Raw genomic sequence first — 922,746 nt, 5'->3', positions numbered from 1 at the left:
CCACCGATACGCCCTGCAAAATAGCGGGATCGCCTTGAGCTCTGGGCTGCAGGCGATAAAAAATGCGAATGGGGTAGCTCCCCAGCGATTGTCGAGCGGCAAAAATAGCCTGGATGGCCTTTCGCTGCTTGAGTCGTTCCTTTTTGGGAAAAGAAAAATCAGACATATAGGGGGCTTAGGGCTACAAAAACACAAAACAGCCTATCCGCCTCTGCGAATAGCTGTTCTGTGAATATGTATAAGAGTAAGTTATATACAAGCTTGGCGATCGGCTTACTTGAGCTTAGCGCGCTGGAAGTCGTCAGATACAGTTAGGCTCTTGCGTCCTTTTTTGCGACGACGGGCTAGTACTTTACGGCCGTTTTTGCTGCTCATGCGCTTGCGGAAACCGTGCTTATTTACTCGGCGACGTCTTGAAGGTTGGTACGTACGTTTCATGATTCAATAACTTTTGTAATTGTTCTATGAGAATTGCCGGCTGAGCAGCGGCAATAAATTCAATAAAATGTTTGCTTTTAGCCCTGTTTGAGCTAAAGCGAGGGCAAAAATATAAAAAATATCCCTTTTTAATAAGGCTAGTTCGCTTTTTTTCAGTGAAAAGCAGAAAAAAATTAGCTATTCATAGAAAGCATGAATTCTTCATTGGTTTTGGTCCCTCTCAGATGCTTGAGCATAAAGTTCATGGCCTCATCGGTATTCATGTCCGCCAAGTGTCGGCGAAGGATATACATACGGCTCATGATCTGTTCGTCATGCAAGAGTTCTTCTCTTCGGGTAGAGGATTTGGTGAGGTCTATAGCGGGATAGACGCGCTTGTTGGCCAAGCGGCGATCGAGCTGTAGTTCCATATTGCCAGTTCCTTTGAACTCTTCAAAGATGACTTCATCCATTCTAGAGCCCGTATCGATAAGGGCAGTAGCTAGAATAGTGAGAGAGCCTCCATTTTCGATATTTCGGGCGGCACCAAAGAACTGTTTGGGTTTGAGTAGGGCATTGGCCTCTACACCACCAGAAAGGACCTTACCGCTAGCTGGGGCCACGGTATTGTGGGCACGGGCTAGGCGGGTGATAGAGTCAAGGAGAATAATCACATCATGGCCACATTCTACCATGCGCTTGGCTTTTTCGAGGACGATACCGGCCACGCGGACATGATTTTCGGGATGGGCATCAAAGGTAGAAGAAATGACCTCTGCACGGACATTGCGCTCCATGTCGGTGACTTCCTCGGGCCGTTCATCAATCAATAGAATGATGAGGTAGGCTTCGGGATGATTGGCGGCAATGGCATTAGCGACATCCTTTAGCAAATAGGTTTTACCTGTTTTGGGTTGGGCCACAATGAGTCCACGCTGCCCCTTACCAATAGGCGTAAAGAGGTCAATGATGCGAGTAGAGTAGTGCTTGGGGTTCTCCTGATCAATGATATTGAGCTTTTCGGTAGGAAAAGTGGGGCGCAAATGGTCAAAGGCTACCCGATCCTTAATATCTGCAGGGTCCCAACCATTGATATGGCTGACTTGCAAAAGGGCAAAGTACTTTTCGCCTTCTTTGGGCGGGCGAATAGTTCCCTGAATGCTATCTCCGGTGCGTAGGCCCAACAATTTGACCTGTGAGGGCGATACATAAATATCATCGGGAGAGGGCAGGTAGTTATAATCGGGAGAGCGCAAAAAGCCAAAGCCATCAGGGGTCATTTCCAAAACTCCTCCGCCTTCAATTACACCATCTAGCTCTACGCTGAAGGCCTTTTTGCGAGCATACTTACGGTCTTTACGCTCGTTTTCGTTCCGCTGTTCTTGGTTATTTTGGCGGCTATAGCGCTTGCGATCCTGAGACTGCTCATTTTGTTCTCTTTCTTGAGCGTCTCTTTTGTTATCGCGCTGGTTTCTGTTATTGTCTCTTTCCTGAGACTCTCTTTTATTATTGCGCTGATTTCTATTGTTGTCTCTTTCCTGAGCGTCTCTTTTGTTATTTCGCTGTTCTCTAGGGGCTCTTTCCTGAGGTTCTCTTTTATTATCGCGCTGGTTTCTGTTGTGGTCTCTTTCCTGAGGCTCTCTTTGGTTGTTGCGCTGTTCTCTAGGCGCTCTTTTCTTAGGCTGCCGCTTTTCGTCCTGCGGAGTTTCTTTTGGCTCAGGCGTTTCTTCCTTAACCGCTTTTTCCTCTTTGGGCGCTTCTACTTTCTTTTTGGGTGGACGGCCACGGCGCTTAGGCTGAGGCTTTTCGGCCTCTTGGTCTTCCTCTTCTTTTTTATTAGTTGTTTTGCGGCTTTTGGCGGGAGCTTTTTTCTTGGGCTCCTCTTTTTGTTCTTCCTTAGGTGCAGGAGGTACACCGCCATGAATGGCCTGAGCGTCTAGAATTTTATAAATGAGCTCCTTTTTAGGGAGGCGCTTATAACTTTTTACCTGCAACCGCTCCGCAATATCGCGCAGTTGAGGGACCAACATTTCATTGAGTTGAAGGATGTTGTACATGTAGTCGTAAATTAGAATTGAAATAGTAGGTAGTTCTATAGTCACAGCCATACGGCCTACAAGCAAGTGCTTTCTGCTAGCCCAACACTGTACAAAATTAACCGATCAGCCTGAGCGACTTCAGCTAAATGTGTTTTACATCAATAAGTGGACTGTAACTATCAAAATGAAGGGAGCTATCAAACAGGCAGTAGTTGAACCAAATTGGTTTGCATTTTATCATCCTGCAATTAGTTGCACTGAATGAGTCCGATAGATATAGGTAGGAAATGAAGCAATTAGATATAAGGCTTCTTGCTTTGTAGACGACAAATTTACACTTTAATTTTAAATTTCAAATACTATCTTTGTGAAAAGCGCCTTTTATCCACCCCTAAAAGCAGTTGTTTGTTTTCTGTCTGAATAAATAGACGCTAAAATTACTTGGCCTTGGCCCCTTTATTGTGGCTGCTGCCGCTCATTTGACAATAACCATTTTACCTACATAAATTAGCTTTATGTTAGCCGTTCAGTTTATTCGCGAAAATCGCGAGAAAGTGCTCAGAAGCCTCACCATTAGAAGTTTCGAGCCCCTCAACATCTTAGATGATATTTTGGCCGCCGATGACCTACGCCGTAGCCTCCAACAAGATCTAGACGCTCAAAGAGCAGAACTAAAGTCCATCTCTAGCCAAATTGGCCAGCTGATGCGCAAAGGAGAAAAAGCCGCCGCAGAAGAGGCCAAGTCCCAAACGGCTGGCATCAAAAGTCGTATTCATGAGCTAGAACAACTTAGCCGCGATAATGCAGAACGCCTAGAAGAACTGCTCCTACAGGTCCCTAACTGCGCCCACGAAACAGTGCCCGCAGGAAAATGTGACCTGGATAATGTAGTAGAAAGAGAATGGAAAAAGGATCTGCCCGAGCTTCCCGAAGATGCCAAACCGCATTGGGAACTCGCTCAAGAATATAATTTGATCGACTTTGAAACTGGGGCCAAAATTACCGGCGCAGGCTTCCCGCTTTATACCGGTATGGGCGCCAAACTCCAAAGAGCACTCATCAACTTTTTTCTCGATGAGGCCGATAAGGCGGGCTACCGAGAGTTCCTGCCCCCGCATCTAGTCAATGAGGCTAGCGCCCGTGGTACTGGCCAATTGCCCGATAAGGACGGCCAAATGTATCATGCTACAGCCGATAATCTCTACCTGATTCCCACCGCCGAGGTGCCCCTCACCAATATTTACCGAGATGTGATTTTGGCCGAAGACGATTTTCCGATCTGCCTAACGGGCTATACGCCCTGCTTCCGCCGAGAAGCCGGCTCTTATGGCGCTCATGTACGTGGCCTCAACCGCCTTCATCAGTTCGATAAGGTGGAAATCGTTCGCCTAGAACATCCCGACCGCTCTTACCAAGCCCTGGAGGAAATGTGCGCCCATGTAGAAGGCCTGCTCGCTAAGCTAGAGCTGCCTTTCCGTACGCTCCGCCTCTGTGGTGGCGATCTCGGTTTTGCCGCCGCCCTCACTATTGATTTTGAAACTTATTCTGCCGCTCAAGATCGCTGGCTAGAGGTAAGCTCGGTCTCTAATTTTGAGGAGTTCCAAGCTAACCGCCTCAAGCTTCGCTATCGCCCCAATGAGGGCAAGGGAACCATCCAAGCGCATACGCTTAATGGCTCTGCCTTGGCCCTGCCCCGCATTTTGGCCACGATCCTAGAAAATAACCAATGCGAAGAGGGAATCCGTATTCCCAAGGCTTTGCAAGGCTACCTAGGCGGCCGTACAATGATTACTAAGTAGTTGTCTTTGGGGCGTTACTCCTTTCAGTCGTCGAACTGCGGCTTGCAGCCTTGTTGTCTGCCTGTGGCAGGCGCTACGTTTCAGGGCTCGCTACTACTTGCTTCGCTGCGTCGGCTCCCGTTGGTCGGGTCGCTCGGCCCTTCAGCGCTTGCAGCGCTTCGGTCTGGCCTGACGGCCACCCTTTCACATCGGTTACTCCCTTCGGTCGTCGAACTGCGCCCTAAAGGGCTTGTTGTGGCCTGCGGGCGCTCCGGGCCCTGCAAAACCGCAAACCGCTAAGAAAATAATAAGAGGGCCTTGGCCCTCTTTTTTTATGCCGAAAAAGTTTTTCTTTAAGTCATGAATAAAACGGAATTAAAGCAAATTGCTGCGGCCCTAAAAACGGCCTTGCCCCAATGGGGGTAGTTTATGCTGGAGGAAATCCAGCAGGTCCAGGCTAAGGATGTACTTACTAAAGACCTCAATAGCTTGGTCAGTTATGTGGACCAGGAGGTAGAAAATCGCATTATTAAGTTGGCCCAATCCCTACTCCCTCAAGCAAATTTTATTGCCGAGGAGTCTGGCCAAAAACAAAGCGATAGCCCCTGGCGTTGGATCATTGACCCCCTAGATGGAACGACCAATTATTTGCACCAGCTTCCCTTTTTCTCGATCAGTATTGCCCTGCAATATGAGGAGGAAACCGTTTTGGGAATGGTCTATGAACCCAATAGAAAGGAGTTGTTCTGGGCCATTCAGGGAGAAGGCGCTTATCTAAATGAACAGCCTTTGCAGCTTAGCTCAGCCCCCGCCGCCCTGAGCGATAGCCTACTGGCTACGGGCTTTCCCTATTATGATTTTGAGCAAACAAAGGCTTATCTGGCCCTTTTGGGCGAGCTAATGCCCGCCTGCCGTGGCCTGCGCCGCTGTGGCTCGGCCGCTTTAGATTTGGCCTATACAGCCGCTGGCCGCTTCGGGGGATTCTATGAGTATAGCCTAGCCCCCTGGGATGTAGCCGCAGGCGCATTTTTGGTCCAAGAAGCTGGCGGCTTTGTTTGCGACTTTTCTGGCCAAAATGACTATCTTTTTGGGCGAGAAATTTTGGCCGGCCAAAAAGGACTGCAAAACGTCCTTTTAAGCAAAATACAAAAGCATTTTAAGGCTTAGCCAAAGAAGTTAGTATCTTGATGGTCCAAATTATACCGCTAGAGGCGAGCGAAGCGAGCCGGCTGAGGGATGGAAAAGGGGGCGGCGAAGCCGCAGACCCAGCAAAATGAGCAAAGCGAATTTTGCGCAGGGCCGAGCAGACCTGCGAGCCCTGACACAGCCCGACCCGAGCGATCATTTATGAGGGTTTTAACCCTCATTTTGTCTAGCTTCGCAAAGCGATACCGCTTTGCGCTGGCTTTTAACCTAGCGGAAGGGGCAGCCCCAAAACAAAAAAAAAGAACGCTAAAATAGAACTATGAATTATAAGGATGATGTAGAAGCGCTGGACGCATTGGCCCAGGCTTACCGAGATTTGCGCCAAGAAATTGGAAAAGTGATTGTGGGCCAAGATGAAGTGGTCAAATCAGTCTTGATTTCGCTCTTTTGCGATGGGCATAGCCTGCTGGTTGGGGTGCCCGGCCTAGCCAAAACCCTTTTGGTCAATACCATTTCTAAGGTTTTGGACCTGCAGTTTAATCGCATTCAGTTTACGCCCGATTTGATGCCCACAGATATTACTGGGGCCGAAATTATGGACGAACACCGCAATTTTACCTTTTCTAAAGGGCCACTTTTTACCAATATTTTGCTGGCGGATGAGATTAACCGAACCCCGCCCAAAACACAGGCCGCCCTGCTAGAAGCTATGCAAGAACGCTCGGTGACCGTGGGTGGAGTGAGCTATAAGTTGCCCAAACCCTTTTTGGTTTTGGCCACCCAAAACCCCATTGAGCAGGAGGGAACTTACCCCTTGCCCGAGGCCCAGCTCGACCGCTTTATGTTTAATATTGTACTGGATTATCCCACTTATGAACAAGAGGTGCAGATTGTGAAAAATACGACCTCTGGCCAAAAAGCTGAGCTAAAAGGAGTGGTTTCTGCCGAGCAAATCGTCTTTTTCCAACAACTGATTCGCAAAATCCATATTGCCGATAATGTGCTGGAATATGCCGTGGGCTTGACCAATAAAACCCGCCCAGGCACGGCCATGGCCACCGATAAAGTTAATAATTATATCTCTTGGGGAGCTGGACCAAGGGCCTCGCAGTTTTTGGTGCTCGGCGCCAAATGCCATGCGGCTATCAATGGCAAATACTCTCCCGATAAATCTGATGTGCAGGCCGTAGCGCCCTATATTTTGCGCCACCGGGTGGTCCGAAATTATAAGGCAGAGGCCGAAGGCATCACGATCGAGCAGATTATTCAAAGCTTATTCTAGAACTATGCGCATACTAAAGTGGGTGGTAGCTGTTGTATTTATATTGATTTCGGTGGGGACGGTAACTTATGTCTTGGGGCCAAGCCCTAAGGCGGAAAATATTCCCGATAATTTACCAATTTATCATACGCCTTATGCCTCTGTCGCCGCTTTGGAGGCGCAGGTGGCGGCCTATGATGCTCGCGATACCGATGTGAAAACGGGCAATCAAAGCCGAGTGATTTGGGCCAATGATAGCCTCAAGCAAAAGACGCCCTATGCCTTTGTCTATTTGCATGGATTTTCGGCTTCGCCCATGGAGGGCTGGCCCATTCATGAGCAGTTGGCTAAGCGCTATGGGGCCAATTTGTATCTGCCTCGGCTCTCTCAACATGGCCGAAAAGATGTAGACGCCTTTGCCGATTTGACGGTGGAAAGCTATATCCAATCGGCTAAAGAGGCCCTAGCCATTGGCCGAGAATTAGGCGAAAAAGTGATCCTGATTAGCTGCTCTACGGGCGGTAGTTTGGGCCTTTACCTATCTGCTGCAGATACTGCTATTGCTGGACATCTGGCCTTTTCGCCCAATATCCAAGTGGCCGACCCCAACGCCAAATTACTAACTGGCCCCTGGGGGATGGAATTGGCCCGCATGGTCTTTGGTGGCGATTACCGAAGCTGGGTTCCAGAAAACGATAGTATTGACAAGTACTGGACGAGCAAATACCGCATTGAGGGCCTAATTCAATTGCAATTGTTGATAGAGAATTGCATGAAGCCCGAACTCTTCGAACAAGTGAAGCAACCCTTTTTCCTCGGCTATTATTATAAGAATGAAGAGGAACAAGATCCCACGGTTTCTGTGGCCAAAATGCTCGAAATGTATGAGCAGTTAGGCAGCAAAACTAAGCGCAAACAGGCTTTTCCAGAGGCAGGAGCACATGTCATTTGCTCGCCCTGGACCTCCAAAGCTTGGGAGGAGGTGCAGGCCGCAGCTATCGCCTTTTTAGAGGAGGAAATGCAGCTTAAAGCAGTTTCCGAATAGCCTCTAAAGAGTAGTTTTTGTAGAAAGGTAGTGAGCATTTTTGCTGACTACCTTTTTTGTTTTGGGGCCCGCGGCCAGCAAGCTGGCCGCCGCTACGTTTCGGGGCTCGCTGTTACTTGCTTCGCTGCGTCGGCTCCCGTTGGTCGGGTCGCTCGGCCCTGCAGGCTTCACTTCGTTTCGCCTTTGGTCTGGTCTTCGGCCACCCCTGCACATCGCTGGGCCGCTCAACAGCTATTTCCAAGCTAGACCTCCCGCTTCGGCAGCTGAAAAAGGCGCAAAACCTAGGTTTTGCGCCTTTTTTTATCTCCAATTGTTAGAACTTTGTTAAAAACTGAAAAAACGCAACAAAATGAAAAAAGGCAAAAGTTATGTCTGGAGGTAAACTAGTTATGTCTGGAGGTAAACTAGTTAGGTCTGGAGGTAAACTAGTTAGGTCTGGAGGTAAACTAGTTAGGTCTGGAGGTAAACTAGTTAGGTCTGGAAGTAAACTAGTTAGGTCTGGAGGTAAACTAGTTAGGTCTGGAGGTAAACTAGTTAGGTCTGGAAGTAAACTAGTTAGGTCTGGCGGTAAACTAGTTAGGTCTGGAAGTAAACTAGTTAGGTCTGGAAGTAAACTAGTTAGGTCTGGAAGTAAACTAGTTAGGCCTGGAAGTAAACTAGTTAGGTCTGGCGGTAAACTAGTTGTGTCTGGAGGTAAACTAGTTGTGTCTGGAGGTAAACTAGTTGTGTCTGGCGGTAAACTAGTTGTGTCTGGCGGTAAACTAGTTATGCCAATAGTCGCCTAGGGACAAGCCCCTAGGCTAATCCAATGGAGTCAGCCCTAAAGGGCCTCAACTATTGATATACAAGCTCTTGTTCAGTTGTTGTTGCAGAGAAGTAGCTTATCCAAAGGCCCTCTTTAGAGGGCTGTCTGAAAAAGCTAGCCTAGGGGCTTGTCCCTAGGCAGCAAAAAGGGGGTATACAAAATTTTAATCAGACTCGCCGAAGAAGAAACTTAAGCTGGAAAAAGACAGCTGAGCGGCCTAGCGATGCGAAAGGGGGCGGCGAAGCCGCAGACCAAGGCCGTCAGGCCGCAGGGCCGAGCAGACCTGCGAGCCCTGCAGCGTAGCGCCGCAAGGCGAAGCCGCAGCGGAGGCCCCAAAAACAACTTAGTCGAAATTTGCAGAAGGCTAATAGTAAAAGTTTGACGGCTATTTCTTTAGCGCCTAAATTTGCGGCTAACAATTACAAACCTCCACAACTCACTATTATGCAGCAGTTTTATCTACTGATATTCTTTTACTTATCGGCCATTTTGGGCTTGGCGGCTCAGCCGGTGGGCATGGCGGCCTACCCCAACAAAAAGGGCTTGCGGGCCATGCAATTGGGCGAGGGAAAATTAAAAATTGACGGCCTATTGAATGAGGCGGCTTGGCAGGAGGCCCCCATTGCCGAGGGATTTACAGAATATGAGCCTGCGCCGAATACGCCGGGTTCTTTTCGGACCGAAGTGCGGGTAATTTATGGACCTTCGGCCATTTATATTGGGGCCTATATGTATGATCCTGCGCCAGACAGCATTTTGCAGCAGCTGGCGGTTCGGGATGAGGTTTCGGGCTCTAATGCCGATTATTTTACCGTCTATATTGATGGGATGTTTAGGCAGCAAAATGCCTTTCATTTTACGGTCAGTGCTTCGGGCGTGCGAGAAGATGCTAGTGATGGAGACCAACTTTGGGATGCGGCTTGGCGCTCTGGGCATCAGATATTAGAAGATGGTTGGAGCGTAGAGATCGAGATTCCCTACTCTCAACTTCGTTTTGCGCCTCAGGAGCAGCAGCTTTGGGGCATCAACTTCGAGCGTTATATTCGGAGATATAGAGAAAGCGCCTATTGGTCGGCCCTAGACCCCGAAATAGATGGGGAGGTGCAGCAATTTGGCTTATTGTATGGTTTGGAGGGCATCAATCCGCCCTTGCGCTTGTCTTTAACCCCCTATGCGGCTAGTTATTTGACCTTAGAAAATGGGCAGGCGCCTAGCTTTCGGGCGTCTGCGGGAGCGGACCTAAAATACGGCATCAATGAGAGTTTTACCTTAGATGTGGCTTTGATTCCAGACTTTGGCGATGTGCAATCGGACAACCTACAATTTAACCTCAGCCCTTTTGAAATCTATTATACCGAGCGCCGCCCCTTTTTTACGGAAGGGACCGAATTATTTGGGCGAGCCGATTTATTTTACTCTCGTAGGGTGGGTAGCCGCCCGAGTCGAGCCAGTTGGGCCAGCAGCCAAATGGATAGTACAGAAACCTTAGTGAGTAACCCAGAGCGCAGCCAATTGGTTAACGCCCTGAAGTTATCGGGCCGAACCAAAAAAGGCCTTGGCGTTGGGGTATTTAATGCTGTAACCGCCCCCGCCTATGCCAAAATAGAAAGCGAAAAAGGGGAGGAGCGCAGCATCAAAACCGAAAGCCTGAGCAACTACAATCTATTAGTCATTGACCAGCAGCTGCGGAACAACTCCTATATTAGTTTTGTGCAAAGCTCTGTTTTGCGCTCGGGCGGCTTTACGGATGCTATGGCTTGGGGAACCGAATTTCGTTTGACGGATAAAAAGAACCGCTATGTATTGTCGGGCTCGGGGGCTTATAGTCGCCGTTATTTGGACCAAGAGCTGTATAAAGAAGAGGTCGAAGATGGCTTTAAAGCCTATTTGAATGTAGGAAAGATTCAGGGCCAATGGCGCTGGTCGCTCAATCAAACCGTTTATAGCGATCAGTATAATATTAACGACTTAGGTTATATTGGACGGCCTAACTACCTGCGGACCACCGCCAATCTAGATTACTATATTTTTAAGCCTTTTGGCCGCTACAATTATATGCACTACAATTTCTCTACTTATATGGAGCAGTTGTATAAACCCTATAATTTTAGCCGAATAGAAATGAATGCGCAGGTATCGGCCACCGATAAAAACTTCTTGTATAGCTTTTTCAATTTGGCTTTTCAGCCTTTGGGCTATGTCGATTTCTTTGAGGCCAGAGAGGCCGGCCGAGCTTGGAACAAACCCGTTTGGGGCCGTATTCGGGGCTATTTTTCTTCAGATTATCGCAAGCCTTTTGCCTTGGATGGCGATATTTCTTATCGGCCCTTTTTGTCGGCTAATCCCATTTGGAAGAATGCCTATACCTTTGAGATGGAGCTGAGTCCCCGCTACCGCTTTAATGATCGGGCCAATTTGGTCTTGTCTCAAAACCTGACCCTGCGGAACAAGAACTTGGGCTATGTCAATCGCTTGGCCGATGAGAGCATTATTTTTGGGCAGAGGAGTTATCAGACCATGGAGTCGCAACTGACTTTTAATTACCTCTTTAGTCCCCTGATTTCACTAAGCTTTAGAGCTCGACACTTTTGGGCTTCGGTGGCTTATTCAGATTTTTATGTTTTGGACCAAACTGGCGACCTACTCGATAGCTCTTATGATGCTTTGCATGACCAAAATTATAATGCCTTTAATATCGACCTGATTTTCCGCTGGCGCTTTGCCCCCGGTAGCGAGTTTAATGCAGTCTGGAAAAATGCTATCCTCAGCGAGGGCCAATATGTAGAAGAAAACTATGGCCGAAACTTTCAGCAGATGCTAGAGGATAATCCCCTCAATCAGTTTTCTGTGAAGTTGCTCTATTTCTTAGATGTTCCCCGCTTTGGAAAGGAGCTGGCCAAACGCTTTTAGTTGGCCCAAAAAAAGTGCCCCAACAGCATAGGCTGTTGGGGCGCTCCCTTTTTATAGGGTCAAGCAATTAGTTTTGCTTCTTTTTATTTTTCTGTTGGCCGCCTTTTTTCTTTTGTTGGCCGCCCCCTTTGGGTTTCTTCTTGCCCCAATTATCTCTTAGGGGAGAGGTTTGGTTGAAACAAGGCTTTTCGGCTGTACTATCGGCATCTAGGGTAAAATAGCCAATGCGCATAAACTGAAAAGACTCTCCTTGCTTGGCCTCTTTCAAGAAGGGCTCTGCATAGGCGGTCTCAATGATCTCCAAAGATTTGGGGTTGATATCATCCAAGAAGTTGCCCGATGCTTTACCTGGTGCTTCCGTAGCAAAAAGACGATCATATTTGCGAACTTCTACGGGAACAGCATGCTCAATAGATACCCAATGCAAGGTTCCTTTGGCCTTTACACCACTAGTATCTTCGCCACTCTTACTGTTTTCAATAAAACGGCAACGCACTTCTGTCACTTCGCCCTGCGCATCAGTTTCATAGCCTGTGCACTCAATGATATAAGCGCCTTTGAGGCGTACGCAGCGGCCCGGACCGAGACGGAAAAATTTCTTGGGGGGGTCAATCATAAAGTCGCCCCGCTCAATATAGATTTCTTTGGTAAAGGGCATGCTGTGCATAGGCGAATCCTCAAGTTCGGGATTATTGACTACCTGCATGTCTTCACAATGGCCCTCGGGCAAGTTCTCGATGACCACTTTGAGGGGATCGAGCACACAAAGGGCACGAGTAGCTACTTTATTGAGCTCTTCTCGTACACAAAACTCCAAAAGAGAGAGGTCAATGAATTGCTCGCGCTTAGATACCCCTACTTTATCAATAAAGTTGCGGATAGCCATGGGCGGATAACCTCGGCGGCGCATCCCCGAAAGGGTGGGCATCCGTGGGTCGTCCCAGCCACTAACATGGCCTTCTTCTACCAATTGCTTGAGCTTGCGCTTAGAGGTAATGGTATAATTGAGGTTGAGGCGAGAAAACTCTAGCTGTTGTGGCTCGTGAATGCCTAGGCTTTGGGTCAACCACTCATAGAGTTCGCGGTGGGGCAAAAACTCTAGCGAGCAAAGCGAATGCGTAATCCCTTCAATAGAGTCCGATTGACCATGGGCCATATCGTACATAGGGTAAATGTTCCAAGCATCGCCAGTGCGGTGGTGGGCCATATTTTTTACCCGATAAATAATGGGGTCGCGCATGAGGCGGTTGGGGTGGCTCATATCAATTTTGGCCCGCAAAACGCAGATACCTTCTTCATATTCGCCAGCCTTCATCTTCTCAAATTCGGCTAGGTTTTCTTCTACAGCGCGGCTGCGGTATTCGCTGGCTTCCTCGGCTCTTTTTTGGCGGTCCATTTCTTCGGCAGACGTAAAATCGACATAAGCCAGGCCTTTTTGGATCAGCGTAACGGCATATTCATAAAGCGTCTGAAAGTAGTCAGAGGCGTAATATTCTCTTTCTTCCCAATCAAAGCCCAACCAGCGCACATCTTTCTTGATGCTTTCCACATATTCGCTGCTTTCGGTGGCGGGATTGGTATCATCGAAGCGCAGATTGGTTTTGCCGCCAAATTTTTCGGCAATGCCAAAATTGACACAAATGGCCTTGGCATGACCAATATGCAAATAGCCATTGGGCTCTGGGGGAAAACGGGTATGCACCTGGCCCCCAAAACGGCCATTCTCATTATGTTCTACAATAATTTGCTCAATAAAATTGAGCGATTCTTTTGGTTTGTCGTTTTCTTCTACTTTAGACATGCTCTTTTATTCTAAAATGTTCAGTTTCTTTTGGGGCCTGCCGCTTTTGGCGGCCGGGCTGTGTCAGGGCTCGCAGGTCTGCTCGGCCCTGCGGCGCTTGCAGCGCCTGGGTCTGCGGCTTCGCCGCCCCCTTTTCCATCCCTAGGCCTGCGGGCGCTTTGCGCCCTGCAAAACGCAGAGAAGAACATTCGCCAGAGGGCGTTGTTCTAAAAGAACAAAACTAGTCATTTTAGGCAAAAGATAGGACTTAGGCGCTTGCTTTTTGTTGGCCCGCCCTTTTTTTCCTCTTTTGCAGGCCCGCAGGGCCGCCTTTCTTTTGGCCTAGCGATGCGAAAGGGGGGCCGTAGGCCAGACCGAAGCCGCCTTTGGCGGCTGAAGGGCCGAGCGAGTAGCGAGCCCTGTAGCGTAGCGCCGCAAGGCGCAGCCGCAGCGGAGGCCCCAAAAAATCATAGAATATCAGTAAACAAGCCTTATCTTTGGGCAGAATCAGAAATAGAAAAACATGATGCGAGCACCACAAGCCGAACGCTTTAGCGAGCTGTTTGAACAATATGATTGGGCGGCCACTAAGGCCAGCATTTACGCCAAAACGGCGGCCGATGTAGAGCGGGCCTTGGCCAGCGAAAAACCCAATTTGGAAGATTTTAAGGCCCTGATTTCGCCTGCGGCCGCCCCCTATTTAGAGCAAATGGCCCAAAAAAGCCAAGCCCTAACGCTCAAGCGTTTTGGGCGAACCCTACAGCTTTATGCCCCCCTTTATCTCTCCAATGAATGCCAAAATATTTGTACTTATTGCGGCTTTAGTCTCGATAATCCCATGCGCCGCCGCACCCTTAGCGGAAGCGAGATTTTAATGGAGGCCACGGCCCTCAAAGAAATGGGCTATGAGCATATTTTGCTGGTTACTGGAGAGGCCAATAAGACGGTGGGTATAGATTATTTTGAGCGGGCTTTTAAGGCTTTGCAGCCGCATTTTGCGCAGTTGTCTATGGAAGTGCAGCCACTCAAACAGGAAGAATATGAGCGCCTGCTGCCTTTGGGCCTGCATGCCGTTTTGGTTTATCAGGAAACCTACCACAAAGAAGATTATAAAAAGCACCACCCCAAGGGCCGAAAATCTAATTTTACTTATCGGCTCGATACGCCCGATCGTTTGGGCCGAGCTGGGGTGCATAAAATGGGCCTAGGGGTATTGATTGGTTTGGAAGATTGGCGGACCGATAGCTTTTTTACGGCCTTGCACCTAGATTATTTAGAGCGCAAATACTGGAAAAGCAAATACTCCATTTCTTTTCCGAGATTACGGCCTTTTTCTGGGGGATTGGACCCCAAAGTACCGATGAACGACCGAGAGCTGGTCCAACTCATCTGTGCCTACCGTATATATAATGAAGAAGTAGAATTGTCCTTATCGACCAGAGAGTCCGAGCACTTTCGGAATCATGTTATCAAGTTGGGCATTACCTCCTTGAGTGCAGGCTCAAAGACCAACCCTGGCGGATATGTCGTTGAACCACAATCATTAGAGCAATTTGAAATTTCAGACGAACGAACTCCAGCCGAAATCGTAGAAATGATAGAAGCGCAAGGCTATGAGGCCGTCTGGAAAGACTGGGACAAAGCCTACAGCGGTTTGCTTTCCAAAGTCTAAAAAAACCTTAGGAAGCCGTTAATCTCTTGCGGAAATAGGGCGAAGTCGCTACCTTTTGCGTTATAGAAAGTATCACATAAAAAATAGGCATGCAAGCATTTGATTATAATGAGGGAGAGGGCCAAGATTTTCGCATGATTTTGCGCCGATACGAGGGAATGCTAGCCAAGGGCGAGCTTCAATTTTTGGACCTAGAAAGCTTTTTGCGCCTACTAGAGCACTATGAGGCGCAGGGCAAATGGGAGCAGGCTTTTTTGACCTTAGAGCATGCTTTGCGACAGCATGCTTTTTCTGGCCAATTGTATCTCTTTGGGGTGCAGCTCAGCTTGGAGGTGGACCGCCTTTGGGAGGCCGAGCGCTATCTGGAACAGGCCAAACTCTATGAGCCCAGCAGCATGGAAGTCCGCTTTTTTGAGGTGGAAATCTTGCAGCAAAGAGGGCATTACAAGCAGGCTTACAGATTATTGGAGCAGATTATGGCCGAGGCCAAGGGGGCCGATCGCCTAGAAGCCCTTTTGATGCAGGCGGTTATTCATGAGCAGCAAGAGCGCTATGATAAATCTTTTGAACTCTTGGCCGAATTGCTTCGAGAAGACCCCCATCATGAGCTGGCCTATAACCGCATTTGGTTGGCCATGGAACTAGGCGAGCTCTACACGGAAGGGGCCGAACTGCATCAGGAACTGACCGATTTGGATCCCTATGCACCCTGGGCTTGGTACAATTTGGGCCATGCCTACAAGAAAATGGGCCTTTATGAAAAAGCTTTAGAGGCCTATGATTATGCCATTGTCATTGCCGAAAAAATGGAGTTTGCCTATCGGGATTATATTCCATTATTGATGCATCTCAAGCAATTGGACCGTTTGTCTGGGGTTTTAGTTGATTTTGAGGCTAACTTCCCTCAATATCCCCAAGATTTGGGCATGTGGAAAGGCCAGTTACTGCAACTGCAGGGGCAATATGCTCAGGCACAACAGCAGTTTTTAAGTCTGCTAGAAGAAGAAAAAGCGCCCAATACCTTCTATTTGCTGGGCGTGAGTTATGCGGCTCAGGGCAAATGGCTGGCCGCCCTAGATGCCTTTGAGCAGGCTTTTAAATTGGCGGATTATGAAGAGCGCTTTTTATTGGCCATGGCCGAAACCCACAATCAGTTGAACCAAGAAGAGGCGGCCAGAAACTGCTTTCAGCAGGCGGCGGAACTGGCGCCGCATTCGCCCTTGGTTTGGCGCAGCTACCTAGAATTCCTAATTGATGAGGGCGATTATGAGCAGGCTTGGTTGGCCTTGCAATCGGCGCAGTTAGAGAGCAGCTCCGATGTATATGATTGGGCTGCGGTGCTTTTGCTTTGGCAATTGGGCCAAAAACAGGCCGCTAGCGAGCAACTCATCATGGCCCTGTCTACAAAAGCTTGGAGCAAACATTTGTTGTTTGAACTAGAGCCCGATATGGAAAAAGATGAAGCCTTTATGAGCTGGTGGGGCAGTCATTTAGATTAGAATTTGGGGCCCGCGGCCGGCTAGGCTTCGCCTAGGTCGGCCGCCGCTATGCTGCGGGGCTCACAGGTCTGTTCGGCCCTGCAGCCGCCTGCGGCGGCTTTGGTCTGGCCTTCGGCCCCCCCTCCGCAGCGCTGGGCCAAACTGCTTTATGAATAAATTAAAATGTCTATCCTAAAACAGGATGGGCATTTTTTGTTTTTTAGGCAGTGGTATTATTGAACACATAAAAAAACAACAGATGTCAAACAACGCATTTTTTCTTACGGGAATAGGGACCGAAATTGGAAAAACCTTGGTCTCTGCAATTTTGGTTAAGGCCCTAAAAATGGACTATTGGAAACCCGTACAGTCAGGAGAACTAGAATATACAGATACCGATAAAGTTCGGGACTTGGTCCAATGGGAGGGCCTAAAGACCTATCCAGAGCGCTATCGTTTAGAGATACCGGCCTCTCCGCATTATTCTGCTGCGGCTGAGGGCAAAAAAATAGCGCTAGACCAGCTAGTTATTCCCAAAACTGACAACAATTTGTTGATAGAAGGAGCGGGCGGCCTGATGGTTCCACTAAATGAGGAAGAGCTATATATAGATTGGGCCGGCAGGCAAAAACTGCCCGTTATTTTGGTTTCTCAAAACTATTTGGGCAGCATTAACCATACGATCTTGAGCATAGAAGCCCTAAAAGCTAGAGGGTTGACAGAAATTTACCTCTTGTTTAATGGTCCATCGACCCCATCGACAGAAAAATTCATCTTGAATTATAGTCAGTTAACTTGTTTGGGCCGAGTAGAACAGGCTGAAGGTCCCGTAGATGCGGCCTTTGTGGCCCAAGAAGCTAAGCGCTTGAAATCAAATTTTGAAAAATTTTTAAAAAAATAAGTGTTGTAACGGTAACAATTTTGCTGTTTTGGTCATAGATAGGTAACAAAGATATAGAGTCGCCCTTTTTCTGTAATTTTTTTGCTTTAATAATTTGCTTTTTTTAGCAAAAAAGTGAAACTTTGCCCGCCTCAGGGCGTATACCTAGAAAACTTTATCAAAATAGCCTATGCGACAGTTAAAAATTACCCAGAAGATTACCCAACGCGAAAGCTCAGCATTAGAGAACTACTTAAAAGATGTAAGTAAAATTTCTATGGTTTCGGCCGAAGAGGAGGTGGTTTTGGCCAAAAAAGTAAGAGCTGGCGATCAGCAGGCATTGCATCGTCTAACGACGGCCAATCTGCGTTTTGTCATTTCGGTGGCCAAGCAATATCAGCATCAGGGCATGGCCCTAAGTGATTTGATCAATGAGGGAAATTTGGGCTTGATTAAGGCGGCCCATCGTTTTGATGAAAGTAAGGGATTTAAATTTATTTCTTATGCCGTATGGTGGATCCGCCAATCGATTTTGCAGTCCTTGATGGAGCATGGACGAATGGTGCGTTTACCTTCTAATAAATTGGGTGGACATGGCCGTTTGCTTCGAGCCAGGCAACAGTTTATGCAAGCGCATGAGCGAGAGCCCTCGGTAGCCGAACTGGCCGAGATGTTGGACCTGAGAGAAAAGGATATTGTGGCTTTGGAGCGCATGATTCAAAAACACATTTCTGTAGATGCGCCTTTGGGCGCTGGCGAACGAGATTCGGATGTGAGTATGCTCGATACTCTGGCTTGTTCAGTAACCGAAGAAGGAGATCAGGCTTTGATGGAAGAGTCTTCTCGTTTAGAGCTAAAAGGGCAATTGGACCGCCTGTCTGATTTGGAGCGCCAAATTATTGTTTCTTATTATGGTCTCTATAATCACTGTCCAATGACTTTAGAAGCTATTGGAGAAGATTGTGGCCTGACTAGAGAAAGAGTGCGCCAAATTAAACAGCGAGCCCTGCGCCGCCTCCGCCGATATATTAAAGCAGATTTAGTTTTGCCTTCTGCAAGCTAAAGGACGATATATAAGATATTTAATTGTGTAATTTAGTAGTTTCAGTAAGTAGTTGAAAGCCTTCCTTTGCGGGAAGGCTTTTGTTTTTGGTCCATCTAGGCGCGCAGCGCCTCGGCTGAGGGATGGGCAGCAGTGGCCCGAAGGGCCAGACCCAGCCGCCAAAGGCGGCGCAGGGCCGAGCAGACCTGCGAGCTGCGACAACCAGCCCCTATAGGGGCGCCAGTTCGATGACCAACGGGAATAAACAGCCCGACCCGCCCGATAATTCATGAGGGTTTCCACCCTCATTTTGTATTGCTTCGCAAAGCGATACCGCTTTACGCTGGGTTTCAACCCGGCGGAAGGGGCAGCCCCAAAAAATAGAAGTACATAAAATATTAACCTAGTTTACACAAAATTAACCCAAAGGAAATTTTTCAAAACTATGATTACTTAGTTTAATATTTGTGTTTTTAGCCCTCTTTTGCACAACTCTTTTAAGGGGAAGTAGGCCCTTGTTTGTAGGCATTTTTCAAAAAAAAGGAAAGCCCTATATTGAGTTAAATCTTTATCCACAAAACAAAAAACGGGCATGAAAAAACTATCCCTAGCTATTCTTGCAGTCTTCTTGACAGTAGCCGCCGCACAGGCACAGATTGTCATCAATGAGATTATGTACAATCCCCCAGAAAGTGGGGCCGACACCACAGAATTTATTGAGCTCTATAATGCGGGCACTGCTGCTGTAGATATTCAGGGCTGGCATTTTACTGCCGGTGTAACGGATTCTGTAGATGTTTCTACCGTGATTCCCGCTGGAGGCTACTTTGTGTGGACCGTAAACGCGGCCGCTTTTCAAAATACTTATGGCCAAGCTGCCGACCGCGAATGGGCCTCTGGTGGTTTGAGCAATGGCGGTGAAGCTATCGTTTTGGTCGATGGCGCTGGCGTTGTTATGGATTCTGTTACTTATAATGATGCTGGTAGCTGGCCTAATGCCGCTGATGGTTCGGGGAACTCTTTGGCCCTTTGCGATGCCACTACAGATAATGCCGATCCTGTAAACTGGACTACCGATTCTACCAATACTGGACTTACCGTAGGCGGAACAGCTCTTTTAGCTAGCCCTGGCGCTGCAAATACAACCAATTGTGTAGTGAATACTATTTTAACTGTAGAGTTTGCTGGAACACAAACTTATGTAGACGAAAACGTAGGCACAGTAACAATTGATTTGACGATTCAGAACCCCAACGCTACAGCTACTACGGTAGAAGTGAGCATTGGCGCTTCTTCTACGGCTATTGCTGCTGATTATACCAACTTTAGCAGCCCTACTACCGTTACTTTCCCTGCCAATAGCACAACTAACCAAAGCTTTACGATTGATATCGTAGATGATGCCGACCAAGAAGTTTTGGAAACCATCATTTTTGAGTTGGGCAATGCAACTAACGGCGCTGTCATTGGTACAAACAATAGCTATACAGTGAACATCAATGCAAATGATATTGCTGCCGTTCCTGTTCCTGATGTAGTGATTACAGAAATCTTGTACGACCAAGTAGGAACAGATACTATCGAGTTTATCGAGTTGTATAATAATGGTACTGCTACTGCCGACTTGAGTGGCTTCTACTTTGATGGCGTTACTTATACTGTGCCTAACGGAACTACTCTGGCCGCTGGTGCTTATTGGGTGATCACTTTGGATTCTGTAGCCCTACAGGCCGTAACTGGCGTAACTGCTAACCAATGGACCTCTGGCGCATTGAGCAATGCAGGTGAAGATATCGTTTTCTATACTATTGCTGGCGATACCGTTGATATTGTTAACTATAACGATAATGCTCCTTGGCCCCTACGCGATGATAATGTCGCTATCCAACTTTCTGATGTAAATGCAGATAACAACGATGCCGCCAACTGGTGCTATGCTACCAACAATGCCGGTACTACTGGCCTAGGCGACATTCTTTATGCTACTCCTGGCGCTGCCAATACGCCTTGCGCTAGCCCTGGTGTTTATGTTTACTCTACTATTGACCAAATTGATGGCCTTCTTCTTCCTGGCAATGTTCCCGCCTTTGAAGGCGATAGCGTTGAGCTTCGTGGCCTAGTATACTGCGATGATTTCCGCTCTGGCAACGGCCTAGACTTTGCCTTGATCGAAACGGCTTCTACTAACGGTATCCGCGTTTATGCGCCTGTAGATATTAGCAATTATACCGTAAATGCTGGCGACTCTATCCGCGTATTTGGCCGCATCAATAACTACAACGGTTTGTTGCAGCTATTGGCTGATAGCATCGATTTTGTAAGTGCTGGCAACGCCACTTTGAGCCCCCTAGAGGTAACTGCTCTTTCTGAAGCTACCGAAAACAAATTGATCGAAATCAATAACTTGACTTTGGTAGATCCCGCTCAATGGACCACCGGCACTGGCTCTGGCTTTGCTGTTCAAGCTACCAATGGTACCGATACTTTTGATCTCTATATCGATAATGATGTAGATCTTTTCACGCAGCCCGCTCCTTCTGGCGCCTTTAAGGTGTATGGATTTGGTGGACAGTTCGACCCCAGTATTCCTCATGATGAGGGCTATCAGTTGGTGCCTTGCAACTCTAGCATTACACCTATTTCTAGCCTAAACTTGAGCGCTCAAGCTCCTGTTCGCATCTATCCCAACCCCGCTCAAGACCGTCTATTCGTAGAGGCCGAGGCCGTTGATGCAATTCAAGTATACAACAATTTGGGCCAGTTGGTGATTCGCCTAGACAACTTGCAAGGCAACCGCCAAGAACTCAACTTGAGCCAACTAGAGGCCGGTGTATACCACCTCAATATCATTCGCAACGGACAATCTAGCAGCCAAAGCTTTATCAAGCAATAGGCTTAGCGCAATGATTTAATAGCAAAAGGTCTTCTTCCCAAAATAGGGGAGGAGGCCTTTTTTCTTTTGGGGCGTTACTCCTTTCAGTCGTCGAACTGCGGCTTGCAGCCTTGTTGTCTGCCTACGGCAGGCGCTACGCTCCGCGCTCGGCCCTGCGGCCTGACGGCCTTGGTCTGCGGCTGCGCCGCACTGCTGCACATCGCTAGGCCTGCGGGCCTTCGGCCCTGCAATACGTAAATTAGAGCATTTTTTATGCTTAAAAGCCATTGAAAAACAAAAGCTTAGTAAAGGAAGCCATTTTTTTGTTTGTTTTTTTGCCAAAAAAGTTTGCAAAAACCAAAAGACTGCCCTATATTTGCAAAGCAGTTCGGAAGAGAGCTGTCAAGTATTTGATAAGCAGAAGTAGCTCAGCTGGTAGAGCACAACCTTGCCAAGGTTGGGGTCGCGAGTTCGAATCTCGTCTTCTGCTCCAAGAGAAGTTCGCAAGAGCTTCTTTTTTTTTGGATGAACAAGAAGTTCTTTTGCCCGGATGGTGAAATCGGTAGACACGCAGGACTTAGTCTACTTTTTTATGTTTTTAATGCTTAAAAGTGCAGTTTTGGGAGTAAACTCCAGTTTATTGATTGCACAACCTCTTAAAGAGGTTTCATATAAAAAGTAGGATTCTGAGCGCTAATCGAGAAATTGATTTTTGCATACACTCTCAAATTCAGGGAAATCTTAACAGGTAATGCTGATGACAATCCTGAGCTAAGTTGCAAACTTTGTTTTGCAAAAAGTGCAGAGACTTTACGGGAGTGGCCTAAGTTTATTATTAAGATAATGAATAGGGTTGAGAGAAAGTCCAGACCACAAACTTTTATCCCAATAAAAGGCAGTGAAAGCTGTAGCTGGTAAGAAAATCCTGTTGACAGTAATGTCAGTGCGGGTTCGAGCCCCGCTCCGGGCACCAAAAAAAAGGACAAAAAAAATTTGGAGTTTTAAAAAAGCACCTTATATTTGTGTCCACACAACAAGCAGAAGTAGCTCAGCTGGTAGAGCACAACCTTGCCAAGGTTGGGGTCGCGAGTTCGAATCTCGTCTTCTGCTCAGGATTCTCACAATCGAGCAGCTTCTTTTTAGGAGCTGCTTTTTTTGTGTCTATACGTCAAAGCCCAACCTTTAATCAGGTTGGGCTTTTTTGTTTTGGTCCAATGAGGAAGGGCGCGCAGCGCCCGCCGAGGAGCGTAGCGACTGGCTGAGGGATGGGCAGCAGGGCCGCCAAAGGCGGCAGACCTAGCGGCTGAAAGCCGCGCAGGGCCGAGCAGACCTGCGAGCTGCGAGACAGCCCGACCCGCCCGCAGGGCGGGGCAGCCCCAAAAAATAGCCTTTAGAAGAAAAAAAGAGGGAAAACCTGTAGCGGAAAGAATAAAACGTACTTTTATAGGAAAACAGTTTTATGAAATGGATTTGGATGCTATTGCTGCTCGTTTCTTTGGGTAGCTGTCAATTGAAAAAAGTGGTAGAGCGAGATGCAGAGGGAAGAAAAATTAGCCGTTATCGGAAGCATAAGAAAACAGGAGAAATAGAAGGGCGCTACAAAGGCTTTCATGAGTCGGGGGGGATTGCTCTAATTATGCACTACAAAAAAGGGAAATTGGATGGGCCAGTAAAGACCTATTACCCCAATGGGCAGCTAGAAAGTTTGGCCTATACAGAAAAAGACCGTTATGAGGGGAAGTTTCAGTACTGGTATAGCAATGGGCAGCTCAAGCAAGAGGGCCAATACATCAATGGCGATATAGAAGGGCCGCTGAAGAGCTATTATCCCAACGGAAAGTTAAAGGAAATCGTTGAGTTTAGTGGTAGTGTAGAAAATGGGGCCTATACCTTATACTATCAAAATGGAAAAATAAAGGAAGAGGGGCATTTCTTGAAAGGGCCCAATATGGACGGCCTCATTAAGCAATATGATGCCGAGGGGCAGCTGCTGCGCAAACAATCTTGTTCGGCGGGCAGTTGTGAAACCATTTGGGAGCGTAAAACAGCAAAAGATGAAGAATAAGGTATTGGTTTTTTTGGGCCTATGTTTGGCCTTTTCGAGCTTGCAAGCTCAGGTAGAAGGCGGACGCTATGTCTATGAGTTTTTAGAGTTGTCGCCATCGGCTAGGGCAACGGCTTTGGGCGGGCGTTTGCCCTCTGTACGAGATAAGGATCTGAGTTTGTCCTTCCTCAATCCGGCTGCTTTGAATGCCGAAAATCACAATAATGTATCCTTACAACAGAATGCTCATATTTCGGGCATTACGCATGGAACCGTAGCTTATGCCTATCATATTGCGCCCAAAAAACTGAGCCTAATGGGCAGTATAGAGCATGTGAGCTATGGTCAGTTTGAGGGCTATGATGAAGTGGGGCAGGCTACGGGCAGTTTTTCGGCCTCGGAGTTGGCCTTGGGCCTAGGGGCGAGCTATCAGGCTAGCGACAAATGGAGCTTTGGGCTACAAGTTAAGGGGATTTTCTCTAGATATGAGGCCTATTTGTCTAGAGGTTGGGCTTCTAATTTGGGTATGATCTACCAAGATACGGCCAAGCGTTTTAGCATGGGCTTGGTCCTAAAAAACATTGGCCAACAGCTCAAAAGCTATCATCCAGATCAGGAAAAATATGCCCTGCCCTTTGATATGCAGTTGGGGCTTAGCCAGCAATTGAAGTATCTGCCTTTGCGGATTTCTGTAGTGGCGCATCATTTGGACCGTTGGGATATTCGCTATGACGACCCCGCACTGGTCCAGGAAAATAGCTTATTGGGCACGGAAGAACCGCAGAACAACGATTTTGGAGAGGGCGTAGATAATTTTTTCCGACATTTGAATTTCAACCTAGAGTTTTTGCTGGGGCCTAGTCTTCGCCTGCGCCTAGGCTACGACCATTTGCGCCAAAGAGAGATGAGTATACAAAACCTGCGTTCCCTTGCTGGCTTCTCGGCAGGTGTTGGCTTTAAGCTCTATAAGTTTCGCTTTGATTATGGCCTGGCTAACTATCATTTAGCCGGGACAGTACATCATTTTGGCATCAGTACGCGGCTTCAAGATTTTTAGACAGAATTAGGAAGGCCAATAAATAAATGTATCTTTGTGGGTTGAAAAGCAACCGCAAATGCAGCGGTATTTAAGAGACTAGCAACTTAGCAAAGCATGAGAAAACAACAGTGCCTAAAGCAGGCGGTAACAATAGTTGGAAAGGGCTTACATTCAGGGATAGATGTTGAACTTAAAATCTTGGCAGCCGAGGCTGGTCATGGTATTCAGTTTCAGCGTATGGATTTGCCTGAAGCCCCTGTCATTAAGGCTGATGCCGCTAATGTTTTCAAAACAGATCGCCATACCGTAATTGGCGATGAAACTGCTTATGTGGCTACTGTAGAGCATCTGATGGCCGCTTTTTATGCTTTGGGTATTGATAATGCTTTGGTAGAAATTAACGCTGCCGAATTGCCCATTTTGGACGGTAGTGCCCAGCCTTTTATTGAGGCCTTTAAGGCCGTTGGCCTAGAGGAACAGGCTGCCGAAAAGCCTTCGCTTAAAATTAAGGAACCTATTTCGGTGCAGCTAGGCGAAAGCGAAATTAGTATTTACCCCGCCGAGGAACTAGAAGTGATGGTGACCGTAGATTTTCAGTCTGCCGTTTTACCCGCTCAGTTTAGCCGCTTTAAAGCGAGCCAAGAAAGCTTTGAAGAAGCCATTGCACCCGCCCGTACTTTTGTCTTTTTGCATGAGCTCTCTGCACTTTTGCAGCATGGCTTGGCCAAGGGCGGACAGCCCGATTCGGCCCTCGTTTTTGTAGAGCATCTGCCTACTGCCGAACAAAAGGCGGCCCTAGAAAAACAATATCAGCAAACTATTGATGTGCAAAGCACTGGCTTGCTGCCTGGTCAAAGTCTCCGCTTTAGCAATGAGGCCGCCCGCCATAAATTGCTCGACCTTATGGGCGATTTGGCCCTCTTGGGTTTTGATATTGTGGGACGAATTGTGGCCCATAAACCCGGACATGGCGTCAATAACAAAATGGCCCTAGCGCTTCGACAGTTGGCCATCAAAGAACGCAAAACGAAGAATATTCCTGTCTACGACCCTAAACAGGAAGCCGTATATAATATTGAAGATATTTTTGGGAAACTGCAACATCGCTATCCCTTCTTGCTCATTGACAAAATCATCGACCTTTCGCCCCAACATGTGGTGGCCGTAAAGAATGTAACCTTTAATGAGCCCTTTTTTGTTGGACACTTCCCCGGCCACCCCATTATGCCCGGTGTGCTCCAAATTGAAGCCATGGCCCAAACTGGCGGGATTTTAGTCATGGAGGCTATCGATGATCCGCTCTCTTACGACACTTATTTCCTCAAAATTGATAAGGCCCGCTTCCGCCGGCCTGTAGTCCCCGGAGATACGCTCATCTTCCGTCTAGACCTAATGCGCCCAATTAGAAGGGGCTTGGTCGAAATGCAAGCTAAGGCCTATGTTGGTGATAAACTAGTAGCCGAAGCTGAATTATTAGCTCAAATTATTAAGCGTAAGTAATCGTGAATCATCATCCGCTAGCTGTTGTCAGTCCCAAGGCCAAAATTGGCAAAAATGTAAAAATTAGTCCTTTCGTTACCATCGAAGAGGATGTTGTTATTGGTGATGGCACCCAAATTGGCCCCAATGCCGTGATTATGTCTGGTAGCCGAATTGGCCAAAATTGCCAGATCTTTCCTGGCGCAATCATTGGCGCCGCCCCCCAAGATCTTAAGTTTAAAGGTGAATACTCTACCCTAGAAGTAGGCGATAATACCATTATCCGAGAGTATTGTACGCTCAATCGTGGTACGGCAGCTAACGAGAAAACAGTGGTGGGCAGCAATTGCTTGCTCATGGCTTATGTACATATTGCCCACGATTGTATTGTGGGCAATCATTGTGTGCTGGCCAATAATAGTACTTTGGCCGGACATGTAGAGCTAGAAGATTATGTGATCCTTGGCGGTATGTCGGCCGTGCATCAGTTTACCCGAATTGGCGCTCATGCTATGCTGGGCGGTGGAGTACTACTCAATAAAGATGTTCCTCCTTTTGTCCGTGTGGCTCATTATCCCGCTTCCTATATTGGCGTAAATGTGATTGGCCTGAAACGCAGAGGGTTTTCAGTAGAAACTATCGAGGCGATCCAAGATATTTACCATCAGCTTTTTGTGGCCAAACAGAGCCGTGCAGATGCATTAGCAAATATTGATGCTTTAGATCACTCTAAGGAAAAAGAACAAATCTTAGCGTTTATAGAAGATTCCGAAATAGGCATCGTTAAGGGCCTGCGCTCAAATGCCTAGTCTATGCTTTCTATTGATCTCCAAAATTTGGGTAAGCGCTACCGCTACGAATGGATTTTTAAGGGCCTCAATTATACTTTTGAGGCCAATACGGCTTATGCTATTCGTGGACATAATGGGGCCGGAAAATCGACCCTGCTCCAATGCCTTTCGGGCTTTTTGTCTCCCTCTGCCGGCCAATTGAAGTATACTTATAATGGCAAGCCGCTAGATAGAGAGAACGTTTTTCAATATTGTAATTATCTCGGCCCTTATGTGCAACTGATCGAGGAGCTGAGCCTGATGGAGGCGGTAGATTTTCATCGACAGTTTAAACCGCTCTTGCCTGGCATTTCCCCCCAAGATCTTTTTGAGCTCTCTGGCCTGCCTAAGTCGGCCAAAAATAAACCGATCCAGTTCTTTTCTTCGGGGATGAAACAACGCCTCAAGCTAAGTCTGGCCCTCCTGAGCGAAAGCCCGCTGCTCTTACTCGATGAACCCAGTATTACCCTAGACCGAAAAGCCGTGGCTTGGTTTCAAGACCTGCTCGAACGCTATGGCCTTCCCAATAGACTTTGTATTATTGCCTCTAATGTAGAGGAGGATCTGCTGCTCTGTCAAAAACAACTACAAATAGAAGATTTTAAAGCAAGCTAGTTATGGCTTGCTTTTTTTTATGGGGCTGCCCCGCCCTGCGGGCGGGTCGGGCTGTGCCGTAGCTCGCAGGTCTGCTCGGCCCATCGGCGCAAGCGCCTTGGTCTGGCCCTTCGGGCCACTACTATCCATCCCTCAGCCTGCGGCGGCTTTGCCGCCTGCAAAACCCATAAAGCGGTATTCGTCGCTTCGCTCCTCATGCGTTAATATATCCCCGCCCACCCACCCCTTTACGGGATTCCTTAAGGAATCCCTTGGCTGGTTGGGCCTTTTTGCTGCCCTCCCTCCTCAAAAATAGCAGCAAAACAGCCCCTTTGCCCAGCTCCGAAAACAAGCAATAAGCTCAAAGGGCTGCAATGCCTATCTATTTTCCAGCGAATGGTCTGAGGGAGTCTAAAAGAGCGTTTTTTTTCCAGCGAATGCTCCCATGCAGTTGCAATGCCTATCTATTTTTCCAGCGAATGGTCTGAGGGAGTCTAAAAGAGCATTTTTTTTCCAGCGAATGCTCCCATGCAGGTACAATGCTTATCTATTTTTCCAGCGAACGGTCTGAGGGAGTCTAAAAGAGCATTTTTTTTCCAGCGAATGCTCCCATGCAGTTGCAATGCTTATCTATTTTTCCAGCGAACGGTCTGAGGGAGTCTAAAAGAGCATTTTTTTTCCAGCGAATGCTCCCATGCAGTTGCAATGCTTATCTATTTTTCCAGCGAATGGTCTGAGGGAGTCTAAAAGAGCATTTTTTTTCCAGCGAATGCGCTGGGGGCGCTCTAAAAGAGCTGTTCTGCTTTATGGCCTATCCCCCTACAGCAATTTGCTTAGCTATCCTCAGCAGGGAAATAAGCCAATTGCCTTATTTTCTCTCTTATTTCTTTGGGCCAAGCTCCTTTGCCCGGGCGGTCCTTGGCCCAGCGCTGCGGAGTGGGTGCGGCGCAGCCGCAGACCCAGCTGCCGAAGGCAGCGCAGGGCCGAACAGACTTGTGAGCCCCGTAGCATAGCGGCGGCCGACCTAGGCGAAGCCTAGCCGGCCGCGGGCCCCAAAATAAAACCCTAAAAATTTTAAAAAGACGTTAAGTTGGGAGGAAAGAGCAACCTCAAAAAAAAATGGGCCGTTTAATAGGGCGATGAAAAACATTAAAAAACGAGAAAAAAAACTAGCTATGAAGCCCAATCTTTCGCATCTATTTTCTGGTTTGGCGGGCGGACTATTGGTCCTTGGCGCCAGTTATCTCTTACCGGCCAAATCCTCGGTTCAGGCCGTAGAAATTAAGACCGAAACAGTGGCCCAATTGCCCAAAGAAAGCCCCAAAGAACAGCTTCCGAAGGCTCAAGAAGAGCTGGGTCAATTGGCCCATAATATGGGAGGGGCTCGGGCGCCTATTGATTTTTCTGCGGCAGCCGAAAAAGTCATGCCAGCGGTGGTCAATGTTACTTCTATTAGTCGATTTAAGCCTCGTTCTCGGAGAGAGGAGGTCTATATGGAGCTTTTTGGCCGTCCTCGAGACAACCAATCGACGGGTTCGGGGGTAATTATTGGTAAGCAGGGGTATATTGTTACGAATAATCATGTCATTGAGGGGGCCACAGAAATCGAAGTGACCCTTTATGACCGAAGAAAATATAAGGCCGAATTGGTGGGGACCGATCCTTCTACTGATCTGGCTGTCCTAAAAATCAAGGCGCCCAATTTGCCTAGCGTAGAGCTCTCTAACTCTGATGAGACCAAAGTTGGGGAGTGGGTCTTGGCTGTGGGCAATCCCTTTGATTTGAATTTTACCGTAACGGCGGGTATTGTTTCGGCCAAGGGCAGAAATATCAACATTTTGGGCAATCGCAAAGCGAGCATCGAGTCATTTATTCAGACCGATGCGGCGGTAAATCCTGGAAATAGCGGTGGTGCTTTGGTCAATGCCGAAGGGAAACTGCTGGGCATCAATACGGCCATTGCGACCCCTACGGGGACCTATGCGGGCTATTCATTTGCCGTGCCCATTAACCTAGTAAAAAAAGTAGTGGGCGATTTGATGGAGTATGGAGAGGTGCACCGCGCTTATTTGGGCGTAATGATTATGGATGTGGATAGTGATTTTGCCAAGCAAGAGGGCCTGTTTGTGAGTCAGGGCGTTTTTGTTTCGGAATTGATTGATGGGGGAGCGGCCAAGGATGCCGGCATCAAAAAAGGAGATGTCATTGTGGGCATTGATGGGCAAAGCGTTCGCTCGGTTAATGAACTGCAAGAGAAAGTGGGGAGCCGTGACCCGGGCGACACCGTCCGAGTCAAGGTAAAAAGAGGAAAGAAAGAACTAGAACTCAACATGAAGTTGAAAGAATAGAGTAGGGGAGAGAGGAAAATGAAAAAAGCCCAGCGCATAGCGCTGGGCTTTTTGGGTTAGGGGGTAGGACTAACCCTCAAAAACGGCTCGTACAAACTTCTTGGTATTTTCGGCAAATTCGCCTCTAAGGACCCAATCGGCATAGCCTTTATCGGCGCGGATGGGCTGGTCTCTTAGTTTGCCAAAGTTCCAGTAGAGCTCACCTTCATGGCGGTAAATCTTGCCGGCGAAATCCACACGTTCTTTACCGTCTTCAACAAATAGGGCTTCTAGTTCCTTGACCGTAATGGGCAGATCATCATGTTTCTCCAATTGCTTTTCGAGGATCGTTTTTGTGGCCTCAATATCGGCAATAGCATCATGGGCATCTAATAGTTCCTCGCCAGTATAGCGCTGATAGGTATCGCCCAACTTATGGCTATTCACATAGCGCTCTAGCTTGATGACATCTACAAAATGGGTGTCGGGCGTAGGGTATTCTATGCCTGCACGAGCAAACTCCTCGGCTAGCATGGGAATATCAAAGTTATCGGAGTTGTAGCCCGCTAGGTCGCTATCCTTGAGCCAGCCATAGAAGGCCTTGGCCAATTGGCGAAACTTAGGTTCATTGACTACATCCTTATCATAAATGCCATGCACGGCGGAGGCACCTTCTGGAATAGGCATTTGGGGGTTGACCAAGCGGTTTTTGACTTCGGTGCGGCCATCTGGAAATAATTTGATGGCGCCAATTTGTACAATTCGATCATTAACAATGCTGGTTCCTGTGGTCTCTAGGTCAAAGAAGACCAAGGGGCGTTCTAGTTGTAATCCCATATCTAGTTTTGTTTTGTCTGTTTTTGTCTACATCCACTCCCAAGCGCTGGCGTATTTGCCATGCTTCTCGCAGTAGTCCATAAATGATTGATAAAATGGATGTTGGCCCAAGGTAGCACTATCTCCAATGATGATGAGCTTTTTTCGGGCTCTGGTCATGGCCACATTGAGGCGGCGGGTATCCTTGAGAAAGCCAATTTCTCCCCTTTCATTAGAACGGACCAGGCTAATATAGACCACATCTCGCTCTTGGCCCTGAAAGGCATCAATGGTGTCTATGGTAATATCGTCATCAGGAAAATGGTCAAAATCTGTTTCCATCTGTTCTTGCATAAAACGAACCTGCTCCCGATAGGGCGAAATAACGGCAATGCTGGGTCGAACTTGCTTGTCGGCAAAGCTAAGCAGATGGTCCAAATGCTGTCTTAAGATATAATATTCTTCGGGGTTGTAGGAGCTAAGGGTTTCGGGGTTGATTTTTTCATCAAAGCTACAGCCTGCGGTATCAATAAACTCTACGGGGGTAGTATCTCCACCGGGCCGCATGGCCAAGGTCCAATTCTTTACAAAGTCGGCAGCCTGCAGTTGGCCCTCATAGAAGTATTGGTTAGAAAACTGCATGATTTGCTCATGCATACGGTATTGCGTTTTGAGCAATTGCACTCGGTCCAAACGCTCTACGGCCTTTTCTAATAGGGTGATGGAGAGCCCCTTTTGGGCCGCCTTTCTACTTTTTACGGTGGGAGGAAGCTGAAAAGGGTCGCCCGCTAAAATAACCTTATCGGCCTTGGCGATGGCAATCCAACAGGCGGGCTCCAAAGCTTGGGCGGCTTCATCAATGACGACCGTATGAAAGCGGCGGTTTTCGATATAGCGGTTCATAGAGCTTACCAAAGTACAACAAATGGCATCGGCTTCTGATAGGACCTTTTCAATCACATAATCTTCCATCATGCGGGCATGACGAATTAGGTTTTTGGCTTCTTGATAGGTTTCTCGACGCTCATTGCGCTCGTTGGGCCCAAATTTCCGCTTAAATTTTCCAGCTTTGCGGAAGAGCTCGGCGGCCTCTTTTTTCATTTTCTTAACTTCCTTCATTTCGGCCCGATCTTGCAAAATGCCCTCAATACTATGCTGCAAAACTTTTTCGTCTAGACGAGAGACATTCCCCACCCGCACCACATTGAGGCCTTGATCGGCTAGGCGTTCTGTGAGCAAATCACTGGCGGGATTAGAGGGGGCACAAACCAAAACTGGACTCTCTCTTTTGACCAATTCTTTGATAGCGGCCACTAGGGTAGTGGTTTTTCCGGTGCCAGGAGGGCCATGCACTACGGCCACATCTTCGGCAGCCAAAATCTGCTGTACGGCTTCTGCCTGAGAAGTATTCAGTTGGCCCAAATCGCCAGGGCGACGATGGTCCTGAAAACGAGCGGGCATTTTACCCAACAAAATCTCTCGCAATTCAGACAAACGATTGTCTTGCGCCTCGGCCACATACTTAAGCGCCTTGCCCATTTCCAAATAAGAGCGCTCATCAAAAGCAAGCTGTACCCCAATTTGCTCATGCATCACCCAAGAAGGCAATTCCTTGCCATAAAGGACAATCTTCATCTCGTCTTTCTTGATATACTGCACCACTCCATACTCAAAAATCGACTTCTTGCGCTCAAAATTACTACTGGGGAAAATCCCCACTACGGTCCCTGCCCGAAACTTATGCGCCTGATCCTTATTATACATCCGACTGATGGTCACATAAGGGTGCTCGCCCAAGCTCCAACCCGTCCGCTCTTGCCGAACAGGATGCCAACAAACGCCCTTTTCTATGCGCTCTTTAAGGGGCAATTGCTCGAGCAAATAACGATATTGCTTAATTTCTTCCTGCTTTTCTTCTTCTAGCAGCTCCATTAAGGCCTGTATTTCTTCTGTTGCTTTCATTTGTTGCTTTTTGGAAATATACAGCTGTTTGCGGAGAATATCATCTAATTCTGTTTTTTTTGGGGCCCGCGGCCGGCTAGGCTGCGCCTAGCTCGGCCGCCGCTATGCTGCGGGGCTCGCAGGTCTGCTCGGCCCTTCGCTGCCTTCGGCAGCTCGGTCTGCGGCTGCGCCGCACCCGCTCCGCAGCGCTGGGCCAAATGGCCCTTCTTTGCTCAAACTTACTTAAATACGAAAAAGGAGGGTTGAAACTTGCGTATCTCTTTGAGCTTGCCTATATTTAGTATATTACTTAATGTAGTCACCTTAATTATTATGAAAAGCAAGAAGTTAATCAAGCAGATGCAGCAGGAATTGCGTCAGATGAAAAAGATGTATAAGGCCAACAAATCGCTTTTGCAGGGGCGGGCAGAGGGGCGGCAGTTATTGGCCACGATAAAAGACTGGGAGCAAAAGATCAAGCAATTGGGCAAGTTGTAGGTTTATTTTGCGGTTTTGCAGGCGCCTAGCGCCGCAGGCTGAGGGATGGATAAGGGGGGCCGAAGGCCAGACCGAGCTTTTGAGCAAAGCGAAAAAGCGATGGGCCGAGCGAGCAGCGAGCCCTGACACAGCCCGACCCGAGCGAAGCGAGTGGGCAGCCCCAAAGCAAACAGAAAGTCGCAGAAAGGAAAATAAAAAACAAAAAGTTGCATTTTTTTGCGCCAATCTGTTTTAAGATTCAAGCTTTAGCCTTAGCTTTGTTATAAATGTGAAACACCCTTTTTGAGAGCGGGCATAGCCCAAGAAGCGACAGACAATAATGCTAAAATCTTTACAGATAGAAAACTATGCGATTATCGAGTTTGTACGGCTCGATTTTCATCAGGCCCTGACCATTATTACGGGAGAAACTGGGGCGGGAAAGTCTATTATATTGGGGGCTTTGGGCCTTATTCGGGGCAAGCGGGCCGATACTAAGGTCTTGTATGACTTGAATAAAAAGGCTTATGTAGAGGCGGAGTTTTTGCTTTCGGCCAGTCGTTTTTCGGCTTTATTTGAGGCCTTAGATTTAGATTTTCAGGAGCAGACGATTATTCGCAGAGAGATTCGGCCATCGGGAAAAACCCGGGCTTTTGTCAATGATAGTCCTGTAAAATTGGAGCAGCTCAAGGCGCTTGCCGACCGTTTATTGGATGTGCATCAGCAGTTTGACACCTTAGATATACAGGAGCCCGATTATCAGTTGCATATTATGGATGCTTTGGCGGGCAATCTGGATGATTTGGCTAAATATGAATTATTGTATGGTCAATATGAGGGGGAGAAGAGCCAGTTGCGGGCTTTGGAGCGCAAGCAGCGTTCGGCCTTAAAGGAGCAGGAATTTATTGCCTTTCAGCTCAAGGAATTATTGGAGGCTGAGCTCTATGCGGGCGAGCAGGAAGAATTGGAGCAGGAGCAAAAGCAATTGAGCCATGCGGAGGACATCAAGCGGGTGCTTTCGGGCTTGGTCATGGGCCTAACGGAGGAGGAGCCTTCTTTGAGTGAGCAATTGACTGTGATGAGCAATCAATTGTATACGGTATCGGATTATCAGAAAGATTTGCCAGAATTGGCGGAGCGTTTGGAGGGCCTGCGTTTTGAGTTGGAGGAATTGAGCAATGGGTTGAATCGCATTGCGGAGGATACGGAATATGATGATGAGCGTTTGGAGGAGGTCAATGAGCGTTTGGATTTACTTTTCCGCTTGCAGAAAAAGCATCATTTGGCTTCGGAGGAAGAGCTCTTGGAGTTGCAGGAAGAATTGCAGCAGCAATTGGATGGTTTTGAGGGTTTGGAGGACCAAATAGAGCAGCTCAAGAGTAGTATTATTAAGAAGGAAAAGCAGCTTTGGCAGCAGGGCAAGGCCTTATCGGCTAAGCGAGAAAAGGCTATTGGTCCATTTGAGGGGCAGCTTAGAGAGTTGTTGCAGCAGTTGTCTATGAAATATGCTCGTCTCAAGGTAGACCTTGCCGAGGCCAAGGATTTGGGCCCTAAGGGCATTGACCAACTGCGGTTTTTGTTTTCGGCTAATAAGGGGGGGCGCTTGGAAGAAATTCGGGGCATTGCCTCTGGGGGGGAGCTCTCGCGTTTGGCCCTATGTATAAAATCTATGATGGCGGGGGCGATTACCTTGCCCACCCTCATTTTTGATGAAATTGATACGGGGGTTTCTGGAGAGGTGGCTTTGCAGATGGGGCAAATCTTGCAGCAGCTATCGGCAGCCCATCAGGTAGTGAGCATTACGCACTCGCCGCAAATAGCCGCCAAGGCCCGTAAACACTACTTTGTGCACAAAGAGGTCATAAAAGATAGAACTGTGACAGCCATAAAAGAACTAGAAAAAGAAGAAGAACGGGTAGAGGAATTGGCCAAAATGCTGAGCGGTAATCCGCCTTCTGCCTATGCCAAAGCCAATGCAAAAGAGCTCTTGGCCCGATAATAACCTAGAGATAGAACCAAGTTGAATAAAAGTTCGTACCTTATAAAAAGGAGCGAACTTTTATTCTTTTAAGGAGTTTGTAACAACTTAGAATAAGGAGGTAGGCAACAGATTTAATATTTGATTCGTTTTAACAGCTGAACTTATGTGAAAAAGTGGATTAGGGTAAACTGTTAAAAATCAGCGAATTTAATTGCTGGATTATATTTTTGGCCTTATTTTACTATGCTCTATAGCTTAGTAAGCTAAGAAATTGGTTTGTTCTTTGCCTTATAGAGCTCAACTAACAACAGGCTTGTTTAAGGCTTGGCCTTAAGTAACTAGCCGCTAAATGATATTCAGAACATTTAACAAATTTGTATCTAAATGAAAATTAAAACTACACTAACACTAGTTTGCGCAGCCATGATGGGCCTGCAGCTTCAGGCCCAAAATGTGGGTATTGGAGAGCCTGCACCCAGTGGTAAATTAGATATCTTGCAAACAGAAACAGCAGGAAGCTCGCTTGAAGTAAATCACACGATTACGACCAATGGTAGCTCGGCTATCTTTTTGCGCAATGCTGGAACAAACCGCGCACTACATGCACAAAACTTGCTCACCACTAGCAATGCTTCTATCGCCCGCTTTTTGCAGCTAGGGGCAGGACATGGTATTGAAATAGATATGGATGCGGCTAGCCCTTCTGGTATCGCCAGTTTTTTAGTCAATAATGCAGGAGCTGGTTTTGGGGGATACTTCATTCAAGCTGCGGGTAATACTCGCCCCGGTTTGTTGGTCGATCACTCTGGTTCTGGCTATGGCATGATGGTTTATCAAAATGCGACAGGAAACGGGATGTACAATGATGTGACCAATGGAATTGGTTTTGTCAATATTATCCGTGCCGACCAAACGGGTTTCTTGGGCGATCATACCACCGCTGGGGGGACTGGTGCCTCAATTAGCCTTGATGTTCAGGATGGTATTGGCTATATCGTAGATGCCGATAATGGAAACTCGACAACTCCCGCTACTGCTGGTGGTGATGTATATGGCTTTTTTGCCAATGTCTATACGGCTAGCCCAACATCTGGAGGTACAATTGCGGGGGCTGCTTTTGCCGCTACCCAAGGCGGCGTTAGCCACGGTATGCTAATTAACCATACCGGTAGCCAAGGCCGTAATGCCGAGTTTAATATTAACGGCGCAACAAATACCGATGAAACTGTTTTTGCCACCAACTTGGGCCAAGGTCCTGTTTTCGTTGGGCAACAACAGTCTAATGCTATTACAGGTATTGTTACTGCAGGAGACTTTTCTTATACTGGCTCTGATGTAGCTGACCATATTGGTGTGGCTGGTGCTTCTACCCCCACTGCAGGTTGGGGTATTGGTGTAGAAGGTACAGGTAACTTCTATGGCGTCTACTCAAATGGAGATATGGGGGCCTCAGGAACTAAAACCTTTGTTATTGACCACCCCGAAGATCCCCAAAATAAAATGCTCAAGCATTTTTCTATCGAGTCTAATGAGGTCCTCAATATGTACAGAGGTATCGCTCAACTAGATGCTAACGGAAATGCGACTATCGAGTTGCCTAGCTACTTTGATGATATTAACACCAACTTTAGCTACCAACTAACGGCTATCGGTACGCCTCAGCAACCTTATGTTTTGGAGGAAATTACGAATAATACTTTTGTAGTGGCCGGTAAGCCTGGAACCAAAGTTTCTTGGACCGTTTATGCAGAACGCAATGATGCTTATCTACAAGCTCATCCAGAAAAACGCCAGGCAGAACTTCTTAAAGAAGGAGAACGTAGCGGCAAATATCTACAGCCCGAGCTCTATGGCCAACCCAAAGAACAGTATATGTTCTATCGCAAGTCTAGCGAAAAACAACAACCCACGACCAAAATCCTACTTCCCAAGCAAAAAGAAGTAGCCAACCAACAAGAAGAGCGTCCCGCTATCCAAATCCAAGAGGAAAAGACAGAACGTCCAACTCTAGACTAATAGAAGCAACTCCCGCTAATTGCTTATAGAAAGGCGAGCCGATTTCGGCTCGCCTTTTTCTTTGGCCCAGCCTTTGCAAAGCCCCTTTTGATTTTCTTAACAAGCAACTTTTAAATTATGAAAAACTATTTGTTACTCGCCTTTCTCGGACTTTTTATGGGCAGCTTGCAGGCTCAGCAATCAGATGAGCGCTCTATCCAAAAAGATGGCATTCAGTATAGCTATCAGTATAAAATGCTAGAGAAAAAGAAGAAAAAGGACCAGTACCTCATCCGAAGCAAATTAGAAAATGTAACCAATGAGAGTTTGTATTATGAGGTGCCCGCTGGCGATTTGCTCAATATGGAGGAAGAGGGCCTAGCGGTGGTCCGTATCCATAATACGAAGGGCCTTTTTGCCAACCGAGGAAGCTGGACCGTAGGCGAAAAGACAAATTATAAAACTAAATCAGGCGGAACGATCTATGAAATTCGCCCACATAGCCCAATTAGTAAAGAGATTAAGAGCTCGGTGGTGAAGGGCAGAACTCCCGAAATGACGGCCGAAATCTATAAGCAAGTTGGTCCGCTCTCCAATTTTGATATCGATTTTATGCAGCCAGAGTTTATCAATGGAAATTGGACGGCCGATTGTGGTAATTTTAGCTTCCAATTGAACTTCAACCGAGATACGCTCAATAATATCGAATTGACGCAGTTGGTCAATAACCGCAGCTATACCTATATCCATAGAGGCAACCAACGCTTCGAAAGAGCCGATAACCCTAGCTATTTTATCCTCTTTGCCGCCGATGGCAAGTCTTTCCAATATACCGCAGAAGATGGCCCTGTTTGTAGCTGGCGCAAGAACTAATTCTTGGCCCTAAACAAAAAAAGCCGAGGCATTCGCCTCGGCTTTTTTTGTCCCCAGATCTAGCTCAATTCCTCTTTCTGAGGAAGTTCCTTATAAATCTCAAAGGGCCAGCCATTCCGCATCTGGTTCTTGATGGGGTCCAGCAGTTTGCGAATCGTACTTTTCTTGATTCGCTTGTATTTTTTATCAATCAATAGGCCCATATGCCGCTTTAGGTAGCCTTGGTCATATTGGCCCTCTGGCAAATAGGTGAGCCGGCCCTTCACATAAGCTTTGCCCTTAAATTCCTCGGTTCCTCTAAGCTTGGGCAAGCGGCCAATGACCAAAATGTAGTCTTCATCCACATTTTTGCTGTCCATAATGTCCGAATCACTACTCTTTTTCTTGTAGGGATAGGCTTCCATCACAAAAAAGGGCTTAATGACCAATTTAGATTTACAGCGGTCCTTAAAGTATTTGAGGTCCTTCTTTAACTGCGCTTCTACCTCTTTTTTGGTAAAGCGCATAGGCGTTCTATGGTCCTCTTTCGAGTTTTTGGTAATATCTAAACGGGCCTTTTTATTGTCCTGAAGCATGGGCAAATAACCCACTTCTTGGGCGGGTTCTGCCTCTTCTTCGGCTTCTTTTTGTCCCCCAAAAAGACTAGAAAGGAGGTCGTCGCCCTGAGCATCTTGCTCGGCCAAAGGCGCTGTTTCTTCCCCCTCTTTTTCCTCTTCTTCTACAAAGCTCCAATCAAAATCTTCCTCTTCTGTTTGGGCAAAATCATCTTCTTCCCAAGAAAACTCTTCTTCCTCTTCCTCAAAATCATCTTCCTCCCAAGAAAAGTCATCCTCTTCATCAAAATCGTCTTCGTTCCAGTCAAAGTCGTCTTTATCGTCGGTCAAATTCATAGTTAATCCATTTTAGCTTTCCTAAGATAGGCATTTTTAGCTAATCTCACTAAGGCTTTTTCTTCTGTTTTTTGTTTTTGGGGCTGCCCCGCCCTGCGGGCGGGTCGGGCCATTGCGCAGCTCGCAGGTCTGCTCGGCCCTGCAGGCTTTTTCGCTTTGCTTCAAAAGCCTTGGGTCTGCCGCCTTCGGCGGCCCTGCTCCAGCCCCTCAGCCGAGGCGCTGCGCGCCTTTGCGGCGGCTTCGCCGCCTAATCTAGACTTTGGTAATATTGGTAAAGATTATACATCAGCATATAATCCAGACCATTGTATTCAAAATGTCGGCCCCAGGGGTTGCCATTTTTTAGTTCGGGATGTACCCAGCGGTCAAAGCCCATCCAGCCGGGCACTTCTTGGCAGCCTGGGGTGCCAAAGCAGGGGCCATCCCAGGGAGCGCTTTGCAAGAGCTGTTCTATCTCTTTCATTTTTATGGACCGATGTAATTTTCTGCGGTTGACAATGGCGTCTACAAAGGCCCAGGCAATAAAGTCGTGGCGTTGGCAGTAGCGGGCCATCTTTTTGGCCGACCAAGCATTGACCAAGATGGCGGATTGTACAATCATGCCTCTATTGTGTTTGGGCATGGGCAGCCGCCAGCCCAAAAAGGTAAAGGCGGCTAGGCCCCAGCCTTGGCTGCCTTCGCCTTGGTAATTTTGGCCGGTATAGGGGCCAGCTAGGCGGTTGCCGCCTTCGGCTAGGGCATAATTGAGCATGCGCAGATCGCCTCCCCATTGGTTGGGGATTTTTTCGCCATTTGGGGCTTTGAGGGTCCAGTTTTCTTGCAAAAAGTAGCTAGAGAGCCGATGCACTTGGCCCGCTACTTTTTCATCAAAGCTAGGCAGGCTATCTTGGTACTTTTGGCCTTCTAGCAATTGGGCCGTAAGCAGCCAACCGACATAGAGGTAAAAGACTTGGTCTTGGCTAATGAAGTAGCCATCTTTGGCGCTAGGGCTTTGGCAGGCAGCCGAGGCGCGGCAGCAATTGGCGCTATCAAATTCTAGATAAAAATCGGGGGGGACATCATCTCGGATGAAAAAGCCATTGAGGCTAGGAGGGAGGCCCAAAAAGGTTTCGGCTTGTTTGTCTAGGCGGTCGTAGGCTTCTAGGGCCAGCCAAAGTTCTTTGAGGCAGGCTGAGCGGTCTTGGCCTTTTTGTTCGAGCAATTTGGCTTCTAGGGCGAGGGTGGCCATATATAGGCCTAGGTGGATGGTGGCATCGCCCCATTCTACTAGTCCTTGGCCCTTTTGGGTGCTACATTTGTCTCGGAGCATATGCCAGTTGGTTTGGCAATTGGCTGTAGGCATTTTGGCCCCCATTGGGATAGATTGGCCGGGGCCTTGGCCCAGGCGTATATACTCTTTGAGAAAGCGAAAGCGGTAGCGCCAATATTTTTGTTCTAGGCTATCTTTGGGCGATAATTGGGCCGAGCTATGGGCGCATAAAAAAAGCAGGCCGAAGCCGAGCAGCCAAAAGCGGAGCCCTTTTGTGGAGCGGCCTAGCGATGTGGAGGGGTGGCCCATAGGGCCAGACCGAGCCGCCTTGGCGGCGAAGGGCCGAGCAGACTTGCGAGCCCCGAAACGTAGCGCCGCAAGGCCAAAGGCCGCAGCGGAGGCCCAAAAAGAAAAATACTTCATCATATTATCTAGTATTAGGGCCATAAAATAAAAAACTTCCCCCATAGCCGAAACTAAAAAGGGAAGTGCGCAAGAGTATCTTGAGTAGGGGCCTTAATTAGGCATCTACGGCATGTTGTTTTTGTTCTTCGATCTCATCGACCAATTCTTTGTCGTAGCCCACATAAATATGGATCCAGATAGAGCGGGCCAGGCGAGCATTGATAGGCAGGATCACGATAGCGCCTAGAATAGCGACCATAAAGGCCATATTCACGCTAAGTCCGGCAACAAACATAAGTAGGGTTACAGAGCTGAGCATGTAGCCACCGCTGAGGCCATAGCCAATATACATAGCGCCCCAGAAAAAACCGGGTTCTGTTTCGAAGCGTTGGTCGCAGTAGGGGCAGGTTTCGTGCATATTATAAATTCCGCCAGTAATGCCAGTTTTGAACATATCGCCTTCATGGCAGCGGGGACATTTGTTGAGCAAAATGGCAGCGATTTTTCCTCTTTTAGCCATAATTATTTGCAATTTGTAGTGTCCTTGATGAGAGGGCACAGATGATGATGTATTGGGCTTGAGCTCGTCAGGATGATGGATAAAAAAAAGAGTTCAAGCGCTTTGTTTGTCTATGACAAATATAGGTATTTTTGGCAGCTTGGCAAGGTGACGGCTATCACAGTTATTATTCGTTTTAGCTAGAATAGAATAATTAAAAATTTGATTATCAATAAAATAAATGTATAAACATGAGAATTGAGGGAATTGATGCTGTTGAATTAGAAGATTTTATCAATAGAGCGATCAAAGAAGACCTAGGAGATGGGGATCATACTTCTTTGGCCTGCATAGATAAGGAGGCCCAAGGGACGGCCAATTTATTGGTTAAAGATGCGGGAGTTTTGGCTGGAGTAGAGTTGGCCAAGGCTATTTTGGCCCAGCTTACGCCTGAATTGAGCATAGAGGTATTTTTGGAAGATGGGGCCAAGGTGGCGGTAGGCGATATTGCCTTTCGTTTGTCGGGGCCTAGCCAAAGCATTTTGAAGGTAGAGCGCCTAATTTTGAACTGCATGCAGCGGATGAGTGGAATTGCCAGTTTGACGGCTCGTTATGTAGAAGAAGTAGTGGGTTTGAAGGTGCAGTTATTAGATACGCGAAAAACAACGCCTACGCTACGTTTTTTAGAAAAATGGGCGGTGCGCATTGGCGGAGGCAACAACTACAGAACGGGTTTATATGACCGAATTATGATTAAGGATAATCATATTGATTTTTGTGGGGATGTGCAGACGGCCATTCAGCAAGTGTTATTTTATTTGGTGGCCGAAAACAAGGATTTGGCCATTACGGTAGAGGTGCGGGATATGGCCGAGCTAGAAGCCGTTTTGGAAATGGGGCAGGTGGATCGGATCATGTTGGACAATTTTAGTCCGGCAGAAATCAAAACCGCCTTGGCCAAAATTAAAGGAGAATTTGAGACCGAGGCCTCGGGAGGCATCACCTTAGAAAACCTTAGGGCTTATGCCGAAACGGGCGTCGATTTTATTTCGGTAGGGGCATTAACCCACTCTTTTCAGAGTTTGGACCTGAGCTTGAAAAAAAGCTAGATTCAACAGAAAAGCCGCTGAAGGAATACTCCTTCAGCGGCTTTTTTACTAGATCCCAATATAGACGTAGGCCACTATAAAAATAGAGAAGAGCTGTAGCCAAAACTTGGGGTCTTTGTAGACCAGGCTGCCTTCTTCCCAAATAGAGCGGAGGAGTTGTGAGAAAATGAGAATATAAAGGGTAATAACTAGTAGCATATATTTTTTAGAAATGAGGGCTAAGTAAATGTTCTTTTTTAGATAATCAAAAATTGGTCCATAAATGCCTGTAGATTAGGTAAAACGCCTAAATTATAGGATTAAGAACTTCTTTGATGTAGAAAAGCAGCCGACTTTATATAATTGAATGTTTAATGAACCCATTTGAAATGGCTGGCATGCAATTATTGATTTTAGGACAAAATAAGTTGGTATCTGAAACCTTGGCCGAGCTCCTGGCCGAGCAGAGCCGTCTTGCGCTAGCTTATCTAGCCTTGCCGGCTTGTGCCTCCTGTTGGCTCAATGAGCAAAAAGAACAGCTGAGCCAAACCAATATTTTTATTATCAATACCGATGACGCCTACCAGAAAGGAGTAGAATGCCTCAAAACCTTAAGAGATGCTTATCCAGATGCGCCTATTTTTGTGGTCGATCAGCATGAGAGTCCTAGCCTAATTGCGCTTTGTGCAGCAGCTGGCGCCAATGCCTATTTCTCTCTTTCGGGCCCATTAAACAAATTGGAGCAGGCAATTAGTAGCTGTTTAATAAATGGCTAATAGATTTTGTCTATTAGCTTAAGTCATTGTTTATTAGCGGGATAACTGCTGGTTTTTGCCAGTTATTCCGCTTTTTATTTGCCCTAATAGGGGCTAAACAAACAGAAAAACGGCCCTAAAGACTATACAACTTTCAATTTTTTTTGAAAACTTACATTAAGACAATTTTAAGGCTCTTTGTTTTAATTGATTGTAAATCAGTGTATTATGTTTTACATGGCTCTTAAGAGTAAGCTAAATTAATTGATGTAGCTACATTTAATTAGAACAAAGTTTTGTTTTTTGTTTAAGATTGCCTTATATTTGAAGTGTTGAAAGTTCAACAGTTTTTAAGAATCACAAAAAATGCATGCCTTATGTCTAGCTCTGAATTTAGCGTTCAAATCCATGAAATGGCGGGCATCCTTCAGGCCTTTGCCTACAAACTGACTAAAAGCTCAGAAGACTCTAAAGATCTTTATCAAGAAACGGCCTTTAGAGCGCTCACCAATAAAGATAAGTTCCGCCCGGGGACCAACCTCAAGGCTTGGTTGTTTACTATCATGCGCAATATTTTCATCAACAATTATCGCAAGAAGATGAAGGCCAATACCATCTTCGATGCTACCGATAATCAGTATTATCTCAATACTGGAGGGCAAACGGTTTCTAATGGGGCCGAATCGGGTATCCTGATGCAGGAGCTCCAAAAAATGATTGCCTCTCTAGATGATAGTATCCGCATCCCCTTTATGATGCATTACTATGGCTATAAGTACCAAGAAATTGCCGATCAGTTGCAGTTGCCTTTGGGTACCGTTAAGAGCCGCATTTTCTTTGCCCGCAAAGAGTTAAAAGCCCTGATCCATAATCGCTATGGCGATACTTTGGGCCGTACAAAATAAGAATTAGGCTTTTTTATCCTGACAATTGAAAAGCCATCTAGAGCGCTCTGCCTTCGGGCTTGGCGCTTTTTTTTGGCCCAAAAAAAGCAGCTTGCGCATCGCGCAAGCTGCTTTTTCTGCTAGGAAGAGGGCAATTCTCTAAAGACTGCCAATCATGTTTTCGGGGCGAACCCAAGCATCAAACTCTTCTGCGGTCAAATACCCTAGGGCCAAACCAGCTTCTTTGAGGGTGCTGTTTTCTTTATAGGCCTTTTTCGCAATTTCAGAGGCTTTGTCATAACCAATATGCGTGTTGAGGGCCGTCACCAACATCAAGGAGTTCTCCAAGTTTTTGGCAATGTTGTTCAATTGAGGCTCCAATCCAGCAATGCAGTTGCTCTCAAAAGAGCGACAAGCATCCCCAATCAAACGAGCCGACATCAAGAAGTTGAAAATCATCATGGGCTTGAAGACGTTGAGCTGAAATTGCCCCGTCATGCCACCTACATTAATAGCTACATCATTTCCAACAACCTGTGCCATGGCCATAGTAAGGGCCTCGGCCTGTGTGGGATTTACCTTGCCAGGCATGATCGAAGAACCGGGCTCATTGGCGGGAATGGTGTATTCTCCAATTCCACAACGTGGACCAGAAGCCAACATCCGAATGTCATTGCCAATTTTCATCAAAGAAACGGCCACAGTTTTCAACGCTCCATGAGATTCTACAATGGCATCATGTGCAGCCAAAGCTTCAAATTTATTGGGGGCAGTCACAAAAGGCAAGCCCGTTAGGTCCGCAATCTGAGCGGCTACCTCTTCGGCATAACCCGCAGGGGTATTCAATCCAGTCCCTACTGCGGTTCCTCCCAAGGCTAATTCGGCCAAATGAGGAAGACTATTCTTAATGGCGCGAATGCCATGATCCAATTGTGCTACAAAACCAGAAAGCTCTTGGCCCACTGTCACCGGAGTAGCATCCATAAAGTGCGTGCGGCCAATTTTTACTACCTCCGCATAGGCTTTGGCTTTCTCATCCAAACGATTGCGCAATTGCTCCAAACCCGGAATCGTGTTCTCTACCAACATTTTATAGGCCGCAATATGCATGGCCGTTGGAAAAGTATCATTGGAAGACTGCGATTTATTGACGTCATCGTTGGGGTGGATTTTTTTCACCTTATCCTCCAAACTACCGCCCAAAAGTACATGCGCACGATTGGCCACCACTTCGTTCATGTTCATATTCGATTGCGTACCAGAACCCGTCTGCCAAACCACCAAAGGAAACTGATCATCTAAAGCGCCCGTAAGCACCTCATCGCAAACTTTAGCAATGATTTCAGCCTTATCATCAGCCAAAACCCCCAATTTATTGTTGGTCAAAGCTGCCGCTTTTTTCAAAATGGCAAAAGCATGCGTAATCTCCAAAGGCATGCGCTGCCCTCCAATCTGGAAGTTTTCCTTAGAACGTTGCGTTTGTGCGGCCCAATATTTGTCGGCGGGCACTTCTACATATCCGATAGAATCTTTCTCTTGACGAGTCGCCATGAATCTTGATTTTTTTAGGTCATAAAAAAGCAATTTACAACTTCTATATATAAGTATGGCGATTTTATTACAGTTTTTTATAGGGGCCTCCGCAGCTGCGCTGCGGCCCTACGTTTCGCAGCTCGCTGTTCGCTCGGCCCTTCGGCCTGACGGCCTCGGTCTGCGGCTGCGCCGCACTGCTGCACATCGGTAGGCCAAGTCGCTTCGCTCCTTTGCGGCGGCTGCGCCGCCTGCTTGCCGCAAAATGAATAGCCCTTAAAGCAACCAATGAATAGTTAGCTGTTTTTCAAGGCATTTTTAAAGCGCTATGGCAGAAAAAAATAAGGCAGAAGAGCGCAAAATTAGCATTCCTCAGCAAGGACCGTTGTTTTTAAATGAGTTCTTTGTATATTCGTAAGTCTCAAGTTAATTTCACAGAAAAATAATCATCATCATGTATAAGTGGATACTTAGTTTTGCTCTTCTCGCCTTTTTATTTATTGGCCAAGAAGCTAGCGCTCAACATAGAGCAGCTGCTGCTCCCGCTGCCAGCACAACTGTAGCTGCCAACCCCATTAGCGATTTGCTAGACCTTCTTCGCAAGGATTATCAGGCTACTGCAGAATTGGTGGATGTAGCCAACCGTTCTGCTCAATATCTCCCTACTCGCAATCATGAAAATTACGAGGCCTTTAAAGGGATCTTTCTAAAAAAATTGAGCTATTACATGCCCGAAGCCGACCACAGCCGCCTCAAAACTGACGCTAAATTTGCCGATATTTTGCAGCGTTTGTACCGCCAAGCTGGCAGACGCTAAACTGCAAATTCTCCTTTTTGGACCATTTACTGGATTCTTCCCAAAAAGATACTAAATTTGTTGGCCTTCAACCCCTCAAAAGTTGAAGGCTGGCCTTTTTAGCGGAGACAGGGCCGAAGGCCCGCAGGCAATAGCCAAATTTAACCGCACTCACTTTTATAGTTTGCAGCAATTTAGCGCTAGTCGGCCCTATTTTTCTCGACCATAGCGAAGGCTATGCCCTCAAAAAATAGCTGGACTAGCACAAAATTCATAACAAACTATGGCCAAAGCAGCGCGATTAAATCTGGCTGAGGGATGGATAGTGGTGGCCCGAAGGGCCAGACCCAAGTTTTTTGAAGCGAAGCGAAAAAAACTGCAGGGCCGAGCAGACCTGCGAGCCACGACACAGCCCGACCCGGCCAAAGGCCGGGGCAGCCCCAAAAAAAAACAGCAGAATATTCCAACAACTCCAGTATCTCAATACCATGGAAGAGCACTCTCTACCCGATGAGGAAAACCAAGAACAGGAACCTCAAAAAGAAGAACGAGAAGTCACTGCAGAAGAACTGCAGGTCTTTAATGAGGAACTTATGCCTCAAATTAATGCCTTGTACAACTTTGCCTATCATCTGACTTACAATGAAGATGATGCAAATGACCTGGTACAAGAAACTTATCTCAAGGCCTATCGGTTTATACATCGATACCAGCCCGGAACCAATGCCAAAGCTTGGCTCTTTAAGATTCTGAAAAATGCCTTCATTAATCAGTATCGCAAAAAGAGTAAACGTCCGCAAAAGGTGGATTATGAGGACATTGTGAGCTATCATGATACCGAAGATGCAAGTTATGTAGATTTCATGGACCTCCGCCAAGAAATCTTTCAAGGCATGATTGGCGATGAGGTAACCACCGCAATTAATTCTCTAGCTGTAGATTTTCGCACCGTCATTTTGCTCTGCGATATTGAAGGCTTTACCTATGAGGAAATTGCCAAAATTATTGATGTCCCTATCGGTACGGTGCGCTCGCGTCTGCACCGCGCTCGTAATATGCTCAAAGAGCAGCTGCGTAGCTATGCCGAAAAGTTAGGATATAAGGATTATAGAGGCCAAAAAAATAAATAATTCGCTTTTAACAGACCGAAAACGAACTATTTAGGCGCTTTAAGCCGTTAGCAAGAAACTTCAAATTATCAGGCGCCTCTTAAAAGAAGGGGCGCTATTTGAAATAGATGCAAACTATTCTCAATTTACTAAAACAGTACAGTTATGAATGGACTAACTGAGAAGGAGTTCAACCGCCGTCTGGTCATGTACCTAGATGGGGCGCTCGCTCCAGAAGAAAGCCGCAATTTTTTAGATGCCATTATGGAATCTCCCGAACAACTCGCCAAATTGGAACAGGAGAAATCCTTTAGAGAATTTTTACGCAAAAAAGTGGGCCGGAGAAACGTCTCCTCGGCCTTGGTGCAAAGTATTAAAACCAAAATTAGCGACCCCAGTACTTCCTCCTATTGATCCTATCTTTTACTGTATAGAGGCAGCATCTCGCCCGAGATCTGGTCGCATCCTCTTCAACAGTTTCCCTATTATAAAAAGAGACGAGCCTCAGCCCGTCTCTTTTTTTATGTTATTGCTTGACCACCAACTGCGAAACAGGCAAAAAGCCTTGGCCCGATAAACGCAAGATATAACTGCCAGAAGGCAAATTGCCTAAGTCAAATTCATATTGGGCTTTTTGCCCCTCTAAAGGAAACTCCTTGAGCTTTTGTCCAGCCAAACCATAGAGCTCGGCCCGCTCCAAACTGGCCCCCTTGGGCAAAAGTGGCGCTACCGTAAAACGCTGCTGTACAGGATGCGGATAGAGTTTTAGCTGCAGCTTTTCGGGACTTTCTGCCGCTAGGCGCTCGCTTTTAGAGGCAAATAGACTTTTGGCCAAATGCAATTGGTTAGACTCCCAAAAGCGGTCATGAGAATAGACCATAACCATTTCTTGCTCCGAAAAGGCAACTTGACTAAAATCGCTGGGCAAGGGAATAGATTCTTGCGCTACCCATTCTTCCGATAAACTGCTGCGCTCAAAAATGAGCAATTCGCGCTGCGCATTATTGCAAACAAAACGCAATCCATCATGCGATAGATGCCCGGGCTCTATATCAGCCCCTTCTATCAGCACATCCTCAAATTGGTAGAGCCCCGGAAAAGCCCCCAACTTGAAGCGCAAAATTTGTTGGCCGTTGCTTCCAGAGTGATAAACATAAAGTTCTCCTAAATCTTGAGTTAAGCTAGGAGCCGAAATAAATTCTAGATCGGCAACACCTTCCAAGCTAAGGATAGCCGCAGCCGTCGAAAATTCTTCTTTTTTATTTTTCCGCTGAGAGAAATAAAGGTCAATTTTACCTTCTTCTCTTACTGTATGCACCGCAGTCAACTCATCTTCAGATAGCCAAATAGACATATTATCTAGCCCTTCCATATTTAGACCCATGACTTTGGCTGGACCAAAAGGCGTTTCTAAATTGGGCCGCTCGGCTTGCACAATTTTATCCTGCCCCTCAAAAGTTTGGGTCCAAAATAAACGCAAACCATCCCGAGATAACCAAGGGTAAGCATCGGTGCTGCCCTCCATATTGACCTCCTTGAGGTTGCGGGCAGCCTGCAAACCAGCATAGCTAAAATCACTGTTTTCCTCTGCTATGGGCAGCAAAAAATCAGCCTCTTGCTGGCTTTCATATTCAATAAAATCAGGCGCTTCTAAGCGGGGAAGCTGCGCCCAGCTGGCCAGCGAAAACAAACTGGCTGCAAATAATAAGATTGGCTTTTTCATAAGACAACGATTTTGAGGTAAATACCCATTTGCTCAATGGGTTAGGGGCTATTTATCTAGATGTTTAGTTTTTAAATTTTGGTGTTTTGAGGATTATTTTTTTGGGGCTGCCCCTTCCGCTAGGTTAAAACCCAGCGCAAAGCGGCATCGCTTTGCGAAGCGATACAAAATGAGGGTTGAAACCCTCATGAATGATCGGTCGGGTCGGGCTGTGTCGTGGCTCGCAGGTCTGCTCGGCCCTGCGCTTTTTCGCTGCGCTCAAAAGCTGGGTCTGGCCTTCGGCCACCACTATCCATCCCTCAGCCTGCGGCCCTTTGGGCCTGTAGGGCGCAGAAAAAAGCCCTGCCGCAATTTTGCGGCGGGGCTCTCATTTAATCAATATGTGGAATTTCGACCAGTAGGGCGGCGCAACTGCCTTTGCCGCTAAATTTCATTTGGCCATTGCTGCCCAAACTATACTTTAGGGCCGAATCATCGGCTAGTTTTGGACCAAGGACCGCCTTGAGGCGGCTCTTGAAACTCAGTTTGCTGCTTTGCTGCTTGAGCTGTCGGCAAACTTGATCAATATCCAGAGGTTCTTGCGAATAAATGATGCACAAAAAATCAGTACCTACCTGCCCATTTAGGCGAAGATGTTTTTCTTCATTGGGCAAGGGGACCTCATTCTTTTGGTAATTGAGTAAGGGACTTACATTGGGCTTATGGGGGAAAACCACAAAAGGCTTATGCCGCAAATCATCGCCAATGGCATAGACATAGGCTGGGGCTTGGTTGCCAATATACATTCTGAAGCGGGTCCCTGAGCGATAAGAAGACTTTAGGCGAAAGCTACTTTTATCGGCTTGGATGCGAGCCTGCATCGCTTGGCCCTCATAGCCTTCTAGGCGGAGGCTGCCGGCTAGCTCTCTTTTTGCGGGAGCTTTGGCAGGCTCGCCTACAATTTCGATAGCCTGATAAAAGAAGGCGGGAAAATCTTTATACTTTACCCAAATTCGGCCATTGCCGCCCCAGGAAGTACCCCAAGAATTTTGGACCAAAAAGGCTCCCCCATATTTATCATCATCATAGCCAATGAGGCAAACGGCATGGCGGCCATGCGGGTTGCTTGGCGACTCTTCAGCAGATTCGGTGGGTTTCCATAGATCTGATTTGGCATACATAAAAGAATTGGGGCAAATCATAGAAACGGCAATAGGGTAGCCTTCGGACAGGCTTTTTTTGGCCTTAGCCACCTTTTGTTTGTCTGTGGTGCCGTCATTTTTGTCCCAAAGGCGGACATAATCCTTAATCTTAAAATTTTTGGCGGCATCATAGGCTTGTTGGGGCAATTTATTGCCATTATAGCAATGGGCCTTAAAGTCCTTATATTTGGGTACGCCATAAACCTTCATATTATCGGCACAGCGAGAAAGGTAAGCGCCCCAGCAATTTTTGCTAGAAGAGCTTAGGCGATAGAGAAAGCCATAAGAAAAGATATTATCGTCGATAGTTTTGGTATCGGTCCAGCCATTGGCCTTTGCTTCTAGGATAGAGCGGGCGGTATAGGCCGTGGCCCAGGCTGCGCAGGTTCCATAATTTCCTTGGCTACCGGGAGTGGGGGCCCATTTGGCCAAAGAAGCGCTAGAGCCTACCGAGCGGTAGAGTGATTTTGTTTGTTCGGCTTTGACGGGAATATCGTCATAATCGGGATCGGGTTCTAGGGGGATGCCCGTGGTATAGGGTTGGGCCAAAAGGCTGCAGGACAGGGCCAAAAAACTGAGGCAGGCAAAGAATAACTTATACATAGGATTTGGTTAGAAGTGGAAAATAGGGCCCCTCTAGCGGCCGAAGGCCGAACGGCTGAGGGATAGACAGCAGTGGCCCGGAGGGCCAGACCCAGCCGCCGAAGGCGGCGCAGGGCCGAGCGAGCAGCGAGCTGCGACATAGCCCGACCCGAGCCGATAGGCGAGGGGCAGCCCCAAAAAAACAGCAGTAACTAGCGTTTTCTGAAGACAAAATTTCCGCCTTCATCGCCAGTTTGGGGGAGTACGCCAAACTGCGGGACGTGATTATTGGGGCTATTGTAAATAACGGCGGGTTTAATTTTAGAGTAGAGATTTTCTGCGGTGAAGCAGCTAGCGTCATTTTGGCCCAGCATTTTGATAAAATACTTGAAGAAAATGCTGTTATCGGGCACTACCGTATTGGCTCCGCTAGTGATGGCGCGGCGGCTTTTGAGCTTGGCCATTTCCTCGCAGGCGAACTCCTCCATATTGCGGAAGCCGCCGGTAAAAATGGATCCACTAAAGCAGGCATCGGCGACGACTAGGGTGTGTTTGGCCTTCATGGCATTCATATAATCGCGGAGTTCGGCATTAGAGAGCCAATTGCTGCGGCTATTCTTTTTAGAATCTTTGGGGAGCCAGTAGCCCACCTCATTTTTCACGATACCGTGGCCAGAATAGTAGACCAAAAGGTTGTCGTCATCGGTTAAGTGATCTTGTAGGTAGACCAATTTATTGAGAATTTCCTCCTTTGTGGGGTTTTTGAGAAAATGCACATCGCTGGGTTCAAACGTATAGGTTTGAGTAAGGACCTTTTGGAGTTCGGTAGCGTCATCGATGGGTTTTTCGAGATCAGAGATGGCAAAATCGTCATAATTTTCTACGGCGATAATGAGGGCGTGATAATTTCCGCTACTAGAGGCCTTATATTCGATAATGCGTTTTTCGGAGCGCATTTCGTGTTTATTGGTTTGGACCTGAATAACGAGTTCGTTACGTCCTTCTTGGAGGCGGACCGTTTCGGAGAGGCTACGATCGCAGTCATCTTCTAGGCCAAATCCTCTAGCGCTAAAGCTTTTTCCGTTGAGCAAGAGTTTGACCGAAGTGATTTCCAGTTCTGAGTTGATACAAGCCTTTACCTCATAGACGGGGTCTGTACTAGCGGTATAGGCTTTATAGGGGTAATCCCAGCTAACCGAGGGGGGCGAAGTTTCCTTCATTTGGGCTTTAGCTTGGGCCAGGCCTTTTTTGTAGATGGCTTCTTGGGGGTTAATGCTTAGTGCTTTTTGGTAATCCTTGGCGGCGGCTTCAAAATTGCCTAGGCATTCTTGGGCCATAGCGCGGTCACCATAATAGAAAGCGTCCTTAGTTTGGGCCATACGTTCGGCCGTATTAAAATCGTTTAGGGCTTTATTGCATCGGCCGAGGCAGAGGTAGATAGCGGCACGGCTATGGTAGCTATGTTCATCGGCTTCTAGTTGGATGGCTGAATTGACATCATTGAGGGCGGTTTCGCATTGGCCGAGGAGATATTTGGCCCAGGCGCGGTTATTATAGCAATTCGCGTTATTGGGCTGGAGCTTGAGGGCCTCGGTATAGTGGCGGATAGCTAGATCGTAATTTTTTGCATTGAGGGCTTTATTTCCGGCAGTATAATGGTCTTGGAAATAATCCTTACGATTTTGGGGTTCATAATTGAAGTGCAGTTGGCTAATGCGGTAATTTTTATCCCAGTTCGTTTTGATATAGTTAGCGGGAAAGGCGGTTTGGGCCATACTAACTTCATTTTGGGCCTTTTTGAGTTTAGACATCACGACCAGCCATTGGCCATCGCCATAGGTGATGCCAGTAATATTGAAGCCCTTGCCATAATTTTCTTGGATCCATTCGGCGGGGTAATTGGCTGACCAGCGGAAAGTTTGTTGGCGGAACTGGGCACCTTTAGAGAGGACGCCTACCCATTGGCCTTGGCCATAGGCTAGATCGATGATATACTTACCGGCCTTCCATTGTTGTTCGATATAGGTTTTAATTTCGTCGAAGCTATTTTTTTTTGCCCAGCCTTCTTGTTCAAAGCCAGCGCCACGGCTCATGACCACGATCCATTGTTCATCGGCAAACTCGATATCGGTAATATCGAAGCCTTCGCTCCATTTGCGGTCGATCCAGTCATTGGGGAAGTCGGTACTTCGGTAGAAAGTTTGTTGTTTATAATTTTTCTGCGTCATAACGACCCACCAAGCCTCGCCATCGAAGGCGATATTGGTCATAAATTTTCCTTGGTTCCAATGCTTTTTGACAAAGTCGGTAGGGAATTCGCTGCTCTTTTCGTAGGCTTGCAGGGATCTGCTCGGACTCATAGAAATGGCCCAACTATCATTTTGGGCATAGAGGCCATTTAGGCCAAGAAAGAAGCTAAAGAGGATGAAAATAGTGCGCATGTTCTTATAAAGTTTTGTTTTGGCAGAATGAAGTCCTTGGGCTTTGCTAGAGATCTACAAAGAAAGTGCTATTTTTTAATAGAGCGGCTAAGAAGATGGCTGCAAGGAATTTAAAATACTCAGGAGATGCGAATTTTATACAGTTTACTCTTAATTTTTTGGGCTTGTTCGCTTCAGGCACAGTATGAGCCGCCCGAACATTCGCGGCTGAATTACCATCCGCGGCGGGTGTTTAGTGTAGAGTTGGTGAGTACCTTTAATGTAGGGCCTTCTCAGAGCAGCTTTATGTACTTTAACACTCAATATAGCCTTTGGCAGCGACCTTTACAGCAACTCAACTTACAAACGGGGGTGGGGTTGGGGTTTATGCAGAACAACTATGGAAAAATGGTAGCGATGTCTGTTCCCTTGCGCCTATTATATGCTTATGGCCGGCAGGGGCATTTTATAGAGGCGGGTTTGGGAGCCAACTTAAATCTGGGTTACTCCTTAGCTGATGGGGGAAATCTTGTGCCAGTGGCTTTACCTTCTTTGGGTTATCGTTATCAAATTCCGCAGGCGGTTTTTTTTCATGCCTACTTAGGGTTGCAGTATCATCCAAAATTGGGGGCGAGTCCCTTAATTGGTATAGCAGTTGGGTATGACTACTAGAGCAGTAGCGGCTGCTAGCTTTTGCTTACTTTTGTTTTTTTGCACTATAATATAAAAGAGATGAAATCATATTACTACAGTTTAGTACTCAGTATTATTATGCCCATAGGTTTGTGGGGGCAGAGTTATATTAAGCATACCGAAAGTGATCGGGTAAAAGCCATACGGGAGAACATACAAGTGTTGAGTAATGGCAAAGGAGATTTTTGGACTGAGGTGGGCGTTAAAAAGGGCTGTGAATATGTAGAAGAGGCTATTTTTTTGGATCGAGGCGATCATATTACCTTTTTGATGCAAGACCAGACGACCCCTTTTCAGGGGAGTTTTTCTTCTGAAAGTGAAGAAATTATGAAAATACAGCCCAAACAGAAGGGCGATAAGTTCCGCTTTAAGTCGACTTATACGATTAAAGAAGCGGGAGATTATTTTTGGCGTTTTACGGCCCTAGACAAAAAGGACTATTTGGTGACCCCTGAGCTGTTGCTCATTTTGGCCAAAAAGGACTGGGCCAAATATCGAGATGCCCAGGAGTTTGGCGAGCAATTGGAGTTTTTGCTGGCTATTTCAGAAACCCTCTTTATTCCCATTCAGGGAGATTTTATTGATAAGGATATTAAGGGCAGCCGATATGAAACGACCTATTTGTTTCAGGGCAAAGAGGGGACTATGGAGATTACGCCCAAGGGCTACGTCTATCGCTGCAATTTATATGAGGGCGAAAAACAAGACCTAGCGGCTCAGGCTAGAGATCAGGCGGCCAAGAAAGTAAAAAGAGCCCTAGAAAAAAACTGCTTGAGAGAGGGAAAGGAAATTACTAAGGCGCCTTACTCTTTGCTCAAGGAATATTATGAGCTACATTATGAGGCTTGTAGTCTAGAAGATGTAGAGGTCAATTTATACCACTACAAAAGAAGAGATGACTATTTTGTACAGCTAGAAATTGTGCATAAGAAGTAGGAGAGAGGCGGCCCTTGGGCCGCCTTTGGCCTTTGGGCCAAAACGGCTGAGGGATAGAAAGCAGTGGCCGTAGGCCAGACCTAGTTTTTTGAGCGCAGCGAAAAAAACGCAGGGCCGAGCAGACCTGCGAGCTGCGACATAGCCCGACCCAGCCTTTGGCTGGGGCAGCCCCAAAAGATAAAAATAGGAAAAGCAAAAAAAATAGGTTGACTCTTTCTAAAATGTTAAATTTGCAGGAGCATTAATTGAGTTTATCTACTTTATTTAGAACCGCAAAGAATGAGACCCATACACTACATTTATCTCTTTTTATTGGCCCCTGTTTTAGTATTTGGGCAGGATGCAGCCAAATATAATGCTTTTGAGGCCCGCTTTATGGAGGCCTATGCGCAAAGCCAATATGCCCATTCTATAGCCATTATAGATTCGGCTTTGCTTGCTTTGGAGACAGAGCCGGGACGACAAGGCTGGAAAGATAGTTTGAGTTGGAGTTTTACGGGCAGTAAGATGGTGTTGCAATATAATTTAGGCCAATACGAGGCGGTTCAGGCCACATTAATGGCGGCTAAAAGCCAGGTGGAACGCTTAGATCAGGGCAAAAAGGGGCTGCATTTGGCCGAATGGCTAGGACTGAGGGCTAAGCTCTATTTGGCCGAAAACAATTTTGAACAGGCAACGGCTAAACAACTCGAAGCCAAAGCTATTTTTGAGCAGCTGAAGCTGGAAGCTACTCCTCAATATATTACGCTGATTAACAATATAGCCGTGGTTTACCTAAAACAAGCAAAGTATGATTTGGCTGCTGATTTTTTTAGACAAAGTATTGCCCTAGAGCGTAAACACAATGATGCTAAAGGAGAACCTTATGCTCGGTCTTTGTATAATGTAATGGCTATAGAGGAAAAGGCTGGGCAGTATACAAAAGCTGAACAAACGGCCAACCTCATCTTGAAAATTATGGAGGAAGTAGGGCGAGAAAATGAATTTTATCTAAAAATCATGATAGCAAAGGGAGGGGTTTTAGAAAGAAAAGAAGCCTTTGCTAAAGCAAAAGAAGTTTATTTAACCGCTTTGGCCCTAGCCAAGAGTAAACAATATGATCAGCTTATCCCTTCTATCACTTTTAATTTAGGTAAGGCTTGTATGGCCGAGCAGGATTATCTGGCTGCTGAAACTTATTATAAAGCGGCTTTGGGACAGACCAAGGGAATGATGAGGCAGACTGTTTTATCTAGCTTGCTTAAGCTATATATTGTACAAGAAGATTATCAACAGGCCGAGAATTATCTAGAACAATATAGAGCCGAAGTTGCTGCCGTTTTTGCCCCAAAAACAGTCAAATACATCCAAAGCCTAAAATATGTAGCCCGCCTAGAAATTGCCAAAGGAGATTTTGATGCTGCAGAAGCGGCTATCCTTCAACATTTGGAATTAAACAGTACCCAAGAAAAACGCTTTGATTTAGATCAACTGGCCGGCCTAGATATAAATTATTTTCTCGACCTAGGCGAACTGTCTAAAATTCTCTTTATCGCTAAAGATTTAGAAGGCAAACGCTATCAAGAAAGCAAAGCGCCCGCTAGCCTCAAGCGCCTGCTAACCATAGATAGCCTTTATGCCGAAACCCTAGCCAAAGAAAGAGAAATGGCCCAATTAGAGCAAGATCGCCTACGCTCTCTAAAGGTGAGCTCGGCCACTTACCAACGGCTAATGAAATGGGCGCATCTGGACCAACAGGCCGCAGAGCAGCTGCTCGCTATTTCAGAAAAAGATAAATCTACGCTCCTCCTCGAAAGCCAAAATGAACGCATCGCTTATAGCAAAAAATTACTGCCCAAAAATGAACAGGAAAAAGAACAGGGCATCAAAAAACAATATCGTCAGATCCTAAAGGCCTATCGGTCTACCGAAGAAAAAGCAAAGAAAGATAGCCTACTCGTTTTGCTCAATGACCAAATCTGGGAAATGGAGGAACACAAACGGCATCTGTTTAAGCAATATCCAGATTATGTCGATTATAAGTTTGGCCATAAACGCTTGCAGCTAAAGCAGCTCCAAAAAGATTTAGGTCCCAAACGAGCCGCTATAGAGTATTTCCTAACAGATAGTAGCTGCTTTGTTTTTTATCTCGATCATCAAGAGCTCCGATATGTAGAGCAAAAAATCAATGCTAAGGAATTGGCCCAAGAACTTATGGACTTGCAAAGAATGCTGCTTTCCTACAAACAGGTTCTTTCTGGCAATGAGGAGGTTTTTCTGAATTATAGCCAAAAAGCCCATCAACTCTATCAATTGCTGCTGGCCCCTGTTCTCCAAAACCCAAAGAGCACAGTTAAACAGTTGCTGATTATTCCCGATAAAGAATTGGCCTATATCCCCTTTGAAAGCTTACTCATGCTGCCCGCCAAGGAAACAGATAATTATAATAGCTTGGCCTATCTGATTAAACGATACGCCATTAGCTATTCTTTCTCGCTAGAGCTTTGGCAACATAACCAAAATACCTCTTTCCAAGAGAATAATGGCCAAATGCTGGCCATGGCGGCTAACTACCAAGAAGGCGATACCATTAGCCTGAATAATAAACGCAGCCAATTAACGCCACTAAAACTAGCCGAAGAAGAGGTCAAAAAACTGGCTACGCTCTTTGAGGGCCGCTTCCTCTTTGGCCAAGATGCCCAAGAAGAACGATTTATTAAGGAGTCCAAAAAGTACCGCTTTATTCATCTCGCTATGCACGGCCTGATGAATAGAGAAAAACCCAGCCTTTCGGGCCTAGCTTTTACCCCCGATAGCGATAGCCTAGAAGATGGCTTCCTGCAGGCGATAGAAATTTTAAATCTAGACCTCAAAGCCGATTTAGTGGTCCTTTCAGCCTGCGAAACCGCCTACGGAGAGTTTCAAGTAGGCAACGGAACCGCCTCTCTGGCTACGGCTTTTATCAATGCAGGAGTGCCCGCTCTTCTGGTCAGCCTCTGGCAGGTAGATGATGCCGCAACTTCCGTGATTATGCAGGACTTTTATCAGCAGCTAGAGGCGGGCCTGAGCAAAAGCGAGGCGCTCCGACAAGCAAAACTCAATTATCTGGCCGCCAATAAAGGCCCTATGGCTCATCCCGCCTTTTGGTCGCCTTTTATCCTTATGGGCAATGATAAGAAGCTAAATCTGCCCCCCTCCAACCCCTTTTTGCCCTTTGCCATTGGCGGAATTATGCTCTCCGCTGGAGGCGCTTTTTTGCTCCGCCAAAAAAGAAAGAACCGAAGCAAAGAGAAAGCCGCCTAGTTGGTCTAGCTAAACCTTATTTTACTCTAAAAGTTAGTAAACTCTTGATCGGGAGACTTATCTTAGATGAGTCTCCCCATTTTTTGGCTTCAACCCGATTTTTCTATGGCTGCCGTTCTCCTCTTTTTTCGCCTCTTTTTCGAGGCCTGCTTCCTGGCCCTCCAACAATTGTTTGGCAATAAACTCCGTACCCTACTTTCCCTGCTCGGCATTACGATCGGTATCTGGTGCGTGATTATGGTCTTCTCCGCAGTCGATTCCCTAGAGTATAGTATCCGCAAAAGCTTTGAGCAGCTAGGCGATGATGTGGTCTATGTGAATACGATGCCCTGGGGCGAAGACCCCAGAGAGAATTACTGGAAGTATATGCGCCGCCCAGAACCCTCTTACCGAGATTTTGAAGCCATTAAGGCCAATTGCCAAACCGCTGGCAAAACTTCTTTTAGTGTGTTTATTGGCGGTAGCAATACAGAGTCTAAGCTGGGACAGGCCGCTGGGGTGTTCTATATGGGCGTTACCCCCGATTATAAAGATATCTTCGGCCTAGAGTTCGAACAAGGCCGATACTTTACTCCTAATAGCTTTTTTAGAGGCCAAAACGAGGTGGTGATCGGCTATGAGGTCTATAAGGCGCTTTTCCGTGAAGGGGAGTCCGCTCTGGGCCGCTGGATTAAGTCTAAAGGACAAAAACTTAAGGTGGTGGGGGTGCTCAAAAAAGAAGGAAAGGACCTCATTAACCCCATTAATTTCGATAATGTCGCGATCATCCCCTATAATACGGCCCGCAAGTATATTAACTTAGGCCGCTCGGCCATGAACCGCGGCCGTAGCTCTATTTCCGTAAAAGCCGAAACAGGCGTAGATGTAGAGGCCCTCAAAACGGAATTGGTGGGGGTGCTCCGCGCTAGCCGCCGCCTGCCCCCAAAAGAAGAGGACAATTTTGCCCTCAATACGCTCTCTATTCTCTCCAATTTTCTCAGCAGCATTTTTGGCGTCATTAATCTAGCAGGCCTCTTTATTGGCGGCTTTGCCATTATCGTGGGCGTCTTTTCGGTGGCCAATATTATGTTCGTTTCCGTAAAAGAACGCACCAACCTGATCGGTGTGAAAAAAGCCCTAGGCGCTAAGCGCTATATGATCCTCATGGAGTTCCTGATCGAGTCGATTTTACTCTGCCTTTTTGGTGGGGCTATCGGCCTGTTTTTGGTCTACCTGGCCGCCCTAGCGGTTACCCATTTTGCCGATTTCCCCATCTTTTTATCTACTTATAATGCCGTACTCGGCCTCAGTATTGCCGCCTTTTCTGGCGTGATCGCAGGTATTATTCCCGCCTATTCTGCCTCTAAAATGGAAGCTGTAGAAGCTATGCGTGCTGGACGATAATGAGGTTTTGGGGCCTCCGCTGCGGCTTCGCCTTGCGGCGGTTACTCCCTTCGGTCGTCGAACTGCGGACTAAAGTCCTTGTTGTCGTTGCGGGGCTCGCTGTTATTTTGGGGCCTCCGCTGCGGCTTCGCCTTGCTGCGCTACGTTGCGGGGCTCGCTGCTCGCTCGGCCCTGCAGCCGCCTTTGGCGGCTTTGGTCTGGCCTTCGGCCACCCCTGCACATCGCTAGGCCTGCGGCGGCGAAGCCGCCTGTAGGACCACATAAAAAAGCCCAGCAGATAACTAATCTGCTGGGCTTTTGACATTCTTCAACCAAGCTATTGTTTCACAAATTTAGTTTGATAAAACTGTTGATCATCTGTTCGCAAATGTAAGATGTACATGCCCTTGGGCAAGTCTCGAATAGAAAAGTGATTTTGATGCAGCTGAAAATGACGAACTTCCTGCCCCGCCAAATTATAAATGCTAAGATTCAATGCGCCATTTAGCGCTATATCTAGCCAAAGCTCATCCTGCGCTGGATTCGGAAATACCCGCACTTCTTTTGCTGCCGAAATTCCCGACTCCGTTCTGAAAATATTGCTGATGATGTTATCAACAAGGGTATCATTATAGTTTTCGCTAAAAACTAGTCGGCCACGAAGACTGTCCTGATAGAAAAATAGCTGTTTATGAACATAGCCATCAATGGGCAGAGGACAGGTCGTTTCAGAGACCTCGGGATGAAAACTCTCAAAACTACCTATGTATTTGATGACAGGATCGAATCGAAAAGACTCAAAGCTGCCAGAACTTAGGTGGTAACGATCAAAGATAAGTTGGTTAAAAGTATCCTGAGAGAGGCTGTCTATATAGAGCGTATCTTGGTCCGGAAAGTTAGGGAGGCTATCACAAGTTGAACGCGGATTGCGAACAATTAAAGAATCACCCTGCACTGCATTAAAATCAAACTTGAGGATAAAGCTATTGCTAGTAGGATCATAAAAATAAAGACTGTCATTAGACATATATTCATACTCATAGCCTATCTGGCTCTCCGATCTGCCCTGACCGACAGTTGGCCCTATATAATTGACACGGCTAAGGGCTATTTTCTTAACCGCTTGGTTCAGAAGCAGAGTATCCTTCTCATAAGTATATTTTAGGTAGCTATCTGGCCCCCAAGCCGAGACCGAATATACCCAAGTCGCCCCAGGAGGGCACCAGCCAACAGTATCTAGTTGTTGGGCTTTTGTGACATTGAAAAATGTGAAAAGAGTAAGAAAAAGTAATAAATACCTCATGAGTATTTTATTTAGAAGTTTAAGATAATGGCAAATGTAATCCTTTTTGAAAAAAAAACAATTTAAAGTTAATGTCTTTGCTAGGCTAGGCTAGGCTGTTTTTGGGCTCAGAGTCTGTTTGAAATTTTGCGTTCCCCTTTATGCTGCCTAGGGACGAGCCCCTAGGCTAGCTTTTTCAGACAGCCCTCTAAAGAGGGCCTTTGGATGAGGTTTTTCTTTGCGATAACAACTGAGCAAGGCCTTGTATATCAACAGTTGAGGCCCTTGTCAGGGCTGACTCCATTGGCTTAGCCTAGGGGCTTGTCCCTAGGCGATGAATGGCTGAATCCTGCTTTTAAGCACTAAGGAAAAAGCTAGCCCGAGCAAGGGGAAAGCTAGCTCAAGCAAGGAAAAAGCTAGCCCGAGCAAGGGAAAAGCTAGCCCGAGCAAGGGAAAAGCTAGCTCGAGCAAGGAAAAAGCTAGCCCGAGCAAGGGAAAAGCTAGCCCGAGCAAGAGAAAAGCTAGCTCGAGCAAGAGAAAAGCTAGCCCGAGCAAGAGAAAAGCTAGCTCGAGCAAGGGAAAAGCTAGCTCGAGCAAGAGAAAAGCTAGCCCGAGCAAGGGGAACGCTAGCTTGAGCAAGGAAAAAGCTAGCTCATTAGGGTCATCAACAAAGTTCGTTTAGTCCCTGTTTTAACAAAGTATTAACAAATCCACTCAAGAGGGGGGCTATTGATTGCTCAAGAGAAGAGGAATGCGGCCAGGCCTATATTGGCCCAGCGCTGCGGAGCGGGTGGCGCGCAGCGGCAGACCCAGGCGGCGGAGCCGCCGCAGGGCCGAGCAGACCTGCGAGCCCCGCAGCATAGCGGCGGCCGACCTAGGCCGAGAGGCCTAGCCGGCCGCGGGCCCCAAAACCCCTTGAAAAAGAGCGGTTTTAAAATTTTTGTGCGATTTTTGGGTTGATTTTCAGTGATTTATAAAAGGGTAGTTGAAAAAACCCATAAAAAAGCTTCCGAATACAGAATAGGAATTGTACATTTGCAAGCGCTTTGGGCTAAAGTAGATTGTTTTTGTGCTCAAAAGCCGCTAATAAATTGATTACTAATATAAAATTATAGGAATTGTGGATACGCTGAGTTACAGAACACAGTCTGCAAAAAAAGAGACCGTAGAGCGCAACTGGTGGGTTGTGGATGCAGAGGGTAAAACCCTAGGTCGTCTTGCTTCTGAAATTGCCAAAGTACTAAGAGGCAAGCACAAAGCATGCTTTACTCCTCATGTAGATACAGGAGACTATGTGATCATCATCAATGCTGAGAAAATCAACTTGACTGGTCGCAAATTGCAAAAGAAAGTATATTTGACTTACTCTGGTTACCCCGGTGGTCAGAAGTCGGCTACAGCTGCAGAGTTGTTGGCCAAGCGTCCTCGCCGCGTGCTAGAGAATGCGATCAAAGGTATGTTGCCCAAGAACAAATTGGGTCGTGCCACTTTCAAAAAATTGTTTGTATATGAAGGTTCGGAGCATCCTCATCAGGCCCAGAAGCCTCAGCCTTTCGATCCTACTAATAAATAATAAAACGCAAGTATTACGATATGGAAATGATTAACACTATCGGAAGAAGAAAAGCGGCCGTAGCCCGTGTATACCTGCGTCAGGGTTCTGGCAAAGTAACGGTAAATGGTCTTGATTATAAAGAGTACTTTCCTGCTATCCACATTCATGGTAAAGTAGTGGCTCCTCTACAAGAGGTAGAAGTACAGAACCTATATGACATTCAAGTGAATGTAAGCGGGGGTGGAATCAAAGGACAAGCGGAGGCTGTTCGTTTGGGTATTTCTAGAGCGTTGGTAGAGTTGAACGAAGAGTTCCGCAGCCCGCTCAAGGTGAAAAAATACCTCAGTCGTGATCCTCGTTCTGTTGAGCGTAAGAAATACGGTAAGCCCAAGGCCCGTAAGAGCTTCCAGTTCAGCAAACGTTAATTTTATTTCTGCCATCTCTCTGCTTGGGGCTGCTTAGCGGCCCAAGCTACAAATTATAGATAAAGATATGCAAACACCTACTTATAAAGAGTTGTTGGATGCGGGTTGTCATTTTGGCCACATGAAAAGAAAGTGGAACCCCAAAATGCGTCCCTTCATTTTTATGGAGCGTAAAGGTATTCACGTAATTGACCTTAACCGCACAATTGAATCGCTAGAAGAGACTGCTAAAGTCATGAAACAAATGGCTAAGTCTGGCAAAAAGATCCTTTTTGTTGGGACTAAAAAGCAGGCTCGCGGTATTGTAGAAACTGCTGCCCGCAGCGTAAACATGCCTTTTGTTACTGACCGTTGGTTGGGAGGTATGATGACAAACTTTGCGACTATCCGCAAGTCTGTACGCAAAATGCAAAGCATCGAGCGCATGCTCAATGATGGTACGCTAGATAATATCACTAAGAAAGAGCGTTTGGTACTTAGCCGTAAGCACGCTAAACTAAACCGTATGTTTGGTGGTATTGCTGACCTTAACCGTCTGCCTAATACTTTGTTTGTTGTAGACATTAGCCATGAGCACTTGGCTATTGCTGAAGCCAAGCGTTTGGGTATTAGCACTATTGGTATCGTAGATACTAACTCTGATCCTACTGTAGTAGATTTTGCTGTTCCTTCTAACGATGATGCTTCTAAAGCTATCGCTATCGTGGTAAACTACCTCACTGAGGCTATCCGCGAAGGCCTAGAAGAAGGCAAAAAAGTGAAAGAGGAAAAAAAGGCTAGCGCCGAGAAATAAGCGACGACATCACATCTCACACCTTATAAACCAATAATTGACAATGGCTTTCAAAATTTCTGCAGCCGAAGTTAAAAAGCTACGCGACCAAACTGGCGCGGGCATGATGGATTGTAAAAAAGCCCTACAAGAAGCTGAAGGCGACTTTGACGGTGCTATTGAGTATCTTCGTAAGAAGGGCCAAAAAATGACCGAAAAGCGCGCAGACCGCGAAGCTAAAGAGGGCGTTGTTTTGGCACTCACTTCAGAAGATAACAGCAAAGGTATCGCTGTTCGTATTAGCTGCGAAACTGACTTTGTAGCCAAAAACGACGAATTCGTTGCTTTTGTAGCTTCTATCGCTGAGTTGGCCTTGGCTAACTTCCCCGAAAATGCTGAAGCTCTTGCCGCTCTAGAACTAAGCGCTGGCAAAACTGTAGCTGATGCTCTCGTTGAGAAAACAGGGGTTATCGGTGAAAAAATTGAGTTGAATAGCTACGGCCGCGTTGAAGCTGCTAAAGTTATCTCTTATGTACACATGGGCAATAAAGCCGGTGTTGTTGTAGGCTTCAACAAAGATGTTGATAACCTAGAAACTGCCGGTAAAGATGTAGCTATGCAAATCGCTGCTATGCACCCCATCGCTGTAGATAAGGACGGTGTTGATGCCTCTATCGTAGAGAAAGAGATCGAAATCGGAAAAGAAGTTGCCCGCAATGAAGGTAAGCCCGAGCAGTTGCTCGAGCGTATCGCTATGGGTAAACTCAATGCTTTCTACAAAGAAAATACTCTCCTTAACCAAGAGTTCGTAAAAGGAAATAAGCAAACTGTTGCTCAATTCCTTGGTACACTAGATAAAGACCTTACGGTTACTTCTTTTGTACACATTACCCTAGGTTAATGCTTGTATAAGCAAATATAAAAGCGTTTCGATGCCGTCGAAACGCTTTTTTTATACCCAAAAATAGACAGAGACAGATCTTTTCAACAACTTCTAGAAGCTTTCTATTATCATGGCTAATTATAAAAGAGTTCTGCTCAAACTTAGTGGTGAGTCGCTGATGGGCGGCAAAGATTTTGGTATCTCTCCCAAAATGCTCGTACATTATGCTTCCGAAATTCGTAGAGCCATCGACCAAGGTATTGAGGTGGCTGTCGTTATCGGAGGAGGAAATATTTTTCGCGGACTAGAAGCCAAGGATTCTGGCATCGAAAGAGTTCAAGGCGATTATATGGGGATGCTCGCTACCGTGATCAACGGCCTAGCCCTGCAATCTGCCCTAGAAGCAGAAGGTATCTACACCCGCCTGATGACCGCCCTCGGTATGGATAAAGTCGCCGAACCCTATATCCGCCGCCGAGCTATCCGACACCTAGAAAAAGGCCGTGTGGTTATTTTTGCCGCAGGAACTGGTAACCCTTATTTTACTACCGACTCCGCAGCAGCCCTCCGCGCTAGCGAAATTAACGCCGATGTGATCCTTAAAGGTACCCGCGTAGATGGTATTTATACCGCCGATCCCGAACTAGACCCCAAGGCCAAAAAGTTTGATAATATCTCTTTCTTAGAAATTATCCGCTCCGGCCTCTCTATTATGGATATGACGGCCTTTACGATGTGCCAAGAAAATGCTATGCCTATTGTGGTTTTTGATATCAATGAACCTAATAACCTGATCCGCATCCTGAAAGGAGAAGCCATCGGGACACTAGTGACCAACGATAGCGAATAAAACAGCCCAGAAAAACCAAAAAAAACGCAGCCCTAAAGGCTGCGTTTTTTTTGCCCCCACAGAAGCTTAAGGTTTTTTAAATGAGTTCTAGATAATCTAATGTATCTTTAGCCCCTCAATACAAAACTATGGAACAAACAATACCCGCCACTTTTAAAAAGTTGGCTTTCTGGAACCTCTTCAGCTTCCTAGAACGATCTGAAGTAACTGAGGAAATGGTAGACCAATGGCTAGATGCGCTGGGCCAAGATTTTAAAATTGAAAGAGAACAGTTCGATTTTAAAGTGGGCAACCAACGCCAAGAAGGCTTTAACCGCATTTTGGTCCTCGAATTTGACTGCGGCCGAGGCTATACGCTCCGCCTAGAATATACCCCGCACCCAGAAGGAGGCGAAAAATACCTCTACCTAGCCGCCCCGCATCAAGAAAAACAACTGATGGGCTGGTGGAACCTTGAAAATTGGCACCCCTACGCCCTTTCTCCCGAAGAGCTAGACCTCTTGCTCTCTTATTGGGAAAAACAAGGCGGAAAATGGACCAACCGCCATCTGGCCCATGCCCTTTTACACGATTTTGTTGGCCTCGATAGCGAAGAAGCAACCGCCGATTATGCCGCAAAAACCTTTGAAGCCTTCAACGAACTCCGAATTAAGGGCTTTGCTAAGGTAGAACAAAAACCAATCGCCATCTTTTATTATGAAGATAGCGAGTACCACTGGCGCTACGACCGCAAACTCGGCTGGCTCTTCGAAAGCGACCAATACGCCTGCTATTCTATCCGCAATAAAGCCCACGCCAAGGGCGAAGAAGGCCGTTTCCCCTTTGAAGATTGGAATTACCTCATGAAGCAAATTCGCCAAGAAGTGAGCCAATAAAATACACGCCCTATGCCTAAATTGTACTCCCTATTTATCCTTGCTTTGCTGCTGTCGGCCTGCCAGGGCAGTAAAAAATTGCCTAGCCAAACTCCCGAAAAAATGGCTTTTGTTCCTAGCCAAAAAGGCACGGTCTGGACCTATCGCTATACCTTTCATAATCAAGAAAAAGAACCGATAGAACAAAAACTAGAGCTGCTGCAAACTGAACAAAAAGCCGATGGCCTCTATCTGGACCTCAATCAGGCCAAATGGATGCTCCGAAACGATAGCCTTTTTGTCCGCTGCCAAGGCCGTGGGGGAGGGGAGTTTCTGGCGCCGCTCTATTTGCCCACCACCGACTCGGCTAGCTACAATACTTGCAAGGGCGATGTCTTTATGCAGGTAGCAGCCAAACGCCTGCCCCCAAAAGAGATTTTGGGCAAACGCTATGAAGACCGCTTTAGTTACCAAATTGGCCCTTACGAAAGAGTAGAATATGCCAGGGGATTGGGCGTGACTCTACATCAGTATTTTGGGATTGGCCAAAAATTAGAAACCCAAATGGAATTGATCGATTTTCAGTTGGGAGTAGGGGAGGACTAGGGGCCTCCGCCTCGCTTCGCTCCTCGGCGCTATGTTGCGGGGCTCGCAGGTCTGCTCGGCCCTGCAGCCGCCTTCGGCGGCTTTGGTCTGGCCCTTTGGGCCACCCCTCCACAGCGCTAGGCCCAGCGGGCTTCGCCCGCTGCTAGACGCGGGATCAAAATTGTCAAAGAAAGATGAAAAATATCGCTGAATTTAGCCAGCAATACGAAATAGATTATGCTCGGCCCTTGCCTGCCAGAGGCTTGGGCTCTGTTTATCGAGTTCAGGACCAAGAGGAGCAGCTCTTGGCCCTAAAGGTCCTAGAGCTGCACCCCAATTTTGATGATGGGCTCTTTGGCCGCCTCTATGAAGAGGCTAAAAAATTGGAACATCCTCATTTATTGCCCTATCAGGCGGTGCACATTTTTAGAGAGGAGGAGGTCGTCCAATACTATATATTAATGGACTATTGCGCTGGCGGAGATTGGGCCAGCCGCCGCAGCCAATTGACCGCTGAAGAAAAGCTAGGCTTGCTGCAAGAACTACTCAAACTGCTGATTTTCTTAGAAAAAGAAGGGCATTGCTTACAGAACTTAAAGTTAGAACATCTGTTATTTAAAGAAGAGGAGGCCTTAGACTGGCAGTTGATAAATTATGGGGCCAAGGAAAGCTTGCCCAATTATTTTCATCTGGATTATGCCTATTTGGCTCCCGAGCAACTGCAGGGGCAGGCCATTGGTCCCCCTGCAGATATTTGGGCCTTTGGGGTCTTGCTTACTGCTTTTTGGACAGGCCAATTGCCTTTTGGCCAAAAATCGCCTCAGCAAACTAATGCAAAAATTAAAAACCGCATTCTGAAAGGGGAGCTACCTAGGGAGCTGCTTAGACGTTTGCCCCTTGAGCTGCGTTATCTAGTAGAAGGCTGTTTGCAAAAAGAGCCCGGCAAGCGCTGGCCCTCTTTTGAGGCCTTGGCCGCTGCCTGGGAAACTGGTCCCGCTAAAGACTATGCTCAAAGTTGGGAGGCCGCTCCCGCGGCAGAAGTTTCTGTATTAGAGACCTTGGCCTATATGGGCCAAGAAGCAGAAAAAGCAGAGGCCCCAAAAGAAGAAGAAGAGCAGTCGGAAAAGACGCCCTTTTTAGAAAGAAAATTTAAACGACAGAAAAGCAAGCCGATTACGATTTGGGAAATACTGCTTTGGTTGGGCGGGGCCTTGGCCCTAGGCTATTATCTCTCTAGTTTGAGCTAGTGTGCATGAATTTTGAGGGGACAAAACCGCCCTGGCCTAGCGATGTGAAAGGGTGGCCGAAGGCCAGACCGAGCCAGCTTGCTGGCGAAGGGCCGAGCGAATAGCGAGCCCTGCAACGTAGCGCCGCAAGGCGAAGCCGCAGCGGAGGCCCCAAATAAAAAAAAGAAAAGCCATGAAAAAACAGTTACTCCTATTTTTTGCCCTCTTTTTCTTGGGGAATGCCTATGGGCAGCAGGCCGTGCAATATAGTTTGCAGCCCTGGAACCCCTACTATTATAATACGGCCTATGCGGGTTTAGATGAATCTTTGAGCATGACGGGCCAATTTCGGAAGCAGTGGACCGGTTTTGCGGGCAGCCCCTTGAGCTTTAATTTTTCGGCGCATTTGCCTATTAACTATATTAATAGTGGGGTAGGCTTTATGGTGGAGCAAGATTATCGGGGTTTGGATGGCAATGCCTACACCAACACCAACTTTCGGTTTTCTTATAACTACTTTATTGATCTTGGCGAGGGGAAATTATCGGTAGGTGCGGCTTTTCGCTATTTGCAAAAGCGGGTAGATGGGGGCGCATTTCGGGCGCCAGATGGTTCTTATAATACAGATAGTGGAGTTTTTGACCATAATGATGGGATCATCCCCTTGGGCGTAAGTCAGGCGCAATCGGCCACGGCAGATTTTGGGATATATTATAAAAATGAGCGTTTGCAGTTGGGTTTATCCTCTAATTATTTGACCGAGCCTATTTTGGCCTTAAATGATCAGGCGGTGGACCATGAGCTGCGCAGCCGAAACTATTTTTTATCGGGCTCTTATACCTTTGATTTGGATGGGCAGGGCGATTGGAAATTGCAGCCGACCTTTTTATTGAAAACCGATTTGACCAAATTTCAGCCAGAACTGGGCGTATTGGCGCATTATCAGGACCAATTTTATGGGGGAATCAATTTGCGGGGCTATGATAGCAAAAGCTTGGATGCCGTTGTTTTAGTGATGGGCTGGCGGCTGAATAAGCAGCTAAAAATGGCCTATGCCTATGATTTGAGCATATCGGGCTTGCGTAACTTCAATGGCGGCTCGCATGAAATTATGTTAAATTATAATTTGCAAGAACCCATTGGCAGAGAATTACCGGCCAAGGTCATTTACAATCCCCGATTTTTATAAGGAGAAAGGGAAGGAAATAAAAAACAAAAGTAGCTCTGGACAAAGGAGCTACTTTTTTTATTCTATGCAGATAGTTTTTATCTTTGTGGGTCCTCGGCCCCAATTTGTTAAAAATTAGGGGGAAAAGGGGGCGAAACGAAGCCCTCTAAAAGAAAGTTGGGAAAAAAGCAATTTTTAATAAAATAATTGCTTTTGCTCCTCCGTTTCTATGATGACTTTGTCAAGACGAAGCTACATACCGCAATAATTTTGAAATAATTTTCTGATTAGCTGCTAACCTTGGCCTAGTTTTAAGATGAACAACTAAGAAAAAAGAAAAAAAGGCCTACTTGCCAAAAGGGCCTATTGCCTTTATATACGGATCATACGCAACTCTAATCTTTAAGCCTTTAGGATTGAGGGGCATTATTAACGAAAAACAACGAAATTAAACTCGGGTGCGAACATGAAAAAACAGCAAATTCTAGCCGTCATTGCCAGCACGTTGCTCCTGTTCTCTTGCGCTCCGCGCGATAATGGACAACTTATAGGTGTTATGGACCGTCCCTCTTGGTCGCCTATCAATCCTTACGGAATGCAGTACGTACCTTCGGGTGCCCTACATATCGGTCCCAGCGATCAGGATGTCAACCACTCTTTGGTAGCTCGACCCAAACAGGTCTCTATCCAAGGATTTTTTATGGATGATACAGAAATTACCAACAACGAATACCGTCAGTTTGTACACTGGGTGCGCGATTCTATCGCTCACGTACAAATGGGCCATACTGTAGATCACCCCAATGGCGTTCAGGGCGTTGACTGGGAGGCTGAGCTCGATTGGGAGCCCGGTGGAGCACTAGACGGAATGTTCTATTCTGGTGCCGAGCAATTGGGAGACCGCAGAAATATCGATATCCGCCAATTGGTCTATGATTACCAATGGTATGACTGGAAAAAGGCCGCTCAGGACTTTGACTGGAAGACCGATTTTAACCGCTTCTCTAAGGAGAAACACAATCGCGCCGATTATATCCGTAAAGATGCTATCCGCATTTATCCCGATACCCTTTGCTGGATCCGTGACTTCACTTACTCTTATAATGAGCCCATGACACGGAACTACTTCTGGCACCCCGCCTTTGACGACTATCCCGTTGTTGGTGTGGCTTGGAAGCAAGCTATGGCGTTCTGCTACTGGAGAACGAACCTTTGGAACGCTTTCGAAGAAGTAAATACAGAGGATTTCCGCCTGCCCACAGAACACGAATGGGAATATGCCGCTCGCGGTGGCCGCGAATTGGCTCCTTACCCTTGGAGGGGATACTATGTGCGTAACGCCAAAGGCTGTTTGTTGGCCAACTTTAAGCCCGGCCGTGGTGATTATCCCGCAGATGGTGGTTTGTACACCGTAAAAGGGGATGCTTATTTCCCCAACGATTACGGTTTGTACTGTATGGCCGGAAATGCTTCTGAATGGACCTCTTCTGCTTATTACGAGAATGCCTATGCATTTATTCATGACTTGCAGCCCGATATCCGCTTCGATGCCGAAGAAGATGATCCCAATACTTGGAAGCGTAAGGTAATCCGCGGAGGTTCTTGGAAGGATATTATGTATTATATCCAAACGGGAACTCGCCACTGGGAGTACCAAGATACTACCAAGTCTTACATCGGTTTCCGTTGTGTATTGACTTTCCTCGGTCGCTCAATCAACGACTTCAACTAGGCTACATTTAGCTAAAAATACTTTAGGCGCTATATCTCAATGATGTGGCGCCTTTTTTATTATTTTTTGGGGCCTGCCGCCTGCGGCGGCCGGGCTGTGCACTGGCTCGCTGTTCGCTCGGCCCTTCGCTTTTTTCGCTGCGCTCAAAAAGCTCGGTCTGGCCTTCGGCCACCAGTTACCATCCCTAGGCCTGCGGGCGCTTCGCGCCCTGTTAAGCGCAAGAAAGGGCAGGCCAAGAACAAATTGGCATTTTATAAAAAAAATGATATTTTTAGCCAGCAAACTGTAACCAATGCCCCAAGGCTGTATTAAGAGAATAAAGCAGCCCCGAAAAAGGCAAAAAAAAGGGCGAAAAAAGCCCAAATAAAAAGAAAAGAACCCAAATAAAATTTGGGCAAAACAGTAAAAGAAAAACTGAAAAAGCCCATCAAAAGGGCCTTTCAAAAAAAATGTTATAAAAAGTGTAACGATTTTAAGAAATTGTCTTATACTTACGAACCCTTAGCCTCAAGGAGGCCCTCGAGCTAAGGGCACACTATTATTACTTTCTTTATTATTGATTGAGAAAACCCTTTTCATTCACTAACCATTTAAAACTTTAGCGTCATGAGTTTTATTCATTCTAGTGGCTTCGCTTACATCAAAAACTTGATTATCGGTGTGGGTGCATCTGTTGTACTTGTAGGAGCCCTCTTTAAAATCCAGTCTTGGCCTGGTGCATCTGAAATGTTGACTGCTGGTCTTTTGACTGAGGCAGGACTATTTATCATGATGGGTCTTCTTCCCCCTCACAAAGAGTACTACTGGGAAAAACTATACCCCGGTCTAGATACTCACGGTGGATCAATCGAAGGAGCTATCGGACAAGGTGGCGGATCTTTTGACGGTGATGCCCTAAACGTAACAATCGAAAGATTGGGCAAGCAGATGGGTAACATCAAATTGGATACTTCTGGAATCGAGAACCAACAAAAAGCTATGATCGGTGAACTACAGACCATGGCTAAGAGCATGACTTCTTTGAAGGCTCTTCAAGAAGCTGACTTTGGCGAAATCAAAAAAGTAACTCAAGGTGCTGGCAAATTTGCTTCAGCTTTGGGTGAGGCCGTAGAAAGCATCAGCGAATCTCTAGAAGATACTCGCGTATACAAAGAGCAATTGACTCAGTTGAACAAGAACCTCAAGTCAATGAACTCTGTCTACGGTAATGTTCTTTCTGCTATGGGCCAAAAAGCCTAATTCTAGCATAAAGTACAGAAACTGAATTTTGAATTCCAAAAAATCATTATAAGCTATGGCAATTCCAAAGGAGCCACGGGCACTGATGATTAACCTGATGTACCTAGTACTGACGGCTATGTTGGCCTTGAACGTCTCGGCCGAAATCATCAATGCCTTCTTTATGCTCGATAAAGGTATTAAACACACAAACGAAATCGTTGATAAAGGTCTTAAGGGGACAATTGAGGCGATGAAAACAACTTCAGATGAGAAGCCTGCACTAAAGCCTATCCATGCCGCTGCTGACAAAGTACCCGGCGAAATCAAAGAGTTGTTGGATTATATCGACGAACTTCGTGTAAACATTACCAACGAATCTGGTGGACTTTATTCTACCGCTGACCACAAAGCAAAGTGGGAAGGTAAAGGATTTACTATTGGTAAAATCGTTGAAGGCGCCGAAGAAAAACTCGACGGTAAGCCTAAGGGTAAGAAAAATAAGGATGTTACTCAGCGTCTTTTGGTTGATGAAGGCCAAGGAGCTAAGTTGAAAGAACTTATTACTTCTACTCGTGGAAAATTGATTAAAGTACTTGACGATATCGTTGCTTTGAACGAAAAAACACCTATGAAAGGGGTTAAGTTTGACAAAGCTGAAATCGAAAAGCTTAAGAAGAACTTGGTACTCGAGGAAATCGATGACGAGATCTGGAAAAAAGCAGGTAAGGCTTCTTGGGAAGCTTATGTATTCGGTTACATGCCTGTAGCTGCTTGTTATCCTCTTTTCCGTAAGTATCAGAATGATGCGAAAAACGCCGCTGCTCAGGTAATCAACTTCTTGTCTAACAACATGGGGAACAAAGTACTCGTTTATGACAAGTTTGATGTATTCTCTTCTTCTACTAAGCCTTATATCCTTTTGGGTGAGACTTATGAAGCAGAAATCGCCTTGGGTGCTTACTCTAGCCAAGCAAACTTCTCTGTAAATGTTGGCGGTCGCGCCCTTTCTGTAGAAGATGCTAAAGCGAAGTTTACGGCTAAGCCTTCTTCTGTAGGTACGCAGAAGTATACCGCTACTATTACTGTAGAAAACCCTCTTACTGGTGAAACTGAGCGCGTAAGCAAAGAGTTTGCCTATGAAGTAGGTGTACCTTCAGTAACTGTTGCTGCCGACAAGATGAACGTATTCTACATTGGTGTAGATAACCCCATCTCTGTAGCTGCTGCTGGTGTTTCTTCAAATGATATCTCTGTTTCTATCTCTGGTGGCGGAGGAGCAAAACTCAAGCCTGCTGGTAAAGGTAAGTTCATCGTGAACGCTACCAAAATGACCAAAAAAGGAGAGTACTGCAATATCGTAGTCACTAACAAGAAAACAGGAAAGGCTTTGGGCTCTTACCCCTTCCGTGTGAAGCGTATTCCCGATCCTATTGCTATCTTGACAAATGGTTCAAGTGATGGAGTAGTAAAAGCAGGTGAAATGCGTGTACAAAGAGGTCTAATCGCCAAATTGGAGAACTTTGACTTCGATGCACAGTGTAAAATCCAAAGCTTTACTATGTACTACACACCTCCTCGTCAGGACCCCGTTCCTGCCAAGAACAACGGTGGTACATTCTCTGGTACAGTATTGAACTCTGTTAGAGCTGCTAAACCTGGTGGATCTTTCCAATTCGTTGATGTGAAAGGTCGTTGCCCCGGTGATGCTGTAGGTCGTAAACTAAACGGCTTGGCTTTCCAAATTCGCTAGAAGTTTTTGGTAGCTGAATAAAATAGAAGTTGGTTGTCTTTCGTTAATCTAAGGAAGCAACCAACTTTCTTTATTAGTGATAGAGGCTCCACAACCAAAATCACTTCCTTCGCATTCGGTGAGTCTTTCACAAGCGAGAGAAAGATTACGCTTTTTTTCTTTCTTAACATTTAACTCACTCTGAGGCCCTAGCTAAGCCTCGCACTTAAATTGTTAAATTCAATGAATGCTACTGCCTTATTTCAGTCTGCCTTGGTATTTATGTTTCTGTTGGCTGCTAACCTAACAGTTTCGGCTCAAAGGATGCCTATCGGCACTACCGAATCAAACAATCCAATTCAGGAAACACCCCGTGACGATATCTATGAACGTCATATTAACTCCAAAAAGTTGATCATCCCTTATGACTATCTACATGAAAAAGATGTCTTTTGGGAAAAACGCGTTTGGCGCCTCATCGATGTGCGCGAAAAGCAAAACCACCACTTTGCCGCTGCAGCCACTACTGGCCGTAAGCCTTTCATTATGATTCTTTTGGATCATGCTCGTAAAGATGATATTGCCGCCTACTCGGTGCAAGGTCTAGAAGGAGCTGATGGGGATAACTTTAGTAACCCCATCCCAAAAGAAGAAATGCAGACACTAGGGACCAAAATTGACACCGTTGTTACTTTTGACCCCGAAACACTAGAAGAAATTATCGAGCCTGTTGTCAACCCCTTCAACCCTGAAGACGTACGACAGTTCCGCCTCAAAGAGGTTTGGTTCTTCGATGAAGAAACTTCTGCTATGGATGTGCGTATCCTAGGTATCGCACCTATCCAGGATCGTTATGATGATAATGGAAACTTTATTAACTCTGGTCCCATGTTTTGGGTATACTACCCCGACATCCGCCCAGTTTTGGCCCAACACGCTTGCTATAATCCTACCAACGACTTGAATACCATGAGCTGGGAGGATGTGTTTGAAGCAAGACATTTCTCTTCTTATATCATTAAGGAGTCTAATGTGCATGATCGCCGTATCCAAGATTATAAGTCTGGTGTAGATGCTTTGCTAGAAGCCGATAAAATTAAGGAGCAGGTCCGTGACTATGAGCACGACCTCTGGACATACTAGACCTCGGTCTACAGAAAACAGCTGAGCTGCTTTCTACTTTTTTTAAGAGACGTTCTATACGAATAGAACGTCTCTTTTCGTTTTTAGAATAAATTGGTCCTATTTCTGCGTATTGCAGGGCCCAGTATGGGCCCGCAGGCTGAGGGATAGAAAGTGGTGCGGCGAAGCCGCAGACCAAGGAGCCGAAGGCGAGGAAGGGCCGAGCAGACTTGCGAGCCACGATATAGCCCGACCCGGCCGAAGGCCGGGGCAGCCCCAAATTATTTGTCCTAAAAAATTACTTCTATTGAGATAAGCTTTACTCCTAACTTGCCGCTAAAAAAGGCATATAGATTTACCTATCGAATTCATCGGACCGCTCTGCTTGATGTTCATAAAAAAACGATACTATGGCTTATCCTAAATTGATGATTTGGGCCCTGCTCGTTTTGGGCCCCCAGCTGCTTTTGGCCCAATATACTTTTGAGGCCCCAGAAAATAATCAGGAGCTCAGCAGCCAAGCCGCTCCGCCCCTTTTGCAATACTCGCATTTGGAAGAGCGAGACGTTTTTTGGGAAACCCGAATTTGGCGAGATATTATTGTGGCCGAAAAAGCAAATCAGCATTTTGCCGCTATAGATCAAGAGCTGATCGCAGCACTGATTAAGGCCGCAGAATCTGGAGAAATTACGCTTTACCACCCTATAGATGACCGCTTTAGCCAGCCGCTTTGCCCTGCCGACCGCAAAGAAATTTTGGGCGAAACCGATACCACAACTGTCATTGATCCAGAAACTTTGGAGGAAGAGCATATCGCCATTTATACCCCCCTCAATTATCAAAATATTGTGGCTTACCGCCTCAAAGAGGTTTGGTACTTTGATTTGCAAAGAGGAAAACTAGATGTGCGAATTTTAGGCCTGGCCCCAATTGTAGAAGAATATGGCGAGGATGGAGAGTTTCTGGCCCGCCGCCCCCTCTTTTGGGCCTATTATCCAGATGCCCGACAAGCACTGGCCAAAAGCAGAAGCTACACCCCTTATAATACGCCCATGAGCTGGGCCGATGCCCTAGATGCCCGCTTCTTTAGCTCCCTGATTATTAAGCAGTCTAATTTGCAGGATCGCCGAATTGAAGATTATGCAGAAGGGATGCAGGCTCTGCTAGAAGCCGAGAAAATTCAGGAGAAAATCCGAAATTTTGAACATGATCTCTGGACCTATTAAAGCGAAAAGGGCAGCCGATAGCTCGGCTGCCCTTTTTTTATTGGCGATATAAATGCAGCATTTTGGCCTCAAATAAACTGTCTATCTTCGGATAATCGCAATTTTGTTGAAGCAAAGAAAAATGCAATTGGTTGATCTTTAAATCTACCTCAAATTCATTCCTCAACTGAAAATACTCCCGAACATTATCCCGAATTCGGTCATTGTAGGTGAATTCGGCACAGTAAAGCTCATCATTTTCCCCTTTTTTCAAACATTCACAGGTTTTTACGGCAACAGCCTCTAAGCGCAGCTGGCTAAAAATACCCAACTGACGAAGCTGAAGGTCCAAAACCTCTGTACTAAGGATGTACTCGGGCCGAGTCTTTTTTCTAAAATCTACTTCCTGCAAAACGTAGACGGTCCCCAAAACGCCCAGGGCTAAGGCAAAAAGGACAAAAGATAAGGAGCGAAAAGAGGGACTGTTTTCCATGATAAAGCTATTTTTTACTAGAAATAATAGAGAAAACAGCCTATTTTTTCTGCTGCCTGTCTCGCTGCAAAGCCCCCACCAAATTAGAAATTTGTGCCCGCCGAACACTATTGGTGTAGGTCATGATCCTAAAATATTTGCTATCCTGATAGTCTACTTCCCACTGCGAATAGGCCTCTTCGGTTTCGCTGAGGGTTTTGAGCATGCTCTTATTTTTCTGGACCAAAGGCAGCTGAATAATCAAAAGTATGCGCTGGTCAATTTTGCGCTGTAGCTCAAAAAGCAAGGACACATCTTTGATTTCTCCAGCCTTGGCCCGCTGCACATACTTAAAAACAAGGTCCATTTCTGAAATCGTTTTGAGCAAGCTCTCCGACAGACTTTCGTCCTTTTCTAGCCAAGTTTTGGCCATTTCTCGGCTTAGGTTTTCTACAGAAAGCTCTTCCTTATCCTGCACATTTAAGCCCATTTCTTGCCAGCTTTTTAGCTCGCCCTGAAGCAATACTTCCTTAAGGATAAATCCCCCAATGACTAGGCCAATCACAACGGCGATGGCAATGGTTGTTTTTTTCATTTTTCTTTGTTTTTTGGGGCCCGCGGCCGGCTAGCCTTCGGCTAGATCGGCCGCCGCTATGCTGCGGGGCTCGCAGTTCTGCTCGGCCCTGCAGCCGCCTTCGGCGGCTTTGGTCTGGCCTTCGGCCACCCGCTCCGCAGCGCTGGGCCAAGGACCGCCTGGCTGGGCCTTAGACTCCATTAAAGTTTATACTTAAAGCTTTTATTCCCTTTGATGAGCTCAATCTCTTCGCTGCCTCTGGGGTAGCTATAGCGTTCCCACTTGATGGGCTCAATAATTCGGCCACCAACAGCCACTACGCCCCATTTTCCGCCTTTTTGGACCAAAAAACGGCCTTTGGGCAAAATGACCACATCCTCATATTTTGGGGGCAGCAAAATACCCTTTTTTAGAGAAACCACCCCCCATTTTTCGCCATCGGCAGCAAAGAAGTAGCCCTCTTTCCTAAAGTCAAAGTTGGTAAAAGCGGGGGCAATGAGTTCTCGGTTTTGGGCATCAACCACCCCCCATTTTCCGCCTTTTTGGACCATAAAGGTGTTGCGGTCAATGATGTGCAGCTTGCTATATTTTTTTGGGGGAATCAAAATGTCTTTTTCCACATTGGCCACTCCCGCCTTGCCATTGAGCTCTATAATAAAAAGCTGATGCCGCAAAAAGTACTTAATGCCATCATAGGCAAAATTAAAATAGCCTTCGCCCTCATACATATAGTCCTCCTTGCCCTTGTAGCGAGCCATCAGCTTGTAGTTGTCTGGGTCAATGCCAATATCATCATAGATAGGATCCAGAATAGTGTCCAATTTCCCCAAAGAATCTAGCCTCAAAATACCATACTTATCTTTTTCTAAGACCTTGAGCCAGCGCAGGGGCAAAAAGGAAAAGGGCTCGAGCTCCTTGTATTTTCGCTCAATGAGTAATTTTCCTTCATCGTTGGCAACGCCCCAAAGCCCATCTTTATAGACCGTAAAAAACTCATTGAAGTATTCTATCCGCTCAAAGCTGAGCTCGGGCTGCAATTCGCAGGGCGAGCCATTTTGGGCCAACCAATTATATACCGACCAAAGCTGCTTGTTCTCTTGGCGAACCAAGGAGTATTTAGGCTCTAAATTGTCATAGATATGCGCAAAGCAAATGGGCAAATATTCTTCTCCACGAATAGTGAGGATACCCCATTTTTCTCCTTGCTTGACCTTAAAATAGTTGCCATCAAACATGATTTCATCATAAATAGGGGCCAGCCATTCGCTGCCATCTTCATTAAATATGCCGTACTTTCCACCAACTTCTACAAAGATGCGGGCCGGATCTAGTTTATAGCGATAATTGACCTTATCGTATTTGGGGGGAATCCAAGCGCTGAGGTCCTTATTCAATAGGCCCCATTTTCCATTTTTCTGAATTTCGTAATAGCGCAAATCCTGTTCTAGGCGAAACTGATATTTGATGCTATCATAGGCGGCGGGGCTGAGAATTTCTCCTGTTTCTCGCTCATAAAAGCCCCAGAGGGTTTTTTCGCCCAATTTGACCTTGTAAATATTGTCCATCAAAAAGCTGCTGTCGGGTCGTTGGGCCTTTAAGGGCCCAAAAAATAGGAGGGCCAAACAACAGATAAAAAAGAATCGAATCATAAGAAAATAGTTTAATTTCTGGATGGCTGCCAGGCTCTATTGGCCCAGCGCTGCGGAGTGGGTGGCCGAAGGCCAGACCGAGCAAAACGAGCGTTAGCGAAGTTTTGCGAAGGGCCGAGCAGACCTGCGAGCCCCGCAGCATAGCGGCGGCCGACCGAGGCGCAGCCGAGCCGGCCGCGGGCCCCAAAAAAGAAAAAATTAGATATTTTGCCAAAATGTTTCTTGCTGCAGCTGCTCTGGAATTTTGGGGCTGGGGTGCAGGCAAATGCGCTGCCCATTTTCCCATTGAATAGCTGCAGGCTGCTCGGCGAGTTCTTGGCCTTCTAGTTGGGCCAAAGCGGCCCAAAGCGCAAGTCCACCCGCCCGAAAAGTTTGCTCAATATGGGCTTTTTTAGTCTTTTTTTGCCAAGCGGTAGCAAAAATGCCCTGGGCCAAAATCGGCCCAGCATCTAGCTGCTCCTCTACCAAATGCGCCGTTGCTCCAAAAAATGGCAAGTGCTGTTTTTGGGCGGCTTCTAGGGGCGCTAGGCCAATGAGGCCAGCAAAAGCAGGTAAAATGGAATAATGCAAATTGAGCCAATGGGCCTCAGAAAATTGGGCCAAGGTCTGGGCATCAATAATTTTATGGATATTGGTAATGATCAGATCGGCCTGTAATTGGGCCAAATACCGCCGCAACTCCTCGGGCTGGCTCTGCCGATAACTCATTTGCTGGGCAAAAATGCCTTTTTCTTGGGCCCAACTCAGGGCGGGGCAGGGCCGATCGGCCAAAACGCCAACCAACTCCCCCTTTAAAAGGCCAAAGGCCAAGAACTTGGCCAATAGTCGGAGGTTGCCGCCCCCGCCCGAAACCAAAAAAACATAGCGCCTAGTCTTCATCTTGCTCTTCATTTTCTGAGGCGCGGAGCCAAAAATTGGGCCTTCGGCTGCTGCGCTGATTGATACGGTGGATGTACTCGCCCAAAATGCCAATGCCCAAAAGAATCAAACTGAGCCCAAAGCCCAGGATAATCACCAGACTGCTATAGCCCGGAATAATATCGTTGAGAATCAGTTTTCGGAGCAAAATGTAGAGCGAATAGACCGAAGATAGTATAAATATAATGATCGAAATGCCCGAAAGTAAGCGGATGGGCAGGTCCGAAAAAGTAATTAAAATATTGATGCTATGATTGAGCAGTTTGCGCAGCGTATAGCCGCTTTCTCCAGCCTGTCGCGGCTGATGACTAACCCGAACACTGCCTACCTGCTGCGTAATCCAGCTCAGATAGCCATCTAAAAAGGTATAGGAATTATTCATCTGTAGGCAAGCCTTGGCCATCTCGCTACGAACCAACCGAAAAGGGCTATAATGAGGGTGTAATTCGGGAATGGCCAAGCTCAAACTGCGCTGCATCAACCAAGAGGTCAGGTTCCGAAAGCCATTGTGCTGCCGCTCTTCAAAGTAGCCATAAACCAGATCAAAATTGCCCTTTTTTTGCTCGGCAATTAGGGCCGAAATATCGGCGGGGCGCTGCTGTAAATCCTCATCTATCGTAATGATCCAAGGGGCCCGAACCTGCGCAAAACCGCAAATAATGGCGTTGTGTTGGCCAAAATTTCTACTCAGTTGAAAGGGGCGGACACGAGCATCCTGAGCCGCCAATTTTTTCATGACCGCCCAAGAATTATCGGGGCCATAATCATGGACCAAAATAAGCTCAAAGCTCAAATTGGCCCCCTCAAAAAAAGCCTTGATTTCTTGATAGAGTAGGGGCAAACTCTCTTCGCCTCGATAAACGGGGACCACAACAGCATAGTCTACAGATGACATGGGCAAGTCGTTAAAGTTAGATGATTTGGGGCTGCCCCGCCCTGCGGGCGGGTCGGGCTATGCGGGGGCTCGCTGTTCGCTCGGCCCATCGCTTTTTCGCTGCGCTCAAAAGCTCGGTCTGGCCTGCGGCCACCCCCTACTATCCCTCAGCCTGCGGGCGCTTTGCGCCCTGTAGAGCCGTTTAGATGGACCGAAAAAACTGCTTGGCGGCTGGCCCCAAATGAAAAAATAGGTCCAAAATACTGACCGCATCGCTAAATGGCGGATAAAGTTGCTCATAAGTAGGGTAGGGGCCATAATTCAAATACTCCAATTTGATATGAGCCGCCTCAAAAGCTGCTTCATTCAGATAGGCCTTGGCGGCTGGGCCCGACAAATAATGTTGGGCCTCAATTTGCTGCAAAAGCTCAATCAATCGCAAGCTAGGGTCTTGCTCTTGCAAATCAAAATGAACGCTTTCTAAAACCTCCGTTTGTATCTGCAGCTCCTTTAAGGCCCAAAGAATAAAGCGCTTATTGATTTGAGAGAGAAAAGGGTGGTCTTCCTCCAAATAAAGGGCCTTAATTTTTGGAGCATATTGCTTAAAAAAAGGCGCCTTAGCATAATGCGTCTGCCAGCTATTCCAATGCTTTTTGGCCCAATTGGCCTGCGCAACTTGCGTATCGGCAATGCGCTGTTTTAGCTGCTTTTGACGAACGGGAATACTGAGCCATTGTAGCCCTTGGGCCGTTTTTATACGATTTCGATTGCGCCAATCGTTCTTGGTATATTGCACACAATCGTAAAGCACAAAAACATCGGCCTGAGCAATGGCCTCAAAGTAGCCCTTCCAGGGAATATAATTAGATTGACAAATAAAAGCCTTGCGCATAATTAGTCAATTTCAGCTAAAAGGTCTACCGTCCAAGCCTCGGGTTTGGCCGCAAAGCGTTTTTTGGTTTCGGGCCAAACCTGCCCAAAAAGAGCCGATTTTCTGTAACAGTCTAAGGCTGCAGGCCCATCCCAGTAGCTATAAGAGAAAATAATATTTGGCTGATCTTTTCCTCTAAGGATCTGCAATTTTTGACAGCCCTCAAAATGGCGAATTTGCTCCTTGAAAGGCTCAAAAAAAGTTAAAAAATTAGCGGTTTCCTCTGGCTGGAAAGTCATCTTGACAATGCGAATAATCATAGGATAAATTTTTTAGACAATGCCTAAAACTATAGTTTTTAAGGGCTTTTTAGGAATTTTTTAGTTGAGGAATCGGCAAAATATTTGTACTTTTAAAAAGTTCCCATTCCCAGCGTTTTTATGTACCTCCCCCACAAATAGTGAACATAGCAACTAGACACTGAATATTAGATATTATGACGGTTAAAGATAGGAGTTTAACAACGGCCTTGAAAAAATATTTTGGATTTGAACAATTCAAAGGCCAGCAAGAGGAGATTATTCAAAGTATTCTCAGTGGACAAGATACTTTTGTGATTATGCCAACGGGTGGAGGAAAATCACTTTGCTACCAATTACCCGCCCTACTTTCTGAAGGGACCGCTATTGTGGTTTCTCCACTCATTGCCCTAATGAAAAATCAAGTGGATGCCGTTCGCTCTTATGCAGAGTCGGACCAAGTGGCCCACTTTCTTAATTCTTCACTCAGTAGAGCGAAGGTAAAAGAAGTCAAACAAGATATCGTTTCTGGCGCTACCAAATTACTTTATATTGCCCCAGAAACCCTGACCAAAGACGAAACACTTAGGTTTCTATCGCAAATTAAGGTCTCTTTTGTTGCGGTTGATGAAGCGCACTGTATCTCGGAATGGGGCCATGATTTTCGCCCAGAGTATCGCCGAATCCGCTCTATGATTGAAAATATAGAGCAGGAGATTCCTATTATTGCCCTAACGGCTACGGCTACGCCTAAGGTCCGTATGGATATCGTGAAAACGCTTCGTCTAGAGGAGCCCAGAGAGTTTATGGACTCCTTTAATCGCGATAATCTCTTTTATGAGGTGCAGCCCAAAGGAAAGAAGGAAGATGTTCTCCGACGTATTGTACAGTTTATTAAGGATAAAGCCCCCAATGAATCGGGCATTATCTATGTCCAAAACCGTAAAACAACCGAAGAGGTGGCCAAGGTGCTCTCGGTCAACGATATTAAAGCGGCGCCCTATCATGCTGGTCTAGAGGCCAAACTCAGAAGCGATACCCAAGATGCTTTCTTAATGGAAAAAGTGGATGTGATTGTCGCTACGATTGCCTTTGGTATGGGCATTGATAAGCCCGATGTCCGCTTTGTGATCCATTATGATATTCCTAAAAGTATTGAAAACTATTATCAGGAAACAGGCCGAGCAGGCCGAGATGGCCAACATGCTCACTGCCTAACGTTCTACTCTTATAAGGATATTCTCCGCCTCGAGAAGTTTTTACGGGATAAGCCTGTGGCCGAAAGGGAAATGGGCGCTCAGCTATTGGCCGAAATGATTGCCTATGCGGAAACTACCGCTTGTAGAAGACGCTTTTTGCTGCACTATTTTGGCGAGAAATATAAGGATGAGGTCTGCCGAAGAGACCAAATGTGTGATAACTGCAAAAAACAACATCCTACCGAAAATGCCAAGGAGGCTTTGCTGCTCTTGCTGCAGGTGGTCAAGGACCTACACGAACAGCTTCAAGCTAAGGAGTTGCTCGATTTCCTCCTCGGAGAGAAAACACAGTCTATTCTGGACTTTAAATACGAGAAACACGAACTCTTTGGCAAAGGAAAAGATAAGGACCGCCACTACTGGAATTCTGTCCTCCGCCAAGGCCTACTCAATGATTATCTCAAAAAAGATATTGAAGACTATGGTATCTTGAGAGTGGCAGAGGCTGGGCATGAATTTTTGGCCCAACCCAAACTTTTTGAGATTAGCCTAAACCATAATTTTGCCCAAGAAATGCAAGATATGGAGGAGGAAAGAGAACAAAATGCTAGTTCTACACTAGATCCTCAATTACTCAAAATTCTTCTGGATTTACGGAAACAGGTGGCGCGCAAGAAAAATGTACCGCCTTTTGTCGTCTTCCAAAAAGTGTCTCTAGAAGAAATGGCTACTCAATATCCCTTTACCATTGAGGAGATGAAAAATATTTCTGGGGTCTCTGAGGGCAAAGCTCGCCGATATGGCCGCAACTTCTTGGCCACGATTAAGGATTATGTAGAGGAGAATAATATTATCCGCCCCGTCGATTTTATTATTAAATCAGTTGCCCGAAAATCAAAGTCTAAGGTTACTATTATCCAAAGTATTGACCGCAAAATGTCCTTTGAAGATATTGCTGATAGCCTTGGCATCCGCATGGATGAGCTACTGCAAGAACTCTATATGATTATCAATGCAGGCACCAAACTCAATATCGATTATTATATTGAGGATATCCTCGATGAAGGAGTGCAGGAAGATATTGAAGATTATTTCATGCAGGCCGAAACCGATAATCTCGATACGGCTTTTGAGGAACTCAAAGAAGATGATATTTCTCTAGAAGAAATAGAACTCTACCGACTCAAGTTTCTCTCTGATAATGCCAACTAATTTTTTGCCCCGAGCTTTTGCTTGGGGCTTTTTTAGTTTTTCTGCTCTGGCCCAAAAGAAAAGGCCACTAACTGGAAAAAGTTAGTGGCCTTTTGGCATTTTTTTCTGCGCAGATTAGGGGGCGAAGCGCCCTGCAGGCAAAGCCTGCAACGGCCTAGCGCTGTGGAGGGGTGGCCCAAAGGGCCAGACCTAGCCAGCTTGCTGGCGCAGGGCCGAGCGAGCAGCGAGCCCCGCAACCTAGCGCCCGCAGCCCCGAAAAAAAGGGCTGCGGGAGGCCCCAAAAAAACAGTTAGTTATTAAAGCAGTAATCGGCCCACCAATTTGAATCTTTTCAAATGTTCGGCTGAATGGGGAGCTTTTTGATCTAATTCTGCAGTAAGATCTTGCCCTGCCCACTGGCCATAATGCTGGCCATTTCGCCAAAGGCGGCTGCCATTGAGCTCATAGATGAGCCCTTGGTAGGCCACCCAAATTTCTTCTCGGTCTTGGCCATTGCGCAGGGCCAGTTGGCTGCGGCTAAAAAGCGGAAGTTCTTCCATTAAGACTCTTCTTTTTTGGGCGCATCATTTTCTTTTTCGGCCTGTCGTTTTTTCTCTAGGTATTTGCTGCCATCGTAGAGATCATATTGCAAAAGGCGGCATTCGAGGGGACCATTATAAAGCGGAATTCGATTTTTGGGTCGGAGTCCCACCTCCTTGGTGGCCTCTCTGTTCGAGGAGAGGATCCAGGCCGAATAGCCAGAAAAATGCTTCTTGAGGGCATCTCCAATCTGGGCATAGAGGCGGCCAATTTGGCTAGGTTTGAGGCGTTCGCCGTAGGGTGGGTTGATAATCACGGCACCGGGCTCGCCTTCTTCGGGGCGTTTGAGCTTTCTAAAATCTAGGTTCTCTAGCTGCATCAGATCGGCCACGCCAGCAGAATGCGCATTTTTGAAAGCCTCAGAAATGGCCGAGCGTTTAAAGTCCGAGCCATAAATGCGATGTTCAAAGGTTTTTTCCTCGCTCATCAGTTCCATACGGGCTTGGCTCCAGAGCTCCTTATCAAAGTTTTTCCAATGCTTGAGGCTAAAGTTGGGCCGAAGCAAATTGGGGGCTTTATTGGTAGCGAGCAGGGCCCCTTCGGTCAGAATCGTCCCCGAACCGCACATAAAATCGACCAGATTACCTTGGCCGCGCCAATCAGAAAGGAGGAGCATACCTGCGGCAAGGACCTCATTCATGGGGGCGGCATGTCCCCCCCGACGGTAGCCTCGGCGGTGGAGCGAAGAGCCACTACTATCAATAGAAATGCTACAGCGATCTCTAAAAATGTGCAGATGGATTTCGATATCGGGATTATCCCGGTCAATATTGGGGCGGCTGCCCGTAAAATCTCTAAATTGGTCGGCAATAGCATCCTTGAGTTTAAGGGCGGCAAAAAGCGGACTTTTAAACTCGGGGGCCTGGCTTACTCGGGCGCGGATAGCATAAGTGGCCTCATTATTAAACCAGCGCATCCAGTTGATGGCTTTGCCTAGGGTATAGAGTTGGTCGGCATTTCGGACCTTTTCTTCGGCCAGGGGGTGCAAGATGTGCAAGGCCGTGCGCAGGCCCATATTGGCCTTATATAATTGAAGCGGATCGGCCTCAAAGCGGACCGCTCTTTTAAGGGGCTTAATATTTTTGGCGCCAAGCTGGCTGAGTTCTTTGGCCAAGACATTTTCTAGACCAAAAAAAGTAGTGGCAATATAGGCTTGCATAGGAGCAGAAGGTTTAAAACGGGCACAAAAAGACAGACCTAATGGAACCAAGCCAGTAGGTCTGCCAAATATTTGTCAAGGACCAAAATCCTAGAGATTATTGACGTAAGAAGTCAATTTGCTCTTCAAGTTGGCCGCTTTATTTTTGTGTACTTGGTTCTTTTTAGCCAAGCGGTCGATCATAGAGACTACTTTGGGCAAGAACTTCTCCGCATCAGACTTTTCAGTGATGCTGCGTAGACGTTTGATAGCAGAACGAGTTGTTTTCTTGTAGAAGCGGTTGTGCACGCGGCGCTTAGCCGTTTGGCGAATGCGCTTTTTTGCTGATTTGTGATTGGCCATTTTTATTGAATAGTTTACGATTTGGCAATAAAAAGAGGCTGAGGGGCAATGGCCCACAGCTCAACGGATGGCAAAGGTACAATTTTTTCCAAAAAAATCTAAACCTCAGCCTTTTTTAAGAAAAAAAGAAAAAACACAGACCGATAAGCCGAATTCTGTCACTTTTGGCCTAAGCCTCAAGGCTTCATCATTTATCTGGGCGTTTACTCACATAAACGCTCTATCTGCCTACCCTCCAGCATTGGGCCTGCAACCCTCGGGCGCTGGTTTACATGGCATTTCAACTCGCGGGGTTTATCCCAAGCCACTGTTGCCAGCAGCCTGCCTGCGCGCTTATCTGCAGGTTTTCACCCTTACCCAAAATGGGCGGTTATTTTCTGCGACACTTTCCGTCAGAGCGCTCAGCGCTCTGCCCAGCCGTTAGCTGGCGCGATGCAGTACGTTGTTCGGACTTTCCTCAAGAAGGGCTTTGTCTTATTTTATAAGCTCAAGCATCCCGTTCTCGCGATGAAGTAGTCTGTGTTTCAGACAAAATTAGGCAAAAAAAATGCTTTTTGTTCCACTTTGCCCTAACCTTTTATAACTAAAGGCATAAAAAAGCGTCAACTATCCCGCCCTAGCTAGAACGGATCAGTTGACGCTTAGTCTTTCAGTGACTTTTAGGTTGTGGAGCCTTTTTGGGCCTGTGCAGGAGCATGGGCTCTTTTATTTTTGGGCGGTATCGCTGTTGGGAAGCTCCAAATCGGCTTGGAAAAGAATGCCCATCAGCTCTATGCGCTCGCGGCTGTGTAGCTTAAATTCTACGGCAGACCATTTTTCATCGCTTTGCATACGGAGCTCCACTTTGTCTTGCTCTTTGTTGTAGCGCCACTCGCCTTCATAGCCGCCATAGTTGTCGCCGCCTTCCATAAAGCCGCCTGGGTCCAAAATTAAAAAGCTACCCAATTCATCATTGCCCAACCATTTGATGGGATTGCCTTCTTGGTTGACCATATAGGCCTTAAATTGCTGAATGTAGAGGGGCTCTTCCTGAATTTCTACCACCACTTCATCTCTAAAGCTAGCCGATCGCTGGGCGGGTTGTTGTAGTAGTTCTTGGCTGCTCATTTCAGGGATCTCGGGGCTTGCTGTAGATTGACAGGCCCAGACAAGGGACAAAAAGGCCAAAACAGCTAAAATCTGGGGGAATTTCGGTTTTGAGATCATATGACTATATGTCTTTTGTTAAACTTAATTAATGATAAAGCTCAACAAAATTTTGACCAAAAAGCCAGTTACTTTTATAAAACAGGACTTTTGTCTTTCTTTTGTCGCTACTTTGGGCGGGCTGTGATTTTTATTGCAAACTAACTTTCTCTTCTCTGCTTTCTTTGCATAAAAAACAATAATGATGTCAAAACAACAAGCGCTAGCCAATAGCTGGCCTATCCGTATACTCTTTGTCCTTCTTCTTGTTTGGGCCCTTACTCCCTGGGCCAATAGCGCTGCGGCTTTGGTCGTTGGCCTCCTTTTTCGCCATTTTTTGGGCCACCCTTTTCTTAGCCATAGCCAAAAGGCGGTTAAAAAATTACTGAAGGTGGCGGTTATCGGCCTGGGCTTTGGCATTTCGGCCCAAGAGGCACTGCAAGTAGGCCAAGAGGGCTTTTTACTGACCGTTTTTTCTATTACGCTTACCCTTAGTTTGGCCTTTATCATTGGCCGTTTGCTCAAAATGCCCAGAAGAGAAAGCCATCTGATTGGCTCGGGGACCGCTATCTGTGGCGGAAGCGCTATTGCTGCGGTGGCTCCTGTAGTCAATGCCTCCGAACGGAATATATCCACGGCCTTAGGGGTGGTGTTTATCCTTAATTCTATTGCTTTGGTCCTTTTTCCCCTAATTGGCCAAGCCATAGGCCTTAGCCAAGCCGATTTTGGCCTTTGGGCCGCTATCGCTATCCATGATACTAGCTCGGTGGTGGGGGCCGCCCATAGCTATGGAGAAGAGGCCCTAAAGGTCGCCACTACAGTCAAATTGGCCCGCGCACTCTGGATTATCCCCATTGCGCTGCTTTCTGCCTATTGGTTCAAGGGCGAGCAAAAGAAAATTAAAATTCCTTATTTCATCGGCGGATTCCTCATCGCTATCCTCATCAATAGCTATACGCCTTTTCCCGATGTCCTATCGGCTGGCATCAAACAAGCCGCCAAGGCCCTTTTGGTCCTCACGCTTTTCCTCATCGGAAGCAATCTTTCTTTAGAACAAATGAAAAAGGCTGGTCTCAAAGCCCTTAGCCTCGGTATCGTCCTTTGGCTCATTATTTCCCTAACTAGCCTCTTCTGGATCCTTTATTTATAAAGTAGGAGGTTTTGGGGCGTTACTCCTTTCAGTCGTCGAACTGCGGCTTGCAGCCTTGTTGTCGCCTCGCTGCGCTCGTCGGCGGTTACTCCCTTCGGTCGTCGAACTGCGCCCTAAAGGGCTTGTTGTCGTTGCGCAGCTCGCTGCTGTTTTGGGGCCTCCGCCTCGCTGCGCTCGTCGGCGCTACGTTGCGCAGCTCGCTATTCGCTCGGCCCTGCGGCCTAACGGCCTTGGTCTGCGGCTGCGCCGCCCTGCTGCACATCGCTAGGCCTTCGGGCGCTTCGCGCCCTGCAATACCGCAATTTGGCCCAAAAAAAGCCCTGCTAAAGGGAACTTTAGCCAAGGACAAATCTTAAAGCCCCAAAAAGTTCCGCTAATTATTTGGTTTTTTGAAATTTAGCTGCTTATCTTTGTCTGTCTTTTAAAAGACCTCGCAGCAAACTGTGAGTTGGGCCTAACTGCCTAAGCTTTAGTTCACTAGAACGACTACCTATGAAAAAACGAGTATTCTATCGTTATAACAGGAACACGCTCTCCTACGAACGAATCAAAAAAAATTGGCTCCAACAAATTGGCCAAATGACCATGATTCTGACCGCCACGGCCTTTTATGGCTGGGGATTATGGACGCTAGCGGCTCCTCAAAGTCTGCGTGATTATGTTGCCGAAAAACAACTAATTACCGCAAAAATTCAAGAAACCAACCAGAAATTGGACATCATGGGCGCTGCCTTGGTAGACCTCAAAGAACGGGACCAAAACTTATATAGCCCCACGCTAGACCTCAATCAAATTGATGATAGCGAATGGGAATATGGAGTAGGGGGTAGCGTAAAGCATCCCGAACTCCAACAACTCCAAGATGGAGCGGCCTTAGTTGAAATGGCCGAAAAGTTGCAAAAAATCCGTCACCAAATGTCTATGGTGGCCGCCTCTCAAGATAAGTTATTAACCAAAACCAGTAAGGCCGAAAAGCGCATGCGCGCTATTCCTGCAATCCGGCCCCTTTTGCGCCTAGAGCGCGCTCTTCACCTCTCTTCGGGTTTTGGTATGCGTAGAAATCCTTTTAATAAGTCCGTTTGGCAAATGCACCCCGGTATTGACTTGGGCGCACCTATGGGAGCTCCCATTTTCGCTACTGGCGATGGTACGGTGGTTCGTGTAGAGCATAAACGCAGTGGCTATGGCTTTAATGTGGTGATCGACCACGGCTATGGCTATAAAACACTCTATGGCCACATGTGCTTGATTGATGCCAAAGTGGGCCAAAAAGTACAGCGTGGAGAAATTATTGGCTATGTGGGTAGCACGGGCTATTCTACTTCGCCTCATGTTCACTATGAAGTGTTTATCAATAATAAGCGTGTAGATCCAGAACCCTACATTGCTGATATGACCACAGAACAAATCAAAACGATTGCAAAATCTGTAGATCCTGAGGTCAGCTTCTCTTATAAGCGCCGCCGTTCGCGCCGCCGCCGATAGAAGCAAAAAGCGAAAAGATTATCAAATAGAGCGATATGTGGCCCTTTGAGGATGCTGCATATCGCTTTTTTATAGGAAAACTGTGGAAGAGCAAGCAAGAGAAAATAAATTGGGCCTAGCTGCGGCTGTAGCCGTTATTGCTGCCTGCATGATTGGTATAGGGGTATTTACGAGTTTGGGCTATCAAGTGATTGGGATCAAATCTACCTTTGCGGTAGTGGTCCTTTGGTTGGTGGGGGGACTGGTAGCGCTTTGTGGCGCTTTGGTCTATGGCGAGTTGGCTGTTCGTTTGCCAGGTTCTGGTGGTGAGTATAATTACCTGAGTAAGATTTATCATCCCGTCTTGGGCTTTTTGTCGGGTTGGACCTCTGCCACAATTGGTTTTGCGGCCCCCATTGCCGCTTCGGCTATGGCCTTTAGCAAATATTTTTCTTGGGCTTTGCCTAGCTATTTTGAGGGCATGAGCGAGGCCGAACTGAAAAATGCACAGTTAGTTGTGGCCATGGTTTTGGTCCTTTTGGCGGCCTTGGTCAATTTTATGAAACTCTCTTGGTCCTCTTTGATACAAAGTGGAACCACCTATCTCAATCTCTTTCTGATTGTGGTCCTGATTGTCTGCGGCTTTTTTATAGCTGGAGATACGAGCCATTTTTCCTTTAGCATGGAGGCCGTAGATTTTGAGGCCATTGCTAGCCATAGTTTTGCCGTTTCCCTGATTTATGTCTCTTATGCCTTTTCGGGCTGGAATGCGGTCACTTATGTGGCGGGAGAGGTGAAATCGGCCAATAAAAATGTACCTCGATCTTTGATTTTGTCCGTTGTTTTGGTGGCGACGCTTTATGTTCTACTCAATTTTGTATTTTTGTATCGAGTTCCGATGGAGGAGCTAGCTGGGCAAAATGAAGTGGGCGCCATTGCGGCCCAAGCCATTTTTGGCGATTTGGGCGGGCAGTTGATTTCGGCCATGATTTGCCTAGGGCTTTTGGCTTCTGTTTTAGGCATGACCTTAGCAGGCCCCAGAGTGAGCCAACAAATGGGGCAAGACCTAAAAGGCTTGCGTTTTTGGGCCATTAGCAATAAGGCGGGAGCGCCTTATATGGCCGTAATTATTCAGTCTTTTATTGCCTTAGCCCTTATTTATACCGCTAGCTTTGATGCCGTAATTCGCTATGTGGGCTTTACCTTGGCCCTCTTTACCTGCCTAACGGTTGTGGGCCTTTTGGTCCTCAGAACTCGGCAGCCAGCGAGCAAAGGCTATCGCTTACCGCTCTATCCTTTGCCTGCAGTAATTTTCATTTTGCTAGAGCTTTGGATGTTGGTGTATACGATGATCGATCATCCTAAAGAGTCTTTTGCTGGTTTGGCTACCTTGCTCCTTGGGTTAATGGTCTATTTTTTGGCCAAGGGCCGAGAATAAGGCGGCTTGGCCGCCCTGCCCCAAAGGGGCAGAAATGGCCTAGCGATGTGGAGCAGTGCAGCGAAGCTGCAGACCAAGGCGGCAAAGCCGCCGCAGGGCCGAGCAGAGAGCGAGCTGCGCAAGGTAGCGCCCGCCGAAGGCGGGAGGCCCCAAAAAAATAATCCATTTACAATCAAGTAATAAAATCCATGATGAAAAAGTCGATTTGGACCCTAAGTAGCCTAGCTTTGGCTGCCAGCCTTAGTTTAGGAAGTTGCACAGAAGCGGGCTCGAAAACAGGCGGTGCAGAAGTTGCCAATAAGGTGGCGGATAGGCTGCAAGAACAGCCTGCAGAACAGCCCGCCGAGCCAGAGCAGGAGGAGCAGGTAGAAAAAGTAGCCGTAGACCGAAAATATGATGATGTTGCCCGAATTTTGGCGGGAATGAGCATTGATGAGGCCTCTGAATTTTATGAGGTGACGCAGGGCGCGGCCTGGAAAGCCTACGCCAAAAAGGCCGACCAAGGTTGGGCTTCTGCCGATGCTAAGCGTTTTGATGAGTTGCGGACTTGGGCCGGAACGGAGTTGGCGGGTTTGAATGAGATGAAGGGCGATTTATTTTACCCTTTTTCTGGACCAGATATTTATTATGGCTACCAGTTTTTCCCTTCCGCTAAAAATTATCATCTTTTTGCCTTAGAGCCAGCGGGGAATTTGACCTTCATGAAATCGGATGATGTAAACTGGATGAACTACTGTAATTCGGTGCAAAATACGATTGCCGACTTTATTCGCGGTGGGTTTTTCCATACCAAGCACATGAAAGTAGATATGGCCAGAACAGGCGTATTGCCTACACTTTTGGTCTTTTTGGTTCGTTCGGGCAACAAGATTGTCAATGTGCGGCCAGTGGCCATTCAGGCAGATGGTAGCGTAGCTGTTTTGGAGGGAAGCAATGACTTTTCTTCGGTGCGGGTAGACTTTTTAGATGCCAAAACCCAAGAACAAAAGACCCTCTTTTATCATTCTTCTGATGTATCGGATGCGGGCTTGGAAAAACGTCCAGAATTGTACAAGCATTTGGAAATGGTAGCGGCCAACCGCACATTTACCAAATCGGCTAGTTACTTGATGCACCGCCCAACCTTTAGCAAAGTTAGAGAATTGATTTTGGCTAAGGCCAAGGCTGTTTTTCAGGATGATACGGCCATTCCCTACCACTACTATAATAGCAGCGAATGGGATTTTACCTTTTATGGTCAGTATACCAGCCCGATTCCATTATTTAAAGTGCGTTATCAGTCGGAGCTAAGAGAGGTGTATAAAACTCAAAAAATTAAGGATTTGCCTTTTTCTTTGGGCTATCACTCTACTCGAGAGCATGACAATATGATGATTGCCAAACGCAAAAACTAAAAAGATGTCAGTTGCAGTAATTACGGGTGCGACCAAGGGAATTGGGCGTGCCTTGGCCCTAATGGGGGCCGAAAAAGGCTATGATTTGGCCCTTTGTTCTAGAACTTTGGCCGATTTAGAAGCCTTTAAAGCCGAACTTTTGGCTATAAACTCAGATATAAAGGTCTTTATTCAGGCTGTTGATATGTCTAAAAAGGCAGCGGTAAAAGCTTTTGGGGCAGCCATTCTACAGGAGTTTGAGCAGCTTGATTTAGTGATCAATAATGCGGGGGTGTTTATTCCTTGTCCCTTAACGGAGGCTGGACATGAGCAGAGTTTTGAGCTCATGATGGATACCAATCTCTATAGTGCGTATTATTTAACGCAGGCGCTATTGCCCAAGATGCAGGCCCAAAAATCGGGACATATCTTTAATATGTGTTCTATTGCTAGCTTTATGCCTTATGGGGCTTATGCTGTTTCTAAGCATGCTATGCTGGGCTTTTCTAGAGTCCTTAGAGAAGAGGTAAAAGCTCAGGGGATTCGGGTGACGGCTGTTATGCCAGGCGCCACTTATACGGCTTCTTGGGAGGGCACAGAGCTACCCCAAGAACGCTTTATGAAAGCCGAAGATATTGCGCAATCGGTTTGGGATTGCCACGGTTTGAGTCCGCAAACGGTGGTGGAAGAAATTATCCTAAGGCCGCAGTTAGGTGATATTTAAATTAAAAAGCGCTTGCAGGAGTACTGCAAGCGCTTTTTTTTTTTTGCGCTTTCGCTTAGTTATTTCGGAGCTTTCGCAAAAGGTCCATGGTTTCTTCGGCTTCTGCTAATTCGCCAGCGTCTTGAGCGGCCAAAATAGCATCTACGGCTAGTTCTAGGGCTTCTTTATTGCGGCCCAATTTGGCGAGTAGCTGCGCTTTGGTATCCAAATTATACCAATTTCGGTTCATCTCAATAGAGGCATTGGCCCATTTTAGGGCTTTGCTGAGGTCAGCGCGGCTCGATTTAGTTTCGTAGTACTCCCAAGCTTTGGCGTTGAGGCTTTCCCAGTCGTTATCTTGGGTCGTTTGTCCCTGATTTGCATTATTGTTGGCCATCAAATAAGGTTTGGCCAAGCTGATGAGGCCTTCTGCATCTCGGGCGCCTTCTGCTTTTTTGAGTAGTTCGCCATCGGGGGAGAAGAAAAGGAGGGTGGGGTAGGCCCGAATGCTCTGCTGCTGAGCAAAAGCTGGCCCTTCGCCTTTTTCCATATCAAATTTGTAGTTGATAAAGCCACTGTTGTAGAGCTCGCCCACGGAGGCATCGGTAAAACTATTGGCCGACATCCATTTGCAGGGGCCACACCAAACGGCATAGGCGTCTACAAAAATGGGTTTGTTTTGGGCCTTGGCTTTGGCTTTTACATCGGCCCAACTTCCAGATTCAAACTGAATGCCCTGGGCAAAAAGGCTGCTCACTGCTAATAGACAGAAGCTAAGACTAAAAATAAATTGTTTCATAGCGGTTGTGGTTTAATGCGTACTGCTTAATGCTGTCTTTTAGTCAAGGTTAGGGCCAAAAGGAAGTTGTTTTATTATTTTTTGGGGCCTCCGTCTCCCTTTGGTCGTCGGCGCTACGTTTCAGGGCTCGCAGGTCTGCTCGGCCCTTCGCAAAACTTCGCTATCGCTCGTTTTGCTTGGTCTGGCCTAGCAGCCACCCTTTCACATCGCTAGGCCGCTCAACGGTCTTTTTTCTTTTGGTTTTCTTCTTCGGCAGTGAATTTTAGGGGGGGGGCGGGCAGTAAAAAGGCCCGAAGGGCCGTCGGCTGAGCTGCCCGGCGGGTGCCGCGAAGCGGCAGACCAAAGCCGCCGCAGGCGGCTGCAGGGCCGAGCAGACCTGCGAGCCCAGAGGGGAGCGACCCGCCCGCAGGGCGGGGCAGCCCCAAAAAGAAAAAATCATCGGGATTAGTAGCCTGCAGCGCTATCATTGCCTCTTTGGTCGGCAGCACCCTGCCATTTTCCATTGGGCAAGCGAATAATGGCATCTACACGGCCAATAGGCTCCCGCAACTTAAATTGATGGCCCATTTTTTTGAGCTGCTCTTGTTCGCTTTCTGGAATGGCCCCCGCTTCAATATAAATCTGATCGGGTAGCCACTGATGATGAAAACGAGGGGCTTGAACGGCGCTGGGCAAATCTTGCTCAAACTCAATGACATTGAGGAGGACCTGAAAAACAGAAGTGATAATGGTGGAGCCGCCGGGGCTGCCCAAAACCATAAAAAGCTCCCCATCTTTATCGACAATAGTGGGCGTCATGGAGCTGAGCATCCGTTTTTTGGGGGCAATGGCATTGGCTTGGCTGCCCAAAAGGCCGAACATATTGGGGTGGCCTGGTTTTGCGCTAAAATCATCCATCTCGTTGTTTAGGAAAAAGCCCGCCCCTTGGACCATCAATTTGCTGCCAAAATTGCCGTTGAGGGTGGTGGTAATCGAAACCGCATTGCCGGCCTCATCAACAATAGAATAATGGGTGGTTTCCTCCGCCACTTTTTTAGGCTGTCCCGCCTGAATTTTTTCGCTTGGACTGGCTTTTTGGTAAGAAAAGGACCGCATTCTATTTTTGGCATAAGTCTTATCGGTTAGGGCCTCAATTGGTACGGGATAAAAGTCAGTATCGCCCAAATGTTTGGCTCTATCGCTATAGACTCGGCGTTCGGCTTCTACCATTAAATGCACCGCTCGAGTTGATTGAAAGCCCATTTGCTTGAGGGGATAATCCTCTACCATTTGCAGCAGTTGGGCCAGGGCGATGCCTCCACTAGAGGGCGGCGGCATGCTATAAATGGTATAGTTCTTTTTATAATTAAACTGGATGGGGCTTCGCCATTTGGGCTGGTAGTTGTCTAGGTCTTCGGCCTGAATCAAGCCGCCCGCCGCCTGCATTTCGGCCAAGAAAAGGGCTGCGGTTTCCCCCTTATAAAAGCCATCTCGCCCTTCTTTTTGGATGCGTTTTAGGGTTTGGGCCAATTCTTTTTGGACAATGCGATCGCCTGCTGCCCAGCTTTCTTTTTGCATAAAAGGCATTGGGTAGCGATTGACCTTTCTCATTTCGGGCAGCTTTTCATTTAGGCGCTTAGCTGCCGAAGCAGACAAGATATAGCCTTTTTCTGCTACTTCAATAGCGGGGGCAATCAATTTGGCCCAAGGAAGCTTCCCATATTTTTGATGGGCCTCAAAGAGTCCGGCCACCGAGCCGGGCACCCCCACCGAGAGCGCCCCTAATCGGCTGAGGCTATCATTAGCTTGGCCTAGGCTATCTAAATACATATCTCGATAGGCTAGGGCAGGGGCGGTTTCTCTAAAATCTAAGCTTTGTACGGGTCCCTGGGCTGGGCGAAAAATCATAAAGCCGCCCCCGCCAATATTGCCCGCTTCTGGATAGACCACGGCCAGCATAAAATGAACGGCCACGGCGGCATCGATGGCGTTCCCGCCTGCCTTAAGCACTTTTTTGCCCGCCAAAGAAGCTATGGGGTGGGCCGAAACCAGCATGGCTTTTTCGCCCTCCAATTGTTTAAATTCCTGATAGCTGTTTTGGCAAGAAAAGAAGGCGCAAAGCAGCAAAAAATAAGCTAAATAGCGCATTGGGGTTAAGGTTTTAGGGGCAGAAGAACTCGGCCATTCCATAAAAAGTCAGTACTGCTTTGCTGATCGTACTGCGGTTGTCCTGTGGCATCATCATATTCTCCAGACTCATTTTTGAAAATGAGTAGGTTGGCGCTTTTTTGATGCTCCTTAGGGTAAACAAAGTATTGATGTTGGAAAACGGGGAGGTCGGAACCACTATAAAGGGGGGGCAAGGCATAGAGCCGCTGTTTTTGAAGAAAAACCGTTTGCATCCCATTGGTCCCACCACAATAGCCATCGCTAAAAGAAAACTCAATAATATGCTCTAGCTGCTCTAGGCCACGGTGATCATCTAGCCTAAAGCTCAGGCTAGTTTGTAGGTTGCCCATAGCCTTTATAGATAGATGCTGCAATTCTTTATTGTTTTGGACCAAGCGCAGGCCCAACCAAAACTGCCGGTTTTCTATTTGGCCCTCTTTGCGGAGCTCCATCCGCTCATAACCATACAGTAATTGGCGGCCATCTTGGAGGGATGCTTGGCCCAAAGCCAGTAATCCGCCCCAAACAAAGGCTTTCTGCCCTTTATAAAGGACCAAATACCAGGGGGCCGTCATCCCCTTCAACCGAAGCTGCTTATCCGATTTGCTAATGATTTCTACTGCGCTGCCAATGGGCGCTCTTTGCAAAACCTTGGCTTGCAAACTAGGTTGTTGCCGCAAATTGACCTTATCGGCCATGAGCAGATAGCTTTGGCCTGGCAAAAAATGATCATAAATAGAGGCGTTGTTCTGGGCCACCAAAGGAGAAAGGAGCCCCAGCATAAATAGAAAAGAAAGTAAGCGTATCATCTGCAGTAAGTTTGTTTAAAACAAGATACGCTTTTTTCTAAGCTTCATAAATACAGAACCCTTAGGTACAAACACAAAAAAGGGCAGATAACCTAAATAGATTATTGCCATTTTTTGATGGGTAGAGAACGGGGATTCTCAAGCAAAAAGGGGAATGGGGTGGTTGGGATTACAGAGCATTGATAAAGACCTCATCAAGGAAAAGTGTCAAAGGGAGGGAAGTTTGTTTATTGTGTAGAATAATGGTTCCAGAGGAGGCATTAAGGTGTGTACAGATCTTTATCCATAAAAAGTGTTTGGTTTATACGACCTTAATGCAAGTTTTGGCCAAGTTGTGAACTCTAAAACAGAACTTTTTTCACTTTTTTTAAAAAAAACTTGACTTTTCCCAGAAAAAGGGGGCTTAGACGGCTTTTTACAGCAAATTTATAGCCAAAAAAAGCCCCGACCAACTGGCCGAGGCTCCTAACAATCTATGAAAATCTGATTTCTATCGCTGAACGATATCAGAACGTAGGGTTTCCAACAAAGCTACCAAATCATTGATAAGCGCTGTATCGGTTACGCCATTTTGCCCAAGGGCCGTTCCCACATCCGCAATAAAGGCGTCATAGGCAGCATCGTCTGCAGCGAGTCCCATGCGGTTATATTGGGCGGGATCGTGAGCAGTGACCATATCGCGGCCATTATAACTAAAGTTTTCTGCTCCAGTAGCTACGGCCATAAAGTTAGTCAAACTAGCACTCAATGCGGTAACGCCAGACAGATCGCCATTGCCTACTTCCGTAAGCAAAACCTGAAAATAAGGCGCCATTACCGTATCGGCAGCAATCACAAAAATTGCAGAATCGACTACCGAGCGCAGGGTCAAATAACCTTGCTCAATCATTTGACTAGAGTTGTTGGGGTCTGCAACCATGGTTGTTCCACCAACTCGCTCATAAAGCGTTGGCTCGTCATTCGTGTTGTCATCGGTGTCATCTTCTTTACAAGAGCCCATAAAAAGGGCTAAGGCCAATACGGCAAAGAGAAAACCATTTAAATACTTTGTCATAAAATAAGGATTAAACAGTGATAAATAAAAAATAGTCTGCCATTAGAGGAGCGGCAATGCTATATGTAGTTAATTCATTTTTTTTGGGGCCCGCGGCCGGCTAGGCTTCGCCTAGCTCGGCCGCCGCTATGCTGCGCGGCTCGCAGGTCTGCTCGGCCCTTCGCAAAACTTCGCTAGCGCTCGTTTTGCTCGGTCTGGCCTGCGGCCACCGCTGCGCAGCGCTGGGCCATGGACCATTTTCAGGCCCGGCTTTTTTCCCTGCCTAAAAGAAGGATTGAATCAAGGCGCCTAGCCGATAGCTAAAAGAACTTTTATCCAAAACTGGACAACCATTGGCCAGCTGCTCTTTGTCTACCACATACATTTTGGGCCGAATCGGTAGCTGCTCAATTTTGGCAAAAACAGCCTTGGGGTCTACTTCTCCCGGAGCGTATCCATAGGCTAGGGTGCCATGCGATTTGTTCAAAAAAGCATGCTGTACCCCAGCCGTCTTGCGCACTTCACTCTCCGCCAAATGAAATAAACTATCATTTTTAGGGCCCTCAAAGTCAATCCGAGAAAGCTGTAGGGGCTTGCTATTATGATATTTCATGTTAGAAGGTCCCATCACCATATAAATATGGATGACTAGGGCCGAAAAAAGAAGGAAGGAGACCGCCAGGCTGCTCCATATAATTCTAAAGATCCATTTTTTCATAGCAGGGCTTTTTATTTTAGTCTAGTTACGGCTCTCCTCCTTTCTTGGATTTTTTATTTTGACATTTTTATGACAAAAACAGAAAAAAAATACCCCAGCTTCTAATCCAGAAGCTGAGGCTTTTTTACATCAAAAAAAAGCCCTACAACATCAACTGTTATAGGACCTTATCCAAAATAGCTACATTTTTAGATGAGTATCTAACTCAAGACTTCCGATTCTAACTGGATGTCTTCAATTTTCCAATTACCCTCCAAAAGCTGATGAACATGGCAGTGATTAGCCGCAGCCAAAAGCTGGGCTTTCTGTTCTTCCTTCAATTCTCCCTGAATCTGCATCTTCATACTTACGCTGGTTTCAGGAAGCTCGCCAGTCATGTCCTCTTTCATCTCCAATTGAGCCGTGATTTTCTCTAGCTTCCATTGGTTTTTCATGGCAATAAAACGAACCGTGGCCAGCTTGCAATAGGCAATACTAGACAATAATAAATCTACTGGAGAATAACCACTATAAGGGGCGCCAGCCGCCATCGGAAGATCCAACTGCATGTCTACTTGGCCATTGTGCACATTAGAGACAAAGTGGCTTCCCTCATTACTGATTTCAATTTTTACGCTCATTAGATGAATGCTTTTAATAGTAATACTTGTATACTGCAAAGTAAACAGATTGCTGAACGAAAAAAAAGACCGTTTTTCCCTAAGATGTAGCCATATTTCCTTTTTGCCGCCTAAACTCAGTGGGGGAGAATTGGGTTTGCTGCTTAAAAAAACGGCTGAAACTGCGCTTTTCCTCAAAGCCCAATTCGCTGCTAATTTCAGCTATTGATTTATTACTGTAAATAAGTAAACGCCGAGCTTCTAGGGTTCTTCTTTCTTGAATATACTGCTGCGGACTTTTATGGCCCAATTCCTTGAGCAGATTGCTCAGCGTTTTGGGCGAGCGATGTAGCAATTTGGCATAATCACTCACTTTGGTCTTTTCTCTAAAATGCTGATTGACCAAATAATAAAATTCTCGAACCAGCTCTTCCTGTGGCCATTTTTCTGCCGCTTTTTGGTGGTTTTCCAAATAAAGGCGGTTGGCATAGATGAGTAGGTTGCGCAGCAAACTACGCAATAAACTGAGCTTATGCGGCGCTTCTAGGACCAGCTCTTCCTCGATCTCGGCCCAAGTTTGCTTAATCTTTTTTCCCAATCGGCCCAATAAGGCAATTTTAGGCAGCTCTGCAGCCGAAAAAAATAGACGCCCCTTACAACCCAATTCTTGGTCCTGCTCCAAAATACAGTGAAATAAGGGATTAAATTGTAGGTAGGATAGGCCATCTATCGCCAAAAATTGCCGCCTTTGTTCTGGCCCCAAAAAAAGAAGCTCATCCGGCCCCAAGGCTAAGGGCTCTCCATCTACTTCTATAGATACCGCATTTTTAGCCCAAAGAACCAATAAGCCTTTCTGGACCAGTTCCTCTCGAGGCCCCGCCTCATACCCCATCTCTAAGCAAGGGCTTTGAGCAGAACCAAAACGTTTTCGCTCTTTTCTGTTCATATTGATTATGGTGGTTAAAATAGGAGCGGGAAATAAATGAGCCGCACCAAGCCATTAACGACCCAGGGCAGCCCCAAAAGCTAACTAAAGCAAATGCGTCCAAGAACCCTGAATCCCAGGCTCCTGCTCATTCTCTTTAAGAAAGTCTAAGTAAATTTTTCGAGGATACAGCCGAGCCCCAAGACTGGATAAATGCTCGGTGTACATCTGGCAGTCAATCCACTGAAACCCAAGCTGGCCCAAAAGCGGCACTAAGGTCAAATAGGCCGCCTTAGAGGCATTAGAAACCTTGGAAAACATAGACTCCCCAGAGAAGTTCCAACCCACAGCTACACCATATAGCCCCCCAACCAATTCGCCATCTTGCCAGGCTTCTACAGAATGGGCATGCCCCGCCTTATGCAGGTTGATGTAGGCCTCTTGCATATCCTCCAAGAGCCAAGCCCCAGATTCTTCTCCCTCGGCAACCTCCTGGCCGCGGCGGGGAATATTGGCGCAGTTGCGAATCACCTCCTCAAAGGCGGTGTCCAAAGTGATTTTAAAGTCTCCACGGGCCAAGATTTTCCGCATGGACTTACTAATCTTTACCTCCTCTGGCCGCATGAGCATCCGCGGATCCGGAGACCACCACATAATAGGTTGCTTGGCAGCAGTCCAAGGGAAAATCCCCTTGCGATAAGCAGAAAGCAAACGGGCAGTCGTTAGTTGCCCCCCAACCGCTACAATACCATCCAAATCCTCTTCTATGGGCGGAAATTCGTCAATGTTGTCATTTGAAAGAAAGTTGTACATAAGTGTTGTATTTAAATTGAGTTCATAAAAAAAGGGGCCAAGCCCCCATTAATTACTGCAATGTTTGTCCAACTTAGGTTAGTAGGTAGTTCGTTTTAATCCTCCAAAACAGCCGATAAACCCCGATCTAACAAGGCCTCTTTCATCGGCTTTAGCTTGGCTTTGGTCCCTGTTTTTACCACCGCCTTGCCATTAAAGTGAATCATATAACTCAATTGCTCGGCCTGAATGCTGCTATGACCACAAACCTCCACAAAAGACTCAATGACCCAATCAAAGGTGTTGTGGTCGTCATTGTAAACCAAAAGCTTGACTTCATCTTTTAAAGGATCCATTAATAGGACCTCTTCCTCTTCGTGATATTCTTTTCTTTGCGAAAAAATAGCTGGCTCTTTCCACATAGCGTAGTATATTTTTAAATTTGGCTAAATTTTGACCTCAATCAAATATACGTATATTAAACTAATATGTCTAATTTTTTTGCTATTAAAAATGGCTTAAAAAAGATTAACGCACTACAAAACAGCAATTTATGTTAGATTTTCCGCCCAAGAATATACAAGATTACTGCGAGCAGCATTCAGCGGTTTTTCCCGATGAGATCCTCAAAGAGATAGAACGCTATACGCATTTGCATGTACTAATGCCCCAGATGATTTCTGGGCAGCTACAGGGCCATTTTCTGGCTTTGTTGAGCAAGCTCTTGGCCCCCAAAAAGATTTTAGAAGTAGGGACCTTTACAGGCTATTCGGCTATTTGTCTGGCTCAAGGGTTGGCGCCCGGCGGACGCCTACTGACCATAGACATTAACGAGGAGCTAGAGGAGGCCGTTAATGGCTTTTTTAAGAAGGCTGACCTGGCCCAAAAAATTGAGCTGCGCATCGGCGCCGCCCTAGATATTATCCCCCAATTAAGCGATGACTGGGATCTGGCATTTATTGATGCCGATAAAATGAATTATGATAATTATTATGAACTCATTTTACCCAAAATGCGCAGCGGCGGATGTATTATTATCGATAATGTGCTCTGGAGCGGTAAGGTGGCCGAAGAGGAGCTCAAAGGAAAGAAAACGATCGCTATCGATGCCCTAAATAAAAAGATTCGAGAAGATAAACGGGTGGAGCCTATGCTTTTACCCCTCCGAGACGGTATGATGATGATCCGAAAGAAGTAGTGGCTCGCAGTACATAGAACAGGCCCTTAGCGCATTGCGCTAAGGGCCTGTTGTTTTGAGGAGCTAAGCCTAAAGTATGCTGCCCGTACCAAAGCCTTTGCCCAAGGGAATGACTCCCTCTACAGCTATGCCCTCTTCTTTGGACCAAGCCTGTAGATAAGATTGTTCGCTGTCTCTAAGCGCATCGTCTAGAAACCAACGAGCGCCAGATTTTGCAAAGTTTTTCAGATTGGGAAGGGTGTTGAGCCGACTCCCTCTTGGCCCATCTACCAAAATAAGGTCGGCCTTTTGGTCCATCTCTGGAGAGAATGTACTAAAGTCGTAGTTTTGGTCGGCCCCAAGCGGAACATAATAAACCGAAACGTATTCTGCTAAACCCAATTTCTTTAGGGTGGCTTCTATACTAGCCTTCTCTTCTTCCGATTGCTCCAAAGAGATTAACTGCCCATTAATGCCCGTCTTTTTGAAGTAAGTGCCCGCCATAATGGTGCTGGTCCCCGAACCACATTCTATAATGACTTCTGGACGCAAACGCAGCAGCTCGGCCCAATAAAAATGAATGCTATCTACATCCAAAGCCCAGGCCCCAATGGTGCGACCCGCTAGGTTCTCCCGCAATTCAGGCACCTCTATCAAGTCCGCAGAAACGGCCTCGGGCACATAATGCAAGGATAGCGGATGCTCATAAGGGTAGCTTTTGGCTATTTCGGCTCTTAGGGCCGCCCATTCTGCTAAGGGACGGGGCGTATTGGGCCAGGCGGCATATTGGGCCTGTAATCTTTTGCGGGGCTTGGCAGATAGGACCTTCTCCAGGCCCTTGCGGAAGAGTGATTTCTTTTTCATATTAGAATAAGCAGCAGTTTGCTAGGATGAATTTCTATAGGATGAGTTGGATGAGTCTGATTTGTTTATTTTACATTTGGACCTTCAAATTTACACATTTCTTCTGGCTATTTAAATTCTATCTATGCTGGCCCCGCTTTTAGAGCGTTTGCGCTCTTTTTCTTTCTTCGATGTGTTTAAACATTCTAGCATCTACTTTTTGGGTACCCTGCTGACCCAAGGCCTTGGCATTATTTCTCTGCCGGTCTTTACCTATTTTATGGATGAGGCCGAATATGGGGTGGCTAGCATTTTTCTCTCTTATGTCAATTTGGTCTCGGTGCTGCTCTCCTTCAATCTGCATTTGTCTATTAGCCGCTATTTTCATGAGGATAAGCCAGATGTAAAGGGCTTTGTGAGTACGGTCCTATCGGCCACAGGACTCATTAATTTGGCCCTGGGAGGACTGGTCTATTATTTTAGGACGCCCATCGCCGCCTATATCAATTTGCCCGCAGAAACAATTATTTATTTGCTGCTCACGGGCTATATAGGGGTGCTTTATTACATTTTCTTTCAGCTCAAAAGAGAGCAGCAAAAGAGTGTGGAACTCACAGTTGTCAATGTTTTTTGGCAGTACGGCAAGTTCGCTTTGGCTGCGGTAGGGATGTATCTTTTGCATGAAACGGGCCGGGTCTATATGGGCAAAATTATCGGAGAGATGCTGGCCGGGGGCTTTTTTGCCCTGATTTTTATCTGGCGCATCTGGCCTTTTGTCCGCCTTTTTCAGTTAGAAAGCAAGCATTTTAAGTATGCTTTGGCCTATGGCCTTCCCCTGATTCCCTATTCCATTGGGGGCTATTTGCTCAATTCTTTCGACCAATGGCTGATTAACAGCGAACTGGGCCATGCCGAGGCGGGCCTCTATAGTTTTGCCTACAAAATCGGTATGCTCTTGCTGGGCCTGATTACCGCCCTGCAAAATGCGGCTAATCCCGCTTATCACCGAATCATGAATGAGCAAAGGTATGAGCAATTGGGCCCTCAGGTCTATAGTATCCATAAGTTGAGTTTGCTGGGGGGCGTTTTTCTCCTCCTTTTTGCGGTCGATTTGGCCAGTTTGCTGCTCAGTTTTAGCAAAAATAATTTTCAGCAGTCGCTTTATATTGTGCCGATCATTATTCTAGGCTACATTTTTTATAGTATGTCGCTGCTCTACAACCGCTATATTCAGTACCAAAAGGTCAATATTTACCTAACGGTTATTTTGCTGGCCTCGGCCTTGGGCAATTTAGGCCTCAACCTCTATTTTATTCCGCTTTATGGTTATCAGGCGGCGGCTTATACCACCTTGGTTTCCTATATGATTATGTTTTTACTCAGTTGGTTGGTCTGCGATTATTGGCTGAAAGCGCCCCGCCTGCCTTTGGGCAAAATGCTCTTGAGTTTGCTGCCCGTTTTGGGCATTACGCTTTTATATTACGGCTTGGGTTGGGACCAAAAAGCCCTAGAACTAGGCAATATGGCCCTCAAACTGCTTTGTTTTGCCCTTTTTGCCGCCCTCATTTTTGGCCAATCTATTCAAAGAATGCTGCAAAAAGGAAGCTAGTAAAGACTGCTGTTTTGGGGCCTCCGCCTCCCTTCGGTCGTCGGCGCTACGCTTTGGGGCTCGCAGGTCTGCTCGGCCCTGCGGGCCACCCCGCCGCATCGCTAGGCCTGCGGGCCTTCGGCCCTTTCTTGCGCCCTAGGAGATGATTGGCCAAGTCCTAAGCAGCTAAAGGCCCAATTTTATTCTAATACACAAACTCCTGAACAGTCCCTACAAATGCCATTTCACAAATTGCGAATAGCATACCTCGCTTTACAATTGCCATTTCACAAATTGCGAATAGCTTAGCTGGGTTTACAATTGCCGTTTCACAAATTGCGAATAGCATAGCCTACTTTACAAATGCCGTTTCACAAATTGCGAATAGCATAGCCCGCTTTACAAATGCCATTTCACAAATTGCGAATAGCATCCCCTGCTTTACAAATGCCGTTTCACAAATTCCGAATAGCATAGCTCGCTTTACAATTGCCATTTCACAAATTGCGAATAGCTTAGCTGGGTTTACAATTGCCGTTTCACAAATTGCGAATAGCATAGCCTACTTTACAAATGCCGTTTCACAAATTGCGAATAGCATAGCCCACTTTACAATTGCCGTTTCACAAATTCCGAATAGCATACCTCACTTTACAATTGCCGTTTCACAAATTGCGAATAGCTTAGCGCAACTGTAGGATGCCGTTTTGCAGCTGCAGAATAGGACCTAAAGGTTTTGTTGGGCTATTTGTCCTTCGGCCATGGCGGCTGCGCCGCTATCTGCAGCCTAAAGGCCGCAGCCAAGCTTGTTGGGCCATCATCTTGCTCGCCGCAGGAGCTTAAAAGCCCCTGCTTCGGTGATAGAAAGCAGGGGCTTAGGTTTTTCAGGACCTGCGGCTTTTAAGCTGCAGGCCAAGGGGCAATAAAGAGCTAGCTGATTGGATCCTAATCTGGCTGCGGCTTTTAAGCTGCAGCTATGGCCGAAGGCCAAACGGCCTAGCGATGTGCAGCAGTGCGGCGCAGCCGCAGACCCAGGCCGTCAGGCCGCAGGGCCGAGCGAACAGCGAGCTGCGCAACGTAGCGCCTGCCGCAGGCAGGAGGCCCCAAAAAAACAATCTAGAAGCAGAATTGGCTGAGGAGAAAGCGAGTATTGCCTAACATCTAGTTTAGTCAGTCTGCAAAAAATGTTTATTTTTGCCCAAACTAGTTGGGCCTGAAAGCAAAGGCCCTCAGCCGCCCCCAAATTGGGCGAACAAACTAAACTTTATGATTAACCATTTTAGAGATTGGGTATTTAAGAATGTGCATGGTGGAAGCCTTGTTTACAACATTTGTTGGGAAGACCCTCGTTGCGATCGTGAATTGATGCAAATTGAGCCAGATAGCGAGATTGTGATGATTACGAGTGCGGGTTGCAATGCCCTAGATTATCTGTTGGATGACCCCAAGGCCATTCATTGTATTGATTTAAATTCTCGGCAGAATGCCTTATTAGAATTTAAGAAGAGCTTATTTAAGCACAGCTCTTATGATGAGTTGTACGACTACTTTGGCGATGGCAAGCATGCGCAGGCGGAGGAAGTCTATCGGCAGCAATTGCGTCCGCATTTGCCGGCTTATGCGCAGGAATTTTGGGACCAAAAGATGAGCTACTTTGAGGGCAAGGGGCCTAAGAAGAGTTTTTATTATAGAGGATCTTCGGGGACATTAGCCTGGTTGTTTGTGCGTTATATGCAGATGCGGCCTAGTTTGCACAGCAAGGTATTGAAATTGCTCAAGGCGGAGACCTTAGAAGAGCAGGAGCAATATTTTGAGCAGGTAGAGCGCAAATTGTTTAACAAGGCGGTACGTTGGACCATCAGTCGGCATTTTTCTTTGGCCTTGGCGGGTGTACCTAGAGCGCAGCGTCGGTTGATTACGGAAGAATATCCTGGGGGGGTGAGTAGTTTTGTGGTGGATGCGGTTCGGCATGTATTTACGGAATTGGACATCAAGGAGAACTACTTTTGGCAGGTCTATGTGAATGGGCATTATACCAAAGATTGCTGTCCGAGTTATTTGCGGGAGGAGAACTATTTATCATTGCGAGAGCGGGCGGACAACATCCATACGCATACTACAAGTTTTTCTCAGTTTCTGAAGGACAATCCGGGTAAATACAGTCATTATGTACTATTGGACCATCAGGATTGGTTGGCGGCGCATGATGTGCCTGCTTTAGAGGAAGAGTGGCAGTGTATTTTGGCGAACAGTCGGCCGGGCACAAAAATCTTGATGCGTTCTGCGGCTATGCGGATCGACTTCTTTCCTGATTTTGTGAAAGAGCGGGTTAGTTGGGTTTCATCGGAGGATGAATTGAAGGAAAGTCATTTTCAGGATCGGGTAGGGACTTATGGCAGTGTTTATTTAGGGACAGTGAAATAAGTTTGTACATCAAGAACAAGAATTAGCGTATGGGAACAGCACATAAAGACTCGAGAGAGCAAGCGAGTAGTATGGACCAGTACTACAAATTTCAGTCAAAAATTTATGATCTAACGCGATGGAGTTTTCTCTTTGGTCGGGTAGAAGTCATTAAAGACATTCCCTTAGAGCGGAATGCCTCGATAAAGATCTTGGAAGTAGGATGTGGGACGGGATTCAATACGAAGATATTGGCCGAGACCTTTCCTGCTGCGGAGATCAAGGCCTATGAGGTCTCTACGGATATGGTCGATATAGCTAGTAAGAAGGTGGCTCCATTTGGTCAGCGGGTGCAGGTCGTGCATGAGCCTTATGGCCAGGATGCGGAGGGGCAAAACGGGCAGTATGATGCTATTTTGTTTTCTTATTCATTGACCATGATCAACCCACAGTGGGAAGACTTATTGAAGCAGGCCAAGAAAGACCTCAAAGTAGGGGGATATATAGCGGTAGTAGATTTTCATGACAGCAAGCAGGGCTGGTTCAAGAGTCACATGGGGAATCATCATGTGCGGATGGACGGGCATTTGCGTCCTTTTTTGCGAGACAACTTTGAGCCTATAGTGAACAAAGTGCGGTCGGCTTATATGGGGGTATGGGAATACATTAGTTTTGTAGGCAAGAAGCAGTAATCTCCAACTTTTCCCCATGGCAGACAAAAGAGAAATCGACATATTGGTCCTTTCTGATGTGCATTTGGGCACGCAGGGCTCGGAGGCCAATGCCTTATTGCAATATTTGCAGAGCTTAGCGCCTAAAATGCTCATCTTGAATGGGGACATTATAGACATTTGGCAATTTCGGAAGGGGTATTTTCCGCAGGCCCATTGGGCTGTTTTGCGGCACTTCATGAACTTGGCCGAGTCGGGGGTGCCTGTTTACTACTTAACGGGCAACCATGACGATAGTCTGCGTCGGTTGACTCCTTTTCGTTTGGGTAACATCTACTTACAGGACAAACTGCTTTTGGAGTTGGATGGCAAGCGGGCTTGGTTCTTTCATGGCGACGCTTATGACCCCTCGGTACATAAGGGGCGTTTTTGGGCCAAGATAGGGGGGCAATTTTACGATTGGAGCATTATGTTGAACCGGGGGATGAACCGTTTGTTGAAGCCTTTGGGGGTACCCCCTAGTCAGTTTTCTAAGCGATTGAAGGCCTCGGTAAAGGCGGCGGTACAAAAAATGAATGACTTTGAGCAAAAAGCGATTGAGGTGGGTATGGCCAAGGGCTACGACTATGTAGTTTGCGGGCATGTGCATCGGCCTCAGCATCGGGAGATAGTGACAGAGTTTGGTCAATTGACCTACTTAAACTCAGGAGATTGGATGGAGCACCGTTCGGCTTTAGAGTATGTAGACAAAGCTTGGCAGCTCTATCATTATCGGGCCGAGGATTTTGCGGCTCCGGCCTGTTTTGAGGGGGTAGAGAACAACTTAGAAGAGCTTCTTAGGAGCATAGAGGATGGTACTTTGGACCGTTTTTCTCGGCTTTAGTTAGAAGGTTTAGGGGGCTTTTGGTATATTAGTTGAAACCATAGCGACCGAAATACCAGATTTAAATGACTTCATCGAATAAGCTAATATGAAACAACTACTCATTTTTTGTTTGACGATATTATTTGTCCCGCAGATACTTTCGGCACAGGTTCCGGAAGTACCTAAAAAGAAATTTACCTATGTAGAGGATCGGGACTACTTATATGACTATGACTTAAGGGGAAACACTATTATTCCCTATCGGGCCAAATTGCGGGGGGCGCATTATGACAGTCCCTTAGAGCATGGGCAAGCTGTATTTGAAATCACGGGGACCAAGGTCACGATTAGTGAAAAGATTCGGTTTTCGACAGCGGGCATAGATGCGGCGCCTAATAAAGAGCCTGTGACCATGCACATTCATAAAACGGAATCAAAGGCATTTGGCTTTGTGATGACCTTGATTGACTTGCGGAATCCGGAGATCCAGGGGTTTATACAGTTTCATTGTGATCGTGGTCGTTTGGTGAAACTACATTATCAGGAGGAGCCGACTAGTTCGGAGCATATTTATTATATAGCGCCTACTCCAGATTATCAGTTGGACCGAGACCGTTTATATTTTACCCAATTGGGCGATGTTAGTTTGGTAGATGAGGAGCAGTTGTATAAGCAGAAAGTGGTGCCATTTTCTACCTTAGAACTGAAGTACGATCATTTGGAATTCAAGCGGATTTACGCCAAAGACTTGGTGAGCATTGAATTTGAGGAAGTGATTATCCCTAAGGGGAAGCGTCGGAAGAAGCGGGAGCAGTTCATTAAGATCAGTGACAGCAGAAACAAGGCAAACCCCAAGCAGGTCTTTAAGATCAAGAAAAACAAGCGTGCGCGTTTCTTTGATCCGATTAAGGCGAAAGAGGTGCCGGCTCGTATACTAAAGGTAGTTAATGAGGTCACCTCTAAAGAGTCAGAAATCTTTTTGGTAGAGGGCTCGAACCAAACCTTAAAATATATTGTAATTGGTAATATGCGTTATTTACTACGCTCTAAATAAAAGAATTATGCCTTTGGCCTTTGGCTGAAGGCTTTTTTTATGGGGCGGCTTGAACTTCTGTGGCTAGCCCTTTTATTGATTAGCTAAACAACTTAGATTGCATTCATAGAAATCTGTAGCGGATTTCATTAAAACTTCCTCCTATTATGGAACTCGTTAGTGATGTAAAACTTTTTTCTGGGCAAAATTCTCGTTATCTGGCCGAGCGGATTGTAGACTACTATGGTCAGCCTTTGGGAGACATGAGTATTGAGCGTTTTTCGGATGGAGAATTTCAGGCAAACATCAAAGAATCGGTTCGTGGTGCCTATGTATTTTTCATTCAGTCTACTTTTGCGCCTACAGAAAACCTCATGGAATTGCTTTTAATGATTGATGCGGCCAAGCGGGCTTCTGCTGGTTACATCACGGCTGTAATTCCATATTTTGGTTTTGCCCGACAGGATCGCAAGGACAAGCCGAGGGTAGCTATTGGGGCCAAGTTGGTGGCTAATTTACTCATGGCGGCTGGGGCCAATCGGATTATGACCATGGACCTACATGCCGATCAGATTCAGGGATTTTTTGATATTCCCGTAGACCACCTAAAGAGTGAGGGGATCTTCTTTGAGTATTTGGAAGACCTAGACACCTCTAACCTCATTTTTGCTTCTCCGGATGTGGGCAGTACCAAAAGAGCGAGAGTCTATGCGCAGCATTTTGATTGTGGGCTAGTCATTTGCGACAAATACCGCAAAAAGGCCAATGAAATTGCCGAGATGACCGTAATTGGAGATGTAGAAGGCAAGGATGTTATTTTGGTTGATGACATTATTGATACGGCAGGGACCTTATGCACAGCGGCCCAGGCCTTAATAGACAAGGGGGCGCGTTCGGTGCGGGCGGTTTGTACGCATGCGGTACTTTCTGGCCCAGCTTATGAGCGCCTAGAAAAGTCAGTTTTGACCGAATTGGTGGTTTCGGATACGATTCCACTGAAAGAAAAGAGTGAAAAAATCAAGGTAGTATCTACGGCTAAGTTATTTTCTCGGGCCATCAGGAACACCCATGAGCATCGTTCTATTTCGGCACTTTTTGTAGAAAAGCGAAAATCAACTTATAGTAAATAGAATTTGGGGCTGCTGAAAAGTGGCCCTTTTTTTTGGTCTAGAACGACCGAAGGGAGTGGCCTAGCGATGTGCAGCAGTGGCCCAAAGGGCCAGACCCAGCCGCCGAAGGCGGCGCAGGGCCGAGCGAATAGCGAGCTGCGAAACGTAGCGCCTGCCGAAGGCAGGAGGCCCAAAAAACAGCAGCGAGCTGCGACAACCAGCCTCGAAGAGGCGCCAGTTCGATGACCAACGGGAATAAACGACAACAAGCCCTTTAGGGCGCAGTTCGACGACCAAAGGGAGTAACCGCCGCAAGGCGAAGCCGCCGCGGAGGCCCCAAAAGCAGTATAGACATTAAAAAAAACAAAAAAGCCTTTAGAACCTTCTGAAGATCAGGGATTCTTTCTTTATTGGAAGTAGTAAATCAGTTAATGGAATGAATCGATCGTCTATTATAGGAATTGTTGGGGTGATGAGCATTGCTCTTTTGGGGATCTTTGGCGTACAAGTCTATTCGATCCAGCGGGCGATTATGCTCAATGCCGAGCTTTTTGACAATAATATTCATGCGGCTTTGGAGCATGTGGTGTCTAAATTGGAGCAGGCCGATATTAAGCGGATGGCGGAAATGTACGACCTCCCTAAACTATCGGAAGGGCAAGATTTGGGGCGGGATCTGCGGACCTTGGCTGAGGTAGAGGCCATACACACCTCTTTGATTTACCAGGATACCAACAATCAGGCGGTTTCTGTAGACACCTTTGAGGTGGAGGGCGTTGGGCGTTTGCAAACGGTATTTTTTAGCCGAGAGAAGAGGAGTCGAAGCTGGAAAAAAGGGGGGGGGCAAGCCTTTATGACCCAATTTAAGACCTATTTTACCCACCATAGTTTGGTCCAAAATATTCCTTTGACGGATCGTTTGGATTGGTCTAAGCTCAACCGATTGATTGAAATTGAGCTGAGCAAAAAAGGAGTAGAGGGCCCCTATGCCTATGGCGTTTATGATGTGCGGGCCGACAGCTTTTTGCGCCTGAACCCCATTTGCAAAAAGGCCGAGCAGAAAGCCTATCTGAAGAAAGAAGACTTTAAATATATGGCGAGTTTGTACCCTTCTTTGGAGGAGGAAACGGCTCGGATCTATATTGATTTTCCCTATAAGCAGTATCATATTTGGCAGAGCTTATTGGCCAATATTATTCTGACCATCTTTTTTACGGGAATTGTGAGTTTTATCTTTTATTATACAATTCATATTATCTTGAAACAAAAGAAGTTGTCTGAAATGAAGAGCGACTTTTTGAGTAATATGACGCATGAATTTAAGACGCCTATTGCCACTATTTCATTGGCCACCGATGCCGTGCGCAACTTTGTGAAAATGGGCAAGGTGGATAAGGCCGAGCGCTTTATCCATATTATTAAGGAAGAAAATGAGCGGATGAACTCGCAGGTGGGTAAGGTCTTGCAGATGGCGAGAATAGACAAAAAAGAGTTCTCTTTAAATATGGAAATCATTGATGCTCACCAGATTATGCGAGATGCGGCTGAGAAGATCATGCTGCAATTGGCCCAAAAAGATGGGCAGGTAGAGCTGGACTTACAGGCTAGCCTGCATGAACTAGAAGCCGATGAAACGCATTTTACTAATGTGATTCACAATTTGCTGGATAATGCCAATAAATACTCTCCTGAAAAACCGCATATTATTTTGCATAGCCGCGATGCTTCTGGCGGAATCAAAATTACGGTAGAAGATCATGGTTTGGGCATTTCTAAGGAGGCTCGCCGACATATTTTTGATAAATTTTATCGGGTGCCCACAGGCGATATTCACGATATTAAGGGCTTTGGTTTGGGCCTTAGTTATGTGAAAGCCATTGTGACGGCCCATGCTGGACATATTGAGGTGAAAAGTGAAGAGGGCAAGGGGAGCAAGTTTACGCTTTTCTTTCCCTATAAACACCAAGAGGATTAAAGCGGCCAAATGTTAAAATTTGGTACATTTTATGCAACCGTTCAAGCAATCGATGAAGAGCAGTAACCCTAAAAAATAAGAGACTCTATGACTGATAACAATAAAATCCTACTGGTAGAGGATGACCGCAACTTTGGCGATGTATTATCTTCTTACCTAGAAATGAATGACTTTGATGTCGTTTTGGCTACAGACGGCGAACAAGGGCTCGAAAAATTTAAGGAAGGGCAGTATGACCTTTGCATCTTTGATGTGATGATGCCTAAAAAAGATGGCCTTTCTTTGGCCAAGGATGTCCGACAACTGGACCAAGAGATTCCGATTATCTTCCTCACGGCCAAAACCATGAAGGAGGATGTCATCAAGGGATTTAAGGCTGGGGCCGATGATTATATCTCTAAGCCCTTTACCTCTGAGGAGTTGCTCTATCGCATTCAGGCGGTGCTCAAGCGCAGCCAAAGAAGTGAGCAGAAGGATCGCTCGGCCAAGGAGTTTGAGTTTGGCCGCTTCCATTTTGATTATCCCTTGCGCATTTTGACCTTCACGGCAGCCGATGGCAGTACGGCAGAGGACAAATTGTCACCCAAGGAGGCGGAGTTGCTCAAAATGTTCTGCGTTTATGTCAATGACGTTTTGCCCCGCTCGGTAGCCCTCAAAGAAATTTGGGGAGAGGACAACTACTTTACGGCCCGTTCTATGGATGTATTTGTGACTAAGTTGCGCAAATATCTCAAGCCCGATGAAAATATCGAGATTGTCAATATTCATGGCAATGGCTTTCAGTTGCGGGTACAGGCTGCAGAAAAGGCCTAGTCTCCAAATTGCTAAATTTAAGCTCTGTTTCTTAGAAGCAGGGCTTTTTTTATGGGGATCAGGGGCTGTCCCTGCGGCCTTCGGCCTTGGGTCGCTATGCTTCAGGGCTCGCAGGTCTGCTCGGCCCTTCGCTTTTTTCGCTTTGCTCAAAAAGCTCGGTCTGGCCTTCGGCCCCCCTTTCGCAGCGCTCATCCTTCTGGCTTGCAGCCAGTTGGGCCGAGCCTGCTCGGCTGGGCTATTTTTCTTTTTGCTCGGCTTGCTGCAATAGTCTATAGCGCTCAATAACAGCGCCCCCAAAAAGCGATAGCCCCGTATTGAAGCAGAGCAGGGCGGCCGTGCCCCAGCTTCCCCAGCTATAAAAGCTTTCGTTTTGGGCCTTGGCCATAATGGCTTCGCCTAAGAGCGAAAGCCCAAAACCTGTGAGTAAAAGACCAGAAATGGCCAGGATAAGCCAGCGTTTGTGACTTGGATTTCGTTTATTCATATACCCTATTTTAGAACTAATAGATATTTATTATGAAAACTAAATCGATTATTGCCCTAAGTTGTTTAGCTGTTTTTGTTTTGGCCTCTTGTGGAAGCCCCTATAAAAAGCGTCGCCGATGCAGAGGGAACGGAAGCTGGTATGGCAACAGAAACGTATCGCAGGCTCCAGCTGCCCAAGAAAGTAAAAGCTTAAAATTAAGCGATTATCAGGCAGCGGTAGAAGAAAAAGAAGAACTGCACTAAAGTGCTTTATAGCTGCTCTATTTAGAGCAGCTTTTTTTTTGGGGCCTGCCGCCTTCGGCGGCCGGGCCCTTGCGGGGCTCGCAGTTCTGCTCGGCCCTTCAGCCCTTCGGGCTTTGGTCTGGCCTGCGGCCAGCCCTACAGGCCCCTAGGCCGGTCTGCCCCGCGGCTCAGCTACAAGCCGCTTTGCGGCTTCAAGCTTCGCCGGCTTGCGCCAAGCGCGCCCGGACGGCGGCTGGCGGCGGCCACTTCCTGCTTTACACTTTACTTGATCCGCCCCTCAAAATATTTCATTTCAGTTTTGGGCTTTCCCTTGCGCCGCCCCCGCCTGGGGGCTGGGCTCCTTTGGCCTTGGGGGCCAAAGCGCCCAGCATGGCGTTCGTCGCTCCGCTCCTCACCCTCAAAAATAGGCAGTTGGCCCAAACTCCCCAAGGGATTCCCTTAAGGAATCCCGCAGAGGGGAGGGTGGGCGGGGATATCATCAGCAAATGAGGAGCGTAGCGACGAATACCACCCTTACAGCAGAAATTAAAGCGCATTAGCACAAGAAAATCCCAAATAGCCCTTATTTTAGGCCAAAAGCAGCTGGCCTAGCGATGTGCAGCAGTGGCCGTCAGGCCAGACCGAGCCGCTGAAAGCGGCGAAGGGCCGAGCAGACCTGCGAGCTGCGAAACGTAGCGCCCGCCGAAGGCGGGAGGCCCCAAAACAGCAGCGAGCTGCGACAACGACAACAAGGCCTTTAGGCCGTCTTCGACGACCAAAGGGAGTAACCGCCCGCCGAAGACGGACAACAAGGCTACAAGCCGCAGTTCGACGACTGCACCAAAAAAACAACAACAAAATGAAATACAGCAACCGACTCCAAAAAGAAAGCAGCCCCTACCTACAACAACATGCCCACAACCCCGTCGACTGGTACCCCTGGGGCCAAGAAGCCCTAGACAAAGCCAAAGCCGAAAACAAAATGATCCTCCTCAGCATCGGCTACTCTACCTGCCATTGGTGCCATGTCATGGAAAAAGAATCCTTTGAAGACCCTAGGGTAGGGGAGTTCATGAACCAGCATTTTGTCAGCATCAAAGTGGACCGAGAAGAACGACCCGATTTGGACCATATCTACATGGAGGCTGTCCAATTAGTGACTGGCGGACAAGGCGGCTGGCCCCTCAACTGCTTTTTGCTCCCCAACGGCCGCCCCTTCTTTGGGGGCACCTACTTCCCGCCCCGCCGAATGCAAAACCGAAACTCCTGGATGGAAGTGCTCGGCAACCTCAGCAAGGTCTGGCAAGAACAACCCCAAACCATTATCGACCAAGCCGATAAACTCTACAACTTCTTGCAAAAAGGAGAAGACAAAATGACCGAGGGCATCGACTTTGGCCAAAATGGCGACTCGCCATTTAAGGCCAGCGACTGGAACTACTGTCTGGACCAACTGGCCGATAATTTTGACGAACAAGCTGGCGGCTTTGGCCACTCCCCAAAGTTTCCCTCCGTCATGTCTTTGCGCTACCTGCTCAATAGCTACTACTACGAAAAGGACCAAAAAGCTATGCAGCAGCTCCAATTCTCTCTAGATGCCATGATTTACGGCGGCATTTATGACCAATTGGGCGGTGGTTTTGCCCGCTATACCGTAGACCGCTACTGGAAAATTCCGCATTTTGAAAAAATGCTTTATGATAATGCCCTGCTCATTGGCCTCTTGGCCGATAGCTATAAACTGACCCAAAAACCACTCTACGCCCAAACCATTGCCGAATGCTGGAACTGGCTGCAGAGCGAAATGCAAAGCCCAAAAGGAACCTACTACTCGGCCCTAGATGCCGATTCTGAAGGCGAAGAAGGAAAGTTTTATGTCTGGAACTGGGAAGAACTGCAAAGGGCCCTCGCCAATTGGCCCCAACCCTGGAAACAAATCTTTTTAGACTTCTATGATGCCTCTCCGGCCGGAAACTGGGAGGGCAAAATCATCTTGCGCCGCCCCCAAAGTCTGGCCGGCTTTGCCCAAAGCCGCAAGCTAGATCCCGAAGAACTGCAACAAGAATTAGATAAAATTAAGGCACATTTGCTTGGCCTCAGAGCCCAGCGCATCCGCCCCGGCCGAGATGAGAAAATTATCCTCTCTTGGAATGCCCTTTTGGCCAGCGCCTTACTCAAAGCCTATCAGGCCATCCGCTTGCCCGAATATAAAAAGGCGGCTTTTGGCATTTTGGAGCAAATAGAAAAGCGCCTGCAAAATGAAAAAGGACAATTACTACATAGTTATGCTGGAGACAAAATTGCTCCACAACTCGCCTTTTCTGACGATTACGCCTTTTTGATAGAAGCCCATCTTTTGGCCTATGAAGTCAGCTTTGAGGAAAAGCATCTGCAGCGGGCCGACCAATTGATGCAAGCCTGCATAGCCGACCATTCGGCAGAAGCAGGCCTCTTTTATTATAGCTCTGCGCAACAGACTGATATTTTGTACCGCAAAAAAGACCTCTACGATAGCGCAACCCCCTCTGGAAACTCAAGCCTGATGCACAACTTAGAGCAGCTAGGCATCCTCCTAGATAAGGCCGAATATAGAGAACGAGCCGCCCAAATGGCCGCGGCTATGCGCAAAAGTATCCGCAAATATCCTCAGTCCTTTGGCCGATGGGCCAACTTTTTATTTAAGATTTTATACCCCACTAAAGAACTGGCTATTGTTGGCCCAGAGTTTGCTAACTGGGCCGCGGAAATGCAAAGTCACTTTGCCCCCAACCTGATCTACGCCGCTACCGAAAAGAGCTCTACGCTCCCCCTGCTAGCAGGAAGAGAACAAGCGGATGGCCAAAGCAAAATCTTCCTCTGTGAAAATTATGCCTGCCAACTGCCTGTAGATAGCGTAGAGGAAGTTTGGACTAAGATCAAAAATAAATAGACGAAGGACCTATTTTTTGCCCAAAAAATAGTGGTCTAAATCCTTAGTAATTAGCGTTTTTTGAACGATTGTTAAAAAAATGTAAAAAAAAGAAAAAAGACTTGCTTTTATGGGGTAAAGGCCCCTACATTTGCACTGTAATTCATGGCGCTCTTAAATTTTAAAGAGGAGGACGAGCCCTCTTAAGAGCAATCCAGATATTTACTAATGCAGTCAAACATTTCCCTAATGTTTAGCTGTTCATTTTTAAACCTTAATTTTCATTATGAAAAAACTGACGATTTTTTTGATGGCGGTTTTGTTCGCAGCTGTAGCTAACGCTCAGGTAGAACAAGTAGCCAGCAAGAATGGTCTAGACGTAATGCCCGAAGCTGGCCAGTTCGCTATTGGCTTTGATGCTGCCCCCTTCTTGGGTTATGTCGGTGACTTCTTCAACAACACAAGCAACAACAACTTGTCTGCTACTTATGTAGACAACAACTCGGGCTTGCAGTTGTACGGTAAGTATTTCCTTTCGGAAAGCCAAGCTATCCGTGGTCGCCTCCGCCTAAACCAAAACACTGTTCAACAAGTAAACCGTGTAATGATGGACGGTCAAAACCAGACCAACATCGAGGTAGAAGATGAGCGAGTATCTAACACTTTCACTGTAGAATTGGGTGGTGGTCTAGAATGGCGCCGCAGCAAAGGCCGTATCGTTGGTGTTTATGGTGCTGAGGCTAATATCGGTATGAGCACTTCTGGCTCTACTTATACTTACGGTAACGAAATGTCTGTAGATAACCAACTTCCTACTACGACAACTAACTTTAACTCAGGTGCTAGCAGCCGTCAAGCTGACCGTCTAGTTTCTGCAAGAGGTGCTAACAGCTTCTCTATCGGAGCTCGTGGTTTCGCTGGTGTTGAGTACTTCGTTGCTCCCCAAATCTCTTTGGGCGCTGAGTTCTACCTAGGTATTGCTTACAGAGGTACTAACCGCTCACAAGTAGTTACAGAAGAGTTTAACCCCGCTACTCAAGAGGTGGTTGAAATCACTGATGTAGATGCTGGTACTTTGACTAACTTCGGTATCAATACTGCCGATTACGGAGGAGCTATCAACTTGATGTTCCACTTCTAATCTGAACCCAAGGTTCATTTTATATTTCCCTTTTATATTCTTATTTTAATAATTACCACTTAATTATATAAGCTATGAAAAATCTAGCAGTTGTAACTTTCATCTTGGCTGTATTCGCCTTCTCTATCACTTCTTGTAAGAAAGTTGATGATCCTCAGACCGTAACTGTAATGGAAAATGCAGGTATGGCTACTATCTCTGGTATTGTTTACGCTCCCGTAAATGACACTACTTCTGCCGATACTTACGCTCCTAGCGGAACTGAGCTTATCGTTCGCGTTGATCCCGACGATTTCCCTAACGTTTCTGTTTTGAACAACGGTTCTGAGTACATGTACTACACAACTACTGTAGGCGCTAACGGTACTTACTCTATCGAAGTACCTGCTCCTAAAACTGCAGCTTCTGTACGCATCTATCCTCAAGATTTCCGCGCTAACTACATCGACGGTGCTGGTGATACTGAAAACGCTGAGTTCTACTACAGCGGTGCTTACCTAACTGTTTCTGTTTTCGAAGGTGCTAACGTTATCCAAGACTTTGGTTTCGCTCGTTACTAGAAAATAGTCTTCTTTTAGAAGAAACGGCTGTTTAGCCAAAATATAAAGCCCGATCAGTACGCTGATCGGGCTTTTTCTGTTTTAAATTGGCCAAAATGATTACTGCTCTTCTCCCTTGGGCAGCAAACGGGCCAATAGCTCTCTACGGGCCTCTAGTTGGGCCGTCGCAATAGCTATATTCTCTTTTAATTCCCGATATTGCTGACGAAGAACCTGGTGCTGCAGCCATAAAGCATCATATTCCGCTTTCGGCACCCGCTCCAAATTGGCCAGCCGCTCCTCTTCCTTCCATTTCAAAAAGGTCTTGCGGCTAATCCGATACTTCTGGCAAATCTCATTCAAACTAAGACCCGCTTCCCGCTCCGCCAAAGCCTGCTGTTTTTGTTCTCTAGAAAATTGTCTCATCTCATTGCTTTTTTGCTGTCTGCAACAAAGCTAAGAACTTAGCAACAATTCTCTGTTTTTCTGCTTCTTTTTTGGGGCTGCCCCGCCCTGCGGGCGGGTCGGGCTGTGTCGCAGCTCGCTGTTCGCTCGGCCCTGCGTTTTTTCGCTACGCTCAAAAACTAGGTCTGGCCTGCGGCCACTGCTATCCATCCCTCAGCCGAAGCGGCTGGCCTTTCGGCCAGCCTAAATAGCGGTATCGCTTCGCGAAGATAAAGCAATAAAGCCCCCGCTGCCGCCTAGTCCATCCAAAAGATCTTGGCCTTTCCATCTACAAAGTCGTAATAGGAGTCGTTGGGCCCACTGCCATCAAAAAAACAAACCCATTTTCCTTTGGCTTCATCATAAACAATTTCAGTACAGCTATAGTAGTAGCCAGTTCCCTGCCACTCAAACTGAAAGGCTAAATTGAGAATCAACTGCTCGTAATTTTCTCGATAGTTGTTGACCTGTACCAAAGGCATGATTTCCTCAACCTTGTCCTTAAATTGATAGAGACTACCCAGCGCTAGGGCTACTGCTTCAGATTGCGTAAGTTTGTTCATAATTCTAATTTTTTAATGGATAAAGTTAAGAAAGTGAAACTAATACTTACTCTACTGCTCCTGTTTATTGGCAGCTCAAGCCCCCTTTGGGCCCAAGATTGCTTCAGCCAAACCCAAGCAGAACAGCTCTTAGGCCTACTCTCAGAACATGAACAGGTTTTCTGGCTCGAAGAAGCTGGATATGTAGAGGTGTCACTAGATGAAATCAACTATCAATTTGATGCTAGCTGTGGATTTACTTTTTACCTTATTGGCCAAAATAAAAAAGGCCAGCCCTTTAGCCGCCCCCTAATCGCCAAAAAGTTATACCTTAAGCAAAATGGACAAAGCCATAACCTCAGCTACTGGCTTAGCCAAAAAGAAAGCAATAGCGGCAATTACCTCATCTGCAATAGCAAAAATGCCTATACCTACCATAAAGGATATTGCCGAGGCCTCAATCGCTGTACCCACGGCATCAGCCGCATCTCAGAAGCCAAAGCCAGAGCCCTAGGGCGAAGAAGGTGTAAGTTCTGTTGGTAGGGGAGGGGCTGTTAAATGAAAAAAATAAGACTCATGGAAAAAAAGGTACTGATAATTACAGCCTGCTGTCTACTAGTTTTGTTATTCAGTTGCTCAGTAGATAAAAAAGAAAGTAAAAAGCGGGAAGTCACTCTAGCTCCCGCAGCTGCTCCTCCTAAAACAGCAAGCTGGAGTAAAAAAATGGATGGCTACTGGCTTTTGAGTAACTATTTTGATGGGGTTTTGGAAACAAAGTCTATTGATAAATACAGAAGAATGAGAATGTTTAAGCAGGCCATAATTCTAAAAGTAGAAAATGATAGCCTGATTCATATAGGAAGTTTAGGTGGTTCGTACCATAAAAAAATCCCTCTCATTCATAATTATGATAGCCTAGCTATTCTAGAAAGAGCTTATGTATTGCAATACGACTCCACTCAGGATAAAATATTTATACATGAGAAGCAGATAGAAGGTAGATCGAATGAAGGTATCGATTATTCTTTTAGACGGCTTAAAGAAAAGGAGTCCAGACTTATAGAAGGGATAAAAGAGCTGCATGAAGAGCAGTGGCCTGATTTTTCATCTAATATTACGTCTTTTCTAGTCGATAGCTTACTCCTAGGCGCTTATGTCCCTATTGGAAATAATAAGATGAGTGATACGCTTTTTCTGCAGAAAAAGAGAGGCAAAAAGTATGGGCTCAAAGGCTTTAAAGGTTATAACTCCTTTTACATGGAGAATGGCTTTGGCACACATCATCCTTATCGGCCCCATAATGGGATTAGTTTTGACGACACATTAAGTCATGAATTTGAAATATTTAGCTGGGAGTGGATTAGAGACGAACTTGTCTTTGTGAAGATGGTGCCAGGGGGACATGAAAACTATGTACAGGATAGACGTTTTATTTATAGATATAAACGAGCTAAATAATCCCCCCCCCAAAAAAAAAGCAGATGCTCTCGCATCTGCTTTTTTTCTTCCACCGTCGAGACGACTGGATTCGAACCAGTGACCCCTACCCTGTCAAGGTAGTGCTCTAAACCAACTGAGCTACGCCCCGATATATATCCGCTCTTTTCTCTGAGCGGATACAAATGTAAAGCAGGACCCGCTTTTTTCCAAAACTCTAGCCCGCTTTTTTTCTTCTTTTTTAATTTTCGGCCAAGGCATCTAGCTCCAACCGAAGGTTGTCTATAATAAAACGCTGACGCTGAGGGGTGTTTTTCCCCATATAATAACTAAGCAGCTGCTCCAAATCCGTAGAAGCAGATAAACGCACCGGCTCTAAGCGAATGTCATCCCCAATGAATTGCTTGAATTCATCCGGCGAGATTTCTCCCAATCCCTTAAATCGAGTGACCTCCACATCTCTGCCCAGTTTTTTCATGGCCGCCTGCTTTTCTTCTTCCGAATAACAATAGAAGGTCTTTTTCTTGTTGCGCACCCGAAATAAAGGCGTCTCCAAGATGTATAAATGCCCATTAGAAACCAATTCCGGGAAAAATTGCAAGAAAAAGGTCAATAACAATAAACGAATGTGCATCCCATCCACATCGGCATCGGTGGCAATGATGACCTTGTTGTAACGCAATTCATCCAAACCGTCCTCTATGTTTAAGGCATGCTGCAGTAAGTTGAATTCATCATTCTGATAGACCACTTTCTTGGTCAAACGATAACAGTTCAATGGCTTTCCGCGCAAAGAGAATACCGCCTGGGTCTGCACATCCCTAGATTTGGTAATGGACCCACTAGCCGAGTCTCCCTCAGTAATGAAGATCATGCTGTCTTGCGCCCGCTTGTGCTTGCTGTTATAATGCGCCCGACAATCCCGCAGCTTTTTGTTGTGCAAACTGGCCTTTTTGGCCTTGCTGTTCGCTAACTTCCGAATGCCAGCAATCTCTTTGCGCTCCCGCTCCGATTGAATGATGCGCTTTTGTAAGGATTTAGCTACCTCCGGGTTCTTATGCAGGTAGTTGTCTAGCTTATGCCGCAAAAAATCCGCAACAAAGCTGTTCATAGATGGCCCATCTGGCGCCACATGCGTAGATCCCAATTTGGTTTTGGTCTGCGACTCAAATACTGGCTCCATCACCCGAACCGATACCGCCGCCACAATGGCCGTCCGTATGTCCGTGGCATCATAGCTTTTGCCATAAAAGTCTCGAATGGTCTTGACCAAGGCGCTCCGAAAAGCATTCAAATGCGTCCCGCCCTGCGTGGTGTTCTGCCCATTCACAAAACTGACGTATTGCTCCCCATAGTTGTTCCCATGAGAAAAAGCAATCTCTATGTCTTCGCCCATCAAATGCACTATCGGATAACGCAGTTTCTCCACATCTACCCGATTACTCAAAAGATCAAATAGACCGTTTTTAGAGTAGTAACGCTGCCCATTCAAGTAAATACTCAAGCCCCGATTGAGATATACATAATCCCAGATTCGGTCCTCAATGTATTCCAAATTGAATTTATATTGCTTGAAGATATTCCCATCAGGCACAAATTCTACATAAGTACCATTGGGCTCCTCTGTGGCCTCTTCCCATTCTTTGGTCAGCTCTCCAGTCGCAAATTCCGCAATTTTGGTCCTGCCTTCCCGAAAAGCCTGCACCTTAAAGTAAGAAGATAAGGCATTGACCGCCTTGGTCCCCACACCATTCAAGCCCACAGATTTCTGAAATACCCGAGAGTCATATTTTCCCCCCGTATTGATCTTCGATACACAATCTACCACTTTACCCAAGGGAATCCCCCGACCGTAATCCCGAATAGAAACCCGACCATCGCCCATGACCTTGACCTCAATCTTCTTTCCAGCCCCCATCATGAACTCATCCAAAGAGTTGTCTAAAACCTCCTTGACCAATACATATATACCATCGTCAGGGCTGTTTCCATTCCCCAATTTTCCAATGTACATCCCAGGCCGCATCCGTATGTGCTCTTTCCAATCCAAAGAGCGGATCGCCTGCTCATCATATTTTACTTGTTTTGCCATTTTCGCTTAATTTCCACAAAATTAAAATTCTTCCCCGAGTTTTGCAGGCTTTTTTGCCTTTCCTCCTCCAAGATGTTTTGGGGCCTCCCGCAGCAAGCTGCGGGCGCTACGCTTTAGGGCTCGCAGGTCTGCTCGGCCCTTCGCCAGCGAAGCTGGCTCGGTCTGGCGCTGTGCGCCACCCTGTCGCATCGCTAGGCCTTTGGCCTTCGGCCATTTGGCGGCTTAAAAGCCGCTGAACTAGCCACTCCCTCCCCCAAGCCACTCCCCAAAAGGATAAAGGATCCAGATCGCTAGCAGATCGCGAAGCGAAGCCCTTATTTTCAGTGGGGGAATCCCCACTTTTATCGGCTGAGGGATGGATAGCAGTGGCCCAAAGGGCCAGACCAAAGGCAGGCAAAGCCTGCCTGCAGGGCCGAGCAGACCTGCGAGCTGCGACACAGCCCGACCCGACCGTAGGGAGGGGCAGCCCCTAAAAATAAAACAAATAATTGTAAGTTTCAACTGTAACTTAAAACAAAAAGGTATAGCTTTGCTTAAAGCCGCAAAAAGAACCAAGAGTTATATAAAGTTTCTTATCTTAGATTTAGAATTAGCAAATAGCGCTCTGCTCCCCATTTTATGCAAGTCTTAAGGCTTTTTTAAATCCCTATTAGTTAAGTCTTTAAGGATAGCTTATTTGCTTCGTCATTATTTATCTATCAAACTGTTATTTCGTGGATTTAATCGAATCGAAATCAAAGAAGAGTGAACAGCGCCACCCCTGGGAGTTGGCCCGTTATGAAGTGATGCGCTCTTTGCTCAAGAAGACCTTTAAGGGCCAAATGCCTAAACAAATTTGGGATGTGGGCTGCGGCGATACCTACTTTGTAGAACGTCTGGCCGGAGAGCTGCCCCAATCACAACTAAAAGCAATTGATATTGCCTTTACGCCCGAATTGCTGGCCCATTATCGGGCAGAAATGTCGCAACCCAATGTGGAAATCTTTAAGGCCGTAGACGATATTCAAGGCGTACAACAGGTGGACCTCATTTACCTGATGGATGTGATCGAACATATTGAGGATGACCTAGGCTTTCTGCAGTGGCTCCAAAGTTTTCCCGCTATCAATGAGAAAACCTATTTCTTTATTACGGTCCCCGCTTTCCAATCGCTCTTTTGCTCGCACGACCGATATTTACTGCATTACCGCAGGTACGATAACCAAAGTTTGCGCGAAACAGTAGAAAAAGTAGGCCTAGAGGTACATGATATTGGCTACTTTTTTAGCTCTCTGCTCTTGCCCCGCCAATTGCAGGTCTGGAAGGAGAATAAACAAGCCCAAAAAGGCGAATTGGAAGATACTACCGGCCTAGTCGAATGGTCTGCAGGCAATTTTAAAACCCAACTGATTAAGAATGTCTTGCTAGCCGATTACCGCTTTGGCCAGTTTTTTAAAAGTATGGGCCTTAAACTACCCGGCCTCTCAAATTATGTAATATGCTCTCCCAAAGCTGCCTCATTGTAGTTCCCTGTTACAACGAGGCCGAACGCCTGGCCTTGGATGAGTTTCGAGCTGCTCTGGCCCGCTGGCCTAATCTGCAGTTCCTTTTTGTCAATGATGGAAGCCAAGATGATACTTGGAGTATACTCTCTACTTTTGCCCAAGAAGAAGAAGGAGCCCTGGCCCTCGATCTGCCCAAAAATGGCGGCAAAGCTGAGGCGGTCCGACAAGGCATGCTCGAAGCGCTGCTGCTCTCAGAGGCCCAATATATTGGCTTTTTTGATGCCGACTTAGCCACGCCTTTATCCGAAATTGAATGCCTGGCCCAAGGCCTAGAAAGAAACCCCAACCGATGGATCGCCGCCGGCTCTAGGGTGCGCCGATTGGGCAGCCAAATTGAACGAAAACCTATGCGCCATTATCTCGGACGCATTTTCGCTACGGTGGTGTCAATTCTTCTCGGTATCTCGATCTATGATAGCCAATGTGGCGCTAAGCTGTTCCGCCGCCAAGCCGTGGAAACTCTCTTTGAGGACCTGTTCATCTCTGCTTGGTTCTTTGATGTAGAACTCTTTGCCCGCCTGATTACTAAAGGCCCTAAGCTCCCCATCGATGAGCTGGCCTACGAACAACCCCTGAGAAAATGGAAAGAGGTGGGCGGCTCTAAAATTAAAGCGACGACCTTTCTGAAAGCCCCCTGGGAGCTTTTCCGAATCTATAGACACTATTTTAAATAGGAAAAGGCTGTTGGATATACTCCAACAGCCTTTTGTTTTTAGTAGCTCCAACGAGCCAAAGGAACGGTATCCTGCTGTACAAAATCGCCCGCCAAATACTGATAATAGGCAGTGATCCCAATCATGCCCGCATTATCGGTGCAGTACTGAAAGTCGGGAATATAAGTGGCCCAGCCCATTTTTTGCCCCGCCTCGGCTAGGGCCTGCCGCAAGGCAGAATTGGCCGAGACGCCCCCGGCTATTGCCACTTCTTTGATGCCGGTCTGCTTGACCGCTTTCTTCAATTTATTCATCAAGATGCTCACAATCCGCTCTTGAACCGAAGCCACTAGGTTGATTCGCTCTTCTTCCAAAAACTGAGGGTTTTCTCTGAGCTTTTTCTGAATGAACTGCAAAACATTGGTCTTTAGTCCACTAAAGCTAAAGTTTAGGCCCTCTACCCGAGGCTCCGTAAACTGATAAATGGCCCGGCCCTCCTTGGCCAATTGGTCAATTTTGGGCCCTGCAGGATACCCCAAGCCCAGTATTTTCCCAATTTTATCAAAGGCTTCTCCGGCCGCATCATCTATGCTTTCGCCTAAAATGTTCATGCTTAAAGGCGCCCGAACTTCTACGATCTGAGTATGCCCACCCGATACGGTCAAGCATAAAAAGGGAAATTTAGGCTGGGGGGCATCAATCAAATGGGCCATCACATGGGCCTGCACATGGTTCACGGCAATCAAGGGAATGTCTAGGGCCAATGCCAAACCCTTGGCAAAAGATACCCCCACCAAAAGGGCACCCATCAGCCCAGGCCCCCGAGTAAAAGCCACCGCCGATAGCTGCTCCTGAACAATACCCGCCTCTTTTAATGCCGCCTGTACGACCGGCACAATATGCGCCTGATGCGCCCTAGAGGCCAATTCGGGCACCACCCCTCCATAAGCTTCATGCACGCTTTGGCTGGCTCTACAATTGGAGAGTACTTTGGGGCCTTGCATGACCGCCGCGGCCGTATCATCGCAAGAAGATTCTATAGCTAATATATAAGGTAGTGACATGCTCGCTTTGTTTTGTGATCTGTCTGCAAAATTAAGAACTTTAAAGGAATCTGTAGCGCTTTTTTGATTTTTTGGGGCCTCCGCCTCGCTGCGCTCGTCGGCGCTACGTTTCGCAGCTCGCTATTCGCTCGGCCCTGCGGCGGCTTTGCCGCCTTGGTCTGGCGCTTTGCGCCACTGCTGCACATCGCTAGGCCTTTGGCCTTCGGCCAAGGCGGCTTCGCCGCCTGCTATCTGTAGTCTGCAGCTTAAAAGCCGCAGCCAGATAAGTACCCAATAAGCTAGCGCTTTAGCTTCCCATGGCCTGCAGCTTAAAAGCCGCAGGACCTGAAAACCGAAGGGCTTCGCCCATCTCCAATGAAGCAGGGGCTTTTAAGCTCCTGCGGCGAGAAATATCAAGGCCCCTTGGATTGGCTGCGGCCTTTAGGCTGCAGGATATTTGGCCCAAAAATACAAGCGTCTTCCATATTTCGATGCTAAGCGCCTATCTCTAAACTGTAGTAGGGTCGGTCCAGAAAAAAAAGATAGGACATTATAGATACGCCCGGAGGGATTTGTAAACTGCAAATTAGCTCTGGCGTCACGCCAGAGACGTTTTGCAACTGCAGATTAGCTCTGGCGTCACGCCAGAGACGTTTTGCAACTGCAGATTAGCTCTGGCGTCACGCCAGAGACGTTTTGCAACTGCAGATTAGCTCTGGCGTCACGCCAGAGGCATTTTGCAACTGCAGATTAGCTCCGGCGTCAGGCCCAAGGCGTTTTGCAACTGCAGATTAAGGCTGAACAACTGTTTCTTCCCATTCTGCAACTGCAAAGAAACAAAATGGGGCCATTTGGACTGTATTTGCATTATCCGCAGGGGGCTAAACTAGCGTTTAGCTGTTGCCTTGGACCAAGCAGGGCCTAAAGCGATTCCCTAGGCGCATCAAGCAGGAATTTGCCCTAAAAGGGCTAAAGGATTTTACAAAGGGCCTTTCCCAGAGCAGAAAAGGGCCGAAGGCCCGCGGCTGAGGGATGGATAGGGGGGCGGCGAAGCCGCAGACCCAGCTTTTGAGCGCAGCGAAAAAGCGCAGGGCCGAGCAGACCTGCGAGCCCCGACCCAGCCCGACCCGCCCAAAGGGCGGGGCAGCCCCTAAAAAAAATAAAAAAAACTTAAGAAGCGAGAACAAACTATGCCCTAGGGAATTCGTCTACGTATAAAAGGTAGTCAAGCAGAGATTAAGGTCCTGTCTTTTAAAAGGAGATCCTTATATTTGCATAAAATTTAGTTAGCCATCGCAAAATCCCAGAGGAATCCCGATACTCCGCAGGTACAGCCCTCCCCAGTAGCCGTAGCGCCAGCTTGGCGTTCTTTGCTGAGAAAGCTGTGGACACTAGGCAGTCGTCTAGTGAATGGGACCGTCATCTTAGTATTTTTGCTTTGGATGTTATTTAAGATTCCGGCGGTACAAAATGCTTTGGCCGATTGGATGGCGGATTACCTATCGGAGGAATTGGATTGTCGGGTAGAGATTGGGACCGTAGACATACAGCTATTTAATGAGGCGCACTTTGAGGATTTTTATGTAGAGGACCAGCATGGCGACACTCTTTTGTTTGCGCGTCGTTTGGATGCTTATTTGGATCTTTCGGCCTTGGTGCGTCGGCGATTGATTGTGGAGGAAGTGCATTTGGCCAAGGGGCAATTTTACTATCATCGGCCCAAAGGGGAGCGGCAATATAATTTGCAATTTATCCTCTATTATTTGGCGGGCAACAAAAAGAAGAAAAAGAAAAAGCGCAAGCCGCCTATTGCCCTAGATATTCGGAAAGTTCAGTTAGACAGCATAGACTTTCATATGTTGGATGAGATAGCGGGCAGTTCGGTCAAGGTATTTGCGCCTAATGGGCGCTTGTATGCCCAGAACAGTGATTTGATTACTCAGCTAGTAGATTGCGATTCTCTTTTTCTGGATTCGGCCAAAGTGGCCATACGGATTTTTGAGGGCAGCCCCATGCCAGCAGATCCCAATCCCAATGACAGCTCTACCTATGTGCAGCCCAAATGGACCGTATATGCGGACAAGCTGCGGTTCAATCATTTTGAGTTTAGCTTATTGAATGAGCGGCTTGGGGCTCGGCCAGAGCTGCCCTTAGACTTTTCTGATTTGCAGATTGATCCGGCCAACTTCTTTTTAGATGATTTGAGTTTGCGCAATGACAGTTTGCAGGCGCAGGTCTTGCAATTATCGGCCAAAGAAGCCCGAGGCTTTCAGCTAGATAGTTTGCGGGGGGAGCTGATGGTTTGTCCGACGGGCTCGCATCTAAAAAACTTTAAACTACAGACCCCGAATTCGGTATTGGGGCATGAGTTAATCTTCCATTACCCAGAATTTCCTGCCTTTTATGACTTTGTGCATCAGGTAGATATGCGGGCCAAGGGGCGGAATGCCGTAGTTTTGTTTCGGGATGTCATGACCTTTGCGCCTACCTTATATAAGATCCCATTATTTGAGCAAAACAAAGGGCGTTGGATCAGGGGAGATTTTGATTTTGAGGGGCCAGTAGAGCACTTCTTTGTGCGCAATGCCAACTTAGATATAGAGCAAACCCATTTTGAGGGCCAACTAGAATTTAAGCCCTTTGAGCAATACATGCGGATGGAGCCGGCTGATTTGCAAACCCATACCGATGACATCTTCTCTATATTCAGTTTTTTATCCTTGCCTAAGCAAATGCAGGCCTTAGCGGCCATGAGTTTTCAGGGAAGTTATGAAGGAAACTTTAATGGGGCCTTTGTGGCCAATGGGCAGCTCATGAGTAGCTTAGGGCAGCTCAATGCGGCCCTAAAAATGGACTTGTCTGCAGGTTTGGAGCGGGCGAGCTATGATGGCGAACTACAGTTTAAGAACTTCAATTTGGGCCAGCTCATCAATCTTGAGGAGCTCAGCTCCTTGGATGCTGATTTTAACCTAAAGGGGAGTGGGACCAGCTTGAACAGCATGGACGCTAAAATCAATAAGGCCAATATCAATCGGATGGTTTATAAAAACTATCCCTATGACACCATCCGTTTAGAGGGGATGCTAGAGCCCTATGCTTTTGCGGGACTTTTGGCTTCTCAGGATCCCAACTTTGATTTGGACCTCTATTGCTCGGCTAATTTGAAAGACAGTTTGCCTAAAATTGAACTCTTTGGGCAGATTCAGCTCATTGACTTTTACAAAACCAAATTGCTCAAGGACACCTTTCGTTTGGGCATAGAGCGGATTAAGATACAGACAGAGGGGAATAAACTAGACAACTTCTCTGGGGACATTAGTCTGGAAGACATTGGTATAGATAGAAGCTGGGGGCAATACTATTTGCCAGAAATCAAGCTGCAAGCAGGCGATAGCCTGCTGCTGGGCCAAGATAGTTTGGGCCAAGAAAAAATAGACAGCAGTAGATACCTACGGTTTAGAAGCAACTTTGGGCAAGTCGATCTCTTAGGCAACTATGATGAGGTCAATCTGCCTAAGTCTCTTTATGCCTTTGTGCAAAACAACTACCCCAACTATCTGCGCAACTTCAATTTGGCAAAGGCCAAAGACTCCTTGGCCCTGCAAGAACTAAGAGACAGCATGACAGTAGACAGCAGTCTGTTCAGCTTGCCCGATCAGGAAGTGCATTTAAGCGTATGGGTCAATGACAGCAACCACCTCCTACAGCTATTGCATCCAAACCTAGAGGCTTTAGAAGGTTTAAGTTTGCAATTGGACTATGATAGTCCGGCTGATTCTTTTTATCTAAATGGAGAATTGGGGCGTTTTCGTTGGGCTGGTTTTGAGATGCAGGAAAACAGCTTATTTGCTCGGGGGCGAGACAGCAGCTTTGAGATTCAGACAGGCTTGCAATACATGCAGCTCAATGATACGGCTAAGTTGCCCACGCCCAAGGTTCGTTTGCGAGGGAAGGGGGATACGATAGACTATAACATTCAACTAAGAGAGGTGGCCAAATTGGCATCTGATGTAGAGTTAAACGGTCGTTTGACCTTTGAGGAAAAAGCCTTGCAATCGAGTTTGAATAACTCGGGTTTGACCTTATTGGACAAAAGCTGGCAGGTAGATGGCAGCAACTACATTCGCTTTGACTTTGGGCAGCAGACCTTAGATGTATCCAATTTAGTACTGCAAGATAGTGCTGCTTATCAACGATTGGCGGTAGAAAGCTATGGCAACAAGGGCCTAAAGGCCAATTTGGCCCATATAGATGTAGCTTGGCTATATGATTTGGTCCGCATCAATCTCTTTGATTTGGCGGGGGAGCTGGATGCAGAAATCAGAATCAAAGATGTCTTTAAGCAAGAGGGCTTATTGGCTGATTTTGACTTTCGGAAATTTCATGTCAATGGAGACAATTGGGAAAACCTGCATCTGAGGATAGGGTCGGATAACCTAAAAAGTCCATTGACAGGTTATTTAGAGCATGCAGGGCCTTTGGTAGACAGCATCAATGCGGACTTTAGTTTTTTGCCAGCCTTTGCGACAGAAGATGAGGAGAAGAAAAATGACCTAGAAGTAAATTTTGCCCTTAAAAACGCCAAGGGGCGGATCTTAGAGTATTTCATGGCGGGTATTGTAGAAAATACAACGGGCTTGGCCTCTGCGCGGGGGACAATTAAGCAGGAGAAAGGTGATTTGACTCTATCTGGAGTGGCCGATATAGAAGATTTGGCCACCTCTGTCATCTTCTTGAACAGCCGCTATCGCATGCCCAAGGGGCGGCTCTTATTGGGGAATAAAGGCCTATACTTTGCGCCTAGATTAAAGATATTGGGCCGAGATGCCGACTGTGCCAGCTGTTTGCCCATACGGATCAGCGAGGCGGCGGTCTATTATATTTCGGGTGGGGTCCCTATTATTGACCAAGAGGGGAATACCGGTTATTTGGGTGGAGGCATTACGCATCAAAAGCTCAATAAATGGGGGATAGACATGGACATTGTCTTTGACAACAACCTCAGTTTGAATACAGGGCCAGGCAGTGATATGCCCTTTTATGGAAAGGTCTATGGAACGGGGATCGCTAGTTTCTCGGGCTTATTTACCAATATGAGTCTAAAAGTAGAAGCGGCCACCAACAAGGGCCGAAACAATGAAAAGAGTAAACTCTTTTTGCCTTTGATGGACCCGGTAGAAATCACGCAGGCGGTAGACTTTTTGACCTTTGTGGACAAGAAAGCGCAGGCTAATCCCGATTCATTGGAAGAGCAGGAAGAAAAGGCTGTAAGCAGTAGTGGGGGAATAGATATTGAGATGGACATACATGCTACGCCTGATGGCATAGCCCGCATCATCATTGATGAAAAGGCGGGAGATATTATTGAGGGTAGGGGAGAGGGCGACCTTCAGATCCGTTATAGTCGAACGGGGGAATTGGACCTGCGGGGCTTGTATACGATTACTGCTGGAGACTATTTATTTACCTACCGGAACCTCATCAATAAAAAATTTGAGGTAGAAAAAGGCGGGACCATACGCTGGTCGGGAGATCCTTATAATGCGGACATTAACATGAAGGCCAAGTATAAGCAATCATCTAGGTTGTACAACCTTCTACTATCTTATCAGGAAGAATTGCAAAATGCGACCATTCGCTCGGCGGCCAACAAGCCTGTAGATGTGCAGGTGAACATGTACATGACCGGCTCTTTGATGAAGCCCGATATTAAATTTGGTTTAGAGCTCAATGAAACGGTAGAGGGGCGAGTGGGTACCTTGGCCAAGCTAGCCTTGCGGGCGATTCAGCAAGATGAAAACAAATTGAATCGTCAGGTCTTTGGGTTGATTGCCCTCAATCAGTTTTTGCCAGAGGAAAACTCTGGGGCCAATGTGAATTTGGCGGCCTCTAGCTTTAATACCTTGAGTGAATTGGTCACGCAGCAGTTTTCGCGGCAGATCAACAGCTTGTTATCGGAGGTGGTAGAAGATGTAGATGTCATTTCTAGTGTAGACTTTGACTTTGATTATCGTTTGCAGGAAAACCAATTGGATAATAACAGCACGGCGGGTTCTCAGCTTAATGTGCAACTGGACCAATACTACTTTAAGGACAAGTTGCGGGTGAGCATTGGGACCAATGTAGACTTTAACAATGAGCAAAACCTAAATGGCTCGAACAGCAACTACATTGGAGGCGACTTTATGGTGGAGTACTCGGTCAGTAAGTCGGGCAACCTCAAAGTGCGGGTATACAACCGCAGCGAAACCAGCCTTTTTGGTCCAAGAGTGCGTACGGGAGTGGGCCTATCCTACAACCGAGAATTTGATTCCTTTGAGCAACTATTTCAGGAAATCAAGAGCAACATTCAGAAAAAAACGGCGGCCCGAAAAGCCAAGAAAGCCAAGAAAAAGAAAGCGCAAGAAGATAGAATGCTGGGCCCATCATAGGGCCGAAGCCGAATGCCAAAAGCAGGGCTGCAGGATGAGCGGCCACAACAAGCCCTTTAGGGGGCAGTTCGACGACCGAAGGGAGTAACCGATGTGCAAGGCTGGGCCGAAGCCGAGCGCCAAAAGCAGGGCCGCAGGATGAGCGGCCACAACAAGCCCTTTAGGGTGCAGTTCGACGACCGAAGGGAGTAACCGATGTGCAAGGCTGGGCCGAAGCCGAGCGCCAAAAGCAGGGCCGCAGGATGAGCGGCCTAGCGATGTGCAGCAGTGGCGCGCAGCGCCAGACCAAGGCGGCAAAGCCGCCGCAGGGCCGAGCGAATAGCGAGCTGCGGAACGTAGCGCCCGCCGCAGGCGGGAGGCCCCAAAAAAGAAGCCCCAGCTAAAAACTAGCTGAGGCTTTTATCATTTAGTTATCTTTTTGAAAAAAGAACACCACATAATCAAAAATGGCTTCTCGTTTTAGGCGTTTATGTTCTAAACGGCTGGGCGAAAAGGCCTGAAGGGCCTGCAAATAATGCTGCAATTGATGTTGTTGTGGGTGAAGAATATCGCCGGGCAGGGCCTTAAAAATAGGGTAGAGCCAGGGGTGGCGATGCACATCCGTAGACAAAATCAATTGGCCGCCGGGGGCCAGAGAATCGATTAGATTTTGCAGGCAGCGCTCCCAATTTTGCACATGGTTAATGGCATTGAGGCAAAAGATGCTAGAAAATTGCTTGGGCCGTACAAACTCCTCCAAAGCTTGGTTAATGAATTCCGTATTGGGATAATCATTTGTTTGGAAATGGGGGAGTTTGCTTGCATACTGATTAAAAAGTGGATCGACAGCCGTGATGGCAGCATCCTCTTGCAGCAGGCAAAAAATACCTGCGGGGCCCGCCCCAGCGTCTAGGATAGGGCCATGCAGATGCAGCGGAAAATCGGTTTGGAGATCTTGGAGAAAATTGCTCCAATAGTTCCGTTTCCAATTTAGGTAATCTGTAGGTTGTTTTTTGGCCAAATACCGTTGCCACCAGCGGATTTCGGCGGCCTGTGCAATTTTCCAGCGAATACTCATTACATGCCTTTTTGAGTAGAAAGATAGAGCTCATTAACAAAGCGGAAGAAGGTATTTAGGGCATTTTCCTCTTTGTTTTCGAGTTCCCAGGTCATTTCTTGGAGAATATAAGGGGCATTTTTTGGCTTATAGGTATGTACGCTCATATCTTTGAGGCCTTTGGCAAAGCGTTTCATTTCCTTGAGTTCGCGTTCAGAAAACGTATTGGGTTTGAGGCTATTGACGCGATCGACTAGAGCGATAGCATTTTCGGGAGAGAAGAAAATGGTTTGATTATCATTTTTGAGGTAAGCCTTGTGCTTGCTGTCCATTTTCTTATACTTCTTGCCATTGATGAGGCGATCTTTATCGCTACCAAAGAGGAGCAGATTGCCATCTAGGACCAAATAGAACTTAGGGCTTTGGGGCAGGCTAATTTCGTACTTATTGCTTTTGATTTTTGTGGCAAAGCCTAAAATCTCTACAATCTCGATTAGGTTGAGAATATCTTTTTTGTTGCCATAAGAAGCGCCCACTACAAAATTGGGGAGAGGTTCTTCTACTTCCCGCTCTACCATTTCATAATTGTCACTTTCTTCGTTATAGACATAATCCTTATCGACATACTTCTGCATAGACAGGCCATTAAAGGCAATAAAAAGGTCGCCTTTTAGGAAATTGAAGCTGGCTTTTTCATCAATAAAGATTTCCATAAACTTGAACAGGCGCTCGACGATATCGCTTTGGGGGCCAGCTTTTTTCTGGGCCAGTTTCTTGAGGCCCTCATAAGTACCTTCGGGGCTAAAATGCGTATAGGTATAGAAAACGGTATTTTGGCCATCGAGGTAATTGAGCACCTTCGTATTGGCCTTACTATTGGCAATATCGCTATAGAGGTTAATATAATCCTGATTGCCATAAAACTTAGATTCGGCTACAATTTTCCCTTTTTCTAGAGAGAGGTCCATTCCTGCATAAAGGTCGCCATACATACTGAGCATAAGAGGCATAATTTCTCGCATAAACATAGCGGCTTCTCGACCCAGTTCTCGGTTGAGGCCTTCGGCGCTTTGGGCATACAGCCGCATAAAGCGTTCATAATTGAGCCAAGCGCCCATATCGCGGACCGTTGCCTCCCAGTCATTATATACCTTGAGGTTATTTAGGCTCTCTTGGCTATCCATATTGATTGTCTGCTGAAACATATCAAACTGCTTCATGTAGTTCATCTCTTGGCTTTCGGGAGCAAAGAAATTTTCGGGAGTAGAGGCAAAAATAAACAAGACCTTAGCGTTCCAGGCCAAGCTAAACCCCTGCACTTGCAGCCAGTTGTAGCCATCTTTTTGGCTTTTGTTTTTCAGTTCTTCCTCCTTAAAAAGGGCCTTACAGACGGCCTCAAACTTTTGGGCATCGGCTAGGGGGGCAATTAGTTGCGCCTTAACCTCCGTCCCATAGTCCATATTGATATCACTATTAAAGAGGAAGTAGCTGTTCTGCTCTAGGTTGATGCCTAGCTTTTGGGGGTTTTGAAAAAGGTCTTTAAAGAAATCGGGTTCATTGGCGCCCATAGCGGAGCCAAAGCCTCTAGAAAACTCCTTGATAGCGGGATATTCCTGCACCTCGCTCCAATTGGCCTTATTGCTTAGGTTTTGGGGGCGCAAAACAAAGGTATACATAGCGTCCTGACTAACATATTGCAGGAGCTCACTGCTCTGTGCCCAACTCAACTGAGCCAAGCAGACAAAGAGAAAAGGATAGTTTTTTTCATGGGTTGCTATTAAAATAATAATGAAGAATAATTTTTTGTTGGTTTTGGGGCCTCCGCTGCGGCTTCGCCTTGCGGCGGTTACTCCCTTCGGTCGTCGAACTGCGCCCTAAAGGGCTTGTTGTCGTTTCGGGGCTCGCTGCTGTTTTGGGGCCTCCGCTGCGGCTTCGCCTTGCGGCGCTACGTTTCGGGGCTCGCAGGTCTGCTCGGCCCTTCGCTTTTTCGCTTTGCTCAAAAGCTCGGTCTGGCCTTCGGCCCCCCCTGCACATCGCTAGGCCAGGCCAGCGCTGGGCAAAAATACGGAAGAAGAGCGCAAAACTAGCCATATTTGACAAGAACCCGCCTGCTCTTTTCAAATGAGTTCATTAGACTAATTCTAATTGTTCATAAAGCGCTCTTGTTTTCTTGCAGTCTTAAGCTTTTTTTAAGAAATTGCAGCCCTAAAATTAGTTCCGCTTAGGGAGCTAGCCCTCAGCATTAATTTAAGACTTTTCTTTTAGCCCTGCTATATATATAGTATAGGGGCAGAAAAATAGCTTTAGCATCTGGCTTCTGGCTTTTTTTAGGGCCAAGAACTGGAGCTAAAAATAGAAAAAGAGGCAAAACTTAGCCTTAAGAGCGCTGAATTAGCTGCTTTTCTAAAAAAATAAAACCGCAAGTCTGTTAAAGAAAATAGGGCAAAACTGACAGAAGGCCCCATAAAAAGTAGCTGTTTAGGCAGTTAGAGAAAGCTTAATGCTTTGGCTAGTTTAGACCAAATCTAAATAACTTGGACTCTTTATAAACATTTTGGAAATGTTAAGCAACATTGTAAATTTGCGCACAAAGCGACAATGCGGTTTTTTGACAAAAAATTGACAGAAATGATATATCAAAACTTAGTACGCTACTTTTCCCTTGCGTTCCTGTTTTTGGCCCTTTCGTTAGGGGCGCAGGCGCAAGATGCCAAGCATGGTAAGGAATTATTCTTGGCGAACTGTGCCTCTTGTCACAACGCCAACATGAAGGACAATGCGACTGGTCCTGCCCTAGGCGATGTGGAGGCCCGTTGGGCCGAATTTCCGCAAGAAGAGCTTTATGCTTGGATTCGGAACTCTCAGGGCTTAATTGCCGATAATTCAGCAGCCTCTCAAGCCTATGCCGCTGATTTGTACAAAAAGTGGGGGTCAGTGATGACACCTTTCCCTGCTTTGACAGATGCCGACATCCAAGACATGTTGGTTTACATCCAAAACAAATATGAGTTTGGTTGTGATTCTCCTCCCTGTGTAACGGCTGTTGCCGAAGGAGGCAATGAAGGACCTGCCAAAGAGGAAGACTCTAGTACAGGGATCATCTTGATTATCTTGGCCGTTGTTTTGGCTTTGAGTACAGTCTTCTTGGCTCGTTACATCAACAACCTAAATCGTTTGGCTGCCCAGAAAACTGGTGGAGAGCCTGTGGCCAGCAAATCATTCTTGCAAATCGTTCTCAATCCTACAATTGTTCGTTTGTTGATTTTTGCTTTGGTGATTTTTGGTGGCTATACTACGGTAAACAATGCGATCAACTTGGGCCGTCAGCAAAACTATGCGCCCGAGCAGCCTATTAAGTTTTCTCATGCTTTGCATGCAGGTAAAAATGGCATCGATTGTCAGTACTGCCACGATGGCGCTCGCCGCTCTAAGCATGCGGTAATTCCTGCTATGAACACTTGTATGAACTGCCACACTGCAGTGAAAAAAGGACCAGAGCATGGAACAGCAGAAATCTTGAAGATTTATGCTTCTACTGGATTCAACCCCATTTCTATCGAAACTCCTCAGTATGGCGCTTACTTTAGCGATACAGTAAGTTTAGAAAGCCGTTTGGCCGTATATGAAAAATGGCTAAAAGCTTCTAATGAGGGCATGGCAGAAGGCGACATCAAAGCGCAATTGGCTGCTGTACCTCAGTTCATTGAGACTTCAGAAGATAGCAAATTGGTAAATACTAAGCCGGTAAGCTGGATTCGTATTCACAACCTTCCCGATCATGTTTACTTCAATCACTCTCAGCACGTAACTGCGGGTAAAGTAGAGTGTCAGGATTGCCATGGTGCGGTAGAGGAAATGGCTGTAGTAAAACAGCATGCTCCTCTTTCTATGGGATGGTGTGTAAACTGTCACCGTCAGACCAAGGTGAAGTTTGACGAAAATGCCTACTATCAGGCCGATTACTACAAGCAGTACGAAGAGTACCACAAAGAGATTCAAGAAGGCGGTGTAACCGTAGAAGAAATCGGTGGTCTTGAGTGTCAGAAGTGTCACTACTAGCATAAGATACAACAGGAGGTTGGGCCAGAGGGCTCAACTTTCTGCTGTTGTTTGAGTAAATACTAATTAGCAAAATTCTGGGAGCAATCCCGTACAACATATTTTATCTTCAAGCGATATGAGCAAACAGGAGAATACTAACAAGGTTTGGGTTAGTGTAGAAGATTTGACCCAAGATGCTGAGTTTATCAAAGCACAGCAAAATGAGTTTCCTGCATCGGAAGAGCAGACGGAGGGCGAGGGCCCTAGCCGTCGTGATTTTTTGAAATACGTAGGTTTTGGATTGGGAGCAGCTACTTTAGCTAGCTGTGAAATCCCCGTAAAACGGGCCATTCCTTATTTGGTAAAGCCCGAGGAAATTGTTCCTGGTGTGGCTACCTATTATGCCTCTACCTTTGTTAATGGTGGAGACTGTGTACCCGTTCTAGTAAAAACTAGAGAGGGTCGTCCAATTAAAATTGAAGGGCATCCTAATGCCTTTACTCAAGGCGGAACTTCTGCGCGTTCGCAGGCTTCCGTTTTGGACCTATATGATACCAATCGCATCAAGTCTGCCGGAAAGGTAGCTGGCGATAAGTACGAAGAAATGAGCTGGACTGCCTTGGATAAAGAGGCCAAGAAAGCTTTGTCTGCTGCTTCTAAAGTAGCTATCGTTTCTCATACTGTACTCAGCCCTTCTTTGGAGCGCGCTATTGCTGACTTCAAAGCAACTTATGCTGGTGCTGAGCATATCCAATACGATCCTTTTTCTTCTTCTGCTTTGCTAGAAGCCAATAAGGAGATGTATGGCAAATCTGCTATTCCTAACTACCGTTTCGATCAGGCCAAATGTATTGTTGGTATTGATTGTGACTTCCTAGGGACTTGGATCTCTCCTGTAGAGTTCAATGTAGATTATGCGAAGAGCCGTAAGCAAAACTTTTCTATGAAAACCTTTGTAGACAGCGATGGCGCTGTTGCTGATAAGGTAGAAAAGGAAATGAGCGTACATATTCAGTTTGAGGGACATATGTCTATGACTGGATCTAATGCTGATCACCGTGTACTGATTAAGCCTTCTGAGCAAGCTATGGCCGTTAAGGCACTTTATAATGAAGTAGCTGCACTAACAGGCAACTCTGGCGGAGCGGCTTCTGCTAAGTTTAGCTGGGCCAAGGCCAATAAAGCCATTAAGAGCACAGCCAAGAAATTGGTTGCTGCCGCTAAAACTGGCGCTTTGGTAGTTTGCGGAATCAATGATGTGAACATCCAAAAAGTAGTTAACGGAATCAATGAGATGTTGGGTGCCTATGGCAAAACGATCATCTGGAGCGGCTACTCTAAGCAACGCAAAGGAAATGATACTAGCATCAAAAATTTGGTGAACAACTTGGGTAACTATGATGCAGTGATCGTAATGGGCGCTAACCCTGCTTATGATTTGCCTGCTTTGGCTGCTCAGTTTGCTACTGCTTTGAAAAAATTGACAGAAGCTAAGAAATTTACAGTAGCCTTTAATGCTGCTTTAGATGAAACTGCTGCTCTTTGTCAGTATGTTGCTCCTGATCATCATTATCTAGAGGCTTGGGGCGATGTTAACCCCAAACAAGGCGAGTACTACATCGTACAACCCACCATTAACCCCTTGTTCAAAACACGTGCAGCAGGTCAGACACTATTGACTTGGGCCGGTAAAGCCATGAAAGGCGAACAGCCTTACTTTGAATATATCAAAGCATTCTGGACCAGCGAGTTGTTTGCTGCTCAGAACCGCTTTATGACTAAAGCTTCTTTCTGGACCAATGTACTGCATGACGGTATGTTGAAGCTCTCTAACCCCGATGCCGCTCCTGGCATTAAGGCGACTGTAGCTGCTGCTCCTGTAGAAGAAGCCAAAGAAGGAGAAGAAACTACAGTAACTGCAGTGCCTACTCCTAGCGAAAAAGAAGAAACTGTAGAAGAAGAAGTTGCTCCTGTAGCAAGCAGTGGCGCTTTGAGCATCGCTCAATCTGCTTTGTCTAGCTTGTCTGAGAAGAGCAGCGATGCCCTAGAGGCCATTTTCTACGAAACAGTAGCCCTTGGTTCTGGTCAGTATGCCAACAACCCTTGGTTGCAAGAAATGCCTGATCCCGTAATGCGTACCACTTGGGATAACTTTATTGCAATTCCTGTAAAATGGAATGGCGATAACGATTATACAACGCCTTACGATAACATGAAAGATGGGGATATCGCTGAGATTAAAATTGGCGAAAACACTTATCAGTTGCCTGTTATCCGTCAGTTTGGTTTGCATCCCCAAACCATTGCTATTGCATTGGGTTATGGTCGCACAAAAGCTGGAAAAGCGGGTAGCCTAGTCGGTAAGAACCTCTTCCCTGAGTGTAAAAACTTTACTTATAGCTCTGCTAGCGTAAGTGCTCCTACTAAGGTGGGCCGCGACTCGCAGTTTGCTTGTGTGCAAATGCACCATACTTACGGTTTGACCTCTAAGGATGAATCTGGAAAAACTATCGTTGATGAGTCTACTGGCAAGCCCTTTAATGTGGATGAGCAGGTATTGGGCCACCGTGGTTTCCAAGGTTCACTAACCAACCGCTCTGTATTCTTCCAATCTTCAGCTAAAGATCTTAAGTCTGGCCTAAAAGAGCTACACGCTAAGCGTAAGAGCTACCAGCACTTAAATGAAAAAGGCCTTTATCCCGATAGAAACGAGGTATATGGTACTGGTCACTGGTGGGCTATGTCTATCGACTTGAACGCCTGTACAGGTTGTGGTGCTTGTACCGTAGCTTGTATGGCAGAAAACAACGTTCCTGTTGTTGGTAAGTTTGAGGTGTCTAAGGCACACGAAATGACTTGGTTGCGTATTGACCGCTACTACTACGGCGATGAAGAGACACCCAATACGGCTTATATGCCTATGATGTGTCAGCACTGTGACAATGCTCCTTGTGAGAACGTTTGTCCTGTAGCTGCAACCAACCACAGTTCTGAAGGTTTGAACCAGATGACTTACAACCGTTGTATTGGTACTCGTTACTGTGCCAACAACTGTCCTTATAAAGTACGTCGTTTCAACTGGTTGGACTACACTTCTGCCGATACATTTGCTTTGAACGAAGTAGACATGAACCGCGGAATGGAGAACGATGAGTACTATACTTACATGACGGATAACCTTACTCGTATGGTCCTCAACCCTGATGTGACTGTTCGCTCAAGAGGTGTTATTGAGAAGTGTAGCTTCTGTGTACAACGTTTGCAAGAGGCTAAATTGACTGCAAAAGTAGAAGGCCGCCGCCTTATGGATGGCGATGTAAAAGTAGCTTGTCAGGCTGCTTGTCCTACTGGCGCTATTGCTTTTGGAGACCGCAACGACAAAGAAAGCCAAGTAGTTGCTTGGATGGAATCTGCTCGTGGTTACCTCGCCTTGGAAGAAGTAAACGTTCGTTCTGCTGTCACCTACTTGATGAAGGTGCAGAATACAGATGTGAACTTCGCTTAATTTTAGAATAAAGAATCGTCTATTATCATAAAATCAAACTCTTATGAGCTCAGTTGTATCAGATATTCGCCCACCATTAGTAATGGGCAATAAGACATATCATCAGATTACTGAGGATATCTGTTCCCCAACGGAGGAGTTGCCCAATGGTAAATGGGTAATGCTCTTGTTGGGCGCTTTGGGGCTACTCGCCTTTGGTGGTTTGGCCTTGTTTGTTACCATCTGGTTTGGGATTGGTAGCTGGTACCTTAACCGTACTGTAGGTTGGGGTTGGGATATTACCAACTTTGTATGGTGGGTAGGTATCGGTCACGCCGGTACACTTATCTCGGCCATCTTGTTACTTTTCCGCCAAAAATGGCGTACGGGGGTAAACCGTGCTGCAGAGGCGATGACCATTTTTGCCGTAATTTGTGCGGCGCTCTTCCCGGGTATTCACATGGGACGTATTTGGTTGGCCTTCTTCGTTTTCCCTTATCCTAACACACGTGGTCCTTTGTGGGTAAACTTCAACTCGCCACTCCTTTGGGATGTATTCGCTATCTCTACTTACTTTACTGTATCGCTTTTGTTCTGGTACATGGGATTGATTCCTGACTTCGCTACTATTCGCGACCGTGCCAAGGGCTTCCGTAAGCGTATCTATAACTTTGCCTCTTTTGGTTGGACTGGTTCTGCCAAGCACTGGCAACGTTGGGAGGCTATGGCTTTGGTTCTTTCTGGACTAGCTACTCCTCTTGTACTTTCTGTACACACCATTGTATCTTTTGACTTTGCTACCTCTGTTGTACCTGGATGGCATACCACGATTTTCCCTCCCTACTTTGTAGCGGGTGCGATCTTCTCTGGTTTTGCGATGGTACAAACCCTAATGATCCTAACGTCAATTGCTTTGCCTCAGCTGAAAGACTATATTACGCTTCAGCACATTGAGTCAATGAATAAGGTAATTGTTTTGACGGGTTCAATTGTAGGTGTAGCTTACTTGACTGAGCTGTTCATCGCTTGGTACTCTGGTTATATTTATGAGCAGTTTGCTTTCTATAACCGTGCATTAGGTCCTTACTGGTGGTCTTACTTCGCTATGATGACTTGTAACGTAATCACACCTCAGTTTTTCTGGGTGAAGCGCATGCGCCGAAGTGTTTTGGTTACTTTCATCCTTTCTATTGTAGTAAATATCGGGATGTGGTTCGAGCGTTTCGTTATTATTGCAACAACCCTACACCGTGACTTCTTGCCTTCTAGCTGGAGCTACTACTCTCCTTCTTGGGTAGAGGTTGGGGTATACCTCTTCACTTTTGGCCTCTTTGGTGTACTTTACCTCATTTTCATGCGTGTCGCTCCTGTTGTAGCTATCGCCGAGGTGAAATCTATCTTGAAGAGCTCTGGTGATCAGTATTGTGGTGAAAACATGCACCAACATGAAACTGCTGAAGAACTAAGCAGCGAAGCCTAATCCTTTAACCTTTGAATGACCTACTGCCCCCAAAAAGGGGGCAGACCAAAATAAAGCTGATGAAACAGTTGAATAAAACTATCCTCTACGGTCTATACACAGATGAAGAAGTGCTGATGGACGCTGTTAGAGATATCCGTGAAGAGGGGAACGAGATCTGGGATGTTTTTACTCCCTTTCCCGTACACGGTCTAGACCCCGTTTTGGGCCTTAAAGAATCGCGCTTGCATATTGCAGGTTTTGTTTATGGCCTCTTTGGTGCCTTGACCGCCTTTGGATTTATGACTTGGACGCTCACTAGAGATTGGCCCATCATTTTTGGTGGTAAGCCTTATTTCTCTGCGCCCTCTTTTATTCCGATCACTTTTGAGTTTACTGTACTCATGGCTGCTGTCGGAATGGTAATCACTTTTTACTTGGTTTGTGGCCTAGGCCCTGGCGTAACTAATCCTTACCTCGATCCTCGTATTACCGATGACCATTTCTGTATCGCCTTTGATGTGACCAATATGTCTGAGGAACAACGCCAAGCCCTAGAAGCTAAACTCCTTAGCACTGGTGCCTGCGAGCAACCCAAGATCAAAAATATCTAATAACTTCATCTCACCCTTCTATACGTGATTGACATGAAATTACCTAATCTATACTTCTTCGCAGCTATTGCCCTTTCAGCTTTCTTCCTCGGAAGCTGTGGCAAGTCTGGAGGTGAGTTTGCTGGTTATGAGTATATGCCCGATATGGGCCACTCTATTGCCTATGAAGCAAACGTAAATACGTACTACCGCTTTAATACGCACTCTTCTGAAGAAGAGTATCACGAATTTGCCAAACCTCGCAAACCTGTTGCTGGTACTGTACCCTTTAATGCAACAGCTACTACGCCCGGCGGCGCTTCTGAGTTTACTTTTCCCGTCTATGCTTTTGATAATACAGAGGCAGGACGCAATGAAGCCATGAAGGCAATTACAGAAAATCCCCTCAAAGCCAAAAATGAGGAAGACCTCAAGAAAATCTTGGCCAAAGGAGAGGAGCTTTATGTAGTATACTGCGCTTCTTGCCATGGGGAAGAAGGCGACGGAAACGGCCAACTATGGAATAGCGGCGATGGGCCCTACCCCAACGCCCCCGCCAACTACATGACTGATGACCTCAAAAATGCTACCGATGGCCGCTACTATCACGCCATTATGCACGGTAAAGGGGTGATGCTTTCTCATGCCGATAAACTAAGCCATGATGAGCGCTGGATGGTGATCCACTATATCCGTAGCTTGCAAGCCGAAAAATATGACTTGCCTACCGCTAATGGCCAAAATAAAGTAGCTACTCCCGACGCCGAAGATACTGAGGCCGAAGCAGCAGCCACTGAAGAAGAAAACAAATAAGGGTTAGTGATGACTAACTTCAGATTGAATCAAAACTATTGACTAAACCTATAGAAACTGATAACTAATGGGTGCGCATCACAACCACGCAATTCAGGATAACCCTCAGTTTGTCTTTGATGGGAAACTAAAAATGATCACCGCGATCATGACTCTCATCGGAGCAATTAGCCTTGGGGTTACTTACTTTACGGATGGCGACTATGGACATGTCCGCTTCTGGACCAACTTGCTCCATAATACAGCCTTCTTTACCGGTATTGCTTTCGCTTCGCTTTTCTTTTTGTCTACTCACGTAGTAGCCTGGGGCGGATGGCAAACTATTTTTAAACGAGTGCCTGAGGCCATGATGATGTTCATGCCTGTTGGCCTCATCTTTTTTGCACTTATTGCTGCAGGCGTTTATATGGACGCTGAAGGAACTGACTATCTTTACCTCTGGAGCGATGAAACCGCTCTAGCTGAAGATCACTTGGTCGTGCATAAGTCTGCTTTCCTTAACCCCTTCAATTATGTACTCACTTTGGTGGTGCTTGGGGTATGGACTCTTTTCGCTATGATGATCCGCAGATTGTCTCTAGAACAAGATGGCGATCGCTCTTTGCGCAAGGTGAACTATGAAAAAATTCACATGTGGTCAGCTATTTTCTTGCCTATCGCTGGTTTCTCTAGCGCTTATGCTATCTGGCAGTGGGTGATGTCTGTAGATGTTCACTGGTATAGTACGCTCTTCGCTTGGTATGCTACCGTAAGTGTTTGGGTAAGCGCAATTTGTATCATCTTTTTGCTCATCCTTTTCTTGCAGAGCCGCGGCCATATGCAGTACTTCACTAAGGAGCACACGCATGACCTCGGTAAGTATATCTTCGGATTTAGCGTATTCTGGACCTACCTTTGGTTCTCGCAGTTCCTCCTCATTTGGTATGCAAATAACGGGGAAGAAACACAATACTTCGACCTTCGTTTCGATCAGTTTCCCGCTGTTTTCTACCTCAATATCCTACTCAACTTTATCCTGCCTTTCTTCATCCTTATGATGAACAATTCTAAGCGCGCTAAAGGTACTTTGGCCCTTGTTGCAGTGATCGTTTTGCTAGGCCACTGGGTAGATTATTTCCAAATGATTAAGCCTGGTGTTTGGCACAACTGGGAGCATGCTCAACATGCTGGCCACGGTCATGGCGACGATCATGGACATGGCGAAGAAGGGCATGATGCTCATGGTGATCTCCTTCACCTCAACCAAGCTCCTAAGGCTGTACTTACGGCTAACCCTCAGCATGGCGATGATGCTCATGGGGAGGAAGGACATACAGAAGAAGCTCCAGCAACTACAGAAAATGATTCTGCTACTGCTGCCGAAACTACTGCTCCTGCCGAAGCGCATGCTCATGATACAGAAGACGCGCATGCTACTGCTCATGGAGAAGAGGCGCATACAGAAGAAGCTCATGCCGAGCACCCCACTCAATTTGTAATGGGAATTCACTTTCCTGGCCTTCTAGAGCTAGGAACAATGATTGGCTTTTTGGGCTTGTTCCTATTTGTTACTTTCCAAGTATTGTCTGGTGCCTCTTTGATGCCTAAGAACGATCCTTATGTAGACGAAAGTAAGCATCACCACGTTTGGTACGATCTCTAGGATACTGATAATTTGGGGCCTGCGGGCTAGCGCCCGCCGCTATGTTTCAGGGCTCGCAGGTCTGCTCGGCCCTGCGGGCGGCCAAGGCCGCCCTAGGTCGGCGGCTATGCCGCCCCCTTTCACAGCGCTAGGCCGTTAAGCCGCTTTGCGGCTGATGGCCGGGCCGCTTTGGTCCAATTAAACGGTTTTGCAGGCGCGGAGCGCCGCAGGCCTAGCGACTGGAGCAGGGCGGCGAAGCCGCAGACCGAGGCGCTGCAAGCGCCGAAGGGCCGAGCAGACTTGCGAGCTGCGAAAGGCAGCGCCGCAGCTTGCTGCGGAGGCCCCAAAATAGTCTTAGATTGGCAAGAAAAAAGTTCCTGATTTTTAGACTTTTTAACAATTTAAAAAGATTCTAAAGATTAGTTCTTTGCGAGGGGCGTTAATCAATCTTTTGGCCTCTTTTGTTATATTTGCGAAGTAAATAATATTATTGGCAGCTATTAGCTGCAGAAAAACCTATAGAACATGACTTGGCTTCTACTCATTATCATCGTTCTCGCTGCTGTCTTTATCGTACAGATCGGTAGAGCGCGCGAACTAGCCTCTGTAGTAAGAGGTGAAAAGGCGGAGGAGTTTGAACGAAACAACTTTCATGCAGGGCTAGGAATGGTCTTCATGATTGGCTTTCTCCTTACTTGTATTGTATCGTTTATTTATTACATCCCTTATTTGTTGGGTTGGGGACCGAATACGGCGGCGTCGTTGCATGGTCCTATGGTAGATAGCGTATTTAATACGACTTTGTTCTTTACGTCTATTGTATTTTTTGGTTGTCAGTTTGCGCTTTTCTTCTTTGCATGGAAGTTTAGAGGGCAGAAGGGCCGTCGGGCCAAGTACTGGGCACATGATGATCGTTTGGAGATGATCTGGATGCTTGTACCTGCTATTATCATGACCTTTTTGGTGGTGAGTGGTTTGCAGGCTTGGAACGAAATCATGGCGGATGTTACTCCTGAGGAAGTAGCTGGAGAGGATTATATGGAGATTGAGGCAACTGGGATGCAGTTTGCTTGGTTGCTCCGTTATCCTGGCCGTGACCAAAAGCTAGGAACAAAGCATTTTACAAAAATTGACGGGACTAACCCATTGGGTCAGGACTGGACGGATAAGAAAAACATTGATGATTTCCATCCTAGTGAAATCGTTTTGCCTGTAGGTAAGAAGGTGCGTGTGCGGATCAATTCTAGAGACGTACTGCACAACTTCTACCTTCCTCAGTTCCGTGTAAAAATGGATGCTGTACCTGGTATGCCTACTTATTTTGTCTTTACGCCTGTAGTTACATCTGACTCTATGCGTAATCGTTATAAGAACTATGACAACTGGAATATTCCTGATAAGCAGAACCCCGATAAGAAACGTTGGGAAGCTTTTGAGTACGAATTGGCTTGTGCAGAGCTTTGTGGCCGTGGTCACTACTCTATGCGCCGTGTACTTAAGGTAGTTACTGAAGAGGAATATGCCGAATGGTTTGACGGTATCGAGTCAACTTCTCACTACTTGAACAATGTTCGTGGTACAGATAAAGATCCGTTTAAGGATGTAGCAAAAGGACAGCTTGAGTTTGAACAACTATTGGCGCAAAAAGAGATCGTTAAAGCAGAATTGGCTAGCTTGCAAGAAGCAATGGCTGCCGCTGCTGGCGCTAGCTTGAGCAAAATGGAAGAAGCAGAGGCTAAAGTATTGGCCGCTTTGAAAATTGCTCGTACTACTTTGGATGTAGATGCTGCTAAAAAAGCAGCTGCTGATGCTAAAGCCGCAACGATGAGCGTTTTGGCTCAACCTGAGCCTATTGAGGCCCCTGTTATTGATTCTGTGACTACGGACACAGTATCTGAAGAGCAGCCTTCTTAGTTTTAAAAACACTTGTTCACTATTTTATAAATTACCTTCTTATGGCTGATATCAATATCACAGAAAAGGAACTGCACGCTCCACAGGGTGGAGACGGGCACGGACACGGCCATGATGATCACCATCACGGTGATAAGTACCAATCGTCTTTTATTGATCGTTATTTGTTTAGCATGGACCACAAGACCATTGCAAAACAGTTTTTGATCACGGGGATGTTTTGGGCCGTCATTGGGGCTGCGATGTCTGTTATTTTCCGTTTGCAATTGGGTTTTCCTGATGCAGACTTGTCTTGGCTACAACCCTTGCTCGGGGGCTGGATCGATGTAGATCCCGCTTCTGGAAAAGGAACCTTGAGCCCTGACTTTTACTATGCTTTGGTGACCATGCACGGTACCATCATTGTATTTTTTGTACTTACTGCTGGATTATCGGGTACGTTCTCGAACTTACTTATTCCATTGCAGATTGGAGCCCGAGATATGGCTTCGCCACTGATGAACATGCTTTCTTACTGGTTCTTCTTTTTGGCTGGTGTAATTATGTTTATCTCTTTGTTCTTGAATACAGGTCCCTTCTCTGGGGGATGGGTAGCCTACCCTCCGCTTAGTGCACTACCACAGGCTTCTGACGGATCTAAAGCGGGTATGACGCTTTGGTTGTTGGCGCTTGTTTTCTTTGTAGTCTCTACGCTTTTGGGAGGTATCAACTATATCTCTACGATCTTGAACATGCGTACTAAGGGAATGACTATGTTCCGTATGCCTTTGACAATTTGGGCTTTCTTGCTCACTGCTGTTTTGGGTCTACTTTCTTTCCCTGTAGTTACTTCTGGTTTCTTTATGTTGATGATGGACCGTATGCTCGGTACTAGCTTCTTCCTAGATGAAATCTATGTAGCTGGTGAAGCATTGACAGATAGAGTAGGGGGTAACGCCATTTTGTATCAGCATTTGTTCTGGTTCTTGGGTCACCCTGAGGTATATATCATTATCTTGCCTGCGATGGGATTGGTTTCAGAGGTACTTTCTGTACATGCTCGTAAGCCGATCTTTGGTTACAAGGCTATGGTTTTCTCTATCCTAGGTATTGGTGTACTTTCATTCCTAGTATGGGCTCACCATATGTATGTTAGTGGTCTGAACCCCTTCATCTCTAATATCTTTGTACTCTTTACTTTGATCATTGCTGTACCTTCAGCGGTAAAAGTATTTAACTGGATTGCAACGGTATGGGGTGGTAACATGCGCTATAACTCAGCTTCTTTGTTCTCTATTGGTTTTGTATCGCTCTTTATCTCTGGTGGTTTGACGGGTATCTTCTTGGGTAACGCCACAATTGATATGCAACAGCACGATACTTACTTCGTAGTTGCTCACTTCCACACAGTAATGGGTGTAGCTGCTTTCTTTGGTATGTTCTCTGGAATCTACCACTGGTTCCCTACGATGTTTGGTCGTTATATGAACGAAACCTTGGGACAAATTCACTACTGGGGTACTTTGATTACTGCTTATGCCGTATTTGGTCCTATGCACTATCAAGGGATGGCTGGTATTCCTCGTCGTTACTACTCTTTCGACACTTTCCAAGCCTTTAACCAGTTTGATACGATGAACCAGGTGATTACTATTGCCGCAATCGTTGCCTTCTTCCTACAGATTCTGTTTATCATTAACTTCTTTTACTCTATCTACAAAGGAAGAAAGCAAACCGAACAAAACCCTTGGGGTGGAACTACACTAGAGTGGACTGTTCCTATCAACCCCGGTCATGGAAACTGGGATGGACCTATCCCTGAAGTTCACCGCTGGCCTTATGACATCAGCCGTTACGAAGATCGTGAATTCGTAATGCAGAATGAGCCTCTAGCAGAGGGTGAAGTAGATGGAGGACATTAGTCTTCCTGATAATGATCTATTCTAAATCAAGATTGATATTTTGAATACGAATAATAGTACTACCGTTAGTAGCAGTCTTTTGGGCCAGAAGTGGAAAAACTATATGGCTCTAGCTAAGGCTAGATTGGCACTTTCGGTAGTATTTTCAGCATGTACAGCCTACTACCTAGGAACAGAGAGTTTTAATGTTTATCACTTTCTGCTCCTAGGCCTAGGAGGCTTTCTCGTAACTGCATCGGCCAATACCTTAAATCAGGTGTTGGAAAAAGATACAGACCGAAAGATGAAGCGGACGCAAAACCGTCCTCTTCCTGCTGGTCGAATGGAAAGCTGGGAGGCTGTTCTTTTTGCTGGGATTACGGCTGCTGTGGGTTTGTTGGCTTTGGCCTTCTTTAATCCTATGACAGCTTTCTTAGGCTCTGTTTCTTTGGTGAGTTATGCCTTTATCTACACGCCATTAAAACGAATCTCTCCCGTAGCCGTTTGGGTAGGAGCCGTGCCCGGAGCACTTCCTATGGCTATTGGTTGGGTGGCTGCAACTGGCGAGCTGGGATTGGCGGCTTTCTTTCTGTTTAGCCTACAGTTTCTCTGGCAATTTCCTCACTTTTGGGCTATTGCTTGGGTGGCTTATAAGGATTATGCAGAAGGCGGTTTCTATCTCTTGCCCTCTAGCCAAAAAGATGGCCGGACAAAAGAGACAGCACTTCAAGCAGCATTTTATGTGCTTTGCCTTATTGCAATGAGTTGGGCACCCGTTAGTCTGGGCATTTCTGGCTATATTGCCGCTGGCATTATGTTTTTCATGGGGGTGTTCTTCCTCTATTTTGCTATCCGTTTGTTTAAGCAAACCACAGCAAAAGCAGCAAGACAGCTAATGCTAGCTTCTCTAGTTTATCAATTGGTGGTCTTTTTGGCCCTGATGATTGATAAGATCTAAAATCAAAGCGCCATGAGCACTTTAAATAAAACAGTAAAACGTATTCACCCCAAAAAATTTGCCCTCTGGATGGGCATCGTTGGGATGATTATGTTCTTTTCGGCATTTACTAGTGCCTACATCGTGCGAAAAGCTTCTGCCAACTGGTATAACTTTCCGCTTCCCAATGAGTTCTTTTATAGCACAATTGCTATCCTTGGAAGTAGCCTCGCTTTCTACTTGTCCAAAAAAGCATATCTCAAAGCAGATGCAAAAACCTTTAAAGGACTCTACTTTTTAGGCTTTCTGCTGGGTTTCGCTTTCATTGGCCTACAGTACGCCGGCTGGGAATCGCTACAAGCAGTAGGTATCGACTTGGTCGCTAATCAATCTAGTAGCTTTCTTTACTTGATTACTGCCGCTCACGTCTTGCACGTGATGGGTGGAGTTGTTGCCCTAGTCGTTCTCGCTGTTGGCCTTATCCGCGGCCGATTTGATGTACCCACGCCCAAACGTACACTCAAAATAGACTTGACTTTTACTTACTGGCACTTTGTAGATATCCTCTGGCTCTATCTCTTGGTGTTCTTTCTGATACAACAATAAACATCTATCTGTAATTTTTACAAATTGATCCGATACAATGGCAAACGAAACAGTCATCGAAACACAGGAGCAGCACGATAACGCCCCCCAGAAGGAAAATCTCTGGAATGGCGGCCAGTCTCCTTTCAAAGCGAGCTACGGAAAGCTCATGATGTGGTACTTCCTCCTATCAGATGCTTTTACATTTGGTGGATTCCTTTTGGCCTATGGCGCCCTGCGCTTTAGCGTGAAAGGTTGGCCCGTACCCGATTTTGTGTTCCAAACTGCTCCCTTCGGCATCTCTGGTGCCCCCCTTATCTTTGTAACTTTCATGACTTTCGTCTTGATCGTTAGTTCGGTTACTGTACTTCGTGCCGTACAAGAAGGTAAAAGAGAAAATCAATCCGCTGTAGTAAAATGGATGCTCGCTACCGTATTAGGTGGTGCATTGTTCCTTGGCTGCCAAGCTTGGGAATGGACCAACCTGATCGCTACAGAGGGTATGACGCTCTACACTAACCCCTTCGCTACTCATATCGATGAAGGAAAATACCTTACGCTAGACGAACTGAATGGTATCGCTAAAGAAAAAGGATGGGATAAAGAAGTAGTTAGCCTAGAAAGCCATGGCAAAACTACCGAAATCACTTACTTTACCGACGCTAAAGGCAATAAGTACTTTGAAAAAAGAGACCACCATGGCGATCTTCCCGAAAAAATGGAAATCAAAGCCGGCGACTCTTACCTCATTACTTATCAGCATGATATGCATGACTATGCAGTAGGTGCCTATAAAACTACTGATGGAGAAATCAAAACGGAGGCTTTTGGCCCACAGGCTTTTGGTGCACTCTTCTTCTTTATTACGGGTTTCCACGGTTTCCACGTATTTTCTGGACTAGCTTTCCTCCTCGTTATCGCTATCCAAGCCGCTAACGGCACTTATGTTGCCCGTAAGAACGGATACGAAATGGTAGAGAAAATTGGTCTTTACTGGCACTTTGTAGATTTGGTTTGGGTTTTCGTTTTCCTAGCCTTCTACCTACTCTAAATTCTATTCGACTAACCTTTTAACGCATATATATCATGGCTCACGTAACAACCCGTGAAGAAGATATCAAGATTGGCCGCAATGGTTTTATCATTTTGCTTATCGTTACATTCGCAGAAGTAGGTATCGCTCTTGTTGGTAATGGCCACCTTATTGAAGGCCTTACTCTTCCTAAAATGATTATGATTCCTGTAATGATCGCCCTTAGCCTTTATAAGGCTTACTATATTACTTCGATCTTTATGCACCTCGGTAGTGAGGTGAAACCAATGATCGCTACGATTATTCTTCCTATGCTCCTCTTTATTTGGATGATTATTGCCTTCTTGTGGGAAGGTAACTCATGGCTCAATAGTAATGAGTATATCCAAAAGAAGAATCAAGAACAAGTAGACCCCAAAGGAGAAGCTACTGAAGGCGCTACAGGCATGCTTATGGATGCTCAAGATGCTCCTAAGTCTGTTCGCTTTGAATAAATAAGGTCTCTGATTATTTTATATCAGCCAAGTGTTTTAACCCTCTAGCTCTCCGCTAGAGGGTTTTCTGTTTGAGGGCGCAAAGCGCCCAATAGGAGCGAAGCGACTGGCTGAGGGATGGATAGTGGTGGCCCAAAGGGCTAGACCCAAGTTTTTTGAAGCGAAGCGAAAAAACTGCAGGGCCGAGCAGACCTGCGAGCCACGACACAGCCCGACCCGCCCGACAACTCATGAGGGTTTTAACCCTCACTTTGTATTGCTTCGCAAAGCGATACCGCTTTGCGCTGGGTTTCAAGCCTGCGGAAGGGGCAGCCCCAAAATAATCCTCCCAAAAAAGTCGTTCTAATGCCCTAAATTTACTCCCCAAATCAATTGCTATTATGTATAAATATCTCTTCCTTTTTCTCCTACTGAGCAGCTGCACGCTCTGGGGCCAAAAAGATCAGGCGGGCCTGCATGCGGTCCGAAATAAAAATTTACCCTATGAATATTGGACCTATTTTCCCAAGGGATATAGCGGCCAAGAGGGCCAAAAATTTCCCCTGCTGATTTATCTGCACGGCCGAAGTATCCAAGGAACAGACCTGAATAAGGTGAAAAAATATGGGGTGATTTACGAACTGGAACGAAAACTAGAACTCGATTTTATCGTGATTGCTCCCCAATGCCAGAAGGGCTGGGAAAATGATAAATTGATCCAAATTTTAGATTATGCCGAGGCCCATTATGCCGTAGATCGCAAAAAGATCTATCTCTGCGGCATGAGTATGGGCGGTTATGGCGCTTGGTATTTGGCGGGCTACGCCCCCGATCGCTTTGCCGCTGTGGCCCCTATTGCCGGCGGTGGCCGCCTAAAGGATGTAGAAGGCATGAAAAATTTGCCCCATTTTGTGGTGCATGGCAAAAAGGATAAACCCGTGCCTGTAGAGGAGTCTCGAAAGATGGTGAAGGCCCTAAAAGCTGCTGGAAATACCGAGGTGAATTATATCGAGGAGAAAAATTGGGGGCATTCGGAGGCGGTTCGCGTCTTTTCTTGGCCCAAACTCTACGAATGGTTCCTAAAATATGAGCGCCCCATCAAGGATGAACCCATTTTGGCCCAGGAAGACCCGCCCAAAGAAGAATCCCAAACGCCAGAAATAAAGGAGCCGCAGCCAGAAGAAGAGGAGTATATTGTCTTTGAAGAGGAGCAACCCAAAGAGACCGTAAAACCAAAACCCAAAGCTCCGAAAAAGAAGAAACCAAAGTGGTGGCAGTTCTGGAAATGGAAGTTCTGGTCGAAGATGTTTGGATAAGCTATTTATTTGGGGCTGCCCCGGCCAAAGGCCGGGTCGGGCCATTGCGCAGCTCGCAGGCCTGCTCGGCCCTTCGGCGCTAGCGCGCCTCGGTCTGCCGCCTTCGGCGGCCCTGCTACAGCCCCTCAGCCTGCGGCCCTTTGGGCCTGCAAAACCGCAAAATAGGACCAAAAAGGCCCGCTAGTTTCTACTAGCGGGCCTTTGCTATGCCAAATCTCTAGGATCGCTGGCTACCGAAATGAACTCCAGTATATTTCCCTCCTCATCTACCCGCGCTGCCGATAAGAGATTGCCCAAAGAAGCTCCCGTATCTAAATTGCAATAGCCTTCTTCTGGTCGATAAAGGACGGCTTTCTGGGGCGTATGTCCCAAAAACTGCAATTTCCCTAAGGGTTTCAATGGACCACGATGCCACAAAATGCCCTGCGGATGCATGAGGTCCCAAGCGTGGGGACCATAGCCCAAGCCCGCATGAGATAGAAAAGAAAACTCCTCTTCATAGTAAGTGGGCCGTTGGGCCAACCAAGCCACATCGGCCATAAAGTCGAGCCCCTCTGCCGCATATTGGGCCTCAATGGCATCAAAAAAGGCCTCGGCCCAATGCTGGCTGGCCCGGCCAGCTAAATACTGCTGCCCCAATTGCTGCTCATGATTGCCTCTTAACACCAAGGCGCCCGACTGCTCCATTTTTTTTGCCCATTGGACCAGCTCCAAGCTGTGCTTCCCCTTACTAATCAAGTCGCCGAGCAAACAAAGCTGCTCCTGACTTGCATCCCATTGTTGTAAAAGTTCCAACAAACTGTAGTAACAGCCGTGAATGTCTCCAATGATAAATTTTGATTTTGCCCTGTTTTGCATTTTTGTTTTAATTTTTGGGTGGTTTTAGTTGAAATTACAAACAAAAAGTTTTACTTTTGAAGAGTTGAAACAATCTGATTTGTAGCATCCATAAAATCGCCCAGTATGAAAGACCGCTTTACCATTATCTACCCACTCTCTTATAAGAAGAAAATGCAAGCCGAAAATATTGAACCGACGGTAGATAAAGATAAGAGCTTGCAGCTCCAACAAAATAAAAAAACGTCTTGGTCTTTCTGGATGAAGGAGCGTTATCGCGCTTTTCGTTTGTGGATGGCGCCAGCCGCTTGGGCGGCTCGCATTCGCCGACCCTATTTTTTGTTTCATCCTAAAGGCCGTTGGGGAACTGCTGCTGTTGTGGCTATTGCTTCAGGCATTTATTTTTGGCCCCAAATTTCTGCTTTGCCGCAGCAGTTGGTCCAGAATCAAGCGGTAGAAAATACAGCAAAATTGAGTGGAGAACCTTTGGTTAAGGCCCAAAAAGCCAGCTTTGTTAGTAGCGAATTGCCCAAAACAACGCAAGCCGCAGCTCCTTTGGCTATGGCTCAAGAAGAAAAAGAAGAGCAGCCTGCCACTGCAGAAGAAAATAAGGAATTGAGTTCGGAAAATCTTCCGCAAATTCCAGAAATTCAACCAACGGTTAAAAAGCCCGTTTCTGTCGAAATCTCTGACGAAAAGCTGCAAAAACAGCTCGATTTTATGAATCGTCTGCGCCCTTTGGCCGAAAATGAAGCCGCCAAAACTAAAATTCCCGCCGCTTTGCTTTTGGGCCTAGCTATTATGCAATCTGATTTTGGCCAAACAGCAGTGGCCAAAGCTGGAAATAACCCTTTTCATCTTCTTCTCGAAAATAATAGTTTGCTCGCTCATGAGGGCTGCACCGGAGAAGGCATTTTCCATGGCCAACGCTATGCACGTTATCGTAGCCTTTGGGCGGGCTTTAAGGCCCACAGCCTTTATTTGCAAAGTCTAGAAGCGCCCAAGGAAAATAGTTGTAGCGCTTGGGCCAAAGCATTAGAAGAACAGGGCTATTTCCAAAAAGACCAAAATGCCCAAAAGTTGATCGATTTGATTAAAGGCTTGGAGCTAGAAAAACCACTGATGAATAGCTAAAATTTTGTATTCCATTTCCGTATTTGAAAAACTTCCGTGTATTTTCAAGGGTGTTGACCAATTTTGGTCGGCGCCCTTTTTTTATTTTTTCATTGGAGTTTTGCTCTAAGACAATTTGCTTATGTCGCTTTCTGCTCGCTTTATTGCTTTAGTCCAAAAAGTATTGCCCAACCCTTTGGCGCTGGCTATTTTGTTGACCTTGTTTACTTATGTTTTGGCGCTTTTTCTGACCGCTTCTCCCAAGCCATTCTTAGAAGTTTTGGACCAAAATGGCCAATCTTTGGTCCAAATCAATCTTGAGCAGCAAACAACAGCTTCTTTTCAGCAGGCTGGCCAAGAGCTAGGCCTAGCATGGGCCGATAACAGCTTGTCGATTAAAAATAAAGTAGGGGAGTTGGTCTGGAGAGGCAACCTCCAAATCAAGACAAATAATCCGTTAACTACTTCCATTAAGCTGCCCAAAAAGCAAGGGCTAGAGCTGCGCCAAAAGGGCCAAAAAACGCCTTATTTTTTGGCCCTTTGGACCTATTGGCAGGGCGGATTTTTTAAGTTTTTGGCCTTTTCGATGCAAATGATGCTCATTTTGGTTTTGGGCCATGTGGCGGCTCTTAGCCGCCCTGCCAATAGGTTGTTGGAGCGTTTTACAGGCTTGGCGGGACATTCGGGCTGGGCTGTTTTTGCCGTGGCCCTAAGTAGTATGCTTCTAGGGCTGTTTAATTGGGGCTTTGCGCTTATCTTTTCTGCGGTATTGGTCCGAAAACTAGGGGAGGCGGCTGCCCAAAAGGGCCAGAAAATTCATTATCCTTTATTGGGTGCAGCCGCCTATTCTTGTATGTTGATTTGGCATGCGGGTCTTTCGGGCTCGGCTCCGCTCAAAATTGCAGAAGAGGGCCATGAAATGGCCGAACAAATGGGGGTTATTCCTATTGGCCAAACGCTTTTATCTTCACTCAATCTTTGGGTTTTAGGCTTGAGCTTGGCCATTATTCCTGCGGTTTTGGGCCTATTGGGCCACTTTATGCGCCCGCCTACCGTTCAATTGCCACAAAAGCCCTTAGCTGATAGGGGAGCGGAGGTTAAGTTAGAAGGGGCGGCCCGCTTAGACCAATGGAAACCTTTAGCCTGGGGCTTGGGGGCATTGATGTTATTCTTGGCCCTTTATCAGGCGCTTATTTTGCCCATTTGGGTCCAAAAAACAGGTTTTGATTGGCAGTTTCGTTTTCTCAATCCTAACTTCCTCATTTTTGTCCTTTTCGGTATGGCCTTTTTGTTACACGGCCGCCTGAGCCAATTTCAGCAGGCGGTGGGCCAGGCTATAGGCGGCAGCAGCGGCATCCTCATTCAGTTTCCTTTTTATGCGGGCATTATGGGCATTATGTTTAGTTCGGGCTTGGTCGATTATTTCTCGGCGACTTTTGTGCAATACGCCAGTCCCCAAAGTTTTCCCTTTTTTACGCTTTGTTCGGCGGCGCTGGTCAATTTTTTTGTGCCTAGCGGGGGCGGGCAGTGGTTGGTCCAAGGTCCCATTCTCATAGAAAGTGCTCAGCAACTGGATGTGCCTTTGTATAAGGCGGTTTTGGCCCTTTGTTATGGCGATCAGTGGAGTAATATGTTGCAGCCTTTTTGGGCTTTGCCACTTTTGGGCATCACGGGCTTAAAAGCGCAAAATTTGTTGCCCTATACTTTTTTGCTTTTCATTTTAGGCGGTTTAATCTTTGGAGCTTGTTTGTTTTGGGGCTAAAGATTTGGGGCCCGCGGCCAGCTTTGCTGGCCGCCGCTAAATTCATGAGGGTTTTAACCCTCATTCATAAATTATCGCAAAGCGATACTATTGTTGCGGTGGGTTTCAACCCGCCGAAAAAAGGTCTTCCACAGCGCTGGGCAGCTCCCTTTAAAGCGGTATTCGTCGCTGCGCTCCTCATTCGTCAATATGTCCCCGCCCACCCTCCCCTCTACGGGATTCCTTAGGGAATCCCTTCGGGGAGTTTGGGCCAATTCAAAAAAAAATAAAAAAAACCGATTTTCAGTGAACTAAATAGGGGCCTTCCTTGTTGGGGAGTTCGTGAATCAAATTTTACCGATGAAATATCCAGGGCAAAATATTATTAAGCAAAAGAAAATTCCTAAGCAGCAATCTGTTTGAGGAGGACTTTGCTATGCCCTCGGAAAAGCTCTGACAGATATTAAATTTGTCAGAGCTTTTCTTATTTTTGCAGGAATTTAAAGCCTTGCCAATCATTTTTTTCTGCCTTTTGCCAAGGGCTACTTAGGCGGCGCAGCCGCCTTGGCCTAGCGATGTGTAGGGGTGGCCGTAGGCCAGACCGAGCAGGCAAAGCCTGCGAAGGGCCGAGCGAATAGCGAGCCCCGAAGCGTAGCGCCGCAAGCGTAGCGCAGCGGAGGCCCCAAAAAAATAAGCAAGCAATAAAAAATTAAAATACAAAACCGTGGCATCTTACAAGCTATATGAGCAGTTAAATCTGGCTGCCATTGACCAAGATATCCTAAACTATTGGGCCGAAAAGCAGATCTTCGAGCGCTCTGTATCAGAGCGAGAAGGCGCCGAAAACTTCGTTTTCTATGAAGGCCCCCCCTCTGCCAATGGCCGTCCGGGTATTCACCACGTATTGGCCCGCTCAGTAAAAGATAGCTTTTGCCGCTATCAGAGCATGAAGGGCAAAATGGTCCGCCGCAAAGCGGGCTGGGATACGCATGGACTCCCTATTGAATTGGCCGTAGAGAAGAAACTGGGCATTACCAAAGAAGATATTGGCCAAAAAATCTCTATTGAAGAGTACAATCAGGCTTGTAAGGAAACCGTCATGGAGTTTAAGGACCTTTGGGACAAACTGACGGTGAAAATGGGCTATTGGGTAGATCTCGATAAGCCTTATGTAACCTATGAGCCCAAATATATGGAGACCGTTTGGTGGCTGCTCGCTCGTCTATACAACAAAGGACTTTTGTACAAAGGCCTAACGGTTCAGCCTTATTCGCCTGCAGCGGGTACGGGCCTGAGCTCGCATGAGCTCAATCAGCCAGGTTGTTACAAAGATGTTTCGGACAATACGGTTGTGGCCATGTTTAAGGTCCAAAAATCAGAACAATCGGCCTTCCTTTTTGATGATGAAGATGAAGATGTTCGCTTTTTGGCTTGGACCACCACGCCCTGGACCCTGCCCTCTAATACAGCTTTGACTGTTGGTCCAAAAATCGAATATGTCAAAATCAAAACGACTTCGCCTTATACCGAACTTCCGGTTAGTGTAGTTTTGGCCAAAGCGCTAGTGAAAAAATGGATGGGCGGCAAAAAACAACCGCAAATCATCCAAAGTTCTGAGCCCTTTACAGGCAAAGACCTAGCAGGCATCCGCTATGAGCAGTTGCTCAATTATGGCAACCCCATCGAGCCCTTGCAAGGCCAAACCGATGCCTTCCGCATCATCTTGGGCCAATTTGTTACCACCGAAGATGGTACGGGTATCGTGCATACGGCCCCCTCTTTTGGTGCAGATGACCGCATGGCCGCTCAAAAAGCAGGGATCGGGGCATTGACTTTGGTGGATAAGCAAGGACGATTTAAGGAAAATGTAGGTCCTTTTTCTGGACGCTATGTGAAGGATTATGAAAACCTAGGCAAGGAGTTCCGCTCTGTAGATGTGGATATCGTCATCCACCTCAAAACGGAAAACCTAGCCTTCAATGCGCAAAAGTATTCGCATAATTATCCCCACTGCTGGAGAACCGATAAGCCCATCCTTTACTATCCGCTAGATTCTTGGTTTATCCAAGCGTCTGCCGTAAAAGAACGGATGTATGAGCTTAATAAAACCATCAATTGGAAGCCAGCTTCTACTGGAGAAGGCCGTTTTGGCGGTTGGTTAGAGAATCTACAAGATTGGAACCTCTCTCGCTCTCGCTTTTGGGGAATTCCCCTACCCATCTGGCGAACCAAAGATGGCAGCGAAGAGCGCTGTATCGGTAGCCTAGAGGAATTGATGGCTGCTATCGAGCAATCTGTAGCCGCTGGCCTTATGCAAAGCAATCCTTATGAGGGGTTTGTGCCCAATGATTTTTCTGAGGAGAACTATGCTAAGGTAGATCTTCACAAACATATCGTAGATCAGATTGTCCTTTGCGCAAGCAATGGCGAACCCATGTATCGCGAATCCGACCTAATTGATGTTTGGTTTGATAGCGGCTCTATGCCCTACGCCCAACAACACTATCCTTTTGAGAATAAAGAACTGATCGATAACGCCATTCAGGGCAAAGAAGGCGCTCGCGCTTTCCCTGCCGACTTTATCGCAGAAGGAGTGGACCAAACCAGAGGTTGGTTCTATACTTTGCATGCTATTGCCACCATGGCTTTTGATCAAGTAGCCTATAAAAATGTAGTTTCTAACGGCTTGGTACTAGACAAAAACGGCAAGAAAATGTCTAAACGCCTCGGCAATGCCGTAGAGCCTTTTGAAACTATTGATAAATACGGAGCAGATGCCACACGCTGGTATATGTTGACCAATGCACAACCTTGGGATAACCTCAAGTTTGATGTAGAAGGCCTAGATGAGGTGCGCCGAAAACTATTTGGCACCCTCTACAATACCTATATCTTCTTTGCTACCTATGCCAATATCGATGAATTTGATGGCCAAAGTATCAAGGAGTTTGCCTTCAAAGGAGAGCTAGAGCTAGCCAAACGTCCAGAAATTGACCGCTGGATCATCTCTAAACTCAATAGCTTGGTCAAAGAAGTAGATGAGGATATGAGCGATTATGAGCCTACCAATGCAGGCCGTAAAATCGCCAACTTTGTCGATGCTCAACTCTCTAACTGGTATGTCCGCCTTTGCCGCCGCCGTTTCTGGAAAGGCGATCAAAATGAGGACAAACTAGCTGCTTACCAAACGCTTTATACGGTTTTGGAAACCCTAAGCCGCTTGATGGCGCCTATCGCTCCATTCTTTAGCGACTTTTTATACCTCAACCTACAAGCTGGCCAAGAGGGCGCAGGCAAAGATTCTGTACATCTAGCCGATTTCCCTGCCGCTAACTTATCGGCTATCGTTCCCGAACTAGAGCAGCGCATGGATTATGCACAGCGCATTTCTTCTATGGTGCATGCACTTCGCCGCCTACACAAAATCCGTGTACGCCAACCCCTACAACGCATCCTCTTGCCTATCCTAGATGAAGGCTTTGAGGCCCAAGTAGAGGCCGTTAAGGATTTGATCCTCTCTGAGGTGAATGTGAAGGCTATCGAATATGTTCGAGATAGCTCTGGTATCTTGAAGAAAGGGGTAAAACCCAACTTTAAGGTCCTTGGCAAACGCCTAGGCAAGCAAATGAAGGCCGCCAAAATGGCTATCGAAGCCATGACACAGGCCGATATCCAAAGCCTAGAAAAAGAAGGGCAGTTTATGATTGATTTAGAGGGAACAGCCACCCCCATCCACCTAAAAGAAGTGCAAATCACTTCAGAGGATATCGAGGGTTGGTTGGTCACTTCTGATAATGAAATTGTAGTCGCTCTAGACGAAAATATTAGCGAGGAGCTAAAGGCCGAAGGTATGGCCCGAGAACTCGTTAATCGTATCCAAAATCTTCGCAAAGACCAACAACTAGAGGTCACCGATCGCATTCAACTGAAACTGGAAAAACAGCCAGCTATCCAAGCGGCTATCGACCAGTTTGCGGATTATATTAGCCGCGAAGTTTTGGCCCAATCGCTAGAAGTAGTAGAGGGCCTAAATGAAGGGGCAGAAATCGAATTATACGAAAACCTGGCCTTGCACATTTGGCTAGATAAAGCCTAAACCGCAGGCCCCAATGCTCATTAGAGCCCACGAACAGTATGAAAGTAAGCGAACACTTCCGCCAAGCGGAGGGCCAAACCCTGATTTCTTTCGAAATCCTTCCCCCTCTGAAAGGAGGGGGCATCCAAGGAATTTTTGACACCTTGGACCCACTGATGGAGTTTAAACCTCCTTTTATTGATGTAACTTATCACCGTGAGGAGTTTATCTACAAAAGACGCCCCAGCGGCTATTATGAGAAAACCGCTATCCGCAAACGCCCCGGTACGGTGGGCATTTGTGCGGCAATCATGAACCGCTATGGCGTAGATGCTGTCCCACACCTGATTTGTGGTGGATTTACCGCTGATGAGACCGAAAATGCCCTGATTGACCTCATGTTTTTAGGGGTCGATAATGTGCTGGTCCTCCGTGGCGACCCCCGCAAGTTTGAAACTAAGTTTATGCCCGAAGAAGGCGGCCATGCCTATGCCCTAGACCTGGTCAAACAGGTCCAAAATATGAATGAAGGCCACTATCTCGATAGTACCCTCATGGATGCGCAGGCCTCTTCTTTCTGTATTGGCGTAGCGGGTTATCCCGAAAAACATTTTGAGGCCCCAAATCTCGATATGGACCTGCATTTCCTGAAACAAAAGGTAGAAGCCGGAGCCGATTATATCGTCACCCAAATGTTTTTTGATAACCAAAAATACTTTGATTTTGTCGATAAATGTCGGGCCGCAGGCATTGAGGTGCCTATTGTCCCCGGCCTAAAACCCATTACCAAAAAGTATCAGCTGAGCGCTATCCCTCGGCATTTCTTTATCGATTTGCCCGATGATTTAGCCAAAGCGATGATGGCCGCCAAAGATGCCGAAGCTCGCCGCCAAGTAGGCATAGAGTGGTGCGTCATGCAGTCTAAAGAACTCAAAGCCGCAGGCGTTCCCTGCCTGCACTATTATACCATGGGCGATGTCGATACCATTAAATCGATTGCCGAACATGTTGTATAATGATTTGGGGCTTGCCCGCCCAAAGGGCGGGCCGCTCCCTGCCGGGCTCGCAAGTCTGCTCGGCCCTGCGCCGCCTTTGGCGGCTGGGTCTAGCCCTGCGGGCTCCCCTCTAGGCAGCTAAGCCAAGGCGCTTCGCGCCTTTCTGGACCAAAAAAGGCCGCCCCAGGCGGCCGCTCGGCCTAGCGATGTGGAGCAGTGGCCGAAGGCCAGACCAAGGAGCGAAGCGACGAAGGGCCGAGCGAAAAGCGAGCTGCGTAACGTAGCGCCTGCCGTAGGCAGGAGGCCCCAAAACAGCAGCGAGCCCCGAAACGATAACAAGGTCTTTAGACCGCAGTTCGACGACCAAAGGGAGTAACCGCCGCAGCAAAGCTGGGGAGGCCCCAAAACAAGAAGAATTGTACATTGATTGAATTTTTATAAAACGTAAGCAGTAAAATGGCTTTAACGGAACAAGCTAGCCAAGCCTGGCTAGAAGAGCTCGACCAATTGCTGGAGGCTGGCCAATTAGGCGGCCGCAAGCTCAATGAAATGGAGCGACAGCGCATCACCAATTTGAGAAAAATGGTGGAACTCAAGATTAACCCTTATCCCGCCGAGGCCTTTGAGGTCAGCCACCTGGCCAAAGAGGTAAGCGAAAACTTTAGCGAGGAAAAGGCCGAGGACTTTAAAAAGGTCCGCCTAAGCGGCCGCCTAATGTCTAAACGGGTAATGGGAAAGGCTAGCTTTGCCGAACTCCAAGACAGCAGCGGACGTATTCAGTTTTATATTAGCCGCGACGAAGTTTGCCCTGAAGACAATAAAGATCTCTATAATAAGGTCTTTAAAAAATTGCTCGATATTGGCGATTATGTGGGCATTGAGGGCTATGCTTTTTATACCCAAACGGGTACCCTTTCTATTCATGTAGAAGAGTTTACCTTTTTGGGCAAGGCCATCCGCAACCTGCCTATCGTAAAAACGGATAATGAAGGCAATGTACATGATGCTTTTACCGATGCCGAACAGCGCTATCGGATGCGTTATGTGGACCTTACCGTTAATCCACAATACAAAGAGATTTTCTTGACCCGCTCTAAGGTGGTTCGTGAAATGCGCCACTTCTTTGATGCTCAAGGCTGGTTGGAAGTAGAAACGCCCATTTTGCAAGCTGTGCATGGTGGTGCCGCCGCTCGTCCTTTTGAGACGCATCACAATACCTTGGATGAGGACCTCTATTTGCGTATTGCCAATGAGCTTTATCTCAAGCGCCTTATTGTGGCCGGCTTTGATGGAGTTTATGAAATCGGCAAAATGTTCCGCAATGAAGGGATGGACCGGACCCACAACCCCGAGTTTACCTCTATGGAGATTTATGTGGCCTATAAGGACTACATTTGGATGATGCAGATGGTGGAGCAACTCTTTGAGAAAATCTGCCTAGCTGTGCATGGTAGCAGCAGCATTAAGATCCGTAAGCAGCATGGCAAAGAATTTACTACACATGAAGTAAATTTTGCTGGCCCCTTTGAGAAGCTCAGCATTTATGATGCGATTGAGAAGCATAGTGGCCACAACCTACGCAATATGAGCGAAGAGGAAATCTTTGCCCTTTGTAAGGAACTACATATTGATGTAGATGCCAGCATGGGCCGCGCTAAACTCATTGATGAGGTTTTTGGCGAAACCACCGAGCCCCATCTTATTCAGCCTACCTTCATCACCGATTATCCGATCGAGATGACGCCTTTGGCCAAAAAACACCGCAGCGAAGAGGGCCTTGTAGAGCGCTTCGAGCTCTTTGTAATGGGCAAAGAAATCGCCAACGCCTACACCGAGTTGAATGATCCTATCGATCAGCGCCGCCGCTTTGAGGACCAACTTCGCCTAGCCGAAAGAGGAGATGAAGAAGCCATGGCCATGGATGAGGACTTCCTCCGTGCCCTAGAATACGGTATGCCTCCTTGTTCTGGTTTGGGTATTGGTATTGACCGCCTAGTGATGTTGATGACCGACCAAACGTCTATTCAAGAAGTGCTCTTCTTCCCACAAATGCGTGCGATCAAGAAGAAAACAGAAGGACAAGAAGAAGCTTAGTTCATTTAAGCTCTTGAATAAGAAAGGCCCCGCTCCAAATTTGGAGTGGGGCCTTTTTGGTCCTTATTGTGTCAGGCTATAAGTACTTTTTCCAGCCGGCATATTTTGCGCCCAGATAATCAAAGTCGCTAGCTTTGCAAAAGCGCTTAAAGACCTTCATATCGCTACTTTTGGGCTTAGCTGAAAGCTGAAAATGTACTTCTTCAGCTCCTGCTTTTTGCCATTCTACAGAAAGGTGGCCAGGGCCTCTTTCTCTAAGCAAGAAGATCAGGTTAGGCGAGCCATCCAAGGGATAAAGCTCCATCAATAAACGGCCTTTTTCTTCTTCCAAAATGCGGTAATTGGCCCGAATTGCCCGCTCTTCCATAGGATTGAGCAAAAGCAAACCCTCTGCAGAAAGCAAAAGGCTGATATCGGCCAAGCGTTCTTTGAGCATGCTTTGCACATCAGCGGGCAGTTTGGGGTCCAAACGGTTTTGCTTAGGATCAAAACGGCCCAATTGGCCAAAATGAGCCGCCAAAAAGGGCGATTTTGCATTTTCTGCCGCCCAAGCTGCTCGCTCGGCCAAAAGTGCGGCCTCCAATGCTTTGAGCTCGGCCTCAAAATGCGTTTGCAAATAATCTTTGGCCTTGCGACTTTTGGCCTTTTGGGCTGCTTGCAATTGGGCAAAAGCCGCTTTTGCATCTCCCATCAAGTGCAGGCATTTACCTAGGGCAAAAGCGGCTTCTCGAGCATAGAGCGATTCTTGCAAAAGGGTTTCAAAGATAGCTTTGGCTGGAGCATAATCTCCAGCTTCTAGCAAATAAAGTCCCCGCTTAAAATTCCATTCTAAAGCAGGCATGCCCGTACTCAAGGCAATCACTTTCTCCAAAGCAGCTGCGGCTTGTCCAAACTCTTTTTGAGCGGCAAACAAGAGCGACTTCTGGATGTAAATTTCCTCATCTTCAGGCTGTTCTTGCTCCATTTTCTGATAAATGTTCAGGGCCTCGGCATATTGGCCTTGGGCCTGCAAACAGATCGCCAACAAGCCTTTGAGCGCATACTGTTCCTGAGTGGGAGCCATGGCCAAAGCCTTTCTGAAGGCCTTTTCGGCCTGACTATATTGCTCTTCGGCCAAGAGGTAATTGGCCAAACCCACCCAATAGGGTAGGGGCTGCGCCGCCGCCTGAATCAAAGCTTTATAAGTAAGGCTAATTTCCTTAAAAGAAGGGGCGGCCTGCATCATCAAGGCATTGAGCTTAAGCGTAAGCGCGCCCTCATCAGCTGATTTCTCCAACAAGCGCTCAATCAGCTCCAAAGCTTCTTCCAATTGGGCCATATTGAGCAAGGTCTTGGCCTTGAGGCGCAAGAAATCGGGCTCTTCCAAAGCCGAAGGCTCCGCCTGATTCAAATACTCAATGGCGCGCTCTACATTTTGGGCCTCAAACAATTGATAATGGGCCAAACCTAAAAGCGCCCGCCAATTTTTGGGCTCCAAAGCAAGGGCTTTATCGTATAAAATCCTTGCGGCCGCCGCCTGTCCCTGAACATCCTTATAGCTGGCCATGCGCAGCAAATAACTGGCTTTTTCGGGGGCCAACTCAATGGCTTTGGCCAAGGCAATTTCCGCATTTTGGTACTGCTCGGCCAAAAAGAGGGCTTCGGCCAAACAATAATACCCCAAATCTACGGCAGGTTCTGCAATAATGGCCGCTCTGGCCAACTCATTCAATTCATCAGGTTTTCCACTTTGCCGCGCTTCGGCTAAAGCTTGCAGCAGTTCTGGCATTGACATATCTCCGTTTTCTTCTGTTGATAATTTATTTTTTGGGGCCTCCGCTGCGGCCTGCGGCCTTGCGGCGCTACGTTTCGCAGCTCGCTGATCGCTCGGCCCTGCGGCCTGACGGCCTTGGTCTGCGGCTGCGCCGCACTGCTGCACATCGCTAGGCCGATAGGCTGGGGAAAGCCCCAGCCTAAAGACAAAACTATAGGCTAGTTATTCCATGGTAGGTATTGCTCAAACTTCTGGATCATGGGCGCGACATCCTTGCCGGGCTCAATCTTAAAGTCGCCTTTGGGGCCATGCGTAAAGCTGAGGCTTTGCATAGAGAAGCTCGTTTCATAGCCAGGCACCTGCAATTGGAGCAGCTCGTATTTCCCCAACTTATGCGTAAAGAAAGCATCAATGGGGTCGAGATAACCAAAAGACCAAGAGGCTGCGCCATTCCATAGACTGACGATATAGCCTGGAATCTCTACTTTGAGTAGCATATCGTGCTGGGTCGTTACGGTGGTGGGATAGAGTTTTCCTACTAGACTCTTATCCTTTAGGCCCAAAGTCACCTTAGCATCTGCTTGGCAGTCGAGCTGTCCACTTACATTTGCTTTGGCATGCCCTTCTACTTTTTTCTTAATTACCGGAATAGTAAAGCCGCAATCTAGCTCTAGGTCGCCTTGGGCCCAGGCAGAGCTGCTCAGTTGGCTATTGATTTCTACCTCAGCGCCTGTAAAACGGCCCGAAAGGGTTCCCGATAGGCGAATATCCATAGACATGCCCATAGACAGACGGCCCCATTTTTGGCGAGGCGGTGTATGCTGCAGATGCAAAAACTCCTTGCTAATGCCCTGATTGAGGAAGCTGTTGATGAATTGGTCCAAAAGGGCTTTGGCGGCCAATTCGGCTAGGCGTTTGAGCTCGGCTTTTCCTCTTTCCAAAAACTCATCGAGGCTGTTTACGCCATCAAAAATATCGGAGGCTTCTTTGACCAAATCGCTTAGGCCAGCCTTTTCAATTTCTTCTTTGAATACATCAGCGCTAACGCCCAAGATTTCTCCTAGGTCGGTTTTGCCATCTTCCAAAACAGCTTTGGCCGCCTCGGCAATACTCTTAATCTTATCATTGCCCGAATGCTCGCCAATGGCATCTAGGCCTTCAGCAATAAGCTCATCTTTATCAATTTTGCCATCTTCTAAGATGCTGCCAGCTCGTTCAGAGAGCTCGTCGAGCAGTTCGTTATCGGTATTATTGGCTACTGTTTCTAGGCCTTCGCGGACCAATTCTTCGGCATCAATTTTACCATCAGCAGTAACTTGACTAACAGATTCGGCGACTTGGCGGACCTTTTCGTTGCCACTATTCTTAGCGATTTCGCTACCAATTTGGAGCAGGTCAGTTACATCAACGCCTTCTCGCTCAATTTTATCGGCCTTTTCTAGGATAAGGTCTAGGCGGCCCAATAAATCGGCTGCTTTCTTTTTTGATTTTGGTTGTTCTGTTTGCGCTTTGCGCTGGCCCAATTCATTCTGGACCGATTCGAGGACCTTGCGGCCTTCTTGGACTTTAGACAAAAAATCTCCGAAACCCATAATTTTTTAGTTTAAAAGGAGTGAATTAAAAGAGGAAGCTAAGAAAATCGGCACCTGAGGGCAGGGGCTCGGGTTCAGGTTTTTCCTCTAGGGCTTTTTCTGCTGCTTTTAGCTCGGCTTCCTTAGCGGCGATAAGGGCCTCTAGTTCTTCTAGGCGGGCAGAAAAATCGGCTTCGGCAGCTTGGGCTTCGGCTTGGCTAGGTGCCTGAGCTTTCACTTTTTCCTTTAGGGTTTGGGCTTGGGGCAAGAGTTTGCTCCGAATATTTTCGGCTTTTTTGGCTAGGCTGGCTTTTTCTTCTGCTGTAGCTTGTTCATAAGCTTTGAGAAAAGCCTGGATATTATCTTCTAGGCGTTGGATGGTGTCTAGGTCCTTATCCGTAGCTTTATTGGCTTTGAGTTGGCCCAATACCGTTTTCTTGGTTTCTTCGGTAAGGCGTTCAATCTTTTGGGCCAAAATAGCTAGTTCGTTATCGCTTTCTGTGGCGGTATTTTTATTAGCGGCGGCTAGGAGTTGCTCTAACTTGGGCAACAAGCTTTTTGCATTGGGGTCGTTGTCTTGGGCCAGTTCTTTTTGGGCCGCTTGCATGGCGGCAATTTGTTCAGGGCTTATTGTTCCGGCTTTGACTGCGGGCAACCACTCTCCTTTGATACTGGCCAAATGCTCTTGCCAGGGGGCTAGCTCGCTACTTTCCTCCGCAATAGCGCTTCCTTCTTCTTCGGGGGCATTAAACTCTAGGGTAATGCCTAGTTTGCCAAAGGCCTCGGCCATTTTGTTTTGAATCAGCTCGCTGCTCATCCCCCCTTTTTTGATATCTACTTTGGCCAAAAAGCCATCGGCAGAGGGTGCTAGGCTAAAGCTAGCGGCGGCCGTTTTTTTGATAGGGTGGAAGCCCTCTTTTTTGAGGTTCTTGAAGGCTTCAACCATTTCGGGTAGCTTTCTGTAAGGGACCGCTAGGGTCGTTTTTTTGCCAGCTAGGCGGTAGTCCTGTAGAAAAATAACCGCGCTGGCTTTTTTCCAAAGGGGCATTTTCTTAAAGAGCTTTTCGTACTCTGCTTTCTTTAAAGAAGGCAGCAGCTCTAGGCTTAAGGTATTTTCGGCCATAATGTAATGTCTTGATTAGGTAGTAAATGTATGTTGAGGGGCTTGCCCCAACTGCTTGGCAGCCTTTAATTTAGTCTTTTTTGCTGGGAAGAGGAAGCCTTTTTTAGAATGCTTTTAAAAAGCAGCTGGCCTTGGTCCATTTTTGCGGTTTTGCAGGCCCGAAGGGCCGCAGGCTGAGGGGCTGTAGCAGGGCCGCCGCAGGCGGCAGACCAAAGCCCGCAGGGCTGCAGGGCCGAGCATACCTGCGAGCTGCGAAATGGCCCGACCCAGCCGCAGGCTGGGGCAGCCCCAAAAAAAAGCAGTCTCTTCAAAAAGAAACTGCTTGAATATTATTGGATAATTTTGAGTTCTACCCTTCTGTTGAGTTGTTGTTCTAGGGCAGTTTGGGCGCGGGGATGGATCATTTCCCAGTTGCCATAGCCTCTATATTTTAGGCGTTCGGCGGCGATGCCCTTTTGGATGAGGTAGTCATAAACGGCCTTGGCGCGGGCTTCGGAGAGTTGATAGGAGCGGGATTGGGGCGGAACGGGGGCTCGATTGGGTTTATTGATATGGCCGCCCAGCTCAAATTTGAGCGTTGAATTATAGCGCATAAAATCGGCAATTTCGTTTAGGGCTTTTTCTGAATTGGACAAAAGCTCTGCGGTGCCGGCCTGAAAATAGAGGTCAGAAAGTTGCACCTTGCCGCCCAAAAGGGCCGGTTCTAGCTGAATATCGAGATAAATAGAGTCTGTTTTGGGCGTTTTGAGCAGGCGATTGGCAAAGAAATAATTTTTGGCATAAGCCCGAAGCTCCAGTTGTCTAAAGCCGCCTAACAGTTGTTCAAAATAGCCTTCAGCATCCGTAAAAAGGGTATCTTGGCGGCCCATGCAAACCATTAAGATCTGGGCATTGGCCAAGGGCGCATTGGTTTTAGAATCGGTTAATCGGCCCTTAATTTTGCATTTGTCATGAAAGCGGCTCGGGTCGTAGGGGCCCAAGGCATAAATGGAGACGCGGCGGTTTTTTGCCCGGCCCTCCTCGGTGTCATTATTGGCAATTGGGCTAAACTCGCCATAGGTCCGAACATCAATAAAACTGCTGTCTAGGCCCTGCAAAAGTAGTTCTTGGGCCACCGAATTTGCCCGATTTTGGGCCAGCTCATTATTGTGTACACTACTGCCAATAGAGTCGGTATGCGCCTGAATGATGATTTTTTCTAGCTCTTCCCCAGACAGTTTCTCTACCAAAGTCTTTAGTTCGGCCTTATCTTGGGCGTCTAGCTCAAAAGAGCCCGACTCAAAAAATAGCTCATTGGTAGAAAGAAAGCGGTAGCGCTTTCGGTCACTTTGGCCCAAAAGCAATTGGGGCAAAAGTAGTAGGGATAGAGTATAGAGAAAAAAACGCATCTATAAATTCAAGTTTAGAGCTTAACTTTCTAGGGGGATCAGAAAACTGTCACAAAGATAACCTTTTTGTCCCCTTCCATCTTCCTATTTGGCCAAAGAAAAAGCAGCATTCTTCAAAAGTTTTTATCTTTGGCCTTTCCTTTCATTAAAAATAAATTCTATGACTAGCGACCAATTGGATCAGCTGCAAACTCGTTTGAGTCTTCTTAGGGGGTATCTTTGACGTCCCTAATCGGAAAATGCAGTTAACAGAAGAAAAAAAACATACTTACGACCCCAATTTTTGGACAGATGCCGAGCGGGCGCAACAAATTCTAAAAAAAATAGCGGGCCTAGAACATTGGGTCAAACGCTATGAAGCTACCGCCGAATATCTAGAAGATTTGCAGGTCCTTTTTGACTTCTATCAGCTAGAGGAGGTCTCGGAGGAGGAGGTCGAAGAGCAATACCAAAAAGCTTTAACAGCAATTGATGACTTAGAGTTTCGAGCCACCCTCAATGAAGCCGAAGATGAGCTCTCTTGCATCCTCAAAATTCAAGCAGGCGCAGGCGGAACAGAAAGTTGCGATTGGGCCAGTATGCTGCTCCGTATGTACCAGATGTGGGCCGAAAAAGAAGGCTTTAAACATAGCGAATTGCACCGTGTAGATGGCGATGTGGCTGGAGTCAAATCGGTCAGTATCGAAATTGATGGCGCTTTTGTCTATGGCCTCCTCAAATACGAAAATGGGGTGCACCGCCTGGTCCGTCCCAGCCCTTTCAACGCCCAAGGCAAACGCCAAACTTCTTTTGCCTCGGTTTTTGTCTACCCTCTGGTCGATGATAGTATCGAGATTGAAGTCAATCCCGCCGATATCGAATGGGATACTTTCCGCGCCAGCGGAGCCGGTGGACAACATGTCAATAAAACGGAATCGGCCGTGCGCCTGCGCCACTTGCCCTCGGGCATTGTGGTAGAGTGCCAAGAAGAACGCTCGCAACATATGAACCGCGAAAAAGCCCTCAAAATGTTGCGCTCCGAACTCTATCAATTAGAGATTCAACGCCGCCAAGCCGAAAAAGACGCCCTAGAAGCCAACAAAAAGAAAATTGAATGGGGCTCGCAAATTCGCTCTTATGTCCTCGATGACCGCCGAATTAAAGACCATCGCTCCAATTACCAAAGCCATGATACCAAAAAAGTACTCGATGGCGATCTAAACGATTTTCTAAAGGCTAGCCTGATGGCCCTCAAAGATGTCTAAAAAACAAGAAGCAGTTTCTTTTATAGAGACTGCTTTTTTTGGGCCTCCGCCTCGCTGCGCTCGTCGGCGGTTACTCCCTTCGGTCGTCGAACTGCGGCCTGAAGGCCTTGTTGTCGTTGTCGCAGCTCGCTGCTTTTTTTTGGGCCTCCGCCTCGCTGCGCTCGTCGGCGCTACGTTTCGCAGCTCGCTGTTCGCTCGGCCCTTCGCCGCTTTCAGCGGCTCGGTCTGGCCTTCGGCCACTGCTCCACATCGCTAGGCCTGCGGGCCTTCGGCCCTGCAAAACCGCAAAAATAATTGGCCCAAAACAAACAATGCCCAGCCCCTTGCTGTTCTAGCTAAGAATGAATCTAAATAGGAACGAAAGCAGTGCTCAAATTCCTTTTAGAACTCTATTTTTTTTGCGAGCTTTGCGGCTGAATTAAGAAGAATTATACATTTATGTCTGAAAATAAAGTAATAGAAACCGATATCTTAATTATCGGTGCCGGACCAACGGGCCTATTTACCGTTTTTGAAGCGGGCTTGCTCAAGCTTCGCTGCCACCTGATTGACTACCTTCCTCAGCCCGGTGGCCAACTGACCGAGATTTACCCCAAAAAACCTATCTACGACATTCCGGGCTTTCCCGATGTCCTAGCTGGCGATTTGATCGATAATTTGATGAAGCAAATCGAGCCCTTTAATCCTGGTTTCACCCTAGGCGAAAGAGCCGAAGAAATTGAACGCCTAGAAGATGGCCGCTTCAAACTCACCAGCCATAAAGGGACCGTGCATATTGCGCCCGTGATTGCCATTGCTGGCGGTTTGGGTTGCTTTGCCCCCCGCAAACCCCCAATTGCTAATATTGCCGACTTTGAGGACCGTGGAATAGAGTACATCATCCGCGAACCCGAGTTTTATCGCGATAAAAAAGTGGTCATTGCTGGTGGAGGAGATTCTGCCCTAGACTGGACCATCTACCTAGCGGATGTCGCCAAAGAATTGACTTTGGTCCACCGCCGCAAAGGCTTTAGAGGAGCACTAGACTCTGTCGAGAAAGTAGAACAATTGGCAGAAGCTGGCCGCATTAAACTGCTCACAGAATCTCAGGTCGTTGGCCTAAAAGGAGAGGAGCAGCTGCAAGGCGTAGAAATTAAGCAAAAAGGAGCCGATAATTATTGGTTGGAAACCGAGCATTTTGTGCCACTCTTTGGCCTTTCGCCCAAATTGGGCCCAATTGGCGAATGGGGACTGAATATTAACCGCTCGGCAGTAGAGGTAGATACCTTTGACTATAGCACCAATGTTCCCGGCATTTTTGCCATTGGCGATATCAATACCTACCCTGGTAAGCTCAAGCTGATCCTCTGCGGATTTCATGAGGCCACCCTGATGGTCCAATCGGCCTTCAAAATTATTCATCCCGAAAAGAAGGTCCAATTTAAATATACTACTGTAAACGGCGTAAACGGATTCTAATGGATTACTTTGAGTTTTATGAACTGCCCCGGCAATTTAGTTTGGATGAAAAAGCCCTCAAACGCAAATATTTGCAAATGAGCAAACGCTTTCATCCCGATTTTCATAGCCTAAGTAGCGAGAAAGAACAAGAAGAGGCCCTAGAAAAGTCTACGCTCAACAATAAAGCTTATAAGGTCCTTAAAGCATTTGATAGCCGCCTGCGCTATATCTTAGAACTGCATGGACTCTTGCAGGAAGGGCAAAATGCAGCCCTTCCGCAAGCTTTTTTGATGGAGATGATGGAGATTAACGAAACCATCATGGAGCTGCAGTTTGATTTCGATGCTCAAGCTTACCAAACTATTTTAGCCGATATTCAGGCTTTTGAAAAAAAGTTAAAAGAAAATATCAAACAGGCCATTGAGGCCTATGATTTGGCCCAAAGCAAAGAAAATCAATTGCTTGAACCCGTTTTAGACTACCACTATAAGCGGAAGTATTTGGCCCGAATCAAAGAAAATTTGAAAAAAATAGAGGAAATGGGCTAAATAAATTTGGAAATAAGAAAAACCGCCTTATATTTGCAACGCTTCCAAAGGGAAGCAACAAAGTTTTTCTCTAGCCTTGGTGGCGAAATTGGTAGACGCGCTGGATTCAAAATCCTGTGGTGGCGACACCGTGCGGGTTCGAGTCCCGCCCGAGGCACTTAAAGGTCGATTATGCAAATTTGCATTTTCGACCTTTTTTTATTTGTTTTGGCCAAGCTTTGGTCCAATTCTCCCTTAGCTTGGAAATAGGCCCGAAGGGCCGTCGGCCTAGCGATGTGTAGGGGTGGCCGAAGGCCAGACCGAGGCGCCTAGCGCCGAAGGGCCGAGCGAATAGCGAGCCCCGAAACGTAGCGCCGCAGCTTGCTGCGGAGGCCCCAAAAAAAATTAAATCAGAAAGGAAGATGGCAAAGAAGAAGAAAAAACTCAACTTTTATTCGACTGATCCCAATTTTGAATGGAATGATGAGCCTTTGGAGGAGGAGTTGTTGCCCCCACAGCAGCAGCGCCTAAGAGTGCAAATTGACCGCAAGAAAAGAGGAGGAAAAGAAGTCACTTTGGTCACTGGATTTGTAGGGCCAGAGGAGGAGCTCAAGGCCTTGGGCAAAAAGCTGAAAGCCAGTTGTGGCGTGGGGGGAAGCGCCAAGGATGGGGAAATTATTGTGCAGGGAAAACAGGCGGAAAAAGTGCTAGAATTGCTCAAGAAATGGGGCTATAGCCAGACAAAGCGATCGGGCGGCAACTAGTGATAGTGCACCAAAATATCGAGGCCTAATTCTTCGGCCAATTCAAATTGTAGGCGGCCCCGCCATTTGGGCCAGTTCTTGGGTTCTTCTTGGCTAGCGAGCAGCTCTGCCGAAAAGCGTTCTTGTAATTTTTCGGCCAGAGGGTGTCCCTCTTCCATGGGGCGCCAACTCAGGCCCTGCACCTCTTCCATATCGAAGGGGGCAAAATAGATTTCGCTGGCAATTTGGTCCACCTCTGCCTCCCAATCGAGCCGAGAGGGCCGAAAGACCAAAGGAGCGAGCATCTGCCGCCAGCTAGGGGGCCAATCGGGCCCAAAAAGCATTAAGAGATCATATTTCCAATGCCCATCTTCTGTTTGCAGAATATGGGCTATTTCTTTTTCTAGCTGGGGCAATTCCTCCTTTAATACCTCCGCAATTAGGGGCGCAACGGGCCAGTTGCGATCTTGCAACCACTCTAGGAGTTCATGGGCAAAGGGCAGCCAAATTTCGGCCTCCGTTTGGGCCAAAATATCTACCGCCAAATCATCATGTTTATCCTTGGGGATAAAAGGTGGGCGAAAAAAATACATGCTCATAGCCTTCCTATTTTTTGCCGCTAAGCATACGGGGACGGCCTTCTAGATCGGGCATAATCTGCACTTCCTGAAGGCTAGGCCGCATGAGTTCGGCAATCTCTTGGGCCGAAAAGGTATTGGCTTCAAAATAGAGGCTGCCGCCTTCTTTAAGGGCCTTTCCTTGGCAAAGGCGAATAATCTCCCGATAAAAAACGAGCCGATCCTCTGTTTCCGTAAAGAGGGCCATATGCGGCTCATAATCGAGCACATTGGCGGCCATGCTTTTGGCCTCGGAAGGGGCAATATAAGGTGGATTACTCATGATGAGGTCAAAATCAGCCAGCTCTACCCAGTTTTCCTCCGCCAAAATATCTAGTTCCATAAATTGAACATTGGCCCCCAACTGCTGCGCATTTTGTTGGGCAATCTCTAGGGCCGCAGCGCTATAATCTAAGGCATAAACTTGCCAATTGGGGGCTCTTTTGGCCAAACTAATGGCCATACAGCCAGAGCCCGTACCAATGTCTAGGACCTTAAGTGGCGCCTGCTTATTTTCTCTTTGCAATATCCAGTAAAGCAGTTCCTCGGTTTCGGGCCTTGGAATCAGGGTGGCGGAATTGACGGCAAAAGAATAGCCATAAAACTCAGCTGTTCCCACTACGTATTGCCAGGGTTCAGCGGCTAATAATCGGCCTTCTAGGGCCAAATAATCTTCTTCCCTTAGGGTTTTGCCCCGCCAACAGTCCTCATAGATATAGCGGGCAATGGTGCTGGCTTCTCGCTCTTCATAAAGGGCAAGTAGGGCCTGGGCCAAGCGGTTTTGAGCAGCTTCTGGCTTCATCTTATTGTTGCAATCTTCTGAGGCTATCCACCTGCATTCTAAAATTCTGAACCACTTCATTGGGGTCTTTGCCCAAGAGCTTTAGAGAGGCCTCTACCTGCGGGCGAAGCTCATGCTCTGGATACTTTTCTAAAAACTCCTCATACATTTTGCGGGCTTCTTCGGTCCAATTGATTTCCGTGAGCTTCTCGAGCTCAAAATCGGCATGCATCTTCGAGCGAAACTCCTTTTTTCTTTGATATTGCTGCATGAAAATGGGCATCTTCTGCTCATATTCTAGGGCCAATTGCAAAAGGGTCTGCGGATAGAGGTGAAAGTCGTGATATTGCTCATAAATACGCTTCCAAAGCTGTACGGCATCATAACTTTCCCCAATGCTAGAGGCCAGTTTTCCGCCTTCAAAGCAGTAGGCTGGACTAAATTCGCTGCTGGGGTAGTTGCGGGTATAATGCAGATACTGCCGCACGAGTTTATGCGCCATGGCTCTATCCAATTGCCCTTTGGGGCCCGAGCGAAGTTGCTTTTGCATCTCGCCAATCCGAGCTTCCATTTTTTCTTCTGCAGGCTTAAAGAAGAATTCGGCAGTGGCCCGTCCTTCTCCATTCGGAAAGGCCTTGAGGTATTTTTCATAGAGCTGTCCCGCCCGCTCATTGTTTCGATCATGCGGACTATCATAAATCGAGGCCGCCAATAAGAGGGCCTCTGGATAGGCTTTGCTGTCTTCAAATTGGTCAATGACCATTTCTAAATGTTTGCTGGCTTCTTTCCAGTTTTGCATCCGATAGTAATAACTACCCATTTTATAGAGATAAATGGGCGTTTGCGGATCGTCCTTAAATTGCTGGCTATAGTCGGCATAGGCAAATAGTAGTTGGCCAAGCAAGCTGTCTTTGACCAAGACGTTTTGTTGCTGCTCTTCCAAACTGGCCGCTACCCGCTCTTCCAATTCCTTGATTTTCTGCTGAGCCGAACGCTCTGCGGAACAGGCCATGAGGAGCAAAAAAAGCAGGCCCATAGGGCCGTATTTCCAAAAGCGATTGATCATCTGTTTTTATTTTGTAGTCAGTACTTCTATATAAAATATAAGAGGGCTATGAGGCGGTACAAAGGGCGGATTGCCCAAGGCCCCATAGGCCAAAGCCGAAGGGAGATAGATGAGTCCCTGCTCGCCTTCTGCAAATTCTTCTAGGGCCAAAGACCAACCCCGAATCGTTTTTAAGTCGCCTAGCTCTACCCAAATCGGACGCATGTTCAAGAAACTGTCATCTATGATGTCGCCATTAGGTAGCAGGCAAATATATTGGATTTGGGCCAACTGCCCAAGCTGAAGTTTTGGACCTTTTGTGGACTTTAGCTTTTCAAATTTTATTCCCTCGGCAGCTCGCCCCCCTAACTGACTCAAACTGCTGTCTTTGGCCAATTCTGCCTGTACCCACTGCCGTCGCTGGGCAATGCGGGCCCGCTCGGTCTCAATTTCTGCTGCCAACTGCGCCTTGCTTTTTAATGTTTTGAGCCGATAACCAAAGCGCACTCGTTCTTTTTCTCCAAATTCTGCCGCATAGGGGCCCAAGATATCGGCAGCCGCTTTGGCCAATACCAAAACCTCCAAACTATCGCCCTCGGCCATCAAACTCAGGGCCTCTGTAAATAAGTTGTGCGCTTCTGCCGAAGGCATTTCAACCAATACAGGCACCGCCTGATCTGCCGAACTTAACAATAAACTATCGCCCTTCCAAATGCTATAACTAATCTCTAGTTGGTCCCCCTCTTTGGGCAGCCGCAGCCCTTTTCGCTGCTGCTGGCCGCTATGTTTATACCAAAATTTCCCCTGATGATAGCTCGTCCAACCCTTCGGAACCGATCGGCAGGAGGTCCATAGCAAACTGCTCAGCAATAGGAGGAGGAAGAGGTAGTTTTTCTTTTTTTGGGGCTGCCCCGGCCGTTGGCCGGGTCGGGATGGGTACTCCCGTTGGTTGTCGCAGCTCGCTGTTACTTGCTTCGCTGCGTCGGCTCCCGTTGGTCGGGTCGCTCGGCCCTTCACGGGCTTCGCCCGCTTGGTCTGGCCTGCGGCCACTGCTGTCCATCCCTCAGCCTGCGGCGGCTTTGCCGCCTGTAGTTCCGTAGATCTAAACATAGCTGGGGCTTATTCTGCTTGCTGTTTTGCTGCAACTAGTTCTAGGTAAAGGACTTTTCTACTTTTGGGGAAGATAAAGTAGCCCCTCTGCCCAATTTGCATTTTGGCCAAGGCTTGCTGATAATAAGGCGGTAGCCCCTGCTGCCCTGCTTCCAAAGACAAACGGTCTCCTCGGCGTAGGTTGTTGTCTAGGCGTTGGCCATTCTCTAGCTCCAATAAAATATAATAGGCCCAATAGGCTGGAGCTGCACCCCGACCTTCTCCCTGCAAACGAAAAAAGAAGCCCTCTTCTGCCTGCTCAAACTGAAGCTGCTCCGCCAAATAGGCCGAACGATAGGCCGAAAGCAATTCTTCTAGACTATCGGCCTGCTCCCGCTTCTGAGCACTCTCGGTTTTCCAGTCTTCTAACTGCTCAAAACCATGTGCTAGGGCATAGTCTTGCTCCCTTTGCGCCTTGAGCGAAAGCCGATCTAAAAGGTAGTTTAAACGGTATTGAATCTGTACGCTGTCTGTAGGAGCAAAATGTTCCGCCCCCTCTGGCCACTCTTCGGCCAACTGCCCGTAGTTCCAAACAACGGCCAAACTATCGCCCTGATGCATTTGGACCAAAGGGTGCAAAAAGAAGTTGCGCTGCGCTTTTACCGGATAAATCAAACAACGCTCCCCCCGCTCTACACGATCGGGATATACCAAACTGTAGCTAAAACAAATGGAGTCCCCAAACTGAGGAACCTGCCCTTTTACCGGCCCCTCCGCTAAGGTATGAAAGGCATAACCCTCCTCCGCTTGCTCCCAAGTAATTTGACAAGACCAAAATAAACTACTACTTAGCAGTAGTACGCAAAACCGAAGCATAGTCTTCATTCATCAGGCGTTTAAAGCGATTTAATGTTTCTTCTAAACTCTCTCTACTCATGCCCCCAGAAGCATTGCGATGCCCACCACCATTAAAATGGTTTTTGCAGACCTCCTGTACAGAGAAATCTCCTTTGGACCGCAAAGAGAGCTTTACCCGATCTTTCCGCTCTGTAATTAAGGCCGCTACCTTAATTCTGCGAATTTGTAAGATGGTATTCACTACGCCCTCTAAATCTCCCCGCTGAATGTTAAATTCCTGATGCTCGGCCTGACTAAGGGCAATGTACCCAACATCTAGGCCCTCCAAAAAGCTCATTTTATTGATGCAATGCCCCAAAAGACGCATTTTCTTCTCACTAAAGGAGTTGGTCATCATGTTGGTGATGTAGTTGCTGTTGAGCCCTCGCTCGGTCATATCTGCAATGATGCGGAAAAGATGAGCATTGGTGGCATGCTGAAAACGACCGGTATCGCCAAGGATGCCCACATAAAGACATTCAAAGGCCATTAAGGGGACCTGCTCCAATGCGCCCAATTCGGCAAAGTAGTCATAGACCAATTCTGCGGTAGAGCTAGAGCTGGTCCGCCAAAGCCGACTTTGCGCAAAGTCTTGGGGCTGCATATGGTGGTCAATTAGTACTTTGTAGCCAGTGGCCTTTCGCCAGACCGACTCCATACTGTCCAAACGGTCCAAGGCGCTGTAATCTAAAGAAAAGAGAATATCGGCTTGTAGAATGGTGGTATTACTTGTTTTTTGTTTGCGCTCATAGTTCCAAATAAGGTGAAAGCCAGGCATAAAGTCTAGCATCTGAGGCAGCTCACTGGGCATAATTACCTGCACCCGATGTCCTAGGGTTTGTAGGTAGTGATAAAGGGCTAAAGTAGATCCCAGTGCATCGGCATCGGGGTTGACATGGCCACTAATGACAATGTTTTTAGGGCTGTCTAGTAGTGCTTTTAGTTGTTCGCCATTGGTCATTTGGGCAAGCATATAGTATTGGTATTTTGTTTTGATAAAATTGGATGTTGGGGGATTGTTTTTGCGGTCTACAGGCGGCGAAGCCGCCGCAGGCTGAGGGGCTGTAGCAGGGCCGCCGCAGGCGGCAGACCAAAGCGCTGAAAGCGCTGCAGGGCCGAGCGAGCAGCGAGCTGCGCAATGGCCCGACCCGCCCGCAGGGCGGGGCAGCCCCAAAAAAGAAAAGAACAGTTCGTAATGCTCCTCATTTTTGGGAATCGGCTAAACAGCTAGTAAAATTACAAAATCATCCCTAAAGGGCTTCAGTTTGTGGGGGTTTTCCGAGCAAGCCCCCATAATAGCCGATGAATCTAGTTTAAAAGTACTACTTTTGCGCAGTTTTGTAAATATCAAAAACGGCATTTTATGCAGCCTACAGCTTATAAATGGGCCTGGCCGGCCTTGGCCCTCGCCTATGTTTTGGGGCTTTTTATGGTCACGATTATGGATGTGGATTCGGCCCAATATGCCTCTATTAGTCAAGAGATGTTGCAGTCGGGAGAATGGTTGCAAGTACATCATAAGGGAAAGGATTATTTGGATAAGCCGCCACTTTTATTTTGGTCTTCTGCTTTGTTTTATGCCATTTTTGGGGTCTCTCAATGGGCCTTTCGATTGCCCTCGGTCCTCTCTTCAATTATGGGGTTTTGGGCCACTTACCAACTCGGTAAGGAGCTTTATAATAAGCAAACGGGCCAATTGGCGGCCCTAATTTTGGCCAGCACCCAAGCTTGGCTGATGTTTAATCATGATGTGCGTACCGATACGCTGATTTCCAACTTTTCTATCTTGGCCATCTGGCAGTTGGTGAAGTACGTAAATGGGGCCCAACTCAAGCATTTGTTTTGGGGTTTTGTGGCAGTGGGCTTTGCCATGATGGCCAAGGGGCCATTGGGGGCGGTGGTTCCTGGCGCCGCTATTGGCTGCTATCTTTTGGGGCAGAAAAACTGGAAGATGCTCTTCCGTTGGCAGTGGCTGCTCGGTGCACCTATTGTCTTGTTGGTTTTGGCGCCTATGCTGTATGGGCTCTATCTGCAGTTTCCCGATTGGGAGGGGATTTATTTCTTTTTCTGGAAGCAAAGTTTTGGCCGTATCACTGGAGAAAATGAATGGGCCAATGATAGCGGAAAGTTCTTTTTTGTCCACACCTTCTTATGGTCTTTTTTGCCTTGGTCGGCCCTAGCGGTTTGGGCCATGCTGCGCCGTTTGCAAGAGTTTTGGCAGGGGAAAAAGGTCGAATTACTGACGCTTGGCGGTTTTGTTCTCCCTTTTATTGCCCTCTCTTTTTCTCGTTATAAGTTACCGCATTATATCTTCCCGATGTATGGCATGATGGCCGTTTTGGTGGCTCATCAGTTAATGAATTTGGCCAAGTCGAGCAAGTCTTGGGTTTGGCCCTTGGCCTTGGGGCAAAGTATTGTCCTGCATACTGCGGCTCTGGCCTTTTTGGCTCTTTTGATGGGCTGGGCCTTCCCTGGCGCCCCGATTTGGTTGCTGGCCCTACTTATTCTGGCGGCTCTAGCTAGCTTTATCCCTTATTTTAAGTTCAAGCAGCAGCGCCCTATGCAATTGGTCTTACCCGCTGTTTTTGCCATGGCTATCGTGAATATAGGCATGAATGCCCATGTCTATCAAGCGCTTTTGCCCTATCAGTCGGGCTCTGAGGCGGCTCATTATCTGGTCCAAGAGGGCTTGGCCGAGCAAAATGTAGGGGTCTATGATTTCTCTCAACATTCTTTTGATTTCTATCTGGGCAAGCTGGCCAAGGTCTTTGATTCGCCTAAGGACATAGAAACCGCCGCTGGACAAGCCGAATGGATCATCCTCATCCGTGGGAAAAGCTTGGCCGAACTCGATAAAGCTGGCATCCGCTACGAGAAGATTAAGCATTTTGATCACTTTCATGTGACCAGACTAACGGCTAAGTTCCTCAACCCAGCTAGCCGAGCCGAACAATTGCAAGATGTCTATCTGATTAAGGTAAGTGGGGTAGTGGGTTAGGATTTGGGGCCTGCCGCCTTCGGCGGCCGGGCCCTTGCAGGGCTCGCAGGTCTGCTCGGCCCTTCAGCGCTGCGCGCTTCGGTCTGGCCTGCGGCCACCCTTTCAGGCCCCTAGGCCGAATGGAAGTTCTGCGCTTCGGCCATCCTTTGATAAAAATTTCAGGCTAGTCAAGGCATTTTTTAAAGGCATAGCCGTAGCTATGGCTGAGAAAAATAACGCAGAATAGCAAGAAATTAAAGCAAAGGATAGAAGTGGCAGGGCTTTCATTTGGCCTTTGCCGACGGGCCTTTGGCCCTTTTTACTGTAGGTTGAAACCTACAGCAAGCATGGTATTGCTCCGCAATGATTGATGAATGAGGGTTAAAACCCTCATAAAATGAACTAGCTTGGCCAGCTGCAAAAAAAATATGGGCCTATGGTTTCAACCATAGGCCCATATCATTTATAGCAAGCAAGGGCTTTAGCCCGCCAGTTTGCATAGACCCGCAATCATGGGCTTCAGCCCATGGCATAAAAGGTTGTTGGCTAGTTTGTTTAACGGCTTTTATGCTTCTCATTAGGAAGAGCATTATGACTCCTCCCCAGCATTTTTTATAAAGGGATTATGATAATACAGCTCACAACTGGGACAAACCGTCATCTCATCAGCTGTCTGGACCTCCCAACTTTCTGTACAAGCGGGACAAAATAACCAGCTCATCTTGGGATCTAAGATGATAGCTGACTCTTCACTAATATTGAGGTTGGGATTGAAAAATTCTACCTCTAGTTTCTCCTTATAGTTTTGGGCTACTTTGGTGTAGTCTTCTCCCTCAACAAGATCACTGAAGAAATCTGGATTCTCGGCCCACTCCTTAAAACTAATGAAGGGGTCTAAGCTACTACTAATAGGACAACCCTGAATCTCTCCAAAACAAAAGTATTTAGAGAGCCGAGCATCAACCACTTCAAAAAATTCTAGGGGATAAGGTCTTGGGAAATTGACATAACTAGTATAAATGTATACAAAGGGAATCTGGTAATACTGTATCGCATGCACCACATAATTATGATGTAACTCCAAGTCAATCCCATAGGGGTAAAGGTCCTTAAAGTGCTTTTTAATCCAAGCACTAGAAGATGATTGGGCTAATTGTTTTTGGGAGTTAATTTTACATTTTACTAGCATAATCAGTTGGTCTCTGCAAAAAGCGGCAGCCAATTAAGTCAACTGCCGCCGAGTGTACTACATCTATTTGGCCTCAAAGATATTGATGAGTCTATAAATTTCATCTCCAGTTCTATTATCATAAACTAGTAGCTGGACCTCCTCGGGCTCTTCCCAATTTACCTCAGTCTTTAGATGAGCAATGAATTTATCAATCTCTAGAGATTTATAGGCACCCATTAAAATATGTTGAGACATATATTTAGACCCGCCATACCAAGTATCATCAATATTAGGATCATCCTGTGCATGAATACAAACTAAATCTATATTACGACCGGTATAGAGCTTAAAAGCAGAGACCTCTTTTTGTCTTTCTGAAAACTCCTCTAGAATAGAGAAGATTAAAATTACACTTGTTTCCATTATTCTTTGGTTTACTCATTCGGAGAGCTAGAATGCTGCTCTTGGCTGATTAGTTCCCACTGCAGCTAGCAAATATATATGCCAATTAGGAAGAAGGGAGACTGTTCAATGTTTTGTGTTTCCCCTTTCTGCGCCTAGGGACAAGCCCCTAGGCGATAATAGCAAATACCCCCATCTTTTAGCTGAAATAAGGGCGAGGAGTACTGAACCCCCTCGGTAGGACTTAGTGAGCTCCTCTCTTGGGGTTGTATAGGTTATCAAGAGGATTTGAGTAAGTCCTCGCTTGGGCTAGGGGAGGTCCTTGATAGGGCTTCTGTAGCTCCTCTTTTGGACTTACTTAAGTCCTCTATACTATAGGCCTAGTTGCTCTAGAGGACCTCTATAGGTCCTCCTTTGGAGCAGTACAAGTCCTGCCGATGACTAGCCTAAGTCCTCCTCTTTAGGTAAAAGAATGGTCCTGATAACTAGGAAGACTGCTCTGGAGGATTAGCGCTAGCCCTCAAGATAATGTACAGCAGCCCTATAGAGGACTAGGAGAGGTCCTCGCTCGGAGGTCCAGAAATGCTCCTGATGATTAGGAGTAGCCCTATGGAGGGCTAGCTGCCCCCCTCTCGATGGGTAGCTGTACCCCTCCTGATGGGTATAGGAACCCCTCTAGACGGGTAAGTGTACCCCTCTCGACGGCTAGCTGTACCCCTCTCGACGGCTAGCTGTACCCCTCTCGATGGGTATGTGAAATCCTCCTTATGGCTAGCTAAAGTCCTCCAGAGGGGTATGTGTACCCCTCCCGATGGGTAGCTGAACCCCTCTCGATGGCTAAAAGTACTCCTGCAAAACAGAAAAAGGCCCAAAACCTAAGTTTTGGACCTTTCCTTATTGGGTCCTACAGGCCCCGAAGGGGCCGCAGGCCTAGGGATGGTAACTGGGGCGGCGCAGCCGCAGACCCAGGGGCTGAAGCGCAGCGAAAGCCCCGCAGGGCCGAGCAGACTTGCGAGCCAGTGCACAGCCCGGCCGCCGAAGGCGGCAGGCCCCAAAAAACATAAACATAAACTTAAGAATAGAAGCTTTTCTAAGCGCTGAAGAAAACTTAACTTTGTGCTCGAATAAAAAAAACATAAAACAAAAACACTTATGCGCTTCATCAACAAGCGGTTATATTTAGTACTTATTCTTTTGCTGCCTGTATTGGCTTGGGGGCAGGAGGGGGACCCCTCGGAGAAGCCAGCGGCCAATTTGCTGACGCCCTATGATGCCATTTATACCCATTTATACTACTTGCAGGCCGAGCATTATGATGCCAGCATGGCGGCTAGGCCCTTTTATAAGCGGGGCGAGGCGGGCCAAGATTTGGCCTTAAAGCTCAAGCAAATTTGGGATGGAAAAGGCCTGCGGGTCTCTTTGAGTCGGATACCAGAAGACCCCATGTATAAGGATTCTGTGGGGCAGAAAAACGTCTATATTCCCTATCCGCAAGAGCTACCTGAAGTATACTTGGAGCGCAATAAAATATCGGGTAAATGGCATTATTCGAGAGAGACAGAGCGGGCGATTCCGCAACTGCACAAGCAAGTTTACCCCTTTGGGAGTGATTTATTGTTGGGCTTATTGCCCCAATTGGGGCAGCAGCGGTTTATGGGCTTGGCCAGTTGGCAATATTTGGGGATGTTAATTTTGATTGCCCTAAGTTTTATTCTACATGCCTTTATCTCTAGGTTATTTAGCTGGACCATACACTTTTTGGCCAACAGTCGTTTGGGCAAGGGGCATTTTGATGAGAAGCAAGTCATTCGGATGGCCAAGGTCTTGAGCTACCTTTTGGTCCTTTATATTGTCTATACCTTTGTGCCCGTATTGCAATTGCCCATTGGCTTGAGCTTTTATCTGCTCTTATTGCTCAAGCTAACGAACACCGTTTTGGTGGCAGTTTTGGCCATGCGTAGTTTGGCTTTTTTCCGATCTTATTTGGAGTGGTTGACCAGCCAGACCAAAACCACCACCGATGAGTACTTGCTGCCCATCTTTATACGGATCGTCAATGCCTTGATTATTGCGGCGGCCTTTATTCATGCCCTCAGTGTTTGTGGTGTGAATGTAACGGCTCTATTGGCGGGACTTTCACTGGGTGGTTTGGCCGTGGCCTTGGCGGCCCAAGAAGCCCTGCGCAACCTCTTGGGGTCTATGATGATTTATGCCGATCGGCCCTTTCAGATCGGGGACTTTGTGAGTGTGGGCTCGGTAACGGGGACCGTCACAGACATTGGTTTTCGGTCGACGAGAATTAAGACCATGGACACCTCGGTTATTTCGGTGCCCAATGGCAACCTCATGAATGAGACCATTAACAACCTTGGCGAGCGGGAGATGCGTCGTTTTAATACTACAATTGGCTTGGCCTATCATACGCCGCCAGCCCTAATAGAAACCTTTATTCAGGGCTTGAGAAGACTGCATGAAGTGCATCCGCATACCGACAAAGAAAACGTCTATATTCACTTGAATAACATGGGGGCCTCTTCCTTGGATGTGCTCTTTATGGTCTACTTCAAGACGAATGATTGGGCGCAGGAATTAGCTTGGAAAGAAGAGCTTATTTTTGCTATCTTGCGGCTAGCAGAGGCCCTGGGGGTACAGATTGCCTTCCCATCTACCTCTGTTTATGTAGAAACGATGCCTGGGCAGGGGACGGTAGTGCCTTCTTATGAGGAAGAATTGAAAGCCGCCCAAGCTCGATTGGATGAATTTATTAGCAAGATGAAAACGGACCAATAAATTATGTTTGAAGGATTAGCGGAACTGATTGCCTCGCCACAGGCCTGGACAGCCCTATTGACCTTGACCTTTATGGAGGTTATTTTGGGGATTGATAATATTGTCTTTATCTCGATTGTGGCCAACAAGCTTTCTAAGGAAGAGCAGCCCAAGGCGCGCAATATCGGCTTATTGTTGGCGATGGTGCTTCGGGTGATTCTTTTGTTTGGTATCTCTATTATGTTGCAGTACCTCACGGCTAGCTGGGGAGACCTCCACATTTTGAGTTTTCATGCACAGCCCAATGGGCAGGCGATTGTCTTAATTTTGGGAGGGGTATTTTTGCTCTACAAAACCATTAAGGAGATTCATCATAAATTGGAGGGGCACAACCCCGATAACAACGATGGAACGGGAGCCAAGCTGATGGATGTCATTATACAGATTACCATTATCAACATGGTCTTTTCGGTAGACTCTATTCTAACGGCTATTGGCCTGACCCAAGACCTGACACAGAGCGATTTGAACGCCTTGCCGGTCATGATTTTGGGGGTTATCTTTTCGGTACTGATTATGATTGCCTTTGCTGGCCCAATTGGTCGCTATATCAATAAGCACCCATCGATTCAGATGCTGGCGCTATCCTTTTTGCTCCTCATTTCTTTTATGTTGATTGCAGAGGGTGGACATTTGGCCCATGCGGCAATTGGAGACTTCCATATTGAGGCAATACCTAAGGGCTATTTGTACTTTGCCATTGCCTTTTCTACCCTAGTACAGATGTTAGTTTTGCGGATGGACAAGAAGTCGGAGCCCGTTATTTTGCATTCTGCCTTGCAAGAGGCCGAAGAGCGGAACCTCCTACAATAAAACCTCTTGGGCAAAAAAGCGTTATAGGAACAAAGTCACATTGTAGTTAGCGGGAAAGCCCTATCTTGTGGACATTCTTTTAACTGCTAAATGATAGAAACTATGAGCTTTCCTAATCTAGGTCCTGCCGAATTTAAGGCAGCCTTTGAAGCCGATGAAAACGCTGTTGTACTAGACGTACGCACTCCCGATGAGATTGCCGAAGGTAAGATTGAGGGAGCGATTGAGCTCAACTTCTTCGACGACAATTTCCAACAGGAGGTCCTTAAATTGGACGCCAACAAATCTTATTACATTTACTGCCGCTCTGGCCGTCGTTCAGCTAGTGCCTGCGCATTTTTGGCCCAAAATGGCTATGCCAAAGTCACGAATTTGGACGGAGGTATGATGGCTTGGGAAGTAGCCAAAGTATAATTTACTTTTTCTACTTAAGCCATAGACTCAGCTTTGCGGCCAGCCATTTTGGGCTGGCCGCTGCCGGGTCTCCCCCTCCTAAATGCAGCGCTAAAGAGCAAAAGAAGAATAACTTTTATTATGAATCCTGTTTTTTTTGCTACGGTACTGACCGTTGCTGCCATTTTTATCTGGCTGTTTTTTATTCGAGGAAAAAGACAAAAACAGCAGCTTCCGCCTTTTTATAATCTAGACATTGAGGATTGGTTGCAGGCCTTAGAGCAGCGCCCCAATGCCATTTTGCTAGATATTAGAGGCAATGCCGCTCTGGGTCGAGATAGTATCCCCAATGCGGTATTGGTAAATTTTGAGCAAAGGCCAGAGTTTGTAGAATTTCTACATGGCCTAGATCTAGACCAGCCCTATTTTGTATATTGCGAGCAGGGCCAATGGGCCGCCAAAGCCTGCGAGGTGATGTACAATAATGGTTTTAAGCAGCTCTATGCCTTGCGAGGTGGCTTTGCCGCTTGGCAGGTAGCGCAGGGCAAGGACTGGACAATCTAATTTATGCTCACTTTACTCCGACAAATTAAGTGGATGGCCATTTGGCCTCACCTTATCGTTTTTGCCCTTTTTATTGCTTTGCTCCGAGCCTTTGGCTTGGGCTGGGATATGGCGCCTTGGTTGGGCGCCCTGCTCTATTTGGGCCTCTCTGTTTTGCTCCAAAATATTATCCCTCATCATCATCGCTCGGGCATGAAGGCCCTGCAAAATGAAGATTATGAGCTGGCCCGACAGGCCTTTAGCTGTAGCTACGATTATTTTAAACAGCATGCCTGGCTAGACGATTACCGCTCTTTCTTTATCCTCAGTATCTCTAATATGAGCTATAAGGAAATGGCCCTGATTAACTATGCCCTCTGCTATTTTCAGGAAGACCGCTGGGAAGAAGCCCGCGCCGCCTACGAACGCGTATTGTCCGAATACCCCAATAGCCGAATGGCCCAAGATGCTATTGATTATATAAATAATCCAGATACAGAAGAAGAGGAAGAAGAAGAGCTCTACTAACTGTTTTTGGGGCCCGCGGCCGCCCTTTATAGGGGGGCGGCCGCCGCTATGCTGCGGGGCTCGCTCTCTGCTCGGCCGTTATTCCCTTCGGTCATCGAACTGCGGCTTTCAGCCTTGTTGTCAGCGCTTGCAGCGCTTCGGTCTGGCCTTCGGCCACCCACTCCGCAGCGCTGGGCCATGGCTCGCTGCGCTCGCAGGCGGCTGCGCCGCCTAAAACTAGGCCCTAAAGGAACAAAATGCCGCCTTTTGCCCTTATGCAGAGAGAAGCAAGAAGCAGAAAAGAATTTTTTTGCTATATTGCTATACGAGAAGCTCTTCTCTAAGAATACCCTCTGGACCTAGAGGCGGCGAAGCCGCCGGCTTAGGGATGGATAGGGGGGCGGCAAAGCCGCAGACCTAGCGGGCAAAGCCCGCGCAGGGCCGAGCAGACTTGCGAGCCCCGACACAGCCCGACCCGAAGGCCCAAAGGGCCGAAGGGGAAGCCCCAAAATACCTTCCTCTACCTCTATTTAACTGCCCTCTCCAATTGTATCCGCATCATGGCTAAGCGAAATAAAAAATCCTTTTCTACCGACCTTGAATCATTGTTTGAGCACACCCTCTATGAGGATAATGCCCAAGATAATCCCTCTGTTTTGACGGTAGAAAAAGAGGAGAAAAGCAGCCCGAAAAGCAAAAAGAAAACAGGCAAAAAACGTAAAAGTAGCCGAAAATCTTTTGCCGATAACCTAGAGAGCTTTTTTAAGGAAAGTATTGAGAGCTCTTTTGGGAAAGAAGGCACCTCGGTGGCCGAAGTGAAAAGGGGCGTTGTGCAAAATAAAGATGGCGAAAAAGCCGTGGGGATAGAGCTTTTACTCCGACGAACTATTCCGGAAAGCCCTGAAGAACAAGAAACTAACGGTAGCCGAAAAGCAAAGCAGAAAACAAGACGGCTTACGGTGGTGCTCAATAGTAAGAAAATTGATCAGTTTAAAACTATTGCCCGACAGGAGAAAAAACCTATGCGGCAAATTCTAGATAAATTGATTGAAGCCTACATTCGAGAACAAGAAGAACTCTTGGAAGAAGAGGAAAAGAAATCTAAAAAATAACTTATGGCGAGCAGCAAAACAGAGCTTTTTAGTAGCGAGCAAAACGAAATGGCCAAATTGGCTAAGGCATTAGCGCATCCCGCTAGAATCGCTATTCTAGAGCGCCTCATTTCTGCCAATGCTTGCATTACTAGCGATTTGGTGGAGGAGCTTGGCTTGGCCCAAGCTACCGTTAGCCAACACCTTAAGGCCCTGAAGGAAGCTGGCCTGATTCAAGGAAATATTGAGGGGGTTCGCCGTAATTATTGTATCAATAAAGCAGGCTGGAAAAAGCTGCAAAACACCCTAGGTCCACTGATCGCAGGCCCAGAATTGTTAAATTCTGATAAAAATTGCTGCTAAGCTAGAAAGTTAAATTACTTATCGTACTTTTACGATTGTTAGGCCGAAATGGCCTTTTCTTTTTACCTAATCTATCGTAAAAATACGATATCATGAAACTATCAGCATTAAAAACTTATTTGGGGCAAGTTGAAGACCTTACTGTTTTGCAACAAGACGGGCAGCCCATTCCCGCGCATTTTCATTTGACTGAGTTGGGAGAAGTTCAAAAAAGATTTATGGATTGTGGTGGACAGCTCCGAGAACAAAAGGAGTTGGTCCTACAATTTTGGGTGGATAATGATGTAGAGCATCGTTTGGCGCCTAGCAAAATGCTTAAAATCATTGAGTTGGCAGAAGAAAAGCTGCAATTGGCGGATTTAGAATTGGCTGTAGAGTATCAGGGACCGCAGAGTTTAGAGTATTATTGGCTAGACCTAAACGCCTCTGGGCAGCTTATTCTGAATGCTAAGCAAACAGATTGTTTGGCCAAAGAGGCTTGTGGGATTTCCTTTGAGGAGGAGAAAAAATCTTCTTGTTGTGGACCAAACTCTGGCTGCTGTTAAATTGAAAATCTATGCCTATTTATCCAAAACTTCTCAAGCAAATTGAGCAATTAGATAAAGAGGTTAGGTATTACCCTCCTGATCGTTTTGCTTCAATTATAGCTGCCTTAAGGGCTGCGCCAAAAGGTAGCCAGCTTTATTTTGTGTGTCGCCACAACAGCCGAAGAAGTCAATTTGCAGAATTTTGGGCGCATTTGTTCAACCATTATTTTGGGTTGAATTTTCAGATTCATTCTGCGGGAACAGTGGTAGGTCCTTTGGCAGCTCAAACTACTGCTACCCTTCAGCAGTTGGGCTTTTCACTAGTTAAGGGGCACTTATATTGGGCTGAGGGGAAGGGGAGTCGCCTAGAAAGTAAACTTTGGGCTATAAATGCGCAGAGCGAAGTGCCCATTTATGCATTTATGCTTTGTAGTGAAGTAGAGGCGGACTGTCCTTATTTACCTGAGGCTTATCAGCGTTTTTCATTGCCTTATGAGGATCCTTCTAAGGTAGATGGCCAAGATCGAGCGGCCTTTGTATATCGTCAAAGAGCAGAAGAAATAGGGCGAGACCTCTTTTATATTTTTAGTAAATGCAGCTAAAATGAAATATCTAGATAAATACCTGACCGTATGGATTTTTATGGCCATGTTACTAGGGCTACTGTTGGGGAAATTTATTCCCAATTGGGGCGAAATTCTGGCTAGTTGGGAATATCAAGAAGTGAATATCCCTTTAGCTATTGGATTGATTTTAATGATGTACCCGCCCTTGGCCAAGGTAGACTATCGGCTATTGCCAGCGCTTTTGAAGAATACAAAGGTATTGGGGCTTTCTTTGGTCCTCAACTGGATAATTGGCCCCTTTCTGATGTTTGGCCTTGCGGTTTTGTTCTTTGCCGATCAACCTATGTATATGACGGGCCTTATTCTCATTGGCTTGGCCCGCTGTATTGCTATGGTCTTGGTTTGGAACGATTTGGCCAAGGGAAATAAAGAATATGCCGCCGCTTTGGTGGCTCTCAATAGCCTGTTTCAACTTTTGGCTTATGGGGCCTATGCGCTATTTTTTATTAACTATTTGCCAGCTTGGCTAGGCATTGAGCTAGATGAGATTCCAGAAATTCCATTTCATTATTTGCTCAAAACGGTGGGCATATATTTAGGAATTCCCCTTGCGCTAGGTGGATTAAGCCGCTTTTTAGGGCAAAAATATTGGGGCAAAACCAATTATGAGCAAAAGTTTTTGCCCAAGATAGGCCCGCTAACGCTGCTCTTCCTCTTATTTACTATTGTCTTGATGTTTTCGCTCAAGGCAGATATCATTATTGAATTGCCCTTGCAGGTTTTGCATTTGGCTCTTCCGCTCAGCCTCTATTTTGTTCTGATGTTTTTATTGGGCTTCTTCATTAGCCGCTGGCAAAAGGTCCCTTATGATCAGAATGTGGCTGTCTCCTTCACGGCAGCAGGCAACAACTTTGAGCTAGCTATTGTGGTGGCTATTGCCCTTTTTGGCCTAGATTCTATTGCCGCTTTTGTGGCTGTTGTGGGCCCATTGATTGAGGTTCCCGCCCTTATTTTATTGGTCCGCTTGGCTTTCTACCTCAAAGGAAAATATTATGGCCATCTGTAATATACATCACTTGATAAGCTGCTCAAAAGCTATATCATCACATTAAATCGTAAAAATACAATACAATGAAATCTGTTAAAGTTTTGGGCACGGGCTGTGCCAAATGCAAGCAACTCTACCAACTGATTGCGGACTACAAAGCTAAGCATCAGTTTGATTTTGAGCTAGAAAAGGTAGAGGACATCATGGATATTATGGCTTATGATGTCATGGGCACTCCTGCCTTGGTCATTGATGAAAAGCCTTCTTTTGTGGGCCTTCCTTCTAAGCAGGAGCTGGCCAAACTGCTAAACGCCAACTAGGATGTTCCAGTTTTTGGAAGATGGGGCGGCCTATTTTGTTCGTCTAATTGGCCTTTCGGTCGATTCGCCATTTGGGGCGGCCCTACACTTTTTTCTCTACGATAGCGTCAAGATTATTATTCTGCTTTTGCTCATTACGCAACTGATGGGCTTGGTCAATCATTATTTGCCCACGGCCCGCATCCGTAGCTTTTTGAGTAAGAATAAGCTTTTTGGCCTCGATTATGTTTTTGCCGCTTTCTTAGGGGCCATTACGCCTTTTTGCTCTTGCTCTTCGGTCCCGCTTTTTATTGGCTTTTTGCGTGGCGGCCTGCCCTTGGGCCTGACCTTCACTTTTCTGATTGTCTCGCCTTTGGTCAATGAAATTGCCTTGGCCTATTTTCTGGCGGCCTGGGGCTGGAAGTTTACGCTCTTCTACCTTTTTGCCGCTATGACGCTGGCCATTTTGGCGGGTTGGAGCATTGCTTTGTTTCGCCTAGATAGCTGGCTGAGCCCCTGGCTACAAGAGGCTTTGGCCAAAACTCAGGCGGTTCAACAACAGCAGTTTAAGGCTGGGAAACCCAATTTTTTGGCTATTTGGCAAGAGGCTCTGGGCACGCTCAAAAAGTTGCTGCCCTATATTTTGGTCGGTATTGCCCTAGGCGCCTTTTTACATGGTTATACACCAGAGGGTTTTCTCGAAAACTATTTGCCCAAAAACAGCTTTTGGTCGGTGCCTCTAGCTACGGTCCTCGCTATTCCACTCTACAACAATGCTGCGGGTATCTTGCCTTTACTCGAGGTACTCATCCAAAAAGGTATTCCCTTGGGCACGGCTATGGCCTTTATGATGGCCACTATTGGCCTGTCTTTTCCCGAGGCCATGTTGCTTAAAAAGGTCATGCAATGGCGACTCATTGTCCTCTTTTTTAGCCTAGTCGCCCTACTCATTATTTTATTGGGCTTCCTATTTAATGCAGTAGCCCCTTATTTAATTTAATCATCTTTTGGGGCCTCCACTGCGGCTTCGCCTTGCGGCGCTATGCTGCGGGGCTCGCAGGTCTGCTCGGCCCTGCGGCGGCAAGCCGCCTTGGTCTGGCGCTTCGCGCCCCCCCTCCGCAGCGCTAGGCCGCTAAGAAAACTGCTCGTTATGAAATTACTTTCGCTCTCTATTCCCTTCTTTTTGATCGTTCTTTTCGCTTCTGCCTGTGGAGAGGCTACGCCCCCCGCAGAAATTCCCCAAACCGTACAAGCGGCTATTCCACCCACTGTTGAAGAGGCCGAACGTCCTCCTTATCATCTTTTTCTCTTAGAAACTTATACTAAGCGTCGCTGCAAAACTTGTAATACAATCGAGGCAAGGACCAAAAAGGTCTTGGCCGAACATTTTGCCCAAGAACTCCAAGAGCATAAGCTGGTCTATCAATTTATGAGTGTAGAAGAGGCCGATAATTATGAGTTGGCCAAGAAGTTTGAGGCTTCTGGCACTGGCCTTTATTTGCAAACCGTTACGCCTACTACCGAGCATATTCTGGACCTTACCGATTTTGCTTTTAGTAGCGCCACTAAAGACGATAGCCATTTTGAGGATGAGCTCAAGCTCGAAATTGAAAATGCACTTAATCAGTTAGCTCAATAGATGGATTTTCTAGATACCCTGGCCCACACTAAGGAATTACCCGCCTTGGCCGCTTTTGCCTTGGGCCTACTGACCGCTATTAGTCCCTGCCCACTGACGACCAATATTACGGCCACGGCTTATATTGCCAAATCTATAGAGGGACCAAAAGCTACGCTTTGGGCTGGTTTGGCCTATACCTTGGGCCGAAGCTTGGTCTATTTGCTGATTTTATTGGTTTTGGGCTTTGGCGCCAGCCAATTTGAGCTTGCGCTTTTCTTACAAACTAAGGGCGAACGCTTTTTAGGCCCCGTTTTACTCTTGCTGGGCTTGTTTATGCTGGGCTGGATCCCCCTGCCCAAATTGGGCCAAGCAGGCCTGGGCCAATGGGGACAAAAACTGGGTTTTAAGGGCTATAGTGGGGCCTTTGGCTTGGGCATTCTCTTCGCGCTGGCTTTTTGTCCCTATAGTGGTGCCCTTTTCTTTGGTGCCTTGGTTCCCCTAGCCTTACAAGAAGGAACCCAAGCCTGGCTGATGGGCCTCCTCTTTTCTATCGGAACCGCCCTGCCCGTCCTCTTTTTTGCTTACCTACTGGCCTTTTCGGCCCATAAGATGAGTCGCTATTTTAAGCAGATCCAAACCCTAGAACGCTATGTCCGCAAACTGACGGGCTTGCTCTTTTTGGCGGCTGGACTCTATTTTATCTATATTTTCTTTTTCGCTTAATCCCAAGCAAAGCGCCAAACAAAAAATCTTGCGCCCAGAAGTTGGCGCAAGGTTTTTTCTTATTGGCCCATGATCTAAGGCGCTTTAGTGCGCTAGCTCACTTAAAATCTATCGGGAGGTTCCATAATTTCTAGCTTTTTATTACCTTGATGCAAGCTTAATCTAAGATTAACACCCCCAGGATGTCCTCTTGTCGCTATAAAGCCCCAAAAGGACATCCCTTTTTTTGCGGGGACAAACTACTTCATTATTCAACCTACTTATTTTAAACTATGCATCCTTATACTATCATGACGATAGCTTGGGTGGCTAGCATCGCTTGGATCGCTTTTGTGATTCTGACGAACCGTAAGGCCCACCCCAAAGCTCTTTTCTACCTCTTCTTTGTGGAAATGTGGGAGCGCTTTTCTTACTACGGTATGCGTGCCCTCTTGGTCCTCTATATGACCAAAGGTATGCTCGAATATGATTATGACCAAGCCTATAGCGTTTATGGAGCCTATGGCTCTATGGTGTACGCTACTCCACTTATCGGGGGATTATTAGCCGAGCGCTTTATGGGCTACCGAAAAGCCATTATGTGGGGAGTCATCCTGATAATGATTGGCCACTTCCTCATGGCTTTTGAACATGAATATATTTTCCTCACCGCCCTCGCTATGCTGATTCTCGGTAATGGCTTCTTTAAACCGAATATCTCGAGTATGATCGGTAAGTTCTATTCTAGAACGGACCCCCGCCGAGATGGTGCCTTTACGCTCTTTTATATGGGAATCAATATCGGTGCTTTCCTTTCTGGCCTTACCTGTGGGGTGGTCGGAGAGATCGAAGGTTGGCACTGGGGCTTCTCTCTAGCTGGTGTAGGAATGCTTTTGGGCCTGATCATTTTCTGGATGGCCCAGCGCTCTGGAGTACTAGAAGATAAGGGGTATGCCCCTCATGAAGCCATTGAAGATGAAGTGGGCGATGAAGAGGTGCCCTCTTATACCCTAGAGGAAAATGCAAGCTCTCCAAAATTGCTAGGCCTTCCTGTCAATTGGGCGATTTATATTGTTAGTTTGCTGGTGGTGCCTCTCGTTTGGTTCCTCCTCCAAAGCCATGGCCTACTCGATGTTATTGTTTTGCTCATGGGATGCGGTATGATCGGCTACCTGATCTTTACTTCTTTGAGCTACGATAAGGTCCAAAGAGAACGCCTCTGGGTGGTCCTTACACTCTTCTTCTTTACCATTATTTTCTGGACCTTCTTCGAGCTAGCGGGTAGTGCGCTTACCGTATTTACCGATAATAATGTGGCCAAAACGAGCTTCCTGACGACCACCATGTTCCAGTCGCTCAACCCGCTTTATATCATGATGTTTGCCCCTGTTTTCTCCTTTATGTGGATTCAGTTGGCCAAGGCTAAAAAGGAACCCGCCGCTCCCGTGAAGTTCGGTATTGCCCTTGTTCTTTTGGGTGCCGGTTTCTTGGTCCTCAAACTCGGAGAAGGAATGGCCACTGCAGGGATGATCCCCGCTATATTTATGGCCCTTTTGTACCTTCTCCACACTTTGGGCGAATTGGCCCTCTCTCCCGTGGGCCTCTCGCTAGTCACTAAGCTTTCTCCCGCCAAAGTGGTGGGCTTTATCATGGGCTTCTGGCTGATGTCTACTTCTTTTGCGCATTTGGCTGGAGCCAAAATTGCCCAAATGACCAATGTAGATATGTCTGAGCTGATGGTGGAAACCGAACGCCTCGACCGCTTCAACAATAGCATGGAAAATGAAGATATCAAAACCGCCATGCTGGCCAATAAAGAGGTCTACAAAATGTATGTAGGTAGCTCTGAAGATACCACCAAAATGAAGGAGCTTGGCTTTACCGCCGAAGATGCCCTGAAAACACATTCTGTACAGGAGTTCGTTCTTAGCGATTTCTTCCTCGCAGAACTCAACAAAAATGGCGATAAGTACCATGCCGTTACTGTGGCCGATAAAGCCATTATGGAAGAGGCCGCCAAACAGGAAGAAGGCCTCTATAAAGAAGGCCTCATCAAAAAAGCAAAAATTAGCTTCCTCTCTACCGATGCTAGCCTCAAAACAAAAGAGCCTAAGCAGTTCCCCAAAGATCAAATCGAAGAGATGATGGCCGCTAGCCCCAATGCCGCTGTATCCAAAACTGTGGCCGAGGATACGCTAGTGATCTGTATCAACGTATTTATGATTCTTGGTTTTGTTGCCATTGGTGGCGGCGTATTCCTCATCCTCCTCTCTGGAGTGGTGAAACGCTGGATGCACGGGATCAACTAATTCCTAATCAATTTTCTCCTAAAAGGCCCTGAACTTCGGTTTTGGGCCTTTTTGTTTTTTAGGGGCCTCCTGCAGCAAAGCTGCAGGCGCTACGTTCCGCAGCTCGCTATTCGCTCGGCCCTGCGGCCTGACGGCCTTGGTCTGCGGCTGCGCCTCACTGCTGCACATCGCTAGGCCTGCGGCCCTTCGGGCCTGTAGGATGGATATATAGACCTGCGGGTTGAAACCCGCAGCCAGATTAGGTCCCAATTAGCAAGCTTTTAGCGGTCCCATGGCTTGCAGCTTAAAAGCCGCAAGACCTGAAAACTGAATGCTTTCGCCTATCTCCAATGAAGCAGGGGCTTTTAAGCCGCTGCGGCGAACAAAATGATGGCCCAACAAGATTGGCTGCGGCCTTTAGGCTGCAGAAACAGGATTTTGGTTTCCAATTGTTAAGGAGTTGTTAAAAATGAAAATAATGTAACAAAATCAAACAGGGCAAAAGTTCGGTCTGGAGGTAAACTAGTTCGGTCTGGAGGTAAACTAGTTCAGTCTGGAGGTAAACTAGTTCGGTCTGGAGGTAAACTAGTTCGGTTGGGAGACTGTTCAGAATTTTGTGTATTAGAATAAAATTTTGGTCTTTAGCTGGCTAGGGCTTGTCCCTAGGTGCAGGAAAGGGCAGACACAAAATTTTAAACAGTCTCTGCTTGTATTAGCATTCGTTATGGGCCGATGGTTTTAACCATCGGCTCATTTTTATTGCGCCTAGTATAGCCGCTTTGGTTGCTGTGGGTTTTAACCCAGAGGTATCCATATCATATAGGAGCTAGCAGGCGGCGAAGCCGCCGCAAACGGCCTAGGGGCCTGAAAGGGTGGCCGTCAGGCCAGACCGAAGCCCGAAGGGCTGAAGGGCCGAGCAGACCTGCGAGCCCTGAAAGGGCCCGGCCGCCAAAGGCGGCAGGCCCCAAAAAATCAATAAGAAAAGCCCCACTATCCAAGAATAGTAGGGCTTGCTAAATGTTGTTGATGGGCGCTTAATCGCCAAGGAAGGAGGTCAAGGGACTGCTGGCCTCGGCCCCCATGCGCTGCTCGGCTAGGCGGGCCTCAAAGGCCATGCGCCCCGCCATAACGCCCAATTTAAAGGCTTTGGCCATTTCTACCGGGTCCTGAGCGGCCGCAATAGCCGTATTGACCAAGACCGCATCGGCCCCCATTTCTAGGGCTTTGGCCGCATCAGAAGGGCTACCGATGCCCGCATCTACCACCACAGGCAGCTGGCTTTGCTCAATGATAATCTCTAGAAAATCAAGGGTTTTCAGGCCTTTATTGCTCCCAATGGGCGAGCCCAAAGGCATGACGGCAGCCACGCCCACCTCTTCCAAGCGCTTGCAAAGCACAGGGTCAGCATGGATGTAGGGCAGGACTACAAAGCCCAATTTGACGAGCTTTTCGGCGGCTTTGAGGGTCTCGATGGGATCGGGCATCAAGTATTTGGGATCGGGGTGAATTTCGAGTTTCAACCAGTTGGTCCCTAGGGCCTCTCTAGCCAATTGGGCCGCAAAAACGGCCTCCTCGGCCGTGCGTGCGCCAGAGGTATTCGGCAAAAGATGGATGTGCGGCGCATCAAGTTGGTCCACAATAGGGTCCTCCGATTTCTCCACATTCATCCGTTTGAGGGCCACCGTGACCAGCTCCGAACCAGAAGCCAAAAGGGCCTCCCGCATCAGGGCAGAAGAGGCAAACTTGCCTGTGCCCGTAAATAATCTTGAGTTAAATTCCTTATCGGCAATTTTTAATGTATCCATGCCTATCTTCATTTATACCCGCTAGGGGCCATTTCCAAAAGTTGATAAATTGTTTTGATTAGGGTCTTTTTGTCTGTCGTTTGGTTAATTAGGCCAGAAAGGGCCACCCCATGCAGGCCGGTCCGCAATAAGCCTTCTATATCGGCTAGTTTAATGCCGCCAATGCCGACAACGGGAATCTCCCAGCCTTTGCGCTCTAGTTGTTGCAGCCGTTCGCGATAGCCTTTCATGCCCAAAATAGGGCTTAATTTCTTTTTGGTGGGCGTAAATCGGAAGGGGCCCAGCCCAATATAATCGGCTCCAGCCAAATAAACTTCCCGAATATCTTCCCAGCTATTGGCGGTGCCGCCCAAAATAAAATCTGGGCCCAGTATGGCTCTAGCTTCCTCCAAGGGCATATCGCTACGGCCTAGGTGCAGGCCATCGGCGGCAACAGCTTGGGCCACCTCAATTTGGTCATTAATAATGAGTTGGGCCTGATGCTGATCGCAAAGGGCGCGGGCGGTTTTTCCAGCAGCCAAATAATCGGCGGTACTCACTTCTTTGAGGCGAAGTTGAACCCAGCGGCCACCTGCGGCCAAAAAATCTGCAATTTGGTCCAGATGTTCTTGTATTCGCTGCCCGCTACTCACATATTGTAAGGCGGCAATTTCTTTTTTACTCATCTTGATAGCTCCTGTGCCAACCGAGCAGAGAGGGCTGGCTGTTCATAAATTGAAGGTTGTAGTCTTTGGCTTTTCCAAAGGCTGTGGTTAGGGGCTGCCCTAGGGCCAAAAAGGCGGTTAGGGCAGAGGAAAGCACGCAACCTGTTCCATGCTTATCATAGGGCGCAATCATTTTTGGGGGCCATTGAGCGGCTAGCTCGCCCGCCAAAAAGAGTTGGTCCAATCCCTTAAGTTGGGGATCATGTCCCCCTTTGAGCAATAAAGCCGTTTGCTGGCTAATCGTTTGGGCCACGGCCAAGGGCGATTGCTTGGGCCAAAGGCGCTCTAGCTCTTGGCGATTGGGCATAAAAACATCCACTCGCTCAATCAGTGCTTTGAGGTCCTCAAAAGCATCGGCCTGCTGAAAGTCAAAACCCGCAGAGGCGCTAAGCACGGGGTCCCAAACCACTAGAGGCGGAGCGGCCAAGGCCGCTAGTTGGTCCAAAAGGCGACCCAAAAGGGCCAAATCTCCAATAATGCCGATTTTTACGGCCTTGGGCGTATAGCTTTGCAGCAAAAAGGCCAGTTGTCGCTCCACCCAATCGGCATCGGTCCAGCGCAAATCGGCAAAGCAGCCGGGCCGTTGTATGCTTTGGGCGCTACAAATCGAGAGGCCATAGACGCCCAGCTGTTCAAAGGTTTTGATATCGGCCAAAAGGCCCGCCCCCGCAGAGGGATCAAAACCCGCAATACTTAAGACAAAAGGGCCTGACATGCTGCGAGCATTTTAGCAAAATAGGCGGGGGCGGCCTCGCCTTTGAGCCAAACAGAGCCTAGGGCACCTACTTCTTCAAAGCCTTTTTCGGCAGCGGCGCCCAGGCTGTCCAAATCAATGCCGCCTAAGCCTACAAGGCTAAAATCATATTGCGCCTTGTAGCCGCTAATCGTCCAATCTTCTTTGGGGCCATAACCTTGCTTAGAGATAGAGCTAAAGACGGGACTCACAAAAATATAATCGAAATGATTGGGGGCCAATTCGTCTAAAGTAGCGCGTTCATGCACCGAGGAGCCTAGGGCCAAGCCTGCTTTTTGGAGCTTTTGGCGGAGCGCCAAGAGGGCTTCGGGGCTATAGCTGCGGCGGTGGGCCTCGCCCAAATGAATCCCCTGCACTTTATACTTATCGCAGAGTTTATAGTGGTCGTGCAAAATAATTTTGGGGTGATATTGGGCATCAATCTGGGCCAGAAAGTCCTCATATTGCTGGGCCGTAAAATTGGGTTTACGCAAATTGAGGCAGGCCAAGCCCTCGGCAAAAAGGGCATTGATAAGTTGTATTTCATCCGTCAAGAGCTCGGGATGTGTCAATAATCTGATCTTCATTTTTGCTATTTCAAAAGCCAAAGGCCCCATGTAGAGGCCTTTAACAATTAGATGAATAATTTGGGGCTGCCCCAGCCTTCGGCTGGGTCGGGCTGTTCGGCAGCTCGCAAGTCTGCTCGGCCCTGCGGCAGCAAAGCTGCCTTGGTCTGCGGCTGCGCCGCACTGCCTACCATCCCTCAGCCAGTCGCTGCGCTCCTTTTCTGCGGGCGAGGCCCGCAGTAGGGGCGGGGAGCTATCTCTAGTGGTAGATTTTACTGCCTTTATTCAAGAATTCCTCTGATTTTTCGGCCATTCCTTTTTCTAGGGCGGTTTGGGCGTCTTCGTCTAGGCCAGCGGCATAGTCTCGGACCTCCTGCGTAATTTTCATCGAGCAGAATTTTGGACCACACATCGAGCAGAAGTGGGCAATTTTGGCGCCTTCTGCGGGTAGGGTTTCATCATGATAAGCGCGGGCGGTATCAGGATCTAGCGAAAGGTTGAATTGGTCATACCAACGGAACTCGAAGCGGGCTTTGCTTAGGGCATCATCGCGATATTGTGCGCCGGGATGTCCTTTGGCCAAATCGGCAGCATGGGCCGCTAACTTATAAGTGACTACTCCTGTTTTTACGTCTTCTTTATTAGGAAGGCCCAAATGTTCTTTGGGCGTCACATAACAAAGCATGGCCGTACCGTACCAGCCAATCATGGCGGCACCGATGCCTGAGGTAATATGATCGTAACCGGGAGCAATATCGGTAGTCAATGGGCCAAGGGTATAGAAAGGCGCTTCGCCGCAATGCTTGAGCTGTTTGTCCATATTCTCCTTAATCATGTGCATAGGAATATGGCCGGGCCCTTCAATGATGGTTTGTACATCATGTTTCCAGGCAATTTTGGTCAATTCGCCAAGGGTTTCTAGCTCAGCAAATTGGGCTTCATCATTGGCATCGGCAATAGAGCCGGGGCGGAGGCCATCGCCTAGAGAGAAGGCCACATCATAAGCCTTCATAATTTCGCAGATATCCTCAAAGTGGGTGTAGAGGAAATTCTCTTTATGGTGGGCCAGGCACCATTTGGCCATAATGGAGCCGCCACGAGAAACGATACCCGTTACTCTTTTGGCGGTGAGGTGAATATAAGCGAGGCGGACACCGGCATGGATGGTAAAATAATCTACGCCCTGTTCGGCCTGTTCGATGAGGGTATCTCTAAAGATTTCCCAAGTCAGGTCTTCGGCAACGCCATTAACTTTTTCTAGCGCTTGGTAGATGGGCACGGTCCCGATAGGCACGGGAGAGTTACGGAGAATCCATTCGCGGGTTTCGTGAATATTTTGGCCTGTAGAGAGGTCCATAATCGTATCGGCACCCCAGCGGCAGGCCCAAACGGCTTTTTCTACTTCCTCTGCGATGCTAGAGGTTACGGCAGAGTTACCGATATTTGCGTTGATTTTGACCAAGAAATTGCGGCCAATAATCATGGGTTCTGATTCGGGGTGATTGATATTAGAGGGGATAACGGCACGGCCGCGGGCCACCTCTTCACGGACAAATTCTGGGGTAATAAAGCCTTGAGGAATATTAGCGCCAAAGCTATGTCCGGGATGTTGTTGGCCAAAGTCGATCCCTTGCTGCATTAGTTCGGCTCTTCTTTGGTTTTCGCGGATAGCGATATACTCCATTTCTGGAGTGATGATTCCTTTTTTGGCGTAGTGCATTTGCGAAACGTTCTGGCCTTTTTTGGCGCGGAGCGGTTTGCGCAGATTGGGAAACCGGAGCCAGTCGATATCGCTTTTAGCGAGGCGTTCTTGGCCATAATTAGAAGAAATGCCCTCTAGTTCCTCTACATCTTGGCGGTCGAGAATCCATTGTTGGCGGAGGGGCTCTAGGCCTTTATTGATATCGATATCTACATTTGGGTCGGTATAGGGGCCGCTAGTATCATAGACCGTAACGGGGGGATTTTCTTCTAGTTCGCCGGTAGCTTGAATCTTGGTAGGCGAGAGGCTAATTTCTCTCATGGCCACCTTAATTTGAGGGTGGATACGGCCGGGAACATAAATTTTCTTAGAGCTAGGGAAGGGGGTTCTGGTAATTCCTTCCTGCTGAGGCAATTTATCTTTTCTCATGATATATAATTTTTTGCATAGCAAATTGGGGCTAACCGCCTTGGGTAGCCGTAATGAGTAAAACTTGGTCTTGATTTTTAAGGAAAGTGTTGGCCCAGAGGGCTTTGGGAATGACCTCTTGGTTGAGGGCCAGGGCTAGGCCGCCTTCTTCCTCTTTCTTTAATTGTTGGAGGAGTTGGAAGAGGCTATAATTTTGGGGGCAGCTCATGGCTTGGCCATTGAGGAAAATTTGGATAGCGTTTGGCATAGATGAGAGGAGCTTAGGCGGCTCTTTGATGGCATAGGTATGGCTATCCTGAAGCGAGAGGACGGCACTTTTCCCTACGGCAGTACGAGCTGCATCAGGTGATAAGGGTCTATTCTCAGTTTAGTTTTTGCTTAATGGCTAGGCGTTATTGGCCTAGCGATGTGGAGGGGGGGCCGTAGGCCAGACCGAAGCGCTGTAAGCGCTGAAGGGCCGAGCAGAGAGCGAGCCCCGGAACGACAATAAGGCCTTTAGGCCGCAGTTCGACGACCAAAGGGAGTAACCGCCCGCCGAAGGCGGGAGGCCCCAAATAAAAACTAAACACCCCTAAAGTGGATGTAATCTTGTCAAAGTTAAGGAACTTTTGAGGCAAAAGTTTAGGGGAATGGGCAAAAAAAAGGCCCAGTCTCTATAAAAGAAGCTGAGCCAGACCGATTTCCCCTCCTAGACTAGTCGTCCGGTCCAAACAACTAGCTAAAATTTATGCGGACTAGTGCGGTAATTTGGCACGCAGGGCGCCATAAAGGTAAGTACCGACTAGAGCAGATGCGATAATGATGAGTACGGCCCAGTAGCCTTGGCCTAGTAGGGTATACATGGGGCCGGGGCAGGCGCCGGTCATAGACCAGCCGAGGCCGAAAATAATACCACCGATGAGGTAGCGTGGAATAGACATATTTTTGGGGTGGAACTTAATTTCTTCGCCCTTGAAGGTTTGCAGCTTGAGTGCTTTAATCAGGGCCGTAGTGATAATTCCGAGTACCACGGCGGTACCGATGATACCGTACATATGGAAATTATCGAAGAGGAACATTTCTTGGATTCTGTACCAAGATACTGCTTCAGATTTGGTCATGACCATGCCAAAGAGGAGGCCTAGACCTAGATATTTTACAAATTTCATATTGTAGATAGATTTAGGCGCCAAATAGCAAAGGCAAGATAAAATAAGTCATTGTGAGGCCACCGATAAAGAAGCCAATCACAGCGATAAGAGAAGGGATTTGGAGTTGAGACAGGCCGCTAATAGCGTGTCCAGAGGTACAACCGCCGGCATAGCGGGCGCCAAATCCGATCAGTAGGCCACCAAAGATCAGGATAAATAGGCCTTTAGCGGAGAAAACAAAGTTGGGATCATTAATTTCTTGGGGCAAGAGATCGGTTTTTCCGTTGGTTGCTGTGGGGGCAGAGAAACCGATACTTTCTACGTACTCAATCGTCTTGGCACCTAGTTCCATAGGTTCATCGCCAGAGAGAAACTGCATAGAGATAAAACCTCCGATAGCGGCACCGATAACGAAGAGCATATTCCAGCCCTGGCTACCTTTCCAGTCAAAATCGAAGAAAGAGACGCTTTTGCCGGCGCCCATAGCAGAGCAGGCGGCGCGCATACTAGCGGAAACGCCAAATGATTTACCGTTAAAAACGAGCAGTTGCATAACCAGAACGATCAGTGCCCCGGAGACATACCAAGGCCAAGGTTGAGACAACATGTCTGTAACTTCTTGCGCAAATAAGAACATGATGAATTGAAATTTAGGTAGAAAAAGGCGCTGAACCAGCTAGCTCCCTAGCTGGTTAGCGCATTTTAATTAAGATAGAAGACTATCGACTTGTTTTAATTGGGTGTACTCTAAAGGGTGTTGTCTAGAGTAGGGTAGAAGGGCAAACGTAGTCACTCTTAGGAGCGTCGGTTTCGCTAATAGCTTTGAAACCACCGGCTACGTTGATGATATTTTCGAAGCCCATATTTTGTAGAACGGCAGAAGCAATCATTGAGCGGTAGCCACCAGCACAGTGTACATAGTAAGTGGCTTTTTTGTCAAGGTCTTCTACTTTTTTGGCCATTTCGGCTAGGGGGTAGCTAGTCGCTACGAGCAAGTGCTCAGAGATAAACTCTCCTTCATTGCGAACATCGATAACTTTTACGTCATCGCCTTTAGCGATAGCTTCGGCAAGGGCGGTGGCAGAAACTGTATTTACAATAGTTACTTCTTCGCCAGCGGCTGTCCAAGCATCGATACCTCCTTTTAGGAAACCGACAACATTATCGTAGCCAACGCGGGCTAGGCGAGTAACGGCTTCTTCTTCACGGCCTTCTTGAACGATAAGCAAGATGGGACGTTTGAGGTTTTCGATCATAGCGCCAACCCAAGGGGCAAAGCTCCCGTCGAGACCGATATTGATAGCGCCTGCGATATAGCCTTTTTCGAAAGTATCTTGGTGGCGAGTATCGAGGATGAGAGTACCTTTAGCCATTTCTGCTTTGAAGGCGGCTACATCTAGAGGAGTAGTTCCTTGAGCGAGGGCCTCATCAAAGCTATTGTAGCCAGCTTTGTTCATCATGGCATTGTGGCCAAAGTACTGAGGAGGCGTAGCCAAACCAGAAGTTACTTTTACGATGAACTCTTCGCGGCTCATAGGCTGAAGGGCGTAGTTGAATTCTTTTTGGTTGCCCAAAGTAGCATAAGTTTCTTTAGACATATTCTTACCACAAGCAGAACCAGCGCCATGACCAGGATAAACAGTGAGGTCGTCGTTTAGAGGCATGATTTTGTTGTGTAGAGAGTCGTAGAGCATACCAGCCAAGTCATCCATAGTAACATCAGACTTGATGGCTAGGTCAGGGCGTCCAACATCTCCAATGAAGAGTGTATCGCCAGTAAAGATAGCCAGTTGTTCGTCTTCTTCATTGAGTAGGAGGAAGCAGCTAGACTCTTGAGTGTGGCCGGGGGTGTGCAATACTTTGATGCGCAACTTTCCGAGTTTCAACTCTTCGTTATCTTTAGCTACATAAGCGTCGTAACCTGTTTGAGCGGTTGGTCCAAAAACGATTTGGGCGCCAGATTTCTTAGCTAAATCGATATGTCCCGAAACGAAGTCGGCATGAAAGTGAGTTTCCAAGATGTACTTGATCTTTGCACCACGCTCTTCTGCCATTTCCATATAAGGAGCAGTTTCGCGAAGAGGATCAATGATAGCGGCTTCGCCCTCAGATTCGATGTAGTAAGCGCCATGTGCAAGGCATCCGGTATACAGCTGTTCAACTTTCATAATGCTTATATTTTTAAGTGTGATGTTTAGTAAATTGTTGTTGATACAAAGATAAGGCGGTTCTAAAAGATTGTTTGTGACTTTTGTGACAAGCTGAAATTTTATTTTATAAACTTGCCGTTTCCTTTCTTGTTCATTACAAAAGTACGGCGGCTTATCGTATATCTTTGTGACCAAATTGACAAAAGCGATTTTTTTATTTTGCTTTTCTTGAACTAGCCCTTTTGGCTAGTTGTCTGTGACAAATATCCGAGATAAAATGCATTGATGTAGTAACATCAATCACAGTGGCAACAGTTAACCTTATTTTAACAAAAAGGGCCCTGAGCGCAACTGCTGCGCTCAGGGCCCTTGGCCTATTGTATAGCTGTGTTATTTGCCCTAACTTATTGGTAGCAAACCAAAAAACAGACTATTGAACAATCCAGTTATACACGAACAATGGTTAACTACAATTAGTAAGTTAACTGCCGAACATTATCCCCACTGGGTCCTCTTCCAAAACGGAAGTTGCGTCATATTAGAAGCCGAAAAGGAAGACCCCACTACAGATGATTTGGCCGAAATGGCTATAGAAGTACTTAAAGAACAAGCTTCTAGGCCAGTTTTATCCGTACACGCCTACCCCGAAGGCCAACTTATTGCCCTAGATGAACAAAGCTGGTTGTTGCCTGCAGGAGAAGGACTGTATACCGTTTTGAAGTTGGGCGAGTTTCAAGAAGAAGCCCCCTCAGAATTTGCCATTTGGGTAAAGGCCAGACAAAAACAGCGCTTAGACTTAGAACAAGCGACTATTATATATGTCAATTGTTCGCAAAAGAACCGCTATTGCTCTTAAAGCCAACTTTGCCTTTATATTAAGTTTTTGACCTACTGCGCCGCTACCGCCAAAGCAGGAGCCGCCGCATGATGACTTTCCAAACTAATAATGCTAGGAATCATACAATCCTGCAAAGGCAATTCCTGAATCAAACGCATCACCTCAATCGCAGAACTCGCCTTTACTATGGCCCAAGAACGCAAAGCGTTGGCCGAATAAGAAAAAGACTGAATCCGCCCCTGGGCCATCAATTCCTCTACTTTTGCATGATGTTCTGCAGAACGAGCCTCTACATGGGCCTGCATCTCTGCAGGTACCTCAAATTCTAGCATGTAATAATTTTCCATAAGCTGTTTTTTGTTAGTTTTAATTGGAAGTATCGCAATAACTCGATATTTCCAAATTTATTAAGCCTGATTTAACCAATTGTTTAAATTTAGGCAAAATACCTAAAGGTTCTGTTAACATTAGATGAAGTTAAAACCACTACAGCAAAAGACCTAGGTAGAACCAAATAGCCAGCTGTTAAAGTCTGCTGTTTTGAATTTATCTAAATAATTAGCTTAGAGTTTAAATTATTTGCGTAAATAGTTGTCACTGTACACGCAAAAAGTTAAATTTGTTCTAGAACTCCCTGTCGAGTTCATTTATAATAGCTTTAGGGCATTAACTTTTTGCTTATGAATTCTGTAGTAACCGAACGCTTTATCCATTGTCATGACCAACTCAAAAAAGAGCAACGCATCCGCTCTAGCCGACAATTTGCCCTCTCTCTCGATTATCTGCCCCAAAGCCTAAGCGAAATCCTCAAAAAACGCCGAGATGTAACTATCGAATTGCTCCGAAAAGCAATCGATGCCTATAAGCTAAATCCCGTTTACCTTTTTTCTGGAGAAGGCCCGCTCTTTATGACCGAAGACGCACAAGCTAATCTTAAGGTCCTTACCGTAGTGACCGATTCTCATAATGATGAACGCATTGTGCATGTGCCCGTGCCCGCTCAAGCTGGCTATGCCTCAGAGTCTAAAGACCCCACTTTTATTCAGGAGCTACCCAATTATACCCTGCCCGATTATAAGTATAAGGTGGGCACTCACCGCTCTTTCGATCTCTCTGGAGATAGTATGGAACCCACGCTTTTTGAAGGCGATAAGGTGGTCTGTAGCTACCTAGAACCTAGCCTCTGGGCCTCTTCTCTCAAAGATAATTATGTCTATGTGGTGGTCACTAAGGGCGATGTCCTCATCAAACGCGTACACAATCATATCAAAGCCGAGCAAAAACTGCTGCTCCTCTCCGATAATACTTATTATGAACCCTTCGAAATGAGCGTGAAGGATATTCAAGAAATTTGGTATGTCCGAGCCAAAATTTCTCCCTTTTTACCCTCTCCCTCCAATATCAATAATATGCTCCGCTCAGAAATGGAGGAGCTCCGCAAAATGGTCCAAAACCAATCGAATATTATCCAGAATCTATATAATACTATAGAAACTCTTGTAGAACAGACCAAGAAGGAGTAATTTTTTTTGGGGCTGCCCCAGCCTGCGGCTGGGTCGGGCTCTGCCGCAGCTCGCAGGTCTGCTCGGCCCTGCGGGCTTTTTCGCTTCGCTGCAAAAGCCCTGGGTCTGGCGCTGCGCGCCACTGCTATCCATCCCTCAGCCGATTTTTCGGGTTGAAACCCAAAAATGGCCAGCGGCTTTGAGCCGCCGCCATGCAATAGGCCCAAAGGGCCGCAAAGGCGCGCAGCGCCTGGCCTAGCGATGTGAAAGGGTGGCCGAAGGCCAGACCAAGGCCGTTAGGCCGCAGGGCCGAGCAGACCTGCGAGCCCTGAAACGTAGCGCCGCAGCTTTGCTGCGGAGGCCCCAAAACAGCAGTAGATAGATATCTAGCCATCCAGTCCAGAAGGGAAGGGGTGGACTTTTTTTGCCCCCAAACCAACAAAAAATCCCCGCCTACTCAGAAAAGCAGGGGGGAGTAAAAAGGACCAAAGGCCCATTAGAAATATAAATCAAAGATCACCAAAGCCCCAAAAATAGTAGAGGCAATTCCATTGGTCGTAAAAAAGGCCAAATTAACCTTAGATAAATCATTTGGCTTGACCAAAAAATGCTGATAGGCCAATAAACCAATAAATAAAGCTACCGCAATCCAATAATAAAGCCCAAAGAACTCTGTTGCTTGTATGCCCGGATAAATTACCAAAAGGGCCGTTAGTCCATGCAAGACATTAGATACCATTAAGGCCCGCTTTTTTCCCAAAGCCGCCGGAATCGAATTTAAGCCCAAAGAACGATCAAACTCCTCATCCTGCAACGCATATATAATGTCAAAACCCGAAACCCAAAACAAAACCACAAAAGAATAAATAATCGGCAATAAGGCAAACTGATTACTCACCGCTATATAGGCCCCAATTGGCGCCAAAGCCAAACCTACCCCCAAAACAAAGTGACAAAGAGCCGTAAATCGCTTGGTATAAGAATAACCCAAAACCACCAATAAGGCAATGGGCGAGAGCAAAAAACAAAGCCAATTGATAAAATAAGTGGTGGCCACAAATAAGGCACAGTTAATCAATACAAAAAATAAGGCATTGCGAGCCGAAATTACCCCAGCCGGAATCTCCCGAGTGACCGTCCGCGGATTCCGCCGATCAATGTCCCGATCCGCATAACGATTAAAGGCCATAGCCGCCGAACGCGCAAAGACCATACACAAAAGAACTAAGGCAAATAAACGCCAGTTTAATTCTCCATTGCCCTCTACAGTGGCCAAGAAAAAGCCAATCATCGCAAAGGGAAGAGCAAAAATCGTATGGCTAAATTTAATTAAAGAAAGGTAGTTTTTCATCATGTATACACTTGCAATTGAGGCCCCAAATAGAGCCGCCAAAGACTCAAAAATAAAGTTTGCAATTATACAAATAATAATCCTTTAGGTTGCGGCCCTCAGTAGATATATATAGGAGCAAAAAAAAAGCCTTCCAATTACTGGAAGGCTTTAAGTTGTTGCAGAGACAGGACTCGAACCTGCGACCTTCGGGTTATGAGCCCGACGAGCTACCACTGCTCCACTCTGCATTGCAAATATACGGCAAGAATCTCATTTTCCAAGCTTTTAATGCCTTTTTATTTGGTTTTCTTGCTAACTGATTGATTATCTGAGGAAGTAAGTTTGTAATTCTCTAAAATAAACTTTATGCTTTCTTCGCCCTAAGCCGAATTCTTCGCTTCCCCCCTTTCTAAAAAAGCCAAAGCCTCAAGTATTCCCCCCCCTAAAAGTCTGCTCAATTCCTTAATTTGTGACCCTTGACCAGAACACTCTCTTATGAAAATAATGTATACCCTTGCCCCACTGTTTTTTCTCTCGCTTTTCGCCTGCCAAAAAGAAAAACATCCCCCATTTAGCCAAGTCCCCATCTATCAAGAAAATCTAAGCGGTTTTGAAGCCCTCAAAGATAGCCTAAGGGCCATTTGCCAAAATCCTAAGGGCCAAATGGGCATCTATGTCTATGATGCCCAACTCGATAAAAGTTTCTCGATCGCTGGAGATACTCTTTTCCCCCTCGCTAGTGTCTATAAACTCCCTATTGTGGCTAGTTTGCTAGCCGCCCAAGAGGCCGGCAAACTCTCCCTCTTCGATTCTATTCGCCTCAACCTAGAAGATCGCCGCCACTCAGGCTGTTTTATGGATTGGGATACTACGGGCAAAACCAATTTCGCCCCCAAAATTGAAGATTTGGCCCTCTACATGATGCGATATAGCGATAATTGTGCTACCGATGCCTTGCTCCGCCAATTGGGTGGACCAGAGTTTGTACAGGCCCAACTCAAAAGCTGGATGGTCTCCGATATTAACATTAACCGCTATCTGATCGAGATTTTTATTGATCTAGCTAACCGAGAATTACCCGAGGACCAAAGCCTCTGGACCTATAGCCGAGCTACCCAAATTTTATCCACTTCTCCCTGGTCCGAACGTAAAGTCGCTAGACGTAAATTCCTCTGGGACCGCCGCGACCAAGGCTCCCCAAAAGCTTTTGTCCAACTCCTCAAAGGCCTAGATCAAGAACATTGGCTAAATGCAAACTCTAGCCAATGGCTTAGAGACTGCCTGCTCTCTTGCCGAACCGGCCGCTATTTCCTCCCAGAGGTTCTGCCCCCCAACCGCCAAGTAGCCCATAAAACTGGAAGCCTGCCCGGTATTTATAATGATGCCGGTTGGATAGAAAGAGAAGCCGGCCAACGCCCTATTTATTATGCCGTCTTCCTCAAAAATGCTTTCGATAAACCCAAAAAAGAACGGGCCCGTATTGCCGCAGCTATGAAGCAGTTACTGGCCTTCCAAGCCCTCGAAAAAACAGCCTTGGTTTTTAATTAAGGCCCGGATAGTTTCCATTAAAGTCCTGCCTAGCAGGGCTTTTTTATTGCTCCTGAGCCGCTTTTTTCGGCCGCCTAGCTCGAATCAATTTACGGAGCTCTCTCTCTACATAGTAGTATCGGCCAAATATCCCAAAGCTAATAGAAGCCGCTCCTATAATGGCCGAAACCTGCCGAAGCCAAAAAACAAGCTCCCGCAAATAAGGGAAAAAAGGATCTACCAGAAAAAGAGAAAATAAACTCACGCCCAACCAACTGGCCAAACTCAAGATGGCCCCCGCAAACCCCCAACGCAGCCAGCTCGGCCGCCGAAGCATTAAGTTGCGACGCAACCAAAGCAAATATTTGGGCTCATGAGGCCGCATGCCCACCAGGGCCTTGGCCCGCTTAAAAGAAGCTTCGTATTGGCCCAAATAAAAAAGGGCCCGCATAGCACTGAATAAAAAATGTAAGTAGACATCCCGCCCATCTACCTGCCGAATGTCTGCAATTATAGATTGCTCAATCAACCAATCCGCCTCTACAATATGCTGCCCATAGGCCTGAGCCGCAAATAAGGCATTGGCATAATAGCTCCGCAAACGGTAGTAGTCCGCAAAAGGCAATAGGGCCAATTCCGCTTTGTTCCGCTCATAGAAATGAAGCACAGCAAAGCTTTCTTTGTCCGCAATTAACTCAAATTCATTCAAAAGGGCCGCTGGCCCACTAAGAAAGCGCATCAAATTTGGTCTTTAAGGTCGTTTGGCTATTGGTAAAACCAAGGACTAGGCTCAGAATAAGGTGTGTCGGGCCAGATGAACTAAGGCCGCTGGGAATAAACTCAACAAAGGGATTTCTCTTCTTTGTGTTTGCTCCAAAAGGCTCTTTTAAGATAAGGGAGTTTGGGCAAAGGGACAAGGACTTTTACCACCAATGAAAAAAGACAAAACCCCCCCTTTTTGTTGCAGCAAATCAGCAAATAACTGCTCCAAAAATAAAGAAACTTAAGGCCAAAAGCCTCTTTTTTATGTTTTGGGGCCTCCCTGCGCCCTTCAGGGCGCAGGGCGCTACGTTTCAGGGCTCGCTGTTCGCTCGGCCCTGCGCTGGCTTTGCCAGCTGGGTCTGCGGCTGCGCCGCCCCCTTTCACATCGCTAGGCCTGCGGCCCCTTCGGGGCCTGTAGTGCGCAGGGACCAATGGGCCAGCACTCACTGTTGGCCGCCCTTATTGTTCTACCAATAGCTGCTCAATCAATTGGGCCAATTCTTCTCGATATTCTTCGTAGTAGTCTCCTGTTCCAGGACCATTAAAGCCCGTATGGATCTTCCGTACGTTCCCCTGACGATCTATAATAATGGCCGTGGGAAAAGATAAGATATGGTTGAGCATGGGCAAACTCTTGGCCGCCGCTTTCTTATCTGCTGGCCCCGCCAAAACCATAGGGTAGCTAATGCCTAAGTCCGTCCGTAAGCGCTTTTCTATTTGCTTGAAGTTGTCCATATCTTTAGGCAACTCATAACTTAGGGCAATGACTTCTAGGCCCTCTTTCCGATAACGTCTGTAGTACTCTTCTAACAATCGGCTTTCATCCATGCAGTTGGGACACCAACTGCCCATAATCTGAACAATAACAACTTTGCCCTCAAAGCGCTCATCTGCCAAACTTAAACTATCCCCCTGCGAGTTGGGAAAGCTAAAGCTTATTTTCTCATAGCCTTCCTTCAAAAAAGAGAGGCTGTCCATGGGGCGGAGCTGGGCCTTGGGGTTGGGCTGCGCCCGCCAGTAGGTAGACCAATGCTTGCCCGAGTAGAACTGCCCCCATAAACTGCCATCGCCCTGCCGCTGGGCAGTAAATAAGAAGGCATGCGCCCCATCAAAGGCAGAAAGTTGCAAGCGCTCGCGCTTAAATTCTCCAGCCAAATAACGATAGTCGCCCGTTTCGGTCATAAAGCTACCTTTTAGAATAGAAGTTTGAGGGTCGAGCTCAAATAAGGCTACTCCAGGATAGCTATTGGCACTGTCTTGAGGAGAAAACTGTACGGCCCACTTTTTAGCTAAGCTGCTTTGGGCTGCTGTTTTTGGTCCAAAGCGAAAAGCTTGGCCGCCTTCGGCCCTAAACGGAAGACGATAGTCTTCTTTCTGGCTGTTTACCCACTCTCCCCGCAATTGATGCCTATTCAATTGCTTGATGTTGAAGTAGGTCCCAAAAGCAGGCAGGGTCCAACGCATACTGTCTGGCCCTAAGGAATCTACTTGCAAGAGAATCCGCTCCTCTCCATTGATGATTTCCCAAGACTGCCCATCATAAGCCAACTCAAAGGGGAGTTCCAAACTGTCATTGAGGCGCAAAAGCCCCCGCCAAGCTCCTCGCTCTAAACTTTTGTCTTTAATAGGGGCCAATGGCCCTTGTTCCGATTGACAAGCCATTAAAATCAAGAAAGAAAATAGACTAGCTAATATAGTATAGCGCATATAAAGACTGCTTTTATTGGGTTACCGAAAAAATATAAGGACAATATGATTGCATTGGAGCATTGGCTGGGGAAAAAAATGGCCAGATAGCATCCCTCAGGCCATTTGCTGGAAAAAAAACGCTCAGATAGCATCCCTCAGGCCATTTGCTGGAAAAAAAACGCTCTGGTGGATTTATTCTTAGCATTCGCTGGAAAAGAAATGCTGCATTTCAACTCTTTTGGAGCATTCGCTGGAAAAAAAACGCTCTGGTGGATTTATTCTTAGCATTCGCTGGAAAAGAAATACTGCATTTCAACTCTTTTGGCGCATTCGCTAGAAAAAAAATGCACTGAGGGATTATTCAGAAGGCTTGGCCTAAATCCAAAGCAATGAAAAGGGAAGAATACTAAGCTAGGGCGGCCAAGGCCCCACTGGCCGCAGGCCAGAACGGCTGAGGGATGGGCAGCAGCAGGGGCCGAGCGACCCGACCAACGGGAGCCGACGCAGCGAAGCAAGTAACAGCGAGCTGCGACAACCAGCCCCAAAGGGGCGCCAGTTCGATGACCAACGGGAATAAACAGCCCGACCCCGAGCAAAGCGACAACCAGCCCCAAAGGGGCGCCAGTTCGACAACCGAAGGGCGTAGCGGCAGCCCCAAACCCTAATCCTCTAGATAAACAAAGGCCTTTTCGAAGGCATCGATAATATAGTCGGGATCTTCTAGGCCAACATAATAACGCACAAAACTAAAGGGCAGGGGAGGAGGGGGCGCTGTGCCTAGATTATAAAAGCAGGCGGTAGGGACCTGCAAAGACTCAAAGCCTCCCCAAGAGACCGCCAGCAAAAAAGTGGGCATTAGGGCCTCCGAAAAGCGCTCCATTTGTTCGATACTCTTAGCTTTGAAGTTTACCGAGAATAAGCCGCCAAAGCCAGACATCTGTTTTTGGGCCAATTCATACTGCGGATGAGAGGGATGGCCAGGATAGAGGACATAATCCACCTTGGGATGCTGGGCCAGATAATCGACCACCTTTTTGGCATGCTCATTAGACTTTTGAATGCGCAAGGGCAGAGTGCGCAGCCCCCTAAGAAGCAGCCAAGCATCATTGGGCGAAATAGCGGGACCTAAGGCCATATAATCTAGCTCAAACATCTTTTGAATCAGGGCCTTGCTTCCGCAGACCACCCCCGCCACTACATCACTATGGCCATTGAGGTATTTGGTAGCCGAATGAACAACAAGATCAATGCCCAAGGCGATAGGGTTTTGGTAAATCGGGCTAGCATAACTATTATCGCAGATGGTCCGAATGCCGTGTTTTTTGGCCAAGGCCGCACAGGCCGCCAAATCTTGCAGCTCAAAAGTAAGCGAATTGGGCGATTCTAAGAAAAGAACCTTGGTGTTGGGGCGGATAGCCGCCTCTATTTCCTGCAAATTGCTAGCATCAATAAAATCATAGCTAATGCCAAAGCGGCTAAGGAACTTGCTAATCAATTTATAGGTCCAGGAATAAGGACTTTGTACCGAAAGCAGATGATCGCCCGCTTGGAGCTGCGAGATAATTGCCACTGCACAGGCGGCGCTCCCACTGCCAAAGACTAGGGCATCCTCGGCTTGTTCTAAGGCGGCTAATTTTTGGCGCAAAATGGCCACCGTGGGGTTATTGCCACGGCTGTAGACAAAATTGTCTAACTCGTTGAGAATCGCCGATCTAAAGTCGGCCAAGCTATTATAGGCAAAATTAGAAGACTGCATAATGGGCGGAATCACTGCATTGTAATAGTCTTCTCGCTCTTCTCCCAAATGCGTCAGCAAATAAGATGTATCCATATTATATTGATTTAAAAATTTATCCTTAATATTAGAAGCTAAGCTTTTAGCTATTTTTAGGGCTAGCTACAATACTACAATTATAATGAAAACAATACTTGCTTTTTTGGGCTTACTTTTGGCCCTTCCGCTTACTGCACAAGTTGGGATCAACATCTTGCAGCCAGATAGTAGCGCGGTTTTGCATCTAGAATCTACCGATAGAGGCTTTTTGCCTCCTCGGATGAGCCGCCAACAAAGAGATAATATCCAAAACCCCAAGCCGGGACTTACGGTCTATAATGCTACGGATAGCCTTATGGAGTACTTTAACGGCAACTGCTGGTTGGCCTTCAATCAGAGTAGTTGCGATGATTGCGCCTTTGATTTTAGCATGGATAATCCCGCTGGCCATATTGACCGAGTATATAGTAATCGAGATTCGGCCTTTTTGTATCTCCACCAACGCAATGGATTCTCCAATGACATCTCGGTCTATATTATCCCTAACTTGCCTGCGGGCATTAGCGCTAGTTTGGACCAATATGTAGTGAACGGAAGTGATACTATACAGCTTTCTGTAGAGGCCGATATCTTTGCGCCTCCTGGCATTTATCCTGTGATTGTGCAGGCCGTATGTGGAAATACTGTGGGCAACCAAGTCTTTGTGGTCGCCGTAGATAGTTGTATGGAGGTTTATATTAACTCGCCTCAAAGTGATTATGATTTGCAAGCGGCCAATGCTTTGCCAACGGCCGTACCTATCTGTGTACTGGCTACCATTGGTCCTGGGGTGGTCCTAGACAATCCTACGGCTCCTGCCGTCTTTACTACAGGTGGGCTACATCCCGACTCTAAGGTCGGCATTCTCAACCAAGGGACCCTCTTGGCCCGTGGTGGCGATGGCGGTGCTGGCGCAGGCGCTAGTGGTGGCGGTGCCGGAACTGGTTTTGATGGAACCCATGCGATTAGTCTGACCGTAGACACGGATTTGCGCAACCAAGGCCGTATCTATTCTGGTGGCGGCGGCGGTGGCTCTGTGGGCCTCATCCAACCCATCAATTTAGGCATCGGAACCTATAATTTGGGTATTGGTGCTGGCGGTGGCGGTGGTGCGGCTGATGGCGCTGGGGGCAACCTTGGGTCGGGCTTTGGCTATTATGAACCGGGCCAAAATGCAGGAACAGGAGCCTTTGCTCAGGGCGGTAGAGGCGGCGCCCTCAATAATCCCTATACCTTTAACCTCTTTGGGGCCGATTTTACCATTACCCCTAATGTCTATGGCGGCGATGGCGGTGGCTATGGCGAGGATGGGCAAGCGGGCTACCTCTTTGTCAATGTTTTGGTCCAAATTGGGGCTCCTATTGTCGGGACCATCACGCTTTACGACCAAGATTTTCCCGACCCACCCAACACTAATTTCCCAGTAGGGGGAACAGCGGGCTTTGCCGTTAAGCGCAACGGCCACAGCCTGCTCGGTAGCTTCATTGACGGCTACTATTTGTCTGGGGCCATGAAGGGCTACATTGGCAACTAATTTATTTTTAGGGGCCCTACTATAGATTTGGGGCTGCCCCGCCCTCTGGGCGGGTCGGGCCATTGCGCAGCTCGCAAGTCTGCTCGGCCCTGCAGCGGCCAAGCCGCTTTGGTCTGCCGCCTTTGGCGGCCCTGCTACAGCCCCTCAGCCTGCGGCGGCTTCGCCGCCTGTCTGCCGCAAAAAAAGGATTTAACCCTGAGCTAAATTTATATAAGGGGGGCTTTCTGGGTGTAATACCTAAATTAGCGGCCAAGCCTGAGCAGAAAACAATCTTGGCAAATTGTTTGCAACTTTTATACTTGCGCAAAATTACCGACTAGAAACTACTTAACTTAAATAGAGCTACTACTTATGCATAAGCTTTTCGGGGGATTGATTCTCCTACTCATAGGCCTACTCCCTTTACAGGGCCAAAACTTTGAAGGGGTCATTAAAATGGAGCAAGAAGGGGAAGCTGGTATGCGTTATCAGCTAAACTGGTACATCAAAAAGGACCAAATTGCCTTTGAGGTGCAAACCAAATCAGACCCGAACTCTCTAAAGATGCGTTTTGTGCCTCAGCCACAGAAAAACAACATGCTCATGGTCATTCAATCGGAGGAAGGGCAGAGCAAAAAAGAAATATCTTCTCGAGATATACAGGCCGACTTGGGCCTGAGCAATGCGGTGATTAAGAGCGAAAAGGTCCGAAAATCAGTAGAGTTTGGGCAGCTGTATACGCTCAATATCGAAACCGATAAATTTAATACAGAGGTCGAGCTGGTCAAGGAAATTGATGTGGACCTAAAAAAATATGCCGCCTACCTAAAGAATGATTATGGCATACAGGCCCTCATTCAGACTGGGGCAAAGGGCTTTCCCTTAAATTCTACTACCTATGATAAATATGGGAAGCTGATTTCTAAAACTAAGGTCCTTTCTATTGTTCGGCAGAAAGTAGACGATAAATACTTTCAGTAGCGGATGAGAAGAACTTTACATAATATAGGGGCTGGCCAGAAAATGGCTGGCCCTTTTTTGGTCTAGCAGGGCGCGCAGCGCCCGCAGGCTGAGGGGCTGTAGCAGGGCCGCCGCAGGCGGCAGACCAAAGCGGCTTTGCCGCTGCAGGGCCGAGCGAATAGCGAGCTGCGCAATGGCCCGACCCGAGCGAAGCGAGGGGCAGCCCCAAATTCCCTTCTAAACAGAAAAACAGAACAGCAAAAAGACAAGCTTTGCCTAAACCATCCGCCGATGAATGGCGTAAGAGAGTAAACCCAATTGTAGGCAAACCCAAAAAACGGGATAGCCCATTTTGACGGCATCAATAAAGTTTTGGCCCCCGCCAAAAGCGGGAAAAAAGTCAATGGTGATTAGGCTAAGCGGCACACACATAATGAACATAAGGGCTAGGCTGAGAATATGAAAACTAGGCGAACGGCCCACAAAGGCTCTAGCAGCCCAAAAGACAAAGCTCTCTAAAAAGACCAGAAGAAAGAGGGCCGAGCCCACCATAAAACCCGTATCGCCAAAATGAATTTTGCTATAGAGATTGGCAAAAGCTAAATAGGCCAGGCTATAACTTCCCCAACTACTGCCCCAAAGAATAAGAAAGATAGCCCAATATTTGTAGGTGGGTACCTTTTTGCCCCAAATAAAAAGCGGTAGCATATAAGTAGCGGCAATAATTCCGCATATAATTGGGGTTGTATAAAAAGGAACATGCAGCCAGTGCATACCTTTCCAGCCCACTAAAAAATTGAGTTCAAACTGCCAAAGCGACCAAGCCAAGCAAGCCAAAAGATAGCTTAGAAAAATGGCCAATTGGTCCTTGCTCTTCTGTAGATGTCTCCATGCTGACATAAACTATAGGGGGGGATTTGCGTTAAAGAATCGGTAAAAAAGAAGTAGCTACATCAAAAAGCTTGTATATTTAAAAAAAACAGTCCCTTTTCGCATCAAAAATAAGAATAACCTATGTTTTGTAATAAGACCAAGGCCCCTCTCTCGCTCTTAGAACAAGAAGAACAGCCTGCCTGTAGTGCTTTAGTAGAGGCTGGGCTTTGTTTTCGATTGAGTCGGAATATCTCTGATTTGAAGGTTGCCTGGCAAAGCTTGGCCCCCAAAGAAAACAAATTTTTACAATATGAGTATTTGCAGGCCCTAGAAGCCCATCCTCCTCAAGGTATGGGCTTTTGCTATTTGGTCTTTTATCGAGATAAGGAGGCAGTAGGTTTGGCCTATTATCAGACCTATTATTTGGACATGCAAGAAAGTGTGCAAAAGGAATTGGAAGGCGAGGGGCTCTTGGGGTCTTTGCGCAAGAAGTTGCAGCAGTTTTTTCTGCGTCAGGCAGTTTTTAATGTTCTCATTTGCGGAAATTTAAGTCTAACCGGCGAACATGGCTTTTATTTTAAGGAGGGACATGGCCCGAAACAATTGGCTTGGCTGCAAGAGGCCACAGACCGTCTGCAAACGGAGCTAGAGCTAAGCGAGCAGAAGAAGTATCAGCTACAGATGTTTAAGGATTTTGCCTTGGATGGAGTTACTGAGCAAAATTTACAGCCCATTTTGCAGCAAGAGGGCTATCATCGTTATCGGATTCAGCCGGGTATGTATATGCGTTTGCCTGCGCATTGGGATAGCTTTGAGGATTATTTGGCCGATATGTCTTCTAAGTATCGGGTGCGGGCCAAAAGAGCCGCCAAAAAGGGGAAAGATCTGGAGTGGAGAGCCTTGGAGCTAGAAGAAATCTTGGCCCAAGAAAAAGAAATTTATGCCCTCTACCGAAATATATCGGATAATGTAGACTTTAATGCCTATGCCTTTGATGAGCAGTATTTTTCGGCCCTCAAAAGAGAGTTGGGCGAAGATATGCAGCTGGTGGCTTGCTATTTAGAGGGCCGCTTGGTGGCTTTTTATACCGCGATCTTTTCGGGCCAAACCCTAGAAGCTCATTTCTTGGGCCTAGAGCATAGCCTGAACCGCTCGCATCAGTTGTATCTCAATATTTTGTATGCCTTGGTGCGTATGGGCATTTATCGAAAGGTAGAAAAAATTGACTTTGCCCGTACGGCTTTGGAGATTAAGAGTTCGGTGGGGGCGGTAGCGCAGGAGTTTGACTGCTACTTGCGTCATCGCAACCGCTTATCTAGCGAACTGATGAAATTGGTCTTTGACCATTTGAGCCCCAAAGAAGACTGGACGCCCCGTTCGCCCTTCAAAGATATGTCGATTGTAGAATAGAAAACTTATCTTGGGCCCAAAATTAGGCAAAGCAATGTGGAAGAAATGGCGGGCCAAGATTGGAACAGATAGTCCCTTGGGACGCTTTTTAATTAAGGCGGCAAGCTGGAGTTTTATCTTACAAATAGGTTTATCAGCCCTCACTTTTCTCAGTTCGGTCCTTTTGGCCCGTTTGGGGGGAGATGAGGGCTTTGGCATTTATAGTTTGGTCTTTAGTTGGCTGTTGATTTTGCAAGTAGCCGCCAATATGGGCTTAGATGATCTCCTGCTCAAAGAGCTGCCTATCTTTAAGGACCAAAAAGCCTGGGGCAAGCGAGATGCTCTGCTCGCTTGGGCCGAAAAACGGACCCTTTGGGCCAGTTTGCTCCTGATGATTGGCTTTTATCTTTTGCTTCGGTATACCAATATACCTGGCTTGAGCAATTATGCGGATTATTATTTTTGGGCCTTGCCTATTATTCCCGCCTATGCCTTTTTGCATCTTTGGCAATCGGCTTTGCGGGCCGAGGGACAGATGAGTTGGGGCCAATTGGGCGACCGAATTGTGCAGCCTTTGCTCTTCTTTGCCTTTTTGGCCCTGCTCTATCTCTTCGCTTATCCCATTAGCGATTTGGGCCTGATTGCCGGACGAAGCCTGAGCTTTGTGCTGGCCGCTGGCCTTGCTTTTTGGCTTTGGCGGCGCTATCGTCAAGCACAGCCCAAAGCCGATAATTGGCCAAAATTAGAGCTTCCCGCCTACAAAAAAGCTAGTTTTTATTTCAATTTGGGCTCCTTGCTCTATCTGCTCAATAGCCGAATAGATATTTTGTTTTTGGGCTTTTTTGAGCTGCCTCCCGAGCAGATCGCTTATTATAATGTGGCCCTGAAGTTCTCGGATATTGCCCTAATTCCCTATTTGGTGCTGACCACCGTCAGCTTGCCGACCTTTTCCTCTCTTTATCATCAAGGGAAATTAGAGGAGTTGGGCCGGCTATACCAAGGCAGCACGGCCCTGATTACCTTAGCGATTATGGCCGTTTTGGCTGTTTTTATTGCTTTTGGTCCTTACTTTTTACTCATTTATGGTCCCGAATATCAGCAGGGCTATACGGCCTTGCTTTGGCTCTGTTTGGGCAAGGGCATACATGTGTTGGTGGGCCCCGTGAGCCAGTTGCTGGCCTTGGTGGGCCAAGAAAAAATGGCCGCTTATCTCTTGGCGGTTTCCTTGGCCATCACGGCCATCCTCCAATACAGTTTGATTCCCGTTTTAGGCATTAATGGGGCAGCCATAGCGGCCTTTCTGGGCTTGACCGTCTTCGATCTTAGTCTGGCCTATTGGGCCTATCGCAAGTTGGGTTTTTGGCCGATTGCTTACTGGAATCGGAAGTAGGGGGAGGTTTTTTGGGGCCTCCGCTGCGGCTTCGCCTTGCGGCGCTACGCTTTGGGGCTCGCTGTTCGCTCGGCCCTGCGGCGGCTGCGCCGCCTGGGTCTGGCCTGACGGCCACCCCGCCGCATCGCTAGGCCAGTGGGGGCCGCTTTTGTTTGGCTCTAGCCGAAAAAGAGCTGGAGAAAGGCCCGCTCTAGAGCCAATTTTTTCTAGAAAATTGCTTTGAAAAAAAGGGAAAAGCACGAACTTCGTCCAAAATATAAACGCATGTCTATTCAAGATTTTGACCCTAGTGGCTTTGCCCTAAAGAACGATAACTTTATTGGCTTACCTTTTACGGAGGAGAGCGCTAATTTGGTCCTTTTGCCTGTTCCTTGGGAGGCAACGGTCTCTTATTCGGCTGGAACAGCAGAGGGGCCTGCTAATATCCTAGAGGCTTCTTATCAGCTAGATCTCTATTTGGCCGACTGCCCAGATGTCTATAAAATGGGCATTTATATGCGGCAGCCCGATGCGCAGATCTTGGCCCAAAGTCAGGCGGCCAGAAGCTTGGCCAGTCGTCATATAGATGCTTTAGAAGCTGGCGAAGGCGGCGATGAAGCCGCTCGCTTGGCCGTAAACTCTGCTTGCGAAAAACTAGAAAACTGGGTCTATCAGCAGGCTAAGGATTTGCTAGAGCAGGGCAAATATGTGGGCCTATTGGGGGGCGATCATTCTACGCCCTTGGGTTATTTGCGGGCCTTGGCCGAGCGGCATGAAGAGGGCTTTGCCATTTTGCAAATAGATGCCCATTGCGATTTGCGAGAAGCTTATGAGGGCTTTACTTACTCTCATGCCTCTATTTTCTATAATGCTTTGGAGCAGATGCCCAAGCTGTCTTTGGTCCAAATGGGCATCCGAGACTACTGCCATGAGGAGGTAGATTACATCCAGCAGCAAGGGCAGCGCATTCAGGTCCTCTTTGACCAAGATTTGGCCCGTGGAAAAATGCGGGGGCTAAGCTTTGAAGAATTGGTCTTGCCATTTATCGAAAGCTTGCCCCAGAAAATATACATCAGCTTTGATATAGACGGTCTACGTCCAGAACTTTGTCCCAATACAGGCACGCCAGTCGTGGGGGGCTTTGACCTGGCCGAGGTCAGCTATATTTTTGAGCTATTGGCCCAGGCGGGGAAAGAGCTCATTGGATTCGATCTCTGCGAGGTAGGTGCTGCTACGGAATGGGACGGCAACGTTGGGGCGCGGGTCTGTTATCAGTTGGCGGCCCTCTTGGCCCGTACGCAGGCTTTGGTCTAGTTTCTCATAGGCTTTGCGTTTGCCCTTGAGGCGCAGCACTGCTTGAATTCTCAGGCGGACGGTATCGCTTTTGGCGCTGGTTCTGAGCAGCAGGGGCAAACTTTGAGGCACTTCTTTCAAGTAGATCGATCTGGGGAGGCTATAGACGGGGCTATAATAATTGGGGGAAATAAAATAATCGCGTTTAAGGATGCAGCGCTTCCACCAACCGGCGGGAGTAATTCCCTTTTTGTGGTAGCGTTTCAGGCATTTTTCTTTAGCGGGATCTTTGAGGATGGCCCATTCGATGCCATAGGGCAGTTGTTGGCCTGCGGGGCGATTAAAAATTTGATCGCCTTGGGCCCATTGTAGGACTGGGCGGAGTTCGGAGAGATGGGCTAGGCTATCGGCTTCAAACTGCGCTTGTCCACTGCTTTCTGCATAAATATAAAATAGCAGTTGGGCCGATTTAATCGACTCGAACTGTGTCCAGAACTCAGGCGTTAAGGGCAGTTCTATTTGTTTGCTGTGGCTGCGCTTCTGTTTTTGGTCTAAGAGTACCTCTTGGTCCAAAATAATTTTATTGACGGTAGTGATAGGGGCTTGGGCCCAAAGGCCAGTACTAAAAGCCATAAAAAGCAAGAAGATAGCTCTAGACATCTCTAGGGATTTTGTATTTTGTTGGAAGTATATTTTACGTTGGCAAGGCGGCGAAGCCGCCTTTGGCCCAAGGGGCCAATTGGCCTAGCGATGCGGCGGGGTGGCCGTCAGGCCAGACCCAGGCGGCGCAGGGCCGAGCAGACCTGCGAGCCCCAAAGCGTAGCGCCCGCCGAAGGCGGGAGGCCCCAAATCGCCCCAAAAATACGAAAGAAAGACAATCAAATTAGATAGACCATGATGAAGCGACAAAATACTTTTTTACTTTGGCTTTTGCCCCTATTTTTTGGCCTTTACAGTTGTGCTAACGTCTCGGAGCCGCAGGAGGGCGAGAAAGAGCAAGTAGAGGCGGAGCCCAAACGCCCTAAAATGAGTAGTTTTAAATTTAGAGAGATTGATATACAGGGCCATAGAGGCTGCCGTGGCTTGATGCCTGAAAATAGCATTCCGGCCTTTATGAAAGCCTTAGAGTTGGGCGTTCGGACCTTAGAATTGGATGTGGTGGTGACCCAAGACAGCCAAGTAGTTGTTTCGCATGAGCCTTGGGTCTCGCATCTGTTGGCCAATAAATTGGATGGGAATCCCATTGGACCAAATGAAGAGCGGCGTTTTAATATCTACAAAATGCCTTATTCGGAGCTGATTAAATATGATTGTGGGAGTTTGCCTCATCCGTATTTTCCGACTCAGCAGAAGATGAAAGTCATCAAGCCTCGTTTGTTGGATGTGGTCAAATCGGTAAATTTATTTGAGATGAAGGCCGAATTAGAAAAGCCCATACATTATAATATAGAAATTAAGCGATTGCCAGAATATGATGGCCGTTATTGTCCGCCAGTAGAAGAATTTGTAGATTTGGTTTTGGCGGCTATAGATAGTGCGGGTATAGCGGGGCATACGAATATTCAGGCTTTTGATTGGGAAACCCTGCGTTTGGTCCGTCAGAAGCGGCCCAAAATGCCCATATCTATGTTGGTAGAAGAGACGGATGACCCGCAAAAAGATCTGGATGAGCTAGGCTTTACGCCAGAGATTTACAGTTGTCATTTTTCTATGGTCAATGATACTTTGGTAGATTGGGTAAAGGGCCATAAGATGCAGCTCATTCCTTGGACCGTTAATGAAACGGCAGATATAGAAGCCATGTTGGCCTATCCCTTAGACGGGATTATTAGCGATTATCCAAATCGAGTGATGGATGTATTGATGCAGTAGGTAAATTTTAATCGATATATTTCTTCAACAAAACGGCAGTGCCCAGCCCCAAACCCGCCGAACTTGCCCCAATAGCGTATTTGGCCTTGGGCCGACGGGCCAAAGCATGGGCCAAAGAGACCAAAATTCGGGCGCCCCCCATGCCCAAAGGGTTGCCCATACTCAGGCTGCCGCCATAGGGATTGAGCTGATCGGGCCGAAGGTTTAGGGTCTTTTGGGCCAAAACGCCTTGAAGCGCAAAAGACTCGGCAAACTCAAAAAAATCAATCTCATTAGCCGAGAGTCCCTGCTGCCGAAGCAATTGCTGAACGGCCATAATTTGCGCCTCCGCCATATCTTCGGGAGGCAAGGCCATGCTCGTCCAGCCCACAACCTGGGCCAGTGGTTGCCCCCCTTCTCGCTCCAAATAAGGGCCCTGAGCCAAGAGTAAAAAGGCTGCCCCATCGCCCAAACGAGCCGAATTCCCCAGGCTAATAAATTGGCCATTTTTGACCAAAGGCGGCAGTTTGGCCAAAAGAGCAGCCGTTAGCGCCCTCGGCTGCTCGTTTCGATCTAAGAGCAGCTCTCCCGATCGATTATAGACCGAAACCAGCTCCCGATCAAAGGCGCCCGCCGCTTGGGCCGCCAAAAAACGAGCTCGACTCGCTTGGCTGTAGGCATCTTGTTCGGCCCGACTAACGCCTCTTTTTTGGGCCAAACGCTCTGCAGTTTCTGGCATACTCAAGGGCGCATAAGCTGAGGGCAAATGGGGGTTGACCATCCGCCAACCTATGCTGCTGTCTATCTCTTGCTCCTGATTCCGCAGACGAACAAAAGGGCTGCGACTCATGTTTTCTACGCCCCCAGCCAAGACCAATTCCTGCTCGCCCAAGGCCAAAGCCCGAAAAGCCTGAACGCAGGCATCTAAACCCGAATTACAAAGGCTATTGACCGTAATTCCCCAAATATGCGCCGGCCATTGGGCCAAAAAAATAAGCTGCCGAGCCAAATTGCGGTTGTCTTCTCCCGCCTGATTGGCCGCCCCTACATAAATGGCCGATAGATCCCTAGGCGAAAAATTGGGGAGCTCTTGCAGTACCGCTAGCCCCAAATCATCGGGCCGAATGCTAGCCAAAGCCCCATATAGGCGGCCAATAGGACTCCTCTTTGCTGCTAGGATATAGATGGGGGCAGACTTGTTCATTTAACTGAATTAATTAACTTTGTGGCCTGATTTTATCTGAAAAAAGCCGAATTATTATGATACAACGTATTCAAACTATTTACATGCTCTTGGCGGCCCTAGCGCTGGCCTTGCTCTTCGTTTTTCCCTTCGGTACGGCCCCCAGCACGGCTGAAGGCCCTTTGCAAGATGGCGATTATGACCTGATGGACCAATTCGTCCTGCTACTCCTAGCCCTCTTTCCCGCCCTGCTCAGCCTTGGTACAATCTTCCTCTTTAAAAATAGAAAATTGCAAATGCTGCTCAATAATTTGAGCTTGGCCAATTGCTTGATCCTGATGGGTTTAGCCTCTTATTGGAGCATGACCATTAGCGAGGAAGTAAAAGCTGGACTCGGCCTTTTTACCCCCGTTTTGGCCATGCTTTTCCTCTTTTTGGCCAACCGCGCAATCAATGCCGATGACCAACTCGTTAAGGATTCTGACCGACTCCGCTAGTTACATCCCGTCATAACGACCACGAACCTGCCCGTCATTCCCAGATTGACGGGCTTTTATGTCTATCACTACCCCCAAACCCAACATAATGATGTTCGGAATGGCAATAATCCAGAAGTTCGCCATCTTTTGCTGCTCCACTTCCCGCTCCTGTTTCTCCACCATCTGTCGACTATAATCGCTCATCTCTTCTTTCGGAATTTCACTGCCCGCTACCTCCGGCAGCTGCTCTTCTTGTACCCGATTAAAGGCCTGATTCGTGAAAACTGCCCCCAAAATACCCAAAATACAAGCCGCATACAAAAAGTAGGTCTTCATTTGAGGCTTCAAGAGCTTCATAATCAATAAACTAAGGGCCAAAAAGGTCAGGGCGTAAAAAATATAAACATAGGGAAGCACCTCCTTGAGGTTCACCAAATGACTGTTGTCTACAATCTGCGCATTTAGGTTAACCGTCAACAAAAGTAAAGCGCCTAAGCTCCAAATTTTCTTGCTGTTCATCTTCAAATTCTTTTTATTTTTGATTTGGGGCCTCCGCTGCGCGGCCCTCTATTCGCTATCGCTCATTGGGCCGCTTGCGGCGCTACGTTTCGGGGCTCGCTATTCGCTCGGCCCTGCGGCGGCAAAGCCGCCTTGGTCTGGCCTATCGGCCACCCCTGCACATCGCTAGGCCAAAAATAAGCGCAAATGGCCCCCAAAGAACTGCTAAGTACGCAATTCGGAAAAGAAAAGAAAAATATATAGTCTTTGTTTTGGCAAAGGGCCCTTTTGTTAGTAATTTGTTAGGGCCTATGCAATACCTTTACCTTGCTCCAAATTAAGCCTTATAAGTTATGTCTAAGGGAAATCAAAATTCTTCGCAAGAAAATCAACGCATTTACGAACAACTCTACCAAAGCCTCGAGGAATTTGAGGCCAATGAAGAGTTGCAGTCTGTTCAATCTGCGGGCGAACAACTCAATAGCCAAGCTAATGCGGTGGTCCAAACTGCGGCCGAAGGCTTTCATCAAGAAAGCACTCAAGAGGAGTTTAGCCAACCCCTAAACGAATCTGCCCATCCCCTCAATGAACAATTGTCTGCGGCTAGCCTCAATAATGGTATCGAAAAACTAGCCGAAGGGATTAGCTTGCAAGAAGGAGGAGAGGAAGAAGGCGCAGGCAAGGAAACAACAGCTACCGCCGAGGAAGGTCCAGAAATGCCGCCTCTAGGCGCCGCCTTCAATGAGGCCGAATTAGATGCCGAAATTGCCGCCACCCTAGGCCAAGAAGTCCCTAGCTTTAATGAAACAGAGCTGGATGCGGCTATAGAGGAAACCCTTGGCGAAGATAAGGCCGCTGCCGCAGCTGCAGAACTCAAGGCGGCCCTAGAAGAAACCCTGGCCGAAGGAGAAACAGAGGAGGGCAGTAGCGAAAATAGCAGCGAAAATACAGAGGCAAAGTCAGAGGAAATCGCTCGCCAAGCTAGCCAAATGAATACGGAGGTCAGCCCCGAAGAAGCTAAGGTGGGCGCAAAAACAGGAGCAAAAGGCGGAGATAAATCAACTGGAGAAACTAGCCCAACGGGCAATCCCCAAAATAAACAGCAAAACTCTGCCGCTGGAGGCGAAGCCCCCGCTAATGCAACTACAGGCGAGCAAAAAGGCGAGGAGGTTGGTGCCGCCTTTGCCGCCCGTATGAATATGGGGCCCGTGGCCCAAACTGCCGAGGAAAGTGCAGAGGCCCAAGAATTAGAAGCTGGCCGAGCCTTTGGTTTAGATGTTGGCCGCTCTGGCGGCCTGGGCAAAAAAGTCACTACCGATGAGTCTGGCAAAATGAATGTAACGCCCTTTGCGGAAGGCGAAACCGCAGATGCTTATGTGGCCGCCCAAAAAGAGGTGATGGCTAGCAAAAGCAAAAAGTACCAAACGGGCTTTTATCAGGGCTTTAACCAAGGCTATCCAGAAGGCCAAAAACTAAAGGTGGAGGCCGCCCAAATAGAAGAACAACAAAAAATGGCAACCGATCCCGAAGCCCAAGAAGGGACTAAGGATGGGACCGAATCTGCCGTTAAAAGTAATAGCAATAAGGCCGAGGATAAGGAAAGAGTAAAAGAAATTAAAGCGGCCATGAAAAGCCGCTCCAAAACCTATCAAGTCGCTTATTATCGCGCCTTTAATGCGGTCTATATGCAGGCCCGAGCCGCCGCTGTCAAAAAGTCAATGCCCGGCCCCGCAGAGCTGATGGAAAATCCCACTTACCGCAAAGGCTATGAACTGGGCTATAATATTGGTTTGGCCCAAGGCCAAGGCAAAGCCCCCGAAGGCATGAGCAAGGAGGAGGGCCAACAAGCCGCCACTTACGCCAAAGCCAATAAGGATAGCTCTGGTCAACCTATTGCGGAAGATCCCAAAAAGCTTTATTCTAGAGCCTTTTATCATGGCTTTAATGCCTCTTATATGAAGGGCAAAGAGACAAAGGTTCAGGCCGAAAAAGAAGAGCGCAAAAAAGATCCGCATTATGCAGTGGGCCATGTTTTAGGGACCCTAGCCGCTATGTCTTCTAAAGAAAAAGCGACACAGGTCCTCAAAGGAAGCCTCCCCCTCTCCGAATTGGGCGAGAATCTTCCCCCAGTCCCCGATTCGGCCAAAAAGTATTTTGCAGAAGGAAAGGATAAAGAACAAACCGCAGAGCAAAAGAAAAGCTTTGAGGTGGGCTATTATCACGCTTTTAATGCCTCTTATAATCAGTTTAAGCAGCAAAAGCTAGATAATGAACAAAAGGCCAAAACCAATAGTGTAGAGTATAAAAAAGGCCAAGATATTGGTAAAATTGCCGCCGCTGCTACCGTTAATCTCGATAAATATAAAAAGGAACTTAAGGCAACTGAAGATCCCGCTAAAAAAGAGGAACTAACGGCCAAAATTGAAAAAATTGAAGAGAACTTAGCCACAATTAAGGAGCAACTCAATGACGAAAATGTCAAAAAAGAGTTCAGTACAGGCTATTATCATGCTTTCAATACCAACTATAATGTCGAAAAGCAAAAGCTGGTCGATAAAGAGATGTCTGTAGCCGCCGATAGCCCTAAGGCAAAAGGCTATGAGGCCGGCCGACATATGGGCGGGCTCTTCTATCAGCACTATCAAGCAGCTATTGGCAAACCCGAGAAAAAAGCCGAGGTCGATGCTAAGGTCAAAGAGGCTTTTGCTAATGCAAAAGCAGAAGGGGAGGAGTTCGAAAAAGGATTTTATGTCGGCTATAATCAAACGGTCTATAGCGGAAATAATTCGGGCAAACAGGCCCAAACTAAAGAGGAGCGAGAAGAAGCGCAAACTATCCGAAATGCAAAGGAGGAGTTTGGCGCAACGGCTGGCGGTGTCGATTATGTCGAAAAAGGCCGGGAATATGGCTATGGCCTCTGGTTTAAATACGAGAGCGCTAGCGCTAAAGAACGCCCCAGCCAAACCCCAGAGGAAGCTTGGACCCAGAAAAAGGAAGGCCTCGCTAAGGTGATTGAGGAGGAAATGCAAGGAAAAGCAGATACCAAAAAGCTAGAAGCCGCCTTTGAAAAAGGCTATGAGGTGGGCAGTGCCGCAGGTGCTAGAGAAGGAAAACAGTATTTTGCTGGCTATGATGATGCCATGACCGGCAAACAAAAACAAGCCGGAGCCCAAGAGCATTACTATCAAGGCTATAATGCTGGTCGCCAAGCTAGCCAATATGATAATTTTAGAGGCCAAGCGCTCTCTCAAATGATTGATGGCTATGAAAATGATAGCGCTCAAGCCGCTTCTATTGGCCAGTCTAAGGAGTACCGTGAAGGCTATGATCTCGATTATGATAACTGGCTCTATATTGCCAAAATAGCCAGTGGCCAACGAACTGAAGAACTGAGCGGAAGCTTAAAGCTTTATGGCGATGAGGAAGCTCCCGAGGCCCAAACTGCAGAGGCCGCTAAAGCTCAAGCCAATGAGATTTTAGCCCAAAAAGCCGCCAAAATGCAGGCTGCATTGGCCAAAAAACGCAAAGAGCTAGAAGAGCAGGCCCCAAAAACAGCCGCCAATACTAAAAAAGGCGGTAGTAACGAAGATCCCCAAGCAGAGGTGGATCGCCAAATGACCGAAATCGAAAAAGGCTACCAGCAAGCATTAGAAGATGCTACCGCCAAGGTGGCCAAAGAAGATAATGCGGAAAAAGCCCGCCAAGATGGTCTGCTCTTTGGCTATCAGTCTTTGGAGGGCTATCCTCCGCTAGCAGGACAAGAAGAGGCGCTGGCCGCTGCCGCTGGCAAGGATGCAGAATATGCCCAAGCCGATAAGAATACGCTTGCCGCCTTTAATGCTGGTCGCGCAGAAGGCTATAAGATGGCCCAAATGCTGCAAGCTGGCCTGATCTCTACGGAAGAGGTGAGCCGAAAAATGCAAGGCGGTGGCCACGATAGAGGCTATCAGCTGGGCCAAGAAACTGCCCGAAAAGATATTGAAGCACATAAAAAGGCCTTGCTGAACGGCGAGAGCTTTGAAGCCACCAAAGAAACGGTCGCCGCAGAACTAGATGCCCCCACTCAAGAGGGCTTCTTAGAAGGTTACCAATATCTTTTTGATAAAGGAGAAGCCTATAATTTAGGTTATCAACAAGGCTATCTAGCCGCCACCAACGAAAAAGAAGGCGATAATTTTGAGGAACTAAGCTATACGCCCAAAGATCCTACTTTGTCTTATTCTTCTGAATTAGAAGGACAGTTCCACCTCGGCCGTACAAATGGTCGCCAAGATGGCCTGAACCAAACAATTAACGGAGAAACCAAAAAGTCAGGCTCTGTCCTTGACCAAAGAATAGAGGAGCTACGCAGTACCCTAGGCGATGCCTATGCCAGCGCCTATGAAAAAGGCTATGCCTATGGCCGAGATCAACGCCAAGCTAGCCCGAGCCAAATGGCCAACCTCCAAGGAGAGTTTGAAGCCAATGGTGTGCCTACTATGCTCGAAGACCTGAAAGCATTTGTACCCCAAATTATTCAGGCCGCTAAAGAGTCGGGCCAAGCTGCCGCCGAAGAATTAGAGGATAGCCAAATCCCAGAGTTGTTGGCCCAAATTGAAGGCCAAGCCCAAAGCCTTCTTAGCTTTGACCAAAATGCTACGCCCCTAGAAAATTATCAGGAACTAACCGCAGAATTGAGCAAACAGGCCGAAGGCTTACTCTCAGAACAGCTGTCTAATGAAGATAAACAGTTCTTGCGCAGCGCAATCGCCGAATGGGAAAAACAACTGCAAAACTTTAAAGAAGGCTATATCCGCGGAGCCAGAAAAGGTCTGGTAGAAGGGATCAATAATTCAGATACCGCCGAGGAAGGAGCCGCCCTAGCCGAAGCAACCGATTATCAAAAGCAATTGCTAGCCGCCGCTGGCAATGTTGGCCAAGATAAGTATGTTCTAGGCTATGAAAAAGCTCGTGAACTCCTCATCGATGACTCTTATAAAAGCCCAAATGCCTCTTCTGCCGAAATGGAGAAGGGCCGCTACCGCCTGGTTGGCGAGATGAGAAAGGCGTTAAATGAACTCATCAAAAAAGAGAAGTCCGAGGCTTTACAACAAACTTCTGCCTCAGAAGAGGATAAAGCCTTAGCCACAGAGGTGACTAATGCCTATAAAGACCTTGAACGCATTTTTGGTCAAGAACATCCTACCGCTTTGGCCCCAGGCCAAAACCAAAATGATTATATCGAGGACCAAGTTCTCGCCCTACAAACAGAATACGATAATTTTATTGCCGAACTAGATAAGGAGGGCAAACGTAGTCTCGATAAATCTATTCGCAAACAACTAAAAGCTAATTTTCAAGCGCTTTACCAAAGCCAAATCCAACCCTTTTTCCAACAATATAAGGAGGGCTTCCAAGCCGGATATACCGCCGGAATTCAAGAGGTCCTAGCCGGAAATACAGGCGTAGATGGCGTGGGCTCTGGTAATGCCGAATATAGCGCAGTAGAAAAAATACATGAGCAACTCGAAGCAGGTCTGATTGAAGATGGAGATGTGAATAGCCTTTCTTTACTCAACCAATACGATCCGGTACTAGACCTGCTTTTTGAGTACACCGATGTGGTGGCCCAAGATCAAGAGCTCTTCTATTCTGCAGAAGATGCAACCCTAGATCTCCAAGATCAAATTAAGGAGAAAACAATTGCCAAAGAAGGGCTAGAAGCCCGAGAAAATCAATTGTCCGCAGAGGAACAAAGCGAATTAGAAGAGATCCGAGCAGAATTAGACGAATTGCAGGAGGAACTCGAAATGGCCCAAGAGGAACATTTTGAAGCCTTCGAGGAACTCAATATGGTTTATGAAGGTATCGAGGACCAACTCGGCTTTACTAAGGGCGGTAGCTCCGAACCCAAAGCCCTACTCGATTATCTTAGCATGGCCAATGATGAATTTACCCTCCAAGGAAGCTATAGCTACCAAGATAGCCAACTCCAAATTCAAGGAAATGGCGCCTTCTATACCTCCGATAGTCAAGCCAATTGGCTCCACCAAGCAGCCGTGGAGTTCCAAATTGCCGACCTGAAGTTTAGCTCCAATTCTTTCGAGTACTTAGAAAGTAGCCGAGAGGTGAAGTTGCAAGCTGGACAGTTTTCGGTGCCCGTAGAAGATGGCGGCAATAGCCGAGATATTAGTGTCGATTTTGCTAGCCTAAGTCTTAAAGCTGGCGAAAGCCTAATTAACCAGTTAGAGGTCCAAATGGACCTAGGAGCAGGCCTCAACGGAGGCGGCCTAATGGAAAATGATTTGAACTAATTCCTGGCCCAAAAAAGACCTAAAAAAGCGCTAAGCCGTTGAGGCTTAGCGCTTTTTTATTAAAACTTGATGTCTCGAGCTACAAATTGTAGCTTTCTCCGACCCCGATAAAAATGCTCTTCTAACTGATAGCATAGGTGAAAGGGCTTGCGACTCTTGATTTGCTCAAAATGTTCCATAAAGTTATAGGCAATGCCTTCTTGCGGACTCCCTTGGCCCTGTCGCAAAAATAAACGCAAATGCTTTTGGTTGATGGCTTTGGAGTAGCCACTATCGCAAAGGTTTTTGCTCATGAAACAGGGATTTGGATTGCCCGGCCCAAAGGGCGCAAATTGCTTGAGCAGTTTCCAGAATTTTGGCCCAATTAAAGAAAAATCTAACTGCGCATCTATGGCAATGGCCTCGGGTTCTGGCCCTCTACTCATTTGCTGATAAAGCTGGGCTTCTAGGGCCGCCTCAAAAGCCGCCAATTCTTCTTTTTTGAGCTCTAAACCTAGGGCCCGACTATGTCCACCATATTGTAGCAATTGCGCCGAACAAGCCTCTACCGCAGGTAGTAATTCTTGGCCCTCGGGGCAACGCCCCGATCCCTGCCAGTTTCCCGCCTTATTTTGGCCCAAAAGAAGGCAGGGCCGCCCCCATTCTTTACTCAATCGACTGGCCAAAATGCCCAAAACGCCTAGGGGCCAATGGGGCTGTGCTAACAATAAAAGCGAACGCTCCATCCATTGCCCCTGCTCCTGTAAGATGCGCTGAATGTCCCGATAGACCTCTTCTTGCGCTCTTTTTCTAGCCTGATTTTGCAAAAATAAAAGCTCCAATTTCTTCTTTTGCGCTTTTTCTCCCTTGGCCAACAAACAATCGGCAGCGGTTTGGGCATGCCCCATCCGCCCCGGCGCATTGAGCAAGGGGACCAAACCAAAATAAAGGGCCTGCATATTATAGGGCCTGGGCCGCTCCAAACGCTGCTGAATCTGCTGCAAAATTTCTTCGCCTTCTTCCTCTAAAAAACGCAATCCATGATGGGCCAAAATTCGATTTTCGCCAGTCAATGGGGCTTGGTCTGCCGCCAAACTGAGCGCTACCCACTGCAAAAGCGGCCAAAGTGGCGCCTCGGGCCAATTTTCTTGCTCCACCAAGGCCTGAGCGAGCTTAAAGGCCAAGCCCGCAGCCGTAATTTCTGCATTCGGATAGTTGCAGTTGGCCTGCTTGGGATTGATCAAAGCGGCCGCTTTGGGCTGCTGCTGACGAGCCAATTCATGATGGTCCACAATAATCACATCAATGCCCAGCTTTTTGGCCAAAGCCAAGGCTTTATGGTCCCTACTGCCACAATCTAAAGCAATAATAAGGGAGCAATTGACGGCCTGCGCAAACTCTACCGCATAAACAGAAAGGCCATAGCCCTGCTCAAAACGATCGGGCAAAAGGTAGTCTAAGGGCAGCTTTTGGTCCAATATCCGATGCAAAATAACTAAGGCCGCCAGGCCGTCTACATCATAATCGGCAAAAAGTAGGGTTTTTTCTCCTCTAGCCAAGGCCTGCCCCAAACGAGCCAAGGCAGCAGGCAGACCCTCCAGCAAATTGGGAGCATGCAAATGGGCCAAATTGGGCCGAAAAAAGGCCTTGGCTTGCTCAAAATTATGCACCTCTCTTTGGACCAATAACTGGCAAAAAACAGGATGCACCTTCAGCGCCTCTTGTAGCTGCTGAGCGGTAGTGCTATTAAAAGACCGAAGTTTCCAAGCTTTCATTTTTCCTGCGCAAATTAAAAAAGGGTAAAGATTCTAGATGGGCTAAGGTAGAGCCCGGCATTTTGTGTAATTTAGCTAGGGTAGGGGAGTCGTTTTTTTGGGGGCTTCCCCTCCCTGCGGTCGGGTCGGGCTGTGTCGCAGCTCGCTGTTCGCTCGGCCCTGCAGTTTTTTTCGCTTTGCTTCAAAAAACTTGGGTCTGGCCCTGCGGGCCACTGCTTTCCATCCCTAAGCCAAGGCGCTTCGCGCCTTTCTGGACCAATTAGCGGCCGAAGCCGCCCCGCCCCGAGCTCCCCAAAAAAGATGAGCGGCCTACTGATGCGTAGGGGTGGCCGAAGGCCAGACCCAGGCGGCGCAGCCGCCGCAGGGCCGAGCAGACCTGCGAGCCCCGAAGCGTAAGGGCGGGCCAAAGGCCCGCAGGCCCCAAATCAAAAATACATTAGTCTACTTTAAAATTATAGAAAATGCGGTATTATCTAGCTTTACTATGGTGTTGCGCTAGTTTTTGGCAGCTTTCGGCCCAGGCAGACAGCAGTGCGGCCCGGGCAGCCGAAGAAGGCGCCCTCAAATTGGGCCTCAAAAACTTTGATGATGGCCCCCGACAAGGGCGGGCCGTTCGCCTTACCTTTTATAATGTCGAGAACCTTTTTGATACAGAAGATGACCCCAAAAAACGAGACGATGAGTTTACGCCAAGGGGCCTGAAGGGCTGGAGCTATTTCCGTTATAAACAGAAATTGAGCAATATTTATAAGGTGTTGACGGCCCTAGGGGGCTGGGGCGGCCCGCCCGAAATGGTGGGATTTTGTGAGCTAGAAAACCGAAAAGTATTGGAAGATCTGCTTCGTTTGACCCCTTTGCAGAAATTTCGCTATAAAATTGTGCATGAAGAATCGCCTGATCGGCGGGGAATTGATGTAGGCTTTATTTATCGCTCCGACAAATTTGAGGTCTTGCATCATGAGCCTATTCGGGTGGTTTTTCCATTTGATACGGCCGTTAAAACTCGGGATGTCCTTTATGTTTGCGGCAAAGTATTGGGGAGCAAAGACAGCCTGCACATTTTTGTCAATCACTGGCCTTCTCGAAGAGGGGGACAGGCGGCCAGCGAGCCCAAGCGGGTTTTTGTGGCCGGTTTGGTTCGGGCCAAAATAGATTCTATTTACAAGGCGAGCCCGGAGGCCAAGATAGCCGTTATGGGAGATTTTAACGATGAGGCCGAAAATATTTCATTGACCGAAGTTTTGCGTGCTGTGCCCGAAAAAGAAGATTTGGGGCCGGGCGATATGTATAATTATATGCATGCCCTTTCTAAGAATTGGCAATTGGGCTCGCATAAATTTAGAGGGCATTGGGGCACCTTAGACCATATGGTGGTGTCTACGCCTTTGGTTCAGGAAAGCCGAAAAGGGCGTTTGCGGGCTACTCCTTTGGGGGCACAAATTTTTTCTGCTCGTTTTTTACTAGAAGAAGATCGGGCGTATATGGGCTTGCAGCCTTTTCGGACCTATGGAGGGCCCAAGTTTTTGGGTGGATTTAGCGATCATTTGCCTATTTATGTAGACTTAATCTATGAGTAGGCCTTCTTTTTGTAGGAAACGTATAAAAAAACGAAAAGATGAAAAACTTCCTATTATTTTCTTTGAGCATGTTATTGAGCCTAGGGCTTTCTGCACAAATTGATGAGGTTTTATTGGGCCATTTTAAAGATTTTTCGGGCAGTTTAGAGGCCGAGCAACTAGAAAAAATCTGTAGTCAATCGGCGCAGGCCTTGCCTGCTTCAGAAGTGGCCAAATTGGGTTTGGGCTATATTCCTGCCGGGACCAATTACTTTCCTTTGGGGAAAATTGCCTTAAAAAAGGGCTGGGTATTGCTTTATGCCAGCAAAAAAGAGGCTGGAAAAATGATTACCGTAGATGCGGTTTCCTTTAAGAAAAAGGGCGCCAAAGTAGAGAGCTTGAGTTATCTCTTGCAAGTAGGTGAAGACTTTGGCCAAAACTTAGGGGGGCGCTTATCCTATAAAAACGAACTTTTGCGCTTCGAGCAAGAGTCTGTAGATAGCAAAACGGGCAAGCGTAGCGTTAAGACGAGCATCTACCAAAAAGACAAAAACCGTTTGGACTTTAAGGAGCGCTTTTAGCGAGAGCTTCATTTTGGACCAGAAAAAGCTCCTGCGAGATTCTCGCAGGAGCTTTTTGTTTTCTTGGGCCCTAAGAAAAGGGCATCATTTTAAAAATTCTTGGATCGCAGACTGTAACGAATGCAGTCTGGGGTAGTTAAGACTATAGAGAATCTGTTTTCCTTCTCGCACACAATTGACCAGTTCTGCTTGGCGAAGAATGCGCAAATGCTGAGAGGTAATTGATTGCTCGAGTTCTAAAGCATTATAAATACTATTGACATTGGTGCCTGGATGTTGGTCAATATAAGATAGAATATCCAGACGAAGGGCATGCGCCAAGGCGCGGATAGTTTGGTTTGCTTGATCTAGGTATTTCAAATTGAAGGGGTTCATATTTTCATTGAGAAAGGTAGATGCGGCCATAATGATGGTGGTTTTGGAAGAGTGGACAAACATTTATTGGAGGCCAACTAAGAGGGCTTTAATGCGATCTAGTTGTTCTTGATGGATGTGGTAATGAATAAACTTACCTTCTCTTTCGGCCACAACAATATTGGCTTTTCTAAGAATTGCCAAATGCTGAGAGGCCACAGATTGCTCAATTCTTAGCTTAACGTAGAGCTGGGTGACGGTCATCGGGCCATTGGCTAAAAGCAGCTGAACAATTTTTTGCCTAAGCTCATGATTAAGGGCACGAAGGTCTAAAACAATTTTGCGCAGGTCTTTAAACTGAAACTGAATCTCAGTTTCCTCATCAGAAAAATGATAACTTTTGTTGACTGGTGTAGGCATAGCAGTTTGTTTTGTGAGGGGGCATGGTCGTGGAGTTCTACTGCTGAAAATGCAACAGCATTTTCTATAAGTACAAAATTAAGATATTGTTTAAATGTTCAAAATAAAAAAGGCTGATTTTTAGCTTTTTGCAATAAGGTAGCCTATTTGTTAACATTTTGTCAATGTATTTTAACATTTAGGTAAAAAAAGAGCAGAACTACATTTCGTAGTTCTGCTCTTAGCTTAGGTAGTATACCTATATATGTGACAGTAGTTATTCAGCTTCTTCAGCTTCTACTTCTTCCACTACTTCTTCTGTAGCTTCTTCGTTTTGCTCGAAGCGAGCCTTGTAGATTTCGTCAAATTTGGCGGCATCTACAGTTTCTTCGGCTTTGCCAAAGAGGGGAAGGAGTGCATCAAATACTTTTTGTTCTTGTACTTGCTCTCCAAACTGACGAACAGTAGCCTCATCCTTCATCAAGTTCTCGATTTGGCTGTCCATGATGGGGTGGTAAGGAGGAATCTGGAAGTTGTACTGACGAGCGATAGCCATACGGATAGCATGCTCTACTTCTTCTTTGCTTACTTCTACATTGTGCTCGTTAGTGAGTTGATCGATGATCAAAGACCAACGTAGACGGCGCATAAAGTCGGCAAAGTTATCGTCATTTACTTCTTCTTGCTTTTCTTCACGGCTTTCTTCTAGCCATTTGCGCAAGAACTTCTCAGGAAGGTCAAAGTTGTTTTTCTCCATCAACTCCTCATAAACATAGCGGAAGAAGATGCTCTTAGCGGCTGGAGCAAATTGCTCGCTCACCATTTCAGCAAATTTGGCCTTAAATTCTTCTTCTGTTTTGATTTCATCCTCAGGGAAAAGCTCAGCAAAGAATTCCTCATTCAATTCGCGAGGAATCTGACGCTTTACTTTGAGTACTTCAACGGTTACTTCTACGTCTTCCTCTTCTGTTTCTACTTCGGGGAAGAACATCCCCATACGACGCTCAGCCGTGAGGGCGGTATCCAAATCAGACAATTTGCAAACGATGCTTCCACCTACCTCAATGGCTTTGAGTTGAGCTTGTACATCAGCAGTAGCTTTGTCCATAGCCACCATAGTCGACTCATTGGTCCAGGCTCCCTCATTGTTAGCCACTACTTTGATTTCCAAAAGATCGTTGTCTTGGATATCTGTAGCATCTTCGCTTAGGTCTTGGCTACGCTGCTTGCGCTGTGCCTCGATCTCTTCAGCTAGTTCTGTTTCGCTCATTTCTACTTTGTAGAAAGGAAAAGCGGTTTCTTCGCTAATGCCAACAATCTCTTGCTTGGGCATATAGCCAATCTCAATATCTAGTTGTACATCTACAGGTTTGTTGATGTTGGTTTCTAGGCTATTCTGAGGCATGGGGTTACCCAATACCTTGAGTTCTTTTTCTTGGATGAAAGCACGTACTTCTTGGTCCAAAAGCTTGTTCACCTCATCCCAAAGGATTTCGTTCCCAAACTTCTTACGCAATAGGCCCATAGGGGCTTTGCCGGGGCGGAAACCGGGCTGCTGAAAGTTTTTACGAACTTCCTTTAGCTTCTTATCCACCAAGCTCATGTATTCATTCTTGGCAATCTGCAGGTGCAGCACTACGGTCTGCTCCCCCTCATTAAACGTATGCGTTGCAACTGGCATCGTGTCTAGTCTTTAATAACTTAATAATCAAATCTTAATTTTAGGGATTTTCCCCAAAAGTGGCCCAAAGATACTGAAGTTGTCTTAATTCTAGGCATAGATTTAAGGCCGATCTTTGGTTTTGCACAAAAAAAAAGCGCAAATCCCATCAGAATTTGCACTTTCTAAATTGGTGCGGATGGAGGGACTCGAACCCACACACCTTGCGGCACTAGATCCTAAGTCTAGCGTGTCTACCAATTTCACCACATCCGCTTATCATTTTCGACGTTGCAAATATAAGGCAGCTTTTTGGATCTCGCAAATCTTTTTTCATTTTTAGCCGCTTTTTTTCTGAATTTATTTTTTACTCGCCTGTTAAGTTGTTTTTTATCAGCTGTTTAGGAGCGTAAAATTTTTTTATTTTTTTTGGGGCCCGCGGCCAGCTTTGCTGGCCGCCGCTATGCTGCGGGGCTCACAGGCCTGTTCGGCCCTTCGCTTTTTCGCTTTGCTCAAAAGCTCGGTCTGGCCTTCGGCCACCCCTCCGCAGCGCTGGGCCGCTCATCGGAGCGGTTTGGCTTGGGCGTTCTGCTTTGGCGGCTTGGCCCAAGCTTTCAACCTACAGCTAAAAAGGGCCGAAGGCCCGCAGGCTGAGGGGCTGTAGCAGGGCCGCCGAAGGCGGCAGACCAAGGAGCAAAGCGACGCAGGGCCGAGCAGACCTGCGAGCTGCGCAATGGCCCGACCCGACCGATAATTTATGAGGGTTTCAACCCTCATTTTGTGTAGCTTCGCAAAGCGATACCGCTTTGCGCTGGGTTTCAACCTAGCGGTAGGGGCAGCCCCAAATCCTCCTCCTAAGACAACTTACTATAATTGCTAGCAGGAACCCCTTCTTCATGCTTGGCCTCTAAAATCTCAAAAACATTCTTGCGAATAGTATGGGAGATATCGCTAGTAGGCAGATCGTTGCAATCTCGACCAAAAGGGTCTTGAATCTCTGCCGCCATGAGCTCCAGGCCCAAAAAAGCAAAGAGAATCAGCATCAGCACGGGCAGGCCCCAAAAACCAAAATTGGGCAAAATCACAAAGGGCAAAATCAGGGCATAGCAAACAATAAAGAGCCGCAGAAAAATCTCATAAGAAAAGGGAATGGGCGTTTTCTTGATGCGTTCGCAGGCCCCCAAAACATCGAGTAGGGCTTGGGTGTGCGGCTTAAAATTGAGCTGGTCCAGCTCCCGAATTTCGCCACGACGGTAGGCCTGCACCACCAACTGCTGAATTTGGGCCGAAATATAGGCGGGCAAATGCTGCTGCTCCGCATACAATTGCCGATCTCTAGCAGTCAATTCGATCAGCTCCTCTAGGCGCACGCCCTCCCGCAAATGCTCCTTAAAGGCCAGACAAAAATTGCTGATCAGCAGGGCCAAACGATGGCGAAGGGCCTTATTCTCTTCGGGAAAGCAAACCTGTCCCACAATGGCCAAGTTTCTACTGTGATTGACCAAGGCGCCCCATTGCTTGCGGCCCTCCCACCAACGGTCATAGGCCGTATTGGTCCGAAAAACCAAAAGGATGCTCAAAACCACCCCCAAAAAGGAGAAAATGCTGCTCAGTCCGTCTAATTTCAGGTATTTGGACCAATCGGCCCAGAGGAATAGGGCCGCCAAAGCCGCCACCGCCAAACCATAAAAAAAGACATAGCCTAGCAGCCGTCGAATGACCAGCGTGCGATTAAAATGGCGAATGTCTCTGAAGAAAGAGCCTGAAGGCTTGTAGATAATCATAGTTTATAGGCTTAGTTGTTCTATCGGCATTGTTCTTCCGCCGCAAATAATGGCCACAATATGCTTTGCAGCTTGAATTTCGGGCCAGTCTTGGACCAAGGCCGCTCGGACCAGCCCGCAGGCGGGCTCGGTCAAATGTCCTGTTTCGGCCAAGAGCTGCTTCACTCCCCAAAGGGCCAGCTCATCAGGCAAAACTCGACTATACACTTGGGGCGATTGGGCCGCCTCCCAAGCTGCTTGAGCCACTTTTTTTGCGCCCAAACTACTGGCTATGCCCTCAATTTTAGCCAACTCAATTTGTCGACCCGCCGCCAGCGATTGATGTAAGGAGGCCGTACCTTCCGTCTCTAGACAGCATACTTTTGTGGACCAATTCTGCTGCGCCAAGCCCTGCATCACGCCCTTAAAAAGGCCGCCACCTCCTACAGATAGCAAAATGAGATCGGGCGCTTGCGGCAATTGCTCGGCCAATTCCTCCACCAAACTGCTATGGCCTTCCCAAAGCATCGGATGATCGAAAGGGGGGGTATAGGCCGCCTGGGGCGCCTGGGCTAGTTCTAGGGCCAATGTTTGGGCCTCGGCCCAGCTTTCACCAGAGCGATAGACCTTAGCGCCAAGGTCTAGCAGCAACTGCTCGACAAAGAGGGAGCTGCTTAGGGGCAAAACTACCTCGGCCTTGAGCTGTAAGGCTTGGGCCGCATAAGCCACCGCCAAACCCGCATTACCTCCAGAGGCAATGACTAAAGACAAAACGCCTTGGGCCTTCAGCTGCTCGGCATAATGGCCAATACCCCGAATTTTAAAGGAGCCCGAAGGCTGCTGGCAGTCTAGTTTGTAGTAAATTTTTTGCCCCCTCCGCTGAGATAATCCCCATTGTTTTCGGCAGGCTGTTTTTTGATGTAATGCCATGATTTGGTTTTTATTGGGCCTTAATTTAAGGAAGTGATTCCATTTGGAGAAAGATAAAAAAGCAGCTAAATAACTCCATAGCCTATTTTTTCTCGTATTTTAAAAATCGCTTACCCCAAAAAACTTAAAATATACTCTCTTGTCTATAAAAATACTTTCCACACATAAGGCTCTGCCGCCTTATTCTAGATCTACAGCCGATATTTTACCCTATATCGATCTTTGGCTGCAGGCCAAGGGCCAAGACGAACGCTTTCGCCGTAAGGTGGAGCGTATTTTTCGCTATGCGCAGGTAGACCGTCGCTACTCCATTATGGACATCGAAGAGGTGTTTCAGCAAACCTCCTTTGAGGAAAAGAATGCCCGTTATGCCGAGGAATATACCCTACTGACGCAGCAAGCCGTAGAAGGGGCCCTCAAAAAAGCCAATTTGCAGCCTACCGATATCGATATAATCATTAGTGTGAGCTGTACGGGCATTATGATTCCCTCCATAGATGCCTACTTAATTAATGCGCTGAGAATGCGTCAAGATATTATGCGTTTGCCCGTAACAGAAATGGGCTGTGCGGGGGGAACCTCCGCTTTGATTTATGCCTACAATCTGCTTTTGGCCAATCCGGGCAAGCGGGCGGCTATTGTCGCTTTTGAGTCGCCTACGGCTACTTTTCAGCAGGATGATATGAGCATGGTCAATATGGTCAGTGCGGCCATTTTTGGCGATGGAGCGGTTTGTACCATTCTGGGCCCCTCCGAGGAGCTAAAACCCGCCATCATTGCAGGAGAAATGTATCATTTTTATGACGAAATTGATATGATGGGCTTCAAGCTGCGCAATACGGGCCTTCAAATGATTTTGGACAAGGAAGTGCCCAATAAAATTGAGCGGCATTTTAAGTCGGTCCTTTTTCCTTTTATTGAAAAGAATGGCTTGACGATCGAAGAGATTGAGCATTTGATTTTTCATCCCGGCGGCAAAAAGATTGTACAGATGGTAGAGGGCCTTTTTGCCGATTTGGGCAAAAATATCGAGGAGACCAAGGAGGTCTTGCGCCTTTATGGCAATATGTCTTCGGCCACGGTGCTCTATGTGCTCGAGCGCTATCTAGAAAAGGAGATTGCCGCAGGCGAAAAGGGCCTGATGCTCAGCTTTGGCCCAGGCTTTTCGGCTCAGCGGCTATTATTAAATTGGGAGTAGGCTTCGCCCCAGAAAATTAGTAAACCCATGTATAAGGAAAAAGAACTTTGGGGGCTCATTTTAGGGGGCTCTTCTGGATTAGGTTGGGCTGCGGCCCAAGTACTGGCCAAAAAAGGCATGTCGCTTTGCATTTATTATCGAGAAAGGCGAGCCGATGCCCGAGAGGCCCAGGCTCGTTTTCAGGCCTTGGCCCTAGAAACGGGCGTAAGCATTTTGCATTATAATGTGGATGCTACGCAGAAGGAGCAAATTGCCCGCTCTTTGGCCGAGCTCTCGAACCGCCTGCCTGCTGGGGCGCGTTTTCGGCTGTTGCTGCATAGTATTGCCAAGGGAAATCTCAAGGCTTTTTTAGGGCAGAATAATTTGACGAGTACTGATTTTCAGCTCACGGCCCAAAATATGGCTTATAGTATTGTCGATTGGGCGCAGGGATTAATTGCTCTAGGCCGCTTTGCCGAAGATGCCCGAGTTTTGGGCCTCAGTAGTGGCGGCAACCAGCGGGCTTGGTCCCATTATGCGGCTGTATCTGCCGCCAAAACGGCCCTAGAGGCCATCATCCGTTCTATGGCCCTAGAGTATGCGCCTCTGGGCATCCGAGCCAATATTGTACAGGCGGGCATGATGAATACTCGCTCTTTTCAACTGATTCCAGGCAGCGATGATTTGGCCCAATTTGCCAAAAGTCGAAACCCTTTGGGCCGAATGACTAAGGCCGAAGATGTGGCCAAAGTTATCGAGCTGCTTTGCCGAGCAGAATCGGCCTGGATTAATGGCGCTATTATCCCCGTAGATGGGGGAGAACGATTGATTTAAGAAAAGATGAAAGAAAATTATCAAGATATTTTGGCCTTGCTTCCCTATGGTCCCAGTTTCTGCTTTGTAGATGAGTTGTTGGAGCTGAACGAGGAGGGCGTTATTGGCCAATACCGCTTTGCAGAGGATGCCCCTTTTTATGCGGACCATTTTCCCGAGGACCCCATTACGCCGGGGGTGCTGCTCTTGGAGTGCATGGCTCAAATTGGCCTGGTTTGCCTAGGCATTTATTTATTGAAAGAGGAGCTGCAGGAGGTGCCCAAAATTGCTTTTAGTAGCTCTAAGGTGAATTTCTACCAGCTCCATCGCCCTGGAGAGCTGCTGCGGGTAGAGGCCAAAAAGAAATTATTTCGTCTCCAACAGCTTCGAGTGACGGCCTCGGCCTATAATGAGGCTGGCGATTTGGTCGCTAAGGCCGAATTAGCGGGAATGTGGACCAAAAAAAATAGCCATGATGCAGGAAAATAGAGTCGTGATTACGGGTTTGGGGGTGGTGGCTCCCAACGCCTTGGGAAAGGCCGATTTTTTGGCCGCTTTGCAGTCGGGAAAGTCGGGAATTAGCTATCGTCCAGATTTGGAGGAGCTACAGTTTGCTTGTCGAGTCGCAGGCAGCCCTCCGCTGACCGAAGAGTACATTAATAGCTTCTTGACGCCCTTACAAAGGCGATATATTCAGGGCTCTGGCCTTTTGTATGGCTGTTTGGCGGGCCTAGAGGCTTGGCAGGATGCCGCCTTGCCAATTTCTGAAAAGGAAGAGGAACCCGATTGGGAGGCGGGCTGCATTTTTGGCGGCGGGCAGTCTAGTATTGAGGTGGTTCGAGAGGGAATTTATAAGGTGGATGCGGGCAAGGTCCGCCGCATTGGCTCTTCTTTGATTCAACAGACGATGGAGAGCAGCATCAGCGCTTATTTGGGCGGTTTTTTGGGCCTTGGCAATCAGTTGAGTTCTAATTCGGCGGCTTGCAGCACGGGCAGTGAGGCCATATTAATGGGCTATGATCGTATTCGGTCGGGACGAGCGGAGCGGATGCTGGTCGGTAGCTGCAACAGTTCTGGTCCATATATTTGGGCGGGTTTTGATTCGATGCGGGTGCTTTGCCGCAAGTTTAATGACCGCCCAGAGCAGGCTTCTCGCCCAATGAGCGAGCAGGCGGCGGGTTTTGTGCCGGGCAGCGGCGCTGGCGCATTGGTTTTAGAGAGTTTGGCCTCGGCTCAAGCCCGTGGCGCGCACATTTATGCCGAGCTAAAAGGGGGGCACTTAAATGCGGGCGGTCAGCGTCAGGGGGGCAGCATGACGGCTCCCAACATCAAGGCGATAGAGCGCTGTATTCGCTTGGCTTTGGCCGATGCGGGCATTGCTGCGCAGGAGCTAGACGCTATTTCGGGCCATCTGACGGCCACCATGGGCGATCCTGCCGAAATTGGGGCTTGGCTGCGGGCTTTGGGCCGCTCTGCCGATGATTTCCCTAAGATTAATAGCCTAAAATCCTTGATTGGTCATTGTTTATCTGCGGCGGGAGCTATTGAGTCGGTGGCGGTGGTCTTGCAATTGGTCCATGGCTTTTTGCACCCCAGCAAAAATGCCGAAGATCTTCATCCCGAGATTGCGGCCCAGATTTCTGCTGCCTGTATTCCCCTGCAAATGGAGGCGGCAGATTTGCGCTATATGGCCAAGGCGAGTTTTGGCTTTGGAGATGTGAATAGTTGTTTGCTTTTTGCCCGCTGGGAGGGGGAGTAGTTTCTTTTTTTGGGGCTGCCCCTTCGGCCCTTTGGGCCTTCGGGTCGGGCTGTGTCGCAGCTCGCAGGTCTGCTCGGCCCTGCGCCGCCAAAGGCGGCTGGGTCTGGCCCTTTGGGCCACTGCTATCCATCCCTCAGCCTGCGGGCCTTCGGCCCTTTTTAGCTGTAGCTGAACACCTACAGCAAGAGCGGTATTGCTTCGCCATCTTATAGGCATGAGGGTTTCAACCCTCATGCGTTGAATTTGGACCAAGTCTGCAGCAAGCTTGTTGCCCGCCTCCCTGAGGGATTCCTTAGGGAATCCCGCAGAGGGCTGGGTGGGCGGGGACATATTGGCGAATGAGGAGCGCAGCGACGAATACCGCTTAAAAGGAAAGGCCAAGCCGCCAAAGCAGAACGCCCAAACAAAACCGCTCCGATGAGCGGCCCAGCGCTGCGGAGGGGTGGCCGAAGGCCAGACCGAGCTTTTGAGCAAAGCGAAAAAGCGAAGGGCCGAACAGACCTGTGAGCCCCGCAGCATAGCGGCGGCCAGCAAAGCTGGCCGCGGGCCCCAAAAAACAATAATATAGGTGCTTAATAATTCTGCTCCCACTACTGTCCGCGACTCATTTAAGAACAAGAATTTTGTTTGCCATGAGCAATTGTGATTTAAAGTTTTTTTATTAAAAATGAAAAACTATTTTTTTAGCTTTATGGGATTATCTAACTAAAAATATTTGCATGGACAATATCGAGGGTTTAATCGAAGAGGAAAATATTGAAAGATCTGGAAGTCTCTTTTTATGCGAGGAGTTTGGAGGCGGGTGGTTAGACCTAATAACAGAGCAACAACTAGATAAAATTTCAAAAATGAATTGGTTGGAAACCATTTCACTTACCGTATATGAAGAAAATGAATCTATACTATATCTATTAGATCGACTGCCCCAAATAAAGTATTTGATACTTACAGGTTTTACTGAAATACCTTTAAGTAGGGCCTCATTTCCTTCAGAATTAGGTACTTTAGATATATCCCGTTTGGAGACAACAACCGAAGATATTAGCTTCGTAGAAGATCTAGGCACACTAAAAGAACTACATTTATCTTTTAGCAGAATAGATTTTAAAGCGATACAGCAGAGCGCTATAGAAAGCTTGTCTCTAAATTCTTCTGTGAAAAATTTTGAAGAAATTATCGAATTAGACAAACTCAAAGAATTAGAACTACGCTCCATCCCATCTCTGAAAGATTGGTACATCTGTCTCCCTGACACATTAGAGCGTTTTTCAGCTTCATGCTATATGTATGTAGATAGTATACCTTTTTTGGATCGCCTCCCTAATTTAAGAGAAATAGATTTATCTATAGGTGGAGGTGGTAGAATAAATCTGGATTTTTGTAGAGAAATACACCACCTTAGATTTTTGAAAAAGTTAAGCTGTTATAATATACCTTTATCTCTAATAAGGCTAGATAAACTCAATTTGAAGTCTTTAAGTTTGTTTGGGACGGTTAATAGAGATGGGACGACTAGTACAGATTTGTCTAATTTAAAATGCGAAAATTTAGAAAGATTAGAGATTTATGACTGTAGCCCCCTAGTTCTTGGCCCTTGTATATCCAAAAAGAAAGGGTTAAAGAAAATAATATTCCCATGTTAGATATTAGCGGCACAGTGAGCCCCGCAGCATAGCGGCGGCCAGCAAAGCTGGCCGCGGGCCCCAAAAAAAAATAATATAGGCCCACAAAAAAACGCCAGCTTTTATCGAGCTGGCGTTTTTTATTCCCCTTTTCAATTTGGCCTAAGCCTCCTCAAAAAAGTCTACATGTCCGTCAGAGAGGTTGTAGTAGGCCGAAAAGACCTTGAGCTCCCCATTCTGGATTTCATTTTGGATGATGCTGGAGTTGGCCGCTAGGGCTTCTGCCGTTAGTTCGGCATTTTTCTTAACCACTTCGTTCACATCTTGGCAGTTGGGGCAGGCCGAAAGCGCCGGCTGAATATAGTCCAACAAATGCTTGAGGTTATTGCTTTCTGCATCGCCCTCGGCCATGGCGGCCGTAACTGCTCCGCAGCTTTCGTGGCCCATGACCACAATCAAATTAACGTCTAGGTGGGCCACGGCATACTCAATACTCGCAATGGTAGAGGTATTGGCAATATTGCCCGCTACCCGAATCACAAAGAGCTCGCCCAGGCCAGTGTCAAAGGCAAGTTCGGGCACCACTCTAGAGTCGGCACAACTCAAAATAATCGCCCAAGGCGCCTGCCCTTTAGTAAGCTCTTGGCGGCGGTCCATGGCCTGTTTTTTTCCTTCTGCTTGTTCATTGACAAAGCGGTCGTTTCCTGCTTTCAATTTGGCCAAGGCCGCATCCCATAATAAGTTCTTAGACATCTTGATCTTGTTTTTTAGTGTAATGATTGTAGTTCTTTGAGCCAAAGCGCTTTTGCATGGCCTTAAATTCGGCCACTTCTACTCGGTTCATCCAACGAGCAATGTATCCTAAGAGGAGGAAGATGAGCAGCAAGTTGACTCCAATCCATTTTGCCTGATTAAAAAAGGAGGCCAAGGACCAAAGCCAAGCGGGAAGCCGAGGATAGCGCCAAAGCAACAATATAAAAGATATATTTTCTAAAAGATCAGTGATAGAGATCAAAAAAGGGAAAAAACAGAGCTGGTAAAGACTGCCCAAATAACGAGGAAATGAGTTTTGGAGCAGAAAAAGTAGCCAAGCCGAAAAAAACAATCCGTAAGCAAGGGGATAAATCAAGTCTAAACTCATGTATAAGTAGCTCTGATCTTGCCGATAAACAGGCCCCAGATGCGCTAAAAGAGGAATAATCTCTTGAGATTTGAGGCCAAACTGAGCATCCAGTAGCTGAATCTCCTCCCCAGAGGCCAATGGCCCCAGCGCAGCCTGCCAATGAGAAATGAGGTACTGAAAACTCAGGAAAATTAAGAGCAATAGGGCCGCCAAAGCCCATAATCTCTTAGGACGGCTCCAAGGAAGGAGGAAAAAGTAGGCGCGGGCCAAGAACTTGACCTTATTTTTCGAGCTATTCATATTGCTTCATTTATTTATAAATTCTCTTCCGTATATTTTCCGCAGACAAACAGAAAATAATTGATTTTTATGGCCCAAAATGGGCCTCAACAGCTAACAATTTATGCATTTGCTTACCGAAAAAGAACTAACATTAGCCGCATTGCATCAGCTTTGGGCTGAACATACAAAAATTGAATTAACGGACTCCCTTTGGACCAAAGTAAAGGCTTGCCGCGATTTTCTAGAGCAGAAGGTGGCAGCCTCAGAAGACTCTTTTTATGGCATCAATACGGGCTTTGGCTCCCTTTGCGATGTCAAAATTGGCAAGGAGGCCCTAAACGAACTGCAGCATAATTTGGTCCGCTCTCATGCTTTTGGTACGGGCGATTTGGTGCCCCAAGAGCTGGCCCGCCTCATGCTACTACTCAAAATACAGAATCTGGCCCAAGGGTTTTCTGGCGTTCGCCCTATTTTGCTCCAACGCCTCATTGATAGCTATAATGCAGACCTCATTCCCGTCATTTATCAACTCGGTAGCCTAGGCGCCTCTGGCGATTTGGCCCCCCTGGCCCACCTTTCTCTTCCCATTTTAGGCGAGGGAGAGGTCTATTTTAAAGGGGAACGCATGCCCTCGGCCCAAGCCCTAGAAAAATTGGGCTGGCAGCCTCTTGCTCTCGAAATGAAGGAGGGCCTAGCCCTGCTCAATGGTACGCAGTTTTCTTTGGCCTACGGGATTTATAGCTACTGGAAGGCAGAAAAACTTAGCCTTTGGGCCGATAGCATTGCCGCTATTTCTATTGATGGCTTTGGCGGTTTACTTAGCCCCTTTGATGAACGTCTGCATCTTATTCGCCCTCATAATGGCCAATTACAAACGGCCAAAAATATTAGAACTCTACTGGCCGATTCTCCCCTGATGAAGGCCGAAAAAGAGGTGGTGCAAGATCCCTATTCTTTCCGCTGCGTGCCTCAAGTGCATGGGGCCAGCAAAGATGCCCTACAATATGCCAAAAAGGTACTCACTACAGAGCTCAATAGCGTCACCGACAACCCCAATATCTTCCCCGAAACAGATGCGATTCTCTCTGGCGGAAATTTCCACGCCCAACCGCTTGCCCTTACGCTCGATTTTATGGCATTGGCCCTCTCCGAACTTGGAAGTATCTCGGAACGCCGTCTGTATCAACTCATTGGCGGAAAAAGAGGCCTGCCCGCTTTCCTTACTCCCAATTCGGGCCTGCACTCTGGCCTGATGATCGGCCAATATACCGCGGCCTCTATTGCTAGCCAAAATAAACAGCTCTGTACCCCCGCTTCTGTAGATTCTCTGGTCTCTTGCAATGGCCAAGAGGACCATGTGAGTATGGCCGCCAATGCAGGCACCAAACTTTATCGCTTGGTCCATAATCTAGAACGCCTTTTGGCTATTGAACTAATGGCGGCTATGCAAAGCCTAGAGTTTAGAACTCTAACTAGCTCTGCCGCTATCGAAAATTGCCGCCAAGCTTTCCGCCAAGTCGTGCCCGCCATTGAAGGCGATCGGGTGTTTGCCCAAGATCTAGCCAAGGCTATTGACTTTATTGCCAAAAAAGATAGCCCGCTTGCCCAATTAACCAATAATTAGAGCACTTCTGAAGAAAATGATCGAGGATAAGGGCGATTTTTTTGGGCCTCCGCCTCGCTTCGCTCGTCGGCGCTACGTTCCGCAGCTCGCTATTCGCTCGGCCCTGCGCCGCTTTCAGCGGCTGGGTCTGGCCTGACGGCCACTGCTGCACATCGCTAGGCCTGCGGCCCTTCGGGCCTTCTTGCCGCTTTCGCTATTATTGGCTGGCCTAATTCCTTGCTCAAGCTTTTATGCTCAATAATTTGATGGCTCAGAAAGGCCCCAAACTACAGTTTGGGGCCTTTTTTTATCCTTCTAAATAAAGGATCGCTTATTTTAGGGCCTAAGCGCCTTTTATTTTTTAATTAGGAGGGGTATAGGAAAATTAAAAGAGGAGCTTAGAATGCGCCACGGAGGTCTACGGACATCTCGGATTAGCTCCGTGGATTAGATAGAACAGCTAAAAAAAATACAGATGCTTTATCGTTGGACGACTATATACTTAATTCTTTTTGCCCTAACGGCTCCAATTGAACAGCCGCTATGGCCTGCCTACTCTAGATTTTGGGCCGAAGCATTTGAGCCCTTTTATAAGGCTTGCGGGGCGCTTTTAGGGATAGAAGGGGGCTACTATGTTTTAGCATCGGATAGTACCGGCTTTTATTTGCACCTCATTGTTTTGGCTGCGGAGGCGGCTTTACTATTAGTTTGGGACAAAAAAAACTGGAGTCAGCAGTTTCAGTCTTATTTACAATTGGGTATCGCCTATTACTTAGGTATGCAACTGGGGCGTTATGGTCTAGACAAACTGCTCAAACAGCAGTTCTTTTTGCCCGAGCCCAATACCTTATATCAGCCTTTAGGCTATATTGAGAAAGATCTAGCCTTTTGGTCGGTCATGGGCAGTTCTTGGACCTATAGTTTTTGGACCGGTATAGTAGAACTCTTAGCGGCATTAGCATTATTCTATCGTCCTAGTCGAGCATTGGGCGCTTTATTAGCGGCTGGGGTTATGGGGCAGGTTTTGCTCATCAACATCAGTTTTGACATTAATGTCAAGATATACTCGGCTGGGCTTTTATGGATGGCCTTATATCTTCTTTGGCCCAGATTAAAAGGGCTTTGGGTTTGGTCTAGCGGGCAGGCTTTGGCGGTAAAACAGTCCTTAGGGCCTAGTTTTCGCAAAGGGCAAAAAAGAGTGCTCAAAACAGCTCTCCTCCTATTGATCCTTCTGAATATTGCTTGGCCCTATCGGCATCGGCAGCATTGGAACGACGATTTGGAGCCTAGGCCGCCTTTGCATGGGGCCTATGCCCTAGAAGATGGCCAACAATTTTATATCCATCGTCGGGGCTACTGGATCATGCAGCAGGGGAGGAGGCAAAAGAGCTATCGCTTGCGCTATTTGCCCAAAGAGGGCCTTACCCTCTACGATTTGCAGAGCGATAGCCTTTGGGCTCGTTTATATTATCGCCAAACTAGTGACCAACTCTTCCTATTTGGAGAATGGGGAGGGCAAGAGGTTTCTTGGCGGGCCAATACCTTAATGTATAGGGAACTACCGCTTTTGCAGCCTGCAAAACATTGGCGGGTGGAAGATTGGCGGGAATAAAAAAGGCCCAACTCCTTATTGGAGTTGGGCCTTTGGCTTTGCATTCGGACCTACTTTTTGGGTAGGGTTTCTGTTTTTTCGCCAAAGTACTGGACAAAGCGCATAAAGTCGTTGCTCAGTTGTTGGTTATTGGTGGCTCGATAATAAGTATCGGCTAGGCCGCGTAGGGTTTGGTACATAAAGCGGTCCATTTCATTGACCTGCATCTCGAGGGTCCAGAGATCAATTTTGAGGGTATCTTTATGGGCCTTATCAAAGAGGGAGACCAGCATGGCCTTGCATTCTTCGGGGCCGTTTTGGCTATCGGAGGCTTCCCATTCAATTTTGACGGGGGTGCGATCGGCATTGAGGCCGACAGTCAATTGGATATTATTTTCTTGGACCACTTTGTTGGTATCTTTTCCCATGATTCACTTTTATTTTTGGAGGCCGAAATACTGGCCTTGAAAAACGGCTTGGGCGGGGCCCAACAGCCAAATATTTTTAATTTCTTCTTGGTAATCGAACTCTACGGCTAGTTCTCCGCCTTTGGCTCGGACCTCTATGCGTTGATGGCCTTTTGTTTTTGGGCCATGTTGTAGAAAATGAGCAATAGCGGCGGCGGTAACGCCGGTGCCACAGGCCAAAGTTTCATTTTCCACCCCTCTTTCGTAGGTGGCAATTTGGAGTTGTTTAGGGCCGAGGACTTCTACAAAATTGACATTTGCGCCTTTTTCTCCATAGGGAGCGGCATAGCGAATTTTTCGGCCTTCTTGGACCACATCGACGGCTTCGGATTGGGCGACAAACTCAATATGATGAGGAGAGCCCGTATCTAAAAAGCAGTGCGTATCGGCCAGGAGCAAATCCTTATAATCCTGCATTTCTAGGGCAATATAATTAGGCCCTAAGACCTTGGCCTGGTGCAGACCATCCACGGCCATAAAGCTACAGCTATTTTCAAAGAGGCCCAAATGATGGGCAAAGGCGACCAAAGCTCTTCCGCCATTGCCGCACATACTGCTGGGGGCGCCATCGGCATTAAAATAGACCATCTTAAAGTCTGTAGAAGCAGCTGTTTCTAAGAGCATAATGCCATCGGCCCCAATGCCAAACTGTCGGTGGCAGATGCGGGCAATTTCTTGGGCCGAAAAAGAAAACTGCCCATCTCGATTGTCAAAAATGACAAAATCATTGCCTGCTGCTTGATATTTATAGAAAGGAATGGCTGACATTTTAAAGCAATGTTAAAAAAGGATGAAAAAAGAAAGGCCTAGCTAGTTTGCTGTATCTTTTTGATGGTGCAAGCTATTTTGTTGGATATGTCGGGAGGGGGTGGCCTCAAACTGTTGTTTTTTGAGGTCAATTTTACCTGTCCAAACGCCATAGGCCGCAAAGGCAAAAACGGCTAATAGGAAAACAAGGCCGAAATAGGTAAACTTCCAGCCCCAAATATTGCCCATATATTCTTTTCTGTTCTTGCCAAAGACTTGGTCCAAGGCTGCTTCTCGCCGTTCTTTGCGGCTCATGCCCTCATAGGGGTTTGGTTTTTCTCTCATAGCTAAGTAGGCGTTTTAAATTGGGTGGAGCTAAGGGCGTTGTTTAGCGTTTGGGCTTTAACCGCTTTTAAAGGATGGCCGAAGGCCATCATGGCCTAGCGATGTGTAGGGGTGGCCCGCAGGGCCAGACCGAGCCAGCTTGCTGGCGAAGGGCCGAGCGAGTAGCGAGCCCCGGAACGTAGCGCCCTGAGCCCTTGAGGGCGAGGGGAGGCCCCAAAAAAAGCAGAAAAGACCTTTTGCACTAAACTTCTGGCAGTTTTTCTCTTCAAAGCTGCAAAAGTATGAACTTCAGTTAGGATTTTAAAGTTTAAAATCAGATCTTCTAAATCAGCATCTAATCTATATATAGCCTATGAGAAATGGAATTATCCTATTGGCGGTTTCGATCTTGAGTTCGGGATTGACCTTAGGGGTTTATAAAACCTGTCTAGAAAAAGAACGTCCTGCCGGCCAAGAAGTGATTGTGCGGGAATTTGTGCCTAAATACCAAGCGACTTATTATAATGATAGCCCTTATGGCAGTCCGTTGACGGATCGGCCCAAAGACTTTAAGGCGGCGGCCAATTTGGCTCGGCCTTCGGTGGTGCATATTCAGTCTAATGGGGGCAATGAGGAGTTATTTGACTTTGGTTCTGGGGCTTCGGGTTCTGGGGTGATTATTAGTAAGGACGGCTATATGCTGACGAACAACCATGTGGTGGAAGGGGCTCGGCAGGTAGAGGTGACCTTGAATGACCGCAGAAAATACAAGGCGAAGGTGATTGGGACCGATCCTTCTACGGATTTGGCCGTGATTAAGGTAGAAGAAGAGGAGTTGGATGGCCGCGAGTTGCCTGTTTTGGGCTTTGCCAATTCGGATCAGTTGCAGGTGGGCGAATGGGTTTTGGCCGTGGGCAATCCCTTTAATTTGACCTCTACGGTAACGGCGGGGATTGTGTCGGCCAAGGGCCGTAACATTGATATTTTGGAGGGGACTTACTCTATTGAGTCTTTTATTCAGACCGATGCGGCGGTGAATCCGGGCAATAGTGGTGGCGCTTTGATTGATGCAGAGGGCCGTTTGGTGGGGATTAACACCGCTATTATTACTCGTTCGGGCCGATATGAGGGTTACTCTTTTGCGGTGCCGGTCAATTTGGCGCGTAAAGTGGCTAAAGACCTGATTGAATATGGAGAGGTCCAAAGAGGATTTTTGGGCGTAACGATTCGAGATGTGAGCAATGAATTGGCCAAAGAAATGTCGCTTAACTCCTTGGATGGGGTCTATTTGGACCGAGTTAATGCGGGCAGTGCAGCCGAAGAAGGCGGCCTAAAATCAGGCGATATTATTACGCATGTAAATAATGTAAAGGTGAAGAGCTCGCCAGAATTGCAAGAGCAGGTGGGGCTTTTCCGTCCTGGGCAAGAGGTGGCCATCATCTATTTCCGAGATGGAAAATCTTATGAAACAAAGGTAGAGCTCAAGAATGCCTCTAATGGCAATAGCATTGAGGACAAGCCTCGTTCGGAGCGCTTCAGAAATGAGGAAACTGTATTGGAAGAGTTGGGTATTGATATTCGCCCCCTCAATAGCAAAGAGCGTCGCCGCTTGGATCTGGAGAAGGGCTTGATTGTGACTAAAATCCGTTCGGGCAGCCTAATGGAAAGTACCAATATGGACCGCGACTTCATCATTGAGACCGTAAATGGAGAAAAAGTAAAAACTGAAGAGGAATTTATTCAGGCCATTATTCAGGCCGAGGATGAAGTGAAGTTAGATGGTTTTTATGAGAACTTTAGTGGTGATTATAGCTACTTGTTTAATAAATAAACAGCTTATTTTTAAGTTATTACAGTTGGCCCAGCCTATTCATAGGCTGGGCCTTTTTTTTGTTAGGGAACTAACTTTTGGCTTTCTGGGGTATAAATTGCATAGAACTCTGTATAGAGTTTATATCTTCGGACAAATTCTCCACAAAATCTATAATATTTTATGCGTTATTTAATCATCCTCAGTTGTTTTATCCCTCAGCTCCTAGCGGCCCAATCTATACAATGGGCGGCTGTGGTTTTCGACAAATCTTCTGAACTGGCCTTGCCCAAACATAAGGGGCAGTATGTGGCCAAAGAAGTTGTGGGCCCGCCTTCCGTTATTGCAGAAAACTGTAAAGGAACGCCTTGCGCTTGGACGCCCAAGTCAAAGTCTAATGGAGATGGCGAGTTTATTAAAGTGGGCTATAAAACGCCTCAAAAGGTAAAGCAGATCACGGTTTCTGAGGCCTTCAACCCTGGTGCGATTGAAAAAATTGTGGCCTATGGCAGCAAGGGAGAGGTCCGCTTGATTTTTGAGCAAACGCCCGAATTGAGCAAAGAAAATAAAGATCGCAAGGGTAAATTGACCAAATTTGTATTGGAAGAACAGACGGATTTTCTGGTCTCTGCCATTCAGCTCCATCTCAATACCCGTATGGTTTACGGCTATAATCAGATCGATGCCATTGGAATTTCTGAAGAGGAGGTTGACTATCAGGTAGAGGTGCAAACTGTGGCTGGAGCGGATGAGGTAGATGATCCGGTCAATCTTGGGGCAAATATCAATAGCCCAACCGATGAATTGGCCCCCTTGATTTCTCCTGATGGCCAATTGCTTTATTATACCCGTCAGAATCATCCCGATAATCTAGGCGACAAAGGCAATCAGGATGTTTGGTGCGCAAAACTGGGCGAAGATGGGCAGTTTTTGCCCGCCGAAAATATTGGTGCGCCCATCAATAATGAGCGCAATAACTCGATCTGTTCGGTCACGCCCGATGGCCAAACCCTTTTGGTACTCAATGTCTATAAAAAAGATGGGGGCTCGGAGAAGGGGCTTTCTTTTTCGCATAAGGAGGGGGCCGACCGCTGGTCTTTTCCCGAGGCCTTAGAAATTGAAGACTACTACAACCACAATAAGTTTGGCGAGTATAGTCTGGCCAATGATGGCAAAACTTTGGTCTTGGCCATCGAGCGAGATGACTCGGAGGGGGCCAAGGATATTTATGTTTCTTTTAGAAATGAAGATGGCAGCTGGACTGCCCCCCTGCATACGGGAGAGGTCCTGAATACCGCTGCTTCTGAGCTGTCTCCTTATTTGGCGGCCGATGGCAAAACCCTTTATTTTGCTACTTCTGGTCGGCCAGGCTACGGGGAGGCGGATATGTTTATGAGCCGTCGTTTGGACGATAGCTGGACCAATTGGTCGGAGCCGCTCAACCTGGGCCCCAAACTCAATACCTCTGATTTTGATGCCTATTACTCTTTGCCTGCTTCTGGGGAGTACGCTTTTTTCTCTTCTAGTGAAAACTCTTTGGGCAAAACCGATATCATGAAAGTACAATTGCCCGAGTCGGCTCGTCCAGAGGCCGTATTATTGGTCCGTGGCCGAGTATTTAATGCCCTAGACAGCACGCCTTTGGCGGCCTCGGTGCAGTACGAAAGCTTGGGCAAAGAGGGGCCTTCTGGCATTGCCCGCTCCAATCCTCAAACGGGGGCCTATAGCTTGGTTTTGCCTTCAGGGACCAACTACGGATTTTTGGCCCAAAAGGAGAAGTTCCTCTCGGAAAGTAAATCGATTGATTTGCCCAAGGGCGGAGAATATAAAGAAGTGGTGGTAGACCTCTATTTGCACCCGATTCAGAAGGGGGCCAAGATTCGGCTCAACAATATTTTCTTTGATACCAATAAGTATAACCTCAAGGAAGAGGGCCAAAAAGAACTGGACCGCCTCTTGGCCCTAATGGCCCAATATCCAGAAATGAAGATTGAAATTGGGGGACATACCGACAGCCGAGGAAGCTTGGCCGCCAACCAAACGCTTTCTAATAATCGGGCAAAGGCCGTAGTGGACTACCTCCAAGAGCATGGGATTTCGGCTAAGCGCATGAAGGCTAAAGGCTATGGGGAAAATGATCCTGCGGCCAGCAATGAAACAGAAGAAGGCCGTGCCTTTAATCGCCGAATTGAATTGAAGGTATTGGAATTAGATTAAGGGGGTTTGGGGCTTCCCCTCCCTTTGGTCGGGTCGGGCTGTGGCGCAGCTCGCAGGTCTGCTCGGCCCTGCGGCGCTTTCAGCGCCTGGCTCTGGCCCTTCGGGCCACTGCTATCCATCCCTAAGCCAATTAGGGCCTTGCGGCCCTAGCGCTGACTAAACTTCGTTTAGCAGCGCTTTTTTTATTGGTCCAATTGCGGTAGACAGGCGGCGCAGCCGCCGCAAAGGAGCGCAGCGACTGGCCTAGGGGCCTGAAAGGGTGGCCGCAGGCCAGACCGAAGCCCGAAGGGCTGAAGGGCCGAGCAGACCTGCGAGCCCTGCAAGGGCCCGGCCGCCGCAGGCGGCAGGCCCCAAAAAAAACAGCAACCACTGCATCAGTAGCTGCTGTCCTAGTAGAAAGTAGGCTAGACTAAAACCTAGATAGAAAAGTGAATACTTTGGGTTTCTTTTTCGCTGCAATCATGGCCTTCACAAGCTTCAACCTCTAGGTGAAACTCGGTACCGGCGGGATAGCTAGAGAGGTCGATATCCTCTTCGATGTCTACGGTAGTGGCATGCTCATGCACCGTCATGGGGCCAAAAGGAGCGATATAACTGCTGTCGCCCTCGACTTGGAGATAGACATAAATATCGTGTAGGTCCTCATCGGAAGTAACTTGAACATGGATATGCGTTTGGCTGGGGTCGGCCACGGTCCCCTCATTGGCAGGAGAAAGGAAACTGATGCTTACTTCTGCATGATCGTGATCATGCTCATCCTCTTCTTCCTTTTCGCAAGAAGAAAAGCCAAAAAGAAGGACAAAAAGCAGTAGGGGCCAAGAATAAGAAAGTTTCATGATTGATGCTATTTTAGATATTAAAAGGAATACTTTGGATAATGGGTTGGGGGCAGCCATGCTCTAGGCAGCCCTTTACCTCTAGGCGAAATTGGCTACCGGCGGGAAAGGCCGAAAGGTCAATTTGCTCGTTAATCTCTAGGAGGTCGCCATCTCGGGGCGTTCTAGAAGGTGAAAAAGGAGCGATATAGCTGCTATCTCCGTCTAGGTAGAGAAAAACCTGCACCCCATGGATATTTTCTGGAGTAGAGACCTCTAGTTGGAAATTGGCGTTGGCGGGATCGGCTAGGGTTTCATTGGCCGAGGGGCTAATAAAACTGACCTGAAACTCTGTGATTTGGATGTCCTCCTCTTCCTTGCTACAGGCCGAAAAAGAAAAAAACAGGCCCAGCAAAAGCAAGAGAGATAAAGTTTTGTTCATGATAAATGGATTTCAACAACTGTTAATAAGGGCAAAGATAAATATAAATGCAACAATGTTGCAACAACTTAGCCAGAAAAGACTTAAGCTTTTGCTAAATCTTTGGTTTTGGGCTAATTGGGCAGAAGCTTAATTTTTTGTCTAAAAAAGATTAAATTTGTAAGGACCTCAAAGCGATAGCAGGCTTTGAGCATTTGTTTGGATAAGCCTTTTTTCATTCATATTAAATCATACACTTTATGAGAATTTATACGCTAATTGCGGCCTGTCTCTTTTTGAGCATTGCCGGCTTGAGGGCGCAGTGTACCCAGGTAGCTCCCTATTCGGAGAGCTTTGATGGGACGACAACGCCTACTTGTTGGACCGAAAGCGGCTCGGATACCTGGAAGTATAGTACAGGAGCTGCTTATGGGGCTGGTGGTACCTTAGACCATACTGGAAATGGCGGGAACTACGCCTGGATTGACGGTTCTGGGACTAGTGGACCCACTGTTGCAACAACTTTAGAGACGCCTTTGGTTGATATTTCGGGCCTAACGACCCCTACTTTGACTTATTGGGTTTTTAGTAATAATACCAATAACCCTGGAGATAACAACACCTTGATCATTGACTTTTTTGATGGGGCCAGTTGGAACAATGTGGATACTTTCCGTCAGGATAGCATTGACTGGGTGGAGTTTAAAGTTGACCTCTCTGTTTATACGATTACGGGTAATGTACAGGCACGCTTTACGGTAGTAGAAGATTGTCCTACTGATGCTTTTTACAATGACATCTTGCTAGATGACATTAGCTTTGCCAACTTGCCCACTTGTTTGACTGCAGCCAATATGACTGCTTCTAATGTTATGCCTACTGCTGTGGATTTGGATTGGACCGACAATAATGCGGTTTCTGCAGGTTCTTATATCGTAGAGTATGGCCCTACGGGCTTTACTCAAGGTGCAGGAACTATGGTATCGGCCATAACTACTCCATTTAATCTAACTGGACTAATGGCTGCTACGGACTATGATGTCTATGTGCGCCCATTCTGTGGGGTAGGTGATACTGCAGCTTATACAGCTCCTTTGAGCTTTACAACAGCTTGTAATACCTTTGTCGCTCCTTATCTAGAAACCTTTGATGGTTCTGCTACGCCTAACTGCTGGACCGAGAGTGGTTCTGAGGCTTGGAAGTATAGTACGGCTGCAGGTTATGCCGCTGGAAATGCTGGCGACCATACTGGAAATGCTGGAAATTATGCTTGGATTGATGGTTCTACTCCAACTGGAGCTAGCCAAATCTCTACTCTAGAGACGCCTCAGGTAGATATTACGGCCTTGACTCGCCCAGGCCTTATTTTTTGGGTATACTCTAACAATACCACCAACCCCGGCGATAACAATACTTTGATTATTGATATCTATGATGGGGCCAACTGGACCACTGTAGACACTATCCGCCAAGATTTTCCAAACTGGCATGAGGTGATGGTCGACTTGAGTGTCTTTACGATTACTGGCCCTGTACAGGCCCGCTTTACTGTAGTCGAAGATGCTGGAACGGCTTTCTACAACGATATCCTAATTGATGATGTAGCCTTTGATGACTTGCCTACTTGTTTGGCCGTTTCTGGCCTAGCCGCTAGCAATATTACCGCCACTTCTGCCGACTTGAACTGGACGGGAACTGGCTCTAACTTCCAAGTAGAAGTAGTCATGGCTGGAAATACCCCCACAGGAACTACTGCCGTAATCAATACCAACAGTAGCAACCAAACGGGTCTTATGGATAATACAACTTATGAGGCTTATGTCCGTGAAGTTTGTGCCCCTGGCGATACTTCTGCCTGGAGCATGATTAGCTTTACAACCCTTTGTGCGGTCAATGGAGATACGCCCACAGATCCTATTATGGTATCTACGGCTACTTTTAATGATACAAGCAGTACCGCTAGCTGTTATACCGACTTTATCGCCAACTCTTCTGCCGATGTTTGGTATCAACTGATTATCACTGATCCTTGTGTGACCACTATTGACGCCTCACTTTGTGGCTCTAGCTACGATACTTATCTCCGTATCTATGATGCTGGAATCAGCCAGATTGCGGGCAATGACGATAACTGTGGCACGCGCTCAGAAATTTTGGGCACGCCTGTTAATTACCTCGACACCATTTATGTAATGGTAGAAGGTTACAGTACAAACACAGGGGCTTATGTCCTAAATATCACTCAAAATGCGGAGAGCCCCTCCGCTGATATTAGCTATCCTTTTGCATCTTATTGCCAAAACTCTGGACAAGTTGCTGTGACTAACAATGGTGACCTTGGCGGTACTTATATGAGCACTGCAGGCCTTAATATTGATAGCCTAACTGGTGAGATTTCTGCTGGTGCTTCTGCAATTGGAGCCTATAGCGTTATTTATGGTGTTGGTCCAAACATGAGCTGTATGGATTATGACACTGTTGCTGTAGCTATTGCAGATGCCGACACCGCTGACATTAGCTACCCTATGGCTAATTATTGCTTTGGTGCGGGTACTGTTACGCCTACTATCGCAGCTACCCAAGGCGGTAGCTTTAGCAGCCCCTCTAATGTAGTTGATCTCGATCCTACTACTGGTGCAATCAATGTAGATAACTCTAGTGCTGGTCTTCACGCTATCGTCTATACTACGCCCAACGCTTGTGCCGATCTCGATACTTTTGTCATCAATATCGATGCGGCCGATACCGCAGATATTAGCTATGCCATGAGCAGCTACTGCCTAGATGGAACAAACCCCATTGCGCAAATCAATGCCAGCAATAACGGTTTGTTTAGCTCTACGCCTGGTATCGCTATCGAGAGCTTTGGCGGTACAATTGACCTCGCCAATAGCCAAGCGGGTGCTTATGTGATTTCTTATACTACACAAGGGAATTGCCCCGATGTAGATACCGTTATGCTCGTACTTAATGCTCGTGATGATGCTAGCTTTGTCTATGATACCACAACTTTCTGCCTAGGAACTCAAGCTACCACTTTGCCAACTACAATGGTTTCAGGCGGAACCTTCAGTAGTAGTACAGGCCTAGTTCTTGATCCTAATACTGGAACAATTGACTTTGATAATAGCCCAATCAATGCTAACCACAGTGTTACTTATACTACAGCTGGTGCTTGTAGCAACAGCGCTAGCATTAACATTGCTTTCATTGACTGTAGCACCAGCATTACCACTTGGAATGAGCAAAACATTAAGCTCTTCCCCAACCCCAACAACGGTCAGTTCCAACTCCAATTGGAGCAAGCCCTAGAAGGCGAGCAGCAGATTCGCATCTTCAATGCTTTGGGCCAAGTGGTTTGGACGCAAACCGCAAGCATCCAACAACAATACAACTTTAACCTCAACGATTTGCCCGCTGGCCAATATATCCTTCAACTAGAAGGTAAGGATGGCCGCCTACAATTGCCTTTCGTTTTGGCCAAATAGTTTAATTAGCTTTTGCTAAACCCTTTAAAGGTCCAGTACTTCGGTGCTGGACCTTTTCTTTTTTTGGGGCTGCCCCAGCCTTTGGCTGGGTCGGGCTGTTTCGCAGCTCGCTGTTCGCTCGGCCCTGCGCCGCCTTCAGCGGCTGGGTCTGGCCTTCGGCCACTGCTGTCCATCCCTCAGCCGCGGGCCTTCGGCCCTTTTAACTGTAGGTTGAAACCTACAGCCAGATGGTATTGCTTCGCAATGATATATGGATGAGGGTTAAAACCCTCATGAATTGAACTTAGGTTGAAACCTACAGCCAGATGGTATTGCTTCGCAATGATATATGGATGAGGGTTAAAACCCTCATGGATTGAACTTAGGTTGAAACCTACAGCAACAATGGTATTGCTTCGCAATGATATATAAATGAGCTTACTGCAGCCTAAAGGCCGCAGCCAATCTTGTTGGTCCTCATTTTTCTTGCCGCAGGAGCTTAAAAGCCCCTGCTTCTAATTTTATGGCGGGCTGCTGTTTTCAGGCCCAGCAGCTTTTGGGGGTAGGAATGACCGAAGGTCCAAAAGAGCAAAGCCCCAAACGGGAAGTTTGGGGCTTTGCTTAAAAAATTTATTTGGCAAGAGGCTTTAGCTTAGCTGTTTTTATTTGATTAGAAGGAGTTAGATCTTCCGCTCTCTATTCTTGTATGATTTTTTGAAGAGGATGATTGTGAGTGCCAAATGCCCCAGGAACTACGGCTCTTTTGAATTGGGCATCAAAAGAAAGCCAAGCTTCCGCACTTTCTTTAGGGAATTCCTTGGGAATCATAGCTAATAGTGCGGGATTATTGATTAGGCTTTCTGCTACTTCAGCGTTTAATTCACTTAAACTAAGTGATTCAGATTTTAAGTTCTTGATATGCGTTAGTAGCAGTTGCCCCAAGAAATCATTAGGGTCTGCATTCATTCCACTCAAAAGAGACTTCAACAGTTGAATATCAACTTTTGTACCTCTGGGCTCTTCGCCAAGATAAGGAAGTAAATCTAACTGCTTTAGCCGTTTAGCTTCTACTGCTTCAAAAATTTCTCTAAGGGACTGTACTCTGCAGTTGGAGAAAAAGTCACAGGAAATAAATGCTTTTAGTTCCTCTAGGCTTCCTTCCTGCTCTAAGCGTTCCAAAGACTGAAGTAAAGAATTTTTGATGGTCGCTACTTTCACATATTTGTCTGTATAATAATCATTGGCCACTACTTGAGGAAAATAGCTGGGGGCTAAACAATCTGCAAGGTTAATGCTGTCATTCCATGTTAAATATTCCTCATCCTTCCATCTATTGATGCTATTTTTTTCCTCTTGTATTTTAAGGACTATATTCTTTTTCTCTTCCAGCTCCTCCTTCGTCAAAAAGTCATCCTTGGCTAGGGCTTGGTCCAAAATGCTTTCTAGTTGCTGATAGCTAATTTTCTTTAGTAAATTCTTTTCTTTGATACTAAAGGTATTGAACCAGTTCGCCTTGATTTGATCTTCTTGGCTGTATTTCTCTAAAATGGCCAAAAAGGCCGCTAGAAAGTCTTCAACATTGGTATCAATAGGAATCGCTTTAACCTCCTTATTGAGTTGTTTACTGAGTGGACCTGGAATCTGTTTGAAGAATTGAGCTAATTGGGCTTGAAAAATACTCAGTGGCGTACTCTCTAGTTTAGGCGATTTACCAATTCTTGATTTAAGTACTTCAGATGCATTCTTAAAGAAATCTGCTAATAATTTTCTATACTGCTCCTTCGGAATATCCTCCTGCTGAGCGCCTAGAAAACTGGCAATAATAGTCTCTAAGGCTGTTTTTTCCTTGGCCAGCTGTTTTTTATACTGCCCCAAAACTTTTTTGGCCTTTGTTTGGGCTGCTTTAAAGGATTGATATTCTGGGTCTTCAGGGCTGAGTTGAGCGAGCAGTTCGCTCAGGCTTTTATACTGCAAATAGCTTTCGTTAAAAAGAGCTTGCTCTTGTTGGTAACTGTTTTTTGCCGCAATAATTTCCTTTTTGCTTCGCATTTTACTGGGATTAAGTATCCCAATGAAGAGGATAAGGATGCTAGCTAATGCTTTCATATTATTTTGATTTTGTGTTTTTAGCTTATGTCTAAGTAATATATAGTTTATTTACTCCTTTTTGAGTGAACTAGTGAACTAAAATTTTTACCAAAGGATGGCCGAAGCGCAGGACTTCCATTTGGCCTAGCGATGTGCAGCAGTGCGGCGAAGCCGCAGACCCAGGCCGTCAGGCCGCAGGGCCGAGCGAACAGCGAGCTGCGAAACGTAGCGCCGACGACCGAAGGGAGGCGGAGGCCCCAAAATAGCAGCGAGCTGCGCAACGACAACAAGCCCTTTAGGGCGCAGTTCGACGACCAAAGGGAGTAACCGCCGCAAGGCCGCAGGCCGCAGCGGAGGCCCCAAAAAATTATTATTCCAAAGAAAAAGGCTATTTTTGCGGCGACTAAAAGAAAAGAATCATGCTGAACCTTCAGAATATATATGTACAATATGGCGATCGCCGATTGTTGGACCAGGTTTCCTTTACGGTGCGAGAAAAAGACCGCATTGGTCTGACGGGCCGAAATGGAGCGGGGAAATCGACTATGCTTAAGATTATTGCTGGGCAAATTGCGCCCATGCAAGGCAATATTGCCGCTCCTAAAGATCTAACCATCGGGTTTTTGCATCAAGATATGCTCTTGCCCAAGGGCAAAACGGTGTTGGAAGAGGCCATGACGGCCTTTGCCAAGGCGCAGGCCATGGAAAAACGCCTAGAAGAGATTCAGCAAGAAATGGAGGAGCGGACCGATTATAGCAGCGATGGCTATATGGAGCTGATTCATGAATTATCGGAATTAAACGACCGTCTGGCCTTGATTGGCGGCCAAAGTTTGCAAGCCGAAGCCGAGAAAATCTTGATGGGCTTGGGCTTTTCGGTTACTGATTTTGATCGACAAACCACCACCTTTAGCGGGGGCTGGCAAATGCGAATTGAGCTGGCCAAAATTCTGTTGCAGCGGCCACAGCTCTTGCTTTTGGATGAGCCGACCAACCACTTGGATATTGAATCTATCATTTGGCTCGAACAGTTTTTGCAGCCTTATGAAGGGGCCGTGATTGTGATTTCTCACGATAAAGCCTTTTTGGATAAGGTGACGCAGCGCACCATTGAGATTGAGTTGGGCAAAGTGCATGATTATAAAGCCAACTACTCTCGATATTTAGAATTGCGAGAAGAGCGACAGGCCCAAATGCAGTCGGCTTTTCAGCAGCAGCAAAAAGAAATTGCCCGCAAAGAGGCCTTAGTCGATAAATTTAGAGCCAAGGCCAATAAGGCCAAAATGGCCCAATCGCTCATCAAGGAATTGGACCGCATGCAGCGGATCGAGCTAGAAGATGGGGATAGCAGCCGGATGCGCCTGCAGTTTCCGCCCGCACCTCGTTCTGGCGAAAGAGTGGCCATTGTAAAGGGCCTAAGCAAAAGCTATGGCGATAATTTGATCTTGAATGAAGTAGATTTGACCATCATCCGAGGCGAACGCCTGGCCTTTATGGGCAAAAACGGAGAGGGAAAATCGACCTTGGTAAAAATAATGGTGGGCCAGCAACTGCCCACGGGCGGAACAAGCGAATTGGGCCATAATGTCCATTTGGGCTATTATGCACAGAATCAGGCCGAAGCCCTAGACCCCAAAAAGACCGTTTTAGAAACCATAGAACAAGATGCCCCCTTTGAGTTGCGTCCCCGCCTACGGGCTATTTTGGGCTCCTTTCTCTTTAAGGGGGAGGATGTAGACAAAAAAGTATCGGTTTTATCGGGAGGAGAACGGGCGCGTCTAGCCATGGCCTGCTTGCTTTTGCACCCCATCAACTTATTGGTGCTGGATGAACCCACCAACCACCTCGATATGCTTTCTAAGGCCATTTTGAAAGAGGCCCTTTTGCATTATGATGGGACCTTGGTGGTGGTTTCTCACGATAGAGACTTTTTGGATGGCTTGACCGATAAAGTCATTGAATTTGACCAAAAGAAGCTCAAAACCTATTTGGGCGACTCTGAATACTTCCTAGAAAAACGCCAATACGGCAGCCTTCGAGATGTCTCTTTGGGCAAAACGGCCAACAGCAGCGGCAGCAGCAAAAAGGCCAAGCCCAAAAAAGACGAAAACGATCCTGCGGTCAAGCAGGCCCTCAAACAACTCAAAAGAAATATCCAGAATGCAGAGCGGCAACTTCAGCGCCTAGAAGAAGAGAAAAATAAGCTGGAAAAAATATTGGGCGATAGCAGCAAATTTGGAACCCCCGACTATGAAAAGGCCCTAGCCAAACATCAAGAAAATGAAGCGGCTACAGAAGAGGCCATGGAAAAATGGGAAGCCGCCGAATTGGCCCTAGAAGCCTTTTGGGAAGAGGACTAAAAATAAACCTATAATAGCTTGTAAAAGAAGCTTGAAAAGCTTATTTTTGCAGGCATTTTCCTTTTAGAGGAACTGTAAATTAATTTATTCACATTTTTAAACCGTCCCGGAAGGGAAACTTCCATAATTATGGAAAACGAAACTAATAATCAGGAGCTGGAGAACCAGCAAGAGCAAGTAGTAGTTGCTCACGACGATTTTGATTGGAACTCTAGCAAGTCTGGTGAATCAGCTTACTCTGCTGAAGAAATGGCCAAACTAACTGCCGAGTACGACGAAACTTTGAGCTCTGTAAAAGAGTACGAAATCGTTGGTGGTCGTGTAGTAGCTATCCAAGATGGCGATGTAGTTATCGACTTGAACTACAAGTCTGACGGATTGGTCCCTACTTCAGAATTCCGCGATATGCCCGAACTCGCTGTAGGCGATGTTGTTGAGGTATACGTAGAAACTCAAGAGGATAAGCGTGGACAGCTTGTTTTGTCTCGCCGCAAAGCGAAATTGCTTCGCGCTTGGGAAAGCATCGTTAACGCTTACAACGAAGGTACTGTCGTTAAAGGACATATCATCAGCAAGACGAAAGGTGGTATGATCGTAGACGTTCAGGGTCTAGAAACTTTCTTGCCCGGTTCTCAAATCGACATCAAGCCTATCGTTGATTATGATGCATACGTAGGTAAAACTATGGAGTTCAAGGTAGTGAAAATCAACGAAGCGATCAAAAACGCTGTTGTTTCTCACAAAGCGCTTATCGAAAGCGACTTGGAAGCTCAACGTCAAGAAATCATCTCTAAATTGGAGCGCGGTCAGGTCCTAGAAGGTACGGTAAAGAACCTTACGGACTTTGGTGCATTCCTCGATTTGGGTGGTGTAGATGGTCTTCTTTATATCACGGACATCTCTTGGGGCCGTATCAAGCACCCCAGCGATGTACTAGAGAATGGCCAGAAGCTCAACGTTGTTGTTCTTGACTTCAATGATGACAAAAAACGTATCTCTTTGGGCCTTAAGCAACTACAGCCCCACCCATGGGACGTATTGCCTGAAGACGTGCAGCCCGGTTCTACCGTTAAAGGCCGTATCGTAAACATCGAGGATTATGGTGCTTTCCTAGAAATCACTCCCGGTGTTGAAGGGCTTATCCACGTTTCTGAGGTATCTTGGAGCAGCCAGCCTATCAACTCTCGCGATTACTTCAAAGAAGGGACTATCCACGAAGCTAAAGTGGTGACTATCGACCGCGAAGAGCGCAAGATGTCTCTAAGCCTTAAGCAGCTTAGCGATGATCCTTGGGCAACTATCGAAGAGCGCTATCCCAAAAATAGCACGCACAAAGGTGAGGTCAAAAACCTTACTCCTTATGGCGTATTCTTGGAACTCGAAGAAGGTATCGGCGGTATGATCCATATCTCTGACCTTTCTTGGACTAAGCGCTATGGCCACCCTGCCGAGTTTACCAAAGTAGGGGAGACTCTAGATATCATGATCCTTGACATCGATGTAGAAAATCGCAAACTTTCTTTGGGCCACAAACAACTCGAAGAAAACCCTTGGGATACTTTCGAGAATGTTTTCCCTGTAGGCTCTGTGCATGAAGCCACTGTCCTCCGCCGTGACGACCGTGGTGCTATCGTTCAACTTCCTTACGGCCTAGAGGCTTTCGCTCCTCTCCGCCATGTGAAGAAAGAAGATGGTAGCCTCGCAGAAGTAGAGGAAACTTTGCTATTCAAAGTAATCGAGTTTAACCGCGATGATAAGCGTATCCTCGTGTCTCACTCTCGCTACTACAACGATAGCAAGAAAGATGCTGACCGCCAAGAACGCGATGACAAACGTCGCCAAAACCGCGAAGCACAAGATGAACTCCGCAAACAGCAAGATAAAGTAGAGCGTAGCACTATGGGTGACCTCAACGTTTTTGCCCAATTGCGTGAGCAAATCGAAAATCAAGAGAAAGATAATCAGGACGAAGAGTAAGATCTAACTCCTCATTCCGATTCATAATAAAGCCCCTAGCCTCTCAATGCAAATTGAGGGGCTATTTTGTTTTTTAACTTACTGCTGTTATTTTTGGGGCCTCCTGCCTTCGGCAGGCGCTACGCTACAGGGCTCGCAGGTCTGCTCGGCCCTTCGGCGCAAAGCGCCTCGGTCTGGCCTGACGGCCACCCTTTCGCATCGCTAGGCCATTGGCGCCCCAACCCAGCCCTTATTTTTGCCCACCACGCTAGAATACTTATTTGTTATGGACCAATTGATACTCGTTTTAGAAAGTAGCAGCCGAAAAACTTCGGTGGCACTGATTAAAAATGGCCACTGCTGGCTAGTAGAAGAAAGTGCTCTTGATACTGGTGACCCCGCCGCAGAACTTACGCTTTTTGTCCAAAAAATCTTGCAGCGAGCCAAACTCAAAGGAACAGATCTGGCCGCCATTGCCCTGAGCAAAGGCCCCGGCTCTTATACCGGCCTGCGCATTGCCTATTCTACCGCCAAAGGCTTGGCCTTTGCCTGGCAACGCCCCCTCTTGGCCCTCGATACCCTAGCCGCCTTGGCCTATGGCGCAAAATGGAACCAAAGCCTGCCCAAAAATAGCTTGCTGATCTGCCTAGAAGATGCCCGAAGAGGAAATGCCTATGCCGCTATCTATAATAGCCAACTAGAAGTTATTAAATCGCCCTTTTTTGTGTCACTCAAAGAATTAGACCTGACTATTTATCAACAAGAGCATAGACTGTATGTACTAGGCTCTGCGGCTATGAATTACCAGGAACTGATGTCACAAAATAAAATAGAAATAGATTTATTGCCCATCAAGGCGCCCTCCGCCCGCTTTTTTGAACAATTGGCCCAAAATGCCTACGAAAAACAAGCCTTTGCCGAACTCGCCTACTCCGAACCCTTCTATTTAAGGGCCCCACAGCTGACTAAGCCAAAAAATAATAAGTTTTTTAGCAAAAAATAGCCTGACTTTCTCTGAACTGCCAAAAAGCTCTGCCATAGAAAACTTTTAATAGCTAGGGCTAATGAAAAAGATTCATCAAAGCGGGCCGACGATTATTCGTCGGGCCGCTTTTTTTATGCGCTCAAGGCATTATTTTTGGGCCTAGTCTCCACAAATTACTTTCTTGGAGCAGAAGGCGGCAAAGCCGCCTTGGCCTAGCGATGTGCAGCAGTGGCCGCAGGCCAGACCTAGCCGGCTTGCTGGCGCAGGGCCGAGCGAATAGCGAGCTGCGAAACGTAGCGCCGACGACCAAAGGGAGGCGGAGGCCCCACAAAAACAGCAGCGAGCTGCGACAACAAGGACTTTAGTCCGCAGTTCGACGACCGAAGGGAGTAACCGCCGCAAGGCGAAGCCGCAGCGGAGGCCCCAAAATCATAAAACAGTTAAAAAACTGTATCTTGAGCTAAGAACTTATTAGAATGATTCTCTAGGAAAGACTCCTTTAAAATTAAATAGAACTTCATGCAACCAAAGCTGAAAAAACTGGTCTATGGCGGACTGCTGAGTCTTGCAAGTTTGCAGGGCATACAAGCGCAGCAAACAGCCGTCTATAAAGACCCCCAGGCCGCATATCATGCCGCCATCGAATTTTATGAACAAGCCCTTTATGGCAAGGCCGAAGATGAATTGGGCCAATTGCTCGCCCCCGATCAAGCCCTTTATGATGATTGGGAGTTGCCCGAATCCTACCGCCCCAAAGCAGAACTTTATGCCGCTCTGGCCGCCCTGCGCTTGGAACGGCCCGATGCCGAAAATAAACTTTTGGTCCTGATTAAGAAATATGAGCCTATGTCGGTGGCCGCTCAGGCCAAATTGGAGGTGGGCCGTTATTATTATGCCCAAAGAGATTATAAAAAGGCGATTAAATACCTCAGTAGCATCAATTTTAAAGACCTCAATGACCTGAGCAATGAGGAGCTGATTGAGGCCAAGTTCCAGTTGGCCTATTGCTATTTTGTGTCTAAGGACTTTAAGAAAGCCCAACCCGTTTTTGCCCAAATCAAAGGGACCAAAAGCGAGTATACTTTTTCCGCCAATTACTATTATGGCCTCTGCTCTTTCTTCCTCAAAGACTTTGATGCCGCCTTGGCCAGCTTTGAAATTGCCAATAAGTCGAGCCGCTACGAAAAGGTGGTCCCTACCTATATCACGCAGATCCATTTCATGAAAAAGGATTATGATAAAACAATTGCCTACGGAGAACCCTACACCAAAAGCAATACGGTGCGGGAACGTATGACGATTGTACAGGCGGTGGGCCAAGCCTATTACGAAAAGAAGAATTATAAAAAAGCGCTTCCTTATATGGAGGAATACGCCAGCAAGACGCCAAAAATGACAGAAGATATCTTCTATCAATTGGCTTATACCCAATATCGAGCTGGAAAATATGAGGATGCCGCCGGTAACTTTGAGCAAATTGCTCGATTAGATAATAAGTTGGGCCAAAATGCCCGCTACAATCTAGCCGATTGCCAACTCAAATTAGGCCGTAAAGAGGAGGCCCGCCTTTCGTTTAAGCAGGCCGCAGAAATGAAGCAGGACAAAGAACTGCAGATTGACGCTAAAATGAATTATGCCAAATTGTCTTATGAGTTGGGCCTAGACAATGACGCTATTTCGGCTTTTATGGAGCTACTCAATACAAAATACAGCAACGAGTCGCAAAACTTGATGAGCCAGCTCTTCCTCAATACTCGCGATTATGAAAAAGCCCTGAGCATCCTAAGAACTATCGACCGCAGTGAGCCCTCTCTCAAAGAGGCTTTCCAAAAGGTGGCTTATTTCCGTGGCGTGCAGCATTATAAGGCCAGCAATTTTACCAAGGCCGTAGAGCGCTTTAATGAGTCTCTGGGCTCTGCCGTGCATACCGAAACCACGGCCCTGGCCCATTTCTGGAAAGCCGAGGCGCTTTTCCAATTGGACCAATTTGATAAAAGTATTGATGAGTATAACCGCTTTACGACCGTAGCGGCTGCCGCTCCCCAATTACCCGCCAATTCCTCTAAAGGAACGGCCCATTATGGCCTAGGCTACAATTATCTTCGCAAAAATAGCTATGATAATGCCGTGGGCGAGTTCGTGAAGGCGGTCAAGTATATTGAGCCCCGCCTGAGCAAAATCAATGATCGACATGTCTCCAATTTTGTCTATCCCGATGCCCTCGGCCGGGCTGGCGACTGCTACCTCTATTTGGGCGGAACGAATAATTATACTGCTGCTGCTGGCTATTATGAACGCATTGTGGCCAATAATTTTCCCAATGAGGATTATGCCATGTATCAGCTGAGCCTGATCTATAGCTTGACCAATCAAGCCCAAAAGCAGCTGCGCACCCTAGCCGATTTGGTGGGCCAACATCCCAGTTCTATCTATGCAGATGATGCGCTTTATGCCATGGGGAGCACGCAGATTAACCAAAATGAATTCGATCAGGCCAAAGGAAGTTTTGACCAATTGATCGTGAAGTATCCCGATAGCGAGTATACCGCCAAAGCCCTCTATAAGTTGGGCGTGCTCTCTTATAGCCGCGATATGAACCGCGAAGCCCTCGATTATTTTAAGACGGTGGTGAGCAATAATGTCCAAACAGAGGAAGCCAAAGCGGCCCTCAACTTTATCCGAAAAATCTATATCGATCAAGGCGATCCCGACGGCTTTATGGCTTATGCCTCTACTTTGCAGGGCTATAATTTCTCCGATATGGCCGCAGATTCGCTCCTTTATGAATCAGCCGCCTCTTCTTTCGATCAGGAAAACTGGCCCGCCGCTGCCGATAATTACAGCAAATATCTCGATCGCTTTCCAAAAGGCCTCAATAGTATGTCGGCCCACCTCAACCGAGGAATTGCCTACTATAATCTCAAGGAGTATCCCAAGGCCCTAGGCGATTTTGCTTATGTGGCCGAGGCCAAGGACCCCAAAGCGCCCCCCGCTATGGCAGAGGAAGCCAACCTTTTGGCAGGCCGAATTTGTTACCATATTACGGAGGATTATGCCAAGGCCCTCACTTATTTTCAAGGCCTAGAACAGTTTGCTTCTAGCCCCGAAAACCGCTCGGAAGCTCGCCTATTCGGTATGCGCTCAGCCTATTATAGCCAAAATTATCAGGCGCTAAAGGGACTGGCCACCAACTTTCTCAAAGAACCCAATGCTAGCGCTGCCAATAAGGCCGAGGCCCATTTTTATCTGGCTAAGGCCCAACAAGCCGCTGGCGATAATGCCAAGGCGATGCAGTCTTATAAGGAGAGCCTCAAGCTGGTCGATGACGATATTAACGCCTCTGAAGCCCATTACCAAATTGCCAAAATTACTTATATCCAACGCGATTTGGATGGCGCTCTAGAGCTGGCTTTCCAAAACAATAAGCTGCTGGGCCAACACCTCAATTGGTTGGCGCGCAACTTTATCCTCATCGCCGATATCTATGCTGAACAAGGCAAACTAGATGCAGCCAAAGGTACCCTAGAAAGCCTTTTGGGCAACTTCAGCGGAGAAGCCGAAATTGTGAAGGAGGCCCAAGATAAATTGGCCCAAGTCAAGCAAGCCATTTCTTCTAATAGCCGCCTGCGCCGAAATGATGGCAATGGCGAACTAGAAATGATTGATTAAATCTTTCTTTTTTTGGGGCTGCCCCGCCCTGCGGGCGGGTCGGGCTGTGCCGCAGCTCGCAGGTCTGCTCGGCCCTTCAGCGCTAAAGCGCTTCGGTCTGGCCCTGCGGGCCACTGCTATCCATCCCTCAGCCGCGTCGCTGCGCTCCTTTGCGGCGGCTTCGCCGCCTGTCCTCTCCAAAATAGATCGTCTAAAGAAAAATCAAATGATAAAATATAGTAAATCTCTTTGTTTAGCTTTGGCTGTTGGGCTGTTTGCCCCCAGCCTAAAGGCCCAAATCAATGATGTAGGGACCGAGCTAGTCAAACCCTTTAAGGCCCAATTGGCCGAAAGTAAAAAGCAGGAGGCTCAGCCTCTTTTACCCAATTTGGATACTACCGCTGGCCAAAAATTGACTTATTTGGTCCCCGAACGGATCGTCTCGGTTAATTATCCAGAACCCAATATCCGCCCACTGGCTATGCCCGTGCCTAAGCCCCCCAAAAGTCTCAACTTTTATACAAAGGCAGGCATTGGTTTCCCACTTTCCCCCTTGCTAGAACTCTCTTACCACAATAGCAATAGCGATAAACTTCGCTTTGGGGCTACAGCCAAACACCATAGCAGCCAAGGTAACTTAGAGGACCAAGTTTTTGGCGAAACTTCGCTAAATCTACAGGGCGATTATTTTCTGTCTAATGGCCTTGCTGTTGGCGGCGCCCTAAATATGGACCTCAATAATTATCGCTATTATGGCTACCACCAACTGCTCGAAAATCTAGGCGATAGCCTTTATCCCTTCGCTCAAGATAGCTCTGGCCTAGCCGAAGATAGCCTCAAACAGCGCTACCTTACGGTAGGGGCCAATATTCATCTCTTCAATGCCAAAAGCAATAAACAAGAGATGAACTATAGAGCCGATCTGGACCTCTATAATACTACTTCTTATCATGGCGTTGGCGAGCTCAATATCCGTCCCCGCCTTGTTTTTGAAAAATGGTTGGGCAATAGCCGCAGCCCCCAACATCGCCTCTTTGCCAATGCCGAGCTGCTGTATAGCCGCTATACCACCACCGATAGCAGCCAAAGCCGCAGCCTGGCCCAATTGCATGCTGGAGCCGACCTCAATTTTGGCAACTTTAAGAGCCGTTTGGGCGCCCGCTTAGGAAGCAATGCCGGACAGTTCTTCGTTTTGCCCGATATCGAGCTTAGCTATGCCGTTTTAGGGGGCCAATTTATTCCCTATGCAGGTTGGTCGGGCAGTATCCGTGAAAATACGCTTATGCAGCTTTCTACTTATAATCCTTTCTTGGATACAGAGCGCCTGCATTGGGAACATACCCAAGAAAGCCGCTTTTATGGGGGCCTCAAAGGGAAGATTAAGCGCCTAGGCTACGACTTTAATGTCTCTTATGCCAATTTGAGCCAACAACCCCTTTTCTATAATACCGCAGAAAGTAATTATCTGAAATTTGGTCTGGCCTATGATACGCTCAGCCGCCTAACTGTGGCCGCAGATGTGGAGCTTCAAATTATGGAGGAACTCTACTTTAAGGGCGCTTTGGCCTTCAATAATTATAGCGGCGGAACAGCTGAAGTAGCTTATCATCTGCCTGTTTTGGAGTCTAGCTTTGGCCTGACCTACAAAAAAGGTAATCTAGAAGTTGGGGCCGATCTCTTTGTCAATGCGGGCGTGCCTTATCTTCCCGCTTTGGCTACCGAAAGCGAAACCCTTGGCGGCTTGTTTGATCTTAACCTCAATGCTACTTATTGGCTCGGAAAAGGAGAGCAACAACGCTTTGCTTTCTTTGTAGAAGGCAATAATTTGCTCAATAATAAATACCAACGTTGGTACCTCTATCAGCAATTGGGCATCAATGGAAAAATTGGTGTAATCGCTAAGTTCTAAGATGACTTAGGACCTGCCGCAAAGGGGCTGCTCGATATCGAGCAGCCCCTTTTGTTTTGGACCAACTAGGGCATCAAGCCTTTGATGAGGTATTTGATCTCTATCGAATAGGGGACAAAAAAAATCCCCTCCGAGGAGGGGATCGTCTAATATTCTACTAAGGTGCAAGGCCTTGTATTACTCTAGCGTTTGCAACAGCTCTTTGGCTTTTTCTTGATAGGGGCCTTGGGGCACCTTTTTCAGGTAGCTTTTGGCCAGTTCTTTTTGGTTTTCGCGTAGGGCCAAGAGGGCCTGATACCAACTGAGTTTTTCGGAAATATGGGGGGGCAGGCTAGGCAATTGGGCCAGCTCTTGCCAGTAGGACTTTGCGCTGTCTAGTTCTCCTTGCTCAAAAGCGATATGGCCCAGATAAAACTGGGTTTCTTCTTGGGCAAAGATAGAATTGGCCTTTTGGTAGGCCAGCAACTCTGTTTTGGCTTTGGTCCAATCCTTTTTTTCATAGGCATCGAGGCCAAGCTGCAACTGTCTGAGGGCTTCTTCATTTTGGCCAAAGCCTTGGGCGCCTAAAAGCAGTTGTAATTCTTTTTGGGTAGACTCTGCGCTAGCAATAGTGTATTCTTGAGACCAGCCGGGCAGGCTTTGCGACTTCTGCCACCAATAGCCCAGACTCACCAATAGAATGAGGCTAGCGGCAATACCCATAATTGGGCGCCAGCGGGGGAGGGGGCGCACCTTAATCTCTTCTTCCTTTTCTTCCTCTTGGGCAAAAAAGCCTTCTGCTTCTAATTCTTGGGCAATTTGGCCAATTTGTTTTTGGGCGGCTTGAGTCTGTAGGGCTTGTTCGATAGGTCGCTCAAAAAGGCCTTTCTCCTCAAGTTCTTGGGCCATTTTTTCTACGGCAGTTTGGCGGCCAAAAGCCTGAATAGCTTGGATAGCGATGCCATGGGCCTGCAGCTCGGCGGCATAGGCGGCATCTTTTTGGGCCAAGGCAAGGGTAGCGGCTCGCTCTTCGGCAGAGAGTTGGTTTTGCTGGAAAGCATCCAGCCATTCGGGGCTATGAAAATCCATAAATTTAGGCTTTGGGCTGGCCCAGCAGGCGCAGCAATTGTTTTTTGAGCTGTTTGATACAGCTATTTTTCTTCACCTTAGAGTAATTATCGGCAAAGCCCATAATTTGCTCAATTTCTCGATGCGACTTCTTCTCAAAATAGTAGAGCTCCAGCACTTTTTGGCAATCGGTATTCTTCATGCTGCTTAGGGCTTTCATGGCGGTCATGAGTAGGGGGTCGGCCTCTTCTTCTTCTAAAAAGTAGACCTCTTCTTGGACCAAATGGGGGAGGGGCTCTTGCAGCAGGCGTTCCTCATCTTGGAGGATGGGTTTTTTCTTTTGTTTGCGGAGCTGTTTGAGCCAGAGGTTTCGACAAACGGCATAGAGATAGGTTTTGGGTTGGCAACTGAGCTCGAAATCGGGCGTTTGCATTTTGGTCCAAAAAATCTCTAGGGCACGATTAAAAGTAGCTTTGGCATCGGCTTCTTGGGCGCCCTGTTGGAGCAAATAACTAGCACAATACCAATAGGCCTGTTCATAGAGGGCTTTATAGGCCCTTTGGTCTCCAGCCCGAAGGGCCGCAATTGAAATATCCATAAAAAAGAGGTTTCTGGGGGTAAGCTTGTGGGCTCAATGAGTAATACCCCAAAGGGGCTGATGGTTAGCCCTAAGGGCCTAAAAAATTACAAAAGTCTGTAGAAAGGGCCAAATCTGTTTGGATCTAGAAGGCTGGCCGAAGGCCAGCCTGGCCTAGCGATGTGCAGCAGTGGCCCGAAGGGCCAGACCCAGGCAGCTTTGCTGCCGCAGGGCCGAGCGAATAGCGAGCTGCGGAACGTAGCGCCTGCCGCAGGCAGGAGGCCCCAAAATCCCCAACTATTCAGTATACTGTGTATTCAAAGGATTAGCTTTATGAGGTTCTAACCTACAGAGATAATAAACAGATTTCCCAAATCCTAATCTATAATCGTAGCGACTAGTTTTCGGCGGCCGCCTTGGTTTCTGAACTCGCAAAGATAGAGGCCCTGCCAAGTACCTAGGGCGAGTTGGCCTTAAATAATGGGAATACTTAAACTTGTGCCCGTAAAAGCGGTTTTAATGTGGGCGGGCATATCGTCGGGGCCTTCTAGGGTATGCAAAAGGCCCTTTTGGTTTTCGGGGACCAGGCGATTAAAAATCGTTTCAAAATCCATACGAACATCGGGATCGGCATTCTCGTTAATGGTCAGGCCAGCCGAAGTATGTTGAATAAAAAGCTGTAGCAGTCCGTTTTGGGGCAGGGCAGGCAATTGTTGCAAAACCTCTGTGGTAATGAGGTGGAAGCCTCGGCTTTTGGCCCGAAGAGCAATAGAATGATGTTGAATAGACATAGAAAATCACAATTTTGAGCGCTAATAATCCTTATCTTCGCCCTGTAAAAAAATAACTAAGCAATATGTTTGATACGCCATGGCTCTATAACTTGGGTAAAGTTATTCACTTTATTGGGCTCATTAGCTGGTTTGCGGCCCTATTTTACCTGCCTCGTCTATTTATTTATCATACCGAGGCTTTGGAGCGGCCCGAGGCAGAGCGGGGAATTTTGACGGAGCAATACGCCATTATGCAGCGCCGATTGTATCATATTATTATGACGCCGGCCATGTTTATTACCTTTTTGGGGGGCAGCATGATGCTCATTTATTATGGTTGGGATTGGTTTGTGGCCAATATCTGGATGCACTGGAAGCTGGGATTTATTGTGCTTTTGCTTGGCTATCATTATTACAGCAAGGGCATTATGCAGCGTTTGGCCCGCAATGAATTTGTGATGAGTTCGGCCAAATTTAGGATGTACAATGAGATTGCCACCCTCTTGCTCTTGGCCATTGTTTTGTTGGCCGTTTATAAAAGTAGAACTGATTTTTTGATTGCCTTTTTGAGTTTGATTGCCTTTGGAATAAGCCTGATGATAGGCATTAAGGCCTATAAGCGCTATCGAGAGCAAAAGGGAGAAGTATAGTAAATTATGTCGTTTAAGATTTATACCAAAACTGGAGATAAAGGCACCACCGCACTTTGGGGCGGGGGCCGCCTACCCAAATACCATTTGAGAATTGAGGCCTATGGCAGCCTAGACGAGCTGAATGCGAACTTAGGATTGTTAAGAGATTTTTGCGAGCAGGAAGAACAGCGGCAGCAGCTTTTGAAGATTCAGGAGCGTTTGTTTAGCCTAGGGACCATCATGGCCACCGCCCCCGAAAAGGCCGAGAAGGTCAAGCAGCCCGATGTTTTGCCCGAGGATGTTTTGCAGCTCGAAAACTGGATGGATGCCATGGATGAACATTTGGCGCCCCTCAAAAATTTTGTTTTGCCAGGCGGGCACCCACAGGTGTCTCGGGCCAATATTGCCCGCACCGTTTGCCGCCGTGCCGAGCGCCTAGCCGTGGCCCTAAATGAAGAACAAGCCCTGCCTGCGGTGGTCTTGCAATACCTCAATCGCCTATCCGATTACCTCTTTATTTTTGGCCGCTTTGCCGCCCATTGCCATCAGGCGGAAGAAGTACTTTGGAAGCCAAGAGGCTGATTTTAAGAGAACTTTAGGGCCTTTTGGCCCTTTTTTTTATGGCAGAAGCGTTTATATAGGAAAGTCTAAGGAGTTTTGGGGCCTCCGCTGCGGCTTTGCCTTGCGGCGCTACGTTTCGCAGCTCGCAGGTCTGCTCGGCCCTGCGGCCTGACGGCCTGGGTCTGCGGCTGCGCCGCACTGCTGCACATCGCTAGGCCGGCGGGCCTTCGGCCCGCTCTGACAGCCAAACAAACTAAGGCAAACAATAATCATGATGAAAGCTACATACTTCTTTTTTTTGCTGCTCTTCTGTAGCCTCAGTCTTAGGGCCCAGCCCCTGAGCAAATCGGCCAAAGAACATATGGAAGATGCCGAATACTATTTTAATAATGCCAAATATGAGGCGGCTGCAGCTAGTCTAAAGCAAGCGATTAAGCAAAAGCCCAACTTTGCTGCGGCTCAGCGCTTGTTGGGGGTGGTGGCCAAAGAAACAGGCGATTATGAAACGGCAAGAATGGCCTATGAGCGGCTCTTTAAGCAAAATCCGCTTTTGTCTAGATCTGCCTATTTTGAGGCCGCCGAACTACAGATGAAGGCCTATAATTATAGTAAAGCCTTAGAGTACTTTGAGCTCTACAAATATGCAGACCCCAAAAACTATAGCATCAAAGAAGAGGGGGCTGCCCGCAACTATGATGCGTATTTGGACCGAAACATTAAGAGCTGCGAATATGCTATAGAAATGGAATATACGGGCTCTACGGGCAAGGCCGAGCTTTTGCCCGGCATGGCCAACTCCAAATTTGATGAGTTTTTACCCACCTTGCGGGCCAATGGCGATATGCTCCTTTATACCTCCAACCGCTCGGGAGATGAAGATATTTTGATGCTGCGCAAAAACGAGAAGGGCGAATGGAAATCGCCAAAATCTATTGGGCCAGCCATCAATACACCTTATAATGAAGGCATGGCCAAGTTTACAGTTTGTGGTCGACGGATTTTCTTTGCCGCCTGTGCCTGGGAAAATGTGCAGGGCGGCTGCGATATTTATGTGGCCGAATATGATAGCGAAAATGAAATTGTAGATAGCGTGGGGCCAGCAGTAGGCCTAAATAGCGAAGCCTGGGACTCTCAGCCCTCTATTAGTTGCGATGGCTATAAAATGTACTTTGTCTCTACTCGAGAGGGGGGCTTTGGCGGTAGCGATATCTGGATGGCCGAGCTAATGGCCGATGGCCGCTGGGGCGTTCCCGAAAACCTTGGACCAAAAATCAATACCGAAGGAGATGAAGAAGCCCCTTTTATTGCTCCAGATGGCCAAACCCTCTACTTTGTGTCTGATGGACATCCGGGATTGGGCGAAGCCGATGCTTTTCGGACCTTATTATTAGAAAATGGTGAGTGGTCTAGACCAGTAAATATGGGCGAGGGCGTCAATTCTCCTTTCCGTGAGGCCGGCATTGTGGTCTCTCCTGATGGCGAGTATGCCTACTTTTCTTCTGACCGACCAGAAGGAAAAGGGGGCTTGGACCTTTATAGCTGCCATATTCCCGCTGCTATGGCTCCTGCTGTAGAGCATGTATTTTTGGATGGCTACCTCTATGATGAGGCCACCGCCGAACCTTTGGCTGGGGCTAGAGTTCGCCTGAGAAATGAAGGCGAAAACATTGGGGTTTTTGAAACGGATAAGGCGGGCCGATTTTTCCTTTGTTTGCCTAGTGGAGCTTCTTACTCCTATATTATTTCTAAAGAGGGCTATGATAACTTTATTGGGGCCGATTACTTTGAGCGAGCGGCAGGGGAGGCCATCAAGCGAATAGATGTGCAACTGACTCCCAACGGAAAAATCCCTGAAGAAGAGCCCGTAATGGCCGAGCCGCCCAAGCCTCGTTTGCGCAAAAACTTATCGGTCTACTTTGAGACCGGAAAATATGATTTGAGCGAGTTGCAAAAAGAGCAAATACAAAAACTACTAGAGCAATTTGAAGATCCAGAAAGTCTAAAAATTCAGGTAACAGGCTTTGCCGATGATGTGGGGGATAAGGAGTTCAATCTACCCCTTTCGCAGAAGCGGGCGGGTTATGTCACCAAGTTTATGAAGGAGCTGGGCATCACAAGCGCCCAAATTACAACTGATGGCCGAGGCGTAATAGAAAGTAATATGGCCAAGCATCAAAAACGAAAGGTAGAGATCATCATCCTCAACCGTTAGGGACCAAAAGAAGCCGCTTTGGGGATATGCCTTGACTAGCCTGAAATTTTTATCAAAAGATGGCCGAGAAGTTAACTTCATGAGGGTTTTAACCCTCATTTATGCTTCATTGCGAAGCAATACCGTTGTTGCTGTAGGTTTCAACCTACAGTAAACAGGCCCGAAGGGCCGCAGGCCTAGGGGCCTGAAAGGGTGGCCGCAGGCCAGACCAAGGAGCCGAAGGCGACGCAGGGCCGAGCAGACCTGCGAGCCCTGCAAGGGCCCGGCCGCCAAAGGCGGCAGGCCCCAAAAAAATATCCCCCTAGTCATGATGACTAGCGGGATAAATTAAGATCAAAAAGGAGAAAACTAAGGCGTAAAATAGCCGCCCCGCTCCTTAATCCAGGCCATTAGGGCCGCATAACGAGGATCATTGGCCAATAGCTTGGGATTGCCCAAAACCACCAGCTGCTGCCGAGCTCGAGTAAGGGCCACATTGAGCTTGCGGTCTACCTGCTCATCATCGGAAAGAGAAACAATGGCCGGCAATTGATAACTCATATTGATGGCCAAAGACAAGAGAATGATTTTGCGCGCCCCGCCCTGATACCGCTCCACCGTATCAATGGTACACTGCTCATAACCCATATTATATTGGGCCAAAACATGGCGAATCTGGGCAATCTGCGCCCGAAAAGGCGTGATGATGCCAAGGTCCTCTGGGGCAAAACCGCCGCCCTGCTGCTCGTATAAATTCCGAAAAGCATGGACCAATTCGCCCACCCGAATGGCTTCTTCCTCATTGGTTTTGCTGTTGCCCTGATAATCCGATTGACTAGGAATAAAGAGCAGACGATGTTGGGCCAAAAGCTGCTCCAAAGCAGAGGCCTGGGGCATCGGACGGAAGGGTAGGGGCTGCTGCTGCCAGTCGCCAATCGGATTGTCTTCTGGTAGTTCCAACAACTTATTATCATAGAAAAATTGGCTGGGAAAGCGGGCAATTTCGGCATGCATCCGCCCCTGATGCTGCAATTGATCGTAGCAATGGGTCCAGCCTTCTTTTTGGGCCTGCTCAAACAAGCGCTCAAAGAGGGAGTTGCGGCGATTGCGCAAGCCAATGCTTTGGAGCAACTCATCTTTAACCGCCGACTGCTCTTTGTCCTGCAAAACTACCGCCGGCAACTGCTTATGGTCGCCAATAAGCACAAAGCGCTGAAAATGCGGAAGCAAACCGAGCAACATGGGCTCCAAAATCTGTGATGCCTCATCAATAATGACGGTATTAAATTGCTTGAGCTTGAGCAAAAGCGGACGGTTGAGCATGCTAGAAACCGTAGAGACAAATACCCGATGCTTGTCGATGGTCGCTCGCAGATCTTTGCGGCTAGCTAGGGCTTCTGTTTGCACCGAAAACATCCGATGTTCAAAGCGAGGATCGCAAGAATAGCGGCTGCCCATCCGCAGATAATCATCAATACCCACTTCCTCAATGGCTTCGCAAATTTCATCTACAGCTCGGTTGGTATAGGCCAAAAGCAAGATGTTTTCTTGGCTGTTTCGGTGGAGATATTCGACCATTTGGGCCAGCATGAACTTGGTTTTGCCCGTGCCCGGAGGGCCTACCAACAAAAAGTAGTCTTGGGCATCCAAGGCCTTGTTGAGGATCCTCTTTTGGTCTTCGCCCAAATAGGGCTGCATAAAGCTCCGATTTTGGGGAGCGCTGCTTTTTTGCGGGGCCCTTTGGCCCAATAAAAGCTGTCGCTTGGCCGGATGGAAATTCATGAATTTGAAGAGCGATTGATACTGAACCGTAAAGCCCTTATCGAGCATATCGTGTTCTAAGCTCCAGCTTTTGGCCGCCTCAAAAACGCTGCCGCTACATTGGGGAGAGTAAAGCTTGAAACAAAGCTCTTCGGCATTGATTTGAGAAATAGAGCCCTTAAAAATCTGATGCTTCAAGACATTGTCATCCTGGCCCATTTCGGGATACAAAATAGCAATATCGCCCTGTCTGAAATTGGCCAAGGGGTTGGTATTTTCCGTTCGCTTAAAGCGGAGAATAGGGGGTTCTTGCTCGCTATTGTTTTCTAGTAGTTCTAGTCCCGCCAAAAGCTCAAAATGTTCGTCTTTATCGGCTCTTTCGCTTAGCCATAGCCCCGCTTGTCCATTGGCGCGTTCATTTCCTTCTACTCCTGTTTTGGCCAAAATTTGTTCTTTGGCAATAAAGCTACAAAAGGCAATAAAGTAGCGGCGTTCTAGCTCGCTTAGCTTAGAAAAGCAGGCCTCAAATTCTTCCAATCCTCTGGCGGTATAGCCGCTAGCTTTGGGCATAATGGCAGGCCCTAACTGATGCAAAAGGCCATATTCTTCCAGTGATTTTTGGTCCAATTGGGCCAGCTGTCGCTCCATCATCACCATCTGGTTGCGAAGGGCCAAGGCTTCATCCTCCTTAAACTGCGTGCTAGGGGCTAGACGCAGCGGTTTTTCTTGCAATTTGGAGTAAAGAATGTGGGCCAAACTCTTATAGCTAGGATAAACCGATTTGGTCAGCAATCCATAGAGCAAGGTCTGTACATAGTGATTATGATTGAGGTTGTACTTATTGGGCATAAAGGTTTTGCCACTCTTCAATTCCACAATCAATGCCTTATCATCGCCTTCTGCTGGCGGCTGCCAAAGGTCCAAACGTCCCTGAATCCCATAAAGGGCAGAGTAAAAAGAGGGCTCTAACAAAATGCGCTCTCGCTCGATGCCCTGCTTGGGAAACTCATTGAGGATAATATGCTGAAGGTTGATAAAGTGGTTTTTGGCCTCATGATAGGTCTTGCGAATATCGGTATCCTTAAAGTCGGCAAAGCCCAAGGGATTAAGGCTAAAGAGCTTCTTAAATTCTTCCTGAAAGCTCAGCTTGGGGTTCTTGCTCAAGAGGTCCAAAAAGCGGTTGGCAATATTTCCCAGCATCAAAGGTAGGCTATTTTCATAGGCCGAAAACTTTTTGAGCAAAAAGAGGTAGGGCGAAGCGCCCTGTGGCTGAAAACATTCGGCAATGCTGGTCACATCAACCAGGTAGTCGGGCTCTAAGATGATGCGCTTGGGCAGCAAAATTCCCGATTCTTCTACCAAGACTTGCAGCAATTGCAAAATGGCCCCAGCGGGAAAATGATCTTGCATCAGCTCAATGGTCGAGTTAAACTGCGCATTGATTTCGGGCACATTATAACGCAGCCTGAGCTGGTCGGTATAGTCCTCTCCATAAGGTTGGCAGATGATGAGCTCTTGCTCGGCATCTATTTGCAAAACCACCACTTTGAGCTCCTCAATAATGCCTTCTTTAATAGGGAAGGGGTTGCGGTCTTCCTGCTCTTCTTCCTCATCGCTGGGCAAATAGGCCCGCAATTCTTCGGGCAAAGGAACATGACAAAGGGCTGCAATGGCAAAGGCCACGGTCTTTAGGGCCGAGGCGTATTGGCCAGCCGTAGGCTCCAGCTCTTTTCTGCGGATCCATTTGGCCCGCTTAATAATTTGGTAAATGCGCCATTGAACCGAGCGACTGAGGTCCTCCTTATGAGATAAAAAGGCAATCCGTGCCGAGCGATCACTAAAATGTAGGCGCTCTTTTTCGGTCAATTGTAAAAATAGCTGGACCAAAAGGGCATCTAATGCCTGATATTTGGCCCCCAAAGGTTGCTCTACTTGCTGTAGCTTGAGCAGTTGAGAAAAGAAGAACTGCGCTTCTGTTGCTTTTTTTTGCATAAAAATATAATTGTTGGGTTAGGTTTTTTTGTCTGTCTGTTTTGGGGCCTCCGCCTCGCTTCGCTCGTCGGCGCTACACTTTGGGGCTCGCAGGTCTGCTCGGCCCTTCGCAGGCAAAGCCTGCTTGGTCTGGCCTTCGGCCACCCCGCCGCATCGCTAGGCCAGGCGCTTCGCGCCTCTGCTGCGCATCGGTTACTCCCTTTGGTCGTCGAACTACGCCCTAAAGGGCTTGTTGTGGCCAGGCGCTTTGCGCCTCTAAAAGAAGCGATTTTGCTGAGGGTCAAAATCTTGTTGTTTAAACATAAGGGATTTAGATCGGATATTCATCTTGGCCACAAATCCGTCTTCTAAAAGGGCCACAAATTCTTCTTCATTGAGCCAGAGGCAGGCATAGACATAGGGCAACAATTTTGGCGAGAAGGTTCGGCGGTGGTCGCCGGTATGGGCATCGAGCAGCCAGAGCAGGCCGGCATTATCATTCACCAGCAAGAATTGTTCTTCTGGAGAAAGAACTGGCAAAGAGGTCCAATGATGATAACTAATATCGGAAGGGGGCTGGTTGGCGAAGCGGATGCCCTTTTTGCCTCTAAAGGGCAGGGCATACTTTTCTTCTAATTTTTCTAGGCTATAGAAGCGAATTTCTTGGAGTTGGGTCCCATTGACCAGGGCGGTCCAGAGGCGGTCATCTTGTCGAAACAGTTGTTCGGCATATTGGGCCGTTGATTCTTTGAGGATGGCCCCCGATCGCAGGTCTATTTTTCGCAGTTGTTGATGATTAAAATCAAGGATAATGACTTCATGGGGCTGTTGGCCCAGCTGCATCCCTGCAATAAAGCCTCCTTTATCTATGGGGTCATGAATAATGGCCTTAAGTTCTAGCTCTTGGTCGAGCAGATAGATTTTTTCTCCATCGGTGGCGGCAATTTGTTCATTGGGGAGCCAGAGCAGGAAATCGATAAAAGCGTCTAGGGTTTTTTCTTGGCCAATCATTTGGCCCGTAGCGGCATTAAATATGGCCAGCTGTTTATTTCGGGCAGCTAGGAGTTTGCTTTTATCGGGGCTAATAGCTACGGCACGGCCCCAGCCGGGCAATTCATAGCGGAGGTTGCCATCATCGGAGCGGACGACCAGTAGTTCGTACCAGCAGGCGCAAAAGCTTTGGTGGAGGCGGTAGAGTCTAAAGTCTCCTTTGGCCGAATTGGGCAGAAAGGAGCGTTCTTGGCTCAAGATTCGGAAAGGGCGGCCATCATCTACATAATCGTTTTCGATATCTTCTTCTAGAAGGGCCTCAAAGGCTTTTCGGATACGTTGGAACCATTTCATGTTGGCAAATAAATTTGATTGGGGGCTTATCTTGGGGCGGACAATTTTTTTACTAAATATATGGCGCAGCCATATACCTTATGGGGCTGGGGCGCAGCCCCAGCCTATCGGCTGAGGGGCTGTAGCAGGGCCGCCGCAGGCGGCAGACCAAACAGGCGCAGCCTGTGCAGGGCCGAGCAGACCTGCGAGCTGCGCAATGGCCCGACCCAAGGCCGCAGGCCGCAGGGGCAGCCCCAAAAAAAAGAAATAGAAAAGATCAATAACTAGGCAGGAGGGGCTTGTCCGGGGGCGGGCCCTTCATAGCTGGGCTTTTCCTGATGCTGGGGCATTTGGCCTCGAATATACATCCTTTGGAGGAGTTTGTAGAGCATGGGCCAATAGGCAGCTAGGCAGTTGGGCAGGCCTTTTTCGCCTTCTCGGAGCAACTGTTCGTAGCTTCGTTTTTCGCTACGGCTTTGGCTGCCTCGGCCCTGTCCAATTCGGGCAAAATCCTCTTCTAGCCAAAGGAAATGCAGCTCATTATTTTCGTCTTGGGCCTCATAGCGTTTTTGGGGCAGGCGGCTATAGTCGAGCAAGGCAAAAGGAGGGGCGAGTTGGGGCCAGCGAAGATGTTGTTTAATTTGGTCGCTCCAAAGTCTTCTTTCCTTAAAGGGCAGGCCGGGGATATTGCTTCCTTGCAGATAAAAATGCCAAAGTCTTTGTGCTTGCAGGGGCAGAATTTGGTAGGGGCTTTCTTCTAGGAGCTGTAGCCCTTGGGCCGAAAAATGGGCCTGCAGTTGTTTTTCCTCCAGTTTGGGCCAAAAGAAGCTTTGTTCTACTAGTTTATGGCTTTGCAAGCCCTTGTAGAAGGCAAAAATAAGTTGGCCCGCCTCGGATAGTTCTACTTCGCCTAGTAGCAACTGTAGGTAGTCGATCAGCTCGGCATCGATCCAGTTGGGTCCAATGGGAACTGGGCGACAAAGGGCCTCTTCCAATGAAAAATAAAGTTGTTCGGTCGTTTTGGTCCAGAGAACATGATCATGAAAGAGTTCTACTTTGGCATCGAGGCCTTGCTCTTTATAGGTCCAGGATTTTAGCATTTTATTGTTTTTGATAACTTCTGTCAAATTGTAGTTGCCCGCCATAGACGGCCCAGCCCTTAGTCATTTTAAACTTTCGGGCCGACATAGATCGGATGATTCCCACCGTAAGTATCACTACGCCCCCCACAATAACAATAGGGCCAGCAATGCTGTTGACGCCCAAGAGGGCAGCGGATAGGGGGATGATACCAGCGCCCATACCCAGGAGAATAGCGCCCTGAAACTCTTTGGGGCTGCGTACTCGGCCAGCAATGAGGCTACAGTCTTTAAGGGGAATTTCTCGGCCATCTATAATCATGCTTTCTCGATTGACCTTTTGGAGCTCTCCTTTATAGGTGGTTTTGGGGCTGTTGTAGAGGCGGTACTTAATGCGTCCGCCTTTTCGGATAAAGTAAGTTTTGCCTTTTTCAAAATGTTCAAAAACTAAAACATCGTAGCTGACCGGGTCGCTAATGAGTTCTTGAGCACTGGCATAGGATAGAGAAAAAGTCAGAAAGCCCAAGAGAAGAAGCCAAGAGAAATTCGCCATAAGTTTTGATTTTTTGCTATATTTAGAGAGTCTTAACATCCTAATCTACTTCATACTAAAGGGAAGATAAGAGATATTCTGCTTTTTTTGCTCGCTCATCCTTTTTCAAGCACAAAATATGAGACAGTTTTCCGTTTTAGCCGTTTTCTTATTATCTAGTTGTTTGGGCTTTGCCTTTTTGGCTGGGCCTAATTGGCAGCCGTCTAAAGAATTTAAGGCTTATTGGTTAACAGGCAAACGGGAGGTCAATCATTATGATTTGGTCCAGGAGCTAGATGGGCAAAAATATGAAGGCCAAACCCAGCTTATTTTCAAGGCGGAGTATTTTTCTCGCTCCAAACAACATGAAGTGCAGGCCGAGGATGAGGGAGCCATCCCCGTTTTGGAGCTCAATCAATTGCGGAGTTTTAAGGAGGGGGAATATCGTTTGATGCAGTCTGTTTTTCGCCCCATTGATTTGGTGGCAGAGCCTTTTTGTTATAAAGTGAGCAATAGCTTACAAAACTGGGAGGGACATCGTTTTGACCAGATTAACCTCAGGGCCTATAACTACCGGCAGCAGCAGTTTTCTTATGCGACTAAGGAGGGCGATCAGCAGCGAGATCTCCCTAAAGTGCTTTTGCAAGATGAGTTGTTTGCGCTCATTCGCATTTCTCCAGAAAAGCTGCCTTTGGGCCGCTTTGAGTTTTTGCCATCTAGTTTGTTGTCACAATTGTATCATAGCCTTTTGGTCCCTAAAACGGCAGAGGCAAGCCTCAGCGAAGAAGGAGAACTGGCCAGCTATCAGCTGACTTATGCGCAGGGAAAAGGCAGCCTGAAAATTCAGTTTGAAACCAAATTCCCGCATTCTATCCGCTCTTGGGAAGAGCAGTATTATAGTAGAGGCCAAAGCTATTATAGCAAGGCCGAATTGAAGACAGAAAAATAGTACACTAAATAAATTAAACTCTATGATTTTTTCACAACATGCCAAAGGCAAGCTCTTGCTTACGGCCGAGTATTTTGTGACCGAGGGCGCTACCGCTCTGGCATTGCCCACCAAAAAGGGCCAAAGTATGCAGGTTGAAAAAGGCGAAAAGGCCGGCCAATTGCATTGGCGCAGCCTAGAAGAAAATGGCCATTGCTGGCTAGAGATTTGGGTCAGCCTATCCGATTTGGAACTGATTAAGTTTGAAGGCGAGGCCGAAGAGGCCGAACGCCTGCTCATCTTGCTCCAAATTGCTCAAGAACATAATCCAAACTTTTTAGCAGATGGCCAAGGACTAGAAGTAACCACAAAACTAGAGTTTCCTAGAGATTGGGGACTAGGCTCTTCTTCTACCTTAGTCAGTTTATTAGCCGATTGGGCGCAGGTAGATGCCCACCAACTTCTGGCCGAAAGCTTTGGCGGCTCAGGCTATGATTTGGCCGCAGCCAAGGCCCAGGGACCTATTCTCTACCGTTTGTTTAATGGACAACCACAGGCTCATCCCGCTCCCTTTGCCCCGAAGTTTAAAGATCAGCTTTATTTTGTGCACCTCAATAAGAAGCAGAGCAGCCGCGAAGCTTTGGTCCACTATAAAGTAAAGCCCGCAGAAGAAAGAGAAGCCCCCATTCCCAGAATTAGCCAGATTACGCATAATGTGGCCCAATACTGTAAGGATTTGGAAGATTTTGAGGAGTTGCTCGAAGAACATCAGGCCCTTTTGCAACCCATCCTGGGCCAAGAAGGACCCAAAGCCCAGTTCTTTGAGGATTTCTGGGGAACCGTTAAACCCCTAGGCGCCTGGGGCGGCGATTTCGTCCTCGTCAGTAGCCAACGCAGCGAAGCCGAAACCAAAGCCTATTTTGCCAAAAAAGGCTTTGAGCAGTTTATCCGCTATGAGGATATGGTGCTGAGCTAAACACAAAAAGACCTGTTTAAAAGTTGTAGCTGCCTAGGGGCTTGTCCCTAGGCGACTATTGGCTAAATTCTACTTCCCTAAACTTATTCAGATAATAATAATCTGAACAAACCAACAAAAAAAGACCTCTACGCTTAGCGTAGAGGTCTTTTTTTCTGCAGAATACCGAAGTATTCATCTCAAAGAAATATTGCCTATTTCTTTACCGCATTCACGATAGCTTTGAAAGCAGCAGGCTCGTTCATCGCTAGATCGGCCAACACTTTACGGTTGAGCTCGATACCGCTCTGAGACAAAAGGTGCATAAAGCGAGAGTAGCTGAGGCCCTCTTGACGAACAGCAGCGTTGATACGCTGAATCCAAAGAGCACGATAGCTGCGCTTTTTCAATTTACGGCCGATGTATGCATACTGCATACCTTTCTCAACCGCATTTTTGGCAACGGTATAAACTTTAGATCTCGCTCCAAAGTAACCGCGGGCCTGCTTCAAAATTTTCTTCTTTCTTCTTCTTGAAGCTACAGAATTTACCGAACGTGGCATAGCTTAATAGTTTAAAATAGATAGATAAAATAAGGGCCTGGGGTGCAGGTGAGAAGGGACCCACAACTTGTCCACTAAGGCGCCTCTTAATTGTTTCGAGATGCTAATACTAGATGTTAAGCATCTTCTTCACGCGCTTGGCATCGCCAGGAGCACAAAGACCTGCGTGACGTAGACGAAGCTTACGCTTCTTTGACATTTTTGTCAAAATGTGGCTTTTTCCACTACGACGACGCTTGATCTTGCCGCTACCCGTCACCGAAAAGCGTTTTTTAGCACCTGAATGCGTTTTTACTTTAGGCATGGTAATACGTTTTTTTAAACAGATTTTTGAAAATCGACTGCAAACTTAAGCTTATTTTTCTAATATCAAAAACTTTTCTGCCCCAATTTCCTGATTCTAAATTGCCTAGAATTTTACAAAGGTGTTGCCCCCCTCGCACTGATAGCCCCGAATCATCTTTTTGCGCTTCAAAAGGTCCAAACGCCGATGCGTTTCTTTCATCAAACGACCTTTGCCCACACCATGTATGATCTCTAACTGCCCCGAAAAGCCAATCTCTAAGGCCTGATTGAGGTAGTCTTCTAAGGCTTCTATCTGAAATTCTAAACACTCAAAGGGCTGTAGGTCTTTGTAGTCTTCCGGAAAAATGAGCTCAATGTGCAAATCTAAACAAGACTCAAAATGAGCCAGTCGCTGCGCATCTTGCTTGTTGTAATACCTGCGATGAATTTCCTTGTGCATCTGCTTTTTGCGCTGCGCCAAGGTGTACTTTTTTAAGTTGGTTTTGGGCTGCGCCTTGCGAGCCTCCAATTCTGCCAAACTAAAGCAAGGATAGCCCTCTAGCTCCAAACCCAATAAGGGAATGGCCTGCTGCAATTTGATCCATTTTTTGTACTTGAGCTTAAAGCTGTGCTCCAACTCAAATATAGGCAAACGCAAAATAAGCTGAGGCGAATCATTCAAGTTGGCATGCGCAAATTCCGCAATTGGAAAGTAGTCATGTGGCCCAATATGCTGCTTGAGCTCCTGCGCCCGCTCCTGCAAAATCCGCAACTCAAACTCAAAGTTAAATCCATAGGGCGTATCATTGACCAAATAGATGCTGTACTGCCCCTGCGCATAAGGGTAAAAGGCTAAATAAACGCCCTTGTTCTCTGCCGCCTTGCCCTCAATTTTTGGGGCCTGATAAACCGGAATAGGAGCCTCTTTTTTTGGCAATGGCCGACCCGCTTTCCGCGCATCTATCTCTTCCTTAGTATAAAATAACTCTTCCGTAGATAAGCCCTTAGGCGCTTTTTTGGGCTTCTTTTTGCCAAACTCCCGCTGAATATCAGAAATCTGCGGGCCCGTATAATGGGCCTCCGGCACCACATCATCCCCAAAGGCAATGCTCTCCTCATCTTCCTCCAACAACCACACCCGGTAGCTGCCATCTAAATAATCTTCCAAAATCTCGGCCCGCTGACCCGAATAGATAAATCGTATAATTTCTCCTGCTTTCATCTTTTTATTTTTTGTTGGGGCTGCCCCTGCGGCCTGCGGCCTTGGGTCGGGCTGTGTCGCAGCTCGCTGTTCGCTCGGCCCTGCGGCAGCAAAGCTGCCTGGGTCTGGCCTTCGGCCACTGCTGTCCATCCCTCAGCCGCGTCGCTACGCTCCTTTGCGGGCCTTCGGCCCTGCAAAACTTAAGAAAATTTAACCCAAATTATATTTTAAGCTTTTCCATATTTGCTTAACAGTCTGTTTGACAATTAGTTATTTCTTGAACAATAATTTAGTTTAACTCCCCTCAAGACAACTGTTTTTCTGCCCCTGTATTTTAGCTCACTGGCTTTGCAGACAGAAAAGCCTACCTTTGCAGAAAACAAAGTATAACCTCTAGGGTTGTTCTTTTTGAATTTTCTAATCTTAAAATACCTATTTTTAAAATGGCAACGATCAAATCTTACTCTCCTGAAAATCAGCCAACTGAAACAGAGAAAGAAGAAATAGCCAACTTTTTATTTAAACATCTAGAACAATACGGAGACCCCAAAGAGCAAATTCTTGCCGCTATGGACTACTCCCTGGGCCAGACAAAACAAGCCGCTGGAGGCCAGATTTTTAGCATCTATCATCAAGGACAATTGGCCGGCGCTACTGTACTTAACCGCACAGGCATGACGGGCTATATCCCCGAAAATATCCTGGTCTATATTGCCGTAGATGCGCAATTTAGAGGAAAAGGCCTAGGAAAACAACTAATGCAGGCAGCAATTGAGCAAACCCCCGGAGATATCGCCCTGCATGTAGAAAAAGATAATCCCGCTAAGCAGCTTTATGAAAAATTAGGATTTACTAATCCTTATCTCGAAATGCGACTGAAAAAATAAACCCCTCTGCCTCCTACAGGCCCGAAGGGCCGCAAAGGAGCGTAGCGACGCGGCTGAGGGATGGACAGCAGTGGCCGCAGGCCAGACCCAGGCGGCAAAGCCGCCGCAGGGCCGAGCAGACCTGCGAGCTGCGACACAGCCCGACCCAAGGCCGAAGGCCGCAGGGGCAGCCCCAAAACCCTCCTAGATAAATACATACCTATTTTTTCAGTAAACCATTTGTAATGGCATTTATCACCTTAGATAGTCAAAAACTAGCCGAAAATTACCAACGCTTAGACGAGCTTTTTCAAGAAAAAAATATCCAATGGGCCGTGGTCTCTAAAATGCTTTGTGGACACCGCCTCTACCTAGAGGAACTCATTAAATTAGGCGCCAAACAACTTTGCGACTCCCGCCTGAGCAACCTCAAAATGATCAAATCTATCTCGGAAGAGGTGGAGACGATCTATATTAAGCCGCCCCCCCAAGAAATTATTCCCGAAATTGTCCAATATGCCGATATCTCTTTTAATACGGAGATCGAAAGCATCCGCCTGCTCTCCGAAGAGGCCGCCCGCCAAAATAAATTGCATAAAGTGATTATTATGATCGAAATGGGCGAGCTGCGAGAAGGCGTAATGCGAGAGGAATTTATGGACTTTTATGAGCAGGTCTTCAAATTGCCCAATATTCAAGTGGTGGGTATCGGAACTAACCTGACTTGTATGTATGGCGTTTTGCCCAGCCAAGATAAATTGATCCAACTTTGCCTCTATGAACAACTGGTAGAGGCCAAATTTAACCGAGAAATTCCGCTGGTGTCTGGCGGCTCCTCTGTGACGATCCCCCTCATTTTTCAGAATCTATTGCCCGAGGGAATCAATCACTTTAGAGTAGGAGAGACCCTTTATTTAGGGACCGATGTCTATAATAATCGGACCTACGAACGGATGCACCAAGATGTCTTTAAGCTTTATGCCCAAATCATCGAGCTGAACGAAAAACCCCTGGTGCCCGATGGCAATATGGGCCTTAATCTTAAGGGCGAAGCCGTGACTTTTAAAGATGAACTTCGACAAAAAACGGCGGTCCGCGCCATTATCGACCTCGGCCTGCTGGATGTAGATGAAGCCCATCTGCAATTGGCCGACCCCAAACAGAAAATGCTGGGCGCCTCCTCCGATATGGTGGTTATCGACCTAGGAAGTAATGAGGAAGGACTGGGCGTTGGCGACCTGATCGAGTTTAAACTCGATTATATGGCGATCCTCCGCATCATGAATTCTAAATATATTGAAAAACGCTTGGCCCCCGCCTAAATCCTTGGGCCAATGCCTCGGCCGCAGTTCCTTTTTAGGAACTGCGGCCTTTTTTATGCCCCTAAACAAGCGTTTGGGACCTATCTTCAGTTTACAAATGCCTCTGGCTTGGCGCTAGCCTTTATTTGCATTTGCAAAACAGCTTTATACAGCTGTTCAGCGCTAATCTGCATTTGCAAAACGTCTCTGGCGTGACGCCGGAGCTAATCTGCATTTGCAAAACGCCTCTGGCGTGGCGCCAGAGCTAATCTGCATTTGCAAAACGCCTCTGGCGTGGCGCCAGAGCTAATCTGCATTTGCAAAATGCCTCTGGCGTGGCGCCGGAGCTAATCTGCAGTTGCAAAACGCCTCTGGCGTGACGCCAGAGCTAATTTGCAGTTTACAAACTCCTCCGGGCGTATCTATAAGGTCCTATCTTTTTTTTCTGGGCTGACCCTACTAGAGATTAGCTAGGCTCGCTTAGCGGCGAAATTTAGCGGTCTGTTGATTTTAGGGCCTAAAAAAAGGGGCAAAACCTAAGTTTTGCCCCTTTTTGAGGGTTGTTTATTGCTTAATGAGCTTTCCGCTCTGTCCATTTTCCCATTTCCAGAAGTAGCTGCCCTTGGGCCAATCTTCGGTAGGAATTGTTTTTGGGCCAGCAGGCAAAATATAGCGAGCCACTTCTTGGCCCAACACATTATAAAAGCAAAGCTGGCCCGCCTGAGGCAATTCTATTTGCAGTTGGGCGCTAAAGGGATTGGGCCAGAGCTTTGGCCCTTGTTCGCCCAAGTAATCTGTGGAACTAGGGTAGTAGCAAGAGCCATCTTCTACCCAAGCGTTGGGCATAAAGTTGAGGGCGTTGCTGTCTAGACAGCCGGGCTTTAGGCAGTTTTGCAAAAGCGCCTGCACATCTAGTTTGCCCGCTCCCCAATCTATATTGGGCGGAGCGCCAGCGCTATATACCCAAGCATCTTTGTGGGCCGATTGTAGCAGGGCGGCCTTGAGCTCGGCCCAATCGGCCTGGGGTTGGCATTGAAAATAGAGGGCAGCGGCCCCCGTAACCATAGGCGCCGCCATAGAGGTCCCTTTGGCCGAAACATGCCAGCCGCCTTGGTCCAAATAAGGGTAGTTGTTGGCTCTGGCATTTTGTAGGGCGGCCAGACTGCCTGCCGAAAGGACCTGCCCCCCTGGGGCTGTTAAATCGGGCTTTTGTAGGCCCGTTCGACTAGGGCCGAGGCTAGAAAAATCGGCAATGCCAAAGATCGGAAAGCCTGCATAGGCCAAAGACACCGTATCGCCAGCATAATTATGCAGTTGGTCTCGGTTTTGGTAGGCCGCCACTGTGATGACCTTGGGTGAGCAGGTCCAATAAGCGGCTAGGGTTTGTTGGTTGTCGGGCGAAATATAATGAGGAACATTGGCCTGCAGAACAATATCAGAAAGGCCCATATTGCGCTCATGGCTCCAAATATCCACCTTGCCTGCCCCGCTCCAATGCAAAAAAAGCTGTTGATTTTGCAGATTGTTTCCCTGCAACTGAAAGGACCACTCTAGGCAGCCCTGCCATTCGGCCAAATATTGCACTAAAATCAGGGGGCCTTGCGGACCTACATATATAGTGTCTATTCTTTGGGCGGGTAGGGGGCTATGCGGCGGCAGGTCGGCAGGGGAAAAGGGGCGACTAAGAACCAGCCTTTGCCCCTGACTCCCCTTGAGCTCAAATTGCCAATGTAGCTGCGACCAGTCGCTTGTATCAATAAAGGCCGAGCTGCGAAATAGTTGGCCATTGAGGGGCAAAAAGGCCAGACAGCCGCTATCTGCTGGGGCCTTTTGCCAGTGCATTTTTGCCTGCCGAGCATTGCCGCCTGCTTGAATCAATGCTCGGCCGTTTTCCTCCTCTAGCATCGCTTCAATCATAGCCGTATACAAGTCTTGGCCATCATGCGAGCCATAATAGGCCCCCACACTAGAGTTAATGGCGCAGGCTTTTCCCAATCGCTTAGCTTCTTGAAAAATATGGTGGACGGCATCCACAAAGCGGGGCAAAAACTGTCCATCTTCGCTTAGGGCCACGGCCAAGAGCTCGGCTTTGGGGGCAATGCCCTTATATTTTTGGGCGGCCAGTCCATTTCCGGCGGCGGTGCCTAGCACATGCGAGCCATGTTCGCCTGGGGGCTGAGCGATCAGGCCCGAATCAATTTGGGCTTTATTCCAATAGCTGCCATAGCCATATTGGCCCATAAAAAAGTTGGGCGAAAAATAGTCTTGGTCCCAGATGCTAAGAAATCGGCTACTGCTATCATTGGGCTGCCAGAAGTCGGGATGCTGCCATTCGTAGCCGTCGTCAATAATACCGACAAGCACGCCTTCGCCCTCAAAAGATTGGGGCAAACCCCAGCCTTCATGAGCGGCTCGGGCGTTATTATTGGCCAGCATCAGGCTATCTTGTTCAAAAAAATATTGGGGGCTAAGGCGCTGGGCTTGTAGGCCCTGAATAGCGGGATGTTCCCACCAAATGGGCAGTTTTTGCAAGGGAATAGAGAGGGCGGCCAAATCATTTAGGCCATATTTATACTGGCTATCGGTTTGTTGGGCCAGTTTTTTTATCGCTTGCGGCTCGCCCTGAACGATCAGCTCCACGCTTTGCGTTCCGCCCTCTTGCCAAAGGCGAAAAAGGTCGATATTCAGCTTAGTATTTTGAGCGTAGAGGCCGCTAGGCAGCAGAAAAATAAGGAAATAGATGGCTTTCATAATTAGATGATTTTGGGGCCCGCGGCCGGCTAGGCTTCGCCTAGGTCGGCCGCCGCTATGCTGCGGGGCTCGCAGGTCTGCTCGGCCCTGCGGCGCTTTCAGCGCCTGGGTCTGGCCTTGCGGCCCCCCCTTCGCAGCGCTGGGCCAATACTGCTGGGCCAAAAGAGAGGGGAAAAGGGCGCTTTTGGCCCAAATGGCAGGGGAGAAATAAGCAAATCGGAAGAAAGTTCTGAGAGGGGAATTATAAAATTAGCATAAAAAATTTAATTTTGTCTTTGGACTAGACTGCCTAGAGTCAAGATTTGACTTTAGTTATTGTCTATAAATCACTGACACCATTAATCAATTAAAATAATAGTTTAACATGATAGGACCTATCCTTTTTGCCTTAGTATTGCTAGGGACGGCGGCCTTTTCCTACAAAAAATACAGCTTTGTGATTCGCAACATACAGCTGGGTAAAGTAGATGAGGAAGCCAAGCCTAGTCCGGAGCGTTGGCGCAATACCATTATGGTAGCTTTGGGCCAGCAAAAAATGTTTAAGCGGCCCTTGGCGGCCTTCTTACACCTTTGTGTATATGTAGCCTTCTTAGTTACGCAAATCGAGCTCATTGAGATTGTCATTGATGGCTTGACGGGGCAGCACCGTCTATTTTGGTCTTGGTGGGAAGGCAGCGACTTCCTTCGCGGCTTCTATACTTTTCTGGTGAGCTTCATTGAGGTATTGTCGGTATTAGCTTTGGTGGCTACCTTTGCCTTTTTATCTAGACGTAACTTGCTCAAGCTGCCTCGTTTTGTTAAGTCGGAGATGAATGGTTGGCCCAAATTGGATGCAAACCTCATTCTCTTTGCCGAGATCATCTTGGTGTTCTGCATCTTTTTGATGAACAGTACAGACATGGCCATTCATCATAACGAATATGGCTTTTTGGTCAGCAGCTTAATTTCTCCGCTTTGGGAGGGCGTAAGCAATGAGACCCTACATATTTTGGAGCGCATTGGTTGGTGGGGCCACATCTTGATGGTCTTTGTCTTTTTGGGTTACCTACCTTATTCTAAGCATTTGCACATCATCTTTGCCTTTCCCAATACCTTTTGGGCCAGATTGAACAAAAAGGGGGAGATGGCCAACATGAAAGAGGTTCAGGAAGAAGTAGCTTCTATGATGGACCCCAATGCTGCCTTTGATGCGCCAGTATCGGAGGAGATTCCCAAATTTGGGGTAAGTGATGTCTTTGACCTCAAGCGTCAGCAAATTATGAGTGCATATACTTGTACGGAATGTGGTCGATGCACTTCTATGTGTCCGGCCAACTTGACGGGCAAGAAATTATCGCCTCGTAAAATCATGATGGATGTTCGGGATCGTGCAGATGAGGTAGGGCATAATTTGGACCTCAACAAGACCGAGTTCATCAATGAGGAGCAGAAATCGGAAACCTCTAAATTGACGGCAGAGAACTACGATGATGGCAAAACGCTTTTTGACTACATCAGTACAGAAGAGCTGCGGGCATGTACCTCATGTAATGCTTGTGTAGAAGCTTGTCCGGTTTTGATTAACCCCTTAGATATTATTGTAGAGCTACGTCGCAACCTCATTTTGGAGCAATCTGATTCTCCGGAAGAGTGGAACGGTATGTTTAACACCATTGAAAACAATGGAGCGCCTTGGGCCTTTTCTCCTGATGATCGGGACAAATGGGCCATGGAGATCAACAATGCAGAATAAGCGGAGTGGATAAGCGCGAAGAGCCGCAGTTGAGTATTCAACTGCGGCTCTTTTTTGTTGGGGCGGGGCTGGCGCAGCCAGCTTTTAATGGCTGAGGGATGGGCAAGGGTGGCCCGCAGGGCCAGACCGAGCAAAAAAGCGCAGCTTTTTTGCGAAGGGCCGAGCAGACCTGCGAGCCCTGAGACAGCCCGACCCGCCTGCAAGGCGGGGCAGCCCCAAAAAAATAAAAAGGTGAAAAGAATCCCTACATCTGTAATCAAATTTGTATAAATTGGCACAAAGCGCTTTTTTTCTTAAATTCGCTAGGCTTTTACAAAAAAAGAGACTGATGGGCAAGACAAAAGAAGAAAAACCCCTGCTATTGCAGCTAGATATGCAAGAAATCAATAAGATTTTGCAGGCCTTGGGCCAGCGGCCATTTAATGAAGTATATGAGTTGATTGGAAAGATTCATGAGCAGGCCAATGCCCAAATGCATGCAGAGAGCCCCCCGCAGCAACTAGACAAATAGGAGACAAGCACACACTACCGCAAGATATTTTAGAACGGAACAGAACCCCAAGGGCAGAGCCCTATTTAGATTGATAAGACCTATGGCGCAGAAACCAATTCAGATTTTCCGCGAAACCCCGCCGCACAAGAGTATGGACTTCTTCTTTTTGAAGGAGGAGGGCTTGCAGATGGTGCAAGAACTATCGGGTAAAGTTTGGACCGATTACAACACCCATGATCCTGGGGTGACCATTTTGGAACAGCTTTGTTATGCTTTGGCCGATTTGGGCTTTCGCACGGATTTTAGCATTCAGGATTTATTGAATGCTAGAGGGAAGGGCCGTCGGCAGGCTTTGAACAACACCTTTTATGATGCCTCGGAGATATTGCCGACAAATCCGGTAACCATAGAGGACTATCGCCGCTTGATTATTGATCGGGTGAATGGCGTGAAGAATGCTTGGGTGGAGCCTGTGCGGGATCATTTGCAAGGCATTAAGGGCTTGTATCGAATTTTGTTGCAGGTGAGTGATAGTGCTCGTCAGCCGCAGCGTTTGCAAGAGATTAAGCGAGAGGTGTATGCTTTATTTGCTGCGCATCGCAACCTTTGTGAAGATTTGGAGGCCATTGAGGTCTTGGATGTAGATAAGATTATTATTTATACCGATTTGGACATTAGTTCGGATGTGGTGGCAGAAGAAGTATTGGCTGAAATTCTCTTCAAGTTGGAGGAGCATCTCACGCCTTCTATTCAGTACCATACCATTGATGAACTTTTGGAAGAGGGCTATGCCATTGAAGAGATTTTTGATGGGCCCGTGCCGGTGCATGGTATCATTAAGAAAGAGGACCTCAGAGCGATGAAGCGGGAGGTTTATATTTCTAAGATTATTGAAATCATCTCGGATATTGAGGGCGTTCGCCGCATCAATTATTTTCGGGTAGAAAAAGATGGTTTTCCCGTAGAGGGCGATGTGATTCGGATTGCGGAAAAGACCTATCCTGTTTTGGATATGGACACTATTGATGCGCGTTGGAAAACCGATGCTTATCCGATCCGTTTTCAGCGGGGGAGTTTGAACTATGATTTGGACCTCAACACGGCTAGTCAGTTGTTGTACTCGCTTTATGCTCGGTATAAGAAGGGCTATCAGATGAAGATGCTCTATAATGAGAAGGATTATCCCTCGGTATTGAAGGAAGATGATATTAAGCGTTACTACTCGGTACAAAATACTTTTCCGGCCACCTATGGTTTGAGTCCATTTGGTTTGCCCAATAGTGTGCGTCCTACACGGGAGCGTTTGGGCATGATTAAGCAGCTCAGAGGGTATTTATCCTTTTTTGAGCAGCTGATGGCCAACTACTTGGCCCAATTGGGCAATGTGAAGAAATTCTTTTCATTGGATAGCGATTTGGACCGTAGTTATTTCTCTCAGTTGCCAGAGAACATGCCCGAGATGCAATACATCTTGAAGGGCAAGGACAATGAGGCTCGCTTGAAAAAGCTAGAAGAAACGGTAGAGGAATTTGACCCTTTTGTGGAGCGCCGCAACCGTTTACTGGACCATTTACTGGCTCGTTTTGGCGAGCGTTTTACCACCGACTTTTTATTGAAAGTAAGCCAGTATGTGGGCTATGATATGTCGGAAGGGGAGGCCAAGAGCCCAGAGCATGAGCTAGTCAATGCCAAATTGGAGTTTTTGCGCAACTATGTCGACATTAGTCGAAACCGTAGCCGTGGATTCAACTACATGGCCCTTTATAATGTCATTTATGAGCAAGAGCTAGAGTGGGCCGAGCTATTTGAGCCGCTCATTAAGCAATATAAAGAAGAGGTAGAAAGAGATTTGATTCGCCAGCAGTACAAGCAATTGCGGGAGAATTACAGCCTTCGTCAGCATCAGAGAGATGCCTTTTCTATGGCCCTCAATTACCGTGATCCGGAGGATGTGGCCAAGGAGCAGACGAAAAAAATGCTGAAGGACCTGGATTTGCCCGAAACCTTGACTGAAGCCATTGCCGAAACCAACATCAAGTTTACCAAAAAGATGTTGGAGCTTTTAGAAACGGAGGTGGCAGGTCTAGAACGTCGGGTTTGTTTGTTGCTTAATCTCAATCAGGGAGGTAATGAATCTTTGGTCCGCATCTTTAATGAAGATGCGCATATAGAAGGAGTGGATAATTTTCACGACCTCATTCAGCTAGAGTCGCCTATGTTGCCTGAGGGTTACATAGATTTAGATGCAGAGCTAGAGCGTTTGGAGAAAATTGAGAAGGGAGAAGATCCTGGTCCCGCTCCTGAGCGTTTGCCAGAAACCCTAGACTACCGTTCTAAGTTTATCTTTAGAGGGCAGGATTTGGACGAGCTCATGCAAGACCTTTTGGCCAATGGTATATTTAGCTATAACTATTTGGCCCTTTTGGAAGAGCGTGATGGGGAGGAAATCTATAGTGTTTACTATAAGGGGAATCCCGATTTGGGTTGCGTGAAGATTAGAGAATATAGCAGTATTTTGGCTGCTCAGGTAGAGTTGGAAAAGCTGATTAAGTTTTTTGCCCGCATTAACCACCAAACGGAGGGAATGCATGTGGTAGAGCATATTTTGCTTCGTCCGCAGGCCCAAGATCGCCACGCTTTCCGTCTAGTTAATGACCAAGATCGTCCTTTGCTAGAAAGCTATGAGTTTGGTGCTTTTGAAGAGCAACGCAACCTCAGTAACCAACTAGATTTATTGGCCAGCAAAAAGGACAACTTCATTATTGAAACCCTAGAGGATGGCGAAAGCTATCAAGTGGTGTTGCAGGAGTATGATCGTAAGATTGCCCGCTGTCCAGAAATCTTTTATACTCGAGAAGGAGCCAAAGAACAAATTGACGATATTGTGGCCTATGTCTATAGCTTTAAATCAGGAGCTATTCCTTTGCAAAGCAATATTCAGTTCTTTTTGGAGGAACGCCCCAATCTAGACGTTCGCCATGACTTCTACTCTCTGGATATGAGTATCATTTTGCCCTCTTGGCCCTCTCGTTTCCAAAATGAAGATTTCCAGGATCTTATGCATGCGGTCTTTAGCATCAATGCTCCGGCGCATATCAATATCAACTTCTATTATTTGGACATTAACGAGATGAAGGCTTTTGAGGAGAAATACTTTGCTTGGCTAGAAGAGCGCAATGCTGTAGAGGCCCAGCAGCCCGAACTAGACAATATGGCCATGGAGGTGGTCGCTTATCTCCAAAAACTAGAGCAAAATTAAGTCTAAGTGAAATACCTAATTTTTAGTTTTGCCTAAATGGCCTAGAAAACTAATTACTCTCTCCCTTAAATTTGCAATAGAGCAAAAGGAAATACTTGCTCTAACTTCAATTAAGTTTGGGGTAAATCATGGGGATTACAGAGCAGCTACTTTGGGGAAAGTAGCTGCTCATTTTTTTGTGCCTAGCCCTCTGCTCCAAGCAGTAGAAAGGAGCGAAGCGACTTGGCTTAGGGATGGATAGCAGTGGCCCGAAGGGCCAGACCAAAGCGCGAAGCGCTGCAGGGCCGAGCAAGCCTGCGAGCTGCGACACAGCCCGACCCAAGGCCGAAGGCCGCAGGGGAAGCCCCAAAATATGCCTACTTTCAATAACAGATGAAAAAAGTTGTATCTTTGAGGCAACCATAGGCCCAAAGGGCTGTTAAAAGAGAGAATCTGGAAACAAAAAGCTATGAATGTAAGCGATTTATTGCATAGAGCCCTGCAACTAGAAGAGCTCAGTATTGAGGAGGGTGTTTTTTTGCTCGAAGAGGCAAGCACCGCCGAGTTGATGTATGTGGGCAACCGCCTGCGCCAACATCATGTCCCTAATGATGTGGTGACTTGGATTATCGACCGCAACTCGAACACCACCAACGTCTGTATTGCCAACTGTAAGTTCTGTAATTTCTTCCGCCGCCCTGGCCATGAGGAGTCATATATTACCTCTATAGACACTTACAAGCGCAAAATTGATGAGTTGATGGAGTATGGCGGCCAGCAGTTGCTTTTGCAAGGTGGACACCATCCCGATTTGGGCATTGATTACTATTGTGATCTGTTTAAGGAGCTCAAATCGCTTTATCCTACGCTCAAATTGCATGCTTTGGGCCCACCCGAAATCGCGCATATCGCCAAAATTGATCAGCTTTCGCATACAGAAGTGCTCAGCCGCCTCAAAGAAGCGGGCCTAGATTCTTTGCCTGGGGCGGGTGCCGAAATTCTCAATGATCGGGTGCGTCGCCGTATTTCTCGCGGAAAATGCGGGGGCCAAGAGTGGCTAGATGTGATGCGGGCTGCGCATCAATTGCATCTGACGACCAGCGCCACCATGATGTTTGGCCATATCGAGACCAATTATGAGCGCATGGAGCATTTGGTTTGGTTGAGAGAGGTGCAAAACGAAAAACCCAAGGATGCCAAGGGCTTTTTGGCCTTTATTCCTTGGCCATTTATGGATGAAGACACCATTTTGTCTCGCCTGAAAATCAAACGCCGAGATGTGAGCGGCGATGAATATATCCGCATGATTGCCCTCAGCCGCATTATGTTGCCCAATGTGACCAATATTCAGGCCTCTTGGCTGACCGTTGGCAAACAGGTGGCCCAGGCTTGCCTACATGCTGGCGCCAACGATTTTGGAAGCATCATGATTGAGGAAAATGTGGTTTCTGCCGCTGGTGCTGCCTTCCGATTTACGGCCCAAGGGATTCAAGACGCCATCCGCGAGGCGGGTTTCCGTCCGCAATTGCGCAATCAGGAATATGAGTATTTAGAACTACCCGAAAATATTCGTCAACAAGAATTGGATAAAAATACCATGATTGTCGATTAAGAGATAAAGGCATTTGGCTTAGGCTAGATGCCTTTTTATTTGGGGCCTCCTGCCTTCGGCAGGCGCTACGTTTCGCAGCTCGCTATTCGCTCGGCCCTTCAGCCCTTTGGGCTTCGGTCTGGCCTAACGGCCACTGCTCCACATCGCTAGGCCTGCGGCGGCTTCGCCGCCTGTCCACCGCAAAAATTGCTGCCCATGAAAAGTTGTATTGGCATTTTGCTCCTTTGCCTAAGTTTGTCGGCTTGTCGCTTGAGTTCTTTGGGCCGCCTGCCTATTTCGGAAAGTTCTGGTCTTTGGATCGACAGCAGCGGCAGTTTTTATACCCATAATGATGGTGGAAACTCTCCTTTGCTCTATGAATTGGACCAAAAAGGGCGTTTGCAGCGCAGCATCAACATTTTAGCGCCCAATGTAGATTGGGAGGCGCTTGCTACTGATAGCGCATTTATTTACTTGGCCGATATGGGCAATAATTTAAATCAGCGCCAAGATCTTTGCATCTATTTTTTTCCAAAATCGGCTTTGGACCAAAAGGAAATTCAGCCTCAAAAAATTAGCTTTTATTATCCAGAGCAAATTGCTTTTCCCGCCGCCTCTTGGCAGCGCCACTTTGATGCCGAGGCCCTTTTTACCCAAGGCGACAGCTTATATATAGTGACCAAAAACCGCCATCGTCCGCATGATGGCTGGCATTATCTCTATGCCTTGGGCAAAGAGGCGGGGCCGCAGGCGGCCCGCCTCTGCGATAGCGTACAGCTAAAAAAGGGAGGGTTATGGCAATCGGTTACGGCCGCGGCTTATCGAGAAGAAGAGCAAAGCCTTTATTTATTAAGTATGCGGCATTTGTACCGCTTTTCTTTTGAGCGGGGCCGTTTTGGTCCATTAGAGCAGCGCATACGCCTGCCTTTGCGGCAGCAAGAGGCCCTTTGTTTTGGACCAGATGCGCAGCTGTATTTAACCACAGAGCGCTCAATTTTATCGGGGGCCAAGCTGTGGCGCTTGCGGCCTAAGGCCTTAAAGCGCTTGCAGGAATAAAAAAAAGCCCAACTTCAAATGAAGTCGGGCTTTTGCGCTCCCACCTGGGCTCGAACCAGGGACCCTCTGATTAACAGTCAGATGCTCTAACCAACTGAGCTATGGAAGCAAAATATATTGTTGTGTATGAGTAGCGCTCCCACCTGGGCTCGAACCAGGGACCCTCTGATTAACAGTCAGATGCTCTAACCAACTGAGCTATGGAAGCGTATGTTTGCTTTTAGAGGGCTGTTCCCTCTTTGCGTATGCAAATATAGGAGCCCTTTTTGGTTTTGCCAAACTTTTTGCAAAAAAAGACATAAAAAAAATGGAGTTTCTTTTGGACTAGACAAAAAAGGGGGCTAGGCTGCCGTTTTTTCGGCCTTTTTCTGTTTTTTTGTGCCCAGAAAAAAAATCAATTTTACTATGAGCTTATTGACATTGGGCACTGTTGCCTTTGATACCATTGAAACTCCTTTTGGCAAGGCAGACCGCATCATTGGTGGTGCTGGTACTTATATTGCTTGGGCGGCTTCTCATTTTCACAAAGACTTACAATTGCTATCTGTAATTGGCGAGGATTTTCCTGCAGAGGAGTTGGCTGCTTTGGAAGCCAGAGGCGTTAATTTGGATGGATTGGAGAAGCGCGAAGGCGAAAAGTCTTTCTTTTGGGCCGGTCGCTATCACATGAATATGAATGCTCGGGATACTTTGGCCACAGAGCTCAATGTATTGGAGAACTATAGCCCCAAATTGCCCGAAGGCTATAAAAACCCTGAATACCTTTTGTTGGGTAACTTTGCGCCTGCTGTACAAATGCAGGTGTTGGAGCAACTAGAAAAGCGCCCTAAATTGGTTGCTATGGATACCATGAACTTCTGGATGGATATTGCCATGGAGGAGCTCAAGGCGGTATTGAAACAGGTAGATATTTTAATTATCAATGATGAGGAAGCTCGTCAGTTGTCTGGGGAGTACTCTCTAGTAAAGGCTGCTCGTGTAATCCGTGAGATGGGCCCCAAATATTTGGTGATTAAGAAGGGAGAGCATGGCGCTTTGTTGTTCCATGGCGAATCTACTTTCTTTGTTCCTGCTTTGCCTTTGGAAGAAGTATTTGATCCTACTGGAGCTGGCGATAGCTTTGCCGGTGGCTTTATGGGCTATTTGGCTCAGGAAGATGACCACTCTTTGGAGAGCATGAAGCGTGCTTTGGTCTACGGTTCTGTAGTCGCTTCTTTCTGTGTAGAAGCTTTTGGTCCTAACCGCCTCAAAGAAATTGATGAGGCTGCTTTGGACGCTCGTAAGAAAGCTTTCCAAAACTTGATGGAAGTGAAGCTCTAGACTTTGCTCTATTACACAAGAGCCCCCAGCCAGCGCAGCTAGCTGGGGGCTCTCTTTTTTGGCCACAACAAGGCCTTTAGGCCGCAGTTCGACAACTGTAAGGAGTAACGCCCCAAAAAAACAAAAATAAATATGTCAGTACCTCAACTTTCCGCCTTATTACATGCGCCTCAATATCGCCCGAACTTATCCTCGATGATTCGGACCGCAGAGTTTTATGGCTTGAAGAAAATCTATATCTACGACCAAAACGATTTGTTGCTACCGCCAGGCAAAAGCAAATTTGCCAGAGCCGAAATGGAGAAAATGGCCAGGGTTTGGACGGCTGGCGCCATTGAGCATATCGAAGTGATTCCCGTTTTAGATGTAGCCGATTTTCTGGCCAATTATCCAGGCCGAAAAATGGCCACTTGGGTGGATCCTAGCGCCAAAATGCTGCATGAGGTCCAGTTTGAAGCCCAAGATTTGCTGATTGTGGGCAACGAAAAAACGGGTTTGCCCGAAGAGGTTGCGCCCTTGATTGACCAGAAAATTTATATTCAAGGGCATGGACAAACCTCTTGTCTGAACGTAGCTGTCAGTTTTGGCATTTTGATGCAGACGGCCAGCACTCAGCTTTTGGCATCGAAGTAAGTACGGATTTTTTGGGCCAAATTTGGTCCAACAATGGCCTCTAGTTGGCTTAAATTGGCCTTCTTGACCTCTTTGACGGAACCAAGGGCCAGGAGCAATTTCTCTTGGTTTTTTTCGCCAACGCCCGGAATTTGCCGCAGCTCATTTTGCAAAAACTGCTTAGAACGAACATCTCTGTGGAAGCTAATAGCGAAGCGGTGGGCCTCGTCTCTTGCTTGCTGAATAACCTTGAGCGTAGGCGATTTTTTAGAGAGCAAAAGCGGTACGGGATCATTGGGAAAGAAGATTTCCTCTAGCCGCTTGGCAATGCCAATAATGGCCAAACGCTCAAAAATGCCTAGGGCTTTGAGGCTTTTGACGGCCGCAGAAAGCTGTCCCTTGCCACCGTCAATTACAATCAGTTGGGGGAGGGGCTTTTTCTCTTCCAAAAGGCGTTTGTATCGGCGAAAAACGACCTCTTCCATAGAGGCAAAATCATCTGGACCCACTACCGTTTTGACATGATAATGCCGATATTCTTTTTTGGCAGGTCGCCCATTTTTAAAAACCACCATGGCCGAAACGGGCTGGTTTCCCTGCAAATTGGAGTTGTCAAAACACTCAATATGAATGGGCAAATCATCAATTTGTAGGTCTTTTTTCATGATCTCTAAGAGCTGCTCGGCTTTGCCCATTTTGTTGGCCTTGGCCAAGGCTTGTTTTTGCTTTTGGAGGATGAAATACTTGGCATTTTTCTCAGAAAGCTCTAGCAGTTTTTTCTTATCGCCAATTTTGGGGACCGTCAGTTGGATCTCGGACCAAGGCAACTGAATCTCGAAGGGGACAACAATTTCAGGGGCAATACTCTGGAATTTCTCTCGCAGTTCTCGAATCCCAAAAAGCAGCAAATCCTCCGCTTCGGTATCTAAATTCTGCTTGAGCTCCAGCATAAAGGTGTTAATAATTGCCCCCTCGACCACCTTGAGGTAGTTAATATAAGCCATCTCGCCTTTTTCATCTTGGGCTAGGGTAAAGACATCCAAATCACGAATATTGGCATTGACCACCGTCGATTTTCCCTGATAGTTTTCAAGCAAAGCCAACTGCACTTTTGTCCGCTGCGCCTGCTCAAAATTGAGCTGCTCGGCATAGCGCCCCATTTCTGATTTGAGGTATTTGCGCACCGCTCCCAACTGGCCTTTCAGCATATTTTGGACCTGCTCAATTTTGTCCATATAATTGGCCTCCGATTCAAAACCCACACAGGGCGCTTTGCAGTTTTTGATATGGTACTCAAGGCAAACTTTATGCTTGCCCGCCGCAATGCTTTCCTCCGATAAGTTGAGGGCACAACTGCGCAGTTGAAATAATTCTTTAATTAGCTCTAATAGCGTGTACATCCGCTTTTTAGAGACATAAGGGCCATAGTATTTAGAGCCATCCTGCACCACTTTTCGGCTAATCATAATCCTCGGAAAACGCTCTTTTTTGATGCAAATATAAGGGTAGGGCCGGCTGTGTTTTAGGGCCACATTATAGCGCGGCTGATGCTTTTTGATCAGCGTAGCCTCTAGCAAAAGGGCATCCTGCTCCGTCTCTACCAGCGTATAATTCAGCTTTTTTGCGGCCATGACCATCCGCTTCGTCTTACGGCGCATATCCTTGCGGCTCGTAAAATAGGAGGCAATCCGCTTCTTGAGATTTTTGGCTTTTCCAATGTACAAAATCTCCTCATCGGCCCCAATAAATCGGTAAACACCCGGATCGCTAGGCAATGTGGGCAAAAGCTTTTTATAATCCTCTTTATTCATAATAGGCTAAAAATTAGCGGCTTATTTAGCATTTTATTTTGGGGCTGCCCCGCCCTTTGGGCGGGTCGGGCTGTGTCGCAGCTCGCGGTTCGCTCGGCCCTGCAGCCGCCTTCGGCGGCTTTGGTCTGGCCCTGCGGGCCACTGCTATCCATCCCTCAGCCAGTCGCTTCGCTCCTCTGCGGCGGCTTCGCCGCCTTCTCTGGCTAAAAAGGGGGCCAATATAAGGCAGCTCCTTTAAAAAGTGTCTATATTTAGAGCAGACCAAAGATACGGATCTATGTTGAACTTAGAAGAAAAAGAAAAGAGCAGCCCCTTGGCTCGTTTTATACAATTGTTATTGGCCCTAATTGTTGTCTCGGTACTGATTTATGTGGTGATTGGTTTCCTCAAGCAGTTTGTTTGGTGGATTGTTGCCGCCTTATCTGTTGGGGTCTTATTGATCAATCGGCAGTTACTGCTTAGAGTGTATAATTATATCAAAGGCCTCTATGCCAAAAATATTTGGTTAGGAATAGGCGGAAGCTTACTAGGCCTAGCCGCTTTCAGCCCATTTTTAGGCTTTTTATACCTAAAAACCCTTTGGGATTTTGGCAGCAGCCGCTTATTGCCGTCAAAAAAAGAGAATAAACCCTTAGATATTCCTTTTTCAGATATAGAGGAAGTAAAGGAGGGGGGCAAAGATGAGCCTCCTATATTGCAATAGGACCAAAAAAAGAGAATCCAAGCTCGTCCCTTGAATCCTCTAACTTACAACATCGTCAGTATTGTAAAATTCTTAACATCAAACAGTATGCCCGAAAAAAAGGAATTATAGTATATATTGAACTTCCTTAAAGTTGAATAAATGCAGCTGTCCTTTTCGGTCTATAATTTTGAGTTGGCCATTGGGGGCTACGCCCCAAATTCGGCCTTCATGCTCCTTTTCCTGCCACTTAAATTTGGACCATTCCTTATAGCGCCAAAGTTTGCTTTCATATAAGGACCAAAGTTCTTGGCCGTGGCCTTGCCGCAGTTTGAGGTATAGACGTTCTATGGCTGCGTATAGTTGCGAAAGAATTGAATCAATGTTCAATTTTTTTTCTGTCAGTAGGGCTAATGAGCTGGGATTGGGCAATTTAGGAGAGAAATCTTTTTGAAAGACATTTAAGCCTATGCCCACCACAGACCAATCAAGGTAGCTGCCCCGCAGTTGGTTCTCTATGAGGATGCCGCCCACCTTAAAGTTGCCCACATAAATATCATTGGGCCACTTAATATAATGCGGCAGTTGAAGCTGGCAATTTGTCAGGACCTCATGCACCGCCAAGGAAATAGCCATGTTCCAAAGGAATTGTTCTTTAACAAGCAGGAACTTTGGCCGTAAAATAAGGCTTAGAGCTATATTCTGTCCTGCTTCCGATAACCAGTTGTTGCCTTTTTGGCCGCGGCCCGCCCATTGTTCATCTGCAATAATGGCAGTTCCTTCCGTTGGTAAACTTTTTGACAAGAAGTCAAGCGCATAGCGGTTGGTCGAATCTAGGCGTTTATGACGGATGGCAACCTTTCCGACAAAAAGACTGTTATCTGATTGCTTGGGCATAACATAGCTGCTTTTTTGATTTTTAGCCCTAACTTTAGGGCCTTTCACTCTCTTTGGTCTTTTAATGGGGCCACAATTTAATATAAGTCGATTTGAATAAACAAGAGCTTTCGCAAAAAGAAGAAAAAATGCCTCAATTGCAGGACCTATTGGCCGTCGCTGTAGAAGCTATGCAAGACCGCAAAGCGGTAAATATTGTCTCTTTAGACCTCTCTGGAGTAGATGAGGCCAGCACAAACATTTTCCTGATTTGTCATGGTACTTCCTCTACCCATATCAACGGTATTGCCAAAAATATAGAGAAAACCCTCTGGGAACAGCTGGGCGAACGCCCCAATCATACAGAAGGCAAACAAGGTGGCCATTGGCGCCTACTCGATTATTTTACGCTGGTGATTCACGTTTTTAATGAGGAAAAAAGAAAATTCTACAACTTAGAAGGCCTCTGGAGTGATGCCAACCGTAAGGAGTATCCAACTCTTTAGTCTAGATTCAATCTAGATTAGGCTTTAGTAAAAACCAACACAAAGGCAATCTTGTCTTTCTCATAGTTTGGGCCTATCTTTTCAATTGGTCCATTATTATACATTTTCTGATATTTTATTATGCAAAACAATCCCAATAACCAACCACAGGGAGATAAGAACAACGGCCCCAAGTTCAATTATTATTGGATTTATGGCCTTCTTGCTCTCTTGCTCATTAGTGTGAACTTGATTTGGGTGAGCCCCAAAACCAAGGACCTAAGTTGGAATGAGTTAGAGACGATTATCGCTCAAAAAGATGTTGATAAAATTATCATCGTCAATAAAAGTCAAGCAGAGGTTTATCTAACGGAAGATGCCTTGAAAAAGGAGGAGTATAGCAAGTTGCCTCGCTCTTCTTTTAATAATGATGCCCCCAATTATAGCTATACGGTGGGCGATATGGAGTATTTCCTCAAAAAATTAGATGATCTAGAGCAGAAGATTGCTCAGGATGATCCCGATTTTAGCATCAACCAGAAAAATGAAACCCGCTACGATTATATCGGCGGCTTGCTGAGCTGGATTTTGCCTTTTGCCATCCTGATTATTATCTGGATCTTTATTATGCGCCGTGTAGGTGGTGGTGGTGCTGGCCCCGGCTCTCAAATCTTTAATATTGGCCGCTCTAAAGCTACTTTGTTCGATAAGGACGGTAAAGTAAATGCTAGCTTTAAAGATGTTGCTGGCCTAGATGAGGCCAAGGAAGAAGTGATGGAGGTGGTAGACTTCCTGAAAAAGCCCAAAAAGTATACTTCTCTAGGCGGTAAAATTCCTAAAGGGGTGCTTTTGGTAGGCCCTCCGGGTACCGGTAAAACGCTTTTGGCTAAAGCCGTTGCTGGCGAGGCTGGCGTGCCTTTCTTTAGTATCTCTGGCTCCGATTTTGTCGAGATGTTTGTTGGAGTAGGAGCCTCTAGGGTTCGTGACCTCTTCCGCCAAGCCCGAGAAAAAGCCCCTTGTATCATCTTTATTGATGAGATTGATGCTATCGGTCGCGCTCGTGGACGTGGCGCTATGCAGGGCGGCAATGACGAAAGAGAGAATACGCTCAACCAGTTGTTGGTGGAAATGGATGGCTTTAGCACCGAAAAAGGCGTGATTATGATGGCGGCCACTAACCGTCCCGATATTTTGGACCAAGCGCTTTTGCGCCCCGGCCGTTTCGATCGCCAAATTTCTATCGATAAGCCTGATTTGGTGGGACGAGAGCAAATTTTTGCCGTCCACCTCAAAAATATCAAAATCTCTGGAGATGTGGATGCCAAGAATTTGGCCACTCAAACTCCCGGTTTTGCTGGTGCCGAAATTGCCAATGTCTGTAATGAAGCGGCCCTGATTGCTGCCCGCCGAGGTAAGCAATTTGTAGAAATGAATGATTTTAATGACGCTATTGATCGAGTGATTGGCGGTTTGGAGAAAAAGAACAAACTGATTTCTCCAGAAGAAAAACGAGTGATTGCTTATCATGAAGCCGGACATACGCTTTGTGGCTGGTTTTTAGAAAATGCCATGCCTTTGGTCAAGGTGACCATTGTTCCCCGCGGTATTGCGGCTCTTGGTTATGCCCAATATTTGCCCAAAGAACAACACATTACTACCGTAGAGCAGTTGCTGGACCGTATGTGTATGACGATGGGTGGCCGTGCAGCAGAGGAAATTGTCTTTGGCAAAATTTCTACTGGCGCTCAATCAGATCTCGATCATGTGACCCGTATGGCTTACTCTATGATTACGGTTTATGGAATGAATGAGCGTGTGGGTAATGTCTCTTATTATGGCATGATGCAGGAAGGCGGCGGCTTTAGTAAGCCTTATTCTGAGGCTACGGCAGACCTTATCGATCAAGAAACCCGCAAGCTGATTGACACCCAATATGAACGGGCCAAAAACTTGTTGAGAGAAAAACGCCAGGAGCTAGAGTTGTTGGCCAATGAACTGCTCAATAAGGAGGTCCTCAATAAGGATGCTGTAGAGCAATTGATTGGTAAACGCCCTTTTGATGAGCTGCCCGGCGAGGATGGCGAGGCGGTAAGCGAAAACCATGGCGTAGATACTTTGCAAGATCCTAAGCCAGAATTGGGCGAGGAGGATGCAGAAGAAAAGGAGTAGTTTTTCTCTTTTTCAGATGATATATAACATCTGGTCTCTTTTTAGGGGCCAGATGTTTTTTTTGTTTTGGGGCTGCCCCTTCCGCCGGGTTGAAACCCAGCGCAAAGCGGCATCGCTTTGCGAGCTTATACAAAATGAGGGTTAAAACCCTCATGAATTATTGGTCGGGTCGGGCCATTGCGCAGCTCGCAGGTCTGCTCGGCCCTGCAGCGGCTGCGCCGCTTTGGTCTGCCGCCTTTGGCGGCCCTGCTACAGCCCCTCAGCCGAGGCGCTGCGCGCCTTTGCGGCGGCTTTGCCGCCTGCAGGATGTATAAGCTGAGGCCCGGAGGGCCGAAGGCCATGCAGCTAGGGTTGGCCCCCAAGGCCAACCCTAGCTGCCCCCAGGCGGAGGCGGCTTTGGAGGGCCTTTTGCCTGAAATGGAATATACTGAGGGCCAAATTTAAATTCAAGCAAAGAAGAAAGTGGCCAGCCGCCTACCGCCGGCCGGGTCAAATCAGCCCGCAGGGCTGTCTAAATAAAATGCCATTTTGCAGCGGCGAAGCCGCTGCAAGGGCCTAGCGCTGTGCAGGGGTGGCCGCAGGCCAGACCAAGGAGCGAAGCGACGCAGGGCCGAGCAGCCCTGCGAGCCCCGCAACATAGCGCCGCAGCAAAGCTGCGGAGGCCCCCAAAAAAGAGAATAAAAAAAGGGAGCAACAGTAAACTGCTGCTCCCAAGCTACAAAAAAGAAAAGGGATAAAAACGCCCTTTTACACCTTCAGGTGATTCACCTCAGAGGTGAAACAGGTCCCCGAGCAATCCTCTAAAAAGAGGGCAATTTGGGGCAAAATATTTTGGGCCACTTCTTCAGAACATACCGTAAAAAGGTAGCTATTAGAGAAAATTTTGGCTCGGCAGTTATGGTCGAGCATGCCATTTTGGCCCTTTCCCGAAATATTACCGAAGACCGTATAGCCATGGGCACCAGCCTCTTCTAGCATTTCGATAAAGCGCTCCACCTGGATACTTTCGAGAATGACCTCTATTTTGACAGATTTGACGATATTCATAATTAGAGAATTTGTTGGATGATATAATAGTAGAGCGGAATGCCTACAATTACGTTGAAAGGGAAAACAATACCTAGGGCCACAGGAACCGTAAAGGCAGGATTAGATTTGGGGATAGCCAAGCGCATAGCCGCAGGAACGGCGATATAAGAAGCACTAGCAGTGAGAAGACAGAAAAGCAGCGCATTTCCTTTGCTTAGGCCAATGAGGTAGGCGATACCTATGCCCAAAGCGGCGTTAAACAAAGGCATCAGGATACTGAAAGAAAGCAAAAACCCTAGGTTTCCGCGCAAAGCTTTTAGGCGTCTGGCGGCCACAATACCATTATCGAGCAAGTAGAAACAGAGCATCCCTTTAAAGATGCTATCAAAGGGTTGGAAGTCGTGCCAGCCCTTATCTCCAGAAAGGATACCGATGAGTAGGGCCCCGACTAATAGCATAATAGAGCCATTAAAAAAGGCATCGCGGAGAATATGTCCCCAATTGGTCTTCTTTTTTGTCTTCTGCTCTTTTTTGCCATAAATATTATAGAGCAAGACTCCAATAATAATGGCGGGTGATTCCATTAGGGCCATACCCGCTACCATATATCCCTTATAGGCTACTTCTTGGCTTTCTAGAAAAGAAATTCCGGTAATAAAGGTCACGGCACTAATAGAACCAAAGGTAGCGGCAACAGCGGCTGCATCGGCGGCTCCAAAGCGAGCTTTAAGAATAAAAAAGCTATAAATAGGGACAATAGAGGCCATCAGAAAGCAGGCGCCAAGGACCGTGACCAATTCCCAAGAAAAACCACTATGATAAAGCTCGTGCCCACCATGTAGACCAATATCCATCAAAAGATAGAGGGAAAAGAGCTTGGGTAGCGGTTGCGGAATTTCGAGATCAGATTTGAGGGCTACAGCAATAAGGCCCAAAAAGAAGAAAAGAACGGGAGGCGAGAGGATATTACCTGTCACCATAGACATATCGAAAAGAAAATTCATGACTAGGAGGCTTAAGTCTAAGTATTGGACAAGGAGGGGGCTGCCCAATCTTTAGCAATAAAGAAAGGAAATAGGTTATTGGATGTACAGCTAACTGTACATCAATAGAACTGCTCATCTGTGCAATAGCGCAGATGGACTTAAGCCAAATCTAATTTAAGGGAGTGCAAGAGCAAATAGAGCTTTTGCTGCTTTTGGGCCTCGGTATTGGGCCGAAAGCGGCAAGCAGAAGGATGCGGCTTGGAAATGAAAAAACAGTGGAAAGAGGGGAGGGGAGGAGACCATCTAGAAAAGGAGGGAAGAAAGTCTTTAGACCAAAGCAAGAGCTGTTTTAATTCTTCAGCTTCTTGGCTGTCTACTTCTTCTTCATTGGCGTCTTTTTCCTCGCCATCGAAATCATATAAATGTTGCTGCCAGTCACTGCTAAACTTCTTATGAAAGCTCAACTGATGGTCTTCTTGTTGAATAGGCTGCGCAGCAAAGCCCAGTCCAGCATTAAAGAGAAATAACAACAGCAAAAGCATTCGTCCTAGGCAGGAGAATGCAGACTTTTTGGGCTGTATGTTATTTACGTTTTTCATCAGTGGAGGGGGTACTGTGATTAGGAACACAATGTAGAGGCTTCTAAAAATATCTCCCAGGAAATTACTGACTTTAACGAATGTTAATTTATTGAACAACTACTCTCCTAAATAAGGAATTATATTTTACTAAAGCAGCCAAATATCTTAACAAACCGTTATCTTAACAGATCATCAAACGCATTAAAACCAAATTATTATGCAAACATCTATGCTAAGAACGGGCCTGTTCTTTCTGCTTCTGTTGTTGGGTTTTTCCTCTCAAGAAGCTAAGGCCACGCATGCTATGGGGGCAGATTTGACTTATGTCTGTTTAGGTAATGGACAATATAAGTTTAGCCTACAATTTTATAGAGATTGTAATGGAATCAATGCCGCCAATAGCTACACCTTAGAGCTGAGCTCGCCCAATTGTGGAACAATCAGTAGTACCTTGATGCAGGCAGGAGTAGTAGAAATTACGCCCTCTTGTCCGGGTATTGTGGGAACGGCCTGTAATGGCGGCGGCGGTATTTATGGAATTGAAAAATATACTTATGAAACAGTAGTTACGCTACCCACAACTTGTACCGACTGGACCGCTAGCTGGAGCCTTTGTTGTCGCAATAATGCAATTACAACGCTCACTATGCCTGGCTCCAATATGATGTATATTGAAACGGAGTTGAATACTGCCTTGAGCAATTGTAATAACTCGCCTACCTTTTTAAATAATCCTACGCCTTTTGCCTGTGTAGGACAGTCGGTTTTTTATAATCATGGAGCAATGGATGTAGATGGCGATTCTTTGCGCTATTCACTAACGGATTGCTATGATGCCGCTAATGTCCCCGTCACTTATGATGCGGCTCAGGGTATTTCAGCAAGCTCTCCTTTGCTTACCCAAAATGGAGTAAACATTGACCCTGCGACTGGAGCGATTAGCTTTGTGCCTTCTACGGTGCAGGTGGGCGTACTCTGTGTTTTGGTCGAAGAGTTTAGAAATGGCCAAAAAATCGGAGAGATTGTCCGTGATATTCAGTTTACGGTGGTGCAATGCCAAAATCAGGCGCCCACATTGACTGGAATGAACGGTAGCCAAGTTTTTGATACGACAATCATCGTTGGTCAGCAACTTTGCTTTGAGGTCTTCTCTAATGACCCCGATTCTGGACAACATACCTTTGTTAGCTATAATGGAGCAATTCCCGCAGCGGTCTTTACCACTTCTGGCTTTCCTTTCCAAAATGGCTTGTTTTGCTGGACGCCTACAGCAGCTGATGTAGGTTTTCATAGCTTTACCCTCAATGTTCATGATGATGCCTGTCCTTTGGTGGGCCAAAACACCTATACCTATTCTATTAATGTAGTAGGCGGAACTACTGGCGGTGGCGGCAACTGTGCTGGCATAAATGTGAGCCTAGACGCTACTCAAGATTTGGCCTGTACAACCAACGATGGCCAAGCGATTATTAACGCAACAGGCGGCAGCGCTCCTTATCAGTATTCTGTGATTAACTGGACCACTGGAGAGCTTTTCCAAAATAATTCTGGCGTTTTTGTCAATCTTACTGCTGGCCAATATGGCATTTGGGTAGAAGATGTAAATGGTTGTGAACCCAATTGCTCTAGCCTCTCTTTTGAAATTGATGGCCAAGTTCAACCCCTAAATGCTCAAGTTGATGTAGAAAATCAACTTTGTGCGACTGCCGGAAATGGCGGAAGTATCCATATCATGGCTAGTGGTGGAACAGCTCCCTATATCTATTCTATTGGAGGCAATTTCTCTACAAGTCCACAGTTTGACCAATTGGCAGCGGGCAATTACCAAGTGGTGGTGCTAGATGCCAACGGCTGTTCTTATGTGGAACCTGTAGAAGTTATGAGCCCAGAACCTCTAGACCTTTACTTTACAGGGCTTAGAGCGCCTAGCTGTGGCCAAAATAACGGAAGCATCAGTCTAAATGTAGATGGTGGAACGGCCCCTTATACCCTAACGTCAAATGGTCAAATGGTTGCCGTTAATGCCCCACTTACTGGATTGGCCGCAGGAACGTACCAGCTTTCTCTTACAGATGCCAATGGTTGCTCTTATGACACCACTTTTGTCTTGATGGGCACGCCTGGCTTTAGCCTTACTTCTACCGCAACAACGGTAAGCTGTGCTGGCGATTGCGACGGAACTGCTACCGTAGTGGCTACGGGTAGTGCTGGCTATAGCTATAGTTGGAGCAATGGCGCCACAACAGATCAAATCGATCAGCTTTGTGCAGGTACTTATACCGTAGAGGTGGTGGACCAAAATGGTTGTACCGAACAAACACAAGTAACCGTAGTAGAGCCCGATCCTATCAGCTTGTCTATTGTAAGTAGCCAAGAGCCTGGCTGCGATAATAATGACGGAAGCTTGCAGTTGGGCCTCAGTGGCGGAACGGCTCCTTTCCAAATTAGCTTGGCTAATTTGACTACGCAAACTGTAGTGAATAACAATAGCGGCCAGTTTACGGGCTTGGCAGCTGGTCAGTACACCTACCAACTGATTGATGCCAATGGCTGTCAGCAGGAGTGCTTGGGCAATATCCAATTGATTCAGGATTGTGATGCTGGTGGTTCTACTACCTTGCCCGACCGTGGTGGATTTACCTTTACTACGGGCAATTATCTTTTGGTGAACCCCAATCCTGCTGCAACTATGCTTCAAATGCGTTTTGCTGCGGCCTCTGAGAGCGACCTACAAGTGGAGGTGCTCAATTTGGAAGGTAAGCCTTTGTTCCAGCGTCAAGGATTGCCTACAGAAGGAAGCCTAGAGCTTAATATTCAGTCTTGGACCAATGGCCATTATGTGGTTTTGCTCCGCAATAAGGCTGGAGAGCTCATTAAGAGCCAAAAACTGGTCATCCAGCACTAATTTATTATCCCCATTGCGTTTGATGCGCTAAAAATGGTCTAGCTCTTTTAAGGGCTAGACTTTTTTCTTTTGGGGCCTCCGCAGCTTTGCTGCGGCGCTATGTTTCGGGGCTCGCAGGTCTGCTCGGCCCTGCGTCGCTTCGCTCCTTGGTCTGGCCTGCGGCCACCCCTCCACAGCGCTAGGCCCTTGCAGCGGCTTTGCCGCTGCAAAATGGCATTTTGTTCAGACAGCCCTGCGGGCTGATTTGACCCGGCCGGCGGTAGGCGGCTGGCCATTTTCTTCTCTGCTTGAATTTAAATTTGGCCCTCAATATATTCCATTTTAGGCAAAAGGCCCTCCAAAGCCGCCTCCGCCTGGGGGCAGCTAGCGTTGGCCTTGGGGGCCAACACTAGTTGCATAGCCTTCGGCCCTCCGGGCCTCAGCCCTCCATATAGCAGGCGGCAAAGCCGCCTGCCAAGGCGCGCAGCGCCTCGGCTGAGGGATGGAAAGCAGTGGCCCTTAGGCCAGACCCAGGCGGCAAAGCCGCCGCAGGGCCGAGCAGACCTGCGAGCTGCGACACAGCCCGACCCAGCCAAAGGCTGGGGCAGCCCCAAAAGAAAATCCAGAAAACATTTGGCCCTAAAACTTTGAAAGGTAGACGATTGATGGACCTTTAAGGTTTTGTTTAGAAAAGGCCCTAGAATTTTAAGGTTAATTTTGAAAAAAGCTTTAATTTGGGCTTGTACTAGCAGATTTTGGCCCACACACTATACTTTTAATTGCCAAATTTGCTTCAGAACCTTAGATGCTACGGATATATGAGAATACCCAAAAAGCTGCATTGGCAGTGGTTTGCCCTATTATTATGCCTGCTATATAGCCCCCTACAGGCCCAAAACTCCTACGACGAACGAATTGTCCTCTTTGATGAACTCGTAGAATTGGGCGCCTGGAAAAAAAAGGTGCTTTCCTACGACCTCAAACAAGGAGAGCAAATAGTTATCGATATGCAGACTATTGGGGCCCGTAAATTGGGCCGCCTCATCGTAGAACTGCCCGGTACCCAATTTAAAATGCGTATGAAAAAAGTGCGCAGCCTAGAACGAGAGTCTTTTATGGCCTCTAAAGACGGAACCCATAACTTCGTGATGAAAAATAGAGGACTATTGGGCCGGACCTTTCGGATGCAAATCTATAAATTTCCAGCCATGTCTTTCCAAGACTCTCTGGTCCTAGATGATGTCATGGTCACGACCTCTATTGATACCATGCGCACCGCCTATCCCGATACTATTCCCTATCCAGATATTACTGAAATTCAGCTGGACCTACAGCCCGCCCTCGATTATCAATCGCTAGCCGACAGCTGTATCACCGAAGCCTTACTCGATGGCGATTATCAATATGCCGTCTACTGGATCGGCATTGGCGATAAGACCCATCAAGAATACCAAAACCTAAAGGCCAACCCTAAGCTTAGCTGGATTTCCGCCGAGGTGTCTGAGCCCCTAATGGCCTACGGCCTAGGCCTAACCGAAACCCTCCCTATGGCCAACAACTCTTTGGCCCGAAACCTCCGATACGACTTTAAAGACCCCCGAGCTAATGATAATTATGTAGGAACGCAGGGCCTCAATCCGCCTCCTTTTGGCGTGATTCCCGCCTATAAAGCGGGTACCTATAAGCAGCTCAAAATGTGCTTCAGAAACCTCAATACGGTAACGGGAGTCCGGGTCTATATCAAGGTGGCCAAGTTTCAACTCAAACGAGCCGAAATCTTGGAGATTATCAAGCGAGAACGGGTACAAGAAATCTTTTTGCAGAAAAAGATTCCCGTATTCAAGGCCGAAGAAGGCTAGCTATACACCCCATTGAGAATTTGAAAAGCAGAATCAAATGCGAATTTTCATTCATATAACGGCTAAAATGCTCCTGATTAGTTGCTTGTTTTTGGCAAGCAATAGCTGGGGCCAAAGCCGTATTGCCATCCAAACCGCCAAAAAAGGCGGAGGCAACGCCCTAGAGAAAAAAGCCACTCGGGCCCTGCGCGATGAGTTTGAAAGCCGAAAAACAACGGTCAAAAATGCTTATCGGACCAAATCAGATGAGTATAAAAAGTTGCCCTCTTTCAAAAAAGAAGATTTTGAGCGGGAATATGACCCTACCTTAGAAGAACTGATTGAGGATGAAAACGCAAAACGGGAGATTGAAAACCCCAACAACAAAGAGCGTTTTATCGACCTTTTGACCCAATGGTGGATGACCCCTAGCGATGCCGACCTAGCCGCTAAACTCAAGTTTGAGCGCCAAAGAGATTCTATTAGTGCTATCGATAGCTCTGAGTTTCGAGTGCCCAAATTAGTTAAAGGAACAGCTAGCCAGTTTGTCACTGTTTTTGGCTGGCATGCACACTTTAATGGCAACGCCTATAAAACTTATGACTATGGCCTGCTTTCGGCCATTGCCTATTATGGCTACGATATTGACCCCTATACTGGAGAAGCGCTAGACTCTACCGTTATTCATGACTTTTTGGGGGGCGATGATCCCGATAATGGCATTGTGCCCACCGCTCATGCCAAAGACTGTAAGGTGCTGCTTAGTATTACGAGCCATAGCTATGATAACAATGCCTTCTTTTTGGCTCCCGAAAATGCCAAGCAAAGGCAAAATCTCATTGATAATATTGTCTACCTGATGGACACCTCTAAGGCCGATGGGGTAGAGATTAACTTTGAGAATGTGCCCGCCTTAGCCCAGATAGAGTTCATGAAGTTTGTTCGACAACTCTCTTTTACGCTAAGGGCCGTTTCGCCAGATCTAGCGGTTTGTATGAGCGTTCCAGCTGTAGATATTGAAGGGGTATTTAATCTGGGCAAAATGAAGGAACATGTCGATTTCTTTATCATTAAGGCCGTAGATTACCACAATGACCCCAAAACGGGCGAAATTATTAAGAAACCTGGGGCACCGCTTAACTTTACTGCCGCTTCTGGCGAAGAAGATATTCGCTCATCGGTAGAGCATTATATTGCCTCTATTGGTCGAGATGCGGCCAACCGACTCATTTTGGCCCTCCCTAACTATGGAACACTCTGGAAAAGTAGTAACCGTGGCTTTGATCTAGAAGGCTATGTGCCCTATAGCAAAATCCAAAATGATTTTGTGATGCGAGATAGTACGGCCGTGGGCATTGACTCTAACTACTACTCTTATGTTTGGGCCAAAGAAGATACGATCTTTAAGAAAGTAGGGGGCGCCCTACAAATTGACGATATAGAACGTACCGAACTCTACTATGATGATGTGCGTACGCTTCGCCTCAAATATCAATTTATCAATGATATGGGCTTGGCTGGCGTAGGAGTTTGGCCATTGGGCTACGATTTGGGCTATTATAATGTATGGAATACCCTCTCTTCAGAGTTTACGACCATAGAAATGCCCAAACTAGAATCTTATGAAAAGCTAGGCGCAGCCAGTAAAGCAGCCAGAAGCTGGGGGGCTACCCTTTTAGCGGTTTTGCTCTTTTGGGCCATTTTTGCCTCTGCAGGCTTTTGCATGGCCCTCTTTAATAAGCAGGTGCGTAGAGCCCTATTTGCCAATGGTCGTTTTAGAATGATCTACTTGGGCTGGTTCTCGGCACTATTGCTTATGGTGGGCTCTTATTATGGCCTATTCCGTGGTGGCGCTTCTATTTTGTTGCTCGGCCTTGTGATTGGCGGCTTCTTTACTTATGGCGTGATCTATCTGGTGGATAAGCAGCAAGCTAAAGCCCCTTAATGTAGACCCCAATTTCTTATTCAGACGATTTTATTCCTAAGACTTATGTTGATCTGGACTCATATACGGACCGTTTTTCTCCTCCTTTTCTGTTCTGCCTGGGCAACTACTGCGCTCTTGGCACAGCTAGATGGTAGTGAGCTAAACGGCACCCAAATCCTAAGACCTACAGCCGAGGACTCTTCAGAGTTGCGCTTGCAACGACTCGAAAAGCTGCGCGAGAAAGATACCATTATTGAAAATAAGGTGGTCTTGGAGCTGAGCCAAACCCGTTTCAGAACGCTAGCCCGCCATTGGTGGGGAATGCCTACGGAAACTGATCGGAAGGTAATGGCTAAGGGCCGCTACTCTCGATACGAAAAACCTTTGGGCGCTGACGAAATGTATGAGCAAGAACCTGCCGTCTATGTGCAGTCTACTCAGATTAACAGTAAACAAAATTTAGTGGTTTGGGGTTGGCATCCCGCCTGGGCTGGCGATAAGTTTCATAACTATAATTTTGGCCTGCTTACTCATGCCGCTTTTTACGCCTATAAGCTCAACCCCTTTACTGGCGGTTATGAAGATTTTGAAGCTATTGATCAGTTTAAAAATGGCGACTTTGTAAAAACAGCTCATAAAGATAGCTGTAAAGCTATGCTGACGCTTTCTTGCCATAGAGGAGAACGTAGCGAAATCTTTTTTACCTCGGCCAAGGTGGTCCAACGCAACCTAATTGATAGCCTTATTTCGGTGCTCAACTATGCAGGTGGCGATGGTGTAGAAATTAACTTTGAAGAACTCCCTATTGAGTATAAAGACGATTTTCAGGACTTTGTCCGAGAGCTTTCTTTTGCCCTAAGAGAAGAGAACCCCAATTTTACTATTGCGATGAGCTTGCCGCTACGCGATCCCGAAAAGGTCTATGACCTAGGCTTTTTGCAAAATTGGGTAGACGTTTTTATCGTCTCTGCCTATAATTTTCATCTGCGCCCCACAGGGGTAAGTAAGGTGCCCCTAACGCCCTTGCTCAAGCCAGAGGCCAAATGGAAGCGTAGCTATATGAGCTACTCAGAAAATATTAGCCTCGATTCGGTGCTCCGCACTTCTTCTGCAATTAAAAGCATTGACCTACTACATACCGATAGCTATAAGAAGCAGTTGCTCGACACCTTAAATATGTATATCCTCAGAGCTGGAATTACCAATCTGGAGTATAATACCTATGATTTGGGGACCGTTTTGGGCATTATCCGAGCGACTCAAGATTTAAGAGACAATCCTTATTTGCGCCGAGCCCTAAAAGCAACGGCCTGCCGGGCAGAGCTGGCCAAATATTATGCGGCCCGCAATCCGATCAATATGTTTTTGTTTGAGCCGGAGCAGGACACCATTCAAATTCATGAATTTGACCTTTTTTCTGGCCTAGAGGGTATTATCTCCGAATCGGATAGTCTGGAAGAGAGTCTGGAGGAAACCATTGACCGCTATGTTCAGGAAATTGGAGCCAAGCACAGTACGAGCTTGGTCCTTGGCTTGCCTTATCATGGTGCAGTTTGGGCACTAGAAGGCGATAAGGGCGTGAGCTTTGAAGGCTATATGGCCTATTCTGAAATCCGGAATCTGGCCCGGGCCAACCGCCTTAAGGTGCGCTATGATAAAATGCACAATAGTATGATTGGCGTTTTGGTAGATACTCTGGGCAACCCCTTGAAAGAAATTTACTTTGATAATTCTACGAGTTTGGGCCTAAAAATGGACCTTGCGCTAGAAAAGAAAATGGGCGGGGTGGCCGTTTGGGCTCTCAGCTATGATCATGGTTATACCGAGCTTTGGCGAACTTTAGAAGAAAAATTTGCCGCTAGAGAGATCTGGAATACTAAATTGGAGCGAATTGAACGCTATAAGGTGGCTAAGAGCAATAAAATCCATTATACGATTGCCTACCAAATTAAGAAAGCCAATGGCGTAGTCTTCTCGACCCTTTTGGCCATGCTGTTTTTTATGGCTGTGGGTTTTGCCTTCTCTTTACTAGATTGGAAGGTGTGAGATGTAATGTTTTACAGTGGCGCATTCCGGATTTTCTATTTGGTCCTTTTTGCCACAATTGTTTTGTTTATCGGCAATAATTTGGGCTTGTTCAATAATTGGGTGGCCACTTTCTTGGTCGGAACCATTTTGGGCGGTCTCTTAACTTGGGTGGCGAGCATGCTACTCAAGCGCCAACAAAAACGATTGCCTTAGGTCCTTTTGCGGCAAGCAGGCGGCGAAGCCGCCGCAGGCTGAGGGATGGATAGCAGTGGCCGAAGGCCAGACCCAGCTTTTTGAGCGAAGCGAAAAAAGCGCAGGGCCGAGCAGACCTGCGAGCTGCGGCACAGCCCGACCCGACTGAAAGGAGGGGCAGCCCCAAAAAATCAAAATCAAAAACAACCTTGTACGATATCGAGGCTAACAAAAATAGAGCATGTTTAAAATAATCGCAAGAGAGTTCATTTGGCTAATTGTGGCCCTGATCGTCTCGCTACCCATGGCGGTGGTGTTCCTTTGGTTCTTTGGTTATACCAGAGAGGTGGTGAATATGAGTGAAATAGAGCGCAACTGGGTATTCTGGATGTACTTGATTGGTTATTTTACCTCCTTTTTGGGCATCTATATTATGCGTTTTATTGCGCTTTCTATCAAAACACTGACTCAGCCAGAACCTGAGGAGGAAGAAGAATAAGGATTATGATTGATAAAGTTGTCACGGCTGTGGTGGGCGAGCTCAACCGCTTTTTGCAGTCTAAACACAATATTTTAGAGGATAAGGTTATCATTTCGCATTTGGTAAATGCCGATGGCTCGATGGCGGTGCAAGAGGCCGATAAGATCGTGATGACGATCATTAACATTGAGGCTGAGCGGAATAAGAGCAGCACGGCGACTTACCAACCGAATAAGCGAGGGAATTTTACCAAGGTGACGCCCCCGGTTGAAGTCAATATATATATGTTGTTTTCGGCCTATTTTACCAATGAAAATTATCTGGAGGGCCTTAAGTTTGTCAGCTCGGTCATTGCTTTTTTTCAAAGCCGCCAAGGCGTTTTTAATGAGCAAAATACGCCGGCACTTTCGGGCACTCTTACGCGTTTGGTTGCCGAAATGGTATCGCCAGATTTTCGCGATATTTCTAATGTTTGGAATGGGGTAGGGGCCAAGTATTTGCCTTCGGTGCTCTATCGATTCAAAACAATTCCGATTGAGCATAAGAAGCCCGAGCCAGAAATTCCGTCTATTCGCAAGATTTAGGAAGGTTTGGGGCCTCCTGCCTTCGGCAGGCGCTACGTTTACTCCCCTCGGTCGTCGAACTGGCGCCTCTTCGAGGCTGGTTGTCGGGGCTCGTTGTTACTTGCTTCGCTGCGTCGGCTCCCGTTGGTCGGGTTGCTCGGCCGTTATTCCCTTCGGTCATCGAACTGCGGCTTTCAGCCTTGTTGTCAGCGCTGCGCGCTTCGGTCTGGCCTTTGGCCACCCCTACAGATCGCTAGGCCAAATGGGGGCGGCTGTAGTTGGGCTTTGTCGCTTAACTAATGGCAAAATAATATTAGCTGAATCTACGAAAAATGTTAAGTCAACGTAAATTTTAGCTTTTATTAAAAAAAATGAAAAAAAACTGCGAATAAACTTTGCAGACCAAAATTAAATTCTCTAATTTTAAGGGACTTAAAGCAGAAGAGCTTAATGAAGAGACGTAAATTTAGCAGGCGACGGAATCCGATGGAGCATCATATGCTGCTGAACATTCAAACTCGCTACAATCAGCTATTAAACATAGCGATACTGCACGATTACTTTGATGAGCAGATCTGTAAAGATGTAGTTCTTAGTCCTACTTCCGATACGGTTTTTCGCCTAAAGCAAACACAGCTTAAAACGGCCTTTGAGGGCAATAATTTGCTGATTGGTTATGGCGAGACAGTTTCTGGAGGGCCTGCTTTAGAAAGTTTGGAAAAACCTTTAAAGTTGAGTTTTTGGATGAAGGTAGAAGATGCTTTCTTCCTTAACTATACGGGCCTCCCTTATGAGTTTGGTGACTATATTTATCACTTTACGAATCGGGCCGAAGATAAGATTGAAGATGAGGAGGGCAATTTGTCTAATGATGAGTTGGTTTCTGAGATGGATCGCTTACCGCTTGAAGGGCCTGTTTTCCGCTACGAATTTGATGATGAAGAGGAGGATGCGGAAATCGAGGTAGTAGATGAGTTGGGCCAGTCTTATTTCTTTTTGGAGCAGGAAGGTGAAAATGCCCATGTAGATGTGGTCATGCCTGATGCCCCAGCGGGAAAGTATATTTTGCAGCTAGATGGTTTGGAAGAATATACTTTTTATTTGGCTCCTGAGGGAACTGCCGGAATTTGGGGAGTGGTGGATATTTATATAGATAAGGAGGATGACAGCCCTTACCGCTTTTTTGATGAGCAGGGAAAGTTGTTGCCCAAAAGAGAGTATAATATCCATTTTCCAGCTAGGGCTTTACCTTGGCATTACTATATAGTAGAAATGACTGAGGATAAGCAGCACAAAGGACATGAGGCCTACGATAATGGTCGAGCTGGCGAGACAGTAGACTTTGAAGAGGCCGAGGAGGTACTTATGCCTTCTGGCGAACTGGCCGTTTTGGTCAAAACTTCAGAGCCTGTTCCTTTTAAGGAAAAACAGCTGAGTCGCTTTAAGTTACGGACCAAAAGAGGCAAAAATGGAATCGAATGGATTACAGATTTACCCAATCATTCAGCAAAATCAATATTAAAAACAGATTTTAACGTTGAGGATGGTGTATTTTCCGAAATAATTGTATATTTGTAATCAGATGACAAAATAAATTTGTAAATCAATTAAACTTTTCAAAATAAATTAAATCATGGCAAAACAGTATGCAACACCAGGCGTTTATATCGAAGAAAAAAGCGCCTTTTCGAATTCTGTTGTAGCAGTAGGAACTGCTATCCCTGCTTTCATTGGCCACACTGAGAAAGCCGCTGCTGGTAAGCGCGACTTGACCAACACGCCAATGCGCATTACTTCTTTGGTTGAGTACCTATCTTATTTCGGTGGTGCTCCCAAAACTACTTTCAACGTTGATGCTGAAGGCGACAACTACACCGTTTCTGTTGATGGCGGTAACTACATGTTGTTCCGTAGCCTTCAAATGTTCTACGCTAACGGCGGTGGAACTTGCTACATCGTTTCTGTTGGTGGATACAACGACGACGTTTCTCCCAAGACCCTAGTGGGTGCTGAGAACGGCGGTGGTATCACTGCTTTGTTGAAGGAGCAAGAGCCTACTTTGCTTGTAGTTCCCGATGCTATCTCTTTGGAAGAAGGTGACTGTGCTACTGTACAGCAAGCTATGTTGAAGCACTGTGGTGCTGATACTCGCAGCCGCTTCGCTATCCTTGACGTATGGAACGGTAACGAATCTCGCAGCATGCTAGATGATGATGTTGTAACTCGCGCTCGTGAGGCTTATGGCAACAACTTCCTAGACTTCGGTGCAGCTTACTACCCTTGGTTGAAAGCTACTGTTGTTCAAGCTGATGAGTTTGACTACACTAACGTTGCTAACCTAGAAGGTTTCGTTGAACTGCTTAACAAAGAAGTAGATGACAACGTAGCTGCTGGTTTCGTTAAAGCTGAAAAAGGTGAGTTGATCAAAGCTGAAATCGCTAAGATGGCTGACGCTGATGCTAACGTAACTGCTGTACACAACATCATGAAGGCTGTAAGCCCTGTATACAATGATGTATTGGGTCAAATGCGTGATATGTTGAACGTATTGCCTCCTTCTGGCGCTGTAGCTGGTCTATACTCTTTGGTAGATAGCACTGTAGGTGTATTCAAAGCTCCTGCTAACGTATCAGTTTCTTCTGTAACTGGACCTACTGTGAACATTTCTGCTACTGAGCAAGAAGACTTGAACTTGCCTTTGAGCGGTAAAGCAATCAACGCTATCCGTCCTTTCGTTGGAAAAGGTACTTTGGTATGGGGTGCTCGTACGCTAGACGGTAACAGCCAAGACTGGCGCTACATCAACGTACGTCGTACTATGATCATGTTGGAGCAGTCTGTGAAGTTCGCTTGTGAGCCCTTCGTATTCCGTCCCAATGACGCTAACACTTGGATCGCAGTTAAATCAATGATTGGTTCTTTCTTGCGTAGCCAGTGGCAAGCAGGTGCTTTGGTAGGTGCTACTGAAGATCAGGCTTTCCAAGTTGAGGTTGGTTTGGGTACAACTATGACTCCTCAGGATATCCTAGATGGTTACATGAAAGTTTCTGTGAAAGTAGCTATCTCTCGTCCTGCTGAATTCATCGTTATCACCTTCCAGCAAAAAATGCCCGGTGGTGCTGAGTAAGCTTTGCGCTTAACTTAGAGATGACATCTAAAGCATTTAGCCTTTCTCTTGGGCTCAAACGAGAGAGCATCAACATTTTAAATTTAGATCATACTTTTAAACGCCATATATCATGTCTGCAACAACAGAATGGCCACTGCCTAAGTTTTATTTCTCTATCGAGATTGACAATATCCCCAACACTTTGGGCTTCCAGACAATCGAAGGTCTTGAGACTGAGATTTCTGTAATGGAGTACCGCGCAGGTAACTCTACCAACTTCTACAAGACTAAGCGTCCCGGTTTGATGTCTTATAGCAACATCACCTTGAAGAAGGGTACTTTCCAGAGCGATGACTACCTCTATCAGTGGTACAAAGAGCTTTCAGTTGACCACCAACACACTGAGCGCCGCACTGTAATCATTCACTTGATGAATGAAGCTGATGAGATCGTTTTCACTTGGACGCTACTCAACGCTTTCGTTACTAAGTTTACTCCTACTCCTTTTGACGCAGAAGCTGACTCTGAAGTCGCTATCGAAGAACTTGAGTTCTGCTGCGAAGAGTGGACTATGGAAACTGCATAAGCTTAATTTAGCTTAGCAATAAAATAAACCTGGCAGGTAAAAACCTGCTAGGTTTTTTTTGTGCTATTAAGATTTTTTCTTTAATTTAGTAGCCTAAAGCGCTTAACTTATAGCAGGTCTTAACTGCTTGATAATGAAAGGCAGTATCGCTAAGCGCTATTTTCAGGGCATAGGCCCAAAAAAACTTTGCCTTGGCCCTAGTATTTAGCTAGTTAACTTGGGTAGCCGCTTTCTTAAAAATAGATGTTATGAGTTCAGATTCCACAATGACTTGGCCCCTAACGCGCTTTAGCTTTCGGGTGTTTATTGGTCCAATTGAAATGTCTTTTCAAACTGTAGATGGCTTGGAGGCAGAAATTGGGGTGATTGAGTACCGAGATGGTAATTCTCCCTTTTTTGGAAAGGAGCGCATGCCTGGTATGTTACAATACAGCCGCATTACCCTTAAAAAAGGATCGTTTTCTCAAGATGATCAAATGAGCCGATTGTTTGACCAGGTGGCGGTGAGTCGAGAGTATACTTCTCGCCGAACTATTGAAATCCACCTTTTGGACCACAATATGGAGACGCAGTTTATCTGGCGACTCGAAAAGGCCTTTATCACAAAATATATTCCCTCTAACTTTGATGCCGAATCTGAAAATGAGGTGGCAGTAGAAGAAATGGAGTTTGCCTTCCGTCATTTTGAAACGGAGGTGGGCGGTTAGGATAAAACCGCTTAGCACATTAACTTTTAGACCAATCGCTGTAGATAATCCCAATAAGATATGAATAATACCATTAGCCCATTTGAGCGCTTCTTAGATGAAGTCATGAAAGAGGACGAAAAAACGACCTCGCCCATTCCTGCCTTTTATTTTGATGTGCAGATGTATGATCAGAAGCATGAAGGGAATAGCTTTTTGGCGGGAGTTGCTAAAGGGGCTGTAGATACCTTTGTAGGAGGAATGATTGGAGGAATGATGAAAAAGGCAATCAATAAGATAGACGGTGGCGGAGCCAATGGCTTACCTACTCCTGGCGATACCAATATTCATAACTCCTTTATTGAGGTGAGTGGTTTGGAGATTGGTTTGGAGGGAAAGAAGACGTATAATGAGGGGGGATATAATTATCCAATTGACTTACCCGATAAAATGAAAAACTCGGCCATTACGCTAAAGCGCTTGGTGCGCCCAGATGTCATTAAAAGCTCGGATCCTTGGACCAAATGGTGTGAAGAAAGTTTTGAGGCCATGGCTTCTTGGAATGAGCAGATTAAGCTCAAGGGGGTACAGGTAAATGTAATGCACCCAAACTTGACAAAATCTGGAAAGCCGCAAATTTTGATTTCTATGGAGTTTAATTTTGCTTATCCCTCTAAAATGAGCTTGAGCTCGCTCAACTCTACTTCAGAGGATTTGCTGGTCCAAGAAATTGAACTTTCTTACGCTTTCTCTAAGGTGGTGGCCCATTAAGCGAAGCCGTTTTTGGCCTAGCGCTGTGGAAGGGTGGCCCGCAGGGCCAGACCGAGCAAAAGCGAAGCTTTTGCGAAGGGCCGAGCAGGCTTGCGAGCCCTGCAACATAGCGGCGGGCGAAGCCCGCAGGCCCCCAAAAAACTGGCTTAAAAACAGCAAAAAAATATAGAGCTTATGGCAGTAACAGTAAAAGAAATGAATGTCAACACTAATGTGAATGCAGAAAATGGTGGGGGCAAAGGTCAGGGAAAAGGAGATGGAAAGGAACAGGGGAAAGGCATGACCGAAAAAGATAAAGAAATCTTGATTCAGGAAGCGGTGCGCCGAGCAATGGAAGCTTGGGAGTACAAAATGAATCGATAGAATTGACTCAATTAACTAGAAGATAAATAAAGAAAAATGGCAGATTCTCCAGTAAAAGGCATGGGCGAAGGCTATCTGTCGGTACTTGTACTGATTGATGGAACTGAGGTGCCTAAAACAATGGTCGTGGAGAGTGTAGATATTGTTAAGGAGCTGAATAAAATTCCTTATGCTCGTATTACACTCAAGGACGGAGATACTCGGGAGCAAAAGTTTCCTACCTCTGAAGATGCCATGTTTGAGCCGGGCAAGGAGGTAGAAGTGAAAGCGGGATATGGCCCAGGTAAGGAGGAAACTCTTTATAAGGGGATCTTGGTGGAGCACGGTATTAAGCAGTCTAATTATAGTGGTGCCGCTTTGGTACTCAAGTGTAAGGATGAGGCGCTCAAGCTAACGGTTGGCCGTAAAAACAAGGTGTTTTATGATCAGGCCGACTCGGATATTATTTCGGCTGTGGTGAGTGAAGCTGGACTTTCTGCAGATGTGGAAGGGACTTCGGGCACACACAAAAAACTGATTCAGTATTGGAGTACGGACTGGGATTTTATTCAGTCTCGGGCCGATGTGAATAGCTTGGTGACCATTATCAATGATGGCGAAATTACGATTAAGAAACCTACGGTGAGCGAAAAGTCTGAACTGGTCATTTCTTATGGAAATGATTTGGTGGAGATGGATATGAATATCGATTCGACTTACCAATATACGGAGGTGGGCGCTACTTGTTGGAGCCATACCGATTTGGCCATTGTTACGGCCGATGGGGCCAAACCTTCTGTAAATGCTCAGGGCGATTTGGATCCTGGAAAGCTGGGCGCAGTGATTGAACCGAAGAATACGGTCAAAACAACTCCGCCGGTCACTAAGGATGTGATCCAGTCTTGGGCCGATTCGGTTTACCAAAGAGGACATCTTTCTCGCATCCGAGGGAGCCTCAAATTTTATGGTTCTGCTAAGGCGGAATTGGGTAAAACGATTGAGCTATTTGGCTTTGGAACTCGCTTTGTTGGCGATGCTTATGTTAGCCGAATTCGCCATACGGTCATGAAAGGCCAATGGTTGACCGAGGTGGGCTTGGGCATGGATCCCCAACCTTATATGGAAGCTAATATTACGGCTAGCTCTCGGCCCGCAGGCGGAATGTTGCCCGCTATTCATGGGCTTCAGCATGGGGTGGTCAAGCAAATTGACTCGGATCCCGATGGCGAATTCCGCGTCCTCATCAATATCCCTATTATTGATGACCAAGCTGGAGAGGGCGTTTGGGCCCGTATGGCGCATTATTATGCTACCGAAGATTGCGGTTTTGTTTTCTATCCCGAAGTAGGGGATGAGGTGGTGGTTGGCTTTTTCAACTCAGACCCCACCTATCCGGTCATTCTGGGCTCTATGTATAGTAGCGGCAGAGGAATCACGACCGAGGAAACGCATATTCCCGCAGACCCCAACATCTTTAAGGCGATTTCTATCAATAAGGGGAAAACCCGGATTGAACTTCAGGATGATCCAGGCAAAAATATTGTCAAGATCATTACGGAAGATAAGATGATTATCGAGCTCAATGATGATGAAGATACGATCCTGATTGAAGACCCCGTAAACGTCAACAAAATGTTGATGGATAAGAACGGGATTCTCTTCGAGACCGATGGCGACTTTGTCGTTAAAGCCAAGAAAAATATTAAAATGGAGGCCGACATTAACATCGAGACTAAATCAAAGTCCGATACCAAAATGGAGGCGGTCGCCAACTTCTCTATTAAGGCCCTAGCCGTTAAAGGGGAAGGCTCTACCACTATGGAACTCAAGGGTTCTGCCTCGGCCAAATTGGAAGGGGGCGGACTTTGCGAAGTCAAAGGTGGTGTAGTAAAGATTAATTAAAAGTATTAAAATCAATAAGTTATGGGAATGCCCTCTGCTCGAATTGGCGATATGCACGTTTGCCCCGCCGTTTGCCCCGGTCCTTCACCTCATGTGGGTGGACCCATTGTTAGCGGTGCCGGTACCGTCATGGTTACCGGAATTCCTGCTGCCCGCCTTGGCGATTCTGCCGTCTGTGCTTGCGCAGGCGATTCGATTGCCTCTGGCTCTGGAACGGTCATGATTGAGGGGAAACCCGCTGCCCGTATTGGCGACTCTTGTGGCCATGGCGGTGCTGTAGTTGCTGGTGCTCCTACTGTATTGATTGGGTAGTTTTTGGGGCCTCCGCAGCAAAGCTGCGGCGCTATGCTACAGGGCTCGCAAGCCTGCTCGGCCCTTTAGCCCTGCGGGCTTCGGTCTGGCCCTTCGGCCCCCCCTTCCGCAGCGCTAGGCCAATACAACTGCCCGCTCCGCACTTAAGATAAATAGTTGATCCCAATTTTTAGACGATAAGAAATTTTTAAGCATGTCAGACGATATCCAAAAATCATTTTTAGGCTCAGGCTGGAGCTTCCCGCCCCGCTTTAGCGACTCTACCCGCGGAATTGTGATGTCTCAAGATGAAGAAGATATTAAGGAATCCCTTAATATTCTTCTCTCTACTCTCCCCGGCGAACGAATCATGAACCCTAGCTATGGTTGCGATATCCATAGCCAAGCTTTTCAAAGTATCAATAACGCTACCCGAATTCGAATTCAAGATCTCATCACTACCGCTATTCTCTACCACGAACCCCGTATCCGCCTCATCTCTGTAGATGTAGACGAAAGCGAGCAGCTCCGTGGCCGAGTTAATGTTAATGTGGTCTATGAAATTAAGGGCGTGAATGCTCGTAATAATATGGTCTATCCCTTCTATCTCGCAGAAGGTACCGAACTCTAGTTTCCTTTAGACCCCCACTACTATCACTATCAGAACAACAATAACCATCTCTTAAGCGCACCTTAGCATGAGTACCAAAAAGAATAAATCTAGCCTGTCCTGGAATGGCGTAACGCAGAGCCAACGATTGCTCAAAGCTCTCATCCCAGAATATATTAAGGTAGATGAACGCTCTACTAGTGACCTCCTCGCCTTTTCTGCCAAATATGCCGAAATGGTCCAGTTTTATGACCAAACAAACTCCCCCGCAGGAGATTGGTCGCGCTTTTTGCGCAATGACCTCTCGGTTTTCTTGGCCTCTATTATCGCTACCGATCTTAAAAAAATTGAGCAGGAACACGCCAAATATATTACCGAGCTAGAAAATGCCGCCCGTACCGCAGGCCGCCTAGATGCGCTTAAGGCCCTCTATACGCAGGTGTTCGATATGGCCAAACAGTTTAACGACTGGTATGTGCATGCCCTCAAAATGAATACGCTGCAACCCGGCGATACCGATGAACTAGAGAACGAATTAGAGAACGCAATCAAACAGCAACTCTCTTCTAACTTAATCGAACTCCTAGAACAAGATCGCTTCCTCGAGTTTCACCAAACAGGCATCTATAGCCCCAACGAAATCGAAGAGCATTTTCATAGCATCTGGTTCCCCTCCAAAAAGTTGCTCTCTGCTCGCGCTATCGAAGTAGAAGACCCTCGAGCTAACTTCAAAATTCAAGATTATACCAAGAAGATCCGACTACAGTTCCGGACCTTCTATAGCGTGCTCTCTTATATCGTACAAGAAGCACCAAAATATCTAGAGAAATCACTCAAAGAAAAAGATGATCACCGCCCCGATTTGGCGCTCTTTATCGCTTTCGTGAAACTCTTTAAACATAATCAGGACCACCTCAATACTCTCACCGAAAAGCATCTCGATTTCTATTATTACGATGTGCTTAAAATGCAGGAAAGAGGCTTGCAACCCGATCAGGTAAATGTCTATTTTAACCTGGCCAAACATATTGATAGCTTTTTCCTCCCCGCAGGCACCCTTCTAGATGCTGGCGTCGATGAAGATGGTAAACCCATCCGCTATAAAACCGATTATGGCATCGAACTGAACCAAGCTAAAGTGGATGCAGTGAAGACGCTTTTTGTGAGCAAAAACCCCAAAATCGGTATCGGGAGCTCTTATCGCCTTATCACAAATATGTATGCCGCCCCTGTAGCCAACTCTAGAGATGGCCTAGGCAAACGCTTTATCAATAATGAAGAGGAATGGCCCGCCTTCGGAGAAGAATTACTCGAAAAAGCTTCCGATGAACGCCAAATGGTCTATGCCGAAGTAGGCTGGGCTATGGCCGCCCCTATTCTCGAAATGGAAGAAGGCCACCGTAGTATCAAGTTGCGCATGCGATTCGATAAGTCTTCTATGTATACCCTAAATCTTCTGATTAAGGATATTAGCCGAAATCAAGGCCTATCTAAAGAAGATGCCTTCTCTAAGGTCTTTAAAAATAGCCTAAAATTAGTCCTCTCTGGAGAAGAAGGTTGGATCGAAGCTAAAAGCTGCGAACTCCTTCCCCCAGAAAACTGGAATATTCCCGAGTTTAGCCTGCTCGCTACCGTATCCGCCAATGCCCCCGCTATCGTGGGCTATAATGCCGATGTCTTAGGCCCCGATTTCGATACTAGCCTTCCCGTGATGAAGGTCCTTCACCAAAATGAAAATGTAACCTATTCTTACTCTTTCCTTAAAGAGCTAAGCCTAGAACGCATTAACATTGATGTTGAGGTCAAAGGAATCAAACGCCTAAACCTAAGTAATGAATACGGCCAACTAGAAGGCAGTATCCCTTTCCAAGCTTTTGGCCCCACGCCTAAGCTAGGCTCTTATCTCCTTATCGGAAAAACCGAGCTTTTCAAAAAGGAATTGACCAACCTCAAAATCAATATCAATTGGCATAATCTACCCGATAATACAAAAGGCCTCCGTGGCTATTATCGAGAGTATGGCCTCGGTATCCGCAATGAAGATTACCGAATCAAATTGTCGGCCCTCCGAGAAGGAGAGTTCTTCCCCGAAAATAAGAATAATGTCAAGGAGTATTTCCTCTTCGAACAAGATGAAGATAATGTGCATGGCATTAGTAATGCTACTTGCCTAGATAATATCGATCTCAAACTCTTTGACCTAGAACCACAGGCCAATCTCAAACAGATTGATACTTATACCAGCGAAACGCAAACCGGCTATTTCCGCATGGAATTGACTAACCCGCCCTCTGCTTTCGCCCACGATGAGTTTCCAAATCTTTACGCCGATGTGGCTGCCCATAATGCAGACCCCAAAACTAAGGAGAAAAAGAAACTCCCCAACCAACCTTTTACTCCCGTTATCCGAAATATGAGCATTGACTATACCGCTACGGCCCAAGTCAATATCATGTCTATCGGTACCGTAAATAGCTCTGGCGGTGTGGTCGAAGAGCTGTTCCATATCCACCCCTTCGGTGTGATGCGCAATTTCTCTCAAGGCCGCCCAATTAAACCCACTTTGTTGCCCGCCTACGATGAAGATGCTTACCTCTTCCTCGGAATCAAGGATTTTAACCCACCCGCTACGCTCTCTATCTACTTCGAACTCAAAGAGAATCAAGACTATTTCTCTATGATGAAGGGCCGTAGTAGCGAAGCCAAACAGGCCGAAATCGTTTGGAGCTTCCTCGTTAATGACGAATGGAAGGAGTTTTCTCAAACCCAAATCCTAAACGATACCACCAATTTCTTTAATAACTCCGGTATTATCACCTTCGATATCCCCAGAGATATTTCAGATAATAATACCATCTTCGATAAAGGAAAGTTCTGGCTGCGCGCCTCTCTCCGTGGCGACGCTAGCCGTATGCCTACCGTTTTACACCTCTCTACCCAAGCCATTTCGGCTACCTGGGCCGGAAACCCCGAAGAGGAGGTGAAACACTTGGAAGAAAAACTGCCCGCCAATAAAATTAAAAATTTGGCCAGCCCATTGGTCCAAATCCGATCGGTCCAACAACCTTTTGGCTCTTTTGAAGGCCGACCCGGCGAAAATAAAAAGGAATTCTATACCCGCAGTAGCGAACGCCTCCGCCATAAAGGTAGAGCCGTCTCTGCTTGGGATTATGAACGCCTGGTCCTCGACCAGTTTCCCGATATTTTCCAAGTGAAATGCGTAACGCATATCGGCAATGAAGAGTTTGTCGAAAAAGGACAGGTGGTCCTCGTGGTCGTACCCAGAATTAAGGCCTCTCACCAAGGCCGCCTCCCCATGGTGAATAACGCTACCCTAGAGGCTATCCGAGATTATCTCATCCCCCTAGCTTCGCCTTTTGTCGAGATCAAACTCCGTAATCCTATCTACGAAAGAGTAAAAGTGGCCGGCGGTTTGCGCTTCCAAAAAGGCATGAACAACGGTACCTTCCTCAAAAAGTTGAATAAGGATATTATGGACTTTGTCTGCCCCTGGATGTATGGCGGCCAAAGAGAACTCGAACTGGGCGGTACTATCGCCAAGGATGTTCTCCTTAGCTTTATCGAAAAAAGAGAGTATGTCGATTTTGTCACTAAGTTTTCTGCCGTTCAGGTCTTCCCCAGTGGCGAAGGCTTCGATGTAGGCGATACGGCTATCGATACCTCTTCTTCGCCCTTGCTCAAGGCTACCACGCCTTGGTCGGTCCTCATTCCTTTCGAGAAAAACCCACTTTATCTCCTCGACGAGGTGGCTTTCCAGTCTCCTGCCAAAGCTGGCCTAGACAATATGATGCTCGATGGCGACTTTGTAATGACCGAAGAGCGTGAACTAGACGATTAAACAATCGTGTAAAACATAACTGATCAGGCCCAGAAGTCCACGCACTTTTGGGCCTTTTTTAGTGCTACAAGGTCCATTTTTTGGGGCCCGCGGCCGCCCTTTATAGCGGGGCGGCCGCCGCTATGCTGCGGGGCTCGCTATTCGCTCGGCCCTTCAGCGCTTGCAGCGCTTCGGTCTGGCCTTCGGCCACCCACTCCGCAGCGCTGGGCCATGGCTCGCTGCGCTCGCAGGCGGCTGCGCCGCCTCGCCAAGCCCTAAAAAACAATAAATAAAGGCGTTATTAAGAAAATCTAAATTATAAAATCGTTTTGACTGCGCCTTTTCCAAACAATTTTTTAAATTTGATGGCATTCACCCGCCTTTCCATTTAAGTTAAAGTATCCAACTCAATGGCTTTACTCACGCGTAGCACACTCAAAAATCTGTTCAAAAGGGGCATGGTCCCCACAGAAGTGAACTTTGCCGACCTTATCGACTCTACCGTCAATAAGGTAGATGACGGTTTCTCTCAAAGTTCGACTGAGGGCCTTATGTTGGCCACTCAAGGCCCAAATAAGCGCTTGATGAGCTTCTATGAAAGCATCCGAGACCCTCAGGCCTCTTTTAGCATCTCGATGAATCCCACTCCACATAGTGAAGGGCTCAGCTTTAATGATAGCGAAAATGAAACCCTTCTTTTCTTGCGAAAGGGGGGGGAATGTAGGTATTGGGACCAGCTTGCCCAACTTTAAGCTAGAGGTGAATGGCATGCTTGGAGCAAATGGTCGAGTCGGCACTTTTATTCAAGGAGAAATCCCCGCCGATGGCCGCTGGCACCCTATCGTTTCAGATTTGGAGGGCGTTCAGGCTTTTGAAATTATTGCCCATGCTGCTGGCCGAAAGAAAAGAGCTAAATATGCCCTTACTTATGCAATTGCCACGGCTACTTATGGCCAAGGAGTGGTCAAGCATGTAAAGGCGAGTTATGGTTTGCTTTGGCGGAAAATCAGCTTCCGTTGGACGGGCTCAGAGACTAATTTCCGACTAGAAGCAAAAACAGCTGGAAATTATGGTTATCTGGATAAAGAAGAAAAGAAACAGGCGGTGCTTCGCTTTTGGGTATCTAAGCTCTGGGATGATACGAGTATGATGCCTAAGGGCCAATCTACAGCCATGAATTTAGACGATGATGCCGATGAATAAGGCTTTGTTGTCCTATAGAAAAGAGCCACTGAATATATATTCAGTGGCTCTTTTTTTGGCCCTAGCTTGGGCGCTGTCTTCTACAGGCCCGAAGGGCCGCAGGCCTAGCGATGTGCAGCAGTGGCCGTAGGCCAGACCTAGCGGGCGAAGCCCGCGCAGGGCCGAGCAGACTTGCGAGCTGCGAAACGTAGCGCCTGCCGAAGGCAGGAGGCCCCAAAAAGATAAAAAAAGAGCAACAGAAATAGTTTCTATTGCTCTTTAGCGTTTGAAGGCAAACCTTTTAGTCCTTAATAAAAGGGTAATCTTCTTGGATGTACATATCCTCGTACAACTGTTCGGGCTGGGGGAGGGGAGACTCCTCTGCAAACTGAACAGCGGCCTTGACTTCCTCCTTGAGGCGATTTTGAATTTCCTTCAATTCTTCCTCTGTAATCATTTTATTTTCTAGGAGTGTATGTTCTACGCGGCCGATGGGGTCTTTCTCCTTATATTCTTTCTCTTCGTCTTTGGTCCGGTATTTAGCGGGATCAGACATAGAGTGGCCTTTGTAGCGGTAAGTTTCGATTTCGAGCAGCATAGGGCCGTTACCTTGGCGGATATAGTCGATGGCCTCGCTCAATTCGTTGTGGAGCACTTCCACATCCATGCCGTTAATGGCTTTATTGGGCATTTTGTAGCTTTCGCCCAAGAGGTGGAGATTGGTCACATTAGAGGTACGTTCTACAGAGGTACCCATAGCGTACTTGTTATTTTCGCAAATAAAGAGCACGGGAAGTTTCCAGGTCATGGCCATATTAAAGCTCTCGTGCAGGATACCTTGGCGAGAGGCGCCATCGCCGAAGAGGGCGAGGGTCACATTATCATTGCCTTTATACTTATCGGCAAAGGCGAGTCCGGCACCGAGGCCAATTTGGCCACCGACGATACCGTGGCCGCCATAAAAATTGCGTTCGGCATTAAAGAAGTGCATAGAGCCTCCTTTACCTTTCACATTGCCGGTAGCTTTACCGTAGAGTTCGGCCATAGTTTCGTTGGCGGAGATGCCAGCGGCTAGGGCCATACCGTGTACGCGGTAGGCGGTAATCCAAGAGTCTTCTTTGCGGCAGGCAGACTGCATAGCGGCGTAGATGGCTTCTTGGCCAATACAGAGGTGGAGGAATCCACGGATTTTTTTCTGATAGTATACAATATTACACTGCTCTTCAAATTTGCGTGTGAGATACATCAATTCGTACCAAGAGAGGTACTGTTCTTTTGAAAATGCAGGCTTTTTTTTGCGCTTAGCCATATTCCTGAAGTTTTTATCTTAAAGAATTGGTTTGCAGTATTTTGAGCGGTTGAGAGGCTGAAAATGCTGCTTTCCAGGGCTAAGATACTAATTAAAGTAGGAGGTCAAAATTAAATTTTGCGCAAAAGGATAGATTTTTTTTGAGGGAATAGTTTAGTGTTTAGTTGCCTAGGGTAGACTTTTGGTACCGTTTATTTGTTCTTGCTGTTTGGGCTTTTGATTTTTGGCTGGGAGAGGAGTTGGGGGCTTTAGTTTTTAGTTGAGGAGCTCTAAAGGGCCAAGCGACTTATTTTTAGCCTAGGCTTGGGCGGCAAAAAGCTAGGTTTAGGCCTTAAAAAAGGGGAGGAGGAGAGGCGACAAAAGTAAAGTTAGAAAGAAAAAAGGCCCTTTGGATTTTAAGGAATAATTAAGGAGGGGTTTTATTATTCTGGATAATTCGCTTATCTTAAAGCTGAATAACATACTACACTGAGAAGAATCATCTAGGCAACATTATTTTGCCAAAACTTCCCCAAGACTAACACTATATATAAAGTATGGCATCCTTTGAAATTTTAACTAAGGAACCTTATCCTGGACTGCGCCCTTATGAGGCCAAAGAAAGAGAGCTTTTTTTCGGAAGGAATAAGCAGCTCGATGAATTGTTGCGTAAGATTCGCGGCAATCGTTTTTTGGCATTGGTAGGAGGAGCAGGCGGAGGTAAGTCCTCGCTAGTTCGTGCGGCCTTGGTCCCAAAACTAAAAGATGGTTTTGCGGGGCAGGCGGGGCAAAACTGGCGAATTGCGGTTTGTCAGCCTGGCAACAATCCGATTGGAAACTTGAGTCGTCAGTTGGCTTCTAGAGGGGTCTTGCACCCTGACAGTAAAATGGACCCTAACTACCCGGCTATTGTAGAGAAAAGTCTGCGCCGAGGAAGTTTGGGTTTAGTCGATGCTTATAAAGATGCGGATGTAGAGCGAGCCAATTTGATGGTGGTCATTGACCAATTTGAAGAGATTTTTGCCTTTGCAAAGACTTCTTCAGCCGCTCAGGAAGATGCGGCTACCTTTGTCAATTTACTGCTCAATGCATCTAGGCAGCGCGAAGCGCCTATTTATATTGTATTGACTATGCGCTCGGATTATATTGGGCGTTGTACGGATTTTAGAGGCTTGCCCGAGGCGATTAACGATGGGCAGTTTCTGATTCCAAAAATGAAGGTAGAAGAGCTCAAGAAGGTGATGATTATGCCGGTTAAGGCTGTGGGGGCAAGCATTGCTCCAGACCTAGTGAGCCGGATGATTGCTGATATTGGAGAAGACTTTGACGATTTGCCTCGTTTGCAGCATTTGATGATGCGCGTTTGGGACAATTGGGTGGAGGTCGATTCTGACCCTAGCCTTCCTTTGGGGATTAAGCATTATGAGAATGTAGGGACCATCAAGGAGGCGCTTTCTGTGCATGCCGAGGAGGCCTATAATAAGCTTAAAACAGAAGAGCAAAAAGTTACTTGTCAACGAATGTTTCGGGCGCTTTCTGAGCGCAATGCCGATGGTTCGGCTAGCCGTAGGGTAGCTACTGTAGGCGAACTTTGCAAGTTGACGGATCAAAGTATAGAGAGTTTGGCTCCGGTTATTGTGGCTTTCTCTCGTTCGGACCGCCGCTTTTTGCAGGCGCCCCCAAATCGGGATGATTTGGAGCTAGACACCGTAATTAGTATTACGCATGAAAGCTTAATTTCTTATTGGGACCGTTTGGCGCATTGGGCCGAAGAAGAGCATGAGGCAGCCGAAACCTATACTCGCCTATCTACTGCGGCCGCTCTTTACTTTGAAGGAAAAGGCGCCCTTTGGGTAGAACCCGAATTGAGTTTGGGCCTCAAATGGTATGAACCCCATACCTATGATGAGGAGCACCCCGATCGCCTAGCGCCTACCAAGGCTTGGGCTTCTCGATACAATACTACTTATGATGAAACGATTGACTTTTTACTGAAAAGTCATGAAGCTTCAGATAAAAAACTTAGAGATAAGAAGGAAGATGATGACCGCAAACGGAAAACCCGTATGCTGATTACTTATCTTTCTTTGGGCTTTGGCGCCATCTGTCTTATTCTTTTGCTTTTGGCCGGTGTGGCCCTAGATAGTGCCCGCCGATCGGCTCAGGTGGCTGGCCGCAAAGAAAAAGAGGCTCGCCTAGCTGCTTATCAGGCAGAAATAGCCAAGCAAAGAGCCAATGAGAGTCGCTATATGGCCAAGGTAAATGCCAATCGTGCCCAAAGAGAAAGTTTCTTGGCCCGTCAGGCTACCGAAAAAGCGATTCGCTCTTCAGATATTGCTGAGTTGAAGTCTAGAGCCGCCAACCAAGCTCGCTCAAAGGCTCTAATCGCTCTGGATACGGCAGAATTGGAACGCCAAAGAGCAGAAATTGCTAAGCTCAAGGCCGAACAAGCTCGCCGAGATGCCATGAAGTCAGAACGCAGAGCCCAAGAAGAACGCCTTAAGGCGATTATGACAAAAGGCCTTTCTTTGGCCCAGTCTGTAGCGGTAAAGTCTTGGAAAGTAGAAGAACCCGACCTAGAAGCACTTTTGGCGAAAGAAGCCTTTGAGCTGAATCGGGTAAATGGTGGAAAAGAACATGATGCCTATATCTATGAAGCCCTTTATAAGGCTATAGATAAAATGCAAGGGGTAGGAGATAACCCAGACTTTAATAGTTTGAATGTAGCGCCTGATGGCCTCTCTCACCTTGGTGCCATGCGCTCTATTGTGGTCTCTACCGCAGAAGGAGAATTTGACCAAAAAGTTTATACTACTGGTTCTGATGGCTGGCTGTTTAAATGGCCTCTACAGGTTTTTGATAGCAAAGAGGAACAAAGAACAGCAGGCGCTCCGCAGGTGCTTACCCGCAACCGCAACAACCGAGTTTATCGTTGTATGGATATGAATGCCGAAGGAAAGTTCTTGGTCCGTGCTGGCGATGAAGATTATATGGAAATTTGGGATGTGGCCAAAGAAGAACGCATGCTTAAGGTAGACGTTCACCGTGGCCGCCGCGTTTGGGACCTCGCTTTCTTGCCTACGGGTAATGCCGTGATCTCTGCCGGAGATGACCGCAGTATCAAGTATACCAATATGAAAGGAGAAGTAACTCCTATTGTAGAACGTACGCCTTACCGAGTGACTTCTATTGCCGTTTCTGCCGATGGACAACATGTGGCTGGCGCTGGAGGATCTCCTGATGTTTCTATCTGGAACATTAAGTCAGGCCAAGAGGATTTTAAACTAGAAAATCCCTACAACAAACGCAATGCTACCGCTGTAGCCATTAGCCCCACTGGCCGATTTGTTGCTGTAGGCTACCAAGATGGCTCTTTGCTCATCTTTGATATCTATCACTACAAAAATGGTCTAGACCAAGACGGTAACCGCTATATTCCCGAACGCCTCGTTTATCATAGCGCCAAAATTAGTGACCTCAGCTTCTCTGATGATGGAACTATGCTCGTGGTGGGTAGCCTCGATAAAAGAGCTACACTTTGGCAAATCTGGAATCAAGCTTATGAGAATTATGATAATGAAGAGGAGTTCCCCTTCAAAGATCCTAAGTTCCAGCCCGTTCGCCTAGAAGATCATGAAGATTGGGTCCTTTCTGTGGCCTTTACACATGATGGACAAAAAGTCCTTACCGGCTGCGCTAATGGAGAAGTGAAAATCTATGAGGTGGATATGTTCCGCTATGCTAGCCAACTCTGCGCTATGGTGCGCCGCAACCTTTCTAATAAAGAATGGAAGAAATATATCGGTACAGATGATCCCGAAAGAGATCCACGTAACCAACGCCTGTATATTATTACTGCAGAAGGCGAACGCGTTCCCCTTTCTACCTGTGGTAATGAATATCAACAAGGGGACTAATACAATAATATACCTCTAAAGATAGAGCCAGGGGAGGGCTAGCCGGGCTAGCTTTCCCCTTTTTTTAGGCTTTATCCACTCCTTTGCCAAGCCCAGAGGCTTGCCGTCTCCAAAATGAGTTCGAGTTTAATAATTACTAATTCGCTTTTTATTATGAAACTAAAATTGCTTTGGGCCGCTGTCGCCCTAGCCCTCAGCCCTCAAGTCTTATCTGCACAATCACTAGACGAGGACCTCTGTAATGACCATTTAGATGAGGCTAAAAGAGCCTATGAAGAAGGGCAGCTAGAAGAGGTGGGCGACCTGATCCGAGATTGCCTAGCGAATAAGAAAGCTTTTCCCGTTAAAGCAAAAAGAGAAGAAGGGTATAAGTTACTGACCGAAAGCTACCTCTTCCGTAATGACCTAGATGATGCTACCCGATCCTTTGAAGAACTCCTCAAAATTAACCCCCTCTATGAGGCAGATTCGCTGAATCCCAATAATTCTTATGACCTGATTTATCTCTCTAGAACGTATAGACATAAACCGCTGGTCTCTATTTATGGAAATATTGGCGCCAATAATACTCGCCTGCAAACGCTAGAAACCTATAATGTAGATAACAATAATTATCGAGCAGAAAATTATAACCAATTTGTACTGGGCTTTTCTGGCGCTATCGGTGTAGAAATGCCTATCTGGAGAGACTTTACGCTCGCTCTAGAAGGTAATTTTGCCCTCAGAAGTTATCGCGCTATCGATAGTATGTTCCTCTCGGCAGGTTTGCAAAACCCCGCCCAAAATACACTGCAATACTCTAGCCTGCAGTTTGATGAACGACAGTACTGGATCGATATTCCCCTAATGCTACGCTATGAGCACTATTTCAAACGCTACAAAAAGGTCATCCCTTACGCTTATATCGGTGGAGCACCCAATTTCTTGCTCTCTGCTAGTGTGGTCAATATCCAAAGAAATACAACCCGAGAATCTGATGGTGGTGGAGCCGTAGTCGGTGGCGAACGTAGCTTCGTTATTGCCGGATCTGGCCTCTCTGCCGAAACTCAAGCCGGAGAAGCCGACCGCCTCTCCCTAAGAGAAGGCTTTAATGTCTCTCTACTCGCTGGCGCTGGCGCAAAAATTCGCCTAGGACACGATTTCGTTATTATCGAAGCCCGATACAACCGCTTTTTGATGAATTCCGTCAATAGAGAAAATCGCTATAGCAATCCAGAATTGCTCTACGAATATGGACATGTAGATAATGACTTCCGTATGGATAATTATTCACTAACTATCGGCTTCGAAAAGTCTTTCTACAAACCCAGAAAAAAACGACAGTACAACGAAGTTTATATCAATCGCCGACTCAATAAAATTATCAAGAAGGAAAAACGAAATGCTAAACGAACTACAGACTCCGAACTAAAACGAGAACTCAATAGCTTCGTTCGCGAACTCGAAAGAGATCAACCCGGTATCATCGAAGATGTTCGCCGTGGTCGCGCTAGCTCTAAGGTGATTGACGAAATCAAAGATAAAGCCTCAGATATTAAAGGGAATTAACTTTTCACCTAAATTAGAAAACTATGATCAATAAGTATTTCTTCGCTAGCTGTATGCTCCTGCTACTGGGCCTTAGCGCTTGCAAAAAAGAGAATATCTCTCCCGCCAATCAAGAAGATGCTTTCGTTAAGTACTACGGACATGTAAATGACCAAATCGGAAAAGACGTTAAGGAAACAGCCGATAAAGGCTTTATTATCCTTGGCTCTTCTAACGCTTTTGTCAATTCCGCTAGCTACAATGACTTCTACCTCATTAAAACAGATTCTCTGGGCAATGAGGAATGGAGCAAAACTTTTGGCGACGAAAGTAATGGCTATGAAGAAACCGGCCACCGCGTGCTGGTCCTCTCCGATGAGTCTGGCTACCTCGTAGCCGGTAACCGAACTACCGTGGTGACGGTGGGCGGCCAATCTACCCTAGATGCCACTTATATCGTGCTCTATAAATTAGACCTAGAAGGAAATGTGGTCTGGGAAAAAGTCTTGCTCAATGGCGCTACCCTAGGCTCTTCAGAAATTTATAAGGACTTTGTCTATGATATTAAGGAACTTCCCGATGGGGGCTTTGTCTTGGCCGGAGAAACGACCGATGTCTATATCGGTAAACCCGAATACCAAGATTATCAGGCCCTAGATAAAACAGATGTGCTCCTTATGCGCCTAGACCTAGATGGCAATATCATCTGGCGCTCTGTCCGTGGATTTGTCGGTGAAGATCGCGCCGCCTCTGTAGAGGTTCTCAATGGCGCTTATGTAGTCACCGCTACCGCCGAAAAACGAGATGAGGAAAACGGGACACCCACCAACCCCAATTTTACTACCGATATTCTCGTGATCCGATTCCGCGCCTCTTCGGGTAGCGAGGTCTCTCAACAAAGTTTTGGCGGCCAAGATATGTTTTTGGTGGCCGGCGGCTCTTGCTACGATTCGCTAAACGCCAGAATTACGATTCTGAGCCATGTCGAAAATAGAGACCCCACTAGAAATGAAGTGAATGAAGGCGATCTCCTCCTCCTTCAAGTCGATGAGGGCGTAGGAGAAATTCAACGCCGATATCTAGGTAAAACAAATGGCGGCTTTAGCAATACTAGCGAGGATCTCCTGGCCGGAAGTATCGCTTTGGTTCCCTCCGATGTCTCTGGAAGTGAACCGAGCTTTGTCATCAGTGCTGTCTACCAATACGATGATGCCAATTTTGGCGATGAACTCGTTATGGCTAAGGTGGGCCCCAATCTTACCCCAGAATGGGATGGCGAAATTCGCCAATTTGGCCGCGCTTCTGTCAATAATGGTAGCCAGGCCCTAGCCGGTAACCAAGCCGGAACGGTCATGCCTATCCGCGAGTTGGTGCCCGGTACCACCCGCCGAGAACTCAAGGGCTATCTCATGACGGGTACCATGAATGTGGCCACCAACGCCATGGTTTGCCTCATCAAAACCAATAATGAAGGACTGCTTACGCCAGTAGATTAGGCTATTTTGGGGCTGCCCCTTCGCTTCGCTACGGGTCGGGCCATTGCGCAGCTCGCAAGTCTGCTCGGCCCTGCAGCGCTTTCAGCGCTTTGGTCTGCCGCCTGCGGCGGCCCTGCTACAGCCCCTCAGCCGCGTCGCTGCGCTCCTTTGCGGCGGCTTCGCCGCCTGTAAAACGCAGAAAATTGGACCAAAAAAAGGCCGTTTTCCACTCAGGAAAACGGCCTTTCTATTTTCTTAATTCCGTTATTCATTACAATTGCTAAAGCCTAAACTTTGGCAAAGCTCCAACAACTTCTCTCGGCCCAATGCACTATAACCAATCGGTTGGCCCTCGGCCAATAAGGCCTCTTGTACCGGAATCTGCGGCCCAGCCACCTGCTGATTACACTGAAAACAAATACTCACTTGGCCCACAGGCTCATCGGCTGCATTGTAGAAAACAAAGCCCAAACGAGGATAAAAACAACGAGTGACCGAGCCCCCATAACTGTTTTTACTATTCAAAGTACTGAGCAAAAGCTTTTGCTGCTCCTCCGTGAGTTCTTTTTCTGCCTTAACAGAAGGGTGGAGCTCCCCATTTTTATTCAAAATGTAGTCGCCTTGCATGCTTTCATAATCATAGGCTACTACTTTGGCAAATTCTTTTTCAGGAAAACTAGCCAGCTCATCATTTGTAGATGATTTGGGGGTAGATTGGCAAGAAACAAGACTAAGGGCCAAAAGGCCCAAAAAAAAACTGTAAATTTTCATAGGACAAAAGGGTTGGGGAATAGCTAATTTGTGAATTGAATGAGTACTAAAAATGGGGTTTTTATAAAGATACAACTATTTTGTCAAGCCCCCGATTTTTAAAGAACGTAACTTTTTGCAGAAATGTCCTTTTCTAGAAAAAGCAGCTTGCTTAATTTAGCCCAATAAACTAAGCGTCAATTGGCCTAGGGATGGATAGTGGTGGCCGAAGGCCAGACCCAGGCGCTGCAAGCGCCGCAGGGCCGAGCAGACCTGCGAGCCACGACACAGCCCGGCCGCCGAAGGCGGCAGGCCCCAAAAAATAAAAATCTTAAAGCATATGATGAAGAAAATTGTAGCCGCAGCTAGTATCCTGCTTTTTATGGCTTGCCAAGGCGAGGAGCAGACTCAAAAAAATGAAGGGCCAAAAATCTGGAAAACAGAACAGCAGGCCGATTTATTGATGGAATACCAATTTGATACCATCAAGCAGCAAAAAGAAGGGGTTTATAAAGAATATAGCCTACAAGAGGGCAAAAAAGTCTTGCTTTTGGAGCGCAAAATGAAGGCGGGCCTAAGTGTTGGCGAAGAAAAACAATATCATCCGAATGGGAAACTGGCCGCCCGTTTTCAGTATAATGAAAAAGGGCAGGAAGATGGGCCCCTAAGCTATTATTACCCCGATGGCCAACTGAAACAGGCCGGCTATTATAAGGAGGGCGTTTTGGATGATAGCCTGAAAACCTACTACCCCAATGGGCAACTCAAAGAATGGGTGATTATGCGCAACAATGAAGCAAATGGGCCCTTTGCAGAATTTTATCAGAATGGACAGCCCAAAGCCAAAGGGACTTATCTGGGAAATTATGAGCATTGTGAGCTCTGGTTATATGCCCAAGATAGTACAGGAAAACTACAGTCTAAAATGCTTTGTGACAGTCCATTAAAGACCTGCGCCACCTTTTGGAAAGCCGAAGAAGGCCAGCTAAAAGGCATCAATGATTTGGCAAAAAGTACAATTGACAAAATGCGGCCGCAGTGCGAGCCCCTAGAATAAGAATAAAAAAAGGCTTCCTTGAGAAGCCTTTTTTTATTAAATTGAGAGAGAAACCACTAAATCAGAAATTTTATGCTAGCAGACCCTCAAGAAGAAGAATGGGCAGCCCTCTTAGAAGAGCGGATTAAGCCCAAGTTAAAAAGCCTGTCGCTACAGCTAAAACTGAATAGCCTCAAGGTACAGCTCCGCAAAGGAAAATTAAGCTTAAATGAAGCGAGACAGCAGCTTTGGGCCTATTGTGCCAAAAATGAAAAAATGTATGCTGCCGACCTTAAAGCTATTTTTAGACATTAAGCCCCCCCCTTCCCCATGAAAAACAACCAACTGGTTTCCCCCGAAATTTGTGCCCAATGGATTACAGAAGGCCGAACCTTAATTGTTGCCGCAGATGGACCAATTTTGAACACCCTGCCCAAAGGTAACTGGATCGGTGGCAGCATTCCCTACTTTATGACCGAAGAGGGCGGTACCTTGAACCGAGAGCAGGTTTTTGTGACAGATCTGACGACTGAAATTCAAGATTTTAGCATTAAGGCCTATGGCGCTCAAGAATTGGAACAAATGCTAGATGATCGTCCAGAAAATGGCTTTAGCTATTTGCTGATGCCCGCTTTTCAGGAAGTACAGGCCAATTATGCCTTGCAAATTAGCCAAAACCCAAAGCTATTTGATGTGCCTACCCTAGGTTGGGTAACGGGTATTGTTTGGGGCGAGGCCGCTCAACCACTAGTGGTGAATGGCCAAAATGGAGCGGTCTATACGGACCAACTTTTGGCCCTGCACGCCCAACTTGCTGCAGACCAATATGCGGAGCTCTCTATTGTGAATATCTATGAACAAAACGAGGGACCCCAAATCCAATTCCTAGAAGATGGCTATCAGGTAGAGGATTGTTTAATTGATGGCGAAAAACAAAACTTTTTGAGCTATCTCCAAGAGCATCAAATTAATATGGAGTACCCCTTGGTCGGAGATTTTGGTGGTGCCCAACTCAATACCTCTATCTATCAGGCAGAAGAAGCCGCCACGGCCGTCAGTTTTGCTGCTCCCGTTTTTCAAAGCCAAACTTACCGCTTTGCCAAAACCATAGAAAACCGACAAGCGGCTTTTAAGGCCAAACTGCCCCCAAAAAACGAAACGACCTTAGTCGCCTACAATTGTGTAGCTAACTTTATGCAATTGGGCGGAGAAGAAAACTATACTCAAGGCTACCATTACCCCTTCACTTTTGGCGAAATCGCCTATCTGGTCCTGAACCAAACGATGGTCATTCTAGATATCAAAAAATAGTAGTTGGCCATGCATATCTTAACCGCTAACAAAATGGCTCATGCCGAACAACCAAATATTAACTTTAGAAGAAACCCGCCGCCTCATTGAAGCAGGAGAACTCCTGCTGATTGCAGCTAGCCAAGAATTACTCGATCAGTTGCCTGCTGGCCAATGGCTAGGGGGAACGATTCCGTACTTTATGAGCGAAGCTGGTGCAGAAAAAAATCTGCAGCATCTTTTTGTCAGCCGATTGAGCAATTTGGCCCAATTTGCCGAAATTAAAAGCTATTCGGCCCAAGAATTTGAACAAATGCTGGCCGATCGGCCCAAAAATGGCTTTAGCTATATCGCTATGCCCGTTTTTTCTGAGGTGCATAAAGCCTATGCCGTAGAAATTGGACAATATGAAACCCTCTATGATTCTCCAATTTTAGGTTGGGTCACCGGAAAAGACCTAGAGGCCGAAGATGAACAGTTTCCAGCCGTTTATCATGGCCCAACAGCTAGCTGCCTAAGCAATAAGGCCGTCATGATGCATATTGAATTGCCCGAAAGCCAATATGCCGAAATCGAAATTTATAACCCTTACGAACAAGGCCAAGGCGACCGCATTCAGTTCTTAGAAAATGACTTCTCCGCCGCAGAGGTCCTGATCAATGGCGAAAAACAAAATTTTGCCCACTATTGCCGAGCCAATGAGATTAAAGGCCAACTCCCTCTGGTCGCTAATTACTCTGGTGCCTTGGTCAATATTGACCTTGAACGGATGGAAGAAGATCGAGTCTATTTTTATGGCCCAGTCTCTACCGACCAAGTTTATTATTGGGCCAAGGAAATTACTTATAGCCCCGATGCGTTCTTAGATAAAATGCCTAAAGAAAAGGCCCAAACAGCCTTTAATTGCATTTCTATCTATTTCAATTTCCAATTGAATGGCGTGCGACTGGCTAATTATGGGGGGCCATTTACCTTTGGCGAAATTGCCTACCTCTTACTCAACCAAACGCTGGTCCTTCTCTATATTCAGGATAAGTAAAGAAGATTACACTAACCCACTATTTTTTTGAAGAACTTAGCTCTTTACCTTTATCCCAAACAATAAACACAACGGGCCATTTCCTAACTTAATAACAGAACGATATGGCTAAGCTTCAAAACCAACTGCTCTCCCTAAAAGAAACCCAAGCGCTTATTGAATCCGGCCAATTGCTGCTAATCGCAGGCAGCCAAAGCTTACTGGACCAATTGCCCGCCGGCCAATGGCTGGGCGGAACCACCCCCTACTTTATGAGCAATGAAGGGGCGCAAAAAGATCTTAACCGCCTTTTTGTCTCTAATCTGAGCGATCTGGCCCTAAAAGCCGAAATTAAAAGTTACTCGGCCCAAGAGCTGGAACAATTACTGGCCGATCGGCCCGAAAATGGCTTTAGCTATATCGCACTGCCCGCTTTTTCAGAGGTGCATAAGGCTTATGCCCTAGAAATTGGCCAATACGATACGCTCTACGACCAACCTATTCTAGGCTGGATCACTGGCCGACAACTAGAGGCCGACCCCAGCCATCTGCCCGCCGCCTATTATGGCCCAAAAGCAGAAAAAATGAAGAATCGGGCGGTCCTCATGCATGTCGAATTGCCCGAAAGCCAATATGCCGAAATTGAAATTTATAACCCCTACGAAGAAGGCAAAGGCGATGATATTCAGTTCTTATCAACCGATTTTCAAGCTACTGAAGCCCTGATCAATGGCGAAAAACAAAATTTTGCCCACTATTGTAAGGCAAAGGGCATAGACGGAAGCCTGCCCCTGATTTCAGACTATTCTGGAGCCCTGATTAACACCACTATTCAACGAATAGAGGAAGATAGGGTCTATTTTTATGCCCCCGTTTCTGTAGATCAGGTCTACCATTTGGCCCAAGCAGTAGATTATAGCCCCCAGGCTTTCCGCAAAGAAATGCCTAACTCCCCCGCAATTACAGCCTGCAACTGTATCGTGAATTATCTGAACTTTAAATTAGATGGCGAACAGCTAGGCAATTATGAAGGACCCTTTACCTTTGGAGAGGTCGGCTATATGCTGCTCAACCAAACGCTGGTCCTCTTGCATATCCAAAACTATTAAGTACAGATGATTGATCCTAACGAAAAAAATTGGCCCTACTATCAAGCGCTCTTTTTCCTCCAAGATGAAGAGCTAGAGGAACTTGCCCAAGCAGGCCAAAAAATTTATGATCAAAAAGATGAACTCTATCAACGCTTCTATGATTGGCTGCAAAATCACCCTTTCTTTCTAACTTATTATACCGAAGATGTCTTGCAGGCAATCCGAGATAGTGAGGACATTTTTTGGGATGATTTGCTCTCTGGCCAAGCCGATGATGAGTATATCGAACGCCAACGCTTTTTTGGACAGGTCTTCGCCAGCGTGGGCATCCCCTTCGATGCCTATCTGGCTTTCCTCAATTATTATCATCAAGAGGTCCAAGATCTATTAGAAGAACATGGCCTGCTCAGCCTGAATCTGCTCAAAACTTACCGAAAGTTTACGGGCATCGCCATCTCTACGCTCACCGATGGCTATAGCTCGGCCAAAGATGAGTTGCTCCGAGAAAAGGAGGAAACGCTTTCTTCTATGTCTACGCCGATTACCCCGCTTTGGGAGGGCATCCTGCTGCTGCCTTTGGTGGGCTTTCTGGATAGCGAACGCGCCCAACAGGTTATGCACGCTATGCTCGAGGAAATTGCGGAAAAAAGCGCCAAGGTGTTTATTCTCGATATTCGCGGTATCGCCGTTATGGATAGCGAGGTGGCCAACGCCCTGATTAAGATGAGCAAGGCGGCCAAACTCATGGGCTGCCAAGCGATGCTCTCTGGCATTTCTGGCAATGTGGCCCAAACGATTGTCGATATTGGCCTAGATATTCAAGAAATTCAAACGCATGGAAATATGCTGAATGCCCTCCGTGCAGCCCTTCGACTCACGAATCAAAGTATTTTTTAGGGGCCCGCGGCCGCCCTTTATTTTGGGGCGGCCGCCGCTATGCTGCGGGGCTCACAGGCCTGTTCGGCCCTGCAGGCAGGCAAAGCCTGCCTTTGGTCTGGCCTACGGCCACCCCTCCGCAGCGCTGGGCCATTCGGCCTGCGGCCGGGGCGGCTTCGCCGCCCCCAATCTCCAAAAAAAAGCTTACTTTTGGCCCAAAATCAATCATGAGAATTTTTATCTTTTTGGTCCTGCTGCTTAGCCTTTTTGCCTGCCAAAAGGGCCAGAAGGTCCACGCCAAATTGGGCCAATATAGCCTGCAGTTTCCCGCTCCCGCCGATAGTGTCCTGCAAAAGGATGTAGAAGCCTATTTCTATAAAAGTCCCGACTCTATCTGGGAGTATCAGGCGGCTTGCATGCAGTTAAGCAAAGAACAACAAGCCCTAAGCAGCGATAGCCTTTTTGAAGCCCTGCTTCTAGGCGCCGCTCTCCGCCTAAAACCCCTAAGTATCCAAAGAGAAGAAGGGCCCTGGCCCCAAAAGTCTAAACGATATACCCTGCTCGGCTTTGATGCCGCCGCCGTTTATGAGCTCTATCGTAAAGAGGATAAGGTCTATCAATTGCTGATTGTGAACAAACAACCCCAAGAAGTTGGCCCAAAAGAAATAGAGGCTTTTATGGGGAGCTTTAGCCTAAAAGAAGAATAAAGAGAATGCTTTCTGGCCCAAAAGGCCCAAAACCTTAAGGTTTTGGGCCTTTTTTAGGTCTAGCAGGCCCAAAGGGCCGCAGGCTGAGGGATGGATAGCAGTGGCCGAAGGCCAGACCCAGCCGCCTTAGGCGGCGCAGGGCCGAGCGAATAGCGAGCTGCGACACAGCCCGACCCGACCGCAGGGAGGGGCAGCCCCAAAAAATCATTAAAAAAATAAAAAAAAAGGAAAACTAACTAATTTAAGTTGATTACCTTTGTGCTTGATAGTATTGCTATCATTGAACCAACTTATTTACCCTTGGATGCAGTTAGCTTAGCGCCTAAATGTGTTCTACATTCTATTTGAGTCTATGAAAGCCCCGCTTACTTTCAAGCACTTGAAGAACGATCTACCTGCGGCCATTGTCGTTTTTTTGGTAGCCGTTCCTCTATGCCTAGGTATTGCCTTGGCCTCTGGTACCTCTCTTTTGTCTGGCGTTATTGCTGGCATTGTGGGCGGTATTGTGGTCACGCTTTTTTCCAATTCATCTCTAGGCGTTAGCGGTCCGGCTGCGGGATTGGTGGCTATTGTCATCAGCGCAATTGAGCAGTTGGGAAGTTTTGAGACCTTTTTGCTGGCGGTGGTTATTTCTGGCCTTTTACAGCTTCTTTTGGGCTTTTTGAAGGCGGGAAGTATCGGTTACTTTTTTCCTTCTTCGGTCATAAAAGGGATGTTGTCGGGCATTGGGCTCATCATTATCCTCAAGCAAATTCCACATGCCTTAGGAGACGATAAGGACCCCGAGGGCGAGATGGCCTATCTGCAGCCCGATGGAGAGACCACTTTTAGCGAGATTTTTAAGGCATTTACCGATGTTTTTGAGGGGCTGAATGTAAACTGGGGACCTGCCGTAGCGGCTTTGGTCGCCTTTATCATTCTCATTATTTGGCAACAAGATATCGTTAAAAAGCAGCCTTGGGCCTTGTGGATTCAAGGACCTTTGGTGGCGGTTTTTTCAGGCATTGTACTGAATTTGAGCTTTAAAGGGATTCCACAATTAGAAATTGCCTCAGAGCATCTGGTTAGTCTGCCCATTTTTGATTCTTGGGCGGCCTTTTCTGCTGAAATGAAGTTTCCCAATTTTGCCGAGCTCTTTAATCCAGCCGTTTATACTACGGCCATCACCTTGGCCATTGTGGGCAGTATGGAGTCTTTGCTTTGTGCCGAAGCAACCGATAAGTTGGATCCACATAAACGGACCACCAACCTCAATCAGGAGCTCAAGGCGCAGGGCATGGGGAATATTGCTGCCGGTTTGCTAGGTGGGTTGCCCGTCACGCAGGTTATTGTGCGCTCTTCGGCCAATATTCAGTCGGGCGGACGCTCAAAAACGGCGGCATTTTTACATGGGGTTTTTCTGCTTTTGGCGGTGTTGACTATTCCCTTTCTGCTCAACCTGATTCCGCTGGCTAGCTTAGCCGCTATTTTGGTGATGGTGGGCTATAAATTGGCCAACCCAACGGTATTTAAGCAGATCTGGCAGCAAGGCTACAAACAGTTTGTTCCCTTTTTAGTTACTATTATAGCCATCTTGCTCAGCGATTTGCTCATTGGAATTATGATTGGGATGGCGGTGGCCATTTTCTATATCTTGCGCAATAACTATCGCCTGCCTTTTGTCGAAACTAAGGAGGGAAATAGGATTCAGCTGACGCTCTCAGAAGATCTCTCTTTCCTCAATAAAAGTGCGCTAAAAGAATATTTATCTAGCCTCCCCAATCAAACCAATTTGATTATTGATGCTAGCCGAACCGAATATATTGACCCCGACATCTTAGATATCTTTGAAAGTTTTAAGGATTATGCCAAATTCAAAGAAATCAAATGGAAATGGCTGGGGCTGGATAGGGAAGGGGAAACCTTGGCCGAACTCAAGCGGATACAACCGCAAGAAACGACCAGCTAATTTTCCCTTAGCTATTTGGATAAGGCCCTTTTGCGTAGCTGCAAAAGGGTTTTTTCTTTTTTTAAGCCTATCTTTGCCCCTTATACTGCTCTAGAACCACTGCTCAACAATCGCATATGATTGCTATTCATATTCAACTCAACGAAAACCTCTATCTGCGCGACCCGCAGCAAACTAAACTGGGCCGAAAAATTATCGAGTATGCCATTATCCTGATCGAGGAACTGGGTTTCGAGAAATTTACCTTTAAAAAGCTGGCTTGCAAAATACAGTCAACGGAGGCTTCGGTCTATCGCTACTTTGAAAATAAGCACAAATTGCTGCTCTATTTGGTCTGCTGGTACTGGGAATGGACCATGTTCCAGATTGATTATAATAGCATGAATATCGATTGCCCCGCCAAGCGACTCAAAATTATTTTGTCTACTCTGGTCACTTCTTCCCAAACCAATCCAGCGGTAGAATATGTAGACGAAAACCGCCTGCACCGCATTGTGGTGGCCGAGGGCATTAAGGCTTATCATACCAAGGAGGTCGATGATGAAAATAAAGAAGGCCTTTTCCTCAATTATAAAACCCTGTCTAAGGTGATCGCAGACGCCATTCAGGCGGTTAAGCCAGATTTTCCCTACCCCAATACCCTGGCCTCTAGCCTGATCGAAATGGCTAGCGACCACATCTATTTTGCCGAGCATTTTCCCTCTATTACCGATGTTTCTGTAGAGCAAGGCCGCCTAGACGCAGTGGTCAATATGCTCGAATTCTTTACCTTTAAAATGCTGGATCATCCTATTCCAGAATAGAAGGTTTTGGGGCTGCCCCTGCGGCCTTCGGCCTTGGGTCGGGCCATTGCGCAGCTCGCAGGCTTGCTCGGCCCTGCAGCCCTGCGGGCTTTGGTCTGCCGCCTTCGGCGGCCCTGCTACAGCCCCTCAGCCGCTTCGCTTCGCTCGCTTGCGGCGGCTTCGCCGCCTGTCCACCGCAAAATGGACCAAAAAAAAGCATCAAACTCCCCCAAGTTTGATGCTTATAAAAATCCCCATTATTTACCCCAAACAGTTTCCTAGTTAGCAAGCTAAGCTAGTAGCTGTTTGTGTGTTACAAATATGAATTTTTTTGTTTGTTTGCGACTCAGAAAAAGGCCTATTGCTCTTTTTTAGGCATTTTACCTATGTCTCTGATTTTTAATTAGGTTACCTTTTAACTAATTAGTTATTAGGTTTTTATATTTGTTTTTCTGCCTTGGGTTATTAAAAATCAATAGAGATGGGGAAGAAAAAAAGTAGGCCAAAAAGCCAATTTAAGGCTATTCACTGTTAAAATACGCTGAATAAATTTCCTGTCACAAAAGTTGAATAACTGTTTAATTGTTACAACATCTTATTCTTTGGGGCTAAGTCGGGTCCAAATTTTTGGTAAGTTGCTTTTAGGGGAAATAGACAAGCTATTATTTCTATTCATTTGTTGACTTCTACCGCCTAGCATGGGGTTACTGCTAGTCACTCCATTCTGAGGATCTTGTTCATCGAAGAGGCTGCCGGCCTGTTCTGCCTGCTCAAAGGGAGAGGCTTTGGCCGCTCGGACAAAAAAGCCTAGGGAAAAAGGCGTTTTTTGTTTAGGAGCTAGACCTAGGCGATTTTTGGGCAGTTGAAACTCTAGACAAAGGCGTTTGCCGGCATCAAAATGGGCGGCAGTTTTAAAATCCTTAGAGGCCAAATTGCTTACGCGAATATCTTTAGAGACAAAGTTGAGGAGTTCAAACTCTTGTAGTTCTTGGGCGTAGAGGGCCAGAAATTTGGCCTCATCTGCGCCAGCTTTTTGGGCCAATTCTTCTAGGCGGCTAGTGGCCAAGGGCAAGGGATAATTGAGGCCTAAGCTTTTTTTGTCTTTGCCTAGGCTGTCTATCCAGATTTGAGCCCCATTGGCCAAAACATAGTGTTGGTAGCTGGCCTCATCTATACGTATATATAGGTAGAGAAACTCTTCGTCTTCTTTGGCCGCATACTGAATATTGATTTTTTCTCTTAGCCGCTGTAGGCCTTCGGGCCAATCCTCGCTTTGTCCATCAATTTGCATTTTTGCTTGGGGCGGGGCTTGTAGGTAGGCTAGGGGACTGCTGCTTTTGCAGGCCGTAAAAAAAAGGCCAAAAAGAAGCAGGGCAGCGCCCATTTTTTGGGAAGCCCAAAAAACTGGACTAATTTTGCAGAAATTAAATTCATTATGCAAGCAGATTATACGGTAAACAATTTGGCCGAATTGGCAGCTGTGGCCCAAGAATTAGTAGCTGGACCGCTGCAAACTTACCGCAAAGTTTTTTTAGATGCGCCTATGGGAGCCGGAAAAACCACTCTGGTCCATTATTTACTGCAAGCCTTAGGGGGCCAAGAAGAGGGGAGCAGCCCTAGCTATAGCCTCATTAATGAATATGGCTTGCAAGGCAGCCCTTTGCTCGTCCGCCATGCAGATCTCTACCGCCTAGATAGCCTAGAAGAAGCCCTAGAAATTGGTATAGAAGACTACTTGGAAGATGAACACTACTTTTTTGTAGAATGGCCAGAAATTTTGCTACCTTTGCTAGCCGAAAATGCGCTGCATTTGCGGATCTTGGTCCAAGAAGAAGGAAAACGACAAATTTTTTTAGAAAAAATGTAAAAAGTTTTGGCGGTTTAATTTTCCTTCTTATATTTGTGCCGCTACGGAATTGGCCCATGGTGTAATTGGTAACACAGCAGATTTTGGTTCTGTCATTCTAGGTTCGAGTCCTAGTGGGCCAACAACTTCTCAAAGGAGAGTTTGGCTCCTATAAGTAGCAAAGATTTTATTGGCCTATGGTGTAATTGGTAACACAGCAGATTTTGGTTCTGTCATTCTAGGTTCGAGTCCTAGTAGGCCAACAACAGCCAGTCAGATTTCTGACTGGCTGTTGCTATTTTAGGCGGGTCCTTTTGGCGGCGGAGCCGCTTTGGGCCGCAGGCCTTTTTTGGCCTAGCGATGTGGAGGGGTGGCCCGCAGGGCCAGACGGAGGCGGCAAAGCCGCCGAACGGCCGAGCAGACCTGCGAGCTCCGAAGCGCAGCGCCGCAGCTTTGCTGCGGAGGCCCCAAAACAGTATTAAAATGGCCTTTTTTAGGGCCTTTATTTGCTTTTTTTGGGTAAATGTTTGGAAATGCTACAAAAGGACATAAATTTGTAAGCGCCGAAAGCTAGACCTTCGACCATTGGTTTGAAGAACAGTAAGAAGCCCTAGATACAGAGCCCCCCTGCCTATTCAAACTACCCCAAGCTAGCTTTTTAGGGCGCAAGAATTACTGTATCATTTGGATAATCTAGAATTTAACTATGAACAAAGGAGATTTGATCGACAAAATTGCAGAAGCTGCTGGCTTGAAAAAAGCTGATGCTGCTGCAGCCTTGAACGCTACCCTAGAAACTATTGCTGACACTTTGAAAGCAGGCCAAAAAATCACTTTGGTTGGTTTTGGTACTTTTGATGTGAATTACCGTGCTGCCCGTAAAGGAATCAACCCCTCTACGCAGAAGGAAATCCAAATCAGCGACAAGGTAACTGTAAAGTTTAAAGCAGGTAAAGAGCTTGCTGGTACTGTAGATAACAAAGATCTACGCACTAGCCTTAAAGCTGCTGCTGACAAGAAGAAGAAGAAGTAAGTTGCTTTTTCTTTCTAAGTTCTGATAAAAAGCCATCGACTCTTTGGGTCCATGGCTTTTTTTTGCGCAAAAATTAAAGCTCTATGCGAATTGTTCTTTTGGCTGTTTTGCTCCTTTGGGCAAACAGTAGCTGGGCCCAAACGCCTGTAGATAGCCTACAACGAGATAGCCTGCCCGCCACCACAGAAGCCGAACGCTTTCAGAAATTAGGCGATAGCCTGAAAATAAAATGGCGCTATGCCCTAAGCGAAAACAAATGGGCCAAACTGGATACTAGCCTCCATTATATGCATGATTTTGCCTGGGGCTGGGCGCAAGAAAGTTGGACCCAAAACTACGGGAATCTGGGCCATTGGGGAACGCCCGTTTTTGCCAAAACTTGGCAGTATGAAGAAAAAGAATTAGGCCCCCGCCTAGGCGCTGCAGAACATCTGGACCGCTACCGCCTGCGCCCCAACCAACTCCGCATCTATGAGGTAGAAGGTGGGAAGGCCCTGACCAACCTTTATTACAGCCAAATTAATCTGAAAAATCTGGCCCTCAAAGCCGAATTGGCCCAGCAATACAATAAACAACTCTATTACGGCATCCAGTATAGCGTGCTGAGCCAAAGAGGCTATTTTAATAGCCTCGCTAGCCAACATCGAGACCTCGGCCTGCAGCTTCACTACCAAAAAGCCAACTATAAGGGGAGCCTGTTTGTGGTCTCTTCTAGCCAAAATCAAAGCGAAAATGGAGGCCTGCAAGATAGTGTTTTGCAAGGCCTGAGCAATGATTTTTTAGAAACTGCCGAAACTAGCCTCAATGAAGGCGACAATGATTCGCCCCGACAGGAAAATCGCTTTTTGGAACTGCTTTATCGCCAAAACTGGAAAAACTGGGAGCACCAACTGCATTACCAACAAGAACGATTTAAGTTTTTTGATAATAATCTAGCCGCAGATAGTAGCTTCTACGGCCCACTTCAGGTCAATAACCGAGGCCTGAGAATGGCCATGCAACAACAGCTGATTCAAAATCAATTGAGCTATCAACTCGCCGATATAAAGCTCTTTTTGGGCCATCGGTTTCAGGCCGTTACACAAGAACCCCTGCCCCTAGAACAGCTCAATAGCCTTTTTGCAGGAGCCAATTATCAAGGTCAAAATCTAAGCGCCTCAGGCCAAGTTTTATTTGGAGAGCAAGCCCTAGATTATCAGCTCAAACTGCGCTATGAACGTCCTTTGTCTAAAAGGCTAGCGGCAGCAGTTTGGGGACAAATACAGCAGTTTCGCCCCAGCTTTTTAGAACAAAAAGCCTATCTCTCTGGCCAAGAAATCTGGAACAATGACTTTGGCCAAAGCCAAGAAGCCAATCTCGGCCTTGGCCTAAGCTGGAAAGGGCAGGAGGGAAGCCTCAAAGCCCAGTATTTCCTCCGCCAAAATCCTATTATCTACAACTTCAATGGCCAAAGCGAACAACTCAATAGTAGCCTAAGCTTGCTGCAAGCCGAGCTCCAACAAAGCTTCCACTACAAAGGCTTTTACTCCGACACTCGCCTAGTTGGGCAGCTACAAGTCGGAGAGGAAAAATACTGGCCATTACCCCAAGGCCAAGTTCAACAAAAACTCTACTTTAAAGGCAAATATTTCCGAAACGCAAGCTGGCAATTGGGCTTCCGCCTGCGCTACCAAACGGCCTTCTACGCCCAAGCCTATGCCCCAACTTGGAACCAATTTTATCTGCAAGATCAACAACTTTTGCAGTTCTATCCCCAACTAGACGCCTTTGCCGTCCTCAAGGTCTACCGCTTCCGAATTGGCCTCAATTATCAAAATATTAGCTACTTCTGGGAAAACCAAAACTACTTTAGTAGCTACCAATATGCCGAGGCCAATAACTGGCTCCGACTCTCAGTTCTTTGGAGATTATTTGATTAATGCGCTTTTTTTGGGGCTGCCCCTGCGGCCTTCGGCCTTGGGTCGGGCCATTGCGCAGCTCGCAGGTCTGCTCGGCCCTTCACAGGCTGCGCCTGTTCGGTCTGCCGCCTTCGGCGGCCCTGCTACAGCCCCTCAGCCAAGTCGCTGCGCTCCTCTGCGGCGGCTTGGCCGCCTTATCTAAAAAATATCCTTAGGGCCATAAAAAAAAGCCCTTAAAAGGGCTTTTGGCTTGATTTTGGGCGGCATTAATTTAAGCTTGCCCCTTAGGTCCAGAATAAGACAAACTGCTATTGCGGCTGCTGTTTCTAGGGTCTTGAATCGGACCAAACTCTTGCTCATAACGCTGCAAATTATCCGATAAAGCCGCCAATAAACGCTTGGCATGATGTGGACTCATTAATACTCTAGACTTTACCCGAGCATGATCAATGTTAGGGACCAAACGAACAAAATCTAAAACCACCTCATCCGGAGAATGACTGATGATGGCCAAGTTAGAATAAATGCCATCGGCTACTTCTTCAGAAATCTGAATATTAAGTTCTTGTTTATCTTGGTTTTGCATTATTTTTGATATTAGGACCAGAAAATAGTAAAATATTAAACGGTTGAGCCCAAAGGCCAACCCAAATAAGATAGCAAAATCAATAGAAAAATTATAAAAAGCAACTTTTAAATCGCACCAACCATGAAGAAACTCAATTTACTTTTCCTCTTTAGCGCCATGATTCTTTTTAGCCTCAGTAGCTGTGGCGACGACCTAGCCAAAAAAGCAGGAAGTAGCATGACGGGAACCATCAATCTAGAAGAAACCCGCGGCGCACAAAAGTTTAGCATTGCCGGCGATGCCGTGAGCATCCCCGCCGAGGATATGATTATCCTAAAAGCTAAGGATAAGTAAAATGAAGAAGCCGTTACGGGCATTATGCGCTCTTTGGCCAAAGCCGAAAATGAAGCACAGAAACTAGACGTTAAAATGACTATGGCCGAAGGTCCCGTAAATGATATTTTTGCCTTCTCCCTAGAATCAACTACCGAAGAAAATCTAACCTTTGAAATGTATGATGAGGAAGGATTTGAATTGGCCGCCAATAATAGCATTGAAGTAACTGAAGGCAAAAACTATAAAGCCATCAAAGTAAGTAGCCTCAAAGAAGGAACTTATTACTTCAAACTGAAAAACCAAGCCGGCGCCGAGCTAAACCAAATGTTTTCTATTGAAAGAGAGTAGTTTAGCTAGAATATAAGCCTATGAACCACTAAAAGGACAGCCTCTTGAAAAGCTGTCCTTTTTTGTGATAAAATACCTTAAAGGCTCGTTAAATATGCTTATATTGATCTCCCTAAGAAGTGTTATTCGGTGACCTGAAAAAGAAAATCTCCTCTCTAAATCAGCTACAGAAGCTAAGCAACTGTCTAACAACTGAATTATACTTCTCACCGACAGACAATTTGTCTATAAATATCACTCCCAATGTGTCTAAAACATCGCATTATTTATTTTGTCCTGCTTCTTTTGGTCAGCGCTTGTGGACCAGGGGCCGCCCCTAGGCCAGAAGTCAATATTGAAGGCTTGCAGGCAGATAGTAGTGTCAGAGGGCAACAGGTCTACTTTTCTGATTTCCCAGAGCTTCAACACTTAACAACCGTTGATCGGGAACTCAAGGAAGTTAAACTCTTTTTAAGAGGCAAGGGAAGCCTATCGAGCAAAAGCCAAGCACAGTTTAGAGAACTACTCGCTAAGGCCGACCAACTCAATGAAAGCCCTATTCAACTAGCCTACAAAAAAGAAGGTAATGATTACCTCTACCTAGAGCTAGCAACCACCGAAGACATGGACCTAGAGTTTCAGTTTTTTGACCAAGACGGCTTTAATCGCCTAGCTAAAGAAACTACCGCACTGCCCAAAGGAAAAACAAATCTGCTCATTCCTACAGCTAGCCTAGAGTCTGGCCCCTATATCTTACTTGTGGCCAATTCTATAGAAATAATCTATTTAGGTTTAGTGGAAGTCTGAAAAAAAATGAAAAAAAAACCGATTTAAAGGTAACAAAGTCAGTACTTTTGCCATAAACATACATAGAGCGGATTAAACCCCATTGTTTTAACCGCCATACACCCCAAAACAACTGGCCCTAAAAGCCAAAACCTATTATTTACTATCACATTAAAACCACCTCTTATGAAAAAGTTGTCAAGCTTCCTCCTCGCTGCCGCCGTACTATTCACTATGGGCTCTTGTGGCTCTGATAGCCAACAAGCTGCTACTGCCGTAAATATCAAGAACGTAAATAGCACTCGTGGTGTACAAACTGTTCAGTTCCAAGGTGCAGATGTAGCGATCACTGCTGAAGACGTTTTCGTTGTAGAAGCCAAAAAAGCAAACGCTAAGCAAAGCGAAGATGCAGTAAACGATATCCACAGCTCTTTGATGTCTGCCGAAAAAGAAGACCAACTTGCTGGTATCGAACTCACTATGGAAGATAAAGCCGTAGACGATATGTTCGTTTTTGGCCTCAAAGCAGAAGAAGCTAAAGATGTTATGTTCGAGATGTACGATGAAGAAGGTTTCGAACTAGCCGCCAACAACAAGTTTAGCCTCAACCAAGGTCACAATTACAAAGCCCTCAATGTAACTAGCCTAGAAGAAGGTAAGTATTTCTTCAAGCTAAAAGACGAGGCTGGTAAAGAAATGACTAATACAGTCGTGATCAAACGTGACTAATTTTTAGGCCGTTTTTTGCCTAAACAAAATATTTGAAAAGAGCGGCTGTACATACAGTACGCTCTTTTTTTTAACCGATTATTGGCCCTAAAATTAAAATGATGTTTAAAAAAGCAATTTACCTTTCTGCCACAATGGCTTTTTTGGCCTATGGCTGCCAATGTGACTGCGAAAATGCAGAAGATAGTGCTGCTACTGCCATTAAAACCGAAACGATTATTACCGAGTCTGCCCAAAGAGGTAAACTTGACGTAAAGACATTGGTTGTAGAAAAATTTGAAAGCCTGCCCATTAGTAAAGTAGAAGACCAAGTTCCCGCCGAGCTCTTTAAAGAACCTATCGAGGCCTTAGCTCCCGCCGACCGAAGCGCAGGCGATGCCGCCTTTAGCCAACGGCTGCTCGCTAGCCTGATGGGGGCCGAAAATAAACAAAAGGAATTGCCCGTGACGCTTAGTATGTCGCCAGAACCCGTGCAAGAAGGCTATTTCCTCTTTGGCGTGAAAGCCCAAGAAGCTCAAGAGCTCGACTTTGAAATTTATGAGGCCCAAAGCCTAGAATTAGTGGCCCAAAATAAAATGCAACTGACTCCAGGTAATAATTATAAGGCCATCAATCTCAAAACTTTTGAAGATGGCTACTATATTTTCCGCCTCTATAATGAGGCCGGACAAGAAGTGTCTCAACGCCTTCAAGTCCTTAATGAAGCCATACAGTAAGACCGAGCCCCCCTGGCCCAAGCCCCAATTTGCTTTAGCAAATTGGGGCTTTTGCGTTTAGCAGGCCCAAAGGGCCGCAGGCCATAGCCAAATTTAAATGCACTCACTTTTATAGTTTGCAGCAATTTTCCGCTAGTCGGCCCTATTTTTCTCGGCCATAGCGAAGGCTATGCCCTTAAAAAATAGCTGGTCTAGCCAAAAATTCATAGCAAACTATAGCCAAAGCAGTGCAATTAAATCTGGCTGAGGGATAGATAGCAGTGGCCGAAGGCCAGACCCAGCTTTTTGAGCGAAGCGAAAAAAGCGCAGGGCCGAGCAGACCTGCGAGCTGCGACATAGCCCGACCCGCCCGCAGGGCGGGGCAGCCCCAAAAAAAACTCACAAAGAAATAAAAAGGCTTTTGCCTAAGGCAAAATTGATTTGGCCCAAATTTTTCTAAGAAATCAACTAAAAATATCGTTCTAGCGTATTAAAATTTGTTAAAGCAAAATGAATGGCCCTATTTTACGGCCCAATCAAATCTAGAAACTGCAAATTTTAACAAAAATACGCTATCTTCTTTTTTGCCCTCCGCTTAATCAACAGAACTATAGTTATGATCCGTAAACTCCTCTTAATTACTGCCGCTTGTAGCCTACTTATTGCCTTCCGCTGGCAGCAAGGGCAAGATAATCAACCCCAAATTAGTGGCGACCTCTCTAACCGAGAAGAATTGCTGCTCGAAGTGGTGCTCCAAAGTATGCGCTACAACCATTATGCGCCAGAAGCCATCAATGATGAGTTTTCTGAAAAGGTCTATACCCTTTACCTCAAGCGGATGGATCTCAATAAGCGCTTTTTCTTGGCCGATGATGTCAAAAAGTTTGAAGACTTTAAATTTAAACTCGATGATGCCGCCCAAGCTGGCGATTTTAGCTTTTTTAATCTGGTCAATAATACCTTTGACGAAAGAATTAAGCAGGTAGAAGGCTATTATGAAGACATTTTGGCCCAACCCTTTCGCTTTATGGATGGCGAAAAATTAGAGTTCCTTAAGGATCCCGAAGAACTAAAAGCCCGCTGGTACGATTACCTCAAATTACAGGTCCTTGGCCGTGTGCATGACCGCCTCGAGCGACAAGAAAAAGCTCAAGAAAAAGGCGAGGAAGTCGATAGCATCAAAACCTTTGAGGAAATAGAAAAAGAGGAGCGCGAAAAGCTGCTCAAAAGCTACCGAGAATGGTCAGAAAATATCAAGAAAGATAGCCGTGACGACCGTATTGCCAATTATGTCAATGCCTTTGCCAATGCCCACGAACCACACTCTGGCTATTTTCCCCCACTCGAAAAAGAGAACTTTAATATCCGTATGTCGGGCAAATTAGAGGGAATCGGTGCCCAACTTCGCCAAGAAGATGGCTACATTAAGGTGGTGAATATTGTGCCCGGCTCAGCCTCTTGGAAACAGGGCGAGCTAGAGGTGAATGACAAAATTATTAAGGTGGCCCAAGGCAATGAAGAGGCCGTCAATGTAGTCGATATGCGCATTGATGACGTTTTGCCCATGATCCGAGGCAAAAAAGGCACCGAGGTGCGCCTAACGGTCAAGAAAACAAGTGGCGAAACTAAGGTGATTCCAATCATCCGTGATGTGGTGGTCCTAGAAGAAAGTTACGCCAAATCGGCTATCGTAGAACACAAAAAGGCCGGCGTGAAAATGGGCCTTATTGATCTGCGTAGCTTTTATGCAGATTTCCAAGATCCTAATGGCCGCCGTTGCGCCACAGATGTAGAAGCGGAGGTACGCAAATTACTCCAAGAAAATATTGATGGTATCGTTATCGACCTGCGCTTTAATGGCGGCGGATCGCTCTCTGATGTGGTCAAAATGACCGGCCTATTTATTGACCGTGGCCCCGTGGTACAGGTCAAAAGCCGCGATAATCGCCCCTATGTGCTAGAAGATAAAGAGGCCGGCGCCCTCTATAAAGGGCCCCTCATTATTCTCGTAAATGCCTATTCTGCCTCGGCTTCCGAGATTATGGCGGCCGCTTTGCAGGACTATGGCCGCGCCATTATTGTCGGCACGAGCCCCTCTACTTTTGGTAAGGGAACTGTGCAGCGCTTTATGGATCTAGATGCGGTGGTGCCGCCTCGCTACAAAGATTTGGGCGCACTCGGTAGCCTCAAAATTACAATTCAAAAGTTCTATCGCATCAATGGCGGCTCTACCCAGCTCAAAGGGGTAGAACCCGATATCGTGCTGCCCGGTAGCTATAGCTACCTCAAAGTAGGCGAAAAAGACGAGGATTATCCCATGGCTTGGTCCGAAATTGATCCGGCCAATTATCATAAAAAGAAAATGAAGGCTTTGCCCAAATTGCAAAGCAAAAGCGCAAAACGCCAAGCAAAAAGCAAAACTTTCCAGTTGCTAGAAGAGCACGGAAAATGGCTGGAAAAACAACAAAGCGAAACCGTTTATCCGCTTCAGCTAGAAGATTACGAGGCCCATCAGGCCAAAACCGATAAGGAGGCCGAGCAGTATAAGGATATGATGCCCAAAATTGAGGACTTTTCTATCTATAACCTCAAGGCCGATAAGGAACAAATCGCTCTCGATAGCGTGAAGGCCAAAAGCTTTGAGAAATGGCATGCTGGCTTAGAAAAAGACGCTTACCTCGAAGAGGTCGCCTTTATCCTTAAGGATTATATGAAACTGAAAAAGTAAAACTAGATCCCCTTTCGTTTAGAGAGGGGATTTTTTTTGGGGCCTCCCGCCTTCGGCGGGCGCTACGTTCCGCAGCTCGCTATTCGCTCGGCCCTGCGGCGCTTAGAGCGCCTTGGTCTGGCCTGACGGCCACTGCTGCACATCGCTAGGCCTGCGGGCGCTGCGCGCCCTGTAAAACCGCAATTGGACCAAAATGACAGCTCAAAACTACCGTTTTTGACATTTTGTCAGTATTCCCTTTGTATTTTTGCCATTTTGACAGTTATTTTTCTTCTTTTGGCCCTTGGTCCCAAACTTGTCTAATCAAGGATGAAGCTTCGATAGACATACTGGCCCAAGGCCAGCTTAAATAGTAAAAGAGTAAGAAAAATAATAGAGCTATGAAAAACGCAAAAGCAAATCACTTCTTTGGTTTCCCCTTCAATGAATTTGGTAAAGAGCTAGAGCAACTGCTCAAGCAAGAACCCCTACAACAGTTTTTTGGTCAAGACCAAGCCCATCAGCAACCTATGCTCAATGTTTTTGAGACAGAAGCTGGCCTTTTGCTAGAACTAGCGGCTCCAGGCTTCCAAAAAGAAGATTTTAAATTGGAGCTAGAGAAGGACCTTCTGCATATCTCAGCCAATAGAAATGTTAAGGAACTGCCTGAAAATGTTAAAGTTAGACGAAGAGAGTTTGCCTTTACAACCTTTGAGCGCAAGCTCCGTTTATCTAATAAATACGACTTAGAAAGTATTACTGCTAGCTATGAAAATGGCATTCTCCAACTAGAGGTTCCTAAAAAGCAGGAGCCTAAAAAAGAGAAAATCAGTATTCAGGTTCAGTAAGAGTTTTTTGGTTTTCCAGAGGCTTAAGTCAATTTAAGCCAAAGGTTAAGGTTTTAGGGTTATTAAGTGAAGTCGAGTCTGCTTTGAGCAGGCTCGGCTTTTTTTGGCCCAATTGCGGTGGACAGGCGGCAGAGCCGCCGCAGGCTGAGGGATAGATAGCAGTGGCCGCAGGCCAGACCCAGCTTTTGAGCGTAGCGAAAAAAGCGCAGGGCCGAGCGAGCAGCGAGCTGCGACATAGCCCGACCCGAGCGAAGCGAGGGGCAGCCCCAAAAAATTATTGTCGAATTCCCAGTTTATAATAAACTGCCTTGGCCTTAGAAAAACGTGAACGAAACTTATCTAGGGCCTTATTGACCTCCTCCTCAGAAGAGTAGTCGCCCACCATAAAACTGATAAATCCCTGCTCGTCAATGTCTAGAAAAACAGTTGAAAAGGCCATGAAAATAGGGTGGTCTAGGGCCGGACTCTCTTGGCTGCGACTCAGCTCAATTTTGTAGCCACTATAATTGGGGGGAATTGGGCCGGGAATCGTGGGCTTTTGTTGCGCTTTTTGCTGGCTGGGGTCCTTTTCTTTAAAGTAAGAGCTATTATTGGCGGCCAAAATCTCGGACTCCAGCTCTTCTTGCATGATGGAGGCCAGCGGGCGGTTGATATAATCCTCATCATCGACCACATCGAGGACCAACAGCTCGGTTCGTCTATTTTGTTGGTGCAACTCCTCGCTACAGCTAATGCCATCGACACAAGAATTGAGGGGTTTAGACTCGCCATAGCCCTGCGCCTTAACCCGATCGGCCCCATTGGGGAGGCGTTCTTGAATATATTGGACCACATTATTGGCTCGATTCTGCGAAAGCTCCAAATTAAAGGCCTTGCTCCCTCGGCAATCGGTATGGGCCGAAAGTTCCATATAAACATTGGGGTTGTCGCGCATCATCTCGGCCAATTGGTCGAGGGTGGCATAGCTCTCGGGCCGAATTTGCGAGCTCCCATAATCATAGTAAATATTGTCCAACTTCATTTTTTCGCCCACAGCCAAGGGCCTCAAATTCACATTGCTGACCAAAGTGCCCATGCTGTTGTCCTGCGTGAGCGATTCGGCCACCCCAGGCGTAAGCTCTCCAAAGCCCTCCATGCACAAAATGCAATCATTAACATTCACATTGGCCCGCATGCGCTTGCTATAATAGCCCTGTTTGCGGAGCATAAAAATGTACTCATTGCCCTGCTCCATCAAAAAAGAAATTTCGTGATGGGGGTGTTCTACTAGGCGGAGCTCCTGCTTATACTGCGTTTTATTATAGATTTCGATTGTGACACCCTCTAGGCTATATTCGCCAGCGGCTAGGCTATCGCCTCGTCCCTGCAAAAACTCGGTAATACTAAGCTCGAGCAAATAGCCAGGCAGACGGTCTAGGCCTACTTTTTTATAGATCGTACTATCGCTACCATCGAGTTGGAGCGAAAAAGTTTGGCTAGAAAAAATTTTGTGTTGAATTTGGACCTGATACTCCTTTTGGGCCAAGGGCAAACAAGCCCGACAACGGCCCAGAGAATCCGTTTTTAGGCGGTAGCTCAGGCTATCGGCAGGCCGCCAAAAGCGAATATTTGCATCTGCAATCAAGCCGCTGTTATCTTTGGCATAAAGATAGAGTTCTACCGTTTGACAAGAGTTTGTCTGGGCCCAACTTTCAGCAAAAAGACTGGCTCCCAAAAAAACGAGCAGACAAAATAGCTGTTTCATTATTTCAATTTTAACTTTTAGCGCAATGCAATTTCAAATCTTCTTTATCCTATTGACTTTGCTCTCTATGGCGGCCCTTCGCCTAGAGGCGCAGAGTTTTAAGGGCTTGCCGCAGGGCAATGAACGCATCGCATCTTCTAATAAGAGTGAGGAGCAAAAGTTGCTAGAACTCGTTAATGAACTTCGACAAACTAGGGGGCTGGCAGCCCTCAGCTGGTCTAAGGAACTCAGTTGGGCAGCAAGATATCATGCCAAAGATATGATAATAGACGGATATTTTGAACATGGGCTCTATGACCGCAAAGGCCGAAAACTAAAAAAAGTGGCCGATACCTTTGAAAAAATTAAGCCCTTTTGCCAAACGGAGCTTTTCCCTATGGCCGAAAATATTGCGGTGGGCACGGCCACAGCCGCCGCCGTTTTTGAGCTCTGGTATAACAGCCCTGGCCATCTTAAAAATATGCTGGACCCCGATGCCCGCTTTATGGGCGCAGGTTTTGTTGCCGATGAAGATAGCGAATGGGGCTATTATTGGGCGCAGATTTTTGGCCAATAAAAACAGCAAAGCCGCAAAGGAATTTCTCCTTTGCGGCTTTTTTATGCCCTTAGTTCCACCTATTTATTGGCCTCTAAGGGAGCAGCACAAGAGCTACATTTTAAGCTGCCGGCTTTATTCATCGTACCACAGTACCCACATTTAATAGGCGAAGCTTTTTTCTCTTCAGCTTCTTGCTTAGCGGTTTCTTCTGCTTTCTGATCGGCCTTTGCTTTTTCTTTTTCATCGGCTTTTTTCTGGGCCGTTTTAACCACTTCTTGCAAGCGCTTTTGGGCCGAATCTAACTGCCGCTCGGCATCGCTAACAATGCCATCGGCTACTGCTGCCGAGCTCACTTTGGCGCTGCGAATAAGCTCACGAGCCTCCCGAATAGCCCGCTCGCCACTGCTTTTAGCCGCCCAAGCAGCATCTCGGTCGCTATGATCCTTAGATTGCTGACTAGCCTTGGCCATCAGGTCTTCCAAAGTAGAAATCTTGCGGTCCATACCTTCTAAGCCCCGCACAAATTTGGGCCGAATAATCGAGTTGGCCTCCGCCATGGCCGAAATCTTGGCCTTCTCATCAGTCATCGCCTGCGCTTCGGTCATTTTAGCCTCCGCTTTTTTCAAGATTTCCTCAAATGCAGGCTTAAAGTTACTGTACTTGGCCGATAGCTTCTGTACATTTCCTTTGTTGGCCTCCCAGCTCTGTGTCTCGCCTTCTACACTGCGTTTACAGGCCGTTTGTCCCAAAATTAAGGCCCCTAAAAAGGCCAAAAAGATAAAGTTTTTCATCGAAAATAGTTTTTTGGTTATCTTCTCGAATATACCACTATTTTTTCTCTTTTAACAAGACTTTTGCCCGGACTTCTAGCTTCAATGGCTCCTCATTGCCCTTCCAATTCACCAAAAGGTATTTGTACTCAGCCCCCTGCCGTCCCCGACTATCAAAACGGAGATCAATATAACTTTTTTCTCCCGGCCCAATGGGCAAAAATGGCTGGCTGCCCTGTATGCAACCACAACTTCCCTGCACGGATTCTATCTCTAAAGGCCGCTCTCCAGTATTCTCAAAATGAAAGCGATGCCGAAGCACCGAATCCTGAATAACCTCCCCAAAGTCATGGGCCAAACTATCAAATTGAGGAAAAGCTGGCCGCAAACTGGGCTTTTTGGCCCGCTTGGGCCCACTGCTGTCTATGGCCACTACTGGCTTGGGCTCAGCTACAGGCGGAGCCGCAACCTCCTCTTTTTCTACAGGCTCTGGCGCAGGCTGATCAGCCACAACTTCTGGGGAAGATGAACAACTCAGCAAAAAAAAGAATGAAATAATAACTGTAAATATACGCATATTTAAGGGGATTTGTTTTATTTTTTGGGGCCTCAGCTGCGGCTTCGCCTTGCTGCGGTTACTCCCTTTGGTCGTCGAACTGCGCCCTAAAGGGCTTGTTGTCGTTTCGCAGCTCGCTGTTGTTTTGGGGCCTCCCGCCTTCGGCGGGCGCTACGTTTCGCAGCTCGCTGTTCGCTCGGCCCTGCGGCGCTTGCAGCGCCTTGGTCTGGCCTGACGGCCACTGCTGCACATCGCTAGGCCAAAGGACCGCAGAAGTTTTTGCCCTCTTCTTATTCAGAAGGGCTTCTAAGTTCCTTTAGAAAGCCTATCTTTGCCCTACAAGTTAAATTATTATGAGTAATTTCGTCGTTTCCGCCCGCAAATATCGTCCCATCCGCTTTGATTCGGTGGTGGGTCAACAACATGTTTCTAATACCCTCAAAAATGCCATCCGCTCAGAGCATTTGGCCCAAGCTTTTTTGTTTTGTGGCCCTAGAGGGGTGGGCAAAACGACCTGCGCCCGTATCTTGGCCAAATTACTCAATTGTGAAAATCCCACCTCAGATACCGAGCCCTGCGATGAATGCCCTTCTTGCACAGCCTTTAGAGAAAATGCTTCACTCAATATTCATGAGCTAGATGCCGCCTCCAATAACTCGGTAGAGCATATCCGCTCTTTGATTGAACAAGTGCGTTTTGCTCCTCAAAAGGGCCGCTACAAAATCTATATTATTGATGAGGTGCATATGCTTTCTCAGGCGGCCTTTAATGCTTTTCTAAAAACTTTGGAGGAACCGCCCTCTTATGCCATTTTCATTTTGGCCACTACCGAGAAGCATAAAATTATTCCCACTATTCTCTCTCGCTGTCAAATTTTTGACTTTAATCGAATTCAGGTAGCCGATATGCGAGCGCATTTGGCCAAAATTTGCCAAGAAGAGGGCATTGAGGCCGAAGAAGAGGCCCTCAATATGATTGCCCAAAAGGCCGATGGCGCTCTGCGAGATGCCCTTTCTATTTTTGACCGCATGGTCAGTTTTTCAGGCAGCCATATCCGCTATGAGGATGTCATTGAAAACCTGAATATTTTAGATTACGATTATTACTTTCAGATTATTGATGCCATCTTGGCGGAGGATATGCAGCAATTGCTCCTCATCTTTGACCAAATTCAGCGAAAGGGATTTGATGGCGATATTTTCTTAGATGGCCTTTCTTTGCATTTGCGCAATTTGCTAATGGCCCAAGATGCTAGCACCCTTGGCCTTTTGGACCTTAGTGAAAAGCTGCGCCAACGCTATCAGCAACAGGCCCAATTGGCGCCCAAAGATATTTTGGTTTCGGCCCTGAGCCTGAGCGCCGCCTGCGATGTGAATTATAAAATGGCCAGAAATAAGCGCCTACATGTAGAAATGGCTCTGATTAAAATGGCCCATATCCGCAGGGCGATACAGCCCAAAACTTTGGCTCCACAGCAAGTTGTACAGTATGTGCAAACCGTAGAAAGTAGGCCGACGGAAGTGGTCCAAGAAGGCGCTGCCCCCAGCAAAAAACAAGAAGAACCCAAAGAAACAACTAGCCCTAAAGTAGTTGCAACCAAAGAAGAGCCCAAGGAGGCAGCGCCAAAACTGGAAAAAAAGCCTAAAAAGAGTTTAAAGGAGCGCCTCAAAAAGAAAAAAGAAACGGCCATAGATGCCCTTAAGGCCGAAATTCAGGCGGAAGAAGAGCGCAAAAAGCAAATTGTACACAAAAGCTGGGAAGAAAAGGCTGTTTTGGCCCTTTGGGAAGCCTATGCCCAAAAAATGGAGTCGCCTTCTATGCAAGCCCTGCTGCGATCGGCTAAATTGACGGTTTTGCCCAAAGAAGAACAGGCCCTAGGATTAGTGGTGAGTAGCCAAAGAGTAAAAGACGCTATTGGCGATGAACAGGCCCTGCTCAATCAGTTGCGAGAAGAATTTGGTCTGCCCAAATTACAGTACAAATTTACGATAGAGGAACCCAAGGAAGAAGATATCCCCAAGCCAAAACATCGGCCGACAACCGACCGAGAGAAGTATGTCCACTTTTTGAAGCAAAATGGCTTATTGAAAGATTTTCAGAAGCGCTTTGAGCTTTTTCCGCCCAAAAAGCGCTAGCCTGTTGGTCCAATTGCAGCTTTGCAGGGCGCGCAGCGCCCGCATAGGAGCGTAGCGACGTGGCTGAGGGATAGAAAGCAGTGGCCGAAGGCCAGACCCAGGGCTTTTGAAGCAAAGCGAAAAAGCCCGCAGGGCCGAGCAGACCTGCGAGCTGCGACATAGCCCGACCCGCCCAAAGGGCGGGGCAGCCCCAAAAAACACTAGTTATTTTTCTGAATGGGAAAGTTCTTATGGCGAAAGAGAATCCCTTGTTGGTAATTTTTGAAGCGTTCGTATTTTTCGCTTAAAGCGGCCACTCGTTCTGCATTGTGGTCGATAAAATAATAGTCATAATCCTGCTCGAGATCAAGCTGCATATTGTGTGGATTGAGCTGAATATTTTGATAGACCCCCGTTTCTAGATAGAACTCGAAAGTGGGGAAAAAGAGCCACCAAATGCCTAGGGTATGGGTTTCATTTTGGGGAATGCTCGCCTCCAATTCGCTCAAAATTTTTCTATCCTCTACATTGTAGTACCATTCGGTCATGGTATTGGGGCGGTAGTTGAGGCCAAAAAGGCTTAGGCCTAGAACGCTGGCGAAGACCAAAGCTGTATTTTTCCATTTTTTGGCCAAGGGAAAAGCCTGATAAAGGCTATACAGCAGGCTAATGAGCGAAAACTGCAGTAGGGGAAAATAAATTAGGGCGGTCCGTTGCATCAGAAACTTGACATCGAAAAGGAGATGGAGCAAAAGATGGCCGATGCAGCTAGCCAAAAGGCAGGATAAACCCAATTGAATGAAAAGAGTAGGGCCCTGACTTTTCTCTTTGACAAGCGAAAAAAGCAGGCGGGCAGCGGCAAAAACAAGCAGAAACCCAAAGCCCCAATGGATATATTTGGGCGAATGCAAAAAGGAAATATTGTGTGTATAGGATCGGGCCAAGCTGCCTATAGTATCTTGAAAAAAGCCATTATCTCCCCCAAAATAGAGCTGCTCAAACTCGATGAGGCGAATGATGGCAGGGGCAATGGCCAGCCCTAAAACGAGGGCCGCCAGACTAGCAATACCCAGAATTTGGCCCAAAAACCGCCAGTTTCGCTCTTTTTTGAGCGCCAGCAGCAGCGCGCTGCCCAGCAAGGCGATACAAAAAACCAGGCTACTAAAATTGGCCAAAACCGCCAGCAGACAAAGGCCGACCGCCCAGCTCCAACTTCGGATAGAAGAATTGGCGACCGCCTGCAGCGAAAAATAGATCGCAGGCATAAAAAAGCCCATAGACAAGCCATAGCCGCGAGCCACGGCAAAAAAATCAAACTGATAATTATTCATCAGCAGCAGGCTGAAGCCCAAAAGGACCAAAAGCTTATTTTTGGGCTCAAAAACCTGTTGCATCAGGCGCCCAGAGAAATAGAGAAAACTGAATCCCGCTAAAATATTGCTAAGGCGAACCACCAACTGATGATCGCCAAAGAGCTGCACCAAAAATTTAATCAATAAGGTGTTGAGTAGGTGGTTGTTGGCCGTGGGATTGGGGCCCGAATTGGTCCAGATATCATAAATAGACCATTTGGTATAGACCAAAAAAGTAGCGGCTTCATCATGAGTCATACTCATCTTGACCGCCTTGTAGAGCAGCAGAATACAAAAAAGAAATCCAAGACTATAAAGGGCTATTTTTTCTGCAGTAACTTTCATGATTAGGAGGGGAGGATGCGTGAAAATAATAGCGCAAAGCTAGCAAAAAAACTGGCGCAAACAAGCCTCTAGTTCTTCTCGCGCAATGGGCTTTTGCAAAAAGCCATTGATGCCCTGAATAGGGCTTTCCTCTTCTCCGCTAAGCGCAATAATGGGCGTTTTAATCTGTTGAGCTCGAATTTCTTGGCTGGCTGTTCGCCCATCTAAAACGGGCATTTGTAGATCCATAAAAATAAGATCTACCTCTTCTTGGGCCAAAAAGTCAAGGGCTTCCTGCCCATTTTGTACAATATGCAACCAAAGCCCCATTCGCTCCAAAATTTGTTGCATCAAACGCTGATTGATCTTATTATCCTCGGCCAAAAGTATCCTTTTATTGGTCCATGGCCAGCTAGGCCCCTCCTCCTTTTCCTCTTGGACCACCGACATTTGCTTGAGCAATAACTGCTTGATTCGGAGCGGGCGCAAAGGGGCAGAAAGTGCTGCTTGAAAGTTGCGGCTGAGCTTCCGATCTTCGCCTAATGCTAAAATCAAAAACTGGGGACAAGGCCAACTCAACACCTCTTCAGGATCTTGTAACTGGCTATCAAAAAAGACAAAATCAGGAGCGGGAATAATGTCTAGCTCCGCAGCCTGATGACTGGCATCGGGCTCCCAAAACTGAAAGTATTCCATCTCCCAACGCTGACAAATAGCCTTGAAAAAACGAGCGGCATCCTTGTTTTTGCTCAACAAAAAGAGCCGTTTGCCCTTAAATAAACTGGCCGACTTGGAGGCTGCTTTTTGTAAGGGCAAATGAAAGTAAAAACTAGCTCCTTGTCCAGCTGCACTATCTACACCAACACGGCCGCCCATCTGCTCGGCCAATTGCCGAACAATGGCTAGGCCCAAACCCGTGCCCGAGCTGCTATGCGCCTGCTGATTGGACAGTTGAGAAAACTCTTTAAATAAATCGCTTTGCTTGGCTTTGGGAATCCCCACACCCTGATCCGTTAAGCGAAATTCTACCCAAACTCGATCTTCTTCTTCCCGCAATTTGGATAGATAAATAGAGATGCAGCCCTGATGACTAAACTTAATGGCGTTGTCCAATAAATTTAATAGCATTTGCCGAATCTTTGTCGCATCTCCAATGAGCTGCTCTGGCAAATGGGCATCTGGAAAATAACGCAAGCTCAATCCCTTGGCTAAGGCCCTAGACACCGCAATATTCATGGCCTCCTCTACGGCCCGCTCCAACTCAAATTCTTGCTCCTGCAAATGCCAGCCTCCCGCCTCTAACTTAGAGTAATCCAAAATCTCATTGACAATCTGCAAAAGCTGCTCGCCGCTTTGTTTGAGGGTCTGCGCATATTCTTGTTGCTCTTCGCTTAGTGGACCGTCTAGCAGGAGCTGGGCCATGCCCAACATCCCATTCATGGGGGTCCGGATTTCATGGCTCATCTGGGCCAAAAACTGAGACTTGGCCTGGCTGGCATCTCTTAAGGCCATGTTTTTTTCTTCCAATTGTTCCTGACTCAGTTGATAGCGCTCCTTTAAGATGCCCATCAATACCCAAACCGAAAATAAAGCCACTCCCAAACTCGTAAAACTGGTAAAAGCTACCTCTGCAGCTGGCGGATGATAGTTGATGCTCTCTGGAAAATAAAGGTGCAAAACTAACAAAAAGGCAAAGTTGCTAAAGTTGAGCAGCATGGCCAACCATAACCACCCCTTGGCCGAAATCATCAAAGAAGCAAAAAAGGCCAACAATAACAATATGGGCAAGTCACTGTAAATGCCCCCCACCATCATCCAAAGCCCATCCAGTAAACTAAGCGAAATGAGAATATAGATAAAGGATAACCAAGGCGAAAAGGCCCTAAACTTTATCCATAAAAAGAGCCCCAAATAAGCCAAACCACCCAATAAAGCCCCAATAGGCGTCGCTTCCTGATAGTCATAGGAGAAGCTAAGGACCCAATACGCCAAACAGATGAGCATGGTCCAAAAGCTACCCAAACACAAAAGCGTTTCTTCTAGTCTCGCTTGGCGTTTGGTCTCCGGGAAAAAAAATAGGAAACGGGGAGCAGGCATAGTTAAGTTCTCGGTCGATAGCCCTAAGGCTACGGGGAATTGGAGATAAAAAAAGGATATCTGACTCCTAACAGTCAAAAAATCCTTGGGTTGACTTTTTCATCGAAAAGGGAATACCCCCCTTTTTTTGATGAATTGCTAAAACGTGTACAATTTAATAAAAAATTTAGGGAGGAAAAACTCTATTTAGAACAAGGGCGCCATTTCATAGAGCCAAGTTTTGTTTTCTTGATCTCTGCTCGCTAGAAGGTAGCTGCCTCCCGATTGCTTTATTTTTAGCTTTTTTCGTAGCTGTTCTACGCTCATTCCAAAGTTCTTACTGATGATTTGCGCTTTTTTTAAGCCTAGCTTTTTGGCCGCTTTACTAGGGTAGGGGATGGCCCGAATTAACCGAAATGCCCGGCCCGGAAAATCCAATATTTCTTTTTCACTACTATAAATATGGCTGTTGATGGCCAATTTGCTCAGCCCATAACGCTCGGCCAATAATTTAAAGGCTCCCGCCTTGAGTAGGCCCGTATGCGGCAAGTAGACATAACTGCCCAAGGCCCCATAACTGAGCTGAGCCCGCTCTTCTTCTGCTAGCTCAAACTGAAAAGAAAAGGCCCGCTTGGGGTAGATTTCTTCTATCTGTATCTGCGGAGAAATCACTGACTCCCGCCCAATTTCAAAGAGCAACTCTTTGCACTCATTGCGCCAAGCCAAAATGTAAATTTGCCGAACTTTGCCCCCCAATTGCTGCAAGGCCTGCTGTATGTCCAACATAGTCGCCGCCTTGACCCAAACCCTAGGCGCAAGCTCCAATAATCGAGGCAAGATCTCCAGTAATTGCGGCTGGCAATCATCTAAACGAAAGACTTTTTGGCCCTCCGATCTTCTGCTCGGATCAATATAAAAGCAATCAATCGTAGGCAAATTGGCCTGTTCCAGAAATTCTTCGGCCTTGCCCAAAAAAAACTCCGCCCGATCAAAGCCCAAAAGCGAAAAGTTGGCCCGCACAATTTCTTGCAGCTCCTCTTGCGGCTCCACATGATAAACTCGCTCAAATTTTTGGCCCAAATAATAACTATCTACCCCAAAACCTCCGGTCAAATCAACTAGAGTGCCCCCCGCCAAGTATTCGGCCTTTTTTTGGGCCGTCATCTGGCTAGAAGACTGCTGCATCGACAAGCGAGAAGGGAATATTAAGCCCGCTTTACCCGCCCAATCTGGCAACTTTTCCTTGGCCTTTTGCCGCCCATTGACCTGCGCCAAAATAAAACTGCGGTCTAGCTCTGGCCGCTTGGCCAATTGCAAGGCCAATTGCGCCAAATCTTCCGCCTGATGCTCCGCAATGAATGCCCAATCTTCTGTTCTTCCCATTTTAGTCTGCTGTTTTTTATGCTCTTGCTGTTGTTGTTTTGGGGCCTCCTGCAGCAAAGCTGCAGGCGCTACGCTTCAGGGCTCGCAGGTCTGCTCGGCCCTGCGGCCTGACGGCCTTGGTCTGCGGCTGCGCAGCCCCCTTTCGCATCGCTAGGCCTGCGGCCCTTCGGGCCTGTAGGACGAATTTTTGGAACAGCCCATCAAAGTCTTGATGCTACGTTTTCGCAAATTCCTAATAGCATCCTCCAAATGGAATATGCCGTTTTGCAGTTTCAGAATAGCGTCCTCCAAATGGAATATGCCGTTTTGCAGTTGCAGAATAGCATCCTCCAAATGGAATGTGTCGTTTTGCAGTTGCAGAATAGCGTCCTCCAAATGGAATATGCCGTTTTGCAGTTTCAGAATAGCATCCTCCAAATGGAATGTGTCGTTTTGCAGTTGCAGAATAGCGTCCTCCAAATGGAATGTGCCGTTTTGCAGTTGCAGAATAGCGTCCTCCAAATGGAATATGCCATTTTGCATCTGCAGAATAGCTTGCCGCAACTGTAATATGCCGTTTTGCAGTTGCAGAATAGCTTGCCGCAACTGTAATATGCCGTTTTGCAGTTGCAGAATAGCTTGCCGCAACTGTAATATGCCGTTTTGCAGTTGCAGAATAGCTTGCCGCAACTGTAATATGCCGTTTTGCATCTGCAGAATAGCTTAGCGCAACTGTAAGATGTCGTTTTGCAGTTGCAGAATAGCGTCTTCCAAATGGGCTTCAGCCCATCGGCCCAAAACAAGCCAGCCGCCAAAGAAGAAACTTAAGCTAGAAAAAGGCAGATGAGCGGCCTAGCGATGTGTAGCAGTGCGGCGCAGCCGCAGACCAAGGCCGTGAGGCCGCAGGGCCGAGCGAATAGCGAGCTGCGGAACGTAGCGCCCGCCGAAGGCGGGAGGCCCCAAAACAGCAGCGAGCTGCGGAACGACAACAAGGCCTTTAGGCCGCAGTTCGACGACTGAAGGGAGTAACCGCCCGCCGAAGGCGGGAGGCCCCAAAAAAAAAGGCTACTTTTCAGCAGCCTTTATCTTCTTGGGCTTTAACTAGCCATTATTTTTAGCGTGATCGGCCAAAAACTGTTGCAAGCCAATATCGGTAAGTGGATGTTTGAGCATGCCTTTCATGGCAGAAAGGGGGCAAGTGACCACATCGGCGCCAAGCTCAGCGCACTGCACAATATGCAAGGGATTGCGGATAGAGGCGGCCAAAACCTGAGTGCGGAAAGCAAAATTTTGGTAGATATGTACAATCTGCTCGATCAACTCCACGCCACTCCAGTTAATGTCGTCAATGCGGCCAATAAAGGGAGAAACATAGGTAGCGCCTGCTTTGGCGGCCAAAATAGCCTGTCCAGCAGAAAAGACGAGGGTACAGTTGGTCTTGATGCCTTTGTCGCTAAAATAGCGAAGGGCCTTCACGCCATCCTCAATCATCGGGACCTTCACGACGATATTGGGGTGTAGGGCGGCTAGGGCTTCGCCTTCTTTGATCATGCCCTCAAAATCGGTGGCAATCACTTCGGCACTTACGGGGCCATCTACAAGCTTGCAGATGTTTAGATAATGCTGGCGGACGGCCTCCTCGCCTTTGATGCCTTCTTTGGCCATGAGAGAGGGATTGGTGGTTACACCATCCAAAACGCCAAGATCGGCGGCTTCTTTAATTTGGGCCAGATTGGCCGTATCCACAAAAAATTTCATAGAAATAAAAAGCTTTGAAGAGGTCGAGCCTCTATGTTTGAAATGCGAATTGGCTGCAAGTTAAGCAAAAGCCAGCAAGCAAACAACTAGGCCTTTTTGATCTGTTGATTTAGCTGAAAAAGGGCCAGATAGGCCATAAGCCCAGCCCCCAAGGGGAGGGCCGTTTCTTCATCGGGAGAAAACTTGGGGTGGTGCAAACCCGGACCAATGCCCGTGCCCAAGCGATAGAAGCAGGCGGGCATCTGTTGGGCATAAAAGCCAAAATCTTCGGCCCCCATGCGTTGGGGAAGAAGGACCAAATTATCCTTGCCGACATAGTCACGGGCGGCCTGTATCAGGCTCTGCGTTAGATTTTCCTCATTGTGTAGGTAGGGGTAGCCCTTTCTGATTTCTAGCTCGGCACGGCCGCCCATGCTTTGGGCCATTTGCTGACAGAGCTGCTGCATTTTTTGATGCGCCTCGGCTCGCCATTCTTCATTGAAGGCTCTGAATGTGCCTTCAAGATCAATGCGTTCGGGCAATACATTGGTGGCCCCGCCAGCGGTATTCATCTTGCCAAAACTCAGGACCGAAGGCTGCAGCGGGTCTCTAAATCGGCTAATTAACTGCTGTAGGGCGACCACCAAATGCGAGGCAATCAGGACCACATCATTGCAATCTTGGGGGCGGGCGGCATGACCGCCTTGGCCATAAACAGAGAGATAAAGCTCATCGGCGGAGGCCATAAAGGGGCCTGGATGAAAGCCAACCTGTCCAGCGGGCAGGCCAGGCTCTACATGCTGGCCCAGAATCGGAAAATCTAGGCTTTGGTCCAGCCAACCCTCGGCCAAGACTTGGCTAGCGCCACCGGGTAGCAGCTCCTCGCCAGGTTGGAAAATCAGTTGAATGCGGCCCTCAAACTCTCCTCTAAGTTCATGTAGGATAAAAGCCGTAGCGAGTAGGGAAGTCGTATGTACATCATGGCCGCAGGCGTGCATACGGCCCTCATTCTTAGAGCTAAAAGGCAGGCCCGTCTGCTCTTGGATCGGGAGCGCATCTATATCGGCACGGAGCGTAATGCAGGCTGCAGCGGGATTTTTGCCTTCAATTTGGGCGAAAATCCCTGTTTTGACCATTCCTCTCTGGTAGCTAATGCCCCAGCGGTCTAGGCAAGAGGCGATATAATTAGCGGTTTCCCATTCTTCAAAAGAGAGTTCTGGATATTGGTGAAGATGTCGGCGAATGCTGATCCATTGCTCTAGTTGTTCTTGGGCCAGTTGTTTTATTTTATCTATCTTAATCATGTCAATTATTCTGAGTGAACTCAAAGATAAAAAATGAAAGAGATAGAATTTGAACTAAATGGCGAGGCCTACTCCCTACGCCTTTTTCGGCCCGAATATACAGCGGCCTTACAGCAGGCTGCCGATTATCCAGAAGTGGCCAAAGGCATGAGCGATCGTTTTGCTTCGCCATATACCTTAGCCACTGCAGAGGCCTTTGTGAATCATGTCGCCATCCCTTCGGATGGGGGCATCTTAGCCATCTTTGCCCAAGAGCAATTGATTGGGGGAATTGGTCTGCATGCACAGCAGGATGTTTGGCGCTACAATATGGAAATTGGCTATTGGTTAACGCCTGCCTTTTGGGGCCGAGGGCTGATGAAAAAGATCTTGCCCTTGTTCTTGGAGCGGGCTTGGGGCCGTTATCTAGACTTACATCGGGTGGTGGGGACCGTATTTAGCTTTAATCTAGGCTCGGTCAAGGTATTAGAAGCTGCGGGCTTCCGTTTAGAGGGCAAATCTCTAGAAGCGGTTTATAAGGCGGGCCAATTTTGGGATGAATACCATTATGCGCTCTTGAGAACCGAGGCCTAAACCCTCTTATTTAGCTCTCTTTCTTCATCTTGTAGTAGTTACTTTCGCTCATGTCTAAAATCTCCCAAACTGGTTGAGCGGGAAAGTTTTCCTCTACCCAACTAATAAGGGCCTTTTTATAGCGCTTCTCCAGAATTTTATAGGTCTTTTCTTCCGTCTCTGAGGCAATGAGCTCCAGATCAAAGAGCTCTTGAAAGGCTTGGGGCAACTTAGTTTGCTTAGGAAAATGCCCATGATAGGCCTTAAACTCCTTTTGGGCAAAGGCTAGGGGGCTGTCTACTCCCTCTAGTTGTTGGGCCTCTTGGGGTAAATCTAAAAAGGCCTTATAATAGATAGCTATCTTTTGCAAATCTCTAAAGTTGCCCCACAAAGGCTGCTTTTTGAGCCATTGGAAGAGCTCTGGAGATTTGGGACAGGGGTAGCTAGGCGCAAAGCGCAGTTGTGTCCAAACGGTTTCCCAGTCTTTTTCAATTTCATCTCGACTTTCCCGCAGTGGGGGCAGCTCAATCAGGAGCTGAGAGATACGATCAAAGAAGTCGGCCAATAAAAGCTCCCGCAGCTCTTCAATACTTTTGTTGCTAGCAAAAACAGCAGTAAACTGACTTTGCTGTTCTTGGCTGCTCCCCATGGGCCGAAAACGATAGTTGTTGTTCTCATCGGTTTGTAGGGCTTTCATGAGTTTGCCCTGTACCCGCTTACTCAAATGATGCACCTCATCAAAGAAGAGAATTCCGCCCCGAGCTTCTTCAAATAAGCCCTTTTTGGCTTGATCTGCCCCCGTATAGGCCCCCTTGCTATGCCCAAAAAACTCCGATTCGGCCTTGTTGTCATCATCAAAGGAGGCACAATTGATGGCTAAGACCTTGCGGTTTTCTCGCTCCAATCTCGAAATCATTCTGGATTTTCCCGTCCCTCTTTCGCCCAAAATCAATATGGCAAAACCTTGCTCTATATAGGTCTTCATCTTGAGGTCGGCCAACCGCCGCAGGGGCGATTGTAGGTTGTCATGCTCATATAAGTTGGCCGATAAACTAGAAATTAGACGGCTGGGAATCTCCTGAATTTGGAAGTTCTTAAAACGAGGATCTGCGCCTTTGGTCTTAACGTCATAGACCTTGATGAATCGACAGTTGGGGGGCAAGAGCCCCGCCTCGGCCAGAACAAACCAAGCGACCTGCGTTTCATTACTGCCCAAACTGACATTGATGATGTAGTTGGCCTCGGCCCCATGTCGGGCCAAAAGAGTTTTGAAAAAGCCTTGCAAAACGGTCAAAATGCTCTGCTCATCTCGTAAGTTTGGCAGCTCTTCTTGGCTAAAATGAACGGCCTCAAAACGAGCATGATAATAAGGCGCAGCAGGCGACTTTCGCCTAAACCATGCTAGCTGACTGTCAATGGGATAATGCTGCATGTCCCGCCAAATTTGCCCCTCAAAGTCTTCCAAACGATCGGGATAATGTTCCTTTACATAAGTCATCTCATCCACCCAAGAGGAAAGGTTCTGCGCAATCACCTCTCTCCAAACCTCCTGCATTTGCGTCTCCTCCACCGCTTTGTCTACCTCATACATGTTCTTTCGATAGCTCAATCGCCGCAGAGATAAACGGTCCAAAACAGCCTGCTCGGCACATAAATAATAGACCTTGTCAAATAAAAATCCAGGCTGCCGATTTGCCGAAAAGGCCTCGCTCAATTCCAACTGACAAAGCCCCTCTTTATACAAGGGCTTTTCCGATAATTGCAACTCCCCCCGCCAAAAAGCCGCCAACTGATGCTGCAAAAATGCAGTGCCATGGGTAGTATAATGCCAACTGATGTAAATGTTTTCTTTTGCCATAGTTTTGGGGGTTAGATGAGGGGGGGTGGGGCCTCCCGCAGCAAGCTGCGGGCGCTATGCTTTGGGGCTCGCAGGTCTGCTCTGCCCTGCGGCGGCTTTGCCGCCTAGGTCTGGCCCTTTGGGCCACCCCGCCGCAGCGCTAGGCCATTTGGCCTTCGGCCAAGGCGGCTTCGCCGCCTAAGTATTGCCTTAAAGTTCTCCTAAAACTGTAAAAAAATACATAGATTCCAAAATTTTACAGCAGCTTTAAATTAGCTTGTTTTTGTAAGTTGTTGGTTATTAGTTGGTTAGTTTATTTTTGCTTTTTGGCACATCCTTTTGATGATTTGAAATAAGTGGAGCACAAAAGGAGCACAAAGACAAAACTCTCCTTTTGAGCTAGTTCCCAACAGCCTTCCCTAAACCATAAATTGAAAAAATGCACATTCTAAAAATTATTCATGGCTATCCGCCGGGCTACAGTGCAGGCTCCGAAGTCTATAGCCAGAGCCTCTGCCAAGAACTGCATCGGCAGGGGCATCGGCTCACAATTTTCAGCCGAGAGGAGGAACCTTATCGGCCAGATTTTGAGCTGCGTTCTTTTAAAGATGAGCAGGGCTTACAGTTTCATTTGGTCAATATGCCCAGAGACAAAGACGGTTATTGGCAGCCGCAGGTCGACCAAAAGCTGGCGGCTATTTTGGCCCAAGACCGTCCAGATGTAGCTCATATTGGCCATCTTAATCATCTGTCTTTGGGCTTGGTCCAAGCGCTGAAAAAGGCGGGGGTGCCTATTCTCTTTACCTTGCACGACTTCTGGCTGATGTGTCCCCGAGGCCAGTTTTTACAGCGCAACTTTGATGGACAAAACTGCTATCAGCTCTGTACGGGCCAAGAGGACCAAAAATGTGCGGCCTCTTGCTACAAAATGCTCTTTTCTGGCCATCCAGAAGAAGAAGCCGAAGACCTAGCCTATTGGAGCCGATGGATAGGCCGACGTATGCAGAAAACAAGAGAAATTATTGGGCTAGTCGATCATTTTATTGCGCCCTCGCGCTATCTGATGAATCGCTTTATCAAGGACTTTAATTTGCCTGCCGAAAAAGTAAGTTATTTAGATTATGGCTTTCCGACGCATTATTTAAGTCCGCCCAAAACAGCTCGAAAAGCTGGACCTTTTCGCTTTGGGTATATCGGTACGCATATTCCCGCCAAGGGGGTCAACCTATTAATAGAAGCATTTAAGGGTTTAGCCCAAGCGGTAGAGCTAAAGATTTGGGGCTGGAAAGACAGCCAAAGCCAAAAGGCTTTAAGTGCCATGAGCGCAGCGCAAAGTCAGCGGATTTCATTTTGTGGGGGCTATGCCAATGAAGATTTGGTCCAAGAGGTTTTTGCTCAGGTAGATGCCATTGTGGTCCCTTCTATCTGGGGCGAAAACTCTCCTTTGGTGATTCATGAGGCGCAGGCGGCTCGTTTGCCTGTCATCACGGCAGATTATGGCGGCATGGCAGAATATGTAGCGCATGGGGTCAATGGCCTGCTCTTCAAGCACCGAGATGGTCAATCATTACAAGAACAAATGGCCTGGGCCATCCAACATCCCGAAGAAATGAAGCAATTGGGCCAAAGAGGCTATCTCTATGATGCAGCCGGAGAGGTCCCTGATATAAAAACACATACAGCAACCATTTTAGAACAGTATAAAGCTATTTTGCATGTCCAAGCCTAAAGACTTTTGGCGAATTACCATAGACACCAACCCTGAAGATTGCAACTTGCATTGTATTATGTGCGAGGAGCATAGTCCTTATAGTACATTTATCGCAGACCTCTATAAAAACACGGGCGTCAAGCGTCGCCGTATGCCTTTTGAGTGGGTGGTCCAGATTTTTGAGCAGGCCCAAGCCTTGGGCGTCAAAGAGATTATCCCCTCTACCATGGGGGAGCCTTTGTTGTATAAAGGCTTTGAGCAAATCTTTGATTTGAGTGAGCAGTATGGGATTAAAATCAATCTCACCACCAATGGGACCTTTCCTAAAAAGCCCGTAGAGGTTTGGGCCAAACTGATTGTACCGCAAACCACAGACATTAAAATCTCTTGGAATGCGGCCAGCGCCAAAACGGCTGAGGAAGTCATGCCTGGAATTAACTTCGAGCAGTGTGTAGATCATGTCCGTCGCTTTGTGGCTGTACGAGACCAGCATTTTGCAGAAACGGGCTATTATTGCCGAGTAAGTTTCCAACTCACCTTTATGCAAAACAATATGCATGAACTAGCCGATATCATCAAGCTAGCGGCTAGTCTTGGCGTAGATCGAGTAAAAGGGCATCAGTTATGGGATCATTTTGATGAAATCAAGGACTTGTCTTTCCGTAAGGATGCGGAGAGCATGGCCCAATGGAACCAATATGTAGAAGAGGCCTATGCGGCTAGAGACCAATACTTACTGCCCAATGGGAAACCCGTTTTACTAGAAAATATTGTCCCCCTAACTGCAGGCGCAGCAGAGGCGGTCCCAGAAGACTACGACTGCCCTTTCCTAAATAAGGAACTTTGGGTTTCGGCCACAGGGAAAATATCGCCCTGCTGCGCCCCCGATGAGCAGCGGCAAGCCTTAGGCGATTTTGGTAATATTCAGAACCGCAGCCTTGTGGAGGTCCTACAAAGCAAAGCCTACGTAGAATTGGTGGAAAACTATAAGAAAAAGCCCCTTTGCCAAGGCTGTACGATGCGGAAGTAGGCTGTTTTAGCTCTCTAGCTCAGCCGCAGGCCTTTTTTGGCCTAGCGATGTGCAGCAGTGCGGCGCAGCCGCAGACCAAGGCCGTCAGGCCGCAGGGCCGAGCGAACAGCGAGCTGCGGAACGTAGCGCCGACGAGCGAAGCGAGGCGGAGGCCCCAAAAATAGCAGCGAGCTGTGGAACGACAACAAGAACTTTAGTTCGCAGTTCGACGACCGAAGGGAGTAACCGCCGACGAGCGTAGCGAGGCGGAGGCCCAAAAATCAAATCATATAGAACAGAAAAAAATGAGTATTAGTCAGGAGTTGAAGAATAGTTTTACCAGTTATTGGCATTATTTGCCCTTGCGGACCGCCTGTCAGCTGGGGGTATTTGATGCGCTTTGGGAGGGGCCGCTTAGTTTGGCTGAGTTGGCGGAAAAGCTAGGTGCCAAGCGGGCAAGTTTGCAGTTATTATTGGCGGCCTTGGAGCAATTGGAGGCCTTGAAGACCGAAAATGGGCAGTATATTTTGGCCGAAAAAGGGGCGCAACTGGCGGAGGAACATCTCCAATCTTTGAAGTATGCTTGTTTGCTTTGGGGCGAGGAGCATTTGCGGGCTTGGCAGCATTTGGCGCAGAGTATTCGCAGCGATGAGGCCGTTTTTGAGCAGCTATATGGACAGCCTTTTTTTGATTATTTGGATGAGCAGCCCGAGAGCAATCGGATTTATCATTTGGCGATGAACGAATATGCGCGGGATGATTATGCGCAGTTGGGCGAGCAGTTGGATTTGTCGGAAGCCAAAGCCGTGATGGATTTGGGGGGCGGCTTGGGGGCTTTGCTCAAGGCCTTGGCGAGGGTTCATCCTCTGCCTAAATATTATTTATTAGACAAGCCCAAAGTATTGGCTTTATTGCCAGAGGGAGAGCTGCCTTTTCGGCCTATTTCTGCTGATTTTTTTGCGCCCATTCCCCAAGTCGCCGAGCATATTTTTCTGGCCAGAGTGCTACATGATTGGCCCGATGAAGCTGCCTTAAAAATATTGGAAAACGTTTATGCGTCCTTGCCAAAAGGAGGGCGCTTATACATCTTAGAAATCCTAAAAGAGCAGCTAGCCGATGGGGCCGAGCTGCTTAGTTTGAATATGTTGGCCATTTGCAAGAGCCAAGAACGGACCTTAGCGGCCTATCGGAAATTGGCAGAGCAAACAGGCTTTGCTTATCTAGAAAAGCGTTCGATCAATGATTTACAGACCCTATTGATATTTGAGAAAAGATGAATTGGAAAAACATAAAAGTCAATGCTGCAGGCAATGGATTTTGCTTGGAAGGGCAAGCTATTTTTGGCCCTTATAAGTCGGTATTAAAGTTTCATGCGCCGGGTTTGGCGCCTGTAGAAGACGAAACGGGCAGCTATCATATCAACAGCGAGGGCATGGCCCTTTATCGGCAGCGATATTTGCGGACCTTTGGTTATTATTGTAATCGGGCGGCGGTATCTTCGGAGCAGGGGCAATTCCATATAGACACAAAAGGAAATGCCATTTATGGAGAGCGTTATGACTGGTGTGGCAACTATCAGCAAGACATTTGCACGGTCCGAAAAGGCGGGGATTACTTCCATATTGACTGGCAGGGACATCCGCTTTATGAGGAGCGTTATCGCTATGCGGGAGACTTTAGAGATGGCTATGCCTGTGTTCGTCAGGCCGATGGCTATTGTTTGCATATTGATTCTCAGGGCAAGGCCTTGCATCCTTATCGCTATCTAGAGCTAGATGTTTTTCACAAAGGATTTGCTCGGGCCAAAGATGAGGCGGGTTGGTTGCATATCGATTTGGCGGGGCGGCCCATATATAATCGTCGATTTTTGCAGCTAGAGCCCTTTTACAATGGCTTTGCATTGGTGCAGAACCAAGGGGGGGAACATGAAATTATTAACGAAAAAGGAGACTGTCAACATAAAATATGAAGCTTTATTTAGTGCGTCATGCCCAGCCTGCCCCCAAAGAATATCGGGGTTTTCCGGGTCCAGCCTTGGGCGAAAAGGGAAAAGAGCAAGCCTTAGCCATTGCCCAGTATTTGGCAAAGAAAGATATTCAGGCCGTATATTGTAGCGATTATTTGCGGGTAGGGCAGACCTATGCGCCCTATGCTCAGCTTGCTCCAGCTTTGCAGCCGAAGATAGTGCAGGCATTAAGAGAAAGAGAGAAAGAAATAGAGCCGCATGAGTCACTAGAACAAAGAGTGCAGGATTGGTATCGGGGAGAGGAGGAGCAGTTATGGGCTCGGCCCACGGCCATCTTTAGCCATTGTGGGCCCATCAATATGATTTTGGAGTATTTGGACCCCAAGAAAGAGCAGCTCGACTACCCCTATACTTGTCCCTATGGTTGCCATACGCCTTTGGGCAGTATTTGGGAGCTAGAAATTGGAGAGGCTGGGGGAGTAGATGGGGCGCTTTGGTGGAATTGGGAGTAGGGCTGGGGCTGTTTAGGACTTTATATATCAGAATAAAATTTTGCTTTTTAGCTTACTAGGAGCTAGCCAATAGTCGCCTCAGCAAAGAGGGGAAACACAAAATGTTGAACAGTCCTCAAATAACATCTAATTACTTAAACAATACCTTTATGAAATTTTTAGCTAAACTCAAATTATGTTTTCTACTAGCAAGTTGCAGCTTGTTAGTTAGTCAGTTAACTGCCCAAAGGCGATATGTAGAGCCTTTGCCTCCCTATACCCCTATAGAGGCGGACCAATTAGAGCTAGAAAAAGAAAAGTGGATGAAACTGGCCTTTGCTATTGACAACATAAATGAAGATACTGCTTATTACTTAGCCCCAGAGCCATATGTATGCGAAAATGAGCGGCGAATGCTTGTTTATTGGGATACCACATTTTACTATAAAAAAGAAGAAGAACTATACGCCTTGGTTTTCTTTCGTCATAAACCTGCAGTGATAGAGGTATGTTTTGGTACAGAAAGGGGATCCGTTCTCGCTCAGGAAAATCTCAGTATTATGCGTCTTCACTGGGATAAGCAAAGATGGAGTTTAGAACAGATGACTAAAAATGTAAAAAACTGTTTAAAATCAGAGGCCTTTAGTATGGGCTACTCTTGGAGCTCTTATTATGAAACGAACTCAAGCCCAAAGGCAGTTGCTTTTGAGGGAGGACGCATTTTTCTTCAGCGAGAAGATACAGAGGAATCTGATCCATCTAATATTAGCACAGCAGATATCAAACTTTTTAGCATTAACAATTATACTCGCTCTGCTTTAAGCTGGCTCAGTGAGATAGACCAAAGAGCTCCTACAGAAGATTATCAAGTTAAACCAGATTATGTCTATCACTACAAGACAAGGGTCAAGTATTTCATCCTAAATGATCAGTTTTATATAGAACTAACAGAAACGGGAAATCTGCCCAATAAAGAAAAGAAGAAGTTAGAGTATATCTACAAGACTACCTACTACCGCTACCTAGATGATCAGAAGATTTTTGTAGAAGATAAAAACTTAAGAAACTAGTTCACTGAGCGCTCAAAAAACCAAAGCCGCAAGTTGTATGACTTGCGGCTTTTTTATTTCCTCATCTTATACAGCACAAAAAAAAATCCCGACATCTTCCGATATCGAGATTTTTTGGTGCCCAGGACAAGAGTCGAACTTGCACGCCTGTAATTAGGCACTACCCCCTCAAAGTAGCGTGTCTACCAATTCCACCACCTGGGCAAGAGTAATTATGCACTATCGTTCCCTCAAGTGCGATGCAAATATAGGCGCTCCAATTGGTTTGTCCAAATAAAGCGCCTATTTTTTTGCCTAAATTTTAAATTTCCATAGAGTGGAAAACCTTCTGCACATCGTCATCATCCTCAAACTTATCAATAAGGTTCTCTATTTCAGCAATTTGATCGGGGTCTTCCAACTTTTTACTCGCATTGGCAAAACGCTGCAAACTAGCCTCTTTTACCTCCAAGCCCAACTCTTCCAACTTGGCTTGCATGTTTCCAAAGTCCTCAAAGGCCGTATAAATACAAATCTGATCCTCATTGATCTCAATCTCTTCGGCTCCTCCATCAATCAATTCCAACTCCAACTCTTCCATGTCCAAACCCTCGGCATCCAAAATGAATTCGCCCTGACGGTCAAACATAAAAGATACCGAACCCGAGGTCCCCAATGAACCATTAGAACGACTAAAATAAAAACGCATATTGGCCACCGTCCGCGTCGGATTGTCCGTCAAGGTCTCAATAATAAAGGCTACACCATGAGGCCCATAGCCCTCATATACCACCTCCTGCAAGTCCTCCGCATCCTTAGAGGTCGCCCGCTGAATGGCCGCCTCTACGTTCTTTTTAGGCATATTGGCCACCTTGGCATTCTGTACCGCCAAACGCAATTTCGGGTTGTTCTCCGGATCAGGGCCCCCCTCTTTTACCGCCAATGCGATCTCTCTACCAATTTTTGTAAATACCTTGGCCATCTGGCTCCAACGCTTCATCTTGCGCTCTTTGCGATATTCAAATGCTCTTCCCATGATATATTATTCGTAATACGGTTTGTTAATATCTGCTCAGGACCCTAAGCCCCAAAAACAAGCCCCAAATTTAACAAAGCTTCAGCAAGATAACAAGAATTTACTTCAGCCTTTTTATTTGGGGCCTCCGCAGCAAGCTGCGGCGCTACGCTTTGGGGCTCGCAGGTCTGCTCGGCCCTGCGGCGGCTGCGCCGCCTTGGTCTGGCCTGACGGCCACCCCGCCGCATCGCTAGGCCGTTTGGCCCTGCGGGCCATGGCTGCCGCATCGCTTACTCCTTTCAGTCGTCGAAGACAGCCTAAAGGCTTTGTTGTGGCCGTTTGGCCCTGCGGGCCATGGCTGCCGCCTCCTCAACCCACAAAAAAAACAAGCCCCACAAAAGTAGAGCTTGCCTGTAACCAATTTATAAACCACAGATTAAACAACTAAAACTAGTTAGTCAACAATAGGCGGCTCCGCCTCATCATTGCTCTGTTCTTCCAAACCATTGTTAGTGCTACGCTTGAAAAACTGAGACATCTCCTCTAGCCAAAAATCAATGCCCGGAATGTCTTCTTGGCTCATGTTCTTTAGATGGCGATATAGACTGTAAGAATACTGAAGGGTATCATAATCCAAAAGCGTCCGAGTGTCGCGAATTTTTTCCTGTAATTCTACCGCCTTTTGTTCAAAACGCTCAAATAGTTTACGCCCCTCAAAGTCTTTTTCATACTCCACAGTATCAAAGTAGCTCGGAAGCAACTGCCCCTTGGCCCGATAAAAATCATGCGCCTTAAAGATAAATAGTTTGGCCTGCTCATCTACACTCCCATAACGCTGACGGTCCTCCGGGCTGATGTTTACAACATGACCATCAAGCAACTGCTCAATAGTCTCAAATGCGCTCTGAACTTGCTGGACCGTAGCCGCAAGCAATTCAATGCTAATCATGTTTCTTCTAGACATAGTACTAGGTATTTATTTGATTAATAATTAGATGTCTAACAACTAGAGCTCTTTAGTAAAAATAATGTGCTCTTATGTTGTCTATGTTATAAACATAGGGTAAATAATTTTAAGATGCAAGTTATAACTAATAAAAAATACTTTAATAGGCTATTTTTTTGTGTTTTATAGAGTTTTGGATCTTATTAGCAGTTGTTTTAAGGACTATTTCTAGCTGAGGGCCTGCGCATTGCTATCAGTCAGAAGGTTGTAAAAGTTGCTCAGCTTTAGTGATATAAAGGAGTCAATAACTGTTTTTATATTGCCTTTAATTTAAATCCATCTACCCCTCTTTATTGCTAGTATTTTCCTTCCGATGGGTAAAGCACCCCCCTCTCGATGGGTAAAGCACCCCCTCTCGATGGGTAAAGCACCCCCTCTCGATGGGTAAAGCACCCCCTCTCGATGGGTAAAGCACCCCCTCCCGATGGGTAGAGCACCCCCTCCCGATGGGTAGAGCACCCCCTCCCGATGGGTAGAGCACCCCCTCTCGATGGGTAAAGCACCCCCTCTCGATGGGTAGAGCACCCCCTTTCGATGGGTAGAGCACCCCCTTTCGAGGGGTAGAGTAACCCCTTTCGAGGGGTAGGGTAACCCCTTTCGAGGGGTAGGGTAACCCCTTTCGAGGGGTAGAGTAACCCCTCTTGAGGGGTAGATTAACCCCTTTCGAGGGGTAGAGTAACCCCTCTTGAGGGCTAGAGTAACCCCTTCCGAGGGGGAACCTCAATATTTTGTATGTTGGAATAAAATAAAGGCCCTCGCAGAGGGCTGTCCGAAAAGCTAGCCTAGGGGCTTGTCGGGACTATTCAGGATTTTGTGTATCCGAATAAAATTTGGGCCTTTAGCTTGTTAGGATTCAGCCAATAATCGCCTAGGGACAAGCCCCTAGGCTAATCCAATGGAGTCAGCCCTCTTTGAGGGCCTCAACTGTTGGTATACAAGGCCTTGTTTAGTTATTATCGCAGAGAAGAACCTTATCCAAAGGCCCTCTTTAGAGGGCTGTCTGAAAAAGCTAGCCTAGGGGCTTGTCCCTAGGCAGCAAAAGGAGAAACACAAAATTTTAAACAGTCTCGGCTTGTCCCTAGGCGATAAAAAAGAAATGCAGCATATTTTAAATAGTCTCAGCTAGCGCATAGCCCAAACAACAAAGCCCCCTAGCCGCTGCAAGCAACTAGGGGGCAAAGTATAAATCAGGACAAAAAACAGCCCGCTAAGGCAATGACTGAAAAAAGGCCAGTATATTTTTGGCCTCAGCTTCCCAATAAGCATAGTTGTGCTCGGCCTTGGGGGGCGCAGAGTAATAGAGTAGCTCCTGATCTAAACGACTTTGTAAGCTATCAAAGAGTTGTTTAGACTGGGCGGGGGGGGACCACCTTATCGGCTCCGCCATGCCCAATAAAGATAGGCGTTTGCCAGTCGTCTATGCGAGCAATAACATTATCCACCATTTTCCAGCGCTGACTAAATTGTTTGTAAGGTCCATAAAAGTTGCGCATCAGTCCATCATTGGGTATCTGGCTTTGGTCAAAGTCTCCAGACAGGCTGGCCACTGCGGTCCAACGCTCGGGCGCAGCCAAGGCCAAAAGAGCAGCCCCTCGGCCCCCAGTAGAAATGCCCACTAAGAAATTGTCTTGCCCATCTACTAATAGCCCATATTCTAGCTGCAAATGAGGGAGCAGACTATCTAGGACCCAGTTTTGGTCGGGATAGCGCTTGTAACGAGCCTGGGTTTCTGGAAAATACTGACTACTATATAAGGAGCGTCCCATTTCAGGCATAATGAGTAGATAACCCGCCTCCAAAAAGGTCTGGCAAAAGAGGGGAGCTTTCTGGCAGGCATCCTCCTTCGGGAAATTATAGCCAGGCAAAATAATGATACTGCCCTTAAAGGCGGCCCTAGGGAGTTGTATATCCACCTTATGCCCCCCAATACTTAGGGTCGTCAGACTGTCGCTAAACTGGGCTAGCCGAGGCTGTGGCCCTTGGCGAATAGCGGGGGGGAGTTGGCTTGGGGGCAAACTGTCTGTTTGGCTACTATCTGCTAGGAGGGGGGCGGGTTCTGCCTCTGCTGATTGAGCAGGCTGGCAGGCGGGAACTAGGCCCAAGAACAACAGCAGTAAAAGGCCCAAAATAAGGGGCGACCTGCCAGCCTGTTGGGCCCTATTAGGCGCATTTAGTGGGAGGGCCGAAAGGCCCTCTTTGGCTGCCCCTAGGGCAGTTTTTGGTTTTGGCCTAGCGATGTGGAGGGGGGCGGCGCAGCCGCAGACCGAGGCGGCCAAGCCGCCGAAGGGCCGAGCAGACTTGCGAGCCCCGGAACGTAGCGCCGACGACCGAAGGGAGGCGGAGGCCCCAAAAGAAAAGAAACTAATCATAACGGTAAAGGATAAAGTTATTGAAAACATTGGATTGGCGGGCGGTGGGCTGCTGTTGGCCCTGACTGAGCTCTAGCACCCTGAGGCTGAGGAAGTCTCGCAGCTCGAGGATAGGAATTTGGCCATCATTATTGAGGTCGGCTTTCTTGCTTTTGATGCCCTCCAAAAGGGCGTAGGTAAAGAGGCCGTTGCCCCATTCATCCGATTCATAGGCCAGTTCGAAGCCGCCAGCGGCAGAAATAACCGTGACCCCGCTCTGCTGTTCTAGGTCCGAAAAAAGGGCCTTCATATAGGCAAAAGAGTTGTTGAGTCCCGTTTTGGGGCGGATCAGGGTACTGCCCGACTTGCTTCTTTTGAGTATGTTTTGGGCAAAGCTGCTGACCGATTTCTTCTCGGTTTCTACCTCCTTATCCACTTCCCCAGAATGGCAGGCATCGAGCAGGAGCAGGCGGTTGCGGCAGGGTAGCCCATCCAGTAATTGCTCTATATTATCATAGGCCCAGCTTCCATTTTGGGGCTGATCAAATTGGCTATTGGGGAGGGCTAGGTAGTAGTTCAGGCTATCGTCTAGCAGGCCATGCGAAGAGATATAAAAGACAATTTGGTCATTGATTTTGGCCTGCTCCATAAAGTCTCTAGCGCTTTTTTGCAGTTGTTCTATGGGCATATTAGGGTCGAGCAAAAGTTGCTGGAACTGTCCTTTTTCTTGGGCTTCGGCTAAGGTTTGGGCCAGGTCATGGGCATCTTTTTGGGGGTACTTTAGGTTGCGGCTACTATCTTTAAACTCACTGACTCCAAGGCCCAAAAAGTAGAGTTGACTAGTTTGTTTCTCTTTGGGTTGGTAGGCCAGTTGAAAGCTCTGTTTGGCACTTTCTAGGCCTGCGGCATTGACCACCGAGAGTTGAATTTTATTGGGGCCTTGGCCTAGTGGAATACTTAGTTCTTGGCGCAGGCTATCGCCAGGGCTGTTGTTTAGCTCGATGCCTTCTGCATTGGGGTAGGGCACGCCATTGACAAAGATGCGCAGTTTTTTTAGGGCCTGTTGCTGGTCAAAGGCGGTAATTTGGAAATGGATGAGGCTATCTTCTACAAAAATGGGGAGCTGCAATTGATTGACAATTTGAAGTTGGGGCAGGTCTAGCTCTTGCTCTAGTTGTTCCTCGGTAAAGCCGAGTCGCCGCACTCTTTTTTTCCAGGCCTTGGTATAGATATTTAGTTTGCGAGGGGCATCGCTAAAGGGGGCGAGGACCTTATCTGGGCGGTTAAATCGGAGGTCAAACTGATCGTAGGTATAGAGGTCGCCGGCATATCGAAAGCCAAGGCCAGCGGTATTGCTTCGGCTAGTTTTATAGTAATTTTCGGGCGAGATAATGAGGTAATCCAATTCATTATAGCCAATAAAAGAAGCGTCTAGGGCACATTTTTCTATATCCCAGGCCTTAATCAATCCATCTTCTGAGCAGCTATAGGCCTTTTTGCCTAGGGGGTCAAAGGCCAGGTCATTGATGCCGCCATTATGCCCTTTAAATTGGCAGAGCAGTTGTTTTTGGGGCCAATCCCAGAGCAGCACATCAAAGTTGATGACCGCCTGATAGGCCGTTTGCCCCGTGAGTAGGTATTGACCATCTGGGCTAAAGGTTGCGCTTTGGATAACCCCCTCTTTGGGGCTGCTTACTTCCTCGATGAGTTCGCCTGTTTTATAGTTGTAGAGCAGCAGCTTGCTGAGCTCCTCCACTCTTTTTTCCTCCTGATTATAGACCACCTCCGTGACCGCAAAGAGTAGGGCGGGCTGTTGTGGGTGCAGGCAGAGCATTCGCCAATAAGTAGCCGAGCTAGGCAGGGCAAATCGGATGCGTTTTTGGCTGCTTAGCTCTAGGCTGTAGGCTTGGTTTTGGGCGGCAGCAAGAAGGTAATCGCCAGCAGAATCAAGCAATAGACTTTTAAATATGGGTAGGGCAGATTCCTTAGATTCGATCTCAATTTCTTGTTCTAGTTTGTAGTTGGGTAGCTTCCATATAGAGTAATAAAAGCGGTTGTTTAAAGGGTTTTTGAGATTAACATCTACTTGTAGGGCCGCTATTTTTTTACCATCGCCACTTAGGGCAAAGGCGCTGCAATTGTCGAGCTTCTTCTTGGCTAGCTTTCTAAAACTAGGGAGCTGATAGACCGTTAGTTCTGGCTGAGCTTTTTCCTGAAACTCGAGTAGGGCCAGTTGTTTTTTATCTTGGCTTTGGCTAAGGCTTTGGGAGCTATGGATATAGCGTTCAATTTCTCCTTTTTGGATGGTCCAAGAGCGCAGCCCTCGGGTTTTGCCCATATTGATGGAGAGGAGTTTATCGCCTTTGGGCGAGATACCTAGCTGGGTAATCCACTTAAAATGCCCCTTAAATAGGCCCCTTTCTTTGCCCGTTTGGGCATCGACTAGTTGGACTCCTCTGAGGTCATTCATCTTGCTCGTCTTGCGGTTCACTTCGGTGCGAGTAATGGCCAGCCCCATAAACTGCCCATTGGGGCTGGGGCGAATCTGCTGACCAATATTTACCTGTACCAAATCGCCTTGGCCAAGGCCTTCTTGCCCCCAGCTCTTTTTATTGACAATTAGCTCCATTTGGAGTTTAGGGCAGCTATAGACCCTGCATTCGGCATGTAGGTCCATAATCCAGAGCCGCTGCCCCGCCATATCAAAACAAAAGTCTTGTAGTGGGCCAAGCCCCTCAATACTGCCAATCAATTTTCCGCTCTTATAGTCCCAAACATCTACGGCCAGACGGCTGCCCGAATAGGCTGCCAGATAATCCTCATTGGGCGAAAGCAGCAGCTTATAATAGCTTCCTTTACCTACAAATAGTTGTTTTCTTTGGCCCTCGAGGCTATAGGCCCAAATGCTATCGGGCCGTTCTGGAATAATCACACGGGCTGTTTTTTGTCCCAAAATCCAGTTGCTCCAATTTCGCATAAAGGGCTTTAGGCTGTAGTCTATGGCCCCTGTTTTTAAATCTACCCAGGCCATGCCCTCGGGCAGTCGGGCCATAACATGTCCTGCCTTAGTCTCCGAAAATTGCAGGCGTTTGCTCAGGGCATCTACCTCCATCTGATGCAAAAGTTTGCCTTCAGGCATAGACCATATACAGAGCAGCCGACTGCCCACAGAGGCCAGAAACTGCCCATCTTTAGAAAAGCCCACATCCGTAATAGCCGCCTTATGTCCCCAAAGGACCTTATATTCTTGCTGTAGCCGCATCGACCAAATGCGCAGGCTGCGGTCATCGCCAGCCGTGGCCAAAAAACGCCCATCTTCCGAAAAGGCAAGGGCTCGGACATTACTGTGGTGGCCTTGGCTCACCACCAATTCAATATCTTCTGTTTGGGCCAAAAGGGACCCACTACTCCAAAGCAGGAGCAAGAATAGGAAATAACGCATCATCATGTTTCTTATTTAGCAAAGCTTTATGCTCTTATTTTGGGGCTGCCCCGCCCTTCGGCCGGGTCGGGCTGTGTCGCAGCTCGCAGGTCTGCTCGGCCCTGCGCCGCCTTTGGCGGCTGGGTCTGGCCCTTTGGGCCACTGCTATCCATCCCTCAGCCGCGTCGCTGCGCTCCTTTGCGGCGGCTTCGCCGCCTGTCCACCGCAAAATGGACCAAAAAAGAGCGGGCTTAAGTCTAGAGAAATCTTTTTTTAGTCTAAAGAACTGCAATATACCAATACTAAAGTCTACATTAGAATAGCTAAGCCTCGCAAAACTAACTGCTTTACTCAATGAAGACCAATGAATAGCTATTCAATCAAAATACTTAGCCTACTGCTGCTTCTGCTTGGCAGTAGTTGCCTATTTAAAAATCCAGCCCCCGAAAAGGAAGTTGATATGCAAAAGAACGAGAACTTAATTCCCTTAGAAGACTTTTTCCGAAATCCCGCTAGTAGTGCCTATAAGTTATCTCCAAATGGGGAGTATATGGCCTATTTGGCTCCTTATGAAAACCGCAAAAACATCTTTGTCCAAGATGTCGCTCAGAAGCAAGCTCCTTTGCGCCTCACCAAGGTGACCGACCGTGATCTTTCTGGCTTCTTTTGGGCCAATAATGATCGCTTGGTCTATGTGCGGGACCAAGGCGGAGATGAAAACTTTCATCTCTTTTCGGTAGACCGAAGGGGCCAGAAGGAGGTAGATCTCACACCCTTCGATAATGTTCGGGTAGAAATTATTGATGATCTCCGCAGCGATGAACAACATCTCATTATTGGGATGAATAAACGCAACCCCCAAGTTTTTGACCCCTACCGCCTCAATATCCAAACGGCAGAGCTAGAACTCTTGGCCGAAAACCCGGGTAATATTACGAGTTGGAAAACGGACCATCAGGGGCGGCTCCGCCTCGCTATTGCTACCGATGGGGTAAATAGTAGTTTGCTCTATCGGAAGAGTGAAAAAGATAGTTTCCGTTTGGTCCTTAATACTTCGTTTAAGGAAACACTCTACCCGCTTTACTTTGATTTTGAAGGCAAGGAGGAAATCTACGCCCTCTCTGATTTGGGCCGAGATAAAACGGCAGTGGTCAAGTTTGATTTAAAAACGGCCAAGGAGAGTCAGCTCATCTTTGAGCATCCCGAGGTCAATGTTTCTTATATGTCTTATTCCCGTAAGCGCAAGGCCCTGAGCACCATTTCCTATATTAGTTGGAAGCGAGAGTATCATTTTCTGGACCCTCAGGTGGCGGCCATTTATAAGCATTTAGAAAGTCTTTTGCCCGATTTGGAGATTGTATTGAGCAGCACCAATGAAGAAGAAAACAAGTTTATTGTCCGCACCTATAGCGATCGTTCTTTGGGGGCCTATTATTTCTATGATTTGGACCAAAAGGAGTTGCGCAAAATAGCGGAGGTGAGTCCCTGGCTCCCCGCCAATCAATTGGCGGAAATGCGTCCAATTAGCTACCGCAGCCGAGATGGCTGGCAGATTCATGGTTACCTTACCTTGCCCAAGGGCAAGGCGCCAAAAAACTTGCCTGTGGTGGTTAATCCACATGGGGGGCCTTGGGCCAGAGATGTCTGGACCTTTAACCCAGAAGTGCAGTTTTTGGCCAATAGAGGCTATGCCGTTTTGCAGGTCAATTTTAGAGGAAGTACGGGCTATGGCCGCAAATTCTGGGAAGCTTCTTTTAAGGAGTGGGGCCTCAAAATGCAAGATGATGTCAGTGATGGAGTAGATTGGTTGGTGCGGGAAGGCATTGCCGACCCTGATCGAGTGGCCATTTATGGCGGAAGTTATGGGGGCTATTGTAGTTTGGCGGGCATTACGTTTAGTCCAGAGAAATATGCCTGTGCTATAGATTATGTGGGGGTGTCTAACCTCTTTACATTTATGGAGACGATTCCGCCCTATTGGGAGCCCTACCGCAAAATGCTACATGAAATGGTAGGCGACCCTAGCAATGAGGCCGACAGTATTCGGATGCGGGCCACATCTCCTGTTTTTCATGTGGATAAAATCAAGGCGCCCTTATTGATTGCGCAGGGGGCCAAAGACCCTCGGGTCAATCAGGCGGAATCGGACCAAATGGTGGCGGCCTTACAGGCAAGAGGAGTCGAGGTAGAGTACATCCTTAAGGAAAACGAGGGCCATGGCTTCCGAAATGAGGAAAACCGCTTTGAGTTTTATGGACGAATGCAAAGCTTTTTGGCCAAGCATTTAGCTAAGGATTAAGGCCTGACTTTTGGGCCAAAAAGAGCGCCCCGCTGCCATTGGCAGCGGGGCGCTTTGCTTATGCTAGGGCCAGTAAAAGGGTTTTGCCTAGCTGGTTCGGCCCAGCTGCGGCCTTGGGCCGCAGAACTAGCCTAGCGATGTGGAGCAGTGCGGCGCAGCCGCAGACCAAGGCCGTCAGGCCGCAGGGCCGAGCAGACCTGCGAGCTGCGAAACGTAGCGCCCGCCGAAGGCGGGAGGCCCCAAAACAGCAGCGAGCTGCGCAACGATAACAAGGACTTTAGTCTGCAGTTCGACGACCAAAGGGAGTAACCGCAGCTGAGGCCCCAAAACCTACTCCTCTAAACCGGGATCCTGAGTTTCTCCTTTTTTATCTAGCAGATAGGAGAGGGGACTGCCGGCCAGCAGATTGCCAAAGACCTCGACAATACTTTTGCCGCCGATAATAGAGAGCGGGGCCATGCTTTCGGCCATTTTTTCGGCCAGGGCTTTGTCGCCAAAGGCTTGTAGGGCCGCGATCAGATCGGGGCTAACGGCCTCGGCTTTTTGGACCACCGCCTGCACTTCGCCCTCCAATTCTTTGAGGCGTTGTTCTAGGGCTCCCTTCTTGAGTTCGAGTTGGAGTAGGCCGGCTTCTTCCTCATCTTGGCGCTGTAGTCGGGCAATATTGAGAGCCTTTTCTTGCATCTCCATTTGGGCTGTAAGTTCTTGGCGTTCTAGATCAATGCGGGCCGCTTGGCTCGCCAACTTGAGCATTTGGGCCTGTTTTTCTTCTGCCTCTTGGAGCTCGAGAGCAAACTGCTTCGTTTTAGAGCGGCTAGCGGCGATTTTCTGGGCCATTTCTTCTGCTTCTTGGCTATAGAGCAACTCCTTTCGCTTATTGTCTAGCTCTAGCTGGCTGCGAATATCTTGGTGCTTGCTAGCAAAAAGTAGCTCTTGGATTTCCTCATCCAGAATCTCGATATCGAGGACCTCCAGCTCATAAATGTGCATGCCATTTTCGGTAAATAGGCGGCCGGGGCGGCGGCTATCCTGCTCTTCGCCTTCGGGGCGGCTACCTAGGACGATATTGCGCAATTCGGCAATCCCTTCGGCATAAAAATCGGCCAAATTATACTGCTTAATGGCATTTCGGAGGACCGAGCGGAGGTGGTCGGTGAGGAACTTGACATAATTCTCCACATTGAACCATTTTTCGGGATCTCCCGTAAAATTGACTCGATAAGAGAGGTGGATATCCAGCTCGCAGAAGTCGGCAGTTTCTACCCGCACCAAATCAGACACCTTATTATTGAGAATGCGGAGATAGACCGTTCTCATTAGCTTTGCATCAGATTTTGGGGTGCCTGTAGAGAGCTCAATGCCCTGTAGAACCTCATCATAATCGAGTAGATAAGTGCTTGGGCCCACCACCACTTTGCGGTCGCCTAATTTGCTGGTGACCAAAACGGCATAGCCGGTCCAGGCATCAATAGTAACAGCCCCTTCATACTTACTATCGAGGACCAGGCTATTGTTATTTTGGGGTTGTCGGCTTCTAGAAAAAGAATTGCTAACGATGCCTTCATAGACGCTTTCGCCTTCTTCTTCATTTTCCTCCGAGAAATCCATATCAATCAGGGCCTGTTGTTGTTGGGCCATGGGCGGTAAATTGAGTTTATTCCGCTTTTTGGAGGCTTTGCGCAGGCGGGCCTGCTGTTGTTTAGAGAGCTCTTGCAGTTGGAGGTTATATTGCAGGGCCTCTTGATTGCCGGGGAACCAAAGCTCTACTTGTTTGGGGCTAAGGATACGGCGCAAAATCATCTCCTCTCTGGGGTCGGCCAAAAACATGGCGGGCCCTTTTTGCAGGCTGATTTTTCCGCTCTTTCTGTTCAATACATAGCGGCCCTCGCCGGGGGGGATGGCCACCGCTTGATAGATTTCCTGTTCCCCATATTTGATCAGGGCTTGCTCTGGGCGGGGGAAATAAATCATTTGTTCTCGGCCCGTAATAAAGAGCTCGTCGCCCACCTTATAACTTTGGCCATTTTCGGTATAGGGAGCAATAATTTTGACATAAATCCCGCTATTTTCATCTAGTTCTATCGCCTTAAACTTGCGGCTGCCATTTTTCTCAATAAAGCGTTCGGTGGGGCGAGGAAAGACCACATCGGGTCCTTGGATATAGCGTTTATTGCCATCTTCATCGAGTAGAATACAATACTCTAGGCGCTCCAAAGTGACGGCAGAGCGGACATAATTTCCTTTTTTGTCTCGGAGCACTTCAATTCCGGTGGGAGGAATATAAAAAGAAACATTGGTCCCTTTGATCACATGCAATTGGCCCATACTGAGGCGGTTGGCATCAATGCTATCATTGGCTTGTTGCTCTTCTTCTAGGCCTTCGGGCTGGGTATGTTGAGGCGTAATTACGGCATTATCCCAATTGGCGCGGGCTTGTTCCTCTTCATAGACACGGACCAGCAAATACTCATTGGAGCGCAGATGATGGCCCTCTAAAACTTCAGCCATTTGGCCAGGCCAAAGCGCAAAAAAGTTGGGACCAGGTAAATTGACCTTGCGTCCAATCTGCAAAGAAGAAAGCTGGTTGGAGGTCCCAATCTGGGGCGGTTTATTATCAATTGCAGGGTTTTTCAGGATAATATACCAGCCTTCTGGGGCCGTGCAAAAGGTCTGAATAGAACCATCCAAATTGCAAATGTCAAAGGCTTTCGTCTTTTTATTAAAAAAAACGGGCTTGTCTGTATTGGCCATACTGGTTTTATAAGGCCCTACATAAGTAATTACATTCCCCTTGGTTTGGTCAGAAATAAAGGCGTACTCGTTGGGGGCGAGGACTAAATCGCGTTCGCGGCTGTCTCCCATAATAAAATGATTTTGAGGTTAAACATGGACTTAGTTTAATATCTAAACTAAGTGTAGACAGCAGCAGAACTCAAAGCTTTTGGGATAAGTTCCAAGGCCAAGAAAAAAAATAAAAAAAAAGCCGCAAGCGGATGAGGCTTGCGGCTTTTGCTAGCTTAAAAGCTATTTAATCGAGAACAGATTATCTACTCCAATGCTGCGGTTTACGGTAAAGGCTTCGGCATAATGGAAGCCCGCGGGGCGGCCGTAGGTGGCATTTTTTGCTCGGACGAACTCCAAAAATTCTGCGGAAGAAATGGGCGTTTGGGGTTCGGTAGAATTGGGGTCGTAGAACTGTGATTTAAAGGCTTGAATCAGCTCCATTTTTTTGTCCATATAGGGGCTAATATCAAAGACAAAATCGGGTTTTAGGTTATAATCTTGGATATAGTGGTAGACGACTTCTGGTCGCCAGGCATTTTGTGCTTGGCCCTCCCATTCGGTCTCAATTCGGCGCAAACCGGCATAAAAGCAGGCATCGGCAATGAGTTTAGCGGCCCGGCCATGGTCGGGGTGGCGGTCATGGATAGAGTTGGCCAAGACGATTCGGGGCTGGGTCAATCGGATCATCTGCACAATTTCCAGAATATTGCTTTGCTTGTGCTCAAAAAATCCGTCGGCAAAGCCTAGGTTGGCTCTAAAGCTGGCCCCCATGAGTTGAGAGGCGGCATGAGCTTCTTTTAGGCGAATTTCGGCAGTGCCTCGGCTGCCCAATTCTCCAGCGGTGAGGTCCAACAGCCCTACCTTATGCCCCAATGAAATATGGTGCAAAAGGGTGCCGGAGCAAGAAATTTCAATATCGTCGGGATGTGCGCCAATGGCAAGAATATCAACTTTCATTTTAGATGTTTTATGTAGTTTTTTTTAGGGTATTTTGGGGCCCGCGGCCGCCCTTTATAGTAGGGCGGCCGCCGCTATGCTTTGGGGCTCGCAGGTCTGCTCGGCCCTTCAGGCTCCACTTCGTTTCGCCTTTGGTCTGGCCTTCGGCCACCCCGCCGCAGCGCTGGGCCATTTGGCCTTCGGCCAAGGCGGCCAAGCCGCCCCAAAGCGCTTTAACAGCAAATGGGGCTTAGGGTTGTAATAGCTTTTTACTGCCTAGGCATTGGCCATTTTCCCAAACCGAAAGATAATAAATACCGCTGGGGAGTTGAGGGAGGGTCCAGCGGCTTTGGGCGGGACTTTGGGCCACCAACTGGCCCAAACTATTATAGAGTTGGAGCTCTGCCTGGGGTCGTTCTTCTAGTCCTTCTATCATCAAAACTTCTGCTAGTGGGTTGGGGAATACCTTCCAGTTTAATGTTGTTTTTGGGGCTAATGTTGTTGTACTAGACACAATCACCGGATTAGCAGAGGGGCTAAGTACTGGCCGAATCATTACGGCGCCGCCTAGGGCCAGATCCTGCCAAGCATTTCCTCCTACTTTGACATGAGTAAAGGCTTCGGCATCGCTGTTATTTCGGTCAAAACCTACTGGAACTGGTGTACTAGAGGCCTGTTGCCAGCCAATATGAAAGCGGCTACCGGCGGCCAGGGCGATAGGCGTTAGGCTATCGGCAAAATCACTGAGGGGCATATAATGAAAGCCATTAAAGCCCTCTACATAACGCAATTTATAAATATCCTTAGAAAAGAGTTCTTGACCAGGAACGCCCGCAGAGTCTTCCCAAACCTTAACATTGATAAAGTCGAGTTCTGCATCTCGGTTGGTAAAATAGGGCAAATGAAAATAGATGCCTCTGAGGGTATCATCTACTTGGGCCTGAAAAGCTACGGCTAGTTGGGTTCCAATTCCTTGGACAATAATGCGCATTTCTGCCGAGGCATCATCATAAGCAAAATAGTTCGAGAGTTGGGTTTTTAGGTAGGCGGTATCATTGGCCTGATAGCGGGCTGCAGATTGAAAATCGCTAGGGTTTTCAATAATATAGCGGCTGATGAGCTCTGTAGTTTGGCTAGGCAAAAAGGGCGAAAAAGCATTTAGGCTAAGGTCTCGATAGTCATCGTCTGCGTTGGGGCTAGGGGCATAGGTGGTTGCGGGCACTTGGCTATTGAGTAACAAAAAGCCTGTTTGTGCGCTATCATAAACTTGGTATCTGCGGTCTAGGGTACCCGATAGGCCATTATGATTAAAGCACTGCATCACAACAGAATCGGACCAAAGGGTATTATCAAAATGGCGCCAAGGCACTGCGGTATAGGGGGCCAGAGGAGATTTTGGTCGCATGCGAAAGCTCACATCGGCATAATTGCTAGCTTGGCTGGTATCGCGGTTGGCATCTAGATAAATATAATCGAGGTTCCAGTGGTCGTTACTTCCGGTAATAGTGGCTAAATTTCTAAATCTGAATTGAAAATTAGCATGTAGGAATTGGGTATCGAGGACCACCAATTCTTCTTCAAAGTCAATGAGGTCGGTAGTAGAGAGGGAGCTGGGCACCCCAGCATGGGCCCGGACGGCTTGCCAGTTGCCGTTTTGGTCCAAAAACTCCAGCAGCAGGGAGTCGCCTTCTTCGGGCCGGTCGCCCCAGCCTTGGGGCTGATAGAAGTAGCTCAGGACAATTTGGTCGCTTAGGTTGCGGTTGTCTAGGTCTATAGCTTGAGAAGTAAGGGTATCGGCGGCTTCAGGGATAGAGACGCTAGCATTGGCATCATAGGGAGCGCCAGTTTGGTCCAAACCGTCTAGAGTGGCTACTCCTAAGCTGGGGGGCAAATAGCCAAACTGATCATTGATATAAGCTTGATTATCTTGCCAGCGGCTACAATCGGGGTAAATGCCATTGGGGTTATTGGCAAAATCCTCGAAGAAGGGGAGGCTCAGTTGGAGGTTGGGGCAGACCTGATTATTTTTGAGTTGGCTTCTTTTTTTGAGGGCCAAATTTTCTTCTAGTGGAACCAGCTGTACTCCTTGGGCAAAGAGTGCGGGGCTGCTTAGGCAGCAGATCAAAAGGTATAAAAGCGTGCGATAAAACATAAATTCTATTTTTAGGCTAGGCTAGAGCATTTTGCTCCGAGGGGCTCAAAAGTAACAAAAAAGAAGTCAGTTGAGGATCAACTGACTTCTCTTTTTACTAACGTAAGTAGGGCTTAAAAAGGCTACTTATCTTGTTTGGCAAAGACTTTTTTCATGAGGTCGGTAGCGCGGGCCACGGGATTGGCGCGAATATTTGCCTCTTCTTTTTCGACCATTTTGAATAGGCCTTCCATGGCTTTATTGGTGACATGATCATCTAGATCGGGGTTCACTTTTTGGACCAGTGGAATTTTATTGTAGCGAGTCATTACATTGTTCCAGGCGTTTAGGGCACCTGTTTTATTCAATGATCTTTTGATGACTGGCTGAAAGCTTTGGTACAACTGGTTGGAGGTGGTTCTTTTGAGATAGCTGGTACAAGCATCTTTGTCGCCCATCAGGATATTCGTAGCATCTTGGATGGTCATTTGGGTAATCGCCTTAACAAAAATGTCTTTAGCTGATTTGGAGGCATCTTCTGCCGAGCGGTTTAGTTTTTCGATGGCATCATCGACTAGGTTGCCAGCGCCAAGGGCACGGAGGCGACTTTCTACTTGTTTGGCCTCGGCGGGAAAGAGGATTTTGACCGAAGGATTTTTAAAAAATCCGTCGCGGGCGGCCAGTTGGCTGGCTCCTTTGCTGGCCCCTTGCTTAAGGGCTTGCTTGAGTCCTTCGCCAATTTGGGCTTGGGTAAGGGCGGCGGTTCCGCCATTGAGTTTTGAGGCCTCATCTAGGGCAGATTGTAGGCTATCGCAGCTACTAAAGCTAAAGAGGATGAGGACAGCCATGAGGCTTAGAGAAAAGATATTTTTCATGATGATAAGTATTTTAAGAGGTCTTATATTTTGCGTTATGCAGGCGCGGAGCGCCGCAGGCCTAGCGATGTGTAGGGGTGGCCGAAGGCCAGACCCAGGCAGCTTTGCTGCCGCAGGGCCGAGCGAATAGCGAGCCCCGAAACGTAGCGCCGCAGCTTTGCTGCGGAGGCCCAAAAAAATCAGCGAGCCCCGAAACGACAACAAGCCCTTTAGGGCGCAGTTCGACGACTGAAAGGAGTAACCGCCGCAGCTTTGCTGCGGAGGCCCCAAATTAGGAGCGTACTTTTTCTAGTAATTTGGCCGATATCCAGCCTTGTACGGCATTGGGCAAGCGAACATAATACCAATCTTCTTTTTCTTCTAGAATTAGGGCTTTATTTCCGCTGCCGACCAGCTCTACTTCTTTGCCTTGGATAGAGGGTTGGTCTAGGATGGCGGCTTCTGGGCTCATGACGACGGCCCATTGGCGGTTAAATTGCAGATAATTGGCTCGGCGGCTGAGCATAAAACTAAAGAAGGCCAGCAGCAGGCTAAGTAGGATGAGCAGCCAAGTTTTGCCTTTTTTCTGTTGCACAAAGAGGTAGTAGGCGAGGCTGCCGGCGGCCAAAAAGAGGAAAAACAGGAAGCTATAGGCCCAGAAATGGCTACCGAGGCCGGCGGCTAGATTGTCCCAAGTTTGGAAGATAAAGCCAGCTTTTTCTTGAGCTTTGGGTCGGCTTAATTTGCTGGCAATGGCCTTAAGGTTGGCTTGGGCGGGCCCAAATTGGGGTTGGCAAAAGAGGGCGCGCTCGAAGGCGAGTACGGCGGGGCCATATTGTCCTAATTTTTCGTAGGTCAGGCCCAAATTATTTTGCAATTCGGCAGAGCAATAGCCTGGCAAGGCTGCTTTTTGGTAGGCAGAAAGGGCTTTTTCGTAGTCTCCTTTTTCATAATGGGCATAGCCAATAGCAAACTGTTTGGCCAAGCTGTCGGGCAGTTGGGCCCAGCTTGGGGCTGCTACGGCAAGGAGCAAAATGAGGCTAAAAAGGCGTAGCATTAGGCAAGGCGTTTTTCGAGTTGTTTAATGAGCTTTTGGCTATGTTTGAGTTGTTCTTCCATGGTTTTATGGGGCGATTGGCCAGCAAAGAGGGCTTGTTCGCAATGCTCAAGGATTTCGCCTAGTTCCTGCGCTTCTTTTTCGGGCAAAAGTGTTTGCAGGCGTTCTTTGCTTCTTTCGCCTAAAGGGATATTCATTTGCAGGCCGATATAGCCTTTTAGGGCCTCTTCAATGGCCCGGTAGAAATCGCCTACATTGTCTGTTTTTAGGGCTGTTTTGGCTAGTTGAAGCTGCTCCTTCGCATGTCGGTAAGGGGCATTTTTTAGGGCTTGTTTTTCTTTGAGCGCTAGGCTTTTCTTTCGGCCCAAAAGGAGCAAATAGAATCCGCCAAAGGCCAAAAAGGGCAATACACTGAGCAGATAAAAGCGGTAAGTACCAAAAAATGGCTGGGGTGTTGGCCGCCAACTTGCCGATTTTAGGGCCGCTTGCATGCTCAATACTTGGCTGCTATCTACGGCTGTTTCGGCTACTTCTTGGTTCAGGATGCGTTTGCCTTGTTTTACCTTGACCTCTAGACTGCTGTCTATGCGGATCAATTTTCGGTCGCGCACATCAAAGTAGACAAAGCTGGGCTGCAAGCTCAAATCCCCCACTTCTTGCGGGTCAATTTTATAGATAAAGGTTTTTTCGCCGCCAATGCCTCGGCCCCCTTCTCGGATATCTTCTTTTTGTTCGACCTCCAAAATCTTAAAGCTGCCCTCCTTAAAATGGACGGGCGGGGCCGTGATGGGTTTAATATCGCCTAGGCCTCGAATGCGCATCACTAGTTCTAGGGCTTCATCGGTTGTAATTTCATCTTTTTCCAGATAAAGCTCCATATCGTATTCGCCCACGGCCCCGGTATAATCTTTATCTTGGCCAGAAAGCGAGCGAACGGGAATTGTTTTAGGCAGGCTGAGCAGGGGATATTGTTTGAGGCTGCGGCTGGCAAAAGGATTGCGGGGATCTTGTCGGCCCACACTAATTAGGATTTCGGCGGGGGGGATGCTCAGCTCGCCATTTTTGGTTGGAAAAACCCCCATAGAGTAGATGATTTTCGTGGCATATTGTTGGCCATTGATGACCTCCACCCGAGGATCTTTGTCAAAGAAGCGATATTCTCTGGTATACATTTTAGGAAATTCGGGTTCCTTGACCAGCTCAATATTAGAAATATCTATTTGGGTGTAGACCTTATAATTGAGTCGGATTTGTTCGCCCACCACGGCTTCTTGATTTTCACATTCGAGGCGAAAAAGCACTTTCCCCGCCAATTCTGGGGGCAGGTTGTGGTCATTTAGGCTTTGTACATTGCTACTACTTGGGGCCACGCACTTGATCTTAACGGGCATGGTTTTCAGGACCTTACCGCCATAGGTGGTCACTTCTGCGGCCCCAATCGTATAGTTGCCCTCATTATTGGGGGCCAAGCTAAAGGTATAGGCCTCAAAGGTATAGCGGTTGCCATTAATATTGGTGTATCGACTCTCATTAACAGGCCCCTCCACAATTTGAAAGCCCTGGGCTTCAAAATCTGGAAATCGAATCTTCTTAATTTCGGCATTTTCTAAACGAAAAGAGAGCCTGAAGGCATTGCCTAGCACCACCTTAGAGGCGTTGCAATCGGCTACAAAAGCGATTTTTTGGGCCAACAAGCTGCTGCTCATGGCCCAAAAACTAAGGAGAAGTAGACTTAGTTGGTAGCTTTTCAAAACGGTAGTTTTAATCTGGTAGTTGTTGACTTATCTATTTATTTGGGGCCTCCGCAGCAAGCTGCGGCGCTACGCTTTGGGGCTCGCAAGTTTGCTCAGCCCTTCGTTTTTTTCGCTACGCTCAAAAAACTCGGTCTGGCCTTCGGCCACCCCGCCGCATCGCTAGGCCAAGTTGCGCTTGGCTGCCTCCCTTAAAGCCGATAGGTTTTTTGCTCTTTGGGTTGTTTCTTTTTGGGGGCATCTGGTCCAAGCAAACCGGGAAATTGGTCTTCCATTTGGCGAAAAAGCTCCTCAAATTCTTGGTCCATATTTCTAAGTTGTGGATCTAGTTGTTTGAGCAGGGAATCGGGATTTTGCAAGCGTCGCATGAGTTCCTCTTGTTTTTGCATCAGTTCTTGCATGCGGCCATCGCTCAAATCGCCAAAGCCTTCCATATCAAAGTTGAAGTTATCGGGCTGTATATTAAAGCCTTGGCCAAAAGGCGACTCATTAGAAAAGGGCGAATTGCCAAAAATATTTCCTTTGCTGTTGCCTCTTAGCGCTCCTTCTACCACAAATACAGACCCATTGGGGCTGCTATAAGTCTGGCCATCAATATAGGCCGTGGCGGAGGGTAGGGCCAGATAGCCCGCATAGCGGGGCTTTAGGCTAAAGCTATAGGTTTTTTTAGCGGTCTTTTGGCCATTAATAATAGAGGTTTGGCTGCTGCTAGATGTGCCAATTACCTCAAAGTCGACAAAATCGGGCTGTTTGAACTCTACTTGCTCTCCCTGCTCAATATGGTAGTGCAATTGAAAAACATCTTCGGTCCCTACGGTATCATAAGGAACTTCCAGAGAGATAGTAGGCGACTGGGCTCCTAGGCCAAGTGCAAAAAAGAGTCCCATCAAAGTACTAAAAAGCGTTTTCATAATGCAGTTGAATTTAAAAATGAAGAATAGAAGGTAGAAGGAAGCCCTGCTTCCTTCTGCTCATTATAAATACAATTTGCTTACCAGTCTTTTTCTGGATTTTGGCGATTTTTAGGTTGCTTTTTCTTCTTCTTTTGGGTGTCTTTGTCTTCCTCCTCAATCATATCCATCATGCGTTCTACCTCATCCTTAGACATTTCATCGGGGGGCGGAGATTCTTGTTCTTCCTCCTGTTTTTTATTATCGTCTTTGGGTTTAGGGGGCGGCGGTTGCTGCTGCTTAATCGTTCTGAGGACCTGGGCCAGGTTGTGTTTGGTTTCTACATCTTTGGGCCGAATGCGCAGGGCATTCTTATAGGCTTCTACGGCCTCTTTGAGTTTTTTCTCTTTGGCGTAGAGGTTTCCCAGGTTATGGTAGGCCCGGGCTTCTAGCTCAGGGTTATCGGCTTTCTGAAGGGCTTCCTTATAGTGCTGTTCTGCCTCTTCATAATTTTGTGCCTGATAAAAGACATTGCCTAGGTTGTACCAGGCCTTGCTATTGTTTTCATCGGTTTGTAGGGCTTTCTGATAACTTTGCCCTGCCTTTTCTTGTTCGCCCAGCCGATAGTGCTTATTGCCTTCAATCAAGTTCTTCCGAGAAGATTCTTGGGCCAATAGCCCCAAAGGGAGCGCAAGAAGCAGAAAAATAATTACTCTCATCGCTTATGATTTTTTGCGGTAGGCCAGAAAAAACTCAAAGAGGAGAAGGAGTAGGGCAGGAGCCAACAAATACTGATAGTAGCTGTCAAAATCGTCATATTGCAATTCATCAAACTCTTGTTGCTCCAACTTCTTAAAGTCTTTGAGCAAGGCGGGCAAGATATTTTTCCCTTGGTCAATATCAAAGGCTCGGCCGCCCCCTACTTTGGCCAATTCGGCCAGCATCTTTTTGTTGGTAGCGGTCACTACTTCTTCTCCTCGCTTATCTCTATGAAAACCCAGTTCATTTTCTCTTTGTAGTGGAATTTTGGCCCCTTGGCTAGAGCCCACACTAATAGTATAACTAAATACCCCATTTTTGCGGGCGGCTTTGGCCGCCTCTAAGGTTTTGGGGTTGTGTTCTTCTCCATCACTAACAAAAATAACCGCTTTTTGATGCTGTTTACCATCTGGCTGTATTTCTGATTTTTGGACCAGCTCCAAGACTTTCTCTGGCATACTGCCTTGCATGAGTTCTACTTCTTCCAAGCCATTATAAAGAAATACCTGGGCCGAACTATGGTCCAAAGTAAGCGGCATTTGCAAAAAAGCCTCTCCAGCAAAGAAGATAAGCCCCACCCGATTATTGGCCAAACCCTGCAGTAAATCTAAACTAAACAGACGGGCCTTCTCCAAACGGTCCATGCCCTTGGGCTGCACATCTTTGGCCCACATACTTCTAGATAAATCAAGGGCCAAATAAACATCTACTCCGGCCCGCTCTACTTTGCGGCTGCGGCTGCCCATCCTCGGGTTGGCCCAGGCCAAAATCATTAGCGAAAGGGCCAAAACAGAAAGCACAAACTTGAGCTTGTTGCGGCCAGGAGCAAAAGCAGGGATCATCCGCTGAAAGGCTGTCCAACTGCCAAAACGAGCTCTAATTTGGGCATTGAGCCGCTGCGCCCTAATAAATAATATAATAATTAGGGGAATGCAGACTAGTAGGGCCAGCAAACTGGGTGATTCAAACTGCATAATAAAAGACTATTGGACGATGCTACGCAATACCGTTTGTTGAAGAATAAGATGAAGGAGCAGTAAAACCACTGCTAAAAAGAGAAAGTATTGGTACAATTCCCGATGACGAATAAAGGTCTCTTTCTCAATTTTAGAGCGCTCCAGTTTGTCAATCTGAGCATAAATTTTCTCTAGGCTTTTTTCATCTGTGGCCCGAAAATAAAGCCCTTTGGTGCTTTCTGCAATCTGCTGCAAAAGCTTTTCGTCAATTTCTACCTCGGTGGGGCTAAATACAAAGCTGCCATTGGCCTTGCGGTAAATAGGCGCCAAGGCCCGCCCTCTGGTCCCTACCCCAATGGTATAGACCTTTATCCCCAGCTTTTTGGCGGCTTCTACGGCCACCAAAGGCGGAATTTTCCCCGAGTTATTCACTCCATCGGTCAATAAGATGATAACTTTGCTCTTGACCTGGCTTTTTTGTAAACGCCGAACCGCATTGGCCAAGCCCATCCCAATGGCTGTCCCCTCTTCAATTAAGCCACATTCTACCCGACTAATCAGCTGCTTGAGCATGCCATGATCGGTCGTTAGCGGACATTGGGTGTAGCTGCGGCCCGCAAAGAGCACCAAGCCCAAACGATCGTAGGGCCGCTGGTCAACAAAGCTCTGCACCACCCGCTTAGAAGCATCCAAACGGTCTTCCTTAAAGTCCCGAGCCAACATACTACTCGATACATCTAAGGCTACCACAATGTCAATGCCATCTGCCTTGATGTTTTCCTTGACCAAGACTTTCTGCGGACGGGCCAAGGCCAAAACCAAACTCCCCAAAACAAAGAGCTGCAACCAAGGCAATATGGGCCGCAAACGACTTCGCCAACTCTGCGCCGGGCCCAAACCCGCCGTAGGAGATAACTCTAAGTCAGCATAATAGGACCTCCGCTTCCGCCAATACCAAAACAAAGGCAGTAAGGGCAAAAGAAGCAAGACCCAAGCTTGTGCAAATATAATAGATGAAAGACCGGACATGCTTTTGCTTAATTTGAACTATTGCGGAGGGCTTCCTGCCGCTCTACATATTCCAACATTTTATGAATAAATTTCACGGAAAAATCATTGGCCGCCGCCAAAGGCGAAGCCTTGGCATATTTGACCAAATCCGCAGTTTCTAGTACTTCTCTCAATTCTAAGAGTAAACTCTGCTCTAGATGCTCATAATTTAGCCGATCCAATAGCTGATTAGTGGTGGCCTCTAAAGCCCGAACTCTAAAACGAAGCCGCAAATAACTCCGGATAATCCAACTGATGCCCGTATGAAATTCTGCCCATTCTTCTCGCTCCAAATAGCCCTTGGCCAATAGCTTTTTTAGGGCTATACGTGCCCGCTCTTCAGGCGTTTTGTAGATTCTTCTAGCCTGCGCTTTTTTGTAGAGCAAATAGGCCAAAAAGCCCAAGACACTAGCAAACAAAATGAGAAAAACTACCGCAACAATTGGCAGATAAAAAAAGAACCATTCTAGCAGCTTTTCTATAAAATTCTGCGGCTCATCCATAATGTCCTTAATCGGTGCAACATAACTAGAATCGCCCCGAATGCCCGGCGGAAACTTGACCCGAATCAGGGGCACTTTCAACCAAAGACTGTCTATTTGTCCATCTTTCTGATACAAAATGGGCAAATCGGGCAGCTGATAATGGCCCGTATCCCAAAAGGTAAAAGTGATCTTTTTCTCAAAACTATTTAATCCATCAGGGCTAATCTCCTCCAATTGATCCGAAAGTCGAATGACTTCCACTAAGTTATCATCCCAATATACCGTAGGGTTGGGCAGGCGGACCAGCACATCTTCTCGACTTTCTAGCCGCATCCGAGCCGTCAATTGGTCGCCAATCAAAAGTTCGGTACTATCTACCAAAAACTGAATATTGGGTTGGGCCGAAGCCAGTACAGGCAGTAAAAAGGCAAGGATAATTAGGAGGAGTTGGGGCCTCCGCTGCAGGCCTGCGGCCTTGGCGGCGGGCTGTGTCGCGGCTCGCTTTTCGCTCGGCCCTTCGGCGGCGAAGCCGCCTCGGTCTGGCCTCCGGCCACCGCTTTCCATCCCTAGGCCTGCGGCGGCTATCGCCGCCTGTAGGACGCTATTGGGCCGAGGGCGGGCAGGGCCTAGCGCTGGTAGGCAGTGCGGCGCAGCCGCAGACCCAGGCCCGTAGGGCCGCAGGGCCGAGCAGACTTGCGAGCTGCCGAACATAGCGCCTGCCGAAGGCAGGAGGCCCCAAATCCTACTTAGCATAGAATAAAAACAATAAAATATATAAGGAATCCACAAAAGGAGGCGGTGCATCATGGTAGTTTCAAATCATTTATAAGGCCGGACGTTCTTGGAAAAACTGCCGCAAAGCGCCCACAAAAGGCTGGTCGCTGCACAAACTCAAGGAGTCGAGCCCTAGTTTTCCAAATTGCTCCTTAAAGCTGGCGGTTTGTTGCTCAAAACGAGCTTTATAGGCCTGACGAACGCTAGCAGAAGCGCTGTCTATCCAACGCCAACTGCCGGTTTCGGCATCGCGGATAGGCAAAAGGCCCAAATTGGGCAATTCTACCTCTCGGGGGTCATAGACCTGTAGGCCGACCAGATCATGGCGGCTAGCGGCCACCTTGAGATAGCGGCCATAATTGGGGTCCAAAAAATCGGATAAAAGAAAAGCGGTGCAGCGTTTGCGAATCAGGCCCGTCAGGTAGCGCAGGGCTTGGTCTATGTCTGTATGCGGACTTTCTGACTGGCATTGGAGCAGCTCCCGAATAATCCGCAAACCATGGTTTCGCCCCTTTTTTGGCGGCAAATACTGCTCAATTTTATCTGAAAAAAAGATGACGCCCACCTTATCGTTATTGCGAATAGCGGCCAGGGCCAAAGTGGCGCCCAGCTCGGCCATAAACTCTCGTTTATTGACATCATGGCTACCAAAATTGGTGGAGGCACTGACATCGACCAAAAGCATGAAATTCTGCTCTCGTTCCTCCTCAAAGACCTTAATATAGGGCGTACCTGTGCGGGCCGTTACATTCCAATCAATGTTTCGGATATCGTCTCCATATTGGTAGCTGCGCAGCTCGCTAAAGGACATTCCTCTACCCTTAAAATGGGTTTTGTAACTGCCCGAAAAGGCCATGGCAGAGAGGCCTCTGGTCCTTAACTCGATTTTGCGCACTTTCTTGATTAAATCTCGAACTTGCTGGCTCATCTTTAGGGGACCTTTACGCTATTGAGCAATTGCTCAATAATATCTTCTTGACTAATATTTTCGGCTTGGGCCTCATAGCTTAGGCCAATACGGTGGCGGAGCACATCGGGGGCGATAGCTTGCACATCTTCTGGAATCACATAGCCTCGGCGGCGCATATAGGCATGGGCTTTTGCGGCTAGGGCCAAGTTGATACTTGCCCGAGGCGAGCCTCCATAAGTAATGAGATCTTCCAGTTGGGCGAGGCCGTGTTCTTTGGGAAAGCGGCTAGCAAAAACGAGGTCCAAAATATACTGCTCGATGCGGTCATCCATATAAACATCTCGGACCGTTTTGCGGGCGCGCAAAATATCCTCTACACTGGCTACTTTTTGGACCTGGCTAAACTCTCCGCTCATATTTAGGCGGATAATTTGGCGTTCTTCGCTCTTTTTGGGATAGCCAATTTTGGCTTTGAGCATAAAGCGGTCAGTTTGGGCCTCGGGCAAGGGGTAAGTTCCTTCTTGCTCGATGGGGTTTTGGGTAGCGAGGACCAAAAAGGGCTCTTGCAATTTATAGGTTTTTTCGCCAATAGTGACCTGTCGCTCTTGCATGGCCTCTAGCAGGGCCGATTGCACCTTGGCGGGGGCACGGTTAATCTCATCTGCAAGAATAAAGTTGGCGAAAATGGGGCCTTTACGGACCGAAAAGCTGTTGTTGGCGGGATTATAAATCATGGTCCCCAAAATATCTGCGGGCAGCAAATCGGGGGTAAATTGAATCCGTTTAAACTCTGCATCAATAGCCTTAGATAGGGTATTGATGGCTAGGGTTTTGGCCAAACCGGGCAAGCCTTCCAGCAGAACGTGTCCTTTGGTCAGCAGGCCCATTAGCAGGCGCTCAATCATGTATTCTTGGCCAATAATCACCTTAGAGGTTTCGGCCAATAGGCGCTCGATGACTTGGCTTTCTGCATAAATGCGTTCGTTCAGGGCTTGAATATCTGCCGAAGATTGCATCTGTATTATTTTTTGACCCCTTAAGGGTTTGGATGTTAATTATATAGGGTAGCCTGGGCCACCTTTATTTTTCTAGTGTTTAAGGGCCCTAAAATAGGCATTTTTTTAGGCTCTACTAACTTGGGCCAAAATTAAATCGTTTTGAAAGGAGTTTAAGCCTATTTTTCGCTTTTAATTTCTTCTTAATGACTAAGCTTGGGCGAGAGGCGCGCAGCGCCTCGGCTGAGGGATGGAAAGGGGGGCGGCGAAGCCGCAGACCCAGCGGGCAAAGCCCGCGCAGGGCCGAGCAGACCTGCGAGCCCCGACCCGAGCGCAGCGACAACCAGTCCCAAAAAAAGAAAAAAGGTCCAAAAATGGACCTCTAATCATTAGGGTTGATGTTTTTTTCGGCTAAACTCTCGGCTATCGGCCTTATGAATTTCTCGGCTATCGAGGGCGGCTAATTCGGGCAGCCAGAACCTAATATATTCGCCATCGGGATCATAGCGTTTACTTTGGCTGATGGGGTTGAAATAGCGATCTTCTCGGGGGTCATTGCCCACGCCAGCGATATAGAGCCAATTGACCCAATTGCTGGTCACATCATAATCAATCAGGACCGATTCAAAGTATTCTGCGCCCAGTTGCCAATTCACTTTTAGGTCGTTGATGAGGTAGCTGGCCACATTTTGGCGGCCTCGGTTCGACATAAAGCCCGTTTGGGCCAGTTCTCGCATATTGGCGTCGATAAAGGGCTGTCCGGTTTTGCCCAGCACCCAACTTTCAAAGGCTTGTATATTATTAGAGAGCTTTTTTTTCTTTTTGCCCCGTAGGCCGGTGGGCAAGAAAATCTGCGGGCCATATTTTTTGCCCATCAGGCGGAAAAAGTCGCGCCAGAGCAGTTCAAAATAGAGCCAATAAGTCGATTTATTCTTTGTTCTTTCTTTTTCGTAGCGTTTAATTTCGGCATAAATCTGTTTGGGCGAAAGGCAGCCTTGGGCCAGCCAGGGCGAAAACTTAGAGGAATAATCGGCGCCCAGCAGGCCGTTTCTCGTTTCCTTATAACTAGCAATACAATCCGAATCCCAGAGATAATAGTGTAGGCGTTTGAGGCCCTCTGTTTCTCCGCCTTTAAACTGCAGGACGGTCCGATCATCTTGGGGCGGCATTTCCCAGCCAAAATTGCTCAATTGGGGCAAATCGCCTAGGGGCAAACGGTGGCTCCAAGGGTTAAAAGCCTTGGGTTTGGGCAGGGGGGCGCGGACCGGCGTTAGTTTTTCCACCTCCTTGCGAAACTGCGTAAAAATATCGGGGGTATGGGCAATAGGGAAGGGGAGGTCTTGGGTATAGTAGAGCATTTTGCCTCTAAAAAAGCGAATTTCTTGGCCAATAGACCAAAGCTTTTCTTCTAGGCGATTTTGCTGAAGTTCCTCCTCATAAGTTTTTTCTCGGTTGCAAAACACCCAGCCCGTTTTGAGTTCTTGGGCCAGCTTAAAGACCTCCTCCTCGGCCTTTCCTCTTCTGATAAGGAGGTCGATGCCAAGGGCCTGTAGTTGTTGCTTCAGGTCGGCCACCGCCTCAATAATAAACTGGCATCTTCTGGGGCCAGTTTTGGCAAAGCCAGACTCCGTCTTGCCGCCAAAGGTCCGCTCATCAAAGACATAGACGGGGTAGACCTCTTCACCGGCCTTAATCGCTTCGGTGAGCATTTCATTATCGTGTAGTCGCAAATCTAGGCGAAACCAAGCAATAACTCTTTTGGCTTTTTTGGGCAAAACAGACATATCCATAAGATTTAAAATTGTAGCTGTTAAGCTAACAATATCTAAGCTTTTCGGTTTGTTTTTTATTGCTTTTTTGTGGGAAGTCGGTTTTTCTGAAAGATTAGGGTTGTTTTTTGGGGCTGCCCCTCCCTTGCGGTCGGGTCGGGCTCTGTCGCAGCTCGCAGGTTTGCTCGGCCCTGCGTCGCCTTTGGCTCCTTGGTCTGCCGCCTTTGGCGGCCCTGCTATCCATCCCTCAGCCAGTCGCTACGCTCCTCTAGTTGCAGATCTAATTTTAGGGAGTAGATAGGGGAGGGAAGAGGGTTTGTTTTCCATTTAAAAATCCTTAACTTTACCTAGGAAGATTTCACAAATTTATTAACTCTTCATCAAATTTAATTTTAAACGATGCGAAAAACGTTAACACAATTAGGCTATTGTGTAGCGCTGCTTTTGGCGAGTTGGACCTCCTTGCAGGCCCAGCTAACCCTTCCTTATAATGAGGACTTTGAGGGGGCCACAGCCGGCACTTATGTAGCCACTACCAACCCTATTCCTGGCCTTAACGGCACAGGCTACCAATGGGATTTTGAAGAAAATACCACGAACTGTCGTCTTCGTACTGATGCTGGAGCAGGTTTTTATCATGGCGGTAACCGCGCCATGACCCTAGATGCAGAAGTGAGCGGTACTTTGGGGATTTCTTATTTGACTTTTACCGGAGACCTTAGTGCTTATTTAGGTTCTAATGACCTAGAGCTTAGCTTTTGGTGGATGGAGCATGGGGATGAAGTTCATACTCAGGACCGGGTTTGGATCCGTGGAAGTAATACCGATGCTTGGATTGAGGTCCTAGATTGGTCTGGAAACACAACCAATGGTGTTTATTTTAATGAAACGGGTATTGATATTGATGCTACTCTAGCAGCCAATAGCCAGTTGGTCAGTAGTACTTTTCAGGTGCGTTTTGGTTGGTCTGATGATTTTCAAGCCACCAGCATTACCGTTTCTGATGGATTTACCCTAGATGATTTTAGCATTACAGGTACGCCTCCCGTTCCCGATAATGCTGGAATTAGCGCTTTGGTGGCGCCCACTGTACCCGGTACAGCAGGTAACCAAGCCGTAGATGTAACCCTAACCAACTTTGGCACCAATGCCCTTAACTCAGTAAATATTGACTGGGAAATGAATGGGGTCATGCAAACGCAGGTCAATTATAGCACCTTGGTGGCTCCTCAGGCTAGCGTAACTGTAAACCTAGGAAACTATAACTTTGCTAATGGTTTGACGACAATCAGAGCTTGGACCTCTTTGCCCAACGGTAATGCAGATAACTTTCCTGGCAATGATACTTTGACTGCTTTCTTCTGTACCAGCCTTAATGGGGCTTATACGGTAGGGGGCGCAACTGCCGACTTTGCTACTATTGGAGATGCTGTTGCCGCTTTGTATAGCTGCGGAATTAGTGGTCCAGTTACTTTTAATATTCAGCCTGGCACTTATACCGAAAATATTGCCCTAGTTGGTCCTATCACAGGGGCCTCTGCAGTAAATACGGTAACCTTTGATGGTGGAAATGCCGCTAATACTATTGTAACGCATGATGGTTCTGGGGCCAACGGCAATGCTACTGTAGCTCTAGATGGCGTAGAATGGGTGCGTATCCAAAACCTAGGTATCCAAAGTACAGGAACTACTGATATTTGGGGAGTATTCTTGACCAACTCGGCCAATAATAACCAAATCCTCAATAACCAAATTACAATGCCTTATCAGTCAGGTATCGTTGATGCTGTAGCTATTCTTGCTTCTGCTAGTTATACTAGCACCTTTAGCGAAGGCGACAATGCCAACTATAACCTGATCCAAGGCAACTACATTACAGGAGGAGACTATGCCGTCCGCTTTGAGGGCGCTAGCGCTAACCGCAATGTAGGCAACCGCTTTATCAATAATACAATCACTGGCGTAGATGATTATGGTTTCTATATGGATGATCAAGATTCTGTCGAGATCATCGGAAACACTGTGAATGATCTTCGCTCTACCTTCTCTGATGCCATCTATTGCCTTGACTTGATGAACTTCCGTATCAATAGCAATAATGTTTATGCACAAGATTATGGCATCTATATTTCTGATGGAAACTTTGATGCGACCCCTAGCCGTCGTGGAGAGGTGATCAACAATATGTCTATCGCTGAAGGGTTCTATTGTATTTATCTAGATGATGTGAACGAAACGGATGTTTTCCATAACAGCACCTGGAACAAAAATACAAGTACTACCAGCGCATCTTTCTATGGCAATGACTTGATTGATGTTTCTGCAGTAAACAATATCTTTACCTCAGACTTTGGCTATACTTTCCGCCATGCCGATGCCTTGGCCCTAACTGATATGGACCATAACCTGTTTTTCCGCTTCAACCCCGGAACTAACTTTATTCAGTTTGGTACCTCTAACTATGTTGATGTAGCGACTTGGCAAAATAGCAACACTTTTGGCCATGGTACTAACTCTGTAGAAGCTGATCCCGTTTTCATAGGCCCTATGGACCTACACGTAGATGGTGCTTTTGCTAATGATGCTGGAGATAATACTGTTGGCGTTACTGTAGATATTGATGGCGAAAGCCGTCCATTTACTGGCGCCACTACCGTAGATATTGGAGCAGATGAGTTCCGCCCCAAAGATAATGATGCTGGTGTGATCGCTTTGGTCAATCCCGTTTCTCCACTAACTGCAGGCTTCCAAGCCGTAACCGTACGTGTGCGTAACTTTGGTGTACAAGATTTGACCTCTTTCAATATCGATTGGACCTACAACGGAACGCCTCAAGGAACAATTGGCTATACTGGAGCTCCTCTTGCTCCCCAACAAGAAGTAGATGTTACCCTAAGTAGCATTAACTTCCCCGCGGGCCAAAATGTAGACTTTGTCTTCTGGACCAACATGCCCAACGGCCAAACCGATGACCGCATGAGCAATGATACGCTCTATGCCGAGCTTTGCCAAGGCCTAGTGGGTACTTATACTGTAGGTACGCCCACTTCTGATTTTCCCGCTATTACAGATGCTGTAGCTCGCCTCTACCAATGTGGTGTAGCTGGTGCAGTCACTTTCCAAGTGGCCGCAGGTACTTATAGCGGACAACAATTGGCGCTTATCGGAGAAATCTCTGGCGCTAGCATGAGCAATACCATCACTTTTGATGGTGGCGATACCGCAACTACTTTCCTTACTCATGACGCTTCTAATAGCCAATATGCCACTGTACTATTGGATGGAGCCGATTATGTAACCGTACAAAACTTCAGTATCGCTACTACTGCCGTTTCTGGCGGCGATGGCTGGGGGGTACAATTGACTAATGGCGCAGACCATAACCGCATCAGAAATAACCGCATTAGCGCTACTTTCCAAACCTCTGTTTTTGATGTGATTCCTCTAGTGATTTCGGCTAGCCTTACCGATGACTACTCAGAAGGCAATAACGCCAATTATACCCTCATCGAGAACAACTATATCACGGGTGGAGAAATGGGAATCCATATCGAAGGCGCTAGCGCTGCTCGTAACAAGTATAACCGCATCATCAATAACACAATCATGGACTTTGATGACTATGGTATCTATATCGATGATCAAGACTCTCTAGAGATTAACTATAATACGATTGAAACAACTGTAGGCTCTACCTTCAGTGATGCAATCTATTGCTTCGATATCATGGACTTTACGATCAACTACAACCGTGTGGTGACAGAAGATTATGGTATCTATATCTCTGATGGTAACTTTGATGGCGCAATTACTCGCCGTGGACAGATTATTAACAATATGGTCTTCTCTAAGAGTGATGATGCCCTCTACATGGATGATATCCAATCTGTAGATATCTGGCACAATACACTAGTCGGTTCTGGTAGTACACTGGCTTCTGGTCTCTATATGAATGACCCCACCGACCTAGATATTCGCAATAATATCTTTGTGGCCGATAATGCTTCTGCCTACGCCTTTGAATCTGCCGATGCTTTGCCTTTGGCCGCTATGGATAATAACGTATTCTATAAGGCAAGCGGAACGAACCATATCGATTATGGGACAACAACCTATGATTTGGCTACTTGGCAGGCTTCTGGCCCCTATGGCTATGATGCTAACTCTTTGGATATCGATCCTCAGTTTGTAGCCAACTACACGGACCTACACGTTCAAAATATCCAACTCAATGCCGCTGGCGCCCTTGTAGGCGTAGCTACAGATATCGATGGCGAAACCCGCCCCTCTGCTAGTACTACACTACCCGATATCGGAGCCGATGAAATTACTATCTTTACCGATGATGCCGTAGCAGTTGGTGTTGATGCACCTAGCGTAGGTACCTGCGAAAATGCCAATGAAGTTTTGGTCATTACGCTTTCTAATAATGGTAGCAATAGCATTAGCAATGTTCCTGTAACCGTAAACTTGAACGGCCCCAATGGTACGCAAACCTTTAGCGCTACCTATGCTGGTCCTCTAGCTTCTGCCGCTCAAGATACTCTCACTGTAGGTACTTTTAATACTACTGGTGGTGGAAATTACTGCTTCGAAATTATTACACAACTTGCCGCCGATGGCAACGCAAGCAATGATACCGCTAACGTTTGTGTGAGCATCGCTAATCCTAACCCCACTTTCATGGGCGATACGACTTGTGTCGGAAATAGCGCTAGCTTGACCTCTATGCCCGCTGGCGGAATTAGCTGGTACGACCAAGCTACTGGCGGTACGCTCTTGTCTACCGATCCCGTATTTACTACTCCTGCGCTCCAAGTATCTACTACTTACTACGCAGAAATTACTTCTTGTGCTGGCGGTACAACGCGTACCCCCGTTACCGCTACTGTGGTGGCAACAGCCAACCTAGACCTTGGCCCCGATGCAACCATCTGTGAAAGTAACCCTATCGGCCTTGCTGCCGCCCCAGGCGCTCAAGGCTATCTCTGGAGCACTGGAGAAACTACTCCCGGTATTGTCGCTAATATGGAGGGCCAATATGCAGTCACAATGACTGACGCTAATGGCTGTCTACTTACCGACTCTATCCAGATCTCTTTCTTTACTGGCCCCACAGTTAGCGCTCAGTTGAGTACGCTGAACTGCGGACGCGATGGCAACGGTGCTGTTGATATTACTTTGGCTGGCGGTACGGCTCCTTTCTCTTTCAATTGGACCACCGGCGCTACTACTGAAGATATCACTGGACTAGATGTTGGAACTTATACCGTAACTATTACCGACGATAATGGCTGTGAGTTTAACGAAACATACCCCGTTAATGGTCCCGCCCCACTCAACTTTAGCTTTATGGCTAGTGGCGTAGATTGTGGCAATGCAGGTACACTCCAAGTAGGCGTACAAGGCGGTACCGCTCCCTATACCTACAACTGGAGCAATGGCGCAACAACTGCCGCACTAAGCAACGTCCTCGATGGCGAAACTTATAGCGTAACGGTAACCGACGCTTCTGGCTGTACCTACAACGAAAGCTATACCATTAGCGCTAACCCCGCTTTGACCATCAATGTGGATAATGTAGTGAACGAAAGCAGCGACTTCGCCGGATCTATCGATGTTTCTGTATCTGGCGGTGTTGGTCCTTACTACATCGTTTGGAATACTGGCGATACTACCGCTAGCATCAATAACCTCGTTTCTGGCCAATATGAAGTGACGGTCTACGATCAAGTAGGTTGCTCTACTAGCCAAACGATCACAGTGGCTTACACTCAACCCACTAACATCAGTGGCGTTGAAGGCCTCAATCAATTGAATCTCTTCCCCAATCCTACTCAAGATGTCGCTCAGCTGCAAATTGAACTAGCCAAGGAGGAGGAAGTACAATTGACGATCTATAACCTCAATGGCCAAGAAGTTCAACGCTTCCCCAGCCAATTGGGCCGCAACCTTAACTACCAAATTAACCTAGCCGATTATAGCGCTGGCGTTTATCTCGCTCGCATCATCATCGGTGAACAAGTATTGACCGAACGCATTATTTTGCAGAAATAAGCCAAAATATTGTACTTTTGAGGGGAGGACAGTTCGCTGTTCTCCCCTTTTTTATGCCCTTTTGGGGCCTCCGCAGCAAGCTGCGGCGCTACGCTTCGGGGCTCGCTGTTCGCTCGGCCCTTCAGCGCTGCGCGCTTCGGTCTGGCCTGCGGCCACCCCTGCACATCGCTAGGCCGTTTGGCCTGCGGCCAAGGCGGCAAAGCCGCCATTTTTTGGACCAGAAACTCCTTTCCTATGGACCTACACGTTCAAGATGTTAGTTACCAATATCCCGATGGAAAACAAATTGATTTTCCCAATTTTACTTGCCCCGCAGGCGAGCAACGCCTGCTCTTAGGCCAATCTGGCTGCGGCAAAACAACCCTGCTCCACCTGATCGCAGGCCTCCGAAAATTGCAAAAAGGCAGTATCCGCCTAGGCGATTTGGCCCTAGAAAATATGAAGGGCAGCCTAGATGAGTATAGAGGCCAAAAGGTCGGGGTGGTCTTCCAACAAGCCCACCTTATCCGCTCCCTAAATGTGGAAGAAAACCTATTGGCCGCCCAGCATTTTGCCCAAATTAAAGAAGACAAAAATGCCATTGTCCATTTGCTAGATCGCCTAGGTCTAGCCGATAAACGCAAGGCCAAACCCCAGCAACTGAGCCAAGGCGAACAACAACGCATCGCTATTGCTCGTGTGCTGCTGCGCCGCCCCCAACTCATCTTGGCCGATGAACCCACGGCCAGCCTAGACGATAAAAATGCCGAGGAAGTGGCCCAGCTCCTCCGAGAACAATCAGAAGCCCTAAACGCTAGCCTGCTGATTGTTACCCATGATGCCCGCCTCAAAAAACTCTTTCCCCAACAAATTTTATTGGGCCAATAATTTGCAGCAAGCAGGCGCGAAGCGCCTCGGCTGAGGGATGGAAAGGGGGGCGGCGAAGCCGCAGACCCAGCAAAATGAGCGTAGCGAATTTTGCGCAGGGCCGAGCAGACCTGCGAGCCCCGACAGAGCCCGACCCGAGCCGATAGGCGAGGGGCAGCCCCAACCCCCCCCCAACCCCAACCGAAAAACAAGAACTATATAATATTATGTGTACCGTAACTTACTTGCCCCTAGGCAAGGACCAATTTGTACTGACCTCTAACCGAGATGAGAGCCCCCGCCGCCAACCCGAGGGGATTTTTAAGCATGAGGAAAAAGGATTGATTTATCCTAAAGAGCCCAGCCAAGGGGGAACTTGGATTGCCGCCTCGGATAATGGCCGCCTGCTTTGTTTGCTCAATGGCGCCTTTGTGAAACATAAACACCAACCGCCTTATAAGCGCAGCCGTGGCCTGCTGGTCCTCGATTTCTTTGATTATGAAGATGCGCCCAGCTTTTTTGAACACTACGATTTTGAAGGCATCGAACCCTTTACCTTGGTCATTTATGAGCGAGGCAATTTGTATCAATTGCGCTGGGATGAGGAAAAAGCCCATGTAGAAAAATTGATGCCCACCGAAGCCTATATCTGGTCTTCAGCCACCCTTTATCCAGCGCCTATTCAGGCCCAAAGAGCGGGCTGGTTTACAGATTGGAAGTGCCAACAAGGAACTTACCGCCCAGAATCTGCCTGGCAGTTTCATCAGGAAGGGGGCCAAGGCGATATCGAAAATGGCCTAGTGATGTACCGCAATAATGGCATTGTGCAGACGGTCAGCCACACCCAAGTGGTTCTCGAAAAGGACCGCTTTAAGATGCGCTATTATGACCGCATGAGCCAAGAAGAATATCTCGCCGAACAAGCCACTCAACTATGAAACTCCTGATTGTCGCCGCCACCGAACTAGAAATTTCGCCCCTTTTGCAATGGCTGTACAAAAACTGGGAGCCTCAGCGCAGAGCGGGCAGCTTTAAGCAAGGCCAACTAGAACTGCATTGCCTAATTACTGGGGTGGGCAGTATGCATACCGCCCATGCTTTGGGCCAAGAGCTCCTCCTAAATCCCCCCGATTTGGCCATCAACCTAGGGGTAGCTGGAGCCTTGAATCCCGATTTGGTTTTGGGCCAGCTCTATCACGTTCGGGCCGAAATCTTAGGAGACCTAGGGGCCGAGGAAAAAGATGGCCGCCTTCTAGACCTCTTTGATTTGGGCCTCTTAGAAGCAAGCAACCCGCCTTATATCAATAAGCGCCTCTATAACCCCCAAGCCGATGAAAGCGAGTTTTTGCCCTTGGCTACGGGCCTAACGGTCAATAAAGCCCATGGCTCTGCCCATTCTATCGAGCAGATTCGGGCCAAATATCCCGAGGCCGATTTGGAGAGTATGGAGGGAGCCGCCTTTTTCTTTGCCTGCCTGCAAGCCAAACAGCCTTTTGTGGCCCTGCGGTCTATCTCCAATTATGTAGAGCCCCGCAATCGAGCTGCCTGGCAAATGGAAAAAGCCCTAGACAGCTTGTTTGAAGGGGCCAAAAGCCTTTTAGAAAGCCTTAGCAAATAGCTAAGAAAAGGGAAAGGAATAAAGCCTTATGTTTGTGCCTATGAATAGGCTCCGCACATATATTAGTCTGCTCTTTTTGGGCAGCTTGCTCTTGCTGGCCCCCTGCAAAATGCGCTGGGCCCTGCAAAGCAGTTTGGACCAATTGCCTACGGCCGTGGCCGCCAAAGCCAAGGGCCTAAGTTGTGCGAAAACAGAACAAAAAAGCGAAAACAGGCTCCTGCAATGGAGCCAAACAATAGTGAAGCTAAAGAAAATGGGCACAGCGCCTCTTTCTTCGGCTTCGCTATTTTTTTTGAGCCAAATAAAGCGGAAAAATAGAGCGATGCTGGATGCAGAAGGCCCTCGCGGCCCGCCTCGGCCCTATTTTCTGCTCTACCAACAATGGAAAAATGAGTTGATGAATGCTTGGCAATTAAGCGATTCATTCATTAAAAAAACTCATTTATATGTCAAATCAATCAGCAGTTTTGCCCCAAGATGGGCAGCAGTTCCTTTCTTATAAATTATTGGGCGTCTTTAATTTGGGCCTCCGCCTAGTGGTGGGCTGGACCTATTTCTCGGCTTTTTGGCGCCGCCTGATTCTCTCCAATAAGCTAGATCCCGATGCGGCCAATTATATCGGCATCAAGTTTAATCATTTTTTGCCGCAGGCCCTTGGCATTGGCCCAATCATCGAGTTTTTGCTCGAACATCCCGCCTATTTGTGGTGGGCCATGCTCTTCTTTACCCTGATAGAGGGGGTTGTGGGCCTCTTTTTTATGCTCGGTTTTTTAAGTCGCCTGATGAGTCTGGCCGTTTTGGGCCTTGCCCTAGGCATTTTGCTGGGTTCGGGCTGGCTGGGCACCACCTGCTTAGATGAATGGCAAATTGGCATTTTGGGGGTATCTGCTGGGGCCAGTATATTGATGACGGGCGGCGGCCGCTATAGTCTAGACCATTATGCTTTGGAGTGTTGGGGCTGGACCGGCTACCTATCGTTTTGGAGCTCGGGCCCTATCCGCTGGGAAGGCTTCCAAAAGCCCGTTTTATGGGGCAGTTTGCTCATTTTTGCCCTAGCGCTTTACACTAACCAATATTTTCATTCTGGCCTTTGGGGGCAGCTACACAACAAATCGGTTAAGCCCAAATTGGCCCTTTCGGCCCCGATTTTTCAGGCTGATAGCCTAAGTTTTGAGCTCTATCGCATAGAGGGTGCAGATGTTTATGGCTCCTTTCTCATCCAAATCGAATTGCTAGATGAGGAGGGCCAAATCCTTAAGTACTGGGACCAAAAGGCCCTTTCTAGCCTGCCCGATCAACAAATTCAGAATGCTTATCCCGCTAAAATCAGGGCGGGGGCGCATAGCCTCGTAGTTCCCCTGGGGGCCAAGGCCCGTCTGAGTCTGCCGATTTCCAAAGCCTTAGCGGCCAAGGCCAAAACCCTAAAATTAGTTGATATTTCGGGCTTGAGTTGGGAATTATCGCTTTAATACTAGATGATGATTTTTTGGGGCTGCCGCTACGCCCTTCGGTTGTCGAACTGGCGCCCCTTTGGGGCTGGTTGTCCTTTCAGTCGGGTCGGGCTGTCCGCAGCTCGCTGTTACTTGCTTCGCTGCGTCGGCTCCCGTTGGTCGGGTCGCTCGGCCCTGCGGCGCTAAAGCGCCTGGGTCTGCCGCCTGCGGCGGCCCTGCTCTCATCCCTCAGTCTGCGGGCCTTCGGCCCTGCTAGGTCCAGAAGGCTGAGGCCAGCTTTTGAGCTGGCCCTTTTTGCTGCGGCTGAAAGCCGCAGTGGCTATCGGCCTAGGGGCCTGAAAGGGTGGCCGCAGGCCAGACCGAGTTTTGAGCGCAGCGAAAAACGAAGGGCCGAGCAGGCTTGCGAGCCCTGCAAGGGCCCGGCCGCCGAAGGCGGCAGGCCCCAAAAAAAAGAGACCTTCCAAAAGGAAGGCCTCTAGATGAGAAATCAAGAAAAACCGGAAAAGATTAGTCTTGAATAATCCATTTGAGTAGGAGTTGCTCCTGTTCATTTTGCATGCGCAAGAAATAGACGCCGGGGGCGAGCTCCTCATTAAGGTCTAGGCTATTTTGGCCAGCGGGCAGTTCATAGCTTTGGAGGATACGTCCGTCTAGGGCAATCAGTTGAACGCTTAGGGTATTGCTGAGGGCGCTAGAGAGTTGCAGGCGGCTTTGGCCGAGGCTAGGATTGGGCAGGATGCGTACATCAGTGCCATTGCTCCAGCTTTGGATAGCCGTGGGGCCAACCGTGACCGTATCGGTATAGCTGCAGTTACCATTGATCGTCAATTGGACCAGATAAACGCCAGGGGCGGCATAGCTGTAGCTAGGATTTTGTTGCGTCGAGCTATTGCCATCGCCAAAATCCCAGCTCCAACTATTGGCTCCAGCAGATAGGTCCGTGAAGTTAACGGCAAGAGTACTCGCATTGGCATCATGATTAAAGTTTGCCTCATCGGCAGAGACATTAACCGTAACAGCAGTAGAGCGGCAGGGGGCATCTTGGACCTCCCAATCGTAGAAGAAATAGTAGTAATCGGGGCTAAAAGAAGAGCCCGTGATGCTCATCAGGCCAGCGATACTATAGGGATAGGCTGCGCCGGCATTATTGCGGTAGAGATTTAGAGCTGTTCCGCCGATACTATATGTACCTGCAGCGGGCAGTTCAAAATTGAGTGCAATGCGGCTTTGTCCGTTAGGAACATTTACGGTAGTGGATTGAATTAGGTTACCGCCGCCATTGGCTGCATCATAAAGCTCAATGGTTCTGTTGCCTGCGCCATCGGCATCTACCAAAACGGAAACGATGCGAATGGGGCTGCTGGCGTCGAAATTCAGGTATTGGGTACCCGTAAAATAGCCTCCAGCTCCTAGAGCGGCGGGGTTGGCTGGGCCAACCTGCTGAGAGGGAGAAGTGACTACATTTTGGACCGAATAGTTGCTGCTTGTAGCCGTAGGCGTTGCATTATAAGTATTGCCTTCAAAGAGGAAATTACCGTTTGCATCGGACCACCAGATGCTGCCTGTGCCGGTAGCGCTAAGGGCAACAGTTTGGCCAACACAGCCTGTAGCTGGAGTTGCAGCAGTGGGGGCTGTAGGGAAATTCACTGTTACATAATTGCTTTGGACCAGGGTATCGCTACCGAGTTGGTTACTTGCAATTAGTTGGACCGTATAGCTACCATTGGCAGTATATTGATGGTTGGGGTTTTGTTGCGTAGAGCTATTGCCATCGCCAAAATCCCAGGCCCAGCTAGTGGGCGTATTTGTAGATTGGTCCATAAAAGAGACCGAACCATTACAGCTAGTGGTGCTTCCAGCGCTAAAGGCCACGCTGGGCGCATTATTAAGCGTTGTCACATTGATATTATCTAGGAAAAGGTCGTTACCATAGCCACAGATATTGACAAAGCGGAAGGCCACATTATTACCAATGTAAGGGGCGAGATCGATGACCTCTGTTCTCCAGTCGCTAGCGGCGGCGGGGCTAAACTGCCCAGTTTGGGTACCTGCCGTAGCGAGTGTAAGGTCCTCTTTAAAGTAGAGTTGGCTATAGGTTTGGCCACAATCGGTAGAGACCTCTACTCTTAGGCCATCATAGAGCGAGGCACTATAGCGAGCATAAGCCACATCAAAGCTGAGTTGAGCGGCGGGAGTGTTAGTGAGGTCCATACTAAAGAAGCCGAGGACATCCTCTTCACCGGCGGCATTATAGACAAAGTTATTGACCACAATAGCGGTAGTGGGGTTGCCATCGCTACCCGTCACATTATCTTCCTGCCAGCTGAGGTCGGCATCATTATTTTCGAGATAGCTATTGGCGGGAGGGAAAACGCCAGATTCAAAGTCCTCGATATAAGGGAAAGCACTAATCGTATTGCTAAAATCAATTGTCATAGCGATCGTATCATTACAGCGAGCGCCATCTCCAGGGATATTGGTCCAGACCTTAAACTGATATTGGCCGGGGCCAGCAAGCGTAAGGGCTTGGCTAAAGCTAAAGTTAGCAACAGCGCCTCCGGCTAGGCTGCCAGTAAAGGTATCGGTGACAATAGTTTGGTTATCGACTTGGTAGTAGACCTCAAAGTTACTTTGTGTTTGATTGCTAATGTTTGTCAATTCGACTTCTACGGGCAGGCTATTTCCATTACAACTTTGCTGTTGTGTTTGGGGGCTAAAGACCTGGCTAATTCCGGCATCGTCATTTAGTCCACAATCCATAAGGCAGGCTGCGCTGCCTGTATTGCCTCCTTGCATTTGGACCGCAATAGCGCGGCGGCCTCTAAGGCCGTTAGGGCCTTTGGCTCGAACCGAGAACCATTGGTCATCATTGATATTGTTGACGGGGACATCAAAGCTAAGGTTAGCCGTAGAGCCTACAGAATCCATATGTGTGGCACCAAGAACAAAGACATCATATTCGGCGGCACCAGCTACGGCATCCCAATTGATGCGGATGGTATTGGCAGAGGTACAGACCGCAACTACCCGAATATTTTGAGGAGTCTCTAGGATCGAGAAATTGGCATCGCTCATATCCGAGTTGCTACCTCTAGTAATACGAATAAGTCCTTGGCCAGTTACAGCAGTGGGGACGGTCCAGTCAATAAAGCGAGCTGTACCAGCTACATTAGATTGCACTGTAGCCCAAGAATTACCATTATCGGCGCTATACTCAATATTAAAGCTAGCGCTTGTGCCATAGGCATCCCAATGGATACGGTCTTGGCTGCCAGGGATAAGTCCTTCGCCACCAAGGGGGTAAGTGAGTAGGATGTCATCGGTCAGAAACTCATAGACGATATAGTAGTCTTGTGGGCCAAAGGGCACCGCAGTACCACTTACGTTAATGATATAAGTTCCTGCAGTAGGGTTATCAATAGCCACCTGTTCCACATTATTGAGGGTATCGACTCCTCTGGTAGCGGGCAGGGCTAGGGTAGTGGCATTAGGTGTTGGGTCGAGGATCCAGGGCAGATGCGTGCTATTACTAGGATCGCTAACTGTAAGGTCTAGGTTATTAACTAGGGCAAGGGCGGCTGAAGTAGAGGCCTCCTTATCGTGCCAATAGACCATAATTTTAGCTCGGCGAACATTAGCGGGTATACTGATAGTATGGCTAGCGCTGCCTGCTTGTCCCACAGATCCGTTAATGTATCGGTTTTCTTCTAGGGTTTTGAGTGCGCGATAGGCGTTCACTTTCCCCCAGCCAAAAGAGTAATCGGGGCCATCATTGCCTAGATCATTGGCAGAGTTGAGCAATGCGGCTTTTAGTAGGGCCGAGGGGGCGTTAGCGCCAGCATTGAGGTCTCGATAAGCCTGATGCAATTGGGTGAGCACCCCTGCGATACCAGGAGCAGCGGCAGAAGTTCCTCCACCAGGCACATAAGTATTATCGGGGTCGGTAGACATTTGGCCTTGGCCATGAGCGGAAATATCGGGTTTGATTCTTCCGTCGGAGGCGGGGCCACGGCTACTACTATTGGCGAGGCCGTCATCATTAAAGAGGTTGGCGGTAGCCAAAACATTTTTTCCAACTTTATGGCCTCCAGTAATATTTCCCCATTGGCTACCGGCGCCATAGCCACAGTCGCTACCGTTGCTATTTCCGCCAGAAAAGACCTGAATGAGGCTAGGGTTGCTATAAATCTCTTGGTCTACGGTTCTGGCTAGGGTGGTATAGCCCGCATTACAGCCATTAGAATAAGAGCTAGAGAAAACCATAACGGCGCTATCTTGGTGGAGGGCCACCGTGCCGGGCAGGCTACTATTATATTGGCGAACGTGCAAATAAGCATGCGGGGCCATTCCTCTCATGACAGGGTCTAGGTTACCTGCGGCACCCACAATCCCCACAGTCATATCACCATGAGAGCCAGTAAAGTCGCCAGCTACATCTTGTTGGTTGGCTCGGCCTTTAAAGTCGATATGTGGACCAGCAAAACCGTCATCGTTAATAGCGACGGCCACGCCAGCGCCATTATAGGCATAGGCCCCATAATAATCGCCATCGATAAGGTTGGCGCGGTGAAGATTACGGCCATCATCTGATTCTGGCTGTCCAGGATCAGAGGGTAAGTCTAAGTAGCGAACAAAGGGTTTTTGGGCTAGTTGTTCAATTTGGCTAGGAGGCAGGGCCGTGACTAGGGTTCTGCTTAGGGGGTTGACAAACAGCAGGGGATAGCCTTCTGTTTGTAGTTCTTGGAGAGCCTGCTCCCAGTTGATGCTTTGATGAATTTGGACAAAAAGCTTAAGTTGTTGCCCTTGCATGGCCCAAATAGGAAATGGACGCTCCTCTAGTCGGGCGTCCATTTTATGTTTGGGAGCGAGCAGTTTGAGCCCACGAATACCAAAGCCTTCTAAATCTTGAACAGTTAGGCGGCTCGGAATAGCAAGCAGGTAGCTATTTTTTGGCAAGTATTCTAAAAATACAATGCCTTGGTCTTGCATGGCTGCCCGTTTTTTGGCATTGGGCAGTTCTTTAAAATTGGCTAAGCGAAACAGCTTGCCTTGATAAACATCTTGTTGCTGCGGGCTGCTAAAGCTAATGAGGTCGGCGGCAATAAATTCTCGGCCCGACTTCAGCGCTAGCCAGTCTCCTGCTGTCGTTTGGGCTTGTAGACCAAAACTAGAGAGCAAAAGTGCAGCTGCAAAAGCATAAAGTATACGCATACACTATAAGGTTGTAATGATGAATTGGTTTGCCCTCTAATTTAAAATTTTATTAGCTGAAATTTGCTTTTTATTGTTTTTAGTTCTGCTTTGAAATTATTCTAGCTATTCGTTTTCTGGGTTTTGTAGGCGGCGAAGCCGCCGCAGGCCTAGGGGCCTGAAGGGGGGGCCGTAGGCCAGACCCAGCCGCTGAAAGCGGCGCAGGGCCGAGCAGACTTGCGAGCCCCGCAAGGGCCCGGCCGCCAAAGGCGGCAGGCCCCAAAAAAATAGGCTAGTCCTGAATCAAGAACTAGCCTATAGAAGGATAAATTAGAATTACTTAAAGCGCTTTTCTAATTGCGTCACGCGAATTGTTTTAGAGAAAATATCTGATTTCCCGATAATTTTGAGCTCAAAAACGCCTCGGCTTTTGGGCGGAACAGGCAATTTGAAGCTGAGCTCTTTTTTGCCTTTTACCTTTTTGATTTCTTGGCTTTGGAGAATTTTATCCTCCAGAATATCTACGCCATTGGCTTTTTGAATGAGCTGAATCTCGATATTTTGCTTTTTGGGGCTCTCAAAACTGAGGGCAATTTTGCGGCGGCCCTGGCTGGTCTTGATGCTCATGTTTTCAATGGGGCTGCGGCCAGACAAGATTTCTCGGCTATATTGGAGGTCCTTGAAAATCCAGTTGAAGGGATCGAACTCAAGTTGATTAAAGTCTTTATCGAGCTCAATTTCTATCGTTTGATCGGCTAGGGCTTTGAGTTGCACAACCTTTTCTACAGTGCTGCCATCTTCTAGGGTAAAGCGGATGCGGGCGGGCATCTCGAAAAACTGTTTTTGGCCCTCTACTTTTTCTTGTAGGACCCGAAGATTGACGCCGCTGCGGGTTTTTTCATATTCTACCTTATAAGTGGGGTAGTACTCGCCAAAGACCCATTGGTCAAAGAAGTATTTAAAGTCCTTGGGCTCATTTTCGCTGGCGTAATATTCACAAATTTCTCTAAAGCGCTGGGTGCTCAGATAAGTGCTTTTGCCTCTTTTGAGCTCTGTAATTCCCTTTAGGGTTTCATAAAAATACTCATCGCCCATAATGCCCCGGAGCATGTGAATGACGTACATTCCCTTTTTAGAAAGGCGTTCTTGAGAGTACTCATTGATATTGTCCAGATAGAGTTTGCCGCCCTCATAGTATTCTTTTTGGTCCAAAATGATTTGGTAAACATTGAGCCCCCGCTTATACTCCTGCCAAGTGGCCTCGGCATAGGTGGCTAGGGCTTCGGTGATCCAGGCATCCTGCCAAGCTTCTGGCGAAATATGATTGCCAAACCACATATTGGCGGCTTGGTGCACCACTTGGTACATATGAAAACTCTTGAGGTCTTCTACCAAAACGGCGGTTTGGGTGGGCATACCGTCCAAGCCTAAGGGCAAGCCCAGCTCAATCACGCTAAAGCCCTCATCTTTATAGGGGTAGGGGCCAAAGGTACGGCTCAAACAAGCCATAATTTCCTTAGAGCGATTGATGGTGGCATTGGCCTCTTCTAGATGCTCGGGAAAGATATAAAAGTTGATCGGGAAGCTGTAGCCCTTGGCCTTGTACTCCACTTCCATTTTTGCAAAATTAGAGATGGCTATGGTCAAATGATGGGGGGCAATGCGGTGGCGATGCCGCCATTTGAACTTTCTTTTTTTGCCATCTTCCAAGATTTCGGTCCCTTCCAAAACGCCATTAGAAACAGCCGTATAAGGAATTTTGCGCTCTTTTTCTTGCACCATAGCCGTACTAAAACGAACGGGAATCGTCACATCTACATAAACCGAATCGACTTTGTCGCCAATACCTCTGCGGCAGGGAAACCAGCGGTAACCCGCCTGCGGATAGGCCGCTAGGGCAACTAAGCGACTCTGAAATTTATCTTTTCCACGGTTTTTAACTAATAGGCCCTTGGTCACGGTTTCTCCGTCTACATCCAGCTGTTCGTTTTGCGGAACGCCCTCATAATGAACCGTAATTTTGCCTCTTTCTTCTTTGCGTAATGGGCGGCCCGATAATTTGACTAGAATTTCCTCTCCTTCTCGCTCAAAAGCGCTGGCCCCATCAATTTTACTTATTTTCATCCCCTCGCCAAGGTCCAAGTAGAGCTCGTCTATTTGGTCCTTCACGGCCACAAACTCAATATAGACCGAGCCCTTAATTTGGGGCTTGTCGATGTCTATATACAAGTCGAGATGATAAAATTTCATATTGACATTATAAAGGCCATCCGAGTCTTGAGCGCTCAAATGAAGCGGCAAGAAGAGGAGGGCCAGTAGGGCAAGTTTTAATAAGTTTGGCATAAGTTCTATTAAATTAGGTGAAACTCAATTAGCTGGCAAAAGATAAGGCGCAACTGGGGTGCTGAAAAGTAAAATAACCGATTTTTTAACTGCGCCTTCTTTATCTTTGTTATTTTTCTGTTTCTAAAGACTTAAAGCCCTATACGATTTCGTTTTTTTTGGGGCCCGCGGCCGGCTAGGCTGCGCCTAGGTCGGCCGCCGCTATGCTGCGGGGCTCGCAGGTCTGCTCGGCCCTGCAGGCAGGCGCAGCCTGCCTTTGGTCTGGCCTTCGGCCACCCGCTCCGCAGCGCTGGGCCATGGCCCTTTTTGATGCTTTAGGTCTATTATGCGTTTAATTAAGTCAGAATTATGCCAAGTATACAATCCACTTTTGTAAAATATGCCATGCGTGCTATGCGCCAAATGAGTCTCATCTATTTAGATGATATTGACCGAATGCGCCTAGAGCATGATAAAGCCCTTTGTCGTTTGCCCGCCCCCAAGGGCTTGCATTACCAAGAAGTTGAGCTGCCTACTTGCTCGGCCGAATTTTGTCATCCTTCTGCAGAAAAGAACCCAAAAATCATTTTATACCTGCATGGTGGGGGCTTTTTGTTGGGCTCGGCTAGGGCGCATCGGGCCTTGGTGGGCAAAATTGTCTCGCAGTCGGGCATTCCCGCTTTAAGTGTAAATTATCGCTTGGCGCCGGAGCATCCTTTTCCTGCTGGCCTAGATGATGCCCTTTCTGCTTATCATTATTTATTGGACCAAGGCTATGGACCAAAAGATATATTTTTTATGGGCGATTCGGCTGGGGGAGGGCTGGTCCTTAGTCTGCTACTAAAACTAAAAAGCTTGGAGCTGCCGCAGCCTTTGGGGGCCGTGGTGCTTTCGCCCTGGACCGATCTGACTTTGTCTGGAGATAGCCTAGAGCGTTGCCAAAAAAATGATCCGATTCTGCGGGCCGAGCATGCAGGTAGTTGGGCCAGGTCTTATTATGGCTCGGCAGATCCTAAGTCGCCTTTGGTTTCTCCTTTGTTTGGAGACTGGAAAGATACGGCCCCGATTTTGGTCCAGGTCGGTACAGATGAAATTTTATTAGATGATAGCCGCCGCTTAGGAGAAAAAGCGGCGGCTGCTGGGGCCAAAATTTGGGTGGACCTTTGGGAGGGCATGCCGCATGTTTGGCAGTTTGCTTGGGCCTATGTGCCAGAGGCCCAACAGGCCATAGACAAAATTAGTCGCTTTTTGGCTATCCTGAGCGAAGAGCAAAACCCCAGCGCCGAACAACCCATTTTAGAGCAATTGGCCGAAACGGAAGAAAAAAGCCAGCCCTTTGTAGAATGGTGGCAAAAAAGTAGTGAGTGGCTGCAGCAAAGTTGGTCCTTGGGTAAAAAATAGCATAGATGAAGATACTAAAACAACATATAGGGAAGATTCTAGGCTTGCTGTTGGGTGGCTTGCTCTACTTTCCAATTGGTCTTTTGCTGGGTTTAGGTATTGGCTTTTTTCTAGATATACTGCTTCAAAAAGGAGGGGGGAGAGGCCCAAAAAGGCGCAAAAAACAATTGCCACAACCCAACGACAGCATCAACTTTATTTTGAGCTCCCTCATCTTGGCCGCGGCGGTGGTCAAATCAGATGGAGAAGTAGAAGAGTTGGAGCTGAGCTATATTCAAAAGTTTTTGGTCGAGCAGTTTGGCCAAGATAACTTGCAAGAATATATGGGCATTTTGAGTGCGGCCTTAGAGCAAGATTGGGATATGGCCAAAACTTGTCGGCAGATTTATTTGAGCAGTAGCTATGAAACCCGCTTGCAGATGCTCTATTTTCTGTTTGGCATTGCCAATGCAGATTATAGTATTGACCAGGTGGAGGTGGATACCATCAAGCGCATTAGCTTGGAGTTGGACCTACCGCATAGTGATTTTGTATCGATTAAGGCGATGTTTTATGATGAAATGGACAGCCATTATAAGATTTTAGAGTTGCCCCCTTCTGCCTCTGATGCCCAATTAAAGGCGGCCTATCGCAAGATGGTGAAGAAGTATCATCCGGATAGTTTGGCGAGTTTGGGAGAGGAATTTCAGAAAGTGGGGGAGTCTAAGTTTAAGCGTTTGCAAGAGGCCTATGATACGATTTGTGAAAAGCGGGGCCTGAAATAGGTCCAACTGCGTTTTGCAGGCGCGGAGCGCCTCGGCTGAGGGATGGAAAGTGGGGCGGCGCAGCCGCAGACCCAGCAAAATGAGCCTAGCGAAATTTTGCGCAGGGCCGAGCAGACCTGCGAGCCACGACACAGCCCGACCCGCCCGCAGGGCGGGGCAGCCCCAAAAGGAGGAAAAACTTGGCCTATTAAGGAGAAGTTCTTATCTTAAAGACCAAATTTGAACTAATTTTATGGAAGAGAAGAAAGCTATTGGCGCCAAGGATGTATGTATTTTGGCGCAGGGGACCATTATCGAGGGGAGTTTAGAGACCAATGCCAACATTCGTTTGGAAGGAGAGGTGCATGGAACAATTTCTTGTGGGGGCCGCCTAGTGATGGCGCCTAAAAGCAAGGTGATGGGCCAGATTAACTGCAAAGAAATGATTTCTGAGGGCGAGAGCAAGGGGAATGTAAAAGCCAGTGCTTTGGTCTATTTGCAGGCTTCGGCTCAATTGAAAGGAGATATTGACTGTGAGCGATTGCAGGTTGAACAAGGAGCAATATTTAATGGCCAATGTACTATGCCCAAAGAGAAGGCTTAGGGCCTTGGATAAAGAATAATATGAAAAAAGGTCTGGACCAATTGGCTCAGGCCTTTTCCCTTTCTTTTTGGCAAGAAAAAGCAAAGGTAGAGGCGTTTTTTCCCTTTTATCATGCGGTAGAAGCGGAGCCGCAGCCCCATATTTCGCCCCTTTATCCGCTTATTTCGCCTCAGCAATTTGAGGCCGAGCTAAAGCTCATTTTGGCCCATTTTGAGCCCATAGATTTAGGCGAACTGTTGGCTTGGGTAGAAGCGGGTCGCCCTGCTCGAAAGCCATTTTTTCATTTGAGTTTTGATGATGGCCTGAGTAGTTGTTATCATGTTATTGCGCCTATTTTGTTGCGTTTGGGGGTTCCTGCTACTTTTTTTATCAATGGGGCTTTTATTGATAATAAGTGCTTGATGTTTAGGCATTTGGTGGCTTTGATTTACAGCCATTTGGAAGAGCGAAAAGCCTTGGGGACCAAAGAAGCAGACTTACTTTTTTCGGTGGGGCATGCTCAGGAAGGCGAACTTTTGGCTTGGGCGGATCGAATTGGCTGTTCGGTCCCTGACTTTTTGGCCCAAAAACAACCTTATTTAAAGCTAGAAGAGCTAAAAGCCCTGCAAAGTATGGGGTTTAGTGTAGGCGGGCATAGTTGGGATCATCCTTTATACAAAAAGCTTTCGTTAGAAGAGCAATTGCATCAGACCGAGAAAAACCAGCAGCAGTTGGCAGCTTGGCTGCCGCAGCCTATTCGGGCTTTTGCTTTTCCTTTTACGGACCATGAAGTGGGGCTAGATTTTTTTGATCGGGCCAATTTGGACCTTAGTTTTGGCGGGGCGGGGATTAAGGAAGAAATGCAGTTGGGGCGGCATATACAGCGCTTTCCGATGGAAGAAATGCGGATACGGTCTGGGGAGCAAAAATTAAAATCGGCCTTTGCTTATGGGAGCTTATTGCGGACCTTAGGGAAGAGCAAGATAGATAGGAGGAAGACAGCGAGAAGGTTGTCTTAGGGCAGCAGTCCTTTTTAGCAGATGGCCTAGGGCTGTTGATTGTCGGCATTAGACTGATTTTTACTAGGGCGGATAAGGAATTCTCCTATGCGCAAACTTAGCCATAAGGCGGAAAGGAAGGCTATTGCTTGGCGACTATAAAGTAGAATATACATAACCTGAGGTCCCTCTTCTTTTTCTGAAAACTGCTCTGTGTAAAAAATGTATCCGTAGCCAACAACTGCAAATAACAAATGGGCGAGCTGAAAGAGCAGTTCAAAGCAAACGTAATAGATAAGAAGACCAATAAGTCCCCAATTTAGTGGATTTTTATTGTAGCGAATGGCTTTCTTTCTGTAGAAATAAAAGTTGAGGCCAAGCATAAGTAGGAAGGGGATGTAATAAGCATAGTAGTTGATCATGGGCGTGTTTTATGCTAGGTTTAGGAATGTAGGGGGCGAAGCCCCCTTGGCCCGCAGGGCCAAATGGCCCAGCGCTGCGCAGCCGTGGCCCGAAGGGCCAGACCAAAGCCCGCAGGGCTGCAGGGCCGAGCAGACTTGCGAGCGGCGTAGCCTAGCGGCGGCCGCCCCTATATAAAGGGCGGCCGCGGGCCCCTAAATATCCGCATCTAGAATATCTGAATTGGAGGAGGAAGGAGCGGGGCCTTTTGCTTGGGGCGCAACAAAAGAAGGGGCCAGCTTAAGGCTAAGGACGCAGGCGATTAGGGGGAGAAGGAGCAGGCCAATCGCCCAATAATCATTGATGGGCCAAGAAAGGATTTTGAATAGGGCGATAAATACCTTACTGAATAGGATGAAAAGGATAGAGAGGCCCGTCTGAAAAAGAAAGCCAAAAGCTGCCCATAGTAAGGTGTTCTTGCTGTGTTTAGGGGCAAGAGAAGCATAGTAAAATAGGCTGATTAGGCTAAGGATATAAGTGAGGAGCTGGGGGCTAATCGCGTTCATGTTCTGCTGTTGTTTGGACCGTAGAAATTAGGTAAGGGGCCATAAAGAAAATGGCCGCAAAGCTAAGAAGGCTGCCTGCTATACTGAGGGCGAGAAATAAATCAATATTACTGATGCTCTCCCGAAGGGCAATAATGAGCAGGCTGAGGTAATGATTGAGGCCAAAGAAAAGCATGGGGCCAGCTAGGCCCCAAATTTCTGGATTTAGTCTAGCAGCTTGAGCTTTGAGGCGGTAATGTCCGTAAAGAACTAAGGTCAGAAAAAAAGAGAACAGGAGTAAATAAATAGTCAATTGCATAGGAAACTGGTTTATATATCCGCATCTAAGATATCTGATTTTTGGGGAGGGCTATAATTTTCTAGCCAGCGTTTGTTGCCCCATTTGCAGACACTAATAGCCAAAGAGGCGGTAATAAGAATTTTGCCAATTTCATGTATACCAATGGCCAGATCGCCAAAAACGAACTGAAAAACTAGGGAGACCACTATCCCGATGAGGATATAGCTGCCAATAAATAGGCCCATACCAATGAGTAGCCATTTGAGTTTGGGCAGGGATTGCTCGGCGGCGCTATCCCAATACCATTTGCCAATGGCTAGGGCGCCTGCAAGGATAATAGTGAGTATGATCATAATGATAATTTAAAGGCCAGCATCTAAGATGTCGTTTTGCTCCTCCAAAGAGAGGGCCTTATCATCTTTAATAAGGACTGGGCCTAGTAAATAAGTGAAAAGTAAAGATAGAATACCAATAACTAAATTGAAGAGGAACTCAGAGGCGGTATCTTCTTCAATATAATCTCCTAGGAAAAACATAATGGCGATGGCCATGAGTAGCATTAAGCCATAATAAATAATAAAAGATAGAAATGCCCATAAATAAGCATTCTTGCCTCTAGCTTTTGCTAAGTTCCAATAATTGCGAATAACGCCAATAAGTATAAAAATACCAATCATTCTAGAAAGGATTTTGATAAATAGAAAGTCTGGTAAATGTAAAAGATCAAAATTAGTTTCTCTTTTGCTTGGTTAATTTAAAACCACCAGATTGTTCCAGAGATTCATCTATTTGCTTTAGGGCTAAGTTTAGACTTCTATAAGAAGTCTGTACATTTACATCAAATCATCTATACATGCATAAAATTATACTTCTATTATTGATTAGCTTTTTCCCTTTATTCTTGGGCGCACAAGGGCTATTTTTGGGCGAGCGCCAAGAGCGATTAGGTAACTATAAAACCTATGCGCTTTTAGAGTATGAGGAGAATCGCTTTCAGATTTTGCGCTTTAATAAGCAATTCGATAAGGCCGAAACCGAAATTTACGATGGGCAGCTCAAGCTAAAGGGCCGCTATATTTCAAGCGACCGAAAGCGAAAATATGGCGGAGCCATGCACATTCAGGACAAAAACTATTTGCTCTATTCCTACTATATAGACAATAAGGCTCTTCAGCGCTATGAGGATGTGAGCCTCTATGCCAAAGAAATTTTGCCCGATAGTTTTCGCTTATCTCCCGATAGCATTGCCCTGATTCCTCCCTTTAATATGACAGAGCGCCTCTACCGAGGCAATTTTGTCCTTTCTCCAGATGGGAGCAAATTGCTGCTTTACGATTATGAGGAAGAAGGCGATATTGAAGATATTCGGGGACTTACCAATAGCATCCGCCTGCGGGTGCTCGATGCCAGTCTTCAGCTGCTTTGGGAGCGCAAGCTAGACCTTTCTCCCAACCAAAGCGGAAAAAGAGTGATTGCCATTCAAAAACTAAAAATTAGTAATCAAGGGGTGGTGGCTATTCTGAGCGATCAGTTTAGAGAAAAACGCTCTTATCAACTCAAAAAGGTGACGGCAGACCCTCTGGTCTTTTTTGTGGGCCAAAAAGCGGAGGAGTTTGTGCGCTTTACGCCCAAATTAGGCGAGTTTTTCTACAATGAAATGGAGCTCCTCTTTGATGAGGAGGGCAATATTTATTGGACGGGCCTCTACTCGCAGAAAAAATATTATAAACAAGCTGGCTATTTTTTTATTAAGATAAATGCCGCCCGAAATCAGGTGCTCAAAAAGTATAAGCAGTCCTTTTCCGACTCGCTAAAATCCCGATTATTGCATCGGAAGTTAGGGCGAATTAAGGAGAAAACAGAGCTGCGCAATTACAAAACGATTAGCTTCCGACAACTGGCCGATGGTCGCTTGATCCTCCTAGCTGAAGAACGTCCCTATGGCATTCATAACTTTAAAAGCCACAATATTTTTCTGCTCTGCTTCTCTGAAGCTGGAGAGCTACTCTGGGAGCAGAGTATCCTCAAACATAACTCTTTTCCCAAGTCTAAGGCTAGCTTTTTACGCCCTTACCTTTGGGAGAAGGCCGACAAGCTGTATCTGCTCTTCAATCGAGGCCTCTATGGCCGCGAATCAGGCGCCTACCTAGCCCAAATAGATGCCCAAGGCAAGCTAAAAGAGAAACAGTTATTATCTTACGAATTTAAAGATGAGTTGCTCTGTCCCGAATTGAGCTACCCCCTAGAGGATGGCCGCCTATTTCTCGGTCTGCAATCCCTTTATTTCAGATATTATCAATTTGCTTTTCTAGAGCCCCAAAGCTTTATGGAAGCCCCTGAATCAACATCAAAATAAGTATATCATGAATCAAACTTGCTGGAAAAGCCCCTCCAATATTGCCATTATTAAGTATTGGGGCAAATACGGCCGCCAACTTCCCAAAAATGCTTCGCTAAGCTTTACGCTTTCTGCCGCCTATAGCCAAACGACCCTCCGCTATAGCCCCAAAGCTAAGGGCGGTATTCAGTTGCGCTTTTTGTTTGAAGGCCAAGAAAAACCAGCTTTTGCCCAACGTATTCAGGGTTTTCTAGAAAGCATTCTCGAAGAGCTGCCTTTTCTCGATGAATACGCCCTAGAACTGGATTCTAAGAATTCTTTTCCCCATTCTGCGGGCATCGCTTCCTCCGCTTCTAGCATGAGCGCTCTGGCCCTCTGCCTCTGCGATATGGCGGCCGAATTGGGCCTTGGCCCCGCTTCCGATCAGGCCGAGTTTTGGCAAAAGGCCAGCTATTTTGCCCGACTGGGCTCTGGCTCTGCCTGCCGATCGCTTTACCCTATGGCCGCCTCTTGGGGCGAGTCTAAGCAGCTAAAGGGGAGCTCTAATCTTTGGGCTAGCCCCTGCGGCGAGCTCCTGCATGATGATTTTAAGGCGGTCCAAGATACTATTTTGCTGGTGAGCCAGGCTGAGAAGTCGGTCTCTAGTACTGCCGGCCACAAACTGATGGAGGGCAACCCTTTTGCCCCCCTTCGCTACCAATTGGCGGAGGAGAATTTGGGCAAACTTTTGCCCGCTCTCCAAGCTGGCGATTGGGCCACCTTTGGCCAAATTGCCGAGGAAGAGGCCCTGATGCTACACGCTCTCATGATGACTTCTCGCCCTTCTTATTTGCTGATGCAGCCCAATAGTTTGGCCCTGATCGAGAAGGTCCGAGATTGGCGCCAACAAACGAATTTCCCCCTCTATTTTACCCTAGATGCAGGCCCCAATCTACATCTGCTCTACCCCAAATCAATCCAGCCTAAGGTGCAGCCTTTCCTCCAGGAGGAGTTGCTCCCCCTCTGCGAAAATGGCGGCCATCTAGCCGATGAATTAGGCTGTGGCCCCGAGAAATTAAGGCTGCTCTAAATATTAAGGAAAAGCTTCCCTAGGGAGGCTTTTTTTATGCCGCTATTTTGGGGCTGCCCCTCGCTTCGCTCGGGTCGGGCTGTGTCGCAGCTCGCTCTTCGCTCGGCCCTGCGCCGCCTGCGGCGGCTGGGTCTGGCCTGACGGCCACTGCTGTCCATCCCTCAGCCTGCGGCGGCTTCGCCGCCTGTCCACCGCATTTTTAAGGATAAAATCAATAGTTTTAGCTATTTTTGCCCCTCAAATTAAAGACATATACCATGAGAAAAATAAGCGCCGATTATATTTACCCAATTAGCGAAGCCCCCATCAAAGAGGGCGTTTTGGTCCTTGATGATGAGGGCCGCATCCTAGAAATAGGCCAAAGGGCCAATTATCCCGATGAAGAGATCGAGATCCATGAAGGGATTTTGGTCCCAGGCTTTATTAATGCCCATTGCCATTTGGAGCTCTCTCATATGCTGGGTAAAGTAGAAACGGGCACGGGCCTCATCGACTTTATTAAGCAGGTGGTGTCTAGACGCAATGCGCCCGAAACCGAAATTGCCGAGGCTATCGCTTGGGCCGAGGACCAAATGATTGCGAATGGTATTGTGGCCGTAGGCGATATTACCAATGTTCCCGATACCTTTTCCCAAAAGGCCAAGGGCCGCCTGCGCTATTATAGCTTTGTCGAATGCTTCGATTTTTTACAAGCCGCCAATGCCGAGGCCGAATTTGAAAAATATAAGGCCGTTTATGATGCACTCCCCCTAGCAGAAGGCAGCAAAAAGGTGATGGTGCCTCATGCCCCTTATTCTGTTTCTCCCCAATTGTTCGAGCGCATCAATGCCGCCAACCAAGGAGAAGCCCATACGGTAAGTATTCACAATCAAGAGACGCCTCCAGAACAAGAACTTTTCCTGACAGGAACAGGCGGCTTTGTCGATTTTTATGGGCAGTTTGGTTTTTCTCTGGACCAATTCCAGCCTAATGGCCGCACGGCCATTCATTATGCCCTCTCGCAAATGGACCCCGAACAACGAACGCTTTTTGTGCATAATACCCTTACTTCTGAGCAGGATATTGCTTTTGCCAAAAGCTGGGGCAAATCGGTTTATTGGGCCAGCTGCCCCAATGCCAATCTCTATATCGAAAATCGCTTGCCCAATTATCAGGCATTTTTGAAAAAAGGCGCTAAGGTTTGTTTAGGCACCGATAGCCTTACCTCTAATTGGTCCCTCTCTATTCTAGAAGAGATAAAGACTATCCGCCGCTACCAGTCTTATGTCCCTTTTGAGACACTCTTGCAATGGGCCACCCTAAACGGTGCCGAAGCCCTCGGCTTTGAGGAGGAACTAGGCAGCTTTGCCCCAGGTAAAAAACCTGGCGTTAATCTACTTAGCGTTGCGCCCGGCCAAAACTATGGAGATGCGAGTACTGCCGTTCAAAAATTAGCCTAATGCGCTGCTCTTGAGGAGGCCCAAAAGCGGTATTCGTCGCTGCGCTCCTCATTCGCAATATAACCCGCCCACCCACCCCTCTGCGGGATTCCCTAAGGAATCCCTTAGGGGAGTGGCTGGGCTTTTTTGTTTGCCCTTTTTGCTGCCTAGGGGCTTGTCCCTAGGCGATGATTGGCCAAATCCTAGCCAGCTAAGGCCCAAACAAATGCCATTTCACAAATTGCGAATAGCTTAGCGCAACTGTAATATGCCGTTTTGCAGTTGCAGAATAGCTTAGCGCAACTGTAATATGCCGTTTTGCAGTTGCAGAATAGCTTAGCGCAACTGTAATATGCCATTTTGTAGTTGCAGAATAGCTTGCCGCAACTGTAATATGCCATTTTGCAGTTGCAGAATAGCTTGCCGCAACTGTAAGATGCCGTTTTGTAGTTGCAGAATAGCTTGCCGCAACTGTAATATGCCATTTTGCAGTTGCAGAATAGCTTAGCGCAACTGTAAGATGCCGTTTTGCAGTTGCAGAATAGCTTAGCGCAACTGTAATATGCCGTTTTGCAATTGCAGAATAGCTTAGCGCAACTGTAAGATGCCATTTTGTAGTTGCAGAATAGCTTGCCGCAAATGGGCTTTAGCCCATGGGGCCAAAACAACCCAGCCGCCAAAGAAGAAACTTAAGCTAGAAAAAGGCAGATGAGCGGCCTAGCGATGTGTAGCAGTGCGGCGAAGCCGCAGACCAAGGCCGTCAGGCCGCAGGGCCGAGCGAATAGCGAGCTGCGGAACGTAGCGCCGCAAGGCGAAGCCGCAGCGACAACAAGGACTTTAGTCCGCAGTTCGACGACTGAAAGGAGTAACGCCCCAAATCCTACTCCCTCAAATAGACCGTTTTACCATCTACAATAGTTTGCAGGACCTTAGTTTGGGGAATATCTTGGAGCGGGACCTGCATAATATCTTGGGAAAGGATGGCAAAATCGGCAAACTTTCCGAGCTCTAGGCTGCCTTTTTCCTTTTCTTGAAAAGCGCCATAGGCGGCATCTAGGGTATAGGCCTTTAGGGCCTGCAGGCGGCTCAGCTTTTGGTCGGCTTCATAGACTTGGCCATCATTGGCTTGGCGGCTGACTAGGCTATAAAAGCAGGCGATCGGATTGATCGACTCGACGGGGGCATCGGTGCCGTTAATCAGTTTGGCGCCAGAGTCCAGCAATTGTTTCCAGCGGTAGGCGCCCATAGCGATGCGCAGGCGGCCTAGGCGGCTTTGGGCCCAGGGGCGATCGGAAGAAAAGTGGATCCCTTGGACCGAGGCAATAACATCTAGCTGGGCAAAGCGGGGAATATCTTGGGGGGCAATATGTTGGGCATGTTCAATTCGGAAGCGGTGGTCTTTGGCGGCTTGGGGTTGGGCTTTTAGGACCCGTTCATAAATATTGAGCAGCTCTCGGTTGGCGCGGTCGCCGATGGCGTGAGTACAGAGTTGGAAGTCGGCCAGCAGGGCTTTTTCGGCAATCTTCTCAATGGTTTTCAGGGGGAGAGTAGGGTGGCCAAAATGGCCAGCTCGGTCGCTATACTCCTCGAGCATCCAAGCGCCTCTAGAGCCTAGGGCGCCATCGGCATAAAGCTTAATGCCTCCGATACTGAGAAAATCGCCTTTTTCGGGGCCTTTTTTCAGCCATTTTTCTAGGAAAGGATCGTCTTGGCCTTGGACCTCGGCAGCATAATTATTATAGGCCAGCATTACCCAAAGGCGGAGCGGGAGTTCATTTTGGGCCAGGGCTTTTCGGTAAAGCGCAATAGCGGCAGAATCGGAGCCTGCATCTTGCAGGCTGCCAATACCGTAGCTAAGGGCCTCTTGGATACCCGCTTGTAGATCTTGGTAGCGGCTATTTTCATCGGCGGGCGGCAGGGCCTGCTTAATTATCGACATGGCATTTTCGGTAAAAATGCCTGTGGGGCGGCCATTGGGAAAGCGGATAATCTCGCCTTCTTCATTCATTTGGGTTTCGGGAGTTAGGCCCGCCAACTGCATGGCTTTTTCGTTGGCCATTAGGGCGTGGGCGCTAGCGTGCATCAGCAAAACGGGATGATCGGGGACGGCTTGGCTGAGGGCATCATGCGTTTGGTAGCCTTTGATAGAAAAGGGGAGAGAGTCCCATTTACTTTGATGCCAGGCGCGGCCAAGAATCCATTCGCCTTTTGGCGTTTTGGCAGCTTGTTCTTGGACCAATTGGATCAGCTCCTCATAGCTTTTGACTTGGCTGAGGTCCAGTTCTCGTTTAAACTGCCCTAGGCCCAGAATATGGGCATGGCTTTCAACAAAGGCGGGAATCAGGGTTTTGCCCTTAAGATCGAGCAGTTCGGTACTAGGGCTTTGATACTTTTGGATATCGCTCCAATTTCCGAGAGCGATAATTTTCCCATTGGCTACGGCCAGGGCTTCGACCTGAGCTTGGCTACTATCTAGGGTATAAATAGGGCCATTAAAGATGAGCAGCTCCGCTTTTTGGGATTCATTTTGGCAGGCGAGGAGCAAGAAAAGGGCAAAAAAAGAGAGCAAGCGCATAGCATATAATCGTTAGTCGAAAGAGAGGGTATCTGGAGCCAGCACCCAGGGTGATTCTGGGCGGAGCAGGAGCTGATCATATTGGTCCAGCTCAAATCGTTCGATGAGAGAAATGAGTTTATCGGGATATTTGGGGTCTGTGGCATAGCCTGCGGCTTGTAAGCCTTTGGCCCAGGCCTTATAATCTTTGGAGGGGAGGAGAAAGAGCTTTTGGTAATACTTGCGGTAGCGCAGGAAGTCGGAATGTGCTCTAAAAGAGGCTTCGGCAGAATCAAAAACGCGGAAGCAGGCCAATTGGCGGTAAGATTGGGCTTCATTATTCCATTCTCCGGTAAACTTAGAGTAGCTATCGCCATCCCAGTTGCCGCCGCACTTCATGCCGAAGTGATTATTGGCTTGTTGGGCCAATTCGCTTTTTCCGTATTGAGACTCTAGGATACCTTGGGCCAGGGTAATACTAGCGGGCACGCCTAGTCTGTGCATCTCGGCAATAGCGAGAGGGTGGAAGCGTTCGACATAGGCGGCAATAGCTTCATTATTGGCCGCAATTTTCTCGGCTTTAGTTGGCGTTTTGGGCTGAATCCAGTGGAACCAAAAGAGGAAAAGGAAATAAATTAGCATAGGTATAAGCAGAAAGTAGCGGAGCCTGGGGGATGTCGCCATAAGTTAGATTTTGGTCCAAAGATAATAAAGAATAGACAGCCAAGACATAAAAAAGGCGAGTCAACCTAAGTTGACTCGCCTCATTATTGGAGTTTTTGAGTAGGCGACTACTTATTGTCTACCTCTTCAAATTCTACATCGGTTACATCATCGCCACCGGCTTGGCCGTCATTGGCGGGGCCTTGGGGGCCTGCTTCGGGGCCACCGGCGCCGGGCTGTCCACCCATTTGCTGGCTAGCTGCAGCCCAAGCGTTATTTACGGCCTCGATCCCTTTATTGATGGCATCTAGGTCTTGTGCTTGATGAGCTGCTTTAAGTTCAGTTACCGCTTTTTCGATATCGGCTTTGAGGTTTTCGGGCAATTTCTCGCCATGTTCTGTCATCTGACGTTCTGTTTGGTAGATGATAGAGTCGGCCTCATTGAGCTTATCTACTTTTTCGCGAGCTTGGCGGTCGGCTTCGGCATTGGCCTCGGCTTCTTGCTTCATCTTATCGATTTCCTCTTGAGAAAGGCCAGTAGAAGCCTCGATGCGGATCTTCTGTTCTTTTCCGGTCGTTTTCTCTTTAGCAGAAACGCTAAGGATACCGTTAGAGTCAATGTCAAAAACTACTTCAATTTGAGGTTCACCTTTGCGCATAGCGGGGATACCCTCTAGCTGGAAGCGACCGATTGTGCGGTTTTGGTTGGCCATGGGGCGCTCTCCTTGCAAAACGTGGATCTCTACAGAAGGCTGGTTATCTTGAGCGGTAGAGAATACCTGAGAAGCACGCTTAGGGATAGTCGTGTTGGCCTCAACTAGGCGAGTGAATACACCACCATAAGTTTCGATACCCAAAGAAAGGGGAGTAACATCTAGGAGAAGAACATCTTTCACCTCACCAGTCAATACACCACCTTGGATAGCAGCACCTACGGCCACTACTTCATCGGGGTTTACGCTCTTATTGGGCTTCTTGTTGAAGAATTTTTCTACAGCTTCCTGAATGGCAGGAATACGAGTAGAACCACCCACTAGAATAATCTCATCAATATCGCCGATAGAAAGGCCAGCATCATCTAGTGCTTTTTGGCAGGGCGTAAGAGTACGCTGTACCAAATCGCTAATGAGTTGCTCAAATTTAGAGCGGCTCAATTGGCGGACCAAGTGCTTAGCGCCACTTTCATTGAAAGAGATATAAGGAAGGTTGATGTCTGTAGAAGAACCACCAGAAAGCTCAATCTTAGCTTTTTCTGAAGCTTCTTTTAGACGTTGGATGGCCTCTGCATTTTTGCTAAGGTCAATACCTTCTTGTTGTTTGAACTCGCTAATGAGCCAGTCCATGATCACACGGTCAAAGTCGTCACCACCAAGGTGCGTATCACCATTTGTTGATTTTACTTCAAAAACGCCGCCGCCTAGTTCAAGGATAGATACGTCAAAAGTTCCTCCACCAAGGTCATAAACAGCGATAGTTACATCCTCATCAGCCTTATCCATACCGTAAGCAAGAGCTGCGGCAGTGGGTTCGTTGATGATACGACGAACTTTTAGTCCGGCAATTTCGCCAGCTTCTTTAGTGGCTTGACGCTGAGAGTCGTTAAAGTAAGCAGGTACAGTAACTACAGCTTCAGTCACTTCTTGGCCCAAGTACTCTTCTGCAATGCGCTTCATTTTTTGTAGCGTCATGGCCGAAATTTCTTGCGGGCTATATTCGCGGTCGTCAATTTTTACACGAATAGTATCGTTGGCCCCTTTCAAAATTTCATAGGGGACCTGATTCACATCATCGCCAGCTTCGCTGTGGCGCAAGCCCATAAAGCGCTTGATAGACATGATTGTTTTGTGCGGGTTGGTAATTGCCTGACGCTTAGCGGGGTCACCGATTTTGCGTTCGCCATTATCCAAAAAACCAATAACAGAAGGCGTAGTGCGCTTACCCTCTTCGTTGGTAATCACTACAGGTTCGTTTCCTTCCATTACAGATACGCAGGAGTTGGTAGTTCCTAAGTCGATTCCTATAATCTTACCCATAACTTGTAGATATTGAATTTGTTAGTTTGATAGTCAATTATTGTTGTTCGCCTCATTGAGCGACACTGCCCTAAGATCAAGGCTTGTACCAACAGAATTTATTCTCTTTTTTGCCCTTTTTTTTGCCAAATCGGCTGTTTTTGCCCGCATTTTGGCCTGACAAGCTGCCATTTTTTCAGTTTTTGTCCGCTCTCTTGTCAGTGATTGCTTGGCGGCCTGGCTTGCAGGGCATAAAAAAAGGCCCTCCAAAGGGCCTTTTATATTTTAGTTGCAGCTATAATCTCTAAAACCAAGATTTCGAGTGATTTCCCCAAATTTGAGGTACTCCAAAACTTCATCGTCTAATTCATAGCCTTTTCTAGTGGTAAACATTTTTGTGGTAAAAATGCCATAGCCATCAGGAACATTTGTGTAGGGCTCTGCCGGAAACAGTCCACCCACTAGGCTTTGGTTGGCTGCATTGGCCTTGAGGTAGTTGGCCAGCTCTACGCCAGCGGCATCTACCCGAATATCCAATTCGCTAAAGCAGCGGCGAATATTATTATCCGTAGTACTCGATAGGTTGTTGGCCAAATAGCGGAAGAAGCTCTCGCCATTGATTTCTTGGGCCACGGTTCCATCGCCTTCAATAAAGCGTTCATAGGTTTGTGGACAAAGATTGCAGAGTCCTCTAGGCGCTGAAGTACCCGAGGCCAAAACAGAGCGGAAGGGGGTCCACTTGAGGGTTTTACGTACTCGAGTTCCAGGAATCTCGGGCTCGCCCGTTTGGCTTTGGTCTACCTCAAATTCATAATAATGAATATCTAGTGAAAGATCATAAATAGCCGCATCGCTTGGGGTGGCCCAGTTGAAGCGGATATCTCTAAAAATCCAGTCTTGGCTGCCCTGGTCATAGTTGGCCCACTTAATCCCCAAACTCGTCGAGGGTGTGGTCACTCTAAACTCATTAAAGGTCGAGTCGGTAAAATCACGACTGCCAGGCTGAATGCTCTTTGTATATATATCATACTCTTTGCCCGTAGCCAAGTTCTTCACCTTGAGCATAAGGTAACGGCCTACAGGCAAAACGGCATCACTCTTATAAATATAGTTGGGACTAGCCGCAAAAATACCCTCTTCTCGGTCCGCAAAGCCTTCATCTGTGGCATTTACCCGCTCAAAAGTATCTAGAGGAGTGTTAATGATCTGAGAGCCCTGCTGCGTTTGCTCATACAAAATTACTTCTAGGTCAAAAGGACCATAATAAAGGGAGTCGGCCCGCTGCGCAATCTGAAAGGCATCCGTACGAGGGTCCAAAAAGGCCTTTTCAATACGAATATAGTGCGGCTCCATAGGCGAAAATAAAGGCAGAGGGTTAATTACGCCATAAACAATAGGCACCTCTTTCCAGTCGCCAACTACATCAACTTCATTATCGCAACTATTATTCAACAGGCCAAAACAAAGGAGTAGGGCCAGTACACTCCATCTTTTTAAGTACATAGATTTTAAATTCTAAGGATGAGACCAAACATTTTTGGGCAAAAAAGGACTTGCGCAAATTTAATAAAAGGCCTCACTAATCTTAAATTTTTAAAAAACTTTAAGGCCAGGCTCTGAATTCACAAAAAAGTATAGTTTTTTTCAGAAAACCTTTGGAAGTTTAAAAAACTGCCTTATATTTGTGCCACGCAAAACAAAAACAGCTGGTTTCGTAGCTCAGCTGGTAGAGCATCGGACTGAAAATCCGTGTGTCGGCGGTTCGAGTCCGCCCGAAACCACTTTAACCTTCAAGCTTTTGGCTTGGAGGTTTTTTTTTGCCCCAAAAAAGGCTAGCGATAAAAATCACTAGCCAGTGTTCTACTTCAAGGCCTATTTATGAGGGGCAGCGGGCTGCTCTCCTTGCAAGCTTTGGCCAGCCTCGGCAAAGGCGGTAATTTTTTCCTGAATGGCAAAACCATCGGGACAGTTTTGTTTGAGTTGGGCGTTCATAATGGCTATTTTGCTTTCGCTAGCGGCTTTGGGGTCCATATTTTCGCCCAAAATTTTGGCCATGGCCTCATCAATTAGGTTTTGATTGATGCTACTATCTGCCTGGCTGCCACATTCGCGATAGCCTTTCATCTTGCGCATATCGGGCATCAAGGGGCCCAGAACTTCCATTAGGCTAACCCCTCCTTTTTCTTTGGCTTCGGCAATAGCGGGCAGGGCCTTATCGGTAAAATTAGTGATGGCCTCGGCATGTTCTTGCAGGCAAGCGCAGGCCGTTTCATTGAGCTTGGCCATTTCGGCTTGGGCGGCGGGCTCCATCTTGGCCAATTGCTCTTCAGGGCTCAAGGGGCTAGGCGAGGCGCTGCTTTCCTCCTGGCTGCTATCGGCGGCTACCGTTGCTTCGCCCTCGCTTTGTTGAGGGGCATTATCTTGGCAAGAAAAAAGGAAAACACCAGAAAAGAGGGCCAAAAATAGCCCGATTTGAAATAAACGCATAGTTTGTTTTTTTAAAATGAGTTGCTCACTCTTGATCTAAATAGGAGGGGACAAACTTAGGGCTTTAACAGGAATTTAAGAAGTTTTATTTGGGGCTGCCCCTGCGGCCTACGGCCTTGGGTCGGGCTGTGCCGGGCTCGCAGGTCTGCTCGGCCCTGCAGTTTTTTTCGCTTCGCTTCAAAAAACTTGGGTCTGGCCCTGCGGCCCACCCTATCCATCCCTCAGCCGAGGCGCTTCGCGCCTTTGCGGCGGCTTTGCCGCCTGCTGGGCGCAGCTCGCTGCGCTCGTTCATGGCCTAGCGATGTGTAGCAGTGGCCCGCAGGGCCAGACCGAGCCAGCTTGCTGGCGAAGGGCCGAGCGAATAGCGAGCTGCGAAACGTAGCGCCGCAGCGAAGCTGCGGAGGCCCCAAAAAAATCAATAAAAAAATAATGGCTCCCCCTCGGCCTGTCAGGCTAAACTGACAAACTGCCAAAAAGCAAGAAAAAACTGACAAGATGTCTTTATCTTGCGGCTGGCAAAAAACTTGACAAGGGCCAAAGTGAAATCGTTTAAACACCGTCATACTATATATATATTATCATGGAAGAAAAGAAGCAGGAGGAACAACTAGATCCTCAGGAGGAGCAACAGCAGCAAGAAGAGCAGTTGCAAGCAGATGCACAAACTCAGGAAGAGGAGACTGTGAAGGAAACGGCAGCTCCCAAAGACGAAAAAGAAAAATTGGCCCAAGAACTGGCCGAAATGAAGGATAAATACCTGCGTATTTATGCTGAGTTTGACAACTTTAGAAAGCGCAATGCCAGAGAAAAACTGCAGCTGATCCAAACTGCTGCGGCCGATACGATTAAGTCGCTTTTGCCCGTACTCGATGATTTTGATCGGGCGGTAAAAGCTGGCCAAGAGCTAGATGATGGCATTATGCTCATTTATGAAAAAATGAAAAAAGCCTTGGCCCAAAAAGGATTGGAAGAAATGGAATCTACTGGCCAAGCCTTTGATCCCGATTTTCATGAGGCCCTCACTAAGGTGCCCGCTCCCACAGAAGAGCTCAAGGGCAAGGTGATTGATACCGTGGAAAAAGGATACATTTTGAATGAAAAAATCATCCGCTACGCTAAGGTTGTAGTGGGCCAATAAAAAAGAAGATAAAGAGTCATGGCGCAGAAAAGAGATTATTATGAAGTGTTGGGCGTAGATCGGAATGTGGAAAAGGCGCAACTCAAAAAGGCCTACCGCAAGGTGGCCATGAAGTACCACCCAGACCGCAACCCCGATAACCCCGAGGCAGAAGAAAAATTTAAGGAGGCAGCCGAAGCCTATGAGGTGCTCAATGATGACCAAAAGCGGGCAGCTTATGACCGTTATGGGCATGCTGGCGTGAATCAGGGCGCTGGACCTGGCGGTGCAGGCGGCTTCTCTATGGAAGATATTTTCTCTCAGTTTAGCGACATCTTTGGTGGTGGCGGAGGAGGCGGTTTCGACTTCTTTGGTCAGCAGCAAGGGGGCCGTGGCCGTAGGGCTGCAGGCGGCCAAAAAGGCTCTAATCTTCGTATTCGGGTTGGCCTAACCTTAGAAGAAATTGCCAAGGGCGCCAAAAAGAAGATTAAGGTTAAGAAGTACGTCAATTGTGCTAGCTGTGGCGGCTCAGGGGCCAAAGATAGCAGTTCAATCAAGACCTGTAGTGGCTGTAATGGCAGCGGCTATGTGCGTCGGGTGCAAAACACCTTTTTGGGCCAAATGCAAACCACCGTGGCTTGTCCCCAATGTAATGGCTCTGGAAAAAGCATTACGAGCAAATGCGGCAGCTGTGGAGGCGAGGGCCGTACTTATGGCGAAGAAACCCTAGAGATTGACATCCCTGCTGGGGTATCGGAAGGCCTACAGCTTTCTATGCATGGCAAAGGAAATGCGGGCATGAATGGTGGTCCTGCTGGCGATCTGCTCATCAATATCCAAGAAAAAGAGCATGAGCTCTTTGCTCGAGATGGCAATAATATTCATTATGAGCTAGACGTCAACTTTGCCGATTTGGTCCTAGGTACCGCCGTGGAGGTCCCCACCCTAACGGGCAAGGTCAAGGTGACGTTACCTGCGGGCACCGAGGGCGGCAAGGTCTTCCGTCTAAGAGGCAAGGGGCTCCCTTCTCTAAGAGGATATGGCCAGGGCGATCAGCTCATTCATGTTAAGGTTTGGGTGCCTAAAAATGTGTCTTCGGATGAGCGCCGTGCTTTAGAAAAAATGCGCGACAGCAAAAATTTCATTCCCAATGCCAAGGAAAAAGGCGGTAGAAAGGGCTTTTTGGACCGTCTCCGAGATGTTTTTGGAGGAAATTAGAAAAAATAATCGCTAGAAGTTTGGATCTTAAAAATATTGCCCTATATTTGTGACCACAAACAACAACGCTACTAGCGAATCGGGATGTAGCTCAGTTGGTAGAGTACTCGTCTGGGGGGCGAGTGGTCGCTGGTTCAAGTCCAGTCATCCCGACCAAAAGCTGAATAACTTTAGAGTTATTCAGCTTTTTTTTTGTGCCTATTGGGATGTTTTGGGGCCTCCGCCTCGCTGCGCTCGTCGGCGCTACGTTGCGGGGCTCGCAGGTCTGCTCGGCCCTTCGTCGCTCCGCTCCTCGGTCTGGCCTTCGGCCACCCCTCCACATCGCTAGGCCGTTTACTGTAGGTTGAAACCTACAGCAAGCAAGGTATTGCTCCGCAATATTTTTTATGGCATGCGGGTTAAAACCCGCATGGATTGAAATCTTTTGGCCTTTTATCTTTCTCAGTTAGTTAATCAATCCATTTCTAGCTATGGGGGGCTGTTTAAAACTTTGTCTTTCCCCTTTCCTGCGCCTAGGCGCAGAAAAGGCAAAACCATCAATAAAAAACAGCCCCCGCCTTTCTTATTATTAGTTTTTGTTGGAAAAAAGTACAAAATGCCCTATATTTAACTATTAGAGAAACTAAAAAATAAGTTATGGCTCAACAAATAAGAGAAGAAGATTTAGAACAACAAGTAGCTAATAAACGGAGTGAAATATCTACAGAAAGGATGGACCTTTCTTTTGGGGAGCTGGTTAATATGTATCGTGATAATGAACTAATCATCCGACCAGAATACCAGCGTTTGTACCGTTGGACAGAGGACCAGAAAACAGCCTTGATAGAGTCCATCTTACTGGCTATTCCTATTCCCCCTATTTTTGTAGCAGAAGTAGAAGATGGAGGTTGGGAAATCATTGATGGTTTGCAGCGGTCAGCAACCATTATTTCTTTTTTAGGGCATTTGTCAGAATCTGAAAATTATTCAATAACAACTCGTTTAGAGGATGAGGATGAAGCTGAGGAGCATGTAACTGAGGGAGGCATGAACAAATGGAAGTTAGCTAAGGCTATTTTGTTACCCGCTTTAGAAGGTTATGGGTTTTATGATTTACCCCGAAAGTTGCAGTTGAATATTAAACGAGCAGTCTGCCGAGTAGAAATACTAAGATCAAATACTGGTAGGAGTATGAAGTTTGAGCTGTTTAAGCGCTTAAACTCAGGCGGAAGTAAGTTGAAACCACAAGAAATTAGGAATGCTATTTTTCGGACAGAGGATAATGGGGTAAGGGTAGCGGATATGCTCTTAGAGTTAAGCCAGAAGGATAGTTTTCTGCGTCTAGTTGGAAACCAGCTATCTGCTGCTAAAAAACAAGAATTATATAATCAAGAGTTGGTCTTAAGGTTTTTAGCTTACTCTAATGGTAGGCATCAATCTATTAGCGATAAAATGGAGGTTTTCTTAGATAACTTCATGCAAAAGCTCTCAAAAGATCCATCTTTTGAGAAGGAGCCTTTTGTATCAAATTTTGAAAAGGTGTTTAATCTTTTGTTGGAATTAGGGGATGAGAATATTTTTAAAAATCAGAGCGGCCAGTTTACTCCTGCTTTATTTGATGGTATTTGTATAGGCGTAGAGCAAAACTTTGAACGCTTTGTAGATGACTATGATGCCCTAAGAAGAAAAATAGAGGAATTAAAAGAAGATGCAGTTTTTAGACAGGCCTCAGGCTCTGCTTCAAATTCTAGAAGTCGAACAAGAAATCGTTTGACAAGAGCAGTCTCTTTATTTAGCGAGTGATAGCATTTAGAAATAATAAACAAATGACAATAGACGATTTTAAGCAAACGACTGAAATCTTACTAGATAGTTATTTGAAGCTATTTAGAGAAATTGAAGATATTTCATTTATTAAGCCTACTAGGGGAGCGTTCAAAGAAGTTCAGCAAAATATACTTTCTCAGCAATCTATAGCTATGCTCTATGCTGCTTGGGAAGGTTTTTTTCAAAATTTACTTGCAGAATATATTTCCTTCTTAAATCAAGAAATGATAAGCGTGAAGGTGGAATTATTTGATCTTTTAGATAGCATTGTTGTCCGTCATCTTGAAGATCAGGTTAGCCAATTGGTTAATTCTCCTCAAAGAATAGCTCAGAAAATTAGATTCTACCAAAAATTTGAAACTACTGTTACAGCGACCCAATTAGGTTAAACACTATAATTAACACAAATAGTAATTTGGGATTTAAGGTCATGAATGATCGCTTGATTTTATTTGGTATTGAAAAGTTTTCAAAGGTCCATAAAGGTTTATCAGGAGCCAGACATTTTTTGGAAAGAGACCTAAAGAGTTTGTTAGACAGTCGAAATCGTATAGCACATGGAGTTGAGGTACTTACAGCTTCTAAAATCGATCAGAAAGACTATAACGATTACAAGCTATTATTAGGTGATTTAATGGCTGAAATAATTGAAAGAATGCTTGTAGCACTTAATAATAAAACATATTTAAAGTCCTAACCAACGGTCTATAGGGAAGAGCCTATAGACCGTTTCTATTTTCCAAAACGATAAAAAATAGCCCCCGCCTTCCCAATCCCCTAAAAGCGCAGTATTTTGAGGCTTTCACGCTAAAATATTTACTATGCGACTTAATATCTTATGCTTTCTTATCTTATGGATGGGGACCTTACCGCTTCTAGCGCAGTCTTCAGATTATCAGAATCGCTTTTCGGCTAGCATTATTGCTGGGGTAAATATGGCCCAAATAGATGGCGATGATGCCGCAGGCTATACCAAGCCCGGCCTAAACCTTGGCGCAAGAGGAACGGCCCGTTTGGCGCCTATTTGGGACCTAGGGGTAGAGATTCTTTTTTCTCAGCAAGGTAGCCAGTCGCCTTCTCTTCAGGGAGCGCCCCGCAACTTTTATCTACACCTTAATAATATAGAGGTGCCGGTCCTTATCTTACTCAAAGATTGGGAAATTTCCACAGAAGATGGCAAGGATAGCTACCACCGTATGCAGTTTGGGGCAGGCCTTTCCTATAATCGTATCCTTAATGCTACTGTAGCTATCAATGGACAAGATGACCCTGCTGTAATTGATAATTTTCGAAAGGATTATGTCATGATTGTGGCCGACCTGACCTTTTATTTTACCAAAAATTGGGGCCTCAATGTTCGCTGGCAAAGAGCCCCTATGAATATCCGCAAGGATACTTATTTTAATCCCTATATGTTTAGCCTGCGGGCTATCTTTACGCTCTAATTCGTTTTCATGAAAGCGCTCATTTATTTTCTGCCCTTGCTGCTTTCGGCCAGTGTTTGGGCCCAAACTAGCCAATATAGCCCCCTGCAGGGCCCTGCCGATGATTATTTGGACCGAGCACAGACCCTTGCCCCGCAATTGGAAGGACCACATAGCAGCCTGCGGCCCTTTTTGCGCAGCGATCTGCGCAAGCTGGCCAGCCAAAGTCCAGACTCTAGCTATCTTTTAGCCGATAATGCCCTTTGGGATAGCCTGGCCCCCGCACCCAAAAGTTTTTGGTCGCATTTCTACAGACAAAAGGCCAATCTATATGCCTTGCAAACTGGCGATTTCTATTTTTCGGTCAATCCTTTATTGCATCTGCAAGCAGGAGGGGAGCGCCTAGAAGATGGAAGCCAAAACCTGCTTTTCCTCAACCGTAGAGGCTTGCGCCTAGAGGGGGATATTGCTAAACGCTTGTTTTTTTCGACAACCCTTACCGAAAATCAGGCAGCTTTTCCCCGCCATATCCAAAACCGAATTAGTGAGTTTGGGGCAGTGCCCGGGGCGGGCTTTTATAAGGTCTATGATAGCCAACTGACCGATGCCCCAGAAGATGGGGTAGATTATCTATTGGCCCAGGGACATATTGGTTTTCAGATTATGCCCTATATCTCGGCCCGCTTGGGCCATGGCCGCCATTTTATTGGCGATGGGCACCGCTCTTTGCTCTTGTCCGATTTCTCAAACAATTATTTTTATCTGCAATTAGATACTCGCATTTGGCGCTTTCATTACCGCAATATCTTTGCAGAATTGACGCAGGATCATGCGCCTGTAGCCAATGGGCTCTATCCCAAAAAGTATTTGGCAGCGCATTATCTGGACCTCAAACTGAGCAAAAACCTACAAATTGGCTTGTTTGAGGCCATCGTTTTCGGTAGAGAGCAAGGGTTTGAGTTGCAATATCTCAATCCCCTTATTTTTTATCGGGCGGTAGAGCAAGGCCTAGGCAGCCCAGATAATGCTATGCTGGGCCTAAATTTTCGCTGGGATTTTCTGCGGCGCTTTGCCTTTTATGGACAAGTGGTCATTGATGAGTTTGTGTTTTCAGAGGTCTTCCGTTCGCCTTCTGCGGCCAATGGGGGCTGGTGGGCCAACAAACAGGGTCTGCAATTGGGCCTCAAATACCGAAATGTAGCCAATATCAATCGTCTAGATCTGCAATTGGAGTTTAATACGGTTCGTCCCTATACCTATACCTTTAGAGATAGCTCGGCTAGTTATACGCATTATAATCAGCCTTTGGCCCATCCGCTAGGGGCCAACTTTAGAGAGTTTTTGGCCATTATTCGCTATCAGCCAATGCCCAAACTGCAGCTTCGGGCCCAATGTACCTATGCCTTTTATGGGCAGGATAGCAGCGGCAGCAATTGGGGCAGCAATATCCACCTTTCCTATATTACGAGAGAACAGGAGTATGGCAACCAAATAGGGCAGGGGCTGGCCACTCATTTATTATATCTGGATCTATTGGGCAGTTATCAGCTGCGCCACAATTTATTTGTAGACCTGGGCCTATCTTTCCGCCAAGAAAAGATAACTGGTCTAACAGAAAGCCCGCAGGCGCTTTGGGGCCGCCTAGGTTTGCGTTGGAATATGCTAGAGCGAGGACAAGATTTTTAGGTCCTACAGGCGGCAAAGCCGCCGCTGGCTGAGGGATGGAAAGTGGGGCGGCGAAGCCGCAGACCCAGGGGCTGAAGCGAAGCGAAAGCCCCGCAGGGCCGAGCAGACCTGCGAGCCACGACACAGCCCGACCCGGCCGATAATTCATGAGGGTTTTAACCCTCATTTTGTATAAGCTCGCAAAGCGATGCCGCTTTGCGCTGGGTTTTAACCCGGCGGAAGGGGCAGCCCCAAAAAACAGTAAAAAGCGCTAAAAATTCCTTAAGTTTAGGCGCTGAACAGCAAGATCATCTAAATACGTTAAAAAAAACAGTAACATGAACCAAGATGCAATGCCCCTGTTGGGGACCGATCATGTGGAGTTTTATGTGGGAAATGCCAAGCAATCGGCCCACTATTATCAAACGGCTTTTGGCTATAAGTTGGTGGCTTATAGAGGGTTGGAGACTGGCGATAAGGAGCTTTGTACCTATGTATTGGAGCAGGGCAAAATCCGCTTGCTTTTGACTTCGGCTCTAGTGCCCGATCATCCCGTGGCGGAGCATGTGAAAAAGCATGGCGATGGGGTGAAAACCTTGGCCCTTTGGGTAGATGATGCAGAAAATGCCTATAAAGTGGCCCTAGAAAGAGGGGCAAAATCGGCTTTTGAGCCTAAAACTTTGAGCGATGAAGATGGAGAAGTGAAGCTAGCCGGTATTTATACTTATGGCGAAACCGTGCACACTTTTGTCGAGCGCAAAAATTATAAGGGCGCATTTATGCCGGGCTATATGGCCAAAGAAAGCCCTATGAAAATCCAGCCTGTCGGCCTAAAATATATTGACCATTGCGTAGGCAATGTCGGTTGGGGCGAGATGAATAAATGGGTAGAATACTACCAAAAAGTGATGGGCTTTAACCTCCTGATTACCTTTGATGATAATGATATTTCTACCGAGTATACGGCCCTAATGAGTAAGGTGGTATCTAATGGAAACGGCTATGTGAAGTTTCCGATTAACGAGCCCGCCGAAGGCCGTAAGAAGTCGCAAATTGAGGAGTACATTGACTTTTATCAGGGCGGTGGCGTGCAACATATTGCCGTGGCTACCGACAATATCATTGAGACCGTTAGTCAGTTGAGAGCCAATGGGGTAGACTTCCTTTATGTGCCCGATAATTACTATGATACGGTCTTGGATCGGGTAGGCAAAATTGAAGAGGATTTGGAAGAGTTGAAAAAACTCAATATTTTGATCGACCGAGATGAAGATGGCTATTTGCTACAGATTTTTACTAAGCCGGTACAGGATCGCCCCACCGTTTTCTATGAAATCATTCAGCGTTGTGGCGCCCAATCTTTTGGCAAAGGAAACTTCAAGGCCTTGTTTGAAGCCATCGAGCGGGAGCAAGAGCTAAGAGGAACCCTTTAAGATGATGATTTGGAGTAGGTCGTTTTTGTTTTGGGGCCTCCGCCTCGCTACGCTCGTCGGCGCTACGTTTCGCAGCTCGCTCTTCGCTCGGCCCTGCAGCGCTAAAGCGCTTTGGTCTGGCCCTGCGGGCCACTGCTGCACATCGCTAGGCCGTCGGGCCTTCGGCCCTCCCCAAACGCAAGGAGCTACTCCAAATCAGTTTTTTAGAAAAAAAAGAGGGGGCGCACACCCCTTTTTGAAAAAGAGGCGTCTATAAAACAAATATTGGCCCAAAAGGCTAAGGATAAGAGGAAATTAGGCGGCTCCTGAAAATGAAGGAAATAAAGCAAAATGGAAGCTAAAAAAAGGCGCTTGTTAATTTAGGCTTAAAAAAAATTTTGTTTTATAACTTTATTTTACAAATTTTGTGCGGTTCCGAAAGCCCCGAGGGCAGAGGAAAGAACAGGAGAGGTGCCGGAGCGGTCGAACGGGCACGCCTGGAAAGCGTGTGTGCCTTTACGGGTACCGCGGGTTCGAATCCCGCTCTCTCCGCTAATTCCCGAGCGCCTGAAGTAATTTAGGCGCTCAAATTTTCAACTACACTTTAACTTTAAAGCTGCTTTCTAAGAAGTAATTTCTTGCTTCTTGGTAAAGACGAAAAGTAATTTTCCGAAAAACTGTTAAATCGCACATCTATTATGAAAAGATTGTTTGCTTTGTTGCTTGTGCTTGTTTTGGGAGCAACGATTTCAACCACGGCGCTTTATGCCCAAGATCCTCCCGCTGATAACGACGGCGACCCTACTGAACAAGTAGAAGAAGGAACTCCAGAAGAGGGAGCCGATACTGCTGCTACTCTTGAAGAAACTCCTGAAGCCGCCCCCGAAGAAACGGGCGCTGATGTAGAAACTGCAGATGCTGAAACTGAGAAAGTAACTTTCTACCAGCAAATTAAGAAATACTATATTGATGGAGGTTGGGAATTCATGACCTTCGTATTGGTTTGTTTGATCCTTGGTTTGGCTGTAGCTATTGAGCGTATCATCACGCTTAGCTTGGCCACTATCAACACCAAAAAGTTGTTGACCAAAATTGAGGACCATGTTCGCGCCAACGATATTGCAGGTGCTCACGAGCTTTGCAAAGCTACTCCTGGCCCCACCGCCGAAGTACTCGGAGAAGGCCTCCGCCGCGTAGATAACGGCCTAGACGCTGTAGAAAAAGCCATCGTTTCTAACGGTAGCGTACAAATGGGCCTCCTAGAAAAAGGCTTGGTTTGGTTGGCGCTATTTATCGCTCTTGCTCCCATGTTGGGCTTTATGGGTACGGTAATCGGTATGATCTCAGCCTTTGATGCGATCGAAGCCGCTGGTGATATCCGCCCCTCTGATGTAGCAGGTGGTATTAAAGTAGCCCTTTTGACTACCGTATTCGGTCTGATCACAGCGATTATCCTTCAGATTTTCTACAACTTGATTACCAACAAAGTAGACTCTCTATCTAACAAAATGGAAGATGCTACAATCTCTATGATTGACATCCTCCTAGATAACGGCTACAACAATAATGGCAAAGAAGCCTAATTGATTTTCTCCATTCACATCCAAAAATCAGAAATGCCTTATGAACGGTGCATATCAGTTTTTGAAAAAGCATGGGGTGACAATTAGCTTCTCTTTAGGTGCCTTATTGTCTCTCATCTCTATCTTCGCAATCGTTGGAGGTTTTCCAGAAGAAGCAGATCGGCCTACGCTTTATGCTTCAGGAATCTTCAACCCTGCGCTAAATATTACTTATCTACTCATTGCTATCTGCTCTATTGTCGCTATTGTAGGCCCTATTCTCTACATGGCGTTCAATATCAAAGAATCAATCAAGTTCCTAGCTACCGCCGGAGCAATGTTGGTTGTTTTCTTTGTCACTAAAGCAATGGGTACTACTCCCACTGCCGAAGAATTGGTAGTCTTTCAAGGAAACCATAACCACCACCTAGAAGCTGGCGATGTCGCTTTTGTCGATGGCCTCCTCCTATTCGCTGTGGTCATGATTTTCCTCAGTATTGCTGCCTGGGTCTTCTCCGCAGTTTGGGATACCATTAAATCATAATCATAGAAATCAAGAATTATGGCTGAAAGACAAATCCCAGAAATCAACGCAGGCTCTATGGCCGATATCGCCTTCCTGCTTTTGGTTTTCTTCCTCGTTACTACGACTATTCAAACGGATTCTGGACTACAGGTGACTCTCCCCCAATGGGTAGATGAACCCCCAGAACCTCAGGATAAAAACTCTCGTAACGTTCTAGAAGTGGTCATCAATGGGGCCAATCAGCTTGCTGTAGAAGGAGAGCCCGGCTTTCCTGTAGAAAGCCTTAAGGAAAAAGCTATCCGTTTTATCACCAACAATGGTTCTGACCCTACTATGTCAGATAACCCCAAAGCAGCTGTGATCTCGCTGCAAAATGATGATGGAACTGATTACTCTACCTACCTAGGGGTCTACAACGAACTACAAGCTGCCTATAATGCCATTTGGGAGTCAGAAGCCCAGCGCCGCTTTGGCCGCCCATACCAAACCCTCGAAAAAGAAGACCGTATGGCTATCCGTGAGGATTATCCCAAGTTCCTCTCTGAAGCGGAGCCCACTCGATTTGATTAAATCTTAAACCACTAGACCATGTCTAAATTTAAGAAGAATAAAAAGAAGGATGCCCCCGGTATCACCACCGCCTCTTTACCCGATATCGTTTTTATGTTGCTCTGTTTCTTTATGGTAGTAACAAAAATGCGTGATGCAGATGTAAAGGTGCGCGTCAGAATTCCTCAAGCTACTGAACTACAAAAGCTAGAGAAAAAATCTATGGTGAGCCATATCTTCATCGGTCCTCCTTCTCCCGTTTATCAAGCTCAGTTTGGTTCGGCTCCTAAGATCCAACTCAACGATGCTTTTGCTACTCCTGATGATATCATGCAGTTTGTCAATGTAGAACGTTCGGCCATTAACCCCGAACGCCACAACGAAATGACTTGTGCCATGAAAATTGATGGGGAAGTGAAAATGGGACTCATCACCGATGTAAAAACAGAGCTGCGTAGAGCCAACTTCCGCCGAGTAAGCTATTTGGCCAACAAACGCTCTAACTAGTTATAACAAGCAATCTTTTCTATAGGCTCTTCTCTTGGCTGAGAAGGGCCTTTTTTTAGTCAATTTTAGCGCAACGGAAGCCCCTAGCATAATGGGCTTCCCTAATTCTTCGCCTTATGTCCTCTTCGCTTATTCCCCAAAAATGGCTGCCCCATAAAACCTATATCTTTTTGGGCCTGACGACTATCTTGCTTCTGCTGGCCTTTAGCGCTTTTCTCTTTGGCCCAAATCTTTTCCTCTTTAAAGATATTGGAAGCGATACGCTTAATGTGTTTTATCCCCAACTCCATCATGTAGCAGACTATCTCCAAAAAGAGGGGCTCCCTACTTGGTCTTTCCAACAAGGAATGGGGCAAAATATTCTCCCCCTTAGCCTAGGCGACCCTTTCCAATGGCCGCTCTATCTCCTCGGCCCAAAACAACTGGCCTATGGCATCGCTTGGATGGAAGCACTCAAGCTGCTTTTGGCGGCTTTCTTTTTCTTTCGCTTTTTAGGCTATAGACAGTTGGCGCCCCTGGCCCAAATGGCGGGGGGACTGGCCTTCGCTTTCTCTGGCTTTCTGCTCATCGGCGCAGGCTGGTATGTCTTCAGCACTCAAGCCGTTTTTATGGCGCTTTGCCTCTGGGGTTTCGAGCGCCTGCTGGCCAAACAAAAAGGAGAGACTTTCGGCCTTTCGGTCTTTTTCTTGGCCCTCAATATGCCTGTAGATCTCTATATTATTGGCCTCTTTGTAGGCGTTTATAGCGTTTTTCGCCTCTTGGAGTTGGGGGAGAAAGATAAAAAAGCCATTATCCAACTCTACCTCTGGCTAATGATCTGGGGAGCGGCTGGCCTACTCATGAGCTCGGTCCTCCTAATTAGTACTATTGACCAAATTCTCAACAGCCCCCGTGTGGGTGGAGAATCCGCCTTTTTTGCCCAATTGATGCAGGAAGGCTTCGGCAGTACCCAAAAGGCGGAGGCCCTGACGATCCTTGGCCGACTCTTTTCGCCCAACTTTTTCTTTGGGGCCGCCTATGAGCAGTTGCCCAATGGTCAAAATGTTCTGGCCTATAAGGGCTGGAATAATTACCTAGAGGCCCCTAGCCTCTATATCGCTCTCCCTTTGCTCTTGCTTTTGCCCCAAGCGCTCTTTTTCCAAAAGGGCAAGCAACGCTACCTGAGCTTGGCCGCCTTGATTTTACTCTTGCTCCCGCTTTTTATTCCCTTTTTCCGATATAGCATTTGGCTGTACGCAGGAAATTATTACCGCATTTACTCGCTTTTTGTGGCCACGGGCTTGCTGCTTTTGGCCCTAAAGGGACTCTCTAAGCTGTTGCAGGGGGCCAAGCCGAATATTTGGCTGCTCATTTTTAGCCTGGTCTTTTGGGCGGCTCTGCTCTATGTCCCTTTTCTATCGGCCAAAGAGGTACAGGTCGATCAGCCTTTGCAGAATCTGCTCTTTATCTTTTTGCTGGGGGGCGCGCTAGCCATTGCGGCCCTAGCCGTTGAAAAATATCGCTTGCAGGCCTTTGGTTTTCTGGCCCTGCTCTTTTTGGCCGAGCTGATTTTCTCGGCTAAGCAGGTGTATAGCAGCGACCGACAAATGATCAGCAAAGAAGAATGGTCCAAAAATATAGGCTACCAAGATGAGAGCATAGCCGCTTTGGCCAAAATTGAAGCCCAAGACTCTGGCTTTTACCGCATAGAGAAGATGTATAGTTCTAGCCCCGCTATGCACAATGGCCTCAATGATGCCAAGGTCCAAAACTTCAAGGGCTCCTCCTCTTATCACTCTTTCAACCAAAAGAATTATATCCGCTTTTTGGCCAAAACTGCAGTGATTGATCCCCAGGACGAAAACCAAACCCGCTGGGCCCCCGGCATTCGCCAACGGCCTTTGTTGCAGGTCCTAGCTAGCAGCAAGTATTGGCTGGCTAAGGAGCCTGTCAATCCTTTCTTTTATGTTTTGCAAGATAGTGTGGGGGCCGTCAAGATCTGGAAGAATAGTATGTTTCTCCCCCTAGGCTTCACTTACGATACAAAATGCTCGGAAAAGCAATGGGAGGCCCTGCCCAAGGATAATCAATCAATTAGACAACAGATGGCTTTGCTCAAAACTTTGGTGCTGGCCCAAGAGGATCTAGGGGCTTTTACTGCTCTGCAGGATAACCCCCTGAATAATCTCAACCCTCAGGCTTATGGCCCAAATGAGCTGGGCCAAGATGTCGCCAACCGAAGTCGCCAAGTCGTTCGTTGGAGTAAGTTGGGCCAAAAGCAGCTCCAAGGCGAAATAGCCTTAGAGCAGCCCGCAGCCCTCTTCCTCTCCATTCCCTTCGATCCAAATTGGCAACTTTTGGTCAATGGGGAGGCGCAGCCGATTTATCGGGCCCAACTGGGTTTTATGGCCCTTCCGCTGCCTGCAGGCCAGCACCAAATCGAATTGCAGTTTTCGCCCCCTTATTGGCAGCCCGCCCTCTTGGGGAGTTTGCTCGGCTTTCTTATCTTTGGGGGCTTGCTGTTCTGGCAAAGAAAGCGATAGCCTTCTGTTTGGGGCCTCCGCCTCGCTTCGCTCGTCGGCGCTACGTTCGGCAGCTCGCTATTCGCTCGGCCCTGCGGCGCTTTCAGCGCCTGGGTCTGCGGCTGCGCCGCACTGCCTACCATCGCTAGGCCGGCGGGCTGGGCCCGCCTCTAGACGCAGCACAATAGAAAAACATCCATTTGATCAATCAGATATCATTATGACTTATCAGAATCTTTTGGCCGTTGAAGAAAACGGCATCATTACACTAACTATCAATCGCCCTAAAGCGCTCAATGCCCTCAATCAACAAACTTTGAAGGAGCTCAAGCAGTTTTTTGGCCAAGATGCCCTAGCCGTAGAAGGCCTTAAAGGGGTGGTCCTTACTGGAGCAGGCCCCAAGTCTTTTGTGGCGGGTGCCGATATTAGCGAGTTTACTGGACTAGACGCTCAGGCTGGTTTGGAGATGGCCCAACATGGCCAAGATATTTTCTTTTTGATTGAAGAGTTTAAGGTTCCTGTTGTCGCTGCCATCAATGGTTTTGCCTTGGGCGGTGGCTGTGAGCTGGCTATGGCTTGCCACCTTCGTGTCGCTAGCGAGAAGGCCCGCTTTGGCCAACCCGAAGTAAATCTGGGCATTATCCCCGGCTATGGCGGAACCCAACGCTTGATCCAATACTTGGGCAAAACCAAAGCCATCGAATTACTCATGACCGGCGATATGATTAAGGCCGAAGAGGCTTACCGCCTCGGCTTGCTGAATTATGTCACGCCCGCAGGAGAGGAGGTCGCTAAGGCCAAAGAACTCCTAGAGAAGATTGCTACTAAAGCCCCTATCGCTATCCAAAAAGTGATCGAATGTGTCAATAGCCACTTTAGCAAGGGCGGCTTCGAGAAAGAAGTAATCGAGTTTGCCAATGCCGTGAATACCGAAGACTTTAAGGAAGGGGCCTCGGCTTTCTTGGAGAAACGTGCGCCCAATTTTAAAGGGCACTAAGTTTTGTCCGAAATATCTGTGGGGCTGTCGACTTTTAGGGGCAGCCCTTTTTTTGTCCCAAAAACTTTGACTATTTTCTCTAATGAATTGAGCAAGGCGGCCTTTTTGGCCCAAAGAGGCGGCGAAGCCGCCGATATGCTGGGCCCCAGCCCAGCATCTTAGCCCATAGCGCAAAGCGCTATGTCGCTTGGCTGCGGCTTTAGCCGCAGAGGCTGAGGGATGGAAAAGGGTGGCCGAAGGCCAGACCCAGCGGGCGTAGCCCGCGCAGGGCCGAGCGAATAGCGAGCCCTGACACAGCCCGACCCGCCCGGAGGGCGGGGCAGCCCCAAATCATTAGAAAAAGAACATATCTAATAAATCAATCATCTATGAAGAATTTTATCCGTGAGTTTTTTGCTTCCTGCTTCGGGACCATTGTTGGTCTCTTTGGTTTAGGGGCTATTATTATGACCATTGTGCTGCTCAACCAGCCCGGCGACCCCAAGGTGGAGGAAAACAGCATCTTGAAGCTAGATTTTGGGGCCGCTGTTCCAGAATTGAGCAATAATTTGGACAAAAGTGGGGCCACCGACCTAGAAAGCCTCTTTGCCGAGAATGTAGGTCTAGCCGACCTTTTGGCCTTGATTGCCCTAGCCAAGGAGGACCCCAATATCAAGGGGATTTACCTTTCTCCCAAGAGCAGCCCCGGTGGTTTTGCTAGCATGAAAAAGGTCCGCGAAGCCCTAGCCGATTTTCAGGCCTCAGGGAAGTTTGTCTTGGGCTATGCCAATAGCTATTCACAGTCTACTTACTACCTGGCCTCTGCCGCAGATAAGTTGTATTTGCACCCTATGGGCGGTATTGATTTCATGGGCTTTGGGGGACAAATTATGTACTATAAGGGCCTAATGGATAAGCTGGGTGTAAAAGCACAGATCTACTATGCAGGAAAATTTAAGAGCGCTACCGAGCCTTTCCGCAGAACGGATATGAGCGAGGCCAACCGCAAGCAAGTGCGAGAGTACCTCAATGGGGCCTATATGCAGTATTTGGAGGTCATTGGCGAGAGCCGTGGCATCTCTGCCGATAGTCTATATCAATTGGCCAATCAGGCTAAGATTCGCAATGCCAATGCGGCCCTACAATACGGTATGGTAGATGCCCTGAAGTATAAGGATGAAGTCATTAAGGAGTTGCGTGAGCTAGTCGGGATTCAGGATGACAAAAAGGCCAAACTGAAGTTTGTGGGCCTTTCTGGCTACTATGATATCAAGAAAAAGGCCTTGCGGGAACGCTCTGCGGGCTCGGATAAGGTAGCCGTCATCTTTGCAGAAGGAAGCATCGTTGATGGCGAAGGCGATCGCGGGAGTATTGGGGGCGAGTTCTATGCCCGCACCATCCGTGAAATCCGTGAAGATGATAAGGTAAAAGCTATTGTTTTGCGAGTAAATTCTGGTGGGGGCTCTGCCTTTGCCTCTGAGGTCATCTGGAGAGAAATTGAGTTGGCCAAAGAACAGGGGATTAAGGTCGTGACCTCTATGGGAGATGTAGCGGCTTCGGGCGGCTATTATATTGCCTCTAACTCGGATAAAATCTTTGCCGAAAGCAATACGATTACGGGTTCAATTGGGGTATTCGGTATGATTCCCAATATGCGCGGCCTCTATGAAGAGAAGTTGGGCTTGACCATGGATACCGTAAAAACGGGCAAGTTCTCGATCATGAGTCGGGATATGGGCCAATATTACGCCTTCAATGAAGAGGAGGGGGCCATCATTACCCAATCTATTGAGGAGATTTACGACTTGTTCAAAAACCGAGTGAGCGAGGGCCGTGGCCTCAAGCGCGCCCATGTAGATAGCATTGCTCAGGGCCGTGTATGGCTGGGCACTGCCGCTCTAGAAATTGGATTGGTCGATAGCCTTGCGGGCCTAGATGCCGCTATTACAGAAGCTGCCGCCTTGGCCAATTTGGGTGAAAGCTATGATGCCGTGCATTACCCCAAGATCAAAAACTTTGAAGAAGAGCTGATGGAAAGCTTGACGGGAGGCAAAAAAGTTGATTTCTCGCCGACCGAATGGCAGAAAAATCAATTGCTTCAAGATCTAGATCCCGAGCTTTTGATCTGGATGAAGCAGGTAAAAGACTTGCGAAGCATGCAAGGACCACAAATGCGCCTGCCTTTTGAATTAAAGCTAGATTAAAGCAATAGGACCATAATAAGTAGCGGCCTAGGAGAATTTCTCCTAGGCCGCTTTCTTTTTGAGCCAGCTCTTGGGCCAAAGACCCAAACAAAGAAAAAGCCATCCATAGTCTTGGATGGCTGTTCTGTTGCTAAGCCTAGCTAGGCAGGAGCTCAATCTCGACAAGGCTGTCTCGGCGGCTAGGATTCTCTAGCACAATAAGACGATGGCCAAGCGGGACAATCACTTCAACGCTTTGGTTGGGCTGCAACTCATACTGTTGGCCTGGGCTATCGCTAGAATTAACCAAGAAGTAGTACAAGACGGGCTCTCCGCTAATATGCTGCAAACGCAAGCGCTCGCCACCAATAAGTAGGCCCTCTAGTTGCTGCTGGCTGCTGCCAGGACTCAGAGCCACTTCAAAGTTGCTAAAGTTGTCGTTTTCTTCTTCTTGCTCTTGGCTGCTATTTCGGCTGCGGCGGAAATACTTGAGCTCATAAAAGTTATCTACCCGCTTGGGCGTACGGTAATAATGGGCCAATAGGCGAGCAAAAGCACCATAAAGTATAATAGCGAGCTCTTCACGCTTGGCTTCCAAATCATCTACATTGTCATCGTTATTACCTTCTACTCCCTGCTGCTGGCCACGAAGATCATCTAGCTGCTGGCCAAAGGCAAGTACACGAGCCCCCAAGCCCTGAAGCTGCGGATCGGCGCTCAACAAATCTCCCAAGGTCATGACTGCCTCAATGCGCATATCATAGGTCCCTTTTTGGAAGGGCTCTCGTCCGTAGGGAAGAAATAGACGGTAGTCATTTGTAGCAATATCATAGGTCATCTGAATTTCAACATCCCAGCGGCGAATTTCAACGCCAGACAATTGGGCAATTAGATCTTCAAATGCTGCTGTCTTCTGATGATAATCTCTTTTCTCTACCGTATTCTTACGATACTGAAGAAGAAAGTCCTCATAGGCAGGGAGAATAAAGTTCAAGATGTCTTGAATGACAGGATCGCTGCTCGCTTTTTCTGTCAATTTGTGAACATGATCCTTCGCTAAAAGGTACATCTTCTTTTTGTTTTCTTTGGTGGTCGTATAGACGAAGTTTTCCGTCTTGATCCATCCAGTAGTTTCTACCATTGGATTGCGTTTATTAGTTTACTAATTAGTTGACGTTATAAATATAGGTAAACGATTTTATAAGGTCAAGTCTTTTGCAGAAAAAAACACAACTTTTTTAACTTTTATTGTTTACGTAGAAAAATTAAGGCTGTTTTTGTAGTCGTTACGGAAGTGGAGGCTATAGATGATGATGTAGCGATCCAGATGGCTTCAGCGCCACGCCAGAGCTAAATGTAACGATCCAGACGCCTCTGGGGAATCCCCGGAGCTAAATGTAACGATCCAGATGCCTCTGGGGAATCCCCGGAGCTAAATGTAACGATCCAGACGCCTCTGGGGAATCCCCGGAGCTAAATGTAACGATCCAGATGCCTCTGGGGAATCCCCGGAGCTAAATGTAACGATCCAGATGCCTCTGGGGAATCCCCGGAGCTAAATGTAACGATCCAGACGCCTCTGGGGAATCCCCAGAGCCAAATGTAACAATCCAGAGGCCTCTGGCGCCTTGTTTTTTGCCTAAGGGATGCTAGTCCGCTGATAAAAAGAGTTTTCTGCTTTATTCATCCATTGACTTAGGGGCAAAAAAGCAGCGCTTCCTATTTCTTTTATACATATAATATATAGTGATGCAGACAATAGCTTAAAAAAGTTTGGAAAAGCAAGGGCTTCTCTCTAAATTTCTTTTTTGTTGTTGTGCTCTGCTTAGCCTATAGGCTAGGGCAGGGGCATTTTTTTCTGTAATAGAAAGATTTTCTATTAAAAGAAGAAAGCAAAAGAGCAAGCGGTGGCCGAGGATCAAATTTTTGGATGAGTAGGGCCCTGTACAAAAAGAATAAGACTATGGTAGACTATATAGAAGAAAAGCTGGCGCCTTTAAATTTGCCAGACCCAACCACCGATCTCAATGCCGATGAAGAAAAAGAAGTCTATGCGGCCTTTGAGCATTTGCTAGGCAGCCTGCGGATGGACTACCCCCCAGAGGAAGAAAGAGAAATGCGTCTGGCTTTTACTTTAGCTTTTCGGGCGCATGCGGGCCAAAGACGAAAGTCGGGAGAGCCTTATATTCTGCATCCTATAGAGGTAGCCCGTATTTGTGCTGATGAGTTGGGCTTGGCCCCTCGCTCTATCAAAGCGGCCCTTATGCATGATGTGGTAGAAGATACGGAGGTGACTTTAGCCCAAATTCGGTTATTGTTTGGCCAAAAGGTAAGTTCTATTGTAGATGGCCTGACCAAGTTTTCGGGCATTGCCAATGCCAATAATGTACAGGGCGATAAAATGAGTAGCCCACAGGCCGAAAACTTTAAAAAGATCCTCTTGACCATTGCCAAGGATGTGCGGGTGGTCCTAATTAAGATGGCGGACCGCCTACATAATATGCGGACCCTAGGCGCTATGCCTCATCATAAGCAGCTAAAGATTGCTTCAGAAACCTCTTATACCTATGCGCCTTTGGCCCACCGTCTGGGTTTCTACTCCATAAAGACGGAAATGGAAGATTTGGTCATGAAGATCATCGAGCCTACAGAGTACCAAGACATTGTCAAGAAATTACAAGAAACCAAGGACGAAAGAGAGGCTTATATAGAGGATTTTATTGCTCCCGTGCGCAAGGCTGTAGAAGCTGCAGGCTATAAGGCCCGCATCTTTGGCCGAGCCAAATCCATTTCTTCCATTAACAACAAACTCAAGAAGAAGCAACTGGCCTTTGAGGAGATATATGATTTCTTTGCTATTCGGATTGTTTTAGATTTACCCATTGAAAGAGAAAAGGCTGCCTGTTGGAATGTCTATTCTATCATTACCGATTACTACACTCCCGTGCCCGAACGCCTAAAAGATTGGGTATCTATGCCAAAGACCAATGGCTATGAATCTTTGCATACGACAGTTATGGGGCCAAAGGGCCGCTTTGTCGAGGTGCAAATTCGCTCGGAGCGCATGGATGAGATTGCCGAAATGGGCTTTGCGGCACACTGGAAATACAAGGGCGTTAAGTCGAGCCAAAGCAGCACCTTTGAGCGCTGGCTGACCAAAGCCCGAGAAATGCTGGAGAATCCAGAAACCAATGCCATTGAGTTTCTAAACAGCTTTAAGTCGAACCTTTTTGCCGAGGAGGTTTATGTATTTACGCCCAAGGGGGACCTCCGCTTTTTCCCTAAAGGAGCCACGGCCCTAGATTTTGCCTTTGATATTCACTCGGAGGTGGGCTATCATTGTAAGGCGGTCAAGGTGGCCGAAAAGATTGTTCCTCTTAGCTATCGCCTCCGAAATGGGGACCAATTGAGGGTGGTGACCAGCCCGAACCAAAAGCCCTCAGAGGGTTGGTTGAAGATGGTGGAGACAGGACGGGCCAGACATAAGATCCGTCAGGCGCTCCGTGAAGAGCGCATGAAGTTGGGGGCCTTGGGCAAAGAAACCCTAGAGCGCAAACTGAAAACCCTCAAGCTAGATGCCGATGAGAATATAGACGTACTGGTCAAATACTACGGCCTAGAGAATCGCCCTGCTCTTTATTATGGCATTTATCAGGGACAGTACAACTTAAATGAGATTAAGCTTTTGCGGCAAGAGCAGGGAAAGCTGTTTCCAGAGTTGGCCGATACGCCTAGGGAAGAAATTGCACAGATAGAAAAGCCCAAGGGCCCCAAACTACGTCCCTTGGCTAGTCGTAAGCAGTTTAAGAAGCCCAAATTGATGGTAGATGGCGAAGATGCCAGCAATTATACCTACTCTTTGGCCACCTGCTGCAATCCCGTTATGGGCGATGATATCTTTGCTTATGTGACTTCTAAGCATGGCTTGAAAATTCATCGGACCACCTGCCCCAATGCCGAGCATATGCAGGCCACTTATGGCTATCGGATAAAAAAGGCGGAGTGGGTAGAGTCTGGCGAAACCTCTTTTGTGGCCGATCTCTTGATTACGGGCATGGATGATATGGGGGTGGTGCAGCAGTTGTCTAACATCATTACCAATGAGTTGGGCGTCAATATGCGTTCATTTTCTATGGAGGGCCTAGAGGGTCATTTTGAAGGACGGATTAGTTTGATGGTGCAAAATAAGGACCAGCTCAAGCAGATTATTATGTCGATTAAGAACTTGGATGCGGTCAATACGGTAGCCAGAATTGAGTAAGTCATGAAGCATGAAGAACGGCTGCAAGAGCGCCTTGCGGCCTATGCGAAGCGGGGGATGCAACGCAGTTTGCGCCATCGGCCAGAGCTCATTAGCTTTAGCTCTAATGACTATTTGGGCTTGGCTAGGAATCGGGAGCTCCTTTTGCAGTTGGGGCAAGAAAAATATGAGCAAATGGGGGCCACGGGTTCCCGTTTGCTTTCGGGCCATCATCCTGCTATGTTGGAGTTGGAGCAGCAGTTGGCCCAATTCCATGAGGCGGAAACGGCTTTGCTGTTCAACACGGGCTATCTGGGCAATTTGGGTTTGGTTTCGGCCCTTTTGCAGCGGGGCGATACCTTATATTATGATGCCTTGGCCCATGCGAGTTTGCATGATGCCTTAAAGTTGGCCAAGGGGCAGGCTTTTGCCTTTGCGCACAATGATTTGCAGGATTTGGAGAGGCAGTTGGCGCTTGCGCCCAAGGGGCTGCGCTACATTTGGGTGGAGTCGCTTTATTCCATGGATGGCGATCGGGCGCCTTTGGGGGCCTTGGCCGATTTGGCGGAGCGTTATGGGGCGGCCCTTTTGGTTGATGAGGCGCATGCGACGGCCTGTTTTGGTCCAAATGGGGGCGGTTTAGTTCAGGAATTAGGCCTGAGCCAGCGCATTTTTGCCCGTTTGCATACCTTTGGCAAGGCGGTGGGCAGCCATGGGGCGGTGATTTTGGGCAGCTCGATCCTGCGGCAGTATCTCATCAATTTTGCCCGTCCTTTGATCTATAGTACGGCCATGTCTTTGCCTCAGATTGGGCATTTGCGCTTGGTTTATCGCTATCTGGAGCGGGAGGGGGCGCGGCTGCGGGCCGAACTGCAGCAGCGTTTAGCCCATTATTTGGCCTTAAGGGAAAAACTGGCCCTTTCGACTATTTTGACGGCCAATCAGGGACCGATTCAGGCTATTTTTTGGCCAGGAAATCGGGAGGTTTTGGCCCTTTCGGAGTATTTGGAGGGGCAGGGTTTTGATCTGCGTCCCATTCGATACCCTACGGTGCCTAGGGGGCAGGAACGCCTGCGCATTTGCTTGCGGGCGGATATGGATTTGGGGGATATTTCGGCTTTGTTGGAGGCGCTGGCGGCTTATGTTGGGCGCTAGGGGTTAGAGGTTTTGTGTTTTATTTTCGCTATTTTTCTGAGGGAAGGAGTTGGGGCCTGCGCTGCGGCTTCGCCTTGCGCCGTTACGCTTTGGGGCTCGCAGGTCTGCTCGGCCCTGCGGCGGCTGCGCCGCCTGGGTCTGGCCCTTCGGGCCACCCCGCCGCATCACTAGGCCGTTCTGTCCCTTTGGGCCAGAGGCGGCGAAGCCGCCTATTTAGTGGGGGAGGAGGTGCAGGAATTGGTCCAGCCATCCCGAGGGATTCCTTAGGGAATCCCGTAGAGGGGTGGGTGGGCGGGGACATATAGACGGATGAGGAGCGCAGCGACGAATACCATTTAAAAGGAGGGGCCAAGGGGGCCGCAGCAGAAAGAACTGGCCAAGCTAAAAGGCCGAGCGGCCCAGCGCTGCGCAGCGGTGGCCGCAGGCCAGACCGAGCTTTTGAGCAAAGCGAAAAAGCGATGGGCCGAGCGAACAGCGAGCCGCGCAGCATAGCGGCGGCCCAGGCAGGCCCTAGGCCTGCCTGGGCCGCGGGCCCCAAAAGGAAAAAATAAAAAACAAACAGCCCAAAGGGCCAAAAACACTAATTGAGGCGGATACAATCGCTGGCCTTAATCAGGCCCTGTTCGATGGCATAGACCACTAGGCCCACCGCATTCTTAGAGCCCGTTTTGGCCAGCAAATTACTTTTATGGGCCTCAATGGTCTTGACCGTCAGGCAGAGCTTTTCGGCAATCTCCTTATTGGTATATTGCTGGGCAATCAGTTGGAGCACCTCTAGCTCTCGGGGACTAATCTGGCTACTGGGATCGAGCTGTAACTTAGGCGATTTGGCCGTAATTTGCGAGCGGAGCGACTGCATCTGCTCGCTGCTAAAATAATGGCCCTTTTGCTGGACCTCCTGGATAATTTCCACTAATTGCTCCTTATCAATCTCTTTGGGCAAAAAGGCATGGGCCCCAAGGCTCATCATCTGGCCAATGTAGGCCGTTTTATAGTAAGACGTGAGCACAATAATCTTGGCCGAAAAAGACTGCTTACTCAATTCATTGAGCACCCAAAGGCCGTCGCCCTCCTTCATCCGCATATCGAGCAAGATAATATCGACCTCTTGGAAGCTAGGGAGCTTGGTCTTTTCTATAAACTCTTGGCCACTATAGGCCTGGAGAATGACTTGGCAGGGAAGGGGAGAGAACTTCTCTAGATATTCGGTGAGTAGTTGGACGACCAGAGAGTCGTCGTCGGTAATGGCGATCTTAATCTTAGTTGTTTGGCTCATAATGTAGGAAAGTAAAAGTAGTTCCGTTTGGAGAATTGGGTTTAAACTTAAATTGACCGTTTAGGATTTGGCTGCGCATGGCAATATTCTTTAGGCCTAGGCCATTTTGTTGTTCGGCCTTAAAGCCTAGGCCATCATCGCGGAGGAGGAGGGCCAAATAATTATGGCGATAGCGGTAATAAATATCTATCTGCTTAGCCGCGGCATGTTTATCAATATTGGTAATGAGTTCTTGAAAAATGCGGAAGAGTTGGAGCTTAGCCTCCTTGGGCAGCTCTTTATTATTGCCATCATTGAGATTAGATTGAATTTGATATTTTTGTCGGAAGGGCTCGATAAAATCGAGCAGAATCGTTTCCATATTTACCTGATCAATCATAGGGGGGCTAAGATCGTGAGAGAGGTTGCGGGCCTTTTGGATACTCATTTTGAGCATCTGGTTGATTTGTGGATTAAAGTTAGAGAGCTTAATTCGGTAAAGTTGGGCGATAAGATCGTCATGTAATTCTTCTGCGATACGGGCGCGTTCTCTTTCCTGAATCTCTACAGTAGCCGAGGCCAAGGCTTTTTGGTGGTTAATCTCGAGGCGGTGTTTTTCTTCTTCGGCGGCTTTAATTCTTTTGAGGTGGATCCGGAGGAAGAAAAAGAGCAGGCCGAGGAGGGTCCCTAGGATAATGGTCCCTAGAGCGAGGAGGATTAGAACTGTAGAGGCATTTTGCTGCGGGCCCATCCGTGATAAATTAAAGCGCTATAGAATAATTGGAGGCAAATGGCTCTGATGGTCCAAAAGCCAGAGACTAAAATCAGGTTTTCGTGAATCAGGTACTCTGTAGCTAGGGCCAAAAAGGCATCGAGGCTAAAAAAGAGGAGAATACTGGCGTTGAGAAAGGCCGTTGGCTTTTCGTAGGTTCTTTTTCCGCTGACCAACTGGTAGAAATAGAGCAGGCTAGCGAGCATAATGGAGAAAGAGAAGGGCAGGCGGTCATAGTATCGGAATAACTGGTAGTAGGGTTCGGGCAAAACAAAGAGGAGAAAGGGCAGCAGGCCGAGGCTAGCGGTGAGTAGGGTTTTTTGGGGCGGATGTTGAAAGAGAAAATGGTTATAGTAGAGATTGAGAAAAGAGAAATGCAGGAAAAAAGAGAGGATAAACATAAAGAAGACGCTTTCTTGCCGATAAAAGCCAATATAACTAGCGAGGCCTTCGGTGGCGAGCAAGAAAAAGAGGTAAGTGAGGGTCCAGTTTTTCTCTGCGTATGGTTTTGTAGTGATTGAGAGCAGGCCGCCCAGCGTTAGGATGACGATAGCGGAGACGGCAATCAATCGGCCTAGTAAATTTATCCATTCCATCATAAGTAAAAAGCCCCAATTTGATTGGGGCTAATGTACTTAAAATATGCTTTTTGTCTAGTCTTAGGCGAGCTAAAGTTTATTAGCCCTTTTCGAGCGGCCTAGGGCTAGGGGGAGAACAAAAAGCATAAAAAGTAGGTATTGGGGCTGGACCTAATTAAGCAGGGGGAGGTCGTAGGTATGGTAAGGGGGGCAAGGCGTGCTAATATCTGCCGTGCGATTGGCTAGAACAAAGCTAATCTCCTCGCTACTTTTCTTATTGGGGTCGTATTGGCTTAGAAAGACATCAATAGTGGTCGAAAAATCTTCTTTGGGGGTATCTTTCAGGCCAAAAAAGAGGAAGGCCTCTTGGCTATCATGCTCCTCGAAGAGGAATTTAAAATCTTGGAAAGGGATTTTGAAGGCCTGCACCACCTTTTCGGCTTGGGCCAATTCCTCGAACCATTGGGGGGAGAACATCAGCCAGCGGAAGCTGGGGATCACGGCATCTATTTGGTTCTGAATAGCCTGTTGAAATTGGCTGAGGGCTAGGGGTGAATTGATTTGGTCTAGGATCTTTTTGCAGCCTTCTTCTAGACTTTGTTTTTGTTGCTCGAGAGAGCTATTGCTAGCTGCTTGTAGTCGGCTATTGAGCTCTTGAAGAAATTGGATAAGGAGATTGTTTGTTTGTTTTGCTAGAGGAGGCTGTTGCTTAGCGGTTATCGTGGGATGAATAAACTGCTTTTTGAAAATGGTTTGGCCTAGGATATACTCTTGGGCCTGATCATGATAATCATCAATAAGATAGAAGCAGAGCGCATCATTTTGATTGGCTAGGTAGAGGTGAACATAATCTGAGCTGCTATTCCATTGTAGGAACTCCTCTTTAGAGAGGGTGAATCCGCTACCTGCTTGCAAGAACTGAAAGCCTTTTTGGCTATTTCGGATCTCGTTCCAGGCTTGGATCTCTTCTTTAATTTGCATAATGAACGATTAAAAGGATGAGTAATCTGAATTCTTGATAATTAGGGTCGCTTGTCCGTTGATATATTTGATGCGTTTGCTGGTATAGCAGCCATTGATAAAGACAGATACAGACTGGCCGAGGCTAGTTTTACAATATCTTTGGCTGTCTTGAAGATTGAGTTGTCCGTTGGGGCCAAGGGGAATAAATTCCTGTGTTTTCTGTCCATCTTTCCATCCCACAATCGTCAGCGAATAATCAGATTGATTATCAATTAGGTATACTTTGGTATAGAGTCTAATGGGGGAGAGGGTTTGATAGAGGTAGTCCTTAAGGAGGTAAAAAAACAGACTACCCACTTTTTCCATAGCTAATCGCATAACAAAAGATTTAAGGTGGGAGAGGGATTTTGCTTGTGATACAAATATATACCCTAGGCTTTTCTCTTTTGTTAGGGGAAACCCTAGTCTTTGCAAAACTAGGGGAAACCCTAAACGAAAAAAGCAGCTATTCCTGAATAGGAATAGCTGCTTTTGATTGCGGAATAGTCTGGCTTATTGGTCGGTACAGATGGCTTCTGCTTCCACCCTTCTGTTTGCTACACCGCCTTCTTCTAGGCCTTGGAGGGGTTGTCTTCCTCCGTAGAATAGGATCTCGATACGATCGCGGTCGATGCCCATTTTGACTAGTTCTAGTTTAACGGCCATGGCCCGTTCTCTAGAGAGTTGAAGATTTCGAATATCATCGCCAAAGATATCGGTATGTCCGTGTAGGCGAATAATCGCCGAGGGATAATTTTCTAGATATTGGCGAAGTGTTTTGATATCCTGCATAGCGCGGACTCTTCCGTTGAAGTTTACCGCATCTTCTTTAAAAGATATAGAAGGAAGAATCACCCGTTTATTGCAGCGGATATCGGCTAGGTCTGTCATGGCTTGAGGGCGATAGTCGATCGGCTCGGCCATATGTGTATTATTTGCTTCTTTGGGGCTGTCTTCTTTGGCGGCTAGGGGTTGGCTAGCAGTTTTGGGTTGCAGGTAAGTAAAGGTAGACTCAAAGCGTTGGGTGTTCTTTTGGGCCTCGCTTTCTTTTCCGAGCAGAGGGCTTTGAGCCGTTTTGATGAGAATATCGAAACAATTGAAGCGGTCGTTATCCATATCTCCGTCGGCACCTTCAATAAGGTCGAGCATACGGATATAGTGGGGGATGCGGGCAAAGTGCATTTCGCAGGTCACTACATCGCCTCTTTTCATTTCGTATTCGATTTCTGGAATATCTTTGAGGATATCTACTTTTACCTCATTATTGACGCGGATGTCGGTGATTTCCATCAATTTGAACTGCACCTCAATGCCTCGCATACGAGGAGGTGTACGCAGGTACCAGGCATTGGGGTGAGAGCCGCTATAAAAGGCTACATTATTATCTTCTTCCACCACAAAGCGGAAGTAAATTACCGTGCGTTTTTCTCGGTATTCAATCTTATCAATCTGATAATTGGAATTGAACTTACGGTACTTGGGCAGGTAATCGAAAAACTTGTCGTTGGCCTCTAGCTTAGAGCTGCTCCCTAAAAACAGCAGGCTGCAAAGGAGCAGCAAACTAAAGAGTGATTGGTTGTACAGTGCTTTCATATTCCCTAAAATATTAAGTGTGTCGATTTTCTGTCTTTATTTCTATCTTGACTTAGAGTGTTTTGGGGGCTATTGAGCCAATGAATATCGTGAAAATTAAGAGTTTTGAGAAATTAATTGCAATTAGGCGGCTTTTTGCAGCTATTTCTTATTAGCTAACTGCTAGGTAGCTCAGAATTTTATTTTAATTTAATTAAAAATAAGGAATAAAAGTCTATTTGCCAAGAGCCTCAATCACCCTAATGATTTTTTAATCTACACTTAGGTGAAATGCCTAATATTTGTGACAGCTTATTATGCAAAATTAAAAAGGAGCTGGTTCTTTCCAATTTCTAGGCTGTGCATTTTCGGAAAGACTTGCCGAAATTGTTCCAAAAATGCTGTATGTCCCTTTTGATCGGACATACTGTTGTATATTATATGCCCATTTGGGGCTAAATGTTCCTGAATATTTTGTAGAAAGTCTATGGTTCTGAAGGCTTCAGGGACCTGATTATCTACAAATAGGTCAATGAGTATCAGCTCAAACTTGTCTGTGTTTTTTTGCAAAAACTTGGCCGCATCAGCTTGTTGAATGCAAATATTAGCCGATAATTCGCTTAAAATATAGCGTTCACTCCAACTGATGATGATGGGATCGATTTCTACTCCTAAGTAGTTGGCTTTTAGTCCTCTATTTTCAAGGAGCTGACAAATACTGCCCATGGCAAAACCTAAAATAAGGACCGATTGGATGCCTTTTTTTTCGGGCTGCAGGTAGTCAAAAGCTAGCCGAAAATTGTGATAGAGGTCTTCATAAGAATAAATTGCATGGGCTGTACTCAACATATAGCGCCCTTGGCGGTAGTGCAGTTCTAGAGGGCCGCTAATGGGGCTTTCTGCCTGCTCTAAAAGGAAGCTATAGAAGTAGCTGGCTATTTTTTTTAAGAAGTTGGGCTTTTTTGTGACGGCTACTCCCATTTTCGATAGTTTTTGGTCCGTAGGAAAAGCTGTTCAAAAAGCTGGCTTTCTTTTTCATCAAAGGGGATATTGCGGCGTTGCATCATCCGCTCTGCGGTTTGCATGGCTTTATCGAGGCTATAGCTTTGCCAGTTGTTTTTGCTGCCCCAGGCAAAAGAAGGGATAAACTTTTCGGGGAAGTCGGCCCCGTAGAGGTTGGCCGAAAAGCCTACGGTAGTGGCCGTATTGAGCATACTATTGATGCCCGTTTTGCTGTGGTCGCCCATCAGCAGCCCACAAAATTGTAAGTCGGTTTGCTCAAATTGCTCTTGGGCGTAGTTCCATACTTTGACTTTACCATAGTTGTTTTTGAGGTTGGAGCTATTGGTATCTGCACCCAGGTTGCACCATTCGCCCAAAACGGCATTGCCCAAAAATCCGTCATGTCCTTTGTTCGAGTAGCCAAAGACATTGACATTACTGATTTCTCCGCCCATTTTAGCATAAGGGCCCAGAGTTGTTGCGCCATAGACCTTAGCACCCATTTTCAGGACGGCCCCCTCGTTTAGCGCAATCGGTCCACGCAACATACATCCCTCTAATACCTGAGCCTTGGGACCAATATAGATAGGCCCCGTTTGGGTATTCAAAATACTGCCTTCTACATGGGCGCTTGGATGAATATAGAGCTGATCTTCTGGCCCAATCAAACGGTTGCTAGCCGAAAGTTTTTGGCCCTGGCCCTTCAGGCGATCAAAGTCTTGCCGAAGCTGATCATCATTGAGCTGAAAGAGGTCCCAAGGTCCTTTTAACTCGACTAATTCGCCTAGGTAGTTTTGCTGAATGGGCGGCTCGAGCAATTGGCCCGCCAAATATTGTTGGGCCGCTAGGCAGTTCAGCTTCAAAGCAATAGATTGCCCTTGGGCATCGGCTAGGCTTTCGCCCAGTTGAAGCTGCTCAATGGCCAAAATCAAATCTGCAGAGGGAAGGACGGTAGCCCGAACCAATAAGTTTTCCTCTTCAAATTGGCAGGGATATTTTTGGGCCAAATAAGGGGCCGTAAAATGCGAGACCTCTCCGCCAAGCAAGGCCTGCCATTTTTCCGCCAAGCAGTCTATCCCCAAACGAAAAGCGCCAATGGGGCGGCTATAACTAAATGGGCGCAAACGGATGCGTTGGGCCTCATTACTAAATAAGATGATGTTGAGCATGATAAAAGCCTGTATTTGAGGAGATGAAATTGCCCGCAAATTTAAACAAAACTCTTTAAGGACCGAAGAGGGGGGTAATTTTCCCTAATAAGTTTGTATCTTCCTTTCCCTAATCACAATTTGCTATGCTTTCTCTTTGGTTAATCCCTAATCATCAGGCTTATCGGCAGTTGGCCCAACACATTAAGGCCCTATCGAGCTTAGATGATTCGCCGCGTTTTTGCCCCCACCTAACGCTTTTGTCTGGCTTACTAGAGCCAGCCGAGCTGCTTGCGCCAAAGTTGGCGGCTTGGGCCGAGGAGCTACTGCCCATTGCCCTAGATTTTCATCCCTGTGGCGAGCTAGAGGCCTATTATCGCTGCCTTTTTCTTAATAAGCAAGCAAATTCTAAGATCGACCAGCTCCGAGCGGAGGCCCAGCAGCTTTTTGAACATCTGGAGTTGCATCCTTTTGTGCCACAGCTGAGCTTTTTGTATGGGGCCCTGCCCATTTTTAATGAAGAAAGCAAGGGCCAGACGATTCCGCTACATTTTGACCGCCTGCAGCTGGTGCATACGGCTCCTCGGCCCAATGAATGGGAAATTCTGACTGAAATTAAGTTGTAGGAGGATTTGGGGCTGCCCCTCGCTTCGCTCGGGTCGGGCCATTGCGCAGCTCGCTGTTCGCTCGGCCCTGCAGCGCTTTCAGCGCTTTGGTCTGCCGCCTTTGGCGGCCCTGCTACAGCCCCTCAGCCGAGGCGCTGCGCGCCTTTTCGGCGGCTTCGCCTCCTCCTTGGACCTTATTCTTTGGGGCTAAAGTTCAGGCTAGCCGAATTGATACAATAGCGAAGGCCCGTAGGGGCTGGCCCATCATTAAAGATATGGCCCAGATGCGATTCGCATTGGGGGCAAAGCAGCTCGATGCGTTGCATGCCATGGCTATAATCTGGCCGTTGGATGATGTTGGCGCTGCCTAGCTCGGTCCAGAAGCTGGGCCAGCCACAGCCCGAGTGATATTTTTGTTGGGCATCAAAGAGGGGCCAATTGCAGGCTTTGCAGCTATATTGGCCAGGGCGCTCTTCTTGGTAATAGGTTCCCGTAAAGGGGCGTTCGGTACCTGCTTGTCGCAAAATGCGGTACTCTTCTGGCTGAAGTTGGGCCCTCCATTGGGCCTCGGTTTTTTCTACTTTTTTCATGGCGTTTTTTTCCTTAAACAGTCTTTTCTGCTTTTGGTTGGCCCAAAGCGCTATTCCTCGCTTCGCTCCTCATCCGTACTGATGACCCGCCCACTCAGCCCTCTGCGGGATTCCTTAGGGGAATCCCTCGGGCGGCCTGGGCCAAATTGGTCCAATTCAAAGCGGGCTGTGGCCCGCTTTATATTAAAATAGGCGATAGCCTGCCGCTTTTATGCAGGCCTTGGCCTGCATCGGCTGAGGGATGGAAAGTGGGGCGGCGCAGCCGCAGACCAAGGCGCTTTGCGCCGCAGGGCCGAGCAGACCTGCGAGCCACGACACAGCCCGACCCGCCCGCAGGGCGGGGCAGCCCCAAAAAAAGAAACTAATGATAGTATTTTTACAACTTAAGCCTTAAATTGTATGCACTTTTCATAAAATAAGCTGTTTTGTATGCAATATTCATCAAGGATAACTGTTTTTCGGGGGCGTGCTGCTGCTGAAGAGGGCTATTTAGTGGGTTATGGGGCTATTATCAATGCTTTAGGATTAGCAGTTCCTTATCCTGAGAAATTGGCTTTAATTAGTTTGAAGCATCGACAATATGAAACGGAAGCTTGGCGAGTTTTTTCTGTTCGTTATCAGCCAGAGGATGATTTATGGTCGCAATTGGTATTTGCTTTAAAATATGAAGGCATCAACTTGCTTTTTTTCAAAAAGCTGTTTGAGACTATAGCAGAAAAAGAGCTATTAGCATTTTTGGCTTTGGCGCCAGGGGGGAAATACAGTCGAAAGATTTGGTTTTTGTATGAATGGTTAATGGGCCAGCATTTGCCTTTAGATGATTTGAAGCGGGGAAACTATTGCTTATTGTTGGATGAGCATTTGCAGTATGGGGTTCGGCCAGAGCGTTCTGCACGGCATAGGATTTTGAATAATTTGCCAGGATTGCCAGGCTTTTGCCCTTTAATATTTCGGAGCCAAGAACTAGATGACTGTATAGCAGAGGGTTTTTCTAGCTGGACGAATAATTTTAATTCCGCAGATTTGGAGCGAGCGAGCGCCTATTTAGTCTTAAAAGATTCTAGGGCTTCCTTTTCTATAGAAGGAGAGCGGCCTAGGGCAAATCAGGCTTGGGCCTGGGCTCGTTTGTTGGGGCAAGCGGGGCAGCAGCCCTTGTCGATTTCTTTATTAGAAGAGTTGCAAACTGTTGTTTTGGGGGGCAAGCAAAAGCGGGCATTAGGTATACGTCAGCAAGAGGGATTTATAGGAGAGCATGATTGGGCAACAGGGCAGCCGATGCCAGAGCATATTTCTGCAAAAGCTTCGGATCTAGAGGATCTATTAGCTTGTTATTTGGCTAGTTATGAATATTTAGAGGAGAAAGAGTTTCCCTTGGTTTTATTGGCTGCAGAAATGGCTTTTGCCTTTGTCTTCATTCATCCTTTTGTTGATGGAAATGGGCGTTTACATCGTTATCTTTTTCATCATATATTGGGGGCTAGGGGCGTACAGACTTCTGTTTGGCCTATATCAGCAGCTATACTTAATGATTTAAAAGGATATCATCAGGCGCTCAGCAGCTATTCTGCTGCAGTTTTATCTTTTATAGAATGGCGGGAATCGGCAGATCATAATGTCTTGATTAGCAATGAGACGGCAGACTACTATCGCTACTTTGATGTTAGTCGGCAAGCTCAGTTTTTTTGTAGTTGTTTGGCGCAAATTAAGGCCGAACTGCTTCCCAAAGAATTGGCTTACTTGGCAGCTTATGATTGCTTTAAAAGAGGGCTGCTAGAAAAAATGGAGCTCTCAGATGCTGAAATAAGTTTATTGCATCAATTTTTAAAACAGAATCAGGGGCGTTTATCAAAAAGAGCCTTAAAAAAAGAATTTCGTCATTTTGAGCAGGAAGAAATAAACTGGGCCGAGGCTTGTTTTGCTCGGGCCTTTGATTTTTGATTGCTTGGCGCTTGTTCCTCAGCTTTTTTTCTAGCAAAATAGGGGCGGGCTTAACTTCCTTTGCAGAAATTTATATCTTTGCTGCATTTATGAAGCGAAGGCCGCCCAAAAGACAAATTTGGCCCTTTGCATATTTTTTGAACAACTTTAAATTAGCGAGAAATAATGCCATATTTGTTCACATCAGAGTCGGTCTCTGAGGGGCATCCCGATAAAGTAGCCGACCAAATCTCAGATGCTATCCTAGATGCTTTTTTGGCCAATGATCCTAGTTCTAAGGTAGCCTGTGAAAGCTTTGTGACCACAGGTTTGGTGGTTGTGGGCGGTGAAGTTCGCTCAGAAGCTTATGTAGATATCCAAAAAGCGATTCGCAAAACTTTGCATAAAATCGGTTATACTAAGGCTGAATATCAATTTGATTACAACTCTTGCGGAATCATGTCTGCTATCCACGAACAATCTGCCGATATTGCGCAGGGCGTAGATGTGGGACGTGAAGAAGAGGAGCAGGGCGCTGGTGACCAAGGAATGATGTTCGGTTTTGCCACCAACGAAACCGATAACTACATGCCTTTGGCCCTAGACCTTTCTCACCGTTTGTTGAGAGAGTTGGCAGACATTCGCAAGGCGGGTAAAGAAATGACTTACCTCCGCCCCGATGCCAAGTCTCAGGTAACCATTGAGTACAATGACGACCATCAGCCGATCCGCATCAACACGATCGTTTTGTCTACACAACATGACGATTTTGCAGAGGAAAAAGCCATGCGCGATCAAATCCAAAAGGATGTGATCGAAACCTTGGTGCCCCGCGTAAAAGCAAGCTTGCCCGAGCGTATTCAGGCCCTTTTTGATGACAAGATCATCTATCACGTCAACCCCACAGGTAAGTTCGTTATTGGTGGTCCTCATGGCGATGCTGGTTTGACCGGCCGCAAGATCATTGTAGATACTTATGGTGGAAAAGGTGCCCACGGTGGTGGCGCTTTCTCTGGTAAAGATCCTTCAAAAGTAGACCGTTCTGCTGCTTATGCTACTCGCCACATTGCCAAAAACTTGGTGGCTGCCGGCGTTGCTGATCAAGCACTCGTTCAGGTGGCTTACGCCATTGGTGTAGCCGAGCCCGTAGGTCTTTTTGTAGACACTTATGGCACGGCCAAAGTAGATATGAACGATGGGGAAATCGCTAAAACGCTTTCTTCTTTGTTCGATCTTCGCCCTTCTGCCGTAATTCGCAACCTCGGCCTACGCAATCCTATCTATTCTGAAACTGCTGCTTATGGTCACATGGGCCGCCCTTCAGAAATGAAAGAGGTAGAAGTATTGACGCCTCAGGGCTGGGAAAAACGCCAAGTGGAAACCTTCACTTGGGAGCGTTTGGACCGTGTAGAAGATATCAAAAAGGCTTTTGGTCTTTAGGATAAATTTTCTACTTCTCTAGACATAAGAATAACCAACTCTAGCATTAGGGTTGGTTATTTTTTTATGCTTTGGGGCCCGCGGCCGGCTCGGCTGCGCCTCGGTCGGCCGCCGCTATGCTGCGGGGCTCACAGGTCTGTTCGGCCCTGCAGCCGCCTGCGGCGGCTTGGGTCTGGCCTTCGGCCACCCACTCCGCAGCGCTGGGCCAGTCGCTTCGCTCCTCTAGGCGCAAAAATGGACCAAAAAAAAGGGAGCCTAAGCTCCCTTTTCATCATCAAACCGAAAACCTATTATTTCGGAATATTATCGCAGCTGATGTAGCTACCATAAGGCACTTGGCCCTGGATAACGCCACCAAATTCAATCTCTGTATGGTATTTTCCACCCACATAACGCTGCTTGAGCGTAAAGCCATGAAGCATACAGCTACCATCTTTATTCTTCTGAACAAAAGCACCCTTACACCAGCGGTAAAAAGGCTTAGAGGTGAGTTGGTTCATGTAGGGGGTCCAGTCATTAGACTCTAGGTGAAAATAGAGTAGGGGAGTGCCGTCTTTTTCGCAAAGCTCAGTCAAGTATTTTTTAGACAAAGCGCGGAGGTCGCTATTTTTATCCATAGCGCCTTTTTTAGGCACTTGCACTTTGGCGGCAGCCTGTCGGCGGGCTTCTAGTTGCTTGGCTTCTTCGGCAGCCATATAGGCTCTAATTTTAGCTTCTACGGCCTCGGCTTTATCGATAGAGCTTTGGGCCTTGAACAACTCCTGGGCTTTGGCTTCTGTTTTTGCGCCAGCGGCTACCATTTCTACTGGGCCAAACTCTCTGGCAGATTGCATTTGGACCACATAAACGATCCAGCTACCATCAGCCATTTGTAGCATTCTTCCCGCTTTTTGATATTGGCCGGGATTATAGCTTTTTTGAGCCTCTTGGTCATAAATAAAGCAGCTCATTTCTACAATAGAGTAAAATTGTTCGCCAGCACCTACCCAGTCTTTAGTTTCGGGAAAGCTCACAAACTTGATGAGATCTTCTTGCTCTAAGGGCGCAGCCAAGTCAATAGAGTTGGCATTGGGCATTTTGGCCGCAAAGGCCGCACCTGCTACCTCTGATTCTGCTCGGCCATCTTTGGCGGGAAAGCGCAGGTTGCCAACCACAACTTGGTAGTTTTCATTTTTTGCATAAAGTGCGCGACGCTCTTCTACAGAAAGTTTTTTGACATCTTCTGGGGCTTTGGGTTGGGCCTTCACGCCTGCAACACCAGCCTTTGCCTTATTCTTAAGACGGTTCATTAGTTGAGCTTCTGCCGGTTGGTAGAAGAAGAATAAGAGTAAGGGTAAAAATAATAATCTAGACATTAAATTAAGCTTTAGGTGAGATAAGAGGTCTTAGGTACATATTTATCTAAGACTATATTGTATAGATGACAATTCTTAAGGTTTTGTTACCCCTCACTACAGCTTTTTTATAAAAAAGTCGCCTACTACGATATTTTCAATTCATTAGATTTTTTTAACGGTAGAAATTTTCATTTTTTTTTGAAAACCGTTATCTATTGGCAGAAAGTCTATTATAGCGCAGATGCCTAGCATCTTACGCTTTCACCAAAACGATATATTTGTGCCCAATCGCAAGAATAATGTCCACGGCCCCAAATCCCTCCTCCAAACAGAAAAAAAATATGCTATTATTGGTGCCGGTCCTTCGGGGATTTCTGCGGCCAAAGCACTCAAGGAACAAGGAATTCCTTTTGATGGCTTTGAGCTAGGTGTAGATGTTGGCGGATTATGGAATATCAATAATCCCAATAGCATTGTCTACGAGTCAGCTCACCTGATTTCTTCTAAAAAGCAAACGGAATTCAAGGATTTCCCTATGCCAGAGCATTGGCCCGACTATCCCTCTCATCGAGAGATGTATAGCTATTTTCAGGCTTATGCCGAGGAGTTTGACCTTTATCCTCACTACTCTTTTCAGACCAAGGTGATCAAGACCGAAAGAAAAGGAGAGCAGTGGGAGATTACGGTAGAGCAAAATGGCCAAAGTTCCACCCATCTATACAAGGGGCTCATTATTGCCAATGGCATGTTGGCCCAACCCAATTACCCCAAGTTTAAAGGGGAGTTTACTGGAGAAATCTGGCATTCTTCGCAGTATAAAAATGCGGCCATCTTTGAAGGTAAGCGGGTCTTGATTATTGGTGCTGGAAACAGTGGCTGCGATATTGCCGTAGATGCGGCGCACCGTTCGCCCAAGGTAGATGTCTCTGTCCGTAGAGGCTATTATTTTGTCCCTAAATATATTATGGGCAAACCCTCAGATACCTTAGGCGGAAAATGGCGCCTGCCCCGTCCTTTACAGCAATGGATTGGCGGAAAGCTCCTCAAATGGGTAGTTGGCGACCTTCAAAATTTTGGTTTTCCAGCCCCAGACCATAAGGTGTATGAGTCTCGGCCAGTAATGAATACGCTGATTTTACAGCATATTGGCCAAGGCGATATTAACATTCGTGGAGACATTAAGAAATTTGAGGGGCAGACGGTCCATTTTAAAAATGGCCAAAAGGAAGAGTACGATATCTTGATGTTGGCGACTGGCTATAAGCTAGATTATCCTTTTATTGACAAAAAGGAGCTGAACTGGCAAGAACGAGCGCCCAAGCTTTACTTCAATATGTTCCACCCTCAATATGATAACCTCTTTGTTTTGGGTATGGTAGAAGCCGTAGGTTTAGGCTGGGAAGGCCGAGCAGAGCAAGCCCGCTTAGTGGCCAACTTTATTGCTGGATTAGAACAAGGCTGTGCCGAAGCCCTAGACTTTAAGACGAAAAAAGCTGGTCCAAACCCAGATATGACTGCGGGTTATAAATACTTGAAGCAGGACAATATGCCTTTCTGTGTAGATACAAGCACCTACCGCTCTATTTTAGAGAAGGAGGCGGCGGCTCTACCGCAATAAGTTGCAAAAAATGTTGTTCGTCTAGATAGAGACAGAGGTACAATTGCTCCTCTTTTTCTATTAGGCTATAAATGTAAGCATCCTCATAAGGAGGAAGGAAAAGCCGAAAGCTCTGCCAGCTTTCGGCTTTCTTTTGTTCGAGCAGGGCCTCGCTTTGGTCCAGATCTTTGGCCCAATAGCCTGCTCGAAAGTTTTGGCTTTGGTCCAAAATGTATCGCTCTTGGGCGCCCCAGGCCAGACTAGGTTTCTTTTTGGGCGCTTTTGGGGCTTTGTTTAGGGCAATAAATTGCCCCGCTTGATAGAGATAACTGGCTTTAGGCGCAATATAAAATAGACTATCTCCCTGAAGAAGTAATTTTCCGCCCGCTTCGGGTAGAGGCTGCAATTGGGCCAAAAGAAAAGAGCTGCTCAAGAAGAGGGAAAGAAAAATAAGATAGGGCATAGAAGGGGGAGATTGTGGCTAGAAATTACCATTGGAGCGAAGAAAACTGCCCCGGCTGAGGGATGGAAAGCAGGGCCGCCGCAAGGCGGCAGACCCAAGGCTTTTGAAGCAAAGCGAAAAAGCCTGCAGGGCCGAGCAGCCCTGCGAGCTGCGACAGAGCCCGACCCGCCCGCAGGGCGGGGCAGCCCCAAAAAAGAAAACAACTAGTCTTCCTCTTCTTCTTTAGCCTTGGAAGGGGCAAAAAAGCGGCTACTGAGGCCTAGGCCAATAAAATACTGTTGGGCCGTTTGTAGGTCTAGGCCAAAAGAACAGTCGAGCTGAAGGTTGTTATTGAGCAAATAAATGAGGCCCGTATTGGCCCAAAGTTGCGGATTGTTTTGCGGCGAAAACTGCCCATAAGGCTCTAGAAAAATGGTCCAACCCTTGGCCAAACTATAGGACCAGCAAAGGGTGTAGCTAAAGCTATGTTGGCCCCCTTCGGCATAATGAGTGCCCAGATTATAGGCCAAATTGTGTCGGCTATTGAGCTGATGGCTAAAGGCCAATTTGTTGGTCCAGGCCCAGTTGCTCGCTCCCGCATAAGTCTGCACAGGAAGGGCTATTTGGCTGACCCAAGCCCCTTCTGCAGCTCCAGAAGAGCTAGAAAAAAGCTGCATTTTTGTGCCTAGCTGAAGGCCCGAAAGGTTCCAGTAGTTTTTTAGCTGCTCTTGCTCAGGACGAAGGTGCTGCAGCTGCCCCAAGGCCCGCAATTCTAAGCCTTTAATGAGGCCGTAGCGCCAAGAAAAACCAGGCAATTGATAGGCCTGTAAATCGGGGGCTTGCTGCCAGCTACTGCCCAGCTCTAGCTGTAGTTGCTTGGGCAAAACAAGGGCCGAGCTTTCGGATTGAGTGGGGCGGTCGGTATTGATTTGGGCCAATAGAAGAAGCGGGAAAAAGCTGAGGAGAAAGATAATTAGTCGATGCATAATTTTTGTGTTTTTATTATGTATCGCTAAGTTAATAGCTTAGGTTTATAATTGCAAGGATTGATACGGTTAATGTATTTGTTTTTTAATTTTCTGCTAAATGTTTTATTTTGAGCCCCTTACCTCAAAAATGTTAATATGAAGAATTTTTTAATCCCCCTGCTATTATTTTGCAGCAGCATTTTAATGGCGCAAACGAGCAGTAGTATGACAGAAGCTGTAGAGTATTATTTAGAGATTGGCGCTAAGGCCGAGGATGTAAAAACCGTTTTGTCGCTTTTTGAAAAGCAGTATGGGTTGAGCTATCAGCTGTCTGTATCGCCTTCTTTTGGGCAGATTTATCAGTCGGTTGATCAGGAGGTTTTTAGTAGTTTTTCGGTCTATCAGAATCATCAACCAGAAAAGATTTTATTTTCCTCTTATCAAGATTGGCCCTTTGTTATTGAGCTGTCTATTTATTCGGGCACTGAGCGAGAGGCTCGCTTTTTGGCCCTAAAAAAATGGTTGGCCCAGAAAGAGCAGCTGGCCATTTTGCATGAAAATATTGTGCGTTAACTCTTGGTAGGGCACAAAAAAAGGACTGCCTTAGGCAGTCCTTTTTTTATACAATAAAGACAAGCGTCTAGTAGTAGTGATAGCGGCGTACTTGGCTCACATATTTGGCCAGGCGAAGTACTTGGCGGGTGTAGCCATATTCGTTATCGTACCAAACATAGATGGTAATGGTTTTGCCATCTGCAGAAATTTTGCTGGCGGGCGCATCATAAACAGAGCAAGCTTGGGCGCCAATCACATCGGCAGAAACAAACTCTTTAGAGGTAGAGTATTGAATTTGCTCAAAGAGGTCGCCATGCAAAGAGGCCTGACGCATAGCTTGGTTGAGCTCCTCAAGGCTGATGGCCTTATCGAGGTTGAGAGTCATAATGGCCACAGAACCGTCGGGAATAGGTACCCGTACAGAAGAGCCCGTAATTTTACCTGTCAAGGCGGGCAATACTTCTTTTAGGGCCGAGCTGGCTCCAGAAGAAGTGATGACCATATTAGTGGCGGCTCCACGTCCACGGCGTTCTTTTTTGTGGTAGTTATCCAGCAAATTCTGAGAGCTGGTATAGGCATGGATAGTTTCCATATGGCCTTTTTCAATCCCAAAATTATCATTGAGCACCTTGAGCACGGGGGCAATAGCATTGGTGGTACAAGAGGCGGCACAAACGACTTTATCGTCCTCGCTATTGAGGTCCAAATCGCTTTGGTTGATGCCATAGACCACATTTTTGATGCCTTTGGCGGGAGCGGTAAAGAGCACGCGATCTACGCCCGGACGAAGGTGGCGGCTTAGGCCTTCACGGTCTTTCCAAGCCCCGGTACTATCAATAATGAGGGCCTCATTGATGCCATATTCTCGGTAGTCAATATCTTCAGGCTGGGCGGCATAGATAATCTGCACCTTACAGCTATTAATAATGAGTTGGTTTTCTTTATGCAACACCTGCACGGTTCCTCTCAATTTGCCATGCACAGAATCTTTGCGCAAAAGCGAGGCTCGTTTATTGAGTTCGGCCACCAAATCGCCTCCTTTTCGGGGGCGCAAAACGATGGCGCGCAGACGAAGTTGCTCGCCACGGCCCATCATTTCGGTAAGAATGCGAACGGCTAGGCGACCAATACGACCAAAACCATAAACCACCACATCTTTGGGGCTGACATTCTGAGCATCTTTGGCGGTTTGTCCCACAAAATCCTTAAGCTGATCGGCCACAAACTCTTCTAGGCTAGGGCTTTCACTTTGGTCTAGGCTCAGCCATTCTGTGGCCAATTTCCCAATATCAATTTTAGAGGGGGCTAGGTCCAATTTGGCAATGGCCTCGGTAATGGCCAAACTCATCTGAGCCGTAATGGGCTTTTTGACGTAATTTTTGGCAAAAAGGTGGTCATTAATAATTTGGCTAGGGCGGCTATCATAAATATCTCGACGGAAAAGGACAATCTCAATAGAGCGATCAAAGCGCAGTTCTCCAACTAGGCGCTGAAGTTCAAGGGCTGTTTTTTCATTTTCGCGCCATTTGCTCAAGTGCTCCTCAAAGGGGGCAGCAGTGGTTTTGATATCCATAGGTTCTGCAAGTAAATTGATTCGAAGAAATCCTTTTGTGGCCCAAATTAGACCAACTTAAAGGCTTAAAATTGAGGACAAAGGTCGCTTTTTTCTAAGGAAATATGGCTTAGGCTGTTTCAAGAAAATGTTAAGTTTCCATATTCATCTGGATTTTTTGGGGCCTCCGCTGCGGCTTCGCCTTGCGGCGCTACGTTTCGCAGCTCGCTATTCGCTCGGCCCTGCGGCGGCTTTGCCGCCTTGGTCTGGCCTTCGGCCACTGCTGCACATCGCTAGGCCTGCGGCGGCTTCGCCGCCTGTCCGCTGTAAAGGGCCAGTTTTAGCGCAAAAAGCCATAATACTGCATAATTTTGCCCCAGAGGGCTTGTCCTATTTTGGCTTGGGCCAATAGGCTTTGGTAGTTATTTTCGGCCCAGCGAAGCCCTTCCTCTTCAAAGCTGAGTTCTAGGCATTTTTGGCCATTTTGAAAAAAGAGGAGGCGGCAGCCATGCTCCCAGCATTCCATTTGAGAGAAAGCGCAGCTTCTGCGTTTGATGGTCAGGCCAAAAATTTGTCGTTCTAGGATAATTTCTTTTTGGGCCAGACGCAATTGCAGTTGAAAAGAGCGGCTAAGTTGCCAGAGGCCAAAGGCCAGCAGGGCCCAGCCAAAGATGCCCGCTTTGAGGAGTCTGTTGAGGTAGCTGCCTCCTAAGAGCAGGAGGAAAAGCAAGACATAAAAGCCCCATTTTTGGCTCAGTATTCTATCTTGAAGTTGTAGGCGTTTTTCCATTGCGGCAAGCTTTAGAGCAGTATTTTACAGCATCCCAGTTTTTTGCCCACTTCTTTCTCCAGTTGAAGGGGCGGCCGCAATGTATACAAATTTTGGAAGGGAGCTGCTCTTTTTTCCAAGGCTTTTTTCTAGGGTCTTTCTTCATCTTTTTTTGCATTAAACAGCTTGCTGGACCAAAGGTTTGGGTTTAGGCGGCGAAGCCGCCAACCGGCCTAGCGATGTGCAGCAGTGCGGCGTAGCCGCAGACCAAGGCCGTCAGGCCGCAGGGCCGAGCAGACCTGCGAGCTGCGAAACGTAGCGCCCGCCGCAGGCGGGAGGCCCCAAAACAGCAGCGAGCTGCGGAACGACAACAAGAACTTTAGTTCGCAGTTCGACGACCAAAGGGAGTAACCGCCGACGACCGAAGGGAGGCGACAACAAGGCTGCAAGCCGCAGTTCGACGACTGAAAGGAGTAACGCCCCAAAACAGCAGAATACGCTTAAACATCATTTAAAAACCTTTTAGGGCTTTTGTTTATTATAAGTCGGGCCTTATCTTGAGGCCAAAGCATACAGAAGCGTCATTATGAAAATAGGAATTGTTTGTTATCCTACCTATGGAGGTAGCGGTGTTGTTGCCACAGAATTGGGCAAAGGCCTAGCCGATAGAGGCCATAAAGTTCATTTTATTACCTATGCTCCTCCGGCTCGTTTGGATGGATTTCATGAGAATATTGTCTATAATGAGGTTCGTTTTGCAGACTATCCTCTTTTTGATTATCCGCCTTATGAGACGGCCCTGGCCTCTAAGTTGGTGGATGTGGTCAAATATGATCAACTAGACGTTTTGCATGTGCATTATGCGGTGCCGCATGCTTCGGTGGCCTATATGGCCAAGAAAATATTGCTGCAAGAAGGCATTTATATTCCGACTGTGACGACCTTGCATGGGACCGATATTACGCTGGTGGGCAAGCAGCCCGTTTATGAGCCAGTGGTCAGTTTTGCGATCAATAAATCGGATGGGGTAACGGCGGTATCGGATAGTTTGCGGAAAGATACTTATGCCAACTTTGAGGTGGACCAAGAGATTGAGGTCATTTATAACTTCATTGATTTTGACCGATTTAAGCGCTCGAACAAAGAGCATTTTCGCAAAGCTATTGCGCCTCATGGCGAAAAAATATTGATTCACATTTCTAATTTTCGCAAGGTAAAGCGGGTAGAGGATGTGGTTAAGATTTTTGCGCAGGTTCGGGCCGAGTTACCTGCCAAGCTACTGTTGGTTGGCGATGGGCCAGAGCGGCAAAAGTTAGAACAATTGTGTAGAGAATTGGGCCTTTGTGCAGATATTCGCTTTTTGGGTAAGCAAGATGCAGTAGAAGAGTTATTGGCCGTTTCGGACCTCTTTATTATGCCTTCGGCTAGTGAGAGCTTTGGCCTTTCGGCCCTAGAGGCTATGGCCTGTGAGGTCCCCGTAATTTCAACCAATGTGGGCGGTTTGCCCGAAGTCAATTTGCATGGGGTGACGGGCTTTTGCTCCGATTTGGGCGAGGTAGATGAAATGGCCGCCAATGCCATTAAGTTGCTCAAGGATGAAGGGCTGCATCAGGAATTCCAGAAGGCGGCCTTAGAACATGCCAAAAAGTTTTCGATAGAAAACATACTGCCTCAGTATGAGGCCTATTATGAGAAAGTGATTCAGCGTTCGGTTTACCCTAAAGAGGCTTTGGATTAGTCCTGTTTTAGGCGCAGCCAATAGGCGGGGTGATTTTTGGCATTGCTATAAATAATGGCCATTAAATCAAAAGGCTTTTTGGGACCTTTATATTGAATAAAAAAGCGGCGGCGGCCATCTTCTGGCAAGGGAATGTTATGATAAGGCCGCAAAGTCAAACAATCGCAACTCAGGGCGATGCTATCAATTTGTAGCATCGCCTTTCCTTTGTTTTCAATGAGGATTTCAAAATTGGCGCCTTGCTCATCCCAGCTTTCGGCCACTAATTCCGCATAGGGCTGTTCGGGCGCCGGACCATCTAGCAGCTGGATGCTTTGGGCCAGCAGCGAAAAGGGAAGAGATAGAAAAAAGCTAAATAGAAATAATTTGCTTTGCATTTGCCTTAGTATTTTAGGGCCAAAATACCGCTAATGATACAGAAATTATACCCGCTTGGCCTACTGCTCTTGCTTTTTTGTGCCTGCCATCGCCCTTTAGAGATTGAAGACCGCTCTAGCCCTAAGACAGCGGCTATAGATAGCAGTTTGCTAATTCCCGCTCCCGATCCCTTTTCTTCTTTGGTGGCCCTAGAAACGCCCTATGGCGAAATGAAGATGGAGCTCTATTTTGAGCCCAGCGGCCACAGAGAAAATATGCTGCAGTTGATCCGCCAAAACTTTTATGATAGCCTGCTTTTTCATCGGGTGATTGAAGGCTTTATGATTCAGGGGGGAGACCCCAGCTCCAGACAGGCCAAAAAGGGGCAGCGTTTGGGCGGGGGCGGCAATGGCCAACTCTTAGCTGCCGAAATCCTGCCGCAGTATCCCCATATCAAAGGGGCTTTGGCTGCCGCTCGACAAAGTGATGAGCTCAACCCCGAAAAAAAGTCCTCCGCTAGCCAGTTTTATATTGTACAGGGTAGCCAAGTTCGAATGGAGCAATTGGACCAAAATGAGCGCAAGTACAATATGGTCTATAGTCCCGAAAACAGAATGCGCTATAAGTATTTAGGGGGCAGCCCGCAGCTCGATATGAATTACTCCGTTTTTGGGCGGGTTTATGAAGGCCTCGATATTATTGATAGTATTGCGGCCCAAGCCAAAGACCAATATGGCCGCCCTCAGGAAGATATTTGGATGAAATTCCGTATCATTAGAGAATAAAGTCATCAGTTTTTGATAGCTGCCATCATTTTTTGATGAAGCTTCTGTTTTAAAGGAGCTTGTTTATCAGGGAATTATAGCTTGGTCTGTTTTTTAGTTCGTTTTGCCCCTCCTAAAGCAAAACCAACACAAATGACAGAAAACAGCCGGTTCATCAGCTATCTGAACCATCAATTTCAACCCATTCAATTGTTTAAACACTGCGGTATGCAACCCAAGGTCGTTATTTCTTGGTGGGCCCCCCTTTCTGATTTTGAGCGAGAAGAAAAACGTTCACAAATCAATAAGTTTGGGCCCAACTATGAGCTCCACCAATACTTTTTTTCGGAAAGTGAGGGCTATGAAAAGCACATCATCCTCTGTTCTAAGGCCCAAGAAAATACGGCCTTTGAGTTTCTGCTCAATACGCTGAGACGAGATTTTCCCAGCCATCAAATTGAGGGCCGATATATGGGCCTAAGCGAAGAGGAAATTATAGATTTTGCCCCCATTAAGGCCAAGGTAGAGCCGGTATTGTTTGAGCATAGGGATTATCAAATTGATCTCTTTTTCTCTCCGGGCACCTCCGCCATGTCGGTGGTTTGGTTTATGCTGCATCAGCAACTGGGTCTACGGACCTGCCTGTTGCAAACCACCAAAAGCCAAGATAGTCCCGAACAACAACCCCGTCGAAAGTTTCTCAATATTGAACGGGCCACCGAGCTGGGCTCTTTCATCTTAAAAGAAGGCCGCAGCCGCCAAGAGATGAGCCGCAGCCAATTGCCCGAAGATCATGTGCTGCTGAGCCCCGCCCTAGAGCGGGTCTATAATCAGGCCTTTAAGGTGGCGCAGGCCGAAAGAGGAACGATTATTATTCAGGGGGCTAGTGGAAGTGGCAAAGAATTATTGGCCCAGTTTATCCATAATAAATCACCCCGATCCAAGCAGCCATTTATTGCGGTCAATTGTGCCGCTTTTTCCGACTCTCTGCTGGAGTCTCGCCTCTTTGGCCATGCCAAAGGCTCTTTTACTGGCGCCAGCCAAGAGCATAAAGGCTATTTTGAGCAGGCCGATAAGGGCAGCATTTTCCTAGATGAAATTGGCGATATTTCCCCCCAGATGCAGCAAACGCTCTTGAGGGTTTTGCAGTCTGGAGAAATTGCCCCCATTGGGCAGCAAATTAGAAAGGTAGATGTGCGCATTATTGTGGCCACCAATCAGGATTTGGTGCAGCTTTGTCAGGCCGGTAAATTTCGCTGGGACCTCTATTATCGCCTCGCCATTGCTGAGCTCGAACTGCCCAGCCTAGACGAGCAGGGACAAGCCGCCAAGGAGCTCTACCTCAAGCATTTTGTAGAGCAAAAACGACAGCTTTATTGCCGCCAAAAACCAATTCAGTTTGAAAAGAAAGCCTATAAGGAGCTGCTCAATTATCGCTTTCCCGGAAATATCCGAGAGCTAGAAAGTCTGGTGGAACGCTTCTATGTTTTGGGCCTAGAGGAGGTGACTCGCCAAGATTTCCCCAAAAGATTGCACCTGATGCAGCAGCTTTTTCTCGATAGCCTTCGCCTAGAGGATGTCAAGGCGCAGCATATCAAAATGGTCTATGAACGCATGCAGGGCAACCAAACGGCAACGGCTCGGGTGCTAGGGGTGGCCATTAACACCATACGCAAGTATTTGGACTTGTCTTAGCGCAGAGAAAAAGGCCAACTAATATTTTGTGAACTGACAAAAAATGGTCAATTTCAAGCCGCTCGCTAAGAGCAACACCAAAAAATCAATCCTGATGAGTTATTTTAAGAATAAAACTGTCTTTATTACAGGCGGTAGCCGCGGAATCGGCAAAGCAATTGGCCTTCGATTGGCCCAAGAGGGCGCCAATATTGTGGTGGCAGCCAAAACCACAGAACCCCATCCCAAATTAGAGGGAACCATTTATACCGCCGCCGAAGAAATGACGGCTGCTGGCGGAAAAGGCCTGGCGGTTTTCCTAGATGTACGCAGCGAGGAGCTGGTCCAAGAAGCCGTAGATAAGGCGGTGGCCGAGTTTGGTGGCATCGATATCCTTATCAACAACGCTAGCGCAATTAGCCTTACGCCCACGGAGCACACTAGCCTCAAGCGCTATGATTTGATGCACTCTGTAAATGTGAGAGGGACCTTTTTGGTCAGCAAAACTTGCTTGCCCCATCTCAAAAAGTCAGAAAATGGCCATATCCTCAACCTTTCGCCACCCTTGAATATGGACCCCAAATGGTTCGCTAATCATGTGGCCTATACCATGACCAAATACGGCATGAGTATGTGCGTTTTGGGCATGTCGGAGGAGTTTAAGGATTACAAAATTGGCGTGAATGCCCTTTGGCCCAGAACCACTATTGCCACGGCTGCCGTGCGCAATCTTTTAGGCGGAGAGGCTATGGTACAACAGAGCCGTACGCCCAAAGTGGTGGCCGATGCCGCTTATTTTATCTTGCAACGCCCCGCCGCAGAATGCACGGGCAACTTCTTCCTCGATGATGAAGTCTTGATGTTTGAAGGCATCCAGGACCTTAGCCAATATGCTGTAGATAACAACCAAAAACCTATGCCCGACCTCTTTATCTAATGGCTTGGGCACAATAGCATAGCAAAAGGAGGAGTAATTTTTTACTGCTCCTTTTTTGTTTTTTTTGGGGCCTCCCGCCTTCGGCGGGCGCTACGCTTTGGGGCTCGCAGGTCTGCTCGGCCCTTCGGCGGCTTTGCCGCCTCGGTCTGGCCTTCGGCCACCCCGCCGCATCGCTAGGCCGTTTGGCCTTCGGCCATAACTGCGGGCTGAAACCCGCAGCAAATAGGGTATTGCTCCGCAATGTTTTTATAAAATGAGGGGTAAAACCCGCATTGAGTTAAGGCTTTTAGCCTTAAATCGCTCTGTTTTCCTCTAGTTATGGGCCGAAGGTTTTAACCTTCGGCCCATTTTATTGGGTTTAGTATGCCTCCCTTCTTGCTATGGGGTAAACTATGGATAATACTGCCCCTTAAAAGCTGCAGGACCTAAAAAACCAAATAGCTCCTTTGTCTAAAGTAGGGGCTTTTAGGCTGCAGGAATAGAATTTTGCCCCCAAATGTTAGGGAGTTGTTAAAAATGAAAATAATGTAATAAAATCAAAAAGGGCAAAAGTTCGGTATTTTACCGAACTGGTTCACCTCCAGACTGAACTGGTTCACCTCCAGACCGAACTGGTTCACCTCCAGACCGAACTAGTTCACCTCCAGACCGAACTGGTTCACCTCCAGACCGAACTGATTCACCTCCAGACCGAACTGGTTCACCTCCGCACCGAACCAGTTCACCTCCAGACTGAACTGGTTCACCTCCAGACCGAACTGGTTCACCTCCAGACCGAACTGGTTCACCTCCAGACTGAACTGGTTCACCTCCAGACCGAACTGGTTCACCTCCAGACTGAACTGGTTCACCTCCAGACCGAACTGGTTCACCTCCAGACCGAACTGGTTCACCTCCAGACCGAACTAGTTCACCTCCAGACCGAACTGGTTCACCTCCGCACCGAACCAGTTCACGAAACTGTTCAGGGCTTGTCCCTAGGCCGCAAGAAAGGCGCATACACAAAATTTTAAACAGTCCCCCTTCCTTAGCGCCCTAGGCTGAAGCCCAGGGTTATTGACTGAGCGAACTGACGGACTAAAGTCCTTGTTCGCTTTTCTACTCCTAACGCTATTCACTAAACAATAAAATGAGCCCAAGCCCCAGCAGCAAAGAAGGGCTTTAGCCCGCTCTTTGCATAGCCCAGCAACCATGGGCTTTAGCCCATGGCTATAACCAGCTTTCTCCCGACTATAACTATATATTTACCATAAAATTTAGAAGCCCCTATGGCGCAGAAAAGGGGGCCGACACAAAATTATAAACCCTATCTTGGACCAACAAAAACAGTCAACATGAAAAACTACCTTTTTCGCTCTGCCCGCTTGGGCTTTCGTGCTTGGACCGCCGTCGACCTGCCTGAATTTGCAAAAATGAATGCCGATATAGAGGTCATGGAACATTTTCCTAGTCCACTAACAGAAGAAGAAACGGCGGCCTTTCTGCGGCGGCTACAGGCGCATCAGGAGAAATATGGCTACTGCTATTTTGCCACTGACATTTTAGAGAGCGGAGAATTTATAGGCTTCATCGGCTTGGCCTATCAGGATTATGAGAGCGCCTACACGCCTGCGGTAGATATTGGCTGGCGCTTGAAAAAAGCGGCCTGGGGGCAGGGCTTTGCGACAGAAGGGGCCAAAAAATGTCTGGAATTTGCCTTTGAGGAGCTAGAAATAGAGCAGCTCATTGCCGTTTGCACCCTAGACAACCAAAAGTCCGAGCAAGTCATGAAAAAAATTGGCCTACAAAAGTTGGGGGAGTTTAAGCACCCTAAGCTAAAAGACTATCCAGAGCATGAAAATTGCCTCTGTTATGGGGGGAGTGGGGGAGATAATGGCCTAAAAAGGAAAGAAACAAAAGGTGAAAGTCCTTCTTTCTTTTGAAGACAATAGAACTTTTTCGTCCTACAGGCCCGAAGGGCCGCAGGCCTAGCGATGTGCAGCAGTGGCCGTCAGGCCAGACCGAGCCAGCGAAGCTGGCGAAGGGCCGAGCGAATAGCGAGCTGCGGAACGTAGCGCCGACGACCGAAGGGAGGCGGAGGCCCCAAAATAGCAGCGAGCTGCGGAACGACAACAAGAACTTTAGTTCGCAGTTCGACGACCGAAGGGAGTAACCGCCCGCCGCAGGCGGGAGGCCCCAAAAAAACAGTAAGCAATATAAAGAGAAGAAAACCTTTAGATCATCTTTGCTGCTCGGCCCCAAAACAGTAGAAATTGAGGCAGCAGAAAAGAGGGGAGAGGAGCTGGAAAAAATGGGGGCTGGGCTAACAAATCTGGAGAAAGTCCAAAAAGCTAAAGATAAATGCTTATATTTGTGGCAGCAAAACGCATTGAGCGAGGGAACCGTGAAAACGTTCCCTCTTTTTATTATAAAGAAGTCAGATGCCAACAATTACGGAAAAGCTAGCCGATTTGATAACGGCTTATTTTGCAGAAGAGGGTCGAGAGGCTTTATTTCTGGTAGAGATTGAGTATAAGGGCGAGAACAAAGTGCAGGTTTTTATTGACAGCGACAATGGGGTCAATTTTGGAGATTGTGCGCGATTGAGTCGTCATTTGGAAGCTCAGATAGAGGAGAATGGTTGGTTGGGAGAGAAATACACCTTGGATGTGTCCTCTCCGGGCCTAGATCGTCCGTTGAAGCTACATCGTCAGTATGTGAAGAACATAGGGCGGGAGTTATCGGTAGAGATTGAGGGAGAGCACAAGCATGCGAAGGGGAAGTTAGAAGAAGTGACGGAGGAGCATATTGTATTGACTTATAGTGAGAAAGTGAAATTGGAGGGGCGGAAAAAGAAAGAGTTGGTCGAGATGCGTCAGGAGATTCCCTTTGAGTGTATTAAGAAAGCGCTAGTTAAGATTACATTTTAAAAATTATACACAAGGTATGATCAATTTGATTGATTCCTTTTCGGAGTTTAAAAATATGAAGAGCATTGATCGCCCAACTATGGTGCGGGTGCTCGAGGATGTATTCAGAACCCTTATTCGCAAAAAGTATGGGGCCGATGATAACTTTGACATCATTGTGAGCACCATTGAGGGGGATTTAGAGATTTGGCGCAAGCGCGAGATCGTTCCCGATGGCGAGGTAGAGGATGATCGTTATCATATTGCGATTAGCGATGCGGTAAAGATTGAGGAGGACTATGAGGTAGGCGAAGAGTGTTATGAAAAAGTGGGCGTAGCTGATTTTGGTCGTCGTGCGATCATGGCGGCTCGTCAGACCTTAATTTCAAGAATTTTGGAACTAGAGAAGGACAAGGTATATCAGATGTATGCCGACCGGATTGGGGACCTTATTTTTGGAGAAGTAGCACAGACCTTGAAGCGGGAATTTGTGATTGTGGATGAGGCTACTGGAGCGGAGTTGATGTTGCCTAAATCGGAAACTATTCGCGGCGATTATTTCCGTAAGGGAGATATGGTTCGGGCTGTAGTGGACCGAGTAGAGAACAAAAACAACAACCCCATGGTCATTCTTTCTCGTACGGCCAGCAGCTTTTTGGAGCGTTTGCTCGAGCAGGAGGTACCTGAGATTGAGGATGGATTGATTACAGTGCGTAAGATTGTTCGTGCGCCTGGCGATAGAGCCAAGGTAGCGGTAGAGTCTTATGACGAGCGAATTGACCCTGTTGGGGCCTGTGTAGGGATGAAAGGTTCTAGAATTCACGGAATTGTTCGGGAATTGCGGAACGAAAACATAGACATTATCAATTATACTAGCAATGAAGCCTTATTGATTCAGCGGGCATTGACGCCAGCGCGGATCAGTTCGGTAGAATTGGACTTGGATAATCGCAAAGCTTCTGTCTTTTTGGAAGCGGCTGAAATTTCTAAGGCGATTGGTAAGAAGGGCGTCAATATCAAATTGGCTAGCCGTTTAGTAGATTACAACATTGACGTCTTTAGAGAAGGCGCCTTTGATACAGATGCCGACTTTGATGTAGAGCTCGACGAGTTTAGAGATGAGATTGAAGATTGGGTCATTGATGAACTGAAGAATATTGGTTGTGATACCGCCAGAAATGTACTCAATCTAAGTTTGGATGAGCTCTTGCGTCGGACAGACTTGGAAGAGGAGACCATTAAGGAAATCATTGTGGTCCTCAAAGCAGAATTTGACGATGGAGGCAAAGATTTGCCCGATCCTGTTGAAGAAGAAGCCGAAGAGGAGAGTAGTGAGGAAGATAGCGCAGAATAATTACTGCTAACGTTTAGGGGCCTAAGTAGGGGCGTAATAAAAAACATCTTGTACTTAGGCCTTTTTTAGCTGAAAGCTAGCCCATATCGCCCCTTCTCGCTAGAGAAAAAGCAGGTATCAGAAGACGAAATTCAAGATAAGAAAAGCAAGGGCCCTAGGCTTTTCTATGAATAAAGAAGGGGCCAAAAGGCATTTTTCCTAATGTTATGGGAATGCTCTCAAATATATTGACTATATTTGTACCGATTTTTTAAAATCACGATTTTTACGCAATTAGCTAAATACACGGAATGTCAAAAAGGTTAGTAAAAGTAGCTGCCGAGCTAAATATTGGAACAAACACTATCGTTGAGTATCTGAACGATAATGGATATGAGGTGGTCAACCGCCCCACAGCCAAGGTTTCAGACGAAATGTACGATAAGTTGTTGGCCCGTTTCAACAAATCTGCCGCCATTAAGGAAGAGGCGGACAAGATTACTATTGGCAGCCGCTTAGAGAAGGAAAAGAAGGAGGAGGAGAAAAGAAAGAAGGAAAAAGAGCGCCAATTGGCCAAGGCTAAGCAAGAAGCAAAGCCGGTTAAGAAAGTTGAAATTACTACACCCAAAGAAGAGACTCCCGTTGTAAAGCAAAGCGAGCTTTCTGAGAAAAAGGAGGAAACCAAAGATGATGAAGTGGTTTCTAATATGCCTAAAGGGCCGAAAATTTTGGGCAAAATCAACTTAGATGAGCAGTCTCGCTCTGGCCGCCGTAAAGGAGGCAAGAAAACTACTGCCAAGAAAGAAGAGGCGCCCAAAAAAGAAGAGCCTAAACCTAAGCAGGAGGAACAAACCAAACAGGAGGTGAAAGAAACTCCCAAAAAGGAAGAAGCCCCCAAAGCTAAGGAAGAGCCTAAGCAGGAGACGCCTAAAAAGGAAGAAACCAAATCACCAAAAGTGGTAGAAGAAAAACAAGTTGTGGCTGAGAAAACGGAACAGAAAACCAAAGAACAGCCAGAAGCAACTACTGAAAAGAAAAAGGAAGGAGTCGATATCAAAATGGAGGCTCCCCAACTTAAAGGGCTCAAGATCTTAGGTAAGATCAATATTGAAGACCCACGCCGCAAACGCAAAAAGAAACGTAACCGCAAGAAAATTGGCGGTACCGACGATAAAAAGCCTCAGGAAAAACAAGAGGCCAAAAAAGGCGGAGAGAAGAAGGAGGAGAAAAAGGATGCCAATAACGATAGAACAAAACGTAAGCGCACCAAGATCTCAACCAATCAAGCCCAAAACGATAATCGTGGTAAATCTAACGACAATCGTGGAGGATCTAATGATCGCCAATCGTCTAATAGCAATAAGAAGCGGAAGAAGAAAGGTAAACGCCGCGAAATCTCTGATAAGGAGGTAGACGATAAACTAAAACAAACCATGCAACGCCTGCATGGTGGAGGCAAAAAAGGAGGACGCCGTTCTACTCGTGCCTCTCGTGATGAGAAGAAGGAAGCCATGCGTCAACGTATGGAAGAAGAGATGGAAGAGCCCCAGGTACTACAGGTGACAGAGTTTATCTCTGTATCTGAATTGGCCGGCCTGCTCAATGTCACTCCCGCCGATATCATCATGATGTGTATGCAAATTGGACAGTTCGTTTCGATTAACCAACGTCTAGATGCAGAAATTATCGAACTGATCGCTACAGAATATGACTATGAAGTAGAGTTTATCTCTGCCGAAGATCAAGTCGATATCGAAGAGGAGGAGGAAGAAGACGATCCCGCAGATCTCAAACCCCGCTCTCCAATCGTTACCGTAATGGGTCACGTAGACCACGGTAAAACATCACTCTTGGACCGCATCCGTAAGGCTAATGTTGCCGAAGGTGAGGCCGGAGGTATTACTCAGCATATTGGTGCCTATGAAGTGAAGGTGAAGGATATGGGAAGCATTACTTTCCTTGATACTCCTGGTCACGAAGCCTTTACCGCTATGCGTGCCCGTGGTGCAAAAGTAACCGATGTGGCTGTAATTATCATCGCCGCAGATGATAACATCATGCCTCAAACTAAAGAGGCGATTAGTCACGCCCAAGCTGCCGAAGTACCTATCATCTTCGCTATTAACAAGATTGATAAGGAAGGCGCACAACCCGAGAAAATTAAACAAGAATTGGCCTCTATGAACCTCCTCGTTGAAGAATGGGGCGGTACTTACCAAAGTCAAGATATCTCAGCCAAAAAAGGCCTCAATGTAGATTTACTCCTAGAGAAAATCTTGTTGGAGTCTGAAATGCTAGAACTTAAAGCTAATCCTAGCCGCCGAGCTATTGGTGCTATCCTCGAAGCCTCTCTAGAAAAAGGCCGCGGATATGTAGCCAAAGTATTGGTGCAAACTGGTACACTCGCTATCGGAGATCCTATTATCGCGGGCCAATATCATGGCCGTGTGAAAGCCATGTTCGACGAAAGAGGTAAACGAGTGAAAAAGGCCGGACCTTCTACTCCCGTTCTCGTTCTTGGCCTCGATGGCGCCCCTCAAGCAGGGGAGAAGCTTCAGGTACTAGAGTCTGAACGTAAGGTGAAAGAATTGGCCAACAAACGCGGCCAAATTATCCGCCAGCAACAGATTCGTGCTACCCGCCGTATTACTCTAGACGATATTACGCGCCGACTCAAAGTGGGTAACTTCCAAGAGTTGAACTTGATCGTGAAAGGAGATATGGACGGTTCTGTAGAAGCACTTTCTGATTCTTTGCTCAAACTTTCTACCGAGCAAATTCAAACCAATATTATCTATAAAGCTGTAGGTCAAATTACAGAGTCTGATGTAAACCTTGCCGCCGCTTCAGATGCCATTATTATCGGCTTCCAAGTGCGCCCCAACCCATCTGCTCGCCGCCTATCTGAACAAGAAGGAGTGGAAATTAAGACCTATTCTATTATCTACGATGCTATCGAGGAAGTAAAGTCTGCCCTAGAAGGTATGCTAGAACCCAAGCAAGTAGAAGAAACTATTGGTTCTGTAGCTATCCAAACCGTATTTAGCATTTCTAAGGTGGGTAAAGTTGCCGGTTGTATGGTGCAATCTGGTAAAGTAACCCGCAATAGCTATATCCGAGTGATCCGCGACGGTATCGTGATCTTCCCCAAAAAGGAAGGACAACATGGCGAACTCAGCTCACTCAAACGCTTTAAGGATAGTGTCCCCGAAGTTAAAAATGGCTTCGAATGTGGTCTAACCATCCGCAATTTCGACGGTATCCGTGAAGGCGACGAAATCGAAGTTTACGAAATCAAAGAAGTGAAGCAAACGCTCTAAGCCGCTTGACTCAATAATACAAAAGACCTCTTCTAGCAACTGCTATTAGAGGTCTTTTTTTTGTACCTTTGCCCCATTAAAGGACCCATCTAATCCTAATGTTTATGAAAGTTACTGGCATCAGCTTCGTCAGAAATGCGGTTAAATTTGATTACCCCATCCTCGAAGCTATCCAATCCATCCTCCCGCTCTGCGATGAGTTTATCCTTCTCTTTGGCAACTCAGAAGATGGGACCGAGGAGCTCTTGGCCCAAATTAAGGACCCCAAACTCAAAATTATTCCCTCGGTCTGGGATGATAGCCTGCGCGAAGGCGGGAAGGTCCTAGCCGTAGAAACCAATAAAGCCCTAGATGCCGTTAGCCCCGATAGCGATTGGGTGTTCTACCTCCAAGGCGATGAGGTGCTTCACGAAAAGTTTATCCCTACGGTCCGCCAAGCCATGGAACAATACCTAAACGATAAAGAGGTGCAAGGCCTACTCTTCAATTATCAACATTTTTGGGGCTCCTACGATTATGTGGCCGACTCCCGAAAATGGTACCGCCGAGAAATCCGAGTGGTCCGAAATGATAAAAATATTCGCTCCTATAAAGATGCTCAAGGCTTCAGAACCAAAGAGGACGAAAAGCTAAAGGTCAAACTCATCCCCGCCGATATTTATCACTACGGCTGGGTGCGCCCCCCCGAAAAACAGGTCCAAAAACGCCTTTCTTCTAACCGATTCTGGCATTCCGATGAATGGATCGAGAAGAATATGCAAAAGGAAGGAGAATACGATTATTCCGAAATTGATTCGGTAAAACGCTTTGAAGGGACCGCCCCCAAAGTGATGGAGCAACGCCTCAAACGCCTAAATTGGGAGTTCTCGCCCAATCCCCCAAAACTCTCTCTCAAAGAACGCCTCTCTAGAACAATCGAAAATATGACGGGAAAAAGAGTAGGCGAGTACCAAAATTATAAAATCATCTAATTATGCGCCCGCTTACTGTACTGATTCCCACTTTCAACGAAGCCGATAATCTCCGAGAGTTATTGCCTTTGGTCAGCTGGGCCGATGAGCTGCTGGTCGTCGATTCTTTTAGTACGGACGATACCCTGGCCCTGGCCCAAAAAGCCGGCGCCCGAATTATTCAAAGAGAATATGGCAATTCGGCTAGCCAGAAAAATTGGGCGATTCCCCAAGCCAAAAATGAATGGATCCTGCTGCTAGATGCCGATGAACGCCCTAGCGAAAATCTAGTCGCCGAAATTAAGGCCATTATGAGCCAAGCCGAAGACCCCCAAGGACCTATTGCCTACTGGATGGGCCGCGATAACCATTTTATGGGACAGGCGGTCCGCTTTTCAGGCTGGCAAAATGATGCCGTCATCCGCTTTTTTAAACGCGACCTTTGCCGCTATGAAGAAAAAGAGGTGCATGCCGAAATTATCACTAAGGGAAAAGTCGCTTGGCTAAAGGGCCGCCTTTTGCACTATACCTTCAAAAGTATGCGCCATTTTATGGCCAAAATGGAGCGCTACGCCCATTGGTCCGCCGGCGATTATGCTAGCAAAACCCCCAAAGTGGGCTTTTTCCACCTCTACCTCAAACCCGCTTTCCGCTTCTTCAAGCACTACATCATTCAACAGGGTTTCCGCGACGGCAAAGTGGGCTTTATCGTCTGCAAATTACTGGCCTGGGGCGTATTTATGCGCTATGTGATCCTTATGGAAAAAAGGGGACATTAACTGTTTTGGGGCCTCCCGCCTTCGGCGGGCGCTACGCTTTGGGGCTCGCAGGCTTGCTCGGCCCTTCGTCGCCTGCGGCTCCTTGGTCTGGCCCTTCGGGCCACCCCGCCGCATCGCTAGGCCAAAAAAGAGGCCCTTCGGGCCTCGAGCTAAAACGCAATTTAGCCCATAATCTGTTTGAGGACCTCCCAACTTTTGAGCTGAAAATTGGGCAAATGATAGCGATAAAATAAAATCATTTGCTCAATAAAATGTTGCCGCTTGATGCGGTTGAGCTTTAGCGCTGCCAATTGATGCCGACTCAAACGCAGGAGTTGGTCCAAAATCTGGCTGCTTTCTTCATCAAAATGATAGGGGTGCAAGGGTTTTTCTTGTACAAATTCTCCCTCTTTATAATCAAAAATGGGGGCGGAGCTAGGGCTGGGGCAAAAGCCCAATTCTGCCGCAAAATGGACCATAAAATGCAGATGTAAATTGGCCCAGGCGGGACTCTCTTTTTGGTCCAACTGATTAAAGTAAACCCACAAAAAATTATAAAGCTCCTCTTGTGGTCCCTCTTCTTGTAGGCCTCTTTGGGCCAGCTCCACCATAAAAAGGGCCATATTAGAGCGGGCAATATCAAAGGGAATGATTTGGTAGATGTAACTAGGCCGAATCTCCTTAACCTTATTGAGGTCTCGCTCCTCATTATGGTAAACCACTAATTCTACCCAAGACATGGGCCGCAAAAGGGCCTTGGTAATTTTGGCTTTGGGCTTGCGGACGCCATGCACCATATAAGAGCGGCGGCCCAGTTCTCGGCTAAATAGATCGCAGATGACGCTACTCTCGCTATAATCTACCGTGCGCAGCACTAGGCCTTCAATTTGTTTGAGCATAAATGGAAATTTGGTCCAAAAGGAGATAATTTGCGTTTAGCAGGGCGCGAAGCGCCCGCAGGCTGAGGGATGGAAAGTGGTGCGGCGCAGCCGCAGACCCAAGTTTTTGAGCGTAGCGAAAAAACTGCAGGGCCGAGCAGACCTGCGAGCCACGACACAGCCCGACCCGACCGATAATTCATGAGGGTTTCAACCCTCATTTTGTGTAGCTTCGCAAAGCGATACCGCTTTGCGCTGGGTTTCAACCTAGCGGAAGGGGCAGCCCCAAAACTAGATCAAAATAAAGTTATAAAATGGGGAGCAGACAAAAAAATAAAAAAAAAGCAGTCCTGCGCCCAAGCTTTCGTATCTTTGCGGCACTTAACGAAAATAGTAAAACGAGAAATATGTTATCCTTCATTCAATTTTTCACTTTTCAGCGACAGCTAATTTTGTTTTTTGCCTGTTTGGCCTTGACCCTAGGGCTTTGGCCGACAGTGGGTTTTGCCTGGGCTTGGATGCCTTTGTTGGTCGTTATTGTTTTGTTGGTCAAGCACTTTTTGATTGGTACCGTAAATGCGGCGGCCATGAAAATGCAGATTGGCGATACCGAGGGGGCCGAAAAAGTGTTGGCCTATACGTTTAAGCCAGAGTGGTTGCAATTTGGTTATCATGGGATGTACTACTTCATTCGTTCGGGTTTGGCATTGCAGAAAGGCGAGACCAAAAAGTGTGAAAAATTGGCCAATAAGGCCATGAAATTGGACCTACCTGATGATATTCGGGGGATGCTTTATTTACAGCTCATTAATGTGCAGGGCATGTATGCGCAAAAAATGACCACGGAAACGCAACGTCGCCCTTATGTGATGAAAATGAAAGAGTACTTGGAGACGGCCAAGAAATTGAACATCAACAATCCGCAGGTCAAAGAGAACATCAAAGAGATTGATTTGATGTTGAAAGGGCAGCATCAGATGCAGCGGCAGGCCATGAAAGGCGGACGTGGTGGCATGAAAGGGCAGATGCAAGGCTATATGAAAAGAGGAGGAAAACGCCGATAAAATAAAGTATATGTTTTTTAATCCGAGATTGCGTTTTATCCTCATCTTCTCGCTATTTGCGGCGGGGATTGTGGCCATGCTATTAGATTTTGGGCCTACTGTGAGTATTTTGAGTTGGGGATTTGCCATTTTGCTGCTTTTGGGTTATTTTCTATTTGGTCATATCAATGGGGCGCTTTTTGCTTTGAAAGCGGGCAAAATAGAGCAGGCAGAAAAGTACTTGGCGGCCACGCATAAAGTTGATTGGTTATTGGCTTCTCATCGGGCCTACTACTTTTTTTGTCAGGGCCTAATCGCCATTTATAAGAGCCAAGAAAAAGGGCTGGACCAAAAAGAGCGCTTTGCGCTTTTGGAAAAAGGCGAGCAGCAATTGTTGCAAGCCATTGATTTGGGGATGCGCAGAAAGGCCGAAAAAGCCATGTCTTACCTCAATTTGGCCCATATTGCTTATTATCGAGGCGAAAAACCCAAGGCCGAAGAATACGCCCAATTTTTGGCCGAACATTTAACCGAAGACCTGCACCTCAAAAAAGGATATGAGGACCTACAGCAGGCTATTGCTAAAATGCCCTAAAGAGAATTATGGCGCAAAGCTGCATACATTGTCAGGCCGAATTGCCCGCCCGCAGTCGTTTTTGTTCACTCTGCGGGGGCATGCAATGGCCCATAGATTTTAGAGATTTGGCCCGGCTGCCTCAGCAGCTCAAAGGGGCCTTTTTCTTATATATGCAGCAAGAAGGGCGGGATTTGGGCCTAAAGGCCGTGGATTTGGGCCAAGAAGATGGCTTTCGGCTACGCTATTTAGAAGAGCGCCTCTTGCAATTGGCCTACTGGATAGAGCAACAAGACCCCAGCCAGCAAGAAGAACTTCGGGCCATTAGTGAAGAAATAGATTGGCAGTTTAGAACTTGGGCCGAAGCCTACTTTTTGCAAGAAGGTCGAGAGCAGCTGCCCCAAGCCCTGCCTCAAAGCCTACAGAGCTACCAACAAATGCAAAGAGGCGAAAGCTGTAACCTCAGGACATTAATCGCCAATTACCTACAAAGCGATAAATTGCCCTATGCTCATAGTTGGCAGGCCATAGATTGGCCCAAAAAACTGAAAACAGCTGGCCGAAAATTCTTTTCGGCCCTAGGCCAAGAAGAACTTCTCTTCTTTTTAGACCCCTCTATGCGACAATTGGGCCGCAGAGGGTTTATTCTTACGCCCAAAGGCCTATATTGGCGGCAATCAATGAGCCAAGGCCGTAGCGCCCGCTTTAGCCTACAAGCCGAGCTGCAACTGAAAAAACAGATTTTATACATTAATGGGCAAGTCTTTGACGTTCAGGCCGAACTCAACCTCAACCTCTACTTCCTCTTTAAACGCTTGGCGCTTTTGTCCTAAATGCGGTTAATTTTGGTTTATTAATTGCCTAGCTAAAAGAAGAGGAACCTAACTCAGTCTAAAAAACTAAAGCTTTAGGCGAAAAAGCCAAGAGATATAGCCCAGTTTTAGTATTTTATTTGACTTCTTATCTCCTCTATTAACAGACCTATAACATACCTAATTTTGTCTGAATGGATGCTCCATTCACTAAAAACAAATTTTTATGAACAAGCTCTTTACTGCCCTATTGCTCTTTTTTGGGAGTCTGGGCCTAATGGCGCAAGATGATGATATTTATAAGTACGAAGTAGACCTCAATGAAGTCATTGCGGACCAAGTAAAGGTAAGCCTGCAGGTGCCTAGTTCGGTCCCCAAAGATGAGGTGACTTTCTACTTTCCCCGAATCATTCCCGGAACTTACGAAATTCATGATTACGGCCAGTTTATCAATAACCTAGAAGCCTTTGATAGCCGAGGCAAAAAACTCAAGGTGAATCGTATTGATAAGAATACCTGGAAAATCAAAAAAGCCAAACGCCTAGAAAAAATTACCTATCTGGTAGAAGATATCTGGGATGCCAAACTAAAAGAGCCCCTCTTTGAGCCCGCCTGTACCAACTTTGAGGCAGGTAAGGTCTTTTTTATCAATAATAACGGACTCTTTGGCTTTTTTGAGGATAAAGAGAAACTTAAGTTTGAACTGACCTTCAATCGCCCCAATGATTTTTATGCCAGTACGTCTTTGCGCAGAACGGGTGGCGATTTTGATACCGATATTTTTCGCGCATCTGATTATGGCGACCTAGTCGATGCGCCCATTCTCTACAGTAATCCCGATACGGTCAATTTTAAATTGGGCTATGGAGATATCCAAATTTCGGTCTACTCGCCCAATAAAAAGGCAACGGCTAAAGATATTGCCGATAAAATCCGCCCTATGCTAGAGGCCCAAAATAAATATTTGGGCAATATGCTTCCCGTAGATCGCTACCATTTTCTGATCTACCTTTCGCCCAATGGCTACCCCTCGGGCTCTATTGGTGCCCTAGAGCATCCCCGCTCTTCTATGTTCTGCCTAGCCGAGGAAAAAGTAGATCGCATTGGCGAGCTGGTGGTAAACATTGCCTCTCATGAGTTTTTCCATATTGTAACGCCTCTCTATATCCAATCAGAGGAGATTTACAATTTTAATTATATGAACCCCAAAATGTCTAAGCATCTTTGGCTGTATGAAGGGGTGGTGGAGTATATGGCCCACCATATGCAGTGCCGCTATGGCCTGAAAACACAGGAGGAGTTTATGGACAAACTCTGCGAAAAGGTGCAAACTTCTACTCGCTATAAGGCGGGTATTCCCCTAGCCGAAATGAGTAAGAAGTGCCTCGAAAAAGGCTTTAATAGCCAATACAATAATATCTATTATAAGGGGGCACTAACGGCTATGTGCTTTGACCTAGAACTGATTCGCCTCTCGGAAGGACAATACGATCTAACGATGCTCCTTCGCGATCTCTCTGCCTATTATGGCCAAGATAATCCTTTCCAAGATGTAGAGCTCTACGATAAAATTATCGAAATTACAGGCTTTCCGCAGCTCCAAAAGTTCTTTGATAAGTATGTGGAAGGTACTGAAATGCTGGATTATAATAAGTTTCTAGAGCCTTATGGCGTAGAGTACTTTAAGGAGGCCCCTGTGCTAGAAATGTCTCCCCTAGGCGGGCTAGAAAATGGCGCTCTCCGCACCGATACACTTGGCCGTTTTTATATGGCCAAAGCCGAAAAACTCGATGAGTTTGGGAGCAAATATATGGGCCTCAAAAATGGCGATGTGATCCTGTCTTGGAACGATAAAAGCTTTACGCCCAAAACTGCTTCGGCTATCCTATTTGCCTATATGCAGGGCCTCAAAGTAGGCGACCCGCTAGAAATTCGCATTCTCCGCCCCGATGGCGAAGGCAATTACAAGGAAATGACTTTGGAGACCGAAATCGCCAAAATCAAAATGATGAAAAAACATGTCTTCAAGATTAAAGAGAAGATGACGGAGGAACAGGAAAAGCGTTTCAAACGCTGGCTCGAACCACAAATTAGATAAGAAAAGGGAGGACTACGGTCCTCTTTTTTTTGCTTTGGGGCCCGCGGCCGCCCTTCAATTTGGGGCGGCCGCTAAATTCATGAGGGTTTCAACCCTCATTTATAAGTCATCGCAAAGCGATACCTTTGTTGCGCTGGGTTTTAACCTAGCGAAAAAAGCCTATTGAGCCAAGTCTTCGCTCGCAGGCGGCTTTGCCGCCTATCTGGACCAAAAACTTTTGCAGCTTGCCTCAACTTCCTTATCTTTCGCTTCTACCAATGATAACTAAGAAAATGAAAAAAATTATCCATACCGATCAAGCGCCTGCGGCAGTGGGCCCCTATAGCCAAGCCGTTGCGGCCAATGGCTTTTTGTTTCTTTCTGGCCAAATTGCGATTGATCCCGCTACTCAAGAACTTAAGGTGCATGGAACGATCCAAGAGGAGACCAAACAGGTAATGAATAATATGCTGGCGGTACTGGCCGAAGCTGGTCTTGGTCCAGAACAGCTCGTAAAATGTAGCATCTTCATGAAGGATATGAATGATTATGCGGCCATCAATGAGGTTTATGCTAGCTATTTTGAAGGCATTGCGCCTCCGGCTAGAGAGGCCGTGCAAGTGAGCCGTCTGCCCAAGGATGTACGGGTCGAGATTTCTGCCTTTGCTGCTTACCCCCAAGAGAAATAGCGCAATGAACATTCTAGAACAATTGCAAGAAGTGGCCAATTTGGCCCAAGCTAGCAAATGGAAACGCCTGCAAAAACGTCCTTTGGGCTATATTTTGGCCCAATTGCGCAGACGGCTTTTTCCAAAGGGAGAATGGGCGGTGCAAGCCGATACCTTCTGGGGCCAAAAGATGCAGTTGCTGCTGCCCGCTAGTTTGGATATTTATCTGACGGGAGGAAAAACGCATGATTCTGAAATTCGCCTAGCTCGTTGGCTCATCCAAGAGCTAAAGGCCGAAGATCAGTTTTTGGATATAGGGGCGCATTATGGCTACTTTAGTCTGCTGGCCGCTCATTTGGTGGGGCCCAAGGGCCAGGTACAAGCCTTTGAGGCGGCCTCGACCACCTTTAGAATTTTGGCCCAAAATGCCACCGAGCTTCCTCAACTGAAGCCGAATAATAAGGCAGTGGCCCAAAAAGCGGCTATCCTAAAATTTTATGAGTTTAGCAACAAACATTCTGAGTATAACAGCCTACATTTAGAGCAGTTTGAAGGCGAAGATTGGTTTGCCCAAGACCCGCCCAAGGTGCACGATATTGAGGCCGTTTGCCTAGATGATTACCTGCAGCCCAGCGCTTTTCGGCCCAAATTAATTAAAATTGATGTGGAAGGGGCCGAATATGAGGTTTTGGCTGGGGCCAAGGCGTTTTTGAGCGCTCATTCGCCCAAAATTGCTATGGAGTATTTGGCCGCTAGCCGCGATAATGCTCCGCATTTGGCGGCCCAATCACTTTTGGCGGAGCTGGCTTATTTTCCCCATATTATCTGCTCGTCGGGCCATTTGGAGCGGCTAAATAGCTCGGTAGAAGATTACCTTCAGCGGAAGGGGGAAGACTCGGATAATATTGTCTTTGTGAAGGCCTAATTGGTCCAATTGCAGGGGACAGGGCGCGAAGCGCCCGCAGGCTGAGGGATGGACAGCAGTGGCCGAAGGCCAGACCTAGCTTTTGAGCGTAGCGAAAAAGCGCAGGGCCGAGCGATCAGCGAGCTGCGACACAGCCCGACCCGACCGATAATTCATGAGGGTTTTAACCCTCATTTTGTATTGCTTCGCAAAGCGATACCGCTTTGCGCTGGGTTTTAACCCGGCGGAAGGGGCAGCCCCAAAAAAAATAGAAAAACAACAACAACTTATGTCTGTAAAACAATTTATTGAAAAGGATAAGGACCGTTTGTTAGAGGAGTTGATGGCTCTTTTGCGGATTCCTTCAGTGAGTGCCGATTCTGCATATAAAAAAGATATGCTTTCGGCTGCGGAGTTTTTGAAAATCAAGCTCTTAGAGGCGGGAGTGGATAGCGTGGAAATTTGTCCCACAGCGGGCCATCCCATTGTTTATGCCGAGAAAATTATGGACCCCAGCTGGCCTACGGTTTTGGTCTATGGCCATTATGATGTGCAGCCGCCCGACCCCATTGAGCTTTGGGAATCTGGACCTTTTGAGCCCATTATTAAGACCACTGACCGTCATCCTGAGGGGGCTATTTTTGCCCGTGGAGCCTGTGATGATAAGGGGCAGATGTACATGCATGTCAAGGCGTTTGAGTACATGATGCGGGAGCAAAAAATGTATTGCAATATCAAGTTTATGCTAGAGGGCGAAGAGGAAGTTGGTTCGCCAAATTTGGGTCCTTTTATGCGTGAAAATCAGGAGCGTTTGGCCTGTGATGTCATCCTGATTTCCGATACTTCTATGTTGGGCAATGAGAGTCCTTCTATGACTTCTGGTTTGCGTGGATTGAGCTATGTGGAAGTGGAAGTGACGGGTCCAAATCGCGATTTGCATTCGGGCACTTATGGGGGCGCTGTGGCTAATCCTATCAATATTTTGGCTAAAATGATTGCTTCTTTGCAAGATGAGGAGGGCCGAATTACGGTAGAGGGCTTTTATGATGATGTTTTGGAGGTCTCTGCGGAAGAGCGGGAGGCTATGGCCAAGGCGCCTTTCGATTTGGCTGATTATAAGGCTAAATTGGGCATTGATGAGGTGGCTGGAGAGGCTGGATTCTCGACTATGGAGCGGGCTTCTATTCGCCCAACCCTTGATGTGAACGGTATTTGGGGCGGTTATATTGGTGAAGGAGCCAAAACGGTTTTGCCTTCAAAAGCCTATGCCAAAATTTCTATGCGTTTGGTGCCCAACCAAAGTTCTGAGCAAATCACGGCCCTATTTAAAAAGCATTTTGAGGCCCTTGCGCCTGCTTCGGTCAAGGTGGTGGTGACTCCTCATCATGGTGGAGAGCCTGTTTTGACGCCCACCGATGGCATTGAGTTTCAGGCGGCGGCCAAGGCCTATGAGCAAACCTTTGGCAAGCGGCCCATTCCCCTCAGAGCGGGCGGAAGTATTCCGATTGTGGCTCTTTTTGAGGAGATTTTAGGCGCCAAAACGGTCATGATGGGCTTTGGTCTAGACACCGACGCCATTCACTCGCCCAATGAGCATTTTGGGGTATTTAATTACTTCAAAGGGATCGAAACCTTGCCTTATTTCTATGAGCATTTCCGTGCGATGAAGGAGGCTTAGGATCTTTTTTTGGGGCTGCCCCTCCGCCGGCTTGAAACCCAGCGCAAAGCGGTATCGCTTTGCGAAGCGCTACAAAATGAGGGTTAAAACCCTCATGAATTATCGGTCGGGTCGCTCCCTTCGCAGCTCGCAGGTTTGCTCGGCCCTGCAGCGCTTTCAGCGCTTTGGTCTGCCGCCTTCGGCGGCCCTGCTTCGGCAGCTCAGCCTGCGGGCGCTTCGCGCCCTGCTCCATCCAAAAGAAAGGCCCAGAACATCGAGTTCTGGGCCTTTTCTATTTAAAAGCTAGTTTCTAGGGCCAGCAATTGTTTGAGGCTTTTCTCTAGAATATCCTTGCGTAGATTTTTGCCAATAAAGACAATTCGGCTTTGGCGGGGTTTGCCTTCGGGCCAGTCCTCGCCCAATTGGAGGGCAAAAGATTTTCGGACCGATTGCAGGACCATTTTTTTATCCTGCCATTGCACCCAAAGGACGCCCTTCACTCGATAAATGCCTTCTCCTTGTAGCATGAGCAGTACTTGCAGCCAATGCCGAAGCTTGAGCAGGTCAAAGGGCTGGTCAAAAATAAAGCTATGCGTCACTAATTCGCCTTGCTCATGATGATGGTGATGATGGCTGCCATGGCTGCAAGCTTTGGGTTGATGTTGGGCCTTGAGTTTTTCTTCTACCGTAGCAAAAGCATAGGCTTGTAGGTCCAAAAGATTGCGTTCTGTTTTGCCATAATCGGCCTCAATGATTTCGGCTAGGGGGTTGAGCTTTTTGAGGCCTGCTTTGGTTTGTTCCAATTGTTCTGCGGAAACGCTAGACTTTTTATTGAGCAAAATGAGGTCGGCAAAGGCGAGTTGGCGTTTGGCTTCTTCTCTTTCTGCTAGGCTGTCTAGGGTATATTGGGCATCGGCTAGGCAGATGACCGCATCTAGTTGAAAATAGGCTTGGACCGAGGCATCGGCCACAAAGGCGGCGGCGATAGCATCGGGTTCGGCTATGCCAGTGGTTTCAATAACGAGCTGGTCAAATTCGTAATTTCCATTGAGGAGTTTGGCCAGGGTATCGACCAATTCATCATTGAGGCTGCAGCAAATACAGCCATTAGAGAGTTCAAAGATTTGGTCTTCTCCACGGACCACCAAATCTTGGTCGATGCCTAATTCGCCAAATTCATTTTCAATAATGGCGAGCTTTTTCTCGGGATAGCGTTGGATGAGTTCGTTGAGCAGGGTCGTTTTTCCGCTGCCCAAAAAGCCCGTAATAATAGTTACTGGAATGCGTTTATCCATAATTGTATTTTTTATCAATCAGAGGAGTGCTAAATGGGCAGAAAAGGCCACAGCGAATAGCTGTAGCCTTTTTTATTTTATTGGTTATCTCTCCATTCGTAGACCCATTTTGCTTGAATTTGCTCGAGGTGGCCCTCATTACAATCTTCGCGTTTGCCCACAAAGTTGGGCAGGTCCAGCACCCATTCGATGAGGTCTGTAAAGCGGATGCGATAAATTTTAGACTCGGTAAAATCGTCTCCAAATTTATCATAAAGGCCCATGGCGATATCTTCATAATCGGTCCAATGGATAGGAAGGTCAAGTTCAAAACTCATGATATCTCAATTTAGTGTTCATGTCCAATAATGCGGGCTTGGTCGGGGACCAAGACCTCGATAACGGCATCATCTTCTTGGATAATGCACTGGCAGGCGAGTCTAGACTCGATGCGTGGATCTAGGGCTCTATCAATAAAGTCCTCTTCTCGGTCCGAGATTTCGGGAAGGCTATCTTCGCCTTCTTCAATATAGACGTGGCAGGTACTACAGGCGCAGACGCGGCCACAGTTATGGTTGATATGAATGTCGTTATCATCAGCCAATTCGGAGATATTATCGCCTAGGCTGGCTTCTAGTTCCTTGGGGGGAATATTGGGATCTTCAAAAATAAATTTTACGATAGCCATATTGTAGCGGATCAAATATTTTTTGTGGTATGAATGGATAGGCGGCGCAGCCGCCTTGGCCGTCAGGCCAGATGGCCTAGCGATGTGTAGGGGTGGCCGTCAGGCCAGACCAAGCTGCCTTTGGCAGCGCAGGGCCGAGCAGGCTTGCGAGCCCCGAAACGTAGCGCAGCAAGCGCAGCGCAGCTGAGGCCCCAAAAGATCGGCAGGATTAGTTTTTTCCTCTTAGAGGCGCAAAGTTAACAAGACTAAATCAAAATAGTTCTTTTCTGGGGTTAAACTTGCGGCAGTTAGGCGTTGAGAATAGTTTTTGGAATTTTTCGGCCCAATTTGGGGGCAGAGAGGTCTAGGTCTTCAATGATAAAGAAGCCGTCATTGCCTTGTTTTTGGTAGAGCGGCATGAGGATGAGGCCATCGAGGGGGGAGTAGATGGGGCCATTTTTATCTTCGGCCAGCAATTCTCCTTTATAAATGGGGTCAAAATTGCGATAAATTTTATCGCTGCGCATTTTAAAGTTATCGCCTTGATGGATGCGGTGGCAGTAGGCTAGGCGGCCTTCTTTGGGCAGTCCTTGATTTTCTTCGCTCAGGCGGAGTTCGTGTTTCATTTCGATATCTGCGGCATAGAAGCCCCCCATAGCGGTAAAGCATTGGATGATGGCGGAAACGGCATGGCCTACAGAAGAGAGGCTATCGTGTTGGCCGGCCTCGAAGCAGATTGAGGTGAGTTGATGTTTGGGAAAATTTTTCTGGCGAAAATAGTGCAGGATAGTCCCTTCTAGGCCATCGAGAAAACCGTGTAGGAGCGGGGCGTGGATATTGAGGCCCAGGGCCCTAGAATTATCGTCGGTAGAGGGGATGAGGAACATGCCGCCCTTGGCCGTGGTGGTATGCAGGTCGAGTAAAACGACCTGTTCATCTGGATGTTGGTCCATTAGGGCCTGAATAGTTTCCAGTAGTCCTTTGAGCTCTCTTTCCTCCTGAGATTTGAGTTGGTCTAGGGGGCTATTTTGGATTTGTTTCACCCGTTCATCGGTCCAGATGCGGTTAAAATCTTCATCGATAAATCGTTGGCCGGAGGCAATAGCGGCCAGATTCCCCCGCAGGGCGACAATTCGGCCTCGGTAGTCAAAATCTGCTTTATTTTGGTACTCTTGGTCAATGCGTTGAAAGAGTTCTTGAACTGCGTAATAGCCGGCGGGTTCGTTGCCATGGACCTGGGTGAGAATAAGCAAGAGCGGCCCTTTTTCAGAGCCGCTGCGTTCGCCCAGAATGCGCGAAATTTGAGTCATAACAATCTAATATTTTTCGGGCATTAACTGCCTTCGTAGTAATCAGCTTCCTTGAGGATATACATCAGGCGGAGGGGGTCTTCGCTATTGAGTTTGAGTTTTCCTTTGAGCGTGATTGGTTTATCTATCCGATAGATAATGGGCGTTTTTGCATCGATTTCGATAACGGATTCGGGGCCGGCGCCTCCACAAAAAAAGCAAGAGCTATAGGGGAAGGCCGAGAGGGTCATGCGGCCTCCGCTAAGGTCGGCGGGAATCACATAACCTTTGAGGACGATCTCTTTGCCATCTAGTTTTTTGATGCTTCTATTAAAAACTGGCGTATAGATCAGGGTCCCGCTTTCGATATCAATTTTTGATTTATACTTCACTTTGCTCAGGACTTTCCAAAAGTGGAGGCCATCAGAAGGGTTTTGGGCCAAAAGGCCGCTGCCTAAGCCTGCGAGTAGAAAGCTGAATACTAGTGCTAAGGATTTCATTTTGTAGTAGTTTTAAGTTCCGTCTGCGGAAGTTTACAAAAGTAATGATTTATTCCTAGATTTAAAATCCAGTATTGTATTGCCAAAATCCATTCCCAAAATTATGCAGATCGAAGAACTCATTGCCTTGCTTCATCAGGACCCCGTGGCCCTTTTCTTTTACTTTTTGCTGTTGCCATTTATGGCTTTATTGCTCAATATTATTTCGGGGCCATCGCCAGCTTCTAGCGCCTATGGTTATATGTATTCTTTGCTGGTTTATGGGACGGCTATTCCGGCCCTTATTTCTGGGGTTTTTTGGCTCTACAGCATCATGATGAACCAAAAAAATCTATTAGAACTAAGTTTTAGCGTCTATTATTTACCCTTAATTTCGGCGGTCATTGTATTTATGATTCTCCGAAAAAAAGGCCTAAAAATGAAGGCCTTGCCTTGGTTTGGCGAGCTCTACGAACTGCTCATCACGGCTGCTTTGGCTCTGGGGCTCCTCCTTTTGCTCATGCACAAAATGGTCCTTCCTTTTCAAAAGCTTTGGCAAATTGGGCTTTCGTTTTTCCTTTTTTTCTTGGTCTTCAAATTTCTCTGGGAGTACGGTCAGCAGGTATTTCGTTCTTCTGTTCGATAATTATTTTGGGGCCCGCGGCCGGCTCGGCTTCGCCTCGGTCGGCCGCCGCTATGCTGCGGGGCTCACAGGGCTGTTCGGCCCTGCAGCCGCCTTTGGCGGCTTTGGTCTGGCCTTCGGCCACCCCTCCGCAGCGCTGGGCCAATAGGGCCTGGGGGAGGGGCTTTGCTCAAAAAAATAGGTGAAATATTTGGCCAATTGATTAAAAGTTGCCATATTTGCGCTGCAGTTGGCTCCATAGCTCAACTGGATAGAGCATCTGCCTTCTAAGCAGACGGTTGCAGGTTCGAGTCCTGCTGGGGTCACAAAAGCAGCTAGTGAAAACTAGCTGCTTTTTTTGTTTTAGCCTATCTATTAAGGACTTATCCGCCATTTTTGCGCATTACTGCGCTCTCGGAAAAAGGCCCAAATTTGCTTTGTTTTTAGGAAAAGTTATACCGAGTTGAGCACAAAAAAAGCCGAGCAGGCGTTCACCTACTCAGCTTTTCTATTTCAATTCATCGTTGGCTTTAGTCTACCAAACGGGACAACCATAACGACGACCACCACCCAAAGAGTTAGCATCAAAGAAGTAGCTAAAACGAAGGGTAATCGTATAATAAGAGTCATTATCTTTGGGGTCTCCTCTTTGCTCACCCGGAGCCGATACATAGCCATTGACCATACCCGGATCAATCTCTACAGAGCGGCGAGCCATAGCAGCAGATAGGGCCGCTTGCTCAGGCGCAAAGTTATCATAAAAGACCTGCGGATCAACATAGTCTACAGAAACATCATCAATGTAATCCGTAAAGGTCAATCGGTGGTTTACCTCAAAAGAAAGCGCCCACTGATCGTTGTAATTCCATTTTACGCCAAAGCCCAAAGGCACATTAAATTGAGTAAGACTATAAGGCGTGCGACCATCTACCAAACCTTGGCCCTCTGTAGACAAAGGCTGTAGGTCTACCCACTGCCCATCATACTGCGCCTGAGGATTAAAGTGGAAAATTCCTACCCCAATAAATCCATAAGGAGAAATCACACTATAGCTCTGGTAACCTCCACCCAACTCAAAGTTGTAGGGAATCAATTCCCCCGCAATAGAGGCCTCAAATACATGCGAACGGAAACTCAAGTTACGGTAGTAACGATACCAAGCTTGGTCCTCTGAACGTGTCTCGCCACTAAATCCACTACCCGCAAGCGCATCATCTCCCGCCAATTGAAGGTAGTTCAAATCTGCACGTGCAGAAAAATAAGGGCCAATATTCCAACGCCCAAAAGCGCCAATTAAAGGGCGAATCGCCTTGAGATCGGTGTCCCGAATAAATGGGCGACCAGCCTCACTTTGCCCACCAAGGTCACCCAAAAATTGAGAGGTCCCAATCTGAAGACCAATTTCATAAGGAAAAGGGGGCTGATAACCAGCTTGAGCTTTTAATAGCCCAAAGCTAAACAGCAAACAAAAGCTAAGTAGTCCTATGCGCATGCTACTAACAGTATGTAGAGGTGAAGAAATGGTAATGTTTTGTCTTGTGGTTCATCTGTACGGCTCAAGATACCAACTTTTGTCGGCTCTCTTGACTTTAAAAAGAAAAAATCAAATATGTTAATTTTATCTTAAAGATCTGAGGGAGATGCCCTCGATCTTATGGAAAACGCCAATAAAAGCGCTCCTAGTATTTCACGGATTGCGAAATATTGCGCTTTCTCTATTTTCAGTAGATAAGATAGAGCTTTCTTTCTCTTTTTTTAGGCCCAAGCATTTTTTTGCTCCTATTGTCTACCTTTGCGCCCATAAAATTCATCCTTATGCTCGCTTTAGACCAACCCAAAAGTATCGCCCCCCTCATTAGCCTCAGAATCATTTTTGGCCTGATCGCTTGCTGGCTCTCTCTCCGGATGCTGCTGCTCGGCTGGGTCGATAAGTTCTATATCCAACCCCAGTTTGCCTTCCGCCTTTGGGGTACGCATTGGCTGCCCGAATTGCCCGCAACAGCCCTTTATGCCTGCTTTTTTTTGATGGCCGCCGCGGGCCTTGGTATCGCCCTAGGCTATAAATATAAACTTTCTGCCGGGACTTTTTTTGCTTGCTTTACTTATGTAGAGCTTTTGGACCTGACGCATTATCTCAATCATTACTACCTGGTCGCTTTGCTGGCCCTGCTGCTTTGGATCCTGCCCGCTCATCGCGCCTTTTCTCTAGATTATCCGATCTCGGTGGCTTTGGTCAAGGTTCCCGCTCTATATATCTGGACGCCCCGACTGCTTTTTGTGCTGGTCTATTTTTTTGCCGGCTTGGCCAAGTTGCAAAGCGATTGGCTCGTTTTAGCCCAACCTCTGCGCATCTGGCTGGGCCAACTATCCGATTTTCCAATCTTTGGCCCTCTCCTCTGCAAGAGCTGGCTGCCCCCCATTTTTGCCTATTTTGGCGCCGCCTTCGATCTCAGTATTGGCTTTTTTCTCCTTTGGTCCAAAAGCCGAAAATATGCCTACTTTTTTGTCATTTGCTTCCACCTAGCCACCGCCGCCCTCTTCTATATCGGCATTTTTCCCTACCTGATGATGGCCTGCACGACAATTTTTTTCTCTAGCCGTTTTCATGAAAAAATAATTACTACCTTTGCTAAAAATTTTAATTTGACTTTGTCTAAATTAAAACTAGAGCTCGTTCTTCCCCCTTTTCAACGCTATTTTTTGCTGTCTTTTCTGCTTTTTCAGGCGCTTTTTCCGCTGCGACATCATCTCTATGCAGGTAATGTCCTTTGGCAGGAACAGGGCTTCCGCTTTTCTTGGATGGTCATGCTGGTCGAGAAAAGGGGCTACGCCCAATTTAAGGTAGTCGATGGCCAAACGGGCAAAATGAGCTGGGTCAATAATCTGGACCATCTCAATGAAAAACAGGAGCTGATGATGGCCTATCAACCTGATATGCTTTTGCAGTTTGCCCATTATTTGGCCAATTATTACCAAACAGAAGAAGGCTATCAAAACCCAGAGGTTTATCTAGACGCTCAGGTTAGCCTCAATGGCCGCCCTAGCCAGCGCTTGGTAGATCCTCAGGTCAATTTGGCCCAAGAAAAAGCTGATCTTTTTAGTAGTCCCAGTTGGTTGCTTCCTTTTAATAGGGACTAATTTGGGGCTTCCCCGCCGCCGCAGGCGGCGGGGCGCTATGCTGCGGGGCTCGCAGGTCTGCTCGGCCCTGCGGCGGCAAGCCGCCTTGGTCTGGCCCTTCGGGCCACCCGCTCCGCAGCGCTAAGCCGCTCAACGGTCTTTTTCTCTTTTGGCCATTTTCTTCGGCCCTTAATTTTAAGAGGGCTTTAGCCCTCATTCATCTAGCATTGCGGAGCAATACCATTGTGGCTGTAGGTTTAAACCTGCAGCCAAAAAGGGCCGAAGGCCCGCAGGCTGAGGGATGGACAGCAGTGGCCGAAGGCCAGACCCAGCTTTTGAACGTAGTGAAAAAGCGCAGGGCCGAGCGAATAGCGAGCTGCGACACAGCCCGACCCAAGGCCGTAGGCCGCAGGGGCAGCCCCAAAAAATCAACATCCTAGGCAGACTTCTATTTATTACTTCAGTACGTTTAATTTAAAACAAAAGGAGTTTATGCGACTTTATGGCTATCTCTTTTTCTTTTTGCTCCCTGTTTTGGCGGGAGCGCAATCGGCTCTTCAGGGCCAATTAACAGATAGTTTGGGCCAAGCCATTGCTGGGGCCGAGCTGTTTTTGGTCCAAAAAACGACCCTGAGCAAAAGCGATGCCCAGGGCTTTTTTCGCTTTGATAGTTTGGCCGCTGGCCCCTATCAACTGGATGTTTATGCAGAGGGGTTTCAGGGCCGCTCTTTAGTGCTGCAACTGCCTATAGATACGGTTTTGCAAGTGGTTTTGCAGCCTTTGGGCGGGCAGGGCCCCACGGTTTATGTGCAGGCCGAAGAGGGGAATTATGGCTTGCAGCAATTTCGGGCCGTAGATTGGGACAAAATGCTGATCGGGGCCGCCAAAAAGTCCTCTATCATCAAGGCGAGTAAGTTGCAGGGCAATTTGGCCGCCAATAACAGCCGGCAGGTCTATGCAAAAATTGCAGGCTTAAACATTTGGGAGAATGACAATTCGGGGATTCAGCTCAATATTGGCGGCCGCGGCCTAAGCCCCAACCGCAGTTCCAACTTCAACACTCGCCAAAATGGCTATGATATTAGTGCCGATGCTTTGGGTTATCCAGAGTCTTATTATACGCCTCCTGTTTTGGCCCTAGAAGGGATTGAGTTGATTCGGGGCGCCGCTTCCTTGCAGTATGGAACGCAGTTTGGCGGCTTGCTCAACTTTAGAATGAAGCGGGGAAATAAGGATTATAAATTGCTTTGGAGGGGCCAACAAACGGGCGGTTCTTTTGGCTTTTATGCTAGCTTTAATAGCTTGGAGGGCCAAAAAGGGAAGCTGCGTTATTATGCTTTTCATCAATATAAAAGAGGCGATGGCTGGCGGCCAAACTCTGCTTTTGAGCAGCATACGGCCTATTTGGGTTTGCATTATCAGTGGACCGAAAAGCTAAGCTTGTCTTTGGAGCAAACCTATATGTCTTATCTGGCACAGCAGCCTGGCGGCTTGACCGATTTAGAGTTTCGGCAAAATCCCCGACAAGCTAAGCGTCCCCGCAATTGGTTTCGGGTAGATTGGGCCATTACGGCTTTAGATATCAATTATCGATTGGCCAAAAATACCAAGCTTAATTTTCGGCAGTTTGCGCTTTTTGCAGGTCGTCAATCTTTGGGCAATTTAGAAGCCATCAATCGAGTAGATTATGGGGGGCCAAGACAGCTGATTAAGGGCCAATACCAAAACTTTGGGCAAGAAAGTCGGATCATGCACCGCTATAAGATTGGGGCCAAAAAAATGGGCGTTCTTTTGGGGGGCCTTCGCCTCTACAAAGGCTTTACTACCCAAGCTCAAGGCCTAGCCAATGCCGATAGCACAGGCAGCCGAGCCGATTTTACCTTTTTGGAGCCTGCCAAAGGCATTCTCAATTCAGACTATAATTTTCCTAGTTTTAACTTTGCTGCTTTTGCCGAAAACTTCTTTAGTTTGGGCAAGGGCTGGAGCATTACGCCAGGTTTGCGCTATGAATATATTCAAACCCAAGCCGATGGTTATTATCAAGACTTGCTGGTACAGCCTAGCGCGGAGGGGGCCGATACCTTGCGCAATGAAGCCATTTATGAGCAGCGGGGCCGCAATCGCTCTGTTTTTCTGCTGGGGATTGGCTTGAGTTATCGGCCCAAGGACCAATTAGAAATTTACAGTAATATTTCACAGAACTATCGGGCCATCAACTTTAATGATTTGCGTTTGGTCAATCCCAATCAAGTCATTGATCCCGATTTGCAGGATGAAAGTGGCTTTAATGCCGATTTAGGCTTTCGGGGCCGTTGGGGGCGGCATCTCCGCTTTGATTTTTCTTTGTTCTATTTGGCCTATCAAGATCGAATTGGGAATATTTCAACGAGTCGGTCCGATCCCGAAAATCCCGACTTAATTCAGCTCATTTCTTATCGCTCTAATATTGGAAATGCTCGTGTTTTGGGCCTAGAAAGCCTTATAGAATGGGATATTCTGCGCTTATTTAAAAGCATCAAAGAGGATAAGGGCCTGTTGTTCTTTAACAACTTTTCCATTTTGGATGGCCGCTATACCAAAACGGCCAATACCTTTGCTCAGGGCAAACTATTGGAGCTGGTGCCGCCCATTAGTTGGCGCTTGGGTCTACAGGCTTACCTAGGAAACTACAAAGCTAGTCTGCAATATGCTTATACGGGCAGCCATTTTAGCGATGCCAGCAATGCGGAACTGGTGGCTAATGCGGTTTTGGGCCGTATTCCAGCCTATGGCGTTTGGGATGCTAGTTTTAGTTATCAGTACAAAGCCCTGCGCTTGGGATTAAATGTAAATAATCTATTGAACAAAGCTTATTTCAGCCGTAGAGCTTCGGCTTATCCTGGTCCAGGTATTTTACCCGCAGAAGGGCGCTCTATTCAGTTGAGTTTGGGCTGGCAATTGGGGCTGAAGTAGAAATAGACCCTTAGAAGAAGGAAAGAAATCTTCCTGAAAAAGGAACTAATTTTCATGTTTTATATATAATTGATTTTCAAATTTTTGCAATTGTTGGTTTGTTGTTTGAATGCTTGTTTAATCTCATCTTGGCATGTTTTTAGGCTTTGGCAGCGGCTGGAACAAGCAACTTAATTAACATTCAACATTTTAAGATGAAAATTTTAAATTATTTAGGACTTTTTAGTCTACTTTTTTTAGCCTTGACCTCCTGTAAGAAGGATGAAGACAACAATGGAGACAATCAGGATGCTAGCAATCAAATGCTTGTAATTGAAAATGGTGCTCAGACCATGCTTATGGATGGCAGCCTAACTTATACGGCTGTTTTGCTAGATACTGAAGGCAATCGCACGGCAGCTAGCAATGTCAGCTGGTCGAGTGCAAATACTGATGTAGCCACTATTGCTAGCAATGGGGCGGTTACAGTGGCTGCAGCTGGAACAACCACTATTCAGGCTTCGGTAACGGTTGGTGGAACGACCTTAACTAGTTCTGCGCCTTTGGCTATACAAACACCCGCACTTTTTGCCGTGGCTCCTGCAGCTGTTTTAGTCGATAGTGATTTCCCGAATATTCAGATGGAGGCCGTTTATCTAGGGACCTCTTCACCCACTTATAGCTATCAGTCTAGCGATAATACCGTAGCTACGGTAAATGCTTCTGGAGAGTTGAGTTTTGTTGGGGCTGGAAACTGTATCATTACAGTTACGGCTTCGGGCATTGACGGTAACCCTGTTGTAGAGGTGCCCGTTACTGTCTTGGCTCCTCCTGTGATTGAGTTGCCTGTACAGCGTGTGGTGGTTAGTCCCGCTAGCCAAGTCATCCTTAAAACAGAAACTGCTCAGTATACCGCCAAGGCTTATGATATGGATGGCAATGAAAAAACAGTCACTTTTGACTGGACGGTAGCTGATCCTTCTATTGCAACAATTGATGCTAATGGAAACATCAGCCCCCAAACTATCGGAAGTACTAAGGTCTATGCTATGGCCCAAGGTGTAGTTGGCGAAGCTCAACTAGAAGTTAGCCCCAATAAAGTAATTACGCTTGATCCGCTAAATGCTTCTGTAGCTGCTGGCAATACACAGCAATATAGCGCTACCAAATATGATGTAGTGCGTAGCAATGGCGAGTTGGTGCTTAACAACCCCCAAGCAACTACTAATGTCAGCTGGCAAATTCCTACTTTTGGCTTTCCCATTTTTGATGTAGCTACTATTGACAACAATGGTTTGGCTACCGTAAAATCTTCAGCCAATCCTGGTATGTCTACTTTTGTGATTGCTGCTGACGCTAATGATCCTGAGGTGTTTCCTGGCGTAAGTATTCTCTCTGTGGCTGTAGGTTCTTCTTGTAATTGTGGTACAGCCGACCCCAATGCGGCAGGCCTCAATCTCAATAGTTCTTCTAATGTGACACTTAGCTTTGGCCAAACGGCCCAGATTTCTGCGGAGGTAGTAGATGCTGGCGCTACCGCTATTGTTGGTGCGCCAATCGTTTACTGCTCAGATAATATCCAAGTAGCAGATGTTGATTTCAACGGAGAAATTTCTGCCACTTCTTTCAGCGGCGGAACCGCAAATATTACTGTTTGTCATGGCAACTTTAGCCAAACTATTACGGTAACGGTACAATAATATTGAGCTAACTAACTGCTTGTTCTAGGCCTCGACAATTTTGTCGGGGCCTTTTATTTTAGGGCGAAATACTCCCCTGTGCTTACTCTCTATTCGCTAAAACCCCAACTCTCTAAAAAATCTGCTACCTTTGCGCCCATCATTATAAATCTGCCTTGCACCTATGTTGAACATTGGAATATTTCTGGCTGGCCCCTCTCGAGAACGCGAAATCGCCTTTGCCGGTGGCCGGACCGTCTACGATAATTTAAATAAACAACTTTTTCGGCCCATCCCTATTTTTGTGGATAGTTTTGGCCAACTCTGCCTGCTCGATTGGGAATATCTCTACAAGGGAAGTATCCGAGATTTTTACCCCCCTGTAGAGGCTTTGCCGCCTAGCCCGCATCAGTTTCAGATTTATGTGGAAAGTCTAGGCCTTTCTAAGCAGGCGTCTAAGGAGTTGCTGGCCCAAATTGGCCGCCCAATTAGCTTTAGCGAATTGCCCGAATTGATCGATTTTGCTTTTCTGAGCCTGCATGGCGAATGGGGCGAAGATGGCCAACTTCAAGGGATGTTAGAAGCTTTGGGGATTCCCTATAGTGGCTCTGGCATCCGAGCGAGTAGCCTGGGTATGGACAAAAGTTTCCAGAAGAAAATGATGCAGGCAGGCGGCTTTGAAAGTCCTCCCATCCAACAAATTTGGGCCAAAGACTGGAGCGGCGAATTGCCCAATCTGGAGCAGCTCAAAAAAGAGATGGGGTTCCCGCTGGTGGTCCGCCCTTCCAATCAAGGTTCTTCTATCGGTGTGCGTATTGTCGAGCAGGCTGAAGACCTTCTCGATGCCCTAGAAAATGCCTTTTTTGGCCTGGAAATTAGCGCTGAGGACTGGCAGCAAATGAGCCGAGAGGAGCAGATTCAATGGATGCGGAAATTGCTCGATATTCGATCTGGTCTCGGCTTTCCGCTAGAGGTGGAAGGCCCCAAAAAAGATAAACAGTTGCTCTATCATCCCGAGCAATTATTGGCCCTACTCGATAAGGAATTGGGGCAGGGACATAGCCCCAAGCTCCGACTCCAAAGCCAATACCGAGAGGAAAGCGTTTTGTTAGAGGGCTTTATTGAGGGCCGAGAGTTTTCCTGTGTCGTGATTCAAGATGAGGATGGCCAAGCCATTGCTTTGCCCCCCACAGAAATTATTAAGGGTAAAGAGCTTTTTGATTATCGGTCTAAGTATTTGGCTGGACTCTCTCGCAAACTGACGCCTATTGATTTGCCTGAGGCCCAAATCCAAGCGATCCGCCAAGAGTGCGAACGGCTGTTTCGCTTTTTGGAGTTTGATGTTTATGCCCGAATTGATGGCTTTATTCAAGCCGATGGCCGCATTATTCTCAATGACCCGAATACGACTTCGGGCATGCTGCCTTCTTCTTTCTTTTTCCATCAAGCGGCCGAAATTGGCCTTAATCCCTCGCATTTTCTCAGTTTTATTATTCATCGCTCGCTTTTGGCCCGCAGCCGAAAATGCTTGCGCCCCAATAATTACGGCCAATTATTGGCCCGATTGGAAAGCGAGATGCAACGCCTAGAAGGAGAGGTTGCCGAACTCCAAAAGGTGGCGGTTATTCTGGGCGGTTATTCTTCCGAACGCCATATTTCGGTAGAAAGTGGCCGCAATATTTATGAGAAGTTGGCCAGCTCTGCTGATTATCTGCCTTTTCCCGTTTTCCTGACGGGTAAGGCCGAGGACCAACAGCTCTATGAGCTACCCATCAACCTTTTGCTAAAGGATAATGCCGACGATATTCGCGATAAATTATTAAATTATAAGGTACATCCTATTATCCAAAAGATTCGCCAAGAAACGGCTCATATTGCTAATCAGTTTTCTGGCCGAAGCAGCCGCCTAGATCCCCGCCCGCTTTCTTTTGATGAACTAAGCGAGGAGACCCGCTTGGCCTTTATCGCTTTGCATGGCCGCCCCGGAGAGGATGGCGCGCTCCAAAGAGAGTTGGCCAAGAGAGGCATCGCCTTTAATGGTTCGGAGGCCGATTCTGCCGCTTTGACGATTGATAAGTATCAGAGTCTCCAAAAGCTGAAAGCTGCTGGCCTGCCCGTGACCGAGCAAATCCTTTTGAGCAAAAGCGATTATTTGGCCCAGCCTGAACAAAGTCTGCAGCAAGCAGGCGAAAAACTAGGCTGGCCCCTGATTGCCAAGCCAGTAGATGATGGCTGTAGCTCTGCCGTGAAAAAGATCAAAAATGAGGCGGAATTGGAGGCCTTTTTGGCGGCCCTTTTCCGTGAAGAGGATATTTTGCCAAAAATTGCCCAAGAGCGCCTAGCCATTTTGCCCAAAGAGGAGTTTCCCAAAAAGCAATATGCCCTTTTGGAGCAGTTGGTGGAGCAAAAAGATGCCTTGCATTTTCTGGAGGTGACGGTGGGCCTACTTTGCCATCATGAGGCCGATGGAAGCATCCGCTATGAGGTTTTTGAGCCTTCTGAAACTTTGGCTTCTGGCGAGATTTTATCGCTGGAAGAGAAGTTTTTGGCAGGAGAGGGACAAAATATCACCCCTGCCCGTCTGGCTGTTGGCGAACTTGAATATGCGCCCTTGGCGGCCCAAATTAAGGCCGATTTAGAGCAGGCGGCCCGCATTTTGGGGGTTACGGGCTATGCCCGAATCGATGCTTTTGTCCGCATTTATGCCGATGGTCGAGCCGAAACCCTGGTCATTGAGGTCAATTCTTTGCCCGGCATGACGCCTGCCACCTGCATCTTCCACCAAACGGCCATCAATGGGTATCAGCCCTTCGATTTTATTCGGCAGATTCTGACTTTTGGCCAAGAGCGACAAGCGCAAAGCAGTTTGTTGTCTTCTTCTCAGGAGGATTAGGATGTTTTGGGGCCTCCGCTTCGGCTTCGCCTTGCGGCGCTACGCTTCAGGGCTCGCAGGTCTGCTTGGCCCTGCGGCCTGACGGCCTTGGTCTGCGGCTTCGCCGCCCCCTTTCGCATCGCTAGGCCAAAATGGTATTGCTTCGCAATGATCTAATTAATTGTTTGGCCATTCTTTGATGAAAAATTTAGGCTAAAGCGCTTGGCGGCTGGCCCTCGGCTGAGGGATGGACAGCAGGGCGGCGAAGCCGCAGACCCAGCAAAATGAGCGCAGCGAAATTTTGCGCAGGGCCGAGCGAATAGCGAGCTGCGAAACAGCCCGACCCGCCCGCAGGGCGGGGCAGCCCCAAAATAAAAAAAAGATGAAAATACATTTTGCTATATCCTTGATTATCTGTTTTTTGTTATTTTCTTGTGCCGAAGAGCAAGCCCAAAAACCGCTGGTAGAAGGGCCAGAAAAAGCGCCCAAAACCGCAGACAGCAGCCTGTATATATCAACGGATGGGCAAGGAGCCAGCCTGAGCCTAAGCAGCCGGGAAGGGGAGTTGAAAGCGGCGCCAGATTGGGGGGCAAAAAGTTTGCGGAGCTACCACAAAGGCAGTAGTTTTCGGTATTTGGGGCGGATGAGCAAGGCCGAAAGTTTGATCCGTTTGGAGGGGGTGGACCATAGGGAGCCCTGGCTAGAAGTAGAGGCGGCGGATGGCTATAAGGGCTGGTTATTTGGGGGGAGTTTGAGCTTTGACAGCCTGCCCTCGGAGGATTTGCAGCGGCTTTGGTTAGATCGGCGTTTATACTTCTTTTTTGGCGATGAGTTGGCTGCGGAGGTCAAGCAATATCAGCGAGAAGCGGCAGAGATTCAGAGTTTACCCGCTTTTCGGATGTTGTATAAAAAGGGCGAAAACCTAGAATTGGCCTTGGAGGAGCGAGTGAATGCGGCCTTGGCCTTAAGTTCGGCAGATAGTTTGGCCAATTTCTTTTGGTTGCAGCATGTACTGCCCGGTTATTTGGTCTATTTGCCAGCCCCAAAAACCGAATATCAGCTGTATCGAGATTATAGATATTGGGGGAAGTTGGCCGAGCAGACGGCAGACAGCTTAGATGATCAATTGGTGGAGCTTTTTTATGCGGCCTATCCTTTGGATAGTTTGGGTTATTCTCTGGGGAGTTGGAGCATAGCTTTGTTGGAAGAAAATCGGGAATACAGCCTATTGGGTCGGGGGCAGCATTTGGCCCTTTTTGAGCGGCTGGATGCGCTTTATCAGAGCGATTTGAATTTAGATCAAGCCTTAGATCCCTTTAAGCAAAAGCTATTGGACGACATCTTTTTGACGGAGCACTACTGGTTGAGTCGGGAAGAAGTTTTGGCGGAGCTCCAAGCTATTTTGGCGGCGGACTTCTCTTGTTTGCAAAAATCGGAGAAAGTAGAATTATCGGCTCGCAAAGCCATGTTGGCCCAGGGGCAGGCAGAATTTGGGGGCTTAGAAAAGCTAGAGTAGGGGGGCAAAAAAAGCGGCCTTCGGCCGCTTTGGGGAGCGTTAATCAACGTCTTTTTGTAGTTGAATTAGTTTTTTATGGGGAATAAAAAAGTCTGAATCTTGGATGAGCTCATTCCCATCAATATATTTCAGGTAGCTATTATTGAGTACTTTAGAGGGGTTTTTTGCCATTAAATAGCCTTTAGTCAATTCAATAATTCGTTGAAGAGCTGGGGCAAAATCTTCTTTGGCGACAAAGGCCTCCTTTTGGAAATCAAGTTGCTCATTATTGAAGAGGAGGTCACTGATAAAATCGGCATGGAGGATACTAATATTTTTTTCATCCTCGACGATATAATATCGAATATGAATAAAAAGCTCTACCGTTGTAGCCGTCTTAACAGTAGGGGTAAATCCTAGTTCGACCAGAATTGCCTTACTATCTAATTGGGGATCATGAAAATCAATATTGATCGCTTCGAGATTCACTTCGGTAAAGGAGTTTATAATTGCGTTGCTCATTTGATTAGCGTGCTTTTACAAGTTTTGTCTCTGTCGAGAATATATTTTTTGAAATCTCTTTTGGTAGACACTACATTTTTATCGAGTTGATCTGTTCGTTTTATTGTGATCTCAATTTTAGGCTCCTTTTCTGTTTGCACCTTAATAATATCGGCATCTAGGGCGGCTTCAAATTTAGAGATAGTCATTAGGTCCACATTATTATTGGGAGAGGAAAGGACCTCTTCTAGTTCTTCTAAGGACCATCCGAGCACTTGGGCAAACTGATTTAGGTCCCATTCTTTAGCTTCTAATAGGCTAAAGACCCTAGTATGAAAAGAAAAAGAGTGGTCTAAGAAGCGTTTTACATTAGCTGGGGCATTCTTCTCATATCTATCAAAAACGGAACTCATAATAATTTTTTTAGATAGTAAAACCCTGATTATATCCGAGGCACTCATCGGGCAATTGCTTGCTCTGCTGATCTATACCTAGGTTTTTCTTTTCTGCATCAAAAAACTCTGCGATTCTATTGGCTAGGAAAAAATGTGCCTGAACATTAGGGCATCTTTCGGCTTGTTGTTCCGATTTGATTCCTCCTCCACAGAGAATGATGATATGATCATTAAGAATATAGCAATATAGTCTTAGTTTACTATTGGGGGCGACTAAAATATTGCTGACTTTATTTTTATTAAGGGGCGGGGGGAGCGCTGAAGCTCGTCTTTCTGCCCTGAAAAAAGTAGAGCATAGAGCCGAAGTTTTATAGTTGACCAATTTAGCTATTGTACCAATTATGATTTGATGCTCTTCCTTTATCTTTTTATTTTCTTGGGGAGAATCTTGCTGGTAGTATTCGAAAGCCTCGTTAAATTTATCAAACTCTGTTTGCTCAACATCAGTTTCCACTTCTTCCTGCTCATAGATTTTAAAGCTGTAAAAGGTTCTTTCCTGGCCGCTTAAAACTTTTTCAAGACTTATAAAACACATCTGTTTCTGGCTAAAACTACCAATTGTAAAATATGGTCATAATCTAGAGGTAGTTAATGAGTAATGATTTCTGCTGTGCACGGTTTTAAGTAAAAAGCACATCTTAATCGTTTGTTTCATCTCGTCTTAGAAGAAAGTTGATCTTTCTGGCAGCAGACTAACTACTGCTTATACAAAACTAATATTATCTTTTGGGATATACAAATTAATTTACCTTAAGCGTTAAAACAAAGGGCGTACTAAATAGCCTTTTTGTTTGAGGCTGCGCAACAAGCCCTGGCTGCCAATCAGATGATAGAGGCCAAGGACCATTAGGTTGGGGCCTTTTTCTATGAGTTTTTGCATACGGGGCAAAATGGCTTGGTTGCGTTGGAGGAGGATGACTCTTCTGCTTTTGCCCGAAACCTTTTGTTGTTGCTTGAGCAGGTAGGGCAGATTGCCTGCGGCATAAGCGTCTAGACTTTGCTGAAACTTCTTCCATTGCTTGCCTCTTTGACAGACAAATTTTTTGAGGGCCCAGATTTGAGGGGGGAGGGGCAGGTTTTCAAAGACCGAGAGCATTTCCTCAAAGGTCTCTAGATTTTCAATTTGCAATTCTTCTGCTTGGGCCAACTGCAGGAGATAATGGTCTAGGGCCATAGGATAATCCTTAGCGCTTTTCCATTGGTTATAGAATTGGGGAATGAGCATAGGGCGGCTATGGACCAATTGGTCCAGCAAAAAGGGCATGCCCAATTCTTGAGCAAAGAGTTGTTGGAGCTTGCGCCAAATACTAGGCGAAACCAAGTCGGAGAGTTGTTGTCCTTGGGGAAGTTGTTGGGCCAAATGCAGTTGAAGCTGTTGTTCTTCATTTAGGGTTTGGCTATCAAACTCTAGGGCAAAGTATTCTACCTCTTTAAGCAAAGCAGTTAATTGGTCTAGCCCGCCAAATACTCTTTGGTCGGTACTGTGCATACTGCCCAAGACAAAAGAGGGAGGCGCTTGGCCTCCCTGCTTTATTTCCCATAAAAATGCTTGATGCATAGGGTTATTTTTTCCATTTAATACCACAGCCGGCGCTAGGATATTGCGTTTCGCTAACGGCTTGTTTAGCGAGTACAGCATCTAGGGCGGCTCTTAAATCTGCGCCAGTTAGTGGCGTTCCGCTATTGGGACGAGAGTCATCTAGACGACCACGGTAGGCCAGTTTTGCTTCCCCATCAAAGAGGTAGAAATCGGGCGTACAGGCGGCATCATAGGCTTTGGCTACGCTTTGGTCCTCATCATAGAGGTAGGGAAAGTCCCAGCCTTCTTCTTGGGCCAGTTCCTTCATCTTTTCGGGAGAATCATCGGGATAGTTCTCTACGTCATTGGAGCTAATGGCGATAAAGCTAATTCCTTTTGCCTGATAATCTTGGGCTAGGCGTTTGAGCTCAGGCAAGATATGGATGACATAAGGGCAGTGATTACAAATAAAAAAGACGAGGGTGCCTTGATCAGATTGCAGCTCGCTTAGGCTTTTTCTTTGGCCCGAAACGGTATCAGGCAGTTGAAAAGCTGGAGCGGAAGTGCCTAGGGGCAGCATATTGGAGGGCGTAAGTGCCATAATTCTTTTTTTGTGAAGGGAGTGAGCTCCACTTCGGTTCTAAATGTTCTTCTCTATTAAAAGAGGAGGAGGCCACATTTGTTTAGGAGATAAAGATTAAACAAACCCTAAACAAAGTTCTTATGCCAACTCTCTTCTAGAGGAATTTCCCATTTGCTTTCTAGTTCGGCCTTGGTCTGGACCAAATTATTGAAGACGGGGCTATCCGCTTTGATTTTACCTTCAGCAAAGGCTGCGGCAAAATCAGTAGAAGGAAGGCCTTCAATTTGGCCCTCTTCATTGCGGTACAAAAAGAACATCCGCTCAAAAAGGTCTTGGCCAGTAGCTTGGCCCATCTCCTTAATAAAAGCAACAGATTTATCAATAGAACAGCCACTAGCATCGGCTTGCTCTTCATCAACCATCAGGACCACAAAGTAGTCTTGCAAAATTCCGCCCCAAGCTTTAAGTTGTCTTTGGTGGCTCAACCAAGAACTGGCAAAGGCTTGTAGTTTGGGGTTCCATTCTGCCTGTTCTTCTGCAGTAAAAGGGCGCTGGCCCTGATAAATCCAAAGTCGGCTATTGGGCGAAAAGGCATCAAAATTGGCCATAAGGCTTACAGTTTATTGGCTTCTACAATCATTTCAGAAAGGTCAAGGACCATAATAGGACTTTGGCGCTTGTCATTTTCTGCTTTGAGTCCATCCTGAAGCATAGTAATGCAGAAAGGACAGTTGGCCGTAACATAGTCGGCCCCTGTAGCAATGACTTCCTCAGCCCGCTCCATATTGATTCGCTTATCACCAGGCTCATTTTCCTTAAACATCTGGGCTCCACCCGCTCCGCAGCAAAGTCCCTTAGAGCGAGAACGCTGCATTTCAGTCAATTGCCCATCAATTTTCTCCAAAATAGCTCTAGGCGCTTCATAAATATCATTGGCTCGACCTAAGTAGCAAGAGTCATGGTAAGTCAGGGTCTTGCCTGCAAAGCTGCCGCCTTCTACAGTCAATTTACCCTCCGCCAATAGACTTTGAATGAGCTGGGTGTGGTGCAAGACCTCAACCCCTTCTAGACCCAAAACAGGATACTCATTTTTTAGAATGTTGAAGCAGTGCGGACAAGTCGTCACGATCTTCTTCACATTATACATCTTGAGCGTTTCGATGTTTTGCATGGCTTGCATCTGAAAGATGAACTCGTTTCCAGCTCGGCGAGCGGGGTCTCCAGTACAACTTTCTTCTTTGCCCAAAATGGCAAATTCTACCCCCGCCGCCGAAAGCAGCTTGCTAAAGGCCACAGTTACTTTTTTGGCTCTATCGTCAAAGCTGCCTGCGCAACCTACCCAAAAAAGGACCTCGGGCTCTTGGCCCGCAGCAGCCATATCGGCCAAGATGGGAATATGTAGTTTCTTTTTAGTAGACATTTATCATTGATATTTGGTGGTTCTGATTTTTGCTTTGCCTATATATGAAAATATCGGATGATTATACCCTAATTTTCTAGTAAAATGCAGCGCTTTGTGTAAAAATGTTTTGATTAGTTGACTAATTAGTCGATTCCTGAGGCTTAAATTTTTACCATTTAAAAATAGCTAATTCGATTAAATTAAATTTTTTTAAACCAAATTAAACGAGGCTTATATTTTTGATTTTCAGGTATTTACGTTAGTCTCCCGTTTAAATCCCGTTTAAATCCCGTTTAAATCCCGTTTAAATCCCGTTTAAATCCCGTTTAAATCCCGTTTAAATCCCGTTTAAATTAAACGAGTTGCCATTCTCGGTTTTCATTTAGCTTTATTAGTGAGTTGCGCTTCATCTTTTGCAACATATTTCTGATTTTATTTTCTTTCTGTTTGGGAGCTAAAATTTCAGGTAATTTATCGAGTAGTAGTTTTTTAAGGTCAGCGCTACTAGCTGCTTGAAATTTATTCAAATATTGAATAATTAATTGTTCATAAAACTTATCGTCAATCCCTCTCTGCTTTATATACCTTGCTTTATCTCCCGATGCTTTAGCTACTTCTGAGGAAATATGAAAGTTGGGCTTTCTTCCCTCGATTAGTTTCTTGGCTTTTAACGATTTAATTTCCTCATCCGTTAATAGTTTTTGCTTGGCTACCTTATCTAGCAGAATAATTTCCTCTAATGATAGTTCGGGGAGCTGGGCAATTTTTCGCGCATATTTTATATCAAGCACCTTAGCCGTAATTTTTACCTTCACCTGATTGTTGCTAAGATCATAGTCAGGCAAGGGAAAGTATTTGTTTTTCTGAATGACAAACATTCGCTTAATACCGCTACCAATGGTGTCAATCATATTTAGATTAACCATGGCATTAGCTAAAAAGGAATTGCGATATCTAGATTCAGGGGCATCTGCCTTAATTACTTGTTCTACAGAAACAGGAATAAATGATCCCATATTAGAGAATATGAGTTCACCTGCCTCATTTTCTACAATGTTTATTTTTCCACCTAAGCTGTAGTCCTGATGCGCAATACAATTATTTAATGCCTCTCTTATAATATAAGGGTCGTATTGATCAACTTCATCAGGGAATAAGGAACCGTCTTTTATGTAACGGTATTTTAAGTTCCGAATCTTTGACTTTACGTTCTCTACTTCTAATAAGAGTGGACAAGAAAAGTGTTGGTAGTCCTTTTCTAAATTATCTTTGTCTTTTAATATCCATGATATCTTAGCTGTTGCAGGAGAAATGAAGTGCTCCGACTCCGGCTTAGCCAATAATAAAATAGCGGCATGGGTTAATTGACCTTTAATCGTAAGTTTGGCTTTATTTAAAAAAGTGCGATCACTCCAAGTCGGTATCTGTTCTTTTAGTTTAGGGTTTTTTATCGCAAACATTTCCCTCGCCTTCTTAATTGCTGCCGGATCCAAATCATCTAAAGTCGCTTGCTCAATAATCTGGGCAGACCAATCATAACTTTTGTTTTGATTCCGAATATTTTCCAGCTCATTTAAATTTAAAGCGCCCAAACTTTCTCCATCTCTTCCATACCAAAAGCCCTTCCATGAAACTGGGGTACCTTCTGGGGCAGCAGGAATTTCAAACATTAAAACATCTCGTCCCTGGTAATTTACCCGATGTACATTTACAAAGGATAGATTGGGGCTACTGTGGTTCGCTATTTCTGCTTTATAATCATTGATTTGATGATCGTTTATTATTGTACCAATAACAGTTTTATCGTTCTTTACACCAAAGACTAACCAGGCCTGAGACTTGCCACTTAGGTTGGCTTCGTTACTTAGGGCAGAGAAGTATTTTCCCAGTTTGTTTTTATCATACTGCCTTCTTGCTTCCTTAAATTCTACTACTTCATTTTCGGTAGTAAGCGACAATAGTTTATTCAGCAGATCGATCATTTCGCTGTCTTTTTACGGTAAAAGAGAGGCTTTATTTATCATTTATAGAGAACTACTGCACTCATTTTAATTAAAATGGCCTAGGCTCAAGTCTCCACCTCCAGCCTAGTTTCATTTACAACTGCTCAATATCCAGCTTTTTCAAAAAAAATCATAGCAAAGCGGGCCTTTTCTTCCTCAGAATAAGCCCGCCCAAACGCTAGTCTTCTCTTTCGTTTTCCTCTCGCATCATTTGGTTGTATTCCGCCGATTTGCCTCTGGGAATAGAAAGACTTTCCCAAGGATCTTGTTTAAAGATGCGAGCAAAAAGTACAATCTGGCCAATATGATAACTATAATGAGCCAGTTGCCGATCGATCGCCTGCCAAACATAATGCTCCTCGCCCCGAATGTAGATGTTGCGGTCCCAGTCTTTGGCCTCCAATTGGTCTAGCGCATTGAAAAGAAATAACCAGCCCTCTTCCCAATAGTCCATCACCGCTTTACGGTCCTTGAGGTATAGCTCAAATTCATTGTCTCTGTTTCGCCAGTCTTTCTCGCCATCCGTGTTCAAAAAGTCGGTCCAACGAGAACGCATGTTGCCCCAAAGATGCTGCACAATAATGGCTATGCTGTTTTGATCAGCAGAAAATTGCCGAAATAACTCGGCCTCGGGCAGCTGCTGCATGGCTCTTTCGCCCAAGGCTTTGTACTGACGAAACTGGATTTTCTTAAATTCCATCTGGGTCTGAAAAAGAGCCAATTCCTGAACGGTATAAGGGTTGTCGTCTTCCTCTTCCTCCAATGGCAAAGGCGCCATTTCCAACATATTAGTCAATTCTTCCAATAAAGAAGCAGGCTCCTGCCAAACTTCCTGCAGTTGTGGCCCTAACTCCAAAAGCTGCGGCTCGGCAGGCCCTTCTAAGGCCCTGTCCAAAAGGTAGAGCTTCCAAATTTGCCCGTTCAAAACCAATAAGGCCTCATCCAAATCTCCCCAAAGTTCTGCTAGACTCAATTCTAAAATGGATTGCTCCTGCTCTCTTTGCGCAGGCCCCGCCGTGATTTTTCGCTCATTAAACAAAAAATGAATGTCCTCTTCCCGATAAAGGTCCAAGATCGTTTCTAATGAGTTGAGCAAAAGACTAGCCTCCGCCTCCTCGGGCAATGAAAATTCTGCCCAAAGTTGCCCATCCTGTGAAAGTCGAATGTGATAATGTGTGTGCATAGGATTAATTTGAGTTCAATGACAAAAAACTAATAAAAAACTTGGATTTTCGCAAAAGGCCTGCTTTCTTTGCCCTTATTCCTTAAAACGCTTGATTTAGAGCGCTTAAGATAATCAAAGATGAAACAAACTCAATTACAGCGCTATTATTATGCTGCTCTGCCTCCGCTAGAGTAAGCGTTCTATTGCCTGTCTAAAGATACATTTATACTTTAATTCGGCCCGCTTTCTCTAAGCAGAAAGCGGGTTTTTTTATGCGCAAAATCATGATGCAGCAAAATTATGAGGCTTATCAAGCCGAAGATCAAGCCGTTTGGCAACTTTTGTTCAAACGCCAATGGGAAAATCTAGAAGATAAGGCGGTGCCCGAACTCTGGCCCGCTCTAAAGGCCGCCCAATCGGCCCTAAATGGCCAAGCTATTCCCAATTTTAAAGAGCTTTCGCCCCTGCTCCAAAAAGAACAGAATTTTAGTATCGAGCTGGTGCCCGGCCTGATTCCCGTAGAGGAGTTTTTTGCCCTGCTGGCCCAACGCCGATTCCCCTCTTCTACCTGGCTCCGAAAAATGGAGGAACTCGATTATCTGGAGGAACCCGATATGTTTCACGATACTTTTGGCCACATTCCGCTCCTCTTTAATGCCCAATATGCCGACTTTATGCAGGAGTTCGGCCGCATCGGCCTGCAAGTCGCTCATCTGCCCGATGCCGTGGCCGCTCTCGAACGCCTCTATTGGTTTACTATCGAGTTTGGCGTTTGCAAAAATGCTCAGGGCCAAGCCATTTATGGGGCAGGCATTTTGTCCTCTTTCGGCGAAAGTATTCAGGTCCATAAAGGCCAAAATTGTGAGTTCCGCCCCTTTGTACTCGAAAGCGTTTTGAAACACCATTTTCATAAGCACGAAATGCAGTCGGTCTATTATTATCTAGACAATTTTCAGTCGCTTTTTGGCCTGCTCAAATCTGTGGAGCAACGCTTGCTAACCTTAGCTTAATTTTTTTATAATCAGTGGGTTTTGGGGCCCGCGGCCAGCTTCGCTGGCCGCCGCTATGCTCCGCGGCTCGCAGGTCTGCTCGGCCCTGCGCGGGCTTCGCCCGCTGGGTCTGGCCTGCGGCCACCGCTGCGCAGCGCTGGGCCGCTCATCTCCCCTTTTCAGGCTAAAGGCTGTTCTTCGGCCCCTAAAGTTTGTAGCTTTTCCATTGCCCGTTTTGGTCCTTAATCCGAAATTGGCGACTGGGACCCGCCTGCCGCTTTTGGATGTTGTCAAAAACAGCCTTTAAAGCCACTTCTTTTTCCTGATAATAAGCAAAACGCATTTTGGTCGGCAGGCAGTCTAGATTGGCTTGCTCCTCAGAGCGGAGAATGAAGGCCTGACAGCCATAACCGCAGACTTTTTGGGCGGGACAACTTTCGCAATCGTACCAGTTTTCTGGCTTTTGCGCATGAAAGTCGGCAATTTTTTGGGCCAATTGCTTTTTCTCTTTTCGGCTGGCTTGCCGCTGCTCAGAAAGATGGCCCAAATAGTAAGCAGGCTCGTTCCAAGCAAAGCGCCCACAAGGCAATAAATGCCCCTCTGGCGTAATCCCCAAGGCCGAACGGCCCGCCCCACAGGTTTTTTCATGGCAAAGGGTGCTTTGCGCCTGCTCTGGCTCAAAATAACGCCCCAACTCCAAGGCAATATTACTCTCTATGAGGGCCTGTCCTTGGGTCGCTATCATATAGTCAATAATGGCTTTTTGGGCCATAAAAATTTGCTCGGCCTGCAGTGGGGGCTGCCCATGGGCAGCCCCCACTGGCGTGACCACATTGGCCTTAAAAGAGCGCTGCTTGGCCTCGCTCCACAGCCATTCGCAAAGGGTATAAAAGTTGGGGTAGTTGCTGCTGTTGATGGTGGCCAAAACCCCCGCTTTGACCTTGGCGGCCTGTAGGCGTTTAAAGTTCTTAAAGACCTTGGTCTCGCCTCCTCGCTGGCTGTCGTCTAGCAGGAAAACGGGCTGGTCCAAACTGACCCCCAAGGCTATCTTATAGCGCTGAAATAACTGAATATACTCCTCTTTTAGACGGACCAAATTGCTTTGCATGGCAAAATGAACCGTTTTTCCCCATTTTTTGGCCTGGGCCAAGGCATAATCTAGGCCCTCCTCATACCAAGGAATGGGCAAGAGGGTAGGCTCGCCCCCATGAAAAAGAAAAGTGAGTTGAGGAGAAGAAGTTTGGCCCAAACTCAAATCTACCAGCTCTTTAAACTGCTCAATAGACATATCTTGGCCCGTTTTGCTTACTTTCTCATAGCAATACAAACAATCTAAATTGCAACGATAAGTCACTTTGACAATCAAGGTACTAACAGCCGAAAAGGCCGAGGGCGGAGCAGAAAAAAGGCGTGAAAACATGGGCAAAGGGTTGGGGAGTAAAGAGCAGCCTGAAAAAAATGGCCCCGGCCTAGGGATGTGTAGGGGGGGCCGCAGGCCAGACCCAAGCCGCCGCAGGCGGCTGCAGGGCCGAGCAGACCTGCGAGCCCCGCAACAGCCCGGCGGGCCCTTGCCGCAGCGCAGCAAGGCAAAAGGGGCCCGCAGGCCCCAAAAAAACTTAATCCTCTACTTCTTGCAGATAATTATTGATAAAGCCCTTAAAGACCTGAAGACCCGCATCAAACTTATGGTTATTATTGATGAGTAAATCGGCCTGCTCCTTAATGGGCGCAATATACTGTCGGTAAGTGGGCATCACATGATGCTCATAGCGGTAAAGCACATCTTCTAGGGGATAATTGCGCTCAATGCGGTCCCGCTTGATTCGGCGAGAAAGGGCCGTAGACTCGCTGGTGTAGAGAAAGACCTTGAGGTCGATCAGGTCGGCGACTTGAGGATAATGAAAGACAAAAATACCCTCTAAAATAAGGATGGGCGCCGCCTTAAATTTAAGCATTTTGGGTTGGACCAAAGGATTATTGAAGGTATATTCCTCTCGTTCTATATCTTGGCCTGCAATCAGCTGGCGGACATCTCGCTCTAGTTCTTCGGCATTAATAGAAGAGGGGAGGTCAAAATTGAGGACTCCCTGTTCATCGGCTTTTTGTTCTTCTCTGGGGCGGTAGTAGTGGTCCGCAGAAAGGATACAAATTTGCTCTTTGCCAAATTCTTGTTCTAAAGCAGATAAAAAAGTGGTTTTGCCCGAGCCACTTCCCCCGGTAATCCCTATAACATAAGGTTTTTTCATAGCTGAATGCGCAATTCTCGATTTTTTGATCAAAATTATCGCTGCCAAAGATAGGGCCTTTTTGCGGAAGCCACAAATTTAGCCTAAGGCCATCGGGCAGAGAAAAGGCTGTTAAAAAAAACTAATATCCACATAGAAATTCAACCTTATTTTGTATTTATAGTTAGTTTGCAAACAATTGCCATCTACAAAAAAGAATAACCCTTATATGCTCAATATTTCTCCTAGCGATTCGCTGCCTATTCAGCGGATTAAGCAATATCCTGCCTTTAAGAAGGTGAGTACGCCCAAGAGTAGGCGTTGGTTGCTCTATACCTTACTATCGCTCTTTATTCTCTTGTTTTCTATGGCTTTTTTGCCTTGGACGCAGAACATACGGGCCAAGGGAAAAGTAACTTCTTTGCGGCCAGAAGATCGGCCTCAGTCGGTTTACCCTATTATTCCGGGGCGGATTGAGCAATGGTATGTACAGGAAGGCGATACGGTGCATGCGGGAGATACGCTGGTGCGTTTATCGGAAATTAAGGTAGCCTATATGGACCCTGAGTTAGTACAGCGGACTGATGAGCAGTTGGTCGCTAAATCTTCTTCTGTGGTATCTTATCAGCAGAAGGCGGAGGCTTTGGCGCAGCGTATTCGCTTGTTGCGGGAGTCGAGGGGCTTCAAGTTGGAGCAGGCGGAGAACAAGCTCAAGCAGGCCAAATTTAAGATTGCCTCGGATAGTGCAAAGTTGGAGGCGGCCAAAATGGCCCAAAACATTGCAGAAAAGCAGTTTTTTCGGACCGATACGCTTTATCAGAAGGGGCTAAAATCATTGACCGAACTGGAGGCTAAGCGCAACAAAATGCAAGAAACGGAGGCCAAGCTGAATGCGGCAGAAAATAAGCTAGAGCTATCAAAAAATGAATACCTCAATGCTAAAATTGCGCTCAATAGCATTCGGGCAGATTATGGCGATAAATTGGCCAAGGCGGAGTCGGATCGTCTTTCGGCTTTGACGGCGGGTTTTGACAGCCAAGAAAAGGTGGCCAAGTTGAAAAACACCAAGGCCAATTATCAGAATCGGCAGCAGTTTTACTACATCTTGGCCCCTCAGGATGGCTTTGTTTCTAAGATTTATAAAAAGGGAATTGGCGAGACCTTGAAAGAAACGGAGCAATTGCTTGCGGTGGCGCCACTTTCGCCTCCCCCTGCTGTAGAAATATATGTGCGGCCAATGGATTACCCCCTACTTCAGAAAGGGGAAACAGTCATCTTTACCTTTGATGGTTGGCCGGCCTTTGTTTTTGCGGGCTGGCCCAACCAGTCGGTAGGTACCTTTAAAGGAAAGGTCTATGCGGTAGATAATGCCGTAAGTGATAACTCTATGTTTAGAGCCTTGGTGATTCCGGACCCCTATGCGGCCAAAGATTGGCCGAATGGCTTGCGGGTTGGCGCAGCGGCAGAAGCTCGGATTTTGCTCAAAGATGTTTATTTGGGCTATGAAGTTTGGCGGCAGCTCAATGGTTTCCCGCCAGATTATTACGAAATCAACTATGAAAAAGTAAAAATGAAAGCTCCTGTCAATCAGCTCAAAAAATAAGCATGTCGTTGAAATCCTTTTTTTTAGCGGCCGCCCTTTTGCTGCTGCTTTTTCCGCTTCGGGCGCAAGACAGCCTGAGTTATCAAAGCCTGATAGAAAATGCAAAGCTTTACCATCCCTTGAGTCGACAAATTCAGCTTTTGGAGCAGACGGCTGAGGCGGAGTTGCGTAAGGCTAGGGGAGGGCTAGACCCTAAGTTGATGGCCAAATGGGACCAAAAGCAATTTAAGAGCAAGGAATATTATGATATTTTTGAAAGCTACTTGCAACTGCCTAGCATTTGGGGGATTAACCTTCAGGCGGGTTATCGTTTGGCCGAGGGCTACTACCTCAATCCGGCCGATCAGTTGCCAGCGGCGGGGCAGGCTTTTTTGGGTGTAGAGGTCCCTATTCTCAATGGATTGATACAGAACGAGCGCCGCAATGCAATTCGGCAGGCAAAATTGCTTCAATCGCAGAATCAGGCCGAGCAATTGGCCCAAATTAACCAATTGCTCTATGATATTTCTGCAGACTATTGGGGCTGGTCCTACAAGCAGGCCTGTTTGGCTGTTTATGAAGAAAACCGAGAAATTCAGGCTAGACAATTGTCGCAGTTGCGCGACCGTTTTTTGCAGGGAGACATTGCGGCCATAGACACCTTAAAGGGCTTTATTCAGTGGCAGGATGCTGGCCTCAAGCAATTGGAGGCGCGTTTGGCTAGTGAGCAAGCGGCCTTAAAGGTAGAGCGGCATCTTTGGGGCGAAGAGTTAGAAGAAAAGAGTTTGCCCTTGGGCAGTTTGGCTCAATCTATTTTGGCCTTGCCCCTAACGCCCTTAGATAGTAGTGATTTGGAGGAGCTTTTGGCCCGTTTGGAGGAGCAGCCCGAGCTACAAAGCTATGCTTTTCAGCAGCAGGGTTTGGAGCTAGAAGAGCGCTTAAAGGCCAATAAATTATTGCCCAAAATTAAGTTGAAGTATAACTTTTTGGCGGGAGAAAGTCTGCAATTTGGCCAAGGGAGCCCTTTGGAGTATTATAAATTGGGCGTACAGCTCGAGCATCCTATTTTGATGCGCAGCGCCCGAGGTGATTTGGCCCTCAATCGGCTGAAGCAGCAGAAGCTGGACTTTAAAGTTCGCTTTAAGCAAAGAGATTTGCAGACCAAGCTCAAAAGCTATTTTATGGCCCTACAGCAGGCGGTAAAGCAGGCCCAATTGGCCGATGAACTCGTAGAGAATTACCGCAGATTGGTGGTAGCGGAAAGAGAAAAATTTATGCTGGGCGAGTCGGATATATTTATTGTCAATACTCGACAGCAGCAATATGTAGAGGCCCAATTGAAGGCCCTAAAGTTGCGTTACAACTACATCAAGAGCCGCATAGCTTGGCAGTGGGCCAGCAATTGGTAAGTGGCGGCAAAAGCAACTCAAAAGGGCGAGCTAGATTCATCTAGCTCGCCCTTTTTTGGACCTAGAGGGCGCGCAGCGCCCCGGCTGAGGGATGGGCAAGGGGGGCCGAAGGCCAGACCGAAGCGGCAAAGCCGCTGAAGGGCCGAGCAGACCTGCGAGCCCTGAGACAGCCCGACCCGCCCGCAGGGCGGGGCAGCCCCAAATAAAAAAGCTACTGAAATAGATTCCAGTAGCTAATTTATGGCTTTAATACTCAAAAGCGTATTGGACCAAATTGGCCCCCATTTGCAAAGAAAGCAAGCGTTTTTCTTCGGGGTCGTTATGGACCTCTTGGTCCTCCCAACCATTGCCTAAATCCGTTTCATAGCTATAGTAGCAAACCACTCGGCCCTCCCAGAGCAAGGCAAAACCCTGAGCGGGTTTATCGTCATGCTTATGGATTTTGGGAATACCGCCTTTAAACTTATAATTCATATTATAAATAGGGTGGTCGTAGGGCAGCTCCACAAAATCTAGTTCGGGAAAGACCTTTTTCATGGCTGGGCGGATAAAAGGGTCCATGCCATAATTATCGTCGATATGCAAAAAGCCGCCAGAGATCAGATACGTTCTGAGGTTTTCGGCTTCGGCATCTGAGAAAACGACATTTCCGTGGCCTGTCATGTGGAGAAAGGCGTAATCAAAGATTTCGGCGCTAGCTACATCTACGGTGGCATAATCTAGCTCGAAATTGCTATAGAGTTTTTGCTTGCAAAAGCTGGCCAGATTGGGCAGTGCCGTGGGGTTGGCGTACCAATCTCCGCCCCCTTTATATTTGAGCAGGCCCATTTTGAGGGTCGCTTGATTATTTTGTGCTTTGGCTTGTGTAGTTTGCGCCTGTTTAGAGAGGGTAATTCTAGGCATTTGAGCCATCAGCTGAGCAGAGAAAAACAAGCAGCAAGCAATTCTGAGTACAAACATTGGGGAGGCGTTTTTTAGATTAGCGGCGGGCAAAAACCATTTTATAGCGGCGCGGGATATCGCCCGTCTGAATTTTATCGAGCCGCTTTTTGAGCATTCTTTTCTTCATTGGCGAGAGGTAGTCGGTAAATAGCACCCCCTCGATATGGTCATACTCATGTTGGATAACCCGAGCATTGAGGCCATCAAATACCTTTTCTTTGAGTTCAAAGTTTTGGTCGTAGTATTCGATGCGAACTTGGGCTTTTCGCTTCACTTTTCCGTGAATATTGGGAATACTTAGGCAGCCCTCCTCATAGGTCCAAGGCTTACCAGCTTCCTCAATAATAATGGGGTTGATAAAGACCTCTTTCAGGCCTTTTTCGCCATTTTTTTCTTCATCTAGTTGTAGGGTATCTACTAAAAAGAGGCGAAGGCTTTGGCCCACCTGTGGGGCTGCAATCCCCATGCCACCTGCATGGTACATGGTTTCCCACATGTTTTCGATGAGCTCTTCTAGGCCCTTAGAGTTGTTTTCTATTTCTTGGCACTCTTTGCGCAAGACAGGATGCCCGTAGGCATAAATTGCTAATTTCATACTGTTGTATACATCAATCAAATGGAGGCCGAGCCTCTTAAAGAAATCCCATATATTCTTGCAAGATAATGGCGGCACTTACTTGGTCGACTAGGCCTTTTTCTTGGCGCTTTTTCTTTTTCTTGACCGAAAAACGGATGACCTCTTTGGCCATCTGAGAGGTAAAGTGTTCATCCTGGCGGTGTACCGCTAAGTTGGGAAAGCGCTTTTGCAACTTTGCAATAAATTCCAAAATTTGGGCCTCTTGCGGGACAGGCTGCCCATCTTTTTGGAGCACTTGGCCCACCACCAAAGCCTCTACCTCTTCTTCTTGCAAATAGTTGCAAAGGTAGTCATATAGCTCCTCTGTGGCCACTGTACAAAGTGGAGAAGCAATCAGTTGTAGGGGGTCGGTGGTGGCCAAACCCGAGCGTCTTTTTCCGTAATCTAATGCCATTATTCTTGCCATGCCGCCAAGATAAGTATTTTTCCTAAAACAATTTTGTAGGGCTTTGGTTGGCCGGCAGATTCTTTGGGCCGATAAACAAGGAAGAAAAAAGTTGGACTGGACCAAAAATAAGTTCTATTTTTGAGCCTGATTTAAACCTTCTAAGTCCTCATTCTCATGAAATCTTTTTTTAAGTTTTTATACTATTTTCTAAGCTCTAAGCTCTTCCTCAAGAATATGGGGATGATGATTGGCATTGCGCTGCTGAGCTTTGTCCTGCTCTTTTGGCTCATTCTCCCCTCTTATACCCGCCATAATGAGTCTATTGAAGTACCCGATATTAAAGGCCTTTCGGTCAAAAATGCCGAGCGACAACTCAAAAGCCGAAAGCTCCGCCTGGTGGTTACCGATACGATTTATAACGCAAAACGAAATCCTGGCATTATCCTCAAGCAATCGCCTGAGGCCAATAGCCGAGTGAAGCCCAACCGAAGCATCTACCTGACCGTAAACGCCAATAGCGCTCCCCCCGTCAATATTTATTATAATGAGATTATTGGCCGCCCGCTCAATTTTGTCGAGAAGAAATTTAAGGCGCTCGGCCTAAAAATTGGCCAACTGAAGTATGTAGATGGAGGCGGAGAAAATACGGTGGCCGCCGCTTATACCAAAGATAAAACCCTGATCTTTAAGGAGGCCGACCCCAGTAAGGGAGAACGCCGACCCAAGCAACCCTATCAGCTCAAACAAGGCGATAAAGTAGACCTAGAGCTCTATAAAGGAAAAGATAGCGGCAAAAAATTGGTCCCCGACCTGAGCTGCAAAACCTTCTCAGAAGCCGAGTTTATCATTAAGGGCAATGCTTTTTATTTGGGCACGGTGAGCTATGGCCCAAATATCATCGATACTATGAATGCTTATGTGGTCCGACAGTCGCCTTCTGCCGCTTCTCGGGCCAGTATGGGCGCCGGAATTGACATCTGGCTGCTGGCCGAAAAACCAGAGGTCTGCCAAGAGTTTGAACAGCAAGATGAGTCCAGCAATGGAGATACCTTTGACGATGATTTTGGCGGAGTTGGCCAATAGTTACCGAAATAGCCTGCTAGATATCATGACTAGGAGGCTATTTTTTTGGGGCCTCCGCTGCGGCTTCGCCTTGCGGCGCTACGCTTTGGGGCTCGCAGGTCTGCTCGGCCCTGCGTCGCCTTCGGCTCCTTGGTCTGGCCTGACGGCCACCCCGCCGCATCGCTAGGCCGTTTGGCCTTCGGCCAAAGGGCCGACCCGCCTTGGGCCAATTTTTTTTTAAACGCCTGTTAGTTGGTCCCAAATTTCTACATGTAGGCGGCTACACATTCTAATTTGCTCCCGAATACAAATTTCGGCCACCATTTTATTGCGTTCGAGCAAGGCGGCTAGGCTATCGGCAGCGGGCATAAGGACCAATTGCTCCTTTTTGAGGAGGCCTTTGTCTAAGAAATCGCTTTGTATTTCTTCAAAGTCACTAGCTTGAGCGATCACAAACTTAAAGATGGTTCCAGATTCTTGGGCCAAGCCCTTTAGGGCCTTAGGAACAATGCGTTTTTTGGCTGGCATGCCCGAGTTTTGGAGTTTTGGGGAACAATTCCAGTAACTGACCCTTTCTAATAGGGGAGCAGAGGGCAGAAAACAACCATTGGTTTCTACCTCAATAATAGGACGAAGTCCTTGCCGCTCTGCTTCTACAAAGGCCAAAAAGGCCGCAATGCGCTTATCTTGCAAGAGCGGTTCTCCTCCCGTAATGACCAAATGCACCCCCTGGGCTAGGCGCTGGCTAAATTGCAACTCATCGTCTAGGCGCTGCAGCAATTGGGCAAAGGGAAGGCTTTCGCCCTTCATCCAGACCTCCATCGTGTCGCAAATCCAGCTAGCGCCATCATGCAGTTGGCCGTCTTTTTCGGCCCCTTTGCCCCCACAAATGAGGTTGCAGCCCGAGAGGCGGAGAAAAATGGCTGGCACTCCCATCGTTTGGCCCTCTCCCTGAAGGCTGTAAAAGTATTCGCTAACGGCAAGTAAATTGGGCGTAGTAGACATGATCGGAGAAGATTTTAGCTAAAAAAGATAGGGTAGGGCGGGACCAATTGGCCTAGCGATGTGGAGGGGGGCGGCGAAGCCGCAGACCCAGCCAAATGAGCGTAGCGAATTTGGCGCAGGGCCGAGCAGACCTGCGAGCCCCGAAACATAGCGCCGCAAGGCGAAGCCGCAGCGGAGGCCCCAAAAAAACAAAAAAAATAACTGAAGCCGATAAAATGCTTACAAATTAGTAATTTTGGGATCAGATAACAACCAAAAAGAAAAGTGGTGCATCCTGTTCTTATAGAAGAAGTTTAGCGCATCTTTAGTTTAGATTCACTTGGATAATAAAATGTATTGGTATGAGAAAATCACCCTTATGGATAGCCAGTTTTTTGCTGCTCTTGCTTGTTCAGACCTCTGGACTTTGGGCGCAGTCGGCAAAAAAAGCGAGCTATAGAAACAATAATGAAGTTCGGACCGTGCAAGGTTGCGAGTATGAAGTGCTAAAAGGCTTGGCGGAAATTACGGAAGTAGAAAAGACGCGGAGCAAGTCAGAAAGTGCTTTGGGCTATGATGAATACAGCGTGAAATTTAAATTTACGCCCATGGAAAAAGGGCAGCAACTAATGGCTGATTTTGGCGAGAATAGCTTTGACTTTTTCTTGCGAAGTGGCTATGACCGCCTGCCTGTTGGCCCTAAATACCTTAAGCACTATTATGTGCATAAGGGCCAAAAATTTGCCATGGAATTTTTGCAGACCGATGATAAAACCTGCCGTGAACAATATACCTATAAGTCAATGGGGATCCCTAATGATTTGTTTGAGGCACAGGATAGCATCAAGGCCTATAAAATTCAAATTGCTGCCGAAAAACTCTATAAAAAAGAGAAGGAAGTAAATGAAGCCAAGGGCATTGCTATGGCCGAAGAAGCAGCCACTCAGGCCAGCGGAAACCGTCCCCCAGAAACTGCTCCAGAAGAACAGCCCAAAGAGGAAGAAGGACCAAAAGAAGAGGATCCCAAAGAGGAAGAGGATCCCAAAGAGGAAGAGCCTGAAGTAGACCTGAATTTGCCTTCTGAAGAAGAATTGCGCAAAAAAGTAGAGGCCGAACTCCGCGAAAAGGAGGGCATTGCAAAAAGCCCCGACGAAATGGATCTAGACGCTTTGCGGGCGCAAATTGAAAAAGAAGAGCGCGCCAAAGCCAAGGCTGAAGCCGCCAAACAAGCCGAATTGGACCAGAAAAACGCTATTAAGCGCGAAAAACAGGCCGCCAAAGAACGCAAGAGATTAGAAGAGCAACGCCGTAAGGAAATTAAGGCCAAAGAAGAAGAACTGCGAGATGAACTAGCCGAGAAATTGGCCGCAGAAAAAGCAGCCCTAGAGGCCCGTAAGGCCGCTATTCGAGAGCAGGTAACCAACGAAATCCGTAGAGAAAGCTGTGTCTATGAAGAGAAAATCTCGGGCACAATCAAGGTCATCTCTGTAGAAGAAGGCCCCACCGAAGTGGAAAGCCTATTTGGCTATAAGGAATATGTGGTGACCCTTAAGTTTAAGCCAGATAACTATGCCGACCTCCCTAGAAAAGAGCGTAAGCTCTGGGATAAAACCTTTACCTTCAAGCTAGACCCCAAAGGGAAAAGCGCCAACCCAGGAGCAACTTATGTACGTATCCATAAGCTCTTTAAGGGCAATAAGTACAATGGTTTTGCCCAGCGTTTGTCTTCTGGAGTATGCAACGATATTATGGTCTACTCTCCAGATTTACCCATTGACGCCAGTCAGGTGCGTAAGTAAATGGGCCAAGGACCAAAAGCAAAGCGAGCTGTCGATTTATCGACAGCTCGCTTTTTGTTTAACGCTTGTTTTCTATCAGCTCTACTAAGGCCGCTTGCAAATCTCGGTACCGATGCTTAAAGCCTTCTTCTTCTAGCCGCTTAGGAAGCACCCTGGCCGAATAAAGGACCACATTGGCCATTTCCCCCATGGCCAAACGCAGCGCAAAGCGAGGAGCAGGCAGAATCAAGGATTTTTTTCCAGTTGCCTTAGCTAAAATATGCGCCATTGTCTTATTTTGTACGGGATCTGGCCCCACCCCATTATAAACGCCAGCCTTTCCCTGCTGAATGAGGAACAAGAACATCCGACAAAGATCGCTGATATGTACCCAAGGGTAGTATTGCTCGCCATCGCCAAAATAAGCGCCCAAATGAAACTGATAAGAAGGGAGCATTTTGGCCAATGCGCCCCCCCGAGTCGAAAGCACAATGCCTATCCGAAGATGACTGATCCGAGCTGTTAATCCCTCAAATGCCTTGGCGGCATCTTCCCAAGCAATACAACTCCGCACCAAAAAGTCGTCTTTTCGCTCTTTATGAATGGCCGACTCTTCCGATAAGACCTCATTCCCCCGATCTCCATAAATCCCTACCGCCGAAGCCGAAATAAAGGCTTTGAGCTCTTGCCTAGCCTCCCTAAAGGCTTGGGCCAATATCTTTAGGCTTTGGCTCCGACTGTCAATGATCAATTGCTTTCGCTGATCACTCCATCTCGCATCAGCAATGCCCGCCCCCGCCAAATGAATGAGGTAGTCAATCGGCTGATCAAAAAGCTGAGGATCTACCCAGCCCCGATCCAAATCCCACTCAAAGGCCGTCCATTGCGTGATTTTAGTCGGATTCCGACTGAGCAAAATTGGCTCAAAGCCCTGCTGATGTAGGAGCTTACAAAGTTCTTGACCAATGAGACCGCTGCCTCCCGTTATTAAAATTCTACTCATTATTTTTATATCTTTAAGCGCCCCGTTAACAAACAATTTTCTTCAATTTACACAACTATAATGACCAATATGAATATCAGAAAAAAAACAATCTTAGGCCTGCTCGGGCTAAGTTTATGTTTTGGCAGTTGCCAGCCTTCCTCTCCCGAAACAAACGGAGAAGCCGATCAGGAAGTAAAGGAAAGCCAAAGTAGCAATAAAATGAAGGATCCTTCCGTAACGGTCTGGGAACTAGATGACCCCGATGGCTTAAATCCTGTAACCTCTCAAGGGGCCGCAGCTACTTATATTCAGAACAACATATTCTCTCGCTTGTTGGAGTTTCACCCCGAAGATCTCAAATTAGTGCCCCAACTCGCCCTCAAAATGCCCGATGTCAGAGAACTAGAAGAAGGCCCCTATGCCGGCGGTATGTCGCTACACTTCGAGATTAGACCCGACGCCAAATGGGATAACGGCCAAGCCGTTACGGCCTATGATTATCTCTTTACCATCAAAGCAATCAAAAACCCCCTAGTAGAATCGGGTAGCCGACGCCCCTATTATGAGTTTATCGACTCGATCTATATTTCCCCCAATAACGAAAGAGAATTTACTATCTTCTCTAAACAACGCTACTTTATCGCCGAAGAATCTGCCGGCGATATGCACATTATGCCCGAGTATGTCTATGACCCCGAAGGCCTAATGAAAAAGGTAAGCCTGGCCGAACTCAACCAGATGGATTATGAAGCCGCCAACAAAAATGCAAACCTCGAACGATTTGCCCAAAATTTTAATAGCCCCAAGTTTAGTAAGGAAACAGTGGTCGGATCTGGCCCTTACCGCTTTGTAGAATGGAGCAACGGCCAACATATTATCCTCGAACGCAAAGAAAATTGGTGGGGTAATGAGGCCAAAAACCCCATGCTAGTCGCTTATCCCACAAAAATTATTCACAAAGTGGTCAATGACCCCAGTACCGCTATTACCGTGGCCCGAAATGAGGAAATTGATGTCCTACACAATATCAAACCCGTCAAGTTTAAGGCCCTAAAAGAAGATCAAGAGTTCCAAAATCTTTTTGAGCTCTCTTCGCCCCCCGTTTTTGGCTACTATTATATCGGAATCAATCTGCGCAACCCTAAGCTAAAAGATAAAAAACTCCGCCAAGCGCTCTCCCATATCATTAACCGCCAAGAAATTATTGATGTCCTCTTTGAAGGCCTAGCCACCGAAACCGTCGGCCCGATCAACCCCCAAAAGGAGCACTATAATGACCAGATTAAACCCTTTAGCTATGACCCAGAAAGAGCTAAAGAACTCTTGACAGAAGCCGGCTGGACCGATTCCGATAATGACGGAATTCTAGATAAACGCATCAACGGAAAACTAGAAAAGCTAAGCCTTGAGTTTAAGTATAATCAAGGCAACGATATCCGCAAAAATATTGGACTGCTCCTCCAAGGAGAAGCCCGAGCCCTAGGTATCGAAATCAAAATCAAAAGTGCCGATTTTCCCGTCTTTGTCAAGGATATCCAAAACCGAGAGTTCGAACTCATCTGCTCGGCCTGGGCCCAAGGCCCCAATCTCGACGAGCTTAAGCAGGCTTGGCACTCTTCCTCAGACCGAAATGGCGGCAGCAACCGCATCGGCTTCCGAAATGAAGAATGTGACCGCATTATCGATAGTATCCGCATTACGCTCGATCCCCAAAAACGTAAGGAGCTCTATTTCCGCGCCCAAGCCATTATCCATGAAGAACAACCCTATCTCTTCCTCTGTGTGCCCAGTAGCTGCTTCGCTATCCACAAACGTTTCGCCGATATCGAAACTTCCCCCCTCCGCCCAGGCTATCGGGTGACCGATTTCCAACTGAAGTAAACAACACTAAATAATATAGCCTCTACTGATGAAGTAGGGGCTTTTTTGTTTTTTGGGGCCTCCTGCCTGCGGCAGGCGCTACGTTTCGGGGCTCGCAGGTCTGCTCGGCCCTTCAGCGCTGCGCGCTTCGGTCTGGCCTTCGGCCACCCCTGCACATCGCTAGGCCAAAGGCCCTTCGGGCCTTTAATGAGCCTTGGCCTAGGGGCATAAAAAAAGCATCAAACTCCCCCAAGCTTGATGCTTTAGCTCTTATCATAGAGCTTAAACCCTAAAAACTATCACTATGAAAACCAAATTTACTTTGGTCATAGTTCAAATTTAAGATAGCTCCTTTGGTTTTTATAGCGAATAAAACCTAATGTTTATCTATAGGTATTTTGCTTAGCATTCTTGTCCCTACAATTAAAACCTACTCATATAGTTGTTTGTAGGCGCTTGCTGCAAGCGGAAAAGACCGAAGATGATAACTAAATTGCTCTTCCTGCTGCTCGGCTCCATAAAAGGCCAAGGAATGCCCCAAGCGCCGCCTTTCTATAAAGGCTTGTCCCAAAATAGGCCCCAACAGACGAAGGTCGCCATAGGCGTAGCTCTCCAATAAGGGAATAATCCGATGCGCAAAACAAAGGTTCAATTCCTCCAATTGCCGAATCCCTAAGAGGTAGCCATGCCCAATCTCTTGCGCTGCCGAAAAATACAAACGAATCCGCTGGTTGAGGGCCTGTAGTAGCCGAGCCAAATCAACACCTTGGCAATCACCCAATAGTTGCGGCTCTGGCCGTACCGCTATGGCATGAAAACGCCTCCGCAAGGCCCAATCTAAGGATTGTAGACTGCGGTCGCCCTCATTCATGCTGGCCAGAATATAGAGGTTGTCGGGCAGGGCAAAAGTCGCTTTGGAGTAGGGGAGAACTAGCCGCATGGGGGCTTTTCCTCCCAAACGGTTTTCTGCACTCAATAAAGAAAGGAGCTCCCCAAATACCGCCCCCACTTCGGCCCTGTTCAATTCGTCAATTATAAGCACAAAACGCTTGAGCGGCTGGGCCAAGGCGGCTTTGGCAAAGCGCTTAAATAAGCCTTCCTCTAATACATAATGAAGTTGCTTGCCTTGCATCTGAGGCTTTAGCCCTTCCATAAAGTCTTCATAGCTCATGGCGGGATGAAAGGCAATCATGGCCAAATGCCCCGCCTGCCGCTGTTCTTCCAAACGCTGCTCTATCTCTTCCGTCGATAACTGCTCTATTTGGACCAAAGGCAGCCCCTCGCAAATGCTCAAGGCTTCCAAACGAGCGGCCCGGGTTTTTCCACAAGCAGAAGGCCCATAGTAGAGCTGGTTGAGGGGCCGCTCTTTCTCCCGATGATAAATCAATTGGCTTTCTTCCCAATCATCTATCTGCTCTTTGCCTAGGCTGTCGTATTGTTTGTCCCATAATTCCCGAAGCAGGGGCAAGAAGAGCAGTTGGCCCAATAGTAAGGGGTAGTTTTCGGCCAGCTTGGCCTTTAGCCCCAATTCACTAAATAAATCTAAGAGTAGGCTTTGCTTAGCCGCTGGCCCCAAAAAACTATCGAGGATATAGGAGAGGGCTTTTTGCCTAAAAATAGGTAGCCGCTTTAAGGGCTGCTCCAAATAGGCCAGCAAAAGTTGCCCCGAGGCCGATAAGCCTTTGGCATTGCCGTCTCTTTTGTAAATCAGGAGCTGCTCGGCCCAAAAAGAGAGCTGCATGGGCCAAAGGTTGAGCCCCGGCCCCTTGCTTTGTAGTTCTAGCTTTTGGGCAAAAGAGGGCTGTAGCTCGGCCAATAATAAACCCAGTTGCAGATGTACAGCCTGTAGAGAACTAGAGAGTTGCTCAAATTCTTCTCCCCACTGCGCGCCCTTTTTCCACTGCGCCCGCAAAAGCTGCATCTCCTCTTCTTCTAATAAGGGCAGGGCCTTAAAACTGGCCCATTGCGCAAGGAGAGCTGCCAAAATAGGCCGCTCGGCCTCGGCATAGCTCGCTAGGCTGCTCTGTAGTTGGGGAATCAAGTTGCGGAGGAGCTCCGCATAAGGACTAAATATGGCCATCTCTTATAAACTGCTTGGTACAAGGCCCAAAACTAGAGGTTTAAGGCCAAAACTTACTGCTTTTAGCCAATTTTAAAGCCCAATTGGCCCAAATCTCTCCAAAAATCGGGATAGGATTTGGCCACAACTTCGGGCTGCTCCATTTTTAATGGACCAAGCAAAAGCGATAAGGGAGCCAAGGACATGAGCATCCGATGGTCTTTGTAACTACTAATTAAGGGCTTTTTTTGGGCCCTTTTTACTCCCGACTTAATATGCATCCAGTCATCTCCAATTTCTACTACGGCCCCTAGCTTTTCTAACTCGTTTTTCATGGCCGCCAAACGGTCGGTCTCTTTGATGCGCAAACTCTGTAGACCAAAAAGCTGGCAGGGAATAGCTAAGCCCGCTGCTATGGCCATTAGGGTTTGGGCCAAATCGGGATAGTGCCGACAATCATAGCGCAGTTCCTTAGGAAGCGGCTGCGCTGTTTTTTGAAGCTTTAGCTGTCCCTCGGGCAAAAATGTACTGACTACCCCCAAGTTTTGCATCAGCTCGGTAATGACGGAATCTCCCTGTAAGGAGTTGGCCCGCAATTGCCCTAGCTTTAGGCTAAATCCAGGCTCGGCCAAGGCCACTAAGGCATAGTAGTAGGCCGCCGCGGACCAGTCGCCTTCTACAATAAATTCTTCTTGGGGAGCTTGGTAGTTTTGGGGCTCAATTAAAAAGCTTTTTCCCGCCTGCAGATAGTCGATGCCAAACTGCTCCATTAGGCCTAGGGTCATCTGAATGTAGGGCATAGAAATGATCTCCCCCTCTAGTTGCAGTTTTAGTCCCTGCGGTAGGGCAGGGGCAATAAGCAGGAGGGCCGAAATATACTGGCTGCTGATGCCGCCATCTATGCGCAAGCTAGGCATTTCTTCTGTGTCCTTCCAACTAGAGGCCCCAATCTGCAAGGGGGGATAGCCCTCTTGGCCCAAGTAGTCAATTTGGGCGCCCAAGCTACGCAGGGCTTCTACCAAGGGGCCAATAGGCCGCTCTAGCATCCGAGCCGAACCCGTGAGCACTTGCTTTTTGTTGTTGAGACAAAGGTAGGCCGTGAGAAAGCGAAAACAGGTCCCTGCATCTTCGGCATCTAGTATTTCTTCCTCTTCTTGCTGTAGTAGTCGGACCAAGCTCTGGCTGTCTTTGGCCCTAGATAAGCTTTTTGGGGGCGCCAATTGGCCCATAATCGCCTGAATAATCAATAAGCGATTGCTGATGCTTTTGGAGCTGTTGAGCTGAATGTATTGGGCGCCAGCCAAGCTTTTGGGCGCTTCTAAGAGTCGACTTTTAGGCATAATTGGTAGATTGAGCATTTTTTGGAGTGAAAAAACCCCAATAGGGGCGGGCTGGCCTAGCGATGTGCAGCAGTGGCCGTTAGGCCAGACCAAGGCGGCAAAGCCGCCGCAGGGCCGAGCGAAGAGCGAGCTGCGACAACCAGCCCCTATAGGGGCGCCAGTTCGACGACCGTAGGGAGTAAACGTAGCGCCGACGAGCGTAGCGAGGCGACAACAAGGCTGCAAGCCGCAGTTCGACGACTGAAAGGAGTAACGCCCCAAAAATAAAGGATCATTAGAACAAGCTAGGCATAGAATAGTTTAGGCAAAAAAAAGCCCCCTTCTTAAGGAAGGAGGCTGATTGATTAGATTTTATTTGCGCTTAGAAACGAGCTGATTTACAGCCTTGGCGCTTGCGGCGGCGCTTGCGAGAGCCTACCAAACCGTTGTCAATAAAGTTATAAGAAATAGTGATTCCCGTAATGAGGTACCAGTCTTGGGCCTTATCGCCACGAGTGGTTTGGCCCCCTCTTTCGGCTACTGCTGCATCATAGGCATCTTGGGTAGGAAAGTCGGCCCCAAAGGTGCCCCCAGCTTGGGTCACTAGGTACTCATAAGTGCGGTCAGACATCAGTTGCTGCTCCGAGAGGTTGCCAAATTGGCCCCCATCATAAGGGTTTTGATCGTAGAGGGCGGTGGCGGGAGTGGTGGTCACATCATAGGGATAACTCAAAGAAACATCATCTAGGTAATCCGTAAATGTTTTGCGAAAGCCAATCTCAAAACCAATATTGAGGTGGCTATGAACGGCAAATTTTACCCCCAAACCCATGGGAATAGAGAGCTGCGTGAGCTCATAAGGATCTCTATTGGGTAGGTTGGGATTGCCCTGTCCCTCGGTGGCCAAGGGCTGTAGCGCTACCCATTCGTCGTCTCGGTTGGGGTCAAAGTGCTTGGCCTTGGGGTTGTAGTTGAAGACGCCCAAACCAATGAAGGCATAGGGAGAAAATAATTTTTTGTGGCCCATAGTATGGTAGCCCATAAAGTTGATTTCGGCCATCAAGGCTCCCTCAAAAATATGAGAGCGGAAATGTAGGTTCCGAATCTGGTCGCGTAGCTCTTTTGCATCTTGGTCGTTGCCCGAAATATTGCCGTAGCTAGCCTGTAACCTAAAATTGAGATACTGGTTGAGGTTGTAGCGAGCAAAAATACCTCCCGCCAAATGCAGGTGTTTGGTATCGAGCATAGAGTTGACCAACTCCCCCGAATAACTAGAGGTCCCTAGCTGTGCGCCTACCTCAAAATAAGGCCGAGCCCAACTGTGCTGAGCCTGAACAAAAAAGGGAAGCGATAAGGCTAAAAAGAAGAGTGATAGTGTTTTCATATAAGCAGTTTTTGAATTGGCGGGCTAGGGGAATAGGGACAAATCTATCTAAAAATACAATTTTAAACTGGCTTGGCCAAATTCCAACTAACGAGGAATAATCAGCTCATAATCCTCATAATGTAGTCCTCCCCAAACGCCTAAGCCGCCCTGAATATTGGATTCAATGCGGACATAATTGCCAAAAGGCCCCTGGCTGCCCGAACTATACTCGAAGGTTTGCCAAAACCGAAAATGCGGATAATCAATGTTACTTACTCGAACAACGGCGGTGTCGCCCCGCCAATAATAGCCCGCCGTTTCTAGATCAAATTCAGAAACAAAGGACTGCCCCCGCTGTACCGGGATTTCAAAACCTACCCGCCCATCAAAAATCTTATCATCCGTAACCGATTGGCCCAAAAGCGGATAAAAAGGCTCCTCATTCCGCTTGGTAAATACCCGATAGTAGTTTTCTTCTCCCGCAGGATCCGTCACCGAAGCCCGCAATTCAACCAAAGAGTCATTCTCTGGATAATCCGGATGATCGACGTAATACAGGCTGTCAAAACCCACCAAAGGTGCTAAGGTCGTCACGGCCGAAACGCTATCTTCTCCCGCTCGAACTACTAGGCTGTAGCTTCGCCCAGGCTCAATCTCTAAAGGCGAGAAGTTCAAAAAGCCAAAGATGTCTATATATATGCAGTATTCTAGCTCGGTGACCGAAATGCCCCCCAAGCCCAAAAATTCGGCAACGGTTTGGGCCACGGCCGTATCCAAAGCCGCCAAATCGCCCAAGCAAAATTCGGTCAGTTGGACTTCGTTTTCTCCATCCGATACCCGAACGTCGGCATCATGCACAAAGAGTTCGGCTAGCCGATCGGGGCTCAAATCTCCTATATAAGGCGAGCTTTGGGTCAAAATAACATAGGGTGGCAGGGCCCCCGGCCCATATTCCACATAGCCTTCTACCACTAGTTGAGGCTCATCAAAAACGTCTTCGGGGGTATACTCTTCTTCGCAGGCGCCAAGGCCCAATAATAGGAGCAGCAAGGCAAAAATGGGGAGCTGGTTTCGCATGTTTTCTCTTTTACCGCTTTAACGATCTGCAAGACCCAAAGGTTGATGCCTAAGTCGCTTTATTCTGTTTTTTTGGGGCCTCCGCCTCGCTGCGCTCGTCGGCGCTACGCTTTGGGGCTCGCAGGTCTGCTCGGCCCTTCAGGCTACACTTCGTTTCGCCTTCGGTCTGGCCCTGCGGGCCACCCCGCCGCATCGCTAGGCCTGCGGCGGCTTCGCCGCCTGCTAAACCGCCTAAGGGGCCAATTGTTACTAATAAGTTAAAGTACTGACTTAGTGAACTTATTGCTAAGGGCCAATGAGCTAACTTTTTGTTAGCTCGAGCTAGGGTTTTCCTAGCTCAACCTAAGCGGCTACTAGCTCGAGCTAGCTTTTTCTTAGCTCGAGTTAATACTTTCCTAGCTCGACCTAAGCGGCTACTAGCTCCAGCTAGGGTTTGGTTAGCTCGACCTAAGGCGCCACTAGCTCAACCTAGGGTTTGGCTAGCTTGACTTAAGCTATTCCTAGCTCGACCTAGCTGTTTGTTAGCTCCAGCTAGTACTTTCTTAGCTCGACCTAAGGCGCCACTAGCTCAACCTAGGGTTTGGCTAGCTTGACTTAAGCTATTCCTAGCTCGACCTAGCTGTTTGTTAGCTCCAGCTAGTACTTTCTTAGCTCGACCTAAGGCGCCACTAGCTCAACCTAGGATTTGGCTAGCTCAACCTAAGCTATTCCTAGCTCGACCTAAGGCGCCACTAGCTCAACCTAGGGTTTGGCTAGCTCAACCTAAGCTATTCCTAGCTCGACCTAGCTTTTCCTTAGCTCCAGCTAATACTTTCCTAGCTCGACCTAAGCGGCTACTAGCTCCAGCTAAGGTTTAGTTAGCTCAACCTAAGGTTTGGCTAGCTTGACCTAAGCTATTCCTAGTTCGACCTAGTTTTTTCTTAGCTCCAGCTAGGCGGCTACGCCCTAAATTCAGCCGCCGAAGAAGAGGGCCCAAAGAAAAAAGACCGCTGAGCGGCCCAGCGCTGCGGAGGGGTGGCCGAAGGCCAGACCAAAGCCGCCGCAGGCGGCTGCAGGGCCGAACAGACTTGTGAGCCCCGCAGCATAGCGGCGGCCAGCTTGCTGGCCGCGGGCCCCAAAACACCCCCCTAAAAAATTAAATTAGCAAGGGCTCAAAACTTTTTTCCTAAATTGCTTTTCTAAGAACAAAGAATCAATGAAATGTTAAAAGTTGCTTTTTCGCCCATCTACCGCTACGAGTTGCCCCAAGGCCACCGCTTTCCTATGATCAAGTACGATCTATTGGCCCAGCAGCTCATTTATGAAGGTTGTCTGGAAGAAGAGAATTTTTTTCACCCTCAACCCATTGCCGAAGAATGGATTTTGCGCACCCATAGCAAAGATTATTGGGACTCCCTAAAAGAGCAAACGATTTCGGCCAAAGCTGCCCGTAAAATTGGTTTTCCCATGTCCGATAAATTGGTCCAACGCTCTAAAGTGATTGCTCAAGGGACCATTGATTGCTGCTTGGCGGCCCAAGAATATGGGGTTTCGCTCAATATTGCAGGCGGCACGCATCATGCCTATGCCAGCCATGGAGAGGGCTTTTGTCTGCTCAACGACTTTGCGATTGCCGCCAATTATCTCTTGGACCAAGGCCTGGCCCAGCAAATTCTCATTGTCGATTTGGATGTGCATCAAGGCAATGGCAGCGCCAAAATCTTCGAAAATGAGCCCAGGGTTTTTACCTTTTCTATGCATGCCGCGGCCAATTATCCTTTCCGCAAAGAGCGGTCGGACCTTGATATTGCCCTGCCCGATCTGATGGATGACGGCCCTTATTTGCAGGTTTTAGCCGATTATTTACCCGCTTTGCTCGAAAGCCTTCGGCCAGATATGGTCCTTTATCTCTCTGGCGTAGATGTCTTGGCCTCTGATAAGTTGGGCCGTTTGGGCCTAAGCTTAAATGCCTGCGCTCAGCGAGACCAATTTGTGTTTAGCTGCTGCCAAAAGGCGGGCGTTCCCGTAGCGGTCAGTATGGGCGGCGGCTATTCGCCCCAACTGCGCTACATCATTGAGGCCCATGCAAACACTTACCGAATGGCCCAAAAAATTTACAGCTAAATGAATCAACAAAATATTGCCATTATTGGCGCCGGCATTGGCGGCATTGGGGCGGCCGTACGTCTAGCCGCCGCTGGCCATAGGGTAGCGGTCTTTGAGGCCAATAGTTACCCCGGCGGCAAACTCTCCAATTTGCAAGTAGGCGATTACCGCTTTGATGCGGGGCCCAGCCTCTTTACCATGCCCCAATATGTAGAAGAACTCTTTGCCCTAGCTGGCGAAAACCCCAAAGATTTCGGCTTTGATTATCATCGCCTAGATACGGTTTGTAAGTACTTTTGGGAAGATGGGCAGTCTATTTCCGCCTATGCCGATCTTCATAAATATGGCCAAGAGGTAGAAGAAAAACTGGGCTTTCCCGCCCAAGCGCTTAAGGATTATCTGGCTTGGGCCCGTTTTAGATACGAAACTACGGCCCCCATTTTCCTCGAAAAATCACTGCATCGACTCAGCACTTATTTGCGCTGGAAAACCTTTAAGGGGGTCTTGGCTATGCCTTGGCTAGGGCTGCATCGCTCTTTGGACCAAGAGAATAAAAAGCGCCTAAAGCAGCATCCCAAAATGGTCCAACTCTTTAATCGCTATGCGACTTATAATGGCTCTAGTCCTTATAAAACCCCAGGTATCATGAGTCTGATTCCGCATCTGGAACAGGGTTTTGGGGCCTTTATGCCCAAGGGCGGTATGAAGGAAATTAGCCATTCGCTGGTTCGTTTGGCCGAACATTTAGGGGTGAAATTTCATTATGGACAAAAAGTAGAGGAGATTTTGGTCCAAAACAAAGCCGTAAAAGGCATCAGAATTGGCCAAAAAGAACTAGTCTTCGATCAAGTCGTTTGCAATATGGATATCTTTTTTGCCTACGACCGTTTGCTGCCCAAACAGCCTAGGCCTAAGCGCATTTTGGAGCAACCGAAGTCTTCTTCGGCCCTCATTTTTTATTGGGGGATGGACCAAAGTTTTCCCGAACTAGATGTGCATAATATCTTTTTCAGTGATAATTATCCAGAGGAGTTCCGCCAACTATTTGAGGAAAAAAGCCTTTATGAAGATCCTACGGTCTACATTCACATCAGCTCCAAAGTAGAGCAAAGCGATGCCCCCTTGGGCCATGAAAATTGGTTTGTGATGATCAATGCCCCTCAACTTGATGGTCAAGACTGGGAGGACTTAATTGCCCAAAGTAAAAAGCGGATTCTCCAAAAGCTAGAGCGCATTTTGGGCCGTCCCGTTCAACCCCATATTGTCGAGGAAGAGCTACTTTCTCCCGCCCTCATTCAAGCGAAAACCCAATCGCATTTGGGGTCTTTATATGGCACTTCCTCCAACAACAGCATGGCGGCTTTTTTCCGTCATCCCAACTTTTCTAGGCAGCTGTCGGGCCTTTATTTTGTGGGCGGCAGCGTGCATCCTGGGGGCGGGATTCCGCTGGCCCTTTTATCGGCCAAGCTGGCCACAGAAGACCTCATTAAAAACCTAAAATAGATGTCCTTAAGCTATTCGCAAAAGCAAAACTGGGTGCTCATTCTGCTCTGCTGCCTCTATGCTGTGGGCTTGCTGGGCGTCAGTTGGCCCTTGCATCCCGAATTTATGCGGCTCACGCCACTCAATTTATTAGCCACTTTTGGCCTTTGCCTTTGGGCCGAAAAACAGCAAGACAAACGACTCTATTTGGCCCTTTTTGCGGTCTATTGGGGCGGCTGGTTTTTAGAATTGGCGGGGGTGCAAACGGGGCTCATCTTCGGAGAATATAGCTATGGCGCTACTTTGGGCCCTCAGTTGGGCGGCACGCCTTTCATGATCGGCCTCAATTGGGCCATGCTGGTCTATGCTTCTAGCTCGATCATTTTGCGCTTTTTCGCCAGCCGCCCGCTTTGGCTGCGCAGCCTGCTGGGGGCCAGCCTCATGGTCAGTCTCGACCTCTTTATTGAGCCCGCCGCAGTCCGTTACGATATGTGGAGCTGGGGCAATACGCCCTACAACAGCCTACTGGTGGCTCCTTGGCAAAATTATGCGGTTTGGTGGCTGGCCGCCTTTGGTCTACAGCTCTTTTTTGGCCATTTTTTGGGGCCTAGGCGCAACCCCGCCCTCGAATTTTTGTTTCTTTGGCAGTTCGTTTTCTTTCTCTGGATCTACCTCTTTTTATTGATGTAGTTCTTTTTTTGGGGCCTCCGCCTCCCTTCGGTCGTCGGCGGTTACTCCCTTCGGTCGTCGAACTGCGGACTAAAGTCCTTGTTGTCGTTTCGCAGCTCGCTGTTCGCTCGGCCCTGCGGCGGCTTCGCCGCCTGGGTCTGGCCTTCGGCCACTGCTGCACATCGCTAGGCCGTAGCGGGCTTCGCCCGCTTTTGGAGCAGATAATTTCCACTTTCTCATAATACCTTTAGTATGCAGATTTTACTCTATACCTTAATTACGCTTGCTAGCGTCATCGCCATGGAATTTGTGGCCTGGTTGGCCCATAAGTACCTCATGCACGGCCTCTTATGGATTTGGCATGAAGACCATCATAAGCCTCATGAGGTAGAAGGCTTTTTTGAGAAAAATGATCTCTTCTTTTTGGTTTTTGCGGTCCCTAGTGCGGCCTCTTATATTATTGGCTCGGCTGTACCGGGCTATTTTCTGCTCTTTTTTGTGGGCGTGGGCATTTCCATTTATGGGCTGATCTATTTCCTGATCCATGACGTATATATACACCAACGCTTCAAATGGTTTAAACAATTGGATGGCTGGTATTCTAGAGGGATTTTGCGTGCCCATGGCGCTCATCATGCCAAACAGGAAAAAGAGGATGGCGTTTCTTTTGGCCTCTTGCTGGTGCATCCCAAATATTTTCGCAAAAAAAAGAAGTAATATGCCTTGGATAATCTGTATTCTTATCGCTTTTGGCCTCAGTCTAACGAGCTGCGGCACGGCCGTTAAGGGCCAAGAAGCCAGCAAAATGGCCAATGATAGCCTGATTGACCCCCAACTCATTTTTGATGGCAAAACCATTGAAAAGTCGGAGGCGGAATGGCAAAACCAACTGACCGAGCTAGAGTATAAAATCCTTCGCCAAAAAGGGACCGAGCGTGCCTTTACAGGCGCCTTGCTGGATAATAAAAAGGAAGGGACCTATTGCTGTAAGGCTTGTGCGCTTCCCCTTTTTAAATCGGCCCATAAGTTTGATTCGGGTTCGGGCTGGCCTAGCTTCTGGGATATTTTTGATCCCAAAAATATTGAGGCCCAAGAAGAGTATGGCTGGACGGGTAAGCAGATCGAAATTCATTGTCCCCGTTGTAAGAGCCATTTGGGCCATGTTTTTGACGATGGGCCCAAGCCAACGGGCTTGCGTTATTGTATTAACTCGGCCTGTTTGCAGTTTGTCGAGCAAAAGAAGTAAAGAAAAAATGCCGCTCCTAAAAAGGAGCGGCATTTTTAATACTGGCCCAAACTCCCCCAATGGATTCCTTAGGGAATCCATTGGAGGGGAGGGTGGGCGGGTTAATATTAAGGAATGAGGAGCGAAGCGAGGAATACCGCTTAAAAGGGGCCGTTTTAGGGCCAAAGGCGACAGCTGCAAAAAATGCTCATCGGATGAGCGGCCTAGGGATATGCAGCAGGGCGGCAAAGCCGCCGAGCCAGCGGGCAAAGCCCGCGCAGGGCCGAGCAGACTTGCGAGCTGCGCAATAGCCCGGCCGCCGAAGGCGGCAGGCCCCAAAAATTAAATCAACTCATTCATAAAGGCCAGCAAAACATCTTCTCGTTGCTTGGCCGAAAGAACATTGAGCAATTGATTGACGGCGCCCATATCGGCCGGTAAGCCACCTTCTGCAGACTCTAGGCCCATCAATTCTTGAAATTGGCCCAACATAGCGGGATCAAAATCTTCCATCAAAAGGGCCAGCATCGAATGGTCGAGGGCAGCTAATAGCTCATTTTCTTCTACAGGATTACTCATGAGCTCGGCTACAGTTTCCTGCAAATCAGCGACAAAACTTGGAATATGTGGGCAATTAAAATGGCTAATGCTCAAATGAATAGCTGCAGGAGAATGCGGGCTCGCCAATTGAACTTGCACATACCAGCCCTTTTCATTGAGCTGATCGGCCAAATCAAAAATGCTGAGATCCTCATCTTTACTCGCAAAAGCCAGCAAACTCATATCGGGCTGGCCAATCAGTGCTAAGCTAGGCAACTGCTCCAAAGCTGCAATCACAGCATCTCTAGCCGCCTGGCAATCTGCCACCGCATTTTGGTAGCCCTCTAGGCCCATATATTGAAACATGGCCCAAGCAGCCGCCATAGGCGCCCCTGTTTTACTCGATAAAACTGTGGGATTGACCACCGTATAGCCCGGCCATTGCGAGCAACTAAAAATCTGATGTTGGCGGAGCTCCTTATTGCGGTACAAAATCGTAGAGCAGCCCTTGGGCACATAGCCAAACTTATGCAAATCGCAAGAAATAGAGGTCACGCCTGGCAACTCAAAGCCAAAAGGCGGAACCTCATGGCCCAACTGCCGCAAAAAAGGGCAAATACATACCGCCCACGCAAGCATCTACATGCAAAAGCAAATCTTTTTCTAGGGCCAAATCAGAAAGCTCGGCGATGGGGTCCATCACGCCATGCGCATAAGAAGGCGCAGAGCCCACCAACAAAATCGTCTTTTCGCTAATAGCGGCCCGCATATCGGCCACCTTTAGGCGCTGCGTTTGCGGGTCTACATCTATAGCTTGAATGCCAATATTTAAATAATGAGCCGCCTTATAAAAGCAAGGATGTGCCGTAGAAGGGACCAAAATTTCAAACTCTTTTTGATTGGGATACTTGGCTCGGGCATAATCTCGGGCCGCCTTTACCGCCAAAATCACGCTTTCGGTCCCGCCAGAGGTACAATTACCCTTAACCTCCTCATTACCGCCCAACAAAGGCGCTAGCTGTCCAATAATCTGCTGCTCCAAATGCAAAAGGGAGGGAAAAGCCGTGGGGTCCAAGCCATTTTCGGGCAAAAAAGAAAGGTAAGCCGCCTCGGCCACCGCCTTAGCCTCGGGGGTGGTTTGGTAAATATAGGCGAAGATTTTTCCAGCTTGCCAGGGCAAATCTTGTCCCTTAAAGGCCTTTAATTGCGCTAAAATTTGCTGCTGATCTTGGCCTTTATTCGGTATCTTGTTCATAACTTATAGTATGTAGTGAAAAACTCCTTTAAAATAAACTAAATGTTTGTTCAAAAAAAAGTTTTCTATGAATTTCAGCGACTATTTAGCGCAATTGCCTGAAGAAAAGGCCCAAGCGCTTGAAAAACTAGCCGAATTACTTCGGCAGCAGCTACCTACTGGCTTTACAGAGCGTTTTGATGGGCGAATGTTGCATTTTGAGGTTCCTTTGAGCCGTTATCCGCAGGGCTATCATGCGAAGCCGGGGCAGCCCTTGCCCTTCATCAGTTTGGCAGCTCAAAAAAGTCATTTGGCCCTATATCACTTTGGGCTTTATGCCGATGAGGAGCTACTCAATTGGTGGACAGCAGCCTATGCCGCAGGCAGCAAATACAAGCTAAATATGGGGAAAAGCTGTATTCGTTGGAAAAAAGCGGGGCATATTCCTTGGCCCCTTATTGAAGAATTGGCCCAAAAAATGACCCCTCAGGCTTGGATCTCTATTTATGAATCAAAAAAGTAAGCAGCATGGCTATTTTACTCAACGAACTCCTTTTTTTCACGGCGCTTTTGTTCCAAATGCAAAGCCCAGTTTTGGCCGAAGAGGCCCTTTTGGAACTCGATTTTAAAAAGCAAAGCTTCAAAATGGAGTTTGTTCATCTTCAATATCCCGAAAAGGCAGAGGCCCAAGCCCAAGAGTTTGTGGCTCGGCTAGAGAGCAAGCTCCCTTTTCATCATGAGGAATTGGGGTTAAAGATTGAAAAAATCAAGCTCAAGAAAATTCGAGGGCAGGCCTTGCTGCGCATTCAGGGCCATTTTGAGGACAAAGAGCGGCTGTTGCAGGCCCTACACTTCGAGATGGATGAAAATGAACATATTTTGTACACAGCACTATCTGAAGAGCGGGTTCTGAACAGCAACAAGGGCGCCCGCTGCGAGTGGACGCCCAAAGACCGAAAGCTCTTTTTGCATCTGGGCCGACGCTTGGAGCAAAGTTGGGAAAATGAGATAGAGGAGCAAATGGGGCCTTTAAAAGGGCTAGAACAACTCTACTAATCTTTTAGACGATCTATTTTAGGTCGTCTTTTTTTTGGGGCTGCCCCTCATTGCATTCGGGTCGGGCCATTGCGCAGCTCGCAGGTCTGCTCGGCCCTGCAGCCCTTCGGGCTTTGGTCTGCCGCCTTCGGCGGCCCTGCTACAGCCCCTCAGCCTGCGGCGGCTTTGCCGCCTGTAGGACCGTTAGCTACCAGCTATACTTTAGGGCCCAAGAGGTAGTATAATAAAACTTAGCAAGGGGAACAGGCGGGGCTAGCTCATAATTGAGTTGGGCTCCAAAGGCCAGCGCCCAATGTTTGGCTATTTTCCAGCTCCATTCATTAGAAACAAAAATGCGGGCCTTTTGCCATTCGCTATCGGGCCTTGTTTGTAGATAAAGGACCAATTGAGTGCGTAGTTTTGGGTTAAAATCCTCCCAGTAGCTCAAGTAAAAATTGAGCTTAGCATATTGGGTATAAAAATCACTAATATCGGCGGGGAGCAGGCTATCCTCCACAGCGGAATAGGTCCATTTTTCTGATTCATACATGCCCCCTAGGCCCAAAAAGAGGTTCGTTTTCTCTTTTTGCCAAAGCTTTAAGCGCAGGTTTCCGCCCAAGAGATAGCGCTCTTGCATTCCCCGAATTTGATCGCCTTGAAATTGGGCAAAAAGTTCATATTGCAGGCCTTCTTCGGGTTCTAAGCGGTAGCGTAGATGGGTATAGCCGCTATTTAGGGTGTTTTTTCCAGCCGATCGGAGCAGGCGGTAATAATTGCTATGCATTAGGCGGTGTTGGCCAGAGCGGTAGGCCCATTCGGCTTGGCCAGTAAAGCTATAGATGGGGGTATAATTTCATTTTGTGATGCTTAGATTTCCTTGGCCAAATAAATGAAAGGCTCGGCTAGAGTCTAGTTTTGGGGCCAGTGCATCGGCATTTAAGATTTGGGCCTTTAGTGGGAGGGCCAAAAGTAGCAATAGAAATAGCTTAATAGTTTTCAATAAATTCTTTTCTAAATTGACAGTTAATCCAGCTTTCATCAAGTTGAGCACCTAGTTTTTTATAAAAAGCAATAGCGGGCGCATTCCAATCGAGTACCTGCCAGCTCATTCGGCCCACTTTTTTTGTTTTAGCAATATGCAGGAGTTCATCAAAAAGGAGTTGGCCAATACCTTGGCGGCGGCAATCTTCCTTAACCACCAAATCTTCTAGATAGAGGCAGGGGCCTTTCCAGGTAGAATAACTAAAGAAATAAAGCGCCATTCCCAAAATTTGGCCCTGCTCATTTTCGGCTACTAGGAAAGAGAAATAGGCTTGGGGGCCAAAGGCGTGTCCTTTCATTTCTTCTATACTTACCGTATGCTCGGCTTCTGCTTGTTCATAAATAGCGAGCTCTCGGACAAGGGCATGAATGGCGGGAATATCTTGGGGGTTACCTGGGCGAATTTGAATAGACATAATTAGGTATTTATCATGATAAAAAGGGCCCGCTGCTACAGCAGCGGGCCCTTAAAATTAAAGCTTAAAGAAGCAATTATTTACAAAGGTTGAGGTCCATTTCGTCCCACTCTTTGATTTTCTTGCTAGTACGCTTACGGAGTACGTACATTTTCTTTTTCTTCTTATACTTAAGGTCAGTCAATTTCACCTCAGCATAACGCTTTTTCTGTGCCTTCTTCTTGTGCTGGTAGCGCTGAAGAATGATGATATCATCCATGTTATCATCTTGGCGGATGTGGTACTCTTTGGTACGAGTTTTACCTTTGCGAGTTACATTTTTCGCACGGTAAACATAGCCTGTTTTCTTGTTGGCTACAAGGATAGTAGAGTTACGGAGTACACGAGTTTTGAGTACATAAGTATCTTCACCTGGAGCTTTAGGCTCTTCATTCCATTCGCCCAACTTGTAGTTACCCGTAGCAGGAACATCAAAAACGATATAATCACAGTTGATAGGACCAAGGCAAGTAGCTTGCTCATACTTAGAAGTTTCCCACTTCATGTAGCCTTGCTTTGTAAGGCGGCCAGTAAGCAAAACAGGGTTAGTTTCAGTTACTTTATCGCGGGGAAGCATAATGCGCATGCCACGGTTGCCATCACCTTGCTGAGCTTCGCCAGCAGAGTTTTTAGCCTTAACGATTACGTTTTTGCTATCATTCATGTTAGCATAAGCGGGGAACCAATCTTCGGTAGCGATACCGTACTGGAACTGCTCGCAGATGTCGCAATCAGACTCTTTGTTGGGCTCATCTACTACTTGAACATCCATGTTGGCGATGTCTTGAGTATAAGTACCATCTTTGATTTGGGCCACAGAACCTTCGCTGCTATAGCGGATATCGGCAGCTTCTAGATTGGGTAGACGCTCACCACCGAAGGGGTCTTCGCTACAATCTTCTTCACAAGCGCGGGGCTTAAGGCAGCCACAGTAGCCGTTTACTTCCATTTCGAAGTTATAGGTAGAGCAATCGCCTTCTTTTACTAGGCTACCACAGGGCTTACCTGTGCTTTTCCAAGTAATTGTTCCGCCATTATCTACGCCAGTATAAAGCATAAAGCCTTCGGCATCTTCGCCAACTGCGGGCATTTTCACCTTAAGGGTTTTGCCAGCTTCTAGTGCATTGCCATCTACTTTAGCATCAAAGTAAGCGATAGCATTGGCATAAACGCCTTTGCCGTTTTCGTCTTCCATTTTGATACCGGCCTGAGCTACTTCACGAGCAGTAGACAAGCTTTTGTAAGTAAAGGTAATGTCTTTATTCTTTTTAGGCTTGAAGGTTCCTTTTTCTACGAATACTTCCAAGCAACCTTTTTGCAAAAGGGTATCGCGGTCATCATCTTCTAGTGTGAAGAGGAAATACACACGACGGTTTTCGGCTACACCGCCTTGACCGTACTTAAGATCTTTTTCTCCGTAGAAGAATAGCTCCATTTTATCTTCGGGTTCTCCGACTTCCTTGAGGTATTCAAAGGCAGATTCAGCACGGCGCTCAGAGAGGCCCATGTTGTAGTTTTCGGTTCCGATATCACAAGTATAACCTGCGATACGTACACCAAGACGGCGGCCTTTAGTGGCCTCCAAGAAAGAGTCGATCTGCGTTTTACTTTCCTGTTTTAGGATAGCACGATTAAACTCGAAGTAAAGTTCAAAGCTATCTTGCAAGTCTTGGGCAGAGGCCATGCCAAAGCTCAAGAGCATCAATAAGCAGCTTAAATATAACTTCTTCATTCTGACAATTTTTGTATGAAATAAAATGATGGACAACAGTTTTGTATCTTACTTTAACAGTGGGCAAATATAAGAAAACTTGCCGAAAAGCAGGGCTTTAGTCTAATTTCTATATTTAATCTATAAAATTTATGTTTTGGCCTTTTTCGGTCCTACAGGCCCGATAGGGCCGCAGGCTGAGGGATGGGCAGCAGGGCCGCCGCAGGCGGCAGACCCAAAGCTTTTGAAGCGCAGCGAAAAAGCTTGCAGGGCCGAGCGAAGATCGAGCTGCGAGACAGCCCGACCCGAGCGCAGCGAGGGGCAGCCCCAAAAAAATAGGAAAATACTTTTGCCTTTGCCCCTGATTTTGGATCTTCGCCTTTAAGAAATCATCAAAAAATATATTCATGTCTATAAAATCTTTCCTTATAAAGCAGCTAGCTCGCTACATCAGTAAGCAAAAAAATGGGCAAGCGCTAAAGGGGCTGGACTATCAGGAGAAAATCCGGCAAGAATTGGTGGCGGTGGGCCAAACAACGGCTTATGGCAAGGACCATCAATTTGATAAAATTGTAGATTATGCCAGCTTTAAGCAGCAGGTGCCTTTGGTTGATTATGAGGCTTTGCGGCCTTATGTGGAGCGCATCAATGCGGGAGAGGAAAATGTACTTTGGAAAGGTCGGCCCAAATATTATGCAAAAACTTCGGGCACGACTTCGGGAGCCAAATTTATTCCCCTAACCAAAGAAAGTATTCCCAACCATTTTGGAACAGCCCGAAATTCGGTATTTAATTATATTGCCCAGACGGGCAAGGCCGATTTTATGGATGGGAAAATGATCTTTTTGTCGGGCTCTCCAGCACTAGAGAAAAAGGGCGACATTTTGCTCGGTCGGCTTTCTGGTATTTCTAACCATTTGGTGCCCAGTTGGTTAAAAGGAAACCAGCTGCCTTCTTATGAAACCAACTGCATAGAAGATTGGGAAGAAAAGCTGGACCGCATTGTAGAAGAGACCAAGGATGCGGATATGCGTTTAATTTCGGGGATTCCGCCTTGGGTACAAATGTATTATGAGCGCCTATTGGAGCGGACGGGCAAGAAGACCGTTTTAGAGGTTTTTCCCAATCTCTCTATCTTTGTTTATGGGGGCGTCAATTTTGAGCCCTATCGAGAGAAATTAGAGTCTTTGGTGGGGGGGCGAATTCCCTCTGTAGAGACTTATCCCGCCTCGGAGGGCTTTATTGCCTATCAGGACCAGCAAGATGCGCCCGGGCTTTTGCTCAATATCAATTCGGGCATTTTCTTCGAGTTTGTGCCTGCCGACCAATACTTTTCTGAAAACCCGCCCCGCCTTTCTTTGGCCGAGGTGGAGCTGGGCGTAAATTACGCCCTAGTATTAAATACCAATGCGGGGCTTTGGGGCTATAGCATTGGCGATACGGTGCAGTTTATCTCTAAAGACCCTTATCGGATTTTGGTCACGGGCCGCATCAAGCATTATATTTCGGCCTTTGGAGAGCATGTGATTGGCAAAGAGGTGGAGCAGGCCCTTTTAGAGGCCCTAGAGGTAGAACCCGCCAAGGTGGTGGAGTTTTCGGTGGCCCCACAGGTAACGCCCCCAGAAGGGGGGAAGCCTTATCACGAATGGTGGGTTGCCTTTGATCAGCTGCCAGAAAACTTGGAGCTGCTGGCCGAGCGCCTCGATTTGGCTATGCGCAAACAAAATATTTATTATGAGGATTTGGTCCGAGATAAGATCTTGCAGCCACTAAAAATCCGCCCAGTTCCAGCCGACGCCTTCCGACAATATATGAAGTCTATTGGCAAACTGGGAGGACAAAATAAGGTACCTCGTCTATCCGATGACCGCAAAATTGCCGATAAGCTCCGAGAGTTGTTTCCCACCGCTTAATCGATAAACCAAAAAAGGCCAGCGAATTTCGCTGGCCTTTTTTCTGCTCAGTAGAGACTAGACTATTTCTTTCTGGGGGCACTTTTGTTGGTGGCTACATTTTTCTTGCCCAACTTATGGTACTTCATAACCGCCTCGCGGAGTTCCTGAAGCGTTACGCCCTCTTTGGTGCCGCGTACGCCTACAATTTGTGGATTGAGACGCGTCTTTTCATCATAAATTTTATACTTGATAATAGTAATGGCTTGCATAACTGACTGAATAGAAGCCCCGCTAATTTCGCTAGGCAAAGGAATCACCGAAGTGACCTCGGGATCGTGCAAACCAATGGCTTCTACCCGCACAGAGCCATACACCTTTTTGTCGGTGGCAGCCATACCAATACTAAAAATATCACTGAGGTTGATGTCCTTGGCCCGAGAAGAAATGTTTAAGATCACTCGGAAACCCACGCCAGCAGCAGCTTCGCCAGCGACATCGCCTTCTTTTTTTACCTCCAAGGTGGCAAACTTGAGGTAGTCCATGGTCACAATATATTGCATGCCCTTATCAGATACTCGACCCGGAATAAAACTCATTTTTCCTGTCGGATCTACCTCTGCAACAGAAACCAAAACCGTTTCATTGGTCAAGTACTCTAGTAGCTCTCGCTTGTCCATGCTCTTGATGTACTTCAGATCTACATTGCCCTCATTATCGGCTACCTCTACATTATCATAAAACTCAATGGGTTCCACCGGAATAAACTCGCTATACTGCAAAGAGTTGACCCCACTGGCCTTTTCCTTCTGAGCAAATGCCCCACTGCCTGCCAAGAGCAGCAATACTAAACAAGTCAACGTTCTCATACTGTGTTTTTTTTTGTGCCGGCCTGGCCCTGCCAATGGCCGCAGATTGAAATATAATTTTTTGGTTTTGGGGAATGGAGTGAGGTCTAAGGGACTAAGGACAAGATAAAAAAAAATTGCTTGTCCCTTTACATTAGTAAATGTATTTGTATTTTTGGATTTCGCTCCATAATGGGCCTCTCCTCATTAAAACCCTAATGCTTTTGTGAGGGCCCTTATTGTAGCCCTTTTTAGCTTTTGATTTTATTTAAATAAATGTAATATATAATGAACCTAGAACGACTCGTGGCGGTAAGCGGACGCCCAGGCATTTATCGCATGGCTGCCAACCGCCCCAATGGCCTTATTCTAGAAGAGCTAGATAGCAAAAAGAGAATGTTCGCCTCTGGACGAGTACACCAGTTTACTCCCCTAGAATCTATCTCTATCTATACGGAAGATGAACAGGATACCGTAGACCTCAAGCAGGTGTTTCGCAATATGTTTAGCCAACTCGAGCAGTTGCCTACGCCTACCTCTAAAGCTAAGCCTCAAGAACTCCGTAGCTATTTTCTAGAAATTTTGCCCAGCCACGATACCGACCGTGTACTGATCTCTGATATCAAGAAAATTATTAAGTGGTTCAATTTCCTCAACGATCGGGGTATCATTGACCTAGAACCCGATCCCGTTGTAGAAGAAGAAACATCTACTGAAGAAGAAAATACAGAGGCCTAAGCCGCCTTTGCTTCTATAAAGTTTTAGCCAACTCTTTTTTTAGGGTTGGCTTTTTTTATGTTTTGGGGCCTCCGCAGCAAAGCTGCGGCGCTATGTTGCGGGGCTCGCAAGCCTGCTCGGCCCTTCGCTGGCTTTGCCAGCTCGGTCTGGCCTGCGGCCACCCCTCCACAGCGCTAGGCCACCACAAAGGCAGCCCGCGGCTGCCCAAAAGCCCTGCAAGCAGGGCAAAAGTTTTGGGCGCAAATTCTCCCCTTTCTTTAAACTGCTTGCTATCTTTGGGGTTTCTTATTGGAGCGCAAAATAATTAGCCCTCCAAACAAAAAGTCCCTGACTAAGACTTTTTCCCATTGAACTGATTCTTTACTGCCCTATAATTTTCTATTTATGGCCATTATTATCACTGACGAATGTATTAACTGCGGAGCCTGCGAACCCGAATGCCCCAATACCGCTATCTATGAAGGCGGCGTAGAATGGTCCTATGAAGAAGGCACCGAAGTAGAAGGCGATTTCGAACTGCATAACGGCAAAACCGCCAATGCAGGCCTCATGAACGAACCCGTTTCCGATGATTTCTATTTTATTGTAAGCGATAAATGCACCGAATGCGTCGGCTTTCATGAAGAACCTCAATGTGCAGCCGTCTGTCCCGTAGATTGCTGCGTTCCAGACCCCGAACATGTAGAGGATGAAGCCACCCTACTCAAGAAAAAAGCAATTATGCACCCTAGCGAAGAATAAAATTCCTAGAAAATTTGGTCCTTTCATTTTGCTAGCTTATATTTGTGCCGCTTTCAAGATGGAGGGTGTAGCTCAGTTGGTTAGAGCGCCAGATTGTGGTTCTGGAGGTCGTGGGTTCGAAACCCATCATCCTCCCTACATTAAGAGCAAAAGCGAGATACTATTTAGTATCTCGCTTTTTTTTTATGGCTAAAACTTGGATTATCCAAAAAGCTGCTTTATATTTGTACCGCTTCAAGATGGAGGGTGTAGCTCAGTTGGTTAGAGCGCCAGATTGTGGTTCTGGAGGTCGTGGGTTCGAAACCCATCATCCTCCCTACATTAAGAGCAAAAGCGAGATCGTTTACACGATCTCGCTTTTTTTTTTGGTCCAACTTAAAGGGCTGGGAGGCGGCCAAGCCGCCATGGCCGTCAGGCCAAAGGCCCAGCGCTGCGGAGGGGTGGCCGAAGGCCAGACCAAAGCCGCCGCAGGCGGCTGCAGGGCCGAACAGACCTGTGAGCCCCGCAGCATAGCGGCGGCCGCCCCTCCTAAAAAGGGCGGCCGCGGGCCCCAAAACATTATGGGAAAAAAGAATTAAGGTAAGCGATATTTTAGGCCCACCAACAACTGAAAATGATGAGCGGCCATCTGTTCATTTTGGGCCAATTGGCGGAGATAATGAGCCTGCAAAGAAAGGCGGTAGTGGTCGCCCAATTGGCGGTCGAGCCCCAAGCCCAATTGCAAGGCAAACTGTTGGTTGTTGGCCCAGCTACCCTCTTGCAAAAGGGCCGAATTGGGCGAGTTATGCGGCAAATAGCTTCTTTGGAGGATTTGCCCCGCCGCCTGTTGTCCGATTAGCTCTTCTTGGCCCCGCTGCTGTCGGTGCAAAGACAACTGATAAAGGCCAGCCGCCAAGGTCTGCAACTCCCATTTGCTATCTCGATATACGGTATAGCGAAGCTGCAAAGGCAATTGCAACAACTGCAAGCCCTCCTCCTTATTGATTAGGCGGTTGTAGCTTTGGCCATCGGGCAGGAGGAGGCTAGATTGCTCGAAAAGTGCATAGTTTTGTCGCTGCCAAAATAGGCCCAAAGACAAGCCCCAATTTTTGTTGAGCTCCTGCTCTAGCTGTAGACCAAACTGCAAACCCGCTTGTCCACTACCCAAATGGGCCGTTTCGCCTAGGCCCAAATTGAAGCCCGTGTATAGGCCCAAATGACGATGGCGATTATAGATTTTAGGAAAACTATAGGGACTTTTGAGCTGAAAACTGAGGTCTTCTCTCAATTTATCCAAATCATTGCTGTCCTTTTTGGCCAAATAGTCGGCCAAGGGCAGCCCCTGATCTTCTAGGTCGAGGGCCGCAAAAACAGCGGCTTCCTTATTTTGTGTTGCTTTGGGGCTGGCTTCTTCCGGACGAGCTTCTTCTTCTGTTCCCTTTATCTGAGGGCTGTTTTCTGCTTGCTCCATGCTTTCCTCTTGAGCAGTAGCCAGTAAAAGATTAGCCTGAGCTCCAGCGGCTGCTTTTGCAAAATTTTGGCCCTGAATAAAGGGGGGCAATTTTGCGCCAGCCCCAAAGCTCGTCGAAAATGCCCCAGCGGGCTGCTGCTGTAGTAGGGGGCTGCCCATGGCAATTTGCGGCTGCTCCTCACTAAGGCGAAGCGCATTACTTAGGGCCGTATTTTCTCCAGCCGATAAGGAAGAAGGCGAATCTTTTTGATCGCTTTTGGGCTTAGCTAGGGGCGTATTTTGGGCCAAATCATTGGCGGTGCTGGCCTTGCTAGACGCTCCTTTTTCCCCGGCCGCTTTTTCTTGCATAGGGTGCAAATAAAAGAGGTTAATTAGGGTAAAGAGCGAGAGCAATAGCAAGCCTGCCTCCATGCTTTTTAGCCAAAAGACAGGGGGACGCTCCTTTTTTTCTTCCTCTAGGGCTGCTTCTAGGCGGCTCCAATCCTCGGGCATTTCTTCCTCTGTAGCGGCATAGGCTGCCAAGGCCTGCCTAGCGAGGGCATCTAGCTCTTCGGCCTCTTCGGCATTGAGGTCTAAGTCTGTTTGTAGACGGTCCCAATCCTCTGCCATGCTCAGCTCATTGGCTTCAAAACTGCCCAAAGCGCCAAGGACCAATTGGTCCAATTGCTCCTCTTCCTGTTGGCTAGCATCCAAATGGGCTTCCAACTTCATCCAATCCTCTGCTAGATGATCTGCCTCTGCCTCAAAATCATTAAAGAGTTCTCGGCTATATTCATCGAATTTGTCAAAATCTTCTTTCATAAGCGAACTAGCTCTAACGCTTAGTGATATAATTGTTTAATGTACTCTCTTAGTTTGGCTCGGGCCTTCACTAAATTGGAGCGGGAGGTACTTTCGGTAATCCCTAATTGTTGGGCCACTTCTCGATGCGAGTAGCCTTCTATGGCATATAGATTAAATACGGCCCGATAGGAGGGCGGCAGTTTTTGGATCACTGCCATAATTTCTTTGGCCGAATAGCGACTAATGGCATCGGCATCTTCAGAAATTTTATGTTGGGCCGTCTCTATATCTTCACTGCGGTGGCGAATCGCCTTGCGGTAAAAGTCAATAGAGGTGTTAATCATAATCCGTCTGATCCAAGCATCTAGGGAGGTCCCTACTTTGTAGCGATGCAGATAACGGAATACTTTGATATAGCCTTCATTGAGGATGTCGCGGGCATCTTCACTATTATTAGAATAGCGCAGACAGACCCCTAGCATGCGCCCATAAAAGCGCTCGTAGAGTTCTTTTTGGGCCCAACGCTTTTCTTCTAAGCAGGCTTGGATGAGCTGTGCTTCTTGCTCTTTGGCGGTCCGCTCGCGCTCTTTTTTAGATGATATATTTAAGGAAAAATCCATAGCAGATAATTATCAGTGGAGGGAAATGGGGTGCATTCTCTCGGTTGGGATAGCTTTTCCCAGTTGTTTCTAATACGTTGAAGATAGGGTCTTTGCTGCCTAGCTTGGCTTTTTGGGAGGATTATTTTTTGGGGCTGCCCACTCGCTTCGCTCGGGTCGGGCCATTGCGCAGCTCGCAGGTCTGCTCGGCCCTGCGGCGGCTTCGCCGCCTGGGTCTGCCGCCTTTGGCGGCCCTGCTACAGCCCCTCAGCCGGCGGCTTCGCCGCCTCTAGATGCAAAATGCGAGACGGTTTAAAACTGGAGACTGTTCAATATTTTGTGTTTCCTCTTTTGCTGCCTAGGGGCTTGTCCCTAGGCGATTATTGGCAAAGTTCTATTGAGGTACGTTCTTATACTGTATGAGGTAGGTGCTGAACTGCATCGGGTAGGTTCCTATACTGCATGAGGTAGGTGCTGAACTGCATCGGGTAGGTTCCTATACTGTATGAGGTAGGTGCTGAACTGCATCGGGTAGGTTCCTATACTGTATGAGGTAGGTGCTGAACTGTATTGGGTAGGTTCTTATACTGTATGAGGTAGGTTTTGAACTGTATTGGGTAGGTTTTGAACTGTATTGGGTAGGTTCTTATACTGCATGAGGTAGGTACTGAACTGTATTGGATAGGTTTCTATACTGCATGAGGTAGGTCTATAGACCTTATCGGATAGGTCTAGGGAGGTCTATTTGGGGTCCTACAACCTATACCATGGACTTCCAGAACCTATATAAAGGACTTTGACCAGCACTAGTATACAGTAAAGGACCGCATGCGAGCAGTACAACTACTGCATCCGAACAGTAAGTTACTGTATTAGAGGAGTAGAGCTACTGCATTCGAACAGTAAATTACTGTATTAGAGGAGTAGAGCTACTGCATGGCTACAATAAATGAGTAAAGTCAAAGACTAAAGAAGGGGATAGGAAGATAAAAAGGGGGAAAGCAAGGGCTAGAACGGCTCTAAGTCGAGAATAAAAAAGCCCCTTAGCTAGGGCTAAGGGGCGGGGGGGATCAATTATTTGTAAGCTGTATTTTGGAAAAGTGGGCAGGGAGAGTTTAGAGGGCGGTTACTTTTCGGTCCACCTTCATAATTTTTCGTACTTCTGCGACCTCCACCATAAAGGGATCATGTTCTAGGTAGTTATCAGAAATAAGTTTGAGATGAGTTAGGCGATTTTTGTTAAACACCTTTTGGATACGTTTAACTTGGACACCATGGCTACTGACGATGGCGTAGACTTCATTTTCCTGCACTCTTTCGATACCTTCTAGGGGGCGACAGATCACCAGATCTCCATTACTAAGGGTGGGTTGCATAGAGTCTCCACTAATAGTAAAGGCGACATAATCGCCTTGAGAGAGGCCGGGCAGGCTAAAATACTGTCCTTCTTCATAAGAATCTATGCCTAGGGCCGAGCTAGCAAAAGCGGCTTGGCTAGAATATAGAATTTGGGAGCCGTATCCATAATCGGAGGCTAATTCTCCGTTGGCGAAGGCGGGAGCATCTTCCTCGCCAAACATAGGGCCTTTGCCTTGGAGCAGATAATCCTTATTGACGCCAAATTCTTCGCAAAAGCGGCTGGCTTTATCAAAATCGATAGAGCGGTTGCTATTGGGGTTGAGAAATGCGCGGACCAGATGTCCGTTTCCTTTTTTGTCCCAAAAGAGCAAAGAGAGTTTGGTCATTCCTTTATCGTGGCTATTGGGGACAATATCTCCTTTTTCCTCTAAGGCTTTAAAGGCCTTGATGAAACGACGATTCATGGCTAAACGCTTCTCCTTTTTTTGATTTTTCATATTGGATCATTTGGCGAGCAGAGGAGGAACAAGTCCCCTTGCCCTACAAATCTAAAACAAATCTGTTTAAAAACAAATAGTTGCATATATTTTTGCAAATAAAAACAGGAAGTTGTATTTTGTTGGAGATAAGATTTGGAATCCTAAGCCACTATTATTAAATGAATTGATTAAGTCTTACTTTTGGGCGGGGCCTTAAAGGCGCTGCTTTTATTCTGCGGCAGGGGCGAGCGAAGCGAGCCGGCTGAGGGATGGACAGCAGTGGCGCGAAGCGGCAGACCTAGGGCTTTTGGAGCGAAGCGAAAAAGCCCGCAGGGCCGAGCGAATAGCGAGCTGCGAAACAGCCCGACCCCGAAGGAACTGAGGGGGCAGCCCCAAAAAACAATAGGCTAAAAAATAGTATGAAACGGATTCTTTTTGTGGCTTTACATCGGCCAAATCGTTCGCCTTCACAGCGTTTTCGGTATGAGCAGTATTTAGATTTTTTGGAGGAGCATGGTTATGAGTATGAGCTATGTTATTTGATTGAGGCGGAGGATGATCCTGTTTTTTATGGAGCGGGGCAGTATTTGGGCAAAATGAAAGTATTGTTGAAGAGTGTTTGGCGGCTTTGGCGGGCTTCTGGGGCTTGGGCCAAGCAATTTGATGTGATTTATGTGCAGCGGGAGGCCTTTATGTTGGGGACTTCTTTTTTTGAGCGTCGTTTTGCCAAGCGGGCGCCCTTGGTTTTTGACTTTGACGATTCTATATGGTTACAAAATGTATCGGCAAATAATAAGGCCTTGGGGTTTTTGAAAAATGCGAATAAGACGGCGGAGTTAATTGCCTTGGCGGATATGGTATTTGCGGGGAATCGTTATTTGGCGGATTATGCGAGGCAATATAATGATTGTGTAAAGGTATTGCCGACGACTGTGGATGAGCAGCGGCATCATCCTAAATTTAAGCCGGCTAAGGCGGCGGATGCGGCGGTTTGTATTGGTTGGACGGGGAGTTTTTCTACGGTACAGTACTTTGAGCAGTTATTGCCGGTTTTGCGTCGTTTGAAGGAGAAGTATGGCGATAAGATTTACTTTAAGTTGATTGGAGATGCCAATTATAGTTTGCCAGAGTTGGATATTCGGGGGGTAGCTTGGACCGAGGCGGATGAGATTGAGCAATTGGTGGAGTTGGATATTGGTTTGATGCCTTTGCCGACTGATGAGTGGACCAAGGGGAAATGTGGGTTGAAGGGCTTGCAATATATGGCTTTGGGTTTGCCTGCGGTGATGTCGGCGGTGGGGGTGAACACTGAGATTATAGAGCAGGGTGTCAATGGTTATTTGGCGCATAATGAGGAGGAGTGGTTTGCGCAGCTTTCGGCTTTGATTGAATCGCCTGAATTGCGGGCGGAGCTGGGCCGGGCGGGTCGCCAAAGGGTGTTGGAAGAGTATGCTGTAGTGGCCCAAAAAGAGCGTTATTTGGCCTTTTTTGATGAATTAGTGGCCAAGAAAAAGTAGGGAAGGGGGGACTGAGTTGTTTAGGGCTTGTAAAATCTGGCTGAAAAGTTAAGCGTCTAATTGGTTTTTTGCTCTTGATTTCTGTATCTTTCAGTAAGACAATTACAAAACAACTAAAGAATAGCTTTTATGGCAGATTTAGGTAAGATTCAGGGGCTTATTGGGCAGTACAATGCTCAGTTGACCACCTTAAAGGAATTATTTTTGGCCGATGGTAAAATTGACCAAGAGGAGCAAGATCAATTGGATAAAATTGAGGGCTTGATTAACAGCTTGGGAGATTTGTTGGAGGACAAAATTGATGCAGCACAGGCGGAGGCAGGTGAAGATGAAGAAGCTGGGGCTCCTCCTGCGGAACTAGAGAGTAATCAGAAAACGATAAAGGCCTCTGTGGGCCGTGGTGGAACCAATGATAAGGCCGATGTGCAGTTGGTTCAGGAATTATTGAAGGCCAAGGGGCATAATTTGACTGTAGATGGATTGATTGGGCCGGGCACTATTGGGGAGATCAAAGCTTTTCAGCAGGCGGCCTTTGGTTGGGCTGATGGGCGGATTGATCCTGGAGGGCAGAGTTGGCAGGCGCTTAATGGTGCGGCTTCTGCAAGTTCGGATGACAGCAGCAGTAGTTCGGATAGCTCCTCGGCTACAGACAGTAGTGAAGAGGGGGGCGTTTCGGGCCAAGACTTTAGCCACCCCAATGCGGGCAATGTTAGTTTAAGCTATGGCTCGAAGGCGGTGAAGATGAATAGCAGAGCGGAGAAGTTGCTCAAGAGTATTTTGGCGGCTTGTGGAATGACTGGAGCAACAGTGACTTCAACGATTAGAACCTATCATGATCAGGCTCGGATTACGATGACGCAGACCTTGCCCAACCGTGGAGCGAAGACTGTTGCTCGTTGGTATGGTCAAGATGTACTGGATGCTTGCCGTAAGTACAGCGGAAACATTCAGGCCTTTGCTGATTGGTGGCAGAAAAGAGATCAGAACAGAGGGCGGGTATCGAGTAAGCACTTGAGTAATCAGGCTTTGGATGTGGTACCCAATGGGAATCGTTCTGTATTTGCGAACAAGGTAGCGGAGTTAGTGCCGGTATCGGGTTCTGGTGTTCGTCGGATCATTAAGAAAGGAGAAATGAATGAGCCCGTAGACCATGTAGAATTTACCTTTAAGGTTACTGGATAAATCGGGACTTAAAGTAAAGACAAAAGCCCCAGCCAAGATTGGCTGGGGCTTTTGTTGGTTTAGGGGGCTGTCCGGCTGATGTCCGGTTGTGGTCCGGCTGTCGTCCTTGTTCAGATTCGTTTTAAGCAAGAGGCTGCAATAAATTTGTGGTAAGTCCTTAGGGGGCTTAAAACAAGATAAAATTATCAGCTATACCTTAAAATGATTACTATGATTAAGAGATCACTACACTGTCTTTTATTATTGGCAGTAAGTTTATTTTCTTCGAGTCTGTGGGCACAGGATTTAAAGTTAGATTGGGCCTATGATATAGGCGGAGGCGGCTCTAATGGGGCTAGTAAAATAATGACTGATAGCAGTGGAAACATTTATGTTTATGGGGCTGTGATTGACTCCTTAGATGCCGATCCTAGTTCGGGAACGGCCATTGTGTATAACAGTCAGTTTTTGGCTACGGGTCAGGTCAACCCTTCTTTACAGGAGGGCTATTTGGCGAAGTATGATGATCAGGGGGTGTTAATTTGGGCGATCAACACGCCCTTAACGGCTACCTTATATTCTCCTATTATATTTCAGGTATCTGCAGTTGGGGAGATTTATCTAGCTGGAGGCTTGAGTGACACGGTAGACATTGATCCGACGGCGGCTGTACAGAACCTAGAGGGTTATGCTTTGTATGAGGATGCGAATCGGGGGGCTTTTAATGAGACTTCATTTTTGGTCAAGTACAATACAGATGGGAGTTTAGCTTGGGGGCATTTGTATCCGGAATACATTCAGGCGCCTTCTGCTGCGGGCAGTACCTTATTAGGAATTAGAGGCATTGCCTTTGATGAATTTGGTGATGTCTATGTTGCTGGAAACTTTTTTGGGGACATTGATTTGGATCCGGGGGCTGGAACAGATTTATACTCGGCTCCATTTACGCCGGGCAGTACATTTCCGCCCGTGAGTGCGACCACTGAGAACTATGGTTATTTGGCCAAGTTGAATCCTTCGGGGCAATTTCAGTGGGCTTTTAGTTTAGAGAATGATGGGGCAGAGATTGCGGCCTTAGCCATTCATGAGTCTAAGATTTATTTGGCGGGAACGGTAGATGGTCGTCCGACCTTTCCGTCTAGTCCAGATTTTGATCCATCTAGTGACACGGCCCATCTTTATCCGGCCTATGACTATGCTAACTTTTTGGCTCGTTACAGTCCTGCAAAGACTTTAGATTGGGTGAAGATGATGCCTCAATTGGATCCTTCTGTTGCTACGGCTCGTTTTAGAGGGGCTTTGGCTACAGCAGAGGGGCTTATATTGAGTGGAGAGATTAATGGGCAGACACAGGCTGGAGTAGCCTTTGGTTTAGTGGGCACTGATACCTTTAATGTAAGTGTAGGCAATGCGCCCAATGGGTTACAATACTTTACGGTAGCTTATCGGCATGATGCGAGTTTTCGTTTTGGTAAGGAGCACAATGGATTTTTAGAATACATGGTCAAGGACCATCAGGGGGGATCCTATATTGGTTATAGTTTTGAGAACAGCATGGATTTGGCGATTAGCGATACCTTTTCGACACAGGTAACGCCTGGTTTTGGTACCTATGGTGTTGTTGTTGCGCGTTATGACAGCTTAGGGCAACTCCTATTTCATCATGTGTTGGCTAATCCATTTGGTCAATTTTACGCAGCTTCTGAGGATGTCATTTTGTTTGCAGGATCGTATGTATCTTCTATTCCAGCCTTTCCTACCAATGATTTTGATTTAGGGCCAAATACATTTAGTTTGAGCAGTACAGCGCCTCAGACGACATCAGCTATTGCCAAATATGTAAATTGTCGGATGGTTTTAGACTATCAGTTGACGGATGTATCTTGTAAAGCTGGGGCAGATGGTAGCATTGCGGCTACGGTAGTAGAAGGGGGTACGGCTCCATTTAATTATCTTTGGTCGGATAATCAGACGACGGCTACTGCGACAAATTTGAGTGCGGGCAGCTATATGTTGACCTTAACGGATGATAATGGTTGTCAGGCTTTTGACAGTCTCTATATTTCGGAGCCAGACTCGGCTGTTTCGGCCTTGACGAGCAGCCAGATGGCGAGTTGTTTTGGGGCTACTGATGGATCTTTGGCGGCTCAAGCTTTTGGGGGCACTGCTCCTTATAGTTTTGCTTGGTCTTCTTCTGCGGCTACGGCCAATGTGAGCAACCTAGCAGCTGGTGTATATAGCTTGACCATTACTGATGCCCAGGCTTGTGAGTTGGTGGTTCAGGATAGTGTGCTTCAGCCAGACAGCATTGAATTGAGTTTTACGGCTACAATGACCAGCTGTTTTAGCAGTCAGGATGGGCAGGCCGTTGTATCGGCTAGTGGTGGAACTGCGGGCTACAGTTTTCTTTGGTCTAATGGAGAGACTACAGCAGCTGTAAACAACCTAGCTCCACTTAGCTATATGGTCACAGTAACCGATGCCAATGGCTGTGAAAACATGGATAGCGTAGGCATCAGCCATCCACCTTTTTATGGTACGAATATCAGTGTGGATCATGTAACTTGTAGAAATGACAGCGATGGTAGTGCGCTTGCTTCTGCTTATGGTGGAACTCCGCCCTACAGCTACCTTTGGGATGATGCTAGTGCAACTGCAGACTCTGCAGTGAACAATCTAGCGGCAGGAAGTTATTATGTAACGGTGACCGATGCCAATGGATGTCCTCAGGTAAACCTTGCCGAGATTAGACAGCCGGGTAGTGATTTGGTTGCTGTTTTGCTTAGTGCTTCGGGAACAAGCTGTCATAACAGCAGTGATGGCGTACTCTATTTGGCTACCTCTGGGGGCTGGCAAGACTCTAGTTATGCTTCTAGTTGGTCTAATGGCGTAACGGGTATTGGCTTTGATACAGTAAGTAATTTGGCTGCGGGCAACTATCAGGTGACGGTAACCGACTTTGAGGGTTGTACGGACACGGCTTCTATTGAAGTCTATTCGCCAGATCCTTTGGTGGTGAACCTCACTATAATTGATGCGCCTTGTTTTGCTTGTGAGAACGGGAGTATTGGAGCGGCTAATTTGACTGGTGGAACGCCACCTTATCAGTATAGTTGGCCCAATGGGACCTCTGGCGACAGCTTGACTAATCTTTCGGCTGGAAATTATACTTTGACCATTACGGACGGCAATGGTTGTGAGTTGATCACGACCGCTACCGTGAACGAGCCGCCTGTATCGGTAGAGCATTTAGCTTTGGCAGACTTGCAGTTATTTCCCAATCCAAATAATGGGCAGTTTAACTTGCAGTTTAGTGCGGGGATTTATCGTTTGGAGCTTTTTGATGGCTTGGGGCGTAAAATCTTTGATCAGAAAATGGGGGGAGAGCAGCAATTGCAGTTGCATATCCCGAATCTAGCTGCGGGCATGTATTTGCTTCGATTGAATGAGCAAATCAGCAAGCGAGTCATCATAAAATAGTTGGACAACAACTAGCTATGCGCGAGACTACTGGCCAAGGCCAGTAGTCTCTTTTTATTTGGCCTAGCGATGTGCAGCAGTGGCCGCAGGCCAGACCGAGGCGGCGAAGCCGCCGAAGGGCCGAGCGAACAGCGAGCTGCGAAACGTAGCGCCGCAAGGCCTTTAGGCCGCAGCGGAGGCCCCAAAAAAACAGCTAAAAAAACAGGCATGTCCGCTGGATGTCTCTTTGTGGTCCGCTTGGGGTCTAGTTGAAAATGAGGAGGATGTGTGGTTTATGTGGCTTCTTTGTAGGGTACTTGAAGTACGTTGTTATTTCATCAAAATAGATTAGCTATGAAAAATTATTTTTACCCACTGCTCCTTTTCCTTTTGGGGGGGAGCGTAGCTTGGAGCCAACAGATAGGCGGGGCGCCGATTACTCCTTATGTGATTACGGCTAGTGACAGTGTTGCATGTGGATCGGGTCAGTCGGTTACGGTTACTTTGGCCAATTCTCAGATAAAGACCGCTTATTATTTGCGTTCTGCGACCAATGATGCGGTGATGGATGGGCCGGTACAGGGAACAGGGTCTGCCATACAGTTTACGGTTTTTCCTTATCGGACGGACAGTTTTTATGTAGATGCGGTAGCGCCGGGCATAGGCGTAGAGTTGGATGAGATGGATGATGCGATCGAGATCCACCCAAATCCTGACATTAGTTCTGGAGATTTTAGTTTGATGGGCTGGATAAAGATTACTCCAACAGGGCCTAATTTTGGGTATATCAATACCTTTCACCAATGAAGTGAATATTTACATTGATGGGATTTTGGATGCGAGCAAGGTAATTCCGGCCTTAGAGACGGGTTTGGATACTTGTTTTATTGGACATGGTTGGGTAAACGGCAGTCGTCAGGGACATTTAGGAGTGGGTATAGACGAGCTCAGTTTTTGGTCTCGCCCGTTGAGTTTGGCCGAGATTCAGGATGATATGGCCAATGGAACAGACTCTACAGATACGGATTTGGCTTACTTTTACAACTTTGAAGAGGGGCAGGGGAATTCTGTACATGATATTTCGCCGACTACCCCCTTGGCTAATAGTCAATTTGAGAATGCAGACAGCACTGCGGTTTGGGTAGATGGAGCGCCAAGATATAGAGGGCAGATGTCTAATCAAGTAGTTATACACTTTACGAATAACCCGCTTCAGATTGTTCAGATCAACAGCTCGGCCACAGCGCTTTGTGCTGGGGATAGTTTGATTTTAGAGGCAGAATGTCGCAGTTTTGATGTAGTGAGTAGTTATCAGTGGAGTTCTGGGCAGAGCAATGGGATGGCATTTGTGCCTAGCCAGTCGGCTTATTATAAGGTAACGGCTACCGATGCTTTGGGCTGTAAGGATGTGGACAGTATTCAGATTACAATTAATGCGGCTCCAACTATTCAGTTAGCTGCCTCTGATACGGCAGTTTGTCTGGGGGAGTCGGTTAGTTTGACGGCTTCTGGGGCAGACAGTTACCTTTGGAACAATAGCGTACAAAATGCACAGCCTTTTCAGCCTGCTCAATCGGCTTATTATACGGTGGTGGCTACAGATAACAGCAGCAACTGTAGCGCTAGCGATAGTCTATGGCTAAGCGTTTACAGTCTGCCTAATGTCAGTTTGCAGCCTTCTGCTTCTGCAATTTGTGCTGGAGACTCTGTACAGATTCAGGCGCCTACTTCTTTGACTTACAGCTGGCCGCAGGGCTTGGCCAATGGGCAAAACTTTGCGCCAGACAGCACCGATGATTATACGGTTATTGGTACCGATGCCAATGGTTGCCGCGATACGGCCACAACAACTATTGTGGTGAATAGCTTACCTCAAGTTCAGCTACATGGGCCAGCCAATAATGGCATTTGCTTTGGAGAAAGCATGATCCTCAGCGCTAGCGGAGCGAGTAGTTATAGTTGGGACAATGGGGTAGTAGATGGTCAATCTTTTACGCCTCAATCAGCTCAAAGTTATACCGTAACAGCCACCGATGCTAATGGCTGCGAGAATACGGCCAGTATTTTTGTAGATGTTTTTGCACTACCTGCAGTAAGTATTGCTCCTGACTTGAGTTTGTCTAATCCCAACCAGCTTTGCCCTGGCGACAGCCTTGCCCTTTTTGGCGCGGGCGGAACTAGCTATAGCTGGAGCCAACTAAAGGTTTACCCCAATCCAAGCCATAATGAGGTCTATATTGATCTCTCTGATTTAGAGCAGCAGCCCCTACAGCTTCGTCTCTACAATTTGATGGGCCAGTTAGTTTTGCAAGAAGAGCAAATGGGCGGCCGCTTAGCTAGCCTTTCTATGGCCGATTTACCCGCAGGAACCTACATTTTGCAGCTCCAACAAGCCAATGAACAAATTCAGCTTACTGTGGTCAAACAGTAATAAATTATAGCTGATAGCCACCTCTCAGGTGCTTTATCGAACCACTTCCTATTTTAGGGAGTGGTTTTTTGTTTTTCTTGGGGCCCGCGGCCAGCTTCGCTGGCCGCCGCTATGCTTTGGGGCTCGCTATTCGCTCGGCCCTTCGTTTTTTCGCTGCGCTCAAAAACTCGGTCTGGCCTGCCGGCCACCCCGCCGCAGCGCTGGGCCGCTCAACAACTGGCCTAGCTCAACAGATCCATCTTCGGCCGCCAGTCCTCCCCAAAAGCGGCATTCGTCGCTTCGCTCCTCATCCGTCAATAGGTCCCCGCCCACCCACCCCTCCTCGGGATTCCCTAAGGAATCCCTCAGGGGGGCGCTTGGGCTAAAAATCAAGAATGTACTGCTCCAAATCTGCAGAAGAGGAAAACCCCAGCTTGTTCCGCAAACGCAGCTTCTTCTTACTCACCGAGTCTAGCGCAATATGCAAACTATCCGCAATCTCTTGGTTGGGCGACTTCACCCGAATCAAGGCCGCCAACTTCAGGTCCCCAACAGAAAGCTGTGGATGCTTCTCCTCAAACTGCCGCAAAAAATCCTCATAGGTTTTATTGACCTTATTTCTTAGTCCCTCCCATTGGCTCTTGGCCTGTATCTCTTGTTGTAACTGACGAAGAAGGAGCTGTCCCCGCTTCCGAACTTCTGCATGGGCTTGCTCTTGCACAAATTCGCCCAACTCCCGCTCAAATTTTTTCAAAAACCCATTCTTTTCTTCTAGCCAGATCGCATAAAGCAAGAGCTCTTTTTGCTTTAACTCCAAGCATAAATCTGCTTTTTCACTCTCTAGTCTAAGGGTTTCTTGCATATAGGCCTGTCGACTCAAAACATTTTCCAAACGGGCCAACAGTTCTGTCGCATCTACCGGTTTGCGCAGAAAATCTATGGCGCCCAATTCAAATGCCTGTTGTAGGTCTTTGCTGGCCGTATGCACCCCAGTATGCATAATTACTGGAATATCCATCAGCCCCTCTGTTGATTTTAAAACCTTTAGGGTTTCTAATCCATTGAGTACGGGCATATCCCAATCCAATAAAATGAGATCTACGGCTAGTTCTTTTAAAAGGTCCAAAGCTCTTTGCCCATTGTTGGCAAAAAGGAGTTGGTAATCTTGTGCCCGAGGATGCAGGGCCTGTAATACCTGCTCAATATATTGTGGCTGATCGTCTACGAGGAGAATTTTATACATTTTAGATGATGTTCTGATTTGATGAGGGGAAAAATAGCCTAAGCCACTAATCTAGCAATTAACTGCTGCTTTTCGGTCTCAAAGTCGGCGGTTTTAGCCTGATACTGCAACTGCAACAATCTGTTTAGGGCCTGATAAATGGGGCCATCTGCAGCCTGCTCTTGCCGAAGTTGGTAAAGTCGACCCACTTCATAGGCATTGAGCGCCTCCAACTCCTGGAGAAGCTCAGGAGCAGCGGTTAGTTGCTGCATCGAAGGGGCCTGCCCAAATTGTTGCTGCTTGCTCTGCTGGGCCGCAAAAGTCCCCATTTCTTCTTGGGGCAAAAAGATGGAAATCAAGAGCCCATTTTGGTTCTCCGCACTAATTTTTCCATCCAAAAGCTGCACAAAACCCTGGACCAAAGATAAGCCCAAGCCGTTGTTTCCACTCAATTGCTGCTCAAAGAGTTGTTCCAAAGCTTGCTCACTCAATCCCTCGCCCTTATCTTGGATGGCTAAGCAAAAGCCATTTTCTTTTGCTTGCAATCTTAAATGAATTTGGCCTTTTTCTGGACTAAAGCGGATGGCATTGCTCATCAGGTTGCGCAAGATGGTTTGCAAAAGGTAAGCATCGGTATAAATTTCGGCCTGAGGAGGCGCTTGGACCACTAAGCTGATTTGCTTGTCGGCCAGCTGCAACTGAAGTGGGGCCAAAAGGTCAGCTTGCAATTGCTCCCATTTGTGGAGCTGTAGCTGTGGCCGAATTCCCCCCTGTTGCTGCTTGATCCAAGCTAGAAGTTCCTCAAAAAGATAGTAGAGGTTCTGGGCCGATTCTTCCGCCTGCTGCCCCCATTTTTGCCAACGGCTGCCCACCACCGCCTGGGCCAAACTTTGGTTAGCCTGCAATAGCTGCCCAAAGGGCCGCCGCAGGTCATGGGCCAAAATAGCATAGAGCTGATCTTGGTTTTTGCTGTATTGCTGCAACTGCGCATAGCTCTCCCTAAGCAAACTCCTGTTTTTGGCCAATTGCTTATAGAGCCAAAATAAGAAAGATAATAAAAGCAACAAGGCCACTAAAGCTGATAAATACAGCCGATTATACGCCTCTTTTTCTTCTCTTAATGCCTGCTCATAACGCAGCTCGGCTTCCTGCTCTCGCAACTCTATATCCTTTTTTAAGCTAATGGCCGCCTGCCCAATTTCTAACTCCCGAAGCATGTTGGGCGCCTGCTTCCTGTCCTGAAGGTACTGATTATAAACTTTAGCATAAAACAGAGCTTGCTGAGGCTGCTTGTTGGCTTCATAGGCTCGTATGAAAACTTCCCAAGCCTTACGTCTCTCATTTTCTTGCATGGCCTGCAAACGCTCTTCCTGATCTAAGCGCTGAATAATCTGCATGGCGCTACTTGTCTTTTCTGCCCGCAATAAAGCACTAGCTTTATTGATCAGAATAAAGTCTTTAATCGGAAGATAAACTAAGGCACTGTCATAATGTGCTACCGAAGCTAGGTAGTTGCTGTCTCGCTCTAAATAAACGGCTAGGTTCAAATGGGCCAAACCAATTTGTGGACCGAGTTGCGCAGCACGCTCTTGGGCCAAAACTAAAGCCCGTTTTGCATAATCTACGGCCTTACCATAGGCTTTTTCTAAATGATGAGCAAAACCGTAGTAGGTCAAAAGATTAAATTGTTCCAGTAGTTGGTCCTCTTGTATATAGGGAGCCGATTTGTCTAAAACCGCAAACATGGAGTCAGCCATCTTTAGACGCTTATAGATTAAGGCCAAATTCCGATAAGCTAAGCTGATTCCACTCACATCTTTTTGCCGCTCAAAACCTGCCAAAGCATACTGATAGTACTTTTGGGCCTCTTCTCCATAGCCCCGCTTGTAGTAGAGGTTGCCAATGTCAATGTAAATGTAGTTGTTGATTTCTTCCTGACTGACTTTATCCCGCATCAAGCTAATGGCTTCCTCAAAGGCTTGCATGGCGGCCAATAGCTGCTCTCGGTCCAAAAGTAGTTGTCCCCTTAAAGAGATAAAGCCGACCAGCTCACTCCAGTTTTCCTTTTTTTTAGCTAAATGCTCTCCTTGCTCATAAGCCGAAAAGGCTTCCTCAAATTGTCTGAGCTTCTCCGCCTGTCGGCCCAGTTCTTTGTAGTAGCTGTATCTAGCTTCCGTAGAGAGCTGTTCAGCTTTTATGGTCCTTAAACTGTCTAGAGTAGCTTGTTGGCTATACCCAAAGTAGGGGAGCGCTAGTAAATAAATAAAGAGTAAATACTTTTTCATAGGATAAGGCTTGAGCTAGCCAATTTAATCAATCTTTAGCTATTCGCTGATTTATATGGAATGTAGACTAAAATACTACTTATCATAAAAAATGTAAAGGGTCTAGCGTTTTGGCCAATTACGCTAGTTTTAGTTGTCTAGATGTTGCCATTTTTGGCACAAAAAAAAGCTTGTCGATTCGTTCGACAAGCTTTTTTATCCTTAACTAGAAGACTTCTAGTTATTCTGATAGGTTTGCGCAAAAAAGCGCTTGTAATCGGCAAAATTGCGCTTTTGCAAAATGGTGCGGTAGTTATTCTGACCAATAAAATAGACCTGATGCGCTGGTGCATCTTCGCCCAAAAACTCTTTGTTTCCTTCTACGGTTTTATAGTATTCTTGGGCCTCTTTACCCGTTTTGAACTTACGAACAATAAGGGTGGGAAATTTGCCGTCCAACATCAGGCTCGATACATTCAAACGAAGCAGGCTATAATATTTTTTATTGTAGTTGCTTATTGCTCCCTTAAAGCTATTGACCTTGGCCGAGGGATTGTCAAAACTAATGAGGATGTAGTGGCCCTGAGCCAAATCATTCTCAAAGATTTTGTTGAGCTCTTCATCGGTTTCTCCAGCAGCAATGGGCTTCTTTCCGCTGCCTTTAACCTCTTCTCCGGTCAAAATGGCAATCATTTCTTTGGCCTTTTTCTCTTCATCTGTATTGGGAAAGCTAGTGACCACTGCTCGCAGGGCTTGTACATAGGCCTTTTGTCCCTGCATACCGCCTTGGCAAATGGCGCCCAATAAGGCAAAACGAGCTTTTAGGGGATTATTGGCCCCATATTTTTTAGCCACTTTTTCTAGATCAGCATAGGCCGCTTCTGATTTTCCTGCCCGAATCATGGCATAAATCCGCTCATAGTCTGCATTGATGGCCTTGAGTTCTTTCTCTTTGGCATTGAGGAAATTGGGGTCTTGCAATGATTTGGCAATATCGGAATCGGCATATTGGTCCAAAATCCGCCGCTTACATTCTGCTGCTAGGGCCGTTTGGCCAGTTGCACCCGCAATGTTGTACATGCTAAATAAGGCCTCTAGTTCTCTAGGATGTCCTGGAAAACGCTCCTGCAGCTCCTTAAATTTATTAAGCGACAACTGATTTTCTCCCAAACGCTCATAGTAAAGGGTCGCCACCATAAATAGGGCATCTCTGAGCTCTTTTTCTGCGGCCTTTTTGCTGGCCTCATCTGCAGGGACGCCCGATTTTTTGAGGAAATTACTCACATCTTGCTCAGTAACGGGCGGCAACTCATTGCTAGCAAAATCTGGCCCTTCTGTATCAAAGCCATCGCCACTGCTGCGCCGCCAGTTGTCGGCCCAAGGACGATCTCCCCAACGCTTCTTAAAGTCGCGCTCACCACGCTTGAGCTGGCTGGCATTGTAAAGCGCAAAATTAGATTTTGCCATTTTATTGGCATTGATGACGGAAGGCCCCGCCACAGGTTTTTTGTCCTGGCTGGCATTGGCTGCTTCTAGTTCTTCTTTACGCTCTTGCTGCACCCATTCCCGCTGCTTTTCATAGGGCCAATTGCTCACCATCAATAAGCTATCTTTGAGCTCATAGGTTTGCATATTAGTCGCCAAGTCCTTAAGCTGCTGCGTTCGGGCAGTTACTGCGGCCAGACGTTCATCGGCCTTTTGCATGCTTCTGCTGGTGGTGTCGTAGTAGTTGTAGGCTGGAATATATTCCTTGCGCTTGTAGTATAGTTCTGCCAACATATAGGCAGCTTCTGCTCTTTGGAAACTACCTTCTGGACTGTTGGCCATAGCTTGCTTTAAAGCCAAGATACCATTTTCTTCACTGCCAGCTCTAAATTGTACCTGGGCCAAAGCAAAGTAAATCTGGTCCTTGTATTCGGCATTTTTGCCTTCTCTCAGCATACGCTTAAGGGCGTATTCTGGATTGAATTTTCGGTCTTCTACCGAAGCGGCATTGGTCGCTCTTTTCAAACGAGCATTAAATTCCATCTCATATTTGGGGCGCAACCGAAGCACCCGCTTATAGGTATCCATGGCCAGTTTACTTTGCCCCTGCTGCTCATAAAGCTGCGCCAAAACATAGACATAGCGGTTCTTTTTTCGCTTGCCTCTGGTTAGTTCTATGGCTTGTTCCAAGTCTAGAATCGCCTTTTCGTATTCTTTGCGCATCAACCAACTATGGGCCAAAACGGCATGGGCCTCAGCCTTGATTTTGCGGCGCACCCGACCGTCTTCCAATAACAAACGAAGGTAGGTCCCGGCCTCATCATGACGGCCCAATTCTACATAACTTTTGGCCAACCAAAGCATGGCCTCATAACGTACTGGCGGATGCTTGAGGAAATAGGAGGGAGGGTCTAACTCACTAATATCTTCTTCCTCCGCAGCTTTTTTCTCTGTCTTTTTACTGCTCTTTTTCTTCTTCGAGCGCTTTTTTCTGCGCTTCTTCCGACGACGTTTTTTTCTCCGCTTTTTCTTTTTCTTCTTTTTTGCCCTCTCTTTTTTCTTATAAGCTTTGCGCTCATCAGGCGTCATGGCAGATAGAGACTTATCGGGATTGTATTTGTCTACAATGTACTTAAAGGTCTCCGCAGATTTCTCATATTCTTGCTTCAAAAACTCTGACTGCCCAATCAAAAAATAGCTATCATCTACCCAATGGCTAGGGCGGTGTAGCTCAATATTGATGGCGCATTTCTTAATGGCATTATCTAAGGCTGGAGAAACCGCCTGCCCCGATTCTGCTGCGGCATAGGGATAAAGGGCCAGCAACTGATTGTAGTTGTCTCGATGTGCCTGATTCAAGCTCTTAAAACTTTCATCGACCAAGAGGCCTGCATTATAATAGGCATTGTAGCGGCCAGTTACATTATGGTAGGCCTTGCCCAGCCCTGTGGTGGCGCCATCTTTGGTCTTACAAGCGGCTAAAAGAAACAGTAGGCTGATGCTCAGCCAAATAAATTTTAATGGTCGCATAAGGTATTTGCTAGTGAATTGCTATCTGTAGAATGATTTATTTTGGGGCCTCAGCTGCGCTGCGCTTGCTGCGGTTACTCCCTTTGGTCGTCGAACTGCACCCTAAAGGGCTTGTTGTCGTCCGGCAGCTCGCAGGTCTGCTCGGCCCTGCGGCGGCAAAGCCGCCTAGGTCTGCGGCTGCGCCGCACTGCCTACCATCGCTAGGCCAAAGACTAAGGACCGTCTGGCTCTATTTATTGGTCCAAACAAAAGGGGCCTAATTTAGAAACGTAAAAAAAGGCTTTTTCTGTTGGTTTAGGAGCAAAAAAGCAGTTTGCAGGGCGAGCAAAGCGAGCTTTTGGGCAGCCAAAGGCTGCCTTTCAAGGACCAAAGGGAGTTTTTGATCGGCCTAGCGATGTGGAGGGGTGGCGCGAAGCGCCAGAGCCAGCGGGCGAAGCCCGCGCAGGGCCGAGCAGACCTGCGAGCCCCGAAACGTAGCGCCTGCCGCAGGCAGGAGGCCCCAAAAAAACAGAAGAATTGATCCCTTGAACCGAAAAAAGCCCTAAGGCCTACAAAAATAAGGGCTTTGTTCGTATTTTCGCCATTTCTGAGCCCTTTCCTTAAAGAGGGCCCCAAGCATCCCAAAATCTAGATCAAGAGCTTTATGAGCGCTACGCCAAATCATAAAAAGAAGAAAAAACCACTAATTCCCTGGATCTCTGCACATCATAAACTGGTGGTGGTCAATGAACAGACCTATGTAGAGGAGAAAAGTTGGCGCCTGAGCCCTCTGAATGTGGCCCTGGTTTCAAGTAGTATTACGCTGGGGATTATTTTGCTGACCGTTTTGGTGATTCGTTTTTCTCCACTCAATTATTTGATGTCTTCGGGCAATAATAATATAGCGGACTCTGGAGTTCGGAAGGAGCTCAAGCAGTTGTTGTTGCAAATGGATAGCCTGAAAATGGATATGGAAAATAATCAGGCCCAGACCGAAAGCATTAAGCAGCTGGCTAATGCGGAATTTGAGTATGAAAAAGATGTTGAAAAGCCTAAATCGGGCGGAAGCACCGAAACAGGCCAAAAAGCTTCGGTTCAAGGCGTGCCCGAGCAATCTGATGCCACCAAATCGGTGGTGGAAAGTGCAGAAATGGAGCGAGAACTAGGTTCTTTGATTCAAAGTGTCTTTTTGGAAGATGAGGACCGTCTAGATAAAGAAAGCTTTGTGCCACCTGTAAAAGGTGTTGTTTCGGATAGTTTTGCTCCTTCTCGGGCGCATTATGGGACCGATTTGGTGGTGGCGCCCAAAGGCTCGGTAGTACAGGCTGTTCGGGCGGGCACGGTCATCATGTCGAGCTGGTCTGCCGATACGGGTCATATGATTGGGGTGCAGCATAGCAACAACCTGATTTCTTGGTACAAACACAATTCGGCCCGCCTCAAAAAAACGGGAGATCGGGTAAAGGCAGGAGAAGCCGTGGCCATTATTGGCAACTCTGGAGAGATGAGCTCGGGGCCACATCTGCACTTTGAGCTCTGGTATAATGGGCAGCCGATTGATGCACAGAATTATATTGAGTTTTAGACTCCCCAAGCCGCCAATTGGCGGCTTTTTTTATCCCTTTCCCTCAACCCCCGCCCCAAAAACTTGTTTCCCTAAAAAAAGCTATGCAAAAACATAAACTCGTCATTGCGGTGGCTGGGGCCAGCGGCTCTATCTACGCCAAAGTATTATTTGATCGCTTGCTGCTTTTGCAAGCCCAATGGGAAAAAGTGGGGGTGGTCATGAGCGATAACGCCAAGTATAATTGGGAGCTAGAGCTAGAGAACCAAGACTATAAAAACTACCCCTTTGATTTTTACGACAAAAGGGATTTTATGGCACCTTTTGCTTCGGGCTCGGCCCAATATAACAGTATGATTGTTTGTCCCTGCTCCATGGGCTTTTTGGGCCGAGTTGCTGCGGGCATTTCCGACGATCTCAGCAGCCGCGCCGCCGATGTCATCCTCAAAGAGCGGCGCAAACTGATTTTGCTCAGCCGAGAAACGCCCCTTAGCCTCATTCATCTGCAAAATATGCAGCGATTGACAGAGGCGGGCGCCATTATTTGTCCAGCCGTTCCCTCTTTTTACTCCAAACCCAAAACCTTTGAGGAACTAGCCGCCACCGTGATTGATCGGGCCCTAGATTTGGCCGGTTTTCAGTTAAATGATAGCTATCGTTGGGGAGAATCTGCGGACTAGCCGATAAAATCCTTTGGGGCCTCAAGCATTCCTAAAAATCATCTTATATTTGCGGGCGTATCCCTAATTTTTTTGTCTATCTAATTTCACTTTCATGAAACAGCTCATCACTGTAGACGAGTTTATCATCCGCAAGCAACAAGACCTTCCTTATGCCACTGGCGAACTCTCTGGCTTGTTAAGAGATATTTGCCTAGCTTGCAAAATTATTAGCCGAGAGGTCAATAAGGCAGGCTTAGCCGATATTATTGGCTTGGCAGGCGTAGAAAACGCCTCTGGAGAAACGGTCCAAAAATTAGATATTCTAGCCGACGAAATTCTGCAGGCCTGTTTGCAAAATAGCGGAGAATGCTGCGGCATCGCCTCCGAGGAGCAAGAGAGCTTTGTGGCTTTTGAGAATTGCAAAAAGGCCAAATATGTGGTGGCCTTTGATCCCCTCGATGGCTCTTCTAATATTGATGTAAATGTTTCTATTGGGACCATTTTTGCCATCTATCGCCGCAATTCTCTAGATGGTCCCTGTACCCTAGAAGATTTCTTGCAAGATGGGGCCGAACAAGTGGCGGCTGGTTATGTGCTCTATGGCTCCTCTACCATGCTGGTTTATACAACCGGCCAAGGCGTCAACGGCTTTACCCTCGATCCTTCTATCGGAGAGTTTTGCCTCTCGCATCCCGATATCAAGATTCCCGAAAGCAAGAATTATTCAGTCAATCAAAGCCGCTATAAAACCTTCCCCGAAGGGGTCCGCCGCTTTATCGATGATTGCGTGGAAGAGGATATGCGCTTCCGCTATACGGGCTCTATGGTGGCCGATGTGCACCGCACCCTCATCAAAGGAGGCATTTTTATGTACCCAAGTAGCCCAAGCTCTAGCTCCGGAAAATTGCGCCTGCTCTATGAGTGCAACCCCATGGCTTTTGTGATTGAACAGGCCGGTGGAGCCGCTACCAATGGCCAAGAAAGAATTATGGAGCTGGAAATTAAGCAGTTGCACCAACGTACGCCAGTTTATATCGGCTCTAAAGGCTTGGTGGAACGCCTGTCTGAAAAAATGGAGCTATTGCCCAATTTCTAAGCTTATGAGTCAGTCTTTTCCCACTTTGGCCCTAGATCCAGGAAGTGGCCGCAATCTAGAACGGATCAAAAAACAGTTGCCACTTAGTCATGGACTCAGAGGCTATTATATTATCGGAATTAGCCTTTTGCTGTTTCCCCTGCTGCTTTTTGTCCTCCTTTTTGCCCTGCAAGCATTGCCTTCTTTTGCCCTGATGACTGCCTTTATGCTGCTTTTTGAGCTGGGCGCTTTCTATTTCCTTTTTCAGGGAAATAAGGTTTTGCAAAATCGTAGTAGCTGCCTAGCCGATGGCGAACTTATGCTCGCTCAGCTCCTCAGCCAAAAGGAAAAATGGAATTGGGGCAGCCTGTCCAAACAATACGAAATAGAATTACAACTATCTAATGGAAAAACAGCCCGCTTTTTCTGGCCCAAAAATAGTACAAGCGCCCCGCTAAGCCCAAATACTAGCCTCTGGGGACTCTATAATAGCCAAAAGGAAATCGCCTGCTTTGTAGAAGAAATTGGCCTGCAATTAGCCGAGGAAATGCTCCCAAAAGGACCTAGCCGACGTAGATAAGAAGTCTGCTGTTTTGGGGCCTCCGCCTCCCTTCGGTCGTCGGCGGTTACTCCCTTCGGTCGTCGAACTGCGGACTAAAGTCCTTGTTGTCGTTCCGCAGCTCGCTGCTGTTTTGGGGCCTCCTGCCTACGGCAGGCGCTACGTTTCGCAGCTCGCAGGTCTGCTCGGCCCTGCGGCGGCTTCGCCGCCTGGGTCTGCGGCTTCGCCGCACTGCTGCACATCGCTAGGCCAATTGCCCCGTCTCCGTTTTAAACAGCATAAGATAAAAAATGCCCCTTTACGCTAAATCGTAAAGAGGCATTCTAGCTATTTGGATAAGGCCCTTTGGAGAAGGCCAAAAACAAGAAAGAACATTAAGACTTTTTTACAGGCACTTTATACCAAAGTGATAATTGCATAATAGGCGTGTTGAGGTAGTCTGTAGCATTGTAGGTATCGTGTTGGTGCATATAGGCCAATTCAAAGCAAAGTTGAGGGTTGAGTCTATAGCCTAAACCCAAATATAGCCAGTTTCGTGCTAGGCTCTTAAAACGGAGATTGTCAGCCTGATTTATCCAGATTTCATCAAAAATAACTAAATAAATAGATTGCTCATCTTTAATTTTAGCCAAATCAGATTTAACCGTAATTCTATATCTAAATCGATTGCTAAACTCTCTTCCTGTTTTCTCCCATTCATCTGTATTCAAATTATGCTCCCATTGATCAACAAAGCGATGCTCAAAACGGTATCGATGACATACCTTAGTCGCTTTGTTGAGCTTATGACGAAAACAAAATTGTTCCCAGATATTATGTTCGTTACTTAGAGGAGCTTTATCACTACCCGGTAGCGCCCAAGAACCAATATAGGAATAGCCAGCTGTGAGAATAGCAGTATTGTTAAGGTAGTAACTAGCATAAGGACGTATGAGCAAATTTCGCCAGTTCTCTACCCAATCATCCCGACGAATGTGTAGTTCATTGCCAAGTTCCCATTTATTATTTAACTTGGCTGTCGTGTGTAGAAAAAACCAATTGTTAATTTCATCGCTCTCCTGAGCTTGCAGATTCTGAGAAAAGGAAAAACAAAAAAGGAAAAAAATGCTGAGATAGAAGGAATAATTCTTCATGGAATAAAAGTTTTTAAATGTGCGTAATGTTTTTGGCGTATATTACCTGTTTGGTAACTTATACTTTGCAAGTGTAGTCCAAAAATCTGGTAACTTCTGTAGCATTTCTCACTTTGTGGTTTATTTAGACTAGCTTAAAATTATGTTAAATAATAGTTGTACTAATTGTTCAACTTAAGGGAATTGCTTTTTGAGGCCTATTGTCTACCTTTGTAATTGGCCCAACTCACCGAACTTTTCAGAATTCATGCGAAATTATATCTACAGCCTTTGCTGCCTATTTTTTAGCTGCACGCTTTTGGCTCAGCCCAAATTAGCGCCCGAGCGTTATCAAGATAGTCTGGCCCAGCTGACTACAATCAAAGAGCAGCGGGCAGTCCTGATGCGTTATTATCAAAGGAGCTTTGCTCAAGCAGCTCCCATACGCCCTTTTTGGCGAAATACTAGCTTCCAAGAGGCCGCCGATTGGGCCTTGGTCGAGCTTGCTTTTGCTTATGTAAGTATGGGGGGAAAAAAAATCAAGGGCAAAAAACGCTATGAAGCCGAGCTAAAGGCTTTTGTCTTAGAACAAAAGCGCTGGGCCGAGCAAGAGGCTGCCGCTAGCTTACCCTATTACTATTTTGCCGATTATTATGTAGGTTATCTAGAAAGTCGCCCTGTTTTAGAGCAAAAAGAGCGCTTAGAAAAGGCCTTGAACTGGCTAGAAAAAAACACAGATCGCTATTCGGAAAAGCTGAAGTTTTCTCTCTATAAGGAAGGCGCTTACTTCCATTTTGGCCTGGCCAATGAAGCCGAAACTTCTCTAAAATGGGCCAAGAAGTTGGCTAAACTACAATCGCAGGAGGCCCGATTTGTCGCCTACTCTCTTATGGCGCAAATCTATCGAAAGAAAGGAAACTTTGAACGCACCCTAGAGGCCCTAGCCGCCTTAGATGACGAACCCTTAGCCCTTGCTATTCAAGCAAAAAACTTGGCCAGTAAGGGCATTTGCTATTATGAGCTGGGCCAAAATGAACAGGCTTTGCCGCTCCTAAAAAAGGCTAGCCAGCTATTTGCAGAATTGGGCCAACTAAATAGCTTTTTTGCCCTAGAAGCAACTGCATATTTGGCCCTCTTAGATGAAGAGAGCAGCAGCAATATCTCCCTGCCTGAATTGCTGAGCCGTGGAGGCCATGCTCAGTTTCCCCTACTCAAAGCCTATATTCATAAGCTCAAGAAAGCTAAAGACCTTGAAGGTATAGAAAGTCTGGCCGCCGATTTGGCCTATGCCCGAAAAGAAGGGGCCGCCTTTAGAGAACTAGCCAAAAATCAAGAAATCTATATCGCCCTCGGCCAAGCCGCCCTAGCCCTAGATAAGGCCAATTTGGCCAAGCAATATTTTGAGGAAGCGATCCGCTTCCAAACCGCTGGCCTAGGCCAAAAAGAAGGCCTGGCTCAACTTAAAGGCCAAGAAGGCCTCGCTATTTTATGGGGAATTTATCAAACCCAAAAAATAACTGCCGCCCCTCTGCTAGAGCAGTACCAAAGCTGCCAAATGGCTATTTCTTTGGCCAAAGAATTAGAAAAACAATTGGGCTCCAAAGGCGGAAAAGCGGCACTGAAAGCCCAAACAGAAAAAGTCTATGAGGCTTTTGTCGAAACAGCCATGGCCCTAGATCAAGCAGAAAAAAATCCCATTTATATCCAACAGGCCTTTATCGAAATTGAGCTGGCCAAAGGCAGCTGGCTGCTCAGCTCTTTGCGCAATAAGGAAGCTCAACAGCTGGGCAATGTCTCTGCCGAACTCTTGGCCGAAGAACGTAGCCTGCGCCAAGATATTAGTTATTATCAAGCCCAGTTTAGCCGAGCCCAACGAAAGGCCGATAGCCTGAAGGCCCAAAAAATGCAGGCCGTCCTTTTTCAAAAACGCCAAGCACTAGATGAGCTCCTGACCCAATTGGCCCAAAAGTATCCTAGCTATACAAAATGGCAAGAGGAGCTGGAAGAACTCGACCTAAACAAACTCAAGAAAAAGCTGAATAAAGAAAAGTATAGCCTGATCACTTATTTTATGGGCCCCAAAAATAGCTATTGCTTTTTGCTAGAAGAGGACGAAATTCAGCTTTTTATCCTCGGCCCAACCACAAATCTTCGTGAACAGTTACAAGATTTTAAACAGCTCGTCCAACGCCCCAGAGAAAGCCTAAAGCCTTTCAAAAGCAATTTTATTCGCCTTGCCCATCAGCTCTATCAACAGCTGATTCCCCAAACTCCAAAATACGATTTACTCATTTCACCTCATGCCGAATTATCCCAACTCGCCTTCAGTTGCCTGCTGCCCAAAGCGGAAGAACAACCCTTTAGCCGCCTCGATTATCTGATGAGGTCTTATGCGATTAGCTATTTGTATGCCGCCAATTTTTATCTGCAACCCCAACCCAAAACAGCCGCAAAAGGCTTTTTGGCTATGGCCCCTAGCTATCAGGGCCAAGGACAAGCTATTGACCGACAAGCGCTGGATTGGGGACAGGCCCGAAAACAATTGCAGCCTCTCGCTGGCGCTATGGCCGAACTCGATTTTCTAGAGGCCCATTTTAATGGACAGTTTTTGCGCCAAGAACAAGCCAATGAACAACGCTTTAGACAACTAGCTCCAAAAGCACAGTTTATCCATCTTGCCATGCATGCCATTACCGACCCTATGGCGCCTAGTTATTCGGCTCTCTTTTTTAGCGAAACTCAAGATAGCCTCCAAGACGATTTGCTGCTGGCTTATGAGTTGCCTGGCCTGCATTTATCCGCCGATTTGGTGGTGCTCTCTGCCTGCCAAACTGCCGCCGGCCGCTATCAGGCCGGAGAGGGGGCCCAAAGCCTCGGCCTTGGCTTTCGCTATGCTGGCGCCGCTAGTACGCTGAGCACTCTTTGGGAGGTCAATGATGAGAGCAGCCGCCTTTTAATGGAGCTTTTTTATGGCTACCTACAGGCCGGCCAACGCAAAGATAAGGCACTGCAACAGGCCCAAATTAGCTACCTAGAGTTGGTGGACCAAAAGGAGGTGGCCGCCCAGCCCTTTTTCTGGGCCGCTTGGTGGCTAAGCGGAAATAGTAGCGCACTAGAGTTGCCCCAAAAAATGAATTATGGACCATTGATCTGGGCCGCCCTTTTTGCCCTCTTTTTAGTTTTCGGCTGGCTGATTTATCGAGCCAAAAAGTAGTATTCTTTTTATATTTTGGGGCCCGCGGCCAGCTAGGCTTTGCCTAGCTGGCCGCCGCTATGCTGCGGGGCTCGCAGCTCTGCTCGGCCCTGCGGGCTCCACTTCGTTCCGCCCTGGGTCTGGCCTTCGGCCACCCCTCCGCAGCGCTGGGCCAGCCCGCCCCTGGCCGAATTCCCTTGGGCTTGGGCCAAAAAAAAGACCTCCAATTCTGGAGGTCTTTTTTGTTTCGCCTTCTCTAACCTAAAACTGATATTGTAGCTGAATAGATAGGTCGTTGTTGTATAACTTATGTGGTAATCTGCTCAATTCTAGCTCATTGCCATTTTGCTCTGGCAACAGACATTCATCCTGCGGAAGCTTGTCCTCTTCTAGCAATTGGGCCGATACTTCTTGGCTGGCCTGATGCGCTTTTTGTCGGCTGTTTTTAGCCAAATTGGCAAAGGCCAAATTGCATTGTACCCCCAACTTTAATTGCTCATTAAGCTGGTAATGATAGCCCAAAACAGCCGCAGAAGACCAACTATTAAAGCCCAAATCATCTGTAGTACGCTGACCATTGGTCATCTGTACGGGCAAGAGGTAGCTAACTTTTGCCCCCATCTGCAACTGATGCTTGGGCAACAGTTTGTAGTTGAGCAAAACGGGCAGCTCCAAAAATTCTAAACGCTTAATGGTCTGAATTTGCTCCTCTTGGAGCTCGCCATTCCATTCCAATCTAGCCGTTTCACTTTGGCTGCCTAGCCGCTGCATATTCTTATACTGCAAACCCGCTTCTAGTGAAAACTGAGCATCTAGCTCTTTGCTTAGCTGTATACCTGCCTGAACGCCTAAGGCTTTGCCTTGCGCATTGAGGCCCAAATTAGCCGATAGCTGTAGCTTTTTGCCGCCCTTGCGATAACGGTCCAAAACAATCATTGGCGTATCAATAGTCGTTTTTTGGCTATGGCGCAACTGCTGCTGAAAACTGCCCTTTTCTAAAAAAGACAAGTTTTCTAAACGCTGAATCTCACGCAGCTGCTCGGCTTTGGCTTTACTACTAGCCGAGAAAACATAGCGAGTGGGCAAAATCGTTTGCTTGACCTCAGGATGCTTATTCTGGCCCTTTTCTGTAGGAGTTTGCTCTTCTTCTAGAAGAACAACTTCTTGGGCCTTGGGGGCCGGACTAGCTACTATTTTTTCTTTAGTTGTTTTATGGGGTGGGGGAGGAGGAGGCGTATTGCTGGCCGTTGCCAAAGGCAGTACTTCTTCCGTCTCTGCGCTAGCTACAGCTGCTCGCTCTTCCAGTTGAATGAGCTGGGGCTCAGCTGCTTTTTCTAAGAGGGCTTCTTTTTGGGCCATCTTTTTTTGCATCCCTAAAAAGGGCAGACAATATTGATAGGCCAAAACGCCAGCTCCACTAGCGAGCACAAAAGCGCCCATCACCAACCAGTTACTCCAGGCAGAACTGCCCTTGGCTCCCGTTAGCTGGATTTGGTCGAGCCTTTTGTCCATATCTTCCCAAGCAGCAGGCGGCATCTCAAACTGATGGCCTTCTAACTGAGAGCGGATAAAATCATCATCTTGTTCGTAAAACTGCTTCATTTGCTAAAGCGATTTATTTTGGGTGGTTCATAATGTTTGTACAAAAAATAGGGCCAACTTAGCGGGCGGCTTCATAGCGCTTTTGTTGTTCGAGCAAGGCCCGAAGTTCTTTGCGCGCATTGGCCAAATGCCATTTGGAGGTCCCTACCGAAATGCCGAGCATTTCTGCAATTTCCTTGTGCTTATAGCCATCTACTACATAGAGGTTGAAGACGCTACGGCTAGCATTGGGGAGGCGCTGAATTAAGCGGTAGAGGTCCTCGGCCTGCAGTTGTTGCAAGCTGCCGTTATGCACGGCCCCATCTCTCTCTATATTATAGTTAATGACTTGTTTGTATTTGGTATTTCGGCGAACGTGGTCGATAGCACTATTAAAGACAATCTTGGCAATCCAACCCGCAAGGTTGTTGCTGTCTTTGTACTTGTCTAAAGAGGTAAACACCTTGAGAAAGGAGGTGTTAAGAATATCTAGCGCCTCCTCTTGGTTTTTGGTATAACGCATAGCAATGCCATACATTCGTCCGTAGTACTTTTCGTACAAATGCTTTTGGGCCAATCGGTCGCCTTTGCGGCAGCCTTGGATGAGCTCTTTATCTGTACTTTTGTTAGAATATCTCATGCAATAAATTGCTTTTGGCAAGGTGATTTTTTGACCAAGATGCAAGAATTGCAGCTTTTGGTCATCTTAGGGGGGACTGAGAATGATTTTTTGCCCTATTTTAGAGGCCTTCTCATTAAGTGGTAGAGTTTGCGCTATAACGTTCTTTTTTAATAGAATCAAGAAGAGGGCCCCAGGGGGCCATTTTGTTTAAGAACGGAGGCTAGGCTCTAATGGTTGGTGAGAAACCACTTAAAACTGAGCTTTTTCTGTGGGGCCAGGCGCTTTTGGCCTAGCGATGTGCAGCAGTGGCCGTTAAGCCAGACCCAGCCGCCGCAGGCGGCGCAGGGCCGAGCGAACAGCGAGCTGCGAAACGTAGCGCCCGCCGCAGGCGGGAGGCCCCAAAAAAATAAAATAAACATTCTTTTGAAGCTCTTTCTCCAACGCCTATCTATATAAATTAGTCTATGCGCTTTCTATATTATCTTGTTTTTGGCCTCTTTTTTTGCAGTTTTTGGGCCTGTGATGCTCCGCTTTCGCTCAGTATTGCCGAGGCCAAGCAGCGAGCTCAAAAAGAGTTTCGCTTGAAAGATACTTTGGGCATTGGGATTAAGCAGGTGATGCAGGATAGTGAGCACCATTGGTTGGTGGCCTATAATAAGGTGCATAAATTGCCGGCCATTTATTTGTTTCGGGCCGAAAATGCTCGGGAGCATAGCCATCATATTTCTCTTAGGCATAAGCAAAAGGCCAAAATTACAGAACTGCATTTTGAGGATGTGACCTATGACGGCAATTTGGAGCTCTTGGTTTATTTGCACTATGATTTTGACCTCTCTTATCAGGGCAAGGAGCTGGTCATTTTTCGCTATCCCTTTGATACGCTTCGACAAGAAGAAATTTTTAGCTTCCCCTTGCAACAACAGTGGGAACATGTAGATTCTTTTGACCAAAAATATGGCCTGCCCTTGCACGAAAGGCGGATTGATTATTTGGTGACCCCAGAGTTTTTTGAGGGCAATATTTTGCTGCGTGGCACCATTGAGGGCCGACATAATCACTTGCTAGAATTTAGCTGGGATAAGGGCATTGAGGAGTTTAAGAAAGTCCTAGATGAAGATGTGCATGAGGAGGAGGAAGAGGCCCATAAGGCCGGCGTTGTGGGTAAACTTAAGGGGGCAAAACGCCTGTTTGAGGTGGTGGCTCATGAGGAGGGTTGCAAGGCTTATATTATAGAGGATATAGCGGGGCATGTGATCAAAATGCCCAAAAATATTCATGATGCCCTGCTTTGTTCGCCCATCACTTCACTCTCCAATGATGGGCATTATTTGCTGTATATGGACCATCCCCACAATGAGTTTCGACTCTATGATTTTAATGCCGATAAACAACAGGTTCTTTTGCCTCAACTCTCTACCCTAGAGGGCTTATCTACCGTGATTTGGCGCAAGAAAAATGGCCGACTGAGTTGCCTGTTTGTGGCCGTAAATTTTGAGGAGTATAGCCAAAAAACGGCCCTTTATTTTTGCGAGGAACAAAAAGAGGGGCCCTGGCGCATCCAGGTCTTTGACCTGCCCATTTATTACGAATGCAACCATGAGGGCGAATGTGCCCCGCTCAAGGATTATCATTTTAAGCTGGGCCCCCGCAAGAATTTTCTCTATCGCCGAAGCAAAAATGATGATTGGCAGCTTTTCTCCTTAGATAAGAACTAGATGATTTTTTTGGGGCTACCCCTTCGCTTCGCTCGGGTCGCTCCCTTTCGGGCTCGCAGTTCTGCTCGGCCCTTCAGGCTACACTTCGTTTCGCCTTCGGTCTGGCCTTCGGCCCCCCTACAGGCAGCTCAGCCTGCGGCGGCTTTGCCGCCTGCTAGACGCAATTGGGCCAAAATCTGCTTTTTTAACAAACTTTTTTGATCCCTTTTTGCTAAAGAGGGCAAAGGAAAGCTGAAAACAAGCCTACCTTTGCGCAACGATACATCCCTTCCCCTTTTTTTATCATCTATATTAAAGTAGTTAATAATGCTCACGCAAGCGATTCTGGAAGGTTTGGGCCTCGGCCTATTACTTAGCATCATGACCGGCCCCATTTTCTTTACTATTCTACAAGTGAGTATAGAAAAAGGCAGTCGCTCAGGAATTGCTCTAGTGGCTGGCCAATGGATCAGCGATTTTATTTATATTGGTATTAGTAGCTATTTAGCAAAGTTCTTAATTTCTTGGACCAAAGAAAGTGAGTTAGGGCAAGACCTAGAGTTTTACCTGAGCTTAGGCGGCGGCGCTTTTCTTATTCTTTTAGGCCTGTTGCTGCTGTTTAGCCCCCTGCCCAAAGCCAAAACAAAGGAAGAACCCCTGAGCAATAAGCAAGCGGGACAGTATTTTCTACAAGGCTTTCTAATTAACAGCTTAACCCCCTTTCCTCTCTTCTTTTGGTTCACTAGTATCGGGACGGCCTACAGCAGAGGCTACAGCCAAACCGATCTCGTCTTTTTTGGTGTGGCCATTATGCTGATGGTCATCCTAACCGACTTTTTAAAAGTTTTTCTGGCCAGCCGACTCCGCCAATTGCTAAATGAACTTTGGTTGAAGCGAATACGTTGGGTCGCTAGCTTTGGCCTAATTATTTCAGGTTTATTGTTTTGGCTTCGCCTGCTTTGGCTAAGCTAAAGTTCCCCATCACATACAAAATTAGCACTATGAAAAAACGTCTTTGGAAATCCTTTTTATTGGCTGCCGCCACCCTAGGCGCTAGCCTCGCCCAAGCCCAAACCTCTAGCGAAAATATTCTGCTTTTTGATGCCAATTGTATGCAAGAATATGAATATCAGGCTGTCGATAAATATACAGAATCGGCCTTTCATGATTTTATGTTGCAAGTTTCCCCAAAACAAAAGCTAGCCTTTAGGGTAAAGACCACTAACCTGAATGCCGAACTCTTAGAAGCTCTTCCCCAAAAGGCCCTAGGCTGTGCAGATCTAACTAGTATCAATGGGCAGTTTATTCAAGAGGTCAATAGCCTGAAAAAATCAGTGAATATTGCCGTTTATAATGAACAAACAAAACGCTATCATATTCATCAGGTGAGCCAGATTGCTAGCTATACCTAAAATGATAAGCAACTGAGTTATAAGGACCGCCGACATAGCTTTGTCTATGCCGCCAACCAAATCAATAGCGGCGAAGATCTAGACGCTACCCCTGAAGGAAAGGTCCTTTTTGTAGATAATGACCAATTGGGCTGCCTCAAACAGCGACAGTTTCGCTCTTTTGACCGCCTGCAAGCCCGCCTTTCTGAAAATCTCTATTTCTTAGAGGGAATTGGGCTTTATCTGGTCCAACAAGCAAATGGTAGCCTCCAACTGAAAAGAATAGACAAAAAAACAATCCCCGAACATATTCGAGCGGTCTGCTACCAAAAAATGCAGGAGGAAAATGGTATCGCTAGCCGAGGAACTAAGTCAGCCGATGAGCAAAAGAAAAGAGCTGGAGTGACTTCTGCCGAAGACCAAAAAGCTCGAAAGGGGGTCATGCATGGTGGACTACGCTCTCCTTTTGATGAAGAACCCATCCCTGCCGAAACAAAAAAACAAGCGGGCTCTGCCAATAAGAAAACAAGCGAAAAAACGCCTGCTGTGGTCAATAATGACCCTAACTATTATATCGTGCAAGAGAATGATAATCTCTATAAGATTGCCGAGAAATATAATACAAGAGTAGATGTTCTCATGGGGCTCAATGGCCTAAACTCGACTACTATTGATAGAGGCCGCCGAATTAAGGTGGTGAATGATGGAAGTTATGTAGATCCCAATCCTTATATCCGCACCGATGAGAAATCAGGGAAGAAGTATAAGGTGCATGTGGTCCGACAAGGCGAAAATCTTTATGATATTGCTAAAAAGTACGGCCTGACAATGACGCAATTGGTCCAAATCAATAAGTTGCCTACAGAAAAGGCGAGTATTGACCAAGAGTTGATTGTGGGCTTAGCCAACTAAATCATTTTTGGCCCAATAGAAAAGGGGCAGTCGCCATTGGCGACTGCCCCTTTTTGCATTTTCGCTAGGGCCGTTTGGCCCCCAAAGCAAACACCATAGGGATTTTATCCTCTAGGCCTTTGATTTGATAGCCTTTGGGGTGAGCTACGGTATTATTAAAGCAATTGTAAGGCGAAAACTTATATTCTTTGAGGTAACTGAGTTGCCAGCCTGCGCCTTCGGTTAAGGCAGCGGTCATTTCGGAAAGGCTGTGGTTCCAGCCATAAGATTTTCCTGAGATCTCGGCTTCTCGCTTGGCATAGCTGCCCTCCTCTTCGGTTTCAATAGCACCTTGGTCAAAGTAGCTATATTGGATATAGCTAAAGTTGTCATCAAACATCCAGACGATAGGGTGAAACTCGACCAGCATAAATTCTCCGCTTTTTTTGAGTAAGGGCCCTATTTCTTGGCCCCATTGCAGCAGATCGGGCAGCCAATAGACGACCCCATAAGAACAAAAGATGAGATCAAAGGGGGCTTCTTGGGCCAAAATCTCTTGAGCGTCTAGTACATTGCCTTGGTAAAAACGGGCATTGAGATTGAGCGCTTTGGCTAGGCTTTGGGCCTTGGCAATGGCGGTTTCGGAGAGGTCTAGGCCCACGACTTCTGCGCCCATACGGGCCAAAGACAGACTATCTTGCCCAAAATGACATTGTAGGTGCAAGACTCTTTTGCCCGATAAGTCGGCCTCCAATAAGGAGAGCTCTATAGACTGCAGACTCGTTTGCCCTTGCATAAAAGCATCTTGCTGATAAAACTCAGTTTCTGGATGCAAAGCCGCTCTTTGCTCCCAAACAGCCTTATTGGCCGCAAATTGTTCTTGGTAATTCATGCGATGGATTGATTTTTTTGGATGGGACAGGCCCGAAGGGCCGCAGGCTGAGGGGCTGTAGCAGGGCCGCCGAAGGCGGCAGACCAAAGGCTTTTGTAGCGAAGCGAAAAAGCCTGCAGGGCCGAGCGAGTAGCGAGCTGCGCAATGGCCCGACCCGAGCCGATAGGCGAGGGGCAGCCCCAAATCCTACTTCTTATCTGGCATCTCCTCCATAAATTCCACCTTCTTTTCATGAGTGATATTCATGGTTGGGGTCCCTTTATAATCTGTAATTTTCCCCTTTACACAAATTTGCTTGCCATAGAGTTCCGTCTCTGGCGAATAAGAAAAATGCTTGATGTCCTTGCCCCAGATGGTTACGGAAAAAATCTGGTTGGGAAATTTTGTGTCCAGATTGATAAAGACAGAGCCCGACTTGGTTTTCTTGGTGGATACGACCGTGCCGCAAACGCAGGCTTTTTGGTTCATAAAGACGGGGGCATCGGCGGTGCTGATACAATCTTTGGGCAATTCCTCATTGCTGAGGGGAGGAACATCGGCCAAGCGACCTTCCGTCGTTTTTTCCCAGCTAGAAGGGTCCTTCATGGCTTCTAGGCGTTTTTCTTCCTCTTCGGGCAAATTGCTAAAGAAATCTAAGCCCGTTTGGGCCTCTACCTCATCTACCGAGACGGCATAGCTGATTGTGGGGTTGTTGCAGCTGCCATTTTTCATGATAAAACCGATAGCCTTGGGCTGCTCGGCCTCTAGGTCCAAAACCACCTTGAAAAAGGCTTCGGGAATGCTCACTTTATTGGGGCCTTGCGTAATTTGCGGCAAGCCCTCTTTCAAAATAGGGCCAGTAATGACCAACATAGAGCGTTTGTGAGAAAAGACAGCGCCTCGGACCCAGCGCTCCAAATCGGCCCAGCCCTCTCGGTTAAATTCGGGCAATTGGGGGCTCATGTTAGAGTAATAATAGGACTCACTAATGGCTGTTTTGGACCAGCGGAAATCCGCAGAAGGGGCCAAATGCCCACGGTCATAACCACTATACCAGTAGTCGGCTTTTACCGCCGTTCCTGTACTGACTAGCTCATCTGCTCTAAAGTCATTGGTTCGGCTCAGGTTGCCTTCCATCATGGCAGGCGGAATAATATGGGCCACCCAAGCGGCCTGTTCATGGGCCTCGGAATAGTTCAGAATCATGGCGGCATGCTCTACCAGTTCCCCTGCTACGCCATTTTTTGGCAAACCTACTTTTTTCAAGTCGGCTCGAATCTTCTGTAGGCGGACGCTTTCAATTTGCTCAATAAGGGCGGCTTTTTGTTCGTCTAGGCTTTGCTTTTGGGCTTCTAGTTTTTGCAGTTCTTGACCAAGGTCTTGGCTCCAAAGACAAGCCGGTAGGGCCAGGACAAAGGCCCATGAAATAAGTTGACGCATAAGCGATGGTTTGTTTTGCTGAATGAGCTCCTAAGATACAGAATCGTCAAAGGGATGCGGGCATTCTGTTATGATTTAAAGGAAAGTTTATTTTGATTTTTATGTTTTTGGGGCCCGCGGCCGCCCCAAAAAGGGCGGGCGGCCGCCGCTATGCTGCGGGGCTCGCTGCTCGCTCGGCCCTGCGCAGGCTTCGCCTGCTTCGGTCTGGCCTTCGGCCACCCACTCCGCAGCGCTGGGCCCTCAGCGGCCCTGCGGGCCTTCGCAAAAAGCGGTATTCGTCGCTGCGCTCCTCATTCGTTTTCACGACCCCGCCCACCCGCCCCTCCTCGGGATTCCCTAAGGAATCCCTCAGGGGAGCTGTTGGCGGTTTTTTTAGAGAGAAACAACCGTATCGCCTAGCTCTTCAGCCACAAATAGGCCAAAAACCAGAGCTTAGGGCACTGCTGCAGCTTACAAACGGCCCTAGGGAATCCCCAGAGCTAATCTGCAACTGCAAAACGGCTCTATACAGTTGTTCAGAGGCAATCTGCAACTGCAAAACGGCTCTGGGGAATCCCCGGAGCTAATCTGCAACTGCAGAACAGCTCTATACAGTTGTTCAGAGCTAATCTGCAACTGCAGAACGGCTCTATACAGTTGTTCAGAGCTAATCTGCAACTGCAAAACAGCTCTGGGGAATCCCCGGAGCTAATCTGCAAATGCAAAACAGCTCTATACAGTTGTTCAGAGCTAATTTGCAAATGCAAAACTCCTCCGGGCGTATCTAGAATGTACTATCTTTTTTTTCTGGACCGACCCTACTACAGTTTAACTATAGGCGCTTAGAAGCTAAATATAGCAGCCTTTCGATTTTTTGCCTTTCTTTTTCTAAGCAGTAAGAAAAAATCCCCTTTTTTTGCTTAAAAAACTCGCTAATGTCATCAAAAAGCGATAATATGAGCTACAAATTAAGACCAAGGCCCTAAAAAGCCCATTTTATCCTTTTGCCGATGAAGCTAATAGAACAAAAGCGCCTGCATTTTAAGCAGGGCAATTCTGATAAAGTATATGAAGTAGACCTTTGCGAATTGGAAGCAGGGGCCTTTCTAGTTAATTTCCGTTATGGAAAAACGGGCGGCCCTTTAAGAGAGGGCAGCAAAACGCCCACGCCTGTAGATGAAACCAAGGCCCGCAGTCTGTACAATAAATTGCTACAGGATAAAATGAAAAAGGGCTATTTGGATGTATCTGAAAAGAGTCAGGCCAAGCAAGTGGCGGCTATTCAGCCCCCAGATAAATCCCTGCAAGGAGCAGAAGCTCAGGCGGCCTGGATCCTCTACCATTTACAGCTCGCTCAACTAGATCCAGCGGCCCAAAAGGCCCGCAACTGGAAGCTGTCTAGGGTCGCTTGGCGTGCCGCTAGTCTTAACATCAAAGCGGCTGGACCCTATTGCTGGGCCCTTTTTGAGCAAAACCATAGAGGCAAATCTATAGACGATATGGAGCTCTATAGCCTACTTTGGGCTACGGCTCAACTCGATACCGCAGTAGAGGACCCCAGCAACTTATTAACTTTTTGGCGAAGCAAGAAAAAAGCGCCTACGGCTAAAAAACTAGCGCCCTTTGTCTATTGGGAACTAGCCGATGCCGCTGGACAACAGGCTTTGCTTGAAGAGGAACTGCCCAAACTCCCTGAACTCTGGCAAAAGGCCTTGGATCGTAAAGATAATGATGCTTTGGCCTATCAGCTACGCAAGGCCAAGGGAGATAAAAGTATGGAGCAAGCATTTGCTATGCTTTATTTATTGTCTCCGGCCATGCCCTATTGTCGCAAGACATTAGTAGAGGTCATTTGCGAAATGGAGTTCCGACCCAATAGCTTCCGTTTGCTGAGTCGCCTCTTTAAAATGGCGACCTTTCGCAAGGATGCACAGTTTTGGGGCGCCTTGGCCTACCGCTTTGAAAAAGCGAGCCCGCAGTATAGAATGCCCCGCAGAAATAATCAATATGTTTGGGTAAGCTATAACCGTATGCGGCCCAAAGATGAGTTGACCAAAGAAAATAGCCGTCTGGCCTTCTCCAATTTGACTAAGGACTACTTTAGCGATTATATGCGTAAAGAGTTGGACCAATTGGGACAAAAGGGAGATATCGCTTATGTCGCTATGGCCACAAGTCTCCTCCTTCAATATGATGATAGCCGAGATGGCCGCACAGATCGCCGAGAAAAGAACTGGCGATTTGATAATAAGAAACAGCGCTGGATCGCCAGCGTATATCATTATCCTAGCTATTCTAAGGAGCTGATCTTTAACGAGATTCTTTATGCCAATAGTCAGCGATATGTTTATTCTTCTATGAAACAGGAATGGGTTTACGGCAAACATTATGATCCAGATATGCCCTTGCCAGCCCCCTTTTCAGAAACTAAATATGCCGACCTTTGGCGGCAGGAGCCCAAGGCCTTTCTGCATTTGATGGCCGAGGCCAAAAGCCAAAAGGTTCTAGAGTTTGCCCATACGGCATTTATGGCCCATCCCGAGGCCAAGAGCTTACAAAAACGACTGGGCTTGTCTTACTGGAAACAGTTGCTGAGCCGTTCTTATCAGCCCCTACAAACTTGGGCCCTGCAAGAAATTGTGGCCAATTATGAAAAATCAGGCAAGCCTACGGCTATCCTGCTTTACCTTTTGGACCATGATTATGCAAAGGCTAGAGAGCAGGCTTTGGCTTGGCTAGAAGCTGACTTCTTTGACTACTTTGCCGATCTAGATTTGGTCTATAGCCTTTTATTGCACCAACGCAAAGATTTGAGAAATTGGGCACAAGAGGCCTTAGGACGTATCGTGGAGGTTTATGAACCTGCCAAGCGTCAAGCACTCTTGGGCCGTTTGCTGGGCTTCTTGCTCCGCTCGGGCCAAGATCAACAGGTCCTAATGAGAGAGGTGGAGTCCTTACTGAAGCGCTACTTTGTCAAGGAAACCCAACAACTCAGCCTAGATTTAATCGGGAAGTTTTTACGCTTGCCTTTGGCTCAGCAACAAGCCTTCGGTTTGCATTTGCTTAAGGGGCATGCAGCAGACGCTACACAAATTCCCTTTGAAGATATTCAATACCTCTTTGGCAAAACAGCCGATTATTGGCGCTATGGCTTAGAACTTCTCCGCCACTCTTCAGAGCAGAAGCTCTTGCAAGAAGGCGACTTTCTTTTGGGCCTTTTAGAGCATCCTGAAGAGGATGTACGCTTGGCCAGCCGTGAAGTTTTGGCCCCACTCTATGCCCAAAACCAAGCTTTTGCGGTGGCGCAAATGCAAGCGCTCTTGCGTAAACTGATCCGCAAAGAAAAAATTGAGGGCTTGCACGCGCTCTTTGCAGATATCTTAACTAGCGAATTAGAGGGCCATTTGGCAGAGGTAGACCGGAAGTTTATTTTCCGCCTGCTCAATGCAAAATATGCTCCCGCACAAGAGTTGGCCGCAGTCTTAATTGATCGCTATATCCCTTATGAATCGCTTTCTGTTGCGAATACCGTTCGTCTGGCCAATCATGAAATTGTAGCCGTTCGCGAGCTCGCTTGGAAAATGTTTAAGGAACAAAAAGATCGTATGCGCTACGAAAGAGAAGAGGCTTTGCGTCTACTAGATGTAGATTGGGCCGATTCTCGACAATTTGCCTTTGATTTCTTTGGCCAAAGCTATACCGCTGATGATTGGAACCCTAGTCTGATGGTGGGCATCTGCGATTCGGTTCGCCAGGATGTACAGCAGTTTGGTCGCCAACTCATTACTCGTTTCTTTGAGGAAGAGGATGGCCCCATGTACTTGGAGCAATTGAGTCAGCACCCCCGTCCAGAACTACAACTGTATGCAACCAATTATTTGGAGCGCTTTGGGGCTGGACATCCCGAGCGGATTCTATCGCTACGCGATTATTTTTATACGGTTTTGGCCCAAGTGAACAAGGGCCGAATGGCCAAAGATCGCATCTGGAGCTTTTTAGCCAAAGAGGCCAAAGCTTCTTTTGAAGTAGCGCAATTCCTCTCTGATTTAGCCACTTTTATCTCGGCCACTGCAGCTATTGGCGATAAGGAGCAGGCCGTTATTGTGCTACGCGATTTGCAGGACCAATACCCCTTGCTCGAACAGCCTATTGCGATTCATGATTATCCCACTCAATCTTAGTCTAGCTCAATATGTTATTTAATTATAAGTATGGAGGAACTTCCTCTGTGAAGAATAAAGCTGGGCAAACGGCCATGTCCTTTGCCCCCGATAGTTTGCGCGAGCCTACTTTTTTTGTGGGCCAATTGCATAAGAAAATTGCCTTTAGAGAAGCCATCTCTGCCTTGAATGCCGTAGTGGTTTCTGATCTTCGCTTCAAACCTCGTGATAAATCTGCCTATTTGGCCTGGGCCAAGGAGCAGGAAGAGGTTTGGTTGGCCCAATACCTTGGCGAAATTGCTGGAGATGAGGCCAATATTAAACAACGTATCGAAGATATTTCGGTAGAATTGGCTGGGGTAGAAGAGCAGGAACGAGGCGTAATGCAGCATTTCTACAAAAAACAAAGAGAGTATTTTAATTACCTCTATAAAAAGGATTTTGATGCTTGGATCGTCCTAGATCCCGTCATCACGACCCATCCCGATAGCATTTTCTTTGAGTGCTTTAGCCAAGATGAATCTACTTATGGTAAGCTTAGCTGTGGCTATAATGTCTTTAAGAATATTGATGAGTTTTCTTGCGGAACAACCAATATTGATTACTCTGCAGCCCTTTATAATGAGTTTCAAAAGATTCGGAATTATAAGGAAACCGATTTTCGGGTAGATCCTTCTGGCTTTGAAATCCAAACAGAGGACCAAGATTTATATAAGGAGGTCAAAATTGACCTACCCGAAAGCTGGGTCCGCGGCTTCCTCCAAGTGAGCTCTGCCATGACGATGCCACTCATTCGCTTTGATTTGCATCCCATGGACATTCATAGCATTTGCCAGCTTTTACGCCGCTTTAAGGAAACGCATGGCCCTCGTTCTTTGCGCTTTCAGCTTCGCCCCGGGCAGCCCGTTAAAGTGCTGGTAGAACCTTGGAATAAAGAAATTATCTGTCGCCGCTCTATTTATCATGGGCCAAAAGCAGAGGAGGTCCGCATTTGGGGCCGCCGCCGTTTGCTCATCTTGGAGCGCCTGATTCCACAAGCCAAAAAATTTACGGTTAGCTTCCTCGGCTCTGGTTTGCCTTCTTTTTATGAGGCCCAACTAGAGGGAGATATGGTCTTTACTTTGGGTCTTTCTGGCTGGACCGATAACGATTGGTCTAGAGCGGGCAATTTTGATCTGCTCGCCCCTCGCTTAGAGGTAGACGATTGGACTAAACAAACCGTTTTTGAGGCCCTCAAAAGCACTTATTTCGAGTCGGTAGATAGCTTGGCCGAACGCCTAGAGTTAGGTACGGATATCGTCAGCGCTTCCTTGCAAGCCTATACCCAAGCGGGCCGAGTGATTTTTGATCCTACTCTAGGCGTTTACCGCCTGCGGGAATTGCATCGGGAACCACTCGATATGAAATTGCTCCGCTTTGCCTCGCCACAGGAGGAAAAAGCCAACAAGATTTTGGACCAAAACCGCCTCAGCAATTTATCGGCAGAGTCGCAGCAAAATGGCCAAACTCGACTATCGGCACAGATCAAAGGACAACAGCGCAATTACCAATGCCAACTCCTCATCGATGCCGATGACCGCATGGTCCAAGCCGAATGCAATTGCAACCATTTTCAAATGAATAAATTGCGCAAAGGCCCCTGCGAACATATCCTAGCTACTCGTATGGCTCATAATCGCAAAACTGGAAAACTGATCTAGCGATTTTTTTTGGGGCCTCCTGCCTTCGGCAGGCGCTACGTTTCAGGGCTCGCTATTCGCTCGGCCCTGCGGCCTGACGGCCTTGGTCTGCGGCTTCGCCGCCCCCTTTCACATCGCTAGGCCTGCGGCGGCTTCGCCGCCTGTCTACCGCAAAAAGGACCAAAGCTTCACTATTTTGATAATTTTTTGAAAAAATTTAAATAAAAACTTGACAAGCTGCTAAAGAATATCTATAATTGTAACAGACAAATGGGGATGACAAGCATCTCTATATAGATATTGAAAAGAAGGATCAAGAGAAGACAAAGTCTTGCAAAAAGAGCGCTGTTTCGGCGTTCAAGCGATATTACTCTTCACTGTTCACTAAGGAAGAATCTTTATGATGCGAACTGCCGTAGGTGCCCCTACTACGTCCCCTACGCGGTTTCGAGTCGTAGACTCTGTAGGGAACGTAGTAGGGGCACCTACGGCAGTTCGCTGGAGTTGATTCTCTTAGTTCTAAGATTGTACGAAGTAAATCTTCTCTCCTTCTTTTTTCTTTTGCAGCTACTTTCAATTTTGGATCAACTGGGCTTTGGCCTTAGTTCTCCCAAATTGAAAGTAGTTTTTTTTTGTCTCAATCTGCGCCCTATGTCTGACCACAGAATGACCCGTCAACAGATTTATGACCGTATCCGCCAAACTTCTAAAGAGGAATATATCTTAGAAGAAATGAAACGCCTCGGCTTTTGGGATACCACTGAAGAGGCTCCAAAAATCTCTGAGGAGATTATCCAAAAGAAGGGCGCTCTCCGAAGAGAGCTGCGTGAGCTGATGGAGAAGCAACGCATGTTCCGAGATAAGGAGCGCATGCTGGCCGAAATGCGTAAAAAACGCATGGCGAATGCCTTGGCTCGCCGAGAGGAGACCAAGGAGCGCCGTAAGGCAGAGAAAGAAGCCCGCGCTAAGGCTTGGCAAGAAAAGAAAGAACGGAGTATTGTCTTTTTGGGTAAAGACTATTCTGCTGGCTTGAGTGAAGAAGAAGCTGATCTAGCAAAATTAGCGGCTTTAAATCTGCCTGCATTTAAAGATATTAAAGAGCTGGCAGAGGCTATGGAGATTTCTGTGGGCCGTTTGCGCTATCTTTGTTTCCAGCGGAAGCTCTCTACGGTATCGCATTATGAGCGCTTTTATTTGGCCAAGAAAACAGGAGGGAAACGCCTGATTTCAGCCCCTCGCCCTATGCTTAAAAATGCCCAATACTGGCTCTTAGAGAATGTACTTGCTCGCTTAGAGATGCATGAAGCGGCTCATGGCTTTGTGCCAGAGCGCTCTATTGTCAGTAATGCTAAACTGCATGAGAAAAAAGAGCTGGTCATCAATATGGACCTCAAAGACTTTTTTCCTACCGTAACCTATCCTCGAGTGAAGGGGATGTTTAAGGGCTTGGGCTACTCCGAGCAGCAGTCTATTATCTTTGCCTTATTAACTACAGAGCCCGAGGTGGACCAAGTAGAAATTGACGGACAGTTGTATTATGCCCAAAAGGGAGAGCGCTATTTGCCACAGGGCGCACCTACTAGTCCAGCGATTACCAACTGGCTTTGCCGCCGCATGGACCGCCGTTTTGAGGGGGTAGCCAAAAAGTTAGGTTGGACCTATAGCCGCTATGCCGATGACCTGAGTTTTTCGGCTAATGATACGAGCAATATTAGCCGTATAATTTGGCAGGCCCAGCAGATTATTCAAGATGAAGGCTTTGTGATTCACCCCAAAAAGCTCAAGATTATGCGCAAGGGCCGCCGCCAAGAGGTAACGGGCCTTACCGTAAATGAGCAAGTGGCTGTAGACCGCAAAACATTGAAGAAATTTAGAGCTTGTTTGCATACCATAGAAACTAAAGGCTATCAAGCCGCAGAATGGGGCCAAGGATTTATTTTGGCCAGCATTAAGGGTTTTGCGAACTATGTTCGTATGGTACAGGCCGAGAAGGGCCAAGCGCTCTGTGAGCAAGTAGATCGCATTTTGGCCAAGGAAGAAAACAAGCAAGCCTGGAAGGCCTATTTTGCTCAGCCTAGCCGCAAAAAATATGCTTATGAGGCCCAAAAACAACAAGCCACAACAGAAGCAAATGCCGTAGATTTGGGCAGCTCTGGTTTGGCAGAAAGCTTAACCCCCATAGATCCTCAGCAAAAGGATGAGGAGCAATGGTGGAGCCTTTGGTAAGTTAGTCAAGGCAAAAAGGAAGCCCCCGCAGTCTCTGACTGCGGGGGCTTTTTGTTGGTCCAAAAGTACAGCTTGTTTAGGGCCTTAGAGGACGACCAAAGGGAGTAACCGATGTGCAGCAGTTATTAAGGCCGAGCAAAGGAATTTAAGGCAAACAGCGAGCTGTAATAAGCAGCCTTAAAGAGGCGCTAGAGGACGACCGAAGGGAGGACTGGCCTAGCGATGTGCAGCAGTGGCCGAAGGCCAGACCGAGGCGCTTTGCGCCGAAGGGCCGAGCAGACCTGCGAGCTGCGAAACGTAGCGCCTGCCGTAGGCAGGAGGCCCCAAAACAGCAGAGCTCCCCTCTACATCTGTTCGGCAGCAGTGGCAAACAAATAATTAAAGGCGATCATTTGGCCCATAAAGCCAGAGGCATAGCCGCCATAAACCTCCTTGGTTTTATGGGCGCCGAGGAGCAGACGGGCCGTACCCACCAGACCAGCCAGTAAAACCACCCAAACTAACAAGTAGCCCTGGCCATCATAGCTTCTGCTCACGGCAAGTAGGGTCATGGCCACTAGGCCGCCCATGCCCGTAGTATGCACACTAATTTTGCTAAATAGATTGAAGAAAAAAGAGATGAACAGCGCAATCGTACTGCCCAAAGCAAAGGCCGTTAGTTCTAGAGGGACGCCGGGATTATTTTTAAAATTGACAAAAATGACCATATATAAAAGGCCCACCACAATATAGGGGCCGATGCGTTCCATGCGGCCAGGCATCTGTAGGGAAGAGACAAAATTGAGGGCCCGCATCATGAGAACCGTGAGCAGAGGGACCGCAAAAGAGAAAATGGCCAACCAAATAAAGAGCATACTATTGACCTTATTCTCGAAAACGGCGGCAAAGCTACTCACCCGAAACAAAAAGGGATTGCAATAGGCCAAAAGGACAAAGGCGTAGAGCAAAATCAGAAAAGGGTGGAAAACAATAGAAATACCTTGGGCCAAAAGGACCAAAAGCGCAGGTTGCTGAGCCTGCATATATTCTGCTTGAAGGACCTCCTGTTCGAGTTCTATATCTTCATTTTTCATACTCATGAGCTAAATTATTTTTTACGGAAGGGTTTGACAATGCTGGCTAGAGCCAACCAGGCCGCCAAAAAGATAGACAATCGCCCAGGCAAATCGCCATATTGGGCAAAAAATGTAGGGGACCATATTTTAGGGCTGCAGGTTTGGCCATCTTCTAGGGCTTGGTAGTCGCCATTGGCCGAAAAATGATGAGCTTTCTTTTTTTGGACCAAAATAATATCGCTGCCACTCTCTTGGGCACGGGCCCTAGCCGAGCGGTATAAAACTGGCGATAAACTGCTGTCTGGACTAAAGGCAATAACGGTTTGTGCTCCTTTTTGTAGGCCCTCTCGGATAGGGGCCGTGCGTTTTAGGCTATGGGCATTGAGCAGGAGTAGGCGAGAGCCCTGCCAATCGATAAACTGAAAAAAGCGCTGCTCTACCCCCAAAATGGTCCGAACAGAAAAGGCTTGGCTACTCAGTGGCTGCCGCTCTCCTTTTTGCCAAAACCGAAGGCTACCCAAACTATCTTGTCCGGCCAAATAGGCCCAACCATTTAAAGGCTTTTCTTGGGCATAAAGGGCATTTTCTGGAATCTCTTCTTTGGGGGCTTGGCCTAGCAGTAAGCGGCCCTTTTGGCTCTTGTAGCTAGACTGATAAACAAAACTGCCCGAATCTCCCTTTTGCACTGCCCCCATAAACAAACTGAGGACAAAGGGAAGGAGGACCAAAGGAATGCCGGCCCAAATAGCGCCTTTTCTACTTTTGGCTTGGGCCGGAAATAGAAAGCGAAACCACTGAATATTCAGACTGAGGATCCATAAACTAGCGCCCCCGGTACCCACAACCGTTAAGGCCTGCCAACTATTTCCAAAAAGCAGGGGCAAGCTTCCTAGCTGCCAACCTGCCCAATGTCCACTAAACTGCCCTTGCATCCACTCCAGCGCCAAATAGCTACTCACAAAAGCCCAATAGCCCAATTTGGCATTGTGCCGATGATGAATCAGCCAAAGCATGGCCCAGGGAATACTAAACAACAGACTGACAAAGGCCCAAGAAAACAGCCCCATAGGCAGGCTTGCAGTCTCTATGGCCTGAGGAGCCAAGAGGCCAAAAGTAAGTAGGTTGCTTAAGATACTAAAGCCTACAAAAGGCCAAAAGCTCTGCCTTCTACTAAGCCAAAGCAAAGGAATAAAGGCAAAGAAAGCCGTCAATAGAATACTATATGTCGAAAGGCTAAAGGCCAGCAGTAATCCACTGCCCAAACTAGCCGCTAAGGCCCAAATAAGAGGGGCTTTTGCTTGCTGCGTCTCCAATAATCTCGATTTTGTTCGCTAAAAACCATAAAACAACTGAAATCGCTGGCAGTTGTCGGCATTTTCAATAGACAGCTCATAATGACCAGCTGCCTGTCCGGGCAAAGTTAATTGATATGTGGGTAAATCCAGATAGATTTCTTGGCTTTGAACGACTTTACCGCCCCTTTTCCATTTTATTTTCAGCCATTCTCCCTTTAAGGCCGATAAATAGAGCCGTAAATCTTCTTGGGCCGATAAAATATTGGGACCTAATTGGACCTTAGGGCAGGCTGGGCCCAGGCAGATTTCTTGTAAATAGCGCTTATGCCCCCAAGGATTAACCGCTAGTAGGCGGTAGCTCGTCGCTTTGCCCCTTTTGCGACTATCATCTAGGGCATGAAAGCCTGCCTGATGGGGTGGATTATAGGCGTTGAGGCTGCCGACAATCAGCCAAGGGCTGTTGCTTCCCTCTTTACGTTCTAGCTCAAAGTGGTCAATTTCTGAACTAGGGTGCTGCCACCAGCTAATTCGGCCTCCTCGCAGGCCTTTCCCCCAATACAAACGGCTGGCCGTTGGCGGAAGAAAGCTTTTAAGCTCAGGGCCACTGAGGCTAAGAACTTCGGCCTTGGGTTGTATGCCCTGAACTGGCCCCAATTTATAGGCTTCATAATTGGCCATATTGAGTAGGTAGAGCTCTTGGGCCCCTACACTAAAGTATAAAAACTGCTCTGCATCTATGGGCCAAAGTTGTCCCTCTGCCTGGCTTTGTCCCCGAGCAAAATTTCTAAACCAGGTTTTTTTGGGCCGTTCAATGACGCCACTCTCGGGCTCAAAAAAGATGGGCGCCCCACTAGATTGCATGGCCCAAAAACGGCCCTGATTGGGCAGATAGCTCCAGTTGGATAGCAGCAACGGCAGCCCTCTTTTGACTACAGTTGGCTGGGCCTTGGCTGCTAGCCCTAGACTGTAGAGTAGGGCCCCAGATTGAAAATACAGCTGCTCCTTATAGAGGAAACTCCTTTGAATGAGGGCCGGAAGGCCTTCAATTTGGCCTAGGTTTTCCCAATAATCTCGACTTCTATTATAGTGCAATAGTTCATTGGCCAAACTAATGGCCCAAATGTCTTCCCCTTGGCCCGTTACTGTTTTTAAAGAACTAGGCAACTCTAAAAATGGTCTCCAGCCCCAGTCTCCGTTTGCTAAAGGGACTAGCTGCTCCAGTTGTTGATCGACCAAACGCAAGGGCTGCTGAGCAAAAAGAAAAAAGGGAAAACAAAGCAAAATAAGAAAGCGGATAAGCTGTGGCATATAACTGATTTTTGCCCAAGTTCTGCTTTTTATCTTAGAAATAAAAGAAGGGGGCTTTTAGCTAGGGCCTACTAAATAGGCTGTAATTGGCCATTTGGATTACTCTACCCCCTCAGTAGCACTTTAATAGGTCCTCCGTTGATGTTGCCTAGGTCCTCGGCAGGACCTAGGCAAGTCCTCGCTTCCATTTTACTACCTCCTCCAATGGACTTAGGCAAGTCCTCAATTGCTATAGACTAAATGGTCTTTAGGGCTTGCCCAAGCCCTCTTTTGATTGGCCCCTAGTCCTCGCTAGGACTTGTTTAGGTCCTCTTTAGGGCTACTTTAAGTGAAGTTCTGGGGGTTCATGAATCCCTCTGAGGACTAATAAGAACCCTCTAGATGATTAGTGGCAGCCCTCGGGAGGGCTAAGGTAAACCCTCGAGAGGGGTAGAGCACCCCCTCGGGAGGGGTAGGGTAACCCCTCGGGAGGGGTAGGGTAACCCCTCGAGAGGGGTAGAGTAAGCCCTCGAAAGGGGTAGAGTAAGCCCTCCTGAGGACTACGGCAAGCCCTTCGTCGAAATAAAAGGCAAAAGCCAGATAGAAATAGGGCTGATCCCTTGGCATTATCTAAATTTTCCTTAGCTTTTTGGCCTAACAAATATACTATATAATCATGAGTCAGAAAGTAGCAGAATTGGCCCCAAAAGCATTATGGGAGGCCTTTAGTCAGCTAAATGCGGTGCCTCGGCCCTCTAAAAAAGAGGAGGCAGTATGTGCATTTATGCGTGAATATGTATCCAAATTGGGATTAGTGGCCGAGGAGGATGAAGTCGGGAATATTTTGGTCCGAAAGCCAGCCACAGCAGGTCTAGAGGACCGTCCTACTATTCTTTTGCAGAGCCATTTGGACATGGTACATCAGAAGAATGCGGATACCGACTTTGATTTTTCAAGTCAGGGGATCGAGATGTATGTAGAGGGGGATTGGGTAAAGGCCAAGGGCACCACCTTGGGGGCAGATAATGGCATTGGCGTGGCGGCTATTATGGCCCTATTGGCCAGTACGGATATTCCGCATCCGCCTTTGGAGGCCCTATTTACCATAGATGAAGAGACGGGGATGACGGGTGCTTTGGGCTTGGGCCCCAACTGGTTAAAGTCAGACTACTTGCTCAATCTGGACACAGAAGACGACAAAGAATTGACCATTGGTTGTGCTGGTGGGGTAGATATCTCGGTAGCGGGCAGCTATACGCCTATGGCCCTAGGGGCAGAGGAAGACTTGGCCCTAAAAATCAGTTTGAAAGGCTTGAGTGGTGGACATTCTGGGATGGATATTATTAAGGGTTTGGGCAATGCCAACCTATTATTGGCCCGTGTTCTTCGGGCGCTTTCTCCCTTGTCTTTGGCCCAATTTGATGGGGGAGGATTGCGCAATGCAATTCCCCGAGAGGCCTGGGCTATTGTGGTTTTGCCCAAGGCAGAAGCGGCCCAATGCAAAGAACAGTTAGCCGCTTTGGAGGCCGAGCTCAAGGCGGAATATGCCAGCACTGACCCAGGCCTTAGCCTCACTGCAGAGGAGGTAGCTCTACCGGCTATCAAGTTGGGAGAAGCGGAGCAAAAAGCCCTATTATCGGCGGTATTGGCTACGCCCAACGGCATCTTCAGAATGAGTCCCGAGATCGAGGGCTTGGTCCAAACCTCTAATAACTTGGCCCGTTTGCTGGTCAAAAATGGGGAATACAGTGTGCTTTGTCTTTGTCGCAGCTCCGTAGACACGGAGAAATGGGCTTTGGCCGAGAGCATAGAGGGATTGTATGAACTATTGGGGGCCGACACGCAGTTGTCGGGCAGTTATCCGGGTTGGGAGCCTTTGCCGGCTTCTAGTTTGGTGGACCAAATGCGTCAGCTTTTCCTTGATCGTTTTGAGGAGGAGCCTGATGTGAATGCCTGTCATGCGGGTTTGGAGTGTGGTATTTTGGGCCGTCATTACCCGGAGATGCAGATGATTTCTTTTGGGCCCAACATTCGGGGGGCGCATTCTCCTGATGAGCGGGTACAGATCAGTTCGGTACAGAAATTCTGGGCTTATTTGCTAGATGCTTTAGGGCAGTTGAAGTAGTATTTTTTGGGGCCTGCCGCCTTTGGCGGCCGGGCCCTTTCAGGGCTCGCAGGTCTGCTCGGCCCTGCGCAGGCTTCGCCTGCTGGGTCTGCCGCTTCGCGGCACCCTTTCAGGCCCCTAGGCCTGCGGCCCCTTCGGGGCCTGTAGGGCGCCAATTGGACCAAATAGAAACGGACCGCCAAGTATTTGGCGGTCCGTTTTGCGTATAGCAGGCGGCGAAGCCGCCGCAAAGGCGCGCAGCGCCTCGGCTGAGGGGCTGTAGCAGGGCCGCCGCAGGCGGCAGACCGAGGCGCTGCAAGCGCCGAAGGGCCGAGCAGACCTGCGAGCTGCGCAATGGCCCGACCCAAGGCCGCAGGCCGCAGGGGCAGCCCCAAAAAAACAGAAGAAAAGAAAAGCTAGGCAGGAATATCCTCTAAAAACAGCTCGGCAATAATATGGTCGCTAAGGAGTTTGCCTGCATTGCTGAGGTAGACATGTTCATTTTGGAGCTGGGCCAAATCATCTTGAATAAAGGGTTGGATAGTTTGCAGCAATTGAGTTTTAGTGGCTGTTCCCCAGCGTTGTTCCACCTCTAAGAGCGAGAGGCCCCATTTGGTGCGCAGGCGGGTCATGAGCAGCTCATTAAATTGTTCTGTGGGGGAGAGCTCCTCTATTTCGAAGAGCAATTCATTATTTTCTAGGGCCTTAATATACTTCATATTATGAGCGATATTCCATTGTCGGCTATGGCCATTGAAGCTATGGGCTGAGGGGCCGATGCCGAGATATGGGCGACTTTTCCAGTAAGCCGAATTATGTTGGGCATACTGTTCATTGCGGCAGAAATTAGAAATCTCATACTGCTCATAGTTGTGAAGTTGGCATTCTTCGAGGAGGATTTCGAAATGTCGGGCGGCTTTATCTTCATCTAGGGTGGGCAACTTCTTTCGTCGGATAAGATGCTCGAGGGGGGTATTGGGTTCTAGGGTGAGGGCATAGGCGGAGAGGTGAGGGACCTGAAAGGAGAAGAGTTTTCGGATTGTTTTTCGCCAATCCTCATCGGAGAGGAAAGGGCCGCCATAGATAAGATCTACAGAAAGTTGGTTGAAGCCCACGGCCAGGGCGTTGGCCAGGCAGTTTTCGGCTTCTTCTGCGGAGTGGGCGCGGTTCATATAGCTCAGTTCTTCGGGCAAAAAGGACTGCAGGCCGATGCTGAGGCGATTGATAGGCGTATGTAACTTATAGCTTCGGAGTTTATCGAGGCCCATATCATCTGGATTAGCCTCTAGGGTGACCTCCATATTTGGGCCGAGGGGGTAATGTGTTTCGATAATGGACCAGAGTTGGTTAATCTCGGCGGCGGAGAGCAGGGAGGGGGTTCCTCCGCCAAAATAGACCGACTGCAGTTCGGCGCCTTGGAGATAATTTTTTTGCAGGAGCAGCTCTTTGCTGATGGCTTCAAGCATCTGCCCTTTATATTTTAGGGAAGTAGAGAAGTGGAAATTGCAATAATGGCAAGCTTGTTTGCAAAAGGGGATATGGATATAGAGTGCCGACATAGAGGAGAGGTCTGATGGTTAGGGCACAAAATTAAAATAAAATATTGGAAAAGGGGGATTTACTCCGCTGTCAATAGGCCTTCAGGGCAGCTTGTAAGAATATTGATTATTAGCTTTTTAATGGAAATGATAAAGTTCTTTTAAAATAAGGGCCTATTAAGAATAAATCCTTATCTTAGCTAAGCAGCAAAGGGTAAGAAATAAAGCAGCTTACCCTTACAATTAGTAGATTTTTCATGAGAATAGGTGTAAGCCTATTGGGCATCTTGGTGTAGCAGCGCCAAGATGCTTTTTTTATGGGCCAAAAAAGCCCCTGCTTAAATGTAAAGCAGGGGCTTAGGGCTTAGTGGTATTTTAGTAGTAGGAGAAGGGCTGCATTATTGTATAGAGGGCTTTCCAAAATAAGGGAGTCTGGCTTTGTCCGCTTGAGCTCAGTAGCTGTAATATAAAAGCGGGCCATATTTCGGTCGTAATCTCCTCCTTCACTTAGATCCTCATCTATTACAGAGATGGCGTACTCATGTTCGCTATCATTATCGATATACACTTTGGGAAGACCCATTGGTAAACCTGGATGAGAGGGGCAGTTTCGTATGGGGGGAGAGCTACAAAGGGTAGTTGCGTCATAGCCGCGTTCGACCACCTCCCATATTTTTACATAAATATCGGGGTCACGGTCTTTTGGGTTAGTCGCATATCTATCCCAGTAATCTCTACGGCCATAGTAAGAATAGGGGGCCAGGTGGGTATAGTAAAGTAATTGAACACTGCTAATTTCGATACAATCAGTGCAGGGGGCGGTGGAAAACTCCTCCTTTTGGCAGGAAGAGAGGCCAAGGCCGAGAAGGGCTAGTGTTAAAAAGAGTAATTTTTTCATAGTAGGGGAGAGTTAGTGAAATTTAACATTGAAGCTGAGTTGGGTTTCGTATGCAGCGCCAAGAAAAACATAAGTATCTTGATTATCCATAATTTCTCTAGGGTTAATGCGGTAGCCTCCAATTCTTTGGATACTGTTTACTCCGTTTTCACTATCTTGGTCGAGGAGTTCAAGGTAGGCATAAGGAAAGGAATCTGCAGGAATAAATACGCTTTCGGAGCTAAGAAGAATAGTGGAGTCTAAGGGGGCGTTTTCGGCTAATATATTTCCTTCATAGATGAATTTATCTACAGGGTAATATTGCTGAATTTGCACAAAGAGGTCTGGGCGTTTTTCTATAGGGCTGTCTTTATCTTTGTCCCAATGGTCCCAGATTGGGGAGTACCAACCATAGTTGTAAAATTCTTGGTAGTCATGCACACTAATGTTGTAAATCTCGATGCAATTGGTACAGCTAACTTCTAGAAGAGGAGGATCTTTATCGCAGGAAGAGAGGCCAAGGCCGATAAGGGCCAGCGTTAAAAAGAGTAATTTTTTCATAGGGGGGGGAGTTAGTGAAATTTAACATCAAAACTGATCTGAGTTTCATCGCTTTGGCCACGGACGATATGAGAAATTTTGTCATCCATAATTTCTCTAGGGTTAATGTAAAAATGGCCTACCTCATCATGATACCATCGGTTTATGTTCGATAGAATAGGTGTAAGCCTATTGGGCATCTTGGTGTAGCAGCGCCAGGATGCTTTTTTTATGGGCCCAAAAAGCCCCTGCTTAAATGTAATGCAGGGACTTAGGGCTTAGTGGTATTTTAGTAGTAGGAGAAGGGCTGCATTATTGTATTGAGGGCTTTCCAAAATAAGGGAGTCTGGCTTTGTCCGCTTGAGCTCAGTAGCTGTAATATAAAAGTGGGCCATACCTCGGTTGTAATGTTCTCCTTCACTTACATCCTCATCTATCACAGAGATGGAGTACTCATATTCGCTATCATTATCGATATACACTTTGGGAAGATCCATTGGTAAACCTGGAAGAGAGGGGCAGTTTTGTATGGGAGGAGAGCTACAAAGCTTAGTTCCGTCATAGTTAAGGCCGCGTTCGACCACCTCCCATATTTCTACATAAATATCGGGGGCGCGGTCTTCTGGGTTAGTCGCATATCTATCCCAGTAATCTCTAGGGCCATGGTAAGAATAGGGGGCCAGGTGGGTATAGTAAAGTAATTGAACACTGCTAATTTCGATACAGTCAGTGCAGGGGCGGCGGGAGCAAGCTCCTCTTCCTTTTGGCAGGAAGAGAGGCCAAGGCCGATAAGGGCCAGCGTTAAAAAGAGTAATTTTTTCATAGGAGGGAGGGATATGTTTTTTTAATTATAGTTGACATCTATGCGGATATTACTGCCAGTATTAGCATTATGGCTATAGGTAGAAAGATAGGCCGTTTCCATTTGGTTTCTTCTGACTGCTGCCATAGAAAAAAGAAAAGTGTCAATCACTTCATGGGCACCCGCTTCATCATAGTCTAGTAGTCGGATTTCAACCATTGCTTCTGTTCCAGTTTCAAATGCTATAGGACTGATGGGGATGTTGGCACTTTGGTCATAGGGCCAATTATGTAGGATATTTCTTCCTTTTAGTAGTGTATCTACCTGATAAGGAGAACGGCGGTAATAAACATGGACAAAAACATCGGCATATTTTTCTTGGGGCCGTCCAGGAACATCTTCATCCCAGCTTTCCCGGGAGTAGTTATTGTAGTAATAAATAGATTTAAATTCATTATAGTTTAATAAGGTAATGCCAGTAAGTTCTACTGGGGCTAATGGAGCTTCTTCCTTTTGGCAGGAAGAGAGGCCAAGGCCGATAAGGGCTAGTGTTAAAAAGAGTAAGTTTTTCATAGGAGGGGGGAGTTAGTGAAATTTAACATCAAAACTGATCTGAGTTTCATCGCTTTGGCCACGGACGATATGAGAAATTTTGTCATCCATAATTTCTCTAGGGTTAAGGTGAAAACGGCCTACCTCATCATGATACCATCGGTTTATGTTCGATCTATAGTCTTGATCCACTATTTGAATGCGAGCATTCGGAAAGGAGTCGGCGGGAATAAATATGCTTTCGGCAGTAAGTAAAATGGTAGAATCTCTAGGGGCGTTCTCTGCTAATATGCTTCCCTCATAGATGTATCTTCTGTGGGGGTAGGTGTCGTCTCTAATGCGAACAAAGAGGTCGGGGCGTTTTTCTATTGCAGAGCTTTCCTCTCTATCCCAATGGTCCCAAACGTGGTTGTAGTAACCATAGAGCTTAAACTCCATGTAATTATGCAGCCGAATATTTAGAATTTCGATACAGTCAGTGCAGGGGGCGGCGGAAAGGGCTTCCTCCTTTTGGCAGGAAGAGAGGCCAAGGCCGAGAAGGACCAGGGCCAGAAAGAATAAATTTTTCATAGGAGGGGGGTATGTTAAAAAAAAAAGCTTTTGCTTACTAATATTAGTGGTAGCTGACATCAAATCGGAGAACTCCATTTTCATCGCTTGTAATATAGGCGGTTTCGATTTGGTCTCTTTTAAGTCCTGCTGGAGTAAACCTAAAGGAGTGCATCCCTCTGTGATAGTTATCTTCATCATGGTCTACGAGCAGAATACTAACAGTTGCTTCCGTATCATCTGGAAAGGACATCTTCTGTAAGGGGAGGTAGACTTCTTGGCCATGGGGACAATTATGCAAGACTCTTGTTTCTTTTACTATCGTGTCTACTCTACGGCTAGAATAACGAAAATAGACCCGAGCAAAAATATCGGGATATTTCTCTTCTGCTTTTCCGGGCAGTTCTGGATCCCAATTTACCCAAGAAAACTGACCGTAATAGCCGTAGTATGACTTATCGAACTCGTTATAGTTAAGTAGTTTGATATTTGAAATCTCTAGGTAGCCTTCTCTATCTTCTTGGCAGGAAGAGAGGCCAAGGCCGAGAAGGACCAGGGCCAGAAAGAATAAATTTTTCATAGGAGGGGGTATTAAATGATTACTAAATATACTCCTCTGACGAAAAGCCTCTTTTTTTAGTTGTATTTTTGAAAAAAATAAAAACAATGATTAAGAAAATAGTTAGCCAACTCTACCTCAAACTAGCGGGCTGGAAAATTCACCCCAGTATTCCCCAAGAGGCCCAAGGCAACTGCGTACTTATTGCGGCCCCGCATACGACCAACTGGGATTATCCTATTACCATGGCCGCTATGGCCGAGCTGGGCGTTCCCATTAAGTACACCATCAAAGATGATTATATGCGGCCCCCTTTTGGCTGGTTTTTTAAGATGATGGGGGGGATTGGGATCAACCGCAAGCCCAAAAAAGAAGGAGAGAAGCGCCCTTCTATGGTAGATGTTATCGCCAACTTATTTGAGGGCCAAGAGCGGCTCTGCATCATTATGGAGCCAGAAGGAACCCGCTCTAAGGTGGTCAAATGGAAAACCGGCTTTTATTATGTGGCCCTAAAGGCAAAGGTACCTATCTTGCTTGGTTGGCTAGATTATGCCAAAAAAGAAGGGGGAATTGGCAAGGTCATTCACCCTTCTGGAGATATTGCCAAGGATATGGCCGAAATTATGTGCTTTTATAAGGACATACTGGGAAAAAATCCCGAACTTTTTGCCCTTGACGAAACATATTACCAGCCCAACCGCTGCTCATAAAATAAATTAGCATGAAACTTAAAGCCCTAAAAGAGGAGATTGCCCAGTTCCAAATTCTACTGGAGCGCATCGAGCAATCGCAACCCATTAGTCAACTAGAGGTAGATCTCGTTCTACAAAAAATTAGAGGCTTTTATGAATTGGCCTTGGCCCAGGAGGAGGAAGCTCCAGCCTTGACGACTGAGCCCAAAATAGAAAAAGAGGAAGGGCCCAAAAGCCCCCAAAAAGAAGCGCCTAAAAAAACAGGCCCAAAAATCTTTTTTAATGCAGCCCCAGAACTGCCCAAGGCAAAAGAAGAAATTCCAGCTCCCGTAGAACCGCCTTTGGTAGAGGAAAAAGTTCAGGAAGAAGACAAACAGCCTGCTCTAGAAGAGGAAAAACTTGAGCCAGTACGCCATCGGGCAACTGAGGAAACAAAAGAGGAGGAAGCTCAATTGCCCGAGGAAATTTTGCCCGAACTAGAACTGCCTAGCGAAAAAGAAGAAGAGAAAGTAGAAGAGCCAGCTACTCCTGTTGTAGAAATGCCCAAAGAAGAAGAACAACCGCCTGTTCCTATTGTAGAAAAGGAAGCGCCCAAAGAAGAAGAGCTGCCTGTTGTAGAAGCTCCAAAAGAGGAACCTGCAGCGGCCAATAAGGAAGAATACGAGGCTCTTTTTGTCTTTAAGCAGGCTACCGATCTCATGAGTCGCTTGCAACAAAAACCCATCAGCGACCTAAAAGGAAGTATTGGGGTGGGCCAACGATTCCGCTATATCGGTGAGCTCTTTGCAGGCGATGCGAGCCGCTTTGATGAGGCCATTGACTACTTTAACCGCAAGGCCGATGACTTTAATCAGGCCCGAGAGTATCTAGAAAATAAATTGATTCCAGAAGGAGACTGGATGAAAAAAGAAAAGCAGGATTTGGCCAAGGATTTTATCAAATGGATCCGCCGCCGCTTCCTCTAAGCTGCCAATGCTATGAAGCCTTTATTGCAAAAATTATTATGGAAAAGCCGCTCGCCCTGGCAAGTTTGGGGAGCAGCTATTGGCCTTTTTTTGGGGCTCTTTCTGCTTTTGTTTAGCCTACAAATTTTCTGGGATGTACAAACGCTAGCCAATGGTGCTAGCGATGAAAATCTTTTGGTCCTACAAAAAAGGGTAGAGGGCCTGAGCGGAGAAAAAAGCTTTAGTGAGGAAGAAATTGCCAATATTCGAGCCCAGGGCTTTTGCCAAGATTTGGCTCCCGTTCGCTCCAATCGCTACGAATTGATGGCCCGTGTGCCGCAGCTGGGTTTTTCTACCCTGCTGTTCTGCCAGTCGGTCCCTTTAAATTATGTAGACATAGACAGCAGCGATTTCCAATGGAGCGAGGGCGATCCCTTTGTGCCGGTGGTTTTGTCCAATGACTATCTCAGCCTCTATAATTATGGCTTTGGTCCTAGCCAGGGCTTGCCCAAGGTCAGTGCCGATATGCTGGGCTCTTTTTTCTTCGATTTTGATATTCGTGGAAAAAACAAACGCAAAACCTATAAGGCCAAGGTAGTGGGCCTGAGCCGAAAATTTAACTCGATTTTGGTCCCCGCTAGCTTTTTGGAGGCCAGCAATCAGCAGTTTGGTTATGAGCAGCCTAAGGTGAGCCAGCTGATTTTGCAAACGGATAATCCTTTTCAAAAGTCTTTGGCCAATTACCTAGAAGAAAAGAGCTATGAACTGAGCCGAAATAGCCTCATTGGGGGCGAGCTGAAACAGGGGATTTTCCTCCTTTTGGCCTTTTTGCTTTTCCTGGCCACGGCCATCATCAGCCTATCCGTTTTGGTCCTTTTGCTCAATTATCGCCTCTTGGTTAGCCAGGCGCAAAGCGATATTTTACTGCTTTTACAGCTTGGTTACCGCCAAGAGCAAATTGCTAAGGTCTTGGGCCAAAAACTCAATTTACTGCTGGTTTATATCCTCCTTGGGGTCTTCGCGATTTTGCTGCCGCTCAAGTTTGGCCTGGGCTATTTACTCAGCCAAGAGGGCTATGCCATCGGCCATTGGCCACATTTTACGGTCCTCCTGAGCGCCCTATTTTTGGCCCTCGGCATTCTTTGGCTCAATCGCTACATGATTAGAAAGGCGGTGCAAGCCTTACCTTAATCTTGTTTTTTTGGGGGCCTCCGCAGCAAGCTGCGGCGCTACGTTTCAGGGCTCGCAAGTCTGCTCGGCCCTGCGGCGCTTGCAGCGCCTTGGTCTGGCCTGACGGCCCCCCTTGCACATCGCTAGGCCTGCGGCCCTTCGGGCCTGTAGGACGCCAGCCAATCACTGAAAATCATCAATCAAATTCAATATTCTATTATGAAATCTTATGAAAAGGAAGTAGAGGTAATTTGGGCCGATATGGATCCCAATCAGCATATGCGTCATACCTCTTACAGCCAGTATGCAGCACATACTCGGATTAGTTTTTTTGCCCAGCAGGGCTTTCCCTTGCAAGATTTGGCCAAAAAGGGTTTGGGCGCTATTTTGCTCAGAGAGCAAAGCACTTATATCCGAGAAACTCAAATGCACGAAAAGCTCAGTTTTAATATGTTGCTCAAAGCGGCCACTGCAGACTATACATTTTATACCATAGAGCAGGAGGTCCGAAAAGAAAATGGCAAGCTAGCGGCCAAGGTCCTTATTGATGGCAGCTGGATAGATATGCAGGCCCGAAAAATTACGGCCCCTTGGCCCGATTTGGTGGCTGCTGTTATTGATGAGTTGCCTCGCCACAAAGATTTTGAGTGGAAGGAGCCTACTTATTACCGCTTCAAGTAGTGCGTTTAGCGTCAAAAGGGCGGCCCGCAATTGCGGGCCGCCCTTTTGCTTTTATACTTCAGGCAAATCGTCTTTGTCTACTTCTGTTTGGCTAGTAGGTGGGGCAAAGAGTTTTTTATTGCTTAGGTTCATGCTATTGGCTAGGCCCAAAAAGCTATAGCTTTTGCAGGCGCCTTGGCAGTGGCGGATAATCTTGGGCAGCAGTTCAATTTCTTGGGGGCTCCATTTGCCCAAAACAAACTCTACTTGTCGGCCTTTGGGGTAGTCATTGCCAATTCCAATTCTTAGGCGGGGGTAATTATTGTGGCCCAATTCCTCTTCTATACTTTTGAGGCCGTTATGGCCGCCGGCTCCGCCCTTTCCTCTCAGGCGGATTGTTCCGAAGTTGATATTGAGGTCATCGACAAGGACCAAGACATTTTCTAGGCCAATATTTTCTTTTTTCATCCAGTACATCAGGGCTTTTCCACTCAAATTCATATAAGTAGAAGGCTTGAGGATGAGTAGTTTTCGGCCCTTGTATTTTCCTTGGGCCAGATCGCCATAGCGTTTTGTTTCAAATTTGGCCTCTAGGCTTTGGGCTAGGGCATCGGCTACTTTGAAGCCAATATTGTGGCGGGTTTCGGTATATTCTGCGCCAATATTTCCCAGGCCTACAATAAGATACTTCATAGGGTCTATACTTTTGGAGCTAGCGGGGCCAGCAAAAAGTTGTTTAATCCAAGCAATCATTTTATCTCAAATAAAAAACGCAGCTCAATAGCATTGAACTGCGTTTTATGAAAGGAAAGTGAATCTCCTTCTTACTTTTTCTCTTCAGCAGCAGCCTTAGACTGAGCAGAGCGCAAAGCACGAGGAATTTCGATAGACGCAACGGGGATGCTACCATTGGTCATGATTTCGATACCTTCAGTGATTTGGATGTCGCGTACACGCATTGACTTACCGAGGTCCAAAGGACTTACATCAGCGGGGATGTAAGCGCAAAGGCTTTCGGGTTGGATCAATACTTTAAGCTTGCGCATTTTTTGCACTAGCGTACCCCCTACTTTTTGGCCTTTAGAGTTACCTACAAGACGAATAGGTACTTCAGTTTTCAAAGTTTGGCCAGCTACGATAGCTTGGAAATCCATGTGGAGGATTTTGTCGGTTACAGGGTGGAACTGCACATCTTTAACGATCGCTTCAACAGTTTTGTCACCTAATTTGATGCTAGCCTTGCGAAGTTCGTCAGTGTAAATGAGATCACGGATCTCAAGAGCAGTAGTCGTAAAGTGGAGGTTTTCGCCATTTCCGTAAACCACACAAGGAATGCGCCCTTCTTTGCGAAGTTCTCTGCTGCTGCTTTTTCCTAGGTTGCTTCTCAGTTGGCCCTCAAATTCAATCGTTTTCATCAGAAATGCGTATTTGTATTAGTATAACTAAGCGTTGTCTATAAAAAATAAAAGAAGCTAGTGCGCCATTTGGCCTTCACTGGCTTTCTTTCTGCTTTACAAAAGTGTTGCAAAGATAGACAAAATATTCTTTTAATCAAGTTTTTGGAGAAATCTTGCCAGCTTTTTTGCCTTTGTCTTGGGTTTGGGGGGAGCGAAGCGACCGGCCTAGCGATGTGGAGGGGTGGCCGAAGGCCAGACCAAGCTGCCTTTGGCAGCGCAGGGCCGAGCAGACTTGCGAGCCCCGCAACGTAGCGCCGCAGCTTGCTGCGGAGGCCCCTAATTAGTGATCTAGAAATTGTCCTCTTTCCTTGAGTTCTTCATCAATGGCTTTGAGGATAGCTTGTTGGTAGCCACTACTTTTATATTTTGCGGATAGCCAGATGCTACCGAGCAGAAAAAACATAAAGGCGGTGGCGGCGATGGGCAGAAAAATGAGGCCGAGCAGGGCCCAAGACCAAAAGCCGAGCATGCCGATGCCGAAAAAAGTGGGAGAGGCGATGCCGGCGGCAAAGATAATTCTGGACAGCCGTTGATATTCTCGGTTGCGTTGTTGCCAACGCCCTCGCAGTTGGAAGAGGTGTTCGGTGGTATAGTGGGCCGGATGAATGCTGAGTAGGGTGTCGGGATCTTCCTGGCACTCTTGCTCGATGCGGTTCAGCAAATCATCGATAGATTGGTCTATTTGATTTCTCGTTTTCATAAGGTGTTGGATAACTGCCTGTTTGAGCCTTTAATTTACTATTATTATATGAGTTTATTGTAGCTTGCTGCTCGCTTATTCAATAATAGCGTATATTTTTTACAGATCTTCCTACATTTGGGCCTTAGGGGCTTTTCCTTTAAAACTAGGTCAAAACCAAAAGTGTAGAGTCAAAAACATTAAAAAAATAATAAAAATATGGAGAAACTAAATATCCCTTTGCTCAGTACAATTTGTAAAACGGCGGCGCCTCCTGGTTTTGAGCAGCGCCTGCGTCAGTTTGTAGAATCGGAAGTAACGGATTTGGTAGATGACTGTTTTACGGATGCTTTGGGCAATTTGTATGCGGTTCGGAAGGGAACTGCCGAGGGCCCCAAGAAAAAGATCATGGTGGCGGCCCATTTAGATGAGATTGGATTTATTGTCACACATATAGAGGAGGGCGGTTTTTTGCGCTTTCATACCTTGGGTGGTTTTGACCCCAAAACACTGAGCTCGCAGCGGGTAATTGTGCATGGCAAAAAGGATATTGTGGGGGTAATGGGCAGCAAACCCATCCATTTGATGTCGGCAGCAGAAAGAGGTAAAAACTTGAGCATCAAGGATTATTTTATTGATACGGGCATGAGCAAAGAAGAGCTGGAGAAGTACGTATCGGTTGGCGATCCTATTAGTCGAGAGCGGGAGTTGATTGAAATGGGCGATTGTGTCAATTCTAAGTCTTTGGACAACCGTTTGGCCGTTTTCATTTTGCTCGAATGCTTGCGAGAGCTCAAAGACGAGCAGCTCGATTATGATGTTTATGGCGTTTTTACGGTCCAAGAAGAGGTGGGCTTGCGTGGCGCTCGGGTGGCCGCACATAACGTTAACCCCGATTTTGGTCTGGGTCTAGATGTTACCATTGCCTTTGATGTACCTGGGGCTCAGGCGCATGAAAAAATTACGGCTTTGGGTGCCGGGACCGCCATTAAAATTATGGATGGATCGAGTATTTGCGATTATCGCATGGTTCAATTTATGAAAGAAACAGCCGATGCGGCAGAAATTCCGTGGCAGCCTGAAATCTTGACCGGAGGGGGCAGTGATACGGGTGGTTTGCAGCTATATGGAAAGTCTGGGGCCATTACGGGGGCTATTTCTATTCCTTGTCGACATGTGCATCAAACTGTAGAAATGGCTCATAAAGAGGATATTTACCAAAGCATTCAGCTGCTCAAGCAGTGCTTATTGAATATTTCTAAATACGATTGGTCCTTCCGTTAAGGTTGGTATTTCTCCCATTGCTTACGCTCTCGTTCCAATAGGCGCAAAAACTTAGTGGGGGCGGGCATACTAAGCTCAATTTGGCCGCCTGTGGGATGGGCAAAGGCCAAACCAACAGCAGCCAAGAAAAGACCCTTATGCAAAAGGGTCTTTCCTTTTGGTCCGTATTGCTTATCGCCAACAATAGGGCAGCCAATTTGGGCCAATTGCTTCCGCAGCTGGTGTTTTCGGCCTGTTTTGGGCTGTAGTTCCAGCAAACTCAATTGCCCAGAACGCAAAGAAGGGACGCTCCAAAGCAAGCGATAGTCGGTCTCGGCGGCTTTGCCATCTACGGGACTATCGAGTCGCCCTTTGGTTTGTATCGGCCTTCCCATCACAATGGCCAAATAGGTTTTTTGAATGCTTCTTTGGGCAAAAGCGGCTTGCAAAAAACGCAGGGAAGAAGCTCGTTTGCCCACCAATAAGAGGCCCTGAGTCGGCAAATCCAAACGATGCACGGGCAGGGGAGAGGGCAGGGCATCTTCGGCCAAAGAAGGCTGCAAACCCGCTCTAAAACGCTGCTGAAAATTGTGTTTATGATAGCCCGAAACGGCAAGTCCCGCAGGTTTGTAGACCACCGCCAAATCCTCATCTTCATAATGCACCTCTAGGGGCAACTCTCGCTCTTTTTGGTTGACTGGCCGCTGCCAAAGGGCCAAAACATCGCCTACTTGCAAGTAATAGCCCGTGCCAACGGCCTGCCCATTAACCTTCAAAAGGCCCTTATCTAACGCTTTTTTGACACTTTTTCGGCTAGGCAACAAAGGAAATAACCCTTGAGCATAATCATAGACTCTTCCCGCCCGTTCTTCCCGAACCTGATGTTCCGCAACTAAATACATAAGCAAAAATTAGCCGCCAATATAGGCTTTTTTGTCTAGCTGTATGGAGCAAAGCTTTCTTTTTTGGGGCTACCCAGTTCGGTAGGTTAAAACCCACCGCAAGATCGTATCGCTTTGCGAATCGATATAAAATGAGGGTTGAAACCCTCATAAATTATTGCTTGGGTCGGGCTGTATATTCCTGTTGGTCGTCGAACTGGCTCTGCTTTGCGCCCTGCAAAACGCAAAAAGGCCCTGCAAGGAATTGCAGGGCCTTTTCATGGGCCATAAGCGCCATTTTTTAGCTAAAAATATCGGTAAAATAGCGTTTGTCCTTGCCGGCAATTTGCATCAACCAATCTAGGGCTTGGGCTTCTGTAGCTTGGGCCTTTTCTTGGTAAATATCCATGAGGCATTGGCGGACAGCGGGGGCCATGCCTTCGCCATCTCCACAGATATAGATTTTGGCCCCTGCTTTCCAAGCGGCCCAGAAGGCATCTCTATCGGCCCAAAGGCGGTGTTGTACATAAGTTTGGCCTTCTTTTTCGGGTGCTTTAGAGTAAACGGGACGTAAATCCAACCAACCTTCTTTTTCCCATTGCGCAAACTCTTCTGCATAAAGTTGATCTACTTCTTTGGCTCGGCAACCATAGAAAAATACTGCTTTTTCTGGGTTTTTCTCTAGGCTGCGTTCTTGCATAAAGGCTCTAAAGGGAGCAATCCCCGTACCTGCGGCAATAAGAATGAGTTTATCTTCGCTTTTGGGGGCGGGAAAGTTGGGTAAATTGGGGGTAAAGCGGAGCCAAAGGAGTTGGCCTTCTTCTAATTGGCTGAGATAGCCAGAGGCTAATCCTTGGTATTCTCCTTGTCCAGACCAGGCAGCTCCCTTAATGCAAGATATTACTAAGCTAGCCTTATCTGCAGACTGTTTAACCGAAGAAGAAATAGAGTAGGTTCTGGGGCGCATAGCGGGCAGCGCCCTAATAAATTGGCCAAGGTCAATTTTTGCTCCAGGAAACTGCTCGATGATACTGAGCAAACTTCGATTTTTCTGCAAAACCTCGCTCTCATACTGGTCAATAAACTGTTGAAGGCCTTGGGCCGAAAAGGGACAGCGGGTTTGGGCCAAAACTTCTTCTAGCCATTTTTTGCCTGCGGGCCGTTGTAGTTCTACATAATACTTGAGCAAATCAGTCAGGCGAATATGTTGGTCCAAAGGCAACTTTAGGGCAACAGATTGCTCTTCTGACTCCAATTTGACATAGGGGTCATGTTGCATTTGAAAGTGGCGCAACACCCGTTGAATAGTTGCGGGGCTGTTTTGGGGCAGAATATCAATGTAGCCGCCAGTTTGATAACTTTGGCCTTCGGGGACTTCAATTTGCAGCTCAATTTTGGAGCTAGCAAAGGGGCTATCTTGTTGGACCAATTCTTTTTTGCTCAGCAATTGAGCTCGAACAAAATCATTTTCGCCCAAAGTCTGTGCATGCCAATCGTGTAGCAACTGGACCTTATAGCTCTTTTTCTTGATCGGACTAATGGCATCTTGTCCTAAGCTTTTGGCGAGGGCGGGCCAGAGTTCATCATGCCATTGGTTAAAAGACGCAAAAAAGTTTTGCTTGGCATTTCCTTCTCCACGGGCCAAAAATGGCTGAGCGCCTAAGCGTTTTAATTGGGCATCAATTTTTCTTGGAACAGCCTGATAGCTATGGATCCAATCCGAGTTTCCACAACCAAATAGGCTATATTGGACCTGATTCAGACTACCTTCAGGCTGTTCCATAATCCAATCGACAAAGTCTTCGGCATCATGGGTGGGCTGCCCCTCATAAGATGCGGTAATAATGACATAATGCCCTTTATTTTGGGCCATTAATGCTTTGGCTTCGTTGAGGCTATGCACGCTAGGCTGGTAGCCCAATACTTTGGCTGTTTCGGCTAGTTGTTGGATAAACTTTTTCGAGGAGCCCATATTAGAGCCATAGGCGAGGTAGAGTAGGGGCTTGTTTTGGACATAAATCTGTTTGCCGCCTTTTAACTTTAGGCTTTGGCTGGCGGGTACTTTGGGGCCATTTTCTACTGGCTTAAAGCCTGGCCGTTTCTTAAACTTGAGGAAGTAGTTATCGGGTTTTAGGGTCAGGGTTTCATCTAAAACTAGCTCATAATTGGGGTCGGCCAAGCTAATATCAAAACGCTGCAAAATCATCGCAATGGCCAGTTTGGCTTCCTGAAAGGCAAAGGGGCGGCCAATACAAGAGCGGCGGCCATTACCAAAGGGGAGATAGGCCGAATGGGGAATTTTGGCTTCATTTTCTGGCGAAAAGTTTTCGGGGTTAAATAGCTTGGGATCTTCTCCCCAAATGGGAGCGCGATGCAAAGAGGGCAAAAAGATAAAAATGGAGTCGGTCGGTTTAATCAGGTATTCGCCCACTTGTTCATCTTTAAAGGAACGAAGGTTAAAGCCCGATGCAATGGGCCAAAGGCGCAAACACTCCTTGATGACCATATCCATATATTTGAGCTGGCTCAAATGATGAAACTGCAGCTTTTCTTGACCAACTACCTCATCCACCTCGGCTTGAACACGGGCCAAAATATGCGGCTGCTTGAGCATTTCATAGAAGGTAAAAGCCATCATGCTGCTGGTCGTTTCATGTCCTGCAATCAGAAAAGTGACCATTTGGTAGATGATATTCTGGTCGCTCAGCTTTTCACCAGTTTCGGGGTCAACTCCCTCAAGCATACGGCCCAAAAGATCATCCACCTGCTCGGCCTCCTCGGCCTTTCTTCTCTGCTCCAAAATTTTATGGGCCACGGTATACATATATTGAATGTCCTTATTATAACGCTCCTTGGTTTTATACATCAGACGGTTCATGATCGGTAGGCGCCGCATATGCTGATTGGCCTCATGCAAAATAAACAACATGGCCTCCACAAAGGGGTGCATTTCGTTTTTGTAAAAGCTGTTAAAGCGGTAGTCAAAGGCACAAAGGGCAATGGTGTCTAAGGTCAAACGCGTCATATTTGCCGGAACATTGAAGGGCTCATCAGGCCCAAGCCGCTGCAGTTTGACACAAAGCTGTTCGGCCACATCATACATTTTATCAAACATATCTTGCATGGCATGTGGACCAAAAGCAGGGGTCAAAATGCGGTGGGCTTTCCCCCAGTTGGGCTCTTCTGTATGGGCCGTAAAAAGCCCATCTCCAGTAAGGTCACGCACTTTTTCTAGGGCCGAAAATACTTTTTTGTCAAAACGACTTTCATCGCAAAATTCTTGGACATACTCCAAACCACTCACAATAACTAGACTGTCGTTGGGCACTTCTAGGCGATAAATTCCACCATATTTTTCTGCCAAAGCCATCATACTTTGTACGGGCCGCTTGATGTCTAAACTAAGAACACTTTTTACAATGGGGTAGATGGGCGGGTGGGGAATGGGCTTAGAAACTGGGCTCTTCATAAGACTAAATAATTGATTAGTAGGTGAATGAAGCATTAAGTAGGTCACTTAAAAATAAGCTGTCTTAATATAATCTATTTAACCACAAACTTTAGGCTGTTTTTATGTTTTATCGTATTCTTTTTGCCCAAAATATTGTTTGCTTAACTAAAGTATTTTGAAAATTAATGTTTTGTGACATTTTTTTGGGGCTGCCCACTCGCTTCGCTCGGGTCGGGCTGTTTCGCAGCTCGCTGTTCGCTCGGCCCTGCGGCGGCAAAGCCGCCTTGGTCTGGCCTAACGGCCACTGCTGTCCATCCCTCAGCCGTTTCGGCCTTCGGCCGATTAAGGACCAAAAACACAAACTTAGCTTTCCCGCACAAGAAGAGTTGTTTTTAAATGAGTTCCCTAAGAAAAACTTATCTTTGCAGCATTCATTTCAGAAATTGAACTCATCCGAGAACTATGCAGCGAATAGGAAAAAAGCTCTTGCTCAGTTTGGGCTTTGGGCTTTTGTTAGGAGGCACAAGCCTGTCGGCCCAAAGTGTAGCTTTGAAAAAGGCCCAAGATTTTTATCAGAAAAAACTTTATAAAGAGGCGGTTCTGCATTTTGAAACCGCCCTAGAAGAAGGGGCTAAAGAAGAGGCTGATCTATTGGCCCAGTTGGCAGAGTCTTATGCGCTTTGCAATGAGTTGGATAAGGCCTTGGCCTATTATAAAAAACGAATCTTAATCGCAGAGGGTAAAGAGAATTACTATTTGCCCTATGCCCGCCTACTCAAGACCAAAAAGCAGTTGGATGCTGCTCGTAGTTACTTGCAAAGGGTGCCCGCTAAATGGGCCAAGGAAGTAAAACTCGAGTTGGCCGCTCTTGACTTTATTAAAAAAGAGAGCGGTAGCCAACCCTATTTTTCAGTCTTTAGCTTGGATGGCATTAACAGCAAAAGTGCTGATTTTGCGCCTTTGATGCATCATGGCTTATTGTTGTTCTCTTCCTCTAGATCGGTGGCCGTAAAAAAGGAGGGCGTAACTTCTTGGACCAATGACGCCTTTAATCAATACTACTATTTGCCGCTAGATGAACAGGGGCAGCCAACAGGGCAGTTGCAGCCCTTGCATAAAATGCCGACTAAAGACATTAATGATGCCCCCATGGCCTACAGCCCCAGAGAGGATTGGCTGGCCATTAGTTCTAATAACTATATGGATGGCCTGCGGCCCATTCCAGAATCTGGTCTGATGATGGACATCTATTTTTATCCAATGAAAAAATGGAATAGTTGGGACCATAGTCAGGAGCAGTTTTTTCAACATAATTCTCCCTTAGATAATAAAACGCCTTATTCTACTGGCCAAGCTTGCTTTAATAAGGATGGTTCGGCCCTTTATTTTGCTTCTAACCGCCCAGGTGGCTATGGTGGCTTTGATCTCTATGTATCTTTTCGGACCAAAAACGGCTGGGGCCGCCCCCAAAACCTAGGGCCAGCCGTAAATACGGCAGGACATGAGTTGCATCCTTTTTTGGATAGCAAAGGCCGTTTGTTTTTTGCTTCGGATGGGCAGCCAGGCTATGGTGGTTTGGACCTTTTTACGGTAGAACGCTATGAAGATGGGGTGAAATGGGGAAATCTGACCAATTTAGGCCCTAATGTAAACACGGCCTATGATGAGCTCTCTCTTTATTATGATGCAGAAAAAGAGTTTGGCTTTTTTAGCTCTAACCGCCCAGGAGGGCAGGGGCATGAGGACCTTTACCGCTTAAAGTTAGAGCGGCCCTTGCCTGCCCGAGAACCTCGTCGCTTTAAGCCGGGCGACAAACTCATTTTGGTCGATATTTATCAGCCTAAAGAGGTGCGTTTGGATAATATCAAGAATGACACCTTGGACCAATTGGTGCAGGATCTTTTGCGGCAAAAAGAGGTGGTCATACAGATTTATGCGCATACTGATTCTAAGGGAAGTTATCGGGCCAATTTGCTTTTGGCAGAAAAGCGGGCCAAGGCAGCTTATGAGTACTTAGTAAGTCGGGGCGTAGATAAAAAACGTATTCGCTACCAAGGATTTGGAGAAAAGTACTTGGCCAATAATTGCAAGGATGGGGTGCGCTGTTCGGAAGATAAGCATCGGGCCAATAGACGATTAGAATTTATTGTGATTGGCCGAATTTCGGATGCGGGGCAATACTTACAGGAGTATATGCCAGCTATTGCCGTAGCTGAAATGGATAACCCTCAAGATCGGCCCAGAATTACAGCCAGTACGAGCAATAGTTCTTCTCGTTCTAGCGGAGGCGGTTCTTCTCGGAGAAAGCCAGAGCGCAAATCGCATTATGCGATTGGGGACTACATCAAGGTGGCCAATATTTACTATGAGCATGATAAAACGGCGGTAGACAAAAACTCTCCGGGCTTGAAAGAGTTGCTCAAAGTATTGCAGGACCATCCACATGTGAAATTAGAAATTGGTTCGCATACAGATGCCACGGGTTCTAAAAGCTACAATCAGCGATTATCGCAGCAGCGGGCCAATGCCGTAAAAAACTATTTGGTGGCCAAGGGGATTCCGGCCAATCGTTTAGTGGCTAAGGGCTATGGCGAATCCGAAATTTTGAATCATTGTAAGGATGGGGTTCGTTGTAGCAAAGCACAACATGCAGTCAATCGCCGGACCGAATTTAAGGTGATTGGGCAGTCTGGCTTTAAATATGGCGATATTATCAAGGTAGATAATATTAACTATGCGACCAACAGTGCTGTATTGGACAAAAGGGATATGCGTGGACTCAATGAGATTGTGCGTATTCTCAAGGCCAATAAAATTTCGGTGGAGATACGTTCGCATACCGATTCTAGAGGGTCTGCCAAAAAGAACCTGGACCTTTCTGAGCGCCGGGCCAAGGCGGTTTATGACTACTTAATTGAGCAAGGTGTGAGCAAATTCCGCTTAAAATATAAGGGCTATGGAGAGACTTTACCGCTCAATAAATGTAAGGATGGGGTGCCATGTAGCTCAAAAGAGCATGCGGTTAACCGTCGGACCGACTTTAAAGTTATTGGTTTGAAATAGAGGAGTAGAGGAGTTTTGAAAAAAGAAAGAAGCGCTTAGCCTGTAGAGGCTAAGCGCTTTTTTTGTTGGCCAACAAATAGGCAGACGCTAAGCGGTCTGCCTGAGATGTTGACACTCACCTAAAAACACTATTAAAAATGGTAGTTCTATATACCTTATAGGCAGGGCTATGCACTTTTTGTTTTCAGTGGGGGGCGGCCATGCTCTTTTAGGGTCTCATTGACCTCTGCAATCATTTGATTGAGCTCTTGTTTTTGGGCCTTAATATGTTGTTGAAGGTCTGCTTTATGCTCTTGTACGCTTTTAATCAGTTCATGCAGGCGGAGCTTCAGCTGTTGAGTTTCTTTGATCGCGAGCTGTTGTTTTCCGAGTAGGTTTACCTCTTTTTGCAGGGGGCGAAGTTGGAAAAAGATATTGGCCCAGGCGTTGAGTTGTTCTTCTTTGGGTTTGTTTTTGGCGGCTTGGGCATCTTTGCGCAATTGCTTGAGTGTGCTCACACATTTGCGGAAAATTTGGCTAAACTCAGCCTTGCTCAGGGGGGCACTGGCTTCTTCTGCTGTGGAGTTGGCTGAACTGGCGGTTTGGGGGCTAGGGGTTTCGTTTGCCTCTTCAGCTGCGGCAGCATCATCTTCTGTTTGCGGCTCATCGGTTAGGGGGGCGGCAAAGAGGAGTGGAAAAGCGGCTTTTTTGCTCATTTTTTTAGCGGCCTTTTGATACTTCGTTTCGGTCAGGCCGCCTTTTTCGGGCAGAAAGTAAAAGCTTTCTTTTTCTGCGGACCAATAGACCTTACCGATAGCCATCAATTTTTTTTGGCTTTTGAATTTATCCTTTAGCCATTTGCGCCAGTCTGTAGTAAAATGGCCAAGGAGGATAAGGGGAGCGGTTTCTTCGCCAAACTGATGTTCAATAATTAGGGCGAGGGGGACGGCTGTTTCGGGAGAAATGGCCTTTTTACGAGCTTTTTTGAGCTCATTTTTTAGCATAGGGCCAAACTTATTGATTGGCAGTTTTTCTAGCTCGGCTAGCTTTAATTTTAATTTCATGGGGTGCTATATTTATAAAGTAGGTAACCGTTGTTGAATACAATTATAATTATAACTTTCCGTAAACACAAATAAAGGCTAACGTTTTTGTAAACTTTTTATTATTTGGTCCATTTTTGCGGTTTTGCAGGCTGCTTCTATTCTGAAACTTTATCCAAGTATGGCCGAAAAGTTAATTTCATGAGGGTTTCAACCCTCATTTAAAGATCATTGCGAAGCAATACCGTTTTGCTGTAGGTTTCAACCTACAGTATCGGCCTAGCGATGTGCAGCAGTGGCCCGAAGGGCCAGACCCAGGCGGCGCAGCCGCCGCAGGGCCGAGCAGACCTGCGAGCTGCGAAACGTAGCGCCGACGACCGAAGGGAGGCGGAGGCCCCAAAAACAGCAGCGAGCTGCGCAACGACAACAAGAACTTTAGTTCGCAGTTCGACGACCGAAGGGAGTAACCGCCGACGACCAAAGGGAGTAATACCCCAAAAACAGTTAATTATGGGCATAAAAAAAGCCCACAGAGAGCTGCGGGCCTTAGTAATATTAGTAACCGAGAATTTTCATTACTTCTTCTGATCGTTGTTCGGGGGCGAAGAGGCGGTATTGGATATTTCCGTCTTCATCGACATCGACGAGCAGGTGTTTTGGGGAGGGGATGAGGCAGTGGTGCACGCCGCCATAGCCGCTGAGGGAATCTTGGTAGGCGCCGGTGTGGAAAAAGCCGACATAGAGGGGTTCGACATCATCGGGTTCTATGCTAGGGAGGAAGAGCTCTTCATCTTCGGAAATAATCTTATAATAATCGTCATTATCGCAGGTCAGGCCGCCGAGGATCACGCGATGGTACTCCACATTCCATTTATTGAGGGGGAGCATAATAAAGCGTTGTTTTTCGGCCCACATATCGGGTAGGGTAGAGATCAGGGAGTTATCGATAATGTACCAGATTTCTCGATCATTTTGGCGTTTGGTGCCCAGGACCTTAAAGATCGTGGCGCCGCTTTCGCCTACCGTAAAGCTACCAAACTCGGAGACCAGAGTAGGTTCGGGAACATTTTTCTCTTCGCAATAATTTTTGAGTTGGCCCACCAATTCGTCGATCATATATTGGTAATCGTACTCGAACTCTAGGGAATTTTGGATAGGGAGGCCACCGCCGATATTGAGCATTTCGAGGCCGGGGCAAAGCTGTTTCATTTGCACATAGAGCTTAATATACTTATGTAATTCGGACCAATAATAAGTGGTATCGCTAATGCCCGTATAGATAAAAAAGTGGAGCATTTTGAGCTTCACTTTGGGGTGTTTATGCAGGCGATAGCGGTAGAAATCGAGTAATTCGGTGCGGCGGATGCCGAAGCGGGAGGTATAGAGATCGAAAGAGGGTTCTTCTTCGGTAGCGATACGGAGGCCAATTTGGACCTCTTTAGCGTCAAAAGTTTCATAGACGCGGAGTTCGCTTTTGCAGTCGAGAATGGGTATCACATTTTTGAGGCCGGCATGGATCATTCGTTGGATGCCGGCAAAATAATCGGGTGTTTTATAGCCATTGCAAAGGACATAAGTATCCTTATTGATTTTGCCTTGTTTGAGGAGGCGGAGAACGATTTCGGTATCAAAAGCGGAAGAAAGTTCGATATGAGCATCATGCTTAAGCGTTTCGTCGAGCACATGAGCAAAATGCGAGCTTTTGGTACAATAGGTATAGAGATAAGGTTGCTGATAATCATGTTTTTGCATGGCATTATGGAAATAGCTGCGGGCCCTTTCCACCTGTTCTCCGATGCGGGGGATATAGGTCAATTTTAGCGGGGTACCAAACTGCTGGGCCAATTCTTTGAGGGGGATATTATTGAACCAGAGGTGGCTATCTTCTACTTTGAAGCTTCCTTGCGGGAAGTCGTAGGTTTGCTGAATGAGGTCTATATATTTGTTATTCAATGCCTTAGTTGTTTTTTAAAAATAAATTGAATAAAAAACGGGCAGCTAGCTGCGGGCTAAAATTACTGTTTTTTTTTAGCATTGAGTTTTTGCGCTAGGGGTTTTTGATTTGGGGGGAAGAGAAGGAACTTATAAATACAAATTCGCTTCATGAACCCAGTTGTAGAGATCGAGTTATAGCTAGAGGGATAATAGATTTTAAAAGATAGACTATGGACTTATTTTCTCAGGAAGAAGGCCCTATTCGGTCGGGGTTTCAGAAGCATATTTTAGTGGGAGGGGAGCTTTGGGTCATGCCAAATTTTTTGTCGGCAGAAAAAGCCGCTGCTTACTATCGGCAAATAAAAGAAACGATCAATTGGCGGCAAGAAAAAATTAAAATGTATGGAAAAACCCATCCTTTACCGAGATTAACGGCTTGGCATGCAGATGCGGGCTATCATTATAAATATGCGGGCATTTTGTGTCGGCCAGATCCATGGACCCCAGCGCTTTTAGAGATCAAGCAGCAAATCGAGCAGCTCCTGCCGAGGCAGAAATTCAACAGTGTATTATTGAATCTTTATCGAGATGGGCATGATAAAATGGGTTGGCATGCTGATGATGAGAAAGAGTTGGGGGTAAATCCAACGATTGCCTCTGTGAGTCTTGGGGCGATCAGGCGTTTTGATTTAAAACATAGAAAAAACAAGGCATTAAAGCTGCAAATAGCCTTAAGTCCGGGCTCATTGCTGCTCATGACAGGCGGCTTACAGCATCATTGGTTGCATCAGGTTCCGGCTCAAAAAAGGGTACGGGCGGCTAGAATCAACCTCACTTACCGAAAAATTATAGGGGGGAGTCAGCCTTAAGGGGCCATTTGGAGATTGCTGTTGGTCGTTTTTTTGGGGCCTCCCGCCGAAGGCGGGCGGGCCCTTTCAGGGCTCGCAGGTCTGCTCGGCCCTGCGGGCTTCGCCCTGGGTCTGCCGCTGCGCGGCCCCCTTTCAGGCCCCTAGGCCTGCGGCCCTTCGGGCCTGTAGGGCTGTATTTGTTTTGGGAGGGCTTAAAGAGAATTAGATTCATCAGATTATTCTGCATCAGCAGCACATTCTAGCAACTTGTTAATACTCTCGATTATAGCTTTTAGGAAACTGCCATCCTGAATAGCTAAGAAGGTTTGCTCGTCCCAATTGGTATATTTGGGCATGCTAATATAAGAGGGCCAGAAAGCAGAGCTTTGATGTTTTCCAAAGGTTGAGATGAATTCTTCTTGGAGTTTTTTGATATATTGCTTGTTGGTGGGTTTGTTTTGATCTATGTAGATGAACCCTAAACAAAAGTCGCTTAGATTGGCCAAGTCAAACTCGAAACAAATAGCTAGGTTCTTAGACCTTAAGAAATCGTTATGGATTTCGAATCCTGTGTATTCTTTATAAGAAAGATTGAATTTAGACAGTTCAACTTTGCCTGAGGACCTACAAAATTCTGTAATATCTTCTTCGAGTTTTTTGATTAACTGGTCTTTGATGTAGGGCCCCATTCCTTGTAAATCGAAAAAAGCTTTTAGATTTGACGAATTTTTTAATATAACAGCTGCTATTTCTTTATTCATAAGCTGATTGGAATGTTGATTCGTTAATTTTTGAATGAGCTGTACATACTGGACAATAGTCTCTCTTAAAGTAGGGTGGTTGGCTGCAAGTTGAGTACAGGACTCTAGCCATTGAAGAATATGAGTCGCATAAGAAATAGCCGTGTACTCCTTCCCTGTAGAAAGTGTTTTATCTATGGATTCACATCCATTTAAAGTTAGATAAAGCAATATCGCATCAGCATGACCATTTTTTTGGATAAAGGTAAAATATCTCATTAACTGATTCTCTTGCTCAGAGGCACGAATCTTATTTTCAATTACAATTTCAGCTTGATTATTTTTCTGGACTAAAATATCAATTCGCCCTCCCTCTTTTCCTGTTTTTTTCCAATGTAGTGCTCCACAGCAACCTCATAATTAGCTGCGGGATCAAATTTAAGTTCGGTTAAAATAGAATCATAGAATGCCTTAAGGAAAATGCTTCCCCTATCATGGCTTCCCCTGGGGTCTAGTAAGTCAGCAATAAATGCTGAATGAGTAGATACCTCATCATATTGAACATTCAACAGCTCAAAGATATTGAAGCGAAGCCCCTGGCTTTTTTCTATTTTATCATAGAGCCTGCCTATAGTCGCAGTTTGTGTGAGTAGATGTTGGGTAACTTCTGTCATGGCTTTTTGTCTTAATAATACTCCTTGATATACTCATAAGCCCTTTCAAAAAGCTCATGCTCTTTATGTAGTTTATATTTTAGCAGTGTTTTACGCAAAGATTTTTGTACCTCTCGTTCTCCACTAGCAGAAGTTTGCCAGCCATCAAAACGCACTACTTTTACAATCGAATCAATATCATTAACCAAACGGGTTACTACTGCAGGCGTTTGCGCTGTTTTTGCCTCTAGGAATAGTTCCGTAAGAGCTGTTTTTGCATCCTTTTGTTCAGCCTGGCTGAGTGCTTCTTTTTCCGCCTGCACAGTCTCTTGAGCCAATTTGCAAAGCTCTTTAATGAAATCGATACTTTTTATTAGTCCAGCCTCTGCTTTATCTCTTAATTTTTCTAAGCGTTCACTCAAGGCTTTAAAAGATGCATTGCCTTTATGTTTTTTGAAACGCTTAATTAAGTCAAGCTCCAGTTTTTTAATGTCTTTTGGGTTCGGATTATTGAAAATATCTTCAATCACATCAGCATCTAATACAAACTCTGACAAATCATCTGAAACTCCATCAACCTCAATACTACTGTGAATGAGTTCTAAGGTTTTAGCGCCTAAGCTATGCCAAAGTAGCTTTCCAATATTATCTGAGGAAGGTTTTACAGATTGATACACTTCTGTCAACCAACGGTAATCTTGTTTGTGTTTATTCAGAACCGGATCGGGCGATAGTGATTCCCAAAGTTTGGATAGAAAAACGTAGTCTCCTGCAAAGGCATCTTTGCTTGCATCATCTTTGATTGCTTCTTGAGCGGCTTCTAAGCCTTCAAAACCTTCAAGGGTTCTATCTACTCCAGCAAAATGCGATAGACAGCTGAGCATGGCTGCATCTACCTGATCTCTCAACTCCTGTAGGTTGGATACTATTGTTTGAACAGAACGCTCATCAAATTCTAAGGCTTTAGCTGCATCATCAAAGACTCCAAAATAATCTACAATTCGACCAAATGTTTTACCATCATACAAGCGATTAGTACGACAAATAGCCTGAAGAAGGGTATGCGCCTTCAGTGGCTTGTCTAGATACATTGTCTGTAGAATAGGCGCATCAAAACCAGTCAGGAGTTTTCCAGTAACAATAACAAATTTGACTGGGGATTTAGGATCGTTGAACTTTTCTAAAGCTTTTTCCTGCGCATCTTTTTCCATTCCCCATTTTTGCTTAAACTCAAAATCATCATTGGCATTGGTCGAAATTACTACAATGCTAGCATCTGTTGGGAAATATTGATCTAAAAGCTCTTTGTATTGGACAGAGGCAAAACGATCAGGAGCAACCAACATCGCTTTAAAACCATGAGGCGCTACTTTCTCTTTAAAATGTGCAGCAATATCTTTTGCAATTGCTGCCATTCGTTTAGGAGCCTTTTGAAATTCAGTCATCTTGACCACTTTTCGTCCTAGTGCATCCGCAGATAAGTCATCTAGTTGCATTTCCTCTGTAAGCTGCGCATAGAGCTCATCAATTTTATCTTTGTCAATATGTACATTAACCAAACGAGGCTCAAAGTGCAGGGGGAGTGTGGCTTTATCTCGAATAGAGTCTTGAAAAGTATAGCGGGTCATATAGCCACTGCTATCTTCTTCCGCTCCAAAGGCCCAAAAAGTATTTTTATCGGCTTTGTTGATCGGAGTCCCTGTCAATCCAAATAAGAAAGCATTAGGTAATGCCGCCCGCATCATTCGGCCAAGGTCTCCTTCCTGCGTTCTATGGGCCTCATCTACTAACACAATGATATTATCTCTAGTATTGAGATTGGCTTTAGCATCTTTGAATTTGAAAATGGTGCTAATCAGTATTTTTCGAGTATCTCTCTCTAGTAAGTTCTGTAGTTCAGCGATACTATTTACTCCAACCATATTAGAAACATCGGCGGCATTGAACGTTCCTGTGATTTGTGTATCTAAATCAACCCGATCAACTAAAACAATGACCGTAGGAGAACGCAATTCTGCTACTTTTCTCAGCTTTTGAGCAGCAAAAAGCATCAGAAAAGACTTTCCCGAGCCCTGAAAATGCCAAATTAAGCCTTTTTTGATTCGGCCTTCTTTCACCCGATCAACAATCATATTGGCTCCCTCATACTGCTGAAAACGAGCAACAATCTTGATCCTGCGTTTTTTCTTATCCGTAGTGTAAATGGCAAAGTTTTGTAGCATATCTAACAAAACCTTAGGAGAAAGCAGACTTTTTAATTCGTCTCCAACTTCCTGTAGCCCTAAGGCCCTTACTAAAGTATTATTATTGTCTTTTTCTTGTAGTCGCCAAGGTGCCCAAAAGTTGAGCGGCGAGCGGACCGAACCATAGTAGAGCTCTTTGCCTTCAGTTGCAAAGGAAAAGACATTAGGCACAAAAAGCTGAGGGATGGCATTTTCATAAATAGCATGAATCTCATGAGCCCCATCTAACCAAGATACTGCAGGCCGTATAGGCGTTTTGGCTTCCCCTACAACCAAAGGAATCCCATTCACCAATAGCACAACATCAGGAATCTTAGTTTCTCTAGCTCGAACATGATATTGATTCGTAATGATATAGCTATTGTTCTCCAGATTTTCAAAATCAATGAGGTGAATGGGAACATGCATCCCCTTTTTACCAAAAGCAAAGGTCTTTTCCCCCAACAACCAACTGGCAAATTGCTCATTTGCTCGTACCAAACCTGTCCGATTCACTGCAATCAAAACCGCTCGCATCTTATGTAAGACCTCCTCAGCTCGTTCAGGCGCTGCCGCAATCGAAGGATTCAATCGAATCAAGGCCTTTTTTAGCTCAGATTCAACTAAAATCTCCTGCATATTTCGACCCAGCTCTTGGCCCGATTTATATTGCCACTGGGCTCCATATACCGGCGCTTGCTCTTTCAACTCCTTTTTGTTGAGATTGACGCCTGTGAGCTGCTGAATGATGTAGTGTTCTATGGTGTTGAGTTCGGTGAAGGGCATGTTGGGGTTGTTTTAAGCTAGGTAATTTTTAATTTGACTTACTATTGTAGTAAACGATATGGGGTTTTCAAGCATAATGTCTTTATTGACTTTAATACGAATGTATTCCATGAAAACTAGGTGAAGGTGATTTTTAGTAAGAATATTGTTGAATGTCGCTAAATCATTTAGTGCAGCTTGAAAAATAGGCGTTAAGCACATTCTAAATTTAGATGCTTGCTGGATGTAAGAAATAGTTATCTCTTCTGTAGATGAAGGTCTTGCCAATAGACAAACTGCATAGTTATGAGGTGATTGAATTGCAAAATTGGCTTGACTCTCTGCAAAGTGTAAAGGGGCGGTTGAGCCTTGTTTAAAAGACTTGAGCTCAATGAAAAAAGACTTATTATTGTTACTATTCTTAATTTCTAAGTCAAAAGGACCTTTACCATGATGTATTACTTCTGCGTTAAGGCCTTGGTTGTTTAAAGCCTCTTTAAATATATTTTCGACCTGAGTCCCGATTTTCATCTTGAATTGAAAATCTTCCTCAGTGTCAAGTAGTTCTTTTGCATGTGATAAGATTTTACCTAAGCTACCAAGTTTACCTGCAATTTCAATTATTTTTTTTAGTTGATGTTTGTCAATATCTGACTTAGATAGCTCATTTAATAATTCAATATTATTTTCATTTTGAAGCATTTTTATAGAGTTCATACTTATACTACTTCCCTCTAAGGTCAATTTAAAGAAGATTTCTTTAGCCTTGTCTTCAAACACATTAAGATAGTCCCTTGTTAGCTTAATATTTTCATTAGACCAATCAATAAGATCTAGTAAAGCATCTTTATAGGTATTGATATATGTCGGGTCATTTGCAGTTTCAACTTCAATCTGTTTGATAAAGTCTGTAATAGTGGCCCCTAAGTCATTGAAAGTTTTTTTGTCTGTAAACTTTATTGTAATACCGTCTCGAACTAAAAATTGCGCCCAGTCTTCCTTGTTGTCTAGTCTATATAATATCTTAATAAGATCATCATTTAAGGGGACTCCTTCTTCCCCAAAGCTTTTTATGTCCTCATAAGCACAAAATTCGTCTTTTCTATTAGGGATAATATTTCCCACATTAAGAAGAGTGCTATAGGTATCCTTGGATAAAATAGATAAATAGTCATTAAGCCATAATACAGTAGGCTCAATATCTAGCTCCAACTGTGCCGATAGTCTAGGTAGGTTGTTGTACTCTTGAATTTTAAGGTTAATCTTTTCAATAAGTAGTTTTAAAGCTGGTTCATAGTTGAAATTCTTTGAGCCAGGAACTATATTAAAACTCTGCTCAAGCTTGAATAAGTCTTTTGCTTTGTTGAAAATATTAGCTCTTATGTCATCATTTGTAGGTCTCTTATCTACGATAGATGTTAAACGTATGAGTATGGATAAACTATCCTGGCGATTTGAAAAAGTATTTTCAAATACGTTGTTATTGTTGGGTTGTCTTTTTTTTAGGATAGTGTTAATACACTCCTTTATATCTGTTAGACTCCTTTTTTCAATGTTTTGATTAGGAAGGCGCACATTTCTATCAATTAAATCACCTCGCCAGTCCAAATCTCCATCTATATCTTTTAGTATATCTAAAAAGACGTCAGGAATAGGAGACTCCCTGTCTTCCAAATAAAGACTTCCAATAAACTTGAATTCACCGTTTTGATTTGGAATAATTTGATACTGATCAAAGAGTTCAGTCTTTTTTTCTTGAGTTAAAAAAGCATAAAGAGTATTTAACCATTCTTCAGTTGAGCTAATTGAATCAAAATGTCGACGGCTTAGCTCTTCCTTTGTAGTAGCATTCGCAACTAATTTTAGAAGATCCTCTAAGTCAGTTTGAATGTTAATCCCCCAAGTTTCTTGTTCTCCTTCAGGACCTAAAACGTCAATCCAGTCAATTAAAAGATCTCTTTTAGGAATCTTATCTTTACCTAGAATAGGCATAGCCAAATCATAGAATTGAAATTTTACCTCATGTTTTATATGGCGGTTGCCATAGTTAGGTATAGTACTCCTTCTTAGAGACGTAATCCCTTGAGTTGTTTCAACTAATAGTAAATCTAGTAATTTCTGTCTCCAGTCTTTTTGATAGGTCAGATACCACTCTTTAGATTGATCCTCCCACTTTTCATCAGGGAGTCGATTAAACGCACAAACAAAGCGATTTTTAGCATTGTGATCAATTAACCACTTTGAAAATTCAAGAGCTCCGTCTATAGCTTTTTCAATATAGCTACGATTTTGATTGGCATCATTGCTTTCAAAACTATGTAGTAAAATTCCGTCTCTGTCCTCAGTCGGATTGAATTTAAACCCATTGATAATAAATGGAAAATAAAACTTTTCAGAACCAATTAAAGGGAAATCTCTGAATAGATAAGGCTGCTTACCAAAGGCCTCCTGTAATTGCATCTCTCCAAAATTATTTACCTCTGCAAGCAATACTAAATTTTCTAACAGAAAACATATAAAATTTTTACTATTAGCTCCTAGTATATCAATAGTTGCTTTACGGAAAATTTCAGTTTCTTCAACAATTCTACATTCATAGACTTGCTTTTCTTCTACTGCTCCAGTTCTGTCTAGCACCTCAACTCTCTTAATTACTTTTAAGTTAGCTAAAGTCTGAGGAAGAGTGTTGATTAAATCATCTAACCCAGCTTTAGCAGACTTAAATCTAGCTTCAGAGTTTAACTCATAAATAAAGGCTGTATCATAATCACTTTCTGTTCTCTGCTCCTCATAGTCATGAAAGATCGGATAGAGATTGTTGTCTTCTATCTGCCTAATTTTATCTAGTGCCTTTTCAATTTTGGGTAAAAGTTCCTCACTAGTGTCTCCTTTTCGATCTAGTAATACCTCAAAAGACCGATGTGTATTTTTATGCCTTACAACACCTTTAACTTTTATGATTTCTGAAAGAAGGTGCGTGCTTATGAAACCCGTCCCAAACTTACCTGTTACTGATTCATTCTGGTTTGTAGAATCCTTTGAACTTACTTGTTGGATCAAACTGAAAATATTCTTTAATGAGAAAGGATTCCCATTATGTCTAAACGTTAATTGCTCAGGTTCTAGAACTATTTGTATAGACACACTCCCAAACTTATTAGGAACGTCTTTTGCATTTTGCATTAGCTCCCAAATCCATCTTCTTTCTGATGCAGATCTTCGTTCTAAAACCTTACTAAGTATTTGCCTGATTTTATCAGCTGTAAGTTTTCGGTTGTTCCTTTTTTCAATTTCTGCAGGATCATCAGGGTCGACAATGTTTAAACTAGAATTATGATTCATCTTTGTGTTTTTTACCTCATTTAATATTCTATAGCGCTTAGAATAAGCCTTTTTGCTCCGCTTTGTTATGGCAATTAGCTCCACATTATCCTCCTATACAGCCATAAGCCAAATTACTCCAACTTAAAATATCTGATTAATCAAGGACTTTTGTAAGGATTGGGAGTGAGTGATTTGAGATTTTACTGATTTAACAGTTTGATCAATAAAGTATAATTTAGTAGAGAACTTTTTTTGTTCATTTAGAGGTATAGATGGTATCTTTAATTTCTTTATCAAGGAGGCACTAATGTTAGGTTGTGCAGATCCTACAGATAGAGAGATTAACCTTTTTCGTAAGGCTAATAGGTAGTAAAATAAAAACCAAGTGTCTACCTTTTCAAGGTTAGGTATAATAGCACAACATGCTTGATTACAGGACATAGTATTGTTAATAACTCCTAGTTTTCCTACAGTTGCTCCATACATTGCTAGGAGAATTGTATTCTTTGGATACATTTTTGCGCTTGAATTTTTAAGCCCTATTTCAGTTATTTTTTCTTCGGTATCATATATTATTCCGTCATTTAGTTCTTTAGTTTTTACCCAGTGTATTTCTCCTTGTTCAAAATATATTTTTGATTTTTGCCGACTTGGAGTTCCTCCTGAAGAAATTTTTAGGCTTAGATTTTCTAGTAAGTCATATGACCGCTGTCTTAATTTGCGCATTTCATTAAACATAGTTGCTTTAGTCACCTCCAACCGCTCCAACACCCCCTTCTCCCTCTCCACCACAGCATCCATCGCCCAAAGCAATTCCGCCAAACGACCCTGCTCCTCTAAAGGGGGGAGGAGGAATTCGTAGTTGGCGACATCTCGCCATCTCACATGAGGATTAGTAGATCCAATAATAGCAGATGTTGTATGATTATAAAAAGCTTGACTATGAAAAAGGAATGGAATGAAACTAGGGTCAACTATACTGTTATTTGGTTCTAATGTTAATGTTTTTTCTCCACATATACCATCAAATGAGGCTAAAGCGGCTCGTCGTAAATGTGGATTTCTAGTAGGGTAAAGTATTTGTCCTTTTCTGAAAATTTTGTAGAATGTTGGAGGTAACTCAACATTTCCCTGATCTTCCCAAGAATAAATATGTAAAGTTTCTACATTAAGATTTTTTACTCTTAAAAAACGAGTAAAGCGATTTTTGGCATTTTCCTTATCATTTTCTTCTTTTTTAGTAACAACATCTCCTAGCTTTACAAACCTCCAGTTCTTTTTATCCACATTTAATTTCATTATAGTTCATTTAGCAATTTAGTCATATGATCTTTTAATCTTTCTCCAGATACATTCCATTGTTTATAGGCTTCTGATAAGGACAGAATATTATCTTCGACAAGACGAGATGATTTGACATATTTAGTTACAAGAAGAGAACCATCGTTTTTCAGAATTTCTTCATTTGTTACAACTTTAGCGAAACCATCAACATCCTTGTAATCTTTATATGCCTTATATATATTGTTAATGTGTTTGTCAAGGAGATATGAGATAGTTTTTTCGTCTTTTACTTGGTCAAATGCATTGATGAATAAAATTTTTCCAATTTTCTTTTTATCCTTATTAGTTCTCCTAATTAACAGTGCAGATTCCATTGATGAATTGTAAAATAAATTTTTGCCTAAAGCAATGATACAATCTATAGTATCGGTCTTTATCATTTCCTTACGCATCAACTTTTCATTATCACGAAATAATATACCATGAGGCCATAAACATATGGAACGGCCATTGTCCTCATCTAAACTCTGCTGAACATGCTGCTCAAAAGCATAATCCGCACAACCCTGCGGCGGAGTCCCCCAGATATTACGCCCCCAAGGATCATTCTCAAAGCTAGAACGATCCCATTGTTTGATGGAATAAGGCGGATTGGCCAGAATTACATTAAATTTTTGCAGGGCATCATCTTGCATAAAGGCAGGATCAGAAAGGGTATCTCCCCGCACAATATGAAAGTCCTCTATCCCATGCATAAACATATTCATCCGAGCAATCGCAGAAGTAATGAGATTGATCTCTTGCCCGTAGAGCTTGAGGCTACGGTATTCTTTGCCTTCAGATTTTAGATGTAGGGCACAGTTCAATAAGAGTCCCCCAGAGCCACAGGTAGGATCATAGACGCTCTCCCCAGCTTTAGGATCCATAATCAAGGTCATCAACTTGACTACCGTACGATTGGTATAGAACTCTGCTGCAGTATGTCCACTATCATCAGCAAACTGCTTGATGAGGTACTCATAAGCATTCCCCAATTTATCATCGGAGACGTTTTTCATGTTCAGCTTTTCCTGCGAATAATGCTCAATCAGATTGAGCAAGGTTTCATCACTCAATCGGTTTTTATTGCTCCAGTTGGCATCTCCAAAGATGCCATAAAGGGTATCGGGATTGGCTTTTTCAATCTCTCGCATGGCTTTTTGCAAAGCAAGACCTACATTCGTTGTTACAGCTCTCACCTCTTTCCAATGGGCCCCTTCGGCCAACTGAAAGCGGTGGTTTTCTGCAAAGGCGGCATATTCCAAATCCCCATCACTTTCTGCTAGGGCTTCTTCATATTCCTCATCCCATACATCACAAATTCGCTTGTAAAATAATAAAGGAAAGATGTATTGCTTGTAGTCCCCCGCATCGATGGTGCCACGTAGGTAGGTGGCCGCACCCCAGAGATATTTTTCGAGTTGTTGTTGGGTCATGTTTATATTTTTTAGCCTACCATAGACTTTGTATGTTCTTTCAATCGATCAAACTCTTCTTTCTTGATTTTGATCAGCTTTGCTTCATTATCATGATAATAGTTAAGATGCTGTCCATCAGTTAAAATATACATCTCAACATAGGGGAGAGAGGCGGCTTTTTCAATGTTAGCCGCTAATTGTTTTTCAGAAATATTTTTACCAGACAATACAACTATTTGATACTTTAAGTCTTTAGATGCCTTTATTGTCTGTTTGCTCTCCCAGTTGATCCAAAAATCTGAATTCTTCTTATGGATTAAGTTCTTAATAAGCGTATTTTTCGCTTCTAAATATTTTGATAGATCTCGTTTCCAGCCCAAATCAGTTTTAAGATCAAAATAATTAGTTAAAACATTCTCTTTTAAAATCATTAAATCGGGCCTGAAACTAGTAGATTTTTTGTGTCTAGAAAACCTAATCGTAGTGGTTTTGTCCACAATAAAGTGCAATGATTCATCATCAAGTTGTTGGGCAATGAATAGCGCAAAAAGGTCTTCTGCACTTCCTGAAATGGAATGGCTAAGTCCCCGAGTTATCCTATAGCCTCCATCTGTATGAATGAGGTTTCTGGCTTTCTTATATTCTGCGATAATTTTATCTATAAATTCTTGATTAGTCATTTTCTTAGAGGAATGTTTTCAAAATCTTCTTAAAATGTTCTTCCGCATCTAAACTCTCTTGCCAAGCCGTTTTTAAATCAGCCATAGCTTCTTCCACAGAAGGAAGGTTGTCTTCAATGATTTTTTCGACATAAAGCGGAATGTTGAGGTTGTAGTCATTCTCTTTGAGCTCTTCCATACTAGCCACTTTTACATAGTTTTCTACATCCTCATAGTCCCGATACCAAGCAAAGAGCTGTTTGATGTGCTCCTGATCTAGAAAGTTTTGCGCTCGACCTATGCGGATTTGATCTGAACCATCTATAAAGATGACCTTGTCCTTTTTCTTTTCTTCCTTTTGAGCCTTGAAGACTAAAATACAGGCCGCTAGTTGCGTTCCATAAAAAATATTTGCCCCCAAACCAATTACAGCTTCTACTAAGTCCTCTTCTAAAAGTACTTTTCTAATTTTACCCTCACTGCCTTTTCGAAAGAGAACCCCATGTGGCAAGACTACAGCCATTCGCCCAGTCTTAGGTTTCATAGATTTAATCATATGCTGTACCCAAGCCATATCAGCATTCCCCTTAGGAGGTGTACCCGCTATATTACGCCCCCAAGGATCATTTACCCAGTTTTCAGCTCCCCAAGCTTTCAAAGAGAAGGGCGGATTGGCAATTACACAATCAAAAGTCTTTAAACTATCATATTCAATAAAGCCAGGGGTGCGTAAGGTGTCATCTCGGACAATATCAAAATCCTGAAGACCATGTAAAAACATATTCATCCTAGCAATAGAGGAAGAAGTCAAGTTTTTCTCTTGTCCATAAAGCTTCAATGTTCTATAATCCTCACCCTTTTCTTTTAGGTGATGAATGCACTCTAATAACATTCCCCCCGTACCACAAGCAGGATCATAGATGCTTTCTTTCGCATGAGGATCAATGATCAACCCCATCAAACGAACCACATTTCGAGGAGTATAAAATTCTCCAGCCTTTTTATTGGTCAAATCTGCAAAATGCTTGATCAGATATTCATAGGCTTTTCCTAAAATATCAGCATCTACCAAACTGTTAGAAAGCTCATAGGCTGAAAAATGCTCAATCAAATTGACGAGTAGCTCATCCGATAATTTAGCACTATTAGACCATTGTGCATCTCCAAAAATATCAGAGAGGTAGTCATGGTTGGCCTTTTCAATGCCTCTTAGCGCTTTTTGTATGGCTAGCCCTACATGCTGAGTTGTACCTCTTACATCTCTCCAATGACAACCTTCGGGAATCTCAAAGCGATGAAATTCTGGAAGATTAGCGTATTCTTCATCTCCACCCGATTCTTCCAGAGCTATTTTATATTCCTCATCCCATACATCAGAGATTCTTTTAAAGAAGAGTAAAGGAAAGATGTATATCTTAAAATCAGAGGCATCTACAGGCCCTTTTAAAATCCATGCAGCCTTGGCTAGGTATTGCTCTAATTGGGATTGTGTTATTTCTTGCTTTTCTGACATATCTTTTTTATTCAGTAATTTTTAGGGGCCTATTGTATGAATATAAACAACTAGAAACCATTTTTATAGGATGGCCTTTTGAATTAAACAAAAAAAAGGACAAGCCCCATAGATTTATTCTTTTCAACGAACAATAAATCCTCGAGCTGCCCTACGCCAAATGTAGAAAAAACGGACCGAATACTGCAATAACAAAGCAGGTTTATATCTAGGAATGTACCCTCCCCAATAGCAGCCTCTCCACTAAAAATACTTTGCTATCCTCATTTTAAAAGAAGAATAATAGTTGTCTTTTGGGGCCTCCCGCCTGCGGCGGGCGGTTACTCCCTTCGGTCGTCGAACTGCGGCCTAAAGGCCTTGTTGTCGTTCCGCAGCTCGCTGCTGTTTTGGGGCCTCCCGCCTGCGGCGGGCGCTACGTTCCGCAGCTCGCTATTCGCTCGGCCCTGCGGCGGCTTTGCCGCCTTGGTCTGGCCCTTTGGGCCACTGCTGCACATCGCTAGGCCGAGGCCTTATTTTTCAGGCTATTTGTTCTTTGATATATTTGGGGGATTTTGCTTTTTAACTTGGATTAAGTTAACTTTATGTTTAAGCTATAGGGCTTGGCCCTTTTTTTATGTCTACTTTGTAAGTTTTTTTGTAGTTAGCTGGTTTTTAACTTGTATGGCAAGGCCGTGAAATTGTAGGGGAAAATTCACTAAATAGAAAGAACTGTAAAAGATTATCTTAATTTAGCAGAAGCTCTAAAAACAAACGCTATAAAGGATTTTGAGAGTATCATTTTTAAATTAACAGTAGAATGAAACAGAAAACAATTATACAAGTATGGGGTAAGGAAGGTTGTGGTAAATCAGGTACTATAAAAATTTTAAAGGAAGAATTGATCAAAACCTACATTAACACTTCTTACACCTACACTTTACCATTACCTAATGGGGATGATATTTCAGATGTACTAATTTGTTTAGGTTATAAAGTAGGTATTGAGAGTATGGGAGACTATTTAAGGGCTGGTGGCTTACAAGACCGTTTAAATGATTATGTGTTAAAACATAATTGTGATGTAATAATTTGTGCCAGTAGAGTTTATAATGATGTGTCTAAACATATAAAACATTTGGCAGATACTCACGGATACAGACTAATAAAGGTAACCAATTACAGAGGAGATAACCCACCTTTTACACCTGATGAATTAAATCAGCTTTCGGCTATCCATATAGCAAGTTTGGCTAATCAAATCTTAATAGGCTCAATATAACTGACTATGCAATTATTAAATCGCTATATAGAAAATTATAAAATACTGCAAGATTTTAATATCTAATTTTCGTAAATGGCTTAAATTCAATAAGATAGAGTTGTGAGCTGCCCAAAAAAGCAACTACTAGTTGTAAAAAATGTATATCTTATAAAATACCCCCCCCCACAAAAAAAAGCCAAACCCCTAAAGGTTTGGCTTTCTCTTTTCATCTGTGGAGCTGGAGGGATTCGAACCCTCGTCCAGTCAATGCGCTAATAAGCTTTCTACATGCTTAGCAATAAATCTAAATCTTAAAGTGCGAGAAGTTTTACTGCAGACGAACGCACTTCCAGTTTTCAAAAGTTTAACTACGCCGGTGAAAACAAGCCTTTGCAGCGATCCTAAGGGGTTGTGTTAATGCGACTAGCTGTGTATTAGGCCTCAAGCTAGTGGCGAATTGACTGTTATTAGTTTCCTTTAAAAGGGCCTAATTAGGCAGCCAAAGCATAGTTAGTGTTGCCACTTAAAATTGTTATGCACCAGTTTTAACGAGTGTGAGTACACCTGACTCGGCATGCTTACTTACCAACCGTCCAATGCTGTCGATTCCAGTCAGCCCCAGTGGTAATTGTTTCCCCCTCCTTTCGAGCGGGCGACAAATATAGAACTTTTACAAGAAAGAAAAAGTTTCCAAGCCCCCATTTTTATTTTCTTCGGCTTTCTCTACCGACTATTCATAAGAAGACGGACCGTCTTTTCCTTTTATGCATCCACTTAATTATCTTAAGGACCGAAAAGTTCTCTAAACCACCAAAAAATTTAAAATCTTAGCTATGAAAATCGGAATTATACGTGAAGGTAAGGTCCCACCAGATTCTAGAGTCCCCCTCAGCCCCCAACAATGCAAGGAGCTACTCGCTAAGTTTCCCCAACTCGATATTCTGGTCCAACCTTCTCCCAATCGCTGCTTTAAGGATGAAGAATATGAAGCCGCCGGCCTCCAACTCCAAGAAGATCTTAGCGATAGAGAGCTGCTGCTCGGCGTGAAGGAAGTGCCCATCAATCAATTGATTCCCAATAAAAAGTATTGCTTTTTCTCGCATACCATCAAGGAGCAACCCTATAACCGCAAACTCCTGCAAGCAATTATCGAAAAGAATATTCAACTGCTTGATTATGAGGTGCTAACCGACGAAACAGGCAAGCGCGTGATCGCTTTCGGCCGCTTCGCAGGAATCGCCGGCGCTCATAATGGCCTGATGACTTATGGCAATCGGACCAAGGCGTATAACTTGCCCCAAATGATCAAGTTTAAGGATATGGCCGAGGCTACCGCTTATTATAAAACAGTGAATTGGCCCAATATGAAGGTGGTCCTTACGGGCGCTGGCCGTGTGGCTAATGGCGCTGCTGAGGTACTCGAAAATGCAGGCTTCCAACGCCTAAGCCCCCAAGAGTTTCTGAATAATGCAAGCGAAGGCCCCGTTTTTACTCAGCTTTGCTGTGAGGATTATGTGGCCCCCAAAGCCGAAGGCGCAAATTACGACCAAAGCGAGTTTTTTGCCCATCCCGAACGCTATACCTCCATTTTTGAACCCTATACAAAGGTCGCCGACCTGATGATTAACGGCATTTATTGGGATAATCGCGCGCCCCAGTTTTTTACCGCCGAGCAGATGAAATCCAAGGACTTTAAGATCCAAGTGATCGCCGATGTGACCTGCGATATCGCCCCCGCTGCTTCGATTCCCTCCACGCTTTTTGCAAGCACAATCGCCGAGCCCGTTTTTGGCTATGATCCCCAACAGGCCAAGGCGGTGGCACCCTATGCCCCCGAAACTATCGACATGATGACTATCGATAATCTGCCCAATGAACTGCCCCGAGATGCCTCTTTGTCTTTTGGCGAGCAGTTTATCGCCTCGGTTTTGCCCGAGCTCCTCGGCCTAAAGGATACCAAAATGATCGAGCGGGCTAGCGTGACCCTCAATGGCCAATTAGGTCCTCATTTCCAGTATTTGACCAACTACCTAAACGCTGAATAATGGTTTCTGAAGTATTAAAAATTGAAACACCCAAGGAGGACTCGCACATCAGTAGCCTGCTGCTCAAAACCTATATGGTGCACCCCCTTTGCGAACGCCTAAAACGACCCGAAGCAAAGTCGGCCCTAGAGCTGGGATGCCGATTCCCACTGAGTTTCTTCCCTCTTTTTCATCGCTTCGATTTTAGGGAATTTCATGGGGTAGACCAAGACACAAAAGAGCAGGCGATGAGCAAGTTCTTGGCCCAAAATAAACGCCTGCAAGCCGCCGAACCCCAAAATTTCTACGAAATTTATCGCTCGGTCTTCAAAAAGTTTGGCGCAGATAGTCAGCCCGTTTTGCAAGACCAACAAGCCTTTGAAGCGCTTTTTGAACCCAACCTAAATTGGGAAACTGATGTCTTCGATTATATGAAGGCCCTGCCCGCCGATAAAAAGTTTGACTTTATTTCGATGATTAACCTGCTGCATCTCTTGCCCAATGTGGACAAAATGTGGGAGCTGATCAATCTTGCCTTAGACCACCTCGCCCCCGATGGCGTCCTCTATTTTCGGGTCTTTAAGAGCAAAAATTACAATATCCGAGAGTTTTTAGACCAGGTCCAAGAGCGCCTCGATAAGGGCAGCCTGCTCTTTTATCAACCCAAAGAAGGCCTGCAATATTTCAAATTACTCTATTATTAGGGCCATAATTTAAGCCCCATTTAGCCAGTAGAATGATGTTCTGCTGGCTTTTTTTATGTGCTGAAGGGCTGTTTGGGGGGCCTCCTGCCTTCGGCAGGCGCTACGTTTCGGGGCTCGCAGGTCTGCTCGGCCCTGCGGCGCTTGCAGCGCCTTGGTCTGCCGCTTCGCGGCCCCCCTGCACATCGCTAGGCCTGCGGCGGCTTCGCCGCCTGCTAAACCGCCTAAGGGGCCAATTGTTACTAATAAGTTAAAGTAATGACTTAGTGAACTTATTACTAAGGGCCAATGAGCTAACTTTTTCTTAGCTCAACCTAGGGTTTGGCTAGCTCCAGCTAATACTTTCCTAGCTCGACCTAAGGCGCCACTAGCTCGACCTAGCTTTTTACTAGCTCCAGCTAAGCGGCTACTTCCTAAATTGAGGGGAGGATTCAGGATGTTGTGTATTAGAATAAAATTTGGGCCTTTAGCTGCTTAGGATTTGGCCAGTAGTCGCCTAGGGGCTTGTCCCTAGGCAGTACAAAGGCGAAACACAAAATTTTAAATAGTCTCTATTGATAAAAGGCCCAGGGACTACGTTCTATATAAAACCTTAAGCGGCCAAGGACAAAGGTTTGGCTTTAGTAGAGCAGATGAGCGGCCCAGCGCTGCGCAGCCGTGGCCGCAGGCCAGACCAAGGCGCTGCAAGCGCCGAAGGGCCGAGCAGACTTGCGAGCGGCGGAGCATAGCGGCGGCCAGCTAGGCAAAGCCTAGCTGCCGCGGGCCCCAAAAAAAATAAATAAAAAGAGAAAAGCCCTTGGGGCAAGGGGAAAACAAGGAGAAAATGAAAAAACCGCAAAAAATTGGGCAAAAAATGCCGTGGACTTAACAATATATTTATAGTTTTTACCTTAAAATAATTAACAATTGCTAAAAAAAGCTAAACAAGCCTTCGCTTAGGGAGTAGAAGTCCCTAACTTTGAAGGCCTTTTCCTGTTTAGTGGAATTTGACCAAAGGCAAGCATTACACACTGTAAATGATCGCAAAATGAAGCAGTTTTTTACTAGAATTGGGGGGCTGTTGCTCCTCTTATTTTTGATAAGCTTTAGTGGCTTATCCCCATTAAAAGCCACGCACTTTATGGGCTTTGACCTCACTTATAGTTGTGTGGGGCCCAATCAGTACCAGGTGACCTTAAAAGCCTATCGGGATTGCGATGGGGCCTCTTTGGGGTCTAGTTTTAACATCAACTACCAATCGGCTAGTTGTGGAATCAGCGGGAGTTTGAGCCTGAGTCGTTTGTCGGTAACCGACATTACGCCCCTTTGTCCTTCTGCAACTAGTGCCTGTAGTGGAGGGTCTACCTTGGGGGTAGAGGCCCATGTTTATCAAGGGACCTTGAACCTACCCACAGCCTGTAATGATTGGGTCTTGTCTACCTCTTCTTGTTGTCGTAACAATGCGATTACGAACTTGAGTGGGCCGGGCAGCAACTCGATTTATGTAGAAACGAGCTTGGACAATACGATTAGTCCTTGTAATAGCTCGCCAGTATTTGCTAGTGATCCTACTCCATTTAGTTGTACGGGGCAGCAAGTGACTTTTCAGCAGTTGGCCAATGATGTAGACAATGACTCTTTGGTCTACTCTTTAACAGAATGCCAAACGGCAGCTGGGGCCAATGTAACCTATGGAGGGGGCTTTAGTGGGGCCTCTCCTTTGGATGTGCCTATTAGCCTAGACCCCGCAACGGGAGAAATTAGCTTTACGGCCAACAACCCTCAGATTGCGGTAATTTGTGTTTTGGTAGAAGAATACCGAAATGGCGTAAAAGTGGGTGAGATCGTTCGCGATATGCAGTTTGTGATTCAGAACTGTAGCAACCAATTGCCTACTGTATCGGGCCTAAATGGAAGCACCACAGTTTTTGATACGATGCTTTGTGCTAATAGTCCCCTTTGTTTTGACATTATTGGTGATGATGCCAACCTAGGCGATAACATTACGATGAGCGTAACCAATGCCATTCCGGGCGCTAGCTTCACGCAGCAAATGGTCAATGGAGAATTGGTAGGGACTTTTTGTTGGACGCCTACTGATGCTGATGTGGGGAGTCATACTTTTGCACTTTTGATTGAGGATGATGCTTGTCCTTTGCCTGGGCAGAACAGTAAGGCCTATACCATTAACATCTTGCCCAACCCCAACGACCCCGTCAATGCAGGGCCAGATGTACAACTTTGTTTAGGTGATACGGCCACCTTAAATGCTAGCACAACCGCTAGCAATATTGATTACTTTGAGTGGACGCCCAACTTTACTTTGGGTACGCCCAACCAGGCCAGTACAACGGCCTTTCCAACAACAAATACAAACTATACCGTCACCTTGCACTATACCGATGGCTGTAGCTCTTCGGACCAATTGCAGGTAGATATTTTGGCGGCCCCTCAGGCGGCTATTACCCCTACTTATGCTTCGGTTTGTTCGGGAGCTAGTTTCTTGCTCACGGGCGTATCGGATGCTGCGGGTTCTACCTTTGAGTGGTTTGATCCTAGCATGGCCTCTTTAGGACAGGGCAATGTTTCGGGCACCACTTCTACAATTTCGGTCAATGTACCTGCTGCTGCGGGCATTTATGAATATACCTTAGCGGTAACAAATCCTTTAACAGGTTGTGTACGCACAACAACTGCTCAGTTGGAAGTGGGGACCCCTCCAGTGATTGCCAACTGTGTAAATATATATGTATCGCCTACGGGGACGGCAGCTGCTGCGGGAACGCAGGCTGATCCTACCTCTTTGGAAGAAGCTTTGAGTCGGGCCGCTTGTAATAATAGTGTCCTTAAATTAGCTATTGGTACCTATAATATGGACAACCCTCTTTTCTTGAGCAGTTTCATGACGGTAGAAGGAGGATTTGATCCGGCTAATGCTTGGGAGAAAACATCTTTGGCAGGGGCTACAACGATTAACAGAACTACGGCCAACCCAGAAGGACCTGTGGGTTCTCAGCGTTTGGTCACCTTTTATGGAAATAGCAATACGGGTTTCCGTCTACAGGATTTGACCATTACCACAGATGATGCGAACCAGCCGGGGATGTCTACTTATGGCGTTCACCTTACCTCTTGTTCTGATTACGACATTGTTCGGACGCAGATTCGGGCAGGTAATGCTGGTGATGGCGCTGATGGCGCTGATGGCGCTGATGGTGTCAATGGCGGCAATGGTGGCAATGGAGTAGATGGAGATGATGATGGTTGTGTGCAGCACAATGGTGGAGCTGCTGGTTCTTCTGCTTGTTGTCCGGGTGGACAAGGTGGAGGAAACGGTCAGGCTGACTGTGGAAGCCGCGATGGCCAAAATGGTGCTCCTGGTGGTTGCGGTGCAGCCGCTGGTGGAGCTGGAAAAAACAACCAATGTGATTTTTCTGGTTGTAGTAATGATAACGATGGCAGCTGTTCTGGAAAAGAAATGGATGGCTGTGATGGCGCCAATGGTGTAAATGGTGTAGCGGGAACCAATGGTGTAAATGGTAGTTTGGGAAGTCACACTGGTGGTTTCTTTATTACCGGTGCATCTGGGACCAACGGTACTGCGGGTACAAATGGTACTGGCGGTGGCGGTGGTGGCGGTGGCGCTGCCGAAGAAGGTTCTTTCTGTAACAATGGATCGGGTTCGTCTGGTGGCGGCGGCGGCGGCGGTGGCTGCGGCGGAGAAGCTGGTGTTGGTGGAACTTCTGGAGGGGCTTCTTTTGGTCTCTACCTCTATTTAAATGGAGCCAATGGTCGTTTGAGCCAGAGTAATGTTTTGGCGGGTTCTGCTGGTGCCGCTGGTTTGGGCGGTAATGGTGGTGCTGCTGGAACAGGAGGTGCTGGTGGTATAGGTGGGGTAACTGATTGTAGCATTGGTGGCGGCGGAGACGGCGGAGACGGCGGAAGTGGTGGTCTTGGCGGTGATGGTGGTGATGGCTTCCCTGGAGAAGCTGCAGCTATTCATCTTGCTGGCGGTACGGCTTTATCGACCAATGTATCTAGCTTTGATTTGGCTGCCCAGCCAGTCATCCTGGCTCAAAACGTAAACTGTATCAACACCCCTATGAGCTTTGAAGCTCCTGCTACGGCAACTGGGGCCGGGGTTACTAGCTGGAACTTTGACCCTATTACAGGAGCAGCTACACCAGTAACAAGTACAGACAACCCTGCCAACTTGGTATATACCAACTTGGATCGTTATACTGTAGAGCATGCTGGAGATAGCTATGAAGGCTTTCATAATGTATCCTTCTTGGTTACTCGTCCAGAAATTCTCGTGGCAGGAGCAACAGCCTTGAGTGCGGATACTTTCCAGCTTTGCCAAGGCGATTTTGCGAGCTTTGAGAGCCTACAAAATGCAGATACCTATAACTGGGGCTTTAATGGGGCAATTCCCAACCCCGGTAATGTCATGTCTACCTCTTATACTCAATTTAATGTAGCTGGCTTTTATACGATTACCCTTTCTATTTTTACAGATTGTTGTGGACTCTCTACAGAAGATACCGTCTACCTATATGTAGATCCTGTACCTCAGGCTACTGGTTCTGGAGATGTAACAATTTGTAGCGGAGAAAATACGACCCTCAGTCTTACGGGCTTGACGCCTACAGATAGTGTAGTTTGGAGCCCCAGTACAGGGATTTTGAGCAGTACTGCCAATAGTATTACGGTAGCGCCAAGCAGTACTCAAAGCTATACCGCTACCATTCTATCTGTAGTGGACCATAGTGGTGTTCAAGTTTTGAGCTGCCCTCAAACGGTCGACTTCCAAGTAACTATTGATGGTAACCCTGTCATCAACTTTACGAATACCGACCCTGTTTGTAATAACAACGGACAGATTGATGCTACGGCCACTGGCGGCACCGCCTATGACTTTAGCTGGTCTACTGGACAAGTGGATAACGCCGTGAGTAGTTCAAGCCTTTTGACTATTCCGACTGGTGTTTACTATTTGACCGTTACCGAGAGTACTACAGGATGTAGCAGCATAGATAGCAGTTATTTATATCCTGCACCTACTGCGCCAGTAGTCTTTTTGCAATCGAGTACGCAAGCAGGTTGTTCAGCCAATGATGGTAGTGCGACGGTTGCTGGAACAGGGGGAACTGCTCCTTATAGTTTCCTTTGGTCTAATGGAGGAACAACCGCTAGCCAGAGCAACCTTGCTCCGGGCAACTACTGTGTGACCATGACTGATAATAATGGATGTACATCTTCTATTTGTTTGGACATTGTTCGTCCGGACCAACTACAAATGGCTGTCGTCTCGCAAACTGGTCCTGCTTGTGGTACCTTAGGTGCCATAGAAGTAGAAGCATTGGGTGGAACAGCTGCTTATACCTATGATTGGTCTAATGGAGGAACTACAGCGGCTATTACTGGCCTTAACTCAGGAACCTATGGCGTGACGATTACAGATGCCAATGGTTGTACTGCCGATACGAGCTTGAACATTACGGCAAGCAATAATCCTCCTGTTTTAGCCCTCAATGAAGTAACTCCTATTGCTTGTAATGCTGATAGCGCTACTTTAGCAACAGGAACAACACAGGGAACAACTCCTTATACTTATACTTGGACAGGAGGTTCTTCTTTCTTGTTTAGCAGCTCTGCCGATACAGTATATAATGCTGCAGCAGGAACATACAACTTGATTGTAGAAGATGCTGCAGGTTGTAGAGATACAGCCAATATTGTAGTCACTGAGCCTGCTGCCTTGACGGTAACTACTGCAGTGACCAATGTAAATTGCCATGCAGGAAATGATGGTAGCTTGGCTACAACCGTATCGGGGGGCACTGGAACTTATACTTACCTATGGGATGACGCTTCTGCTCAAACTACGGCAACGGCTAGCAACTTAACTGCTGGTACATATTGTGTAACTATTACAGATGCCAATGGTTGTAGTATTACAGACTGTGGCACTGTAACAGAGCCTGCACAACCCTTAAGCGCTACTTTAGCAACTACAAATGCTAGTTGCAACGGCTTTGCTGATGCTTCGGTAAGTGCTACAGCAACTGGTGGCACTACTTCTTATACTTATCTATGGGATGATGCTTCTGCACAAACAACAGCTACGGCTAGCAACTTAAGCGCGGGTACATATTGTGTAACTATTACAGATGCCAATGGCTGTACCTTTACAGATTGTGCTACTGTGACAGAACCTGCGGCTATACAAACAGTCATGTCAGGGACTAATTTGAGCTGTGCAGGAGACAATAGTGGAACAGCTACTGTTGCTGTGAGCAATGGAACACCACCTTACATTTATGCCTGGGATGATGCTTCTGCTCAAACTACGGCAACGGCTACTGGCCTAGCTGCTGGCACTTATACCGTGACGGTAACAGATGCCAATTCTTGTTCTGTAACAGATCAGCAAGTAGTGACAGAACCCGCTGCGCTTACGGCTACAACCTCAGCTACTGATGTGAATTGTAATGCTGGAACAGATGGTACAGCAACCGTAGTGGCTGCAGGTGGAACCACTCCTTATACTTATGTATGGGATGATGCTTCTAGTCAAACTACAGCAACCGCAACGGCTCTTAGCGCTGCTACTTATACGGTAACCATTACAGATGCTAATAACTGTAGCATTACAGCAACGGCAACAGTCAATGAGCCTACGGCTCTAGCAGCGACTAGCTCTACTGTGGCTGTAAATTGTTTTGGTGGAAATGATGGTGCTGCTACGGTAACAGCAACAGGTGGAACAGGAACTTATACATATGTATGGGATGATGCTTCTGCTCAAACAACAGCTACGGCTACTAACCTCATCGCAGGTACATATAATGTAACGATTACAGACGGAAATAGCTGTAGCCTAGTTACTACTGCTACGGTAGCAGAACCTGCCGCAGCCTTAACTGCTACATTATCGGGAACAGATCCTGCTTGTGCAGGAACTGCTACCGGCCAAGCCTCTGCAGTGGTGACTGGTGGAACACAGCCTTATAGCTACCTTTGGTCTGATGGACAGACTACTCCTACAGCTAGTAACCTTTTGGCTGGAAACCACTGTGTGACAGTTACCGATGCTAATAGCTGTACATTTACAGATTGCATTACACTTACAGATCCTTTGGCTATTCAGCTGGCAGCAACAGTAAGTGCCGTAAGTTGTAATGGCGGAAATGATGGCGAAATCGCCTTGACGGCATCTGCAGGTACTGCACCCTTTAGCTATAACTGGAGCAATGGAGCAACTACAGCAACTAATAGCAACCTCGTAGCAGATACTTATTGTGTAACAGTAACGGATAATAATGGCTGTACAATTGATAGCTGCTTTATCATTACTGAACCTACTGTTTTGGCCACTTCAGCTATGCTCGCTACTAACCCTAGCTGTTTTGCTGGTTCTGATGGAACCCTAGAGGCCACTGTAACAGGAGGAACTCAACCCTATAGCTACCTTTGGTCAGATAACCAAACAAGCAACCCCGCTACGAACCTTACAGCGGCTGCTTATAGCGTGACCATTACAGATGCCAATGGCTGTGTAGTTACAGATAATGGCACACTGGTAGATCCTGCTCCTATTCAGATCAACTTTAGTACTGTAGCTGTCACTTGTTTTGGTGGTACAGATGGAAGCACTAGCGCTTCGGCTGTAGGTGGGGTTACCCCTTACAGCTTCAACTGGTCGAATGGGGCTACAACAAGCCAAATTTCTAACTTGGCTGCCGGTAGTTATGATTTAACTTTGACTGATGCTACAGGTTGTACGAATACTGCTTCTGTAGCGGTAGGCCAACCTGCAACTGCAGTACAAGCCAACATTCTATCTATTACACAGCCTGGTTGTGCTGGAGATAGTACTGGAATGATCGACGCCGATGCTCAGGGTGGTACGCCTAACTATACCTTCTCTTGGTCTACAGGGGAAACAACAGAGGACCTCTTCAATTTGGGGGCAGGTACTTACACCCTTTTGGCTACAGATAGCCGAGGTTGTTCAGATACTGCGGTTGCTGTTTTGTTGCAGCCAGCTCCTATCGTGATGACTGTTCAACAATACTCGAACTATAACGGCGCAGCAATTAGCTGCCCCGGTGCAGCAGATGGAGCGGCTCAGGTTACGGCTAGTGGTGGCATTGCCCCTTATACTTATGCCTGGTCTGGCGCCCAAGCTCAAAATGGTACAATTGCTAGCAACTTGGCAGCAGGGACTTATGCCGTAACGGTAACGGATGCTTCTGGCTGTACCGCTATTGATAGCATCAGCTTAGCCGATCCAGTACCTTTGGATGCGACGATCCAGCAAGTGAATGTATTCTGTGCCAATGATTGCGATGGCCAAATTATCGCTACCGCCGTATCTGGAACGGGTACTTTGGGCGTAAATGGCTATGAATACCGCATTTTAGGTCCTGGTCAAACAGGCAATGTGTTTAGCAGCAATAATAACTTTACGGGGCTCTGCGCAGGGACCTACACGGTAGAGGTCCGAGATGGAAACAACTGTGTATTGCCCATTTCGGTAACGATTACGGAGCCTACGGCCATTCAGTTGAGCCTAAGCGATACGGATGTATCTTGTGCAGGCGGAAGCGATGGAACGGCTAGCGTAAGCGCTAGCGGTGGAACGCCTCCTTATAGCTACAACTGGGATAATGGTATGACGGGCACCACTATTACGGGCCTAATGGCCGGTACTTATGAGGTGACGGTCACCGATGCCAATGGTTGTGATATGGTATCTACTACAGAAGTAGAAGAGCCCGCCGCCCTAACGGCTAGCATGAGCGCCAATGAACCTAGCTGTAACGGAAGTACAGATGGTAATGCTACGGTAAGCGTACAAGGTGGAACAATGCCTTATACTTACTTCTGGTCAGATGGCCAAGGAACGGCGACCGCAGTAGGGCTATCGGCAGGAACGCATAGCGTAACGGTAACCGATGCCAATGCTTGTCAGCTCGTAGAAAGTATTGTGATTGGCGAGCCTAGCTTGTTGAGCACAACGATTACGACAAATACAGCCGCCTGTGCTGGAGCGAATAGCGGTAGCGCTACGGCCGTTCCCACCGGTGGAACCGCCCCTTATACTTACCTTTGGTCTGATGGACAAACTACAGCTACTGCAATGAACCTAGCGCCAGGCGCTTACTCTGTGGTGGTGGTAGATAGTCAAGGCTGTTCTGTAACAGCACAAGTTTTGCTACAAAATCCAGATCCTGTAGTATTGAGCTTTGTATCGAGCAGTAACCCTAGCTGTAATGGCGATCAAGATGGAACGGCAACAGTAGTGGCTAGCGGAGGGAATGCTCCTTATACTTATCTCTGGCCCAATGGCGAGACTAGTGCGACGGCAACAAGCCTAGGCGCTGGCATAAATACAGTAACGGCAACAGATGCGAATGGCTGTAGCACGACCTTGGATGTCAATATGGTAGAACCTGCGGCACTAGTCGTCGATACGATTCGAATGACGGCGGTGAACTGTAAAGGGGGAGCCGATGGAACGGCCACGGTCTTCTTGAGTGGCGGAACCCTACCTTACAGCTTTGCTTGGTCCAACGGAATGACGGGCCAAAGTATTAGCGGTTTGGCCGCAGGGACTTATGTGGTCAGCGTAACGGATGCCAATGGTTGTGTGACCAACAGTCAGATTATAGTGACGGAACCCGCTAGTGAGCTAGTGGCAACCCTAAATACTGCGGATGCGCTTTGCTTTGGTGGGGCCTCTGGTCAAATTACGGCTATTGTGAGTGGTGGAACGCCAAACAGCAATGGAGACTATACTTATGCTTGGTCGAATGGAGCGAGCAGCGATGTGAACTCGAACTTGACAGTAGGTAGCTATAGCGTGACGATTACAGATGCTAACGGCTGTTCTCTGGTCCGTACGGCAACAGTAAATGAAAGCTCAGGAATCAGCAGCCAAATAGTGAATGTAACAGATGCTAGCTGTAGTGGCAGCGCAGACGGAAGCGCTCAGGTGATGGCTTCAGGCGGAACAGGAACCTTGAGCTATCAGTGGTCAGATCCTTTGGGTCAGACGACGAATGTAGCGACTGGTCTTTCTGCAGGTACTTATTATGTAAGTGTAACCGACCTTAATGGCTGTACGCAGCTAGATACGGCAGTAGTGGGCGAGGCCTTGGCCTTGAGCATTACGGTAGCAATTGATGATGTAGATTGTTATGGAGCCTCTACGGGTTCGATTAGCATTACGAACTCGAATGAGCCTTTGCAGGCGAGTTACTGGAGCAATGGAGTTGTGGGCACAAGCATTACGGCTGTAGCTGCTGGCCAATATGGCGTGGTGGTCCAATCGATTAACGGCTGTGTGGATAGCTTTAGCTACCAAGTGGGTCAGCCTGCGGAACTAGAGTTGAGCTTGAACCAAGTTCGCGCGGTGGATTGCTACAACAACAGTACAGGAGCTTTGGGCTCTACGGTAGCTGGTGGAACAGCGCCTTATAGTTATCTATGGTCCAATGGGGCGCTAACGCCTACTGTGGATAGCATAGCGGCAGGCAACTATACGCTTAATGTGGAAGATGCTAACGGCTGTAAGGTAGATACAAGCATTAGCTTGGCGAATCCGACGGAAGTAGGTATTGGCAATCTTAGTATTACAGGCGTAGCCTGTGTGGGCGATGCGAACGGAAGCATTCAGTTGGATGGAACGGGCGGATCGACTTTGTTGGGTGGCTATACTTATAGTCTAGATAGCTTGACGTTCCAGGGGGGTAACCTCTTTGTGGGCTTGGAAGCGGGGATTTATCCTTTGTATGTCCAAGATAACAATGGTTGTCTCTTTGATACTTTGGTGACGGTAGAAGCGGCAGATCCCTTCTTTATCACGAGCTTTGGTCCGGCCTTAGATTCGGGTGAAGTGGAGTATGTGCTAGAGTATGGCGATACCTTGACGCTTTTTGCGGACTTGAATGATACGACTGCAGCGAGCTGGTGGTGGACCGAGATTAACGCTGGGGCATTGCTGGATAGTAGTCTAATGGTGGACATTACGCCTTATGAGTCGGGCATTTATCAGTTTACGGCCATGAATGCTTCTGGCTGTATGCAGGATAGCTCGATTGTGGTGAAGATGGAGAAGCCTAGAAATGCCGCTGCACCTACGGCCTTTACGCCGAATAATGACGGGAATAATGACCGCTTCTTTATTCAGGGCGATGAGAAGGTAGAACAGATTTTGGTGTTTAGAGTGTATGACCGCTGGGGCGAGTTGGTGTATGAAGGTGTAGACCTTGATCCTAATGATCCTCAACAGGGTTGGGATGGTAGCTTTAAGGGCAAGCCAATGAATTCTGGGGTTTATGCTTGGTATGCTGAGGTGATGTACATTGATAATGAGACGGAGATTATTCACGGTGCTGTGAATTTGCTTCGCTAATCTAGTAGAGTCATAGATTTTAGGGCTGTCGGTTTTTCCGACAGCCCTTTTTTTATGGATGATGCGCCCCGGAGGGGGGCATCGTAATGCTGGGCGCTTTGGCCTCCAAGGCCAAAGGAGCCCAGCCCCCAGGCGGGGGCTGCGCAGGGGAGGACTAGGCCTGAAATGGAATATATTGAGGGTTAGATTAGCTCAGGTGCAGAGAAGGGGGTGGCCGCCGCCAGCCGCCGGCCGGGCGCGCTTGGCGCGAGCCTGCGAAGCTTGAAGGCGCGAAGCGGCTTGTAGCTGAGCAGTAGGGGAGGATTGGCCTAGGGGCCTGTAGGGGTGGCCGTAGGCCAGACCCAAGCCCGCAGGGCTGCAGGGCCGAGCAGGCTTGCGAGCCCCGAAAGGGCCCGGCCGCCGAAGGCGGCAGGCCCCAAAAAAATAGCGTCTAGAGGATAAAAGCTATAGGTTCTTGCCATCTCTTCTCTATCTTTGGGCTTATGTTGAAGAAAAAAATATATTGTAGTGTCACCAATGACCTCTTGCAAGATCAGCGAATGCACCGTATTTGTTTAAGCTTGCAGACTGCAGGTTATCAACTTACTTTGGTGGGGCGAAAGCAAAAAGACTCTCTGCCTCTGCCCGATAGGCCTTATGCGCAAAAGCGCCTAAACTGTTTTTTTCAGGCTGGAAAATTCTTTTATATCGAGTACCAATTGCGGCTATTCTTCTTTCTGCTTTTTCAGCAATTTGATATTCTTTGCGCTGTAGATTTAGATAGTTTGCCGGCAGGACATGCGGCGGCTCGCCTAAAGGGGAAACGCTTAGTTTTTGATGCCCATGAATACTTTGAAGAAATGCCAGAGGTGGTCCGTCGCCCTAAAATACGAGCCATCTGGGCCTGGATTGCCCGCCACTATATCCCGAAGGTAGATCTGGCCTATACGGTCTGTCAGAGTTTGGCCGATTTGTTTGAGGAGCAGCACGGCCAGCCCTTTGGCGTAATTCGCAACCTGCCTCTTGCACAGCCCAAAGCCCAGCCAGCCGTTCGTTATCCCGAAAATGGTCCTCTGATTCTTATTTATCAAGGGATGTTGAACGAGGGTAGGGGGCTAGAGGAACTCCTTGCCGCTTTAGCCGATTTTTCGCCTCAAGAAGTTCAGCTTTGGCTTTTGGGCAAGGGCGATAAAATGGCGAGTTTGCAAGAACAAGCGCAAAGTCTTAACTTGGGAGAACAGCTTAAGTTTTGGGGCTTCCTGCCACCCGAAGAACTGCAAAAAATAACCCCTCAGGCGCATTTGGGCCTCAATCTGCTCAAGCATCAGGGACAGAGTTACTACTTTTCTTTGGCCAACAAGTTCTTTGATTACGTTCAAGCAGAAAAACCCAGCCTGAATATGGCTTTTCCAGAATATCAACGGCATCTGGCCGAATATGAGGTGGCCCTTTTGCTAGAAGAACTGAGTCCCAAGGCAATTTCAAGGGCCATCCGCCGATTACTAGATGAGCCCCAGCTTTATCAACAACTACAAGCAAATTGCCGTTTGGCTAAGCAAGATTGGCTTTGGGAAAAGGAAGCCCAAAAGCTATTAACTTATTATGAAGCGCTTTGATGCGCAGCATCTACCAACACCTTTAGTGCTACTCCTATGGCTCGAATACAGCCCATTTTTACCATCTTATTTCTTGGCTTGACTGCTTTGAGCAGCTTCGGCCAATCGCTTTCTAGCATTCAAAATCGCCAAGCCGCCCTAGATTGGGAAGGCGCCCAAGCTGCCGCCCAAACGGCTTTAGCCAGTTTGGAGGGCGCAGACCGCTTAGCTTATCTCCAATTATTGGGCGAGCTGCCGCTGCCTAATCGTGCGCCTTTTTGGCAAGAGGGGCTTAGCCTGATGGATAGCCTCGAGCAGGGAGATAGCCTGCGCCTGTTTTGGCGCTGGAAGACGGGCCAAGCCCTGATGGAGGAAGATACAGAAAAGGCCCTCACTTATTGGGAGGGCTTGGAAGGAACGGCCTATTGGGGCGAAATCCTGCTGCATTTGGCCCAAAAACGCCCCAGCTCTTCTATTTATTTGGAGCAGGCGATTCAGTTCCTGAGCCGAGAAGAACAGCTATTTCTCTTGGCTAAAGCTTATTTTTTAGAGCTGCAGCGAAGCCAAAACCGCTTTCGCAAAAAGTATTTGGCCGAAAAGTCTCTGGAGCTTTTAGCTAGCTTGGGCCAACAGGCCGAGAGCCTATTATTAGAAGCCGAAATTTTGAGCCGACAAGCCAGCTGGGAACCCGCAAAGTCTGCTTTGTTGTCCTTGCAGGTGAGTCGCCAAAAATTAGAACAAGCCTGGACCCAATTGCGGCCTTATAGCCCATTGCGCAAACGCTTGCTAACCCTTAGCGCAGCGGTTTGGGAGCAGTCGGTGGCCCTTTACCAACAGCAGTTTAGCCAAGAGGCCCAAGCGCAGTATTTTGAGCAGGCCCTGCAGCTGGCCCTAGAGGCTAGAGTTTGGCAAAAAAGAGCATTACTTTGGCCTCAACGAAAGGATGTTCGCAGCGATAGTTTGCTTTTGGCCGGACAAACCACCCCCAATTTGGCCCTTTGGCAGGCTCGCCTAGCAGAAGAATCGCCTAGCCGATATGCGCTTACTTATGCGCCCTTGCCCCAATTTAGTCTGGCCCAATTGCGGAAGCAACTGAAGGAAAACGAAGAGTTTTTGCTTTATTATACCGCCCAAGAAGAAAGCTATCTTTTGGCCGCCGATGCAGAGCAGCTACTGGGCTTCTGGAAGCTAGGCCGCAGCGAGGATCTCCAACAGGCAACGGCGCAACTAGCCAGCCTATTGGCCCAAAAAAATACCCAGCCCTCTAAGGTCTATTTGCAGCAGGCGCATAGCTTTTATAAGCGCTTTTTGGCCCTCGGACTGGCCGAAAACAAAGAAGGAATACAGCTTTATCTGGATGGCCCCCTCTGGCAGCTGCCTTTTGAGGCCCTTTTGCGCCAAGCGGTTACCGAAGAGAAAAGCTATGCCGAATTGCCCTATTTGATCAAGGAGCTGGAGCTGAGTTATCGCTTTTTGCCTACAGATAGCAGCAGCCAAAAGGCCAATTTGGGCAAAAATGTCTTGGCCATAGATCAGCGGGCGCCAGCTATGGGCTTGCTGCCTACTTCTGGCTTCGATCTGCTTTTTCAACGCTTTAGAGGCTCTTTTTATCGAGCAGAGGAGGCCAGTTTGGCCGATTTTAAGCCCCTGGCAGCTTCTGGCGATTATAGTCTGCTGCATTTGGCTTTGGCCCAAAAAGGCCCCCAAGCCCCCTATCTATTTGCTACCGATAGTCTGTCGGCCTGGCAGCTCCGACAGTTGCCGATACAAACGGCCCTGCTTTATTTTGTGCCCTTGCCCGAGCGGCAGGCCGAGGCCGATGAGCTGTTGCGCTGGCGACATCTTTTTACTCATGATGGCTGCTCTTCGCTTTTGCTGAGCCGCTGGCCCAAATCTGCCGAAGCCGAAGCCGCTTTTTTGTCCATTTTCTACGATTTACTAGCCAAGGGCTACCAAAAAGAGGAGGCTTTTCGAGAGGCCCAACTAAGCCTTTTACTGAGCTCAGAATGGGCGGCCCCTCAGTTTTGGAGCGGCTACCTCTATCTGGGCGACCGCCAAACGATGGCTCTGGCCAAAAGAAGTTTTTTTGAACAATATTGGCTCTATTCTATTTTGGCCAGCTTTAGCCTTTTGGCCCTGCTCATTTTTTTCTGGCGCATCAATCGCTTAGATTTGGGCCGCAATACAGCCGTGAACGATTAGGAGATGCTTCTTTTTTTGGGGCCTCCGCAGCAAAGCTGCGGCGCTACGTTCCGCAGCTCGCTATTCGCTCGGCCCTGCGCAAAAAACAAGTTTTTGCTGGGTCTGCGGCTTTGCCGCACTGCTGCACATCGCTAGGCCGTTTGGCCTTCGGCCATGGCCTGTAGGTTGAAACCTACAGCCAATTAACGAATGCATTTTTGTGTTCAATGGAGGGTTGAAACCCTCCATAAATAAACATTTTTCAGTCCGTGCTTTCTTCTTTGGCGGCTGGGCAGTTTTGGGCCCATAGGCTTCAGCCCATGGTTGTGGGGCAAGGATTTCCAAGAGCTTTTAGTGGGAAAACTCAATATAGCATTCATACTCAAAAGGCAGTTGATGATTTTAACAGATTTATGCAACCTAGGTAAATAATTATTATATGAATTTAAAGACAGACGAAGAGACAATAACTTTATTTGAAATTGCAAGGGATTTTTTAGTAAAGTATTTCTCTTATGAGCTTTCAAAAGCTGAAAAGCAAACAGAACTTTTTTATAATATGAAATTGTATGATGATGACTTCTATCATGAAGTTATGTCTTATATAGTTGCTGCAATGATTCATTTTTTTACAGAAATCGGAGGATCTAAATCAGAATACAAAAAGTGGTTGATTGAATCAGGATACCATAATGCTCCAGAAGAAGCAAAGGCCTATTTCCGTGAAAAATATTTTGATTAAATTTAGAAGGTAGATAGGCGTTCATCCATACTAGTCGTCCCATCTACATTGATTTGTAGTAGGGGCCTCCCGCCTTCGGCGGGCGCTACGTTTCGGGGCTCGCTGCTCGCTCGGCCCTGCGCGGGCTGCGCCTGCTGGGTCTGGCCTTCGGCCACCCCTGCACATCGCTAGGCCGCTCAACTGTCTTTTTCTTTGGGCTGTTTTCTTCGGCGGCTGGGCAGTTTTGCGCCCATGGGCTGAAGCCCATGGTTGCGGGACTATGCAAACTGGCGGGCTAAAGCCCTTGTTTGCTATAAATGATATGGGCCGATGGTTTCAACCATCGGCTCATTTTATTGTGTTTGGTATGGTCGCTTTTGTTGCTGTGGGTTTTAACCCACTGGGATATACATCCATCCTACAGGCGGCGAAGCCGCCGCAGGCCTAGGGGCCTGCAAGGGTGCCGCGCAGCGGCAGACCAAGGGCGAAGCCCGCAGGGCCGAGCAGCCCTGCGAGCCCTGTAAGGGCCCGGCCGCCTTTGGCGGCAGGCCCCAAAAAAAAAGGCTTAAAAGCAGTAAACACCACTTTTAAGCCTTTCGGACAAATATAAAGAAAGGACTAAGCCTCTTCTTTTTCTTCTAGCAAGCCCATCCCTTCAAAGGTTTCTACGACAGAGCGTACCGCCTTTTCAGAAGTATCGAGCAACTGCTTTTCTTCCTCATTGAGTTTCAATTCGATTACCTGTTCGATACCGTTGCTACCCAATTTCACGGGAACACCAAGGTAAAGATCTTCTACGCCATACTGGCCTTTTAGCCAAGCGCAGCAAGGGAAAATGCGTTGTTCGTTGCGCACAATAGCGCCTACCATTTGGGCAGCGGCAGCACCGGGAGCATACCAAGCAGAAGTACCCATTAGTTTAACGAGCTCTCCACCTCCTTTTTTAGTGCGCTCAATGATGGCATTGAGTTTATCTTCTTCGATAAGTTCAGTAACGGGGATACCGGCTACAGTAGTGTAGCGGGGCAAAGGCACCATCGTGTCGCCATGTCCACCCATAAGGACCGCTTGGATATCGCGGGGAGAAACATTGAGCTCCATAGACAAGAAAGCGCGGTAGCGGGCAGTATCGAGGATACCAGCCATACCCATTACGCGGTTTGAGGGCAAACCAGAAGCTTTGAAAGCAGCGTAAGTCATTACATCAAGAGGGTTAGAGACCACAATGATGATGGGATTTTCGCTATACTCAAGGATAGATTTAGTTACAGAAGTAACAATTTTGGCGTTAGTAGCGATCAAGTCATCGCGGCTCATGCCGGGGCGGCGAGGGATACCCGCAGTAATGACTACGATATCAGAGTTCTCGGTATATTTATAGTCAGAAGTACCGATGATACGAGTGCTATAGCCATCGATGGGGGCTTGTTGGAAGCTATCAAGGGCTTTACCTGCGGCCATATCGCCTTTAAGGTCTAGCAATACTACTTCGTTCACGATGTTTTCGTGAGCCAAAACATTAGCGCAAGTAGCACCTACATTTCCGGCTCCAACTACAGTTACTTTTTTCATACTGTATTGAATATAAGTTTTATAGGATATTTTGAATAGGCAAAGAGCGCTTGTCGTTCTTTGCTGCGGATGAAATTCTTTGGCATTTGCCAAGCCTAAGTCTGGACTAAATGCAGTAAGGCATTTTGTCAATACATCTATATAATGTAATTTTGCTAGGCTTTTGCTCAAGGTATAATTAAGAATTCCTTAATTTAGGCCCAAGAACAGCAGCTAATATACAGTTTTTTCGATGATTCTAAAGCCCGCCCTTACTTTTTTACAAAAGCTTAGCAGTAGGCTAAAAAAAATCGAAAAAACCTCTCTACACTTTGTTACGTTATTATAATAGACGCTACCAAAGCGAACTAACTTTTGGGCTTTTGCAGGCCTGCTTTAATAAAATCCTAAAGTGCTTATATTTATGCAAACATCTTTATTCCGCCTACTTTTCCTCTTCTGCCTGTTGGGGGGTAGCGTATTTTCGGGCCTACAGGCTCAGCAAACAGGCCACAACCATATTGGTTGCGGAACGACAGTGGAAACACAGCTAGAACGTAAAAATAGCTTGATGGAACACCGCCGCAATCGGGCCGAGCTCATGCAAGAGTTTACGGCCTTCAAGGCAAGCCGCGCAGCCAATGATAGCATCTCTTATGTGCCTTTGCAGTTTCATGTCTGTGGAGAAAATGACGGTTCTGGTTATGTAGATGTAGAGCGTGTTTTGGGCTCAGTTTGTCGCTTGAATGATGACTACCGTGGCCAAAATATCCAGTTCTATATCTATAATATCAATTACATTCCCAATAGCCTACTCTATAACCACGGTAATGGCTCGGGAAACCCCACGGCCATCTACTTCATGTCCCTCTATAAGGTGCCCGGAGTACTCAATATCTTTGTGGGCCGAAATGTAACAGCCAATGATCAGTTCTTGGCTTATTATACGAGCTTTTTGGATGTAGTTTTCTCTTTCAAAACTGGTGTAGGCCCCGGCGACCCCACGCTTACGCATGAGCTGGGCCACTTCTTTACCCTCCCGCATACTTTCTTCGGTTGGGAAGGAACCAACTACGCCAATGAGGAACTAAACGGTAAAGCTCCCGGCCAAGTGGGCGGTATGCAAGTAGAAAAAGTAGTCCGTGGCGCTGCTGGCGAAAACTGCCAAATCGCTGCCGATGGTTTCTGCGATACCCGCCCCGATTACTCTTCTGATCGTGCAAACTGTCCCCAAACGGCCATTTTCTACGATCCCGATAGCGTAATGATCGATCCCGATGAAACAAACTTCATGAGCTATTTCAATGATAACTGTCTCACGGCCTTCTCTGATGAGCAAAAAGATGCTATCCTTCTCGATTTTGTGTCTAGAGGATACCACCTCTTCGATACCCCTAGCCCGCTTTATAGCTCAGCAGCTCCTTCTATTGACTGGCCCAACGCTGGCGCCCTAGTCGGTAGCCCTAATCAAGTAGAGTTGCGCTGGACCGGCGACGCTTCTAATAGCTATTATCTCGTTAAGTTGGAACGCATCGTAGGTGGCGCAGCCGTACCCGTAGCTAGCTATATCACTAGCGATGAGTTCTATTGGGTGAGCCTACAACCTAACTCTCAGTACCGCTGGTCTGTTCAAGGAATGACCGCCTACGATGTTTGTAGCAACTTCGTTTCTGCTCCCGCAGACTTTAGCACGGCCAACTGGGCCACAGGCATCGAAACAACCGCTCTTCCTTTGCAGTCTTCTCGCGTTTTCCCCAATCCTATCGGAAATAACGATGAGCTCAATATCGAAATCGAAGTGAGCCAGTTGACGGAGGTGAATATCAAGTTGACGAACCAACTCGGCCAGCAAATGTTGCCTAGCCAAAGCATCCAAATCGCCCCCGGCAAACAAGTAGAAACACTCTACACCAACGATCTTGCCCCCGGCGTTTATTTCGTGCAAATCGAAACGGCTCAAGAACGCATTAGCCACAAAGTGGTGGTGCAACCCTAAGCCCTAAATAATAGAGCAACCCTTTAAGCTGGTTTCTATTTCTGAACTCCTCTCAATCTTTATTGAGGGGAGTTTTTTTTGGGGCTGCCCACTCGCTTCGCTCGGGTCGGGCTGTTTCAGGGCTCGCAGGTCTGCTCGGCCCTGCGGCGGCTTTGCCGCCTTGGTCTGGCCTTCGGCCACCCTTGTCCATCCCTCAGCCAGATGTAATCGCCCTGCTTTGGCCCTCTTTGCTCTGATTTTTTGGCTCGGCCAGCTATTTTTTAAGGGCATCGCCTGCAGCCCCCTAAACCCTAATATTGATTGTATAGATATTGGGCTGAATAATATCAATTGTAACAATACTACTCATCTTTTACTTTAGCCCTAGTTTTTAATCAAAATCTATTTTAAGATGAGTAAACCACTATGTATTGCGCTTTTCTTGCTGCTTGGCTTTGGCCTGCAAGCTCAAGAAGTATTGCGCTCCAACACTGGCGCCCCTGTTGGCGACAACCAAAATTCTAAAACAGTAGGGGAGTATGGCCCCGTGCTTTTAGAAGATATTTACCTGATTGAAAAACTGGCCGCTTTTGACCGTGAACGCATCCCCGAAAGAGTGGTCCACGCCCGTGGCGCTGGCGCCTTTGGCTATTTTGAGGCCAGTAAGGATATGTCGGAATATACCATGGCGGCCCCTTTTCAAAAAGCAGGACAAAAAACAGAGGTAGCCGTTCGTTTTTCTACTGTAATTCACGGTAAAGGTTCTCCCGAAACGGCCCGTGATCCCCGCGGTTTTGCCGTGAAGTTCTATACCGAAATGGGCAATTATGATATTGTGGGCAATAATCTCCCCGTCTTCTTTATCCGAGATGCCATCAAGTTTCCCGATATGGTCCACTCCCTAAAGCCTTCTCCAGTGACCAATAAACAAGACCCCAACCGCTTTTTCGACTTCTTCTCGCATATTCCAGAGTCTACTCATATGCTCACTCGCCTCTATTCTGATTATGGTATCCCCAAGGGCTATCAGTATATGAATGGAAGTAGTGTGCATGGCTTCAAATGGATCAACAAAAAGGGCGAAATGGTCTATGTGAAGTATACTTGGGTCTCTAAACAAGGCGAAAAGAACCTAACGATAAAAGAAGCCGCCGAACAACAAGCCAAGGACTGGCAACATGCTACGGTTTCTTTGTTTACCGACATCAAGGAAGGCCGCTACCCAGCTTGGGACCTCTATGTGCAGATTATCAAAGCAGAAGATATCCATAGCTTTGATTTTTGGCCCCTAGATGCCACTAAACACTGGCCCGAGGATAAAATTGAGATGATTAAAATCGGGACCATGTATTTGAATAAAAATCCACGCAATTATTTTCAACAGGTAGAGTCTATTGCCTTTTCTCCCGGCAGCCTCATCCCCGGCGTAGAACCCTCTGAAGATAAGCTTTTGCAAGGCCGCCTGTTCTCTTATTTCGATACGCACCGCCACCGCTTAGGCCCCAACTATCTGCAGTCAGAAGTGAACCGCCCCAAAATGCAGGTCGATAACTATAATTCAGATAGCTACGCCAGCAGCCGTAACCAAAACTTTGAAAATGCAGATGTGAATTACCAACCCAGTAGCCGCGCCCAACTCACTGATGATAATCAGTACCGAGCCAATCAACAAATGATTAAGCAGGCTAAAATTGGACAAAAAAAAATCTCTAAAACCAATGATTTTGCCCAAGCTGGCGAGTTCTACCGCAGCCTCTCTAAAAAGGACCAAAAGAACTTGATTAGCAACCTAGCCGGCGATCTTGGCCAAGTGAAAGACAAAAATATCCAAAAAACTATGATCGGCTATTTCTATAAGGCCGATGCAGAGTACGGCATGCGCCTAGCCAAAGCCCTAGGCTTTAGCCAAAAGGATTTCATGAAGTAATTCTATTCTACCGCCAGCAGCCCCTTTTGGGGCTGCTTTTTTAAAAAAAAGACCATTAGCCATGAAAAAGTATCTATATCTCTTCTTGTTTTTGTTGAGCACCCAATTTCTTTCGGCCCAAAAAGAAGCCGCCTTTGATGCGGTCCGCCAAGGCGAATTGGCCAAACTCCAAACTTTGCTTAAAGAGGATCCGACTTTGTTGGAGGCCCAAAATGCAAGGGGACATAATCTGCTTATTTTAGCCGCTTATTATGAGCAGGCTGACATTTTGGCCCATCTCATTAAAGCAGGGGCCAATTTGGACCATCAAGATGCCTCTGGCAATACCGCCCTAATGGGCGTTTGCTTCAAAGGCTACGCCCAAGCCCTACAACAATTGATTGAGGCCGGCGCAACAGTCGATCAAGAAAATTATAATGGAGCTACGGCCCTTACCTTTGCCGTTACCTTTGGCCATGAAGAACTCGCCAAGGCCCTGCTCGATGCCGGAGCCAATCCAGAACATAAGGACCAACGCGGTATGAGCATCCGCCAACATGCCGAGCTCCAAGGCGATCCCAAAATTTTGGCCCTTTTGGCCCAGTACCCCCTGACAGAAAAAGACAAAAACTGACAAACTGTCAGTAAATACGGCCTTGGAACAAGCTTTGAAAAAAGGGCTGCTGAGATCCATACTGGATCAATAAACTTGTATTAGATCGACTAAAAAATAACACAACATGCAGAAAGGTAACATTTCGGTACAAACCGAGAATATCTTCCCGATTATTAAGAAATTTCTCTACTCTGATCATGAAATCTTTTTGCGCGAGCTTGTCGCCAATGCTGTAGATGCCAGCTCTAAGTTACTTACCTTGGCCAACCGTGGCGAAGTCCCCGGCAAGGTAGATAACCCCCGTATCCAAATTATCGCCAACCCAGAGGCCAAAACCCTAACCATTAAGGACCAAGGGATCGGTATGACCGAAGAAGAAGTGATGAAGTACCTCAATCAGGTCGCTTTTTCTTCTGCCAAAGAGTTTTTGGAGCAATACCAAGACGAAGCCAGTATTATCGGCCATTTTGGTCTGGGCTTTTACTCGGCTTTTATGGTGGCCAAAAAGGTAGAAGTGCGTACGCTCTCTTATAAAGAAGGGGCCAAAGCTGTGCAATGGAGCTGTGAAGGCGATCCCGAATATACCCTAGAGGATATCGAAAAAACAGATCGCGGTACCGAAGTCATCCTTTACCTCAATGATGAGGATGATGAGTTTGCCCAAGATGCCCGCATCCAAGGCCTACTCGATAAATATTGTAAGTTCTTGCCCATCGAAATCCAATTCGGAAGTCGTGAAGAGCAAATCGAACTGCCCAAGGAAAATGAAGAGGATGAACCTACTTATGAAACGAAGACGGTTCCCAATATCATCAACAATCCTCGTCCAGCCTGGAAAAAACAACCCAATGAGCTTAGCGAAGAGGATTATAAAGCCTTTTACAACGAGCTTTACCCCACTAGCGAGCCCCCTCTGTTCTGGGTTCACCTCAATATCGATTATCCCTTTGATCTAACCGGTATTTTGTACTTCCCCAAATTGGGCAACCAAATGGAGGTACAGCGCAATAAAATTCAACTCTATGCCAATCAGGTCTATGTGACCGATGAGGTAAAAGAGATTGTTCCCGAGTTTCTCACGCTCTTGCATGGGGTGATCGACTCGCCCGATATTCCCCTAAACGTTTCTCGCTCTTACCTACAAAGTGACCGTAACGTAAAGAAAATTACGGACTATATCACGAAGAAGGTGGCCGATAAACTCCACGAGATTTTCCGCAAAGAACGCCAAACCTTTGAGGAAAAATGGGAGAATATGAACATCTTCATCAAGTATGGCTATATCTCTGAAGATAAGTTTGCCAAAAAGGCCAGCAAGTTTATGCTCTTGCAAAATACCGAAGGCAAGTTGGCCACTCTAGAGGAGTATAAGGAGCAGATTAAGGAGCAACAAACCGACAAAAACGGCCAGCTCATTTACCTTTATGCCAACCAAGTAGAGGCCCAAGATGCTTACATCCAAACGGCTAAACAAGCCGGCTACGATGTCCTCCAATTTGATAGCGTTATTGACACGCACTTTATCCAAAAGTTGGAGCAAGAGCTAGAAAATACCCGCTTTGTGCGTGTAGATAGCGATAGCATCGACAAATTGATCCAAAAAGACGAAGAGCAGGAGTCGGTCCTCAATGAGGAGCAAAGCAAGGAGGTCGAAGAGATTTTCCGCACGGCCGTGAGCAATAGCCAAGTGAATATCCAACTCGAGGCCCTTTCTCCCGATAGCTTCCCGCTGATGATTACTCGCCCAGAGTTTATGCGCCGTATGCAGGAGATGTCTATGCTCCAAGGCGGCAATAACAATATGCCCGAGTTTTTCAACTTGGTGGTCAATAGCAACCACCCGCTAATCAGCAGCATTTTGGAAAGCAAAGATGCCGATAAGGCCAAGCAATTGTATCAATTGGCCCAATTGCAGCAAGGTATGCTCAAGGGGGCAGACTTAACCAACTTTGTGCAACAAGCCCTCAGCTGGATGAATAAGTAGTATTTTAGTAAGTAGTGAATACAGTGCAGTCCTGTCTAACTTCGGTTGGACAGGATTTTTTTATGTTTTTTTGGGGCTGCCCACTCGCTTCGCTCGGGTCGGGCTGTGTCAGGGCTCGCAGGTTTGCTCGGCCCTTCGCAAAAAATGCTGCGCATTTTTGCTCGGTCTGGCCCTACGGGCCACCCTTATCCATCCCTCAGCCAGAGGGCCTTCGGCCCTGTAGCGTGGGTATCTGGCCCTCTAGCTGGAAACCTAGAGCAAGAAAATTGTAGTAAAAAGCTAGGTTAAGCTAAAGCAGAGCTAGTAAAAAGCTAGCTCATTACTATGGAGTGATAAGTTCATTAAGTTAGCAACTTAACTTATTATTAATAATTGGGCATAAAAAAAGGATCAAAACCTAGGGTTTTGATCCTTTTGGAGGCCAGAGAAGAGGGCCAAAAAGTGAAAAAGAAAGAGGAGCGGCCCAGCGCTGCGCAGCGGTGGCCGCAGGCCAGACCCAGCGGGCGCAGCCCGCGCAGGGCCGAGCGAACAGCGAGCCGCGGAGCATAGCGGCGGCCAGCTTTGCTGGCCGCGGGCCCCAAAAAAAAGAGAAGAGCACAAAATTGGAAGCTCTGTTATTTTATCTTAAATTGTTGTCCATAATTAACCTTCATCCTAAAAACTAAGCTTTTATGTACACAATTATTAAAGGTATTTTCATGTTAGTGGGCATCATTAGTCTTTCTTTACTCAGTATTTTGGGTGTTTTCTATCTGCAAGAAAACCCGAATCTGCTCAAGGAGGGGAACATGCAGTTGCCCAATACAGCGGCCCTAAAACAGGCGATGTTGAACATGGGAAATGCTTCGGAAGTAGACAATAATTATTTTTTTCTGGAAATGAATCCGGAAGAAGTAGACAGCAAAGATTATTATTGCATTAACCATCGGCAGATTTTATATGCGAAGTCGGATCGTTTGGTGCTTCTTTTTGAGGGGCTGCAGCGAGAAATTCCGATTGAAAACATGTTGAATAAATTAAAGAGTGATTTGGGGGCTGACTTTCTCTCTGGCAAATCGATTATTGTAAATAAGCGGGCCATTGTATCTATTCATGAGTTTAATAATCCTTATAACAATAGTAAAACCTATCATGCTCGTTTAGTGAATGGAGAGCAGGTAGACATCAGTCGCTCTATTTTTAGGCAGATAAAAGATGCTCAAACGATCAAAAGGGCAGAAATCAACTAATATCAAGGGTTTTGAACAAGCTAAAAGCGCTATTTCCGGATTGGAGATAGCGCTTTTTTCATGCAGCTTTGGCGGATTAGCCCCAAGTTGCATTTTTTTTCAAAATGGCTGAAAGTCCGATAAACAAAGGCTTTGCAGTTTTTTTCGCAAAACTGAGCTTAAAAAAGGGCCAATTTGGACCGATTAGCCCCGCTTTTGGACCGATTGCAAAATGGCCATTTTTTTTCTCTTGTGGCTTGCTCTATCTTTGTCTTAGACAAAAAAGCAAGGCTAAGCAAAATAACGAAAGCCAATAGCTTATAACTTTATAAAAGCCGCCTTAAAAGGCAGCTAATCAGTTAAATATCCTATTAAAATTTAATCAAAATTAAAAAACTGCATTAAGCGGTCAGGGCATCCTATGTCCATATTTAATCATTTATCATTTAAAACTTTTTTATGTCTAAACAGAAAAAATCAAACCATCAGGCCGACATCAAGAATGCCAATAAGGGGACAAAGGGCACCAACAAAACCTATTCAAAAAACCAGGGAAACCGTGGGAAGCAGCTCAATACGAACCAAAAAAAGAAGAGCAGCTAAGCAAATTCTAAGCTAAGATCTGCAGGCGGTTTTGCTATACCGCCTGCTTTTTAAAAACAGTAATTAACCATAAAACTTGATTCAATGAAACAGAAGATCAATAAGATTTGCAAGGCATTAAGCCAAAGCCTTTATGAAAGAGAAGAGCTCATTAAATTGGCTATTTTGGCCATTTTGGCCGAAGAAAACATTTTTTTATTGGGCCCTCCGGGTGTAGCAAAAAGCCTAATTGCAAGACGCCTAGCTCAAATTTTTAAGGGGGGGAAATCCTTTGAGTACCTCATGTCTAAATTTAGCACGCCCGAAGAAATTTTTGGACCAGTTTCTATCAGCAAACTGAAGAATGAAGACAAATACGAGCGCAAAACAGCCAACTACTTACCTGGGGCCGAAATTGTTTTCTTGGATGAAATCTGGAAATCTGGTCCAGCCATTCAGAACGCCCTACTTACCGTAATGAATGAAAAACTGTATCGGAATGGAGAGCAGGAGGAAAAAATTAAGCTCAAAGGCTTGATTGCCGCCTCAAATGAATTGCCTCGTCAAGGCTTGGGCTTAGAAGCGCTTTGGGATCGCTTTATTGTGCGCTTTCATGTCAATAATATTGAGTCGGAAGATGACTTTATGCAATTTTTGAAAGGAGAAGGTGCATCTAATGATTTGAAATTGAACGAAGAAGATAAAATTGACCTAGATGAATTTGAAGATTGGCAAAAAAAGATCAAAGCGGTCGAGCTATCTGAAGAGTCTATAGAAATTATCTGCCGATTAAAAAAGAGCCTTGCCCAGAGCAGCAAAAAGAAGGCTCCTATTTATGTCTCTGACCGTAAATGGAAAAAAATTACAGGCCTACTTAAAGCTTCTGCCTTTATGCATGGCCGCAGCAAAACAAACAGCCTAGATTGCTTTTTGATTCAGCATTGTCTTTGGGACCAAGTCGAGCAAATTGATGATTTGGCCAAGCAGCTGCAAGTCATGATTAAAAAATATGGAGAGCTGCAAACTGCTGACTTTAAAAAGCTTAAGGCCGAACATACTCGCTTGCATAAAAAGCTTGATAAGCTGTTTGGAGCAAAAAACTATGCGCCAAAAATGTATAAGATAAAAGGAAGAGAATATTATAAGCTTCTAGGCTTAAGTCATTCAGATTTCGGCATTGAAAAGCAGTATAACCTTATTTCCAAAAGCGATTTTGACAAACTTTATGATCAGCGTTTTAAGGAGATCTCTTTGGTTAATGCTCATGCTGCAAAATCGCGATATCCCGTTATGGTCTATAAAAAACAAACTGGAGAACTAAGAGTTAAATCTACTTCTGTTGATCATTGGGGTAATTCATCTTCACAAGACATCGCTCTAGAAGAGGTTCTTGTTTTGCCCAACAAAGCTCCCTTGCTCAAAGAGTATAAGTCCCTTGAAAAAAAGATCAAAAAAGAGGTAGAAGCCAAACAAGAAGTTTGTGATGCCAAGCAGTGGGAAAGCCATCTTTTCACTAATGCAGAAAATATTCGGCTGGCCGAAAATGGCGCTAAGCAGCAACATCAAAAATACTATGAACTAGAATTGAGCTGCCGAGAGGATATTCAAAAACTAAGCAACTAAACTATTCCCTTCATCTCTAAGGCAGTAAAGCCCCAAAAAACTTTGCTGCCTTAGCCAACACAAATAAAATGGACTAATTAAATGCCGCCAGAGAGGCGATTCAGGATTTTACCGCCAACAATGAGTCTTTTGAGCCTCTAATCAAAGAAGAAATATTAGCCGCAGTAGATCAGTGGAAATATGTAGATCCTCAGTATTCTATTATTGATACTTGCTATTTGACGCTGATGAATAGCCTTTTTCTGGACAAGGAAATACAAAAACTGATTGAAAAAGAGCCCGAAATGAAGCTCTTGCTAACCATCAGACTCCTAAAGCATCTCCTAGCGCTTCATCAACGGATTAGCCAGCTCGATTTTACTGTCGAAACTGCCTTTATTAAGCAACTAAGACTGATGGCAGATCAAGATTTCTACCTTTTTTTATCCGAAAAACATCATCAACTTAGAGTAAAACTGTGCTCATTCTTTGGCGATCAAGAATATCTTTGCCGCATCTACAAACAAAAAATCAAGCAGCAAAAAAGAAAAATTACAAGCAGCCATAAAAAAATGAAGCAAGCAGAACTTGCTCAACAAGAAGAAATTAAGGACCTCTAAAAGCGGATAGCTAGAGCCGATTCTGCACTGCAGGACTTAGAAAAACCTAAAACAGGCCTTAAAATACTGGGCAAATTGGACCTGAAAACAGGCAAATGGATTCAGGATAATCGACCAAAAGAACAAGCGGAAAAAAAACAACTTCAATCGCTTCTCGCAGACTTAAAAGAGAAATTAAGCGATAAGAAAGCTCCCCTCAAGCATCAGCAGATGCAAGACGATATCCAAATTGCCAAACATAAAATTGCCCAACTACAACAGCGCTTCTGCGATCTGCTCGAAAGCTTTTTGATGAAGAAAAAAAGAGCAGAAGAAAACAGATTTGCCCAAGAGGAAGTCAATCGCTGCAAGAAGGAGCTGAAGCAAATGCTTTTGAGCTTAAAGGAGGCCCAAGAACAACTTAATGCTATTGGCTTGGAGCTGCCTTTGCACCAACTTTGGGGCTATGGAAAAGGCTTTTTTCTAGACCGAGGTTTTCATTTATTGGAACGCTATAACCGACTGATTGAGCAGAATAAACAGCTCCAAGAAGTGGTCAATTTATTGGGCCGACAGCGAGAAGAAGAAAAGGAATTTGAGGAGGTGACTATCCAAAAAGAAGAACAAAGAGGTACCTTAGTTCTTCAAGATGGTCGGACGGAAGTTGTTGGTGTTCAGCAAAGTAATGAGCTGCATAGTCTACTTTCTTCTGAATTGGCCCTTTTGAGCACCGCCGAAACTGAAAACCTTTTTTACCAAAAGTTTGCAGAAAAACAACTGACTAGTTTTCAGTATCAAGCTGAAGACTATTGTACCGAAACTCATTTCTACGAAGAACGTTTGCTGCTTCCCAAAGAAAGCCCAAAAGGTCCTTTTATTTTGGCAGTAGATACTAGCGGATCTATGCGGGGAACCCCGGAGGAAATTGCCAAATTACTTGCTTTTGCCATGAGCAAAATTGGTCTGCAAGACCAACGTCCCGTCTATCTGATTTCTTTCTCTGTCCAAATTGAATGCCTGGAAATTAGCCAGTTTGCTCGAGATTTACCAAGGCTAGTTTCTTTTCTACAAAAGAGTTTTCATGGAGGAACGGATGTGGCCCCAGCGCTCAAAGCTGCCATCAAACAGCTAGAAAAAGACAATTTTCAAAAAGCCGATGTTCTCCTCATTAGCGATGGCGATTTTGCAGGATTAAATGCCCACGATTTGGCTGAGGTTAAGGCCATGCAGGCCCAAGGTACCCAATTTAATAGCCTGATTGTCAAGGATAGTTACTCCTACTATGCTCATGGACCTTCTTACCCACAGCTAGATTTTTGCGATCATATTTGGTCTTGCCGAAATGATTTGAGTGAAATTCTTCCGCTGCTTCAAGAAAACTTAGGCAAAAAATAGATTTTCTCCTGTCTAACTTCGGTTGGACAGGATTTTTTTTATCTTTTTTTGGGGCTGCCCACTCGCTTCGCTCGGGTCGGGCTGTGTCAGGGCTCGCAGGTTTGCTCGGCCCTTCGCAAAAAATGCTGCGCATTTTTGCTCGGTCTGGCCCTACGGGCCACCCTTATCCATCCCTCAGCCAATGGCTTGAGTTGAACCTCAGGGCAAGGAGACTATTTAAAATTTTGTGTCTGCCCTTTCCTGCGCCTAAGGGCTTGTCCCTAGGCGATGATTGGTCCAACTCTAGGAAGCTAAAGCAGAACTAGGTCGAGCTAACAAAAAGCTAGGTCGAGCTAAAGCAGAATTAGGTCGAGCTAGTAAAAAGCTAGGTTGAGCTAGAGCAGAGCTAGGTCGAGCTAGTAAAAAGCTAGGTTGAGCTAGAGCAGAACTAGGTCGAGCTAACAAAAAGCTAGCTCATTGCTATGGAGTGATAAGTTCATTAAGTCAGCAACTTAACTTATTATTAACAATTGGGCATAAAAAAAGGATCAAAACCCTAGGTTTTGATCCTTTTGGAGGCCGAAGAAGAGGGCCAAAAAGTGAAAAAGAAAGAGGAGCGGCCCAGCGCTGCGCAGCGGTGGCCGCAGGCCAGACCCAGCGGGCGCAGCCCGCGCAGGGCCGAGCGAACAGCGAGCCGCGGAGCATAGCGGCGGCCAGCTTTGCTGGCCGCGGGCCCCAAAAAAAGAGAAGAGCACAAAAAAATGGACTCTTCTACTAATCATTGAGAAACTCGAGCTGGACGCTATCGTCTACTTTTAGGCCAAATAGCGAGGCGGCCTTGCCTGCATTGACCGCAATTTCTAGCAAGCCCGAAGAATTGAACAGACAAAGGACCTCGCCCACGGCCTGTTCGGCATAATGCAAACTGAGGTCGCTAATGGGGTCGAAGCGTTTGAAATAAAGCTCGAAAGAGCGACCCTGGGCAATTTCCTCAAAGAGTTCTCGGTCTACATTGAGGACCACATTTTCATAGACATCGATGTAGAGGACCGCGGCGCGGATATAATCCTTGCTTACCACAGCATTGAGGCTAATGCGCTCGAGCAGCTCATCGCTTTTTCGGCCAATTTCCTCTAGGGGTTGTTGGGCCAACAAATGGGCCGAGGCCTTGGCAAATAGGCGCTGCATGCTGAGCAAAGAAGGGGGCTCCTCACTAATGAGCTGATAAATTTCTTGGGGTTTTTCTTTAAACAAAAGAGAGAAAACGCCATTATCGGGCCCAATAAAATAGTGGCCCTTATGGGCAATGACCAAAAAACGGGGATGCTCTTGATAGAAATTGTGCACACTCACAATATGAATGCTCCCTTTGGGAAAGGCCCAAAAGCTAGTGCCCAACAAATAAGCCGCTTGGCCAATATTGTAGGCCTGTACTTGATGCGAGATATCGATAAATTGCACAGCCTGCCCCTCCGACAAAATATGTCCTTTGAGTAGGGCCGCATAATGATCGCGGACACCAAAGTCGGTCGTTAGGGTAATGATTCCAGAGGCTTGCATAAAAAAGATGGATTAAGCGAGCACAAAATTAAAAGAAGTTTGTAAAAGCAGCTTTTAATTTAAAAACAATTGAATAGGCGCTTAAAGTTTTTCTCTAGTTTGATGTTGTTGTTGGATTTGTTGTCGCATATCTTGGCCAAATTGATTGACAATTTTTTGCATTTGGGCCTCATAGGCGGCTTGTTCCTCTTGGCTGTAGCTTTTCCAGTCGGCTTTTTCATAGAAAAGGGCCGCTTGGGCAGGCAATAAACCAACGATCTTCAAATAGTCATTTGTGCAAGAGAGTTCAATTTCTCTGGCTTTTTGTTTTTCGTCTAGGGGTTGGATCTTCAATCGGAGGAGCTCATCTTGCTCTTCTAGGCAGTGGTAGCTAGCTGAAGGTCCTTCTTTTTCGGCAGCAAAGAAATAGATACCCGCCCGATCAATTTTGAGCAGGAGGGCCGAAAATGCGCCCAACATCATCCGTTGTAGGGGAGGGGCTAGGGCCTGAAACTCCTGAGCGGTTTCGGTTTTGTTTTGAGCGAGTTGCCAATACTGTCCTTCTAGCTTTAAAATCAATTTGGGCGTATGCCCCATTTTCTTTTGCATAAATGGTATTGTTTTTTGAGTTCAGAATATAACTAAAAGCTTTTAGAGGACCAAAAAAGGCCTTCTCTGCTTAGCGAGAAGGCCTTTGGTATTGTTGTAGGCGATAGCTTTTACTTGATGACAGCGGCTTCAGTGTTTTTTGGCAATTCTACCGCTTGTAGCTCATTGTTGCCCAAGGCTTTTAGGCTCTTAAAATGAGAGCTGATTGCGCCACCAAAGGTTTTGAACTCATAATAGGGTACGCCAAACTCCTCAGCGGTTGCCTTGACAATTTTGGCGACCTCAGGGTAGTGCACATGGCAAATATTGGGAAAAAGGTGGTGTTCTACCTGGAAATTTAGTCCGCCCAAGAACCAAGAAAGCGCTTTATTTTGGCGGGCAAAATTAGAGGTGGTCGCCAGCTGGTGCATGGCCCAAACATTTTCTACCTCATTTTGCTCATCGGGCTGAAAATGGTCGGTAAGCTCTACAACATGAGCTACTTGAAAGACCAAAGTCATAATCATACTTGCCGTCATGTGCATCATGAAAAAGCCGAGTAGCAAATAGCCCCAAGCATAGCTAGTGAGGACAATTGGAAGGGCAAAAAAGATGGCCCAATAGCCAATTTTAGTGCTGAGTAGGATCCAGAACTCTTTGCCGTGCGTACTGCCCATAGCCGCTGTTTTTCCATCTTGGCTGTAGCCCTTTAGGGCCACAAAATCCTTCCATAAAATCCAAGAAACGGTAGCTAAACCATAGAGAATAGGCGCATAAAGGTGCTGAAAACGGTGGTAGCCCTTGAGCTTTCCATTGGGGGAAAGGCGCAAAAAGGGTTTATCTTCAATATCTTCATCGAAGCCGTAGATATTGGTATAGGTGTGGTGCATCATATTGTGCTGCACCTTCCAGGTAAAGGCATTTCCACCAACTAAATTGATGGTGTAGCCAAAAATAGCATTGACTGTAGGGTTTTTGGAGTAGGCGCCATGATTGGCATCATGCATAATATTCATTCCAATGCCAACAAGGCCAATACCCATAACGATATAGGCGATCATGACGGCCCAAAGGGGCAAAACATTGAGCAGAATAACCACAAAAGGAATAAAATAGAGCCCTAGCATTACAGCCGTTTTGAGGTACATACGGCTGTCGGCATTACGGTCAATATCTTGGCTACGAAAGTGCTGATTGACCCTTTTGCGTAGGGTAGGAAAAAATTTAGCCTGATCAGCTAGGCTAAAACGAATGGTTTTTGGCATAAATCTGTTTCTTTTGGCCCTTTTCGGTGCCAGTTCAAAAGGATAAGGGGCGCTAGCTTGCGCCTTTGTTTATGGATGTACAAAAAAGGGATACCCCCCAAAGAAGTGCTTAAAACTTTTAAGAAATAAAGCGCTTTTTCTATATTTAAGCCGATTATGTGATTTGAATTAAGACTGAATATATGCCAAATGCTTTAATTTATATCCTGCTGTTTGCACTCTTTAGCTGTTTCTCTTGCCAGCAAGATACAGAAAAAACAGCCTTAATTAGCCCCCTAGAAGAAAATGCTTCTTTGTCTGTTGTAGAGAATAAGCAAAAGATAAACAATGGGTTGAAGCGGGGTGATCTGCTCCGCGTAGAGGTCCAAAATCTCCGACTCCGAGAACATGAGCAGCTAGAGGCCAAGGTGTTGCGCCATTTGCCGGAAGGTAGTGAGCTCTATTTTATGGGCGATATTTCTAGCGATAGTGTGACAGTTCAGTTGAGAGGAAAAAAATATTATGCTCCTTTTTATCGAGTAAAAACAGAATTAGGCTATTTGGGCTGGGTACATGCGGCCGCAGTTAAAAAGCAAGCTTCAGACTTGAAAGGTAGTTAAGTTTTGGGGCCAAAAACAACAAAGTCATCTCTGGAAGAGATGACTTTGTTGTTGAATATATTGAAATCCTTATTTTTTATCTGCATCGAGCTCTTTTAAGAGTTCTTCCACAGCTTTTTGTAGTTGTTGGTCTTCTTTTTTAGCTTGATAATCTGGGGCAAGTCGAACTAAAATATCTGGCATAGCAGGAATGCGTTCCATATTTTCTCCCTTAGCTTTGCTGTACCAAGCTCTAAAAGGCATACGGACATAAGAACCATCTTGTAGGCCATAGCCTCCTGTAGAAATAACAGCGCCAAAAGTAGGTTGACCAACTAGGGTTCCCAAACCTAGGTTTTTGTAGGCATGAGAAAAAATCTCGGCATTAGAGTAGCTGCTTTCATTGCAAAGGGCAATACTGCCTTTGGTCCAAGCGGCTAGAGGCAAGCGCTCACTATAGGGATAGTAGTTACTAAAGGCTTTATGTTCTTTTTTGAGGTTTTTGGCTGCTCCTCTTGGGACGGTATAAGCATGTTGGCGAACAGAGAGTACCGCCATAAGGTAGTCGGTTGTCCAACCGCCACCATTATATCGAACATCAATGACAATTCCCTTTTTCCCATCTCCAGCGGCCATTAGTTCTTGCTCAAAGCGTTCAAAGCTGCTCCAACCCATTGCTTTAATATGAATATAGCCCAGCTCTCCTTGGGAGTATTTTTCGGTGAGGGTTTTACGCTCTTTAACCCAAGCTTCATAGCGTTGCTTATTAAGCGAAGGGCTTGGCCAAATAACAAGTTCGCGAAGGTCTCCAGCTTCATTTTCTACGGCTAATAAGGTTGGTTTATTGGCCGTTCCTTCTAGAAAAGCATAGAGATTGTCTTGAGGACCAATTTTTTCTCCATTAACGGCCATGATACGCTCATTAACTAAGATTTGGCTTTCTGCTCGGCTAGCTGGACTTTCTTCAAGCACCGAACGAATTTTGGCCCCTGCTTTTCCATCTTGCCAAAGCTCTACCCCCAATAAGCCACTCTTTTTTCGGGCTAGCTGCTTGGGGTTGTCTCCACCGTATAGTCCCATATGACTAGCATCCAGTTGTCCGAGCATCAAGTTGTACATCCATTGAAAGTCTTCTTTGGTAGAGGCCTTTAGGCAAAGTGGACGATAGGTTTTTTTTAGTTGCTTCCAGTTGTACCCATGAAACTGAGGGTCGTAAAATCCAGCCTCTAAGGCTCGCCAACCCTCTTCAAAGATTTGAGCCAACTCCCCAGCATAATCAATTTTTAGATTAGAGCGAAAGCTTAAGTTATTGAGCTTTTTGTTGGAGAGCTGAATATAGGCAAGCTGCCCTCTATTGATTTGGCTAAACAGTAGTTTCCCATCTTCAGAAAGCTGTAAATTATAGGGAGTTTGGCTAGCCGAAATAAGGGCTTTATTTTCTTTTCCATCCCAACGTACCGAATAAAGAGCGCGGTCTTTCTCAAAGTTTCTGCTGCTGTTCGAACTGCTCAGGTAAAAAATAGTTTTGCTGTCAGGGCTCCAGCAAATGCCCGACTCTCGGCCAGGCATAGCCGTTACTTGCTGGCTACGAGTATAAATCTGATCAAAGTCAATCTTAACCTTAATCGCTTCTTTTTTATCCTTTTTACTAGGCTCTTTTTCTTCGGCCCAGATTTCAAGAGCTTTCCATTCGGTGGTCTGGCGGAGATAGTCTTCTTTTTTTAGCCATACAAACCAAATATCACTATCCCCATTGTTTCGATCCGAGCTAAAGGCTAACTTGCTACCGTCTGGGCTCCAGACTGGATTGCGGTCGTTGCGGGGGTGCATGCTCAGATTAACCGGCGGAATAGAATCATTGGCTGCATGAATGAAGATTTCTTCATTAAAATTGAGGTCCTCCAAAGAGTAGGCTAACCAGTAGCTGTCTGGAGACCAACTTAGCCCCCTAGGACTGGCCCAGCCATCTAGTAGCTTTTTATTGTTCGATAACTGACCTAGACTGTCTATTTGAGCTACCCAGAGCTGTCCCCGCCCAAGCAAATAGGCCAGCTGTTTCCGATCTGGAGAAAGCCAGTACTGACTGAGATCTAAGGGAAATGCTTGAATGAGACTGTTCTTGAGCTTAAGACTGCGGTAGAGGTCGGTTTCTGTACTGTCTTTAGAAGATACCTTATAAAGGGCATATCTTCCCCCCTCATCACTACGGTAAAGTAGGGTTTGTTCATTGAGAAATAAGGGAGCTCTCTGTCGACTAGGTCCCTGCGCTAGAATACGTCCCTCTTTTAGCTGTTTGTGCTGTGCGCCAATAAAAATATCGCCATGTACTTCGTAGGCAATACGCTTGGCCGTAGGAGAGAGGCTGTAGTGCTCTAGATGACTATAGCTTTTTTCTATAAAGGGGTCAAAACGATAATCACTGGCTATGTCTACCTTGATTTCTTGCTTTTTACCTTCTGTCTCGCCCCAAAAGATACGGTCGGCTTGCTGGTAGACGATATATTGGCCATCCTGACTAAGCGCAAAGTTTAATATGCCCATTTTCTTTTCTTGGGTTAGGGCTTTTTCTTCCCCCTTAACCAAGTCCTTGAGGTAAATGTTATAGCGACCAGATTGAGCTGATAGGTAACAGATTCGCTGATTGTCTATCCATTGCCCATTAAAATCATTGCCTTTAAAGTCCGTAATTTGCTCAAATTTATCGGCTTTGATATTGTAGGTCCAAAGGTCTCTGTTCGCTGGTCCACGATAGTCCTCTCTAGCGGTTCTACAGCCTCCCCGAACTAATAATAACTGCTCTTTATTAGGCGACATTTGTGCGTCTACCGCATCACTGTTTAAGATGCGCTGAGGCTGCCCCCCACTTACTGGAATTTCATAAATTCCATAGCTGCGCTCTATCTTGATGTAGGTCCGACGACTAGCAAATAAAAGTGTTTGCTCGTCTTTCCATCCCAGAAGTTGGTCGTTGCCTGAGTAATAGCTCAGCTGCTTGGGACGCCCTCCCTGAGCTGGCATGACATAAATGTTGTTGTTGCCGTCTCTGTCTGATTGAAAGGCGATCTGCTGCCCGTCTGCCGACCAAATCGCCTTGCTGTCATAGGCCTGATGAACGGTTAATCGCCTAGGCTGACCCTCTGGCAGTTTCATTCGCCAAATGTCTCCCTGATAAGAGAAGAGTAATTCTTGCCCATCTGGACTAAGACTGGGCTGACGCAGTAAAATGCGGTCCTGGGCCCAGCTTAACTGAACCAATAGCAGGAGTACTGCCGAAAGTAGTATCTGTTTCACAGTTTGTTTTTTTTGTTAGTGACCAATTTCTTCCATGAAGAATAAACTAAATCGCTAGCGCTTTGCTTTCTTTTTTCGACCAAGAAGCAAAAAAAATCCCCCTAAGCCTAAGGCCTAGAGGGATCTGTTTTATAAATAGAGATACTCTATTTCAATTCAATACTAACAATTTCCCAAGCTTGCCCCTTTTGGTCCAAAATGCCATTGGGAATCCATTTTAAGTTGGGGTTGCTAGGAACTAGTTGCGGGTTTTTGCTCAACTTCACTTTCAATTTACGCTCCGTAACGCCCAAATCCGTATTTTCATCCATTAAGGGGCGCAATAGGGCATCATTGCCATCCAAAATAACAAGATCAAGCTCTTGTTGCCCAAAATCTCCCTGATTTACTTTGTCCACAGAACAGAAAAAGCCATGTTTTGTCCCCTCAGGCATGTAGTCCTGAATCGCTAATTCTAGCTCTAAATCTACGGTTGGCTCCTGAATGTAGGCCTCGGCCAATTCTTCAAAGCTGCCAGGCAACTGACGATGATGCCATTTCTTAACAATTGTTCCATTATGCAAAAGCAAAAGGCCCGGACTAGAACGAATGATCGTCTTGACCAACTTTTCATCGCCCTGCGTAAAATCAAAGGCGGTGCCTAACTCCTGCCGAAAAGCCTCCAAATCATCACTATAGTCGCCATCGGCATCCGCATCTTTGATGTAGTAATAAAGCGCATGCGTGGGGATGCCTTTCTGCTTTTCTGCCGCCAAACTCAAGGCCGCAATTTTTTTGAAGCCCTCCTTTGAAGATTTGCTCAAATCATCGGCAACAACCAAAAAACTATAGCCCTGACTAGCAAAACTATGCTGCTTAGAAGCATCCATTTCAGCCACTTTAGAGTCGCATCCTTTTTTCAATACTTCTTCCTCCGTTTTGTCATTTTGGGTCTCCCAAATTTTGTTGCCATCGGCATCTTTGGTCTTCCAAAGGTAGCTGTATTTCTCGGTCTCTTCAGACATCTGTTTGTTATTGACCTTGACCTCTTCTCCCGTGTTTTTGTTCTTATAGGTGTAAGTAAGCAATACTTCGGGCTGGTCCAAAGCACAAATTTCTCGCTCAACTACAATGTTGCGCCCTTCTGCAAAGGGGCGAAAATCTACCCAAGGCAAGCCAAAGTAAAAGTTGAACAAACTAGCCACCGTTATCGCTACGGTCCAAAAAGAAGTGCTAATTAGGCGTCCTTTGCCCTGCTCCGGAATCACATATTGCAGGTTTTCGGTCTTGATGTAAAGAAATACAGTCATCAAGGTCAAAATGATGTCCTTCCCAAAGGTTTCAATTGGCAAAAGCTTCATGAAGTCGCCAAAACAACCACAATCACTCACCCGAATGTTATTTTCATTAAAAGCCACCCATTGCCCCGTCGCAAAAGGCGAAACATCCTGCGGAATATAGCCCGTGAGGTAGTTGTAGCCCGTTAAAAAGGTGAAAAAGAGCATCATCAAAAAGCTCAAACTCGTGGTCCATTTTTTTCCATGGCCCAAAATTAAGTTGATCCCAAGCACGACCTCCAAAACAATCATCAGTAGGCCAAAAGGAACCACAAAAGGCTTCATAAAGGACAATACAGGCAGCAAAAGCGTAAAATAATCGGCCATTTTATAAGCCGTCCCCAAGGGGTCAACGACCTTGACCGCCCCCGAAAAAACAAGCAGGGCTCCCACAAAATATTGTACAAACCAAAGCGGCAGATGCGTCCGCACAAATTCCCGCTTTTTAGATAGCCCCAAACCTAAGGTAAATGTTAGGACCAAGGCCACAATGCCAATGTAAAGAAAAAGTGTATATACGGTCATAATGATAAACAGATTGATATAAAATGATTGTTCTTCTGCTGTTTTGGGGCCTCCGCTGCGGCCTGCGGCCTGCGGCCTTGCGGCGCTACGTTCGGCAGCTCGCTATTCGCTCGGCCCTTCGGCCTAACGGCCTTGGTCTGCGGCTTCCGCCGCACTGCCTACCATCGCTAGGCCGTAAAGCGGCGGCCTAAAGGCCTTGCTTTTTGGGCCAAACTACTTTGCCTCTTTTTCGCGCAAACGAATCAAAGCAAAGAGCGCATAATTGGCAATATCCTGATAGTTGGCAGCCAAACCCTCCGAGACCAAAAGCTGCTCTTTATGGTCCTCAATTTCTTTGGTCCGCAAAAGCTTCATCAAAATGAGGTCCGTCAAAGAACTGATGCGCATATCTCGCCAGGCTTCGCCATAGTCATGGTTTTTGCGCAGCATCAGCTCTTGGCAAATCTCGGCCTGCTCCTGATAAAGAGCCTCCACTTGATCGCTAGGCAGATAAAGGCCCGCAGCCAAAGGCAGCTCCAACTGAATTAGGGCCATAAAACTATAATTGACTAGGGCCAAATACTCGCCCGCAATAGATTCGCCCACCTTTTGGCTTTGCTTTTCCTCTATAGAGCGAATGCGCTTGGCCTTAATATATAATTGGTCGGTTAAAGAACTTGGCCGCAAAATCCGCCAAGCCGAGCCATAATCTCGCTGCTTCTTAATAAATAGGGCCTTACATTGGGCCAATTCATGGGCGTATTGTTGGAGGGTGCTTGGCTTTTCCAAAGTTACAACTATAAGTTTAGTTAATTAAATAAAGAACGCAGAGAAGAGCAAAAAGCTGCTTTTAGTCCTCTTCATAAATATTATTTTGCTCTTCTTCAATATGGCGGAGCCGTTGCTGGCAATATTGGAGTAAGAATTGCGCGCGTCGGCTTTGCGCATTGAGCTCTTCTAGAGGAAGTTGGCCCTCAATGGCTTCTAAGATTTGCTGAAGCTCTAGTAGGGCGGCTTCATAGGAGGCGGGAGTGGCTTGTTGGTCCATATTCTATTGATATTTAGTAGATAAGGCGGCTGCTTTGGGCCGAATGGCCCTGGGGCCTTGGCCCCAAACGGCTTAGGGATGGATAGCAGTGCCCCGCAGGGGCAGACCGAGCCGCTGAAAGCGGCGAAGGGCCGAGCAGACCTGCGAGCTGCGACACAGCCCGACCCGCCCGCAGGCGGGGAAGCCCCAAAATAAGAGGAAAAAAATAGAGCTCGCAGTTTTTTGAGGAAAAAGGAATCGCTATACAGTTCCGCTTTTAGTGATCGCCTCAAATATATTTTAAAAATGCTTAATTTGTTTGCTCACAAAATTATAAAGAGGATGCAAAAAACTATACTTGTTGGGTTACTTTTTTTTATGGCTTGGGGCCTTTATGGGCAAGCTTGGATGCAATTGCGGCAAGAGCCTATTCAGATAGCTTACAAAATTCCGTACAATTGGTTTGTGGGTGGTTTGGAAAAGCAGGCAGATTATTGGCGGACTTTGAATACGGCTCCCAAGGGGCATATTAACATGTTATTGCTGTATAGCGAAGAGCTCAGGGCCGAGGAATTGGCCCAAAAAGCAGTTTGGAATTATCATTTTGTGGGCCTAGATAGCCTGCCTGCGGATAGTTTGCAGGGGGATTTTGGCCTTTGGGAGAAAAGAGGACATTGGCGAGAAGATAGCCTAGAATTGGTCCGTTCTTGGGCCTGGAAAAAAGGGGAGCAGCATTATTTGTTGTACCTTTGGGGCCGAGAAGAAAAGATGAATGCTTTTGCTCAAAAAAAGCTATCTAAGGTATTAACCTCAATTGTATTTTTAGATGATTAGTTGTGAGGGGCTGTTGTTGCAGTATGGCAAGCGCAGGCTGTTGAGTTTGCCCGATTTTCAGTTTGAAGAAAAGGGGTTTTATGTCATTTTGGGCCGTAATGGTAGCGGGAAAAGCAGTTTTTTGCGTCTTTTGGCGGGATTGGAACAGCCTCAAGCGGGGCAACTTTTTTTGCGAAATAAGCCCTATTCGGCTTGGAAACGAAGTGATTTTGCCCAAGAATTGGCCCTTTTGCAAAGTAAGCAAAGCACCACCGCTTTTATGCGGGGGGAGGAGTATGTGAGTCTTGGCCGGCACCCTTATTTGGCTTGGCATGGCCTGCTGGGCCAAAAAGACCGACAGCGAATTAGGGAGGTCATGCAAGCCCTCCAAATTGAAGAATTGGCCCAGGCAAAAGTAGGGCAATGTAGCGATGGCGAAAAGCAACTGCTCGGCTTGGCCCGTGTTTTGGTCCAAGATACTCCCATCTTATTATTAGATGAAATATCGGCCCATCTCGATTTTATCAATAAAAAACAAAGCTTTCAGCGATTGAAGACCTTGGCCCAAAAGAAACTGATTATCCTCGTGAGCCATGAGCTCGCTCTAGCCGAAGCCTTTGCCGACCATATTTTGCTTTTGGAAAATCAGGGCCTCTTGGCTTTAGCTCCCCAAGGCGCAAGCCAAAAAATAGAAGAAATTTTTGAACAAACCTCCCCTTATCATGCAAAAACTTAGTCTACTGTTTATCCTTTGTCTTGCTTATGCCTGCCAAAGCGCTCCGCCCCAACCTCAGCTAGACCAAAATTTGGCCCATCATCTCCGAAGTATAGAAATGCCCGAGAGGGTACTAGAAATCGACCTTAATGGAGATGGCCAAAAAGAAAAGTTGGCCCTCTATGCCAATCAAGAAGGGCTGTATTGGGAAACTCTGAGCGGACAGCGTTTTGACTTGCCCCTAGAGGGCCCTGCCGAAAGCCTGCTGCTCTGGAAAAACCTAGGCGATTTGGATGGTGATGGCGGAGAAGAGTTGGCCTATGTACCCAATTATGAAGATAATTCCTCCATCAACCATTTTCAGATTGTCTCTTGGAAAAAAGGCTGGAAAATGCCTTTCCGCTTTGAAATTCGAGAGGATCAAATTAAGGAGGACCGCCCTTTTGTTTGGGCCAAAGGAAAAGACCGCTTTCTCTTTCGCTTTGTCAATGAAGAAGGCCTAGAAGAATATCAAGAGGCCATTTTGGACCAAACTAATGCGCCCGATAAAAGCTTGCCTCTAGAAAAACGCTTTGTCTGCAATGGCGATATGGTCCGCCTGCCCGCTTTTTCCTTTAATTTAAAATTAACCGCTGGGGCCCAAAAAATCTTAGACGAAAGCCCAGAAGAATTGGTTCTCAGTATTTTGCTACATAATGAGGCCAGCCTGCCCCTAGCTGCCGAAATGCAAAAATATTGGGATGAGGATATGGAGTATTTGCTCTTGCTACAAAAAGAAAAGCAGCAAAAAAGTACAGACTTTTTGGTTGATGATTTGGAGCTACCTAGAGCCGCTTTAGAGGCTTGCAAAAACCTCGATATGCAATTAGAACTCAATATTTATACAGCCCGAAAGACCTCAGAAAATAATCTCTTGTCTATAGATCCACTTTTTGATGGCCTGCTTAAATTAAGGAGCCAGAAAACAATACTCAAAGGTCGAGAAATTTAGTACAAAAGGCCCAGAACAAGCGTTCTGGGCCTTTTGTCTTTAGGGCTTATCTTGCAAGCAACCTAAGGTTTCATAAAACCGATAATCGGCAATATCGACCTCTAAATGATAGAGCCCATTGGCGGGCAGTTGCTCGGGCAGCTCAAAGCGAACAAGCTGCTCTTCGCCAACTTCTAGAGTTTGCTCGGCAAGTAGTTGGCCCAAACTATTGTAGTAGCGCAGCTTGAAAACAGTTCCTGGCTGACCAATGGCCAAACGCAGACCGTTTTTTGCCTGCAAAGGCCGGTCCCGAAGCTGTAAAATTCCCTCTTCGGTCAGCAGTAAAGCCGTTTCAGAAAGAGAGAGGTAGGCCGTAAAAAGGTTGGGGATGCCAAAACCTATAGCGGTATCAGCCTCGGCTTGCTGCCCAGCCCACTCAATCGCATGCCGAATTTCCCAGTTGTTTTTTTCTGGAAAAGCAGACCAAAGACTAGCCGCCATTCCCGCCAAAACAGGAGAAGAAAAAGAGGTGCCATCGGTCGAGCTGACCGAATAGCCATTGAGGCCTGCCACTTTGGTGCTGCGGCCTTGGGCCACTACATTGGGCTTGATGCGACCGTCGGCGGTGGGACCAAAAGAACTAAATCCCGCCTTTTTGCCATTGGGCCGAACGGCCCCAATAGAGAGCACATTCTGGGCATCGGCTGGGGCGCCAATGTATTTCCATGGCCCATTGCCCTCATTTCCCGCACTATTGATGACCAAAATTCCCTTTTCTACGGCTACATCTGCCGCCTGAGAACAAAGGGCTGTTTTGCCATCCATATCTTTGTACTCATAACTCATGCTTTTGTCATTAAAGGAGGTATAGCCCAAAGAAGAATTGATGATCTCAATCCCTAAACTGTCGGCCCGCTCAGCCGCCGCCGCCCAGTTAAATTCCTCAATTCTAAATTCTCCCCCCACATCTTCGGTCTTAAAGAGGTAGTAGTTGGCTTTGGGCCCCGTGCCCTGAATCAAATAGGGCAGATTGGCCGCCATACAAGACAGTACATTGGTGCCATGCGTGCTCTGCTCATACACAAATTCATCGCCCTGAACAAAGTCATGGGTTCCCCAAATTTGGTTGTTGGCAAATAAACTATCAAAGGCGGGCATGCGGTAGACATTCAAAAAGCCCCCATCAAAAATAGCGACTTTTCGCCCCTGCCCCTTAATGTTTAGTCCATGTAGCAAATGCCCGCCCAACATGGCAATCTGATTGAGCGAATAACCCAAGGGGTGCTCCGTTTTATTATACTCTTCTTGCTTAAAATGCTTATGCCATTTTGCCTCTTCTAAACGACGCTTTTTACCCAAGGGCATGATTTCTCGCACAAAGGTCAGCTCTCTAATTGCAGCCAATTTGCTCGTATCTTCTACATAAATAGCCAAGGAATTTAGCCATTTAGAGGCCAGCCAATACTCCACTCCTTCTGCGCAGACCGCCTGCACATATTGCGGATTCAGGGGCAAATCTCGCTCGTCAATTTCTACTCCTCCAATCGCTCGGCGCTCCAATGCAGCGGGACTAAGGTACTCCCAAGGCCGCAAAACACTGTAGGGATTCTCTTCTTTGTCGGTAAAAAAGACCGCATAAAGGTTGTGGTTGAAATTCTGGGCTTTTGCTCCAGCCAGTAGGCAGATGAAGAACAAAAGGCTAAAACTGCTTTTTTGTATCATGGTTTTTCATTTTGTACAAAGGTACAGGGAACTGTTTTAAAAACCTATTTTTTGGGGCTGCCCCGCCCTGCGGGCGGGTCGGGCCATTTCGCAGCTCGCTGCTCGCTCGGCCCTTCGTCGCTTCGCTCCTTGGTCTGCCGCCTTTGGCGGCCCTGCTACAGCCCCTCAGCCAAATGCCCCCGCTCCGCTTAAGAATAGCACAGCAGAATTTTGGCCCAACTCCCCGCTTTTGGCCCCTAAAAACTGCAGCAGTGGGCCGCTTTTTTTGTGCTTCCTATTAGTTGCTAACGATTAAAACCAAATTGGTTTAACTAAATTTTTTTGTTTCCAATTGTGCTGTACAACTAGCTTTTTTAAGCCCCCTCAAAGCCGCCCACTATCGAACTTAGAGCGACTTATACACAAAGATATTCACATGCCGTTCCCAAAATGGGAATAACTTATTTTTATAAAATAACTCAATGTTTATCGGCCTTACAGCCCGTCCACTAATTTGTTGGTTTGAAGATTAAAAGCTTTTTCCCGAACTTTGTAACTCCTTAAGAGGTTTGCCCAAACCTCTTAAGGAGTCTCCACTAATTTGTTTTAACGTTTTCCGTAAATTGCCCAATAAATGTCTGTAATAGAGCCTATTCTCCAAGAAAATGACCAGCGTTTTGTCCTTTTTCCCATTCAACATGATGCCATTTGGGAAATGCGCAAACAGGCCCTTGCCTGTTTTTGGACCACCGACGAAATTGACCTAGCTGCCGACCTGCACGATTGGAAAGAGCTTTCGGCCAATGAACAACACTTTATCAAACACGTTTTGGCCTTTTTTGCTGCCAGCGATGGCATCGTGAACGAAAATTTGGTCCTCAACTTCTACCGAGATGTCCAACTTGCCGAAGCTCGATCTTTTTATGCTACGCAAATCCAAATCGAAGATATCCACGCCGAAACCTACAGCCTCCTCATAGATACCTATATTCAAGATAGCGCCGAGAAAAACGCCCTTTTTAATGCCATGCAAACCCTGCCTTGCGTTCAACGCAAAGCCAAATGGGCCATCAAATGGATTGAAGAGGCCCCCTCTTTTGCCCACCGCCTAATCGCTTTTGCGGCCATAGAAGGCATTTTCTTTTCAGGCAGCTTTTGCTCGATTTACTGGCTAAAGAAAAGAGGCATTATGCCCGGCCTTACGTTTTCCAATGAGCTCATCAGCCGAGATGAAGGTATGCATTGCGATTTTGCCTGCCTGCTCTATTCTATGCTAGAAAACCCCATCCCTTCAGAAGAACTCCGCAGCATTATTACCGAGGCCGTTAGCCTAGAACAAGAGTTTGTTACCGATGCTCTGCCCGTTTCCCTAATCGGAATGAACGCTAAGCTGATGTCGCAATATATTGAGTTTGTGGCCGACCGCCTGCTCGTTTCTTTGGGCCAACCTAAGGTCTATGGCAGTAGCAACCCCTTCCCCTGGATGGAACTCATCTCGCTGCAAGGAAAAACCAACTTCTTTGAAAAAAGAGTGGGCGATTACCAAAAAGCTGGCGTAATGGCCGAAAGAGAAAAACAAACCTTCTCTTTGGATGAAGATTTTTAGCCAAGCGCTAAAACAAGCGGCGCAGCCGCTGGCCTAGCGATGTGCAGCAGTGGCCGTTAGGCCAGACCCAGGCAGCTTTGCTGCCGCAGGGCCGAGCGAACAGCGAGCTGCGAAACGTAGCGCCCGCCGAAGGCGGGAGGCCCCAAAACAGCAGCGAGCTGCGACAACCAGCCTCGAAGAGGCGCCAGTTCGATGACCAACGGGAATAAACGACAACAAGAACTTTAGTTCGCAGTTAGACGACCAAAGGGAGTAACCGCCCGCCGAAGGCGGGAGGCCCCAAAACAACAAATATTAAAAAACAGACTAATCAGCGCTTAGCCAGCAAGACTAAGCGCTTTTTTAGCCAAAGCCAAGATATATTATGATGCAATTGATGCAAGTGACCAAGCGAAACGGCCGCAAAGAGGACGTTAGTTTTGATAAAATTATGCGGCGGATTTATTACCTCTGCGACGGATTGGACAATCGCTATATCGATGTGATTGAGATTTCTAAAAAGGTCATTTTGGGCCTTTATGATGGGGTCTCTACCGAGGTGCTCGACAAGCTAGCGGCAGAAACCGCCGCCTCTATGGCCACCGAACATCCCGACTATGCGATCTTGGCCGCTAGAATTTCGGTTTCGGACCTACACAAGGGGAGCTCCGACTCTTTTACCGAAACCATGCGCCGACTCCACCAATATATTGATCCCAAAACTGGCGAAAATGCCCAAATGATCGCCGATGATTTTATGGCTTTGGTGGAAAAACACAGCGAACAACTGGATGCGGCTATCGTGCACGAACGCGATTATGACTATGATTTCTTTGGCTTTAAGACCCTTGAGCGCTCTTACCTCATGAAGGTCAATGGCAAGATTATCGAGCGCCCGCAGTATATGATTATGCGCACAGCTCTGGGCATTCATGGCGAAAATATCGAGGCCGCCTTGCAAACCTACAAACTGATGTCTGAGCGTTGGTTTACGCATGCTACGCCCACCTTATTCAACTCTGGAACGCCCCGCCCGCAGCTCTCTTCTTGCTTTTTGCTCAGCATGACCGACGATTCTATTCCCGGCATTTTTGAAACCCTTAGCCGCTGCGCCAAAATCTCGCAATCCGCTGGTGGAATTGGCCTGAGTATCCATAATATTCGCGCCAAAGGCAGCTATATCAAAGGCACTGGCGGCAACTCGAACGGCATTGTGCCCATGCTCCGCGTCTATAATGATACGGCCCGTTATGTGGACCAAGGGGGCGGAAAACGCAAAGGCGCTTTTGCTATTTATTTAGAACCCTGGCATGCCGATGTTTTTGAGTTTTTGGACCTCAAAAAGAACCACGGTAAAGAAGAACAACGTGCCCGCGACCTCTTTTACGCCCTTTGGATTCCCGACCTCTTTATGCAAAGAGTAGAACAGGATGCCGAATGGACCTTGATGTGCCCCAATGAATGCCCCGGCCTCTATGATAGCTATGGCGAAGAGTTTGAAAAACGCTACCTCGCCTTTGAAGCAGAAGGTAAGGGCCGCCAAACGATAAAAGCCCGCGAACTTTGGATGAAAATATTAGAATCTCAAATCGAAACGGGTACCCCTTATATGTTGTATAAGGACCATGCAAACCGCAAATCGAATCAGAAAAACTTGGGCGTAATTCGCTCCAGTAACCTCTGTACCGAGATTATGGAGTACAGTAGCCCCGATGAGGTGGCCGTCTGTAACCTAGCTTCTATCGCCCTTTCTAAATTTGTAACCGAAGACGGCCAATATGATTTCCAACGCCTTTATGAGGTCACAAGAATTGTTACCCGCAACCTCAATAAGGTCATCGACATCAATTATTACCCCATTCAAGAGGCCAAAAATAGCAATATGCGCCACCGCCCCGTCGGAATTGGCGTGCAGGGCCTAGCCGATGCCTTCCTCATGATGCGTCTGCCTTTTGAAAGCGAAGAAGCCCGCCAACTCAACCGCGATATTTTCGAGACGATTTATTTTGCGGCCATGAGCGAATCTTGCCAAATGGCCAAGGAAGAGGGCCCTTATTCTACTTATGAAGGTTCGCCGATTAGCCAAGGAAAATTCCAATTTGACCTTTGGGATGTCACTCCCTCAGACCGCTGGGATTGGGAAGCCCTCCGTCAAGAAATTTTGGCCCATGGGGTGCGCAATAGCCTGCTCGTAGCGCCTATGCCTACCGCTTCCACCTCTCAAATTCTTGGAAATAACGAGTGTTTTGAGCCCTACACCTCTAATATTTATAGCCGCCGCACCCTTTCTGGCGAGTATGTGGTGGTCAATAAACACCTACTCAAAGACCTGATTGAACGTGGATATTGGACTCAAGAACTCAAAGAGATGTTGATTGCCGCCAATGGCTCGGTCCAAAATATCGAGGGCTTGCCCCAAGAAATCAAGGAGCTCTACAAAACGGCCTATGAAATTAAACAACGGGCCATTATTGATATGTCCGCCGATCGTGGCGCCTTCATTTGCCAGTCGCAAAGCCTCAACCTCTTCGTGGAGAGCCCCAACTTTGCCAAACTGACCTCCATGCACTTTCACGCCTGGAAACGTGGCCTAAAAACGGGCATGTATTACCTCCGTTCCAAAGCTGCGGTAGACCCCATCAAGTTTACCCTTAGCGCCAAGTACCAACAGAAATTTGTGGGCCAAAATGGCGGCAGCAATCAAGCTTTGGCTGGCCGTACCGCCGCCCAAATCGAGGAGGCTAACAGCCAAGAAGGCCTAGCCTGTAGCATCGACAATCCCGATGATTGCTTGATGTGCGGCTCTTAAGACTTAATTTTAAGTAGTTTGTTTGTAGCAGTTTCTCTTTCGGGAGGAGCTGCTATTTTTTTGGGGCTGCCCCTCCCTTTGGTCGGGTCGGGCCATTGCGCAGCTCGCAGGTCTGCTCGGCCCTGCAGCGGCAAAGCCGCTTTGGTCTGCCGCCTTCGGCGGCCCTGCTACAGCCCCTCAGCCGCTTCGCTTCGCTCGCCTGCGGCGGCTTTGCCGCCTGTAGGACGCAAGAAGGCAAAAACATTCCCTTGGCCAGCAAAAAAAAATTACTTTTGTGCATCCTATAATGTAAAAGCAAAAACAAATGTCTAAAGAAAAGATTGCCTTTGTCAAAGCCCATGAAGGCCAACATATTGAGGGAAATATTAGTGGTTTGGGGGCTTGGCTCAATGCCAGAATCCTGTCTGTTAATGAAAAAACGGGCATGCTCCAACTAGAGTTTGAGGTCCGCCCCGATATGCTCAATCCTATGGGCAGCCTACATGGCGGGGCCATCTCGGCCATTTTGGATGAGAGCATGGGCATGCAGCTCTTTGTGCTTTCAGAAGAGAGCGCCTATTATGCCACTAGCTTACAGCTAGATTTTGTGCGGGCCGCTTTTGAGGGCCAAAAAGTCGTTGCTCAGCCCGAGCTCATCCGCATTGGGAAGCGCTCGGCCAATATGCGCTGCCTACTTCTAGACCAAGAGGGCAAAGTCTTGGCCCATGGCAGTTCTAATTATCTTCAAATTCCTAGCAGCTAAATGCGTTTTCTTCTTTTTATCTTTTTCTTGCTGAGCTTTGGCCAGTTGGCCCAGGCGCAGCTTCCTTATGTCCGTATCGATAGCCTTATCCTCTCTGATATAGAGGGGGGAAAGTTGCGGACCAAAGCGAAAACCCTGGCCGCCTATCTGCCCTTTAGTGTAGGCGATAGCGTTCGGCTCAATGAGTTGCAAGAGCAGCTGGATTTGGCCCAACAAACTTTACTCAATAGCCGCCTGTTTAAAACGGTGGTGGTCCGAGTAAAAGAATGGGAGGGCAAGAGCATTGTTCTAGGCATCGAACTAGATGAAACTCTAGGCCTTTATCCCATCCCTATGATCGAACTAGCCGACCGCAACTTTAATGTTTGGTGGAAGAGCTTCAACTTTGATCTCCGAAGAGTGAATCTGGGCCTTTGGGGCCTTTGGCGCAACCCAAGAGGCTATAACGACCTGCTCAAACTGATTGGGCAAGTTGGCTATAGCCCCAAGGTCGAATTGGTTTATGTTATGCCCCCGCTAGGCAATAAAAACGCTTGGGGCTACAGTATAGAGGGCCTTTGGTCCAATAATAAAGAGCTCGCTTATGGAATAGCCGATAACAAACGCCTTTTTTACAGAGACCTCAACAGCAAAAGCCCACAGTTTGACCGCCTGCGCTTTCGATTGGGCCTTTATTTTCGCCAAGATGTATGGAGCCAACAGCAACTGACCCTAGGTTTTCATAATTATGGGGTTAGCGATTCTATTTTTGCCCAAAATGCCGATTTCCTTTTGGGCAAAGCCCGCCAAAGAGATTTTCGCCTGCGCTATAGTTGGTCCAAGGACCGCAGAGATTTCCGAAACTACCCCTTTCAGGGCTATTACCTACAAGCCGAAACCGAGAAAAAAGGCCTAGGTATCTTCAATGAGCTCAATCAATGGACCTTGGGCGGACATCTGGGCTATTATCACAAATTTGGCGGTGGCTACTGGAGCGTGGGCGGCCAATTGAGTGGCAAACTGAGCCTGCTCCGACAAAAGCAAGCCTTTTTTGAACAAGAGGCCCTAGGTTTTGAGGAAGAATTGGTGCGGGGTAATCAATATTATGTAATTTATGGACAAGATTATTTGCTCTGGCGCAGCGACCTCAATGTCAAATTGATGGAATTGGGCGAGAGGGATGCCCCTTTTATGGCCCTGCATCTGCGTTATCATTTAGATTATGGCTATGTTTGGGACCGCTTTTATCAGCAGCAGGGCAGTTTGGTCAATCGCTCGCTTTGGGGCACTGGTCCAGCTATTGACCTCGGCCTGATGCAGTACCGCTTTGTGCTCCAATTTGAGTATAGCCTCAACCAATCTCGAGAAACTGCCTTCTTTTTCCGCCTCAAAATGAATCTCTAGCCTTATGCGTATCGCTCTGTTTAGCCGCTTTCTAAAAAAGGAACAACAGCAGTTGGTCCAAGAAGTCTTTGATGCCCTCGCTCGCCGCCCCGAATGGGAACTCTATATTTATCAAGAGTACTACGATTCTTTTATGGGCCGCATTAAAATCAATAATCCCTATTATTGTTTTCAAACGCATGAGGATTTCCGCGCTGCCGAACTCGATTGCTGTATTACTTTGGGCGGAGATGGGACCATTCTAGAAGCGGTGACTTATGTCCGAGATACTGGAGTCCCTATTTTGGGCCTCAATATGGGCCGCCTCGGCTTTTTGGCCATGATCGAAAAGCACCGAATAGAAGAGAGTTTGCAGGCCTTTGAGCAGGGCGCTTTGGTAGAAGATAAACGGGTGCTTTTGCAGCTAGAGTCTTCTAGCCCCCTCTTTGGCAGCGCCAATTTTGCCCTCAATGATTTTGCTATTCTCAAACGAGATACCTCTTCTATGGTCATTATTCACACCTATGTGAATGGCGAGTTTCTCAATTCTTATTGGGCCGATGGGATTATTGTGGCCAGCCCCACAGGCTCTACGGGCTACTCCCTGAGCTGTGGGGGACCCATTATTTTTCCCCGCTCTGGCAATTTTATCATCACGCCCGTAGCCCCGCACAACCTCAATGTCCGCCCCATCGTCCTTTCCGATGATGTGGTCATCTCTTTTGAAGTGGAGGGCCGAGCCGAGCATTTTCTCTGCACCTTAGATTCTCGTTATCGGGCCATTCAGGCCAGCTGCCAGCTGGCGATCCGCAAATGCGATTTCCAAACGACTTTGCTCCGCCCCGATGATCGCAACTTTTTGTACATGATCCGTAAAAAGCTGCATTGGGGGACCGATTCTCGGAATTATTAGGGGCCTCCGCCTATTGCCTAGGCTTAGCATAAGGCAGGCGCTGCAATTGCTCCGTTTTATGGTAGCTATCTAAACCCGAAATACAAACGGCCTGCATTTTCTCCAAATCAATTTGTCCAGTTGCTTCATCAAAGGCGGCTTGGGGCAGCTCTACGTATTCTATGGCCGCAACAATGAGGTAGGTCCCATTTTTTATGATGGGGATTTCCTCTTCTAGCCGCAAGCCTATTTTTAATTGGGCCTCTTGGACAAAAGGAGCTGGAAAATCAGCAATATATTGGGGGTGCAAGCCTGTGGCTTCAAATTCTGAAACTCCATCGGGATAACGGGCCGAGCTATGATGGGCCTGCTCATAAATGCCCTGATGCACTTGATTGAGACTAAAGTATTTCTGCTGCCGAATATTGCGCAGACTATGGCGAATCACTTCGGCCGTGAAGGGCCGAGAAATAAGGCCAATGAGGGCAGGATTGGCCCCCAAATGTACCGCAGAACTAAAAATGGCGAGGTTCTCCTGGCCCTCAGCCGAAATACTGCCCACCAAATTGGCGGACTTAAAACCCGATAGATGGTTGACAAAGGTGGTGCGCTGCCGCTTGGGCAAATTGGCAATCTCTTGAGCCTGAAAGGTTTTGATCATAAGCTGTATCTTTTAAATAATTTTTTGCTTGTGTAGGGCTCCTACAGGCCCGATAGGGCCGCAGGCTGAGGGATGGACAGCAGTGGCCCGCAGGGCCAGACCGAGGTGCTGAAAGCGCCGAAGGGCCGAGCGAACAGCGAGCTGCGAAACAGCCCGACCCGACCGAAGGGAGGGGCAGCCCCAAAACATCCTACTAATAAGCAGACAACAGCTAAAGGCAAAAAATGTTAGGCAAAATGAAGTTAAGCGCTAAAAACTGCAGCAGGGGAGGGGAAACAAAAACGCCCACTACTATAGGGTAGCGGACGTTTATATTTATGTTTGAATCAGCTTATTTGGCCTCTTCTTTTTTGGGAACCACTTGAAGTTGTAGCTCCTCCCATTGTTCGGGCATGATAGGCGCGGGAGAACCCATCATGGGATCTTTGGCCTGTTGGTTGAGCGGGAAAGCAATCACCTCGCGGATATTCTCCTTATCGGCAAAAATCATCACCATACGGTCGAGGCCAGGAGCGATACCCCCATGGGGCGGAGCACCATATTTAAAGGCGGAGATCATGTGGCCAAAGCGCTCATCGACCACCTCGCGGCTATAGCCAACGATATCAAAAGCCTTGTACATAATGTCGGGGCGGTGGTTACGGATAGCGCCAGAAGAGAGCTCAATACCATTACAAACAATATCGTATTGGTAGGCGAGGACATCGCCATAATTGCCAGAAGCGGCGGCTTGATCTAGGGCCTCCATCTCGCCCTGAGGCATAGAGAAGGGGTTATGTGAGAAGTCCCATTTTTCGGCTTCCTCATCATACTCGTACATGGGGAAATCCACGATCCAGCAGAAGGCCAGGGTATCTTCATCGGCCAAGCCCATTTGTTGGGCCACCCAAACGCGGACATGTCCGAGGGCTTTATTGACCAAATTGCGACTGCCAGCCATTAAAATGACGGCATCGCCAGTTTTGGCGCCCATCTGCTCGGCAATAGCGGCAATTTCTTCTTCGCTGAGGGGTTTGGCTACAGAGCCTTTCACTTCGCCATCCTTATATTGTAGGTAACCGATACCAAAAGCGCCTTTTTCCTTGGCCTCTTTTTGGGCCTTGTCAAAGAACTTACGAGATTGGCTGGCACCACCTTCTACCAAAATAGCCTTGACCACTTGGCCCGTCTTAAACATCTCTTGATAGACCTTAAAACCAGAATGCTCAAACAAGGGCGTGAGCTCCTTCATCTTCATCTCGAAGCGGATATCGGGCTTATCGGAGCCGTACCACTCCATCGAGTCATTGAACTTGATCCGAGGGAAGGGAAACTCCTGCATTTTCTTTTTGGTCACCTTGGGCAAGAGGTATTCGTACATCTCTTCGAGGAGGGCAAAAAGTTCATCTTGCTCAATAAAGGCCATTTCCATATCCAGCTGATAGAACTCGCCGGGAGAGCGGTCTGCACGGGCGTTTTCATCGCGGAAGCAGGGTGCAATCTGGAAATATTTATCAATACCAGAGCACATCAACAGCTGCTTATACTGCTGAGGGGCCTGAGGGAGGGCATAAAATTGGCCGGGATAAAGGCGAGAGGGCACCACATAATCGCGGGCACCTTCGGGCGAAGAAGCGGTGAGAATAGGCGTTTGGATTTCCAAAAAGCCTTTTTGGGCCAAAAAAGTACGGATCTCCATCATCAACTTAAAGCGCAACTTGAGGGCTTCTTGCAGCTCATTGCGGCGCAGGTCGATAAAGCGATACTTCAGGCGAAGGTCTTCATTGGGTTGCTCATGCAACTGAAAAGGGAGTTGTTCCACCAAAGAATCAATGGTCAATTCTTGCACTTCCACCTCAATTTCTCCGGTGGCCATATCGGGGTTCACATCTTTTCCGCGAGAGCGCACAATTCCTTTCACAAGGATAACACTTTCGGGCTTGAGGCTGCGGGCGAGCTCAAAAGCCTGGCCTTGTTCCTCAGAAAATACCAATTGGGTCTTGCCGTAATGGTCGCGAATCGTAATAAAAGACAGCGATTTACTGAGGTGGCGGATATCGGCCACCCAACCCGCTAGGCGCACCTCTTGTTCTAGGTGGCTAGCATTCAATTCATTACAATGATGTGATCTATATTTAGACATCTCTTGACATTCTTTTCAAAGTGTAGAAAAACGGCCGCAAAATGCGTTTTTTTTGGGCTTTTTTCAAATCTGTCTGGGCTTAATGCGCAACAAAGATAAAATTCTGCTGTTTTTGGGGGATTTTTTGGGGCTGTCCCTCCCTTCGGTCGGGTCGCTACGCTTCGGGGCTCGCAGGTCTGCTCGGCCCTGCGGGCTTCACTTCGTTTCGCCCTTGGTCTGGCCTTCGGCCACCCGCTCCGCATCGCTCATCCAGTCGCTTCGCTCCTCTAGATGCACCAAATCAGGCGATGTTGTTGGGGGAGGGGCAGGGCTTCTAGGGCAAATTCTACTTGGCCTTTTGGACCATGATAACGGGCGCTAAAGCGGCCCGGCAGTTGGAGCATTTCTGGGGGATAATCAATAGAGAGATGTTCCCTAAAATCGATGCCGCCTCCGCCCATGGCTTTAAACAAAGCCTCTTTGGCCGACCAGATATTGGCCAGGGCTTCTAGATATTCTTCTTTGGGCCGTTCTTGCAGGGCCTGTAATTTATCGGGCAGAATAAATTTATGGGCAATGCGGGCCAGTTGGGCCCCTCTTGGACCTTCTACATCTAGGCCGGGCCTTGGGCCAGCCATCGTCAGGGCCGAAAAGCCCTTACAATGACTAATTGAAATAGCTTTATCATTTATGAAAGGGCGGCCTTGGGCATCTTTTGTCAATGACAAAAGCGCAGGCCGTCCAAACACCTCCTGCAACAGCAATCGGCTGCTACAGTAGGCTAGGGCGGCTTGCGCTTGTTGGGGAGTTCGGGCCAATAGGCTTTGGGGCAAAGCGGCTTTTAGTTGGTCCAAAGGCTCTGTTTGCTCCCAAACCCAAAGTTGGGAAACTCCCGATTTTCGCTCTAAGATAATAGGCATTTACTCCAGTAGATTCGGATAGGTTCTAAATTGAACAAAGTTAAACTTTACGGTCTTACTTCCATCCTCTTCCTCTAACACAATGCGTTCTGTGGTGCTGGCCACACACTGCAAGCCTTCGGCTTGCAGCTTGCGGGCTAGGCAGGCCGTAAAGGTCATCTCGCCCATAAGATGGACAATCTTTGGGGCGAGCTGCAGCACTTTGTTCTTATAGTTTTCGGCCATCTGCTCCACTTCCTCACTGCTAGCAGCAGGAGGAATATTTGGGAAAGGGAGATCTTGTAGATCTCCGTAAGATTGGGCCGTTGTCAGTTGTTTGCCGCTCCAGCGGCTGCTTGGGTGATTAGATAAATTGAGGAACATAATAAAGGTTTTTTTGTTTTATTTAATTTTTAGAATGCTATCTATATCCATAGTTTCGGCTAGTTCTTGAGCAAAGAAGGTTTGTACATTTTGTTCTTTGTCCAGAACGTTAATGCGTTTTTTAGAACTAGCAGTAGGACTAATAGGACAAGCTACAGCAAGAAAATTATTGGCATTGAGTCCAAGGTTTTGGCTAAGGGCTGCGGCCTTATAAATAGCGGGGTAGACCATTGTTTTGCCAGGGAATTTTTTTTGTTCCTCTCCTTCGCCATTGAGTGCTTTACACTCAATAATATAGAGCTGATCATTTTTAAGAAAGACAATATCTAGTTCGTTGCCATCTTCATTGCCTCTTTTTTTCCCATCGAGAGGTTTAAACTCAAGTCCACAGGCAATTTGCTGTTCTTCGAGTTGGTACTTTTGTTTGACAAAATTATAGATAATCTCTTCCCAAAAGTCGCCTGATTTTGGAAGCTTAGCCATTTTTATCGCTTGGCTTTTATCAAAGTTGTCTGTTTGTAGTTGGGTCCAGATTTCTTCTACTTGAGTGGGGCTAAGTTTTGGGGCCTGAGGTTTAATTTTGTAGCCATAAGCGCCAAAATACTCTTTAAGTGTAAAATCGAGCTGGGCAATTTTCTTGCTTTTTGCCTGAGGGTAAATTTTATGCAGCACTTTTCCGCCAAAAGGCATATAATAGCTTCCTAATTGTACTGATTTAGTTGTTTTGCTATGCTTCTTAAAGCTGTCTTGGGCGGCCATGGCCATCATTTTGGTACCGCCGGTAAGGTGGAGCCAAAACTTTTGTGCGGCTTGATGTTGTGCTTGGGCCAGTTGTTGAGCCAGGTCTTTTTTGGCCTGAACATAAGACTCAGCATCTATTTTCCAGAGTTCGTATTCTCCTTCTTTTAGGCCTAGGGCCTCAATGAGGTGGAGGTGAAACTTGTTTTTTTCTGTAAAATCGCTCCCAATTAAGATATAGCGTTGGATGGGGCTATTTTGGGCCTTGAGTAATTTGACAAAAGAAAGATTAGGCAAAGCCTGTTTAGATAAAAGTAAGACTACAGTATTCATGGTTAAATTTTTCTAAAAGCTACGCAAAAAAACTAAATCTTTCAAAAGTTGGCAAGAGCAAAGAAAAAGCGGCTTTGTCCAGCCTATATGGAAACTTATATTTTTTTGATAAAAAAAGGGGCAAAACCTAAGTTTTGCCCCTTTCTTGGGTCTAGCAGGCGCGGAGCGCCGCAGGCTGAGGGGCTGTAGCAGGGCCGCCGAAGGCGGCAGACCAAAGGCTTTTGAAGCAAAGCGAAAAAGCCTGCAGGGCCGAGCAGACCTGCGAGCTGCGACAACCAGCCCCAAAGGGGCGCCAGTTCGACGAAGTAAATGGCCCGACCCAAGGCCGTAGGCCGCAGGGGCAGCCCCAAAAAAAGAATAAAAAACTTACCAATCTCCATCGGCACCACCGCCGCCAAAGTCGCCACCGCCGAAGCTACTATCGGAATAATCAGAGTAATCGGAATAGTCAGAGTAGTCGCTATAATCGGAATAATCGCTATAATCTGAGTAGTCAGAATAGCTGCTTACGACTGTGGTACTACTGCTACTGTCGGAGTAATCGGAATAGTCTTTATAGCTACTGCTTTTGCTGCGGTATCGGTTTCGGCCTTTTCGGCTATAATCTCGGCTGCTATTGGTTGTAGTGAATCCGTGTTTGATGATCAAAAAAATGATAAAGATAAAGAAGGCAATAAGGATAAACGTGGCACCCGCTCTATCTCCAGAAGAGTTTTTTTTCGGTCTAGAGGGCGGGCTGGGCGTATAGTCATAGGTGTTTGGGCCGGGATTATCATCGCCTCTTTTTACATTTTCTTGCTCTTGGATTTGTTGCTCTGCAGCTAGGATAGCTTGCATATTAGGCCTCTTGTACAGGCCTTTTTCGAGCAGGGCATCGGCAGCGGAGGCAAAGCCATCAAAGAACTTTCTTTTTTTGAAATTGGCGACTAGTTGTTCATCGACCACCTTTTGGCAGAAGATATCTGGAAAGCTGCCCTCCAAGCCGTAGCCTACTTCGATGCGGGTTTTTCTTTCGGTTTTAGTGGCCAGAATGAGCAGGCCATTGTCTTTGCCCTTTTGGCCAATGCCCCAGCTTCGGGCCAGGCCGTTGGCGTATTCCTTAATACTTTGGCCTTGGAGGTTGGGGACCGTAACGACAATAATTTGGAGTTGCGCTTCATTTTGTTTGTAGACCTCTAGGAGGTAGCGTTCGAGCAGCAGCTCTTCCTCTTCATTTAAAAAACTGCCTAGATCCGTCACATATCGAACAGGATCGGGGGCTGCGGGATATTGGGCCAAGGCTGGCGAGAGAGCCAGCAGCAAAAAGAAAAAGAGAAGAGAAAAGTTTTTCATGGGAATAGAATTAAGAGAGTTTTACCAGCTGCCAGAGGCGCCGCCACCAGAAAAGGAGTTATCAGAGGAAGAATCACTATCCGAATAATCGGAATAATCAAAACGATCGCTATCCGAATAGTCCGAGTAATCGCTATGGTCCTTATACCATCTTCTTCGCCTTCTATATCGGTAGTTATCCTGCTTGCCTTTGCGGCTATAATCATGATGATTAACTGCAGAGGCTTTGCCTGCGCCCCAGCCGTATAAGGTAAAAAAGGCAAAGAGAGCTGCAACAATGAGCAAAAGATAAAAAAGTATTCGCCAAATCAGATTTGCCTCTCTCGATTTTCTGGTCGATAGGCCTATTTTTTCTGGATCGGGCGCCTGAAAACCGCCTTTTTTTAGCAGCTCTTGCATACTTTCTAGCAGACCAAAGTAGTATTCTTCTTTCTTAAAGGCAGGGCTCAATTTGTCCGCAATCACTTTTTTGCAAACTTCATAAGACAAGGGCTCAGCTAAATTTGACCCCACCTCAATCCGCAATTGATGCTCGGCCCGACTCACTAAAATAAGTAGGGCATTGGCCTTTTCTTTGCCCAAACCCCAATTTGTGGCCAAAGTATAGGCGTAGGCTTCAACGGTAGAACTCCCCAAATGCTTGACCAGCACAATCAAAGGATCTACTTCCTGTGCAGCCGCAACCCGCTCCAAATAATGCTGCAGGGCATTGCGCTCCTTTTGGGCCAATAAATCAGCATAATCATAAACGTATTGCTGCGCATCGGGCCGCTGATTAGGAACTTGCGCCCCCAAATGAAGGGCAAAAAAGAGAGTACAAAAAAGGAGTATGTTTTTCATAGGGCTGTCTGTGTTTTACCAAAAGCCATCGGCCCCGCCACCACCAAAATCGCCACCACCAAAACTACTGTCCGAATAATCAGAGTAGTCCGAGTAGTCAGAATAATCCGAATAATCAGAATAGATAGGCCGCTGCTTTTTTTGCGCTTGTTTGGGGTAGCTGTTTGCCTTGGGCTTTGTTGTATTGTTCTTTTTCTTCTTGGGTTTTTTATGCGGATGTTTGTGCTTTCTTTTTCGCTGTATTCCCTGTTTAAGAGGCTCTTGAGAAACTTTTTTAGGCGGTTTGGGAGCGGGTTCAGGCCGCTTTAAGGCCTGATAAATACCCAAAATAACAACTAGAAAAATTACCGAAAAAAAGAGAATAGCCATAATCGTTAAGGACCGATTCCAACCCTTATTTGGATAGCCATTAGGGGGTAATTTAAAGCCGCCTTTAACCAAAATACTTTGGCTGCCTTCCCAAACGCCCTTAAAATAATCGCCATCCTTGAAGGCGGGCAAAATCGTCTGATCTAAAATCTGCTGGCAAAGCAAATCAGGGTACTTTTCCTCCAAACCATAACCCACTTCCAAACGCGCCTGCCGCTCCTCCTTTGCAATCAGGAATAAAAAGCCATCATTTCGCTCTGCATCGCCAATGCCCCAGCTTCTCGCCAGCCCATTTGCATATTCCTTGATGTTTTGGCCCGCCAAATCGGGGACCGTAACCACCACCAACTGGATCTTTTCCCGATTCCTCGAATAAGCCGCCTTCAAAAAAACTTCCAGTTGCTGCTCTTCATCCGCTGTCAATAAATTGGCATAATCTACCGCATACTCAGCAGGCTGCGGCGGTGCTGGATATTGCCCATAGAGGGATGAATTATAACATAATAGTAAACAAAATATTAGATATTGTAAGGTTTTTTGCATAATTTTATAAAACTAAAGAAAATACAAAAAAATAGACTTATGTTGTTTTGGGGCCTCCCGCCTGCGGCGGGCGCTACGTTTCGGGGCTCGCTCTTCGCTCGGCCCTTCGCCAGCAAGCTGGCTCGGTCTGGCCTTCGGCCACCCCTCCACATCGCTAGGCCATTTGGCCTTCGGCCACTGCGGCCTAAAGGCCTTGTTCTGGCCCAATCTGCAATATATTCCTAAAATAAAAAATATATGTTACCTAAAAGTATATTAGAGCATACCTTAGTGCTTGATATTGAAACAGTTTCTGGCGCAGCTAGCTATGCCGAGCTTTCGCCAACTATGCAAAAGCTCTGGGCGCTCAAAGCAGAGGCTTTACAGCGTCGTTTGGCCGAAGAAGAAAAAATGACTGCCGAGGATTATTATCCAGAAAAAGCAGGTATTTATGCAGAATTTGGCAAAATTGTCTGCATTACGGTGGGCGTATTTACTAAAAATGAGGAGGGGCAATATAAGCTTCGGCTCAAATCCTTTTATGGAGATGATGAAAAGGCCCTATTGCAAGATTTTTCGGCTATGCTGAGCAAGTATTTTCAGCGCAGAGGGCAGCAATATGTTTGTGGCCATAATATTAAGGAATTTGATATGCCTTATATCTGTCGCCGCATGATTGTGCAGGGCTTGCCCTTGCCTGCGCCCCTTCAAATTTATGGCAAAAAGCCTTGGGAGCTGCATCACTTTTTGGATACCATGACGCTCTGGAAATTTGGCGATTATAAGGCCTATACTTCCCTCAAGTTGCTTTGCGGCCTTTTTGGTATTCCCACCCCCAAAGATGATATTGATGGCAGCCAAGTGGGCCGAAGTTATTGGGAGGATGGCGATTTGGACCGAATTGAGGTCTATTGCAAAAAAGATGTTTTTGCTACCGCTCAGGTCTTATTGCGCTTTATGCTAGAAGATCCCTTGGCCCTCATTTTTGAGAGCGCAGATGCTTAGTCGAGTTCTGGCCGTTTGGGCGCTTTTTTGAACTTGGCGTATTTGTCTTTCTTCTTTTTCTTTTCAGTTTGTCCCTCTACCACAATGACAATTTCGCCTCGGACCTTATCCGGATGGGCCTTAAAAAAGGCTTGTAGCTCGCTTAAATTTCCCCGATGAAAACTCTCAAACTTTTTAGAGAGCTCTCGGCAAACTACGGCCTGCCGTTCTTCGCCACAAACCTTGGCCAATTGCTGCAAACATTTTTCTAAACGATGAGGCGATTCATAAAGCGCAAAAGTATTCGGCAAATCGGCTAGATAATCTAAGCGGCTTTGCCGCCCTTTTTTATGGGGCAAAAAGCCCTCAAAATGAAAGCGGTCGCAGGCTAGGCCAGCGCCAACCAAGGCCGGAATAACCGCCGAGGCACCAGGCAAACAACTAACGGCTAAGCCCTCGGCTACACAGGCCCGCAACAAATAAAAACCAGGATCTGAAATGCCGGGGGTGCCTGCATCAGAAATAAGGGCCACGCTTTTGCCCGCCTTGAGGTCCGTGACCACCTGCAAGCTACTTTCTTGCTCATTGTGCGCATGATGCGCATAAAGGGGTTGATCTATAGCATAATGCTGTAAAAGTGGCCGAGAACTGCGGGTATCTTCGGCCAAAATATAATCGACTTCTTTTAAGATGCGGACCGAGCGGTAGGTCATATCTTCTAAATTGCCAATAGGCGTAGGGACCAAATAGAGCATATTTTCTTGATTTTGGCCCAAAATACGGCTATTTGGCCCAAAAAAAACCCTAAAAAATCGTTTTTATCTGTACTAAATCTAAATAAAGATTTATATTTACCCTCGATAGTTGATTCTATTGGCATACTGACTACTTAAGACATGCAAAAATTACAGATTCCTCAACCGATTGAATTGCCCAAACAGGGCTTTTTTGAACTTCCTGTTATTGAGTATCAGCTCAAAAAGAAGTGTTGCAAAAAATACAAGAAAAAGAAGGGTAAGCGTTGTAAGAAGTGCCCCGAGAACTAGGCTTTTAGGGCCATTTATTGATACAGAAGATGAACGCCAAATAGTTTTTACTATTTGGCGTTTTTTATTCTCCATATTGGAAGCGGTTCATGGCTTGGCCAAATTCATTAAAGGCCTGAAAGAGCGCTTGTTGTTCTGGGCAACTTTGGCCCATTTGTTCCTCAATGAGGGGTAGCTCTAGGGCCAGCAATTTTTTTAGGGGGAGTTGTTGTTTTTGTTTGGCCTGAATACAGTTTAAAATTTGGGGGCTTTGGCTTTGGGCGATGCTAAGGCAGCGGCCAAAACCTAGAACAGCTGGCAATTTGGGGTGGTGAACAATTTGCTGCAACAGGTCGGCGGGATGTTCTGTTCCTTGGCCATTCATTTTGTCGAGAGATAGTTTTGCATCTTGAAGAAAGAGGCTTAGGCTGTCTTTAAAATGGGCCAGACAGGCACAGCTCTTTTGGCCTAACTGCTCTAGCGCGATTAGGCTGCTGTCTGTTAGTTGGGCTTTGCTCAGGGCAATAGGCGAAAACTGTAGTTGTCTACTTGCTGGTCCAATCTGTTGGATAGAGATAGGTGCTGGTTTTGGCGAATTGCAGGCGTAGCTTAGCAAGAGGATCAAAAAGGAAAAGTAGTAGTGTATATCCATGCTGAAAATTTGAGGCTCAAATTTCAGGGGGTGTTTTACTTTCTTGCTAAACTACCAAATTTTATTTTATTGTTGGGGCTCTTTGCTTCGAAAAAAAACTACTTATTGTAGGCTTGGGGCTAAAACAAAGGGCGAGTTGGAGGATCCTCCAACTCGCCCTTTACTATCTTTGGGGCTTAAAATTTACTCTTCTTCCTTTTGGTCTAAAAGCGCATTTAGTTTTTTGGCTAGCGCTTGTTTTTCGGGACAATGCAGGCGGAGCAGAGCGGTAGAGAGGGCCTGCATTTTTTGGTCGCTACTACCTCCGGGAGCCGAAGCGCCAGAAAACTTTTGGAGGTCTTCTGAAATTTTGGCGAAGACTTCTGCCGAAGGGGGCGGGCTATCGGCATTACAGTTTTGGTATTGCTCCATAATCAGTTGTTGGCTACTATCTAGAGGAGCATTTGTGGGCAGGGCGCTGAGCGCTCCTTCTTGTTCGAGCAGGCAGGCGCATTGTAATTTGGCGGCCCCATTAAAAAACTGTTGGCTTTCTAGGTTGAAACTTTGGAAGCTGCGGAGCAGTTCGGCTTCTGCCTCAGGGATTTCATTTTTTGGTGCTGTACTTTGGCAGGCCCAAAGGCTAAGGCAGCTAAGCAAAAAAAGGCTAAATTTGGTCATAAGCAATAGTACTTTTATTTAGGGAAGAGAGGCGGCGAAGCCGCCTCTGGCCGAAGGCCAAATGGCCACAACAAGAACTTTAGTTCGTCTTCGACGACCGAAGGGAGTAACCGATGTGGAGCAGTGGCCGAAGGCCAAATGGCCTAGCGATGCGGCGGGGTGGCCGAAGGCCAGACCAAGCAAAAAACTTGTTTTTTTGCGCAGGGCCGAGCAGACCTGCGAGCCCCAAAGCGTAGCGCCCGCCGCAGGCGGGAGGCCCCAAAACCACTAAATCTTAATTTTTACCCATTTTTTGCTACGGAGATACCAAGCAGAGGCGGCCAAACAGGCGATCCAGTAAACGGTTTCGGTCATCCAGGCCCATTCTAGGCTAGCGCGGAAAACGCCCACCACGATATAGGCATAGAGCATATAGAGGAGGACGGAAGAAACTTGGATGAGCAGGGATTGTTTGGTGGCGCCGGTGCCTACTAAGCCGTTAAAATAGATTGTGCTGAAGCTATAAAGTGTGATTAGAGTAACCAAAACCCAGACTAATTTGCTGGCTTCTCGGATGAGGACGGGGTCGTCGGTGCCGATGCGCAGAATATAGTCGGGGGCGATGACCACCGAGCTAGTGACCAGCATGGTCACGACAAAACAGAGGATGGCCGTTTTGTAGATGGCCGTCATGACGGAGCGGCTTTGTTCTTGGCCAATGAGTTGGCTAACGATCGTATTGATGCCAGAGGAGAAGCCCCAGGCGGGAATCATATAAATCATGTAGGCGGCTCGGATGATATTGGAAACTGCTAATTCTTTTTGGCCGAGCTGTTCGATTAGGGCAAAAAAGACAAACCAACTGCCCACACTAGCAATAGATTGCAGGACGATGGGGCCAGAAAGGCGGAGTTGGGCCTTAATGAGCTCAATATTGAGTTCGGGCCATTTAAAGAGTTGATAATCATGGCATTTTTTATCAAGTAGCACATAAATGATAAAAACGCCAAAGGCCAAAACCTCGGCTAGGGTAGAGGCTAGGGCGGCCCCAGAAATTCCCATTTCGGGCAGGCCAAAATGGCCAAAAATGAGCCCATAATTGAGAATAGTATTGGCGATCCCCATTACAACGGCATTATAAATAATGACGGTGGTGCGAGCCAGGCCGGTGTACATGGCCACAAAAGCGACCCCTAGGTAGGAGAAAAAGACCCCATAACATCGATAATCGAGATAGGCAATACAGGCCTCATAAATATCGGGATCGGTAACAAACCAGCCAAAGAAGGTTCGGCTACCAAAGGCCAAGAGGAAAAACATAAGCAGGGCCAGCAAGAAGGCAAAAATGCCCATAGCGTGCACTTGTGGACCAATTTCTTTTTCCTGATCGGCCCCGATTCTTCGGGCGATCATGATTTGGCCGGCCTTGGTAAAACTATAGCCAATAGAAGTAATGAGCAAATAGAAGACGCCCACTAGGCCAATGGCGCCCAGCTCTACCTTGCCCACCCGACCCAAAAAAATGGTATCGGTGAGGGTAATTAGGTTTTGTACTGCGGAGCCCACCATAATGGGCATAGAAATTTGAAAAATTCTCTTGTAAGTGATCATAAAAAAAGGCTAGCTGAGAGAAGGAGATGGCTTAATGCAGAGGTTCAAAATTGGCATTGACCGATTCGATAAACTCTAGCAATTCCTCTCGGCCTCTTTTGGTCTCGGCAGAGCTGAGGTAGCAGGGCGGCAGTTGCTCCCAGTATTCGCCTAGTTTTTGCTTAAAGGCCCGAATATAATTATCGCCTTGTCGGGCTTTTTTCTTATCGGTTTTGGTAAAGACGATAACAAAAGGGATTTGGTTTTCGCCCAACCAATTGGCAAACTCAATATCAATATCCTGAGGAGGTACCCCACTATCAATGAGCAAAAAAGCGCACTGCATAGAAATCCGAAGCAAGAAATACTCCTCAATCATTTTGCGCCAAGTTTGCCGCCTCTGCTTGCCCGTTTGGGCATAGCCATAGCCGGGTAAATCGACCAGATACCACTCCTTATTGATATTAAAGTAGTTGATCATTCGGGTTTTTCCGGGCCGGCCAGAGGTTAGGGCCAACTTACTATGGCCCGTGAGCATATTGATGAGTGAAGATTTCCCCACATTAGAACGGCCAATAAAGGCGTATTCGGGGCGATCGGAATGCGGTGCCATCTCTACTTTGGGCACACTAATGAGGTATTCTGCAGTTTTTATAATCATATCAACCTTTATTGGGCTATTCCTGTTACCTTTGTAGCGCATTTGCCAGGGCAAATGAGGCAACTCAATTGTTTTCCGTTCACAAAATAGTAAAATTGATATGAGTGTTCAAAAGATAAAATCGGAAGAGGTTAAGCCCTATGAAGTAGAAGCCGAAAAAAAGGCCCAGGTTTCTAAAATGTTTAACAACATTTCTAAGACCTACGACTTCCTCAATCACTTCCTTTCACTCAATATAGATAAGAGCTGGCGCCGCAAAGCCATTGCCGAACTCCAAGATATTCAGCCTAAACGCATTTTAGATGTGGCTACAGGAACCGCCGACCTCGCCCTAGAGGCCTACAAACAACTTTCGCCCGAAGAAATTATTGGCGTAGATATTTCTGTAGGTATGCTCGAAGTAGGCCGCAAAAAAATTACTAAAAAAGGCCTCGATAAAATTATTGTCCTCGAAGAAGGCGATTCTGAACATCTGCCCTTTGAAGACAATAGTTTTGACGCCGTCATCGTTGCTTTTGGAGTACGCAACTTCGCCAATGTAGAAGCCGGCCTCAAAGAAATGGTACGAGTATTGCGCCCCGGCGGAAAATGCGTGGTCCTCGAATTCTCCAAACCTAAAGTCTTTCCTATTAAGCAAGTTTACAACTTTTACTTCAGTAGCATTCTGCCCGGTATTGGCCGCCTGACCTCCAAGGATCAGAAAGCCTATGCCTACCTCTATGAGTCAGTGCAGGCTTTTCCCGAAGGAAAAGACTTTGAAAACTTATTGCTTAAACTTGGACTAACTGATACGAAATGCCAGCCACTCACCACCGGAATTTGTTCGCTCTACTCGGCTTGCAAACCTGCATAATGGCCCTCTTCTTTTTGGGGCCTAGCTTGTCTGCCCAAAGAGGAACTTTTAACTATTACGCTTTTTCCAAAAAGACCTATTACTTTGGAATTACCCTGGGCTACAATAGCTCGCGCTACCAAATTCAACGCTCCGAAACGCTGATCCAAAACGATAGCATTCGCCTGATTCAATCTTCTAATGGCCCCGGTTTCAACCTCGGAATCGTGACCAATATTAAGTTTGGCGAAAATATGGACCTGCGCTTCAATTTGCCCACCCTCTCTTTTGCCGAGCGCCGCCTAGAGTACACCCTGCCCACGCAAGAGGTCATTAGCCGAAATATCGAATCGGTTTTCCTCGATTTCCCCATTCAGTTTCGCTACAAATCGAAACCCTACCAAGATGTCCGCGCTTTCTTTATTGTGGGGGCCAAGTATAGCCTCGACCTCGCCTCCAATTCTAGAGCCCGCAAAGCCGAGGATTTGGTCCGCATCCAAAGTAGCGACATCCTTGTGGAGTATGGCGTAGGCCTGCAGTTTTTCTTTCCCTACTTCATCCTCTCGCCCGAAATCAAGTTTTCGCATGGCATCAATAATATTCATAGCCGAAACGATCAGTTGATTTACTCTCGAACTATCGATAAGCTGTTTGCCCAAGGAATTACCATCTCGGTCCATTTTGAAGGCTAAATAAAGCCAATAAAAGCTAACTGGCCCTTCACTTTTTTGTGGAGGGCCTTTTTTTGGGGCTGCCCACTCGCTTCGCTCGGGTCGGGCTGTCTCGCAGCTCGCTGTTCGCTCGGCCCTTCAGCGCTGCGCGCTTCGGTCTGGCCCTGCGGGCCACTGCTGCCCATCCCTCAGCCAGATTTAATTGCGCTGCTTTGGCCATAGTTTGCTATGAATTTTGGGATAGGCCAGCTATTTTTTAAGGGCATAGCCTTCGCTATGGCCGAGAAAAATAGAGCCGACTAGCATAAAATTGCTGCAAACTATAAAAGTGAGTGCGTTTAAATCTGGCTATAGCCGCGGGCCTTCGGCCCTTTTTAACTGTAGGTTGAAACCTACAGCCAGCTGTGGTATTGCTGCGCAAGCTTATATAAAAAGACCAAAGCCCCAAACGGAAGTTTGGGGCTTTGGTCTAAGCGAGAAGGGCTAAAAAATAGGCCATTTAGGCTTGTTTTTCTCTCCAAGAACTTGCCCCTTTTAGGCTAACCGTCCAAGGACCAGATTGATTTTGTTTAAAATCTAAAGCTACTTGTTGAACTTTATCTGCAATGAGCTCAGAAGACAGTTTTAGGTCGAAGCGAATGCGCATAGAAGGCCCCTTTTTTATACCCGACCAGCTGCTGGGGTCCGCACTAATATAATTGCCAATATTAAAACTTAAGGCTTGTGCTAATCGACTAAGATCAGCACTATTGGCGGGGTCTTCTCCCTTCGCTATCCATTTATTTTTGGTGATCCCTAGAAATGTCTCTATATCATAGTTTACGACTAGTTGAACGGCTATTATTGTCGTAGCTATACATTTTTCAAACTTGGGTGCTAAGCACTTTTGCTCAATGACCGAGGCGGTTAATGATACCCCTTCATTATTATAGCCGTTTATCCATTTTTCTCCCTCATCATTGAGTGCAACAACAAAGGCTGCAGGCGTTGACTTGCCTTGAAACAAGACATTTTTCAGCGCATAATCTACTTTCAGGCGCATCTCTCCATCAAAGTTGATATAGGGGAAATCAGCATTTTTAAATGCTAATTGGACAAAGTAACTAGAGTCTTTAAATTCTGGTTTTTGAATGGCCTTATAAGCGCATCGACTCGCTTGCAAAACTATATATTCTAAACCAGCAGGAGCAGGAAGTAAGCTGATTTTAAATTTAAGCAAGTAGTCTTTTTGTACTTGAATTTCAGGATTTGCTTTTAGCCGACTAATCACTGCGTTTAGTCTCTCCTCTTCTCCAAGTCCTAAAATGCTATCTTGAAAGACGCAGTCTAAAAGTTGCTGCTGTGAAAACTTTGTTTTTTCCCCATCCAAAAACTTCATTTTAGACGATAAGACTACCTCTTTAATTCGGTCATAAACAAAAAAGGCATCTTCCCCCTTTATTCCCTCCATAAATTCATGTTCTAAACTAGCGAGAAACTGATTTTTATTGATGCAGCGCTGAGGGTTTTGACGAAGAAGCGTTTTAAATTCACTGATCCAGGCTGAGCAGGCTGATCGAATCCATTTTTTTGCTTCTTCGTCTTTCATTTCAAGGAGAAGCTGCTCTTTTACAAAACATCCTGTAGACCAATTATTGGCCAATAACTCTTGTTCATTGATTTTGGCAATAGCCATATCTTCCTTAAACCAATTTTCTGCAAAGTCTTTTGGAAGTTTAGTATTGTCTACAAGTATTTTCTTCAATAATTGAGGAGCATACTCTTGCTCTGCTTGAATCGCAGCGGCCCAATTTTGAAATAAATAGCTGTGCAATTTAGGGTGTATCCCTTGCCTGGCAGCCGTCAAATTAGAAATGCAGGAGGTAGACTTAATTTTATACTTGAAGTATTCCTCAGCAGGCGGGAGCAAGTCGTATTCATTATTGATTTTCATTTTAATATAGCTGATTACCCCAGCTAGTTTTTCTTCTAGCAGGAGAAGATCCTTTTCTTGCTGCTCTATTAGTTCCTCCTCCGTCAAAAAGTCATCTTTGGCCAAGGCTTGGTCCAAAATGCTTTCTAGTTGCTGATAGCTAATTTTCTTTAGTAAATTCTCTTCTTTGATACTAAAGGTATTGAACCAGTTCGCCTTGATTTGATCTTCTTGGCTGTATTTCTCTAAAATGGCCAAAAAGGCTGCTAGAAAGTCTTCAACATTGGTATCAATAGGAATTGCTTTAACCTCCTTATTGAGTTGTTTACTGAGTGGACCTGGAACTTGATTGAAAAATAATACTAAATCTGAACGTAACTTAATAAGGCCAACCCCCGTTTTTAAAGCTGGCTTTTTTCCGAGTCTAGATGATACTCCTTGCTGAAGATCCGTAAAAAATAGCGCTAGTAGTTGCCTATACTGCTCCCTGGGAATTTCCTCTTCCTTAAGGGCCAAAAATAGCTGCTCCAAATTGGCCTTATCTGTTTTGAGCTGCGGCTTAAAGGCTTTTAAGCCCTCTTTGGTCTTGAGCAAAGCCGCCTTTAGGCTCGGGCGATCAGGGTCCTCTGCAGGAAGCTCCTGATAAAGCGCATAGAGCTCTTGATATTGGGCCAAGGTTTCTTCATAAAGGGCTGTATCTTCTTGATACTGCTGCTGTTTTGCTAAAAAAAGTTCTCGTTGGTTAATCTGTAATAGATTTAGGTGGCCAAAAAATAAACTGGATAAGAGAAAAATGGCTAATGCTTTCATCGCTTTGTTTTTGTGTTTACCTAAAAGTAGTAACTTTTATTTGTAAACGCAAAATAAGTTTGGATTTTTGGCTGCAGAAATGGCCGAAGGCCATTCGGCCTAGCGATGTGCAGCAGTGCGGCGAAGCCGCAGACCCAGGCCGTCAGGCCGCAGGGCCGAGCAGACCTGCGAGCTGCGAAACGTAGCGCCGACGACCGAAGGGAGGCGGAGGCCCCAAAAAAACAGCAGCGAGCTGCGACAACAAGGACTTTAGTCCGTCTTCGACGACCGAAGGGAGTAAACGTAGCGCCGCAAGGCCGCAGGCCGCAGCGGAGGCCCCAAAAGAAAAAAACTTCAAAACGGAAGTTGGCGGCTTTTCCTCCTCCTTTTCATTTTCTGCCGTATCTTAGGGCCGAAAATTAGCAACAGATATGAGTCAAGATAATAGCATTAGCCTCAATAAATATATTAGCAGCAAAGGGATTTGCTCTAGACGAGAGGCCGATCGTTGGATCGAAGAGGGCCGCTTGAAAATTAACGGGCAATTGGCCAAAAAAGGAAACCGAGTGTCGCCCGGAGATGAGGTGCTGCTAGATGGCAAACCCCTGCCCAAAGCCCCCAAAAAACTATATATTGCCTTTCATAAGCCGGCAGGCGTAACCTGTACCACCGACCGTAGAGATCGCAGTAATATTGTCGACTTTATTGGGCATAAGGAGCGTATATTTCCTATTGGCCGCCTAGATAAGCCCTCTACGGGCCTTATTTTACTTACGAATGATGGCGATATGGTCAACCCCATTTTGCGGGTAGAAAATGGGCATGAAAAAGAATATATTGTTACCGTAGATAAGCCAATCAATCGCCGATTTGTGCAGCGTATGGCTGGGGGGCTGCCTATCTTGGGCCAAATCACAAAAAAGGCCCAAGTAGAACAACTCGGGCCAAAACGCTTTCGCATTATCTTGAAGCAAGGACTCAATCGACAGATTCGGCGGATGTGCGAGTACCTTGGCTATGAGGTGCGTACCCTCAAAAGAGTACGGATTATGAATATTGAATTGGACCAATTGCCCAAAGGCCAATGGCGAGAACTAAGCGCCCAAGAACTCAAAAACTTAGAAAAACAACTTTAGGGTTCTTTTAGAATGCAAAGCGGCCGAGCTAGGACTCTCCTAGCTCGGCCGCAGTTCTAAAAAGGATAATACTTAAGCGGTTAGCGTTTTGCGCACCATCTTTTGCAAGTACTCACAACGGTGCATAAAGGCTTCGGGATCGCGATAAACCCCCTCATAATAAGTGAGGCCCTCATTGAGCATAATCAGGTATTCGGCCACCTGAGAAGGCGTAAAATCCCGAACAATTTTGGCTTCTATCCAGCGATCGGCTAAATCCTCTATGACCTCTCTAAAGCGGTTGTACATCTGCTGAAAACGCTCCCGAATCAGGTCGTGCCGAGAGCTAAGGTAATAGCAAGCATAAAAGACCGAATGCTGGTCCGACATCTGCATCCAGGCATGGCCAAACAAAATATCAATGACCGTATCAAATTGTTCTTGAGGGTTCTCTTTAGAAATAACCATATTGAGAAAAGCATCCTCATAGCGCTCTAGCAGAAAATCAACCAAGCCCACCACCATATCTTCCTTTGTTTTGAAGTAGTGAATGAGCAAACTAGGGTTTACATCCATGCTCTTGGCAATCTTAGCAATCGAACTGTTTTCAAAGCCCTCCGTTAGCATTACTTTATAGAAATGCTCGAGAATTTCCCGCTTTCTTTCTTCTGCCTTACTTTTTCTTCCCATATTTTGTAATACGCTATATTTGACCAAGGCCAAAATCATGAACTTGCCTAGGCGAAATAGTTCGCTAAAAGAGCAAGATTTGTTATTTAATGAGTTCTTAGATAAGGGGCGGGGCGCAAAATAGCATAATAAGATTGTATTATAAAATCTATATACCAGTTATTCGCCTATGTTGTTTAGAAAAACGATGTTATTTTTATTTTTAGTTTTTTCTGTTTGTCCACTATTTGCACAGCAAAAAATAGAACCCAAATCCATTGATATTGTTCGAGACAGCTTTGGTATGCCGCATATTTTTGCCGCCAGCAATGCCGAGGTGGTTTATGGTTTGGCTTGGGCCAATGCCGAGGATAATTTTGAGGCTATGCAAGAGACTGTTTTGATTGCCAAAGGTTTAATGGGGCGCTATAAGGGCAAGGAAGGCGCCGCATTTGACTATTTTGTGAAGGCTCTTGACCTAGAAGGACGCTACGAGGCCCAAAAGGACCAATTGAACGATGAGTTTATGCAGCTGCTTTCTGCCTATGTCACTGCGCTGAATAATTTTGCCAAAAAACAGCCCAAAAGAGTACTCTTTAAGCGAGCATTCCCTGTCACAGAAAAAGATATACTGAAGGTCTATCTTTTATCTTTTGCGGCCCTATCGGGCCTGCCCGATGCCCTAGGCGATATTATGGAGGGCCGAGAACCTGGCGCTTTTAGCCAAAAGGCTCCCCTGGGCTCCAATGCCTATGCCATGAGCAAAAGCCGAACGGCTAGCGGCCAAACTTACCTGGCCATCAATCCGCATTTTATGCTCCAAGGTCCGCTCTCTTTTTATGAGGCTCATCTTTACTCCGAAGAGGGCTGGAATATTACGGGGGCGCTCTTCCAAGGCGGAACTAGCGTCTTTATGGGCAATAATGAGCATCTGGGCTGGGGACATACCTTTAATTATCTGGACCTACTGGATGTCTTTGAGCTAGATATGCACCCCAAAAAGAAAAAGCAGTATCGCTGGGGAGAAGGTTATAAGAAACTGCAAACGCGCCGCTTTTGGCTCAAGGTGAAGGTCGGTGCATTTGTCTTGCCTGTTAGAAGAAAAACCTATTGGTCTGAGTTTGGCCCTACCTTTAAAGCGCCTAACGGAAAGTTTTATGCTCTGCGCAGCCCCGCTCTAGATGCCCTCGCCGCTGGCCAACAGTTTTATGAAATGGGCAAGGCCAAAAATCTCCAAGAGTTTAAAGCCGCCCTAGACCAAAATGCCTTGCCGCTCTTTAATATTGTTTATGCCGATAAGGAAGATAATCTGCTTTATCTCTGTAATGGCATGATTCCCCAACGACCCGATAGCTTTGATTATAGCGGGACCCTTTTGGGCAAAAAAGAAAATTGCTGGAGCAATTACCTCTCTCTAGAAGAGAAACCCTTATTAGAAAATCCCGACTGTGGCTATCTGTTTAATACCAATAATACCCCCACAATCGCTAGCTGCGATTCGGTCCGAGAAGAGATGAAGGTCCCTTATACCGACCTTCGCCCTGGCCTGAATAATCGAGCACATCGCTTTCTGGAACTAATCGAATCCGAAATGGGCCTGCTCAATTGGGAAGATTTTAAGGCCATTAAGTTCGACCAACAGCTTTCTAAGGCTTCTCCTTTCTATCAGTCGATTCAGTTTATCTATGACTTAAAGCCCGAAGATTATCCCCACCTACGCAAACCCCTCAGAGAATTGCAAAATTGGTCCCTCTCTGCCGATGCAAAGGACCCCCGAGCGGGCTTGGTCTTGCTCACTTTCCAATATATCTTTAAGGAAAAAGGCTATGGCGATGAGGTCTTTATTTCTGGCCCAAAAATTAACACCGCCGAACTACTAGCTGGCCTAGAAAAAGCTAGCCGATACCTCTATAAACACCATAATAAGCTTTTGGTCCCTATCTCTGAGCTGGCCCGATACCAAAGAGGCGAGCAATGGCAGCCCACTTCTGGCTTTCCAGATATGCTTAGCCCCACTTATTATGAGATGCCCAATGAAGACGGGCAGTTGGTCCCCACTTTTGGCGATACCTACATCCATTTTGTCCGCTTCAATGAGAATGGCCCCGCCCAAATCCAAACCCTTTTGCCCTATTTCCAAAGTCCCCAGATTCAAGCGTATAAGAATCAGGTGGAGGCCCTAGAAAAACGAAGCCTCAAAACAGTAGAAATGGATAAAATTAAGGTCATGAAGTCGGCCCTTAAAATTTATCATCCCGAATAGGCCGAAGGCTGTACTCAATATCTCCTTTCCGCAAAACAATCTGATCGCCTTCGCTGAATACTAGGAAGTCGCCCTCAAATTGCTCGCTAATATCGCCAGCCGTTTGGGGGCAACATCCCTCTGCACAGGGTTTAAGGCTGAGCGTCTGCCCCTTAAAAGTACAGTCTCTCTGACAACGCTCGTTCTCCCAACTAATGGCTCCTTTATCTTCTTCAAAAGAAAAAATATGCTGTCTGGCATAGGCACTAGCCATCATGCCGTCGCTATAACTTTCTAGCTCCCAACGCAAGCCCCTGAGCTTTTCGGCAGGCAGGGGTTTGGCCTCTGCTTGCAAGCCTCTCAATGGCTGGGCAATGAGTTCGTAGTTGGCCGAGCTCAATACTAGTTGGTTGTCGGCCAAGCTGTAAGTCAAGCTATCCAAACGCATGGCTTTTAACCATTCTGTTCTGGGGGCATCGCAGCAGGCTTCGGTGCAACTGCCCGTTTCCTTAGGGAAAATATGGCCCTCTGCATACTCACAAGCCTGCCAACAACTATTGGCCTCCAAAAAGAAGCGATAGCCCTCGGCCTGAAAGTCTAGACGGTAGGGGAGAGGCGGCTGCCAACTGTCACCGCTGGCCTTTTCCCGGACCTCCTCAATCAGCCAACTACTCGCGCTGAGCTCCAAAGGCAAACGGTTGCGACTAAAATGCCATTCGCTTTGCCCCGTTTTCACAATCAAACTATCTTTTTGCTGCCGAAGGATCTCAAAATCGTTGCCCAGTAGTTCTTGCAACTCATTATCCAACTCCGAATCACAACAAATCATGGTGGTTACCCAACCAAGATCTTTAGGCTCGGCCCTATTGCCCGACCAACTTACTTCCGTATGGCTACTGTTCTTAGACCAAGAAAGACGCATCCGATTTTCATGAATATGTAGGCTGTTGGCCCGATTTACTACTATTTTTTGGCCGTCTTTCAGAACATGCTCCAAATACCAAACTCCCTGAATATCAGTAGGAGACTGCTCGCTACAAGCCGAAAATAAAGTTAGCAGTAGGGCTAGTATGAAAAAGAAGGGGGATTTCATAAACTATAGTTTTTTATGGTTCTTATGATTTTCTATTAACATAGATGCCAATTTTTTCTGTTTGGCTACTCTAAGATAAGATTTTTTTGGGGCCCGCGGCCAGCAAAGCTGGCCGCCGCTATGCTGCGGGGCTCACAGCTCTGTTCGGCCCTTCAGGCTCCACTTCGTTTCGCCTTCGGTCTGGCCTTCGGCCACCCCTCCGCAGCGCTGGGCCGCTCATCTTTTGTTTTTTCTTTTGGCTCTCTTCTTCGGCAGTTAATCTTAGGATTGCCAGGAGTCCTGTCTACACCTACTGCAAGTCAAACCAACCTGTAGAACTATTGATGAAAGGATTAGCAGAAGTCTTTCATTAGACTATTGTACTCTTGCACTGCTGTTTTTTACGCTTTAGTTGGAGTTGTTTACTCCAATTGGGCGGTATTAAAGCTGTGGGCTTTCAGTAGGCTTACTGCCTGAAGAGAGTAAATAAAGTAGACCGTTTTAATACTCAACTTCAGTTGTAGATAAAAGAACTGGAGCTAGAGATAAAAAAATAGGAGCTGAGGATAAACGAACTGGAGCTAAAGGTAAAAGTATAGTCGCTAAGGATTAAACTGCTGCTTGTCTGGAGTTTAGCACTCTATCTATCTTGTCAAGAAGAGCATTCAAGGAGTTGTAGAACGATATTTAGCTGTTTTAGACCTACTGAATATAGTCAGAGACGGCTATTCTTGGGCCAAGAAACTTAGCCAGTAAGTTTTGGACATCTAAATAGCAGTGCCTATAGTTGAAAGCAAAGCTTAGAAGGTCTATTTTGGGGTTCTTGGACCTAATTTATACCTTAGAGGACCCCTATTTTGGGCTTGTGCAACCTCTAGGCTTTGCCGCCTGCTATTCATCGCCTAGGGCCTTGGCCCTAGGGTTGGCCGAAGGCCAAATCGGCCTAGGCCAAATGAAAGCCCTGCCACTTCTATCCTTTGTTTTAATTTCCTGCTATTCTGCGTTATTTTTCTCAGCCATAGCTACGGCTATGCCTTTAAAAAATGCCTTGACTAGCCTGAAATTTTTATCAAAGGATGGCCGAAGCGCAGAACTTCCATTCGGCCTAGGGGCCTGAAAGGGGGCCGCGCAGCGGCAGACCCAGGGCGAAATGAAATGAGCCCGCAGGGCCGAGCAGACCTGCGAGCCCTGAAAGGGCCCGGCCGCCGAAGGCGGCAGGCCCCAAAAAATCAAAAACAGAAGGTTTGTAAAAGCAATTTGAAGTCTGTATCTTGCCGCCTTAACATTCGAATCAAAGCTAGTATGAACGCATTAAAAATTTACAATTCGCTAAGTCGGACCCTAGAGGAATTTACACCCATAGACCCCAACGGAAAGAAAGTTGGTTTATATGTCTGTGGACCAACTGTTTATAATGAGGTGCATTTAGGGAATTGTCGGACCTTTTTTAGCTTTGATTTGCTCTATCGCTATTTGTTGCATAAGGGCTATAAGGTCCGTTATGTGCGCAATATTACGGATGTGGGCCACCTAGAAGGGGATGTAGATACCGCCGCCGATAGCAAGATTGAGCAACGGGCTCGCCTAGAGGAGCTAGAGCCTATGGAGATTGTGCAAAAGTATACTTACCTCTTTCATGAGGTGATGAACCAACTCAATATTTTGCCGCCAAGCATTGAGCCTACGGCTACGGGCCATATTGTGGAGCAAATCCAGATGGTCCAAGATATTATTGATAATGGCTATGGCTATGAGGTCAATGGCTCGGTTTATTTTGATACCCAAAAGCTCATTGCAGAAGATAAAGACTATGGCAAACTATCTGGCAAATTGGTCGAAGACCTAATGTCGGAAAGCCGCGATGATCTCAAGAACCAAGAGGAAAAACGCTCGCCTTCTGATTTTGCCATCTGGGTAAAGGCCTCGCCTACGCATATTATGCGCTGGCCCTCGCCCTGGGGCGAAGGTTTTCCAGGTTGGCACCTAGAATGCTCGGCCATGAGTACCAAGTATTTGGGCAAAACCTTTGACATTCATGGGGGCGGTATGGACCTGCAATTTCCGCATCATGAAAATGAAATTGCCCAGAATTGGGGCGCTTGCAGCTGCCAGCCCGTCAATTATTGGATGCACGCCAATATGTTGCTGCTCAATGGCAAGAAAATGAGCAAGAGTAAGGGCAATTCGATCTTGCCCAAGGAGCTTTTTGCGGGTAGCAATCCCCTGATGAGCAAGCCTTATAGCCCCATGGTCATCCGCTTCTTTATGTTGCAGGCGCACTATCGCTCTACCCTCAACATTACGGAGGATGCCCTTTTGGCTGCCGAAAAAGGCTATCAGCGTTTGATGGAAGCCCATGAGGCCCTGATGGCTTTGGAGCAAACTCAGCTTTCGGACTTGGCCAAAGGTCTAGATATCAAAATCAATAAGCTGTTGGATGGCGCCTTTGCGGAGCTCGATGAGGATCTCAACACCCCCAAGGCCCTCGCTAAAATCTTTGGCTTGGTCAGCGATATTCAGAAGTTTACGAATGGCCAACAAGATTTGGGCAGCATTTCGCCCGAAACCTTGGCCCGCCTCAAAAAGGACTTTAGCGCCATCGTTTTTGATATCTTCGGTCTGCAAAAAGAAGCCCTCATCGGCCAATCAGATGAAGATAAGGCCTTGCTAGATGGCCTGATGCAGATGATTATCGAACAGCGCCAAGAGGCTAGAGCCAATAAGGACTGGGCTAAAAGCGATCAGATTCGGGATGCCCTTCAAGCGCTTGGACTGCAAATTAAGGACGGCAAAGAGGGCAGTAGCTGGAGCAAGATTAAGTCTTAGGGGAATTTGGGGCTGCCCCTTCCGCCGGGTTGAAACCCAGCGCAAAGCGGTATCGCTTTGCGAAGCGATACAAAATGAGGGTTAAAACCCTCATGAGTTCTCGCTCGGGTCGGGCTGTGTCAGGGCTCGCAGTTCTGCTCGGCCCTGCGCGGCTTGCAGCCGCTGGGTCTGGCCTTCGGCCACCCTTATCCATCCCTCAGCCGCGGCGCTTCGCGCCTTTGCGGCGACTGCGCCGCCTGTCTGCTGCAAGGCCATACAAGATCTATTGGACCAAATATATATCGTCTATGCTGCTTAAGTACTTCTTATTTTCTTTGGCCCTATTGGGCAGTAGTTGGCTTTCTGCTCAGCCCTTATTGGGCAGTTGCGAGTGGGAAAGCCTGGGCCAAGATGATTTTACAGGCCGAGTAGAAAAGCGTTTGCCTAGTCGCTGGTTCTTTAGCTATACCCCTACAGAGTACCGTCGCTTTTATCTCAATGAAGATTATCTGTCGGCCTCAGGCTTTTTGCGAGAAAGCGAGGGCCAACTCCTGCTAGAGCTAGAGATCCGCTTATTGGATCAGGAGGCCGATAAGAGCTTTGGTTTCTTGCCGCCCAAAGCAAAACTAGAACTGACCGCCATAGATGGCCGCAAACATAAATTGTATTCTCCCTTGGGGGCCAAACGACAAGCTGAGGGCAAAGAAAGTGTCTATATCTGCCGCTTTCCGCTCAAGAAGAAAGACCAAAAATGGTTGCGCAAGCATGAAATTGAGTCCTTGAGTTTGCAGTGGTCGGCGGGCACACAAAATTACCCCATCTATTATCTCGATTTTTTTAAGGACCAATTAGATTGCCTCGAGCAACATAAAAAATAAGCATATGCCTTTTGTTAAAACTCCTATTGCCGACCTCCTCCTTTTTGAACCTCGGGTTTTTGAGGATGAGCGCGGCTACTTTTTTGAGGCCTTTAATGCCCAAACCTTTGCCGAGGCGGGAATAGAACGCCCCTTTGTGCAAGACAATCAGGCCCGTTCTACCTATGGGGTGCTTCGGGGCTTGCACTATCAAGTCGGGGAGCAGGCGCAAGCCAAATTGGTCCGAGTATTAGAAGGTAAGGTCCTAGATGTAGTGGTCGACCTTCGGCCCGATTCGCCCACTTATGGGGAGCATTATGGGGTAGCGCTTTCGGCGGAGAACAAACGGCAGTTATATGTGCCTCGTGGTTTTGCGCATGGCTATGTCGTTTTGAGCGAAACGGCAGAGTTCTTCTACAAATGCGACAACTTTTATCATAAGGCTAGTGAGGGTGGCATCCGCTACGATGACCCTCAATTGAATATTGATTGGCAGATTGATTTGGCGCAGGCCATCCTTTCTGAAAAGGACCTAGAATTACCTCATTTTGGCCAACATAGAAAAGCCTAAACGACTATGATTAAGAATATACTGATTACTGGGGCCGAGGGCCAATTGGGCAGCGAAATACAGGCCTTGGTCATGAACCAAAAGGCCTTGCGTCTTTTGGCTGGAGGCCAATATCATTTTACCGATCAATCTACACTGGATATCACAGATGCGGAGGCGGTATATACTTATATGCAGCAATATAAGATAGATTACTGCATCAATTGCGCAGCCTATACTGCGGTAGACAAGGCCGAGGAGCAGGAAGAATTGGCCCAGTTGGTCAATGTAGAAGGTCCCCGCAATTTGGCCAAGGCGGCCGCCGCTCTTGGGGCCAAATTGGTCCATATTTCTACAGACTATGTTTATGCAGGCAGAGCTTCTGGCCCTATTCGAGAAACTGCCGCTACGGATCCACAGGGCGTATATGGGCGCACAAAACTAGCGGGAGAGCAGGCCGTTTTGGCCGAGCTGCCCGATGCCTTGATCATTCGCACGGCTTGGGTTTATTCTTCTTTTGGCCATAACTTCGTAAAAACTATGTTGCGTTTGGGCCAAGAGCGCCCAAGTCTATCTGTAGTAGCCGATCAAATTGGTAGCCCCACCTTTGCGGGAGATCTGGCCGAGGCCATTCTACGGATTTTGGGCCAAGAGGAGTCGCCTTCTGGTCTCTACCATTATAGTAATGAGGGCGTAGCCAGTTGGTACGACTTTGCGCATGCCATTTTTGAGCTGGCTCAAATAGATTGTGCGCTTCAGCCCATAGATACTAAAGATTACCCTACCCCCGCAAAACGTCCCGCCTTTTCGCTCTTGCATAAAGGGAAAATCAAAAATGATTTTGCCCTAGCCATTCCCCATTGGCGAGAGAGCTTGGCCCGCATGCTAAAAACGCTGCGGTATTAAACAAAAGGAGGGCAGTTCTATTATAGAGGGAGAACGTACCCTTTAAAAAAGGAAGAAATACAACTATGGCAAAAATAGGAATCAACCTGCAATCTGGGCAGGTAGAAAAAGATAAAACCAAGAAAGGCGAGCTCATTATTGGGATTGATTTGGGGACCACCAACAGCTTGTTGGCCTATATCAATGCCGAGGGCGAAGCCGAATGTTTAAAAGAGGAATCGGCCAAGCATAGCTTGGTCCCTTCTGTCATTCATTGGCAGGAGGGGCAGCCCGTAGTGGGGCAATCGGCCAAAGAAATGTTGATCAAAGATCCAGAGAACACCATTTTCTCGGTCAAGCGCCTTTTGGGCAAATCTTATGGGGAGCTCAAAGATTATCAGGGCTTTTTTAGGTATGAGATTATTCCAAATGAGCAAGAAGACGGCCTATTGAAGGTTCGTTTGGGCAATAAGTTTTACAATCCCATCGAATTGTCTGCCGTCATTCTCAAAAGCTTGAAAGAGCGGGCCGAAAAGCTATTAAAGCAGCCCGTACAAAAGGCGGTGATTACCGTTCCCGCTTATTTTAATGATTCGCAGCGGCAAGCCACTCGCGATGCGGGGAAACTGGCCGGCTTAGATGTTTTGCGAATTGTCAATGAGCCCACAGCGGCTAGTTTGGCCTATGGAATAGGTTTGGACCCCGATGAGCAAAAGACCATTGCGGTTTATGATTTGGGGGGCGGCACCTTTGATGTCTCTATCTTGAGTATTGACAATGGAATCTTTGAGGTATTGGCTACGCATGGCGACACCTTTTTGGGGGGCGATGATGTAGACCGAGCCATTTTGAAGCATTGGGCCAAGGGGGCCAATTGGAGCGAGCAGCGCTTGCAGGAGGATCGGGCTTTTGCGCAGGAACTGCGTCTTTTGGCCGAAGAGGCCAAGAAAACCCTTTCTCAGGCTGATGAATTTGAGGGAGAATTGGGGGGCGAAGTATTGCGTTTAGACAAAGCGGAATTGGTCCAACTGACAGCAGAATTGATTCAGCGGACTATTAAGGCTTGTGAGCAGGCCCTAAAAGATGCGGAGCTGAATTTGAGCGATATTGATGAGGTCGTCCTAGTGGGTGGATCTACTCGTATGCCCATCGTTAAAGAGGCGGTGGCCAAATTCTTTGGTCAAGCGCCCAAAGACGAGCTACATCCCGATGAGGTGGTGGCTTTAGGGGCGGCCATACAGGCCGATGTATTGGCGGGTAACCAAAAGGACATCTTATTATTAGACGTAACCCCTTTATCCTTAGGAATAGAAACCGTAGGGGGGCTGATGGACGTCATTATTTCCAGAAACTCTAAAGTACCCATGAAAGCTGGCCGTCAGTATACTACATCAGTAGATGGGCAGATCAAGCTAAAAGTAGCGGTTTATCAAGGAGAGCGGGAATTGGTGGCCAACAACCGCAAGCTAGGAGAATTTGTATTGAAGGGAATACCGCCCATGGCGGCGGGCATGCCCAAAATAGAAATCCACTTCTTATTGAATGCGGATGGCATCTTGAAGGTGCGGGCCAAGGAATTGCGTTCGGGGGTAGAGCAACTAGTAGAAATGCGTTCGCCTTATGGTATTTCTGAGGAAGAAATGGGGAGAATGCTCTTAGATTCGATTAAGAACGCCAAGGAAGATATGGCTATCAAGGCATTGATAGAGGCGAGAACTGAAGCCGAATCGGTATTATTGGCGACAGATAAATTCATAGGGCAGAACGAGTCCATTTTATCGGAGGAAGAGATTGTGGGGATGCAGAATCGGGCGGCTAGTTTGGCCCAAGCCTGCGGGGGAGAGGATAAGGACCTCATTCAGCAGCGGATGGAAGAGCTCAACCAATATGCTCGGCCGATGGCCGAGCGGGCCATGGACCAAAGTATAGCCAAGGCCGTAGCAGGAAAGAAAATAGAAGAACAAAAATTTGATTAAATAGCGCAAAGGCCTTCCGAATTGGAAGGCCTTTGCTTTGGGAGGGGACAGGCGGCGAAGCCGCCGCAGGGGAGCGCAGCGACCGGCCTAGCGATGTGCAGGGGTGGCCGAAGGCCAGACCGAAGCGCGCAGCGCTGAAGGGCCGAGCGAATAGCGAGCCCCGAAACGTAGCGCTGCAGCTTTGCTGCGGAGGCCCCAAAAAAACAGAAAAGATGAATCAGTTTAGATCTAAAAATCCATATACAGGAGAGTTGTATGGAGAATATGACTTTGTGACCGCCTCGGAGTTAGCGCAGCAATTGAAGAAAGCGGAACTTGCTTTTCGGCATTGGCGGCGGCTTGCTATGGCCGATCGGCAGGCCTTATTTTTGGCTTTAGAACAGCAACTATTGGCGCAAAAAGAGGAATTGGCCTTAGTGGTCAGTCAGGAAATGGGCAAGCCCTTGGGGCAGGCCTTGGCGGAGATCGAAAAATGTGCATGGTTGATTCGGTACTATGTAGAATTTGGGCCGAGGATGTTGGCGCCGCATGCGGTAGATTATGCGCCGGAGAGCCGCAATATGGTCTATTATGAGCCATTGGGCATCATTTTGCAGATCATGCCTTGGAACTTTCCGTTTTGGCAGGTCTTGCGTTTTTCGGTACCGACCTTATTGGCGGGCAACGTCAGTTTGCTCAAGCATGCGCCCAATGTGCCCCGTTCGGCCATGGCGATTGCTCTATTATTTGAGCAGGCGGGTTTTCCGGAGGGGGTATTTCAGAACAGTTTTGCCAATTTGGAGCAAACGGCGGCCTTAATCAAGGGGTCGGAAGTGGCTGGAGTATCCTTAACGGGCAGTCGGAGAGCGGGATTAGCCGTGGGGGCCTTGGCTGGGGGCAGCATGAAAAAAATGGTATTAGAATTGGGCGGTTCGGATCCTTTTATTGTCTTGGAAGGGGCTGATTTGGAGGCGGCGGCCAAGGCGGGCGTACAGTCTAGATTTGGCAACAACGGGCAAACCTGCATAGCGGCCAAGCGCTTTATTGTGGAGCGTTCCTTGGCGGCAGACTTTTTAGATGCGGTGAAGGCGGAGATCGCCCAATTGCGTCAGGGCGACCCCATTTCGGATAATTTGGACCTCAGTTGCATGGCTCGAGAGGACCTAGCTTTGGAGTTGGCCCAGCAGAAAGCGGATAGTTTGGCGGCTGGGGCTCAGTTATTATTGGATGGAGGAAAGGGAGCGGGCAGCTTGTTTTCTCCGGTCATTTTGGGGCAGGCGCCCAAGGGCTCGCCGGCTTATTCTGAAGAGCTATTTGGGCCAGTACTCAGCTTCTTTGAGGTGGCCGATGCAGAAGAAGCCATTCAGTTGGCCAATGATAGCATTTATGGTTTGGGCGGGGCCATTTGGACCGATGAAGAGCGGGCTTTGCAGCTTGCTCCGTCACTAGAAGTAGGGACCTTGGCCATAAATCAACTAATGAGATCGGCCCCACATACCCCTTTTGGGGGAGTGAAACAATCGGGTTTGGGACGTGAATTAGCTGCAAATGGCATAAAAGAATTTGTTAATGTCAAATCAATTCTACGCTCTTAGATGATTTGACTAAATAGTTAGTTAAATTATAAATAACTGACTGACAGTTATTTAGCTAAAATTTAATATAGATTTTATCTAAATAAATAAAAAAACAAGGATTTGCTAAAGAAAAAGGGGGTTGGTAAAGCCTCCTTTTTTTGTTATTTTGTAATTGCAAAATGTGACATCAAAATAAGCAATTACACTAGCCAATAACCAACTCCTTAAGAAATGAAACATATATTAGAAATAGCGAAAATCGTTACTAAGAAGAAGGTCAAGAAGATAGAGATTTTTGACGACTATTCTTTGAGCCAGAAAAGCAGTAAATTTAATGACTTTTATGAGGCTGTAGTTAATGATAAATTTGAGACAGATGAGCAGGCTGCAGAATATTTGTATGGCAGTCCTTCAACGGATGATAAATATCGGCAGCTAAAGTCTAGATTCAAGAAGCGTTTGCTCAATACGCTCTTCTTTTTGGATGTCAATCTTCCCTCTGCATCGGATTACAATCGGGCCTATTTTTCTTCTAATAAAGACTGGACCTTAATCAAGATTCTCTTATCGAATAAAGCCTATGATACGGCGGCTTATTTGGCTCGTCAGTTGATGACCACGGCCCAAAAGTTTCAGTTTGCCGATGTGATTGTAAACTGTGCGCGCATTTTGCGAGAGCATTATGCTTTGCGGGATGAAAATGAGCGTTTGTATGAGGAGTATGATCAGTTGTGCAAGCAGTATCAGAATGTATTGGATGCGGAGATTCGCTCGGAGGAGTTGTATCAGCGGGTAGTTATTAACTACTACAAGCCGCATTCTAAGAATCAGGATTTGGCGGGGAGAATCAATGTATATTGTCAGGCGCTAGAGGGCTTGGCCGATCTTTACCAATCGCCAATTGTGCATTATCATCGCTATATGGTTTGGGCTTATCGCTATGAGATGTTGCAAGATTATGAGCAGATGATGGGCGTTTGCCAAGATAGCGAGCAATATGTTGCGGAGCATCCGGAGTTTTATCGAGACGATAAATTTGCCGAGATCATGATCAAAAAGTTGTCGGCTATTTTGCATATGGGCCAATATACGCCCAGCATTGCGCCGGCTTTGTATAAGCAGGCTATGAGCTTGCAAGACACCGATAGTTGGTTTCAGCTGATGGAGTTTTTCTTTTTGCTGGCGCTGCATGGCGAGCATTATGAGCAAGCCCAGCAGGTATTTTATGAGGTAATTGGCGATGCTCGTTTTGAGCGTTTGGAGCGAGAAGATCAGGAGAAATGGAATGCCTTTGAGATTTACCTCAGTTATTTGCATCAGTTTTATCCCGTGCTAAAAAATATTGAGCCCAAGAGCAGCCGGGCCAAGCGCCGCAAGCGCTTCCGTTTGCACAAGTTTTTGAGCGACCCCTTAGAGTTTAGCAAGTCGGAGCGCATGCTTAAGGTGAGCCACCTGATTGCCCAATTGCTTTTCCATCTGGAAATGCTGGATGTAGAGGCGGCTCAGGCCAAGGCCGAGTACCTGAAAGAGATTGCCAACCGTCGTTTGCGCAGAGAGGAGCATTATCGAACTATTCAGTTTATTCGCTTGCTTTATCAGCTATCTAAGGCCAATTTTGACTTTGCCCAGATTGGTATTTATCAAAAATATCTCGATCGTTTGGCGGAGGAGCCCTTCCGTTATCGCGGTATGATTGATGAGTTTGAGGTCATTAATTATAGTCATCTTTGGACCCTTTTGCTGGAGCGTTTGAGAGATTTGGAAATTAGCCAGGCTAGTCCTTTGAATTAGTCCTGTTTTTTGGGGCTGCCCCTCCCTGCGGTCGGGTCGGGCTGTGTCGCAGCTCGCAGGTCTGCTCGGCCCTTCGCTTTTTCGCTACGCTCAAAAGCTCGGTCTGGCCTTCGGCCACTGCTATCCATCCCTCAGCCGCGTCGCTTCGCTCCTATGCGGCGGCTTTGCCGCCTGCAAAACGCATAAAAAAAGCCCCAAGGCATTGCCTTGGGGCTTTTTGTTTATGGGCCAAAACTAGAAGAGGGCCTTTTGGTTCTCTTCATTTTCCTTTGGGCCAATCTCTTTTACATTTCTGATTTTATCATCATGTAGTTTGCTTCCTAGGGCTTTCCAGCCAGTTACATCTGCAATTTCGGCGAGTTGGGCCTCATTGGCGGTATAGCTACGGCCCTCTCTTTGTTCAAAAGCAATTTTGGGGGCTAACTGTGTGCCCGCCCAAAGCAATTTGGTCGAGCGGTGATTATTGGGCAAATACTCAAAGCGGCTATTGAGCGTACTGGTTTCAATCAGGAAGCGTTTGACATAGGTTGTTTTGCGCTCGCCATCAAAGTAAACGGCCGTAATGGGCTGTTCGGCATTCCATTTTTGGACCAGCAAGAGTTCTTCTGCTTCAAAGCGGTTGCTCAGCTCATAGTTAGTCATTTCATAGCTACCATCTTGGTAGAGGGCCAAAATGCGGTCCTCTTCTTCAAAGTCGCCCAATAATTGGCCATAACCAGAGCTATTGAGGCGGCCCGTTTCTGGCTCAAACCAAATTTGCAGTGCGCCCAAAGTAGATTCTCCCTGTCGTTTTACTTGAATTTTGCGAATAGGGTATTTGCTCAATAGATTTCCTCTAGCCGAGCGGCCCTTAACGGCTAGTTCGGCAAAATCATACTCAAAATCTTTCTTTTTGGCCTTACAAGCTTGACTAAGTTGAATGTGCAACAGCTCGGCTTCTCCGTTGGGATTGGCTGAAAAATGCAAGATTTTGGCTTTTTCTACCTTATTGGCAATGGGGTATTTTCTATCTCGGGTAATGGCCGTTACGGCAAAGCGCTTCACATAATTGGCCCCTTTATCAAGGTCGGCATAAACCACATTATAAATCATGCGCTCATCGCCTTTTCGCCAAATGGCCAAATGCAAGGGATTTTTGCCAATAAAGACCTTTTCGGCAATTTTTACTACGCTATAGGTTCCATCCTTATGAAAGACAATCACATCGTCTAAGTCAGAGCATTCCTCAACAAACTCATCTTTCTTGAGGCCATAGCCCATAAATCCTTCCTTGCGATTGACATATAATTTGGCATTATTCACCACCACCTCAACGGCATCAATCGTATCGAAGGTCATGATTTTGGTCTTGCGCTCTTTCTCTTTGCCAAAGTCTTTTAGCAAGCGCTTGAAATAGGCAATGGCATAATCCACCAAATTGGCCAAATCATGTCGAACATCGGCCAGTTCGTCCTCTAGTTTTTTGAGGTATTCATCGGCCTGAAACTTATTGTACTTAGAAATTCGCTTGATCTTAATTTCGGTCAGGCGGATAATATCTTCTTGAGTGATTGGGCGCCAGAGCTGTTTGGCAAAGGGCTGCATGGCCTTATCAATCGTCTCGAGCACTTCTTCCCAACTCTCACAATCCTCAATCAATTGATAGATGCGATTTTCAATAAAGATCTTCTCCAAAGAGGCCAGATGCCATTTATCGAGTAGTTCTTGCTCCCGAATTTTCAACTCCCACTCCAGCAAATCCTTGGTTTGGCCAGTGGCAATTTCTAAGAGTTCATCTACGGTAACAAAAATGGGTTTATCCCCTTGAATCACACAGGCATTTGGCGAAATAGAGAGCTCACAATCCGTAAAGGCATAGAGGGCATCCATGGTAATTTCGGGCGAGCTATTAGTAGGTAGCTCTACCAAGATCTCTACATCCTTGGCGGTATTATCTACCACCTTTTTAATCTTAATTTTTTGCTTGCTATTGGCCTTAATAATACTATCAATCAAGCTAGAAGTAGTACAACCATAAGGAATCTGACGAATCGCCAAAGTCTTGCGGTCCACAATTTCTATTTCGGCCCGTAGGCGGATTTTCCCCCCTCTTTTTCCCCCATTATAATTAGAGGCATCCATCATGCCGCCAGTGGGGAAATCGGGTAGAATTTGGGTCTTTTTTCCACGCAAAATAGCAATAGAGCCCTTAATCAACTCTACAAAGTTATGCGGCAGAATCTTAGTCGATAAACCCACGGCAATCCCCTCTACGCCTTGGGCCAACAAAAGAGGAAACTTAACGGGCAGATGAATAGGCTCTTTTTTTCGCCCATCATAAGCCAATTGGTAATTGGTGGTTTTGGGGTTAAAGACCACTGTTTTGGCAAACTTAGACAAGCGGGCCTCAATATAACGAGGGGCCGCAGCTCGGTCTCCAGTACGGACATCCCCCCAGTTTCCCTGACAGTCAATCAAAAGGTCTTTTTGGCCCAAATTAACCAAGGCATCGCCAATAGCAGCATCTCCATGAGGGTGGTACTGCATCGTCTGACCAATGATATTAGCCACCTTATGAAAGCGGCCATCATCCATGCTGTGCATAGCATGCAAAATTCGTCTTTGTACAGGCTTAAAACCATCTTCTACCGCAGGCACCGCCCGCTCTAAAATGACATAAGAGGCGTAGTCCAAAAAATAATCTTTGTACATCTCGCCCAATTGGTTGCGCTGAGGCTTTTTCTCCTGTACCTCCTGTTCTATTTCTTCTGACATATTGTTTTATTTTCCAATAGGGGCCAAATATACGCTTAATGTTTGGTTTTTGCGAAGCTTTAGCCCATCCTTAGCCCTATTTTACAACTTTTTGTTTTTAGTTGCAAACTTTTGTTGCCTTTCTTTTAGATACGACCCCCAAGGGCCAGCCGGCAGTACAAGCTCCTTAGCAGGGAAAAGGCCAAAATGAAAAATAAAATTTGTTTGTTTATCTAAAAGTAGTAACTTTGACTTAAACGCAAATATGTATCTAATAACCAGCTAAGTAAAAGAAGATGGCAAGAAAAATAGATGATTTTTTGGCTTGGGTCGGGCCCAAGAAAGGAACCTTTGGCAATGTGATGAATTTTGTGGGGGGCAGAGAATATGTGGTGGCCCTAGATTTATCAGAGACCAACCCTCGATCCGAGGAGTTCAAGACGCCAAAGGGGCTATATTATTATATTCAGGAGTGTATGGACCTCAGTTCAACTTTTGTGGGAATTGGAGGCTACCTAGAACGCCGCAATTTGTACCGAGAAAAACCCTTGTTTAATCCACAAAAAGACCCCCTAGATGAACGCTGTATCCATTTGGGAGTAGATATTTGGACCAGAGAAGGGCGGAGCGTTCGCACTCCCCTCAGAGCCAAGGTGCACAGCTTGGGCTATCATGAGGAGAATGGGAATTATGGGGGCGTCATTATTTTGGAACACCGCCCCTTTAATTGCCCTAAATTTTATACTTTGTATGGCCATTTGTCTAAGGCCTCTGTAGAAGCCCTAGAAGTGGGCCAAATGATCGACCGCTCGACTATTATTGGAACCCTGGGTAGCAAGGAGGAAAATGGCGGCTGGCGCCCTCATTTGCATTTTCAAATTATTATGGACCTGCAAGGACATCAGGGCGATTATCCTGGCGTTTGCTCGCCTCGAGAATTAGCAGAAATGAAGGCCAATTGCCCCAACCCCAATTTGATTCTGGATAGCCCGCTGCTTTAGCTTTGTCATTATCTAACTCACCTATACCTATGAAAAATCTACTCTTTGCTCTAAGCCTGCTGCTTTCAGGCCAATTGTTTGCCCAACATCCTACGCCTGTAGATATGTTGTTTAATCCTAGCGAAAATATTTTCCAGTTCTCCGGCGCCGGCGGAGGAAACCTCTATGGCCTTTTTAAGGCTTCTGGTGCCGCTTCTGGAGTCTTGGCCCTAGATGCCAATTATAACCTAAAGGAAAAAGTGGCCAATGGCCGCAAAAAGATCAATACGATTGCCCTCAATTTTAAGGTGCACCCCTTTATCAATACCCTTTTGGAGGGCCGAGATTCTCTGGATTTTAGAAAGTTGGCCTTTCAGGATAATGATTTTCGCCTGCAGTTTGGCGCCCGCTATACTATGCTCAGCGAGAAGGAGAAAAAGGGCCTTTTAGAGGGAAATTCTAAGCGTTTTGCCCAAGCTTTTATTGATGTAATTGTGGTCCCTTACCAAATTGAAGAGTCAGTCACTAATCAAACGGGCTTTACCAGCCTAAGCCTAAATATGGGCGGTAAGTTTGGTATCCTGCGCAAAATTATGGGCGGTACTTTTGGCATTACGGCCAATCCACAACTCGATTTACTCTTTATTTTGGACCAAGATATGGCTTTTGAGGAGGCTTTCCTCCAAGATCCTACGGCCAACCAACTTGCCAATATGCAGGCTAGCGCCAGAGCTTTTGCCGCTGCAGGCCTCAAAATTGAAGTGCCCCTCAATGATTTTATGCTCACTTTTGATGTCCGCCGCTATTATAAGCTAGGCGAAGGGGCCGAGCTAGAAGGCCTAACCGACCGCACCCTCTTTTCTGTAGGCGGTGTGGCTATGGGTAGCATCTTTAGCAAAAAGAAGAAGTCAAAATCAAATAAACGGAAGTAGAAGGTTTTTTTGGGGCCTCCACAGCAAAGCTGTGGCGCTACGCTTTGGGGCTCGCAGGTCTGCTCGGCCCTTCACAAAACTTCGCTAGCGCTCGTTTTGTTCGGTCTGGCCTTCGGCCACCCCGCCGCATCGCTAGGCCTGCGGGCTGCTGCGCAGCCCTGCAAAACCGTTTAATTGGACCAAAATGAACGGCCAGCGCAACTCATTGCGCTGGCCGCTTTTTATGCCTTATTGCAAATCTTTAAGGGCAATTTCTCTTTGCCAGAGCAGCTTCCCTTTCCGATTAAAGGTTTGGATGCGGCAAATGCGCTGCAAACCCTGGCCCACAATAGTCAGCAGGCCATAGTTTTGTTTGCGGACAAAGGTACCCTCTTCTCTACAATCATTCACCTTAGAGTAATAGGGATCGGTAAAACTAGTTAGGGGAGAGCAAGTATACTCATAAAGCGGATAGTCGCCTTCTCTTTTTAGGCAGTTGAGCTCGCTATAGTGTCGGTCTCCACTAATAACCACTACGCCCTTAATGTCCTCTTTTTGGAGAAAGTCCAGAAAGTCTTCTCGTTCTGCTGGAAATTGGTCCCAATGATCTCCCTTATCTAATTTGGGCCAAAGCTGCGTTCCTGAACAGATAAATTTAAAATCGCCCTTGGCTTGTTTGAGTTGTCTTTTGAGCCAATCCATTTGTTTTTTACCAAAAAGCGTTCGTTTTTCTTTGGGGCCATCGCCAATACAATAGTAGCGAGAATCGAGCAAGAAAAAGTCGCAGTTTTCTTGGCTAAAGTGGCTATAAACGCCTGGGTTGTCTTCTTCTCCATAATAGGGATTGGCCCACATCTTTTTAAAGACATTTAGGGCAGTATCTTTTAGCGGGAAATTGGCATCGCTATTATTTGGACCATAATCGTGGTCGTCCCAAGTGGCATATTGGGGACAAGATTGCAAAAACTTATTGATGGGCTTGCGTTCTCTAGAGCGCAGATTTTTTTTGACCATTCCCTTATAGGAGTTCCATTGGCCAAGAACATAATAGACATTATCGCCAGTCCAGACCATAAACTCGGCATCTGTTTGGGCCATTTTATTAAATATCTTGTTATATCTTCGGCGCTTGCCAAACATATTGAGGAGTAGAGGATATTGGAAGGCACAAGAGCCCGTTAGAAAGCTAAAGCTATCTTTTTGGGGAGTAATGGCTGGTTTTTTTTGGGCCAAAACCCGCACTATCCGCTTATTTTTCCAAAGGGGCTCATCCTGATAACTAATACTACTAAATTCTTGTTCTAATTTTTTGAGGACATGAGCTAGGCGGTTTTTCTTTTGTAAAACGGGTTTTTTCTGGACCAATATCCAGAAGCTAGCGGTAGAATCGGTATAGTGGCCAGGCATAGGCCCACTAATCACTTTATAATCTAGGAGTTGTTCTTGGCCAAAGAGGGAGGGGGTAAAAAAAAGGAGGCTAAAAAGGCAGAAAAAGGCAGGAGAAAAAGAGGTACACATGTTAATTTAATGTTAGCTATTGTTCAAGTCTGCAAATATAATTAAGTAGTTGAGATCACCTTCAAAAAATAGAAAAATCCCTACCTTAGCAGGCCCAATAAATCAAATTTGTGCTATGATTTTCGATATTGACTTTAGTAAAGAAGAGGTGGCGCGTTTGTACTTGACCTACAAGCGTCGTCCGGAGAATTACGACAAGATAAAGAAGCGTTTGATGGGCTCTAAGGCTCGTAATGAGTACCAGAAAGGGCAGAGAGGACGTTATTTCTTTATGGGGGCTGTTATTGCCATTAGTATGGTGGGTTCTGCCTATGCGTTTTTCTTGGGCCATTGGGGGAGTTTTGGGGCCATTTGGCTCATTTGTGCGGCATTTTTGATTGCTTTAGGGACATTTTCCTTTGTGGCCTATCGCAATTTTGAGCTTGTTTTTAAGCGAAATGTGGCCTTTTTTGAGGAGTTTGAGGCTTTGGCCGAGAAAAGCAATAATGTAGAAGATTTTCAGATTGACTGGAACCTGAAAGAAAAGGCAAATTAGCCGCTATTGATGTTTAGCGAGAAGGCCCCAAAAGCAATTGCTTTTGGGGCCTTTTTTTGGGACCAATTGGATGGGACAGGCGGCGAAGCCGCCGCAGGCTGAGGGATGGAAAGCAGTGGCCCAAAGGGCCAGACCAAGGCGCTTTGCGCCGCAGGGCCGAGCAGACCTGCGAGCTGCGACACAGCCCGACCCGCCCGAGAACTCATGAGGGTTTTAACCCTCATTTTGTATTGCTTCGCAAAGCGATACCGCTTTGCGCTGGGTTTCAACCCGGCGGGCGGGGCAGCCCCAAAAAAAGACGCCCCTCCAAAAAAGGAGAGGCGTCAGGAGTTAAGCACCTAAGAAAGGGGCTAAATTACTTTTTGCTGATGCGGTAGCTATTGCTAGCTTCTTGATCGGCAACACGTAGGAAGTAAACGCCGGCGGGCAATTCACTCATATCGATATCAAACTGTTGGTTAAGGACTTGGCTAGCTTGGAAGCTGCGGATGACTTGACCAGCGGCATTGCTCAATTCGATTTTCACATCGCTAGCTTTGTTAAGTTCGATAGTCAATTTAGCTACAGATTCCACAGGATTGGGGAATACGCTAATATTGATATTGGCATTAGTGGCTAGAACAGCAACGGGGCCATCGGGAACATTAACGGTGAGGCTAGTATTACAGCCGTTAGCGTCGGTAACAGTTACAGTATAAAGGCCAGCAGTCAAGTTGCTCACATTGGCTGTAGTGGCACCATTAGACCAAGCGTAGGTATAAGGAGCAGCACCACCAGTAACAGTAACATCGATGCTACCATCGTTGGCACCAACAACAGAAGTTCCAGTTACGGTAGTATCGAGAACGATAGCTACAGTAGCATTTACAGTACTGTTGGCTACCAATTCGCAGCCGTTAAGGTCAGTAATAGTTACGGTATAAGTACCAGCGGCAAGAGCTGTGAGGTCGGCAGTAGTTTCGCCATTGCTCCAGTTATAGCTATAAGGAGCAGAACCACCAGAAGTAGTTGTGCTGATTGCGCCATCTGCGCTACCGCTACAACTTAGGTCAGTAACCGTCATGTTATTGACGATAGCAGTAGGTTGAGCGATCGTTACAGTAGCATCTTTAGTACAGCCGTTAGCATCGGTAACAGTAACTGTATAAGTACCTGCACCGATATTGTTGATAGCGGCAGTATTGGCATTATTAGACCACATATAAGTATAGCCAGGAGTTCCACCAGAGGCAGTGATAGTAGCCATACCGTCATTGCTAGAGAAGCAAGAAGCGTCCATAGTTCCAGTCATGTCTACATTGGCATCAACGGGAGCGGGAGCAGTAAGAGTAACCACGGTGCTTACGGCACAACCATTATCATCAGTAACAGTTACAGTTTGGTTACCAGCAGAAAGTCCGCTAGCAGCCGCTGTAGTTTGGCCATTAGACCAGATGTAAGTGTAGGGAGCTGTTCCACCAGCAGGGGTTACAGTAGCTTCTCCATCGCTAGCCGTGGTACAGCTAAGCTCAGAACCGTTGTAGTTAGAAGTTACGGTAGCCGTAGCGGTAGGTGCGTTGGGGTTACTTACGGTAGCCGTAGCGGTAGCTTCGCAACCGTTGGCATCAGTAATAGTTACGGTATAAGTTCCAGCAGAAAGGTTAGAAGCGGTAGCGGTAGTTTCGCCATTGCTCCAGTTGAAGCTATAAGGCGTAGTTCCACCAGCAGGAGTTACTGTAGCAGAACCGTTGGCGGCGCCACAGCTAGAGTTTACGCTAGAAGTAGTTCCGCTTACTGTACCTGCGGTGCTACCTACTGTAGCGCTGCTAGTTACAGCACAGCCGTTATTATCAGTTACCGTTACATTGTAAGTACCGGCCATAAGAGCGGTAGCGGTAGCGGTAGTTTGGCCATTAGACCAAAGGTAAGTATAAGGAGCAGCTCCAGCAGAAGCAGTTACTGTAGCCGAGCCGTTGGCAGCGGTACAAGTAGCATCTGTAGCTGTAGTGCTTGCGGTAGGACCAGCAGGGCTACTTACAGTAGCGCTAGCTGTACCTTGGCAACCGTTAGCATCGGTGAAAGTCACGGTATAAGTACCAGCCATAAGAGCGGTAGCGGTAGCTGTAGTTTGGCCATTAGACCAAGCATAAGTATAGGGAGTGGTACCGTTGCTTACGTTTACTGTAGCAGAACCGTTGGCATTGCCACAAGTGGCGTTGGTAGCGGTAGCTGTACCGTTTAGAGTAACAGTTGTGGCATTAACAGTAGCAGAAGCTGTAGCGACACAGCCAGTAGCATCAGTAATTGTTACATCATAAGTACCTGCAGCCAAACCGTTAATTGTTTGTGTAGTAGCGGCAGTAGACCAAAGGTAAGTATAAGGAGCAGATCCGTTGGCGGGGTTAGCCGTTACCGAACCGTTGCTAGCCGTACAAGTAGCGTCTGTAGCTGTAGCTGCAGCCGTAATGTTACAGCTTACATTGAGGTAAGGACGGATAACGGGAGTGTAAGGGAACCCACCAGTGACCAAACCATCTAGTGTTTGGTAAGCACCACCGTTAATATTGGCATATACCGTATTGGGCGTATAGATATCAGGATCACAAAGGATGTTAAGTCCATCCATAGTAAATGACTCTTCTACAGCAACTAGGTATTGGCCAGGCGTAAGGTTAAGTACACCGCCTGTAGTATTCGTGATAGGCAAGGTCAGGATAGTACCATTAGCCGTAGTATCTGCAGGAGTAAGGATATAGTTGGCTGATTGTCCGATAATTGTACCATTGGGTACACCAGCGGTGGTTTGAACAACAACAAGACGTACCGTATCCCCTAGGTTAGTGGCATCGGGGGCCAAAAAGAACAAAGCAGAGTCTAGCTGAGTATTCGCCGTAATGTCGAAAAGATTACCCATAATAGCTAGAGCACCAGCACCAGCACCAACGATGTTCGTCGGGCTACCCGCATCACGAGCATACTCATTGTCTGTAATCGTAAGACCGTAGCGGGCGGTATCATTAGCCGTGCTACCTGTAGGCCCCGTAATGATGTGCTCAAAGATATAACCTGATTGTGCAGGAGGTACAAAACTACCCATGCTTACCGTTGTGCTCGCTCCAGCAGCCAAGTTAGTGGCCGTGTTGTTGTAGGTCTGGATAGGCGTACCAGGAGCTGCAAAATCATAGATATTGGTAGTAATGCTCACAGAAGCGGCTGTTCCTGTACCTGCATTCGAGATCGTCGTGCTAACAGGAATTGTTCCTGCCTGAGACTGAGGCATCAAGGTGTACTCTGAAGGCGAAATAGCCGAAATCAAGAGTTCATTAGAAGAAGCCGTTTGGTTCAAACGAACGTTATCTACGCCCAAACCAGTAGCCCAACTACCACTGTCATTATACAAGAAGGAAATCAATACATTGGCATCATTCGCATAAGCATTTAGCGAAATGGTCGTATTGTCCTGCCAGCTTCCATCAACGGCAGGCATTACATAAATGGGGGTCCAAGTAGTACCACCATCTGTACTCACCTCAATCTGTCCAGTACTTCCATACAGTCCATCCATGTAGAGGTCAACAATCAATTCTACTCCACCTGAGCGAGTAGAAAAGTTCTGTACAGGTAAAATAAGACGGTCTGCTGACTTATCACAGTCACAAACATCATCATTGGTCTGTGCAAAAAAGGTATGAGCAGGAGCAGGCCAAGCACCTGCTGCATTGGCATCTGCATTGGTACCTATATCATAGATACCATCTGTAGAAAGCCCTGTTTCGGTCCAACCCGTAGGTAAACCGTTGGCGCCCGTAAGGCCCTCAAAGTCTTCCGTAAAGAAGATTTGTGCATTAGATTGCTGCCAGAAAAAAAGGCTAAACAGCAAAAATGCAAAAGTCTGAATTCTAGTCATTTAATTTTATTTTTGTTAGTTAAAATGGAAAACAGTCCAAATCTATGGATTTTATAAGACAATTGGGGGACAGCTTTCAAAGATAGGCCATAACTTATCATTTTTAACAAAAAACGGATAAGAAATAGCCGCTCTTAACAATTTCAACCCCTAGTTTTTATACTTTAGCTAATCATATAGTTTATAGACTGTCACAATTCTTTTAATTAAGGATTTGGGGCCCGCGGCCAGCTTCGCTGGCCGCCGCTATGCTGCGCCGCTCGCAGGTCTGCTCGGCCCTGCGTCGCTTCGCTCCTGGGTCTGGCGCTTCGCGCCACGGCTGCGCAGCGCTGGGCCAAGAAAGGGCCTTCGGCCCCAAAAAAAAGCAGAAACTTCTAAACTAGAAGTTTCTGCTTTTGCCAAGACAAAAAGGCCCTCGCTAATCGACATTATCGTGCAAATAAGAATTTCGCTCGTTAATCTCTGGGCGGCCATGTTCATCTACCGACCAATTAGAGGACTCTTTATTCTCTTTTTTTTCTTTTCCCTCCAAACGAACCCCCTTACGCATATAGGCAGGTTGGTTCTCCAGACGGCGAAGCTCTTCGCTATCTCCAAGCTGATAAGGCGGCTCCATATTGCGGCGCTGCTGTTTTTGCTCGTTTTTTACGAAGGGTTCTTCCTTTTTATGCTCAGAATAGGGCTCTTTTCTAGAACCTAGTTCTTGAATCCCTTTTTTTTTACTCAAAAAGCTGTAGCCATCATCCTCTGCATCATCCAAAGAAACGCGCTCAATCGTTTTGCGAGGCTGCTTAACAGGCTCTTCCTGCTTACGCACTTGCTCGGCCTTAAAACGAAGCTCATTCTCCTTCAAAGAAGACTGAAAACCTGTAGCAATAACCGTAACGGCTAAGCTATCGCCCAAACTCTCATCATGGCAGTTACCCCAAATCAAGTCGGTGCCTTCTCCAGCCTCATTTTGTACGTATTCCGTAATTTCAAATACCTCATCCATAGTTACCTGACGGGCACCAGAAGTGATATTCAACAAAATGTGCTTGGCCCCTTTGATATCGCTATCTTCCAATAGGGGAGACTCCAATGCACTTTCTACGGCCTCCAAAGCACGGTTTTCCCCATCCTTTACGGCTGTACCCATTACGGCTACACCAGAATCCCGCATTACGGTATTTACATCTTCAAAATCCACGTTCACATAACCAGGAACAGTAATGATTTCCGCAATACCCTTAGCCGCTGTGGTCAAGATGTTATCCGCCTGAGCAAAAGCATCAGAAAGCGAGAGGTTACCATAGATTTTACGCAACTTATCATTAGAAATAACAATAAGCGTATCTACATTCTTTTTCAACTCTTCCAAACCTTCCTGAGCTTGCTTTGCCCGACGACGTCCCTCAAAGCCAAAAGGCATGGTCACAATCGCTACAGTCAAAATATCTAGCTCACGAGCCGCTTTGGCAATAACAGGAGCAGCTCCTGTACCTGTGCCCCCGCCCATTCCAGCAGTGACAAATAGCATCTTTGTATTGTGCTGGAAAAACTGAGTTACTTCTTCCAAAGACTCAATACAAGACTCACGGCCTACCGCAGGCTTAGAACCTGCTCCACGACCCTCTGTAAGCGCCGGGCCCAATTGAATTTTTACAGGGATCTCACTTTGGTTCATCGCCTGATTGTCGGTGTTGGAAATCGCAAAATCCACTCCCACAATGCCTTGCTTATACATGTAGGCAACGGCATTACTACCGCCACCCCCTACGCCTATTACCTTGATAATAGACTCCTTATCTTCAGGTATATTGAATTGCATAGCAATCTTATTTCACTTTTAAAATAATGGCCTAAAATAGGCATTTTTTCCTACAAATCAGCATCTGGATCAGCTTCTAGCCAATTTTTTGCCTTTTTGACCAAACCAGAAAAACTCCAACCACCGCTTTTTTGCTTCCGAGGCTGTTCTACCTCCTTATGAGATAGTGGGTCGGCAACCTCTTCCGTAGCTGTATTTTCATAGCTGCTCTCCAGCTCTCGGCTAGTATCTAGCTTGCGGTTGTCAATGCCATTGATGATCAAACCAATCGCTGTGGCATAGATGGGGTTCATCATTTGCTCTTCATAGCCATGGGCCAAATGCTCAGACGGATCTCCCAAACGAACAGTATAGCCCGTATGGTATTCCACCAATTCTTTCAAATGCTTGAGCAAAGAACCCCCGCCAGTCAAAACAATACCCGCTGTAGCCACTTTTCTGGCCAAACCCGAACGGTCAATCTCCCAAACAATACTGTCCAAGATCTCTTCCATACGCGCCTGAATAATATGGGCCAAATTACGCTCCATGATCTCCTTTTCAGGACGACCCTTTAGGCCCGGAATCGTAATCACCCGACTATCCGTGATCTTCTCCGCCATAGCGCAACCAAAACGACGCTTGAGCTTTTCAGCCTGCTCGGCCATCACACCACAACCTTCCTTGATGTCCTGAGTCACAATATTACCCCCAAAAGGAATAACCGCAGTATGACGGATAATCCCCTCATGGAAAATAGCCAAATCAGTAGTTCCGCCTCCAATATCAATCAAGACCACCCCAGCTTCCATCTCCTCTTCAGTCAATACCGCAGCAGCAGAAGCAATAGGCTCCAAGGTCAAGTTTTCCATCTCTAAAGCCGATTTCTCCACACACTTTTTCAAGTTCTTAATGGCAGAAACCTGTCCCGTAATAATATGAAAGTTAGCCTCCAAACGAACACCCGCCATCCCAATAGGATCAGCAATGCCGCGCTCATTATCTACAGTGTATTCTTGCGGAATCACATGGATGATCTTGTCGCCAGGAGGCAAGGCCAATTTGTGCATATCCGCAATTAGATCATCTATATCTCCCTGAGAAATTTCATCCTGTAGGCTATTTCTGGTCAACATTCCCCGGTGTTGCAAGCTCTTAATATGCTGGCCCGCAATTCCCACCTGCACAACATCAACCTCAACGCCAGAGCTACGCTCGGCCTCCTCAATCGCTTCGCAAATGGCGGTTACTGTCTTCTCAATATTCGATACGACTCCTCTAGAAACACCCAGTGATTCTACTTGCCCTGTACCCAATACTTCCAACTGACCATGCTCGTTCTTCCGACCCGCCATGGCCACAATCTTGGTCGTCCCAATATCTAGCGCTACTACAATTTCGTTCGTCTGTTTCATTTTATATTAGTGATCTAATTTTAGGTGAAGGCTAGCCAGCTAGCCCTGGGGAATTGCTATCTCTTTTTGGCCACAATCTGCCCCTCAAACGCTAGGTTTAGCAACTTGTACTTCTCCCAACCCTCATAAGGCATGGCCTCTTTGTAAAATATCTTTAACTCATCCAACTTCTCAGCCGTACGCTCCAAGGGCGCCCCAAAATATATTTTGTGGTTGCCCACTTTCGGAACCAATAAAGCATCGCCCAAACGATTGATGTGTATTTGCTCGATCTGCTTAGACAATAAGGGGTCTTCCAAAATTGCCTGCGCCAAAATAAAACTGTGCCGCAAACGATGGTCCTCCAATTCCATAAAACTAGAGTTGTACAAACCAATGTCTCCCGTCACTACCAATACCCGAGCGGTGTATTTAGTCGAAAACGGAATCTGCCGACCCTGCGCATCCAAATAATAGGTCTCATCCTCTACATCCATGACCCGCAAAATGGGCAAGCGCTGCTGAATACTAATATTGACATTCGCCATGGCATCTACATAGACATCGGCCTCCTCTATAAAAAGATCTTGCTCCAATGCCGACTCTATCGCCGCCACATCAATCTTTTCCAAAGTCTGCCCCTCTACAAAATGTCCAAAGGTCTTGACCAATATATCCCGCACATCATTACTGTCCACAAAGGCATTGCCCTGAGCATCTTCTTCTATCTGAATATATACCCTAGGCACCCGACTCTGCTGCCGATAACGTACACCGCCCCATATCAAGAGAACCAATACTAAGGCCCCAATGATCCAGCCCATCCGAGCCGCTATCCACTTCAATCTTCCAGGATGTACTTTCATACCTTTTTAATCTGTTGCTAAATAGACATTTTTTCTTTTGGGGCCTCCGCAGCAAAGCTACGGCGCTACGTTTCGGGGCTCGCTGTTCGCTCGGCCCTTCAGCGCTGCGCGCTTCGGTCTGGCCTTCGGCCACCCCTCCACATCGCTAGGCCAGTCGCTTCGCTCCTTTGCGGGCGCTGCGCGCCCTGCTACATCTTTTGGACCAATTTAGCATTAACCGCCGCTTAGACTCCAAAACAAAAAAACTTTTTCGCCTATTTAAACGCTAAAAGATAGCGTAAAACTTTGGCCTAAACAACGGCTTTCGACAAAAAATTCCGTTTTCTTTGACGCAAAAAATTTTATTCGGTTTTATGGTAAATTTCTTCTGCTATTTTTGGCACTAAGGCGCCTATGTCGCCTGCACCCAAACTCAATAAAAGAGCAGGGGGGGCTTGGGCCAGTTTGTCAAGTAGTTCCGCCTGACTCACTAATTCTTTTTCGCCTAGCTGCATACGGGCCAAAATAGCCGCAGAATCAACGCCTTCAATGGGCTCTTCTCGGGCCGGATAAATATCTAAGAGGTAGAGCTGGTCCAAGCCATCCAAAGCCGCTGCAAAGCCATCCATGAAGTCACGAGTTCGGCTAAATAAGTGCGGCTGGAATATCCCCACCAATTTCCGCTTTGGAAAAAGACTGCGGGCGGTCCGTATAGCCGCTTTTAATTCGGTGGGATGATGCGCATAATCATCTATAAATACTTTGTTAGGCTGCTTGACCACCCACTCAAAGCGCCGCCAAATACCTCTAAAACTGCGCAAACCCTGCCGAATTTGCTCTTCGCTAAGGCCCAATTCTAAAGCTACGGCTATAGCCGCCAAAGCATTTTCTACATTATGCCGACCTGGCAAAGAGAAGTTGAGGTCCTCCCAAAAATGCTCCGCCAGTTGTGCATCAAAAACAAAGTTGGGGGCCTGCGCCCGAATCCGACTCGCCTGATAATCGGCCGATTGGCTGGCGCTATAATGGGCCACTTTAGCACTTAGGCCCTGCTGTTTTACCTCTGTGCCCTGGGCCAAAAAGAGCTGTTTGCTGCAAAGTGCTGCAAACTCATTAAAGCTATCGAGCAGTTGAGTATGCTCTCCATAAATATCTAAATGGTCCGCATCTGTAGAGGTGATAATGCCAATTTCTGGACGCAGATGCAAAAAGGAGCGATCAAATTCATCGGCCTCTAAAACTACCCAATCCGAACTGCCCGCCACAAAGTTACTTCCTAAATTATTGGCAATACCGCCCAAAAAAGCCGTACAATCAATGCCTCCGCTGCGGAGCAAATGGGTCAAAATAGAAGAAGTGCTGGTTTTGCCATGCGTGCCCGCCACGGCAATGCTCCGCCGCTCTCTAGAAATTAGGCCCAAAAGCTCGGAGCGCTTGAGCAAAGGCGTAGCTGCCGCCTGAAAATATTGTAGTTCGCTATTTTGGGCAGGAATAGCTGGCGTATATACCGCCAAATCTACATCGGCTGGAATTTGATCGGCTTGCTCTGTATAATGAATGTGCATGCCTTCTTCGACCAACTTTTTGGTCAGGGCCGTTTCGGTTTTATCATAGCCCAAAACTTGGGCCCCCAAATAATTAAAATAGCGGGCCAGGGCACTCATCCCAATTCCACCAATTCCAACAAAATAGATCTTCTTAATAGAGGCTAAGGCTAATGCCATGATTCGATTTTTATTAGGTGTAAGAAGTTGGTCCAAATGGCGGCGGCGAAGCCGCCGCTACGGCCAAAGGCCGTAAACGGCCTAGCGATGTGCAGCAGTGCGGCGCAGCCGCAGACCAAGGCCGTCAGGCCGCAGGGCCGAGCAGACTTGCGAGCTGCGAAACGTAGCGCCCGCCGAAGGCGGGAGGCCCCAAAATAGCAGCGAGCTGCGACAACCAGCCTCGAAGAGGCGCCAGTTCGACGAAGTAAACGACAACAAGGTCTTTAGACCGCAGTTCGACGACCGAAGGGAGTAACCGCCCGCCAAAGGCGGGAGGCCCCAAAATAGACTACTTGATCAGCTGGAGGACCTCCTGAGCGATTTCTTGAGCAGCCTGAGGTTTGGCTAGACGTTTTGCGGCTTCTCCCAACTTTTGGATGTCTGTTTCATTTTGCAAGAGCTCCAAAGCTTTGGGAATCAGTTTTTCTCGGGCTTCGGCATCGGCTAGCCAAAGGGCGGCCTTTTGTTCTGTGAGGGCCTTGGCATTGGCCGTTTGATGATCCTCGGCCACATTGGGAGAGGGGACCAAAATAGCGGCTTTTCCGTTTTCGCAAAGCTCAGAAAGGGTGAGGGCGCCAGCTCTAGCAATGACCATATCGGCCATGGCATAGGCTAGGTCCATCCGTTGAATAAAGGCCTGAATCTTTAGGTTGGGGTACTTTTGGGCCAGGGGTTCAAACTCCTTAATATAGAGTTTGCCTGCCTGCCAAAGGACTTGGACTTCTTGTTTTTGCAATTCTTCGACAAAGGGCAAAACACTTTCGTTGAGGCTATGAGCGCCTAGGCTACCGCCCGTCAAGAAAATGGTTTTCTTATTGGGATCGAAGCCATAAAAGTTGAAAGCCTCGGTCCGTTTATCAGATTTTTGCAGTAAATCCTTGCGAATGGGATTGCCCGTAAGCACAATTTTATTGGCGGGAAAAAAGCGTTGCATATTGGGGTAAGCCACGCAGACCTTATCTACGCTTTTGCCCAAAATCTGGTTTGTTTTTCCGGCATAAGAGTTTTGTTCATGGACCAAAGCGGGGATCTTCATCATATTGGCCATTTTGACGGCCACCCCGCTAGCATAGCCCCCCACGCCAATGGCAACATCGGGTTGAAACTCTCGGATAATTTTTCGGGCTTTAGACATCGAGGCCCAAATCTTAAAGGGCAGCTTCCAGTTTTTGAGTAAACTTTTGCGGTTGAAGCCTGCAATAGGGAGGCCTTCGATGCGGTAACCTGCTTCGGGCACCTTTTGCATTTCCATTTTTCCCTCGGCCCCTACAAAAAGGAATTCGGCTTGGGGGTCGGCCTGTTCTAAGGCCTGCGCGATGGCAATAGCGGGAAAAATATGGCCGCCAGTTCCCCCGCCACTAATTAGATATTTCATTAAGCTGCTTCTTCTTTTGCTTCTTTCTTCGGTTGATTTTTTTCAATATTTCGGCTCACGCTCAGCATTACGCCAAAAGAGAGCCCCGTAAACATCAGGGAGGTTCCCCCCATACTCACAAAGGGGAGCGTAAGTCCCGTTACGGGCATCAAGTTTACATTTACGGCCATATGGGCAAAAGCCTGAATGACCATACTTGCGCAGAGGCCAAAGGCCAGCATCGCACCGAAGGTTTTTGGGCTGCGGTGCACCATTCTGATCGTACGATAGAGGAGGGCCAAATAGAGCGCAACCACAAAGATGCCCCCAATGATGCCGTATTCCTCAATGATAATACAATAAATATAATCGGAGTAGGAGTGGGGCAAAAAGTGCGCTTGCACCCCATTGCCAGGGCCCACACCAAAAAAGCCTCCGCGAGCAATAGCCATTTTGGCCTGTTCTACCTGAAAGACATCGCCAGAGCCCGAGCCATCCATAAAGCTACGCAAGCGGCTCACCCAAGTATCTACACGGATCCAATCGACAAAATCGGAGAGAATAACGAGCATGGCAAAAAGGCCCACGCCCAGCATGACCAAAGAAATCAGGCTGCGAATTTCTACCCGACCGATAAACATCAATAAAATGCAGGTAAAGAAAAGGACCAGCGCGCTAGATAAATCGGAGGGGGCAATGAGCACACAAACCAGCAAAACGGGCAAAACCAGCTCTAAGAGCGAGCCTTTCTTCTCCTGTAAGAGCGAAATGGTTCGGGCCACATATAAAATGAGTGAAATCTTGGCAAAATCGGAGGTTTGGAAAGTAATGCCGACAAAAGGAATCTTAATCCAGCGGGAGGCCCCGTTCAGTTCTGTCCCAAAAAACATGGTAAAGAGAAGCATCAGGACCGAGAGGACCAGCATAATTGTGGACCAGCGGGCATAGCGTTTATAGTGAATCAAATGGGCAATATACATGACCACCACCGAAGCGATGAGCAGCATAATATGCTTGACGAGAAAAGACTCGGTGCCCACGCCGTTTCGGTTGGCTAGTACTTCTGCCGAGCTATAAACGGTAAGGATAGAAATAATGCCCAAAAGGCCAAGGACCAACCAAATGATTTGATCCCCTTGCAAAAGGGCGGCAATTCGCTTTTGAAAAACACTCATGCTAGAGCTCATGGGCTACTATTTTTTATTTCGATTGAGGGTTAGATTCATTTCCATATTATGGCCTTTTTCCAAGAGTTGGCGTTGCTCTTCCAAAATGGCCTTAAATTGATCGCCACGATCGATATAGTTTTTGAATAGGTCGAAGCTAGCGCAGGCGGGCGACAATAGAATATTATCTCCAGCTTGGGCATAGAGGCTGGCCAGTTTTATGGCCTCTGCCATAGAGGCAGCCTCCACAATATAGTCAGTTTTGGCAGCAAAGGCGGCCCTAATTGGGCGATTATCTACCCCCAAACAAACAATAGCTTTTACGGGCTGCCCAATGAAGGGGAAAAGGCTACTATAATCATTGCCCTTATCCACTCCGCCAACAATCCAAACCGTAGGCGCTTGCATAGCTTCTAGGGCGTAATAAACCGCTTCCACATTGGTGGCCTTACTATCATTGATATATTGAACGCCACCCAAAACCATCACTTTTTCCAAGCGGTGGGGGTGGTTTTCAAAGCTATCGAGACCTTTTTGGGCCATTTCCTGAGACATCCCCAGGCATTTGACGGCTTGCAAAGCCATTTTCATGTTCATCAGGTTGTGGCGGCCCACCAAAGGAAGTTGATCTTGGACAAAGGCCCAATCTTCTACCCATAGCTCTTTGGCGTTTAGTTCGGGCCAATCTTGGGCCAAGCAATTGGCCGTAGGTCCCTGATAATAGCGCTTTAAACCAGCGGGAATATAAGGATCTTCTTTGGGATAGATAAAAGGCTGCTCGGCTGTTTTATTTTGAATGAGGCGCAACTTGGAAGCCAGATAATTATCCATCTCATAGCCATAACGATCCAAATGATCGGGACTGACATTGGTCAAAATCATCAGTTCTGGGGCCAACTCATAACAGCGGTCGAGCTGAAAACTGCTCAGCTCTAGCACCATATATTCATCATCTTGGCCTTGGGCCAATTGCATGGCCCAACTTTGACCAATATTACCCCCTAAGCCCACAGCATATCCCGCCGTTTTGAGCAAATGATAAAGTAGGGCCGTGGTGGTCGTTTTTCCATTGCTGCCCGTAATGCCAATCACTTTGGCCGAGCTATAACGGGCCGCTAGCTCAATCTCATCCCAAATGGGAATGCCCGCAGCACTGGCTTTTTGAATCAAAGGGGCCGTATCTGGAATCCCCGGACTTTTAATAATGAGTTGAGCCGCCAAAATGCGCTCTTCGCTATGTCCGCCCTGCTCAAAGGGAATACCCGCAGCCCGTAAAATATCTGCTCGGTCTGCCCGAATGCTTCCCGCATCCGAAACAAAGACGTTTCCGCCTTTTTTTTGGGCCAAAAGGGCAGCGCCCAAACCGCTTTCTCCGGCGCCCAAAACAACAACTTGTTCCAACATCTTAGCGTATTTTCAAAGTGATGATGGTCAAAACGGCCAACAAAATACCCACAATCCAAAAGCGGCTAACAATTTTCGATTCATGCATGCCCTGCTTCTGAAAGTGGTGGTGCAAAGGCGACATCAAGAAGATGCGGCGCCCTTCTCCATATTTCTTTTTGGTATATTTAAAATAGCTCACTTGAATAATGACCGATAGGTTTTCGGCCAAAAAGATTCCACAAAGCAAGGGAATCAAGAGCTCTTTGCGCAAGATAATCGCAATGGCGGCAATAATACCTCCCAAAGCCAAACTGCCCGTATCGCCCATAAAAACTTGGGCAGGATAAGCATTGTACCACAAAAAGCCAATGCAAGCCCCCAGAAAACAGGCAATAAAAATGGTCATTTCTCCCACATAGGGCAAATAGAGGACCCCCAGATAATCGGCCAAAATGTTGTTGCCCGATACATAGGCAAAAATCCCCAAAGTGGCCCCAATAATGGCGGAGGTTCCCGCCGCCAAACCATCTATTCCATCCGTTAAGTTGGCCGCATTCGATACGGCCGTAACAATCAAAATGACAAAGGGAATAAAGAGCAACCAAACCCACTGAGGCGCATTATCGCCCAAAAACCAAAGGAAATCGGTATAATCTAGCTCATTGCCCTTGAAAAAAGGCACATTGGTCATGGTCGATTTTACATAATAAAGCTCTTCCTTATCGCCCAAACGCTCCAGTTGAACCTGAACCGTATCAATTACTTCATAGTTGCCTTGGGCCAGTTGCTCGGCATTTACTCGTACCACAACATCAGAATGGAAAAGCATGGTAGCGCCCACAATGCCGCCCAAAACGACCTGTCCTAAAATCTTGTATTTTCCACTCAAACCCGCCTTAGATCGCGTCAGCTTAAAGTAATCATCAATAAAGCCAATGGTCCCCATCCAAACGGTAGAAAGCAACATCAACTGAATGTAGACATTGCTCAGATCGGCCAATAATAGACAAGGGAGAATAATGGCCATATGAATCAGAATTCCCCCCATGGTTGGCGTTTTGGCCTTGAGTTCCTCTCCAGGAAGGCCCAAAGCCCGCTGTTTTTCTAGCATCTGCCGCCGCTTGATCCAGCCAATAATGCGCCCCCCCATCAAAAGCGAAATAATCAGGGAAATAATAATGGCCAGCGCTGCCCGAAAGCTAATAAACTGAAAAAGGCTGGCGCCAGGAAAATCGTACTGTTGTTCTAGGTAGTCAAATAAATGAAATAACATAAGCTCTTTTCTGCCTCAAGGACTATGAATAATTTTTCTGTTTTTTGGGGCTGCCCCTCCCTTTGGTCGGGTCGGGCTGTTTCGCAGCTCGCTGTTCGCTCGGCCCTTCGCTTTTTTTCGCTTTGCTCAAAAAAGCTCGGTCTGGCCTGCGGCCACTGCTGTCCATCCCTCAGCCAAGGCGCGTAGCGCCTTTTTGGGCCCGTAAATTACAGCAGTTAAAAGAGTATTTCACAATCTGGCAGATATTTTCGGCAGTTTTCTTTCTCCTTTTCTAGAAAAGGGTTGCCTCTGAGGTCCAATTTCTTAAGCTTTTTTAAGCGCTTAAAGGATTTGGGCAGGGATTGTAGCTCATTATGGCTAAGGTCAAGATATTCTAGGTTTTCCATATATCCCATAGCTTTTGGGACCGACTTTAAGTGAGAATGGGTCAATAAAAGCGTTTTTACAGGACTGTTTTTATAGAATTTTTTAGACGAAACTAAGCCAAAGCGCATATTGTAGTGACTGCCATCCCCCAAATAACTTGCATTGATATGCCTTAAGTTGGGGAACTGATTGAATAGTTGGTCAATATCTACTAACCTAGGGTTATGACTAACATCTATATAGCTTAGCTTATGGGCCCTTATGCTGTCTCGACTAGGCAAGAAAATAAAGTCATTATGAGAAAGAATTAAGCTGTCTAGTTCCTTTAAGTTAAAAAGCGCATCACCTGCAGCAACAATCTTGTTATGACTGAGGTCGAGATATTTTAGATTTGGGAAAACAGCAAATTCTTCATAGAGCATGCTTAGCTCTGTATGCTTAATGATGAGCTTTTCTAGACTAGGGCTGGCTAATATTTTGGGTGTTGGAACCGGCTTTGTTCTATCGATAGGAAGCTCTTCTGTTAGATAAAATCTTTTTAAGTTTTTTATGGGGTTGTAGCTTAGGTCCAAATAGCGAATCTTAGGAGAATAAAGGAATCGCGTAATATCAGCTATTTCAAATTGAGTATGAGAAGCATCAACCCATTCTAGCTGTTTCGTCTCTATAAAAGAGCCTAAGGGAAATCCCTGCAAGTTGTTTTCGCTTAAATTTAGATGGGTTAATTGATGGAGCTCTGAAAAACGGGGGTCTAGATTATCTAAATTCTGCTTAGATAAATCTAGAATTTTGGCCTCTTCTTTATGTGCAAAGGCCTCGGATAGACTGTTGTAGCTTTGTGCTTTTAGTTGGGCAAATAGCAGTAGGTAAAGGGCTAAAAAGAGGGTGGTTTTGGGCATAAGAATTTCCTTTATGAGGAGTAGAAAATGAGTTTGTTTTTTGAGCTAAAAATTATAGCCGTTAAAAGAGTATTTCACAATCTGGCAGATATTTTCGGCAGTTTTCTTTCTCCTTTTCTAGAAAAGGGTTGCCTCTGAGGTCCAATTTCTTGAGCTTTTTTAAACGCTTAAAGGATTTGGGCAGGGATTGTAGCTCATTATGGCTAAGGTCAAGATATTCTAGGTTTTCCATATATCCCATAGCTTTTGGGACCGACTTTAAGTGAGAATGGGTCAATAAAAGCGTTTTTACAGGACTGTTTTTATAGAATTTTTTAGACGAAACTAAGCCAAAGCGCATATTCTTATAACTGCCAGCCCCTAAATAACTTGCATTGATATGCCTTAAGTTGGGGAACTGATTGAATAGTTGGACAATAGCTATTAACCTTGGGTTATGACTAATATCTATATAGCTTAGCTTATGGGCCCTTATGCTGTCTCGAATAGGCAAGAAAATAAAGTCATTATGAGAAAGAATTAAGCTGTCTAGTTCCTTTAAGTTAAAAAGCGCATCACCTGCAGCAATAATCTTGTTATGACTGAGGTCGAGATATTTTAGATTTGGGAAAACAGCAAATTCTTCATAGAGCATGCTTAGCTCTGTATGCTTAATGATGAGCTTTTCTAGACTAGGGCTGGCTAATATTTTGGGTGTTAGAGTTGCTGTTTGTTTTTCGAGAGGAATCCGTTCTGTTAGATGAAATCTTTTTAAGTTTTTTATGGGGTTGTAGCTTAGATCCAAATAGCGAATCTTAGGAGAATAAAGGAATCGTTTAACATCAGCTATTTCAAATTGATTATGAGAAGCATCAACCCATTCTAGCTGTTTTGTCTCTAGAAAAGAGCCGAAGGGAAATTCCCCTAAGTTGTTTTCGCTTAAATTTAGATGGGTTAATTGATGGAGCTCTGAAAAACGGGGATCTAGCTTACCTAAATTCTGCTTAGATAAATCTAGAATTTTGGCTTCTTCTTTATGTGCAAAGGCCTCGGATAGGCTGTTGTAGTTTTGTGCTTTTAGTTGGGCAAATAGCAGTAGGTAAAGGGCTAAAAAGAGGGTGGTTTTGGGCATCTTGGTTAATTTTAAAAGTCATTTAAGGTTTTATTCTTAAATGACTTTAGTGTGCAAATATTAAATGGAGGGGAAATAGCTTGTCTTATAGTAAGCGCTATTTTTGTAGGACCATTATTTTATGGCGAAGTGATTTGAACCCCAGGAGCACTAGGAACTAGTGTATTTGTGTTGATTTGATTAGCTGGTACTCTAAATGTAGTTGTTAAAATAGTAGCTATTGAATTGGCTCTAGATTGAGCAATCTGAATTGCTATTAAAGGATTAGCTGAAATCCCATTTACAAAGCCATAGTTACTACTGCCAGTTATTGTGATTGTTGTATTTGGATTGTTTCTTAAAAAGCTTGCTATTGGAGTTAGAACTGTCTGAACTTGGTTAAGATTTGCAGGTGTTGTAAAGTTATTGCTAGTCAGCCAATTTATTGTATTTCCTATTGCTGGGGGGACTGTTGGAAAATTGAGTGAGAGGTTGTTAAAAGTAGATATTCCTGCGTTGATATTGGAGGGGGGAGGAGTCGTATACCCTGGAGCAAAAAGAAAATTAGTGCTTGAACTAATATTATTCCCTTTTTTGTTTTCTCTCTTTGCCATACTGGGAACTTTTCCATTTTCAGGATTTGCTAAAACAGTAATCACCTCATTACTTAGATATTCACTTTTGGTAAAATATAGATTTTGATCCATTAAAATCATTAACCTTGAAAGTGCATTTTGGTAATTTGCTTTATGCTGTTTTTTGGACATGTTTTTATGTGTCTTCTTTTTGTTTTTTAAATCATTTTTGTTGAAATAGATTTCAGGGTCTTTACCGATATGTATTAGTATAGCTTTCCACTCTACTGCAAAATCCATAAAACCCTGTGGTTGACTATTAAGCATAGTTAGCTGAAATTGCCTTACTCTTTGTCTAAATCTCTTAGGAACAGGTCCTACAGTTTCTAACATATCCAAGTCATCCGTGAGATTATAGTCCATTGGCTTGGCTTGTTCAAAGTCAACTTCTGGGTCGATAGGGATAATTGTAGATTTTCCTAACACTACAAGATCCACCCAGATCTTTCTTGCAACTATCTTAGCGTATTTGGATAGACTTAGACTAGTGATCCTACTTCCAAAATTATTAAAAACAGTTTGAAGATAGTTGTCTATAGTGCTATTAGCCCTAAATGCCGATTTCCAGTTTGAAATGTCGTTGATATTTAAGCAAGCCAAAAAAGAGTCTTTGTAACTAATATTGCGATCAGGTATAATCTCGTTAGATGAATCATCTAGCCCTTCATCTTCAATGATGTCAATTAACGGCTCCATAATGGCCGCTCTAAAAGATGCAAAGTTAGGGTAAGGAGGAACCTCTTCGTCCTGAGTAAAAAACCAACCCTTCTTCTGCTCAATTTCAAGTACACGTTGCTCAATAGCAAAAATATCCGCCAAGCGGCTATCCATTTCTTTTAATTCTACTGCACTTAGAAGTTGAGCAGATTTACCCAAACGTAAGCATTCTTCTATTTCTGCTTTATACTGTTGGATATTGGGCTTAATAATTTGAAGCTTATCGTATAGCTTTTGATCTTTCTGATTCATTATATATTAGTATTTGGGTTATGATATTTTTAATGCTGCTTTAAGGCGAGCAATATTTTCATCTACTTTTGCCATTCGAAGATTTATCTCTTCTTTTGAGAGAGTAGTAGGAGCAGAGCTAGTATTCAATTTTAGGAGCTGAGCTTCTAAAGCGTCTATTTGTTGCTGTTCTTCGGCATCAATAACTCCATCACTTAAGGCCTCATCTACCATGACTCCTAAGGCCTCTTCCATTTTTTGAATGTTAGCGGCTAGTGATTCTTTTTTGGTCTCCTCCTGAAACTTAGAGAGGGCTAATTCAAGCTTGCTTAGATTCTCACTTATTTTAGCATAGCGTGCTAAACGCTTAGCTTTCTTCTTCGCTAGTTGCTCCAATTCTTGAGGACTCAAATCTTTCTCTAGCTCTTTTTGGGCCTCTAGTTGTTCGGGGGTAGCTTCTCCAATTAAACGGAATCCCATTTTCATTTTTGAAAATAGTTTTGCAGCTGCTACTTCAATATCTGCTCCACCTGCAAGAGGTCGTGCTTCAAAGATGAGGTTGCCATCTTCTTCTTTAACAATATTAGTCTCCGCTAATAAGATGAATTTACTACCGCCAAAAGCTTTTTTGTCCTTTTTTACCCGGTCTTTAAAATCTTTTTTCGCTTCAGACATTTTTTTATAGGGAACAGCTACAATAGGTAGTTTGCCATTCACACATTCATATTTACAGATAAAAATAAACGCTTCTTTCTTTTTTAAGCTGCTGGGCTTTTTTAATAATTTTAGGTAGTCATTCTTTTTCAGAATGGCTAAACTGTCAAGATTTATAGTAGTCAAATCTACTTGTTGTGTTTCTTCCTTCATGTTCTTTAAGGTCGTCTAGATGAAAAATATAAATTATAGTTATAAATACAGCACTTGTTTTACGTAACCTTGTAAAGGTAGTTACTTTTTAATATAAACGCAAATTTATTTTTTAGGGGCCTCCCGCCTGCGGCGGGCGCTACGTTCGGCAGCTCGCTATTCGCTCGGCCCTGCGCAAAAAACAAGTTTTTGCTGGGTCTGCGGCTTTGCCGCACTGCCTTCCATCGCTAGGCCGTTTGGCCTTCGGCCATGGCTGTAGGTTGAAACCTACAGCCAATTAACGAATGCATTTTTGTGTTCAATGGAGGGTTAAAACCCTCCATAAATAAACATTTTAGCCCTTCTTTGCTGATGGAGCTTAGTGGAACAGAAAATCCCCTCGAATGAGGGGATGGCGATTTTTTAGTTAGCCTAGGGCCTTGGCCCTAGGGTTCCCATGAAATTTATGGGGGAGAAAAAAACAAAACCGCCGAAGAAAAAATAATCCTTGTTCAAAGCGGTAGAGGATTTTAATCCTCTCCGCACTATAGATGTAGAATGGGATTGTTGTATGGCTGCTGGTTTCAACCTGCAGCCACAGCTAGCAGGCGGCGAAGCCGCCGCAAAGGAGCGAAGCGACTTGGCCTAGGGGCCTGAAAGGGGGCCGCGCAGCGGCAGACCCAGGGCGAAATGAAATGAGCCCGCAGGGCCGAGCAGACCTGCGAGCCCTGAAAGGGCCCGGCCGCCGAAGGCGGCAGGCCCCAAAATATCAGTAAGTGCTAAGGAGGAGTTGAAATAAGGACGGTTTCAAATCTTGTCTTTTCCCTTTCCTGCTTGTTTGGGGTTGACTTAAGCTAAACGCCCAATTTTTAATTAGATACAGAAAAAAACAGAACAGTTCCGATATATTCCCTGCAGCCAGTGATTAGGGCCAAAGGGGCAAATTGTTGGATGTTATAAGTTGAGGGAGGCCAAGCAGCGCTAAACAAACTTTGCCAACTGCTCTTCCAAGGCTTGGCGCAACTCTTCTCGATCATCAAAGGGAAGGCGTTCCCCCTTAATTTCTTGGTAGGTTTCATGTCCCTTACCCGCCACTAAAATTACGTCCTCGGCTTGGGCCAGTTGGCAGGCCCAGCGGATGGCTTCACGGCGATTGACTTGGCGGTAAGTTTGGGCCTGTTGGGCCTTGCTTAGGCCCGCCCACATTTCGTCTAGAATGGCTTCGGGCTCTTCAAATCGGGGATTATCAGAGCTCAAGATGAGTAGATCGGAATAAGCGGCCGCTTTTTGGGCCATAATGGGCCTTTTGCTATTATCTCGGTTGCCCCCACAGCCCACCACCGTAATAATTCGGCCTGTAGATGTGGTCGCTTTTAGGGTTTGTAAAACCTTTTCTAGGGCATCGGGGGTATGGGCATAATCCACAATGGCTTGCACAGGATTGTTGGGAATGCGCACATATTCAAAGCGGCCCGCCGGTGGTTTCAGGCTAGAGAGAATGCGTAGGACCTCCGTTTTGGGTTCTTCGAGCAAAATAGCGGTAGCATAGACCGCCAGTAGGTTGTAGGCATTAAAATCGCCCACCAAACTGCAGTGAAATTCTTGGCCATCTAGTTCCAGTTGCAAGCCCGAAAGGCTATTTTCTAGCAAGCGAAATCGAAAATCGGCCAATTGCTTTTGCGCATAGCGGTAGGCTTTGGCCGAGCAATTTTGGAGCATGACCTCCGCCCGTTTATCGTCGGCATTGACTAGGGCAAAAGCCGAGCTCGGTAGCTGGTCAAAAAAGCGCTTTTTGGCAAAAATATAATTCTTAAAGGTCTTGTGATAATCGAGATGATCGTGAGAGATATTGCTAAAAACGCCGCCTGTAAAATGAGCGCCAGCAATGCGGCCTTGCTCGGCAGCATGCGAGCTCACTTCCATAAAGACATAATCGCAGGCTGCATCTCGCATTTGGGCCAAAAGGGCTTGCAGCTCAATGGCATTGGGCGTAGTATGCGTAGATTTTAGCACTTCATCATCAATGCGATTCTCAATAGTGGAAATCAGGCCCACCTTATGGCCCAGCTTTTTAAACAGCCGATACAGCAGGCTCACCGTACTTGTCTTTCCATTGGTGCCCGTTACGCCCACCAAAGCCAGTTGTTGGCTGGGCTGCTCATAAAAGTTGGCCGCTAGTGGACCTAAAGCATCGGCTACTTTTTCTACCTTAATATAACAGACCTTAGCGGCTATTTTTTTGGGCCATCTTTCGCAAAGCACCGCCGAGCAACCATTAGCCAAGGCTTGCTCAATATAATCGTGACCATCGACCTGGCTGCCAGGAAGGGCGGCAAAGAGCCAGCCCATCTTAGCTTGTCGAGAATCTAGGCAAAGTCCAGCTAATTCTAGATCGGCAGGAGAGCGCCCTTTGATGTTATAATTGATATTGGCTAAAAGGTCCTTGAGGGTAGACATATAAAAAACTTATCCGAGAACGAGAGTAATAGTTTGAACAGATTGAATGCTGCGGCCAGCAGGCACCGATTGCGATTTGACTTTTCCTACCCCCAACACCCGAACCCGAAGTCGGTTGTTTTCTAGCAAGAATAGGGCATCTTTAAGGCCCATACCCACTACATTGGGGACCACATCCTTTTGTACATTTCGGCTGCGTAGGTTAATCGAATCATTGCGAATCATACCCACCGCCCAAGGGGTGGCCGAGCTATCGGCAAAGGGCAGATTCAGCTCTTTCATGATGTAGTTGAGGTCTTCCTTTTGGCCCACGGGCAAACGAGGCAAAGTCGCATCGGTATAAACGGCCTCATCGGCATTGAGGGCCTTATGAGAACCCAGAGAAAGCGAGTAGCAATAGTCAGCAATCTTTCTAAATACGGGAGCGGCTACACGACCTCCATAAAAACCAGTACGGGGGTTGGTAATGACCACCACACAAGCATAGGCGGGATTATCGGCAGGAAAAAAGCCCGCAAATGATCCCCGATAGCGCTTGGCTTCGCCCTTTTGTTTATGGGCCTTATAGTTCATAATGGCCGTACCCGTTTTGCCCGCAATATCGTAGCGAGGGGTATAGATACTGTGTGCCGTTCCCTTGGGCGAGGCCACTACTCGTTTAAGCATGTCGGTAGCGGCTTGGATGGTCGCCTCTGAGGCAATTCGGCGCTTGACCACCTTGGGCGGAATCTTTTTGACCACCGAGCCATAAGAGCGAATCTCCGTAACAATTTGCGGCTTCATCATCTGGCCGCCATTGGCCACCGCCGAGTAGAAGGTCAGCATTTGTAGGGGCGTAAGCTCCGACTCATAACCAATAGACATCCAAGGAATGGTAATACCACTCCAATCGCTATTGTTGGGGTCTTTAATATAAGGCTCGCGCTCTCCATCAATATCCACATTGGTAGATTGGGTCAAGACCATATCCGATAGCCGCTGAATAAACTGGCTTTGGCCTTCCTTACTTTTGTTATAATACTTATGCGTCAATTTGGCAATCCCCACATTAGAAGAGATTTCAAAGGCTTTGCCTACGGTAGTCAAACGCAGCCCATGATAAGAGGCATCTTCCATGGTTTCATCATAGAATTGCCAGCGCCCTTCATTGAGGTTGACCGTATCTGTGGGTTTGACATAGCCGTCTTCCATTAGGGCCATAATAGAGGCTAGCTTAAAGGTAGAGCCAGGCTCGGTCCGTTCTCCAACCGCATAGTTGTAGTTTTCCCAAAACTCGGTCCGCTCCTTATTAAACCCAATATTGGCTATGGCCTTAATGGCTCCTGTTTTTACATCCATCACAATGGCACAGCCATGCTCTCCCTCATATTGCTGAAGGCTTTCGAGTAGGGCCCGTTCGGTTACATCTTGAATATTGACATCAATGGTCGTGACAATATCCTGTCCTGCCCGAGGCTCAATTTTAGAAATATCATCTACAGGCACCCAAAGGTCTTTACTTAGGCGCTGCATATATTGTTTGCCTTGTTCTCCAGCCAAAACATCATCAAAAGAACGCTCCAATCCGACCGAAAGGGTATCTGGACCATTAGCTGTTTGGACCACTCGGCTGTAGCCAATGGTTCGGTGGGCCAACATCTTAAAGGGGTATTGCCGCTTGGCCATCTGCTCGACAATCAGACCGCTCTTCAGGCGATCGCCCATAGAGAAAATGGGAAACTCCTTGATCTTCTGCAGCAAAATGTAGCTCACATTGGGCAAAATAGGGTGGTAGCGACGGCTGCTGTCTCGGGCATTGATGAGCTCTTGGCGACAAAGCCCCGGCGTTTTATCCGTATAAACATAGGTGGCTAAACAAGTGGCTAGGGTATCCACATATTTATCAAAGGTATCTCTAGGCACTACTTTGGTATCCCAATGCACCTTAAAATAGGGGAGGGAGGTGGCCAAAAGGCTACCGTCATCGGCTAAGATATTTCCTCTGGGGGCCTTCACATCCTTCAAGGCAATATGCTCTTGCTCGGCTTTCTCACGGAGTTGGCTGCCCTCAAAGTACTGAATACTGGCAATGCGCCCCATGATGAGAATACCAATAAAGCCCATTAGGGCAAAGGTCAGGTAGATCCGCCATAGCACATCCTGTTTGGGCGTCAGTTTAGTGATTTTCATGACCTAGGATTATTCTTTTTTAACTTCAATTTTCTTGGGCTTGCCCTTGAGTGGCTTCAGGCCCAAATGCTCAGAACGCTGAGAAACTCTAGACAACATACTCTCATACATGAGGTCCGATTTGCGGGCATTACTCTCCCAACTGACCTTCTTTAGTTCTCCTTGCAGCTCCCGAATCTCTTTTACCGTTTCTACCGCATAATGCGAGTTGGCAATGTAGATGATCCCCAAAAGGGCCAAGAAAAAAATAAAGTTGATATTCTGAAAGAGCATAAAAGCAAGGGCCTGTAATTGGCTCATCAAAGGGGGAAGCTTAAACTCTCTTCGCTGTTTCTTTTTAGCATTCGCCATAATTAGTCGGCAATTTTTTCTGCAATTCTCAATTTAGCCGAACGCGCCCTAGGGTTCTGGGCAATCTCCTCGGCAGAAGGTAAAATAGGTTTTCTATTGACGGCCTTCAAAGGCTTATAAAAACGGCCATAAATATCTTTTTCGGGCTCTTTGTCAAAACAACCGTTCTTGATCCATTGCTTGACCAAACGGTCCTCTAAAGAATGATAGGTCAATACTACCAAACGCCCGCCTGGCTTGAGCATCTCGCTAGCTTCTTGCAACATCTCCTTAAGGGCCTCAATCTCTTCATTGACTTCCATGCGCAGGGCCTGAAAAAGCTGCGATAAATAACGGTTTTGCTTGCCCCGAATAATGGGCTGAATGAGCTGAAGCAATTGCTCCACCCGCTCAATCTTTTGCCGCTGCCGCCCCTTGACAATGGTCTGGGCCAGGGTCTTAGAATTGCGCAACTCCCCATAAAGCGAGAAAATATGCTGCAATTCCTCCTCTCTGTAGGTATTCAATATATAACGAGCATCTTTCTCCCCATCTTGGCTCATGCGCATATCCAATTCTGCCTCAAAACGAAAGGAAAATCCACGGTCGGCCGTATCAATCTGATGAGAAGAAATCCCCAAATCAGCCAGCACCCCATCTACTTCTCGCACGGCCTCCAAACGCAAAGAGCGCTTAAAGTAACGAAAGTTAAAGGGAAGCAACTCAAAACGAGGATCCTCGGGCACATTAGCCTGAGCATCGGGGTCTTGGTCAAAACCAAAAAGGCGACCGCCCTCTAGCTGCCGCAAAATCTCCCGGCTGTGTCCACCACCACCAAAAGTTACATCTACATAAGTTCCTTCAGCCACTAAATTTAGGGCTTCTACACAAGGCAGGCGCAAAACCGCCTCATGATAATCGTAATCAGACATCTGAGTTCTGCTCTATTTTTCCCATGACAGACTCCGCCAAATCGGCAAAGTCGCCAGGTTCTTCTTCTAAAAGGTTGTCATAGACGGATTTGGCCCAAATCTCTATGCGATTGAAGTAGGCAAAAAGCACCAATTCTTTCGCTATCTGAGCATAATCCAATAAGTTTTTGGGCAAAAGCAAGCGCTGCTGCTTGTCTAGCTGCAAGGGCGTTGCCCCCCGAAAAAAGTAACGCACAAACTGACGGTTTTGCCGCTGGTATAAGTTCAATTGCTGCATCTCTTCGGTTATGCTTTGCCAAGCCGCCTGCGGATAAAGGGTCAAACAAGACTCAAATCCCCGATTTAATACAAATCCCTCAACTGCCGCCGCTGGATATTGGGCCAATAAGGCTGCAGGCAAACGGAACCTCCCCTTTGCATCTATTTTGCAGCTGTATTCTCCCAAAAATTGCATAAATCTAAGTTTAAAGGAGCTTTAGTAATAACTTAGCTACAAATAGCTTAAGCATATTATAAATAAGCATTTGTTCTTTTTGCCCCCTCTAGCCAATCAGACTTGGCCCAAAATATTATTTTTTCCCACTTTTTCCCACTTTTAACCTCCATTTTTCCCTAGGCTTCTCCCTTTTAACAATCATCATTTTTTTGCGAATAGCTTTCTTGTTTTTCAATCAGTTAGCCCTTCTTTTAAGGAGAGATGGGGAGGGCGTGTTTTGGGGCCTCCGCCTCGCTTCGCTCCTCGGCGCTACGTTTCGCAGCTCGCTATTCGCTCGGCCCTGCGGCCTGACGGCCTTGGTCTGGCCTGCGGCCACTGCTGCACATCGCTAGGCCGTTTGGCCTTCGGCCATGGCGGCTTTGCCGCCTTCCATTCATCGCCTAGGGACAAGCCCCTAGGCTAACCCAATGGAGTCAGCCCTAAAGGGCCTCAACTGTTTATATAACTAGCCTTGCTCATCTGCTTTTGCAGAGAAGGGCCATCTTCGTAGAGGACTGTCTGAAAAAGCGAACAAGGACTTTAGTCCGTCAGTTCGCTCAGTTAATAACCCTGGGCTTCAGCCCAGGGCGGTAAGAATAGCCGCCTGTTGACTAAGCTTAAATATTCTAATAGCTCGCCTTTTCTGCCATGGGCTGAAGCCCATGCTTGTGGGGCTATGCAAACTGGCGGGCTAAAGCCCTTGTTTGCTATAAATGATATGGGCCGATGCTCAGCAAACTCCTTCTTAGTCGTCCTGAACTCTATGATATAGCTTGTCAAAGTCATTGAATACAGTTACTAAACTGTTCGTTATAGGTTCCTCTACTGCATAAGAGTCGTCCTGAACTCCATGCTATAGGTTGCAGAAGTGTATAATATACGTTGGATAAGTGTATGATATACGTTAGGGAACTGTACGGTATAGGTTGTGGAACTACATAATATAGGTTGTAGGACCCCAAAATAGACGTCCTAGGACGTCTATTTTGGGGTGTAGGAAGGTACCCTCTGGGGTTAGGGGACGTATCTCATGGAGTTCGGAACGTCTTCCCTGGGGTTAGGGGACGTATCTCATGGAGTTCGGAACGTCTTCCCTGGGGTTAGGGGACGTATCTCATGGAGTTCGGAACGTCTTCCCTGGGGTTAGGGGACGTATCTCATGGAGCTCAGGACGTCTCCTCTGGGGTTAGGGGACGTACCTCATGGAGTTCGGAACGTCTTCTCTGGGGTTAGGGGACGTATCTCATGGAGTTCGGAACGTCCCCTCTGGGGTTAGGGGACGTATCTCATGGAGTTCGGAACGTCCCCTCTGGGGTTTTTGGACCTATACAATGCAGTTCCAGACGTCTATCAAGCAGTAGGAGAACCCTAATTTGGGGTACTAGACCGATAGCTTGAGCTAAACAAGCGGCCTCTTCCACTTTCTAAGCTAAAAAATACAGTAGAGAAGAACTATTTTGGGGTTCTTGGACCTAAACTCTACTTTAGAGGACCCCTATTTTGGGCTTGTGCAACCTCTAGGTTTTGTCGCCTGCTATTCATCGCCTAGGGACAAGCCCCTAGGCTAACCTAATGGAGTCAGCCCTAAAGGGCCTCAAATTATGATTTACGGCTTTGCTCTGTTGTGATTGCAGAGAAGGGCCATATCCAAAGGCCCTCGCAGAGGGCTGTCTGAAAAAGCTAGCCTAGGGGCTTGGCCCTAGGCAGTAAGCATAGCCGCTGTTGACTAAGCTTAAATATTCTAGCAGCTAGTGCCAGGGGCTGAAGCCCATGCTTGCGGGTCTATGCAAAATGGCGGGCTAAAGCCCTTCTTTGCTGTAAATGATATGGGCCAATGGTTTTAACCATCGGCTCATTTTATTGGGTTTGGTATGGAACGGAAAAAGAAGTAGGTTAGTTAATCGAGACTTTAAGCAGAATCTCTAAACAAAAAGATATGATGACAATTACGAATGGGTTTTTGAAACCTTATGTCAAAGCCCTAACGCCTTTGGCCACTTATGAATCTAGGTTTTTTAGGTACTTTTTGCAGGCCCATCATATTCCTGTATCAACAGAGAGTTTAATAAATTGGGAACAGTTAGGACAGAAATACTATGCCTTTGATGTGGAGACAGATGAGGATTGGGTTACTGCTCGGCTAAAAGAAACTAAGTTATCAAAAAATTCAGAGTTAATCGTAGAGTTTGGCTATGGTCCACCAATTTGTAAAGTAAAAACATCGACTTTTATAGCGCACTGGTATGATTTCTATAAGGCCTCGGGCTATATAGGAATCAGCGTAGTCAGTTTAAATTTAAAGTACCTGATAGAATTACGTCATGATACAGGTTTGTTTTATAGTAACTTCAAGATAGATCCAGATTCATAGCAGCTCTTGGTCTGAACGGCAGAGGCTAGGCCTAGCTAAGGCGCAATAGAAAAAAGAGAACTGCCTGCTCATTTGATAAAATAAATTATGAAAAAGACAGATTTTAAAGTTTTGGAATTTGAGGGAATTGATAGCAATATTTTTAAACATCTCTTAGATTCGTACTTGCAAGAAGGGACGAATGGACATTGGTTGTCTGTAAAGTTTGAAAATGAAGACTTTGAATTTATAATAGGTTTTGATGGAAGAATGCCCTCCTATATGAGCGTGGTGGATGCTGCAAGATTAGGGTTAAATGGTTTCTGGGGCGTTTTTCCAGATCAATGTAAAGGGTGGAACGTTATCTACTACAGTAAAAAAAGTCTTTATATAGAATACTTGAGAGGCTTAAGTGAAGATTTCATCATCTTTGATAAAGAAAATCTAGTACACTATAGTCTTCATCTTGATGATCAAACTATTGATTTAGTAACAGAATGGCCACCAATACTGAAAATAATAAACAAAAGAAAACTTTCTTTAGAGGTCGGGAAAAATAACGAGCTCAATCCATTTAAATTTGAGGGATTTGACAGCCGATTTTTTGGAGAAGTAAGCTGTACTTATGTAGAACAGGATCAAGAAAAATCTTTCAAAGTGCACTTTGTGAATGAAAAGTATAAGTTTATTATAGAGTTTCCAGGGAAGCCGATAGCTCCAAGAATAATTGATAACGAATTTGTAAGCTTTGTAAGACGGAGCCCGTTAAAAATAGATGAGGCTTTAACAGAGCAGTATTTGATTTTCTACACGAAAGATAGTGATTACCTTCATGAAAATAGGTTTGGATTCAAAACTGTCTTAAGTGAAAAAGAGTATGAGGATTTGACACATTATGCGCTTTATTTTGAGAACAAGGTGATTGATGTCCTTAGCTATGCCCAGCCTAACTTTAGCATTGGGTTAAGAGGTCCGTTATAAAGGCTATGTTCTATATGAGGAAATTAGTCCTGCTAGTTATGGGCCGATGGTTTTAACCATCGGCTCATTTTTATTACGCTTAGTTTGGCTACTTTTGTTGCTGTGGGTTTCAACCCACAGGTTCAAACAACAACCGTCCAACCACAACCGCAAAGAAAAATCCCCTCGAAGGAGGGGATGGCGATTTTTTCGATAGCCTAGGGCCTTGGCCCTAGGGTTCCTATGAAATTTATGGGGGAGACAAAAGCAAAATCAAACAACCGAAGAAAAAATAATCCTTGTTCAAAGCGGTAGAGGATTTTAATCCTCTCCGCACTATAGATGTAGCATGGGGGTGTTGTATGGCTGCTGGTTTCAACCTGCAGCCACAGCTAGCAGGCCCGAAGGGCCGCAGGCCTAGGGATGGACAGCAGTGGCCGTTAGGCCAGACCAAGGCGCTGAAAGCGCCGAAGGGCCGAGCGAACAGCGAGCTGCGAAACAGCCCGGCCGCCGCAGGCGGCAGGCCCCAAAAAAATGCCCATAGACCTCCTTAAAAGCTGCACAAAATTGTATATTAGGGCGCATCTTAAATTACAATATTATGTTTCGATTATACCAGTTTTTTACTGCCTTCATTTTGTTGGCGCCTGCATTGCTTTGGGCCCAGCAAGCTAGTCATTTAAATTGTGGGACCAGCCATGAGGCCCAAGCCATTGGTTTAGAGCGCCTAGCAGAAAACCGCCGTATAGCCCCCCAACTCTTGGCCGATTGGCAGCAGCAACTACAAAGCCGCAATAGTTTTGACAGTACGGTTTATGTCCCGATTGTCTTTCATCGAGTATCTAGAGGCGATGGAACAGGAGCCGCAACTTATCAGCAATTGCATGATAACCTCTGTGCTATTAATGCCTTTTATGCCGATATGAATGTGGTCTTTTACATTCATGAAATTAACGAAATTGCCAGCACACAGCTATATGTCAATCAAGACAATACGGCCGACTATGTGCGTTCTTTGCACAAACGCAATGGCTATGTTAATATTTATGTAGGGGGGCCATATCAGCAAGGGACGAGCTATGGGGCCTATTATGCGCCCAATTTTGACTGGATTTTTGCCTGGAACAACCAAATTTCTGGGGGAACTACCCTGGCCCATGAATTAGGGCATTATTTTACTTTGGCCCATACATTTTATGGCTGGGAAGGCATGGAATACGCCACCGCATCGGTAAATAATAAGGCTCCAGAAATGGGAAGCAATGGCCGCCCGGTAGAAAAAGTGGTCCGTGGCCAAACTGGCGAAAACTGCCAATGGGCCGCAGATGGCTTCTGTGATACCCCCCCAGATTATGCTTCTGGAGGCGGAGGATGTAGCTTTACCGAAACTTGGAGAGATCCCGATAGCGTCTTGATTACGCCTAGCAGCAATAGGCCGCTAATTAACAACCATATGAGTTACTTCTCTTGCCGGACCAGCTTTACGGACCAGCAAAAAGAGGCCATTATGCTCGATATGATCTCTAGAGGACAACATTATAATGCCGCCCCAGCCGCCCTCACTGCCGATGGTACACCCAGCCTGAGCTTTCCAGAAGATGGGGGACTTATCCCCAATGTAGACCAGGGGGTAGAGTTGCGCTGGCAGGCCGCTAATGCCGCTCATGCCTATTGGGTTGTGGTAGAAAAAGTGACGCCCAATACTTGTATTCCCACCGGACAAACTCAGGAGTTTATGGTGCAAGGAACCTACCTTTGGTTGGACCTAGAACCTGGACAATATTACCGCTGGAGCGTTCGGGCGATGGGAGCCGAAAATCCCTGTAACTATAATGCAAGCCCCTGGGCTTGCTTCCGTACAGAGGCTTGGACCACCGCAGTAGCGGCTACAGAACAATTGGCCAGCGCCAAACTTTGGCCCAATCCACAGGCGGCAGGCCAAGAGCTGATCTTGTCTTTAGCAAGCGCCCAAAGCCAAAAAGTCAGCCTTGACATTTATAACAACTTGGGCCAGCGCCTCTCTAGCCAAAGCCTTTCTTTAGTGGCTGGCGAACAGCTTTTGCACATCAGTACCCAAGATTTGCCAGCCGGACACTACTGGCTCAATTTGCAAATGCAAGGAGAAAATAAGCAACTGCCTTTTGTTTTAGTCAACTAAAAAAGGAAGGGGCCAATTGGTTTTTTAAGAGATAAACTATATTTTTACCGCTAATCTATTAAGATTTCATTAGCACACTAGGCCTTTTGGCCCTACTATAATTCCTTTAGAATATGTCTAGAAAACAATATGCCCCTCCTGGTGGATCTCATGAAAAGAAAATGACCCGCCGTGAGAAGAAAAAAATGCGCAAAGAGAATCCCTTACAACCATTAGAGCAAACTACAGAAGTGGTGGAAGAGGAAAACATGATGATCACCGCCCCCGATGAGGAAGATCGCAAGCAGTTGCGTATGCTCACCATCATTGCAGTCGTCAGTCTTTTTGCCCTTATGTTCTTGATGTACTTTGTCTTCATCTCGACCTAATTGGCCAAAATGCCAAGAAAAAAGAGTCAGCCTTTTCAGGTTTGACTCTTTTTTTATGCCGCCTACGGCCCAGCAGTCAGTTTTTCAATCACTTCTTCCACTAAGGCGAAAAATATGCGTAGTTTTGCGGCCTAAAAGCAGCTAAATGATATTTGGAATAGGGCTTACGATTTTTTTGCTTTCCTCTTTTGCCGTGGTGTACACTTATGTACTCTACCCCCTTTTGCTGCGCTTTCTGAGCCAAGGAAAAGCCCTGCAAGGCAGCACTTATGCCCAAGAAGATCCCGATTTGCCTGTTTTGGCCGTGCTCATGGCCGCCCATAATGAGGAGCTGGTCTTGGAGCAAAAGATGCAGCATCTATTAGCGGCTGAATATCCTGCCCAAAAGCTGCATATTTATGTGGGCTCCGATTGCTCTACAGATGCCACCAATGATATCATGCAGGCTTATGCGGCCCAATATCCTAGCCGCATTCACTTTTTCCCTTTCCAAGAACGACAAGGCAAACCCGCTATCATTAACCAATTGGCCGAGGCGGCCAAGGCCGTATCGGCTGAGGTCCTCCTGATCACCGATGCCAATGTAATGCCCAAACCGGCCAGTATTTACGAGCTGCTCAAGCACTTTAAGCAAAGGGATATTGTCCTGGTCGATAGCAATATTCAGCATTATGATAGTGAGGCGGCAGGCATTGGCCGCAACGAACAGGGCTATATCTCTCAGGAAGTACAGGCCAAATACCAAGAAGGCCTAATTTGGGGCCGTACCCTAGGCCCATTAGGGGGCTTTTTTGCCCTGCGGGCCAGCCATTTTTCAGCGATTCCCAAAGGCTATTTGGTCGATGATTTTTATTGGGCCATGCGGGCCTTTGAGCAGGGCGGCCGAGCCATTAGCGAACTCAAAGCCCTTTGCCTAGAAGATGTATCGGGCAACCTAGCCGGAGAGTTCCGCCGAAAGGTGCGCATTGCCAGTGGCAACTATAAAAACTTGGCCACCTTTAAGCATCTGCTTTTGCCCAAATGGGGGAGCCTGGCCTTTGTATTTTGGTCGCATAAGGTCCTCAGATGGCTCGGTCCTGTTTTTATAGTGTTAAGTTGGAGCAGTTTGGCCCTGCTCAACCTCCTAGACAACAACTTAATCTGGCCCCTCTTGTTTACAGGACAAAACCTCTTATTTTTTATCGTTCCATTGCTCGATTGGCTATTAGAGCAAATGGGCATACATCAGAAGTACCTGCGGTACATCCGATATTTTTTAGCCATGAATATTGCCCTAGTTAAGGGATTTATCAACTATATAAAAGGAGTCAAAACCAATGTCTGGCAACCAACAAAACGAAAGCTTGGATAGAAAACTGGATAGTATTGAAGCTGCCATTCAGGATATTCGCGACGGAAAAATCATTATTGTAGTCGATGATGAGGACCGTGAAAATGAAGGGGATTTTATCTGCGCCGCAGAAAAAATTACTCCAGAACTGGTCAACTTTATGGCCACTCATGGCCGTGGCCTCATCTGTACGCCCCTCACCGAGGACCGCTGTAGAGAACTCAATCTCAAACCCATGGTCCAAACCAATACCTCGCATCATGAAACGGCCTTTACCATTTCTGTCGACCTGATTGGCCATGGTTGCAGCACGGGAATTTCAGCCTACGACCGCTCTACCGGAATTCGCCTGCTTACCGACCCTAATACGAGCTGGACCGATTATGCCCGCCCAGGCCATATCTTCCCACTTATCGCTAAAGATGGAGGCGTTTTGCGCCGTGCTGGACATACCGAGGCGGCTGTAGACCTCGCTCGCTTGGCTGGCTTGGCTCCCGCTGGCGTTTTGGTCGAAATCCTCAATGAAGATGGGACCATGGCCCGCCTACCCGATTTGATGAAGGTGGCCGAACGCTTCGACCTTAAAATTATTTCTATTGCCGACTTGATCAAGTACCGAGTAGAAAACGAAAAGTTGGTAGAGCGCCTCATTGATGTGCAAATGCCTACCGAATACGGCGATTTTCAATTGATCGCTTTTGAAGATAAGACCAGAAATGAAACGCATTTGGCCCTCAAAAAAGGCGACTGGAAGGCCGATGAACCCGTTTTGGTTCGGGTGCACTCTTCTTGCCAAACTGGCGATATCTTGGGCTCTCTCCGCTGCGATTGTGGCCCCCAATTGCATGCGGCCATGAAGCAGATTGAGGCAGAAGGCAAGGGACTTTTGCTCTATATTATGCAAGAAGGCCGCGGCATTGGCCTGCTCAATAAACTCAAGGCCTATAAGCTACAAGAGCAGGGCTATGATACCGTAGAAGCTAACCTCATGCTCGGTTTTAAGGCCGACGAAAGAGATTATGGTATTGGGGCGCAAATTCTTAGAGAGCTAAAAATCAGTAAGATGCGCCTAATGACTAACAACCCCACCAAGCGCATTGGCCTAATTGGTTACGGTCTAGAAATCGTAGAAAATGTAGAGCTAGAAATTGAGCCCAATGAGCACAATGAGTTCTATCTCTTTACCAAAAGAGACAAAATGGGCCATTCTATTCTAGAGAAGAAGAAGTCTTAGGATTTGGGGCTGCCCCGCCCTAGGGGCGGGTCGGGCTGTGTCGCAGCTCGCAGGTCTGCTCGGCCCTGCAGGCCTTTGCCGCTTTGCGGCAAAGGCCTTGGGTCTGCCGCCTTTGGCGGCCCTGCTATCCATCCCTCAGCCTGCGGCGGCTTCGCCGCCTGTACCCTGCAAAAAAGCCCTGCCGATAAAGCAAAAGGGCTTTTTTGCTTTCCTATAATTTTTTATCTTTGTGGCCTTTGCTGTTCAAACACAACGCATCACCAAATGAAAAAAGTAGAGTTAGAAATTGTCGCCCTTTCGCATAGTTTGGCCCAATCGCAGAATTATGCCGTAGTTTTAGGCGAAATGGGGGGCAGCCGTCGTTTGCCCATTGTTATCGGAGGATTTGAGGCCCAGGCTATTGCTGTGGCCATGGAGGGCATGCAAGCCAGCCGTCCTATGACCCATGACCTGTTCCGCAATACCATTGAGACCCTCAATGTAGAACTTCAGGAGGTTATTATTAGTAATTTGGTGGATGGTATTTTTTATGCCAATTTGGTGTTTATCCAGAATGGCAAAACCATAGAAATTGACTCTAGAAGTTCGGATGCTTTGGCCCTGGCGGTCCGCTTTGATTGCCCAGTATATACCTATGAGTTTATCTTGGAGCAGGCGGGTATTGTGCTAGAGGAAGAAACCGAAAGAGAGATGGAAGAGGCCAAAAACCGTCGTCAGGAACAACAAAAAAGCCGTTCATTAGAAGATTTGAGCCTAGAAGAACTAGAGCGCAAGCTCGATGAGGTTTTGCAGGCCGAAAACTATGAGCAGGCGGCAAAGATCCGAGATGAAATGAATCGCCGAGGAAGCAACTAAGCTTTCTTGGTCCAGATAAAGAAAAGCCGCTCTCCCAAAAGGGAGAGCGGCTTTTTGCGTTTTGCAGGCGGCGAAGCCGCCGCAGGCCCAGCGCTGCGGAGCCGTGGCCGCAGGCCAGACCCAAGCCGCCGCAGGCGGCTGCAGGGCCGAGCAGACCTGCGAGCGGCGGAGCATAGCGGCGGCCGACCTAGGCGAAGCCTAGCCGGCCGCGGGCCCCAAAACCCAGTAGAAAAACTATTTAATTTTAGAAAAGCGCAGTGTTTTTTGGTAGCTACCGCCTTCACTTTTGATGCAAATAAAATACTGGCCAGCGGGCAAATTGGCCAGGGGAGAAAGCTCAAACTCTTGGATGCCTGCCTGCAGGGCTAGTTGAGGTATTTGGGCCAAATTGCGGCCAAGTACATCCGTAATTTGGACCTCTAGCTGCATATCTTGAGGCAATTGCAGGCGCAAAAAGGCCGTAGAGCGGCTAGGATTGGGGTAGAGCGTCAAGAAATTGAAGCCCTTATCATCCTGATAGCGGAAATGTCGTTGTTCACAGATTTGCTCTAGGCTTCCATCCAGTTTTTCGAGAACCAAGCGATAATAGTAATCGCTATTGGGCCAGAGGATCTGGTTTTCTTGCCATTGGTAGTTTTGTTCTGCCGCCTGATTGCCTGCAGAAGGGACAAAAGCAATGCGTTGGAAATCGCCATCTGTATGAGCTCTTTCGATATGGATACCTGCATTATCTTCTTCTTGGGCTAGGGTCCAAAAGAGGCGAGGCTGTCCAGATTCGCTATTTTCGACTTGGAAATTCTCGCAATTGGCGTTCAAGAGAATACAGCTAATCGTCACATTATTGGTGATGGCACAACTGCCATCTGTTGCATTGACTTGGTAGGTTGTGCTAGCGCCTATTGGGCTAGCTGTAGGGTTGGCAATATTGGGATCGGAAAGGGTGGCTGCAGGGGTCCAGTTATAGTTACTAGCGCCACCAGTTTCATAGTCTACATTACTGCTAACAAGACAAGAATAATTGCCCGAGCAAGAGAAGTTTACATTATTGTTGGGGACAAGGGTAAGGGCCACTTGGCCGTCGTCATTCCAGTTGTTCCAGCTAGCGCTAGGAATAAGGACCGTATTGCAAAAGCCAGGAGAGCCACAATCCGAATAAGAGGCGCCAGCAGTCACTTCATTAAAAAAGCCAAGGCTAACTCCATCTTCGCCAAAGAGCTCTACGCCCTCGCTAGTGGCGCCATAATCGCCTTCTAGGCAAAACTCTAGAGAAACATTGCTAGAGGCATCGGGAACAGCACCATTAAAGAGGAGTTGGTGCGTATGATTGAGGGTTGTTCCAGAGCAATCGCCGCCGCCAGAGGCAGGGGTACAATAGCTAAGCTCCATACGAAGCGAGTCTCCACCACAGAGGCTTTCATTGATTCCACCTTGGTCGGTTGCAGTAAAGACAATGCTGCCATTGGCGGCCCAGCTAGCGAGTTGGGCATCGGTTAGGGTAATGGTTGTGGTATGTACGGTACCGCATTGGGTACCCGAGCCCCCAATACTACCTATAGCTAGGCCATTTTCATCGGTAATGTCCCAGATTTCATTACTACCATTAAGGTCTCCATAGGCATAGATGGTGAGTGTACCACCTCCTGAAGCGCCTGTAGGGGTAGCGGGAAAGGTCATATTAGTAACATCCGTTAGGCTAGCGCCAGAAGCTTGGATGGCTTGATCGTAGCAGCTAGCGGCAGTGCTAAGAGGCATAGCTTCACTATAATTGCTAGCGCCACAATAAGAAAGCGTAATAGAGACCGAATCATCGGTACAGAGGCTGGGGTTCACGCCAGAAGAGCCAATAGAAGTAAAGCTAACGGTTCCATCTGCTGCCCAGCTAGCGAGTTGGGCCTGAGAAACCGTAATACTGACACATTCGGCGGCACCACATTGAGCGGGGCCGCTTGCATCGGCAATAGTGGTTAGTGTATTTCCATTTTCATCTTGGATGGTCCAGTTTTCAGTAGTGCCATCAATATCTCCTTGCACGCAAATATCGAGGGTTGCGCCAGCGCTAGGCGAAGTAGGGATGCCCGTAATATTATGGGTATTATTATTTGTGAGAGCGGGATTAGAGATGACATTTCGGGCGGTGACACAATTGGAGGAACTTAAAGGCACTCCATTAACCAATAGTTGGGCATCGAGTTGAACGGGAGGATCGCCAGTACAATAGTTATTTGTACTAGCCGATACATTGACCTGAATATCTTGGTCAATAATATTGACGGCATTTGTGGCGGTACAGCCAGTAGCGCCATCGGTAAAGGTTACGCGGTAAGTGCTAGGGGCATTAACGGTAGCTGTGGGGTTTTGGCAATTGGTGCAGGAGAGACCAGCTGCGGGGCCCCAGGCATAGGTTCCGGCTGTTCCAGAGTTAGCCGATAGGGCGGTAGTTAGTGTTTGGCTGGGGCATTTTTCAATATTTTGGTTGCCCATACGGACCGTAGGAAGCTGGACAGTATAGCCTAAAACCTGAAAACCGGGGATAGGGCAGGAGTTTTCCTCAAAAGTAAGGGTAAAATTATAGTTGGCTAGGGCGCCGTTAGGGACGGTCCAGTTTACATCAATATAGGCGGGATTGACATTATCGACAATAGTGGTGGTGGCGCCGGGAAGGTTGGCCGTTACGGTTTCAGAAATCTGGATCAGGTCGGCGGCATCGGGATCTTGGGCCCGTACTCTAAAGCTCATATTGTTGCCCTCACAGGTAGAGAAGGTGGTTCCGCTAAGGCTAGCCCCAGAAACATTGCTAACGGGATCTACAGCGAGTACATTATTGCTACAGTTAATGACCACAATTTGCATATCTCGGATTGTATTGCCGATCAGGACCCCATTTCTAAATTCCTCGACAAGGACGGCAATGGCGGCAATTTGTGTACCATTGGGGGTAATACTAATTTGCCCTGTATTGGGGGTAAACCCAAATGGCCCTGTGGTGCTCATGGGTTGGTTAGCGGTAAAGCCGCCACTAAAGGTAACGCCTGTTCCTGCATTATCTAGGGGCGTAATCAAGCTATAGGCAATAGAATCTCCCTCGGCATCAATAACGCCATGGTTGTATTCAAAAGGAACGCCCTCGCAGATATATGGAACTGGGGGCGTGGTAAAAGAAGGCGAGCTATTGCATCCGCCATCTACATTATTGAGTAAGGCCTCAATATACATCCAAGCAGAGCCGGGGTTAGTAATATTGGTGACCACATTATTGCGGTTTCCTGTACGATAAGACAAAACCCAGTCGGTACAGGCGGCGGGCAGCGTAATGGTCCCGCTATATTGATAGACCTCAATTCCTTGTAGGCTTCCGCCATTACAGCTAGAGTTGGGCAATTCGGCAGGGCAGAGGGGAGAGGCTTCTGCAAAAGATGTTTGTGTAAGTGTGACAGAGGTAGACTGCCCGCAAGAAGCCGAGTTAATGTTAATAAGAGCTGAAGAAGGAGCCGATACACCAGCACAGTCTCTATAGAATTGTAGGTTGACTTGATACTGGTTTCCGCCCAGACATTGATAGGTTAGATCTGCCCCTACAATATGGGTAGCAGAGCTGTAGAATGGGAGCAATAGAAGGGCCAGGCCAATCCATAAGGATTTAGCTAGCCTTGGTTTCAAGGGATTCATAAATAGCTAGTTAGGTTAGATTTATTAGATAGGTGTTTTTGTTTTTCGGAAACAAAAATATGGAATTATATTTTGTTCTTCATAACAACTAGGCTTTGATCCACATAAAATTTAATCAACTCTTAAATTTGGTCTTGAAGGTTAACCGCCTAAAGGCTTATATTTCTCTCTTCAAAAATTGGTGCTAAGGCCCTTTCTTGCTTTGTTTTGTGAGAGAGGGACTACAGATAAAAGCTACACTATTCTATTATTTGTCCCTGTACTTTTGTCCACTAAAAGTCCTCCTTTATTTTTGCCCTTAGGCCAAGGGCTGGCTTGGCCCAGCGCTGCGCAGCCGTGGCCGCAGGCCAGACCCAAGCCGCCGCAGGCGGCTGCAGGGCCGAGCAGAGAGCGAGCGGCGCAGCATAGCGGCGGCCGAGCTAGGCGAAGCCTAGCCGGCCGCGGGCCCCAAAACAAAAAAAAGCCCATCCTTGCAAAACAAGAATGGGCCATAATTAGGCTTTTTGAATAGCTATTCGCAGCTGAGTTGTACCTCTACGCGGCGGTTGAGGGCGCCTCCCTCGGGCAAAAGCGGCTTTTCGAGACCATAGTATTCAATCTCGATGCGCCAGGGCGAGATGCCCATCATAGAGAGCCAGCGCTGTACCTTATAGGCTCGTTTTTTAGAGAGCTCCTTCATGCGTTCCTTATCGCCAAAAATATCGGTATGTCCGATAACGGTCAGCTTAGAGTTGGGGTGTTTTTCCATAAAGTCAAAGACATAATGCAAGACCTGCTTACATTTGACCATCCCCTTAAAGTCGGTGGTACCATCCTGAAACTGCAAGCCATCAAGGACCAAAGGTTGGCCACAAACGACATCTTCTGCATAGCGAACCCGAGCCACGCCACCTGGCTCTTCTGAAGCAGGAATTTTAGGCGTTTTGGGGATGGGCTTGGGTTTAGGCTCTTTTTTGGGCTCTACTTTAGGTTTGGGTTTAGGCTTAGGTTTAGGCTTGGGCTCCACCTTAGCAATAGGATCTTTGGGTTCTACCTTAGGCTCTACCTTGGGTTTGGGCTTGGGTTTTTTGTTGGTGTTTACGCCAAATTTGCGCTCAAATTTTCGGACATTTTCTTCAGAGTCCGCAATTTTACCCAAGCTTTCATCATTCCAAGTTTTTAGCTTAACATCAAAGCAATTAAAGTGATTTTGGTCAAATTCATGGCCACGGCCTTCAATGAAATCGGCGGTTTTAACATCATTGGGCAGGCGCTCAAAATGCACCTCACAGCTAAAAACTGTATAGCCAAAACCATCCAAAGACATATATTCGCCCTTGCTTCTGAGGTGGCGAGCCATCATCTGGCTATTTCTCCGAATGTTTTTAATGGCTTTGAGATTAAAAGAACGCCCATCTTTGGCCCGCAAATACCAAGGCGCTTCTCCGCCAGGAGGATAAAAAATGGCACTAATACCTTGACCAGAGCGACAAACAAAACGAAAATAAAAAATGGTTTCGTTTTTTGTATACTCAATTTTATCCAAAATGTAGTTATCCTGCCATTTCCGATAAACGGGCTTATGATCGGTATACTCCTTTTGGGCCAAGAGGGGAGCGCTCAGCCAACAACTTAGAAAAAGAAAAATAGAGAGTAATCTCAGGGGAACATGCATCCTCATTTATATTTATTTTTAAGTGAACTTAATGGTTAGTTTTTGCAAATCAAAAGACTTACCAAACCTTAATCCTGAGCAAAAAACTTACGCAAAGTCGCCAAAAATTCTTGAGGTTGCTCAGCATGTACCCAATGCCCCGCATTTGCTATTGGGGCAATTTGGGCCGCAGGAAAATACTGTTGGTAGTCGGCCAGCTCGGCCGGATTGATGTACTTAGAGTTAACGCCCTGCACAAATAGGGTAGGACCTTCATATTGCTCTTCAGGCAAACTGTTGGCCAAAATGTCTTGATAGTGCGCCGCAATGACAGGCAGGTTCATTTTCCAACGATAGCCCCCAGCCCGCTCTCGACTCAGATTTTTGAGCAAAAACTGAACAACGCCCTCCTCCGGAATACTTTTCCGCAAATGACTTTCTGCCTCCGACCGACTCGCCAACTCCCGCAAGGGCAGGGCTTGCATGGCCGCAATAATCGTTTCATGATTGCCCGAATAACTTTTGGGCGCAATATCTACAACTACCAGTTGCTCTACCATATCGGGCTCTTCCAAGGCCAGTTGCATGGCCACTTTGCCCCCCATAGAATGTCCCAAAATTTTGGCCTCATATAGCCAATTGTCTTCCATAAACCGCCGAATATCATCGGCCATTAGGGCATAACTAAAGTCTTCTGAATGCGGCGACTTGCCATGGTTGCGCAAGTCTACCAAAAATACCATATATTCTTCAGCCAATTCCTTGGCCACATATTGCCAATTATCCAACATCCCAAACATCCCATGCATAATCACTATGGGCTTGCCCGCTCCGTACTGCTTAAAATTTAATTTCATTTGTTATATATTTAGTTAATTTTTTGGGGCCTCCGCTGCGGCTTTGCCTTGCGGCGCTACGTTTCGGGGCTCGCAGGTCTGCTCGGCCCTTCGCTTTTTTCGCTTTGCTCAAAAAGCTCGGTCTGGCCTTCGGCCACCCCTACACATCGCTAGGCCAAAAATAGCCCAGTTTTAAGCCGCACAGTAGGGCGATAAAACAATTTTTCTGGCAAAAAGCTGTCTTTTTCTTGATTTTTACAAAAAAATAAGCGTTCATCTTTTCACAAATACAGAAAAAACTTAGTATTAGGGCAAGGATTATCTCCCCCTACCCAATTTTTGCCCTAAAGCCACCCTCTTTAAGGCACACCTATTTAAACTTACTATGGCCAAAAATCTATTAATCGTCGAGTCGCCTGCTAAGGCCAAAACTATTGAAAAATATCTCGGTAAAGACTTTACCGTGAAGTCGAGTTTCGGACATATCCGAGACCTCATCAAAAATTCTAAAGATAAAAAAGCTATCGAAGTGGACAATAATTATAAGGTCCACTACGAAATCTCTCCCGCCAAAAGAAAGGTGGTCAGCGAACTCAAAAGCTGGGTCAAAAAAGTTGATGAGGTCTGGCTCGCAACGGATGAAGACCGCGAAGGAGAAGCCATCTCTTGGCACCTCGCTAAGGTGCTCAATCTAGATGTGCATAAAACAAAGCGCATCGTCTTTCGCGAAATTACTAAACCCGCTCTCCAAAAAGCAATTACGGCTCCCCGCCTGATTGATTTGGACCTAGTAAATGCCCAGCAAGCTCGCCGCGTCCTCGACAGATTGGTCGGCTTTGAGCTCTCTGAATTACTCTGGAAGAAAATCCGTGGAAAACTCTCCGCCGGCCGTGTCCAATCAGTGGCCGTCCGCCTAGTGGTAGAAAAAGAACGCGCTATTGAGGAGTTTACTCCCGAAGCCTTCTTTGCTGGCACGGCCAGCTTTTTGGTCCCCAACGAAAGAGGGGGAACCTCTAAACTACAGGCCAAACTCTATAGCCGAGAGAGCAAAAGTAAAGAACTACATATTGATACCGTAGAAGAGGCTCAGGCTTTCTTGAAAGATTGTATTGGCGCTGAATTTACCATTGAAGATATTGAGGTTAAAGATAGTAAACGCCGCCCACCTGCCCCCTTTACTACTTCTACCCTCCAACAAGATGCTTCGCATAAGCTGTATTTTAGTGTGGCCAAAACAATGCAGGTGGCCCAAAGGCTATATGAGGCCGGTCATATTACTTATATGCGTACCGACTCGACCAATCTTAGCCAAACTGCCATGCAAGCGCTAGAAGCCGAGATTAAAAGTTCTTTCGGCCCTAAGTATTACCAAGCCCGTAGCTTTAATAATAAAAAAGGCGCCCAAGAGGCTCACGAAGCCATCCGCCCCACCAATGTAGAGAAAAAAGTGGTCAGCAATAACCGAGACGAACAACGCCTCTATGACCTCATCCGCAAAAGAACCTTGGCTAGCCAAATGGCCGATGCACTGCTCGAGAAAACTACAGTAACCATCAATATCTCTAGCCGCCCAGATGAAATTTTCTTGGCCAAAGGAGAAGTGATTAAGTTTGAAGGCTTTTTGGCCCTCTATCTGGTCCATAAAGAAGAGGAGGAAGAAGAGGACGATAGCAATAGCGATCTGCTCCCTCCCATGAAGCTGGGCCAAAAACTCAAAAACGAAAATATCGATGCCACCGAACGCTTTAGCCGAGGCCCTTCTCGCTATGCAGAAGCTTCTTTGGTTAAGGAATTAGAGAAAAGAGGGATCGGCCGACCCTCTACTTATGCCCCAACGATTACCAAAATTATGGACCCTAGCCGCGGCTATGTGACTAAGGAAACTAGAGAGGGCCAAGAACGTAATTATCGTAAGCTCTCTTTGGTCCAAGAAGTCGCAGAAATTAAAGCGGAGGAACTCACCGAAAAATACGGTACCGAGAAAAATAAACTCTTCGCTTCTGATTTGGGCAAACAGGTGACCGATTTCTTGATGGAGCATTTTGGCGATATCATGGACTATAATTTTACCGCCGATGTAGAAGACCGCCTCGATAAGGTGGCCGAGGGCCAAGAACAATGGCAAAAAATGCTGGACCTCATCTATAAGCCCTTCCATAAATTAGTAGAACAAACCGCCGAAGATGCCGACCGCGTCACTGGAGAACGAATTTTAGGTAAAGATCCCAAAACGGGACATACCCTCCTCGTCCGTATTGGCCGCTATGGCCCCTTGGCCCAAATTGGTGCCCCCGATGAGCTTGGCGAAGAGGAAAAACCTCAATATGCCAACCTCAAAAGAGAACAGTCTATTGAAACGATCACTTTTGAAGAGGCCCTAGAGCTCTTTAAGTTGCCCAGAAATATCGGAAGCTATAAAGGCCAAGAGCTAGAAGTAAATTCTGGCCGCTATGGCCCCTATGTCAAGTTTGATGGCAAGTTTATTTCTCTGCCCAAAGGCGCTGACCCTATTTCATTTACTTATGAAGAGGCGGTTCCATTAGTAGAGGCCCGAATCAAAGAAGATGCGCCAATTGGCCACTTCAAAGATTTACCCATTACAAAGGGCGCTGGCCGCTTTGGCCCTTTTGTCAAATGGAACAAGATGTTTGTTTCTATCACGAAAGGCTCTGGCTTTCAATTAGAGACAATCACGGAGGCCCAAGCTATTGAACTGATTGAGGCCAAACTAGAAAAAGAAGCCAACCGCTATATCCAAAAATGGCCCGATTATGCCCTCAATATCGAAAATGGCCGCTGGGGACCCTTTATCCGCTCAGGCAAAAAATCGTACAAATTACTCAATGCCGAAGGTAAAAAATTAACCCCAGAAGAAGCCAAAGAGGTTACGCTAGAACGTGCGATCGAATTGGTGGAAGAACAAGGCGGTAAGGTCAAAAAACCTAAAGCCAAGAAAACAACGGCCAAAAAGAAAACCACAAAAAAAACCACAAAAAAAACCACAAAATAATATTTGTCTCTTTAGCTATAAGGAGCGAACAGGATTTTCTGTTCGCTCCTTTTTTTTGCCCTAAAAGTTGGCCCCAGCCCAAGCCAAGCGTGGGGCCCAACCTTTTTCATATAGAATTAACAACTTACAAATAACTTTTTGGAACAAAACCCTGTAAAATTACGTATTATTGTGACAAGGAATAATTCCACACTCAAATTCTGTCCAAGCAATTTTTTTTCAAAGAACACTTAAAAATTAAAGTTTTGAAGAAGCTATATTTGTTTTTTACCCTACTTTGTTTCGCAAACTTTGCATCTGCCCAAATTCAAGTGAATGCCTATGCTAGAGTAACGAATATTATAGGGAATGACCTACAGTTGAGCCAAGTAGATGAGGCTTTTGATAGTTTTGAAGATGGCGAAGAAGTCCTGATCATTCAAGTTCAAGATGATGTAATTGGCGCCAATATCGCTAATAATAGCAGCTTTGGAGAGCTGGACCAAATCCTGAATGCAGGCAATTTTGAAATTGCTCAGATTTTATTTCATACAGAATCTGCCGGCACGCCTGTTAGCATTACCCTCCAAAATCCACTAAGTAGACCCTACAGTACAGGGCCTAATAGTCGCCTGCAAATTGTCTCTTTTCCACAATTGGGTAGCCCCAATTATACGACAACCTCAGATATTACGGCCAAGGCTTGGGATGGCCAAACTGGAGGCGTCCTCGCCTTCGAAGTGCCTAATCAACTTACTCTGGCCCACAATATTTCTGCCGATGGCCTAGGCTTTCGTGGAGGAGCTGTTTCTAGAAATGCTTATGGCGCCTTCTGTAGCTCGCATAACGTCTATATCAGCAGCTCTGATGAATATGGCGCAAAAGGAGAGGGAATCTACCCCAATACAAACGCTAATTATACCTATGCCAAAGCCAAAATGCTTAATGGCGGTGGCGGCGGCGGCCACCACAATGGCGGCGGCGGCGGCGGAAATTATACTGAAGGGGGAGAAGGTGGCCGTGGCTATAATGGCGGAAGAGATGTCTGCCCTGTAGCTACATCTGTTGGCGGCCAGCCAGGTATAGCCCTAGCTAGTCAGATTGCTCCCAACCGAGTTTTTCTCGGCGGTGGCGGTGGCGGTGGCCAACAAAATAATAGCCGAGCAACTGCCGGAGCTAATGGAGGTGGCCTGATCTATATCAAAGCTCAAGAAATCATTAGCCCCGCTAGCTGTAGTGGAGTCTCTATTTCTGCCAACGGAAATGATGCCGCTTCTTGGACCAATGATGGTGCCGGCGGCGGCGGCGCCGGAGGAAGTATCCTACTGTCTGTTAATAGCTTTTCTATAAATACAGCTTGCCCACTTTTAGTAGAGGCTAGCGGCGGAACAGGAGGTACTAGCAGCAGTAGCCCACATGGCGGCGGCGGCGGCGGCGGACAAGGCGTTGTCTTCTACTCTAATACTAGCCTAATTACTAATGTTAGTAGCCGAACAGATAACGGATTGGCAGGCTGTAATAATAACTCTAGCCCCTGCAATAATTTTGCAGGTATTCCTTCTGGAATAAATGGAGATGGTGTCTTTGATGATGTACTACTCCCCCTAGAATTGAGCTATTTTAAGGCCCAAAAACAAGACGAAAAAGTGCTGCTCAGCTGGGGCGTTAGCGCAAGCGATCAAACTACTTTTTTTGAACTGCAACGTGCCGCAGATGGACTGGAATTTGAAGCTATCGCCCAAATTCCCGCCCAATTTAATCAAACTGATTATACCTTCCTAGATGTCGAACCCATCAAAGGCCAGTCTTATTATCGCCTGCTACAAATTGGCGAAAATGAAGAGAAACAGTACTCTATTATCCAAGCGGTTTACCTAGAACAGATGACTAATGCCATCCAACTTTGGCCCAATCCCGCCAAAAATGAACTCTACCTCGCTAGCGAACAAGTAGACGAAATTACTCAACTAGAGTTGCTGGACCTCCAAGGCCGTAAGCAAACTATTCAATACCAAAAAGAAAATAATCGCCTGCATATCCAATGGGCGAACCTCCCCCAAGGCATTTATTTTCTCCAAATTATTGGAGAAGACTTTTACCAAACTAAAAAGATCCAAATCCATTAAATAACTATTTTTCTGGGGCCTGCGGCCGCCCTTCTATTTGGGGCGGCCGCCCCTATGCTGCAGGGCTCGCAAGCCTGCTCGGCCCTCAGCCCTGAGGGCTTCGGTCTGGCCTTTCAGGCCACCCTTCCGCAGCGGTAGGCCAAGGGCCCTGCGGGCCAGGCGGCTGCGCCGCCTAAAAAATAATTAGCGAATCTGAATTTTTTCAGTGTACTGAATATGAGCCCCCGTAATTTGGAGGAAGTATACGCCCAGAGGAATATTTTCCCAGCTTAGTTGGTAGTCTTGTCCATGGCCCTGACATCGTATTTCTTGTTTTCGGCCCTGCAAATCAAATAACTGCAACTGAATTTCTTGTTGGTTTTGTTCAAATCTTAAATACAATTCATTTTGAGCAGGATTGGGATAAATCCTAAATGGATTGTTTGTGATAGACTCAAGGCCTGTAGTGAGAGTAAACGGATAGCAAGCAGAGGTTTGGTTGCAGCTGTTTAGCGCTAGCTCAACAGCATAATTTCCAGAACTACTAGGAGCAAAACTCATATTATTGGCGCCAGGAATAGCCAAGCCGCTGTTGCAATCAATCCATTGATAGCTACTCGCATTCGGGCTGGCAAAAAGGCTGTCGTTGCTTTGGCTAACTGTGCTATCTAGCTGGTCAATGGTTAGTTGAAGATAGACGATAGAGTCGCAACCTGCAGCATTACTAAGTAGATAGCTTGCGCTATTGTTACTGCTGTAATAAGTATTCCCATCAATCCAACTAAAGCTTCCACAGGCCTGCTGCTGGTCAATAGAACTGCTAGCTTGAGCCAAAATAATCTCTAAGGAATCTTGGGCCCGGCAGCCTAGGCTATCTTGGCCAAAAACATAAATCCATTCAGACTGACTTGGGGTGTAGTAGCTGTTGTTGGGCCAGTGGGGCTGGAAATAAATGCTATCGGCTCCACTAGCCGACAAATAGATGGAGTCATTGACACAAACAATATTTTGTGGGGACCAATTGGATTGAATTTGTAGCTGACAAGCTCCAGTTAAACCCAATAGAAAGGCATCTTGACCAGCTTGACTTTGGGCTAGGCCTGCACTAGAATTTGGATCAAAGTTAATGCTGTTGGAAAAACTTCCACCCAGATAGAGTTTGCCATTCGGACGAATCAAGCTAGCCGCAGCAATTTCATCGGCATTGCTGCCCCAGTTTTGAGCCCAGAGAAGCTCCGCTTGAGCAGAATAACGAGCTAAAAAGAGATCAAAACCTCCACTTGCCGCCAAAAACTCGCTGTTGCCAGTAGCATCAGAAATGTTTAGGTTGTTGGCATAATATCCCCAAAGATAGATATGACGGCTATTGTCAAGCAAAATACCCCGGGCAGCCTGCGTAGAGGTATTTCCAAAACTATGTCCCTGTACAAAATTAAGCTGTGCATCATATTGAGCAAAAAAAGCATAACGTCCAGAATAACCCGTCACCGAATAAGTAGCTGCTGAGGGATCTAAATCAGTCGTAGCGTTAAGATCGCCACAAATGTAAAGCTCATCAGTGGAACTAAGCACAATATCTCCCAAAATATGCCCCCCACCAGAAGAAGACCTTAGTCCAAAACCTGCCAGATATTGTCCCTGTGCATTATACTTGCTTACAAAAATCCCATTGGCACCACTATAAGAAATACTTTGGGTACTATTAGAGGGATCTAGGTCTAAACTGCCATAATAACTGCCCAAAAGTAGCCAATCTCCCTCGCTATTTACCTCTATTTTTTGGCCATAGTCCTGATATTGATTGCTCAACTGAAAACCTCTCTGATACTGAAAACTGCTGTCATAAGCTAGAACAAATACATCATAAGTAGAATAACTTCCCTGATAAGGTGTCGAGCGCCAATATTGAGGAGTGGCCCCTAGTGAAATATTAAGGCTGTCCTTAAATCCTCCCGTCAAAAGCAAATCTCCTCCAGCCGTTTGCGCAATATCTCGAATCATTAAATCACCCTTGGCACGCAAAGCGGCTCCCCTTTGCCACTGCCCAGCAGTAGAGAGCTGAAGTAGAAAACCATCTGTATTGCCATGCGCATCAGCTGCTAGACTATCTGTTTGTCCAGCATGTACCCAGCTCAAAGGGCTACTAAAACTACCCACTAAATAAAGCTGCTGCCCAATAGTTTTAAGCCCATAAAGCTCAAAATTAGCATTACTTTTCAATTCGCCTTGCCAGATTACTTGTCCTTGTGTATCCTGCTTTTGGATCAAATATTCCTTTTGTCCCAAACTCTGCCCTAAGACATACTGAGTATTACCTACCGCCAAAATGCTATCTTCATAGGCATAAGCTAGGTAGATATAGTCCTGTTCATCCTGAGCCAAAAGCAGCAGTCGCTCTGTAGATGGACCTTCTGCCGTTTGTAAATTCTCAAAATTTAATTCCTGAGCTTGCGCCCAACCACCCAATGTTAGGCAAAAAAAGATAAGGTAAATAGATAAACGATTCATAGTTTTTGTTAAGACAGAACGCTCTTCAATTCTTTTTTCTAGAAAGTTCTGAGGTTAAAAATGTCCAGCCCTTTACAACAACACTGCCAGCTTAAAGACTTTAAATGTCTAATAAATAATCTAATGGCTAGACTTTTGGGCCAGGCGGCTGCGCCGCCCCCAACCCGCAAATTGGACCAATCCGCAAAAAAAAGGAAGCAAAATTTGCAATTCCGCAAAATGAACGTATATTTGCCATCGAGCCAAGAGGCAGGAGCAGCTCCTACTGAACTCCCCCAGGTCGGAAACGAAGCAAGGGTAGGTGGTTGAGCGCTCCGTGCAGGTCGGGCTCTTTTTTTATGCCTATAACTAAGCCAAATATATAAAGCCGCTTTTCTATGCAGAAAAGCGGCTTTTGCTTTTATAATAACTGTTCAGGATCTTCTGTACCCTAATAAAACTTGAGCATTTAAACGGCTTAATTTTATGAGGGGTTTCCACCCTCATTCATCAATCATTGCGAAGCAATACCATGCCTGCTGTAGGTTTCAACCTACAGGTATCTATCCATCCTACAGGCCCGAAGGGCCGCAGGCCTAGCGATGTGCAGCAGTGGCCCAAAGGGCCAGACCGAGGCGCGAAGCGACGAAGGGCCGAGCAGGCTTGCGAGCTGCGGAACGTAGCGCCGACGAGCGTAGCGAGACGGAGGCCCCAAAACTACCCCAAAGTTTCCAAAATTGCCCGAATCCTGGCCTGCTCCGCCTCCGTCTGCTTCCACCAACTGTAGGTCCAAACCCGCTCCAAAGGAATATTCATCCGCTGCAAATAATCACGACGGAAGAAGTCCCAAGCATAGGCCTCCTCCGAATAATCCGCATGATAGAGGTCAATGAAAAAGGCCAATTTAGGCTGCCCCTGCCCATCTCTCAACAAAAAGGGAATCTGCAAACCCGCCAACTGTGCCTGCCAATCTAACTGATAACCCTCGGGCAAATGTTTGGACAAAAAACGATGGAACCGCAAGGCGAAACCCGCTAAGCGACTCTCCGGATTAAATTCTTCTAGCTGCTTTTGGTCCGAATGCGTATAGACTAATTCCAAAATCTGCTGCCGCAATGCCTCATTCCCCTGACTAACCGCCTGCGCATAGGCCAAATAAGCATAAAATATGGCCTTGCCATAGTTGCCCTCTTCAGGAACCAACTCCCGATAACGCAAAATGTACTCCTGCGGAATACTCGAGAAAAGTACAATTTTCTGCTTGGCCCGACTAATCAATACGTTCAGTAAACGATAGCCCCGTTCTCTGTTGATCGGACCAAAGTTCTGTATGAAACGCCCATCTTCTCGCTGCCCAAAGGTGGTCGATAAAAGCAAGATGTCTCGCTCATCTCCCTGTATGTTCTCTAAGTTCTTGACAAATAAACCCGCTGCCTGTAAGGCCTCAAAGGCATTGGCCTCGCTCTCTGACTGACTCATCCGCTCCTGCATTTTTTCTAAAATGAGGTTGCGCTGCTTGAGGTTAAAAGTAGCCACGCCTATAGCCGGTAGTTGCGCTTTATGTTGCCCATAAAGGGCCAATAGCTCTTCTAAAATCGCCTCCGCCTCTGTCGGATTCGTCGAGTTTTCATATAAACCATTTATCGCCCGAAACTCAATGGGACAATAGTCTTCCTGGGCCGGCACTGGCCGCAAGCGCTTTCCATAAAAGGCCGCATTAGAAAAGTCAATGAGGTAGGGGTGCCGACTCCTATAGTGAATCTGCAAAAAACTCTCTTCATAACGCCCATCAGCTACAGAATACTCCAGTAAAGACTCACTGCCCGCCAAATAATCTACCGCCTCTTTTTCCAATTCCCAGGCGTTTTCATCCTCTTCCTCTTCTTCCAAAAAGGCCGATTCTCGACTGGCAAAGTAGTCGGAGGGCGGCATCTGCTGACTATCTCCAGAAATGACCTTAAGCCGCCCCCGCAATAGGGCCGAAAAGGTATCTTCCAAACGCAATTGACTGGCCTCATCAAAGATGACCACATCAAATAGATGGGGCTTTAAGGGCAACATGGCCGCCGCTACCGAAGGGTTGACCATCAATACCGGGAAAAAACTGCTAAATAGCTGCGGATCGGCCTCAAAGATTTGTCGCAATGGGGTGCGCTTGCCCCCATTGGCCCCCCTGAGGTTATAAATGGAATGCACTTTTAAGGGCGCTTTCTCTCGATTAAATTGATCTACGGCCTGCGCCTGCTTGGCCCGCCAATGCAATAGGGTATGCTGCTTCAATTCTTTGCGCATCCGCTCCTGCTCTTCCTCATAGTACTTGAGCAAACGAGCATAGCTCTCGGCCTGAGGTAAACGCTCTTTATCTTGCCGCTCTAAAAGCTCATAGATGTACCAGCATCTAAAATGCCCCTGCCAATCAGGCGGGTCGACCTCCGAAAGCGCCCGAAAGGCCTGCTGCTCTGCCGTATTGAGCTGCTCCCAGAAAAACTTTAAGCGATGATAGGCCTCAAATTCAGCCTCAAAACGCTCCAAGAGTTTCCCCAAGTTCTCATAAAGGTTCTCCAAATGATTGAGCCGCTGCCGCAAAATAGGGGAGTCAAAACGAAAGCCAACCTTGAAGATTTTACTCTTGCGATAACTCTCTGCAAAAACGTCTAGGTTGCGGCTGAGCTCTTGCACCCGCCCCTTAAAATCTACATGCGGATGCACATTCTGCAAAGACAGCTCATTCACCAAACGCTGGATGTCTTTGGTCCGCTCAAAGTACCAATCACTTAGTTTCTTGCTGTATTGCCCTATGTTTTTCTGCACTTCCTCAAAAATGATGATGTCCATATCATCCAACTTCAAAAACGGAAAGTCAAAGTAGTTGTACCGCTGATGAAAGCTGCGCAATAATTTATAATGGGCTACTACTTTTTCCTTATCGTCTTGTAGCTTTTTATACTTGCTAGAGACCGAACGAAGCAAAGAGCGATAAAAGCCCGTGTTTTTATTAAAGAAGTATTTGCTGGTCTCAAAACCATCTTCTATAAGGTCACGCATTTCTTCCAAGGCCTTGCCCTTAAAGCTCATGGTCTCACTATAATGATCTTCCAATAGCTTTTCATACTCATAAAGGTAGGAGAGTAGGTCGCTCTGCGCCGCATCCAAGGCGTTTTGTAAGCCTCTTAGCTTTTTGCCTAGCTCTTGTTTGACCGCATGGGTGTTTCCATTGCTAAAAAAATGATCACTAAAGGCATTAAATGGATGCTGTAGGCTGCCCAAAGCCCTAAAAAGAGGTTCGCCCTCTTCCAAAATTCTAAGTATTTCTTCCAACTCGGCATTCTCAAAGCTAAAGGCTTTGGGGGTCAATTTGCCCGCAATCCGCCTGCGATCATAGGTCAACGCCAAGTCCAAATATTCATCCACCAAATCACTCCAACGCTTTTCTCCCGATAGTTGCGCCAATAGTTGCTCATGATAGCCCTGTAGTTGCTGACTATAAGCGGCCATGCTCTGCAAACTCCGCAAATAATGACTAGAAGGTTTATAGCTTTTTTGCTTTTGCTGCAAACGCGCCCGCATAGAACGAACTAAGGGCCCTCGGTCTCGATACAAATCCTCCACAATGACCGCCAATTCCTCTAAACCTAGTTCCTTGAGGTTGTTGTACAAAACATCTAGGGCGGTCTTTTTCTCACAAACCACCAAACAACGGGCCCCATTAGAGAGTAGGTTGCTCAATACCGCCGTCAAACTCTGGCTCTTTCCCGTACCCGGAGGGCCCTGCACAATAATCTGCTTCCCTCGAAATAGGTCATGCAAAAGATGCTGCTGACTAGGGTCGGTGGGCACCATCGGAAAGCTATGCTGCATGAGCTTGGGCACCGCCTGCTCGCCAAATTCTCCCTGCGCAATAGGCCGCAATAATTGCCCTAATTCATCAAATCGCTGGATGAATTCCTGTATATCCTGGGCCAAACTCTCTTTCTGCCCCTTATACAAACCAAATAAACCGCCCCAAACCAATTTTGGCCCATTTTCCGTCAGCTCCAATAGCTCATCCTTGAGGGTCGGCAAAGGAACTAAGCCCTTTTTCCAACTCGCCAAAAGCGCTTCCCGAACCTCAGCTTCTTGCTTTTCTGGACTCAATTGGGCCAGTTGCTTCACGACCGTCTGCATGACTTCCCGCTCATCCAATAAACCATCTTCCATAAAATGATCATAGAGCGGAGATAAACGGATTTTCATGTCCTTGAGCAAATGCGCCGCTAAGGAACGGTTGCTAGAAAGCGCAAATTCATCACTTCTTTCTAAGGTCCACTCATTACTTTTGCGCCAATTGCGCTTTAACTCCAAAGACCAAACAAATAAGGGCGCCTTGATAATCCGACTAGGATCCTCTTGGTCCCTTTTTAATATAATCGGAAAACCAAAACCAAAAGTAGCCACTCCCTGCTCCGCCAAATGATCCTGATGGTCCAATAACATATTGTTGAGCCGACGCATCACTCGACCCAATTCAGGCTCCTCCTGCCAACGCTCTGCCGTAGGCCGAAACTGTAAACGGAAGTTAGGCTTGCTCAATAATATCGCTCCGCCAAACGAGGCTCAATCTGATTGAGATCCGTCAAGTTAAGGCGGTTGCGAGAACGCCCCGCCAAAGCATTCAAATAAATTGATCGGCGGTTAGAAAGTTGTAATCGCTGCTTGAGCTGCTCTAAAAATCGTAAATCAAGTGATGAGGCCTGCATAAGATTGGGCGGTTTTTCCAAGGAATTTTATAGCAGGAAGATAGCGAGTTTTTTTAGAAAATGCTTTACTTCTATCCCGAAATGAATACCTTCTTGTTTTTCTGCCGTTTTTGGGGCTGCCCCGCCTTGCAGGCGGGTCGGGCTGTGTCGCAGCTCGCAGGTCTGCTCGGCCCTTCGCAAAATTTCGCTGCGCTCATTTTGCTCGGTCTGGCCCTGCGGGCCACTGCTGCCCATCCCTCAGCCGGCTCGCTGCGCTCGCCTCTAGACGCAAAAGTCTAAGGCAGGCTTTTCTTTTGCACTCAATTTTTAAACTATACCTTATGAAGTACCTACTTTCTAGCGCTATTGCGCTTTTTCTGCTCGGCGCCTGCTCTGGCCCAAAAAAAATAGCCCAATCGTCTAAGTTTGACCTAGACCTGCTCTACCGCTCTTGGGAGGTGGTCTATATCGAAACCCCCAAAATGCAAATTGCTGGACAAGCCATGGGCGACCCCATCTATACCTTTACCCGCGATAGCTTCCGCATTAAAAGCTTTGTTACTCCCCCTCATGCCGATAGCGTTCGCTTCTTTTTTAGAAATGATAGCCTCTTTTACCAACACCCTACAAAAGTATTGCCCCCCACAGCTATTATAGAACTTAGCGATAGTTTGCTAATTTTGCAGAGCGAAAAGGCGGAATGGAAATTGCAAAAACCTGCAACATAAGCCTTTTACATACCGCATTTTTATCAATCTTAAACGCTTATTATGCCCCTTAGATCATTAGTTATTGCTTGTTTTTTGGCCCTTTTGGTCCTTCCGCTACAGGCCCAGAAAAATAAAAAATACAAGCCCAGCAAAGAAGAAAAAAAGACCATGAAAACACTCAAAAGCCACCCCTGGCAAACCGAGTACTTAGAACTCAATGGTCAATACATCGATTGTAATGCCCAAGCTGGCCCTATCGTCATGTATTTCTATGACCTCAAAGAAAAAGTAGAGGTCAAAAAAGGAAAAAAAACCAAGTACAAAAAACAAAAGGTAGATAAATGGAAGATGGATATCGGTGGCCGTGATCGCATCTTTGATTTCCAAGTCCGAAAGGACTCTATCCAGTTTCTACAAGTAAAGGGCTGGAACGATATGCGCATCATCAAATTAGAAGATGGTAAACTGGTCGTAGACCAATTGCATGAGGGGAATCTCCGCCGTTGGTATTTTGTCCCCGCCGAAGAAGAAAACATTTTTATGGATAACTAATTAGGCCCTTTGGCCCTCAACCTAAAGCGCCCGTCTACTGACGGGCGCTTTTTTTTTGTCCCTCTTTTCTACTTTTTTGGACCAAGTTTTCGGGATGCCGTTCTGCATCTGCACAATAGGGCAAAAAGGTCTTGATGGGGTGTTTGATCTCTGTCAAATAGGGCGTAAAAGCTTTGATGGGGTGTTTGATCTCTGTCAAATAGGGCAAAAAGGTCTTGATGAGGTGTTCTGCATCTGCAGAATAGGGCAAAAAGGTTTTGATGGGGTGTTCTGCAACTGCAGAATAGGGCAAAAAGGTTTTGATGGGGTGTTTGATCTCTGTCAAATAGGACATAAAGGTTTTGATGGGCTGTTTGATCTCTGTCAAATAGGGCGTAAAGGTTTTGATGAGGTATTTGATCTCTGTCAAATAGGGCGTAAAGGTTTTGATGTGCTGTTTGGCCTTTGGCCATGGCCGAAGGCCAAACGGCCTAGCGATGTGCAGCAGTGGCCCCTAGGGCCAGACCAAGCGGGCGCAGCCCGCGCAGGGCCGAGCGAATAGCGAGCTGCGAAACGTAGCGCCGACGAGCGCAGCGAGGCGGAGGCCCCAAATAAAAATCATTTAGTGGATAAGAGAAAAGCGTCTATCTAAAAAAAATGCAGTAGCCTAAAAACAGTCCTATATTGGCCAAAGAGCGTATCTTTCGCTTGTGAATTACATCAAAAAACCAAATTTTATTTCGTATGAGGATAGTCTATTTATGTTTACTGCTTTATTTGGGACTAGGGGCAAGTCTGCTGGCCCAGCGGCCTAGCTTTCCAGAAAATGGGGTGGTAGACCAAAGAGAGGGCTGCTACCTATTTACCAATGCCCATATTCAGACGGGGCCCAAGCAGTTGCTTAAAAATGCCCAGTTGCTGATTAAAGAAGGGAAGATTGTGGCAGTGGGCCAAAACCTAGAGCTCCCTCAAGGGGCCGTGGAAATTGATCTGGCTGGCAAATATATTTATCCCTCCTTTATTGAGTTAAGTAGTAATTACGGTCTTTCGGCCAACCCTAAAAAGGATAATAATCAGGGAAATCCGCAGTTTCTATCGGATAAAAAGGGGCCCTTTAGCTGGAACGAAGCAATTCGGCCAGAACAAAGAGCCGACCAGCTCTTTTCTCCCGATAAAAAGGTGGCTAAAGCCTTGCGCCAAGCGGGTTTTGGCCTTTGCCTTAGCCAACAAAAGGATGGCATTGCCAGAGGGAGCTCGGCCCTTGTTTTCCTAGGCGAAGAATCGGCCCAAGAGATGATTCTCAAAGGAGAAGCAGCGGCCCATTACTCTTTTTCTAAGGGGAGTTCCTCGCAAGATTACCCCAGCTCTTTGATGGGGGCTATTGCCTTGCTTCGCCAAACCTACTATGATGCGGATTATTACCAAAAGCAGGAGGCTGGACTAGAATACAACCGCTCTTTGGCTCGCTTTAATGAGCTACAAGACTTGCCGCAGTTTTTTGAGGCCAAGCAGCGCTTTAATATTCTGAGAGCGCATAAAATTGCCCAAGAATTTGGCAAGGAATACATCTTTGTGGGGGCAGGAGATGAGTATCGCCGTTTAGAGGCCTTGCAGGCCGCAAAGGCCAAATTGGTGGTGCCCCTGAACTTTCCAGAGGCCTATGATGTGAGCGACCCACTAGATGCCAACTTTATCAAATTGGGCCAAATGCTACATTGGGAGCTGGCCCCCGCCAATCCCGCCGCACTAGCCGATGTAGGCCTAGCCTTTGCATTAACCACAGAGGGACTCAAAAAACCAACAGCCATTTGGGCCAGTTTGCGCAAAGCTTATGCGGCTGGATTAAGTGAAGAGGATCTCTTGGCCGCCCTAACCACTCAGCCCGCTAGCTTTTTGGGCCTATCGGAGCAAGTTGGGACCTTAGAAGCGGGTAAATGGGCCAATTTCTTTATTAGCTCAGCCCCGATCTTGATGGAAAATAGCCAGTTGTTGCAGCATTGGGTGAAGGGTAAGGTCTATAGCGAGGCCAACCTTCAAGCGGCAGATATTCGCGGGACCTACAGCCTCAATTTGGCGCAAAAAAGTTATCAAATTAGCATAGAGGGCAAAGCCTTTAAGCCCACAGCAAAACTAACTTTTGCCGATAGCACGCAAAAGCCGATCAAACTAAAATTGGATTATCAGTACCCTAGCCTGAGCCTTTCAGGTAAATTTACGGCAGACAGCACAGCGCCCATTATTCGCATTAGTGCCCAATGGAAGGAGGGCAGCATCATTGGTTATGCCGAGGATGAAAAAGGCAATTGGCTGAATGTAAAAGGTCAACGCCAAGCCGCTTTTGCGCCTAAAAAAGCCGCCGAATTACCCAAAAGAGATAGCAGCCTGAACTGGGCCAGCAAATTGCGCTATCCCTTTACCGCTTTTGGTCATACGGCCGAGCAGGCGCCCAAACAGGAGGTCGTTCTCTTTAAAGGAGCTACGGTTTGGACCAATGAAAAGCAAGGCATTTTGGAGAATACCGATGTCTTGATTGAAAATGGGAAGATCAAGAAGATCGGCAAGAATATCAAGTTGCCCAAAGGGGCCAAATTGGTGGATGCTCAAGGCAAGCACCTCACAACGGGCATCATTGATGAGCACTCGCATATTGCCATCCAAAACGGAGTCAATGAGGGCACGCAGGCCAGCTCTGCGGAGGTCCGCATTGGGGACGTACTCAATAGCGATGATGTCAATATCTATCGACAGTTGGCTGGGGGCGTGACTACGGCCCAATTGCTACATGGTTCGGCCAACCCGATCGGGGGACAAGCGGCTTTGATAAAATTCCGTTGGGGCGTCTTGCCCGAGGAGCTCAAGTATGAAAATGCGGCTCCTTTTATCAAATTTGCCTTGGGCGAAAATGTAAAGCAGTCCAATTGGGGCGATCGTCAGAACAAACGTTTTCCCCAAACTCGTATGGGGGTAGAACAGGTCTATGAAGACTATTTTAGTCGGGCCCAAGCCTATGGCGAAGCCCTAAAAAAGGATCCCGAAAATACCCGTCGAGATATTGAGTTGGATGCCCTGCTCGAAATCCTGAATAAGGAGCGTTTCATTAGCTGCCATTCTTATGTGCAAAGCGAAATTACCATGCTGATGCGAATGGCCGAGCGCTATAATTTCCGCATCAACACCTTTACCCACATTTTGGAGGGCTATAAGGTGGCCGATAAGATGAAGGAACATGGGGCCGGGGGCTCTACCTTCTCCGATTGGTGGGCCTATAAGGCAGAAGTTCGGGATGCGATTCCCTATAATGCCAAGATTTTGGATGCTATGGATGTGGTCACGGCCATCAATTCGGATGATGCCGAGATGGGCCGCCGCCTCAATCAAGAAGCGGCCAAAGGGGTAAAATATGGCCAGATGAGCGAGGAAGAAGCCTGGAAAATGGTCACGCTAAATCCCGCCAAACTGCTCCGTTGCGATGACCAATTGGGCAGCATCAAGAAGGGCAAATCTGCGGATTTGGTCCTTTGGTCCGATCATCCGCTCTCTATCTACGCCAAGGCCGAACAAACCTATGTAGACGGCATTTGCTACTATTCTTTGGAGCGGGATCAGCGCCTTCGGGCAGAGCTCAAGGCCGAGCGTCAGCGTCTGATTCAGAAGATGTTGGGCGCCAAATCGGCTGGAGAACCTACGCAGCCCGCTATGCCCACAGAGGACAAGCACTACCACTGTGGAGATGTGCAGCTCAATGCCTTAGGAGGCTGGAAAGTAGATTAGGGGGATTTTGGGCCTCCGCTGAATATAATGTTGCGGCGGTTACTCCCTTCGGTCGTCGAACTGCGCCCTAAAGGGCTTGTTGTCGTTGCGGGGCTCGCTGCTGTTTTGGAGCCTCCGCCTCGCTTCGCTCGTCGGCGCTACGTTTCGCAGCTCGCTGTTCGCTCGGCCCTTCAGCCCTTCGGGCTTCGGTCTGGCCTACGGCCACTGCTGCACATCGCTAGGCCGGCGGGCTTCGCCCGCCTCTAGCCGCAGAAAAGGGGAGCACTAATTATTAACATGATACATATTATATATAGATGAAAAAATGGAGTTTGTTGGTCCTTTTGTTTTGGGCCATAACTGCCTCGGTCTGGGCACAGAAAACAGATCATTACCTTCTGAAAAACGTTCGTATTCATACGGGCCAAGGAGAAATTATAGAAGAAGGGGCCATTGCCGTCAAGGCAGGTAAAATTGTAGAAATTGGTCTGGCCAAAGAGCTAGCCCAGAAAAACTACAAAGAGCAGATAGATGGGCAAGGGCAGTGGGTTTATCCGGCCTTAATTGCTGCCAACACCCAATTGGGTTTGGTCGAGGTAGAGGCGGTTCGAGCCACCCTAGACTTTAGAGAAGTTGGCTACTTCAATCCCAATATTCGTTCTGTGGTGGCTTATAATACCGATTCGGAGATTTTGCCCACCATTTTGAGCAATGGCATCTTATACAGCCAGGTTGTTCCAGAAGGCGGACGGATTTCGGGGCAATCATCTGTTTTGCGCCTATCGGCCTTCAATTGGGAAGATGCGGTTGTAGAACTAGATGAGGGCACGCATTTGTGGTGGCCCAAGCGCTTTCAGTTTACGGGTTGGTGGGCGGCTCCTGGTCCCACTAAACTCAATGAGAAATATCGGCCCACTATAGAGGGGGTGCAGCTCTACTTGGATGAGGCTGCAGCTTACTGCGGGCAAGAGTCGCCTGAAAGAAATAACATCAAAATGGAGAGCATGCGGGGTTTATTCTTTGGAGATAAGCGTTTGTATGTGCATGTAGATGAGGCCAAGGCCATGTTAGAGGCCCATCAATTATTGTCGCCTTATGGAGTAAAGTTGGTTTTTGTTGGGGCAGCAGAGGCTTGGCGCATTGCCGACTTCTTGGCCGAGCAAAAGATCCCTGTTATTTTAAGCAACTTACACGCTTTGCCTCGTTTGGAGCATGATGATGTGGACCAGCCTTATAAAACGCCGGCCATCTTGCATGAAAAGGGCGTCAAATTCGCTTTGAGCATGCAAGGGAGCTGGAACCAGCGCAACCTTGCCTTTCAGGCGGGCCAAGCGGTGGCTTATGGTTTGCCCAAGGAAGTAGCTTTGGCAGCTATTACCAGCAATGTAGCGGAAATCTTGGGCGTATCGGATCAGATTGGCAGTTTGGAAAAGGGCAAAGCGGCTAGCTTCATCCTGTCCAAGGGCGATTTATTGGATATGCGAAGCAGTCAGATCACGGCTGCTTATTTGGATGGGAAGCTTTTGGATTTGGATAAAGACAAGCAAAAGCAGCTCTACAAAAAGTATATGGATAAATATGATTTGGAGGAGCCTTCGGGCAAAAACTAAAAACCTTAGCAATAAGGACCAAATAGTTTTTGATAATTGAGATAAAAGCTTATTTTTGCAGCCGCTCCTCCGCTCAGAGGGGCGGTTTTTTATTTTATCTAACCATATTTAACACTGTAAATCTTAATGAGACAATACGAGTGTACTTTCATCGTCGATCCCGTTCTGTCAGGTGATGAAATCAAAGAGACAGCTCAGCTTTACGTAGAGCATTTGAAAAACAACAAATGCGAGATCGTAAATGTTGCTGAATGGGGTATCAAGCAATTGGCTTATCCCATTAACCGCCGTAGTTCTGGAGCCTACTTCGTAGTAGAATTCAAAACTGAGGAGGTAATTGGAAATTTGATTGAGGAGCTAGAGTTGGCCTTCCGTCGTGATGACCGTGTTTTGCGTTTCTTGACTATCAAGTTGGACAAGCATGGCGTAAAATACAATGACGACAAGCGCAACGGTTTGATCGGTAAGAAAAAAGAGGAGAAAGAAGAGTCTGCTGAGAAGTAGTCTAGTTCTTTCATAGAATCATTCATTTATTCCAATTTAAAATTAACTTGTTATGGCAAGTAGAGAAGATATCAAGTTTCTGAGCAATCCTAAAATTGGCCAAAAGCGCAAAAAGTATTGCCGCTTTCGCCGTTACGGCATCAAGTACGTAGACTACAAAGATGTCGATTTCCTTATGAACTTCATCAACGAGCAAGGTAAATTGTTGCCTCGTCGTATCACGGGTAACTCAATGAAGTACCAGCGCAAAGTGGCTACTGCTGTTAAGCGTGCTCGCCACTTGGCTTTGCTACCTTATGTAGCTGACTTGATGAAGAAGTAATTGATTAAAGAAGATTGTTCAAAACTGATCCTGTTATGGAAATTATCCTTATCAAAGACGTAGAGAACCTAGGTTATGCCAACACTTTGGTGACTGTAAAGCCTGGCTACGCTCGTAACTTCCTTATCCCTCAGGGATTTGCTATTGTTGCGAATAAAGAAAACAAAGACTCTCTAATGGAGCAAATCCGCGAGCAGGAAGCTCGTTTGGCTAAGATGGCTGCTGAAGCTCAAGAATTGGCTGGCAAAATTGAGGCGGCAACGCTTCGTATTGCGGCTAAGGCTGGAACTAGCGGTAAGATCTTTGGTTCTGTTACTTTTGTACAGATTGCCAATGCGCTTAAAGAAGAGTTTGGTCTAGAAGTAGACAAGAAGAAAATCAAAATGCCTGAGGAGGTGAAAATGTTGGGTAAATACAACGCAATCATCACTTTGATGAAAGATGTACGTGCTACAGCTACTTTCGAGGTATACAATGATGATCCTAATGCTGTTGTTGCTGATGAGGTTGTAGACCAAACTGAAGCCGCTGCTGAAAATACAGAAGAAACTGCAGAATAATTTGCTGTTCTTCGCCTAAAAGGTCACTACTTATAATGGGGTAGTGGCCTTTTTTTTTGGCCTAAAAGGCCAAACTGCTTCGGATGAAAATAGTTATCTTGGCCGCTCAAAACTAGTTGATTTTTTTATATGAATCTTTGCATTGACATTGGCAATAGCCGCTCGAAGTTGGCGGTTTTTTCTGAGGAGGGAGAGCTTTTGCAATTGGTGACTAGAGAACGTTTTAGCCAAAAGAAGCTGGATAAGGTCTTAAAGAAGTACCCTATTCGGCAGGCGATTCTCTCTTCTGTACGCCGAAGAAACAGCCGTATAGAGCGACAGCTCAGTGGGCAGTTGCTGCATTTTGTTCGGCTCAATTGGGAGCTTGGGCTGCCTATAGAAAATAGTTATGCTACTCCAGAAACCTTAGGGAACGACCGCATTGCTGCTGTAGTGGCTGCACATAGTTTATTTCCTGACTCCAATGTATTGGTCATAGATGCGGGCACTTGCATTACCTATGATTTTATTACGGAGGGGGGCAACTATTTGGGAGGCAGTATATTAGCGGGTATAGAAATGCGTTTTGCTGCCTTAGAGCATTTTACGGCCAAGCTGCCTTTGGTCCAAAGAATAGATTTGGACCAAGAAATAGGCAACACCACATTGAGTTCTATACAAACCGGAGTGCAGTCTGGTGTCGTTTACGAGATGCAAGGCTTTATTGCCCAATACCAAAAAGAATATCCCGAACTTCGGGTGTTAATTACTGGGGGCGATGCCGATTTTTTTGAAAAGCGCCTGAGCAGTCAACTTTTCAAGGTGCCCAATCTGGTCCTTATGGGCCTCAATCAAATTTTAAACTATCATGTGCAACAACACACTGCCGACTAATGCAGTCTGCTGGGCTTTTGCCCTTCTTTTTTTGACTTCCTCTCTTTTTGCCCAAGAATATACTCGGGCCAATTCGCCTTATTCTCGTTTTGGTTTGGGAGATTTACAAGGCAATCAATTGCAGGTGGTGCAGGGCTCTGCAGGAGCACTTAGCGCTACCTTTAATAGTATCTGGGAAGTAGATCTTAGCAATCCGGCTTCTTTGGGCCACCTCAGAACGACTGCCCTAGAAACGGGGATTTACTATAAGCGCTCTAGCTTGAGCGAGAAAGCCTCTGGTCTTTCGGCCACAGCAAATGATGGCAATCTGAGCTATTTTTCTATTGCTTTTCCAATTACTAGAGCTTGGGAGCTAGAAAAAGACAGCCTCCGAAAAGGGATTCCGATCCAATGGGGGATGGGCCTGAGCCTACTCCCTCATAGCTCGATTGCCTATGATGTGCGGGTACTGCGTTCTGATGCCCAATTTGGTGATATTGAATATCAGTATGAGGGCGAAGGAAGCCGCTTTAGAGCAAATTGGTCCAATGGCTTTAAGTATAAAGGCCTATCTGCTGGGGTGAATCTGGGCTACCTCTTTGGCAACTTTTACCAAAACAACTATATCGATTTTCAGGATAGTGTCTATACCTTTGGCTATGACGAAGAGTTTCAGCTAGAAGAGAATGCCTCTGGTTTGCTCTGGGATGCTGGTTTGCAGTATGAGCACTTTTTCTCTCCCCTAGATGATGATCCCTTGATTTTTGAGGATTTACGGCTGACCGTAGGGGCTTATGCAAGCGGAAGTAGCAAAATTCAGCTACTTTCTCAAGAAAAAGTGATCCGCTATGGCGCCATTTATGCCCGAGATACCATCATTAATACAGAAGATGCCGTGAGCAGCATGCAAATGCCCTTAACCTATGGTTTTGGGATTGCCTTGAACAAAGGTTTGCATTGGCGCCTGGGCCTCAACTTTGAGCAGAGCCTTTGGTCCTCTGGTTTTTCTCATGATAATTCTAATATCAGAATGGAGGATAGCTATACCTTTGCCCTAGGTGCAGAGTATACCCCCAACTATAAAACCAGACATCTGCTAAAGCGGGCCAGATACCGTGCAGGCCTCTTTTATGGAACCGATGCTCGAACAATTGAGAGCGGAGGCAACGATTATCAGCTGCAGAAGTATGGCATAGCTTTTGGCTTGGGACTTCCCATACAGCCCCTAAAATCGCCTTTGTTGGGCCATGTGCAACTAGGCATAGAATATGGATTTTTGGGCCATAGCGAACTGATCAAAGAGAATTACTGGCAGTTTAATCTGGCCTTTACGCTCAATGATGGTAGCTGGTTCCGCCGTTCTAAGTTTAGATAGAACATTATTTGCAAAAGAGGAGCTGAAACAAGAAAAAAGCGGCCCGCCGCCGCTTTTTTAGCTTAAATCTTTGCTCTATTCTTTAGAATGTTGTTTTTTTGGTCCCCATGCTCCAAATTTGCAGCGGACAGGCGGCGAAGCCGCCGCAAAGGCGCGCAGCGCCTCGGCTGAGGGATGGAAAAGGGGGCGGCGAAGCCGCAGACCCAGCAAAATGAGCGTAGCGAATTTTGCGCAGGGCCGAGCAGACCTGCGAGCCCTGACACAGCCCGACCCGCCCGCAGGGCGGGGCAGCCCCAAAAGAAAAGAAGCTCGAAACAAAACAGAATAAGAGCCTAGCTCTTAGCTAACTAAAAAGAAATTAGATTATGAAATTGCATCCAAAAAAAATGATGAAATGGGCCCTCTTCCTTGGGCTCGGGCTTTTTAGCTTGCAAACGGCTTATGCACAAGATGCCGCAGCCGACAATAACTGTACAACTTGGGAGAGTTACCCCAAGGGGCGAAAAGCGGCCCGGCAGCAGCATGTTATTTATCGCGACCGATTTAATCAGCAAAACTATAAAGATGCTTATCCGATTTGGGAGGAGCTTTTTCAGCATGTGAAGGCGCCCAAAGGTGCGGAAACCCGCCACTTTGAAGATGGGGCCGTAATGGCTTACTATTTTGCAGGCCAGGAGGCAGATGCAGAAAAGAAAAAAGAATGGTTTGAAAAAGGGGATGCCCTTTATGAGCAAAATGCCGCCTGTAATGGGGAAGATGCTTTGGTGCGTGCCTATCAGGCCTATTATTTATACGCCAATCAGGCGCCTATGATGCAGACCATTAAGGCTTATGAGCGCAGTTTGGACTTGGGCAAAGATAAGGCGCCAGCAATGATTATGACGCCTTTGGCTACCCTCACCGTTTATGCTTTCCGCTCGAATGTAGAAGGCATTGATGCCGAGTATATGCGTAAACTTTATGCAAGTTTGGAGGAATTGGCCAAAAAGAACCCCAAAGATGATTACAAAAAAGCTTGGACCGAAGTAGATGCGCAGTTTGAGCCCATCAAAGATGCCATTTTTGGTTGTGCTTATTATACCAAAATCTGGCGCCCCAAGTTTGAGGCAGATCCTCGTAACCAGGCACAGAATACCGAAATCTTGACCGTAATCGGTAAGAAATGTGGTGGGGAAGATGAGTTCTATCTGGAAGTACGAAAGGCTTTTGAAGAAGTGGCGGACAGTATTGCTGCGGCCAACTTTGATAAAATCCTTAATAATGATACGACTACCGCTTACACCAAAATTTTGATGTACCGCTCTAAAGGCGCTCGTGAAGAGAGCCAGGAGCTAAAAGACAAAGCCTGGGAGTTTTATCCTGCCGCCATTGATGAAGAGGGTTGGGTAAGCAATGAAGTAAAAGCTGATTTGGCTTATCGCTATGCCGACCGCCTTTTCCGTGCAGGTAGTTTTGGTTCTGCTCGTAGCTATTGCCGCAAGGCCTCTAAATTCCGTCCCAATTGGGGAGAGCCTTATTTGCTCGTAGGAATTATGTACGCTTCTAGTGGTGGACGTTGTAGCGCCAAAGGAACGGGTTGGGATGCTCAGATTTGTGTTTGGCCCGCTATCGACGAATGGGTGAAAGCTAAATCTGTTGATCCTTCTGTAGCGGCTAAAGCCAACAAATATATTGGTCAATATAGCGCTTTTATGCCTACTAAAACGGAGATTTTCCAGCGCCAACTCAAAGAGGGGGCTAGCATTAAGGTACCTTGCTGGATTCAGCAAACAACCACTATTCGCGGACGCTAGGCCGTAGAAAAAAGATAAATTTGCACTAAAGAGTCAACTGCTAAGGAGTAGTTGGCTCTTTTTAATGTATAGAAAATGAAAATAGAAATTAAGGCCAATTTGGGCCTACAATTGGCGGTGATGCTCTTTGGTGGAGCGGGTTTATTTGCTCGTTTTTCGGGCCTTTCGGCTAGTCAGTTGGTTTTGGGCCGAACGTTTTTTGCGGCCTGTTGCCTCTTCTTTTTTTTGCCCAATGTCTATGCCTTAATCAAAAAAAACTACCAATTGAGTCTGCGCTTAGGCGCACTTTTGGCCCTGCATTGGTGGTCCTTTTTTATGGCCATACAGCAGGGGCGTTTGGCCTTGGGCGTTATTAGTTTTGCGGCTTTCCCCTTGTTTACGGTCCTTTTGCGGCCCCTATTGGGGCAGGGCCCCTGGCTGCGCAGCGATTTGGGCCGTTCGCTTTGGCTGCTTTTAGGGGTAGCGCTCTTAATTTTCCCCTCCTTAAATGCAGGCGATTTGCTCTATGTACAGGCTTGGGGCTGGGGACTTTGCTCGGCTTTTTCTTTTGCCTTATTGAGCTGGATCAACAAAAGGGCTTTGGCCAATTTAGGGGCTAATGCCTTGGCTTTTTTGCAAAATTTTGGGGCTTTTATCTGCTTGGCCTTTTGGCAAATTTGGCAGCTAGAAAGCTGGCCTAGCCGCTATTTGCCCTACTTTTATCTCCTTTTATTGGGCTTGGTTTTTACCGCAGGGGCTCACTTCCTCTACATTTGGGCTTTGGGGCATTTACGGACCGAAAAAGTGAGTCTGATGGCTAGCTTAGAACCCCTTTATGCCCTCTTTTGGGCCCTCCTTTTATTAGGCGATTGGCCCAGCTGGGAAGAGCTTTTGGCGGCGGTGGTTATTCTAGGCGCTGTTTTTTGGCCCAGAAATAGTTTGGAAGAATAAACTGATATTTTGGGGCTGCCCCTCGCTTTGCTCGGGTCGGGCTATGTCGCAGCTCGCAGGTCTGCTCGGCCCTGCGCTTTTTTCGCTTTGCTCAAAAAGCTGGGTCTGGCCTTCGGCCACTGCTATCTATCCCTCAGCCAGGCGCTGCGCGCCTCAGCGGCGGCTGCGCCGCCTTCCATTTTGGACCAAAAAAAATAGTAAGCACCAAAAACGCAACTGCTTACATCTTATCAATAAGACTATTAAGCCCAAAGGATTCCCCACTAACAAAAAACTAGAACCTATGAAAATTCTTCATTTTTTCGTCTTTGGGCTGTTGCTCAGTTTTGGCGCAGTCCAAGCCCAAACTCCCCGAACAGCCCCCCTAGTAGAAAAATCGCGACAGCAGACAGTCGAACCCAAAATTCAAATTGCGCTCCTACTGGATGCCAGCGGCAGCATGGACGGCCTTATTGAGCAGGCCAAAGCTCAGCTCTGGAAAATTGTCAATGAATTGGCCCGTAGCCGTAAAGATGGCAAAGCTCCAAATATTGAGCTGGCCCTTTATGAGTATGGAAAAGACAATCACCCCAGCAGCAATGGTTATTTGCTTCAGCTTGCTCCATTGACTACAGATTTGGACCTAGTTTCGGAAAAACTTTTTGAAATTCGCACCAATGGCGGCTCAGAGTATTGTGGTTGGGCCATAGAAGATGCCTTGGATAATTTGAATTGGTCGGATAGAGAGGAAGACCTCAAACTCATTTTTATTGCAGGCAACGAACGTTTTACCCAAGGCCCCAAAAACTATAAAGAGGTTTGCAAAGCAGCCGTAAAACGCATTATTGTGGTCAATACCATTTTTTGCGGGGCCTGCGAACAAGGCGTACAGCTTGCCTGGAAAGATGGTGCTGATCGGGCCGAGGGCAAGTACCTTTGCATCAACCAAAATGAAAAGATTGCCCATATCGAAGCGCCTCAGGATGCAGAAATTCTCCGTCTCAATGATACGCTTAACCGCACCTATATGAGCTATGGTGGCCGCAAAGGGGCCGAAATGAAAGCTCGCCAAAAGAAACAAGATGTCAATGCCGCTGCTTTTAGTCTAACCGAGCGGGCCATCTCTAAATCTTCTGGGGCCTACAAAAACTCTTCTTGGGATGCTGTAGATGCCTATGTAGAGAATGAAGATGTCATTTTGGATGCCGAGGAAGAGGAACTCCCCGAAGAACTCCAAGGGTTAGATAAAGACAAGCGCAAGGAAGTGATAGAAGCCAAAATGAAGGAGCGCGAACGCATTCAAAACGAAATTCAGGAACTAAGTAAGCAGCGTTCGGCTTACATTAGTGCAGAGCGGAAAAAACAAGCGGGCAAAAAGGGCAACAGCCTAGATGATGCCATGCTCAAAGCCGTTCGAGAGCAAGCCACTAAAGAAGGCTTCATTTTTGAGAAATAAAGTCAGACCTTAAGGTCCCCCATCCCCCAAAAGAAGGGCTGCCGAATTTTCGGCAGCCCTCTTTTTTGGCCCTTACTGCTCAAATTGAGCGAGGGCCTCAATATATTCTCGGCTATTGGATAGGCGAGGGACTTTATTTTGGCCCCCATATTTTCCTCTAGATTTTAGCCAGGCATGAAAACTCCCTTTGGCTAAAGTATGTAATTTTAGTGGCTGCAGGGCCAGGTTGCGGTATCTTTTGGCCTCATAATCAGAGTTGAGGCTTTGCAGGGTTTGGTCCAAATCTTGGGCAAAAGCGGCCAAGTTTTTCGGTTGTTGTTCAAACTCTATCCACCACTCATGTCCGCCCTTGCCTTCTTCCAAAAAGATGGGACCAACAGTATACTCACTAATTCGAGCGCCCCATTTTTCGCAGCAAATGGCTAGGGCCTTATCGGTATTTTGGACCATGACCTCTTCGCCAAAAACATTGATAAAATGCTTGGTTCGCCCACTAATTTGAATGCGGTAGGGGGCCAAACTCGTAAAGCGGATGGTGTCGCCAATTTGGTAGCGCCAAAGGCCGGCATTACTGCTAATGAGCAAGGCATAATCTTGGCCCAATTCCACTTCGGCCAAACTCAAAACAATTGGTTGAGCCGAGCCTAATTCACTTAGAGGCATAAATTCATAATAGACCCCATTATCGAGCAAGAGCAACATATCCTTATTTTGGCCATCGTATTGACTGGCAAAATAGCCTTCAGAAGCATTGTAATTCTCTCGGTATTGGACTTTTTCTGAGGGTAAAAAGGCTTTAAATTGTTGGCGGTAAGGCTCAAAACTAACGCCTCCATGCATATAGACCTCAAAGTTGGGGAAAATCTCCAGAATATTGGATTTGCCCGTCACTTCTAGTAGTTTCCGAAAGAGCACAATGGTCCAAGTGGGCACGCCGCCAATGGTTGTCAGGTTTTCTCGGCAGATTTCTTGGGCCATCAATTCAATTTTTTGCTCCCAGTCTTTCATCAGGGCCGTTTCCATAGAGGGCGTATAAAAGTACTTGCCATAAAAGGGCATATTGAGCAGCATAATGGCCGAAATATCGCCAATTTGACTTTCTGGAAATTCGGCAAAACGCTCCAAACTTCCTCCCATGATCAAACTTTTGGCATTGCTCATGACCTGCGTTTGGGGTTGGCTATGATACCAAAGTGCTAGGGCGTCATGGCTACCTTGCAAATGGCATGTTTTGAGGTTTTCCATAGACACTGGCAAATATTTGCTCTTATCGTTGGTGGTTCCTGAAGATTTTGAAAACCATTTAGTTTGCCCGGGCCAAAGTACATCTTTTTGGCCCAACATCATCTGTCGAATGTAGGGTTTTAGGGTTTCATAATCGCTTAGGGGCAGTTGTTTTTGAAAATCCTTATGTGTTTTAATTGATTGAAAACCAAATTCTTGTCCCCATTGGGTGTTTTTTGCTCTGCTAATTAAATGCTGTAGCCATTGTTCTTGTACTTCATGCGGATGCTGCATGAAATAGTGAATCTTTTTGGCCCGAAATGAAAATGCAAAACGCACAAGACTATTCAGTATCTTCATAAATTTCTTTTTTAATAGGCTTTTGGGGCGTTACTCCTTTCAGTCGTCGAACTGCGACTTTCAGTCTTGTTGTCGCTGCGGCTTTGCCTTGCGGCGGTTACTCCCTTTGGTCGTTGAAGGACGCCCTAAAGGGCTTGTTGTGGCCGGCTCGCTGCGCTCGCCTCTACACGCAAAAAAAGATAGATAGGTTAGGCGGCTAAAATAGTGAAGTTTTTGGCTTTTTAGTCTTCTTATAGAGAGAATAAAAAGTCTTTAAGAAAAGCCAGATATTCTCTGGGCAGTTGGTTGAGCAGCCAGAGAAAGGGGGTAGGGGCGGCTTGTGCCTTAATATTTTGGAAGCCTTTTTTTTGGGCCAAAAAGCGGGCGCGTTTTAGATGATAGTCGCTACTAATGATAATGCTTGGAGCTGTTTTTAGTTGGGGATACTTTTGGGCGGAGAAGTCTAAATTTTCTTGGGTGGAGGTAGATTGATCTTCTTGGAGGATGCGTTTTTGGGCTAGGCCTTTTTGGACCAAATAGTTTTGCATGGCTTGGGCTTCGCTTAGGGGTTCATCGGGGCCTTGGCCCCCAGATAAAATGAGTTTTGCTTGGGGGTAGATTTGGGCCAGTTCATAGGTTTTTTCTAGGCGGTAGCGCAATTGATTTTTGGGTTGGCCATCTTCTCGAACGCCAGCGCCGAGGACCAAAATATATTGGGGAGAAAAATTTTGATCTAAGGGTTGATAAACACCATTTATTAGCCAAAAGCTAAAGCCTAGCCAAGAGGCAAAGCCCAAAGCAAAGAGGAGGAAGTAGAGTTTGCCCCAATTGGGATGGGTCTTATACAAGCGTTTTCCCCAGCGGAGGGCCAAGAGCAAGAAGACTAAAAAAGCCAGGCCAAAGCTTTGGCCCAAAACAATAAAGAGGGGTATGGCGACTAGGCCAAGGATATCCCAGCGATCAAGAGGCATAAGGAAACAGATTTAGGAGGTGAGTCAGTTGGCCCAGCGCTGCGCAGCCGTGGCGCGAAGCGCCAGACCCAGGAGCGAAGCGACGCAGGGCCGAGCAGACTTGCGAGCGGCGAAGCATAGCGGCGGCCGACCTAGGCGGAGCCTAGCCGGCCGCGGGCCCAAAAAAAAGAAAAAGCTAGCACTAAAAATAGCACTAGCTTTTGAGAAAGGGAGCAAAGAACAAAAATTAGAGTAATTCTTTGACCTTAGCTTCTAGGGCGGGTCCACGGAGGCCGTCGGCATAGCGGAGCACGCCATTTCTATCGAGCAAAAAGGCTCTGGGGATAGAATTGATACCAAACTGGCGGGCGACGAGGCTGCTCCAGCCGCGCAATTCGCTCACATGGTAGGGCCAGCTGAGTTGATCTTGTTCGATAGCTTGTCTCCAGCGTTGGGCCTGTTGTTCCATTTGCATTTTGAGCATATCGCCTTTGTCTTTAAAGAAAGCCATTTTGCGGTCATCGAGACCATCTAGAGAGACGCTATAGACGGTAAAACCTTGATCTTTATATTTGTTATAGATGCGGACCAAATTGGGATTTTCGCGGCGGCAGGGGCCACACCAGCTAGCCCAGAAATCGACCAAAACGACCTTACCTTTGAGCGAAGATAGGGCAATTTGTTCGCCGGAGGGGTTAGGCAGTTTAATGTCGGGCATGGGATTACCGATACCAAAGGGTTGTTGTTGTTTCTTTTGGGCGGTAAGCATAATGCGGTTATTAAACTCGCGGGTATAGTTCCAGTTAGGGTAGACCTTAGTGAGTTGGTCGCGGACCTTTTCGTAGAGGGGCAAATAATTGTTAATATCGAGGCTTTCGACGACAAAAAGGTTGACTAAGACTTGCTCTTCGGTTTTATCTTCTAGGTATTTTGCACGTTCTTCTTGGCTAGCTTTGGCCAGGACGAGTTTATTGAGTTCGCTAGAGAAGGGGGAGCCTTCGATATTGATTTGGCTGAGCGCTTTTTCGTTGACAGTAGCCTCAATTTGGAGGTTTTCCTTACCTTCTAGGGCGAGCCAGATATATTGGGCATTAAATCGTAGGCGAAGGATATTGGGGTGGGCAAGATCGGCTTTTAGTTGGAACTGGCCATTTTCGTCAATTTCTACAGAGGAGAGGGATTCGACGCTATTGGTACCTCTTTGGTCCAGAAAAATTTTAGTTTTTGGGGCGATTCCGTTGATACGTCCAGAGATTTGGACGGGCAGGCCTTTTTTCTCTTCCTTTGGGGTTGTTGTTGTTTCATTTTCTATGTTTTGGGGGGTATTGGATTCTACCGCGGGGTTATTTTCGCTGCCACAGCTGGCCAGAAAGAGGGCGGCTGCGAGCAGGCTGCTATGCAAAAAGAGTTTGTACATAATTAGAGAAATGATTTAAGTAGAGGCTAAAAATAAGGCTAATTTATTTGGGAGAGTAGAGGTCTAGGGCTTCCTCCCAGAGGTCTAGGGGGAGGGCGGCAAATTGTTTTAGAAATTGTTTTTTATTGAGGGCTTTTTCATTTTTCGTCATTTTGTAGGCTAGTTCTTTGAGGACCTCATTTTGGAGTTTTGCTCGGACCAATTGGCCGGGTTGAGAGCGAAGATAGAGAATTAGTTGTTCTTGGAAGTAGTTTGGCAGGGGGCTATTTTTTTGGAGAAAGGTTTTTAATTCTTGGATAGTCCAATTTTGGTCGTACCAGCCTAATTCGGCGAGTAGTAGTTTAGTTTGCCAGATTTGTGCGAGCAGGATTGCTTTTTCTTCTGTTTTATTTTGGGGGTTAAGTTCGATTAGATTGGGGAAGGGCAGGGGGTTAAAAGGGGAGAGGATGAGGCTATCATTTTGGGGGAGTTCTTTTTCTAGTAGGGGGGCGAGGGGGAGTAGGCTTTGGGGCCAGCTATTTTTTGCGGATAATTTTTGCAGGCCAAGAATTTGGTCTTGGCGGACGAATGGGGGCAGAAATAGGGCGTTAATATCTTCTATGGGGAGTTTGGGCAGGCTATCGATTTGGCCTTTTTGTTTTTGGAGTTGATTCCAGTAGTTGGGAGATGGGCTAAGGCTATCGATTTGGGTCAATTGGGTATAGAGGCTATCTAGTTCTTCTTGAAAGACGGCAAAAAGGGCTGCTGTTTGGACCTCTTTGCCCATGAGGAGTTGGAGGCGGTTGTTGAAGTATTGTTTTTCTGATGGGCTAGCTTGTTGGCAGTTGGGGAGTTTTTCGAGGCAAGTTTGCAGGCTATCGGGGGCGGTTTGGCGCAGCCATTTTTTTTCTAGGGTCAAAAGGGCGATAGAATCTGGGGGGCAGTATTGGGGATTTTGTAAAAACTGGATAAGGGCGGGGCCTTGGCTCCTTTGGGCTTGGATATGTCGTTGGAGCAGTTGGATGCTCAGTTTTTCTTCGGCTTCTAGGGCCGAGATTTGCAGGCTATCTTGGCTATAATTGGCGGCCCAGCGGAGGAATTGGGGGCTGAGTCTATTGTTTTGCAGACTATCTTTATAGTGTTGCATAAACGTTTGGGCGGCGGCTCTTTGGGCCTTATTTTCTTGTCCCCAATACTGAGAAGAGAACCAGCTTTCTTGTTCTCTAGAGCCATAGAACTGCAAAAAAATCCAAAATCCGAGGCCTAGCAGGGCCAAAATAGGAAGTATGCGAAGCAGTATTTTGAGAAAGTTGCGCATGCTAAAAACGTTTTGATGGGGAATGGGCGATACATCAGCTAGACAAAAAAAGGGGGGCTCTTGTTTGGGGGGGGGCGAAATTCGGGTTTAGGGACAAAAAAAGCCCCGAGAACGGGGCTTAGCGCTTATTATGAATACAATCAATCTTAAAACCTAGACAATGAGGCCAGCAAGAAGGGTAAGCAGCATGAGCAGGCCGCCTAGCGTCCAAGTTACCTTTACTAGGATGTCTCCTGATCTAGAGGCGCCCATAATTTTTTGGGCTTCTTGAGTACCACCAAATGCCGAGTTAAGTCCTCCTCCTTTGGGGTTTTGGACCATAACAACGAGAATGAGTAGTAGGGCGATCAGGGCGATGAGGATAGTGAGCAGTGTCATAATTTATATCTTACTATTAGTAGGCTTCTAATGGAGGGACTCGCTAGATTTAGATAGAGAGTTCTTTAATCTTCTCGGCAAAGAAAAGACTTTTTTTAGGAAATTTCAAACTTAGGCGCTGGTACATTGCAATTGCCTCCGCTTTTTTTCCTTGCTGGGCCAAAATTTCGGCTAAGCGTTCAGAGGCCAACTGATTATCGGCTAAGATACTTTGCTGTATATCTTCTTCGAGTTGCTCAGAAGCGTTCTTTTTTTTCTGTTTGCGGTTGGCTCTAAGGTCGATCAGCTTTTGGTCAATTTTATCCAAAAACTCTTGGGTATCGTCTTGCTCTTGGGCGGCTTGTTCTAGGCCTTTGGGCGGGCTGCTTTGCTCCTCGCCAGTAATGATATAGCCATCTGCGGGTTGTTGGTCCTCCTCTTGGAGTTGATCGAGCAGGGCTTTTAATTTTGGAAATCTCAAGAACTTAAAACGTTTTTTGCGGTCTGGAATTGGAATTTCGCCTATGGGTTCATCTTGGGGCAGGGGTTCGCCTTGGGCGGCTGCATTTTCTTGCAAAAACCGCTCTAGCAGGGATTGCCCTTGCCTTGGATGGATATTGTTTTGGGGCTCCTTTTTGGAGGGGCCTTCTACATACTCTCTCATAGGCTGTGCTTGCTCTGCAATTTTAGGCCTTTTGTTAAAAGTTTGCTGCGCAATCCTTTAACTTTTGGATCATAAAAGGCAAAAATTTGCTGTTGTCTGTAATAATTTCGGCCTTGGTTTTGGCCCAACTTAATAAGGAGCAGGGCACGAATGAGGCTGCAGCTAGGGTAGTGAAGCAAGAGTTGCTCCAGTTGTTCATAGCTACAACTTCTTAGGGCCTCGGGCTCTTCTATCAGTTGTTGGAGTTGTTCGGCAGTCATGTTTTTCTGTTTTGGGAAGTAAATAGTAGGTAAAAACAAATCTGCTTGGCGACTTCAAGATGGTAAATTTACAAAATAAACTTTTTGCGGACAAATTGCATTTTCCCCATTTCTTATTTGTAGGTAATTTGCCTAAGCAGAGCCAAAACAAAAAAAAAGCAACTCCTAAAAAAAGGAGTTGCCTAGTTGTTTCTATCAGTTGGACAGGCCAACTATATTAGAAGGTGTTGTCGTCTAGTAGTCATAACCACCACGGCCACCACGATCGTAACCACCGCCGCTGCGGCCACCACGGTCGTAACCACCGCCGCTACGTCCGCCACGGTCGTAACCGCCACGTCCGCCACCGCGGTTGTTGTTACGAGGACGCTCCTCACGGGGACGAGCTTTCTTAACAACGATAGTGCGCTCATGGAATTCGGTTTCGTTCAAAGCGTCGATAGCTGCCTGGCCATCCTCTTCGTCAGGCATTTCAACAAAGCCAAACCCTTTTGAGCGGTCCGTTTCACGGTCCATAATGATTTTAGCAGAGTCCACAGTACCAAACTGAGCGAACAGCTCTTCTAGCTCTTCAGAAGTAGTTCTGAAGTTCAACTTCGCTACGAAAATGTTCATAGAAAAAATATTAAATAGAATGAATAAAATGTAATGTAAGAGCTTTGCGGCCTAGGGCCCAAGACCAAAACAGGGGAGATAACAACAAAAGAAAAAAGGCACTCACAAAAGCTAATACAACACTTATTACAACCTAATTTTTACCTTATCGTAGCTTACCAGTTTGCCGGTCAAAGCAAAAGCGTACCCACAAGATAGGCTTTTATTTTTGGTCTGTCCAACTTTTTGCGCTTTCTTTTTGTAAACAAACAAAGTAAGTCATACAATCCGCCCAATCGGCCTGCTCTTGTACTATGTTTTGCGCTTCGTCAAATGCGGGCCCAGTTTGTAATTTACTGATTTTGAGTGGTATATTTTCTAGTAGTAGCTCAAAATCCGCAGGGGTATAACAACGCAAAGATTGTTGATAAACTTCTTTCGGACTATTTTTCAACCACCATTTATCAAGCAAACGACAATTGATGGGGTCAAATTCATGCCGGCGGATGCCCAACTCAAAATCATATTCTTGCCCCCAGGCTTGGCCCGACCAATACCAACTCGCACCAACTTCTATTACAATTAAGCCATCGGGCGCTAGCCAATGATGCATTTTTTTGAGCAACTCTTTTTGCTCCAAATCGCTGCCAATGCCAAAGCTATCAAAATAACAAATGAGGTCGTATTGCTTTTCTGGCCCTTCCCAATCATAAAAATCGGCCTGAATGATATTTAGGCGTTGAGGAGCATGTTGTTCTGCCAATTTTTTGGCCCAATTGGCAGAGCTTTCCAAAAGTTCTACCATATCTACCTCATGACCCAATTGGGCAATGGCCAAAGCGGTTTGTCCACCACCACCACCTAGTTCAAGGACCTTTTTTTTACCATTAAGTTCTGCCAAGTCTTGCAAACGTTGGGCTCTTCGATGATCTTCTTCTGTAACCGGACCCAAATAAACGCCCAGCCAATCATTCTGCTTTTTATAAAATTCGGCTACCCAATCTCGCATATTATAATTTGACCGTTTTTATGACTAATCCTTTTTCTGCATCTAGCTGATAGACTTGTAGCTCGCGGCTGCGCACATCAATTCGCCAATCTACTTTTGCCGCAGTACTGAGCAAGAGCTGATGCTTTTGGCCCAAACTATCAAGCAACCAAAAGCGTCTTTGCTCTTCCGCTCGACTCCAAACCAAAATTTGGCCCTCCAAAAAATCTTTGTGCATAAAATTGTAGTCATTTAATATATGCTGCTGATAAGCATAACCATTAAATCGCCAAGAACGCTCATCAGAAAAATCTAAATGCTGAATCAAAAAGCCTTCGGCATATTCTCCCTCGGCCAAATCCAATTGGCCCAAAAGATCATATTGTTGCCCCTTCTCTTTATTATGTATCCAAAGCTGAGGCAAGCTTTCCGAAACTGCCGCTTTTTTAGACAAGATGCTTTTGTTCTTGCCTACGGCTTGCTCCTGCCAATAAATGTAGTTGATGAGCTCATAGCCCGTAAAGTAGTTGCAAATTTTATGTATACTCAATTTTTTAGAGGGCTGCATAGTTGTTTTTTAAATTAAATCCTGAAAAGAAAGGGTTTTGACCAAACTGCTGTCTGGCGCATAGCCCATCGTAGCCTCATCCCGATGATAGAAGCATTCTATATCTACTTCTCCCGATCGAAGGGCTTTGATTTTTAAAATATCCGCTAGCTTTTCTAAAGCTTTAGGATCTTCTACAATGCGGTAGCTGCCATCGGGCTGAGAAACAAAAAAAAGCGAGATGCTCGCATAACGCAGGGCATTTCCACCATCGCATTGCAAATAAGGCACATTTAAGGCGGCATCTTCTTGCCCATCGGCATTCATATCGCCTTTTATAAATTTGGCCTCCAATTCTGCCGCCAGCGGCAAACCAATTCCTGGTCCTTTATAATCATCGGCCAAGGTGATTTCTGGCGTACAGTTTTTTTCTGACTCATATTTTTTAGCAGAAATTTGAAGCGAGCGCCAACCCGCATATAATTCCTTAAACGGAATTTTTTCTGCTTGTTTTTTGGGCGTTTCTTTTTGTTGTACTTCTTGTTTTTTACTGCTTTTTTCTGCTTGCTTTTCGGGGCTACAAGCGCCAAGACTTAGGGCCAAAAGACCAATGGCCAAAACTTTAGGGTTTAGCATAAGGGTTTTATTTTAATAATTTAAATAATCCGGCTTCATATTTAAATTGCTTTCGCTCTTCCAAAGAAGGGCAGCAAAGTGGATCTTCTTGCGCAAAATCTCCATAATACATCTGTAAGCGCCCATCGGCAAAGAGGCTGTCTATGCGTTCTACCGATGCTCCTTTGCGCAAAATGCTAGGATCGTCTAAAACGGCAAAATCTCCTTGGCCATCAGATAAAAAGACTAAAAGATGTACGGCGGTCGCCTGACTTTTTCCGCCATCGCATTGCAAAAGCGGCACATTGGCCACCGCATCCATAATTCCATCGCCATTGATATCGGCTTGCATCCAGTTCGGAATTTCATCGGGTAGGCCCGTATTGCAGCCCTCTTTGCCTGCCTCAATATTTTTCATCCAAGTTTCTGGATTACAATCGGCTTCTGGACAAGCTTTTCCGGCTGCAAATTGCGCTTCCATCCATTTTCGGTACTTTTCGTCTATGCCTTTTTGTTTTTTGGGCTGCTCTTGCTGGCTACTGTCGGCACTTTCTTGTTTTACGGGCGTCGCTTTGGCTGGCTTTTTTTCTTGGCAGCCGCCCAAAAAGCTAGCAAAACAGAGGGAGAGTAAAAATAAACTGCTTTTTTTCATGAGGATTTTTTTTGTGATGGGAATTTTTTGGGGCCCGCGGCCGGCTTTGCTGGCCGCCGCTAAATTCATGAGGGTTTCAACCCTCATCTATAGGTTATCGCAAAGCGATACCATTTTGCGGTGGGTTTTAACCTACCGTAAAAACCGCCTGGCCAATTTTCTTAGCAAATCGGTCTCGCATTTCAATTTAACCATTTTTTTGAGGCCTTTTTTCTGTTCGACTATAATTTTCTCCTTTTTTTCTGCACCCAAAAAAAATCCCTCCACTTTTTTGGACCAAAGAAAAAAAGCGGTAGAAAAATCAGAAAGATTTTTCTACCGCTTGCTAATTGAAAGCCGCTAATTGAAAGGGCCTTTTGCGGCCGAAGCGCAGGGCATTTATTCGGCCTAGCGATGTGCAGCAGGGCGGCGCAGCCGCAGACCGAGTAAAAAACTTGTTTTTTGCGCAGGGCCGAGCGAACAGCGAGCTGCGAAACGTAGCGCCGCAAGGCAAAGCCGCAGCGGAGGCCCCAAAAAAATAAAAAACTGCATCTAGATAGAAAAGAAAAAAATGAAGCAACTTTATCTTAGTTTATTGATCTCTCTATTTTTTACGCCCTTGCTGAAAGGACAAGCCGCTAGAATCTATGCGCAAACAGACCGAAGTATTTATCGGGCAGGGGATATTCTTTGGTTTTCTGTTTATGCCCAAGCCGATGGGGAAGCTTTGGCCGACAGCAGTGTTTTTTATGCAGAAATTTATACCCCCAATGAAAAGCTGTTGAAAAAAAAGCGCTTCCTTTTGCAAGCAGGAAGAGGCGAAGGCGATTTTAGTTGGCCATTATTTGCGACAGCTGGCGCATATCGCTTGAGAATTTTTATGGATGTAGATAGCGCTGCCCTTTTTGAGAAAACAATTTGGCTTTATGATCCAGCCCTAGTACAAAAGTTAGGGACAGAAAAAAAAGCAAAAACTACATTAGAAAATTTGCAGCAAGAGGCCAAAATAGAGGCCCAAAAAATAGAGTCGAGTAAAATGCCCTTAGCCATAAATGTAGATTTGAATTTGGCCGCAAAAAAACATAAAACTCGACAAAAGGAGGTTTTGGGCATTCAATTTAAAGATGCAGAGGGAAAACCCCTATCTGCCGATTTTTCGGTTGCGGTGCATTTGGCCAGTCTAAAAGATTGGAATAACCCCAATATCATTCAATATTTTTTAGGCGAAAATCAAACAGAAAAAATAGAGAAAGGCGTTTGGACCGTCTTAAATGGCAGTTTTTATTGGGCCTGGCCCAATCTGCCTTTGGCCAAAAGAAAATTGAGTGTTTTTGATGCGGAAACCGATGAGCTATTGGATAAAATTCAAACAGATGAAGAGGGGGATTTTTCTTTTCCACTCAAAAAAGCTAGAAAAATTCGCTTAGTCGGGCGCTATCATGGATTTAAAGAACAAAGAATAATTGATCTACGACCCAGTAGGCCAGAGCAGAAACAAGAGGTTGTTTTTCGCAGAGAAAAATGGATAGATAGTTTGGCCTTGGCCCAAAAAAAACAAGCCCTAAAAGATAGTTTATCTGGGGATGATGTTGGATTATACCTTCGCTGTTTGGGGAATGATTTTTTGCCTCTGCCAGGAGTCGCCCTAATTGTTCGCCAGAATACCGAACTAATAGATACTTTTTTGACCAATGCCGATGGGGAGTTGCTTTTGTTAGGACTAAAAGAAGGCGATTACTACATTCGTACTTATTATCCAGAAACGGGCAATGTATTGTATTCCTATTGCTTAGCTAGTATTTTGGCTGGAGAAGTTTATCAAAAAGATTTTTTGCCTCATGATTTAGTCTTGGAAGAGGAAGATTTGCGTATTGCTTCAGACTATCCTTTAGAAAGAGATAGTGTAGTGCTGCCTTTTTATTTTGAGCAGGATAGTTTGCCCCTCGATTTTCAAAATTTAGGGAGTCGACTTAGTTTTCGGGCCTTGTTAGAAAATAAAGGCCTAGCAGAGGCATACTTTGCCTTGGTTTCTTCGGCAGATCTTTCTCGATCAAGGGATGTGTATGTAGAAGGGATTTCGGTAATCAGGGAAAAAAAGCTGGAGAAGCAGCCTTTGTTTAAAATGGACCAAAATATTGGGCAGGGGAGAAAACAACAGAAAAACAAACTTATGATTTTTTACAACTCAGAAAGTTTTGTTGATTTGGATAGTAGCCGCCAATTTTTTGTGGCCGATTATGCGGCCTATCATCAGGAAAAGCGTAAAAATGAAGGCCTTGTTATTCCGAGAGGGAATTTAAGTCCCACTCTTTTCTGGCAAGCTGCATTAAGCAGCGATGAAAAAGGAGAAGCAGAAATTAGCTACTATAATAATGAGCAAAAAGGATTGTTCTTGATCGAAATAGAAGGATTTTGCGCTGGCCAGCCTTTTCGAGCTGTTTTGCCTTATTGGGTAAATTAAGGCCAGCTTTTTCAAACAAAAAAAATTCCCTCCACTTTTTTGGACCAAAGAAAAAAGCGGTAGAAAAATCTTTTTGATTTTTCTACCGCTTGCTAATTGAAAGCCGCTAATTGAAAGGGCCTTTTGCGGCCAAAGAAAAAAGCCAAACTTAAAAAAGCTTGGCTTTGCGGGCTCCTATAAAAAAAAGAAGAAATTATAGATAAGATGCAGCGGCAGTGGCTGTTGTTTTTTGCATTTGGTAGCGGCCAAACAAAGAACGAGCTTCAATGGGCGAGTTTAGTTCTAGGCAGCGCAATTCTTTGGAGTGAAAAATATGTTGCCCTTCCGTTTGCCAGTTAATATCGAGGCGGCTATCTTCTAGTTCTAAACTTTGGCGAAGATTGCGCAATTCTTCAGACCAAGGGAGGTCTTGGCTCCAACTAACAACAAAAAGAGGTGCGGCTCCAATAAAAGCAGAATGTCTGCTCAGTTGTTGTAATTTTTTTGAATTGAGCGGCTCTTGTTTGTTTTGAGGCAAACAAAGCAAGCGAATTTGCGCCTGCGTATCAATAAGTAGGGGCGCAAAGGTCCAGTTGCTAGAGTCTATAATTAAAGGGCGTTGGCTGTAGACCCAAGAGTTTTTAGTCTCCAACTCATATTTATGGCTATATTTCTTTTCAATTTCGGCTAAGCAAGCATCTGCGCTCTGATCAGCCTGCAGGTAAATTAAATCGGCTTGCAAATGACTGAGCTGATCTAATAAAACCGTTTTTTCTTCGGGCAAAACCGCTTTGAGGTCCAATTGTAAAAGTTGAAAAACGGGTTGTTGCTGTTGGGCCGAAGCATAATAAAAACTGTCGCTGCTGCCTTTGAGAAAATAACAAAAACTCATGCAAGCCAACCAAGATTGTAACATGAGGTAGGGCCGCTTGAGAAAAAGAAAAATTCCGCCAACTAAAAAAAGACCAAACATAATGCTTAGACTCTCGGCGGCAATTTTTTGGGCAAAGGCAGAATCGCCGGGAAAATAACTGATGTAGAGTAAACTCATCATCGCGCCCAAGTAAACGAGCTGCAGAAAAGGCTGCTTGATGCTCAAATTCATAGTAGTAGTGTATTTTTTGCTGATAAACTACTTTAGTGCGAAAAAAGCGCCAAAATAGTGGGGGAAGAAAAATCTTAGAGACTTAACTTTTACTTGCTCCGCAAAGAAACGGAAGAAAAACCTTAAATGTGACGCATTTTTTTTCCTTCGGTCACAATTAGCAATTCCTTAATGCACTGATTTAAAACTAACTTGCCCAGCGGACTACTTTTCTAACGGCTAGAGCAAAGGCTTTATTTTAAGGAATCTATATCGAAGTCGCCACTGCTTTTTGGTATCTTGCGGCAAACAGCTATAAAAATCATGTCCGCTCGTATTTATTTTGCTTCAGATATTCATTTGGGAGTAGCCAATTCGGCAGAAAGAGAAAAACAGTTTGTGCGTTGGTTGCAAACTATTTTAGCCGATGAAGAGGCCGAAGCCCTTTATTTGGTCGGTGATATTTTTGACTTTTGGTTTGAGTACAAAACGGTGGTGCCCAAAGGTTTTTTGAGAAGTTTGGGGCTTTTGGCGCAATTGGCCGATCGGGGCCTAGATTTACATTTTTTCACGGGTAATCATGATGTCTGGATGTTTGATTACTTTGAAAAAGAGTTGGGCGCAAAAATTCATCGCGATCCGATTCAAGTTTGTTTGCAGGGCCAAAACTTTTTGATTGGGCATGGCGATGGCTTGGGGCCAGGCGATCATGGCTACAAATTCATCAAGAAAATTTTTAGAAATTCTTTTTGCCAGTGGTTGTTTCGTTGGTTGCATCCAGATATTGGAGCGGCTCTGGCGCAATTTTTTTCGCATTCTAGTCGAGCCGCCCAAGATGGTCCCCAAAATTTTTTAGGCAGCGAAAAAGAGTGGTTAATTTTATATTGCCAGCGAAAAAAAGAGCGTTGCCCAGCAGTTAAGTTTTTTATGTTTGGCCATCGACATTTGGCACAAGACCTGCGCTTAGATGAAAGCGGTCGCCGTTATATTAACTTGGGCGACTGGTTTTCGCAGCCCACTTTTGCTCGTTTAGAAGATGGAAAGTTGCGTTTGCATTATTTTGAACATCCGGAGGGCTTGGATATTTTAGCTGAACAAAATTTGGCCGAGCTTCCGACTTAATCTTTTTTTATGCGCCATTTTTTTCTGCTCTTCTTTTTTTTCCTCTCTTTTTGGGCTCAGGGCCAAGAATTACTTTGGAGCATTCCGCAAAAAAGTAGTTTGATTCGCCTCGATCATCTGCAACAACTATATATAGTATCGGCGGACGGCAAAAAAATCGACAAATACGATGGCGAGGGCCAAAAGTTATACAGTTTTAGCCAAAACAATCGGGGCACAATAGAGGAATTGGATGTGAGTAATCCCTTTCAGCCCCTCATTTTCTTTTCCGATTTTCAAGAAGTTTTATTGTTGGACCGCAGATTGGGCCAAATGCAAAGTTTAGATCTCAATGATTGGGATTTATTGCAGGTGGATGCGCTTTCGGGCAGTTCGGACCAAAAAATTTGGTTGTTCGATGCGATTGACTTCCAACTCAAAAAAATGAGTCCCGATGGCCAAGTTTTAATCGAAACGGCCGAATTATGGTCCATTTTGCGAGATGATTTTTTGCCTACTCGTCTTTGGGAGAGCCAAGATAAATTAGCACTTTGGGAAGAGGGCAATGCTTTATACCTCTTCGATTTATTCGGCAATTTTTTGCGCAAAATTCCTTTGCCCGATGCGCGCAGCCTACAACTCACGGGCCCTTATTTATCTTGGTTGGATCATCAGCAGCATTGGCAGCGCATTCATCTTCAAAGTTTTCAGCAGCGAAAAATTGATTTAAAAAAGTCGGGCATTCCCACCCAGGGCCTCAAAGCCTTGCGTTATCAGGCCTACCGTTTATATTTGGCCTACGAAAATGAAATACGGGTATATCGTTGGGAGGAATAATTTTTTTATTTTTTGGGGCAGTCCCTGCGGCCTACGGCCTTGGGTCGCTATGCTTCAGGGCTCGCAGGTCTGCTCGGCCCTGCGTTTTTTTCGCTACGCTCAAAAAACTTGGTCTGGCCTTCGGCCACCCTTTCGCAGCGCTCAGCCCATTGTTGCCTGGCCTTCGGCTTTTGCTTTAATGGGGTTAGAAAATGGCGCTATTTTTCTTTTTGGATAAAAAATAAAATTTTTCTGTCTCATAATCAGGAGACTATATTTTGCGGTTAATTTTTTTGCGGATAAAATTTGTTTTTCTGCCTATAGATGTCCTATATTTGTGTCGCTGACAAAGCAAACGGCTGGTTTCGTAGCTCAGCTGGTAGAGCATCGGACTGAAAATCCGTGTGTCGGCGGTTCGAGTCCGCCCGAAACCACTTCAAAACCTCTAAGTTTAGGCTTAGAGGTTTTTTTTGTGCAAAAAATGCAGCGGCCTTTCAATTAGCGGCTTTCAAATAGGGAAGGGCAGCAAAAACTAAATGTTTTTGCTGCCCTTTTTTTGTGGGTGCGGTAGAGCGGTGGATTAAATAATATGGATGAGTTTAATCCTCTGTTTCAGCGTACCAGATGTCATTATTCACTAAAACAAGTTTGCAAGCTTTGTTTTGGATGTATTTTTCTACGGTTTTGATTAAGTGCTTAGATTGTTTCTTCATGTAGAGGTTCCAAAAAATAACGACATAGTACTGCTCCTCATTTTTTAAAGGGTAAGGAGAAAGTAAGTGTTCTAAGCCTTGGGTACAACTTTTTGCATCAACATCAGAACGGGGAGGGAAATTAGCTAGCTTTCCTTTTGCGGACCAATTTAGTTTTGTTAATCCTGGCGATGCATAGCAATTGATATGCGTAGCAAGATGTTGAAAATTTGCATCTAAATAATGGACCTGTAGCGGCTGAAATAAATTTTTGACCAATGTTGAGTCGCTACAACTGTCTATAGCATAGTAGTAGATGCTGTATAGTGAATCTTTAAGAATTAGAGATTCATCTGCATCAAATTCCTTAACAAATTCTGCTATGCTTTTATCGTCAAAAGGCCTCTGTTTGATCCCATATAAAATAGTACAAGAAGAGTTTAGAATGCTTAGGCTAATTATTAGGAGTGCGAAGTATTTGCTCATAGTGGTAGCTTAAAGCTGCGCTTAGTTTTTTCTTTAACTCTTTTTCTGTATCTTTCATTTGGGGTAAAGATAAATATTAACTTTTTAATGGCGCTTTTTTTGTCCTGTGGTTAAGTTTTTTAGAAAAAATTCTTGTCCTTAAACTGCCGAAGAAAAAAGATAGACTGAAAAAAAACAAGATGAGCGGCTGAGGGATGGAAACTGGGGCGGCGCAGCCGCAGACCAAAGTTTTTGAGCGTAGCGAAAAAACTGCAGGGCCGAGCAGACCTGCGAGCCAGTGCACAGCCCGACCTGAACGAAGTGAAGGGCAGCCCCAAAAAAAACAGATCAAAAAAAATCAATAAAATTCTACCTCATTGAGTTGGAGCGGGGCAAAAAAAGTCGGCAGAAAAACAATAGCGTTTTTCTGCCGACTTTTTTGTTTGTGGACAAAGCAATTTATGAGGCTTTGATTAGAGAATCGTATAAGCCTGAATTTTTAAGTTGTTTTAGCGCTAGCTGAATATAGCGTTCATTAGAAAAGTGTTTAGTTTTTCGGCTGCTCCAATTGTGTAAGGCTTCTTTGACTTTTTCTAAATCGGTACTTTGTTGTTCCTGACAGATATAATCAATGGTGGAAAGCAGTTCTAAGCCAAAAGGGGAATAGAATCCAGATAAAAAATTACTGGTTTTATCTACAATAGCTTTATATTTTTTGTGTTCGGGTTTATTAAGGTAAGCCAAGACAGTAGCTTCTGCATCCATAATCAGTTCAATTTCTTCAAAGGGTTTTTTGTCTTTGCTGTAATAGCCTTTAAGATAACTACCATTTAAGTAATGTAGAACATGATTTACTTTTCCTGAATAAGGGCCGTAAAAATAGGGCTTGTAGATTAAGTTTTTGAATGCTTCTTGGCCGCCTAGCCGCTGTAAAAAATAGGCTACTTTTTCTCCTGCAAATTCAGATACAAATTCTCCTTCTTTAATCAAATCGTAGAAAATAGCGAGCAGCATAGCTCTTGCAGGCGTAAGTTTAACTTTCTCTGCTTTTATTTTTTCAGGGAGTTTATAATTGGGTTGGTACAAATATATTGTGCAGTCTAAGTTACCTAAGGCTGCAAAAATCATTTTTCTTACTTTGGACCAATCTAAACCACCATTACCAGCACCCAATGAAGGAATGGCAATAGATTTTATATGTTGAGTTTCTATTAGCTTTTTTAGGTCGGCTAAGCCCTCTTGAATATATTGATATTCGGAAGGTTTTTTCCAAGTTGTTTTTGTTGGGAAGTTGATGATAATTTTGGAATCGGCCAGCAAGTTTTGTTCTGTTGTCATAAACATTTTGCCAGGTACTACTTTGCCTTCTTGGCAGGCCTTTTTATACAACTTAAAGTTATTGGGAAATTTCTTTTTGAATTGCAGAGCTATACCTTTTCCCATAACGCCCACCGTATTTACGGTATTGACTAGTGCTTCTGCTGGACTATTGAGCAGATCGCCTGTAATTTCTTTTATCATAGTACTATATTTTTATTTCAAATAAAAAATAGTGTAAGTTGTCTTCTTGAGCGTTGTTGTCTAAAAGTAACGTTCTGGAGAGATATGCACCTTTTGTTCAGGGATATTTTGGTCAATCAATTGTGCTTTAGCTTGCTCATCATAGACAATATATCCCAGGATTAAATTTATAGGTATATCATTGAGCACTAAAAATTCGGCCTCTTTTCTTCTCTTTAAATCCAAATCATTGGGATCATTCCAATAGGAAGTTTTAATCGCATTTTGATCTAGAATATCATTGATATTAGGGATATCATCTTCTCCAAAAAATTCAGAAACCTCACTTACCGCATGGCCATTTGTAAATACAAAAGAGAGTTGAGCATCTAGAATTTTTTGTATGTTGCTTACAAGGTAAACAATATTTGAGGGATTTAGTGCAGGGACGCCATAGCCTTTTTGAATAACGTAGAGCATAGGCATTCTAGGACCAAAATAAAAAGGGATATAATCTGATAAAGGTTTATTATGGATTGGATCAAAGATTTTTCGTCTTTTTTCAATAATAGCTCCATTGCCAATAGGACTATAGTTAGGATTGGCATAGTCGGACTCGGCATGAGTAATTCCATGATTTAAAATATGAGTTATATTATTGATATGAACCATCCTGAATAAGTAACTATTATTATCCATCTGTTTTTGTATAAATTGAGTTTTATCTTCCCCCTACGCCACCTCCGCCAGCCATTTTTCTTTTTTCTCTCCATACAACAGCTCCAGGCCCAGCAAGAGCACTTGATAATACTGCTGCAAAAAGTTTTGCCAGAGGACCAAGGTCGTAGAAATTGGCCGTAATGCAGGGCGATTTTTGTTTTGGGCTTGTTTTTTCTTCTTCTTTTGGGGCAATGCTTTTTGGCTTTGGCCTTTGATAAGTCCAAGCTGTAGGAGTTGCTCATAAATAAAGGCGAGCTCCTCAATTTCTTTTTCGATTTCTTGGGGCTGGCCCAAAGCCTTAAAAATGAGTAGGAATTCGGCAAAGAGAAATTTTCTGCGGCCAATAAAATGCTGCAGGCCTGCAGTGCGCAAGCGTTTGCGTAAAGTGGGATAAGAAATGCCGTAAAAAGCTTTGAGCATTTTTTTGCTCAATTTATAGTCTTGTAATTTTTGATCGAGTTGAATCATGGCTTATTTTTTAGTTGCTCACTAAAGTTGAGTCTTTTTTGTACTAAGCGCAAGTGGTTCGCTCATAAAAGTTTAGCTTTTTTTAGGGCCTTTCAATTAGCGGCTTTCAAATAGGGAAGGGCAGCAAAAACTAAATGTTTTTGCTGCCCTTTTTTTGAGGCCAGTGAAATATCTTGGCCATATTTATTTTAGAAAAAAATTCTCGTCCTTAAACTGCCGAAGAAAAAAGATAGACTGAAAAAAACAAGATGAGCGGCTGAGGGATGGAAACTGGGGCGGCGCAGCCGCAGACCAAAGTTTTTGAGCGTAGCGAAAAAACTGCAGGGCCGAGCAGACCTGCGAGCCAGTGCACAGCCCGACCTGAACGAAGTGAAGGGCAGCCCCAAAAAAAACAGATCAAAAAAAATCAATAAAATTCTACCTCATTGAGTTGAAGCTCGCCAAAAAAGCGGGGCCGACGAATTTTTTGGCCTGGCAAATACAAATAAGAACAGCCCTCGCTGTCTACCATTGGAATATGAGGATTTTTTTCTTCATTCCAGTTCAATGGCAACAATTTAGAATCATGGATCCATTTATTTTGGACCAAATTCCGAATTTGCTCGGCATCTACGCCCAAACGCAAAGATAATTGCGGTTGCAAATGCACTAAAAAGTCATGCGATAAGGCCTCAAAATGGGGCCGCCAATCTACTTTTAAAGCCAAAATACCCAAAGATTTATCGCCATAAGGAGCCGAAGCCATATCGATATAGCCCGAAGCAGAAGGAAAATTCGGATTGCTAATCCAGGGACTATAAGGGCTGTAGGCATCGCCCGTATACGTAATATTGCTAAAGCCAAATTGCCAATCTTTATAGCGATAATGCAGGCCCATGGCCCCCGTTCGATAACGATCTAAACTTTGAAAGGCCAAAAAATCATTCTCAAAAAAGAAGCGAAAATCTTTGACCTGAGCAGAAAAAATACCCGAACGCTGCGAAGTTTTCCATTGGTCCAAATAAAAAATATAGGCATAGCCCAAGGCATAAGGCCGAGCCGTTTGCTGCCCCGCCGCCGTCAAAAAAGGATGTATTTGCTCTACTTGCTGATATTTTGGGCCCCAACTTCCCTGCGCCCCCAATTTGATCTGGCTCTCCCAAGCCCGCTGATCCGTCCCTCTAGCCGACCAATTATAGTGCTGATGCCATTGCAAATTCAACTGATAAAAATCGCCCGCATAATACAAATGCCCCATCAGGCCCATCCGCCGCAAATGCGTTCCCAAACTAAAACTAATTCCCAATTGTCCCCCAAAATGTGGCGACAAAGATTGGGCAGACAAAAATGAACTGCTCAATAAAAAGAAGAGAAAAAAAAGAGGGCGTTTCATGCTAAATTATTCTGTGGCAAAAGCTCAAAAGTACCCATTTTATTTTAGTCCCTGAAGACAGAATGTAGAGATTTAATTTTTGTTTTTTTGGGGCCTCCTGCCTTCGGCAGGCGCTACGCTTCAGGGCTCGCAGGTCTGCTCGGCCCTGCGGCCTGACGGCCTTGGTCTGCGGCTTCGCCGCCCCCTTTCGCATCGCTAGGCCGCTCAACGGTCTTTTTTCTTTTGGCCATATTCTTCGGCGGTTAAATTCATGTGGGTTTTAACCTACCGTAAAAGGTCTTCGGCTAAGGAATGGGGTAAAAAACCTAATCGCCTTCAGATAAAATTTCAATATTTCGCTTAATGCTTTGGCCCAATTCATCCATCACTACAATAGTATGTGGGCCTTTGGCCGCCTGCACCTCCATTTCGTGAAAATCTTGGGTGCTGCCCAAATAAAGCTGGTCCAAATGCCAGTGCAATTTGGCCTTATTATCCTGATGCGTGACCTTAAGGACCAATTTAGAGCGCTGGCCATCATAATCAATGGGCAAAAAGACCTTTAAATCTTGTTTGGGGTAAATAAATTGCATGCGGCTAGGCGCTTCGGGCAAATCGGCCAGACAATCGGGGCGGTAAGCTGGAGGCGGCTCATACAAAGGCTGCCGCAAGCGATAATAATGGGCCTCCAAAGGGGGGAGCATCAGATACGATTTTTGTTTACTCTCGGCCAAAGGGGCACAGTTGGCATGTAGGCGGTACTGCTCGGCACTATCCACTACCAATTGCTGATGATAAGGGCAAGTAGGCAATTGCGATTGGGCCGAAGGCGGCAACAATAAGCGCTCTTTTTTGATGCAGTTTTCTTTTGCCCGATAACCCGAATGCGCACAAACCATTAACGGCTGCAACTCTGTTTTGGGCAAAACAAATGTTTCGGCCTCATCGGCGGGCAAAAGGTCTAAAATATCAAATAGGATAGGGGCCGCAGCCTGTACGCCCACTAGTTCGGGCCGACCTTCACCGGCGGCATTGCCCACCCAAACCCCTAAGGCATATTTACCATTTACGCCCATGGCCCAAGCATCTCGAAAGCCGAAACTGGTGCCTGTTTTCCAGGCCAAAGGTCGGGCCGACTCAAAATATTCCCAAGCCCCCTCAGAAGCGGGCCGCTCTAAACGCTGCATATTTTGAAAACAATGATAAATTGCTCCAGCCGATAAAAGCTGCGGTTGGGCGCTGCAGTTTTCTAAAGCGGGCTGTTCATTGGCCACCTTAGGCAGATAGGAGAGCGGGCGAAACTGATCGGGCAAATAAGGACAATAGGGCCGCTCTTCATAAGCTTTTAAGGTACGGGCCATACTGGCAAAACCGCCCAGCATTTCATCTAAACGCCCCTCGGCTCCACCCAAAATAAGGGAGAGGCCATAATCTTGTGGCGAACGATGCAAACTACTCATGCCCAAACTGCGCAGCCGCTGCTTAAATTTGGCCACCCCATATTCTTGTAGCATCAGGACCAAGGGAATATTGAGCGAGCGCTCAATCGCTTGGCCCGCAGGGACCAAACCCATATATTGCCCACTATAATTTGTAGGCCGATAGCCTTTTATAGAAATTGGCACATCCGATTGCCAGCTTTTGGGACTCAATAAGCCCTCTTCTAGCATAAAGGCGTACAAAAATGGTTTGAGAATACTGCCCGTACTGCGTTCGGCCCGAATTAAATCCACATCATCGGCATGGGCATCAGATTGGTCCTCATCCTGAATATTCCCTACATAAGCCAGTATTTCTCCCGTTTCTATATCGGCAACCAAGGCCGCTATATTGTAAATTTCTTGCTGTCGATAATCTCGATGATAGCGTTGTAAAAGCGCCGACAACTGTAGCTGTAGCAGTCGGTCTACAGAACTTTGAAGTTGTAGGCCATCGCCTAGTTCTTGGCGGGCCCGCTCCAGTAAATGCGGGGCTTCTTGAGGCAAGGGCAGGGGGGCTTCGGGAATGGGTTCTTTTTGGGCCAGACTTGCTTCTAAACTGTCTAAAACTTCTCGTTTGACCAAGGTCTGTAATAATCGATCGCGTTTATTTTTTAGGGCCGACCTATTTCTTCCTAGGTGAATCAGGGCCGGACTGTTGGGCAAGACGGCCAAGGTGGCGGCTTCGCCCCAGCTCAGTTCTTGGGCCGATTTTCCAAAATATCGCCAGGCTGCGGCCTCTATACCCACCACATTGCCCCCAAAAGGGGCATGGCTAGCATAAAGCTTTAAAATTTCATCCTTAGAGTAGGACCATTCTAAACGAGAGGCCAAAATACTTTCCATAATTTTTTGGCTAAAGGCCCGCCCTTTGCGCTTTCTCGATAAGCGCATCAGCTGCATACTAATTGTACTGCCCCCACTAACCACTTTTCCCGCCTGCCAATTATCTCGAATTGCCCGACCAAAGCCATAAATATCAATGCCCCAATGTGAATAAAATCGCCGGTCCTCAAATTCTAATAAGCAACGAACATATTTTGGAGATAAACTATCTGTAGGCGGAAAACGCCATTGGCCATCCTGGGCAATTCTGGCCCCCAAAAACTGTCCTTTGCGATCCAATAAAACAAAGCTATAAGGATCTTTAAATAGGGTTTTGGGTAGGCAAAAAATATAAAATAAGAGTGCCGCCGAAAAACTCAGCAGCCAGAGGTAGCGCCAGCGATATAAAAAACGGCCAAAAGCTCGGAAAATCTTCATAGGATAGGGGCTAAAAAAAGTCAATCTTACCTCAAAAGATAAGATTGACTAAATAAGGGAAATTGCTTCGGCTTAAAGTTGGGCCAAAAGCTCCGCTTTCTTACTATTAAACTCTTCTTCAGTTAGGATACCCATTTCTTTGAGTTCTCCCAACTCTCTAAGGTTTTTCATCACTTCCTCTCGGCTAAGCTTGGGGGCTTGGGCCTGAGGTTGCTGCTGCTGTTGTTGTTGCTGCATATTATTGTTACCCATCATGCCGCCGCCTTGATTCATCATCTGTTGCATCATTTGCTGCATCATCATTTGTTGCATCATCTGCTGCTGATTCTGATTTTGGAGCTGCTGAGGCTGAATGCCATGTTTGGCCGATTCTTTTGTTGCCTCAATATTGGCCATGCGCTGCATTTTATCCAAATTGGCATCCGAGGTATAATTTACCTTGGCCATTTCATTGATATGCTCTTCTACCTCAGGGGGAAGAGACACACTAGAAATTTGGAACTTCGTCAACTCAATACCAAAAGGATCTAGGTCCTGCTGCAAAATAGGCGCAATCGTATCACCCAAAGTCGAGTAGTTGGCATAAATATCAAAAGCAGAAACGCCACTCTTGGCCAAAGCCTCCGCAAATTTAGGCGCAATCAAACCTCTTAGCGAATCCTCCAACTCAGAGATGTAAAGGATGTCTTTGGTGCCCGCATACTCCTGATAAAACTTCTTGGGGTCCTTAATGCGGATGAAATACACCCCAAAGGCCCGCACCTGAACTCGGTTGAGCTCTGGATCCTTAATGAAAATAGGATTGGGCGTGCCCCAACGCATATTCGTAAACTGTCGGCCACTAACAAAGTAAATATCCGACTTGAAAGGAGAGTTGAAACCGTGCTTCCATGATTTAATCGTCGTGAGAATCGGCATGTTCTCCGTAATCAACTTATGTCGACCCGGAAAAAATACATCGGCAATCTGCCCCTCATTCTGAAAAAGGGCCATCTGCGACTCACGAACGGTCAATTGTGCACCGTATTTAATATTTGCATCTTTATCGGGAAACTTCCAAAGCACAACGTCCTTGCTATCTTCCTTCCACTCGATCACTTCGAGCATCTCATTTCTGAGGAAACCAAACATAGTATTTAAGTTTTAAGTCATTGGGATAATCATCTAAAATACCACTAAAATAAGGGAGCAAACGAAATAGCAAAAAGCTAGCCACCCATGGCTCTACGAAGAGATTCCATCTGAGTAGCCCAAAAATCTTTTTCCTCCTCTACTTCGTCCTCATCACAAAAGGCGGTAATCTCTAAAATAGTTTCTGCAGTGACTTCAGAACGACTCATTTTGTACTCCAAGTACTCATCGGGGAAATCCTCCCACTGCAAACGTAAATAACTATCTTCCTGAGATTCGAGCAAAAAGGCAATTTCTTCATTTCCCTCCCAGTCAAAACTAAATTGACCATCAACCAAATTACAGTCGTCGCAAAACCAACGAGTCAAATTGTCCGGAGTAGAAAGAAAACTATATACAATTTTCGGAGATGCCCGAAATAAAAATTCTACCTTAAATTTTTTTCTGTCCATAAGGATGTTCTCTTTTTTCTGAAGCTAGCAGCCTAAGCTACATAGATTCACTGTGACCAACGCCCTGTTTTTTCTTCTCTATGGGGCATCTTCTGATTAGGGAGAAAATTGGGTGGCTGTTTAAACCCACAGAACGATCTCCGTTCGTAATAAAAAATAAAAAAACAACTTTTGCAAACGAATGCTTTAAAAACTTAAGGCCTCCCAAGGCACAAAAGCCCCTAAACCCTTTATTTTTTCATAAAATCGCTAAGCAATGAACAAAAAAGGCATTTATAGCAGTTAAAGAAGCGAATACCACAAAAAAGCCCTATATTTGTAGTTGGGCATTTTCTATCTTAATCAAAATATAGCGCAACTGTAGGCTAATCAGTTGCCTCTCAAAATAGTAGGTTCATGAGACAGTTAAAAATTACCAAATCCATTACCAATCGCGAAAGTCAATCGCTAGAGAAATATCTGCAAGAGATCGGTAAAGTGGATTTGTTGACCCCTGAGGAAGAGGTGGATTTGGCAAAACGCATTAAGGCCGGCGACCAAATCGCCCTAGAACGCCTAACCAAAGCTAACCTCCGATTCGTGGTCTCTGTGGCCAAACAATACCAAAATCAAGGCCTTTCCCTCAGTGATTTGATCAATGAAGGAAACCTCGGCCTAATCAAAGCCGCTCAACGCTTCGACGAAACCCGCGGTTTCAAATTTATCTCTTATGCCGTTTGGTGGATCCGCCAATCTATCCTCCAAGCCCTAGCCGAACAATCTCGTATCGTGCGCCTTCCCCTCAATAAGGTGGGCTCACTCAACAAAATTAATAAGGCCTTCTCTAAATTAGAACAGGAGTTTGAACGCGAACCCTCTGCCGATGAACTCGCTCAAGTGCTCTCTATCGGCTCCAATGAAGTAGAAACTACCCTAGGCGTGGCCGCCCGCCACGTTTCTATGGATGCGCCCTTCGTAGAAGGAGAAGATAACTCGCTGCTCGACGTACTCGAAAATACCAATACTCCTCAAACAGATGCCAATCTGGAATATATGGAGTCTTTGCGCAACGAAATCGAACGCTCGCTTTGCTCACTAACCGATCGCCAAAGAGATGTCATCAAACTCTATTTCGGTATCGGTTACCAACACCCTATGTCGCTAGAAGATATTGGCGATAAGTTTGGCCTGACCCGCGAACGCGTTCGCCAAATTAAAGATAAAGCCATCAATAAATTGAGAACCTCTACCTCTAAAAGTAAGTTGCTCAAGGCTTATCTCGGCCGCTAAGTTTAGCCAACCCAAAAAATCTAAAGGTCTCCTGATATATAGGAGGCCTTTTTTTTGGGGCCTCCGCAGCAAAGCTGCGGCGCTACGTTTCGCAGCTCGCAGGTCTGCTCGGCCCTGCGGCCTGACGGCCTTGGTCTGCGGCTGCGCCGCACTGCTGCACATCGCTAGGCCAAATGGACCTTCTCCGCTCTGCCCTTAGTGCAAGCCGCCTGTCTGCACAAAAAATTGTATCTTGCTCTGCACTCAAAAGATTTTAACTTATGCCCAAAAGAAAACGTCCCGGCCGTTATCCTAGCCATAAAACAGTGAGCAAAAATATACGGAAATGGCTGGAAGAGCTTTATCCAGAAACGCCCATCCCCCTAGAACATACCGATAATTATAGTTTGTTGGTGGCCGTTTTGCTCTCGGCCCAATGTACAGACGCTAGAGTAAATACGGTTACGCCCATTCTATTTGAAAAGGCCAGCACGCCAGCCGAAATGATTAAATTGCCTGTCGAGGAAATCGAAAGAATTATTCGGCCCTGTGGCCTAGCCCCCCGAAAATCTAAGGCCATTTCTAAACTCTCTCAAATTTTGCTAGAAGAGTACCAAGGGGAGGTGCCCGAAAGCTTTGAAGCCCTAGAAAAATTGCCCGGTATGGGCCATAAAACGGCCTCTGTGGTCATGTCGCAGGGCTTTGGCCATCCCGCCTTTCCCGTAGATACTCATATTCATCGCCTCGCTTGGCGCTGGCAATTGAGCAATGGAAAATCAGTAGAGCAGACAGAAAAAGACCTAAAAGCATTATTTCCTAAGAAAAGTTGGAACAAATTGCATCTGCAAATCATTTTCTTTGGTCGAGAGTATTGTCCCGCTAGAGGACATAACCCCTATGAATGCCCCATTTGTAGCAAATATGGCCGCCAAGAACTATTTGAGGAATTTGATAAAAAGGCCTAAATTTCTGGTCCAGAAAAGGGCGCGAAGCGCCCTGCAGGCAAAGCCTGCAACGGCCTAGCGCTGTGAAGGGGTGGCCCAAAGGGCCAGACCCAGGCGGCAAAGCCGCCGCAGGGCCGAGCGAATAGCGAGCCCCGCAACCTAGCGCCCGCAGCCCCCCAAAAAAGGGCTGCGGGAGGCCCCAAAAAACAGGAAAAGAAAAGAAATGCGAAAAATATTGATTGCCGTAATTGGCAAGCCGGCCAGTGTGCAATCGAGCGGAAAAAGGCGGGAACGCTGGAAGGGGAGAATCCGTAAAGAGGCCAAAAAAGTATTGGCCAAACGCAAAGATTTGCCCAGTGAACAGGAGGTGGAATTATCGATTTCCTACTATTATCATCGGGAAACAGATTTGGATACCGACAATATTATTAAGCCCATTCAGGATGCTTTGAATGGGGCCGTTTACTTGGATGACAAACAAGTTAAAAAAGTAAGTGCCCATGGACGGAACATTTATGATATTCAAGACATTAGAGGAGCGAAAGCTTATTTGATTCGATGTTTTCAAGATGCTTTTCAGCAAGAAGAAGATTTTATTTCGATTACGATCGAGGCCTATGAGTTGCAAACTCGCCTTAGTTAAAAATACCCCAAAATGCAAAAACTACAACCCTATCTAACGGCCTATCAGGCGGCTGCTCCCAAGCGAATTGTGGAGGGGCCAGCGGCTCATGATCTTCATCAGAATTTACAGCAATTTAAATTTGATTTGCTGGTGGAAGATGGGGAAGAGGAGGTTTATTTTATTTACTGTGATTGGGATAGCCCCAGCCTAGAGCAGATTCAGGAAATTACCGAACTAGCCGAGGATTTGCCCAATTTGCGCATTGATTTGGCCGGCCCAATTTGGAAAACCTCGCCCAAACATCGGGCGCAGCGCCAGCAATTGCGCAATCAACTTCGCTCGCAGCAGGCCCAACTGCAGCTTTTGTTGCAGGCTCCCACGGCCAAATTTTTGAAAGAACAGCAAAATTATTGGCAGAAAATTGACCAATTGAGCTACCTATATAGTATGCAGCAGCAAGAACAGCCTCCTGCGCATAATTTGCGGCAACGGCTGCAGCAGTTGGTCCAAGAAAAAGCCTTGCTCAGCCTCGAAGAATGGGAAATTTTGCAACCTTATGTCGATAACCGACAACTCTTGCAGCTAGAACAAAGACGTTTGCACAGCCAAGCCATGCCCAAATTGCAAGAACTCTTGCAAGTAGAAAAGAAATTATTGGATGCCTTAGCCAAAGGCGTTTAAGCGATAAAAGCCCCAATTTGGGGCTTTTTTTTATGGACAATCTCTGCCAAACTCCTTAAATTTAGCCTAAATCGAACTAAAAAATATGAGCCAAGTACAAATTGAAGCCTCTTGGTTAGAGGCCCTAAAAGCAGAATTTGAACAAGATTATTTTGCCAAAATTAAGGAGCGCCTAAAAGCCGATATGCAAGCCGGCAAAACGATTTATCCCCCCGGCCCCCTTATTTTCAATGCCTTTAATAAGGTCCCTTTTCATGAGGTAAAGGTGGTCCTTTTGGGCCAAGATCCCTATCATGGACCTGGGCAAGCGCATGGACTTTCGTTTTCGGTGCCCAAGGGCCAACGGATTCCGCCCTCTTTGCGCAATGTTTATAAAGAACTAACGGCTGATATTGAGGGCTTTGTAGCGCCAAAACATGGCTGTTTGGAGTCTTGGGCCGATCAAGGCGTTTTTATGCTCAATGCGGCCCTAACGGTAGAGCATAAAAAGGCGGCTTCTCATGCTAAAATTGGCTGGCAAAAATTTACCGATGCCGTCATTCAAAAGCTATCGGAAGAGCGAGAAGGCTTGGTCTTTATGCTTTGGGGCGGTTTTGCCAAAAAGAAAAAGGTCCTGATTGACGAAAGTAAGCATTTGGTTTTGGAAGCCACGCATCCTTCGCCTTTGGCAGGAACGGCCTTTTTGGGCTCGGCTCATTTTTCAAAGGCCAACGCACATTTAGAAAAACAAGGAAAAACGCCCATAGATTGGCGTTTGGAGGCATAGCAAAAGGGCGGTCGGAGAATTCTCCAACCGCCCTTTTTACTTAAAATTTACTCACTTTCTTGGCCAAACGCTGCAAGTCTTTGGGCCGCAAATTAAATTGCAAAGGCCGTAGGCGACTATATAAAATATCGCCCGATTGCCCCTCGACCACCGAGACATATTTATCGCTATTGCTGCGCACAAAAAGCAAATAATAAATCTTTTTCCCTTCGGGGCAGGCTAAAATACGCTTAGATAACTCCTTGTTGCTAACTATTTTATAGGGGTAGGGGTATTTGGCCATCAGTTCTTGGGCCGATTGCGTCCCCTTGGCCTCCCAATAGGTATTAAACTCCTTGAGCACATAATCTGGAACAAAAAGGGTATCCGTTTTCAGCGCTTTTAATTCGGCTTTGGCGGGCCCTGGCCGAAAACCCGAGCGCTTTTGTCCCCGCAGCAAATGGTCCTGAATCTGCTGCAAATAATTCTTGAGCATCCCCTCCGACCAATTGAAAATATGCCCCTCTGTATGAAAACGATAATCATAAATCAAAGAGGGATCCTGGCTGGTTTGCGCATCGGGATACAACTCCATCCGAGCCATCCGCTTTTTTTGCGCATTGGCCCAAAGCCAAAGCTCCAAATATACATAACTAGAGCGCTGGCTGGCATTGTTAATCTTATCGTCGCCAAACAACAAATACGCATAGCCCTTTTTGTTTTTATACTGCAAATACTCGCGATAAGAAACAAATTTTATAGGCGTCAACTTCCATTCTCGCTCAATCAATTGCCGATAACTATGGTGCTGGGCCGTATCATAAGCAGGCATAAAAACCAAGGTCGTACAGCTTTTCAAATCAGGCAAAAACTGACAGTTTTCAATGTCCAGCTGGGCCGATACCGTCTGGCCCAAAAAAAGGCCGAAAATCAAAAGGGATAATAGTCGCATAAGGATATAAGTTGTTTTGTTTTGGGGCTGCCCCGCCCTTTGGGCGGGTCGGGCTGTGTCGCAGCTCGCAGGTCTGCTCGGCCCTTCGCCAGCTTCGCTGGCTCGGTCTGCCGCTTCGCGCCACTGCTGTCCATCCCTCAGCCTGCGGCGGCTTCGCCGCCTGTCCACCGAAAAAATTGGGCCGTAAATAGTTCCCCCTAAAAAGGCTTCCATTTGATCTTAACAAAGATTAACATAAGTTAAAATTCAGATGAAGATTTTTTAAATCTATTAGGCCCTAAGGGACTTATATAAAGAACTAGATATCAAAGCAGTTACTCTAGCCTTTTTCTTTATTATGAGTATAGTTTATAGCTTTTTTCTAGGAGAGCTGCTTCTCATAGAAAAAATTTTGCTCTAACTACTCTAAACTAGGTGATTTTATCTTGTTATAGTGATAGATTGAATACTGGTTTTATAAATGGATTTTGGGCTTTGATTCAAAATTTTATTTGGGTTTAGCGCTATTTTCTAGCTAAATTTAACGCAATCAAAAATTCCATTAAACTATTTAATCTCTGTGTTTATGAACTTTTTATCCTTTAGGCAAATTGCATTTTGCCTCTTTTTATGCTTTTCTTTTGGCCTTTCTGCCCAGCATAATCATCCGCCCGGCCCCCGAAATTGCCATGCCATGGATGTTTTGCAGCAACAACAACAGGCCAATCCCGCAGTAGAGCAACGTATGCGAAGCATTGAGCAGCATACGCAAAACTTTATCCGCTCTGGCCAAGCCAATAGCAGCCGCTCTGTGATCACCATCCCCGTAGTGGTGCATGTGGTTTATAATACCACTGCCCAAAATATTAGCGATGCACAAATCCTTTCCCAAATTCAGGTCCTCAATGAAGATTTTCGCCGCACCAACTCCGATGCGGATAACAAATGGGCCCAAGCCGCAGATACCGAAATCGAGTTCTGCCTCGCTACCGTAGATCCCAACGGCAATGCTACTACTGGAATTACCCGAACCTATACCTCGGTCTCTAGTTTCTCGACCAATGACGCCATGAAGTATAGCAGCCAAGGCGGTAAAGACGCTTGGCCCACGGATCAATATCTCAATATGTGGGTCTGTAATATCAGCGGCGGAATTTTGGGCTATGCCCAATTCCCCGGCTCTGGCGATTTTGCTACCGATGGGGTCGTCATGGGCTATAAGTATTTTGGTACAGTGGGCCAAGCTACAGCGCCCTTTGATGGTGGACGTACCGCTACGCATGAGGTGGGCCACTGGCTAAACCTTCGCCACATCTGGGGCGATGGCGCTTGCGGACAAGATGACTTTGTTGGAGATACCCCAGAGTCTGATGCCGCTAATTATGGCTGCGATGCAGGCCATCGCTCTTGTGGCTCTGCCGATATGGTCGAAAACTATATGGATTACTCAGATGATGCTTGTATGAATCTCTTTACGGCTGGACAAAAGGCCCGTATGCAGGCACTCTTCGCTCCTGGCGGCTTCCGCGAAAGCCTATTAAGCTCTAATGGCTGTGGTGGAAGTACTGGCGGCGGCGGAAGCACTTTCTGTACAACCGCTATTTCTAGTTTCCCTTATACCGAAGGTTTTGAGTCTGGCCTAGGCGACTTTAGCCAAAGTAGTAATGATGATATCAATTGGACCTCAAATAATGGTAGTACGCCTTCTTCTTCTACTGGCCCCTCTGCCGCTTCAGAAGCTACTAACTACCTTTATATTGAGGCCTCTTCGCCCAATTATCCCAGCAAAGTAGCTATCCTAAATACGCCTTGCTTTGATTTGGCCGCAGTTGCTAATCCCGAATTTAGCTTCGATTATCATATGTATGGTAGCGATATGGGGAGCCTTAGCCTACAAGCAAGTACCGACGGAACAAGCTGGACCAATATCTGGAGCACAACAGGAGATCAAGGCAATAGCTGGTTCTCGGCTACTGTAGATCTCAGCAGCTATGTCGGAGAACAAGTTCAACTCCGCTTCTATGGAAGTACCGGAACTAGCTATACCAGTGATATGGCTATCGATAATATTCAGCTGGAAGATGCTGGCGGGAGCACTGGCGGCGGAACAGGAACTGTCTGCGCAAATACAATTACTAGCTTTCCTTATACCGAAGGCTTTGAGTCTGGCCTAGGCGATTGGAGCCAAAATGCGAATGATGATATCGATTGGACCGAAAACAGCGGAGCAACTGGTTCTTCTTCTACTGGCCCCTCTGCCGCCTCAGAAGCATCAACTTACCTTTATATTGAGGCCTCTTCACCCAATTATCCCAGCAAAGTAGCAGTCCTAAACGCTCCTTGCTTCGATTTGAGCGGCCTAAGCAGCCCCGAGTTTAGCTTCGATTATCATATGTATGGTAGCGATATGGGTACCCTTAGCCTAGAAGCATCTACTGATGGGACCAACTGGAGCAGCCTCTGGAGTACTTCTGGCAACCAAGGCAATAGCTGGTTCTCGGCTACTGTAGACCTTAGCAGCTATGCCGGGCAAACGGTTCAACTCCGCTTCTATGGAAGTACCGGAACTAGCTATACCAGCGATATGGCTATCGATAATATTCAGCTAGAAGATGCTGGCGGTAGCACTGGCGGCGGTAGCGGCTGTGAAACACTTAACCTAAATATTAACTTCGATAATTATCCTGGAGAAACAAGCTGGGAAATTCTAGATGCTAATAATACAGCAGTGGCTAGCGGTAATAGTTATAGCGGAACCAACCACAATGAAGATATCTGCCTACCCAATGGCTGCTATAGCTTTGTTATTTATGACCAATATGGAGATGGTATCTGCTGTAGCTACGGCAATGGCGATTATAGCCTAACTAACGCCCAAGGGGATCTCCTCGCAAGCGGCGCTAGCTTCGGGAGCAGCGAAACCACCAACTTCTGCCTCTCTTCTAGCAGAACAACGGCAGATTTGGCCACAAAAGAAGAGTTCTCGCTCCTCCTTTATCCAAATCCCGCCCGCGAACAACTGCAGGTAGAACTCAGTAGCGAAGGAACTGTCGATGCCCAAATTTTTGATGCTATGGGCCGCCAAATCTGGAGCGGTCAATTGCAAAATGGACAACATACGGTCTCAATCGACCAACTCGCAGATGGACTCTACTATTTCACCGCCATCCAAGCCGATGGCCAGCAAATCAAACAGAAGTTTGTGAAAATTAACTAATCTGTTAAAGCAATAAGTACTTTTAGGGCGCCTCCATACTTTGGAGGCGCCCTTTTTTGGGCCCAAAATAAAGGAAGCGCTTTAGGGGCGGTATAGAGGACCTATTATTCTAAGAGGAAAAATAGTCGGCATCCAAAATATCTGTATTCTCCAAAGCGGTATCTTTAGACTGATTTAAAGGCTGGGATAAAAAGCAAAAGCTCATGCCTAAGGCCCCTAAGGCCCATAGATAATAGCCCCAGTCAAAACCCGTACGCAGAAGCAAGGGCCAAATAACTGTGCCCACCAACATTAAGATAACTAAGGCGTTTTTAAGCAAAATATAAGCCCCCAATGGCCGAATGAGCTGATAGGCAAACATAAATAGAACGATGAAGTTGGCCATATTGGCCAAAAGCAATAAAGGCGAATCAACCATCTGCTTCAAGAAGTAAATCGGAACCTGATAGCCCCATAGCGAATCCGCTGGCATTGGTAAAGCAAAACGCTCCCGAATCAATAGCTCTACTAAGGGGTGGATATGGTAGGCGGGCAAACAAAATCCCAAAAGGTAAAGGACCGCAAAAACATAAAAGGCTGGCTTGGCCCAAGGGTAGGCGGTTCGTTTGATTGGAGCGTGCAACATATTCCTGAATTTTGTTATTTTGGGCATGTTCAAGCCCAGCCAAATAAAATAAACGAAGCAAAATACTCAAGGCCGCTAGAAAATAACTAAAAGCTCCAGTAAGACAGTAAGCTACACTTAGCTAAGGCCCCTCGGCCCAACTAAAATAAGGAAGAATTAGCCAATATTAGCCTTTAATTTAGCTCAAGCTGTTGTCTTTTCATGACCACTAAAATAGATGTCGATAAAATGCAAAATGTATTTATATATGCCGCTAGCCGAACCCCAAGGGCCGCCGGCCAAAATAGTGGCCCCCTACAAGAAATAAAACCTATCCAATTACTCGATAGTAGTATTCAGGCAGTGCTCAAAGCCCAACCCACTGCTGCCGATTATATCGGCGATCTTTTCCTCGGTTGCATGACGCCCGTAGGCGAACAAGGCGGCAATATCGCCCGAGCCGCCGCCCTCTACGCTGGCTTGCCCTACCAGGTGGCTGGTACCCAAATCAACCGCTTTTGCGCCTCTGGCCTAGAGGCCCTGCAAATGGCCGCAGCAAAAATAGAACTCGGCTGGGAGCAATTGGTTTTGGCTGGGGGACTAGAAAGTATGAACCGAGTGCCCGAACTTAGCGACGGAGGCGCCATGATTTATGACCCGCTGGTCCGTGCCGCCGTCAATTTTGTGCCGCCTAGCCTTAGCGCCGATCTGCTCGCCAATTTGCAAGGATTTAGCCGCCAAGAACTAGACGAATATTCTTTCGAGATGCACCAAAGAGCCCTGAAAAGCCAGGCCGCTAAATGGCTCCGCCACAATGCCGCTCTGGTCTATGACCAAAATGGCCTGCCTATTCTCGAAAAAAATGAGTGCCTTCGCCATGGCCTAAAGGCCGAAGATATGGCCCAGTTTGCGCCCATCCTCTCCGAAAAAGAAGCCAAGGACCTCGATGTTATGGCCCTTATGCGCTATCCCTCCCTTGAATATCTGGAGCATTTGCATACGCCCGCCTCTGCCGCCCAATTGGCCGATGGCTCGGCTATGGCCCTAATCGGTAATGCCCAAATTGGCGAGCAATTGGGCCTGAAAGCCCGAGCCAAAATCTTAAGCGCTAAGGTGGTGGCTGTCGATCCTACCCTCAGCTGTACCGCTGGCCTAGAGGCCGTCAAGCAGTTGCTGGCCCAAACTGGCCTGAACAAAAATGATATTGAACTTTGGGAAAAAGTGGAGCTCTTCGCCGCTGTTGGCCTGCATTTTACTCAAGCTCTCGATATTCCGCTGGACCAATATAATATCTTCGGTAGCGATATTGCTTGGGGCTATGCCGCCGGCGCTATGGGCGGCATCGCCCTGGCCAATCTGCTCGATGGCCTCGAAAAAGAGGATAAACAATTGGGCTGTATCGCCATTTCGGCCCGGGCAGGCCTAGGTGCGGCCCTCCTAGTCGAAAGAGTTTAGTTTTTTCTGTTTTTTGGGGGGCCTCCGCTGCGGCTTCGCCTTGCGGCGCTACGTTCGGCAGCTCGCTGTTCGCTCGGCCCTGCGGCCTGACGGCCTTGGTCTGCGGCTTCGCCGCCCTGCCTTCCATCGCTAGGCCAGTCGCTTCGCTCCTTTGCGGCGGCTTCGCCGCCTGTAGGACGCAGGATTTGGACCAAAGAATTAGCCCACTCATTTTTTACTTTAACCTTCCTTTTATGATAGATTTTAGATCCGATACGGTCACTCGCCCTAGCCAAGGCATGCTGGCCGCCATGCAAAAGGCCCCCCTAGGCGATGACGTCTTTGGCGAAGACCCCTTAACCAATGCTTTAGAAAGAGAAACGGCCCAACGCTTTGGCTTGGAGGCGGGCCTCTTTTGTCCCTCCGGGACCATGGCCAACCAAATTGCGATCAAAAATCATAGCTCGGCCCCAGGCAGCCTCATTTGCGATCAGCGTTCACATGTATATTTATATGAGGTAGGAGGCATTAGCTTTCATTCTGGACTCAGCCCAATTTTGACCCATGATGAGGCGGGATTGATGCAGCCCTCAAGTTTATTGGCGGCTTTGCCCAACCCTCATGATTTGCATAAGGCCAATGCCCAAATCTTGGTCCTTGAAAATACCTGTAATAAAGGAGGGGGAAGTTGTTATGATTTGGACCAAATGCAGGTCCTCTCTCAACTAGCCCGAGAAAATAATTTGGCCGTCCATTTAGATGGGGCCCGCCTTGCCAATGCTATTGTGGCCAAAGGCTATAGCGAAAAAGAAGTAGGGGCCTGCTTTGATAGCATTTCGATTTGTCTCTCTAAGGGCCTAGGGGCCCCTATTGGCTCCTTGCTCCTGGGCAGTGCCAATTTTATCCACTCGGCTAGGCGTTTGCGCAAGCTCTTTGGTGGAGGGATGCGGCAAACTGGCCAATTGGCGGCGGCTGGACAATATGCTTTGGACCAACAATGGGCCCGTCTAGCGGAAGACCATGAAAAAGCGGCTGAATTAGGCCAGCTCATTGCGCAACAAGCTTATTGTGAAGAACTGGCTCCCGTACAAACTAATATTGTGCTCTTTCGTTTAAAGGAAGAGCTTTCGCCTCAGGCATTTTTGGACCAATTGGCGGCCAAAGGCCTGCTTGCGGTTCCCTTTGGGGGCCAATGGATCCGCCTAGTGACCCATCTGGATATTTCCTTAGGGAGTATGCAGCAGGCCAAGCAAATCTTGTGTTCTATTTAATTAGATGCTGTAGGGCGGCTGGGGTGGTTGAAGCAGAGGACTCCCATTTGGCCTAGCGATGCGGAGCGGGTGGCCCGCAGGGCCAGACCGAGGCGCTTTGCGCCGAAGGGCCGAGCGAACAGCGAGCCCCGAAGCGTAGCGCCGCAGCTTTGCTGCGGAGGCCCCAAAAGAAAAATAAAAAAAAGAAATGGAAAAGATCAAAATAGGCTATTCGCCTTGTCCCAATGATACCTTTATTTTTGATGCTTTGGTGCATGGGAAAATAGATACAGAGGGGTTAGAGTTTGAGGTGCATCATGCGGATGTAGAGGAGCTGAACCGCTTGGCTTTTGCGGGAGAGTTGCCTGTTTGCAAGTTGAGTTATCATGCTTTTGCGCATTTGTGGAAAGACTACCAACTCTTGCGGGCGGGTTCTGCATTGGGGAACAATTGTGGGCCTTTATTGGTGGGGGCTCGGCCTTTTGGGGCCGCAGAAGTGGCGGAGGCCAAAATAGCGATACCGGGGCAGCATACCACGGCAAATTTCCTATTGTCTTTTGCTTTTCCAGGGGCTCAAAATCGGCAAGAATACTTGTTTTCGGATATTGAGGGGGCGGTACTTGGCGGGCAAGTAGATCTGGGGTTATTGATACATGAAAACCGCTTTACCTATGCTCAAAGAGGCCTGCACAAAGTGATGGATTTGGGGCAACATTGGGAAGAGCAAACGGGCTTGCCGATCCCTTTGGGCGGCATAGCGGTCCGTAGAGACTTGCCTGAGGCGCTCAAGCAAAAGATTGGGCGATTATTGCGTAAATCGGTAGAATATGCCTTTGCGCATCCGCGGGCCTCGGCGGAATATGTAGCGGAGCATGCCCAAGAAATGGATGCAGAAGTTTGTCAGCTGCATATCAATTTGTATGTTACTGAAAACAGCATTGATTTTGGACCAAAGGGAGAGGCGGCTATTGCGCAATTGATGCAGAGCCTCGGTATTCAAGCAGATTTGCCCCTTTGGGTAGCAATTTAAAGGCCTTATTTTGTCAGCAGAAATTATTGACCGCTACACGACTTTGGCGGAGCCCCGAGAGGGATGGTACAAGGAAAAAGGGAGTAAATTTATAGCCTACGCCTATGAGGTAGAGGATGAAGAGGCGATCCAGCTCTACTTGGAGGAGCTGCGGCAGTTGCATTTTAAGGCGCGGCATCATTGTTATGCCTGGCGTTTGGGATTAGACAAAACGCATTATCGGGCCAATGATGATGGGGAGCCTTCGGGAACGGCGGGTCGGCCTATTTTGGGTCAGATTGATAGCTTTGGATTGACCCATTGTTTGATTGTGGTAGTGCGTTATTTTGGGGGGACCAAATTGGGAACCTCGGGTTTGAAAACGGCCTATAAGGCGGCTAGTTTTGAGGCCTTAAATGAGGCGCCGACAGTCGTGCGCATATTGAAACAGAAAGTCAAGCTCTTTTTGCCCTATCCCTTGCTTAGTGATTGGATGAACTACCTCAAAGGGGCGGAGATGGACATCAAAAGCTCTGATTATGCGGCGGAAGAAGTTGTTTTGACCTTATCCTTGCCGCTTTCTCGTCTGCCTGAGCTACAGGCTCGCCTAGATGACCCTTTGATTACAGACATTAAAACAGAGGGCTTAGAAGAATAGCTTGAAAAGAGGCAAAGAAAAAGCCCTCCGTCTAATTGACGGAGGGCTTTGTTATTTAGCTTAAGATTTTCGGCGCCAAAAGGCAAGTGCAAGGATCAACAAGGCAGCTAGTCCGGCCCCGCCCCAATAGTAGGGGCTATAATTTGCTTTGGGTTGAAGGGCCAGGGGTTGTCGGTTTCCGTAGAGAATAGCGGCAGCCCAGAAAAAGGGGTGGCAATGCATTTCTTTTGCATTATTGATATAATCTAATTTGGCTGCTTGCAGGGCCTTATCCTTAGGCGAGCCTTGCTCTAAATGAATATAAAAGCGGCGCATCAGATAGACTGCTGATTCATCATTCCAAGACCAGAGCGTCACCATAGCCGAGGGGGCGGCACTATGGGCCAAGGCCCGGCCAAGGCTCATGACACCTTCGCCGCTATTTTGTTTACCGAGGGCGGTTTGGCAGGCTGAAAGAACGAGGAGATCTTGATTTTCTAGGGAGAGAGCGGCTAGCTCCTTACTATCTAATCGACCTTTTGGTCCTTCTTCGGGCAGCAGCAAAAAGGCATCGCTACTATCTGGGGCCAAGGCGTGCATGGCCAAATGCACCAACTGATAATTGCCGATATTGGCTAGTAATTCCTGCTTATTGGGAAAGGGCGCTATATTTTTAGAGGGGTAGCGTTTATGCAGCCAGGCCACCTCCTCTTGGGCGCCGGCTAGGGGTTTGTGCATGGGGCTTTCCCAATTATAAATAGGCGCTAGGGCTAGCATTTTGGGATGCTTTTGTGGAATATGCTGCTCTTGTTTTTGCAGGACCTCCCAGTTATAAACATAGCGAATACTTTTTGTTTTGACCAAATAGGGGAGGGTTTGGAAATTATCTTTGGGGCCTGCTTTTTTGCTAAGGAGCAGTTCAAAGGGGAGGTATTCTAAGATACCATCACTCACAATGCTCAATTGCTCAAACTGTCCTAAGTTTTTGGGGAGTAAGAGCTGCGAGAGCAGTTCTGCATCGGCTAAAAACTGTTGATACCGAATGCGGGCATCTAGTTCAAAGAGGGCTTCGCTATCATAAAAGCTATTGATTAGGCGGATAATGGGGCCTTCTAAAAGCAGTTCATTGATTTGTTCTAGCTCAAAGCTATTTTGGCTAATGCTGAGGCGAAAATGCCCATCTTGATTAGAGAAGTAATGCAAAAGCAATTCTTTTTGGGCCAATTTACCCTGTAGCTCTTTTGCCAAGGGGAGCTGCCAGCTAGAGGTCTTTTGTTTGTCTTTATCTAGGCCTACTTCAGCTTTGAGGGCCAGCCATTTGGCCTTGGCCTGTTCATATTGCTTTTCCAGTCGACTAAACTCTTTTTTATCTTGAGGGTCGGCTTGGGTCCAGAGCTCTTCATAGTAGATCGCTTGTTTTTGGGCCTGCAAGCAGGCTTTTTCCTTTTCTGCTGTTAGCTTTAGGCTGGCGAGTTTTTGGTGTAGGGCCAAACTGTGTTTGAGCAGCACTGATTTGCTAGTTTCAAAGAGGGCCAAGAGTTGGTTGCGCATCTCTTCTTTTTGGAGATATTGCTCTTTGTAGCGGTAAATATGGTCAATATAGGCGCCATAAAAATGCTTGGCAGTAGAGAGCAGCAGTTGTTTATCGCTTTGGTTGGCGCTACGCTCTAATTGTCGATGAATATTGCTTTGTAGGGCAAATAGCGCTTGTTTTTTAGGTCCAAAATCAGCTGAACTAGCGTACTTCAGCCAGAGGGTCCAGCAACGCAAGGCCAGACGCGGTTCTCGGTAGCCATCTTTTGTTTGGAATCGGTTTTCAGCTAGGGCGAGGGTTGTTTTTTCTAAAATAACAGGCCCTAATTTATGCTTGTCAGCGGCATCGGCCCACTCAAAATAGAGGTCGGCTAGGGCGGGAGCGTTTCTCTCTGGATTTTGGAGCAGAATATTTTCTGCTTCTTGAAAGAGGGCTTGGGCTGCTGGCCAGTCCTGCTTAGATTTAAACTTGGCCAGCCTCATTTTGGCGGTACTTACTTTGGGGTGGTCTGCGGCTAGGCTTTGGGTATAAATCTGAATCGCTTTTTTTAGGCGTTTTTCGGCCTGTCCATATTGCTTGAGTTTTTCAAAAGATACTGCAGAATGCTGCAAGACCAAGGCATAGCGAGGGTGGTCTTCGCCAATTAGTTTTTTGGCAATATCTAGGGCCTGATGTTGGTACTCTAGTGCATCGAGGGGGCGGTCCATACGGTGGTAGAGCACGCCCATATTATCATAGAGCCAAATTAGCGAGAGTTGTTCTTCTCCGCCTGTACTTTTGCGCAGGGCTAGGGCTTTATTATAAAAGCTAAGGGCGGCTCCAAAGCGGTCTTGATAATCAGAAATGACGGCTAAGTCATTATAGATTTTGGCCAAGCTTTTTTGGACCTTGAGGTTATCTTTGGGGCGTTGTTGTTCTATGGCCAGGGCTTTTTTTAGGAGCTGTTCGCCTTCTACATAAAAGCCTTTTTTGATTTCTCGGGCGGCTTGCAAAACCAGCAGGCTAGTATAGCGGCTGCTGTCTAGGGGGCTGGCGGATTCACAAAGCCAAAGGGCGGTGTCGCCATAGTTTTGTTCTAGTTCATAGGCCTGACTATAATAGCCAATATCGGCAAGGAGTCGATAGGCATCTAGGGTTTCTACATCTTTTTCTCCCAATAGTTTTTTGCTGCTATTGAGGCAGGCAAAGCCATGCTTTTTAGCCAATTCATATTGGCCAATTACTCTAGCCATTAGGCTAGCATTATAATGGGCGCGGACCTTAAGCGTAGGCAGTTCGCCGGTATCGGGCAAATGGCTTCTACAGCGAATTTCCTCTTCAAAAAGCTGAAGGGCTTCACTATAATTTTTGCTTTTAAATACTTTTTTGGCCCATTGGCTATAGCTCAGGGCGCCCAAAACGCTTTCTTCTTGTCCTAGGCGTTTTAGGCTGTCTATGCGTTCTTTTTCTTGTCCCAAAAGTAGCTGTGGGAGGCTCCAAAGAAAGAGAAAGAAAAGCAGGGGGAGTTTATAGGATATCTTCATCATTTTCTTGCCAATAGGGTTCTACAATACAAAGAAAATGAAAGGGCTGATCGCCTTTTTGCTGCACATATTGCTCGGCTTGGGCGGGCACTAGGCAGCAATCGCCTGCTTGCAGGGTTTGTTCTTGGCCATCAATAAAAATGCTGGCGGCTCCCGAGATTACATAATAGAGCTCACTGCTTTTTAGTCTGTGGGGCAGACTGGCTTGGCCGACATCTAGTTGGGCTTTGGCCAAGCTATAGCCTATGGGCCAATTATCTTTTAGTGGGTGGGCAATTTCTTGCAAAAGGGTAGCATCTCCTGCCAAGAAAGCGGGACTTTCTTGGGCGGCTTTAAAGTATCTGGACATATTTGCTTGTTTTACTTTTTTTAAGATAAAACTTATCGAGCAGAAGCAAAAAGTAATGTCTGCTTTTATCCAGAAATAGCCTAAACGTTTGTTTAAACTTTCTTTTTTGGGGCCTGCCGCCTTTGGCGGCCGGGCCCTTTTGGGGCTCGCAGTTCTGCTCGGCCCATCGCTTTTTCGCTTTGCTCAAAAGCTCGGTCTGGCCTTCGGCCACCCCTACAGGCCCCTAGGCCGGTCTGCCCTGCGGCTCAGCTACAAGCCGCTTTGCGGCTTCAAGCTTCGCCGGCTCGCGCCAAGCGCGCCCGGCCGGCGGTGGGCGGCGGCCACCTTCTTTTTTGCGCTTTTCTAAATAGGCCCTCAAAATATTTCATTTCAGTTTTGGGTTTTTCCTTTCGCCGCCCCCGCCTGGGGGCTGGGCTCCTTTGGCCTTGGGGGCCAAAGCGCCCAGCATGGCCTTCCTCGCTTCGCTCCTCAGTCTATAACAATCAGCCTTCGGCTGATGGGGGAGTTGGGCCAGCCTCCCCAAGAGATTCCTTAAGGAATCTCGCAGAGGGGTGGGTGGGGGGGGGACATAACAACAAATGAGGAGCGTAGCGACGAATACCAACTATACGGTTCTACAGGGCCGAAGGCCCGCAGGCAATAGCCAAATTTAAACGCACTCACTTTTATAGTTTGCAGCAATTTCCCGCTAGTCGGCCCTATTTTTCTCGGCCATAGCGAAGGCTATGCCCTTAAAAAATAGCTAGCCTAGCCAAAAATTCATAGCAAACTACGACCAAAGCAGCGCGATTAAATCTGGCTGAGGGATGGGCAGCAGTGGCCCGAAGGGCCAGAGCCAGCCGCCGCAGGCGGCGCAGGGCCGAGCGAACAGCGAGCTGCGAGACAGCCCGACCCGCAGCGAAGCGGAGGGGCAGCCCCTAATCCTCCTTCAAGAAAACCAACTGAAAACCTTGATTCTTAAAGACCACTGGCAACTGCGTCTCTGTTTCGGCATAAAGCAGGGCATATTGGGCCTCATACTTTTTGCCCAGTTGCAAGAGCATACTATCGGGCCGTGTTTTCCAATAAGGCTCAAAAACCTGATTGACTGCTCCAAATCCCCGCTGATCGGTCCAGCCATACACCTCAAAAATGCGTTCTTGCCAGGCCTTCATTGTTTGGCCGCTAAAAGGAAACGCCTTAAAATCGACCACCAAAGCCCGCTGGCCCAAATAGCGGATTTCGGCCTGCATAGGGGGCACCAAAAAGCGGCTATCTTTTGGCGTTTCTTTCTTAATATATTGACTAACCTCATAGAGCGCTGGCTGAAAATAAGCTTGGTCGCTCAGGCTATACAGGCGGCTCATATCTTGCTGTAGGGGCGACATGTCTGGGGTTCGGGGAGTTTGCGACCAAAATAAAAGGAAGCTCAGGCTAGCGGCCGCAAATAGATAACTGGGCCATTTTTTCTTTGGGGCCAGACTGTAGAAAATAGGACCAAAAAGTATAAAAATCAGCCAAAGATAAGCCTCGGCAGAAAAGTCTAGGGTTAGGTAAGTTTGCCAGAGTCCATAAGCTGTAAGGGCCAGCAAAAGGGGCAACTCTAGGGCGAGGGTCCAGCGCCAATGCGGGAAAAAGCGGTTGCGTAGGCGAGCGAGCAGAAAGAGCAAAGCGATGCGCAGCCCATTGGTCCAACAAAAACTATTGAGCAAAAAGGCCCAGGCATAAACTTGCTCGAGTTGTTTGCCTTGTCGAACTTGGCCAATGGTTCCAGCCAAGCCCAAAAGAAAGAAAAACTTGCCCAGGTAGAGAATGCGATAAACTTGGGCGGTGGCCATCAATTTGCTGGGCTGGACTTCTACAAAATAATAGCCGATATAGGCCAGCGCCAGCAGGCTAAGGATCAGGCCCAAAACAAAAAAGCGATCTATTTTTTGGAGCTTTAGCAGGCCTTTGGGCAAATAAAGCAAGGCCAAATAGCCGATCAAATAATAGCTGTTTTTAGGCTCTTCTTGGAGCAAAAACTGGCTAGGGAGAATATGGTGGGGGGCTCTAAAGTGCACATATATATTATAGAACTCTTCTTGGCTAATATGTTCTTGGGCCGAAAGGAAGTAGGGGCCAAGGCTCAGGGCGGCGGCCAAGCCAAAAAGTCCAGCGCCCAAGGCTAAAGCTTTCCATTGCTTGCGGTTAAGGCGGGGGCGAAAAGGCAGGCTGAGGGCATAGAGGCCGCCCAGCAAAAGCGTCGATTCTGGTCCCACCAAAGGATGAATAAGGGTAGCTAGGGCCAAAAAGAGGCCCGCCTGCACAAACTTTTGTTGCCAGAGTTGGGGAAGTGCCAGCAAAACCAGGGCAAAAGCCATACTATTGGGGGTGAGATAAACCGCATGGATTTCGGAGACAGAGCCTAGGCCTAAGGTCGGAATAGAGAGGCAAAAGAGGGCGGCTAAATTGGCCGAAAGCTCATTTTTAAACAGCAAGTCCCCCAGTTGTTGGGCGGCTCGGCCGATGGCCCAATTGCAAAGAAAACAAAGCAGAAAAAAGGCCAAAGGCAGGCCAACAAGCTTTGTCAGCAAAATAGTTAAATAGTTACTATAGATTCTGGGATTAAAGCCCGAATCATTGGCATTGATAAAGGCATCGGAGGGGAGGAAGTCGGGATTTAGCTGACGAAAGAGCAAACTAAGGTGCTCCTGATGGTCCCAAAGTCCAAACTGATAGCCCCAAATAGTGGTAAAAAGGGCCGTAAAGGCGATAAACAGCTGAGAGTTAGCCCATTTAGCGGCAAGCATTTAATTATTTTGATTAAATTCTGAGAAAATTTAAATTTTTTGCGTCAATTCTGTAACCAAATGGATTCAGCTGCGTAAAAGAGAGTGTATTTAATCAAACAGAGATTGCAATCTAGTTCACATTCATCATCCTTCTACAAAACATTACGCATGAGCAAATCTTTGAAGTCCAAAGAAGAAGTCCAAAAGGCCTTTAAGCAGTTATTGGCCCAGTATGAAATCCAACAAAAAGCGATTCTGACCAAAGAAGAATCGGCTCGTTTGGAAAGAGAAGCCGCCCTTTTGGAAGAAACTGAAGGCCTCAGCCCTCAAGGGATCATCAAAAAAATTGCAGACCTACAATGGGAGGTAGCGAGCACCACCGAAACGCTTCGGGAGCGAGTATTGGCTGAAGTCGAGCAGCTAGAAAAAATGCGGACGGCCCTCAAGGTACAAGAAAAAAACCTAGAAGCCCGCTATCAAACAAAAATTGCGGCCAATGCGCTTTTCATCCTTCAGCAGGAGCAAAAGCAAAGAGCCGAAGAGTTGGAAGAAAAGCATCAGGAGGCCCTAGATGCTTTGCAGGAAGAAATGCAGGAGCAAAGAGCAGATTGGGAGCAAGAAATTGCCGATTTCCAGGAAGAGCAGGCGGAAAATAAGGCCCAATTGGAAAAAATGCGAGAGCAAGAATTGGAAGAGTATCGCTATCAGCTCGAACGCCGCTACTTGCGAGAAAAAGATGCCTTTGAGATGCGAAAAACGCAGCTTTTGCGCAAACTAGATGAAGAAGAAAGAGAAAAGCAGAAAGACTGGAGTCAGCGCCTAAAATGGCTAGAAGAAAAAGCCGAAGAATTTAAGGAGCATAAAGAAAAAGTGGATGGTTTTGAGGCCGAACTAGAAGAAGAGGTCAAAAAAGCCAAAGACAAATCCTTTAAAGAGGCCAACCGAGATGCCAAAGAGGCCCAAGAACTTTATGAAAAGGAAATGGAAAGCAAGCGCAAAATTGCCGAGCTCCAAATTGAGAGTTTGTCTAACCGCTTAGAAAACCAAAAATCTGAAATCGAAAAACTCAAGGCCGAGCTCAAAGAAGCCGTGGCTCAGATGCAGGCGCTTTCTATTAAAGCACTAGAAAATAAACAGGCCTCCTAAATAGTTAGGCCAAAAATGTAGAGGGATTTTTTAACGCCCCAGCTCCCAAACCCAAAGGGAGTGCAGCGCCAGCCGCTATTTTACTCCATTAGCCAGATGATTCTGTTTTCTTTGTGAGCTTGGGGAGTTAAAATCTCTTCTTTTATCTTTTGTATCTTCTTTTTGTCTTCAACTCTAAATTATATATATCATGGCCGTATCCATGCGCAATACCAAAAACCAAATCATGAATGCCTATAAAGAGGCTTTGGCTAAGGTCAAGGATTTGGAAAAACAACTCAAAAATAAAGAGAAAGCTCCCGCTCCAAGCACAACGAGCAGCACAAAAACCGTGATCCAAGAAAAAGTGGTCTATAAAACGGCTGAGCTCAAAAACTTGGAAGGGATTATTGCTACGCTCAAAGCTGTAGAACAAGGCATTGCTCCCGCTTTTAGCGATAATTCTGCCCTGCAAGCTATTGAAGCCGAAAAACTCCAAAATCTTCAAACCAAACTGGAAGAAGAAGGCCAAGAGATCCAAAAACTCTATGATATTGAGGTGGATGCCGATAGCATGCTCAAAATTATTGAGGAATATCTAGCAAGCCAAAAGCAGTTTGAAGAGGAATTTGAGGCCAAAGAAAAAGCCTATAAAGAGCAGCTAGAAGAACAGCAAAGAAGCTGGGATAAAGAACAAGAACTCAAATCGGAAGAAATTGCCGAAATGCAACGCGAGGCCGAACAAGAACGTAGCCGCGATAAAGAACAGTACGACTACCAACTGAAGCAAGAACGCAAAATCGAGGACGATAACTATAAGCAGAAATCCAATCAGCTTGAACTCGAATTGCAAACGATTCAGGAACAAAAAGAAGAAGCTTGGGCCGCTGAAGAAAAATCAGTAAAGGAACAAGAAGAGGAACGGGCAAAATACAAGGCCGATTTTGAAGAGCTAGAAGAAAAACTCCGCAAAGAGGTCAAAAAAGCCGAAGCCGAAGCCAAGGGAATCGTCGAAAGAGACCATAAGGTCAAAATGAAAATGCTCAAAACCGAGCAAGAAGGCGAACTCAACGCGCTACAACATATTATTGATGACTTGAATAGTACTTTGGATAAACAAAAGGACCAAATTCATAAGCTGTATGCCCAACTAGAGGATACACAACGCCAAGCTCAACAGTTGGCCGTCAAAGCTTTGGAAAATTCTTCTTCTGCCGACTCCTTTAAGGCCATGCGCGAAATCGCTATGGAACAAGCCAAAAATATGGGCAAAGGGAAGTAGACTATTTTTTTAATTGGAATGTGAATGGGAGCAGCGAAAGCTGCTCCCTTTTTTTGTCCTAAAATTGCCGAAAAGGAGCCGAAAAAGGCTTGTCAAAGCCCAAACGCAAACCAAAGTTTAGGGTTTCGGCCCCCAATTCTGAACTGCCAAAGCGAAAAAAGAAGGCAAAACGCCGCTTTTGCGTAGCCTCAAATTGGACCAATTGCTCCAAACCAAAAGCTAGCTCTACTACCCAGCTGTAAAAATAAGGGTTGGGCAATTGCCGCAGGCTTTCTGGCCGATCATACAAATGAATCCGACTCCATTGTATCCCCGCACCCAAACTCATAAAGCCCCCCATCCCGATTTCTTTTTTGCTAAACCGATGCTGGGCCCGAAATAAAAGAGGAAAAGAAAGACTCCCCAACCCCCCATAATCCTGGCTGTTCATCGCAAAGGGCTGGTACTCTGTAGCCAATAATAACTGATAGCTCTGCCCATGATGCCCCCGCCGATATACTCCCAAACCTACCGCAGGCAAGAGGTTGAGCCACTGCCCAGCCGAAGCCCCCTCTTGCCCCAAAAGTTGCGCTTGCTGATAGTTCTGGTAAATGTTGAGGTCCAAATAACTACTCCAACCCCAGTTTTGAGCCGATAAAGGCGAAAGAAAACAATAGAAAAAAATAAAAAAGAGCCGCTTGTGCATAAATGACCAATAATCAGAAATGAGGAATGGGCCGCTTTTTTTGCTCTCGCCGAGGACGTAACTGAAGCCGTAACTCCGGATGATATCCCATCTGCCCCGAAAAAGCCTGATAATGCGGCCGCCCGCCAATATTCCAATGCAAACTAAGGTCGTCACTCACATCAAAACTACTTAAGTGAGCGTCTACAAAAGCATCTAGTATCGTTAGCCCATAAAACCCTATCAATCCCGCTACAGAATATTCGTACTGCTGACGATATGCATCCCGCAAGATTTTTAATTGAGCATCGGTCAAATTTGGATCACAAGTATTTACCGTATTCGGATCACTGTCTACCACCGCTAAATAGGACTGCCGATAACACTGATATTTTTGGCGATTATCTATAGATAGATACACTAAGGTCCCTATGCCCCCATAAACAATAGGCAGTTTCCAATACCGACGGTTATAAATTTGTCCGCCTCCCGGTAGTAAAGCCCAACGCCAGGCTTTCTGTGGGTCCAGTTGCCTCGCTTTTGCCTTCGCCCTTGGCCCATCCTCTGGGACCAAACGCAAACTGTCCTGCCCCCATAAAGGACAGGACAATAGCAGTAGAAAAGCAAATAAAATATTATGCTTCATAGTTGAGTTGCTCTAATATTCGCTCCAAATCATCAGGGTCCATAAAGTTAATGATGATCTGCCCCTTGCCCTTCTCATTGGCCTTGAGCTGCACCTTGGCCCCCAACTGAGATTTTAAACGCTCTTGCAAATTCTGATAGGCCGCAGGCAACACTTTTTTCTTCTCCTCTTTGGGCGCTGCTTCTCCCTCCTTTTTGGCCAATTGCTTGTCGAGCCAAAGACGAGTCTCTTCTACCGACCAGTTGGAACGAATGATCTCTTTATATAAATAAAGTTGCTCGTCCAATTTCTCCAAACGACTCAATTCCGCCAAATGACCCAAGGCAATTAAACCCGACTTTAAGCCCATGATCGCCTTGTCCAATGAGTTGCCCTTCTGCAAAAGTTTGCTGTATTGCTCTACCTTCCGCACCGATAATTTCTCCTCCATGGTCGCCTCAAACAAAATACTCTGTAGCTGCTCCTCATTCAATCCAGCCAAAGCCCGCGCATGGCCCATAGATATCTGCCGCGCCTTAATGGCATTCTGAATCTGACCCGGCAAACGAAGCAAACGCACATAATTACTCACCGTGCTCCGCTTCTTATTGACCCGCTTAGATAATTGCTCTTCCGTCAATTTTAACTCATCCATCATCCGCTGATAGGTGCTCGCAATCTCTATCGCATTCAAGTCCTGCCGCTGAATGTTCTCAATCAATGCCAATTCTAACATGGCCTCATCATTGGCCACCCGAATATAGGCCGGCACCTGACCCAAAGCCGCCAGCTTAGAGGCCCGCAACCGACGCTCTCCAGATATGAGCTGAAACTGATTCTCCCCCAAATGCCTTACCGTTATCGGCTGAATGAGCCCATGCTTCTTAATCGATTCCGATAACTGCAATAAGGCCTCCTCATCAAACTCTAAACGAGGATTGTCCGGATTGAAACTGATCTGATCTAAGGGAATATCCGCCACCGTGTTCGATAATTCCCGAACCAATTCCTCTTTATTCACCTCAATATTGGGATTGATTTTCGAAAAAAGGGCCCCAACTCCCTGTCCTCTATTTAGCTTTTTTGCCATGATACGTTATAATGTCATCTAATTCAAGCCTCAAAAATACGCTTTTTTTAGAGAACTTGCCTAAAATCATCTCCTCCCTTTTTTTTGAATACTAGGCCTGCTGTTTTGGGGCCTCCGCTGCGGCTTCGCCTTGCGGCGCTACGCTTTGGGGCTCGCAGGTCTGCTCGGCCCTTCGTTTTTTCGCTGCGCTCAAAAACTCGGTCTGGCCCTGCGGGCCACCCCGCCGCATCGCTAGGCCGTTTGGCCTTCGGCCAATTAAAAGCCCTGCGCCCAATTCTCTTCTTCAATAAAACAGCCGCCCAATTTTAAAAATGACCTATAATCTTTATCTTAAGCCCCTATAAAAAGAGCAAACCCTATGGTGAAAATACTAATCATTGATGATGAAGAGAGTATCCGCAATGTATTGCGCGATATTCTAGAAATGGAAGACTATAAAGTAGATGAGGCCAAGGATGGCATTAACGCCCTCTCCAAACTCAAAAAAGGCGGCTATGATGCAGTCATCTGCGATATTAAAATGCCCAAAATGGACGGTATGGAGGTCCTCGAAAGAGTCCAAATCCTCCAACCCGACCTACCCGTAATTATGATCTCAGGCCATGGCGATATCGATACCGCCGTGGAGACCGTCAAAAAAGGCGCTTTTGACTATATTTCTAAGCCCCCAGATCTCAACCGCCTGCTCATTACGATCCGCAATGCCCTCGATAAATCTTCTTTGGTGAGCGAAACTAAGGTCCTCAAAAGAAGAATCAAAAAGAGTAAGACCCAAGAAATTATTGGAGAGTCGGAAGGCGTGCAGCGCATTAAGGAAACTATAGACCGAGTAGCTCCCACCGACGCCCGGGTCTTGGTTACTGGTCCAAACGGAACCGGTAAAGAGCTAGTGGCCCGATGGATGCACGAAAAAAGTAATCGCTCCGATAAACCTATTGTAGAGGTCAATTGTGCCGCTATTCCCTCCGAGCTCATCGAAAGTGAGTTGTTTGGCCACGAAAAAGGCGCCTTTACTTCTGCCGTAAAACAACGGATCGGAAAGTTTGAACAGGCCAATGGTGGCACCCTTTTCTTAGACGAAATTGGCGATATGAGCCTCTCGGCCCAAGCTAAGGTCCTCCGTGCCCTACAAGAAAACCGCATCACTCGAGTAGGGGGCGATAAGGAGATCAAAGTAGATGTAAGAGTAGTGGCTGCTACCAATAAAGATTTGCGAGAGGAAATTAATGCGGGCCGCTTCCGTGAAGATTTATACCACCGTTTGGCGGTTATTATTATTCAGGTCCCTTCTCTCAACCAACGCAAGGAAGATATTCCCTTATTGGTGGAGCATTTTGTAGAAGCCATCTGCCAAGATTATGGCCGCCCCGCCAAAAAGGTGGAGACCGATGCCCTGGCCCTTTTGCAAGAAATGGATTGGACCGGAAATATCCGAGAGCTGCGCAATGTGATTGAGCGACTCATCATTTTGAGCGAAAAGAGCATCAAAAGAGCCGATGTAGAGCAATTTGTTGCGCCCTCTATGCATAAGTTCCACCCACTCCGCCAGTTGTTTAAGGAACATGAAGACCTCCAAAGTTTACAAAAGGAGGTAGAGGCCGAATGGCATAAGTTTAAAGCCTAATTTGGCCCTCAAAAAAGCTCTTTCTCTACGGAAAGAGCTTTTTTTATCGCTCCTACAGGCGGCTTTAGCCGCCGCCAAGGCGCGCAGCGCCTAAGGCTTAGGGATGGAAAGTGGTGCGGCGAAGCCGCAGACCCAGGCGCTGAAAGCGCCGCAGGGCCGAGCAGACCTGCGAGCCACTGCACAGCCCGACCCGCCCGTAGGGCGGGGAAGCCCCAAAAAAAGATCCAATTAGCTAATACCTTATAACTGCCTTTTTGTTTATGTCTTTAGCCCAGCGCCTTCGGGAGGAAATTTTGGCCAACTCACTTTTTGAGCTAGGGGTGGACCGCCTTGTTTTGGGTATCAGTGGGGGCCTAGATTCTATGGTTTTGGCCCATTTGCTGATGAGTTGGGAGCAGCCGCAAGTTTGGCTGCATTTTAATTACCAGCTGCGAGAAACAGCTCAGGAAGAAGCCGATTTTTTGGCCCAATTGGCCCAAGAAAAGGGCATCCCTTTCTATACTAAAAGCTATGATTTGGGCCAGGAATTGGCCCAGCAGGGTGGCAATTTGCAAGCTCGGGCCAGGAGCCTGCGCTATCAGTATTTTGAGGAAATTCGGCAGCAAGTTGGGGCCAAATACATCCTGACCGCCCATCATTTAGATGATTTATTAGAGACTTTTTTCTTGCAGCAGCTAAGAGGCGGCGGCCTAGGCAGTATGCAGGGGATTTTGCCCAAAGATGAGCAGCGAAAGCTCTGCCGCCCGCTTTTATCTGTCCCAAAATCGGCCCTGAAAAGCTATGCTTTGGCCCAAAATATAGTCTGGAAAGAGGATCAATCTAATCAGGAGGTCAAGTATAAACGGAATTTTTTGCGGCATCGGGTTTTGCCCGAAATCGAGCGGGCCTATCCAAATTATAAGGAGCGTTTGGCCCAAAATATTGGCCTTTTGCGAGAGGAAAACCGCTTTATCCAAAAGGAGATGCAGGCTTATCGGCAGCGTTTGTTGGCCGCAGGAAAAAATGGGGAATTGGCCCGTTTGAGCTGGGAAAATTTAGCCCAATGCTCGGAGCCCGCGCTTTTTTTACAGTATTGGTTGCGGCCTTTGGGCTTTGCCCCCAAGCAGATTCAGAATATTTGGAGCAAGCGGCAGCAACAGGCGGGCGGCCTGCATTTGGCGCCCAATTATCGCTTGCAAGAAATGGCCTGGGGCCTAGTTTTGGGCCCCGCCGAGCAGCCCCCCTTGGCCACTTTGGCCCTGCCGATTCCCGAAATGGGCCAAGAAATTCGGCTAGACCTCGGCCATGGGCAAATTTTAGGGCTCTATTGGGCGCAAAAAGGGGAGGGCCTATTGCCTGAGCAGCTCACTAAGGGACTTTTTCTGCGCCAACAGCAGGCCGGCGACCGTTTTCGGCCCTTGGGTATGGGCGGGCAAAGCAAAAAGCTCAGCAAATATTATAAAGATGAGGGGCTGAGTCAATTTGAGCGGGAGGCCCAGTATGTCTTGGCTAAAGACAAAGCAATTTTGGCCGTTTTGGGCCGTCGTTTGGGGCAGCAATTCAAGCAGGCCGATGGGCCAAACCGCCTTTGCTTAGAACTACTCAAAAAGGCCTAGGCCCTAGCAAAACTGCTCAAAAAAGCCTAGCTTTGCCCAGCTAGGGCCAGCGCTTTGGGCCGCCCTTCTTTGTTCGATGACAATCAAAATAAATACCTTGGAAGTACTCAATCAAACTGCGCCCTACGATTTTCAGGCGGGCGCCCTCCTTTTAGTCGATAAACCATTGGAATGGACCTCTTTTGATGTGGTCAATAAAATTCGCTATGCCCTTTGCCGCAGCTTGGGCGTCAAGAAAATTAAGGTGGGGCATGCCGGCACCTTAGACCCCTTGGCCACGGGCTTGTTGCTCATTTGCACGGGAAAATATACCAAGAAAATAGATGGTTTGCAGGGCATGCCCAAAACCTATACGGGCCAGCTCAAGTTGGGGGCCACAACGCCCTCTTATGATGCCGAATCTAAAGAGACAGAGCAGCAATCTATTGCGGGTATTGATGCGGCGGCTTTGGAGCAGGCCAGACAGCAGTTTTTGGGCCCTATTGCTCAATATCCGCCCATGTTTTCGGCCGTAAAGATTAAGGGACAAGCCCTCTATAAATTGGCCAGAAAGGGCAAGGAAGTAGAGCGCAAGGCCCGAAACATCGAGATTTTTGACTTTCAACTGACTCATACCGAGCTGCCTTTGGTTGATTTTGAGGTGGCCTGCAGCAAGGGGACTTATATTCGCTCTTTGGCCTATGATTTTGGCCGTGCCCTAGATAATGCTGCCTATTTGACGGCCCTTAGGCGGACCAAAATTGGGGAGTATAGCATAGAATCGGCTTGGTCCTTGCCTGCTTTGATTGAGCATATTGAAAGCTGTAAGCAGCAGCAGGATTAGTTTTTTTTGGGGCTGCCCCTGCGGCCTACGGCCTTGGGTCGGGCTCTGTCGCAGCTCGCAGGTCTGCTCGGCCCTGCGGCGGCTTCGCCGCCTAGGTCTGGCCTTCGGCCACTGCTATCCATCCCTCAGCCAGTCGCTGCGCTCCTCTGGACCTGCTATTTATTTCCCCATAAAAAAAGCAAACTATCATGATCAGAACCGCTTTTTTATTTGTCATTCTTTTGCTTCCCTATGGTTTAGCTGCCCAACTTTTGCGAGATGGGCGAGACAGCCTGGCCATTCGGCAGGCGGCGGCTTTTCCGGAGGTAAATGCCAGCATTATCCTGAGTTACAACCGCTCTATGTTAGAGCCAGAGTTGCCGCCAGAGGCGGTAGCCCCAGAGCGCAGTTTAGAAGAATTGCTTTTGGCCTATGAGGACCCTAAATTGGAGAACGACATAGATTTATTGATCGACATCTATCAGAGTTATTATGATTTGGGCCAGCCAGAGAAGGGTTTTCCCTATTTGCAAAAGGCCTACAACTATGCGGTAGAGCTCTATGAGGCCAACCCTTCCAACATAGAAGTGTTAGAAGACATTAGTTATATGATGTTGACCGTAGGGAACTTAGAGAGTTTGCCCACCTTATGGGAGGGCTTTTGTCAGCGGCAGCCCAAATTAGCGCGGGCCAGAGCCCAATTGGCCCTCTATCAGTTGCAGACCTTTCAGTTAGAGAAGGCCGAGCGGCAGTTGGATACGGCCTATCAGCTAGATCCTCGAGACCCTAATATTTATGTAACGGCCTTATTGTTTACCACCTATCGGGCCATGCAGCAACTGCCAGCGGAGCGAGAGAACAATGGGGTAGAAGAGCTGGCTAAATTTGAGTTGGACCTTCGTTTTTTGGAGCGGGCGCAGCGGGAAAACCCGCAGGTTTTGCGGATTAACTTGGCCTTAAAGACGGCCCAATTGACGGCTTTATTTTATAAAGTCTTTTTTATGGAGCTCGATCAGTTTAGCGCAAAAAAGCCTTTTCAGTTGAGGGCCAAGGGGGAGCAGCTAGCGGCCTTAAAGGCCCTAGAGCAAGATTACCTAAAGATGTTGAAAACAGCGCCAGAAAATCCCTTTTTGATTCATAAATCGATGGTCCTATTATACATCTTGAAAGGCGAACTCGCTTTGGCGGAGGAAGCCCTTGGCAAGGCTGAGGCCATTAACGCCTTTGATGCGGACCTCTACAAAATGATGGGCTTTGCTTATTTACCGGAGCAGAAGTACCATAAAGCGGCCCCTTATTATGAGCGGGCCACGGCTATTGCGCCAGAATTTGAAGAACTCTTTGCCCTAGCGCGCTTATACTTTGAGAACTACGACTATGAAAAGAGTGAAAAAGTATTGGTCCAACTCTTACAAACGGCTCCCGACAACTACAAACTCGTAGAGGGTTTGGCGGCCATTTATTTGCGTCAGGACCAATATGCCAAGGCTAGAGGGCAACTTAAGCGTTTTGCGCAATTGTATACAGAAGACCTTAACTTAGGGCAAAACAAAGACTATCAATTTTATCAGTTTTTGGCCAACTTTGCCTTAAGTCCCAAAGCCGAAGCCGCCCAAGAAAAGCGGCTAAAGGCTTGGTCAGAGGACCAAAACAGCAGATTTAGAGAAGCCGCTGGGCAACTACTAAAGCAATTCTTTTAGTCTGTTGGAATTATGCAGTGTACAGGGCCGTCAGGCCCGCAGGCTGAGGGATGGTAAGGGGGGCGGCGCAGCCGCAGACCCAGCTTTTGAGCGTAGCGAAAAAGCGCAGGGCCGAGCAGACCTGCGAGCCCCGACACAGCCCGACCCGCCCGCAGGGCGGGGCAGCCCCAAAAGAGCAGAAACATTATCTAACTTAAAAATAACTAATGAAAAAATTATTAGCATTTGTAGTAGCATTATTGCTCTTTATGCCCATGAGTTGGGCGGGAGAGGGCATGTGGATTCCGGCCTTGATAGACATGTTCTACTCGGATATGAAGACCTATGGCTTAAAGCTCAAGCCCTCGCAGATCTACTCGACCAACAAATCGAGTTTGAAGGATGCGATTGTTCAGTTTGATGGGGGCTGTACGGCAGAATTGGTCTCTAATCAGGGCTTATTATTGACCAACCACCACTGTGGATTTGATGCCATTCAGCAGCATTCTTCTTTAGAGAATGACTACCTAAAGCATGGATTTTGGGCCAAAAACCGCTCGGAAGAACTGGCTTGTCCCTGGATGCACGTCACCTTTGTCAAAGAGATGCGCGAGGTTACTTTTGATGTATTGAAAGGGACCACAGAGGCCATGACCGAAGAAGAAAAGGCGGCAAAAGTTTCGGCAAATATTAAGGCTTTGGAAGCGGCTGCGGCGGCAGAAAAAGGCTATAAGGCCAAAATTAAGCCTTTTCATAAGGGGAACGTCTATTATATGTTGATTACCCAAGACTACAACGACATTCGTTTAGTGGGGGCGCCTCCTTCGGCCATTGGAAAATATGGAGGGGATACCGACAACTGGGTATGGCCTCGTCATACGGGGGATTTTTCTGTATTTCGGATTTATGCCGATGAGGATAATGCGCCAGCGGACTACAGTGAGGCCAACCGCCCTTACAAGCCTGCTCATTTCTTGCCCATTAGCATGAAAGACAAAAAAGAGGGAGACTTCACGATGGTCTATGGTTTTCCGGGCCGTACCGACCAGCATTATTCGGCGGCCAAATTGGGCTTTTACATGCAGCAGGAGCGTCCTGCAAGAATCAAGATGAGAGAGACCAGTTTGGGCATCATCAAGCCCGCCATGAACAATTCTGATGAAATTCGCATCAAGTATGCTTCTAAGCAGGCCTCTATTGCCAATGCTTGGAAAAAATGGATTGGTCAGTTGGGTGGTTTGCGTGATCTCAAGGCCTTGGACAAAAAGGCACATTGGGAGAAAAAGTACAACACTCGGACGCAAATTAAGGAAGAATGGACCGAAGAGTTTGGGACCGTTCTAGAAGATTTGGCCAAACTGCAGGAGGAGAATCAGAAATATGAATTTGCCAGAGCCTTATTTATTGAGTACTTCTTTGTTGGGCCAGAATTTTTGCGTTTTAGCTACGGCTTTAATAACCTAGCCAACCGCTACGAAGAACTAGAGGCTGCGGGTAAGCTAGAGGCAGAAATTGCTCGCTTGAAAGAGGCGAATACCGCTTTTTTCAAGAACTACGACTTGGGCATTGACCAAAAAATTTATGAGCAACTCACGCCCCTCTATGTCAATTATATGGACAACAGCCTTTTGCCCGATGATTTTGCAGAAGCTTGGGCGGCTACTGGAAAGGCGATTTTTGCAGACTCTAAGTTGCTTCATGAAAATAAAGTAGCGGCTATTTTGGAAAACTTTGATGCCAAAACGGCGGCTGAATTGGCCAAAGACCCAGCTTTGCAGTTGGCGGCTAGTCTGTACAGCAACTACTTGCAGAAAGTAGCGCCCAGCTATGGCGCTTTTCAGGCTCAGGAAGAGGAGCTCATGGAAACCTATGTAAAAGGCGCCTTGACGATGTTTCCCAAGCAGCGCCATTGGTCCGATGCCAACTCTACCTTGCGCATTGCCTACGGTAAATTGGAGGGTTCTGCCCCGCATGATGGCATGGCTTATTTGCCCTATACCACCATTGAGGGCGTGATGCAAAAGTACCAGAAAGATCATCCTGATTTTGATTTGCCAGAGCGTTTTATGGAGCTCTATGAGGCCAAAGATTTTGGTCCTTATACTCAGAATGGGGAGCTTTGGGTTTGTTTTACGGCCTCCAATCACACCACAGGAGGAAACTCGGGTAGCCCCGTCATTGATGCCAAAGGACGCCTGATGGGCATCAACTTTGACCGCAGTTGGGAGAGCACCATGAGCGACTTCATGTTTGATGAGTCGCGCTGTCGCAACATTGCGGTAGATATCCGCTATGTGCTTTGGGTCATTGACCGCTACGGTCAGGCCAGCTGGTTGATTGACGAGATGAAATTGGTCAAATAGTCTGAAAAGACAGTACATCATAGAAAGCCGCTAGTTCTGAAAGGAGCTAGCGGTTTTTTTATACATATCCCCCAAAGCGGGATATAGTCCTTAAAAGGGATATGCTTGACCATATTTATAGTATTTGCCTTAGCGGGGAAGCGCTTAGCTTTGCAGCATAAATTTTAATTTTATTAACATCTATAGGCTTAGAGGAGTACTTCTTTGATCATGAGCTCTAGGTCTTATTTATTCCCTTCTAGAAAATGAAAGACTTATTTGTCTTAATGGCATTTCTATGCCTTAGCCTCAGCAGTTGGGGGCAAACAATGATCAAAGGTCAGGTAATTGATAGCGAGAGTGCTTCTCCATTACCTTATGTACAAATTGCAAATCGAAATGGTTTGGCCTTTTCGCAGACTAATGATTTGGGACAGTTTGAGATTGCAGCAAAAGTAGGTAAGGACAGTTTAGAAATACAGCTATTAGGTTATAGCTCCTTAGTTGTTTTAGCAACAGAAAATCTTCATATTTCTTTATCGGCAGAAGCTTTAGCGGTAGATGAGCTCTTGGTTAGTGCGAGTCGGTCAGTAGCGAGTAGAAGTACATCTCCGGTAGCCATTAGTAGTATATCGGCCCAAGATATAAAGCAAACCAAGGCGACAACAATTGACCAGTTGGTCAATCAGTTGGCTGGCGTGAACATGGTTGATTTGGGTAATGAGCAGCACAGCATGAGTATTCGCAGACCTGTGGACTATGGAGCGTCTTACTTATATATGGAAGATGGCTTACCCATACGGGCCTCTGGGGTGTTCAATCATAATGCACTTTTGGAGATCAACATGGCGGATGTTGGGCGCATTGAGTTAATTCGGGGACCTGCATCTAGTTTATATGGCAGTGAGGCTATTGGTGGTGCCATCAACTTCATTTCGTCTAGAGGCAGCTTGACACCTCAGGCGAGATTGGGAATACAAGGTAGTAGCATGGGCTATGCAAGAGCCGATTTGCAAGCTTCTACTAGTTTCAACAAACGCTTAGGCTTACAACTGAATGGTTATTATGCTCAGCAGCGGAATGGATTATTAGCACATAGTGATTTTCACAAAATGGCCTTAAATATTGGGGGAAATTATCAATTGGATGATAAAACAAGTTTATCGACCAAGCTCTCTATCTTAGATTATCATTCAGAGATGCGAGGATCATTGGATAGCGCTGCTTTTTTTGGTCGTTCCTATGATTCAGATCAGACCTTCACTTATCGGAAGGTAAAATCTTATCGGGCAAGAATAGATGCCAAACGACAGTGGAACAGCAATTCATTTAGCAAAGCCATTGCTTACTTTCGGAAAAATGGGATTGAGCAAAATCCCTCTTATCGCGTCAGCGATGATTACAAACCTTGGACTGGGCAGGGAGACCCCTTATTGGCACATGGACAAATCAATGATAATAGTTTTATTAGTTGGGGGCTCTTAGGGCAGCATCAGGAGAATTGGGCTTGGCAAAATGCTCAGTTGATTGTTGGCGGACAACTAGATTATAGTCCTAATACTTATGAGGCTCAATATATTCAAATTCAGAAGACAGAAGAGGGATTGTATAATAGCTATACGACTACAGACAGCAGCTTAGCCGATTATACCGCTCATCTTTTGAACACCGCAGCTTATATGCAGTATCAAATGGACCTTTTTGAGGGGCTAAAGCTAACTGCAGCGCTTCGCTTTGATTATTTCAACTATTCTTTTGACAATAAATTAGGCGCTAATGCCTACACTGCAGTAGAAGATGGCAGCAACAGTTTTTATCGCTTAACGCCTAAGTTGGGCTTGAATTATAACTTCAGTAAAACTAAGGGCATCTACCTTAACTACGGACAGGGCTTTGTCCCACCTCAGGTATCTGCACTATACGTAGGGCAGCGCATTCCTATGTTAGATGCTGTTTACTATCAAAACTATGAGTTAGGTAGTTATTTGGGCATTTGGAAAAACCGACTTCGCATAGAATTATCCGCCTATTATATGAGTGGCGAGAATGAAATTATCTCTGTTTTACAAGATGATGGCACGACTATCCGCCAAAATGCTGGTGGAACAGCACATTATGGACTAGAGTATGGTTTACGCATTCAATTGTTAAAGGATTTGAACCTGAGTGTGCAAGCGACTAACTCTATTCATCGTTTTACAGACTTTGAAGATAGTCGAGGAAACGATTTTTCTGGCAACGATATGCCTTTAGCACCTAAATTCTTCATGAATAGTATGCTCAGCTATCAGCCTTCATTTGTAAAGGGCCTCTCTTTGCGTTTAGAATGGCGCCAGCTGAATAAGTACTATATGGACCAAGCCAATAGCAAAGAATACAATGGCTTTGACTGCTTTAACCTCAGATTGGGTTATCAGCATAAGAATCTAGAAGTTTGGGCCCATTTAATGAATCTAAGCAATGAGCTTTACGCTACAGTAGCCAGTTCGAGCCTATGGGGAGAGAGCTACTCTTTAGGACGACCTCGTTACTTGCAACTGGGGGTAGCTTATACCTTTAAGTAGTTTTTTGTACAGCTAATAAACTGGCTCGAAATCATTTCTATTTTCTTTATCATTGGGGCCTTGAGCAATAATGAGATCGCTAGACTCTAATTTGCATACAGGCCCCATATCATTTATATCATGAAAAACAGACAGTTGTTTGCTTGGGTTTGGCGTTGGCATTTTATAGGAGGGCTATTTAGCCTGCCAGTCATTCTGCTCTTAGCGTTTACAGGCGTCCTTTATTTATTTAAAGATGCTTATGAAGAAGATCAATTGGCCCAAAAGCTCCCTCAGATAGAACAGTTGGCAGAAAAAAAGAGCTGGCAAGAGCAATGGGATCAGCTAAAAGAAGACTGGGAATTGCTTCCGCAAACTGTTGAACTAGGCTTGTCTAATGAACAATATAGCGTTTTTTCTCATGGACGTTTTGGCGGTAAAGCATTTGCATATATTAACCCTTATCAAGGAACACTGAGCTATCAATATGCCTTGAAAGAAACCGATAGCTATAAGGTCCGAAAACTGCATGGCGAATTATTGCTTGGAGGATATGGAACCAAACTCGTGGAGCTAGTGGCTTGCTGGATGATTGTCTTAATCATTACAGGCCTATATTTGTTTTGGCCCAATTGGCAGCAGTATAAGAATATGAGGAAGGGAAAACGACAATTAGTAATAGGACTACACAGCTATTTATCGGCCATTTTTGCCATCCCGCTTCTCTTGCTGCTCTTTGGTGGCTTGCCATGGACAGATGTTTGGGGCGGCGCCTTTAAGTTTATCCAAAAGAAAACAAATACAGGCTTCCCAAAAGAATGGTCTGCCCGCTCTTGGCAATCAACCCCTCAAACTACAGCCCTATCCCTTGATGAAGTTATTCAAATTGTAGAGCAACTGCAGGTTGAAGGAGAATTGAGCTTGGGCTTACCTAATTCAGCCAAAGGAGTATACAGTTTAAGCAATAAGCAAGTAGCTTTGGAGAAAAAAGTAATGTTCCATCTAGATGCTTACAGCGGAGAAGTCCTCTACCGTGGCGGCTGGACCGATATCGGCCCCCTAATGAAAACCCGACTCTGGCTGATGGCTTTTCATCAAGGCGAATTTGGCTATTGGAACTTTCTACTCGTCCTAATTATGGGCATTTCTCTATTCTTTTCTAGCCTGTTCGCCTTAGCCAGTTACCTCTACAGAAAAACCAAGGGCAATTGGGGCTTCCCCAGCCAAAACCGCAACTTCAAAAAACCTTACCTCCTTTATGGCCTGATTGCCTTACTAGGCCTATTATTCCCCCTCTTTGGCCTTAGTCTGTTGCTCATTGTCGCCATTGAATGGATAACTAAAAGTAGTAAACTTAATTACTGCAAATAAAACTGCTTTTTAATAGAGATTATTTTTTGGGGCTGCCCCTGCGCTTCGCTTGGGTCGGGCTGTCCCGGGCTCGCAGGTCTGCTCGGCCCTGCGGGCTCCACTTCGTTCCGCCCTTGGTCGGGCCTGCGGCCCCCCTTCCCATCCCTCAGCCAAATGAGCGTTCGCTGCTTATAAGCGGACTAGGGGAAGTTTGGCTAAAGCTGCTGCTCCCAGTAAATCAACTCACCATTTTTACCGATACCTTCTATGATTAAACGATACTTTTCTGGACTTTTGGGGTAAGGGATATCTAGCTGCCCTAGTTCGTTGGTCTCAATTTTCGCTTGCCAAAGGATGGTTTTATTGTTTTCTGAATAAAAGGGACGAGAAGGAAATACATTAGGGCTCCCATGCTGTGCATTAAGCCATTTTAATCCAGAAGATGGGATACGAAAACGCAAATAAGGTTGAGATTCACGCTGTTTGGAATGCGTTTCGTAATAGTAGGCTTTTCCTTGTGCTCTGTAGAAGGCCGCATAATTAGATGCTTCTCCAACTTCTCCTAAGAAGGCTGGGCGTCTTTCAATGCCTTCTTCCATTCTAATCAAACCATTATAGCTAATCGGATCATTGAGGTTTGGAGGACAAGACTCGACTTCTGCTTTAGTATAGGGGACTGGCGTATAATGTATAAGCACTCCTGAATTAACTTCTGATTTAGATTCTAGCCCTAAGCCTTCATAGGAGACTGTTAGTTGGAGGCTATCATCTGCAGCTAAGCAAATATTATTAAAGAACAGCTCTTCATGCTCTCTTCCTCTAATGTGTAAATCATAGCGCCCTGGGACTAAAGAATCTAGCTTAAAGGTCCCATCCCAACTAGTTTGAATGGTCTTGCATTCATTTTCTCTACAGAGATCTATAAACAGATAGTACATAGGCTCTCCTTTATAATCGAGAACCTTTGCACTTAGTTGATTTGATAGGCCTGCGTTTTTTGTAATTGTTTTACTGTAAGGAGGACAGGGCGGACGGTAATAAATCTTTTTAGAAAGCCGGTAGCCATAATGGTTGATTTTTACGATGAGGTCTTCCTGAAATTCATCCTCTTCCCAATAGATTTCACCTTGAGCATTTGTTTTTATTTTTTGAAGGATTTTTGTTCCACTACTATCATAAATAGCAACTTTTTTGTGGGCCAGCGGAAGTTTGCGCCAAAACAGTAGGGCTCTTAATTGTCCGCCTACCTCTGCCGGATAACTAAGTTTAATCTTTGCTTGAGCAGGCTGAAGCGGATGCAGCGCTGCCCAGCTCTGGCTAAGCAGTAAGTTGTCCAGAGCGCTATCTGCTTTTGGGTTGGCCTTATTTAGATAAAAACCAGCTTGCTCAATTGGAATACTTAAAGGTATAGATAGCAAGCTGTAGGATAAAAGATGTTCTTCATCTCGAGGCCTTTTTTCCTCCTCTATGGTTAGAGCAAATGATAATTGTGCTTGCAGTGGTCGGTTATCGGCATCTTTTAGTTGAAGCCTTAAAAGCGAACTATCCTTTTTGTAGTCGAGCTTTTTATGGACTAAATACTGCACCTCTTCTTGCTGAAGAAAAAATATCCTTTGTAGGAGCTTAGGGCCTTTTACTTTACGCAGACTTAATTGAGCTAAGCCTTTTTGGCCATCTTTCAAGGAAATCAGGTATTGTTGATTCCCCTTTTTTAGTTCTAGCTTTTTCTTTATTAGTAGCCCTTCAGCCTGTTCTATAAGTAGTTCTACAGGCCTTTGCTTAGTACTAAAAACATTGATGCTTAAAACTTGATTTTCTTGCTTTAAGCAGCTCAAATGTAGCCCTTTATTTCTGATTTTAGGCAGGGGGTATTCTTTTTCAATAGGGCTTAGTACCTTAAGCGTATAATTTTCATTTTGCTGAGGGCTAAACACTAAGCTTCCAATTCCCGCATGATAAGTTTCATATTGGGCTAGGACCTCCTTTTTCTGGTTAAGCAGGACGGCTTTAATCGCTACACTACGGCCTTTTTCATCTACTGTTTTTATTGCTAATCGGTTAGCACAGTTTGCAAGTAAGTAGCCCCCTTCAGGGTGAAACTGCAGTTGAATTTTCTTTTGTTTTTTTCTTTGACTGCCAATAGCTTGCTCTGATGAAGGACCTAAAGACTCTATTTTTAGCTCTTTTTTGAAGAAGAGGGCTGTACCAAAATTTTTTTGCCATTGGCTATACAATTGAAGTTGGTAGCCCCCGATCACTGCCGTTTTAGCTAGCTGAAAACAACCTCTAGCGGTTCTGTTAATTACCTCTAAACGAAATTCTTCTTTTACTGCCCCATCTGGACCAATAAGTTGAGCATAGATATATTGAGATGGAGGCGCTAGCCCTTTTTGAGCCCCAAATAAATAGGCCGTAAACCAAATAGTTTCTCCAGGACGGTAAATTGTCCTGTCTGTTTGGGCATAGATATATTCTAAGCTAGAAAGTTTTTCTTCCTTCGTCCTCAGCTGTTTTTGCCATGGAGCTTGTGCATGCAAATGGTAAAGGGGAGCAAATAAGGATAGACAAACAAATAGTCTAAGCAAACTCGTCTCAATCTGTCTTTTGAATAGGAAAGGCATACTTATGTTTAAAATGAGGGAATAAGTTCTCTCTTAAGAGATGGATCATTAGCTATTTTTGGTGCTCCTGCTTTAGCCCTAAAAAGAACCAATAAGCAGGACTAAGCAGAGCTAAATAGCCTTAGAAACAACAACTTCCCCCCTAAAACTGCTAAATTCAATTGGATATCAGGAAATCCAATGATAAATCAGTAACTTTGCGGCCAACTAAGTGAAATCATTTGAACACCGCCACAAACCAACCATAAATGCTAACTGTCAGCAATCTTTCTATGCGTTTCGGCAAACGCATCCTTTTTGATGAGGTGAATGTTGTTTTTTCTACCGGCAATTGCTACGGCGTTATTGGGGCCAATGGAGCCGGAAAATCAACCTTCCTCAAAATTTTATCTGGAGAGCTAGATGCCACCACCGGGCAAATTTCTCTAGAACCCGGTACACGGATGTCTGTGCTTAAGCAGGACCATTTCGCCTATGACGAATTTGCCGTTTTAGATACGGTCATGATGGGCCACAAAAAGCTATACGATACCAAAGTAGAGCTGGACCAAATTTACCTCAAGCCCGATTTTAGCGAGGCCGACGGTATGCGCGCCGGAGAACTAAGCGCCGATTTTGAAGAAATGGGCGGCTGGTCTGCAGAAAGCGATGCAGCCGAACTCCTAAGTAATTTGGGCGTAGCCGAAGAACTACACCATAAGCCCATGAAAGAGCTCAATACCAGCCAAAAGGTACGGGTGCTCTTGGCCCAAGCCCTTTATGGTAATCCCGATGTGTTGATTCTCGATGAGCCCACCAACGACTTGGATGCAGAAACCATCATGTGGCTAGAGGATTTCTTGGCTGATTTCAGAAATACCGTTATTGTGGTTTCTCACGACCGTCACTTCCTCGATGCCGTTTGTACCCATATCGCCGATGTAGACCGTATGCGAATCAATCTACATACGGGTAACTATACTTTCTGGTATGAGTCTAGCCAGTTGGCCGCTCGCCAAATGGCCGATAAGAATAAAAAGACGGAGCAAAAACGCAAGGAGCTCACCGAGTTTATCCAGCGCTTTTCAGCCAATGCCTCTAAGGCCAAACAGGCCACTTCTCGGAAAAAGGCTTTGGAGAAACTTAATCTAGACGAAATTAAGCCTTCTACTCGCCGCTATCCCGGTATTATCTTTAAGCAAAACCGTGAGGTAGGAGACCAAATCCTAGAGGTGCGCGATCTTAAGATGAGCCTAGGCGGAGAGGTCCTTTTTGATAAGGTCAACTTTACCGTTCAAAGAGACCAAAAAATCGCCTTTTTGTCTAAAAATAGCTTGGCCGTCTCTAAGTTCTTAGAGTGTTTGGCTGGAGAACAGGACGTACAAGCCGATTCAGGCAGCATTAACTGGGGCGTTACCGTAACCCCTTCTTATTTGCCCAACGAAAATAATCACTACTTTGATGTAGACCTCAATCTAGTCGATTGGTTGCGCCAGTATTCTGAAGAAAAAGACGAAACCTTTATCCGTGGCTTCCTTGGCCGTATGCTCTTCTCTGGAGAAGAAACCCAAAAGTCAGCTAAGGTCCTTTCTGGAGGTGAAAAAGTGCGCTGTTTGCTCTCTCGCCTCATGCTAGAAGAGGGAAATGCCCTGGTTTTGGATGAACCCACTTCTCACCTTGATCTAGAATCAATCACAAAGCTCAACGAGTCTTTGGTGGAGTTCCCCGGCTATATTTTCTTTACCTCTTCAGATCATCAGTTTGTGCAAACTATTGCCAACAGAATTATTGAAATTACCCCCAACGGAATTATCGATAAGCTGATGCCTTATGATGATTATCTCCGCGATCCTAGCGTTAAGGAGCAGCGGGCACTACTATATGGCCAAGAAGTTAAGGCCTAAATCATAACTTTCACTATGCTAAGGCTCGTTTTGCTCCTTTCTGGACAGACGAGCCTTCTGTTTTATGGCCTTTAGGGCCATCTCTACAATCCTATCTTATATGAAATTATCTATGAATGCCTCTTCTTGGGGCGCCGCTCTTTTGCTCCTTTTTATCATGTTGAGCATGACTCCCGAGGCCTCGGCCCAAAGACGCAAGAAAAAGCGTAGAAAAAAACAAAAAACGGTACAGGTAGACAGCCTGGGCCTTAGCTATAATTATGGCCTTTTGGTGGGCGCTAGTATTGCTATGCAAGGGATCCCCAAAGACTCTTTGTCTGCAGAAGAAATTGCCGCAGGGATCATGAAGGCTCTAGAAACTGAACTAGATCCCGAAATGATGGACCAAGCTCAAGAACGCTTTATGGCCCGCATGGAGGCTGTACAAGCCGCTCAGGCAGAAGCCAAACTGGCCGAGGAAAAAACTTGGCTAGCCGATAATGCCAAAAATAATAAGAATATTATTACCCTAGAGTCAGGTATTCAATATGAAGTCCTGACAGCTGGCGAAGGCGAAAAACCTACTGCAGAAAGTAGCGTGACTACTCATTATCATGGTATGCTTACCAATGGAACTGTCTTCGATAGCTCTGTAGAACGCGGCCAACCCGCTACTTTTCCCGTCGGTGGCGTGATCCAAGGCTGGCAGGAGATTCTACAACTGATGCCCACAGGCTCTAAATGGAAGGTGTATATCCCTTCTGCTTTGGGCTATGGTAGCCAGGCCGTAGGCAATATTCCCCCTAATTCTATCCTGATTTTCGAAATTGAGTTGCTTTCTATCAACTAAAATAATAATCCTAAATAAAATGAAAAAACAGTTTTTAGTACTGGCTCTAGCAGCTGGTTTGGGCCTTGTTGGCTGTACAGAAGATAAAGAAAAAGCCGGTGCGGCAGAACTAGGCGAAAACCTAGAGCAAATGGAAGAAAAAGCCGCTACCGATGCCCCCGCTCTTACTGGCAATTTGGGCGAGGCCTTTGGCGTAAATCTCGCCAGTGAACTCATGAATGGTCCAGGCCTTACTGCCGATGTCTTGAATGTTGTTGAGTTTACAACAAACTTTCAAGCTGCCATGAAAGGGGAGGAGCCCTTCCAAATGCAAACAGTTGGTCCAAAAATCCAACAGTATATGGGAGGCTGTGCCGCCGCCAAGCAATCTGGAAACCCTATGCCCGAAGCCCCCGAAAATTTCTCGGCGGAGTTGGGCTTTCTAGTGGGCTTTAATGTAAAATCGCAAGGGATGCTCGATGGCAATAGCTTTGATTTTGAAGGCTTCAATAAGGGCTTTGCCTCTGTTTTTGAAGGCGCACCTAGCATGACTGGCGAAAATGCCCAGCAGATTATTAACACGGCCAACCAAAAGATGCAGGCAGAAATGGCCCAAAAGGTAAAGGCGCAGGAAAAAGCGTTTTTTGAAAAAAATGCCAAGGAAAATGATAAGATCATCAGCTTGCCTTCTGGCATCCAGTATGAAGTGCTCAAAGAGGGTAAAGGACCCAAACCCGTCATTACGGATAAGGTGCGCACGCACTACCACGGAATGCTAACGGACGGTTCTGTCTTCGATAGTTCTGTGGACCGTGGCCAACCCGCCGAGTTTCCCATTCAGGGCGTAATTAAGGGCTGGCAAGAGGTTTTGCCCATGATGGGCACTGGAGCCAAATGGAGAGTGTATATTCCCTCTGGCTTGGCTTATGGCCCTCAAGGCCGCCCAAAAATTCCCGCCAACTCTATTTTGGTCTTCGAAATTGAGCTTTTGGATATTGTGAAGTAGATGACTTCCCATTTTTTGTAACTAAAAGGTACTTCTGTAGCTATATAGCTGCAGAAGTATTTTTTTAACTATAACTCGCTAAAATGAAAATGACAACCCTCGGGCTTTTTTTCCTCTTTCTCGCCAATCTTGGCGCAATGGCCCAAACAGAAAAAGAACAACAAACAACAGAGCGCTTTGCAGAGGCCTTTGGTGTCTATATCGCTAATGATCTGATCAATGGCGCTGGCCTTACTGCCGATGTCTTGAATGTTGCTGAGTTTACAACAAACTTTCAAGCTGCCATGAAAGGGGAGGAGCCCTTCCAAATGCAAACAGTTGGTCCAAAAATCCAACAGTATATGGGAGGCTGTGCCGCCGCCAAGCAATCTGGAAACCCTATGCCCGAAGCCCCCGAGAATTTCTCGGCGGAGTTTGGCTTTATGGTGGGATTCAATGTGAAATCGCAAGGAATGCTCGATGGCAATAGCTTTGATTATGAAGGCTTCAATAACGGCTTTACCTCTGTTTTTGAGGGCGCGCCTAGCATGACTGGCGAAAATGCCCAGCAGATTATCAATACAGCCTACCAAAAGATGCAGGCAGAAATGGCCCAAAAGGTAAAAGAGCAGGAAAAAGCATTTTTTGAAAAGAATGCCAAGGAAAATGATAAGATCATTAGCCTGCCTTCTGGCATCCAGTATGAAGTGCTCAAAGAGGGTAAAGGACCCAAACCCGTCATTACGGATAAGGTGCGCACGCACTACCACGGTACTTTGCTAGACGGTTCTGTTTTTGACAGTTCTGTTGAACGTGGCGAGCCTGCTGAGTTTCCTATTCAGGGGGTAATTAAGGGCTGGCAAGAGATTTTGCCCATGATGGGCACTGGCGCCAAATGGAGAGTATATATTCCCTCTGGCTTGGCTTATGGCCCTCAAGCTCGTCCAAAAATTCCCGCCAACTCTATTTTGGTCTTCGAAATTGAGCTTTTGGATATTGTGAAGTAGGTAGTTTGAAACTACTGTTTATAAGCTGCTGTAACATTTTTGTTGCAGCAGCTTTTTTTTTTGGGCCTCCGCAGCAAGCTGCGGCGCTACGTTTCAGGGCTCGCAGGTCTGCTCGGCCCTTCGGCAGCGAAGCTGCCTCGGTCTGGCCTTCGGCCACCCTTGCACATCGCTAGGCCTTCGGCCCTTCGGGCCTGTAGGACGAATTTTTTGAACAGTCCATCAAAGTCTTGATGTATAGTCCCCACAAATAGCTCCCCTTAGTTTACAAATGCCGTTTCACAAATTGCGAATAGCTTGCCGCAGCTGTAAGATGCCATTTTGCAGTTTCAGAATAGCATCCTCCAAATGGAATATGCTGTTTTGCAGTTTCAGAATAGCATCCTCTAAATGGAATATGCTGTTTTGCAGTTTCAGAATAGCATCCTCCAAATGGAATATGCTGTTTTGCAGTTTCAGAATAGCATCCTCCAAATGGAATATGCCGTTTTGCAGTTTCAGAATAGCATCCTCCAAATGGAATATGCCGTTTTGCAGTTTCAGAATAGCATCCTCCAAATGGAATATGCTGTTTTGCAGTTTCAGAATAGCATCCTCTAAATGGAATATGCTGTTTTGCAGTTGCAGAATAGGGCGTAAAGGTTTTGTTGGGCTGTTTGGCCTTTGGCTATGGCGGAATAGCAGTTGTTTTCAGGTTCTGCGGCTTTTAAGCTGCAGGCAGGGGGCAAAATATAGCTTAGTGGTTCCGAAATTGGCTGCGGGTTTTAACCCGCAGCCATGGCCGAAGGCCAAACGGCCTAGCGATGCGGCGGGGTGGCCGTCAGGCCAGACCCAGGCGGCGAAGCCGCCGCAGGGCCGAGCAGACTTGCGAGCCCCAAAGCGTAGCGCCCGCAGCTTGCTGCGGGAGGCCCCAAAAACAAAAAAGCCCATCCGCAAATAGCGAACAGGCTTTTTCAAATTATAGAACAGCTAGCTTATGGTTTTTGTAGCTTTTGGCCCAAGAGCTGCCCCTTAGGCGTTTGTAATTGTAGGAAATAGAGCCCAGAAGGCCAGTCAGCAGGAAGCTGAAGCTGAGTATTCGAGAAGCCTTCAGGGAGATCTAGCTGGCGATCCAGCAATAAGCGCCCGGCGAAATCAAAAATCTGTAAGCGAGCATCTGGGGCCGCATTGGGCAGCTCCAACTCTAGATTTAGGACCTCCTGAAGCGGGTTCGGATAAATCCGATATTGCCCATCAGTCAGCGCAATAGGAGTTGTTCCCGTGGGTTGATTACTCACCTCGATGAGAATAGAACCCGAAACGCCAGAGCCATCTTGAGCAGAAGCCACGACCAAGACCTGGCCATTGCCTCTAGCGGTAAGGACACCAGATTGGTCAATGGTTCCCACCGAAGTATTGGAAACCGACCAACCCACATTTTGATTATCGGCATTAGTTGGAGAAACCACCGCAAAGAGCTGCAAAGTCCCGTTGGGCAAGTTAATCTCCGTATTTCCGCCAGCAGAAAGTACCTGAATAGAAGAGACCAGAATCTGTCCCTGCCCGCCTTGGTTGCTAATCGTAATCTGTTTGCTGCCCGAAACGCCAGAGCCATCAGTAGCCGTAGCCGTTACCGTAACTACGCCATTGGTTAGTGCTTGTAGCACGCCCGTAGCGTTGATGCTGGCAATACTGCTATTGGATACCGACCAGTTTACATTTTGGTTATTGGCACTAGTTGGAAGGACCGTAGCGATCATCTGTAAACTTCCAGCATTAGTTGTAATATGATCTATTCCCGATTGAGAATTGACCAAAATCGTTTGCACCATCACCGATTGGTTGTTAACCGTAATAATGGTTGAGCCAAAGACATTAGAGCCATCGGTGGCGGTAGCGGTTACCGTGACCAAACCATTGCCAACAGCCGTAAGCAGTCCCGTATTGGGATCAATTGTGGCAACTGCGGGGTCATTCACCGACCAAACTACAGTTGGGTTCGAGGCATTGCTAGGCGTTACCGTAGCAAACATTTGCAAGTTGCCATTGAGGGTCGTAATCGAGGATTGTCCGCCTTGGCCCTGCACGCTAATTCCCGTCACATAAATGGGATTGATCGTAATAATAATACAGTCAGAAACGCCAGAACCATCATTGGCTGTGGCACAAACCTCTACTGTGCCTGGGTTACCCGCCATCAAAACCCCAGTGCTGGGGTTAATGGTAGCGGTTCCCGTTTGGTTAGTGACCGTCCAGTTGACCGAAGGATTCGAGGCATTGGAGGGCGTTACCGTAGCGATCATTTGCAGACTGGCATTGGCTTGAACGCTAGTGGCGCCGCCTTGGCCCTGCACAGCAATGCTAGCGACCAAAATGGGATCGATGGTAATTATGATACAGTCGGTTACGCCTGAGCCATCATTGGCCGTAGCACAAACTTCTACGGTACCTGGACTAGCGGCAGTCAAAACGCCCGTACTGGGGTTAATCGTTGCTGATCCTGTTTGGTTATTGACTGACCAACTCACACTATTGTCCGTTGCATTGGCGGGATTAACCGTGGCTATCATTTGCAGACTGGCATTGGCTTGAACGCTAGTGGCGCCGCCCTGCCCTTGCACAGCAATGCTAGAGACCAAAACGGCATTGATCGTAATAATTGTACAGCCCACTACGCCCGAACCATCATTGGCCGTGGCGCAAACTTCTACGGTACCGGGGTTTCCAGCAATGAGCTGTCCTGTTGTGGGATTGATGGTCGCTGTTCCTGTTTGGTTATTGACCGACCAACTCACGCTAGGGTTCGTTGCATTGGAGGGCGTCACCGTAGCCTGCATCTGCAAGCTTGCTCCTGCATTGATGCTGTTGGTTCCTCCCTGTCCCTGTACACTAATCGCCGTAACGGGAATAAAAGTATTGCTAATCGTAATAACAATACAGTCTGAAACGCCAGAGCCATCCGTAGCCGTGGCACAAACCTCTACGGTTCCTGCCGAGCTAGGACTCAACACACCAGAAGCACTAATACTTGCCGAGCCTGTCTGATTATTGACCGACCAGCTAACATTTGGATTCGAGGCATTGCTTGGACTAACGGTCGCAATCATTTGTAGGCTAGAAGCGGTAGAAACCGTAGTAGCTCCCCCTTGTCCTTGTACCGTAATACTGCTGACCAAAATGGGATCAATCGTAATAATAATACAGTCAGAAACGCCTGAGCCATCATTGGCCGTAGCACAAACCTCTACCGTACCAGGATTACCAGCGGTCAAAACACCTGTACTCGGGTTAATGGTTGCTGTACCCGTTTGGTTGTTCACCGACCAACTGACCGAGTTATTCGAGGCATTAGTTGGACTAACCGTGGCCAGCATCTGCAAACTAGCCGAAGCGGTGACATTAGTGGCTCCCCCTTGGCCTTGTACCGTAATACTGCTGACCAAAATGGGATTAATCGTAATAATAATACAGTCAGAAACGCCTGAGCCATCATTGGCCGTAGCACAAACCTCTACCGTACCGGGATTACCAGCGGTCAAAACGCCTGTACTGGGGTTAATGGTCGCTGTACCTGTTTGGTTGTTTACCGACCAACTGACCGAGCTATTAGAGGCATTGCTTGGGCTAACGGTGGCTAGCATTTGCAAGTTATTTGAAGCAAGGACGTTCGTTTGTCCTCCTTGGCTTTGCACAGCAATGCTAGAGACCAAAACGGTATTTGTTGTTATGGTAATAATAATACAGTCAGAAACGCCAGAGCCATCAGTAGCTGTTGCGCAAACCTCTACAGTACCTGCAGATCCAGCAGTTAAAAGTCCTGCACTATTGATCGTTGCGCTTCCTGTTTGGTGGGTAACGCTCCAGTTTACTGTTGTATTAGAGGCATTGCTTGGACTGACCGTGGCCAGCATCTGCAAACTAGCCGAAGCGGTTACGCTAGTGGCGCCGCCTTGGCCTTGCACAGCAATGCTGCTGACCAAAATGGGATCGATTGTAATCACAATACAGTCAGAAATGCCCGAGCCATCATTGGCGGTAGCACAAACCTCTACCGTACCGGGATTACCAGCGGTCAAAACGCCCGTACTGGGGTTAATGGTCGCTGTCCCCGTTTGGTTGTTTACGGACCAACTCAGCGAGCTATTGGAGGCATTTGTTGGGCTGATTGTAGCCAACATTTGCAAGTTGCTTGAAGAGAGGACATTGGTTTGTCCCCCTTGTCCTTGCACGCTAATGCTAGAGACCAAAATGGGATCAATGCTAATCGTTACACAATCTGAAACGCCCGAGCCATCATTAGCCGTAGCACAAACCTGAACCGTACCGGGGGTTCCTGCGCTCAAGAGACCTGCACTGTTAATTGTCGCAGTACCTGTTCCGTTGATTACGGACCAACTCAGCGAGCTATTCGAGGCATTGGCTGGGCTAACCGTCGCCAACATCTGTAAGCTGGCATTGGCTTGTACATTAGTGGCTCCCCCTTGGCCTTGTACAGCAATACTGCTGACCAAAATGGGATCGATCGTAATCACAATACAGTCAGAAACGCCTGAGCCATCATTGGCGGTAGCGCAAACTTCTACCGTACCAGGATTACCAGCGCTTAAGACCCCTGTACTCGGGTTAATTGTGGCCGTTCCTGTCTGGTTGTTTACGGACCAACTCAGCGAGCTATTCGAGGCACTGCTGGGGCTAACCGTTGCTACCATCTGTAAGCTTGCAGAAGAAGAAACATTAGTGGCACCCCCTTGGCCCTGTACAGTAATGCTGCTAACCAAAATGGGGTCAATGGTAATAATCGTGCAGCCTGAAACGCCAGAGCCATCATTGGCCGTGGCACAGACTTCTACGGTACCTTCAGCGGTAGCGCTCAACAGACCTGTTAGCGGATCAATGCTAGCCGTACCTGTTTGGTTGTTTACGGACCAGCTAACCGAGCTATTGCTTGCATTAGCGGGGTTAACCGTTGCTACCATCTGTAGGTTATTTCCTAAAGTAAGGTTGCTTTGTCCGCCTTGACCTTGTACACTAATACTGCTTACGGCCACTACCGCCGTTAAAACAGTTATTGTAGTGCAGCCCGAAATGCCCGAACCATCTGTGGCTGTGGCGCAAACCTCTACAGTTCCGGCACTGCCTCCTGTAAGTAGGCCCGTATTCGGGTCAATTGTGGCGCTACCTGTTTGGTTTGTTACCGACCAAACTACCGTCTGGTTGGAAGCATTGGCTGGACTGACGGTGGCCTCCATTTGTAGGTTGGCTCCTGCCTGTACATTGCTATTTCCTCCTTGTCCCTGTACGCTAATCGCACTGACAAGAATAGTTGTTGTGTTAATCGTAATTACGGTACAGCCCGAAACGCCAGAACCATCTGTGGCCGTGGCACAAACTTCTACAGTTCCTGCTGTAGTTGCGGATAGCAGCCCTGTATTGGGATCAATGCTAGCTGTACCACTCTGATTGTTTACCGACCAAACTACCGTTTGGTTGGAGGCATTGGCTGGACTGACGGTAGCTACCATCTGAAGGTTTGAGCCAGCTTGTATGCTGTTCGCACCTCCTTGTCCCTGCACGCTAATGCTGGATACCAAAATAGGATCAATGGTAATCGTCACACAATCGGAAATGCCAGAGCCATCATTGGCCGTAGCACAAACCTGAACGGTACCGGGGTTCCCGCCGGTCAAGAGACCAGAGCCGTTAATGGTAGCGGTTCCTGTGCCGTTCGTTACGGACCAGCTAACCGATGGATTAGAGGCATTGGCGGGACTAACCGTGGCCAACATCTGTAAAGTCGAAGAAGAGGAAACATTAGTCGCTCCTCCTTGTCCCTGCACGCTAATGCTAGAGACCAAAATGGGATCAATGGTAATCGTCACACAATTCGAAATGCCCGAGCCATCATTAGCGGTGGCACAAACCTGAACCGTACCGGGGTTTCCGCCCGTCAACAGACCAGAGCCGTTAATGGTGGCGGTTCCTGTTCCATTTGTTACAGACCAGCTAACGGAAGGATTAGAAGCGTTGGCTGGACTAACCGTGGCCAACATTTGTAAACTAGCAGAAGAGGAAACGGCTGTCGCTCCACCCTGTCCCTGCACGCTAATGCTGGATACCAAAATGGGATCAACCGTAATCGTTACACAATCCGAAACGCCTGAACCATCATTGGCGGTGGCACAAACCTGAACGGTACCGGGATTTCCGCCAGTCAAGAGACCAGAGCCGTTAATGGTGGCGGTTCCTGTGCCGTTCGTTACAGACCAACTAACCGAGGGATTAGAAGCGTTGGCTGGACTAACCGTAGCCAACATTTGTAGGCTAGCAGAAGAGGAAACGGCTGTCGCTCCACCCTGTCCCTGCACGCTAATGCTAGAGACCAAAATAGGATCAATCGTAATCGTTACACAATCCGAAACGCCTGAACCATCATTGGCGGTGGCACAAACCTGCACCGTACCAGGGTTTCCGCCGGTCAATAGACCAGAGCCGTTAATGGTAGCGGTTCCTGTGCCGTTCGTTACAGACCAGCTAACCGATGGGGTAGAGGCGTTGGCTGGACTAACCGTAGCCAACATTTGTAGGCTAGCAGAAGAGGAAACGGCTGTCGCTCCTCCTTGTCCCTGCACGCTAATGCTAGAGACCAAAATAGGATCAATCGTAATCGTCACACAATCCGAAACGCCTGAACCATCATTGGCGGTGGCACAAACCTGCACCGTTCCAGGGTTTCCGCCAGTCAACAGACCAGAGCCGTTAATGGTCGCTGTTCCTGTTCCATTTGTTACGGACCAGCTAACCGATGGGGTAGAGGCGTTGGCTGGGCTAACCGTGGCCAACATCTGTAGGGTTGAAGAAGAGGAAACGGCAGTTGCCCCTCCTTGCCCCTGCACGCTAATGCTGGAGACCAAAATGGGATCAATCGTAATCGTCACACAATCCGAAACGCCCGAGCCATCATTAGCCGTAGCACAAACCTGCACCGTACCTGGGTTTCCGCCAGTCAATAGACCAGAGCCGTTAATGGTCGCTGTTCCTGTTCCATTTGTTACGGACCAGCTAACGGAAGGATTAGAAGCGTTGGCTGGGCTAACCGTGGCCAACATCTGTAGGCTAGCAGAAGAGGAAACATTAGTTGCTCCGCCTTGCCCCTGTACACTAATGCTGGATACCAAAATGGGATCAATAGTAATCGTCACACAATCGGAAACGCCCGATCCATCATTGGCGGTAGCGCAAACTTGAACGGTACCGGGGTTTCCGCCCGTCAATAGACCAGAGCCGTTGATAGTGGCGGTTCCCGTGCCATTAACTACAGACCAGCTAACCGAGGGATTAGAGGCATTGGCTGGACTAAGCGTAGCCAATATTTGTAATGTAGAAGAAGATTGAACGGTACTTACTCCTCCTTGTCCCTGCACGCTAATGCTGGATACCAAAATAGGATCAATCGTAATCGTCACACAATCCGAAACGCCAGAGCCATCATTGGCGGTGGCACAAACCTGAACCGTACCGGGGTTTCCGCCAGTCAAGAGACCTGAGCCGTTAATGCTGGCGGTTCCTGTGCCATTTGTCACGGACCAGCTAACCGATGGATTAGAAGCGTTGGCTGGGCTAAGCGTGGCCAACATTTGTAGGGTTGAAGAAGAGGAAACGGCTGTTGCCCCTCCCTGTCCCTGCACGCTAATGCTGGATACCAAAATAGGATCAATGGTAATTGTCACACAATCGGAAATGCCAGAGCCATCATTGGCGGTGGCACAAACCTGAACCGTTCCGGGGTTTCCGCCAGTCAATAGACCTGAGCCGTTAATGGTGGCGGTTCCTGTTCCATTTGTTACGGACCAGCTAACCGATGGATTAGAAGCGTTGGCTGGACTAACCGTGGCCAACATTTGTAGGGTTGAAGAAGAGGAAACGGCTGTTGCCCCTCCTTGTCCCTGCACGCTAATGCTAGAGACCAAAATGGGATCAATCGTAATCGTCACACAATCCGAAACGCCTGAACCATCATTGGCGGTGGCGCAAACCTGAACCGTTCCAGGGTTTCCGCCAGTCAGTAGACCAGAGCCGTTAATGCTAGCCGTTCCTGTGCCGTTAATTACGGACCAACTAACTGATGGATTAGAAGCATTGGTTGGACTAACCGTAGCGATCATCTGTAAACTAGCAGCAGCTTGTACATTGGTTTGTCCGCTTTGCCCTTGTACCGATATACTAGAAATCAAAATTGGATCGACGGTAATGACCGTACATCCCACCACGCCAGAGCCATCATTAGCTGTGGCACAAACTTCTACCGTGCCGGGATTTCCAGCCGATAGCATTCCCGTGCTCGGATTGATGGTGGCAGAACCCGTTTGGTTATTCACCGACCAACTTACGCCTGTATTTGTGGCATTGCTCGGACTAACCGTGGCGACCATCTGTAAACTAGAGGAGGCCTGCACATTACTGGTTCCGCCTTGTCCTTGTACCGATATACTAGACAGTAGCAAAGGATCTACCGTAATATTGGCCGTGGCCGAGTTGCCCGAGCCATCATTGGCTGTGGCAGTAACCTGAACCGTTCCCGGATTACCTCCGGTTAATAGACCAGAGGCATTTATTGTGGCGGTTCCCGTTCCATTGATGACCCCCCAACTTACTGTGGTATCTGTGGCATCGGTGGGCAAAACATAAGTGGTCATTTGTAGGTTTTGGGTAGAAATTACAGAGCTAGCTCCGCCTTGTCCCCCAATCTGAATACTGCTGACGGGCTTAAATTGCCCTGAAATGACAATGTCTTCAAAACCAGATACGCCAGAGCCATCATTGGCTGTGGCAAAAACCCGAACGGTACCATTACTCACCGCCTGCAACAAACCCGTAGTCGAGTTAATTGTGGCAATGCTATTGTTGTTGGTCGTCCAGTTTTTAGTGGTATCTGTGGCGTTCGTAGGCGTGGTCGTCGCCAGCATCTGAAGGGTCCCGTTTGGCGTGCTAATCGTATTTTGCCCGCCTTGCCCATAGACCAGAATCTGATTGACCAAAACCTGCCCTGTCGCTCCCGCAATAATGGGGGCATTAGGCGTTTGTTCCCAGCCAAAATCTTTAATCGTTACCGTGTTGGCGGCAGAGGGCACATCTAGCCGAACCCAGGCATAATGGGTCGTCCCCGAGTTTCGTATAAACCGAAAGCCCACATAGACATCATTAAAAGGTGGTGCGGCCCAAGGAAAAAGCGCCTGAATACAGGCCGAACAAAAGAAGGTAGAACCCGCTGTATAGGTCCCCGAACTCGGCCCAATTAGATCCCCAGTCGCCAATTTTCGGATGTTTGGCCCAGATAATTGTAAGGTCGCCGTCTGACTTACGCCCGAATTTAATGCCGGCCGTGTGAAGGTAATAAAGGTACTCCCACTCATATTAACCGAGATGTTAATCTCATTATCCCCATCCGAGGTCAAATCAAAAGTGGCCGATTGTCCCGCCGTTAAGGTCTGATCCGGAACATCCAAATAGGCAATCTGCGCTTCTAGGCCCCAACTCAGGGACAATAGAAGGTAAAGGGTGAAAAAGTAAGCTATTTTTCTATGCATGCTGTAGTAAATTAGGGGGCGTTGAATAATAGTTGGCCAGTTGCATTTATCCCCGGCCTTGTCTAAAGAACGTGAAAATTCCTGAATTTGCATTTTTATAATCAAGTCTTTTCAACTAATAAAAAGGACCTTGACCCTCAACAAAAGTCTAATAAATAATAGAGTATAAAACTAATCTCTAATCAATTTAAATATTCCTTAATATTTAGCTGTCTATATATATTAAAGCTGGTTTTCTGCTGGATAAGGGCTGTTTTTTGGGGCCTCCGCCTCCCTTCGGTCGTCGGCGCTACGTTTCGGGGCTCGCAGGTCTGCTCGGCCCTGCAGACAGGCTGCGCCTGCCTTTGGTCTGCGGCTTCGCCGCCCCCCTGCACATCGCTAGGCCAAATGCCTCTTCTTCGCTAGGGCTCTCTTCCCAAACAAGTTTCCCTTTTTTCTTTTTTAGCCAAAAGGAGTTCTGCGCTTCTGTCTAGAGTTCCTTATATTCGCCACTCATAAATTTATGATACCGCCTATGTCCGCATCTAGTTTGTTAGACCTCTTTGAATCTGGAGGAGGCGCAGAAAAAAAAGGAACCTATGTCGAGGTTGTTCTGCCCCTGCCTTTAGCTAAATTATATACCTATTCGGTCCCCTTTCACCTTAAAGAATGGCTGCAAAAGGGCGTAAGAGTAGAGGTGCAACTAGGTCGACAAGGCCGATACGCTGGTTTGGTCTACGCCATTACAGAAGAAAAACCCGCCTACCAAACCCGCCCCATTATTTCGGTCCTCGATGATTTTCCCGTAGTCACCGAAGAGCAGTTTCGCCTCTGGGAATGGATGTCTACCTATTATCTCTGTAGTATGGGCGAACTAATGGCTGCCGCCTTACCCGCTGGCCTCAAATTAGCCGGAGAAAGTAAACTCCTTCTCGCCGAAAACTATGAGTCTAAACCTTGGATGCAGCTCCACCAAGAACTGCCAGGCGATGAAGCACTGGTCATCGAACAATTGCAAAAAAAAGGCGAACTCAGTCTGAGCGATATCCAACGAATGCTCAAACTCAAGTCGGTGCACAAGTTGGTCAAATCACTACTCGATAAACAGTTGGTCCAACTCAAAGAAGAGCTGCAAGAACGCTATAAACCAAAAATGGAAGATTGGGTAGCCTTGGCCCCGCCCTACGAACTAAACAATCCTAGCAGCATAAAAGAAGCCTTTGATGTTATTGGTAGCCGAGCCCATAAGCAAATAGATACCCTCATGGCCTTTATGCAGTTGGGCCGAGAACAAAAAGAGGTCCGCAAAAAAGAACTCTACGAAAGGGCCAAAATAGATAGTGCCCTACTCAACAAGTTAGTAGATAAGGGCATCTTTAGTATCTATCAAAAAGAGTTGTCTCGCCTAGATGATTATGATGGCGAGGCTGAGGGCAATTATGCCCTCTCCGAACAACAACAACAAGCCTACGAAAGCTGCCTGCAACATTTTGCTGATAAAAAACCCGTTTTGCTACATGGGGTAACGGGTAGCGGAAAAACACAGGTTTTTGTCGAGCTAATGGAGCATTATATAGGGCAAGGACAACAGGTATTGTATTTATTGCCAGAAATTGCCCTAACGGCCCAAATTGTGGGCCGCCTACAAAAACATTTTGGCGACCAAATTCTGGTCTATCACTCTAAGTTCAATAATAACGAAAGAGTAGAAATTTGGCGGGCCGTACAAGAAGGCGTTCCCATTATTTTGGGGGCTCGCTCGGCTTTGCTTTTGCCCTTTCAGTCTTTGGGCCTCATTTTAGTCGATGAGGAGCATGACCCTTCTTATAAGCAGCAAGATCCCGCCCCCCGCTATAATGCCAGAGATACAGCTGTATTTATGGCCCATTTGCATGGAGCAAATATTTTGCTGGGCTCGGCCACGCCTTCTTTAGAAAGCTATCAAAATGCGCTGGAGGAGAAATATGCCTTGGTCCAATTAAATCAGCGATTTGGAGGCCTGGCCCTCCCCAAAATAGAAATTGTAGACCTTGGCGAGCAGCAGCGGGAAAAACGCATGCATGGCATTTTTTCGGGCCATTTACTCGATGCACTCAAAGAAACCTTGGCCAATGGAGAACAGGCGATTTTGTTCCAAAATCGCCGAGGATATGCCCCGCTCTACCGCTGCAAAAGCTGTGGCTGGACCACAGAATGCAAGGATTGTGATGTTAGTCTGACCTACCATAAGTATAGCAATAACTTACGCTGCCACTATTGTGGCTATCAGCGTTCTTTGCCCAAAAGCTGCGATGCCTGCGGTAGCCATGAACTAGAGATTATTGGTTTTGGAACAGAAAAGATTGAGGATGAGCTCCAAATCTTTTTGCCCGATGCTCGCCTAGAGCGAATGGACTGGGATACGGTTCGGGGAAAAAATGGACATGACCGCCTGATTAACCGCTTTGCCGATGGACAAATTGATGTCCTGATTGGGACGCAAATGGTCACTAAAGGGCTAGATTTTGACAATGTGGGCCTAGTGGCCGTCTTATCGGCCGACCAAATGCTGCAGTTTCCAGATTTTAGGGCCAATGAACGCGCCTTTCAGCTGATGACGCAGGTAGCGGGAAGAGCTGGACGGAAAAAAAAGCAGGGCCGAGTCCTTATTCAAGCTTATCAGGCCGAACATGAAATCCTGCGGGAGGTTTTGCAGCACAATTTTCAGCAGTTTCAGCAAAGGGAGCTGGCCGAGCGCCGCAGCTTTAAGTATCCGCCTTTTCAACGCTTGATCAAGATACAGTTTAAGCATAAAAAGCGGGACCAGCTCCTAATGGCGGCAGAATGGGGGGCCAAGTTTTTGCAATCTCGTTTGGGCGATCGGGTGCTGGGGCCGGCCGAGCCTTCTATTTCTAGGGTGCGGACCTACTACCTCATGGATCTCTTAATCAAATTGGGCCGAGGAGGAAAAAGCCTGCGGGCCGCAAAAGACAAAATTAGAGATATGCAGGAGCTGCTACGGCAAAAAGATGGGCTAAGTGGGCTGAGAGTAGTCATTGATGTAGATCCTTATTAAGCTTGGGGAATTGGCCTGGGCGTCTGCCTTGGCCTAGCGATGTGCAGGGGGGCGGCGCAGCCGCAGACCAAAGGCAGGCGCAGCCTGCCTGCAGGGCCGAGCAGACCTGCGAGCCCCGAAACGTAGCGCCGACGACCGAAGGGAGGCGGAGGCCCCAAAAAAACAGCAGATTGTTAATCTTCCACTAATCTGGGAGGGTAGACTTGAGCAAATGGAATTATTTTTGGTAAATTAGGGGAGAAAATAGTAAAAAATATAAAACAGGATATAGTATGAAATGGACGACTCGTCTTCTTTTTGCAGCTGGTTTGTTTACTGCCAGTTATGGGCTACAATCTTGCGGAGAGCCAGCACAGGCGGCGCCTACCGCTCCCGTGATTAATCAGGAAGCGGCCCCTCAAGGGGATAATTTTAGCTATGCTTATGGGATGCTTTTGGGGAGTAACCTCAAGGCCATGGGGATGGAATACAATGATGTAGATACCAAAGAATTGTTGGCTGGATTGCAAGCTGCCATGGATGCTGACGTGAAGCCTTTGATGGACCAAGCGGCGGCACAGCAGTTAGTCAATAAGACTTTTCAGGATATGCAGGCCAAGGCTGGCGAGGCTAACTTGAAAAAGGGCCAAGATTTTTTGGCGGAGAATGCCAAGCGTCCCGAGGTCAAAGTGACCGAATCGGGATTGCAGTATGAGGTCCTTAAGGAAGGGGTTGGAGGAAAGCCCAGCATCAGCAACAAAGTGAAGGTGCATTATCATGGGACTTTGATTGATGGAACTGTTTTCGATAGTTCTGTGGATCGTGGGAAGCCTATCTCTTTTCCTTTGGGCAATGTGATTAAAGGCTGGCAAGAAGGTTTGCAATTGATGCCTGTAGGGGCCAAATACAAGCTTTATATTCCTGCTAATTTGGGATATGGTCAGCGAGCGGCGGGTAAAATTCCGGCCAACTCGGCCCTCATTTTTGAGGTAGAACTACTAGCGATTGAGTAAAGTCTAGAGAATTTAGAAAGAGCGCTCGCATCCTTGGGATAGCGAGCGCTTTTTTGTATCATTGCGACAGAATTTATACAATCGAAATCAACTTATGAAAGAACTTAGTTATCAAATTGGGCTTTTGCTTGGTAGCAATCTCGCCAATCAAGTGAATCCTCAGGATATGGATGTAGAAGCAATGGGTCAAGGTATCCAAGCTATTTTTGGCATGTCTGCAACTAACGAAGAGCTACAAGCTGCTTCGCAGGCGGTACAAACCTACATGCAAGGTATTGCTGCTGCTCAGGCTGCAGAATCTGTAGAGCAAGAGAAGAGCTTCTTGGAAGAGAATGCTAAGCGTGAGGAAATTGTTAGCCGCGAGAGTGGTTTGCAATATGAGGTATTGGTAGAGGGCAATGGCGATATCCCCACGGCTAAAAACACCGTAGTGGCTCACTATGAAGGTCGTCTACTCAACGGAAAAGTATTTGACAGTTCTGTATTGCGCGGACAGCCTGCTACTTTCCCTGTAGGTAACTTGATTCAGGGCTGGCAAGAAGCTTTGCAATTGATGCCTGTAGGTTCTAAGTGGCGCCTATACATCCCTTCTGCTTTGGCCTATGGTGCCAATGGCGCAGGAAATGACATTCCTCCTCACTCTACCCTCATTTTTGAGTTAGAGTTGTTGAGCATCCAAGGCTAGTCCTTGCATGATCTGCTATAAAAGAGTCCAGTTTTGGGCTCTTTTTTTTGTACTTAGGTCTCCTTTTGGCCTAAACAATTTGAGCGTTTTTCTCTTTAGAAAATACATACAATCAATACAACCAAAAAACATGAACGTAAAAGCTTATGCCGCTGAAAAAGCAGGCGGGAAACTCAAGCCCTTTGATTACGAATTGCCTCAATTGGGCAAGGAAGAGGTCGATATTAAGGTGCATTATTGTGGGCTTTGCCACTCTGATTTGAGCATGCTCAACAACGACTGGGGCAATACGACTTACCCCTTTGTGCCAGGGCACGAAATTGTGGGGGAAGTTATTGCTGCCGGAACCGAGGTTAAAGGCCTAAAAGTAGGCGATTTGGTTGGGGTCGGTTGGTTCTCTTCTTCTTGTATGCATTGCCCTAGCTGTATGGGCGGAGAGCAACATCTTTGTGGCGAGGCGCAGGGCGTTATTGTTGGCCGACATGGCGGTTTTGCCTCTCATGTTCGGGCGCATTGGTCTTGGGCGATTGCTTTACCAGAGGGAACCGATTTGAGCAAGGCGGGGCCCTTGCTCTGTGGAGGCGCAACGGTCTTTAATCCCATCCTAAATACAGGCGTCCGTCCTACCGATAAGGTGGGCGTGATTGGTATTGGTGGTCTAGGCCATTTGGCCCTCAAGTTTTTGAAGTACTGGGGCTGTGAGGTGGTGGCCTTTAGTTCTAATCCCGATAAAAGGGAGGAAATTTTGGCCATGGGAGCAACCAAAGTGGTCAATTCTCGCTCTGCCAAAAGTCTGGCCCAAATGAAAGGCCAACTCGACTTTATTATCAATACAACCAATGTAAGCCTAGACTGGAACGCCTACCTCAGCTGCTTAGCCCCCAATGGCCGATTCCATACCGTAGGAGCAGTCCTCGAACCTATGCAGATTCCTGCTTTTAGTCTGATTGGCGGACAGAAGTCTGTGGGCGGTAGCCCAGTGGCTAGCCCCAGCGATATGCTCAAAATGTTTGAGTTTTGCCTGCGCCACAATATCTACCCCCAGGTGCAGGAGTTCCCTATGAGCCAAATCAATGAGGCTATCGCCCATTTGGAAGCTGGCAAGGCCCGCTACCGTATCGTACTAAAGAATGATTAGCTTTGATAATCAATAGCTTAAGATATTTTGTAAATCAGGGATAAAATTGTACTTTTGTGCTGATTTTATCACTCAATCTAGTTTTTAACTGAATGGAAACAGTAAATAAGTTGAACTACAAAGTAAAAGACATCTCGCTAGCCGACTGGGGCCGCAAAGAAATTACCCTAGCCGAAGCAGAAATGCCTGGCTTGATGGCCCTACGTGAGAAATATGGAGAGAGCCAACCTCTTAAAGGAGCTCGCATTGCAGGTTGCCTGCACATGACTATCCAAACTGCTGTTTTGATCGAGACTTTGGTAGCCCTTGGCGCCGATGTAACTTGGTCTTCTTGTAACATTTTCTCTACTCAAGATCAAGCCGCTGCTGCTATCGCCGCCGCTGGTGTACCCGTTTTTGCTTGGAAAGGCATGACGGAAGAAGAGTACGACTGGTGCCTAGAGCAAACACTACGTAGCTTTAAAGATGGCCAGCCCTTGAACATGATCCTAGATGATGGTGGAGATTTGACAAATGTAGTTTTGGACAAATATCCCGAAATGGCCAAAGGTGTATTCGGTATCTCTGAAGAAACCACTACAGGGGTGCACCGCCTATATGAGCGCGTGAAGAAAGGGACTTTGCCCATGCCCGCTATCAACGTAAACGACTCTGTAACTAAGTCTAAGTTTGATAACAAATATGGCTGCCGCGAGTCTGCTGTAGATGCTATCCGCCGTGCTACCGACATTATGTTGGCCGGTAAAGTGGCTGTTGTAGGTGGCTACGGTGATGTAGGAAAAGGTACTGCCGCTTCTTTGCGTGGTGCTGGTTGCCGTGTAATCGTTACCGAAATCGATCCTATCTGTGCCCTTCAGGCTGCTATGGATGGTTTTGAGGTGAAAAAGATGAGCAACGCTATCCCTCGTGCCGACATCATTGTTACCGCTACAGGGAACAAAGACATCATCCGCGAAGAGCATTTCCGCATGATGAATGACAAAACTATCCTTTGTAATATCGGCCACTTCGATAACGAAATCGATATGGCTTGGTTGAACAAAGCTTACGGAAGCACTAAAGTAGAAATCAAACCTCAGGTGGATCTCTATAACATCGAAGGAAAAGATATCATCGTTTTGGCGGAAGGCCGCTTGGTGAACTTGGGCTGTGCTACTGGACACCCCTCTTTCGTAATGTCAAACTCTTTCACTAACCAAACTTTGGCCCAAATCGAACTTTGGACCAAACGCGATACAGATGAGTACGGCAAAGATGTATACATGCTACCCAAACATCTCGATGAAGAAGTAGCCCGCCTACACCTCGCCAAAATTGGCGTTGAACTAGAAGAACTTAGCCAAGAACAAGCCGAATACATTGGCGTAACGGTAAAAGGTCCTTACAAACCAGAACACTACCGCTACTAAATTATATTGCCCTTTTGGGCCAAGAGGTCACCGAATGCCTTCGGTGACCTTTTCTTTTGTTGCCCCTTTGCCCTTGCAAAAGCCAACAAAAAACCTTAGCTTTAATCAATTCACTAAACGTATAGTACCTAGATGCAAAAAATGCTTTTACATCAAGAGGGATTCCAAGGAACAACCAGCCCAATTATCCCCAAAAAGAAAGAAAAGCTGCGTTTTGAAGATTTTTTGAACTTTTTTCCGCCCGTAGAACTTCCTCTAAGCATTAGCTCCGATACCGAAAAGCTCATCTCAGAAGCACATGAACCCCTGAATGCAGCCTGGATGTACGAGTTTGTGCTGGAGTATGGCGAAGAACTAGACGAGTTTACCGAATTTATGCCCTGCTTCTGCCTGGCTCAAAGCGAAAAGTTCTTAGGCCTGGTCTATTGGCAGGCTTCTTTGGAAGGTAGCGCCTACTTTTTAGCCACTTTTTCACTCGCTGGCCACATTATTGATCATAAAATTTTGGCCGGAACACTTTACCTAGAAGATGGCATCAAACAAATGGTCTGCACCGTCGCCAAAGATTGGAGCATCCAAAGAGTAGAGGGCCATATCGACGCCCAAGGCCAACTGCTCAAAGAAAATACTAGGCAAAGCAAACGCTTGCAAATTACCCTAGATGGAGAAATTCTAGAAGATGTATAATCTTTTTTAATTTTTTTGGGGCCCGCGGCCGGCTAGGCTGCGCCTAGGTCGGCCGCCGCTATGCTGCGGGGCTCGCAAGCCTGCTCGGCCCTTCGCCTTTTGCTGCTTTGCAGCAAAAGGACTCGGTCTGGCCCTGCGGGCCACCCGCTCCGCAGCGCTGGGCCAATTCCCCCAAAACGCCTAGCCCCAAACCCAAAGAAGACAAAAACAACCCCCAAAAACCAAATAATATCCCCCCAAACCGAACTTAACATAAGCTAAAGCGCTTTTAACGAATGCCCCCAAAAGGCCCGCAGGGCCTAACGGCTGAGGGATGGATAGCAGGGCCGCCAAAGGCGGCAGACCAAAGCCCAACGGGCTGCAGGGCCGAGCGAACAGCGAGCTGCGGCACAGCCCGACCCGAGCGAAGCGAAGGGGCAGCCCCAAATCAATCATAAAAAGACTAGTCCAATAGAACGCAAAAAAAAGACTAGCACAAACTGGGTATAAGGCCTCCGAAAATTGAGGCAGCCCGATTTAATCAATATAGGCTTGCAAAGGCAGGCCGCCCAACTGCTCTGTTTTCTAAATATGGCCCCGCCAGGGCCCCAAGAGCAGCACTAAACAAAAAAATATGGCACATAAAAAAAATAAATCGAAGCGCAAGACGCAATTAAGCGCTGGAGAGCTGAAAAGCCAAATTGCTAAACTCTTTATCAATGACCATAAGGCCCGCCTGGGCGTGAAAGATATTGTTAGAAAATTACCTATTGCCAATAGCTCAGATGCCGTGCAGTCGGCCCTAGATAGCCTGAAAGAAGAAGGCGTAATTTATCCGCTGGCTAGGGGCAACCGCTACCGTATCGACCGCTTTTACCAACAACGATTGGTGGAAAATGACCGCAATGGCCAAGGACAGTCGGAACGAAATAACCGAGATAATCGCAAAAAAGGATCTAATTGGCAAATGACTACCGGAACCGTAGATCCCACCCGCTCAGGCGCAGCCTATATTGTTCCCGATGATGCAGAACTGGACCGAGATGTTTTTGTCCCTCAAGGGGCATTGGAAGGTGCCCTCAAAGGCGATTTGGTGCAGCTAAAATGGCGACTCTCTCGCCGTGGGAAACCCGAGGGCCGAGTGGTGAAGATCCTAAAACGCAACCGAGAAACCTTTATCGGTACCCTAGTCGTTTCTAAGCGCTTTTGCTTCGTTATTCCCGATGAAAATACGGTCCCTATGGATATTATTGTGGACCGAAACAGCCTGATGGAGGGCCAAAGTGATGATAAGGTAGTGGTGCATATTACCGAATGGCCCAAACCCAATAGCAATGATAACCCCAAGGGCGTTATTACAACCGTTTTGGGCAAAGCCGGCGGCAATGATATCGAAATGAAGTCTATCCTGATTAAACAGGGCTTCGAACTCGATTTTCCAGAAGAAGTTATGGCCGAATCAGAAGCTATTCCACTGGAAATTCCCGAATCGGAAATCCAAAAGCGCCTAGATCTTCGCCAAATTCCTACTTTTACCATTGACCCCGCTACGGCTAAGGACTTTGATGATGCCCTTTCGGTAGAAATGCTGGATAATGGCAATTATCGTATCGGTATCCATATTGCCGATGTAACTTATTATGTGGCCAAGGGAAGTGCATTAGATAAAGAAGCCGCCAAGCGGACCACCTCTGTCTATCTGGTCGATCGCGTTTTACCTATGCTCCCCGAAAAGTTATCTAATGGGGTTTGCTCTTTGCGCCCGCATGAAGATAAACTGACTTTTTCGGCCCTTTTTGAGCTCAACGCCAAAGGCCATGTGGTAGAAGAGTGGTTTGGCAAAACGGTTATCCATTCGGACCAGCGCTTTGCTTATGAAGAGGCCCAAGAAATTTTGGATGGGGCAGAAGGACCCTACAGCCAAGAGCTGCGCATCCTCAATCGCTATGCGCATATTTTGCGCAAAGCTCGCTTTAAGAAAGGAGCCATCAGTTTTGAGTCGCCAGAAGTACGCTTCAAACTAGATGAAGATGGCAAACCCGTAGATGTTTATCTCAAGCATCGCAAAGATGCCCATATGTTGGTCGAGGACTTTATGCTATTGGCCAACCGCCGCGTAGGGGCCAAGATTATGAACATCTACCGCAATGGAGGCAAAGAAATTCCTTTTGTTTACCGTATTCACGATCTGCCCGATATGGAGAAGGTCAATGGTTTTGGAAAATTTGCTGCTCAATTGGGCTACCGCCTAAAGATTCAGGATGTGGAGCAAGTAGCTGGCGCCTTTAATAAGATGCTGAAAGCCGCTGAGGGCAAACCCGAGCATGCCGTCTTGCATCAGTTGGGCATCCGCACCATGTCAAAGGCTGCTTATTCTACCCAAAATATTGGGCACTACGGTCTAGGCTTTGAAGATTACTCGCATTTCACTTCACCTATTCGCCGTTATGCGGATGTATTGGTGCATAGAAATTTGCAGCATTTCTTAATGAACGAAAAGCCGCCTTATACCTCAGAGAAATTAGAAGAAATCTGTGGACATATCTCCAAAAAGGAGCGTAATGCCATGGATGCCGAAAGAGAGTCGATCAAGTACAAACAAACCGAATATTTACAGGGCCGTTTGGGCCAGGTTTTTCAGGGCCATATCACGGGCATGACCGAATACGGTATTTTTGTCGCCCTAGACGAGAATTTCTGTGAAGGGATGCTCCGCTTTGAAAATATGTACGATCAATTTGTGCTAGAAGAAGACCGTTTCCATATTCACTCTTCTTCAGAGCGCTTCAAAATGGGAGACCCCATTTGGGTGCGGGTAGCGAGCACCAATTTAGAAAAACGCCAGGTGGATTTCCAAATGGTCCGCGCAGAAGAGGCCATTGCCGAACTGAACTTGAGCGAGGAAGATTTGCGCCCCAAACTAGAAGAAGGCAAAAATGAAGTGGTCGAGATTGAAGCGGTTCGCCGTACCGATTTAGACGAGCTCTATGTTCGCTTAGCCGAAACCTTTGGTAGTAGCGATATTTGCCAGGAAAATGCAGAAGCAGAACGCAATTGGACCTACCAACTAGCCAGTTCTACTATTCACCGCAAAGGAACCGTTCTTTTGCAATATGCTTGGCTAGCCGAAGAAGGGCAGGAGTATCCCGCACAAATGACCGCTCCCGATGGCGAATTCGATCAGGAGAAATGGGCCAAGATTATGCCCGAGCTAAAGGCTTATATTCCCAACTTCTCTTTGGACCAATTGACGGATACGGCTTATTGTCCATTCTATACCGATAAAGAAACAAATATCAGCACAGCAGACCTCATGCGCTGCCAGGCCTTCTTCTTTGACTGGATGTCTTATTTGCAGGCCGAACAAGTGCTTTGTTTCTCGGCCCGCCTAAAGAATTATTTGGTCAAAAATGGCTTGATTCGAGGACTAGAAGAACTCACTGTAACTTCTGGCAAAAGAGAGATCCGCATCTTTAGAGGCTATATGCCCCTAGCCAATAAAAAACTACGTTTTGCTTTCTTCCCTAGCTTGAGTACGAGCTACAACAAAAAAGCAAAAAAAGAAGCTTGGAACTGGGCCCTAGAAAAGCCATAAGCCAAAGCTAAGTAGCATAGAAAAGCCGCCTACACAATTGTGTAGGCGGCTTTCTTCTTATATCAACTAGTTGTTTTGCTGCGCATCGGCCCAAGCCAAGGCTTTTTGCTCATGTAGCTGAATAAAATCATTTTTATGGGCCACATAAGCAGCTGGATCAAAACGATACAAACGAGCACCCTGCAGTTTTATGGCCGCATAGGCCTGCCGATGTTCCGCAAACTGCCGAAGGTAGTCCCGAAAAGCCAAATGCCGCTTGGCCCCATAGGAGTTTAACACAAAAGCATGTAGCTGATGACTGCGCTCTATTTCTCCCTTTTGGAAGTAGCGGCGGCCCGGAATACCAAACTCTCCTTTGACCAAATAACCGAGCTGTTCTAGCTTTGGGGCTAGTCGGTCTAGCTCTTCTAAGCTATCTACTTCCATCAATAAATCAATAATGGGTTTAGCCGATAAACCGGGCACAGAAGTACTCCCAATATGATGAATTTGGAGCCGCATATTTTTGGGCAAAACACTCAAAATAGCCGCTTTCTCTTTGGCAAAGGCCTGGGGCCAGTCCTCCTGATAAGGACAAACTTCAATCGTTCTGATGTTCATAGACTATTGTTTTAAATGTAAAGGTAGGCATCTAGACAATTATGCTCTTCTTAAAACAGGCTTTGTTTTTAAACTAAAACCTGTACCTTTGTTGCCAGAAAGATCATCCTTTCTGTTTAACTAAAACTATGCTTCAATATGGATTTTGATATCATTGTTTTGGGCAGCGGCCCTGGCGGATACGTAACGGCCATTCGGGCCTCTCAATTAGGTTATAAAGTAGCTGTTGTAGAGCGGGAAGCCCTTGGTGGTATTTGTCTCAATTGGGGATGTATTCCCACTAAAGCACTGCTCAAAAGTGCACAGGTATTCAATTATATTCAGCATGCTGCTGATTATGGCATTCAGGTAAGTGAGGCCAAAAGTGATTTCTCTGCTGTGGTAGAGCGCAGCCGTGGAGTAGCTCAAAAAATGAGTGGTGGCGTCAATTTCTTGATGAAAAAGAATAAAATTACGGTCCTTATGGGCGAGGGCAAGTTGTTGCCCGGCAAAAAACTAGAAGTAAGCGAGGAAAATGGCCAAAAGAAAACCTATTCGGCCAAACATATTATTGTGGCTACTGGTGCACGCGCCCGTCAGCTCCCCAATTTACCCATCGACGGTAAGCACGTCATTGGCTACCGCGAGGCGATGACTCTAGCCAAACAACCCAAAAGTATGTTGGTGGTGGGCTCTGGCGCTATCGGTATGGAGTTCGCCTATTTCTACAATAGCATGGGCACTCAAGTTACCGTGGTCGAGTATCTAGATAATATCCTTCCCCGCGAAGATGTAGATGTTTCTAAGGAAATTACTAAGGTCTACAAAAAGGCCAAAATGAAGATTAAAACCAAAGCCGCCGTACAAAAGGTCACTCCTTTGGCCAATGGAGGCTGTGAGGTGGAAATCCAACACAATAAAACAGGAAAAGTAGAAAAAGTCACCGTTGATGTGGTCCTTTCTGCTGTAGGCGTAAGCCCCAATACCGAGAATATCGGTCTGGCCAATCTAGGCATTAAAACAACCAAAGCCGGCCATATCGAGGTCAATGAGGTCTATGCGACCAATGTTGCCGGCATTTATGCAATCGGCGATGTACTAGAAACTCAGGCTTTGGCCCATGTCGCTAGCGCCGAGGGAATCACTTGTGTAGAAGCTATCGCCTATAAGGAGGGTAAGTTTGAGCACGCCCCTCAAGCAATCGATTATGACAATATTCCCGCCTGTACCTACTGCTGGCCCGAGGTCGCTTCTGTCGGCATGACGGAGGAGCAAGCTAAAGCCGCTGGCTACGAGCTGCGCATCGGTAAGTTCCCCTTCTCGGCTTCTGGAAAAGCAAGCGCCTCTGGCGATAATGCCGGTTTTGTCAAACTAATTTTTGATAAGAAATATGGCGAGTTGCTCGGTGGCCACATGGTAGGCGCCAATGTAACCGAAATGGTGGCCGAACTGGTGGCCGTCCGCAAACTAGAAACTACAGGCATGGAGCTGGTCAAAACCGTTCACCCTCACCCCACGATGTCTGAGGCCGTGATGGAAGCCGCCGCCGCCGCCTATGATGAAGTCATTCACCTATAAAATAGTTCTTGTTTTGGGGCCTCCTGCCTTCGGCAGGCGCTACGTTTCAGGGCTCGCTGTTCGCTCGGCCCTTCAGCGCTAAAGCGCTTCGGTCTGGCCTACGGCCACCCTTGCACATCGCTAGGCCTGCGGCCCTTCGGGCCTGTAGGACGCCAAAATGAGCGGTAAAGATATAGCCACTCTCCTCAAAAAGGAGGGTGGCTTTTTTGTGCCCTAAACAAAAAAACTTAGCTTTAGGGATGATCATTTTATAATCTCCAAATTACAATGAGTATGGCAACTAAAGTATCTGCTATCGAAGGAATTGGTCCTAAATACCAAGAAAAATTAGCCGAAGCGGGAATCAGCACAGTAGAAGGCCTACTAGATGCCGCCTGTACCCCAAAAGGCCGCCAAGAACTAGCCGATAAGTCAGGCATCGATAAAAAACGCATTCTGGCCTGGGCCGGCATGGCCGATATGTTCCGCATCAAAGGCGTAGCTAGCCAATTTGCCGAACTGCTCAAAGCCGCCGGCGTAGATACCATCAAAGAATTACGGACCCGCAAGGCCGAAAACCTACAACAAAAAATGGCCGAGGTCAATGCCGAGAAAAAACTCACCAGAGCGGTCCCCCGCCTAGAACAAGTAGAAGATTTTATCGCTCAAGCCAAAGAGTTAGAACCTAAAATGAGCTATTAGGCCAAGCCGGCCCAAAATAATCATTAGCCGATAGTAGCATAAAGCTGCTATCGGTTTTTTATTGAATGCAGAAAAAATGAGCCAGAGGCCAAAAAAATAACAGCATTTTTATACCTTATAAAGACATTTGAGTAAAAACAGTTTCCCTACATAAAACCGATAAAATGAAAGCCAAAAAAATAACCCTTTCACTAGCCGTTTTGGGCCTCATGGGCCTGCAGGCTTGCCAGCCTTCCGCCCCTAAACGGACTTTTGAGCCCATCGAAACAAAAGAAACAACAGAGAATACAACAGAAACGGCTTCAAAAACATCAGAGGCAGAACAACTGATTCATCCCGATAAATTGCAGCTGGTTTATCCCAAAACAGAAAAGGGCAACCAAAGCGATGACTATTTTGGCCAAAAAGTAGCCGACCCTTACCGCTGGCTCGAAAAAGATACCGACCCCAAAGTAGAAGCCTGGGTGGCCAAACAAGAAAAGTTGAGCCGCAATTATCTAGATGCCCTACCCGGCCGAGAAGCCCTCAAAGATCGCCTAGAAAAAATCTGGAACTATAACCGCTATTCGGCGCCCAGAAAGGAAGGTGGCTATTATTATTATACCAAAAATACAGGCCTGCAAAATCAGTCGCCGCTCTATCGATCGGCTAGTTTGAGCCCCCTCAAAGAAGAATTGGTCCTAGACCCCAATACCCTCTCTAAAGATGGTTCTGTTTCTTTGATGGGCCTTTGGTTTTCTAAAGATGGCCGCTATTTATCCTATGCCATCAGTGAGTCGGGCTCCGATTGGCGAACGATCAAGGTGATGGACCTAAAAACCAAAAAAGTATTGGCCGATGAGGTCAATTGGGTGCGCTACTCTAATGTGAGCTGGTTTGAGAATGGCTTTTTCTATAGTCGCTATGATGCCAATGAAGCAGAGGATAAATATAGCCGCAAAAATGAGTTTCATCAGCTATATTATCACCGTTTGGGCCAAAAACAAGCAGATGATGAACTCATCTTTGCCGATAGAAGCCATCCGAATTACAATTTTAGCCCAGAAGTGACCGAGGATGAAAATTATCTCCTCATTTATAGTACGGCTAGCACTAGTGGCAACGGAATTTATTACAAAAACCTTAAGCAGAAAGATGCGGGCATTGAGATCTTGGTCAGTAATTTTGACTACGATTATAGCTTGGTCAATAATAAGGGTAGCCGCCTATATTTTAAGACCAATTATAAAGCGCCCAATTACCAATTGCTAGAAATTGACCTCAAGCAGGCCGAAGAGAAAAATTGGCGCTCTATTTTGCCCGAGCAAAAAGAAGCGCTAGAGTCGGTCATTATGCTAGGCGATCAGTTTGTGGCCAACTACATCAA

At 46.8% G+C, this 922,746-nt stretch carries 725 protein-coding genes, 18 tRNA genes, 2 other RNA genes and 1 pseudogene (2 of these 746 running past the window's edge); 415 read left to right on the top strand and 331 right to left on the bottom strand.

The window, feature by feature from the left end:
- The 3 genes from OP864_RS06415 to rho form a co-directional block, all read right to left on the bottom strand.
- On the bottom strand, positions 1-166 hold the 5' end (the start) of the coding sequence (locus OP864_RS06415; protein ID WP_270100426.1) for a ribonuclease P protein component. It extends 236 nt beyond the left edge of the window; only the first 166 of its 402 coding nucleotides appear in the window; its start codon is at positions 164-166; its stop codon lies off the left edge, out of view.
- 107 nt (positions 167-273) lie between these two features.
- Positions 274-438, bottom strand: coding sequence for a 50S ribosomal protein L34 (rpmH, locus tag OP864_RS06410; RefSeq protein ID WP_002659234.1), 165 nt, complete (start codon positions 436-438; stop codon positions 274-276).
- A 173-nt stretch (positions 439-611) separates the two neighbouring features.
- Positions 612-2,474: a transcription termination factor Rho gene (gene rho, locus OP864_RS06405; protein ID WP_270100425.1), complete on the bottom strand. Its 1,863-nt coding sequence runs from the start codon at positions 2,472-2,474 to the stop codon at positions 612-614.
- A gap of 497 nt (positions 2,475-2,971) precedes the next feature.
- Here rho and serS point away from each other — a divergent pair, with 497 nt between their 5' ends.
- The 6 genes from serS (at position 2,972) to OP864_RS06380 (ending at position 11,401) form a co-directional block, all read left to right on the top strand.
- Positions 2,972-4,255, top strand: coding sequence for a serine--tRNA ligase (gene serS / locus OP864_RS06400; RefSeq protein WP_270100424.1), 1,284 nt, complete (start codon positions 2,972-2,974; stop codon positions 4,253-4,255).
- Positions 4,256-4,663: 408 nt separating this feature from the next.
- Positions 4,664-5,401 carry an inositol monophosphatase family protein gene (locus OP864_RS06395; protein ID WP_270100423.1) on the top strand — a complete coding sequence of 246 codons (738 nt, stop codon included), beginning with the start codon at positions 4,664-4,666 and terminating at the stop codon, positions 5,399-5,401.
- Positions 5,402-5,699: 298 nt separating this feature from the next.
- Entirely contained in the window at positions 5,700-6,662 is a 963-nt protein-coding gene (locus tag OP864_RS06390) for an AAA family ATPase (RefSeq protein ID WP_270100422.1), read from the top strand.
- A gap of 4 nt (positions 6,663-6,666) precedes the next feature.
- A complete protein-coding gene (locus tag OP864_RS06385) occupies positions 6,667-7,686 on the top strand; it encodes an alpha/beta hydrolase (protein WP_270100421.1) in 1,020 nt (339 codons plus the stop codon).
- A gap of 368 nt (positions 7,687-8,054) precedes the next feature.
- Positions 8,055-8,471 carry a pseudouridine synthase gene (locus OP864_RS16960; RefSeq protein WP_349294434.1) on the top strand — a complete coding sequence of 139 codons (417 nt, stop codon included), beginning with the start codon at positions 8,055-8,057 and terminating at the stop codon, positions 8,469-8,471.
- Between the two features lie 374 nt (positions 8,472-8,845).
- On the top strand, positions 8,846-11,401 hold the full coding sequence (locus OP864_RS06380) for a DUF5916 domain-containing protein (protein WP_270100420.1): 2,556 nt from the start codon (positions 8,846-8,848) through the stop codon (positions 11,399-11,401).
- Between the two features lie 67 nt (positions 11,402-11,468).
- On the opposite strand, the gene OP864_RS06375 is transcribed toward OP864_RS06380, so the two are convergent.
- On the bottom strand, positions 11,469-13,202 hold the full coding sequence (locus OP864_RS06375; protein ID WP_270100419.1) for a glutamine--tRNA ligase/YqeY domain fusion protein: 1,734 nt from the start codon (positions 13,200-13,202) through the stop codon (positions 11,469-11,471).
- Between the two features lie 505 nt (positions 13,203-13,707).
- Between OP864_RS06375 and thiH the strand changes: the two genes are divergently transcribed.
- The 13 genes from thiH (at position 13,708) to OP864_RS06310 (ending at position 29,459) form a co-directional block, all read left to right on the top strand.
- Entirely contained in the window at positions 13,708-14,853 is a 1,146-nt protein-coding gene (gene thiH / locus OP864_RS06370; protein ID WP_349294450.1) for a 2-iminoacetate synthase ThiH, read from the top strand.
- An 89-nt stretch (positions 14,854-14,942) separates the two neighbouring features.
- On the top strand, positions 14,943-16,352 hold the full coding sequence (locus tag OP864_RS06365) for a tetratricopeptide repeat protein (protein WP_270100417.1): 1,410 nt from the start codon (positions 14,943-14,945) through the stop codon (positions 16,350-16,352).
- A 238-nt stretch (positions 16,353-16,590) separates the two neighbouring features.
- Positions 16,591-17,232 (top strand): dethiobiotin synthase, encoded by a 642-nt coding sequence (bioD, locus tag OP864_RS06360; RefSeq protein WP_270100416.1) that lies wholly within the window; start codon positions 16,591-16,593, stop codon positions 17,230-17,232.
- Between the two features lie 169 nt (positions 17,233-17,401).
- On the top strand, positions 17,402-18,274 hold the full coding sequence (locus tag OP864_RS06355; protein WP_015692016.1) for a sigma-70 family RNA polymerase sigma factor: 873 nt from the start codon (positions 17,402-17,404) through the stop codon (positions 18,272-18,274).
- Between the two features lie 571 nt (positions 18,275-18,845).
- A complete protein-coding gene (locus OP864_RS06350) occupies positions 18,846-21,146 on the top strand; it encodes a lamin tail domain-containing protein (RefSeq protein ID WP_270100415.1) in 2,301 nt (766 codons plus the stop codon).
- 396 nt (positions 21,147-21,542) lie between these two features.
- Positions 21,543-21,618, top strand: a tRNA-Gly gene (locus OP864_RS06345).
- Positions 21,619-22,162: 544 nt separating this feature from the next.
- A tRNA-Gly gene (locus OP864_RS06340) sits at positions 22,163-22,235 on the top strand.
- A 349-nt stretch (positions 22,236-22,584) separates the two neighbouring features.
- Positions 22,585-23,190, top strand: coding sequence for a toxin-antitoxin system YwqK family antitoxin (locus OP864_RS06335; RefSeq protein ID WP_015692012.1), 606 nt, complete (start codon positions 22,585-22,587; stop codon positions 23,188-23,190).
- A complete protein-coding gene (gene porQ, locus OP864_RS06330) occupies positions 23,180-24,226 on the top strand; it encodes a type IX secretion system protein PorQ (RefSeq protein ID WP_270100414.1) in 1,047 nt (348 codons plus the stop codon). The genes OP864_RS06335 and porQ overlap by 11 nt, the downstream gene beginning before the upstream one ends.
- Before the next feature lie 96 nt (positions 24,227-24,322).
- Positions 24,323-25,708 (top strand): bifunctional UDP-3-O-[3-hydroxymyristoyl] N-acetylglucosamine deacetylase/3-hydroxyacyl-ACP dehydratase, encoded by a 1,386-nt coding sequence (locus OP864_RS06325; RefSeq protein ID WP_270100413.1) that lies wholly within the window; start codon positions 24,323-24,325, stop codon positions 25,706-25,708.
- Between the two features lie 2 nt (positions 25,709-25,710).
- Positions 25,711-26,496 carry an acyl-ACP--UDP-N-acetylglucosamine O-acyltransferase gene (gene lpxA / locus OP864_RS06320; RefSeq protein ID WP_270100412.1) on the top strand — a complete coding sequence of 262 codons (786 nt, stop codon included), beginning with the start codon at positions 25,711-25,713 and terminating at the stop codon, positions 26,494-26,496.
- Positions 26,497-26,499: 3 nt separating this feature from the next.
- Entirely contained in the window at positions 26,500-27,132 is a 633-nt protein-coding gene (locus tag OP864_RS06315; protein WP_270100411.1) for an ABC transporter ATP-binding protein, read from the top strand.
- Positions 27,133-28,286: 1,154 nt separating this feature from the next.
- Entirely contained in the window at positions 28,287-29,459 is a 1,173-nt protein-coding gene (locus tag OP864_RS06310; protein ID WP_270100410.1) for a S1C family serine protease, read from the top strand.
- Positions 29,460-29,528: 69 nt separating this feature from the next.
- Here OP864_RS06310 and OP864_RS06305 read toward each other — a convergent pair whose 3' ends face one another.
- Together OP864_RS06305 and OP864_RS06300 are read right to left on the bottom strand one after the other, a co-directional pair.
- Positions 29,529-30,275 (bottom strand): 3'-5' exonuclease, encoded by a 747-nt coding sequence (locus OP864_RS06305; protein ID WP_270100409.1) that lies wholly within the window; start codon positions 30,273-30,275, stop codon positions 29,529-29,531.
- 27 nt (positions 30,276-30,302) lie between these two features.
- Positions 30,303-32,216 carry an AAA domain-containing protein gene (locus OP864_RS06300; RefSeq protein WP_270100408.1) on the bottom strand — a complete coding sequence of 638 codons (1,914 nt, stop codon included), beginning with the start codon at positions 32,214-32,216 and terminating at the stop codon, positions 30,303-30,305.
- A gap of 312 nt (positions 32,217-32,528) precedes the next feature.
- Between OP864_RS06300 and OP864_RS06295 the strand changes: the two genes are divergently transcribed.
- From OP864_RS06295 to OP864_RS06280, 4 genes are all read left to right on the top strand, one after another.
- Positions 32,529-32,693: a hypothetical protein gene (locus OP864_RS06295; protein WP_015692002.1), complete on the top strand. Its 165-nt coding sequence runs from the start codon at positions 32,529-32,531 to the stop codon at positions 32,691-32,693.
- Between the two features lie 319 nt (positions 32,694-33,012).
- Positions 33,013-34,671, top strand: coding sequence for a DNA repair protein RecN (recN, locus tag OP864_RS06290; protein ID WP_270100407.1), 1,659 nt, complete (start codon positions 33,013-33,015; stop codon positions 34,669-34,671).
- A 366-nt stretch (positions 34,672-35,037) separates the two neighbouring features.
- Complete coding sequence (locus tag OP864_RS06285) at positions 35,038-36,669, top strand: autotransporter outer membrane beta-barrel domain-containing protein (protein WP_270100406.1); 1,632 nt, start codon at positions 35,038-35,040, stop codon at positions 36,667-36,669.
- A 117-nt stretch (positions 36,670-36,786) separates the two neighbouring features.
- Positions 36,787-37,521 carry a hypothetical protein gene (locus OP864_RS06280; RefSeq protein WP_270100405.1) on the top strand — a complete coding sequence of 245 codons (735 nt, stop codon included), beginning with the start codon at positions 36,787-36,789 and terminating at the stop codon, positions 37,519-37,521.
- A 59-nt stretch (positions 37,522-37,580) separates the two neighbouring features.
- Here the strand turns inward: OP864_RS06280 and OP864_RS06275 are convergent, their stop codons facing one another.
- The 3 genes from OP864_RS06275 to OP864_RS06265 all read right to left on the bottom strand — a co-directional run bounded on the left by OP864_RS06275 (position 37,581) and on the right by OP864_RS06265 (position 40,585).
- Complete coding sequence (locus OP864_RS06275; RefSeq protein ID WP_270100404.1) at positions 37,581-38,411, bottom strand: hypothetical protein; 831 nt, start codon at positions 38,409-38,411, stop codon at positions 37,581-37,583.
- Positions 38,412-38,658: 247 nt separating this feature from the next.
- Positions 38,659-40,086, bottom strand: a complete 1,428-nt coding sequence (locus tag OP864_RS06270; RefSeq protein WP_270100403.1) for a hypothetical protein — start codon at positions 40,084-40,086, stop codon at positions 38,659-38,661.
- Between the two features lie 94 nt (positions 40,087-40,180).
- Positions 40,181-40,585 (bottom strand): DUF983 domain-containing protein, encoded by a 405-nt coding sequence (locus tag OP864_RS06265; RefSeq protein WP_270100402.1) that lies wholly within the window; start codon positions 40,583-40,585, stop codon positions 40,181-40,183.
- 230 nt (positions 40,586-40,815) lie between these two features.
- Here OP864_RS06265 and nadC point away from each other — a divergent pair, with 230 nt between their 5' ends.
- The gene (gene nadC / locus OP864_RS06260) at positions 40,816-41,673 is read left to right on the top strand and encodes a carboxylating nicotinate-nucleotide diphosphorylase (RefSeq protein WP_270100401.1); all 858 of its coding nucleotides are present in this window, start codon (positions 40,816-40,818) and stop codon (positions 41,671-41,673) included.
- A 48-nt stretch (positions 41,674-41,721) separates the two neighbouring features.
- Here the strand turns inward: nadC and OP864_RS06255 are convergent, their stop codons facing one another.
- Positions 41,722-41,871 carry a hypothetical protein gene (locus tag OP864_RS06255; RefSeq protein WP_015691992.1) on the bottom strand — a complete coding sequence of 50 codons (150 nt, stop codon included), beginning with the start codon at positions 41,869-41,871 and terminating at the stop codon, positions 41,722-41,724.
- A 155-nt stretch (positions 41,872-42,026) separates the two neighbouring features.
- Here OP864_RS06255 and OP864_RS06250 point away from each other — a divergent pair, with 155 nt between their 5' ends.
- Positions 42,027-42,428 carry a transcriptional regulator gene (locus OP864_RS06250; protein ID WP_270100400.1) on the top strand — a complete coding sequence of 134 codons (402 nt, stop codon included), beginning with the start codon at positions 42,027-42,029 and terminating at the stop codon, positions 42,426-42,428.
- Between the two features lie 356 nt (positions 42,429-42,784).
- Complete coding sequence (locus tag OP864_RS06245; protein ID WP_002659269.1) at positions 42,785-43,312, top strand: RNA polymerase sigma factor; 528 nt, start codon at positions 42,785-42,787, stop codon at positions 43,310-43,312.
- Between the two features lie 138 nt (positions 43,313-43,450).
- Here OP864_RS06245 and fumC read toward each other — a convergent pair whose 3' ends face one another.
- Positions 43,451-44,842, bottom strand: a complete 1,392-nt coding sequence (gene fumC, locus OP864_RS06240) for a class II fumarate hydratase (RefSeq protein WP_270100399.1) — start codon at positions 44,840-44,842, stop codon at positions 43,451-43,453.
- Between the two features lie 433 nt (positions 44,843-45,275).
- On the opposite strand from fumC, the gene OP864_RS06235 reads away from it, so the two are divergent.
- The 3 genes from OP864_RS06235 to OP864_RS06225 all read left to right on the top strand — a co-directional run bounded on the left by OP864_RS06235 (position 45,276) and on the right by OP864_RS06225 (position 47,140).
- Positions 45,276-45,638: a hypothetical protein gene (locus tag OP864_RS06235; RefSeq protein ID WP_270100398.1), complete on the top strand. Its 363-nt coding sequence runs from the start codon at positions 45,276-45,278 to the stop codon at positions 45,636-45,638.
- A 467-nt stretch (positions 45,639-46,105) separates the two neighbouring features.
- The gene (locus OP864_RS06230; RefSeq protein ID WP_015691985.1) at positions 46,106-46,747 is read left to right on the top strand and encodes a sigma-70 family RNA polymerase sigma factor; all 642 of its coding nucleotides are present in this window, start codon (positions 46,106-46,108) and stop codon (positions 46,745-46,747) included.
- 144 nt (positions 46,748-46,891) lie between these two features.
- Entirely contained in the window at positions 46,892-47,140 is a 249-nt protein-coding gene (locus OP864_RS06225) for an anti-sigma factor (protein WP_015691984.1), read from the top strand.
- A 112-nt stretch (positions 47,141-47,252) separates the two neighbouring features.
- Here OP864_RS06225 and OP864_RS06220 read toward each other — a convergent pair whose 3' ends face one another.
- The 3 genes from OP864_RS06220 to OP864_RS06210 form a co-directional block, all read right to left on the bottom strand.
- Positions 47,253-48,449, bottom strand: coding sequence for a T9SS type A sorting domain-containing protein (locus tag OP864_RS06220; RefSeq protein ID WP_270100397.1), 1,197 nt, complete (start codon positions 48,447-48,449; stop codon positions 47,253-47,255).
- A 371-nt stretch (positions 48,450-48,820) separates the two neighbouring features.
- Entirely contained in the window at positions 48,821-50,233 is a 1,413-nt protein-coding gene (locus tag OP864_RS06215) for a C1 family peptidase (RefSeq protein WP_270100396.1), read from the bottom strand.
- A gap of 191 nt (positions 50,234-50,424) precedes the next feature.
- Positions 50,425-52,653: a DUF7477 domain-containing protein gene (locus OP864_RS06210; RefSeq protein ID WP_270100395.1), complete on the bottom strand. Its 2,229-nt coding sequence runs from the start codon at positions 52,651-52,653 to the stop codon at positions 50,425-50,427.
- A 126-nt stretch (positions 52,654-52,779) separates the two neighbouring features.
- Between OP864_RS06210 and OP864_RS06205 the strand changes: the two genes are divergently transcribed.
- From OP864_RS06205 to OP864_RS06190, 4 genes are all read left to right on the top strand, one after another.
- Positions 52,780-53,304: a hypothetical protein gene (locus tag OP864_RS06205; RefSeq protein WP_270100394.1), complete on the top strand. Its 525-nt coding sequence runs from the start codon at positions 52,780-52,782 to the stop codon at positions 53,302-53,304.
- Between the two features lie 60 nt (positions 53,305-53,364).
- Entirely contained in the window at positions 53,365-54,261 is an 897-nt protein-coding gene (locus OP864_RS06200; protein WP_270100393.1) for a hypothetical protein, read from the top strand.
- A gap of 279 nt (positions 54,262-54,540) precedes the next feature.
- On the top strand, positions 54,541-57,543 hold the full coding sequence (locus OP864_RS06195; RefSeq protein WP_270100392.1) for a CHAT domain-containing protein: 3,003 nt from the start codon (positions 54,541-54,543) through the stop codon (positions 57,541-57,543).
- Between the two features lie 105 nt (positions 57,544-57,648).
- On the top strand, positions 57,649-58,926 hold the full coding sequence (locus tag OP864_RS06190) for an ABC transporter permease (RefSeq protein WP_270100391.1): 1,278 nt from the start codon (positions 57,649-57,651) through the stop codon (positions 58,924-58,926).
- 316 nt (positions 58,927-59,242) lie between these two features.
- Here the strand turns inward: OP864_RS06190 and OP864_RS06185 are convergent, their stop codons facing one another.
- On the bottom strand, positions 59,243-60,208 hold the full coding sequence (locus OP864_RS06185) for a T9SS type A sorting domain-containing protein (protein ID WP_270100390.1): 966 nt from the start codon (positions 60,206-60,208) through the stop codon (positions 59,243-59,245).
- A 1,099-nt stretch (positions 60,209-61,307) separates the two neighbouring features.
- Here OP864_RS06185 and rplM point away from each other — a divergent pair.
- From rplM to porN (OP864_RS06115), 14 genes are all read left to right on the top strand, one after another.
- A complete protein-coding gene (gene rplM, locus OP864_RS06180) occupies positions 61,308-61,760 on the top strand; it encodes a 50S ribosomal protein L13 (RefSeq protein ID WP_015691970.1) in 453 nt (150 codons plus the stop codon).
- 20 nt (positions 61,761-61,780) lie between these two features.
- Entirely contained in the window at positions 61,781-62,167 is a 387-nt protein-coding gene (rpsI, locus tag OP864_RS06175; RefSeq protein ID WP_015691969.1) for a 30S ribosomal protein S9, read from the top strand.
- Positions 62,168-62,234: 67 nt separating this feature from the next.
- The gene (gene rpsB / locus OP864_RS06170) at positions 62,235-62,960 is read left to right on the top strand and encodes a 30S ribosomal protein S2 (protein ID WP_015691968.1); all 726 of its coding nucleotides are present in this window, start codon (positions 62,235-62,237) and stop codon (positions 62,958-62,960) included.
- A gap of 43 nt (positions 62,961-63,003) precedes the next feature.
- Positions 63,004-63,840 carry a translation elongation factor Ts gene (gene tsf, locus OP864_RS06165; RefSeq protein ID WP_270100389.1) on the top strand — a complete coding sequence of 279 codons (837 nt, stop codon included), beginning with the start codon at positions 63,004-63,006 and terminating at the stop codon, positions 63,838-63,840.
- 112 nt (positions 63,841-63,952) lie between these two features.
- Positions 63,953-64,672, top strand: a complete 720-nt coding sequence (pyrH, locus tag OP864_RS06160) for a UMP kinase (RefSeq protein ID WP_270100388.1) — start codon at positions 63,953-63,955, stop codon at positions 64,670-64,672.
- A 128-nt stretch (positions 64,673-64,800) separates the two neighbouring features.
- Positions 64,801-65,547 carry a hypothetical protein gene (locus tag OP864_RS06155; RefSeq protein WP_015691965.1) on the top strand — a complete coding sequence of 249 codons (747 nt, stop codon included), beginning with the start codon at positions 64,801-64,803 and terminating at the stop codon, positions 65,545-65,547.
- A gap of 12 nt (positions 65,548-65,559) precedes the next feature.
- Positions 65,560-66,132 carry a hypothetical protein gene (locus tag OP864_RS06150; RefSeq protein WP_270100387.1) on the top strand — a complete coding sequence of 191 codons (573 nt, stop codon included), beginning with the start codon at positions 65,560-65,562 and terminating at the stop codon, positions 66,130-66,132.
- Between the two features lie 173 nt (positions 66,133-66,305).
- Positions 66,306-67,358, top strand: a complete 1,053-nt coding sequence (locus tag OP864_RS06145) for a protein kinase domain-containing protein (RefSeq protein WP_270100386.1) — start codon at positions 66,306-66,308, stop codon at positions 67,356-67,358.
- Positions 67,359-67,530: 172 nt separating this feature from the next.
- The gene (locus tag OP864_RS06140) at positions 67,531-68,526 is read left to right on the top strand and encodes a PorP/SprF family type IX secretion system membrane protein (protein WP_270100385.1); all 996 of its coding nucleotides are present in this window, start codon (positions 67,531-67,533) and stop codon (positions 68,524-68,526) included.
- Between the two features lie 445 nt (positions 68,527-68,971).
- Entirely contained in the window at positions 68,972-70,237 is a 1,266-nt protein-coding gene (gene porK / locus OP864_RS06135) for a T9SS ring complex lipoprotein PorK/GldK (protein WP_270100384.1), read from the top strand.
- 606 nt (positions 70,238-70,843) lie between these two features.
- Positions 70,844-71,476 (top strand): type IX secretion system motor protein PorL/GldL, encoded by a 633-nt coding sequence (porL, locus tag OP864_RS06130; RefSeq protein WP_015691958.1) that lies wholly within the window; start codon positions 70,844-70,846, stop codon positions 71,474-71,476.
- A gap of 55 nt (positions 71,477-71,531) precedes the next feature.
- Complete coding sequence (porM, locus tag OP864_RS06125) at positions 71,532-73,208, top strand: type IX secretion system motor protein PorM/GldM (RefSeq protein ID WP_270100383.1); 1,677 nt, start codon at positions 71,532-71,534, stop codon at positions 73,206-73,208.
- Between the two features lie 222 nt (positions 73,209-73,430).
- Entirely contained in the window at positions 73,431-74,330 is a 900-nt protein-coding gene (gene porN, locus OP864_RS06120) for a type IX secretion system ring subunit PorN/GldN (RefSeq protein ID WP_270100382.1), read from the top strand.
- 389 nt (positions 74,331-74,719) lie between these two features.
- Positions 74,720-75,535 (top strand): type IX secretion system ring subunit PorN/GldN, encoded by an 816-nt coding sequence (porN, locus tag OP864_RS06115; protein ID WP_270100381.1) that lies wholly within the window; start codon positions 74,720-74,722, stop codon positions 75,533-75,535.
- Positions 75,536-75,572: 37 nt separating this feature from the next.
- Here the strand turns inward: porN (OP864_RS06115) and OP864_RS06110 are convergent, their stop codons facing one another.
- The 7 genes from OP864_RS06110 to OP864_RS06080 form a co-directional block, all read right to left on the bottom strand.
- A complete protein-coding gene (locus OP864_RS06110; protein WP_270100380.1) occupies positions 75,573-76,007 on the bottom strand; it encodes a hypothetical protein in 435 nt (144 codons plus the stop codon).
- A 40-nt stretch (positions 76,008-76,047) separates the two neighbouring features.
- Positions 76,048-76,581: a hypothetical protein gene (locus OP864_RS06105; RefSeq protein WP_270100379.1), complete on the bottom strand. Its 534-nt coding sequence runs from the start codon at positions 76,579-76,581 to the stop codon at positions 76,048-76,050.
- A gap of 179 nt (positions 76,582-76,760) precedes the next feature.
- Positions 76,761-78,209, bottom strand: coding sequence for a WG repeat-containing protein (locus tag OP864_RS06100; protein ID WP_015691952.1), 1,449 nt, complete (start codon positions 78,207-78,209; stop codon positions 76,761-76,763).
- Between the two features lie 198 nt (positions 78,210-78,407).
- Complete coding sequence (locus OP864_RS06095) at positions 78,408-79,088, bottom strand: formyltransferase family protein (RefSeq protein ID WP_270100378.1); 681 nt, start codon at positions 79,086-79,088, stop codon at positions 78,408-78,410.
- Positions 79,078-80,022: a glycosyltransferase family 2 protein gene (locus OP864_RS06090; protein WP_270100377.1), complete on the bottom strand. Its 945-nt coding sequence runs from the start codon at positions 80,020-80,022 to the stop codon at positions 79,078-79,080. Before OP864_RS06090 ends, OP864_RS06095 begins: the two co-directional genes overlap by 11 nt.
- A gap of 181 nt (positions 80,023-80,203) precedes the next feature.
- Complete coding sequence (locus OP864_RS06085; RefSeq protein ID WP_270100376.1) at positions 80,204-80,893, bottom strand: WbqC family protein; 690 nt, start codon at positions 80,891-80,893, stop codon at positions 80,204-80,206.
- A gap of 2 nt (positions 80,894-80,895) precedes the next feature.
- A complete protein-coding gene (locus OP864_RS06080; protein WP_015691946.1) occupies positions 80,896-81,192 on the bottom strand; it encodes a putative quinol monooxygenase in 297 nt (98 codons plus the stop codon).
- A 176-nt stretch (positions 81,193-81,368) separates the two neighbouring features.
- Between OP864_RS06080 and recQ the strand changes: the two genes are divergently transcribed.
- Positions 81,369-83,582: a DNA helicase RecQ gene (recQ, locus tag OP864_RS06075; protein WP_270100375.1), complete on the top strand. Its 2,214-nt coding sequence runs from the start codon at positions 81,369-81,371 to the stop codon at positions 83,580-83,582.
- A gap of 296 nt (positions 83,583-83,878) precedes the next feature.
- On the opposite strand, the gene OP864_RS06070 is transcribed toward recQ, so the two are convergent.
- The 5 genes from OP864_RS06070 to OP864_RS06050 all read right to left on the bottom strand — a co-directional run bounded on the left by OP864_RS06070 (position 83,879) and on the right by OP864_RS06050 (position 86,868).
- Positions 83,879-84,121 (bottom strand): cytochrome b5-like heme/steroid binding domain-containing protein, encoded by a 243-nt coding sequence (locus OP864_RS06070; protein WP_270100374.1) that lies wholly within the window; start codon positions 84,119-84,121, stop codon positions 83,879-83,881.
- A complete protein-coding gene (locus OP864_RS06065) occupies positions 84,121-85,320 on the bottom strand; it encodes a THUMP domain-containing class I SAM-dependent RNA methyltransferase (RefSeq protein WP_270100373.1) in 1,200 nt (399 codons plus the stop codon). The genes OP864_RS06070 and OP864_RS06065 overlap by 1 nt, the downstream gene beginning before the upstream one ends.
- Positions 85,321-85,410: 90 nt before the next feature.
- Positions 85,411-85,662 carry a 30S ribosomal protein S20 gene (rpsT, locus tag OP864_RS06060; protein WP_015691941.1) on the bottom strand — a complete coding sequence of 84 codons (252 nt, stop codon included), beginning with the start codon at positions 85,660-85,662 and terminating at the stop codon, positions 85,411-85,413.
- Positions 85,663-85,790: 128 nt separating this feature from the next.
- Positions 85,791-86,165, bottom strand: an RNA gene (gene rnpB, locus OP864_RS06055) — RNase P RNA component class A.
- 202 nt (positions 86,166-86,367) lie between these two features.
- Positions 86,368-86,868: a hypothetical protein gene (locus tag OP864_RS06050; RefSeq protein WP_270100372.1), complete on the bottom strand. Its 501-nt coding sequence runs from the start codon at positions 86,866-86,868 to the stop codon at positions 86,368-86,370.
- Positions 86,869-87,052: 184 nt separating this feature from the next.
- Between OP864_RS06050 and OP864_RS06045 the strand changes: the two genes are divergently transcribed.
- From OP864_RS06045 to OP864_RS06025, 5 genes are all read left to right on the top strand, one after another.
- Entirely contained in the window at positions 87,053-87,997 is a 945-nt protein-coding gene (locus OP864_RS06045; RefSeq protein ID WP_349294449.1) for a YeiH family protein, read from the top strand.
- Between the two features lie 492 nt (positions 87,998-88,489).
- Positions 88,490-89,482: a M23 family metallopeptidase gene (locus tag OP864_RS06040; protein ID WP_270100370.1), complete on the top strand. Its 993-nt coding sequence runs from the start codon at positions 88,490-88,492 to the stop codon at positions 89,480-89,482.
- A gap of 82 nt (positions 89,483-89,564) precedes the next feature.
- Positions 89,565-90,899: an APC family permease gene (locus OP864_RS06035; protein ID WP_270100369.1), complete on the top strand. Its 1,335-nt coding sequence runs from the start codon at positions 89,565-89,567 to the stop codon at positions 90,897-90,899.
- Positions 90,900-91,087: 188 nt separating this feature from the next.
- Positions 91,088-92,293: a hypothetical protein gene (locus OP864_RS06030; RefSeq protein WP_245538656.1), complete on the top strand. Its 1,206-nt coding sequence runs from the start codon at positions 91,088-91,090 to the stop codon at positions 92,291-92,293.
- A 4-nt stretch (positions 92,294-92,297) separates the two neighbouring features.
- Positions 92,298-92,996, top strand: coding sequence for an SDR family oxidoreductase (locus tag OP864_RS06025; RefSeq protein ID WP_015691934.1), 699 nt, complete (start codon positions 92,298-92,300; stop codon positions 92,994-92,996).
- A 55-nt stretch (positions 92,997-93,051) separates the two neighbouring features.
- Here the strand turns inward: OP864_RS06025 and OP864_RS06020 are convergent, their stop codons facing one another.
- The 9 genes from OP864_RS06020 to OP864_RS05980 form a co-directional block, all read right to left on the bottom strand.
- Positions 93,052-93,774 (bottom strand): thioredoxin family protein, encoded by a 723-nt coding sequence (locus tag OP864_RS06020; RefSeq protein ID WP_270100368.1) that lies wholly within the window; start codon positions 93,772-93,774, stop codon positions 93,052-93,054.
- Between the two features lie 444 nt (positions 93,775-94,218).
- On the bottom strand, positions 94,219-95,901 hold the full coding sequence (ggt, locus tag OP864_RS06015; protein WP_270100367.1) for a gamma-glutamyltransferase: 1,683 nt from the start codon (positions 95,899-95,901) through the stop codon (positions 94,219-94,221).
- Between the two features lie 5 nt (positions 95,902-95,906).
- On the bottom strand, positions 95,907-96,731 hold the full coding sequence (locus OP864_RS06010) for an SH3 domain-containing protein (RefSeq protein ID WP_270100366.1): 825 nt from the start codon (positions 96,729-96,731) through the stop codon (positions 95,907-95,909).
- 490 nt (positions 96,732-97,221) lie between these two features.
- On the bottom strand, positions 97,222-97,785 hold the full coding sequence (locus OP864_RS06005; RefSeq protein WP_270100365.1) for a globin family protein: 564 nt from the start codon (positions 97,783-97,785) through the stop codon (positions 97,222-97,224).
- A 262-nt stretch (positions 97,786-98,047) separates the two neighbouring features.
- A complete protein-coding gene (locus tag OP864_RS06000; RefSeq protein ID WP_270100364.1) occupies positions 98,048-98,482 on the bottom strand; it encodes a hypothetical protein in 435 nt (144 codons plus the stop codon).
- Between the two features lie 200 nt (positions 98,483-98,682).
- On the bottom strand, positions 98,683-99,102 hold the full coding sequence (locus OP864_RS05995; protein ID WP_015691926.1) for an OsmC family protein: 420 nt from the start codon (positions 99,100-99,102) through the stop codon (positions 98,683-98,685).
- Between the two features lie 79 nt (positions 99,103-99,181).
- Positions 99,182-100,027: an AraC family transcriptional regulator gene (locus OP864_RS05990; RefSeq protein WP_270100363.1), complete on the bottom strand. Its 846-nt coding sequence runs from the start codon at positions 100,025-100,027 to the stop codon at positions 99,182-99,184.
- 84 nt (positions 100,028-100,111) lie between these two features.
- Entirely contained in the window at positions 100,112-100,819 is a 708-nt protein-coding gene (aat, locus tag OP864_RS05985; RefSeq protein ID WP_015691924.1) for a leucyl/phenylalanyl-tRNA--protein transferase, read from the bottom strand.
- Between the two features lie 95 nt (positions 100,820-100,914).
- The gene (locus OP864_RS05980; protein WP_270100362.1) at positions 100,915-101,220 is read right to left on the bottom strand and encodes an ATP-dependent Clp protease adaptor ClpS; all 306 of its coding nucleotides are present in this window, start codon (positions 101,218-101,220) and stop codon (positions 100,915-100,917) included.
- 131 nt (positions 101,221-101,351) lie between these two features.
- Between OP864_RS05980 and OP864_RS05975 the strand changes: the two genes are divergently transcribed.
- Positions 101,352-101,996, top strand: a complete 645-nt coding sequence (locus OP864_RS05975) for an O-methyltransferase (RefSeq protein WP_015691922.1) — start codon at positions 101,352-101,354, stop codon at positions 101,994-101,996.
- 69 nt (positions 101,997-102,065) lie between these two features.
- On the opposite strand, the gene OP864_RS05970 is transcribed toward OP864_RS05975, so the two are convergent.
- Positions 102,066-102,839 (bottom strand): O-methyltransferase, encoded by a 774-nt coding sequence (locus OP864_RS05970; RefSeq protein ID WP_270100361.1) that lies wholly within the window; start codon positions 102,837-102,839, stop codon positions 102,066-102,068.
- A gap of 124 nt (positions 102,840-102,963) precedes the next feature.
- On the opposite strand from OP864_RS05970, the gene OP864_RS05965 reads away from it, so the two are divergent.
- Positions 102,964-104,427, top strand: a complete 1,464-nt coding sequence (locus OP864_RS05965) for a lipopolysaccharide biosynthesis protein (protein ID WP_270100360.1) — start codon at positions 102,964-102,966, stop codon at positions 104,425-104,427.
- Positions 104,428-104,611: 184 nt separating this feature from the next.
- On the opposite strand, the gene OP864_RS05960 is transcribed toward OP864_RS05965, so the two are convergent.
- Together OP864_RS05960 and OP864_RS05955 are read right to left on the bottom strand one after the other, a co-directional pair.
- Positions 104,612-104,755 (bottom strand): hypothetical protein, encoded by a 144-nt coding sequence (locus tag OP864_RS05960; RefSeq protein ID WP_270100359.1) that lies wholly within the window; start codon positions 104,753-104,755, stop codon positions 104,612-104,614.
- A gap of 3 nt (positions 104,756-104,758) precedes the next feature.
- Positions 104,759-104,965: a hypothetical protein gene (locus tag OP864_RS05955; protein ID WP_270100358.1), complete on the bottom strand. Its 207-nt coding sequence runs from the start codon at positions 104,963-104,965 to the stop codon at positions 104,759-104,761.
- A 707-nt stretch (positions 104,966-105,672) separates the two neighbouring features.
- On the opposite strand from OP864_RS05955, the gene OP864_RS05950 reads away from it, so the two are divergent.
- The 7 genes from OP864_RS05950 (at position 105,673) to OP864_RS05920 (ending at position 113,275) form a co-directional block, all read left to right on the top strand.
- Positions 105,673-106,830 (top strand): BtaA family protein, encoded by a 1,158-nt coding sequence (locus tag OP864_RS05950; protein WP_270100357.1) that lies wholly within the window; start codon positions 105,673-105,675, stop codon positions 106,828-106,830.
- Between the two features lie 29 nt (positions 106,831-106,859).
- Positions 106,860-107,501 carry a class I SAM-dependent methyltransferase gene (locus tag OP864_RS05945; protein WP_270100356.1) on the top strand — a complete coding sequence of 214 codons (642 nt, stop codon included), beginning with the start codon at positions 106,860-106,862 and terminating at the stop codon, positions 107,499-107,501.
- 16 nt (positions 107,502-107,517) lie between these two features.
- Positions 107,518-108,363, top strand: coding sequence for a UDP-2,3-diacylglucosamine diphosphatase (locus OP864_RS05940; protein ID WP_270100355.1), 846 nt, complete (start codon positions 107,518-107,520; stop codon positions 108,361-108,363).
- Between the two features lie 88 nt (positions 108,364-108,451).
- The gene (locus OP864_RS05935) at positions 108,452-109,399 is read left to right on the top strand and encodes a hypothetical protein (RefSeq protein WP_270100354.1); all 948 of its coding nucleotides are present in this window, start codon (positions 108,452-108,454) and stop codon (positions 109,397-109,399) included.
- Between the two features lie 146 nt (positions 109,400-109,545).
- Positions 109,546-110,508 carry a ribose-phosphate pyrophosphokinase gene (locus OP864_RS05930; RefSeq protein WP_270100353.1) on the top strand — a complete coding sequence of 321 codons (963 nt, stop codon included), beginning with the start codon at positions 109,546-109,548 and terminating at the stop codon, positions 110,506-110,508.
- 415 nt (positions 110,509-110,923) lie between these two features.
- Complete coding sequence (locus tag OP864_RS05925; protein WP_270100352.1) at positions 110,924-112,462, top strand: sensor histidine kinase; 1,539 nt, start codon at positions 110,924-110,926, stop codon at positions 112,460-112,462.
- 87 nt (positions 112,463-112,549) lie between these two features.
- Positions 112,550-113,275, top strand: a complete 726-nt coding sequence (locus OP864_RS05920) for a response regulator transcription factor (protein WP_270100351.1) — start codon at positions 112,550-112,552, stop codon at positions 113,273-113,275.
- A 235-nt stretch (positions 113,276-113,510) separates the two neighbouring features.
- On the opposite strand, the gene OP864_RS05915 is transcribed toward OP864_RS05920, so the two are convergent.
- A complete protein-coding gene (locus OP864_RS05915) occupies positions 113,511-113,759 on the bottom strand; it encodes a hypothetical protein (protein ID WP_270100350.1) in 249 nt (82 codons plus the stop codon).
- Positions 113,760-113,791: 32 nt separating this feature from the next.
- On the opposite strand from OP864_RS05915, the gene OP864_RS05910 reads away from it, so the two are divergent.
- From OP864_RS05910 to OP864_RS05895, 4 genes are all read left to right on the top strand, one after another.
- Positions 113,792-114,004, top strand: coding sequence for a hypothetical protein (locus OP864_RS05910; RefSeq protein WP_270100349.1), 213 nt, complete (start codon positions 113,792-113,794; stop codon positions 114,002-114,004).
- An 838-nt stretch (positions 114,005-114,842) separates the two neighbouring features.
- Positions 114,843-116,912 carry a thioredoxin domain-containing protein gene (locus OP864_RS05905; protein WP_270100348.1) on the top strand — a complete coding sequence of 690 codons (2,070 nt, stop codon included), beginning with the start codon at positions 114,843-114,845 and terminating at the stop codon, positions 116,910-116,912.
- A 265-nt stretch (positions 116,913-117,177) separates the two neighbouring features.
- Positions 117,178-118,032 (top strand): hypothetical protein, encoded by an 855-nt coding sequence (locus tag OP864_RS05900; RefSeq protein ID WP_270100347.1) that lies wholly within the window; start codon positions 117,178-117,180, stop codon positions 118,030-118,032.
- A 74-nt stretch (positions 118,033-118,106) separates the two neighbouring features.
- Complete coding sequence (locus OP864_RS05895; RefSeq protein ID WP_270100346.1) at positions 118,107-118,592, top strand: hypothetical protein; 486 nt, start codon at positions 118,107-118,109, stop codon at positions 118,590-118,592.
- A gap of 99 nt (positions 118,593-118,691) precedes the next feature.
- Here the strand turns inward: OP864_RS05895 and OP864_RS05890 are convergent, their stop codons facing one another.
- Both OP864_RS05890 and OP864_RS05885 read right to left on the bottom strand, forming a co-directional pair.
- The gene (locus OP864_RS05890) at positions 118,692-118,997 is read right to left on the bottom strand and encodes a transposase (RefSeq protein ID WP_270100345.1); all 306 of its coding nucleotides are present in this window, start codon (positions 118,995-118,997) and stop codon (positions 118,692-118,694) included.
- 275 nt (positions 118,998-119,272) lie between these two features.
- Positions 119,273-119,578, bottom strand: coding sequence for a hypothetical protein (locus OP864_RS05885; RefSeq protein WP_270100344.1), 306 nt, complete (start codon positions 119,576-119,578; stop codon positions 119,273-119,275).
- A gap of 15 nt (positions 119,579-119,593) precedes the next feature.
- Here OP864_RS05885 and OP864_RS05880 point away from each other — a divergent pair, with 15 nt between their 5' ends.
- The gene (locus tag OP864_RS05880; RefSeq protein WP_270100343.1) at positions 119,594-120,100 is read left to right on the top strand and encodes a hypothetical protein; all 507 of its coding nucleotides are present in this window, start codon (positions 119,594-119,596) and stop codon (positions 120,098-120,100) included.
- A gap of 33 nt (positions 120,101-120,133) precedes the next feature.
- Positions 120,134-121,015 carry a hypothetical protein gene (locus OP864_RS05875; RefSeq protein WP_270100342.1) on the top strand — a complete coding sequence of 294 codons (882 nt, stop codon included), beginning with the start codon at positions 120,134-120,136 and terminating at the stop codon, positions 121,013-121,015.
- A gap of 55 nt (positions 121,016-121,070) precedes the next feature.
- On the opposite strand, the gene OP864_RS05870 is transcribed toward OP864_RS05875, so the two are convergent.
- Together OP864_RS05870 and OP864_RS05865 are read right to left on the bottom strand one after the other, a co-directional pair.
- A tRNA-Val gene (locus OP864_RS05870) sits at positions 121,071-121,145 on the bottom strand.
- A gap of 90 nt (positions 121,146-121,235) precedes the next feature.
- Positions 121,236-123,086 carry a DNA topoisomerase IV subunit B gene (locus OP864_RS05865; protein WP_270100341.1) on the bottom strand — a complete coding sequence of 617 codons (1,851 nt, stop codon included), beginning with the start codon at positions 123,084-123,086 and terminating at the stop codon, positions 121,236-121,238.
- Between the two features lie 713 nt (positions 123,087-123,799).
- Here OP864_RS05865 and OP864_RS05860 point away from each other — a divergent pair.
- Both OP864_RS05860 and OP864_RS05855 read left to right on the top strand, forming a co-directional pair.
- The gene (locus tag OP864_RS05860) at positions 123,800-124,591 is read left to right on the top strand and encodes a class I SAM-dependent methyltransferase (RefSeq protein ID WP_270100340.1); all 792 of its coding nucleotides are present in this window, start codon (positions 123,800-123,802) and stop codon (positions 124,589-124,591) included.
- Positions 124,564-125,304 (top strand): dolichyl-phosphate beta-glucosyltransferase, encoded by a 741-nt coding sequence (locus OP864_RS05855; protein WP_270100339.1) that lies wholly within the window; start codon positions 124,564-124,566, stop codon positions 125,302-125,304. Before OP864_RS05860 ends, OP864_RS05855 begins: the two co-directional genes overlap by 28 nt.
- A gap of 38 nt (positions 125,305-125,342) precedes the next feature.
- Here OP864_RS05855 and tsaD read toward each other — a convergent pair whose 3' ends face one another.
- Positions 125,343-126,347 (bottom strand): tRNA (adenosine(37)-N6)-threonylcarbamoyltransferase complex transferase subunit TsaD, encoded by a 1,005-nt coding sequence (tsaD, locus tag OP864_RS05850; RefSeq protein ID WP_270100338.1) that lies wholly within the window; start codon positions 126,345-126,347, stop codon positions 125,343-125,345.
- 1,349 nt (positions 126,348-127,696) lie between these two features.
- Here tsaD and OP864_RS05845 point away from each other — a divergent pair.
- Complete coding sequence (locus OP864_RS05845) at positions 127,697-132,757, top strand: translocation/assembly module TamB domain-containing protein (protein WP_270100337.1); 5,061 nt, start codon at positions 127,697-127,699, stop codon at positions 132,755-132,757.
- A 406-nt stretch (positions 132,758-133,163) separates the two neighbouring features.
- On the opposite strand, the gene OP864_RS05840 is transcribed toward OP864_RS05845, so the two are convergent.
- Positions 133,164-133,814 carry a class I SAM-dependent methyltransferase gene (locus OP864_RS05840; protein ID WP_270100336.1) on the bottom strand — a complete coding sequence of 217 codons (651 nt, stop codon included), beginning with the start codon at positions 133,812-133,814 and terminating at the stop codon, positions 133,164-133,166.
- On the bottom strand, positions 133,814-135,469 hold the full coding sequence (locus tag OP864_RS05835; RefSeq protein ID WP_270100335.1) for a DUF4836 family protein: 1,656 nt from the start codon (positions 135,467-135,469) through the stop codon (positions 133,814-133,816). Before OP864_RS05835 ends, OP864_RS05840 begins: the two co-directional genes overlap by 1 nt.
- A gap of 952 nt (positions 135,470-136,421) precedes the next feature.
- Between OP864_RS05835 and OP864_RS05830 the strand changes: the two genes are divergently transcribed.
- The 13 genes from OP864_RS05830 (at position 136,422) to OP864_RS05770 (ending at position 153,942) form a co-directional block, all read left to right on the top strand.
- A complete protein-coding gene (locus OP864_RS05830; RefSeq protein ID WP_270100334.1) occupies positions 136,422-137,852 on the top strand; it encodes a c-type cytochrome in 1,431 nt (476 codons plus the stop codon).
- Positions 137,853-137,970: 118 nt separating this feature from the next.
- Positions 137,971-141,339, top strand: a complete 3,369-nt coding sequence (locus OP864_RS05825; RefSeq protein WP_270100333.1) for a TAT-variant-translocated molybdopterin oxidoreductase — start codon at positions 137,971-137,973, stop codon at positions 141,337-141,339.
- Positions 141,340-141,382: 43 nt separating this feature from the next.
- Entirely contained in the window at positions 141,383-142,798 is a 1,416-nt protein-coding gene (gene nrfD / locus OP864_RS05820) for an NrfD/PsrC family molybdoenzyme membrane anchor subunit (RefSeq protein ID WP_015691884.1), read from the top strand.
- 59 nt (positions 142,799-142,857) lie between these two features.
- Positions 142,858-143,391, top strand: a complete 534-nt coding sequence (locus tag OP864_RS05815) for a DUF3341 domain-containing protein (protein ID WP_015691883.1) — start codon at positions 142,858-142,860, stop codon at positions 143,389-143,391.
- Positions 143,392-143,424: 33 nt separating this feature from the next.
- Positions 143,425-144,183 carry a c-type cytochrome gene (locus OP864_RS05810; RefSeq protein WP_270100332.1) on the top strand — a complete coding sequence of 253 codons (759 nt, stop codon included), beginning with the start codon at positions 143,425-143,427 and terminating at the stop codon, positions 144,181-144,183.
- Positions 144,184-144,250: 67 nt separating this feature from the next.
- Positions 144,251-145,825, top strand: coding sequence for a hypothetical protein (locus OP864_RS05805; protein ID WP_270100331.1), 1,575 nt, complete (start codon positions 144,251-144,253; stop codon positions 145,823-145,825).
- A 504-nt stretch (positions 145,826-146,329) separates the two neighbouring features.
- On the top strand, positions 146,330-147,718 hold the full coding sequence (locus OP864_RS05800; RefSeq protein ID WP_270100330.1) for a cytochrome c oxidase subunit II transmembrane domain-containing protein: 1,389 nt from the start codon (positions 146,330-146,332) through the stop codon (positions 147,716-147,718).
- Between the two features lie 41 nt (positions 147,719-147,759).
- Complete coding sequence (locus OP864_RS05795; protein WP_270100329.1) at positions 147,760-149,619, top strand: cytochrome c oxidase subunit I; 1,860 nt, start codon at positions 147,760-147,762, stop codon at positions 149,617-149,619.
- 40 nt (positions 149,620-149,659) lie between these two features.
- Entirely contained in the window at positions 149,660-150,556 is an 897-nt protein-coding gene (gene cyoE, locus OP864_RS05790; RefSeq protein ID WP_270100328.1) for a heme o synthase, read from the top strand.
- 12 nt (positions 150,557-150,568) lie between these two features.
- Positions 150,569-151,141: a cytochrome c oxidase subunit 3 gene (locus tag OP864_RS05785; RefSeq protein WP_041329531.1), complete on the top strand. Its 573-nt coding sequence runs from the start codon at positions 150,569-150,571 to the stop codon at positions 151,139-151,141.
- A 37-nt stretch (positions 151,142-151,178) separates the two neighbouring features.
- Positions 151,179-152,171 carry a cytochrome c oxidase subunit 3 gene (locus OP864_RS05780; protein ID WP_270100327.1) on the top strand — a complete coding sequence of 331 codons (993 nt, stop codon included), beginning with the start codon at positions 151,179-151,181 and terminating at the stop codon, positions 152,169-152,171.
- A 35-nt stretch (positions 152,172-152,206) separates the two neighbouring features.
- The gene (locus tag OP864_RS05775) at positions 152,207-152,647 is read left to right on the top strand and encodes a cytochrome C oxidase subunit IV family protein (protein ID WP_270100326.1); all 441 of its coding nucleotides are present in this window, start codon (positions 152,207-152,209) and stop codon (positions 152,645-152,647) included.
- A gap of 380 nt (positions 152,648-153,027) precedes the next feature.
- On the top strand, positions 153,028-153,942 hold the full coding sequence (locus OP864_RS05770; protein WP_270100325.1) for a carboxylesterase family protein: 915 nt from the start codon (positions 153,028-153,030) through the stop codon (positions 153,940-153,942).
- A gap of 204 nt (positions 153,943-154,146) precedes the next feature.
- Here OP864_RS05770 and OP864_RS05765 read toward each other — a convergent pair whose 3' ends face one another.
- Positions 154,147-154,800 carry a metallophosphoesterase gene (locus OP864_RS05765; RefSeq protein ID WP_270100324.1) on the bottom strand — a complete coding sequence of 218 codons (654 nt, stop codon included), beginning with the start codon at positions 154,798-154,800 and terminating at the stop codon, positions 154,147-154,149.
- A 105-nt stretch (positions 154,801-154,905) separates the two neighbouring features.
- Between OP864_RS05765 and OP864_RS05760 the strand changes: the two genes are divergently transcribed.
- The 5 genes from OP864_RS05760 (at position 154,906) to lysS (ending at position 164,797) form a co-directional block, all read left to right on the top strand.
- Positions 154,906-155,913, top strand: coding sequence for a glucosaminidase domain-containing protein (locus OP864_RS05760; RefSeq protein ID WP_270100323.1), 1,008 nt, complete (start codon positions 154,906-154,908; stop codon positions 155,911-155,913).
- 121 nt (positions 155,914-156,034) lie between these two features.
- A complete protein-coding gene (locus OP864_RS05755; protein ID WP_270100322.1) occupies positions 156,035-157,654 on the top strand; it encodes a short-chain fatty acid transporter in 1,620 nt (539 codons plus the stop codon).
- Between the two features lie 703 nt (positions 157,655-158,357).
- Positions 158,358-161,729 carry an isoleucine--tRNA ligase gene (gene ileS, locus OP864_RS05750; protein WP_270100321.1) on the top strand — a complete coding sequence of 1,124 codons (3,372 nt, stop codon included), beginning with the start codon at positions 158,358-158,360 and terminating at the stop codon, positions 161,727-161,729.
- Between the two features lie 38 nt (positions 161,730-161,767).
- The gene (gene metF / locus OP864_RS05745) at positions 161,768-162,724 is read left to right on the top strand and encodes a methylenetetrahydrofolate reductase [NAD(P)H] (protein WP_270100320.1); all 957 of its coding nucleotides are present in this window, start codon (positions 161,768-161,770) and stop codon (positions 162,722-162,724) included.
- 435 nt (positions 162,725-163,159) lie between these two features.
- Positions 163,160-164,797, top strand: coding sequence for a lysine--tRNA ligase (gene lysS, locus OP864_RS05740; protein ID WP_270100319.1), 1,638 nt, complete (start codon positions 163,160-163,162; stop codon positions 164,795-164,797).
- 76 nt (positions 164,798-164,873) lie between these two features.
- Here the strand turns inward: lysS and OP864_RS05735 are convergent, their stop codons facing one another.
- The 4 genes from OP864_RS05735 to OP864_RS05720 all read right to left on the bottom strand — a co-directional run bounded on the left by OP864_RS05735 (position 164,874) and on the right by OP864_RS05720 (position 170,632).
- Complete coding sequence (locus OP864_RS05735) at positions 164,874-166,571, bottom strand: tetratricopeptide repeat protein (RefSeq protein ID WP_270100318.1); 1,698 nt, start codon at positions 166,569-166,571, stop codon at positions 164,874-164,876.
- A gap of 197 nt (positions 166,572-166,768) precedes the next feature.
- Positions 166,769-168,142, bottom strand: coding sequence for a hypothetical protein (locus OP864_RS05730; protein ID WP_270100317.1), 1,374 nt, complete (start codon positions 168,140-168,142; stop codon positions 166,769-166,771).
- A gap of 25 nt (positions 168,143-168,167) precedes the next feature.
- The gene (locus OP864_RS05725) at positions 168,168-169,244 is read right to left on the bottom strand and encodes a hypothetical protein (RefSeq protein ID WP_270100316.1); all 1,077 of its coding nucleotides are present in this window, start codon (positions 169,242-169,244) and stop codon (positions 168,168-168,170) included.
- A 329-nt stretch (positions 169,245-169,573) separates the two neighbouring features.
- Positions 169,574-170,632, bottom strand: a complete 1,059-nt coding sequence (locus OP864_RS05720; protein WP_270100315.1) for an OmpA family protein — start codon at positions 170,630-170,632, stop codon at positions 169,574-169,576.
- A gap of 160 nt (positions 170,633-170,792) precedes the next feature.
- On the opposite strand from OP864_RS05720, the gene prfB reads away from it, so the two are divergent.
- From prfB to OP864_RS05695, 5 genes are all read left to right on the top strand, one after another.
- Positions 170,793-171,876, top strand: a protein-coding gene (prfB, locus tag OP864_RS05715; RefSeq protein ID WP_270100314.1) for a peptide chain release factor 2 whose coding sequence is annotated in 2 segments (ribosomal slippage) — positions 170,793-170,852 and positions 170,854-171,876 — 1,083 coding nt in all. Because the reading frame shifts where the segments join, the coding sequence is not laid out codon by codon here.
- A gap of 438 nt (positions 171,877-172,314) precedes the next feature.
- A complete protein-coding gene (locus OP864_RS05710) occupies positions 172,315-173,334 on the top strand; it encodes an NAD(P)/FAD-dependent oxidoreductase (RefSeq protein WP_270100313.1) in 1,020 nt (339 codons plus the stop codon).
- A complete protein-coding gene (gene hscB / locus OP864_RS05705) occupies positions 173,334-173,864 on the top strand; it encodes a Fe-S protein assembly co-chaperone HscB (RefSeq protein WP_270100312.1) in 531 nt (176 codons plus the stop codon). Before OP864_RS05710 ends, hscB begins: the two co-directional genes overlap by 1 nt.
- A gap of 73 nt (positions 173,865-173,937) precedes the next feature.
- Positions 173,938-174,021: transfer RNA gene (locus tag OP864_RS05700), tRNA-Leu, on the top strand.
- A gap of 244 nt (positions 174,022-174,265) precedes the next feature.
- Positions 174,266-174,607 carry a translation initiation factor gene (locus OP864_RS05695; RefSeq protein WP_270100311.1) on the top strand — a complete coding sequence of 114 codons (342 nt, stop codon included), beginning with the start codon at positions 174,266-174,268 and terminating at the stop codon, positions 174,605-174,607.
- Here OP864_RS05695 and OP864_RS05690 read toward each other — a convergent pair.
- The 6 genes from OP864_RS05690 to OP864_RS05665 are packed head-to-tail and all read right to left on the bottom strand — an operon-like array spanning position 174,604 to position 179,988.
- Entirely contained in the window at positions 174,604-175,185 is a 582-nt protein-coding gene (locus OP864_RS05690) for a DUF5071 domain-containing protein (RefSeq protein ID WP_270100310.1), read from the bottom strand. The genes OP864_RS05695 and OP864_RS05690 overlap by 4 nt on opposite strands.
- 7 nt (positions 175,186-175,192) lie before the next feature.
- Positions 175,193-176,005: a peptide chain release factor N(5)-glutamine methyltransferase gene (gene prmC / locus OP864_RS05685; RefSeq protein ID WP_270100309.1), complete on the bottom strand. Its 813-nt coding sequence runs from the start codon at positions 176,003-176,005 to the stop codon at positions 175,193-175,195.
- 1 nt (position 176,006) lies between these two features.
- Positions 176,007-177,050: a tetratricopeptide repeat protein gene (locus OP864_RS05680; RefSeq protein ID WP_015691852.1), complete on the bottom strand. Its 1,044-nt coding sequence runs from the start codon at positions 177,048-177,050 to the stop codon at positions 176,007-176,009.
- A gap of 6 nt (positions 177,051-177,056) precedes the next feature.
- Positions 177,057-178,139 carry an FKBP-type peptidyl-prolyl cis-trans isomerase gene (locus OP864_RS05675; RefSeq protein WP_270100308.1) on the bottom strand — a complete coding sequence of 361 codons (1,083 nt, stop codon included), beginning with the start codon at positions 178,137-178,139 and terminating at the stop codon, positions 177,057-177,059.
- Positions 178,140-178,148: 9 nt separating this feature from the next.
- Positions 178,149-179,003: an FKBP-type peptidyl-prolyl cis-trans isomerase gene (locus tag OP864_RS05670; protein WP_270100307.1), complete on the bottom strand. Its 855-nt coding sequence runs from the start codon at positions 179,001-179,003 to the stop codon at positions 178,149-178,151.
- Entirely contained in the window at positions 178,963-179,988 is a 1,026-nt protein-coding gene (locus tag OP864_RS05665) for a DHH family phosphoesterase (RefSeq protein WP_270100305.1), read from the bottom strand. The genes OP864_RS05670 and OP864_RS05665 overlap by 41 nt, the downstream gene beginning before the upstream one ends.
- Before the next feature lie 390 nt (positions 179,989-180,378).
- On the opposite strand from OP864_RS05665, the gene OP864_RS05660 reads away from it, so the two are divergent.
- A complete protein-coding gene (locus tag OP864_RS05660; protein ID WP_270100304.1) occupies positions 180,379-182,013 on the top strand; it encodes an ArnT family glycosyltransferase in 1,635 nt (544 codons plus the stop codon).
- 568 nt (positions 182,014-182,581) lie between these two features.
- On the opposite strand, the gene OP864_RS05650 is transcribed toward OP864_RS05660, so the two are convergent.
- Positions 182,582-183,181 (bottom strand): hypothetical protein, encoded by a 600-nt coding sequence (locus OP864_RS05650; RefSeq protein ID WP_270100303.1) that lies wholly within the window; start codon positions 183,179-183,181, stop codon positions 182,582-182,584.
- Between the two features lie 63 nt (positions 183,182-183,244).
- Positions 183,245-183,586 (bottom strand): hypothetical protein, encoded by a 342-nt coding sequence (locus OP864_RS05645; RefSeq protein ID WP_270100302.1) that lies wholly within the window; start codon positions 183,584-183,586, stop codon positions 183,245-183,247.
- Positions 183,587-184,717: 1,131 nt separating this feature from the next.
- Between OP864_RS05645 and OP864_RS05640 the strand changes: the two genes are divergently transcribed.
- The 15 genes from OP864_RS05640 to OP864_RS05570 all read left to right on the top strand — a co-directional run bounded on the left by OP864_RS05640 (position 184,718) and on the right by OP864_RS05570 (position 197,176).
- Positions 184,718-186,355 carry a mechanosensitive ion channel family protein gene (locus OP864_RS05640; RefSeq protein ID WP_270100300.1) on the top strand — a complete coding sequence of 546 codons (1,638 nt, stop codon included), beginning with the start codon at positions 184,718-184,720 and terminating at the stop codon, positions 186,353-186,355.
- Between the two features lie 3 nt (positions 186,356-186,358).
- The gene (locus OP864_RS05635; RefSeq protein ID WP_270100299.1) at positions 186,359-187,207 is read left to right on the top strand and encodes a TerC family protein; all 849 of its coding nucleotides are present in this window, start codon (positions 186,359-186,361) and stop codon (positions 187,205-187,207) included.
- A gap of 102 nt (positions 187,208-187,309) precedes the next feature.
- Complete coding sequence (locus OP864_RS05630; RefSeq protein WP_270100298.1) at positions 187,310-187,621, top strand: rhodanese-like domain-containing protein; 312 nt, start codon at positions 187,310-187,312, stop codon at positions 187,619-187,621.
- Between the two features lie 120 nt (positions 187,622-187,741).
- Positions 187,742-188,164: a rhodanese-like domain-containing protein gene (locus OP864_RS05625; RefSeq protein WP_270100297.1), complete on the top strand. Its 423-nt coding sequence runs from the start codon at positions 187,742-187,744 to the stop codon at positions 188,162-188,164.
- 3 nt (positions 188,165-188,167) lie between these two features.
- Positions 188,168-188,671: a tetratricopeptide repeat protein gene (locus OP864_RS05620; RefSeq protein WP_270100296.1), complete on the top strand. Its 504-nt coding sequence runs from the start codon at positions 188,168-188,170 to the stop codon at positions 188,669-188,671.
- 539 nt (positions 188,672-189,210) lie between these two features.
- Positions 189,211-189,762 (top strand): hypothetical protein, encoded by a 552-nt coding sequence (locus OP864_RS05615; protein WP_270100295.1) that lies wholly within the window; start codon positions 189,211-189,213, stop codon positions 189,760-189,762.
- A gap of 3 nt (positions 189,763-189,765) precedes the next feature.
- Positions 189,766-190,104, top strand: coding sequence for an ArsR/SmtB family transcription factor (locus tag OP864_RS05610; RefSeq protein ID WP_270100294.1), 339 nt, complete (start codon positions 189,766-189,768; stop codon positions 190,102-190,104).
- Positions 190,105-190,196: 92 nt separating this feature from the next.
- Complete coding sequence (locus tag OP864_RS05605) at positions 190,197-190,649, top strand: DUF6428 family protein (protein WP_270100293.1); 453 nt, start codon at positions 190,197-190,199, stop codon at positions 190,647-190,649.
- An 11-nt stretch (positions 190,650-190,660) separates the two neighbouring features.
- Positions 190,661-191,233 (top strand): low molecular weight phosphatase family protein, encoded by a 573-nt coding sequence (locus OP864_RS05600; RefSeq protein WP_270100292.1) that lies wholly within the window; start codon positions 190,661-190,663, stop codon positions 191,231-191,233.
- A 1-nt stretch (position 191,234) separates the two neighbouring features.
- The gene (gene arsB / locus OP864_RS05595) at positions 191,235-192,263 is read left to right on the top strand and encodes an ACR3 family arsenite efflux transporter (RefSeq protein ID WP_270100291.1); all 1,029 of its coding nucleotides are present in this window, start codon (positions 191,235-191,237) and stop codon (positions 192,261-192,263) included.
- Between the two features lie 65 nt (positions 192,264-192,328).
- Positions 192,329-192,565, top strand: a complete 237-nt coding sequence (locus tag OP864_RS05590) for a thioredoxin family protein (protein WP_270100290.1) — start codon at positions 192,329-192,331, stop codon at positions 192,563-192,565.
- A 1-nt stretch (position 192,566) separates the two neighbouring features.
- Entirely contained in the window at positions 192,567-193,544 is a 978-nt protein-coding gene (locus tag OP864_RS05585) for a permease (RefSeq protein WP_270100289.1), read from the top strand.
- Between the two features lie 150 nt (positions 193,545-193,694).
- Positions 193,695-194,183, top strand: a complete 489-nt coding sequence (locus OP864_RS05580; protein WP_270100287.1) for a nitrophenyl compound nitroreductase subunit ArsF family protein — start codon at positions 193,695-193,697, stop codon at positions 194,181-194,183.
- Positions 194,184-194,888, top strand: coding sequence for an aromatic aminobenezylarsenical efflux permease ArsG family transporter (locus tag OP864_RS05575; RefSeq protein WP_270100286.1), 705 nt, complete (start codon positions 194,184-194,186; stop codon positions 194,886-194,888).
- A 272-nt stretch (positions 194,889-195,160) separates the two neighbouring features.
- Positions 195,161-197,176 carry a peptide MFS transporter gene (locus OP864_RS05570; protein ID WP_270100285.1) on the top strand — a complete coding sequence of 672 codons (2,016 nt, stop codon included), beginning with the start codon at positions 195,161-195,163 and terminating at the stop codon, positions 197,174-197,176.
- 1,013 nt (positions 197,177-198,189) lie between these two features.
- On the opposite strand, the gene OP864_RS05565 is transcribed toward OP864_RS05570, so the two are convergent.
- The 9 genes from OP864_RS05565 to OP864_RS05525 form a co-directional block, all read right to left on the bottom strand.
- Positions 198,190-198,960: a thiazole synthase gene (locus OP864_RS05565; protein ID WP_270100284.1), complete on the bottom strand. Its 771-nt coding sequence runs from the start codon at positions 198,958-198,960 to the stop codon at positions 198,190-198,192.
- 8 nt (positions 198,961-198,968) lie between these two features.
- Positions 198,969-199,625, bottom strand: a complete 657-nt coding sequence (locus OP864_RS05560) for a thiamine phosphate synthase (RefSeq protein WP_270100283.1) — start codon at positions 199,623-199,625, stop codon at positions 198,969-198,971.
- Positions 199,618-200,379 carry a hydroxymethylpyrimidine/phosphomethylpyrimidine kinase gene (locus OP864_RS05555; protein ID WP_270100282.1) on the bottom strand — a complete coding sequence of 254 codons (762 nt, stop codon included), beginning with the start codon at positions 200,377-200,379 and terminating at the stop codon, positions 199,618-199,620. Before OP864_RS05555 ends, OP864_RS05560 begins: the two co-directional genes overlap by 8 nt.
- Positions 200,358-200,984 (bottom strand): thiamine phosphate synthase, encoded by a 627-nt coding sequence (locus OP864_RS05550; protein WP_270100281.1) that lies wholly within the window; start codon positions 200,982-200,984, stop codon positions 200,358-200,360. Before OP864_RS05550 ends, OP864_RS05555 begins: the two co-directional genes overlap by 22 nt.
- A gap of 238 nt (positions 200,985-201,222) precedes the next feature.
- Positions 201,223-203,094, bottom strand: a complete 1,872-nt coding sequence (gene thiC, locus OP864_RS05545) for a phosphomethylpyrimidine synthase ThiC (protein WP_270100280.1) — start codon at positions 203,092-203,094, stop codon at positions 201,223-201,225.
- A 31-nt stretch (positions 203,095-203,125) separates the two neighbouring features.
- A complete protein-coding gene (gene thiS, locus OP864_RS05540; protein ID WP_270100279.1) occupies positions 203,126-203,341 on the bottom strand; it encodes a sulfur carrier protein ThiS in 216 nt (71 codons plus the stop codon).
- Between the two features lie 487 nt (positions 203,342-203,828).
- Complete coding sequence (locus tag OP864_RS05535) at positions 203,829-204,242, bottom strand: DUF6691 family protein (RefSeq protein WP_270100278.1); 414 nt, start codon at positions 204,240-204,242, stop codon at positions 203,829-203,831.
- A gap of 13 nt (positions 204,243-204,255) precedes the next feature.
- Positions 204,256-204,861, bottom strand: a complete 606-nt coding sequence (locus OP864_RS05530; RefSeq protein WP_270100277.1) for a YeeE/YedE family protein — start codon at positions 204,859-204,861, stop codon at positions 204,256-204,258.
- A gap of 124 nt (positions 204,862-204,985) precedes the next feature.
- Positions 204,986-206,392 carry an MBL fold metallo-hydrolase gene (locus OP864_RS05525; RefSeq protein ID WP_270100276.1) on the bottom strand — a complete coding sequence of 469 codons (1,407 nt, stop codon included), beginning with the start codon at positions 206,390-206,392 and terminating at the stop codon, positions 204,986-204,988.
- Between the two features lie 415 nt (positions 206,393-206,807).
- On the opposite strand from OP864_RS05525, the gene OP864_RS05520 reads away from it, so the two are divergent.
- Positions 206,808-207,230 (top strand): hypothetical protein, encoded by a 423-nt coding sequence (locus tag OP864_RS05520; RefSeq protein ID WP_015691817.1) that lies wholly within the window; start codon positions 206,808-206,810, stop codon positions 207,228-207,230.
- Between the two features lie 32 nt (positions 207,231-207,262).
- On the opposite strand, the gene OP864_RS05515 is transcribed toward OP864_RS05520, so the two are convergent.
- Entirely contained in the window at positions 207,263-207,559 is a 297-nt protein-coding gene (locus OP864_RS05515; protein WP_270100275.1) for a muconolactone Delta-isomerase family protein, read from the bottom strand.
- 333 nt (positions 207,560-207,892) lie between these two features.
- Between OP864_RS05515 and OP864_RS05510 the strand changes: the two genes are divergently transcribed.
- Positions 207,893-208,735 carry a S24 family peptidase gene (locus tag OP864_RS05510; RefSeq protein ID WP_270100274.1) on the top strand — a complete coding sequence of 281 codons (843 nt, stop codon included), beginning with the start codon at positions 207,893-207,895 and terminating at the stop codon, positions 208,733-208,735.
- A 475-nt stretch (positions 208,736-209,210) separates the two neighbouring features.
- Here OP864_RS05510 and OP864_RS05505 read toward each other — a convergent pair whose 3' ends face one another.
- Positions 209,211-210,068, bottom strand: coding sequence for a UbiA-like polyprenyltransferase (locus OP864_RS05505; protein ID WP_015691813.1), 858 nt, complete (start codon positions 210,066-210,068; stop codon positions 209,211-209,213).
- A gap of 155 nt (positions 210,069-210,223) precedes the next feature.
- Positions 210,224-210,295, bottom strand: a tRNA-Met gene (locus OP864_RS05500).
- Between the two features lie 247 nt (positions 210,296-210,542).
- On the opposite strand from OP864_RS05500, the gene OP864_RS05495 reads away from it, so the two are divergent.
- The gene (locus tag OP864_RS05495; RefSeq protein WP_270100273.1) at positions 210,543-211,595 is read left to right on the top strand and encodes a serine hydrolase; all 1,053 of its coding nucleotides are present in this window, start codon (positions 210,543-210,545) and stop codon (positions 211,593-211,595) included.
- Between the two features lie 43 nt (positions 211,596-211,638).
- Here OP864_RS05495 and OP864_RS05490 read toward each other — a convergent pair whose 3' ends face one another.
- From OP864_RS05490 to OP864_RS05480, 3 genes are all read right to left on the bottom strand, one after another.
- Complete coding sequence (locus OP864_RS05490; RefSeq protein ID WP_270100272.1) at positions 211,639-212,313, bottom strand: hypothetical protein; 675 nt, start codon at positions 212,311-212,313, stop codon at positions 211,639-211,641.
- Between the two features lie 482 nt (positions 212,314-212,795).
- Entirely contained in the window at positions 212,796-214,043 is a 1,248-nt protein-coding gene (locus tag OP864_RS05485) for a peroxiredoxin family protein (RefSeq protein ID WP_270100271.1), read from the bottom strand.
- Between the two features lie 643 nt (positions 214,044-214,686).
- Positions 214,687-215,856 carry a trans-sulfuration enzyme family protein gene (locus tag OP864_RS05480; protein ID WP_270100270.1) on the bottom strand — a complete coding sequence of 390 codons (1,170 nt, stop codon included), beginning with the start codon at positions 215,854-215,856 and terminating at the stop codon, positions 214,687-214,689.
- 85 nt (positions 215,857-215,941) lie between these two features.
- Here OP864_RS05480 and OP864_RS05475 point away from each other — a divergent pair, with 85 nt between their 5' ends.
- Positions 215,942-217,372, top strand: coding sequence for a phage tail-like protein (locus tag OP864_RS05475; protein ID WP_270100269.1), 1,431 nt, complete (start codon positions 215,942-215,944; stop codon positions 217,370-217,372).
- Positions 217,373-217,723: 351 nt separating this feature from the next.
- On the top strand, positions 217,724-218,332 hold the full coding sequence (locus OP864_RS05470; protein WP_270100268.1) for a DUF4412 domain-containing protein: 609 nt from the start codon (positions 217,724-217,726) through the stop codon (positions 218,330-218,332).
- A gap of 255 nt (positions 218,333-218,587) precedes the next feature.
- Here the strand turns inward: OP864_RS05470 and OP864_RS05465 are convergent, their stop codons facing one another.
- A complete protein-coding gene (locus OP864_RS05465) occupies positions 218,588-219,211 on the bottom strand; it encodes a hypothetical protein (RefSeq protein WP_270100267.1) in 624 nt (207 codons plus the stop codon).
- Positions 219,212-219,325: 114 nt separating this feature from the next.
- Here OP864_RS05465 and OP864_RS05460 point away from each other — a divergent pair, with 114 nt between their 5' ends.
- The 4 genes from OP864_RS05460 (at position 219,326) to OP864_RS05445 (ending at position 225,107) form a co-directional block, all read left to right on the top strand.
- A complete protein-coding gene (locus OP864_RS05460) occupies positions 219,326-220,594 on the top strand; it encodes a GNAT family N-acetyltransferase (protein WP_270100266.1) in 1,269 nt (422 codons plus the stop codon).
- Between the two features lie 34 nt (positions 220,595-220,628).
- Complete coding sequence (locus tag OP864_RS05455; RefSeq protein ID WP_270100265.1) at positions 220,629-221,963, top strand: flippase; 1,335 nt, start codon at positions 220,629-220,631, stop codon at positions 221,961-221,963.
- Between the two features lie 264 nt (positions 221,964-222,227).
- Positions 222,228-223,256: an agmatinase family protein gene (locus OP864_RS05450; RefSeq protein WP_270100264.1), complete on the top strand. Its 1,029-nt coding sequence runs from the start codon at positions 222,228-222,230 to the stop codon at positions 223,254-223,256.
- 873 nt (positions 223,257-224,129) lie between these two features.
- The gene (locus OP864_RS05445) at positions 224,130-225,107 is read left to right on the top strand and encodes a glycerophosphodiester phosphodiesterase family protein (RefSeq protein ID WP_270100263.1); all 978 of its coding nucleotides are present in this window, start codon (positions 224,130-224,132) and stop codon (positions 225,105-225,107) included.
- Positions 225,108-225,114: 7 nt separating this feature from the next.
- On the opposite strand, the gene OP864_RS05440 is transcribed toward OP864_RS05445, so the two are convergent.
- Complete coding sequence (locus OP864_RS05440; RefSeq protein WP_270100262.1) at positions 225,115-226,290, bottom strand: thiolase family protein; 1,176 nt, start codon at positions 226,288-226,290, stop codon at positions 225,115-225,117.
- A 56-nt stretch (positions 226,291-226,346) separates the two neighbouring features.
- On the opposite strand from OP864_RS05440, the gene OP864_RS05435 reads away from it, so the two are divergent.
- Complete coding sequence (locus OP864_RS05435; RefSeq protein WP_270100261.1) at positions 226,347-226,766, top strand: DUF4293 domain-containing protein; 420 nt, start codon at positions 226,347-226,349, stop codon at positions 226,764-226,766.
- Here OP864_RS05435 and OP864_RS05430 read toward each other — a convergent pair whose 3' ends face one another.
- Complete coding sequence (locus OP864_RS05430) at positions 226,767-227,267, bottom strand: hypothetical protein (RefSeq protein ID WP_270100260.1); 501 nt, start codon at positions 227,265-227,267, stop codon at positions 226,767-226,769.
- A 332-nt stretch (positions 227,268-227,599) separates the two neighbouring features.
- Between OP864_RS05430 and OP864_RS05425 the strand changes: the two genes are divergently transcribed.
- Complete coding sequence (locus OP864_RS05425; RefSeq protein WP_270100259.1) at positions 227,600-233,539, top strand: hypothetical protein; 5,940 nt, start codon at positions 227,600-227,602, stop codon at positions 233,537-233,539.
- A 59-nt stretch (positions 233,540-233,598) separates the two neighbouring features.
- Here the strand turns inward: OP864_RS05425 and recJ are convergent, their stop codons facing one another.
- Positions 233,599-235,293 carry a single-stranded-DNA-specific exonuclease RecJ gene (gene recJ, locus OP864_RS05420; protein WP_270100258.1) on the bottom strand — a complete coding sequence of 565 codons (1,695 nt, stop codon included), beginning with the start codon at positions 235,291-235,293 and terminating at the stop codon, positions 233,599-233,601.
- A 461-nt stretch (positions 235,294-235,754) separates the two neighbouring features.
- Between recJ and OP864_RS05415 the strand changes: the two genes are divergently transcribed.
- Together OP864_RS05415 and OP864_RS05410 are read left to right on the top strand one after the other, a co-directional pair.
- Positions 235,755-236,870, top strand: coding sequence for an endonuclease/exonuclease/phosphatase family protein (locus tag OP864_RS05415; protein WP_270100257.1), 1,116 nt, complete (start codon positions 235,755-235,757; stop codon positions 236,868-236,870).
- A 38-nt stretch (positions 236,871-236,908) separates the two neighbouring features.
- Positions 236,909-237,430, top strand: a complete 522-nt coding sequence (locus OP864_RS05410) for a hypothetical protein (protein WP_270100256.1) — start codon at positions 236,909-236,911, stop codon at positions 237,428-237,430.
- Between the two features lie 84 nt (positions 237,431-237,514).
- Here OP864_RS05410 and OP864_RS05405 read toward each other — a convergent pair whose 3' ends face one another.
- The 6 genes from OP864_RS05405 to OP864_RS05380 all read right to left on the bottom strand — a co-directional run bounded on the left by OP864_RS05405 (position 237,515) and on the right by OP864_RS05380 (position 242,536).
- Positions 237,515-237,835, bottom strand: coding sequence for an ArsR/SmtB family transcription factor (locus tag OP864_RS05405; RefSeq protein ID WP_270100255.1), 321 nt, complete (start codon positions 237,833-237,835; stop codon positions 237,515-237,517).
- A gap of 33 nt (positions 237,836-237,868) precedes the next feature.
- The gene (locus OP864_RS05400) at positions 237,869-238,204 is read right to left on the bottom strand and encodes an ArsR/SmtB family transcription factor (protein WP_270100254.1); all 336 of its coding nucleotides are present in this window, start codon (positions 238,202-238,204) and stop codon (positions 237,869-237,871) included.
- A 256-nt stretch (positions 238,205-238,460) separates the two neighbouring features.
- Positions 238,461-239,864 (bottom strand): trigger factor, encoded by a 1,404-nt coding sequence (locus OP864_RS05395; protein WP_270100253.1) that lies wholly within the window; start codon positions 239,862-239,864, stop codon positions 238,461-238,463.
- A gap of 170 nt (positions 239,865-240,034) precedes the next feature.
- Positions 240,035-240,119: transfer RNA gene (locus OP864_RS05390), tRNA-Leu, on the bottom strand.
- Between the two features lie 578 nt (positions 240,120-240,697).
- Positions 240,698-241,627 carry a bestrophin family protein gene (locus OP864_RS05385; RefSeq protein WP_270100252.1) on the bottom strand — a complete coding sequence of 310 codons (930 nt, stop codon included), beginning with the start codon at positions 241,625-241,627 and terminating at the stop codon, positions 240,698-240,700.
- A gap of 3 nt (positions 241,628-241,630) precedes the next feature.
- Positions 241,631-242,536, bottom strand: coding sequence for a pyridoxal-phosphate dependent enzyme (locus OP864_RS05380; protein WP_270100251.1), 906 nt, complete (start codon positions 242,534-242,536; stop codon positions 241,631-241,633).
- A gap of 139 nt (positions 242,537-242,675) precedes the next feature.
- On the opposite strand from OP864_RS05380, the gene OP864_RS05375 reads away from it, so the two are divergent.
- From OP864_RS05375 to OP864_RS05355, 5 genes are all read left to right on the top strand, one after another.
- Positions 242,676-243,734, top strand: a complete 1,059-nt coding sequence (locus OP864_RS05375; RefSeq protein WP_015691776.1) for a type III polyketide synthase — start codon at positions 242,676-242,678, stop codon at positions 243,732-243,734.
- Positions 243,735-243,761: 27 nt separating this feature from the next.
- Positions 243,762-244,547 (top strand): enoyl-ACP reductase FabI, encoded by a 786-nt coding sequence (locus tag OP864_RS05370; RefSeq protein ID WP_270100250.1) that lies wholly within the window; start codon positions 243,762-243,764, stop codon positions 244,545-244,547.
- Positions 244,548-244,553: 6 nt separating this feature from the next.
- The gene (locus OP864_RS05365; RefSeq protein ID WP_270100249.1) at positions 244,554-245,015 is read left to right on the top strand and encodes a 3-hydroxyacyl-ACP dehydratase FabZ family protein; all 462 of its coding nucleotides are present in this window, start codon (positions 244,554-244,556) and stop codon (positions 245,013-245,015) included.
- Positions 245,002-246,285, top strand: coding sequence for a beta-ketoacyl-[acyl-carrier-protein] synthase family protein (locus OP864_RS05360; protein WP_349294448.1), 1,284 nt, complete (start codon positions 245,002-245,004; stop codon positions 246,283-246,285). The genes OP864_RS05365 and OP864_RS05360 overlap by 14 nt, the downstream gene beginning before the upstream one ends.
- 719 nt (positions 246,286-247,004) lie before the next feature.
- On the top strand, positions 247,005-247,928 hold the full coding sequence (locus OP864_RS05355) for a hypothetical protein (RefSeq protein ID WP_270100247.1): 924 nt from the start codon (positions 247,005-247,007) through the stop codon (positions 247,926-247,928).
- Positions 247,929-248,069: 141 nt separating this feature from the next.
- Here the strand turns inward: OP864_RS05355 and OP864_RS05350 are convergent, their stop codons facing one another.
- Both OP864_RS05350 and OP864_RS05345 read right to left on the bottom strand, forming a co-directional pair.
- On the bottom strand, positions 248,070-248,660 hold the full coding sequence (locus OP864_RS05350) for a carbonic anhydrase (RefSeq protein WP_270100246.1): 591 nt from the start codon (positions 248,658-248,660) through the stop codon (positions 248,070-248,072).
- On the bottom strand, positions 248,653-249,330 hold the full coding sequence (locus tag OP864_RS05345) for a hypothetical protein (RefSeq protein ID WP_270100245.1): 678 nt from the start codon (positions 249,328-249,330) through the stop codon (positions 248,653-248,655). The genes OP864_RS05350 and OP864_RS05345 overlap by 8 nt, the downstream gene beginning before the upstream one ends.
- Positions 249,331-249,433: 103 nt before the next feature.
- Between OP864_RS05345 and hutH the strand changes: the two genes are divergently transcribed.
- The gene (hutH, locus tag OP864_RS05340) at positions 249,434-250,936 is read left to right on the top strand and encodes a histidine ammonia-lyase (RefSeq protein ID WP_270100244.1); all 1,503 of its coding nucleotides are present in this window, start codon (positions 249,434-249,436) and stop codon (positions 250,934-250,936) included.
- Positions 250,937-251,390: 454 nt separating this feature from the next.
- Positions 251,391-252,527 (top strand): hypothetical protein, encoded by a 1,137-nt coding sequence (locus tag OP864_RS05335; RefSeq protein WP_270100243.1) that lies wholly within the window; start codon positions 251,391-251,393, stop codon positions 252,525-252,527.
- Positions 252,528-252,577: 50 nt separating this feature from the next.
- Here the strand turns inward: OP864_RS05335 and OP864_RS05330 are convergent, their stop codons facing one another.
- From OP864_RS05330 to OP864_RS05320, 3 genes are read right to left on the bottom strand one after another with little or no spacing between them, the layout of a single operon-like run.
- The gene (locus tag OP864_RS05330) at positions 252,578-252,934 is read right to left on the bottom strand and encodes a gliding motility protein GldC (protein WP_270100242.1); all 357 of its coding nucleotides are present in this window, start codon (positions 252,932-252,934) and stop codon (positions 252,578-252,580) included.
- A gap of 9 nt (positions 252,935-252,943) precedes the next feature.
- Entirely contained in the window at positions 252,944-253,741 is a 798-nt protein-coding gene (gene dapF / locus OP864_RS05325) for a diaminopimelate epimerase (protein WP_270100241.1), read from the bottom strand.
- 42 nt (positions 253,742-253,783) lie between these two features.
- Positions 253,784-254,065 carry a hypothetical protein gene (locus OP864_RS05320; RefSeq protein WP_015691764.1) on the bottom strand — a complete coding sequence of 94 codons (282 nt, stop codon included), beginning with the start codon at positions 254,063-254,065 and terminating at the stop codon, positions 253,784-253,786.
- A gap of 352 nt (positions 254,066-254,417) precedes the next feature.
- On the opposite strand from OP864_RS05320, the gene OP864_RS05315 reads away from it, so the two are divergent.
- On the top strand, positions 254,418-255,875 hold the full coding sequence (locus tag OP864_RS05315; RefSeq protein ID WP_270100240.1) for a S1C family serine protease: 1,458 nt from the start codon (positions 254,418-254,420) through the stop codon (positions 255,873-255,875).
- 162 nt (positions 255,876-256,037) lie between these two features.
- Positions 256,038-258,071: an OmpA family protein gene (locus OP864_RS05310; RefSeq protein ID WP_270100239.1), complete on the top strand. Its 2,034-nt coding sequence runs from the start codon at positions 256,038-256,040 to the stop codon at positions 258,069-258,071.
- A 416-nt stretch (positions 258,072-258,487) separates the two neighbouring features.
- Here the strand turns inward: OP864_RS05310 and OP864_RS05305 are convergent, their stop codons facing one another.
- A complete protein-coding gene (locus tag OP864_RS05305; protein ID WP_270100238.1) occupies positions 258,488-258,907 on the bottom strand; it encodes a hypothetical protein in 420 nt (139 codons plus the stop codon).
- A gap of 13 nt (positions 258,908-258,920) precedes the next feature.
- Positions 258,921-259,328: a hypothetical protein gene (locus OP864_RS05300; RefSeq protein WP_015691760.1), complete on the bottom strand. Its 408-nt coding sequence runs from the start codon at positions 259,326-259,328 to the stop codon at positions 258,921-258,923.
- Between the two features lie 239 nt (positions 259,329-259,567).
- Between OP864_RS05300 and OP864_RS05295 the strand changes: the two genes are divergently transcribed.
- A complete protein-coding gene (locus OP864_RS05295) occupies positions 259,568-262,795 on the top strand; it encodes a T9SS type A sorting domain-containing protein (RefSeq protein WP_270100237.1) in 3,228 nt (1,075 codons plus the stop codon).
- 675 nt (positions 262,796-263,470) lie between these two features.
- Here the strand turns inward: OP864_RS05295 and OP864_RS05290 are convergent.
- Positions 263,471-264,880: a hypothetical protein gene (locus tag OP864_RS05290; protein ID WP_270100236.1), complete on the bottom strand. Its 1,410-nt coding sequence runs from the start codon at positions 264,878-264,880 to the stop codon at positions 263,471-263,473.
- 401 nt (positions 264,881-265,281) lie between these two features.
- Here OP864_RS05290 and OP864_RS05285 point away from each other — a divergent pair, with 401 nt between their 5' ends.
- From OP864_RS05285 to OP864_RS05265, 5 genes are all read left to right on the top strand, one after another.
- Positions 265,282-267,222 (top strand): ABC-F family ATP-binding cassette domain-containing protein, encoded by a 1,941-nt coding sequence (locus OP864_RS05285; protein WP_270100235.1) that lies wholly within the window; start codon positions 265,282-265,284, stop codon positions 267,220-267,222.
- Positions 267,223-267,351: 129 nt separating this feature from the next.
- Positions 267,352-269,199: a 30S ribosomal protein S1 gene (gene rpsA, locus OP864_RS05280; RefSeq protein ID WP_270100234.1), complete on the top strand. Its 1,848-nt coding sequence runs from the start codon at positions 267,352-267,354 to the stop codon at positions 269,197-269,199.
- A 265-nt stretch (positions 269,200-269,464) separates the two neighbouring features.
- The gene (gene tsaB, locus OP864_RS05275; protein WP_270100233.1) at positions 269,465-270,181 is read left to right on the top strand and encodes a tRNA (adenosine(37)-N6)-threonylcarbamoyltransferase complex dimerization subunit type 1 TsaB; all 717 of its coding nucleotides are present in this window, start codon (positions 269,465-269,467) and stop codon (positions 270,179-270,181) included.
- Positions 270,182-270,682: 501 nt separating this feature from the next.
- Positions 270,683-273,832 carry a tetratricopeptide repeat protein gene (locus OP864_RS05270; RefSeq protein WP_270100232.1) on the top strand — a complete coding sequence of 1,050 codons (3,150 nt, stop codon included), beginning with the start codon at positions 270,683-270,685 and terminating at the stop codon, positions 273,830-273,832.
- A gap of 205 nt (positions 273,833-274,037) precedes the next feature.
- Positions 274,038-275,720, top strand: coding sequence for a TonB-dependent receptor (locus OP864_RS05265; protein WP_270100231.1), 1,683 nt, complete (start codon positions 274,038-274,040; stop codon positions 275,718-275,720).
- A 177-nt stretch (positions 275,721-275,897) separates the two neighbouring features.
- Here OP864_RS05265 and OP864_RS05260 read toward each other — a convergent pair whose 3' ends face one another.
- The 3 genes and pseudogenes from OP864_RS05260 to OP864_RS05250 all read right to left on the bottom strand — a co-directional run bounded on the left by OP864_RS05260 (position 275,898) and on the right by OP864_RS05250 (position 278,135).
- A complete protein-coding gene (locus tag OP864_RS05260) occupies positions 275,898-276,788 on the bottom strand; it encodes a hypothetical protein (protein ID WP_270100230.1) in 891 nt (296 codons plus the stop codon).
- A 4-nt stretch (positions 276,789-276,792) separates the two neighbouring features.
- Entirely contained in the window at positions 276,793-277,365 is a 573-nt protein-coding gene (locus OP864_RS05255; RefSeq protein ID WP_270100229.1) for an RNA polymerase sigma factor, read from the bottom strand.
- Positions 277,366-277,721: 356 nt separating this feature from the next.
- Positions 277,722-278,135 (bottom strand): annotated as a pseudogene (locus OP864_RS05250) (secondary thiamine-phosphate synthase enzyme YjbQ).
- A 65-nt stretch (positions 278,136-278,200) separates the two neighbouring features.
- Here OP864_RS05250 and OP864_RS05245 point away from each other — a divergent pair.
- From OP864_RS05245 to OP864_RS05235, 3 genes are all read left to right on the top strand, one after another.
- Positions 278,201-278,767: a CopD family protein gene (locus tag OP864_RS05245; RefSeq protein WP_270100228.1), complete on the top strand. Its 567-nt coding sequence runs from the start codon at positions 278,201-278,203 to the stop codon at positions 278,765-278,767.
- Between the two features lie 6 nt (positions 278,768-278,773).
- Entirely contained in the window at positions 278,774-279,331 is a 558-nt protein-coding gene (locus OP864_RS05240; RefSeq protein WP_270100227.1) for a cob(I)yrinic acid a,c-diamide adenosyltransferase, read from the top strand.
- A 250-nt stretch (positions 279,332-279,581) separates the two neighbouring features.
- Positions 279,582-281,522, top strand: a complete 1,941-nt coding sequence (locus OP864_RS05235; RefSeq protein WP_270100226.1) for an OmpA family protein — start codon at positions 279,582-279,584, stop codon at positions 281,520-281,522.
- A gap of 348 nt (positions 281,523-281,870) precedes the next feature.
- On the opposite strand, the gene OP864_RS05230 is transcribed toward OP864_RS05235, so the two are convergent.
- The 4 genes from OP864_RS05230 to OP864_RS05215 form a co-directional block, all read right to left on the bottom strand.
- A complete protein-coding gene (locus OP864_RS05230) occupies positions 281,871-285,254 on the bottom strand; it encodes an AAA domain-containing protein (RefSeq protein ID WP_270100225.1) in 3,384 nt (1,127 codons plus the stop codon).
- Positions 285,255-285,509: 255 nt separating this feature from the next.
- On the bottom strand, positions 285,510-286,577 hold the full coding sequence (locus tag OP864_RS05225; RefSeq protein ID WP_270100224.1) for a hypothetical protein: 1,068 nt from the start codon (positions 286,575-286,577) through the stop codon (positions 285,510-285,512).
- Positions 286,578-286,840: 263 nt separating this feature from the next.
- The gene (locus OP864_RS05220; protein WP_270100223.1) at positions 286,841-287,656 is read right to left on the bottom strand and encodes a hypothetical protein; all 816 of its coding nucleotides are present in this window, start codon (positions 287,654-287,656) and stop codon (positions 286,841-286,843) included.
- Between the two features lies 1 nt (position 287,657).
- The gene (locus OP864_RS05215) at positions 287,658-288,188 is read right to left on the bottom strand and encodes a hypothetical protein (RefSeq protein ID WP_270100222.1); all 531 of its coding nucleotides are present in this window, start codon (positions 288,186-288,188) and stop codon (positions 287,658-287,660) included.
- Positions 288,189-288,306: 118 nt separating this feature from the next.
- Here OP864_RS05215 and OP864_RS05210 point away from each other — a divergent pair, with 118 nt between their 5' ends.
- Both OP864_RS05210 and OP864_RS05205 read left to right on the top strand, forming a co-directional pair.
- A complete protein-coding gene (locus tag OP864_RS05210; protein ID WP_270100221.1) occupies positions 288,307-289,116 on the top strand; it encodes a septum formation inhibitor Maf in 810 nt (269 codons plus the stop codon).
- A gap of 22 nt (positions 289,117-289,138) precedes the next feature.
- Positions 289,139-290,071 carry a GYDIA family GHMP kinase gene (locus OP864_RS05205; protein WP_270100220.1) on the top strand — a complete coding sequence of 311 codons (933 nt, stop codon included), beginning with the start codon at positions 289,139-289,141 and terminating at the stop codon, positions 290,069-290,071.
- Positions 290,072-290,265: 194 nt separating this feature from the next.
- Here OP864_RS05205 and rplT read toward each other — a convergent pair whose 3' ends face one another.
- The 3 genes from rplT to OP864_RS05190 form a co-directional block, all read right to left on the bottom strand.
- The gene (gene rplT / locus OP864_RS05200) at positions 290,266-290,613 is read right to left on the bottom strand and encodes a 50S ribosomal protein L20 (protein ID WP_002657792.1); all 348 of its coding nucleotides are present in this window, start codon (positions 290,611-290,613) and stop codon (positions 290,266-290,268) included.
- Between the two features lie 109 nt (positions 290,614-290,722).
- Positions 290,723-290,917, bottom strand: coding sequence for a 50S ribosomal protein L35 (gene rpmI, locus OP864_RS05195; protein WP_002657790.1), 195 nt, complete (start codon positions 290,915-290,917; stop codon positions 290,723-290,725).
- Positions 290,918-291,022: 105 nt separating this feature from the next.
- Positions 291,023-292,120, bottom strand: a complete 1,098-nt coding sequence (locus OP864_RS05190) for a Smr/MutS family protein (RefSeq protein ID WP_270100219.1) — start codon at positions 292,118-292,120, stop codon at positions 291,023-291,025.
- 422 nt (positions 292,121-292,542) lie between these two features.
- Here OP864_RS05190 and OP864_RS05185 point away from each other — a divergent pair, with 422 nt between their 5' ends.
- Together OP864_RS05185 and OP864_RS05180 are read left to right on the top strand one after the other, a co-directional pair.
- Entirely contained in the window at positions 292,543-292,986 is a 444-nt protein-coding gene (locus OP864_RS05185) for a GNAT family N-acetyltransferase (protein ID WP_270100218.1), read from the top strand.
- A 224-nt stretch (positions 292,987-293,210) separates the two neighbouring features.
- The gene (locus tag OP864_RS05180) at positions 293,211-294,287 is read left to right on the top strand and encodes an alanine racemase (protein WP_270100217.1); all 1,077 of its coding nucleotides are present in this window, start codon (positions 293,211-293,213) and stop codon (positions 294,285-294,287) included.
- A gap of 543 nt (positions 294,288-294,830) precedes the next feature.
- Here the strand turns inward: OP864_RS05180 and OP864_RS05175 are convergent.
- Complete coding sequence (locus tag OP864_RS05175) at positions 294,831-297,017, bottom strand: S8 family serine peptidase (RefSeq protein WP_270100216.1); 2,187 nt, start codon at positions 297,015-297,017, stop codon at positions 294,831-294,833.
- A gap of 364 nt (positions 297,018-297,381) precedes the next feature.
- Between OP864_RS05175 and OP864_RS05170 the strand changes: the two genes are divergently transcribed.
- From OP864_RS05170 to OP864_RS05150, 5 genes are all read left to right on the top strand, one after another.
- Positions 297,382-298,749 (top strand): 4Fe-4S dicluster domain-containing protein, encoded by a 1,368-nt coding sequence (locus OP864_RS05170; RefSeq protein ID WP_270100215.1) that lies wholly within the window; start codon positions 297,382-297,384, stop codon positions 298,747-298,749.
- Between the two features lie 328 nt (positions 298,750-299,077).
- Positions 299,078-299,260, top strand: a complete 183-nt coding sequence (locus OP864_RS05165) for a hypothetical protein (protein ID WP_015691722.1) — start codon at positions 299,078-299,080, stop codon at positions 299,258-299,260.
- An 82-nt stretch (positions 299,261-299,342) separates the two neighbouring features.
- Complete coding sequence (locus tag OP864_RS05160; RefSeq protein ID WP_270100214.1) at positions 299,343-302,501, top strand: hypothetical protein; 3,159 nt, start codon at positions 299,343-299,345, stop codon at positions 302,499-302,501.
- A gap of 448 nt (positions 302,502-302,949) precedes the next feature.
- The gene (gene mqnC / locus OP864_RS05155; protein ID WP_270100213.1) at positions 302,950-304,092 is read left to right on the top strand and encodes a cyclic dehypoxanthinyl futalosine synthase; all 1,143 of its coding nucleotides are present in this window, start codon (positions 302,950-302,952) and stop codon (positions 304,090-304,092) included.
- Positions 304,093-304,287: 195 nt separating this feature from the next.
- A complete protein-coding gene (locus OP864_RS05150; RefSeq protein WP_270100212.1) occupies positions 304,288-305,127 on the top strand; it encodes a hypothetical protein in 840 nt (279 codons plus the stop codon).
- Between the two features lie 35 nt (positions 305,128-305,162).
- On the opposite strand, the gene OP864_RS05145 is transcribed toward OP864_RS05150, so the two are convergent.
- Together OP864_RS05145 and OP864_RS05140 are read right to left on the bottom strand one after the other, a co-directional pair.
- Positions 305,163-305,236: transfer RNA gene (locus OP864_RS05145), tRNA-Asn, on the bottom strand.
- Positions 305,237-305,261: 25 nt separating this feature from the next.
- Positions 305,262-305,335 (bottom strand) — tRNA-Asn (locus OP864_RS05140).
- A gap of 197 nt (positions 305,336-305,532) precedes the next feature.
- Here OP864_RS05140 and OP864_RS05135 point away from each other — a divergent pair.
- Together OP864_RS05135 and OP864_RS05130 are read left to right on the top strand one after the other, a co-directional pair.
- Positions 305,533-306,447, top strand: coding sequence for a PfkB family carbohydrate kinase (locus OP864_RS05135; protein WP_015691715.1), 915 nt, complete (start codon positions 305,533-305,535; stop codon positions 306,445-306,447).
- Positions 306,448-306,579: 132 nt separating this feature from the next.
- Entirely contained in the window at positions 306,580-307,080 is a 501-nt protein-coding gene (locus OP864_RS05130; protein ID WP_270100211.1) for a TrmH family RNA methyltransferase, read from the top strand.
- Here OP864_RS05130 and uvrC read toward each other — a convergent pair.
- Positions 307,059-308,870 (bottom strand): excinuclease ABC subunit UvrC, encoded by a 1,812-nt coding sequence (uvrC, locus tag OP864_RS05125; RefSeq protein ID WP_270100210.1) that lies wholly within the window; start codon positions 308,868-308,870, stop codon positions 307,059-307,061. The genes OP864_RS05130 and uvrC overlap by 22 nt on opposite strands.
- A 277-nt stretch (positions 308,871-309,147) precedes the next feature.
- Here uvrC and OP864_RS05120 point away from each other — a divergent pair, with 277 nt between their 5' ends.
- The gene (locus OP864_RS05120) at positions 309,148-309,573 is read left to right on the top strand and encodes a hypothetical protein (RefSeq protein ID WP_270100209.1); all 426 of its coding nucleotides are present in this window, start codon (positions 309,148-309,150) and stop codon (positions 309,571-309,573) included.
- Between the two features lie 105 nt (positions 309,574-309,678).
- On the opposite strand, the gene OP864_RS05115 is transcribed toward OP864_RS05120, so the two are convergent.
- Positions 309,679-310,449 (bottom strand): biotin--[acetyl-CoA-carboxylase] ligase, encoded by a 771-nt coding sequence (locus OP864_RS05115; protein ID WP_270100208.1) that lies wholly within the window; start codon positions 310,447-310,449, stop codon positions 309,679-309,681.
- Positions 310,450-310,541: 92 nt separating this feature from the next.
- Between OP864_RS05115 and rsfS the strand changes: the two genes are divergently transcribed.
- Both rsfS and ftsH read left to right on the top strand, forming a co-directional pair.
- Complete coding sequence (gene rsfS, locus OP864_RS05110; protein ID WP_270100207.1) at positions 310,542-310,934, top strand: ribosome silencing factor; 393 nt, start codon at positions 310,542-310,544, stop codon at positions 310,932-310,934.
- A gap of 120 nt (positions 310,935-311,054) precedes the next feature.
- Complete coding sequence (gene ftsH, locus OP864_RS05105) at positions 311,055-313,082, top strand: ATP-dependent zinc metalloprotease FtsH (RefSeq protein WP_270100206.1); 2,028 nt, start codon at positions 311,055-311,057, stop codon at positions 313,080-313,082.
- A gap of 747 nt (positions 313,083-313,829) precedes the next feature.
- Here ftsH and OP864_RS05100 read toward each other — a convergent pair.
- From OP864_RS05100 to OP864_RS05090, 3 genes are all read right to left on the bottom strand, one after another.
- Positions 313,830-314,129: a P-II family nitrogen regulator gene (locus OP864_RS05100; RefSeq protein ID WP_270100205.1), complete on the bottom strand. Its 300-nt coding sequence runs from the start codon at positions 314,127-314,129 to the stop codon at positions 313,830-313,832.
- 2 nt (positions 314,130-314,131) lie between these two features.
- Positions 314,132-315,115, bottom strand: a complete 984-nt coding sequence (locus tag OP864_RS05095; protein ID WP_270100204.1) for a sodium-dependent bicarbonate transport family permease — start codon at positions 315,113-315,115, stop codon at positions 314,132-314,134.
- A gap of 140 nt (positions 315,116-315,255) precedes the next feature.
- Positions 315,256-315,696, bottom strand: coding sequence for a hypothetical protein (locus OP864_RS05090; protein ID WP_270100203.1), 441 nt, complete (start codon positions 315,694-315,696; stop codon positions 315,256-315,258).
- 199 nt (positions 315,697-315,895) lie between these two features.
- On the opposite strand from OP864_RS05090, the gene OP864_RS05085 reads away from it, so the two are divergent.
- From OP864_RS05085 to OP864_RS04995, 19 genes are all read left to right on the top strand, one after another.
- A complete protein-coding gene (locus OP864_RS05085; RefSeq protein WP_270100202.1) occupies positions 315,896-318,583 on the top strand; it encodes a T9SS type A sorting domain-containing protein in 2,688 nt (895 codons plus the stop codon).
- Positions 318,584-319,380: 797 nt separating this feature from the next.
- A complete protein-coding gene (locus OP864_RS05080) occupies positions 319,381-320,421 on the top strand; it encodes a hypothetical protein (protein ID WP_270100201.1) in 1,041 nt (346 codons plus the stop codon).
- A gap of 37 nt (positions 320,422-320,458) precedes the next feature.
- Positions 320,459-322,345 (top strand): glycoside hydrolase family 18 protein, encoded by a 1,887-nt coding sequence (locus tag OP864_RS05075; protein WP_270100200.1) that lies wholly within the window; start codon positions 320,459-320,461, stop codon positions 322,343-322,345.
- Between the two features lie 45 nt (positions 322,346-322,390).
- A complete protein-coding gene (locus tag OP864_RS05070; RefSeq protein ID WP_270100199.1) occupies positions 322,391-324,373 on the top strand; it encodes a glycosyl hydrolase family 18 protein in 1,983 nt (660 codons plus the stop codon).
- Positions 324,374-324,379: 6 nt separating this feature from the next.
- Positions 324,380-324,568 carry a hypothetical protein gene (locus OP864_RS05065; RefSeq protein WP_270100198.1) on the top strand — a complete coding sequence of 63 codons (189 nt, stop codon included), beginning with the start codon at positions 324,380-324,382 and terminating at the stop codon, positions 324,566-324,568.
- A gap of 220 nt (positions 324,569-324,788) precedes the next feature.
- Positions 324,789-325,046, top strand: coding sequence for a hypothetical protein (locus tag OP864_RS05060; RefSeq protein WP_270100197.1), 258 nt, complete (start codon positions 324,789-324,791; stop codon positions 325,044-325,046).
- A 5-nt stretch (positions 325,047-325,051) separates the two neighbouring features.
- The gene (locus tag OP864_RS05055; RefSeq protein WP_015691696.1) at positions 325,052-325,612 is read left to right on the top strand and encodes a Pvc16 family protein; all 561 of its coding nucleotides are present in this window, start codon (positions 325,052-325,054) and stop codon (positions 325,610-325,612) included.
- A gap of 429 nt (positions 325,613-326,041) precedes the next feature.
- Positions 326,042-327,169, top strand: a complete 1,128-nt coding sequence (locus tag OP864_RS05050; protein WP_270100196.1) for a hypothetical protein — start codon at positions 326,042-326,044, stop codon at positions 327,167-327,169.
- A 55-nt stretch (positions 327,170-327,224) separates the two neighbouring features.
- The gene (locus OP864_RS05045) at positions 327,225-328,718 is read left to right on the top strand and encodes a phage tail sheath family protein (protein ID WP_270100195.1); all 1,494 of its coding nucleotides are present in this window, start codon (positions 327,225-327,227) and stop codon (positions 328,716-328,718) included.
- 112 nt (positions 328,719-328,830) lie between these two features.
- On the top strand, positions 328,831-329,286 hold the full coding sequence (locus OP864_RS05040; protein WP_002657742.1) for a phage tail protein: 456 nt from the start codon (positions 328,831-328,833) through the stop codon (positions 329,284-329,286).
- Between the two features lie 248 nt (positions 329,287-329,534).
- Complete coding sequence (locus OP864_RS05035; protein ID WP_002657740.1) at positions 329,535-329,993, top strand: phage tail protein; 459 nt, start codon at positions 329,535-329,537, stop codon at positions 329,991-329,993.
- Positions 329,994-330,053: 60 nt separating this feature from the next.
- Positions 330,054-330,743, top strand: a complete 690-nt coding sequence (locus tag OP864_RS05030) for a phage tail protein (protein WP_270100194.1) — start codon at positions 330,054-330,056, stop codon at positions 330,741-330,743.
- Positions 330,744-330,917: 174 nt separating this feature from the next.
- Positions 330,918-331,106 carry a DUF5908 family protein gene (locus OP864_RS05025; protein ID WP_270100193.1) on the top strand — a complete coding sequence of 63 codons (189 nt, stop codon included), beginning with the start codon at positions 330,918-330,920 and terminating at the stop codon, positions 331,104-331,106.
- Between the two features lie 36 nt (positions 331,107-331,142).
- Positions 331,143-332,987 carry a type VI secretion system tip protein VgrG gene (gene vgrG / locus OP864_RS05020; RefSeq protein ID WP_270100192.1) on the top strand — a complete coding sequence of 615 codons (1,845 nt, stop codon included), beginning with the start codon at positions 331,143-331,145 and terminating at the stop codon, positions 332,985-332,987.
- 21 nt (positions 332,988-333,008) lie between these two features.
- The gene (locus tag OP864_RS05015) at positions 333,009-333,299 is read left to right on the top strand and encodes a PAAR domain-containing protein (protein ID WP_002657733.1); all 291 of its coding nucleotides are present in this window, start codon (positions 333,009-333,011) and stop codon (positions 333,297-333,299) included.
- A gap of 193 nt (positions 333,300-333,492) precedes the next feature.
- A complete protein-coding gene (locus tag OP864_RS05010; RefSeq protein ID WP_015691689.1) occupies positions 333,493-333,909 on the top strand; it encodes a GPW/gp25 family protein in 417 nt (138 codons plus the stop codon).
- Between the two features lie 67 nt (positions 333,910-333,976).
- Entirely contained in the window at positions 333,977-337,747 is a 3,771-nt protein-coding gene (locus tag OP864_RS05005; protein WP_270100191.1) for a baseplate J/gp47 family protein, read from the top strand.
- A 389-nt stretch (positions 337,748-338,136) separates the two neighbouring features.
- The gene (locus OP864_RS05000) at positions 338,137-338,478 is read left to right on the top strand and encodes a hypothetical protein (RefSeq protein ID WP_270100190.1); all 342 of its coding nucleotides are present in this window, start codon (positions 338,137-338,139) and stop codon (positions 338,476-338,478) included.
- Positions 338,411-338,929, top strand: coding sequence for a hypothetical protein (locus OP864_RS04995; protein WP_270100189.1), 519 nt, complete (start codon positions 338,411-338,413; stop codon positions 338,927-338,929). Before OP864_RS05000 ends, OP864_RS04995 begins: the two co-directional genes overlap by 68 nt.
- Before the next feature lie 280 nt (positions 338,930-339,209).
- On the opposite strand, the gene pdhA is transcribed toward OP864_RS04995, so the two are convergent.
- The gene (pdhA, locus tag OP864_RS04990; RefSeq protein ID WP_270100188.1) at positions 339,210-340,217 is read right to left on the bottom strand and encodes a pyruvate dehydrogenase (acetyl-transferring) E1 component subunit alpha; all 1,008 of its coding nucleotides are present in this window, start codon (positions 340,215-340,217) and stop codon (positions 339,210-339,212) included.
- A 536-nt stretch (positions 340,218-340,753) separates the two neighbouring features.
- Between pdhA and OP864_RS04985 the strand changes: the two genes are divergently transcribed.
- From OP864_RS04985 to OP864_RS04975, 3 genes are all read left to right on the top strand, one after another.
- A complete protein-coding gene (locus OP864_RS04985) occupies positions 340,754-344,113 on the top strand; it encodes a WD40 repeat domain-containing protein (RefSeq protein ID WP_270100187.1) in 3,360 nt (1,119 codons plus the stop codon).
- Positions 344,114-344,266: 153 nt separating this feature from the next.
- Positions 344,267-345,661: an outer membrane beta-barrel protein gene (locus tag OP864_RS04980; protein WP_270100186.1), complete on the top strand. Its 1,395-nt coding sequence runs from the start codon at positions 344,267-344,269 to the stop codon at positions 345,659-345,661.
- A gap of 23 nt (positions 345,662-345,684) precedes the next feature.
- The gene (locus OP864_RS04975; RefSeq protein WP_270100185.1) at positions 345,685-347,136 is read left to right on the top strand and encodes a hypothetical protein; all 1,452 of its coding nucleotides are present in this window, start codon (positions 345,685-345,687) and stop codon (positions 347,134-347,136) included.
- Between the two features lie 243 nt (positions 347,137-347,379).
- Here the strand turns inward: OP864_RS04975 and OP864_RS04970 are convergent, their stop codons facing one another.
- The gene (locus tag OP864_RS04970) at positions 347,380-347,886 is read right to left on the bottom strand and encodes a hypothetical protein (RefSeq protein WP_270100184.1); all 507 of its coding nucleotides are present in this window, start codon (positions 347,884-347,886) and stop codon (positions 347,380-347,382) included.
- A gap of 319 nt (positions 347,887-348,205) precedes the next feature.
- On the opposite strand from OP864_RS04970, the gene OP864_RS04965 reads away from it, so the two are divergent.
- The 9 genes from OP864_RS04965 to OP864_RS04925 all read left to right on the top strand — a co-directional run bounded on the left by OP864_RS04965 (position 348,206) and on the right by OP864_RS04925 (position 356,634).
- Positions 348,206-348,922 (top strand): toxin-antitoxin system YwqK family antitoxin, encoded by a 717-nt coding sequence (locus OP864_RS04965; RefSeq protein ID WP_270100183.1) that lies wholly within the window; start codon positions 348,206-348,208, stop codon positions 348,920-348,922.
- A gap of 72 nt (positions 348,923-348,994) precedes the next feature.
- On the top strand, positions 348,995-349,216 hold the full coding sequence (locus OP864_RS04960; protein WP_015691677.1) for a hypothetical protein: 222 nt from the start codon (positions 348,995-348,997) through the stop codon (positions 349,214-349,216).
- Between the two features lie 15 nt (positions 349,217-349,231).
- Positions 349,232-350,212 (top strand): DUF6976 family protein, encoded by a 981-nt coding sequence (locus OP864_RS04955; RefSeq protein WP_270100182.1) that lies wholly within the window; start codon positions 349,232-349,234, stop codon positions 350,210-350,212.
- Positions 350,213-350,252: 40 nt separating this feature from the next.
- Positions 350,253-351,230, top strand: a complete 978-nt coding sequence (locus OP864_RS04950; RefSeq protein WP_270100181.1) for a DUF6976 family protein — start codon at positions 350,253-350,255, stop codon at positions 351,228-351,230.
- 104 nt (positions 351,231-351,334) lie between these two features.
- Positions 351,335-352,318 carry a DUF6976 family protein gene (locus tag OP864_RS04945; RefSeq protein WP_270100180.1) on the top strand — a complete coding sequence of 328 codons (984 nt, stop codon included), beginning with the start codon at positions 351,335-351,337 and terminating at the stop codon, positions 352,316-352,318.
- Between the two features lie 6 nt (positions 352,319-352,324).
- Complete coding sequence (locus OP864_RS04940) at positions 352,325-353,197, top strand: protoglobin domain-containing protein (protein ID WP_270100179.1); 873 nt, start codon at positions 352,325-352,327, stop codon at positions 353,195-353,197.
- Between the two features lie 206 nt (positions 353,198-353,403).
- Entirely contained in the window at positions 353,404-353,883 is a 480-nt protein-coding gene (locus OP864_RS04935; protein ID WP_270100178.1) for a hypothetical protein, read from the top strand.
- Between the two features lie 352 nt (positions 353,884-354,235).
- Positions 354,236-355,831 (top strand): SulP family inorganic anion transporter, encoded by a 1,596-nt coding sequence (locus tag OP864_RS04930; RefSeq protein WP_432423428.1) that lies wholly within the window; start codon positions 354,236-354,238, stop codon positions 355,829-355,831.
- 116 nt (positions 355,832-355,947) lie between these two features.
- The gene (locus tag OP864_RS04925) at positions 355,948-356,634 is read left to right on the top strand and encodes a TetR/AcrR family transcriptional regulator (RefSeq protein WP_270100176.1); all 687 of its coding nucleotides are present in this window, start codon (positions 355,948-355,950) and stop codon (positions 356,632-356,634) included.
- 574 nt (positions 356,635-357,208) lie between these two features.
- On the opposite strand, the gene OP864_RS04920 is transcribed toward OP864_RS04925, so the two are convergent.
- Positions 357,209-357,997, bottom strand: coding sequence for a hypothetical protein (locus OP864_RS04920; protein ID WP_270100175.1), 789 nt, complete (start codon positions 357,995-357,997; stop codon positions 357,209-357,211).
- A gap of 51 nt (positions 357,998-358,048) precedes the next feature.
- Between OP864_RS04920 and tsaE the strand changes: the two genes are divergently transcribed.
- The 5 genes from tsaE (at position 358,049) to OP864_RS04895 (ending at position 361,411) form a co-directional block, all read left to right on the top strand.
- Positions 358,049-358,480 carry a tRNA (adenosine(37)-N6)-threonylcarbamoyltransferase complex ATPase subunit type 1 TsaE gene (tsaE, locus tag OP864_RS04915; protein WP_270100174.1) on the top strand — a complete coding sequence of 144 codons (432 nt, stop codon included), beginning with the start codon at positions 358,049-358,051 and terminating at the stop codon, positions 358,478-358,480.
- 50 nt (positions 358,481-358,530) lie between these two features.
- A tRNA-Gln gene (locus OP864_RS04910) sits at positions 358,531-358,602 on the top strand.
- Positions 358,603-358,650: 48 nt separating this feature from the next.
- A tRNA-Gln gene (locus OP864_RS04905) sits at positions 358,651-358,722 on the top strand.
- Between the two features lie 443 nt (positions 358,723-359,165).
- Positions 359,166-359,492: an HU family DNA-binding protein gene (locus OP864_RS04900; protein WP_015691662.1), complete on the top strand. Its 327-nt coding sequence runs from the start codon at positions 359,166-359,168 to the stop codon at positions 359,490-359,492.
- Positions 359,493-359,575: 83 nt separating this feature from the next.
- A complete protein-coding gene (locus OP864_RS04895; protein ID WP_270100173.1) occupies positions 359,576-361,411 on the top strand; it encodes a putative porin in 1,836 nt (611 codons plus the stop codon).
- Between the two features lie 250 nt (positions 361,412-361,661).
- On the opposite strand, the gene OP864_RS04890 is transcribed toward OP864_RS04895, so the two are convergent.
- Positions 361,662-361,976 (bottom strand): DUF3467 domain-containing protein, encoded by a 315-nt coding sequence (locus OP864_RS04890; RefSeq protein WP_270100172.1) that lies wholly within the window; start codon positions 361,974-361,976, stop codon positions 361,662-361,664.
- Positions 361,977-362,099: 123 nt separating this feature from the next.
- On the opposite strand from OP864_RS04890, the gene OP864_RS04885 reads away from it, so the two are divergent.
- The 7 genes from OP864_RS04885 to OP864_RS04855 all read left to right on the top strand — a co-directional run bounded on the left by OP864_RS04885 (position 362,100) and on the right by OP864_RS04855 (position 368,386).
- Positions 362,100-362,312 carry a hypothetical protein gene (locus OP864_RS04885; RefSeq protein WP_270100171.1) on the top strand — a complete coding sequence of 71 codons (213 nt, stop codon included), beginning with the start codon at positions 362,100-362,102 and terminating at the stop codon, positions 362,310-362,312.
- A 24-nt stretch (positions 362,313-362,336) separates the two neighbouring features.
- The gene (locus OP864_RS04880; protein WP_270100170.1) at positions 362,337-362,642 is read left to right on the top strand and encodes a T9SS type A sorting domain-containing protein; all 306 of its coding nucleotides are present in this window, start codon (positions 362,337-362,339) and stop codon (positions 362,640-362,642) included.
- A gap of 243 nt (positions 362,643-362,885) precedes the next feature.
- The gene (locus tag OP864_RS04875) at positions 362,886-363,428 is read left to right on the top strand and encodes a hypothetical protein (RefSeq protein ID WP_270100169.1); all 543 of its coding nucleotides are present in this window, start codon (positions 362,886-362,888) and stop codon (positions 363,426-363,428) included.
- Positions 363,429-363,593: 165 nt separating this feature from the next.
- Positions 363,594-364,136, top strand: coding sequence for a T9SS type A sorting domain-containing protein (locus tag OP864_RS04870; RefSeq protein ID WP_015691656.1), 543 nt, complete (start codon positions 363,594-363,596; stop codon positions 364,134-364,136).
- A 98-nt stretch (positions 364,137-364,234) separates the two neighbouring features.
- Entirely contained in the window at positions 364,235-364,852 is a 618-nt protein-coding gene (locus OP864_RS04865) for a hypothetical protein (RefSeq protein ID WP_270100168.1), read from the top strand.
- A 595-nt stretch (positions 364,853-365,447) separates the two neighbouring features.
- The gene (locus OP864_RS04860; protein WP_270100167.1) at positions 365,448-367,559 is read left to right on the top strand and encodes a carboxy terminal-processing peptidase; all 2,112 of its coding nucleotides are present in this window, start codon (positions 365,448-365,450) and stop codon (positions 367,557-367,559) included.
- Positions 367,560-367,939: 380 nt separating this feature from the next.
- Positions 367,940-368,386 carry an Hsp20/alpha crystallin family protein gene (locus tag OP864_RS04855; protein WP_270100166.1) on the top strand — a complete coding sequence of 149 codons (447 nt, stop codon included), beginning with the start codon at positions 367,940-367,942 and terminating at the stop codon, positions 368,384-368,386.
- Between the two features lie 274 nt (positions 368,387-368,660).
- Here OP864_RS04855 and OP864_RS04850 read toward each other — a convergent pair whose 3' ends face one another.
- A complete protein-coding gene (locus OP864_RS04850) occupies positions 368,661-370,130 on the bottom strand; it encodes an OmpA family protein (protein WP_270100165.1) in 1,470 nt (489 codons plus the stop codon).
- A 25-nt stretch (positions 370,131-370,155) separates the two neighbouring features.
- On the opposite strand from OP864_RS04850, the gene OP864_RS04845 reads away from it, so the two are divergent.
- Positions 370,156-370,686, top strand: coding sequence for a CAP domain-containing protein (locus tag OP864_RS04845; RefSeq protein ID WP_270100164.1), 531 nt, complete (start codon positions 370,156-370,158; stop codon positions 370,684-370,686).
- A gap of 59 nt (positions 370,687-370,745) precedes the next feature.
- Here OP864_RS04845 and OP864_RS04840 read toward each other — a convergent pair whose 3' ends face one another.
- Complete coding sequence (locus tag OP864_RS04840) at positions 370,746-371,459, bottom strand: hypothetical protein (RefSeq protein ID WP_270100163.1); 714 nt, start codon at positions 371,457-371,459, stop codon at positions 370,746-370,748.
- Between the two features lie 37 nt (positions 371,460-371,496).
- Entirely contained in the window at positions 371,497-372,015 is a 519-nt protein-coding gene (locus tag OP864_RS04835) for a DUF1573 domain-containing protein (protein ID WP_270100162.1), read from the bottom strand.
- A 332-nt stretch (positions 372,016-372,347) separates the two neighbouring features.
- Between OP864_RS04835 and OP864_RS04830 the strand changes: the two genes are divergently transcribed.
- Positions 372,348-374,129, top strand: coding sequence for a DNA polymerase III subunit gamma/tau (locus OP864_RS04830; RefSeq protein ID WP_270100161.1), 1,782 nt, complete (start codon positions 372,348-372,350; stop codon positions 374,127-374,129).
- A gap of 200 nt (positions 374,130-374,329) precedes the next feature.
- Here the strand turns inward: OP864_RS04830 and OP864_RS04825 are convergent, their stop codons facing one another.
- From OP864_RS04825 to OP864_RS04815, 3 genes are all read right to left on the bottom strand, one after another.
- On the bottom strand, positions 374,330-375,805 hold the full coding sequence (locus OP864_RS04825; RefSeq protein WP_270100160.1) for a hypothetical protein: 1,476 nt from the start codon (positions 375,803-375,805) through the stop codon (positions 374,330-374,332).
- A gap of 39 nt (positions 375,806-375,844) precedes the next feature.
- Positions 375,845-377,881, bottom strand: coding sequence for an ATP-binding protein (locus OP864_RS04820; protein ID WP_270100159.1), 2,037 nt, complete (start codon positions 377,879-377,881; stop codon positions 375,845-375,847).
- Between the two features lie 186 nt (positions 377,882-378,067).
- Positions 378,068-379,243 (bottom strand): THUMP-like domain-containing protein, encoded by a 1,176-nt coding sequence (locus OP864_RS04815; RefSeq protein WP_270100158.1) that lies wholly within the window; start codon positions 379,241-379,243, stop codon positions 378,068-378,070.
- Positions 379,244-379,492: 249 nt separating this feature from the next.
- Between OP864_RS04815 and OP864_RS04810 the strand changes: the two genes are divergently transcribed.
- Complete coding sequence (locus tag OP864_RS04810; protein ID WP_270100157.1) at positions 379,493-379,792, top strand: hypothetical protein; 300 nt, start codon at positions 379,493-379,495, stop codon at positions 379,790-379,792.
- 531 nt (positions 379,793-380,323) lie between these two features.
- Here OP864_RS04810 and fsa read toward each other — a convergent pair.
- Both fsa and OP864_RS04800 read right to left on the bottom strand, forming a co-directional pair.
- Entirely contained in the window at positions 380,324-380,980 is a 657-nt protein-coding gene (gene fsa / locus OP864_RS04805; RefSeq protein WP_270100156.1) for a fructose-6-phosphate aldolase, read from the bottom strand.
- Between the two features lie 86 nt (positions 380,981-381,066).
- Complete coding sequence (locus OP864_RS04800) at positions 381,067-382,263, bottom strand: M20 metallopeptidase family protein (RefSeq protein ID WP_270100155.1); 1,197 nt, start codon at positions 382,261-382,263, stop codon at positions 381,067-381,069.
- A gap of 33 nt (positions 382,264-382,296) precedes the next feature.
- Between OP864_RS04800 and OP864_RS04795 the strand changes: the two genes are divergently transcribed.
- Positions 382,297-382,836 carry a GNAT family N-acetyltransferase gene (locus OP864_RS04795; RefSeq protein WP_270100154.1) on the top strand — a complete coding sequence of 180 codons (540 nt, stop codon included), beginning with the start codon at positions 382,297-382,299 and terminating at the stop codon, positions 382,834-382,836.
- Between the two features lie 10 nt (positions 382,837-382,846).
- Here the strand turns inward: OP864_RS04795 and OP864_RS04790 are convergent, their stop codons facing one another.
- Complete coding sequence (locus OP864_RS04790; RefSeq protein WP_270100153.1) at positions 382,847-384,673, bottom strand: sigma 54-interacting transcriptional regulator; 1,827 nt, start codon at positions 384,671-384,673, stop codon at positions 382,847-382,849.
- A 418-nt stretch (positions 384,674-385,091) separates the two neighbouring features.
- On the opposite strand from OP864_RS04790, the gene OP864_RS04785 reads away from it, so the two are divergent.
- The 6 genes from OP864_RS04785 (at position 385,092) to OP864_RS04760 (ending at position 390,899) form a co-directional block, all read left to right on the top strand.
- Complete coding sequence (locus OP864_RS04785) at positions 385,092-386,381, top strand: glycosyltransferase (protein WP_270100152.1); 1,290 nt, start codon at positions 385,092-385,094, stop codon at positions 386,379-386,381.
- Positions 386,368-387,393 carry a radical SAM/SPASM domain-containing protein gene (locus OP864_RS04780; RefSeq protein WP_270100151.1) on the top strand — a complete coding sequence of 342 codons (1,026 nt, stop codon included), beginning with the start codon at positions 386,368-386,370 and terminating at the stop codon, positions 387,391-387,393. Before OP864_RS04785 ends, OP864_RS04780 begins: the two co-directional genes overlap by 14 nt.
- A 284-nt stretch (positions 387,394-387,677) precedes the next feature.
- Positions 387,678-388,649 (top strand): methyltransferase, encoded by a 972-nt coding sequence (locus OP864_RS04775; protein WP_270100150.1) that lies wholly within the window; start codon positions 387,678-387,680, stop codon positions 388,647-388,649.
- A complete protein-coding gene (locus tag OP864_RS04770; protein ID WP_270100149.1) occupies positions 388,646-389,341 on the top strand; it encodes a WG repeat-containing protein in 696 nt (231 codons plus the stop codon). Before OP864_RS04775 ends, OP864_RS04770 begins: the two co-directional genes overlap by 4 nt.
- Positions 389,338-389,850 (top strand): phosphoglycerate mutase family protein, encoded by a 513-nt coding sequence (locus OP864_RS04765; protein ID WP_270100147.1) that lies wholly within the window; start codon positions 389,338-389,340, stop codon positions 389,848-389,850. Before OP864_RS04770 ends, OP864_RS04765 begins: the two co-directional genes overlap by 4 nt.
- A 200-nt stretch (positions 389,851-390,050) precedes the next feature.
- Positions 390,051-390,899, top strand: a complete 849-nt coding sequence (locus tag OP864_RS04760) for a hypothetical protein (protein WP_270100146.1) — start codon at positions 390,051-390,053, stop codon at positions 390,897-390,899.
- Between the two features lie 115 nt (positions 390,900-391,014).
- On the opposite strand, the gene OP864_RS04755 is transcribed toward OP864_RS04760, so the two are convergent.
- From OP864_RS04755 to OP864_RS04735, 5 genes are all read right to left on the bottom strand, one after another.
- Positions 391,015-391,103: transfer RNA gene (locus OP864_RS04755), tRNA-Leu, on the bottom strand.
- Between the two features lie 97 nt (positions 391,104-391,200).
- Positions 391,201-391,914 carry a YebC/PmpR family DNA-binding transcriptional regulator gene (locus tag OP864_RS04750; protein ID WP_270100145.1) on the bottom strand — a complete coding sequence of 238 codons (714 nt, stop codon included), beginning with the start codon at positions 391,912-391,914 and terminating at the stop codon, positions 391,201-391,203.
- 433 nt (positions 391,915-392,347) lie between these two features.
- A complete protein-coding gene (locus OP864_RS04745; protein ID WP_270100144.1) occupies positions 392,348-392,857 on the bottom strand; it encodes a hypothetical protein in 510 nt (169 codons plus the stop codon).
- Positions 392,858-394,245: 1,388 nt separating this feature from the next.
- Complete coding sequence (locus tag OP864_RS04740; RefSeq protein WP_270100143.1) at positions 394,246-395,025, bottom strand: alpha/beta hydrolase family protein; 780 nt, start codon at positions 395,023-395,025, stop codon at positions 394,246-394,248.
- Positions 395,026-395,260: 235 nt separating this feature from the next.
- A complete protein-coding gene (locus OP864_RS04735) occupies positions 395,261-398,695 on the bottom strand; it encodes a caspase family protein (protein ID WP_270100142.1) in 3,435 nt (1,144 codons plus the stop codon).
- Between the two features lie 337 nt (positions 398,696-399,032).
- On the opposite strand from OP864_RS04735, the gene OP864_RS04730 reads away from it, so the two are divergent.
- Complete coding sequence (locus OP864_RS04730) at positions 399,033-400,967, top strand: S9 family peptidase (protein WP_270100141.1); 1,935 nt, start codon at positions 399,033-399,035, stop codon at positions 400,965-400,967.
- A gap of 330 nt (positions 400,968-401,297) precedes the next feature.
- Here the strand turns inward: OP864_RS04730 and OP864_RS04725 are convergent, their stop codons facing one another.
- From OP864_RS04725 to OP864_RS04660, 14 genes are all read right to left on the bottom strand, one after another.
- Complete coding sequence (locus OP864_RS04725) at positions 401,298-403,829, bottom strand: SPFH domain-containing protein (protein WP_270100140.1); 2,532 nt, start codon at positions 403,827-403,829, stop codon at positions 401,298-401,300.
- 162 nt (positions 403,830-403,991) lie between these two features.
- Positions 403,992-404,708 carry a bacillithiol biosynthesis deacetylase BshB1 gene (gene bshB1, locus OP864_RS04720; RefSeq protein WP_270100139.1) on the bottom strand — a complete coding sequence of 239 codons (717 nt, stop codon included), beginning with the start codon at positions 404,706-404,708 and terminating at the stop codon, positions 403,992-403,994.
- 229 nt (positions 404,709-404,937) lie between these two features.
- Positions 404,938-406,839, bottom strand: coding sequence for a T9SS type A sorting domain-containing protein (locus tag OP864_RS04715; RefSeq protein WP_270100138.1), 1,902 nt, complete (start codon positions 406,837-406,839; stop codon positions 404,938-404,940).
- Between the two features lie 122 nt (positions 406,840-406,961).
- Entirely contained in the window at positions 406,962-407,693 is a 732-nt protein-coding gene (locus OP864_RS04710) for a DUF4197 domain-containing protein (RefSeq protein WP_270100137.1), read from the bottom strand.
- 271 nt (positions 407,694-407,964) lie between these two features.
- On the bottom strand, positions 407,965-408,729 hold the full coding sequence (locus OP864_RS04705) for an aerotolerance regulator BatD (protein WP_270100136.1): 765 nt from the start codon (positions 408,727-408,729) through the stop codon (positions 407,965-407,967).
- Positions 408,729-410,480, bottom strand: a complete 1,752-nt coding sequence (locus OP864_RS04700; protein ID WP_270100135.1) for a BatD family protein — start codon at positions 410,478-410,480, stop codon at positions 408,729-408,731. Before OP864_RS04700 ends, OP864_RS04705 begins: the two co-directional genes overlap by 1 nt.
- Positions 410,481-410,671: 191 nt before the next feature.
- Positions 410,672-411,391 (bottom strand): BatD family protein, encoded by a 720-nt coding sequence (locus tag OP864_RS04695; protein WP_270100134.1) that lies wholly within the window; start codon positions 411,389-411,391, stop codon positions 410,672-410,674.
- 80 nt (positions 411,392-411,471) lie between these two features.
- A complete protein-coding gene (locus OP864_RS04690) occupies positions 411,472-412,089 on the bottom strand; it encodes a tetratricopeptide repeat protein (RefSeq protein WP_270100133.1) in 618 nt (205 codons plus the stop codon).
- 3 nt (positions 412,090-412,092) lie between these two features.
- Positions 412,093-413,103 (bottom strand): vWA domain-containing protein, encoded by a 1,011-nt coding sequence (locus OP864_RS04685; protein ID WP_270100132.1) that lies wholly within the window; start codon positions 413,101-413,103, stop codon positions 412,093-412,095.
- A gap of 9 nt (positions 413,104-413,112) precedes the next feature.
- Positions 413,113-414,114, bottom strand: a complete 1,002-nt coding sequence (locus OP864_RS04680; protein ID WP_270100131.1) for a vWA domain-containing protein — start codon at positions 414,112-414,114, stop codon at positions 413,113-413,115.
- A gap of 8 nt (positions 414,115-414,122) precedes the next feature.
- Complete coding sequence (locus tag OP864_RS04675; RefSeq protein WP_270100130.1) at positions 414,123-415,001, bottom strand: hypothetical protein; 879 nt, start codon at positions 414,999-415,001, stop codon at positions 414,123-414,125.
- 442 nt (positions 415,002-415,443) lie between these two features.
- The gene (locus tag OP864_RS04670) at positions 415,444-416,322 is read right to left on the bottom strand and encodes a DUF58 domain-containing protein (protein WP_270100129.1); all 879 of its coding nucleotides are present in this window, start codon (positions 416,320-416,322) and stop codon (positions 415,444-415,446) included.
- Positions 416,323-416,324: 2 nt separating this feature from the next.
- Positions 416,325-417,320 carry an AAA family ATPase gene (locus OP864_RS04665; RefSeq protein ID WP_270100128.1) on the bottom strand — a complete coding sequence of 332 codons (996 nt, stop codon included), beginning with the start codon at positions 417,318-417,320 and terminating at the stop codon, positions 416,325-416,327.
- A 368-nt stretch (positions 417,321-417,688) separates the two neighbouring features.
- Positions 417,689-419,089: a DASH family cryptochrome gene (locus OP864_RS04660; protein WP_270100127.1), complete on the bottom strand. Its 1,401-nt coding sequence runs from the start codon at positions 419,087-419,089 to the stop codon at positions 417,689-417,691.
- 378 nt (positions 419,090-419,467) lie between these two features.
- Here OP864_RS04660 and OP864_RS04655 point away from each other — a divergent pair, with 378 nt between their 5' ends.
- From OP864_RS04655 to mqnB, 4 genes are all read left to right on the top strand, one after another.
- Positions 419,468-425,125, top strand: coding sequence for a right-handed parallel beta-helix repeat-containing protein (locus OP864_RS04655; RefSeq protein WP_270100126.1), 5,658 nt, complete (start codon positions 419,468-419,470; stop codon positions 425,123-425,125).
- Positions 425,126-425,359: 234 nt separating this feature from the next.
- Entirely contained in the window at positions 425,360-425,992 is a 633-nt protein-coding gene (locus OP864_RS04650) for an ABC transporter ATP-binding protein (RefSeq protein ID WP_270100125.1), read from the top strand.
- 206 nt (positions 425,993-426,198) lie between these two features.
- Entirely contained in the window at positions 426,199-426,909 is a 711-nt protein-coding gene (locus OP864_RS04645; RefSeq protein WP_270100124.1) for an NRDE family protein, read from the top strand.
- Positions 426,906-427,589: a futalosine hydrolase gene (gene mqnB, locus OP864_RS04640; RefSeq protein ID WP_270100123.1), complete on the top strand. Its 684-nt coding sequence runs from the start codon at positions 426,906-426,908 to the stop codon at positions 427,587-427,589. Before OP864_RS04645 ends, mqnB begins: the two co-directional genes overlap by 4 nt.
- Before the next feature lie 146 nt (positions 427,590-427,735).
- Here mqnB and OP864_RS04635 read toward each other — a convergent pair whose 3' ends face one another.
- Complete coding sequence (locus tag OP864_RS04635; protein ID WP_270100122.1) at positions 427,736-428,014, bottom strand: hypothetical protein; 279 nt, start codon at positions 428,012-428,014, stop codon at positions 427,736-427,738.
- 21 nt (positions 428,015-428,035) lie between these two features.
- Between OP864_RS04635 and OP864_RS04630 the strand changes: the two genes are divergently transcribed.
- Positions 428,036-429,058, top strand: coding sequence for a TQO small subunit DoxD (locus OP864_RS04630; RefSeq protein WP_270100121.1), 1,023 nt, complete (start codon positions 428,036-428,038; stop codon positions 429,056-429,058).
- Between the two features lie 489 nt (positions 429,059-429,547).
- Here the strand turns inward: OP864_RS04630 and OP864_RS04625 are convergent, their stop codons facing one another.
- Together OP864_RS04625 and OP864_RS04620 are read right to left on the bottom strand one after the other, a co-directional pair.
- Positions 429,548-434,251: a PKD domain-containing protein gene (locus OP864_RS04625; RefSeq protein ID WP_270100120.1), complete on the bottom strand. Its 4,704-nt coding sequence runs from the start codon at positions 434,249-434,251 to the stop codon at positions 429,548-429,550.
- A gap of 315 nt (positions 434,252-434,566) precedes the next feature.
- Positions 434,567-436,573: a M1 family aminopeptidase gene (locus OP864_RS04620; RefSeq protein WP_270100119.1), complete on the bottom strand. Its 2,007-nt coding sequence runs from the start codon at positions 436,571-436,573 to the stop codon at positions 434,567-434,569.
- A gap of 348 nt (positions 436,574-436,921) precedes the next feature.
- Here OP864_RS04620 and OP864_RS04615 point away from each other — a divergent pair, with 348 nt between their 5' ends.
- The 4 genes from OP864_RS04615 to OP864_RS04600 all read left to right on the top strand — a co-directional run bounded on the left by OP864_RS04615 (position 436,922) and on the right by OP864_RS04600 (position 440,298).
- Positions 436,922-437,953 carry an alpha/beta hydrolase gene (locus OP864_RS04615; RefSeq protein ID WP_270100118.1) on the top strand — a complete coding sequence of 344 codons (1,032 nt, stop codon included), beginning with the start codon at positions 436,922-436,924 and terminating at the stop codon, positions 437,951-437,953.
- A 5-nt stretch (positions 437,954-437,958) separates the two neighbouring features.
- Complete coding sequence (locus tag OP864_RS04610) at positions 437,959-438,717, top strand: TerB family tellurite resistance protein (RefSeq protein WP_270100117.1); 759 nt, start codon at positions 437,959-437,961, stop codon at positions 438,715-438,717.
- A 232-nt stretch (positions 438,718-438,949) separates the two neighbouring features.
- A complete protein-coding gene (locus OP864_RS04605; RefSeq protein WP_270100116.1) occupies positions 438,950-439,300 on the top strand; it encodes a bactofilin family protein in 351 nt (116 codons plus the stop codon).
- Entirely contained in the window at positions 439,273-440,298 is a 1,026-nt protein-coding gene (locus tag OP864_RS04600; RefSeq protein ID WP_270100115.1) for a polysaccharide deacetylase family protein, read from the top strand. The genes OP864_RS04605 and OP864_RS04600 overlap by 28 nt, the downstream gene beginning before the upstream one ends.
- Positions 440,299-440,324: 26 nt before the next feature.
- On the opposite strand, the gene OP864_RS04595 is transcribed toward OP864_RS04600, so the two are convergent.
- The 5 genes from OP864_RS04595 to OP864_RS04575 form a co-directional block, all read right to left on the bottom strand.
- Positions 440,325-440,699 carry a hypothetical protein gene (locus OP864_RS04595; RefSeq protein ID WP_270100114.1) on the bottom strand — a complete coding sequence of 125 codons (375 nt, stop codon included), beginning with the start codon at positions 440,697-440,699 and terminating at the stop codon, positions 440,325-440,327.
- 192 nt (positions 440,700-440,891) lie between these two features.
- Positions 440,892-441,242, bottom strand: a complete 351-nt coding sequence (locus OP864_RS04590) for a hypothetical protein (RefSeq protein WP_270100113.1) — start codon at positions 441,240-441,242, stop codon at positions 440,892-440,894.
- The gene (locus tag OP864_RS04585; RefSeq protein ID WP_270100112.1) at positions 441,229-441,540 is read right to left on the bottom strand and encodes a hypothetical protein; all 312 of its coding nucleotides are present in this window, start codon (positions 441,538-441,540) and stop codon (positions 441,229-441,231) included. Before OP864_RS04585 ends, OP864_RS04590 begins: the two co-directional genes overlap by 14 nt.
- A gap of 11 nt (positions 441,541-441,551) precedes the next feature.
- Entirely contained in the window at positions 441,552-441,875 is a 324-nt protein-coding gene (locus OP864_RS04580; protein ID WP_270100111.1) for a hypothetical protein, read from the bottom strand.
- A 9-nt stretch (positions 441,876-441,884) separates the two neighbouring features.
- Positions 441,885-442,199, bottom strand: a complete 315-nt coding sequence (locus tag OP864_RS04575) for a hypothetical protein (RefSeq protein ID WP_270100110.1) — start codon at positions 442,197-442,199, stop codon at positions 441,885-441,887.
- Positions 442,200-442,375: 176 nt separating this feature from the next.
- Between OP864_RS04575 and OP864_RS04570 the strand changes: the two genes are divergently transcribed.
- From OP864_RS04570 to OP864_RS04560, 3 genes are all read left to right on the top strand, one after another.
- Entirely contained in the window at positions 442,376-443,878 is a 1,503-nt protein-coding gene (locus OP864_RS04570; protein WP_270100109.1) for a hypothetical protein, read from the top strand.
- Positions 443,879-443,885: 7 nt separating this feature from the next.
- On the top strand, positions 443,886-444,929 hold the full coding sequence (locus tag OP864_RS04565; protein WP_270100108.1) for a diphosphomevalonate decarboxylase: 1,044 nt from the start codon (positions 443,886-443,888) through the stop codon (positions 444,927-444,929).
- Between the two features lie 257 nt (positions 444,930-445,186).
- Positions 445,187-446,368 carry an amidohydrolase family protein gene (locus OP864_RS04560; protein WP_270100107.1) on the top strand — a complete coding sequence of 394 codons (1,182 nt, stop codon included), beginning with the start codon at positions 445,187-445,189 and terminating at the stop codon, positions 446,366-446,368.
- 315 nt (positions 446,369-446,683) lie between these two features.
- Here the strand turns inward: OP864_RS04560 and OP864_RS04555 are convergent, their stop codons facing one another.
- From OP864_RS04555 to OP864_RS04535, 5 genes are all read right to left on the bottom strand, one after another.
- Entirely contained in the window at positions 446,684-446,818 is a 135-nt protein-coding gene (locus OP864_RS04555; RefSeq protein WP_270100106.1) for a hypothetical protein, read from the bottom strand.
- A 409-nt stretch (positions 446,819-447,227) separates the two neighbouring features.
- The gene (locus OP864_RS04550; RefSeq protein ID WP_270100105.1) at positions 447,228-448,922 is read right to left on the bottom strand and encodes an amidohydrolase; all 1,695 of its coding nucleotides are present in this window, start codon (positions 448,920-448,922) and stop codon (positions 447,228-447,230) included.
- Between the two features lie 12 nt (positions 448,923-448,934).
- Positions 448,935-449,543 carry a glycoside hydrolase family 73 protein gene (locus OP864_RS04545; protein ID WP_270100104.1) on the bottom strand — a complete coding sequence of 203 codons (609 nt, stop codon included), beginning with the start codon at positions 449,541-449,543 and terminating at the stop codon, positions 448,935-448,937.
- 149 nt (positions 449,544-449,692) lie between these two features.
- A complete protein-coding gene (gene dnaK / locus OP864_RS04540; protein WP_041329508.1) occupies positions 449,693-451,597 on the bottom strand; it encodes a molecular chaperone DnaK in 1,905 nt (634 codons plus the stop codon).
- Positions 451,598-451,861: 264 nt separating this feature from the next.
- A complete protein-coding gene (locus OP864_RS04535) occupies positions 451,862-453,079 on the bottom strand; it encodes a hypothetical protein (RefSeq protein WP_270100103.1) in 1,218 nt (405 codons plus the stop codon).
- Positions 453,080-453,284: 205 nt separating this feature from the next.
- Here OP864_RS04535 and OP864_RS04530 point away from each other — a divergent pair.
- A tRNA-Phe gene (locus OP864_RS04530) sits at positions 453,285-453,357 on the top strand.
- Positions 453,358-453,448: 91 nt separating this feature from the next.
- On the opposite strand, the gene OP864_RS04525 is transcribed toward OP864_RS04530, so the two are convergent.
- Positions 453,449-454,063, bottom strand: a complete 615-nt coding sequence (locus tag OP864_RS04525; RefSeq protein WP_270100102.1) for a hypothetical protein — start codon at positions 454,061-454,063, stop codon at positions 453,449-453,451.
- A gap of 580 nt (positions 454,064-454,643) precedes the next feature.
- Between OP864_RS04525 and OP864_RS04520 the strand changes: the two genes are divergently transcribed.
- The 17 genes from OP864_RS04520 to sppA all read left to right on the top strand — a co-directional run bounded on the left by OP864_RS04520 (position 454,644) and on the right by sppA (position 471,530).
- Positions 454,644-455,201, top strand: coding sequence for a nucleotide exchange factor GrpE (locus OP864_RS04520; RefSeq protein WP_270100101.1), 558 nt, complete (start codon positions 454,644-454,646; stop codon positions 455,199-455,201).
- An 18-nt stretch (positions 455,202-455,219) separates the two neighbouring features.
- A complete protein-coding gene (gene dnaJ, locus OP864_RS04515; protein ID WP_270100100.1) occupies positions 455,220-456,398 on the top strand; it encodes a molecular chaperone DnaJ in 1,179 nt (392 codons plus the stop codon).
- An 80-nt stretch (positions 456,399-456,478) separates the two neighbouring features.
- A tRNA-Pro gene (locus tag OP864_RS04510) sits at positions 456,479-456,554 on the top strand.
- A gap of 480 nt (positions 456,555-457,034) precedes the next feature.
- Positions 457,035-458,180 (top strand): DUF262 domain-containing protein, encoded by a 1,146-nt coding sequence (locus OP864_RS04505; protein WP_270100099.1) that lies wholly within the window; start codon positions 457,035-457,037, stop codon positions 458,178-458,180.
- Between the two features lie 23 nt (positions 458,181-458,203).
- Complete coding sequence (locus tag OP864_RS04500; protein ID WP_270100098.1) at positions 458,204-458,593, top strand: MAE_28990/MAE_18760 family HEPN-like nuclease; 390 nt, start codon at positions 458,204-458,206, stop codon at positions 458,591-458,593.
- Entirely contained in the window at positions 458,584-458,901 is a 318-nt protein-coding gene (locus tag OP864_RS04495) for an MAE_28990/MAE_18760 family HEPN-like nuclease (protein WP_349294447.1), read from the top strand. The genes OP864_RS04500 and OP864_RS04495 overlap by 10 nt, the downstream gene beginning before the upstream one ends.
- Before the next feature lie 124 nt (positions 458,902-459,025).
- Positions 459,026-459,649 (top strand): outer membrane beta-barrel protein, encoded by a 624-nt coding sequence (locus OP864_RS04490; protein ID WP_270100097.1) that lies wholly within the window; start codon positions 459,026-459,028, stop codon positions 459,647-459,649.
- A gap of 9 nt (positions 459,650-459,658) precedes the next feature.
- Complete coding sequence (locus OP864_RS04485; protein WP_270100096.1) at positions 459,659-461,314, top strand: capsule assembly Wzi family protein; 1,656 nt, start codon at positions 459,659-459,661, stop codon at positions 461,312-461,314.
- Between the two features lie 317 nt (positions 461,315-461,631).
- On the top strand, positions 461,632-462,726 hold the full coding sequence (gene hppD, locus OP864_RS04480; RefSeq protein ID WP_015691557.1) for a 4-hydroxyphenylpyruvate dioxygenase: 1,095 nt from the start codon (positions 461,632-461,634) through the stop codon (positions 462,724-462,726).
- A 444-nt stretch (positions 462,727-463,170) separates the two neighbouring features.
- Positions 463,171-463,257, top strand: a tRNA-Ser gene (locus OP864_RS04475).
- A 146-nt stretch (positions 463,258-463,403) separates the two neighbouring features.
- Entirely contained in the window at positions 463,404-464,288 is an 885-nt protein-coding gene (locus tag OP864_RS04470) for a MotA/TolQ/ExbB proton channel family protein (RefSeq protein ID WP_270100095.1), read from the top strand.
- A gap of 40 nt (positions 464,289-464,328) precedes the next feature.
- Positions 464,329-464,811 (top strand): hypothetical protein, encoded by a 483-nt coding sequence (locus OP864_RS04465; RefSeq protein ID WP_270100094.1) that lies wholly within the window; start codon positions 464,329-464,331, stop codon positions 464,809-464,811.
- A gap of 18 nt (positions 464,812-464,829) precedes the next feature.
- On the top strand, positions 464,830-465,363 hold the full coding sequence (locus OP864_RS04460) for an ExbD/TolR family protein (RefSeq protein ID WP_270100093.1): 534 nt from the start codon (positions 464,830-464,832) through the stop codon (positions 465,361-465,363).
- An 18-nt stretch (positions 465,364-465,381) separates the two neighbouring features.
- Entirely contained in the window at positions 465,382-465,849 is a 468-nt protein-coding gene (locus OP864_RS04455) for an ExbD/TolR family protein (RefSeq protein ID WP_270100092.1), read from the top strand.
- A 116-nt stretch (positions 465,850-465,965) separates the two neighbouring features.
- Positions 465,966-468,371 (top strand): YfhO family protein, encoded by a 2,406-nt coding sequence (locus OP864_RS04450; RefSeq protein ID WP_270100091.1) that lies wholly within the window; start codon positions 465,966-465,968, stop codon positions 468,369-468,371.
- Positions 468,372-468,570: 199 nt separating this feature from the next.
- Positions 468,571-469,347: an enoyl-CoA hydratase/isomerase family protein gene (locus OP864_RS04445; protein ID WP_015691550.1), complete on the top strand. Its 777-nt coding sequence runs from the start codon at positions 468,571-468,573 to the stop codon at positions 469,345-469,347.
- Between the two features lie 368 nt (positions 469,348-469,715).
- The gene (gene sppA, locus OP864_RS04440) at positions 469,716-471,530 is read left to right on the top strand and encodes a signal peptide peptidase SppA (RefSeq protein WP_270100090.1); all 1,815 of its coding nucleotides are present in this window, start codon (positions 469,716-469,718) and stop codon (positions 471,528-471,530) included.
- Positions 471,531-471,666: 136 nt separating this feature from the next.
- Here the strand turns inward: sppA and OP864_RS04435 are convergent, their stop codons facing one another.
- Complete coding sequence (locus OP864_RS04435) at positions 471,667-472,650, bottom strand: hypothetical protein (protein WP_270100089.1); 984 nt, start codon at positions 472,648-472,650, stop codon at positions 471,667-471,669.
- Positions 472,651-473,472: 822 nt separating this feature from the next.
- Here OP864_RS04435 and OP864_RS04430 point away from each other — a divergent pair.
- A complete protein-coding gene (locus OP864_RS04430) occupies positions 473,473-475,770 on the top strand; it encodes a RelA/SpoT family protein (RefSeq protein WP_270100088.1) in 2,298 nt (765 codons plus the stop codon).
- 3 nt (positions 475,771-475,773) lie between these two features.
- Complete coding sequence (locus OP864_RS04425) at positions 475,774-476,904, top strand: aminotransferase class I/II-fold pyridoxal phosphate-dependent enzyme (protein WP_270100087.1); 1,131 nt, start codon at positions 475,774-475,776, stop codon at positions 476,902-476,904.
- Between the two features lie 580 nt (positions 476,905-477,484).
- Here OP864_RS04425 and OP864_RS04420 read toward each other — a convergent pair.
- From OP864_RS04420 to OP864_RS04385, 8 genes are all read right to left on the bottom strand, one after another.
- The gene (locus tag OP864_RS04420) at positions 477,485-478,180 is read right to left on the bottom strand and encodes a response regulator transcription factor (protein ID WP_270100086.1); all 696 of its coding nucleotides are present in this window, start codon (positions 478,178-478,180) and stop codon (positions 477,485-477,487) included.
- Positions 478,164-478,910 (bottom strand): sensor histidine kinase, encoded by a 747-nt coding sequence (locus tag OP864_RS04415; protein WP_270100085.1) that lies wholly within the window; start codon positions 478,908-478,910, stop codon positions 478,164-478,166. The genes OP864_RS04420 and OP864_RS04415 overlap by 17 nt, the downstream gene beginning before the upstream one ends.
- Positions 478,877-479,530 (bottom strand): hypothetical protein, encoded by a 654-nt coding sequence (locus OP864_RS04410; protein WP_270100084.1) that lies wholly within the window; start codon positions 479,528-479,530, stop codon positions 478,877-478,879. The genes OP864_RS04415 and OP864_RS04410 overlap by 34 nt, the downstream gene beginning before the upstream one ends.
- 150 nt (positions 479,531-479,680) lie before the next feature.
- Positions 479,681-480,490, bottom strand: a complete 810-nt coding sequence (locus OP864_RS04405) for a hypothetical protein (protein WP_270100083.1) — start codon at positions 480,488-480,490, stop codon at positions 479,681-479,683.
- A gap of 9 nt (positions 480,491-480,499) precedes the next feature.
- Entirely contained in the window at positions 480,500-480,850 is a 351-nt protein-coding gene (locus tag OP864_RS04400) for a hypothetical protein (RefSeq protein WP_270100082.1), read from the bottom strand.
- Positions 480,851-481,024: 174 nt separating this feature from the next.
- Complete coding sequence (locus OP864_RS04395; RefSeq protein WP_270100081.1) at positions 481,025-482,104, bottom strand: OmpA family protein; 1,080 nt, start codon at positions 482,102-482,104, stop codon at positions 481,025-481,027.
- Between the two features lie 294 nt (positions 482,105-482,398).
- Positions 482,399-483,064 carry a spermidine synthase gene (locus OP864_RS04390; protein ID WP_270100080.1) on the bottom strand — a complete coding sequence of 222 codons (666 nt, stop codon included), beginning with the start codon at positions 483,062-483,064 and terminating at the stop codon, positions 482,399-482,401.
- Positions 483,055-484,254, bottom strand: a complete 1,200-nt coding sequence (locus OP864_RS04385; protein ID WP_270100079.1) for a putative sugar nucleotidyl transferase — start codon at positions 484,252-484,254, stop codon at positions 483,055-483,057. Before OP864_RS04385 ends, OP864_RS04390 begins: the two co-directional genes overlap by 10 nt.
- A 125-nt stretch (positions 484,255-484,379) precedes the next feature.
- Between OP864_RS04385 and OP864_RS04380 the strand changes: the two genes are divergently transcribed.
- Positions 484,380-484,859, top strand: a complete 480-nt coding sequence (locus OP864_RS04380) for a haloacid dehalogenase (RefSeq protein ID WP_270100078.1) — start codon at positions 484,380-484,382, stop codon at positions 484,857-484,859.
- Between the two features lie 173 nt (positions 484,860-485,032).
- Here OP864_RS04380 and msrB (OP864_RS04375) read toward each other — a convergent pair whose 3' ends face one another.
- Positions 485,033-485,428 carry a peptide-methionine (R)-S-oxide reductase MsrB gene (msrB, locus tag OP864_RS04375; protein ID WP_270100077.1) on the bottom strand — a complete coding sequence of 132 codons (396 nt, stop codon included), beginning with the start codon at positions 485,426-485,428 and terminating at the stop codon, positions 485,033-485,035.
- A gap of 429 nt (positions 485,429-485,857) precedes the next feature.
- Here msrB (OP864_RS04375) and OP864_RS04370 point away from each other — a divergent pair, with 429 nt between their 5' ends.
- Positions 485,858-487,366, top strand: coding sequence for a Fic family protein (locus tag OP864_RS04370; RefSeq protein WP_270100076.1), 1,509 nt, complete (start codon positions 485,858-485,860; stop codon positions 487,364-487,366).
- A 165-nt stretch (positions 487,367-487,531) separates the two neighbouring features.
- Positions 487,532-488,785 (top strand): methionine adenosyltransferase, encoded by a 1,254-nt coding sequence (gene metK, locus OP864_RS04365; protein WP_270100075.1) that lies wholly within the window; start codon positions 487,532-487,534, stop codon positions 488,783-488,785.
- Between the two features lie 290 nt (positions 488,786-489,075).
- Here the strand turns inward: metK and OP864_RS04360 are convergent, their stop codons facing one another.
- Complete coding sequence (locus OP864_RS04360; protein WP_270100074.1) at positions 489,076-490,140, bottom strand: hypothetical protein; 1,065 nt, start codon at positions 490,138-490,140, stop codon at positions 489,076-489,078.
- A 223-nt stretch (positions 490,141-490,363) separates the two neighbouring features.
- Here OP864_RS04360 and OP864_RS04355 point away from each other — a divergent pair, with 223 nt between their 5' ends.
- Positions 490,364-491,740: a flavin-containing monooxygenase gene (locus tag OP864_RS04355; protein WP_270100073.1), complete on the top strand. Its 1,377-nt coding sequence runs from the start codon at positions 490,364-490,366 to the stop codon at positions 491,738-491,740.
- Here OP864_RS04355 and OP864_RS04350 read toward each other — a convergent pair.
- Complete coding sequence (locus OP864_RS04350) at positions 491,703-492,182, bottom strand: hypothetical protein (RefSeq protein WP_270100072.1); 480 nt, start codon at positions 492,180-492,182, stop codon at positions 491,703-491,705. The genes OP864_RS04355 and OP864_RS04350 overlap by 38 nt on opposite strands.
- A 203-nt stretch (positions 492,183-492,385) precedes the next feature.
- Positions 492,386-493,147, bottom strand: coding sequence for a transporter (locus tag OP864_RS04345; protein ID WP_270100071.1), 762 nt, complete (start codon positions 493,145-493,147; stop codon positions 492,386-492,388).
- Between the two features lie 138 nt (positions 493,148-493,285).
- Between OP864_RS04345 and OP864_RS04340 the strand changes: the two genes are divergently transcribed.
- Complete coding sequence (locus tag OP864_RS04340; RefSeq protein WP_270100070.1) at positions 493,286-493,702, top strand: hypothetical protein; 417 nt, start codon at positions 493,286-493,288, stop codon at positions 493,700-493,702.
- 67 nt (positions 493,703-493,769) lie between these two features.
- On the opposite strand, the gene OP864_RS04335 is transcribed toward OP864_RS04340, so the two are convergent.
- From OP864_RS04335 to OP864_RS04325, 3 genes are all read right to left on the bottom strand, one after another.
- The gene (locus OP864_RS04335) at positions 493,770-495,257 is read right to left on the bottom strand and encodes a glyceraldehyde-3-phosphate dehydrogenase (RefSeq protein WP_270100069.1); all 1,488 of its coding nucleotides are present in this window, start codon (positions 495,255-495,257) and stop codon (positions 493,770-493,772) included.
- 319 nt (positions 495,258-495,576) lie between these two features.
- Positions 495,577-496,026, bottom strand: a complete 450-nt coding sequence (locus tag OP864_RS04330; protein WP_270100068.1) for a hypothetical protein — start codon at positions 496,024-496,026, stop codon at positions 495,577-495,579.
- Entirely contained in the window at positions 495,998-496,171 is a 174-nt protein-coding gene (locus OP864_RS04325; RefSeq protein ID WP_270100067.1) for a DUF2256 domain-containing protein, read from the bottom strand. Before OP864_RS04325 ends, OP864_RS04330 begins: the two co-directional genes overlap by 29 nt.
- 420 nt (positions 496,172-496,591) lie before the next feature.
- On the opposite strand from OP864_RS04325, the gene bshA reads away from it, so the two are divergent.
- Entirely contained in the window at positions 496,592-497,743 is a 1,152-nt protein-coding gene (bshA, locus tag OP864_RS04320; RefSeq protein ID WP_270100066.1) for an N-acetyl-alpha-D-glucosaminyl L-malate synthase BshA, read from the top strand.
- Here bshA and OP864_RS04315 read toward each other — a convergent pair.
- On the bottom strand, positions 497,740-498,120 hold the full coding sequence (locus tag OP864_RS04315) for a hypothetical protein (protein WP_270100065.1): 381 nt from the start codon (positions 498,118-498,120) through the stop codon (positions 497,740-497,742). The genes bshA and OP864_RS04315 overlap by 4 nt on opposite strands.
- Positions 498,121-498,153: 33 nt before the next feature.
- On the opposite strand from OP864_RS04315, the gene OP864_RS04310 reads away from it, so the two are divergent.
- The 3 genes from OP864_RS04310 (at position 498,154) to OP864_RS04300 (ending at position 501,475) form a co-directional block, all read left to right on the top strand.
- The gene (locus OP864_RS04310) at positions 498,154-498,885 is read left to right on the top strand and encodes a peptidylprolyl isomerase (RefSeq protein WP_270100064.1); all 732 of its coding nucleotides are present in this window, start codon (positions 498,154-498,156) and stop codon (positions 498,883-498,885) included.
- Positions 498,886-499,017: 132 nt separating this feature from the next.
- A complete protein-coding gene (locus OP864_RS04305) occupies positions 499,018-500,559 on the top strand; it encodes a sigma 54-interacting transcriptional regulator (RefSeq protein ID WP_270100063.1) in 1,542 nt (513 codons plus the stop codon).
- Positions 500,560-500,653: 94 nt separating this feature from the next.
- Positions 500,654-501,475 (top strand): SDR family oxidoreductase, encoded by an 822-nt coding sequence (locus OP864_RS04300; protein WP_270100062.1) that lies wholly within the window; start codon positions 500,654-500,656, stop codon positions 501,473-501,475.
- 632 nt (positions 501,476-502,107) lie between these two features.
- On the opposite strand, the gene OP864_RS04295 is transcribed toward OP864_RS04300, so the two are convergent.
- The gene (locus tag OP864_RS04295; RefSeq protein WP_270100061.1) at positions 502,108-502,368 is read right to left on the bottom strand and encodes a hypothetical protein; all 261 of its coding nucleotides are present in this window, start codon (positions 502,366-502,368) and stop codon (positions 502,108-502,110) included.
- 441 nt (positions 502,369-502,809) lie between these two features.
- On the opposite strand from OP864_RS04295, the gene OP864_RS04290 reads away from it, so the two are divergent.
- The 6 genes from OP864_RS04290 to OP864_RS04265 all read left to right on the top strand — a co-directional run bounded on the left by OP864_RS04290 (position 502,810) and on the right by OP864_RS04265 (position 510,745).
- Positions 502,810-503,397 (top strand): GNAT family N-acetyltransferase, encoded by a 588-nt coding sequence (locus tag OP864_RS04290; protein WP_270100060.1) that lies wholly within the window; start codon positions 502,810-502,812, stop codon positions 503,395-503,397.
- Between the two features lie 498 nt (positions 503,398-503,895).
- Positions 503,896-504,384, top strand: a complete 489-nt coding sequence (gene rimP, locus OP864_RS04285; protein ID WP_270100059.1) for a ribosome assembly cofactor RimP — start codon at positions 503,896-503,898, stop codon at positions 504,382-504,384.
- A 16-nt stretch (positions 504,385-504,400) separates the two neighbouring features.
- A complete protein-coding gene (gene nusA / locus OP864_RS04280; RefSeq protein WP_015691510.1) occupies positions 504,401-505,717 on the top strand; it encodes a transcription termination factor NusA in 1,317 nt (438 codons plus the stop codon).
- Between the two features lie 290 nt (positions 505,718-506,007).
- Positions 506,008-509,016, top strand: coding sequence for a translation initiation factor IF-2 (gene infB / locus OP864_RS04275; RefSeq protein ID WP_270100058.1), 3,009 nt, complete (start codon positions 506,008-506,010; stop codon positions 509,014-509,016).
- Between the two features lie 104 nt (positions 509,017-509,120).
- Entirely contained in the window at positions 509,121-509,987 is an 867-nt protein-coding gene (locus tag OP864_RS04270) for a glycosyltransferase family protein (RefSeq protein WP_041329849.1), read from the top strand.
- A gap of 2 nt (positions 509,988-509,989) precedes the next feature.
- Positions 509,990-510,745 carry a glycosyltransferase family 2 protein gene (locus OP864_RS04265; protein WP_015691507.1) on the top strand — a complete coding sequence of 252 codons (756 nt, stop codon included), beginning with the start codon at positions 509,990-509,992 and terminating at the stop codon, positions 510,743-510,745.
- Positions 510,746-510,906: 161 nt separating this feature from the next.
- Here OP864_RS04265 and recO read toward each other — a convergent pair whose 3' ends face one another.
- Positions 510,907-511,623, bottom strand: a complete 717-nt coding sequence (gene recO, locus OP864_RS04260; RefSeq protein WP_270100057.1) for a DNA repair protein RecO — start codon at positions 511,621-511,623, stop codon at positions 510,907-510,909.
- A gap of 386 nt (positions 511,624-512,009) precedes the next feature.
- Here recO and OP864_RS04255 point away from each other — a divergent pair, with 386 nt between their 5' ends.
- The 7 genes from OP864_RS04255 (at position 512,010) to OP864_RS04225 (ending at position 519,358) form a co-directional block, all read left to right on the top strand.
- Positions 512,010-512,666: a hypothetical protein gene (locus OP864_RS04255; protein WP_270100056.1), complete on the top strand. Its 657-nt coding sequence runs from the start codon at positions 512,010-512,012 to the stop codon at positions 512,664-512,666.
- Between the two features lie 10 nt (positions 512,667-512,676).
- On the top strand, positions 512,677-513,240 hold the full coding sequence (locus OP864_RS04250) for a hypothetical protein (RefSeq protein ID WP_270100055.1): 564 nt from the start codon (positions 512,677-512,679) through the stop codon (positions 513,238-513,240).
- 80 nt (positions 513,241-513,320) lie between these two features.
- On the top strand, positions 513,321-514,052 hold the full coding sequence (locus tag OP864_RS04245) for a zinc ribbon domain-containing protein (RefSeq protein WP_270100054.1): 732 nt from the start codon (positions 513,321-513,323) through the stop codon (positions 514,050-514,052).
- A gap of 205 nt (positions 514,053-514,257) precedes the next feature.
- Positions 514,258-516,129: a M61 family metallopeptidase gene (locus tag OP864_RS04240; protein ID WP_270100052.1), complete on the top strand. Its 1,872-nt coding sequence runs from the start codon at positions 514,258-514,260 to the stop codon at positions 516,127-516,129.
- A 272-nt stretch (positions 516,130-516,401) separates the two neighbouring features.
- Entirely contained in the window at positions 516,402-516,797 is a 396-nt protein-coding gene (locus OP864_RS04235) for a Rid family detoxifying hydrolase (protein ID WP_270100051.1), read from the top strand.
- Between the two features lie 4 nt (positions 516,798-516,801).
- Positions 516,802-517,701, top strand: coding sequence for an FkbM family methyltransferase (locus OP864_RS04230; protein ID WP_270100050.1), 900 nt, complete (start codon positions 516,802-516,804; stop codon positions 517,699-517,701).
- Between the two features lie 268 nt (positions 517,702-517,969).
- On the top strand, positions 517,970-519,358 hold the full coding sequence (locus OP864_RS04225; protein ID WP_270100049.1) for a dipeptidase: 1,389 nt from the start codon (positions 517,970-517,972) through the stop codon (positions 519,356-519,358).
- 275 nt (positions 519,359-519,633) lie between these two features.
- Here OP864_RS04225 and OP864_RS04220 read toward each other — a convergent pair whose 3' ends face one another.
- From OP864_RS04220 to OP864_RS04200, 5 genes are all read right to left on the bottom strand, one after another.
- Positions 519,634-520,632, bottom strand: a complete 999-nt coding sequence (locus tag OP864_RS04220; RefSeq protein ID WP_270100048.1) for a CobW family GTP-binding protein — start codon at positions 520,630-520,632, stop codon at positions 519,634-519,636.
- Positions 520,633-520,709: 77 nt separating this feature from the next.
- Positions 520,710-520,949: a Fe-S cluster assembly protein IscX gene (iscX, locus tag OP864_RS04215; protein WP_270100047.1), complete on the bottom strand. Its 240-nt coding sequence runs from the start codon at positions 520,947-520,949 to the stop codon at positions 520,710-520,712.
- Between the two features lie 11 nt (positions 520,950-520,960).
- Positions 520,961-521,299: a 2Fe-2S iron-sulfur cluster-binding protein gene (locus OP864_RS04210; RefSeq protein WP_270100046.1), complete on the bottom strand. Its 339-nt coding sequence runs from the start codon at positions 521,297-521,299 to the stop codon at positions 520,961-520,963.
- Between the two features lie 287 nt (positions 521,300-521,586).
- Positions 521,587-522,588, bottom strand: a complete 1,002-nt coding sequence (locus tag OP864_RS04205; protein ID WP_270100045.1) for a M14 family metallopeptidase — start codon at positions 522,586-522,588, stop codon at positions 521,587-521,589.
- A 23-nt stretch (positions 522,589-522,611) separates the two neighbouring features.
- Positions 522,612-523,067 (bottom strand): hypothetical protein, encoded by a 456-nt coding sequence (locus OP864_RS04200; RefSeq protein ID WP_015691492.1) that lies wholly within the window; start codon positions 523,065-523,067, stop codon positions 522,612-522,614.
- 103 nt (positions 523,068-523,170) lie between these two features.
- On the opposite strand from OP864_RS04200, the gene OP864_RS04195 reads away from it, so the two are divergent.
- Both OP864_RS04195 and OP864_RS04190 read left to right on the top strand, forming a co-directional pair.
- Positions 523,171-523,692, top strand: coding sequence for a hypothetical protein (locus tag OP864_RS04195; protein ID WP_270100044.1), 522 nt, complete (start codon positions 523,171-523,173; stop codon positions 523,690-523,692).
- Between the two features lie 228 nt (positions 523,693-523,920).
- A tRNA-Arg gene (locus tag OP864_RS04190) sits at positions 523,921-523,994 on the top strand.
- Between the two features lie 209 nt (positions 523,995-524,203).
- On the opposite strand, the gene OP864_RS04185 is transcribed toward OP864_RS04190, so the two are convergent.
- Positions 524,204-525,160 (bottom strand): DUF6089 family protein, encoded by a 957-nt coding sequence (locus OP864_RS04185; RefSeq protein WP_270100043.1) that lies wholly within the window; start codon positions 525,158-525,160, stop codon positions 524,204-524,206.
- Between the two features lie 323 nt (positions 525,161-525,483).
- Between OP864_RS04185 and OP864_RS04180 the strand changes: the two genes are divergently transcribed.
- The 5 genes from OP864_RS04180 to OP864_RS04160 all read left to right on the top strand — a co-directional run bounded on the left by OP864_RS04180 (position 525,484) and on the right by OP864_RS04160 (position 535,783).
- Positions 525,484-526,806, top strand: a complete 1,323-nt coding sequence (locus OP864_RS04180; protein ID WP_270100042.1) for an HTTM domain-containing protein — start codon at positions 525,484-525,486, stop codon at positions 526,804-526,806.
- A gap of 471 nt (positions 526,807-527,277) precedes the next feature.
- Positions 527,278-529,737, top strand: coding sequence for a TonB-dependent receptor (locus OP864_RS04175; protein WP_270100041.1), 2,460 nt, complete (start codon positions 527,278-527,280; stop codon positions 529,735-529,737).
- 194 nt (positions 529,738-529,931) lie between these two features.
- On the top strand, positions 529,932-531,416 hold the full coding sequence (locus OP864_RS04170; RefSeq protein WP_270100040.1) for an Ig-like domain-containing protein: 1,485 nt from the start codon (positions 529,932-529,934) through the stop codon (positions 531,414-531,416).
- 163 nt (positions 531,417-531,579) lie between these two features.
- Positions 531,580-534,288 carry a D-alanine--D-alanine ligase family protein gene (locus OP864_RS04165; RefSeq protein ID WP_270100039.1) on the top strand — a complete coding sequence of 903 codons (2,709 nt, stop codon included), beginning with the start codon at positions 531,580-531,582 and terminating at the stop codon, positions 534,286-534,288.
- A gap of 361 nt (positions 534,289-534,649) precedes the next feature.
- Positions 534,650-535,783, top strand: coding sequence for a hypothetical protein (locus OP864_RS04160; protein WP_270100038.1), 1,134 nt, complete (start codon positions 534,650-534,652; stop codon positions 535,781-535,783).
- 39 nt (positions 535,784-535,822) lie between these two features.
- Here the strand turns inward: OP864_RS04160 and OP864_RS04155 are convergent, their stop codons facing one another.
- From OP864_RS04155 to OP864_RS04115, 9 genes are all read right to left on the bottom strand, one after another.
- Positions 535,823-536,284 carry a hypothetical protein gene (locus OP864_RS04155; protein ID WP_270100037.1) on the bottom strand — a complete coding sequence of 154 codons (462 nt, stop codon included), beginning with the start codon at positions 536,282-536,284 and terminating at the stop codon, positions 535,823-535,825.
- On the bottom strand, positions 536,281-536,676 hold the full coding sequence (locus OP864_RS04150; protein WP_270100036.1) for a hypothetical protein: 396 nt from the start codon (positions 536,674-536,676) through the stop codon (positions 536,281-536,283). The genes OP864_RS04155 and OP864_RS04150 overlap by 4 nt, the downstream gene beginning before the upstream one ends.
- Before the next feature lie 10 nt (positions 536,677-536,686).
- The gene (locus OP864_RS04145; RefSeq protein ID WP_270100035.1) at positions 536,687-537,253 is read right to left on the bottom strand and encodes a hypothetical protein; all 567 of its coding nucleotides are present in this window, start codon (positions 537,251-537,253) and stop codon (positions 536,687-536,689) included.
- A 222-nt stretch (positions 537,254-537,475) separates the two neighbouring features.
- A complete protein-coding gene (locus OP864_RS04140; RefSeq protein ID WP_270100034.1) occupies positions 537,476-538,276 on the bottom strand; it encodes a TraB/GumN family protein in 801 nt (266 codons plus the stop codon).
- 4 nt (positions 538,277-538,280) lie between these two features.
- A complete protein-coding gene (locus tag OP864_RS04135; RefSeq protein WP_270100033.1) occupies positions 538,281-538,838 on the bottom strand; it encodes a thioredoxin family protein in 558 nt (185 codons plus the stop codon).
- Positions 538,839-538,945: 107 nt separating this feature from the next.
- The gene (locus OP864_RS04130) at positions 538,946-539,428 is read right to left on the bottom strand and encodes a hypothetical protein (RefSeq protein ID WP_270100032.1); all 483 of its coding nucleotides are present in this window, start codon (positions 539,426-539,428) and stop codon (positions 538,946-538,948) included.
- Between the two features lie 5 nt (positions 539,429-539,433).
- On the bottom strand, positions 539,434-540,240 hold the full coding sequence (locus OP864_RS04125; RefSeq protein ID WP_015691477.1) for a (Fe-S)-binding protein: 807 nt from the start codon (positions 540,238-540,240) through the stop codon (positions 539,434-539,436).
- Between the two features lie 335 nt (positions 540,241-540,575).
- The gene (locus OP864_RS04120) at positions 540,576-542,204 is read right to left on the bottom strand and encodes an RNA/DNA-binding domain-containing protein (protein ID WP_270100031.1); all 1,629 of its coding nucleotides are present in this window, start codon (positions 542,202-542,204) and stop codon (positions 540,576-540,578) included.
- A gap of 199 nt (positions 542,205-542,403) precedes the next feature.
- A complete protein-coding gene (locus OP864_RS04115) occupies positions 542,404-543,408 on the bottom strand; it encodes a DUF1572 family protein (protein WP_270100030.1) in 1,005 nt (334 codons plus the stop codon).
- A gap of 266 nt (positions 543,409-543,674) precedes the next feature.
- Between OP864_RS04115 and OP864_RS04110 the strand changes: the two genes are divergently transcribed.
- Complete coding sequence (locus OP864_RS04110) at positions 543,675-544,400, top strand: phenylalanine 4-monooxygenase (protein WP_270100029.1); 726 nt, start codon at positions 543,675-543,677, stop codon at positions 544,398-544,400.
- Positions 544,401-544,584: 184 nt separating this feature from the next.
- Here OP864_RS04110 and OP864_RS04100 read toward each other — a convergent pair whose 3' ends face one another.
- Both OP864_RS04100 and OP864_RS04095 read right to left on the bottom strand, forming a co-directional pair.
- The gene (locus OP864_RS04100; RefSeq protein WP_270100027.1) at positions 544,585-545,799 is read right to left on the bottom strand and encodes a radical SAM/SPASM domain-containing protein; all 1,215 of its coding nucleotides are present in this window, start codon (positions 545,797-545,799) and stop codon (positions 544,585-544,587) included.
- A gap of 196 nt (positions 545,800-545,995) precedes the next feature.
- Positions 545,996-546,673 (bottom strand): uridine kinase family protein, encoded by a 678-nt coding sequence (locus OP864_RS04095; RefSeq protein ID WP_270100026.1) that lies wholly within the window; start codon positions 546,671-546,673, stop codon positions 545,996-545,998.
- 160 nt (positions 546,674-546,833) lie between these two features.
- Here OP864_RS04095 and OP864_RS04090 point away from each other — a divergent pair, with 160 nt between their 5' ends.
- On the top strand, positions 546,834-548,207 hold the full coding sequence (locus OP864_RS04090; protein ID WP_270100025.1) for an HlyD family secretion protein: 1,374 nt from the start codon (positions 546,834-546,836) through the stop codon (positions 548,205-548,207).
- 2 nt (positions 548,208-548,209) lie between these two features.
- Positions 548,210-549,595, top strand: a complete 1,386-nt coding sequence (locus OP864_RS04085; RefSeq protein ID WP_270100024.1) for a TolC family protein — start codon at positions 548,210-548,212, stop codon at positions 549,593-549,595.
- Positions 549,596-549,841: 246 nt separating this feature from the next.
- On the opposite strand, the gene OP864_RS04080 is transcribed toward OP864_RS04085, so the two are convergent.
- Genes OP864_RS04080 through ruvX form a run of 3 tightly spaced genes read right to left on the bottom strand, consistent with a single transcriptional unit; the run spans position 549,842 to position 551,580 of the window.
- Positions 549,842-550,555, bottom strand: a complete 714-nt coding sequence (locus tag OP864_RS04080; protein WP_270100023.1) for a DUF4159 domain-containing protein — start codon at positions 550,553-550,555, stop codon at positions 549,842-549,844.
- 19 nt (positions 550,556-550,574) lie between these two features.
- Positions 550,575-551,132, bottom strand: coding sequence for a peptide deformylase (def, locus tag OP864_RS04075; RefSeq protein ID WP_002659672.1), 558 nt, complete (start codon positions 551,130-551,132; stop codon positions 550,575-550,577).
- A gap of 37 nt (positions 551,133-551,169) precedes the next feature.
- Positions 551,170-551,580 carry a Holliday junction resolvase RuvX gene (gene ruvX / locus OP864_RS04070; RefSeq protein WP_270100022.1) on the bottom strand — a complete coding sequence of 137 codons (411 nt, stop codon included), beginning with the start codon at positions 551,578-551,580 and terminating at the stop codon, positions 551,170-551,172.
- A gap of 156 nt (positions 551,581-551,736) precedes the next feature.
- Between ruvX and OP864_RS04065 the strand changes: the two genes are divergently transcribed.
- A complete protein-coding gene (locus tag OP864_RS04065) occupies positions 551,737-552,645 on the top strand; it encodes a PASTA domain-containing protein (protein WP_270100021.1) in 909 nt (302 codons plus the stop codon).
- 216 nt (positions 552,646-552,861) lie between these two features.
- On the opposite strand, the gene OP864_RS04060 is transcribed toward OP864_RS04065, so the two are convergent.
- Positions 552,862-553,629: a 7-carboxy-7-deazaguanine synthase QueE gene (locus tag OP864_RS04060; protein ID WP_270100020.1), complete on the bottom strand. Its 768-nt coding sequence runs from the start codon at positions 553,627-553,629 to the stop codon at positions 552,862-552,864.
- 341 nt (positions 553,630-553,970) lie between these two features.
- Between OP864_RS04060 and OP864_RS04055 the strand changes: the two genes are divergently transcribed.
- Positions 553,971-555,407: a hypothetical protein gene (locus OP864_RS04055; RefSeq protein WP_270100019.1), complete on the top strand. Its 1,437-nt coding sequence runs from the start codon at positions 553,971-553,973 to the stop codon at positions 555,405-555,407.
- 58 nt (positions 555,408-555,465) lie between these two features.
- Here OP864_RS04055 and OP864_RS04050 read toward each other — a convergent pair whose 3' ends face one another.
- Positions 555,466-556,389, bottom strand: a complete 924-nt coding sequence (locus OP864_RS04050) for a TIGR01777 family oxidoreductase (RefSeq protein WP_270100018.1) — start codon at positions 556,387-556,389, stop codon at positions 555,466-555,468.
- Between the two features lie 69 nt (positions 556,390-556,458).
- On the opposite strand from OP864_RS04050, the gene OP864_RS04045 reads away from it, so the two are divergent.
- The gene (locus OP864_RS04045; RefSeq protein WP_270100017.1) at positions 556,459-558,252 is read left to right on the top strand and encodes an ABC transporter substrate-binding protein; all 1,794 of its coding nucleotides are present in this window, start codon (positions 556,459-556,461) and stop codon (positions 558,250-558,252) included.
- Between the two features lie 409 nt (positions 558,253-558,661).
- On the opposite strand, the gene OP864_RS04040 is transcribed toward OP864_RS04045, so the two are convergent.
- The 4 genes from OP864_RS04040 to OP864_RS04025 form a co-directional block, all read right to left on the bottom strand.
- Positions 558,662-560,311, bottom strand: coding sequence for an McrB family protein (locus OP864_RS04040; protein ID WP_270100016.1), 1,650 nt, complete (start codon positions 560,309-560,311; stop codon positions 558,662-558,664).
- A 62-nt stretch (positions 560,312-560,373) separates the two neighbouring features.
- Complete coding sequence (locus OP864_RS04035; RefSeq protein ID WP_270100015.1) at positions 560,374-561,648, bottom strand: 3-phosphoshikimate 1-carboxyvinyltransferase; 1,275 nt, start codon at positions 561,646-561,648, stop codon at positions 560,374-560,376.
- Between the two features lie 343 nt (positions 561,649-561,991).
- Positions 561,992-562,993, bottom strand: a complete 1,002-nt coding sequence (porG, locus tag OP864_RS04030) for a type IX secretion system protein PorG (RefSeq protein WP_270100014.1) — start codon at positions 562,991-562,993, stop codon at positions 561,992-561,994.
- Between the two features lie 87 nt (positions 562,994-563,080).
- Positions 563,081-564,052: a DUF4249 domain-containing protein gene (locus OP864_RS04025; RefSeq protein WP_270100013.1), complete on the bottom strand. Its 972-nt coding sequence runs from the start codon at positions 564,050-564,052 to the stop codon at positions 563,081-563,083.
- Between the two features lie 1,200 nt (positions 564,053-565,252).
- Here OP864_RS04025 and OP864_RS04020 point away from each other — a divergent pair.
- From OP864_RS04020 to msrB (OP864_RS04000), 5 genes are all read left to right on the top strand, one after another.
- Positions 565,253-566,155, top strand: a complete 903-nt coding sequence (locus tag OP864_RS04020; protein WP_270100012.1) for a histone deacetylase family protein — start codon at positions 565,253-565,255, stop codon at positions 566,153-566,155.
- On the top strand, positions 566,156-567,640 hold the full coding sequence (gene crtD, locus OP864_RS04015; protein WP_270100011.1) for a 1-hydroxycarotenoid 3,4-desaturase CrtD: 1,485 nt from the start codon (positions 566,156-566,158) through the stop codon (positions 567,638-567,640).
- Positions 567,641-568,309, top strand: a complete 669-nt coding sequence (locus OP864_RS04010; RefSeq protein WP_270100010.1) for a carotenoid biosynthesis protein — start codon at positions 567,641-567,643, stop codon at positions 568,307-568,309. It begins immediately after the preceding gene.
- Positions 568,310-568,540: 231 nt separating this feature from the next.
- Entirely contained in the window at positions 568,541-569,005 is a 465-nt protein-coding gene (locus OP864_RS04005; RefSeq protein WP_270100009.1) for a sterol desaturase family protein, read from the top strand.
- A gap of 1 nt (position 569,006) precedes the next feature.
- On the top strand, positions 569,007-569,534 hold the full coding sequence (gene msrB / locus OP864_RS04000; protein WP_270100008.1) for a peptide-methionine (R)-S-oxide reductase MsrB: 528 nt from the start codon (positions 569,007-569,009) through the stop codon (positions 569,532-569,534).
- 321 nt (positions 569,535-569,855) lie between these two features.
- Here the strand turns inward: msrB (OP864_RS04000) and OP864_RS03995 are convergent, their stop codons facing one another.
- Together OP864_RS03995 and OP864_RS03990 are read right to left on the bottom strand one after the other, a co-directional pair.
- A complete protein-coding gene (locus tag OP864_RS03995) occupies positions 569,856-570,692 on the bottom strand; it encodes a pyridoxal-dependent decarboxylase (RefSeq protein ID WP_270100006.1) in 837 nt (278 codons plus the stop codon).
- Positions 570,640-571,308: a pyridoxal phosphate-dependent decarboxylase family protein gene (locus OP864_RS03990; protein ID WP_270100005.1), complete on the bottom strand. Its 669-nt coding sequence runs from the start codon at positions 571,306-571,308 to the stop codon at positions 570,640-570,642. Before OP864_RS03990 ends, OP864_RS03995 begins: the two co-directional genes overlap by 53 nt.
- Before the next feature lie 67 nt (positions 571,309-571,375).
- Between OP864_RS03990 and OP864_RS03985 the strand changes: the two genes are divergently transcribed.
- On the top strand, positions 571,376-571,810 hold the full coding sequence (locus OP864_RS03985; protein WP_270100004.1) for a DUF1801 domain-containing protein: 435 nt from the start codon (positions 571,376-571,378) through the stop codon (positions 571,808-571,810).
- Positions 571,811-571,815: 5 nt separating this feature from the next.
- Positions 571,816-572,343: a hypothetical protein gene (locus OP864_RS03980; protein WP_270100003.1), complete on the top strand. Its 528-nt coding sequence runs from the start codon at positions 571,816-571,818 to the stop codon at positions 572,341-572,343.
- A 187-nt stretch (positions 572,344-572,530) separates the two neighbouring features.
- Here the strand turns inward: OP864_RS03980 and OP864_RS03975 are convergent, their stop codons facing one another.
- From OP864_RS03975 to OP864_RS03965, 3 genes are all read right to left on the bottom strand, one after another.
- A complete protein-coding gene (locus tag OP864_RS03975) occupies positions 572,531-573,106 on the bottom strand; it encodes a DUF481 domain-containing protein (RefSeq protein WP_432423427.1) in 576 nt (191 codons plus the stop codon).
- A gap of 202 nt (positions 573,107-573,308) precedes the next feature.
- Positions 573,309-573,779 carry a GNAT family N-acetyltransferase gene (locus OP864_RS03970; protein ID WP_270100002.1) on the bottom strand — a complete coding sequence of 157 codons (471 nt, stop codon included), beginning with the start codon at positions 573,777-573,779 and terminating at the stop codon, positions 573,309-573,311.
- 76 nt (positions 573,780-573,855) lie between these two features.
- On the bottom strand, positions 573,856-575,550 hold the full coding sequence (locus OP864_RS03965; protein WP_270100001.1) for an OmpA family protein: 1,695 nt from the start codon (positions 575,548-575,550) through the stop codon (positions 573,856-573,858).
- 386 nt (positions 575,551-575,936) lie between these two features.
- Here OP864_RS03965 and OP864_RS03960 point away from each other — a divergent pair, with 386 nt between their 5' ends.
- The gene (locus OP864_RS03960; RefSeq protein ID WP_270100000.1) at positions 575,937-577,442 is read left to right on the top strand and encodes a GH3 auxin-responsive promoter family protein; all 1,506 of its coding nucleotides are present in this window, start codon (positions 575,937-575,939) and stop codon (positions 577,440-577,442) included.
- Positions 577,443-577,504: 62 nt separating this feature from the next.
- Here OP864_RS03960 and OP864_RS03955 read toward each other — a convergent pair whose 3' ends face one another.
- Entirely contained in the window at positions 577,505-578,290 is a 786-nt protein-coding gene (locus tag OP864_RS03955; RefSeq protein WP_270099999.1) for a hypothetical protein, read from the bottom strand.
- Positions 578,291-578,557: 267 nt separating this feature from the next.
- On the opposite strand from OP864_RS03955, the gene OP864_RS03950 reads away from it, so the two are divergent.
- From OP864_RS03950 to OP864_RS03935, 4 genes are all read left to right on the top strand, one after another.
- A complete protein-coding gene (locus OP864_RS03950) occupies positions 578,558-579,007 on the top strand; it encodes a DUF5606 family protein (RefSeq protein WP_270099997.1) in 450 nt (149 codons plus the stop codon).
- A gap of 384 nt (positions 579,008-579,391) precedes the next feature.
- The gene (locus tag OP864_RS03945; RefSeq protein WP_015691435.1) at positions 579,392-579,748 is read left to right on the top strand and encodes a 4Fe-4S binding protein; all 357 of its coding nucleotides are present in this window, start codon (positions 579,392-579,394) and stop codon (positions 579,746-579,748) included.
- Positions 579,749-579,809: 61 nt separating this feature from the next.
- Positions 579,810-579,883: transfer RNA gene (locus OP864_RS03940), tRNA-His, on the top strand.
- Positions 579,884-579,990: 107 nt separating this feature from the next.
- Positions 579,991-580,064: transfer RNA gene (locus OP864_RS03935), tRNA-His, on the top strand.
- Between the two features lie 258 nt (positions 580,065-580,322).
- Here the strand turns inward: OP864_RS03935 and OP864_RS03930 are convergent.
- From OP864_RS03930 to OP864_RS03920, 3 genes are all read right to left on the bottom strand, one after another.
- Positions 580,323-581,999 carry a hypothetical protein gene (locus OP864_RS03930; RefSeq protein WP_270099996.1) on the bottom strand — a complete coding sequence of 559 codons (1,677 nt, stop codon included), beginning with the start codon at positions 581,997-581,999 and terminating at the stop codon, positions 580,323-580,325.
- A gap of 20 nt (positions 582,000-582,019) precedes the next feature.
- Positions 582,020-582,601: an RNA polymerase sigma factor gene (locus OP864_RS03925; protein WP_270099995.1), complete on the bottom strand. Its 582-nt coding sequence runs from the start codon at positions 582,599-582,601 to the stop codon at positions 582,020-582,022.
- 1,094 nt (positions 582,602-583,695) lie between these two features.
- Positions 583,696-584,436, bottom strand: a complete 741-nt coding sequence (locus OP864_RS03920) for a S24 family peptidase (RefSeq protein WP_270099994.1) — start codon at positions 584,434-584,436, stop codon at positions 583,696-583,698.
- A 401-nt stretch (positions 584,437-584,837) separates the two neighbouring features.
- Here OP864_RS03920 and OP864_RS03915 point away from each other — a divergent pair, with 401 nt between their 5' ends.
- The 5 genes from OP864_RS03915 (at position 584,838) to OP864_RS03895 (ending at position 592,986) form a co-directional block, all read left to right on the top strand.
- Entirely contained in the window at positions 584,838-585,935 is a 1,098-nt protein-coding gene (locus tag OP864_RS03915; protein WP_270099993.1) for a glycosyltransferase family 4 protein, read from the top strand.
- A gap of 129 nt (positions 585,936-586,064) precedes the next feature.
- On the top strand, positions 586,065-587,117 hold the full coding sequence (locus OP864_RS03910; protein WP_270099992.1) for a peptidoglycan-binding domain-containing protein: 1,053 nt from the start codon (positions 586,065-586,067) through the stop codon (positions 587,115-587,117).
- A gap of 210 nt (positions 587,118-587,327) precedes the next feature.
- A complete protein-coding gene (locus OP864_RS03905; RefSeq protein WP_270099991.1) occupies positions 587,328-590,576 on the top strand; it encodes a T9SS type A sorting domain-containing protein in 3,249 nt (1,082 codons plus the stop codon).
- Positions 590,577-590,909: 333 nt separating this feature from the next.
- Complete coding sequence (locus tag OP864_RS03900) at positions 590,910-591,362, top strand: hypothetical protein (RefSeq protein WP_270099990.1); 453 nt, start codon at positions 590,910-590,912, stop codon at positions 591,360-591,362.
- A complete protein-coding gene (locus OP864_RS03895; protein ID WP_270099989.1) occupies positions 591,334-592,986 on the top strand; it encodes a T9SS type A sorting domain-containing protein in 1,653 nt (550 codons plus the stop codon). The genes OP864_RS03900 and OP864_RS03895 overlap by 29 nt, the downstream gene beginning before the upstream one ends.
- 361 nt (positions 592,987-593,347) lie before the next feature.
- Here the strand turns inward: OP864_RS03895 and OP864_RS03890 are convergent, their stop codons facing one another.
- From OP864_RS03890 to porW, 3 genes are all read right to left on the bottom strand, one after another.
- A complete protein-coding gene (locus tag OP864_RS03890) occupies positions 593,348-594,208 on the bottom strand; it encodes a response regulator (RefSeq protein ID WP_270099988.1) in 861 nt (286 codons plus the stop codon).
- A 38-nt stretch (positions 594,209-594,246) separates the two neighbouring features.
- Complete coding sequence (locus tag OP864_RS03885; RefSeq protein WP_270099987.1) at positions 594,247-596,472, bottom strand: sensor histidine kinase; 2,226 nt, start codon at positions 596,470-596,472, stop codon at positions 594,247-594,249.
- Between the two features lie 216 nt (positions 596,473-596,688).
- Complete coding sequence (porW, locus tag OP864_RS03880; protein WP_270099986.1) at positions 596,689-599,466, bottom strand: type IX secretion system periplasmic lipoprotein PorW/SprE; 2,778 nt, start codon at positions 599,464-599,466, stop codon at positions 596,689-596,691.
- A gap of 643 nt (positions 599,467-600,109) precedes the next feature.
- Between porW and OP864_RS03875 the strand changes: the two genes are divergently transcribed.
- From OP864_RS03875 to OP864_RS03860, 4 genes are all read left to right on the top strand, one after another.
- Positions 600,110-601,030: a M23 family metallopeptidase gene (locus tag OP864_RS03875; protein ID WP_270099985.1), complete on the top strand. Its 921-nt coding sequence runs from the start codon at positions 600,110-600,112 to the stop codon at positions 601,028-601,030.
- 83 nt (positions 601,031-601,113) lie between these two features.
- Positions 601,114-601,689, top strand: coding sequence for a UbiX family flavin prenyltransferase (locus tag OP864_RS03870; RefSeq protein ID WP_270099984.1), 576 nt, complete (start codon positions 601,114-601,116; stop codon positions 601,687-601,689).
- A 94-nt stretch (positions 601,690-601,783) separates the two neighbouring features.
- Entirely contained in the window at positions 601,784-602,767 is a 984-nt protein-coding gene (fbp, locus tag OP864_RS03865; RefSeq protein WP_270099983.1) for a class 1 fructose-bisphosphatase, read from the top strand.
- A 4-nt stretch (positions 602,768-602,771) separates the two neighbouring features.
- On the top strand, positions 602,772-603,326 hold the full coding sequence (locus OP864_RS03860) for a hypothetical protein (RefSeq protein WP_270099982.1): 555 nt from the start codon (positions 602,772-602,774) through the stop codon (positions 603,324-603,326).
- Between the two features lie 353 nt (positions 603,327-603,679).
- Here OP864_RS03860 and OP864_RS03855 read toward each other — a convergent pair whose 3' ends face one another.
- Positions 603,680-604,438, bottom strand: coding sequence for a DUF2490 domain-containing protein (locus OP864_RS03855; protein ID WP_270099981.1), 759 nt, complete (start codon positions 604,436-604,438; stop codon positions 603,680-603,682).
- Positions 604,439-604,685: 247 nt separating this feature from the next.
- Here OP864_RS03855 and OP864_RS03850 point away from each other — a divergent pair, with 247 nt between their 5' ends.
- Complete coding sequence (locus tag OP864_RS03850) at positions 604,686-607,631, top strand: CHAT domain-containing protein (RefSeq protein WP_270099980.1); 2,946 nt, start codon at positions 604,686-604,688, stop codon at positions 607,629-607,631.
- 240 nt (positions 607,632-607,871) lie between these two features.
- Here OP864_RS03850 and OP864_RS03845 read toward each other — a convergent pair whose 3' ends face one another.
- Both OP864_RS03845 and OP864_RS03840 read right to left on the bottom strand, forming a co-directional pair.
- Positions 607,872-609,212 (bottom strand): outer membrane beta-barrel protein, encoded by a 1,341-nt coding sequence (locus tag OP864_RS03845; protein WP_270099979.1) that lies wholly within the window; start codon positions 609,210-609,212, stop codon positions 607,872-607,874.
- A 58-nt stretch (positions 609,213-609,270) separates the two neighbouring features.
- Complete coding sequence (locus tag OP864_RS03840; protein ID WP_270099978.1) at positions 609,271-609,831, bottom strand: RNA polymerase sigma factor; 561 nt, start codon at positions 609,829-609,831, stop codon at positions 609,271-609,273.
- A gap of 446 nt (positions 609,832-610,277) precedes the next feature.
- Here OP864_RS03840 and OP864_RS03835 point away from each other — a divergent pair, with 446 nt between their 5' ends.
- The 4 genes from OP864_RS03835 (at position 610,278) to OP864_RS03820 (ending at position 613,810) form a co-directional block, all read left to right on the top strand.
- Positions 610,278-611,528, top strand: a complete 1,251-nt coding sequence (locus OP864_RS03835; protein ID WP_270099977.1) for a hypothetical protein — start codon at positions 610,278-610,280, stop codon at positions 611,526-611,528.
- A 306-nt stretch (positions 611,529-611,834) separates the two neighbouring features.
- Positions 611,835-612,479, top strand: coding sequence for a LysE family transporter (locus tag OP864_RS03830; RefSeq protein WP_270099976.1), 645 nt, complete (start codon positions 611,835-611,837; stop codon positions 612,477-612,479).
- 29 nt (positions 612,480-612,508) lie between these two features.
- Positions 612,509-612,919: a hypothetical protein gene (locus OP864_RS03825; protein WP_270099975.1), complete on the top strand. Its 411-nt coding sequence runs from the start codon at positions 612,509-612,511 to the stop codon at positions 612,917-612,919.
- A gap of 126 nt (positions 612,920-613,045) precedes the next feature.
- Positions 613,046-613,810, top strand: coding sequence for a muramidase family protein (locus OP864_RS03820; RefSeq protein ID WP_270099974.1), 765 nt, complete (start codon positions 613,046-613,048; stop codon positions 613,808-613,810).
- Positions 613,811-613,874: 64 nt separating this feature from the next.
- Here the strand turns inward: OP864_RS03820 and OP864_RS03815 are convergent, their stop codons facing one another.
- Positions 613,875-614,681, bottom strand: a complete 807-nt coding sequence (locus OP864_RS03815) for a class I SAM-dependent methyltransferase (RefSeq protein ID WP_270099973.1) — start codon at positions 614,679-614,681, stop codon at positions 613,875-613,877.
- Positions 614,682-614,867: 186 nt separating this feature from the next.
- Positions 614,868-616,100: a DNA/RNA non-specific endonuclease gene (locus tag OP864_RS03810; protein WP_270099971.1), complete on the bottom strand. Its 1,233-nt coding sequence runs from the start codon at positions 616,098-616,100 to the stop codon at positions 614,868-614,870.
- A 989-nt stretch (positions 616,101-617,089) separates the two neighbouring features.
- On the opposite strand from OP864_RS03810, the gene OP864_RS03805 reads away from it, so the two are divergent.
- The 3 genes from OP864_RS03805 to OP864_RS03795 all read left to right on the top strand — a co-directional run bounded on the left by OP864_RS03805 (position 617,090) and on the right by OP864_RS03795 (position 624,144).
- Complete coding sequence (locus OP864_RS03805; protein WP_270099970.1) at positions 617,090-620,260, top strand: WGR domain-containing protein; 3,171 nt, start codon at positions 617,090-617,092, stop codon at positions 620,258-620,260.
- An 11-nt stretch (positions 620,261-620,271) separates the two neighbouring features.
- The gene (locus tag OP864_RS03800) at positions 620,272-621,939 is read left to right on the top strand and encodes an SWIM zinc finger family protein (protein WP_270099969.1); all 1,668 of its coding nucleotides are present in this window, start codon (positions 620,272-620,274) and stop codon (positions 621,937-621,939) included.
- 630 nt (positions 621,940-622,569) lie between these two features.
- On the top strand, positions 622,570-624,144 hold the full coding sequence (locus tag OP864_RS03795; RefSeq protein ID WP_270099968.1) for a reverse transcriptase family protein: 1,575 nt from the start codon (positions 622,570-622,572) through the stop codon (positions 624,142-624,144).
- Positions 624,145-624,488: 344 nt separating this feature from the next.
- Here the strand turns inward: OP864_RS03795 and OP864_RS03790 are convergent, their stop codons facing one another.
- The 3 genes from OP864_RS03790 to OP864_RS03780 are packed head-to-tail and all read right to left on the bottom strand — an operon-like array spanning position 624,489 to position 627,802.
- Positions 624,489-625,223, bottom strand: coding sequence for a phosphatidic acid phosphatase (locus OP864_RS03790; protein ID WP_270099967.1), 735 nt, complete (start codon positions 625,221-625,223; stop codon positions 624,489-624,491).
- Positions 625,224-625,231: 8 nt separating this feature from the next.
- A complete protein-coding gene (locus OP864_RS03785) occupies positions 625,232-626,512 on the bottom strand; it encodes an acyltransferase (RefSeq protein ID WP_270099966.1) in 1,281 nt (426 codons plus the stop codon).
- Positions 626,513-626,530: 18 nt separating this feature from the next.
- Positions 626,531-627,802, bottom strand: coding sequence for a hypothetical protein (locus OP864_RS03780; protein ID WP_270099965.1), 1,272 nt, complete (start codon positions 627,800-627,802; stop codon positions 626,531-626,533).
- A 655-nt stretch (positions 627,803-628,457) separates the two neighbouring features.
- Here OP864_RS03780 and OP864_RS03775 point away from each other — a divergent pair.
- A complete protein-coding gene (locus OP864_RS03775) occupies positions 628,458-629,906 on the top strand; it encodes an aminoacyl-histidine dipeptidase (RefSeq protein WP_270099964.1) in 1,449 nt (482 codons plus the stop codon).
- A 395-nt stretch (positions 629,907-630,301) separates the two neighbouring features.
- Here OP864_RS03775 and hemW read toward each other — a convergent pair whose 3' ends face one another.
- From hemW to OP864_RS03730, 9 genes are all read right to left on the bottom strand, one after another.
- Positions 630,302-631,444 carry a radical SAM family heme chaperone HemW gene (hemW, locus tag OP864_RS03770; protein ID WP_270099963.1) on the bottom strand — a complete coding sequence of 381 codons (1,143 nt, stop codon included), beginning with the start codon at positions 631,442-631,444 and terminating at the stop codon, positions 630,302-630,304.
- A gap of 343 nt (positions 631,445-631,787) precedes the next feature.
- Positions 631,788-632,321, bottom strand: a complete 534-nt coding sequence (locus OP864_RS03765) for a hypothetical protein (RefSeq protein ID WP_270099962.1) — start codon at positions 632,319-632,321, stop codon at positions 631,788-631,790.
- 12 nt (positions 632,322-632,333) lie between these two features.
- Entirely contained in the window at positions 632,334-632,861 is a 528-nt protein-coding gene (locus OP864_RS03760; protein WP_270099961.1) for a hypothetical protein, read from the bottom strand.
- Between the two features lie 11 nt (positions 632,862-632,872).
- The gene (locus tag OP864_RS03755) at positions 632,873-633,040 is read right to left on the bottom strand and encodes a hypothetical protein (RefSeq protein ID WP_270099960.1); all 168 of its coding nucleotides are present in this window, start codon (positions 633,038-633,040) and stop codon (positions 632,873-632,875) included.
- Positions 633,041-633,118: 78 nt separating this feature from the next.
- A complete protein-coding gene (locus tag OP864_RS03750) occupies positions 633,119-633,337 on the bottom strand; it encodes a hypothetical protein (RefSeq protein ID WP_270099959.1) in 219 nt (72 codons plus the stop codon).
- A gap of 98 nt (positions 633,338-633,435) precedes the next feature.
- The gene (locus OP864_RS03745) at positions 633,436-633,663 is read right to left on the bottom strand and encodes a hypothetical protein (protein ID WP_270099957.1); all 228 of its coding nucleotides are present in this window, start codon (positions 633,661-633,663) and stop codon (positions 633,436-633,438) included.
- A gap of 21 nt (positions 633,664-633,684) precedes the next feature.
- Positions 633,685-634,215: a hypothetical protein gene (locus tag OP864_RS03740; RefSeq protein WP_270099956.1), complete on the bottom strand. Its 531-nt coding sequence runs from the start codon at positions 634,213-634,215 to the stop codon at positions 633,685-633,687.
- A 12-nt stretch (positions 634,216-634,227) separates the two neighbouring features.
- Positions 634,228-634,764 carry a hypothetical protein gene (locus tag OP864_RS03735; protein WP_270099955.1) on the bottom strand — a complete coding sequence of 179 codons (537 nt, stop codon included), beginning with the start codon at positions 634,762-634,764 and terminating at the stop codon, positions 634,228-634,230.
- 43 nt (positions 634,765-634,807) lie between these two features.
- Positions 634,808-635,323, bottom strand: a complete 516-nt coding sequence (locus tag OP864_RS03730; RefSeq protein WP_270099953.1) for a hypothetical protein — start codon at positions 635,321-635,323, stop codon at positions 634,808-634,810.
- Positions 635,324-635,409: 86 nt separating this feature from the next.
- Between OP864_RS03730 and OP864_RS03725 the strand changes: the two genes are divergently transcribed.
- From OP864_RS03725 to OP864_RS03710, 4 genes are all read left to right on the top strand, one after another.
- Positions 635,410-636,012 carry a 1-acyl-sn-glycerol-3-phosphate acyltransferase gene (locus tag OP864_RS03725; protein WP_270099952.1) on the top strand — a complete coding sequence of 201 codons (603 nt, stop codon included), beginning with the start codon at positions 635,410-635,412 and terminating at the stop codon, positions 636,010-636,012.
- Positions 636,013-636,023: 11 nt separating this feature from the next.
- Positions 636,024-636,959, top strand: a complete 936-nt coding sequence (locus tag OP864_RS03720; RefSeq protein ID WP_270099951.1) for a DUF8457 domain-containing protein — start codon at positions 636,024-636,026, stop codon at positions 636,957-636,959.
- A 12-nt stretch (positions 636,960-636,971) separates the two neighbouring features.
- The gene (locus OP864_RS03715; RefSeq protein WP_270099950.1) at positions 636,972-638,129 is read left to right on the top strand and encodes a hypothetical protein; all 1,158 of its coding nucleotides are present in this window, start codon (positions 636,972-636,974) and stop codon (positions 638,127-638,129) included.
- Positions 638,130-638,327: 198 nt separating this feature from the next.
- Positions 638,328-638,789 carry an acyl-CoA thioesterase gene (locus tag OP864_RS03710; RefSeq protein ID WP_015691394.1) on the top strand — a complete coding sequence of 154 codons (462 nt, stop codon included), beginning with the start codon at positions 638,328-638,330 and terminating at the stop codon, positions 638,787-638,789.
- A gap of 51 nt (positions 638,790-638,840) precedes the next feature.
- On the opposite strand, the gene pth is transcribed toward OP864_RS03710, so the two are convergent.
- The 3 genes from pth to OP864_RS03695 form a co-directional block, all read right to left on the bottom strand.
- Positions 638,841-639,461, bottom strand: a complete 621-nt coding sequence (gene pth, locus OP864_RS03705; protein WP_270099949.1) for an aminoacyl-tRNA hydrolase — start codon at positions 639,459-639,461, stop codon at positions 638,841-638,843.
- A 131-nt stretch (positions 639,462-639,592) separates the two neighbouring features.
- On the bottom strand, positions 639,593-640,183 hold the full coding sequence (locus OP864_RS03700) for a 50S ribosomal protein L25 (RefSeq protein WP_270099948.1): 591 nt from the start codon (positions 640,181-640,183) through the stop codon (positions 639,593-639,595).
- Positions 640,184-640,505: 322 nt separating this feature from the next.
- Entirely contained in the window at positions 640,506-640,925 is a 420-nt protein-coding gene (locus OP864_RS03695) for a DUF2892 domain-containing protein (RefSeq protein WP_015691390.1), read from the bottom strand.
- Between the two features lie 198 nt (positions 640,926-641,123).
- Between OP864_RS03695 and OP864_RS03690 the strand changes: the two genes are divergently transcribed.
- The gene (locus tag OP864_RS03690; RefSeq protein WP_270099947.1) at positions 641,124-642,188 is read left to right on the top strand and encodes a M42 family metallopeptidase; all 1,065 of its coding nucleotides are present in this window, start codon (positions 641,124-641,126) and stop codon (positions 642,186-642,188) included.
- Here OP864_RS03690 and OP864_RS03685 read toward each other — a convergent pair.
- The gene (locus OP864_RS03685) at positions 642,185-643,069 is read right to left on the bottom strand and encodes an RluA family pseudouridine synthase (protein WP_270099946.1); all 885 of its coding nucleotides are present in this window, start codon (positions 643,067-643,069) and stop codon (positions 642,185-642,187) included. The two genes, OP864_RS03690 and OP864_RS03685, sit on opposite strands and share 4 nt — an antisense overlap.
- A 280-nt stretch (positions 643,070-643,349) precedes the next feature.
- Positions 643,350-646,517, bottom strand: coding sequence for a bifunctional cytochrome P450/NADPH--P450 reductase (locus OP864_RS03680; protein ID WP_270099945.1), 3,168 nt, complete (start codon positions 646,515-646,517; stop codon positions 643,350-643,352).
- A 444-nt stretch (positions 646,518-646,961) separates the two neighbouring features.
- Between OP864_RS03680 and OP864_RS03675 the strand changes: the two genes are divergently transcribed.
- Positions 646,962-649,562, top strand: coding sequence for an OmpA family protein (locus OP864_RS03675; protein ID WP_270099944.1), 2,601 nt, complete (start codon positions 646,962-646,964; stop codon positions 649,560-649,562).
- Between the two features lie 167 nt (positions 649,563-649,729).
- Here OP864_RS03675 and OP864_RS03670 read toward each other — a convergent pair whose 3' ends face one another.
- Together OP864_RS03670 and OP864_RS03665 are read right to left on the bottom strand one after the other, a co-directional pair.
- Positions 649,730-650,605, bottom strand: coding sequence for a hypothetical protein (locus OP864_RS03670; RefSeq protein ID WP_270099943.1), 876 nt, complete (start codon positions 650,603-650,605; stop codon positions 649,730-649,732).
- Positions 650,606-651,139: 534 nt separating this feature from the next.
- Complete coding sequence (locus OP864_RS03665; protein ID WP_015691383.1) at positions 651,140-652,537, bottom strand: type III PLP-dependent enzyme domain-containing protein; 1,398 nt, start codon at positions 652,535-652,537, stop codon at positions 651,140-651,142.
- A 212-nt stretch (positions 652,538-652,749) separates the two neighbouring features.
- On the opposite strand from OP864_RS03665, the gene OP864_RS03660 reads away from it, so the two are divergent.
- Complete coding sequence (locus tag OP864_RS03660; protein WP_270099942.1) at positions 652,750-653,388, top strand: alpha-ketoglutarate-dependent dioxygenase AlkB family protein; 639 nt, start codon at positions 652,750-652,752, stop codon at positions 653,386-653,388.
- Positions 653,389-653,603: 215 nt separating this feature from the next.
- On the opposite strand, the gene OP864_RS03655 is transcribed toward OP864_RS03660, so the two are convergent.
- The 8 genes from OP864_RS03655 to OP864_RS03620 all read right to left on the bottom strand — a co-directional run bounded on the left by OP864_RS03655 (position 653,604) and on the right by OP864_RS03620 (position 665,984).
- Positions 653,604-654,428: a PD-(D/E)XK nuclease family protein gene (locus tag OP864_RS03655; protein WP_349294446.1), complete on the bottom strand. Its 825-nt coding sequence runs from the start codon at positions 654,426-654,428 to the stop codon at positions 653,604-653,606.
- 29 nt (positions 654,429-654,457) lie between these two features.
- Positions 654,458-654,781 (bottom strand): PD-(D/E)XK nuclease family protein, encoded by a 324-nt coding sequence (locus OP864_RS03650; protein ID WP_270099941.1) that lies wholly within the window; start codon positions 654,779-654,781, stop codon positions 654,458-654,460.
- A gap of 11 nt (positions 654,782-654,792) precedes the next feature.
- Positions 654,793-657,768 carry a type I restriction endonuclease subunit R gene (locus OP864_RS03645; protein WP_270099940.1) on the bottom strand — a complete coding sequence of 992 codons (2,976 nt, stop codon included), beginning with the start codon at positions 657,766-657,768 and terminating at the stop codon, positions 654,793-654,795.
- A 12-nt stretch (positions 657,769-657,780) separates the two neighbouring features.
- Positions 657,781-661,089 carry a sacsin N-terminal ATP-binding-like domain-containing protein gene (locus OP864_RS03640; protein ID WP_270099939.1) on the bottom strand — a complete coding sequence of 1,103 codons (3,309 nt, stop codon included), beginning with the start codon at positions 661,087-661,089 and terminating at the stop codon, positions 657,781-657,783.
- Positions 661,090-661,212: 123 nt separating this feature from the next.
- Positions 661,213-662,370: a restriction endonuclease subunit S gene (locus OP864_RS03635; protein ID WP_270099938.1), complete on the bottom strand. Its 1,158-nt coding sequence runs from the start codon at positions 662,368-662,370 to the stop codon at positions 661,213-661,215.
- Positions 662,370-663,830, bottom strand: a complete 1,461-nt coding sequence (locus tag OP864_RS03630; RefSeq protein ID WP_270099937.1) for a type I restriction-modification system subunit M — start codon at positions 663,828-663,830, stop codon at positions 662,370-662,372. The genes OP864_RS03635 and OP864_RS03630 overlap by 1 nt, the downstream gene beginning before the upstream one ends.
- Positions 663,831-663,841: 11 nt before the next feature.
- Positions 663,842-664,492: a hypothetical protein gene (locus OP864_RS03625; RefSeq protein WP_270099936.1), complete on the bottom strand. Its 651-nt coding sequence runs from the start codon at positions 664,490-664,492 to the stop codon at positions 663,842-663,844.
- 4 nt (positions 664,493-664,496) lie between these two features.
- A complete protein-coding gene (locus OP864_RS03620) occupies positions 664,497-665,984 on the bottom strand; it encodes a type I restriction-modification system subunit M (protein ID WP_270099935.1) in 1,488 nt (495 codons plus the stop codon).
- A gap of 796 nt (positions 665,985-666,780) precedes the next feature.
- On the opposite strand from OP864_RS03620, the gene OP864_RS03615 reads away from it, so the two are divergent.
- Positions 666,781-667,242: a hypothetical protein gene (locus OP864_RS03615; protein ID WP_270099934.1), complete on the top strand. Its 462-nt coding sequence runs from the start codon at positions 666,781-666,783 to the stop codon at positions 667,240-667,242.
- Positions 667,243-667,454: 212 nt separating this feature from the next.
- On the opposite strand, the gene ssrA is transcribed toward OP864_RS03615, so the two are convergent.
- Positions 667,455-667,844, bottom strand: a transfer-messenger RNA (tmRNA) gene (gene ssrA, locus OP864_RS03610).
- A 213-nt stretch (positions 667,845-668,057) separates the two neighbouring features.
- Here ssrA and OP864_RS03605 point away from each other — a divergent pair.
- From OP864_RS03605 to OP864_RS03580, 6 genes are all read left to right on the top strand, one after another.
- Positions 668,058-669,269: an NAD(P)-dependent oxidoreductase gene (locus OP864_RS03605; protein WP_015691367.1), complete on the top strand. Its 1,212-nt coding sequence runs from the start codon at positions 668,058-668,060 to the stop codon at positions 669,267-669,269.
- Positions 669,269-669,952, top strand: coding sequence for a methyltransferase domain-containing protein (locus OP864_RS03600; protein ID WP_270099933.1), 684 nt, complete (start codon positions 669,269-669,271; stop codon positions 669,950-669,952). The genes OP864_RS03605 and OP864_RS03600 overlap by 1 nt, the downstream gene beginning before the upstream one ends.
- A gap of 1,024 nt (positions 669,953-670,976) precedes the next feature.
- Entirely contained in the window at positions 670,977-681,353 is a 10,377-nt protein-coding gene (locus OP864_RS03595; RefSeq protein ID WP_270099932.1) for a T9SS type B sorting domain-containing protein, read from the top strand.
- A 482-nt stretch (positions 681,354-681,835) separates the two neighbouring features.
- The gene (locus tag OP864_RS03590; protein WP_041329493.1) at positions 681,836-682,948 is read left to right on the top strand and encodes a glycosyltransferase; all 1,113 of its coding nucleotides are present in this window, start codon (positions 681,836-681,838) and stop codon (positions 682,946-682,948) included.
- Between the two features lie 36 nt (positions 682,949-682,984).
- Positions 682,985-685,129 carry a CHAT domain-containing protein gene (locus tag OP864_RS03585; protein ID WP_270099931.1) on the top strand — a complete coding sequence of 715 codons (2,145 nt, stop codon included), beginning with the start codon at positions 682,985-682,987 and terminating at the stop codon, positions 685,127-685,129.
- Positions 685,130-685,547: 418 nt separating this feature from the next.
- Positions 685,548-685,850, top strand: a complete 303-nt coding sequence (locus tag OP864_RS03580) for a hypothetical protein (protein ID WP_270099930.1) — start codon at positions 685,548-685,550, stop codon at positions 685,848-685,850.
- A 597-nt stretch (positions 685,851-686,447) separates the two neighbouring features.
- On the opposite strand, the gene mdh is transcribed toward OP864_RS03580, so the two are convergent.
- A complete protein-coding gene (gene mdh / locus OP864_RS03575) occupies positions 686,448-687,401 on the bottom strand; it encodes a malate dehydrogenase (RefSeq protein ID WP_270099929.1) in 954 nt (317 codons plus the stop codon).
- 403 nt (positions 687,402-687,804) lie between these two features.
- On the opposite strand from mdh, the gene OP864_RS03570 reads away from it, so the two are divergent.
- The 9 genes from OP864_RS03570 to OP864_RS03530 all read left to right on the top strand — a co-directional run bounded on the left by OP864_RS03570 (position 687,805) and on the right by OP864_RS03530 (position 699,247).
- Positions 687,805-689,376, top strand: coding sequence for a zinc-dependent metalloprotease (locus OP864_RS03570; protein WP_270099928.1), 1,572 nt, complete (start codon positions 687,805-687,807; stop codon positions 689,374-689,376).
- Between the two features lie 391 nt (positions 689,377-689,767).
- Complete coding sequence (locus OP864_RS03565; protein ID WP_270099927.1) at positions 689,768-691,282, top strand: catalase; 1,515 nt, start codon at positions 689,768-689,770, stop codon at positions 691,280-691,282.
- Between the two features lie 61 nt (positions 691,283-691,343).
- Positions 691,344-691,895 (top strand): ankyrin repeat domain-containing protein, encoded by a 552-nt coding sequence (locus OP864_RS03560; protein WP_270099926.1) that lies wholly within the window; start codon positions 691,344-691,346, stop codon positions 691,893-691,895.
- 106 nt (positions 691,896-692,001) lie between these two features.
- The gene (htpG, locus tag OP864_RS03555) at positions 692,002-693,861 is read left to right on the top strand and encodes a molecular chaperone HtpG (protein ID WP_270099925.1); all 1,860 of its coding nucleotides are present in this window, start codon (positions 692,002-692,004) and stop codon (positions 693,859-693,861) included.
- A 671-nt stretch (positions 693,862-694,532) separates the two neighbouring features.
- A complete protein-coding gene (locus tag OP864_RS03550) occupies positions 694,533-695,090 on the top strand; it encodes a LytTR family transcriptional regulator DNA-binding domain-containing protein (RefSeq protein WP_270099924.1) in 558 nt (185 codons plus the stop codon).
- A 438-nt stretch (positions 695,091-695,528) separates the two neighbouring features.
- Positions 695,529-695,672: a hypothetical protein gene (locus OP864_RS03545; protein WP_270099923.1), complete on the top strand. Its 144-nt coding sequence runs from the start codon at positions 695,529-695,531 to the stop codon at positions 695,670-695,672.
- Positions 695,673-695,756: 84 nt separating this feature from the next.
- The gene (locus OP864_RS03540) at positions 695,757-697,274 is read left to right on the top strand and encodes an AAA family ATPase (protein WP_270099922.1); all 1,518 of its coding nucleotides are present in this window, start codon (positions 695,757-695,759) and stop codon (positions 697,272-697,274) included.
- Between the two features lie 284 nt (positions 697,275-697,558).
- Positions 697,559-697,873 (top strand): hypothetical protein, encoded by a 315-nt coding sequence (locus OP864_RS03535; protein WP_270099921.1) that lies wholly within the window; start codon positions 697,559-697,561, stop codon positions 697,871-697,873.
- Positions 697,874-697,948: 75 nt separating this feature from the next.
- A complete protein-coding gene (locus tag OP864_RS03530) occupies positions 697,949-699,247 on the top strand; it encodes a VWA domain-containing protein (RefSeq protein ID WP_270099920.1) in 1,299 nt (432 codons plus the stop codon).
- 753 nt (positions 699,248-700,000) lie between these two features.
- On the opposite strand, the gene OP864_RS03525 is transcribed toward OP864_RS03530, so the two are convergent.
- The 3 genes from OP864_RS03525 to OP864_RS03515 form a co-directional block, all read right to left on the bottom strand.
- Positions 700,001-700,786 carry an SAM hydrolase/SAM-dependent halogenase family protein gene (locus OP864_RS03525; RefSeq protein WP_270099919.1) on the bottom strand — a complete coding sequence of 262 codons (786 nt, stop codon included), beginning with the start codon at positions 700,784-700,786 and terminating at the stop codon, positions 700,001-700,003.
- A gap of 81 nt (positions 700,787-700,867) precedes the next feature.
- Positions 700,868-701,374 (bottom strand): hypothetical protein, encoded by a 507-nt coding sequence (locus OP864_RS03520; RefSeq protein WP_270099918.1) that lies wholly within the window; start codon positions 701,372-701,374, stop codon positions 700,868-700,870.
- A gap of 110 nt (positions 701,375-701,484) precedes the next feature.
- On the bottom strand, positions 701,485-702,618 hold the full coding sequence (locus tag OP864_RS03515) for a fatty acid desaturase family protein (RefSeq protein ID WP_270099917.1): 1,134 nt from the start codon (positions 702,616-702,618) through the stop codon (positions 701,485-701,487).
- A gap of 182 nt (positions 702,619-702,800) precedes the next feature.
- On the opposite strand from OP864_RS03515, the gene OP864_RS03510 reads away from it, so the two are divergent.
- Complete coding sequence (locus OP864_RS03510; RefSeq protein ID WP_270099916.1) at positions 702,801-703,217, top strand: hypothetical protein; 417 nt, start codon at positions 702,801-702,803, stop codon at positions 703,215-703,217.
- 69 nt (positions 703,218-703,286) lie between these two features.
- Here OP864_RS03510 and OP864_RS03505 read toward each other — a convergent pair whose 3' ends face one another.
- From OP864_RS03505 to OP864_RS03490, 4 genes are all read right to left on the bottom strand, one after another.
- A complete protein-coding gene (locus OP864_RS03505) occupies positions 703,287-706,487 on the bottom strand; it encodes a S41 family peptidase (protein ID WP_270099915.1) in 3,201 nt (1,066 codons plus the stop codon).
- Between the two features lie 146 nt (positions 706,488-706,633).
- The gene (locus tag OP864_RS03500) at positions 706,634-708,328 is read right to left on the bottom strand and encodes a MauE/DoxX family redox-associated membrane protein (RefSeq protein WP_270099914.1); all 1,695 of its coding nucleotides are present in this window, start codon (positions 708,326-708,328) and stop codon (positions 706,634-706,636) included.
- Between the two features lie 213 nt (positions 708,329-708,541).
- Positions 708,542-709,096 carry a DUF1599 domain-containing protein gene (locus OP864_RS03495; protein ID WP_270099913.1) on the bottom strand — a complete coding sequence of 185 codons (555 nt, stop codon included), beginning with the start codon at positions 709,094-709,096 and terminating at the stop codon, positions 708,542-708,544.
- 61 nt (positions 709,097-709,157) lie between these two features.
- Complete coding sequence (locus OP864_RS03490; protein ID WP_015691335.1) at positions 709,158-709,355, bottom strand: exodeoxyribonuclease VII small subunit; 198 nt, start codon at positions 709,353-709,355, stop codon at positions 709,158-709,160.
- 321 nt (positions 709,356-709,676) lie between these two features.
- Here OP864_RS03490 and OP864_RS03485 point away from each other — a divergent pair, with 321 nt between their 5' ends.
- Genes OP864_RS03485 through OP864_RS03475 form a run of 3 tightly spaced genes read left to right on the top strand, consistent with a single transcriptional unit; the run spans position 709,677 to position 711,853 of the window.
- Positions 709,677-710,168 carry a hypothetical protein gene (locus OP864_RS03485; RefSeq protein ID WP_270099912.1) on the top strand — a complete coding sequence of 164 codons (492 nt, stop codon included), beginning with the start codon at positions 709,677-709,679 and terminating at the stop codon, positions 710,166-710,168.
- Complete coding sequence (locus OP864_RS03480; RefSeq protein WP_270099911.1) at positions 710,161-710,883, top strand: ABC transporter ATP-binding protein; 723 nt, start codon at positions 710,161-710,163, stop codon at positions 710,881-710,883. The genes OP864_RS03485 and OP864_RS03480 overlap by 8 nt, the downstream gene beginning before the upstream one ends.
- Positions 710,870-711,853: a hypothetical protein gene (locus OP864_RS03475; protein ID WP_270099910.1), complete on the top strand. Its 984-nt coding sequence runs from the start codon at positions 710,870-710,872 to the stop codon at positions 711,851-711,853. The genes OP864_RS03480 and OP864_RS03475 overlap by 14 nt, the downstream gene beginning before the upstream one ends.
- A gap of 39 nt (positions 711,854-711,892) precedes the next feature.
- Here OP864_RS03475 and OP864_RS03470 read toward each other — a convergent pair whose 3' ends face one another.
- Positions 711,893-713,554 (bottom strand): S8 family peptidase, encoded by a 1,662-nt coding sequence (locus OP864_RS03470; RefSeq protein WP_270099909.1) that lies wholly within the window; start codon positions 713,552-713,554, stop codon positions 711,893-711,895.
- A gap of 613 nt (positions 713,555-714,167) precedes the next feature.
- Between OP864_RS03470 and OP864_RS03465 the strand changes: the two genes are divergently transcribed.
- The 5 genes from OP864_RS03465 to OP864_RS03445 all read left to right on the top strand — a co-directional run bounded on the left by OP864_RS03465 (position 714,168) and on the right by OP864_RS03445 (position 720,944).
- The gene (locus OP864_RS03465; RefSeq protein WP_270099908.1) at positions 714,168-715,139 is read left to right on the top strand and encodes a ribonucleotide-diphosphate reductase subunit beta; all 972 of its coding nucleotides are present in this window, start codon (positions 714,168-714,170) and stop codon (positions 715,137-715,139) included.
- Positions 715,140-715,515: 376 nt separating this feature from the next.
- Positions 715,516-717,927, top strand: coding sequence for a ribonucleoside-diphosphate reductase subunit alpha (locus OP864_RS03460; RefSeq protein ID WP_349294445.1), 2,412 nt, complete (start codon positions 715,516-715,518; stop codon positions 717,925-717,927).
- Between the two features lie 304 nt (positions 717,928-718,231).
- The gene (locus OP864_RS03455; protein ID WP_270099906.1) at positions 718,232-718,669 is read left to right on the top strand and encodes a PaaI family thioesterase; all 438 of its coding nucleotides are present in this window, start codon (positions 718,232-718,234) and stop codon (positions 718,667-718,669) included.
- A complete protein-coding gene (locus tag OP864_RS03450; protein ID WP_270099905.1) occupies positions 718,670-720,052 on the top strand; it encodes a BamA/TamA family outer membrane protein in 1,383 nt (460 codons plus the stop codon).
- A 4-nt stretch (positions 720,053-720,056) separates the two neighbouring features.
- Positions 720,057-720,944 (top strand): NAD kinase, encoded by an 888-nt coding sequence (locus OP864_RS03445; RefSeq protein ID WP_270099904.1) that lies wholly within the window; start codon positions 720,057-720,059, stop codon positions 720,942-720,944.
- A gap of 10 nt (positions 720,945-720,954) precedes the next feature.
- Here the strand turns inward: OP864_RS03445 and OP864_RS03440 are convergent, their stop codons facing one another.
- The 8 genes from OP864_RS03440 to OP864_RS03405 all read right to left on the bottom strand — a co-directional run bounded on the left by OP864_RS03440 (position 720,955) and on the right by OP864_RS03405 (position 729,123).
- On the bottom strand, positions 720,955-721,584 hold the full coding sequence (locus OP864_RS03440) for a flavin reductase family protein (protein ID WP_270099903.1): 630 nt from the start codon (positions 721,582-721,584) through the stop codon (positions 720,955-720,957).
- 331 nt (positions 721,585-721,915) lie between these two features.
- Positions 721,916-723,706, bottom strand: a complete 1,791-nt coding sequence (aspS, locus tag OP864_RS03435) for an aspartate--tRNA ligase (RefSeq protein WP_270099902.1) — start codon at positions 723,704-723,706, stop codon at positions 721,916-721,918.
- Positions 723,707-723,972: 266 nt separating this feature from the next.
- Positions 723,973-724,605 (bottom strand): 4'-phosphopantetheinyl transferase family protein, encoded by a 633-nt coding sequence (locus tag OP864_RS03430; protein WP_270099901.1) that lies wholly within the window; start codon positions 724,603-724,605, stop codon positions 723,973-723,975.
- On the bottom strand, positions 724,606-724,968 hold the full coding sequence (locus tag OP864_RS03425; protein WP_270099900.1) for a CRISPR-associated protein: 363 nt from the start codon (positions 724,966-724,968) through the stop codon (positions 724,606-724,608).
- Positions 724,969-724,986: 18 nt separating this feature from the next.
- Positions 724,987-726,039, bottom strand: a complete 1,053-nt coding sequence (locus OP864_RS03420; protein ID WP_270099899.1) for a Card1-like endonuclease domain-containing protein — start codon at positions 726,037-726,039, stop codon at positions 724,987-724,989.
- Between the two features lie 366 nt (positions 726,040-726,405).
- Positions 726,406-727,371: a TPM domain-containing protein gene (locus tag OP864_RS03415; RefSeq protein WP_270099898.1), complete on the bottom strand. Its 966-nt coding sequence runs from the start codon at positions 727,369-727,371 to the stop codon at positions 726,406-726,408.
- A gap of 21 nt (positions 727,372-727,392) precedes the next feature.
- Entirely contained in the window at positions 727,393-728,211 is an 819-nt protein-coding gene (locus OP864_RS03410; protein ID WP_270099897.1) for a TPM domain-containing protein, read from the bottom strand.
- Between the two features lie 15 nt (positions 728,212-728,226).
- Positions 728,227-729,123: a TPM domain-containing protein gene (locus OP864_RS03405; protein WP_270099896.1), complete on the bottom strand. Its 897-nt coding sequence runs from the start codon at positions 729,121-729,123 to the stop codon at positions 728,227-728,229.
- A 237-nt stretch (positions 729,124-729,360) separates the two neighbouring features.
- Between OP864_RS03405 and OP864_RS03400 the strand changes: the two genes are divergently transcribed.
- A complete protein-coding gene (locus OP864_RS03400) occupies positions 729,361-730,107 on the top strand; it encodes a 3'-5' exonuclease (RefSeq protein ID WP_270099895.1) in 747 nt (248 codons plus the stop codon).
- Here the strand turns inward: OP864_RS03400 and rsmI are convergent.
- On the bottom strand, positions 730,104-730,841 hold the full coding sequence (gene rsmI / locus OP864_RS03395) for a 16S rRNA (cytidine(1402)-2'-O)-methyltransferase (RefSeq protein WP_349294444.1): 738 nt from the start codon (positions 730,839-730,841) through the stop codon (positions 730,104-730,106). The genes OP864_RS03400 and rsmI overlap by 4 nt on opposite strands.
- 141 nt (positions 730,842-730,982) lie before the next feature.
- On the opposite strand from rsmI, the gene OP864_RS03390 reads away from it, so the two are divergent.
- Positions 730,983-731,132 (top strand): hypothetical protein, encoded by a 150-nt coding sequence (locus OP864_RS03390; protein WP_015691310.1) that lies wholly within the window; start codon positions 730,983-730,985, stop codon positions 731,130-731,132.
- Positions 731,133-731,196: 64 nt separating this feature from the next.
- On the opposite strand, the gene OP864_RS03385 is transcribed toward OP864_RS03390, so the two are convergent.
- The 4 genes from OP864_RS03385 to yihA form a co-directional block, all read right to left on the bottom strand.
- Positions 731,197-731,763 (bottom strand): hypothetical protein, encoded by a 567-nt coding sequence (locus OP864_RS03385; RefSeq protein WP_270099893.1) that lies wholly within the window; start codon positions 731,761-731,763, stop codon positions 731,197-731,199.
- Between the two features lie 183 nt (positions 731,764-731,946).
- Entirely contained in the window at positions 731,947-732,420 is a 474-nt protein-coding gene (locus OP864_RS03380; RefSeq protein WP_270099892.1) for a hypothetical protein, read from the bottom strand.
- Between the two features lie 267 nt (positions 732,421-732,687).
- Entirely contained in the window at positions 732,688-734,010 is a 1,323-nt protein-coding gene (locus tag OP864_RS03375) for an MATE family efflux transporter (RefSeq protein ID WP_270099891.1), read from the bottom strand.
- Between the two features lie 31 nt (positions 734,011-734,041).
- A complete protein-coding gene (gene yihA, locus OP864_RS03370; RefSeq protein ID WP_270099890.1) occupies positions 734,042-734,650 on the bottom strand; it encodes a ribosome biogenesis GTP-binding protein YihA/YsxC in 609 nt (202 codons plus the stop codon).
- Between the two features lie 100 nt (positions 734,651-734,750).
- Between yihA and ubiE the strand changes: the two genes are divergently transcribed.
- Both ubiE and porT read left to right on the top strand, forming a co-directional pair.
- Positions 734,751-735,503, top strand: a complete 753-nt coding sequence (gene ubiE / locus OP864_RS03365) for a bifunctional demethylmenaquinone methyltransferase/2-methoxy-6-polyprenyl-1,4-benzoquinol methylase UbiE (RefSeq protein ID WP_015691304.1) — start codon at positions 734,751-734,753, stop codon at positions 735,501-735,503.
- Positions 735,503-736,174 (top strand): type IX secretion/gliding motility protein PorT/SprT, encoded by a 672-nt coding sequence (porT, locus tag OP864_RS03360; protein ID WP_270099889.1) that lies wholly within the window; start codon positions 735,503-735,505, stop codon positions 736,172-736,174. The genes ubiE and porT overlap by 1 nt, the downstream gene beginning before the upstream one ends.
- Positions 736,175-736,652: 478 nt before the next feature.
- Here porT and OP864_RS03355 read toward each other — a convergent pair whose 3' ends face one another.
- Positions 736,653-738,875, bottom strand: coding sequence for a hypothetical protein (locus OP864_RS03355; RefSeq protein WP_270099888.1), 2,223 nt, complete (start codon positions 738,873-738,875; stop codon positions 736,653-736,655).
- 410 nt (positions 738,876-739,285) lie between these two features.
- Here OP864_RS03355 and rluF point away from each other — a divergent pair, with 410 nt between their 5' ends.
- Positions 739,286-739,990, top strand: coding sequence for a 23S rRNA pseudouridine(2604) synthase RluF (rluF, locus tag OP864_RS03350; RefSeq protein ID WP_270099887.1), 705 nt, complete (start codon positions 739,286-739,288; stop codon positions 739,988-739,990).
- Positions 739,991-740,062: 72 nt separating this feature from the next.
- On the opposite strand, the gene OP864_RS03345 is transcribed toward rluF, so the two are convergent.
- Positions 740,063-740,659, bottom strand: a complete 597-nt coding sequence (locus OP864_RS03345) for a TetR/AcrR family transcriptional regulator (protein WP_270099886.1) — start codon at positions 740,657-740,659, stop codon at positions 740,063-740,065.
- Between the two features lie 187 nt (positions 740,660-740,846).
- Here OP864_RS03345 and OP864_RS03340 point away from each other — a divergent pair, with 187 nt between their 5' ends.
- The gene (locus OP864_RS03340) at positions 740,847-742,901 is read left to right on the top strand and encodes a penicillin acylase family protein (RefSeq protein WP_270099885.1); all 2,055 of its coding nucleotides are present in this window, start codon (positions 740,847-740,849) and stop codon (positions 742,899-742,901) included.
- On the opposite strand, the gene OP864_RS03335 is transcribed toward OP864_RS03340, so the two are convergent.
- A complete protein-coding gene (locus OP864_RS03335; protein WP_270099884.1) occupies positions 742,879-743,973 on the bottom strand; it encodes a hypothetical protein in 1,095 nt (364 codons plus the stop codon). The genes OP864_RS03340 and OP864_RS03335 overlap by 23 nt on opposite strands.
- Before the next feature lie 1,281 nt (positions 743,974-745,254).
- Between OP864_RS03335 and cysS the strand changes: the two genes are divergently transcribed.
- From cysS to OP864_RS03300, 7 genes are all read left to right on the top strand, one after another.
- Positions 745,255-746,778 (top strand): cysteine--tRNA ligase, encoded by a 1,524-nt coding sequence (cysS, locus tag OP864_RS03330; RefSeq protein ID WP_270099883.1) that lies wholly within the window; start codon positions 745,255-745,257, stop codon positions 746,776-746,778.
- A gap of 287 nt (positions 746,779-747,065) precedes the next feature.
- Positions 747,066-747,635: a hypothetical protein gene (locus tag OP864_RS03325; RefSeq protein WP_270099882.1), complete on the top strand. Its 570-nt coding sequence runs from the start codon at positions 747,066-747,068 to the stop codon at positions 747,633-747,635.
- Positions 747,636-747,639: 4 nt separating this feature from the next.
- Entirely contained in the window at positions 747,640-748,185 is a 546-nt protein-coding gene (gene rfbC, locus OP864_RS03320; protein WP_270099881.1) for a dTDP-4-dehydrorhamnose 3,5-epimerase, read from the top strand.
- 6 nt (positions 748,186-748,191) lie between these two features.
- On the top strand, positions 748,192-749,070 hold the full coding sequence (rfbD, locus tag OP864_RS03315) for a dTDP-4-dehydrorhamnose reductase (protein ID WP_270099880.1): 879 nt from the start codon (positions 748,192-748,194) through the stop codon (positions 749,068-749,070).
- 65 nt (positions 749,071-749,135) lie between these two features.
- Entirely contained in the window at positions 749,136-751,025 is a 1,890-nt protein-coding gene (hscA, locus tag OP864_RS03310; RefSeq protein WP_270099879.1) for a Fe-S protein assembly chaperone HscA, read from the top strand.
- A 212-nt stretch (positions 751,026-751,237) separates the two neighbouring features.
- Positions 751,238-752,599, top strand: coding sequence for an aldehyde dehydrogenase family protein (locus OP864_RS03305; RefSeq protein WP_270099878.1), 1,362 nt, complete (start codon positions 751,238-751,240; stop codon positions 752,597-752,599).
- A gap of 213 nt (positions 752,600-752,812) precedes the next feature.
- Positions 752,813-754,372: a hypothetical protein gene (locus tag OP864_RS03300; RefSeq protein WP_270099877.1), complete on the top strand. Its 1,560-nt coding sequence runs from the start codon at positions 752,813-752,815 to the stop codon at positions 754,370-754,372.
- Between the two features lie 234 nt (positions 754,373-754,606).
- Here the strand turns inward: OP864_RS03300 and OP864_RS03295 are convergent, their stop codons facing one another.
- The gene (locus OP864_RS03295; protein WP_270099873.1) at positions 754,607-757,126 is read right to left on the bottom strand and encodes a DNA gyrase/topoisomerase IV subunit A; all 2,520 of its coding nucleotides are present in this window, start codon (positions 757,124-757,126) and stop codon (positions 754,607-754,609) included.
- A 275-nt stretch (positions 757,127-757,401) separates the two neighbouring features.
- Between OP864_RS03295 and OP864_RS03290 the strand changes: the two genes are divergently transcribed.
- Both OP864_RS03290 and OP864_RS03285 read left to right on the top strand, forming a co-directional pair.
- Positions 757,402-758,106 (top strand): peptidoglycan DD-metalloendopeptidase family protein, encoded by a 705-nt coding sequence (locus OP864_RS03290; RefSeq protein WP_270099872.1) that lies wholly within the window; start codon positions 757,402-757,404, stop codon positions 758,104-758,106.
- 29 nt (positions 758,107-758,135) lie between these two features.
- Positions 758,136-759,017, top strand: a complete 882-nt coding sequence (locus OP864_RS03285; protein ID WP_270099870.1) for a hypothetical protein — start codon at positions 758,136-758,138, stop codon at positions 759,015-759,017.
- A 228-nt stretch (positions 759,018-759,245) separates the two neighbouring features.
- Here OP864_RS03285 and OP864_RS03280 read toward each other — a convergent pair whose 3' ends face one another.
- Entirely contained in the window at positions 759,246-760,514 is a 1,269-nt protein-coding gene (locus OP864_RS03280) for an alkaline phosphatase D family protein (RefSeq protein ID WP_270099869.1), read from the bottom strand.
- 115 nt (positions 760,515-760,629) lie between these two features.
- Between OP864_RS03280 and OP864_RS03275 the strand changes: the two genes are divergently transcribed.
- Entirely contained in the window at positions 760,630-761,049 is a 420-nt protein-coding gene (locus OP864_RS03275) for a hypothetical protein (RefSeq protein WP_270099868.1), read from the top strand.
- 355 nt (positions 761,050-761,404) lie between these two features.
- Here OP864_RS03275 and OP864_RS03270 read toward each other — a convergent pair whose 3' ends face one another.
- The 18 genes from OP864_RS03270 to mraZ all read right to left on the bottom strand — a co-directional run bounded on the left by OP864_RS03270 (position 761,405) and on the right by mraZ (position 787,031).
- Positions 761,405-764,935, bottom strand: a complete 3,531-nt coding sequence (locus tag OP864_RS03270; protein ID WP_270099867.1) for a beta strand repeat-containing protein — start codon at positions 764,933-764,935, stop codon at positions 761,405-761,407.
- A 418-nt stretch (positions 764,936-765,353) separates the two neighbouring features.
- Positions 765,354-766,745 carry a cell division protein FtsZ gene (ftsZ, locus tag OP864_RS03265; protein WP_270099866.1) on the bottom strand — a complete coding sequence of 464 codons (1,392 nt, stop codon included), beginning with the start codon at positions 766,743-766,745 and terminating at the stop codon, positions 765,354-765,356.
- Positions 766,746-766,795: 50 nt separating this feature from the next.
- The gene (gene ftsA / locus OP864_RS03260; RefSeq protein ID WP_270099865.1) at positions 766,796-768,139 is read right to left on the bottom strand and encodes a cell division protein FtsA; all 1,344 of its coding nucleotides are present in this window, start codon (positions 768,137-768,139) and stop codon (positions 766,796-766,798) included.
- A 56-nt stretch (positions 768,140-768,195) separates the two neighbouring features.
- The gene (locus tag OP864_RS03255; protein ID WP_270099864.1) at positions 768,196-768,984 is read right to left on the bottom strand and encodes a cell division protein FtsQ/DivIB; all 789 of its coding nucleotides are present in this window, start codon (positions 768,982-768,984) and stop codon (positions 768,196-768,198) included.
- Between the two features lie 341 nt (positions 768,985-769,325).
- Positions 769,326-770,687, bottom strand: coding sequence for a UDP-N-acetylmuramate--L-alanine ligase (gene murC, locus OP864_RS03250; RefSeq protein WP_270099863.1), 1,362 nt, complete (start codon positions 770,685-770,687; stop codon positions 769,326-769,328).
- Between the two features lie 328 nt (positions 770,688-771,015).
- The gene (gene murG, locus OP864_RS03245; RefSeq protein WP_270099862.1) at positions 771,016-772,101 is read right to left on the bottom strand and encodes an undecaprenyldiphospho-muramoylpentapeptide beta-N-acetylglucosaminyltransferase; all 1,086 of its coding nucleotides are present in this window, start codon (positions 772,099-772,101) and stop codon (positions 771,016-771,018) included.
- Entirely contained in the window at positions 772,101-773,267 is a 1,167-nt protein-coding gene (locus tag OP864_RS03240; protein WP_270099861.1) for an FtsW/RodA/SpoVE family cell cycle protein, read from the bottom strand. Before OP864_RS03240 ends, murG begins: the two co-directional genes overlap by 1 nt.
- A 6-nt stretch (positions 773,268-773,273) precedes the next feature.
- Positions 773,274-774,650 (bottom strand): UDP-N-acetylmuramoyl-L-alanine--D-glutamate ligase, encoded by a 1,377-nt coding sequence (gene murD, locus OP864_RS03235; RefSeq protein ID WP_270099860.1) that lies wholly within the window; start codon positions 774,648-774,650, stop codon positions 773,274-773,276.
- A gap of 1 nt (position 774,651) precedes the next feature.
- Positions 774,652-775,905: a phospho-N-acetylmuramoyl-pentapeptide-transferase gene (mraY, locus tag OP864_RS03230; protein WP_270099859.1), complete on the bottom strand. Its 1,254-nt coding sequence runs from the start codon at positions 775,903-775,905 to the stop codon at positions 774,652-774,654.
- 215 nt (positions 775,906-776,120) lie between these two features.
- The gene (locus OP864_RS03225) at positions 776,121-777,170 is read right to left on the bottom strand and encodes a leucine-rich repeat domain-containing protein (protein ID WP_270099858.1); all 1,050 of its coding nucleotides are present in this window, start codon (positions 777,168-777,170) and stop codon (positions 776,121-776,123) included.
- Between the two features lie 61 nt (positions 777,171-777,231).
- The gene (locus OP864_RS03220) at positions 777,232-778,281 is read right to left on the bottom strand and encodes a leucine-rich repeat domain-containing protein (protein ID WP_270099857.1); all 1,050 of its coding nucleotides are present in this window, start codon (positions 778,279-778,281) and stop codon (positions 777,232-777,234) included.
- 119 nt (positions 778,282-778,400) lie between these two features.
- Positions 778,401-779,864 carry a hypothetical protein gene (locus OP864_RS03215; RefSeq protein WP_270099856.1) on the bottom strand — a complete coding sequence of 488 codons (1,464 nt, stop codon included), beginning with the start codon at positions 779,862-779,864 and terminating at the stop codon, positions 778,401-778,403.
- A gap of 18 nt (positions 779,865-779,882) precedes the next feature.
- A complete protein-coding gene (locus tag OP864_RS03210) occupies positions 779,883-780,710 on the bottom strand; it encodes a hypothetical protein (RefSeq protein ID WP_270099855.1) in 828 nt (275 codons plus the stop codon).
- 960 nt (positions 780,711-781,670) lie between these two features.
- The gene (locus tag OP864_RS03205; RefSeq protein WP_270099854.1) at positions 781,671-783,146 is read right to left on the bottom strand and encodes a UDP-N-acetylmuramoyl-L-alanyl-D-glutamate--2,6-diaminopimelate ligase; all 1,476 of its coding nucleotides are present in this window, start codon (positions 783,144-783,146) and stop codon (positions 781,671-781,673) included.
- Positions 783,147-783,155: 9 nt separating this feature from the next.
- Entirely contained in the window at positions 783,156-785,315 is a 2,160-nt protein-coding gene (locus OP864_RS03200) for a penicillin-binding protein (protein WP_270099853.1), read from the bottom strand.
- Between the two features lie 9 nt (positions 785,316-785,324).
- A complete protein-coding gene (locus OP864_RS03195) occupies positions 785,325-785,666 on the bottom strand; it encodes an FtsL-like putative cell division protein (protein WP_270099852.1) in 342 nt (113 codons plus the stop codon).
- 2 nt (positions 785,667-785,668) lie between these two features.
- On the bottom strand, positions 785,669-786,577 hold the full coding sequence (rsmH, locus tag OP864_RS03190; protein ID WP_270099850.1) for a 16S rRNA (cytosine(1402)-N(4))-methyltransferase RsmH: 909 nt from the start codon (positions 786,575-786,577) through the stop codon (positions 785,669-785,671).
- A complete protein-coding gene (gene mraZ, locus OP864_RS03185) occupies positions 786,570-787,031 on the bottom strand; it encodes a division/cell wall cluster transcriptional repressor MraZ (RefSeq protein WP_270099849.1) in 462 nt (153 codons plus the stop codon). The genes rsmH and mraZ overlap by 8 nt, the downstream gene beginning before the upstream one ends.
- Positions 787,032-788,988: 1,957 nt before the next feature.
- Here mraZ and OP864_RS03180 point away from each other — a divergent pair.
- The 7 genes from OP864_RS03180 to OP864_RS03150 all read left to right on the top strand — a co-directional run bounded on the left by OP864_RS03180 (position 788,989) and on the right by OP864_RS03150 (position 796,307).
- Entirely contained in the window at positions 788,989-789,423 is a 435-nt protein-coding gene (locus OP864_RS03180) for a hypothetical protein (protein ID WP_270099847.1), read from the top strand.
- 87 nt (positions 789,424-789,510) lie between these two features.
- Positions 789,511-790,383 (top strand): hypothetical protein, encoded by an 873-nt coding sequence (locus tag OP864_RS03175; RefSeq protein ID WP_270099845.1) that lies wholly within the window; start codon positions 789,511-789,513, stop codon positions 790,381-790,383.
- Between the two features lie 580 nt (positions 790,384-790,963).
- Entirely contained in the window at positions 790,964-792,520 is a 1,557-nt protein-coding gene (locus OP864_RS03170) for a T9SS type A sorting domain-containing protein (RefSeq protein WP_270099844.1), read from the top strand.
- A 113-nt stretch (positions 792,521-792,633) separates the two neighbouring features.
- Complete coding sequence (locus OP864_RS03165; protein WP_015691251.1) at positions 792,634-792,888, top strand: hypothetical protein; 255 nt, start codon at positions 792,634-792,636, stop codon at positions 792,886-792,888.
- 145 nt (positions 792,889-793,033) lie between these two features.
- Entirely contained in the window at positions 793,034-794,239 is a 1,206-nt protein-coding gene (locus OP864_RS03160) for a glycosyltransferase (protein ID WP_270099843.1), read from the top strand.
- Complete coding sequence (locus tag OP864_RS03155; RefSeq protein ID WP_349294433.1) at positions 794,205-795,452, top strand: bifunctional 3,4-dihydroxy-2-butanone-4-phosphate synthase/GTP cyclohydrolase II; 1,248 nt, start codon at positions 794,205-794,207, stop codon at positions 795,450-795,452. The genes OP864_RS03160 and OP864_RS03155 overlap by 35 nt, the downstream gene beginning before the upstream one ends.
- A gap of 264 nt (positions 795,453-795,716) precedes the next feature.
- Positions 795,717-796,307 (top strand): bifunctional nuclease family protein, encoded by a 591-nt coding sequence (locus OP864_RS03150; RefSeq protein ID WP_015691247.1) that lies wholly within the window; start codon positions 795,717-795,719, stop codon positions 796,305-796,307.
- Positions 796,308-796,541: 234 nt separating this feature from the next.
- Here the strand turns inward: OP864_RS03150 and OP864_RS03145 are convergent, their stop codons facing one another.
- The 3 genes from OP864_RS03145 to OP864_RS03135 all read right to left on the bottom strand — a co-directional run bounded on the left by OP864_RS03145 (position 796,542) and on the right by OP864_RS03135 (position 802,463).
- On the bottom strand, positions 796,542-799,973 hold the full coding sequence (locus tag OP864_RS03145; protein ID WP_270099840.1) for a T9SS type A sorting domain-containing protein: 3,432 nt from the start codon (positions 799,971-799,973) through the stop codon (positions 796,542-796,544).
- Positions 799,974-800,484: 511 nt separating this feature from the next.
- A complete protein-coding gene (locus OP864_RS03140; protein ID WP_270099839.1) occupies positions 800,485-801,633 on the bottom strand; it encodes an OmpA family protein in 1,149 nt (382 codons plus the stop codon).
- 62 nt (positions 801,634-801,695) lie between these two features.
- Positions 801,696-802,463 (bottom strand): alpha/beta fold hydrolase, encoded by a 768-nt coding sequence (locus tag OP864_RS03135; RefSeq protein ID WP_015691244.1) that lies wholly within the window; start codon positions 802,461-802,463, stop codon positions 801,696-801,698.
- Positions 802,464-802,827: 364 nt separating this feature from the next.
- Between OP864_RS03135 and topA the strand changes: the two genes are divergently transcribed.
- Together topA and OP864_RS03125 are read left to right on the top strand one after the other, a co-directional pair.
- Positions 802,828-805,452, top strand: a complete 2,625-nt coding sequence (gene topA / locus OP864_RS03130; RefSeq protein ID WP_270099838.1) for a type I DNA topoisomerase — start codon at positions 802,828-802,830, stop codon at positions 805,450-805,452.
- Positions 805,453-805,697: 245 nt separating this feature from the next.
- Complete coding sequence (locus tag OP864_RS03125) at positions 805,698-807,557, top strand: T9SS type A sorting domain-containing protein (RefSeq protein ID WP_270099837.1); 1,860 nt, start codon at positions 805,698-805,700, stop codon at positions 807,555-807,557.
- A gap of 183 nt (positions 807,558-807,740) precedes the next feature.
- Here the strand turns inward: OP864_RS03125 and OP864_RS03120 are convergent, their stop codons facing one another.
- The 3 genes from OP864_RS03120 to OP864_RS03110 all read right to left on the bottom strand — a co-directional run bounded on the left by OP864_RS03120 (position 807,741) and on the right by OP864_RS03110 (position 814,759).
- Positions 807,741-810,044, bottom strand: a complete 2,304-nt coding sequence (locus OP864_RS03120; protein ID WP_270099836.1) for a T9SS type A sorting domain-containing protein — start codon at positions 810,042-810,044, stop codon at positions 807,741-807,743.
- A 696-nt stretch (positions 810,045-810,740) separates the two neighbouring features.
- Complete coding sequence (locus OP864_RS03115) at positions 810,741-814,592, bottom strand: AAA domain-containing protein (protein WP_270099835.1); 3,852 nt, start codon at positions 814,590-814,592, stop codon at positions 810,741-810,743.
- Positions 814,589-814,759 (bottom strand): hypothetical protein, encoded by a 171-nt coding sequence (locus tag OP864_RS03110; RefSeq protein WP_270099834.1) that lies wholly within the window; start codon positions 814,757-814,759, stop codon positions 814,589-814,591. Before OP864_RS03110 ends, OP864_RS03115 begins: the two co-directional genes overlap by 4 nt.
- Before the next feature lie 60 nt (positions 814,760-814,819).
- Between OP864_RS03110 and OP864_RS03105 the strand changes: the two genes are divergently transcribed.
- The 3 genes from OP864_RS03105 to OP864_RS03095 are packed head-to-tail and all read left to right on the top strand — an operon-like array spanning position 814,820 to position 816,000.
- Positions 814,820-815,038 (top strand): hypothetical protein, encoded by a 219-nt coding sequence (locus tag OP864_RS03105; protein ID WP_270099833.1) that lies wholly within the window; start codon positions 814,820-814,822, stop codon positions 815,036-815,038.
- A gap of 41 nt (positions 815,039-815,079) precedes the next feature.
- Positions 815,080-815,466: a hypothetical protein gene (locus tag OP864_RS03100; RefSeq protein ID WP_270099832.1), complete on the top strand. Its 387-nt coding sequence runs from the start codon at positions 815,080-815,082 to the stop codon at positions 815,464-815,466.
- A 42-nt stretch (positions 815,467-815,508) separates the two neighbouring features.
- Positions 815,509-816,000, top strand: coding sequence for a hypothetical protein (locus OP864_RS03095; protein ID WP_270099831.1), 492 nt, complete (start codon positions 815,509-815,511; stop codon positions 815,998-816,000).
- A 34-nt stretch (positions 816,001-816,034) separates the two neighbouring features.
- On the opposite strand, the gene OP864_RS03090 is transcribed toward OP864_RS03095, so the two are convergent.
- Positions 816,035-816,409, bottom strand: a complete 375-nt coding sequence (locus OP864_RS03090) for a hypothetical protein (protein ID WP_270099830.1) — start codon at positions 816,407-816,409, stop codon at positions 816,035-816,037.
- A gap of 314 nt (positions 816,410-816,723) precedes the next feature.
- Between OP864_RS03090 and OP864_RS03085 the strand changes: the two genes are divergently transcribed.
- The 10 genes from OP864_RS03085 to OP864_RS03040 all read left to right on the top strand — a co-directional run bounded on the left by OP864_RS03085 (position 816,724) and on the right by OP864_RS03040 (position 829,110).
- Positions 816,724-819,750: an amidohydrolase family protein gene (locus OP864_RS03085; protein ID WP_270099829.1), complete on the top strand. Its 3,027-nt coding sequence runs from the start codon at positions 816,724-816,726 to the stop codon at positions 819,748-819,750.
- 296 nt (positions 819,751-820,046) lie between these two features.
- Positions 820,047-821,339, top strand: coding sequence for an amidohydrolase family protein (locus tag OP864_RS03080; RefSeq protein ID WP_270099828.1), 1,293 nt, complete (start codon positions 820,047-820,049; stop codon positions 821,337-821,339).
- Positions 821,340-821,465: 126 nt separating this feature from the next.
- The gene (gene rpsF / locus OP864_RS03075) at positions 821,466-821,843 is read left to right on the top strand and encodes a 30S ribosomal protein S6 (protein WP_270099827.1); all 378 of its coding nucleotides are present in this window, start codon (positions 821,466-821,468) and stop codon (positions 821,841-821,843) included.
- A 52-nt stretch (positions 821,844-821,895) separates the two neighbouring features.
- Positions 821,896-822,165, top strand: coding sequence for a 30S ribosomal protein S18 (gene rpsR, locus OP864_RS03070; protein WP_002659924.1), 270 nt, complete (start codon positions 821,896-821,898; stop codon positions 822,163-822,165).
- A gap of 35 nt (positions 822,166-822,200) precedes the next feature.
- On the top strand, positions 822,201-822,725 hold the full coding sequence (rplI, locus tag OP864_RS03065; RefSeq protein WP_270099826.1) for a 50S ribosomal protein L9: 525 nt from the start codon (positions 822,201-822,203) through the stop codon (positions 822,723-822,725).
- 129 nt (positions 822,726-822,854) lie between these two features.
- Positions 822,855-823,598, top strand: coding sequence for a type III pantothenate kinase (locus OP864_RS03060; protein ID WP_270099825.1), 744 nt, complete (start codon positions 822,855-822,857; stop codon positions 823,596-823,598).
- The gene (locus tag OP864_RS03055) at positions 823,573-824,952 is read left to right on the top strand and encodes a hypothetical protein (RefSeq protein ID WP_270099824.1); all 1,380 of its coding nucleotides are present in this window, start codon (positions 823,573-823,575) and stop codon (positions 824,950-824,952) included. The genes OP864_RS03060 and OP864_RS03055 overlap by 26 nt, the downstream gene beginning before the upstream one ends.
- 365 nt (positions 824,953-825,317) lie before the next feature.
- On the top strand, positions 825,318-826,745 hold the full coding sequence (locus OP864_RS03050) for a hypothetical protein (protein ID WP_270099823.1): 1,428 nt from the start codon (positions 825,318-825,320) through the stop codon (positions 826,743-826,745).
- A 75-nt stretch (positions 826,746-826,820) separates the two neighbouring features.
- The gene (locus OP864_RS03045; RefSeq protein ID WP_270099822.1) at positions 826,821-827,675 is read left to right on the top strand and encodes a DMT family transporter; all 855 of its coding nucleotides are present in this window, start codon (positions 826,821-826,823) and stop codon (positions 827,673-827,675) included.
- A 283-nt stretch (positions 827,676-827,958) separates the two neighbouring features.
- On the top strand, positions 827,959-829,110 hold the full coding sequence (locus OP864_RS03040; protein ID WP_270099821.1) for a vWA domain-containing protein: 1,152 nt from the start codon (positions 827,959-827,961) through the stop codon (positions 829,108-829,110).
- Positions 829,111-829,182: 72 nt separating this feature from the next.
- Here OP864_RS03040 and OP864_RS03035 read toward each other — a convergent pair whose 3' ends face one another.
- From OP864_RS03035 to OP864_RS02980, 12 genes are all read right to left on the bottom strand, one after another.
- A complete protein-coding gene (locus tag OP864_RS03035) occupies positions 829,183-830,694 on the bottom strand; it encodes a GH3 auxin-responsive promoter family protein (RefSeq protein ID WP_270099820.1) in 1,512 nt (503 codons plus the stop codon).
- A 230-nt stretch (positions 830,695-830,924) separates the two neighbouring features.
- A complete protein-coding gene (locus tag OP864_RS03030; RefSeq protein WP_270099819.1) occupies positions 830,925-831,644 on the bottom strand; it encodes a YdcF family protein in 720 nt (239 codons plus the stop codon).
- Between the two features lie 226 nt (positions 831,645-831,870).
- The gene (locus tag OP864_RS03025; RefSeq protein WP_270099818.1) at positions 831,871-833,040 is read right to left on the bottom strand and encodes a TlpA family protein disulfide reductase; all 1,170 of its coding nucleotides are present in this window, start codon (positions 833,038-833,040) and stop codon (positions 831,871-831,873) included.
- Between the two features lie 43 nt (positions 833,041-833,083).
- Positions 833,084-834,337 (bottom strand): hypothetical protein, encoded by a 1,254-nt coding sequence (locus OP864_RS03020; protein ID WP_270099817.1) that lies wholly within the window; start codon positions 834,335-834,337, stop codon positions 833,084-833,086.
- 153 nt (positions 834,338-834,490) lie between these two features.
- On the bottom strand, positions 834,491-834,715 hold the full coding sequence (gene secG / locus OP864_RS03015) for a preprotein translocase subunit SecG (RefSeq protein WP_015691214.1): 225 nt from the start codon (positions 834,713-834,715) through the stop codon (positions 834,491-834,493).
- Between the two features lie 49 nt (positions 834,716-834,764).
- The gene (locus OP864_RS03010; protein ID WP_270099816.1) at positions 834,765-835,358 is read right to left on the bottom strand and encodes a hypothetical protein; all 594 of its coding nucleotides are present in this window, start codon (positions 835,356-835,358) and stop codon (positions 834,765-834,767) included.
- Positions 835,355-835,618, bottom strand: a complete 264-nt coding sequence (locus OP864_RS03005; RefSeq protein WP_015691212.1) for a DUF8458 domain-containing protein — start codon at positions 835,616-835,618, stop codon at positions 835,355-835,357. Before OP864_RS03005 ends, OP864_RS03010 begins: the two co-directional genes overlap by 4 nt.
- A 234-nt stretch (positions 835,619-835,852) precedes the next feature.
- Complete coding sequence (rbp, locus tag OP864_RS03000; protein WP_270099815.1) at positions 835,853-836,233, bottom strand: RNA-binding regulator; 381 nt, start codon at positions 836,231-836,233, stop codon at positions 835,853-835,855.
- A 202-nt stretch (positions 836,234-836,435) separates the two neighbouring features.
- Positions 836,436-837,221 (bottom strand): class I SAM-dependent methyltransferase, encoded by a 786-nt coding sequence (locus tag OP864_RS02995; RefSeq protein WP_270099814.1) that lies wholly within the window; start codon positions 837,219-837,221, stop codon positions 836,436-836,438.
- A gap of 1 nt (position 837,222) precedes the next feature.
- Positions 837,223-837,768: a hypothetical protein gene (locus tag OP864_RS02990; RefSeq protein ID WP_270099813.1), complete on the bottom strand. Its 546-nt coding sequence runs from the start codon at positions 837,766-837,768 to the stop codon at positions 837,223-837,225.
- Positions 837,769-837,777: 9 nt separating this feature from the next.
- Complete coding sequence (locus tag OP864_RS02985) at positions 837,778-838,383, bottom strand: hypothetical protein (protein WP_270099812.1); 606 nt, start codon at positions 838,381-838,383, stop codon at positions 837,778-837,780.
- Between the two features lie 7 nt (positions 838,384-838,390).
- Positions 838,391-839,014: a hypothetical protein gene (locus tag OP864_RS02980; protein WP_270099811.1), complete on the bottom strand. Its 624-nt coding sequence runs from the start codon at positions 839,012-839,014 to the stop codon at positions 838,391-838,393.
- A 550-nt stretch (positions 839,015-839,564) separates the two neighbouring features.
- Here OP864_RS02980 and OP864_RS02975 point away from each other — a divergent pair.
- On the top strand, positions 839,565-841,454 hold the full coding sequence (locus tag OP864_RS02975) for an MG2 domain-containing protein (RefSeq protein WP_270099810.1): 1,890 nt from the start codon (positions 839,565-839,567) through the stop codon (positions 841,452-841,454).
- A 193-nt stretch (positions 841,455-841,647) separates the two neighbouring features.
- Here OP864_RS02975 and OP864_RS02970 read toward each other — a convergent pair whose 3' ends face one another.
- On the bottom strand, positions 841,648-842,538 hold the full coding sequence (locus tag OP864_RS02970; protein WP_270099809.1) for a hypothetical protein: 891 nt from the start codon (positions 842,536-842,538) through the stop codon (positions 841,648-841,650).
- Positions 842,539-842,841: 303 nt separating this feature from the next.
- Here OP864_RS02970 and OP864_RS02965 point away from each other — a divergent pair, with 303 nt between their 5' ends.
- From OP864_RS02965 to OP864_RS02955, 3 genes are all read left to right on the top strand, one after another.
- Positions 842,842-843,639, top strand: a complete 798-nt coding sequence (locus OP864_RS02965) for a UDP-2,3-diacylglucosamine diphosphatase (RefSeq protein ID WP_270099808.1) — start codon at positions 842,842-842,844, stop codon at positions 843,637-843,639.
- Positions 843,640-843,648: 9 nt separating this feature from the next.
- Positions 843,649-844,455 (top strand): hypothetical protein, encoded by an 807-nt coding sequence (locus OP864_RS02960; protein WP_270099807.1) that lies wholly within the window; start codon positions 843,649-843,651, stop codon positions 844,453-844,455.
- Positions 844,456-844,795: 340 nt separating this feature from the next.
- Positions 844,796-844,868 (top strand) — tRNA-Phe (locus OP864_RS02955).
- 165 nt (positions 844,869-845,033) lie between these two features.
- Here the strand turns inward: OP864_RS02955 and OP864_RS02950 are convergent.
- The 8 genes from OP864_RS02950 to OP864_RS02915 all read right to left on the bottom strand — a co-directional run bounded on the left by OP864_RS02950 (position 845,034) and on the right by OP864_RS02915 (position 853,954).
- Positions 845,034-845,612, bottom strand: coding sequence for a hypothetical protein (locus OP864_RS02950; RefSeq protein WP_156001936.1), 579 nt, complete (start codon positions 845,610-845,612; stop codon positions 845,034-845,036).
- Positions 845,613-846,050: 438 nt separating this feature from the next.
- Positions 846,051-847,112, bottom strand: a complete 1,062-nt coding sequence (gene darG / locus OP864_RS02945) for a type II toxin-antitoxin system antitoxin DNA ADP-ribosyl glycohydrolase DarG (protein WP_270099806.1) — start codon at positions 847,110-847,112, stop codon at positions 846,051-846,053.
- A 60-nt stretch (positions 847,113-847,172) separates the two neighbouring features.
- A complete protein-coding gene (darT, locus tag OP864_RS02940; RefSeq protein ID WP_270099805.1) occupies positions 847,173-847,790 on the bottom strand; it encodes a type II toxin-antitoxin system toxin DNA ADP-ribosyl transferase DarT in 618 nt (205 codons plus the stop codon).
- 33 nt (positions 847,791-847,823) lie between these two features.
- Positions 847,824-848,279, bottom strand: coding sequence for a hypothetical protein (locus tag OP864_RS02935; RefSeq protein WP_270099804.1), 456 nt, complete (start codon positions 848,277-848,279; stop codon positions 847,824-847,826).
- 406 nt (positions 848,280-848,685) lie between these two features.
- On the bottom strand, positions 848,686-849,651 hold the full coding sequence (locus tag OP864_RS02930; protein ID WP_270099803.1) for a polymorphic toxin type 23 domain-containing protein: 966 nt from the start codon (positions 849,649-849,651) through the stop codon (positions 848,686-848,688).
- A gap of 305 nt (positions 849,652-849,956) precedes the next feature.
- A complete protein-coding gene (gene pbpC, locus OP864_RS02925) occupies positions 849,957-852,371 on the bottom strand; it encodes a penicillin-binding protein 1C (RefSeq protein WP_270099802.1) in 2,415 nt (804 codons plus the stop codon).
- 72 nt (positions 852,372-852,443) lie between these two features.
- Entirely contained in the window at positions 852,444-853,502 is a 1,059-nt protein-coding gene (locus OP864_RS02920) for an SPFH domain-containing protein (protein WP_270099801.1), read from the bottom strand.
- A gap of 77 nt (positions 853,503-853,579) precedes the next feature.
- Positions 853,580-853,954: an START-like domain-containing protein gene (locus tag OP864_RS02915; RefSeq protein ID WP_002659955.1), complete on the bottom strand. Its 375-nt coding sequence runs from the start codon at positions 853,952-853,954 to the stop codon at positions 853,580-853,582.
- A 396-nt stretch (positions 853,955-854,350) separates the two neighbouring features.
- On the opposite strand from OP864_RS02915, the gene OP864_RS02910 reads away from it, so the two are divergent.
- The 5 genes from OP864_RS02910 to ung all read left to right on the top strand — a co-directional run bounded on the left by OP864_RS02910 (position 854,351) and on the right by ung (position 858,218).
- Positions 854,351-855,223 carry a sigma-70 family RNA polymerase sigma factor gene (locus tag OP864_RS02910; protein ID WP_270099800.1) on the top strand — a complete coding sequence of 291 codons (873 nt, stop codon included), beginning with the start codon at positions 854,351-854,353 and terminating at the stop codon, positions 855,221-855,223.
- A gap of 260 nt (positions 855,224-855,483) precedes the next feature.
- The gene (gene nth / locus OP864_RS02905; protein ID WP_270099799.1) at positions 855,484-856,167 is read left to right on the top strand and encodes an endonuclease III; all 684 of its coding nucleotides are present in this window, start codon (positions 855,484-855,486) and stop codon (positions 856,165-856,167) included.
- 202 nt (positions 856,168-856,369) lie between these two features.
- Positions 856,370-856,789: a RusA family crossover junction endodeoxyribonuclease gene (locus tag OP864_RS02900; RefSeq protein WP_270099798.1), complete on the top strand. Its 420-nt coding sequence runs from the start codon at positions 856,370-856,372 to the stop codon at positions 856,787-856,789.
- Positions 856,790-856,801: 12 nt separating this feature from the next.
- Positions 856,802-857,452 carry a hypothetical protein gene (locus OP864_RS02895; RefSeq protein ID WP_015691177.1) on the top strand — a complete coding sequence of 217 codons (651 nt, stop codon included), beginning with the start codon at positions 856,802-856,804 and terminating at the stop codon, positions 857,450-857,452.
- A gap of 85 nt (positions 857,453-857,537) precedes the next feature.
- Positions 857,538-858,218, top strand: coding sequence for a uracil-DNA glycosylase (gene ung, locus OP864_RS02890; protein WP_270099797.1), 681 nt, complete (start codon positions 857,538-857,540; stop codon positions 858,216-858,218).
- Between the two features lie 40 nt (positions 858,219-858,258).
- On the opposite strand, the gene OP864_RS02885 is transcribed toward ung, so the two are convergent.
- The gene (locus OP864_RS02885; RefSeq protein WP_270099796.1) at positions 858,259-859,149 is read right to left on the bottom strand and encodes a hypothetical protein; all 891 of its coding nucleotides are present in this window, start codon (positions 859,147-859,149) and stop codon (positions 858,259-858,261) included.
- A gap of 565 nt (positions 859,150-859,714) precedes the next feature.
- On the opposite strand from OP864_RS02885, the gene OP864_RS02880 reads away from it, so the two are divergent.
- Positions 859,715-862,345, top strand: a complete 2,631-nt coding sequence (locus OP864_RS02880; protein ID WP_270099795.1) for a M43 family zinc metalloprotease — start codon at positions 859,715-859,717, stop codon at positions 862,343-862,345.
- A 109-nt stretch (positions 862,346-862,454) separates the two neighbouring features.
- Here OP864_RS02880 and OP864_RS02875 read toward each other — a convergent pair whose 3' ends face one another.
- A complete protein-coding gene (locus OP864_RS02875) occupies positions 862,455-862,970 on the bottom strand; it encodes a hypothetical protein (protein WP_015691172.1) in 516 nt (171 codons plus the stop codon).
- Positions 862,971-863,171: 201 nt separating this feature from the next.
- Here OP864_RS02875 and OP864_RS02870 point away from each other — a divergent pair, with 201 nt between their 5' ends.
- From OP864_RS02870 to OP864_RS02855, 4 genes are all read left to right on the top strand, one after another.
- Positions 863,172-864,404: an acetyl-CoA C-acyltransferase gene (locus OP864_RS02870; protein WP_270099794.1), complete on the top strand. Its 1,233-nt coding sequence runs from the start codon at positions 863,172-863,174 to the stop codon at positions 864,402-864,404.
- A 233-nt stretch (positions 864,405-864,637) separates the two neighbouring features.
- Positions 864,638-865,654, top strand: a complete 1,017-nt coding sequence (locus tag OP864_RS02865; RefSeq protein WP_270099793.1) for a threonine aldolase family protein — start codon at positions 864,638-864,640, stop codon at positions 865,652-865,654.
- A gap of 187 nt (positions 865,655-865,841) precedes the next feature.
- The gene (locus OP864_RS02860) at positions 865,842-866,663 is read left to right on the top strand and encodes a 1,4-dihydroxy-6-naphtoate synthase (RefSeq protein ID WP_270099792.1); all 822 of its coding nucleotides are present in this window, start codon (positions 865,842-865,844) and stop codon (positions 866,661-866,663) included.
- 10 nt (positions 866,664-866,673) lie between these two features.
- A complete protein-coding gene (locus OP864_RS02855) occupies positions 866,674-867,300 on the top strand; it encodes an IMPACT family protein (RefSeq protein WP_270099791.1) in 627 nt (208 codons plus the stop codon).
- 60 nt (positions 867,301-867,360) lie between these two features.
- Here the strand turns inward: OP864_RS02855 and OP864_RS02850 are convergent, their stop codons facing one another.
- Together OP864_RS02850 and OP864_RS02845 are read right to left on the bottom strand one after the other, a co-directional pair.
- A complete protein-coding gene (locus OP864_RS02850) occupies positions 867,361-870,339 on the bottom strand; it encodes a CHAT domain-containing protein (RefSeq protein ID WP_270099790.1) in 2,979 nt (992 codons plus the stop codon).
- Positions 870,320-870,685, bottom strand: a complete 366-nt coding sequence (locus OP864_RS02845; RefSeq protein WP_270099789.1) for a cupin domain-containing protein — start codon at positions 870,683-870,685, stop codon at positions 870,320-870,322. The genes OP864_RS02850 and OP864_RS02845 overlap by 20 nt, the downstream gene beginning before the upstream one ends.
- Before the next feature lie 88 nt (positions 870,686-870,773).
- On the opposite strand from OP864_RS02845, the gene OP864_RS02840 reads away from it, so the two are divergent.
- Positions 870,774-871,031: a hypothetical protein gene (locus tag OP864_RS02840; protein ID WP_270099788.1), complete on the top strand. Its 258-nt coding sequence runs from the start codon at positions 870,774-870,776 to the stop codon at positions 871,029-871,031.
- 571 nt (positions 871,032-871,602) lie between these two features.
- Here the strand turns inward: OP864_RS02840 and OP864_RS02835 are convergent.
- Positions 871,603-873,456, bottom strand: a complete 1,854-nt coding sequence (locus tag OP864_RS02835; RefSeq protein WP_270099787.1) for a DUF6798 domain-containing protein — start codon at positions 873,454-873,456, stop codon at positions 871,603-871,605.
- Between the two features lie 150 nt (positions 873,457-873,606).
- Here OP864_RS02835 and OP864_RS02830 point away from each other — a divergent pair, with 150 nt between their 5' ends.
- Together OP864_RS02830 and OP864_RS02825 are read left to right on the top strand one after the other, a co-directional pair.
- On the top strand, positions 873,607-874,584 hold the full coding sequence (locus OP864_RS02830; protein ID WP_270099786.1) for a coiled-coil domain-containing protein: 978 nt from the start codon (positions 873,607-873,609) through the stop codon (positions 874,582-874,584).
- 190 nt (positions 874,585-874,774) lie between these two features.
- Positions 874,775-875,845, top strand: a complete 1,071-nt coding sequence (locus OP864_RS02825; RefSeq protein ID WP_270099785.1) for a coiled-coil domain-containing protein — start codon at positions 874,775-874,777, stop codon at positions 875,843-875,845.
- Between the two features lie 58 nt (positions 875,846-875,903).
- Here OP864_RS02825 and OP864_RS02820 read toward each other — a convergent pair whose 3' ends face one another.
- Genes OP864_RS02820 through OP864_RS02810 form a run of 3 tightly spaced genes read right to left on the bottom strand, consistent with a single transcriptional unit; the run spans position 875,904 to position 878,224 of the window.
- A complete protein-coding gene (locus OP864_RS02820; protein ID WP_270099784.1) occupies positions 875,904-876,530 on the bottom strand; it encodes a hypothetical protein in 627 nt (208 codons plus the stop codon).
- A 13-nt stretch (positions 876,531-876,543) separates the two neighbouring features.
- Positions 876,544-877,155 (bottom strand): DUF5683 domain-containing protein, encoded by a 612-nt coding sequence (locus OP864_RS02815; RefSeq protein WP_270099783.1) that lies wholly within the window; start codon positions 877,153-877,155, stop codon positions 876,544-876,546.
- Complete coding sequence (locus tag OP864_RS02810; RefSeq protein WP_015691158.1) at positions 877,145-878,224, bottom strand: ParB/RepB/Spo0J family partition protein; 1,080 nt, start codon at positions 878,222-878,224, stop codon at positions 877,145-877,147. The genes OP864_RS02815 and OP864_RS02810 overlap by 11 nt, the downstream gene beginning before the upstream one ends.
- 358 nt (positions 878,225-878,582) lie before the next feature.
- On the opposite strand from OP864_RS02810, the gene OP864_RS02805 reads away from it, so the two are divergent.
- The 7 genes from OP864_RS02805 to OP864_RS02775 all read left to right on the top strand — a co-directional run bounded on the left by OP864_RS02805 (position 878,583) and on the right by OP864_RS02775 (position 890,180).
- Positions 878,583-879,848 carry a sigma-54-dependent transcriptional regulator gene (locus tag OP864_RS02805; protein WP_270099782.1) on the top strand — a complete coding sequence of 422 codons (1,266 nt, stop codon included), beginning with the start codon at positions 878,583-878,585 and terminating at the stop codon, positions 879,846-879,848.
- A 260-nt stretch (positions 879,849-880,108) separates the two neighbouring features.
- Positions 880,109-881,443: a tRNA lysidine(34) synthetase TilS gene (gene tilS, locus OP864_RS02800; protein WP_270099781.1), complete on the top strand. Its 1,335-nt coding sequence runs from the start codon at positions 880,109-880,111 to the stop codon at positions 881,441-881,443.
- A gap of 76 nt (positions 881,444-881,519) precedes the next feature.
- On the top strand, positions 881,520-882,266 hold the full coding sequence (gene truB, locus OP864_RS02795; protein WP_349294432.1) for a tRNA pseudouridine(55) synthase TruB: 747 nt from the start codon (positions 881,520-881,522) through the stop codon (positions 882,264-882,266).
- A gap of 188 nt (positions 882,267-882,454) precedes the next feature.
- Entirely contained in the window at positions 882,455-883,945 is a 1,491-nt protein-coding gene (locus OP864_RS02790; protein ID WP_270099779.1) for a tetratricopeptide repeat protein, read from the top strand.
- 206 nt (positions 883,946-884,151) lie between these two features.
- A complete protein-coding gene (locus OP864_RS02785; RefSeq protein ID WP_270099778.1) occupies positions 884,152-886,287 on the top strand; it encodes a S46 family peptidase in 2,136 nt (711 codons plus the stop codon).
- Positions 886,288-886,532: 245 nt separating this feature from the next.
- Positions 886,533-888,830: a TonB-dependent receptor gene (locus OP864_RS02780; protein WP_270099777.1), complete on the top strand. Its 2,298-nt coding sequence runs from the start codon at positions 886,533-886,535 to the stop codon at positions 888,828-888,830.
- 120 nt (positions 888,831-888,950) lie between these two features.
- Complete coding sequence (locus tag OP864_RS02775; protein ID WP_270099776.1) at positions 888,951-890,180, top strand: PepSY-associated TM helix domain-containing protein; 1,230 nt, start codon at positions 888,951-888,953, stop codon at positions 890,178-890,180.
- A gap of 194 nt (positions 890,181-890,374) precedes the next feature.
- Here OP864_RS02775 and OP864_RS02770 read toward each other — a convergent pair whose 3' ends face one another.
- Positions 890,375-892,780, bottom strand: coding sequence for an MG2 domain-containing protein (locus tag OP864_RS02770; protein ID WP_270099775.1), 2,406 nt, complete (start codon positions 892,778-892,780; stop codon positions 890,375-890,377).
- 248 nt (positions 892,781-893,028) lie between these two features.
- On the opposite strand from OP864_RS02770, the gene OP864_RS02765 reads away from it, so the two are divergent.
- The 5 genes from OP864_RS02765 to OP864_RS02745 all read left to right on the top strand — a co-directional run bounded on the left by OP864_RS02765 (position 893,029) and on the right by OP864_RS02745 (position 898,060).
- Entirely contained in the window at positions 893,029-894,663 is a 1,635-nt protein-coding gene (locus tag OP864_RS02765; protein WP_270099774.1) for an ABC-F family ATP-binding cassette domain-containing protein, read from the top strand.
- 100 nt (positions 894,664-894,763) lie between these two features.
- Positions 894,764-895,492, top strand: a complete 729-nt coding sequence (gene bamJ, locus OP864_RS02760) for a BamJ family beta-barrel-assembly machinery protein (protein WP_270099773.1) — start codon at positions 894,764-894,766, stop codon at positions 895,490-895,492.
- A gap of 19 nt (positions 895,493-895,511) precedes the next feature.
- Complete coding sequence (bamJ, locus tag OP864_RS02755; RefSeq protein WP_270099772.1) at positions 895,512-896,477, top strand: BamJ family beta-barrel-assembly machinery protein; 966 nt, start codon at positions 895,512-895,514, stop codon at positions 896,475-896,477.
- A gap of 137 nt (positions 896,478-896,614) precedes the next feature.
- Positions 896,615-897,463 carry a BamJ family beta-barrel-assembly machinery protein gene (bamJ, locus tag OP864_RS02750; protein WP_270099771.1) on the top strand — a complete coding sequence of 283 codons (849 nt, stop codon included), beginning with the start codon at positions 896,615-896,617 and terminating at the stop codon, positions 897,461-897,463.
- A gap of 387 nt (positions 897,464-897,850) precedes the next feature.
- Positions 897,851-898,060, top strand: coding sequence for a hypothetical protein (locus tag OP864_RS02745; protein ID WP_270099770.1), 210 nt, complete (start codon positions 897,851-897,853; stop codon positions 898,058-898,060).
- Positions 898,061-898,434: 374 nt separating this feature from the next.
- Here OP864_RS02745 and OP864_RS02740 read toward each other — a convergent pair whose 3' ends face one another.
- Positions 898,435-907,023 carry an Ig-like domain-containing protein gene (locus OP864_RS02740; RefSeq protein WP_270099769.1) on the bottom strand — a complete coding sequence of 2,863 codons (8,589 nt, stop codon included), beginning with the start codon at positions 907,021-907,023 and terminating at the stop codon, positions 898,435-898,437.
- A gap of 514 nt (positions 907,024-907,537) precedes the next feature.
- On the opposite strand from OP864_RS02740, the gene priA reads away from it, so the two are divergent.
- From priA to rnr, 7 genes are all read left to right on the top strand, one after another.
- Positions 907,538-910,057, top strand: coding sequence for a replication restart helicase PriA (gene priA / locus OP864_RS02735; RefSeq protein ID WP_270099768.1), 2,520 nt, complete (start codon positions 907,538-907,540; stop codon positions 910,055-910,057).
- 272 nt (positions 910,058-910,329) lie between these two features.
- A complete protein-coding gene (gene bamJ, locus OP864_RS02730) occupies positions 910,330-911,049 on the top strand; it encodes a BamJ family beta-barrel-assembly machinery protein (protein ID WP_270099767.1) in 720 nt (239 codons plus the stop codon).
- 94 nt (positions 911,050-911,143) lie between these two features.
- Positions 911,144-911,734, top strand: a complete 591-nt coding sequence (bamJ, locus tag OP864_RS02725; RefSeq protein ID WP_014373729.1) for a BamJ family beta-barrel-assembly machinery protein — start codon at positions 911,144-911,146, stop codon at positions 911,732-911,734.
- Positions 911,735-911,864: 130 nt separating this feature from the next.
- Positions 911,865-912,872, top strand: coding sequence for an NADPH-dependent aldehyde reductase Ahr (gene ahr / locus OP864_RS02720; RefSeq protein ID WP_270099766.1), 1,008 nt, complete (start codon positions 911,865-911,867; stop codon positions 912,870-912,872).
- 92 nt (positions 912,873-912,964) lie between these two features.
- Positions 912,965-914,281, top strand: a complete 1,317-nt coding sequence (gene ahcY, locus OP864_RS02715) for an adenosylhomocysteinase (RefSeq protein WP_270099765.1) — start codon at positions 912,965-912,967, stop codon at positions 914,279-914,281.
- A gap of 141 nt (positions 914,282-914,422) precedes the next feature.
- A complete protein-coding gene (locus tag OP864_RS02710) occupies positions 914,423-914,968 on the top strand; it encodes a hypothetical protein (protein WP_270099764.1) in 546 nt (181 codons plus the stop codon).
- A 613-nt stretch (positions 914,969-915,581) separates the two neighbouring features.
- Positions 915,582-918,542, top strand: coding sequence for a ribonuclease R (rnr, locus tag OP864_RS02705; protein WP_270099763.1), 2,961 nt, complete (start codon positions 915,582-915,584; stop codon positions 918,540-918,542).
- 66 nt (positions 918,543-918,608) lie between these two features.
- On the opposite strand, the gene OP864_RS02700 is transcribed toward rnr, so the two are convergent.
- Entirely contained in the window at positions 918,609-919,142 is a 534-nt protein-coding gene (locus OP864_RS02700) for a GrpB family protein (RefSeq protein WP_270099762.1), read from the bottom strand.
- Between the two features lie 138 nt (positions 919,143-919,280).
- On the opposite strand from OP864_RS02700, the gene lpdA reads away from it, so the two are divergent.
- The 3 genes from lpdA to OP864_RS02685 all read left to right on the top strand — a co-directional run.
- Positions 919,281-920,699, top strand: coding sequence for a dihydrolipoyl dehydrogenase (lpdA, locus tag OP864_RS02695; protein WP_270099761.1), 1,419 nt, complete (start codon positions 919,281-919,283; stop codon positions 920,697-920,699).
- Between the two features lie 273 nt (positions 920,700-920,972).
- Positions 920,973-921,380: a DUF4332 domain-containing protein gene (locus tag OP864_RS02690; protein WP_270099760.1), complete on the top strand. Its 408-nt coding sequence runs from the start codon at positions 920,973-920,975 to the stop codon at positions 921,378-921,380.
- A gap of 164 nt (positions 921,381-921,544) precedes the next feature.
- Positions 921,545-922,746, top strand: the 5' portion of a protein-coding gene (locus tag OP864_RS02685; protein WP_270099759.1) for a prolyl oligopeptidase family serine peptidase. The gene runs 1,045 nt beyond the window's last position; only the first 1,202 of its 2,247 coding nucleotides appear in the window; its start codon is at positions 921,545-921,547; the stop codon falls past the right edge of the window.

Source organism: Saprospira grandis, from assembly GCF_027594745.1.
Lineage (GTDB): Bacteria > Bacteroidota > Bacteroidia > Chitinophagales > Saprospiraceae > Saprospira > Saprospira grandis.
Note: the sequence above shows the minus strand (reverse complement) of the source record. Positions and strands in the feature narration are given on the sequence as shown.

Coding starts and splice junctions, on each gene's coding strand:
- rpmH (WP_002659234.1), bottom strand. CDS start 438: ATGAAACGTACGTACCAACCTTCAAGACGTCGCCGAGTAAATAAGCAC.
- rho (WP_270100425.1), bottom strand. CDS start 2,474: ATGTACAACATCCTTCAACTCAATGAAATGTTGGTCCCTCAACTGCGC.
- serS (WP_270100424.1), top strand. CDS start 2,972: ATGTTAGCCGTTCAGTTTATTCGCGAAAATCGCGAGAAAGTGCTCAGA.
- OP864_RS06395 (WP_270100423.1), top strand. CDS start 4,664: ATGCTGGAGGAAATCCAGCAGGTCCAGGCTAAGGATGTACTTACTAAA.
- OP864_RS06390 (WP_270100422.1), top strand. CDS start 5,700: ATGAATTATAAGGATGATGTAGAAGCGCTGGACGCATTGGCCCAGGCT.
- OP864_RS06385 (WP_270100421.1), top strand. CDS start 6,667: ATGCGCATACTAAAGTGGGTGGTAGCTGTTGTATTTATATTGATTTCG.
- OP864_RS16960 (WP_349294434.1), top strand. CDS start 8,055: ATGTCTGGAGGTAAACTAGTTATGTCTGGAGGTAAACTAGTTAGGTCT.
- OP864_RS06375 (WP_270100419.1), bottom strand. CDS start 13,202: ATGTCTAAAGTAGAAGAAAACGACAAACCAAAAGAATCGCTCAATTTT.
- thiH (WP_349294450.1), top strand. CDS start 13,708: ATGCGAGCACCACAAGCCGAACGCTTTAGCGAGCTGTTTGAACAATAT.
- OP864_RS06365 (WP_270100417.1), top strand. CDS start 14,943: ATGCAAGCATTTGATTATAATGAGGGAGAGGGCCAAGATTTTCGCATG.
- bioD (WP_270100416.1), top strand. CDS start 16,591: ATGTCAAACAACGCATTTTTTCTTACGGGAATAGGGACCGAAATTGGA.
- OP864_RS06355 (WP_015692016.1), top strand. CDS start 17,402: ATGCGACAGTTAAAAATTACCCAGAAGATTACCCAACGCGAAAGCTCA.
- OP864_RS06350 (WP_270100415.1), top strand. CDS start 18,846: ATGAAAAAACTATCCCTAGCTATTCTTGCAGTCTTCTTGACAGTAGCC.
- OP864_RS06335 (WP_015692012.1), top strand. CDS start 22,585: ATGAAATGGATTTGGATGCTATTGCTGCTCGTTTCTTTGGGTAGCTGT.
- porQ (WP_270100414.1), top strand. CDS start 23,180: ATGAAGAATAAGGTATTGGTTTTTTTGGGCCTATGTTTGGCCTTTTCG.
- OP864_RS06325 (WP_270100413.1), top strand. CDS start 24,323: ATGAGAAAACAACAGTGCCTAAAGCAGGCGGTAACAATAGTTGGAAAG.
- OP864_RS06315 (WP_270100411.1), top strand. CDS start 26,500: ATGCTTTCTATTGATCTCCAAAATTTGGGTAAGCGCTACCGCTACGAA.
- OP864_RS06310 (WP_270100410.1), top strand. CDS start 28,287: ATGAAGCCCAATCTTTCGCATCTATTTTCTGGTTTGGCGGGCGGACTA.
- OP864_RS06305 (WP_270100409.1), bottom strand. CDS start 30,275: ATGGGATTACAACTAGAACGCCCCTTGGTCTTCTTTGACCTAGAGACC.
- OP864_RS06300 (WP_270100408.1), bottom strand. CDS start 32,216: ATGAAAGCAACAGAAGAAATACAGGCCTTAATGGAGCTGCTAGAAGAA.
- OP864_RS06295 (WP_015692002.1), top strand. CDS start 32,529: ATGAAAAGCAAGAAGTTAATCAAGCAGATGCAGCAGGAATTGCGTCAG.
- recN (WP_270100407.1), top strand. CDS start 33,013: ATGCTAAAATCTTTACAGATAGAAAACTATGCGATTATCGAGTTTGTA.
- OP864_RS06285 (WP_270100406.1), top strand. CDS start 35,038: ATGAAAATTAAAACTACACTAACACTAGTTTGCGCAGCCATGATGGGC.
- OP864_RS06280 (WP_270100405.1), top strand. CDS start 36,787: ATGAAAAACTATTTGTTACTCGCCTTTCTCGGACTTTTTATGGGCAGC.
- OP864_RS06275 (WP_270100404.1), bottom strand. CDS start 38,411: ATGAATTTGACCGACGATAAAGACGACTTTGACTGGAACGAAGACGAT.
- OP864_RS06270 (WP_270100403.1), bottom strand. CDS start 40,086: ATGATGAAGTATTTTTCTTTTTGGGCCTCCGCTGCGGCCTTTGGCCTT.
- OP864_RS06265 (WP_270100402.1), bottom strand. CDS start 40,585: ATGGCTAAAAGAGGAAAAATCGCTGCCATTTTGCTCAACAAATGTCCC.
- nadC (WP_270100401.1), top strand. CDS start 40,816: ATGAGAATTGAGGGAATTGATGCTGTTGAATTAGAAGATTTTATCAAT.
- OP864_RS06255 (WP_015691992.1), bottom strand. CDS start 41,871: ATGCTACTAGTTATTACCCTTTATATTCTCATTTTCTCACAACTCCTC.
- OP864_RS06250 (WP_270100400.1), top strand. CDS start 42,027: ATGAACCCATTTGAAATGGCTGGCATGCAATTATTGATTTTAGGACAA.
- OP864_RS06245 (WP_002659269.1), top strand. CDS start 42,785: ATGTCTAGCTCTGAATTTAGCGTTCAAATCCATGAAATGGCGGGCATC.
- fumC (WP_270100399.1), bottom strand. CDS start 44,842: ATGGCGACTCGTCAAGAGAAAGATTCTATCGGATATGTAGAAGTGCCC.
- OP864_RS06235 (WP_270100398.1), top strand. CDS start 45,276: ATGTATAAGTGGATACTTAGTTTTGCTCTTCTCGCCTTTTTATTTATT.
- OP864_RS06230 (WP_015691985.1), top strand. CDS start 46,106: ATGGAAGAGCACTCTCTACCCGATGAGGAAAACCAAGAACAGGAACCT.
- OP864_RS06225 (WP_015691984.1), top strand. CDS start 46,892: ATGAATGGACTAACTGAGAAGGAGTTCAACCGCCGTCTGGTCATGTAC.
- OP864_RS06220 (WP_270100397.1), bottom strand. CDS start 48,449: ATGAAAAAGCCAATCTTATTATTTGCAGCCAGTTTGTTTTCGCTGGCC.
- OP864_RS06215 (WP_270100396.1), bottom strand. CDS start 50,233: ATGTATAAGTTATTCTTTGCCTGCCTCAGTTTTTTGGCCCTGTCCTGC.
- OP864_RS06210 (WP_270100395.1), bottom strand. CDS start 52,653: ATGCGCACTATTTTCATCCTCTTTAGCTTCTTTCTTGGCCTAAATGGC.
- OP864_RS06205 (WP_270100394.1), top strand. CDS start 52,780: ATGCGAATTTTATACAGTTTACTCTTAATTTTTTGGGCTTGTTCGCTT.
- OP864_RS06200 (WP_270100393.1), top strand. CDS start 53,365: ATGAAATCATATTACTACAGTTTAGTACTCAGTATTATTATGCCCATA.
- OP864_RS06195 (WP_270100392.1), top strand. CDS start 54,541: ATGAGACCCATACACTACATTTATCTCTTTTTATTGGCCCCTGTTTTA.
- OP864_RS06190 (WP_270100391.1), top strand. CDS start 57,649: ATGGCTGCCGTTCTCCTCTTTTTTCGCCTCTTTTTCGAGGCCTGCTTC.
- OP864_RS06185 (WP_270100390.1), bottom strand. CDS start 60,208: ATGAGGTATTTATTACTTTTTCTTACTCTTTTCACATTTTTCAATGTC.
- rpsI (WP_015691969.1), top strand. CDS start 61,781: ATGGAAATGATTAACACTATCGGAAGAAGAAAAGCGGCCGTAGCCCGT.
- rpsB (WP_015691968.1), top strand. CDS start 62,235: ATGCAAACACCTACTTATAAAGAGTTGTTGGATGCGGGTTGTCATTTT.
- tsf (WP_270100389.1), top strand. CDS start 63,004: ATGGCTTTCAAAATTTCTGCAGCCGAAGTTAAAAAGCTACGCGACCAA.
- pyrH (WP_270100388.1), top strand. CDS start 63,953: ATGGCTAATTATAAAAGAGTTCTGCTCAAACTTAGTGGTGAGTCGCTG.
- OP864_RS06155 (WP_015691965.1), top strand. CDS start 64,801: ATGGAACAAACAATACCCGCCACTTTTAAAAAGTTGGCTTTCTGGAAC.
- OP864_RS06150 (WP_270100387.1), top strand. CDS start 65,560: ATGCCTAAATTGTACTCCCTATTTATCCTTGCTTTGCTGCTGTCGGCC.
- OP864_RS06145 (WP_270100386.1), top strand. CDS start 66,306: ATGAAAAATATCGCTGAATTTAGCCAGCAATACGAAATAGATTATGCT.
- OP864_RS06140 (WP_270100385.1), top strand. CDS start 67,531: ATGAAAAAACAGTTACTCCTATTTTTTGCCCTCTTTTTCTTGGGGAAT.
- porK (WP_270100384.1), top strand. CDS start 68,972: ATGAAAAAACAGCAAATTCTAGCCGTCATTGCCAGCACGTTGCTCCTG.
- porL (WP_015691958.1), top strand. CDS start 70,844: ATGAGTTTTATTCATTCTAGTGGCTTCGCTTACATCAAAAACTTGATT.
- porM (WP_270100383.1), top strand. CDS start 71,532: ATGGCAATTCCAAAGGAGCCACGGGCACTGATGATTAACCTGATGTAC.
- porN (WP_270100382.1), top strand. CDS start 73,431: ATGAATGCTACTGCCTTATTTCAGTCTGCCTTGGTATTTATGTTTCTG.
- porN (WP_270100381.1), top strand. CDS start 74,720: ATGGCTTATCCTAAATTGATGATTTGGGCCCTGCTCGTTTTGGGCCCC.
- OP864_RS06110 (WP_270100380.1), bottom strand. CDS start 76,007: ATGGAAAACAGTCCCTCTTTTCGCTCCTTATCTTTTGTCCTTTTTGCC.
- OP864_RS06105 (WP_270100379.1), bottom strand. CDS start 76,581: ATGAAAAAAACAACCATTGCCATCGCCGTTGTGATTGGCCTAGTCATT.
- OP864_RS06100 (WP_015691952.1), bottom strand. CDS start 78,209: ATGATTCGATTCTTTTTTATCTGTTGTTTGGCCCTCCTATTTTTTGGG.
- OP864_RS06095 (WP_270100378.1), bottom strand. CDS start 79,088: ATGAAGACTAGGCGCTATGTTTTTTTGGTTTCGGGCGGGGGCGGCAAC.
- OP864_RS06090 (WP_270100377.1), bottom strand. CDS start 80,022: ATGTCATCTGTAGACTATGCTGTTGTGGTCCCCGTTTATCGAGGCGAA.
- OP864_RS06085 (WP_270100376.1), bottom strand. CDS start 80,893: ATGCGCAAGGCTTTTATTTGTCAATCTAATTATATTCCCTGGAAGGGC.
- OP864_RS06080 (WP_015691946.1), bottom strand. CDS start 81,192: ATGATTATTCGCATTGTCAAGATGACTTTCCAGCCAGAGGAAACCGCT.
- recQ (WP_270100375.1), top strand. CDS start 81,369: ATGACGGTTAAAGATAGGAGTTTAACAACGGCCTTGAAAAAATATTTT.
- OP864_RS06070 (WP_270100374.1), bottom strand. CDS start 84,121: ATGGAAGAACTTCCGCTTTTTAGCCGCAGCCAACTGGCCCTGCGCAAT.
- OP864_RS06065 (WP_270100373.1), bottom strand. CDS start 85,320: ATGCAAGCCTATATTGCCACTACTTTTTTTGGTCTAGAAAATGTCTTG.
- rpsT (WP_015691941.1), bottom strand. CDS start 85,662: ATGGCCAATCACAAATCAGCAAAAAAGCGCATTCGCCAAACGGCTAAG.
- OP864_RS06050 (WP_270100372.1), bottom strand. CDS start 86,868: ATGATCTCAAAACCGAAATTCCCCCAGATTTTAGCTGTTTTGGCCTTT.
- OP864_RS06045 (WP_349294449.1), top strand. CDS start 87,053: ATGTCAAAACAACAAGCGCTAGCCAATAGCTGGCCTATCCGTATACTC.
- OP864_RS06040 (WP_270100370.1), top strand. CDS start 88,490: ATGAAAAAACGAGTATTCTATCGTTATAACAGGAACACGCTCTCCTAC.
- OP864_RS06030 (WP_245538656.1), top strand. CDS start 91,088: ATGATGAAAAAGTCGATTTGGACCCTAAGTAGCCTAGCTTTGGCTGCC.
- OP864_RS06025 (WP_015691934.1), top strand. CDS start 92,298: ATGTCAGTTGCAGTAATTACGGGTGCGACCAAGGGAATTGGGCGTGCC.
- OP864_RS06020 (WP_270100368.1), bottom strand. CDS start 93,774: ATGAAACAATTTATTTTTAGTCTTAGCTTCTGTCTATTAGCAGTGAGC.
- ggt (WP_270100367.1), bottom strand. CDS start 95,901: ATGCGCTATTTAGCTTATTTTTTGCTGCTTTGCGCCTTCTTTTCTTGC.
- OP864_RS06010 (WP_270100366.1), bottom strand. CDS start 96,731: ATGATACGCTTACTTTCTTTTCTATTTATGCTGGGGCTCCTTTCTCCT.
- OP864_RS06005 (WP_270100365.1), bottom strand. CDS start 97,785: ATGACAAAGTATTTAAATGGTTTTCTCTTTGCCGTATTGGCCTTAGCC.
- OP864_RS06000 (WP_270100364.1), bottom strand. CDS start 98,482: ATGAAAAAATGGATCTTTAGAATTATATGGAGCAGCCTGGCGGTCTCC.
- OP864_RS05995 (WP_015691926.1), bottom strand. CDS start 99,102: ATGAGCGTAAAAATTGAAATCAGTAATGAGGGAAGCCACTTTGTCTCT.
- OP864_RS05990 (WP_270100363.1), bottom strand. CDS start 100,027: ATGAACAGAAAAGAGCGAAAACGTTTTGGTTCTGCTCAAAGCCCTTGC.
- aat (WP_015691924.1), bottom strand. CDS start 100,819: ATGTACAACTTTCTTTCAAATGACAACATTGACGAATTTCCGCCCATA.
- OP864_RS05980 (WP_270100362.1), bottom strand. CDS start 101,220: ATGTGGAAAGAGCCAGCTATTTTTTCGCAAAGAAAAGAATATCACGAA.
- OP864_RS05975 (WP_015691922.1), top strand. CDS start 101,352: ATGTTAGATTTTCCGCCCAAGAATATACAAGATTACTGCGAGCAGCAT.
- OP864_RS05970 (WP_270100361.1), bottom strand. CDS start 102,839: ATGAAAAAGAAATCACTCTTCCGCAAGGGCCTGGAGAAGGTCCTATCT.
- OP864_RS05965 (WP_270100360.1), top strand. CDS start 102,964: ATGCTGGCCCCGCTTTTAGAGCGTTTGCGCTCTTTTTCTTTCTTCGAT.
- OP864_RS05960 (WP_270100359.1), bottom strand. CDS start 104,755: ATGCTATTCGCAATTTGTGAAACGGCAATTGTAAACCCAGCTAAGCTA.
- OP864_RS05955 (WP_270100358.1), bottom strand. CDS start 104,965: ATGCTATTCGCAATTTGTGAAACGGCAATTGTAAACCCAGCTAAGCTA.
- OP864_RS05950 (WP_270100357.1), top strand. CDS start 105,673: ATGATTAACCATTTTAGAGATTGGGTATTTAAGAATGTGCATGGTGGA.
- OP864_RS05945 (WP_270100356.1), top strand. CDS start 106,860: ATGGGAACAGCACATAAAGACTCGAGAGAGCAAGCGAGTAGTATGGAC.
- OP864_RS05940 (WP_270100355.1), top strand. CDS start 107,518: ATGGCAGACAAAAGAGAAATCGACATATTGGTCCTTTCTGATGTGCAT.
- OP864_RS05935 (WP_270100354.1), top strand. CDS start 108,452: ATGAAACAACTACTCATTTTTTGTTTGACGATATTATTTGTCCCGCAG.
- OP864_RS05930 (WP_270100353.1), top strand. CDS start 109,546: ATGGAACTCGTTAGTGATGTAAAACTTTTTTCTGGGCAAAATTCTCGT.
- OP864_RS05925 (WP_270100352.1), top strand. CDS start 110,924: ATGAATCGATCGTCTATTATAGGAATTGTTGGGGTGATGAGCATTGCT.
- OP864_RS05920 (WP_270100351.1), top strand. CDS start 112,550: ATGACTGATAACAATAAAATCCTACTGGTAGAGGATGACCGCAACTTT.
- OP864_RS05915 (WP_270100350.1), bottom strand. CDS start 113,759: ATGAATAAACGAAATCCAAGTCACAAACGCTGGCTTATCCTGGCCATT.
- OP864_RS05910 (WP_270100349.1), top strand. CDS start 113,792: ATGAAAACTAAATCGATTATTGCCCTAAGTTGTTTAGCTGTTTTTGTT.
- OP864_RS05905 (WP_270100348.1), top strand. CDS start 114,843: ATGAAATACAGCAACCGACTCCAAAAAGAAAGCAGCCCCTACCTACAA.
- OP864_RS05900 (WP_270100347.1), top strand. CDS start 117,178: ATGAAAAAACTGACGATTTTTTTGATGGCGGTTTTGTTCGCAGCTGTA.
- OP864_RS05895 (WP_270100346.1), top strand. CDS start 118,107: ATGAAAAATCTAGCAGTTGTAACTTTCATCTTGGCTGTATTCGCCTTC.
- OP864_RS05890 (WP_270100345.1), bottom strand. CDS start 118,997: ATGAGACAATTTTCTAGAGAACAAAAACAGCAGGCTTTGGCGGAGCGG.
- OP864_RS05885 (WP_270100344.1), bottom strand. CDS start 119,578: ATGAACAAACTTACGCAATCTGAAGCAGTAGCCCTAGCGCTGGGTAGT.
- OP864_RS05880 (WP_270100343.1), top strand. CDS start 119,594: ATGGATAAAGTTAAGAAAGTGAAACTAATACTTACTCTACTGCTCCTG.
- OP864_RS05875 (WP_270100342.1), top strand. CDS start 120,134: ATGGAAAAAAAGGTACTGATAATTACAGCCTGCTGTCTACTAGTTTTG.
- OP864_RS05865 (WP_270100341.1), bottom strand. CDS start 123,086: ATGGCAAAACAAGTAAAATATGATGAGCAGGCGATCCGCTCTTTGGAT.
- OP864_RS05855 (WP_270100339.1), top strand. CDS start 124,564: ATGCTCTCCCAAAGCTGCCTCATTGTAGTTCCCTGTTACAACGAGGCC.
- tsaD (WP_270100338.1), bottom strand. CDS start 126,347: ATGTCACTACCTTATATATTAGCTATAGAATCTTCTTGCGATGATACG.
- OP864_RS05840 (WP_270100336.1), bottom strand. CDS start 133,814: ATGAGTATTCGCTGGAAAATTGCACAGGCCGCCGAAATCCGCTGGTGG.
- OP864_RS05835 (WP_270100335.1), bottom strand. CDS start 135,469: ATGTATACCTTTGTTTTGCGCCCCCAAAACCTAAGCAATAAGGCCAAT.
- OP864_RS05830 (WP_270100334.1), top strand. CDS start 136,422: ATGATATATCAAAACTTAGTACGCTACTTTTCCCTTGCGTTCCTGTTT.
- OP864_RS05825 (WP_270100333.1), top strand. CDS start 137,971: ATGAGCAAACAGGAGAATACTAACAAGGTTTGGGTTAGTGTAGAAGAT.
- nrfD (WP_015691884.1), top strand. CDS start 141,383: ATGAGCTCAGTTGTATCAGATATTCGCCCACCATTAGTAATGGGCAAT.
- OP864_RS05815 (WP_015691883.1), top strand. CDS start 142,858: ATGAAACAGTTGAATAAAACTATCCTCTACGGTCTATACACAGATGAA.
- OP864_RS05810 (WP_270100332.1), top strand. CDS start 143,425: ATGAAATTACCTAATCTATACTTCTTCGCAGCTATTGCCCTTTCAGCT.
- OP864_RS05805 (WP_270100331.1), top strand. CDS start 144,251: ATGGGTGCGCATCACAACCACGCAATTCAGGATAACCCTCAGTTTGTC.
- OP864_RS05800 (WP_270100330.1), top strand. CDS start 146,330: ATGACTTGGCTTCTACTCATTATCATCGTTCTCGCTGCTGTCTTTATC.
- OP864_RS05795 (WP_270100329.1), top strand. CDS start 147,760: ATGGCTGATATCAATATCACAGAAAAGGAACTGCACGCTCCACAGGGT.
- OP864_RS05785 (WP_041329531.1), top strand. CDS start 150,569: ATGAGCACTTTAAATAAAACAGTAAAACGTATTCACCCCAAAAAATTT.
- OP864_RS05780 (WP_270100327.1), top strand. CDS start 151,179: ATGGCAAACGAAACAGTCATCGAAACACAGGAGCAGCACGATAACGCC.
- OP864_RS05775 (WP_270100326.1), top strand. CDS start 152,207: ATGGCTCACGTAACAACCCGTGAAGAAGATATCAAGATTGGCCGCAAT.
- OP864_RS05770 (WP_270100325.1), top strand. CDS start 153,028: ATGTATAAATATCTCTTCCTTTTTCTCCTACTGAGCAGCTGCACGCTC.
- OP864_RS05765 (WP_270100324.1), bottom strand. CDS start 154,800: ATGCAAAACAGGGCAAAATCAAAATTTATCATTGGAGACATTCACGGC.
- OP864_RS05760 (WP_270100323.1), top strand. CDS start 154,906: ATGAAAGACCGCTTTACCATTATCTACCCACTCTCTTATAAGAAGAAA.
- OP864_RS05755 (WP_270100322.1), top strand. CDS start 156,035: ATGTCGCTTTCTGCTCGCTTTATTGCTTTAGTCCAAAAAGTATTGCCC.
- metF (WP_270100320.1), top strand. CDS start 161,768: ATGAAAGTAAGCGAACACTTCCGCCAAGCGGAGGGCCAAACCCTGATT.
- lysS (WP_270100319.1), top strand. CDS start 163,160: ATGGCTTTAACGGAACAAGCTAGCCAAGCCTGGCTAGAAGAGCTCGAC.
- OP864_RS05735 (WP_270100318.1), bottom strand. CDS start 166,571: ATGTCAATGCCAGAACTGCTGCAAGCTTTAGCCGAAGCGCGGCAAAGT.
- OP864_RS05730 (WP_270100317.1), bottom strand. CDS start 168,142: ATGGGTTTCGGAGATTTTTTGTCTAAAGTCCAAGAAGGCCGCAAGGTC.
- OP864_RS05725 (WP_270100316.1), bottom strand. CDS start 169,244: ATGGCCGAAAATACCTTAAGCCTAGAGCTGCTGCCTTCTTTAAAGAAA.
- OP864_RS05720 (WP_270100315.1), bottom strand. CDS start 170,632: ATGCGTTTTTTTCTCTATACTCTATCCCTACTACTTTTGCCCCAATTG.
- OP864_RS05710 (WP_270100313.1), top strand. CDS start 172,315: ATGTCTGAAAATAAAGTAATAGAAACCGATATCTTAATTATCGGTGCC.
- hscB (WP_270100312.1), top strand. CDS start 173,334: ATGGATTACTTTGAGTTTTATGAACTGCCCCGGCAATTTAGTTTGGAT.
- OP864_RS05695 (WP_270100311.1), top strand. CDS start 174,266: ATGGCAAAGAAGAAGAAAAAACTCAACTTTTATTCGACTGATCCCAAT.
- OP864_RS05690 (WP_270100310.1), bottom strand. CDS start 175,185: ATGAGCATGTATTTTTTTCGCCCACCTTTTATCCCCAAGGATAAACAT.
- prmC (WP_270100309.1), bottom strand. CDS start 176,005: ATGAAGCCAGAAGCTGCTCAAAACCGCTTGGCCCAGGCCCTACTTGCC.
- OP864_RS05680 (WP_015691852.1), bottom strand. CDS start 177,050: ATGATCAATCGCTTTTGGAAATACGGCCCTATGGGCCTGCTTTTTTTG.
- OP864_RS05675 (WP_270100308.1), bottom strand. CDS start 178,139: ATGTTTAGATCTACGGAACTACAGGCGGCAAAGCCGCCGCAGGCTGAG.
- OP864_RS05670 (WP_270100307.1), bottom strand. CDS start 179,003: ATGAAGACTATGCTTCGGTTTTGCGTACTACTGCTAAGTAGTAGTTTA.
- OP864_RS05665 (WP_270100305.1), bottom strand. CDS start 179,988: ATGCTTGCCCAAATGACCAATGGCGAACAACTAAAAGCACTACTAGAC.
- OP864_RS05660 (WP_270100304.1), top strand. CDS start 180,379: ATGCAGCCTACAGCTTATAAATGGGCCTGGCCGGCCTTGGCCCTCGCC.
- OP864_RS05650 (WP_270100303.1), bottom strand. CDS start 183,181: ATGCTAGTAAAATGTAAAATTAACTCCCAAAAACAATTAGCCCAATCA.
- OP864_RS05645 (WP_270100302.1), bottom strand. CDS start 183,586: ATGGAAACAAGTGTAATTTTAATCTTCTCTATTCTAGAGGAGTTTTCA.
- OP864_RS05640 (WP_270100300.1), top strand. CDS start 184,718: ATGCGCTTCATCAACAAGCGGTTATATTTAGTACTTATTCTTTTGCTG.
- OP864_RS05635 (WP_270100299.1), top strand. CDS start 186,359: ATGTTTGAAGGATTAGCGGAACTGATTGCCTCGCCACAGGCCTGGACA.
- OP864_RS05630 (WP_270100298.1), top strand. CDS start 187,310: ATGAGCTTTCCTAATCTAGGTCCTGCCGAATTTAAGGCAGCCTTTGAA.
- OP864_RS05625 (WP_270100297.1), top strand. CDS start 187,742: ATGAATCCTGTTTTTTTTGCTACGGTACTGACCGTTGCTGCCATTTTT.
- OP864_RS05620 (WP_270100296.1), top strand. CDS start 188,168: ATGCTCACTTTACTCCGACAAATTAAGTGGATGGCCATTTGGCCTCAC.
- OP864_RS05615 (WP_270100295.1), top strand. CDS start 189,211: ATGGCTAAGCGAAATAAAAAATCCTTTTCTACCGACCTTGAATCATTG.
- OP864_RS05610 (WP_270100294.1), top strand. CDS start 189,766: ATGGCGAGCAGCAAAACAGAGCTTTTTAGTAGCGAGCAAAACGAAATG.
- OP864_RS05605 (WP_270100293.1), top strand. CDS start 190,197: ATGAAACTATCAGCATTAAAAACTTATTTGGGGCAAGTTGAAGACCTT.
- OP864_RS05600 (WP_270100292.1), top strand. CDS start 190,661: ATGCCTATTTATCCAAAACTTCTCAAGCAAATTGAGCAATTAGATAAA.
- arsB (WP_270100291.1), top strand. CDS start 191,235: ATGAAATATCTAGATAAATACCTGACCGTATGGATTTTTATGGCCATG.
- OP864_RS05590 (WP_270100290.1), top strand. CDS start 192,329: ATGAAATCTGTTAAAGTTTTGGGCACGGGCTGTGCCAAATGCAAGCAA.
- OP864_RS05585 (WP_270100289.1), top strand. CDS start 192,567: ATGTTCCAGTTTTTGGAAGATGGGGCGGCCTATTTTGTTCGTCTAATT.
- OP864_RS05580 (WP_270100287.1), top strand. CDS start 193,695: ATGAAATTACTTTCGCTCTCTATTCCCTTCTTTTTGATCGTTCTTTTC.
- OP864_RS05575 (WP_270100286.1), top strand. CDS start 194,184: ATGGATTTTCTAGATACCCTGGCCCACACTAAGGAATTACCCGCCTTG.
- OP864_RS05570 (WP_270100285.1), top strand. CDS start 195,161: ATGCATCCTTATACTATCATGACGATAGCTTGGGTGGCTAGCATCGCT.
- OP864_RS05565 (WP_270100284.1), bottom strand. CDS start 198,960: ATGGATACATTAAAAATTGCCGATAAGGAATTTAACTCAAGATTATTT.
- OP864_RS05560 (WP_270100283.1), bottom strand. CDS start 199,625: ATGAGTAAAAAAGAAATTGCCGCCTTACAATATGTGAGTAGCGGGCAG.
- OP864_RS05555 (WP_270100282.1), bottom strand. CDS start 200,379: ATGTCAGGCCCTTTTGTCTTAAGTATTGCGGGTTTTGATCCCTCTGCG.
- OP864_RS05550 (WP_270100281.1), bottom strand. CDS start 200,984: ATGAAGATCAGATTATTGACACATCCCGAGCTCTTGACGGATGAAATA.
- thiC (WP_270100280.1), bottom strand. CDS start 203,094: ATGAGAAAAGATAAATTGCCTCAGCAGGAAGGAATTACCAGAACCCCC.
- thiS (WP_270100279.1), bottom strand. CDS start 203,341: ATGCCAAACGCTATCCAAATTTTCCTCAATGGCCAAGCCATGAGCTGC.
- OP864_RS05535 (WP_270100278.1), bottom strand. CDS start 204,242: ATGAAATTTGTAAAATATCTAGGTCTAGGCCTCCTCTTTGGCATGGTC.
- OP864_RS05530 (WP_270100277.1), bottom strand. CDS start 204,861: ATGTTCTTATTTGCGCAAGAAGTTACAGACATGTTGTCTCAACCTTGG.
- OP864_RS05525 (WP_270100276.1), bottom strand. CDS start 206,392: ATGAAAGTTGAACAGCTGTATACCGGATGCCTTGCACATGGCGCTTAC.
- OP864_RS05515 (WP_270100275.1), bottom strand. CDS start 207,559: ATGGAAAATTATTACATGCTAGAATTTGAGGTACCTGCAGAGATGCAG.
- OP864_RS05510 (WP_270100274.1), top strand. CDS start 207,893: ATGAATTCTGTAGTAACCGAACGCTTTATCCATTGTCATGACCAACTC.
- OP864_RS05505 (WP_015691813.1), bottom strand. CDS start 210,068: ATGATGAAAAACTACCTTTCTTTAATTAAATTTAGCCATACGATTTTT.
- OP864_RS05495 (WP_270100273.1), top strand. CDS start 210,543: ATGAAAATAATGTATACCCTTGCCCCACTGTTTTTTCTCTCGCTTTTC.
- OP864_RS05490 (WP_270100272.1), bottom strand. CDS start 212,313: ATGCGCTTTCTTAGTGGGCCAGCGGCCCTTTTGAATGAATTTGAGTTA.
- OP864_RS05485 (WP_270100271.1), bottom strand. CDS start 214,043: ATGCGCTATACTATATTAGCTAGTCTATTTTCTTTCTTGATTTTAATG.
- OP864_RS05480 (WP_270100270.1), bottom strand. CDS start 215,856: ATGGATACATCTTATTTGCTGACGCATTTGGGAGAAGAGCGAGAAGAC.
- OP864_RS05475 (WP_270100269.1), top strand. CDS start 215,942: ATGAAAACAATACTTGCTTTTTTGGGCTTACTTTTGGCCCTTCCGCTT.
- OP864_RS05470 (WP_270100268.1), top strand. CDS start 217,724: ATGCATAAGCTTTTCGGGGGATTGATTCTCCTACTCATAGGCCTACTC.
- OP864_RS05465 (WP_270100267.1), bottom strand. CDS start 219,211: ATGTCAGCATGGAGACATCTACAGAAGAGCAAGGACCAATTGGCCATT.
- OP864_RS05460 (WP_270100266.1), top strand. CDS start 219,326: ATGTTTTGTAATAAGACCAAGGCCCCTCTCTCGCTCTTAGAACAAGAA.
- OP864_RS05455 (WP_270100265.1), top strand. CDS start 220,629: ATGTGGAAGAAATGGCGGGCCAAGATTGGAACAGATAGTCCCTTGGGA.
- OP864_RS05450 (WP_270100264.1), top strand. CDS start 222,228: ATGTCTATTCAAGATTTTGACCCTAGTGGCTTTGCCCTAAAGAACGAT.
- OP864_RS05445 (WP_270100263.1), top strand. CDS start 224,130: ATGATGAAGCGACAAAATACTTTTTTACTTTGGCTTTTGCCCCTATTT.
- OP864_RS05440 (WP_270100262.1), bottom strand. CDS start 226,290: ATGAACAAGTCTGCCCCCATCTATATCCTAGCAGCAAAGAGGAGTCCT.
- OP864_RS05435 (WP_270100261.1), top strand. CDS start 226,347: ATGATACAACGTATTCAAACTATTTACATGCTCTTGGCGGCCCTAGCG.
- OP864_RS05430 (WP_270100260.1), bottom strand. CDS start 227,267: ATGAACAGCAAGAAAATTTGGAGCTTAGGCGCTTTACTTTTGTTGACG.
- OP864_RS05425 (WP_270100259.1), top strand. CDS start 227,600: ATGTCTAAGGGAAATCAAAATTCTTCGCAAGAAAATCAACGCATTTAC.
- recJ (WP_270100258.1), bottom strand. CDS start 235,293: ATGAAAGCTTGGAAACTTCGGTCTTTTAATAGCACTACCGCTCAGCAG.
- OP864_RS05415 (WP_270100257.1), top strand. CDS start 235,755: ATGCGGTATTATCTAGCTTTACTATGGTGTTGCGCTAGTTTTTGGCAG.
- OP864_RS05410 (WP_270100256.1), top strand. CDS start 236,909: ATGAAAAACTTCCTATTATTTTCTTTGAGCATGTTATTGAGCCTAGGG.
- OP864_RS05405 (WP_270100255.1), bottom strand. CDS start 237,835: ATGGCCGCATCTACCTTTCTCAATGAAAATATGAACCCCTTCAATTTG.
- OP864_RS05400 (WP_270100254.1), bottom strand. CDS start 238,204: ATGCCTACACCAGTCAACAAAAGTTATCATTTTTCTGATGAGGAAACT.
- OP864_RS05395 (WP_270100253.1), bottom strand. CDS start 239,864: ATGCCAGTTGCAACGCATACGTTTAATGAGGGGGAGCAGACCGTAGTG.
- OP864_RS05385 (WP_270100252.1), bottom strand. CDS start 241,627: ATGATTATCTACAAGCCTTCAGGCTCTTTCTTCAGAGACATTCGCCAT.
- OP864_RS05380 (WP_270100251.1), bottom strand. CDS start 242,536: ATGGCATTACATCAAAAAACAGCCTGCCGAAAACAATGGGGATTATCT.
- OP864_RS05370 (WP_270100250.1), top strand. CDS start 243,762: ATGTATAAGGAAAAAGAACTTTGGGGGCTCATTTTAGGGGGCTCTTCT.
- OP864_RS05365 (WP_270100249.1), top strand. CDS start 244,554: ATGAAAGAAAATTATCAAGATATTTTGGCCTTGCTTCCCTATGGTCCC.
- OP864_RS05360 (WP_349294448.1), top strand. CDS start 245,002: ATGCAGGAAAATAGAGTCGTGATTACGGGTTTGGGGGTGGTGGCTCCC.
- OP864_RS05355 (WP_270100247.1), top strand. CDS start 247,005: ATGGACAATATCGAGGGTTTAATCGAAGAGGAAAATATTGAAAGATCT.
- OP864_RS05350 (WP_270100246.1), bottom strand. CDS start 248,660: ATGTCTAAGAACTTATTATGGGATGCGGCCTTGGCCAAATTGAAAGCA.
- OP864_RS05345 (WP_270100245.1), bottom strand. CDS start 249,330: ATGAATAGCTCGAAAAATAAGGTCAAGTTCTTGGCCCGCGCCTACTTT.
- hutH (WP_270100244.1), top strand. CDS start 249,434: ATGCATTTGCTTACCGAAAAAGAACTAACATTAGCCGCATTGCATCAG.
- OP864_RS05335 (WP_270100243.1), top strand. CDS start 251,391: ATGCTTTATCGTTGGACGACTATATACTTAATTCTTTTTGCCCTAACG.
- OP864_RS05330 (WP_270100242.1), bottom strand. CDS start 252,934: ATGGGAAAAGATACCAACAAAGTGGTCCAAGAAAATAATATCCAATTG.
- dapF (WP_270100241.1), bottom strand. CDS start 253,741: ATGTCAGCCATTCCTTTCTATAAATATCAAGCAGCAGGCAATGATTTT.
- OP864_RS05320 (WP_015691764.1), bottom strand. CDS start 254,065: ATGAGAGAAAAACCAAACCCCTATGAGGGCATGAGCCGCAAAGAACGG.
- OP864_RS05315 (WP_270100240.1), top strand. CDS start 254,418: ATGAGAAATGGAATTATCCTATTGGCGGTTTCGATCTTGAGTTCGGGA.
- OP864_RS05310 (WP_270100239.1), top strand. CDS start 256,038: ATGCGTTATTTAATCATCCTCAGTTGTTTTATCCCTCAGCTCCTAGCG.
- OP864_RS05305 (WP_270100238.1), bottom strand. CDS start 258,907: ATGAAACTTTCTTATTCTTGGCCCCTACTGCTTTTTGTCCTTCTTTTT.
- OP864_RS05300 (WP_015691760.1), bottom strand. CDS start 259,328: ATGAACAAAACTTTATCTCTCTTGCTTTTGCTGGGCCTGTTTTTTTCT.
- OP864_RS05295 (WP_270100237.1), top strand. CDS start 259,568: ATGAGAATTTATACGCTAATTGCGGCCTGTCTCTTTTTGAGCATTGCC.
- OP864_RS05290 (WP_270100236.1), bottom strand. CDS start 264,880: ATGAAAGCATTAGCTAGCATCCTTATCCTCTTCATTGGGATACTTAAT.
- OP864_RS05285 (WP_270100235.1), top strand. CDS start 265,282: ATGCTGAACCTTCAGAATATATATGTACAATATGGCGATCGCCGATTG.
- rpsA (WP_270100234.1), top strand. CDS start 267,352: ATGGAAAACGAAACTAATAATCAGGAGCTGGAGAACCAGCAAGAGCAA.
- tsaB (WP_270100233.1), top strand. CDS start 269,465: ATGGACCAATTGATACTCGTTTTAGAAAGTAGCAGCCGAAAAACTTCG.
- OP864_RS05270 (WP_270100232.1), top strand. CDS start 270,683: ATGCAACCAAAGCTGAAAAAACTGGTCTATGGCGGACTGCTGAGTCTT.
- OP864_RS05265 (WP_270100231.1), top strand. CDS start 274,038: ATGATAAAATATAGTAAATCTCTTTGTTTAGCTTTGGCTGTTGGGCTG.
- OP864_RS05260 (WP_270100230.1), bottom strand. CDS start 276,788: ATGGATTTTCATAGCCCCGAATGGCTGGATGCTTTCCAGCAAAACCAA.
- OP864_RS05255 (WP_270100229.1), bottom strand. CDS start 277,365: ATGGATATTTCAATTGCGGCCCTTCGGGCTGGAGACCAAAGGGCCTAT.
- OP864_RS05245 (WP_270100228.1), top strand. CDS start 278,201: ATGTTTGATACGCCATGGCTCTATAACTTGGGTAAAGTTATTCACTTT.
- OP864_RS05240 (WP_270100227.1), top strand. CDS start 278,774: ATGTCGTTTAAGATTTATACCAAAACTGGAGATAAAGGCACCACCGCA.
- OP864_RS05235 (WP_270100226.1), top strand. CDS start 279,582: ATGATGAAAGCTACATACTTCTTTTTTTTGCTGCTCTTCTGTAGCCTC.
- OP864_RS05230 (WP_270100225.1), bottom strand. CDS start 285,254: ATGCAAAAAAAAGCAACAGAAGCGCAGTTCTTCTTTTCTCAACTGCTC.
- OP864_RS05225 (WP_270100224.1), bottom strand. CDS start 286,577: ATGAAATGGTTCCAACGTATCCGAAAAGCCTTTGAGGCCCTTCTAGAA.
- OP864_RS05220 (WP_270100223.1), bottom strand. CDS start 287,656: ATGCTAAAATCCTGGACCTATAAAGAGCAAGGCCTCGATGCCAAAGTA.
- OP864_RS05215 (WP_270100222.1), bottom strand. CDS start 288,188: ATGGCGAATTTCTCTTGGCTTCTTCTCTTGGGCTTTCTGACTTTTTCT.
- OP864_RS05210 (WP_270100221.1), top strand. CDS start 288,307: ATGAGACAGTTTTCCGTTTTAGCCGTTTTCTTATTATCTAGTTGTTTG.
- OP864_RS05205 (WP_270100220.1), top strand. CDS start 289,139: ATGATTTTTTCACAACATGCCAAAGGCAAGCTCTTGCTTACGGCCGAG.
- rplT (WP_002657792.1), bottom strand. CDS start 290,613: ATGCCACGTTCGGTAAATTCTGTAGCTTCAAGAAGAAGAAAGAAGAAA.
- rpmI (WP_002657790.1), bottom strand. CDS start 290,917: ATGCCTAAAGTAAAAACGCATTCAGGTGCTAAAAAACGCTTTTCGGTG.
- OP864_RS05190 (WP_270100219.1), bottom strand. CDS start 292,120: ATGAAAGCAGGAGAAATTATACGATTTATCTATTCGGGTCAGCGGGCC.
- OP864_RS05185 (WP_270100218.1), top strand. CDS start 292,543: ATGGCAACGATCAAATCTTACTCTCCTGAAAATCAGCCAACTGAAACA.
- OP864_RS05180 (WP_270100217.1), top strand. CDS start 293,211: ATGGCATTTATCACCTTAGATAGTCAAAAACTAGCCGAAAATTACCAA.
- OP864_RS05175 (WP_270100216.1), bottom strand. CDS start 297,017: ATGAAAGCCATCTATTTCCTTATTTTTCTGCTGCCTAGCGGCCTCTAC.
- OP864_RS05170 (WP_270100215.1), top strand. CDS start 297,382: ATGATAGGACCTATCCTTTTTGCCTTAGTATTGCTAGGGACGGCGGCC.
- OP864_RS05165 (WP_015691722.1), top strand. CDS start 299,078: ATGGGCAAGACAAAAGAAGAAAAACCCCTGCTATTGCAGCTAGATATG.
- OP864_RS05160 (WP_270100214.1), top strand. CDS start 299,343: ATGGCGCAGAAACCAATTCAGATTTTCCGCGAAACCCCGCCGCACAAG.
- mqnC (WP_270100213.1), top strand. CDS start 302,950: ATGAATGTAAGCGATTTATTGCATAGAGCCCTGCAACTAGAAGAGCTC.
- OP864_RS05150 (WP_270100212.1), top strand. CDS start 304,288: ATGAAAAGTTGTATTGGCATTTTGCTCCTTTGCCTAAGTTTGTCGGCT.
- OP864_RS05135 (WP_015691715.1), top strand. CDS start 305,533: ATGAGCTTATTGACATTGGGCACTGTTGCCTTTGATACCATTGAAACT.
- OP864_RS05130 (WP_270100211.1), top strand. CDS start 306,580: ATGTCAGTACCTCAACTTTCCGCCTTATTACATGCGCCTCAATATCGC.
- uvrC (WP_270100210.1), bottom strand. CDS start 308,870: ATGAATAAAGAGGATTATAAAAAGCTTTTGCCCACATTGCCTAGCGAT.
- OP864_RS05120 (WP_270100209.1), top strand. CDS start 309,148: ATGTTGAACTTAGAAGAAAAAGAAAAGAGCAGCCCCTTGGCTCGTTTT.
- OP864_RS05115 (WP_270100208.1), bottom strand. CDS start 310,449: ATGCCCAAGCAATCAGATAACAGTCTTTTTGTCGGAAAGGTTGCCATC.
- ftsH (WP_270100206.1), top strand. CDS start 311,055: ATGCAAAACAATCCCAATAACCAACCACAGGGAGATAAGAACAACGGC.
- OP864_RS05100 (WP_270100205.1), bottom strand. CDS start 314,129: ATGAATATCGTCAAATCTGTCAAAATAGAGGTCATTCTCGAAAGTATC.
- OP864_RS05095 (WP_270100204.1), bottom strand. CDS start 315,115: ATGAATTTTCTTTTCGATATGTCTATGGTGACAGGTAATATCCTCTCG.
- OP864_RS05090 (WP_270100203.1), bottom strand. CDS start 315,696: ATGAAAAACGTAAATAACATACAGCCCAAAAAGTCTGCATTCTCCTGC.
- OP864_RS05085 (WP_270100202.1), top strand. CDS start 315,896: ATGCAAACATCTATGCTAAGAACGGGCCTGTTCTTTCTGCTTCTGTTG.
- OP864_RS05080 (WP_270100201.1), top strand. CDS start 319,381: ATGAGAATACCCAAAAAGCTGCATTGGCAGTGGTTTGCCCTATTATTA.
- OP864_RS05075 (WP_270100200.1), top strand. CDS start 320,459: ATGCGAATTTTCATTCATATAACGGCTAAAATGCTCCTGATTAGTTGC.
- OP864_RS05070 (WP_270100199.1), top strand. CDS start 322,391: ATGTTGATCTGGACTCATATACGGACCGTTTTTCTCCTCCTTTTCTGT.
- OP864_RS05065 (WP_270100198.1), top strand. CDS start 324,380: ATGTTTTACAGTGGCGCATTCCGGATTTTCTATTTGGTCCTTTTTGCC.
- OP864_RS05060 (WP_270100197.1), top strand. CDS start 324,789: ATGTTTAAAATAATCGCAAGAGAGTTCATTTGGCTAATTGTGGCCCTG.
- OP864_RS05055 (WP_015691696.1), top strand. CDS start 325,052: ATGATTGATAAAGTTGTCACGGCTGTGGTGGGCGAGCTCAACCGCTTT.
- OP864_RS05050 (WP_270100196.1), top strand. CDS start 326,042: ATGAAGAGACGTAAATTTAGCAGGCGACGGAATCCGATGGAGCATCAT.
- OP864_RS05045 (WP_270100195.1), top strand. CDS start 327,225: ATGGCAAAACAGTATGCAACACCAGGCGTTTATATCGAAGAAAAAAGC.
- OP864_RS05040 (WP_002657742.1), top strand. CDS start 328,831: ATGTCTGCAACAACAGAATGGCCACTGCCTAAGTTTTATTTCTCTATC.
- OP864_RS05035 (WP_002657740.1), top strand. CDS start 329,535: ATGAGTTCAGATTCCACAATGACTTGGCCCCTAACGCGCTTTAGCTTT.
- OP864_RS05030 (WP_270100194.1), top strand. CDS start 330,054: ATGAATAATACCATTAGCCCATTTGAGCGCTTCTTAGATGAAGTCATG.
- OP864_RS05025 (WP_270100193.1), top strand. CDS start 330,918: ATGGCAGTAACAGTAAAAGAAATGAATGTCAACACTAATGTGAATGCA.
- vgrG (WP_270100192.1), top strand. CDS start 331,143: ATGGCAGATTCTCCAGTAAAAGGCATGGGCGAAGGCTATCTGTCGGTA.
- OP864_RS05015 (WP_002657733.1), top strand. CDS start 333,009: ATGGGAATGCCCTCTGCTCGAATTGGCGATATGCACGTTTGCCCCGCC.
- OP864_RS05010 (WP_015691689.1), top strand. CDS start 333,493: ATGTCAGACGATATCCAAAAATCATTTTTAGGCTCAGGCTGGAGCTTC.
- OP864_RS05005 (WP_270100191.1), top strand. CDS start 333,977: ATGAGTACCAAAAAGAATAAATCTAGCCTGTCCTGGAATGGCGTAACG.
- OP864_RS05000 (WP_270100190.1), top strand. CDS start 338,137: ATGGCTTTACTCACGCGTAGCACACTCAAAAATCTGTTCAAAAGGGGC.
- OP864_RS04995 (WP_270100189.1), top strand. CDS start 338,411: ATGAAACCCTTCTTTTCTTGCGAAAGGGGGGGGAATGTAGGTATTGGG.
- pdhA (WP_270100188.1), bottom strand. CDS start 340,217: ATGGCTAAGCGCAAAAAAAAGCCTGCATTTTCAAAAGAACAGTACCTC.
- OP864_RS04985 (WP_270100187.1), top strand. CDS start 340,754: ATGGCATCCTTTGAAATTTTAACTAAGGAACCTTATCCTGGACTGCGC.
- OP864_RS04980 (WP_270100186.1), top strand. CDS start 344,267: ATGAAACTAAAATTGCTTTGGGCCGCTGTCGCCCTAGCCCTCAGCCCT.
- OP864_RS04975 (WP_270100185.1), top strand. CDS start 345,685: ATGATCAATAAGTATTTCTTCGCTAGCTGTATGCTCCTGCTACTGGGC.
- OP864_RS04970 (WP_270100184.1), bottom strand. CDS start 347,886: ATGAAAATTTACAGTTTTTTTTTGGGCCTTTTGGCCCTTAGTCTTGTT.
- OP864_RS04965 (WP_270100183.1), top strand. CDS start 348,206: ATGATGAAGAAAATTGTAGCCGCAGCTAGTATCCTGCTTTTTATGGCT.
- OP864_RS04960 (WP_015691677.1), top strand. CDS start 348,995: ATGCTAGCAGACCCTCAAGAAGAAGAATGGGCAGCCCTCTTAGAAGAG.
- OP864_RS04955 (WP_270100182.1), top strand. CDS start 349,232: ATGAAAAACAACCAACTGGTTTCCCCCGAAATTTGTGCCCAATGGATT.
- OP864_RS04950 (WP_270100181.1), top strand. CDS start 350,253: ATGCCGAACAACCAAATATTAACTTTAGAAGAAACCCGCCGCCTCATT.
- OP864_RS04945 (WP_270100180.1), top strand. CDS start 351,335: ATGGCTAAGCTTCAAAACCAACTGCTCTCCCTAAAAGAAACCCAAGCG.
- OP864_RS04940 (WP_270100179.1), top strand. CDS start 352,325: ATGATTGATCCTAACGAAAAAAATTGGCCCTACTATCAAGCGCTCTTT.
- OP864_RS04935 (WP_270100178.1), top strand. CDS start 353,404: ATGAGAATTTTTATCTTTTTGGTCCTGCTGCTTAGCCTTTTTGCCTGC.
- OP864_RS04930 (WP_432423428.1), top strand. CDS start 354,236: ATGAAAGCCCCGCTTACTTTCAAGCACTTGAAGAACGATCTACCTGCG.
- OP864_RS04925 (WP_270100176.1), top strand. CDS start 355,948: ATGATTGCTATTCATATTCAACTCAACGAAAACCTCTATCTGCGCGAC.
- OP864_RS04920 (WP_270100175.1), bottom strand. CDS start 357,997: ATGGGCGCTGCCCTGCTTCTTTTTGGCCTTTTTTTTACGGCCTGCAAA.
- tsaE (WP_270100174.1), top strand. CDS start 358,049: ATGCAAGCAGATTATACGGTAAACAATTTGGCCGAATTGGCAGCTGTG.
- OP864_RS04900 (WP_015691662.1), top strand. CDS start 359,166: ATGAACAAAGGAGATTTGATCGACAAAATTGCAGAAGCTGCTGGCTTG.
- OP864_RS04895 (WP_270100173.1), top strand. CDS start 359,576: ATGCGAATTGTTCTTTTGGCTGTTTTGCTCCTTTGGGCAAACAGTAGC.
- OP864_RS04890 (WP_270100172.1), bottom strand. CDS start 361,976: ATGCAAAACCAAGATAAACAAGAACTTAATATTCAGATTTCTGAAGAA.
- OP864_RS04885 (WP_270100171.1), top strand. CDS start 362,100: ATGAAGAAACTCAATTTACTTTTCCTCTTTAGCGCCATGATTCTTTTT.
- OP864_RS04880 (WP_270100170.1), top strand. CDS start 362,337: ATGCGCTCTTTGGCCAAAGCCGAAAATGAAGCACAGAAACTAGACGTT.
- OP864_RS04875 (WP_270100169.1), top strand. CDS start 362,886: ATGTGTCTAAAACATCGCATTATTTATTTTGTCCTGCTTCTTTTGGTC.
- OP864_RS04870 (WP_015691656.1), top strand. CDS start 363,594: ATGAAAAAGTTGTCAAGCTTCCTCCTCGCTGCCGCCGTACTATTCACT.
- OP864_RS04865 (WP_270100168.1), top strand. CDS start 364,235: ATGATGTTTAAAAAAGCAATTTACCTTTCTGCCACAATGGCTTTTTTG.
- OP864_RS04860 (WP_270100167.1), top strand. CDS start 365,448: ATGATCCGTAAACTCCTCTTAATTACTGCCGCTTGTAGCCTACTTATT.
- OP864_RS04855 (WP_270100166.1), top strand. CDS start 367,940: ATGAAAAACGCAAAAGCAAATCACTTCTTTGGTTTCCCCTTCAATGAA.
- OP864_RS04850 (WP_270100165.1), bottom strand. CDS start 370,130: ATGAAACAGCTATTTTGTCTGCTCGTTTTTTTGGGAGCCAGTCTTTTT.
- OP864_RS04845 (WP_270100164.1), top strand. CDS start 370,156: ATGCAATTTCAAATCTTCTTTATCCTATTGACTTTGCTCTCTATGGCG.
- OP864_RS04840 (WP_270100163.1), bottom strand. CDS start 371,459: ATGAAAAACTTTATCTTTTTGGCCTTTTTAGGGGCCTTAATTTTGGGA.
- OP864_RS04835 (WP_270100162.1), bottom strand. CDS start 372,015: ATGCGTATATTTACAGTTATTATTTCATTCTTTTTTTTGCTGAGTTGT.
- OP864_RS04830 (WP_270100161.1), top strand. CDS start 372,348: ATGAGTAATTTCGTCGTTTCCGCCCGCAAATATCGTCCCATCCGCTTT.
- OP864_RS04825 (WP_270100160.1), bottom strand. CDS start 375,805: ATGAAAGTTACTGCAGAAAAAATAGCCCTTTATAGTCTTGGATTTCTT.
- OP864_RS04820 (WP_270100159.1), bottom strand. CDS start 377,881: ATGCCTGCTCCCCGTTTCCTATTTTTTTTCCCGGAGACCAAACGCCAA.
- OP864_RS04815 (WP_270100158.1), bottom strand. CDS start 379,243: ATGGGAAGAACAGAAGATTGGGCATTCATTGCGGAGCATCAGGCGGAA.
- OP864_RS04810 (WP_270100157.1), top strand. CDS start 379,493: ATGGAATATGCCGTTTTGCAGTTTCAGAATAGCGTCCTCCAAATGGAA.
- fsa (WP_270100156.1), bottom strand. CDS start 380,980: ATGAAATTTTTTGTGGATACGGCCAATCTGGCCCAAATTAAAGAAGCC.
- OP864_RS04800 (WP_270100155.1), bottom strand. CDS start 382,263: ATGATTAAGATAGATAAAATAAAACAACTGGCCCAAGAACAACTAGAG.
- OP864_RS04795 (WP_270100154.1), top strand. CDS start 382,297: ATGAAAGAGATAGAATTTGAACTAAATGGCGAGGCCTACTCCCTACGC.
- OP864_RS04790 (WP_270100153.1), bottom strand. CDS start 384,673: ATGGCAAAAGAAAACATTTACATCAGTTGGCATTATACTACCCATGGC.
- OP864_RS04785 (WP_270100152.1), top strand. CDS start 385,092: ATGCACATTCTAAAAATTATTCATGGCTATCCGCCGGGCTACAGTGCA.
- OP864_RS04780 (WP_270100151.1), top strand. CDS start 386,368: ATGTCCAAGCCTAAAGACTTTTGGCGAATTACCATAGACACCAACCCT.
- OP864_RS04775 (WP_270100150.1), top strand. CDS start 387,678: ATGAGTATTAGTCAGGAGTTGAAGAATAGTTTTACCAGTTATTGGCAT.
- OP864_RS04770 (WP_270100149.1), top strand. CDS start 388,646: ATGAATTGGAAAAACATAAAAGTCAATGCTGCAGGCAATGGATTTTGC.
- OP864_RS04765 (WP_270100147.1), top strand. CDS start 389,338: ATGAAGCTTTATTTAGTGCGTCATGCCCAGCCTGCCCCCAAAGAATAT.
- OP864_RS04750 (WP_270100145.1), bottom strand. CDS start 391,914: ATGGGAAGAGCATTTGAATATCGCAAAGAGCGCAAGATGAAGCGTTGG.
- OP864_RS04745 (WP_270100144.1), bottom strand. CDS start 392,857: ATGTCTAGAAGAAACATGATTAGCATTGAATTGCTTGCGGCTACGGTC.
- OP864_RS04735 (WP_270100142.1), bottom strand. CDS start 398,695: ATGATGATGCGTTATTTCCTATTCTTGCTCCTGCTTTGGAGTAGTGGG.
- OP864_RS04730 (WP_270100141.1), top strand. CDS start 399,033: ATGAATAGCTATTCAATCAAAATACTTAGCCTACTGCTGCTTCTGCTT.
- OP864_RS04725 (WP_270100140.1), bottom strand. CDS start 403,829: ATGGGAGACAGCCGCGAACGCGATTTAGTCCTCGCCCCCAACGAGTAC.
- bshB1 (WP_270100139.1), bottom strand. CDS start 404,708: ATGAAAGTTGATATTCTTGCCATTGGCGCACATCCCGACGATATTGAA.
- OP864_RS04715 (WP_270100138.1), bottom strand. CDS start 406,839: ATGTTTTATCGCACGCTTTTATACCTTTTGATCTGCTGCCTAAGCAGC.
- OP864_RS04710 (WP_270100137.1), bottom strand. CDS start 407,693: ATGAAAAATATCTTTTCTCTAAGCCTCATGGCTGTCCTCATCCTCTTT.
- OP864_RS04705 (WP_270100136.1), bottom strand. CDS start 408,729: ATGCTACGCCTTTTTAGCCTCATTTTGCTCCTTGCCGTAGCAGCCCCA.
- OP864_RS04695 (WP_270100134.1), bottom strand. CDS start 411,391: ATGAAAACGCTTTTTAGTACTTTGATGGGACTCTTTTTTGCACTTGGC.
- OP864_RS04690 (WP_270100133.1), bottom strand. CDS start 412,089: ATGAGAGTAATTATTTTTCTGCTTCTTGCGCTCCCTTTGGGGCTATTG.
- OP864_RS04685 (WP_270100132.1), bottom strand. CDS start 413,103: ATGCAGTTTGAATCACCCAGTTTGCTGGCCCTACTAGTCTGCATTCCC.
- OP864_RS04680 (WP_270100131.1), bottom strand. CDS start 414,114: ATGTCCGGTCTTTCATCTATTATATTTGCACAAGCTTGGGTCTTGCTT.
- OP864_RS04670 (WP_270100129.1), bottom strand. CDS start 416,322: ATGAGCCAGCAAGTTCGAGATTTAATCAAGAAAGTGCGCAAAATCGAG.
- OP864_RS04665 (WP_270100128.1), bottom strand. CDS start 417,320: ATGCAATCTTCGGCAGATATTCAAGCCCTGAACGAACGCATTTATGCA.
- OP864_RS04660 (WP_270100127.1), bottom strand. CDS start 419,089: ATGGATATGTCTGTTTTGCCCAAAAAAGCCAAAAGAGTTATTGCTTGG.
- OP864_RS04655 (WP_270100126.1), top strand. CDS start 419,468: ATGCGAAAAACGTTAACACAATTAGGCTATTGTGTAGCGCTGCTTTTG.
- OP864_RS04650 (WP_270100125.1), top strand. CDS start 425,360: ATGGACCTACACGTTCAAGATGTTAGTTACCAATATCCCGATGGAAAA.
- OP864_RS04645 (WP_270100124.1), top strand. CDS start 426,199: ATGTGTACCGTAACTTACTTGCCCCTAGGCAAGGACCAATTTGTACTG.
- mqnB (WP_270100123.1), top strand. CDS start 426,906: ATGAAACTCCTGATTGTCGCCGCCACCGAACTAGAAATTTCGCCCCTT.
- OP864_RS04635 (WP_270100122.1), bottom strand. CDS start 428,014: ATGAATCGCTTAATTGCCAAGCATTCATCAACTCATTTTTCCATTGTT.
- OP864_RS04630 (WP_270100121.1), top strand. CDS start 428,036: ATGTCAAATCAATCAGCAGTTTTGCCCCAAGATGGGCAGCAGTTCCTT.
- OP864_RS04625 (WP_270100120.1), bottom strand. CDS start 434,251: ATGCGTATACTTTATGCTTTTGCAGCTGCACTTTTGCTCTCTAGTTTT.
- OP864_RS04620 (WP_270100119.1), bottom strand. CDS start 436,573: ATGCCAAACTTATTAAAACTTGCCCTACTGGCCCTCCTCTTCTTGCCG.
- OP864_RS04615 (WP_270100118.1), top strand. CDS start 436,922: ATGCCAAGTATACAATCCACTTTTGTAAAATATGCCATGCGTGCTATG.
- OP864_RS04610 (WP_270100117.1), top strand. CDS start 437,959: ATGAAGATACTAAAACAACATATAGGGAAGATTCTAGGCTTGCTGTTG.
- OP864_RS04605 (WP_270100116.1), top strand. CDS start 438,950: ATGGAAGAGAAGAAAGCTATTGGCGCCAAGGATGTATGTATTTTGGCG.
- OP864_RS04600 (WP_270100115.1), top strand. CDS start 439,273: ATGTACTATGCCCAAAGAGAAGGCTTAGGGCCTTGGATAAAGAATAAT.
- OP864_RS04595 (WP_270100114.1), bottom strand. CDS start 440,699: ATGATCAACTACTATGCTTATTACATCCCCTTCCTACTTATGCTTGGC.
- OP864_RS04590 (WP_270100113.1), bottom strand. CDS start 441,242: ATGAACGCGATTAGCCCCCAGCTCCTCACTTATATCCTTAGCCTAATC.
- OP864_RS04585 (WP_270100112.1), bottom strand. CDS start 441,540: ATGCAATTGACTATTTATTTACTCCTGTTCTCTTTTTTTCTGACCTTA.
- OP864_RS04580 (WP_270100111.1), bottom strand. CDS start 441,875: ATGATCATACTCACTATTATCCTTGCAGGCGCCCTAGCCATTGGCAAA.
- OP864_RS04575 (WP_270100110.1), bottom strand. CDS start 442,199: ATGATTGGTATTTTTATACTTATTGGCGTTATTCGCAATTATTGGAAC.
- OP864_RS04570 (WP_270100109.1), top strand. CDS start 442,376: ATGCATAAAATTATACTTCTATTATTGATTAGCTTTTTCCCTTTATTC.
- OP864_RS04565 (WP_270100108.1), top strand. CDS start 443,886: ATGAATCAAACTTGCTGGAAAAGCCCCTCCAATATTGCCATTATTAAG.
- OP864_RS04560 (WP_270100107.1), top strand. CDS start 445,187: ATGAGAAAAATAAGCGCCGATTATATTTACCCAATTAGCGAAGCCCCC.
- OP864_RS04550 (WP_270100105.1), bottom strand. CDS start 448,922: ATGCGCTTGCTCTCTTTTTTTGCCCTTTTCTTGCTCCTCGCCTGCCAA.
- OP864_RS04545 (WP_270100104.1), bottom strand. CDS start 449,543: ATGCTAATTTATTTCCTTTTCCTCTTTTGGTTCCACTGGATTCAGCCC.
- dnaK (WP_041329508.1), bottom strand. CDS start 451,597: ATGGGTAAGATTATAGGAATCGACTTAGGAACTACCAACTCCTGCGTA.
- OP864_RS04535 (WP_270100103.1), bottom strand. CDS start 453,079: ATGTACTTAAAAAGATGGAGTGTACTGGCCCTACTCCTTTGTTTTGGC.
- OP864_RS04525 (WP_270100102.1), bottom strand. CDS start 454,063: ATGCGTTTATTTCAAATCGGGCTATTTTTGGCCCTCTTTTCTGGTGTT.
- OP864_RS04520 (WP_270100101.1), top strand. CDS start 454,644: ATGGAAGAAAAGAAGCAGGAGGAACAACTAGATCCTCAGGAGGAGCAA.
- dnaJ (WP_270100100.1), top strand. CDS start 455,220: ATGGCGCAGAAAAGAGATTATTATGAAGTGTTGGGCGTAGATCGGAAT.
- OP864_RS04505 (WP_270100099.1), top strand. CDS start 457,035: ATGGCTCAACAAATAAGAGAAGAAGATTTAGAACAACAAGTAGCTAAT.
- OP864_RS04500 (WP_270100098.1), top strand. CDS start 458,204: ATGACAATAGACGATTTTAAGCAAACGACTGAAATCTTACTAGATAGT.
- OP864_RS04490 (WP_270100097.1), top strand. CDS start 459,026: ATGCGACTTAATATCTTATGCTTTCTTATCTTATGGATGGGGACCTTA.
- OP864_RS04485 (WP_270100096.1), top strand. CDS start 459,659: ATGAAAGCGCTCATTTATTTTCTGCCCTTGCTGCTTTCGGCCAGTGTT.
- hppD (WP_015691557.1), top strand. CDS start 461,632: ATGAACCAAGATGCAATGCCCCTGTTGGGGACCGATCATGTGGAGTTT.
- OP864_RS04470 (WP_270100095.1), top strand. CDS start 463,404: ATGAAAAGATTGTTTGCTTTGTTGCTTGTGCTTGTTTTGGGAGCAACG.
- OP864_RS04465 (WP_270100094.1), top strand. CDS start 464,329: ATGAACGGTGCATATCAGTTTTTGAAAAAGCATGGGGTGACAATTAGC.
- OP864_RS04460 (WP_270100093.1), top strand. CDS start 464,830: ATGGCTGAAAGACAAATCCCAGAAATCAACGCAGGCTCTATGGCCGAT.
- OP864_RS04455 (WP_270100092.1), top strand. CDS start 465,382: ATGTCTAAATTTAAGAAGAATAAAAAGAAGGATGCCCCCGGTATCACC.
- OP864_RS04450 (WP_270100091.1), top strand. CDS start 465,966: ATGTCCTCTTCGCTTATTCCCCAAAAATGGCTGCCCCATAAAACCTAT.
- OP864_RS04445 (WP_015691550.1), top strand. CDS start 468,571: ATGACTTATCAGAATCTTTTGGCCGTTGAAGAAAACGGCATCATTACA.
- sppA (WP_270100090.1), top strand. CDS start 469,716: ATGAAGAATTTTATCCGTGAGTTTTTTGCTTCCTGCTTCGGGACCATT.
- OP864_RS04435 (WP_270100089.1), bottom strand. CDS start 472,650: ATGGTAGAAACTACTGGATGGATCAAGACGGAAAACTTCGTCTATACG.
- OP864_RS04430 (WP_270100088.1), top strand. CDS start 473,473: ATGGTAGACTATATAGAAGAAAAGCTGGCGCCTTTAAATTTGCCAGAC.
- OP864_RS04425 (WP_270100087.1), top strand. CDS start 475,774: ATGAAGCATGAAGAACGGCTGCAAGAGCGCCTTGCGGCCTATGCGAAG.
- OP864_RS04420 (WP_270100086.1), bottom strand. CDS start 478,180: ATGAGCCAAACAACTAAGATTAAGATCGCCATTACCGACGACGACTCT.
- OP864_RS04415 (WP_270100085.1), bottom strand. CDS start 478,910: ATGGGCCCGCAGCAAAATGCCTCTACAGTTCTAATCCTCCTCGCTCTA.
- OP864_RS04410 (WP_270100084.1), bottom strand. CDS start 479,530: ATGATGGAATGGATAAATTTACTAGGCCGATTGATTGCCGTCTCCGCT.
- OP864_RS04405 (WP_270100083.1), bottom strand. CDS start 480,490: ATGCAAATTAAAGAAGAGATCCAAGCCTGGAACGAGATCCGAAATAGC.
- OP864_RS04400 (WP_270100082.1), bottom strand. CDS start 480,850: ATGCGATTAGCTATGGAAAAAGTGGGTAGTCTGTTTTTTTACCTCCTT.
- OP864_RS04395 (WP_270100081.1), bottom strand. CDS start 482,104: ATGAAAGCACTGTACAACCAATCACTCTTTAGTTTGCTGCTCCTTTGC.
- OP864_RS04390 (WP_270100080.1), bottom strand. CDS start 483,064: ATGGGAGTAGCCGTCACAAAAAAGCCCAACTTCTTAAAAAAAATAGCC.
- OP864_RS04385 (WP_270100079.1), bottom strand. CDS start 484,254: ATGCTCAACATCATCTTATTTAGTAATGAGGCCCAACGCATCCGTTTG.
- OP864_RS04380 (WP_270100078.1), top strand. CDS start 484,380: ATGCTTTCTCTTTGGTTAATCCCTAATCATCAGGCTTATCGGCAGTTG.
- msrB (WP_270100077.1), bottom strand. CDS start 485,428: ATGAAAAAAGTAGAAAAAACCGAGGCCCAATGGAGGGCCCAACTTCAG.
- OP864_RS04370 (WP_270100076.1), top strand. CDS start 485,858: ATGCAATATTCATCAAGGATAACTGTTTTTCGGGGGCGTGCTGCTGCT.
- metK (WP_270100075.1), top strand. CDS start 487,532: ATGCCATATTTGTTCACATCAGAGTCGGTCTCTGAGGGGCATCCCGAT.
- OP864_RS04360 (WP_270100074.1), bottom strand. CDS start 490,140: ATGTCTAGATTATTATTTTTACCCTTACTCTTATTCTTCTTCTACCAA.
- OP864_RS04355 (WP_270100073.1), top strand. CDS start 490,364: ATGCCTAGCATCTTACGCTTTCACCAAAACGATATATTTGTGCCCAAT.
- OP864_RS04350 (WP_270100072.1), bottom strand. CDS start 492,182: ATGCCCTATCTTATTTTTCTTTCCCTCTTCTTGAGCAGCTCTTTTCTT.
- OP864_RS04345 (WP_270100071.1), bottom strand. CDS start 493,147: ATGCATCGACTAATTATCTTTCTCCTCAGCTTTTTCCCGCTTCTTCTA.
- OP864_RS04340 (WP_270100070.1), top strand. CDS start 493,286: ATGAAGAATTTTTTAATCCCCCTGCTATTATTTTGCAGCAGCATTTTA.
- OP864_RS04335 (WP_270100069.1), bottom strand. CDS start 495,257: ATGGATATCAAAACCACTGCTGCCCCCTTTGAGGAGCACTTGAGCAAA.
- OP864_RS04330 (WP_270100068.1), bottom strand. CDS start 496,026: ATGGAAAAACGCCTACAACTTCAAGATAGAATACTGAGCCAAAAATGG.
- OP864_RS04325 (WP_270100067.1), bottom strand. CDS start 496,171: ATGAAGAAAGACCCTAGAAAAAAGCCTTGGAAAAAAGAGCAGCTCCCT.
- bshA (WP_270100066.1), top strand. CDS start 496,592: ATGAAAATAGGAATTGTTTGTTATCCTACCTATGGAGGTAGCGGTGTT.
- OP864_RS04315 (WP_270100065.1), bottom strand. CDS start 498,120: ATGCAAAGCAAATTATTTCTATTTAGCTTTTTTCTATCTCTTCCCTTT.
- OP864_RS04310 (WP_270100064.1), top strand. CDS start 498,154: ATGATACAGAAATTATACCCGCTTGGCCTACTGCTCTTGCTTTTTTGT.
- OP864_RS04305 (WP_270100063.1), top strand. CDS start 499,018: ATGACAGAAAACAGCCGGTTCATCAGCTATCTGAACCATCAATTTCAA.
- OP864_RS04300 (WP_270100062.1), top strand. CDS start 500,654: ATGAGTTATTTTAAGAATAAAACTGTCTTTATTACAGGCGGTAGCCGC.
- OP864_RS04290 (WP_270100060.1), top strand. CDS start 502,810: ATGAAAAACTACCTTTTTCGCTCTGCCCGCTTGGGCTTTCGTGCTTGG.
- rimP (WP_270100059.1), top strand. CDS start 503,896: ATGCCAACAATTACGGAAAAGCTAGCCGATTTGATAACGGCTTATTTT.
- nusA (WP_015691510.1), top strand. CDS start 504,401: ATGATCAATTTGATTGATTCCTTTTCGGAGTTTAAAAATATGAAGAGC.
- infB (WP_270100058.1), top strand. CDS start 506,008: ATGTCAAAAAGGTTAGTAAAAGTAGCTGCCGAGCTAAATATTGGAACA.
- OP864_RS04270 (WP_041329849.1), top strand. CDS start 509,121: ATGAAAGTTACTGGCATCAGCTTCGTCAGAAATGCGGTTAAATTTGAT.
- OP864_RS04265 (WP_015691507.1), top strand. CDS start 509,990: ATGCGCCCGCTTACTGTACTGATTCCCACTTTCAACGAAGCCGATAAT.
- recO (WP_270100057.1), bottom strand. CDS start 511,623: ATGCTCAAACAAATTGAAGGCCTAGTGCTGCGCACGGTAGATTATAGC.
- OP864_RS04255 (WP_270100056.1), top strand. CDS start 512,010: ATGTTATCCTTCATTCAATTTTTCACTTTTCAGCGACAGCTAATTTTG.
- OP864_RS04250 (WP_270100055.1), top strand. CDS start 512,677: ATGTTTTTTAATCCGAGATTGCGTTTTATCCTCATCTTCTCGCTATTT.
- OP864_RS04245 (WP_270100054.1), top strand. CDS start 513,321: ATGCAATGGCCCATAGATTTTAGAGATTTGGCCCGGCTGCCTCAGCAG.
- OP864_RS04240 (WP_270100052.1), top strand. CDS start 514,258: ATGAACAAGCTCTTTACTGCCCTATTGCTCTTTTTTGGGAGTCTGGGC.
- OP864_RS04235 (WP_270100051.1), top strand. CDS start 516,402: ATGAAAAAAATTATCCATACCGATCAAGCGCCTGCGGCAGTGGGCCCC.
- OP864_RS04230 (WP_270100050.1), top strand. CDS start 516,802: ATGAACATTCTAGAACAATTGCAAGAAGTGGCCAATTTGGCCCAAGCT.
- OP864_RS04225 (WP_270100049.1), top strand. CDS start 517,970: ATGTCTGTAAAACAATTTATTGAAAAGGATAAGGACCGTTTGTTAGAG.
- OP864_RS04220 (WP_270100048.1), bottom strand. CDS start 520,632: ATGGATAAACGCATTCCAGTAACTATTATTACGGGCTTTTTGGGCAGC.
- iscX (WP_270100047.1), bottom strand. CDS start 520,949: ATGAGTTTTGAACTTGACCTTCCTATCCATTGGACCGATTATGAAGAT.
- OP864_RS04210 (WP_270100046.1), bottom strand. CDS start 521,299: ATGGCTATCGTAAAATTTATTTTTGAAGATCCCAATATTCCCCCCAAG.
- OP864_RS04205 (WP_270100045.1), bottom strand. CDS start 522,588: ATGACTCAAATTTCGCGCATTCTGGGCGAACGCAGCGGCTCTGAAAAA.
- OP864_RS04200 (WP_015691492.1), bottom strand. CDS start 523,067: ATGAAATCCTTAGCACTAGTATTCAGCTTTCTACTCGCAGGCTTAGGC.
- OP864_RS04195 (WP_270100044.1), top strand. CDS start 523,171: ATGCAGATCGAAGAACTCATTGCCTTGCTTCATCAGGACCCCGTGGCC.
- OP864_RS04185 (WP_270100043.1), bottom strand. CDS start 525,160: ATGCGCATAGGACTACTTAGCTTTTGTTTGCTGTTTAGCTTTGGGCTA.
- OP864_RS04180 (WP_270100042.1), top strand. CDS start 525,484: ATGCTCGCTTTAGACCAACCCAAAAGTATCGCCCCCCTCATTAGCCTC.
- OP864_RS04175 (WP_270100041.1), top strand. CDS start 527,278: ATGCGACTTTATGGCTATCTCTTTTTCTTTTTGCTCCCTGTTTTGGCG.
- OP864_RS04170 (WP_270100040.1), top strand. CDS start 529,932: ATGAAAATTTTAAATTATTTAGGACTTTTTAGTCTACTTTTTTTAGCC.
- OP864_RS04165 (WP_270100039.1), top strand. CDS start 531,580: ATGTTGAACATTGGAATATTTCTGGCTGGCCCCTCTCGAGAACGCGAA.
- OP864_RS04160 (WP_270100038.1), top strand. CDS start 534,650: ATGAAAATACATTTTGCTATATCCTTGATTATCTGTTTTTTGTTATTT.
- OP864_RS04155 (WP_270100037.1), bottom strand. CDS start 536,284: ATGAGCAACGCAATTATAAACTCCTTTACCGAAGTGAATCTCGAAGCG.
- OP864_RS04150 (WP_270100036.1), bottom strand. CDS start 536,676: ATGAGTTCCGTTTTTGATAGATATGAGAAGAATGCCCCAGCTAATGTA.
- OP864_RS04145 (WP_270100035.1), bottom strand. CDS start 537,253: ATGTGTTTTATAAGTCTTGAAAAAGTTTTAAGCGGCCAGGAAAGAACC.
- OP864_RS04140 (WP_270100034.1), bottom strand. CDS start 538,276: ATGCATCAAGCATTTTTATGGGAAATAAAGCAGGGAGGCCAAGCGCCT.
- OP864_RS04135 (WP_270100033.1), bottom strand. CDS start 538,838: ATGGCACTTACGCCCTCCAATATGCTGCCCCTAGGCACTTCCGCTCCA.
- OP864_RS04130 (WP_270100032.1), bottom strand. CDS start 539,428: ATGGCCAATTTTGATGCCTTTTCGCCCAATAGCCGACTTTGGATTTAT.
- OP864_RS04125 (WP_015691477.1), bottom strand. CDS start 540,240: ATGTCTACTAAAAAGAAACTACATATTCCCATCTTGGCCGATATGGCT.
- OP864_RS04120 (WP_270100031.1), bottom strand. CDS start 542,204: ATGATCGATCTGCTGAATAAACTATTGTCGCTTACTACCGAAAATGAA.
- OP864_RS04115 (WP_270100030.1), bottom strand. CDS start 543,408: ATGCACACACATTATCACATTCGACTTTCACAGGATGGGCAACTTTGG.
- OP864_RS04110 (WP_270100029.1), top strand. CDS start 543,675: ATGATGCAGCAAAATTATGAGGCTTATCAAGCCGAAGATCAAGCCGTT.
- OP864_RS04100 (WP_270100027.1), bottom strand. CDS start 545,799: ATGTTTTCACGCCTTTTTTCTGCTCCGCCCTCGGCCTTTTCGGCTGTT.
- OP864_RS04090 (WP_270100025.1), top strand. CDS start 546,834: ATGCTCAATATTTCTCCTAGCGATTCGCTGCCTATTCAGCGGATTAAG.
- OP864_RS04085 (WP_270100024.1), top strand. CDS start 548,210: ATGTCGTTGAAATCCTTTTTTTTAGCGGCCGCCCTTTTGCTGCTGCTT.
- OP864_RS04080 (WP_270100023.1), bottom strand. CDS start 550,555: ATGTTTGTACTCAGAATTGCTTGCTGCTTGTTTTTCTCTGCTCAGCTG.
- def (WP_002659672.1), bottom strand. CDS start 551,132: ATGAAATTAGCAATTTATGCCTACGGGCATCCTGTCTTGCGCAAAGAG.
- ruvX (WP_270100022.1), bottom strand. CDS start 551,580: ATGGCAAGAATAATGGCATTAGATTACGGAAAAAGACGCTCGGGTTTG.
- OP864_RS04065 (WP_270100021.1), top strand. CDS start 551,737: ATGAAATCTTTTTTTAAGTTTTTATACTATTTTCTAAGCTCTAAGCTC.
- OP864_RS04060 (WP_270100020.1), bottom strand. CDS start 553,629: ATGTCTACTACGCCCAATTTACTTGCCGTTAGCGAATACTTTTACAGC.
- OP864_RS04055 (WP_270100019.1), top strand. CDS start 553,971: ATGAGAAAATCACCCTTATGGATAGCCAGTTTTTTGCTGCTCTTGCTT.
- OP864_RS04050 (WP_270100018.1), bottom strand. CDS start 556,389: ATGAGTAGAATTTTAATAACGGGAGGCAGCGGTCTCATTGGTCAAGAA.
- OP864_RS04045 (WP_270100017.1), top strand. CDS start 556,459: ATGAATATCAGAAAAAAAACAATCTTAGGCCTGCTCGGGCTAAGTTTA.
- OP864_RS04040 (WP_270100016.1), bottom strand. CDS start 560,311: ATGGCCATATTTAGTCCTTATGCGGAGCTCCTCCGCAACTTGATTCCC.
- OP864_RS04035 (WP_270100015.1), bottom strand. CDS start 561,648: ATGCTCAATCTACCAATTATGCCTAAAAGTCGACTCTTAGAAGCGCCC.
- porG (WP_270100014.1), bottom strand. CDS start 562,993: ATGAAAACACTATCACTCTTCTTTTTAGCCTTATCGCTTCCCTTTTTT.
- OP864_RS04025 (WP_270100013.1), bottom strand. CDS start 564,052: ATGCGAAACCAGCTCCCCATTTTTGCCTTGCTGCTCCTATTATTGGGC.
- OP864_RS04020 (WP_270100012.1), top strand. CDS start 565,253: ATGTTAAAAGTTGCTTTTTCGCCCATCTACCGCTACGAGTTGCCCCAA.
- crtD (WP_270100011.1), top strand. CDS start 566,156: ATGAATCAACAAAATATTGCCATTATTGGCGCCGGCATTGGCGGCATT.
- OP864_RS04010 (WP_270100010.1), top strand. CDS start 567,641: ATGTCCTTAAGCTATTCGCAAAAGCAAAACTGGGTGCTCATTCTGCTC.
- OP864_RS04005 (WP_270100009.1), top strand. CDS start 568,541: ATGCAGATTTTACTCTATACCTTAATTACGCTTGCTAGCGTCATCGCC.
- msrB (WP_270100008.1), top strand. CDS start 569,007: ATGCCTTGGATAATCTGTATTCTTATCGCTTTTGGCCTCAGTCTAACG.
- OP864_RS03995 (WP_270100006.1), bottom strand. CDS start 570,692: ATGCTTGCGTGGGCGGTATGTATTTGCCCTTTTTTGCGGCAGTTGGGC.
- OP864_RS03990 (WP_270100005.1), bottom strand. CDS start 571,308: ATGAACAAGATACCGAATAAAGGCCAAGATCAGCAGCAAATTTTAGCG.
- OP864_RS03985 (WP_270100004.1), top strand. CDS start 571,376: ATGAATTTCAGCGACTATTTAGCGCAATTGCCTGAAGAAAAGGCCCAA.
- OP864_RS03980 (WP_270100003.1), top strand. CDS start 571,816: ATGGCTATTTTACTCAACGAACTCCTTTTTTTCACGGCGCTTTTGTTC.
- OP864_RS03975 (WP_432423427.1), bottom strand. CDS start 573,106: ATGCATAGCAATTATTACCGCCTGCTCCGATCGGCTGGAAAAAACACC.
- OP864_RS03970 (WP_270100002.1), bottom strand. CDS start 573,779: ATGTCTATTCAAATTCGCCCAGGTAACCCCCAAGATATTCCCGCCATT.
- OP864_RS03965 (WP_270100001.1), bottom strand. CDS start 575,550: ATGAAGAAGTTATATTTAAGCTGCTTATTGATGCTCTTGAGCTTTGGC.
- OP864_RS03960 (WP_270100000.1), top strand. CDS start 575,937: ATGTCTATAAAATCTTTCCTTATAAAGCAGCTAGCTCGCTACATCAGT.
- OP864_RS03955 (WP_270099999.1), bottom strand. CDS start 578,290: ATGAGAACGTTGACTTGTTTAGTATTGCTGCTCTTGGCAGGCAGTGGG.
- OP864_RS03950 (WP_270099997.1), top strand. CDS start 578,558: ATGAACCTAGAACGACTCGTGGCGGTAAGCGGACGCCCAGGCATTTAT.
- OP864_RS03945 (WP_015691435.1), top strand. CDS start 579,392: ATGGCCATTATTATCACTGACGAATGTATTAACTGCGGAGCCTGCGAA.
- OP864_RS03930 (WP_270099996.1), bottom strand. CDS start 581,999: ATGAAAGAAGATTTTGACAAATTCGATGAATATAGCCGAGAACTCTTT.
- OP864_RS03925 (WP_270099995.1), bottom strand. CDS start 582,601: ATGGATTTTTCCTTAAATATATCATCTAAAAAAGAGCGCGAGCGGACC.
- OP864_RS03920 (WP_270099994.1), bottom strand. CDS start 584,436: ATGAAAAATCAAAAAAAGGAGAAGCGTTTAGCCATGAATCGTCGTTTC.
- OP864_RS03915 (WP_270099993.1), top strand. CDS start 584,838: ATGAAACGGATTCTTTTTGTGGCTTTACATCGGCCAAATCGTTCGCCT.
- OP864_RS03910 (WP_270099992.1), top strand. CDS start 586,065: ATGGCAGATTTAGGTAAGATTCAGGGGCTTATTGGGCAGTACAATGCT.
- OP864_RS03905 (WP_270099991.1), top strand. CDS start 587,328: ATGATTAAGAGATCACTACACTGTCTTTTATTATTGGCAGTAAGTTTA.
- OP864_RS03900 (WP_270099990.1), top strand. CDS start 590,910: ATGAAAAATTATTTTTACCCACTGCTCCTTTTCCTTTTGGGGGGGAGC.
- OP864_RS03890 (WP_270099988.1), bottom strand. CDS start 594,208: ATGTATAAAATTCTCCTCGTAGACGATCAGCCACAATATATTGAGCAG.
- OP864_RS03885 (WP_270099987.1), bottom strand. CDS start 596,472: ATGAAAAAGTATTTACTCTTTATTTATTTACTAGCGCTCCCCTACTTT.
- porW (WP_270099986.1), bottom strand. CDS start 599,466: ATGCGACCATTAAAATTTATTTGGCTGAGCATCAGCCTACTGTTTCTT.
- OP864_RS03875 (WP_270099985.1), top strand. CDS start 600,110: ATGAGCGCTACGCCAAATCATAAAAAGAAGAAAAAACCACTAATTCCC.
- OP864_RS03870 (WP_270099984.1), top strand. CDS start 601,114: ATGCAAAAACATAAACTCGTCATTGCGGTGGCTGGGGCCAGCGGCTCT.
- fbp (WP_270099983.1), top strand. CDS start 601,784: ATGAAACAGCTCATCACTGTAGACGAGTTTATCATCCGCAAGCAACAA.
- OP864_RS03860 (WP_270099982.1), top strand. CDS start 602,772: ATGAGTCAGTCTTTTCCCACTTTGGCCCTAGATCCAGGAAGTGGCCGC.
- OP864_RS03855 (WP_270099981.1), bottom strand. CDS start 604,438: ATGAAGAATTATTCCTTCTATCTCAGCATTTTTTTCCTTTTTTGTTTT.
- OP864_RS03850 (WP_270099980.1), top strand. CDS start 604,686: ATGCGAAATTATATCTACAGCCTTTGCTGCCTATTTTTTAGCTGCACG.
- OP864_RS03845 (WP_270099979.1), bottom strand. CDS start 609,212: ATGAAGCAGTTTTACGAACAAGATGATGATTTTATCCGCTCTCAGTTA.
- OP864_RS03840 (WP_270099978.1), bottom strand. CDS start 609,831: ATGAGATATTCTAACAAAAGTACAGATAAAGAGCTCATCCAAGGCTGC.
- OP864_RS03835 (WP_270099977.1), top strand. CDS start 610,278: ATGCGCTTTCTATATTATCTTGTTTTTGGCCTCTTTTTTTGCAGTTTT.
- OP864_RS03830 (WP_270099976.1), top strand. CDS start 611,835: ATGCTCACGCAAGCGATTCTGGAAGGTTTGGGCCTCGGCCTATTACTT.
- OP864_RS03825 (WP_270099975.1), top strand. CDS start 612,509: ATGAAAAAACGTCTTTGGAAATCCTTTTTATTGGCTGCCGCCACCCTA.
- OP864_RS03815 (WP_270099973.1), bottom strand. CDS start 614,681: ATGAATTACCAAGAACAATTTGCGGCCAATAAGGCTGTTTGGGAGCAA.
- OP864_RS03810 (WP_270099971.1), bottom strand. CDS start 616,100: ATGCGTCAACTTATTTCATGGGCCTTTGTCCTGGCCCTACCGGCTTGT.
- OP864_RS03805 (WP_270099970.1), top strand. CDS start 617,090: ATGAAGCTAATAGAACAAAAGCGCCTGCATTTTAAGCAGGGCAATTCT.
- OP864_RS03800 (WP_270099969.1), top strand. CDS start 620,272: ATGTTATTTAATTATAAGTATGGAGGAACTTCCTCTGTGAAGAATAAA.
- OP864_RS03795 (WP_270099968.1), top strand. CDS start 622,570: ATGTCTGACCACAGAATGACCCGTCAACAGATTTATGACCGTATCCGC.
- OP864_RS03790 (WP_270099967.1), bottom strand. CDS start 625,223: ATGAGTATGAAAAATGAAGATATAGAACTCGAACAGGAGGTCCTTCAA.
- OP864_RS03780 (WP_270099965.1), bottom strand. CDS start 627,802: ATGCCACAGCTTATCCGCTTTCTTATTTTGCTTTGTTTTCCCTTTTTT.
- OP864_RS03775 (WP_270099964.1), top strand. CDS start 628,458: ATGAGTCAGAAAGTAGCAGAATTGGCCCCAAAAGCATTATGGGAGGCC.
- hemW (WP_270099963.1), bottom strand. CDS start 631,444: ATGTCGGCACTCTATATCCATATCCCCTTTTGCAAACAAGCTTGCCAT.
- OP864_RS03765 (WP_270099962.1), bottom strand. CDS start 632,321: ATGAAAAAATTACTCTTTTTAACACTAGCCCTTCTCGGCCTTGGCCTC.
- OP864_RS03760 (WP_270099961.1), bottom strand. CDS start 632,861: ATGAAAAAATTACTCTTTTTAACGCTGGCCCTTATCGGCCTTGGCCTC.
- OP864_RS03755 (WP_270099960.1), bottom strand. CDS start 633,040: ATGCCCAATAGGCTTACACCTATTCTATCGAACATAAACCGATGGTAT.
- OP864_RS03750 (WP_270099959.1), bottom strand. CDS start 633,337: ATGGATCTTCCCAAAGTGTATATCGATAATGATAGCGAATATGAGTAC.
- OP864_RS03745 (WP_270099957.1), bottom strand. CDS start 633,663: ATGAAAAAATTACTCTTTTTAACGCTGGCCCTTATCGGCCTTGGCCTC.
- OP864_RS03740 (WP_270099956.1), bottom strand. CDS start 634,215: ATGAAAAACTTACTCTTTTTAACACTAGCCCTTATCGGCCTTGGCCTC.
- OP864_RS03735 (WP_270099955.1), bottom strand. CDS start 634,764: ATGAAAAATTTATTCTTTCTGGCCCTGGTCCTTCTCGGCCTTGGCCTC.
- OP864_RS03730 (WP_270099953.1), bottom strand. CDS start 635,323: ATGAAAAATTTATTCTTTCTGGCCCTGGTCCTTCTCGGCCTTGGCCTC.
- OP864_RS03725 (WP_270099952.1), top strand. CDS start 635,410: ATGATTAAGAAAATAGTTAGCCAACTCTACCTCAAACTAGCGGGCTGG.
- OP864_RS03720 (WP_270099951.1), top strand. CDS start 636,024: ATGAAACTTAAAGCCCTAAAAGAGGAGATTGCCCAGTTCCAAATTCTA.
- OP864_RS03715 (WP_270099950.1), top strand. CDS start 636,972: ATGAAGCCTTTATTGCAAAAATTATTATGGAAAAGCCGCTCGCCCTGG.
- OP864_RS03710 (WP_015691394.1), top strand. CDS start 638,328: ATGAAATCTTATGAAAAGGAAGTAGAGGTAATTTGGGCCGATATGGAT.
- pth (WP_270099949.1), bottom strand. CDS start 639,461: ATGAAGTATCTTATTGTAGGCCTGGGAAATATTGGCGCAGAATATACC.
- OP864_RS03700 (WP_270099948.1), bottom strand. CDS start 640,183: ATGAAAACGATTGAATTTGAGGGCCAACTGAGAAGCAACCTAGGAAAA.
- OP864_RS03695 (WP_015691390.1), bottom strand. CDS start 640,925: ATGAAAACGAGAAATCAAATAGACCAATCTATCGATGATTTGCTGAAC.
- OP864_RS03690 (WP_270099947.1), top strand. CDS start 641,124: ATGGAGAAACTAAATATCCCTTTGCTCAGTACAATTTGTAAAACGGCG.
- OP864_RS03685 (WP_270099946.1), bottom strand. CDS start 643,069: ATGTATTTAGTTGCGGAACATCAGGTTCGGGAAGAACGGGCGGGAAGA.
- OP864_RS03680 (WP_270099945.1), bottom strand. CDS start 646,517: ATGAAGAGCCCAGTTTCTAAGCCCATTCCCCACCCGCCCATCTACCCC.
- OP864_RS03675 (WP_270099944.1), top strand. CDS start 646,962: ATGCAGCGAATAGGAAAAAAGCTCTTGCTCAGTTTGGGCTTTGGGCTT.
- OP864_RS03670 (WP_270099943.1), bottom strand. CDS start 650,605: ATGAAATTAAAATTAAAGCTAGCCGAGCTAGAAAAACTGCCAATCAAT.
- OP864_RS03660 (WP_270099942.1), top strand. CDS start 652,750: ATGGACTTATTTTCTCAGGAAGAAGGCCCTATTCGGTCGGGGTTTCAG.
- OP864_RS03650 (WP_270099941.1), bottom strand. CDS start 654,781: ATGACAGAAGTTACCCAACATCTACTCACACAAACTGCGACTATAGGC.
- OP864_RS03645 (WP_270099940.1), bottom strand. CDS start 657,768: ATGCCCTTCACCGAACTCAACACCATAGAACACTACATCATTCAGCAG.
- OP864_RS03640 (WP_270099939.1), bottom strand. CDS start 661,089: ATGAATCATAATTCTAGTTTAAACATTGTCGACCCTGATGATCCTGCA.
- OP864_RS03635 (WP_270099938.1), bottom strand. CDS start 662,370: ATGAAATTAAATGTGGATAAAAAGAACTGGAGGTTTGTAAAGCTAGGA.
- OP864_RS03630 (WP_270099937.1), bottom strand. CDS start 663,830: ATGACCCAACAACAACTCGAAAAATATCTCTGGGGTGCGGCCACCTAC.
- OP864_RS03625 (WP_270099936.1), bottom strand. CDS start 664,492: ATGACTAATCAAGAATTTATAGATAAAATTATCGCAGAATATAAGAAA.
- OP864_RS03620 (WP_270099935.1), bottom strand. CDS start 665,984: ATGTCAGAAAAGCAAGAAATAACACAATCCCAATTAGAGCAATACCTA.
- OP864_RS03615 (WP_270099934.1), top strand. CDS start 666,781: ATGAAACAGAAAACAATTATACAAGTATGGGGTAAGGAAGGTTGTGGT.
- OP864_RS03605 (WP_015691367.1), top strand. CDS start 668,058: ATGAAAATCGGAATTATACGTGAAGGTAAGGTCCCACCAGATTCTAGA.
- OP864_RS03600 (WP_270099933.1), top strand. CDS start 669,269: ATGGTTTCTGAAGTATTAAAAATTGAAACACCCAAGGAGGACTCGCAC.
- OP864_RS03595 (WP_270099932.1), top strand. CDS start 670,977: ATGAAGCAGTTTTTTACTAGAATTGGGGGGCTGTTGCTCCTCTTATTT.
- OP864_RS03590 (WP_041329493.1), top strand. CDS start 681,836: ATGTTGAAGAAAAAAATATATTGTAGTGTCACCAATGACCTCTTGCAA.
- OP864_RS03585 (WP_270099931.1), top strand. CDS start 682,985: ATGGCTCGAATACAGCCCATTTTTACCATCTTATTTCTTGGCTTGACT.
- OP864_RS03580 (WP_270099930.1), top strand. CDS start 685,548: ATGAATTTAAAGACAGACGAAGAGACAATAACTTTATTTGAAATTGCA.
- mdh (WP_270099929.1), bottom strand. CDS start 687,401: ATGAAAAAAGTAACTGTAGTTGGAGCCGGAAATGTAGGTGCTACTTGC.
- OP864_RS03570 (WP_270099928.1), top strand. CDS start 687,805: ATGCAAACATCTTTATTCCGCCTACTTTTCCTCTTCTGCCTGTTGGGG.
- OP864_RS03565 (WP_270099927.1), top strand. CDS start 689,768: ATGAGTAAACCACTATGTATTGCGCTTTTCTTGCTGCTTGGCTTTGGC.
- OP864_RS03560 (WP_270099926.1), top strand. CDS start 691,344: ATGAAAAAGTATCTATATCTCTTCTTGTTTTTGTTGAGCACCCAATTT.
- htpG (WP_270099925.1), top strand. CDS start 692,002: ATGCAGAAAGGTAACATTTCGGTACAAACCGAGAATATCTTCCCGATT.
- OP864_RS03550 (WP_270099924.1), top strand. CDS start 694,533: ATGTACACAATTATTAAAGGTATTTTCATGTTAGTGGGCATCATTAGT.
- OP864_RS03545 (WP_270099923.1), top strand. CDS start 695,529: ATGTCTAAACAGAAAAAATCAAACCATCAGGCCGACATCAAGAATGCC.
- OP864_RS03540 (WP_270099922.1), top strand. CDS start 695,757: ATGAAACAGAAGATCAATAAGATTTGCAAGGCATTAAGCCAAAGCCTT.
- OP864_RS03535 (WP_270099921.1), top strand. CDS start 697,559: ATGAAGCTCTTGCTAACCATCAGACTCCTAAAGCATCTCCTAGCGCTT.
- OP864_RS03525 (WP_270099919.1), bottom strand. CDS start 700,786: ATGCAAGCCTCTGGAATCATTACCCTAACGACCGACTTTGGTGTCCGC.
- OP864_RS03520 (WP_270099918.1), bottom strand. CDS start 701,374: ATGCAAAAGAAAATGGGGCATACGCCCAAATTGATTTTAAAGCTAGAA.
- OP864_RS03515 (WP_270099917.1), bottom strand. CDS start 702,618: ATGCCAAAAACCATTCGTTTTAGCCTAGCTGATCAGGCTAAATTTTTT.
- OP864_RS03510 (WP_270099916.1), top strand. CDS start 702,801: ATGCCAAATGCTTTAATTTATATCCTGCTGTTTGCACTCTTTAGCTGT.
- OP864_RS03500 (WP_270099914.1), bottom strand. CDS start 708,328: ATGACCGTATATACACTTTTTCTTTACATTGGCATTGTGGCCTTGGTC.
- OP864_RS03490 (WP_015691335.1), bottom strand. CDS start 709,355: ATGGACCAACAAGCCACTCCCGCCTCCTATGAAGCCGCCCTACTAGAG.
- OP864_RS03485 (WP_270099912.1), top strand. CDS start 709,677: ATGCAAAAAACTATACTTGTTGGGTTACTTTTTTTTATGGCTTGGGGC.
- OP864_RS03480 (WP_270099911.1), top strand. CDS start 710,161: ATGATTAGTTGTGAGGGGCTGTTGTTGCAGTATGGCAAGCGCAGGCTG.
- OP864_RS03475 (WP_270099910.1), top strand. CDS start 710,870: ATGCAAAAACTTAGTCTACTGTTTATCCTTTGTCTTGCTTATGCCTGC.
- OP864_RS03470 (WP_270099909.1), bottom strand. CDS start 713,554: ATGATACAAAAAAGCAGTTTTAGCCTTTTGTTCTTCATCTGCCTACTG.
- OP864_RS03465 (WP_270099908.1), top strand. CDS start 714,168: ATGTCTGTAATAGAGCCTATTCTCCAAGAAAATGACCAGCGTTTTGTC.
- OP864_RS03460 (WP_349294445.1), top strand. CDS start 715,516: ATGCAAGTGACCAAGCGAAACGGCCGCAAAGAGGACGTTAGTTTTGAT.
- OP864_RS03455 (WP_270099906.1), top strand. CDS start 718,232: ATGTCTAAAGAAAAGATTGCCTTTGTCAAAGCCCATGAAGGCCAACAT.
- OP864_RS03450 (WP_270099905.1), top strand. CDS start 718,670: ATGCGTTTTCTTCTTTTTATCTTTTTCTTGCTGAGCTTTGGCCAGTTG.
- OP864_RS03445 (WP_270099904.1), top strand. CDS start 720,057: ATGCGTATCGCTCTGTTTAGCCGCTTTCTAAAAAAGGAACAACAGCAG.
- OP864_RS03440 (WP_270099903.1), bottom strand. CDS start 721,584: ATGATCAAAACCTTTCAGGCTCAAGAGATTGCCAATTTGCCCAAGCGG.
- aspS (WP_270099902.1), bottom strand. CDS start 723,706: ATGTCTAAATATAGATCACATCATTGTAATGAATTGAATGCTAGCCAC.
- OP864_RS03430 (WP_270099901.1), bottom strand. CDS start 724,605: ATGCCTATTATCTTAGAGCGAAAATCGGGAGTTTCCCAACTTTGGGTT.
- OP864_RS03425 (WP_270099900.1), bottom strand. CDS start 724,968: ATGTTCCTCAATTTATCTAATCACCCAAGCAGCCGCTGGAGCGGCAAA.
- OP864_RS03420 (WP_270099899.1), bottom strand. CDS start 726,039: ATGAATACTGTAGTCTTACTTTTATCTAAACAGGCTTTGCCTAATCTT.
- OP864_RS03415 (WP_270099898.1), bottom strand. CDS start 727,371: ATGAAAAACTTTTCTCTTCTCTTTTTCTTTTTGCTGCTGGCTCTCTCG.
- OP864_RS03410 (WP_270099897.1), bottom strand. CDS start 728,211: ATGAAAAACATACTCCTTTTTTGTACTCTCTTTTTTGCCCTTCATTTG.
- OP864_RS03405 (WP_270099896.1), bottom strand. CDS start 729,123: ATGCAAAAAACCTTACAATATCTAATATTTTGTTTACTATTATGTTAT.
- OP864_RS03400 (WP_270099895.1), top strand. CDS start 729,361: ATGTTACCTAAAAGTATATTAGAGCATACCTTAGTGCTTGATATTGAA.
- rsmI (WP_349294444.1), bottom strand. CDS start 730,841: ATGCTCTATTTGGTCCCTACGCCTATTGGCAATTTAGAAGATATGACC.
- OP864_RS03390 (WP_015691310.1), top strand. CDS start 730,983: ATGCAAAAATTACAGATTCCTCAACCGATTGAATTGCCCAAACAGGGC.
- OP864_RS03385 (WP_270099893.1), bottom strand. CDS start 731,763: ATGGATATACACTACTACTTTTCCTTTTTGATCCTCTTGCTAAGCTAC.
- OP864_RS03380 (WP_270099892.1), bottom strand. CDS start 732,420: ATGACCAAATTTAGCCTTTTTTTGCTTAGCTGCCTTAGCCTTTGGGCC.
- OP864_RS03375 (WP_270099891.1), bottom strand. CDS start 734,010: ATGATCACTTACAAGAGAATTTTTCAAATTTCTATGCCCATTATGGTG.
- yihA (WP_270099890.1), bottom strand. CDS start 734,650: ATGATTATAAAAACTGCAGAATACCTCATTAGTGTGCCCAAAGTAGAG.
- ubiE (WP_015691304.1), top strand. CDS start 734,751: ATGAGTGTTCAAAAGATAAAATCGGAAGAGGTTAAGCCCTATGAAGTA.
- porT (WP_270099889.1), top strand. CDS start 735,503: ATGGCCCTCTTCTTTTTGGGGCCTAGCTTGTCTGCCCAAAGAGGAACT.
- OP864_RS03355 (WP_270099888.1), bottom strand. CDS start 738,875: ATGAAAGCATTAGCCATTTTTCTCTTATCCAGTTTATTTTTTGGCCAC.
- rluF (WP_270099887.1), top strand. CDS start 739,286: ATGAGTCAAGATAATAGCATTAGCCTCAATAAATATATTAGCAGCAAA.
- OP864_RS03345 (WP_270099886.1), bottom strand. CDS start 740,659: ATGGGAAGAAAAAGTAAGGCAGAAGAAAGAAAGCGGGAAATTCTCGAG.
- OP864_RS03340 (WP_270099885.1), top strand. CDS start 740,847: ATGTTATTTTTATTTTTAGTTTTTTCTGTTTGTCCACTATTTGCACAG.
- OP864_RS03335 (WP_270099884.1), bottom strand. CDS start 743,973: ATGAAATCCCCCTTCTTTTTCATACTAGCCCTACTGCTAACTTTATTT.
- cysS (WP_270099883.1), top strand. CDS start 745,255: ATGAACGCATTAAAAATTTACAATTCGCTAAGTCGGACCCTAGAGGAA.
- OP864_RS03325 (WP_270099882.1), top strand. CDS start 747,066: ATGCTGCTTAAGTACTTCTTATTTTCTTTGGCCCTATTGGGCAGTAGT.
- rfbC (WP_270099881.1), top strand. CDS start 747,640: ATGCCTTTTGTTAAAACTCCTATTGCCGACCTCCTCCTTTTTGAACCT.
- rfbD (WP_270099880.1), top strand. CDS start 748,192: ATGATTAAGAATATACTGATTACTGGGGCCGAGGGCCAATTGGGCAGC.
- hscA (WP_270099879.1), top strand. CDS start 749,136: ATGGCAAAAATAGGAATCAACCTGCAATCTGGGCAGGTAGAAAAAGAT.
- OP864_RS03305 (WP_270099878.1), top strand. CDS start 751,238: ATGAATCAGTTTAGATCTAAAAATCCATATACAGGAGAGTTGTATGGA.
- OP864_RS03300 (WP_270099877.1), top strand. CDS start 752,813: ATGAAACATATATTAGAAATAGCGAAAATCGTTACTAAGAAGAAGGTC.
- OP864_RS03295 (WP_270099873.1), bottom strand. CDS start 757,126: ATGTCAGAAGAAATAGAACAGGAGGTACAGGAGAAAAAGCCTCAGCGC.
- OP864_RS03290 (WP_270099872.1), top strand. CDS start 757,402: ATGGCAAGAAAAATAGATGATTTTTTGGCTTGGGTCGGGCCCAAGAAA.
- OP864_RS03285 (WP_270099870.1), top strand. CDS start 758,136: ATGAAAAATCTACTCTTTGCTCTAAGCCTGCTGCTTTCAGGCCAATTG.
- OP864_RS03280 (WP_270099869.1), bottom strand. CDS start 760,514: ATGTGTACCTCTTTTTCTCCTGCCTTTTTCTGCCTTTTTAGCCTCCTT.
- OP864_RS03275 (WP_270099868.1), top strand. CDS start 760,630: ATGATTTTCGATATTGACTTTAGTAAAGAAGAGGTGGCGCGTTTGTAC.
- OP864_RS03270 (WP_270099867.1), bottom strand. CDS start 764,935: ATGACTAGAATTCAGACTTTTGCATTTTTGCTGTTTAGCCTTTTTTTC.
- ftsZ (WP_270099866.1), bottom strand. CDS start 766,745: ATGCAATTCAATATACCTGAAGATAAGGAGTCTATTATCAAGGTAATA.
- ftsA (WP_270099865.1), bottom strand. CDS start 768,139: ATGAAACAGACGAACGAAATTGTAGTAGCGCTAGATATTGGGACGACC.
- OP864_RS03255 (WP_270099864.1), bottom strand. CDS start 768,984: ATGAAAGTACATCCTGGAAGATTGAAGTGGATAGCGGCTCGGATGGGC.
- murC (WP_270099863.1), bottom strand. CDS start 770,687: ATGGCATTAGCCTTAGCCTCTATTAAGAAGATCTATTTTGTTGGAATT.
- murG (WP_270099862.1), bottom strand. CDS start 772,101: ATGAAATATCTAATTAGTGGCGGGGGAACTGGCGGCCATATTTTTCCC.
- OP864_RS03240 (WP_270099861.1), bottom strand. CDS start 773,267: ATGAGCTCTAGCATGAGTGTTTTTCAAAAGCGAATTGCCGCCCTTTTG.
- murD (WP_270099860.1), bottom strand. CDS start 774,650: ATGTTGGAACAAGTTGTTGTTTTGGGCGCCGGAGAAAGCGGTTTGGGC.
- mraY (WP_270099859.1), bottom strand. CDS start 775,905: ATGTTATTTCATTTATTTGACTACCTAGAACAACAGTACGATTTTCCT.
- OP864_RS03225 (WP_270099858.1), bottom strand. CDS start 777,170: ATGCCCAAAACCACCCTCTTTTTAGCCCTTTACCTACTGCTATTTGCC.
- OP864_RS03220 (WP_270099857.1), bottom strand. CDS start 778,281: ATGCCCAAAACCACCCTCTTTTTAGCCCTTTACCTACTGCTATTTGCC.
- OP864_RS03215 (WP_270099856.1), bottom strand. CDS start 779,864: ATGAATCAGAAAGATCAAAAGCTATACGATAAGCTTCAAATTATTAAG.
- OP864_RS03210 (WP_270099855.1), bottom strand. CDS start 780,710: ATGAAGGAAGAAACACAACAAGTAGATTTGACTACTATAAATCTTGAC.
- OP864_RS03205 (WP_270099854.1), bottom strand. CDS start 783,146: ATGTCTACCCTCAAGGACCTTTTAGCCAATATCAATTATAACATCAAA.
- OP864_RS03200 (WP_270099853.1), bottom strand. CDS start 785,315: ATGAAAATCACTAAACTGACGCCCAAACAGGATGTGCTATGGCGGATC.
- OP864_RS03195 (WP_270099852.1), bottom strand. CDS start 785,666: ATGGCGAATGCTAAAAAGAAACAGCGAAGAGAGTTTAAGCTTCCCCCT.
- rsmH (WP_270099850.1), bottom strand. CDS start 786,577: ATGTCTGATTACGATTATCATGAGGCGGTTTTGCGCCTGCCTTGTGTA.
- mraZ (WP_270099849.1), bottom strand. CDS start 787,031: ATGCAATTTTTGGGAGAATACAGCTGCAAAATAGATGCAAAGGGGAGG.
- OP864_RS03180 (WP_270099847.1), top strand. CDS start 788,989: ATGATGACAATTACGAATGGGTTTTTGAAACCTTATGTCAAAGCCCTA.
- OP864_RS03175 (WP_270099845.1), top strand. CDS start 789,511: ATGAAAAAGACAGATTTTAAAGTTTTGGAATTTGAGGGAATTGATAGC.
- OP864_RS03170 (WP_270099844.1), top strand. CDS start 790,964: ATGTTTCGATTATACCAGTTTTTTACTGCCTTCATTTTGTTGGCGCCT.
- OP864_RS03165 (WP_015691251.1), top strand. CDS start 792,634: ATGTCTAGAAAACAATATGCCCCTCCTGGTGGATCTCATGAAAAGAAA.
- OP864_RS03160 (WP_270099843.1), top strand. CDS start 793,034: ATGATATTTGGAATAGGGCTTACGATTTTTTTGCTTTCCTCTTTTGCC.
- OP864_RS03155 (WP_349294433.1), top strand. CDS start 794,205: ATGTCTGGCAACCAACAAAACGAAAGCTTGGATAGAAAACTGGATAGT.
- OP864_RS03150 (WP_015691247.1), top strand. CDS start 795,717: ATGAAAAAAGTAGAGTTAGAAATTGTCGCCCTTTCGCATAGTTTGGCC.
- OP864_RS03145 (WP_270099840.1), bottom strand. CDS start 799,973: ATGAATCCCTTGAAACCAAGGCTAGCTAAATCCTTATGGATTGGCCTG.
- OP864_RS03140 (WP_270099839.1), bottom strand. CDS start 801,633: ATGAGGATGCATGTTCCCCTGAGATTACTCTCTATTTTTCTTTTTCTA.
- OP864_RS03135 (WP_015691244.1), bottom strand. CDS start 802,463: ATGAAATTAAATTTTAAGCAGTACGGAGCGGGCAAGCCCATAGTGATT.
- topA (WP_270099838.1), top strand. CDS start 802,828: ATGGCCAAAAATCTATTAATCGTCGAGTCGCCTGCTAAGGCCAAAACT.
- OP864_RS03120 (WP_270099836.1), bottom strand. CDS start 810,044: ATGAATCGTTTATCTATTTACCTTATCTTTTTTTGCCTAACATTGGGT.
- OP864_RS03110 (WP_270099834.1), bottom strand. CDS start 814,759: ATGCAGGCCTCATCACTTGATTTACGATTTTTAGAGCAGCTCAAGCAG.
- OP864_RS03105 (WP_270099833.1), top strand. CDS start 814,820: ATGCTTTACTTCTATCCCGAAATGAATACCTTCTTGTTTTTCTGCCGT.
- OP864_RS03100 (WP_270099832.1), top strand. CDS start 815,080: ATGAAGTACCTACTTTCTAGCGCTATTGCGCTTTTTCTGCTCGGCGCC.
- OP864_RS03095 (WP_270099831.1), top strand. CDS start 815,509: ATGCCCCTTAGATCATTAGTTATTGCTTGTTTTTTGGCCCTTTTGGTC.
- OP864_RS03085 (WP_270099829.1), top strand. CDS start 816,724: ATGAGGATAGTCTATTTATGTTTACTGCTTTATTTGGGACTAGGGGCA.
- OP864_RS03080 (WP_270099828.1), top strand. CDS start 820,047: ATGAAAAAATGGAGTTTGTTGGTCCTTTTGTTTTGGGCCATAACTGCC.
- rpsF (WP_270099827.1), top strand. CDS start 821,466: ATGAGACAATACGAGTGTACTTTCATCGTCGATCCCGTTCTGTCAGGT.
- rpsR (WP_002659924.1), top strand. CDS start 821,896: ATGGCAAGTAGAGAAGATATCAAGTTTCTGAGCAATCCTAAAATTGGC.
- rplI (WP_270099826.1), top strand. CDS start 822,201: ATGGAAATTATCCTTATCAAAGACGTAGAGAACCTAGGTTATGCCAAC.
- OP864_RS03060 (WP_270099825.1), top strand. CDS start 822,855: ATGAATCTTTGCATTGACATTGGCAATAGCCGCTCGAAGTTGGCGGTT.
- OP864_RS03055 (WP_270099824.1), top strand. CDS start 823,573: ATGTGCAACAACACACTGCCGACTAATGCAGTCTGCTGGGCTTTTGCC.
- OP864_RS03050 (WP_270099823.1), top strand. CDS start 825,318: ATGAAATTGCATCCAAAAAAAATGATGAAATGGGCCCTCTTCCTTGGG.
- OP864_RS03045 (WP_270099822.1), top strand. CDS start 826,821: ATGAAAATAGAAATTAAGGCCAATTTGGGCCTACAATTGGCGGTGATG.
- OP864_RS03040 (WP_270099821.1), top strand. CDS start 827,959: ATGAAAATTCTTCATTTTTTCGTCTTTGGGCTGTTGCTCAGTTTTGGC.
- OP864_RS03035 (WP_270099820.1), bottom strand. CDS start 830,694: ATGAAGATACTGAATAGTCTTGTGCGTTTTGCATTTTCATTTCGGGCC.
- OP864_RS03030 (WP_270099819.1), bottom strand. CDS start 831,644: ATGCCTCTTGATCGCTGGGATATCCTTGGCCTAGTCGCCATACCCCTC.
- OP864_RS03025 (WP_270099818.1), bottom strand. CDS start 833,040: ATGTACAAACTCTTTTTGCATAGCAGCCTGCTCGCAGCCGCCCTCTTT.
- OP864_RS03020 (WP_270099817.1), bottom strand. CDS start 834,337: ATGCGCAACTTTCTCAAAATACTGCTTCGCATACTTCCTATTTTGGCC.
- secG (WP_015691214.1), bottom strand. CDS start 834,715: ATGACACTGCTCACTATCCTCATCGCCCTGATCGCCCTACTACTCATT.
- OP864_RS03010 (WP_270099816.1), bottom strand. CDS start 835,358: ATGAGAGAGTATGTAGAAGGCCCCTCCAAAAAGGAGCCCCAAAACAAT.
- OP864_RS03005 (WP_015691212.1), bottom strand. CDS start 835,618: ATGACTGCCGAACAACTCCAACAACTGATAGAAGAGCCCGAGGCCCTA.
- rbp (WP_270099815.1), bottom strand. CDS start 836,233: ATGAACATTTTCGTAGCGAAGTTGAACTTCAGAACTACTTCTGAAGAG.
- OP864_RS02995 (WP_270099814.1), bottom strand. CDS start 837,221: ATGCGAGATTGGGTAGCCGAATTTTATAAAAAGCAGAATGATTGGCTG.
- OP864_RS02990 (WP_270099813.1), bottom strand. CDS start 837,768: ATGCAGCCCTCTAAAAAATTGAGTATACATAAAATTTGCAACTACTTT.
- OP864_RS02985 (WP_270099812.1), bottom strand. CDS start 838,383: ATGCTAAACCCTAAAGTTTTGGCCATTGGTCTTTTGGCCCTAAGTCTT.
- OP864_RS02980 (WP_270099811.1), bottom strand. CDS start 839,014: ATGAAAAAAAGCAGTTTATTTTTACTCTCCCTCTGTTTTGCTAGCTTT.
- OP864_RS02975 (WP_270099810.1), top strand. CDS start 839,565: ATGAAGCAACTTTATCTTAGTTTATTGATCTCTCTATTTTTTACGCCC.
- OP864_RS02970 (WP_270099809.1), bottom strand. CDS start 842,538: ATGAATTTGAGCATCAAGCAGCCTTTTCTGCAGCTCGTTTACTTGGGC.
- OP864_RS02965 (WP_270099808.1), top strand. CDS start 842,842: ATGTCCGCTCGTATTTATTTTGCTTCAGATATTCATTTGGGAGTAGCC.
- OP864_RS02960 (WP_270099807.1), top strand. CDS start 843,649: ATGCGCCATTTTTTTCTGCTCTTCTTTTTTTTCCTCTCTTTTTGGGCT.
- OP864_RS02950 (WP_156001936.1), bottom strand. CDS start 845,612: ATGAGCAAATACTTCGCACTCCTAATAATTAGCCTAAGCATTCTAAAC.
- darG (WP_270099806.1), bottom strand. CDS start 847,112: ATGATAAAAGAAATTACAGGCGATCTGCTCAATAGTCCAGCAGAAGCA.
- darT (WP_270099805.1), bottom strand. CDS start 847,790: ATGGATAATAATAGTTACTTATTCAGGATGGTTCATATCAATAATATA.
- OP864_RS02935 (WP_270099804.1), bottom strand. CDS start 848,279: ATGATTCAACTCGATCAAAAATTACAAGACTATAAATTGAGCAAAAAA.
- OP864_RS02930 (WP_270099803.1), bottom strand. CDS start 849,651: ATGAAACGCCCTCTTTTTTTTCTCTTCTTTTTATTGAGCAGTTCATTT.
- pbpC (WP_270099802.1), bottom strand. CDS start 852,371: ATGAAGATTTTCCGAGCTTTTGGCCGTTTTTTATATCGCTGGCGCTAC.
- OP864_RS02920 (WP_270099801.1), bottom strand. CDS start 853,502: ATGTTTGGTTTCCTCAGAAATGAGATGCTCGAAGTGATCGAGTGGAAG.
- OP864_RS02915 (WP_002659955.1), bottom strand. CDS start 853,954: ATGGACAGAAAAAAATTTAAGGTAGAATTTTTATTTCGGGCATCTCCG.
- OP864_RS02910 (WP_270099800.1), top strand. CDS start 854,351: ATGAGACAGTTAAAAATTACCAAATCCATTACCAATCGCGAAAGTCAA.
- nth (WP_270099799.1), top strand. CDS start 855,484: ATGCCCAAAAGAAAACGTCCCGGCCGTTATCCTAGCCATAAAACAGTG.
- OP864_RS02900 (WP_270099798.1), top strand. CDS start 856,370: ATGCGAAAAATATTGATTGCCGTAATTGGCAAGCCGGCCAGTGTGCAA.
- OP864_RS02895 (WP_015691177.1), top strand. CDS start 856,802: ATGCAAAAACTACAACCCTATCTAACGGCCTATCAGGCGGCTGCTCCC.
- ung (WP_270099797.1), top strand. CDS start 857,538: ATGAGCCAAGTACAAATTGAAGCCTCTTGGTTAGAGGCCCTAAAAGCA.
- OP864_RS02885 (WP_270099796.1), bottom strand. CDS start 859,149: ATGCGACTATTATCCCTTTTGATTTTCGGCCTTTTTTTGGGCCAGACG.
- OP864_RS02880 (WP_270099795.1), top strand. CDS start 859,715: ATGAACTTTTTATCCTTTAGGCAAATTGCATTTTGCCTCTTTTTATGC.
- OP864_RS02875 (WP_015691172.1), bottom strand. CDS start 862,970: ATGTTGCACGCTCCAATCAAACGAACCGCCTACCCTTGGGCCAAGCCA.
- OP864_RS02870 (WP_270099794.1), top strand. CDS start 863,172: ATGACCACTAAAATAGATGTCGATAAAATGCAAAATGTATTTATATAT.
- OP864_RS02865 (WP_270099793.1), top strand. CDS start 864,638: ATGATAGATTTTAGATCCGATACGGTCACTCGCCCTAGCCAAGGCATG.
- OP864_RS02860 (WP_270099792.1), top strand. CDS start 865,842: ATGGAAAAGATCAAAATAGGCTATTCGCCTTGTCCCAATGATACCTTT.
- OP864_RS02850 (WP_270099790.1), bottom strand. CDS start 870,339: ATGATGAAGATATCCTATAAACTCCCCCTGCTTTTCTTTCTCTTTCTT.
- OP864_RS02845 (WP_270099789.1), bottom strand. CDS start 870,685: ATGTCCAGATACTTTAAAGCCGCCCAAGAAAGTCCCGCTTTCTTGGCA.
- OP864_RS02835 (WP_270099787.1), bottom strand. CDS start 873,456: ATGCTTGCCGCTAAATGGGCTAACTCTCAGCTGTTTATCGCCTTTACG.
- OP864_RS02830 (WP_270099786.1), top strand. CDS start 873,607: ATGAGCAAATCTTTGAAGTCCAAAGAAGAAGTCCAAAAGGCCTTTAAG.
- OP864_RS02825 (WP_270099785.1), top strand. CDS start 874,775: ATGGCCGTATCCATGCGCAATACCAAAAACCAAATCATGAATGCCTAT.
- OP864_RS02820 (WP_270099784.1), bottom strand. CDS start 876,530: ATGCACAAGCGGCTCTTTTTTATTTTTTTCTATTGTTTTCTTTCGCCT.
- OP864_RS02815 (WP_270099783.1), bottom strand. CDS start 877,155: ATGAAGCATAATATTTTATTTGCTTTTCTACTGCTATTGTCCTGTCCT.
- OP864_RS02810 (WP_015691158.1), bottom strand. CDS start 878,224: ATGGCAAAAAAGCTAAATAGAGGACAGGGAGTTGGGGCCCTTTTTTCG.
- OP864_RS02805 (WP_270099782.1), top strand. CDS start 878,583: ATGGTGAAAATACTAATCATTGATGATGAAGAGAGTATCCGCAATGTA.
- tilS (WP_270099781.1), top strand. CDS start 880,109: ATGTCTTTAGCCCAGCGCCTTCGGGAGGAAATTTTGGCCAACTCACTT.
- truB (WP_349294432.1), top strand. CDS start 881,520: ATGACAATCAAAATAAATACCTTGGAAGTACTCAATCAAACTGCGCCC.
- OP864_RS02790 (WP_270099779.1), top strand. CDS start 882,455: ATGATCAGAACCGCTTTTTTATTTGTCATTCTTTTGCTTCCCTATGGT.
- OP864_RS02785 (WP_270099778.1), top strand. CDS start 884,152: ATGAAAAAATTATTAGCATTTGTAGTAGCATTATTGCTCTTTATGCCC.
- OP864_RS02780 (WP_270099777.1), top strand. CDS start 886,533: ATGAAAGACTTATTTGTCTTAATGGCATTTCTATGCCTTAGCCTCAGC.
- OP864_RS02775 (WP_270099776.1), top strand. CDS start 888,951: ATGAAAAACAGACAGTTGTTTGCTTGGGTTTGGCGTTGGCATTTTATA.
- OP864_RS02770 (WP_270099775.1), bottom strand. CDS start 892,780: ATGCCTTTCCTATTCAAAAGACAGATTGAGACGAGTTTGCTTAGACTA.
- OP864_RS02765 (WP_270099774.1), top strand. CDS start 893,029: ATGCTAACTGTCAGCAATCTTTCTATGCGTTTCGGCAAACGCATCCTT.
- bamJ (WP_270099773.1), top strand. CDS start 894,764: ATGAAATTATCTATGAATGCCTCTTCTTGGGGCGCCGCTCTTTTGCTC.
- bamJ (WP_270099772.1), top strand. CDS start 895,512: ATGAAAAAACAGTTTTTAGTACTGGCTCTAGCAGCTGGTTTGGGCCTT.
- bamJ (WP_270099771.1), top strand. CDS start 896,615: ATGGCCCAAACAGAAAAAGAACAACAAACAACAGAGCGCTTTGCAGAG.
- OP864_RS02745 (WP_270099770.1), top strand. CDS start 897,851: ATGGAATATGCTGTTTTGCAGTTTCAGAATAGCATCCTCCAAATGGAA.
- OP864_RS02740 (WP_270099769.1), bottom strand. CDS start 907,023: ATGCATAGAAAAATAGCTTACTTTTTCACCCTTTACCTTCTATTGTCC.
- priA (WP_270099768.1), top strand. CDS start 907,538: ATGTCCGCATCTAGTTTGTTAGACCTCTTTGAATCTGGAGGAGGCGCA.
- bamJ (WP_270099767.1), top strand. CDS start 910,330: ATGAAATGGACGACTCGTCTTCTTTTTGCAGCTGGTTTGTTTACTGCC.
- bamJ (WP_014373729.1), top strand. CDS start 911,144: ATGAAAGAACTTAGTTATCAAATTGGGCTTTTGCTTGGTAGCAATCTC.
- ahr (WP_270099766.1), top strand. CDS start 911,865: ATGAACGTAAAAGCTTATGCCGCTGAAAAAGCAGGCGGGAAACTCAAG.
- ahcY (WP_270099765.1), top strand. CDS start 912,965: ATGGAAACAGTAAATAAGTTGAACTACAAAGTAAAAGACATCTCGCTA.
- OP864_RS02710 (WP_270099764.1), top strand. CDS start 914,423: ATGCTTTTACATCAAGAGGGATTCCAAGGAACAACCAGCCCAATTATC.
- rnr (WP_270099763.1), top strand. CDS start 915,582: ATGGCACATAAAAAAAATAAATCGAAGCGCAAGACGCAATTAAGCGCT.
- OP864_RS02700 (WP_270099762.1), bottom strand. CDS start 919,142: ATGAACATCAGAACGATTGAAGTTTGTCCTTATCAGGAGGACTGGCCC.
- lpdA (WP_270099761.1), top strand. CDS start 919,281: ATGGATTTTGATATCATTGTTTTGGGCAGCGGCCCTGGCGGATACGTA.
- OP864_RS02690 (WP_270099760.1), top strand. CDS start 920,973: ATGGCAACTAAAGTATCTGCTATCGAAGGAATTGGTCCTAAATACCAA.